The sequence below is a fragment of the Thalassococcus halodurans genome, from assembly GCF_900108225.1.
Lineage (GTDB): Bacteria > Pseudomonadota > Alphaproteobacteria > Rhodobacterales > Rhodobacteraceae > Thalassococcus > Thalassococcus halodurans.
Map to the genome: position 1 here is coordinate 1 of NZ_FNUZ01000001.1, position 913,088 is coordinate 913,088.

The following is a 913,088-nucleotide window of genomic DNA, read 5'->3' on the forward strand; positions in this document are numbered from 1 at the left end:
TCATCGTTTGTGAGAGACACTGTTTTGAGGTTTTTGCTAGGTTTGGCGGTGACCTACTCTCCCACGTCTTAAGACGCAGTACCATTGGCGCGACGGCACTTAACGGCCGGGTTCGGAATGGAGCCGGGTGTTTTGCTCGTGCTATGACCACCAAACCGAGTAAAAACCTCAATCGCTCTGATTAAGAGCGATAACCAAGTCAAGTATGTGTGTAGGGATGTATGCTTTTGAGCAGTAAATAGACGGGTCTGTCTTTTACTGGATCAAATCAAGCCTATCGAGCCATTAGTACCGGTCAACTGAATGCATTACTGCACTTACATCTCCGGCCTATCGACGTGGTGGTCTTCCACGGCTCTCAGGGATACCTTGTTTTGAGGGGGGCTTCCCGCTTAGATGCCTTCAGCGGTTATCCTGTCCGATCATAGCTACCCAGCACTGCTATTGGCATAACAACTGGTCCACCAGTGGATCGTTCACCCCGGTCCTCTCGTACTAGGGGCAACTCCTCTCAAGTATCCTACACCCACGGCAGATAGGGACCGAACTGTCTCACGACGTTCTAAACCCAGCTCACGTACCTCTTTAAATGGCGAACAGCCATACCCTTGGGACCTGCTCCAGCCCCAGGATGAGATGAGCCGACATCGAGGTGCCAAACACTGCCGTCGATATGGACTCTTGGGCAGTATCAGCCTGTTATCCCCGGCGTACCTTTTATCCGTTGAGCGATGGCCCTCCCACTTGGGACCACCGGATCACTATGGCCGTCTTTCGACTCTGCTCGACTTGTCAGTCTCGCAGTCAGGCTGGCTTCTGCCATTGCACTCAACGAGCGATTTCCGACCGCTCTGAGCCAACCTTCGCGCGCCTCCGTTACGCTTTAGGAGGCGACCGCCCCAGTCAAACTACCCGCCACACAGGGTCCCGGATCCGGATAACGGACCGCGGTTAGACATCAAGCAGAACAAGGGTGGTATCTCAAGGATGACTCCACAGGAACTGGCGTTCCTGCTTCAAAGTCTACCACCTATCCTGCACATGTTGTGCCTGATGCCAGTGTGAAGCTGTAGTAAAGGTGCACGGGGTCTTTCCGTCTAACCGCGGGAAGCCTGCATCTTGACAGGCAATTCAATTTCGCTGAGTCGATGTTGGAGACAGCGGGGAAGTCGTTACGCCATTCGTGCAGGTCGGAACTTACCCGACAAGGAATTTCGCTACCTTAGGACCGTTATAGTTACGGCCGCCGTTTACCTGGGCTTCAATTCAGAGCTCTCACCCCTCCTTTTAACCTTCAGGCACCGGGCAGGCGTCAGACCCTATACGTCGTCTTGCGACTTCGCAGAGCCCTGTGTTTTTAATAAACAGTCGCCACCCCCTGGTTTGTGCCCCCAGCCCCTAGTTGCCTAGGAACCGGGCCTCCTTCTCGCGAACTTACGGAGGTATTTTGCCGAGTTCCTTCAACATCGTTCTCTCAAGCGCCTTGGTATTCTCTACCAGTCCACCTGTGTCGGTTTAGGGTACGATCTAATGATGGAGCTATTTCCAGGGACATCTAAGCAGCCCATTCAATCCGATAAGGATGAACTACCTTCGAGATCCGTCACTTCCATCTGGCCCAGGAATATTAACCTGGTTCCCATCGACTACGCCTTTCGGCCTCGCCTTAGGGGTCGGCTTACCCTGCTCAGATTAGCTTTAAGCAGGAACCCTTGGACTTTCGGCGAGAGTGTCTCTCACACTCTTTGTCGCTACTCATGTCATCATTCTCACTAGTGATCTCTCCACCGGATGCCTTACAGCCCGGCTTCACAGAAAGCCTCTCTCCTCCAATGATCCCGAAGGATCGAAGGAGGAATGAGACTATGTCACACTACGCTCCGCTACCATGCCTTACGGCATCCTAAGCTTCGGCTCATGGCTTGAGCCCCGTTACATCTTCGCCGCAGGACAACTTATTTAGACCAGTGAGCTGTTACGCTATCTTTAAAGGATGGCTGCTTCTAAGCCAACCTCCTGGTTGTTTTGGTCGTCCCACCTGCTTTCCCACTTAGCCATGAATTAGGGGCCTTAGCTGTAGGTCAGGGTTGTTTCCCTCTCCACTACGGACGTTAGCATCCGCAGTGTGTCTGCCATCTAGTACTCCCGGGTATTCGGAGTTTGGTTAGGATCAGTAAGCCTGTGGGGCCCCATTACCCATCCAGTGCTCTACCCCCCGGGGTATTCGGATGACGCTCTACCTAAATAGATTTCGCGGAGAACCAGCTATCTCCGAGTTTGATTGGCCTTTCACCCCTAGGCACAACTCATCCCGACCTTTTTCAACAGGTGTGGGTTCGGACCTCCAGTAAGTGTTACCTTACCTTCATCCTGGTCATGCCTAGATCACTCGGTTTCGGGTCTGATCCATCTAACTCGACGCCCTATTAAGACTCGCTTTCGCTGCGCCTACACCTAACGGCTTAAGCTTGCTAGATAGACCAAGTCGATGACCCATTATACAAAAGGTACGCCGTCACATCTCAAGGATGCTCCGACTGATTGTAGGCGTTCGGTTTCAGGTACTGTTTCACTCCCCTCGTCGGGGTGCTTTTCACCTTTCCCTCACGGTACTGGTTCACTATCGGTCAGTAAGGAGTACTTAGCCTTCGGAGGTGGTCCTCCGATCTTCAAACAGGATTTCACGTGTCCCGCCCTACTTAATACGTTCCATTGAGCTTCCCATACGGGACTGTCACCCACTATGGTCATGCTTTCCAACATGTTCTGGTCACTCTCAGGACTCGGCTGGTCCCCGTTCGCTCGCCGCTACTAGGGGAGTCTCTATTGATGTCCTTTCCTCCGGGTACTTAGATGTTTCAGTTCCCCGGGTTTGCTCTTATAAACCTATGTATTCAGTCTATAAGTACCTGGTTATGCCTGTTATTAGCTGCCCCGAAAGGCAATAATAACAAACATTCAGGTGGGTTGCCCCATTCAGAAATCCATGGATCAAAGCTTATTCTCAGCTCCCCATGGCTTATCGCAGAGTATCACGTCTTTCATCGCCTCTTACTGCCAAGGCATTCACCAAACGCCCTTCTCGCGCTTGATTTGATCCAGAAAGAGACAGGCCCGAAGGTCTATCACGGCGCCATGCTGGTTCAGCTAGCACCTCTATTCCGGATCAAAAGCATACTTTCCCGCCCACATCTGTCGATGTGGACATGGTGCACTGTATAGTGCACCGGGTTAGTGTACTTGACTTGGACAACACTTGCTCGTTTCAAGCTGGGATACACAGAAACAGGTTGAGGAAGCAGCCCGTTACGTGCCTTCCCCCGAAGGGGAACCAACTGAGGTTCACTGTCACTTCAGCAAACCAAGCAAGGTTGATATTTGTATCTCTCTAAACGATGTCAATGCGCTGCAATCTGACGATTGCCGCTGTGTCCGATTGGACGGAACAGAAGTCATAAACTGCTGTTCGATCAAATCGGGTAAGTGGTGGAGCCTAGGAGGATCGAACTCCTGACCTCCTGAATGCAAATCAGGCGCTCTCCCAGCTGAGCTAAGGCCCCATCTAAGTGCAGGTGGTGGGTCGAGGAGGACTTGAACCTCCGACCTCACGCTTATCAGGCGTGCGCTCTAACCACCTGAGCTACCGACCCATGGTCCTGCAAGCAGGTCACCGGTAACGAGCCGGAAGCTCGTGTCACCACTGTTCTGAAGAGATATGAGGACGGCCTGGTCCCGATATATAACCGGCAAAGGTACCGGTTTTTTGCTAAGTGCTTCACGTTGATAGCAAGCTATCAAATCCAGAAACATCCTTAGAAAGGAGGTGATCCAGCCGCAGGTTCCCCTACGGCTACCTTGTTACGACTTCACCCCAGTCGCTGAGCTTACCGTGGCCAGCTGCCTCCTAAAAGGTTGGCGCACCGTCTTCGGGTAAACCCAACTCCCATGGTGTGACGGGCGGTGTGTACAAGGCCCGGGAACGTATTCACCGCGTCATGCTGTTACGCGATTACTAGCGATTCCGACTTCATGCTCTCGAGTTGCAGAGAACAATCCGAACTGAGACAGTTTTTGGGGATTAACCCATTGTCACTGCCATTGTAGCACGTGTGTAGCCCAACCCGTAAGGGCCATGAGGACTTGACGTCATCCACACCTTCCTCCCGCTTATCACGGGCAGTTTCTCCAGAGTGCCCAGCCGAACTGCTGGCAACTGAAGATGTGGGTTGCGCTCGTTGCCGGACTTAACCGAACATCTCACGACACGAGCTGACGACAGCCATGCAGCACCTGTCACTGCGTCCCCGAAGGGAACCATCCATCTCTGGATGTAGCACAGGATGTCAAGGGTTGGTAAGGTTCTGCGCGTTGCTTCGAATTAAACCACATGCTCCACCGCTTGTGCGGGCCCCCGTCAATTCCTTTGAGTTTTAATCTTGCGACCGTACTCCCCAGGCGGAATGCTTAATCCGTTAGGTGTGTCACCAACAAGCATGCTTGCTGACGACTGGCATTCATCGTTTACGGTGTGGACTACCAGGGTATCTAATCCTGTTTGCTCCCCACACTTTCGCACCTCAGCGTCAGTATCGAGCCAGTGAGCCGCCTTCGCCACTGGTGTTCCTCCGAATATCTACGAATTTCACCTCTACACTCGGAATTCCACTCACCTCTCTCGAACTCTAGACTGATAGTTTTGGAGGCAGTTCCGAGGTTGAGCCCCGGGATTTCACCCCCAACTTTCCAATCCGCCTACGCGCGCTTTACGCCCAGTAATTCCGAACAACGCTAACCCCCTCCGTATTACCGCGGCTGCTGGCACGGAGTTAGCCGGGGTTTCTTTACTGGGTACTGTCATTATCATCCCCAGCGAAAGAGCTTTACGACCCTAAGGCCTTCATCACTCACGCGGCATGGCTGGATCAGGCTTGCGCCCATTGTCCAAGATTCCCCACTGCTGCCTCCCGTAGGAGTCTGGGCCGTGTCTCAGTCCCAGTGTTGCTGATCATCCTCTAAAACCAGCTATAGATCGTAGACTTGGTAGGCCGTTACCCCACCAACTATCTAATCTAACGCGGGCCGATCCTTCTCCGATAAATCTTTCCCCCGAAGGGCGTATAAGGTATTACTCACCGTTTCCAGTGGCTATTCCTTAGAAAAGGGTACGTTCCCACGCGTTACTAACCCGTCCGCCGCTCACCCGAAGGTGCGCTCGACTTGCATGTGTTAGGCCTGCCGCCAGCGTTCGTTCTGAGCCAGGATCAAACTCTCAAGTTGAAAAGCAATTACTTGCTTATCCTTGACGTTCGAACCTCTGCACATCTCAACCGGTGGCTAGACCGGTTGAAGTCATCTGTCTGATGTACATCGTTCTTCAAAGAACGAAGTCCATACAAGACAGTGAAGCTGACACTCTATCATCGGCCGAAGCCTAAGAGCGCGATATACAGACGTCTGATCCATCGAATGAACCAAACCGCCCACATATCTCTTCAGATATTAGCAATGTCAAAGAGCACGGATCCCGTAAGACCCAGAGACAAAACCGAACCGGATGCGCCCTAACTTATCGGCGCGCCCGCCCGTCAATGCCTCAAATTTCGTCCGCCTCGTCTGCGCTAGCGTCTCCGCCGCCGCCCCGTCTGGCGTCCCGTTAGCGCCTCAGCGCCGCCGGTGAGGGGGCTTTTACGTAACACACCAAATACCCGCAAGTGGAAAATTCAGGTTTTTCCAATTTTTTTGATCTTTTTCTGAGCAGACTGTGAAAACGCCATAAAAATAAGGGCTTTTTGCTTGCAGTCATTTTTCACTTCTGTCCCCTGCCCCGTGTTGGTTAGCGAAGACGCTTTGGAAAGCTACAGCCTGCTTACCAACTACTGGGTAGGGATTTACCGAAGCGGGGCTTTCGAAGGCCCTTTCGGAGGGAATCCGGCTCGATTCACGACTCGTTTTTTCCACGAAAATTCATCTTCACCGACCATCCCAGCGATTCAGGCATCGTGATTCCGGCGGAATCGCCCATTCAAGGGTCAAATCTTCAAATCCAAAGCCCGCATTCTCCGCTCCATCTGGTCAAAACACCTTTTACATGTCTGAATACGAATACGTCGGAATAGGGTTTTGTCCTGATACCGGCATATAGGGGAATGCCAGTTCTACGCACCGCGCGTCAGCCAGTGACCGGTCCGATCATTAAATGGGACCGAAGACGTGCGGCCAGTCTAGCAACCTTGCCCCTTCTTGGTGGGGACCATGACATGAAGATCGGAATCTCGGGCGCGTCGAATTGCGGAAAGACGACCGCAGCACGCCAGATCGCAAAAGACATGAAGCTTCCTATGATACAGGAAGGCTTTCTCGCGTTTACGAATGCGCGGAAGTCAGCAAAGTCCCCAAAGGCGATGTTACATGCACACGTGGATATCATCACCAAGAAGGCGGCATCAGAAAAGCGGGCAGGCGCGGACTTTGTTGCCGACAGAACTCCGATCGACGTGATGATGATGTTCTGCACGCTCCAAGAACCCGTGAAGAATGCGATGCCCTCTCCTGCTGTTGCGGCGCTTACCGAACAGGCGCGTGAAAACTGCCGAGTCTATGACTATGTGATGATTCCACCTTGGGCCGTGTTCACATACCACGACCCTGCTCAGTGGTTTCCCGCGACAAGCACCCCCAAGATGAACCCTTGGACCAATTACTCACGTCATATGATGGTGCACAGAATCGCGTTGGACTGGATTGGCGCGAGCAAAGTGATCACCCCACCCGCAGAGATCTTTCTGGATGGTAAGATCAGTGACTGGCTGTCGCAGCGCATCGGCCTGCGCGAAACAGACGCGGAAGTCTCTGTGTAAGCTTTGGGAAGAAGTGGCAGCCCGTAGGGGAATCGAACCCCTCTTTCCAGGTTGAAAACCTGGCGTCCTAACCGATAGACGAACGGGCCACTCTTGATGTTGCGGTGATTAGGTCAATCGTCAGACAGGCACAAGTCAGAAACTGTTCCTGAACACGAAAGACATCATCGCATCCAGCCGTCGCGCTTTAACCATCTTCCTGAAACCAACAGTGTCGGGAAGTGGCAGCCCGTAGGGGAATCGAACCCCTCTTTCCAGGTTGAAAACCTGGCGTCCTAACCGATAGACGAACGGGCCACGCTTGGCGTGAGGCGGTGTTTAGAAAAACCCGTTCGCCTGCGCAAGAGGTAAATTTAAGAAATTGTTTTAAACAGGTGCGGCATCTTCCAGACGCAGTTGCACACTGCGTCGACCGCCCCATTCGTTCAGCTCCAGACGCCCCGCCAAATGGAAGCGCGCGCCTTTATGATCCATCAAAGTTTGGCCCATATCGCCATCAAACGCCCCAAAGCAGATGGCATCGATACGCGGCCCCTGCCCGTCGCCAAAGCTGATCTTCAGATGGCTTTCACCGACGCGCTTGGCGAAATGGATCATCATGACGGCAAAAACATAGCGTGGCGAAGGGGCACCTGCGCCGAACGGGCCTGCCTGTTCGATCTTTTCCAGCAGTTCGATGCTGGCTGCGCCGGGCATCAGCATGCCATCCAGAATCAAATCGGCTGCACCGCCCTCGCCCGCGCCCTGCTTGGCCAGCAGTTCGGCCAGCCGCGCCATCGCCGGTTCCAGCTGATCGCGGGCAACTGTCAGACCCGCGGCCATCTTGTGCCCACCGCCTTTGATCAGCAAACCTTCAGAGGCGAGGCGCTGAATAGAAGCCCCCAGATCAACGCCGGATACGGACCGGCCTGATCCTTTGCCTTCATCCCCGTCCAGACCGATAACGATCGAGGGACGGTTGGTCAGTTCTTTCAGGCGCGATGCGACGATTCCCACGACACCGGGGTGCCAGCCTTCGCCAGCGGCCCAAACCAAAGGTGCGTCCAGACCGCGCTCTTCCGCTTGTGCCAGCGCCGCGGCACGAACGGATGCTTCGACTTCGCGGCGCTCGGTGTTCAGATGATCCAGTTGTTCGGCCATCGCCTTGGCCGCGTGAATATCGGTTTCCGCCAGCAAACGCGCGCCTAGGTCAGCACGTCCGATCCGGCCGCCGGCATTGATGCGAGGGCCAAGGACGAAACCCAGATGATAGGAATTGGGCTGTGATTCCAGACGACCCACATCTGACAACGCGACAAGGCCGGGGCGATTGCGCTGCGCCATCACTTTCAGACCCTGACGGACAAGCGCACGATTCACACCACGCAGCGGGGCCACATCAGCAACCGTCGCCAAAGCCACCAGATCCAGCATCGCCATCAGGTCGGGGCCTTTTTTACCAGCTTCCCGTAGAAGGCGCCCGCATTCGACCAGCATCAGGAACACAACTGCGGCCGCACAAAGATGTGCCAGATCGCCTGTTTCGTCCTGACGGTTCGGGTTCACCACCGCCACACATTCGGGCAGGGTTTCTCCGCCAAGGTGGTGATCCAGAACAACCACATCCGCACCGACCGCAGCAGCGATCGGGCCATGGGACTGCGTTCCGCAATCAACACAAATGATCAGGTCGTGCTTTGCGGCCAGATCGGCCATCGCCTCTTCATTCGGGCCATAGCCCTCATCAATCCGGTCCGGCACATACAGAGTCGATTGAAGCCCAAGCTGACGAAGCCAGTCGATCAGCAACGCGGCAGATGTTCCGCCATCCACATCATAGTCTGCAAAAATCGCGATTTTCTCGCGGCGTTCAACCGCCTGCAAAACACGCGCGGCGGCCTTATCCATGTCACGGATGCTGCGCGGGTCCGGCAGCAGGTCACGCAGTTTCGGATCAAGGAACTGTTCGACCTCTTCCACCGCCACACCAAGCCGCGCCAACGTCGCGCACAAAGGCAGCGCAAGTTGCGTTGCCTGAAAAATCGCCTCGGCGTGGCGTTCGATTGCGACACCGGGGCCGACCCACCGACGACCACTCAGGGATTTTTCAACGCCCAGATAGCTCATGCGAATGTTGCCAGAATTGTGTCTGTTGAAAGTGCGGTACAGAACTCACCGTGAAGATGGGACACCGCCATTTCGTGAATCATCTGCGGGGATGGTTTCTGAAGGCCATCGGCCCAAGTTGTGTCCGCGCTGACATCGAAAGACGCGCAGGCATCGTGGGCCAAGGTCACACCAAATCCAAGGTTTGCAGCCATGCGGGTCGTTGTAGAAACGCAATGCGGCGTGGTCAGGCCACAGATCACCAGATCGGAAATCCTGTGTTCATGCAGGTAGGCTTCTAACGGCGTACCGATAAAGGCCGAGTTTGTGGATTTCTCGAAAACCGTTTCGCCGTCCTGCGGCGTGACCTCATCTTTGAAATCTACGCCACTACCTGTGTTGGGATGCAGCGGGCTGCCCGCGTTCCGGCTGATGTGGCGAATGTGGATGATCGGTGCGCCCGCTTGCCGCCAAGCGTTCAGCAGCTGGCCGGCTTTTTTCTCGGCATCGGGGTTATTCCGCGCGCCCCAGAAGGGCGTATCAAACCCCTTCTGGATGTCGATCAACAATAAAGCCCGATGCGCTACCATGCCTTAGTTGGTCGGGTTGCGGTACACCATGCGGCGGACCGAACCTGTTTTCGAACGCATCAGAATGGTTTCCGTGGTCAGATAGCCGACCTCGCGCTTGATGCCGGGCAGCAGCGAACCGGATGTTACGCCTGTCGCAGCAAAGATAACGTGGTCCGTGACCATGTCGTCGCGCGCATAAACACGGTTGAAATCCGTGATGCCCGCCTTTTCGGCGCGACCACGTTCATCGTCGTTGCGGAACATCAGACGGCCATAGATCTGACCACCCATACATTTCAGGGCAGACGCCGCCAGTACACCTTCGGGCGCACCGCCAGATCCCATGTACATATCGATGCCGGTGGTGCCGGGCTCAGCCGCGTGCATAACGCCTGCGACGTCGCCGTCTGTGATCAGACGGATCGCAGCACCCGTGCCACGCACTTCGGCGATCATATCTTCATGGCGGGGGCGTTCCAGAATGCAGACAGTGATGTCCTCGGACTTGCAGCCTTTGGCTTTTGCCAGTGCCTCAACCCGCTGGGCAGGTGTCATGTCCAGAGTGACCACGCCTTCGTCAAAGCCTGGACCGATGGCCAGCTTATCCATGTACACGTCAGGCGCATGCAGCATGGAACCGCGCGGGCCCATGGCGATCACCGTCAAAGCGTTCGGCATATCCTTGGCCGTCAGCGTCGTGCCTTCCAGCGGGTCCAGCGCGATATCCACGCCAGGACCTTTGCCTGTTCCAACTTCTTCACCGATGTACAGCATCGGTGCTTCGTCGCGTTCACCTTCCCCGATCACCACGACACCCGCGATATCCAGCATGTTCAGCTGGGTGCGCATTGCGTTGACTGCGGCTTGGTCAGCGGCCTTTTCATCCCCACGACCGATCAGTTTTGCAGACGCGATCGCAGCGGCCTCGGATACGCGGGCAAGGCCCAGAGACAGCATACGATCATTGAAATCAGCGGTGGATGGCATGGATATGTTCCCGTACTTTTGCTTGCCCCAGTCCTAGCCCGTCAGTATCCGAACTGGCAACAAATGGTAGCGCAATCAACAAATGCGTGGCTTTCTGGCCCCAGTCCGCGATGCGCGATGTGGCCTCAGACCTCTTCGATGCGCAGCGCGACAGGATCGCCGACCATGACACCGGTTGCCTCCATAGCGCCCAGCGCCGTTTTCAGATCGGACCGTGTGCACTTGTGTGTGACGATCAGAACGGGCGCAGTTTCGCCGTCGTGATCGTACTGGCGCATGCGGTGGATCGAAATACCTGCCTCGCCCAGCGCGGTCGCGATTTTTGCCAGCGCACCCGGTTTGTCCAGTAAACGCATACGCAAGTAATAAGGCGCAGGCGTTGCGCCTTGCGTGCCGTTGGCTTTTTTCAGCTCGTTTGCGGGCTGGCCGAACACGGGCAGATCGATACCGCGCGCAATATCCAGAATATCGCCCATGACCGCAGATGCGGTCGGGCCTTCACCGGCCCCTGCCCCGCGCAGAACGATCTGTCCAACCTGATCGCCATCGATCACCACCATATTCGTGCCGCCTTCCAGTTGGCCCAGGGGCGACGAGGCCGGAACCAGACACGGCGCCATACGCTGTTCCAGACCGCGACCGGTCATGCGCGACACACCAAGCAACTTGATTTTATAGCCCATATCGGCCGCGTGACGGATGTCTTCGATTGCCACACAACCGATGCCTTCCAGTTCGACCGCGTCGAAATTTACCTGCGTGCCAAAGGCAATCGCAGCAAGGATCGACAGCTTGTGACCGGCATCGATACCGCCCACGTCAAGTTCCGGATCGGCCTCGAGGTAGCCCAGACCATCCGCTTCGGCGAAGGCCTCGTCATATGTCAGGCCCGCGTTTTCCATACGTGTCAGGATATAGTTGCAGGTGCCGTTCATGACGCCGACGATCTGTTTGATCTCGTTACCTGCCAGACCTTCTGACAGGGCCTTGATCACGGGAATACCGCCCGCAACGGCTGCCTCGAACCGAAGCTGAGCTTTGTTGTCTTCAGCAAGAACAGCCAGCGACTGACCGTGATGCGCCAAAAGCGCCTTGTTCGCAGTCACGACGTGCTTGCCTGCGGCCAGCGCTGCTTCGGTCGCTTCGCGCGCAGCGCCTTCGGAACCGCCCATCAGCTCAACGAAAACATCCACATCGTCACGACGCGCCAGCGCGACTGCGTCGTCTTCCCATGCATAACCCGACAGGGAAACACCCCGATCCTTGTCGCGGCTTCGTGCGGAAACGGCAGTGATCTGCACTTCGCGGCCCACACGGGCGGACAAAAGATCAGCCTTCTGGCGGACGATTTTGACAACGCCCACGCCAACAGTGCCCAGCCCAGCAATTCCTAAGCGCAGTGGTTGGGTCATATTGTCAGCTCCTGAGGGAAGATTTGTACTGCGCAGGCCATTAGCCCTTTCGCTGGGCGTCTGCAACTGCGCCACTTAGCTGCATCACTGGGGAAGCGTGATTTCTTTGGCCAACCTGCGTCTTGTGGGTGCATCCAGCACCGGACCGGACAATCTTTGGGCGCGCGCCCTGAGCGCTGCGACCCGTCCCTGGATCGAGTCCCGCAGTTCCGGCACCGCGCGGGGCGCCTCGGTTGTCAGCAAATCCGAGATCGGCAAAAGCGCCGGATAGTCCGCATCGGCGATACCGGGGGTTTCCAATGCATCAAGCTCGGGGAACTGCGTGCAGCCCCCCGCCAAGACACAAATTGCCAAAACCCAATGCTTCACTGGTACGCCCCCAAGAAGATGACTGCCGGTCAGCGCAGCTTCTGAATGTTTTCCAGATATTCCACCAGAGCAACAAGACGACGCGGCGTCGGTGTCGCGATCCCGTCACCGGAATCGAAGGGCACCAGATCCCCCGCCAGCAGTTCACCGAACTGAGGCATGCCGGGGCCGGACAGATCCGAACGCGCATAACCGTCCACGATGGACATCACTTTGGCTTTGGGGAAGGTGTCATTGTGGCGAACGCTGAGCAGCGTCAGATTCTTGGGCGGCTTGGACATAGCGCGCGCCATCGGGCCGTCACCGATGCCTGTTTCGCCATGACAGGCCGAACAATATTCCATGTAGATGCCCTTGCCGTCATTGGCATCAGGCATCCGGTGCGAAGGCCCGCCTGTCGTTCCATCCATCTGGCAGCCCGCCACCAAAGCAAGCGCTCCGGCTGCAATCGCACCACGTTTCAAAGAATGGAAAACCTGCATACCCCGACCTCCTTTTTTCTTGCCCAAGTTTCGCCCGCGGCAAGGCCAAGAGCAAGAGGGAAAGAACCGTCACCATCCAGATCGCCGCAATGCGACGCAGAACGCGCAGAAAACCGCGTGACAGGTGCCCCTTTCCAAGACACTCTGCCCACCACCACGGGCAGGAGGCACAGATGCCGTATTACGTCATGACAATGTTGGCAGCCGGTTTTGGCATTCCGATCCTTGCGGCATTAAATTCGGCGCTGGGTTCACGGATTGGATCGCCAGCAGCCGCTGCTCTCATCCTGTTTTGCGTGGCAAGCTGCGTGACTTTGATTGCAGTGCTGATCACAGGGCCACAGCCCCTTTTGCGCGCAGCCGACGCCCCAAAGCACCTGTTTGCTGGTGGGCTTTTCGTTGCCTTCTACGTACTTTCAATCACCTATATCGCGCCCAGCATGGGCGTGGGAAATGCCGTGTTCTTCGTGCTGCTAGGGCAATTGGCATCGGCCGCCGCCATCGATCACTTCGGCCTATTCGGCGCGCGCCCCTCTCCGCTTGATGCGACCCGTGCGTTGGGAATCGCGGTAATGGCGGTTGGCGTCTGGATCACCCAGCGCGCTTAATTTATCTGAAGGTTGGAAATAGCCGCCTGGATCTGGCTGTCGGTGTCGTCACTGTCGCCGGAAATCGCCAGACCGACCAACGCTTCGGGTGCACCCCCGAAGGCACGACCGAAGTCGCGGGCCAGATCGACATCTTCGCTGAAGGCACCTGTACCTGCGCCGCGCAGTACAACTGTTTTACCCCGTGCGCCCAGATAGGGTGACGCCAGAACCTGACCACGCCTGGCATCACCGCCCCAGACATAGACCAGAACACGCGCCGTTTCTTCGCGCAAGAGCTTGGTCACTTTAGCGCCTTTCAGTTGCTCGGCGCGGGCTTTGGGCAGGAACACAAAGTAGATCGCAAGGTTTCGGTCGTCACCGCCCTTCCGCGCAAGGTCTGTCGGGGGAACGCCCGCATTCACCTGCCACGCCCATCGCGCGTTCGTTGCGGACCACAACTGCTGATCCAATGCCCGATACGCCAACGAAACCGCCCCGTCAGATTTCACCGAAACCGACGATCCGTTGAACCCGTAGGAATTGGACGAAAACAGAGAAAATCGCTGATGCTTCCACGAGCCATCAAAACTGACCGGCGCAGCTGATGACATGATCGGCAGCAATGAGATTGCCAAAAGCGCGGGAAGGAATGGGACACGGAACATGGATTACCTCGTTTTGGGTGATGTTAGCCGATGCTTGGCAATCGGCATCCAAATTCATCGTGAGGTGATTGTTACCCGTCAGTCAAAGTGCCCTGATCAAGACGCACCTGCCTGTCCATCCGCGCAGCCAGTTCAAGGTTATGCGTCGCGATCACCGCAGACAGGCCAGTGTCACGCACAAGGCGCAAGAGCGCCTCGAACACTGTGTCAGAGGTTTCAGGATCAAGGTTGCCCGTCGGTTCATCCGCCAAGAGCAGCTTGGGCTGGTTGGCCATCGCGCGACAGAATGCAACGCGCTGCTGTTCCCCCCCTGACAAAGCGCCGGGGCGATGGGTCGCGCGGTGCGCGATACCTACGCTATCGAGCAATTGCATCGCGCGTTCGGACGCTTGCGACGACGGAACACCGTTGGCCAGCTGGGGCAAAACGATGTTCTCCAATGCGCTGAATTCGGGCAGCAGATGATGGAACTGATAGACGAAGCCCACCTCTTCGCGCCGCACCATTGTGCGGCGGCGGTTAGACTGGCCAACCATCGCTTCGCCCGCGATATCGACCTCGCCACTATCGGGTGTGTCCAGCAAGCCAGCGATATGCAGCAGTGTAGATTTCCCCGCGCCAGACGGCGCCACAAGGGCCACGACCTCACCGCGTTTAACGCTCAGATCGACATCGTGAAGAACCTGAACCTCGTTCGGCAGGCCTTTGTTATAGCACTTGGAAATGCCATTCAGTCGCAACACAACATCATTCATAGCGCAGCGCCTCAACCGGGTTCATACGGGCCGCCCGTCGGGCCGGAAAAATCGTGACAACAAAGGACAGCCCCAGCGACAGGAAGATAGCGGACAAGACATCGCTCAGGTTCAGTTTCGCGGGCAACTCATAGATGCCACGCACCGAAGGATCCCAAACGCCGCCGCCCGCGACGTAGTTCACGAACGAGAAAATCGGATCGATGTAGATCGCAAACAGGCAGCCCAGGATCACACCAAGGATCGTGCCAATGATGCCTGTGGCCGCGCCACAGATAAAGAAGACGCGAAGCACCGCGCCTTCGGTCAGGCCCATGGTGCGCAGAATGCCGATATCGCGACCTTTGTTTTTCACCAGCATGATCAGGCCCGACACGATGTTCATCGCCGCGATCAGGACCAGTACCGACATGATCACGAACATCACGTTGTCTTCGATCTCAAGCGCGCGCAGGAATCCGCCCGATGCATCCCGCCATGTCCAAACCATGGCCGAGGCACCGGCAGCGCGCAGGATCGGCAGGGTCAACTGATCAACGTTTTCGGGATCGTCGATCATCACCTCAATCTCGTCCGCCGCGCCTTCGCGGTTGAAATACAACTGCGCTTCACCAAACGGCATGTAGGCGCGGGTGCGGTCGATATCGTAGCGACCGGCGGTAAAGATATAGACGACTTCGTAATTCTTGACCCGCGGCGACACGCCAAAGGCCGTTTTCACACCGTCGGGCGAGATCAGCTTGATCGTATCGCCCAGCGCCAGCCCAAGTTCGCGGGCCACGCCAGAACCGATGGCGATGCCTTCGTTGAACCGCTCCAGCGATCCAACAGCGGTTTCAGGGTTGGCGATGCGCGGGATCGTCTGGATATCCGCTTCAGAAATGCCAAAGACCTCGATACCGGCATTGCGGCCCCGGGACGATGCCATGACCTGCCCTTTCACCAAGGGGGCCGCACGGATCACACCGGGAACCTCGGCGACCTTTTCGGCCATGGTTTCGTATTCCGCGATCGTCCGAAGGATTTGACCCTGTTCGTTCACTTCGCCAGCCGTATAGACGGTGACATGGGCGTTGGACCCAAGGATGGTATCCACGAATTCCGCACGAAAACCGGAGCGTACGGCCAAGGTCGCGATCAGGGCAAAGACAGCCAGAGTGATCCCGATCAGGCTGATCCATGTCATGACGCTGACGCCACCATCCGCGCGTTTCGCGCGCAGATATCGCCATGCGATCAGCCATTCATAGGCTGCGAAAGGTGCAGGTGCTCGGGCCATGTCTTGCCTTTATTATCCAATACACATTTGGCTGTGCTTGACGGGAAAGTGGCGGTTACGCCCCCTCTGGTCAAGGTATGGCTTTCTCTGATGGCGCTATAGCGCGATATGACCAAGGGGGAAAAGGACATTCACCGGCCCCCAATACCCCCATTGCGATGGGCTTCATTTCAGGCTTAAGTCGCGCCATGACTGGACCTAGATACACAAAACTCGCCCAAAGCCTGCCTGCCAACGTGCCTTTTGTTGGCCCCGAGGTGCAGGAACGCGACATGGGCAAACCGTTCCGCGCGCGACTTGGCGCAAATGAAAGCGTTTTCGGCCCCTCGCCCAAGGCGATCGAGGCGATGGAGCAGGCGTCCCACGACATCTGGAAATACGCCGATTCCACCAATTTCGCCCTGAAGAATGCCCTAGCAGAACAGATCGGGGGCACGCCCGACAACATCGTGCTCGGCTCTGGCATCGACGGGCTGCTGGGTGAACTCGTCCGCCTGTTGATCGAACCGGGTGATGCGGTTGTTACCTCGGACGGCGCCTATCCGACATTCAACTATCATGTGGTTGGTTTCGGAGGTGCACTGCATAAGGTGCCGTTCAAGAATGATCACGAAGACATCGACGCGCTGCTGGACAAAGCTGCCGAGGTTGATGCCAAGCTGATCTATCTGGCCAATCCCGACAACCCAATGGGCAGCTGGCACACCGGCGACGTGATCAAAGCCGCGCTGGATCGCATTCCCGACGGCGCGCTTTTGTGTCTGGACGAAGCGTACATCGAATTTGCCCCTGAAGGTACCGCGCCCGATGTAGCGCTGGATGATCCGCGCGTCATCCGTTTCCGCACGTTTTCAAAGGCCTACGGCATGGCCGGTGCGCGTGTGGGCTATGGGTTCGGGCACGTCGATCTGATCAAGAACTTTGACAAGATCAGAAACCACTTTGGCATGAACCGCGCCGCGCAAGATGGTGCATTGGCCGCCCTGCAAGATCAGGAATGGCTGGCGCATGTGCAGTCCGAAGTGGCTCGATCCAAGAACCGGATCGCCGCCATTGCGCAGGCCAATGGCCTGAGCGCCCTGCCCTCGGCCACCAACTTTGTCACCATCGATTGCGGATCGGACGGGGCCTTTGCCGTGGCCATGGTCAAAGCGCTGGGTGAGCTAGGCGTCTTTGTCCGGATGCCGTTCCAAGCGCCGCAAAACCGCTGCATCCGGATCAGCGCCGGCACCGATGCCGATCTGGACGTGCTGGAAGAGGCGCTTCCCAAAGCTCTTGCAAAAGTGAGGGGCGCATAACGCCCTTCCCCTTCTCATATTGCGATTCCCGCCTACACTGCTCTGAAACAGTCGGGTGTCGCGCATGCACAACCACCGGAAAGGATCAGCGCCGAACTACACCAATGCTGCCCTTGTGATGGGGCTGGTGAACCTGTTGTGGATATTCGGCGTGATCTGGGCGCTTTATGGTCTGCCAGTCGTTATCGCGGCAGGCTGGTGCCTCAACCGCGGAATTGATTGGATCGCATCACGACGCCGGTAACGTCGCCTGTGCAATAAATTCCGCCGCTGCGCCCACGCCGCCTGCATTGTGCGGAATATCCAAGGCCTTCAACCCGGCCTCGACCACCCCCAGCAGACCCAAAATCATGTGCGCGTTGACGTGGCCCATGTGACCAAAGCGGAAGAAGCCATGCCCCTTCGGATCACCCTCTTCCGACATGCCAAGGCCGATTCCCAGCGTCACGCCTGCGTTCTCGGCGCACCATGTCCTCAGACGTTCACCATGCGGAAAGCCAAGGCGCAGCGCGGTCACCGCGTGGCTGCGGTTTGCCGGATCGGCGATGTTCATCGTCATCGGACCACCGCTGCCCCAGACATCGACAGCTGTCCAAACGGCCTTTGCCAGTGTCGCGTGACGCTTCCAGATGTTTTCCATCCCCTCGTCATGAATGATGTCCAACGCTTTGCGCAGCGCGAACAGGTGATGCGTGGGGGCTGTGCCGCCGAAATACTGATAGAACATCTCGGGGTTGGCGCGTTCGGTCCAATCCCAGTAGCGGCTGACGCGCGGCATGGCCTTGCGCACTTCGGCCGCACGATCATTGAAGAAGGCGAACGCGATGCCCGGAGGCGTCATCAGGCCCTTTTGCGACGCAGTGATCGTCACATCCGCGCCCCAAGCGTCCATTTCATAGCGATCGCACCCCATCGACGCGATACAATCCACCATCAACAACGCCGGATGGTCAGCCGCATCAATGGCGGCGCGAACGGGTGGCACCTCGCTTCTGACAGACGACGAGGTATCCACGTGGACCATCAGAACGGCTTTGATCTTTTTCTCGGTGTCTGCCGCCAGCGCTTCTAACACACGGTTCGCATCGACGGGGGCTTTGGTGCCGAAATTGATGACCTCAAGCTCGATCCCCAGACCATCGGCCATATCGGCCCAGCCGTGACCAAAGCGACCCGTGGCAAGCACAAGCACCTTTTCCCCTGCCCCAACCGTGTTCGACAGCACCGCTTCCCATGCGCCATGACCGTTGCAAATGTAGATCGCGACATGCCCATCGGTTCGCGCGACCTTGCGCAAATCGGGAATGATCCCATCTACCATCTTAACCAGATCGCCTTCGTAGATGTTCGGGGCGGGCTGGTGCATTGCCTGAAGCACAGCATCAGGCATGACGGACGGGCCAGGAATGGCCAAATATGTGCGACCAGACGCAAGGGACATAGCAGTTCTCCGGGAAGGCCCAGACGGGCCGGACGTAATTTGATCAAACACTATCCGGATCGTTTCCGAGGTCAATCGCTGCAAGGCAACAAAGCACACAGCGCAACGTCTTTTTGCGAAAACGGTTTTCCCCAACCGCTTTCCACATTAAACCGCGCGAAAGATTTCGGGATATCCTGTATGATTGGCAAACTTTGGTCAAAGCTCGACGATGCTGAACGGCGCCTGCGCCGGTCTTTCGGCATGGATATCGAAAGCAAGTCGGGACGCCGTTGGGCCAAGCTACACTATCACGTCTTTGACCACGCCTTTCTGCGCAGTTTCTGGACCAATTTTGACGAGATCGGACCGGGCGTTTACCGGTCTAACCAGCCTACGACTGGCCGGTTTGAAACCTATGCCGAGATGGGCGTGAAAACGATCATCAACCTGCGCGGTGAAGACAAATACTCATACTACCTCTTTGAAAAAGAGACCTGCGACCGGTTGGGCATGAAGCTGATCGATATCAAGATGTGGGCCCGCATGGCGACTAAGAAAGCCCGCATTCTTGAGGCGATTGAAGCGATAAGAACGTCAGAAAAGCCATTGATTTTTCACTGCAAATCTGGCGCTGACCGCACAGGTCTGATGGGGGCCGTGTACAAACTCGTGTTCGAAGATGCCACGGTCGATGAAGCGCGCAAGCAATTGGGCCTGCGATATATCCACCTGAAGCAGACCGCGACGGGGATTCAGGATTACATTCTAGACGTTTACGAGGCACGCCTGAACCTTGAAAAGATCAGCTTCGAGGATTGGATCCGCCACGAATACGTCGGCAAACAGTTGCAGAAGGGATTTGACGAAAAGATCAAACCCGCCCAACTTGCCAAGCAGCTAATGACAGACGCGGCATGAAGAAACGAGAGCACATCGGCAAGGCGCCCGACACGACCGCGAAAGAGCGGTGGGACCTGATGCTGTGGCTGTGGAAGTCTTATCTTTCATATCATTGGCCCCTGCTGATCCTTGCCCTAATCTTTATGGCCATCGAAGGCGGCATGTTCGGTGCGCTCAGCTATATGATGAAGCCGATGTTCGACCGCGTTTTTGTGGGCGGCGAAACAGACTTGATCAAATGGATCGGCCTCGCGTTCTTTGCCATCTTTGCCATCCGTGCCATTGCCAGCGTCGTGCAAAAGGTCGTTCTGGCCAAGGTATCCCAGCTGAGCGTCGCGCATCTGCGCAAGGATCTGGTCGCCCATCTGATGACGCTGGATATTAGTTTCCACGTGGACTACGGCCCCGGTTACCTGATGCAACGCGTGAATGGCGACGTGGATTCCGTCAACAAGGTCTGGCGGTCGATCATCACCGGCGCGGGGCGCGATATCGTCGCCCTGATTTCGCTGTTCGGCGTGGCGTTTCTGATCGATTGGAAGTGGACCGTGGTCGCCCTGATCGGTGCGCCTTTGCTGGTTCTGCCTGCCCTCTTTCTTCAACGCCATGTGCGCGGCACGTCCCGCGCGGCGCGGGATATCAACGCAAACGTCTCGGCGCGTCTGAACGAAATCTTCTCGGGCATCATTCCGGTCAAACTGAACCGTTTGGAAGGCTACCAGTCCAAGCAATACGGCAAGCTGGTAGACCGCTTTGTCAAAACAGAGGTCCGGTCTATCGCCGGCCAAGCCGCCATTCCGGGGCTGATCGACATTATGTCGGGCGTCGGTTTCATGCTGGTTCTGTTTTACGGCGCGAACGAAATCATCGGTGGCGAAAAGACCGTCGGCGACTTCATGGCATTCTTCACCGCCATCGGCCTTGCGTTTGAGCCCCTGCGCCGTTTGGGGGCCGTGTCTGGTATCCTTCAGGTCGCCTCGGCTGGTCTAGAACGGATCAAGGAACTGCTGGATATGCAGACAGCCCTGATCGAACCCACGACACCTGCGGCATTGCCCAAAGCCTCGCCCACTGTTGTCCTGACCAACGCACAGGCACAGTACGGCGACATGCCCGTCCTGAAAGGCGCGAACTTTACAGCCGAAGCTGGCAAAGTGACCGCGCTGGTCGGTTCCTCCGGCGCGGGCAAATCCACAGTCTTCAACCTGCTGACCCGTTTGATTGACCCGACAGATGGCAGTGTGACCATCGACGGCACCCCGACAACGGACTTCACGAGCGGCGATCTGCGCAAGCTGATCTCGGTCGTCACGCAAGACGCGATGCTGTTTGACGAAACCCTGCGGGAAAACATTCTGCTGGGCCGCAAAGACGTGTCGGACGAGCAACTGCAAGCCGTTCTGGACGCAGCCCACGTCAGCGACTTTATCCCGCGTCTGTCAGATGGCCTCGAGACCGAGGTCGGGCCCCGCGGCTCGGCCCTGTCTGGCGGTCAACGTCAGCGCGTGGCGATTGCCCGCGCCCTGCTCCGCGATACCCCTATCCTTCTGCTTGACGAAGCCACCTCGGCGCTGGACGCACAGTCCGAAGCCGTGGTGCAGGAAGCGCTGGATCGTCTGTCAGAGGGCCGCACAACGCTTGTCATCGCGCACCGTCTGGCGACCATCAAGAACGCCCATAAGATTGTCGTGATGGATCAGGGCGTGGTCGTCGATGAAGGCACCCATGACGAGCTTCTGGCCCGTGGCGGCGTGTATGCCGAACTGCACAAGCTGCAAATGTCTCAGGGCTAAGCACCCTTGCCTTAGGCACCGCACAGCCCGATATAAAACCCAAGCGAATTGCGAACGAGGTCACGATGCCCCTGAACAGAACTGTTTTCCGTTTGTCCGGCGAAGATGTCAGGGATTTCTTGCAAGGCTTGGTCACCAACGATGTCGCCAAACTGGATCAGGGCATGGTCTATGCCGCGCTTCTGACACCCCAAGGAAAATTGCGCAGCGACTTCTTTTTGCTGCCTGACGGTGATGATGTGCTGCTGGATGTGGCCAGCGCCAATGCCGATGATCTGCAGCGCGCGCTGACCATGTACAAACTGAGGTCCAAAGTGACGGTTGAGCGTACCGATATCACCGTCGCACGCGGTTTGGGTGACGTGACCGACGGTGCATATGCCGACCCCCGCGACCCCACGCTGGGATGGCGTGCCTATGATGGCCGCGAAAGCGACACAGGCGTTGACTGGGACTCGCTGCGTGTCACTGGTGTGGTGCCCGAGACAGGCATCGAACTCACGCCGGAAACCTACATTCTGGAAGCAGGCTTTGAACGGCTGAACGGCGTTGATTTCCGCAAAGGCTGTTACGTGGGCCAAGAGGTGACCGCCCGGATGAAGCACAAGACCGAGTTGAAAAAAGGTCTGGCGCAGGTGCAGGTTGGCGGCAGCGCCGAGCCCGGCACCGCAATCGAAGCAGACGGCAAGCCGGTCGGAACGCTTTACACCAACACGAATGGCATCGGCATCGCCTACCTCCGCTTTGACCGCGCCACGGGCGATATGAAAGCTGGTGAGGCGACAGTTAAGCTGAGCAATTCCTGATCCTACAGCCGTTTGGCCAACCTGTAGAAGTCAGACGCGGCCCCAGCGCCTTGCAACAGGCTTTGGGACGCATTGTTGAATGCGTAGTGGGTTGCCACCCATTCCGAACAACCAGCCAACTGTGCCTGCATTTCAAAAAACCGGATCATGCGCCGCGCCACACCACGACGGCGACAAATCGGATCAACATAAATTTGGTCCAAAGTCGCGACTTTTCTCGGATGGCGCAAAACATCGCCAGGCCGGCCGTCGACAAGCCACAAAAGGTAGGCCCGCGCGACACCCTCTGTCCGGTAGACGACCGCCTGTGCGCCTGTCGCGAGTTTGTCCCGCAGAAAGCCCTCTAGATCGGCGACAGTCACATCGCTACGAAATCTGGAAGGAATCTGCCGTGCATGCAGGTCGTTCAATGTGGCAAGCATGGCAGCTATTGCCGAAAGGTCCGCCTCTTCGGCGATATCAACACAGGTCTGTTTCATTAAAAAAGCCTCTGACTTCCGCCAGAGGCTTTTGATTTCAATGCGCATGCCCCCAGCAATGGGGGATATGCGCGCGAACCCCGGTTAGGCGCGCTCGGAATATTCCATGGTTTCTGTGTTCACGATGATCGCTTCGTCCTGCGCGATGAACGGCGGAACGGTGATGCGAATCCCGTTGTCGAGGACAGCAGGCTTGTAGCTGTTTGCCGCTGTCTGGCCCTTAACGACCGGCTCTGTTTCGACCACGGTGCAGGTTACTTTCTGCGGAAGAGTCGCGTTCAACGCTTCTTCTTCGTAAAATTCTACGACAATTGTCATGCCGTCCTGCAGGAAAGGGCGACGATCGCCAAGGATATCTGCCGGCAGTTCGACCTGATCGTAGGTCTCTGTATCCATGAAAGTCAGCTGGCCGTCAGTCTCGAAAAGGAACTGCATGTCCTTCTGTTCAAGGCGGACGCGCTCGACCTTGTCAGCCGACCGGAAACGTTCGTTCAGCTTGGATCCGTTGCGGAGATTTTTCATCTCAACCTGCGCAAAAGCCCCACCTTTTCCGGGTTTCACGTGGTCGACCTTTACCGCTGCCCACAGACCGTCATTGTGTTCAAGAACGTTGCCCGGGCGGATCTCGTTACCGTTGATTTTTGCCATTTGTTTAAACCTTGTCGAAAGGTTGAAGAAAGTTTGATCGTTCCTATATCTGGTCGGTAGCAACGCTGCAAGCAAAGCATATGGGGTTATGACTGGCGGCAAGCTATGCGCTATTTGCAGATCAGGTATGCATTTTGAGGCTATCAGAATCAAACCGAATAGGTCATAAGCCCCCTTACGCCGAAAAACACAAGACCAATAATCAAAGGACGAAACATGCGAGATTTCGTTGATGGAACGGCCTTCAACGCAGAACAGGGCAACCGCGCACGCAAGCTTTTTGCGGCTGTGGTTCTCGCGGCTCTGGACGATGCAATTGCCGACGACAAGAAGTATGGAAACGGCCCTGAACAGATCGCGCGTTGGGCGCGTTCGCGTGACGGTCGTGAAGTGCTGACTTGCGCGGGCATCGACCCGAATGAACGTGTTGTGAGCGGCCTTATGGAATTCGTTTCCAAAGGTGTTCGTACCTCTGTTGCGCTGTCGCGCGAAGAAAGCGAACGTCGCAACGCGGCTCAGCAAGCCGAAGCTGCCTAAATCCCTGTCTAAACTAGACGACCAAAACACTTGAGCGCGCCCATCGGGGCGCGCTTTTTCATTTTCGCTACAATTTTTTAAAACTTATTCGAATTCCTGGCTCATCAGAGCGCGGTGGATTTCCTGACGCACAAGCTTGCGGACGCTTCGCGTGATGCGCTCACCCAGCTTGCCCTGAAGCTCTTGTCGGACGATTTCCGTCACCATGCTGCGCAACATCTCTTCGTCTATGTAAGCGCCCATTTCGGGGTCTGAGGGCGCTTCCGTCTCGGCCACCTGCTCCGGTTCCGGCTCTGGCATAGGTTCGGCAGACATTGCTGCTGCCTCTTCTACCGAAGCATTCTCGAAGGCCGCCATGGGGCGCGAAGAAAACGATGCATCTTCCCATGGCAATGACTCGCCAAACTGGCGCTCATAGGCGGCGTTTTCGCCTTCATCTTCTATATCGGTCGCCCATTCAGAGTCGCGGGACGATACCATCGCCTCCAACTCGGCGATTTTTTCCTCAAGGCTTTGCGCGCGCTCGACGTCTTCTGGAGTGACGTCCGCTTCCTGCTCTGGCTCAGCGGTGTCCTGAGACGGCAGCGCATTCAAAACATCCTCGATGGAAATCTCGTCTTGCGGTTCGTCGTCTTCCCAAGCGTCATCAAGCTTGGCCTCGGCCTCGGTTTCCTCTTCGGCAGAATCGTCCGCGACGTTTTCAAACAGAACCTCGGCAGCTTCGGTTTCTGCTGTGTCCTCCAGCCACTCATCCGAGTCGCTGGTGTTTTCAAACTCTTCGCTGTGGTCTTCTTCGTCGGAATCGTCCCCGCGCTGCGCATCGATCTCGCTTAACGCGGCGGCCAATTCTTCTTGAATGATATCAGAGATAACGCTGGCCTCAGCAGGTTCATCCGCCTGCCCTTCGTCATCAAATGCGACGTCTTGATCGCCGGAATCTTCTGCCTGGTGTTCGCCATGCTCAACGTCTTCCGAAGGCTTGAAAGCTTCTGTCAGAAGGATCGGCTGAGGTTCGGCGGCGGCCTCTTCCTGAGGCATGTCATCCATCACGCGCTGTGCAGGTGTCAAAACAAGACGCCCCATCTGCTGCGCGCGGTCGTCATCTGACTGCGCGTCAGGCGCCCGTTTCGGCGCAGCGTCGTCCGACACCAACCGGCGGATAGACGACAAAACGTCTTCGATTTCAACGTTCGTCACGGAATTCGACATGCCTGATACCACTCTGCCCTGTGCCAGAGTTTAGCGTGACACCTTAATTCGCACAACAGATTGTAAAAATTCTATTGTTTTCCAAGGGCACGGAGGACACGGTTCAGGTCTTCACCCTGCTGGCTAGCGACCGGCGCGTCTTTTACAAGGTTGTAATAGACACTCGGGTCATAGCGCTGCACAGGCAGGTTCAGACTGTCAGCCGTCAACGATCCGATAGCAGCCAGCACCGAATACGCCGCGATAAACTCATCAACGCCTGCAGAAATCAGGGTTGTGCGCGCATCCAGAAGTTCTTGTTCAGCGTCCAGAACATCAAGCGTGGTGCGGGCGCCCAGCGATGCTTCTTCCCGTGTGCCGTCAAACGCGATCTGGGCCGCACGCACCTGATTCTGGCCTGCGCTGATTGCGGCGCGAGCCACAGCCAGTTGCGCATACGAGTTCGCGACGTTCTGCTGAATCGCCGTCGTGGTCTGCAAAAGAATCGCACGGCGCTGATCACGGTTTGCCATGGACTGGCGCACCAAGGATGACAGACGTCCGCCCTGATAGATCGGGCCCTGCGCACTTAGCGATACAGAACCGCCAGCGGTGTATGCGTCACTATCCAGATCATCACTCAGACCATAACGCCCGGACAATGACACAGTCGGCTTCATCGCGGCCTGTGCGATTGCGATATTCAGTTCGGCCACGGTGACCTGATGCTGGGCCGCTTTCAGGTCGGGGTGATTGCGAACGGCAACCGACATCGCCTGATCAACAGAACCGGGCAGCGACGGCCTGGACCGCGGGGCCTGAAGCGGGCCGGTATGCTTGCGACCGACAACAGCCGCATATTCCTGCTGCGCAACCGCAAGCGAGCCCTGCGACGCAGCCAGCGCTGCACGGGCAGCAGCCAAGCGCGCCTCGGCCAGCGAAACATCTGTGCGGGTGACTTCACCAACGTCAAACCGGTCCCGTGCGGCGCGAAGTTCACGGGTGATCAGGCGCAGGTTGCTTTGACGCAGTTCCACATCCTGACTGGCGCGACGCACTTCGAAAAACGCGGATACGGCGCGCAAGAGAACCTCTTGTTCGACCCCGACAAGAGCTTCTCGCGTGGCAAGAACCGCCTCTTTCGCGGCATCGATGTTCAGCTTGGTGGCGCCGAAGTCGTACAGCGTCAGTTCGGCCGTCAGGCCGATGTTGGCCTCGTTATCGGCGAACCCCACTACTGTCCCTGTGGTGGTTCCCGAACGACCAAAACTACGGGTCACATCCGCAGACCAATTCAGGACAGGACGCAGGGCAGCCACGGCTTGCGCCACGTCTTCATCCGCAGCACGCAAAACCGCGCGATTTTGTTCAAGCAAGCCTGATGTATTGTAGGCCCCGACAAGCGCATCAGCCAACGTGTCGGCCTTTGCGACGTTACCAAAGGACAGTGCTGTGCACCCCGCCAGCAAAATCCCCACCCAGTTACGTCGTCCCATCAAACGCCTCCAGTTTCAAAATCACTGACGGGCATGCTAGCCCACAACAAAATATACCCGTTACAGGGCGAATGCAGTCTCTTTCGCAAAGCCCGGCAGGACCGGCGCACTTGCGTTAAAGGAAAAACGCCAAGTGACGCGACCGTCCTGTTTGTAACCGATCCGGACAACGCCCAGACGGTCTTCCATGAACAGGCATGCGATGCGTCCGCCGTCTTTCAACTGGTCCGTCAAAGTCTGCGGCACCTCTTCTACGCCACCTTCGATGATAATAACGTCGTAGGGGCCATGATCCGTCGCGCCTTCTGCAAGCGGGCCTGTATGAGGGATCACATTGTCAGCGTTGACCGACGACAGCAGCTCGGCACTCTCGCCAGCCATGTCTTCATCTTCCTCGACGGCAACAACCGCTTCGGCCATCGCGGCGATAACGGCGCTGGAATAGCCATAGGCCGCGCCCACATCCAGAACCAGTTCAGAGCCATCAAACGCCAGCGCATCCAGCATTTTGGCGAATGTTCTGGGCTCCAACACGACACGGCCACCACCGAGTTCGACATTCTCGCTGATATAAGCGGCTTCGACCTTGTCTGACGGCACGAACTGTTCGCGCGGCACAGAGAGCATGGCAGAAATAATGGGAAACTTGGTGACATCAGACGGGCGCACTTGCGTGTCTACCATCATTTGCCGGCGGCTGGCGTAGTCAGTCATAGCTAAACTCATCCGTTCAGATTGCTTCCTAAGGTTTTGACACAGATGCACGCGGTCAGCAACGTGTCGAAAGCGGAATCTGGGCACAAAGCGGCAATAAGTCCGGCAATGACCTGATTGGTCACCTGCCGGACTTCAATTTTGGATAAATTTTCTGAAATTAATGGGGTCTGCGTGCCTTACGACCTGCCTGCATGCCCGTAGCAAATCCGTCCAGAAGACGGATGTATAAATCAATGTCAGAATGTCTTGTACGTTCCACGTCGTGCGGCACGTGCTCTGGCGGTTTCGCGATTACCGACGCCATCCCAAGCCCCGCTAACCCAAAGCCGGTATAGGCCAGACCAATGATCAACGCGGCCTTTGCTGCTCCATAAGCGGCAACAAGAGCAATCCAGCCCGCGACAGTCAGAAATGCCATGCCCACAAGCAGGCACAACGCGGCCCCTGCCCCAATGCCAGCGGCACGAAACGCCCGCGAAATGCGGGCGCCGATGCTCTCTTTCCGAGCCACGTTATTTCTTCCCCACGACCAGACCAGCAAGGAAACCAGCACCTACTGCAAGACCCAAGGCCAGACCGGGCTTCTCACGAACGGTTTCAGTGGCCTGATCACGGACGTTGGCGGCATATTCGGCAGCGACCTCAGCCTGCTGACGCGCCTTCACGGATGCCTCTTCAACTTGGGCCTTGGCCGCAGCGCTCACGCCATCCTTACCCTTGGTGCCGATATCGCCGATCAGCGACATGATATCCCGCAGATCCGAGCGCAGCGCGTCCACATCGTCTTTCAGGCTGTCAAATTCGGTTTGGGCAGTTTTCGAAGTAGCCATTTTTTCGTTCCTCAAATGTGTTCGTTGAAAGAAGAACGCCGGCCCCGCAGGAAAGTTCCCGAAAGAAGAAACAAGAAATCCACAACTACCCGCTTGACGCCCCCGCGCCGACGCCATAACAGGAAGGCCACTTCGGCGAGTTGGCGGAGTGGTGACGCAGCGGATTGCAAATCCGTGTACACCGGTTCGATTCCGGTACTCGCCTCCATAAATCCGGCCCACACGCTTGGATTTGTTTCGAAATCACCCCCTAATACACAACGCAAACGCTGCATATTTTTGCGTCGTATCCCGCTATCCACCATAGCCTTCAAAAGAAAAACGGAGCGCCGTTTCCGGCGCTCCGATCACACTTGTTAAACCGTTAAACTCAGGCGAACAGGAAGGCATCCACGTTCAGCATGGCGGCTTGGAACTCTGCGCTGTCGGCGTCGTGGGCGAAACGTACTTCGTCGATGGTGCCGAAGTTGTTGTATTCATCCAGCGCAGACATGATGTCGGATCCGGCTGAGATACCGTTCTGTTCGTGGTTCCAGACGCTGTTTTTGCCTTTCATCGGACCATTTGAATTCACATCGTACCATTCAATGGCTTCGGCCAGCCACTCTTCAGGGCTGTCGAGCGCAATATCAGGTGTGGTGTCCTGGTATCCGTTCCCTGCCCGCATGTTGAGTTCGGTCGCGATGGCATGACGCAGGAGATCCGCATCTTTTGAACCGTAGCGACCACCACTTTGCTCAAGAATGGCCCAAGCGTCTTTGAGGGTAATTGCATACTCACCCTCGCCCAATACACCGTCGCCGCCATTCATATGGTCACCGATGATGAAGATACCCTCGTCGACCTCTGTTGCGCTGAGTAGCTCCTGATCCGGGAAGTTATCCGTATCCGACACGTGCGGTTCGTTGCCTTCGATGCCATCCCAATACAGCTGCAGCTTGGGCGAATTGCCCCAGCCCCCCGGTGTGCGAACACCCGGACCATCACTGATCAGACCGAAGTAATGGGCACTGTCGGTATCGGTGACACCTTCTGCGGTTGTGACCGTCGCGTCGTTGCGATGCTGGTCCGCCGTCAGCACGTCGGTATATTCGACGTAGGCAACTGCACCGACCGCAAGATCATCGAATTCACCATCGCCGTCTTCGTCGGTCAGGCCGATCAGCGTCGGAACTGTGACTTCGGAATGGAAGACGCCTTCGACGTACTTCAGATCTTCGATGGTCACATCAGTCAATGAGATGTTGCCGGTGTTTGTGACTTCAATTCGGAAGGTCACTGTCTCACCCACGATATCCACTTCCGGCCCTGTCGGGCTGTCCGCATCAACAAAGGCGCCGCCGTTGACCGAGATCAGCTTTTCGATGTCGACATTGGGATCATAGTCGAAGTTCGAACATTCGGTGTCCGAGACGCTGCCATCAAGTTCAACTGCTGTCGCCGTGACGGTGTTTTCAAAGTCGCACTCATCGTCTTGGCCGTCCTTGGTCGGATCCTGAGCGTCCAGCATCGCCTGAGTGACGATCACCGTCTCAATCGGCTCCAACGTTACGCTGCCGCCAACCTCAATCGCGTCGATGGTGGTGGAGTAGCCGATGGTGGCGTCCTCAACCAAGACCTCGGTCAGGGTGATATTGCCAAGGTTCGACACCTCGAACGAATAGCTGATGTAATCGCCAGCCGTTTCGGCGCGTTGGTCTTCGTCCAGGCTGCCATCTTCGTTGTAGATTGTCGCGACTTTGGTAATGCCCATGTCCGGTGCGTAAACGACATCGACTTCTTCACTGTCGTCATCGCTGACTTCGACAGCGCGGGCTTGCCCCACGGCTGTGGCGGTGTTGTCGATGTCGCCATCGCCGCCGCCGTAGCTGTCCAGATCCGCCTGCGTCACGGAGTACTGCAGGTCTGCTGCAACACCGTTCTTGTCCAGTTGACCATTCGCAATCGTAAACGATGCGTCCGGCGCAAGCGATCCGTCATAGGCATAGCTCAGCCCCGTCAGAGGATCGGTCACAACGATGTCCGTCAGTGTCTGGTTGCCGGTGTTCGTAACGATTATGCCATAAGTAATGACATCGCCTTCAGCATCGGCAGCGGTCAAACCGGTACCATCGCCACCGACATCCACGACCAGCTTGTCGATCTTGATATCCGGAAGTTCCTGAATATCGACCTCTTCGCTGTCTGACACTTCATCAGTCTGGTCACTGTCTGCCGTGGCCGTGTTGTCCACGTCGCCATCACCATCAATCAGACCCAGATAATCTACGCCGTAGCCGTCGATATCCGCCTGCTGAACAATGTAGCTGGCCTGAACCGTGCTGCTGGCGCCGACCGCAAGGTCACCGACAAGAACATCAGTCTTGGTCAGCGGATCGACAACAGTCACGCCTGTCAGCGCCACTTCGCCTGTGTTGGTGACGATGATGTCGTAGTAGATCACATCGCCCGCGGCGAGCACCGTTGTCTGTGTCGCGCTGTTGTTGATCGACGTGACTTGCTTGTCAATGGCCAGAATGGCGCGGTCGATATCGTGATCGTCGCAGACTTTTTCACCCTCTACCGGTGTCGCGCAGGCGACGTTGGTCAGATCGTTCAGACCATCATCAAACATCTCTTGCGTGATGGTCGCGGTATAGCTGAACGTCCACTCTTCGCCGATATCCAGCAGGCCGTCTTCGTCAATATCGCCCATCGCGGCGCTGGTCGCGTCACCGTTTGTGTAAAGCGTCGCGGCAAAGCCACCTTCACCGTCAAAGCCTTCATCGACGACGCTGGCAATCGCCTGCGCGTGATTGGCATCTTCGTCCGCGCTGATGGTGATCGTGTAGGTAACCTCGGTTCCGCCATCGTCAGGACGGCTGACATAGGTTGTCGTGCTCGTCTTCTCGATATCGATGCCGCCGATCAGGGTGATGTCGACCTCTTCGCTATCCGACACTTTATCGGTCTGGTCACTGTCAGCCGTGGCGGTGTTGTCCACGTCGCCATCACCATCGACCACACCGAGATAATCAATGCCATTGCCGTCGATATCCGCCTGCTGAACGGTGTAGCTGACATCAAGGGTCGCGCTGGCACCCGCTTCGATCGAGCCGATGTTTTCATTCAGGCCCGTCAGCGGGTCAGTGACGATGACGTTGGTCAACGTCTCTTCGCCCGTGTTGGTGACAGTGATCTGATAGTTGATCACATCGCCCGCATTCAGAACCGTCGTGTTCGCCGCATCGCCATTGATGTCTTTCACAACCTTGTCGATAGCAATGATCGCGCGGTTAAGATCGTGTTCGTCGCACGCCTTGATGCCATCGGCTGTCACCGCGCAGGCGACGTTGGTCAGCCCGCCGATGTTGGCATCAAAGTCCTCTTGCGTGATCGATACCGTGGTCGAGAAGCTCCACTCCTCGCCCACATCCAGAAGGCCGTCACCATCCTTATCGCCCGTGACCGCACCTGTGCCGTCATAAAGCGTGATGTCGTCAGAGGCATCGGCTGGCGTAAAGTTATCGTCGATCGCGCTGGTGATGGCCTGCGCGTAGTTGCCGGTGTTTGTGAGTGTGTAGGTATAGGTCACATCCGCCGCGCCGGCGACGTAGGTCGTGTCAGACGTCTTATCCAGCGCAATGCCACCGATCTGTTCAATCGGGACATCCGCGTCATCCGAAACTTCCCCGGTTTCGTTAGTGTCGGCTGTGGCGATGTTTTCAATCGTGCCATCGCCGTCGCCGTTGGTATCCAGATCACCCTGCGTGGCGGTGTAAGAGGCTTCGAAACGCCATGTTTCGCCTGCCTCGAACACATCATCGCCATCGCCAGAGACTTCTTCCAGATAAGCAACCGTGTCTGCGATCGTGTCGATAACCTGTAGACCCGTCAGATCCAGATCACCCGTGTTGGTCACATCGATATGGTAGATGACCTCTTCGTCAGCCGCGTCCACGACCAGATGGGACGTCGAGCCATCGACAGAATAAACCACCTTGTCGATAGACAGATTATAGCGGTCGATGTCGTGGCCATCGCAGTGGAACGTATCCGGAGTGTAGGCGCAGGCGATGTTGGTCAGACCACCCAGGTTGTCGTCGAACATTTCCTGCGTGATGTCCACATCGCGCGAGAACGTCCATGTTTCGCCGACATCCAGAAGCCCGTCGCCGTCGGTGTCCCCTTCGGCCACAATACCGGCCGAGCCGTCGTACAACGTGAAATCATCCGACGTGTCGCCAATGATGAACCCCTGATCCACCACGCTGGTGATTTCCTGCGCGTAATTTCCGGTGTTCGTCAGCGTAAAGTCATAAGTGACCGTGGTCGCGCCATTGATCGTAACGGTATCGCTGGTCTTGATCAGGTTGATACCTTCTTCCAGCTCAATCAGGACAGCCTCGTCGTCGCTGTCCGAAACTGTGTCATCCCCGTATTCGCCGGTCGCAGTGGCTGTATTGTCGATATCGCCGTCACCACCGCCGTTTCCGTCAAGATCGTCCTGCGTTGCGGTGTAGACCACATCAACGTCATCGCCGTCACCGATAGTGACCGTTTCACCCACACCTAACGCGCCGATCAGGTAGTTGGTGCCTGTCAGGGGATCTGTCACTGTGACGTTGCTCAGGGCGACATTGCCGTCGTTGGTCACAACCAGATGATAGGTGATTTGATCATCCGCTTCGTCAACGACTGCCGCAGCGCCATCGCCGCCAACGTCCATGACGACCTTGTCGATCACAATCGAAGGGTTGGGAATGAAGTTACCAATGTCCTTGGTAACGAGTTGACCGCCATCGGTGATCGAAGCTTCCCAATAGGGACCGAATTCATCCACGCCATCATAGTTCGTCGCGATATAATCCGCGTTCTCACCAGTCAGTTCTTCGCGAATGATAATGGGCTCGGAACTCGTCGCGATACCGGTCAGCGTGTAGTAGCCGTTCTCGTCAGTGACATCGAACTGTTCGTTGTTGAATTCGTCGAACACCTCGCCGTCATCAACGATGCCGTTCAGGTTCGTATCCCACGTGTCCAGCTGACCGTCGTTGTCGGCATCGTGGTAAATAACGATCCCCTCCAGGCCCTCTTCACCCGCGTCCTGAATTCCGTTCGAGTTTTCATCTTCGAACTTTGTGCCTGCGATCAGGCCCGCTTCTTGCTGATTGAATTCTTCAAAACCCGCGTTCTCTTCCCAAGGCTCTTCGCGCCCCATCTCGGTGTACAGGTAGAAATACGTGGTCGCAGGATCGAGACCCTCGAACTGGCTGACGGGGATGTAGATCGCGTAGTCGTCGGTGCCTGATCCGGTGGACTCTTCGGACAAGAACAGCGTGTTATCTTCTGTTCCGTCCAGATCGTAGATAAGGTTCTGGGTTTCAAGCGTCGCGAGGTCTTCGATCGTGCCGTCGGTGGATGTGTAGATCTTGAAGGCTTCCATCGAGATCTGGCTTTTCGCCGCCTCGCCCTCTTTGTTGTTTTCGTTCAGATCAAGACGGATTTCGTAGTACTCGACGCCGTCGATCCAGACCGTTGTCAACGACCCCAAGAGGATCGCTTCGGACTTTGATGCGTCCATGTTCGAGTTCGACGGATCAATCGAGCCACTATCGTCAGAGTTGAACCCGGCAATCGTGCCATCATTGTCGTTCAAGGCCAGAAACGTATCGTAGTTCCCTGTACCGGAACCGATGTTTGCGGCGTCCTCGAAAATAACGCCATCGACCGTGGTACTGTCACCAGGGTCCGTAATATCATAATCAGCCATAATATGTCCCCACACGCGCTGCTCAAAAACAGCCCGACATTCTTTGCCTGTACGGTATTGACGAGAGGTGCAGTTTTTTAAGTATTCAAAATATTCAGGATTAAATTATCGCGGAAACCCAACCCGCGCACCATTCATCAACTTGCCTTTAGGCGCCAAAAGCACCCGAAATAAAAATCTAAAAATATGCGTTCCATTAACGCTTAGTCGTCAACAGTGTTAGCTTTGCATCCACATTCTGTCAATTTACAGCGACAAACTGATCGCAAAGAAGCCAGCGGCAGCCAAGTTTCCAAACTGCTGAAAAATCAGACACAATGCATCCCAATTCCATGATGGAATGCATATCGCAGGCTTCGTTTTTTGACCATTCGATCCAAAAGATTGCCAAAAAATCCAATTAATCGGCATCTTTAAATTTTGAGCATCTAATTCTTGGATTTACGAACAAGTGCCTCTAGCACCCATTGATAAAACGTTCAGAACTTCAATTAAAAATTGCATTCTTCTACACATATAAAATCCAGAGACGCATAAAAACTTTTGGGATTGACCCACAGATAGGCCAGAAGATTCACATCCCAAGATTGTAATCACCTACGACCAACCTCTCCATTCGCGCGAAACACGGCACGACGAACACGGTATGATTCTACCTGCCCCCACCCGCACATCAGATTGACAGGTGGCGCAGCACACAGAAATGGGACTATGCCGATTGAAGGGTGCCCGTCTGAACAGACAAGCAATCCACCTTGACGCGAGCGCTTGGGAGGCGTCCAATCATGAGGATACACACCACCTATCTTACGGATCCCTAATGCTCGAAATCCTGAAAGACCGATCCTACCGGCATCTCTTCCTCGCTCAGTTGGTCGCGCTTTTGGGCACGGGCCTTGCCACCGTCGCATTGGGGTTACTCGCATTTGATCTGGCAGGCGAAAGCGCAGCCATGGTTCTGGCGACCATCCTGACGCTGAAAATGGTGGTCTACGTCACAATCGCTCCGGTCGCAGGTGCCTTTGCCGGACGGTTTGAACGACGCAAATTGCTGGTGGTTCTGAACCTGATCCGCGCCGCCGCAGCCGTTTGTCTGCAATTCGTAACCGAGGTATGGCAGGTCTACATCCTGATCATTTTCCTACAATCCGCATCGGCGGTGTTCACCCCGACATTTCAGGCGACAATCCCCGACGTTCTTCCGGATGAAGAGCAGTACACGAACGCGCTGTCGATGTCGCGACTGGCTTATGACCTTGAAAACATCATCTCTCCGACACTCGCGGCACTTCTTCTGACGTTGATGAGCTCGGGATCGTTGTTCTGGGGCACCGCGATCGGGTTCATGGCCTCGGCCTTTCTGGTCTTGTCCGTGGTGCTTCCCAGCCCGAAGCCTTCGACCGAAAAAAGCGTTTATGCGCGGACGTTCAGCGGAATTCGCATTTATCTGGCGACGCCACGCCTTCGCGGGCTGTTGGGGTTGAACCTGTCTGTCGCCGCAGCTGGTGCGATGGTGCTGATCAATTCAGTCGTTCTTGTCCGTTCTCAGCTGGGTTTGGGTGAAAGCGCATTGGCGTGGACCCTGTTTGCCTTTGGCGCAGGGTCCATGATCGCTGCACTTGTGATACCGAAACTTCTGAAGTCCATCGCCGATCGCACCGCAATGATGACTGGCGCCGTGATCATGATTGTCGCCCTGCTGTCTTTGACCAGCTATATCCTTGCAAACGGGCTAAACTGGCCTGTTTTGCTGTTGGCATGGCTGATCGTTGGCTTGGGCTATTCCACGGTTCAAACACCCGCCGGACGTCTGCTTCGTCGGTCTGCACATGCAGAAGACCGTCCTGCCCTGTTTGCCGCGCAGTTCGCGCTTAGTCATGCGTGCTGGTTGGGAACCTATCCTTTGTCAGGCTGGCTGATGACAGAGTTCGGCACGGTGCCTGCGCTGTTGGTACTGGCTGCTCTGACGGTTCTTGGGCTTGTGATTGCGATGATCGTCTGGCCTGCTGCCGATCCTGTCTATCTTCCCCACCAGCACACGCACCTGCCGCCGGACCACCCGCACCTTGAAAGCGGCGTTCGCCATTCGCACGCCTACGTCATCGACAACATCCACCGCCACTGGCCGGATGCGAACAAGAACGCAGACTAAACCGATGCCTCAACTGGCCTTCTCGGGGGCTATCGGCAGTTCAATCCAGACGGCGTATTTACCGTAGGCGTCCTTTTCGATGCCGACGCGTCCGTGCATGGCACGCACGTGGGTGCGCACGATCGCCAGACCAACCCCTGCGCCCGAAATCGTACCGTTTTCCGCGGACAGCCTTTCAAAAGGACGGAACGCACGGACCACGTCGTTTTCATCAAAGCCAGCCCCTGAATCGATAAACATCAGGCGCAGACATTTTTCATCGACCTGATGCGCGGTCACGTGGACCCAGCCACCCTCGGGGGCGAATTTGATACCGTTGGTCAGCAGTTGCTTGACGACCTCGCCAAGCCGCTCCGGATCGGCAAGAACCTTTTGTGTCCGGTCGAAATCACAACTGACGTCCAAATCCTTGGCCTCGGCTTTGGGCAAAAGCTTGGCGATCTGGACGGAAATGATCTGGGTGGTATCGACGGGCTGAAGTTCGTCCTCGGACGCCTCGTTGGTGAGTGATGCAAAGGCCAGCATGTTTTCGACCATATCGGCGATCTGACCGCCTGCCTGACGCACCATTTCCATCCGCTCGGCCAGAGCTTTGGGGCTGATCTCGCGTCCGTGCTCGGCGTCTTGCTGGGTCAGGTCCGAGAACCCGATGATGGCGTTCAAAGGTGTTTTCAGCTCGTGGCTCATCGAACGAAGGAAGGCTGACTTTGCCTCGCTCGACACAACTGCGCGCCTACGGGCAACGGCCAATCCGCGCGAATAGCTTGAGAAAACAGAAGCAAAATAGCTCATTTCGATCATCACCAAGATAAACACCGTCATCGCCGACAAAGGCGCGATGATCGTTCTGGCCTGCTCTTCCCCGATGACGAAACTGTCGTACAGACTGTAATCTGTGTACCAGCCGACGAACCAGAACGTGATCGGCACGCAAACAAGCGAGATGACAGTATTCCTGTCCCGTCCCAACGAAAACATCAGGAACGGCATCGCGCAGGCAGGGGCAAACATAAAGCTGATGTAGCCCATCGGATGCACCAGAAAGGTCGCCCAAAAGGCCCCAACATTGGCGATCAGAAACCACGTGATCCGGGCAAGGGTATGGGCGTTCATCCGGTGCAGGATCATGCCTGATGTAAAGCCTAGCCCGACCAGTGCTGCTGCGGCCACAACGGCCCAGGACTTCAAAAACAATCCAAGGGCAATCCAGAGGATCGCCAAGGGCAAGGCAACACGAACGGATGCCCGCGAATGCGAGATCCGGGCATCTTCCATGCCTCTGGGTCTATGTCGGCTCATGGTCGTGATCGGAGTGCCTGCGGTATGTTGCCGTCTTGCTCAATATAACGGCACCCGACAAATATGTGTTGTGACCGTTCGGATAGGTTCACCTAAAAAGTTACGTCGGCACGGAATTTTTCAAGAAATTAATGTCGACAAGATTGGCAGATTTTCTTTTATTGTCGACAATCCGTGCGATTTGCGACACTTTCACACGCAATGGGCCCTTGCCCGTTCTTGTGAAAACCACCAAACACCAACCGATATCTTCAACAGTACCAGTGTTCCTATGCTCGACTTCGCTCTGACTGACCTATTGCTCATCCTTGCCGGAGTGATCGGCACGGCCATCATCGCTGGCATTCTTGCGGGCCTTTTGGGGGTCGGTGGCGGCATCGTTCTGGTACCTGTCCTGTTCTGGGTGCTGTCGATCACCAATTTCCCACCGGAACTTTCGATGCATATGGCCGTCGCCACGTCTCTGGCCACAATCATTTTCACCTCGATCTCGTCTGCGCGGGCACATGACAAACGCGGGTCAGTTGACCGGTCACTGTTGAAGCTATGGGCACCCGGCATCGTTCTGGGCGCGTTGAGCGGCGGGCTTGCTGCGAAATACATCAATGCCGATGGGCTCAAAGTGATCTTTGGCGGTTTGGCGCTATTGGTGGCGATCAACATGGCAACGCCCAAGACGCTGGTCATCCGCGATGACCTCCCCGGTAGCCGATTGGTCAACGGGGTGATTTCCTACGTCACAGGCGTGTTTTCCGCCCTGATGGGGATCGGAGGCGGAACACTGTCTGTGCCCTTGCTGGTGGGTTTCTCGGTCGAGGTACGCCGCGCTGTGGGCACTGCATCGGCCTTTGGCTTTCTGATCGCTGTGCCTGCAGTTTTGGGGTTCATCTATGCTGGCTGGGGCCTGTCGGGCCGACCGCCGCTGTCCTTGGGATACGTCAACATCGCAGCGGCCTTGGTCATCCTGCCCTTTACCGTTGGCTTTGCACCCTTGGGCGCAAAGATCGCGCATTCGGTTGATACCAAGTGGATCAAGCGCGTGTTCGCCGCGTTCCTTGCCATCACTGCGATCCGGATGTTGATGTCCGCGCTGGGATAAAAACCGGCGGTTAAGCGGGTATAGTCGACAGAACTTCTTGCGCCGCAATCGTCAAATGACGGCGCAGCGCCTTGGATGCTGCGCGTGTATCGCGTTCGATGATCGCTTCGACGATTGCCTGATGTTCGATGCAGGACTGCATGACGCGTTCTTTGGATTGCAGCTGCTTTTTCCGGAACGGTGCAAGCTTCAGCCGAAGCTGATCAGCAAGTTCGGCGATATCGCGGTTCTGGGTACCCTTATAGATCATACCGTGAAATTCGGTGTTCAGCGCAGAGTATTCAGTCGTATCGCCGGACTTCGCAATCTCGCCCATCTGTGCATGCAAGGCTTCAAGTTTGCCGCGATCTCCGATGCTCATCCGTTCGGCGGCAAACTGGCCGCAGAGCGCCTCAACCTCGCCCATGGCTTCGAACATTTCTTCGATCCGGTCGCGCGTAATGTTCACCACAATCACCCCGCGATAGGGCACGCGTTCAGCCAAGGATCGTGCGACCAGCGTATGCAGCGCTTCGCGGATGGGCGTGCGCGATACGCCAAAGCGTTTGGTCAGGCTTTGCTCATCCAGTCGCGCCCCCGCAGGGATAGTGCCCATGACGATCTCGGCCTCAAGCTCGGACGCAATGGCGGCCGAGCGCACGTTTTTGGGTGCGCCGTCGTCGGGGAATTGTGCACTGGAATCGGAGTTAGAAGTCATACTGGTCTACTTTAAACTTTTTCGACCCATACCAGACTTAGGCCGGATGACGCAAAAGGGCTTTTGTCTCAGGCATGCCCAAAACAAAAAAATCCCCCGCCATTCAGTCCAAAAGTTCTGAACAACGGGGGCTTCTGGATGGGGACTACCAGTGTCTTCTTTTTAAGCTTGCATCACACAACACGTTTAAGGGAAGCGCTCCTTAGGGAAACTCTACTATCTAAAGATATTACGATTCAAAAAATCATAAAATTTTGGGGAAAATCCGGAGCAAAAGCTCCCCTTGAGAGTTGTCTGAATCACGTGCACCATCGCAAAAACATTGATCTGAGGCTATTCACATGCAGTTTTCCCGTCGCTGGCTTATCGCAGCCCTCCCTGCCGCAGGACTAGTCGGCTGCGCATCGTCCAATAGCGCCATTTCCACCAGCCGTTCAGGCCTGCCCCCCGAATTCCTTCCACAACACAATCCGGCGTATGACCGCTGGGTTCAGGCATTTCAGACGCGTGCACGCAGCCGCGGCATTTCCGACGCCACGTTGCGCACAGCTTTCCAAGGCGCAGGCTACCTGCCCGGCGTTGTCGAACGGGATCGCAACCAGACCGAAACCAAACGATCGCTTGAGGATTATCTTGCCATCGTGGCCAACGACACCAAAGTCGCCGAAGGGCGCAGAAAGCGGGCCGCGTTCTCGGGCATTCTCGGCGAAATCGAACGGCGCTACGGTGTGCCCGCAAATGTTGTCGCAGCGGTCTGGGGGATGGAAAGCAACTACGGCGCACGACGCGGGGATATTCCGGTGATCTCAGCCGTCTCGACGTTGGCCTACGACGGTCGACGCGGTGCGTTCTTTGAAAAACAATTGATGGCAGCGCTGCGCATTCTGGCCCGGCGCGACATCAGCGCGGCCAACCTGACAGGCAGCTGGGCTGGCGCGATGGGCCACACCCAGTTTATCCCCACCACATTCGAAGCCTATGCCGCTGATTTCCGCGGCGATGGGCGTCGCGACATCTGGTCGGACGATCCGACCGACGCACTGGCATCCGCAGCGGCCTATCTGGCCAAGTCAGGATGGCGGTCGGGCCAGCCGTGGGGGCTTGAAGTCGCTCTGCCCGCCGGTTTCAGCACCGGCCTTGCGGGTCGTGGCAATAAACGCTCGATCGCATCGTGGCCGCGATCTGGGCGTCAGAACCGCGACGGGCGGCACCCTGCCCGACCATGGATCGGCCGCGCTGTTGTTGCCCCAAGGCCCGAATGCGCCAGCGTTTCTGGTGTTCAGCAACTTCAACGCCATCCTGCGCTACAACAATTCCGAAAACTACGGCATCGGGATTGGCTATCTGTCGGACCGCATCAATGGCGCAGGGCCGCTTAGCAAATCATTTCCGCCTGACCGCAATGGCCTGACAATCAACGACCGGAAAGAGCTTCAGCGCCTTCTGACGGCGCGTGGGTTCGACGCTGGCGTAGCAGATGGCGTTCTGGGCACCAAATCCCAAGCCGCCATTAGCGCCTATCAACGGTCAATCGGCGTTGCCGTGACTGGCGAACCGTCGCTGACCCTTTTGGCCAGCCTACGCTAGGTCCGCGCTTAAAGACCGCCCAGCAACAGCAATGGCAGAAGAAGCAGCAGCCCGCCCAATCCACCTGCGTCGCCGCCGTCACCGTCATCGCCGGAATCCTGATCCAAGGCTTTCTGGTTTTCGCCGCCAGCTTCAGGATCATTTTCGGCGATGAACTCATCCGTCAGCTCAACTGTGGGCAGCGGAAACTCTGTTGTCGTAGGCTCGGACGTATCACCGGAGTTGTCTTCCTGCTCATCCGTGCGCGTAAAGGTGAAAGGACGCGCATCTGCATCGGTATCGACCGGCTCCAGCAAAAGGTCAGCACCATCTTCGATAAAACCGTCTGCGGGGACGATATCGTCAAAGACGACCTGCATGACCTCGCCCGGATTGAGCGTTACGGTCAGGGTGCCATCTTCAAACATGGTCGCGGGATCGATTTCGCGCACTTCCGCGTCCGAACGCGAGTTGCCGGCGGCTTCTCCGTCAGCGACGCCCAGAACGGTGATCTTGATCGCCGCAGAACTTTCAACAAAGTTGCTAACGTCGATGTCTTCAGACATGGCCGACTGACCTGTAGAGGCGAAGTAGAACACCAGATCGCCGTCACCATAAAACGCGTGTGCGTCGATACCACCAACGGATGTTTCGGTCGCGTCATTGTCTTCGGGTTCAAGATCGATCAGACGCTTACCAGGAAGCGTTTCGGCCATCATGCGGAACATTTCGCCCGGCGCGGTCAGTTCCGAATAGTCCTGCCCATAGCTGAGCGCGTTGTCTGTGTTCTGCAAAAGCGGCCAGACGTTCGCCACGTCGACACCGGCCAGCATCATCTCTTCAACGATGTTCAGCATCTCATGCGCTTGATACAGGCCGTAGTCCTCGGTCCCATCCAACGCCGATGTCGCCCCAGAGGCATTCCATTCTGTTACGTAGATTTCGAGATCTTCGAATGTCTCGATCCAGTTTTCCTGAATGGTGTCCAACTGAAAGGAGCGCTGTCCTGCCAGCTCGGGACCCTTAGTATAAACGTGCGCGACGACGCCATCGAGTGCTTCGACCTCTTCCGGAGTGTCGAACTGCGATGTGATGATCTGGTTCGCCAGCTTGGTCCAGTTGATATTGCCGGAATTGCCTATCGCCGAGTAGTCCAGGTCCAGTCCGTTGGTTGCGTTGATATCGTCAATGACATCTTCCGCATCCCAGCCCTGATACTCCGTGCTCAGCTTGGCATAATTAAAGTTCGTACCAACCTGCGCGACGATTTCGATGTCATCCGCTTCGGGATATGTTTCGGCCAGTTTGGCAAGCTCATCATCGATGATGACGCTCATCTCGGAAGCCAGCGCGCCGTATTCGAACGAATTCATCTCGCCCGAACCCCAATATTCGTTGCCAAGCTCGAACGCCGCGATATCCGCATCGCCGTAAACACCGCTGACGACGTCGTTGACGAACTGGCGAAGGGCGTCCTCATCGATCTCGGGAACACGGTTGCCGGATTCATCCGGCTCGTCCGACAGCTGCGTGCGTGTGGGGATCACCAGAACGACCTCGTGGCCATTCTCTGCGGCGTACCCCATGAACTCGGAGATCGGGATGAACTCGCGCGCTTCGCCGGTGTCCGGATCATAGACGACCGAACTGTCGGGGTTGCTTAGGTCAAAGTAGGATTCGGTCAGCGACCCGCCCGGGTACCGCAGCACGGTAGACCCCAGATCGTCGATCAGTTCTGCATAGGAGCCTTCGCCCGTCATCGTGGCACGGGTGGCCAAAACGTTGCCGCCAAAAAGATCAGACGTTGCTTCTTCGCCAATAAAACCGGAACTCGTCAGAAGTGTCATTGCACGCACTCCTGCTGAATATAGAATTTGGATTTTTTTGAATTAATGGATTGGGTATTTCCCCAACCCGCCGGAAAACAAAATCGCGAAAATAAGGAAACAATTTGAAATTGATTAAGGCGATTTTGTGTCGCACTTATTTCGGCCTTAAAACCGAAACAACAATTCGACTTATTTTCACCCTTAATAAGCAGAGACATCTTTCCCACCATCTTTGCATGTGATGGAGAAATCTCTGCAACCTAGGTGCCAAGAGTTTCTATTTTAGAAACGAATTGCCGATTTATACGAAATTACACACCATATATCTTTGATATAATCGCAATTATCTAAAGTGAATTAATTTAATAACTATCGACAGAAATGAAAAAACGGGCGCACTTTCATGCACCCGTCTTTTCACATTAATTTTCAGTTATTTACAGCAGAGCGCGCTCTCGGCTGATGATAGCGGCGTGCGCCCGGTTCCGAGCGCCGAGCTTCTTACAAACTGCACGCATATGCATTTTGACGGTCACTTCGGTCGAGCCCATGTCGCGCGCGATCTCTTTGTTGGTCAGACCATCTGCCGCCAGGCGCAGAACGAAATGTTCTTTTTCTGTTAGTTCCGCGCCACCACCCGCGTCCGTTTGGCCGCTGCTATTCAATTCGTTCATCGGAACAAAGATCTGACCGGAGTCAATCAACTGGATTACGCTGATCAATGACTGCAACGGCATAGTTTTCGGAATTAGGCCCTTAACGCCCAATTCAAGCGCACTATTCAAGAAATGACGATCAACCTGCCCTGTGAAAAGAACGACCTTTGCGTCGCCGGATTTTTCAACAACGGTTTTAACGCTGGCCAATCCCACCATGCCAGGCATCTTCAAATCCAGAAGAATAATATCGTAGGTGCTGTCCGCCAATGCGACGAGCGTTTCATCAAGCCCCCCCGTCAAACGAACCGAATATCCCGCGCCAGAGCGCAGGAGGTTCGCGACAGCCTCGCCGAGAAGCCGATGGTCATCGGCGATGAGTACGCTCAGAACTGGATCCGTCGACCCGTCCGTTCCGTTTATCATATGATCTTGCATTTTGTTCACTTGCCCGTGACGCTTCCTCAAAAGAATAACTTCGCTACTGTTCGCGCCTTAAGACTTCGAAAATCACAAAAGCGAACCGACATTATTACTTTATTCACCACAATCGAAAGCGGTAGCCGGATAAAAGCGAAACTATTCTCTCTTTGGTCAGGATAACATCACAAAGATACATGTCCATATCTTTCGATACATAAAGAAATCTTCGCGACTGATGTAATGATCTAATATCGCAGTAACGCGTGGGCGCTCGTGGGCGTTCTTAGTAGAGTTGCATGGTTTCGGAGTTAGGCATGCTATTTTCACTTTTGGCAAATGTTTTGCCTTGCGGGCATACAATGGAAACGGTTCGCCGTTCCTCTTCGAAACCTCAGAAGACCCAGCGATCCATCACTTCGTCCCGACAACAGAACTGGTGCCAAGAGCAAAGCTTTGCCTCGTTCACTTTTGTGAACGGTTAAGCTTATGCCCCCGCAGCCACTCAGAGACAGGATATTCGGGCTAGGCCCAAGCGCCCGCAAGGTGACTGCCTTGGCGTTGCTTGGACTTCTTATCCTCACCTGCAGTGCGCTCATTACCACAGCGATCAATCTTCAGGACCGTGTTGCAGACATTCGCGCGGCCGACAGTGACAACCTTGGCTGGGGCGTCGCCCACCTGCGTGTTGATCACCTTGATGCGCAGATCACGCTACAAAGCGCGATCACCGATGCCACTGATGGTCAGATCGATAAAGGCCAGTTGCAGCTCGCAAAGCGGGAATTCGATGTGTTCTACAGCCGGATCGATGTGGTCAGCAGCAAACTCGCGCTAAATGAGGCACCTGAAAATCTGCAGTCCAGGCTGGCAGAGTTGATCAACGCGCGAACCGCGCTGACCGAACTTTACGACGAGACCCAGTCTTTGGCCGTCTCGGACTGGTCCCCGATCTTGGAGCGGATCAAAGACCTAAGGCAGCCTGTTCGGGATCTGTCCATTGATACAATAGCCTTTGCAGTCAAAACCGAACAAGAGCGCCGGCAAGACGAACGGGAACTTATGTTGCAGTTCCTTGTCAAAACCTTGCTGTTGGGAACCGTTACTGCCCTGTCGGCCTTTCTGGCATTCCGCCTGTGGCGTGATCTGGAAACCCGCACAGCCCAGGTAGCCCGCGCCGCGACCATGGTGACCAAAGCCTACGAGGCCTCTTTGAACGCGGTGATCGTGTCGAACCTCGACGGTCAGATCATTCTTTGCAATGCCGCCGCCGAACGCATGTTCCGCATGACGACAAACGACATGTGCGGAAAGCTGATCGAAAACATCATGGTGCCGCCGCGCCTGCGCCAATCGCACCGTCGCCGCCTGAAACGGCTGGTTGAGGGCAAAATTCAGATTTCGGATAGCGCCAGCCCGCACCGTACATACGCCACACGGTCTAACGGAGAAGAATTTCCTGTCGAGTTTTCCAGCACCGTCGACAACGACTTTGGCGGAAACCCGATCCTGATTTCCTTTGTTCGCGACATCTCGGATCAGGTCGCGGCCGAGAATAAAATGAAGGCCGCTCTGATCGAAGCCCGCCGCCATGCTGCCGCCAAAAGCACGTTCCTGGCCTCGATGAGCCACGAAATGCGCACCCCCCTGCACGGGCTGATCGCGTCGCTGGAACTGGTCGAAATGGACAAGCTGGACGATTCCAATCGCGAACTGATCCGCACCGCCATGGAATGCAGCCAGCGAACACTGGCGCAGGTGAATGACGTTCTGGAAATCACCCGCCAAGGGGAAAGCAAAGAAGCGCGTGACTTCTTTTCGCCGACGGAAATCGTCCGCTCGATTGTCCGCGACATCACCCCGCTTGCGGAAGAACGCGGCAACGCCATTGAACTGCACGTTACCGGGACAGACGCCGAACAGAAGTATTACGGCTATCCCGGATCGTTCACACGGGCCGTCACGAACCTTGCGACCAACGCAAGTAAGTTCACGCATAACGGCAACATTGACGTGTCCCTGTTTTTTGTTCCGACCGGAAATGACGTCGTGCGTCTGGACGTGGAAGTTTCTGATACGGGCCCCGGCATTTCAGAAGAAGACCAGCGCCGCATTTTCCAGTTCTTTGAAACCGTCAATCCGGGCGAACTTTCCGCGGACAGCGGAAACGGACTTGGCCTGCCCATCGCCAAAATTGCTGTTGACCGAATGGGCGGCAAGCTCAGCCTTGAAAGCGAAGTCGGCAAAGGCAGCACCTTCTGTTTCTCGCTGTCGCTTGAACTGGTCACCGCCGATGCGGAACGGCCCCAACCGGCGTTGACGCCAGTCACCATGCGCGCACCAACGCCGCGCAACATCCTGATCGTCGACGACAATCAGGTTAACCTGCGGCTTATCTCGGAAATGCTAAAGCGGCAGGGACACAAGATTTCTACGGCCACCAACGGACGCCAAGCCGTTGATCTGGCAGCGACCGCGCATTTTGACATCATCATGATGGATGTCAGCATGCCGGTTATGGACGGGCGCGAGGCGACCAGACGCATCCGACAAAGCGGTAAATCCGTGAATTCCTATATCATGGGTATTACAGCGCTTGTCGATGCGGTGGTTCCCGATGAATTCTTGCGTGACGGCATGGATTCTATTCTTGGCAAACCTGTGTCACAGAAGCAGCTAACGGACGCGCTTCGACAAATCGAAGATATCATGTCCGATGAAGAAGATGAGGAGCCAAGAGTCGTGAACCAGACACCCGAACCGGAAGGCAGCTTTGACTTTGACCAACTGTGCGGAATGGTCGGCGAAGACATGGCCGTACAGCTTGTCACGGAAACGGTGTCAGACGTTCAAAAGGCTATTGATGCGTTGGAAACCCTGACAGACAACAGCGCTGATGTGATCCATCACGCGGTAGGGCCGACCGGTTTCATCGGCTGGACGAAGCTAAGTTCGTCCCTGAAAGCGACCGAGCTTGCCTTGCGGCAAAACCGCGAAGATGATGCCAAAGGCATGCTGGATAGTCTGAAAAGCTGTTTGCTTGAAATACAGAAAGTTGCGACAGAAGTTCTGGAAGCTCCCCACGATGCGGGTATCCGCCCGGCGATCATGGATCACCCCCCGCACTAATGCCCTAACCTAAGGCACGGGGGTTAAGCCAATCGTTCCTGCAACAGATCTTTCAGCCTCAGAATGGCGGCCTTTTTGATCTGTGACACGCGTCCTGTTGTAACATCCAGGACTGCGGCAATCTCGTACACGTTCAGCTCCTCAACGTAATAAAGCTGAAGAACCAGAGCCTCGCGTTCCGGCAAATCCTTGATCGACTCGCGCAGGTGAACCTTCAGCTGGTTCTGTTCCAGCTTGTCTTCTGGAAGCTCGCCCTGATCGCGGAACAGAAGGGAATGGTCCGTGTAGACCTCGTCCAGAGACTGCAGTTGGTTGACCTGAAACTTGGCCTCCCAGTCCTGCAATTCCGTCAGGGTCATTTGCATCGCTTCGGCCACTTCCTCGATCTGTGGCACGCGACCCAAGGAATGTTCCAGATCAAGCCGGACTTTGGAAATGCGCTGACGCATGCTGATCGTAGACCGGCACAGGTTGGAATTGCGGCGCAGTAGGTCCACGATAGACCCACGGATACGGATCGCGGCATAGGCAGCAAAGGTGACGCCTTCGCGCGTGCTGTAGCGCTGGCTGGCATCCACAAGGCCCAGATAGCCTGCCTGCATCAGGTCCTCGATCTCGGCGAATTTGCCGACACGACCCTGATAATGCCACGCCAAGCGTTGGACGAGGTGCATGTTGTCCTCGACCAGCTTGTCCGGTGCTGGCGCCTGTTCTCCGTAGTTTCTCGGCGCTATCATGTGTTCTCTCCCTGAATGTCAGAGACCGGCATCGCGGCCTTTGAGGCAGGTGCCTCAGTCGCAGTAATCAGCCCGGCGAGGATGCGATCATTGAAGCTTGTCCAAAGCCGCGTAACGCCTGCTTGGGCCACTGCTTCAAAATCCTTGCCATCTGGCGGAAAAGCGGGCTCGCATGTGAAAATCACGCCCATATCGGGCGCGGCCCAGCGTTTAATTTCGTAGGAAATGCGATCTGCCCGCAGGCCTGCCGGCAGCACCAGAACCGTGCGTGCGCCCATCGGCACACCCAGTGCTGCGGCCTGAAGCGGACCTTCCGCGCCTTTGCCGGAAACAACAACAATATCGGTATGACCGCGACGCACCCCCGAGAAATTGCGCGGATCGGCAAAGGTCAGGTCGATGCCCAACAGTTTGGCCTTTTGCGCCAGATAGGCAGCATCTGAATGCGAACCCGAACCGCAGTATCCAAACCGAAGACTTCGTGCTTCGCTGACGTCCAGCATGGCTGCCGCCAGTTGTGTGGCGACAAGGGATTTGCCCGCCCCCGCAGGCCCAACCAGAACGACGCGGGGAGCATTGAGCACCATGTCGATGTCCAACATGCCCTTGCTCGGCGTGGCCATAGCCTGTGATTTGAACTGATCCGCAAAAGACGCCCGTCGCGGGGCATTTTCGGCGATCTCGATGTCGACAACCCCACTAGTCGCCTCAGGCGCCGGAGGAGCGGTGACCTCAGCTATTTCGGCCGGTTTCTCGACCGGTTTTGACGGAACATTCGCCACATCGATCGGACTGTCGGACGCCACGATCTCGATCATGCCGTTCTTGCTTTTGCACGACAGGATCAGCGCGTCGGGCCCGAGCTTTTGGGCCACCATTTCCATGGCTTCGACGGTGTCATGTGCTCGGACAGTCACAACAGACATCAGACGGCCCCTCCGTTACCCGGCGGCAGTTGGTTCGCCCCGCCTAGCGATGCGACAATGTCGATCCGGCGGTTGTCCGGCAGTTCATTCACCGCCAACACGATGGCATCTGCGCCATGGCTTTTAAGGAAGGACGCAAACAGCGACCGCAACAGCGCGGACACCACGACAACGGGCTGTTTGCCCATCGCGGCAAGTTCCTCTGTTGCCTGATTGATGCCTTGTACGATCCGTTCGGTCAGGCCCTGTTCAATCACAAGACCGATCTCTTTCGCCTGCGACCGCATCAGCAATTCTTCCAGATCAGGGGCAAGCGTGATGATCGGCACCGCCTCTTTTAGCGGCACGATCTGCTGCAATAGCTGCGGCACGAGGCTAGCGCGCAGGGCTTCAGCCATTTCCTTGGGATCATTCGTGCGACCGGACAGTTCCGCCAGACGTTCCAGAATACGGGGAAGATCACCCACCGGAATCCGCTCGGACAAAAGATGCCGCATGACAGCGGTCAGAATATGGAGCGGCACCAGTTTGGGCACCACCGCCTCGACCAATGTCGGGCTGACCTCGGACAGGGCATCGACAAGGTTCTGAACCCCGTCAGAGCCGATCAACTGATCCGCATGTGCATAAAGCATCTGGCTCAGATGCGTTGCCAGAACACTGTCGGGCTCCACAACAACATGGTCGTCTGCTTCGGCCTCTGACTGTTGGTGCGGCAGGATCCAGACCGCATCCATACCGAAAGACGGATCCTTCACCTCGATCCCGCGTAGCTTTCGCATCGAATTGGCCCCCGGCAGTGCAAGCTTGCGGTCGGGGTAGACCACGTCTTCGCCGACGATCGATTGGCCGATCCGGATGCGGTACTGGTTTGACTGCAGCGAAGCATCATCACGTATGCGCACGCCGGGAATGACAAAGCCCATCGCCCGCGACACCTCGCGGCGGATGCCGGTGATGCGCGAGACCAAGGCACCGCCTTCGCTTTCTTGGATCAATGGGATCAGGCCGAAACCGATCTGGATTGATACAGCGGCATAGTCAGTCACGTCATCAGGCGTGATAACCCCGGGCTCCTTGGACGTGTCCGACGCACCGCCCATGCCTTTGACCAAAGCACCGGCTGGCCCCGACGGACCGGCGTCTGCGTCGTCGTCACCTGCTGGGATCAATCTGTGGGACACCCAGGCAATGGCACCGGCAGCGACCGCAAACACCAGAAATACCATGTTCGGCATGCCGGGGATCAGACCAAGAATGCCCATCACGGCAGCAACGGGCACCCAAGCGCGGGACAGACCGATTTGCGATCCGATGTGCGCCGCCATGTCGTGGGTCGACGAAACACGCGTCACAAGGATCGCTGTGGCAATCGACAGCATCAGTGAAGGGATTTGTGCGACCAGACCGTCACCGATGGACAGCAGCACATAGACCTCGGCCGCGTCGCCGAAAGTCAGGCCGAACTGGCTTGTCCCGATGATGATCCCGCCGACGATGTTGGCGACCAGAATTAGGATACCGGCGACCGCGTCGCCCTTCACAAATTTCGACGCACCATCCATCGCACCGTAGAAATCCGCCTCTTCGGCGACGTCTGACCGTCGCTTGCGGGCCTCATCAGGTGTCAAAATTCCGGCGTTCAGATCTGCATCGATGGCCATCTGTTTGCCGGGCATCGCATCCAGTGTGAAACGGGCAGAGACTTCGGACACACGGCCCGCGCCCTTGGTGATCACCACAAGGTTGATGATCACAAGAATCGCGAACACCACGATCCCGACGGCAAAGTTGCCCGCGATGACAAAGTTACCAAAGGCTTCGATAACCTTGCCCGCCGCAGCAGACCCTGTGTGCCCTTCGGTCAGAACGATCCGCGTCGATGCCACGTTCAGGGCAAGTCGCAAGGTCGTTGCGATCAGCAACACACTGGGAAAACTGGAAAAATCCAATGGCCGGAAGGAATGCATCGCCACCATCAGAACCAGCAGCGACAGCATGATGTTGAAGACAAAGAACATGTCCAACAGCGCCACCGGCAGGGGTAGAACCATCATGGCCACAATCGCCAAAAGCCCCAGCGGAAGCATTGCTCCGCCGAACTTTTCGCCGCGTGTCATACCCTCTGCGGCAATCATTGCGTGTACCTCGGCCAAATTCGCCAAACCATAAGGCCCATCTCCTTGGGGCAATCAGTCGAGGTAGGGTTGCAAAAACTATGCCAGTCGCAGGCGTATCAGCGTCGCGCGCGCGGGACGTACGAGCATCTCAGGTGGCACGATCTTTGCCCCTTAAGGCCCTGAAACCGAAATCCCGCGAACGAGGACCAGATGTTGCCCTTTCCACGCTTCCGCAAAACCAACGCCATCGCGCTGTGCATGGCCGGATTGATGGTGCAGGCCTGCACAACCACACAAGCGGTCAAGGCGCTGCCACCGGAGCCGGACGAACGCACCGCCGCCATCGCGCAGATCAAAGACGACATCAACGCCCTGAACAGCAAGGCCCTGATGCCCGTGATCGAGGCACCTTCTGTCTTCCCTGTCCGGATCACCGGTCACGGGTTTTCACAGATTTCCGGTCAGCCTGGCGGCACCCTGAATGAAAAGCGTCTGATGGCCATTCGCGCGGCGCGCCTTGAAGCCCTGCGTGATCTGACTGAACAAATCCACGGTATCCGCCTGACGTCCGAGACATCGCTACGTGATGCCACCATGACCGACGACCGCATCCGCGCCATCGTCCAAGGTGAAATTCGTGGGGCACGCACCGTGCGTATCACACCCAAGGACGCAGACAGCTTTGAGGTGGTCTTGTCCCTTGATGCCGATACGGTGCGCTACATCCTGCGTGCAGCCAAACTCGGGGTCTGATCCATGGCCCCTGCCCGCACAGCCCAAGTCGCCCTACGCATTGCAGCTTTGGCTCTGATCGTCATCTGGGCAGGCTTCATCCGCAGTGCGGTAGCCGCTGAGACCGAAGGCGTTTGGGTAAATGCAACCGGCCATGCCTTTGTCTCAGGGGCCGCCGATAAAGACACAGCGCGCACACGTGCGTTGGGCGATGCGCTGATTTCAGCGGCGCTGGCTGGCGGATCAACCCTGCGCGGTCACAGCGCGATGCGAATGGGCCGGATCACGGCCGATCTGATGATCCTGCGTCCGGCTGGCAAAATACTGAAATACGAAATGCACGGAGCGCGGCTGCACAAGGGGCTTTGGACTGTCAACGTGCGCGCACTTGTTGGCCCGATCCCGACATCAGCCTGCGCCGGTCGCCGCCAGCTTGTTCTGACGGCCTATGAACCCAAGATCACCGTCCGCCCAGAAGCGCCAGCTTGGACCGCACCGCTGGCAAATGATGTGGCTCTGACGATCTTTGATGTGCTTGATGATCATTCCAGCACCACGATCGACCGGATCGCCCCCGCACAGGTCCGTCAAACGGCTGCGACAGGGTCGGACATGGATTACATGTCGCTGACCCGTGGCACGCACTCAGGGAAGCAGCCTGGCGATCATGGGCTGCGTACGGAAATCAAGGTTGATGTGATCCGTGGTGCAACCAGCCGCCTGATCCAGATGACAACCGAGCTACACTTTAGCGAACCAAACGGGTTTCTAGGCCGCAAACAACTGGTCCGCACAGCGCGCTACCCGCAAGGCGGCGCGATCGAGGCGATCACAGGTCGGACACGCAGCGCGCTTGAACATGAGCTGACTAAAAACATTCGCGCTGATCTGACCTCATTGCTGGATCAGCTGTCTTGCGTTCCACCATCCGCGCGCATCGAAAGCGATGGTAAAACGCTGAGCGTGCCCATCGGCAGCCGCCATGGCCTTAGCCGCGCGAGCCTTGCTTTTGTGGACGACCCGAACGACAGCTTTGGCCTTTTGGAAATCTCGTCGCTGAAATCCGGTCGCGCCATTCTGCGGCCCATCGATCCAACGCGCAAAGCATCCGACTTTGAAGGTCGTCAGGTCTATTTCGTCGAGGCCGGATTATGACCCGCTTTGGCACCATATTTGTTGCGACAGCCGCCCTGTTTCTGTCTGCGGCTGCTGCCGCAAATCCGCAGGACGGCTTGGACGGAACCGAGGTCACAGACCTTATTCTGGCGGCTTTGGACGAAGCAGGCTTATCCGGACAACCGCAGGTTTCCGAACACCGTCACTTCCCCGCCTGTGGAACGAACCCTGATGTCGCGCCAAAGGGCAATGACTGGCGGACCGTGACGCTGCACTGCAACACCGAAGCATCTTGGCAGCGCAGCATCCGCCTGCCTGGAATGACCGTCGCGCCGTCAGACCAGCATAGCAGGGACTTGACCGGCCCGATGATCACGGCTGTGGCTTTGACAGAAAGCCTGAAACGCGGAACGGTTTTGCAGCGGCAGCATTTGGCACTGGCCGAAACAAGCGCCGCAACGGGCGACACGCTGTTCATCAAGCCGAACACACTTATTGGCCGAAAACTGCGAATTAATCTTGGTGCGGGCAACATTATTCAGCCCCGGCATCTGAAAATGAGCTGGATGATCGAAAAAGGCACACCAGTTGCAATAACATCCAGCATACCGGGACTGGCCGTCGAAATGGCCGGTTTGGCAATGGAATCAGGGCAGTATGGAGACATCATCGAGGTACAGAACAAAGGGTCCGGACGGGTCATCAAGGCCATCGTTCACGACCGAAATAAAGTACGCGTACGACCTAACATGAATTGAACTCGAGACGTTGATTGACACACCAAAAGACGTACGCGGACGGTACTAGGAGTTAAAACAATGGTTGATTCTATCAACACGTCCCTCTCAGCGCGTGCGCGGTTACAGCAGGTTAAAGCCGATGCTACAGACCGCGCGGGCATTTCCCCCGCCGGTGCGGGTGCAGGCTCGGTTTTACCGGCAGGTGACGCAGATAGCGTCACTTTGAGCCAAGCAGCCTCTTTGCAAGTGGGTGAAACCCTTGCAGCGAAAGGTCCTCCGTTTGATCTCGAACTGGTGGCCAAAATCAAAGAGGCAATCGAAGCCGGACGTTATCCGGTGGACGCGCAAGCCATCACCGATAGCCTTTTCGAGGGCTATACGGACATGATCAGCTAAGAATAAAAACGGGAAAACCAAGAGTGACCTATCTTCCTCTATTCCATCTTGCAGCAGCAAGTGGCTTCGTAATTGCAGTCGCGACCATTACATATCTCGCACTTCGCGTGCGTGCATTGTCGGCCCAGCCGGTTGGCCTACGCGACGAAGACATGGAAGAGCTAAGCACTCTGATCATGAAGAAGCTTGAAGAACGCCCCGACACGGGTCTTGCCGCGACAGCGACAAAACTCGATCAGATCCGGGTTGACTTCGACTGGCTCATTGGCGAACGCCTCATTGAACAAGCGATCACGCTTGCGCAAAGTGGCCAACCGTCAAAAGAGATTAGCCGCGCCACAGGCATCAGCGCGGAGGAAGTTCAGGCGATCCGTCGGTTCCGCCGGCACTAAGGGTTAGCTGACATCCGGACATGAAATGGGGCGCGTTTCTTCGGGAACGCGCTTGCACCATTCCAGAAACAAGGCGCGGCCGTTCAGCTGCGCCTTTGTTTTGTCTTCCACAGACAATTCCATTCCCAAAGCGTCCCGCAGAACAGCGGCGCCCTGAACCTCGAACGCGGCAGCCACGCTGCACCACGCAAGAGCGGCAACAGGCTTGGCTGGTTCGCGCACTTCGTTCTCGGTGCGGCACATGCCCAGAAAGGCCGCAGGATGCCCCTGCTCGGCCGCGGCTTCAAGTTCCTCCAGCAAACGCTTGGCAACGGCGGCACGCTGCTTGGCAGGCAACTGGCGGGACAGATATTTGGTCAGATCGATCGCGCGGTTCTCGCCGCCGAAACGGGCGCGCCAGGCCCAGAACAAGGCCTCGGTTTCATCCTGCGGCGTGCCATGCCCGAGGGCCGTCAAAACCGCCAGGTTCATCTGGGCGCTTGAATCGTTGCGATGGGCCAGATCCGAAAACAAAACCACCGCCGTCGCCGCATCGCCATCGCGTGCCGCCGACAGGGCCTTTTCGAATTTTGCGTTGTTGTCCATGGCCTGCGCCGACCCTAGGGATGGAACCGCAAGGGCGACCAGAAGCGCGATAGATTTTTTCATTTTCCAGCCATCATCACCAGTTGCAGATACAGCAACCTGCGAAGACGTCCGCCCGGTTGCGTTTCATAGACAACGATCCGCTGGCGCTGGTTTTGCGTCGTCTCGGTCCGCACGGCGATATTATCGGGTAGAAAAACGCCGTAGTCAGCCAACAACTGTTTCGGGCTGCGTGTCAGCGCGGCACGGAAATCCTTGTCAATCCAGCCTCTTGCAAGTGCTCTGCCAAGTATGTCCGGAAGGTGTTTTTCGACCTTTTTGGTGTCCTGAAGATGCACCTGCTGGCGGACCAGCTGAAAATCACCGGATCTCGGTTGCTGTGATGACGCAGCCGATTTGGCCGACGCCCCCGTCAGGCGGCGAACAGCTGGAACCAATGCATTTTTCAGTTCATTTTTCATGGATCTTTCAATCGGCCAGATTGGGAAAATGCCGAGTTTGCGCCTCTTCCCTAATTACAACGTCAGGCGGGGCATGATGTTTAACACTCATCTTTTGATGATTGTGGCATGCCCGTTGCACAGGTGACCGGTACTCAGAAAAAAGCTAGAATTCCCGTATGGTTGCCAAGATCATAAAATCCCCGAATTTTCTTGCCACCCTGCCCGCAATCGTGGTTCTGGGGGCATTTTCCTATGGGGCCTTCACTGCGCTGTCTCTACCAGACATGGACCCGCTGGGCACCTTCGAGGAAGAAGAAACCGAGGTCGTCGTAGAAGAGCCCCCCAAGGTTCGCCGCGAATACATCGCGATCCAGCATTCGGTCAAAGCCACCATTCCCCACCTCGGGGCGACAGTGAACATCTACATCGGCGTGGCGATCCCGGACATGGTACTGCACAAAACGGCAGACATGTTCAAAGACGATCCCACAGACTTTATCGCCCCGCTGTCACAGATCGTGATGGATTTGTCCGAAACCGAGGCCGGAGAAAGCTGGCAAACGCTGCGTCAGGCGCTTCCAGAACCGTTCAAGGAAAGCATCAACCAGCAATTCATCGATATGGGGCTTAATCCGCCGGTGATCGAAGTGCTGATCAACAGGTTCATGATTGGCGGCTAAGCCAGTTGGCAAACCATTTGCATGGTGTCTTTCAGTGAAGAAGGAACTTACCATGCCGCGACCACATCTCCCCTCAGACACATCAGATATCTATGCTGCGGATCCCGCGTTTATCGGGATCGAGACTGTCTATTGCGACGACGAAGGCGCGCCCGCTTATCGCGAACGCCGTAGCCTTCTGGACCTGTTGATTGCTTTTGTGGGGGTCAACCGCTTTGTTGACGAAGACGCTGCCTAAGCGGTCACTGGCGTTTTTCAGAACGGCCCGTTTCGTATTTGTAGGCCGCGTATTTTACAACAAAACTAAAGCTTCCAAAAACCATCATGGCGAAGGCGATGGTGCCTGCGTCGGGCAACAATGCCGCCAGTTTTTGCGCCCCTTCCGGCTGGAAGTAAATCAGCGCGATCAGCGGAAACGCCATCATGACAAACAGGCGTATCCGCAAACAGGTGCGGCAGACACGCCCGCGTTTCATGCCTTGATGCTTTCGCGTTGGGTTTTCAGATAAACAACCTTTGCCTTGCGGTTGTTTGCGCCCACAGCGTTCTTTTCGACGAGGATCGAGCGCGCCTTTTCGACAGCCTCCAGAGCCGCCTTCAACGCAGCCAGCTTTTCAGTGCCGGCGTCATATGACGCGCTGTTTTCCATCAGCAGCGCCATACAGGCGGACCGGATGGTCGTATCTAGCTGCGCGCATAGGGCAAGATCGGCACGTTCTGCCGCTTGCACGAGTTGGGCGGACAAGCCAAGCAGACGCTCAGCCTGCGCGACCTGATCCATGTGGTATACACAATTCTTCATTCAGACCGCTCCCCGACCTGATCGCCGATTGTCTGCCATGCAGACAGGATTTCACCGATCGCAAGTTTGGCTTGGCCAAGCTCGGCATCGCCTTCGTTGCGCCATGCCTTCAGGACATGAAAGCGAACGTATTCATAGACTTGGAACAGGTTGGTGGCCAAATCTCCGCCCTTTTCAAAATCCAGACTGGACTGAAGGATATAGATCGCTGTCAGGGACCGGTTAGCATGTTCACCTGCTGTTGCGCGCTCGGCCTTTTGAAGCTGCTCCATAACACCAAGGGACCGTTCCAGTTCCCGCAAGGTTACGTGGATCACTTCATGAGGATCGTGGATCTCCGGCTCGCCAATCGCCGCCGCCTGCTTGTAGCGTGATCGAGCTAGTGCAATGTTCATCTCGGCGCCTCCCGTTTAGGGCTTGTCTGCTTCTGGCTTATAAAACGGCAGATTCCGGCAGAATCTTAATGCCTTGCACTATTAAGCTTATGCGGCAGCCTCGATCCGGCTGACGGACACAACCATACCGATTTCACCACCGGACAGAATGGCCACGCCGGTGACATCGGGCACCATGGACAGAACACCACGCAACGGACGCAAAAGAACCAGCTGCTGACCCAACAGTTCGTCGACCGGGATCGCCATACGCGACGCGTTGTTGCGGACGATCACGTAAAGCTGCTGGCCACTGCTGTGGACCTGCGTGCGCGCGCTGGACAGTACACGGATCGGCACATAGTCGTTGTCGTCAACGACCAGCATCCGCCGGTTGCCTGCCGCCTTGATCGGGACAGTTTTGCTGCCCTGATGGATACGCTGGATCGATTCAATCGGCAGCACATAACGCACATCGCCAATCTTCACGACCATGCCTTCCAGAACGATGGTGTGCAGCGGAACTTCCAACATCAGACGCACACCGCCGTTCGGCAGCGTCACAAAGCGCATGACACCTTTCCGGCGTGTCAGCTCGTGGCTGGCCGCCTTGAAGTCGTCGCTAAGCGCGCATTCCTTGCCGTTGTCGGTGATTTCGACACGAACGCGGTCTTCTTCACGGTCGATCGCCAGGAAGAACTTGGAAGGCGGCTCTTTCGCGCGCAGACGATCCGAAATCGCCAGCTTCAGCAGACCACGCACTTCTTCCAATACCAACTGGTCCAGCGAACATTCGCCGCCCACGTAAGAAAACTGTGCGCTCGACCCCAATTTGCGCGCCTCGGTAGACACAAAGGTCTGCATGGGTCGCAGGATCACTTCGGCAGGACGCGACCGCATGGATACGCTTTCTTCCTGCAACTGGGACAATTGCGAACTTAGCTGCGCTTCCGCTTCGTTGATCGCCTGAATTTCGGTCAGGTATTCTTCGAACACGCCACGCAGAACGCCACGGGCACGCAGCGGCAGCTCCGGCAGGCCGGCTTCGGCCATTTTGGTCTGCACTTCGTACAACAGATCCCGCGTCGATGCTTTGTGCAGCATTGCGCCGATCATCGACTGTGCCGCCGAAATCTCGCCCACCGCTTCCAGAAGCTTGAGGTTTTCCGTCATCGCGCCTGATGCGAAAATCTGCGCGTCTTCCGCAGAGGCCGCCGTTTCCGCCGCAGCGACGGGTGCTGCCTCTTCAACCACTTCCAGCGCCATCTTCAGCGTCAGCTTCTTGCCGGACGGGTCAAGGTGTGAAACCGCTTCGGCAACGATGTCTTCTGTCATCGGGGCCGCGATCAAGAAGTCGAAGATCGTCTTGTCATCTACAAAGACGGTCACGTTGGTGATCATCTTTGCCTTGCCCGAACTGATCCAGTCGAGGAAGTTTTCAGCAAGCTTATCGTCTTCGTTCAGGTCGCAGGTCAGAATGAAGAAGTGCAGGCCGTTGTCGATACACGACTGGGCCGACTTCACACTTTCCGGCGAAAGAACGCGGTGGAACTCTTTGGGAAGTCCCAGCTTTTGTTCGATCGACCGCGCGGTCACAACGCCGCTTGCAAGGAAGCTGACGTTGGCCGCTTCTTCAAACAGTGCTTCGATCTTGGCGATATCCGGCGTGTCGCCCTGCGTCAGGGCGTCAAACACCAGTTCCATCGTATCGACGAAACCGCGCGCCATCTGGATCAGAATGACGTCTGGACTTTGCGACGACACACGTGTCCGTGCAAACAGGTCGACCAGCGCCATCGTCAACTGCGAAGCCGTTTCGATTTCGTAATACGCACTGGCGTTGAACGCGCGGCGCATCAGCTGTTCGAATTCAGGGAACCATGTCGAACCAGAGCCTTTGTGCCCGCTGTCCAGACCGATCCGGAGATCACGCAGCGTGTCGAAGATGTGCTCGGAACACCAGTTTTTCAGACGCTGGCTGGGCAGCATCAGATCCTCTGGCAAGCCGCCTTTGTTCAAAACACCTTCAACTGATGCGAGTTCTTCGTAGAACTTCAGCTCGACCGAGCGGAAATCCTTCAGTTTGTGGGAATCCGCAAAACCCATTGCGGCTTCGGTGACACGAATGAATTCGTAGGGCGTCACGACCTTGACGGCTTTGTCAGAGAGATCGTTGAACTCTTGCGCTTCAACTGCCTGGCCAGCCTCCATGCGGGCGGTCAGCTGATTGATATCCTCAAAAACCTCTTCAAGATCATTGATCAGCGACACAAGCGTATCATTGCTTCCCGCTGGGGCAGTATCCGCCTCCTCGGCTTCGGGTTCAGGTTCAGGCTCGTCCCCGCCCAGATCAGCCGCTTTCAACTTTTGAAGGCTTTCAATCAGGCCACCAAGGTCGGACAAGGTGCCGCCTTCGCTTTTCTTGGCCTCAAAGGCCTGAAGGGTTTCCACCCATTCGGTCAGGTCAAGCTGTTCACACGCGTAGCAAAGGCTGGACGCCTTCGGGAACGCGCCTTCGGGCAGTTCCTCGCCGTCCGCCACATCGCGGATCAAACTCAGGTCATCGATGGTCGAAACCACCATGTCCGTAAAGATTTTCAGATAGACAGGGTCATCCAGCAGCCGTGTCAGGCCGCTGTCGGCCTCTTCTCCGCCTGCATCCTCTGCCGCCGCTTCGGTCTTTTCAGGCTCCGGCGCGGGCTCCGGTTCGGGTTCAGGCTCGGGTGCGGGTTCCGGCTCCGCAAGCTCTTCTTCGCTTCGGTCGCCGTGATCATCGTCGAAAAAGTCATCATCATCACGATCGCCTGACGGTTCAGGCAGATCATTAAGGCTGGCCATGGCCGCGAACATCGCGTCATTCGCCGCCGGGGCAGCTGCAGGGGCCTCGGCTTCCGCTTCACTTTCGTCGTCTGCTTCAGCGACAGATTCAGGTGTCTCTTCTGCCTTTTCCTCTGCCGGCGCGTCGGATGCAGCGGCTGCGGGCGGCTCTTCGCCTTTGCAGACCGCAATCACCGCGCGCAGACGGTCCATCAGGTGTTCGGACGGTTCGGGTGCGACATCAGCACGCGAGACGGCTGTTTCGTCCAGCATGCCGCGTAAGATGTCACCGGATTCAATCAGAACATCGATGATTTCTTCGGTCAGTTCCGCGCCTTCGTCGCGCACCAGACCAATCAGGTCTTCCGAAAGGTGCGCGCGGCTTTCGACCGTGCTCAGACCAAGAACACGCGAGTTGCCCTTGAAGGTATGAACCGCGCGAAACAACGCACCGATGTGTTCTGCCTGGTCGCCTTCCCCCGCCTGAAGGGCTTCCAGGGCCATCTCCATCGCATCAAGGGCCTGCGCCCCATCATCCGCATAGAGTTCCCAAATTTCGTCCATTTCGTCAGACATTGACGCCTCGCTCTTATTCTTGCGGGTAGATCAAATTACGCAGCGACGAGAGATCTCATCACGCTGCGCAACTCGTCGCCGGTTTTTTCTTCCAGATCGTGCGACACTGTGCCGGACGGTTTCGCAACAACGCCGTCAGCGCCCAATTCGCGCGCTTTGGCTGCTAGGGGCGAACCTGACACGGTCACCGAAGACAACATGCAGATCTTTGCGCGTGTTTTCAGCTTGGCGTGGCGTAGAAATTCCAGGCCGTCCATGACCGGCATCTCGATATCCAAGAGGATCAAGTCCAGATCCGGCAAGTCGGACAACTTATCCAATGCTTCCTGCCCGTTGGATGCCTGTGCTACCATTTTGAAGTCGGGCAGCGAATTGAGGAAGCTGGAGATGTAGAGGCGCATCATCGCCGCGTCGTCTACAACCATTACTTTATAAGCCATTATGAGCTCCGTATTTTTATAAGTTTCCGTCACGCGGGGAAGATGGCACCCCGCGCGCAGAGTGTGTCATCGATCAAAAAGGCCCATATCCGCGGGAATCTTTGTCGACAGAGTTCGCCAGACCGTTGCGCTTTGCTCCGCCACCAGATGATCCGTTCATCATCTTCTGGATCTGGGCCAGCATCTCGGGGCTCATTTGGTCGAAGTTCGGCATACCGGCCATGACACCGCGACGGGGACGCAATTTGAACCGTTTGATCTCTTCGTTCATCTGGTTAATCGCGGACGTCATCTGCGATGTAGTTGCTGCCAGTTCGTCGGCCTGCTGGCTGGTGGCCAGGGTGGTCTTGGCAATCTCGCCGATGGCCTGAGAAATCTGGGCCACACCGCGGGATTGTTCGCTGCTAGCCTCGTCGATGGCTTCGACAATCTGCTGCACCTGCAGGATTTCGCTGTTGATCTTGGTGAAGGCTTCGCTGGTTTCATCCGCGATGCGCACACCCTGGTTCACACGGTTCGATGCGTCTTCGATCAGATCGGATGTTTCACGCGCCGCTTTGGCCGACCGTCCCGCAAGGTTGCGAACCTCTTGGGCAACAACCGCGAACCCGCGACCGTGCTGACCGGCCCGCGCCGCCTCAACCGCTGCGTTCAAGGCAAGCAAGTTGGTCTGGAAGGCGATTTCGTCGATGACCTTGATGATCTTCGCAATGTCCTGCGACGATGTTTTGATGCCGTCCATCGAGACAACCATCGCCTTCATCTTTTCAGAACCGTTGGACGCCAGTTCAGCCGCGCTACCAACAAAGTGGTTGGCTTTCTGCGCCGCTTCCGCGTTCGCCTTGACCTGCGCGTCGGTTTCTTCTGCCGAAGCGGACACTTCGTCTACCGAAGCAGAACCGATTTGCGAGTTTGTCGACAGCGACTGGGACACATTGGACATCTGGTCAACGGTTGTGCCGACCTGATCAACCTGCTCGGCCATGGACGAAATGGTGTTGGACAGCGAGCTGAAGACACGGCCGAACGACTGGGCAATTTTGCCCCATTCGCCGCTAAACTTGGAGGCGTCGAAATCGAACGCAAGGTTGCCGTCGACAATCGCATCGGAAATGTCACCGATGCTCTTGTTCAGCTCTTTTACGTTGGTGCGGAATTCATCGATGATGTTGTTGACGAAGACCTTCTTGCCCGGCAGACGCGGCATGTCGGCGTCAAAGTTGCCACGACCGAATTCTTCGAACACCGCCATCGTGCCTTTCTTCGTGTCGATGTGCGCCTGAACCATGTCGTTGACCATCTGGGCCGCGTCGGCGATTTCCTTGGCTTCGAACTTGGTCGTGTCGCACATGACGTCAATGTCGCCTTCTTCATGGGCATCCGCCATATGCTGCATCTCGGACAACAGCAGATTGAACTGAGCAATTTGGAAATCGACGCGCTTCTTGGCTTCGACTTCGGGCGTCGCGTCATTCAATTCGACCACAAAGGCTTCGACCTCGTTCGCGTCGTTGCGCAGCGGGACCGTGCGGAACCGCATGATGATGCCGTTCACGTTGATTTCCGTGTCTTTGTACGCTCCGAGGTTTTTCAGAACCTGACGCTGGTGTTCCGCGTTTTTGTGGTAGCGGTGGATCGACCCACCCACGACTTCCGAGACACGGAAGCTGGGCATCACTTCTTGCATGGTTTTCTCGGCAGCCGAGAAAACTTCGACGGTTTTTTTGTTCACATACCGAATGATATGATCCGCATCCGCAATCAGGATACATGCATTCAGGTTGTCGTATGCCTGCGTGAACTCAGGCGAGTACCAGCGATCAGCAGACGGTTTGCTCTGATCCGATTTCGGTTGTGTAGTCATATCATTATTCCTGTTTGACGCAGCCTTGGCGGCATTGGGGGAGGAAGCGACCTTAGCAACGGCTTCAACTTGCTCCGGGTTTAGTTGATTTGCGGCATTTCCCGCTCCCGCTGTCTGATCCTCCTCCCCCTTTGGCAAATCAGACTTGGGTTTTTTCCTGCTAGTGCCGCTTGTTCCGACGCGACGAGTCGGTTTCTTAGTCATGGCGGCTGCCTCATGTGAATTTTCCGTTTTTGCAGCCCCATCAGCGAATTCGAGTGACGCGTGCGACGTTGAACGTCGACACGGATCAGAGCGCGTTCTGGTGCAAACGCCGGTGCCCAAATGGTCCCGAAGACGCCCGCTAGATCACGCAACGCCGACACGGTTGTCCGGTCTTGGCTCTGCATCAGGCTGAAGGGAATTTGGAACAGACGCTGCATCATCGACCTCAGCTCAGATCCGGCATTTTCAGATCGGCATCAGACACAAGCGCGTGCACATCCAGAAGGATGGCCAGCCGATCTTCGATGCGGGCCAGCGCGCTGACCATGCTTTTGCCTTCGCCACCACCAAAGTTGCCGGTGCGGTCGATCTTGTCGGCGGGCACATCCAGAACTTCGCTGACGCGGTCGACGATCAGCCCGATGGGCGCGTCATCCACTTCAAGCACGATAACAACGGTGCGCTCATCGTAGGGGCGCTCTTCGATACCGAAACGCAGGCGCACGTCCATCAACGGGATCACCTTGCCACGCAGGTTGATCACACCCTTGATGTAATGCGGCACATCCGGCACGCTCATGATGGTTTGCATTCCGACGATCTCAGTCACCATCCCGATGGAGACGCCATAAGATTCATCGCCGACCGCAAAGGTCAGATACATCGACTCGATCCCATCGGAGTCGACGATCGGCATTGCCGCCGCTTCTGTTTTTGCCTCGACTGCTTCTGTCTGGCTCATGGTTCAGTTCCTCTCAGCTTTGCGACAACGCAATTCCCCCTGTACGGGTGGAATGCGGTGCAGGTTTCGTGCCGACCGATCCGAGCAAGGTTTTGGAAATGTTGCTCAGTGGCACTTGCGCCTCAGAGGCGCCGTTTTCCCAGGCACGCGCAGGCATGCCATAGACCTCAGATGTGGGTTCATCTTGTGTAAATGTACGACCGCCAGCCCTACGAATGTTAAGAAGTCCCTCGGCTCCGTCGCGGCCCATACCCGTCAGGATAGCCGCCGAAAGGCTGTTGCCGCAGGTTTCGGCAAGGGACTTGAACAGCACGTCTACCGAGGGCCGCGAGAAGCACACATGTTCACCTTCGGTCAGGCGCACATACAAACCGCTGTGCTTTTTCTCGACGCTCATATGACGGTCGCCACCCGGTGCGATCAGGACCAGACCAGAGCGCAACTGATCGCCATCCTCGGCTTCCTTCACCTCACATTTACAAAGCGTATTCAGACGCTTAGCGAATGCCGCGGTAAACCCTTCCGGCATGTGCTGGACAATGACGGTTGCGGGGCAATCCTCAGGGAAGACCGGCAAAAGCACTGTCAGCGCCTGCACGCCTCCCGTCGATGATCCGATGGCGACGACCCAGTCATCCGCCACACCTTTGAACATCGGCGCAGGCGATGCCGCGACGGTGGCGCCACTTTTTGACACACGGGCCATGCTGGCCGCACGCACCCTGCGCACAACGCTGCAAACATTGCCTGTTTCCGAGCGATCCCCCAAAGACAAAAGGCTCTTATCGATGACATCCACCGCGCCAGCCTCGAGCGCTTTGATCGTCATCGACGCGCCGCGTTGGGTGTGCGCCGAAATAACCAGTGTGCCCACCGGAGTTTTCGCCATGTAGTCCTTCAAAAGATCCAGACCGTTTTCACCTGGCATCTCAAGATCAAGGGTGATGACGTCGGGACGGTGCAATGACATCATGGCGCGCGCTTCGGCAGCACCTGCTGCTGCACCAACCACTTCAATGTCTTCGTCGGTGCTCAGAACGTTCGTCAAAAGCTGACGGAACATCGAGCTGTCATCGACGACCAGAACTTTGATCCGTTTTCTACGAAGGGTCATTCTGCCCTCCTGTGGATACCGGTGGCGACAGATTCCCAGCGCGTATCAAGATCGCGAATGGACTCGGTCACCGAGGTGACCAGATAGCCGCCGGGTTCGGTGACTTCATAAATGGCCTCTAGGGTCGCCCGCTGATCATCGCGGTCGAAGTAATAGAGGATGTTGCGGCAGAACACGACCTGGAACGGATTGTTAAAGGGATAGGGCTGCGCCTTGAGGTTCATCCGCCGAAAGGTGCAACACGACTTCAGTAGGTCCTTCACCGCGAACGTGTTCGGATTCAGGGCCGTGAAATACTTTTGAACCAAGCGACGCTCGGTCTTGTCCAGCTGTTTGAGTTGGTAGACGCCCTGCTCTGCTTGTTCGACCACAGGCCCGCTGATGTCGGTGCCCAGAATGTTCAACCGAGACAACGCCTCTTCGCCGAATTCCTCAGCGATCATAACGGCAACTGTATAGGCCTCATCCCCAGAAGACGCGGCCGCACTCCAGATACGCATTTCGCGCTTTTTCTGGAGATAGGGCATGACGATCTTGCGGAACCTGTCCAGAACTTCGGGTTCGCGAAAGAAATATGTGTGGTTGGTGGATGCCGCATGCATCACCGCCAATTGCACATCTTCTTTCTGCTCTTCCAAAAGCCCGTGGGCCAGATCGTTCAGATCTTTGTAGGAAAACGACTGGTTCACGCGCGCCAGTCGCTGGCGCAGCACTGCGCTTTTGTGTTCAGGGAACGTAATTCCGCAGCGTGAACTAAGCCAATCCCGAATTGCATCATAGGCCGGCTGGTCGGTGACGATCATTTATCGCCCCCCACAGCAAGGCGTTCACAATCAAGCACGATCGCCACTTCCCCAGTTGCTAGCAATGCGCACCCCCAGCTGGCACGCACTTGTGCCAGCGCACCGGTGAGCGGTTTCATGACCACCTGCTGGCGGTCCAACACTTCATCAACGGGCACTGCGATGTGCCCACGCGCTGTCGAGAAAACGATCGAGACCATGTCCGACAGCGGACGGATTTCTTTTCGGCAGTTCCGATAGAACGTTTCAAGTCGCCGGACAGGGATAAACTTGCCGCGCAGCTTCAGCATCTCGGTGCCATTGTCGGCCGAGATTTCAACGGACTCAGACCCTGTCGGTTTGACGATTTCGTGGATGTCTTCGACCGGCACAGTGAACAACTGGTTGCCAAGCCGCAGTAGAATAGAATCCAAGAACGCCAGCGATACAGGAATGTGCAAGGAAACCGAGGTGCCATTTCCGGCCTCGGAATCCACAGCAATCCGTCCACGCAGATCTTTCATCGTGGTGTTCAAAACGTCCATACCGACACCGCGTCCGGACAGCGTGGTAACGGCCTCAGCCGTGGAAAAGCCGGGTTCGAAAATACATTTCCAAAGGGTTGACGGTTCCGGCTCTTCATCAGGGCCAAAGAACCCGCGCTTGCGGGCGATCTTAAGAATTTTTTCGCGGTTCAGGCCACGGCCGTCATCAATGACCTGAATACGAACCTCACTGCCGACCTGTGCGGCGCCCAGAATGATGGTCCCTTTTTCCGACTTTCCGGCAGCGACGCGTTCGTCTGGTGGTTCAAGCCCGTGATCGGCCGAATTGCGCACGACGTGCAAAAGCGGGTCGTACAAACGGTCAGCGACCAGCTTGTCGATCGCAGTATCCTCGCCTCTTAGTTCAAGGTCGATCTTTTTGCCCGTCTCGCGTTCCAGTTCGCGCACCATCCGTTTCAGACGGCGGAAAACCTCGGACACAGGTACCAGCCGCAATTCTGTCGCGGCGTCCTGCACTTCTCGGACAATCATGGACAGGCGATGGGACGCGGCTTCGAAATCGACCAGATCAAGATCCTGAAGATCAGGAGAGTTGATCGTTTCGGAAACCGAGAGGGACAATTCGCTGACAAGATCCATCAAGCGCCCGATCTTGTCGGACGACACGCGCATCAGCGCGCCAGCGGCAGACTTCTCCGTCGCTTGCTCGGGTTGCACGCTCATATTGCGCGCTCGCTGATTGCGGCGCATGAGATATCATGCTGCCGTGTGTACTTGTGGTTCATCATGCTATTGGGGTCCTCTTGGGAACCGTGCGGGTGCACAAAACGGCTCTGCAAACTGCATGCCAGCACCCGCGCCCAAAGATCAGGCAGCGTCTTCCGAGTTGCCTTCAAAGTTGAAAATACAAACGCCTTCGAAGCCCGTTGACCGGAATAGGAAGGTCTTCTTCATCGTGTCGATGAATCCTCCGTGATTTTTCTCAAAGTTCTTGAGGTCGCTTACCGACGGAAAGAACAGATTAACCGAGATATCGCCCTCCTTGCTGATCAGAACGGTCAGCCCGGAAAGAGAGCATTCTGGAATGGCATTGCCGAGCGTTTCCGTAACAAACGGGGCAGCTATCTGAGCGGCATCCAGTGTCGGGAACTTAAGGTGATATGTTTTTGACATCATGTGTTTGCCTGTGAGTGTTTGCTTTGGACCAAACTGAAAAACGGTCACAGCGCGGAAAAGTTGAGATGAATAGCTCAGGAAGCGTGATTATCTTTGGATATCGGACGCTTCGTTTGACGCCGTTTTCCGGAATTTCGTTTCGCCCAGCACCTCAAAGACAGGTGCATTCAGCAAAAGGCGCGTCAAAGACCTGACGATGTCGGCAAAAATCACCCCCTCGGGCGACGATTTGCCGTCGTTTTAGGGTGTCGGCCTTCTATAAATGGCAATTTCACCCTCCATTTTAGTGGTTTTAGCCACTTTTTTCGCAAAATATCGATTTGGCACGATCCCTGCCTAGTAGTCTGCGTCGGTAATAAGAGAGGCAGCCATGACGCAGATTTTCGTTCTCAATCAAGACTTTGCAGCAGCTGAATCCTTGGTCGATCTTCTGACGCGACGCCGCCTGACAGTGGCTTGCGCATCGCTGGAAGAGGCCACAGAAAAAGCCGACACGTTTGTTTGTGCCGCCGAAGTCGAAACAGCCCTTGGCGGACAGAAAGAACTGATCGCGAAAGCCCGCCAGATCGGCGCGACACGTATGGTCGTTGTTACCTGCGACGCGGATCACTTCGAACGTAGCGAAGATCTGGGCGGACGCCTGCAGCGGGTTTCCCTGCCCAAGTGCGATGCAGCCCCTTTGCGCAACGCCCCCCTGATGATGCTGGCTGAACTTCTGGGCACCCCCTACGGCGGTATGATCGCCGGCGCCGAAACGACCGGCAACCTGATGGACCTTGCCCAGCGCGTCGCACAGTTTGACGTCAGCGTCTTCATCAACGGCCCGACAGGCAGCGGCAAAGAGGTTCTGGCCCGCCATCTGCACAACAGCTCGCCCCGTGCCGACAAACCGTTTGTCGCAATCAATTGTGCTGCGATCCCCGAAAACATGCTGGAAGCCATGCTGTTCGGTCACGAAAAAGGGTCGTTCACCGGCGCGAACACCGCCAACAAAGGCATCATGCGCGCAGCCGACGGCGGCACGCTGCTGCTGGACGAAATTTCGGAAATGCCGCTGGGCCTTCAGGCCAAACTGCTGCGCGTTCTTCAGGAAAAATCCGTCACGCCCCTGGGCAGCCAGACAGAGGTTTCCATCAACGTCCGCGTTATCGCCACATCCAACCGCGATATGGAAGAAGAGGTTCGCAAAGGCACCTTCCGCGAAGACCTGTACTTCCGCCTGAACGTGTTCCCGCTGGAGACACAGGCGCTGTGTGACCGTCCCGATGACATCCCTGTCCTCGCACAGGCCATGTTGTCGCGTCACAGCACAGACGGCACCCCTGTTCCGATGCTGACACCTGAAGCCTGCGAATTGCTTCTGGCCCACCACTGGCCAGGCAACGTCCGCGAACTGGAAAACGTGATGCAACGCGCGATGGTTCTTCGGAACGGTACGGAAATTGCTTCGTCAGACATCATGATTTCTGCACGGGCCTGCGACATCCCCGCCGCCCGCGCCGCCTAAGGAGAAAACGATGGCCATCAACGGTGTCAGCCAAAGCGCATCTCTTGCCGCATTGGGAACGACCAACAGCGTCGCGAAACCTGCACACGTTGGTCAGTCTGATGCCGCCAAAGGCCCGAGCTTTTCCGAGCGTATGGGCGGTGCCCTGCAGGATGTGGCCAAAGCACAGAACTCTGCATCCGAGGCAGCAAAGAACTTTGAGATGGGCAAAACCGACGATCTGGCAGCGGTCATGGTCGAACAGCAGGTGTCATCGCTTAGCTTCCAGATGACTTTGCAGGTCCGCAACAAAGCCCTGACGGCCTATCGCGACATCATGAATATGCCCGTCTAAGCGGTTGAATACTTGGTAAAAAGGTACTGATATGAGTATGGATAGCTCTCCCAACCCGATGGTGCCCGCACAAGCAGCGGACACATCGCTTGTTGGCCGTAGCATCAGCGTCGTGTCGCGCCTGACCGGCATGGCAGATCAACCCGCGCTGCGTCGCGCCCTGCCCGCCGTGGCTATGGTGATGATCGCAGCCGCCAGTCTGGCGCTGTACCTTTTGCTAACACCCTCGGATCGTGTCGCGCTTCAGCACGGCCTGCCGGAAGCTGAAAAATCCCGTGCGCTGGACGCGCTGATCGCGAACGGCTTTGATGCGAAACTTGATCCCACCACAGGCACACTGACCGTCGGTCCTGATGAATTTTACCGTGCCCGCATGGTGCTGGCGTCTGAAGGTCTACCACAGGGTCAGCCTGATGGTCTTTCCACAATCACAGACATGCCCATGGGCACCAGCCGTTCGGTCGAGGCCGCGCGCCTGCGTCGGATGCAGGAACTTGATCTGGCCCGTTCGATCACCGAACTGCGCCCCGTCCGCTCGGCCCGTGTGCATCTTGCCCTGCCCGAGCGTTCGGCATTCGTGCGCGACCAGCAACCGCCGCAAGCCTCTGTCGTTCTGAACCTTGTGCCCGGAATGTCGATTTCCGAGGCACAAGTGCGTGCCATCGTCAGCCTTGTATCTGCCGCTATCCCGCAGATGCCGCGCGAAAACGTATCGGTGGTCGATCAGACAGGCCGCCTTTTGTCGAAAGACCCCGAAGATCCCTTCAACGCCATGACTGACCGCCACATGCGCCATCAGTTGGAGATGGAGACGCTCTACCGTGAACGCATTCTAGCCCTGATCACACCGATCGTCGGGCCGGGCAATGCGGCGGTCGAAGTGACCTTGGACATCGACTTTACCCGTTCCGAAGTCACCAGCGAAGAATATGCCCCCGAACTGACCGCCGTTCGCAGCGAACAAATGAGCTCGCAAACCAGCTCAAGCCGCGAAGCCGGTGGTATCCCGGGTACAGTTGCGAACACGCCGCCGCCCGAGCCGGTTCTGGGCGATGAGGTCAATCAAGCGGACCAGACCGTTGCGAATGGCAACATGTCCAAGTCCGAGACCCGCAACTATGAAGTCAGCCGTCGTGTTGAAACGATCCAGCCGGAAAGTGCCGTGATCAGACGGGTCAACGCTGCGGTTCTGCTGCGCACGCCCACACCCGAAGATCCAGAAGCCCCCGCGACATTCCCCGCCGAAACGCTGGCAGAAATCGAACGTCTGACCAAAGGTGCCGTGGGTTTTGAAGATGGCCGCAACGACGTTGTTATCGTGTCATCCAGCCCCTTTGTGGATGTCGAAATGGTCGAAGCCACACCCGTATGGCACGAAGCAAGCTGGCTTCCCACTGCGGGACGCATTCTGGCGCAGATCGTGATTTTCGGCATCATCACACTGGGCGTGCTGCGCCCGTTGCTGAACCGTTTGCTGCCGCCGGTGCAGGACAATTCGACTACTGCCATGAACATTTCCGAATCCGTCGAAGTCGGCCCTGGCGAAACCCTGTCCACGCTGCGTGCGAAACTGGACGAGGTCGCGCCTGACGCCGAAGACCTGAACGGCGCGCTCAGCTATGAGGAAAAAATCAAGCTTCTCAAAGGTCTTGCCGAAAGCGAAAGCCCGCGCATCGCCACGGCTTTCCAGAACATGATCGCCTCTGATCAGGAAGTCACCACATGAAGGCCGCCGCGATGAGTGAACTTGATATCACAACCCTGACCGGCGTTCAGAAGGCTGCGATCCTGATGATGCTGTTTGGCGAAAAGGCCGCAGCGAACGTTCTGAAATCCATGAGCCCACATGAAGTGCAGGAACTGGGCGCGGCCATGTACACCGTGCGCGGTGTCAGCCATGAAACCGTAAACGCGGTGCTGGACGAATTCTTTGACGGGCTGCGCCGACAGACGGATGTAGGCATCGGCGCAAACGCCTACGTGCGCAACGTCCTGACCGGCGCACTTGGCGCGGATAAAGCGCAATCGGTTCTCAGCCGCATCACTCCGGCCAGCAGCGAACGCCCGATCGAGATTCTGGACTGGATGGATCCCTCTGCCATTTCCGAACTGATCATCGACGAACACCCACAGATCATGGCGCTAGTGATTGCGTCGCTGGATTACAGTCAGGGTGCTGAAGTACTGAAAATCCTACCGGAAGACTTCCAACCCGAAATCGTTCGCCGCATCGCCAACCTGCAAACCGTCCAGCCGGACGCGCTGCGCGAGTTGGAAGAAGTCATGCAGCGCAAGTTCAAGGCCAACACCACTTTGCGCGCATCGCAGATTGGCGGCGTGAAGGCCGCTGCGCGGATCATGAACTTTACCCGTCAAGACATGGAACAGCGTATCCTCAAGGATATCAAGAAGGACGACAAGGAACTTATGGAGTCGTTGCAGGACAACATGTTTGTCTTCGACAATCTCATCAAATCCGAAGACCGGTCGCTTCAGACGCTGCTGCGCGAAATCGATCAGGACGTTCTTATCCTCGCTCTCAAGGGCGCAGACGATGCCCTGCGCGACAAGCTGTTGGGCTGTGTGTCCAGCCGTGCCGCGCAGACCATTCTGGAAGAAATGGAAAACATGGGACCTGTGCGCCTGACCGCCGTTCAGGAAGCACAAAAGCAGGTCATTTCGGTCGCCCGCCAGATGGCGGATGCGGGAACGATCACGCTCGCCGGTCGCGGCGGGGAACAGATGGTGTAAGGCATGACAGAGACAGCGCCAAAGACCCTTGGTCACGAAGACATCCTCAGCCTGATCCGCGAAGCAGAAGGCCGGTTCAAACCCCGCGCCCCCCTGTCGACGCAGCCCGAAGGCGAAGATACCGGCAGTTTCCGTCAACGTTCACCCTATGCCCGCGTCGAGGACAGTGCATTTGGCGCCGCGCCAGAACCCACAGAAAAATCTATTCTAAGCGCTATTCACGACGGGCTGGTGGCCCAGTCTGCCGAACCAGCGGATCAGCCGCCTGCTGAACCATCAGATTTCACCCCTGCCCCGCCCGCGCCCGAGATTGATCTGGAAGAGCTGCGCGCCTCAGCCTTCGAGGAAGGCCGCCGTCAGGCAATGGCTGAAATGCAGGACGAAGTCGCGCAAGCTTTGGAAAAAGGTCGCGAAGAAGGCCGTAGTGAAGCCGCCGCCGTTGTGGCAGAAGCCCGCGATATTTTTCTGGCCGCAACAAATGCCCTGAACGACGTGGCCGAAAGCGACATGTTCGCCGGCTTTGCCACGCAGCTGACAGACGCGATCCACAGCCTTGCATCCCAACGCGCGGGGCAAGAAATCGACAAGTCGCCCAAACTGTTCAGCCGCCGGATCGAAAAGCTGGCGGAAAAGGTCGCGCGCGCGTCGGAAGACCTGACCGTCGCCTTCCACCCCGACGACCTTTCGGCCATCGGCCCCTACCTTGAGGCAGGCTCACACCTGTCCGAGGCACGCCTGAAAGTCGATATGAACCTGCAGCGTGGCGACGTGAAAATCGACGGAGGATCAATCGGGCTGCGGGATATTCTGGGGGACCGTAAATGAACGCGATCCTGAATAAACTCAGCCGCGTGGTTGCCGATGCCGCGGGCCCCATCCAACCGGTTCTGACCGGCACTGTGCACCGCTATGACGGGTTGATCCTTGAATGCGCGGGCTTTCCCGCGAGCCCGGGAACCTTGTGCCATATCGACACCGAAGACGGACGCGGCGTTCATGGCGAAGTCGTCGGGTTCTCTGACGGTCGCAACCTTCTGTTTCTGGACGAACCGGGCGCACAGATCGCCGTCGGCGCACAGGTCAAACGCGTGGGCGACGGACATACGGCCTGTGTCGGCGACAGTCTTCTGGGCCGTGTGATCGACGCCGAGGGCGCGCCTTTGGACGGGTTGCCGGAACCCGAATGCGAAGATCACTGGCCGCTGGCGGGCATCCCGCAAAACCCGTTGGCCCGTACACCGGTTGATAACAAACTGGACGTCGGTGTTCGCATCCTGAACGCGGCCCTGTCCATCGGCCAAGGCCAGCGCGTTGGCATCATCGCGGGTTCAGGCGTTGGTAAGTCGGTTCTGATCGAGATGATGACCCACAACACCGACGCGGATGTCGTGGTCGTTGGTCTGATCGGTGAACGTGCCCGAGAAGTGGGTGCTTTTGTCGGCAACATCATGAAGGGCGATACCGCCAGCAAAACCTGTGTGGTGGCCGTCCCCGCCGACCGGTCCCCCCTTCTTCGGATGCGCGCCGCCCATCGGGCCACCGCGATTGCCGAATACTTCCGCTCTAAGGGCAAGCAGGTCATGTTGATCATGGATAGCCTGACGCGCGTGGCCCACGCCCGCCGAGAAATCGGTCTGGCTTTGGGTGAACAGCCGACGGCCAAGGGCTATCCCCCGTCGGTCGTGTCCATCATCCCCAGTTTGATCGAACGCACCGGCCCCGGCCTGCCCGGTGAAGGATCGATCACTGCGTTCTATACCGTTCTGGCGGACGGAGATGACACCACGAATGATCCCGTGGTCGACACCGCCCGCGCCATCCTTGACGGGCATCTGGTTCTGTCACGACAGCAGGCACAGATGGGTATCTATCCGGCGATTGACGTAACCCAGTCGGTCAGTCGCGTGATGAATGAAATCGTGGATGACGCCCACGAAAGGGCCGCAGTCCGGCTGCGGCGTTTGATTTCGCTCTATATGGAAAACCGCGACATGATGCTGATGGGCGCCTATACGCCCGGCCAAGATGTCGATCTGGACGAGGCCGTGACCCTATGGCCGAAGATCGTCGCGCTGATCACCCAATCCCGAAATGACAAAGCCAGCTTTGATCAAAGCCGAGCTGCTCTGCTTGACCTGATGGGAATCAAACCATGACCAGAAAAGAAAAACTGACCCGTCTTCTTGCTATGAAGGAGCGCCAGTCGCTGGCGCGTCAGGCCGCTGCCTTGGCTGAGCAAAAGCTGCAAATGCTACAACAACAGCGGCTTTTGGAAACGCTTCAGGTTCTCGTTCAGGAAAAACGTGAAGAGATCGGCAAAGTCACGTCTGTCGGACAGTTGGCGGCCTCGCATTGGATGGGCACGACGCTGGCCACACAGATGGGCACAACGGAAAACCATCTGCGCGGCACCAGCGATCTTGTCGCGCAATCCAGCGTGCAGGTGGCCCAAACTTCGCAGCGTCAAAGGGTGCTGACAGAACGCGCTGATATGCAAAACCGCAGGGACCGCGCCGAGCGTCAGGACAAAGCCGATGCCGAGCTGTTCGACCGTCCTCGACGATAGGTTGGCACAGTCGTTGCATCACCCCTCCGAACCAAAACGAACAGTGGAAAATAACTCCCATGACTTCGGCCAGCATTGTTGACTCACTCGGCTCTATCCTTCCCCAGCCCGGCGCGAAAGCTGCGGGCGTTCTGGCGGAAGGCGAAGAGCATCCGACATTTTCCGATGTTCTAAACCAGACATCCGCGAAATGCGGTGCCCCCTGTTCCGGCACCGTGGTCGAAGGTGAGGCAGGCAAACCGGTTCTGGACGAAACAGCCGTCGCAGAGCTTCAGGCAGCTACGATACAGGTCGTGGGCAAAGACACCACGATCGAGCTTCTGGCTGCGGGTGACGTGTCTGCCACGGCTTTGGCGCTGGCCGCTGGAGCGCTCCAGCAAGGCACAACGACCGAGACATCGCCCCTAGCGTCCCTGATCGAACAAAAGATCGGCGCGACTGATGTGGCTCCCGATGCCATTGCAGTCGGAAAAGACGTGGTGGCCGATCCCGAAGCGGTAACCTTGGCCGCTCTGCCGGAAGGCATCGAAATCAAAGACATCGCCGGAATGGTTGGACGCGCAGGTTCGGCTGACGCCAGTGACACGGTCGAGGTTTCAGGCGACATCGAACTGACCGACATCACAAAGGCCGTGGATACTGAGGCCGACATATTGAAGACAGCTGCGACCACCGAGACAGTTGATCCGGAAACGGCCACCACGACCGTGGCGATCGAGCCGACCAAAGACGCCGTCAAAGCAAGCCTGTCCGGAGCCGTCGCAAACGTTGTGGCGGCCACTGTGGCAGCGGCCTCGTCGGACAAGCCAGTTACAGATGACGCCGAGAACGAAGGCGACGCGCCGTTGTCAGGCATTGTCGATCAGGTCACAGACCTTGCTGCCCGTACATCTGACGATCAGCCTGCCAAAACGCAGGAGATCGCCGGTCTGCAGCCTGTGACAGCCGAGGTTGTCGACGCGGTAGCCCGCACTGAATTTGACGCCGCCAAAACGGTATCGCCTGCCATCGCAGCCGCCGCCTCTGCAGCGAAGACATCCAGCACAACCGTGCAGCAGACCGTGATTGAAACACAGGCCGTGACGGCAAACGTCGCCGACGTCCAGCCGGTGCAAACCCAGACGACAACAACCGCAACATTTGCAGCGCCCGCACCACAGGAAACCGCGCAAACGCAGGTGGCCTCGGGGACAACCGCGACGCTGCCGATGCGGGACAGCACTTGGACGTCACAATTGGTCGACACGATTTCGGTGCATGATTTCGGTGATGGCCAGACGCTTGATATCCAACTGACGCCGGAAACGCTTGGGCGCCTGAAAATCACGATGGAAATGCGGGATGGGCAGGCCATGGTCAGCGTGGTGACAGACAACCCCGAAGCCGCGCGCCTGTTCAACGACAACCAGTCGCGTCTGGCTGACGTGATGGCCAAAGCCGGCCTGACGCTGGCCAGCCACGATGCTGGCACGGGCGCACAATCTGGTGGCTCTGGCGACAATGCGCAAGGCGATGGATCGGTTCTGTCCGCCTCGGGCGCGGACACACAGACACAAACGGAAGATGACGTGATCATGAAGGTCGGGGGGGAACAACCTCAGGTCAACGTAGTGGCGTAAGAGGTCGAAATGAGTGACGAGCCAGATATCGGAGGCAAGAAAAAGGGCGGCCTTGTCGGCAAGATCCTTATGTTTCTTGGCTTCCTGATTTTTGCCGGAGGCGGCTTTGCGGGTGGGGTTTTCTACTCGGAACAGCGTCTGTCGCCGTCTGAAGAAGTCTTACGTTTAATCGAAAGGCACGAAGAAGCTATCGCTGCAGAAGAAGCGGCCGCCGCAGAAGAGGCGGCCGGGCCTAAAAAGGTGGTCAAAGAACAGCCGGAAGAGCCCGTCTTTGCCACCAACTATTTCGAGTTCGACGAACCTTTGACGACCAACCTAAAGGATTCACGCCGTTTCCTTCAGGTCGGCGTCGGTGTGTCGACCCAGTACGATGAAACCGTCATCGCCAATGTCGAAGCCCACTCTATGGCGCTTCAGTCGGATATGCTTGCCGTGATCAGCGGATTTTCCGAAGCGGATGTCCAGGGCAAGGAAGGCCGGGACAAGCTGTCCAAGGCGCTTATGGATGCGATCAACGCGCGGCTGACCGAACTTGAAGGCTTCGGCGGCATCGAAGACGTGTTCTTCCCCAGTTTCGTGTTGCAGTAGGAGCGGACTATGGGCTCGCAACCGAAGCCTCATAAACTTTCCACGAACGAAGTTGCGGCCCTTGTTGACGGCCTCAAGAACTTTGATCTGGACGCGTTCGGCGCAGAAGCAGGCCCCGACGTAAAACCCTATGTATTCGGCAGCGATGACCTGTCGCTTTTGGGGGACTACTACGGGCTTCGCATGATCAACGAACGCTTCTGCCGTCTGGCCCGTTCGGTTTTTCTGCCCTTTTTGCGGATGCATCCGCGCATCTCCAGCTTCCCGCCCGAAGTCAAAGCCTTTGACTCGGTCTGTGACGAGTTGGACAACTTCACCAGCCTGACGATCAGCCGGATCGACGAATTGCGCGGCACGCAGATGATCGTGCTTCCGCCCGAGTTCGTGTCCCTGCTGACCGACGCTTATTACGGTGGACGCGTGGCCTATCTGGATTCCCGCAGACAAGAATTCACCGCCACCGAAAACCGCGTGATCGAGATTGTGACAGACGGATTGAACCGCGCCTTGGAACTGGCGTGGCGGGATCTGACGCCGCTTTCGTTCACCGTTCAGAACCGCGAAGAGAACCTTCAGTTCGCCACCTTTGTGGACGCCGAAGAAATGGTCGTGCGCTGTTCGTTTATCATTCAGCTGCCCGAAGCCGATCCCGCGAACGTCGAACTGCTGTATGCCTTGCAGGCCCTGAAACCATTGGCATCGCAACTGCGGTCGCGCATGCAATCGGATCAGGTCACCGAAGACGAAAGCTGGAAAGAACGCCTGGAACGCGCGGTCATGAGCGTGCCGCTCAGCGTAAGCGCCCGACTGGCCGAACCGACCGTGTCGCTGACCGCGCTGGAAAACGTCACCTCGGGCACAATTGTGCCGGTCGATCTGTCCCCTGCCCCCAAGCTCTACGTCGAAGGCCGTCCGTATTTTGACGCCGAAGTTGGCGATGTCGCGGGGCGTGCCGCCTTAAATTTGACGCGCAGACTGAACAAGTAAAAGCGGAGCACCGCCATGAATGAAAAAACCGACACAACAGAAAGCGGAACCGCAAGCCGGTTGGGCATGCTGTCCAGCGTCAAACTGAAGATGACGGTCGAAGTGGGCCGCACGCAGATAACTATCGAGGAATTACTTAGACTTAGCGAAGGTGCCGTGGTCGAACTTGATCGCATGGCCGGTGATCCACTGGATATTCTGGTGAACGGAACGCCCATCGCAAAGGGCGAAGTTGTGGTTGTCGGGGAACGGTTCGGCATCCGCTTCGGCGACATCATCGACCCGAAGGAACGTCTGGAGAACCTGTAATTTCCCGTCCCCACCAGTTTGGCATGAAAACTGCTCCTTTGTTGGAAAGACCAACGAAGGAAACGCCCTCGTGGAAACTCTCGACCCGACCCGCCTTGTGACCGTTACCCTGTTTTTACTGGTGTTGCTGGTCGTCTGGTATTTCGTCCAGCGCTACCGCGGCAGTCTGACATCCAAACTGTCAGCGAACCGGCGACTGGTGATGAAAGAAGCACTGGCGCTTGGCCATGACCGACGCATCCTGCTGATCGAAGCCGACGGCAAACCGTTTGTCGTGCTGGATAGCCGGAAAGGTACATCCTCTCTGACACCGCTAGAGGCCCCCTTGAAATCGGAGGGCACCGAATGACGCGGTTTTTGCTGGTTGTCCTGTTGCTTTCGGTACCCGCCCCCCTTCTGGCGCAAAGCGGCCTGCCCGCCCTGACCCTGAACGGCGAGGATGGCGAAACGACCTATTCCCTGTCGCTTCAGATCCTTGTGCTGATGACGGCGCTGACTGTCCTTCCGTCCATCGTGCTGGGCATGAGCGCCTTCACCCGCATCATCATTGTTTTGTCGATCCTGCGTCAGGCGCTGGGGACGCAACAGACCCCACCCAATCAGGTGCTGGTCGCCATCGCGCTGTTTCTCAGCTTCTTCGTTATGCAGCCGGTTCTGACCGATCTTTATGACAATGCGCTGACCCCCTATCTGGAAGAGGAACTGCCCGCCGATGTGGCCTTGGCAAACGGGCAGCAAATCCTGTCGTCGTTCATGCTGGAAAACACGCGCAAGAACGATCTGACCATGTTCGCCGACATGCGCGGCGATGGCCCGTACGAGGATAACGCCGTTCCACTGGGCGTCCTGCTTCCGGCTTTCATCACGTCAGAACTGAAAACCGCGTTCCAGATCGGTTTCCTGATTTTCCTGCCCTTCCTTGTCATCGACATGGTCATCGCATCGATCCTGATGGCCTTGGGTATGATGATGTTGTCGCCAATCCTTGTGTCCCTGCCCTTCAAGCTTTTGCTGTTCGTTCTGGTGGACGGGTGGGCGTTAACGATGGGGTCCCTTGCCAGCAGCTTTGCAGGAGGTTGATATGGATTTTGACGGCAATATCGAACACCTGCGCATCGCCTACTGGAACATCCTGATGACTGCCGGTCCTGTTCTGGCTGTCGCTCTGGCCGTCGGTCTGTTGATCGGTATCCTGCAGGCCGCGACGTCGATCAACGACGCGACGCTCAGCTTTGTGCCAAAGCTGGCGATCGTGCTTTTGACGATGGGTCTAGTCGCAGGCTTCATGCTGACGACGATGTCGGATTATTTCGCCTTCGTTTTCGAAACCATAGCAACGATCCGCTAAGATGTTCCCCGAGATCACAGCAGGCACAGGCATTCCCGGCATCGAGCTGGCGGCATTGTCAGGTCTGTTGCTTCAGTTCATCTTTGCCACGCTGCGCATGGGCGCCTTCGTTGTATCCGCGCCGCTGTTCAGCGCACGGTTCATCCCCCTGCAAGTTAGGATCATCTTCAGCGTGTTTCTGGGCATTGCCGTTATGGGGATCGTCCCCATGCCAGCGCCCGAACGGCTCAGTCAGCTGGACGCCATCACCATCGCCATAACAGAACTTGTGATCGGCCTGTGCGCGGGTCTGGTTCTGCAAATCCTGTTTGCCGCGGCCACCATGGCCGGTGACTGGATTTCCAACACGGCCGGTCTGGGCTTTGCCGCACAGGTTGACCCCGCAACAGGAGGCCAGTCGCCCGTCATCAGCCAGATGTTCGGCCTGTTTTTGCTGATGATCTTCGTGACCGAAGACGGCCATCTTCTGGCGCTAGAGATGCTGTTGAAAAGCTATAGCGTCGCGCCTGTGGGCGGCGCGATTGATCCTCAGTCGTTACTGACTGCCGGGATAAACGCCGTCGGCACCATGTTCGTTTTCGCCGCCCAACTGATGTTGCCGATCGTATCGGTTCTTTTGGTGGTCAACGTTGTGATCGGCGTGATCACGCGATCCGCCCCGCAGATGAACCTGTTTTCTTTCGGCTTCCCGCTCACTGTGTCCGCCACGCTGTTGCTGCTCTTTGCAACGGCACCGTCATTGGGTGGCGCGCTATACGAAAAAATCGACGCTTCACTGGATCTTCTTGGCGTCATGGTCGGAGGGCTAGGCGGTGGCTGAAGACGACTCTGAAGAAAAGACCGAAGAACCAACCCCGCGAAAAAGGGAAAAAGCCAAGGAAGACGGCCAGATCGTCACATCCAAGGAAATGTTCGTCTTTTCATCGATCGCCCTGATGACGATGATGATCGCAGGCGGACAGAGTATGTTCCGAACGATTTCAGCAAGTTGGGCGCTGAACTTTAACCTATCAGCGCCCGACGGGTTCGAGATGCTGATGATGGAGCGTCTGCAAGCAGCCGTGTCCTGGATTATTCTTGCCGGCATCATCGTTGGCGTTCCGCTGATGATCATCACGATCCTGACGCAGGCTGGCGTCGGCGGGCTGAACTTTTCAACCAAAGCTTTGGGGTTCAAGGCGAACAAGCTTGACCCGCTGAAAGGCTTGAAGCGGATGGTATCGGCCAAGTCCTTGGTCGAACTGACGAAGGCCGTGCTGAAGGTCGTTTTATTGATCGGGGTCAGCTTTGTCGTGATCCTGCCCTATCTGCCAGCCTTGGACCGCCTGAACATGGCCTATGTCGGTGATGGCATGGCGGTCTTTGGAAAAGTACTGACCAGCGTTCTGATGGCCCTGACCGGCGTTCTGGGTCTGATCGGTGCGATCGATCTTGCGTGGAACCTGTACAGCAATAACAAAAAGCTGAAGATGTCCCGCAAAGAGCTCAAGGACGAGATGAAGGAATCCGAAGGCTCGCCCGAGGTCAAAGGCCAGATCCGGCGCAAACAGATGGAAGCATCGCGCATGGCCGCCGAACGCGCGTCTGTGGCGAATGTCGATATGGCGACAGCCATCGTGACCAACCCGCAGCACTTTGCCGTGGCACTTCAGTACAAACCCGAACTACGCGATGCGCCGGTTATTCTGGCGATGGGCACCGATGTGATTGCCCAGCAAATCCGCGAACGCGGGAAGACAAAAAAGATCAAAACGGTTGAGTCCCCGCCCCTTGCCCGTGCCTTGTATTTCACTGGCGAAATCGGATCGGAAATCCCGCCCGACCTTTACGCCGCTGTGGCCATCCTTCTGGCGCATGTCTGGCGTCTGGAACACGGCTTGCATGAAGACACCCCAGAGATCGATCTACCGCCCGAGCTGCGTCTCGACAGCTTTGGCCGCCCCGAACAAAGGAGATATCGAACATGAGACGTTCGATCAGAACAGGCCGCAGCACGGGCGAAGTGATTTCGTCCTTCGCCTTTGCTCTTGTTGGACTCTGGCTGATGTCAGGTGCGGCCAGTACGTCTGACGTGCTCATCAGGCTGTTGTTGGGGATTTGCGCCCTGGCCTGTTTTGCCGGGGCGTTCCGGTTTCAGATCGCCAGATTGGTGGACAAAGTCAGAAGCCACTTACATGACGGGGAGAATGGAAACCCCTGACGCGATCCGGTAGGCCCACAAATCGATATCTTCATCGAAATGTTCGCGCAGATCGGGGATCGCCTTAACCAGGATCGCAATCGCCTTGTCGCGCGTATCTTCTGGCAGTTCGTCTTTGTACCGAACAGGTACAACAGCACGGTCGTCAAAAGCGACAGCGGCCAGACCACTGCTGCCAAGGCTGACATTCCAGATCGTGCCCAGCGTGTCGAACTCAAGCTCATCTTCAACGCCGTTGCCGGACAGGCGAACCGCGTGGGTCTGCAAGAACGCTTTTAGCGCGGTGGGTTTCGAGGCCACGATATCGGCACCGACACGGTTCCAACCGTCTTCAATGGTGCGATCCAAGGCCGTCCACATATCTTCGCCCTCGGGGCGGAAGGCCAGACGCTCTTCTTCATCAACCATGACATCCGCGATCTCGTAGCGTTCGACACCCAAGGTCAGAATGGCAAAGGGCTTTGCATCGGTTGCAACGGATTGGATCATCGACGGCGTGAAACGTGGCGCTGTCGAGGGAACGTCTGTCATTCGTGTCATTATGCTGGCCTGCTGATGGTTAGAAATGAGCATCTATCTACCCTATGCAAACGGCGGAAAAGCCGAACGATTTAGGTGCAATCGGTTTTGATTGGAATCTTGTCTGGCACGAATGATGCATCCCCCTTTTCGCACTGGATTTTGTGCCGACGAAGGAGCCGCTCACACATGTCCCAGAACGACGAACTGCAGGAAAGCATCCGTCTTGCGGTCGAAGCCGCAGAGGCGGCGAATGACACAGCCGCTGAAATCACGCGCCTGAAGGCGGACACGCTTGTCGCGGCCGAGAAGATCAATTCCTTCGGCGGGAAAATGAAGCCCGTTCTGATCGGCACCCTGATTGGCGCTGTCAGCAGCATGGGGCTAGCCGGATTGATTTACTTCCGCACGATCAACGAAATGCGCACCACCGCCGCCACCCAGATCGAGGCATTAACCCTGTTCACACAGTCTGTTGAACGTCTTGACGGGCAACTGACATCTATCGGTGAACTGACCGCAGTTCTGGCCGATATGCAGGGACAGCAATCTACTGGTTTCGAAGATGTTCAAACCAGCGTCACCGGCGTTCACGAACTGATCCTGTCGATCCAGCAAGAGGCTGCAGCCGCAGCAGAACTGGCCGCTGCCGAAATGGAAGCTGAACAGGAAAATCCGATGCAATCGCAAATGGCTGCGACCATTCTGGATGCTGTCGAAAAAGGTCACGAAGAAACGCAGGCCGCAATCATCGCAGGCAACTCTGATCTGCAACTCGCTTTGACACGCATGCTGGCGGATGGTCTTGCCCCCACACCGCAAAAGAAAAACGCCCGCGACACCACGACAACCGGCAACGGAAGACCGCAAACGTCGACCGCAAGCAGCACTGCATCGAAACCGAAACCCAAGCCGAAACCCAGACCGCGCCCCACCGCCAAAGCCCCTAGTAACCCGTTCAGCTATCCCTGATCGCGATGGAAGACACCCAGGAAAACGCCGAATTCGGAACACTGGTTCTGGTTGCTGTCTGGCCCAAAGGGCGCGCCCTTGGTCTGCGCGAAGGCGACGCGCTGGAAAGTGTGAATGGCGTCCCGTTTGACGGTCAGGTTGCCACGCTGCTGCAGCGTATCGGCACCCAAGGGCGCACTGTTGCGCTGACGTTTCAACGTAAAGGCCGGCGCTTTGTCGTGCTTGCCGACAGTGCGGCACTGGGCAAATGGAAAGCGGGCCCAGAATTCAAGATCAGCGGCGAATACCAGCGCTTGTACCCCGAGGTCATGGACAACTGGGAAGTTTTCAGCGACGCCGAAGGCCGCTATGAATTCCAACGCCTTAGCCGCCCGATCTTTGCGCTTATCATGCCGCCTCTCTGGCTGGCTGCGATGCGGTTGTGGGGATCTTTGGGCGTCTGGTTCGCCTTGATGATCATCGCCATGCCCGCCGGCACCTTGGTCAGCATTTTGGTCGCGATCATGTTGTCGCTGTATTTCTGGCAGGCGGGCACCGGATTGTTCCGCATGGACCGTTTGGCCAATGGCAGTGTGCCCATCGCCATTCTTGCCGCGACCAGCGAAGAGTCGCTTCACGTCGCGATCAAGATCCTCGAACCCGAACTGGAATACAAATACGCCCCACGCCAAAGCGCGGGGCCAGTCGACAGGAAGGTCTGAGGGAGTTCAGGCTTGCGCCAGTTTGGCAGCGCGTTTGCGCTGGAAGGATGACGCGATCTTCAACATATCACGGTATTTCGCGACAGTTCGGCGGGCCAGATGGGTGCCTTCTTCGCTGATCACCTTGGCAATCGCATCGTCACTCAGCGGGTTCATCGGATCTTCGTCTTTGACCAGCTTTTGGATGCGGTGACGTACAGCCGCCGACGACGCGGCATTTTCTGTATCCGACGCCAAGGCCGTGCTGAAAAAGCTTTTCAGGCCAAATGTGCCTTGGGGCGTGACGATCAGGATGCCCGTTGTGACACGGCTGACGGTACTTTCGTGAACGCCGATCGCGTCAGCTACATCTTTCAGTGTCATCGGAACGATATGTGCGGGGCCATCGTTCAGGAATGCTGTCTGGCGACGCACGATTTCAGCACCGACCATCAGTGTGGTCTGGTTGCGATGTTCCACCGCGCGGCGCAGCCAGCGGGCAACCGACAAACGTTCACCGATATATGTGCTGGCAGTACGGTCATGCATGACCTGCTGCGCTTTGTCTTCGTCCACAACAACGGCGGGCAGCGTGGAACGGTTCAGGTCAACCTGCCAGCCTTCTGCGCCACGGCTGACAATCAGGTCGGGTTCGCGATGGGTGACATCGCCGTAAATGAAATCCGTGCCCGGCTTCGGGTTCAGGCTACGCAGTTCTTTCAGAACCGGTTTCAGTTCATCCATGGTGCAACCGCACACACGGCAGAGACCATTCAGATCGGCCGCGGCGAGCATCGGAAGATTATCAAGAAGAGACCGGAACAGCGGGGTCATCAGGCATTTCTCTTCGACCTGAATAGACAGACATTCGGAAAGCGTACGGGCAAAAAGGCCTGCGGGTTCAACGCGCTGGACCAGGTGCAACATCTCTTCGGCGTCTTCGATGGACAGGCCTGCGCGTTCTGCGATCAGCTCCATCTCTTCGCCCAGCCAACCGTTGGGTTCCAGCGCTTCAAGGAACACCTCGGCGACCATCCGGTCACGGGGATCGGTGAACATCAGATCGAACTGGGACGATACATGCCCGTACAAAGACGGCAGGTTATCAGCCGCCCGAGAGCCGATGTAGTCAAAGTCATCAGATGCGGAGCCACCTTTGGATTGCGAGGGCAATGCCAGCGAACGACCGTAGTCCTGTTCGCCCTTCGATACACGCACATCAACAAAGGGATTTTCTTCTGCTTCGTTCTCGATAAACGCGCGCAGATCCAGATTTCCAAGCTGCAAAAGGCAGATCGCCTGCTGAAGCTGGGGTGTCATGACCAAAGACTGACTTTGGCGGATTTGCTGGGATACTTGGAAATTCATCGTACTGGCCTCCGTTGCCCCTACGAGAATTGCGCGGATATTTTAGTTTTTGACAGACTCGGGATTTGACACCCCTAACATGGAATCCGAGTCAAAAATCATGCCAAGTTAAATAGCTGATAAAAAAGGAAAAGCCCGGCGATTGCGCGCCGGGCCTTATTTTTGGTGTCAAAAAACCGTCAGCCGCGGAGCAGAGACAGTACGTTCTGCTGCGAAGAGTTCGCCTGTGCAAGCATTGCGGTAGCTGCCTGCGAGAGAATCTTGCCGCGTGCCATGTTGGACGATTCTTTTGCGAAATCTGCGTCCATAACTCCGGAACGGGCCGCTTCGACGTTGACGGTGATGTTCGTCAGGTTCGAGATCGTGCTGTCGAGACGGTTGGAAACCGCACCCAAGTCAGCACGTGTCTGGTTGATCTTCTGCAGAGCAACGTCGATGACCTTGATCGCGTTGGACGCGCCATCGGCAGTTGTCAGATCAATGTCAGAGACCTTGGACAGTGAGGATGTGTTCGAGTCTGCATCAAGGAAGTCTGTGTCTGCAGCCGCGTTCTGACCACCAACCGAGAAGGCTTTCATGGACGAGAATTCGACCTGACCAACCACTGTCGCGTCACCAGCAAGACCGTCACCAGTCAGTGTGGCCGGAACACCACCGTCTGCTGTGCCGTCTTTGTTCAGCGCCGTCATTGTCATGTTGGAGTCTGTCGACGCCTTATCTTCGTAGTTCGAGATGCTGATGTCATCGCCCAGTTTGGATGTCAGAACGATCTCGCCGTTGTTGTCGCCCATTTTGGCGGTCACACCGGTTGTACCAGCTTTGTTGTTGATCGCATCGCGCAGACCGCGCAGGTCAGTCGCGTCTGTGATCGCAACTTCGCCGATGCTGACACCATTCACATCCATCGAGATGTTACCTGTACCAGTCAGACCGGACAGTTTCACGTTTGTTTCAGCGGATGCTTCCACACCTGTCGAAGCCGAAACGTTGTTTACCGCTGCAGCCAGCTCACGTGCCGACATGTTTGCAACAGCAGACACGCTTTCCGAACCTGTGTGACCAGTGATCGAGATTGTTTCAGCCGCGATACCGTTGTCTGTGGCGGATGCGTTGATCTTTACCTGTGTCGACAGGTTGTGCGCGCCGATTTCGGTCGAGTGAACCGAGTCAACGTTCACTTCGATCGACTGGCCTGTATCCGCACCGATCTGGAACTGCTTGGCGTTGAAGGAACCGTCAAGGATCTTCATACCGTTGAAGGTGGTGTCTGTCGCAACACGGTTGATTTCTGTGATCAGCTGCTGACCTTCCGATGCGATGTTACCGCGGTCAGACGCTGTGTTCGTGTCGTTCGAAGACTGAACAGCAAGTTCACGCAGACGCTGAAGCATGGAGGAGACCTCCACCTGCGCGCCTTCTGTGGTATCCAGCAGGTTCTTGCCGTCTGTCGCGTTACGAACCGCTTGGTTCAGACCTTTGATCTGCGAGGTCATCTTTTCCGCGATCGCCATACCGGCCGCGTCGTCCTTCGCTGCATTGATGCGCTTACCAGACGACAGACGCTGCATGGTCGTGTTCATGTCTTCGTTGACGCGCATCATATTGGCCTGCGCGTTGATGGCCCCAATATTTGTATTGATAGCAGTCATTGGTCTTGCTCCTGGGTTAATCCTGCTGCGCTGCCTAGCGCTTGGATCATGCAACGGAATTGCTCAAATTTGTTTAGAAGCTCTGATAGCCGCACCGCCAAAATAGACGGCAAATAATTGATTTTAATAGATAATATAGTTTTACATTTTCCACACCCGAACGGACCCAATCAGGTCTGGTACGCTTCTTGCACTCCATTTTCGACTATAAAACCTGTGGAGTCCGCACATGGATATCGCCTCACTTATCGGATTTATCGGCGCCATCGGCATGATCGCCGGCGCGATGATCAGTTCCGGTGGCTTGGGCCCGTACATCGACGTTCCGTCTATCCTGATCGTGTTCGGCGGCACGTTCTTTGGGGTTATGTATATGGCACCCATGAACATCTTCCTTGGCAGCTTTGGCGCGATGGCCAAGGCCTTTATGCCCAAGGCACAAAAACAGTCCGACCTGATCGAAAAGATGGTCGAACTGTCCGACGTGGCCCGCAAAAACGGCCTGATGGCGTTGGAAGGACAAGACGTCCCTGACAAGTTCTTTCAGGAAGGGCTGCAAATGCTGGTCGACGGCGCGGACGAGCCGAAGTTGGTCAAGCAGATGAACCTTGAAATCAAGTCAATGAAAATCCGCCACGAAGGATTCCAGACAGTCGTAAAGGCCTGGATCGATATTGCCCCCGCGATGGGCATGATCGGAACACTGATCGGTCTGGTGGCGATGCTTGGGAACATGGCTGACCCTAAGGCGATTGGCCCTGCGATGGCGGTTGCCCTTTTGACGACTCTATACGGCGCTTTTCTTGCCAACGTGATCTTCGGCCCGATGCTGACCAAAATGGAAGGCTACACAGCCGCCGAAGTCACTTACCGCGAGATGGTCATCGAAGGTCTGCGCAACATCGCCAAGGGTGAATCCAGCCGCAACGTTCAGGACCAGATGGTCGCCAACCTGCCGCCCAAGGAAAAAGCCAAACTTCTGGCTGCCTGAGGTTAAGACATGTCCAAAAAGCCAATCCCCCTACCGATCCCTGTCGAAGAGGCCGACGACGAAGAATGCCCGAAGTGCCCACCGGTGGGTGCCCCAGCATGGATGGCGACTTTCGCGGACATGGCGACGCTGCTTATGGCGTTCTTCGTTCTTATTCTGTCCTTTGCGGAATTTAACCAGCCCAAGTTCAAGATGGTCGCCGGTTCGCTGAAAAACGCTTTTGGTGTCCAGCGTGAAGTGCCCGTGGTCGAACAGCCCAAGGGCACGACGCTGTTGGAGCTGACCTTCAGCCCCTCGCCCGAGCCGTCTGTGACCAAGGAAATCACGCAGGACACGACCGAGTTCGACCGCAAGGAAATCGAACAGAAAACATCGAACTCACCGGATGAAGGAAACGGCGCCCAAGGGGACGGCGCGGATCAAGCGCTGGCGGATGCGATTGCCGATGCCTTGGCCTCGGGACAGGTACAGGTCAAAACCGAGGACGGCAAAGTGGTGATGTCTTTTGAAGGCGACACTGAAAGCCCGACGGAACTGGCCGAACAAATTCAGGATGCCGCGCAAGCGATTGAACAGGCCAAAGCCAGCGGGGCCTCGACCTCGGATGTGCAGTTGGAAGGTCTGGCCGATGCCCTGCCCCAACTGGCGCAGATGACGGGACAGGATAGCGGATCAACTGGCGGCGATAGCGAAGGCACAGGAACGCCGGCAGATGGCGAATCTGAACGCAAAGCCGCGATTGCCGAGGCTGAACTGCGCGTCGCCTTGCGCGAAGAAGTCTCCCAAGGTCTGGTCACCGTCGAACAGGAAGAAAACAAGGTGAAGATCACTGTCGGTGCTGGTGGTGCTTTCCGCTCGGGCAAAGCTGATCTGACGGATGAGGCCCGCGATATCATGGCGCGCCTTGCCTTTGCGTCGATGGGTGAAGCCAGCGACATTGTCATCACCGGACATACAGATGACGTGCCTGTCTCGGCAGGATCCGAATTCCGTGACAACTGGGGACTGGCCGCCGGACGCGCGTCTTCGGTTCTGCGCGAATTCTCGGACAGTGGGCTGATCGACCCGAGCCGTCTTCAGGCCATCAGCCGCGGTGAAACTATGCCTGTGGCGGATAACACAACCCCCGAAGGCCGCGAGAAAAACCGCAGGATCGAAATTGAAATCAACTACTGATCACGCCCTGCCCCTAACAGTTTTCGAAAACCACCGTTGGTTGGGCTGAGGAAGTGTAGCGCACATGGAAATCCTAAGTAAGCTGAACACAAACGGCACAGGCATCGACATCACCCAGTTGTCGAATGATCTGGCGTCGGCAGAAATCGAACCGCGCAAGATGCTTGTGTCGGACCGTATCGATGCGGCTGAGCTGTCTTTGACAGGCTATGAACGCATGCGCGGCCAGCTTGAAATCCTTCAGGAAAGCATGAGCATCGCCAGCACGATGGGCACCATCAATGCCACATCGACGTCCTCTGCTGTGTCCGTTGCCATGACCGACGCGACACGCGCAGTGAACATCTCGTCCGAGATCACGGTCAGCTCTCTGGCCCAGTCACAGGTGCTGGAGTTTGCGGGTTTTACGGGCGAAGACGCCCTTGTCGGCGCAGGCACATTGACCATCGATTTTGGTGAATGGGCGGGCGAGCCGCAAAGCTTCACCGCCAATGGCGCGCGGTCTGCGCAGACAATCACGGTCACGGAAACCACCACACTGGCCGATCTGGCCACATCCCTGAACGCACTGGACGGCGTGACAGCGCGGGTGGTGAACGTCGGTGACGGGAACTTTTCGCTTGGCGTCGTTTCGGAAACAGGCGCGGCAAATGCCTTGCGGTTCGCAGTTGACCCCGCGTCAGACGCATCGCTTCAAGCCTTTGATATTGCGACCGATCCGGCGACGGCCATGATCCGCAACAGCAGTGACGCGCAGCTGACGGTGGACGGCATCAACGTCAGCCGAAGCAGCAACGAAATCAACGATCTGATCGCAGGCATGACGCTGACACTCGAAGCGGAAACCACCGGTCCGGTGACGGTCGCGGCCAACACGGATCCCGATCTGGCGCGCGATATCATGGAATCCCTGCTGGCCGACATCAACGCCAGCACAAAACTGTTGAAAGACCTGACAGCGCGTGGATTTGGCGGCAGTGAATCCGGCGAACTGGCGGGCGATCCGGTTGCCGAAGCGATCAAACGCGACGTGTCCAACATGCTGACAAAAAGCTTTAGCGGACCGGACGGCGCGACGCTTTACCTGTCGGACTTCGGTGTGCGCACCGAGCGTGACGGGTCGCTTTCGCTGGATTCCGCGAAATTCGACAGTGTCATGAAGAACAATCCAAGCCTGTTTGAATCCGTGCTGCAAGATGGCCTTCGAAGCACGGAGCCCGGCGTGTCAATTGACGGATTGCCTGCGTCAGACGGCACGCCGGGTCAATATACGTTCGCGCGCGACCCCGATACGGGTGACGCGACATTGAATGGAAACGATGTATTCGGCCTGACAAACGAAGATGGTTCAAAAACCTATTTCGCCCTCACCGGCCCGCTGAAAGGCGCGACCTTTACCGTGCCGCAGGACGTACATTCGTTTGATCTGACATTCGCAAAAAGCCCCGTGTCCAGCATCCGCGACACGATTGACGGCTATCTTCAGTTGGGTGGGTCCATCAGTGATCGCGAAAACAGCCTGAATATGACCGTCAGCGAAGAGAACGAAGCACTTGAGGCGCTGGACGAGCGGATGGAAACGCTGGTCGACCGCTATCTTGAGCAGTTCACGTATATGGAAACGATTGTCACGCAGCTGAACAGCACGGGTGAATACCTCACCAATCTGATCGATGCGTGGAATTCGGATAACAACTGATCCGAAGGGTCAGGATCGCGCCGGGCAAGTCCCGGCGCTGATCACGCAGCCAAACGGTTGATCGACAGCTTCTTCATCTTCTCGATCAGTGTCGTGCGCTTGATGCGCAGGGCGCGGGCCGCATGTGCGACGCAGCCGTCGTTCAGTTCAAGCGCCATTTCGATCAGGCCCGCTTCGATCTCCAGCAGGTAACGACGCATGTTGATCGACCCTTCTGCCTCGATTGCTTCGCGTAGATCGGTCACGGCCGGTTGATCGACAATGGCACCCGTCCCACCATCGGTGCTGCCGTTCATGTCCGGCGTCAGCAGGACAGCGCGCACATGCTCGGCTGTCACTGTCTGGCCCGAGAATAGGACAGCAGCGCGTTCAAAGACGTTGCGCAGTTCGCGCACGTTGCCCGGCCAGCTGTGGTCCAGCAGCGCGCGCATCGCACAAGAAGAGAAAATCGGCGTCTTCATGCCAGGGCGCTGTGCTTTCATGCGCATGTCCATGGCCGTCAGGATCAGCGGAATGTCTGCCGCCCGTTCAGCAAGCGACGGAACGGTCACAGGGAAAACATTGATGCGGAAGAACAGGTCTTCGCGGAAACGGCCCTCGGCAACTTCGTCGGTGATCCGACGGTGCGTTGCTGTGACCAGACGGAAGTTCACGTCGATTTCGGAACGCCCACCGATACGCTGGATTTTCTGTGTCTCAAGAAGGCGCAGCAGTTTTGCCTGAAGCGCCAGTGGCATCTCGCCAATTTCATCAAGGAACAGCGTGCCACCGTCTGCCTGTTCGACGCGGCCGATCCGGCGTTCGGTTGCGCCAGTGAACGCCCCCTTTTCATGGCCGAAAAGTTCGGATTCCAGAAGATCGGCAGGGATCGCAGCACAGTTAACAGCGACCAGCGGACCTTTGCGACCGGACAGCATATGCAGCGCCTGAGCGACCAGTTCCTTACCGGCACCTGTCGGGCCCTGAACCATCACAGCCGCATCGCTGGGCGCGACCAGAGAGATGACGTTTTTCATGGAAACCACAACTGGGGTTTGTCCGACGATCATGCTATCCATGCGTGGATCGGACATTGTTTCGATGTCTTGTGATCCGGGCGTCCAATGCGTCGTCATGCTACAAACCTCCACTGTGTATACAGACGAGGTTAGTGCATTCTGACACTACAACGAACGACGCTATGGCTGTGTTAGCGCCTCTATGGATTTTGTTGGATATCGAAAGTTTTCTTCGTCAACGAAGGAACTATATTCTCGAAAATATCTGATGTTTCATTCAATGCTCGTTCTGAAATCCGCTCCTGATCCGCTTAATTCTGTCCATCTGCAATGCAAGCTCCGGCGACAAAGGCACGTCTATCGCCGAAAGATTCGATTTCTTGCCACTCATGTCCGGCAAAGCACCTTCGCCAACCATCTGATGCGCCATCCCTAACAACGGGCTTTCCACCATGACCAGCGGCCCTCTGCGTGCGAACCTTTGATCAGTCCGCTGGCGTTTGATCGTTTTTCTGATCGCAGAGCCCTGCGGCGTCACGGTGGCGGGTTCGGCGGAGGCCACCTGCCATGACGAGGTTGTCGTACTGTCCGTGATCGTGCCGTTTTGCTCGCCGCCGGCAATTTCCACTTCGGAACGGAACGAACCGGGATCGACCTTTTTCATGATCTTCTGGACCTTGCCCAGATAATACTGGCCGCGCTTCGGGTCCTGTGAATGATAGAACTGCGTGGCTTTGTTCCAGCTGCCCGTGCGTTCGCGCAGACGCGACATGAAAAGGGCCGCATAGCGGGTGTTGGCGACCGGATCCATCATTTCCTCGATCGAGCCGAATTCCTTCCCATGCCAGCGGTAATTGACCTGCATACACCCGACATCGACGTTGCGCTGGCCGCTGTCGATGACCTGACGCAGCTTATCAAGCGCCTGTTCGCGTGTGTCGAAGTAATAGCCCTTGCCCGCGACGTTCAACGTCCATGGCCATGCACGGTGCCCCAGTTTGCCCTGCCCCCGCCCGCTTTCGGTACGGGCGATAGCCGGCAAAAGCTTGGACGGCACGCCGCGCGCCGCGGCGGCCTGTTCGGCCAGCGACTCGCAGTCCGGTACCGATGCCAAGGCTTCGGCTGTCAGCAAAAAGATCGCAGCAAACGCTGCGATCACCATGCGTGGGGATACGTGCAAACCAGTCATGAAGCGCTGATTGCAATCCTTGGGCCAACTTCCTAGCGAATGAAATCGAACAGCGTTTTCTGGCCGATCTTCACGAAGGTTTGATGCGCGGCATCGCGGTTGACCAACAGTTTCTGAAGGTTCGTAATGGCCTTGGCCAAGTCTAGATCTTCAAGTCCCGAGATCGCCGCATCAAGGATCTGTTCGCGGTTCAACAGCACATCCTGATACCGTTCAATCGCCGCACCCATGGCGCCGATTTCCGTCCTGCGGTTGGACATGTGTTCGGCCGCACGCGACATCGCGGTTATCTGGTCCGTGGCCGTGCGCCCCTTGGAGACCAGCTTGGCATAGGTGCCGTCATCATTTGGAACCGACGCCAGCACACCGTTCCGATCAGGCACAGTCGCCACGTTGGCAATGCTGACATCGCCTGCGGTCTTGATGACCACAGACAACCGGTCATCCGACAAAGTCGCCGTCACACCGGTTTCTGCCTGCACGGCATTGATCGCGTCGCGGATCGCTTCGGGATTATCGGCGCTGGCATCTACCTGAATATGCGCCGTGCCATTGGTGCCGGTGACGTCAAACGACCACTGTTCGGTCTGGCGCTGGAAATCGAACTGCACGGTCATGCTGTCCGGTCGCGTCTTTTCCGAGGTGATATGTGCGCCGTCGCTCGCAAAGGTGCGGATCAGATCGTCGATCATATCAAAGACGTTCCGCTTTTGGCCGTTCTGATCTTCGACCGACAGGAAAATCTCTTCTCCGGTCAGGTTGGTTTGAACAACCGCATTCTCGGACAGGCGCATCTGGATCTGTCCGCCGTCACCACGATATTCGATGCCGTTCGGCCCGTCGATAAAGGCGTTTCCTTCTGTCAGATAGCCACCGAACAGCGGGCGGCCGCTTTCGTCGCGTGTGTTTGCCAACTGGTACAGCGATTCACGCAGACGCTCGGCCTCAAGGGACATGGCCTGACGGTCGCTCGGGCTGACGGTGGCATTGCCGCCCTGAATGGCCAATTCGTTAAAGCGCTGCATGATCTGGGTCATGCTGTCGAAGGTGCTGTCGGCGGCGGCGATACGCGCCTGTGCCCGTTCACCGTTCCGTTTGAAGCGGTCGATCATGACCTTCTGTTCATTGGCCACCGACAGGCGCTGGCCACGTTCCAGATCAGCCGAGAACCGAGGATCGTTTTTGCCCGAGGACACTTGATCCTGAAGTTCCGAAATATCGCGATCGATGCGCGAAAAGGCTTGGGTGTTCAGAATGTGGAAGAGTGCTGTGCCAACGGTCATATCAGCCTCACAACGAGTTCAGAAGGGTTTGGAACATTTGCCGCGCGACCGAGATGATCTGGGCGCTGGCCTGATAGGACTGCTGGTGGCGCATCAGCTTGGCCGCCTCTTCGTCCAGATCGACGGCGCTGGCTTCGGCTTCTGCCTTCAGCGCGCTGTCCTTGACGGCTTCGGTTGAATCGCGGCGGTCTTCGCCTGCCCGCACCGCACTGCCGACTGCGCCCAGCATTTCTGCATAAAGCGCCGTAAAGCCGCCGCGTCCGTCCGATCCGGCGGGGTTCTGAAGATCGGCCATCAATTCGGTTGTCCGCGCATCGCCGCTGCCTGCCCCGTTTGGCGAGATCACAAAGGTGTCGCCTGTGGCATAGCCGCTTTCCAACGTGATCGCGTAGCCACCAAGCGTCGCGGTGCCGCCTGCATCCAATGTGCGTGTGGCAATGGATGCGCCCGTTTCCTGATCGAACAGTCCGACCAGCCCCTGTTCGGCATCCAGAACGCGCAGTTCACGGACCGCTGTGCGCGGTTTTTCTGGCGGCGCGCCGATCTCACCGGACAGGCGCAAGGCGCCTTCGCCGGTCATGACGACCAACAGGTCTTCGCCCGGTAGGTTGTCAAGATCGATCCGTGTGGCGCTGCCGACTGTTTGGGCCGTCAGGTCAAGCACGCGGCCATCAGACGTGCTGATCGCCAGTTGATCCCCCGCCACAGCAAGCTCTGCACCGATCGTTTTAAACCCTGCGGCCTGCGCCCCTTGGCCGGGAAGAACCCTGACGTCACCCAGACGCGCATCAACAGTGATCGAAAACGCGCCGGTCACATCGTCATACTCGGTGCTACCCGGAAAATCCGCTGGCGCGCTAAGGCTGCCCGCTGATGCGGTAAACGTATAGTCCGTCCCTGCCGCATTCACGACAAAGCTTGCGGGCAGATCGGCGGCATCAAAGGGTTGGCCGGTCAGGCGGGTTTGCGGCAGGTCGTCAACGCCCAAGCCAAAACGCGCAGCATCGGCGGCATCAGGCGGTATTCGCAGCGGCGCGCCATCCAGATGCCCGCCCACGGTTTCCACGACCAGCTGGTTCGCGTCGTTAAAATAGGCGTTCAGGCGATCCGGTTCAGGACCAACCACCTCGGGTCCAGCGGCGGTCATGCGCACTGCGTAGCCTTGCGACCCCAGCATGAATTTCACCTGCGCGCCTTGCGGCGGAAGGCTGGCCAATGCGCTGCCTGTAATGCTGCTGGCGGGGGCCTCTTCGCGCATGGCGGCGGCAAGTCCGGCGGCCAATGTGGTCGCGTCCACACCTTCCAGCGAAGGATCATAGGCAAATTCGGCACTGGTGCCGTCCGGCAAACCGATGTTCAGCCGATACCCGACAGAACCTGCGCTGATCGCGTCGATGTCGGTCACAGCCCCATCCAGCGCGGCCTCGAAATGGAAGCCCAGAACCTGTGTGCTTCCTGCGTCCGTAATCGTCCTTTCGAGCCGCCCGTTCACAAACGGATCGCGAACCGAGTTGATCGTCAGCCCACCTTCGGACACGCCGAAATCATCCGCGCCGGACAGCTGGACGGTTCCAGTGATCCGCGCTGCTGTCTGACCTGCGCCCAGAAGAACCTGTGCACCGAGTGTCTGGCCATCTTGCCCAAGACGGGTGATGCCCAACGTGCCGTCAGACGCATTAAGTGCCGACAGGGTGATGTTTGCGCCGCCCTCATGGATCAGAACAAACCGGCCATCGCTGGCACGTTCGGCGCGAATACCTGTGATGGGTGATTTGGAATTGATCGCCGCAGCCAATCCAGACGGGCCTTCGGCATCCAGATTAACCTCGATCCGGCTGGCGCTTGTGTTGTCACCGGAAAGATCAAACACGATGCGACCGGTTGCAGGCACATCCAGCAGCGCTGCGGTATAGGCCGTGGCCGACAATGGAAGCGCATCGGCAAGGAGTTCCGCCTGACGCGCCGCGCTGGCGCCCACAGGGATCGTGATATCGTCGGTGCTGTCACCACTGGCAAAGCCGATGGTCTCGGACGCGCGTGCGGGCGCGGCGTCAGAACCGGACCAGGTTGCGATCTCAAGCCCCTCGCCCAGCCACAACGTCGCCGCGCCTGCGCCGCTGGCCTGATCCTGCGTCAGGGTCGAATAGCCCGAAGGCTCGTTCAACGCGACGCGCTGATAGACCGCGCCGACGACAAAGCCGTTTTCGGGCGTCAAAAGCGCTGCTGCCTCGGACGGCGACAATGGTGGACCTGAAAGCTGGCGGCCTTCGCGGGTAAACACCGACAATTCGGCAGCCGGGGCCGGATCGACGACCGTGATCGCGTCAAAGCTGCCCGCGTCGGTGACGACCTGAACCGACGGCATACTGCGCCCTTCCTGCACCGCAACCGCAAAGCGTCCGTCGGTGCCCGAGGCGGTCAGCCCTAGATCGGCAAAAGACAGGTCATCGCCTGACAGAACCGCACCGGATCTCAGCGCTTCTGCGGCCTCTTCGGGCGTCATTGCAGAGGGCAGCAAAAAGCTGTGCGCCTCGCCATCAATGTCTAGAGTGATCTCGGATACATTCGTACCGGACGGTAGGCTGGCTTCCAGCACGCCGTCGCGTGACAACGCCAGAAGCGAGGCCGAACCGGCCTCTGCCGGAATGGTGCCAACAACGCCAGGTGACAGAAACTCGACCGCCTGCGTGCTGTCGCCGGTCAGAACTGATGACAGGTCCTGAAACGGGCTGACAGGCGGCGTGTATTCGCTGGCCGACATGCGGGCCGTTCCGGCGTTCTCCGGACTGGATGAAACCGTCAGCGCCCCCGCCGCGGCGATGTTTGTCACATCGTCCAAAAGGAACATCATGTTGCGCGCATGGCCGTTCGTGCGCGTCAACGTTACGCGATCCCCGTCGGCCACAGTGCCGCTGACCGCGATTGCCAAACCTTCCACGCCAAGGCGCGGATTGCCCGACGCCAGCGTTTCGCCCTCTTCATTATTCAGAAGCCAGACAGCCGTTTTGCTGTCGTAAACAAGCTCAAGCGGACCTTCCGGCATCGCCTGTGGGTCCGTAACAGTCACACCAACCAAGGCAGAGCCACGGTTCAGCGGTGATAAGGTCGGCGCCCATCCGTCCAGCGAAAATATCTGTCCGCCCCGGTCGCCGTTCAAATCAAGACCCTGCTGGTGCAGTTCATTCATCTGCCGCACGAACTTTGTTGCCCAGCGGTTCAGATCGCCGATGGTTTCATCAATTGCACCGATTGCGGAATTCAGACCCTTCAAGGCACCGTCGAACGGCATCCTCACAGGAGGCGTGTCATCATCCGGCAAGGTCGGATCATAGATCGTCAGTCGCCCCGTGGGATCGCGGCTGATCCAGCCGACCTCGGAATTGTTCATCAGAACCGGACCACCGGGCACGGTTCCCGCAGACACAAGGATCGAGTCGCGCGCACCGACCGCGACATGGATGTCCATGTTCGACGCCAGTTGGTTCAACAACACATCACGACGGTCCAAAAGTGCCGCACGCGCGGTTCCGGTGACCGAGGTGATATCCTTTTGCAGCTCGCCCAGCGCAATCAATTGTGTGTTCACATCGTCCACGCGCCGCTGCGCTTCGTCCTGAACACCGTCGCGGATACGTTCAATCGCGTAGGTCATTTCAGAAATGCCGGCAGCAAGGGTGCTACCGGTTTCCAGAACGACGCGCCGAAGGCCCGAGTCCGCAGGCGAGCCGGACATATTGGCAAGCGAGCCGAAGAAGTCCGCCATAAGATCGGTCACACTGCCGCCGTTGCGCGGGATCATCGTGTCTTCGACCAGTTCCAGATGCGGCAGGAACGCCTCGGCCGCGGCATGGGACGCTGTGGCCATCCTAGTGCGTGCGGCGATAAGTGAATCAAACGCGCGCCGGATATCGGTAATTTCAACGCCCTGAGGGCCCGCGTCGGTAAACAAGAGTGATGCGCCTGCGCCGACAATCTCTTGTTGCGACACATCGCGGCGGCGATACCCTTCGGTATCGGCGTTGGCGATGTTTTCGCCCGTTACCGTCAGCGCGGTACGGGCTGCAACGATGCCGGACTGGCCGATATTGAACAGATCGGACATCGCGGATTACCGCCCTTTTCCGACGTGGCCGGAAAACTGCCGGTAGATCGCCTCGGCCATACCAAGCTTGGACTGGCTTGCGCCGGTCTCTGTCATGGCGCGGTCCAATAGGGATTGCGTTGTATCCATACCCGTTCCGTCAAAGATGCCTTTGGCCAAGGACGCCGATCGCCCAGCCTTCATCATCTGCTGCAAGAACAATGCCTCGAACCCTTCCGAGGCGGCGCGCAGGCGCGCTTCGCTGCTGGAGCTGCCGTTCAGGGCGATGCCATCGTTTCGCGACAGCGGTACGGGAAGTTTTGAAGGAAGCTCCATAATACCCTCAGATCACGATCAGTTCGGCGCGAAGCGCGCCCGAACGGCGCAAGGCATCCAGAATAGCGACAAGATCGGCGGGGCTTGCACCCACCGCGTTGATCGCATCCACCAGCGATGACAGCGACACGCCCGGATCAAAGACAAAGGCGCGGGCGGGGTCCTGTTCGATTTCGATTTGCGTGTCGGGCGTCACAACCGGCTCACCCCCGGCGACCACGACGCCGTCTTCGCCGTTCACAACAGTGGCAGCCTGATCGACGTTGAAATCCTCATTCACACGTACGGTCAGCGACCCATGCGCGACAGCGGCAGGTGAGACACGGACATCACCACCGATGACAACTGTGCCGGTGCGCGAGTTGACGATGACCTGCGCGGGTGGCGACGCTGGATCGACCTCGATCCCTTCGAGAATGCCCATGAAGGCCACGCGTTCTGCCGGATCAGCGGGCGCGCGGACACGCACCGACGTGCCGTCCAGTGCCGCGGCGACACCGCTGCCGAAAATAGCGTTTATGGAATCCACCACGTTGCCTGCCGTCGAAAAATCATTCCGATGCAGGTTCAGGACGAAATAGTCGCTTTCCAGAAAGGGTGTCGGCACAAGGCGTTCAACCGTGCCACCACCCGGAATCCGCCCGACTGTCGGGATATTCACGACAACGGATGACCCGTCGCCGCCTTCGACACCCAGACCACCCACGACCATGTTGCCCTGGGCGATGGCGTAAACCTCGCCGTCTGCACCCATCAGCGGGGTCATCAGCAGCGTGCCACCCTGAAGAGACTTGGCCTTGCCCACGGTGGACACCGTCACATCAATCGTCTGACCGGGTTTGATGAAAGGCGGCAGCTCCGCCGTCACCATCACGGCAGCGGCGTTCTTTGCGTCCAGATCGTTGGCGGACACCTCAAGCCCCAGACGCGACACGATGGATTGCATCGATTGCCGCGTCAGATTGTTGTTTCCGTCACCACTGCCCGACAGGCCGACGACAATTCCATAGCCCACCAGCGGGTTGGAACGCACACCGGCGACGGATGCCAGATCTTTCAGGCGGTCGCCGCTGGCGATGGTGGGCATGATGATCAGGGTCAGCGCCAGAATTTGCAGGAGGTGTCGGATCATGGGCTTACCTCAGAACGGGGAAACGGTGTTCAGGCCACGACGCAGCCAGCCTTGTTTACCAGCATCAGCCACCTGCCCCGCGCCGATGTATTCGATCTGGGCGTTGGCGATACGGTCGGACAGCACGACATTCTGCGCGCTGATATCCGCAGGACGGACGATGCCGCTCAGGCGGACGTATTCGTCGCCATTGTTCAGGGTCAGTTTCTTCTGCCCCAGAATTTCAAGATTGCCACCGGGCAGAACGCGCACGACGGACACAGACAGACGGCCTGTCAAAGAGTTGGACTGCGCCGCGCTGCCAGAGCCGGAAAACGCCTGTTGCGTGCTGGACGTCATGCCAGAGCCGTCAAAGTTCGTGAAAATCGCGCCCGGCAGAGCGAGGTTATAGTTATCGGTCCGCGACGTGCCCGCGTTCTGGGTTTTCTTGGCCGAAAAGCTTTCGGTGAATTGAACCGTCAGCAGATCGCCAATCGCTTTGGCGCGGCGGTCCGTGGCAAACAGGCCCTGACCCGAAGTCGAATAAATCCCGCCCGACGGCAGGCTGTATTCTGTTTCGATGGCTTCGACCGGAAAGACCGGTTCAAAGTTTTCCGAACGGGCATTTTCGACCTGTGTCGAACAGCCTGCGACGGCCAGTGCGGCAAGAGCCGCTGTAAACTTAAAGAACTTCATCAAGAGCGACCCTTATAGTTTGTTAGAGAGGTACCGCATCATTTCGTCCGAGGCCGAAATCGCGCGGGAGTTCACTTCGTAAGCGCGCTGCGCTTCAATCATGTCGACCAGTTCTTGGACGACATTGACGTTGGAGGTTTCCAGAAAGCCCTGAACCAGCTTGCCGGCCCCATCTGCCAAAGGCGCGGCCACGATGGGCGCACCGCTTGCGTTGGTTTCGACGACAAAGGTTTCCCCGATGGGATCCAAGCCACGCGGGTTCACAAAGTTTGCCAGCGTCAGCTGCCCCACCTCTTGCGGTTCAACGGCGCCGGGCTGGGTGACGCTGACGATACCGTCTGCGGAAACTGTGACAGACAAGGCATCAGCGGGAAGCTGGATTTCAGGCTGGATGACATACCCGCTCGCGGTGGTCAGCACGCCTTCAGAGTTCTGCGAAAATGCGCCATTGCGGGTATAGCCGATCCGGCCATCCGGCATCAGCACCTGAAAGAAGCCTTTCCCGTCGATGGCCACGTCAAGCGCGTTTCCGGTGCTGGCCAGAGATCCTTGGGTATAAAGCTTTTCGGTGTTGACCATGCGCACGCCCGTACCCACGGCGGTGGGCGATGCCTGTTCGGTTGCCTCAGATGTCTGCGAACCGGCGGGGCGCCACACCTGATAAAGAAGGGATTCAAAGTTCGCGCGGTCGCGTTTGAAGCCAGTGGTGTTGACGTTTGCAAGGTTGTTGGAAATGACCTGAATACGCGCCTGTTGGGCGTTCAATCCGGTCTTTGCAACATGCATGGCGTTCGATGACATCGCATCCCCTCCTGGGAAAATTCCGTTTCATCGATTTCTGCAACGCATATGCCAATGCACCTAACCCTTACGGATGAATGGTTTTAATCCAAAGGGATAGGTGGCGCTGTTTATTCAGGCGGCCGCATCAAAGTGGCACTGCCTTCGTCCAGTTCTTTGGCGGACATAACCATGCGCAAGCCGATCTCGAAGTTGCGCTGGATTTCGATTGAGGTCAGCAATTCCTCGACCGGATTGACGTTGCTGCCTTCCAAAGTGAACTGGATCACCTCGGCACCTTGGTTGGGGTTGGGAACACCGCCATCGATCTGCCGGATTTCCCCGTCCAAACCTTTGCGAAGCTGCACGTCGGCATCAGGAACAACAGTTCCCAGAACGCCCGCAACTACGGTTTCACCCGGCGCGCCGCCCTGAGGTTCTATGTGGATTTCGCCCAGTTCGGTGATCCGGATCGACTGATACGGCGGGACGACAATGGGCTGTAGCCCAGCGTCCAGCATTGTATCCCCCGCGCCATTGACCAGCGTGCCATCAGGTTGACGGCGCATATCGCCACGACGTGACAAAGCCACCTCGCCGTTCTGCGGCTGGATAAAGAAGTACCCCTGATCACCGATCGCCACATCAAGCTCTTCGCCAGTGCGGTCCATGAACCCTGCCTGTTCAGCAAAAGCCCCGCCTTGGCCTTCCATCTGAAAGGCGCGAGTCTGAAGACCGTTCATGACATCCAGAAACTTGGTGTTGGTGTTATCCGTCAGATCACGACGAAAGCCCGGCACGTTCTGGTTGGCAAGGTTCTGCGCCTGATTGACCTGCGTGTCACGCATGACACGCAAGGCATTCAGGGCAGTATGGATCATTCTATCCATAGATTACGGCGTCCTTTAGGTCCGCATGTTCATGATCGTCTGCGACAGCGACTGGTTGGTTTCCAGCGCTTTGGCCGACGCTTGGAAGTTCCGCTGAGCCGTGATCAGGTTCACCAGTTCCTTGGTCAGATCGACGTTCGCGTATTCCAGAGCACCCGAGCGGATCGACCCAAAGCCGTTCACGGCAGGAACACCCAGTTGCGCAGCGCCGGAACTACGGGTCGCGCCGTATGTCGCGCTGCCGAGGTTTTCCAAGCCGCCAAGATTGTTGAAGTTTGCAAGCGCCACACGACCGATCGCCTTGGATTCACGGCCACCATAAGCCGCCCAGATCAGACCTGCGTCATCGACCTGTAGGCCGCTGAGCGCTTCGCGGGTTTCGCCGTCTTGGGAAAAAGACTTTACCGCAAACTCGGCGTCTTCGATGCGCGAGTCCTGTAAATCGACGGCAATGCTACGTCCCGCGACATCGAACGAAATCTGCCCAGCGCCATCGACCAGGTAACCGTCACCATCAAAGGTTATTGTGGCATCACCTGCAAAGGTTTCCGTGCCATCGCGACCATCGATTGTCAGGCGCACTTCGAATGTCGTGGTTTCATCGTCCACATCCGGCAGATCGCGCAGGATGTAGTACATATTCGCACTTTGCGGCTGGCCATCGGCATCAAAGATGTTGATCGAGTTGCTATAGGCAAACGTTTCAGGGTTCGCGCTGTCAAAATCCGCCGCAGGAACAACCGCTTGCGTGCCGGAAATGCTTTCACCGGACGGGAATTGGACAGCTGTCGTGATATTCTCGGTCGCTTTTGGCGTGCCGTCGAACATCTCGACTTTGACAGGCTGCGTGACAACCATCGACAGGACATCGCCGCCATCCGACGCCGGATAGGCATTCAAGTAGTAGCCTTCCGCATTGACGATATAGCCGTTCTCATTCAGGCCGAACGCCCCTGCCCGTGTGTATGCGATTTCGCCGCCTGTCGGTTCGGTCTGCATCTGGAACATGCCAGCGCCCTGAATGGCCAGATCAAGCTGGTTGCCAGTCGCACCTACAGTGCCTTGCTGGAAGCTGCGAGCCACACGGGTCACTTGTGTACCCGATCCCACTGTCGTTTGCGGGTTGGAATACGGAGAGTTCGGATAGAAATCGGCGAACTCGGCGCGACTGCTGTGGAAACCGACTGTGCCCACGTTGGCGATGTTGTTCGACGTTGTCGAAATATCGGTCTGGGCGGCATTCAGGCCGGATAAAGCTGTTATAAACGTCATTTTTGCACCTTCATGTTCTTAGCTCTGGTGGCAAAAGGTCAACGCAACGCGCTGATCTCTAGGCTGTTGCGAAGACCGTAGTCCTCGATGTTGAGGGTAAAATCGGTGCCTTCCGGCGGCACCTCGACACCGATCACGCGTGCGTACACCATCGGTGCGATCGCAGCGCTTTGACCATTCCCACCCACATCGACCGACACGCGGATCGCCCCGTTGGCGTCACGAATGTTGGCCGGTACATCAGACCAGCTGAAATCAAGCCGCCCCGCAGGCTGCGGCCCCATTTCCTGTTGATGAAGCAAGACGCCGGATTGCGCGTCCGTATACCGAATAGAGACCGACGACACCGATCCGACCAGATCGACCACGCCGTTGATCGCGCCTGCACTGTCCGCGCGGGCAAGCGTGCCCGGCACCAACACCTGGCGACCGATCATCGATGACGCGTTCAGGACGCGGCTGGAGCCCAACTGCGCCGACATCGACTCAAGCGTCTGGTTAATCGTGTCCAAACCATTCACCGTCGAGAACTGCGCCATCTGGGCCAGAAACTCGCCGTTTTCCATCGGCGCGAACGGATCCTGGTTCTTCATTTGCGTGGTCATAAGCGTCAGGAAATCCTGCTGCCCCAGTTCCTGCGAACCGGTCACATTCTCGGGCTGAAGCGATGTTTGCGTCCGCAAACCCGAGATCTGAGATGAAATGCCATCAATAGAGGTCATGTCGTTCCTTCCCTATCACTGGCCCATATTCACAGTTCGTGCCATCAGCGCCCGCATCGTCGAAATAACTTCGACGGTGTTCTGATATTGGCGGGACGCTTCCATCATCTCGACCATCTCTTCTTCTGTGTTGACGACGGCCTGATAGACGAAGCCATCGGCGTCGGCTTCGGGGTGTTCAGGCTGGTACAAACGCTCGGGCGCACGATCGAGCTGCACGATGCGTTCGACCCCGACGGATGACAGGCCCGAGTCTTTGGTGTTCTCGGCGTAGATCGTTTTGAACACGGGGCGCATGGCCCGATAGGCCCCCTCCTCGGTGCTACTGACCGAATTCGCATTGGCAAGGTTCGACGCGACCGTATTCAGGCGGGTCAACTGTGACGTCATAGCCCGCTGCGCGACATCAAAGACGTTTTTCACTGTCATGATTACTCTCCTTTGATCGCGCGGGTCAGGCCGCTGATCTTACGGTTCAGAAGCTGAAGGCTGGTCTGGTAGCGCAGCGAGTTTTCCGAAAACTCTGTCTGCTCGACCGCCAGCTCGACCGTGTTGCCATCCATCGACGGGTTCAAAGGCTGGCGATAGCCCAAACCGGTTCCCGCGGCTGCGCTGGTCGGAATGTGCCGGTCGTGCGTTGTCCGCAACTCGGCCTCTCCCACCGCTTGCTTCATCGCCTGCGAAAAATCGAAATCACGCGCCTTGAAACCGGGCGTCGCCGCGTTGGCGATATTCGACGCCAGAACCGCGTTCCGCTTTTCCCGCAGCATCAGGGCATTTGCATGTGTCGCCAGATGATCGCGTACACCAACCATTTGGACCTTCCTTTGCATCGCTTTTCTGTCAGCGCCGCAGCGCAATCTGGCCCGATATTTGCAAGTCCGATGCCAACTTCGAAAGACAAACACCGGAGCGCTCCGATGACGCAGGAAACACCAGAGATTAAGCCCCCCAGCAAAACGGCCCTGCCCCGTCAATTGCGGCGCATTTTCCAGAAGCACAAACAAAGCAGTCTGGTGGATATCGCCAACGCGGGCGCCGAGGTCTGGCACGACGAACGCGACGACGGCAAACGCCAGCTTGCGATGCAACTCCGTCTGCGCGCGCTGCGGGACGGCCTTGCTGCGATGGAAAAGGGCAAGCTGGTGAAAGAGCCCGAGATCATCGAAGCTGTGGTGATCGAAGAAACCCCGCCCGAACCGGAACCCGCGCCGCCCCCGCCTCCTCCGAAACCCAAGCCGCAACCGAAGACAACGGCTTTGGAGGACAACGCCATGATGGCGCTTTTCGATCAGATGGGAGGGGAAGACGAACCCGAAGCCGCACCTGCAGCGCCCCCTGCCGAAGCGCCCAAAGATCCCAACGCCATCATCAGCGCGGAAGAAGCCTTGGCACGTATCGAAGCCCAAGAACGCGCAGAGGCCGAAGCTGCCAAGGCCGCCGCAGGTCTGGACGATCTGGCAGCATCGATGGACACGTTGAACTCGCCTGAAGAGAGTGCAGAAAAGGATGACAGTGGCGATGACCTAGCCGCGTTGATGGACAGCATATCGGGTGATGCCCCGGCTGAGAAACCTGCCGAACCTGCGGCAGGTCTCGATGACCTCGCGGCCACGATGGACGCCCTGAACGCGTCTGAAGAGAGTGCAGAAGACGATGATAGTGGCGATGACCTTGCCGCGTTGATGGACAGCATATCGGGTGATGCCCCGGCTGAGAAACCTGCCGAACCTGCGGCAGGTCTCGATGACCTCGCAGCGACGATGGATGCTTTAAACGCCCCTGAAGAGAGTTCCGAAGGTGACGACAGTGGCGATGACCTTTCCGCGCTGATGGACAGCATGTCAGGCGAAGCGCCTGTCGACGCACCTGCCGAACCCGCGGCAGGCCTCGACGACCTCGCGGCCACGATGGACGCCCTGAACGCGCCTGAAGAGAGTGTGGAAGAAGATGACAGCGCCGATGACCTTGCGGCGTTGATGGACAGCATGTCGGGTGATGCCCCGGCTGAGAAACCTGCCGAACCTGCGTCAGGTCTTGATGACCTCGCAGCAACTATGGACGCTCTGAACGCGCCGGACGAGAGTGTGGAAGAAGATGACAGCGGCGATGACCTTGCCGCGTTGATGAACAGCATGTCGGGTGACGCTCCGGCTGAAAAACCTTCCGAACCTGCGGCAGGTCTTGATGACCTCGCAGCGACGATGGACGCCCTGAACACGCCCGAAGAAACCCTCGAAATAGACGACACTGTAGAGGGCGACGCTTCCATTCTGTCTAGCGCGGCTGACGGTGCGAGCGCAGACGAAATGGACGCAATGCTCGAAGACGCTTCGGTCGAAATGTCCGATGAAAACACCCTATCGGAAGAAACCGAAGTCCCGCCATCGACGGAAACCGCTGACACTGCGCCCACCGGCGACATCGCGGAAGATAATGGTGACGACATCGTTTTGGAGGAACTACAGGGATCGGTCTCTGAAGATGCCGAGGCGCTGGCGGAACTTCCTGAAGAAAGCTCCGTCGCAGAGGACGTGACCGATGTGGCCGAGGAACCTGCACTTGATGAGTTGGCCAGCGCTCCTTTGTCGGATGACGCCATTTCGACGGTCACGGAGGAAACGGTTCCTGCGCAGGCTGAGGGCGTTGAAGCCCTGATACCCGATGAGCCCGATTTGGATGCTCCGTTGGACATTGCGGACGATGTAGATGTCAGTATCGAACAGGAAGCTGCTGCCGATATCGAGGACACGTCCGAAGCGGAAATCTTCGCGGATGAGACCTCTGGTGGCTTGGAAGAAGCCGTAAATTTCGACTTGAGCGACGCGCTTCCGGCTGAGGCTGAGGCTGAGGCTGAGGCTGAGGCTGAGGCTGAGGCTGAGGCTGAGGCTGAGGCTGAGGCTGAGGCTGAGGCTGAGGCTGAGGAAACGACCATTGACGCAAATGAGGGTCAACCAGATGTCGAGTTAACTGGCCCCGACTTGGACGGGGCTATCGCGGATGACGATATCGATGCGGAACAATTCACGGACGCTGATATGTCGGCAGCTTCTGATCAAGAAACAGTCACGGCAGAGAGTGTCGACGCGTCAGAGCCGTTCGAAACGGACGAAAGCACGCAAACGCTGCCGGAGGCCGACGACCACGCAGATCAACCTGAAGACATTGAAGTTGGCAATGAGTCAGATGAGATGGTCGCGTTTGAGCAGGATGTTGAAACAACTTCAATTCCTGACGACCAAATGCCCGAGACAGAACCTGAAGCTATCGAAGCCTTGGCGGAACAGGCCGAGCCAGCAACGACCTCTGCTACGCCACAGGATGACGAAATATCGGCCGCGACCGATGACGCGCCGTTCTTTGATGAGAAGCCGGTAGCAGAAGACCATTCGGACAGTCCGCCACTGGACGCGACAGAGGTTACAATCGATGCGGAAGAACGTCCGCTAGATGATGCCGATCCGCTCGACTCCACGCCGGTGGAAGGCACCACAGCCGTTTCCTCTAAAGAAACACACGACGAAGCCGCAGAGCCCCAGACTGCGCCCGCACATGAATTTCCGACGATCTCGCCAGAGGAAGAGGAATTCGACAGCCGCCTTGCCGATCTGGTCCGCAAGGTCGAAGCGAAGCGCAAGTCGCGGGAAGCGTCCACAACACGCATGAAATTCACAGACGCGCGCTCGACTGCGTCCGAGGACGACGGACCCAAGGACGACTTTCTGGATTTCATGAGTGCGCCGACGCCCAACGACCGCAAGTCATTGCGTGGCGAGGTATCGACGCCAAAGCCACAAGACCCAGCGGAGGAAAGCGCCATCCTCGAAAGCGAACCTGCCTCTTCTGATGATGCCGACTTCTCTGATTTCATGAGCGGCGGGCGCAAGTCAGCCCCGACAGGAGGTATTCCAGGGGCCGCTGGACTAGACCCAAAGGACGTCGAGTAAATGAAAAAGCGGCGCCGGTTTTACCGACGCCGCTTTTTTATTTGTGGAAGATTTGATCAGTTGGCTGGGGTTTTATCAAAACCCAGAACCCGCAGCGCCAAAGGAACCTGACGGCCTGTCAGAACAGGCCAGCGGAAGTGGCCCCCTGCGCGGCCGGGTACGCTGAAATGCAGGCCATCAGAGACCAGTGCGGAAGACTGTTCAACGCAGACCTCGAAGACATGCAGCGGAAGGCCGCGCTCTTCGACGACGATTGACCCGCCATTGACCAGATCAACCGCTTTGATCGCGACATCCGGCGCACCAAACAGATCGGCGAAACGGGGGTGCGAGAAGATCAGCTTTTGATCGCCCGTGACCCAAGCGGTGCTGGGATTGCCCAAGGCACCTGCCGTGATGCGCACAAGAGCGGAGTCTTCTTTCATCCAAGCCAGAAGTTCGCGGACCTGAATAACCTTTTGGAACCCAAGCTTGGCCGTGCAGACGAAGTCGCCAGCCTTCAACTGTGTGACCGGCGTCAGGCGCGACGGGGTGCGGACAAGAACCGAAGAGCCCAGAGCCTGCGCTGTGCTGGTGGCGATTTGCGGCGGCGCGAGATCGTCGTGATCAATCGCGTCATATGTTTCGTTCTGAGCGATCGAAGACTTGCGCGACACCACACTGCCTACGGCATCCGTGATAGAAAACAGCGCATTTACCAGCGATGGTGTCAAAGTCGGCAATCCCGATTGGTCTGTATTGGTCAAGCTGTGATTACGCGGCATAGAAACCCCCAAGTAACATTTCGCGTTCAATTATCGGTGTGCGAGAGGCCAGTTGGCGGACCCGCTGTGGATTGTGCCTGCATCCTTCGTGCCAAGATCGCTTTGTTGGGTAAGCCATTAGGCCAACGCCAAAACGCTCAGAAAAAAGAACAAGGAAATTGCGAAAAGGCGGGTGACCTGAAACGGGGTCTGCGACGTCGCCGCATGAGCTTGGTTCTGTGCAGAATTCGTAGACCGCTTCATGGAAATGCCCTTTCACCAACGCACTCAAAAGTTGCGCGCTGAGATAAGGATAAGACCGCGATGGGTTATTACCTACACGCGGAAGGCCTGTATAAAGGGGCGATAGTGCTGTCTTAAGGTGGACTTAGCTCTTTCGATACACGACTGGTCACACACGATAAAAAATCCACCTATCTACTATAGATGGAATAGTCCGTAGGGGTATCACGCTAACATGAGCAGCGAGTCAGCCGTTGTAATCTCTCTGCTGGGATGCCCAAGACAAGAGTGCTGATTCACTCTTCTTCCAGAGCGGTTTCAGGGCCTCGATTTCAGAATTGGACACAAGCGCCCCACTCTTCTTTTTGCCCTCGATCCCATAAAGGGATTCCCTCAGACTGGTCAGACCGAAGCTTGCGCAGCTGCCAGCGAACTGGTGCACGACAGCCGCCAGTTCCGGATCATTTGTAGACATCCCCATCAACCTGTCGGTTGTAGCGCTGCCTTCTGCGCGCAATCGGTTGATCAGAGTTTCGACCTGTTCGAACCCTAATGCGCTTGCCAGTGCCTCAAGCTGCGACGGATCGAAATACGGCAGCTTGGTTCCGTTCTGATGCGCGACCTTGTCGGTTGTGACCACCGCGTTGGAATAGGCCACCTGCGCCAGAATACGCTTCAACGCGTTTCGTTCGATGGGCTTTGACAGGCAGTCCTGCATGCCTGACTTTAGAAATCCTTCGACCTCTTCCGGAAGTGCATGTGCCGTCACTGCGATGATCGGGGTGCCGGATGATGCCCCGTCCCCTGCCCTGATCTCGATTGTCGCCGCAACGCCGTCTTTGACCGGCATCGAGATATCCATCAGGATCAGATCGAACAGGGTCTCATTGGCCAATTCAACGCCTTCTTGACCGTTCGCCGCTTCGGTCACCTTGTGACCTTCGGAATTCAAAAGCTCGCGCGCGACGAACCTGTTGATCTCGTTATCTTCGACCAGAAGAACCGAAAGCGACCGCTCTCCGGTTGGGGTTGTGATCGGGACTTCGACATCATCGTTGACCACATCAGACTGATCGACACTGTTGAACGGAATGCGCACCCAGAACAGGCTGCCCTCGCCGGGTTCACTTTCCGCGCCGATTTCGCCACCCATCATGTTTACCAGACGGCGCACGATCCCGAGCCCAAGACCAGTGCCACCGGCCTGACGCGCATACGAGCTGTCCAGCGTTTCGAAGTCCTGGAAAATCCGTTCGATATCGTCTTCGCCGATCCCGATCCCGGTATCGATGACGCGGAACTCGATCGTTCCAGAAGGAGAAGCCATTTCTTCGACTTCGATCTCGACCTCGCCATTGCGCGTGAATTTCACAGCATTACTGACGAGGTTTAAAAGGATCTGGCGCAGGCGCCGTTGATCGCCCCGCACCCAGTTTCGTTCCGGACCGACCCATGACCAGTTCAGGCTGTTGCCATTCGCTGTCGCCATCGGACGGTTGGTATCCACGATGCCCTTCAGCAAATCCGGAAGCGCAAACGCGCGGTCTTCCAGCGTCAGCTTGCCTGCTTCGTATTTGGACAGGTCTAACACATCGTTCACAAGGCTGAGCAACAAGCGCCCAGAACTTTCCATCCGGTCGAGAAGTTCGTTTTCACGCTGGCCCGTCGACAAAGGACGCATCAGCTGCATCGTGCCGAGGATGCCGTTCAGAGGCGTGCGCATTTCGTGGCTCATTACAGCAAGGAATTCGGACTTGGCCTTTTCCCCCGCCAAGGCGCGGTCACGCGCATCGCGCAGGGCATCCTCGGCATTTTTCCTGCGCGAGATGTCTCGGATATAAGCGACATACATCTGCTCCTCACCGCCGCCAGATCGGTCGATGGAAACCTCTGCGGGGAAATAGATGCCGTCTTTGTGCAGCGACTGGATTTCAAACCGCCGACTGCCAGCGGGCAAAGGTTTGCCCGTCCCGATGAAATCAAACTTTTCCTTGGTCTCATCAGGCGAAAAGAGATCTTTCAGGTTTATTGTCGCACGATCCTGAAGCGACCCGAACATCGTATCTGCCGCTGGGTTTTGCGTAAGAATACGCCCCCGGAAATCCGCCAATACGATTGCATCAAGTGACGTTTCCACGATAGTTTTCAGCTGTTCGGACGCCTGTTCAACCTCGGCCGCGTGACGCCGTGCGATGGTATTCATCTGCATCAATTTGGCGGCAGCAACGATCAGAATGGCCAGCAGGATCATCACAAAGACGGCCAGAATAACCAGCGTCTTCATAACTTCCTGGCGACGGTCGCGGGTATTTTCCGCAAAGGCCGCCAGACCCGCCAAGGTCATTTCACGTGCGACAGGGGTAATTTCGACGGCAGCTTTTTGCAGATCGGGTAATGCGGCAATCAATTGCGGGTCATCGCCGTCAATGATTGGAACCGTTTCCTCTAGAAAGGTCAGAAGCCGATCTAAAGACCCGGCGAAGTTTGGCGAGTTTCGCAACTGGATGAACGAATTGCCGTATAGCAACGTCGACATACGGCTGTAAAACACGTCAAAGCGCCGGCGCAAATTCCGAAGGTCGGCCGGATCGCCGCCGTCGGTTTCCAAAGCAAGCCGGTAGCGAAGCAATTCCACATCTACCTGCGCGACGGTCCATTGGGCATTGTCCGATGTCGCAGTGCTGATTTTGTCGATCTCTTTCGAAATCATCCAGCTTAGGCCCACGACAAATGCCAAACAAACCACTACCGTTGCCGCTAGTAGTTTGACCGACATTAATCGACGCATTGCAGCGCGAATTCTTGTGCCAACGGACACTAACGTCTCCCGCGCGGATTGGCCTTGGTGGGTCTATTCGACGGTGATCCGGTCCAATTGCCAGATACTACGTGAGTAGATCACTTCGGTTTGATAATTCGGGGAACTGTCGTACGGATACACAACCCACAACGGGCCTTTATCGCGAACGGACATTTCCTCGCCATTGTTGGAATATGCAACAATCGGGCCATTCTCGACCCAATCTTCTGCCGGGATCTCGACCGAATAGTCGTTAATGGCTGTTGCTTTCATAATGCTACCGGTGGCACCCACCGCGTCCATCAAGACCTGCAAGGAAACGCCTTCAAAAGACTGCATACCTTCTGTCCAGATTGTGGTTGTCTCGATGGTTTCTGCCCCAAGCGCCTGCAGCATTTCGCGATCGAACGCAGCATCACCATTGGCGGTATTAGAATTCTCGATTGCGCCGCTGACCGTCAGCAACACAGGACCAGCCGGAGCGTCAAGTTCGGCACTGAAACCCATGACCGGCAGAAAAGTTGCGACTGCAAATGCAACGCGCGAAATTACGGTATTAGTCATAGAACCAACCTTTCGATAACGCTGTTCAATATGGCAGGTTAAAAATAGCGCTGCAGTAGAGCATAAGTTGAAAATCAATATCCATTGGTATAGGTTTTCACGACGCTAAATTCAAATTGCGTGTTAAAACACTGAAACCGATAGACGGGAATCTGCCACAATCCCTATCCTTTTAAATAGAACCTTCAGATACTGCAGATATACTTTGTTCCGGATCAGTGCGCTTTTGCACCAGTTCGTTGGGCTTACGACTGCGGCAAAATCGTAGGTTTGCTTAGGGAAGAAGCATGTTCTATCTTAAGATAAACAGACTGAAAGCAGAAAAGGCGGGTAGTCTAGGCATATGATGACCCTGAGGCGCATTCACAATGACTGAAAGCTCGCAACTGCGCATTCTGGTTGCAGACGATCATGACCTTCTCCGGGACATGCTTCAACTTTATCTCGGAAAAGAACCAGACATATCGGTCGAAACAGTCGCCGATTTCAACGCGGCCTTTGAACGGGTCAAGGATGATCCGGTTTTCGATCTGGTTCTGCTTGATTACTCGATGCCCGGCATGACCGGTCTGGAAGGGATGCAGCGCATTCAGGATCTTCCCGGCGATCACCGTGTCGGTATCATTTCCGGCACAGCGACACGCGACGTGGCCCAAGAAGCCCTGGAAAAGGGTGCGGCGGGTTTCGTGCCCAAAACACTGTCGGCCAAGTCGCTGATCAACGCGGTCCGCTTTATGGCGGCGGGCGAACAGTTCACGCCCATTGAATTCCTCCGCGCACCCGAGCCCGAACGGAACCACCCGCTGGCACAAAAACTGTCGCGCCGCGAGATGGACGTTCTAAAGGGACTGACCGAAGGCAAATCCAATAAGGAAATCGCCCGCGATCTGGATATCCGCGAACCGACGGTAAAGCTGCACGTCAAAACGCTGTATCGAAAAATTGGCGTGGCAAACCGGACGCAGGCCGCTTTGATCGCCAAGGAACAAGGGCTTTACTGAGTCCGAAAGGCCACAGCTGTTCTTGCATCGTTCTACTTTGTTGACACAAAACGAGAACATGAGTAGAACAAAATGCGACAAACTTGAAGGGGTGTCGCAATGCTTACGAAAAAACAGCTGGATCTACTGCACTTTATTCAAAAGCGCGTCGCCCGCGACGGCGTACCGCCCAGCTTTGACGAGATGAAAGAGGCGTTGGACCTGCGATCCAAGTCCGGCATCCACCGCCTGATCACCGCCCTTGAAGAACGTGGCTTCATCCGTCGCCTAGCGCACCGCGCCCGCGCGATCGAGATTGTAAAGCTGCCCGACACGCTGGCACCTTCTGGCGCGACCTTTACCCCGAAGGTCATTGACGGCGATCTGCCCGACAGCACACCTGCTGCGGCCAAGTCGATCACGATTGAAGCGACCGAACTGCCCGTGCTTGGCCGGATCGCAGCGGGTGAGCCCATTCAGGCCATCAACGACATCCCGCCGGAAATCGCCGTGCCCAGCCAGATGCTGAGCGGACCGGGCAAGCATTACGCGCTTGAGGTCAAAGGCGACTCGATGATCGACGCGGGCATCAACAACGGTGACGTTGTGGTTATCCGCGAAACATCGCAGGCCAGCGACGGCGATATCGTGGTCGCGCAGATCGAAGGGTATGAGGCAACGCTAAAGCGGTTCCGCCGCAAGGGCGGCTCGATTATGCTTGAGGCCGCGAACCCAGCCTATGAACCGCGCATTCTGCCGTCCGGATCTGTTTCGGTGCAGGGCCGTCTAGTCGGGCTGATCCGCACTTATTGATCTGTCCGCAATAGTCCGGTGAGCCTTTGGTTTTCCGGACCTTCGGGAACATCCCCGTGCCACATGCGAACCCCTTTCCGATGGCGTGCGGTCACCGCGCGCCATTCGCTTTTGTCGCGATACAAGGCGACAGCGCCCGTGTGACGCAAGATCGACGCGTCAAAGGTCAAACACCGCAATTCAGGCAGGGTCTGGTTGCTGACAACCACCTCGCCCTGATGACAGCCTTCGAAACCTTGAAGGGCGCGCTTGCCCGACACATGCTGGATGCCTGTATTCTCGGGCCAAAGCGATGCGGCCTCACTTTGCGAAAGTGCGGAGCCATCATTTTCCAACCAGATACGCGCGGCAAAACCTGCGCCTTTCGCTTTGCTTAGCGCCCTGCCCTGATCCGTCACAACGCCAACCAGCCCGCCATCATGGGCAATCAAGACATCAGGCCGTGTGGCCCCAACCCAAATCCAGGCGGCGATCACAGCCGGTGCAATCCCGATCCACCGCAATCTGCCCTGCCACAGAAGGCAAAACAGGCCGGCCATTGCGCCAATGGGCAACACACTTGCAGGTGGCGAAGGCACCAGTTTCACAGCCTCATCCCAACTGCTGACCTGATGGGCGACGGTTAAAATCCAGCTCAGCCCCCATTCCATCGCCCAAAGCCCGATACCTTCCAGTCCGAAAGGCATCAGCAAAGCCGCCAGAACACCTGAGGGCATAACCACGATCCCCATCGCGGGAACTGCGATAAGGTTCGCGATCAAGCCAAACTCTGCAAATCTGTTGAAATGCGCCATGGCGACCGGTGCTGTGGCCAAGCCCGCAATGAGCGACGACAAAAACACCGCAGCGACAGGGCGCAAAACTCGCGGGATTTTCTGCGACACGTCAGAACGTTGCCATGCACCGAACACAGCGACCAACGCGGTCGTCGCCGCGAATGACATCTGAAAACCTGGTCCCAGCAGCGTCTCTGGCCTGAGGACAAGGACAATAAGCGCCGCCAATGCCAAGGCGCGAAACGACATCACCCGACGGTCAAAGATCACAGCCAAAAGCGCCACGGCCACCATGACGAAGGCCCTCTCGGTCGCGACGTTTCCCCCGGAAAGCCCTAGGTATCCGGCACCGACTACCAGTGCCGCCGCCGCCGCCAGCTTTTTGACCGGCCACAAAAGCCCCCAAACCGGAACAAGCAACAAGGCAAGGCGCAGGCTGGCGAACACGAACCCGGTCAAAAGCCCCATATGAAGACCGGAAATCGCCAAAAGATGCGCAAGGTTGCTGTCGCGAAGAGCGTCCAGCGTTTCCCGCTCAATCGCGCTTCTGTCACCCGTCATAATCGCGGCGGCGAAAGCCCCGACCTGCCCTTCCAACTTTGCCTGCACCCGTTCAGACAAAGCGTGTCGTGCCCGCGCCCACATCGGGCCATCAGTCGGTAGCTCAAGCACCAATGCAGGGATGCGGGTGTAGCCAACTGCCCCGATGCTCTGGAACCATGCATGCCTTTGGAAATCAAAGCCGTCCGGTTCCGCCGGGCCCGGCGATTTTGAAAGATGCCCCGTCATGATCACGCGCATGCCCGGCTCTGGATCAATCCAGCGCTGATCACCGTGCAACGACACGCGCACACGATGCGGCGTTCGATCCGGGGCCATATCCTGTAGCACCACCTGATCCAGCAGCAATCGCGGCTTGTCGCTGGATGATCGGTCAATCGCTATGACACGGCCTTCGATCGGGCCGTAGTACCGGAACTCGATCAAGGGCGTCGCGACCATTTGCGCCCGAACGCCCGCAATCCCGAAGCCCGCCGCGAAGACCCCGATACAGACGAGCCCGATTTGCAACGTTTCGTTTACAAAGCGTCGGGATAAAGCGGCACCTATCGCGACACAGAACGCAAGCCCGATCTGTTTAGCAGACGGATCAGAGCGAAGTGAGAAGAATGCGCCGATGCCAATGGCAAGGACAACGGGAACCCAAGGAAACAAATGCCCGCGCTGCCGGGCGAGTTCGCTTTCCAGCAGGGTCCAAAGGCGTGGCATGCTTGTTCTTCATCCCCTTGCTGGGTATGGGTGCGCAACGCTAACCGCATCAAGCTTATCGAAAGGTTAAGCAATCCAATGTCTGACCAAGTCATCACCCGTTTCGCGCCGTCCCCCACTGGCTATCTTCACATCGGTGGCGCGCGCACTGCGCTGTTCAACTGGCTGTATGCACGCGGTCGCGGCGGCAAATTCCTGTTGCGGATCGAAGACACCGATCGCGCACGGTCCACGCCCGAGGCGACCGAAGCCTTGTTGAAAGGTCTGGCTTGGCTGGGGCTCGATCACGACGGCGAGGTGATCAGCCAGTTTGAACGCGCTGACCGTCACGCTGAGGTTGCCCATGAGCTGCTGGCCAAGGGCGCTGCCTACAAATGTTTTGCCACGCAGGAAGAGATTGAGGCGTTCCGCGAAGCTGCGCGTGCTGAAGGCCGCTCGACCCTGTTCCAAAGCCCGTGGCGCGATGCTGATCCGGCAACGCATCCGGACGCGCCCTATGTGATCCGTCTGAAAACCCCGCAGGATGGCCATACAATCATCAAGGACGAAGTTCAGGGCGAGGTCAAAATCGGCAACGATCAGTTGGACGATATGATCCTACTGCGCTCGGACGGTACGCCTGTCTATATGTTGGCTGTGGTTGTGGACGACCATGATATGGGCGTGACCCATGTGATCCGCGGTGATGACCACCTGAACAACGCTGCACGTCAGATGGGGATCTACACCGCCATGGGTTGGCCGGTGCCGGTTTACGCCCACATCCCACTGATCCACGGCCCAGATGGCAAGAAGCTGTCGAAACGCCATGGTGCGGTCGGGGTCGAGGAATATCAGGTCATGGGTTACCCGGCGGCCGGTATGCGCAACTATCTGGCCCGTCTTGGCTGGAGCCACGGGGATGACGAATTCTTTACCGATGAGCAGGCAAAAGAATGGTTCAACCTTGAGGGAATCGGCAAAAGCCCGTCGCGTCTGGACTTCAAAAAGCTGGAAAACATCTGTGGACAGCACATTGCTGCGGCAGATGATGCTGCGCTGCTGCATGAACTTGAGGCGTTTTTGAAAGCCGCTGGCAAACCCGACCTTACGGAAGTGCAAAAAGACGGTATGCAGCGCGGAATGTACTGCCTGAAAGACCGGGCCAAAACCTTCCCGGAACTTCTTGAAAAGGCTGAGTTTATCATGGCTTCCCGCCCAATTCAGCCGGACGAGAAAGCCGCAAAGGCATTGGATGATGTATCCCGTGGTATACTGAACCAATTGACGTCGCAGTTGCAGAATGCTAGCTGGTCCCGTGAAGAATTAGAGGCGGCCGCCAACAGCGTCGCCGAAACGAACGGCGTCAAGTTTGGCAAAATGGCAGGCCCCATACGGGCCGCTTTGGCCGGACGCGCAGTGACCCCGAGCGTATTTGATATGATGCTTGTTCTTGGCCAGCAGGAAAGCCTGCTGCGACTGGAAGAAGCGAGCGCAGGAGAATAGTGACCCTAAAACGGTCCCCGTTCTTGGCGCTAATAAAATAAGCGCACAATCGGGCCCACCCCGGGCCCGATGTCGTAGCAAACGAAGGGATGAAACATGGCCGATACTCCGAAAACAGCCACGCTTACGATTGACGGACAGTCTTATGATCTGCCCATTTATTCGCCAACGGCTGGACCCGATGTAATCGACATCCGTAAGTTGTACGGTCAGGCAGGCGTATTCACCTACGATCCGGGCTTCACCTCGACTGCAAGCTGCGATTCGACCATCACATTCATCGATGGCGACAAGGGCGAGCTGCTGCACCGTGGCTATCCGATCGACCAACTGGCCGAAAAATCGCACTACCTCGAAGTCTGCTACCTGCTTCTGTACGGTGCCCTGCCGACAGCTCAGGAACTGGAAAACTTCGAAAACATGGTGACACGTCACACCATGATCCACGAACAGATGCACAACTTCTTCCGTGGTTTCCGTCGTGACGCACACCCGATGGCGACAATGGTTGGCGTCGTTGGTGCGATGTCCGCCTTCTACCACGACTCGACCGATCCTTCGGATGCCCGTCAGCGTGAAATCGCGTCGCACCGCCTGATTGCGAAGATGCCGACAATCGCTGCGATGGCGTATAAGTATTCGATCGGTCAGCCCTTCGTGTACCCGCGCAACGATCTGGATTACGCGTCGAACTTCCTGCACATGTGCTTTGCCGTTCCGGCGGAAGAATACGTTGTTGATCCGATCCTGTCCCGCGCGATGGACCGTATCTTTACCCTGCATGCTGACCACGAACAGAACGCGTCGACATCGACAGTACGTCTGGCGTCGTCCTCGGGTGCGAATCCGTTCGCATGTATCGCAGCCGGCATCGCCTGCCTCTGGGGCCCTGCCCACGGTGGTGCGAACCAAGCCTGCCTCGAGATGCTGAAGGAAATCGGTTCCGTAGACCGCATTCCGGAATTCATCGCACGTGCGAAAGACAAGAACGATCCGTTCCGTCTGATGGGCTTTGGCCACCGCGTTTACAAAAACTTCGACCCGCGTGCGAAGGTGATGAAGCAGTCCGCAGACGAAGTGCTGGACCTGCTGGGTGTCGAAGACAACCCTGTCCTGCAGGTTGCGAAGGAACTGGAAGCTGCCGCTCTGGCCGATCCGTATTTCGCGGAAAAGAAACTGTTCCCGAACGTGGACTTCTACTCGGGCATCATCCTCGAAGCGATGGGCTTCCCGACATCGATGTTCACACCGATCTTCGCTGTGTCCCGTACCGTTGGCTGGATCAGCCAGTGGAAAGAACAGCTGGGCGATCCGCAGATGAAAATCGGCCGTCCTCGTCAGCTGTATCTGGGCGATACTGCGCGCGACTACACAGACATCGAAAACCGCTGATTTCAGCGATACATCGACGACTGAAAGCCCGGCCAAACGCCGGGCTTTTTCGTTTCCGGCGCGCGTTAACTATGTGACTCGTTTCCTTTTGGTTAACGCGGGCGGTTTTCCTAAAATTTGTCTCAATGAATGGAAGGATTTGAGACAATGGAAGCTGCAACTTTGATGATCCTCGGCCTGATGGCCGCCCCGACTGACGACAAGCAGGCGCATTACTACGCCGGTGCGGCCGTCGCACAGGTCGCTCAGGAAAACGGATTGTCTGCTTGGGAAAGTTGTGGCCTGACGCTGGCCGCCGCCGCCGCAAAAGAAGCGTGGGACGCCAACGGTCATGGCACGGTCGATGGGTTCGACGGGCTGGCAACCATTGCTGGATGCCAGCTGACCTATCGGTTCTAAGCCTTAGCGGCCTTCAAATTCTGCTGGACGTTTCTGAACAAACGCCATGACGCCTTCCATGAAGTCACGGGTTTTGCCGCATTCGCCCTGCAACTTGGCCTCAAGCGCCAATTGTTCGTCCAGTGTGTTGCCAAAGCTTTCGCGCATGGCCTGTTTGACCCGCGTATAGGCCGCTGTCGGACCCTTCGCCAGATGCGCGGCGCGTGCCTTCCAGTGTTCCGCGAATTCGTCATCTGCAACGTATTCCCAGATCAGACCCCATTTATCGGCCTGCTCTGCCGTGATTTTGTCCGCAAACAGCGCGGCACCCATCGCCTTGGCCAAACCGATCTGGCGCGGCAACGCCCAAGTGCCGCCTGCATCCGGGATCAGACCGATGCGCGTGAAGGCCTGCACGAAATACGCGCTCTCGGACGCGATCACCACATCCGCCACCAGTGCAAGGTTCGCCCCTGCCCCAGCCGCCGGACCGTTGACCGCCGAAATTGTCGGTACAGGGCAATCCACAATCGCCTTCAGCATCGGTTCGTATTCGTCGCGCAGGGTACGTTCGACATCAAAGCTGGCCATGGCCGAGCGGTCGCCCAGATCCTGACCGGAACAGAATGCTTTTCCATTGCCGGTGATCACGACAACGCGGGCGGTTTTGCCAGCCTCGGTAACAGCATGTGTAATCTCGGCCCGCATCTGGGTGTTCAAAGCGTTCATCAAATCAGGGCGGTTGAGGGAAACGACAGCAACGCCGTCGACGACCTCATAGGTAATGGCTTCGTATTGCATGATATCCTCCTGCCAAGTTGCTCGCATCAAACACGCCGCGCGGACAAAAGGCAAAGCCCAACGCGGCGTCACTGTGCAGGAAAACCGAAACGGCGATTACGCGCTGTCGCGACGTGCCACCCGTTTGATCAGGTCAGCGGCCTCTGGCGGGATGGGCGCCTCTTTCCGCATATAGCGCGACCCATCCAGATTACGTTCAAGTGCACCGACCTCAATCAAAGTACGCCGGATTTGCGCCGCGTCCCTGAAGGCGGTTTCCTGATCGATCAGGGCGCTGATTTCACGCTCGGTCATCGGCGTCCGCGCAGGCAAACGCGACCACACGACATAGCAGCACAGATGCTGGGTCAACGTGCGGGCGGGCCATTTGGCAAACCGCCCATCGGTATCAAAGTAACGCGCCGCGCGGGCCACTTGTGTACTATTCACCGGCGCGGTCGGCGTGTTTTTCGCCCGCAGATGTTGATAGTTCCGATAGCCTGCCGCCTTGGAAATCCGGTCCAGAAATTCGGCATGTCCAAGGTCGGTTTCAATGTCCTTGCGCAACCGTTTGGCAAAGGACGACAGATCATCAAGGTGAAAAGAAATAACGTCGCGCGTCATAGCAATCTCCAACGCGATACCAGACCCGAAGGGTTGGATTGTCCGCCCTTGATCCAAGGTATCACAAAGGTGATGCCATTAGCGTCAATCAAACAGGTTTAGCATCGGCGGAGCCTGGGTGAACTGCGGACCCTGCGTGCACGCTAGCACAGGTCGCAGGCGGACCCAAGATCAGTCGTTCAGGATTTTGTTCAGCCGTTCTTGTTCGCTGTCGCTAAGGCCTTTGTCGTCAACGACCGGAGCAGCCGCACGGCCACGCACGTACAGCGCCCCCATCAGAAGCGCGATCAGGAACATAGCGGGGCCAGCCCACCACAGCAGGCGGTTCCAGCCATCCGTTGTCGGGTTCAGCAGAGCGAACTCGCCATAACGTTCGACAATAAACTCGACGACTTCGTCGTTAGTGTCCCCCGCCACCAGACGTTCGCGCACCACGATCCGCAGGTCACGGGCCAACGGCGCGTTGGATTCATCGATGCTTTCGTTCTGGCAGACCAGACAGCGCAACCCTTTCGAGATTTCGCGCGCCCGTTCTTCCAGAACCGGATCATCCAGCACCTCGTCCGGCAGCACGGCCCAAGCTGGTCCGGTGCTGACAAAGGTAGCGGACAGCAAAAGCGACAGGATCAGAACAAGTTGTTTCATTCTGCGGGCACCGCTTTTGCTGTGGTTTTCTTGGCGCCGGCGGCCACACGGAACCGACGGTCAGTCAGGCTGATCAATCCACCCAATGCCATCAGGATAGAGCCACCCCAAATCCAGTTTGCCAACGGCTTGATATAGGTCCGCATGACCCAGCCACCGCCATCCTGCGGATCACCGATCACGACGTAGACGTCGCGCAGGAATTTGTAGTCGATTGCGGCCTCGGTTGTCGGCATTTTGGCGACGGGATAGTCGCGTTTTTCAGGGTACAAATGGGCCACTTCCACACCATTGTCGTACACAGCGACTTCGGCCATGGTCGAGAAATAGTTCGGGCCGCGCACCTGCTCGACGCCGATCAGTTCAAGCTCGTAGCTGCCCACTTCGAAACGCTCACCAATGTTGGCCACGCGGATATCTTCGACCTGCCACGCCATCAGGCCCGCGACACCGACCATGGTGATACCAAGACCACCGTGGGCCACCGTTTTCCCCCAATCAGCGCGCGGAAGGCGCAGCAGACGGCCGATGTCACGGTTCTGGCCTGTGCGGCTCCATAGGTCTGTCAACGCACCGCCCACCAGCCAAGCGCCAAGGAACACGCCGACAGGGCCAAGGATCGTGCGGCCTGTCTGCATCGTCCAGACCAGTGCGGCCAGAAGAACCGCGATGACAAAGGCAGGTGCCAAGGCACGGATCACGCGACCCACTTTGGCCCGCTTCCACGGTAGCATCGCCCCAACCGGCAGGATCAAGCCCAGAACCAGCATGAACGGCGTAAAGGCAGAGTTGAAGAACGGCGGGCCGACCGACAGTTTCCGATCAAGGAACATCTCGGCCACCAAGGGCCACATGGTGCCGACGAAAACGACCAGCGAAGATACCGCCAGCAGGATGTTGTTCGCCACCAACGCGCTTTCGCGGCTGACCAGACCAAAGACACCCTTGGCCTGCATCGCATTGGCGCGGGCGGCAAAAAGCATCAACGCACCACCTGTGAAGAACACCAGAATACCAAGGATGAAGACGCCGCGTTCAGGATCGTTGGCAAAGGCGTGAACCGACGTCAGAAGGCCCGAGCGCACGATGAACGTCCCGATCAGAGAAAAGCCGAAGGCAAGGATCGCCAGGAGGATCGTCCAGCTTTTCAAGCTCTCGCGCTTTTCGACCACGATGGCGGAATGCAGCAAGGCCGCTGCGAACAGCCATGGCATGAAGCTCGCGTTTTCAACCGGATCCCAGAACCAGAAACCACCCCAGCCAAGCTCGTAATAAGCCCACCACGATCCCAGCGCGATACCGATGGTCAGAAACACCCACGCCGCCAGCGTCCACGGGCGCACCCAACGGGCCCACGCCGCATCAACGCGGCCTTCAATCAAGGCCGCCACAGCGAAGGAGAAGCAGATTGAAAGGCCCACATAGCCCAAATACAGGAACGGCGGATGGAAGGCCAAACCGGGGTCTTGCAGCAGCGGGTTCAAATCCTGCCCGTCAAACGGCGGCACTGCCAGACGCAGGAACGGGTTCGAGGTGAACAGGATAAAGGCAAAGAAGGCCACGGCAATTGCGGATTGAACCGACAGAACCCGCGCCCGAAGCGTCGGCGGAAGGTTGCCTCCGAACCACGCGGCCATTGCACCGAACAGCGTCACGATCAGCACCCACAGCAACATGGACCCTTCGTGGTTCCCCCACGTGCCGCTGATTTTATACAGCATCGGCTTGGCTGAATGCGAGTTCAGCACCACCAGCCTGAGCGAAAAGTCCGACACGATAAAGGCATGCGTCAGTGCGCCAAAGGCCAGTAATGTCAGGATAAATTGTATCGTGGCTGCAGGTTCAGCCACCGCCATCCAACCGGACCAGCGTTTATGGGCCCCGATTGCCGGAACCACCATTTGAACGATCGCCACGAGAAAGGCGAGGATGAGTGCGAAGTGACCGAGTTCTGTAACCATACCCAATGTATAGGGTCAGTCAGCGAACTCGGCCAATAGATTCGGCGTTCAAAAGTTGGTCAACTTGTCACGCGTCAGTTTTGCAGACGCTTCCAGTCTTCCAGTGCTGGATTCGCCGAAATCGACGGCACTTCCGGAACAGGCTCTCGGCGCAGATTTTCGATATCAGAAATATGCTGGACGACTTGCGGGGTGGCGACCACCGTAGCGGCGATATCCCTTTGGAATTGTTGTCCTTTCGCCTGATACCGCGCCCCGAAATAGAAGCTGACAATCGCCCCCAAAAGCCACCAAAGCGGTTCTGGCACCAGCGCGATCCCTGTCATGCGCGCGGCAAACCACACTGGGTCCACCATCGCAGACACAAACAACCCCAAGGTGCCCAAGGCCATTGCAGGTCGCGGCACGCGGTTCAGCGCGTCCATGAACCGGTCAAACCGCCCCTGTCGCATCAGGGCAAACTCGGACGCATACTGATCCAAAGACGCGGACTTCATTGTCATATCCCGCGCGGCCTGCGCTTCGGCGTTCACACGAAAGACCTCGGCGGTTTCGACGACAACATTGCGCCCACCGCCAAACAGAAACTGCCACATCTGATTGATCACGCCCATGCTGCCACCCGTTTCTGAAACTCGGACTGCGACAGGTGAAAACGAGGCGAGATGAATTCTTCGGCCCGTTTGATCCAACCGCCCTTTCCGCCACTTCGGCTTCGGGCGAATTTGCGCGATGCGGGCCTGCGATCCGCCAAGGCAAAATAATAGTTCCGTCGCGCGATCCCGTAGGCATCCGCCAGGTGATTAGGGGCCACAGAAATTGCCTTGGCAGCCGCCGTAATCGTCTGCGGGCCAATCACACCATCCACAGAAACCTGCATTCCCATGTCGTTCAGAAGCCGCTGCAAGATCTTAACCGCGTTGGCACCTGCGTTTACGTACATGTCAAAGACAGTCGCCTGCACCGCATCGGGCAGTTCACCGATGCGGGGTTCTACAAAGTAATGCTGCAGGAAAATTTCGACGGCCTGATCCTTGGTCAAAGCCCGAACATCAGAATGATTCACCCGCCCGTCGCCATTATTATCGCGCCCCAGCCGCACTAAAGTCGCAAGCGTGACCCCGAATTTCGTCGCCCCGCCGGGATCGTCTGGATCGTTTACATAGCCGCCTTCACGGCCAACGATGTCTTCGGCGATCTGCCGAAGCCGTTTTTGCGCATTGCCCATATGAATTGCCTCATGTGTATTGTTTTATGAGGCCAGAGGCTCGCTGTTGCGGCCTTAAAACCGGCTGACAGCGCCGTTCGGTCAAAGTTTAAATTGGGTTACAAAATGCACGCCGACGACATAATCAAACTGCTTGAACTCGAACCGCACCCCGAGGGAGGCTATTACCGCCAGACGTGGGGGGGCGAAGAAGAGCCAAGGGCAAGTGGCACTTGCATTTTTTTCCTGCTGAAAGCCGGTGAAAGCAGCCATTGGCACCGCGTGGATGCCACCGAAATCTGGCATTACTACGCAGGCGCACCGATTGAATTGTCGCTGTCTGCGACGGATGCCGGCCCCAAGGAAATCCACCGATTGGGCCCCGATTTGATGGCAGGTGAACGCCCCCAGATCATCGTGCAGAAAGACCATTGGCAATCCGCGCGAACAACGGGCGAATGGACCCTTGTCGGCTGTACGGTATCGCCCGGTTTCCAATTTGCGGGCTTCACCCTCGCACCCGCAGAATTTGACATTCCTGACAGCTAATCTGCCCAAAATTGCACCAATGCCTAAGTATTATGCAGCATTTTGAGGTTTCGCCCTAACTTTGCGCATCCGGAAAAACAATCAAACCGGATCTACCTAGGGAGGGACTAATGAATCTTGTAACTGCACTTGCCATCGTCATTGGCGCACTTGCCGTTGTGGCAACCTACATCTGTCTTGGACTTGGAACAGGCCTGCAAATCTGGGCGCTGTTCATCGCTTGGGGCAGCTTCTTTCACACGGGCGGCGACAATGACGCGCTGGTGAAATCTCTGACAGCCCATGTTTGGGGCATCATCGTTGCGACGGTTGCCCTGTTCGTTGTGGGCACAGTTGGCGGCGGCGCGTTGATGGCGTCCGTCATCGTCGGCATCTCGGTTGTCGTGCTGATCCTTGGCGCGCATGTGCCTGCGCTTGGCGCGATCCCGGCGGGTGTTTACGGCTATGCGTCGACCGCAGCCTTCATGTTGCTGACGGGCGTTGCCCTGACCGAAATGAACGCGCTGCTGTCTGCGGCCGGTATCATCGCTGTTTCGATGATCCTTGGCGGTATCTTTGGCATCGTCAGCGGTAAAATCGCGGGCGCACTGGCCAAGTAAATGTTTTTTCCAGCCCCGTTTGACGCGGGGCTGGAATTTCTGGGTCAGTCTCCGCGATAGCGCAGAACGTAATCCACCAGACCACGGGTCGAGGCATCTTTTCCATCGCTGGGTTGTTCGCCCGTCACAATTGGACCCAAAGACGTGGCCAGCTCTTTGCCAAGCTCAACGCCCCACTGGTCGAACGAATTGATGCCAAGGATCACGCCTTCGACGAACACACGGTGTTCATAAAGCGCAATAATCTGGCCCAGCATTTCCGGCGTGAGCTTCGGATAGATCAGTGTTGTCGACGGGCGATTGCCCGGGAACACACGGTGACGCGCCTGACGCTCCAATTCGTCGCCTTCAAACTTATCCGCCACCTTGTCGCGTGCCTCGTCCAGACTGCGGCCTTTCATCAGCGCCTCGGACTGGGCCAGACAGTTAGCGACCAGTAGGTCATGGTGATGCTGCAAATCGGCCTCGTGCCCTGTTGCGGCCACGAGGAATTCACAGGGAATAACGCGCGTGCCCTGATGGATCAGCTGATAGAATGCGTGCTGGCCGTTCGTGCCCGGCTCGCCCCAGACCACGGGGCCAGAGTTCACGTCCAGATCTGCGCCGTCCATCGACACGCCCTTGCCATTGCTCTCCATCTCAAGCTGCTGAAGGTACGCAGGCAAGCGCATCAGACGGTTGTCGTAAGGCAGTACTGCGCGTGTCGCGTGGCCCAGACCCTGATTGTGGAACATTCCCACCAACGCCAGAAGCACAGGCATGTTTTCCGCCAAGGGTGCCGCGCAGAAATGACGGTCCATTGCCTGTCCGCCACGCAGAAACGCACGGAAGGCATCTGGCCCGATCGCAATCATCAGCGACAGGCCAATCGGGCCCCACATGGAATAGCGGCCACCAACCCAGTCTTCGAACCCGAACACGCGGTCTGCGGGAATGCCGAACTCGCCTGCTTTTTCCACATTGGACGACAGCGCGATAAAGCGGCCTTCATCGCTCACACCATTGTCGGCCAGCCACGCCTTGGCTGTGCGGGCGTTGGTCATCGTCTCGATGGTGGTGAACGTCTTTGATGCGACGATGAACACGGTGGTTTCAGGGTTCAAACCACGCAGGGTGTCCGCGATATCCGCGCCATCCACGTTGGATACAAAGTGGCAGCTCGGACCATCGTGGTAAGGCGCCAATGCCTTAACCGCCATCGCCGGACCAAGATCGGACCCGCCAATCCCGATGTTGACCACGTCCGTCACATCGCTGGACCGGATCGTGTCGGACAGATCAGACATCCGGTTCAACGTGTCTAGCACCTCGGGCATCACATCCTGCCCGTCGACCATGACCGCATCACCATCCAGATTGCGCAGCGCTGTATGCAGCACCGCGCGCCCTTCGGTTTCGTTGATCTTTTCGCCTGCGAACATGGCGTCGCGACGCGCAGGCACGTCAGCCTTTTCGGCAATCTCCAGCAGTGCCGCCAGAATGTCGTCATCGATCTGCGTTTTCGAGAAATCGAACAGCATATCCAGCGCAGTCAGGCTGTAGCGCGATGCACGGTCGGCATCTTTGGCAAACAGGTCTTCGATCCGGCGCGATTGGGTCGCATCGGCCAATGATTTAACGGTATTCCACATGTTGTCTTACTCCGCCCAGTGAACGGTTGCGCCGTTAAGAACGGCGTTGATGGGTGCATCTTTGGGGGCTTTGCCCTTGGCATTTTCCAGCGCAGCGCGTTTCTCCGCGCCAAAGATCAGGATGTGCTTGGACATTGCGCCATCCAGCGCCTCGGCGCTTAGGGTAATCCGTGGCTCAGGCGCACCGGGGGCACGCATCGGCAGCAATACAGGCGCATTCGGAGCCAAAGCTTCGTCCAGTTTGTCCGCTTCGGGAAAGATCGACGCCGTGTGCATATCCGCGCCCATTCCCAGCAGAACCACGGACAACGGCAACTGCGCTTCAATGCCTTTGGCCAGTTCGCCCAAGCCCTCTTCTGGCGTGTCGTACGGCGCGTAAAGCGGCAAAAGGTTTGCGGCGGCAGCCTTGTCGGTCAAAAGTCGTTCACGCAGCAGGCGCGTATTGGACCGGTCGCTATCTTCCGGAACCCAGCGTTCGTCGGTCAGCATGACGTTGACGCGATCCCAATCCAGATCAACGGCGCAAAGGTCGTCAAAGACCGGACCGGGCGATGTGCCGCCCGGAACTGCCAAAGTCGCACTATCGGACTGCGACAAAGCCGTGCGCAATTCCCCCGCGATAAGGTTTGCCAAATCCAGCGCCAGCATTTCCCGATCAGCGTATTCTACGAATTTATAGCTCATGCCTTGATCTCTCTCCAACGGCGACCGTCACGATGCATCAGCATCAACGCGTCCTCTGGGCCCGAGCTTCCAGCATCATAGGGCTTCGGCACGTCATTGCGCGCGACCCAGCTTGCGATAATCGGATCGGTCCATGCCCAGGCTGCCTCGACCTCGTCGCCACGCATAAACAGGGTCTGGTTGCCACGGATCACGTCCATGATCAGACGCTCATAAGCATCCGGCGCGTCCTCGCCATCCGGCCCCAGTGCTTCGGCGAAAGACATGTCCAAAGGCACATCGATCAGGCGCATGCCACCCGGTCCCGGTTCCTTAATGGTTACCCCCAGCGTCATACCTTCGTTCGGCTGCAACCGGATCGACAGGACGTTGCGATGACGCCCTGCTTCCTCACCAAAGATGCTATGAGGCGCGTCTTTGAACACGACGGCGATTTCCGAGGCGCGGGCACGCAATTGCTTACCTGTGCGGAGGTAGAAAGGCGTCCCCGCCCAGCGCCAGTTCGATACGTGCACCTTCATCGCGACAAAACTTTCGGTGCGCGACCGCGGGTTTTCTGCATGCACGCGGTAACCCGCCTGCTTTTCATCTGCACTGTACTGACCACGCACAACGTGATGCGGCTCAACCGGATCGAGCGCGCGAATGACCTTCAGCTTTTCGTCACGAACAGCATCAGGGTCAAACTTGGCGGGCGGTTCCATCGCGATCAGGCACAGCAACTGCATCAGGTGGTTCTGCACCATGTCCCGCATTGCGCCGGATTTATCATAGTAGCCGCCCCGCCCTTCCACGCTGACGGTTTCCGCCACTGTGATCTGGATGTGATCGACGTATTGCGCGTTCCACAGCGGTTCGAACAGCATGTTTCCAAAGCGCACGGCCATCAGGTTCTGAACCGTTTCTTTGCCCAAATAGTGGTCGATACGATAAATCTGCGTTTCGTCGAAATGCTGCGCAAGCGTCGCGTTCAGCGCCCGAGCGGTTTCCAGATCGTGGCCGAACGGCTTTTCCAAAACGATGCGGCTGTCTTCGTTCGCAAGGCCGAAAGACCGAAGGCGTTCGGCAATATCCCCGAACAGCGACGGCCCCACCGAGAAATAGAAAGCGCGGACGACTTTGTCGCGCAGACGCCCCTTAAGGGCCTCCCATCCGCCTTCGCCTTTGGCGTCGACCGTTTCATAGCCCAAGCGCTGGAGGAATTGGTCCAACTGGTCTTTTTCGTAATGCGTTCCGCCAAATTCCTGAACGGCTTCGCGAACGAACTGACGATATCCGTCATCATCCAGCTCACTTCGGGCAGCACCAATAATCTGCGCTTCCGGCGGCATTTGCCCTGAACAGAAACGGCGGAACAGACCAGGCAGGATTTTGCGGCGGGCCAGATCACCCGTACCACCAAAAATAACGAGGTCGAAGCATTCGACAGGAATAACGCGTGAGACCATAGCGGCATCTACTCCGTTGTTTCTATGTGCGCCAAGAAGCGATCACATATTTTCGTTAGCGCTAACGCAAGCTTTCGCGACGTGCTTTAGCGCAGGTTTGCGCAGGAGTCTAACACCTCGATGCATGAAATAAAGAAAACCGTTCAGTTTCATCGCATCCGTTTAGTAAAACTGCCTTCTGCCCATCGGCAAGTGATGGCCGATTGCCTGTTCTATACGCTTGTTTGTTTCTCGTATGCATGTCACGAAATGCCTTTGACACAAATCAGAGGCCGTTCATGCCCGCACGTAAAATCATCATCGACACAGATCCCGGACAGGACGACGCAGTTGCCATTCTTCTGGCTCTGGCCTCGCCGGAAGAAATCGACGTGCTGGGTATCACTGCTGTCGCAGGCAACGTGCCGCTTTCCCTGACACAGAAAAATGCGCGCATCGTCTGTGAACTGGCGGGCAAGCCGGACACCAAGGTTTTTGCAGGCTGCGATGCACCGATTGCACGAAAGCTGGTCACGGCAGAGCATGTGCATGGCAAAACCGGGCTTGATGGCCCCACCCTGCCCGATCCAGAAATGGAGCTGACGGATGGTCATGCCGTCGATTTCATCATCGACACGCTGCGTGCCGAACCCGAAGGAACAGTGACGCTTTGCCCGCTTGGGCCGCTGACCAACATCGCAACCGCTTTGACCAAGGCACCCGACATCGCGAGCCGCATTCAGGAAATCGTGCTGATGGGCGGCGCCTACTTTGAAGTTGGCAACATCACCCCCACGGCCGAATTCAATATTTACGTCGACCCCGAAGCCGCCAAGATCGTTTTCGCCTGCGGTGCACCCATCACCGTGATGCCCTTGGACGTGACGCACAAAGCGCTGGTAACGAAACCCCGCAACGATGCGTTCCGCGCACTTGGCACGCCGGTGGGTGTGGCCGTGGCCGAGATGACGGACTTCTTCGAACGCTTTGACAAAGAAAAATACGGCTCACAGGGCGCTCCGCTGCACGATCCTTGCGTCACCGCCTATCTGATCAAGCCCGAACTGTTCACAGGTCGTCATATCAACGTGGAAATCGAAACGTGCTCTGATCTGACGCTGGGCATGACCGTGGCGGATTGGTGGCGCGTCAGCGGGCGCGAACCGAATGCAACCTTCATGGGCGACATCGACGCCGATGGGTTCTTTGACCTTCTGACAGAACGATTGGCACGCCTGTGAAATCTTTGCACCTAGCAACCCCCGAAGATGCCGCGCGTCTCTTTCCTCTTGTGGCCGCGTTCCACACCGAACGCGGGTTCGAGACGACGGAAGACCAGCAAAGCGCCGCGTTGACGCCGCTTCTGGAAGGCACGCCACATGGGGCCGTCTGGTTGATCGGCCCGCGCAAGGCGCCAGTGGGTTACATCGTGGTCACCTTCGGATGGTCCGTAGAATTCGGCGGGCTTGATGCGATTGTCGACGAACTTTACATCCGCCCCGCCGTGCGCCGTCGTGGCATGGGGTTCGAAGCCCTGAACGGCATTGCCAAAGCGCTGAAAGACGCTGGCGTTCGTGCGCTGCATCTGGAAGCGGACCGTGATGATGAAGACGTGCATCGCTTTTATGCCCGTGCGCGGTTCAAAGCGCGGGAAAACTACATGTTCATGAGCCGCGCCTTGTGATGCCCATGGCGCTGTCTGCCGCCGCGACCTATATCTAGGCCATGACAGTCCATATTCCCTTCGACAACACCTACGCCGCACTGCCGGAAGGCTTCTATGCGCGCCAGAAACCTACTGCGGTTTCAACACCTGCCCTGATCGCGTTCAACGAAGATCTGGCCAAGGTTTTGGGCGTGACGCATGACGATCTTGCCGATTTGGCACAGGTCTTTTCCGGCAACGCGCTTCCCGACGGCTCCGCCCCGATTGCCCAGCTTTATTCGGGCCATCAGTTCGGGCAATACAACCCGCAGCTTGGCGACGGCCGCGCGATTTTGTTGGGCGAGGTTGTCGGATCAGACGGCCAACGCCGCGACATCCAGCTAAAAGGATCTGGCCAGACACCATTTTCCCGCATGGGCGACGGGCGTGCGTGGCTCGGGCCGGTCTTGCGTGAATACGTGGTGTCCGAGGCGATGCATGCACTTGGCGTTCCCACCACACGCGCATTGGCGGCGGTTTCCACCGGCGATCCAGTCCTGCGCGAAACGCCCCTGCCGGGCGCGGTCCTGACCCGCGTTGCGCAAAGCCATATCCGCGTGGGCACGTTCCAAGTCTTTGCCGCGCGCCGCGATCTGGATCGCCTGCGCACGCTTTACGCCTACACCGTCGAACGGCATTACCCGAATGCAGAAAACCCGCACGACCTTCTGGATGAGGTGATCCAGAAGCAGGCCAAACTAATCGCCAAATGGATGAGCGTTGGTTTCATTCACGGCGTCATGAACACAGACAACTGCACCCTTTCTGGTGAAACCATCGACTACGGCCCCTGCGCCTTTATGGACGCCTACGATCCTGAAACGGTGTTCTCGTCAATCGACCGCTACGGCCGCTACGCCTATATCCGCCAACCCGACATCATCGTGTGGAACATGGCGCAATTGGCAACGGCGCTCGTGCCCTTGACGGACAACCCCGAGGCCTCGGTCGAACGGTATACCGAACAGGTCCACGGGATGCCCGTACTGATCCGCGCGGAATACGAACGCCTGTTTACCGCCAAGATCGGCATCAGCAACGTCCAAACCGGTGATGTCCCGATGGTGACCGATCTTCTGTCCCGCATGCATGAGAACAGTGCCGACTTTACCAACACCTTCCGCGCGTTGATGACCGGCAAGGCTCGTGATCAGTTCACCGATCCGATGGCCTTCGACCAATGGGCCGAGGGCTGGCAGGCCCGCATTGCAAACGAACCTGATCCACAGGCCCTGATGCGCCAGACCAATCCCGCCATCATCCCGCGCAATCACCGCGTCGAAGAAATGATCGCGAGTGCTGTCGACGGCGACTATGCCCCGTTCCATCGCCTGAACGCGGCCTTGGCAAACCCGTTCGAGGACAACGCCGAGTACGCTGATCTGACCCGCGCGCCGCTGCCGGACGAACGCGTTCTGGCCACCTTCTGCGGCACTTAAGGGGAACGGCGCAGCTTCAAAGCCCTTCCGCAAAGGGCTTTGACTACCTATCTTAGCGTCAAACACAGTTATCGGAGGACGGCGCATGAGCCTGATGAAAACATTGACCAAAGTGGCGCTTGGCTATGCGGTGGCCCGTGGGGTGGATCGCGTGTCATCTGGTGGTGGGCTTTCGGCGCTGCTGGGAGGCGGCGGCAACGCTCAGGTCAAAGGCCAACATCCAACAACTGAAGCCGGACGCCAGATGACCAACGCAATGGGCATGGGGGCAGGCAATCCGATGCAGTCCATGTTCCAACAATTGCGCCAGACAGGTCTGAACATGCCGGGCCTCAGCGCGCCTGCCGCGAAACCCGGTGGCGGCCTTTTGTCGTCTCTACCTGCAGGGGGCGTTGCAGCTGCGGGCGCGACCGCAGCGGCGGGTGCCGGCGTTGGCGCGCTGTTCGACCAATTCAATGATGCCGCTGACAGCGGCCAGTCCGAAGCCGACGCGGCCCTGATGTTGCGCGCGATGATCCAGGCGGCAAAGGCCGATGGTCATATCGACGAACAGGAAAAAGCGGCCATTCTGGACGTCGTGGGCGACGACGCGACCGAAGAAGACATCGCCTTCCTGAAAGCCGAACTGTCTGCACCGCTTGATCCCGAAGGTTTGGCCGCAGATACGCCAGACGGCCAGAAGCTGGCGTTGTATTCCGCGTCGTTGATGGCGATCCGCGTCGATACGGACGAAGAGGCGCAGTATCTTGATCGGCTTGCCCGCGCGCTCGGGCTGGATGAACCCACGGTCAACGCCCTGCACGTGCAGATGGGCAACCCCGCCCTTTACGCTTAAATCCCGAACAGGCCCGCCCATCGCGCGGGCCTATTTTTTACCCAATCGTAAAAATTTCTTCAGACCTCTGGTCAGCTGTTCCGAAACGGAATAGCCCTATGCTTCTGCATTCACAGGAGCCTGTCTTGGACAACCTTCGCGGCATCATTTTCATGGTTCTCGCCATGGCGGGCTTCGCCATCGAAGATGCGTTCATCAAAACCGTCGCCGATCAAATCCCGCCAGGCCAGATCCTGATGATCATCGGTGGATTGGGCGGCATGGTGCTATGGGGCATCGCCGCGTTGCAGGGCATACCCGTCTGGACCAAAACTTTCTGGATGCGCCCAGTTCTGATCCGCAACCTGACCGAGGTTGTGGGTACATTGGGATTTGTAAAAGCGATCACCTCGATACCCCTTTCGGTGGCATCAACCATCGCGCAAGCCATGCCACTGGTGATCACCATGGGCGCCGCGCTGATTTTCAAAGAGGCCGTCGGTTGGCGCCGTTGGAGTGCGATTGGCGTCGGGCTTTGCGGCGTGCTGATCATCATGCGCCCCGGCTTTGAAGGGTTCGACCCGAACGCGCTTTGGGCGGTGCTGGCGGTCTTCGGGCTGGGCGGGCGTGATCTGGCGTCGCGGGCGGTGCCGCGTCAGGTGCCGAACACCCTTCTGACCGCCTACGGATTTTTCATGCTGGTCCCGACCGGCGCGATCCTTCTGGCGTTTTCCGGTGGAGCGGGCACGCCCACGACACAAAGCTGGCTGATGCTGGCCGCCGCAATCAGCGTCGGCATTCTGGCCTACTACGCGATCACGCTTGCGTCCCGCATCGGCGAAGTATCGGTTATCTCGCCCTTCAGATACACGCGGATCGTATTCGCTCTGATTTTGGGAATCACCATCTTTGGCGAACGCCCTGACCTGCTGACATACGTTGGCATGGCGCTGATCGTCGGTTCTGGCATCTATACTGTGCTGCGAGAGCGAAGATTAAAGAAAAGACAGCGCTAACAAAGCCCGTCGCAAACTTGTTACCGCTAACAGTTTAGTTTACTTCGCCTTCGCCTCTGCTATAGAGCGGTCAAACAGGCCATGCGAGGGACTAGCCATGAGCACCATCATTGATATTCACGCACGCGAAATTCTGGACAGTCGCGGCAACCCCACCGTTGAAGTCGACGTTCTGCTGGAAGACGGCACAATGGGCCGCGCGGCGGTTCCGTCGGGTGCTTCGACCGGCGCTTATGAAGCCGTTGAAAAGCGTGACGGTGACAAGTCCCGTTACATGGGCAAAGGCGTTCTGGATGCCGTTGCCGCCGTAAACGGCGAAATCGCGGAAAACATCGTTGGCTTCGATGCGACCGAACAGGTCGAAATCGACATGGCGATGATCGAACTGGACGGCACCGACAACAAAGGCCGTCTGGGCGCGAACGCGATCCTTGGTGTGTCCATGGCCGTTGCCAAAGCCGCAGCCGAGTTCACAACACAGCCCCTGTTCCGCTACATCGGCGGCACATCTGCCCGCACTCTGCCCGTTCCGATGATGAACATCATCAACGGTGGCGAACACGCGGACAACCCGATCGACATTCAGGAATTCATGATCATGCCGGTCGCTGCGGAAAACATCCGCGACGCTGTACGCATGGGTTCCGAAGTGTTCCACACCCTGAAAAAAGAACTGTCCGCCGCTGGCATGTCCACAGGTCTGGGTGATGAAGGCGGCTTTGCCCCTGAACTGGGTTCGACCCGCGACGCGTTGGACTTCATCCTGAAATCCATCGAAAAAGCAGGCTACAAGCCGGGTGAAGACATCTACCTTGCTCTGGACTGTGCCGCGACCGAATACTTCAAAGACGGCAAGTACGAACTGAAGGGCGAAGGCAAATCTCTGACATCCGCAGAAAACGTCGCCTACCTCGAAGCGCTGGTAAACGACTATCCGATCATCTCGATCGAAGACGGCATGTCCGAAGACGACTGGGACGGCTGGAAAGCCCTGACAGACGCAATCGGCAACCGCGTTCAGCTGGTGGGTGACGATCTGTTCGTGACCAACCCTGCCCGTCTGGCGATGGGGATCGAGCGTGGCTCGGCGAACTCTATGCTGGTGAAAGTGAACCAAATCGGCACGCTGACAGAAACGCTGCAAGCCGTCGACATGGCACACCGTGCACGCATGACCAACGTTATGTCGCACCGTTCGGGCGAAACCGAAGACGCAACAATCGCCGATCTGGCAGTTGCAACAAACTGCGGCCAGATCAAAACCGGTTCGCTGGCACGGTCCGACCGGTTGGCAAAGTACAACCAGCTGATCCGCATCGAAGAGATGCTGGGCGACACAGCCATCTACGCAGGTCGTTCGATCCTGCGCGGCTAAATCAGCCTACCCAGACAAACAAAAAAGGGGCCCAAGCGGCCCCTTTTTTCATGTCCGGTTTTCGAACCGATCAGCTTTCGGGTTCTTGATAAACGCCCTGCTCTTTCAGCGCGTCCACCACCTCTTTCGGCATGTAGGTTTCATCGTGCTTGGCAAGGATTTCCGACGCCTCGAAACGGCCATCGATAAAGCGGCCAGTGCCAACCATACCCTGATTTTCTTCAAACAAATCAGGCAGAACGCCCGCATAGACCACAGGGATGCTGGCACCGCCATCGGTTACGTTGAACGTAATCTCTTGCCCTTGTCCGCGCACCAGCGTGCCTTCTTCGACCAAGCCACCGATGCGAAACACCTCGTTCGGGGTTGGCGGCTCTTCTGCGACCTGACTGGGAGACCGGAAATAGTTGATCCCGTCGCGCATCGAATAGCCGATCAAGGCCGTTGCACCGATCAGGGCGACAACTGCCAAAGCGACCACCTGAATCCGCCGGCGTTTTTTGAGCGATTTAAGAGCCATCAAGTCCTCCCACGGGGTTTGCCCATAACATAGGTGCTAACCCCCGCTTTGAGGAGAGGCAAGGTCGCGACCAAGCGCCGCGAACCTTGTTATTGCTTATGCAGCAGGCATCCGGCGTTCCGCGATCTCGGCCCACCACGAACAGCCGACCGGAATGGCGTCGTCATTGAAGTTGTATTCCGGATTATGCACGTCGGCGCTATCGCCGTTGCCCACCAGAATGTAGGCGCCCGGGCGTTCCTCCAGCATGAAGGCGAAATCTTCGCCGCCCATGACCAAGGGCGCCTCTTCACACTGGCCGGACACTGCGCGCGCGACTTCTGCGGCAAATTCGGTCTGATCGTCGCTGTTGATCATGACCGGATAGTTCCGTTTGTAGTTCACGGTCGCCTTTGCGCCATATGCGGCTGCGATGCCGTCGCAAATCTCGGAAATACGCTTTTCGGCCAGATCACGGATTGCGGGGCTCAGGGTGCGGACCGTGCCCTTCATCGTTACCCGCTGTGGGATCACGTTGAATGCTTTGGACGATGTCTCAAAGCTTGTGATCGACACGACCAGTTGCTCAACCGGATCAGCGTTGCGGCTCGCGATGCTTTGCAGGCCCAAAACGATGTGCGAGGCCACAACTGTACTATCGATGGTTTCATGCGGTTTCGCGGCGTGACCCCCACGGCCCTCGATCTCGATCTCGACCAGATCTGCTGCGGCAAAGAACGGACCCGGACGAATGGCAAAGGTGCCGATATCGTGCCCCGGCCAGTTGTGCATGCCGTACACTTCCTGAATACCGAATTTTTCCATCATGCCGTCGGCACACATTTCACGGCCGCCGCCGCCGCCCTCTTCTGCAGGCTGGAAGATCACCACAACGGTACCGTCGAAATTCCGCGTCTCGGACAGGTACTGCGCCGCGCCCAGCAACATCGCTGTATGGCCATCATGACCACAGGCATGCATCGCACCCGCCGTTTTTGAGGCATAGTCCAAACCGGTTTGTTCATGGATCGGCAGCGCGTCCATATCCGCACGCAGACCGATCACCTTGCCAGAGGACGTCGATTTACCTTTGATTACACCGACAACGCCCGTGCGCCCGATGCCTTCGACCACCTCATCGCAGCCAAACGCGCGCAGCTTATCAGCCACGACCTTGGCGGTGCGGACCGTGTCGAACAGGATTTCAGGATGCTCATGCAGGTCGCGGCGCCAAGCTGTAATTTCGTCATGCAGTTCGGCGAAACGGTTTTTGACAGGCATGTGAGACTCCGAATTTGATCATTTGATCAAACCACCCTACGCCGATCAAATGCCGCTGCAAGCGGTATCCACGCAAAGGCGCTTTGCACAGGAATGCGAAAGGTCAGACACCCAAACAAGTGGCGTCAAATGTTGGGCCCGGGACGCATGGCGGAACCATCTGAAAAGCGGTTGAAACGGAAGCGCGTCAGATCGTGCGACAAAGTCTGACCAGTCAGCAATTGGGCCGCGATCTTGCCAAAGGCAGGCCCGATGCCAAAGCCATGGCCACACATCCCCGTCGCGACGGTCAGCCCTTTGATATCGGGCACATTATCGACCACCGGAACGACGTCCGGCATGACATCGATCATTCCCGCCCAGATGGCTTTGGCCTTTACAACGCCAACTTCTGGAAAGGCCGCCGCCATTTCGTCCATACATTCCTGCGCTTTTTTCAGGTTCGGCGCGGGATTCAGAATGCGCATCTGTTCGAACGGGCTGACCTCATCTTCGCCCCATGTGCGCGGCGTGCCCCATGCATCCGGAAACCCCTTGGGCGCATGGGTTTTCAGACGCACATCAAACCCGCCCTGTTTCAACAGAGGCAGGTATTTGAACATCATGCGAAAGGCATCGGGCCCGATGTAGAGTTCGGACAAGGTTGAGGGGGCCAATGTGTACCCACCATCCTGTCTTGGCCGGAAAGCAACCTTACTGTCGACCGCGGCAATACCCGTGACCTGCGGCAATGGTTCGGTCGCCAGCGCCGTTGATCGGACCGATAGCTGCGGGATGCTGACACCATGGCGTCGCAGGAACAGCGCTGACCACGCGCCAGCGGCGACCAGAACATTTGAAGACGCGATGCGTCCGCGTTCGGTCACGACACCGGATACATGCCCAGCCGAGATGTCCAGCGCACGCGTTGCGCAATTTTCGATGATGGTAGCCCCTGCCGCGCGCGCCATGCGGGCAAGTGTAGGTACGGCCACCCAAGGTTCTGCCTTCAGATCGGTAGGCGTCCACAATGCACCTGCCCAAGGCTTTTGCGCCTCGGGCAAAATTCCCTTCAGTCCGGCCTTATCCACCAGCTTCGAAGACACGCCATAGGCCGCAGCGTCGTTCAGCCAGTCCTGATAGGCGGCCATGTCCTTGTCCGACTTCGCCAGATAGGCCACACCCACCTGCCGCAAGCCCAACGCGCCGTTTGCTTCGTCTTCCAACTCTTGCCACAGGCGCTGCGCCTCTTGCGCGATCGGAATTTCATCCATGTCGCGGCCCTGAACACGGATCCAGCCCCAGTTGCGCGAAGACTGTTCTGCCGCGACGCGCCCCTTCTCCAGCACCGTCACCTGCACACCCTGTCGTGCCAGCCACAGGGCCGTCGTGATGCCAATCACTCCGGCACCGACGATGACCACATCCGATGCCTTCGGCAGATCAGCCTGATATTCAGGCGGCGTCTGAAGCTGGAAAGGAAAGCTCATGCGCCACAGGCCTTCAAAAGTCGCTCCATAAACTTCTGACCCGCGTTCAACTGGGAAATCTCGATGTATTCGTCTGGTTGGTGCGCAATGCCGATGTCACCAGGCCCGCAAACCACGGCATCGTAGCCTGCGGCCTGAAAATGGCTGGCCTCGGTGCCATAGCTGACGTGATGCTGCCCGTTGTCGCCCGTGATCTGGCGCACCAGTTCTTCCGCCAGATTGTTCTGGGTGGGTGCAAAAGCCGGCAGTGTGAAGGTTTCCGATACCTCGATCCAGGCCTCTGGGCAGACCGCCTGCATCTGCGCCTCAACCCTGCGCACCTCTTCAAAGAATGCGTCGCGCCATGTGTCGGGGCTTTCGCCGGGAATGATGCGGAAACCGAGGTGAAATTCACAATCCTTGGCAGTGATGTTGTGGGCCGTTCCACCATTGATCGTGCCCACATGCACGTTCGTACAGGGCGGATCAAACAGGGCAGCCATTTCCGACGGCGTCGCAGCCATTTGCGCATCGTTCACACGATTGGCCCATGTGATCAGTTCCGCGCCATACATGATCGCGGATACCCCTTTGTGCAGGATCGATGAATGCACCTCGACCCCATGGACATGCACGTGAAAGCTAACCCCGCCTTTGTGGCCTGTCACCGCGCCCATCATGGTCGGTTCGCCAATGATCGCGACATCAGCGCGCGGCACAACACCCTGCATCGCATCGATCAGTGGCGGAGCACCGGTGCAGCCAATCTCTTCGTCATAGGACAGCGCAATCTGGATCGGACGTGTGAGGCCCGCGTACTGCGCCTCGACCAGCGCCCAAATTGCCAGCGCGTCAAACGCCTTCATATCGGTGCTGCCGCGCCCGTACAGCCGCCCATCCCGTTCGGTCAGGTCCCAAGGCGATGTCGTCCATTCCTGCCCGTCCACAGGCACCACATCAGTGTGACCGGACAGGATCACGCCCCCATCCTGATCGGGCCCAACATGCGCGAACAAAGCGGCCTTTTCACCGGTTTCATCCCAATGGCGATGGCATGTGATCCCGTGCCCTTGAAAATACTCTTCGACCCAATCGATCAACGGCACGTTTGTGTCGCGACTGACTGTGGGAAAACCGACTAGCGTTTCAAGGATCTCTCGGGGGGAAAGCCGCGTGGTCATGTGCGCCTCTTGTTTATTTCGAGGCCGAGGAAACGCGCTTCTTACCCTAAGCGCAAGGGGCGCTTAGGGGTTTTTGATCAAAATATCAGGTACACTGCCCAGCGATTGGGCACGCAACGTGTGGGCAATTACGCCTTTTCAAACGTGATCTGACGGCGCAGAAACTGTGTCGCCTGACCGGATACTTTCTTCGGATCACCCGTCGTCAGGAACTTGGACTCGGTCCCCGCTCCGATCATCTTCGGGTGACGTTCCAGATAGTCCGCCAGGCTTTCCGCAACCAATGTCGCCTGCGAATAAACCTTTACGTCATCACCCAATGCGTCACGGAAGATGTCCTCCATCAGCGGATAATGCGTGCAGCCCAGAATTGCGGCGTCAGGATCGGGCATTTTACGCTTCAGCGCGTCGACGTGGGACCGCACCAAGGCATCAGCCAAAATCATGTCACCGTCTTCGATCGCATCAACCAGACCGCCGCAGGCCTGCGCTTCGACGTCCACACCAACAGCACGGAACGCGAGTTCACGTTGGAATGCGCGGCTGCGCACGGTGGCAGGCGTTGCAAACAATGCGACGTGTTTCACTGCCACTTCGCGCGGGGGCGAGTTGTCGCCCCACTGGCGTTCGGTCAGCGCTTCGATCAGGGGCACGAATACCCCCAACACCCGCTTATCCTTTGGAATCCAGCTTTCCTGCATCCGGCGCAGGGCCGCAGCACTAGCCGTGTTACAAGCCAGAATAACCAGATCGCAGCCCTCGGCCCAAAGACGTTCGACCGACCATGTCGTTAGATTAAAGATGTCTTCCGCATCACGCACGCCATAGGGCGCATGTGCGTTGTCCCCCAGATAGACAAAGGGCACATCAGGCAGACGCTTGGACACAGCGTCGAGAACGGTCAGACCGCCCAATCCGGAATCAAAAATACCAACTGCCACGGTCGATGCCTCTCTGCCTGTGCCGCCTATTTATATGATTTAACTACGGCGGTGTTTTTCTTCAAACTCGAAACCTGCATCGAAGGATTCGAGAGGCGTCGGAGAAAGCTCATATGTGGCTTTCCGCAGAAAATCCATCATTCCGCGCGCATCCGATGACCGTATGGCAAGTTCTTGCGGCGATATAGGCTTTCCGATCACAAGCCGGACCGGTTTATCCACCCTGCGACGGAATTCATGGATCAGCAGCCCCATGCGCAAATTGGTGTGCATATGGCTGGCCAACTGGAACAGCCGCGAATTGTGGCCTTCGAAAAAGATCGGAACAACCGTGGCGCCGGATTTCGCAATCATACGTGCGGTGAAACTGCGCCAGTCCGGATCCATCGGGCGCATCATCGGACGCAAGGCTGTTGAAACCGTGCCACCGGGAAAAATACCGATACAGCCACCATCCCCCAGATAGGACAGCGCCGTTTTGCGGGTTTGCAGGTTCAGCGCGATGGCCTCTTTGGTCTCGTCAAAGGAAATCGGCAGGATGATCTTGTTCAGGTCTTCGGCCTTGCGAAACACACGGTGCGCCAGAATGCGGAAATCGCCACGTGTGACCGACAACAAGTGGCCAAGGATCAGACCATCCAGAATGCCATACGGGTGGTTGCCGACGACAACCAAAGGGCCCGTTTTCGGGATGTTGTCCAGCGAACCCCCGACCACATCCAGTTCAAGCCCGTAGCGGTCGACCATGACCTGCCAGAAATCGCGCCCCTGCGCGACCTCATGTTCATAGCCCTGCGCCCGCTTGATCAGGCTGATCCGGCCTGTCGCATTTTCCATGAAACGGATCAGTGCCTGTCCGCTCTTGCTGCGGGCAGAATGTGAATAGGAAATTTCCCGGGCGACCTGACGCGCGCGTTGCATCAAACCAGCCTCCTCAACACGGTTCGCTTGGCAAAGTGCTGAAGCGAACCGCGAAAGGTGTAAAGGAAAAAGGCCGCTACTCTGCAGCTTTGTCGTAGGGTGTGCCGCCAGCCTTCAACGCAGCGATCAGCTCTTCGCGTTCTTTTTCGGCCTTGGACATGTTGGCAAGCTTGACCGGACCGAACCCGCGAATTTTCAGCGGCAGTTCGGCCAAGGCCACCAGCGCGTCCATCGTGTTTGCATCCGCCTTGGGCAGCCACTCGGCCATATCCTTTTCGTATTGCTTGATCAGGGCGCGTTCCATCCGGCGTTCCTCGGTACGCCCAAAAGGATCAAACGGCGTGCCGCGCAGGCCCTTTAGACGCGCAAGGATTTTGAAGCCCGTCTGCATGCCTTCGCCAAACTCGCGTTTCTGAGGACGCCCGTCCGGGCCATCCTTGCTGATCATCGGAGGGGCCAGATGATAGGACAGGCTGACATCGCCGTTGAACTCTTTCTCGACCTTTTCACGGGTCTTTAGATGAAGTCGGGCGACTTCATATTCATCCTTATATGACAACAGCTTATGATAGCCTTTTGAGACGGATTCTTTCAGGCGAACATCCTGAATAGGATCAACCATCTTGCGGAAGCGCTTTGCAAGACGCGCACCCTGATACTCCACTAGATGATCCGCGCGCATCGCAATTTTTTCGTCCAAAGTCTTGGGCTTAGCGACCACTTTTTGAGTCATCAGCCCTTCGGCTTCCTCGGGGTACAGAACAGCCCAACGACCGATTTCAAACGCCTTCTGGTTCTTTTCAACCGCTGCGCCGTTCAGCTGGATCGCATCCAAAATCGCTTGTTTCGGCAGCGGAACCAGACCCCGTTGCCACGCCGCACCAAGGATCATCATGTTGGAAAAGATGCTGTCGCCAAGCGTGGTTTTCGCCAGCTCAGATGCATCAAAGAACCGAACGCCATCCTTAAGTCGCGCCTCAAGAGAGACTCGTAACCTATCAACAGGTAACAAAAATTCCGTATTTCTCGTAAAGTCTCCTGTGATGATTTCGTGGCTATTCACCACGGCGCCAGTGCGCCCGTTTTTCGTCAACCCAAGCGTCTTGGACCCTGCGCTGACCACCAGATCACCACCGATCAACGCATCCGTTTCGCCGGTGGCGACACGGATGGCCGAGATGTCGTCAGGCGACTTTGCCAAACGCAGATGGATATGAACCGCGCCGCCTTTCTGGGCCAGCCCCGCCATCTCCATCATGCCGGCACCCATGCCGGCAATCTGCGCAGCTTGCGCCAGAACCGCACCGATGGTGACAACGCCCGTGCCGCCCACACCTGTCACAACGACGTTCCACGTCTTGGCAATTTCGGGCAGCTTTGGCTCGGGAATGTCCGGCAGGTTCAAATCCATCGCCTCGCGCTTTTTCAGCTTGGCCCCTTTGACGGTGACAAAGGACGGACAGAACCCCTTGAGGCACGAGAAATCCTTATTACAGGACGACTGGTCAATCGCCCGCTTGCGCCCGAATTCGGTTTCGACCGGAACGATAGACACGCAGTTGGATTGCACCCCACAATCACCACAACCTTCGCAGACATCGGTGTTGATAAACACGCGACGGTCCGGATCGGGGAATTGCTGACGCTTGCGGCGGCGGCGCTTTTCGGCGGCACAGGTCTGAACATAGATGATGGCCGTCACACCGGGAATGTCGCGCAGACGTTTCTGAACAACATCCATTTCCGCACGCGGATGCCAGTCGACATCAGACGGGAAGTCTTCACGCCGCGGCTCTTCTTTTTCATCAAAGACAACGGCGACATGCTCGATGCCCATCGCCTTAAGTTCGCGCGCGATCCGGTCGGGGCCCAGCCCGCCTTCGTTCTTCTGACCGCCGGTCATGGCGACCGCATCGTTGAACAGGATTTTATACGTGATGTTCGTGCCCGCCGCGACAGCCGCACGAATGGCCTGAATGCCCGAGTGGTTGTACGTGCCGTCGCCAAGGTTCTGGAACACATGTTCGCGTTTCGAAAACGGCGCTTCGCCGATCCAGTTGGCCCCTTCCGCCCCCATGTGCGTAAAGCCCAGCGTGCTGCGGTCCATCCACTGAACCATGTAATGGCAGCCGATGCCCGCGTAGGCCCGCGACCCTTCCGGCACTTTGGTTGACGAATTGTGCGGACAGCCCGAACAGAAATACGGCAGGCGCGCTGCGATTTCTTCGGCATTGTCGGCCTTCCGCGCGTCCGCCAGCTGGGAAAGGCCCGCGCGGATGGCATCGGTGTCGCGCCCTTCCTCGATCAGGATATTGCCCAGCTTTTCCGCGATCCAAACGGGATCAAGCGCGCCATGGACCGGAAACAGTTCTTCACGATGGAGCGCACCTGCCCCACCCTTGTACCAGCCATAGACCCGACGCCCGCGACGATCGTCAAAGATGGCTTCTTTGATCTGCACCTCGATCAGTTTGCGCTTTTCTTCGACGACGACGATTAGATCCAAACCTTCGGCCCAGTCATGGAACGTTTCCATATCCAGCGGCCACGTTTGCCCCACTTTGTAGGTGGTAATCCCCAAACGCTCAGCTTCGTTTTCATCGATGTTCAGCAAAGACATCGCATGGCACAGATCGAGCCAGTTCTTACCCGCCGCAACAAACCCGATTTTCGCGCCAGGCTTGCCCCAGATGCGTTTGTCCATCTTATTGGCCCGCGAAAACGCCTCAGCCGCGTCACGTTTGTGCTGGATGATCCGTTGTTCCTGCGCATGCGGTGTGTCGCCCAGACGGATGTTCAGACCACCCTCGGGCATCGGATAGTCTGGCTGTACCAGTTGAAGCCGATCCAGACGCGCATCGACCACCGCCGTCGCCTCGACCGTGTCTTTCATGGTTTTTAACCCAACCCAAAGGCCTGAGAACCGCGACAAAGCCAGCCCGTACAGACCGTAATCCAGAATTTCCTGCACACCCGCCGGTGACACCACAGGCATATACACATCGACCATGGCCCAGTCAGATTGATGCAGCACGGTCGAGCTTTCGCCTGTGTGGTCATCGCCCATAGCCATCAGCACACCACCATGTGGCGACGTGCCTGCCATGTTCGCATGGCGCATCACATCACCCGAACGGTCCACCCCAGGGCCCTTGCCGTACCAAAGGCCGAAAACGCCGTCATAGCGCCCCTCGCCCCGAAGCTCGGCCTGTTGCGATCCCCACAGCGCCGTGGCTGCAAGGTCTTCGTTCAGGCCTTCCTGAAAGGTGATATCGGCTTCTTTCAGCCATTTGCTGGCGCGGGTCATTTGCATGTCGACCGCACCTAGGGGCGAGCCGCGATAACCGGTCACATAACCGGCTGTGTTCAGCCCAGCGGCGCGGTCCCGCGCCTTTTGCATCAACATCAATCGAACAAGCGCCTGCGTGCCGTTTAACAGCACACTTTCCTTGCCAAGATCGAACCGGTCATCCAAAGAAATTTGCTGAATGCCCATCGTACGCCTCCCGTCGCTCAATGTTCATGCACGTAGGGTAAATATAGGTCACAATTTCTGACCTGCCTAGAATTTTTTATAGAAACCATTGGCGTCCTGTATATTTACACCCTAAGTGGGTCGTTGTTTCGTGCAGGATAGAAAAAGCGCAGGATTGTAAGTTAAATGGATTGGGACAAGCTAAGAATATTTCACGCGGTGGCCGATGCGGGTAGCCTCACGCATGCCGGTGAACAGCTGCACCTGTCACAATCTGCGGTTTCACGCCAGATTCGCGCGCTCGAAGAAGCCCTTGATACCACACTTTTCCATCGCCACGCACGCGGACTGATTCTGACGGAACAGGGCGAACTGCTGTTTGACGCGACCAAGTCGATGAACAAACGCATTGATGCCGCAACCGCGCGCATCCGCGACAGCGAAGAAGAAATCTTCGGTGTTCTCCGTGTGACGACGACAACGGGCTTTGGTTCTTTGTGGCTCGCCCCGCGCCTTCCGAAGCTCTACGAAAAATACCCCCAGTTGAATATCGACCTGATGCTGGAAGAACGCGTTCTGGACTTGCCGATGCGCGAAGCCGATGTTGCTATCCGTATGAAAGAGCCAAGTCAGGCTGACTTGATCCGCAAGCGGCTTATGAACATCAAGATGAAGCTCTATGCATCGCCGGACTACCTGAAAGAACACGGCACCCCGCAATCCCTGGAAGACCTGAGCAATCATCGCCTGATCTGCCAGAATACCCGCACCGCACAGGTCAATGCGGGCCTTCAACTGGTCCAGATGCTGATGACAAACGACATCAAAGCGACCCTGTCCGTGAACAATTACTTCGGTGTGTTACAGGCTGTGATCTCGAATCTGGGGATAGGAGTGTTGCCGGATTACATCATCGAGGATTTCCCCTCGGTCGTGCGCGTTCTGCCCGACGTGGAATCCGGCGAAGTGCCCGTATTTTTGGCCTATCCAGAAGAATTGCGCCATTCCAAGCGGATAGAAGCGTTCCGCGACTTCGTTCAGGAAGAAATCATTGCCCACCGTCGGCATTTGCAGGCCATGGCCAGCAGTTCAACTTGAGGTATGCACTAAGCGCATAGCAGAAATGCTGCGCCTGCGGCATATCGTTTCTTGATCGACTCATTTGCGATCACTAAATGAGCAGTTGAACGATGTAGCGCCTTTTGGCGCAGCGTCTTCAAACCTCCCTGTTGGACTATGGCCGAGCTTTGCTCGGCCTTTTTTTTGGTTTGATGTAATTTGAACAGTTATCCGCGTTTTGGCGGGATCGAGTAGGTCAGGTTCGCACGGGCCACCGGTTCGGCCATGCCTTCGGAATAAAGCAGCACATCACAAACGCTCAGCGCGCGGCCCAGTTTCAGCACGCGGCACTCCGCCAGCACGTCTTTGCCAGACTCGGGCTTGCGCATGAAATCGATCGAACAGTTCGTGGTCACGGCCAGCGCCTCTTGCCCGATCCGCGCCATTGTCGCGACGTAGGCGGCCACATCGGCCAGCGCGAACATCGCGGGCCCAGATACAGTTCCACCGGGGCGCAGGTGCTTTTCATCCTCGAATAGACGCATCACCAACAGGTCTTCGTCCAAACGGTCGATTCCAAACATGCCCCTGACCTGCGGAAACACCTGATCAAGATAAGGCATCATTTCATCTTTGGTGATCTTGATCGTCATTCTGCTTTCCTCCCGCTTTTCGTTCGCTAAGCTGGCCCGCAAAGGGAGGAAGAACAAGATGGCAATATTGGAACGTCGCGACACTGGCGCCATTGCACATTTGCACATGAACGCGCCGGAACGGCTGAACGCTTTGTCCGATGAAATGTTAGCGGCGCTGCAAGAACAATGTGATGCGCTGATGCAGGATCGCACGATCCGCGCGGTGATCCTGTCAGGCGAAGGCAAGGCATTTTGCGCAGGCCACGATCTGAAACAGATGACAGCCGCGCGCCAGAACGAAGACGGCGGCAAAGCCGCTTTCAAGGACCTGTTCGACCGTTGCGCCCGTTTCATGCAAAGTCTGAACAAACTTCCCCAGCCCGTCATCGCGCAGGTCCACGGCATTGCCACGGCCGCTGGATGCCAGTTGGTTGCGACCTGCGATATGGCCGTCGCTGCTGAAGGCACACGCTTTGGCGTCAACGGTGTGAACATCGGATTGTTCTGTTCGACCCCGATGGTCGCGCTTAGCCGCAACATCCCGCGCAAACATGCGTTTGAAATGCTGACAACGGGCCAGTTTATCGACGCCAACCGCGCACAGGAGCTGGGGCTGGTGAACCGTGTCGTTCCAGCTGACCAGTTGGAAAGCGAAACACGGGCGTTGGCCGAACAGATCGCATCCAAACTTGGGGCAGCCGTAAAGATTGGGAAAGAGGCATTCTACAACCAGATCGATCTGCCCTTGGCCGAGGCCTACAGTTATACTGGCGATGTCATGGTCGAAAACATGCTGCATCGCGACACAGAAGAAGGCATCGCCGCTTTTCTGGAAAAACGCGATCCGGATTGGGATCAGGGCTAACACCCCGTGACAATGCAGGGCAGAGACACTATCTGCCCTAGCATGACAAAAACGCTTCATATCATCGGCGGCGGAATGGCCGGCTCCGAGGCCGCATGGCAGGCCGCACAAATGGGTGTGCCCGTGGTCATCCACGAAATGCGCCCCAAGGTCGAAACCTTTGCTCACCAGACGGGCAACTTCGGCGAAATGGTTTGTTCCAACTCGTTCCGGTCGGACGACCACGAACAGAACGCTGTCGGCCTTCTGCATTGGGAAATGCGCGCCGCAGGTGGCCTGATTATCTCGACCGCCTACGACCATCGCCTGCCCGCTGGTGGTGCGCTGGCCGTTGACCGTGATCCCTTCGCGGAATCCGTGACCAAGGCCCTGATGGATCACCCGCTGATCAGCGCGTCTTATGAAGAAATCACCGAACTGCCCGATGACGGTCACTGGATCATTGCGACAGGCCCGCTGACCTCTCAAGGTCTGGGTCAGGCGATTGCGAATGAAACGGGCGCCGAGTCTCTGGCGTTCTTCGATGCCATCGCTCCCATCGTCTATGCCGAAAGCATCGACATGTCGAAGGCGTGGATGCAGTCCCGCTATGACAAGGGCGAGACCGAGGAAGAGCGCAAAGCCTACCTCAACTGCCCGATGGACAAAGACACGTACGAGGCGTTCATCGACGCACTTCTGGCGGCTGATAAGACCGAATTCCACGAAGGTGAAACGGCTGGCTACTTTGACGGCTGTCTGCCCATTGAAGTGATGGCAGAACGCGGCCGCGAAACGCTGCGCCATGGCCCGATGAAACCCGTTGGCCTGACCAACCCGCACGCGCCCGAAGAAAAGGCGCATGCCGTTGTGCAGCTACGCCGTGACAATGCGCTGGGAACGCTGTTCAACATCGTGGGTTTCCAGACCAAGATGAAATACGGCGCACAGATCGACGTGTTCCGCATGATCCCGGGTCTCGAAAACGCGCGTTTCGCCCGTCTGGGCGGCATCCACCGCAACACCTTTATCAACTCGCCCACGCTTCTGGATGCGCAGATGCGTCTGAAATCCCGACCGAACATTCGCTTCGCGGGTCAGATCACAGGTGTCGAGGGCTACGTTGAATCCGCCTCGATGGGCCTTCTGGCCGGTCGCATGGCTGCCGCCGAAATCCTTGGCGTCGAACTGCCCGTCGTCCCCCAAGACAGCGCCCATGGCGCGCTTGTGCACCACATCACAGGCGGGGCCGAGGCCAAGACCTTCCAGCCCATGAACGTGAACTTCGGCCTGTTCCGCCCGCTTGAGGAAAAGGTCAAAGGTGGTCGTCGTGGCCGCAAGGACCGCTACAAGCTTTATACAGATCGCGCCAAGGCGGTCTGGACGGAATGGCTTGAACAGGCACCGCAAAAGGAGGCCGCGGAATGAACTATGTGCTCGCACTTTTCCTGCCGCCTCTGTCGATCCTGCTGGCGGGCCGCCCGTTTGTGGCGATCATCACCTTCATCATCTGGATCCCCGCGATCATCTTCTCTGGCGGTTTGACGCACCCGATGTTCATTCTACTAGCCTGGATTCTGATCTACCAAAGCCACGAGGATCGCCGCGCCCGCCGGATGAACCGCGACTAGGCCAATGCGCACGCGCTTTGCCCCCTCTCCGACCGGCCCTTTGCACTTGGGCCACGCCTATTCCGCCTGTTTGGCCCATGACATGGCAGTTGCCGAGGGGGGCACTTTCCTTCTTCGGATCGAAGACATCGACCAATCCCGTGCCCGCCCTGAGTGGGAGGCAAAGATTTACGACGATCTGCACTGGCTTGGGCTGGGCTGGCCCACACCGGTGATGCGCCAGTCCGACCGGATGGACGCCTATAACGCGGCGCTCGATCAGCTTTGGGATGCGGGGCTTCTATACCCCTGTCACTGCAATCGTCGCGATATCCTTGCCGCCTTGGACACCCCGCAGGAAGGAGTAGAGCCACCCACGGGCCCCGATGGCGTGATCTACCCCGGCACGTGCCGTCCGAGCATCGCCCCCACAGGGCCGCGCCCCAAAGATACAGCGCTACGTCTGAATATGGCCCGCGCATTGGAATGCTTGGATACGCCGATCACCTATTCCGAAACCGGCACCGTCCCGATGATCGTCAGCGCAAACCCTTTGGCCGAAATAGGTGACATCGTCCTCGCCCGCCGCGACATGGGCACCTCTTACCACCTGTCCGTCACGGTCGATGATGCTGAACAGGGCATCACCCACGTCGTTCGCGGCGCTGATCTGGCCGAAGCCACACAAATCCATGTGCTGCTACAGCGCCTGCTGAACCTGCCGACCCCAGCATATCATCACCACAAACTGATCAGGGACGAAAACGGCAAACGGCTCGCCAAACGGGACGACGCCAAGGCCATTGCCCTTTACCGCGATCAGGGCAAAAGCCCGCGAGATGTCCGTCAGTTGGTCGGACTATAACTCAGCCCATCGGCGTCATCAGCTCGACTTCTTCGCCATCGCGCACGGCCGTGTAAAAACAGCTGCGGCGGTTCGTGTGGCACGCAGGCCCCACCTGACGCACAACGGCCAACAGGCAATCACGATCGCAATCCAATCGCAGGTCAACCAGCGACTGCACATGTCCCGACGTTTCGCCCTTCACCCAGAACGACTGACGCGACCGCGACCAGTAGGTCACCTTGCCCGTCTCTAACGTCCGCGCTACGGATTCGGCGTTCATCCACGCCATCATCAATACCTCGCCTGTCTCCTCATCCTGAGCGATACAGGGGATAAGGCCACGATCGTCATAGACCAAGGTCGCAGGATCAAAGGACATGGGCAAAAACCTTTTTGAAAGATGCGCGCGAACGCTTATCTAAAGAAGACCACGGGAAAGGGAAAGCCATGGCAGGCGACAGCGATCTGATCAAACTCTACTCTCAGCGCATTCTGGCGCTGGCTGCGGATATTCCCAACACGGATCGGCTTGATGCCCCGGACGCGACCGTCAAGAAACGTTCGCCCCTGTGCGGGTCGACCGTCACCGTTGATCTGAAAATGACCGATGGCCGCGTCAGCGCCTATGGCCAAGACGTTAAAGCCTGTGCTTTGGGCCAAGCTGCGGCCTCGGTTGCAGGCAGCGCTATCGTCGGCTGCACACACGAACAGATTACGGCGGCACGTGATGCCCTGAAAGAGATGCTGAAAAACGACGGCCCCACGCCTCCTGCCCCTTTCGAGGAACTCGAGGTTCTGCGTCCCGCGGCATCCTACAAAAACCGCCATGCATCGATCCTGCTGGCACTGGACGCGGCCAGCGAAGCTGCGGAAATGGCGCTGTCCGAAAAAACCGCCTGACCGCGCGCCTGCACCAAACATTCCAATACAGACCAGCCCGAGGGTCTGGCCACTGGCCAGAGCCGAGATAAACCTGCGCATGACCGCAGGTCATGCCCTGCTGGGAAACGCTCCATCCAAAAGAAAAAAGACCGCCCCTCGGGAAAAGGGCGGTCAAAGTGGCGTGTCTCACGTGGGATCCGGCTGTTCCGCAAAGCGATGGGGACAGGCGTGTCAGTCGCTGGCATCAACTAGGGCAGAGATGCAAAAGGCGGTCCGGCGTAAGGACGCAGGCAGAAAAGCAATCAGACTCAGAGATGAAGCGCCCCAACAAGGATCACAACCAAAGATAAAGCGCCCAACGCATCCTGCAGGATTGTATCGCGCGACCGGTCCATCGTGGTTTTGATCTGCTTAATCATGGCAACCTTCCTCATTGTCTGGTTGCTCTTTTGTTCTCATAGATTCGCCCTCATGTAAAGAACTTTTTAAGAACATTTGAGAACATTGCAGAACAAACAGGAACAAATCGGGTTAACCGACCTTGATCAAACGGATCGCCTCATCCTGCCGCATCAGCCACAAAAGCGTTCTTGCGGCCTCTCCACGCGGGCTTTTCAGTTGCGGATCATCTGCCATCAATCGCCGTGCATCGCTTTGCGCTGTGGCCATCAAACCGGCCTGATGTTCCATATCCGCGATGCGGAATCGCGGCAGTCCGGACTGCGCCGTGCCGATCAAATCCCCTGCCCCGCGCATTTCCAGATCAACCTCGGATATCCGGAAACCGTCTTCGGTTTCGCGCATCGTGGTCAGACGCTTCAATCCCCCCTCGCTTAAGGGCGGTTGATAGAGCAGCAAACAGGTCGACGCCTGATCACCGCGCCCCACGCGACCGCGCAGCTGATGCAACTGGGCAAGACCAAAGCTTTCGGCGCGTTCGATCACCATGATCGTCGCATTGGGAACGTTCACCCCCACTTCGATCACCGTCGTCGCGACCAGAACAGCGGTTTTGCCGGCCACGAACTTGGCCATCGCTGCGTCTTTATCCGCTGCAGGCATCTGCCCGTGTACCAAGCCCACCACATCGTCACCCAAAACCGCGCGAAGACGTTTGAACCGTTCATCCGCAGCCGTCAGATCAATACTTTCGCTTTCTTCGACCAGCGGACACACCCAATAGGCCTGCCGCCCATCCGCAATCGCTTTGCGCAAGTGGGCGACGACCTCGTCCATGCGTTCGTTTGACAACAAAGCCGTTTTGATCGGTTTCCGACCGGGCGGTTTTTCGTCCAGCACGGACACGTCCATGTCACCATACTGCGCCAGGGCCAGACTGCGCGGGATCGGCGTGGCCGTCATCACCAGAACATCAGCCACCGGCCCCTTTTCACCCAGCTCAAGCCGCTGCCGGACGCCAAAGCGATGCTGTTCGTCCACGATGGCCAGCCTCAGGTCGTGGAACACCACATCCTTCTGGAACACCGCATGCGTGCCCACCAGCACATGAATATCGCCCCGCGCCAACGCCGCAAGTTTGGCCACGCGTTCCTTGCCCTTGTCGCGTCCCGTCAGGATTTCGATCACGACGCCCGCGTCTTCCGCCAGCGGCTGAAGACTTTCCAGATGCTGCCGCGCAAGGATTTCCGTAGGCGCCATCATGACGCCCTGCCCGCCAGCCTCGACCGCGATCAACAACGTCATGAAGGCCACCAGCGTTTTGCCCGCGCCTACATCCCCTTGCAAAAGCCGGTTCATCCGCTGCGGCGCGGCCAGATCGCCGGCGATATCCTCCATCGCGCGCTCCTGTGCCCCCGTCGGCCGATACGGCAATGCTGCCAGAACCTTGGATCGCAACCGCCCGTTTCCTACGGTCGCCCGCCCCGGGCTGGCCTTTCGCGTGGCCCTTGCGATCGCAAGCGTCAGCTGATGGGCCATGAACTCATCATAAGCCAACCGCCGGCGGATCGGCGACGTGGGCAGCACATCATCCATCCGCTCGGGCCGATGGGCCGCCCGCATGGCAACCGCCCAAGACGGCCAGCCCTCTTTCTCTTTTTGCGCAGGATCGATCCATTCCCGCAGATCAGGCAGCTTGGTCAACACATCGCTGCTGGCCCGCGTCATCAGCTTTTGCGTCACACCCGACGTCAGATGGTAAACGGGTTCGAACAAAGGCAGTTCGTCCGCCTCGCTTTCGCGCAGAATATGATCCGGATGCACCATCTGCGCGATACCGTCGAAAAACTCGACCTTGCCCGAGACTATGCGCGTCTGACCTGTGGGCAGCACCTTGGACAGGTAATCACCACGCGCATGAAAGAACACAAGCTGGAAACTGGTTTGCGCATCCTCGACGTTGATCCGGTAAGCCCCGCCTTTATTCCGCGCCGGACGGTGGTCGCCCACTGTGACTTTGACGGTCAAAACCTTGGGCAATTCGGCACCTTGCACCGTGTCCACCGGACGGCGATCAATCATCGAATAGGGCAGCGTGAACAACAAATCACGCGGCGCTTCTATGTGCAGGTGTTGCAGGTTCTGGGCAATCTTGGGCCCGACACCGTCCAGCGTCTTTAAATCCGCGAAAAGCGGGAAAAGTATCTCGGGACGGCCGCTCATGCCTGTCCGATCAGATCCAGCCAAGCGTCTTCATCAAGGATTTCGATCCCCAATTCTTGCGCCTTCTTTTCTTTCGAACCAGCACCGGGCCCCGCAATCAGAATATCGGTCTTCTTGCTAACGCTGCCAGATACTTTCGCGCCCAACGCCTCGGCCCGCGCTTTGGCTTCCGCGCGTGTCATCCGCTCTAATGTGCCGGTGAAAACAACGGTCTTGCCCGCGACAGGCGACCCGTCGGTCTGCGGTTTGGCCGCCTCTTGAACATCCAGATGCGCGACCAGACGATCAATGGAGTCCCGCTCGGCCGGTTGGTTCATGGTCGACACCAGAGATTGTGCCAATACCTCGCCCACGCCATCGATGCCGATCAGATCTTCCCACGCGGGGCCGGAAAAATCAGCCGCTTCGGTGACCGCTGTTTCAAACGCGGACCATGTCCCATAGTGGCGCGCCAGAAGATTTGAAACGACCTCGCCAACGTGACGAATGCCAAGGCCAAAAATCAATCGACCCAAGGCAATCTTCCGACGCTCATCAATCGCGTCGAACAGGTTGTTGGCCGATTTTTCACCCCACCCCTCGCGGTTCTTCAGTTGCTGAAGGCCCGAGCTGTAGTTTTCCCGCAAAGTGAAGATATCGGCAGGCTCCTTGATCCAGCCATCGCGATAGAACTGCTCGACCTGCTTGGCACCCATGCCTTCGATATCGAAAACAGCACGAGACACAAAGTGCTTCATCTTTTCAACGGCTTGCGCGGGGCAAATCAAGCCGCCAACACACCGGCGGACAGCGTCGCCTTCCTCACGGATCGCCTCGGACCCGCACTCTGGGCAGCTGTGCGGAAACTGATAGGGCTCGGCATCGGCGGGGCGTTTGGACAAATCCACATCAGCGACCTTCGGAATCACGTCGCCTGCGCGATAGACCTGAACCCAGTCACCGGCGCGGATATCCTTAGGATTGCCCGCCTCATCAGGCCGGATGACCTCGCCCTTGGCACCAAGGCCCGCGATATAATCTTCGTTGTGCAATGTCGCATTCGACACCACGACACCGCCCACCGTCACCGGTTCCAGACGCGCCACAGGGGACAAAGCGCCTGTACGACCGACCTGAATGTCGATCCCTGCCAGCCGTGTCCACGCGAGTTCTGCAGGAAACTTGTGTGCCGTCGCCCAGCGCGGTGTCGTCGACCGGAACCCTAGCCGGTGTTGCAGCGCCAGATCATTTACTTTGTAGACCACGCCATCGATGTCGTAGCCCAAGGTGGCACGCTGTTCTTCGATGGCTTTGTAATGCGCCATCATCTCGGACGGGCCATCGCAGAGCTGGGTCAGAGGATTGGTTTGAAAGCCCAGCGCTGCCAGCCTTTCGATGGATTGCATTTGCGTTTCCGCAAGGGGTTCAGAGTGATCCCCCCACGCATAGGCAAAAAAGCGCAAAGGCCGCGCGGCTGTGATTTTCGCATCCAACTGGCGCAGGCTGCCGGCTGCGGCGTTGCGCGGGTTTGCGAAAGTCTTACCCCCAGCGGCCTCTTGCCGTTCGTTCAAGGCCGCAAAATCTTCGTGACTCATGTACACTTCGCCGCGCACCTCAAGAACCTCGGGCGCGCCTTTAATTTCTTGCGGGATGTCGGCAATCGTTCTGGCGTTGGCTGTTACATTTTCACCGACCGAACCGTCACCGCGCGTGGCCGCTTGAATGAGCCGACCATTTTCGTATCGAAGGCTAAGGGAAAGACCGTCGATTTTCGGTTCCGCCGTATAAACCAGCTCCGCCTCGGCCGAGAGACCAAGATAGCGGCGGATACGGTCATCGAATTCCGCGACCTCTTCTTCCTCAAAAAGGTTCGACAACGACAACATCCGGACTTTGTGCTCGATCTTGTCGAAACCCGATGCCGGAGCTGCGCCAACTTGGTCGCTTGGGCTGTCTTCCCGTTTCAGATCGGGAAAACGAGCCTCGATCTCAGCATTGCGCCGTTTCAGACGGTCGTATTCCGCATCGCTGATTTCAGGGGCGTCGTCGGTGTGGTACGCTTGGTTTGCCTCGGCAAGCAGGCCTGAAAGGCGCTCCAGTTCGGCACGCGCCTCATCAATTGTCAGCTTTTCGATTGAAATCTCAGTCGCGGTCATACCAGTGCGTCGCCCATCAAAACAGTTCTACAGATGTGATAGGGCTGTGATCCGCATTTATCCAGTGCCCGTGGCAAAGAGCCTGCCATAAGCAGCGCGCGGGTTCGGAAATCCTGAAACATGAATGCCCCGCACCTTTAAAGGCACGAGGCATTCCCCGGGGACGCGGGAGGAAACTTCAGGCGCTGGCGGCCAAAGCGGGCTCTTGCCCTGCGCTGGACTGAGGGTCACGCAGAACATATCCGCGGCCCCAGACGGTTTCGATGTAGCTCGGCTCACCCGTTGCTTCGCTCAGCTTCTTGCGCAGCTTGCAGATAAAGACGTCGATGATTTTCAGCTCGGGTTCGTCCATTCCGCCATAAAGATGATTCAAAAACATTTCTTTTGTAAGCGTCGTGCCCTTCCGCAGGCTGAGCAGTTCAAGCATCTGGTATTCTTTGCCCGTCAGATGAACCGTTTCACCCCGTACATCGACCGTCTTCGCATCCAGATTTACGTTGATCAGACCGGTTGAGATAATCGATTGCGAATGCCCTTTCGAGCGACGGATGATTGCGTGAATGCGTGCAACCAGTTCTTCGCGATGGAACGGTTTGGTCAGATAGTCGTCTGCCCCGAACCCAAAACTTTTCAGTTTACTTTCAGTGGCATCGTCACCCGATAGGATCAGGATCGGCGTGCTGACCTTCGCGTTCCGCAACTGGCGCAACACCTCGTGGCCGGTCATGTCGGGCAAGTTGATGTCCAGCAGGATCAGATCATAGTCGTAGAGTTTCGCCAGATCGACGCCCTCTTCGCCCATGTCCGTCGAGTAGACGTTCAAATTCGCATGGGTCAGCATCATTTCGATGCTTTTGGATGTGGTCGGATCATCTTCGATCAGAAGAACGCGCATATATTCGTCTCCGCGGGTTATGTCGTGGGTCAGACCGGAGTGTGAGACTTATTGGTTAATCACCCCTTACTATACATGCGCAAATTAATAACACAACTTAAAGTTGATTTCTTTCCGGATGCCAAGTTGCGTGTAAAGCTGCTTTGCCATCAGCAAGGTAGGACGAAATCCATTCGCCCAATTCATCCTCGCTCAAATCATACTTCTCATATGCTTGTTTTTTAGTAATCAACCCGAACATGACACCTTTGACAACCAAAAGTTTACGCGACGCCACCCAACGCACGGTATTCGTGGGTGGCAGGTCGGCGCGCGTCATCACGGTTCCGTCTGGCAGTGAAACGGCCCTTGGCCCTTCGATCTTCTTCAGATACATGTGTCGCTTCCGTTTTCGGTTCGCAGTCATCTGCGGACATCCTACTTAAAGAGCAGTGAAAGCGGTCCTTGAGAGTAGTTCGGATTTTCCTATATTTTGTCCGACCTGAAAGGAGGTCGCGATGGCCCTCGACACGACACAACTGAACTCCCTTGGCTTCCCCAAGCCCCCATCCGAGACCCGCGTGGTCGTCGCCATGTCCGGCGGCGTCGACAGTTCGGTTGTGGCTGCGCAGCTTGCAGAAGAAGGCTATGACGTCGTTGGTGTGACCTTGCAGCTTTATGATCACGGTGCCGCATTGGCCAAAAAAGGCGCGTGCTGCGCGGGCATCGATATCCACGACGCGCGCCGCGTGGCCGAGGAAATGGGTTTCCCGCACTACGTTCTGGATTATGAGAACATTTTTAAGGATGCGGTGATTGACGAGTTCGCCGAAAGCTATCTGGCGGGCGCAACCCCTGTCCCCTGCATCCGTTGCAACGAACGCGTAAAATTCAAGGATCTTCTGGAAACCGCCAAAGACCTTGAAGCCGACTGTATGGCGACCGGTCACTACATCCAACGCAAGATGGGTGCGAACGGGCCGGAACTGCATTGCGCCGAGGATGCAAACCGCGATCAAAGCTATTTCCTGTTCTCGACCACGCCGGAACAGCTTGATTACCTGCGCTTTCCGCTGGGCCATCTGCCGTCCAAGGATGCGACCCGCGCGCTGGCGTCCAAATACGGCCTGCCAGTCGCGGACAAGCCCGACAGTCAGGACATCTGCTTTGTCCCAGACGGTAACTACGCAAGCGTCATCGAAAAGCTGCGCCCCGGTGCCGCTGAACCTGGCGACATCGTACATGCCGATGGCCGCGTTCTGGGCACCCACCGCGGCGTGATCCACTACACGATCGGACAGCGCCGTGGGTTGGGCATTGGTGGACTGGATGAGCCGCTTTATGTGGTGAAACTGGACGTAGACGCTAAGCAAGTTGTTGTCGGCCCGAAAGAAATGCTGGCCACCCGCACCATTCCTGTGCGCGAAATCAACTGGCTCGGGGATGAGCCGTTCACTTCGCAAAAGGAATGGCATCTGTCGGTCAAGGTCCGCTCGACCCGCCCGCCGACCGAGGCCGTGATCCGCCCGATTTCGGAAACCGAGGCCGAGGTTGAACTGATGGTCGCCGAAGAAGGCATCTCTCCGGGTCAGGCGTGCGTGTTTTATGCCAACGAAGGATCGCGCATCTTTGGCGGCGGCTGGATCTGGCGCGGGTATTGATCCGACATTCAGAACGGCAGCTGTCCTATCCTTCCAAACATGTTTAGGCTAATTGAAATTAATTGGCCTGAACAAAACACATTTGGAAAACGGATATCATGATCGCCTATGTCACCGTCGGCGCGAACGACATTTCTCAGGCAAAGCGTTTCTACAATGCGATCCTGCCTTCGCTTGGCTATGCGCTGACCGAAAACCACGAAGGCCTAAGCTACTCATTGCCCTTGCCACAGGGTGAAACACCTGTTTTTCCGGATTTCTATGTAAAACCGCCCTTTGACGGTCAACCGGCCTCGGTCGGCAACGGAAACATGGTCGCGTTCGAGGCACCTTCCCAACACGTGGTCCGCGAACTGCATACCTCGGCGTTGAAGGCTGGCGGAACGAACGAAGGTGATCCGGGCTTTCGCGAGGCGTATAGCCCTACCTTCTATGTCGCCTATCTTCGTGATCCCGAGGGCAACAAAATCGCGCTGTTTTCCAGCAATCCAAATGAACCGACGCGCGACGAATAGCCCGGCAAGCTAAGGCCACCTATCCCAACGGCAGCGGCGCGTCCGCCTTGGGCTGATCCATGACAATCTGACTGTGCACGCGGCTGACGACGGGATTGGCCAGCAGTACCTCGTGAATCAGTCGGTTCAGTGACGCCAGATCAGGACAGTAAACACGTAGCAGGTAATCGGCCTCGCCCGTCATCGTCCACGCCGAGGTGATCTCGGGCCGTGTTTTCAAAAGCCGCGCAAAGCTTGCCCCGTGTTCGGCCCCGTGGCGATCCAGCTGCACCTGCACAAAGGCCTGCACCGATAGCCCCAGTTTCGCCGGATCAAGCCGCGCGGCGTAGTGATGGATGACACCGGTTTCTTCCAGCTTCTGACGCCGCCGTCCTGCCTGACTGGCCGATAGGTGCAGAACCTCGCCCAGCTCTTGCGCTGTGGCCTGACCGTTTTTCTGAAGATGCTCCAGCAAACGCAAATCAACAGGATCAAGAATCATGCGCAAACTCCGCGTTATTTTTGAATTTTGCGCGGATTATATCCATTTTTTTAAAAATTATCACCCACAATACGCACAACCCGCATCAAATCAGAGGGATACTGTCCTAAAATAACAGGAGGTTCCCATGGGCCCGTTTCCACACGATGCACCGCAATCCACAATCACACCCGAAAACCCTGCCGGCACCGACGGGTTCGAGTTTGTCGAATTCGCCCATCCAGAGCCGCAGGAACTGCGCGATCTGTTCACCAAGATGGGCTACGCACATGTCGCCAATCACAAGACAAAACAGATCGAGCTTTGGCAGCAAGGCGATATTACCTACGTGCTAAATGCCGATCCCGATAGCTTTGCGGCCAAGTTTGTGGAAGAACACGGCCCCTGCGCACCGTCGATGGCATGGCGCGTTGTCGATGCTCAACACGCCTTTGAACATGCCGTCAAAAATGGCGCAGAGTCCTATGAGGGCAACGACAAGAGCGTCGACTGGCCCGCGATCAAAGGAATCGGTGGCAGCCTGCTGTATTTCACGGATCAGTATTACGACACCTCGCCCTATAACGCGGAATTCAACTGGATCGAGCAAAGCAAACCGCGCGGCGTCGGTTTCTATTACCTCGATCACCTGACCCACAACGTGTTCAAAGGAAACATGGACAAGTGGTTCCGCTTTTATGGCGACCTGTTCAATTTCCGTGAAATCCGGTTCTTTGACATCGAAGGCAAATACACCGGCCTATTCAGCCGCGCTTTGACCTCGCCCTGCGGTCGTATCCGCATTCCGATCAACGAAGATCGGGGCGAAACCGGCCAGATCGTTGCCTATTTGAAGAAATACAAAGGCGAAGGCATCCAGCACATCGCAGTTGGTGCGCGCGACATCTATGACGCCACTGACGCGATTGCTGACAACGGCCTGAAATTCATGCCCGGCCCGCCGGACACCTACTATGACCTCAGCTTTGATCGCGTCTCGGGCCATTCCGAGCCGTTGGACCGTATGAAAAAGCACGGCATCCTGATTGACGGCGAAGGCGTCATTGACGGTGGCGAGACGAAGATCCTGCTTCAGATTTTCTCGAAAACCGTGATCGGCCCGATCTTTTTCGAATTCATCCAACGCAAAGGGGATGACGGCTTTGGCGAAGGCAACTTCAAAGCCTTGTTTGAAAGCATCGAACGGGAACAGATCGAAAATGGGGAACTGACGGCTGCAGAGTAATCCGCAGCCCCCTCAGAATTTCTGAAGTGCCAGAACCGCGTTCAAACCACCAAAGGCAAAGGCGTTCGAAAGGGCGGCTTTGACCTTGGCCTCGCGTGCGACGTTCGGAACCACATCCAGCGCGCATTCAGGATCGGGTTCTTCATAGCCAATTGTCGGTGCGATGATCCCGTCTTTCAGTGCCATGATGCAGGCCAACAGCTCAACCGCGCCCGTGCCGCCGATCAGGTGACCGTGCATGGATTTGGTCGACGACATCATCAGCTTATCCGCATGGGTCCCGAATACGTCCGCCACTGCCGCGGATTCGGTTTTGTCATTGGCTGCCGTGCCCGTACCGTGGGCATTGATATAGCCGACGTCGGATTTGTTAAGGCCTGAGTTTTTCAACGCCCCAGAGATCGCACGCGCTGCCCCCTGCTTGGATGGCATCACAATATCAGCGGCATCTGAAGACATGGCGTAACCCACGACCTCGGCCAAAATCTCGGCTCCGCGTGCTTTGGCATGTTCGAATTCCTCGAACACGAAAATCCCTGCACCTTCGCCCTGCACCATGCCATTGCGTGTCGCGGAAAACGGGCGACAGGCGTCCTTGGACATAACGCGCAGCCCTTCCCACGCTTTGATCCCGCCAAAGCACAGCATTGATTCTGATCCGCCAGTAACCATGACAGGCGCCATGCCCGAGCGAACAAAGGAAAACGCCTGCGCCATTGCGTGGTTCGACGACGCGCAGGCAGATGCCACGGTAAAGGACGGGCCTTTGATGTTGTACTGCATGGAAACGTGGCTACAGGCCGCGTTGTTCATCAGTTTGGGCACAACAAAGGGATGAACGCGGTTCTTCCCCTCTTCATATACAGCGCGATAGTTTTCGTCTTGCGTGGTCAGGCCACCGCCTGATGTACCCAGAATAACGCCGGATGTTGCAGCCAGTTCGCCCTCGAACCGGATACCGGACTGCTGGATCGCCTCTTCGGCCGCGATCAGTGTGAACTGGGTATAGCGGTCATACAGCGCAATTTGCTGGCGGTTGAAACGCTCTTCAGGCTCATAGCCATGAACCTGACCGCCGATCTTGATGCCCAGACGGTCCACATCGCGAATATCCAAGGGGCCGATCCCGCAGCGGCCTTCGCGCATGGCCTCGAAAGTGGACGGAACGTCATGGCCCAGCGCGTTGATCGTTCCCGCGCCGGTGATAACGACGCGTTTCACGATTTCTGCTCGCGGATCAATTGCTCAACCCCTGTCACGATGGACGCGACCGAGGATATATCAAAATCGCTTTCTTGCGGGTCGTTGGCATTGAACGGGACCGAGATATCAAAGGCCTCTTCAATCGCGAAAATGCATTCGACAAGGCCAAGGGAATCAATACCTACGTCTTCCAAGGACATATCGACAGAAACGTCAGAGGGTTCCAACACTGCCTGCTCGGCAATGATTTCAATCACCTTCTCAGTCACGTTGGCCTGATCTGTCATTTTGGTCGCCCTTTGGTCTGCGCGTTCTGCGAACGATTTATGTATTAGATTCGCCGTTTGAAACAGATTTTCGTAACAAAGATACGTCACGGAACAGGCGCGGCAAACGACGAAGCCCTTTGTAGACTTCGATGTGCGTTTCCATCTTCATCGCGGGATAGCCCAGCATCACGCGGCCTGCCGGAATATTCGAAAGAACAACGGTGCCACCGCCAGTGATGACGTTCTCGCCAATGTTCAGGTTATCACTGATCCCGGTCTGCCCGCCCAGAACTGTGCCCCGCCCGATCTTGGACGATCCGGCCACGCCGGTTTGAGCACAGATCAGACAGTCATCTTCGATCACCACGTTGTGGCCGATCTGGACAAGGTTATCGAACTTTACACCGTTGCCGATAAACGTGTCGCGCACAGTGCCACGGTCGATACAGGAATTTGCGCCGATCTCTACATCATTGCCGATGGTGACACCGCCCAGCGAATGGATACGCGCCCATTGCTGCGCATCCGTCGCGCCTTCGGCCCCCAGACTTTCGCGCGCCTTTTCTACGCCCGACGGCTCAGGCGTGACGAATGAGAACCCATCACCACCGATGGCTGCCCCTGGCTGGGCGACAAAGCGATCGCCAATGGTCACACGCGCGCCAATTTTCACACCAGAGTGCAGAACTGCGCCCGCGCCCAGCCTTGCGTTCCAGCCGACGTGGCAATGCGGGCCGATCACGGAATTGTCGCCAATCACGGCCTCGGGGCCGATCACTGCCAGTGGGCCGATCGTCACGTTCGCACCAATCTTTGCAGAAGGGTCAACGACTGCCGACGGGTGAACGCCGCTGCCATAGCCCTGCCCCGGATCCATCATGCCCGATAGTCCAGCCATCGCGAAACGCGGACGCGGGGCAACAATCGCGGCTTTCAGACCGAACGCCCGCCAGTCGGCCCCATCCCACATCATGGCAGCTTGCGCCTGACCATCTGCCAATGTTTCGGCAAACTCGGGCTTGATCGCCATAGCCAATTGATCAGGGCCGCATGCGGCAGGTTCGTTTACACCGGTCACGACCAGTGTTTCATCGCCATGCACGGTTGCACCCAGCGCTTTGGCAATTTCACCCAAACTGTATTTCATCGCAGGCTCCGGTCTGATTGACCGCTGGTTTAGCTTTCTCCGGAGATAAGAGCCACCCCTGCCCGTTCAAGCGCCGACCATACCGCCGCGTCACGCCCGTAGATGTCGTCACGATACTGGGTGCGGCCTTTGGCCTGAGTAAAGGCCGTGCGGTAGATCAGGTGCACCGGCACGGGCGCTTCCAGATTGACGCGGGTTTCGCGGCCGGTTCGCAAATGTGATTGGAACACGCCAACCGGATCGGACTCCTGCTTGGCCAAAAGCGCGTAGGCAAAGTCGAACGGATCGTTCAAACGCACGCAGCCGTGCGAGTACGCGCGCACTTCCCGCTGGAAAAGGCTTTTTGCAGGCGTGTCGTGCAAATAGATGTTGTACTTGTTCGGGAACATGAACTTGACCAGCCCCAACGCATTGCGCGGGCCCGGGGGCTGGCGCATCGCAAAAGGAAAGCTTTGTGCCGAATATTGCGAAAATCCATTGCCTCGGTTCACTTTGCGACCACGGCTGTCTGTGATCTCTAAATGCCCGACAGCCCCCGGATTGCTCCGGAGCAACGGCAGATATTCCTTCACGACGATGGACCGCGGCACGTACCAGCTGGGGTTCACAACCATGAACTCCATAACGTCGGAAAACTCGGGCGTCCGGCGGTCGGCATTGCGGGCACCTACCACAGCGCGGGTTTCAAACGTGACTTTCTGGTCGTCATAGATACGCGCCATGAATTCGGTCAGGTTCACCTTGATGTGGCGCTGCCCCCAACCTTCCGGCTGGTTCAGCCAGCGTTCACGTTCCATAGCGACAAGAACAGATTTCAAACGATCCTCGGCGCTGACGTTCAGCGCCTTTAGGGTTGCGTCACCCGCAACACCGTCTGCTTCAAGACCATGATCCAGCTGGAACGCCTGCACCGCGGATACAATGCTGGTTTCATACTCCGCGACCGAGGTCTCAGGCAGATATCCCATGCGAATCAAACGATTGCGAAGCGCCACGACGCGTGCGCCGGATTGACCCGGTTCGATTTTGCCACCCCCGACGGTATCGCCCCAACCGCCGCGGGCAACCAGATTGGTCAGGCGCATTTTTTCACGCATCAGGCGGCGATATTCGTGGGACGTCGGCGCCAATGTCCGGAAAAACGCATTCGGTTCGTTTGTCGCAAGTTGTTCCAGCAGTTCACTCGCTTCACGAACAGGCGCAGCGCGTTTGATATCGCTATGTGCTTTGCGCGGATCCAGAATGCCCGACTGCAAATCTCGCGCGAATCTCAGGAAAACCTTTGTTAGTTCGACATCCAGCACGCCCTGTTCGCGAACCGACTTGGCGAACTGCATGTCCGACAGGATTTGTGACGGATCGTAACGCTGCGCGGGCAGACCATGCGCACCCGCCGCATCAAGAGCCTTGATCAGCGCCGCGCGTCGGGCGAGTTGGACGTCGTCCGATCCAGTCCAAAAGGGTTCAAACCCTCTCGAACGGTAAAATTCCGCGATGGATTCATCCTGAGAAGCCGTTTCCGCAACGGCTGTCTTGAAGGCGGTGACCTGCGCGTGCGAAAGATCTGGCATGCCAAACGCCGCGGCCAGAACGACCCCCGACATCACTGTCAGCCTTACTTTTTTACGCATCAGTTCAAACATACTGCCCTCCGCCAGGAAAAATTGTTACAGCCTACAATCGCATGTGCTGGGTGGCTGTCTATTCACAATTAACGGAATGGTCGCCGGAATTTAAAATTTGCTGCATTCTCGTCAAACCGACGCGGCACCGATGCCACAGTTCTGGGAAATAAGCAGAAAATCGCCCAAACCACCTTGTGAAGGAACCAAATCGGATTCTTCGCTTTCGGTTCGATTCATGATATGTAAAGTATCGGCAGGCATCTGGGGGATAGATGGCAGGGCTCTTGCAATGACAGGGGCCATACAGGACAGAAACGGGACAGGCAGTTCTAATGACAGACGTACGCCCAAGCAGCATTTCGCGGCGCGGCCTCTTGCAGGCATTCGCAGCCACGACACTCACAGCAGCACCGACTTTTGCCAATGCCGCAGGCTTTCTTCGTGGTGGTGGCGATATCCGCCGCATCAAGATGTACTCTGGCCGCACCGGTGAACGGATCGATATGATCTACTGGGTGGATGGCGATTACATCGCGGACGCTGTGAAAGAGATTAACTACTTCATGCGCGACTGGCGCAACGGCAAGGTCAAACAGATTGACCTGCGCACAATCGATATCATGGCGGCTTCGCACAATCTGCTGGATGTTAGCGAACCCTACATGATGATTTCCGGCTACCGCAGCCCTGAAACCAACGCAATGTTGCGCTCGCGCTCTTCTGGTGTGGCTAAAAATTCGCGTCACATTCAGGGTCAGGCGGCAGACCTGCGCCTTGCGTCCCGCTCGGTCAGCCAGATTGCACGCGCCGCATCGTCGTGCCGTGCTGGTGGCGTCGGCCGCTACAGCGGATCAAACTTCGTTCACATGGATTGCGGCCCGGTACGCACCTGGGGCAGCTAAGCCTGACGGCAAACGAAACAAAGAAGGGCGTCCAATCGGGCGCCTTTTTCTTTTCCGAAAACAGACTTCTGCAAAGCTGACGAAACATCAGCTTCTTCAGGCATGTCTTGTTAAACTGTAGAAGAAGAAGTGGCGCGGTTGACGGGGCTCGAACCCGCGACCCCCGGCGTGACAGGCCGGTACTCTAACCAACTGAGCTACAACCGCGCATCGCGCTGGACAGGATCAAGGCAGTGGTGGCGCGGTTGACGGGGCTCGAACCCGCGACCCCCGGCGTGACAGGCCGGTACTCTAACCAACTGAGCTACAACCGCTCACTGCTGCTTGATCGTCCAAGCGTGAGAGGCGTTCTACGCACGACCCCCATCCCCGTCAAGCGGTTTCGCGCGAGATTTTTCATCAATTATAACCCGCACCTGTCGAAGGCGAAAATCACGGTAAAATCAGCCGTATTTCGCCATTCATCGCGTGTATGCTTTTGGCACAGCGCCCAATATAGTTGTAATTGAACTTGCTCTTTCTGCTTACTAGGCCACATACAAATGGCAGAGAAACGCCATGCCTACTTCAAATAGTTTAAAATTAGAACTTTCTATCTGGGATCCGATCGGTGTCGCGCGGACCTTTTCGACATACGACGCCTACAAAGCGCTCGCACACCCGCGCACTTTGGTTTTCATCTGCCTTTGCATTCTGTTGATGTCAGTGGCCGATCCGGCAAACCATTCGGCGAATCTGGGCCCGCAGCTTGTTTTCCTACTCTGGAGCGCGATCACCTGCGTCTTTCTTGCGACAAAAATCCTGACGCATTGGGTGTTCGCCCATTTTCAAAAACACATCCTGCCGCTCCGAATCCCGTTGCCAGTGTTGACGTTTGCGTCGCTTTTTCCGGTGGTCGGCCTGTCTGAAAACCTTGCATGGCTGCTATCCAAGCAAACCTTCGTGTCTCACTTCTGGCAGCAGTTCACGATTCTCTTCATCATCGCGTTCCTTCTCGAGGTGCTTTTCTTCCTCTTTGTGCTGCCAACACTCGGAATCGAAATTCGCCAACAGGTCAAAGAACAAACGCCGGCAGAACCGGAAGAGCCGTCCCCTCTGCCCGCTCAATCAGAAGACGCCGCGCTGATCATCGGCACAGACCGCATTTCCATTGCCGATATCGTCTGTATCGAGGCGAAAGAGCACCACGTCTCGGTTCATTTAAAAGACAGCCTGATTTCGACTCGCGCACGTATGAAAGACATCGTCGCGCAAACCGACAATGATCAGGGGATCCAACCCCATCGGTCATGGTGGGTTCCACGTCATATGGCCAAAGAAACCGTCAAAGTGCCCGGGCGGCACGTATTGCGCCTTACGAACGGGCGCGACATTCCGCTCTCTCGTAATCGCGTAAAAGAAGTGGCCGAGTGGTTGACCGAGACGGCACAAAACACGGCACGCACGCCAACGCCCTTTCAGTCGGAAAAAAATCACCTAGCTAGTGCTCCAAGAAACGACGAGGCCCGCGATGCTGTCAGCAGAAAACCTGAGGAAAGCCTTCCAAGCCAGTGACGGGGCCGTCGACGTCTTGCGCGGCGTCTCGCTAATGGTTGCAAAAGGCGAAAGCGTGGCACTGACCGGAGAGAGCGGATCGGGGAAAAGCACCCTTTTACATTGCCTGGGCTGCCTTGAAGATATCGACAGCGGCACGATTTTTCTGAACGGTGACGCGCTTCATGATCTAGATGATGACGGCAAGTCGCGGATCAGACGGCAAAAGTTCGGGATCGTTTTTCAACAGCTAAATCTGATTCCCTCGCTGACAGTTGCGCAAAACCTGTCGTTCCACGCACGCCTTGCTGTCCGCGAAAATGCCGAGTGGACGCAGGAACTGGCAGACAAGCTCGGCCTGGCGGCATTGCTTCACCGTTATCCAGAACAGCTGTCAGGTGGCCAGCAGCAGCGCGTCGCAATCGGACGTGCCATCGCCAGCCGTCCCGAGTTCGTTCTGGCCGACGAACCCACAGGCAATCTGGACGAGGATACTGCCGAAGCGGTCATGACCTTGTTGCAGGACTTGGTCAAAGAGGCCGGTGCAGGGCTGTTGATGGTGACCCACTCGGAACGCCATGCGTCCAAACTGGATCGCAGGTTGCACCTGAAAAACGGACTGATCGCGTGAACCGCGTCATCTTTAGCGCGCTCCTGTCGCATTGGCTGCGTCACAAAGTTCAGTTCGTTACGCTTTTTCTGGGCCTTGCTCTGGCCACTGCCCTTTGGTCAGGCGTTCAATCGATCAACGCGCAGGCGCGGACCAGCTATGACGACGCGGCAGGCAGCATCGGACAGCGCGGATATGATAAACTCGTGTCAGAAAACGGCGTGTCGCTTGACGATTTTGTCCGGTTGCGGCGCATGGGCTATCTGGTGTCGCCCGAACTGGAAGGGCTGCTGGCGGTTGGGGCAGACCGTGTCCAACTGACTGGATTTGATCCACTGACCAGCCCGCCGCGGGTGGGCATGGCCAGCCTTGATGAGCAAGGGCTGTTCGCATTTCTTTCCGATCAGGGACTGGTGCTGGCATCACCGGAAACCGTCAAAACGCTGACTGCCTTTTGGGGCGACGACGGGCCGATTGTTCAGGTTTCAGCCGAAGTTCCCATCGGTCAGGCGCTGACTGATGTGACAACGGCGCAATCGCTGCTCAACGCCGAATACCTGTCGGCGCTGGTGATCGCCCCTGACCAACCATTTGGCCTGCCGCCAATCACTGACTTGGACGGTTATGCAGTTATCCCGGCGCAGGGGACCGGCGATCTGGCGCAGTTGACGGACAGCTTTCACTTGAACCTGACCGCCTTTGGCTTGCTGTCTTTTGCCGTCGGTCTTTTCATCGTTCAGTCAGCCATCGGGCTGGCATTTGAACAACGCCGCAGCACATTCCGGACCCTACGCGCCATGGGCATCGGCCTGAAACGGCTTGTGACGCTTTTGGCTGTTGAACTGGGGTTGATCGCATTGCTTGCCGGATTGGTCGGCATCGTCCTTGGTTACGGTATCGCCGCAGCCCTTTTGCCGGGTGTCGCCGGCACCCTCAGGGGGCTTTATGGCGCAGCTGTCTCTGGCGATCTGAGCTTTGATCCGGTTTGGGCAATCAGCGGTTTGGCCATGACAATGGCAGGGGCCGCCGTCGCGGGGGCGCAGGCGCTATGGCGGGTGGTACGGATGCCGATCCTTGCGCCCGCCCTTCCCCGTGCCTGGGCGATGTCCTCGGCCAGAACTCTGCGGTTACAGGCGTTTGCAGGATTGGGGCTGCTGGGCTTTAGTGGAATTCTGGCGATATGGGGCTCGGGCCTGATCGCGGGCTTTGCCTGCCTTGCGTCGCTATTGATCGGCGCAGCCATCGTTTTACCCCCGATCACAAATGCCGTCCTGAAAATGGCGGGCAAACTGCCGCGTTCACCGCTTGGCCAATGGACCGTCGCTGACACGCGTCAGCAGGTGCCTGCGCTGTCACTTGCTTTGATGGCACTACTGCTCGCGCTGTCGGCAAATGTCGGCGTGGCGACGATGGTTGGCTCTTTCCGCGCCACGTTTGTGGGATGGCTTGACCAACGCCTCGCCGCCGAAATCTACGTAACCGCCCGTACGCCGCAAGAAGCAGAAGACATCCGGCGCTTTGCCGCCCCGCGCACGACCGCCGCCTTGCCCATCTGGTCCGTAGAAGCCACGCTGCTGGAACAGAACGTCGATATCTACGGCATCATCGATCACCCGACCTACCGCGATAACTGGCCCTTGCTGCAGGCAACCGAAGACGTCTGGGACGAAATCAGCACGGGCCAAGGCGTTCTGGTCAACGAACAATTCGCCCGCCGGAACGGCATCACCGTTGGCAACACCCTTTCGGTGACAGATACGTGGCCCCTGCCCGTGGTTGGCATCTATTCCGACTACGGCAACCCGCACGGCCAACTGATCACGGCCCTCGCACCGCTAGAGAGCCGTTTTCCGAACCGTCCCAAACTTCGCTACGCCTATCGCATCGCGCCGGATCAAGCGGGCGAATTGGCCCGCGATATCCGCGAAAAGTTCAATCTGCCCGCATCTGCGGTCGTCAACCAATCCGACGTTAAAAAAATGTCCCTACGCGTGTTCGACCAGACCTTTCTGGTAACCGGCGCGCTGAATTTCCTGACGTTGGGCGTCGCCAGCTTTGCTCTGCTGACCAGCCTTTTAACGCTGTCGACCATGCGGCTTCCTCAACTGGCCCCTGTCTGGTCTTTGGGGATCACGACAAAGGCGCTGTCGAAAATCGAATCCTGGCGCAGCCTTGCCTTGGCTGTGTTCACATGGATCCTGTCCATCCCGGTGGGGCTGGCGTTGGCATGGGTGTTGCTGTCGATCGTGAACGTCGAGGCCTTCGGCTGGAAGCTTCCGATGTACCTGTTTCCCACAGATTGGTTCAGGCTAGGCGTGCTGGCAGTTCTGGCCGCAGCGGTGGCCTGTTTCTGGCCGATCTACCGTCTAAGGCGCTTGCCCTCTGCGCAATTGCTACGGGTGTTTTCCAATGAACGTTAAAATCCTTCTGCTCCTTATTGGTCTTTTGCCCTCGATCGCATCCGCGCAGGGCTTTGCCGGGTTGGGAACCGAGGTCGACGGTTTCGCCATTCCGGAACGCGGGACCAATTTCACGTTTCCACAAGATCACGCAGCACACCCCGATTTCCGGATTGAGTGGTGGTATCTGACGGCCAATCTGACCGACGGCGCTGGACGGGACTACGGCGTGCAGTGGACACTATTTCGCTCGGCCAGCCAGCCCACCGGCCTGCCTGAAGACCAGCTTTGGATGGGCCACGCCGCTGTGACAACAGAAGACACCCATTACCACGCTGAACGGCTTGCACGGGGCGCAACCGGTCAGGCCGGCATAAGCCAACCGCTAAATGCGTTTATTGATGACTGGTCGCTGGCTAGCGTGGCCTCTGGAAACAAAGATCTTCTCTCAGCCATCGAGCTGACCGCACGCGGGGCCGAGTTTGCCTATCGCTTGAACCTGACCGCCGATGGCCCATTGGTTGCCCATGGTGACCAAGGCTATTCGATCAAATCATCCTCGGGCCAAGCCAGCTATTATTACTCGCAACCGTTTTACGCGGTCTCGGGAACGCTCAATTTGCCAGATGGCGATATCGATGTGACCGGAACAGCGTGGCTGGATCGGGAATGGTCTTCCCAACCTTTGGCCTCTGATCAAAGCGGTTGGGACTGGTTCTCGCTCAATCTTGATAGCGGCGACAAGCTTATGGCTTTCCGTCTGCGCAGCACGTCAGGAGACGACTACACATCAGGAACGTGGATCACCGCAGACGGCACGCCCACTGCAATCGACAACGGCACAATCGAACTGTCGCCGATAATCCAAACCACCACGCATGGCCGCGAGGTGCCGACCAGTTGGTCGGTAAAATTGCCCGAGAAGGACTTGGACATTACGGTAGAGGCCGTTCAGCCCGACGCATGGATGGACACACTATTTCCTTATTGGGAAGGCCCGATCCGGATCACAGGATCGCATGGCGGACGCGGCTATCTTGAGATGACAGGTTACAATTAGGTAATGCGTCAGCACGTCACTTTCGGCCACGTCGAAACCGTGTCATTCTTGCCGCCATGTTTGGACGACTCAAAAATCTGGTGATTGCCTGCCTGTCGGTGACGCTGTTCGCAGCGCTGACGGTATATTCGGCGACCCAGATGGCGCCCGATCATGATGCCTTGATGCAAAAGGCCGAAATGATCGCGGCTGGCGCGACGTTGGCCGATATCTGTTCCGAGAACCTTGATCAGCACGATCATGAACACCGTTGTCCGGTTTGTAATGAACTGCCGCGGTCCGAACAGGCCCGCGCACCGGAAAGCATCATCAAGCTTTCGATCGCACTTGAGCATCACTACGCTGCGGACCTGATCACCGGTCCACAGCTTCGCCATTCGCATGTCGCAGCCCGCGCGCCACCGGCGGCTGTCTGATTTTCCACACTTTCACCTGAAAACCGGCCTTCTGGGCCGCCCACCGCAGCATGCACACAGCATCTGCGCGATCTTTGGAAAACGACATGACATCTTTGAACTCATCCGCCCTGATCACAGGGTTTCTCATGACCCTCGCAACATCCACTTGGGCCGAAGACGCACCCAAACCCATTCCCTTTCCGCCAAATCAGCAAGGCGGCGGAATGAACCATATGGATCACGGGGCCTATGCCCAGGGCATGCACGCCGTGGAAACCATCGGCGATCTGGAAATATCGGGCTTTTATTCGCGCGAAACGCTGCCCAATGCGCCGGTCGCTGGCGGCTTTATGACAATCACCAACACCGGCAGCGCAGATGATCGCCTGATCGCCGCCAGCTCTGACATTTCCGGCCGCGTCGAAATTCATGAAATGGCTATGGAAAACGACGTGATGAAAATGCGCGAACTGGCTGACGGCCTTCCGATTCCCGCTGGCGAAACCGTCGAGCTGAAACCCGGCGGCTACCACGTCATGTTCATGGAACTGCACAAAGCCTTGGTCCAAGGCGACACCGTCTCAGTAACGCTTGAGTTCGAGCAGGCGGGCAGCACGACCATCACAATGCCCGTCGCCGCGCGACAAGGCGGCATGGGTCACATCGGCCATGGCGGCCACATGAAGCATGGAAGCTAAATCATGACCAACCGCAAGTATACGTTTGTGGTCGCGGGAGGGCTGGCACTTCTGGCCCTCTTCGCAGCCCTTTGGGTTGTTATGATCATCCCGAAAATGAACCGCACCGCCGCAGACAGCCTAGGCATGGGTGACTATGCCCTGCTGACCACTGACCGCACGCAGTTCACAGAAGACAGCCTGAAGGGCGCGCCATCGGCTGTGTTCTTTGGCTTCACCCACTGCCCCGAGGTCTGCCCCACAACGCTGGGCGATATCGCGGGCTGGCAAGCCGAACTGTCTGACCAAGGAAAAGAGCTGCGCACATACTTTGTCACCGTCGATCCGGAACGCGACACCATCGACATGATGCAGGAATACGTATCATGGGTGCCCGGCGTCGTTGGCGTGTCCGGTCCCGAGGAAGAGGTCAAGAAAGCCATCACCTCGTTCCGCGTTTACGCCCAGAAGGTGCCCTTGAAAAACGGTGGCTACACGATGGACCATTCGGCCTTTGTGATGCTGTTCGATAAGAAAGGACGCTTTGTGCAAACCATCAGCTACGGAGAGCAGTTCGACTCGGCCATGAAAAAGATCGACGCCCTGCATTAGCAAGGGTGTTTGGTATCGATTTCAGGAAGAAAGTGGTGGGTGATGAGAGACTCGAACTCCCGACATCTTCGGTGTAAACGAAGCGCTCTACCAACTGAGCTAATCACCCGCCGTGGCGTGCCTTCTAGCTAAGGGCGTTCGGGCTTGCAAGACGTTTGTGGCAGTTTTTGGAGAAAATTTTTCGCCTTTATAAACGCCGCGAAGTTACCTTGAAAAACTTCGCATCACAGGCACGAAAAAACGCCCCGATTTGGCCTCGGGGCGTTTCGATTTTTGGCAGGTTTTACAGGTTGCCCGCACTCATTTCGCGGGCGATGTGATCGGCCTGACGGATAGCCAAAGCCACAATCGTCAGCGTCGGGTTTTCTGCTGCCCCTGTTGTGAATTGCGACCCGTCGGAAATGAACAGGTTCGAAATGTCGTGGGTCTGACCCCACTTGTTCACAACGCCATCACGCGCGTTTTCCGACATCCGGTTGGTGCCCAGATTGTGCGTCGACGGATACGGCGGCGTCGGGAAGACGCGTGTCGCGCCGACGGCCTCGTACACCGCGATACCCTGTTTGTAGGCATGGTTGCGCATCGCGATGTCGTTGGGGTGATCATCGAAATGCACGTTCGCCACCGGCAGACCGTATTGGTCTTTCACATCGTGGTTCAGCGTTACGCGGTTGGTTTCCTGCGGCATGTCTTCGCCAACCAGCCACATGCCAGCCATGTTTTCATAGCCGTCCAATGCGGTGGTGAACTCACGCCCCCAAGCGCCCGGATCAAGGAAGGCCGCCATGAACGGAATGCCCAGCGCCAGCGTTTCCATTTCATAACCACCGACAAATCCGCGGGATGGGTCGTGTTTGGCTTCGTCCTGAATGATGCCAGCCATGGTCGTGCCGCGCCACATACGGACAGGTTTGTCGAACACCGCATAGACCGAACCGGTCATGTGCCGCATATAGTTGCGCCCCACCTGCCCCGAGCTATTGGCCAGACCATCAGGGAACATCGACGACGCCGAGTTCAGCAGCAAGCGCGGGCTTTCGAACGAATTGCCAGCCACGCAGACAATGCGTGCTTTCTGAAGCTGCAGATTGCCATCCGCATCGAAGTATTCGACGCCTGTCACCTTGCCCGCTTCATTGTGAACGATGCGTGCCACATGGGCGCGTTCGCGGACCTCAAGGTTTCCTGTCGCTTCACCGCGCGGAATGTCGGTGTAGGCGGCAGACCACTTGGCGCCCCACTTACAGCCTTGGAAACAGAAGCCAGTTTGCTGGCAGGCCATCCGTTCGTCGTTCCACGCCGAGTTGATCGCCATGCGACCGGTCGACACCTCTTTGTAGCCAAGCGCGCGTGCGCCTTTTTCAAAGACCTTGTAGTTGTTGTTGCCCGGAAGGCCCTCGCGGCCGCCAGTGCGCGTTACGCCCAGTTTGTTCTCGGCCTTGGTGTACCACTGGTCCATTTCCGCCGGATCAATCGGCCAGTCCAGCAGGTTCGCGCCCTGGACATCACCATAGGTCGTTTTGGCCTTCCATTCGTGGTCCTGAAACCGCAGCGATGCGCCAGCCCAGTGCGTTGTGGTGCCACCAACCGCCTTAACGATCCACGCAGGCAGACCGGAAAAGTCCTTGGCAACGCGCCAGTCACCGGACGTGGTGCGTGGGTCGGTCCAGGCAAGCTGACCAAAGCTTTCCCATTCGTCGTTGATGTAGTCGTCGGGCAAATACCGCCCGCCCGCTTCCAGCGCGACGACCTTCACGCCCTTCTGGGCCAGTTCATTGGACAGAACCCCGCCACCGGCGCCGGTTCCGATTACGACGACAACACTGTCGTCATTCAGATCAAAAGGTGCAGCCATAGCTATCTCCTCCCACTATGGCTCAAAGCCAGTTGATGTCGTTGAAACCGCGCTCGATGTAGCCACCTTTCGAGTAGCTCTCGCCCTCATAGCCAAAGATCGGCCACACGGCCTTTTGGTTATAAAGGCCGGTCACAAGACCACCGCGGATTTGCTGGAAGAAGGCGCTGTCCTCCATCGAGCGCAGGATATCAACGCGGTCGCGTTCCCATCCCGCCCCAAGGTAAGACCCATGACCACGCCCCTGCGCTGCCGCATCCAACGCGGCGATGCCCGACGTAATACCAGCGGCAGCATCGGCGTTGTCATAGCCTTTGACGGCCAGAACATAGTTTTCATCGGGGATACGGTCGTGCGGATAGATATCGCGCGCCATCTGGACCAGCGTGGCAAAAACCTGCGGGTCCAGATGAGTGGTTTCCATCGCCCAAGCGGCGTTCGGGGATGCAATAAACCCTGCGCCGATGACGAATGATGCGCCAGCGGCTGTCGCTGACGACAAAAGCTGGCGGCGGGTTAACCCCCGCGGGCTTGCTGTGTTTGTCATGGGTCTCCTCCATCTCATGACAGTGTGTTCGGGTATTTCCGGCAGGTCAGGTCACTTGAAGCGACCACCCCGCTCCAACACCTCGATTTCGTAGCCGTCCGGATCGGCCACAAAGAAAAAGCGAGCGATCACATCGCCACCCGGTGCAAATTCGACCAATTTTCTGGGCTTCAGCCCTGCCTCCACAAAGCGGGCATGTTCGGCATCAAGGTTTTCGACCGACACAGCCAGATGACCGTAGCCGTCACCAAGGTCATAGGACTCTTCCCGGCCTTTGTTGACGGTCAGTTCCAGTTCGAATTCTGTTTCGGGATTGCTGAGGTAAACAAGCGTGAAGCTGTCGAAATCCAGACGGTCTGCAACCTTTAGACCGAACGCTTGTTCGTAAAATTCCAATGACCGCGCTTCGTCGAGAACGCGGATCATGCTGTGTATGGCTTTGGCCAAGGGCCCCTCCTGAATTGGTCAACGTGGTTACCAAGTCAGGATGACGCAGCGGCAGATCAGGCGGGTAGTAGCGTCATACTACACCTGAATTTTCTTCGTTGGCCTATTCGGCAGCGATGGATTGCGATCCGTCGTGATGGTCGGTTGCACCGGATTGTGCCATAAAAACAAGGCACGCGGTCCGCAGCAGCGACGTGAAGTTCACAGGTTCGCCCCGCGTCTCAAGCACTTCTGCATGCAGTTTAGAAATAAAAGCCGGTGTCGAAACGCCGTCCGCTTCGGAAATCTGATCAAGGATCACCCAAAACGCGTTTTCAAGGCGCAGGCTTGTGCTTTGACCGTTCAATCGCAAGCGTCGAGTCGTCGACGTGTACCGTTCCGGATCCTGTCCGGCGAAGACCTGGCACATGAGTAACTCCCTTCTTGGATGTGTTACCCAGCTTGTCACGACCGATGCCGCGACGTCCAGTCATCTTTCTGGATACGTATCGTGCGACCACCACACGCATACCTTTGCGCGTGGCGTGCAATCGAAAAGCAGTGGGATAAAAATCCTCAGGCAGCGTCTTCGGATGTCTGGCTATCGTCCTTCGCGGCATCATGCAGACGGATTTTGGCAACCATCACCTGTGTGCCATCGTTTTCCTTCATCCGCTGAACCTTCAGCTTGCCCAGTGGAGGCAGGTTAAATTCGCGACCATCGCCCAGCTCTTGCCCGAGAACTTCAAGCATAGCTTCGACAACGGGTTTGACGTCTTTCTTTTTCATGCCCGACCGCGCAACGACAAGATCGATGAATTCCTTGCGCTTCAGCTCTTCCGGCTCTGCGCTTTTGGTCAGGGTCGCGGCGACCGCCTGATCAATTGCTTCCTGCACTTCAAGTTCTTCTTTGACACGCACCTGATCGATGGACACGACCTGTGGCACGGGCGCCTTGGCTTTCGTGGTTTTAGAAGCCGGAGCCTTCTTGGCAGCCGTCGTTTTCGCAGTTGTTGATTTACGTGTTGTCATGCTCAATTGCCCTATTTTTATGATGGCCGCTTTGCGCGGCACTGCACTTATGGGTTGCAGCAACCCTAGCAGACTCTGGCAAAAATGCAAAATGTGATTGGTAGATGCCTTAAAACGTAGATAATTTCTGAATAGCAAAAGCAAAGGGCCGCCCAAATAATGGGCGGCCCTTTTTAATCAATCACAAGCTTTGCTTAGTGCGCGATGGCGCCTGTTTTCTCGTCCGACTTAGACAGTGCAGCTGCCGCCGCTTCTTCGGCTTCTTCGTCCCATTCAATCGCCTCAGGCTCACGAATAAGGGCGTGCTTCAGAACCTCGGACACGTGCTCTACCGGAATGATTTCCAAGCCGCTTTTTACGTTGTCGGGCAGCTCGGCCAGATCTTTCTCGTTCTCTTTGGGAATGAGAACGGTCTTGATTCCGCCACGCAGCGCCGCCAGCAGCTTTTCTTTCAGACCACCGATCGCCAAAGCGTTCCCACGCAATGTGACCTCGCCTGTCATGGCGATGTCCTTGCGCACCGGAATACCGGTCAGAACAGACACGATGGACGTCACCATGGCCAAGCCGGCAGACGGACCATCCTTGGGCGTCGCGCCTTCGGGCACGTGCACGTGGATGTCCCACTTTTCGAACTTGGGCGGTTTGACACCAATCTGCGGGCTGATCGAACGGACATAGCTGGATGCCGCATCAATCGACTCTTTCATGACGTCGCCCAGCTTACCCGTGGTCTTCATTCGGCCCTTACCGGGCAGACGCAGTGCTTCGATCTGCAACAGATCGCCACCAACCGAGGTATAGGCCAGACCGGTCACAACACCGACCTGATGTTCGTCTTCAGCCAGACCATAGCGGTGCTTCCGAACGCCAAGGAAGTCGGGCAGGTTTTCTGCCGTCACAACGACCTTCTCCGCCTCTTTCTTGACGATCTTGGTCACTGCCTTCCGCGCCAGCTTCGATACTTCACGCTCAAGGTTCCGTACACCGGCCTCGCGTGTGTAGTAGCGAATGACGTCTGTCAGCGCTTCGTCCGTGATCTCGAACTCGCCATCTTTCAGACCGTGGTTCGCGACCGCCTTACCGATCAGGTGACGCTTGGCGATTTCCGCCTTTTCGTCTTCGGTGTAGCCGGACAGCGGGATGATCTCCATCCGGTCCAGAAGCGGGCCCGGCATGTTGTAGCTGTTCGACGTGGTCAGGAACATGACGTTCGACAGATCGTATTCGACCTCAAGATAGTGGTCGACGAAGGTCGAATTCTGTTCCGGATCAAGCACCTCAAGCATGGCCGATGCGGGATCGCCACGGAAGTCCTGACCCATCTTGTCGATCTCATCGAGCAGGATCAGCGGGTTCGTGGTTTTCGCCTTTTTCAGCGCCTGAATGATCTTACCGGGCATCGAACCGATGTACGTCCGACGGTGGCCGCGGATTTCGGATTCGTCACGTACACCACCGAGAGAGATGCGAATGAATTCGCGTCCCGTTGCTTTGGCCACGGATTTGCCCAGCGATGTCTTACCAACACCCGGAGGGCCGACAAGGCACATGATCGGGCCTTTCAGCTTTTTCGAACGCTGCTGAACCGCCAGATATTCGACGATACGTTCCTTGACCTTATCAAGGCTGTAGTGATCGTCATCGAGGATCTTCTGCGCACGGCCAAGGTCCTTTTTGACCCGCGATTTTGTGCCCCACGGAATGGACAGCATCCAATCCAGATAATTGCGCACAACAGTAGCTTCTGCCGACATCGGGCTCATGTTCTTGAGCTTTTTGATCTCGGCTTCGGCCTTTTCTTTGGCCTCTTTGGACAGATCGGTCTCAGAGACGCGCTTTTCCAGCTCGGCCACTTCGTTCTGGCCGTCTTCACCGTCGCCGAGTTCCTTCTGAATGGCCTTCATCTGCTCATTCAGATAGTACTCGCGCTGGGTGCGCTCCATCTGGCTTTTGACGCGTGTCTTGATCTTTTTCTCGACCTGCAGAACGCTCATTTCGCCCTGCATGTGGCCATAAACTTTTTCCAACCGGTCCGAGATCGCCAGCGTTTCCAGAATTTCCTGCTTCTGGTTCACTTCGATACCCAGATGGCCCGCAACCAGATCGGCCAGCGTAGCAGCATCGGTTGTTTCGCCAACGGCGCTTAGTGCTTCGTCGGGGATGTTTTTCTTGATCTTTGCATAGCGCTCGAACTCGTCCGCGACGGTGCGCACCAGCGCCTCGATTGCGGTGCTGTCGCCCGGCATTTCGGTCAGCAGTTCGGCCTTGGCTTCGAAGAAGCTGTCGTTTTCTACGTATTCTTCAATCCGAACACGTGCCTGGCCTTCGACCAGCACCTTAACGGTGCCGTCGGGCAGCTTCAGAAGCTGAAGCACATTTGCCAGAACGCCGGTCTGATAAATGCCGTCGCTCTGCGGATCGTCCTCGGCAGGATCAATTTGGCTTGCAAGCAGGATCTGCTTGTCGTCAGCCATCACCTCTTCCAGTGCGCGTACCGATTTCTCGCGCCCTACGAAGAGCGGCACGATCATATGCGGGAACACGACGATGTCGCGCAGCGGCAGAACTGGATAGGATGCATTCAAAGGCTGTTGCATAGACTTTCCTTATACTTGGCAAGACGACCGCGTCCCGAAATCGGCAACTCAGATCGCCCCCGTGTCAGAAGGATAAACTGGGGTCTCGTCCGCAGTTTTTCAACTGCCCAGAGCATCCTTTGAACCTAGAATGACGCGCGGCGCGCATGGGTGCAAGCTGTGCATCAGGGCTTATCCCCAGAAAACGGCCAATCGCGCCGCCTTATCAGCGAATTGAAGATATTTTTTCGCACCGCGCGGGAATTTTACCGAGCCTCTGCACAGTAACGCGCCGTTGAGCCCAAAGGTCTTGCTGGTGACTTTTGGCACTGAAATCCGGAGCAATGGTAAACCAATACATCCAACACGCGCATCAGGCATGGGACAGCATCCGCGTCAGTGCAGAAAAATATTCATATTTATCAAAGATCAAAACAAATACCCGACAAGCAAAACCCCACCAACCCCTTCAAAACAGGTGTAACAATCGGCATTTTAGCGTCATAAATCTGTAGCCAAACTGTTTCACAAAGCAGACAGCACACGAACTGACGATCTGGGTTAGAGGAAAAAATTTATGAAAATCGCAATTCTGGGTGGGGATGGCTTCTGCGGATGGCCCACAAGCTTGCATCTTTCCAATCAAGGTCACAAAGTTCACATCATCGACAACCTGTCACGCCGCTGGATCGACACCGAACTGGGCGTGCAATCCCTGACGCCCATGGACTCGATCCAGGAACGTTGCCGCATCTGGAAGCAGACCAGCGGCGAGACGATCCATTTCCACCTGCTGGACCTTGCCAAAGAATATGAACGGCTGAAGGCGTGGATGATCGAACACAAACCCGACGCCATCGTGCATTTCGCCGAACAGCGCGCCGCGCCCTATTCGATGAAATCCGACCGCCATAAAGTCTATACCGTCAACAACAACGTCAACGCGACGCACAACCTGATCGCCTCTGTGGTCGAGTCCGGTATTGATCCGCATATCGTGCACCTCGGCACGATGGGCGTTTACGGCTACTCGACCATCGGCGCGCCGATCCCCGAAGGCTATCTGGATGTGTCTATCGACACGCCCAATGGCCCCAAGCATCAGGAAATCCTGTACCCGACGCGCCCCGGTTCGGTCTATCACATGACCAAGTCGCTGGATCAGATCCTGTTCCAGTTCTACGCCCAAAACGACGGGTTGCGCGTCACCGACCTGCACCAAGGCATCGTCTGGGGCACGCACACAGACCAGACCCGCCGCCACGAACAGCTGATCAACCGCTTTGATTATGACGGCGATTACGGCACCGTTCTGAACCGCTTCCTGATCCAAGCGGCCATCGGTTACCCGCTGACAGTACACGGCACAGGTGGCCAGACACGTGCGTTCATCCACATCCAGGATTCCGTGCGCTGCATCGAACTGGCGCTTTCCGACGCGCCCAAGGCCGGTGATCGGGTGAAAATCTTCAACCAGATGACGGAAACCCACCGTGTTCGCGATCTGGCGGAACTGGTATCGAAACTGACAGGGGCCGAGATCAAGTATCTGCCGAACCCGCGTAAGGAAGCAGCCGAAAACGATTTGATCGTGGATAACGATCAGTTCCTTGCTTTGGGCCTGAACCCGACCACGCTGGCCGATGGCTTGTTGGAAGAGGTCGTTGAAGTGGCCAAGAAATACGCCCACCGCATCGACCGGTCGCGCGTTCCGGCGGTTTCGGCATGGACCAAAGACATCGCGGGTCGCGTCGATCACGACCCCGAAGGCAAAGCGCTTAAATCCGTTTCATGAGCCTGCCGGACGATCTGAAACCAGAAGGCCCGCCCACATCGGTTCGGGCTTTCGTCACGCTCGTGACCAACGCGGATTTCGCGATGGGCGGCAAGGCTTTGATGAACTCACTGCGGATGACGGGGACGGTGGCGGACCTTGTGGTCATGCATACCGAGGCCGTTCCCGAGGAATCCCTAACCCCGCTACGGGATGCAGGCGTGCGCCTGATCAAAACCGAATTGCTGCCCACATCGGACGCGTTCAATCGCGCCCACGCCCGCGACGCGCTTCACGGCGCTGCGCCGTTCACCAAGGGCACCAAACCACCCTTCCACACGCCGCTGGATAACTTTGCCAAGCTCCGTCTGTGGCAATTGGATTATGACCGCGTGGTGTTTCTGGACGCGGACACCGTCGTAATCCGCAACATCGACACGCTATTCGACTACCCAGAGTTTTGCGCAGCACCCAATGTCTATGAAAGCGTTGCGGACTTTCACCGCATGAACTCTGGCGTTTTCACCGCGCGCCCGTCGCAAGCCACCTTTGATGACATGCTGTCCAAACTGGATGTCGAAGGCGCCTTCTGGCGACGCACCGATCAGACATTTTTGCAAAGCTACTTTCCCGACTGGCACGGCCTACCGGTGACCTACAATATGCTGCAATACGTCTGGTTCAACATGCCCGATCTTTGGAACTGGGAAAGCGTCAAAATCGTGCATTTTCAGTATGAAAAGCCATGGCAGAACCATGATAAGGTCGAAAAGCTGCGCCCGTTAATCTACCTCTGGCACAGCTATCTGAACGGCGAGACACCCGATCTGACCGCCCTGAAGAACCCCTCATGAAAATCGCGCTGACAGGGGCAACTGGGATCGCAGGGCAGGCAATTTTGCAAAGCCTTGCCGCGCATGACGTGACCATTCTGGGCAGATCCACGGTGGCGGGGCATAGCCACATAAAGTGGACACTCGACGCGCCAGCGCCGGACCTGAGCGGCTTTGACGCGCTGATTCACGCCGCCTTTCAGCACGCCCCTGGCAAATACCGCGGCGGCGAAGGGAATGACCCCGCCGGTTTCATCACATCCAATCTGGACGGAACTGTACGGCTTTTCGATGCCGCCGCCGCGCATGGGTTATCCCATGTGATTTTCCTGTCGTCCCGCGCAGTTTTCGACGGCTATCCCAAGGGAACCACGCTGACCGAAGACCTGCCTCCCAAACCAACCTCTCTCTACGGCGAGGTCAAAGTAAAGGCCGAGGCCCACCTTTCCGCCCTGCCCCTGACCGGCATCACGCTCAGGGCGACGGGTTTATATGGGAAGGGAAACGCCAACAAATGGGCGCCGTTGATTGCTGACTACCTGTCCGGAAACGCGATTGAACCGCGCGTCGCGTCCGAGGTGCATGTGCAAGATCTGGCGCAAGCGTGTCAGATTGCACTGTCGCAAAACCAATCATCCATATTCCATGTATCGGACATCTTGCTGGATCGTCACGATTTGCTGGCAATGGTGCAGAACCTAACGAACAGCCCAAATTCACTGCCCAAACGCAGCGACGCTGACGTCAGCCAGTTGGAGTGCACAAACCTGAAGGCGCTGGGCTGGCAGCCGGGCGGGATGGAATTGCTTCGCCAAACGCTGCCCGACTTACTGCCTTAACCCTCAAAGCCGCTCGATATCACCTTCGGCGCGCTGGGCGTGGAATTCTGCTTCGAACTCTGCAAAGCGACCCGCTGCAATCGCGTCGCGCATTCCCTGCATAAGCTCTTGGAAATAGTGCAGGTTGTGCCACGTCAGAAGCATCCCCGAAATCATCTCTTGCGCGCGGAACACGTGATGCAAATAAGCGCGCGAATAGTTGCTGCACGCAGGGCATGTGCACTGTTCATCCAACGGGCGCGGATCATCCTGATGGCGGGCGTTCTTGATGTTGACCTGCCCGCGACGCGTCCACGCCTGCCCGGTGCGACCGGAACGGGACGGCAAAACGCAATCCATCATATCAATGCCGCGCTTGACCGCGCCAACGATATCGTCCGGCTTGCCCACGCCCATCAGGTAACGCGGCTTGTCCACTGGCAGCATATCAGGCGCGTAGTCCAGACAGCTGAACATGGCCTCTTGCCCCTCGCCCACCGCGAGACCGCCAATGGCGTAGCCATCAAAGCCGATGTCCTGCAGCGCCTTGGCGCTTTCTTCGCGCAGGTCCTGTTCCAAACCACCCTGCTGGATGCCGAACAACGCATGCCCCGGTCGATCGCCAAAGGCATCCCGGGACCGCTGCGCCCAGCGCATCGACAGGCGCATCGATTCAGCGATGCGGTCCTTTGATGCGGGAAGCGCAGGGCATTCATCGAAACACATCACAATGTCAGAGCCCAGCAACCGCTGGATTTCCATCGACCGTTCCGGCGTCAATTCGTGCTTTGACCCGTCGATGTGGCTTTTGAAGGTCACACCCTTTTCGGTCATCTTCCGCAGATCGGCCAAGGACATCACCTGAAAGCCACCCGAGTCTGTCAGGATGGGCCGATCCCAGTTCATGAACTTGTGCAAGCCACCCAGCCGGTCAATGCGTTCCGCCGTAGGACGCAGCATCAGGTGGTAGGTATTGCCCAGCAAAATATCGGCACCGGTCGCGCGGACGCTTTCGGGCATCATCGCCTTGACGGTCGCGGCTGTTCCAACAGGCATAAATGCCGGTGTGCGGATTTCGCCACGGGGCGTCGAAATCTCTCCGGTGCGGGCGCGGCCATCGGTGGCGTGAAGGGCAAAGGAAAACTGTGTCATGGGTTCTCTCATGACCTATGCACAAAAAAATGCCAAGAGCACGCAAACGGTCGATTGCGCTTTCGCAATGCAGCGATTTCGATACCCGCTCTTTACCCCCGTTTGCCTATTCCCTATATGAACGGTCAGGAACTCTGGAAGGATCAGTCGATGTCCGACGCAAACCCGCAGCTGGAAGGTGCCCCCCTGATCGCGCCCTCAAGCACCGATCACCCCCTGTATGATCAGGTGGTCGAAGCGTGCCGTACCGTTTACGACCCCGAAATCCCGGTCAACATTTATGATCTGGGCCTGATCTATACGATTGATATCGACGCGGAAAACGCCGTGAAGATCATCATGACCCTGACTGCCCCGGGCTGTCCTGTTGCCGGTGATATGCCGGGTTGGATCGCGGACGCGGTTGAACCGCTGGCAGGTGTCAAACAGGTGGATGTCGATCTGACGTGGGAGCCGCCGTGGGGCATGGACATGATGTCTGACGAAGCACGCCTTGAACTGGGCTTCATGTAAGACCCGCAAAAACCACGATTTCTGAATTGGCCGGCATCGCGTCCGGCCTTTTTTGTGTCCCGAAACTTTAAAAAACCGTGCGAATGTGCGAAAACACACGGACGGACACAGATTGTGTCAGCACTTTTGAAAAAAACGATTATTTTTATTAGTTTGGCGAACGATCCATAGATCGGCGTCCAAAGAAATTTTGAGGTCTCATGATGAGCGACGCCGCTTTGCAAACGGCTCTTGCCTTATATTTGGGCCACTTGTTGGCTGATTATGTTTTCCAGACCGACGCAATGGTCGCCTATAAAAAAGACGCAAAGGTCATCGGCACCCATATCGGAATAGTCGCGCTTTGCAGCCTTGCCACGCTGGGTGGATCGCTTTTGGTAGTGCTGATAGTTTCCGTGCTTCACTTGCTGATCGATCTTGCCAAGATTCACCTGGTGCGGGGCGGTTTCGGGTCGTACACGGTCGATCAAATTGCCCACCTGCTTTCGATTTTATTTGTTGCGTCGACTTTCCCGTTGGCCTTTGAAACAGGGATTTGGGGCCAGCTACCCGATTTCATCTGGCCTTGGGTTGCCGCCACCTGCGGCATTTTCCTGACCACATTCGCAGGCTATTACGGAGTCGATCTTGCGTTGAACAAACCGCATCGCCCGCACAGGTCCGGTCAGCTTGTCGGGATCACAGAACGCCTTGCGATCTTGGTTCTGGGGCTGGAGGGATGGCTGATTGCGGCCCCTGTCCTACTGATCATCAAGCTTACAGCAAACAACAACAGGCTACGCGACGCGACCACCGGCAAGATCACCAATTTTGTCCGCGGATCGCTGGTTTCCTTTAGTTGGGGGATTGGCGCGACTCTGGTAACCCTTTATTTCCGAAACAATTTATAGCTTCCGCTCAGGAACTGCGCACATACGGAACCTCTCGGAAAAATGAACCTGTCCAAAGTTTTGCACCCCTTGTGTCACGGCGCTTGCAGCCCTAAATTCAGTGGCAAGTGACAGGAGAGCATTCCATGTTCAGCATTCCGGGCAAAACCCCCGTGACCATTACACCCGCAGCCGTTCAGCAAATCAGCAAGCTGATGGACCGTGAAAACCGTCATGGTTTGCGCATCGGTGTGAAAAAGGGTGGCTGCGCAGGCATGGAATACACCATGGATTACGTGGACGAAGCCGACCCCAACGATGAAGTCGTTGAACAGGATGGTGCCCGCGTTCTGATCGCGCCGATGGCGCAGATGTTCCTGTTCGGCACCGAGATCGACTACGAAACGTCGCTGCTGGAATCAGGCTTCAAGTTCCGCAACCCGAACGTCGCCGACGCCTGCGGATGCGGCGAGTCGATCAAGTTCAAGGACATCGAAGAACTTGAGGCTGAACGCGCAGCGGGCGAATAACGCCCTAGCCGGCCTTCATGTGCAGATAGGTTTCTGCAAAGCGCTTACCCAGATGTTCTCCCGCGATGATCGGGTCTGATCCCTTGGGGGCCACGTTGGTCTCGTAGTTCGGATTAAAGAACAACGGCACGGAAATTCGAGTCTCAGAAGTGCCTTTGACGCGGTGAAGCGTGGCCTTCACCTGCCCTTCCGTCCAGAACTCAAGCATCTCGCCAAAGTTGATCACAAACGTGCCCGGCTTGGCCGACACCGGCACCCAAGTGTCATCGCCGGACAGCACCTCAAGCCCCGCGACACCGTCTGTGCCCAACAAGGTCAAACAGCCATAGTCGGTATGTGCAGCGATGCCGAAATCCTTCTCGCCTGCCCAATCAGGCCGCTCGGGATAGTAGTTGCCCCGCAGCAGCGCCATTGGCCGGTCGAAGTGTTGATCGAAGTACCCGTCATCCTGCCCCAGCGCATTCGCCAGTCCGCGCAGCAATACGCGAGCGACGGCCATCGCATCGCGATAGTAGGCAGAAATGACAGTTTCAAATCCTTCAGGCAAATCCGGCCAGCGGTTCGGCGCATAGACGGCAAGGTCGGAAAATTCTGCCCCCTCGGGCAACGCAAAACCTGAATCGTAAACTTCTTTGTAATCGGGGTTGGCGTTTGGATCGACCTGTTCGGACTTGGGCGCGCCCCAACCGCGATTGGCCCCTGTAACAGCCATATTCACACGCTGTTTCTGATCCTCGGGCAGTTCAAAGAACGCGCGATACATCGCAAGGACAAGACCCATCCGCGCTGGCGTGATGGGGGTATTGCTGATCGTAAGAAACCCGACCTCGCGCGCGGCTTTGGAAAGCTCCGAGAGGGTTTCAGGTGTACCCTTTTCAATATCGGCAAAGTCGAATTCGGGGATCATGCCAGTGCTCCGATCTGTGATCCCTCCGATATTGCCCAACGGGTTTCCAGCCGCAAGTCGGCTTGACGTTTAGGCGCTAACAGGGAAGATGCGACCAAGATTTCAGGTAAGGGATACGACATGCGGATCAAACTGGCAGCAGGCAACTGGAAAATGAACGGCGTACAGGCCTCGCTGGCGGAAATCTCGGCGCTGTCTGATCATACCCAAGGGCCGTCCGAAGTTGCTATTTGCCCACCCGCGACTCTGGTCGCCGCCGCTGTTGCCATTGCCGGTGACGTGGCGATTGGGGGTCAGGATTGTCATGCCAAAACGTCCGGCGCGCACACTGGCGATATCTCGGCCGAGATGCTGAAAGACGCAGGCGCGGCTTATGTCATCACCGGCCATTCGGAACGTCGCGAAGACCACAGTGAAAGCGATGCCGACGTGAATGCGAAAACCCAAGCCGGTTGGGCCGCAGGTTTGTCCGTGATCCTGTGCATCGGCGAAAGCCTTGAAGAACGCGAAAGCGGCGCAACTCTGGACCGGATGGCCGCGCAAATGGCCGCATCGGTGCCGGATGGTGCCACAGGGGCCAATCTGGTGATTGCCTACGAACCCATCTGGGCCATCGGTACGGGCAAGGTGCCGTCGCTGGATGAGATTGCCGAGGTTCACGCCTTTATCCGCAAAACACTGACGGATCGCTTTGGCGACGAAGGTGCGAAGATGCGCGTGTTGTATGGTGGTAGCGTGAAGCCGTCGAATGCGGCGGAAATTTTTGCCGTGGCTGATGTGGATGGTGCGCTGGTTGGGGGCGCGAGCCTGAAGGCCGCTGATTTTTCCGGCATCATCGAAGCCCTGAACGCCGCATAGGGGCTTTGCCCCCTTGGCCTTCGGCCAATTCCCCCAAGGTTCTTGGGGACAGAAAATACATCAGGTCAAAATGAAAGCGGCGCCCGATTGAGGCGCCGCTTTTGGTTTATTTGGTGATGATCTCGGGTCCCATCAGCATGGTCGGTAGCCATGTGGACAGGAACGGGATGTAGGTCACCATGATCAGGAACACGAACAGCACCGCAAGGAACGGCAGAGCTGCACGCACCACCCGCATCATCGGCATGCCAGCGACGCCCGATGTCACGAAGAGGTTCAGACCAACCGGCGGTGTGATCATGCCGATTTCCATGTTGACCACCATGATGATGCCCAGATGGATCGGGTCGATGCCCAGTTCGATCGCAATCGGGAAGACCAGAGGCGCCACGATGACGATCAGGCCCGAGGGTTCCATGAACTGGCCACCGATCAGCAGGATCACGTTGACGATCACAAGGAACATCACCGCACCGAAGCCAGCAGACAGCATCGCGCCAGCAATGTGCTGCGGGATCTGTTCGTCGGTCAGCACGTGCTTCAGGATCAGCGCGTTAGCGATGATGAACATCAAGGTGATGGTCAGCTTGCCAGCCTCGAACAATGTATCCTTCGTGTCTTTGTGGAAGAAGGCTGTGATCAGAGCGATGGGTTTGCGGATCAGGGATAAGTTCGCCTCACCTTCCGGACGGGAAAGCGGTCCCATGTCGGAATAGATGAAGTTCGCGATGATGAAGGCGTAGACGGCGGCCACGGCTGCGGCCTCGGTCGGGGTGAAGATACCACCATAGATACCGCCCAGAATGATCACGATCAGGAACAGGCCCCAAGATGCTTCGCGCGCCGAGGAAAACACCTCGCCCCAGCCCTGCCATTCGCCTTTCGGCAAGTTGCGAACACGGGCGATCACATAGATTGTGGTCATCAGCATGAAACCAGCCATCAGGCCCGGGATCACACCCGCAAGGAACATACGGCCCACGGATACGTCGGTGGCCGATGCATACACAACCATAACGATGGACGGCGGGATCAAGATGCCCAGCGTACCTGCGTTGGCAATGACGCCAGCAGCGAAGTCCTTGGAGTAACCCACCTGACGCATACCTGCGATCACGATGGAACCGATGGCAACAACCGTTGCAGGGGACGAACCGGACAGGGCCGCGAACAGCATACAGGCAAACACGCCCGCAATCGCCAGACCACCCGGCAAGTGACCCACCAGCGCGATTGAGAAGCGGATGATGCGGCGTGCCACGCCACCCGTCGACATGAACGACGACGCCAGAATGAAGAACGGGATCGCCAGCAGTGTGTAGTGACCTGCCATCGCCTGGAAGAAGCTTTGGGCGATAGAGGCAAGCGACGTGTCAGACAGCACCAGAAGGAAAACTGTCGAGGCGAAGCCAAGTGATACCGCAATCGGCACACCAAGCAGCATCAGCCCAATGATGAGGGCGAAAAGAATGACGACTTCCATTGTATTAACCCTCGCGGTTCATGTGCGCGACGTCTTCGACCGCGTCTTCGGCTTCGTGGCTGACGATCAGACCGGACTGTGTACCCTTCCACAGGCGAACAAAGGCCTGAGCAAAGCGGAACAGCAGCAAACCAGCGCCAAAGGGCAGCATCGCATAGGGGATAAAGCGCGGGAGCTTTTCGTAGGATTCACCTTCGTTCATCAAAGGCTCGATCCAGCGCAGGAAATCGGGGATCGGAATGTCGATCGTCTCGTACCATGCGCGGTAGGACGTGCGCTTCATTTCCTCGAACCCTGTCGGGAACCAGCGGCCGGTTGTTTGCGGCAGGTTCGCGAAGTTCGCCCAATAGTCCCACGCGCCTTTGAACAGCAGGAACGCATAGGCCAGACACACAGCGCCTGCAAAAAGCGTAACCACACGACGTGTCCCTGTGGGCAGAATGTTAACGACCGCGTCAACACCAAGGTGTGCTGTAACTTTCACGCAATAGCTGACACCGAACAGGACAAGCCATGCAAACAGAAGTGATGTTGCTTCTAGGCCCCAGATCAGGCCGGTATTGAATCCGTACCGCAGAACCACGTTTACGAACGTGATCAGCGTCATAAGCCCGAGGATGATCGCGATGACGCTTTCCTCCAGCTCATTGACAAAACGATGTACGGCACCGTTGGCCGTGCTTCCGCTGGACATCGCTATCCCCTTTTTGAATGTCGGATACAAATAGCCCCGACACTGACCTTCAGCGCCGGGACAATTTCTAAGTCAGATTAGTGTTTTTCGTTGATCGCCTGAGCGGCGTCGATGTTTTCCTGACCTACATCTTCACGGAACTGATCCCAGACCGGCTTCATGGTTTCGACCCATGCCTGACGCTGGTCTGCGTCCAGTTGGCGAACAACACCACCGGCTTCGATGATCGCCTGCTTGGCTGCTTCGTTCACGTTTGTGGACTCAGCGTTCCGTGTGGCTGTCACCTCGGCGATGATTGTGCTCAGCTGGTCACGAACCGCCGGATCAAGGCTGTCGAACCATTCTGTCGATGTAACGACGAGATAGTCGATGATGCCGTGGTTGGTTTCTGTTGTACCGTCCTGAACTTCAAAGAACTTCTGGCCGTAGATGTTGGACCATGTGTTTTCCTGACCGTCCACAACGCCTGTCTGCAGCGCGCCGTATACTTCCGAGAACGCCATCGGCTGCGGGGATGCGCCCATCGCTGCCATCTGTGCTTTCAGAACTTCCGAGTTCTGAACACGGAATTTCAGGCCGTTTGCATCGGACGGCAGGTTCAGCGCTTTGTTCGCCGACATCTGCTTCATGCCGTTGTGCCAGAACGCCAGACCCAGCAGGCCGCGGCGTGTCATGGATTCTTTCATCGCCTGACCTGTTTCCGAGTTCTGGAACTCGTCTACAGCGTCGATGTTCTTGAACATGAACGGCAGGTCGAAGATGCGGAATTGCTTGGTGAACTGTTCAAACTTGGACAGCGAAGGTGCCGCCAGCTGTACGTCGCCCTGAAGCATTGCTTCCAGAACCTGGTCATCGTTGTAGAGTGTCGAGTTCGGGAACACTTCCATGCAGGCAGTGCCGTTCATCTCTTCGTTGACACGCTCTTGCAGCAGGGACGCCGCGATACCCTTGGGGTGGCGGTCTGTGTTGGTGACGTGGCTGAACTTGATTACCATTTCGCCTTCGTCACAGGCAGCAAATGCAGTTGTCGCACCGGATGCCATTACCGCAGCGGTTGCTACGGTCATCATCAATTTCTTCATATTGTCCTCCCAAAGACAGCTTTGAAGCCAAACACCTTCAGCAAGATGGACCTTGCTCAGGCGTTGAGAGGAACAGACAACCCGAGGCCAAACGGTGCAAGGGATGAGCGCGAACTTTCTGAAATCTTAAGATAGGACGTAAAAACAGGCGGTTATCCGCGTGTTGGCATCTGCCCGATTTTCTCATGTGCGGATTTCCACACAACGGTTAGCGCCCACAGTGCGGAAAACCGCACACTATTTTGTGACTTCGAATCTGCTGCACAGCAGCATTAGGCGCGAAAGTCTTCCGGCTTAAGGTTGTACTTGGACAGCTTGTCATAAAACGTCTTGCGCGGGAGCTTCAGCGCTTCTGCAGCGCGGCTGGCCTGCCCTTTTTCCCGCGTCAGCGTTTCGATCAGCAGCGATCTTTCGACCTGCGCCATACGCTCGGCCAGACCCATGCCTTCTGTCTGTGTGGCCGCATCCACAAGCCCAAGCGCAAAGCGCATTGCTTCGGACATAACAGCGCGCGCGTTGCCCGGCCATTCCCGCGCCATCAAGACCGCGATATGGTCTTCGGTGATCGCAGGCGGCGTCAGCCCCGCCTGCTCGCTTGCTTGTGCAACGTATTGCCGGAAGAGCACCGGAATATCTTCGGGGCGTTCTGCCAGCGACGGAATACGCAAGGTGCAGACCTGCAAACGATAGTACAGATCCGGCGTCAGCGGCCCGTCGTTGTCCGCATCATCCAGTGGAACGTCCGTCCCACCGATCAGCGTCGGACCGCCCTGTTCGATCAGATCGACCAGCGCGATCTGCGTATCCGCAGGTAGCGCGCCGATTTCATCCAGAAAAACGGTGCCGTCCCCTGCGTCTGACCATAGCTTTTGAATATCGCTCCGGCTCAGCCCGCGGGATGAGCGTTTTTCAAAGTTCAGCTTTGCACGTGGCGAACTCAGGTGAATGACCTCGGCCACCTTGGACAGACCCGATCCCGGCGCCCCTGTGACCAGAATTGACGCCTTGGTTTTGGCCGCCGCCCGCACCGCGTTACGCAGCGCTTCGGCCTGTGCAGACCGACCAAAGATCAGACGCGACGCCGGGTCACCGGCTTCAAGCTCGGCCTTCAAGCGTCTGTTTTCCAGCACCAATTGCCGCGTCTTCAGCGCACGCTGGATCACAGCCACCAGATCGGCCGGCGCGCAGGGCTTTTCAATAAAATCAAACGCCCCGTTCGACATGGCCCGCACGGCCATCGGAATATCGCCTTCGCCGGTCAGTAAGATCACTGGCAGATCTGCATCGGCCTTCTTTGCATAGTCCAGAACATGAAATCCGTCTCGACCGGGCATGCGAATATCCGACAGGATGATGCCGTCGAAGTCCGGCGCGATCTTTTCTTTCACCTCGACAAACGACCCTGCGACCAGCGGCTCAAGATCGTTCAGCTCAAGCGTTTGCCCAATCGCATCGCGAACAGCAGCATCATCATCGATCACCAGCACACGGTTCGTCATGCCGCCTGTCCTTCTTCCGTCGTTATTCCGTCGACCCAGCGTTCAAGGACCACGGTAAAAACAGCGCCGCCGCCCTCTGCGTTCGCACCCCGAATGGTGCCGCCGAAACTCTGCACAAGGCCATAGCTGATCGACAGACCAAGCCCCATGCCCTCGGCGCTACCCACCTTTTTCGTGGTGTAGAACGGGTCGAAAAGCCGTTCGGGTTCTTCGATGCCCGGTCCCGTATCGCGCACGCTCACAGACAGCTCCGGCCCGTCGTCGACGGCCACGTACAGCTTCCGCTCGGGGCTATCAACCATAGCATCGGCGGCATTGGTGATCAGATTTACAAAAACCTGTGCCAGTCGCACCTCACCTGCACGGGCCCAGACCGGACTCTTGGGAATATCGCAGATCAGCTCGACATCCGCCGCGTGAAGACGGGCTTCTGTCAGCTCAAAAGCCGTCTGAAGAACCCCGACAACATCGATCTTGCCCGAAGGAATACTTTCCTGCCGCGAAAACGCGCGGAGGTTCTGAATGATGCGGCCCATACGTCTTGCCAGATCAGAAATCCGGCTCAGGTTTTCGGCTGCACGGTCGGGTTTATCACGGTCCAGAAAGGCCGATCCGTTTTCTGCAAAGGACCGGATGGCCATCAACGGCTGGTTCAATTCGTGGCTGATCCCTGCTGACATCTTGCCCAGCGCCGAAAGCTTGCCTGCCTGAACAAGCTCGTCCTGCGCCTTTTTCAAAGCGGCCTCGGCTTCTTGCCGTTCAGTGACCTCGCGGCGCAATTCCTTGTTCAACTGCAACAACGCCTCGGTTCGTTTCGACACGCGGTCTTCCAACACAAGGTTGGCCTCGGCCAGCGCACGGCGCCGTTCCAACGCCAGAAACAGCAAAGCGCCGAAGAACAGGCTGACCGCCCCGACAAACGCGGCTTGAAGGCTGGCAATACGGCGGGCGGGAGACACATCAATCAGCGCCGCCCCCGTTAGGCCGACAACAGGAAGCGCTTCGGTGATATAGACAGCCGTCTCGGGGACATAGGGGCTCCAATCCTGCTGCCAGATCGTGTGGCTTCCGAACTGAACTGTGATCGCCTCGTAGGTACGCCCGTTCGGTGACACCATCTGCCGCGCGCCGTCCTTTCGCCAGAACAGAAGCTCGGACCGGTTGGTCGCAATGATGCGCCCATCTTCGTCGGTAAAGAACACACTGGGCAGGTTGCCCCGCCAGTCCTGCTCCAACGTATCAAGACTGACAGCCACAAGGATGATGCCCACCACATTCGCATCTCCGAACTGCGGCGCGGCGAAATAGAACACGCGCTTGGCAACGCGATCCCCAAGCACGCCACGGCCCGATCCCAGCGCCCCGTTGGCCGCACGTTTCACAAAAGAGGAAGTGAGAACATTTGGCGGAACAGCCTCGCCGATCGAAGCCAGCAATGTCCCGTCCGGAGCCAGCAAGGCCGCAGCCAGCGTGCCGGTTTTATCAGAGGCACGCAGCAACACCTCTTCTGCGCGCGCACGGCCTTCTTCTGTGTCAGCCCCGTACATATCGGGATGGTCAGCCATCAGAACCGCAAATTCGCGGTAGCGCTGAAGCTGGATCACCAGACGATCCGCAGCCAGTAGCAAATCGGACCGACCCCGTGCCGCCACGGGATCAAGCGCCTGCTTATAGCCGTTCGCCCACACGCTGCCGACGATGGCCATCACGACCATCAGAAAAACCGCCAGCGGCGTTTTTTGTGTCCGAAAGAAACTTCCCATGCCTCACACTATCAACAGCGCCCTTGCCTGCGCCAGAGCGAACCGTCTACGGATTGTGTATGCAGACGTTCCAACAGCGCCCGACCGATCCGTCTTTTGTCCAAAACCCCTATCCGACCTACGCAAGGATGCGTGCTGCGGGGGATCTGGTGGCGTGGGCCGACTACGGGATGATTTGCGCAACCAGCTATGCGGCTGTCGACGCGATCCTGCGCGACAGACGGTTCGGTCGGGAAGTGCCCCCCGAGATGGCCGAAGAGCCTGCCGATCACATCCGCGATTTTGCCCGCGTCGATGCGCATTCGATGCTGGAACTGGAACCACCCCGCCACACGCGTTTGCGCGGGCTTGTCCTGCGGGCCTTTACGTCACGCCGGATCGCAGCGCTGGCGCCGGAAATCCACGCCTTGGTACATCAGTTGATCGATGATTTGCCCGAACCGCCCTTTGATATTCTGCCAACCTTCGCTGAAAAGCTGCCTGTCATTATCATCGCGCGGCTCCTCGGGGTGCCGGACAGTATGGCGGACGACCTGTTGCGCTGGTCCCATGCAATGGTCGCCATGTATCAGGCAGGGCGTACGCGGCTGGTTGAAGACAAGGCCAACGCCGCCGCGCGCGAATTCACCGATTTCCTAACCGGTTACATCAACAAACGCCGCACGACGCCCGCCGATGACCTGATCACACACTTGATCGCCGCCGAAGAAGACGGAGAGCGCCTGAGCACGGATGAGCTGATCTCGACCGTCATTTTGTTGTTGAATGCGGGGCACGAAGCGACGGTTCACACCATCGGCAACGGATTGGCCGCGCTGCTGGGCCATGGTGAAACGGTGACCAACGCCAATGCCGTCACCGCAGCAGAAGAAATCCTGCGCTACGATCCGCCGCTGCACATGTTTTCGCGCTACGCCTACGAACCTATCACCCTGTTCGATCATGACTTTGAACGCGGAGATGAGGTCGGGCTGCTGTTGGGATCCGCAAACCGCGACCCCGACTTCTGCGACGATCCCGACCGGTTTGACATCAACCGTCCCGCCACGCGACACACCAGCTTTGGCGCAGGTTTGCATTTCTGCGTGGGCGCGCCACTGGCACGGCTGGAATTGCAGATCGCCCTACCGATCCTGTTTGAACGGCTGCCGAACATCGCGCTAAGCCACAAACCGCATTACGCCAACAGCTATCATTTTCACGGGCTGGAACGGCTGCTGGTCACTGCCTAAAGCGGCAGTGCTGTGGTCGACTTGATCTCTTCCATCGACAAAAGCGCGGTCACATTGTGGACCTTCACCTCGGAAATCAGCGCCTGATAGAAGGCATCGTAGGCGCGCGCGTTTTTGACCCGCACTTTCAGGATGTAGTCGATGTCGCCCGCCAACCTGTGGGCCTCTTGCACTTCGGGGCGTTCCTTCAGCGCTTTCAGAAATGCCTTTTGCCATTCGGCCTCGTGCTCAGAGGTGCGGATCAGAACAAAAAAACACGCTTCAAATCCAAGCGCTTCTGCATCCAGCCGTACAGTCTGGGCCCCGATGATCCCCGCATCACGCATTTTGCGGATTCGGTTCCAAACGGGTGTTTTCGACGACCCAACAGCCTTGGCGATTTCGTCCAAGGACAGGCTGGCATCCCGCTGAAGCTGGTCCAGAATTTTGCGATCCGTGCTGTCAATCCGCATGTTTGTTTCGTCCTTTGCGCAAAACGAAGACGCTGACCCACCCAGCCCCGCCAAACTAGAACAAACATCCTTGTTTCCGCAAGCATCTAGGCAGAAAGCGGAACAAAATTCTATATAACAGGGACGTTTGCAGTCGCAGCAGGAGTCGCCCCCGATGCAGCATTTTCCGATCTTCGTGGCCCTGGCCGGGCGACGCGTCGTCCTTTCGGGCGGCGGCGATGCGGCAATTGCCAAATTGCGCCTGCTTTTAAAGACAGAAGCAAACCTGACAGTCATCACCCCCGCACCCGCGAAAGAAATCGAAGCGTGGGAAGCAGACGGCAAGCTGCGTATCATCCGCCGTGCAATGGAACCCGGCGATGCGACCTGCGCGGTTCTGTTCTATGCCGCAGATGAAGACGAGGCCGAAGACGCCCGCACGGTTGCCTTGGCTCGTGCAGATGGCGCGCTGACCAACACGGTCGACAATCTGCAAGACAGCCAGTTCATCACACCCGCCATCGTGGATCGTGATCCCGTCACCGTCGCCATCGGCACCGAAGGCGCCGCGCCCGTTCTGGCGCGCGCGATCAAGGCCGATCTGGAAGAACGCCTGCCGACACAGCTGGGCGCTTTGGCGCGTATCGGCAAAGCGTTCCGCAAAATGGCGGATGCCCTGCCCATGGGCCGCAAGCGTCGTGATTTCTGGGCAGACTACTATTTCAACCAAGGCACCCGCGCGATCGCCGAGGGCGAAGATGCCGTACGCCCTGCGCTGGAAACCCTTCTGGAGCAGCACCTGAACACACAGGACAAAGTAGGCCACGTCTCCTTTGTCGGCGGCGGACCGGGCGATCCCGAGCTTCTGACCCTGAAAGCCCGCAACGCGCTGGATACAGCAGACGTGGTGATCCACGACCGTCTGATCAGCAGCGAGATTCTGGAACTCGCCCGCCGTGAAGCGATCCTGATTGACGCTGGCAAAGAGGGCTTTGGCCCGTCGATGAAACAGGAAGACATCAACGCGTTGATCGTGAAGCACGCCAAGGCTGGCGCGCAGGTCGTGCGCCTGAAATCCGGCGATCCGACCGTTTTTGGCCGTCTGGATGAAGAACTGGACGCTTGCAACGACGCTGGCATCGGCTGGAACATCGTTCCGGGCATCACCGCCGCGTCGGCATCTGTTGCCAGCATCGGCCAAAGCCTGACCAGAAGAGGCCGCAATGCGTCGGTCCGCTTCCTGACCGGCCACGACATGAAAGGCTTTGCCGATCACGATTGGAAGATCCTTGCCCGTTCGGGCGAGGTGGCAGCCATCTACATGGGCAAAAAAGCCGCGCGTTTCATCCAAGGCCGCCTGATCATGCACGGCGCTGATCCGGCGACCCCCGTCACAATCATCGAAAACGCATCGCGCGCCGATCAGCGCGTGCTGCCGACCACACTTGCCAATCTGGCACATGACATTGCCGAGGCCGATCTCTCCGGCCCTGCACTGACCCTTTATGGCCTCGCACCACGTTCTGTGGATGCGGTGCTGTCCCAAATCAAGACACAGGAGTTTGCCTGATGCCCCGCGCCTTTACCCCCAAGGTTGTTACCGGAAACGCATTGCTGGAAGGCGATGTCATCTATTTCACCGACAGCGACAGCTGGACCCGCAATCTGAAAGACGCCGAAGTCATCACAGATGAGGCCGTTGCGCAGGTTCGCCTTTTGGCCGCTGAATCGCAGGCTGCCGAAGTTGTTGGCGCGTATCTGGCTGACGTCAAAGTCACTGAAGATGGCCCCGAGCCCACGCATTTCCGCGAAGATTTCCGCCGCACCGGCCCCTCCAACTATTTCCACGGCAAACAGGCCGAAGCCTGACCCCCGCCGCAGACACCCGATCTTAGGACCCAGCGCTGGCTCCAGCACAAGGACACGTAAAGATGTACGCTTACTCCGAGTTTGACACAGACTTCATCGCAGAACGGAACCGCCAGTTCCGCGCTCAGGTTGAACGCCGCATTGACGGCTCCCTGACCGAAGACGAATTCCGCCCTCTCCGCCTGATGAACGGCCTGTATCTGCAGCTGCACGCCTATATGCTGCGCGTCGCGATCCCTTATGGCTCGCTCGACAGCGCCAAGATGCGTCAGTTGGCGTATATCGCGCAGCGTTGGGATAAGGGCTATGGCCACTTCACCACACGCCAGAACATCCAGTACAACTGGCCCAAGCTGAACGACGTGCCGGACATTCTGGATGCGCTGGGCGAAGTTGGCATGCACGCCATCCAGACATCGGGCAACACGATCCGTAACGTGACCGCAGACCATTTCGCAGGTGCCGCCGCCGACGAAATCGCCGATCCGCGTCCCGTTGCCGAATTGATCCGCCAGTGGTCCACAGACCACCCCGAATTCCAGTTCATGCCCCGCAAGTTCAAAATCGCCATCACCGGCAGCCCGAACGACCGTGCCGTGACAGCCGCCCACGACATCGGCATCCGCATTGTCGAGAAAGACGGCGAGATCGGCTATCAGGTCATCGTCGGCGGTGGCCTTGGCCGGACCCCGATGATTGGCAAGGTGATCTCGGACTTCGTGACCGAAGAAGACCTGCTGCCGTATCTTGAGGCCATCGTATCCGTCTGGAACGTTCTGGGCCGTCGCGACAACAAATACAAAGCGCGGATCAAAATCACGGTGCATGAACACGGCATCGACGAAATCCGCCGCTTGGTGGATGCCCGCTTTGCCGAGGTCAAGCCGACCTTCAAAGGCGTCGATCAGCAGTTGCTGGCCGAAATCCGCAAGCACTTCCACCCGCCCGCGTTCCGCAACGCGCCGACGGATGCGTTTGATCAAGCCTATGAAAACGATCCGGTCTTCCGTTCGTGGGCCGATACAAACCTGACCGAACACAAGATCAACGGCTATGCCATCGCGCAGATCAGCATCAAGGCCCACGGCGAAACGCCGGGCGATGCAAGCGCCGAGCAGATGGAAGTCATGGCGGATCTGGCCGAGAAATACGGCCACGACGAACTGCGCATCAGCCACGAACAGAACGTCGTGCTCCCGCACGTCCATAAATCCGACCTGCCCGCGCTGCACGCCGAGCTGAAAAAGGTTGGTCTGGCAACGGCTAACATCGGCCTGATCTCGGACATCATCGCATGCCCGGGTATGGACTACTGCGCACTGGCCACGGCCCGCTCGATCCCGATTGCACAGGAAATTGCCGTTCGGTTCGACGAACTGAAGCTTGAGCACGAAATCGGTGACATCAAGATCAAGATTTCCGGCTGCATCAACGCATGTGGTCACCACCACGTGGGCCACATCGGCATTCTGGGTCTGGATCGCGCCGGCGTCGAAAACTACCAGATCACTCTGGGCGGCGATCATTCCGAGAACGCCAATCTGGGCGACCGGACGGGTCCCGGCTTCCCAGCTGAATCGGTCGTAGATGCCATCGAAACCATCGTGCGCACCTATCTGGCGGTTCGCAGCAGCGCAGACGAAACGTTCCTCGAAACGTATCGTCGCACCGGCATGGAGCCGTTCAAAGCCGCGCTGTATCCCCCCAAGGAAGAGGCAAAGGCCGATGCTGCATAATAGACGCCCCTCGGGCGATGCCGAAGGCGGTACAAGCGTTGCCGACCTTCAGGCATTAGCCGACAGGGTCAAATCCCTGAACGACCGGTATCGCCATCACGGCGCGACCGACGTGCTGCGCGGTGCTTTGAAGGATCCCGAGGCAGGCAAGATCGCGATGGTGTCCAGCTTTGGTGCGGAATCCGTGGCCTTGTTGCACCTGATTGCCATGGTCGACCGGAATACACCGGTGCTGTTCATCGACACGCGCCTGCTGTTTCCCGAAACGCTGGCCTATCAGGCAGAGGTATCGGAACGTCTGGGCCTGAAAGATGTGCGGATCATCCGGACATCGGAACAGGAACTTGCGGCCAACGACCCCTACGGTGCGTTGCGGTTCTCGGACAAGGATGCCTGCTGCGCCCTGCGTAAAACGCTTCCTCTGGAACAGGCGTTGGACGGGTTTGACGGTTGGATCACCGGTCGCAAACGGTACCAGTCAGGCAGCCGCGCCAGCCTTGAGTTCTTTGAACTCGAAGAGGCCACAGGCCGGATCAAAGTGAACCCGCTTGCGCATTGGAACCCCGAGGACGTGCGCAACTACATGGATGAAAACCGCCTGCCCCGCCACCCGCTGGTCGCTCAAGGCTATCCGTCGATCGGATGCCACCCGTGCACCAGTAAGGTCGCCGCAGGTGAAGACCCCCGTGCCGGTCGCTGGCGCGGTGAGGACAAGGAAGAGTGCGGCATTCACATCGTGGATGGTCGCGTCGCAAGACAAGGAGAAAGCGCATGAGCGTGATCGTAACAGACAGCGGTTTTGCCGCAGACGATTGGACGGGCGCAACGGTCGAGATCGCATCGGATACGTCGCCGGAAGAACTTGAAACCCTGACCAAGGGTGCCGACATGGTGCGCGTGGCCTTTCCGTCCTTTTCGGATGGTCGTGGCTTTACACTGGGTCGCCTTTTGCGCTTACGTGGCTACCAAGGTCGCCTGCGGGCGGCAGGGCACGTGATTGCCGAGCAATACGCCATGGCACGCCGGTCCGGTTTTGACGAGGTCGAGATCAACGATGATCTGGCCGCCCGTCAGCCCGAAGATCAATGGCTGTCCCGTGCCAACTGGCAACAGCACGACTACCAGTCCCGCGTGCGGGGCTAATTGACCCACGAAAGACCTCTCCCCTTTCGTGACGACACAAACCGGATTACCTCAGAGGCGTCGGATGCTCCGGCGAGGATTTTGATATGACCGAACAAGCGATCGTTTCCGATACGACCCGCGACAAGCTGAAAGAAGCACCCAAGCTCACTCTGCCCGACGCGCAGAAGGTGACATCGGTGCAGCATTGGACCGACAAACTGTTTTCGTTCCGCGTAACGCGCCCTGCGTCGCTGCGTTTCCGCTCGGGCGAGTTTGTGATGATCGGCCTGATGGGCGACCCCGACCCCAAGACGGGCAAGCAAAAGCCGCTGCTGCGCGCTTATTCCATCGCCTCGCCCAGCTGGGACGAAGAGCTCGAGTTCTACTCGATCAAGGTTCAGGACGGCCCGCTGACATCCAAACTGCAGCACATCCAGCCCGGCGACGAAATCATCCTGCGCCCCAAGCCCGTTGGCACGCTGGTGCATGACGCCCTGCTGCCCGGCAAGCGCATCTGGTTCTTCTCGACCGGTACAGGCTTTGCGCCGTTTGCATCGCTCTTGCGCGAACCCCAGACCTATGAGGACTACGACGAGGTCATCATCACCCACACCTGCCGCGAAGTGGGTGAGTTGGAGTATGGCCGCAAGCTGATCGAAGACATCAAACAGGACGAGCTGATGCAGGAACTGATCGGCGAAGAAAACCTGAACAAGATCCGGTACTACCCGACCACGACACGTGAAGAGAGCCCCAAGATGGGTCGCATCACCGATCTGATGCGCTCGGGCGAAGTGTTTGCCGATCTGGGCGTTGAGCCGCTGAACCCTGAAACAGACCGCGCGATGGTCTGTGGCAACCTGGCGTTCAACCTCGACATCAAAGAACTGCTGGAAGGTTACGGCCTGGAAGAAGGCGCAAATTCGGACCCGAAACACTACGTGGTCGAAAAAGCGTTCTTGGACTAAACCCAAGCAAAAGAAATAAAAAAACGGCGCGAAGGAAACTTCGCGCCGTTTTCGTTTGACGATCTGTCAGACGTTACTGGGTCAGGCCCATTGCGTCTTTCAGCTTCTCCAGAACGCCTTCCAGCATTTCCGGATTATCGCGTGCTTGGGTCAGAGCCGCTTTGGTCGATGTTTTAACCATCGCGTTCAGCTCGGAGCCGTCGATCATTTCGATGACTTTATCATAGTCGAAACCTTCGACTGTCAGCAGTTCAGCAACTTCACCCAGACCCGAGTTTGCTTCTTCGGCAGCGTCGGATGCTTCTGCTGCCGCGTCTGCGGCTTCTGCAGCGGCATCAGCCGCCTCGGATGCAGCGTCAGCAGCTTCGGTCGCGGCCTGAGCCGCTTCTGTTGCAGCGTCGCCAGCGGCATCCGCCGCCTCTGCTGCTGTTTCAGTCGCTGTGTCAGCGGCAGCGTCTACGGCCTCTTCAGCCGCGTCAGTAGCAGCATCCGCTGCATCAGCTGCGGCGTCTGCTGCTGCCTTGGCCGTTTCTGTTGCGGCATCTACCGCGTCAGATGCAGCTTCGGTCGCGGCATCTGCAGCGTTCGATGCTGTTTCTGCGGCATCCGCGGCAACAGCTGCAGCTGCATCAGCGGCTTCGGCTGCTGTTTCCTGTGCTGCATCTACTGCGTCACCGGCAGCATCCGCTGTTGCGGCTGCGGCGTCTGTGGCAGCGTCTGTCGCTGCATCAACCGCATCGCCTGCGGCTGTGGCTGCATCGCCTGCGGCTTCTGCTGTCGCATCAGCTGCGTCTGCGGCAGCTTCCTGCGCTGCGTCTACGGCGTCACCAGCGGCCTCTGTTGCTGCGGCTGCGGCATCTGCGGCTGCGTCAACTGCATTTTCAGCCGCTTCGGTTGCTGTATCTGCCAGATTTGCAGCAGCTTCTGCTGTTGCGTCGGCTGCGCCCTCGACTGCTGCGGCTGCGTCGTCTACCGCGTTGCCCGCAGCTTCGCCGGCAGCATCGGCTGCATTGGCCGCTGTTTCCGTCGCTGTAGTCGCTGCCTCGGACACAGTCTCCATCGCCTCTTCCGGCGTTTGACCTATGTACCAAAAATAACCAGCGCCGGCAGCTACAACAACTGCTGCGCCAATAAGAACATTTTTCATAACCTTTTCCCTTTTTGGGCACTTAAGGGCATTCGTGACAAAACCGTTTGTCAGCCCCCCGGTGATCAGATGCGCCCATCAATGCGTGGCTTCAAGGGTAAAGCGACGGAAATAGCTGCAAATTTGACGTTTTGCCGCTTGAAAGCGCGTCTGCCCAAGTTTACCTTGCGCATTCGATAAATGTACCGAAAGGACCAAAACCATAGCCCGCAGACCGCATAATGCGCCGCCCCAACGCGAAACTGGCCCCCGTGTCAATGATCGTATCCGCGTCCCCGAAGTTCGCCTGATTGGCGCTGAAGGGGAAAACATCGGAGTCGTGACTCCGGCACGTGCCATGGAGCTTGCTGACGAAGCGGGTCTCGATCTGGTCGAGATTTCGCCGAACGCAACGCCGCCCGTGTGTAAGATCATGGACTTTGGCAAGTTCAAGTACGAACAGCAAAAGCGTGAGGCCGAAGCGCGCAAAAAGCAAAAGATCATCGAGGTCAAAGAGGTCAAGTTCCGTCCGAACACTGACACGCATGACTACGAAGTCAAAATGCGCAACGTGTATAAGTTTCTGGAAAACGGTGACAAAGTGAAGGTCACTTTGCGGTTCCGTGGTCGCGAAATGGCCCACCAGAACCTCGGTCGCGATCTGCTGGAACGCGTGGCAGAAGACGTCAAGGAATTGGGCAAGATCGAAAACATGCCCAAGATGGAAGGCCGTCAGATGGTCATGATGATCGGTCCGAACAAGTAATCGGGACGGTTCAGAATTTCGGGAAAGGCACGCGTTTTGCGTGCCTTTTTTGTTTGGGGCTTTGCCCCCTTGGCCTCTGGCCAATTCCCCCAAGGTATTTGGGGAAAGAAAATACCTAGTCTGAATTGGCGTTGCGCAGACGGCCCCGCAGCGGGATGTCTTTCAGCAGACCGCCAACCCCCATCGCCGCGATGTCATCCGGCGTAACGGTGACGCCGCAGAGGATTCGTTCCAGAACCCAGTCCGCGCCATTCAATGCAGGCGAGCGAGCGCAGCCGGGCAGCCCGATCACCGGTTTGCCGTTCAATTCACCGAAGAACAGCAAGTTGCCGGGGTCGACCGGCATGCCGAAATGGTGAACTACCCCGCCTGCACGCACGACCGCCTCGGGCGCGGTATCACGGATGTCGGAGGTGGCAGAACCGGTGAGGATGAACAGCACCTCTGCGTCCGACGCCAACAGCGCGTTTGCAATCTGGTCTTCGTGGTGGCCGACAAGGCATTTATCCCCCAAAGACACCCCGAGCCGCGCCAGTCGTTCGGCAATCGCCTTATGGCCTTTTTCGCCATTCTCATCGCCGATTGTACTTTGGATCAGATCGGCGGTTTCATATTGCGGGGCGCGCATCGAAATTGCGTCCCGTGCAGCGGCACAGGCCGCATCGAGCGCTGTTTCCGGCACCGCATAAGCGATGATTTTGACCGTCGCGACCATATCTTTGGGCTCAAGCCGCTGCCATTCGGGCACCGTGGCCACGGTGATCATCGGGTGGATGCGATTCAGCGCATGGATTTTCGTTGCATCGACCTGAGCGATCCCAGCGATGCGCGAGGTGACATTGACCCGCCCCGTTGCGGCGACCCCCAAGGCGATCTGGGCCGCTTCGGGATCGGGGACCAGCGCCTTGGCCAGTCTGTCAGCGGCTTCGTCTTCGGGCACATCGCGTGCCTCGAATATCGCGACAGTGACCTGGGTCAGGCCTTCGGTGCGCAGGGTTTCGATGTCATCGTCGGTCAGTTCCTTGCCTTTGCGCAGCCGCCGCCCGTTGGACAACGGGCAGGAATGCGCAAGGATACCGCCCTTGGCCTGATCAAGCGGGACTGGTCCGAATTTCATACGCCAAGCCTTAGTGCACTGGTGATTTGCGCCATGATTGAAACTGCGATTTCAGACGGGCCCGCCGCGCCGATGTTGAGCCCCACAGGGCCGTGGATGCGGGCGATTTGATCGTCTGTGTAGCCAGCCTTGCCCAGACGCTCGACACGTTTGGCGTGGGTTCGGGTTGACCCCAAAGCACCGATATAAAAGCATTTTGACGTCAGCGCGCGTTCCAGAGCCGGATCATCCAGTTTGGGATCATGGGTCAGCAGAACCAAGGCCGTACGCGTGTCCAAACCGATTTCATCGACGGCGTCGTCCGGCCAGTCGGTCAGGATGGTTTCACCGGGGAAACGGGCCTCGGACGCGAAGGCTTCGCGCGGGTCGATGATGTAGGGATCATAGCCGGTGATGCGGGCCATTTTGACCAGCGCCTGCGCGATATGCACCGCACCAACAATCACCATACGAAGAGGCGGGTTGTGAATGCCAACAAAGGTTGCCTCGTCATCCTCGAACCCAGAGCGATCCATCGCAAAGCGGCTTTCATGGCCCGAGCGATCCAGACGGCGGTCGCCGGTATCGGTGTTGATGACGTAAGCGACGGGTTCACGGGCAGCACGGGCCGCGACAAGATCCGCCAGAAGCGGCTCGGGCAATGCCGCGCCAACCGGTTCGATCCACACGCGGATGGTGCCACCACAGGCCAGACCGACGGCAAAGGCGTCTTCATCGCTGACGCCGAATTCCAGCATCTTGCCGGTGCCGCTTTCCAGCACGTCCATTGCCTCCATGATGACCGCACCTTCGACGCAGCCACCAGACACAGAGCCCTGAATGTCGCCCTTGCCCGAAATCACGAGCTGCGATCCAACGCGGCGCGGGGCCGAGCCCCACGTCTGCACGACCGTCGCAAGAACCGCACCTGTCCCGTCCTGATGCCACTTTAGGGCAATTTCGGGAATTTGATCGAAGTTATCCATGGTCTCGGGCCTCCCCCTGCCTGTTTAGACCTGTCTGACAGTGCTGTCTGCCCCTTCCAAAGTGCAACCCGTTAAGTTTGTCGGGTCACATCAAATCCATAGAGCCAATCGAACTGATGCAGCATCTGATCGGGGGCAAATCTGCCACCCAACGACAGAACTGTATGGGCCGCGCGGCGGATCAAGGGGTTGGACAGATGGAATTTTTTCGCGTTTCCGTTGGCCGTGGCGATGACACGCGGAACGCGTTGCAGGCGACGTTGCTGATACCGCGCCAATCCGTCTTTCTGGGTCTCGGCCTTCGATAGACTGTCCGCCAGGCACCAGGCATCCTCAAGCGCCATGTTTGCACCCTGCGCCAGAAACGGCAGCGTCGGATGCGCGGCATCGCCGATCAGGGCCACACCATCGCCAACCCATGTTTTCGCAACCGGGTGGCGATGAAGCCCCCACAGATTGACCTGTTCCACCGCTTGCAAAAGCGGTTTCGCCCCACCGCCGAAGCCAGCAAATGCACGCCGAAGGTTTTCCGGATCATCCTGATGATGCCAACCGTCATCCGCCCACGCCTGACGCTCTTCGACCGCGACGATGTTCACAACCGATCCGTCGCGCAGTGGATAACTGACCATATGACGCCCCGGCCCCATGTGGACCTGTGCCTCAAACGGGTGATGCGTGACGTTCGGGACAATCGCACGCCATGCCACCTGCCCTGTGAAAAAGGACTTGGTAGCGGGGTTCAAATGCGGTCTGAGAACGGAATGCAGGCCATCTGCCGCGACAACCAGATCGGCTTTGGCCACGTCGCCGGATGTAAACTTGATCGTTGCGGGGCTGCCTTCGGTGATTTCCTGCACCACTGCGCCCAGATGAACCGGAATACCTGCCTGCCTGACAGCGCGGGCCAGAACCTCGATCAAATCAGCGCGGTGCACCAACAGATATTGCTGATCCTCGGGCAAACGGGACAGGTCCAGTCGGGTCACTTCGCGACCCTGAGCGTAATCGCGCAGCGACACAGCGCGTGCGCGGGGCGTTTTGTCGAATTCAGGCAAAAGCCCCAATGCGCGCAGAACACAGACACCATTGGGCGAAATCTGAAGCCCTGCTCCTATCTCGGTCAGCGCATCGGCCTGTTCGTAAACGGTGACCTGTGCGCCGAACCGATGCAACGCCAGCGCCGAGGCCAGACCGGCGACGCCCCCACCAACAATCGCGATCTGCGTCTTTGACAAATCCATAAGCCACCCTTTGACAGACTTCCCTGCCCTTAGATCAATCCTTGCTGCAAAATGCAAAACGCCGAGGACATGCCCCGGCGTTTCAAATTTCAGTTTCGGATCAGATCAATCGTCGCGGTGAACTTTTTCGCGGCGTTCGTGCTGTTCCTGTGCTTCCAATGTCATGGTCGCAATCGGGCGTGCGTCAAGGCGCTTGAGGCTGATCGGCTCACCTGTTTTTTCACAGTAACCGAACTCGCCCTCATCAATGCGGCGCAGTGCTGCGTCGATCTTGGACACCAGTTTGCGCTGGCGGTCACGCGTCCGCAGCTCAAGGGCACGGTCGGTTTCTTCGCTTGCGCGATCTGTCACATCCGGAATGTTGCGGGTGCTGTCTTGCAGACCCTCAATCGTATCGCGGCTATCCGCGAGCAGTTCGTGTTTCCAGGCAACCAGCTTACGCCGAAAATATTCAAGCTGGCGGTCATTCATAAACGGCTCGTCCTCGGCAGGACGGTAATCATCAGGAAGAAAAGATTCAGGCTTCATTTCCGTACCCTTAGTAATGCCGATTTCTGCCATGATAAAAATACTCTCCAGTAAACCGGCTCCCCTACGGCGTGGCATTAAATGAACGTTCACAGGATGTCACTACCGAAAGGTCGTTTTCTAAGTAAACACACAGTCAAATAACGTTATGGCGCTATTGCGTGCAGCGCTTGCCAATGCCGTCAGGGATGTCTACCTCAGTCAGGACCCTGAATAAGAGTACTTGACGATGACTGCACGTTTTGACGGAACTGATCGCTATGTTGCCACCGACGACCTAACAGTCGCCGTGAATGCCGCAATCACTTTGGAACGCCCCCTTTTGGTCAAGGGTGAACCCGGTACCGGCAAAACAGAACTGGCCCGTCAGGTCGCCGACGCTTTGGGCGCCAAGATGTTGGAATGGAACATCAAATCCACGACCAAGGCACAACAGGGCCTGTACGAATACGACGCCGTCAGCCGGCTTCGTGACAGTCAGTTGGGCGACGAACGCGTCAATGACGTCAAGAACTATATCCGCAAGGGCAAACTGTGGCAGGCGTTCGAGGCAGATGAGCGTGTTGTTCTGCTGATCGACGAGGTCGACAAAGCCGATATCGAGTTCCCGAACGACCTGCTTCAAGAACTCGATAAGATGGAATTTCACGTTTACGAGACCGGCGAAACGATCAAGGCGCAAAACCGCCCGATCGTGATCATCACCTCGAACAACGAAAAGGAATTGCCCGACGCTTTCCTGCGCCGCTGCTTTTTCCATTACATCCGTTTTCCCGATCCCGACACGCTGCGCCGTATCGTCGAAGTACACCACCCGGGCATCAAACCCGCCCTTCTGACCGAGGCGCTGACGCAGTTCTACGAAGTGCGCGAACAGCCCGGCTTGAAGAAAAAACCGTCGACTTCTGAGGTTCTGGATTGGCTGAAACTGCTTCTGGCCGAGGATCTGGAGCCCGAAGATCTGAAACGCGATGGCGCGAATGCCCTGCCCAAGCTGCACGGTGCGCTGCTGAAGAACGAACAGGACGTGCACCTGTTCGAAAGACTCGCGTTCATGGCCCGTCGCCAAGGCCGATAAGTCCGGCCTTTCGCGCGAAAACACATTCCGCCGACGTAGATTGTGGCATTGGTGGACACAGGATATTCGGCATTTTATTGCTGAAACTTGTGGTTTTCACCCTACCCCAACCTGCAGTTGTTGCTGAAAAGCCGCTCAAAACCCTCTGAAAACAAATAACTTTAATAAAACTCAGGGAAGTTGTCGGAAAATTAACAAGCCACGTTTCTCAACCGTGGCGTAATTCCCTGATTTTGCCCTATAGTGTCCCAACAGTGGACAAAAAAAACATGGATGTCTTGAACATCCGAATTGAGCAGGCAGGCTTCAAACGTGTCCGACAACGGTTCTAAAACGATGTGCATTGCGCGCATCGCCCAAAATATTGTGCCCGCATTGGCAACGCCCAATGACGCGACATCCTGCATGGATTTGCAGGGCACAAAGGCCGTATCGGAAACAGGTTTCCTGACAGACAGCACACACTTTCGCCAACCGAAATTTTATGGCTTGGCCGCCGTCACTCTCTGGCTCGTTCGGATGTTCAAAGACACGGATAAACGCTGCAAAGGCGCGACTGACGTGTTCAACCTGAGCTTCCAACCCCAGAGTATCTGATGCGTCGATTTATCCTTCCATTGTATCTGCTGCTGGGTGCTTGTGTGCCCGTTTCGCCGAACGAAGTGACCACACGTGCCGCCACCATGGCCGAAAGCACTTTGCCCGCGATGAAGACATTTGCGGTGCCCCGCCCCTACGCGCCCGAGGCATCGAACCGCGATATCGCCCGTGATTTCCTTGATCTGGCCTTCACGCTGGAAAGCGGCCGTGGCCTGACCAAACTTACCCGTTTCGAAGGCCCGATTCGCATTCGTGTCGCAGGATCGCCGCCGCCGACGCTGCCATCAGACCTGAACCGTGTTGTGCACCGTTTGCGGACCGAAGCACAGATCGACATCGGATTGTCGCAAGATCGTTCGTCCCAAGTCACGGTCGAGGCTGTGCCGCGTTCGGAAATCCGCCGTTACCTGCCGCAGGCTGCCTGTTTTGTTGTGCCAAACGTGTCGTCTTTGGCGGAATACGGCAAAGCACGCCGCACGTCTGTCGTGAACTGGTCCCGCATGGATCGCCGCGAACGCGTCGCTGTTTTCATCCCCGCAGACGCAAGCCCGCAAGAGGTGCGTGACTGCCTGCACGAAGAACTGGCGCAGGCCATTGGCCCGCTGAACGATCTGTATCGTTTGCCGGATTCTGTCTTCAACGACGACAACGTCCACACGGTTCTGACTGGGTTCGATATGCTGGTCCTGCGCGCCTATTACGATCCGGCCCTGCGCAACGGCATGTCACAAGGTGAGGTCGCCCAGCGCCTGCCAGCCATTCTTGCGCGCCTAAACCCGGCTGGCGAACGCATTCCAAGCCGCAACATCTCACGCACACCGCGCGCGTGGATCGGTGCCATCCAAACCGCCCTTGGTCCTGTCGCCAGCGATGCGCAGCGTCGTGCCGCAGCCTACGAGGCGCTACAGATCGCGACAGCCATGGGCTGGCAGGATCACCGTCGTGGGTTTTCGCATTATGCCATGGGCCGCATCCTGCAGTCCGAAGATCCCTCTGCCGCGCAACGCTCGTTCCTTGCGGCGGACAAATTCTTTGCCGCCTCCCCGCGCACCCGCCTGCACCGCGCTTATGTCGCGTCGCAACTGGCCGCCTTTGCCATCAGCCAGAACCAGCCTGATCAGGCTCTGGAGATCCTGCGCCCGCACCTTGACGTGGCAGCCCGCCACGAAAACGCAGCGCTTTTGTCGACCCTCATGCTCTTGCGCGCCGAAGCGCTTGACCTAGGTGGACAAGTGACCGCAGGGCGCGAAGTACGGGTGGACAGCATCGGCTGGGCAAGATACGGCTTTGGTCCGGATTGGGCCGTCCGCGCAAAGCTGCGCGAGATCGGTTCCCTTAACCCGCTAAAAGGAAGGATCGGCCGGTTATGATCGTTATCGCAGCTGCTCTGATTGGGGCCTTGCTTGGGGGCTTTAACGCCAAACGCCGCAAAGGAAACGCTGCAGATATTGCTCAATACGCCGCAGTCTACGCCATTCTTTTTGCTGTGATCGGCCTGATCATTACCATCGTCATCGAAAAGATCGTGCTGTAAGAACAGGGCATGTTTGTCCCGTTCTTCGAAACGCTCCGCTCTGCCGGTGTTCCGGTGTCCTTGCGCGAATACCTGTCCTTTCTGGAAGGACTGCGCGCAGGACTTGCCACCTATGACCCCGAGACATTCTACTATCTGGCCCGTACGGCCATGGTGAAAGACGAACGGCACATCGACCGGTTCGACCGCGCCTTTGCCCACAGTTTCCAAGGCTTAGAACAAATAAGTGCCGATCAGGTTCTGAACGCTGTTGATCTGCCAGAAGACTGGCTGCGCAAGATGGCTGAAAAGCATCTGAGCGACGAAGAAAAAGCCGAGATCGAAGCGCTTGGCGGCTTTGATAAACTGATGGAAACCCTGAAAGAGCGCCTGAAAGAACAGCAGGGGCGCCATCAGGGGGGCAACAAATGGGTCGGCACTGCCGGCACATCCCCGTTCGGGGCCTATGGCTACAACCCCGAAGGCGTCCGCATCGGCCAAAACGAAAGCCGCCACAAACGCGCGGTTAAGGTTTGGGACAAACGCGAGTTTCGCAATCTCGATGACAGCGTTGAACTGGGAACGCGCAACATCAAGGTCGCCCTGAAACGCCTGCGCAAATGGGCACGTGACGGGGCAGCAGACGAACTGGATCTGGACGGCACCATCCGCGCCACGGCTGAAAACGGCTATCTTGACGTCAAAACCCGCCCTGAACGGCGCAACGCCGTGAAGGTTTTGCTGTTCTTTGATATCGGCGGGTCGATGGACGCGCATATCAAAGTGGTCGAGGAACTGTTTTCCGCTGCCCGTGCGGAATTCAAACATCTTGAACACTATTACTTCCACAACTGCCTTTACGAAGGCGTGTGGAAGGACAACCGCCGCCGCTGGGACGAACAGACGCCGACGCACGAAATCCTGCGGACCTATGGCTCTGACTACAAATGTATTTTCGTGGGTGACGCGTCGATGTCGCCTTATGAAATCGTGCATCCGGGTGGGGCCAACGAACACTGGAACCCCGAAGCCGGACAAGTCTGGCTGGAACGCGCCCGCGAACAGTGGCCGAACCACCTATGGATCAATCCGGTACCGGAAAAATACTGGCCCTACACCCAGTCCATCGGCCTTATTCAGGAAATCTTCGACAACCGAATGGTGCCGATGACCCTGGAAGGGTTGGAACGCGGGATGCGGGTTCTGACCTAGGGCGACATTTCGGCCCTTGGCGACCTTCACGCGCCGCCCCATATTAAGCGTATGTTGAAATTCACGCCCCTCCTTCTGGCCATCATCTACGGGATCGTCATGTACCGCTTTTCGGCATGGCGTCTGGGCAAGACTTTGGATCAACAGTCGACCGAGCTGGCTGATCCTCAGTTGAAGCAGTTCACAGACAAACTTGCTGCCGCGCTCGATCTGCCGCGCATCAAGGTGCATATCTACGAAGTCGATCCGGTGAACGGCTTGGCCGCGCCCGACGGGCGGATTTTCATCACACGCGGTTTTTTCAACAAATACCGTCAGGGCGAGGTGACCGCCGAAGAACTGACATCGGTGATTGCGCATGAATTGGGACACGTGGCGCTTGGCCATTCGCGGCGGCGCATGATCGATTTCTCGGGCCAAAACGCGCTTCGCACGGCGCTGATCCTGATTATCGGACGTATCCTACCCGGTATTGGCGTTCTGATCGCCAACGCGCTGACGTCCATGTTGGCCGCGCGGCTGTCGCGGTCGGATGAATACGAGGCCGACGCATATGCCGCGGCCCTTCTGTCCAAGGCAGGCATAGGGATCGGCCCGCAGATTTCGCTGTTTGGAAAACTGGAAGAGCTGACAAAATCGCGCAAAGGCGTGGTGCCCGCATGGTTGATGAGCCACCCCGCAACTGAAGACCGCATTGCCGCCCTGCGCAAGCTTGAGGCCAAGTGGACGAACGCCTAAGCCCTGACCTGAAACTCCGATTTTGCCACATCGCGACCATTGACCTGAATGATCAGCTGATGAGGCCCCTCATGCCATGTAAACGTGCTGGCATTGGCCCTGATGGGATGGCTTTTGGACAGCGTCACTGGCGTTTTTGCCGCCTGCCCCAGCTTGAACACCTTCTCGCCCGTCCGCCCCGTCGGCCGGTGAAAGCGGATACGATAGTCCACCATCAGCTTGCTGTTGGCCGTGCCTGACAGGTCGACGTCAAACTGCAATGCATCCCCGATGCGCACCTGATCATGCGCTAAGGTCAGGCCGACTTTCACGTTCACATCGGGATCAAAGCCCAGCAACGCCAGCGCCTTTGGCTCACCCCGCTTGACCGCTGTCCGCAAAGCATGGCGCGTCATCCAGTCCAGCTCTTTCGCCGACTGACGCCCTTGAGACGCCCAATCAGACAGCCTGCCTGTAACCACATCGGGTGCGATTTTCGACAAATCATTCAGATGATTGGCAACCGATCGTGTCACGAACCGCGCGTTATCGGCGTGCAGTTTGTCCAGCAGGCCCAAGGGCACCAACGGATCGATCGTGATATTCGCAGCCCACGGCAAACGCGGACGCGTTCCTTCGGACACCAGACGCCGCACATGGTAGTTTTCGTCCTCGGCCCAAAGGTGCAGGCGCGACAAGGTTTCCTCTGGCCAGCGGTTCAGAAAGGGCCGGATATAGAACTCCATCGAAAAGCGCTGCGTCGCATCGTGTAACAGATCCAGCGCCAGATCGCGATGGTCTTCCAGCCCGTGGCGCACGGCCAGAATGCCCGGCACCGCATGGATGAACCTGCCAAAATCGTCGTCGGTCAAAGACGGGGCCAGCCGCGGCGGCATCGCGGCGCGCAGCGCCGCGACCATCGCCGGAAAGTCGCGGGGCATCTGGGCCTCGACACAGGTCGCGATCCAATCCAGCCGTTCCAGCAGACCACGCCCCGCTAAACCGCCGACCGTGTCAGAGACGAAACGTTCGGCGTCAAAGCGTGGCAACACCGAATACTCGCGCGCCAAGTCACCTATGCTGGTCTCATTAAACAACTGGTCAGACAGCGACGCGCCCGCGCCGCTGCCCTGTCCGTCTGGCCCTCGCGCCATATCAGAGGGTCGCGTTTGTTGCACCACCATCCAGCAGAATGTTCTGCCCGACGATAAAGCCCGCGTGCTGCGAACACAGGAACGCACAGGTCTGGCCGAACTCTTGTGCGGTGCCATAGCGCCGCGCAGGAATGGTCGCTTCGCGTGCCGCGCGCGCCTCGTCCAGAGACATGCCCTGTTGGTTGGCCACACCGGTATCAAGCCCCACAGCGCGATCCGTCGCGTGAATGCCCGGTAGAAGATTGTTGATGGTCACACCGAACGGCGCCACCTGACGGGAGGTGCCCGCGACAAACCCCGTCAATCCAGCACGCGCCGAATTCGACAGCCCCAGCGCGGCAATCGGGGCTTTGACCGACTGCGACGTGATGTTGACCACACGTCCCCACCCCTTTTCGATCATCGCGGGCAGGACGGACTGCATCAATGCAATCGGCGTCAACATGTTGGCATCTAACGCTTTAATGAAATCATCGCGCGACCAGTCGCTCCAGATACCCGGAGGCGGACCGCCTGCGTTCGTCACCAGAATGTCGACCGTTCCCGCCGCATCCAGAACCTTGGCACGGCCTTCGTCGGTGGTGATATCTGCGGCAACCGCCGTGACGCTGACGCCATAAGCATCGCGGATTTCAGTTGCTGTCGCCTCCAGCGCCTCTTCACCGCGCGCATTCAAAACCAGATCAACACCAGCCTCGGCCAGCGCCTCTGCACAGCCACGACCCAACCCCTTGCTAGACGCAGTTACCAGTGCACGCTTGCCCTTTAGTCCCAAATCCATAAATTGCTCCTGTTCTCACTTGTCTTCAGCTATGCGGTCACACTCTCTCAGGCCCGCTGCGCGGCATGGATCGCAATCGCCACCCGTGTTATCGAAAGAGTTATCAGTTGCCCGTATACCCCCACTGTCGTTTGCGTAGAATAGACCAATGTACAACAGAGACATAGAAGCCTCGCAGACACTTACCGTCTATCGCGCGGATCATTTTCGTGTGTCGAACGGCGCAAACCTTGGCGACAGCCTTGGCACCTCTGACGACGTGGCACTGGATGATGTTTACCGCCTGTCGCCAGTGGCCAATGCGGTTCGCCTGTCCGTGATCGCGCGTCACGACGCCCCCTTCCAGATTGGCAAAGACAGCGAAATCGGTCAGCCGGGTGCGGATCTGCATCTGGACTGCGTCATCACGCTGATGTCCGGTACAGGTGAAACCAGCGAGGCCTTGGTTTTGGTCGAAACCGACGCCGAGTTCGATATCGCGGGCGTCTACCTTCTGCCGCTGGCCGATATGCAGCGCCGCGTGGATTACGTTCTGGTGGGCATCGACACAGACGGCGCGTTGCAAAAGTTCGCACAACTGGCCTGCGTGTCTTTCACACGCGGCACGCTGATCACCATGGCGACAGGCGCCCAACGCCCTGTCGAAGACCTGAAGGTCGGCGATAAAATCCTGACGCGCGATGACGGCCCGCAAACCTTGCGCTGGATCGGCCATAGAACCGTGCGCGCCACCGGCGATTTCGCACCGATCCTGATCAAGGCCGGTACGCTGAACAACACAAACGATCTGGTCGTTAGCCCCGATCACCGCCTGTTCATCTACCAACGCGTGGACCGCATCGGTGCAGGTCGGGCCGAACTTCTGGTCCGCGTGAAACATCTGGTCAATGAAACCACGATCGTGCGCCACGAAGGCGGCTTTGTGGAATACTACGAAATGCTGTTTGACCGGCACCAGATCATCTACGCCGAAGGTATCGCAGCCGAAACCATGCTTTTGGACACGCAACGTCAGGCCTCCCTGCCCGATGATGTGCAAGACATGCTTGAGGAATTTACCGAAGGCCATTCCGACCGTTCCCATCAGGCGCTCGAGGTGCAAGAAGCGCTTCTCAAAGGCCACGACGTGGCCGCAATCCTGCGCAAGTCGTCATCCGGCTGATCATTACACAACACCAGCCAAAGGGCGGCCCGAGGCCGAAAGCCGAAGGCGACAGGCCGAGATACAAAGCGCGCGGGCGACCCGCCCGCGCTCGATCAGATCAATAAAAGAACTCTTCTTTCACGATCTTTCCGTTCGCAACAGTGTAGACGCCAACGTCATGCATGGGCATCCGCTGGCCGCTTTCGCGATCTGTTGCATCAATCTTGAAGCAAACGGCAAAGCGGTCTGTCCCGTGCAGAAACGGCCCTTCGACAACCTGCTCATGCAACTCGATCGCGCTGTCGAACCAAGCATGCTTGCCCTTGATGCCGTCTAAACCTTCGGTCCGGCGGCTGCCCTCTGGCTGCCCCTCCATATCCCGAGGTTCAATCGACACCGCGTCGGGCGCATACAGCACATCCAGATTGGCCAGCTCCTCGCCCTTCCGGCATCCTTCAACCAATGCGTTTGCAATTTCTTCTAGTGTCACAGCCCCACTCCAATCTCATGTTCACATAATGTTCTCATCGATACGCTGTTTCCTTGTCCACGTCCACAACAATTCCGGCAGTGGGCTGGCGATGATCTAACCCCATTGCCGCCGCCCCATCGCGCAGGTATATGCGCGGGCATGTTGGATACCGCTTCAAACCGCCCCGAATTGCCGCCCGAGATTGCGCGGCGCCGTACCTTTGCGATCATCTCTCACCCCGACGCGGGTAAGACGACGCTGACCGAAAAGTTCCTGCTTTTCGGCGGGGCGATCCAGATGGCCGGTCAGGTCCGTGCCAAGGGTGAAGCCCGCCGCACGCGGTCGGACTTTATGCAGATGGAAAAAGACCGCGGTATTTCGGTCTCGGCCTCGGCGATGTCGTTTGATTTTGGCAAGTATCGCTTCAACCTTGTCGACACCCCCGGTCACTCGGACTTTTCCGAAGACACCTATCGCACGCTGACGGCTGTCGACGCGGCGGTGATGGTGATTGACGGTGCGAAAGGCGTTGAAAGCCAGACGCAAAAGCTGTTCGAGGTTTGCCGCCTGCGCGATCTGCCGATCCTGACCTTCTGTAACAAAATGGACCGCGAAAGTCGCGACACGTTTGAAATCATTGATGAAATTCAGGAAAATCTGGCGATTGACGTGACGCCTGCGTCCTGGCCCATCGGGGTCGGTCGCGATTTCCTTGGCGCCTACGACATGATCAACGACCGGCTGGAACTGATGGACCGCGCCGACCGGAACAAGGTCGCCGAGTCGATCAAACTGGAAGGTCTGGACGATCCGAAACTGGCGGAACACGTGCCTGCCGAAATGCTTGAACAGCTGCGCGAAGAGGTCGAAATGGCCCGCGAACTGCTGCCGCCGCTTGATGCCCAAGCCGTGCTTGAAGGTCACCTGACGCCGATCTGGTTCGGGTCCGCCATCAACTCATTCGGCGTGAAAGAACTAATGGAAGGCATCGGCCGTCTTGCGCCCGAACCTCAGCCGACCCGCGCCGAGCCGCGTGAAATCGCGCCTGAAGAAAAGAAGGTTTCGGGCTTTGTGTTCAAGGTTCAGGCCAACATGGATCCGAAGCACCGCGACCGTGTGGCGTTCCTACGCTTGTCGTCGGGCCACTTCCAGCGCGGCATGAAGCTGACACATGTGCGCACGAAAAAGCCCATGGCGATTTCGAACCCCGTGCTGTTCCTCGCCTCGGACCGTGAACTGGCTGAAGAGGCTTGGGCCGGGGACATCATCGGCATCCCGAACCACGGCCAGCTGCGTATCGGCGACACGCTGACCGAAGGCGAAGCGATCAAGGTCACAGGCATCCCGTCGTTCGCGCCGGAATTGCTGCAAAGCTGCCGTGCGGGCGACCCGATGAAGGCCAAGCACCTTGAAAAGGCGCTGATGCAGTTTGCCGAAGAAGGCGCGGCCAAAGTGTTCAAACCTGCCTTCGGCTCGGGCTTTATTGTTGGCGTTGTTGGCGCGCTTCAGTTCGAAGTTCTAGGCAGCCGGATCGAACTGGAATACGGCCTGCCCGTTAGGTTTGAGGCGTCTCAGTTCACCTCGGCCCGTTGGGTGCACGGTAAGAAAGACGACGTGGACAAGTTCGTGAACGCGAACAAACAGCACATTGCCCATGATAACGATGGTGACGTCGTCTATATGACCCGCCTTCAGTGGGACATCGATCGTGTTGTCCGCGACAATCCGGAAATCACCCTGTCGTCGACCAAGGAAATGATGGTCGGATAAGGCGTAAGGCCCCGAAACGTCTCAAAACTTGTCCTGATCCTGCCACAGCGGCGCGATATCCGGTGCGATCAATCTTGCCCGGTTCGCGCCACTCGGCCAAGGTTGCGCCATGAGCAGTCGCGAGAGTGATAAAACGCCCACCTATCCCGGTGGCATACAGGCCGTCCTGAAACAGATGGAAGGCCGCCGCGATGCTTTGGGCTTTGCCAAGGGCGAGGCGTTGGCAGGCTTGGACACCGATCTGCACGCGCTGACACAACTGATCGTGCCCAACCCCGAAAAGCAGCCGGACTATGAACGCCCCTTCCGGTCGGATCATCACCGCAAGACCTTTGAGGTGCGTCGCGAACTCTACGGCTCGTCCGAGCTTTGCGCCCTGCACGGGTTGACCATCGCGCATCTGCGCAAACGGTCTTTTCCCGATCATGCCCCCGCCCTTTTCCAGAAAATCTGGGCCGAGGAATATGACCATCTTCTAAGGCATCTTGATGCCCGCTGGCTTGTCTCTGCGATCACCACCTTCGGGGATCATGGCGTGAACGCCATCCAGCGCAGCACGGGTTTGGCGCTGTCGACGCTGTTCGGCACAATGAAGCTTTATGAAAACGAACGCCTGTATTCCGGAAAGACGCCGGACAAACCCTTTGCCCTTAAGGACAAAGTACGCGCCTCCCTTCCGCTTGAGATGGATCCCTATTCGATCACCAGCGGCGGGCTGGACGTAAATATGCTCGGGCGGCTCTGGCAAGAGGCCTGTCAGGACCCTGTCGTTGCGCCCTTGGCCCAGCATCTGATCGATCTCCTTATTCACGACGACCGCACTGTCTTTCGCCGTCTGATGACCATGCGCAAACGCAAAAAACGTCAGGAAGACCGCCCCGCAGGTGCCCATGAGGCAGAAGCGCCCAATTCCGTTGCCGTACCGGACAACCCGCGCGCTTTGGATGCCAGGACCCTGCGTTGGGGCATCGTTGCGACGATCAAAGCCCCGCTTACCGACATTGCGCGGTTCGTGGCGCATCACCTTGAATTGGGTGCCCATGAAATCTGGGTTTATCTGGACCAACCGGATGCTGCGGTTGCGGACTATTTTGCCCCCTTCAGCCAAGTCAAAATCATCCAGTGTGATGATGCCTACTGGAAGGCCACAGGCAAAAACCGGATGGAGCAGCACCAGCTCAGGCAGGCCTTCAATGCCACGCGGACGTTACGCGAGGCCGCTGGCAGTATCGACTGGCTCGCGCACATCGACGTGGACGAATTCCTGCTGCCCGACAGTGATATTGTCTCGGCTCTGGCCACGGCATCGCCAAAAACCGCCTTTCTGCGCATTCCGGCGATCGAGGCTTTGGCCACCGACGAACACATGCCAACTGCATTCAAACGCACCCATCTGGCGGCGGGCGTCGCCAAGGCCAAGTTGGAAGATATCTATCCAACCTTTGGCATGCACCTGTGGGGCGGGTTTCTTAGCCACGTCTCGGGCAAGGTCTTTGCGCGGACAGACATTGAAGATGCCCGTTTCGGCATTCACACGCTGAAATACCAAGGCACGGAAATCACCGACAACCAAGACCTGACATCGGTCGCGGTGGCCCATTTCCACGCCCCATCGTGGGAACATTTCAAGCGGCACCTCGAATTCCGCCAGACCAAAGGGTCGTACAGGCGCAAAACCGATGATCCGGACAAGATTCTTTTGGGCGACATTCTGGACCTTCTGATCGAAGAAGACGGCGAAGACGGGCTGCGTGCGCTGTTTGACGAGGTCGCCTTGGACACACCCAATCTGCGCCAACGCCTGTCTGATCACGGGATGTTGGTGGAACATGACTTTGATCTGGATGGCGCCGTCAGGCGTGTGTTCGGGGACCTGCCATGACCCGCTGGGGAATTGTCACCACGACCAATGCCCAGCAGCAAAAGGTGCTGGAATTCGCCGCGTGGCATCTGGAACTTGGGGCAGACAGGCTGTTCATCTACCTCGACGATCCCGATCCGGAAACTCAGGGCGTTCTGAATGCCCATCCGAAAATCCGCGCGATCCACACTGATGATGCGTGGTGGGAAAAACGCAACCGTCGCCCTGTCAAACATCAGGTCCGCCAATGCGCCAATGCGCGTCACGCCAACAACCAAAAGCCCGACGTGGACTGGTTGGCGCATATCGACGTGGATGAATTCCTGATCCCAGAACAGCCAGTGGCCAAGCTTCTGGCCAACCTGCCACAAGACACCTTCTGTGCCCGTGTCCGACCGATCGAAGCATTGGCTCCGACCGAGGGCGATCCTGAAAACCCGCGTTATTTCAAAGCCTTTCATCTGGACCCGAAGCTGCGCCAAGCCGCGACTGATCGCTGTTTTCCGAAATGGTCAGAACATCTGTCAGGCGGCTTTCTAAGTCATGTCGCGGGCAAGTTGTTCTTTCGCACGGGCCACAAAGGTCTGGATATCAAAATCCACAATGTGATCCGCGACGGCGTCCAGAACCGCGGCATGGTGGAACTGAGCCAGATCGCGCTTGCCCATTTCCATGCCGACAGTTGGGATCACTTTATTCACGCCTACCGCTTTCGTCTGGAACGCGGGTCGTATCGCGCCGATCTGAAACCGCAGGTCAAACGGGATCGCTCGTTGTCCCTTCATGATCTGTTTCAAACCATCGAAGCAGAAGGCGGTGAAGCGGCCTTACGGCAGTTTTATGAAGACGTCGCGACCGCAACGCCCTCTCTGCGGACAGCCTTGGAGAAAGAAGGGCTGTTGCGGCAAATAGATTTCCAGCCCAAGGCGTTGCTTTCTAAACACTTCAACCTTTGACCAAAGGGCAATCCGCCTTAAATCACGGGGCGTAGATTGACGATTTCACCAGTTTTCGCTAGACGGGCCACACTAAAGCGGCCACTGCTACCGCTCGGCGACCATTCGGGTCCCACACACACGTTGATGTACGGGCCGCAGTTGTGTCCGTAAAACTCGGATACAAATGACGAAATTTTCTGATCTGAACCTCAGCCCCAAAGTGCTGAAAGCCATCGATGAAGCTGGCTATGAAACCCCCACGCCCATTCAGGCAGGCGCAATTCCCGCCGCGATTGAGGGCAAAGACGTTCTGGGAATCGCCCAGACCGGTACAGGGAAAACCGCCAGCTTTACGCTGCCGATGATCACCCTTCTGGCCCGTGGCCGCGCCCGCGCACGTATGCCGCGCAGCCTTGTTCTGTGCCCGACGCGCGAACTGGCCGCTCAGGTGGCGGAAAACTTTGACACCTATGCAAAGCACGTAAAGCTGACCAAGGCGCTGTTGATCGGCGGTGTCAGCTTTAAGGAACAAGACCAGCTGATCGACAAGGGCGTTGACGTACTGATCGCGACGCCTGGCCGCCTTCTGGATCATTTCGAACGCGGCAAGCTGCTGCTGACAGGCGTTCAGATCATGGTGGTGGACGAAGCCGACCGGATGCTGGACATGGGCTTTATCCCCGATATCGAACGCATCTTCTCGCTCACGCCGTTCACGCGCCAGACTCTGTTCTTCTCGGCCACCATGGCGCCGGAAATCGAGCGGATCACAAACACATTCCTCTCCGCGCCCGAGCGCGTCGAAGTGGCCCGTCAGGCCACCGCATCCGAGCGGATCGAACAGGGTGTGGTGATGTTCAAACCGTCGCGCCGTGATCGCGCCGATAAGGAAAAGCGCACCATTCTGCGCAGCCTGATCGACGCCGAAGGTGACAAGCTGGTCAACGCGGTTGTCTTCTGCAACCGCAAGATGGACGTGGATATCGTTGCGAAATCGCTGAACAAACACGGCGTCGATGCGGCCCCGATCCATGGCGATCTGGACCAGTCGCAGCGGACGGCCACATTGGACAAGTTCCGTGGTGGCGAGCTGAAGATCCTTGTGGCGTCTGACGTCGCCGCCCGTGGTCTGGACGTGCCGTCGGTCAGCCACGTGTTCAACTACGACGTTCCGAGCCACGCAGAAGACTATGTTCACCGCATCGGTCGTACAGGCCGTGCCGGTCGTGATGGTAAGGCTGTGATGATCTGCGGTCCGCGTGACGACAAGAACTTTGCCGATATCGAGACGCTGATCCAGAAAGAGATCCCGCGCATTGAAAACCCGCTGGGTGACGTTGCCGAAGCGTCTGCGACACCGGAAGAGGCGAAAGAAGGCAAACCTAAGCGCCGCAGTCGCGGTGGCCGTGGAAGCCGCAACAAAGATCAACAATCCGAGGCGACCGAAGCCGCGCCAACGCAGCAGGAAGAGCCGCAGGCAAAAGAGCGGAATGATCGCAACGATCGGAATGACCGCAAGAAAAGCGACAACAACCGTCGTGGCCGTGGCAATGACGACAAGGTCGTTGGCATGGGCGATCACATGCCGTCCTTCATCGCCATGAGCTTTGAAGAACGCCGCGCAAGCTGATCTTTTTAAAAATAGAATGCAAAAAGGCCTGATCATTCGATCAGGCCTTTTTCGTTTCACCAGTCGTCGGTCGTCAGGCCGAAAGGCGCGACACCACGACTGTAATTTCGGGCTTTTTGCCGATCTCGTTCTGGCAAGCATTCCGCGCCGCGCGACGCAAGGTCTCTTCTATCTTGTCGTCATCGGCCAGAACCTTGCGGCCAGCGCGCATGAGCGCCTGCCCCAGTTCTTCTTCCAGCATCTCGACCAGCGAATGACGGCTGCGGCCTGTTTCCGGCAGACCGTTCAGATCACACCACGGATCCCCCAGAGGTTCGTCCGCTTCATCAAGAATGACAGTGACCATCACATGACCATTCAACGCCATGCGGATACGATCACGCACGATGCCATCAAGTGCGCCGATTTGAACGGAGCCGTCCAGATATGTGCGGCCTGTTTCGATGTAATCGACGATCTTGGGGGCGTTGCCTGTCAGATCAACCATGGTCCCGTTTACGGCCAAAACGCCCTGCATGCCTTTGCTGTCGGCAATCTTGGCATGTTCACGCAGGTGACGGTGTTCACCGTGCATGGGCACCACGATCTGCGGCTTGACCAGATCGTGCATCGCCTCAAGATCGGGGCGGTTTGCGTGACCGGATACGTGATACAGGTTGGAACTGTCATCAACCACATCAACGCCCAGTTCGGATAGCTGGTTCATGATGCGGATCACGCCCTTTTCGTTGCCCGGAATCGTCTTCGACGAGAACAGGAAAAGGTCGCCTTCCTTCAGTTCGATCCCGAAGTGTTTGCCCCGCGCCAACTGGGCAGAGGCCGCGCGACGTTCGCCCTGGGACCCTGTCACGATCAGCATCAGGTTTTCACGCGGGATGTCATTGGCGTTTTCTACCGGAACAACCGAGGGGAAGTTTTTCAAGACACCCGTTTCGGCAGCAGCTTCGACCATACGGCGCATGGCGCGCCCCATCAGAACAATGGAACGGCCCGCTTTGACGCCCGCCTCGGCCAGCGTTTTCAGACGAGCGACGTTGGACGCAAACGTTGTTGCGACGACCATGCCGGACGCGCTGCGCAAAAGCTTTTCGACCTCGGGGCCGACAAGCGCCTCGGAGCGACCTTCGTGATGGGAAAAGACGTTGGTTGAATCGCAGACCAACGCCTTAACGCCCGACCGACCCAACTCGGCCCACGCGTCGCGGTCAAAGGGTTCGCCCACAACCGGCGTTTCGTCGATTTTGAAGTCACCAGTGTGAACAACACGGCCCGAAGGTGTGTCGATGACCAGCCCCGAACTTTCGGGAATCGAATGCGAAATCGGCATAAAGCCAACGGTAAACGGGCCTGCTGTGATGGTTTCCGGCCACGCCGACGCCGTACGCACGGTTTCCGGCGAATGGCCGTGCTCGGCCATTTTGTGGCGGGCGATGTTGGCAGTGAAGGCACGCGCGTAGATCGGCGCGCCAAGCTGTTCCCAGTAATGGCCCACGGCGCCAACGTGATCTTCGTGCGCGTGGGTGATAAAGATCGCCTCGATCCGGTCGCGGCGTTCTTTCAGCCACGTGATGTCGGCAAAGATCAGGTCCACGCCCGGTGACGTGTCCATATCCGGGAAGGTCACGCCAAGATCGACAACGATCAGGCGTTCTTCATCCGGTTTGCCATATCCGTAGACATAGCAGTTCATACCAATCTCACCGGCCCCACCGAGGGGCAGGTAGATAATGCGGTTCTCGCTCATAAGCGGTTAGTTTCCTTTGGTAACGTTGTGCTGATGGATGACAGTCAGTCCGTGCATCGTCAGCTCGTCCTTCCAGTCGTCAAATAGCTCTTCGTGTTGCTGGAACAACGGGGCCAGCCCTCCCGTCGCGATGATTTTCATAGGACGGTCGCGCTCCGTCTTAATTCTTGAACAGATTTCGCGGATGACGCCGACGTATCCCCAGAACACGCCGGATTGCATACACTCTACTGTGTTGGTGCCGATCACCTTGTTCGGCTTGGTGATATCGACATGCGGCAAGGCAGCGGCGGCTTCGTGCAGGGCGCGCAGCGACAGGTTCACACCCGGCGCAATCACCCCACCGATATAGGCGCCATCAGCGGCCACAACGTCGAAGGTTGTTGCGGTGCCGAAATCGACCACGATCAGGTCACCCCCATAAAGATCGTAACCCGCAACCGTATTTACAAGGCGGTCAGGCCCGACTTGCGTGCCAGCATCGACCCGTACGTCAACCGGCAGGTCGCATTCTGGCTTACCCACCACCAACGGGCGGGTGTTAAAATAGCGATCCGACAGGACGCGCAGGTTGAACACAACGCGCGGCACTGTGGTCGAGATGATCACATCGGTGATTTCAGCGTCGATTTTCTGGGCAGCCATCAGGGTCGACAGCCAGACATAATACTGGTCCGCCGTCCGGTTATGGTCCGTCGCGGTACGCCACGTCGCGATAAAGCTGGTCCCGTCCCAGATGGAAAAGACCGTATTCGTGTTCCCGCAGTCGATGGCCAGAAGCATGTGCTTCGCCCCCTCAGAAAAAGACATCAGCCGCCGCAATGCTTTCGCGGCCCTTGCTGGTCTTTAAGACAAGATTGCCCGATGCGTCCACCGTCTCAAAGGTTCCGACGGTTTCGGACGTTACGGTCCGTGCTGTTATGACCTCACCCAAGCGCGCGGCGCGCGCAAGCCATGCTTCACGCGTCGGGCCAAAGCCGTAGGTTGCCAGGGAATGTTCCCGGACGGCAAAGGCCGCCGCCAGTTCGGTCAGGAAGGTTTCGGTATCAACGTCCGCACCTGTTTCCGACACAAGCGAGACGGGGCGCACGGCGCCCTCTTCGACTTCGGCCTGATGGGGCGCGTTTTGCAGGTTCACGCCGATACCGATCGCCAAAGCCTGAGACCGGCCAACTGTTTCCAACAGAATGCCTGCCAGCTTGCCGCCGTTCAGCAACACATCGTTGGGCCACTTCAACGAGAACGCCTCAGGTCGGCCTGTGACAGCGACCAGCGCGTCATAGAGCGCCAAAGAGGCCACGAAAGACCGCAACGCGAACAGTTGCGGCGGACCGACTGGGCGCAGGACCAGAGTGGCGGCAAGGTTGCCTTTGGGGTTGGCCCATGCCCTGCCCCGCCGGCCACGTGCTGCGGTCTGCTCATGAGCCATGATCCAGAACGCGCCCTGATCCACATCGGCACGGCGCGCCGCTTCGGCGTTGGTGCTGTCCACGGTGTCGAGAATGATTACTCCGTATCCTTTGGGCCAATCGCTCATGTCTGTTCGTTCCGGAATTCAGGGGTGTTTCAAAGCAATACGACGCGCCCCTTGGGACGCGTCGTATTCGATTTTCAATTCTATGTGCCGATCACTGCAGCAGGGTAGCTGCGGCGGCCTCTGCAATGCCTTCGATGCCGAACAGGTTCACAACACCGGCGACCATGATCACGGCCGATACCATGAGGAAGGCCCACTGGATCGGCGAACCGCCTGCGTCCAGACCATCGTCACGCTCTTCGCCGAAGTACATGAAGAACACGAGGCGCAGGTAGTAGAAGGCACCGATTACGGATGCGACCACACCGGCAACCGCCAGCCATGCCAGACCTGCATCATAGGCCGCGCGCAGAACGTACAGTTTGCCGAAGAAGCCAACCAGCGGCGGAACGCCTGCAAGGCTGAACAGCAGAACCAGCATCGCCAGTGCGCGACCAGGCTCTTTCTTGGAATACATGTTCAGCGACGCGATGTCCGTTACCGGCTGACCGTCACGGGACATGGACAGGATGAACGCGAAGGTACCGATGTTCATGGTGACGTAGATCGCCATGTAGATCAGCATCGCCTGAACACCCAGCGCCGTACCAGCGGCCAGACCCATCAGAGCAAAGCCCATGTGCGCGATGGACGAGAATGCCATCAGACGCTTGATGTTTGTCTGACCAATGGCTGCAACCGCGCCAAGGAACATCGACAGAACCGACAGGAACGCGATGACCTGCTGCCACTGCTCTGTGATCGTGCCGAAGGCATCGAACATCAGGCGGGCAAAAAGCGCCATGGCTGCCACTTTGGGGGCTGTCGCAAAGAAGGCTGTAACTGGCGTGGGCGAACCCTCGTAAACGTCCGGCGTCCACATGTGGAACGGAACAGCGGACACTTTGAACGCCAGACCGGCCATCAGGAAGACCAGACCGAACAGCAGACCGACAGACACGCCTTCGCCCTCAACCGCACCGATGATGCCCGAGAACAGGGTTGTGCCTGTGTAGCCGTAAACCAGCGATGCACCATACAGCAGCAGACCGGACGACAGCGCGCCGAGTACGAAGTACTTCAGGCCCGCTTCGGTCGACTTCACACTGTCGCGACGCAGCGATGCGACGACGTAAAGCGCCAGCGATTGCAGTTCGAGGCCCATGTACAGCGACATCAGATCGCCAGCCGATACCATGACCATCATGCCCACAACGGACAGGGCCACCAGCATCGGGTATTCGAAACGCAGGAACCCGCGTTTCGCCATGAAGTCCTGGCTCATCACCAGAATGGCCGCTGCCGACACTAGGATCATCACCTTGGCAAAGCGGGCAAAGCCGTCGTCGATGAAGCTGCCGCCAAAGGCCACCTTGGTTGTGTTGCCACCACCAGCAATCCAGAGCGCCAGAGCCACAAAGATACCTGCGGTCGCCCAGACCATTACCGGAGCGAGCGCGTCCTTGCGGGTGTACACCGCAACAACAAGCGCCAGCATGGCGAATACCGCCAATACGATCTCGGGCAAGATTATAGAGAGGTCAGTCCCGATCATTGTCTTGGTCCTCAGTGCGAAGCGTCTGTGGCCACATGCGTCACAGCGGGTGCTGCGGCAACGGCGGTTTCATAGTCAGTGACAAGCGCGGCAACCGACGGTCCGATCCGGTCAAGGATCGGGGCCGGATATACGCCCATCCAGATTGTCATCACGACCAGCGGTGCGAAAATCGCCTTTTCGCGTGTGGTCATGTCAGTGATTGTGCGCAGGCTTTCCTTGATCAGGTCACCCATCACAACGCGGCGATAGAGCCACAGGGCATAGGCCGCCGATAGGATTACACCTGTTGTGGCAACCATCGCGACCCATGTGTTGACCTGGAAGATACCCATCAACGTCAGGAATTCTCCGATAAAGCCCGATGTGCCCGGAAGGCCAACGTTTGCCATGGTGAACAGCATGAAGATCAGCGCATAGGCCGGCATCCGGTTCACCAGACCGCCATAGGCGTCAATCTCGCGTGTGTGCATACGGTCGTAGATCACGCCAACACAAAGGAACAGCGCGCCCGAGATGAAGCCGTGGCTGATCATCTGGAAGATCGCACCGTCGATACCCTGCTGGTTGGCAGCAAAGATACCCATGGTGACATAGCCCATGTGTGCGACCGACGAATACGCGATCAGCTTTTTCATGTCTTCCTGAACCATGGCGACCAGCGATGTGTAAACGATCGCGATGGCCGACATCCAGAACACCAGCGGCGCCAGAAGATCAGACGCAACTGGGAACATCGGCAGCGAGAAGCGCAGGAAGCCGTAGCCACCCATCTTCAGCAGGATCGACGCCAGAACAACGGAACCCGCTGTCGGGGCCTGAACGTGCGCGTCAGGCAACCAAGTGTGCACCGGCCACATCGGCATTTTCACCGCGAAGGATGCGAAGAATGCCAACCACAGCATCGTTTGCAAACCGCCCACCACGTGGACACCCGCAATGCTGAAACCAGCCGCCGAGAAGTTGTGCTGCAGCAACGTCGGGATGTCTGTTGTGCCAGCATCGGCAAACATCGCAACCATCGCCACCAGCATCAGAACCGAGCCGAGGAAGGTATACAGGAAGAACTTGAACGAAGCGTAGATGCGGTTCGCGCCACCCCAGATGCCGATGATCAGGAACATCGGGATCAGGCCGGCTTCGAAGAACAGGTAGAACAGCACCAGATCCAGCGCCATGAACACGCCGAGCATCAGCGTTTCAAGCAGCAGGAAGGCGATCATGTATTCCTTGACGCGTGTCTTCACATCCCAGCTGGCTGCAATGACCAGCGGCATGATGAAGGTTGTCAGCATCACGAACAGAACCGAGATACCGTCGACACCCATCTTGTACTGAAGTCCCAGCAACCATTCACCGGTTTCCACCATCTGGAAGTCGGTGTTCGACGGGTCGAACTGGGCAAGGATCAGAAGCGAAACAAGGAACGTCGCAGCCGTCGCGGCCAGCGCGCACCATTTTGCATTGCGCGCCGCTGCTTCGTCGTCACCACGCAGGAAGACCGCCAGAATGACAGCTGCCAGCGCAGGCAGGAAGGTAACAATGGACAGAAGGTTGTACATTATTCCGCTCCTCCTGTGAGCGTCATCCATGTGATCAGAACAGCGATGCCGATCACCATGGCGAATGCGTAAGTAAAGATGTAGCCGGACTGCGCGCGCCCTGCGAGACGTGTGAAGAACGGAATGATGCCCATGGCAACGCCATTGATCGAACCGTCGATCACCTGGCCGTCACCGCGCTTCCACAGGAAGCGGCCGATGGCCATTGCAGGCTTCACGAACACGAAGTCATAGATTTCGTCGAAGTACCATTTGTTCAGCAGGAACTGGTAGAGCGGACGCTGGCTTTCGGCCAGACGCTTGGGCAGCGCCGGGTTCACAATGTAGAACCAGTAGGCGGTTGCCAGACCGATGATCATCGCGATGAACGGGCTGACCTTGACCCACTTCGGCACTTCATGTGCTTCGGTCAGGACGTGGTTGTCCGGTGCTTGATAGATCGCACCTTCGCCCGGCTGACCAGTGAAGACATAGTGATGCTCACCCTCTTCGCCATGGTCGTCGTCTGCTTTATGCGCAGCATCGTCTGCACCATGCTCGGTTGCTTCGGCGTAAGGCACACCAAAGAACTTGGCGACCGTGTCGGTGTGACCAAAGAAGCTGTTGTACCAGACCATACCCGAGAACACCGCACCCAGCGCCAGAACACCCAGCGGGGCCAGCATGACCATCGGGCTTTCATGCGCGTGCTCATGCGTATGCTTGTCGCCGCGCGCTTCGCCGAAGAACGTCAGGAAGATCAGGCGCCAGCTGTAGAAGGATGTGAACAAAGCGGCCACAACCAGCATCCAGAAGGCATAACCACCTGCGGTGCCAGCATACGCGCTTTCGATCACGGCGTCTTTCGACAGGAAGCCCGCGAAACCGATGTGTGTCAGCGGAATACCAACACCGGTGATCGCCAGCGTGCCGATCATCATCGCCCAGAATGTGTAGGGCAGCTTTTTACGCAGACCACCGTAGTTCCGCATGTCCTGTTCGTGGTGCATGCCGTGGATCACGGAACCAGCGCCAAGGAACAGCATCGCTTTAAAGAACGCGTGCGTGAACAGGTGGAACATCGCGACCGAGTAAACGCCAACACCGGCAGCTACGAACATGTAACCCAGCTGGGAACATGTCGAATAGGCGATGACGCGTTTGATGTCGTTCTGAACCAGACCGACAGTCGCGGCGAAGAAAGCCGTTGTTGCGCCAAGGAATGTCACAAACGACATCGCCTCGGGTGCGAATTCCATCAGGGGCGACATACGGCAAACAAGGAAGACACCCGCTGTAACCATGGTCGCCGCGTGGATCAGGGCCGAAACAGGTGTCGGGCCTTCCATCGCGTCCGGCAGCCATGTGTGCAGGATCAACTGAGCCGATTTACCCATCGCACCGATGAACAGCAGGAAGGCGAGCAGGTTTGCGGCGTTCCATTCGGTCCACAGGAAGGTCAGGTTGGTTTCTGCCAGTGCGGGTGCCGCAGCAAAGATGTCGTCAAAGCGGATCGAGTCCACCAGGAAGAACAAGCCGAAGATACCCAGCGCAAAGCCGAAGTCACCGACACGGTTGACGACAAAGGCCTTGATCGCAGCGGCGTTTGCGGACGGCTTTTTATAGTAGAAACCGATCAGCAGGTAGGATGCGACGCCCACGCCTTCCCAGCCAAAGAACATCTGAACAAGGTTGTCCGATGTGACCAGCATAAGCATGGCGAAGGTAAAGAAGGACAGATACGCAAAGAAGCGCGCCTTGTAGTTCTCGCCTTCTTTGAAGTTGTCGTCATGGGCCATATAGCCCATCGAATACAGGTGCACCAAGGCCGAGACCGAAGTGATCACGATCAGCATGATCGCGGTCAGACGGTCCAGACGGATCGACCAGTCAGTGGACAGCGTGCCACTTTCGATCCAGCGCAGGATCTGGATCTGCTCGGTAGTGCCATCGAACGTCAGGAAGACAACCCAAGACAGGATCGCTGCAAGGAACAGGAGGCTGGTGGCGATCCACTGCGCTACGGTTTCGCCGGTAAACTTCCAGCCAAACCCCGCAATGAGCGCGCCCACCAATGGGGCAAATAGGATGAGCGTTTCCATCGGATCAGCCTTTCATCACGTTGACGTCTTCCACGGCGATCGTGCCGCGGTTGCGGAAGAAGCAGACGAGAATGGCAAGGCCAATCGCCGCCTCTGCTGCCGCAACGGTCAGGACAAACAGCGTGAACACCTGCCCAACCAGATCATTCAGGAAGGAAGAGAAGGCGACCAGATTGATGTTTACCGCCAGCAGCATCAATTCGATCGACATCAAAAGAATGATGACGTTCTTCCTGTTCAGGAACAGTCCAAAGATGCCGATGACGAACAATGTCGCCGCGACTGTCAAATAATGTTCAAGTCCGATCATGTCGTCCCTCTGGGCTTACGCCCGCTTCCCAACCGGGCCCTTATTGGTCCCGTTTTCATCAGTACACACCGTGGTTGACCCACGGCACTTTCCCTAGTTTTCGGCCCGCGCGACTTGGCGGGCCAAGGCAAGGATCAGAGACCCTGCCCCGGTTTCACATCATGCAGTTCCATGGCCGTCGCCGGATCGCGATACATCTGGGCCAGAACATCCTGACGCTTGACGTCCGAACGGTGGCGCAGTGTCAGAACAATCGCACCGATCATCGCAACGAACAGGATCAGACCTGCCAGCTGGAACAGCAGGAAGTAGTCGTCATACAGGATCAGACCCAGCGCTTCTGTGTTATGGCGGCCTTCCGGTGTCGCCTGCGCAACCAGACCTGCTGCGGCCTCGGATGTCTGCCATTCGCCGAATGCGATGGTGAACTGCATCAGGATCACGATGCCGATCAGAAGTGCCAACGGCAGGTAGCGCGACATTTCCGCCTTCAGTTCGGCGAAATCCACGTCAAGCATCATCACGACGAACAGGAACAGAACCGCGACCGCGCCGACGTAGACGATAACCAGAAGCATCGCGACGAATTCGGCACCCAGCAGAACAAACAGACCAGCCGAGCTGAGGAATGCGAGGATCAGCCACAGCACCGAATGAACGGGGTTACGGCTGATGACTGTGAACAGGCCGCCCACAATCGTGCTGATGGCGAACAGATAAAAGGCAAAAACGGTCATTATTCGTCATCCTTGTCGTCAGCCATGACGTCACGCGCCAAATCCATTGCGCGTGTCATAGCGGGTAAGCCGGCAAACATCGACATTTGTGCGATGGTTTCGGCAATTTCTTCTTTCGTGGCTCCGGCTTCGAGCGCGTGGCGCACGGTCAGCCGGATTTGCGCATCAGCCTGCGCGCCCTGCATGGTCAGACCGGCCAGCGTCAGCAAAAGACGTGTCTTTGCATCCAGCCCGTCCTTAGAGATGCCTTTGCCAAAGGCCATCTCCATGATTTCCTTGGGCATGGTCGGCCAAAGCTTTTCGAACCCCGAGGGGCTGAAGTTTTCCAGCGCCGGATTGAACGCTTTCGCCATTTCCTGCGCTTGCGCCATCATCAGCTCGAACGGGGTCTTGCCAGTGTTCATTCTGCCGTCTCCCCTGCTTCTGCTTCGAATACTTCCATGGCTGCGTTCAACGCGTTGAACATCGCAGGCATGCCGCCATAAAGGCTCATTTGATAAATCGCTTCCGCGATTTCTTCCTGCGAAACGCCCAGCTTGCGCGCGGCAGAGACGTGGATTTTCAACTGAGGGCGCGTTTGACCGCCCTGCGCCGTCAAAGCCGCAATCGTCAGCAGTTCGCGCGTTTGCTGTGGAAGAACACCACGGGGATAGATCCGGCCGTTATGTTCCACCAGATCCCGCGCCAGTCCCGGCAACAGGTGCTCGTACCGCGCGCGCAAAGCGTCTTCCATCCCAGGATTGGTTTCCTCGGTGAAGGCTTTGCCGCGTGCGTAGGCGCTGTTATCGGGCGCTGCGTCGATCATCGGTAGGGCGCATCCAGTTCCAGATTGCGGGCGATTTCAGCTTCCCAACGTTCGCCATTCGAAAGCAGCTTTTCCTTGTCGTAGTAAAGCTCTTCGCGGGTCTCGGTCGAGAATTCGAAGTTCGGGCCTTCGACAATCGCATCCACAGGGCAGGCTTCCTGACAGAAGCCGCAGTAGATGCACTTGGTCATATCGATGTCATAACGCGTGGTGCGGCGGCTGCCGTCTTCGCGGGGTTCCGCGTCGATGGTGATCGCCTGCGCAGGGCAGATCGCTTCGCACAGTTTACAAGCAATGCAGCGCTCTTCCCCGTTGGGATAGCGGCGTAGCGCGTGTTCGCCACGGAAACGCGGGGACAGCGGGCCCTTTTCGTGAGGATAGTTCACGGTGGCCTTGGGCGCGAAGAAGTACTTCAGGCCCAGTTTCATGCCCTGCCAGAAATCCTGCAGCAGGAAATACTTGGCCGCGCGGGTGTAATCGATCTGTGTCATCTCAAACCCTCCGGGTTCGTTATCAGTCATGCGCCCGAAAGCGCGCTATCCTCAGGCGCCTGTGGTCCAGCGAGCGAAGAGGCCCCAGAACCAGCCGAACTTGGCGGCAAAGGCTACAAACACAACCCAACCAAGGCTGAGCGGCAGGAACACTTTCCAACCGATGCGCATCAGCTGGTCATAGCGGTAGCGCGGTGTGATTGCCTTCACCATGGCGAAGAGGAAGAAGAAGAAGCCCATCTTGGCAACCATCCACAGCGCACCGTCCGGAATACCCGGGATCGGGGACAGCCAACCGCCAAAGAACAGCAGCGTTGTCAGGGCGCACATCAGGAAGATCGCGATGTATTCACCGGCCATGAAAAGCAGGAACGGGGTCGAGCTGTATTCAACCTGGTAACCCGCAACCAGTTCGGATTCCGCTTCGGGAAGGTCGAATGGCGGGCGGTTGGTTTCTGCAAGTGCCGAGATGAAGAACAGGAACACCATCGGGAAGTGCGGCAGCCAGTACCAGTTGAAGAAGCCGTAGGATCCATCCTGCGCGCGAACGATGTCACCGAAGTTCATCGACCCGGTCGAGATGATCACGCCGATGATGATCAGGCCCAGCGATACTTCGTAAGAAATCATCTGAGCAGCGGACCGGAGCGAGCCGAGGAACGGGTATTTCGAGTTCGATGCCCAACCGCCCATGATCACGCCGTACACCTCAAGCGAGGACACCGCGAAGACGAACAGGACCGCCACGTTGATGTTCGACAGAACCCACGTGTCAGTGAAGGGGATCACCGACCATGCGATCATCGCCAGAACAAAGCTGATCATCGGGGCCAGCATAAAGACCGTGCGGTCCGCGCCGGCGGGGATAACCACCTCTTTCACGACATATTTCAGGGCGTCAGCCACTGTTTGCAGCAGACCAAAGACGCCAACGACGTTCGGGCCACGACGCATCTGGACAGCCGCCCAGATTTTACGGTCGCCGTACACAAGGAACAGCAAGCTGATCATCACAAAGCTCAGGACTGCGAGGCACTGCGCCACGATCAGAAGGGCGGTTCCGCCGGGAGTGGTCAGAAATTCAGACATCGGGTCCTCACACCATCGGTATTCCATTGTCCGCGCAGTTGAAGGCGGTGACTTCGGCATCGATCGTCTTCAGCCCGCGCGGGAGGGCTGGCGAGATGGTGTAAACCGCATCTGCGCGCCAGAGGCCACCCTCTTCGGTGACATTTGTGCGTAAATGCCGTGCGAAACCGTAGCCTCGTATCAGCGTATACTGCGCCGCAGCGCATTCTGCATAGTTCTCAACATCGATCGAGTCACGCGCACCGCGCATCTCGACCAGAAACGACACCAGATCACCGTCCAGAAGACGTGTCTCGACCCCGTTGTACACGGGATTGAACGGCAGCGAATCCCTGTCGACTGTCTCGACAGGCTCGCATCCGGCCAATGCCCCCGCGACAACCGCGAGAGAGAGTGATGTGGTGTCGAACCGCATCATGTTACTCCGCGGCGATCTGTGTCTCTTTGCGCGCTTTGGCGTTGGCAGAGAGTTCCGCCATCAGCTGCGACGCACGTGCAATCGGGTTGGTCAGGTAGAAATCGGCAACGGCGGTGCCAAAGGCGCCCTGCCCCAGCTTTCCAGCGTCTTCCAACTTCCATTCGTTTTCAGGAACGTCGTCCACCTTGGCCAGATGCGGAACCGCCGCGACCAGCGCCTGACGCAGTTGCGCAAGGCTGTCGAACGGCAGCGTTTTGCCCGCTTCAGCAGACAGAGCACGCAGGATGGCCCAGTTTTCCTTGGCCTCACCCGGTGCGAAACCAGCGCGGAACGCCAGTTGCGGGCGACCTTCGGTGTTTACGAACAGACCGTTTTCTTCGGTGTAAGCAGCACCCGGCAGGATAACGTCAGCGCGGTGTGCGCCGCGGTCGCCGTGGCTGCCTTGGTAAATCACGAACGGACCTTTGGCGATTTCGATTTCGTCTGCGCCAAGGTTGTAGACCACATCAGCACCGTCCATCGCGGCTTCGATACCGCCTTCGGTGACTGCACCAATGTCCATCGCGCCCACACGGCCAGCGGCAGTGTGCAGAACCATGAACTTGGAGTTCGTCGCATCTGCCAGCTTCATCGCTGCGGCCAGAACGGCAGCGCCGTCTTCGCCACGCAGGGCGGCCTGACCGATGATGATTACGGAAGGTGCGTCTTTGACCGCGCCGAACTCTTTGTTCAGCAGGCCTTCCAGCGCTGCGCGGTCGGTGCCGACGTGCGCATATTCGTATGTCAGATCAACAGCTTCACCAACCAGACCGACGTTCGCACCAGCGGCCCACGCCTTACGGATACGGGCGTTCAGAACCGGTGCTTCTGTACGGGGATCGGTGCCGATCAGCTGAATGAACTTGGCGCTGTCGATATCTTCGATGGACGCCGTGCCAACATAGCCCGATCGGTTGTCAGCAGGCAGTTTCGCGCCGTCTGTACGGCATTCAATTGCACCGCCGAATTCGGAAACCAGAGTTTTCAGGGCAAATGCAGCCTCAGTGGATACCAGATCGCCAACCAGACCGGCAACTTTCGTGGCCGACGCCAGCTTTTCTGCTGCCAGCGACAGGGCCTCGGGCCATGTTGCGGGGCGCAGTTTGCCGTTTTCGCGGATGTACGGACGATCCAGACGCTGACGGCGCAGGCCGTCCCAGACGAAACGGGTTTTGTCCGAAATCCATTCTTCATTCACGCCGTCGTTGTTACGCGGCAGGAAGCGCATGACTTCGCGGCCTTTGGTATCAACGCGGATCGCAGAGCCCAGAGCATCCATCACGTCGATGGATTCTGTTTTTGTCAGTTCCCAAGGACGCGCAGTGAAGGCGTAAGGCTTGGACACCAGCGCACCGACCGGACACAGGTCGATGATGTTGCCCTGCATGTTGGAATCAAGCGTTTGGCCCAGATAGGACGTGATCTCGGCGTCTTCGCCGCGACCTGTTTGGCCCATCTGCGTGATACCAGCGACTTCGGTCGTGAAACGGACACAACGTGTGCAGGAAATGCAGCGCGTCATGTGGGTTTCGACCAGCGGGCCCAGATCCAGATCGGCATTCGCGCGCTTCGGTTCGCGGTAGCGGCTAAAATCAACGCCATAGGCCATAGCCTGATCCTGCAGGTCGCATTCGCCACCCTGGTCACAGATCGGGCAATCCAGCGGGTGGTTGATCAGCAGGAATTCCATGACGCCTTCACGCGCCTTCTTCACCATGGGCGAGTTCGTGCGGACCTGCGGCGGCTGGCCTTCGGGACCAGGACGCAGATCACGCACCTGCATGGCGCAGGAGGCCGCCGGCTTGGGCGGGCCGCCTACAACCTCAACAAGGCACATCCGGCAGTTACCGGCGATCGACAGACGTTCGTGATAGCAAAAGCGCGGGATTTCGATACCGGCCACTTCACAGGCCTGAATCAGCGTCATCGCGCCATCAACTTCGATTTCATTGCCGTCGATGATTACCTTGCGGAGGTCTGACATCTGTCTCGTCTCACCTTGCTTTAAGAAGAACGCCGATTTGGCTGCCCTTCGCTATTTCTTGTTTGCCAAAGGTGCAATAGGCGGCGTCGTTCTTTCGATCCACACCACGTTCGGCGAGGTATTCTTCGCCGCGTGCACGCATTCTTTTCTGTTCGTCTTTCGACCCCGTGTACGCCTTGATTTCCTCGTCAGAGTAACCCAGCGAACGGGCTTTGCTTTTCAGTCCCTGGATATGCGTCAGGGCCTTGATCATACGGGCGTCGATGTCATCGCAGTTTTTGCGAAGATCATCCGCAATCGCGACCATCAACAGAGCATCGTCAATCTCGGGCACATCGCGCAGCGGCGGTTTCGCCACGGCGGACGTCGCCATGAAAGTCGCGGTCAGAGCCAGTGCGATCGATGTTTTTACCGGTGTCATGTCATCTCTCCTAAACAAGACAAAGCACCCCGCGGAAACGCAGGGGCATCGCCCGAGAGATGGGGATTGCGGCCATTGCTATGCAATAACCACGGCGATTTCCCGCCTGTATGTGCGGTGAAACCGATCATTCCTGACATGTCCCCCGCAGAACGATCCGGTCGCCGTCACGCGGCAGTTGATCAACAGGGGTTTCCGGATCGAAGGCAAACTCGATGTCGGATGTGCCGTAGTATTTGATGCAGTGCTTGGTCGCCTCGTAAAAGGCCGCCGCTGCGGCACCTTCGATGCCACGGCTGATCGGGCCAGCAGTGGCCACAAAGTTCTGGCGTTCCTTGCGCGGAGCTTTGGCCGAGGCGCGATAGTATTCGCCCTCGAACTGGGTGCGGCTGCCCTTGCCGCAGGACGCCAACATGGCCAGTGCGGCCAAAATCAGAACTGTCTTACCCATTCCTGTCACTCCGCTGTGCCGACGCTGACGCGCCGGACCGTGGTGTTATTCAGCCGCGATACGACCGGCGCGCTGGTCTTTGATGCGATCTTCGATCTCGTCCCGGAAGTTCCGGATCAGACCCTGGATCGGCCATGCGGCCGCATCGCCCAAGGCACAGATTGTGTGGCCTTCCACCTGCTTGGTCACGTCCAGCAGCATGTCGATTTCTTCGACCTCTGCCTGACCTTTCACAAGACGATCCATCACGCGCATCATCCAGCCTGTACCTTCACGGCACGGCGTACACTGACCGCAGCTTTCGTGCTTGTAGAACTTGGACAGACGCCAGATCGCTTTGATGATGTCTGTGGACTGATCCATGACGATCACAGCAGCGGTCCCCAGACCGGACTGCAGATCATTGCGCAGATAGTCAAAGTCCATGATCGCGTCGCGCATGTTTTCACCGCGCACACAAGGAACCGACGAACCGCCCGGAATAACCGCTTTCAGGTTATCCCAACCGCCACGGATACCGCCGCAGTGCTTTTCGATCAGTTCTTCAAAAGAAATCGACATCGCCTCTTCGACAACGCAGGGGTTGTTCACGTGGCCCGAGATCGCAAACAGCTTGGTGCCTGCGTTGTTCGGACGACCGAAGGACGAGAACCAGTCACCGCCACGACGCAGGATCGTCGGGACAACGGCGATGGATTCAACGTTGTTCACAGTTGTCGGGCAGCCATAAAGACCTGCACCCGCCGGGAACGGCGGCTTCATGCGGGGCATGCCCTTTTTGCCCTCAAGGCTTTCCAGCAGCGCGGTTTCTTCACCGCAGATATATGCGCCCGCGCCATGGTGGACGAAGATATCAAAGTCCCAACCGGAACCGGCAGCGTTCTTGCCGACCAGACCAGCATCATAGGCCTCGTCGATCGCGTTCTGCAGCGCTTCGCGTTCGCGGATGTATTCGCCACGGATGTAGATGTAGCAAACGTTCGCATTCATCGCGAAGGACGCGATCAGGCAACCTTCGATCAGCGTATGCGGATCGTGGCGCATGATTTCGCGGTCTTTACATGTACCGGGCTCGGATTCGTCAGCGTTAACCACAAGGTAAGACGGACGACCGTCGCTTTCCTTGGGCATGAAGGACCACTTCAAGCCAGTGGGGAAGCCCGCACCACCGCGACCACGCAGACCGGATTTCTTCATCTCGTCCACGATCCAGTCGCGGCCTTTCTTGATGATGTTCGCGGTGCCATCCCAATGGCCGCGCGCCTGCGCACCTTTCAGGGTGCGGTCATGCATCCCGTAGATGTTGGTAAAGATGCGATCCTGATCCTGCAGCATTGCCTAGTCCTTGTCCTTCTGGCGGGACCGCCAGAGTTGGTAGATCATCCAAAGTGCCCATCCGAAACCAGCCAGCACGGCCAGATCGAACAATGCGCGGGTGCGCTGGCTCCAGTCCAACGCACCCCCAAGAGCGGTGATCGCGATCCAGAAGATGCCCAATCCGGCAACGACCAGCGCAAGAATGCGCCCTTGTCGTACTGTAGGATCGGTTTTCGTCATCGCGATTTAAGCCCCTTTATTTGTACGTGCCGTCTTTCGACGCGCGCTTGGAGAACTCTGTCTCTTCGCCCGCAGCCAAAAGTTTGGCCTGTTCGACCCAAGCGTCGCGCGTCGCGCGGCCCTTGAAGCCTTTGAGGTTCTGGTCGACCCATGCGACCTCGGCGTCTTTCCACGCCGCGACCTGATCGTAGTGGTAGAAACCCAGCGAATGCAGCATTTCTTCCAACTTCGGGCCAACGCCTTTGATCATTTTCAGATCGTCTGCGCCGCCAGCACGCGGTTTATCAAGCGTCGCGGGCTTGGTGCCAGCGTCGGTTGCTGCCTCAGGAGCCGCTGCTTTCTTGGCCGGAGCCTTCTTTGCAGGCGCTTTCTTGGCCGCAACTTTTTTCGCCGGTGCCTTTTCGTTGGCGGGGGCTTCGTATTTCCACTCACCCTTGCGGCTTGCCAGCTCTTCCTCGCCTGCGAGTGTGGTGTTCGACTTCACCGGCGTCGCGGCAGGTGCCGCAGCTGTGGATGTCGATGCCGACGCAGCAGACGCTTCGGTAGCAGCAGGTTCGACGGCAGCGCTTGCAGCAGGTGCTTCCGCGTCTGCGGATGCAGATGCGTCGCTTGCAGCATCGCCTTCGTATTTCCAGTCGCCCTTGCGGCTGGCAAGTTCATCTTCGCCTGCCAGCGTGGTCTTCGACTTCACAGCCTCAGATGTTTCTGTGCTTGCGGGTGTCGCAGCCGCAGGCGTCGCGGCAGCAGCGCCAGACGCGGCAGCAGCGCCAGACGCGGCAGCAGCGCCAGACGCGGCAGCAGCCGCCGGTGCAGATGTGGAAGATGTCGCGGTTGTTGTGGAAGCGGCGTCGTCATTGCCTGCGCAGAACAGCCAGTTGAACAGCAGCCCCGAAAGAACAAAAACCAACAGCCCCAAGAACAAAGCGGCGAAAAAGCTGAAACCACTCATGATCGTCAAAATCACAAAGGTGATCAGACCGATGCCAGCGGCAAGTGCCCAGCATCCCGTCGAGCAACTCATGCCATTCTTCGGTTCACCCATTTTTTTAACTCCCTGTCCGTATTCTTAAAGTTACGTGTCGTACACGTTGCCCTTTTTAACACGGGAAGAGAACTCCGTCTCGCCTCCGGACGCCAACAGCTTGGCTTGCTTGACCCATTCGTCACGGGTCACGCGGCCTTTGAAACCTTCAAGATTTTGGTCAACCCAGCGAATTTCTTCGTCTGTCCATGCCGCAACCTGATCGAAGTGATAGAAACCCATTGAATTCAATAGGCTTTCAAGCTTCGGACCGACGCCTTTGATCTGTTTCAGATCGTCAGCTTTGCCGTCGCGCGCAGCCGTCAGTGTTTGTGGCTTTGTACCTTCGTCGGATACGGCCTCTGCGGCTTTTGGTGCTGTTTCGGCCACAGTTTTGGCCTTTGCAGCAGGTTTTGCCGCCTTTTCGGTCGTTGTTTTGGGTTTCGCCTTGGATTTGGCTGTCGCCTCGCGCTTGTCGACACCTGTGTCGTCAGCGGGCTTACCCTTGGACACAGCCGGTTTCTTACCAGCAGCAGAATCAGACTTCACAACGGGGCCAGCTTCGCCACCGCGCTGGTCATTCCACGGGGCGGACAGCGGAACCTCGGTGCCGTCGATACGCTTGATCGAGTCACCGATGTCTGTCGCCAGCGTTGCCGAGGCGTTGTATTTATAACCTGCGTTGTCGCCTGTCAGCGACGTCAGACCTGCCTTGGGCTCGGATGTGAAACGGCCATTTTGCGGCCCCGGTGTCGGAACCTTGCCTGCCGCCATTTCGTCGATCATCTCGGCCAGACGTGTCGCAGTCAGGTCTTCGTAGTAATCTTTGCCGATCTGCGCCATCGGGGCGTTCGCACAGGCACCAAGGCATTCAACCTCTTCCCACGAGAACTTGCCATCTTCGGACAGCTGGTGCGGCTTGGCGGCGATCTTTTCCTTGCAGACAGCAACCAGATCTTCCGCGCCACAGATCATGCAGGACGTTGTGCCGCAAATCTGGAAGTGCGCCACGCTGCCAACCGGCTGCAGTTGGAACATGAAGTAGAACGTCGCAACCTCGAGCGCACGCATGTAGGCCATGTCCAGCATCGCTGCCACATGTTCGATTGCGGCACGGGTCAGCCAGCCTTCTTGTTCCTGAGCACGCCACAGCAGCGGAATGATCGCAGAAGCCTGACGACCCGCAGGGTATTTGGTGATCTGCGCTTCTGCCCAAGCTTGGTTGGCCGGAGTGAAGGCAAAGCTTGCCGGTTGTTCAGGGTGAAGACGTCTCAGCATTGTTATGTCCTATTGCGTCGGCACGCGGATGGCAGGGAATGGAAGCCCCCTGCCCGGGTTATGTCGGTTCAGCGCCGCTGCTTAGCCTTAGCTCGCAGCAGCCGCTTCGGTTGTTGTCGCAGCTTCGTCCTCGGGCGCGCAGGCACCCACTTTCAGACGGAAGCCGCCGTTCGAGAGCAGTACGCCCTGACGAGAGTCGATCATGTACTCGGCCATCTCACCCAGTTTCATCGGAGACAGGCCTGTCTGGATCTCGAGCGCCTGAAGATCACCTTCGTTACCAACGTCACAGCCCAGGGATTCCACCGCGGCGATATAGTTCGCCACATCATTGGTGCTGGTTCCTTCGGGGGGCATCGCACAGGCCCCGAGCAAAGCAAGCGGTGCAATCACACCAGCCACTTTTTTCAGGGACGCGTCAAAGCCGCCCACTGCGAACGTCTGAACGAAAGTCATTGTCATCTGTCGATTTCTCCAAACACTACGTCCATGGTGCCGATAATTGCGGCGACGTCAGCAAGTTGGTGACCGGTGGCAATGTAGTCCATCGCCTGCAGATGCAGGAAGCCCGGCGCGCGCAGTTTGGCACGGTAGGGTTTGTTCGAACCATCGGCCTTCAGGTAGACACCGAATTCGCCCTTCGGTGCTTCGACAGCGGCGTAAACTTCGCCTTCGGGCACGTGGAAACCTTCGGTGTACAGTTTGAAGTGGTGGATCAAAGCCTCCATCGAGGTCTTCATGTCCGACCGCTTCGGCGGAGTCAGCTTGCCACGGGCAAGAACATCGCCTTGGTTCTCGGGCATCTTCAGCTTGGCAATCGCCTGACGGATGATGCTGAGCGACTGACGCATTTCTTCCATGCGGACCAGATAACGGTCATAGCAATCGCCGTTTTTGCCGACAGGGATCTGGAAGTCGAACTCGTCATAGCATTCGTAGGGCTGCGCACGGCGCAGGTCCCACGCCAGACCGGAACCACGGACCATAACGCCCGAGAAGCCCCAGTTCTGAATGTCTTCTTCCGATACAACACCGATATCGGCGTTACGCTGTTTGAAGATGCGGTTTTCTGTCAGCAGGCCGTCGATGTCAGCGATTACGCGCGGGAATTCCACAGCCCACTGGTCGATATCGTCCAGCAGATCTTCGGGAAGGTCCTGATGGACACCACCGGGGCGGAAGTAAGCCGCGTGCAAACGGGCACCACAGGCGCGTTCGTAGAACACCATCAGCTTTTCACGCTCTTCAAAGCCCCACAGCGGCGGGGTCAGCGCGCCTACGTCCATCGCCTGAGTGGTGATGTTCAGCAGGTGGTTCAGGATGCGGCCGATTTCCGAGTACAGAACACGGATCAGCGACGCGCGACGCGGAACTTCAACGCCGGTCAGCTTTTCAATCGCCAGACACCAAGCGTGTTCCTGGTTCATCGGCGCCACGTAGTCGAGGCGGTCGAAGTACGGCAGGTTCTGCAGGTAGGTGCGGCTTTCCATCAGCTTTTCGGTGCCACGGTGCAGCAGGCCGATGTGCGGGTCGCAACGTTCAACAATCTCGCCGTCCAGTTCCAGAACCAGACGCAACACGCCGTGCGCCGCAGGGTGCTGCGGGCCGAAGTTGATGTTGAAGTTACGGATTTTCTGTTCGCCAGACAGCGCGTCTACGCTGCCGTCATCAAACTTGGAGCCGTCCATCATTTCGATGCCTCCTGTTTTTCGTCGCCCGGCAGCACGTATTCCGCGCCTTCCCACGGCGACATAAAGTCGAACTGGCGATATTCCTGAACAAGCGACACGGGTTCGTAGACCACGCGCTTCTGTTCTTCGTCGTAGCGGACCTCGGTATAGCCCGTGGTCGGGAAATCCTTGCGCAGCGGGTAGCCGCGGAACCCGTAGTCGGTCAGGATGCGACGCAGATCGGGGTGACCTGTGAACAGAATACCGAACATGTCGAAAACTTCACGCTCGAACCAGTTGGCCGAGGGGTGCACATCAACGATCGAAGGCACCATGTCCTCTTCACGGATGCTGACACGCAGACGGATGCGGTGGTTCTGGTACATCGACAGAAAGTGGTAAACCACATCGAAACGCTTACCGCGCGCGGGGTAGTCCACTGCTGTGATGTCGACCAGCGAATTGAATTTGCAGGTCGGGTCGTTTTTCAGAAATTCGACCAGACCGGCGATGTTGGACGGGGCCACGTCGACGTTCAGTTCGTCAAATGTGACGTCCCAGCCGATGACGCAGTCGGGGCGCTTGGCCTCGATATAGCCACCCAGTTCCTTAAGTGCTTCGGTCATCTTATTCTCCTCAGCGCGTCAGGGTGCCGGTGCGGCGGATTTTACGCTGCAACGCCATGATGCCGTACAACAGCGCCTCTGCCGTCGGAGGGCAGCCGGGCACATAGACGTCAACCGGAACGATGCGGTCACAGCCGCGCACAACGGAATAGCTGTAGTGATAGTAGCCACCGCCGTTCGCGCAGGACCCCATCGAGATCACGTAGCGCGGCTCGGGCATCTGGTCGTACACCTTGCGCAGGGCCGGTGCCATTTTGTTGGTCAGCGTACCCGCAACGATCATCAGGTCGGACTGACGCGGGGATGCGCGCGGCGCTGTGCCGAAACGCTCAAGGTCATAACGCGGCATGGACGTGTGCATCATTTCAACCGCACAGCACGCCAGACCGAACGTCATCCAGTGCAGCGAACCTGTCCGCGCCCAGTTGATGATGTCTTCGGTCGACGTCAGCAGGAAACCTTTGTCGGCCAGTTCCTTGTTCAGGTTCTGAACAGCCACTTCACGATCCGCGCCTGCGGTGTTGGCTCCGGTCATCACTCCCATTCGAGTGCTCCCTTCTTCCATTCATATGCAAAGCCCGCTGTCAGCACGGCAAGGAACACCATCATCGACCAGAAGCCCACCATCGAGATATCTTTGAAACCGACGGCCCATGGGAACAGGAACGCGATTTCAAGGTCGAAGATGATGAACAGGATCGACACGAGGTAGAAGCGGACATCGAATTTCATACGCGCGTCATCGAAGGCGTTGAAACCACATTCGTAGGCCGACACCTTTTCCGGATCCGGATTGCGGACCGCAAGGACAACAGCAGCAAGAATGAGAACAAGTCCTAGACCAATAGCAATGGCCAGAAAAACGAGAATGGGGAGGTATTCCCTCAGCATCTCTTCCACGGGGATGGCTCCTTTCCCAGCAGGTACCAGCGGATGGCACGGCCTGCGGCATCAAGTGGCGATGTTGACTTGCCAATCATCTATCCCCGTGCCGGATTGTGGTCAACCGACGCGAGGCTAGAATTCGCAAGTTATACAACGACGGCAGTTCTGCCCATTCTATTAAAAAATTTCCTTCAAATACAAAGACCTAAGTAACTTAAAAATGATATAACAAGCGACTTTTGGGGAATTTAGATGACTTTTCAGGCAGTCATTCCCGCTTAAACTGCGCTAATATGCCCACGTACAACTAAGGTCTGAGGCCGGAAATCCCGAATCCGGCGTGATGTGATCACACCTCCCACGCAGGGTAGAACTCTTTTTCGTACAAAACCGTATCGGACGCAGTGGGCAAACTCTTCTGGAATGCATCGCGCGACGTTATGCGATCCAGCCAGGCCTCGACTGCGGGGAAGTCATCCGTCTTGGCGAAATGGCGGGACATATATACCGCCTGCCCCACGCTGACGTCCGCCGCCGAAAACCCGCCGTCCAGAAGATAATCGCGGCCCTGCAAACGCTCTTCCACGGCAGCATAGCATTTTCCGATCCGGGCGGCCTCCAGCTTCATCACAATCGGGCTGCGCATCGCATCATCGTACAGCATCAAATGCTGCTGGGTCAGAGCGGCGGCATGCTGGCTGATGGTTTCGGCAAAATGGACCCAAACCAGCCAATCCGCCCGTTCCGCCGCCCCCGGCGCACGCCCCAGGCCAGCATCCGGAAAGGTTTCGCACAGAAATTCGGTGATGGCCGCTGTTTCAAACAGAACCTGCCCGTCTATTTCCAAAGCAGGCACCCGCCCAGCCGGTGACAGCGCCAGATAGTCCGCGCTGCGCAACGACTTATCAAACGGATGCGTGATGCATTCGAATTCAACACCCAATTCGTGCAGCAACCAAAGCGACCGCATGGAACGGGACTGTGGGACGTGGTGCAGCCGGATCATACCGCTTCGTCCCGCGCCATGGCCTTCAGGTCTTTGCGGATAACCTTGCCCGTCACCGTCATGGGAAGCGCCTCAAGGAAACCGATTTCGCGAGGATAGGAATAGCTGGCCAAACGGGATTTCACATATTCCTGCAGCTCCACTGCCAGATCGTCTGACGCGGCATGATCAGGCTTCAGCACAACATAGGCCTTTACGATCTCGGTCCGCATCTCATCCGGTTTGCCCACCACGCCAACCGTCGCAACGGCTGGATGGGTCATCAGGCAATCCTCAATCTCGGCAGGTCCGATCCGGTAGCCGGCCGAGGTGATAACGTCGTCTTCACGACCGACAAAGCGCAGATGGTCCCCTTCCCAGATGCCGCGATCCCCCGTCAGCATCCATTTGCCTTTGAATTTCTCTGCCGTTTCTCTGGGCTTGCGCCAATATTCCAACATCATCGACGCGGAACCACGTTTGACCGCGATATCGCCCTCGCCTTCGGTCGGTTCGCCATTTTCGTCCAGCACCGCCAAACGGTGCCCCGGAACCGCGCGGCCGATTGTGCCCGGCTGGGGCGGGAACGCGGCGCCACATGACGACGCGATCATGTTGCATTCGGTCTGGCCGTAGAATTCGTTGATAGTCACGCCCAGCGCATCCTTGGCCCATTCGAGCATTTCTGCACCCAGCGGTTCACCCCCCGACGCCACAGTCCGCAACCCCGGTATCCGCGTGTTCGAAGCCTTCAACATGCGCAACACGGTGGGCGGGAAAAAGACGTTCTTCACATTGCCCTGCTTGCAGATGCGCACCGCATCCTCTGGCGTGAACTTGGGCAAGCGCGCCGCCACAACAGGCACGCCCAACGCCAACCCCGGCATCAGCACATCGAACAGCCCCCCGATCCACGCCCAATCCGCAGGGGTCCAGAGCCTGTCACCCCGTTCCCCAAGGAAATCGTGACTCATTTCAACACCGGGCAGATGGCCGGTCAGAATACGATGACCGTGAAGCGCGCCCTTGGGCTTGCCCGTAGTGCCAGACGTATAGATCAGAACAGCGGGATCATCCGGCGTCGTGTCGGCCAAGGCGATCGTGGCCTGCGGTCGCGCAGGTAATGTGTCGGGCGTGATGACGCCAAGGCCAAATCCCTTTAGGCGCGGTTCGTTGGTGCGATCCGTGACCACCACGCCCATGCCCGAGTCATCAATCCGGCTGGCCAATGCATCGTGCTGGAACAAGGTAAAGAGCGGGACTGAAATCGCCCCGAGGCGCCAGCACGCGATATGCGCGGCCGCCAACAACGGGCGCTGGCTTAGGAAGACGCCGACGCGGTCAGTTGGGCGTACACCCTTTTCGATCAAGGCTGTTTCTACGCGACGGGAATATTCCCACAACTGACCATATGTGAAGGCCCGCGGTTCGGCCCCGTTCAGATCCAGAATGGCAATCCTGTCGGGGTCCGTTGCGGCCCAACCATCACAGACCTGATGCGCAAGGTTCAGATGCTCGGGCAAATCCCAGCGGAATGATTTGTAAAGCTGCTCATAGGGTTTTCGTCGCAACATCATAAAGGTCGGTCCAATGCATTATGCATCCGGCGCAGGCGTGTGATCGATCCACAGCGTTCGCCCGAACCGGTCAATTCCTGTCAGCCAATTTGTCCCGCAGGACACCACAAGCCATTCGCGATCCTTCTCGGACGGATAGGCAAAGCAATCTGTCATATCTCCGCCTGTCTTTTCGACATAGGCTCCCGCAACGGCATTGATGACTTCGGTCTCAGAAAGCGAAGTCATCTGCTGCCCCTGCTTCAATCCGAAGTAACCGAAGGTCAGGGTCAGGCAGGATACAGGCAAAAACCACAGCCATTTTGGCATCAGAACCTCTTAGTCTTAGAAGGCCGATAGGGCATTGAATTCTGAAATCCTTACGACATCGTTTCAGAACGCTAGGTCCGCAAACTCTGCGGGTCAAGAACTGCGACCCACATTAGACTTGTGAAACACCGCCTGCCCCACCATCTAAAGATGACCCGTTTTGAAGGAGCGCACGATGAACCGCCTGAAATCCCTTTGCACCGCTGCCGCAGTTGCCTGTCTATCTACGGCCGCGCAGGCGGAACAGATTGGTGAAATCGGTGTGGACTGGGTCGGGAACGACATTATCGTGGAAGCGATTTCAGATCCTGATGTCGAAGGCGTCACCTGTCACATTGCCTATTTTGAACGCGGCTTGTTTGACCGACTTTCCAAAGGAAACTGGTTCGAGGACCCTTCAAACGCCTCGATCGCCTGCCGTCAGACAGGGCCAATCACAATCGGCGACATTGATAGAGATAAAGACGGCGAAGACGTGTTCCGGCAGTCCCGCTCGATCATCCTGAAATCGCTTAGAGTGAAACGTATTTGGGATGAGGCAAACCAAACGCTGATTTACGTCGCCCATGCTGCCGAATTGACGGACGGTTCGGCCAAGGTTTCGATTTCCACCGTTCCTTTGTATTCCAGCGACTGATCCCACCCTTCATCAGGATTTGATCACGCCCTCGGTCGGCTTTGCCTGCTTGAGCTTTTCAAGTTCAAGCTGAACGTCCTCGATCGCAAGGCCGATGTGATCGCTTTGCACCCGGCCAAGCGCCTCAAGATCGCGCAGTGCACCGGCAAGGCTGCCCATAGACAGCATGGATGCCGCCCCCTGCACGGGATGGATGACATCAACGATGGTGCCGAAGTCCTTTTTCTTCAATGCGCTTTTGGCTGCGACGATCGCCTCGGAAATATCCCTAAGGCACAGATCAACGTATTTCTCGAAATTGGGTATCTTGACCGGCGCATTTGGTGTTCTGGCGTTCAGCGCATCGGCAAGTTCAGCCAGTTTGACCGGCTTTTGCACGACCGCGTTCATCCCGCACTTGCGACAGGTTTCAATGATTTCGTCATCCACATAGGCCGTCACACCAACAATATTGACGTCCTTCAGATGCGGCAGCTTCCGAATACGCTGCGCCGCCTGATACCCGTTCATATTGGGCATATGGATATCAAGAAGCACATGATCCGGAGTGAAATCCCGCAAAAGATACATTGCACTTTCCCCGTCCCGCGCTTCGATCACATCGGCGCCGAAGCTTGTCAGAATCTCGCGCATGATGTCGCAATTGATCGGGTTGTCGTCAGCGAACACAACGCTTTTGCCCTTTAGATCAAGGCCAGCAAGCTGTGAATTCCGCTTGGGTTCCTTAGGCGCTTCGGCACGTGGTTTCGGCGCGGACTGCGCCGCCGGAATTTTGAACGCGACTTCGAAGGTCGTTTCCAACCCTTCCGTGGATTGAACCGTCATGAAGCCGTCCAGCTTTTCGACAAGGCTTTCCACAATCGAAAGGCCAAGTCCGACACCGCTGTGCACCTCTCGGATAGTGGCCGAGCTTTCGAAGGGCTGAAAGATTTTTTGCAAGCGCTCTTCGCTGATGCCACAGCCCGTATCAGAGACCCGCAGACAAAGGTTGTTCATATTCCCCTCTGACAAAGGCATCAGATCAGCTGTCACCGAGACAGCCCCGTAGTCTGTGAATTTGATCGCGTTCGAAATCAGGTTTTGCAGGATCGTAAACAAGAACTCGTAGTTTCCTGTCAGCGTCAAATTGCTTGGCCCCTTCACAGTCGAGATCAAAGCAATGCCTTTCTTCTTTGCCAAAACCTCGAACTGTTCGACAACATCATCCAACAACGCCTCGACAGTAAATTCCCGCACTGCGACTGCAGGCGCAGCGCCTTCAGCCTTAAGAAAATGCAAAACACTGTTGATCTGACGAAGCGCAACGTCCGAAGACTTTGCCGCCAGTTTGACAAGGCGCTGCTGCGGACCGCTCAGCGTTTTATCGGCTGCCAGCATTTCAATCGCCGCGCAAATTCCGTTCATCGGGGTGCGCAATTCGTGCGACATCGTTGCAAGAAAGCGGATCTTTTCCTTTTCGCCCGCGCTGGCCCGATCACTGGCCTCTTGCAAGCGCTTGGAACGCTCTATCGCGTCGGCATAGCGTTTACCCAGTGTCAGGTCGCGAACGGTCAGAACATACAGACCCACGTCACCCGTCGGCGGGCAATAGACAACCTCGACCGGCACCAGCCCATCAGCCGAGTTTATGGCTGCCTCAAAACTTTTCGACTTTCTGCCGAACACGCGTAGATTGCCGTCCGGCCGAATGAAATCCGGTACCGCCGAGTTAAAGTCAAACAACTTCTGAATGTGGCATCCGACGATCTCTTCGCTTTTCGCGTCGACAAGTGCGATGAATGCGGGATTTGCCTCTTCAACGATACCTTGTGGCGTCACTAGAAGCACACCGTCACCGGCGTTATTGAAGACGTGGGAAAGTCGCGCCTGAATTCCGCGGCGCTTTTCCATTTCGCGCTGCAATTTCTCGGTACTTTCGGTCAGGGCGCGGAAACGTAAATCCGATGCATCCTGCCGGAACCGGATGAGCACCCCTACCTGACCGTTAAATAGTGAAATCCTGTGCATCAGCGTGGAAAGGTTTTGATCGCCGATATGAACAGCAACTGGGATAGGCTCAGAAACGCTCCGCGCCAAAGAAAGCGACTTATGCGCCGCTTCGCTTTTCAACCAATCTTCAAAATCAAATTCCAAGTCTGATGCAGCCGGGTTCTCAAAAATCACTTCCGCATCAGGGCCAATCAAAAAGACTGGGCTTGGATCCTTGGACAAAAGCGAAATCAGGGCCGCAAGCAGATCATCCATCGGGGTCATCCCTGTAGAAAATCTGGCCCTCGCCTTCAAGATCGTCCAGATAGACTCGCATCCTGACCTTGCCAGTGCCCTGATCATCAGCAGCGCACAACAGAACACGCGCTTGCCCCAAACTCTGAGCAGTCATATGGCCAACCAATCCGCATGCCAGCATGCCCAGATACCGATTGTCGACCTGAACACCACCGATGGGTTTAAACGTTCGGCTGAATTCGAAAAAGGACTCGTCCTTTGCGACCGCCAATTCATTCTCCATACGAGAGCTGAGCAAATGAAGCACTGAAAATAACTGATTTTTGGATAACACCTCAACCCCGAGTGAGTCTATATAAATGTTATACAACTTATCGCCGATAGATTTCCCCACCAGTGTAAAATACCCGTTCGCTTCGACGGACCCGACGATCTCTTCCAAACCCTGAAACAATCCTCCGATGGCAAATTCAAGGATCTGCTCGCGCGAGATTTGCGTGCTTTTGACGACTGCATCGTCAGGAAATGTTTGCATCTTGGCCATGTCAGCACTCCTCGGCACTGGTACGTGTCGGTCAGTTAACAGCCAAAGACGGGAAGATTGATGTTTCGCCCAGCGCCCGAGCGACCCAGTGACTGTAGGAAAATCAGATTAAAAAACGCCAGCATATCCAAAATTGGAAAGTTAGCGGCGATAGTTATAATGACTTTAAATATATATTCAAGAGGCGAATTACACTTAAAGCACTATGGCCGTCATTTAAACTCAGCCATCCCAGCACATTTTTCGGATACGTCCGCTTCTTCCTCAGATTTTCGCCGCTTTTAAATAGTTGAAATTGGCGGAACTAAAGTCGTTTTTTTACCCAGCGTTCAATTCCTGGCAGATGATTTCCGCAATCAGTTCACAATCACGTTTTGAAAACGTCAGCGGAAGCCTCATATCGATAAGCCCCCTTAAAACATCGTCTGTTTCAGGCATCCGTTCGATGGATGTAAACTGCCACGAGTCGTATCGCGACGTGAAACCTTTTGGCTCCGGCTCTCCGAACCACTTTAACTCAACACCGCGATTTTCACAACGTTTTATAAAACCTGTGATTGTATCCGAGGGAAAGTCAGGTAGCAGAAACTGAAAGGACGACCCGACATAGGCTTCATCCTGCGGGCGTTTAGGCACCACAACCTGTGGTGCATTGGCCAAAGCGTGCTCCATCACATGATAAAGCACATTCCAGCGCTCGACCCGCTCAGGCAAATCACGCAGCTGAGGGCGAAGTATTGCAGCGCGCAGATTATCCATCCGCCCCGAGATGTTGGGCGTCACATACTTCAGTCGCTCGAACACTTCGGGTGGCGGTGCCGCGATATGGCGCCCATGCATCATGTAAGAGCCGGACATCAGAATTGCGCGCGCCGCGATTTCGGGATCATCGCTTACCAGCAGCCCGCCCTCGCCTGAATTGGCGTGCTTATACGTTTGCGTCGAATAACAAGCGACGGCACCGTGACGTCCGGACGGCACACCGCGGAACGAAGCCCCCATCGTATGGGCGCAATCCTCGATCACGGTGACAGAGGCCTCTCGGCACATGTCCATCAACCGGTCCATATCGCAGATGTGCCCGCGCATGTGGCTGAGCAACAGAAAGCGAGCCTGTGGCAGTTTGGATTTCAGATCGTCCAGATCAATGGTCAGATCCTGCGTCACGCCCACATAGATCGGCACGGCCCCGACACTGAAAATCGCGCCAGGCACTGGCGCTAGGGTGAAAGCATTGGAGAGAACGGTATCACCACTTAGAACGCCGACTGCGCGCAAGGCCGTTGCGATCGCATATCCCCCCGATGCGACGGCCAGACAGTACTTTGCCCCCACCATCTCAGCGAATTCTTGCTCAAGCAGCGCGGTTTCCCCGACCTCGCCATCGACCGTATTGTAGCGATGCAGACGCCCAGAGCGCAAAACAGCAAGGGCTGCATCTATCCCCTCTTCGGGGATCGGCTCTTGTTGGGTGAAGTTTCCGTTAAAACGCTTTTCCATGACCCATTGGTGCGACGTGCGCCTGCATCCGTCAATCAGCCAAAAGGCGGCGTGACACGCCCAAAAGCTCATCAAAGTGTTCGATAATCGCTTCGGGCTTAAGCGTGGCAACCGTATCGCCTGCCGGACCGAACGCAACGAGCACCGAGGGCACCCCTGCGTTGCGGGATGTCTCACGGTCGGTGTTCGTGTCGCCGACCAACAAAGATTGCGCGCGATTGCCGCCCACGCCATCAACCGCCGCAAAGAACGGACGCGGGTCGGGTTTGCGCACCGGCAGGGTATCCGCGCCAATCATCGAGCCGAAAATATCGCGTATTTTCAGATTGTTCAGCAACTTCTCAGCAAGGCCTGACGGTTTGTTCGTGCAGATACCCACCGCAAAGCCGTCAGATTTCAACGATTCCACCGCTTCGATTGCCCCCGGATAAAGCGATGTGTGAACCGAGATATTGTCGTCATACGCATCCAGAAGCGCGGGATACCACTTGTCAATCACGGCCTCGTCCACATCGCCCATGCGCGACAGACCGAGGCGCAGCATTGCGCGTGCTCCGTGAAACGCGGTTTCAGCATCGCCCACCGCATCCAATTGCGGGCCCACACCCATTTCGATGAAACAGTGATTGGCAGCCGCAATCAGGTCTGCACTTGTGTCGGCCAAAGTGCCGTCCAGATCGAAAATCACCGTTCGCATTCCGCATTCTCCATATGTCACAGCCTGTCACGTTCCGTGAGCGGACACGACTTGTTCCCATGGCTGAAACGGTTAAAACGACCGCGACCTAAAGACAAAGAGTTTATCTGATGAATATTGCTCTGATCATCCTTGCGGCCGGCAAAGGCACACGCATGGAATCGGACCTTCCCAAGGTACTGCACAAGATCGCAGGCGCGCCGATGCTGGCCCATGTCATGAAGGCGGGCAACAGCCTCGAGCCGGAGAAAGTGGTGGTGGTTGCTGGCCATGGTGCTGATCTGGTGACCAAAGCCGCGCAAGACTACGATCCCGAGGCGACAATCGTTCTGCAGGATGAGCAGCTTGGCACCGGCCACGCGGCCATGCAGGCGCGCGATGCGCTGGCCGGTTTCGAAGGCGATGCGATCGTTATGTTCGGCGATACCCCCTTCATCAGTCAGGACACATTGGAACGTATGGCCGAAGCGCGCGCCAAGCATGACGTGGTTGTGCTGGGCTTTAACGCAGCTGACCCGGCCAAATACGGCCGTCTGGTCACCGAAGGAGATACGCTTCTTCGGATCGTCGAATTCAAAGACGCCAGCGACGAAGAACGCGCGATTACCCTGTGCAATTCCGGCGTTCTCTGTGCGTCCGCCCCGATGCTGTTTGACCTGCTTGATCAGGTGAACAACGACAACGCATCTGGCGAATACTATCTGCCTGATATCGTCGGCATCGCCCGCGACAAAGGCATGTCGGCCACCGCCGTAACCTGCGATGAAGCCGAAACGCTGGGCATCAACTCGCGCGCAGAACTGGCTGTCGCTGAAAAGATTTTCCAAACCAAAGCCCGCGCCGATCTGATCGAGGATGGCGTTTACATGCAGGCCCCTGACACAGTCTATCTGTCGTTCGACACGGTGATTGGCCGCGATGCCGAGATCGAGCCGAATGTTGTCTTCGGCCCCGGCGTGACCATCGAAAGCAATGCGCAAATCCGCGCGTTTTCGCATCTGGAAGGGTGCCACGTGTCCCGCGGGTCCGTGGTCGGCCCCTATGCTCGCTTGCGCCCCGGCGCGGAACTGGCCGAAGATGTACGCATCGGCAACTTCGTCGAGGTCAAGAACGCCCAGATCGACGAAGGTGCCAAGGTAAACCACCTGTCCTACATCGGTGACGCCCATGTTGGTGCGGGATCGAACATCGGAGCAGGTACGATCACCTGCAACTACGATGGTTTCTTCAAGCATAAAACCGAAATTGGCGCAGGCGCGTTCATCGGCTCAAACACCATGTTGGTGGCCCCCGTTAAAATCGGCGTCGGCGCCCTGACAGGTAGTGGTTCGGTGATCACTAAAAGCGTCCCGGACGGTGCAATGGCGCTGGCGCGGGCCCCTCAGGACAACAAAGAGGGCCGCGCGACAAAAATGTTCGATATTTTAAAGGCCAAGAAGGCTAAATCCCAAAAGGATAAGTCATAATGTGTGGAATTGTGGGGGTTCTCGGAAACCATGAAGTTGCGCCTATTCTGGTAGAAGCGCTTCGCCGGCTTGAATATCGCGGCTACGACAGTGCTGGTATCGCCACCGTGAACGGCGGAACTTTGGACCGCCGTCGCGCTGTCGGCAAACTGGTCAACCTGTCCGATTTGCTGGTTCATGAGCCGCTAGCAGGCAAGTCCGGCATTGGACACACACGCTGGGCAACCCATGGCGCGCCGTCTACCAAGAACGCACACCCCCACCGCGCCGGCCCTGTGGCCGTTGTTCACAACGGGATCATCGAAAACTACCGTGAACTTCGCGAAGAGCTGGCTCAGCATGGCTGCCAGTTTGCCACCGAAACCGACACGGAAACCGTTGCCCTGCTGACCGAGCATTACATCAAGCAAGGCATGAACCACGTTCAAGCGGCTGAAAAAACGCTGTCGCGTCTGGAAGGTGCCTTTGCCCTCGCTTTCCTGTTCGAAGGCGAAGACGATCTCATGGTTGCGGCACGCAAAGGCAGCCCGCTGGCTATCGGGCACGGTGACGGCGAAATGTTTGTGGGCTCCGACGCCATCGCGCTGGCCCCGATGACCAATCGCATCACCTATCTCGAGGAAGGCGACCGCGCGATCCTGACCCGCCAAGGCGCTGATATTTACAACGAAGCGGGCACTTTGGTGAACCGCGAACTGCGCACCATTCAGGTCGACGCGACACGCATCGACAAATCCGGCTACAAACACTTCATGGCTAAGGAAATCGCCGAACAGCCTGCTGTTCTGGCAGACGCCCTGAACCGCTATGTGGATCAGGACAGCATTTCCGGCCCCATCGCCGATCTGGATTTCACGGACACAACCGGCATCACTCTGGTCGCGTGCGGCACAGCGTTCTACGCCTGCCTGACAGCCAAGTACTGGCTTGAAAAACTGGCCCGCATTCCGGTTGAGGTCGATATCGCGTCCGAGTTCCGCTACCGCGAACCGCCCATCGCCAAAGGCACCACAGCGATCTTTGTCAGCCAGTCCGGCGAAACAGCCGACACGCTGGCCGCGCTGCGCTACTGCGCAGGTAAAGCGGATCGCATCCTGTCCGTGGTCAACGTTGCCGAAAGCTCGATCGCGCGGGAAAGCGACGTGGCGCTGCCGATCCATGCCGGCGTTGAAGTGGGCGTTGCCTCGACCAAGGCCTTCACATGCCAGCTGAACGTTCTTCTTTTGCTGGCGATCAAAGCGGCCACAGACAAGGGCGAGCTTGATCAGGGATCACGCGCCAAACTGCTGGAAACGATGCGCGCATTGCCCGGTATTTTCAACGTCGCGCTGGACCGTGACAGCGTGATTGAAACAGCATCGGCCCAAATCGCCGAAGCCCGTGACGTGCTGTTCTTGGGTCGTGGATTAATGTATCCCCTCGCACTTGAGGGCGCACTTAAACTAAAAGAAATCAGCTATATACACGCCGAAGCTTATGCATCAGGTGAACTCAAGCACGGCCCCATCGCGCTGATCGATAAATCCGTTCCAGTCATCGTCTTCGCGCCTCGTGATTCCCTGTTCGATAAAACCGTGTCGAACATGCAAGAGGTCATGGCGCGCGGTGGCAAGGTGGTTCTTGTGACCGATGCAGCAGGTGCCCAGCAGGCCGGAAGCGACACGTGGAAAACCATCATCCTGCCCGAGGTCGACGAAGTGGTCGCCCCGCTTCTGTATGCCTTGCCCGCCCAGCTGATCGCCTATCATGCCGCAGTTGCCAAAGGCACCGATGTGGACCAACCGCGCAACCTCGCAAAATCTGTGACGGTTGAATAAGCATCCAGCTGGCCCGCGAAGGGCCAGCCATCAAAGGCGCGCTGCAAGCCATGAACGATCTTGAAAACGTGTCCCTTCCCGAGAACGAAGAAGATGCGATCAACGCGCTTCGTGAACACGTTGTCGAAGGGCGCGCCGAAGAGATGGCCGCATATCACAAAGTGGATCGGCCCTACCTTGGCGTGCCCAATCCGGTTCTGAATGACTTGTCCACGATTTGGCGGCGCGGTCTGCCCCTCGATGCGCGAGTGGCGTTGGCCGGGGATTTGTGGGCGAGTGATATTTTCGAAGCTCGGGTCACGGCCGCAAAACTGCTGACGCAAGCGCGGATCAAGGATGATGGCCAGGTTTGGGATCTGATTGTCAGTTGGGTGCCTGAGTTCGATTCCTGGGCCATTGCCGATCATGTGGCGTCTGCCGGTGGGCGACGTTTGACTGCGCATCCCGAACGGCTGGACCAGATCGACGCATGGACCAAAAGCGATCACATGTGGACGCGCCGCGCGGCGTTCGTCTTTACCCTGCCCTTCGGAAAATCCCGCCACCCGAGCGAGACCGAGATAGCCGCACGAAAGCGCATTCTTGGCTGGGCCGTTGATCTTGCCAGTGATCCCGAATGGTTCGTTCAGAAAGCCATCGCATGGTGGCTGCGTGATTTGTCACGCCATGCACCGGAACAGGTGCACGATTGGCTAACGGAACATGGCGACGCGCTTAAACCCTTTGCCCGCAAAGAGGCCGCGCGCCACCTGCCCTGATTACCCTTCGATGTAGACCTCGATGGTCGGCAAATCGGTCAGCGGCGCTTCGATCAGGCGCATGGCCGCCAGCGAAATTCGGCTGCCAGCACCATCAGGCGCGTCAATCGGGATCAAATCGACCTGAGCGGATTTGCCGGAGCCCGGGAACACAACACGTCCCTTTGCGGGGGCATCCACCAAAGGCGTTTCCAGCCAGAAGCCTGCCTTGGTGGGGTCCCCGAGAGATGCGATCGTTGTGCCCAAAGAACGTCCGCCAGTCGCTGGGGCAGCGGCCTCGACACGTTCTTCGGCTGTGGTTGTGTCGAACTCTTCGACCGTACGCGCATTTTGCGGCGGGCGTACAGCAGACCGCACTTCTTCCACGGTTTCCTCGGAAGGTTCGACCGCGACAGCAGGCTGGGCCGCTTCGGTGTTTTCCAGTGGCGGTTTGACTTGGAACGGGCCAGTGCCACATCCAGCAATAGGAAGTGCCAGAAGCAAACAAACGAAAGAGTTACGCATGATAAGACCTTTGTCCTGTGATCAGGTTTGCAGCAATACTTGCCCGAGCTTGCAGGAATTACTAGGTTGATCGGCATGATAACGCCACTCGTCGATCCATTTCATCGCCCGATCAGCTATCTGCGTGTCTCTGTGACCGACAGGTGTGACTTCCGCTGTGTGTACTGCATGTCCGAAAACATGCAGTTTCTGCCTAAGAAAGAGCTTCTGACGCTAGAAGAACTGGACCGTATGTGTTCGACCTTCGTCAATCTCGGGGTCGAGAAGTTGCGCATCACGGGTGGCGAACCCTTGGTGCGTCGCAACATCATGTCGTTCTTCCACAACATGACGCGGCACCTAGAATCAGGCGCGCTGAAGGAACTGACGCTGACCACAAACGGGTCGCAGTTGGCGAAATTCGCCGATGATCTGTATTCCGCAGGCGTCCGCCGCGTGAATGTGTCGCTGGATACGCTGGACGACAAGAAGTTCGCGGACATCACGCGATGGGGCAAACTGGATCAGGTGCTGAAAGGCATCGACGCGGCTCAAAAGGCCGGTCTGCGGATCAAGATCAATACCGTCGCGCTGAAAGGTTTCAACGAAGAAGAGTTGTTCACCCTGACCGAATGGTGTGCCAGCCGCGACATGGACCTGACGTGGATCGAGGTCATGCCGATGGGCGACATCGGAAACGAAGACCGTCTGGGCCAGTATTGGAAACTGGACGATCTACGTGCCCGTCTGGGCGAAAACTATACGCTGACCGATCTCGCCGAACGCACCGGCGGCCCTGCCCGCTATGTGCGGCTGGAAGAGACCGGTCAGAAAATCGGCTTTATCACGCCGCTGACCCATAACTTCTGCGAAAGCTGCAACCGAGTGCGTTTGACCTGCACCGGCGAATTGTTCATGTGCCTTGGGCAAGAGGACAACGCCGATCTGCGTGCGGCGCTGCGCAATCATCCCAACGACAACACCCCGTTGGAAGAGGCCATTCGCGCAGCGATCAAGCTGAAGCCCAAGGGCCACGACTTTGACTATTCCCGTCAAACCGTCGATGGCCGCGTGTCCCGCCACATGAGCCACACGGGCGGCTGATCCAGCCGGTTACACCCTGCTGATCTTGCCGCCGCCAACAGCGGCGCGCACGCCTGTGGTCGATGGCCCGGACGTGGGTAACCCGCGCAGAACACGCACGGCAAGGTAGCCGAATGCCTGCGCCTCAAGCATGTCACCGTTCAGACCCACATCCTCGACCGGCAGCACATCGCAATCCAGACCAGCCCGTAGCATCGCCATCATCACAGGGTTATGCCGACCGCCTCCGGTGACCAGCAAACGCTCTGGCAGCGTCGGGCAATGTTCCATCGCCTGCATCACGGCGGCGGCAGACATGGCGGTCATGGTGGCCGCTGCATCCGCATCATTCAGTTCTCGGACCAGGTCCAGCATCAAGCTAAAATCATCGCGATCCAAGGACTTGGGCGGCATGCGACGGAAATAGGGTTCCTCAAGAAACAGCTCTAGCGCGCCATCGACGACTTTGCCCTTAGACGCCAATGCGCCGTCCTTGTCGTAGGGCAGTCCACGCCGCTCCATCATCAGATCATTGATCGGGGCGTTCGCAGGGCCGGTATCAAAAGCCAGACAAGCCCCTTCGGCGTCCGGTTTCATCAGGTTGGGGTCCACCCACGTCAGATTGCCCACGCCCCCAAGGTTCAGAAATGCGACAGGTGCAGTGGCCTTGATCCATTTCGCACAGGCAAAATGGAAATACGGGGCGAGTGGCGCGCCTTCGCCGCCAAGTTCCACGTCAGTTGAGCGAAAGTCCCAAACCGTGGTGACGCCCAGCGCCTCGGCCAACGCAGCGCCGTCACCGATCTGATGCGTCCCACGCCCGCGCGGATCATGGGCCAGCGTCTGACCATGAAACCCCACGATCTGAGCGCCGTCAAAACCGGCCAGAACCTCAGTATGTGCTGTCTGGATCACGTCCAGCGCAGCTTGGGTGTCGTCCTCGGGCCACTTGCCCAGCGCATCTTTCAGAACATGCCGTTCCGCGTCGCTGTAAGCGCGATAATCGGTATCGCCGAATTCGAAAATCTGATCCCCGTCTGTCAGGATCATCGCCGCATCGACACCGTCCAAAGAGGTGCCCGACATGGCCCCCAAAGCCCATATCGGTTCTTGTTGCAACTTACCCTTCACCTTAGCGCGCCCCGGTCTTATACGATGCTGCGAACTATAACGGGGAAATACGATGACCTACCATCCCAAATCCGACTTCATGCGCGTCATGATGGAGCGCGGCTTTCTGGCCGATTGCACGGATTATCAAGGCCTTGATGACGCTTTGGTTGCTGGGGTGGTGCCAGGCTATATCGGCTTTGACGCCACAGCCAAATCACTGCATGTGGGCAGCCTGATCCAGATCATGATGCTGCGATGGCTGCAAAAGACCGGCCACAAGCCGATCACGCTCATGGGTGGCGGCACGACCAAGGTCGGCGATCCGTCCTTCCGCGCAGATGAGCGCCCGCTTCTGACGCCCGAACAGATCGATAGCAACATCGACGGCATCAAGCAGGTGTTTGCGAAATACATCAGCTACGACGACGGCCCCACAGGCGCGTTGATGCTGAACAACGCGGAATGGCTGGACGATCTGAACTACCTCGAATTCCTGCGGGATATCGGGCGGCATTTCAGCGTCAACCGCATGCTGTCGTTTGAATCGGTGAAATCGCGTCTGGACCGCGAACAGTCGCTGTCGTTTCTCGAATTCAACTACATGATCCTGCAGGCCTATGACTTCCTTGAACTGAACCGTCGCTACGGCTGTCTGGTGCAGTTCGGCGGGTCGGACCAGTGGGGCAACATCGTTAACGGGATCGACCTGACGCGCCGCGTGATCGATCAGCAGATTTTCGGCCTGACGTCGCCGCTGCTGACCACCTCTGACGGCAAAAAGATGGGCAAATCGCAGGACGGCGCCGTCTGGCTGAACGCCGATATGCGCTCACCCTATGAATTCTGGCAGTTCTGGCGGAACACAACCGACGCCGATGTTGGCCGTTTCCTGAAGCTTTATACAGAGCTTCCTCTGGACGAATGCGAACGCCTTGGCGCGCTGGCAGGATCCGAGATCAACGACGCAAAGATCGTGCTTGCGAATGAAGTTACAACGCTTTGCCACGGTGCCGAGGCTGCAGCCGCTGCCGAAGCCACCGCGCGCGAAGTGTTTGAAAAAGGCGGTGTTGGTGATGACCTGCCGACGCTTGAACTGACTGCGGATGAACTGGGCGATGGCATCTCAATTGTTCAGGTCCTGGTCAAATCCGGTCTGGCCAAATCCGGCAAAGACGCCAAGCGTCTGATCGCGGAAAACGGTGCCAAGATCGACGACGAACCGCTGACCAACGCAGGGCTGATGCTGGACGCAGCGGCGCTGTCGTCGCCCGTTAAGCTGAGCGCAGGCAAAAAGCGCCACGCATTGGTCAAGCTGTCCTAATCCAGCATCCACTGGCCTTTGGGCCAGAATGCATGAAAGGCAAAGGCAAACAGCACGTCATGTGCGATGTCTTTGCCTTTTTCATTTTTGACACGGATCGCGCCGACATCGCGGCCCTTGCCGATCAAATCTGTGTCTAGGGCCGAGGCCTGCGTGTCTGCCCAGATCAGTGTGATGCCAGCCTCGGTGATCGTGCCCTCTTGCGCCAAACGCGACATCGGCCAAGCCCTGTCGCCCACCCTAACCACGCGTTCTAACGCAGGAATGCCATGTGGCGGCGGATCGCCCGAATACAGGAACGGACGCTGAGAGGTGTCGTAGCGGCGATAGGGATTGGTGCCGTAGGATCTGGGAAACGCGGGCTCGGCCATCACCAGCCCGTCTGGATGCGCGGCTTGAAAAGCTTCCCAGCTTTCCATCCAGCTGGGCAAGGTGTTCAGCGTGGTGCCGGTAAGATCACCAACAATCCCCTGCCCCAAGGCCTGCTGCCACCAGCTTTGCGTTTCGCGGTCGTACATGACCATGTCCGAGTTGCGCAGCTTGCCCGTGACGCCAAAACTCAGAACCTGCCCAGCCACACGACGGTCAAACACGATGGCAGAATTGCAAAGCGGGCAATAGGTAACCGCCACAGGCACGCCACCGACGCTGTCATTTACGATCTCGTGCCACATCAAATAACGCAGGGGATAGGCACGGGCGCGCGCGCCTTCGGGGGCCAGCGTGATCACCGGTTCGCGCGGTTCCAGCCCCTGTTTCTGGCCTACCTCCACCCAATGCGGATCGTCCAAAGCAGGAATGCCATCCTTACCGGGGCCGCCTGACAGGATATTGGCCCAACTACTGACGCTGTTTTTTTTGAAATCCGTTTCAGGCCATTCGTGTTTCCAGAATGACGGATCGGCCAAGGCCGCGCCGCACCACAAAAGCCAGACAAATACCCACCGCATCCTGCGTCCTCCTGCGCAAAGCTGCCTTAAGCATTGCACAGCGGCGGATTCGCTCAAGTGAACCAACGGAAAGTTGAAGCAGCGGTGATCAATGGCCAAACAAAAAGGGCGGGAAAACCCCCGCCCTTTTCAGGTTCGATTTAACGAAAGCTTATTCAGTCACACGGACCGCGGACATGCGATCAGGTTCACCGATCACAGCACCGTTCGGGCCAGCGCCCTTTTTGATCGCATCGACCACATCCATGCCGTCGGTCACCTGACCAACGATGGTGTACTGGCCGTTCAGGTGCGGCGCAGGGGCGAACATGATGAAGAACTGCGAGTTCGCGGAATGCGGGCTACGCGCGCGGGCCATGCCGATCACGCCACGTTCGAAGTTCAGGTCAGAAAACTCTGCCTGAAGATCGGGGCGGTTTGATCCGCCTGTACCCGCCATGCGCATGTCATTGCCCGGCTTGCCGAATTCAACGTCGCCTGTTTGCGCCATGAAGCCGTCGATCACACGGTGAAACACCACATCGTTATAGGCACCCTCGGATGCCAGCGCAGTGATCTGTTCAACGTGGTTCGGTGCAACGTCTTCGAACAGGTCGATAACGATTGTGCCGTTGGCTTCGCCTGTGACGTCAATCTCAAGCCCTGTGGCACCCGCAGGTACCGCCAGAAGGCTCAGAAGAGCTGCCAGCTTATACATCTGCAGCAACCTTGACGCTGATCATGCGGTCGGGGGATGCAGGCGGCTCGCCACGAGTGATGGCATCGACGTGCTCCATGCCGGACACAACGCGACCGTAAACGGTATACTGACCGTTCAGGAAGTGGTTGTCCTTGAAGTTGATGAAGAACTGCGAATTGGCCGAGTTCGGGTTCTGGCTACGTGCCGCGCCCAGTGTGCCACGGTCGTGGGGCAGTTTGGAGAATTCAGCAGGTAGGTTCGGCAGATCGGAACCACCAGTACCCGCCATACGCAGGTTGAAATCCTTTTCCATGTTGCCGTTGGCCACGTCGCCTGTCTGCGCCATGAAACCGTCGATCACGCGGTGGAAGGCCACGTTGTCGTACTGACCGGAACGCGCCAGTTCTTTCATGCGCGCACTGTGCTCCGGCGCAACGTCGGGCAGAAGCTCGATAACGACGGTACCGTCTTTCAGCTCCATCAGGATTGTGTTTTCGGGGTCCTTGTAGTCGGCCATGTCTTGCTCCCTTGGCAAATTTCTTCCCTACGTAGCCCTGTCACGCGGTCTTCACAAGTGAGGCGCATTGACCTTCGTGGACCAAACCGCCAAACCTGCGACAAATCTGAGGAGATCGACATGGCCTGGAAAACACTCGACGATATGGACCTTGACGGGAAGCGCGTTCTGACGCGCGTGGACATCAACGTACCGGTCGAGGACGGGCGCGTGACGGACGCTACACGGATCGAACGGATTGTGCCCACGGTACAGGACATCATCGGAAAAGGTGGCGTTCCTGTCCTTCTGGCCCACTTTGGCCGCCCCAAAGGCAAAGTCGTTACCAAAATGAGCCTGCAGCAATTGGTACCCGCGCTGGAACAGGCGATCGGCAAAGACGTGATCTTTGTCGCCGATAGCCGTGGCCCTGCGGCCGAAGCAGCAATTGCAGCCGCGCAAGCCGGTCAGGTTGTACTGCTGGAAAACACCCGCTTCCATGCAGGCGAGGAAAAGAATGATCCCGAGTTGGCCAATGAAATGGCGGCACTTGGCGATGTGTACTGCAACGATGCGTTCTCGGCCGCACACCGCGCCCATGCCTCCACCGAAGGTCTGGCCAAACTGCTACCCGCTTGTGCCGGTCGCCTGATGCAGGCCGAGCTTTCGGCGTTGGAAGCGGCCCTTGGTGCCCCCGAACGCCCCGTGGTCGCCGTTGTGGGTGGCGCGAAAGTGTCGACCAAGCTGGATCTACTGTCGAACCTGATCGAAAAGGTCGACGTGCTGGTGATCGGCGGCGGCATGGCGAACACGTTCCTTGCGGCCAAAGGCATCGATGTGGGCAAATCGCTGTGCGAACACGACATGACCGGCACCGCGAAAGAGATCATGGAAAAGGCCAGCGGCCTGAACTGCGAAATCCTGCTGCCCAGCGATGTTGTCGTCGCGCGTGAATTCAAAGCAGGCGCAGACAACGAAACCGTTGTCAATGACGCCTGCCCCGCTGATGCGATGATCCTTGATGCGGGCCCCGATGCCGTGGCCAAGATCACTGCCGCTTTGGACAACGCCAAAACGCTGATCTGGAACGGTCCGCTGGGGGCCTTTGAAATCGCGCCCTTCGACACAGCCACAAACGCAGCTGCGGCCCATGCTGCGGCCCTGTCGCGCGCTGGCAAACTGGTGTCTGTCGCAGGTGGCGGTGACACGGTTGCGGCCCTGAACAAGGCCGATGCAGCCAAGGATTTCACCTATATCTCGACCGCTGGCGGTGCCTTCCTTGAATGGATGGAAGGCAAGGTTTTGCCGGGTGTTGCGGCCCTCGGTTAATCCAAACGAATCGAATTTGAACGGCGGGGATTCACATCCCCGCTTTTTTTTGGCATACTCACGCCAAAGCGCCGCAAAAGGCGCAATGAGGCAGAGCATGACCTACTCCAAAAACCGTCCCGCGCTTGGGGCGCTTGTCTATTTTGCAGGCGCGATCAGCATTGGCGCGTACTTCACGTTTGCCGCCGTCCAAGGCGACTACGGCCTGTTTCGTCGTGCGGAAATCGAAGTGGATGCGCAGAAGCTGGAGCAGGAACTGGCAGCCCTGAACGCCGAAGTGTCCAGCATGGAAAACCTGACGCGCCGGTTGTCGGACGACTATCTTGATCTTGATCTGTTGGACGAACAGGCCCGCGATGTTCTGGGCCTGATCCGCGCTGACGAAATGGTGGTGCGCTAGCCCCTAGCGGTTCGCGCGCGCCAAAAGCGCCACAGCACAAAGACCCACCAAAATCACCAGAACTGCAGCCGGAGCCGCGCCGCCGAGGTTTTCAAGGCTGGCCTGCTCATGCACGCGGGTCGCCAACGTTTCATAGTTGAACGGACGCAGCAGCAAGGTTGCGGGCAGCTCCTTAACGCTGTCCACGAACACCAGCAGCAACGCCGACGCGATCGAGGCGCGCATCATGGGGAAATAGACCAAGCGCAGGGTCTGGCCTTGGTCCTTACCCAAGGACCGTGCCGCAAGCGACAGGTTCGGTGAAACCCGCCCCATGGCTGCATCCGCGGCGCCTTGGGCGATAGCAAAGAAGCGCACGGTATAGGCCAGAACCAGCGCAAAGGCCGATCCGGTCAGCACCAAGCCGATATCAACGCCTGTAGTGTTTTCGACCAAATCCGCCAACCCGTGATCCAGCACTGCCAGCGGAATCAGAATGCCTACACCTAGAACCGCGCCCGGTGCGGCGTAACCAATGCTGGTCACTGGCATCAAAAGGCGGGGCAAGGTGCGGCGGCTGATGCGCACGCCGTAAACCATAAACACACCGCCTAGAACCGTCAGCACAGCGGCAATGCCGCCCACGGTAAGGGTATTGGCCGTCGCGCTGAACAGCTTGGGGTCGGCCCATTCCTCGGCGTTGGCCAGGGCGTGTTTCAGGATCACCCCCGCAGGCAGCACAAAGCCCATCAGGAACGGAATGGTACAGGCGACCGTTGCAAACAACGCAGGAAACCCGCGCAGTTTCACATGCTCGGGCGGGCGGTGGCGGGTCGACAGGTTAAAGAAGCGCATTCTGCGACGTGAATAGCGCTCTAAGGTGACAAGGATCACGATCAACGCAAGTACAACACACGCAATCTGCGCGGCCCCGCCAGCGTTGCCCGACTGCAGCCAGACCGAGAAGATACCGGTGGTCAGCGTCTGGACCGCGAAATAGTCCACCGTGCCGAAATCATTGACCGTTTCCATCATCACCACGGCGACACCTGCCGCAATGGCAGGACGCGCCAATGGCAGCCCCACACGCAGGAACCGTTTGAACGGCCCTGCCCCAAGGCTGCGCGCCACTTCCTCGGCGCTGCCGGATTGTTCGCGGAACGCAGCGCGCGTCAGCAGGTAAACATAGGGATACAGCGAGGCCGACAGCACTAGAATAGCCGCGCCCATCGACCGGATTTCAGGGAACCAGTAGTCGCGGGCTGATTGCCATCCGAACAATGACCGCAACGCGCTTTGCACCGGTCCGGCATATTCCAGAAGATCCACCAGTGCATAGGCACCAACGTATGCAGGAATCGCCAATGGCAAAAGAAGCAGCCATTGCAACCACTTGCGCAAGGGAAACTCGTAGCGGGTCACCATCCATGCAGCACCCGTGCCCATGCAGGCCGTCATCAACCCCACGCCCGACATCAACACGCCTGTCGTTGTCAGATAGCGGGGCAGTGTTGTCGAAATCAGATGCGGCCAGATGTTTTCCTTGGGAAACATCGCAAGAAACACGACGCTCAGGATCGGCAATAGTACGATTGCCGCAATGGCGATCGCACCGATGGACCACGGATTCAGCCATTCGCGTTTTTTTGCGTGTGTGCCGGCTTGGATGTCTGTCACTGCCATAGTTCTGGTCTGTTTCGCCTATACCTTAGTGCGGCCGTTCTTGGCGGAAAGCTGTTTGACTGCCAGCAAAAGCGTTTATAGTCCAAGCAACAGGCAACAAAAAGACCCCCGCATGCAGGTAATCTTACACACCGGAGTGCACTTTACCGACGAAGGCCGTCTTCTGAAGGGATTGCAGCGCAATGCGCCCGCGTTCAGGGAACATGGCGTCGCCGTTCCGGGGCCTGCGCGCTACAAAACTTTGCTGGGCGAAGCCGCCCATTCGCTAACCAATTCCGCCCCCGCCCCCGATGCCCGCGACATCATGCTGGATGAATTGCTGACAGACGATCCGGAACACGTCAGTCGCATTCTTCTAAGCCACCAGCACATCTTTGGCGTGCCCAAAATCTCCATGCAGGGCGGCATCCCCTATCGCAAAGCCGAAGAACGCATTGGCGCGCTGAAGTCGCTGTTCAAAGGCGACGAGATCGAATTGTTCATCGGTCTCCGCAACCCTGCCACGTGGTTGCCCGCGATGTTCAACGACGTGCCGCAAACCAGCTTTGACGACTTTATGGGTGGTTTGGACCCGCGCGATTTTCTTTGGTCCGACTTTCTGAAACGACTACGCAACGCGCATCCCGACGTCGCTCTGACGGTTTGGTTCAATGAAGACACGCCCCTGATCTGGGGTCAGATCATGCGCGAAATGGCTGGCGTCGAGATCACGCAGAAGATCGCGGGCTCGTTCGATCTTCTGTCGCAAATCATGTCAGTCGAGGGCATGAAACGGTTCCGCGCGTATTTGGCGCAGCACCCCACCATCAACGAACGACAAAAACGCCGTGTCATGGTGGCGTTTCTGGACAAATACGCCATCGAGGACGAGATCGAAGAAGAACTCGACATTCCGGGCTGGAACGAAGCGATGGTCGACACCTTGACCGAAACATATGACGACGACATGTGGGAAATCGAACGCGTTCCCGGTGTCACAGTGATCACCACATGAGCAAAGCCAAGGCCGTTGATTATGCAACGCTGCGCAAAAGGCTGGAGAAGGCGCGTTTGAAAGGCACCGCGTCTGAAACAGCGGACCGCGCGCGCAATCTGCTGCTGGTTTATCTGGATCACGCGCAGGCGCAGAACATTCCCATTCAGGAACTGGCGCGACAAATCCAGCAGGGGCTTCCCGCGTTGCGCATTGGCGGGGCCGATCTGGCGGCAGTGGCGGAAAAACCTGACGGCCCGTTTGGCGACATTGCCTGCGCGTCGGGCTGTGCGTTTTGCTGTATTCTGGCGGGCGAAGACGGTGGCGTCATCACCGAGGCCGAGGCGCGCAATGTACATGCCGCGTTATCGCAGCTTCCCAAGGGGCCTGATGGCCGCGCCTGGCATCCCCGTGCCTGCCCGTCACTTGATCCCGAAACGCGCATGTGCCGCATCTACGATGCCCGCCCGATGATCTGCCGGTCCTACATTTCCAAGGATGCCACTGCCTGCGAGGCGATCTCGACCGGCATTCCGGCCGATGGCGCAGGCGTTGTAGGCGCGCAATCCATCTATTTGGCCGTTCACGCATTGGGACGCGCCGCATTGAAGGGGATTGCAACGGTCCCGACCTTCAGTTTGTCCGCCGTTGCGGCCGCTGCTTTGGACGGCATCGATGAGGCCGAAGCATTGCAGGGGGCCAAACACAAACCGCGCACTCTCGATGACGAAAGCGCGCGGCTGTCTTAAGCGTGCAGAAGGCCTATAAAATCAGGCCATACCCAAAGCGGATTTGTACATGTCCAGCACCGCCTCTTCTTCGGCGATGTCGTTGGCGTCGCGCTTGCGCAGCGCGATGACCTTGCGCATGACCTTGGTGTCATAGCCACGGCCTTTCGCCTCGGCCATCACCTCTTTCTGGGCATCGGCAATGTCTTTCTTCTCGCTCTCGAGGCGTTCGTAACGCTCGATGAACTGGCGCAATTCGCCTGCGGCAACGCCGTAACTGTTCGATGATGTTTCGTCGTTCATAGCTGTCTCCTGCCGATCAGATGTTGGGATACCCAAGCCCGCCCCGACCATCAAGGGGTTGCGAGCGCGGTTGTGATCAATTACCGCCTACGGCGCACAACAAATTCAGGGGATACCAAATGGACATGTTGATTTGGGCAGGCACTGTCGTTTCCGTGGTCGGGCTTGTCGGTCTGGTCTGGTGCATCCTGAAAGTCGCAAAAGCCAAGAAAGCCAGCCAAACCGACGAAGAACTGCGCGCTGCCATTCAAAAGGTTGTGCCCCTGAACCTTGGCGCACTGTTTTTGTCCGTGATCGGCCTGATGATGGTGATCGTTGGCATTTTTCTTGGCTAAAGCGGTCTAGTTCAGATCGTTGAAAATCCGCCCATTCTTGATCAGGTTCTGCCAACCGTTGCGCGGTTCAAAAAACGCCGTGTCAGGATGATCCAGCACATCAAGACGCCGCTTCAGCCGGAATAGTCCGATCAGATCTGCGGCAACCATTGGCCCGCCGCGCCATCTGGGAAATGACTGCCCTTTGATCATTGCAGTGTCGACGATCAGCGGATGCGACACCATTTTGTTTTCCAACATCCGCATCGCTTCATTCGCCATCGCCGCCAAAATCGTTTCCACGATCTCGTCGTCCGGCATCTTTTTCTTGGGAACGCGTGTCGCGTTAATCAGGTCAAGCACCGCTTTATCCGGCACCAGGCTGCCGTTGTCACCGATGCCGTAGAAACCGCCGCCGTCGCCGCGCCCTTTGCGCCCGTTGGCCACCAGATAGGCCGACCAGTTGCGCCCCGCCTCAGCCCTTGGTGCCGTGGCAAATTCCTCAAGCCCGCGTCCGTCGCGTGTGGCAAACGGCGCCGCGCGCCAGCCCCAAGCGTTCAGGGCTGTGTCGATGTCATAGGGCGACTGCCCCAAATCGACGAGGATATCGGCCATCCGATGCAGCGACGCCATCATTCGACCGACCACGCTGCCCCCTTGGGATTTCACGCGAATAGGCGTTTTGTTCATCCGGTGGACCAAAGCGTAGCACGCCACAAGGTCATCGTCGGTTGCCTCCGGACCCTGCAAAATCTCGACCAGCCCATGCATGTGTGCCGGCGGTGCAAACCGTAGCGCGACCGAGCTGACCTGATCCGGAAACGCCTTGATCCGGGCCGCGCCTTCGGGGCCGGGAACACCGCTTTGGCCACGCGCGGCGTGAAGGATCACGTCACAGCCCTTGGCCATCTTTTCAGCGTCCCCCATGGCGAGATTGCCCAACTCGGCTTTGGCGCGGTCCTCGCTGATGCGTTTCAGCTTAATCGATTGGCGGTAAAACCCGTCGATCTGCGCAAAACCGCGCTTTAAGACTTCGGGGTTCTTTGTGCCCCACCGCACCTTCATGCCAGAATGCAACGCCGCGATAGCCAGATGCGAGGCGAGCGATCCGCCCCCCAGAATGCCCAGCACATTATACCGTGGCATCGGTTGATCGGTTTGCGGGCGCGCAAGCTGCCCTGCTTTCCGCTCGGCCACAAAGGCACGGCGCAACGCCTTGGATTGATCCCCCTGACGCAGATCTTCGAAGGTCTGGGCCTCAAGCGCCAATCCCGCATACATCGGAAGCAGCTGTGCGGCTTCGACGCATTCCAGAATGGCCACGGGCGCGCTTTCCGGAAGTGCCGCAAGTCGCGCCCGGCGGGTTTGGATCACGTCCTGATAGCCCGCCGCATCAATGAACCCGCGTGTGGCGCCCGAGGTCTTGCGTGGTCCACGCCCGTCTTTTTGTAGCGTTTCGCAAAACTTGATGGCTTCGGCCCGCAGGTCGTCCGAGGTAAACAGGGCATCCACGATCCCCTGCGCAGGCATCCGGTCAACCGCATGGGATTGGCCGCCCACCAGAATATCCAGGGCCGCCGCCGCACCGATCAGGCGCGGCAGCCTTTGCGTCGCACCACCAAAGGGAACAATCCCTAGCCGCACCTCGGGCGAGCCCACGCGCGTCCCGCGATGGGCGATCCGGTAATGCGCCGCCAAGGCCAAATCCAGCCCGCCCCACAAAACCGCGCCATGCAGAACCGCGACTACAGGCTTTGGACTATCTTCGATCTGCCGCGCCAGTTCCGACAAATCGGGCTGGTCAAACGCGTCGTCCAGTTCATGCAAGTTCGCTGCAGTACAAAAACCGTTGCCCTGCCCCATAATGGCAATCTGGGTGACGGCATTATCGGCCAATGCGTTGGAAAGGGCCTTTGACAAAGCAGTGCGAAGCGGGGCCGTCAGGGCGTTGAACGGAGGATTGTGCAACGCCAATACCGCCACACCGTTTGTCACGGATGAAACTACTAACTCTGACAAATGCCTGTCCTTAATTGCGGCCACTGCTGGCGCTTGCGCTCTGCTTTTTGGTTTTGGCGATATTAGACGGCAAAATCGCGAATCAGGCAATAGGCGAACGAATCACTGCGCAGGCAGTGTTGCGCGGCCAAAACCACGCGATTTCGGGCCGGAAAATGCGCCAACCTGTCGGCCCGTCATCGTAGAATCTAGACAGAACATTCGCGGGGCGCTAATGCGGTTTTATGGATATCCGTCAGGTCACACCCCGCTATCACGTTTCGCCTCAGATTTCGGTCGAGGACGTTCCCGCATTGCAAGCTGCTGGCTTCAAGAAAGTCATCTGCAACCGGCCCGATGCCGAGGTTCCGCCCAGCCACCAATCCGCAACCATCGGTGCGGCTTTGGCAGAAGCAGGCATCGCATATGACGTGCTTCCCTTGACCCACCAGACGATGACACCTGAAAACGTGGCCAAACAGGCGGCGCTTGCGGCCGAGGGCGAAGGCCCGGTTCTGGCCTATTGTGCGTCCGGCACGCGCTGCACCGTTGTTTGGGCCTTCGGTCAGGTCGGCAAGATGAGCACGGACGAGATTTTGCAGACAGCGGCGAACGCGGGCTATGATCTGGCCGGTCTGCGCCCGACGCTGGACGCCCTGTCCCAGCAATAATCGCCCCTTACTCGGCGGGCAGCGCCTGTTTTTCCGGCACTGCCCCGACCTGCGCGATTTCGGCGTCGTCTGCCTCTTCTACTTTCAGATGCGCAATCAGGGGCGAGTCCTCATCGATGCGGAACGCACGCTGGCCATCCAGACGCCCCAACTGACCCGAGCCAAAGCCCGACCGGTCCCGCGCCATTAACTCGACCGTTTGCTCGACATTCTTGGGCAATGGCAACCTATCGCCCACGCTTAATTCGTGTAGCTGCTGCAAGGGCATCTTCAATTTGCACAGCACTGCATCAAAGCAAACGTTAAGCTCCATCAACATGTCATCTGACAGATGAACCGGTTTGTTCTCTTCCACGGGCTGGTGCGGCGGTTCGGAGGGGACCAGCAACGTCAGAACGCCCTTTCGTAGCCCCGAGGCCAGTTCGACCATTGCATTGACCTGACGATACGCAACCGCGCCCATCAACAACCTTGCGGCGCGGCCATTCTCAAGCCGTTCCCCCACCCCAAACCCGCAGAAATCCGAAGATGCCTCGGGCCGGGCAAGCGCCATGGACAGGCGCGTCATAACCTCGTCTACGAACGGCGCGGCAAGCATTGCATCAATGCTGGTAAAACCGCGTTTTTCAGGGGGCGCGCCGGTAACCTGACCTATGGTTTGGCTTTCGACGATAGCCGAATGCAGATCAGCGTCGATTGACGCAAAGCCCAAACCGCCGTGCTGCCCCTTCAACGACAGAAACAAACGGTCCGTTCCCAGCACATCGCCGCATTCGTCCTGCAACAGCACATTCTGAGAGACCGACGCGACATCCAGTACCAGTCCCCACAAATCCCGTGCCGTCGTGGAAAGGGCGCGTTCCAAGGCCTTATCCACGGGCAAATCTGAAAGATCCGCCATGCGACGGGTCGTCGATGCCTTTTTCAGAATGATCTGCCTGTGGGTATTGATGTCCATCTGGTGCCTGTGCCGTCGTACGCACCAACGGTTTTCGCTAAATATCGTTAGCAAAAGCTTTCCCGCACCGGGAAATGCACGGAAAAAACACGGCTTATTGTGCGGCCAAAGCCATTTCCAAGGGCAGCGTCAGGCGGAAGCCCGCGCCTTTGGTGGTTGGCAGATACACGATCTCGCCGTCCAGACGCGCCATGATTTCACGACAAATTGCAAGCCCAAGCCCCGCGCCACCTGCCTTTTGTTCACCAATCCGCGCGAACTTTTCAAAGATCATATCGCGGGCCTCGATGCTGATCCCTTTACCGTTGTCGACAAAATCGATCCGGACCAGCCCGTCTTTCTGGCTGATCGTGATCGTCAGCTCGGGATCATCCGCCTCGCAGTATTTGCGCGCATTGCTCAGCAAGTTGATAAAGACCTGCGTCAGGCGATCCAGGTCGGTCTGCACCCAGACGTCCTCGGCGTCACGGTTGCGGGTGATACGAATAGAAGGCCCACCGTCCGCATTGCTGGCAGCCGCTGCCTCGGCCCGATCCAGAAGGTCCCCCAGCCGTCCGCGCTGTACGTTCAGGCTGACCTTGGCGTTTTCCAGAACGCTCAGATCCAGAAGATCGTCCAGAAGGCGCGTCAGGCGGATCGCTTCGTCATGGATGATGGACGAGAACTTGCTTTGCTCGGCACCATCCAGATCACGTCCGTCCCGCAAGATTTCCGAAAAGGCGCGGATCGAGGACATAGGTGTTCTGAGTTCATGACTGATTTGGCTTAGGAACGCGTCTTTCTGGACCGAAAGGCGCGTCAGCTTGTCATTTGCCTCCCTCAGTTTTCGGGCCGTTCGTGTCAGTTCAGCGGACTGGGTTTCCAGTCGGGATGAATATTCCATAAGCTGCGCGGATTCGTCAGCCACGGCCATCAGATCCTCGACCGAAACAGAATGGCCACCCACGATCTGGCCGACCATTGCGTGCGCTGTCGCAGCCCCCACAGAGCCCGCAAGTTCACGTTCAAGGACCTGAAGGAAATCAGGTGTGGGTTCGGGCAAATCGCCGGACACCTTTTGTCTGTTGGCCTCGCGCTCGAACAACGCGAGGGCGTCGGCGGCACCCAGAATGCGCTGCGCCATAATCAACAGGTCCTCGGTCTGCGCGACCCCTGCCGACCAACTACGCGGGCTGGCGGAATGCTGGAAGATATTGACGAATTGCGCGCCTTGAAGCCGTTCGATCGGCCCCGGAAAGCTGATGATCGAGAACACAAAAAAGGCAATTGTGTTCAGCATCATGCTCCAGAAAAGCGTGTGCAGAAGCGGATCGATGTTCTCGATGCCGAACAGCGCTTGGGGTCGCAGCCAGTCGATGCCCCACGGACCTTGCGACATCATCTGCGCCGAAAAGATCACGCCATCGCCCAATGACGGAAGAAAAAGCGAGTAGGTCCAGATCGAAAAGCCAGTGACGACCGCAGCAATGGCCCCTGCCCGCGTGGCGCCGCGCCAGAAAATACCGCCCAACATTGCAGGCAAGACCTGCGATACGCCCACGAAGGAAACCAGACCAATCGCGGACAATGCGCTGCCGCCGCCTGACAGTTTATAATAGGCGTATCCCAGCATCACGACCAAAGCGATCGACACGCGCCGTGCAGTCAGAACGACATAGCGCACGTCGCCCGACATGGTCGCCCCCACCCCGGTTAGTCGAAGCCAGATCGGCATAACGATATGGTTCGACACCATGGTCGACAGCGCGATGGCCGCGACGATCACCATCGATGTCGCCGATGAAAACCCGCCCAAGAACGACAGAACGGCCAGCCCTTCGTATCCTTGGCTCAGGGGCAGCGTCAGAACAAAAAGGTCTGGGTTTGAGCCTGCGGGCAGCAGATCAAGCCCGACAACCGCGATTGGCACAACGAACAACGACATCAGCAGAAGGTATGTCGGAAAGGCCCAGCTGGCCGTTCTCAGGTGCGCATCATCAGCGGCTTCGACGACCAGAACCTGAAACATGCGCGGCAGGCACAGAAACGCCGCCGCAGACAAAAACGTAATGCCTGCCCAGCGACCGCCATCGACCTGCCAGATGCCGATCTCCGATGCGTCGATGCGTTCAAGGATGTCCGGAATGCCATCAGACAGCCCCCAGACAACGAAAATGCCGACAGACAGAAGCGCGGCAAGCTTCACCACCGCCTCGACCGCAATCGCCATCACGACGCCGTGGTGCCGTTCGTTTGCATCCAGATTTCGGGTACCGAAGAAGACGGTAAAAATGGCAAGACCGATCGCAACCCAGAAAGCCGTGCGCGTCTTGGGATCGCCCCCGCCAGACACGCTTTCCGCAAGCCCGAAAACCTCGAAGCTGAGCGTCACAGATTGCAGCTGCAGCGCGATATAGGGCGTTGTCCCCAGAACGAAGAAGATGGTCACGCACATGGCAAGGAAGTTCGACTTGCCATAACGCGACGAAATAAGATCAGCGATAGAGGTGATGCGCTGGCTGCGTCCGATGCGCACCAGCTTTCGCACCGCCCAGAACCACCCAATCATCACAAGGCTCGGCCCCAGATAGATCGCCACATATTCAATGCCGTTTCGCGCCGCCGAGCCCACCGCGCCGTAAAACGTCCACGCGGTACAGTAAATCGACAGCGACAGCGTATAGACCACCGGCGAGCGCAACCAACGCACGCGGCCTTGCATCGCGGACCGTTCAGCCACGAAGGCCACAACAAAAAGGAAAAAGACGTAGGCCAGACAAATGGCCAGAAGGGCGTTGAACGAGGTCATTGCTGCCCGTCCCGTCCGCCCTCAGTGTCCTGATTGGCGCGCTCGTTGCGCGACATACGGGATGAAATCAGGAAACAAGCGCTGATCAGCGCAGCCCAGACCAGAAAAACATAAGTTAGAACATTGGACGAAGCGGGCGCCTTGGCAGAATCAACTGACCATAAAAGCGGCACCATCCACCCCAACAGCCCCAGCACCGGCAACAAACGCGCCGCGTCATGAAGCCTTCTGCGGCGGTAGCTGCGCCGCTCCAGAAAAACAGGTAACCCGGCCTTTTCCTCGTCGTCGATCATGGCTGCAGGGCAAGCGCCCGAACAGCTTCAACGACATCCGCGTTGGAAAACGGCTTGGTCATGAACCGGCTGGCACCTGCCTTTTCAGCAAGTTCACGGTCCTTTGTCTGACCGCGGGCGGTCAGCATAAGTACAGGAATCCCTGATATATCAGGCTCTTCCCGGATTTCACGCAGGATGTCATAGCCGCTTTTACCCGGCAGCATGACATCCAGAATAATCACATCCGGTTTCAGGCGCGATGCGGTTTCAACCGCATTCGTGCCATCCGAATGGGCCCTGACGGACCAGCCGTCACGGCTTAGAATGAAACTGATCGCTTCGATGATATTCGGCTCATCCTCGATCAGTAGCAAATGTTTTGGCATTCACGATGTTCCTCCCCTGTCGCCCCGCCCCGCTTTCACGGTCCTCACGCATGGGCGACCCCTAATTTATTACCTGCCTGACGCGATCTGTCAAAAATCCAATCATTGTCCGGTCGACAAAATTGAAGGCTCACGGCGCCCTGCACAGTCATTGCGCGGACAAATCCGGCACGAGACGCCCACCGCTTCGGTCTTTTCGTCCGCCGCACCAAAGGGCACGGGGACCATCAGCATATGAACTTTTAGCAACCGCGCGCCGTCCAAAGCGGGTGCTTGCGTGTCCTCGGCATAGGCGAAGGCCTTGATCTGACGATCTGTCGCACCGGGCTGGGCGATCAACCGCATAATCGGCATCCCCGGCGCGCACAAAGCGGAATAAAGCGGCCAAAGCGGACAGCCGGCACCAAAGCGGGGCAATGAAAAATCCTGAAGCGGCTTTCGATAAGTCAACGTGCCCGTGCCATCGCAAAGCGCCAAACCGAAATCATCGTCCAGAACCGAGCCCGACAAAATCGCCATGCGGCGCATGACAAGACCGGGCGACAGACGCAGCGCTGCTGCGATTGCAAATGGGTCCGTTTCGCCCGCCAGCATTTTGGGGGCCAGAATTTCGTGCGGCAGTTGCTCTGCATCGCTGGCATAGCGGTTCAAGTGAGCATCCAGCAACGTGCGCGCATCCGCCGACAGTTCGACACCCAAGGTTTCAGATAGATCCGAGATGCCGTCGGGGCTGTGTTCCAGAGGCTCCAGAAAATAACCGGCGCTGGCCAGAACAGCGTCCATTTCATCCTGCGGCGCGCTGGCCTCGGACGTGGCATCACCTGAGGCTTCAAGATAGCCCACCAGCGCGCGGCTGGTTTCGGCAAGGCGGGTGGCATCTTCATAAACGTTGCGGTGGAAACGGGCGCTCCATTCAGGGCTCAGGTCTGCAGGATCGTTCAGGATGGAGGCAGTCGACCGGATCGAGGTCACAGTTGACAGCATTTCATGCAAAGAGGCCGCCAAATGCGGATCGTGCGTCAAGCGGTCGGACAGCGTTTCAACCGTCCGTTCAAGCGACGCGATACGGCGGCGGTTGTCTGACAACAAACCTGCCCAGCCTGGAAAGCGCCCCGCGAATTCGTCGACACGGTCCACTTCAACCGGCGCAGCCTTAGGATCGGATGCGGCCTCGCGCAGTGCAGCGATCAACGTCGCCTCGGCCCCTTCGCTAAGCAAGGCCGGTTCGACGCCCAGCACTTCAGCGATATCGAGAAGAAGCTTACCGCCGATTCCGCGTCGATTATGTTCAATTAGATTGAGATATGAGGCCGAAATTCCCGCTGCGCTGGCCAATTCAGCCTGCTTCAGACCTGCCATGACGCGACGTTCGCGTATTCGACTTCCGGTTAGCGTGTCCCGTGCCATCAATTTTTCCTGACTCTTCAACGCACTTCTGCGGCGCGGCGTAAGTAAATTTACAGTTTACTGAAGTATACTGTTCATTAATTGACAAAAAAATTGAAGTATAAAAAGCAGTTGTTGCGCAATTTTCTTTCTCCAACACATACTGACTTTGCACACTAGTGCGCGCGTTTGCGGAAAAGAGGAGCCGCAAATGCAAATCACCTAGGGAGGATTTCTATGTCCAAATTGAATCTGACACGCCGCGGCGTGATCCAGACCGGTGCTGTAGCTGGTGCCGGCCTCGCGCTTCCGACATATCTGTCGGCGGCTGGCCACGAAGGCTTTACCAACGCTCCGACAGGTAGCACTGTCACATTCGGCTTCAACGTACCGCAAACCGGTGCGTATGCGGACGAAGGCGCAGACGAACTGCGCGCTTACGAACTTGCTGTTGAGCACCTGAACGGTGGCGGCGACGGCGGCCTGATGAACACATTCTCGTCCAAAGCGCTTGAGGGTACAGGTATCCTTGGCAAGAAGGTCGAGTACGTCACAGGCGACACACAGACAAAGTCCGACGCGGCTCGCGCCTCTGCGAAGTCCATGATCGAAAAAGACGGCGCTGTAATGATCACCGGCGGTTCGTCCTCCGGCGTTGCGGTTGCGGTTCAGGCTCTGTGTCAGGAAGCTGGCGTCATCTTCATGGCCGGTCTGACACACTCGAACGACACCACAGGTAAGGACAAGAAGGCGAACGGTTTCCGTCACTTCTTCAACTCTTACATGTCCGGTGCTGCTCTGGCCCCGATCCTGGGCAAGAACTACGGCACAGACCGTAAGGCTTACCACCTGACAGCGGACTACAACTGGGGTTACACCACAGAAGAAGCCGTCCGCACATCCACAGAAGCGATGGGCTGGGAAACTGTAGCTGCGGTTAAAACGCCGCTGACACAGACTGACTTCTCGTCCTACATCGCGCCTGTTCTGCAGTCCGGTGCCGACGTTCTGGTTCTGAACCACTACGGCGGTAACATGGTGAACTCGCTGACAAACGCGGTTCAGTTCGGTCTGCGTGAAAAGCAGGTTAACGGTAAGAACTTCGAAATCGTTGTTCCGCTGTACTCGCGCCTGATGGCGAAGGGTGCTGGTGCCAACGTTAAAGGCATCTTCGGTTCGACAAACTGGCACTGGTCGCTGCAGGACGAGGGCTCCAAGCAGTTCGTTAAGTCCTTCGGTGAAAAGTACGGCTTCCCGCCGAGCCAGGCTGCGCACACATGCTACGTTCAGGCGATGCTGTACGCAGACGCGGTTCAGCGCGCAGGTTCGTTCAACCCGTGTGCCGTTGCAGAAGCTCTGGAAGACTTCGAGTTCGACGGTATGGGCAACGGTAAGACACTGTACCGTGCCGAAGACCACCAGTGCTTCAAAGACGTTCTGGTTGTGAAGGGTAAAGAGAACCCGACTTCCGAGTTCGACCTTCTCGAGATCGTTGAAGTTACACCGGTCGGTCAGGTTACCTACGACGCTTCCATCTTTGGCGGCGAACTGGGCACCTGCAACCCCGGCGCATAAGCAAAACTTCCGGGTGGGCAGCAATGCCCACCCGAACACCGCTTCTCCCTGACTGCCCCCCTGTTGACGCGGGGGTTCAATCTTTCCGCAATCCGACCGCAAAAGGGTGGGACAATGGACGCATTAATCCTGCAAATCCTGAACGGACTCGACAAAGGGTCAGCATATGCGCTGATCGCACTGGGTCTGACGCTGATCTTCGGCACACTTGGCGTTGTTAACTTCGCCCACGGCGCGCTCTTCATGATCGGTGCATTCTGCGCCGTGACGCTGAACCGCATCCTGACACTCAGCCACACCGTCATCGACGAAACCAGAACCGACTTCTTGGGCAAACCCCTGCAAGTCGATGTTCCCTACGTCTATGACATCTTCGGCGAAAGCGCCGGCAACGCGATCATTGACTGGTCCGTACCGCTCGCCATCCTGTTTGCCATTCCCGTGATGATCGCCGTTGGTGTGATCATGGAGCGTGGCCTGATCAAACACTTCTACAAGCGTCCGCACGCTGACCAGATCCTTGTGACGTTCGGCCTTGCGATCGTTTTGCAGGAAATCATCAAATACTTCTACGGTGCGAACCCGATCCCGACACCTGCGCCCGAAGCCTTTAAAGGTAGCTTCGATTTCGGCACGATGATCGGTTTTGATCCGAACATCATCATCTACCCGTACTGGCGTCTGGTTTACTTCTGCTTTGCGGTTGTGATCATCGGTGCCGTATTTGCCTTCTTGCAGTTCACAACATTCGGCATGGTCGTTCGCGCCGGTATGGCGGACCGTGAAACTGTTGGCCTGCTGGGCATCAACATCGACCGTCGCTTTACCATCATGTTCGGTCTTGCGGCAGCCGTCGCGGGTCTGGCGGGTGTGATGTACGTACCGATCAACCCACCAAACTATCACATGGGCATGGACTTCCTGGTTCTCAGCTTTGTTGTGGTCGTTGTGGGCGGCATGGGTTCACTTCCGGGCGCTGTTCTAGCGGGCTTCCTGCTTGGCATTCTCGAAAGCTTTGCCTCGATGCGCGAAGTCATCGACTTCATCCCCGGCATCAACCAGGTCATCATCTATCTGGTCGCTATCATCATTCTACTTACTCGTCCGCGGGGCCTTATGGGTCGCAAGGGCGTGATGGAGGACTGATCCATGTTCGGTCTCGAAAAGAAAGACGCGTCTCTTCTTATCCTCGTCGCGGTGCTGACCATCTTTGCACCGTTTATCCTGAACCCCTTCCCCGATGGCTCGGCTCTGGCCCAGTTCAACGCTGGCTACCCAGATCTGATGCAGCGCTTCGTGATCTTCGGTATCTTTGCGATCGGCTTTAACATTCTGTTCGGTCTGACAGGCTACCTGTCCTTCGGCCACGCGGCGTTTCTGGGTATTGGGTCCTACGCAGCGGTCTGGATGTTCAAGCTGCTCAGCATGAACGTCATTCCGGCGATCATTCTGGCGGTCATCATGTCTGGCCTGTTCGCTTTGCTGATCGGCTACATCTCGCTCCGTCGCTCGGGTATCTACTTCTCGATCCTGACACTGGCTTTTGCGCAGATGATGTTCGCCCTTGCCTATTCGGTTCTGACGCCGATCACAGGTGGTGAAACTGGCCTGCAGCTGGCATTGGACGATCCGCGTATCCTGAGCATGGCCTCCTCCACAGACGGCAACATTCCAGTTCCCAGCCTGTTCGGCATGGAAATGCGCGACAGCACTCAGCTGACCGTCGGCGCTTGGAAGTTCACGTTCAACGTTGGCTACTACTTCTGCTCGGTCATCATGCTGGTTGCGTTCTACATCGCGATCCGGATCTTCCGTTCGCCCTTCGGCCTGATGCTGCGTGCGGTTAAGTCCAACCAGCAGCGTCTGAACTACACCGGTCTGAACCCGCGTCCCTACACACTGGCAGCTTTTGTCATCTCGGGTATGTACGCAGGTCTGGCGGGTGCGCTGATGGCATCGATGGACCCGCTGGCTGGTGCGGAACGTATGTTCTGGACAGCGTCCGGTGAGGTTGTTCTGATGACGATCCTTGGCGGTGCTGGCACCCTGATTGGTCCGGTTCTGGGCGCAGGTGCGATCAAGTACATGGAAAACATCCTGTCCAAGATCAACGGCGACATCCTGCACACATGGTTCGCCTTCCTGCCGGATGGTCTGGAAGACTTCATCGTGACCATCATCTACCCCTTCATCGGCAAAGGCTGGCACCTGACGCTGGGCATCATCTTCATGCTTGTCGTTATCTTCCTGCCTGGTGGCCTTGTTGAAGGTGGTCAGCGCATTATGCAGAAACTGCGCGGCAAATCTGCCGACACAGACTCTGCTAAAACCGAACCTGCAGAATAAGGAGAAGCACTCATGGGCATTCTTGAAGTCAAGGACGTCAACAAACGCTTCGGCGGTCTGCAAGCGCTTGGTGATGTGAACCTGTCGGTACAGGAAAACACCGTACACGCAATTATCGGCCCGAACGGGGCCGGTAAATCCACCCTGCTGAACTGTCTGGTGGGTAAATTGATCCCCGACACAGGCTCGGTCATGTTCGACGGTCAGTCCGTTCTGGGCCGCACACCGTTCGAGATCAACCAGATGGGCATCAGCCGCGTGTTCCAGACGCCGGAAATCTTCGGCGACCTGACGGTCATGGAAAACATGATCATTCCGGTTCTGGCGCGTCGTGACGGGTCTTTCAAACTGCGCGCGATTGAAGATGTGCGTGACGAAAAAGACCTGATCCAGGAAGCCGAGGCGATGCTGGACGAGGTCAACATGCTGGACAAGCGCAACATGCACTCTGCGTCGATGTCCCGTGGTGACAAACGCCGTCTGGAAATGGCCATGTGTCTGGTTCAAAAGCCCAAGCTGCTTTTGCTGGACGAACCGACAGCCGGCATGGCGCGGGCCGATACAAACAACACCATCGACCTGCTTAAAACCATCAAGGCACGTGGCGATATCACCATGTGTATCATCGAACACGACATGCACGTCGTCTTCTCGCTGGCAGACCGGATCACCGTTCTGGCGCAGGGTACACCGCTGGTCGAAGACACGCCTGAAAACATCAAGGGGCATCCGAAAGTTAAGGAAGCTTACCTTGGTGAAGCGGCTTAAGGAGACATGACAATGAACGCGAAGCCTGAGTTCAACAAGAATGCCAACCACGCCGAAACGGCGCCGGCATTCCTGTCTGTCTGGGACATGCACTCGTACTATGGCGAAAGCTATATCGTTCAGGGCATCTCCTTTAACGTTCACGAAGGTGAAATCCTTGCTCTGCTTGGCCGTAACGGCGCGGGCAAGACCACCACACTTCGGTCCATCGCACGTATGGGCGATCCGCAGGTGATGAAGGGCGAGATCTGGCTGGATCACCAGCCGCTGCACAAAATGGAGTCCTATCAGGCGTCCGCAGCGGGTCTGGGTCTGGTTCCGGAAGATCGTTGCATCATCCCCGGCCTGACCGTTGAAGAAAACCTTCAGCTGGCACAGATCGCACCGCCCATCGGTTGGTCGATCGACCGTCTGTACGACCTGTTCCCGCGCCTGAAAGAGCGTCGCAAACAGGAAGGTGTGACACTGTCGGGTGGTGAACAGCAGATGCTTGCCATCGCGCGCGCGCTGGCCCGTGACGTAAAAGTTCTTCTCCTGGACGAACCCTACGAAGGTCTGGCGCCGGTTATCGTTGACGAGATCGAGAAAACCCTGCGTCTGATTAAAGAACAGGGCATGACAACGATCCTCGTTGAACAAAACGCCGTTCGCGCCTTGCAGCTGGCTGATCGCGCCATCATTCTGGACACCGGCTCTGTCGTATTTGATGGAACCGCGAAGGAAGTGTTGGATAACGCCGAGCTGCGCGCCGAATACCTGGCAATCTAAGCTACTCTCGAGCTTAAAAATTGCCAAAAGGTCGGGGGCGAACGTTTCCGGCCTTTTATATAAAGCATTTCCCTAATTGGTGGCCCAGTGGGGCGACCGCATGAGGAGGACAGTGAGATGACCACTACATACCCGCCCAGCGACGAATTGAAGTCGAAGGCACATGTGGATGCCGCAAAATACGATGAGATGTATGCGCGTTCGATTTCCGATCCGGAAGGTTTTTGGGGCGACGTCGCAGAGCGTATCGATTGGATCAAAAAGCCGACCAAAATCAAGAACACCTCGTTCGCACCCGGCAACATTTCGATTAAATGGTTTGAAGACGGATCGCTTAACGTTGCGGCCAACTGTATTGACCGCCATCTTGCCACGCGCGGCGACCAGACTGCTATCATCTGGGAACCCGATGATCCGGAAGAAGCCGCTCAGTACATCACCTACAAAGAACTTCATGGCAGCGTCAGCCGCATGGCTAACGTTCTGAAGTCTTTGGGTGTCGAACGCGGTGACCGCGTTATCATCTATCTCCCGATGATCCCTGAAGCCGCCTACGCGATGCTGGCCTGTGCGCGCATCGGCGCGATCCATTCGATCGTATTCGCTGGCTTCTCGCCCGACGCTTTGGCAGCCCGTGTTCAGGGTTGTGACGCGAAAGTGGTTATCACAGCAGACGAAGCCCCGCGCGGCGGCCGCAAAACTCCGCTGAAAACCAACGCTGACAAGGCCCTGCTGCACTGCGATGAAGACGTCAAATGTCTGGTGGTCAAGCGCACCGGCGGTCAGACCACATGGGTTGATGGCCGTGACTTCGACTACAACGCAATGGCAGCCGAGGCGAGCGCAGACTGCCCGCCCGCAGAAATGAACGCAGAAGACCCGCTGTTCATTCTGTACACCTCCGGCTCGACCGGTCAGCCCAAGGGCGTTGTGCACTCGACAGGTGGTTACCTGACGTATGCGGCCCTGACGCACGAAGTGACGTTCGACTACCATGATGGCGACGTCTACTGGTGTACCGCTGACGTGGGTTGGGTCACAGGCCACAGCTATATCGTCTACGGCCCGCTGGCCAATGGCGGCATCACGCTGATGTTCGAAGGTGTTCCCACCTACCCCGACGCAAGCCGCTTCTGGCAGGTTTGCGAAAAGCACAAGGTGAACCAGTTCTACACTGCCCCGACAGCGATCCGTGCGCTGATGGGCCAGGGCGAAGAGTTCGTCACCAAATGCGATCTGTCCGATCTGCGCATTCTGGGCACCGTTGGCGAGCCCATCAACCCCGAGGCGTGGAACTGGTACAACACCGTTGTCGGCAAGGGCAAATGCCCGATCGTTGACACATGGTGGCAGACAGAAACCGGTGGCCACCTGATGACCCCGCTTCCGGGCGCGCACGCGACCAAGCCGGGTGCCGCGATGAAGCCGTTCTTCGGCGTTCAGCCGGTTGTTCTGGAACCGACCACAGGCGAAGAGATCCACGAATTCCCGACCGAGGGCGTTCTGGCGATCAAAGACAGCTGGCCGGGTCAGATGCGTACCGTCTGGGGCGACCACGAGCGTTTCGAGAAGACGTATTTCGCAGACTACAAGAACTACTATTTCTCGGGCGACGGCTGCCGTCGTGACGCAGATGGCGACTACTGGATCACAGGACGCGTCGATGACGTGATTAACGTCTCCGGTCACCGCATGGGCACAGCCGAGGTCGAATCCGCGCTGGTTGCACATGAAAAAGTCGCCGAAGCCGCCGTTGTTGGCTACCCGCACGACATCAAGGGTCAGGGCATCTACTGCTACGTCACGCTGATGAACGGCGAAGAGCCTTCGGACGACCTGCGCAAGGAACTGCGTACATGGGTCCGCACCGAAATCGGCCCGATCGCATCGCCTGACCTGATCCAGTGGGCCCCCGGCCTGCCGAAGACACGTTCGGGCAAAATCATGCGCCGGATCCTGCGCAAGATCGCCGAAAACGACTATGGTGCGTTGGGCGATACATCGACACTGGCAGATCCGTCGGTTGTCGATGATCTGATCGAAAACCGCATGAATCGCTGATCTCCCCCCAGCGAAACAGAAACCGCCGCCCCAATCGGGCGGCGGTTTTCTTTTGGAGGACCGAAATTCGCGGTCGGGCTTCCACCCCTGCCAGCTGATCGACCTGATCTAGCTTAATACTCGGCCATCAGTTGACCGCCGTTAACCTTAATAAGTGAAATCTGAACGATCTGCTTAAGACTTGGTTTATATTGTTCATTGTGGGGGCAGCGACTTCGGAAACTGCCATGAAGATTTCACCAATTCAGAGTGTTAGCCACTCATCCCTCTTCCTCTCGCTTGCGGACAGGCACATCCGCACACCACCAGCCAAGGAGGACAAACCGATCCCCGAACCCGCAACGGCAAAAGAAAAACTGGACTATGTTTTACGCCATCCCAGCGATCATTTTGCCCCGCCGTCGATCATGCAACTGCGGATCGAAGCGCTTTTGGAAAGCTCGAAAGACGACGAAATCTCGGGATCAAACCGCACTCCGCTCTTGCCTTCTGAGTGACGCTCCGTCATTTCCCAGACCGGCAACGCTTTTATCGCGGCGCAGGTTAGCCTATATCGGGCTAAATGTCGCATACGCGGATTGAGCAGACGTTACCGATCGAGGTTGGGAATGACACAGAAAAAACATGACTCTGACGTGGAATTCATTCAGGCGCTGGCAGAACTGCTGCGCGAAAATGATCTGAGTGAACTTCAGGTAAAACGCGAATACGGCGATAATGACAGCCTGAACGTCCGGGTCAGCCGTATGATGCAAGCCGCCCCAGTTGCGGTTCAGGTTCCTGCCGCCGCACCGGCCGCAGCCCCCGCACCCGCAGCAGCGGCCCCTGCCGCCGCAGCCGCGCCAGCAGTCGACGCAAACGACGATCCGGCATCGCACCCCGGCGCGGTGACCTCGCCGATGGTCGGCACTATCTACATGCAGCCCGAACCCGGTGCACCGTCCTTCATCAAAGTGGGCGCGACCGTTAACGAAGGCGACACGCTTCTGATCGTTGAAGCGATGAAGACCATGAACCACATTCCGGCCCCGCGCGCTGGCACCGTCAAGCGCATCCTGGTCGAAGACGGGTCGCCCGTCGAATTCGGCGCGCCGCTTGTCATCCTCGAGTGAGGTTGAAATGTTCGACAAAATTCTAATCGCCAACCGTGGTGAAATTGCGCTTCGCGTCGTCCGTGCGTGCCGCGAGATGGGTATCAAATCCGTCGCGGTGCATTCGACTGCCGACAGCGATGCGATGCACGTGCGTATGGCCGATGAATCCATCTGCATCGGCCCGCCGCAATCCACCAACAGCTATCTGTCGATCCCCGCGATCATCGCAGCCTGCGAAGTAACCGGTGCGCAAGCCATCCACCCCGGATATGGCTTCCTGTCGGAAAACGCGAAGTTCGTGCAGATCGTCGAAGATCACGACCTGACGTTTATCGGCCCCCGCGCCGAACACATCCGCGTCATGGGCGACAAGATCACCGCCAAAGACACCATGAAAGAACTGGGCGTGCCTTGCGTTCCCGGCTCTGACGGTGGCGTGCCCGATCTGGAAACGGCCCTGAAGGTTGGTGAAGAGATCGGCTATCCGGTGATCATCAAAGCCACTGCCGGTGGCGGTGGCCGTGGTATGAAGGTTGCGAAAAACGCGGCTGAAATGGAAAAGGCGTTCTATACAGCGCGTTCCGAAGGCCAGTCGAACTTTGGCAACGACGAAGTTTACATCGAAAAATACCTGACCACGCCGCGCCACATCGAAATTCAGGTGTTCGGCGATGGCAAAGGCAACGCGGTCCATCTGGGCGAACGCGACTGTTCCTTGCAGCGCCGCCACCAGAAAGTGTTTGAAGAGGCCCCCGGCCCCTGCATCACACCGGAAGAACGCGCAGCCATTGGTAAAACCTGTGCCGATGCGGTCGCCCGCATCAAATACGCAGGCGCTGGCACCATCGAATTCCTGTATGAAAAGGGCGAGTTCTATTTCATCGAAATGAACACCCGTCTTCAGGTGGAACACCCTGTGACCGAAGCGATCTTTGGCCAAGACCTTGTGCGCGAACAGATCCGTGTCGCCGCAGGCCTGCCGCTGTCCTTCTCGCAGGAAGATCTGAAGCTGAACGGCCACGCGATCGAGGTCCGGATCAACGCGGAAAAACTGCCCAACTTCTCGCCCTCGCCGGGCAAGATCACGCAGTACCACGCGCCGGGTGGCTTGGGTGTGCGTATGGATTCGGCACTTTATGACGGCTATTCCATCCCGCCCTACTACGACAGCTTGATCGGCAAGCTGATCGTACATGGTCGCGACCGTCCCGAGGCCTTGGCACGTCTGTACCGCGCCTTGGGTGAGCTGATCGTAGATGGCGTGGACACAACGGTCCCGCTGTTCGATGCGCTGTTGCAAGAGCCTGACGTTCTAAGCGGGGATTACACAATCCACTGGCTGGAACAGTGGCTTGAAAAGACGATGGAACAAAGCTGACCGCGAGCGCCATGATAACCCCCGATCTGCTGCTACACGCATATCGGTCCGGCCTATTTCCAATGGCCGAAACACGGGACGACCCGGATATCTTCTGGGTCGACCCCCGAAAGCGCGGCATCTTCCCGCTCGACAGCTTTCGTATTTCCAGAAGCCTTGCCAAGACGCTACGCCGTGACGCCTATCAGGTGACGCTGAACCGCGATTTTGAAGGTGTCATGACCGCCTGTGCAGATCGCGAGGAAACCTGGATCAACGACCAGATTTTCGACCTCTACACGCAACTGTTCGCCCTAGGGCACGCCCACTCGATCGAGGTATGGGATGACGGGGTGCTGATTGGCGGGGTCTACGGCGTGACCATCGGCAGCGCCTACTGCGGGGAAAGCATGTTCTCGCGCAAACGGGACGCCAGCAAGATCGCGCTGGCATGGCTGGTAGATCACCTGAACCGCTGTGGCTTTACCCTGTTCGACACGCAGTTCCTGACGCCGCATCTGGCGTCTCTTGGCGCGATCGAAATACCGCGAGCGGCGTATCACCAAAGATTACAGGATGCTTTGCAGCTGGATGCGGATTACACCGCCCATCCGCTTGCTGACAGCGGTCAGGACGTTGTGCAGCGCAACGGCCAGACGTCGTAGCGCGAATGCTCCATCGGGTTCAGCGCGGGCGACGATGCCACCATCCAGCCGCTGTAAACCTCGGCGTCGTCATTGACGTCACGAATTGTCAGAAAGGCATAGGCATCGCCTGACGGGTTGCCATCGGGATACCGGCAGTCTTCCAGAACGATTTCGATATGCCCGAACTTGGTCAGGCCTCCGGGCGACAGTTCGATATCGTAAAGCTGGCCTGTCAGCTTATCCAAGCCGCGCAGAATCGCACCCGTACCTGTTGCAGTCGCTTCTTGCGCATGTCCCGCAGTGACCATGGACACGCAGAGCGCCAATGAACCTAAGAAACGGTTCATCTTATTCCGGGCTCCACGCCTCGTAGTCGCTACGGTCTGCGGGCTTCTCACGACGCAGGGACCCTGCAGGTGCATAGGCCAGTGCCGTGCCAGTCAGGTTTTCGAGATGCGGCTTTTCCCACGGCTTGTGCGCCAGCGGGCGATCTGTGGGCGCTTCTTTGAAGGTGTGGTGCAGCCAACCGTGCCAATCGGGGTCAACACGCGATGCTTCCGCCTCGCCGTTAAAGATCACCCAGCGGCGTTTCCCATCGGCGGTCTGGTAGAAAATATTGCCCTGAGCATCTTCGCCGACCTTCTGGCCCTTACGCCATGTGAACAGCTGAGTATTCAGGGTCTGGCCGTTCCACCAAGTCACAGCACGCAGCAATGTGTTAAGAATGCCCATAGCATCGCCTCCGATCACTTGGCTGTGGTATGCCCGATCCATACGCCGACGTCCAGATGATCCCGCACACTTCGCGCGATATGGGCGCGTATTTGCACGGAATTTTACGAAGGACTGTGGCGAATGCCCCGCTATCTTCGGGCATTGTTGCCAAACCAGCAGCTTTTTCCGTGCAAATCCGATGGCGATGCGTATTTTGACGAAAAAACAAATGAGCAGTCCATGACCAAAACCGAGATCGCAGTTGAATGCCACGGCGTCCGCGTGCCCGCGTCGCCGTACCTGAACGAAACACGCATCGAACGGATCGCCCAAGCGCGCTATGAAGGCGACGAAATCAAGGGCGCGCTTTTGGTCACGACTGAAAAAGACCGTGTTCTGGAAATGGGCTCGGGTCTTGGGATTGTGGGCGCTGTGTGTACGCTGAACGCCAAGCCCGAACGCGTCATTTCGTTCGAAGCCAACCCCGATATGTTGCCGCATATCAATGCGTTGTACGAAGAAAACGACCTGACAGACCGTATCGAGGTACGCAATCAGCTGGTGATCGCGAACCCAGAACGTCCGGCCACAATGACATTCCACGTGCAGAACTCTTTCTTGGGCTCGTCGCTGATCGCCAAGGCCAACCGCCGCACGCGCGAAGTCGAGATTCCCACCATCAGCTTTGCCGAAGTGGTCGAAGAGCTGAAACCCACGGTCCTGCTGTGCGACATCGAAGGCGGTGAGCTGGACCTCTTGGAGCACGCCGATCTAAGCGGCATTCGTGCTATCGTGATGGAATTCCATCCTGAAGCCTACGAAGTGGAAGGCATGCGCAAATGCAAACGCATCCTGACGCAGGCAGGTTTTGAGAAAAACGAAGACGTGTCGACCCGTAAGGTCTGGACCTGCGCGCGCGAGGTATAAGCGTGAGCGACGACGACATCGACGATGCCGATACACCCGACGCCCAGATCACGCAGCCCAAGCCGCTGCCCGATGGCGGCTGGTCGCATGAAATCGAACATCTGGAAAAGGCGCTTGTTGTCCCCGCAACAGAAAGTGCTTTCCAGCAGAAGGCAGGCATTTTGCGTGCCGATGGGTCCTATTGTGACACCGGTGCCTTCTGGCGCAATTTCCGGCCTCTGACGGTCGAACCGGACAAGCCGGAAGGCGACGTTGATAAGCTGGAAGGTCGTTGGCTTTGGGGGGGCGTTCTGTGGGTGCACTTCGGGCATTTCCTTGTGGAAAGCACGGGGCGCCTTTGGGGACTGGATGCCATGGCATCGGCCCCGGACGGGATCGTCTTTATCTCGAAACGGCCTGCCCGTGGCGATCAGACCGAAGGCTTTCAACGCGCGTTTTTTGAACTTTGCGGGATCGACCTGCCGATCAAGGTGCTGACAGCCCCGACCGAGGTTGAAGAGCTTGTGGTTCCGGGGCAAGGCTTTGGGTTGGGTGACATCGTCCGGGGTACGCCGCAGTTTCAAACCTTTGCACAGACACGCATTGGCGCTGATGTCGAAGCGGAAGGGCCTGAAAAGCTGTACATCTCGCGCAGCGAACTGGGCCTGAACAAGGGTGGTCTGATCGGCGAAACCCAGATCGAAGAACATCTGGCCGCTGACGGGTATGAAATCTTTCACCCGCAAAAGCATGACATGCGCACCCAGATCGCGCGCTATAAGGCCGCGAAGCACGTCATCGCGGCTGAAGGAAGCGCGCTGCATCTGTTCGGGATGGTCGGGCAACCCCATCAAAAGGTGGCCATTCTGGTGCGCCGCCAGTCCGGCGCGACCGACCAGATTGTCGAACATCTCCAAAGCTTTTGCGGGATCAATGTCGTGACCGTCGAAAAGCTTCAGAAGATCTATAAGAAAAAGGGCGGAGCGAAGAAACGTCACGATCTTGGCGTTCTTGCGATGCCTGCGGTTCAGGAAGATTTGATCCGCTTGGGCTTTGTCGAAGCCAGTGACGAGGCTTGGCCCAAAGTCCGATGGCGCACCGTCAAGGCCGCCATCGGGGATAAATTTGAAGCGCGCCAGCGGCGCAAGGACGATTAGGCCAGAACGGTCAATTCGATCTCGATCCGGTACTTCGGGTCGATCAGGTTGCATTCCACCATGGTCGCTGCGGGCGGGTTGTCGCCGAAATATTCGCGCAGGATCGGCCAGCAGGGTTCGAACTCGGCCGCGTCAGGCAGGTAGTAGTTGACGCGCACCGCGTTTTCCAAAGATGCACCGGCCTCGGTCACGGCCTTTTTGATCACTTCCAATGCAGCGCGGCACTGTTCTTCGACGGTGTCGCCCTGCCCGACCGTACCGGCCACGTGGACAAAACCACCTGCCACAACGGCGCGGCAGTAGCCGATTTTCTCTTCAAACGGGCTGCCCGTGTGGATGCGTTTGATTGTCATGAAACACCCTTTCCCTACGCATGTGTTGCCTTCGCTTCAAAGCCGCGCTGCGGGGTTTGTCAAGCGCGCGCGAACCGCGGGCACAAATGAAAAACCCGCCACGTTCCTCACGCAGCGGGTTTCTGAATTTTGTGGAGATCAGCTTAGCTGGCCGATGCCGGTTCTTTCTTTTGATCGGCGTAGATCATCAGCGGGTTGGCGTCGGATGTGACCGCTTCTTCGTTGACCACAACCTCATCGACATCATCCAGACCCGGAAGTTCGAACATCGTATCCAGCAGGATATCTTCGAGGATAGAGCGCAGACCACGCGCACCGGTTTTGCGTTCGATCGCTTTCTTTGCGATTGCGATCAGCGCATCGTCGGTGAAGCTCAGCTTGGCATCTTCCAGTTCGAACAGACGCTGGTACTGTTTGACCAGAGCGTTCTTCGGTTTGGTCAGGATGGTGACCAGCGCGTCTTCGTCCAGATCTTCCAGCGTTGCCAGAACCGGCAGACGGCCAACGAATTCCGGAATCAGACCGAATTTCAGAAGATCTTCGGGTTCCAGATCCTTAAAGATTTCGCCAACGCCGCGATCATCGACATCACGCACATCGGCGCCAAAGCCCATGGCTGATCCTTTGCCGCGCTGCGCAATGATCCGATCCAGACCGGCAAACGCACCGCCACAGATGAACAGGATGTTCGTTGTGTCGACCTGTAGGAACTCCTGCTGCGGATGCTTGCGGCCACCCTGCGGCGGAACGCTGGCAACCGTGCCTTCCATCAGCTTCAGCAGCGCCTGCTGAACGCCTTCACCGGACACGTCGCGTGTGATCGACGGGTTTTCGGATTTACGCGTGATCTTGTCGACTTCGTCGATGTAGACGATGCCGCGCTGCGCGCGTTCGACGTTGTATTCGGACGCCTGAAGCAGCTTCAGGATGATGTTTTCAACGTCTTCACCCACGTAGCCCGCTTCGGTCAGCGTGGTCGCATCCGCCATGGTGAACGGCACGTCCAGAATACGCGCAAGCGTCTGAGCCAGAAGCGTTTTACCGCAACCTGTCGGACCAATCAGAAGGATGTTCGACTTGGACAGTTCGATATCCGAAGTCTTGGATGAATGGTTCAGTCGCTTGTAGTGGTTGTGCACAGCCACCGACAGAACGCGCTTGGCCTTTGCCTGACCGATCACGTAGTCGTCCAGCACCTGACAGATTTCCAGCGGCGTCGGAACGCCGTCTGTGGATTTCAGGCCCGAACCTTTGGTCTCTTCACGGATGATATCCATACAGAGCTCAACGCATTCGTCACAGATGAAGACTGTCGGGCCTGCGATCAGCTTTCGCACCTCGTGTTGGCTCTTTCCGCAGAAAGAACAGTAGAGGGTGTTTTTGCTGTCACCGCCTGAATTCGTCGCCATATCGTACCTTTCCCGGCCTTCCAGTTTGCCAAGTCGGGGCGCCGGTGCCCGACTATCAGGCAGTCAACGCCGGTCTTTCCACCAGCTTAGGACAGGGTGCCCCGCCCTACAACGTCAAAAAACGTCACGCCGTCCATTAAGCAAACGGCGTGCCTAAATCTTAGGATTCCGCAGAATCCGCGCTACCGCGGTTTGTCACGATCTCGTCAATCAGACCCCAGTCTTTGGCTTCTTCGGGCGACATGAAGTTGTCGCGTTCAAGCGCCGCTTCGACTTTCTTCAGCGTCTGACCGGTGTGCTTGACGTAGATTTCGTTCAAGCGGGTCTTCAGTTTCTGGGTTTCTTGCGCGTGGATCATGATGTCCGTCGCCTGACCCTGATAACCACCAGAGGGCTGGTGCACCATCACGCGGCTGTTCGGCAGCGAGAAGCGCATGCCAGCTTCGCCTGCTGTCAGCAGAAGCGAACCCATCGACGCCGCCTGACCGATCACCAGCGTGGACACCTTCGGACGGATGTACTGCATGGTGTCGTAGATCGACAGACCGGATGTCACAACGCCGCCGGGCGAGTTGATGTACATCGAGATTTCTTTCGACGGGTTTTCCGCCTCAAGGTGCAGAAGCTGCGCCACGATCAGGCTGGACATGCCATCATGAACAGGACCGTTGAGGAAAATGATCCGCTCCTTCAACAGGCGCGAGAAAATGTCATACGCGCGTTCGCCACGGCTTGTCTGTTCGACAACCATCGGCACCAGCGTGTTCATATATGTATCAATCGGATCTTTCATCTTCGCCTGCCTCTGAAATCTTAGGACCGCAATATCCTGTGGATGTTGATAGAGTCTTAGTTGTCACCCTAGGGGGCTGCAAGGGGCGGCGGAAATTTCATGATCAAAAGAAAGTAACGCGCGGTCGATCACTTGATCTGGCAACGCCCCCAGCTAGGTCGCCCCCAAACGATCCGGAATTGGGGCACGCGCGAATGGCCGAGACGAACAAATGGGCGGCAACCCGTGAAGAAGGCCTTGCACGCCTTGCCGATTTCGCGCCCTTAGCCGGTGCTGACTATGCCAAACGCCGCAATTTCGACCTTGGCCCAGGTCAGCACAAAAACGTATCCCAACTGTCGCCGTACATCCGTCATCGCCTGATCCGGGAAGACGAGGTGTTGCTTGAAACCTTGAAACACCATTCGCCCGCCAGTGCCGAAAAATTTATCCAAGAGGTCTACTGGCGCACCTACTGGAAGGGTTGGCTGGAAATGCGCCCTGCTGTGTGGGGGGCCTATTGGGCGGAACTGGCGTTGGCTTGGGATCAGGTTCAGACACAATCCGGCCTGCGGCAGGAATGGGAAGCGGCTTGCAACGGTGAAACGGGCATCGATTGCTTTGATGCATGGGCCAAAGAACTGGTTGAGACGGGTTATTTACACAATCACAGCCGCATGTGGTTTGCTTCGATCTGGATATTCACGCTGCGCCTGCCGTGGGCTTTGGGCGCCGATTTTTTCATGCGACATTTGCTGGATGGCGATCCGGCGTCGAACACCCTGTCATGGCGCTGGGTTGGCGGGCTGCAAACCGTTGGCAAGACGTACCTTGCAAGAACCTCGAACATCTCGAAATTCACCGAAGGGCGGTTTCACCCCCAGTATCAATTGGCCAGCCATGCGGAGCCCTTACAGGGCGCGCCACATCCGCCGCGCATGGATGCACCGGAAGGCGACCGGTTCGATCCCGAAAAACGCACAGCATTTTTGCTGCACGAGGACGATCTGACGCCCGATTGGCTGTTTGATCAGGGGCTGAAGCCCGTCGCGACGGCAACCATATCGACAGCAAAACGTCTAAGCATTCTGCAACCTTCCCCGCATGTCCTTTCGTTCAAATCGGCAGCAATCGACGATTGCCTCAACCGTCTTACCGACAAAACCGGCCCTGTCACCAAGGGGCTGGAAAGTGCAGACCAGATAGCCCACTGGGCCGCATCCGTGGGCGCCGAACAAATTGTGACATCCTATCCGCCCGTTGGCCCTGTCGCCGATATATTGCGGGGGAAATGGGATATTCCCATGGTGCGTGTTCTGCACGATTTTGACCGTGATGCGTGGCCCCATGCCAAAGCCGGTTTCTTTAAATTCAAAGAAAAAATTCCGCATCTGCTGGGCAACATCCGCAACCTGCGTCTTATCTAGGTACAGGCCGCCTGACGCGATGTGCTCAACCCAGTGTTGCCGGACCGCTTCAAAGCGTCGCGTACTTTGGTCTAATCTTGTCCAATTCACACATTCATATTATGTTGTGCGTCATGAAGATGATGCGTGACATAGCTTTGCGCGCCGTATTAGGCGTTGCCTCCGTGATCGGCCTTGCCCAGACAGGCATGGCGGACACGCGTTTGATCATGGTCGAAGAACCCGGTTGCGCCTATTGCGCTGCGTGGCTGGATGAAATCGGCCCAGTATACCCCAACACCGATGAAGGCCGCTTTGCACCTTTATTACGCGCAGACCTGAGTGATGGCCCACCTGAGGGCGTGTCCTATGCGCGAAAGGTTGTCTACACGCCGACATTTGTGCTGATTGATGACGGCAAGGAAATCGCGCGTCTCGAAGGGTATCCGGGCGAAAACTTTTTCTGGCCGATGCTGCAGGAAATGCTGGTGGCATCGCCAGAGTTTAAACCATCCGGTTCGTAACACCGGTTAGGATTAAGGAATAACAAGATGGCTCTGCCTCTTTTGCGAGTAGACATGGACGACGAAGAGATCGATCAGATCGCTGAAAAGGCGACTGATGCGGCGGCGTTCCTGAAGGCCATCAGCCACGAAGGCCGGCTGATGATCCTGTGTCATTTGGTATCTGGAGAAAAATCTGTGACCGAGCTGGAAGAGCTGTTGTCTGCCCGTCAGGCGGCTGTGTCCCAGCAATTGTCGCGTCTGCGTCTGGAAGGTCTGGTTGTGCCGCGCCGTGACGGCAAGGCGATCTACTATCGTTTGGCCGATGATCGTCCGAAAAAGATGCTGGAATGCGTCTACGAACTTTTCTGCAAAGAAGACGAATAAGGCGCGGGTTTCCCCACGCCTTTCCGACTGCTCGATTTTTTAAGGATTTTCAGCTGGCTTCAGCCAAACGCGCAACATAACGCGCCAGAGTATCAATCTCGAGGTTCACACGATCCCCCTCCTGCACATCACCCCATGTGGTGGCCTGCTTGGTGTGGGGGATGAAATTGATGCCGAATTCGTTGCCCTTCACTTCGTTCACGGTCAGGGATGTGCCGTTCAGCGCGACCGATCCTTTGGGTGCGATAAACTTGGCCAGTTCAGCAGGCGCACGAAGCGTCACGCGGGTGCTGTCGCCCTCATCGCGGATCGACACGACCTCGGCCACGCCGTCAACATGGCCGGACACGATATGACCACCCAGTTCGTCACCCACCTTCAACGCGCGTTCAAGGTTCACACGATAACCCACGCTCCAAGCGCTGATGTTTGTCTTGGACACGGACTCGGCGCTGATTTCGACGTCGAACCAATCCGACCCCAGCCCCATCACCGTCAGGCATACACCGTCACAGGCAATAGACGCGCCCATATCGATGCCGGATGTTTCGTAGTTCGTCGCGATACGCGCCCGCAAATCGCCGCGCTGTTCCAGATCGCGGATTTCGCCGATGTCGGTCACGATGCCAGTAAACATAATGCTTGTGCCTTTTTGCTATGGATTGCCCCGCAAAGAATAAGGGGCCTTAATTTTGCCGGTATCACCGCGTAAAAAGGGGCGTTAGGTGAGTTGGGACATAATCTGCGGGTATGAGTTACGCAACCGGACAGACGCGCGTTTTCCTGTTTTTACAGGGACCGCACGGGCCGTTTTTCAACGGGCTCGGACGCATGCTCCGGAAAACCGGTGCGGAAACGTGGCGCGTCGGGTTTAACGCAGGCGACCGCGCCTTCTGGTTCCACCCGAAAACCTTCATTCCTTACAACGGCACGATCGACGAATGGCCTGCCCACTTTGCCGAAATCGTGGCTGAAAAGCAGGTCACCGATCTGGTCCTGTACGGCGACGTGCGTCGCATTCATGCCGAAGCGGTGGAACATGCGCGTCAACAGGGGCTGAATATCCACGTCTTCGAAGAAGGCTATATGCGCCCCTATTGGGTAACCTACGAACGCGACGGATCGAACGGACATTCACGCCTGATGGATATGTCCGTCGCGGACATGCAGGCCGCGTTGGAAAAATCCGATATGGAGGCTCCTCTGCCCCCCGCCCATTGGGGGGACATGCGGCAGCACATCTTTTACGGCGCATTGTACCATTGGTTTGTCATGTTCCGGAACGGCGCCTTTACCAACTTCCGGTCGCACCGCGATGTCAGCGTGGCCAAAGAATTCCAGCTGTACCTGAAGCGTCTTTTGCTGATGCCGCTGACGTGGGCAGACCGCCTAATCGCCACAGCGCGCATTCGTCTGGGCGGCTTTCCCTATCACCTGTGTTTGATGCAGCTTGAACATGACTCAAGCTTCCAGAAACATTCGCCCTTCAACACCATGCCCGATTTTCTGGGCGAGGTGATCGAAGGCTTTGCCAAAGGCGCGCCCGGCCACCATCACCTTGTTTTCAAGGCCCATCCGCTGGAAGACGGCCGTGTCAACGTGCGCCGATCCATTCGCAACTTGGCCAAGCAACACGGCGTCCAAGACCGCGTGCATTATGTCCGTGGCGGCAAGCTTGCGCAGCTATTGAACGACGCGCGCACCGCTGTGACCGTCAATTCAACCGCCGCCCAACAGGTGCTGTGGCGGGGCATTCCGCTGCGCGTCTTCGGACAGGCCGTCTATGCGAAACCCGAGTTCGTCTCGACGCAAAACCTGCCAGAATTCTTTTCCCAGCCCACGCGCCCTGACAACAAAGCCTACAAGGATTACCGGCGTTATCTGCTGGAAACCAGCCAACTTCCGGGCGGTTTTTATTCAGCTCGCGGTCGTCGCCAACTGATGCGTCAGGTGGTTGATATGATGCTGGCAAGCGAAGATCCCTATGATGCTTTCGCCCAAGGCACCGCGGCCCCGCGGCAACAGTTGCGGATTGTGACATAGCGGCAATCGCAACAAATGCTGGCTTTTCAAAACGTTCAAAGCTAATCTTCTCAAAAAAGACCGAGGCAGAATAATAAGGTCGAGGAGACCGAGCAGTGAAACGTCCCCACTCTCGCTGGGCGCGAGGTATCGCCCTATTGGTTGCAACGTCAATTCTGGCGTCCTGTGGCCTTCCCCGCGTTGGACCGAACAAACGCGAAATTTATGCTGGCTCTGTCCAGCGCGAAGGCGATGCCTTTATCGTCGCTACGAATGACCGCGTCGCCGCCGTCACAGCCGTTGTCCCCGCACTTGGCTTCAGCGAAGGCTTCCTGAACGCAGGCGTGATCGGCTCTGACACCATCAACCCCGGCGACACACTGGGCCTGACCATTTGGGAAAACGTCGACGACGGCCTGCTGGCCGGTGAAGCGTCGAACGCCACCATTCTGGAAGAGGTTCAAGTCGACGGCTCTGGCTTTATCTTTGTGCCTTACGCAGGCCGCATCAAAGCCGCTGGCAACACGCCCGAGGCGGTGCGCCGCATCATCACAGAACGTCTGTCCGATCAAACCCCTGACCCGCAGGTTCAGGTACGCCGCGTTGCTGGCGACGGCTCGACGGTCACGCTGTCCGGTTCAGTCGGATCGCAAGGTGTCTACGCCATCGAACGCCCGACCCGTACCCTGTCTGCCATGCTGGCCCGTGCAGGTGGCGTTGCGATCGAACCGGAAATCGCACAGGTCACCCTGACCCGTGGCACCATGTCCGACACGATCTGGTTCCAGGATCTGTACGACAACCCGACCTTGGATATCGCGCTGCGTGGCGGCGACAAGATCCTTGTTCAGGGCGACACACGCGCCTTTACTGCGCTGGGTGCAACAGGCACACAGGCTCAGGTTCCATTTGAAAGCCGCACCATTTCGGCTGTTGAGGCCATCGCGCAGGTTGGTGGCCTTGTTCCGACGGCAGCAGACCCGACCGGCGTTTTTGTTTTCCGCAACGAACCAGCTGAAATCGCCAATCAGGTTCTGGGCCGCAGCGATCTGGTCGGCGCACAGCGCTTTGTCTACGTGTTGGACCTGACGCAGCCCAATGGCCTGTTCATCGCGCGTGACTTTGTGATCCGCGACGAAGACACGCTCTACGTCACCGAAGCGCCGTTCACACAATGGAGCCGCACGATTGCATCGCTGACCGGCACCTTGGGTTCGGTCACATCGCTGCGCACGTCAGCAGAGACGCTTGGCGTCGGCTCCGGAGGCTGACACGTGGCCCCAATCGGGCATCATTCAAACGCCGGAGACACCGATCTCCGGCGTTTTTACGTCTATACGCTGGGTTTCCTGAAATCCCGCCGCATTCGTCACATTCTGCGCACAGCCGGTTGGAAAGTGACCGTTGGGCGGCCATCTGACCGCGACGTGATCGGCGTCTGGGGCAAATCGCCTTATGCCGCACGCGGCGAGGCCATGGCCGAGAAAACCGGCGCGCAGCTTGTAAGGGTCGAGGATGCGTGGCTGCGCTCCCTGCACCCCGGACGTGCGGGCGAACCGCCCTTGGGTCTGTTGATTGACGAAAAGGGCGTTCACTTCGACCCCGAACAACCATCAGACCTTGAAACGCTTTTGATGACCGAACCGCTGGACGACAGCGCGCTTCTGGCCCGCGCAAATGGCGTCATCGCTTGGATGCGTCGCGCGCATCTGTCCAAGTACTCGGCCTTTGATCCGGACATGCCGGTGCCTGATCCGGGATATGTTCTCGTGATTGACCAAACCGCAGGTGATGCCAGCGTTACTGCCAGCCGCGCCGATGTTTCGCGTTTTCGCGAAATGCTTTTCGTTGCGCGCGAAGAACATCCCCATGCGCAAATCGTGGTTAAGGGGCATCCTGAAACCGCCGCAGGGTTTCGCGAAGGGCACCTGAACAACAAAGACCTGTCGCAAAACATGTCCTTTGCTCCGGACGGCACATCGCCCTGGGCGCTTTTGGATGGGGCCATCGCTGTTTACACCGTTTCATCGCAAATGGGGTTCGAAGCGATCCTTGCCGGCCACAAACCACGCGTTTTTGGCCAGCCGTTTTATGCAGGCTGGGGTCTGACCGAGGATGAAAACCCCGTATACCGACGCGCGGCACGCAAGCTCACACGCGCCCAATTGGTCGCAGGCGCGATGGTCCTCTACCCCGTCTGGTACGATCCCTATCGCAATCGCAGGTGTGAGGTTGAAACCGTGCTTGCGACGCTTGAGGCCGAGGCGCGGGCATGGCGGGAAGACCGCGCTGGCTGGGTCGCACAAGGAATGCGTCTGTGGAAACGCGGGCCGCTGAAAGGTTTCTACGGCAGCGGTCGCGGCATCCGGTTTGAGGACGATCCCGCCAAAGCCAAGGAACTTGCAGTGACCGAAAACCGTCGCCTGATGGCATGGTCCAGCAAAGCTGCGCCGGATGCTGAACTGGTTCGGGTCGAAGACGGGTTTCTCAGGTCTCAGGGGTTGGGCGCGAACCTTGTGCCGCCGATGTCCTTGGTCACCGATGACATGGGCATCTACTACGATCCCAGCCGCCCGTCACGATTGGAACAGCTGATCGCCGACAGCGTGAACCTGCCGCGCGATCAGATCGAACGGGCGCATCGGTTGATCCGGTTCCTCGTCGATGGACGGCTGTCCAAATACAATCTGATGGGCGAAGTTCCAAAGCTTCCTGCAGGACATCGCATTCTGGTGCCCGGTCAGGTCGAAGACGATGCCTCGATCCTGCTTGGCGCGGGTGACATCCGTCAGAACGCCGATCTTCTGGCGAAGGTCCGCGCAGAAAACCGTGACGCTGTGGTGCTTTGGAAACCTCACCCTGATGTCGAGGCAGGCCTGCGCATCGGCGATGTCGCCACGCCCGAGCAATGGGCCAACCAGACGCTGCGCGGCGTTGATATGGGGGCCTTGCTGGGAGAGGTCGACGAGGTCTGGACCATGACCTCGCTGACTGGGTTCGAGGCCCTGATGCGTGGGTGTCGGGTGACGACAACCGGCGCGCCTTTCTATGCGGGCTGGGGCCTGACGCGTGATCTGGGCGATATCCCAGCCCGTCGCTTGACCGGCCCACGCCCGACGTTGGAAGGCCTCGTCCACGCCACGCTGATCGCATATCCGCGGTATCGCGATCCGGTCACGGGCCGCCCCTGCCCTGTCGAGGTCGTGGCCGAGCGTCTGAAATGCGGGAACCTGCCGAAACCCGGCGCCGCCAATCGAATGCTGTCAAAGCTTCAAGGATTGCTCGCCAGTCAAAGCCACTTGTGGCGTCGCTGATCAGTTCCGCGTCCAGCGGTGCAGGATGTCATCCCCGACCTGCCGCACATCTCGCAAGTGAAAGCGCGGAGCCTCGGCCAAACGCCCAAGTCCCAGTGCGCCGATATTCGGCTGTCCTTCGGCCCCGATCGCAATGCCCGCGTTAAAGCACAGAAGTTCATCCACCAGATCAGCCCCCAGAAGCGACGCGGCCAAGGCGCCGCCCCCTTCACAGAACACACGTGTCAGGCCGATTTCGCCCAACTCTTGCAACAGCGACCGTGGGTCGATCTGGCGACCGTTTAGATCGCAACGGATCAGGCGCGCACCCAAGCCTTCCCAAGCTTCACAAATCTCGCGCGCAGCATCAGGGCCATGGCAAATCCACACCGGAACATCACGCGCGGTGCCGGCAAGGCGGCTCATCAAAGGAATATCGATCAAGCGGGACACAACGATGCGCACCGGCTGAGGCACCTCGCCCATGCCACGCACTGTCAGATCAGGATCATCGGCACGTGCTGTGCCCGCCCCGACCATCACCGCGTCATGTCTGGCCCGTTCGGCATGAACAACGCGCCGCGCCTCGGGGCCTGTTATCCAGCGACTTTCACCGCTGGCCGTGGCGATCCGTCCGTCAAAGCTGGATGCCAGTTTCAGCGTCACCCACGGGCGACCATGTTCGACCTTCAGGAAGAAGCCCGCGTTGTCATAGTACGCCTCTTCCGCCAACACATTGGTCGTGACCTCGATGCCCGCATCCCGCAGCATGTCAAAGCCTTGGCCGGACACACGCGGATCACTGTCGGAGATCGCTGCGACCACACGTGCAACGCCTGCATCAATCAATGCCTGCGCGCAGGGCGGTGTTTTGCCTGTGTGGCTACAAGGTTCCAGCGTGACATAGGCCGTCGCGCCGCGCGCGGCCTCACCTGCTTGGGCAAGAGCCACAACCTCGGAATGGGGGCGACCGCCCAAGGCCGTACGTCCCCGCCCGACGATCCGGCCGTCTTTGACGATGACACAGCCGACAGACGGGTTGGGCCATGTCTGGCCCAGCCCGCGCTTGCCCAACACCAAGGCGTGGGCCATGTGGCGTTTGTCAGTGTCGATCACTTATCAGGCATAGCGCCGGGGCGCAGTTCGCTGACGAACTTGTCAAAGTCGTCGGCCGCCTGGAAGTTCTTGTAAACGCTGGCAAACCGGACGTAAGCGACCGTATCGATGCGGGCCAAAGCCTCCATCACGATCTCGCCGATCTGTTTGGACGGGATATCGGTTTCGCCCATGCTTTCCAGCCTGCGCACGATGCCCGAAATCATCTGATCAATCCGGTCCGGTTCGATCGGACGTTTCTGAAGCGCTATACGGATCGAGCGTTCCAGCTTGTCCCGATCAAAGTCTTCACGTCTACCGTTGGTTTTGATCACCACCAGATCGCGCAGTTGCACGCGCTCATATGTGGTAAAACGTCCGCCGCACGCCGGGCAAAAGCGCCGGCGCCTGATGGAAACATGGTCCTCAGCGGGCCGTGAATCCTTCACTTGAGTATCTACATTACCGCAAAACGGGCAGCGCATCGCCGTCCCCCTTTATGTCGTCTCTGCCTCAGGAATGGGGTTGATCCCCACTTATCCACAGGCACTATAGGGGCTGAACAACAATTTGGGTAGATAAGAAATAACACCCCCACATGATGCGTTGTCAGTCGCGCAACATATGCGCCACAACACTGCGATGATGCGGGGCATCACGGTGTTCAAAAAGATAAATGCCCTGCCACGTTCCAAGCGCCAGTTTCCCGTTGCTGACCGGAATGCTTAGACTGACGGGCATCATCGCCGCCTTGATATGGCCGGGCATGTCGTCGGGGCCTTCATAGGTGTGGGTCAGGTAGGACATCGACGGATCGGTGGTCGGCGGTACGAGGCGCGCGAAAAAAACCTTCAGATCGGTCTTCACTTCGGGATCGGCATTTTCCTGTATCAGCAATGACGCCGAGGTATGTCGAACAAAAAGGGTGAGCAGGCCTGTGCCTGTCACCCATTTCGATACATCATGTGTAAATTCGTAAAGCCCTTGGCCGCGCGTCGCGATTGTAAAGGTCGTTTGCATGGCTGCTCCGCATCGTTGGACAGGGTCCATTACACCGAGCACGGGCGCAGCTTACAAGTCAGTTCATGCGTCGACGGCGATACACTGCACATCAGGAAGGTCAGACTGTTGCGTGAACAGCAAGAGCGACCCTTCATCAGAGTATGCGGGCATCGAGGCAACATCCGCCAAAGTCTGGCGACAATCAGCAAGCTCGTCGCTGGAAACCTCGATGTAAATGGTACGCGGAGCCGTGTTCGACACCACATCGGTCGCAGCGAAAGCTGCTGCCGCGACTGCTGCGAATACTACACTGAAAGAAACCGTACGTTTCATGTTCATCTCCTGCGTTGGTATATTAGGAACGCCGGACGCCCTGAATTTGTTCCAAAATCTCGGTGTCATGGGATTAAAGGCTGCAAAACCTCTGCCAAATTGCGGAATACGTTAAAAAGAATCGTCAGACTCAGAACCTACGCATGAAGCGTTATGGTTTCGTCAGTGGCGCCATCCGACTGCGGACAATTCACTTAAAATCAGTTGCGGCAAATCTGTTCGATCGGGATGACCGGATCCCATGGCGACAGCGGCCCACCCGTCAAAGCCTGATCTGCAAGCGTCTGTACACCAGTTGATGCCACCGCCGGACCAGCCAGCGCCAACAGAACGGAAAGAAGAGAAAGAGAGCGGGTCATAGAGCACATCCTGTTTTGCCTGTGTGCTTGTAAATGGGCACAAACAGGCGACAGAAAATGCACATCCACGCACGACAGATGTGCTGGATTGCATCGTCACATTTCAGAGACCGCAGAAAGAAAAAAGGCGCCCGAAGGCGCCCTTTTGATTACTGATCCAGGAACGACCGCAGTTTGCGCGACCTGCTGGGATGTTTCAGCTTCCGCAGCGCTTTCGCTTCGATCTGACGGATACGTTCACGCGTAACGCTGAACTGCTGACCCACTTCTTCCAGCGTGTGGTCGGTGTTCATGCCGATACCAAAGCGCATGCGCAGGACACGTTCTTCGCGCGGCGTCAGCGACGACAGGACCCGTGTAGTGGTTTCTTTCAGGTTTTCCTGAATGGCCGAGTCCAACGGCAGAACAGCGTTCTTGTCTTCGATGAAATCGCCCAGCTGCGAATCTTCCTCGTCACCGATCGGTGTTTCGAGAGAGATCGGCTCTTTCGCGATCTTCATGACCTTGCGCACTTTCTCAAGCGGCATTTGCAGCTTTTCAGCCAGTTCTTCCGGTGTCGGTTCACGACCGATTTCATGCAGCATCTGACGGCCTGTCCGGACCAGCTTGTTGATCGTTTCGATCATGTGAACCGGAATACGAATGGTGCGCGCCTGATCCGCGATCGAACGGGTGATCGCCTGACGGATCCACCATGTCGCGTAGGTCGAGAATTTGTAACCGCGGCGATATTCGAACTTATCAACCGCCTTCATCAGGCCGATGTTACCTTCCTGAATAAGGTCAAGGAACTGCAGGCCACGGTTGGTGTATTTCTTGGCGATCGAGATAACCAGACGCAGGTTCGCTTCGACCATTTCCTTCTTGGCCTGACGGGCTTCTTTTTCGCCCTTCTGAACCTGCTGCACGATGCGGCGGAATTCGCTGATGTCCAGACCGACGTACTGACCGACCTGCGCCATGTCAGAGCGCAGTTCTTCCACCTTGTCAGAGGAGCGTTCGATGAACATCTGCCAGCCACGACCGGATTTCTCGGCCATACGCTCCATCCAGTTGGGATCAAGCTCGTGGTTGCGGTATTCCTCGACAAATTCACGGCGGTTGATGCGGGCCTGATCGGCCAGCTTCACCATCGAACTGTCAATCGACATGATACGTTTGTTGATGCCGTACAGCTGGTCAACCAGCGCCTCGATCCGGTTGTTGTGCAGGTGAAGACCGTTCACCAGAACCACAATTTCGGACCGCAGGTCTTGATAGCGCTTTTCGTCTGTCGCGCTGAAAGACCCGTCTTCGTTCAGCGTCGCGGAAATCCGGCTGTCTTGCATTTCAGCAAGGTCTTCGTAATCCGCAGCAATCCGGTCTAACGTTTCCAGAACACGTGGCTTCAGCGCAGCTTCCATTGCCGCCAGCGACATGTTGGCCTGATCATCTTCGTCGTCATCGTCGTCGTTATTGCTGATCGGGTTTCCGTCGGCGTCCAGCTCGGGACCGGCGTTTTCAGCTTTACGCGGGGCAGCAGGCGCAGCACCGGCGGTCGGCACGATGGGCTCATCCATCTCGCCTTCTTCGCCCATCTGACCAGAGAACGTGGTTTCAAGGTCGATCACATCGCGCAGCAGAATGTCTTCGGAAAGAAGTTCCTCGCGCCAGATGGTGATCGCCTGGAATGTCAGCGGGCTTTCGCAAAGACCCGCGATCATTGTGTTGCGGCCAGCCTCAATGCGCTTCGCAATCGCGATTTCGCCTTCACGGCTCAGCAGTTCGACCGATCCCATTTCGCGCAGATACATGCGAACAGGGTCATCGGTGCGATCCAGCTTTTCGGTGGTGCCGGAAGACAGCGCAACGTCACGGCCTTTCGAGGCATCAACAAGCTCGGTCGAGCCTTTGTTTTCCTCTTCTTCGGCTTCTTCGTCGTCTTCAGTAACCTGAATGCCCATTTCGGACAGCATCGACATAACGTCTTCGATCTGGTCCGACGACACCTGATCCGGAGGCAGGACTTCGTTCAGCTGATCGTAAGTGATGTAGCCACGTTCCCGGGCTTCTGCGATCATCTTCTTGACCGCGGCCTGGCTCATATCGAGAGACGCGTCGTCATCCCGATTTTCTGTCTTGGCGTCATCGTTATCTTTGGCTGCCATTTAATGCTCCTCTCGGGGACGGTCCCCTTGGGTGGGCGATTCGCGTGATTCGTCTTGCCGAATCAATACCGCGAACAAGTGATTCGCACACCTACCTAGCCCAACTTCTTTAACGAAGGTGATGCAAAACCACTAGGATTGCCCCTTCGAATTCTGGATTGCGTCTAACAAAGCTGCAAAAGAACGGCGCTCTTCTCGATCCATCATCACGCCATTCTCGCCTTTGTCGAAATCTCCCCCTTCGTCCTGACCGGCCCTGTGGGCCTGCGCGCGTGCCTCAGCGGCCTGCGCCAAACGCCAGGTGACGGCTTCGTCGGACAACGCATCCAAGTCTTCCACCGCCTCTTGAATCTCTGCCGCAAGCCCAGCTGCGGCGCCCAGTTTCCCCAGTTCCTCGACGACTGTCAGACGCGCCAGTTGGGCATCTCCGGGTTTGCGAACACAAGGGATAAGAGCGACATGGCGTGCGGTCAGCAGGTTTTCAAGGGCGACCCCGCCAATTGATTGTTCAGCCACCTCTTTTGCTCCGTCCATGTCTATCGGACGATGTCGCAGCAACGCGTCGCGCAATGTCGCGTGAACCGGATCACTGCATTCCATGGCTTCAAGTTCGGGTTCGAAACTGTCGATAATTTCCGGCGATGACAGCACCGAGGCCAGAATGACAGCCTCTCGCAGTTCCGTTTCCGCGGCCTCGCCTCTGGCCACCAATAGCGATTGTTTGGTCGAGGCCACGGGCGGCAAAGGCGCGCCTTTGCGGCGCCATGTACCGCCATCCGATTTCCCGACCGCGCGGCTAGAGGCAGGCGCGCGCTTGAACAGCTGCCAGCGCAGATCCTTGATCTCTTCCCCGTAGTGCGACCGGATGCTTGGATCCTGGATCATACGGATCTTTTCACGCAGGGCTTTGTCCAATGCCGCTTTGCGCTCGGGGCTGTCGAACACACGACCTTCGGTTTCGCGCTGCCACAACAGGCGCACCATCGGCAGAGCATTATCCAGAACCGCCTGAACCGCCTCAGGGCCGTCTTCCTTGATCAGATCATCAGGGTCTTTACCTTCGGGCATCAGGGCAAAGCGCAGCGACTTGCCCGCCTCAAGCAACGGCAAGGCCAGATCGATCACACGGTAAGCCGCACGAATACCCGCCTTGTCGCCATCCAGCGCGATGATCGGTTCATCCGAAATCCGCCACAAAAGGTGCAGCTGGTTTTCCGTCACGGCAGTGCCCAATGGTGCCACCGACGCGCCAAAACCACCAACCGACAGAGCGATAACGTCCATATAGCCTTCAGCGACAATCAGCGGCAGGCCTTTGCCAGCGGCTTCCCGTGCCGGACCGTGGTTGTAAAGGTTGCGGCCTTTGTCAAAAAGCTCGGTCTCGGGCGAGTTCAGGTATTTCGCGTTGTCATTCGGGTCCATCGCCCGCCCGCCAAACGCGATGCAGCGCCCACGGGCATCACGGATCGGGAACATGATACGGTTGCGGAACACGTCATAGGGCTTGCCACCCTTACTGCTGTCCTTCGCCAACCCCGCTGCCATGATCAACTCGGGCTTGATGCCCTTGCCGGTCAGATGATCCCACAGTCCCTGCCAGCCGTCCGGCGCAAAGCCGATGCCGAACTGGTCCTGCGTGGCTTGATCTAACTGGCGTTTGACTAGATAGGCGCGGGCTGCGGCCCCTGCGCCCGACTGCAATTGCATCCGGAAAAACTGCGCAGCCTGCTCCATGACTTGCGCCAGTTCGGTCCGGCGGTCGGCCTTTTCAGCCGCCCGTGGGTCGCGCGCTGGCATCTGCATTCCGGCCTCGCCCGCCAGAATTTCGATCGCCTCCATGAAGCTGACGTTTTCCGTTTCCTGAACAAAGCCGATCGCATCGCCTTTGGCGTGGCAGCCAAAGCAGTAGTAGAACCCTTTGCGATCATCGACGTGGAAAGAGGCGCTTTTTTCCTGATGGAAAGGGCACGGTGCCCACATGTCGCCCTTGGCCTGATTGGACTTGCGCTGATCCCACATGACTTTGCGCCCGACAACCTGCGACAGGCTGGTTCGGGTGCGAAGTTCATCCAAGAAACCTGGGGGCAGACTCATGGGCGAATTATCGGCATTGTCGCGAACAGAGTCCAGATGCCTGACGCATCGGACGGCTTCATTTTCAACGTTTGGTTCAGGGCGTCATGCGCGGGGTTTGGCCCGCGCATCCGGTCCGGCTTACTGTGCCTTGCAGGCCGTCGCCCAGCTTTCACCGACTTCGGCACCAAGCTGGTCTTCGGGCAGGCTGTACACCCATTCGACAATCGCGGGCACGACCGAGACATATTTCTGCGCCTGATCGTCCAGCCCTTCTGCAACGGCTGTCACAGAGGCGTCTGCATCCTGGCCGCCGGTGCGTGCCTCGACCACGGACATAACGACATCGGCCTGAATGCCGCACTCGGCGTCCTTATCCAGCGCAAATGCGGATGTTGCGGTCAAAGCGAAAAAGGCTGTGATGGCTGCGGTCTTATGCACGTCTCAAACTCCTGTAGGGTTGAGCATGACATAAGTCTCATCCCACCGACTGTCACCCTTTGACGGGAAATAACGGCGGCGTATCGCCCAGCGCACCGAGGGACAGGTGCGCCGAGCAATATCTTATAGACCTTTGGTGTGGTAGCTGCTGACGACCTTACCGATCGACACGATAAAGGCCGCAGTCCGCAAGTCATCGACGTCGTCGCGCGCGTGCCATGTTTCCCGCATGCTTTGATAGGCGGCGCGCATGGTGTCGTCCAAACCGGACCGGACCAACTCAAGTTCGCCTGCGCCTTTCAGATACTGGGTTTTGAAGTTTTCACTGGGCTTCCACGCACCTTTGAGCGAGGCCGACAAAGCTTCCAATTCGTCAATTACCAACTGCTGGCGCGCTTCTTCGGCGCGGCGCTGCATGCGTCCGAAACGGATGTGGCTCAGGTTTTTGACCCATTCGAAATAGGACACGGTCACACCGCCGGCGTTTGCGTACATGTCTGGGATGATCACACAGCCCTTTTCGCGCAGGATAGCATCGGCGCCGGATGTCACCGGACCGTTCGCAGCTTCGATGATGAGCGGGGCTTTGATGTACTTGGCGTTGGCAAGGTTGATCACACCTTCCAAAGCCGCCGGGATCAGAATGTCGCACTCTTCTTCCAGAAGCAGCGCGCCGTGTTCAACGTATTCGCCGCCAGCAAACCCTTTGACACCGCCTGTTTCCATGATGTGCGCGCGCACCTGATCTACATCCAGACCGTCCGGATTTCTCAGGCCGCCGTCACGTTCGATAATCCCAACGATTTTGCTACCGTCCTCGCTCTGAAGAAACTTGGCCGCGTGATAACCCACGTTACCCAGACCCTGAACAACGATCCGCTTGCCATCAAGCGAGCCTGACAAACCGGCCTTGGCCATATCTTCGGGATGGCGAAAGAATTCGCGCAGCGCATATTGCACGCCCCGACCGGTTGCTTCGACGCGCCCCGCGATACCGCCCGCGTTCAGCGGTTTACCGGTAACGCAGGCCTTGGCGTTGATGTCTGTGGTGTTCATCCGCGCGTATTGATCCGCGATCCACGCCATTTCACGTTCACCCGTGCCCATGTCAGGGGCAGGAACGTTCTGGGACGGGTTGATCAGGTCGCGCTTAATCAGCTCGTAGGCGAAACGACGGGTGATCAGCTCCATTTCGTGTTCGTCGTATTCGCGCGGATCAATGCAAAGACCACCTTTCGAGCCGCCAAATGGTGCCTCTACAAGTGCACATTTATAGGTCATCAGCGCGGCAAGCGCCTCGACCTCGTCCTGATTTACGTTCAGGGCAAAGCGAATACCGCCTTTTACCGGTTCCATGTGTTCAGAGTGAACAGAACGATACCCAGTAAAAGTCTTCATATCGCCACGAAGTCGTACGCCAAAACGCACAGTGTAGGTCGCATTACAGACACGTATCTTTTCCGCGAGGCCCGGGGACAAATCCATAAGGGCAACCGCACGGTTGTACATATGGTCTACACTTTCGCGAAAAGTCGGCTCATTGATCGATGCACTTGCCATTGTTGAACTCTCTCCCATGAGATCAATCTAAAGGTACTTTGCCTAAGAACGGCGGCAAGAATGATTCGCTTAGGGCGAGTCGTGGAACTTACAGAAAGTGCTTAGAATTTATCAAAAGATAGCACTCGGAAAATCCTAGGGGCACTTATTGTTGCGCTTTGCGGAACAGAGCAACATTCAACCGCAGGATTACCAAAAAAACCGTAAACATAGCCATATTTCGCCCCAATTTGAGGCCGCATTTCTGCCTTGTTGCATGCCCATAGACTCTCTCTTGAAACCGGATTTGCGTCGAAAGATATGCGGCCTCCGGTCTTTAGAGATTAGCTCCATACCCTTTGTGGAGAGAAAGGTACGAAATGTGCGAGTTTGAGACTGCCACGAGACCCTCGGCCCTTCGTCGCCTGCGTGGGACGGCTTCTGATGTGGGCCAGTTCCTGGGACGCTTTAAGACTGATGAATCGGGCAACATGTCATTTCTGGCTGTTATTGGTTCATTGTCCCTGATCGCTTTTGGCGGCATCGGCATTGACCTTATGTATACAGAGATGAAGCGCACCAAGGTGCAGGCGACGCTGGACCGAGCGGTTCTCGCGGCGACCGACCTTGAGCAGGGCCTCGTCCCCCAAGACGTTATGCAGGACTATTTCGACAAGATGCAGATGCCCGACGCTCTGACATCTGTCACAGTTAATACCGGTCTGAACTACCGGAACGTGACCGGCACCGCTTATGTCGGCATCCCAACAAACTTCACAAATCTGGTCGGCCTTGAGAACTTGGCCGCAAAGGGCACCAGTTCTGCGGAAGAGCGTATTGCAAACGTTGAAATTTCGCTGGTTCTGGACATCTCGGGCTCGATGGAGGCCGAAACAACGACAGAGGGCACAGACGTCGCTGCGGGCACTACCAAAATCCAAATGTTGCAAACCGCGACTAACACTTTCCTCGACACTGTTCTGACATCAGATAACAAGGATCTCGTGTCGGTATCATTGGTTCCCTATTCGGAGCACGTGAATATCGGTCCGGACATCGCTTCGAACCTGAACGTCAACTGGCGTCACGGCTATTCGCATTGCCTCGAGTTCCCGCAAACAGATTTCGACTCCGTTTCGCTGGACACCTCGCAGACATTCGAACAGGCCCAGCATTATCAGTGGAACTTCTACGGGTATAACCACGTCGACGACACAGTTTGCCCGCAGTACAGCTATGAACGCGTTACACCGTTCTCGCAGGACATCAACGCGCTGAAAAAGCAGGTTGGGGATCTTCAGCCGCGCGCTGGTACGTCGATCTTCCTAGGCATGAAATGGGGTGCAGCACTGCTGGATCCGTCCATGCGCTCGATCAACTCGACACTGGCCGCAAACGGCGTAACCGACACAGCATTCAGCACCCGCCCTGCCGAATATGATGACGAGAACACGCTGAAGACCATCGTTCTTATGACAGACGGCCAGAACAGCAACTCGTACCGGATTTCGGATTTCGCCTACAACGCTGAAAGCGAATACGCGCACTGGGCCAGCAATAACTTCTGGTACTACCTGCAAACGCAGGTCGAGCAGAAGTACTGGGGTTACTACTACTACCAGAAATACAACGCTGAGCTCGGCGATATCCTGATGGCGAACATCTGTAACGCCGCGAAAGAAGCAGGGATTGTTGTCTGGTCCATCGGCTTCGAGGTGACCGATCACGGTGCCGCACAGATGGAAAACTGCGCATCCTCGCCGGCTCACTTCTTCCGTGTGGAAGGCGCCGAACTGGAGAAAACTTTCTATTCCATCGGCCGTGCAATTAACCAGTTGAGGCTCACACAATGATCACTTCGTTCAACACCAATTTTCGTCGCTTTCTTAAGTCAGAAGAAGGTACATCGACAGTTGCTTTCGCGCTCTGGGTGCCGTTGTTTATCGGGGTAATCATATCTGGCGTCGAACTCGCAGCTCTAACAGCTCGACACACCGTCCTTGAAAGTAGCCTGGACAAAACTGTTAGAGAAGTCCGCCTAGGCACTGGTACGATCTACGACCACAACTCGCTCAAAACATCAATTTGCGAAAAAGCGACAATCTTGCCTGAGTGCGAAGCAAACCTGCAGCTTGAGATGGTTCGACTGGATCTTCGTGACTGGACGGCTCCACCGGCAGCTGTAGCCTGCGTGGACACATCAGATGAAGTCGAGCCAGTAGTTGCATTTGAATACGGTCGCGACAACGAGTTGATGTTCTTGCGCGCGTGTTATCGCTACAAGCCGGTCGCCCCGACAACGGCCATGGGCTCGTCGCTGCCGAAGGACAGCGAAGGCTACACGGCCATCATCTCGACATCGGCCTTTGTGCAAGAACCGAGTTAAGGAGTAGACAATGTTCAACTTACTGAAAAATAAGCTATCTCGGTTCGCCAGAGACTCCGAAGGCTCCATGACGGTCGAAGCGATCATCGTTTTCCCCGCTCTGGTTTGGCTTTTCGGCGCAACTTGGATCTACTTCGATGTGTCCCGTCAGCAAAGTGTTCACCAAAAAGCGAACTACACTATTGGCGACATGATCTCGCGTGAGACTGACCCAGTAGACGAGGCGTACATCGACGCAACCTTTGCGCTCTACAACACGTTGACCAAGTCCGATGATCTGTCTGGCAGCATGCGCATCTCGGTCGTGCGTCGTAAGGGCGGCTTGGACAATGGCCGGTATGAACTGCAGTGGTCCAAAGTGCGGGGCGATAAACCTGAAATGGTGAACAGCGACCTGACAGGTATGGAATCCCACCTCCCGATTATGATGGACCAGGATGAAATCGTGTTGGTCGAAACTTGGGAAGACTATAACCCTGTCTTTAAAGTCGGGCTCGATGCTTTCGAAATCCAAACCTACTCCTTTACCCGCCCGCGTTTTGCGCCTCAGGTGCTCTACATGAGGGAATTCAACGAAAACAACGGTTGGGGTAACGGCGACCAAGACGCTGCCGGTAACTCGCTCTGCAACAACAACGCGGAAAACGCCGATGAAGGCGCTGCTGCGCAGGAATGTGTTGAGAACGATAAAGGCAACGCCAACCACGAACGCGGGAACAAGAAGAAAAGCTAAGCTTTTCGGTCAGAGCTGCCCTTCAGCTCTGGCCACCATTGTCGAAAGAATGTCTGCCATCGGTTTGGTCTGATGGCCCGGGGTTACACCCCCGATTGCCACACGACGACCAAACCGCCACCAAAGACCGGGCCGCCAGCGAAATGCTTGCGGCCCTTTCGTTATCACGACAAAGCCGTTGGACGGTTTCATTGCAAACGTCCCGCGTTCGACCTTTTCGATGTCGGCGACATGGAACAGAACCTCTCCGGTACTGTCGGTCAGGGCCTCTTCGGTCAGTTCCAACGACGTTTGCGTCGCGCGGTACATGCCCAGTGCCATCAGGAAGGCAGCAAGGCTAAGCGCCAGCAGGAACAGCTGCCAAATCAGCGCCGGTGGCGTCGACAGGCTGACGGACAGTAACAAGCCGCCAAGCACCACAAGGGACATGATCCCGAACCAACGACGCCCTGCAGAAGCCGATACGCGTGCAACAATTTTATCGTCCATTTGCCCTGTCCCCTATTTTCTATCATCCGCGCTTTAAGCCGGATTAAGCGCAATTGGAATATCGTGCGCATTTTCCGGCTTTCCACCCCGCCCCCTGCATGCCAGTCTCCGGCCCGAAGCGGAGGGACCTATGACCATCAAGATTTGTATCTTTGACGCCTACGGCACATTGTTTGATGTGAACTCAGCCGCGCGACGCGTTGCGTCCGAACCAGGCCGCGAAGATTTTGCGAAAGCATGGCCTGCCATTTCCGAAAGCTGGCGACGCAAGCAACTTGAATACACTTGGCTCCGCGCGATCACCGACCAACACACCGATTTCTGGGCAGTGACACAAGACGGGCTGGACTGGGCGCTTGAAAAACACGGCGGCGCGGATGATCCGGAGCTGCGCGAACGCCTGCTTGCACTGTATTGGGAACTGCAGGCCTTTACCGAGGTCCCTGAGATGCTGGCCGATCTGACAAGCGCAGGGAAAACCTGCGCGATCCTATCAAACGGCAGCCCCGATATGCTGAACGGTGCTGTATCCAGCGCCGGGCTGGAGGAACTTTTGGACAGTGTTTTGTCGGTCGAAACCGTTGGCATCTTCAAACCGTCCTCTAAGGTCTATGACCTGGTGCAAGAGAAGTACAACGTCGCCAAAGACGAAGTTTTGTTCGTCTCTTCAAATGGTTGGGATGCAGCCGGCGCGACAGGTTACGGCTTCCAAACCGCATGGGTAAACCGTGGCGGCGATCCGGTCGACCGGATGCCCCATCGCCCCAAACACATTCTCAAAGACCTTTCCGAATTAGCAGCACTGGTTCTCTGATGGCTTTCTTCCAAACATCCGACGGCTTGAAACTTCACTACACGGATGAGGGCGAAGGCCTTCCGCTTCTGTGCCTGTCCGGTCTGACCCGCACGGGTGGCGACTTTGATTATGTCGCCCCGCATCTGCCAAACGTGCGCCTGATCCGGATGGATTATCGGGGGCGCGGGCAATCGGAATGGGGCGATCACAGCACCTACAGCATTCCGGTCGAGGCCCGCGACGCAGTCGAGTTGCTTGACCATCTTGGCGTGGAAAAGGCTGCCGTTTTGGGCACCTCGCGCGGGGGACTGATCGCAATGATGCTGGCCGCCACCGTCAAAGACAGGCTGACCGGCGTGGCCCTGAACGACATTGGGCCCCAACTGGATACCGAAGGCCTTGAGGTTATCATGGGCTATCTGGGCCGGAACCCTGCGTGGAAAACATGGGCCGAGGCCGCCGAAGCGCGCCCCAAAGTTATGAAAGGCTTCGCCAATGTTCCCGCAGAGCGCTGGATGACCGAGGTCAAGCGCCTCTATCGCGAAACGCCTGAGGGGTTGGTCATCACCTATGATCCCAAATTGCGCGACGCGATCCTTGAAGGCGCTACTCAGCCCACGCCGGACCTATGGCCGCTGTTTGATGCCTTTGCCGGCCTGCCGCTCTGCACCATTCGCGGGGCGAACTCGGATCTGCTTTCTGCAGAAACTCTGGACAAGATGCAGGCGCAACGCCCCGACATGATTGCCGCCACAGTACCAGACCGCGCGCACATCCCCTTCCTTGATGAGCCTGAGGCGCTGGATGCCTTGAACCGCTGGCTGAACATGCTGCGCTAAGCGGCACAGGAGACCTTATGAACATCGACATGATCCGCGCGGCGGCGCAACGTCTGGACGGTTACGTGCGCAAAACACCGCTGCTGTCGTCACCTTTTCTGGACGAAATCGCGGGCCGCAGGGTTCTGGTTAAGCCCGAGTGTCTGCAACACACAGGAAGCTTCAAGTTTCGCGGCGGTTGGTCGGCGGTCTCGGCTCTGGACGCCGACACACGCGCCAAGGGCGTGATCGCATTTTCATCGGGCAACCACGCGCAGGGCGTGGCTTATGCAGCAAAGAAACACGGTGTGCCGTCGGTCATCATTATGCCGTCCGATGCGCCCAAGCTGAAAATCGACAACACCCGCGCGCTGGGCGCGGAAGTTGTACTGTATGACCGCGCCAACGAAGATCGCGACGCAATCGGCGATGCGCTTGCCGCGGAACGTGGTCTGACGCTGATCAAACCGTTCGACGAACCGCAGGTGATTGCGGGGCAAGGCACCGCTGGACTTGAGATCGCGGAACAAGCTGCGGAAATGCGGATATTTGATGCCGAGGTTCTGGTCTGCTGCGGCGGCGGTGGCTTTACCGCGGGCATCTCGCTCGCGCTTGAGGCTGAGGCCCCCAAAATGAAAGTCCGGCCTGTGGAACCGGAAGGGTTCGACGATGTGAAGCGGTCATTGGCCAGCGGGTCGATCCAACGAAACGACCGCACCAGCGGCAGCCTGTGCGACGCCATCGTTACCCCACAACCGGGCAATATAACCTTCCCGATCATGGATCGTCTGGTCGGACCGGGCATCGCTGTGTCCGAGGATGACGCCATGCGCGCTATGGGACTTGCCTTTCAGCGCCTGAAGATCGTCGCAGAACCCGGCGGGGCCGTCGCGCTGGCGGCCGCGTTGTTCCATGGCGATCAGTTGAATGGCGACACCGTGATCGCAACCGTGTCAGGCGGGAATGTAGACGTCGACGTCTTCAAACAGGCGTTGGATACGCTAAACGACTAACCTTTTTGTGGGGCAACCACTGCGTTTTCCAACGCGGGATAACGCAGCCCCAGCAAAACGCCTCGATACACAAAACTCAGGATCAGCGCGGCCCAAAGCCCGTGATTTCCGAACAGCGGCATCAGCGCAAAGGCCGTCGCAAAATAGGCGATGGCAGACAGCAACATCATATTCCGCATATCCTTGGTGCGTGTCGCGCCGATGAAAATCCCGTCGAGCATCCAAGACGCCAAACCGACCAAGGGGGCAGCAACCATCCATGGCAGGTAATCCATCGCCGTTGCGTTGACCTCTTTCGCCTCTGACATGATCTCGATCATCATCGGGCCGAAAGCGAAAAACGCCACTGCAAGGCCGATGTTGCAGATCAGTCCCCAGAACGACGACAGAATGGATGCACGGCGCAGGGTGCGCCTGTCCGTTGCGCCCATGGCCGCGCCGACCATTGCCTCGGCCGCAAAGGCAAATCCATCGAGTGCGTAGCCCGTGACGTACAGAAACTGCAAAAGGATCTGGTTCGCTGCCAGCGTCACATCCCCGAACCGCGCGGCGAACATCATGAATGACAGGAAAATGGATTGAAGCGCCGCCGTCCGGATCAGGATATCGCCGTTCACCTGTGCAAAGCGGATCAGGCGGACCTTGTCGAACACCCTGCCCCAGTCGCGCCAGTCAGGCACGTTGAACGCGGATCGACAGAGCCACAGGCCAAGCCCCAGGGCCGACCATTCCGCCAGAAACGTCGCAAAGGCCACGCCGTTGACGCCCCAACCAAGACCCAGCACGAACCACAGGTCCAACACGATGTTCACACCGTTCATCCACACCTGAAGCGCCAGAACCGCGCCTGTGCGCTCTGCCGCGATCAGCCAGCCGAGCAAACCGTAAATCGCAATGGCGGCAGGTGCCGACCAGATGCGGATCGCCAAGTAACCCGAAGCCAGCTCTTCGACCTCGGGGCTGGCGGGCGACACTTTGAAAGCGCCCCAGAACAGCAGCGATTGCGCTGCAATCAGGATCACACCGGCACCCAGCCCGATCATCAGAACCCGCGTCAGGATCGCGGCGACCTCGCCCCGATCCCCCTGCCCGCGCGCTTGGGCGGCAAGGCCGGTGGTTCCCATCCGAAGAAAACCGAAGAACCAGTAGATCGCCGTCAGAATGATCGCGCCGATACCGACAGCCCCGATCGGAGCAGCCTCGCCCATCTGACCCACAACGCCCGTATCGACGATGCCCAGAATGGGAATAGTCGCGTTCGAAATCACGATCGGGATCGCGATTTTCAGAACGCGGGCATGGGTGACCTCTTGGACCACGTGCTACTTGTCGCTGCGTGGCATCAGGAAATGCGCGGTCGCGTGGGCAATTGGCCGGTCGCGATTGTCTTGCCACGCTTCGACCTGGACGCTGGCGTAACGACGCCCCGAACGGGTTACGCGGGCCCGCGCATAGGCATCGCGCGGCAGACCAGAGCGCAAGTAATCCACCGTAAAATCGATGGTCTTGGGCAAACGCGGCAGATTTCCATCGATCATCTCTTCGGGATCGATGACACCATTCTCAACGTCTTCCCACAACCACTGATAGCTGAGCGTAACAATCGCGGTCACCTCAAGAAACGCTGCCGTCACACCCCCATGGATCGCGGGCAAAAACGGGTTGCCGATGTTTTCATCCCGAAACGGCAGAACTGCTGTCAGCTCATCGCCGCGACGGTCAAAGACAATTCCCATAAACCGGATGTACGGAACGCCCTCGGCCAAGGCACGAAGGGCCGCGTCACGACGTTGTTTGACAACTTGAACGGGTTCGACTGTGCGGCGGCTCATGACTTGCGCTCCACCGTGAAGGCACCTGTTGCTGTGGCCACAGGGTTTTCGCGATCATCATCCATAGCGGTTGCCCGCACAAAGGCCACATTGCGGGTGATATGGGTACAACGTGCTTCGGCCACGATGGTCTGGCCCGGTGTCGCACCGCGCATGTAATCGATGCGCAAATCAATGGTTGCGGTCCCGCCGGGTGCCTCGGGATGCGACATCACACAGGCCCCGCCACAGGTATCCATCAGTGCTGACACAGCCCCACCATGGATCACGCCTGTCTTGGGATCGCCGATCAGGCGTTCGTCATAAGGCATTGTGATGCGGGCAAATCCGTCGCCGATTTCTTCAACTTTCATGCCCAGCGCACGGGAATGCGGAATGGCTTCGATGAATTGTCTGGCGATTTTGACTTTGGCCTCATCCATGGGCGGCTCCTTGACAGTTCAGCCTTTATGGTCACTGATCGCGGCCCATCGCAAGATTGCTCTTTGCAAAACCGCAGGTGCACAGTTGCCCTTCGTCTGGTCAGGAGCTAGCTTGGTGCCTAACAGAACTTGAGTGATAGTATGTCCGATAACCGCCTCAGCTTCAAAGAAATGTGCGCCAAATTCGATGTGACGCCTCGGACATTGCGTTACTACGAATATATCGAATTGCTGCAACCGGACCGCGAGGGCCGTGCACGCTACTATGGACCACGTGAAGTGGCGCGCATGACGCTGATCATGCGTGGGCGCAAATTCGGGTTCCAGCTGGAAGAAATCCGTCAGTGGCTTCTGATCTACGAAAAAGAAGGCACTGAGGCACAGATGAAAGCCTGGGTCGATATGGCCGACCGTCAGTTGGGCGAACTTGCAGAACAGCGCAAACAACTGGACGAAGCCATGGATGAGCTTCAGCGCCTGCGCGATGATACCGCGGCCAGCATCGGGCTGTAACACCCCGCACTTTCCGAAATAACTGACTGATTCCGCCGGCGGCGGAGTGAGCAAACGCGTCTGATCTTCTGGAGCAGGCGCCATTTTTCTTTGTGACGCCACGTCGAAATACCGCGCCCCTGCGTCACACCGCAAAGTGACGCAACGTATGCATTACGTAAACGTCAGCTATCCTTGTAAGACAGCATCCGACGACGCACTTTTGGTGACAGTTGAACGATTAGGCGCGGGAGGATCCGCCATGACTGACGAAAAAACCATGACGATCCGCGAGATGTGCGAGGCATTCGATGTCACGCCCAGAACGCTGCGATTTTACGAAGCGAAGGAACTGCTGTTCCCTATTCGCGAAGGCCAGAAACGCCTGTTTACGCGCCGTGACCGTGCGCGTCTGAAACTGATTTTGCGGGGCAAGCGTTTCGGCTTCAGCCTCGAAGATATCCGTCAGTTGCTGGACCTGTATCACATGGGTGACCAGCAGCAGACGCAGCTCGCTAAAACATACGAGATCGCACAGGACCGCCTGAAATCGATGATCGACCAGCGCGACGAACTGAACGAAGCGATTGACGAGCTGAAAGAACAAATGCGTTGGGGCGAAAAAATGCTCGCCTCGATGTCCAATTCCAAAAAAGCCGCTGAATAAGACCCCGAGGGAGGACGACCATGCCCATCTATCAGGCGCCGACAAAAGACATGAATTTCGTGCTGCACGATCTTCTGAAAATTTCCGAAGCCGACATCCCCGGCTATGACGAACTGGACAGCGACACAACACAGGCGATCCTCGAAGAGGCGGCCAAGCTGTGTGAAAACGTACTCGCGCCCCTGAACAAGGTTGGCGACGAAGAAGGCTGCCATCTGGAAAACGGCGTGGTCCGCACGCCTGCTGGTTTCAAAGACGCGTTCGATCAGGTCCGCGAAGGCGGCTGGACGTCGCTGGACTGTGACCCCGAATACGGCGGCCAAGGCCTGCCCTATCTGATCGCGACAGCGGTCGGCGAAATGTTTTCGTCCGCCAACATGGCGTTCAACATGTATCAGGGCCTGACCCACGGCGCCTACAACGCAATCCACGCCCACGCGTCGGACGAACTGAAGGCGAAATACCTGCCCAAGATGGTGACCTGCGAATGGGGCGGCACCATGAACCTGACCGAACCCCACTGCGGTACAGACCTTGGCCTGATCCGCACCAAAGCGGTTCCGCAGGACGACGGCACATACAAGATCACCGGCAACAAGATCTGGATTTCGGCCGGCGAGCACGACATGTGCGAAAACATCATTCACCTTGTTCTAGCAAAACTGCCGGACGCGCCTGAAGGCGTCAAAGGTATCTCTTTGTTCATCGTGCCCAAGTTCATGGTCAACGACGACGGTTCGCTGGGTGAGCGTAACGCAGCAACCTGTGGCGGCCTTGAGAAAAAGATGGGCATCCACGGCAACGCGACCTGTGTCATGAACTACGACGGCGCAACCGGCTATCTGGTTGGCGAGCCGCACAAAGGCATGCGCGCCATGTTCACCATGATGAACGAAGCGCGTCTGGGTGTGGGCCTTCAGGGCTACGCTCAGGGTGCCGTGGCCTACCAGAATGCTTTGGCCTTTGCCAAAGACCGCGTTCAGGGCCGTGACGTGACAGGCGTGAAAAACCCCGATGGTCCGGCAGACCCGATCATCGTGCACCCCGACGTGCGCCGGAACCTGATGGATCAGAAATCCTTCATCGAAGGTGCCCGCGCATTCACATTCTGGGGCGCCCAGATGCTGGACCGCGCACACCGCAATAACGACAAAGACGCAGACGGCCTCGTGTCCCTGCTCACACCCGTCATCAAAGGCTTCCTGACAGACAAGGGCTTTGAAACAACCGTACTGGCACAGCAGACACTGGGTGGCTCCGGCTTTACTCAGGAATGGGGTCTGGAACAGTTCGTCCGCGATGCCCGCATCACCATGATCTATGAGGGCACAAACGGCATCCAGTCGCTCGACCTCGTGGGCCGTAAGCTGGGTCAGGACGGCGGCAAGCACGTCATGGCATTCTTCGACATGGTCAAATCCTTCTGCAAGGAACAGGGCGACGTCGAAGGCATGGCCGAGTTTGTCGAGCCTCTGAAAGCCGCGTCCAAGGATCTTCAGGCAGCGGGCATGTACTTCATGCAGCACGGCATGAAGAACCCGAACAACGCCCTGTCCGGCTCCTACGACTTCATGCACCTCTTTGGTCACGTCTGCCTTGGCATGATGTGGGCGAAAATGGCGCGTGCATCTCTGGATGCACTGGCCGCAGACGCCTCCGACAAAGAGTTCTACGAGACCAAGCTGGCAACCGGTCGCTACTACATGGCCCGCCAACTGCCCATGACCGCAACGCATCTGGCCCGCATCCAAACAGGCGCAGATACCGTTATGGCTCTGGACGCCGCCAGCTTCTGATCACAGGATGGGTGGGAAACCACCCATCTTATCCGAGGATTGAATGCCCAAACGTTTTCGTCTGACCCGCCGTTTTCCAGTTTCCATGACCGAAGATGGCTATCGACGTCTGAAAAAGTTCGCCAGTGAGGCGGGTTTGGACGAAGGCGAGGCACTCAGTTTCCTCTTTGAAAACTTCGGTAGCGTGACAGACGAAGACGCGCTGACGCACAGACTTAGGTTGTTCAACGCAGAATTGGACAAACGAAAACGCTGACACATCGCAACCCTTGGGGAGGGGGAGCTGCATGACTTCAGGCTGGATGACAGACGAGCATAAAATGCTCGCGGATATGACCGCAGGCTTCATCAACGAACGCTGGGTCCCGCGCTATGGCGAATGGCGCAAGAACGGTCAAATGGATCGCGGAATCTGGCAGGAGGCCGCCGAACTCGGCCTGCTTTGCCCCTCGGTCCCCGAAGAATACGGCGGCGCCGGTGGTGACTTCGGCCACGAGGCCGTCATCCTGATGGAAGCTGCCCGCGCCAATCTGGCAAGCTGGGGACACGGCATCCACTCTGGCATTGTGGCCCATTACATCCTGACCTATGGCACGGAAGAGCAGAAAAAGCGCTGGTTGCCAAAGCTGTGTACGGGCGAAATGGTCGGCGCTCTGGCCATGACCGAACCCTCGACCGGATCAGACGTTCAGCGCATCAAAACCAAAGCCGTCAAACAAGGCAACGCCTACCGTCTGTCGGGCCAGAAAACCTTCATCACCAACGGCCAGCACGCAAACCTGATTTTGGTCGCGGCAAAAACCAACCCGTCGCAAGGCGCGAAAGGTATCAGCTTGATGGCTGTCGAAACCGACACCGCAGAAGGGTTCACGCGTGGCCGAAACCTGGAAAAAATCGGCTGCCACGCAGCGGATACGTCCGAGCTGTTTTTTGACAATGTCGAGCTTCCACCAGAAAACCTGCTGGGCGGCGTCGAGTCGCGCGGCTTTTATCAAATGATGGAACAGCTGCCCCAAGAACGCCTGATCATCGGTTGCGGGGCCGTCGGCGCAATGGAAGGCGCGGTTGAGCGCACCATCGCCTACTGCAAAGAACGCGAAGCCTTTGGAGGACCTCTCACCCAATTCCAGAACACGCGCTTCAAACTGGCTGAGTGCCAGACCAAAACAACGGTCGCACGTTGTTTCCTTGATCAATGCATCGCCGAACACCTGCGCGGCGAATTGAGCGTCGAAAAAGCCGCAATGTCGAAATATTGGTTGTCAGACACGCAAGGTGAAGTGCTTGACGAATGCGTCCAGCTTCACGGCGGCTACGGCTATATGCAAGAATACGCCGTTGCGGAAATGTGGGCAGATGCGCGCGTCCAGCGGATTTACGGTGGCACCAACGAGATCATGAAAGAACTGATCGCGAGGAGCCTTTGATGCCGTCGGATTTTGAGTATTTTGAGACAGATGAAGCAGCACTGGCTTGCGCAGAAAACCACGCGCGCCAGCCTGCCCCAAATCCGCTTGGCGCTCCGGCCCTTTCACGGGATTTACCCTACAAGGCGGAAGCACCGCGCTTCACCTGTCACGGTCATCGGCTCTCCAGCCTGTACCGTAGATCCAGACTTAGCTTAACGAAGTTAGCAAATGGTTATTCTGGGACAGGCTTCGTGTTTCATCTGTCCACAAATACTCAAAACAACCCCATTCACCCAAAGCACATCGGCGGAGGTATTTTTCCATGACCATCAAACTTCACTGCTTTGGCGAGAGCGGTCATTCGTACAAGGCGGCCCTCGCTCTTGAGCTTTCCGGCCTTGAATGGGAACCGGTGTTCATCGACTTTTTCAAAGGTCAAACACGTGGTGACGACTACCGTGGTGAACTGAATGTCATGGGCGAAGCGCCTGTTTTGATTGATGGCGATGTGACGTTGTCGCAATCCGGTGTGATCCAGACTTACCTCAGCGAAAAAACCGGCAAATTCGGCGGGAACTCGCCAGAAGAGAAGCTGGAAATTCTGCGCTGGTTGCTGTGGGACAATCACAAGCTTTCCAGCCAAGCGGGCGTGACGCGCTTTCTGATGAATTTCCTGCCCGAAGACAAGCGCCCGCAAGAGGTGATTGCTTTCACCCAAGGCCGTTTGAAGTCGGCTTATCAGGTTCTGGATGCCCACTTGACGGGACGTGACTGGATTGTTGGTCGCGACGTCACGAATGCGGACCTGACCTGTTGCGGCTACCTCTTTTACCCAGAACCCTTCGGCTTTCAGCGCGAAGACTGGCCCCATATCGATGCTTGGCTGACGCGCATCAGCGCCCTGCCCGGCTGGAAACACCCCTATGACCTGATGCCCGGCAATCCGTCGGATCGGGCCTGATTAAGGAGACCATGATGACCGAAGCCTATATTTACGATGCGATCCGCACGCCGCGCGGCAAGGGCCGCAAGGATGGCTCGCTGCATGAAGTGACCTCGGCGCGTCTGAGCGCTCAGGTCCTGAACGGCCTGAAAGACCGCAACAACCTTGAGGGTCACGCGGTTGAGGACGTGATCTGGGGCAACGTGACCCAAGTTGGCGAACAGGGCGGTTGCCTTGCGCGGACTGCGGTTCTGGCGTCCGAACTGGATCAATCGATCCCGGGCCTTGCGATCAACCGTTTCTGTGCGTCGGGCATGGAGGCTGTGAACCTTGCCGCGAACCAGGTTAAAGGCGGCGCAGGCGATGCCTATATCGCCGGTGGTGTTGAAATGATGGGTCGTGTGGCCATGGGCTCGGACGGGGCGGCGATTGCTGTTGATCCGTCGATTGCCATGGACACCTATTTTGTCCCGCAGGGTATTTCGGCAGACATCATTGCCACCGAATATGGTTTCACCCGTGATGACGCAGACGCGCTGGCGGTCGAAAGCCAGAAGCGTGCAGCAGCCGCTTGGGCCGATAACCGTTTTGCGAAATCGATTCTGAATGTGCGTGACCAGAACGGCCTGACCATTCTGGACAAGGACGAATACATGCGTCCGGGCACAGACATGCAGGCGCTGGGGTCTTTGGCCCCGTCGTTCCAGCAGATGGGTGAGGTCATGCCGGGCTTTGATGCGGTTGCTCTGATGAAGTACCCGCATCTTGAGCGCATCAACCACATCCACCACGCGGGCAACTCGTCCGGTATCGTGGACGGTGCGGCTGGCGTTCTGATCGGCAACAAGGAATTCGGCGAGAAATACGGCATCAAGCCGCGCGCCCGCATACGTGCCACGGCGAAAATCGGTACAGACCCGACCATCATGCTGACGGGCCCTGTACCCGTTACCGAGAAGATCCTTGCCGACAATGGCATGTCCATTTCGGACATCGATCTGTTCGAAGTGAACGAAGCATTCGCGTCGGTTGTTCTGCGCTTCATGCAGGCGTTCAATGTGGATCAGGACAAGGTGAACGTGAACGGCGGCTCGATCGCTATGGGTCACCCGCTGGGTGCCACAGGTGCGATAATCATCGGCACATTGCTGGACGAGCTTGAGCGCACAGGTCAGGGCGTCGGCCTTGCCACGCTGTGCATCGCATCCGGTATGGGTGCCGCCACCATCATCGAGCGCGTGTAATCCGCGATACAGACCTTCACCCTGACAGGGAAAAAGACATGACTGAATTTACAATGGAAAAAGGCGCCGACGGCGTCGCAGTGATCACCTGGGACGTACCGGGCAAATCCATGAACGTTCTGAGCTTTGACGGTCTGCGCGAACTGGATGCGCATATCGACGATGCTTTGGCAGATGACGCGGTCAAAGGCGTTGTTATCACCTCGGGCAAAGACACCTTTGCCGCTGGCATGGACCTGAACGTTCTGGCCAAGATGAAAGAACAGGCGGGCGACGATCCGGCGCGTGGCTTGTTTGACGGCATCATGCAGATGCACGGCGCACTGCGTAAAATCGAACGCGCGGGCATGGATGCGAAAACCAACAAGGGCGGCAAGCCGATTGCAGCTGCTCTGCCAGGTACAGCACTGGGCATCGGTCTGGAAATTCCGCTGGCGTGTCACCGCATCTTCTGCGTGCCTGACCCAAAGGCCAAAATCGGTCTGCCGGAAATCATGATCGGCATCTTCCCGGGCGCTGGCGGCACAACCCGAATGGTCCGCAAGATGGGCGCGATGGCGGCATCGCCGTTCCTTCTGGAAGGAAAGTTGTCCGACCCGATTAAGGCAAAAGCGGCTGGCATCATCGACGAAGTGGTCGCTGATCCGGTTGCAGAAGCCAAAGAATGGGTTCTGAACGCGGGCGATAAAGACATCGTCAAACCGTGGGATGAAAAGGGCTACAAAATGCCCGGCGGCGCGCCGTATCACCCTGCTGGCTTTATGACGTTCGTTGGTGCATCCGCGATGGTCAACGGCAAGACCAAGGGCGTCTATCCGGCGGCCAAGGCGCTTTTGTCTGCTGTCTACGAAGGCGCGATGGTGCCCTTCGACACAGCCCTGAAGATCGAAGCACGCTGGTTCGTAAACGTTCTGATGAACCCGTCGTCATCCGCGATGATCCGTTCGCTGTTCATCAACAAAGGCGCGCTGGAAAAAGGTGCTGTGCGTCCGGCAGATGTGGCAGACCAGTCCGTCAAGAAAGTCGGCGTTCTGGGTGCGGGCATGATGGGTGCAGGCATTGCGCTGGTGTCGGCTCTGGCCGGTATCGAAGTTGTCCTGATCGACCAGAAACAGGAAGCTGCGGACAAGGGCAAAGCCTATTCCGAGACCTATCTGGACAAGGGCATCAAGCGTAAGAAGATCACCGAGGATAAGAAAGAAAAGGTTCTTGGCCTGATCAACGCGACCACTGATTATGCCGCACTGGAAGGCGCCGACCTGATCATCGAGGCGGTGTTCGAAGACCCTGCGATCAAGGCGGAAGTGACCGCCAAGGTCGAAGCGGTGATTGGCGAAGACTGCATCTTTGCGACCAACACATCGACCCTGCCTATCTCGGATCTGGCCAAGGCGTCCAAGCGCCCTGAGCAGTTCATCGGCATCCACTTCTTCTCGCCGGTCGAGAAGATGATGCTGGTCGAGATCATCAAGGGTAAGGAAACCGGTGATCGCGCGGTTGCAAAGGCGCTGGACTATGTCCGTCAGATCAAGAAGACACCGATCGTTGTGAACGACGCGCGTTTCTTCTACGCCAACCGCTGCATCATCCCCTACATCAACGAAGGCATCCGCATGGTCGCCGAGGGCATCAACCCCGCGCTGATCGAGAACGCGGCCAAGCTGGTTGGTATGCCTTTGGGTCCGCTTCAGCTGGTTGATGAAACCTCGATCGATCTGGGTGCAAAAATCGCCCGCGCGACAAAGGCTGCGATGGGCGATGCCTATCCTGACGCTGCTGTTGACGATGTGATCTTCTGGATGGAAGGCGAAGGTCGTCTGGGCCGCAAGGCAAACGCGGGCTTCTATGCCTACGATGAAAAAGGCAAGCGCGTCGGTCTTTGGGGTGGTCTTGAGGCCAAATATCCTGTCGCAGACGATCAGCCTGACCTGACCGAAGTGCAGCACCGCCTGCTGTTCGCTCAGTCGCTGGAAGCCGTTCGTGCGCTGGAAGAAGGCGTTCTGATGGACATCCGCGAAGGTGACGTTGGTGCGATCCTTGGCTGGGGCTTTGCGCCTTGGTCCGGCGGTCCGCTGTCGTGGCTGGACATCATCGGCGCGCCCTATGCCGCCGAGCGTTGCGATCAGCTTGAAGCCAAGCACGGCGCACGCTTTGCCTGCCCGCCGCTGCTGCGCGAAATGGCCGACAAGGGCCAGAGCTTCTACGGTCGTTTTTCGCCGGAAGCAGACGCAGCCTAAATACAAAAAGGGCGGGGATTTCCCCGCCCTTTTCATTTTGAATGGTTAGAAAAGCGAGCCCTGTTCCGGGGCTTTCTTTTTGGATGACGCCTTTTTCGGCACGCTGCCCCCGATCCGCATTTTTCCATCGTTGAATTCGATCTCAAGCCCGCCTGCTTTCTCGGCCTCGGCTTTGGTCGTCACAACTTGGCCCTCGGCCCGCACGACGGCATAGCCACGCTTCAACGTGGCTTTATAGCCCAGCGTTTCGCGCAGACGATCCAGCGCATCTAGACGTTCGCGGCGTTTGCCGGTGCTTTGCTGGAACGCCCCATCCAACCGGCGCGACAGTTCCGCGATGCGTTCGGATTTCTGCGCTACGTCACGCTGCACGATCCGCGGGTCCAGACGCGCCCCGATCTGGGCCACACGGCGGGTTTCTTCCGCCAGACGCGACCGCAGCATCGCGGGCCGCAGGCTGCCTGCGGTTTCAGACAGGACGACACGGCGCGTTTGAACTCCGCGAGTCAGCGCAGCAGGCAAACGATCCGAAATGGTATCCAACCGCTGACGCGGGCCATCCAACAGCATGTCAGGGCGCGGCAGGGCGCGGGACAGATCGCGCAACCGCTGATCCCGCAGCTCCAGACGCTGTGTGATCGCACGGCTGAGACGCGCCTGCACTTCGTCCGTCCATGCCAACAAATCACGGCGCACAGGCACGGCCAGTTCCGCAGCCGCCGTCGGTGTCGGCGCGCGCTGGTCCGATACGAAGTCGATCAGCGTGGTGTCCGTTTCGTGCCCAACCGCTGAAATCAAGGGAATGTCTGAGGCCGCAGCCGCCCGCGCCACGCTTTCTTCGTTAAAGCCCCAGAGGTCTTCAATCGATCCACCGCCACGCGCCACAATCAGAAGATCAGGACGCGGTAGCGCGCCGCCGGGCGTCAGCTGGTTGAACCCTTCAATCGCGCGGGTCACCTCGGGCGCACATTTCGCGCCCTGCACGGCCACCGGCCAGATCAGCACCTTGCGCGGGAAACGGTCGCGCAGACGATGCAGGATATCGCGGATGACGGCCCCTGACGGCGATGTCACAACGCCGATGATCTCGGGCAGAAACGGCAGCGGCTTTTTCCGGCTGGCGTCAAACAGGCCCTCGGACTGCAACAACGCCTTGCGCTTTTCCAGCATCGCCATCAGCGCACCGGCACCGGCAGGGCGCATATCCTCGATCACGATCTGGTATTTGGATTGACCGGGGAACGTCGTCAGACGCCCTGTAGCGATAACCTCCATCCCTTCTTCGGGCTGGGTCTGCAGACGGCTGGCCACACCTTTCCACATCACGCCCGAGATGACGGCCTTATCATCTTTCAAATCCAGATAGATATGCCCCGAACGCGGACGCGACACACGACCGACCTCGCCCTTGACCCGGACAAAGCCGAATTCGCCCTCGATCACCCGTTTGACGGCACCGGACAATTCCGAGACGGAAAATTCCGGCGTATTGCCTTCGCCTTCCTCGGGGCCGTCGTCCAACAAATCCATGGTTATCCTCGTGCTTGGTTGTGCCCACACTACCCATCCGCCCCAGAAAGGAAAAGCACCACATCTTGCGCCAAAGCCCTGCGCCGGATAGGAGGGCGCAACAGCGCAAATAAAGGGACTTTGGCCATGAATATCCTGATCCTCGGTTCGGGCGGACGTGAACATGCACTGGCGTGGGCCGTTATGCAGAACCCCAAGTGCGACAAGCTGATCGTGGCCCCCGGAAACGCAGGTATCGCCCAGATCGCCGATTGCGCGTCCTTTGACGTCAATGACGGTGGCGTTGTTGTCACCTTTGCCGAAGAAAACGCGATTGATCTGGTCATCGTCGGCCCCGAGGCCCCGCTGGCCGCTGGCGTGGCCGACGCGCTGCGCAACGCATCCATCCCTGTCTTTGGCCCCTCTGCCGCAGCGGCGAAGCTGGAAGCCTCCAAAAGCTTTACCAAAGAAATCTGCGACGCGGCCAAGGCCCCGACAGCAGGCTATGCGCATTTCACCGATCTGGCCGCGGCCAAAGCCTATGTCACCGAACAGGGCATGCCTCTGGTCATCAAGGCCGACGGTCTGGCCGCAGGCAAAGGCGTGATCATCCCCGAAACGCTGGAAGAAGCCCTTGCCGCGCTGGACGACATGTTCGGTGGCGCCTTTGGCGAAGCTGGCGCAGAGGTTGTCATCGAAGAATTCATGACAGGCGAAGAAGCGTCCTACTTCATTCTGGTCGACGGCGAAACCGTGCTGCCCATCGGCACCGCGCAGGACCACAAGCGCGTTGGTGAAGGCGACACAGGCCCCAACACTGGCGGCATGGGTGCCTATTCCCCTGCCCCCGTGCTGACCGACGAGATCGCACAAAAAGCGCTGGACGAAATCATCAAGCCGACCATGGCAGAAATGGCCCGTCGCGGCACGCCTTATCAGGGTGTCCTGTATGCCGGTCTGATGATCGAAAACGGCCAGCCGCGTCTGGTGGAATACAACGTGCGCTTTGGCGATCCGGAGTGTCAGGTTCTGATGCTGCGCCTTGGGGCACAGGCGCTGGACCTGATCCACGCCTGCGCAGAAGGCCGTCTGGCCGAAGCTCAGGTGAACTGGGCGGATGACCACGCGATGACCGTGGTGCTGGCGGCCAGCGGCTATCCGGGTTCCTACGAAAAAGGCACCGCGATCAACGGTCTGGATGCCATCACGGAAGACAGCTTCAACGTGATGTTCCACGCAGGCACGTCCGAAAAAGACGGTCAGGTCGTCGCCACGGGTGGCCGCGTTCTGAACGCCACGGCGCGCGGTGCGACACTGCAAGAGGCCCGCGATCGCGCCTATGCGTTGGTGGATGCTGTGGATTGGCCCGAAGGCTTCTGCCGCCGCGATATCGGCTGGCGCGCGCTGTAATCAGCTTTGGAAGGCGCGAAGGGTTCGGGCCCCTCGCGCCTTTTTTCTATCAGATCGTCAGAACGGTCGAACCGGTCGTCTTCCGCGCTTCTAGTGAGCGATGGGCGTCGGCCACCTGATCCAGTGGGAAACGCTGATCAATCCGGATTTTCACATCCCCGCTCAGAACCTTGGCAAACAACTGCTGCGCCATATCCTGACATGTGGCGTGATCCGCGATGTGCGTGAACAGTGTCGGACGCGTGATTTTCAGTGATCCTTTCGCCCCCAGAGTCCCGATATTGAACGGCGGCACCGCCCCCGAGGCGTTGCCAAATGAAATCATCATGCCCAGCGGCTTCAGACAATCGAGCGAGCCTTCGAACGTGTCCTTCCCGACCGAGTCCATCACGACATCGACGCCTTTGCCATCGGTCAGTTCCTTGACCTTAGCGACCCAGTCCTCATCCCGATAATTGATGCAGTCGGATGCACCATGATCCAGCGCCAGTTGGCATTTCTCATCGGTGCCTGCTGTGCCGATCAAGCGGATGCCTTCGGATTTGGCCCACTGACAGGCGATTAGGCCCACGCCACCGGCAGCGGCGTGAAACAGCACCGTATCGCCGGCCTTCAGCGGCGTTGTGCGATGGAACAGGTACTGCGTGGTCAGCCCTTTCAGCATCATCGCAGCGCCCTCCTCAAAGGAAATACCATCGGGCAAGGGACAGACCTGCGCAGCGGGCATCACGCGCGCTTCGCAATAGGCGCCCGGAGGCTGGCTGGCATAGGCCACACGGTCACCGACCTTCAGATGCGTCACGCCTTCGCCCACGGCATCAACCACGCCGGATGCTTCCATCCCCATCGCGTGGGGCAGGTTCATCGGGTAAAGGCCGCTGCGCTGGTAGCAGTCGATAAAGTTTAGGCCGCATACCTTGTGATTGATGCGCACCTCGCCTGCTGCGGGGTCACCAACGGGGCGATCCTCGATCTGCAATACCTCAGGACCACCGTGTTCGTGCATCACTACGGTTTTTGCCATGCCTTCCTCCCTCTAAAAGACGCGTGTCAGCTATCAGGCGCGCGGGTCATTTCGATGCCGACCGCCTGCTCTGAGAAAGAGATGTAGCGAAAACTGTCGGACGGCAAGCTCTCTTCCAGTGCTTTCCATTCGTGATGGCGCCAACCGGGATATCCATAGAGTTCGTCAAACAGCAAAACCGATCCCGCCACCAACCGTGGCCGGATCGCATCCAGCACAAAGCGCGTGGGCGTGTAGGTGTCCAGATCCAAGTGGGCAAAGACCACGGCCTGCCCTTTGTGATCTTCCAGCCAGCCCGGCACCGTATCCTGCACCCAGCCTTTGACCAGCTTCACGCCATCAGCAACTTCGGGCAATTCACCTTTCAGCGTAAAACGCCCCGCCTGCCCGCCTTTGGCATGGCCAGTCCAGTCCTCTTCCAGCCCTTCGAAGCTGTCAAAGCCCCAGATAACCGCGCCGGTTTTTTTCAACTGACGCGAAAACAGGTTCACGCCATGCCCGCGCCACACGCCGAATTCGGCAAACAAGCCGTCCGTGCCCAGCGACTCGATCGCGCGGTTGATGCAGTATTTGCGGATGTTGCGTTTGTCGGGGAACAGCATCGCCCCCGACATGTGGTCCTTGAACGTCTCGAAACTGTCCTGAATGGCGTATTCGCCCAACAGATCGAGCGGCGTCTTCTGAGGTGCGCCTTCGGACAACCCTCAGCCTCCGACCTTCAGCACGATTTTACCGATGTGGGTCGATCCTTCCATACGCGCGTGCGCGTCAGCGGCCTGATCCAGCGCATATTCACTGTCCATGACAGGGGCGATTTTGCCCGCCGACAACAGCGGCCAGACCTGTTCGCGCAGCGCATCGGCAATGCGGGCCTTGGCCAGATCGCTTTGCGGGCGCAAGGTCGATCCAGTGATCGTCAGACGGCGCATCATCACCTGGGCAAAGTTCAGCTCCACCTTCGGCCCTTGCAAGAAGGCGATCTGCACCAGACGGCCGTCATTGGCGAGGCTTTTGACGTTCTTAGGCAGATAGCTGCCGCCAACCATATCAAGGATCAGATCAGCACCGCCTTCAGCGCGGATGACCTCGACAAAATCCTCTTCGCGGTAGTTGATGGCGCGTTCCGCCCCCAGCTCTTCGCAAATCCGGCATTTGTCGGCGTTGCCTGCCGTGGTGAACACACGCGCGCCAAAGTGACTGGCCAGTTGGATTGCCGTCGTTCCGATGCCCGATGATCCACCGTGAACCAGAAACTTCTCGCCTGCTTTCAGACCACCACGCTGGAACACATTGGACCAGACGGTGAAGAAGGTCTCGGGCAGGCAAGCAGCCTCTTTCATGCCCATGCCTTCAGGTACAGGCAGGCAGTGGGCGGCAGGCGTCGTTGCGTATTCTGCGTAACCACCGCCTGGAAGCAGGGCACAAACCTTATCGCCGACGCTGATGCCGCTGACACCTTCGCCCAGCGCAACCACCTCGCCCGAGGCCTCAAGCCCCGGCAGATCGGACGCTTCGGGCGGCGGGGCGTACAGGCCCGCACGCTGCAGCGCGTCGGGGCGGTTCACACCGGCATAGGCAATTTTCAACAGCACATCGCCGTGGCCCGGCTTGGGAATGTCCCGCTCGACCGGTTTCAGAACCTCGGGCCCGCCCGCTTCGGTGATTTCAACAGCCCGCATCGTTTTCGTCATAGTCGTCCTCCGCTTTGGCGGAACTTTGGCCGATCCGCAATGAAAGAACAATCGCGCGGAATGGACGCATCCCTTTGTCTGGCCTTGGTCTTGCGACCTTAGCCCAGATGCCCGGGCAAATCAGAGGGATCGGTCTTAGGCGCTTTGACACGGGACAGGAAAGCATTCGGGAACGCCATCAACCCTTTGGTCAGCGGATTGCTGTTCACCGCCGCCTTGAATTTTTCAAAGCGCATGACGTCTTCGATCCGGCGATCCAGAAATTCCCATGTCGCGGAATGATCGGGCGAGTCATCTCCCAGCCAGAACAACACGGTCGAGGAATAGACACCGGAAAGTGTCGCGCGCTTTGTGTACCAGTTCACATCGTCCGAGGTATCGCCCAAAGCCGTCCAGATCGCATCCGCCGTGCCCCAGATCAGCTTGGCGCCATCCGCTGCGTGCGTCGGCAGAGCAAACAGCGTGGTGCCACGGCGCACGACCTCGCGATCATCGACCGCTTCGATCCGGTGACGGACGGCCGCGGCGACCTTGTCGCGGAACCGGTAGCCCTCCATCGGGTCGGCATCGATTCGGCGCAGCATCTCGGCGTCGCCTGCTTTGTGATAGGCCACCGCCAGATCAACTGCCCCACGCGGGAACAGGCCACGGGCAACGATAGGATCAACATCACTGTCCTGAACAGCCGCATCAAAACTGGCCTGAGACCAGCCATCAAACGGAACATGCATCAAAATAGCGTCCAAAAGCTGTGTTTGGGGATCATCGGACATGGCGTGGCTTCCTTCAACTCAGTGGCAATTCAGGCCCCTTGGCCCCACACTAGACAAGTTAGGCGCGACTTGCTATATGGCCACCTCCTGCAATTCCTTGCAACTCAAACTTAGAAAGGTGGTGAAAACCACATGCAGGTTAGTGTTCGCGACAACAACGTCGATCAGGCGCTTCGTGCCCTGAAGAAAAAGCTGCAGCGTGAGGGTGTCTTCCGTGAAATGAAGCTCAAGCAACATTTCGAGAAGCCGTCCGAGAAAAAAGCGCGCGAGAAGGCTGAAGCGATCCGCCGTGCCCGTAAACTGGCACGCAAAAAGGCGCAGCGTGAAGGTCTGCTCTAAGCAGTTTTTCAGACACTGTTATGAATTTGACGACCTCCGAGGTGAAAACCTTTCGGGGGTTTGTCTTTTCTAAGGGGTCAGACAGGCAGTGCCGTTGTCCGGAACACCGTGCGCAGAGCAAAGCTTGATTGCATCTGACGGACATGGGGCAGCCGCGCGAGATACTGGCGATGGATGCGCGCGAAGTCATCGGTGTCTTCTGCCACGATTTTCAGGATGTAGTCCGCCGTGCCTGCCATCAGATGGCATTCCAGAATTTCCGGCACGCGTTTTACGGCGGTTTCAAACGCCTCAAGAACTTCGTCCGCCTGCCCTGTCAGGGTGATTTCCACAAAGACCGTCGTGGGCAACCCCAGTTTCCGGGCGTCAAGCAGCGCGACGTAATCCTTGATGAAGCCTTCTGTCTCAAGGCGCTGCACCCGTCTGTGACACGCAGATGCCGACAGGTTCACCTTTTCAGCAAGGTCCGCGTTCGACATGCGCCCGACCTTTTGCAACGCACGCAGGATTCGGCGATCCATATCGTCCAAAGCTGACATGACTTCATTCCTTTCGTCTGAGCGCTCAGAATTCGAAGATTCTTCGAAACTTGCAATCCAACAGGCCAGATCAGGAACAAAGTTGCAAGCAAACTCCTTCATCCTAGGTGCAGAAGGACAAACGGGAGGACGCCATGAAAATCGGGTGCCCAAAAGAAATCAAACCGCAGGAATATCGCGTCGGCCTGACACCCCACGCCGCAGCGGAAGCCGTCCAGAACGGTCACGAGGTGATCGTGGAAACCGGTGCTGGCGATGGCGCGGGCTTCACTGACAAAGAATACACGGACGTTGGCGCGACCATCGCAGACACCGCCGCAGAGGTGTTTGACGCCGCCGATCTGATCGTAAAGGTCAAGGAACCGCAGGCCGTCGAACGCAAGATGCTGCGCAAGGGTCAGGTGCTGTTCACCTACCTGCACCTTGCCCCCGACCCCGAGCAAACCAAAGACCTGATGGGAAGTGGCGCGACCTGCATCGCTTATGAAACCGTGACGTCGGCCCAAGGCGGCTTGCCGCTGCTGGCCCCGATGTCTGAGGTTGCGGGCAAGCTTGCCCCACAAATGGGCGCTTGGGCCCTGCAAAAGGCCAATGGCGGTATGGGCGTGCTGATGGGCGGCGTGCCTGGCGTCTTCCCTGCCCGCGTCGTTGTAATCGGCGGTGGCGCGGTTGGCACACATGCAGCCCGCGCGGCCGCAGGTATGGGTGCCAACGTGGCCGTGCTGGACCGGTCCCTGCCCCGCCTACGCCAGTTGGATGATCTGTTCGGGGATCAGTTTAAAACAGTTTACGCCAATCCGGCGCTGACTGCCGAACTGGTGAAAGAAGCCGACATGATCATTGGCGCGGTCCTCGTGCCCGGTGCCGCCGCCCCCAAGCTGGTCAAACGCGAACAACTGGCCACTATGAAACCCGGCGCGGTTCTGGTGGACGTGGCAATCGACCAAGGCGGCTGCTTTGAAACCTCGAAGCCCACCACCCATGCCGATCCGATCTATGAGGTCGACGGCATCATTCATTACTGCGTCGCCAACATGCCGGGCGCGGTGCCGCGTACCTCCACCCTCGCGCTTGGGAATGCCACACAGCCCTTCCTGATGGCGCTGGCGAACAAGGGCTGGAAACAGGCGCTGAGGGATGATCCGCATCTGGCAAACGGTCTGAACGTGCACGACGGGCAGATCACATGCGCGCCGGTGGGCGAGGCTTTGGACCTGCCCGTCACGCCTTTGGACGATGTTCTGAACGGCTGACCACTGCCCGAGCCTTGACACAGGGGCGTGCGAGCATGCATCGCTCGCCCCATGACTTTGACCATTCTAGAAAACGTCCTGAACGACCGCGGGTCGCGCTATGCTGTGGCGGGTGGACCTGCTGCCTCAAAGGCCGAAGCCGAAGCGCTGATCAAAGAACTGAAGAAGAAAAAGAAGTTCGCCAAAGCGACGCATAACAGCTGGGCATTGCTGACCGACGACGGGCCCGTCAAAAACGATGACGGTGAATCCGGTGCAGGCATGGTTATCATCCGCATGCTGGAACGCGAGAACCTGCAAAACCACCTGATTGTTGTGACCCGCTGGTTTGGCGGCGTCCATTTGGGCGGCGACCGCTTTCGCCACATCCAGACATCCGTCAACGCCTATCTGGACGATCTGAAGCGTTAAAGAACCACGATACCTGTGTGTTTGGCGTGATCTTCCGGTTCCACGTGGATGGTCACGATGCATTCTTCCAGATGCTTTTTCAGCGCCACTTCGATGCGGTCGCAAATCTCATGTGCGGCAGTCACGGACATATCGCCCGGCACCACCAGATGGAAATCTACGAATGTCGCACGACCCGCCACACGGGTGCGCAGATCATGCGCCTCTACCGCGCCTTCGGCATGATCCGAAATCAGATTGCGCAGGTCGGCCAATTCATCTTCGGACACGGATTCATCCATCAATCCGGACAGGGACGATGCAATAACATGCCAACCGGACCACAGGATGTTCAGCGCCACCAGCGCGGCCATCAGCGGATCGAGCCAATACCAGCCCGTCGCCACGGCCGCCGCGATCCCGATGATCACGCCAATCGACGTCACAACATCTGTCTGAAGATGCTTCCCGTCCGCGCTGAGCGCAGGGGATTTCAACGCCTTCCCCTTGCGGATCAACACAAGCGCCCAAGCGCCGTTGATCACGCTGGCTGCCACAACGATTGCCGAACCAAGCCACGGCTGGGTGATTGCCGCTGGCTCCCAGAAACGCCCCCACGCTTCATGCAGGATCAGCAGGGCCGCGATGACGATCATCACACCTTCCAGAACCGCCGAAAAGAATTCGGCCTTGTGGTGTCCATAGGGGTGTGAAGCATCCGGCGGGCGCGCCGCGACACGCACAGCGACCAGCGCTGCGATGGCCGTGGCCACGTTGACGATGCTTTCCAAGGCGTCTGACAGGATCGCAACCGAGCCGGTAAAGAACCACGCGGCCAGTTTGACCACCAGCACAACGGCCCCTACCACGACGGACCCAAGGGCAATACGCTGTGCCTGTGTCATTCTGGTCTCCGTCGTCTCGGCGTCGGCGCCGTCTTAGTCAATGGGGATGCATGGGGCAAGGCGACAGATCGACTTTGCCAACAACTGCGCGGGAAAAGGTACAATCCTTATGCGCCGGTGGCCCGCAGCTTATCCGCGACGGCCAACACCTCGGCCCGCAGGCGTTGTAGCGTTTCGATATCCAGTCCGGTCTTTTCCAAGATGCACTCGGGGATATGCGCGGCCTTAGCCTCAAGCGCGGAACCATTCTCGGTCAAGGCGACGCGCACTTGGCGTTCATCCTTGGGATCGCGGCTACGCTCTACAAGTTCGGCGGCCTCAAGACGCTTCAGCAACGGCGTCAGTGTGCTGGAATCCAGCTGAACCTGCTGACCGATACCGCCCACCGTCAAAGGCCCGTCCGATGACCACAGGGCACTTAGAACCAGATACTGCGGATAGGTCACGCCGAGTTCTTCTAGCAGCGGGCGGTAAGCCTGCTGCATCGCATGCGTCGCCGAGTACAGCGAAAAGCAGAACATATCCGAAGGTGCGAGTGCCATGCCTTTAATTTATATCGCGCGCGATTTTTCCGCAAGAGATTGACATTGCGACCACGCGACATACATAGTGTGCAGGATTAAATCGTGCACAAAGGAATATATCATGTCCGTCGACACAAAATACTGGACCGAAGCCCATGCAACTGGCGGTGGCCGCAACGGTCTTTCCAAGCTGAAAAACGGTATGCTGACCGTCACCATGACCAGCCCCAAAGAACTGGGTGGCTCCGGCGAAGGTCATAACCCCGAAGAACTGTTCGCGATGGGATATGCGGCCTGTTACCTTGGCGCGATGCGTTTTGCGGCGCAGAACGAAAAACTGGGCGCCGTTCCAGAAGATGCGACCGTGGACGCACACGTAGGCATCGGCCCCCGCAGCGATGGCGGTTTTGGCCTGAAGGTAAAACTGGTCGTTGAAATGCCGGGCGTCGACAAAGACGTGGCGGAAAAAATCGCCGAGCGCGGCCACTTCATCTGCCCCTACTCCAACGCGACGCAGGGCAACATCGAAGTCGAAACCGAAGTCAAATAAGACGCCCTGAACAAAACAAAAAAGACCCGCCGCGCCGCGACGGGTCTTCTTTTTTCCAAAGTAGACGACTTACTTTTTCAGCGAGTCGCGGATTTCCATCAGGATGTCCAGTTCGGTCGGACCAGCCGGAGCCGCCTCTGCAGGCTCGTCGTCTTTTTTGATCGCGGCGTCTTTCATCTTGTTGACCCACTTAACCAGCAGGAAAACGACAAACGCGATGATCAGGAAGTTGATGACTGCCATCAGGAAAGAGCCGTAGGCAAAGACCGCAGCCCCTGCTTCACGCGCAGCTTCAAGGCTTGCGCCTTCTGCAACGTCACCGGACAGAACCGCATAGTTGTTGGTAAAGTCCACGCCGCCCATGAACAAACCGATGATCGGGTTGATCAGGTCGCTGACAAGCGAGGTCACGATGGCCGTGAACGCCGCGCCGATGATGATACCAACAGCCATGTCCATGACATTGCCCTTGGCGATGAAAGCCTTGAATTCGTTAATCATTCCCAGTGTCCCCACATTTAAGAAATGCCGCTTTTTGATGCGGCTAGGGGAAGCATAGACAAGTTCGAATATCTGTCAGCGGGAATTTTCAAAAAGATGCGTCAAAAAGTGGCGTTCGTGATGGAACGCCACTTTGGCCAGGTCATTAGCTGGGCAGCGATCCGGTCAGAACATAGCGCAAAATCTCGACCACCTCTTCGGGTTCGCGGGCAACGGCCTGCGCGGCAGCGTTAACTTCTTTCAACGCGTGATCGTGCTGTTCGGGCTGAAGGATAATCATGGATTTGCCCAAAGCGGCTGCAAAACCCGCATCAAAAGCTGCGTTCCACTGTTTGTATTCGGTGCCAAAACGGACAACCACGACATCCGCATCCTCGATCCCCTTGCGGGTGCGGATGCTGTTGACCAACGCGCCTTTGCGATCGTGCCAGAATTTTTTATCTTCGCCGCCAAGGATCGCGACACCGCAATCATCCGAGGCTGCGTGATCCGTCACTGGCCCCGAGAACGTCACGTCCAACCCTTGCGCGCCGCTGATGATGCGTTCGCGCCAGTCTGTGTGGATTTCACCCGACAAATATACGTTCAGTCCCATGTGCTCGCCTCCTATTCCAGTGTTGGCTTGAAAGCTAACCCATGACGGGCTGAAGGCAACCGCGCGTTTCGGCGCGGTCGCCTGAACCTTTAGCCGCGCAGCGTACCACCGGTGGCTTTGGTGACCTTTTCAACGATCTTGCCAGCAACGGCTTCGATCTCTTTTTCGGTCAGCGTCGTGTCTTTGGGCTGCATCCGCACGGTGATGGCCAAGGATTTCTTGCCTTCGCCCAGCGAACCGCCGATGAATTCGTCAAACACACGCACGTCTTCGATCAGCGCCTTATCCGCACCAGCAGCGGCATTCACCAGATCCAGCGCCTGAACGTCAGCGTCGACCACAAAGGCAAAGTCGCGTTCAACCGGCTGCAAGTCAGACAGTTTCAGCGCAGGGCGCGTCGTGACTGTTTTCTTGGGCATCGGAATTTCCGCAGGCCAGATGGTAAAGGCCACGGCGGGTCCTTTCACGTCCATTTCCTGCAGGACTTTGGGATGCACTTCGCCGAAGATGCCCAGCACTTTTTTCGGACCCAGACACATCACACCGTGACGGCCCGGATGCCACCATGCCTCGCCCGTGCGCAGAATCTGCATCTTTGCAGGGGCACCCATGGCGGACATCAGCGCTTCGGCATCGGCCTTGGCGTCGTACACGTCGACCGCGCGGGAGGCACCGTGCACATCTTTCGACGCAGTCTTACCGACCAGCAGACCCGCCAGCATCAGCGTCTGTTCACCCGGCTCACCGCCAGCAAAGACGTGACCCATTTCGAACAGCGCCAGATCAGCAAAGCCGCGCGACTGGTTACGCGCTGCGGCCTGCAACAGACCAGGCAGCAGCGACGGGCGCATGTGGCTCATTTCGGACGAAATCGGGTTCGCCAACATAGTCGCATCATCACCACCGCCGAACAGCGAGGCCGAGGCTTTGTCGATAAAGCTGTAGGTGACGCATTCGTTGTAACCCAGCGCCGCAGCGGTCCGGCGACCTGCCTGCTCGCGCTTTTGCAGCGGCGACAGAATCGGCTTGGGAACGCCCGCGTTGATGCGTGCCAGCGGCTTGCCCTGCAGCTTGGTCAGGGACGCAACGCGCGCGACCTCTTCCACCAGATCAGCCTCGCCCTGAACATCGGGGCGCCACGACGGAACAGACGCCATATCGCCATCCAGTTCAAAGCCCAGCGCAGTCAGAGTCGCGCGCTGTTCTTCTGCGGGGATTTCCATACCGACAAGGCTGACAACACGGTCTGTGTCCAGCTTATAGGCGCGGGAATGATCGGGGACAGCACCGGCAACCACAACTTCGGATGCCTCGCCGCCTGCGTGATCAAGGATCATGCGTGTGGCGTGTTCGATGCCAATCGGCGTCCATGCCGGATCGATACCGCGGTCGAAACGATACCGTGCGTCCGAGTTGATCTTAAGCGCGCGGCCTGTGTAAGCGGTGCGGACCGGATCAAAGTAAGCCGCTTCAAGGAAGACGTTCACGGTCTCTTCGGTCACGCCGGACACTTCGCCACCCATGATACCACCAAGGCTTTCAACGCCCTGATCATCCGAGATCGCGACCATACCCTCTTGCAGGGTGTAGGTTTTCTCGTCCAGCGCCAGCAGCTCTTCGCCACCCTTTGCGCGGTGCACACGCAGATCGCCTTTGACCTTGTCCGCGTCAAACACGTGCAGCGGGCGGTTACGGTCAAAGGTGAAGAAGTTGGTGACGTCCACAAGGAACGAAATCGGGCGCAGGCCTATGGCCTTCAGCTGGTCCTGCAACCACTGCGGCGACGGGCCGTTTTTCACACCACGGATGTAGCGGCCGTAGAATACGGGGCAAACGTCCAGCGTATCTTCGTCGATGGTGACGTTGATCGGGCTTTTGAACGTGCCTTCGATGGGGTCACAATCGCGGGCCTTCAGCGTGCCCAGACCACGTGCCGCCAGATCGCGGGCAATGCCACGCACGCCCAGCGCATCGGCGCGGTTCGGGGTGATGGCGATTTCGATAACCGGATCAACCTTGGCAGGCTGGTTCTCCGCCATCCAATCGGCAAAGTTTTCACCAATCTCGCCCGAGGGCAGCTCGATGATGCCGTTATGTTCGTCGGACAGTTCCAGTTCCTTTTCCGACGCCATCATGCCGTGGCTTTCGACACCACGGATTTTGCCGACAGAAATGGTGATATCCAGACCGGGAATATAGGTGCCCGGCTTGGCCAGAACCACGGTAATCCCTGCCCGTGCATTGGGTGCGCCACAGACGATCTGGGTTTCGCCCTGATCGGTGTCGACCTTACAAACGCGCAGACGGTCCGCATCGGGGTGCTGTTCTGCCTCAAGGATTTTGGCGATGGTGAAATCGCGCAGCTTCTCGAGCGGGTTTTCAATACCTTCGACCTCAAGTCCAAGGTCGGTCAGCGCCTCCGCGATTTCATCAACGGATGCGTCTGTGTCCAGATGGGATTTGAGCCAGGAGAGCGTGAATTTCATCGCGGGCCTACCAGTGTGTTACTTGTGATGGGCGAATGCCCTTCGCGTTACGTGTTGGGGGACACCCCGTTGAAATCAGCGGCTCAGGCCACCGTGCAGCGTCGGCACATCGAGGCTTGCAAAGCCGTAGTGGCGCAGCCAGCGCAGGTCGCTGTCAAAGAAGGCCCGCAGATCGGGGATGCCGTATTTCAGCATCGCGATCCGGTCGATCCCCATGCCAAACGCAAAGCCCTGCCATTCATCGGGGTTCACGCCAGCGGCCTGCAGCACTTTGGGGTGCACCATGCCCGAGCCAAGAACCTCGAGCCAGCCATCGCCTTCACCGATCTTTAGCTGACCGTCTTCCCAAGAACACTGAATGTCGACCTCGGCCGAGGGTTCAGTGAAGGGGAAGTGCGACGCGCGGAAGCGGGTCTTGATGCCTTTGACCTCGAAGAAGGCGGCAAAGAATTCTTCCAGAACCCATTTCAGGTTCGCCATCGAGATATCCTTGTCGATGGCAAGGCCTTCGACCTGATGGAACATCGGCGTGTGGGTCTGGTCATAGTCGGCACGATACACACGGCCCGGCGCAATGATGCGGCAGGGTGCGCCGTGCTTTTCCATATGACGGATCTGCACGGGGCTGGTGTGGGTGCGCAGCACGTGCGGCGGGCGATTGTCGCCCTCGGCGCGGTGCATATAGAACGTGTCCATCTCGGCCCGCGCGGGGTGGTGGCCGGGGATGTTCAGCGCGTCGAAGTTATAGAAATCCGTGTCGATCTGCGGACCTTCGGCAACGGAGAACCCCATGTCGGCAAAGATCGTCGTGACCTCTTCGATCACCTGACTGACAGGGTGGATCGTGCCAACACGCGCATCACGGGCCGGCAGCGTCACGTCCAACCATTCGGACTTCAGACGTTCGTTCAGCGCCGCATCGGCCAGCGCTTCTTTTTTGGCGGACAGGGCTGTGTTGATCTCGTCCTTCAGCGCGTTCAGCTTGGGGCCCATGATCTGACGCTCTTCCGGCGTCATCTTGCCCAACTCGCGCATTTTCAGGCTGATCTCGCCTTTTTTGCCAACTGCCTGCACACGCAGATCTTCCAGCGATGCTTCATCGCCAGCGTTCGCGATCAGATCGATATACTTGTCGCGCAGATCATCCATTTCACGGCCTCCGGAACCTTTTGCGCCTAGCTATCTGCTAGCCCGCTTTTGTGCAACCGAAGACGTCTATGATCGCAATGAGAACCTGCTGTCCAATTGCACATTAGCCAACGCACAAAACAAAAAGGGCTGCCGGATCGGCAGCCCTTTTCGAATTCCGGTGACGCGGTGGCTTAGGCAGCCAGCGCGCCTTTCGCCTGCTCAACGATCGCTGTGAACGCTTCGGGCTCGTGTACGGCCAGATCGGCCAGAACCTTACGGTCCACTTCGATGCCAGCCAGGTTCAGGCCGTTGATGAAGCGAGAGTATGTCAGTGCTTCGTCGTGTGCGCGAACAGCCGCGTTGATACGCTGGATCCACAGCGCGCGGAAATTGCGCTTACGGTTCTTGCGGTCGCGTGTTGCGTACTGGTTGGCCTTGTCTACGGCCTGACGGGCGACCTTGAAGGTGTTCTTACGACGACCGTAATAACCCTTGGCTGCCTTGATGACTTTCTTGTGACGGGCGTGGGTAGTTGTCCCACCTTTAACTCGTGCCATGTGTTCGGCTCCTTATACGATAAGTGGGATCAGCGGTCGTAGGGCATGTAGCCCTTGACGATTTTTGCGTCAGGCGCGGACAGAGTGGTCGAGCCACGTGCGTCGCGAATGAACTTTTTGGTACGCTTGATCATGCCGTGACGCTTGCCAGCCTGGCCTGCAATCACTTTACCGTTTGCCGAAACCTTAAAGCGCTTTTTAGCACTCGATTTGGTCTTCATCTTGGGCATTTCCGTCTCCTATTTGTCTTCGAGCGGTCAAAGTATCGCGCGACTCGGCATGCCACATCGGCCGGTCACGCGGGTGAAGATGGGCGCAGATAACGGGCTGCGCCCTGAATTGCAAGAGGTTAGGCCCCCTTAGTTCAGAATGTCGGCGATTATTTCATAAACAATCATGGCCGCCGAGCGGGGTGTATAGCCACCTGGCTTCTCGCGCCATGCATAGGAAATGAAAATGATGGCAAGCGTGGCCATAATAATGCCCACGACAGGCTTCCTGCCGCCAGCTAGCGCCGACAGGAAGGACAGAAGTGAAAGGCACAGCAGGAACAGCCCGAGAATCAGGCTGATGTCCGGCTGAACGACGGTTGAAAAATAACCCATGGTAAAAATCCCGTAAATAAAACGGGATAATATTACTCTGGATCGGTGTTATAAATCAAACGTTCGTCACAGGGGGCCACGCGCAGAATGTTGGTGGTGCCCGGCGTGTTAAAGGGCACACCCGCAGTCACAACAATCTGGTCATCCTCGGTCGCATAGCCCAGCGCACGCGCAGCCTTGGCGGCGTTCACAACGGCCATTTTGAAGCGGTCCAGATCACCGGTCATGACGCATTTCGTGCCCCATGTCAGCGCCAGACGACGCGCTGTGCGGCGCTGCGACGACAGCGCCAGAATCGGCACCGGCGGACGTTCGCGTGCAACCAGCAGCGCCGTAGTGCCGGACTGGGTGTAGCAGCAGATCGCCTTGATGTCGGTGGTTTCTGTGATCTCGCGCGCCGCAGCCACGATCGCATCGTTGACGGTCGTCTTTTTGGCTTCGCGGGACTTCGACACGATGTCCTGATAGTTCGGATCGCTTTCCACTTCGACCGCGACATTGTTCATCGTGGTCACAGCTTCGATCGGATAGGCGCCGGCGGCAGATTCCGCAGACAGCATGATGGCATCTGCGCCCTCGTAGATCGCTGTGGCGACGTCAGAGACTTCGGCGCGGGTCGGCATCGGGCTTTCGATCATCGATTCCAGCATCTGGGTCGCAACGATCACCGGCTTGGCCGCCGCGCGGCTTTTGCGGATCAGGCGCTTCTGGATGGGCGGCACGTTCTGGACAGGCAATTCCACGCCCAGATCGCCGCGAGCCACCATGATGCCGTCGGACACAGCCAGAATGTCTTCAAAGCTTTTGACGGCAGCGGGTTTTTCGATTTTGGACAGGATCGCCGCGCGGCCTTTGGCCAGATCGCGGGCCTCGTTCACGTCTTCAGGACGCTGGACAAACGACAGCGCCAGCCAGTCGACACCCAGTTCACAGACGAATTCCAGATCCTTGCGGTCTTTTTCAGACAAGGCTGCCAGCGGCAGAACCACATCGGGAACGTTCACACCTTTGCGGTTGGAAATGGTGCCACCGACAATCACTTCGCAATCGGCAAAGTCCTTGCCGAACGACGTGACCTTCAGACGGATTTTACCGTCATTGACTAGAAGCGACGTGCCCTCTTCTAGCGCTGCAAAGATTTCGGGGTGCGGCAGACACACGCGGGTTGCGTCGCCCGGGGTCTTGTCCAGATCCAGACGGAAGCTCGCGCCTTCTTCGAGTTCCTCTTCGTCGTTGGCAAAGGTGCCAACACGAAGTTTCGGGCCCTGAAGGTCGGCCAGAATACCGATGGTCGAATTCAGGTCTTCTTCGACCTGACGAATAATCGCGTGGCGTTCGGCGATCTCTTCATGGGCACCGTGGCTCATGTTCAGGCGGAAAACGTCGGCGCCTGCTTCGTGAAGGGCGCGGATCATTTCGTAATCAGAAGAGGCCGGGCCAAGCGTGGCCACGATTTTCACATTACGACTGCGTTTCATGAACGTTCCTGCCTTTCGAAGTCTTTTCGGATCACCGTTAACGCTAACGGTTAGTGCCTTATTGCCTATTTCCCGCGCCCCCGCAACCTCTGCCGATACGAGCAGCTACCGGAACTTTGCCATCACCGTTTGCACCGGAATGATTACCCTTATGTGACAGCATGCGGCCTTATCGTGCTTTATGACGGCTTGAACATAGCCGCCAAAACCCCATTGTTGTCCCAACCAAAGGAGACACCGCAATGGATGACCAGACCCGTATCGAGCTTGAGGCCGCCGCCTTCCGCCGCTTGCGTCAGCACCTGATGGAAGACCGCACTGACGTGCAAAACATCGACATGATGAACCTTGCCGGTTTCTGCCGCAACTGCCTGTCGCGCTGGTATCAGGAAGCTGCCAACGAAAAAGGCATCGAAATGGGCAAAGAAGAAGCACGTGAGGTTTTTTACGGCATGACGATGGCCGACTGGAAAGCCAATTACCAGACCGACGCGTCGGACGACAAACAGAAGGCGTTCGAAAAAAGCTTTGCCGAGAATGTCGGCGACAAGGGCTAAGACGCCCTGTCTTAGAAACAAAAACGGCGGCCACTGGGGCCGCCGTTTTGCTTTATACGTACCGGATCAAACGGCAGCTTTGCGCATTTCTTCCAGATAAATCTCACGCAGGCGCGCCACGCGGGCACCCGGCGTGCCGTCGCCCAGTTGGACACCATCGATTTCGATGACCGGCATGACAAACGCGGACGCCGACGAAATGAACGCCTCGTCGCCTGTCTGCGCCTCTTCGATTGTGAAGTTGCGCTCTTCCACCTTCATCTGTGCCTCTTCCGCAAAGCGCAGAACAGCGGCACGGGTGATGCCGTGCAGAATGTCGTTGGACAGGGCACGTGTGACGATTGTGTTGCCCTTGATGAAATAGGCGTTGTTGGATGTGCCTTCGGTCACGAAACCGTCCTGCACCATCCACGCGTCATCTGCGCCCGCCTTCTTGGCCATCATCTTACCCAGCGACGGGTACAGCAGCTGAACAGTCTTGATGTCGCGACGGCCCCAACGCTGGTCTTCGATCGAGATGACCTTCAGGCCCTGCTTGGCTTTGGGGTCATTGCCCAGACCCGGCTTGTTCTGGGTGAACAGAACTATGGTCGGCTCTGTCGTTTCGGGATCGGGGAAGACGAAATCACGGTCGTTCGGCGCGCCGCGTGTAATTTGCAGATAGACCAGACCCTCTTCGATGTTGTTCCGGCGCACCAGTTCGCGGTGCACCTCGAGCAGGTCTTCCTTGGAAATCGGGTTCTTCATGTCCAGTTCGTTCAGCGAACGGGCAAGGCGCACAGCGTGGCCGTCAAAGTCGATCAGCTTGCCGTCCAGAACCGATGTCACCTCGTACACGCCGTCCGCCATCAGGAACGCGCGGTCAAAGATCGACACTTTGGCTTCGTTCTCGGGCAAGTATTCGCCGTTCAGGTATACGGTACGGGTCATCGTCGGGTACTCCGTCAAATCTGGCTGCGGCCCGATTTCAGGGCCTGGATATAAAGGCCGCGATCAGCCCCAAAGTGCGGCTTCCGGCGGATGAACGCCTGCATCGTCAAACACAAGCGGCTTGGCACGGTCTTCGGCCAGAAGAAGCGGCCCGTCAAGATCAGTGATCACCGCACCCTGCGCGACCAGTGTCGCAGGCGCCATAGCCAAAGACGACCCGACCATACAGCCGACCATAATGTCATAGCCCTGCTTGATCGCCGCATCCCTCAGCGCCAGCGCCTCGGTCAGGCCGCCGGTTTTATCCAGTTTGATATTTACGACGTCGTATTTACCGGCAAGCTTCGGAAGGCTTTCGCGGTCATGACAGCTTTCATCCGCACAGACAGGCACAGGCCGGTCCATCCCGATCAGCGCATCATCGTCACCAGCAGGAAGAGGTTGCTCGACCAAAGCCACGCCAAGGCGGACAAGATGCGGCGCCAAATCGGCGTAGACATCCGCCGACCAGCCTTCGTTCGCATCCACGATGATCCGCGCGTCAGGCGCACCCCGGCGCACCGCTTCCAATCGGGGCATATCATCCGGCGTGCCCAGCTTGATCTTCAACAACGGGCGAAACGCATGCTTGCGCGCCTGCGCCTCCATCTCTTCTGGTGATGCAAGCGACAGGGTGTAAGCCGTAATCTCGGGCTTAGGCGCGGGCAAGCCGGCCAGCTCCCATACCCGTTTGCCGCTTGATTTCGCTTCCAAATCCCAAAGCGCGCAGTCAACGGCGTTGCGGGCTGCCCCCGCCGGAAGCAGGGACTGCAAAGCCTCGCGCGTCACATCCGCAGGCAGGCCTGCGATTTCCTCGGTCACGCTGTCCAGCGTTTCGCTATAACGCGCATAGGGCACGCATTCGCCCCAGCCGGTGACACCGTTCTTTGTCACCCGCACGGTCAGAACCTTGGCTTCGGTCCGTGACCCGCGGCTGATGGTGAACACCTCGGCCAGTTTGAACCGCTCGCGCTGAACAGAAATCACCTGTGACACCTCGTCTTTGATCGCACCCATTCCGATCACAACGCCTGCAGCGCCGCAACCAGCCTTTCTGCCCCATGGCGATAGGGATCGATGGTCGGCAGACCAAGACGCGCCTCAACCTCGGCGCAGTAGGCTTTGGCATCTTCATCGCTTAAATGCTGGGTGTTCACCGACACGCCCACAACCTGACAGTCTGGGTTCGCGACCTTTGCCATGGTCAGCGCCGTATCACGCACCGCCTCAAGCGATGGCAGTTTATAACCCGGAAGCCCGCGCATGTGTTCACGTGTGGGTTCATGGCACAGAATCAGCGCATCAGGCTGCGATCCGTGGATTAGCGCCATGGTCACGCCCGAGAACGATACGTGGAACAGGCTGCCCTGCCCTTCGACCACATCCCAATGATCGTCGTCGTTGTCCGGCGTCAGCCACTCGATCGAGCCCGCCATGAAGTCAGCGATGACCGCGTCCAAAGGAACACCGTCGCCAGTGATCAGAATGCCGGTTTGCCCCGTCGCGCGGAATGTCGATTTCATCCCCGCCGCCCGCATGTCGCGATCCAGTGCCAGGGCTGTGTACATCTTTCCCACAGAACAATCGGTCCCAACCGCCAGCACGCGTTTACCCGTGCGCTTCACACCGTTGGCAATCGGATAATCGACGGTCGGAACGCGCACATCATGCAGCTCACGCCCCGTTTCGGCGGCCTTGGCCACCAGATCATCTTCTTCGCTTAGTAGATTGTGCAGACCCGACGCCAGATCAAAGCCGTGATCCATAGCCGACAGCAGCACATCTTTCCAAAGGGGCGAAATCACGCCGCCGCGGTTTGCGACGCCAATGACTAGTGTGCGTGCACCTGCCTCATAGGCCTCGGCCAATGTCATATCCGCCAACCCCATGTCCGCCTTGCACCCATCTAGACGCAGCTGACCGACACAGTTTTCAGGCCGCCAGTCCTTAATGCCTTGGGCAACCTTCGCGGCAAGAGGATCCGGCGCGTCGCCGAGGAATAGAAGATAGGGGGTCTTGATCATGGCAGGCTCCTTTGGAATTGCCTGCAGCATGCGCCCCGTATTTTCGAAAAACTTCGCAAAAACCGTGTGATTCACGGAAACATCGGAAGAATTTTACCTCTTTTCCAACTTTCATCGAAGAATATCCCGCGATTCACGACGCCCACCGCAGGTTCACACCATCACGAATCTCAAGCCCATCGCCGCGTCGCAGCGTTTTTTGCCGCAGGCGCAAAATCCGCTTGCATAGCCCAGGGTCATTTAATAACCCGTATGCCAGCGTATACGACATTTTCTTTCAACGAGGAGACGCGCCATGTCCTTCAAGATCCAACCCACACCGGCTGCCCGCCTGAACCGTTGCCAACTTTTCGGACCGGGCTCGCGCCCTGCGATCTTTGAAAAAATGGCCGCCTCTGCTGCCGACGTTATCAACCTTGACCTTGAGGACTCGGTCGCACCGACAGACAAGGATCAGGCCCGTAAGAACGTGATCGAAGCCATCGGCGACGTCGACTGGGGCACCAAAACCCTGTCCGTGCGTATCAACGGTCTGGATACGCCGTTCTGGTACCGCGACGTGGTCGAAATTCTGGAAAACGCGTCGGATCGTATTGACCAGATCATGATCCCCAAAGTGGGCTGTGCCGCTGACCTTTATGCCGTTGACGCGCTGGTCACAGCGGTCGAGGCTGCCAAAGGCCGCACAAAGCCGATCAAGTTCGAAGTAATCATCGAATCTGCGGCGGGCATTTCCCACGTAGAAGAAATCGCCGCCGCCACCCCGCGCCTTGAGGCCATGAGCCTTGGCGCCGCTGACTTCGCAGCCTCTATGGGCATGGCGACAACCGGCATCGGTGGCACGCAGGAAAACTACTACATGCACCGCGAAGGCCAGAAATACTGGTCCGACCCGTGGCACTGGGCACAGGCGGCCATCGTCGCAGCCTGCCGCACACACGGCGTTCTGCCGGTCGATGGCCCGTTCGGCGACTTCTCGGACGACGAAGGTTTCCGCGCACAGGCGCTGCGTTCGGCGACGCTGGGCATGGTCGGGAAATGGGCGATCCACCCCAAGCAGGTCGCACTGGCGAACGAAGTCTTCACACCGTCCGAAGCGGCTGTGACAGAGGCCCGCGAAATTCTGGAAGCGATGGAAGCGGCCAAGGCCCGCGGCGAAGGCGCGACCGTTTACAAAGGCCGTCTGGTCGACATCGCGTCGATCAAACAAGCCGAGGTAATTGTGCGTCAGGCCGAAAAAATCGGTCTCTGATCTTTACCGGACATCAACGAAAGGGCGCGCAGTTTTTGCGCGCCCTTTTTCATTTGTGGGTCAAGGTCTTTACCTTATGCGTCAGGACTGAGAAACCGTAACCCATGCAATCGTCACCGACCTTTTTTGAAACCGGCGCGTTGATCGGTGTTCTCACGACCCAGCCTTTGGATCGTGTGTTGGACTATCGCGCCCCCGAAGGCGGTTGTTTTGTCGGCGCGTTTGTCGAGGTGCCGCTTGGCCCGCGCAAGGTGTTGGGCGTTGTCTGGGGGCCGGGACAGGGCAATTGGGATATTTCCAAAGTCCGGTCCGTCATCCGAACGCTCGACGCCCCGCCGATGCGTGAGGAATTACAGGCATTCCTGACCAAAGCGGGCGACTACACGCTTACACCGATGTCCGCGATGTTGCGCCTTGCCACCCGCGCACCGGGCTTGGGCGATCCGCCCTCGATGCGCAAAATCTATCGTCTGGGCGATGGCCGCCCCGAACGGGAAACCGATGCCCGCCGCCGGGTCCTGGCCGCGCTTGAAGAACTGGGCGGCCTGTCCCTGACCCTTGGCGAACTTGCCGAAGCTGCGGGCGTCACGCAATCGGTGATCAAAGGATTGGTGAAACTGGGCTGCGTCCGCGAAGAAGAAAGCCCGCGCGACACCGCCTTCCCTTATCTCGATCCGGACCTGCCATCCAAAGATCTGGCCGAGGATCAGGCGCAAGCCGCCGCGCATCTGCGCGACAAGGTGAAATCGGGCAACTACGGCACCACGCTGCTGCACGGCGTCACGGGCTCAGGCAAAACCGAGGTCTATCTTGAGGCCGTCGCAGAATGCCTGCGCCAAGGGCGTCAGGCGCTGGTGCTGCTGCCGGAAATCGCCCTGACCGCTGAATTCCTGACCCGCGTTCAGGAGCGCTTTGGAGCAAAGCCCGCCGAATGGCATTCCGGCGTCACCATGACCGAACGCCGCCGCGTCTGGAAAATGATCGGAGAGGGATCGGCCCAGATGGTGATCGGTGCACGGTCTGCATTGTTCCTGCCGTTCCAGCAACTTGGTCTGATCGTTGTAGATGAAGAACACGACACGTCCTACAAACAGGAAGAAGGCGTGCTGTATAACGCCCGCGACATGGCGGTCCTGCGGGCATCATTGAACGGTGCGCAGGTGGTTCTGGCATCCGCTACGCCCAGCCTTGAAACTTGGGCGAACGCCGAGGCCGGCAAATACGAAAAACTGACGTTGAAATCGCGGTTCGGTGAATCCGTGATGCCGGAAATGCGCGCGCTGGATATGCGTGGGGAAAAGCTACCGTCGGATCGCTGGATATCCGAACAACTGCGCGTCGCCGTGCAGATGCGGGTCGATGCGGGCGAACAGGCGCTCTTGTTCCTGAACCGTCGCGGCTATGCGCCCATCACCATCTGCCGCGCTTGCGGGCATCAGGTGGGATGCGAACACTGCGACGCGCGGATGGTTGAACACCGGTTCCTGAAACGCCTGATCTGCCACCAATGCGGGGAAAGCGCGCCGATCCCCGATAAATGCCCATCGTGCGAGGCCGAAGGCCGCATGGCCCCTGTTGGTCCGGGGGTTGAACGGTTGGCCGAAGAAGCCGAAAAGCTGTTCCCCGATGCCCGCATCTCGGTTCTGTCATCGGACATGTACGGATCGGCCCGCGCGTTGAAGGCCGAGATTGAAGGCATCGCCAATGGCGGCGCGGACATCATTATCGGCACCCAACTTGTGGCCAAGGGGCACAACTTCCCCCTGCTGACCCTAGTTGGTGTGATTGATGCGGACTTGGGTCTGCAAGGGTCGGATTTGCGCGCCGCCGAACGGACCTTCCAGTTGATGCGGCAGGTGGCTGGCCGCGCTGGCCGTGCGGTGAAGCCCGGCATCGCGCTTTTGCAAAGTTATCAGCCGGAACACCCTGTCATCCGCGCGATCCTGAACGGGGATGAGGAAAATTTCTGGCAGGCCGAGGCCGACGAACGCCGCGCCGCCGGAATGCCCCCCTTCGGGCGCATGGCGGCGATCATCCTGTCGTCCACCGACGTGCAAGAAGTGTTTGATCTGGGCAACGCGCTGGCCCGCAATGACGCAGCCTTGCGCCGGATTGGCGCACAGGTCTTTGGCCCCGCCCCTGCGCCAATTGCACGGGTGCGCGGGCGTCATCGTGTCAGATTACTGGTGAAGGCCGACAAAGGCGCGCCGCTACAGGCCGCTTTGGCCGATTGGGTCCGTCCTTATAAGTTGAAAGGCGATCTCAGGCTAGCGATCGATATCGATCCGCAAAGCTTTTACTGAGGGTCGTTCTGATCCGGTGCTTCCTGACCAACGCCCAGAAACACCCACTTAAACGGCAGCGCCCAGACGATACCAAGCACGATGTAAATCAGCAGTTCGACCAGAATGGGCGGGCGCCCCAGCCATGTCACAAGGCTGGAGGCCACAACGATATAGATCGGCAAACCGACAATCAGGATCAACAGCGCGAGGCGTTTTTTCGTCTTGTGGCTTGCCATGTCTTAACCTCAGTCCGCGAAGGGGTCTGTGACGAGGATTGTGTCGTCACGCTCGGGCGAGGTGGAAAGTAGAGCGACAGGGCATTCGATCAACTCTTCGACGCGGCGCACGTATTTGATCGCCTCGGCCGGAAGGTCCGCCCAGCTGCGCGCGCCTTCTGTCGATTCGCTCCAACCCTTCATCTCTTCATAGATGGGTGTGCAGCGTGCCTGCTGGTCTGCCGCTGTCGGCAGGTAGTCCAGCTTTTCGCCGTCCAACTCGTAGCCCACGCAGATTTTCAGCGTCTCAAAACCGTCCAGAACGTCCAGCTTGGTCAAAGAGATGCCGTTCACGCCCGAAGTCGCACAGGTCTGACGCACAAGGCAGGCATCGAACCAGCCACAACGGCGCTTGCGGCCTGTCGTGGTGCCGAACTCGTGACCACGTTCGCCCAGACGCTGACCATCATCATCGTGCAACTCTGTCGGGAACGGGCCTTCGCCAACGCGGGTGGTGTAGGCTTTGACGATGCCCAGAACGTAATCGATTGCGCCCGGGCCGATACCCGTGCCTGTGGCCGCCTGACCGGCGATCACGTTGGACGATGTCACAAAGGGGTATGTGCCGAAATCGATGTCCAGCAGCGCGCCTTGCGCACCTTCGAACAAAATACGCTTACCGGCTTTGCGCTTTTCGTTCATCACCTTCCAGACCGGCGCAGCGTAGCGCAGGATTTCCGGCGCGATTTCCTTGAGTTGCGCGATCAAACCGTCACGGTCGATGGGCTCAAGTCCCAGACCGGACCGCAGTGCATTGTGGTGGACCAGAGCACGATCAACGCGCAGTTCCAGCGTTGCATCGTCCGCCAGATCGGCAACGCGGATCACGCGGCGGCCAACCTTGTCTTCGTACGCGGGGCCAATGCCGCGGCCTGTTGTGCCGATCTTGGCAACGCTGTTCTGACCTTCGCGTGCGCGATCCAGTTCGCCGTGGAACGGCAGGATCAGCGGCGTGTTTTCCGCGATCATCAGTGTCTCGGGCGTGATTTCTACGCCTTGGCCGCGGATCGTTTCGATCTCTTTCAGAAGGTGCCACGGATCCAGAACAACACCGTTGCCAATGACCGACAACTTGCCACCACGAACAACACCCGAGGGCAGCGCGTGCAGTTTGTAGACGTTTCCGTCGATCACCAAGGTATGGCCGGCATTGTGACCACCCTGGAACCGCGCGATGACATCTGCGCGTTCGCTGAGCCAGTCTACAATCTTGCCTTTGCCTTCGTCGCCCCACTGGGCGCCCACGACGACCACGTTAGCCATGTCTACGAAACCTTCCGTTGCGATGGGAGTAACCGGCGCCGTCTTACAGAGGTCAGGCGGCGGTGGAAACCACGAATCTTTTCGCAAATTGCCGAAAGATGGATTTTCGCGTCAAAAGGCCGCCGATCCTCATGGAGACAGCGGCCTTTTAACTAGCTCTAAGAGCGAAACACTCGCGCCTACTCACTCAATAGAATGAAAGCATCAGAGTAGAACAAGTCTTCGACCAAGGGTGTTGCACTGTTTTCCAAGTCGAAAATGAGCTCTCCATCGTAAACAAAGCCTAGTGTCTGAAGATTCTGTCCCGGCTCTAGGAAAATTCCCTCAATGTCCGCAGACACAGTTGCGCTAAAGCCTTGCTCACCCAATGCACCAAAATCGCGTGTACCGGATATCTCCCCACCCATCGCAAGTAGGTAAACGGTTTCACCGTTTGGGCCGTCGTTGCGATAAATGATACCGTCGCCTTCCAGCGTTCCGGCAAACTCGTATAGAAGCGTGGCGCTTTCACTTCCCACGATGACTTCATCATTTCCATCAAGATCAAAGTCGAATTCGTATTCGTTGAAATTGGTCGCGGATGCAGACAGCGTGTTTCGGGAAAAATCAAAATCCGCTTCCATATCTCCGACAATGATATTCGTGCCGGGATTGTCTAGCGGAACATACACGTTGCCAGACATTTCCGCTGTTCCGGTCAGAGATGTTTCCGGAGCGATATCTTCCTCTCCAGGAGTATTGTTACTGAACATAGACAACATGTTGAATTGCTCAGGCAGGGATCCGCCGAAAACTGGATCAGTTTCGGCTCCGCCGCCTCCACCACCGCTGCACGCAGCAATAAATGATAAGGAAACAAACGGTACGATCAGAGGCACGCGCACTTGTAAAAACTCCAGTACAGATAAGCAGTTGTTGAGTGGAGCATACCATTGCAACACCTTTAAGAAAAAAGCAAACACAACAAACACTTATAGGTAATGTAAGATTTCAGCGCGATTTGCCTTGTGTCGAATTCACAGACGCCAAGTCTCTATTAGCCCGATGGAAGAAAAAACCGGCGTTTTGAGAGATTGAAGAAATCTTGCCTTAAACAGACAAATAGACAAAACGCGCCTATTCGCCCATCAGGATCAGTGTGTTGAGATCGGCCACATCGATGACCAAATCGGTTGCCTGCCCATCGACATCAAAAACAATGGTGCCGGATGTCAAAACGCCATTCGCCAACAGAACCGTTCCTTGCTGGAAGAACGCGCCTTCGCCAGTCACGTCGACAGCTGCGCTGAACCCGGCCTCTCCCCCTGTTTCAAAGGTGCGGGTGCCCGTCAGAGTTCCGGCCAAAGGAATGGTAAACGTCGTGTTGCCCTGACTACCAGCGCCACGGTTGACCGACCCTGTCCCGCTGACCGTTCCATCAAAGCTGTAAAGTAGTGTGGCTTCTTCTGTGCCAACAATTGGGTTGTCATCAGCATCCAAATCCACCGCGGTCTCGTATTCGTTGAAGTTCGTTGCCGAGGCCGTCAGCGTGTTTGAGTCAAAAAAGAACGTGCCCGACATATCGCCAACGATGATATTCACGGCGTCCGCATCTGTCGGCACGTACACATTGCCGGACATGATTGCAGTCCCTGTCAGAGCCGTTTCTTCGGCAAGGTCGGTTTCATCGACAGGGTTGTTGACCGATGCGGAAAGGGAATCGAACTGAGCCGGAAGGTTTTCGCCAAATTCGGGATCGGGCGTCACGACACCACCTCCACCGCCACCGCCGCCGCCACAAGCGGCCAATGAAAAGGCCCCGAACAAGAGAGCGGTAGTCGAATTTTTCATTTTATCATTTCCACATCAACGTCTGGGATCATTAGGCTGTAGCCGCCCAAGGTTCAACATCCACAAGCGGCATTGCACCTATGGAGAACACGCAACGATAAAGCACGAATTAAGCCAACTCAGGACCACACCACATTTTAATTTCACTACGGCGCCAGACCATAACCTTAACACAGTTTCAGCGAATGCAACGTGTCTACGGCACTCTATTTTGATCACGTTATGGCGAAACAAACCAAGGTGCCTTGAGATGGTGCTCAGCGTGCTTACTTGGTCATTAAACTAGCGCCGATAGGTGGGTTGCGCCATCCGCATCTATGCCCTACACAGCGCCGCATCCGAAATTCTTGGTCAGGTCCCAATGGAAAACGTCATTCTCGTCATCCACCTGTTGCTGGCGCTTGCGCTGATCGGCGTTGTTCTTATGCAGCGTTCCGAAGGAGGCGGCCTTGGCATGGGCGGCGGTGGCGGCGGCGGTGCTGTATCGGCGCGTTCTGCGGGGACGGCTCTTGGCAAACTGACCTGGATTCTGGGCGTCGCCTTTATCTGCACCACACTGACACTGACAGTGATTGCTGCATCTAAAGCCTCTGGAGTGTCTGTCATGGATCGTCTTGGCGGTGCGACTGCGCCTGCCGCAGAAACCGACAGCTCGCTGCCGGGTCTGGACACTGACGGCCTGCTGCCGCCGCCCTCTGCGGGCGACACCGGCGACGCACCTCTGGTTCCGCGCGCGGACTAAACCACCATACATTGAGGAACGATAACCAACCGCAACAGCATCTTGCGGTTGGGTAGACAGAGTGCTGCGAATCCTCTATAGCTTAAATCCCGTGATGCTGCGGTCTGAGTGGACCGTGGGAGGGCGTAAATTGCCTTCAATCGCTCAACGAAATGGCAAGAAAATCACGGGGTTCGGGCCACATGGCACGCTTTATCTTTATTACTGGCGGTGTTGTTTCTTCTTTGGGGAAGGGACTTGCATCGGCGGCGCTGGGTGCTTTGCTGCAAGCACGCGGATATTCGGTTCGACTGAGAAAGCTTGATCCCTACCTGAACGTCGATCCCGGCACGATGTCGCCTTTTGAACATGGCGAAGTGTTCGTGACAGACGATGGCGCGGAAACCGACCTTGATCTGGGCCACTACGAACGTTTCACAGGCGTTCCCGCGCGCAAGACCGACTCGATCTCGTCCGGCCGCATCTACACCAACGTTTTGGAAAAAGAGCGTCGCGGCGACTATCTGGGCAAAACCATTCAGGTGATTCCGCACGTCACGAACGAGATCAAGGATTTCATCTCGATCGGCGAAGACGAAGTCGACTTCATGCTCTGTGAAATCGGCGGCACCGTGGGCGACATCGAAGGCCTGCCCTTCTTCGAAGCGATCCGCCAGTTTTCCCAAGACAAGCCGCGCGGCGAATGTATTTTCATGCACCTGACGCTGCTGCCCTACATCAAGGCCTCGGGTGAGCTGAAAACCAAGCCGACACAGCACTCGGTTAAAGAACTCCGCTCTATCGGTCTGGCGCCTGATCTGCTGGTGTGCCGGTCCGAAGGTCCGATCCCCCGCAAAGAACGCGAAAAACTGGCGCTGTTCTGTAACGTGCGCCCTGACGCCGTGATCGCGGCACAGGATCTGAAATCGATCTACGAGGCCCCGCTGGCCTATCATCGCGAAGGTCTGGATCAGGCTGTTCTGGACGCGTTCCAGATCAACCCTGCCCCGCGCCCGAACCTGACCCGTTGGGAAGATGTGGCAGACCGCATCTATAACCCCGAAGGTCAGGTCAACGTCGCCATCGTCGGCAAGTACACCCAGCTGGAAGACGCTTACAAATCCATCGCCGAAGCGCTGACACATGGTGGCATGGCCAACCGTGTAAAAGTGAACATCGAATGGGTGGATGCGGAAATCTTCGACAAGGAAGATCCGACACCGCATCTGCAGGGCTATCACGCGATCCTAGTTCCCGGTGGTTTTGGTGAACGTGGGACCGAAGGCAAAATTAAAGCGGCCCAGTTCGCCCGTGAACATAAAGTGCCTTATCTGGGCATCTGTCTCGGTATGCAGATGGCGGTTATCGAAGCGGCGCGGAACGTGGCTGGCATGGACCGCGCGGGATCGGAAGAATTCGATCACGAAGCTGGCAAAAAACGTTTTGAACCGGTGGTTTACCACCTCAAGGAATGGGTTCAGGGCAACGAAAAGGTCAACCGTTCCGTGGCTGACGACAAAGGCGGCACAATGCGCCTTGGTGCCTATGACGCGGTTCTGGCCGAGCGCTCTAAAGTGGCGGAAATTTACGGCACGACAGCCATCGATGAACGCCACCGTCACCGTTATGAGGTCGACATTTCCTACAAGGACAAGCTGGAAGAATGCGGTCTTCAGTTCTCTGGCATGTCGCCGGACGGCAAACTGCCCGAGATCGTGGAATGGAAAGACCACCCGTGGTTCATCGGCGTTCAGTTCCACCCCGAACTGAAGTCCAAACCCTTCGCGCCGCATCCGCTGTTCAAGGATTTCATCCGCGCGGCCAAGGACATTTCCAGACTGGTTTAAACGGTCCATCCCAGGCCGTCCGACACCCCCAAGGGCGGCCATCAGGGCCGCCTTTTGACTTTCTCGTCCCGAAATTCTTAAACAGTCGTACTTCGCCAAATTGCGCCGTGCCTTCGCGCGCGGCTAGCGTTGTGTCGGCCATTCGAAAAAGCTAACAGGCCTGTATGCTATCGTATCAACACGCCTTTCATGCCGGTAATCTGGCCGATGTTCACAAGCACGCCATTCTGGCGGATGTGCTTGCCTATCTGACGCTGAAAGACAAACCCATCAGCTACATCGAAACCCATGCGGGCCGTGCGCTGTATGATTTGTCGGGCGACGAGGCACAGAAAACGCAAGAAGCAGCAGGCGGTGTAGCACGTCTGGAGGATGCGCTGCCCAGCGACCATCCTTATCGCCAGACGCTTGCGCGCATCCGCAAAGAACATGGCGCACATGCCTATCCAGGTTCTCCTTTGATCGCGAAGGCGTTGCTTCGCCCGACCGATACGGTACATCTGTCCGAACTGCACCCACAGGAACACGCCGCACTCAGGAATACCATCAGGGGCGCGAACATCTACAATCGCGACGGCTTTGAAACCGCGATCAGCCTGTGCCCCCCAATGCCCCGTCGCGGGTTGCTGCTGTGCGATCCGTCATGGGAAATAAAGGACGACTACAGCTATCTGCCCAAGTTCTTTGGCCAGATCGCCCAAAAATGGAACGTCGGCATTCTGGCGCTGTGGTATCCGATCCTGACAAGCGCGGCGCACAAACCGATGATCAAATCACTGGAACAGAAATTTCCCGACGCGTTGAAAAGCGAAGTCCGCTTTCCGCCCGTTCGGGAAGGCCACAGGATGGTCGGTTCCGGGATGTTTCTTGTGAACCCGCCCTACGGGCTGTCAGACAAGGTCAAAAAGATCGAAGCGATCTTTGCCCGCCTCTGAAGCTTGGAAAACCCGATATCGCGATTAGGTACATCATATGTTTGCAGATTTTCTAAAGCGCCTGACTTCGCCCAGCCCGCAACCGCTGGCTGACCCTGATGCCCGCCTTGCGGTCTCTGCTCTTCTCGTGCGCGTTGCGCGTTCAGACGGGCATTTCAGCCAGGAAGAACGCAGCAAAATTCTGGATGTTCTGGCCCATCGTTATGATCTGAACGACGCGGAGGCTGAAACGCTTGCCAAGGATGCCGAGCAGCTGGAATCCGAGGCCCCTGACACCGTGCGCTTTACCCGCGCCATCAAGGATGCAGTACCGTTTGAAACACGCATCACTGTGATCGAAGCACTGTGGGAGGTGGTTCTGGCCGATGGTGGGCGTGACGCCGCAGAAGATTCGCTTGTCCGGTTGGTATCCGGGCTTTTGGGCGTGACAGATCAGGAAAGCGCGCGCGCTCGTCACAGGGTGAGCGCCTCGAATTAAGTCGCGCCGCGACGTAAAATTGATTATCGGGTCAATAACCTGCAACTGTCACATATTGCGCGTTGCAAATACCTCCTGACTTGAACCATGCTTGCGCTAACCGAAACTAGACGAACGCGCCGAAAGTGAACCAACCCGCTCCTGTCATTGAAATTCGCGATCTGCACAAAAGCTATGGATCGCTGGAAGTTCTGAAAGGCGTCGATATCACCGCCAAGCGTGGTGACGTCGTGTCGCTGATCGGCTCTTCGGGTTCGGGCAAATCCACGCTTTTGCGGTGCTGCAATCTTCTGGAAGACAGCCAGAAGGGCGACATCCTGTTCAAAGGCGAACCCGTTCGTTGGAAAACACATGGCTCGGACCGTCATCCGGCCGACACCAAACAGGTGATGCGTATCCGCACAAACCTGTCGATGGTGTTTCAACAGTTTAACCTCTGGGCGCACATGACCATTCTGGAAAATGTCATGGAAGCCCCTGTCACCGTACTGGGACGGGACAAAAAAGAGGTTGAAGAAAAGGCGCGTGGCTATCTGCACAAGGTCGGGATCGGGGACAAAACCGAAGCGTATCCCGCCGAACTGTCAGGCGGCCAACAGCAGCGCGCCGCCATTGCACGCGCTTTGTGCATGGAACCCGAAGCTTTGCTGTTTGACGAACCCACTTCCGCCCTGGATCCGGAACTGGAGCAAGAAGTCGTGAAGGTTATTAAAGATCTGGCCAGTGAAGGCCGGACGATGCTGATCGTGACCCATGACATGAAAATGGCGGCTGACGTCAGTGATCATGTCGTGTTTCTACATCAGGGCCTGATCGAGGAAGAAGGGGCACCTGAACGCCTATTCGGGTCCCCAAGTTCGGAACGCCTGCGCGGTTTTCTGAGCTCGACAATGCCTGCGTAAATTTTCGCGGCGACCAAGACACTGGGAGAGACACATGAAGAAACTTATTATTGCGACGGCGGCACTGGCTGTGTCCGCAGGCGCGGTCTTCGCTGAAGGCCATGCCAAAACGGTACGTCTGGGCACCGAAGGCGCCTACCCTCCGTACAACTTTCTGAATGATGCCGGCGAAGTCGACGGCTTTGAGCGCGTTCTGGGCGACGAACTGTGCAAGCGCGCCGAACTGACCTGCGAGTGGGTGACTAACGACTGGGATTCGATCATTCCGAACCTCGTATCCGGCAACTACGACGCGATCATCGCGGGTATGTCGATCACAGCCGAGCGTGACGAAGTCATCGACTTCACGTCGAACTACACACAGCCCGATCCGTCCGCCTATCTGGCGCTGGACGGTGCATCCGTTGACTTCGAAGGCGGCGTAATCGCGGCACAGGCCGGCACAATCCAAGCCAGCCACATCGCGTCTTCCGGCGCGACGCTGGTTGAATTCGCGACACCGGACGAAACTATTGCGGCGGTTCGCAACGGCGAAGCAGACGCGGTTTTGGCGGACAAAGCATATCTTTCGCCCATCGCGGAAGAATCCGCTGACGTGGCCATCGTTGGTGAAGACGTCCTTCTGGGCGGCGGCATCGGCATGGGCATCCGCGAAAGCGACACCGAGCTGAAAGAGAAATTCTCGGCCGCGATCGACTCGATGAAGGCAGACGGTTCGCTGAACGCCCTGATCGAAGAATGGCTGCCCGGTTCGGCAACGTTCTAATCATCTGACATAGGGAAAGGCCCATCGCGGCCTTTCCCGCTTTTTGCGCCAAAGGTTCTTGCCGCCGTGGATTGTACCGACCCGAGCATACTGTCCGGCTTCAATTGGATGCTGTGCTACCTGACCACGGGCAAGCACATGGCGCTATACGTGTCGGTTGGCACGGTTCTTTTGCTTTTGTCCATCACGGCACCTGTGGCGCTGGCCTTCGGTTTTGGCGGCGCAAGTGCTGCGCGGTCTCGGTTTCTGCCGCTCAGCTGGCTGGGCAAAGGCTATATCGCGATTGTGCGTGGCGTGCCCGACATCGCCTTTTTCCTATTTTTTGTCATCGCCTTGGACCAAGCGTTCGAGTGGCTGCGCCATCAGGTGAAGTGCCCCGATTGGGATGAACCCATCCGCCAAGGCAATGATTTCGTGGTCTGCGCAGCGGCAAAGCTGCCATTGGGCACCTCGCCACAGTGGATGCATGAAACCTACGGGTTTTTCCTTGCCGTCCTGACTTTCTCAATCGTCTTTGGCGCCTTTGCGGCCAACGTGCTTTATGGCGCGATGAAGGCCGTTCCCCGCGCCCAGATCGAAACAGCCGAGGCCTACGGCATGTCGCGCCGTCAGACGTTCTGGCGCATTCTTGTGCCGCAGATGTGGGTCTATGCGCTGCCCGGCCTGTCGAACCTTTGGATGGTTCTGATCAAGGCAACGCCGCTGCTGTTCCTGCTTGGCATCGAAGACATCGTCTATTGGGCCCGCGAACTTGGGGGCGCGAAAACGGCGCGGTTCACCGACTATCCACATGGCGACTGGCGCATGTGGTACTTCCTTGCGCTGCTGATCTTCTACCTGAGCTTCACCAAAGTGTCCGAGGTCGTTCTGGACCGCATCATGGCCCGTCTGACCAAAGGCCAAGCCACCGCCGCTGGCGAAGCGCAACGGAAGGCCGCGGTATGAGCTGTTGGGAAACAATCGCCGATTACGGCCTGCGGTCTATCGGCTATGGCGAACGCCTGCTGCCGCGTGAAGGGTTCACCCTCTGCCAGCAGTTCACGCTGATCGGGTCGGGCCTGTTGTGGAATATCTACTTCGGCGTTCTGGCGCTCGCGTCAGGCTTTATGCTGGCAACCGCTGTCGCGATGGGCAAGGCATCCCGAAACCCGGTAGTCCGCAAGATCTCGGACTGGTTCATCTTTATTTTCCGTGGCTCGCCGCTGTTCATCCAGTTCTTCTTTGCCTACTTCCTGTTCCTGTCGCTGAAACAGGTCAGCCCCTTCTTTGACATGTTCACATCGGCCTGGCTGGGCGCGCTGATCGTTCTGTTCCTTAACACCGCCGCCTATTCAGGCGAGATTTTCTATGGCGCGCTGCAATCGATCCCCAAGGGCGATATCGAGGCGGCAGATGCCTATGGCCTGACCGGTTGGTCGCGGTTCAAGCGCATCACATGGCCCACCATGCTGCGCCTTGCGTGGCCTGCCTATACGAACGAGGCGATCTTTCTGTTCCATTCGACAACGCTTGTCTTTTTCTCGGGCTTTCCGGCGTGGCAACAGCGGGGCGATGCGCTCTATTACGCAAACTACTTTGCCGACAAAACGTTCAACCCGTTCGTGCCCTACCCCATTCTTGCGGGCTATTTCATTCTGCTGACCTTGGTGATCATCGGTCTGTTCGGCATCATGAACCGCCGCCTGAACCGTCACCTGCCGGAAAACCGCCGCAGCAAGATCAAGCCACGCATGAACCTGATCCGATAGCCTGCAAAACAGGCAAACCGGCACGGGTGCTGTTTTCTTTGGCAACACAACGCTTGCCAGAGCGCTTACATCAGCGCTATCAATAATTTGATCAAATTATACGAGCCACCAATGTCCAACGCGACCATCAAGAACTATCTTCGCAAAAACCCCCAAATCAGAACAATCCGCGTCGCGGCCTGTGACTTGAACGGCCAGCCCCGTGGCAAACGGGTCCCGACGCGCTTTGCAGATAAGGTCGTCGAAGATGGCACCCGCTTTCCGCTTTCGGTTCTGAACCTGGACATCTGGGGCGAAGATATCGACGACAGTCCGCTGGTATTTGAATCCGGCGACCGCGATGGCGTTCTGCATCCGACCGATCGTGGCTTTATCCCGATGCCATGGCTCGAAGCGCCCACTGCCCTTCTGCCCATCTGGATGTTTCATGAAAACGGAACACCCTATGAAGGCGACCCCCGTCACGCCCTGCGAGCCGTGATTGAACGCTACAAGGCCCGCGGCCTGACGCCCTGCGTCGCGATGGAGCTTGAGTTTTTTCTGATCGACGATTCCGGTCGCAAGCTTGAGATCCCGATTTCCCCCCGCTCGGGCAAACGCCGGAAGGCTGCGGAAACCCTGTCGATCCGCGCGCTGGATCAGTTCGATATCTTTTTCACCGATCTCTACGACGCCTGCGAGGCGATGGACATTCCCGCCGACACCGCGATTTCCGAAGCGGGTCTGGGCCAGTTCGAAATCAACCTCATGCACGGCGATGATGCCCTGCGCGCGGCAGATGACGCATGGCTGTTCAAAATGCTGGTGCGCGGTCTGGCGCGTCGCCACGGGTTTGCCGCATCGTTTATGGCCAAACCCTACGAAGATTATCCCGGTTCAGGCATGCATACGCATTTTTCCGTTCTGGATGAGGACGGCAATAACGTCTTTGACGACGGCGGCCCGAAAGGCACCGACACCCTGCGTCACGCCGTAGCCGGTTGCCTGAACGCAATGCAGGATTCTGCGCTGGTCTTTGCACCGCATCTGAATTCCTACGACCGTCTGGTGCCTGACGCCCATGCCCCGACCGGATTGTGCTGGGCCTATGAAAACCGCACCGCCGCAATCCGCATTCCGTCAGGTAGCCCCGCCGCGCGCCGTATCGAACACCGTGTCGCTGGTGGGGACGTGAACCCATATCTCAGCCTTGCCGCAATCCTGGGTGCCGCGTTGAACGGGATCGAAGACGGCAAAGAGCCGCCGGCACCGATCAATGGCAACGCCTATGCCCAAGAGATGGAGCACATGCCCACAGATTGGCAAACCGCCATCGACCGCTTTGAGGCCAGCCCTGAAATGCCGCGCATCTTCTCGAAAGAGCTGATCCGCAACTTTGTTCTGACCAAGAAACAAGAGCTGTTCTACATGGCCGAACTTTCCCCGACCGAGCAGGTGGAAATCTATCTCGACACCGTTTGACGGGGGCAGGCACGACGCCTAACTTGGCCCTCAGGACATCCCATGTGTGATTCATGAAAATCGGCATACTGCAAACCGGACTGGCACCAACTGAACTCGTGTCTGAAACCGGTGAATACCCTGATATGTTCGCCAAACTTCTGGCGGATGAAGGGTTTGAGTTCGATACATACTCCGTCGTGCAAAACCAGTTCCCATCCGGCGCGGACGCCGCTGACGGGTGGTTGATCACTGGATCTAAGCACGGGGTCTACGAAGATCACGACTGGATCCCCCCGCTTGAGGATCTGATCCGCGACGCCTATGCGCGGGACATCCCCATGGTGGGTGTCTGTTTTGGTCACCAGATCATCGCGCAGGCGCTGGGGGGCAAGGTGGAAAAATTCGCCGGCGGCTGGGCCGTTGGCCCCACCGAATACGATATGCCCGAAGGCAAAATGCGCATCCATGCATGGCATCAGGATCAGGTGGTTCAAACCCCGCCCGAGGCCAAGGTCGTGGGACGGAACGATTTTTGCGAAAATGCCGCGCTGCTTTATGGGCACAAAGCCTATACGGTTCAGCCACATCCCGAATTCGGCGATATCTTCGTCGGCGGGCTGATCGATACGCGCGGACGCGGTGTGGTGCCTGACACCCAACTGGATGCCGCCAAACAAGAACTGGGCCAAACGCTGGATAGCGCACGGATGGCCAAACAATTCGCCCGTTTCTTTCGCGGCGAGGAGCCTTTTTCATGAGCGACTGGATGGAAACCCTGCCCACGGCGGCCCAAGACTTTTTAGACGGTCAAAAACTCGATGAGGTCGAATGCATCATCTCGGACCTGCCCGGCATTGCCCGCGGTAAGGCCGTTCCCGCGTCCAAGTTTGCACGCCAAGACTATTTCCACCTGCCGGACTCGATCTTTTATCAGACGATCACGGGCGACTGGGGCGAAGCCGCTGACGCCAACGAAGGCTTTATCGAACGCGACATGATCCTGAAGCCCGACATGTCCACAGCCACCGCCGCACCTTGGACGGGGGACTGGACACTACAGGTGATCCACGACGCCTATGACCGCAAAGAACGCCCGATCCCATTTGCCCCGCGCAACGTGCTGAAACGCGTGGTCGAGCTTTATAACAAAGAGGGCATGAAGCCCGTCGTCGCGCCCGAGATGGAATTCTATCTGGTCGCCCGCAACCTTGATCCGGCGCAATCCATCCAGCCGATGATGGGCCGATCCGGCCGCCCTGCTGCCGCGCGTCAGGCCTATTCGATGACCGCTGTCGACGAATTCGGCCCCGTGATCGACGACATCTATGACTTTGCCGAAGCGCAAGGTTTTGAGATCGACGGCATCACGCAGGAAGGCGGCGCTGGCCAGCTGGAAATCAATCTGCGTCACGGCAATCCGGTCAAGCTTGCAGACGAAGTGTTCTACTTCAAACGCCTGATCCGAGAAGCCGCGTTGCGCCACGATTGCTTTGCCACGTTCATGGCGAAACCGATTGCTGACGAGCCAGGCTCGGCCATGCACATCCACCACTCGATCCTTGATATCGAAACCGGCGACAACCTGTTTTCCGGTCCGCAAGGCGGCGAAACCGATGCGTTTTACTACTTCATCGGCGGCTTGCAGAAATACCTGCCAGCGGCCATCGCCGTACTGGCCCCATACGTGAATTCCTACCGCCGTTACGTCAAAGATCACGCGGCGCCGATCAATCTGGAATGGGGTCGCGACAACCGCACGACCGGTATCCGTATTCCACTGTCCGGCCCAGTCAGCCGCCGCGTCGAAAACCGTTTGGCGGGCATGGATTGTAACCCTTATCTGGGCATCGCCGCATCGCTGGCGTGCGGTTATCTTGGCATCAAGAACGAAGTGCGCCCGTCGAAACAATTCCGCGGCGACGCCTATGAAGGCGAAGGCGATATCCCCCGCGTTCTGGGCCAAGCGCTGGATGAGTTTGACGAAGCGCAAGAGCTACATGAAATCCTCGGGCCGGAGTTTGCGCGCGTTTATTCCATCGTGAAACGCACCGAATACGAAGAATTCCTGCAAGTGATCAGCCCGTGGGAACGCGAACACCTGCTGCTGAACGTCTGACGAATGGAACTGCTGTTTTCCAACGACCGACGCGGCGAATACCCTGAAAGCTATTACGCTGCCACGGCAACGCCGCTGCCCGAATGCCCGCCTTTGAAGGGTGAGGTGAAGGCAGATGTTTGCATCATCGGCGGTGGATATACGGGCCTGAGCGCGGCTTTGCATCTGGCCGAGGCCGGTATGAACGTCGTCTTGCTAGAGGCGCATCGCGTAGGCTTTGGCGCGTCGGGGCGCAACGGCGGTCAGTTGGGATCGGGCCAGCGTATGGACCAGTTCACGCTGGAAAAAATGCTGGGCACCGATCATGCGAAACAGCTTTGGGATCTGGGGGAAGAGGCCAAGGCGCTGGTCAAATCCCTGATCGCGAAACACCAGATCGATTGCCAGATCAAACCGGGTGTCGCGTGGACCGGCACCAAGGCGTCTGATGTCAAATATCTGCACGACTACGCAGATCACATGCGGCGCGCATACGGCTATGACCAGATCGAAGTTCTGGATCAGGACGCGCTGCGCGGGGTCTGCGGCTCGCCCTTGTACACTGGCGGTATACTGGATCATGACGCCGCCCATCTGCACCCTCTGCGATTGGCGCTCGGGCTGGCGCGCGCGGCGCAATCTGCTGGTGCCACAATCTATGAACGCAGTCATGTGCACCACATTCAGAAAGGTGCGCAGGTCACGGTCCAGACCGACGCAGGCCGTGTTGTCGCCGATCATGTGATCCTTGCTGCAAACGGCTATCTGGGCGGACTTGAACAAAAGGTCGCCGCGCGGGTGATGCCTATCAACAATTTCATTGTCGCGACCGAACCCCTTGGGGACCGTGCACAGGATATCATGCCCAAGGATGTCGCTGTCGCCGATTCCAAGTTCGTGGTGAACTACTTCCGCCTGAGCGACGATGGCCGGATGCTGTTCGGTGGTGGCGAAAGCTATGGCTACAAATTCCCATCCGATATCCGTGCGGTCGTTTCGAAACCGATGCTTGAGGTCTTCCCGCAGCTGAAAGACGTCAAACTCGATTACGCATGGGGCGGCACGCTGGCGATCACGCGCAAACGCATGCCTTATCTGACCCGCCCTGCCCCGAACATGCTGTCAGCGTCGGGCTATTCCGGCCATGGCGTTGGCACCGCGGTGCACGCAGGCCAGTTGATGGCGCAAGCGATCCAAGGACAGGCGGCGGGCTTCGACGCATTGGCATTGGTTCCCCTGCCCGCCTTCCCTGGTGGCGGTGCCTTCCGCAGCCCGCTTTTGGCACTGGCCATGACATGGTTCGCATTGCGGGACCGGATCGGTCTGTAGGCCGTTACAAAACGGTCAATTCTTAACGCTTGGCGGATTGCCTTTGGCAAACTACAAATGGTTAAGGACAGTTAGGAGCCAGCAATGACTTCGAATATGCACGATGCAGAACCGATCCCGGCCGAGGCCCGCGCCGAAATTGATCGACTGCTTCAATCCGGCGATCTGTTTCGTTACACCGCGCCAGAGGACAGCCCTGTCACTTTGCTGGAACAGGAATTCGCCGAAGCACTGGGCATGAAATACGCGCTGGCGGTATCGAGCTGTTCTGCCGCTTTGTTCATCGCACTCAAGGCACTTGGCCTGCCCCGCGATGCCCGCGTGATGATCCCCGCCTTTACCTTTGCCGCCGTTCCGTCAGCCGTGGTGCATGCCGAATGCATCCCCGTGCTATGCGAGGTCGGCGATAACTATCGCGTCGATCTGACCGATTTCGAACGCAAGCTGGATACAGTTGACGCCGTGATCATCAGCCATATGCGCGGCCACACATCGGATATGGATGCGATCATGGCGCTGTGTGACGCGCGTAATATTCCCGTGGTCGAGGACGCCGCCCACAGCCTCGGCACGCTCTGGAACGGGCGCAAGATTGGCACCATCGGCAAGATCGGGTGCTTTTCGTTCCAAAGCTACAAACTGATCAACGCCGGCGAAGGCGGTTTGATGGTAACGAACGACGCCGATCTGGTGGCCCGTGCGATCATCATGTCCGGCGCCTATGAGGCGAATTGGAAAAAGCACAACGTGCTTCACGAGGCGGTCGAGAAGTGGCAGAACAAACTGCCGCTTTACAACGTGCGCCTATCCAACCTGTCTGCCGCCGTCATCCGCCCGCAACTACCGCATCTGGCGCGCCGCGTGGCCGATGGACGCCGCAACCATGATCATGTGGCGGCACAACTGAACACATCGCCCTGGATCGAGGTGCCTGATCCGCTCGGCCCCGAAACCCGCGCGCCGGATTCAATCCAGTTCAATCTGCGCAATATGTCGGATGACGAAGTCCGAGCGTTCGTGGCCCATGCCGACGCACGCGGGATCAAGGTGCAGGTGTTTGGCCTGAGCACAAACAACGCGCGTGCCTTCTGGAACTGGGAATTTCTTCCGGAACAGATCGAACAGCCGAACACGCGCGCCATGTTGATGCGGGCCTGCGACACGCGCCTGCCGGCCCGACTGACTTTGGCCGAATGTGATGAGGTCGCACAGGCGCTGCTGACGGCAGCTGAACTGGCGACGGGGCCGGTTCAGGCGTACGGCACCTGAACCGAAATCCTTATCAGTCGCTGAACTTGGCCAGCTTCTTTTGAAGCTCGGCCAGCTCGCGCTTGATCGAGTCCAGATCGTCGCCTTCTGCCGCGTCTTCTTTTTCAGTTTGGGGCGCGGACCATTGTGACCCCATGCCACCGGTCATGGCCTTCAGGAAGGCCTCTTGCTGCGCTTGCATCGCCTCAAAGCCCGGCACACTGGCCATCGGGTTCATCGCGTTGACGTTCTCGACCCATTTGGTCTGGCTGTCGCGGAACATTTCAAAGCTTTGCGCAAGGAATTGCGGCACAACCGACGTCGCCTGTGTCGTATAGCTGCGAACCAGATCGGTCAGCACATTGATCGGTAGAACGCTTTCGCCCTTGCTTTCGTGTTCGGCGACGATTTGCAGAAGATATTGTCGGGTCAGGTCATCGCCTGACTTCAGGTCAACAATCTTTACGTCCCGTCCATCACGGATAAATCCGGAAATATCCTCCAGCGTCACGTAATCGCTGGTTTCGGTATTATACAGACGGCGGCTGGCATATCGCTTGATCAGCAACGGCTTATCGGTTTCGGCCACGGAATCCTCCCAATCCATCCTGCAGGTGCAACAAAGCTTTGCACTTGCAGAACATTAGAGCAAGCCACTTGATGCAAACAAAAAAGGCGGGCCATGCGGCCCGCCATAAGATTTGCGCCATTAAAGGGAGGAGGAGAGGCGCAAATACTGGTAAAACGAACTGGTAAACTTACTTAGCAGTTGCGGCTTTTTTCGCTGTCGCGGTCGCTTCTGCAGTAGCTTTTTTAACTGCGGCTGTTGCTTCTTCCGAGAAGTCTTTGCCAGCAGCCATCATCAGTTCGACTGTGTCCATCTGAACTTTCTTCGCAACTTCAGCGAAAGCAGCCATGTGCTCGGCAGCCATTTCAGCCTGTGCGGAAGCAAAGTCAGTCATTGCTTTTGCGTAGTCAGCAGGCTCTGCTTTTGCTTTCGAAATGTCGGACATTTTGGACAGAGTGTCTTTTGTCCATTTTGTCGAGATCTCGCTGGATTTTGTCGCAGCGTCGATCGCAACTGTCGAAAGCTTCTCGTTCAGAGTTGCTGTTGTTTTGAAGGCATCTTCCATCGCAGCTGTGTCAACCGGGAATGCGCCCATCATGTCTTTCATCATCGCAGTAAAGTCTTGTGTGTTGGCCATCTTTCAAATCCTTTTGGCTTGCGTCTGGCAGGACCACCCTGCGTTTCTCTGCAGCTGCAAATAACATACGTGCTGCACCGCAGCATTTCAAGTGTTTTTGCTGCAGTGCAGAAAAAATCTGCGAACCATCAGATTTTTAAGCTTTATTCGCCTTCAGCGCGTGCCTTGATCTTCACATACTCGCCCGGAGCAGGCCCCAAAGACGGATGTTTCGAATCTCCTGGCTGACGTGCGGGCACCCATTTACCGGACTTTTTGGCGATCCATTTTTCCCAAACCGGCCACCACGATTCTTTGTGGTAGTCCGCTTTTTCCTGCCATTCGTCCGGCAGCGCCTTAAGGTCTTCGTTCACGTAGTGGCCGTACTTGTTCTTGCTTGGCGGATTCACGATGCCCGCGACATGGCCGGATTCGGACAGAACAAAAGTCTTGTTCTTTGACCCCATCTTCTGAACGCCGCGATAGCAATCCTTCCATGCGGCGATGTGATCATTTTCACATGTCACAGCGAACAGAGGCACGTCGACGTCTTTCAGGTTCAGCGTCTCGCCCATCAGCTCGAACCCGCCATCCGCAAAACGATTATCCTGACACAACCCGCGCAGATACTCGATCGCCATGCGCGCAGGAAGGTTGGCACCGTCGCCGTTCCAGAACAACAGATCGAACGCAGGGGGTGTTTCGCCCATCATGTAGCTGCGAATGGCCGGACGATAGATCAGATCGTTCGAGCGCAGGAAACTGAATGTTCGCGCCATAATAAATGAACGCAGCAGCCCGTGCTCGGTCACGTCTTCCTCGATTCCATCGATGAAATCGTTCTGAAGGAAGGGCGTGAACTCGCCCTGTTCGCTGAAATCAGTGAGGGTGGTGAAGAAAGTCGCCGATTTGACCGACTTGTCGCCACGCTTTTTCATCAGCGACAGCGTCAGGCTAAGCGTTGTGCCCGCAATACAGTAGCCAATCGCGTTGACCTTAGGCTGCTTGGTCAGCTTTTTGACCTCTTCAATCGCGGTCAGATAGCCTTCTTCGATGTAGGTATCCAAGCCCACATCTTTGTACGTGGCATCGGGATTGACCCAGCTGACCACGAACAGCGTATAGCCCTGATCCACGACCCAGCGGATAAAACTGTTTTCAGGCTTCAGGTCGAGAATGTAGAATTTGTTGATCCACGGCGGGAACAGGATAATTGGCGTCTCGCGCACCTCGTCGGTGGTCGGCGAATACTGGATCAGTTCCATCATACGGTCGCGGAACACGACCTCACCTTTGGCGGTTGCGATATTCTCGCCGATCTTGAACGAACTGTCGTCAGACAGGCGCACCAGCATCTCGCCCTTGTTCGCCTCGATATCCGCGATCAGGTTTTCCAGACCTTTGACCAGACTTTCACCTTCAGTCTGAATCGCTTTTTCCAGCGCATCGGGGTTTGTCGCCAGAAAATTGGTCGGCGACATCATATCGACGATCTGGCGGGCAAAGTAATTCAGCCGGCGCTTTTCGACCGGTTCGATATCTTCAACGTCTTCAACCGCCTGTTCAATCGCGGCTGCGTTAATCAGGTACTGCTGCTTGATGAAATTGAAATAGGGATGCGTGTCCCACAGCGGATTGCTGAAGCGGCGGTCCTTCGGGCCCGGATCCTCGGGCGCTTTCAGCTTGCCACTGGCCAGCGCCTTTTGCGCATCGACGAAATGAAGAACGGATTTTCCCCAGTATTCGATCTGGTGTTCCAGAACCTTGGTGGGGTTCGTCATCCACTCGTGCCAGTAGGCTTTCATCGCCTTGGCGTACAATTCCTGATTCGGCCCGTGTAGTGCAGCATTCACCGTCTCTTTTTTCTGCAAAGCAGCAATCAGACGTTGAGAGAGCTCTTCAACCTTGACCATGTTGCGCTGAAATTGATCAAGGTCTGCGGTGTTTTGACCTTCTTCTATGGTCTCAGTTGCCATTGGACGAAATCCTCCCTACGCTCTTCTGCTATGCAGAAAACCCGTTTTGCCTGCAATCCTGTTGGTAATCGGCGCACCGTAAGGTGCATGTAAAGGAGTAACACCATGCGCTATATGGCGACGTACGACATGATGGAAACGGTTCGGAATACGAACCAATGGCTTGGCGCGACGGCCAAGACCTTTGCATCCTATCCGCTCATGGCGATGGTACCCAACCCTGCGATCCAGTGGATGGCCGCTTGGGGCGACATCACAGAGCGCAGCTTTGAACGTATGGTGGCCAAACCCGACTGGGGTCTGGGATCCTTTACCTGTGACGACGGCAAAGACCATCTGGTGAACATCAAACACGTGGTTGAACGTCCCTTCGGTGATCTTATCCACTTTGAAGTGTCTGGCAGACCAGTGCAGCCGCGCAAGATTTTGCTCGTTGCCCCCATGTCCGGCCATTACGCGACGCTCCTCCGTTCGACGGTGAAATCCCTCATCACTAATTGTGAAGTCTATGTCACTGATTGGCATAATGCGAGAGACATTCCTGTAAGTGCGGGTAAGTTCGATATCGAAGACTACACTTTGTACCTTGTAGACTTCATGAAACACCTCGGCCCTGACACCCACGTCATCGCCGTTTGCCAACCTGCCCCCCTGACATTGGCCGCCACAGCCTACCTTGCTGAAATCGAGCCCGACGCACAGCCGCGCAGCCTGACATTGATCGGTGGCCCCATCGATCCCGATGCAGCCCCCACCGAAGTAACCGACTTTGGCCGCCGCGTGACGATGGGCCAGCTGGAAGAAATGATGATCCAGCGCGTTGGCTTCAAATACGAAGGCGTAGGTCGCCGCGTGTATCCGGGCTTGCTGCAGCTGTCGTCCTTCATGTCGATGAACGCAGAACGCCATTCGAAAGCGTTCAACGACCAGATCAACCGCATCGTTCGCGGCGAAGCGTCGGATCACGACCACCACAACAAGTTCTACGACGAATATCTGGCGGTCATGGACATGGCTGCGGAATTCTACCTGTCGACGGTCGATCGCGTCTTTAAAAAGCGCGAGATTGCCAAAAACGAATTCGTGGTTGCGGGCCACAAGGTCGACATCGGCAAAATCACAACCGTTGCCGTGAAGACGGTTGAAGGCTCGAAAGACGATATCTCGGCCCCCGGCCAGTGCGTTGCCGCGCTTGATCTGCTGACCGGCCTGCCTGACAGCAAAAAAGCGTTCCACGTCGAAGAAGGCGCTGGCCACTACGGTATTTTCGCGGGCAACAGCTGGCGCAACAACATCCGTCCGCTGGTTCTGAACTTTATCGACCAGAACTCGGGCACAACGCCCCCAGCGAAAAAGCCGGCGAATAAAAACGTCGCCTGACAAACGCACAGGACACATTGAAAAAACCGGCTGCATCGTTTGATACAGCCGGTTTTTTTATGCTTTCAGGATCGCTTGCTTAGGCTTTTGCCGCCTCATAGACCATATCGATCATCCGCTGCGTCCCCTTCGAGAATTCGAGCGGGCACGGATAAACGACCTTGTCCGAAACCGAGCGGTTGAAGGCTTCGACCTGCAGAACATATTGGTTCACGTTCGGGAAACGCCATGTCGTCACGGTGCCGTCAGGGGCTTGAAGATGCACTTCGGCTTGGCTGTAAACGCCGGCGTTGAACGGGGCTGTCAGGCGGATAACGCCCTCGTCTCCGTGGAAAAGCACCTCTTGGAAAGGCGACATGCGGGTCGATACCATGCCAGTGTAGTGGAACGACGGGAAGCGCGCCGTAACGTGCGCCCGCGTGTCCACGCCATTTTCCCAAGCCACATCCGTGCCAAGGATTTCCTCAGGCTCTTCACCGGTGACGTAGCGCACCGAGCCAAAGGCGTAGACGCCAATATCCGGCAGGCCACCGCCACCTGTGTTGGCTTGGTTGCGAATGTTTTCTGGATCGGGGTTGTTAAAGCTGAAACGCACCTGCGTATCGACAAGCGTACCGATCTTGCCTTCGTGCAGCAATCGGCGTGCTTTGCGCCACTGCGGGTGATGCACGATCATATAGGCCTCGGCCACCAGAACACCGGCATCATCGCGTGCTTCGATCAGGCGGTCGATTTCATTCGCGTTCATCGCGATCGGTTTTTCGCACAGCACTGCCTTGCCCGCGGCGACCGCACGCAAAGTCCACTCAACATGCAAATGGTTGGGCAGCGGGATGTAGACCGCATCAATATCGGGGTCTTCCAGCAGCGCGTCATAGCTGCTGTGAACCTTCAGATCAGGCGCAAATGTTTTGAACCCTTCTGCCTTTTCGGCCGAAGATGTTGCCAGAGCAGCCAGCTTGCCCCCTTCGGCGGCGTGAATGGCGCGTGCCATATGTTCCTTGGCGAAATTCGCGGCGCCAAGAATGCCCCAACGGACTACAGTCATCGTAACTACCCCTCCAGAATATCTGATATTTTAGTTAACATCTTAAATAATTTCGGACCAGCACAAAAAAAACCGCCCGAAATCCTCGGGCGGTTTTTGAATGATATCGCTAACAGAGTCTATACCGCAGGTAGTAGACCTTGTTCTTTGGCCAATTCCCGCATCCGCTTTTGCAGCTTTTCGAATGCGCGCACTTCGATCTGGCGGATACGTTCGCGACTGACGTCGTATTCGCCGGACAAATCCTCAAGCGTCAGCGGGTTGTCCGACAGGCGGCGCTTGACCAGAATGTCCTTTTCACGGTCATTCAGAACGCTCATGGCTTCGGCCAGCATCTCGCGGCGCGTTTCAAGCTCGTCGCGCGCTTCATAATCCGCGGCTTGGTCGGCGTCTTCGTCTTCCAGCCAGTCCTGCCACTGCATCGTGCCTTCGCCTTCGGACCCGACCGTCGCGTTCAACGATGCATCCGAACCAGCCATACGACGGTTCATCGAAATCACTTCGTCTTCGGTCACGCCCAGATCATTCGCGATCTTTTCCACGTGTTCCGGACGCAAGTCACCGTCTTCCAGCGCGCCGATACGGCTTTTGGCCTTACGCAGGTTGAAGAACAGCTTTTTCTGGGCCGACGTGGTGCCAAGCTTCACAAGGCTCCAGGACCGCAGGATGTATTCCTGAATGGACGCACGGATCCACCACATTGCGTAGGTCGCAAGGCGGAAGCCCTTTTCAGGGTCGAAACGTTTCACAGCCTGCATCAGGCCCACGTTGGCCTCGGAAATCACTTCGGCCTGCGGCAAGCCATAGCCGCGATAGCCCATCGCGATCTTCGCCGCCAAACGCAGGTGGCTTGTGACCAGCTGGTGAGCCGAGTCAGTGTCCTGATCTTCGACCCAGCGTTTAGCCAGCATGTATTCCTGTTCCGGCTCGAGCAGAGGGAACTTGCGAATTTCCTGAAGGTACCGGCTCAGGCCGGCTTCCGGGGACGGCGCCGGAAGGTTTTTATAATTACTTGTCATCTCCATCCCTCCTAATGTTTACAGGCTTAACATCCATATGGGTGGCCACCTGAGGGGTTTCAAGCACTCGTTTTCAAGAGTTTCGTTTATTTAACGCCAAAACCAGCGAATTGATCCCTTATTTCCGTGCGCTCAAGCACCTGTGCTGTGTGTTACAACCGCTTTTATGCATTTCTGCATGGGTGAAGTCCGATTTTGGGCAATTTCCAGCGGATCGGAGCTGGCCTAACTGGGGGGCATCTTGAAACCCAATGGAATTATTCAGTCATGCAAACGATTAGCTACACATCCTATAGCGCCCCGACGTGGCGCCCCGAACGCTGGGCTGGGGTCCTTTATCTGGTCATTATCTTTTCCGGCATCACAAGCGAGATGATCCTGCGCGGCCCGCTGCTTGCCTCATTCAACCCCGCTGCGGGCATTGCCCAAAACCTAGGCACGTTCCGCATCAGCCTGCTTGGCGACATCACGATGCTGGCGGCGGATATTGGCTTGGCCGTTATTCTGTTCCGCCTGATCCGATTCACCTCGCCCAGCTTGGCCGTCGCATCCATGGTGTTCCGTCTGATGCAAGCTGCGCTTATCGGAACGGGTGTTCTGATGCTGGCGGCAGTGCCTTTGATCGTGACCACCAATCCTGCGTTGGTTTCAGTCCTGCTGGAAAGCCACGCCATCGCCTATGACATTGGCCTGATCTTTTTCGGCATCGGCACCATGCTTTTGGTGATCGCGCTTTGGTCGCGCAATGGCGTTCCGACCTTGATCCTGACCGGTCTGTTCCTTTCCGGCCTGATCTATATCGGGGGCGGTATCGTCCGCGTCGCCTTCCCAGCGCATGTGACGACCTACGAGGCTGCGTTCATCCTGCCCTTCATTGCAGAAAGCGCGTTCTGCCTTTGGCTGCTGATAAAGGCGCGCGTCTGACGTCAGCCCTTACGCAATACCTCCAGAAGCCCTGCCATGTCTTCGGGCAGCGGGGCTTCGAAGGTCATTTCCTCATCCGTTGCAGGGTGGATAAAGCCCAGAAGGGCGGCATGAAGCGCCTGACGGTCAAAGCCGCCTATCGCTTCTAACGCCTCTGGCGACAGCGCCTTAGCGCTGATCTTGCGCTTTCCGCCATAGACCGGATCGCCGATCAGACCATGACCTGTGTGGGCCATATGCACACGGATCTGATGGGTCCGGCCCGTTTCCAGACGGCATTCCAGCAGCGACATAGTCGGCGGGTTGCCAAAAGTCTCCAGCGTCCGCGCACGCGTAATCGCATGGCGGCCCGTACCGAAATACACCGCTTGCCGCTGACGATCCGTTTTGTGACGCGCAAGGTTCGTGGTGATCTTGATCGTCGCGCCGCTTTCGAACGACACACCGCGCACGCCCTTCAGACGCGGGTCCGCGGCATCGGGCACACCAAAGGCCAGCGCCAGATAGGCACGGTCTACGGTATGCGCCTCGAACTGTTTGGCCAGCCCGTGATGGGCGCGGTCCGATTTGGCAACCACCAAAAGGCCAGAGGTATCTTTGTCGATCCGGTGCACGATGCCCGGACGTTTTTCACCGCCGATACCGGATAAATTGCCCCCGAAATGATGCAACAACGCATTCACCAAGGTGCCAGACGGCGAACCGGGCGCGGGATGGACCACCATGCCAGCGGGCTTGTTGACGACGATCAGGTCTTCGTCTTCGTAAAGGATATCCAGCGGAATATCCTCGGGGCGGGTTTCAACATCCTCGGCCTGCGGGACCACGAGTTCGAATTCATCGCCCTCAGCCACCTTGGCCTTAGGGTCTGTCACGGCCACGCCGCCCTTCATGACCTGACCATCCGCAATCAAACGGCCAAGACGTGTGCGGGACAGCGACGCCTCCTCTGGCACATCGCGCGCAAGGGCCTTATCAAGACGTGCGGGCGGATTGGCCCCGATCACAACGCTTATGCGGATGGACGACATGGATGACACCCCTGCTCCGGCCCCCGAGGTCCGGTTTCTGAAAATTCTGGTAACGGTCCTGACCGGCACCATGATTGCGGGCCTTCTAGTGATCATCGCGCTGTTTGTCATCCGCTTCCAGCAACCTGACCTGACTTTGCCAGAAGGCATCAGCCTGCCCGACGGCACAGAGGCACAGGCCTTTACCCAAGGCCGCGACTGGTATGCGATTGTAACAGCGGACGACCATATCCTGATTTTCGACCGCGACGGCGGCCAATTGCGCCAAACCGTGCGGATCGAAGCCACAGGCCAGTAAACGAAAAACCCCGCCGCAATCAGCGACGGGGTCGTTTTTTTCCGAATGTCGGACCGATTACATTGGCGAGAGCAGATCCGGGTTGATCACCAGATTGCGCACGCCGTGTGCGTGATCTTCGTCGAACGCGTTATCCTTCAGCCATGCATCAACAGAAGAAATGCTGACCTTCATGACCTTGGGGCGAACGCTCCAGGTCACCTGCAGGGGCGAGCCCTTTTCGTTGTAGCCCGGACCGGTGGTGGAGCCAGCGTATTGCACCGGCTCGCCCATATCGGTGGGGATGTTCACCGCCTGATGGAAGCCGTCGACAACTTCGTGCTTCATCAGCTCAACGAAATCCGCAGCCGAGTCGTCGTTCACCAGAACAAACACCTGCGCTTCGACGCGCAACTGCGGGTTCATGATGGAATCGCTCAGGCACGAACCCAGCGTTGCACCCGGAGTGATCTGGGCCGTGGTGTGAACGTAGTGCAGTTCGATCGTATCGCCGGGGACCAGATCGCCATGTTCGCCAGCACCCACTGTTTCGCTGTAAGGTGCCAGCTCCGCTTCGGTCAGTTCACCGTCGTATTTGAAACCGGTGCCGTACCCTTCGCCATCGCCATTGCCGGCGTAGGTGGTGAATTCACCGCCCTTGTGTTCAGCATTCTCATGGAAGTGGATGTTGCACAGGTTCATCTCTGTATAGGCAGGCGCGGCCTCAAAGACGCACGTATTTGTACCATCTACAGCCGAAATGTCGCGCGGCGACTGCGGGCCAAAACCGGCACCGTCTGTTGATGCGGCCAAAGCGGCGCGCTGTGCTGCGATAACATCATCCCCAACGGATGTTGTTGCGTCGCTTGCTGCAAATGCTGTGGTTACGCTGGCTGCCAAGATTACCGGTGTCAAAAACGATTTCTTCATCGTCCCCTCCAATTAACGTTTAAAATGGATGGACTGGATCGGTGAGCCGGGCAATTTTATCAAGAATTATTCTGACTATATTCGCATTAAACGTGTGCAGGGCAGTTAACTGAAAAGGTACTGCACAGTTTCTGAACATAAGGGGAAGATGGTACCGCCTCCCTGGCTCGAACAGGGGACCTCTGGATCCACAATCCAGCGCTCTAACCAACTGAGCTAAGGCGGCACTGGCGGGCGATGTAACGCCACTGGCGCACCAATGCAATACCGAATGGGCAAGATATTTGTCTGATACGGGATCATTTTTGCTTTCGGAAAACCGGCGCGAACGTGTCGTGCCGTTTGCCACCGCTTGATTTTCGCCAACACTCTGGATAGGTCCGGCAGAACGCTAAACTTTGATCTTCTTCCAAGGACAGACCCATGGGTATCAATACCGAACGCGACATCGAGGCCAATCTGCAGATCGGACCGACGGATGCGGGCATGGTCCGTCTGTTTATCGTCAGCGACAGTCTGGAAATTCCGATGGATTTCGATCCGGAAGAGGCAGAAGAGATCGCGGAAGAAATCCGTGCCGCTGCAGCAGCCGCGCGCAAGCTTACATCGAAGAAAAGCCGCTAAGCGCCCCGTCAGGATCGCGAAGGGTATGCAGCCTGCGGGCCGCATGATGCGCGAACTTGCGGATCAGTGCATTGCGACGCGCGGCAGGCAGCTTTGATTCTGGTGCCATACGCAGCACTTCGGCGTCATAGGCATCGGCAATGATCAGGCCGGTATCGTCAGGCAGCAGCTCTGTCGGGAACTGATCGTCCACGGCCCAGAAATAGCGATCGCACCAATCCAGGTAGCCCTGCCATTTCTGGTCAGACTGAAAATCCGCGCGGCTGGATTTGCATTCGATCACCCAGATTTCGGATTTGGGACCCAAGGCCATCACGTCGACACGGCGCCCGCGTTCCGGCACGAATTCCTCGACCACCGAAAACCCATGCCCTTGCGCCAGATGACGGCATACGCCACGGGCCAATAACTGGCCGGGCATGAGGTTTATGACGGGGTTTTCCTGCATACGTCGGATTAAAGAACATTAAGAGAACATTAACAAGTAGGGAATTCTGTAGCGCTTGCGTAAGCAGGATCAGTCCGAATGCAAAAATCTATAGCACAGCCCCTTGCCTAAAGGGCACAGGCAACTTAGCTGGTCTTCAGGCAGGCACTGCCCTTTCCGTGAATGGTTGCATTCCGGTGGCCTTAAGCAATTCCGAGGGAGTTGGCTCTGTCCGGACCCTGGTCCGGTTACCTGACGCCCACCTGTATATACAGGTCCTCGGGAATGAGATAACCCCACGTCTGTGGTGGTCCTGCCGCTTGATTTTGGTGTGGGAAAGCGGGGCTTTGCCCCCTTGGCCTGCGGCCAATTCCCCCAATGTATTTCCAGACAGAAAATACAATAAACGCGCCGTGTTCGGGCGCGTTTCGGGGTCTTAGAAGGCTTCTGGCTTGGCCTCTCGGGCCATGTGATCCAGCACCGCGTTCACGAATTTCGGCTCGCGGCCCTCGGGGTAGAATGCCTTGGCGATTTCGACGAACTCAACGATGACGACCTTGGGCGGTGTTTCATGTGCGATCAGTTCTGATCCGGCAGCGCGGAACAGCGCACGCAGGGTCGGGTCGATGCGCGCGATGGGCCATTTGGCGACCAAGGCGCGGTCTGTCATCTGGTCGATCTTGGCCTGCCAGTTCACCGCTTCTTCCAGCAGCGACCGGAACAGGTTGATGTCGCCATCCAGCAGTTCGGTGCCTTCTTCAATTTCGGCACCAAAACGGAAGTTCAAAAACTCTGCCCGCACCTGATCCACGCTTTGCGAGGAATGCTCCATCTGGAACAAGGCCTGCACGGCATAAAGCCGCGATGCGGATTTGCGCAGTTTTTTCATCTGGCGCTCATCCGGCTGGGAAGAAGAGTTTTCGGTGCTCATGCTGTGGGCGTGTCCTTAGCGGCGCTGGCGATCTGGAGTTCGTCGCGCGAGGGCTGGAAGCCAACCCCTTTACGAGAAGCGCCCCACTTACGGCTGAGCGCGATAAGATGCAAGGCCGCAGCGGCCGCGCCGCCACCCTTGTTTTGACCGGCCACTTCAGCACGCGCCTGTGCCTGATCCATGTTCTCAACCGTGAGGATACCGTTGCCGATGCACAGCCCCTGAAGACCCAGCAATGTGATCCCGCGCGAACTGTCGTTGCAGACAGTCTCATAGTGCGTGGTTTCGCCACGGATCACGCACCCCAGCGCGACATAGCCATCGAAATTGGACATGCGTTCCGCGATCCCGATGGCTGTCGGAACTTCCAATGCGCCGGGAACTTCAACCAGATCATGGGTTGCGCCCCATGCTTCGATCTCGGCCTGTGCGCCTTCGATCATCTGGTCTGCGATCTGGCGGTAGTACGGCGCGACCACGATCAGGATCTTGGCCGGTTTATCCAGCTCGCCGCGCGGCATGGTGTAGTGTTCTTCGTTCGATGCCATCAGCCCAGCTCCGAGATTTTTTGCGTGCCGACAATTTCCAGACCGTAGGCATCAAGGCCAACGACCTTGGGGGTCGGTGAATTGGTCAACAAAACCAGCTTTGACAGACCAAGCGACGACAGGATTTGCGCGCCCAGGCCGTACTGGCGCAGGGTTTTCGGGCCAACACCATCGCTGACGTCCAGCTTCATTGATGTGTCGCGCAGCAGAACCACGACGCCGCGGCCAGCCTCGGCCACAGCCTTCATTGCATCGCCAAATTCATCAGCGCGACCTTTGGGGCCGGTGCCCACAACATCCAGAAGCGGGTCCATCGCGTGCATGCGGACCAGAACGGGCTCGTCGCCGGAAATGTCGCCCTTGGTCAGAACGATGTGTTCGTCGCCGTGGGTGCTGTCGGAATAAATCCGCATCTGCCATTCGCCGCCGAATTCAGAAGTGATGGTTTCCTCTTTCTGAACGCGCACGAGGTTGTCGTTACGGCGGCGGTACGAGATCAGATCGCTGATCGTACCGATTTTCAGACCGTGATGCTGGGCGAAAGCCACCAGTTCGGGCAGACGCGACATGGTGCCGTCTTCGTTCATGATCTCGCAGATCACGCCCGCTTCTTTTAGACCCGCAAGGCGCGAAATATCGACAGCGGCTTCGGTGTGGCCTGCACGGACCAGAACGCCGCCGTTCTTGGCGCGTAGCGGGAACACATGGCCCGGCGTCGCGATGTCCTGCGCACCTTTCGACGAATCGATGGCAACAGCGATGGTACGCGCGCGGTCAGCGGCCGAAATGCCGGTGGTGACGCCTTCGCGCGCCTCGATCGACACGGTGAACGCTGTCTCGTGACGGGACGAGTTGTTCGAGGACATGAGCGGCAGGCCCAATTCCTCGATCCGCTCGCCGGTCATCGACAGGCAGATGAGGCCACGGCCATGGGTGGCCATAAAGTTGATGGCATCCGGTGTCGCCCATTGCGCGGGGATGACCAGATCACCTTCATTTTCGCGATCTTCATGATCGACAAGAATGAACATTTTGCCGTTGCGCGCATCGTCGATGATCTCTTCCACACTCGAGATCGCATCTTTCCAGTCCTGTTCGACCGGGCCGGGCTGTTCGTAATCGGTCATGACTTCTCCATCCTTGTCGGAAAGCCAGATAAGCCAGCCCTGCCCGAAAGGCCAGAGATTGCTTGATTTGGCGCTGCGTTACTAAGCAAAATTTGATAGGCTAACGGAATTATACCAAAGTTTTGAAAGCCTGATTTTGTGAAACCTTTATCCCCTCCTCCTCGGCGGGCGGACGACCTGCCTTTCAGTCTAAGTTTGAAGTCCGTCAACCGAACCACCGGCTATATTGCGCTATTCCTACCCTTGGGCCTGTGGACCGTCGGCGCCTTTTTCGGCGTTTGCAGTGCTGAAAACGGACTGAATTCGATCAGCCACTACTATTTCGCGCGCATTGCGGGTGATCTGTTTGTTGGTGCCCTGCTGGTGATCGCTGTTTTGCTTGCTGTGTTCTACCGCCTGCCCGGCAAGGTCGACGAATATCTGGCGCATGAGAAAACCGATCTGTTGCTTCTGAAAGTCGCAGGTGTTGCGGCGCTTCTGGTGGCGTTGATCCCGACCTCTGGCACCGGTTGCGAAGCCGCAGACCAGATTTTCCGTGGCTATGTTCTGGCGCCAGAAGGAATCAATGATCGCACCCGCGATGTGTCGCTGCCGATTGAAACCACGTTGGTCTTTGATTTATGGGCCAGTTTCGGCGTCGCACCCAAGGTGCTGCCTTATCTGCATTACGGCGCGGCGGCGGTTATGTTCGCCATCCTCGGCTATTACTGCCTGTTCGTCTTTACCCGTGCGCAGTCGCGGAAATCGCTGAAAGACGATGGATCGCCGGTCGTCACCAAGACATGGCGCAACCGGTTTTACCGCATTTGCGGGGCAATCATTTTCGCCGCAATGGCCGCACTTTTGTTCGGGATGCTGACCCGAGACAGCCTGGGCCCCGCGTGGTCCGGATCAAACCTGACCTTCTGGTTCGAAGCCGCCGCCTTGATGGCGTTCGGCTTTGCATGGTTGGTTAAGGGGCGATTTTTGTGGGTTCTAGAAGACCCGCGTTAACCCTGTCGCGTGGCGGCATAGAGCGAAACCGCCGCCGCATTGGACACGTTCAACGACCCGAAGGCACCTGCGAAATCGATGCGCACCAGTTGATCGCAGGTCTCTTTGGTCTTTTGCCGAAGACCCGGCCCTTCGGCCCCGAGAACCAGCGCCAGCGCGCGGTGTTCGTTGCCTTTCAGCGCATCGTCCAGAGACACATCCGCTTCGCCATCTAGACCCAGCAGCAAGTAGCCCATGTCGCGCAACTTCACCATCGCATCGGCCAGATTGCGTTCACGCAGGTATGGCTGACGCTCCAGAGCACCCGATGCAGTTTTCGCCAAAGCACCGGTTTCCGGCGCCGAATGGTGCAACGTCCCGATCACAGCACGTGCGCCGAACACCTCGGCCGAGCGCAAAATGGCCCCCACGTTATGAGGATCTGTCACACGATCCAGCAGAATCACCCGCGGCGCTTTTTCACCGTCGCCCATCGCGACATCCTCAAGACGGCCCCAGTTCAGCGGCTTCACCTCAAGCGCGGCACCCTGATGCACCGATTGCGGGTCCAAGGGGGCTGCGAATTTACGCGGATCGCTTTCTTCAGGCGTCATGCCGGAATGGGCAATCGCATCGGCCAGCTTGTCCGCCGCGTTGCGCGTCACAATCAGCCGCAGCTTTTCACGACGGTCGTTCATCAACGCATCGCGCACCGCATGCAGACCGAACAGCCAGACGGTTTCCGCCGCCGCTGCCTTGCGCGACCGTTCTTTTTCGACAATCCACTTCGGTTTCTTGGACATCCAAAGGACCCCTTTTCATCATTGATGGGGGGATGCCTGTGCCAGACTGAAAGAGCAAGGGATTTTCCGGTTGACGGGGGTTTTGCCCGACTGTAATCAGCGCTCCACAACGCCGACAGTGTTCGGTGGAAGTGGGCGACAGGCCGCAAGGTGTGGCAGGGGACTGTAACTCCCTCGCGGAGACGCACGCTAGGTTCGATTCCTAGGTCGCCCACCACTTCCCCCCTGATTTAAAGCACGTTTTTTCGCCTTTTGGCGCCGATCACGCATGTTTCAGCCGCGTGATCACACCGATTCCCACGAACAATAGCGCAGCCGCACTAACCATCGACGGGCCTGTGGGGCTATCAAAGGCGAAGGCGGCCCAGAGGCCGGTGATCGCTGCGGTGATTCCGATGACGCCTGCCAGAACAGCCATCGCTTCGGGCGTTCGGGCCAAGGGACGCGCGGCGGCTGGGGGAATCAACAACATCGCGCCGATCAACAGAACGCCCACCACCTTGATCGCCACTGCGACAACCACGGCCAGCGCCAGCGTCAGCACCATGCCTTCGCGTTTCGGGTTGAAGCCCGATGCATGCGCCAGATCAGGCGACAACGTGGCCGTCAAAAGCGCCGACCAGCGCCATGCGACCAGTGCCACGACAGCCAAGCCACCCAGCCAGATCACTGCAAGATCCGATTTCGTTACCGCCAGAATATCTCCGAAAAGATAGGCGCCCAGATCAACGCGGACGCCTTGCACAAAGCTGACAGCAACAAGCCCCAAAGCCAGCGCCGAATGCGCCAGAACGCCCAGTCCGGTATCCAATGCCATCCCTCGATGTGACAGTTGCGATACCGCGAATGCCATGATCACAGCCACCGCCAAAGCGCCTACCGTCACTGGAAGCGACAAAGCCAAAGACAGGGCCACGCCCAGAATCGCTGCGTGTGCCGTCGCATCGCCGAAATAGGCCATGCGCCGCCAGACAACGAAGCACCCCAAAGGGGCCGCCGCAACCGCAACACCCACGCCAGCCAGTGCCGCGCGGATCAGGAAATCGTCTAGAAATGTCATGCGCTCTCTTTCTCTCGCGCGTGGTCGTGGCCACAGGTGTGATCGTGACTGTGGCTATGTTCGTGGCGATACAGCGCCAAGGCCCCTGCCGTGCCCGTGCCGAACAGGGCGCGATACTCGGACGAATTGGCCACGACCTCGGGCGTGCCATGGCAGCACACATGGCCGTTCAGGCAAATCACGCGGTCCGACGTGCTCATGACGACGTGCAGTTCGTGGCTGACCATCAAAACCGCGCAACCGGTTTCGGTGCGCACTTCTTCGATCAATCTGTAAAACGCAGCCGAACCGGGTTGATCCAGACCTTGCGTGGGTTCGTCCAGAACCAGCAGGTTCGGTCGCTCTAGCAAAGCACGGGCAAGAAGGATGCGCTGGAACTGCCCGCCGGACAGGCCCGACATCGGACGATCCCAAAGCGCACCTGCACCAGCCTGATCCAACGCAGCTTGGGCCGTCTTGCGGTCGGTCTTGCGCGGTAGGTTCAGGAAACGTCCCACCGTCAAAGGCAGTGTCGGGTCGATCATCAGTTTCTGCGGCACATAGCCGATTTTCAGATCAGGCGCGCGATCCACGCGGCCCCGATCCGGCGTCATCGCGCCCACGAGACAGCGCAAAAGAGTAGATTTTCCAGACCCGTTCGGGCCGACGATCGTCACGATTTCGCCTGCGGAAATCGTCATGTCGACGTCGTTCAAGACAAGCGTTTCACCAAAGGAAACGCCCAATCCGGTCGCTTTGATCAAAGCCATTTGCGGTTAACCCCGACAATCGGGGCAGAGCCCCTCAATTTCGACCATGACACGTTCGGCGACAAAGCCCACCGCCTTGGCCTGATCCTCTGCGATGGCCTCGAATGCGCCATGGGCCGCTTCGGCCACCGTCGAACATTCACGACAGAACAGAAACGACGGCGCGTGGCTTTCGCCGGGATGCGAACAGGCCACAAAGGCGTTCAAACGTTCGATTTTATGGGCAAATCCGTGTTCGGTCAGAAAGTCCAAAGCGCGATAAATGACGGGCGGCTGCGATCCCAGCCCCTCTTCGCGCAACTTGTCCAGCAGGTCGTAAGCCCCCAGCGCGCGATGGTCCTGCAGCAGGATTTCAAGCGTCCTGCGACGGACCGGCGTCAGCCGCACGCCCTTGTCCGAGCACTGTTCATCCGCTGCGGTCAGACACTCTTGGATGCATTTGGAGTGGTCGTGTTTGTGAAAACCTACAGGGTCCAAAACGGCCTCCGACTTTTTTCAATTTGGGACTTGATATGTTATGTTATCACAAATAACAAGCGGAATGAAATGTTACAACATAACGGAATCATTCAATGCTACGTTTGTCACTGACCCTGTCTCTTTTAGGCTCTGCCGCTTGGGCCGACGCCCCTAAAGTGGTCACGGATATTTCCCCCGTCACATCATTGGTCGCCCAAGTGATGAAGGGCGTGGGCGAACCGTTCCAACTGTTGCCAGCTGGGTCCAATCCCCACGACCATGCCCTGCGTCCATCCGAAGCACAGGCGCTGGATCAGGCAAATGTGGTGTTCTGGATTGGTGATGCGCTTAGCCCCAATCTGGACAAGGCCGTGGACACGCTGGCCGGTGATGCGACTGTGGTTTCACTGTTTGATGCAGAGGGCACCCTGCATCTGGCCAGCCGCGATTCTGTTATTTTCGAAGCGCACGACGACCATGATGACCATGATGACCATGATGACCATGATGACCATGATGACCATGATGACCATGATGAAGAGCATCACGACGAAGACCATGGTGACAACCACCATGACGAAGACACCCACGAAGACGAGCATCACGAAGCCGGTCACGGCCATGATCATGGCGCCGATGACCCCCACGTCTGGCTGGACCCTGAAAACGCCAAGATCTGGCTGGGTGTGATTGCTGAAACACTGGCCACACAGGATACCACGAATGCCGACGTTTACCGCGCCAACGCAGCGGAAGGTCAGGCCATGGTGGATCAAGCCAGCGAAACCGCCCGCGATCTGCTGGGCGCTGCCGAAGGTCAGACCTTTGCCGTTCTGCATGACGCTTTCCAGTATTTCGAAAGCCGCTTCGACCTGACCGCCTTGGGTGCCCTGAGCGATAGCGATGCGACATCGCCCAGCCCCGCCCGCATGGCCGCATTGCGGGACGCAATCACCGAGGCCGGCGTGACATGCGTCATCGCGGAACCCCAGTTCGACCCTCGCCTGATCGAGGCCTTGGGTGGCACGCTCAGCGTGACCGAGGTTGACCCCTTGGGGACAGAACTGGCCGCCGGACCGGGGCTCTATCCCGAACTGGTTGTTGAAACTGCACGCCGAATTGCGGGCTGCGGGCAGTAACTGCGCCCCTTTGGTCAATTGACACCAGCGCCCCACAGGTGATGTTTGCGCTGACATCTTTCACCTGTGGGGGCATCCGAATGACACAGACAGACGACCTGAAGCACGACGCGCGTGCTTTCTTTGATGCCGCCGTCACTGCTGCCGACCCAGCGCTGGCCCTTCGCAAGGCGCTGTCAGCCTCCCCCTTTCCAAAGCCCATGGGCCGCACATTGGTCATCGCCATCGGCAAAGCCGGCCCGCGCATGATGGCCGAGGCCTTGTCGCATATCGACGGCCCCTATGAGGCGCTGGCCGTCACCCACCACGAAAACGATATGGGCGTCGATGGTGCGACGGTTCTGCGTGCAGGGCACCCCGTACCCGATGAAGCAGGCGCAAACGCGGCGAAAGACGTGATGGCCCTTCTGGCAAGGGCCACCGCAGACGATCAGGTGATTGCGCTGATTTCCGGTGGGGGATCGGCGCTTGTTCCAGCGCCGAAACCACCAATGAGCTTGGCGGACAAAGCCGCCGTGAACAAATTGCTGCTGGGCGGTGGTTTGGACATCGTGAAAATGAACCTTGTCCGCCAGCAACTGTCGGAATTGAAAGGCGGCGGGTTCCTGCGCCATGCGGCCCCTGCCCCCGTCACCGCCTACATCCTGTCCGACGTGATCGGCGACGATCTGCGCGCCATTGCATCGGGCCCCACTGTCGGGCCCATTGGTACACGGTCTGAGGCACGCGCGATTTTGGAAGGCGCAGATTTGTGGGCCAAACTGCCCGACACCGCACGAGGCATTCTGGAACAACCGGAAGAGGCACAGGAAACACCAGACGCGGCTAACATCCTGATCGGGTCGAACCGCCATTCCATCGCAGCAATGGAAGAGGCCGCAAAGGGCGCCGGATACGCAGCCCGCGTTGTCAGCGATGCACTTGAAGGCGACGTGGACGATGCCGCGCAAGAAGTGATCGCTGCTGTTGGCCCCGTGGATCAGCCGACAGCGTTGCTGTTCGGCGGTGAAACCACCGTGGTCCTGCGGGGCGATGGGCGCGGCGGGCGCAATCAGGAATTGGCGCTGCGCGTCGCGATGAACATGCCCAAGCAGGATAGCGGCTGGGTCTTTCTGTCTGGTGGCACCGATGGCCGCGACGGCCCGACCGATGCGGCGGGAGGTATCGTGGATGCAGGCACCAAGGACCGGATCATTGCGAGCGGTAAAGACCCGAAAGCGCTGTTGGACAACAACGACAGCTATGCCGCGCTAGACGCCGCAGGCGATCTGCTCATCACGCCTGCGACGGGCACCAATGTGGCAGATGTGCAGGTGCTGTTAATCCGGCCCTAGCGTCCTTGGAACTGGGCCAGTTCAATGCCCTCATCCAGCAATGCCTGACGCACCGCTTTGGCGATTTTCACCGCCGTCGCGCCATCGCCATGCAGGCAGATCGTATCGACCGCCGCGGGAATGACCAGGCCGCTTTCGGCGATAATGCCCCCTGCCTTTACCATCGCAACCACGCGCTTAGCCGCGACCTCGGGGTCATGGATCACCGCGCCGGGTTTTGACCGGTCCACCAAGGTGCAATCATCGTTGTAAGCGCGATCGGCAAAAATCTCTCCGGCCCAACGACAACCGAGGTCTTCAACCGCCGCCTGCTGCTGGGTCGCCGTAATGACCATCACGATGATGTCCGGATCGACGGCCAAAGCACCTTCGTATGCGGCCTTGGCCAAACTCACATCCTCGGCCGCCATATTGGCCAGTGCGCCATGCAATTTCAGATGCCGCACTTTGCCACCCACCAGCCGCGCCATCGCCTGCGCCGCGCCCAGTTGATAGGCCACCAGATGGCGCACCTCGTCCGGTTTTAGTGACATGCGACGCCGACCGAAGCCTTGCAAATCAGGGAACCCCGGGTGCGCGCCGATCCCCACGCCAGCCTTAACCGCACGGGCCATCGTCGCGGCCATGACATCAGGATCGCCTGCGTGAAACCCGCAGGCAATATTGGCCGAGGTGATCACATCCAGCAATTCCGCATCACTGCCCATCGGCCAGGGACCAAAGCCTTCGCCCATATCCGCGTTCAGATCGACGGTCATTTTGGCTCCTCCTCGGATCCCGACACCACGCCGGAGATCAATTGATAAGACAGCAGATCGCGGATGTCATGCGGATCGCGCACCAGCCGTTTCAGTTGCGACTTTAAGGCATGACGGGCCGCAGTGTCGCGTGCCTCGATCTTTAGCGCGGTCTCAAGGTCAATGAACTGGAACCGCAAATTTGCACCTGCGGGCGTTTGCACCGCCTTTGGCATATCCGCCGGAAGCACGGTGCCGATCCGAGGATAGCCACCTGTGGTCTGGCTTTCGGCGGTCAGAATGTAAGGCGTTCCATCGCCCGTGATCTGGATGTCGCCGGGCACGACGACTTCGGACACGATGGACCGGCCATCAGTGGCCCCGAACCTGTCGCCGTCATACGTCAGCTTGACCCCCATCCTGTTGCTGCGCGGATCGCGGGCGAATGCGGTTTGTTCAAAGCGTTCCAGCATCTCGGCCTGAAACAGCGCCGTTTGCGGCCCAGCGACCACACGCAAAGTTCCGCCAGAGCAGCGTTCAGACGGACTTAGGCCAAGCCCTGTATCGCCGCCCTTGTCGGCCAGAATAGGCAGGTGATCACCCGCAGAGATACATGCGCCGACGCCCCCCGCCAGATGGGCAGAACGTGATCCCATCATGGGCGCTGTCTGTATGCCGCCAGCAATGTGAAGATAGCCGTAGTTTCCTGCCCGAAAGCCGCCAATGTCCAACCGCGCGCCTTTTGCCAGCGCATGACAGGCGTTCCAGCGCAGGGGGGTGCCATCCAATGTGACCGTAATCTCGGCCCCTGTCAGGGCGATGCGCGTGTCGCAGTTGGCCTCGACCACCACCCCCATGCCTGCCATTTCCAGAACAGCGCAACTTGGGTCCTGCCCCAACAGCGCAGCGCCTTCGTATACCGCAAGACGATCCATGGCTCCGCCACGGGACAGGCCAAGCCCCAAGGTGCCGGAACGCCCCAAGTCCTGTACCGTGACTTGCGGACCTGCGCGGTGGATGATCAGCGCCGCGCTCATTCCACCTTCCCCCACGTTGCGCCACCATCAGGCGCGGATTTCAGCGCCCCGTATTCCTCGGGCGTCACTGATGTGAAGCGGATTTCGTCGCCTGGACGCAGGCGGAACGGCTCTGGGTGGTCTGGTTGGAAAGCGCGGAACGCGGTCTGGCCGACGTGGCTCCACCCTGTGGGGCTGTCGACGGAAAACAAAACTATCTGGCGCACCGCGGCGACAACCGCACCTGTCGGAACAGGAGCCAGTTCCGCATTGCGCGGGATGTCCCAATGATCGGGCAGAAACCCGAGGTATGGCTGACCCGGCGCAAAGCCGACAGCCGTGATCCGCAGGTCCGCTGCCGACAATTCCTTAATCGCCGCATCCTCGGACAGCCCAGCCAAATCAGCGGCCTTGGCCAGTTGCGGCCCGTAGGTGCCGCCGTACACGGTCGGGATGGTGATCAGGCGACGGCCTGCTGGCATCTCGGCCGCGAACCAGTCTTGAGCCTTTAACCGGTTCGCCAAATCAGTGCGCAAATCCGCGTGGCCCAGATGGCGCACATCAAACCGCACAAAAACAGACACCAAGGACGTGGCGATTTCTTCCACACCCTCCGGCTGGTCACGCTCTAGCGCTGCGCCAAAGGCCAGTGCCGCGCGATTGGCGGGTTCGGACAGGCTGTCGCCGAACCGGACGAGCAGGCCGTCGGTTCCCAAGGTCTGAATATCCGGAAAGTGCATCGTCTGGATCATGCCCCAAGTCGTAGCGCAGCGCGCAATCGGGGAAAATGCCTAATGGAAGCGATCTGTGCGATAGGGCGTCAAATCCAGATTGGGCGACTGTCCCATGATCAAACCCGCGAGTATACGGCCCGACTTCGGCCCGCCCGTCAGGCCAACGTGATGATGCCCAAACGCGGTGTAGATGCCCGTCTGCCCGACCTCGCCCAGCATCGGCAGGCTATCTGGCAAGGCGGGGCGATGGCCCATCCATTCGACCTCTTCACTGGCCTGCAAATGCGGCAACGCCTTGGCCGTTTGCCTACGCAACAACCCGAAAGGCGCGCGGGATGGGCCTGCGTCCAAACCGCCGAATTCCAGAATGCCCGCACAGCGCAGACCGTCGGTCATCGGTGTTGCGACGAACTGCCCTGCATTGATCATCGTGGGGCGTTTGGGTTGGCCGGAGGCATTCTTGAAAGTGATGTGATAGCCGCGCTCGCTTTCCAGCGGAACTTTCAGATCGAGTTTTTTCAACAGCCGAGCGGAAAAGGCCCCACTGGCGATGACGGCGCTGTCACAATCGATCACGCCGTCAGTGGTCGCGATCTGCGTGATCTGGCCGTCGAACAGGGTAAAGTCCGAAACCTCGGCCCGCCGCACTTGTCCGCCCATGGCAACGAAATCTTCGGCCAAGGCCGCGACATAGCCGCCGGGATCCAGCACATGGCCATGCCCTTTCAATACAGCCAGACAGCCGATGTCAGGGCCATAGGCGGAGTCGAATTCCGCGACTGCATCGCCTTCGATCAACTCGGGTACAAATCCGTGCGCCTTCTTGATGTTCCAGTCATAAGACCCCGCCTCGAATTCCGAACGATTGGCGTAGGCATAGACGTACTCTTCACCTGCAAGGAAGCGACGCGCGGACAAGCCTTCGGTCAAGGCGCGATGCTGATCGGGGCTGTCAGACACCAAGGGCGCGAGCGCCTGAACGATGTCGCGTACACGACTGTCACGGGCGTTGGGCAAAAGACGCAGCAACCACGGGGCCAAGCGCGGCAGATAGGACCAGCGCAAAAACAGCGGTGCATCCCTATCCAGCAACATGCGTGGCACTGACGGGATCGTCGATGGCACGACCGACGGCACAACGGCGCAGGCCGCCAGAACACCCGCATTGCCGAACGACGCCCCCTGCCCCGGTGCATCGCGATCCACCAAGGTTACATCGGCCCCGAACCGACGCAGCCAGATCGCGGTCGAAACCCCGACAATCCCAGCCCCGATCACAACCACATGCATTCGGGATACCTTTCGTCAGAGGATGCGCTTGACCGCTTCGAGGAAACTGGCGACCTCGGACAGCGAGTTGTAGTGGCAGAGCGACACGCGAATACAGTCATCCATACCCAGCGGCGTCAGGATGTTGCCAGAGTAATGGTCCGCCTTGCGAATGTGTACGCGGATGCCTTCGCCCTCTAGCTCCTCTACAATCTGGGCCGAGGGTTTGGTCGCTGAATGGAACGACACCAGCCCTTCGCGGGCTGGATTATCGACGCCCCCGACGATCGTCACGCCGTCCATTTCAGACAGGCCCGTCAGGTTCCCTGTGCCGTACAGCATGGCATCCGTCAGCGCGTGTTCATGTGCATGGATCGCGGCTGCGGCGGCCTCGATTCTCGCGCGGGGCTCAGTGGCGTCGGACACCTGTTCGCCCAGCCATTCGAAATAGCCCACAACGTCGGACATGGTCGCATAGGCACCGGTATCCCGCGTGCCCAGTTCCCAATTGCCGGACGGCCCGCCGATCAGCGCATCATGCGGCAAGGCAGACAGACGGTCAGACACCCACGCAATGCCATAGCCGTGCCGCGAGAACACCTTGTAGGGCGAAATCACGTATGCATCGACAGGGGCCGCTTTCAGATCGATATGGCCATGGCTGGCGTGCTGGATGCCGTCCACGATGATGAAGCAATCCGGCGACTTGGCGCGGATCGCCGCGACGATGGCGGGCAGGTCCATGCCCATGCCGGTGACGGGCGAAGTGTGCAGGATGGTGGCCACACGCGTATCGGCCGTGACCGTGTCGGCGTAGGCGTCGGCGGTCACGCGGCCTTCTGTATCGCTGTGGGCAATCAGCACGTGTTCACGTCCCGACTGTTCCGCCCAACGGGCCGCAGCCGAGCGCGACGCGGGATGTTCGACCGTCGATCCGACAACCGTTCCACCAGCAGGCGCGCCCAGACAGGCGTCGCGGATGACGCGGAACAACAACTCCGTCCCGCTTTCACCGACAAACACCGATCCGCCCTGTGCGTTGAACAGGGTTTTGACGTCGTCCTTGGCTTTGTTGATGATCTCGACCAGCGCCTTGGACGCGCCGTTGATGCGGCCTTGGTTGTCCGGAATGGCCGCGAATTTGGCCGATGTATCGACGACAGAATTCAGCGTCAGCGCGCCACCTGCGTTTTCAAAGAAAATGCGCGGGCCTTCAAAGGGGCATTCATCGACATGGGCAAAACGGCTGCGGATATCAGCCAGCAAGTCCGGGCGGTCGCCGATGGGATTGGTCGTCAATGGGGTTTCTCCGGTGTGTCGGACTGGCTGGCCGCAAGGCGCAACACCTCGTCCAGAGCTTTTTCTGCGTCGTCGGGATCTTGGCTCGGCACCGCATAGCTGCCGCTCATCCACTTGGCGAGGTCAATGTCGGCACAGCGTTTTGAACAGAAGGGACGGTACTTTTTATCCGTTTCCTTTTGGCAAATCGGGCAGGGCATCAAAGAACCTCGGACAGTGGTTGGCGGTCGCGTTTGCGTTGCAGTTCGATGTTCCCCATCGGGGTCCATCCCGCAAAGATCGTGTCGACGCTGTCAGCCTTCAACGCTGCGCGCAAGACCGTTTCGATCTGGCGGCGTTCCTTTTTCGGGAAAGGCGCGGGGTCGATGGTGATCGCACCGCCAAGGCCGCGAATGCGCAACTGGCGCGGCAGTTCGCGCAGCGCCGCAATGGTCGCCTTCAGGCCTGCTGCAGGCGACGTATCGCCGCCGGTGTTCACATCGACCGACACCAACGCGCGGGTCGGTTCAATCGCCATCGACGCACCGCCACCCAGCGATACCATGGGCGAAGACAGAGCCTCGATTGCATCCAGAACGCCGTTGTTTTCAAATGCGTCTTCGCTGTCATCGACATCGTCTGTCATGGTCCATTCGCGCCATGCCAGCATGTGCGGCCCGTCGCCATCGACCAGCTTTTCAGCATCACCGTCGACATCGGCCATGACGTTCTTGGCCAGTTCGGCCATCGCCTGAATATCGTCAGCAATCACCTCGGGGTCGCCAGTGGCACAGGACGACCGCAGGATCAGGCCGTCTTCGCTGTCAAAGGCGTCGCGCGCGATGCCTGTCAGTTCGTCGCGCAGATCATCATCGCGGATCGAACGGGAAATGTTCACGCCCGGTGCGCCGGGGGTGACAATCGCATAGCGGCTTTTGAACAGAACCTTGGCTGTGACCGGCACGGCCTTGCCCGGTTCCGCTTGCCCTGTGACCTGCACCAACAGGCGCTGGCCGGGCGCGATGCCCTTGATCTGGCGAAGGTACACAGACCCGTCAGGCGTATCGAGAAAAATGCCCCCCTGCCCCTTCATCGGGCGTCCCGCAATGCCGCGATAGATCGTGCCTGCGCGGATGCCTTCGCCGTCGATGAACAGATCGTGCAGCTTGCCGTCTACCATCAGCGCCGCGGCTTCGCGGCCATTCAATGCGCCCAGCGCGATTGTCGAACCCTTCATGACTGCCCTTTCCAGACAGGATGTCCTGCGGCCTCTAACAGACCCGCCGTTTCAGCAAGGGGCAACCCCACCACGGCGGTGAAGCTGCCGGAAATCCACGGGATAAAGGCCCCCGCAGGCCCCTGAATACCATAGCCACCGGCCTTACCACGCCAATCGCCAGATGCCAGGTAGGCGTTCACTTCGACATTGGACAGCGATTTCATGCGCACCTGCGTGACAACGGACTTTTCCCAGACCTTATCACCACGGCGCACCGCCACGGCTGTGATCACGCGATGCCTGCGACCCGACATAGCCCACAGGAATTCGGCCGCCTCGGCCTCATCCTCGGGTTTACCCAGAATGCGGCGCCCCAAGGCAACCGTCGTATCAGCAGACAGAATGATGTCGTCAGGACCAGCCTTAATCACCAGCGCCTTTTCCCGTGCGAGTCGTTCGCAATAGGGGCGCGGCAGTTCGCCTTTCAGGGGCGTTTCATCGATATCTGGGGACTGGATTTCATCCGGCGTTACACCCAGTTGCGCCAACAGGTCTTTGCGCCTTGGGCTACCAGAGCCAAGAACAAATGCCATCTTCGGTTACTCCTGACATAGAAACGGGGCCCGAGGGCCCCATTCGTACAAACAAACTGCCGTAAGTCGCAGCTTATTTAAAGCGGTAGTTGATGCGGCCCTTTGTAAGGTCGTAGGGCATCATTTCAACTTGTACCTTGTCGCCAGCCAGAACACGGATGCGGTTCTTGCGCATCTTGCCTGCCGTATGTGCGATGATCTCATGGCCGTTTTCAAGCTCGACCCGGAACGTCGCGTTCGGCAGGAGTTCCTTCACGACACCGGGAAATTCGAGCGTATCTTCCTTGGCCATGGTCTCTCCTAAATTAGTGGGTCCGCGGAGACTCCCGCAGAATGGCGCTTAAATGGGCTTAAACCACCTGTTTTTCAAGCCCCAAGTTAGCGTAGGCCCATGATCTGCGGCTTTGGCGCACGGTCGTTTTGCTCTTCCCAGTGGCTCCAGTTGAGCACACCGCCGTCTTTGCGCACGTCATGGATGCGCGCCGTGTCGATGTCGCAATACGTCCAGCCGGGTTGGTCCAGCACACCTTCTGCCATGACGCCGGACGATGGAAAGCCCCTGTCTGGCGGACCGAAAACGCCGCCCTGCCCGCAGTTGTGATCCACCGCTTCGGACCAGAGCGCATCGCCCACGGTCGAGGACATGACCGTCACGCATTGCTGTTCCAGAGCACGCGCCTGCGACCCGATCCGGACGCGGGTATAGCCTGCGTGGGCTTCAGTACAGGACGGGACGAGAATGATATCGGCGTCCCGTAACGCATGGCCGAACAAAGGAAATTCACTGTCGTAGCAAATCAGGATGCCGATCTTGCCGAACTCGGTTTCGAACAAACGCAAAGGGCCACCGCCAACCACGTTCCAGTCTTCGCGTTCGAAACGCGTCATGATCTGTTTGTCCTGGACACCCATTTCGCCCGACGGCGAAAAGAACCGTGCGCGGTTCACAGGGCGGTCACCGAATTCAGGATCGAACACAGGCGCAGAGGCGGCAAGGATATAGACGTTGAACTCGCGCGCCAGATCGGCGTGCAACGCGTTTGCGGCGGGAATACGCTCGGCCACCGCGTGAAGGGATTGTTCCAGATCGCCAGCCGCCTCTAGCCCCGCCAAAGTCGCCAGTTCCATCGATCCGTATTCCGGAAACACCAGCAAACGCGCGCCATTTTCCGCCGCTTCAGACACCCAGCTGCGTATCTTGCCCGCGTAATCAGCCCAATCCTGGAAAACATCCAAGGGGTACGCCGCTGTCGCGACCTTGAGCGTTTTGCCCATGCTCATAGCTCGCGCATCCAGAATTGCAGGTCGTGATCTGTCTGCTCGGTCTGGCCGCGTTCTTTCCACTTGAAATGCGCCACAACACCCGGCAGCGGATCATAGCCGCGCTTGCGCCAGAAGCCGTTCAGCGGACGATACCCCTCGGGCTTCATCGGGTGGTCATCGGGGCGCATCACGGAACAGAAACAGGAATAGCTTTTGCCAAGCTTCCGCCCATGCGCTTCGCGCTGATCAAAGAACTGATGCCCGATGCCCAAACCGCGATATTCCGGCAAAAGCACGGACTCGGCACAATAAAAGATCGACTCCAGATCAAGGCCGGTCTTTTCAAACGCCTGCGCAAAATCCGAGGCATGTTCGATCATCGGCGCGCCCGTTGCGGCGCCGACCAGCTTGTCGTCATCAAACGCCCCGACCAGAACCGCGTTTTCGCTGTCGCGGTAGGTTTGCAGATAGCTGCGTTCGTATTCGAAATCACCGTCGTACAGATAGGGAAAGGCATGGAACACGGTGATGCGCAGACGGGCAACGTCGTCCAGCACATCATCCAGTTCCGCGCCTGTTAGTACCTCAACCCGCATCACGAAACCTGTTTGATCCAATCCGACAGGTTGTAATAAGTCACAACCCGCGTGATTTTTCCGTCCATCAGCGAAAAGAACGACCCAGCCGGTAGACGGTAGGTCTGGTTCTTGGCCTCGGGCAGGCCCTCATCCGTTTCCAGATAGACGCCGTTGACCATGAACTCGGCCGCACCGCGCGTGCCGTCTTCGGCCTCGAACAGAACCATCTCGGTCAGCTTTTCATCATAGCAGCGGGACATGTGCGCACAGAATTCGGCAAACTTGTCTTTTCCGATGCGTTCATTGCCTTCGTTCACGTAATGGACAACGTGATCGGACAGGCAATCCAGCATGCCGTCGACATCTTTGCGATTAAAGCAGTCAAAGTACTTCTCAAGAACAGCCTTGCTCATCCTGCGCCCCATTTCCCTTTGAGTTGGTCGTAAATCTGGTCCCGCGTTTGTCGGTACGCGTTCAGCTTGGTTTCCCGTGTCTCGCCAATGCCTGTCGGGTCCATGATCGGCCAGTATTCCACTTTCAGATGGAACAGCCGCGTCAGATCCAGCGCGTGACGTTGCGATGCGGGCGACATGGCAACGATCAGATCAAAGCCTGACAGCGCCTCGCCGTATTCTTCGAGGTCCTGAAAACTGCGCGCGCGGTGGCGCGACAGTTCGACCCCCAATTCCTGACAGACCGAAATCGCGAAACCGTCGATCTCAAGGTCATTCAGAACACCAACAGATTGCACATAAGTGTCAAAGCCATAAAGCTTTTTCATCAGCCCTTCGGCCATAGGAGACCGGACAGCGTTGTGATCGCAGCAGAACAGAACCGATTGCGGCAGACGTTCCGGCACCTGCGTCAGCCTCCGAAATGCAGCACGCAGATCAGGGTGAACAGACGGCGGGCGGTATCGGTGTCGATCTCGACCTTGCCTTCCAGACGTTCCTGCAGAATGCGCGCACCTTCATTGTGGATACCGCGACGCGCCATATCGATGGTTTCGATTTGGCTGGGCGGCAGCGTTTTTACGGCATCAAAATACGATTTGCAGATCTGGAAATAATCTTTGACGACCTGTCGGAACGGGCTGAGAGACAGATGAAATTCCGCAGCTTTTTCGTGCGTGGACGTCGTCACATCGAACACAAGACGTTTGTCACGGATCGACAGGCCCACGTTATACGGGCCCGGAGGCGCAACACGACCATCGCGTTCCGGAATGGAAAAGGTGTTCTCTTCCATAAGATCGAACATGGCAACGCGGCGCTCCTGCTCGATCTCCGGCGTGGGCGGAGGCAGGTTCGCGTCATCCAATTCTATGTGAACGATGTGGCTCATTCAGCACTCTTTCAAAAACAAGACCGATCTACCGTGCGCCTGCAGCATCGACAATGCAACCTTTTGGGCGTGTTTTCGCGGCAAAACCTGACGTGAAATTGTCGCAGTCACTGTGGCGCGGCAGACTCATATCCGGCTCATATCCTGAAACTCAGAAATGAAAGATCGACGGAATGAATCAAACATCTCTAAAATAAGCCCTAAAAAAACGTATTACATTGAGCAGGTTCATATGGCACACCCTCGGATCGCCTCGTTCTGGAACGGCGCCCCGCTTAGCTTTTTGGAAAAACTTTGCCTGAAGTCGTTTGTCGACGTTGGTCACCCTATTCGTCTTTACACATACGAAGATCACCTTGAGGTGCCCGAAGGCGTCGAATTGGCCTGCGCGCGCGACATTCTGCCGGAAAAGACGTTAAAGGAATCGTTCAGCCCCAGCAGATAGGCCGTAGAAGCGCCAGTTTCCTGAGCACGTGCCTGATCTGGTTGACACAGATGGCACCATCAAACTTGGCACGGGCATGCGAGCGGATGTTCCCTATATGACCTTCGGCCCGCAGGCCTTGTCATACTTTTTGTTGAAGCATGGCGAAGACATCCACGCACAGCCGACCGATAATTACTATTCTATTCAACCGGTCCCGCTGCGGCAGAACTATTTCCGGCCCCGTCGCATTCGGGTTGAGGCCGCGAAAGATGCGGTCATGCTGCATCACGTCGGCGGCAAGCCGTTCCGTCGCAAGTTCGAGGCGATGGGCGAAGTTGTTATTCCGCACGACTATTCAATGATCGGGCAGGCCTGCAAAAAGCACGGCATCCAACCCGATCTGGAAATCGCGGCCTCCGCCTAAGCGCGTTATTCCGGCTTGTTCAGCTTTTCGAGGCGTGCAGTCACACTCAGACCGTGCGCCTCTAGGCTTTCGGACGCGGCCAATGCCTCTGCCGCCGGGCCGATGGCCTTCAGCGCCTCGGGTGTCATTTTGGACAGCGTCGTGCGTTTGACAAAGTCCATCACCGACAGACCGGACGAGAACCGCGCAGAACGCGCCGTGGGCAGAACGTGGTTCGGGCCGCCAACGTAGTCGCCAATGGCTTCTGGCGTCCAGTGGCCAAGGAAAATGGCCCCTGCGTGGGTGATCTTGGCCGACAGCGCATCCACATCAGCAACACACAGTTCAAGGTGCTCCGGCGCGATGCGGTCCGACAGGGCCGCAGCCTCATCGAGATCAGCCACAGTGATGATCGCGCCGAAGTCTTCCCAGGATTTGCCTGCGATGGCGCGACGTTCCAGCGTTTCCAAACGCTTTTCAACCGCTTGTGCGACGGCCCTCCCGAACTCGGCATCCGTTGTGATCAGGATCGCTTGGGCGCTTTCATCGTGTTCGGCCTGGCTCATCAAATCCAGCGCGATCCAGTCAGGGTCATTGTCGCCATCCGCGATGACCAGAATTTCGGACGGACCCGCGATCATGTCGATGCCGACCTTACCGAAAACACGACGCTTGGCGGCTGCAACAAAGGCGTTTCCGGGTCCGGTGATCTTATCAACCGGCTTGATCGTTTCGGTGCCATAGGCCAGCGCCGCGATCGCCTGCGCGCCACCGATGCGGTAAATCTCATCCACGCCGGACAGGCGCGCCGCCAACAGAACCAGCGGGTTGATAACGCCGTCAGGCGTGGGAACGGTGATGGCCAGACGACCAACACCAGCCACCTTCGCAGGAATGGCGTTCATCAAAACGGACGACGGATAAGAAGCCAGGCCGCCCGGCACATAAAGGCCCGCCGCCGAAACCGGCGTCCAACGCCAACCAAGCTGCGCGCCAGTGGCGTCGGTCCACATCGCGTCCTCGGGCATCTGACGGCTGTGATAGGCGCGGATGCGTTCAGCGGCCAGTTCAAGTGCCGCGCGCTCTTCGTCGGACACTTTGGCTATTTCCGCGTCAACCTCTGCGGCAGACACAGCCAGCTTATCCGCTGTCAGCTCCATCCGGTCAAATTTGGCCGTCAGTTCCAGAACCGCCGCATCGCCGCGTGCGCGGACATCGGCAATAATGTCTGCCACGACATGGTCCACGTCAGGGCTATCTTCCCGCTTGGCGCTTAGAAGCACCTGAAAATCGGTTTCAAAACCTGCGTCGCGCGTATCAAGAAAGACGGGCATGGTGGGGTCCTTTGTGGCTTGAGGGCCGTTATAATGCGATCTCGCATCGGCTCAAGCGGATGCGCAGGGCCAATGTGTCACGGCCCTGCGAAATAGATTATTCAGAATGGTCGGGCACGTGTCCTGAAACGGCCTTGTAGGGGCGCGTCACATCTTTCAGCGACACTTCCAACGCTTCGACGTTCGCGCGCAGGGCGCCATCGCCGGCCAGCACGAATTCAACCTGACCGTCTGCGTCCGTGCCGGGCGTGAAGTTGACCGACAAGACCGCCATGACCGTATCGCTATCACTGCGATCCACGCCTTGGCTGGCCATACCCAACACGTGATCCACAACCAGAAGCGACCGCACTCGTTCCGGCGGGCGCCCTGCCCGCTTGGCTGCATCCACATCTTCGCGGCGCAAACGGTTGATCAGAATCGCAAAACGCCGTTCCTTGGGCATCCAGCGCATATCGCCAATGGTGAACACCCCGTCCTGCGCCAAGGCGGAGATGACCTGCAGGTCATCCACATCCATGGCACCAAGGTTCAGAGGCTTGTCCTGCCCGTCTTCGAAACGTGCGTCTTCGGTCATTCGGCTTTTACCCGTTCGATTTTCGCGCCCACGCCAGAGAATTTGCGCACCACTTGTTCGTAGCCGCGATCAAGGTGATAGACACGGTTCACAATGGTTTCGCCTTCCGCCGCCAGACCCGCAAGGATCAGCGAAACAGACGCGCGCAGATCGGTCGCCATCACTGGCGCACCTTTCAGGCGCTCAACACCTGTCACAGTGGCCGTGCCGCCATGAACGTCGATCTTGGCGCCCATACGCATCAATTCCGGCGCGTGCATAAAGCGGTTTTCAAAGATTTTCTCTTCCAGAACCGAGGTGCCTTCGGCGGTACACAGCAGTGCCATCATCTGCGCCTGCAGGTCTGTCGGGAACCCTGGGAAAGGTTCGGTCGTCACGTCGACGGCGCGAACGCGGGCGTGACGGTTGGACACTTTCAGACCTTTGTCGGTTTCTTCCACGTTGATGCCAGCCGCATCCAATTTCTCACAGAACGCACCGATCAGATCGATCCGACCGCCAAGGCATTCAACCTCGCCACCACAGATCGCAGGCGCCAGCATATAGGTGCCCAATTCGATCCGGTCGGTGACAACGCTGTGCGTCGCACCGTGCAGGCGATCCACGCCTTGGATGGTGATTGTCGAGGTACCATCGCCTTCAATCTGCGCGCCCATCTTTCGCAGGCAATCTGCCAGATCGACGATTTCGGGTTCGCGCGCCGCGTTTTTGATCACGGTCGTGCCCTTGGCCAGTGTCGCGGCCATAAGCGCGTTTTCAGTGGCACCAACCGACACGATCGGGAAATCGACGATGCCGCCCTTCAGACCACCGGGCGCTTTGGCAAAGACGTAACCATCACGCAGATCAAGCTCTGCGCCCATCGCCTCGAATGCCTTCAAGTGCAGGTCGACCGGACGCGCGCCAATCGCACACCCACCGGGTAGCGAAACGACAGCATGACCGTCGCGCGCCAGCATCGGGCCAAGTACCAGAATGGATGCGCGCATCTTACGAACGATGTCGTATTCCGCCTTGTGATTCGAAATGTCGTGGCTCGACATTGCCAGAACCTGACCGTCCTGCAGCGAAGACACCTCGGCCCCCAGCGACTGCAGCAGCGTCGTCATTGTACGGATGTCGGACAGGCGCGGCGCGTTGGTCAGCGTCAGCGGCTCTTCCGACAAGAGCGTGGCAGGCATCAACGTCAGACACGCATTTTTCGCCCCGGCAATGGGGATTTGCCCGTTCAGCGGGCCATTGCCTGTCACAACGATTGAATCCATCAGCTCTTATCCTCTTTGTTTTCGTCGTCCCGCGGCGCGTTATCATTGCGCGCACGGGCCTGCGCTTTGCGCCGCGCCAAGTTCGCCTTGAGCGCAGCTTTCAGCCGTGCATCCCGATCATCGGCGGGCTTTTTGGGGGTGCCTGTACTTTGCTCCATAACACGTCTTTAACGAAGCGATGAAAAAGGGTCCAGATTGCGCTTGCGTGAGCGCAAAATTGCCTTTAGAGACCCGCCCACGCCAACACGGCACGGCGCTGCTGTAGCTCAGAGGTAGAGCACTCCCTTGGTAAGGGAGAGGTCGAGAGTTCAATTCTCTCCAGCAGCACCATTTTCCCAGAAGTAAATCTGCCCCTGATCTGCGTTTTCAGTACCCGGTCATGATGTCGGGCATTGATACCCAGAATGAATAGCCGGCTGCATGGTGTCTTCTTGCCTTCGATTGTACATTCTTTGCGGGAGGATCGGACATGACCAAAACAGCTGTGGTGACTGGGTGCAGTTCGGGAATCGGAGCGGCGGTGACGGATTATCTGCTTGCCCAAGGATGGCATGTCATCGGGCTTAGCCGACGGGCGCCTGACATTTCTGATCCGCAATTCACAAGCCTCCCTGTGGATCTATCCGACCGCGAGGACACCGCGCGTGTCATTGAGGAATTAGGTGCAGTTGATGCTCTGGTCCACGCGGCGGGCGTTCTGCGTGTCGGACCTATTGAGCATATCGATGCTGAAAGTGCCGCTGCGATGTGGCGTCTTCATGTGGATGCCGCCAGCCAGTTGATGCAGGGTATCTTGCCAAACATGTTCGATGGCGGGCGGGTCGTATTGGTCGGCAGCCGTGTAGCCAAAGGCTTGGCCGGCCGGTCTCAATATGCGGCGTCCAAGGCCGCGCTTGGCGGTTTGGCGCGGTCTGTCGCGGCCGAGATGGTCGCGCGTCGGATCACGGTCAACATTGTGTCGCCCGGAGCCACCCGAACACCCATGTTGGACGATCCGAACCGCGCGGGCGAAGCCCCCAAAACGCCCCCCATGGGCCGCTTTATCGAACCGTCCGAAATCGCGTCGACCGTCGGCTTTTTACTGTCCGACGGCGCCTGTAGCATCACCGGTCAAGACATCGTGGTCTGCGCAGGCGGATCGCTTTAGGCGGTTACCAGATCACCTTGGTCCAGTGCCGCGCCTTCTGCATGCTTGCGTACGTTCTGGGCCCAGTGCCCCACGATCCGTGCAAGGTTGTCTTGCGTCCCACCGGACATGTGCGGCGTAAGAACTGTGTTCGGAGCCGATCGTAGTGGGTGATCCAGCGGAAAGGGTTCGGGGTCAAAGACATCGAGGGCAGCACCCGCGATGTGACCGGTCTCAAGCGCCCGTAGCAGCGCATCCTGATCGACCACGCCCCCTCGTGCGGTGTTCACAAGGAACGCGCCTTTTTTCATGCGCGCCAAGGTATCTTCATTGATCAGATGGCGTGTGGCCTCGGTCAGCGGTGCGTGCAGGCTGACAACATCGGAACGCGCAATCAGCTCATCGAACGAGACATGGCCAGCGTGGCCCTCCAACGCGCCCGACCTGCGGGTATAGAGCACTTCGCAGTCGAAGCCGGACAGGCGGCGCGCGACGCATTGCGCAATCGCCCCGAAGCCCACCAGCCCGACAGTCGCACCGTTCAGGTCCCTGCCCTTTTCGTAAATACCGGGTTCGAGCCAGTCTCCTCCACGGACGCGTGCGTCACCGACGCATATCCGCTTCATGACGGCCAGCATCAGCCCAATGGTGTGATCCGCGACAGAAGCCGCGTTCTTGCCAGGAGAACGGGCCACCGTCAGCCCCTTGGCCAGCGCCTCTGAAACCGGCAGGCCGTCAGTACCTGTGCCCCATTGATGCAATAGCGCCAGATCGGGTGCGGCATCCAACATCGACGCGGGCATTTTCACCGCGCGGACGACAGCGTAGCGCACATTCGACAAGGCCGTGATGCGATCCTCTTCGGAATTGGAGGCCGGGAAGATCAGATCAAAGTCCGGCCCGACGATATCCTGGATGCGGGCCTGCATGACAGGATCAAAGGCTTCCAGAATGGCAACGCGCAAACGGGTCATAAGAATTCTCGTTTCTTTTATTCAGAGGGATTTACGCGTCGCTGTCTTCACGGCGGTACCGCACGGATGACCAATAAGCCAAGCCGATGAACGTCGCGCCCAAAAGGCCTGTTATCACCTCGTTCACGTGCCAGACGGTTTGCGAGAACATAATCACCGACAGGATCAGGATCGACCAGAAGGCGCCGTGTTCAAGATACCGCAGTTCGGACAGCGTGCCCTTTTCCACCAGCATAATCGTCATAGAACGGACGTACATCGCGCCGATGCCCAGACCGATAGCGATCAGGAACAGGTTTTGGGTCAGGGCAAAGGCCCCGATGACACCATCAAAGCTGAACGACGCATCCAGGACTTCAAGGTACAAGAACGCACCGATACCACCCTTGGCGACGGTGTCCGCCGCATCGGCCTTATCAAGAATGTGGCCCAGCATGTCGACGGCCAGATAGGTCAGCAGCCCACAGATCGCGGCAAAGTAATAGCGCCCTTCGTCCTGTTCGGGCAGCACACAGCCGAAGATCAGCATGATCAGCAGAACAAAAGCCGCTTCGGCCCCTTTGACCGATCCGGCCTTGCGCAGCCACGTTTCCAGCGTGCGGATCCAGTCGACCTCTTTGCCTTCGTCGATGAAATAGCTCAGCGCGACCATCATCAAAAAGGCCCCGCCAAAAGCGGCGATGGACAGATGTGCCTCGCCAATAATTCGGGCGTATTCGTCGGGTTCGGATGCAGCCAGCACGATGGCCTCGATCGGGCCGATGCCAGCCGCGATCACCACGATCAAAAGCGGAAAGACGATCCGCATGCCGAACACGGCGATCAGGATGCCCCACGTCAAAAAGCGCTGCCGCCAGACAGGCGTCATGGTTTTCAGCTTGTTGGCGTTGACGATGGCGTTGTCGAAGGAAAGCGAGATTTCCAAGACCGACAGGATCAACCCGATGAACAGAAAGCTGAGCGCACCTGACAGGTGGCCCGAATAGCTCCACCCCAGTGCGAAGGCGCCGATCAGACCAAGCGCAGTAACGATGAACGCCCAACGGAAGTAGTGCAGTAAAGAAGACTCGGACATATCAAACCACCGGCGTCAAAAGGGGCTGGCCCTGAAAATGGGCGGCAAGGTTATCGACGACCAACTGGGCCATTGCATCACGTGTCTCGACCGTGCCCGAGGCATGGTGCGGGTACAGCGTAACATTCGGCAAACCGGTCAGTCGCGGGTCGGGGTTGGGTTCGTTATAGAAAACATCCAGCCCCGCAGACCCGAGCTTGCCTGTGCTAAGCGCCTCGATCAGATCGGCTTCGTTCACCACCGATCCCCGTGCGACATTAATCAGGGTGCCCGTCGGGCCGAGCGCCTTGAGCACGTCGGCGTTGATCATGCCATCCGTATCAGGACCGCCCGGAACGATCACAACAAGGATGTCCGACCATTCGGCCAGTTGGGTGACGTTTTCGAAATAGCGGTGCAGGACCTGCTTTGCACTGCGCGCAGTATAGCCGATCTCAAGCCCCAAAGGCTCGAACCGCCGTGCGATGGCTTTGCCTATGTTGCCCAGACCGACGATACCGGCCTTCTTTCCACGTACCGACGACAACAAGGGGTACATGCCTTTGCGACCCCAGTCGCCTGACGCCGTATAGGCGTGGGCGTTGATCAATTCGCGACGGCAAGCCAGCGTCAGCATCAACGCCGCATCTGCCACGTCGTCGATCAAAGCATTCGAGGTGTTGGTAAACGCAATGCCGCGTTCAGCCAGCGCGGCCACATCAATGGTTTCAAATCCTGCCGAGGAACACGCCACGATTTGCAGGTTCGGCAGATACTCCAGATCAGCACGGGTCAACGCCGAATGCCCGTTGGTGACGATCCCCACACAGCGCGGGCCGTATTCGGCCAGAAACGCCGTGCGGTCCTCTGCCTGATCCAAACGATGCAGGGTGTAGGTTTCTTCCAATTGTGCCATGGCCTTGGGACGGGCTGGATACATGACGAGAATATCAGGCTTGTCCATTTCAGACGGCCTCCTGCAAGTCTAGACGTTCTGCGCGGCGGGCGGCTTGCACCTCGGGGTCGGGATGCAGCGACGCGGCCAAAAGATTGCGCGTATATATTTCGCGGGGCGCGTCGAAAATCTGCGCGACAGGCCCCTGTTCGACGATGCGACCGCCCTGCATCACCACCACCCGATGGGCAAAATCGCGCACCAAAGGCAGGTCGTGAGCAATGAAAAGATAGGACAGGCCAAGTTCTTCTTGCAGGCGATTCAGCAGGGTGATGACCTGCGCCTGAATGGATACGTCCAAGGCCGAAACCGCTTCGTCGCAGACGATTAGCTTGGGTTCCAGCGCTAGGGCGCGGGCGATCGCAATCCGCTGACGCTGACCACCGGAAAACTGGTGGGGGTAGCGGTACATATGGCTGGCATTCAGGCCGACCTGTTCCAGCAATTCCTGAACGCGTGCCGTCCATTTTTCCTTGGGCAGGATTTCGGGATGGATCACGAACGCCTCGGAAATGATATCGTAGACCGACATCCGCGGGTTCAGCGACTGGGTCGGATCCTGAAACACCATCTGGATTTCGCGACGAAGCGCGAACAGTTCGGCGGCATCCATCGTCACCAGATCGCGCCCCTGATAAAGCGCCTCGCCGGAAGTGGCGTCTTCCAGCCGCAAAAGGGTTTTGGCCAAAGTCGATTTGCCCGACCCGCTTTCGCCGACAATGGCAACGGTTTCGCCGGGCAGAACTGTCAGGCTGGCATCCTGAAGGGCGGTGAAGGCACCGTATTTTTTACCCATCTTGTTGATCTCAAGGATGGGTTTGATGGCCGTATCCATCGGCTCGGCCATTTCTCCTGTTCCGGGAACGGCACCGATCAGCTGTTTGGTATAAGGATGGGTCGGGTTGTGATACACCTGCGTCGCAGTGCCGGTTTCGACAATCTCGCCCGAGTTCATCACCACCACACGATCCGCAACTTCGGCCACCACGCCAAGATCATGCGTGATCAACAGAAGGCCCATTTGGGTTTCCGCCTGAAGCTCTTCCAGAAGATCAAGGATTTGCGCTTGAACCGTCACGTCCAAAGCGGTCGTGGGTTCGTCCGCAATCAGAATATCCGGCTTCATGCCCAACGCCATCGCGATCATCAGACGCTGACGCTGACCGCCGGAAAATTCGTGCGGATAGCTGTCGATCTTATCGGCGGCATTCGGGATGCCGACCCGCTCCATCAGTTCCAGCGCACGGGCGCGCGCCTCATCCTTGGGCGTGCCGTGGGCCGTCATAATCTCGGCGATCTGAAAGCCCACGGTGTAGACCGGATTAAGGTGGCTCAGCGGATCCTGAAAGATCATCGCAATGCGCCGCCCGTTCAGATCCCTGCGCTGATCGTCTGTCATCTTCAACAGGTCTTGCCCGTCAAAAAGCAGTTCGCCCGACACAATCTCGCCCGGGGGGCAGTCAATCAGGTTCATGATGGCCGAAGCGGACACCGATTTACCCGAACCGGACTCGCCCAGAATGGCCAGCGTTTCGCCGCGATCCAGATGCCAGCTGACATCGCGGACCGCATGGACCGTGCCTTGGGCTGTGTGGAAATCGACCGACAGATTGCGGACTTCTAACAAGTGATCAGCCATTGGACTTTTTCCCGATTTCAAGACGCCAGCGCTGGACCGGATCAAGCGCAACGCGCATCCAGTTCGACAGAAGGTTCAAAGACAGGGTGGTCAGAATAATCGCCAGACCCGGCCAGAAGGACAGCCACCAAGCGGTCGTAAGATAGGCTTTGCCCTGGGCAACCATCAGGCCCCATGTGATCTCGGGCGGCTGGATGCCGATCCCGAGGAAGGACAGCGAACTTTCTGCCAGCATGACAAAGGCAAAATCCAGCGTCGCGATGGTGACAAGCGTCGGGAACACGACCGGCAAGATGTGTTTGAACACGATCCGGTTGGTGGATGCGCCCATAACGCGGGCTGCCTGCACGAACATGCGTTCGCGAATTTCCAACACCTCGGCGCGGGAGGTCCGCAGATAAACTGGGATACGCGTGATCGCCAAAACGATGATCAGGTTCCCGACCGATGGCACGAGCATATAGAGCACGATCACAGCCAACAGAAGCGACGGGAACGACATAATGACATCCGCCAAGCGCATGATGATCTGGCTGCCCATGCGCGTTGTGTAACCGGCAATCAGGCCCAGCGTTGTGCCAATGGCCAGCGACACAACAACAGCGCCTGTTGCGACCATCAAGGTGTTCTGCGACGCCACAACGATGCGCGCCAGCAGCGGACGTCCAAGTGCATCGCCCCCCAGCCAGAACACCCAGTCCTTCGAGAAATCAAAAGGTGCCGCGTTCCGGCCACGCAGGTTTTGTTTGGTCGCCACATCCTCAAGCAACGGCGCACCGAACAGGGCGCAGAAGATGACGATCAGGATGAAAATCGCCGCACAAAACGCCAGCTTGTCACGCCAGAGCATCATCAGGATTTGCTTGGCCGGATGCGTCTGTGCGGGGATGTTTTGGGGCGGAAGGGTCTTTGTATCGGTCATGGTCATAGCTCAGTACCGGATGCGCGGATCAAGCACCGCGTAGAGAATGTCGATCAGGATATTCATGACAAAGATGGCAACAGCGGTGACCATGATCGCGGCAAGAACAACGGTGAAATCCCGTTGCAGGATCGAGTCGATCATCAGTTTGCCAACGCCGGGAAAGCCAAAGATCGTTTCGACCACCACAGCCCCGTTCAACAGCGCGGCGGCTTGGTCGCCAATCACGGTGATGACCGGCAACATCGCATTACGCAGCGCGTGAACAAAGATGATCGGCTTGTTGCGAAGCCCTTTGGCGCGTGCGGTCTTGACGTAAGCCGAACTGAGCGTCGACACCATCGACCCACGCACCACCTGAAGGATCAGGCCAAAGGGACGGATAAACAGAACGGCGATGGGCAAAATCCAGTGCCAGACCGTGCCGGTGCCGGATGTCGGCAGCCATCCAAGCCCGACCGAAAAGATCACGATAGAAATGATCGCAATCCAGAAATCAGGGGCCGAGGCACCGATCAGCGAAAAGAACGTTGCGATGCGGTCAAACACACCACCGATATGGAAGGCGGCAATGGACCCGATGACAATCGCGGCCACCGTGACCAGCGTCATGGTGATCAGCGCCAGTTGAAGCGTCCAGACAAAGGCCTGCAAAACCACATCGATCGCGGGGGCAGAGCGGCGGATCGACATGCCGAAATCAAACTGCACGAGATCGCCGACGTAACGGCCAAACTGTACAAGGATCGGATCATTCAGGCCGTGAAGTTCGCGAAACTGTTCGCGGCTTTCCAGCGACGCGTCGACAGGCAGGTACAAGGTTGTCGGATCACCTGTCAGTCGGGAAAGAAAGAACACCAGAACCACCAGTCCCATCAGGGAAATCAGGCTGGCAAAGGCACGTTTCTGTAAGAAAGCGGTCATTTAAGCCCCCCTTGAGGCCAGAGGGCGCAACGCGGCGCCCTCTGATCATGCGTTTACTTGAACGAGATCTGAGCCAACTGCAGCTCGGAGTTCGTCTTGATCGTCGGTTCAAAGTCCAGACGTTCGCCTACGCGGCTGAAACCAACCATGTGGAACAGGAAGACATCTGTCACGTTTTCTTCGTGGATGTAGGCAAAAAGGTCCTTCCACTTGGCTTCGCGTTCAGCACCAACGGAGGCTGTCGCATCCGCGATCATGCTGTCGATCTTTTCATCACACACGCCGGACTGAAGACCGTCACAAGCGTATTTGAAGTACATCGAGAACACCGGATCGCCGTTGGCGTTATCGTGCTGTGCCTGAACCATTTGCGGGCCACGATCTTCAGCGAAGGGCTTGGAATAGAAGTTCTCCCATTCGGCGACTTCGTACATTTCCAGCTTCATGTTGAAACCGGCGTCCTGGAACATCGCTGTCAGCGCTTCCATGGTTTCCAGCACGTTGCCAAAGTTGCCTGTCCGACCGATCAGCGTGATTTCCTGATCCACATCGACACCATCTGCCTTGGCTTCTGCCAGCAGCGCTTTGGCCTGCTCGGGGTCATAAGCGTAGTGCGTCAGGTCCGTGTTGTAACCGATGGTCGACGGCGGCGTCATGCCGGTGGCCAGAAGCGTACCGTTGGCTAGGATGGTGCCCACAAATGCTTCGCGATCCACAGCGAGATTCAGCGCCTTGCGCACGCGCACATCGTTCAGCGGTGCGATATTGTGATCAACGCGCAGGTACACCGTTTCCGAGTTCGGGTAGGAGTAATCCATGGCGTCGTTGGTCGCATCCTGCAGCGCGATGTTCGGCGCGATGTCTGCTTCGCCGGTCTGAACCATCGCGGCGCGAACCGCGCTGTCGGAACGGAAGACGTAGTTTGCGGACTGAACCGCAGGCTGGTCACCCCAGTAGTTCGGGTTCGCCGACAGTTTGATGTTCTGGCCTACGTTATATTCGTCAAACGTGTAGGGGCCTGTGCCAACCGGCGTGGAGACAAAGCTGTCGACCGCTGTTTCCGCAGGCACCACTGTCATTGTGGACATCAGAAGCGGCAGGATCGGCTGAGCAGGATCGGCAGTGATGTCGATGGTGTTCGCATCCACAACATTTGTGGTCAGCTCCATCCCGCCGAAATACTTGGCGCCGATCTCGCACACGATTTTGTCGCCGGTTGTACGGGCAATGGAATGCGCCACGTCTTCGGCATCAAAAGCGCTGCCATCGTGGAAGGTTACACCGTCACGCAGGTGGAAACGCCATGTGCCACCGCCCATGTCTTCCCACTCGGTCGCAAGGCGCGGCTGCAGGCCCTGACCCGGAACCATTTCGGTGATCGTCTCGGCGATGTTCTGCAAAACGACGCGACCGATGTTGGACCGCGATGACATGCACGGATCAACCAGATCAAGCTCTTCCGACAGGACGACGGTGACGGCATTGTCTTGCGCCATGGCGGGCAAGGCCACGACCATCGCGAGCGCTGTTCCCTTAAGACAAGCTTTTAAATTCATTAACTTTCCTCCTCTGTGCAGCTGTCCCGCAATCCGGGCTGCTGCTTGCCCGGCGGGATCCTTGTTGCGCCTGTCCTCCCTGACCGACGCCGGTGATTCACAAGGATTGCCTCCTGTGTGATATCCCCAAAATTGAATTACAGTGATGCGTTATGGGTATCATTTGGCTCATTCGAGGCATTGTGCTCATGCAGAAATCCTCCGCGTGCTCAGCGCCATCAGAATGGTCGACACCAGAATAATCGTGGACCCGATCCAGGCGGTCATTCCGACCGTTTCACCGAAGGCCCACCAAGCGGCGGCCGCGATCAAGGGAAGCCGGATGAAGTCGATGGGCGCGATCAAAGAGGCATCGGCATATTGAAATGCGCGCGTCACCATCAGCTGGTTGAACGCCCCTATTGCCCCCTGCAATGCCAGCAACGCCCATTCGACCGGCGTTGGCGTGGCCCAGAACCAAATCGCCGGGATCAACGCAATCGGAACGGTGGCAATGAGGTTCCATGCGACCAGCGTTTCGCTGCTTTCCCGCGCGCCCATAACCTTAAGCATCAACTGGATCGCAGCCAGCAACAAAGCCGACGCAAAGGCGAACAACAGGGCTGGCTCGAACGATGCACCGCGCGGGTTCAGAAGAACCAGAACGCCGCCAAATCCGATAATGACCGCCAAGATGCGCAATGCCCGCGGACGTTCCCGCAAGACGATCCATGCCCCGATCGACACGAATACCGGCGCGGCATAGCCGATGGCCGTGACCATCACCAAGGGCGCCTGTGCCAACGCAAGGAACAACAGCAATAGCGACGCAAGCTTCAATCCCGCGCGCAGCAGGTGCAACCCGTAGCGGCGTGTCACCAGAATTTCGGGACGACGCAAAATCCAAGGCAGCATCGCCAGAAGCCCGAAGGCGGCGCGCGTAAAAGCCATAAAAAACGGGGAAACCTGCCCGGCAAGGACACGTACGATCAGAGTATCAATCGTATTCGCGACCGCGACGACCAACATGATCGCTACCCCTATTAGTGCGTTTCGCTCCAAATGCGTGTCCTTCCAGTCAGCAATCAGAGAAAACATCCATATCATCATATTTGTAAACACAAAAAATCATCAAAATAATCGCTGCCAATTTAACCCATTGTTTTTCATTGTTTTAATTCGATAAATTTACCAATTTTTCTTCAATTTACAAATCTATCAACTTGACAACTTCTAAATCAATTGACCCTTATCGACAAAAATTCAGGATTGCGAAGACATGATTCCCGAACCACCACCCACAACCCCGGAAAGCATCGCCAAACATATGGATGGCGCGTTGCGGCCCGCAGGTGGCGGGCGGCAGCTTGCCTTCCTTCCATCCCCGCGCGTTCAGAACCACGCGGCCTTCTTGCTTCGTGGAACTGACGGCAACCTGACTTGTGCGTGGTTTGCTGGCGGGCTTGAGGGCAAAGCAGACATTTGCATCCACAAATCGACGCTGGAAAACGGACGGTGGTCCGACGCGGAACAGCTTACCGATGACCCCGATCACTCGGAACAGAACCCGGTTCTGTTCGATGCGCCTGACGGACGGCATCTGTTGATCCATACGGCACAGCCCGGCGGCAATCAGGACCGGTGCACCATCCAGATGCGCGACCTAAACGGCGAGACGCGCGCACTTCCGCTGCCCTTAGGCAGTTTCGTGCGCGCCCGCCCCGAAATCCGGGCAGATGGCGCGTGGCTTTTACCGCTGTTTCACTGCACCCACAGCCCCGGAGCCCGCTGGACAGGCCGCCACGACACCGCATCTGTTGCGATCAGCGCTGACAACGGCGAAACATGGCGGCGCGTTGAGGTTCCGGACTCGGTCGGTTGCGTGCACATGACATTGGTTCCGCTGGGCCCAGACCACTACGCCGCCTTTTTCCGCCGCAGGCAGGCGGATTACGTCTATCGCTGCGAAAGCACCGATGGCGGCGAAAGCTGGACCAGCCCGCAGCCGACGGACGTCCCGAACAACAACAGCTCGATCGCGGCACGCATGCTGTCGGACGGACGGATTGGCATTGTTTGCAACCCGGTAAACGCCGCAATGGACCCTAGCCGCCGCGCATCGCTTTATGACGAACTTTATGACGATGAACGACCCGAAGCCGACGGCGGCTGCGATGCCATCTGGGGCGTGCGACGCGCGCCTTTGATCCTTGCCCTGTCCAGCGACGGCGGCCACAGCTTTCCTGACCGGATCATGCTGATGGACGGCCCCGGCACCTGCCTGTCCAACGACAGCGAAGATGGCCGCAACCACGAACTATCTTACCCTGCATTGAATGAGGCGCCGAATGGCGACATCGACGTATGCTTTACCTACCACCGGCGGGCCATTGCACACCTGCGCATTCCGGCGGCTGAACTGAAGGTTTGAAGATGATTGGCATTACCATGGGCGACCCCGCAGGCGTCGGCCCCGAAATTACGCTAAAGGCGCTGGCGGAAATGAGCGCCGAGGACCGCAGCCAAACCCGTGTCTTCGGCAACCGCGAAACGCTTCTGGCTGCCGAAAAGGTCGTGCAGACCGGCCTGTCGCCCGACGCCGACTATGCATTCACCGACATCCCCGTCGAAGGCGCGCCGCTGCCCTTCGGCGTAGAGGACAAACGCGCGGGCGATGGCGCGTTTCACTTTATCCAAGCGGCGGTTCGCGCCGCGCTGAACGATGAAATCGGCTGCATTGTCACTGCGCCGATCAATAAGGCCGCGCTAAATGCGGCGGGTCACCATTACGACGGCCACACAGGCATGCTGGCCGCGCTGACGGGGCAGAAAGGCGCATGGATGATCCTTGCGTCCGAGCGTCTGAAGGTCATCCACACCTCGACCCACGTGTCTTTGAAAGACGCCATCGCGCGCACCTCGCCCGAACGCGTCCTTGAAACCATCCGCGCGGGCAACGACCACCTGAAGCGCATCGGCATCAAAGCCCCGCGCATTGCTATGGCGGGCCTGAACCCCCATTGCGGCGAAGGCGGGCTTTTTGGCGATGAAGATGATCGCCTGATTGCCCCCGGCGTTAAGGCGGCACAGGCCGAAGGCATTGATGTGACCGGCCCCATTCCGGGCGATACGGTCTTTGCCCGCGCTCACAACGGCGCATTTGATCTGGTCATCGCAAACTACCATGATCAGGGCCACATCCCGATCAAATTGGTGGCCTTTGATACGGCCGTGAACGTGTCTGTCGGCCTGCGCATCGACCGCACATCGGTTGATCACGGCACCGCCTTTGACATCGCCGGCACTGGGGTTGCGGACCACGGAAACATGAAAGAGGCGATCGCCTACGCCCGACGCCTCGTGGAAGGAAAAAACACATGATCCAAGGTGTTTTCAGCGCCGCCACAACCCCCGTTGGCACAGATGGTCAGGTCCGGCTTGAGCTGTTTGCAGAACATTGCCGCGCGCTTCTGGACGAAGGCTGCCATGGTATCGCCCTTTTGGGTACGACGGGCGAAGCAAACAGCTACTCGGTCAGTGAACGCAAAGCATTGCTTGAGGCCGCAAAAGGCTTTGGCGTTGCGGGCAATCAGCTATTGCCCGGCACATCGACATGCAATGTGCCCGAGACCATCGAACTGACCAGCCATGCCGTCGACAATGGCGTCTTGGGCTGCGTTCTACTGCCGCCATTCTACTACAAAGGGGTCAGCGACGACGGGCTGTTCCGGTTCTATTCCGACGTGATCAAAGGCGTCGCAGATAGCCGCCTCAAGGTCGTGCTTTATCACATCCCGCAGGTCACACAGGTGCCCCTGTCGCACGACTTGATCGACCGGCTTTTGAACGCGTTTCCAGACACCGTCGTTGGTATCAAAGACAGTGCCGGTGACATCGAGAATATGAAAGCCATGATCCAGCGCTTTCCCGGGTTCTCGGTTCTGGCTGGCGCTGATCCCCTACTCCTCCCCCTGCTGCAAGCGGGGGGCGCAGGCTGCATCACGGCGACCTCCAATCTTCGCGCCGACAGCCTGCGTCAAATTTGGGACCACTGGCAGTCTGGCGACGCAGAGGTTGTCGCAAAGGCCCAAGAGCGCATCAATGACTGGCGCACTTTGACCAATGCCTACGTCCAGTTGCCCACAGTAAAAACGATGGTTGCCCGTCGTCGGGGTAACAATGACTGGCTGAACCTGCGGGCACCGCTGGTACCGCTAAGCGATGCGGAGCGCGGCAACGTTTGGGCGCAGATGACACAACTTGGCGAGGGGCAGGCATGAACCGGCATATCACAATCAACCAACCCGCTCGCCTTGAGATTGGCGCAGGCTCTGTCGCGACCGTCGGCGCATGGGCGGGCGACGCCCAGCGCGTACTGGTTCTGACCGTTGATATTTTGCGGGATAAGGTCGCCAGCCTTGGCTTGCGCGGCGCAGTCACGGTTTACGACGACATTCCACCCGAACCGGATGATCGCGCGCTTGAACGTGCGCTGGATGTTGCGGGCGAACTGAAGCCTGATCTGATCATCGGCCTTGGCGGCGGATCCGTGATGGATATCGCCAAACTCGTAGCCGTTCTCTGGGACCGCGGCCAGAGCCTGACTGATGTGATTGGCCCGAACAAAGTGGCCAAGCGCCTGAGCCGTCTTGCCCTGATCCCGACGACGGCGGGCACAGGATCGGAAGCCGGCATTCGCGCCCTTGTCACCAATTCGGAAACCCAAGCCAAAATGGCCGTCGAGAGCCCGTTTATGGGGGCCGACCTTGCGGTGCTCGACCCCGAACTAACGTTTTCGGTTCCCGCTGCTGTGACAGCGGCGACGGGCATTGATGCGATGGCCCATTGCGTTGAAGCCTTCACCAACATTCGCGCGCACGACATGATCGACAGCTATGCGCGCATGGGCATCGGCCTTGTCGGGAAATACCTGCGGCGTGCGGTCGAGAACGGCTCAGATACCGAAGCGCGCGAAGGCATGATGCTGGCTAGCTATTATGGCGGCATTTGCCTGGGCCCCGTAAATACGGCCGCAGGTCATGCGTTAGCCTACCCGCTTGGCACCCGCCTGCACCTGCCCCATGGACTGGCGAATGCGCTGATCTTTCCTCATGTTCTGGCGTTCAATCAGCCGGACCGTCCTGAAAAGACCGCTGAAGTGCTGTCCTTCTTGGGGCTGAAGGCCGGTGCCGGCACAGAGCATGTAAGCGCCGAGGCCCACGCCTTTTGCGCCTCGCTGGGAGTCGATATGAAGCTGGGCAATCACGGCGCGACCGAGGGTGATCTGCGGTCATGGGCAGAAGAGGCGCATGCCATTCGTCGCCTGATGGACAACAACCCCCGCGACATGAGCATTGATCAGGTCGAAGCGATCTACAAAGCAGCGCTTTAGCCGTCGAACAGGCGGTCGCGCGATCCTTCAAGGTGTTTGCGCATCAGCGTTTCGGCAGTTTCGCCATCGTGATCCGCAATCGCCTGATAAATCGATCTGTGTTCGCCATAGACGTGGTCCAATCCCCCCGCCGTCAGCTTGAGCGACCGTCCGTGGAACTGCATGCCCACCGCGATGTGGCTTTTCAAGGCATCGAGGGCCGTAGAAAAATACGTGTTGCCCGAGGCTTCGGCGATGGCATGGTGGAACTGGAAATCTGCATCTTCTCGGTGACGGTTCCGCGCCGTGGCATCGCGCATGATCTCAAGCGCGTCGTGTAAGCTAGACAGCTGATCGTCCGACCTACGTTCCGCCGCCAATCTGGCTGCTGCGGGTTCAAGCACAAGACGGAATTCATAGCAGCGGCGCAAATCGCCAAGGTTTGCCAATTCGCCAAACCCCAATGGATCGCGCAGCCCCTGCTGGCGCACATAGCTGCCCGACCCCTGCCGCGAATAGATCAGGCCCTGTTCGCGCAGCTTGCGAAGGGCATCCCGGATGACCGGACGCGACACCTGCATTTCGTTGGCCAGATCCATTTCGGTCGGCAGACGTTCGTCGTCTGCATAGGCCCCCGACTTGATCGCACGATACATCTTGTCAAACACAACATCCGACAGGTTTTTGCGTCGCTTCTCAATCATTCCGCGATCTTTGCCTCTTGTATCAATCGATGCAAGCTGTCCGGCGCGCCGAAGCCACCGGATTTTGTGACGATCAAACGCCCGTCCGCCCGCGAGACCGGCAAACCCGGAAGAGCCTCGCCCACCATTTCCAGCAGTTCCATACCCAAAGCATCCAACACAGCTTCTGCCGTTGCTCCTCCTGACAGAACAAGGCTGTCGTGTCCTTCCAAAAATGCAGAGGCAGACGCGGCAAATCGCGCGGCCACCTCGGCACGGTCATGCACAACACCGTCATCACTGGCCTGTAGAACGGACGCCCTCTGATCAGGAACATCACCCGCCCAAACGCCGCCAGGCGCAGGGATGACCGGCACACCGGCACCGCGCAAAACATCAAGCTGCGCCAGCGTGATCGGATCTGTCGATCCGATCGCCATTCCGATACGTCCCTTTAAAACTTGCGGCTTGATCGTTGCGGGGCCTGCCAAAGCCTGCGCGAGCCCCATCGCACCGACAAAAATCGTATCGCTGGGCGCCGCGGCGACGGCCTTGGCGATATCCGCATCGCAAAGTGTTTCCGGAATGACTGCCTGCCGCCCAATGACCGGCGCAATCGGGATAGGCGTAGAAACACCAAAGCCGTCAACACAACCATCACGCACCACACGCCCGAATTGGGGAATGGCAGGCGCGACCAAAAACGGCACGTCCGGCAACACCGAAAGCTCGGCCGCGATATGGCCCTTCAGGCGCGAGTCGACCTTTTTGAAAAGCCGCATATCATCGGGGCGTTGCGCCACAACCCGCGCCATGATTGACCGCGCCTGTTCTGCCGGAATTTCCCGCGAACGAGTTGAAACCGCCACCACGTCAGCCCCGCTATTCAAGGCATCCAGCAGCGCATCCGGCCTGCTTGCGACACAGACACGACGGCCAGCCAAGGCAAAAGGCGCAGAGGAATCCAGTGCGCCCGTCAGGTCATCAGCAACGATCAGCCAGCGGGATTTGCCAATTTGTTCAGACAATTCTCTATGATACTTCTTTTATTGATATTTTTATCATCTGTAGATTTACATCTTGCGAAATTTTTTACAACATCCAAGCCACACAAGGGGGATGTTTTCATGATCGATCTGACCCACCTACGGTCTTTCGTTGCCGTCGCAGAAGAACTGAATTTCACACGCGCGGCGCGACGCCTGAATATGACGCAGCCACCCCTGTCTCGGCAAATCGCGCTCTTGGAACATGAGGTGGGGGTCAAGCTCTTGGATCGGACCAACCGGTCGGTTCGGTTGACCGCAGCGGGCAAGCGGCTTTTGGTTGATGCCATCGATATCCTGATGCGCACAGAAAACGCGACGCTTTATGCGCGGCAGGCCGAGCTGGGAGAAGTCGGCGCAATCAGCCTTGGGTTCGTACCGTCAGCCGCGATCGAACTGATCCCTCAAGTCGTTGAAAAGCTGCAAGAGGCCCTGCCCGGCGTTCAACTCACTTTACGCGAAATGCTAACCTACGAGCAGATCGAAGCGCTGATGGCGGGCACGCTGGACATCGGGATTTTCCGTCTGCCCAAGCGTCGCTTGTCCCTGCCGCTTCGCAAAATCTGGTCAGAAGGGCTGGTTCTTGCCATCCCGCGCAGTCACCCGCTGGCCGAAAAGGAAGATGTCAGTCTGAGGGATCTGGACGACGAACCCTTTATCGGTTTTGCCGCAGATCGCGGCGGTTTTCTGATCGGGATTGTTCAGGGGATGTTGAATGCGCAGGGTGTTTCGCCACGCCTACGGTTTTCCGTTTCCCAAAGCCACACGATTATGTCGCTTGTAAATCAGGGCCTTGGCCTAAGCATTGTTCCTGCCTGCAACCGCAAGATCGCCCAAGCGGACACCGTCATCCGAGAAATCGAGCAGCCGATGGATGCAACTGCCGACATGTATATGGCGTTGGGCCCGAAAGAGCCCGATCCGATCATCGCCGAGGTCGCTGCCCTGATCGAAGCGACATTTCAGAACTGATCCGCCATCCACCAAACATCACATGATTGTCGCCGACGCCCCCAATTGATATGGGGCGCAAGAGTTTTGCGAACGGAAGACACAGATGCGCGCAGCGATTGGCACCTCGGACTATCACGTCATGGGGGAAACCTTTATCAACCGGCATATCGCCCACCTGTTCGGGGGCAATACCGTCGTGATCGCAGGTCGCAGCAACGGCGAAGACCCTTATGGCAAACCCTTGTTCGTACGCCGGTCGAAACTGACAGGCGAAGACCTGATCAGCCTACCCTTCTGGGCGCTCTGGAACAACGTCGCACATGCTACATCACGCCTGCCTTTCGGGTCCGGCAAGCGGGCCTTGGCCGAGTTTCTGGAACGCGAACGTGTTGAGGTTATTCTGGCTGAATTCGGCACGCAGGCGCTTGCTCTGGCGCCTTTGGCCAACGAACTGGCGATCCCGATCTTCACGTATTATCGCGGCACGGATGCATCGAAAGCGCTGCAATCCAAACGCATCCAGCGCGCCTACCGGTTGATGATGCCGCGTCTGGCTGGCGTCTTTTCGGTCTCGCAATTCCTGCTGGATAACCTCGCCCGCTATGGAGTGCGGCATAAGAATGCTCATGTCATTCCGTCCGGTGTGGATGTGCGCCGCTTTCAACCTGCCGAAAAACGCCCGAACTCCTGTCTGGCCGTTGGGCGGTTCGTCGAAAAGAAAGCGCCGCTGACAACCTTGCAAAGTTTTGCCGAAGCCACGCGCGACATTCCCGAAGCAACGCTGGATTTCATCGGGGACGGCCCGCTGTTTGACGACACTAAGGCGTTGGCCGCCCAGTTGGGTGTAAGTGATCGGGTGACATTCCACGGTGCACTCCCGCATGAAGAGGTCCGCAAAGTGCTGGCAACGACCGAGTTCTTTTTGCAGCACTCTGTCACCGCAAAAGACGGCAACACCGAAGGCCTGCCCACCGCCATCCAAGAAGCCATGGCCTGCGGCTGTATCACCGTGTCCACCCACCACGCCGGCATCCCCGAGGCGATCGACGAAGGCCGCACCGGTTTTCTGGTGGATGAATATGACCAACCGGGCTTTACCAAAGCTATCGCCAAAGCCTTTGCCGCGCCCAACCGCCCGCAAATGGCACTCGACGCACGCACGGTCGCTGAACAGCGTTTCGACAACGACATTCTGCTTAAAAAACTGGAAGCAGAAATTCAGCGTACGCTGGCAAATCGCTGAGACTTTAGCACCTTCCTGCAAAGTATTGATTTACCGGCTTCTTGGCCGAGTGACGCCATTTTGCCCGTCGTGATAAGGGAATTACCATCGAAACCATTGAAATCGCTTGTGGATATTTCTGTGGTTTGATCGTGTATATGAAACCAAAGGGGGCCAAGTTCACGCCCTGCAAATCATCAGATTGACTATCTGATAGCAAAACTCGGCCTCGGGCATAGCGTCATCCTGAAGGGGCGCAATTTCATCCACATGAAGAACGCGCCGTAGCAATCTCAGCTTATTGGATTCAGTCAAACTTACCCACAGAAGGCCATTCTGAGCGTGCTGAGGCTTTCTCAGCACGGCAATTCACGCTAAATCAGCGTCAAACCGAAAAAAGGGCTGATGATGGCCATTTACCGTCTGCTGATTTCAATTTTCGCATTGATCACCCTCGCTAAAGCGCTGGTATCAGGAAAGTTTTCCGACGCAGGCGAACGGTTGGGCTTTGGTGGTCCGCGACCGAAGGGGCCGCACATCTGGCTGCACGCTGCATCAAACGGCGAATTGGCGTCATCCCTCCCGGTCATCACCGAGCTGCAGGAAAAACGCCCCGACCTGTCGATTTTCGTGACCTGCAACACCGCAACCGGCGTCGCGCTGGCCCGTGCCTTGGGATATGCTGCGGTGCTTGCCCCGCTGGATTTGCGCCACGCTTTGCGCAGCTTCTGGAAGGGCCGCGACTTTGTGGCCCACATCACGATGGAGGCCGAGCTTTGGCCCAATCGCGTACTGATCGCACCGTTTCCCACGCTGGTTTTAGGCGCGCGCATGACCGAAAACACAGCGAAAGGATGGGGGCGTTTCCCCAAGCTTGCAGAACGGGTTCTGACCAACATCCAGTGGGTCAGCGGTCAGGATGCGGCATCGCTTGACCGCCTGAGCCAGCTTGGCCTGCCGCAAGACGCACGCGGACCTGTGGCTGATTTGAAAGCTTATTACGATCCGCAAACCCTGCCCAAACGGGACCCCCAGATCGTTGCGGATTACCCCCGCGCGGTGACATGGCTTGCCGCGTCGACCCACGAAGGCGAAGAAGAAATCATTCTTGATGCACATGTCAAAGCCCGCCGGATCAATCCCGAGCTGCGTCTGATCCTTGCCCCGAGACACCCGCATCGCGCCGATCAGATCGCAGAAATGATTGCGGAAAAAGGGTTGGACTGCGCACGCCGCTCAACGGGCGACAGCCACGCGGCTTCGGTTCTTTTGGCGGATACAATGGGCGAGATGCCGAATTGGTATCGTCAGGCGGGACGGGTTTTTATCGCCGGAAGTCTGACCGACCGTCGCGGCCACACCCCGTATGAGCCAGCCTACTTTGGCTGCGCCCTGATACACGGCCCCGACACGGGCAATTTCGCATCGGCATATGAGCGACTGGCACAAAACAACGCGGCCATTTGCGTAGAGAACGCTGATCAACTGGCCGAGGCGCTCGCCAGCCTTGACGCGGAAAGTGCGCAGGAAAAGGTGGGAATTGCTGCACAAAATGCACTTCGGGCCGTTACAAATATTGACGGGTTGGTTTCCGATCTGGTCGCGCAACTGCCCGAGTAAGTGCAACAAAACGATGCAGATCCCTACAAATCGGCATCGAAACAGCATAGATTTCTTGAAGGTAGCCGCAGACGGTTTATCAATAACGGTCAGCTATAACACGTGACGATATGATCCAATACGCGCTCAAATGTGCTGAGGGCCACCAGTTCGACAGCTGGTTCCAGTCAGCCGCCGCTTTTGAAAAGCTGCAAGCCGCAGGGCATCTGGCCTGTGGTGTCTGTGGTACGAACGCGGTTGAGAAATCCTTGATGGCGCCGCGCGTTGCCAGCAAATCCAAAAGCGCACCCGAGCCTGAACAGGCACCGGCACCCACAGCGCCGACCGACTTTGAAAAGGCGGTCGCGGCGCTGAAAGAGCATGTTGAGAAGAACTCGGACTATGTCGGCAAGGATTTTGTCCGTCAGGCGCGCGACATGCATCTGGGCGATGCGCCTGAACGTCCGATCTGGGGCGAAGCCAAGCCCGACGAGGCCAAGAAGTTGATCGAAGACGGGATCAATGTCGCGCCGCTTCCCTTTGTTCCGACCCGCAAAAGCAACTGAAAACACGGTTTTGCTTGTCTTTCCGCCCTACTCGGGTGTCACTAGTGGCAGTTTGAGCGAAGGGATTTTTGGATGCGCGTCGTTATTACAGGGGCAAATCGCGGCATCGGTCACGAACTGATGAAGGTCATGCAGGCATCCGGCGCGGATGTCGTGGGCACGGCGCGCGATGTCGAAGGCTATCTTCCGCTTGATGTGACTGATCCGAATTCCGTCCGCACATTTGCAACGCGGATCGGGCCTGATCCCGTTGATGCACTGGTTTGCAACGCAGGCGTTTATTTTGACAAACATGAATCGCTGGAAAACGGATACCCTGCCGACATGTGGGCAGATACCTTCGCGGTGAATGTCACGGGTGTGTTCCTGACAGTTCAGGCATTGCTGCCAAACCTGCGGAAATCATCGGCAGGAAAGATCGCGATCATTTCATCGACCATGGCGTCGCAAGAGCGCGCGCCGGGCGGCAGCTATATCTACCGCGCGTCCAAAGCGGCGGCGCTTAACCTGGGTCGCAACCTTGCCAAGGATCTGGCGAAGGACGCCATCAGCGTGGGCATCTATCACCCCGGCTGGGTCATCACCGATATGGGGGGCTCGGATGCCGACATCGAAGTCGACGAGGCCGCTTTGGGTCTGAGAGACCGGATCATCGATCTGTCGATGGCGAAAACCGGATGTTTTGAAAATTGGGATGGCAGCCCCCACGTTTTCTAAGCCTGACCTGCGCCTGTTTGGACGCATTATAGCCGCCAAAATTCTGCATAGGCTTGCGCCTGATTGGGGTGCGGCGTAAACCGCCGCTGATTCTTTCCCCGGGAGACGCTTATGCCCGTTCTCGTGATGAAATTCGGCGGCACATCGGTTGCAACGCTTGATCGTATCAAGCGTGCTGCAAAACGTGTGGGTGTCGAAGTGGCCAAAGGCTACGATGTCATCGTTATCGTGTCTGCCATGTCAGGCGAAACCAACAAACTGGTGGGTTTTGTGAACGAAACCTCGCAGCTGTATGACGCGCGTGAATACGATGCCGTTGTCAGCTCGGGTGAAAACGTCACGGCCGGTCTGATGGCGCTGACGTTGCAGGAAATGGACGTACCGGCACGCAGCTGGCAGGGCTGGCAGGTTCCGGTCATGACCACCGACGCCCACGGCGCGGCCCGTATCGAAGACATCCCGTCTGAAAACATCACCCGCAAATTCAACGAAGGCATGCGCGTTGCGGTGGTTGCAGGCTTCCAGGGGATCAGCCCCGAAGGCCGTATCACAACGCTGGGCCGTGGCGGCTCCGACACCACGGCGGTGGCCTTTGCTGCTGCCTTTAACGCGGAACGCTGTGACATCTATACCGACGTTGACGGTGTCTACACCACAGACCCGCGCGTCTGCGACAAAGCGCGCAAGCTGGACCGCATCGCGTTTGAAGAAATGCTGGAACTGGCGTCTTTGGGTGCCAAGGTTCTGCAAACACGTTCCGTCGAGCTGGCCATGCGCTACAAGGTCAAGCTGCGCGTCCTTTCAAGTTTTGAAGAACAATCCGATGAGGCAGGCACGCTGGTCTGCGACGAGGAGGATATCATGGAATCGAATGTAGTGGCCGGTGTGGCCTTTTCGCGTGACGAGGCCAAGATGACCCTCGTGACCGTCGAAGACCGTCCGGGCATCGCGGCGTCCATTTTTGGTACGCTGGCCGATGCCGGTGTGAACGTCGATATGATCGTTCAGAACGTGTCCGAGAAAAACTACAAGGGCCACGAAGGCGGCGTCACCGACATGACGTTCTCTTGCCCTGTTGATCAGGTAAAACGCGCAGAAAAGGCGCTGGCCGAAGCGCAGGCATCCGGCGTTCTGAACTACGACCGTCTGGATACCGTCGAAGAGGTCGCCAAAGTGTCCGTTGTCGGCATCGGCATGCGCAGCCACGCAGGTGTTGCGGCCAAGATGTTCAAAGTTCTCAGCGACGAAGGCATCAACATTCAGGTTATCGCAACCTCCGAGATCAAGATCTCGGTCCTGATCGAACGCAAGTACATGGAGCTGGCCGTTCAGGCGCTGCATGACGCGTTCGAACTGGAAAAAGCCTAAGCATGACGTTCCCTGCTGCGGGCATTTCGCCTGCAGCAGACCCTAAATTCTATTTTTTATTCAATTTCGCGCGCAAAAACGCGCATAGCACAAAAGCACTACATCTTATGCGTGTATTTTTTCACGCAATCCCTTTTCCTAGTACCGTCTCCTCGCCTATAGCTGTTATCCGGAGAAAAAAGGACTAAGCATGCCGGACCGTTCCGAAAGCGAAAGTCGTAAACTGCTCGGACGTCTGCGTGATACCATGGCCGAAGAGGCTGCTGGGCAGGAACGACTGGACAAGATTACGCACCTCACCGCGGATTCCATGGGAACCGAGGTATGCTCGATCTATCTGTTCCGCGACGAAGAAACCCTTGAACTTTGTGCCACCGAAGGCCTGAAGGCCGAAGCGGTCCACCAGACGCGCATGCGGATGGGCGAAGGTCTGGTTGGTCGTGTGGCCAAGTCCGGATCACTGGTCAACACCGCCGACGCGCCGTCTGAACGTGGTTTCCGCTACATGCCGGAAACTGGGGAAGAGATTTATTCCAGCTTCTTGGGTGTGCCGATTCAGCGTCTGGGCGAAAAGCTGGGCGTTCTGGTCGTGCAGTCGAAAACCAAGCGTGAATTTACAGCCGACGAAGTCTATGCGCTGGAAGTTGTCGCCATGGTTCTGGCTGAGATGACCGAACTGGGTGCCTTCGTTGGCGAAGGTGCCGCGCTGAAAGCCCGTCACACACAACCGGAACTGATCCGTGGAACGTCCGGTCAGGAAGGGGCAGCCGAAGGCTATGTCTGGCTGCACGAACCGCGTGTGGTTGTGACAAACCTTGTGGCCGATGACCCCGACACGGAACTCGACCGCCTGCACAAGGCCGTAGACGCCCTGAGGATCAGTGTAGACGATCTGCTGGCCTCGGCCTCTGATCCCGAACAGGTCGAGGTGCTGGAAGCCTACCGGATGTTCGCCAATTCCAAAGGCTGGCTGCGCCGGATGGAGGAAGACATCAGCCGCGGTCTGTCTGCCGAGGCTGCTGTGGAAAAGGAACAATCCGCCGCCAAAGCGCGCCTGATGCAGGTCAACGACGCCTATTTGCGTGAACGTCTTCAGGATCTGGACGATCTGTCGAACCGCTTGCTGCGCATTCTGACGGGACAGGGCAATCATACCGGCGCGGAAATGCCGGAAAACCCCATTCTGATCGCGCGGAACATTGGTCCGGGCGAATTGCTGGAATACGGCCGGAACCTGCGCGGCATCGTGCTGGAAGAAGGTTCGGTTGGCAGCCACGCAGCGATTGTCGCGCGCGCCCTAGCTATTCCGCTCGTTATCCACGCGAGCGGCATCACGACACGCGCGCTGAACGGCGATCACCTGATGATCGACGGCGATCAGGGCATCGTCCACCTGCGCCCCGACGACACCGTTGTTTCGGCCTTCCGCGACAAGATCGCCATGGCCGCAAAGGCACAGGAGCGCTACGCATCCATCCGCGACATTCCCGCCAAGGCCGCTTGTGGCACACGGATTGAGTTGCACATGAACGCCGGCCTGATGGCCGATCTGCCCAGCCTTGAATCCTCGGGCGCCGAGGGCGTTGGCCTGTTCCGGACCGAGCTGCAGTTTCTGGTGCGCAACCAGATGCCCAAGCGCACGGAACTGGCCGCGCTTTACAAACGCATTCTGGATGCAGCAGACGGCAAGCGCGTGGTATTCCGGACACTGGATATCGGGTCAGATAAGGTGCTGCCTTATATGAAGCCCAACGACGAACCGAACCCGGCGTTGGGATGGCGAGCGATCCGTGTGGGGTTGGACAAACCGGGCGTCATGCAGATGCAGCTTCAGGCGCTTTTGCGGGCTGCTGATGGCCGCCCCCTGACGATCATGTTCCCCTTTGTTGCGCAGTCGGATGAATACTATGCCGCGCGGCGCGAGGTGGATAAAACCATCGCCCGCGAAAAGCGGCTTGGCCACGCTGTGCCCAGCGACATCAAAATCGGCGCCATGCTGGAAACGCCCAGCCTTGCCTATGCGCCAACCACATTCTTTGAGAACGTCGATTTTCTGTCGATTGGCGGCAACGATCTGAAACAGTTCTTCTTTGCAGCGGACCGCGAAAACGAACGGGTGCGCCGCCGCTATGACACGTTGAACACATCGTTCCTGACGTTCGTGGAACAGATCATCAACCGCTGCGCCGAAACGGACACGCATCTGTCGTTCTGCGGCGAGGACGCTGGCCGCCCGATCGAAGCGCTTTGCTTTGCCGCCATCGGCCTGCGCTGTTTGTCCATGCGACCGGCGTCGATTGGTCCGGTCAAGCATCTGTTGATGCGCCATGACCTAAGCGAAGTGAAAGCCGTGATCGACAAGGCCCGCAATGAGGGGGCGCAGTCGGTACGTCCGGCCGTGATGGAATACCTTCGCGACCGGACGTGATAGAACAACGCGGTTCCAACTGCCATTCAGGCCAGTGACGCGTTCCAGTAGCGCTATTCCCGCTCTGGTACGGATCGTTTTGATCCGTCTTTAATTTGAGTGATTAACCCTAATGGCGGGTTAATGGCCTACAGATTTTTCGTCGCAATCTTCATGCGCTCGACCAGCGCTTCGCGGCTGTGGCCGGATTTCTGGGACAGCGCGCGCAGGCTGAAATGCACATGCGCCATTTCCTGATAATAGCTGAAGTAGGCATAGTTCGTCGCAGCCCCAGCCGCCGCGCCCAATATCGGAACTGTCTGCGCCGCGAGCTTCTGCCCCAACACGACCGACAACCGAGGAGCAATCCGCGCGATGATGCCATGCACCGTTGCACCTGTCAGGGTCACGCGAGCCGACAGGAACGCCATATCTGCGCCGTCGTCATCCGCCAACGGCCCAGCCGAGCCGAAGACGAGCAAGCATTCTTTACGGATTTCAGGGTCTGCGGGATCAAAACCGTATTCGTGCGCGATGCCCTGAATGGCCCGCAGCAAAACAGTCGTTGTGACAGGCAATTCTGCCAAAGCGGTCGGTAATCCACCTGCCCCGCCAGCGGCCCCCATCGCCGTGGCCAAAGCCGTATTCAGCCATGACTGCTGATCTTTGACCACTCCGCGCGACTGATGCGCGGCCGACATGGCCACCTCAAGCGCCTTGGTCGTGGCATCTTCAAGCCGGTTCTTCACACCATCCGGCAGACGTTCAAGCAGGTTCTCGGCCTGCCCACCGACGATATTCAGAACCTGAAGCCCGACGCCCCCTGCCGCCTTGTGCCGACGGGCAAGGTCGATAATTTCCTGATCAACATTCACAGACACCAACGCAGTACCGGTCATGATCTCTCCTCTCGGGCTAGATCAAAGATCGGGATGAAACGGTTGGTTTTCAAGTCAGAGGCGGCTTCGCCTTGCGGACCTTGCCTTTGATGCCGTTCCACGCACCGTCCTTCAGGGAATAGCCCAGAATGCGATCGGGGTTGGTCGGCGGAGGCATTTCAACCCCATCGAGTTTTTCGAACCCGAAACGGCTGTAATAAGGCGCATCCCCTACCAACAAAACACGGTCCCAATCGTCGCGCGCGACCTCAAGGCTTTTGGTAATCAACAGGGCACCCAGACCTTCGCCTTGGGCAATCGGATGCACCGCCACAGGGCCAAGCAGCAGCGATTGCACGCCGCCCACACGGATCGGCCAATAGCGGATAGCGCCGCCCACCTGACCGACCTCGTCGCGTGCGACCAAACAAAGGTTGGCCACAGGGGCGACGCCATCGCGTAAGCGGTAAGATGACAACGCCGTCCGGCCAGGCGCAAAGCAGTGATCGTAGAGGGCTTCGACCTCCCACCAATCCTCTGGCTTTTCCTGTGCAAGCGTGAACACCTGTTTTGCTCCGGCAGGTCATTGTATCTCGGGCGGGATCGTGCATCCTGCGCCCGAATTCGCGACTAACACGAGGGCCGGTCAGCTTCAAACCGCTACCGGACCGAAAAGGGAGAATACAGTGTTCTATCGTCCCACCGAAGGCCACGGCCTGCCCCACAATCCGTTCAACGCCATCGTAACCCCCCGCCCAATCGGCTGGATTTCCACGCGTGGCAGCGACGGGTCGGAAAACCTTGCGCCCTATTCCTTTTTCAACGCTGTCGCCTATACGCCGCCGCAGGTGATGTTCGCTTCGACATCCGCCAAAGAAGACCGTGGCGACACCAAAGACACGGTGGCCAACATCCGTGAAACCGGCGTGTTTTGCGTGAACATCGTGCAGTACGAAATGCGCGATGCGATGAACAAGACATCCGGCGCATGGGATAAGGAAACGGACGAATTTGAACTGGCGGGCCTGTCCAAGGCAGAGTGCAGCGAAATCGCCTGTTCCCGCGTCGAGGGCGCACCTGCGTCGCTGGAATGTCGGATGACCCAGATTGTCCGACTGGAGGGCGACACGAATTTTGCTGTGTTTGGCGAGGTCATCGGCGTCCATATGCGCGACGACTGCATTGTGGACGGCATCTTTGATGTGATGACATATAACCCGCTGTCCCGCATGGGATATCGCGACTACACGGTCGTGCGCGAAAAGTTCGAATTGAAGCGCCCGGGCGAATAAGCTTTCGCCTGCCGGAATTGAAAAAGCGCGCCTGAGGTCAGGCGCGCTTTTGTTTTAGTGTCCGCCCAGAATCCCGGTCCGGACGCCGTAATCAACGGCCACCTCATAATCCGGATCGTCATCGCTTTCGACGACCAGATGGCCCGATTTCTTCAGCAGCCAATGGCAGTCGTGCGACAGATGGCGCAGTTCGATGCGCTTACCCTCAGCCTCGTATTTCGCGGCCAGTGCCTCAATCGCTTGCAGGGCGGATTGGTCAACCACACGGCTGTCCTGGAAATCAACGATGACCAAAGACGGGTCGTTTTTCGGGTTGAACAGTTCGGCAAAACCCTCGGCCGAGCCAAAGAACAGCGGGCCTTCCAACTGGTAGACCTTGGCGCCTTCCGGTGTCTCGTGCGTCTTGGCGCGGATGCGGCGCGCGTTGTTCCACGAATAGGCCAGCGCCGATACGATCACGCCGACAACAACCGCGACAGCAAGGTCCTCCAGAACGGTCACAACCGTCACCAGCAGGATCACAAAGGCATCCATACGCGGAACGCGTGTCAGGATTTTCAATGAATTCCACGCGAATGTGCCGATCACGACCATGAACATCACACCAACCAGTGCCGCCAGCGGGATCAGCTCGATCAGGGGCGATGCGAACAGGATGAAGATTAGCAGGAAGACGGCTGCAACCGTGCCGGCGATGCGCGTCCGGCCACCGGATTTCACGTTGATCATGGACTGACCGATCATCGCACAACCACCCATGCCGCCAAAGAAACCGGTCACGGTGTTGGCGATACCTTGGGCCACACATTCCTGCGACGCGCCGCCTTTCTTGCCGGTGATCTCACCCACAAGGTTCAGGGTCAGCAGGCTTTCGATTAGGCCGATGGCCGCCAGAATAATCGCGTAGGGCAGAATGATTTCCAGCGTTTCAAAGGTCATCGGAACGGCTGGAATGTGGAACTGCGGCAGGCCACCTTGGATCGAGGCCATATCACCCACGCGCGGCACGTCGATGCCAAAGCCGATCACAATCGCCGCTGTGATCGCGATGCCGGCCAAGGGCGCAGGTACGATTTTAGTGATTTTCGGCAAGCCCCAGATGATCGCCATGGTCAGCGCGGTCAGCGCCAGCATCATGTAAAGCTTCGGTCCCGACAGCCACTCCGGCCCGCTACCATCTGCGGCAGGCATCTGGAATTGCGTCATCTGGGCAAGAAAAATCACGATTGCCAGACCGTTCACAAAGCCCAGCATAACGGGATGCGGCACAAGGCGGATGAACTTACCCCAGCCCAGCGAACCGGCCATGATCTGCAATGCGCCCATCAGAACCACGGTCGCAAACAGGTATTCAACGCCATGCTGCGCTACCAACGCCACCATCACAACGGCCAAGGCGCCCGTCGCACCGGAAATCATCCCCGGACGGCCACCGATCAACGCGGTGATCAGACCCACCATGAACGCAGCATAAAGGCCAACCAGCGGGTGGACGCCCGCCACAAAGGCAAAAGCCACCGCTTCTGGAACAAGTGCAAGGGCAACGGTCAGACCGGACAGCACCTCGGTCTTCAGGCGCGACGGGGTCAGTTTTTCCGTCGGCAGCAGGTTAAGTTCATTCAGCGAAAACTGATCGGCAAAACGTGCCAGAAGGGCGCGGGCCATGGGCTATCCTGTCGTGATGGGATCTTTGGGTTCGGGCCGCGTCTAGTGGCATATCGCCCAGATTTCCACCCCTCCTATCGGAATAACGCGGGACTGCATCATAATGACCGTACGTTGCGTGCAGAATTGCGTCACCCTTGCGCGACGGGCAGGCACACCGCACAAAGGGGCCAAGCAACGAAAGGGTTTGATGATGCGGCTTGGGGTAATCGGCGGGTCCGGAGTGTATGACATCGACGGGCTGGAAGGCGCTGAATGGCAGACCGTCGAAACACCGTGGGGTGCGCCGTCGGATCAAATCCTGACCGGCACGCTGAACGGGATCGACATGGCGTTCCTGCCGCGTCATGGCCGTGGTCACGTGCACAGCCCCTCGGACGTGCCCTATCGCGCGAACATCGACGCGCTGAAACGGCTTGGCGTGACCGATATTCTGGCGGTCTCGGCCTGCGGATCGTTCCGCGAAGATATGGCGCCGGGTGATTTCGTCATGGTGGATCAGTTCATCGACCGCACCCGCCACCGTGCGTCCAGTTTCTTCAGTTCCGGCTGCGTTGCGCATGTCTCGGTCGCGGATCCGACCTGCGGGTCTCTGTCGGGAAAAGTCGCGAAGGCCGCGGCGACGACGGGCGTCAAACTGCACCCAAGCGGCACCTATCTGGCCATGGAAGGCCCGCAGTTTTCCACGCTGGCCGAAAGCCGCATGTACCGCGATCATTGGGGCCCCGATGTGATCGGGATGACAAACATGCCCGAAGCAAAACTCGCCCGCGAGGCCGAGATTTGCTATGCGCCCATTGCCATGGTCACGGATTACGACTGCTGGCATCCCGACCACGGCGCGGTCGAGGTCTCTGACGTCATCCGCGTGATGAAGGCGAACGCCGCCAATGCCCGCGCCACCATCCATGCGCTGACGCAAGACTTATCAGGGACACATGCGCCCTGCCCCCACGGCTGCGACACAGCGCTGGAATACGCGATCATGACCGCACCGGAAAAACGCGATCCGGGGCTTGTGGCCAAGCTGGATGCTGTGGCAGGCCGCGTGCTGTAATTCCGAGGGATAGACATGCAGAAAACCGTCAAAGATTATATCCGCACCATTGCCGATTTCCCCCACGAAGGGATCATGTTCCGCGATGTGACAACCCTGTTTGGCGATCCGCGCGGCTTCCGCATCGCCATCGACCAACTGCTTCATCCCTATGCCGGCGTGCGCTTTGACAAGGTCGTGGGCCTAGAGGCACGCGGGTTTATCCTTGGCGGTGCGATTGCACACCAGTTGTCTGTTGGTTTTGTGCCGATCCGCAAGAAAGGCAAACTGCCCGGCGCGGTGATTTCCCAGTCCTATCAGCTCGAATACGGCGAAGCGGTCGTCGAGTTGCACGACGACGCGATCCAGCCGGGCGAGAAGGTTTTGATTGTCGATGATCTTCTGGCCACCGGAGGCACCGCCGAGGCGGGCATCAAGCTGGTTGAACGTCTGGGCGGCGAGATCATCGGCTGCGCGTTTGTGGTGGACCTGCCCGATCTGGGTGGCCGGAAGCGGCTGGAAGGTCTGGGTATGGACGTCCACGCACTGTGCGCGTTTGAAGGTCTTTAAGCCGTCAGCAAAGTTCCTGGCGCAATTTGGCAATGGCGTCTGGAGGAACATCGGTTGCCGTCAGATAGCCGCCTGAAACCAGCCATTCGGAATACTGCGGCGTCACACAATCCAGATAGAGAACGCCGTAGAAATCGCCTTTTTTGCCGTCGCCACGAACATAGACTTCATGGCGGCTGGCATCCGATACCGCGCCATTCGCCTCTGCCCAATTGAAATCAGCGGGCGTTGCGGTCCAACGCTGATGGTATGGCGGCGCAAGATCGGTTTCGTCGAACAGCAACAGAAACGAGGGCGCCGCGTGGGCCGCATTGGCAAACGCCAGAACAACCGTCAGCATGAGCTTTTTCACAGGTCAGCCCCTTTGATTTCTATTCGCCAGATCGGCAAGTGATCCCTGCCAGCCAAAAAATAAGGGGGCCAAGCGGCCCCCGAATTTGATTAGTCGATGATGGTCGCTTCCGTCGCGGCCCGAAGCTCTTCTTCGGTCACCCCGTCGGCGCATTCGACGATCTTCAGACCGCCTTCGACCACATCCAGAACACCAAGGTTGGTGATCACGCGATCCACAACGCTTTTGCCTGTCAGCGGCAGGGTGCATTCTTTCAGCAGCTTGGATTCACCGTGTTTGTTGGTGTGGTCCATAACCACAACCACACGGCGCACACCTGCCACCAGATCCATCGCGCCGCCCATGCCTTTGACCAGCTTGCCCGGGATCATCCAGTTCGCCAGATCGCCGTTTTCGGCAACTTCCATAGCGCCCAGAATGGCCATGGCGATTTTGCCGCCACGGATCATCCCGAAGGATGTCGCGCTATCGAAATAAGCCGTGTGGGGCAGCTCGGTGATGGTTTGCTTACCTGCGTTGATCAGGTCGGGGTCTTCTGATCCTTCAACCGGAAACGGGCCCATGCCAAGCATGCCATTTTCCGACTGAAGCGTCACTTCGACACCTTCGGGGATGTAGTTGGACACCAGCGTCGGGATACCGATACCGAGGTTCACATACATGCCGTCTTCAAGTTCTTGCGCGGCGCGGGCCGCCATTTGGTTACGATCCCAAGGCATTCATCATACTCCTTCGGGTTCAGGCCGCTGGCCGCGTTGTACGTTGTTCGATGCGCTTTTCATGCTCGCCCTTGATAATGCGATGCACGTAGACGCCCGGCAGATGGATGTGATCCGGATCTAACTCACCCGGCTGCACGATTTCCTCTACCTCGACCACACAGACCTTGCCGCACATCGCGGCAGGCGGGTTGAAGTTGCGCGCTGTCTTGCGGAAAATCAGGTTGCCCGTTGTGTCGGCCTTCCATGCCTTCACGATGGACAGATCGGCGAACAATCCTGTTTCCAGAATATAGTTTTCGCCGTTGAATTCCTTTACCTCTTTGCCCTCGGCAATCTGCGTGCCGTAGCCGGTCTTGGTGTAGAAACCCGGGATGCCCGCACCGCCGGCGCGCATACGCTCGGCCAAGGTGCCCTGCGGGTTGAACTCAAGCTCAAGCTCGCCCGACAGATACTGGCGCATGAACTCGGCGTTTTCGCCCACGTAGGACGAGATCATCTTTTTGACCTGACGGGTTTGCAGCAAAATGCCTATCCCGAAATCGTCGACGCCTGCGTTGTTGGACGCAAATGTCAGATCTTTTGTGCCTGCCTCTTTGATCGCTGCAAGCAGCAGTTCGGGGATACCGCAAAGCCCGAAGCCACCAGATGCGATAAACATGCCGTCAAACAGCAATCCATCCAGTGCTTCAGCCGCGGAGTTGTAGACTTTCTTCATCGGAAACTCCCTGACGTATCAGCTGGCATGGTTGTGACGTCAGGTCATTGGGAAGTCAACGAACAGCCACCCGCAACGCCGCTTTTGCATTAAAGCGGGGCGATTTGAGGCCCTAAAACAGCAAAAAGGCCCGAACTTTTGGCAGTTCGGACCCCTTTAAAATATGTGGTTGTACCGGATCGCGGTTATTCTTCGGCGGCGGCCTTTTTGGTGGTCTTCTTGGCCGCTGGTTTTTTCGCGGTGGTCTTCTTCGCAGTCGTTTTCTTGGTGGCTGCTTTCTTCTTTGCCGGCGCTTTCTTTTTGCCCGACTTGGCCGCTTTTTCGGCAATCAGTTCCAGCGCCATATCCAGATTGACGTCCGCAGGTTCCGTCCCCTTGGGCAGAGTTGCGTTGATCTTTTCCCACTTCACGTAGGGGCCATAGCGCCCGTCCATGATGTTGATCGCGCCACCCTCGGGGTGTTCACCCAGCTCTTTCAGCGGGGTTGCCGCTGCACGGCCACCACCACGCTTGGCGGCTTTTTCGGCCAGAACGTCCACGGCACGGTTGATGCCGATCTCAAAGACTTCGGCGACCTCGGGCAGGTTGGCATAAAGCGAACCGTGCTTAACGAAGGGGCCATAGCGGCCAATGCCCGCTTCAATCATCACACCGTCTTCGGGGTGTGCACCCACTTCGCGCGGCAGGCTAAGCAGCGTCAGCGCGCCTTCCAGCGTGATCTCGTCCGGGGCGAAACCGGCGGCAAATCCACCACGGGTTTTCGGCAAGGACGCACGCGGCGGCTTTTTGTTTTCCGGTGTGGGTTCTCCACGCTGAACATACGGCCCGAAACGACCGGTTTTCAGCCATATTTCGTCGTCGCCATCAACGCCCAGAACGCGTTCATCACCCTCGGCACCTTCGCCAGCGATGGGACGGGTGTAGGTACATTCCGGATAATTGCCGCAACCGACAAAACCACCGGTGCGGGATGTTTTCAGGTGCAGGCGACCTTCACCGCATTTGGGGCAAATGCGCGGGTCGCTGCCGTCTTCGCGGGGCGGATAAAGCTGGGGCGCAAGCGCGTCGTCCAGAACATCCAGCACTTCGGAAATCCGCAGCTCGGACGTTTCGGAGATCGCCGCCGAGAAATCGCGCCAGAATTTAGACAGCAATTCCTTATAGTTACCGTCGCCCGCGGACACATCATCCAGCTCTTCCTCAAGCGCGGCGGTGAAATCGTATTCCACGTAACGTTTAAAGAAGTTCAGCAGGAAGATCGTAACGATCCGGCCCTTATCTTCGGGGAAGAGGCGGTTCTTGTCCTTACGAACGTATTCGCGATCCTGGATCGTCGACAGAACCGACGCATAGGTCGACGGGCGGCCGATGCCCAGTTCTTCCATCTTCTTGACCAGCGTCGCCTCGGTGTAGCGCGGCGGGGGCTGGGTAAAGTGCTGTTCGGGGCTGATGCCGCGCTTGTCGGCTTTTTCGCCTTCCATGATCTGGGGCAGACGTTTGTCATCTTCATCGACAACGTCATCGCGGCCCTCTTCATAGACGCGCATGAAACCGTCAAACAGAACGACCTGACCGGTCGCGCGCAGAACAACTTCACCGTCGTCACTGCTGATATCGACGGTGGTGCGCTCCAGACGCGCGCCTTCCATCTGGCAGGCCAGAGTCCGCTTCCAGATCAGATCATAGAGTTTGAACTGATCGGAGTCTTTCAGCTTCAGCGCTTCGGCGTCCTTCGTCATATCCGTCGGGCGGATACATTCGTGCGCTTCCTGCGCGTTCTTGGCTTTATTCTTATAAATACGCGGCGAACCGGGAACGTATTCAGCCCCGAAGCGGTCCTCGATCGCGTCGCGCGCGGCCTGCACGGCTTCGGGTGCCATGTCGATACCGTCGGTCCGCATATAGGTAATGTAGCCCGCTTCATACAAACGCTGGGCTGCCGACATACACTGCTTGGCGCCCATACCGAATTTGCGGCTGGCTTCCTGCTGCAGGGTCGAGGTCATGAAGGGCGCCGACGGGTTGCGGCTGGCGGGTTTCGCCTCGACCGAGGAAATCTTCAGATCGCGGCTGTTGATGGCCTGCGCCGCCATTTCCGCCTGCGTCTGATTTTCCAGATCGTATTTATCCAGCTTCTTGCCGGACAGAGTTGTCAGGCGCGCCTCGTATTCCTGACCGCGCGGCGTGGCGAGCGTGGCTTTGACCGACCAGTATTCACGGGCCTTGAAAGCCTCGATCTCCATCTCGCGCTCAACGATCAGGCGCAGGCAAACCGACTGAACGCGGCCAGCGGAACGGGCGCCGGGCAGTTTGCGCCACAGAACCGGCGACAGATTGAAGCCCACCAGATAATCCAGCGCACGGCGGGCCAGATAGGCCTCGACCAGAGGCGCGTCGATGTCGCGGGGGTTTTGCATGGCCTCGGTCACGGCCTGCTTGGTGATCGCGTTAAAGGTAACGCGGCTGACTTGCGTGTCTTTCTTGATCGACCTGCGTTTCGTAAGCGCCTCTTTCAGGTGCCAAGAAATCGCTTCGCCTTCGCGATCAGGGTCGGTCGCGAGGATCAGAGCGTTGTCATCGGCCAACGCATCGGCGATCGCTTTGACATGCTTTTTGCTGTCGTTGCCGACTTCCCATGTCATTTCGAAATCGTGTTCTGTATCGACGGACCCGTCCTTGGGCGGCAAATCCCGTACGTGGCCGTAGGACGCCAACACCGTATAGTCAGGGCCCAGATATTTGTTGATGGTCTTGGCCTTGGCTGGGGATTCGACGACGACAACTGGCATCTGGGTAAGCACCTCTTTGGGATAATGGCCCGCGTATGGCGAGCCAACATGTGGGGTGCAAGGGGGAATTGTCAATTAATGTACGGCAGACCGGGCACACATTTTGACGCAGACCGACTTCTGTCTGTGCTGTCCCCGCGCCTACACCGCCAAGGCCAACATCCCACCTGACAACCGTTTCAGACGGCCTTCCAGCTCCATCTCGGTCAGGGCGGGCGACACTTGGGATGAAGCAAGGTTCAGGTCGCGGATCAACTGATCTTCTGACACGGGCGATGGTCCCAAGCGGTCCAGTATGTCTTGGTGTAGGGCTTGGGTTTCCTGTTTGCTTCGGCGGGGTTGCGGGGGCGGCGGCGCGACAGGCAGATCCAAATCGGCCTGTTCTGGTTCACTCCCCGAAAGTGACTGCACCTCATCCAGAATGTCCTGCGCATTGCGCACCAATACCGCGCCATCGCGGATCAGCATGTTGCACCCAGATGCGCGCGTATCCATTGGATGTCCGGGCACGGCAAAAACGTCGCGGCCTTGATCCAAAGCGTTTTTCGCTGTGATCAAAGAGCCGGATTTTGCAGCAGCTTCCACGACCACAACAGCCCGCGACAGGCCAGAGATCAGTCGATTCCGCATCGGGAAATGGCGCGCCTGCGGCTGCAGGCCCATTGGCTGTTCGCTGATTCTAAGGCCGCCAGCGGCAATCATATCCTCGGCCAGTTTCGCGTTCTCGGATGGATAAAGAACATCCACGCCACCGGCAAAGACAGCAACCGTTCCGGTTTGCAGGCTGGCAATATGGGCGGCAGTATCAATACCGCGTGCCAGACCGGACACCACAGTATATCCCGCCTGCCCCAATTCGCCCGCAAGCGTCTTGGCCATGCGCAGCCCGAGAGATGACGCATTGCGCGCGCCGACAATTGCCACCGATGGGCGCGACAACAATCCCGTATCGCCCACCGCCCAGAACAGCGGCGGCGCATCTGGCAGATCTTTAAAGGTTGCAGGATACAGCGGCTCGCCCCGACAGATCAGGCGGGCACGCGCGAGTTTGGCGGCCTTGAATTCTTTTAGGATCACGCCCTCGGGACAGATTTCATATCCGTCCACGCCCGCTGCGCGCGCCACGTCCGGCAAGGCCTCAAGCGCGGCTTGGGCCGATCCGTGTTCGCCCATCAGGCGATAAAAGGTGGAAATCCCCACACGACGAGAGCGCAAGAGACGGAGCCAGGCAAACCGATCGTCTTCCGTGGTGGGTGGGAGTGGGGGGTGAGTGGAAGAAATGTGGTCCTCGGTCATCCGTCCTGGCTCCGTCAACTTGCGAAACCGTGATAGCGGACGCGCGGTTAACGACTCCTGAAGACCACAGCTAAAATTCCACTCAGGCTGCAGCACCCCCAACGGTCAGACCACCGATCAAAACGGTCGGCTGGCCGACCCCCACGGGAACCCATTGCCCCTGCTTGCCGCAATTGCCCATGCCCGGATCCAGCGCCATGTCATTGGCCAGCCCGCGAATCTGCTGCAACGCCGTCGCGCCATCACCAATCAACGTCGCACCTTTCACCGGAGCGCCGACTTTGCCGTTTTTCACGCGATAAGCCTCAGTACAGGAGAAGACGAACTTGCCGTTGGTGATGTCGACCTGTCCGCCACCAAAGCCCACGGCATAAAGACCGTCTTTAAGGTCACCAACCAAGGATTCCGGCGTGGCATCGCCGCCCAACATATATGTGTTGGTCATGCGCGGCATTGGAATGTGCGCATAGGATTCGCGCCGGCCGTTGCCTGTGGGTTCGACCCCCATCAGACGCGCGTTCTGACGGTCTTGCATGTAGCCCACCAGAATACCGTCTTCGATCAGCACGTTCTTACCGGATGGCGTGCCTTCGTCATCAATGGTGATCGATCCGCGGCGGTCCGGAATGGTGCCATCGTCCAGAACGGTCACACCGGGTGCTGCAACGCGCTGGCCCATGAGCCCCGCAAATGCAGACGAGCCCTTACGGTTAAAGTCCCCTTCCAGACCGTGACCAACTGCTTCATGCAACAAAATGCCCGGCCAGCCCGGCCCAAGGACAATGTCCATGACGCCCGCAGGCGCAGGTTCGGCGCGCAGGTTCACCAAGGCGATGCGCAAAGCTTCGCGTGCTTTGGCCTGCCAGTTTGCCGGATCAATCAGGCCATCAAGCCCGACGCGACCGCCGCCACCGGCGCTGCCAGATTCGCGGCGACCGTTTTCTTCAACGATCACGCTGACATTCATACGGGTCATCGGGCGGATATCACTCGCCAGCGTGCCATCGGCCCGCAGGATCGACACTTCTTGTAAGGACGCCGCGATGCTGGCCGTCACCTGAACCACGCGCTTGTCCAGATCGCGGGTAAAGGCATCGATCTCTTTCAGTGTCTCGACCTTTACCGGAAAGGTCGTGCCAGCGATGGGATCTGCGTCCGTATACAGCTTCTTATTAGTGCCCGACGGCGTGGGCGACATAACGCCGCCACCATCGCCAACCGCCAGTCGAGTCGTTTCAGCAGCGCGTTTTAGCGATGATTCGCTGATCTCGGTGGCATGTGCGTAACCAGCAACCTCACCGCGAACGGCGCGCAAACCGAATCCCTCAGACGCGTCGTAGCTGGCTTGCTTGATGCGACCATCGTCTAAAAGCAGGCCTTCTGATCGCTTTCTTTCCAGAAAAAGTTCGCCATCGTCGGCGCCGGAAACGGCGTTTTGCAGCACATTTAGCGCTGTTTCCCTGTCCAAATGGGTCTCAAACGGGCGAAACGGCGCATCTGCCATGCAAAACTCCTGCTTTTGTCTGTGTGGCGGCAAGCGTCCGTTTGCCGCAAGTATCGTTCTTTAATTAGGCAGCAGAATATGGTTTTAAGCTGCGTCAAGACAATGGGAGGATTTGCGGCGTTGTTTTGGAACGTGACAACGGTAGTAAATTTCCCTATCCGCACACACAGACGAAGACAGAACCGATCAGGGTGACACATGCGAATTAATACGATGCTGATGGGGCTGATGGCAGCCTTGACCGCCGCACCGGCCTTTGCACAGGACGGGCTTGAGGTAATCGGGGCGCCGGTAGACGGCAAACTGGGTTTCCAGCCGGCGGCAACTGAACTTGCAGAACAGATCCAGTGGCTCGATGGCATGATCAACGTGATCATCATCGCCATCGTTCTGTTCGTAACCGCACTGCTGGCGATCTGCATCGTTCGCTACAACAGCAAGTCGAACCCGACGCCCGCGAAATTCACACACAACACACCGCTCGAAGTGGCTTGGACGATCGTTCCGATCATGATCCTTGTTTTCATCGGTGCGTTCTCTCTGCCGGTTCTGTTCAACCAGCAGGAAATTCCCGAAGGTGACGTGACCATCAAGGTGACAGGCTACCAGTGGTACTGGGGTTACGAATACATCGGTGAAGACTTCGAATACGACAGCTACATGATCGGTTCGCCTGCAACAGGCGGCGACAACAGCTACAACGAAGAAGTTGAAGCGCAGCTGATCGAAGCAGGCTACCAGCCCGAGCACTTCCGTCTGGCGACAGACACAGCAGTTGTCGTGCCGGTCAACAAAACTATCGTCATGCAGGTAACAGCCGGTGACGTGATCCACTCCTGGACCATCCCTGCCTTCGGCGTAAAGCAGGACGGTGTTCCGGGTCGTCTGGCAGAACTGTGGTTCAAGCCGACACAGGAAGGCATCTACTTTGGCCAGTGTTCCGAACTTTGCGGCATCGCACACGCCTACATGCCAATCACAGTAAAAGTGGTTTCGGAAGAAGAGTACCAGGTTTGGCTGGAAGAAATGCGCGAGGAGTGGGGCTAATATAGCCTTCCTCTGACGCTACTACGGTAAAAGGCGCATCTGCGCCTTTTACGGCACCTAAGACCAAAATGGACCCGAGATGAGCGACGCAAGCTTCAACAACGCCAGCTTCGAAAATGAAGCCCAGTTCGGTGACTACTTCGCCTTGCTGAAACCACGCGTCATGACGCTGGTGGTGTTTACGGCTTTGGTCGGCCTGCTGGCCGCGCCTGTTCCGGTCCATCCCTTTATCGCTTTCTGCGCCATTCTGTTCATTGCCATCGGGGGCGGCGCCTCTGGTGCGCTGAATATGTGGTGGGACGCGGATATCGATGCTGTCATGAAGCGTACACAGCGCCGTCCGATCCCCTCGGGTCGTGTCACCGGCGATGACGCTCTGGCAATCGGCCTGACCCTGTCGGCCTTTTCGGTGGTATTCCTTGGCCTCGCGACCAATTGGGTTGCTGCTGGCCTGCTGGCATTCACCATTTTCTTTTACGTCGTCATCTACACAATGTGGCTGAAGCGCTGGACCCCGCAGAACATCGTGATCGGCGGTGCGGCAGGCGCGTTCCCTCCGATGATCGGCTGGGCGGCGGCCACAGGCGGCATCTCGGTTGAATCGATCCTGATGTTCTGCCTGACATTCATGTGGACCCCGCCGCATTTCTGGGCCCTCGCCCTGTTCATGCGCAGCGATTATGACGATGCAGGTGTTCCGATGCTGACCGTTACCCACGGTCGCCGGTCCACACGCAAACACATTCTGGCCTACACCGTGCTGCTGGCGATCCTTGCCATTGCAACCGGTGTGACATCGGCCGGTGGCCTCCTGTATCTGGCAGTCGCGGTCGTTCTGAACGCACTGTTCCTGAAAGGTGCCTGGGACATCTGGCGCCGTGACGAAGACATGTCCGAAGCGGACAACTTCGCTGTCGAGCGCAAGTTCTTTAAATTGTCGCTTCTTTATCTTTTCGCCCACTTCGGCGCGATCCTGATTGAGGCCGCGCTGGACCGTTTCGGTTTCGTATGGGGGTTCTGGGTATGAGCCTGACTCGCGAACACGAGCTGCACAAGCGCCGCAAAAGCCGCAATATTGGCGTCGGCCTGACGCTTGTTGTTCTGATCATGATCGTTTTCGGTCTGACATATGTAAAAGTCACCCGTGGCGATTATGAACCCATCCGTGCCGCAACCCAACAAGGGAACAGCAACTGATGGCAATGGATCCTAAAACAAAAACTGTCGCACAAACCGTAAGCCTCGTCCTTGTGATGGGTGCTTTGGCCTGGGCCTCGGTTCCGTTTTATGACTGGTTCTGTCGGGTCACGGGCTTTGGTGGTGCAACAGGCGTTGCCGAAGTCGCGTCGGACGAAATTCTGGACCAGACAATCAAGGTGCGCTTCGACGCCAACGTCGAGCGCGGCATGGCGTGGGAATTCGAACCGGTCGACGCAGAGATCGAACTGCGCATCGGCGAACAGGGTCTGGCCTTTTACGAGGCGTACAATCCCACCGACAAGCCGATTGCCGGCCAAGCCAGCTATAACGTGGCCCCCTTCAGTGCAGGTGGCTACTTTAACAAGATCGAATGCTTCTGTTTCACCGAACAGGTTCTTATGCCTGGTGAACGCGTTCAGATGCCCGTTAGCTTTTTCGTCGACCCCGAGATCGTAGATGATCCCGAGGCGAAATTTGCGAAGCGTATCACCCTGTCCTACACATTCTACGAGATCGACCTGCCCGAGGACATGCAGGCGGCTTTAACACCCGACCAAGATCCCGAGACCACAGTTAACTAATGCCTTCCAACGAGGGACCCTGAAAAATGGCGCATGCAAAGAACCACGACTATCACATCCTGAGCCCATCGATCTGGCCGCTTGTTGCGTCCGTATCCGCATTCATCATGCTGTTCGGCGCGGTGCTGTGGATGAAAGACTCCGGCCCCTGGATGTTCCTCATTGGCCTTATTGGCGTCCTCTACACCATGTTTGGTTGGTGGTCCGAGGTCATCGCAGAATCCAAAGTAGGCGACCACACACCGGTTGTCCGCATCGGTCTGCGTTACGGCTTTATCCTGTTCATCATGTCCGAAGTGATGTTCTTCTTCGCATGGTTCTGGAGCTTCTTTAAGCACGCCATGTACCCGATGGGCCCGGAATCCCCGGCCGTTGACGGTGTTTGGCCGCCGGTTGGCATCGAAACTTTCGACCCATGGCACCTGCCCCTGATCAACACACTGATCCTGCTGTGCTCCGGTGCGGCGGCAACTTGGGCGCACCACGCTCTGGTTCACGAAAACAACCGTAAAGACATGAAGAACGGCCTGATCATCGCGATCGTTCTGGGTCTGATCTTTACTGCCTTCCAGGCCTACGAATACAGCCACGCTGCATTCGGCTTCTCGGGCAACATCTACGGTGCGAACTTCTTCATGGCGACAGGCTTCCACGGCATGCACGTCATCATCGGTACCATCTTCCTGTTCATCTGCCTTCTGCGCCTGATGAAGGGTCACTTCACCCCCGAGAAGCACATCGGCTTCGAAGCGGCGGCTTGGTACTGGCACTTTGTTGACGTTGTCTGGCTGTTCCTGTTCGCAGCTGTCTACGTCTGGGGTGGCTAAGCCTAAGGCTTCCACCGGGCAACAGCCCCACACCAATTCCAAAAGCCCGCCACTTGGCGGGCTTTATGGTTGAAAAGGCCCGTCATCGGGCGATACACACCGCCAGACACGATCAAACCAATATGTGTGCGCTTTGAACCGTATTATCGTTCCTCTCCTTTTCGGCGTCATCGGAACCGCAATTCTGCTGTCACTGGGCACGTGGCAAATGCAGCGGCTTGAGTGGAAGCGCGGTATTCTGAACGAGATCGAAACACGTATCGACGGCGCGCCTGAACCGCTGCCCACGATGATCGACCCGACCGAACAGAAATACCAACCTGTGTCCCTGTTCGGCGTCTACGGCGATGGCGAGGTGCACGTGCTGGTTTCGGTCAAACGCCGCGGCGCTGGTTACCGCGTGATCGCACCGTTCATCACCGACACGGGCCGCACCGTTCTGGTCGATCGAGGATTTGTCGATCTGGAAGACAAAGACGCAATCCGCCGTCTGGGCGACACCGAAATTCTGGGCAACCTGCACTGGCCCGATGATCGCAACAGTTCGACCCCTGAAAACGACACCGCCAAGAACATCTGGTTCGCCCGTGACGTCGGCGCGCTGGCGGAAAAACTGGGCACCGAACCTTTGTTGGTCATCGCCAGACAGGAAACCCCCGCCGATCAAGGGATCATGCCCCTGCCCGTCTCGACCGAGGGCATTCCCAATGATCACCTGCAATACGCCATCACATGGTTTTCGCTTGCTGCGGTCTGGACGCTCATGACCGCTGTCTATATCGCTCGCACCATGCGTGCGCAGAAAGGACCCGAGCTATGAAATATGTCTCAACCCGCGGCTCCGCCCCGGTTCTGACTTTTGAAGATGCAATGCTGTCGGGCTTGGCCCGCGACGGCGGCCTTTATGTTCCGGAAACCATTCCGACGATGTCCGCCGACGACATCCGCGCGCTGCATGGCCTGAGCTATGAAGAAACCGCCTTCCGCGTGATGCGCCCCTTTGTTGGCGACAGCTTTAGCGACGAAACCTTTGGCGATCTGATCAGCAAGGCCTACGCTGGTTTCGGCCACGGCGCCCGCGCGCCGCTGGTGCAACTGGCACCGGGTCATTTCCTGCTGGAACTGTTCCACGGCCCGACGCTTGCATTCAAAGACTTTGCGATGCAGCTGATCGGTCAGCTGTTCCAAGAGGCGCTGACACGCCGTGGCGAACGCGTCACCATCGTGGGCGCGACATCGGGCGACACAGGCTCCGCCGCGATCGAAGCCTTCAAAGGTCTGGATGCGGTAGACGTGTTCATCCTGTTCCCCCATGGCCGCGTGTCCGAAGTACAGCGCCGTCAGATGACCACGCCGTCGGAATCCAACGTGCACGCCATCGCACTGGACGGTCACTTTGACGATTGTCAGGCGCGTCTGAAGGACATGTTCAACCACTTCGACTTCCGTGACGAGGTCCGCCTTGCGGGCGTGAACTCGATCAACTGGGCGCGGGTTCTTGCGCAGGTGGTCTATTACTTCTCGTCCGCCGTCAGCCTTGGCGCACCGGATCGAAAGGTCAGCTTTACTGTGCCTACAGGCAATTTCGGCGATATCTTTGCTGGCTACATTGCCAAAAAGATGGGGCTGCCGATTGACCGTCTGGTGGTTGCGACCAACCAGAACGACATTCTGCACCGCTGCCTGTCGACAGGTGGCTATGTGACTGACACCGTCACTCCGTCGATTTCGCCCTCCATGGATATTCAGGTCAGCTCGAACTTCGAACGCGCCCTGTTTGATGCCTATGGCCGTGACGGAAATGCCGTGGCGCAATTGATGGACGAGTTGAAAAACGGTGGCGGCTTTAACGTCAGCCAAGGCGCGCTTCAGTCGCTGCGCGAACATTTCGACTCCGGCCGCGTGTCCGAGGAAGAAACGCTGGCGACCATTGCTATGGCAAACCAGAGCATGGGCGAACTTCTGTGTCCGCATTCCGCCATCGGCGTGAAAGTGGCTGAAGACCAGCGCAACAGCGATACACCCATGATCACGCTGGCGACGGCCCACCCCGCCAAGTTCCCCGAAGCGGTGGAAAAGGCCAGCGGTATCCGCCCCGACCTGCCCGAACGCATGGCCGATCTGTTCGACCGCGAAGAACGCGTCACACGCGCGGCCAACGACCTGACGGCACTGGAAACCCTTATCAAAGACCGGATCGCATCTTGAGCGTAGAAATCACAACCCTGTCGAACGGGTTCCGAATTGTTACTGAAAACATGCCAAGCTTGGAATCCGCTTCGCTTGGCATCTGGGTGACAGCCGGTGGGCGGCACGAACGGCCCGAACAGAACGGTATCGCGCATTTCCTTGAACATATGGCGTTCAAGGGCACCAAAACGCGCAGCGCGCTTCAGATCGCGGAAGAGATCGAAGATGTAGGCGGCTATATCAATGCCTACACCTCGCGCGAGGTGACAGCCTATTACGCGCGTATTCTGGCGGCTGACTGTGGTCTGGCGCTGGATGTGATTTCCGACATCCTGTTGAACCCCGTGTTCGACGCCAAAGAGATCGAGACCGAGCGCCATGTGATCCTGCAGGAAATCGGTCAGTCGCTGGATACGCCGGATGACATCATCTTCGACTGGCTTCAGGAAAAGGCCTATGCCGATCAGGCCATGGGACGCACGATCCTTGGCCCTTCCGAACGGGTGCAGGCCTTTGGCCGCGATGATCTGGCGGGTTTCGTCGATCAACACTATGGCCCTGACCGTCTGATCCTGTCCGCCGCCGGTGCCGTGGATCACGACGAATTGGTTAAACAGGCCGAGGCGCTGTTTGGGCACCTCGCGCCACATGGCAACGACGAATGGGAACCTGCCCATTTCACGGGCGGCGAAACCCGTCATGACAAGGCGTTGGAACAAGCCCATTTCACGCTGGCTTTCGAAAGCCCCGGCTATCGCGACCCTGCCTTTTACACCGCGCAGATTTATACCACCGCTTTGGGTGGCGGCATGTCTTCGCGTTTGTTTCAGGAAATCCGAGAAAAGCGCGGCCTGTGCTATACGATCTTTGCCCAGTCCGGCGCCTATGCCGACACCGGCATGACGACGATCTATGCTGGTACCTCCGGTGAAGAGGTCGGCCAATTGGCCGAAATCACCATCGACGAGATGAAGCGCGCCGCACAGGACATGTCCGAGGCCGAGGTCAATCGCGCCCGTACCCAGATGAAGGCCGGTCTTCTGATGGGGCTAGAAAGCCCGTCATCGCGCGCCGAACGTCAGGCACGCATGCTGCAAATCTGGGGCAAGGTACCGCCGCTCGAAGACACCGTTGCCAAGATTGATGCGGTTACTACCGACGACGTGCTGGCCTTTGGTGAAGACATGATCAGCAAGGCAAAGTCCGCGATGGCGCTTTATGGTCCTGTCGCTGATGCACCCACGCTGGATGCGCTGGAACAACGTCGGGTGGCCTGATGCTGGGAATGCGGCGCAAACTCCGGATCGAAACCGAGCGTTTGACGCTGCGCCCGCCTATGCACTCTGATTTCGGCCCTTGGACGGCCCTGCGTGCCGATAGTCGTGACTATCTGGTGCCGTGGGAACCGACATGGGCCGCAGATCATCTTAGCCGCAAGTCGTTCACCAACCGTGTCTACTGGGCCAGCCGGTCTATCGCATCAGGCAGCGCCATTCCGCTGTTCCTGATCCGCCGCGAAGACAACGCGCTGGTCGGTGCACTAACCTTGGACAACATCCGTCGCGGCCCCGCGCAGTGCGGGACGTTGGGCTATTGGACAGGCCAACCGTTTGCCCGCCATGGGTATATGCGTGAAGCCATTCAGGCGATGGTGCACCACGCCTATGAAAAGCTGGACCTGTCCCGCATCGAAGCGGCTTGCCTGCCAGAAAACGTCGCCTCGCGCGCATTGCTGGAAAGCTCGGGCTTCAAATACGAAGGCGTTGCGCAAAGCTATTTGCAGATCAACGGGCGCTGGCGGACCCATGTGCTTTATTCGTCGCTCCGGATGGACCGTCGCGGTCGAACCACCGTCGGCTGATCAGCACACGGTTTTGTGAGGAACCAAGAGCACTGACAGGGCTACTCTTTATACAGGAGGTCCGGTCATGCGTATTTCAGCACTTCTTACTTTCGTCTTTTCAACAGTCACCGCGCTGACAACCAGCGCACAAACAGATGACACGCGGCGCCCGTCCCATTGCATCGCCATTGCTGACGCCAATCCATGGATGCAGTACGTTCACAAAGCGTCTTGGACGGACCCTGTGCCGGATTATTCGGTACGTCTTCACTACATCTCGCACGCCTCGTTCTTGCTGCAGACCCAAGGCGGGCTGAATGCCGTCACCGATTTCACCGGTTTCATCGGCAACACAACACTGATCCCCGATGTTGTCACGATGAACCACGCCCACGACACCCATTGGACAGCAAACCCCGATCCGGCCATCGCCCACCCGCTGAATGGCTGGGGCGAGTTTGGCAAAGGGATCGACCACTATCTTGATCTGGGTGAAATGCTGGTGCGCAATGTGTCGACCGATATCAGATCCGGCTTTGGCGGGGTCGAGGAAAACGGCAATTCGATCTTTGTGTTCGAGGTCGAAGGCTTGTGCATCGGTCATCTGGGCCACCTGCACCATGAACCGAACGACGAACAATACGCGGCTTTGGGCCGGTTGGACGTGTTGATGGTTCCTGTCGACGGCGGCTTTACCATGGAACGTGCGGCCATGATCCGCGTGATCGAACGCCTGAAAAGCCGGATCATTATTCCGATGCACTGGTTCAGCGGCATGGCCCTGACCAGCTTCCTGAACGACGTCTCGGATGAATTCGTCATCCTGCGCGATGGCCGCAGCAGCCTTGAAGTCTCTCTGGCGACCCTGCCCGACCGCCCGACAATTATCGTTCTCGAACCGCAGTGGCTGTCAGATTAACTACAGCTTGGGTTGCCCGAAATATCGGGCTAAGTGAAAGGGACCACCGAATAAGGAATTCCCGCTGTGCCCCTGAACCCTGCATCTGACGCGTTTCTGGAAACCCTGACCAAAGCACTGCCCGCCGATACGATCCGCGAGGCCGAGCCGCGTTTTCAGGAAGAACCGCGCGGTCGCTGGACGGGTGCCGCCACACACGTCGCCATGCCCCGCACGACAGAAGAGGTCGCGACGCTGGTCAAGCTGGCGAATGAAGCGCAGGTCGGTCTTGTGCCCTATGGTGGCGGCACGGGGTTGGTCGGCGGCCAGATTGCACCGTCCGAAGTGACGAAGCCCCTGTTGGTGTCGCTGGAACGGATGACGAAAATCCGTGCGGTCTATCCGGATGAAAACGTTCTGGTGGCAGAAGCAGGCGCTATCCTAAGCACCATTCAGGACGCCGCCGTGGACGTTGATCGCCTGTTCCCGCTGTCACTCGCATCCGAGGGATCGGCCCGTATCGGCGGGTTGCTTGCCACGAACGCAGGCGGCGTGAACGTGCTGCGCTACGGCAATGCCCGTGAACTGTGCCTCGGGCTTGAGGCCGTTCTGCCCAACGGCGAAATCTGGCACGGGCTTAAACGCCTGCGCAAAGACAACACAGGATATGACCTGCGCAATCTGCTGATCGGGGCGGAAGGCAGCCTTGGTATCATCACTGCCGCCAGCCTGCGGCTATCACCGCGCCCCGCAAAGACCGGCACAGCGATGTTGGTGGTTTCGGACCCCACCGCCGCCCTATCGCTTCTGTCTCTCGCGCGTTCGACCTTTGGCGAAACCATCAGCGCGTTTGAATTGATGCACCGCACGGGCATGGATTTTCTGGCAGAAACCCTGCCGGAGGTCCGCCTGCCGTTTGCAGACATCCCTGAATGGACTGTTCTGATCGAAATCGGCGTGTCAGGCGGGCTTGATCCGCAAGAGGCGCTGGAAACCCTGTTCGGCGAAGCGTTGGAGCAAGAGCTGGTCTCGGACGGGCTGATTGCCCAGTCGGAACAGCAGGCACAGGATTTCTGGGCCGTGCGCGAACGCATTCCCGAAGCAAACCGCATGATCGGCGCTGTGTCGTCGCACGACATCTCGATCCCGTTGTCGGCGATCCCGGCGTTTATCCCCGAAGGCATCAAACGGCTGGAAGCGGTCGGCGCGTTCCGTGTGAACTGCTTTGGTCACGTGGGTGACGGCAACCTGCACTATAATGTGTTCCCTGCACCGGGGCATTCGCGGGCCGAGCATGAACACCAAAGAGACGACATCAAACGCGTAATCCACGATCTGGTGCACGAAATGGACGGATCGGTCAGCGCCGAACACGGCATTGGCCGCCTGAAGGTCAAAGATCTGGAACGCTACGGTGATCCCGCCAAGCTGTCAGCGATGCGCGCCATCAAGGCCGCACTTGACCCCAAGGGCATCATGAACCCCGGTGCCGTCCTGCGCGAAGGCACTTACTGAGAGACGTTGAACACGCAGCCGTCTGACAACAGCATCGGCTGCGTGCGACACAATCCGCGCGCTGTTTCGTAAGCGGCAAGAACCTTGGGCACGTAATCACGGGTTTCAACAAAAGGCGGCACGCCATCGTTGGACCCGATCGAATTCTCGCCCGCGTTATACCCCGCCAGAACAAGGATCGGATCGCCTTCGAACTTCTTCATCAGAAAGTCGAGGAAAGCGATTCCGCCTTTGATATTGTCAGAGGCATCCATTGCGTTCGAAACCCCGAACCGCTCCGCCGTCGCGGGCATAAGCTGCATCAACCCCTGCGCACCTGCGGAGCTGACGGCATCCACGCGGCCACCGGATTCAACAACCATGACAGCCAACGCCAGAGCAGGCGATACATCTGTCCCCACACTATGGCGCAGCAGATCGACACCGTAGCGGGCGGCGATATCCTGAATGTCTTGCAGGCGGGGCGCGGTCACAGCGGCCCCTTCCGGACCGGATCGCAGCGCGACAAGCGCCGGATCAAGCCTATGAGGACCGGTATCTTCCAAACCAGACGACACAACATTCCAATACCACGCGTATCGCGCATCACCCGCAGTGGGCGTTTTGGGCGTGGCCGTCGCAGCCGCAACGGGCACAGCGTTTGAAACCGGCGGCGGCGCGACAGCGGGATTCGCACGCGGAGCGATCTGTACATTGATACGTTTCGTCGCGCCTGCCTTGGGCGGTTTTACACGCTTTGCGGAAAACTCGGGAAACGACGACGCCTCTTGGGCGACAACGGCTGCCGGTGAAACGCTAGAAAGCAGCAGCACCGCAGCGGCGATCCATGAGATAGGTTTCATTCTTAAAGACTGCCTCGTTATCTTTTGCTCATATTGTACATCAACTTACGATTTCGCGCATCATACGCCCTTAGATTGTGTCAAAACGAACCAAATTTGCCTCAATCCAAGGCCTTTCACACTAGCCCACCTCGAAAGATACATTTTTATTCTTTTATTTTCAGTAACTTGCGAAAAAACCTGCTCGAAAGTTAAATTTTTTTGGAATCGCTTAATTCAGGCCCAATTCTTGCCGGAATCAGAAGGCCATATAGCGACATACCGCAGCGATGCAGGGATGTGAGAGACCCCGGAACGCAGCGACGCGGTGAGAGAACAGAGTAAACTTGTAAATTTACGGAGACTACCATGATCAAGTTCATCAAAAACTTCCGCGCAGACGAAGACGGCGCTGTAACTGTAGACTGGGTTGTTCTGACAGCTGCTGTTGTTGGTCTGGCCGTTGCTGCTTACACCACAATCGAAGACAACTCCAAGGCCCTGGCTGGCTTCACCGGTGCTGCGATCATGGGCGAAAACGACGGTTTCTCGAAAGAATAATCGTTTAGCGTCTATCGCTACGGGATGGCCCGACTGGCCATCCCATCCAAGCGCGATGGCTCTAGCGGCCTCGCGCTTTTTTCAGGAAAGCACCCCGGAAAATTCGAGCAAAACTTTCGGGAATTGTGCAGCTGAACCGCGGTTCAACCGCATCTCGGACACCGAGGCACGAAAAGTCAGACGCCCGATGTAGAACCCCGGGCATGGCAGCAGTAATGCGAAACTGGCCGAAAGCAGCGGCTGAACGCAAAACAGGTGTAGTTGTATGAATAATGGTTTCCTAAGTCGTTTCGTGACCCGTGAAGACGGGGCGGTAACGGTTGATTGGGTTGTTTTGACAGCGGGAATTGTCGGACTTTGTCTGTACGCATACTGGCAGATCGAGATCAGCACAAAAGAACTCGCTCAGGCCACTGCAACAGCCATCTACAACGAAGAATAATCCGAATTTCGACGGCGCGGCATTGTTCGCGCCGGATGAGCAGACGGCCTTAGGGCCGGAGAAAGAAAAGGGGTAAAACATGAGACTGATTTTCGGAGTGGTCCTGATCGCAGGCCTCGGACTTGCCGGGTTTGCAGTCTATATGACCCAGAATTACATCGGCGCTTATGAGAACGCTCTTCAGGAAGAGCGGGCCAAGACAGCCGAAGCCGTACCTACCCAAGAAATTTTTGTCGCCAAGCGCGCCATCGGCTACGGTGAAGTCATCACCGACGCCGATTTCCGTCTTGCGCACTGGCCCGTTGATGTACTGCCCGAGGGCTACTTCGACGAAGAAAACCCGCTGATCGTTCCCGGTGACGAAGAACGCGTCGCGTTGCGCCAGATCGAAAAGAATGAAGCCTTCATGAAGGTGAAAGTCGGCGAACCCGGCGATGGTGCCGGCCTGACGTCGCGCCTTGAAAAGGGCGAACGCGCCTTTGCGATCAAGGTTGACGTGGCATCCGGTGTTTCCGGCTTCCTTCGCCCCGGTGACCGCGTTGACGTATACTGGACGGGCCGTGTGAAATCCTCATCGAATTCAGGTCGCACACAGGACGTGACCAAACTGATCCAGTCCGGCATCGAACTGATCGCGATCGACCAGACGGCAAATGTTGAGTCCACAAGCGCTACTATTGCGCGTACGGTTACCGTCGCGGCCACGCCGCAAATCGTTGCGGCACTGGCACAAGCCCAGTCCACTGGTCGCCTGTCGCTGTCCCTGCTGGGTTCGAACGACGATACCGTTGCGACCGCCATTGAAATCGACCAGGAAACGCTGCTTGGCATCGTTCCCGAACAGAAGGCCGAGATCAAACAAGAGCCCAAGACTTGTTCGATCCGGACGCGTCGTGGCGGCGATGTGGTTGAAATCCGCATCCCCTGCACAAACTAAGTACAACCCCGGAACCAAGGAAAAAACGCCCCAAGCGGGCGCTTTTTCTTTTGTGAAATCAGGGCGTGTTGCCTCTTGCCCACAAAAGGTTGTGCGCAGAAGTCATTGATTCTTGCATAAAAACAGAATTTCGCGCATCATCCGTCCAACAGTGGGCAAAAGACCCGCGTTTGAGGCGTGATCGGAAAGGCAGGTCACATGAAATTCGATAGAACGATTAAGGCCGCCCTATTGGGACTTGGCCTGTGTTTGGGATTTAACGCACCTGCAGTGCAGGCAGATACGTTGCGCGTGGTTCGCGGCAACGTGGGTTCGGCATTGAATGTGCCGATGAACCGCGCTGTGGTGGTTGAAAGCGACGCACCATTTGCAGAGCTTTCCATCGCAAACCCCGCAATTGCAGACATCTCATCTTTGTCTGACAGGACAATTTACGTTTTGGGTAAGGCCCCTGGCACCACAACGCTGACCATTCTTGATGCAAACGGCAAACTGATCACCAACGTTGACGTGCGCGTCGCAGCGGATGTCACTGAATTCAAAGAACGCCTGCGCCAGATCCTGCCTGGCGAAAAGATCGAAGTCCGGACGGCCAACGACGGTATCGTTCTGAGCGGCACAGTGTCGTCAGCCCAAAAGCTTGATCGCGCTCTCAGCCTTGCAGAACGCTACGCGCCCGAGCGTGTGTCTAACCTGATGAGCGTCAGCGGCGTGCAGCAGGTCATGCTGAAAGTTCGCTTTGCCGAAATGCAGCGGTCCGTGTCCAAAGCACTTCGGTCCGGCGTCTCGATCGGTGGCGATCTGTTGGGTGGCAACCTCGGCGTTGCGTCGGAAACAGGTGGCTGGCTTGATGGCAATACACTTGGTGAGCCTGCAGGCTTTAGCAACTCGGCGGAAGCTGGTGCTGTCTTTGGCTTCAACGCAGGCGATCTAGAGATCGGCATTCTGCTGGAAGCCATGGAAGCAAAAGGCATCGTTCGAATGCTAGCTGAACCGAACCTTACAGCCCTTTCCGGCCAAGAGGCATCGTTTCTTGCCGGGGGTGAGTATCCGGTTCCAGTGGCCGAGAGTAATGGTTCAGTAACGATCGAATTCAAGCCTTTCGGGATCGAATTGAACTTTGTTCCCCGAGTTGTCGATGGCGATCTGATCAATCTTGAAATGAAGACGGCCGTATCCGCGCTTGATACAAATAACGGGATTGATTTGAGTGCAGTCCGCATCAATGCCTTTACCCGCCGCGAAGCTGCGACAACGGTCGAACTTCGTGACGGCGAAAGCTTTGCGGTTGCCGGTTTGTTGCAGGATGATTTCCGCGATCTGAACGGTCAGGTGCCGTGGCTGGGTGATATTCCTGTGATTGGCGCGCTTTTCCGCAGTGCCGAGTATTCGCGTGAACAGTCCGAACTGGTCATCATCGTGACCCCGCATCTCGTGACACCGACCCGAGGCGAGGCTTTGGCCCTGCCCACAGATCGTGTCCGTCCGCCCACCGAAAAAGACCTTTTCCTGTTTGGCCGCGTCCAAGACGGTTCGCGCAAGCCAAAAGGTGTTGCCGGTGAAGTCGCCACGCAGGACTTTACAGGGTCCTACGGATATGTGTTGGATTAAGAGTATGTTGGGACACACGCAAAAAGCGCTGATTGCGACCGCTCTGACCACCAGCCTGGTCGCTGGCTGCACACAGGTGACACAGGATCCGGTTTACACCGCTTTCTATCGTGAATCCGGCGCACTGATCGATCCGGGCAACTTCGGCGACGCGACCATGAATAACGTCGCCATCATGACCGGTGAAAAGCAGTACACCTACGATCTGGCCCAGCGTTTTGCGTCCGAAGTTCTGACAACTGTCAACTTTGCGTTCAACAGCGCCCAACTCGACGGTGGCGCGCGTGACACCTTGCGCGAACAGGCGCGCTGGATACGCCAGTTCCCCGAGGTCCGTTTCAAAGTCTTCGGCCACACAGATGCTGTCGGCTCGGAAGCTTATAACAAGCGGCTTGGTATGGCCCGTGCCCGCGCGGTCGTCGCCTTCCTCGCATCTCAGGGCGTCAGCACCTCGCGGCTAGAAGCTGTTGTTTCTTATGGAGAAACCCAGCCCTTGATCGTGACCGAAGGTCGCGAACGCCGCAACCGCCGGACTGTCACCGAAGTCGCTGGTTTCGTCGATGGACACCCCAGCCTGCTTGATGGCAAATACGCACATGTCGTATATCGTGAGTACATTAACAGCGCTGAGCCTGTATCAAATTTGAGCTCTATGGATCAGGGCATCTCTTTGGGTGAATAAGGCATCGTCCAATAATTCCGTACAATTACGGTTTTTTGGTCCAAATGTTGCCGCCTTTGCCTGTGAAATTCTTCTCTGAGGCTGGGAATCCCTGCGAACGGCAGGGTTCCGGTTAACGGGGCAAGAAGATCGCAGAGTGCGTCTGCAATTTCTTCGCTTCGTTAGAAGAGTAGAAGGACGCAAGGCAAGATGACCGATGTAGCAAGTTCCGCGGAGAATGAACTGGGCATCCGCGCCTGCACGATCAGTCGCGACGTGCAGTTGTTTGACCTGTTGATCGAAGACATGGAAACGCTCTTGGGCGAAAGCTGGGGTGACCTTGGCTTTACCGAGGCGATGAATTTCCTGCATCAACCCGAGGCCACAAAGCTGGAGTTTGTCGCGCTGGCGATTGACGACACGGATGAAGAAAATCTGGACGTCATCACAGCGGTCGTAAACACCGCAAAAGGCAACAATATCAAAGTAATGCTGATCGCAGAGGATGTGTCCCCTGCGGCTTTGCACGGATTACTGAAGGCAGGCGCCGACGAGTTCGTACCCTACCCCCTGCCCGAGGGCGAACTGGCCGCAGCAGTTGAACGTCTGAACAAACCAGCGCCGGCGCCCATTGCCATGGTTCAGGAAAATCAGGTGCGCCTCAAGTCTGACGGCGATGGCGTTCTGATTGCGGTTCAGGGTTTCGCTGGTGGTACCGGAGCCACAACCTTTGCAGTCAACTTGGCTTGGGAACTTGCCAATATAGAAAAAGAAAAACCGCCGCGCGTTTGCGTGATCGACCTCGGCCTGCAATTCGGATCGGTTTCGACTTATTTGGACCTGCCGCGCAAGGAAATCGTCGTCGAGCTTTTGACTGACATCGATCAGGTCGATGAAGACAACTTTGCGCAAGCATTGGTCAGCTTCGAGGACAGGCTTCAGGTTCTGACGGCACCTTCCGATTTGTTGCCGCTGGATATGCTGGGCCCACAAGACGTGAACAAACTTCTGAACTTGGCGCGTGAGCATTTCGACTTTGTCATCGTCGACATGCCCCCTGCCCTGACAATGTGGACGGAAACCGTTCTGACCGAAGCGCAGGTTTTCTTTGCGATGGTCGAACTGGACATGCGTTCCGCGCAGAACACGCTGCGTTTCAAACGGGCACTTCAGTCCGAAGAACTGCCGTTTGAAAAGCTGCGTTTCGTACTGAACCGTGCCCCGAAATTCACCGACCTGCAGGGCCGCAGCCGCGCCAAGCGCATGGCGGAAAGCCTAGGCATCCAGATCGACCTGCAACTGCCCGACGGCGGCAAGCAGGTCACGCAAGCCTGCGATCACGGCATTCCTCTGGCGACACAGGCCGGAAAAAATCCATTGCGGAAAGAAATCACCAAATTGGCGCAATCCTTGTTCGACGTCGGTCGGTCGGACTCGGAAGCGGCATAAAGGACTTGTTGTAAATGTTTTCCAGATACAAAAAATCAGCTCCAGAAGCGCCCGCAGCACAGGCTGTCGCCACAGCGGCAAAACCGGAGGTCGTGAAAACGGCCCCGGCGAAACCCGTTCAGAAGATCGCAACAAAACGTGCGGCACAGGCGGCGCCTGTCGACAAGGAAAAGAAGCGCAAGGAACGTCTGGCTGAAATCAAGCTGGAACTGCACCGCGCCCTTCTGGATAACTTGAACCTTGCCGCGCTCGATCACGCGTCTGAGGCCGAGCTGAAGGAAGAAATCAGCGCAATTGCGACCGAGACACTTGCGGAAAAGGCCATCGTTCTGAACCGCGAAGAACGCATGACCCTGAACCAGGATCTGTACGACGAAGTGAAGGGCCTCGGACCCCTTGAGCCGCTTCTGAAAGACGAAACGATCTCGGATATTCTGGTCAACGGCCCGCAGCAGATTTTCGTCGAACAAAACGGTAAGCTAAGCCTGTCGGACGTCACGTTCAAAGACGAAAAACACCTGATGCGGATCATCGACAAGATCGTATCCGCCGTGGGTCGTCGTGTTGATGAATCAAACCCGTATGTTGACGCCCGTTTGCAGGATGGCTCGCGTTTCAACGCTATGGTCCCGCCCATCGCAGTGGACGGATCGCTGGTATCCATTCGTAAATTCAAAAAAGACAAACTGGGCATTCAGGATCTGGTCGATTTTGGCGCGTTCACGGATGAAATGGCGCTCTATCTTCAGGCTGCCGTTTCCACCCGCCTGAACGTCATCGTTTCGGGCGGTACAGGTTCCGGTAAAACGACCACGCTGAACGCGCTTTCGTCCTTTATCGACAACTCGGAACGTATCCTGACGATCGAGGATACGGCGGAACTTCAGCTGCAACAGACCCACGTGGGACGGATGGAAAGTCGCCCGCCGAACGTTGAAGGGAAAGGTGCTGTAACCCCGCGCGACTGTCTGAAAAACGCCCTGCGTATGCGCCCTGACCGGATCATCGTGGGGGAAACCCGTGGTGAAGAAGTTATCGACATGCTTCAGGCCATGAACACCGGTCACGACGGATCGATGACCACGATCCACGCCAACTCGGCCCGTGACGGCGTTGCACGTTTGGAAAACATGATTGCGATGGCCGGTATTGAAATGCCGCTGAAAGCGATGCGTTCGCAGATTGCATCGGCTGTAAACCTCATCGTACAGGCCTCGCGTCTGCAGGACGGTTCGCGCCGCATGACTTCGATCACCGAGATTACGGGGATGGAAGGCGAAGTTATCTCGATGCAGGAAATCTTCCGCTACCAGCGTGTCGGTCTGGGCCCTGACAACAAAATCATCGGCCACTTTACGGCGACAGGCGTGCGCAGCCACTTTGCTGACCGCTTCAAACTGTGGGGCTTTGATTTGCCCTCGTCGATTTATGAGCCCTTCAGAGCAGAGTAACCCGTTATGTTAAACGTCGAATTTATTATCTACGGCGCTATTTTCGTTGGCGTTCTGGTGCTTGTCGAAGGCGCCTATCTGGTCATCTTCGGGAAATCGATCAGCCTGAATTCCAAGGTGAACCGCCGTCTGCAAATGTTGGACAAAGGCACGCGCCGCGAAGAGGTACTTGCGACCCTTCGTAAGGAAATGGACCAGCACTCGGAAAATCGGGGTCTGCCGATCTATTCCCTTCTGGCCGACCGCGCCCAGAAGGCTGCAATCGCATTTACACCGCAACAGCTTATCTTGCTGATGATCGGCGTATGCATTCTGGCTTTCGTTGCATTGACCGTTGGCACAGAAACCGGACTGGCCGTGCGCATTCTTTTGTCGATCCTTTTTGGCGTAGGTGGCGTCTTTACTTGGGTCAATATGAAGGCGAAAAAACGTCTGAATCTGATTGAAGAACAACTACCCGATGCAGTCGAATTGATGGTGCGCAGCTTGCGCGTTGGCCACCCGTTTAATTCGGCAATTTCCATCGTTTCCAAAGAAATCCAAGACCCACTGGCAACAGAATTCGGCGTTATCGCGGATGAAAGCGCCTATGGCCGTGACATTGGCGAAGCGCTGAAACACATGGCCCAACGTCTGGACATGCAGGATTTGCGCTTCCTCGCGGTGGCCGTTTCGATCCAGCAGCAGTCGGGTGGTAACCTTGCCGAAATCCTTGAAGGTCTGGCCAAAGTTATCCGCGCCCGCTTCCGCCTGTTCCGCCGCGTTAAAGCGATCACTGCCGAAGCACAGTGGTCTGGCAAATTCCTATCCGGTTTCCCTGTGGCCGCATTGATTTTTATTCAGGTGACAAAGCCCGATTATTACGATCCAGTTCTGGATCACCCCTTGTTCATTCCTGGCTGCTTCTTTGTCGCCATCTTCCTCGCGCTGAACCTGTTCATCATGCGCATGCTTGTAAACATCAAAGTCTGAAGCGGTTTCTGACATGGATTTATTCGCAAATATCACTTCCGTCATCACTGGACTTCTTGGCCCAGCAGGTCCTGTCATCCTTTTGGGTGGCGTTGGGCTTTTGCTGCTGTTGGCCTGTATTCCCATCGTCCTGTCCCAAAAACCGGACCCATTGGACAAACTGAAAGAAGCTCAACAATCGAGGGTACAGAAAGAAACGACCGCCATTCTTCGCGAAAAGGGTCGCAACGACAAACTGAACAAATACGCCCAGTTACTTGAACCGACCGATGAAAAAGAACTGTCGGACATCAAGTCCAAACTGCAGCAAGCCGGCTACCGCAGCAAAGATGCCGTTCGGACATATTACTTTGCCCAGTTCGCGCTGGCGTTGGCTGGTCTTGGTTTGGGCGCGCTTTACTACAGCCTGAACGCTGGCACCGACAGCACCACCAAAGATATGATCATGTGGGTGCTTGGCCCGGGCGTTGTCGGCTACATGGGGCCGAAATACTGGGTTACCAAACGTGCGGATAAACGCCGTCAGGAAATTCAGGATGGTTTCCCTGATGCCTTGGACATGATGCTGGTCTGCGTGGAAGCGGGCCAATCCATGGACCAAGCGATTTTGCGGATTTCAAAGGAATTGCGGGCCTCTTTCCCGAACCTGGCCGACGAATTCCTGATGGTCAGCTACGAGATGAAGGCGGGTAAGGAAAAAACCGCCGTTCTGAACGACATGTCCGAACGATGCGGCGTGCAGGATATTTCGTCTTTCGTGACGGTTCTGAACCAGTCGCAGACCTTTGGTACGTCAATCGCTGACGCCCTGCGCGTTTATGCGGGCGAGATGCGTGATAAACGCGTCATGCGCGCAGAAGAAAAAGCGAACCAGTTGCCGACCAAGATGACTTTGACCACAATGATGTTCACGGTGCCGCCGCTACTTCTTATTCTTGTCGGTCCCTCGGTCGTTGGCATCACGAACATGGGGCTGAACTAGGAGCAACCCTATGCCCTTGCGCCTTTTCGGTGCTGCCATCCTGACCTGCTTTATGGCCGCCTGTTCTTCGGGCGGCCTGACTGCATCCGACGGCAAGCCTGATCAACTCTATGCGCCCTCGATCGATCCGAACGGGGAATCCGTTGACGGGCTGTTGGTCGGGCACAGGTTGATGGACGCCAAGGAATACGAACTGGCGATCGAGGCCTATCAACGTGCGGCCGTGCAATACGGGCTGACCGGCGAAATCCTAAGCGGCATCGGATCTGCGAACCTTGCGATGGGGCGTTTGGGGCAAGCCGAACGCATTCTGCGCCGAGCCGTGAAAGAAGACGAAACCAATCCGGCCGTCTGGAACAATCTGGGCGTTGTCCTGATGGAAAAGGGAAAATTATCCGAAGCAGCCGCCACTTTCCAGAAAGCCTACGCGCTGGATAATGGCGAAAGTGACTCAATTCGTGACAATCTTCGCTTGGCTATCGCAAAACTTGAAAATTCGTTTTATGATCCATCAGAAGATCAGCAATATAAGCTGGTACGGCGGGGTACGGGTGACTACCTGATCCAGCCATAAATATACGAGGCAAGAGCAGTAAAGGACGCAAAAATGCGCCAGCCCCTCTCTTTGACAGCCGCCTGCGTTGCAGGGCTGATCGTTCTGTCGGCTTGTGACAAGTCCGACGGACAAAGTGTGGACCGCGCCTTTCAGGGTGTGAACGTTATCGACGGGACCGATCTGAACGACGTCATGCTGACAGTCGCAGACCCGAACGAAGCCGTGTCCTATTTCCAACGCAGTCTGGGACAGGACCCCGATCGCATCGATTTCCGCCGTGGTCTTGCCCTGTCGCTGATCCGCGCGAAACGTGTGACCGAAGGTGTGGGTGCTTGGAACCGCGTGGTGGAACACGAAGACGCCACCAATTCCGACAAAACAAACCTTGCCGATGCTTTGATCCGTGCCGGACAGTGGGAACGGGCGGAAGAGACGCTGAATTCCATTCCCCCGACACATGAAACGTTTGAACGCTACAAGCTGGAAGCGATCATTGCCGACTATAACAAGGATTGGAAAAAGGCCGACAGCTTCTACGAAATCGCGCTTGGCCTGACGACCCAGCCAGCCGGCGTTCTGAACAACTGGGGCTTTTCCAAGCTGACACGCGGCGACGGTGCCGCGGCCGAGCGGTTGTTCACAGACGCAATCCAGCGCGATCAGGATCTTTTCACAGCCAAAAACAACCTTGTTCTGGCCCGTGGCGCGCAAGGCAACTACACCCTGCCGGTCATGCCCATGACCCAGATCGAACGGGCCGAGCTGTTGCACACGATGGCGCTGGCTGCGATCAAACGGAACGATGTGGAAATCGGGAAGTCGCTCTTGCGTGAAGCGCTCGAAACACATCCCCAGCATTTCGAAGCTGCCGCGCGTAGCTTGGATGCGTTGGAAAACTCCTGATCGGGCCGGACGGAACTATGGATATTCTTTCGTCCGCCGCGCTGTGGTTTTTTCCATTCGTTCTGCCGTTGTGCGTCTACACGTGTTACACGGACATGCGCGAAATGCGCATTACGAACGGAACAGTCGTGGCGCTGTTTCTGGTCTTTGTCGTGATCGGCCCACTCGCCCTTCCGTTTGAAGACTACCTTTGGCGTTATGCTTACTTTGGCGCGGTCCTCGTGGCAGGTATGGCGCTGAATGCGGCAGGTGCTATGGGCGCTGGTGACGCGAAATTCGCCGCAGCCGCCGCACCCTTTATCCATATTGGTGACCTCCGGTTCCTGATGGTTCTGTTCGCCGCAACCCTGCTGGCCGCGTTCGCATCCCACCGTTTGGCCAAATACACGCCGTTGCGTAAAATCGCCCCTGATTGGGAAAGCTGGGACGCACCTGCCAAGAAGTTCCCGATGGGGCTGGCGCTTGGCGGAACGCTGGCGATCTATCTAGGGCTGGGCATCCTCTACGGCAGATAAAACCTGTAAGCGCGGGGCGTTGCCCTGCGCCTGCCTGTCTAAAATCATCTGCAAAACGCCCGAGGCAAGCCAAGCTCTTGCCACAAATACCTGCTCTCTTCTGGGTCAACAAAGACCAGTGAATTCGAGCGATAGGTTCCCAATCATGAACATGCAGACGTCCAATGTCATGGCGCCTCCTCCGCCCAAAAGCCTTGCGGATATGGCCCTGCCGATTGTGATGATGCGCGACATCGTGATCAAAACGATGTTCCGTAAAAACATTGCCACCGTGCGTGATTTGGGTGTGGCCATCGGCCTGCCGACAGGGATCACGCAGGAACTGGTCGACATCGCTCGTGGTCAGAACCTTCTGGAAGCGATGGGTACGCTGAATGCGAACTCGGGCAACGAGATGGGCTATCAGCTGACCGACTCCGGCCGCGCCCGCGCGCTGGAGGCTTTGGCGCAGTCCGAATACTATGGCGCGATGCCTGTGCCGCTAGAGGTCTACCGCGAACAGGTCAAACGGCAGTCGATTAAGAACGTCCAAATCACCCGCGAACAGCTTACGCAGGCGATGGGTCACCTGATCCTGCCGCCCACACTGCTTAGCACGTTGGGCCCTGCTGTGGGCTCTGGCCGGTCGATCCTGATGTACGGCCCTCCGGGCAACGGTAAATCGTCGATCTCGAACGGTATTCGTGATGCGATGGGTGATAAAATCTATGTCCCCCGCGCCATCGAATACGCCGGTCAGGTGATCACGGTTTATGACCCGATCGTCCATTCCGCCGCCGAAGAAATGCTGGACGATCCGACCCAGTTGCGCCGCCGCAACCTGTTCGACAGCCGCTATGTGCAGTGTGAACGCCCCACGGTTATCACAGGTGGTGAACTGTCGCTGGACATGCTGGATCTGGTCTATAACCCCACGGCGCGGACCTATCAGGCGCCTTTGCAGCTGAAATCCAGCGGCGGCATTTTTATCGTCGACGACTTGGGTCGTCAGGCCGAACCGCCGCAGAAGCTGGTCAACCGGTGGATTGTTCCGCTGGAAGAAGGCAAAGATATTCTGGCCCTGCAATCGGGTGAGAAATTCGAAGTGCCCTTCGACACGCTGGTCGTGTTCTCGACCAACTTCCACCCAAATGAAATCTTCGACCAAGCGGCTTTGCGTCGTATCTTCTTCAAGGTGAAAATTGACGGCCCGAACCAAGAGGATTTCCTGAAAATCTTTGCGCTGGTGGCCCGCAAGAAGAAAATGCAGTTGTGTGAAAAGAGCCTCGTTCACCTGCTGAAAAAGAAATACCCGACGATCAACAACGTCTATGCGAACTATCAGCCAGTCTTCCTGATCGACCAGATGATCGCAGTCTGCGACTTCGAGGGCCTGCCCTACAAGATGACACCGGAACTGGTGGACCGTGCTTGGGCCAACCTGTTCGTCAAAGACGAAGAGATCGTGAAATAGCCGCGACAATGCCAGTCGCAGAACAATTCAGCAGCGGGCAATCGGGCCCGCTGTTTTCGTTTCTGGGCAGAAATCCCACGGCGACACATCCCTGCGTTTTGCCCAATATGGACCCAAACCAAATAGATCGCGACTAAGCGCATTTTTCTGGCAAATAGCGCTTGACGACTCCGGCCCGCTGTCTTACCCACCGCCCACGGTTCGGCGCGGTAGCTCAGTTGGTTAGAGCGAACGACTCATAATCGTTAGGTCGGGAGTTCGAGTCTCCCCCACGCCACCACTTCCCTCCATATCCAACACACCAGCCTGCAGTTCGCGGGCTATTCGTGTTTGCGTCCGGTCAGCAGCAGACAAAGAAAAACCCGCCAACGCGTGGGCGCTGGCGGGTCTTGGTTTCAAGCTGTTAAGCCGATCAGCCGATGATGCTGTTGAACGTCGCCGAGGGGCGCATCACAGCAGTCGTCTTGGCCTCGTCCGAGTGGTAGTAGCCGCCCAGATCAGCCGCTTGGCCCTGAACTGCCGCCAGCTCGGCAACGATCTTGTCCGCGTTTTCGTCCAGCGCTTTGGCGATGGGGGCGAAGTGTGCGGCGATCTCTGCGTCCTGATCCTGCTCGGCCAGTGCTTTGGCCCAGTAGGTCGCGAACCAGAAGTGGCTGTCACGGTTGTCCGGCTCGCCAACTTTACGGCTCGGCGAACGGTCGTTGTCCAGAATGCCCTGGGTCGCTGTTTCCACGGCTTCACCCAAGATCCGCGCTTTGGCGTTGTCGCGGGCGTCAGCCAGGAACTTCAGGCTTTCGGCCAGCGCACAGAATTCGCCAAGGCTGTCCCAACGCAGGTGGTTTTCTTCCATCAGCTGCTGAACGTGCTTGGGCGCGGAACCACCGGCGCCTGTTTCGAACAGGCCGCCACCGTTCATCAGTTTCACGATGGACAGCATTTTCGCCGATGTCGCGAGTTCGAGGATCGGGAACAGGTCGGTCAGGTAATCGCGCAGAACGTTGCCTGTGATCGCGATTGTGTTTTCGCCCTTGGTGATGGTTTCCAGCGATGCGCGTGTGGCTTCGCGGGGTGCCATGATCTCGAACTTGTCGGAAACGCCTTTGGCCTCGAGGATCGGCTTGACGTATTTGATCAGTTCGGCGTCGTGGGCGCGGGTTTCGTCCAGCCAGAAGATGGAACGGTAGCCTGTTGCCTTCTGACGTTCGATCGCCAGGTTCACCCAGTCTTCGATCGGTGCTTTGCGCGCCGATGCGGAACGCCAGATGTCGCCTGCTTCAACGGCGTGCTGGTGCAGCACGGTGCCGTCATCAAGGATCATCTTGACGGTGCCTGCTTCGGGGATTTCGAACGTTGTCGGGTGCGAACCGTATTCTTCGGCTTTCTGTGCCATCAGGCCAAGGTTCTGAACGGTGCCAGCAGTTGCCGGGTTCAGTTTACCGTTTTCTTTGAAGAACTTGATCGCTTCGTCATAGACCGGCGCATAGGAGTTGTCGGGGATGACGCAGTTTGTATCTGCTTCTTTGCCATCCGGGCCCCAGCCTTTACCACCAGCGCGGATCAGCGCAGGCATCGAGGCGTCGATGATAACATCAGACGGCACGTGCAGGTTGGTGATGCCCTTGTCCGAGTTCACCATGTACATCGGCGGCTGGTCAGCCATGACGCGCTCGATCTCAGCCATGATCGCAGGCTGGTCTTCGACGCGCTTCAGCAGATCACCCAGACCCGAGTTCGGGTTGACGCCAAGTGCCGCCAGTTCGTCGCCGTAGTCGTCAAAGACAGGCTTCAGGAAGGCTTTGACAGCGTGGCCGAAGATGATCGGGTCCGACACCTTCATCATCGTTGCTTTCATGTGCAGCGAGAACAGGATGCCTTCGTCTTTTGTCTTGGCGATTTCGTCCTCAAGGAACGCGTCCAGCGCCTTGGCCGACATGTATGTCGCGTCAACAACAGCACCTGCGGGGTAGGAAACGCCCTCTTTCAGGACAGTTTCGCCACCGGCTGTTTCCAGAACGATCTTGGCAGTCGCGGCTTTGTCCAGCGTTGCCGACACTTCGTTCGAGAAGAAGTCGCCGCCCGACATCGACGCCACGCGTGTTTTGGAGTCGGACACCCACTCACCCATGCGGTGCGGGTTGTCTTGGGCGAATTTCTTAACGGCGCCAGCCGCGCGGCGGTCCGAGTTGCCTTCGCGCAGAACGGGGTTCACAGCGGAACCTTTGATCGCGTCGTAGCGCGCGCGAACTTCTTTTTCTTCGTCGGTCGCGGGTGCCTCGGGATAGTCGGGCAGATCATAGCCCTGCCCCTGAAGTTCCTTGATCGCTGCAACCAGCTGCGGAACCGAAGCCGAGATGTTCGGCAGTTTGATCACGTTGGCATGGGGCAGCTTCACCAGCTCGCCCAGTTCTGCCAGGTGGTCATCTTGTTTCTGTGCGTCTGTCAGACGCTCGGGGAAGGTCGCGATGATGCGGCCAGCCAGCGAAATATCTTTAACACCGACGGTCACACCCGCGGCGGCAGCAAAGCTGCGAATCACTGGAAGAAGCGAGTGGGACGCAAGTTCCGGTGCTTCGTCTACCTTTGTATACACAATATCTGGAGATGTTTGTTCAGCCATGATCCAAGTCCTTTGCTGCGTTTGCGAACGTCTAGCCGAACTGGGGCGAATGGTCTACCGGATGTGACCATTCGCCCCTCTGGATTACGCATTTTTTTATGCTAACTGCCCCAGATTTTACGCTTACGCGGCCAAAAGATGCCCTTGGCCCAATTGTGTTAGCGCCTCAACCAAGCTGTCGTTCTGGATCTTTGCATAAAGGCCGGTGGGGTCCGTGACCGTCGTACCCAGCGCCGCCTCAAAGGCATCTTGGTTGGCCGCCGCATCGTAGGTCGACTGTGCATCGGACCCCAAATTAGATTGGAAAATGCCCGCCGCCGAGACAGGCAGGAAATCCTCGTAGACCTGCGGATCAGCGACCAACGCACCGGACGCAATCAGCGCTTCGACATCACCGGCCTGACCTGCGGCTTGCCCCACAGCGCGATAACGGAAGAAGGCCAGTTTTTCGCGGCGCAACGTATCCAGATCATCCGGGAAGGCCACAAATTTGGCGTTCAGCGCATCGACATAATCACCCGCGCCCTGCCCCTGCCCGCCAACAGCCGCCGCCGCGCGGGTTTCTGCAAGACAACGATCATAAAGCGCGCGACCCTCGGCTGTCAGCGCAACGCCCCGCTGTTCGATTTCACCGAAACGCGCAGTGTGCGTACCAGCCGCATCGGCACCTTTGAACTTCACCGGCTCTTCCAGCGCTTTGAACGATGTCTGGCGCAGAAGGATACCAGCGTTGCGGCGCGGCGGGCCTTCGATCACAGCCTTGGGCGCGATGCCACGTTCAGGCATAAGGCGCTGCACCTCGTCAATATCCAGCGTGCGCGGTGTCAGGTGATTGATGTGCGGGCCCTTAAAGCTGACCACATCCGCAATCAGACGGTGTGCATCGTGAAGACGTTCATATGTCTCGGCATCAACCGTCGCGTCAGAATGCCAACGGAAGGTTTCCAACGCCTGCGCCACGAACTCTTCGGCCTGCGGCTTGGTCAGGCCACCCTGCAACTCAGCTGTTTCAATCAGGAACAGCGCTTTGGACGTCACGATCTGACGCTGTGCCAGAATGTCCGCCGCAGCCGCAGCAAGGTCGCGATCTTCCAACAGTTCCAACCGCACCAGTGACGTGAACACACGGAACGGGTTGCGCGACAGCGCGGCAGTCTCGATCGGGCGGAAGGCGGTGGAATGCACCGGCAGGCCCGCAACGGACAGATCGTAATAGCCGACGGGATACATCCCCATCACAGCAAACATCCGACGGATGGACGACAGTTCCTCAGCTGTGCCCAGACGGATCGCACCGTGGCGTTCGACATCCAGTCGGTCCAGTTCATCAGCGGCTTGCATCTGAGCCTGCAAGTCCGGATCCCCTGCCAGAACCTCGTTATTCACATCACGCACCAGATCGATCAGGTCACCGTATTGCGGCACCTCATCACGGTACATGTCTGACATGGCCTTGGAAAAAAGCCCGCGGATATCATCGGGGTGCATCAGATCGGTCATCGCTTTTCTCCTAAAAATTTTGACACCTTTGGTATCTGAGGCAGCGCGTGCGTCAAGGTGGCGCCTGCCTCGTAGAACAGTGTTTTTGATCGGGTAAGGTGTTCCGAGTATGCCGGCAAGACAGGCAGCGGAAAGGCCGTTTCCCCGTCGCCCAACAAAGCCCGCGCCGCGCAAATACCAAAGACCGTACCGGGCGCGATCCCACGCCCCGAATACCCGTAGATCGCATAGGCATCCGGGCCAAAGGCCACGACCTTGGGCAGATGATCTGCCGTCATGGCAATGCGACCCTGCCAGATGTGGGTAAACGCCGTACCAGCCAGTTGCGGATACAGTTCGGCCAGTTTGCGTTCAGCCCAGTTGCGGTGAACCGTGCCACCGAAGCCCTCGGCATTGCCCATCGTCCCAAGGATCAAGCGCCCCTCGGCATCCAAGCGGAAGGACGTCATCACCAGCGCCGTGTCCCAGCACCCCTCACCATCGGGCAGGATCACCTCGCGCTGTGCGGGCGTCAGGGGCGCGGTGGCGAACTGACTATAATGAACCGTGGCGAAAGACGGCTTTGGCCCGCCTTTGATCGTGTCATGATAGGCGTTCGTCGCGTGGATCACGGACTGGGCCGTAATTGTCTGCCCGTTCACCTTGGCCATCCACCCCTGACCGGTGTGGCGCAGATCCCGAACGCGGCTTTGCCCGAACAACATCGCGCCCGCGCGCTCCGCCGCTCGCGCCAACCCACGGCAATAGGCCAGCGGCTGGATCGTGCCCGCCCGCGGATCAAAAAGCGCACCGTGAAAGTCACCGGTGCCAAGCCTGCGTTCGGTGTCCTCGGCGTTCAGCATTTGAAGCGGCGCACCAACTGCGTTGCCTTGACGGAAGCGGCTTTGCAGATTTTCCAAGCCGTCTTCGGAATGGGCGACATGCAGCGTGCCCTGACGGACAGCATCGCACTGAATGCCCTCTTCAGCGATCAATTCGAACACCAAGTCAGGGCCAACACCCAATGCATCAATCAGACGATGCCCCATGGTGTGCCCAAGACGGTGGATGATGTCGTCAGGCGGCAACCAGAGGCCTGCGTTCACCAAGCCGACATTCCGGCCCGATCCGCCAAAGCCGATCTCTTCTGCCTCAAGCAGGACAACACGCGCCCCGGCGCTGGCCGCTTCATAGGCCGCGGCACATCCCGTAAACCCGCCGCCAATGATCAGGACATCACACTCAAGATCGTCCGCCACAGGCTCCGACGACACGTGTTCGCGGCTGGAGAAGGCCCAAAGCCTTGGCTTGATCTCGGATTGGTCCATCCCGCTGCCTATACCGCCTGCTGTGAAATTCTGCCGTACAGTACCCTGTTTGCCCGCCGAGAAAAGCCGCGAACGCGAAGGGATCACTGTGATTTTGCAACCTGACGGCAAATACCTTTAGAACGGATCGACTTTCTGGTACTGGATTTCAGAATATTTATTCCACTTTTGGGATAAACCGCTAATGTAGGCGCATCTCGATAAGGATCCGATCATGAGTACAAAGACTGAGACCGCGCAGCCGCCACGTAGCGTGTCCGAACTATTGGACCGATTGGACCATATCGATGACAGCCTGCCCAAGCGGTTGCGCCAATGTGCCATTCTGCTGCGCCGGAACATCAACCTTGTGGCTGTCTCAACGGTTGCCGAAATGGCTGCACTGGCCGACGTCGCCCCGTCAGCCTTTATGCGGTTTTGTCAGGCACTCGGGTTTTCGGGGTATTCCGAAATGCAGGCCCTGTTCCGCAGTGAATATGCGCAGTCGCGCCCCGACTATGATGCGCGCCTGTCCGAGTTGCGTGCAAAGGGGGCGCCAGACGCCACGAACCTGTTCGCCGATTTCGCCGAGGCTGGCCACAAATCCCTAATAAACTTCACAAACAGCCTGAATCCGGATCAAATAGAAGCGGCCATTACCCTGCTTCAGAACGCGCAAATGGCCCATTTATTCGGGATGCGCCGCGCCTATTCGGTCACCACGTACTTCCATTATATGCTGAACAAAATGGGCGTGCCGGCCATGCTGCATTCTGGCGTGGGCATGGTCGCCGCAAGCGCGTCTTTCAGGGCCGATGACGTACTGTTCGCAGTGACCTACGCGCCATTTTCGTCGGAAACCCTGGATGTTGTGACCGAGGCCAAAGCCCGTGGCACCAAGATTATCCTGCTGACCGACAGCGCGGATTGCCCGGTCGCCCCCGAGGCCGACGTCGTTCTGGTGGCCCGTGAGGTCGATGTCGAAGCCTTCCGCGTCCCGACCGTTTCAATGACTTTGGTGACGACGCTGGCGGTCGCATTGGGGCAGCGCGTCCAAAAAGAATAAGATTTTCCATCTTTGCTTGCCTGCGCAATAAAAATGGAATATTTATTCCATTGAGGGCGGAAAGTGGCGACAAAGCGAGTCGCGCTGACCGCAAGGAGGAGATCGGCGTACGGCCGAAACCAACCTTGGAAAGTTAAGACAACGCGCAATCACTGCGCCATTTGGGCTGCCGACAGGCGACAGCTGACCAGCTGGGCGCGTGAACCTGTCGCTTGATGGAAAGAGATATGACGAAAACGCTTGATCTGATTACCGTGGGCCGATCTTCGGTGGACCTATATGGCGCACAGGTAGGCGGCCGGTTGGAAGACATGGCCAGCTTTGAAAAATACATCGGCGGCTCGCCCACCAACATGGCTGCAGGCACTGCGCGTCTGGGATTGAAATCTGCCCTTCTGACCCGCGTCGGCGATGAACACATGGGTCGCTTTATCCGCGAACAGCTGGCCGCGGAAGGCGTGAACACCCAAGGCGTGATCACCGATCCGGAACGCCTTACCGCATTGGTTTTGCTGGGCATTCGGGACGAAGAGCAGTTCCCCCTGATTTTCTATCGCGAAAACTGTGCCGATATGGCGCTGTCCGAAGATGACGTTGACGAAGACTTTATCGCGTCTTCCCGTTCGGTCGTTGCGACAGGCACCCACCTGTCCAACCCGCGCACCGAAGCCGCTGTTCTGAAAGCACTGGAACTCGCGCGCAAACACGGCGCGCAGACCGCGTTGGATATCGATTATCGCCCGAACCTTTGGGGCCTGTCCGGCCACGGCGACGGCGAAAACCGTTTTATCGCGTCTGATGCGGTCACCCAGAAATTGCAGTCCACGCTGCATCTGTTCGATCTGATCGTCGGAACCGAGGAAGAATTTCACATCGCGGGCGGCAGCACAGACACCATCGAAGCCCTGCGTGCCGTCCGCAAAGTGTCTGGCGCGACGCTGGTCTGCAAACGTGGTGCTGATGGTGCTGTGGCCTTTACTGGTGACATTCCTGACAGCCTTGAAGACGGTGAATCCGGCCCAGGCTTCCCAATTGAGGTGTTCAACGTATTGGGCGCGGGCGATGGCTTTATGTCCGGTCTACTGAAAGGCTGGCTGGACGGCGAAGACTGGCCAACCGCCCTAACCTACGCCAACGCTTGTGGCGCACTGGCCGTATCGCGCCACGGCTGCGCGCCTGCGTATCCCAGCTGGACCGAATTGCAGTTCTTCCTTGAACGCGGCGTGTTGCGCCCCGACCTGCGTAACGACGAAATTCTGGAACAGGTGCATTGGGCCACCAACCGCAAAGGCGACTGGCCGACGATGCGGGTCTTTGCATTCGACCACCGGATGCAGCTGGAAGAAATGGACGGCGCAACACCTGAAAAGATCGGCGCGTTCAAGGAACTTTGCCTTGATGCCTGCCAGCAGGTCGCCCAAGGCCGGAACGGCTATGGTCTGCTGTGCGACCGTCGCCTTGGCCGTGACGCGCTATATAAGGCGGCAGGCACCGGCCTCTGGATCGGTCGTCCCGTCGAACTGCCCGGTTCGCGTCCGCTGGAATTCGAACCGGAAATCGGCCCCGATTGCGGTGGCCTGTCGGAATGGCCGCTGGAACACGTGGTAAAGTGCCTGTGCTTCTACCACCCCGATGACACTGAAAAAGAACGCAAGATGCAGGAAGCGCGGGTCAAACGCCTGTACGCTGCCGCGCGCCGCAACCGTCTTGAATTCCTGTTCGAGGTTATTCCCTCAAAGGTCGGCCCCGTCGACGACATGACCACTGCCACCATCATCCGCCGCTTCTATGAAATCGGCGTGTATCCTGACTGGTGGAAGCTTGAGCCGATGAAGACCGACGCAGGCTGGTCCAACGCGGTCAACGCGATTGAAGAAAACGATCCGCACACCCGTGGTATCGTGGTTCTGGGCCTTGATGCCCCGCAAGAAGAGCTGGCTGCCAGCTTTAAATCCGCGGCCAAGTTCGATTTGGTCAAGGGGTTCGCCGTGGGCCGCACGATCTTTGGCGAGGTTGCGCGTCAGTGGCTGACAGACAAGATTGATGATGAAACAGCCGTCGCGGAAATGGCACAACGCTATAGCCAGCTTTGCGAAATCTGGGACACTTCCAGCGCCGAGGCCAAATGGCCCGCGAACAAAGGATGATCGAGATGACAAAAACCATCCGTTTGACAGCCGCTCAGGCCATGGTGCGCTACATTGCAGCGCAAAAAACCGAAACTGGTGAGCGTTTTATCGAAGGTGTCTGGGCCATTTTCGGGCACGGCAACGTGGCCGGCCTGGGCGAAGCACTGCACGGCATCCGTGACGAGCTTCCGACCTATCGCGGACATAATGAACAAAGCATGTGCCACGCGGCGATTGCTTATTCCAAACAATTGGGGCGCCGCCGCGCGATGGCAGTGACCTCTTCGATCGGGCCGGGCGCCACGAATATGGTGACTGCTGCGGCATTGGCGCATGTAAACCGTTTGCCACTTCTCCTTCTCCCCGGGGATGTGTTTGCAAACCGTGGCCCCGACCCGGTCCTCCAACAGATCGAAGATTTCGGCGATGGCACAATCAGCGCGAATGACTGCTTCAAGCCTGTCGTGCGTTACTTCGACCGCATCACACGCCCCGAACAGCTTCTGACGGCCCTGCCCCGCGCGTTCCGCACGATGACAGACCCTGCCGAATGTGGCCCTGTCTGTCTGGCTTTCTGTCAGGACGTTCAGGCCGAAGCCTATGACTGGCCTGTCGAATTCTTTGAAGAACGCACGCTCTACACCCGCCGTCCCCGTGCGGACGAAGGTGAAATCGCCCGCGCAGCCGAGATCCTGAAATCGGCCAAACGCCCTGTTCTTCTGGCAGGTGGCGGCGTGCACTATGCTGGCGCGACCGAGGAAATGAAGGCCTTTGTTGAAAAGCACAACATTCCGGTTGTCGAAACGCAGGCAGGCAAATCCGCACTACCGTGGGATCACCCGAACAACATGGGCCCCGTCGGTGTGACAGGTTCGGCGTCTGCGAACAAAGCCTGTATCGAGGCGGATGTGGTGCTTGGTCTTGGCACCCGTTTTCAGGATTTCACCACCGGGTCCTGGACGCTGTTCGAAAACCCGGGCCGCACCCTGATTTCACTGAACGTCAACGCCTATGACGCCGAAAAGCATGGTGCTGTTCCGGTCATGGCCGATGCGATCACCGGCCTTGCCGATCTGGATGCGGCGCTTGGCGACACCAGCTATCCCGGCCCTAATACGGCGTCGAAGGATGCGTGGTTCGCAGCCGTAGATCCGCTGACCGACGCACCCGCAGATGGCAACCAGTTGCCCACCGACCAACAGGTCATTGGTGCCGTCCAGCGTGCGGCAGGTCCCGACACCGTAGTCATGTGCGCCGCAGGCACCATGCCCGGCGAATTGCACAAGCTTTGGAAATCGTCCAAGCCCATGTCTTACCACATGGAATACGGCTTTTCTTGCATGGGGTACGAAGTGGCCGGTGCCATGGGCATCAAAATGGCCCAGCCCGAGCGTGACGTCATCTGTATGGTCGGCGACGGCAGCTATATGATGATGAACAGCGAACTGGCGACGGCTGTGATGATGGGGCAGAAGTTCACCATCGTGATCACCGACAACCGCGGCTATGGCTGCATCAACCGCCTGCAAATGGGCACCGGCGGGGCAGAATTTAACAACCTGCTGAAAGACACGATCCACGAAACGCCGTCGGACATCGACTTTGCCGCGCACACAGCCGCAATGGGGGCCACATCCGAGCATGTGAAAACCATCGAAGAGCTTGAGGCCGCCTTGCAGCGCGCCAAGGCATCGCCCAAAGCCTATGTGGTTGTCATCGACACCGATCCCTATCCTTCGACCCCGGACGGTGGCCATTGGTGGGACGTCGCGGTGCCCGAGGTCTCGGTCCGCGAAGAGGTCAACGCCGCCCACGCCAACTACATCGAAAAACTGCGCAATCGTGCGCTGAACTAACTCCTGATAAGGTTCACTTTTATGATCCGCTTTGGAACAAACCCTATCGCATGGTCTAACGACGACGATCAGACCATCGGCGCAGATATCAGCCTTGAACAATGCCTGACTGAAGCAGGTCAGATCGGCTTTGACGGGATTGAAAACGGCCACAAGATGCCGTGGGACCCGACCGAATTGAAAGCTGCGCTTGATCCGCACGGTCTGGCCTTTGTGTCGGCGTGGTATTCTTTGAACCTGCTGATGCATTCTGCCGAACAGGAAATCGCGCTGATCCAGCCGCATCTTGACCGCCTCAAGGCGATGGGCTGCACCGTCTGTATCGCCTGTGAAACGTCGAATGCGATCCACGGCAATGACAGCGCGTCGCTTGCTGACAGCCCCGTTCTGGCCGACGACCAGTGGGACGATTTCGCCGCCAAGCTTGACGCCGTTGCCGCCCACTGTGACGCCGAAGGTGTTCCGCTGGTCTACCACCACCACATGGGAACCGTCGTCGAAACACCGGCCGAATTGGATATCCTGATGGAAAAAACAGGCCCCAAGATGCGCCTGCTGTTCGATACGGGTCACTTCTACTTCGGATCGGGCGGTGCAGATCCCGCACCGTATGTGGAAAAATACATCGACCGTATTTCCCATTTCCACGCCAAGAACGTGCGCCGCGCGGTGAAACAAGAGGTCCGTGCAGAAAACCTGTCGTTCCTTGAAGGTGTGCGACGTGGTGTCTTTACGGTGCCCGGTGACGACGAAGGCGGCATTGATTTCGCGCCTTGCCTGAACATCCTTGCCCAGCACGACTACGACGGGTGGATCGTGATCGAGGCCGAACAGGACCCCGATGTACGCAACCCGCTTGAATACCAGACACTGGGTCTGAAAACACTGAAAACGCTTGCGAAAGACGCGGGCCTCATTTCCTGAACGGAGCATGATCATGCCTGACCTTCTACGCAAACCTGTCGGGACCACGGGCAAGGTTCACGACATCACAACAACCAGCGCCAAGGGCCCGCTCAGCCCCGACTGGGGCTATGTGGGCTTTGGCCTGTATCACCTGAAAGCCGGTGAAAACGCGGCCGAGGCCACAGGCGACCGCGAAGTCATCCTTGTTCTGGTGGAAGGCAAAGCCAACATCACCGCAGCAGGCGAAGACTTTGGCGAAATGGGCGATCGGATGAACGTGTTCGAACGCACTCCGCCGCATTGCCTCTATGTGCCGAACGAACAGGATTGGTCGGCCACGGCCACGACAGACTGTGTTCTGGCCATCTGCACAGCGCCGGGCAAGAGCAACCACAAGGCCCAGCGCCTTGGCCCCGATGGCATCACGCTGACCGAACGCGGCAAGGGCACCAATACGCGCTATATTAACAACATCGCGATGGAAGATCGCGACGTTTGCGACAGCCTGCTGGTGACAGAGGTCTTCACCCCCGATGGCCATTGGTCGTCCTACCCCAGCCACCGTCATGACGAGGATGACTTCCCCAACATGACCTATCTGGAAGAGACGTACTACCACCGGATCAACCCCGCCAAGGGCTTTGGCATCCAGCGTGTCTATGCAGAAGATGGCACCTTGGATGAAACCATGGCTGTCTCTGACGGCGACGTGGTTCTGGTCCCGCGCGGCCACCACCCTTGCGGCGCGCCCTACGGGTTCGAGATGTACTATCTGAACGTCATGGCAGGCCCGCTGCGCAAATGGCGCTTCAAGGCCGATCCGGCAGTTGAATGGATCATGGAACGCGACGCCTGATCAGCGTCCATTCCTAACGGAAATGAAACCGGCCCGAATTTTCGGGCCGGTTTTCTTATGGCTGGCGCACGGACAACTGGCATATTAGTATGCGACTCATCTGCTCAGGGGGAAGCCATGAAATACGCCATCGTCGGCTGCGGATCGCGCCATTCCATGTTCAGCGAAAGCCTGACGTTCGACTACGGTGACCAGCATGAGCTGCTGGCCCTCTGCGACAGCAACAGCCACCGACTGGGGCTGGCGGCCGAGTTTGCGTCCAAACCCGGAACGAACGGTGTCGCCACCTACGCCGCAGACCAGTTTGACGCGATGATCACCGAACAGAAGCCGGACACCGTGATCATCGCCACGCCCGACTACCTGCACGCTGATTATATGGTGCGCGCATTCAGAGCGGGCTGTGACGTAATCTGCGAAAAGCCGATGACGATTGATCTGAAGTCTTTGAAACAGATCACGCAGGCGCAAAAGGAAACCGGTCGTCAGTTGCTGGTCGCCTTCAACTACCGCTATTCCCCTGCCCGCACCCAGATCAAAAATATCCTGTCTTCGGGCCAGATAGGCGAGATCACCGCCGTTGATTTTCAATGGCATCTGGATCGCGTCCATGGCGCCGATTATTTCCGCCGCTGGCACCGGCACAAGGACAATTCCGGCGGTTTACTGGTACATAAATCCACACACCATTTCGATCTGCTCAACTGGTGGCTGGATGCGGTGCCCACCCATGTCAGCGCATCTGGCAAGCGCGCGTTTTACACGCCCGCCATGGGCGCGGAGTTAGGGCTGGACGGTCGTGGGCCACGCTGCGCCACGTGCGCGGTTGCCGAACGATGCGACTTTGAACTGGATATGGATGCGGACAGCAAACTCAAGGCGCTCTATCGCGATGCCGAAGGTGAGGATGGCTATCACCGCGATCTGTGCGTTTTTGACGACGACATCGGCATCGAAGACACGCTTCAGGCCCATATCCGCTATACCACGGGCGCGACGGCGAACTACACGCTGACCGCCTATTCCCCGTGGGAGGGGCTGGAAATCAGGTTCCACGGGACCAAGGGCCTGCTGACCCACAAACATGTCGAAACCCACGGCGTGTTTGGCGGCGAACGGGCGCACGCTGGTAAGGACGATGTTGAAACCATCCTGCATCTGGCCGGAGAACGGCCCCGCGCCCTGGACGTGCCTGCAGGGGAAGGACATCACGGCGGCGCGGACCCAATCATGCTCGGATACATCTTTGATCCCGACGGGATGGAGCCGGACTCGTATGGCAGGTCATCAAACCATGTGGCTGGCGGCTGGTCTATCCTAACCGGTATCGCCGCGAACCTGTCGATTGAAACCGGCGCGCAGGTGGACATCGGCCATATGCTGGCAGCCCACGAAATCGATCTAAAATAGGGGAAAGGTCAGTTGAGCAGCGGCTTGCTGTTCTTGCTGTGGCGCATCGCGATCTTGCGTCCGATGCGACCCGTCGCCAAGGGGCGTGCGGGCAACGTGTCGTAGTCTTGTTCGGCCAGTTCAGGGAACAGGCCCAGAATTTCCTGCCGTGCAAACGGGTCCACGGCCTTTAACGCTTCGGGCCCAGTGAACAGGCTTTCGGAAATGGCCCCTGCCGAGAAAACCAGTTCGTGGTTATCGAACAGGAAGTGCACATACTCGATCATGGGCTGGGGCCGCAGTTCAACGCCATTGATCCCGACAAGATGCTTGGCAGGCACCAGAATTTCGCCATCCCCGCTGACACGTTGGGCAATTTTGGAGGACACGAACATCCGGTGCTGCGGGGACACCAGCAGATCCCGATCGTTGTTCAAGACCCCCCGTTTCACAAGCACCGGCGCGAACCTGCTGTAAGCAGGCACCTTGCGCCGCCCGACCCAGCGCACCGTCTGAAACCCGTTGTCTACCGTCAGGACACGATCACCAACGCACAGGTTTTCGACCGCCACCTCGCCTGTCATTGTGGTGATCGGCGTGCCCGCCGCAAAGCAGATGATGTTCGTGTTCTCAAAGGTCAGAGAAGACGCATCAACCGTTGTCCCGCCATCCTGAATAACCAGTCGGCCCGCTTCGTCCAGAACGCCATCGCCCAGATCGGCGCGCATCCATGCCAGCGGGTTGGAATAGGTCTGACCCGGATTGGCCGCATTCCATGCAGCCAGAGTGGTGTCGTTATAGAAGGCCGACAGATCGACGAAGTCGTTGTTCGTCTGATCCGCATCGCCGATGCCCGTCGTGGTATCGAAGTCGGTGATCAGATCAGCTGTGCCATCGGCAATAAATGTGTCGGCTCCGGCACCACCGGTCAGCGTATCCGACCCGTCACCGCCATCCAGTGTGTCAGATCCTGCACCGCCGCTCAGGGAATCCGCGCCAGAGCCGCCGTTCAGGCTGTCGGCGCCGTCGTTGCCAACCAGCGTATCGTTTCCGGCGTCGCCAAAGAGCGTGTCATTTCCGGTGCCGCCCTGAACGCTGTCTGCACCATCCCCAGCATTCACCTGCCCCGCCGTATTCGACAGTGTCAGCGTGTCATCAAAGGCAGAACCCGTCAGGTTTTCGAACCCGCTGATCGTGTCGCCCGCAGCATCCCCACCAGACGCCGTGTTCGTCGACAGATCGACCGTGACGCCTGCGCTGCTGCCGGAATAATCCAGCGTATCGGTGCCATCGCCTCCGCTTAGGGAATCCGCGCCAGCGCCACCCTGAACGGTGTCATCCCCCGTACCAGCCGTCAGCGTATCCGCACCCGACCCGCCCCTCAGGCTATCGCTACCTGCGCCTGCATCGACGTTCATGCTGGCCGTGCTGAGCGAGCCGTCTACCGTGTCTGCGGAACCGGTGAGCGTGAAGCTTTCAATCTCGGAGAAGGTCGCAACATCCGACCCGGATGTCAGGGTACCCGCCTCATCTCCGGTAAAGGTGACGTCGACCCCATTCAGGGTGATGCCAGAGGCATCGATCAGATCGGTTTCGCTGTTGTCGCTGTCTTCACCGCCTGTGATCAGGTCTGTGCCGAAGGCATCATACAGAAAGACCGTATCGCTTCCGGTGCCGCCCAGCATCGTGTCGTTTGCAGCGCCGCCATAAAGCTGGTCGTTTCCAGCGCCGCCATCTAGCGAGTCATTTCCGATGTCACCGGAATTGTCGCCCCACAGCGTATCGTTGCCGTCACCACCAAGCAGTGTATCACTGCCATCCTCACCCATGAGGACGTCGTTGCCGGTCCCACCATCCAACAGGTCGCCTGCGTCCCCGCCGTAAAGGAAATCGTCGCCGCCTTCGCCATAGAAGGTGTCCGACCCCGTTCCATCGCCGCTGCCCGGCATATCGTCGATGGTATCGCTGCCTTCACCACCGTAGGCGACGTCGTTGCCGGAATCCGTGACGATTGAATCGTTGCCATCGCCACCACTGACCGAGTCATCGCCCGCTTCACCATAAAGCGTGTCGTGCCCGGTGCCGCCGGAAATGATGTCGTTCTCGGTGCCACCGTAGACCAGATCATCGCCCGCGCCTGCGATCAGGGTGTCTGCGCCAGCGTCGCCATAAATGGTGTCGTTGCCGCCCGACGATTCCGCCATTTCGACGACAGATACCTCGCGTACCAAACCGTCTGTCGTGGTCGAGTTCGTCGATGTCGTGTTGGTGATGACAATCGTCGACGTCGTTGAGGTCGCAGAGAACTCAAAAGTGAAGGTCTCAATTGTACCGTCTTGGACCGTAACCGTTTCGGTCGCGACAACGGTACCAGTGTCGTCCAGAATATCGATCTGGAATGTGTGGTTTCCGACGCCTGCCTGAAATTCCTCAAGCGTGATTGAGGTCTGGTAGCTGCCGCCTGCCGTCGTCGAGAAACTCTGCTGGATCGAGTCCCCATAGACGGTTTCATCACCGGTGTTAAAGCTGGCGGATCCGATGTCGAACAGAACACCGCCATTGCCCGTGGGGTCATTGTACGTCCAGCCTGCACCACCCGAAGAAAAATCTCCGTTGGTCAAAAGCTCGGTAGAGGTCGCGGATAGGCCGTCGCCGACGATATAGTCGTCGCCCGCCCCGCCAGACAGCGAATCCGCGCCATCGACACCGGTGTAGGCCGTTTCGTTCAACCCCGTTGAAATGATCGCAACGCCATCATCCGCGTCACTGGCAGATACAAGGATGCCGCCCTCGACATCCATCGACTCTGAATCCAGCAGTTCGGCACTGCCTTCGGCGCCGTCGGGCGACGTCGCGACCTGCGTCAGGGTCACCGTTCCGTCAGGGTTCACCGTGACGGTGTGATATTCCAGCCCGGGCTGTTCGCCACCGATTACAAGCACACCGCCTGAATCGGTTTCGAGGTAATCCATCGTCGAAATATCAGTGACGATGTTATCAACATGCCCGACGAGCGTTAGGTCGTAGGTGCCGTCATTGTTAACCGTGTCGGCATCGATGCGGAAAATGGCGACGTCGTCGTCGGTGCCGCCAACGAACAGATATGTTTGTCCGTTAATTTCCGCAAAGGTCCCGGCATCAACGTCCCACAGACCCGTCTCGATTGGGCTAACCAGATCGCGCCCAAGATTGTTGCCCTGCGGATCCGTCTCGCTTGCACCGGCTTGGTCATCGCCACGGGCGTTCTGGAAAGTAAGCTGACCAGTGCCGTTCAGCGTCCAAAGCGAGATACCGTTTTCGTCACCGCCAGCGATGACAAAGGTTTCGCCCGAGCTGTTGGTGAAGCTTTCCAAGAGCGACGCAGACTGAGCATCGCCGTTGTTGAGATAATTTTCGCCTGCCCCGGAACTGTCGTATTCAATATCAGTCTGGGTCAGCGACCCGTCAGTATTGATCTGATACGAAATAAGCGCATCTCCGGTCGAACCGGACAAAGCAAGCAGATAGGGTTGCCCACTCACCTCGGCGATGGACAGTTCCTGAATTTCCGTGACACCGGTCAACGGAGTAAGCGGCGTTAGGGCACCGCCAATAGAGATTTCAGCAACACCGATCGCGTCGTAAAATTCCGCCGCTGAATAGACATACGTCGACCCGTTACTGAGCGTAATAGCAGCAAGCGCCTCGACATCGTTGTACCCGTAAGGATTCGTTGCCTCGGTAATCGTATCGATCTGCCCGCCAATGACACTGCCGTAAGTCGCCGACGTCGGATCGTTGTCGACCTGATAAGACGCAATACCATCAGACGATGACGTGCGTTCGGACGTGATCAGGATCAAGTCGCCGTTGGCCAGTGTGACCAGCTCGACCGCGCGGGTGTTCCAGGTTTCGGTCCCACCCGCATCCTGAATGTTGTCGGTGTTCGTCGGGTTCAGTTCGCCGTAAACCGAACCATCGGCCATATCGCCATAGATCGTGTCGTTCCCGATCCCGCCTGTGACCGTATCGTCGCCACCTGCGGCCTCGATATAATCGGCGCCATCATTGCCAACGATGGTATTCGCGCCAGCATCAACCTGATCGCCATTCGCATCGCTATAGCCGGCCTTGATGACATCGTCACCTGTCGTACCATCGACCGTACCATCGATATATTTTGCATCGATCCGGTCGGCAGCGATGTTGCCATCTGCCGTAATCAAGGCCGTCAGCGTAATGGATTCAAGCGGTTGCTGTTCAAGCACCCACTGCTTGTCTTCGGCCCCGACCATGTGCGGGACAAGGTACAGTTCGCCCGTTGTCGTCTGGACCAGCTTGACCTCGGCCGTGGCCGTAGTCCCATCAACGTAGGTTACAGTCGCCGTATAAACTGCAAGACTATCAAGCGTGTAGGTCGTGCCGCCAATCGACACCTGATGATTGGCAAGGTCGTTGTTCGTCTCGTAGGCCGCGACGGCTGAAATCTGGGATAGAGTATAATTTTCGTTATATAATGGGTCAGCAGTCGTGCCAAAGGTGCTGCCGACCAGAAGGCCGGCATCTTCAGCAAGGTTGTTACCTTCAACCGGGTCAATCGACGCGACGGTTCCAAGGTATAGGACTGCAAACGTTGTCGCCATATCACCACTCGGCGGCCCGGCGCCGGAACGCAGGACAAGGTTTCGGGGATCGCGCCTCAGCGTTTCCGCAAAATCGCGTTATTATTGTTGTGCCCCCGCTTCCCAGACAAAGAGCACCTCAACCAACGGCTGGGTGGTGGATACGTTTAGAATCTTAAAGGCGAGCCGGGCCTGCAAGAGTCTGGAAGTAACTGGAAAATCCAGACAACTTTTGATTCACCAACCACTTTTTTCACCTTTCAAAATCGCTTCGCCATAAGCCGAGCACGAAAGGGAGCGCATGCAAATTGCGCGCCAGACCAAGAGTTCGGCGGCCACGGTGTCGTGGTAGGGATATCAATCGTTCATCTGCGTTTCTGGTGGAAACGGCAGGAAGCGTAAGACAGGCTCAGCCGCGCGAAATTCAGGTAAAGCTGTATCTTACGATGACCAAAAGGGATCTTCTCCCCTGAGGGGAGGGCGCTTCAAAGGTTGCAATTCCTGATGGATATTTACACGGAAAAACAGAACGTTTTGTTTCCGACAAAGGCAGGGATCATGTCCGTTATTGGGGGATGAAGTGGGATTTACCCCACCTCGCCCACGCGGAAATCGGGGGTGCCTGACCGGTTGATGACCGTATCGACATTAACCATGTCATTGCCGCGCGCCCGGGCGATGGCGTCGGCCTCGCTCATACCATGGTCCAGCCACCGCTGGATCAGCCGCGTTTCCAGCACGTCGCGCGGAACTTCCAAAAGAACGGTCATGTCGAACATCGACGCCAGCTGATCCCAAGGCTTGTCTTTCAGCAAAAGGTAGTTGCCTTCCGCCACGATGATCCGCGTCGTCGGTTCAATCCGTCCACCATTCGGAACAGTGCGATCCATTGAGCGGTCAAAGGTCGGATAATCCACCGTGTCCTGCGTGCGCACGTCAGACAGCAGTTTGCCGAACGCCTCGGCATGAAAGGTTTCAGGAGCACCTTTGCGTGGAAGAAGACCCAGTTCGATCAGGTCGGCGTTGTCCATATGAAACCCGTCCATGGGCAAAACCGCAGCGATATCGCCCAACCGGTCAACAAGCGCCTCGGACAAGGTGGATTTTCCGGCGCCCGGAGGCCCCGCAACCGCCACAACAAACCGCCCGTCGCCAGTGGCGCGGTCGGTGATTTCCTTGGCCAGTTGTTCAACAGAAATCGAAGTCATCGTTGTCCCGTTCGTCAAAAGGGGCAGCCCAATGGCCTGCCCCAGCGCCTGTTACATGTGACGTTAACTTACACGATTTTGGCCGGGGTCAAGCCGCTAGATAGGTTTTCAAAGCGGCAGTCATGCCCTCGGCCCAGATCAGGCGTAGCCATTTGTCGAAGGCTTCGGCAAAGCGCGGCTCGTTCGCCAGATCACCATAGAACTGGTCCTGCGCGATCCATTTCGCCGGATCATCCTTCGCAGCCTTCGCTGCCACTTGCAGATCGGTCCAGAAGGGGTCATTCGGCTGGATCGTGCTGCCGTCTTCGCGTGTGCCTTCGCACATGCGGGCCCAAGCGGCTTCGGTCAACGCAAGCCCTTCAATCGGGGTGCCAGCGGCCAGACCATCGCGGATGGACGGGATCACAAACCCCGGATGGCGCGAGGATCCGTCGAACGCGACGCGACGCGTGGTATCGACGATACGCGGGTTGGCAAAACGGCTTGAAATCAGTTCGACGTAAGACTCGGGCGTGCGGCCCGGCACGGGGTGCACGTGCGGAACGATTTCGTTCAGCGCGACCTTATTGAAGAACGCCGCGATTGCGCTGTTCGACATACAACCGGAAATCGTCTCGATCCCGAGCACCTCGGCCGCGCCCACGATGATCTGGTGACCGCCGTTCAGAATGCGGATCTTCATCATCTCGTAGGCATGCACATCGTCGGTAAAGACCGCACCCGCCTTATCCCAGTCGGGGCGACCGGCACAGAAGTCATCTTCGATGATCCACTGACGGAAGTTTTCGTGCGTCACCGGTGCTAGGTCTTCGATACCCAGTTCATGCGCCAGAGCGATCTCGGTCGGGCCGGTGGCGGGTACAATGCAATCCACCATCGAGTTGGGGAAACTACAGTTCGCATCAATCCAGTCGGCAAGATCCGGATCGGACAGACGGGCCAAGGACACGACAGTCTGGCGCAGGATAGCGCCGTTGCCTTGCAGGTTGTCACAGCACAGGCCGGTGAAGGGGCCAACGCCGGTATCACGCCGGATTTTCAGCGCCGCCGCCATCGCGCCAAAGGGCGTTTTCGGGGTCGTCGGATTTGCTGCATCATGCTGGATATCAGGATGGTTTGCGTCGAACGCCTTGGTCACCGGATCGATATAGTAGCCGCCTTCGGTCACAGTCATGGCGACGATCCGGATGTCGGCCTGCGCCATTCGCGCGATCAAGGGCGCGTTATCGGCAGTCACCGGAACGAAATCGATCATGGCGCCTGTCACTTCGGCGGAAATGCCCGACGGGTCCAGTTCGATCAGGGTGTTCAGATAGTCCTGTTCCAGCAATTCCAGACGACGGGTTTCATCGTTCGGACGCACGCCTGCGCCGACAATCGCCCAATCCAGCGCCTGACCGTTTTGCATCAACCGGTGCAGGTACCACGCCTGATGGGCGCGGTGGAAATTGCCCAAACCGATGTGAACGATGCCCGCCGTCAGCGCGCTTCTGTCATAGGTCGGAACCGCGATGTTCGCAGGCAGATCAGACAGGGTTTTATTATTGAGTTTCACCATAGAGGGCTCCAGCATTCCACCGTCCATCAACTCATCCAGTTTCCGCCGTCGACCCCGAAGGTCTGCGCGACGACGTAATCTGCTTCTTCAGTGGCCAGAAAAACCGCCATTCCGGTCAGGTCTTCTGCGGTGCCCATGCGCCCGAAAGGCACGGCTTCACCGACTTCTTTTTTCTTCTGGCCCAGAAGTTTGTTTTCGTATTTCGCAAAAAAGGCATCGACCCCGTCCCAGTGTTCGCCGTCGACCACACCGGGTGCGATGGCGTTCACGTTGATGCCGTTCTTGATCAGGTTCAGACCTGCCGACTGGGTCAGGCTGATGACAGCCGCTTTGGACGCACAATAGACACCTACCAGCGCCTCGCCACGGCGACCGGCCTGGCTGGCCATGTTGATGATCTTGCCCTTGATGCCACGGTCGATCATGTGGCGCGCAACGGCCTGCATCATAAACAACGTGCCCGACACGTTGATCGCGAACACGCGGTCGTAATCCGCGCGGTCGATTTCAACGATTGGGGCGGCGGTAAAGATCGCGGCGTTGTTGATCAGGACGTCGATCTGGCCGAATGTATCTTCCGCTGTCGCGATCGCCCGATCGATGCTGTCCTGATCGGTCACATCCAAACGCACGAACGCGGCTTTTTCACCCAGTTCCTTCGCCGTTTCAGCACCACGGTCCGCATCGATATCGGCAATGACCACCTTGGCACCTTCGCGCAAATACGCTTCGGCAAAGGTGCGCCCAATCCCTCGGGCCGCACCTGTGATCAGGGCCGTTTTTCCTTCCAGACGCTTCATTCGATCCGAAGCCCTTGCGCGTCAAAGCGGTGCAGGTGCTGCAGGTCCGGCGTCAGCATGACCTTGGCGCCGTACTTCAACGACAGTTCGCCGCTGGCACGCACTGTCAGGGGCTTTTCGAAAGCCGGACAGTTGATGTGGAAGAACGTATCAGAACCCAAATGTTCGGACACACCAACCGTGCCTTCCCAATCACCGACTTCCGTCGAGATCGTGATGTGCTCGGGGCGGATGCCGATGGTTGCCGCGCCGTGCTTAGCGGCCTCGGCACCTTCCAGAAGGTTCATAGTGGGGCTGCCGATGAAGCCCGCAACGAATGTGTTGCGCGGCTTGCGATACAACTCCAGCGGGCTGCCGACCTGTTCGATCACACCGGCCTGAAGAACAACGATTTTGTCCGCCATAGTCATCGCTTCGACCTGATCGTGCGTCACGTAGATCATGGTTGTCGACAGACGTTTGTGCAGTTCCGAGATTTCCAGACGCATGCCAACGCGCAGCGCCGCATCAAGGTTGGACAGCGGTTCGTCGAACAGGAAGGCCGCAGGTTCGCGGACAATCGCACGGCCAATGGCCACGCGCTGACGCTGACCACCGGACAACTGGCCCGGACGACGATCAAGGTAATCGGTCAGGTTCAGAACCTTAGCCGCGTCTTCGACACGACGGTTCTGTTCAGCCTGATCCAGCCCCGCCATCCGCAGCGGGAAGGCGATGTTCTTGCGCACCGACATATGCGGGTAGAGGGCGTAGGACTGGAACACCATGGCAAGACCACGTTTCGCAGGGGGCACTTCTGTTGCGTCCTGACCGTCGATCATGATGTGACCGCCAGAGACATCTTCAAGACCCGCAATCAAACGCAGAAGGGTGGATTTACCGCAGCCCGACGGACCGACAAAGACAACGAATTCACCGTCTTCGATTTCCAGATCCAGCGGAGAGATAACCTCGACCTCGCCAAAGCGCTTGGTCACTTGTTTAAGATGGATTTGTCCCATGTCTACGTTCCTTATTTGACCGCGCCGAAGGTCAAGCCTCGGACAAGTTGTTTCTGGCTGAACCATCCCATGATCAGGATCGGGGCGATCGCCATGACCGAAGCCGCACTGAGTTTCGCGTAGAACAAGCCTTCAGGGCTTGAATAGCTTGCAATGAATGCCGTGAGAGGAGCCGCCTTGGCCGCTGTCAGGTTGAGCGTCCAGAAGGCTTCGTTCCAGGCAAGGATCACGTTCAGAAGAAGTGTCGATGCAATGCCGGGGACGGCCATGGGCGTCAGGACATACATCACCTCTTCGCGAAGTCCCGCGCCGTCCATACGCGCCGCTTCAAGGATTTCACCCGGAATTTCCTTAAAGTAGGTGTACAGCATCCAGACGATGATCGGCAGGTTGATCAGCATCAGAACGATGACCAGACCAATGCGCGTGTCCAGCAAGCCCAGTTTGATGAAGCCGATATAGATCGGGTACAGAACACCCACCGCCGGCAGCATCTTGGTCGACAGCATCCACATCAGGATACCGCGGGTCCGTTTGGATGGCACAAAGGCCATGGACCAAGCCGCAGGAACGGCCACCAGAATACCAAGAAGCGTCGAGCCGACAGCAATCGTGACCGAGTTCCAGAAGTGTTTGAAGTAATCCGACCGGTCCTGAACTGTGGCGTAGCTGTCCAATGTCCATGCCGATGTCAGCACTTCGAACGGGGCCTTGATTGCATCGCCTTCGGACTTGAAGGACAGCACAAAAATCCACAGGATCGGGAAGAAGATGATCAGTCCGACCGCCCATGCAAACAGCGTGTTGATCGTCTTGCGTTGTGTTGTGATAGCGCGTGCCATGATTTCAGTCTCCTCACGCGTCCAGATTTTTGCCGACGATGCGGATCAGGAAGGCCGCGACGATATTGGCTAGGATGATGGCGTAGACACCGCCCGCAGATCCAAGCCCGACGTTCTGGCTTTCAAGAACACGCTGGAAGATCAAATAAGTCAGCGTTTTGGTGCCAAAGCTGCCTGCGGTGGTCACAAAGATTTCCGCAAAGATCGACAGAAGAAAGATCGTCTGGATCAGCAGAACAACTGTGATAGCGCGCGACAGGTGCGGCAGGATGATAAAGCGGAAGCGGCTGAACCAGCTGGCGCCATCCATTTCCGCGGCTTCGATCTGTTCGCTGTCCAGCGACTGGATCGCGGTCAGCAGGATCAGCGTCGCAAAGGGCAGCCACTGCCAGCTTACGATCATGATCAGCGATGGCATCGACGCCTGACTAAGCCACTGGACCGGTTCGGCCCCGAAGGCCCGCCACATGTAGGCGAGAAAGCCGTTCGTCGGGTCCATGAACATGTTCTTCCAGACCAGACCGGACACGGTCGGCATGACGAAGAAAGGAGCAATTACAAGGATGCGAACAACGCCCTGTCCCCACATCGGCTGATCAAGCAGCAGCGCAAGCAGGACACCTAGGAAGATTGTGATGACCAGAACGCCACCGACGATGATCAGGGTTGTCGCAACTGCCGGCCAGAACGAACTGGACGACACAAAGCGCGTGTAGTTTTCAAATCCCACCCATCCAAGGTCACCACCGCGCAGCGGCAGGTATTTCTTGAACGAGAAATAAAGGGTCATTGTCAGCGGCACGAGCATCCAACCGAGAAGTAGGATCACCGCCGGGGCCATCATTATTCTGGCTGCGGACTGTGAATGCTGGGTTGCCATAGGCACACCTCCGTTGTTGACGGGATTACCGTCTCAGATGCGGATGCAACTGTACAAGATTTTAGGTAGAGAAAAGTTGGGGGGCAGACTTGCCGCCCCCCAGTCCCGTAGGGAGGGAGAATTAACGGTAGCCTGCGGCTTCCATTGCGTCGTTTGTCAAAGCTTGTGCCTTTTCCAGCGCTTCGTCGATCGACTGCTGACCAGCGTAGACTGCCGAGAATTCTTGGCTCACTTCAGTCGCGATGCCTGCGAATTCCGGGATAGCTGCGAACTGAACACCAACGTAGGGCGACGGCTCTACTGTTGAGTTGTTCGGATCAGCCGACAGGATCGAGTCCAGCGTCATCTGTGCGAACGGAACTTCCATGTAGTTCGGGTTTTCGTACAGCGATGTACGTGCGCCCGGAGGTACGTTTGCCCAACCTTCTTTGGAGGCAACCAGTTCAATGTAGTCAGTGGATGTTGCCCACTCGATGAACTCTTTCGCTGCGCCTTCTTTCTGTGTGCCTGCCGGGATCGCAAGAGCCCATGCCCACAGCCAGTTCGAACGCTTGCCCAGACCGTTGTCAGGCGCCAGAGCGAAACCAACGCTGTCTGCAACAGTCGAGTCGTTCGGGTTTGTCACGAAGGATGCCGCAACTGTCGCGTCGATCCACATGCCGCACTTGCCCTGTTGGAACAGCGACAGGTTTTCGTTGAAGCCGTTGGTCGCGTAGCCCGCGGGGCCGGATTCGTTCATCATGCCGACGTAGAATTCCAGCGTGTCTTTCCACGGCTGTGTGTCGAACTGTGCGTTCCAGTCCATGTCGAACCAGCGTGCACCAAACGAGTTAGACATCGCTGTGATGAACGCGCCGCCTTCACCCCAACCGGCTTTGCCGCGCAGGCAGATACCGTTGATGTCGTTGTCGCGGTCTGTCATCGCCGCTGCTGCTTCGCGGACGAAGGACCATGTCGGTGCTTCCGGCATTTCCAGACCGGCTTTTTCCATCAGGTCTGTGCGGTACATGATCATCGAGCTTTCGCCGTAGAACGGTGCCGCATAAAGCGTGCCGTCGTGGCTCAGGCCGCCTGCCATTGCGGGCAGGATGTCATCGACGTTGTATTCCTCGGACAGATCGTCCAGCGGGACCAGCCAGCCGTTCGCACCCCAGATCGGCGTTTCGTACATGCCGATTGTCATGATGTCGAACGCACCGCCTTTGGTGGTGATGTCTGTTGTAACACGCTGACGAAGAACGTTTTCTTCCAGTGTAACCCACTCGACCGTGTGGCCGGTTTTGGATGTGAAGTCATCGGTCAGACCCTGCATACGGATCATGTCGCCGTTGTTCACTGTCGCGATTACGATGTTTTCCGCGTAGGCGGCGGAACCTGCGATCAAAGATACCGCAGTGGCCGTACGAAGTACGCTACGAAGTTTCATTCTCTTCCTCCCTAGAATGAAGTTGCCCACCCAAGATAGAGCCACGACTTTCTTCACGTCAATATTATTTTTAACGCGCGTAAAGAAAAAAAATAAACCGCGAAAAAATATGAACTTACGCAGACGCGCGCATGATCAACTCCCCATCCAGCAATGTTGTCGGACGTTCTTCCAAACGCTGCTCCGATTCGATCATCGACATGACGATCTCGACGCTACGCGTCGCGATCAGGTCGTAGTTGTGTGAAATGGTTGTTAGCGTCGGACATGTATAGCGCGAGAACGGGTGGTTATCGTGCCCCGCGACCCGCAGCGAACAACCTTCAGCGTGACCTACCTTAACACCTAGTTCGTACGCGGCAGAAAGAAAGCCAATGGCCAGACGGTCGTTCGAACAGAAGACAGTGTTGGTGCTCAACTCTTTGTTCGTAATCGCGCGTTTGGCTGTTTCGTACCCGATTTCTTCCAGATTCCAGCCCTCGCCTTCAGCCTGGATCAGTTGCGGCGTGTGACCAAGACGCTCCATCGCAGCAAGATAGGCATTGCGGCGCTTGATGGCGTTCGGGTTCGGCGGTGTACGCATCTCGAAAAACACCGGCGGTTCGCCCGTCCGGGTCAGGTATTGGATCATCACGTCGGTCGCCTGAACATTGTTGTGGCCGATGAACGCCTCACCTGCCCCTTCGATGTTCGAGTCAAAGTTCACAGTCGGCACGTTGTCACAGAAATCCATGATCGCCTGTCGGTCTGACGTCCGTCCCAAAGGTGCCAGCAAAACAGCCGCCGGCTTGATCTGACGCAGCGCCTCCAGGTTCGACACCTCGAGGTTCGTATCACCGTGCGAGCTTAGCAAAATCGGGCGAAAGCCTTCGGCGATGACCAGAGTTTCGATCCGACGCGCGATTTCAGCAAAGAACGGGTCCGCAAGGTAAGGCACTATGATGCCGATGTTTTTCGTGAGCTTGCGGTTCTGGTTCACCGCGAAAATGTTTGGTCGGTAGTCATGATGCTCAAGCGCCGCTTCGATCTTGGTGCGGATCGAAGCCCGAACGCTTTCGGGATCGTTGAAGTATTTCGAAACCGTGGGGCGGGACACACCGCTAAGCGCTGCAAATTCTTCCATATTACGGATTTTGGAGTCGCTCATCGGGTCGCGCCTTTTAAAATTTTCGCTATTTTTACATAATATTTCCGCGCGCAAACAATCAATGATTTCCTGAAAATTCACTGATGGAAAAGGCCAAGGCATATGCCATAGCGCGCCGTGAACCATTGGAAAAACGCGACGTTTCATGTGGCTACGCAGCGAACTTCCGGAATCGATCTGCCTGTCTCCACGCATTTACAGATCAGGACTGCGCGACCGTTACCAAACCGCAAACCACAAACGGCACCAACTCCGCAGGGCATTGGTAAAGCTATCAAATTTAGGATTGAGTGGCTGGGGTGGTAGGATTCGAACCTACGGTACACGGTACCAAAAACCGCTGCCTTACCGCTTGGCTACACCCCAACTGGCGGGCTACTTACGACGAGCCTGACTTGGGTTCAAGTGCCGAGTTCAAAAAACTTTCGAAAATTGAGCAAGTTCTTTTCAAGAGCCTTCCCGCCTCTCGGATCACAGTTGCAATGCGGCCAAATTCTTATGCGTCAAGTTGCGAACACGGCCTGCCCCCGCCCCGCGTTCTTGGCGGCATAAAGCGCGGCATCTGCCATCTCGCTAAGGCTTTCCATAGACGATACCTCGCCTCCTTTATGGGAAACGATCCCGATGCTGGACGATATCTTTGCCGAGATATCGCCAAAGGGAATCGGAACCTCGATTTCATCAATCATTTTCCGCGCCAGACGGCCCAGCGCGTCCTGACGGATCATGCCGGGGCAGACGATCACGAATTCGTCGCCGCCGATCCGCGCGACCGTGTCATTCCGTCTGACGTTGGACACGAGGATCTTGGCAACCGCCTGCAAAACCGCATCGCCTGCCGCGTGCCCGTGTGTGTCGTTCACCGCTTTGAAGTAATCGAGATCAAGATAGATCAGCGCAAATTCCTGATCCCGCAGTCGCTCTAACACCACATCCAAAGCGCGGCGGTTTTTCAGCCCCGTCAGGGTGTCGGTAAAAGCCTGCTCTTCTGCAGCGATCCGTGCTGCTTGCAAGCGCTGGTTCAGTTGGCGTGATGCACTCATCGCGGCGGATTTCGCCTCGATCACGAAAAGCATTTCAACGGTCAGATCGGTGGGGGAAAAATCTGTACTGACAAGGCGATGCTCGGTCACCGATTGAGCCACGGCAAAACCAAAAGACGTATCCAAAATGTATATATTTTTATCGCCTCGCGCCAGAACGCCCGTCAGTCGTGTTTCAACCGCGCCCTTAGCCTCCAGACGCAATTTCCGCCCGAGAACTTTGGGCAAATCCGCAGCGCCCGAAATCCCCTTGGGTCGACTGAACGCCACGACATCAAACACAGATTGCCCAACGACCGATGTATCCCCGAAAACCTTGGTCAGGGTCGGGCCGACGTGAAGGATGATCCCCTGATCATCAAGCACCGCATGCATCGGAAGAAGCTGATCTAGCGCGCCGCAACAGTCCCTGTTCATGTCGCCCGCCTTTCAATTACGCCTAGTTCAAAATTGTTGCCGGATGCATAGGCCGCTTCGATCAGTTGAACCGACACCAGAGAGTGACCTTCTGTCTGATCCTGCACATCCATCAGAACCAATGCGCCGTAGTCATCGGCCATGGCCCGTAGCAGACCCAACAGAACATGTGCGGCGTCACTGGCGAAATCGTGGACACAGTGCAGTTCGTAGAGGCCCAGTGATTTCTCCTCGACCTCGAGCTGAGGCAGGATCAGATCCGGCACAGCCAGCCGCGCGCGGTCTGGCAGATCGTCGAAGGCATTCAGAAAATCCAGAAAATCGACACCTGAAAACCGCAGCAAGCGCCGCGGCACACCGCAGTTGGGATGTGACACCAGATATGTGCCCAAATCCTCAAGCAAGCTGTCTTTGGGTTTGCTCAGATAGTCAACCGCCGCATTCAGAACGTCACTTGTGACCTGAGCAGGATAGCTCAGCATAGCTTCGAAATTCTGAATGTCTGTCTTGGCGTTTCTGGCAATCGCCGCCCAAGCCGCAGGTCCATAGGTATCCAGCAAAAAATGCTGGAGCGTTTTGTTAATCAGCCCATGCATGTCGAATCCTCTTTGGATCAGAATGCACCGCACCGCTTAACAGAGACCAAACAGTTAAAAATGTGCCTTTTCGTTTGGGTCGGACCGCAACCAATCTGGCAAATGGCCGATGTGGTCCAGAATGACATCGGCCAAATCAGACAGCTCATCCGTTCCTGCCACACCGGTAAGGACACCAACAGACACCATACCAGCCGCCCGCGCCGCCATAAGATCGTGACGACTGTCACCGATCATGGCTGTTTGTTCTGGCGGACACCCGATCTGCTGCGCAAAGGCCAGCAAAGGATCGGGATCGGGTTTGGCACCATATCCGCTGTCGTATCCGGCTACGAAATCGAACATCTCGTGGACACCAGCGGCTTTAAGATGGGCCAAGGCGCCCGCTTCGCTGTCATTGGTCATGACGCCGGTGGCGATGCCCATGTCCTGCAACTGCCCCAGCAGTTCGGGCAACGGCGTAGCAGGCACCAATGGCGCGACCGCCACCCGTTCGTCGAGATGGCGGATCAGGGTATCAAACGTCCACTCGGGCAGATGCCTGAGCAGGATCGACGTCGCTTCGGCCTGCGTGCCTGCGATGATGGGGCTGTCGGGCTGCATCTTGCGCGTGTCCAGATCAAACCGCGCGTCGTGGGCCATGGCTTTCAGGACATCGTCACGTCCCTTCGCAAGATCGACGAGGACCTGATGGGTCCAGACATCCCATGTTGCCCTGAAGTCGAACAGCGTGCCGTCCTTGTCGAACAGAACCGCCTTGATCCGCGTGGGGTCACTCATGTCCAGTGGACCTGCTCTCCGCCCGGCAGCATCGCCCGCGCCTGAACCGGCACGTCATAAGGAAGGCCGACATCGTCGCAAAACGACACAACCCAGCGGTCATCCATTAACAGAAACTCAAGCACAGAGCCCTGAAAGGCCGCGTCCGTCAGACCTGCGCGGAAGTCGGCTTCGCTTGCGCCGGTCGAGCCTAAAAACACAGGCAAAAGTTCATCATTTCCGGCCAGCCATCCCATAGCCTGAACGCCGATTGTTTCCGCTGCTTCACGAGACACAGACATATTTCATCAATTCCGAAAGGGTTTCTTAACCTAAGTCACTAAAGACTGACTCAATCGCCCTGTGCAACCATCAGGGCCCAAGTCTGCTAAAGGAGTTGCGCCATGTCCGGGCGTATCCTGATTATCGATAGCCTTGCCGTGAACCGTATTATCCTGCGGGTCAAACTGTCTGCGGCGTTTTACGAGGTATTCCAGGCGGAAAACGCCAGACAGGCCAAGCGCGTTCTGCAGAACGAGCAGATCGATCTGATCATCGCCTCGGACGGTCTGACAGATGTGGACTTTGAAGGTCTGCAAAACACCCTGCGCCAAGGGGTGAAAACACGCCTTATGCCGCCAGTGGTTTTGATTCAGAAGGAAAACGATCAGGCCAGCCGGACCAAAGCATTGAAAAAGGGTGCGCAGGCGGTTCTGCCGCGTCCTGTCGACGAATTGCTGTTGCTGGCGCACATCCGGTCTTTGCTGCGCAATCGCGATGCCGAACTGGATTTGGGGCTTAAGGCCGAAACGGCGCAGGATTTGGGTTTTGAAGAACCCAAAGTGCAATTCGATCACCGCCAAGTGATCGCAGTGATGCGTGACAAGAACCAGTCGGATCTGAAAAAGAGCTTTGCTGCTTTGGATGGCGAAACCCAGTTTTTCCGGTCAGACATGCTGCTTCGCAAAGCGGCGAAAACCACTGATCTTTTTGTTTTGTTCGAAGATGCGGATCACCCCGGATTGGGCCTGTCTTTGATGGCAGAACTTCGGTCGCGCACGGAAACGCGGCACGCGGCAATCCTGTATATTGCTACGGAAACGCAACGGAATGCTGCCATTCACGCGCTTGATCTCGGGGCGAATGACGTCATGATCGGCTTGACCGATATGGCCGAGATGACGGTCCGGATGAACGCGCTTTTGGAACGCAAGGCGTTGCACGATTGCCTGCGCACCAAGGTCCAGACCGATCTGAAGGCTGCGATCGTTGACCCCCTGACAGGCCTGTACAACCGGCGCTATGCCCTTCCGTTGATGAACCGCCTTCTAAAGGCGGCCACAGCCGCGAAAATGCCGCTGAGCGCGATGATTGTGGATGTGGATTTTTTCAAAAAGATCAACGACCGGTTCGGCCATGCCAACGGGGATCGTGCCTTGGTCGAAGTCGCCAAACGCCTGCGTGAACACCTGTCGCCACAGGATGTGATCGCGCGGATTGGCGGAGAAGAGTTTCTTGTGATCCTACCGAAAACCAACATGAAACGCGCGATCCGTTCGGCCGAACGTCTGCGCGCAGGCATGAACAGCGGCCCGATCCAATTGTCCGAGGCATCCGCCTATGTCAGCATCAGCATCGGTGTCACAACCAGCCTGAATGCCTATGGCGCAACCGCCACCACGGTTCTGGAAGAGGCTGACAACGCCCTTTATGCGGCCAAATCAACAGGCCGCAACAAGGTCGTTCACGCCAAGGCTCAGGGTTTGGGACCGTACCGGTCGCCCTTTTTGCCGCGCGAGCGGAATTCGGAAACTTCCTCGGCCAGCCGGTCGGCATAAGCCGCGCGCTCGGCAGGGGTTTTGGTTCCCAAGTACTCGACCATCATCTGGCGACCACGTTCCTGCAGCGATTTCGAACGCTGGTGTTGACGTTCAAGTACGCTGGTCAGTTCGGCCTGATTGAATTCCGGCTGTTTCAGCAGATCGACAACGTCCTGATAGTCCTGCAACGCCAGTTCACGCATTTCGGGCGACGGTTTGCTGTTTTTGAAAAACTCGCGCCCCAAAGCACGGCGGTCCTCTTGCGAAAAGGCGCGCAGATACAGGAACGGACCATCCGGCGGGGGGCGCCGGCTGAATTCACGCGGACCGGAGTTGGCAAAGAAGAACGTCGCCATCGCGCCCACAATCAGCAGGTTCAATGCCAGCGAAACCACCAGCAGAACCCGCGTCCAAGGGAACCGTTTCGGCTTTTCCTGTTGTACATCAGACATCTTTTACCCTTCCAACATCGCCAGTTCGAACCCGGTGACCGGATCAAACAAATAGTCCGAAACAACCGCCCCGTCCTGCCCCAAGACCTGCGCCATCGTATCGCTGACAGCCGTAGGCGGGTTCAAACCGATCCAGACACCGGTCAACGTCGCAGCACTTAGACCCGCCAAGGCAGGCCAGCCCCCGACCGCGCCCATAATCTGGCTCCAGACGGACTTTGGCGCGCTGGCAGCAGCGATCTGAGCACGGCGATCCGTTTCCGCCTGCGCATCTGCAATCATGCGCGCCATCAGCCCGTCCGGCACCACCGGCGCGGATTTCTTGGCGTCGTCAAAGAACGCTTCCAGAAAGTCGTCATTCTCCGGCGTGGTCATAGCCCAACTCCTCGCGCTTGCGGGACAAAAGCGCCGTCAAAGCGCGCTTTCCCCGTGCGGTTAAACTTTCGACTGCTCGCGGTGTGATGTCCATGATCTGGCCGATCTCGGGGTTCGAAAGCCCGTCGATGTGGCGCAGAACAACCGCCTGTTTTTGTCTGTCCGGCAATTTGTCCAATGCGTTTTGCAACGCCTCGTGCCGTTCTTTTTGCTCCATCGTCTCAACGACCGAAGCACTGTCGTCCGCCATTTCAGGCAGATCATCAAAATTCGTCGTGCGCCGCTTGCGGATACGGTCGATGCACATATTGGCCGTTACACGATACAGCCACGTGCTGACCTGTGCCTCGCCACTGCGCCAGTCCGGTGCGATCCGCCAAAGCTTGAGCATCGCATCCTGCGCCACATCTTCGGCCTCGGCCCGATCGCCCAACAGCCGCATGGCGTGGGCAAACACCCGACCCGCATGCCGCAGGGTCAAGGCTTGGGCCGCCGCCTGATTGCCCGAAGCATAGGCGGCAAGAAGATCTTCGTCGCTTTGATCTGTCATAAGGTCCAGCGGCACTTAGTAACCTTTACGCCTATCCTGATCTGCAAAGGCGGGCAATGTCGGGCGGAGGGATGAGGTTTCCGCCCGACATGAGGTATTAGAACTTGCCGTGACGTTCGCCGCGGCCTTCGCCCATACCTTTACCTTTGCCGAAACGCTTACCCATTTTGGACTGCAGATCGGCGATTTCCTCTTCGGTGATCACGCCATCGCTGTTGGCATCGATACGGTCGAACATCTTGGCCGGACCCTGACGAGCCTCAAGCTCTTCAGGCGACAGCTTGCCGTCTTCGTCGGCATCCATACGTTCAAGCATACGCTGCGCGCGCTGCTGCATGCGCTCGGACTGCGGCTGTTCGAAACCTGCGACCAGTTCCTCAAGCGAAACAGCGCCGTCACCGTCGGTGTCCATGCCAGCGAAACGGGCTTCGCCACGGGCTTCGAATTCCTCAAGGCTGATCTGGCCGTCGCCGTTGGCGTCGATTTCAGAGAAGTTGAACTGCGGACCCTGATGGTCGCCGCGCGCTTGTGCGTCGCCTGCGAAACCACCCATCGCCACTGCTGTTGCCAAAACTCCTGCACCGATAGCTGCAAACTTCATGTTTGTTTCCTTCCAGTTCTTGTTTCAACACCGGTCCGTTGTGGCCGGATATGCAGGTCAAACGGGCCAGCTTCGAATTTCCGTCGAAAAAAGTTTGGACTTCGGAAAATGGTGGTGGATTGCTTGGCAGTATAGAAGCGCAAGCGATCCATTCGGAGACGTAAGGCGCAACTGGCCTAAATGTGCCCAGAGTGGATCATCTGGGTTTCACATAATCGGCTTGGAAACCAAATTTGACGGCTCGTTCGAGCCCATTGTTGCACTATGCGCTCTTGGGTAATTTCGTTACGAGGGCTAGGGGTCGACCCGAAATTTAACTTATCAGATGGAGCTGTAAGATAGACGATGTTGGGACTGATTGCGGTCGTGGGATCATTAGTCTGCTCGGGTATCTGGCTATCCATGCTGTTTTCCGGGAAAAAATCAGGTCTGATTTTTGGTATAAGCTTTGAAACTTACATGTTCTGCAGCATAGGTTGCGCTGTTGTCGCCACATTGCTGCTCCGTCTCGGCATTTGAGTCCGTGTGTTCTTCGTCAAACTAGCGAAACTGATCGAAAGTCCACTTCGTCCGCACCGCTGACATTAAAGCTTTCGTCCCCAATTCAATACCGCTACCCGCTCCATTTGCGACATCCGGACGCAAGGGCGGTTTGACACCTTTTTATTACCCCCTTGCTTATGCAAATTGACGGCCTCAACGAGGTGACTGATGTCCGAAACAGATCAACAAACTGAAGAACGCCCGACGCTGCCGGCCTTGCTTAAGGGTTGGCGCCGGAAATGCCCGAATTGCGGGTCCGGCCCTCTTCTGAGTGGCTATCTGAAAGTGCGCGACACGTGTCCTGTGTGCCGCGAAGACCTGCATCATCACCGCGCGGATGACGGGCCCGCCTATCTGACACTGCTGATCGTGGGCCACCTGATGGCGCCTCTTCTGCTGTTTGTCTTTGAAACATGGCGCCCCGAGCCGTTGACCCTGTTCACCATCTTCGCCGTTGGATGCAGTGGACTGTCGCTCTATCTTTTGCCAAGGTTGAAGGGGATGATTGTCGCCTTCCAATGGGCAAAACAAATGCATGGGTTCGGCGAGTCTTCGTGATCTCCGGACCACGGAGTGAATATGACCGAAACCAAAGACGTCCCCATTCGTGACGCCTCGACCGTTATTGTGATGCGCGACAAGGCCACGCGCCCGCGCGTCCTGATGGGGCAACGCGGGGCCAAGGCTGCGTTCATGCCGAACAAGTTCGTCTTCCCCGGCGGTGCCGTGGACAAAGGCGATGCGCATATTCCACTGGCCAATCCCCTGGCTGACGGCTGCCGCGCCAGACTGGCCGAGGATGCTGCGCGCGATATGTCCGGCGCATTGGCCGCCGCAGCCATCCGTGAGCTGTGGGAAGAGACCGGTCAAATCCTGGGCCAGATGGCGGCATGGACCGATCCGGTGCCGGACGACTGGATTGATTTCGCCAACCGTGGCTACCTGCCCGATGCCTCTGCCCTAAGCTTTGTCTTCCGCGCTATCACCCCGCCGGGACGCCCGCGCCGGTTTGATGCGCGGTTCTTTCTGGTCGATGCGGATGCACTGGCCAGCGATCCCGATGATTTCGATGCGGCTTGCGACGAACTCAGCCACTTGCAATGGGTGCCTGTAGACGAAGTGCGAAAGCTGGATATGCCATTCATCACCGAAGTCGTTCTGGCCGAAATCGCTGCTCGAGCGACGGATGACAGCGTTCCGGACTCTGTCCCGTTTTTCAAAAACAACGACGAAGCCAGCCTGTTCCTGCGCCTGAACGGGCGACCGATGACTGATTGAAGCAATTGAAAAGCTGAAACAAATAAGGCCCCGATCCGAAGATCAGGGCCTTTTTCATTTCGATAAAGATCGAAATTAAGTTCAGACAGCTTTCTTCAGGGCGTCGACCAGATCGGTGCGTTCCCACGAAAACCCGCCATCCGCATCAGGCGTACGGCCAAAGTGGCCATAGGCGGCTGTGCGTTCGTAGATCGGCTTGTTCAGTTCCAGATGCGTCCGGATACCGCGCGGGGTCAGGTCCATCACCTGCGGAATGGCTGCTTCGATTGCAGCGGCGTCCACCTGACCTGTGCCGTGTGTATCGGCATAAATCGACAGCGGCTTGGCCACACCAATCGCATAGCTCAGCTGGATCGTACAGCGATCGGCCATGCCAGCCGCAACAACGTTCTTCGCCAGATAGCGCGCAGCATAGGCCGCCGAACGGTCAACCTTGGTCGGGTCTTTACCCGAGAACGCGCCACCACCGTGGGGGGCTGCGCCGCCATATGTGTCCACGATGATCTTACGGCCTGTCAGACCGGCGTCGCCATCCGGCCCACCGATCACGAAGGTGCCTGTGGGGTTCACCCACCATTCGGTTGCATCTGTGATCCAGCCTTCGGGCAAAACTTCGCGGATGTAGGGTTCAACAATCGCGCGGATGTCAGCCGAGCTTTGGCTTTCGTCGGCGTGCTGTGTGGACAGAACGATGGACGATACGCCAACCGGCTTTCCGCCTTCATAGCGGACAGACAGCTGCGATTTCGCGTCAGGGCGCAGCAGCGGTTCCTGACCGGATTTGCGGACCTCGGCCAGACGACGCAGGATCGCGTGGCTGTACTGGATCGGGGCCGGCATGAGTGCGTCTGTTTCGTTGGTTGCGTAACCGAACATAATGCCCTGGTCGCCCGCGCCTTCATCACCACGTTCGCCTGTCACGCCCTGCGCGATGTGCGCGGACTGTTCGTGCAGATAGTTGGAAATCTTACAGGTCGCGTGATGGAACTTGTCCTGCTCGTACCCGATGTCTTTGATACAGGCGCGCGCGATGTCGGGGATGCGCTCCATGTATTCCGCCAGTTTGGCTTGGTCTGTCAGACCAACTTCGCCACCGATCACAACGCGGTTTGTCGTTGCGAATGTTTCGCAGGCTACGCGCGCCAGCGGATCTTCTGCCAGTAGGGCATCGAGGATCGCGTCAGAGATGCGGTCACATACTTTATCGGGATGGCCCTCGGAAACGGACTCCGAGGTAAACGTATAATTGTCACGAGACATAGGAAAAGTGCTCCATTAGGTTTCGCTGCCACGCCAGGAAGCCGTTGTGGCAGGTGTATGTCGTTGCGCTACGCCCTTGTTATGGGCACGTCAATGAGAATTAGAGCGCGCGCGCAACGCGCCAACCAAGGTGAGTCCCAATAGCAGCACAAGCAACGGAACGTCACCCGAACGCGCATAGACCGTGTCGTTCAAAGCTGCGGGCAAAGGTACATCGATGTACCCCGCCTGCCCCAGATCGATGGAATCCACGATACGTCCCTTGGCATCAATGACCGCCGAAACGCCAGTATTGGCGGATCGCAGCATCGGCAAACCCTGCTCAATCGCGCGCATCCGCGCCTGTGCCAGATGCTGGTAAGGGCCGGACCACGTACCAAACCACGCGTCATTTGTGATCTGGATCAGCATATCAGGGCGGCTGCCCCCTGTTTTTGCATGCTGGGGAAAGACGGCCTCGTAGCAGATCAAGGGCAATGCTTTGCCCAACGGCCCCAAGTCCAACAGGCGCGGCCCTGGCCCTGCGGAATAGCCGCTGGCCGCACGCTGCGCCAAACCGCCCACGTTGATCCGCGCGAAAAGATCGGGGAACGGCATGTATTCCCCGAAGGGCACAAGGTGATGCTTGTCGTAAACCGCAGAGGTCTGGCCGCTGGCATCCTGCAGGATCAGGGAATTGTAATACCGCCCGTCGTCTTCGCGTTGGATGCCGACAATCATTGGAACCGGACCTGCGGACTGCGACACAACGCCAAGCGCTTCCTCGGCGTTGTTCAGCAACATCGGCATCGCTGTTTCCGGCCAGATGATCAAATCAGGACGTGGTCCAACCTCGGTGAAGGACAAAAGCCGGTTAAAGAACACGGGGATCATGTCGCGCTGCCACTTTTGATCTTGCGGCGCGTTGGGCTGTACCAGTCGCACGATCTTGGGCGTGCCCTCTTGTGGTGCGATCGGGCGGTTTTGCAGATACACGCCACCACCGATCAGTCCGATTGCCAGCGCAATTGCCGCCAACCCCAAGGGCAACGCACGGGTGCGCGACACCTCTGAGGCAAGCCACGCAATCGTCAGGGTCAACAGCGTCAGCCCATGGGGCCCGATCACTGCCGCCCATTGCGCGCCAATCGTCGGTGTCCAGACATAGCCGACAAGCCCCCAAGGAAAGCCCGTCAGAATATAGGCGCGCGACAGTTCTGCCAGCGTCCAGAGCGGCACAACCAACCACCGCAAACCAGAGGATGCAGCCAGCCAGAAAGGCATGGCCCAGAATATCGCAAGACCAGCCGCGATCAGCACCAAGGCGAACGGGGCCATCCAGCCTGTGGTCGCGGCATCAACCTGAAACGGGTTCACAATCCACGTCAGGGACGTCCCGAAGTATCCAACACCAAAGGCCCAGCCGATCCAGCCTGCCTGTCTGCGGCACACTTCAGGTGACAACATCAGGAATGGAACCAGCAACGCAGGCAGGGCCAAGCCTGTCAGGTCAAAGGGCGCCTGCCCCAACCCAAAGGCCACGCCCGCCAAAAGCGTGATCACCAAACGAAGCCTGAGCGACAGGCCCCGCATCGGCGCGAAAAGGTCACTCATTCGGGGCTGCGCTTGTGGCGTCTGCGCCTTGCTTGCGGCTGTTCACCGTACCGGGCGCACCCGGCATCCGGACGCGCAGGCGCTTGATCCGCCGCGGATCGGCGTCCACGACCTCAAACTCGATCCCGTCGGGATGCGGCACCATTTCGCCACGGGCCGGGACACGCCCTGCCAACATGAAGACAAGGCCACCAAGGGTGTCGATCTCTTCTTCATCGATTTCTTCGTCTTCGGTCAAAGACATGCCGATACCGGCTTCGAAATCAGACAGGGGCGTTTTGGCCAGAGCCAGATAGGTGCCGGTCTTTTCCTGCCGCCAGTTCTTATCTTCTTCGATGTCGTGTTCGTCTTCGATCTCACCGATGACCTGTTCGATCAGGTCTTCGATGGTCACCAGACCATCAACACCGCCGTATTCATCAATGACCAAGGCCATATGTCGGCGTTCGGTCTGCATTTTCGTAAGCAGAACACCGATCGGCATGGAAGGCGGCACGAACAAAAGCGGGCGCAATACATCTGCCAGATTAAAATCTGTTGTCTCGCCGTTAAAGCCGTGAAGAAGCGCAAAGTCCTTCAGATGGACCATGCCAATTGGTGTATCCAACGTGCCCGTGTACACCGGCAGTCGGGTCAATCCGCTTTCACGGAAAATACTTACCAGGTCTTCTTTGGAAACGGTGTCCGGTACGGCGATGATATCTGCCTTCGGCACGCTGACGTCTTCGACGCGCATACGGCGCAGGTTCATCATGCCGTGTGTCACCGGAGCAGGAGCCGCAGTCGGGCTTCCATTTACGACGGTATCGTCGTCCGAATTTTCTGAACGTGCTCCGAACAAACGGCGGAGAACGCCCACGCTGGTCTTGTTTTCACTGGTCTGCTGCGCGCCCTGCGCTGCATTAGACGACCCGTCGGTTTCGCCCATCTCTTTCCTGTCCAAAATGACGGGATGCCCCGCCGCTTTACGAATATGGGTCGGCTATACCCATTTTGCCAAGTATGGAGGTTTCCAAACCTTCCATAAGCGTGGCGTCTGCGTCACGGATATGGTCATAGCCCAACAAATGTAAAACCCCATGAACCAACAAATGTGTGACATGGTGCTCTAATACATTTTCGGCTGCTTCCGCTTCTTTTTTACATACCCCAAAGGCAATCGCGATATCGCCAAGGTGTTCTGGCATAAGCGTGTCAGGCTCTGGCGGCATATCAGGATCGCCGCCGGCGTCCTCTGCTCCAAGCTCCCATGCGGGCCAGCTTAGCACATTGGTGGGCGTCGGTTTGTCGCGGAAATCGGCGTTCAGTTCTGCGATTTTGGCATCGTCACAGCCCAGAACCGCGATCTCGTAGCCTTCGGTTTCCATGCCCAGATGCTGCAAGGCAGCCGTAGCCGCGGCTTCGGCCAATCCTTCAAGATCGACCACATCCCATGCCTCGTCCTCAATGATCGTATCGGTCAGCATATGCGCTCCATTCCTGACGCACTGCTGACCTGCCCCGACAGATCACCCTTGCGCGTTGTCGGCTGCCTCATACGCTTCAATGATGGCGGCGACCAGCGGGTGGCGCACAACATCTTTGGATGTGAAGTAATTGAAGCTGATTTTGGGAATGTCTTTCAGTAGCTTTTCGGCCTCGGCCAGACCAGACGGCATGCCGCGCGGCAAGTCGATCTGCGTGCGGTCGCCGGTGATCACCATCCGCGATCCTTCGCCCAGACGGGTCAGGAACATCTTCATCTGCATTGATGTGGCGTTCTGCGCTTCGTCCAATACGACAAACGCGTTCGACAGCGTCCGACCGCGCATAAAGGCCAAAGGCGCGATTTCGATGATCTTTTCTTCGCGCAGCCGTGCAAGCTGTTTGCCCGGAAGGAAATCCTGCAACGCATCGTAAAGCGGCTGCATATAGGGATCGACCTTGTCCTCCATCGCACCAGGAAGGAAGCCCAGCTTTTCGCCTGCTTCCACAGCAGGACGCGACAGGATGATCTTATCGACCAAACCGTTGATGAACATGTTCACGCCGACAGCAACAGCCAGATATGTCTTACCCGTACCCGCCGGACCGATCCCGAAGGCCAGTTCATTGTCGAACAGCGCCTTCACATAGGCCTTCTGTGCCTCGGTGCGCGGCTCGATCAGCTTCTTGCGGGTTTTGATTTCGACACGACCGCCACCGAACATTTCCAGCTGGTTCACCGGCTCGGTGTCCACAGCGGGTTCCGCGCCAAGGCGGAATTCGCGGTCAATATCCTGACTTTCGACGTGCTTACCCTGCTCCAGTCGTTCGTAAAGCGTCTGCAAAACTTCAATCGCTTCGGCCTGCGGATCTGCTTCACCGAAAACCGAAAGCTGGTTACCCCTTCGTAAGATCTGAACGCCAAGCCGTGTTTCTATGTCCGTCAGATTGCGATCAAATTCACCACAAAGCTCGATGAGCAAACGGTTATCTGGAAATTCAATGGTGGCTTCGGTCAGGGTGCCTGTTGTCACGCATGTCTCCTGTGCTGCGACTCGAATTAATCATCCCAAGGGTCGGCATTGATAGCAAGCGGCAGAACCCCAAAGACATATAGTTTTGAAATAAAAAAAGCCGCACGCAGTTTCCTGCGCGCGGCGATTAGGCATATGCAGGACGCGATCAGAGCGCGTCACCGATGATAGAGGTCGACCCGCCTTTGAAATCGCCGGTGGCGATTGTCGGCGGTGCAGTACCGGAACAGACCGGCTTGCCGAATTTATCCAGACGCGCCGACAGGTAGCCCTCGACACCATCGTCGATGATCCAGTGGTCACAGCCATTCGGGTCAACCCAGATACCGGCCTTCAGCTGGCTCAGGTCCTTGGCATCCGTGCCGCGGTCGATGCTTTTGTCAGGGCCGTACTGGCCGCCTTCGGTCAGGCCCAACTCACAACCAGAAACCAAAGCCGCAGCACCAAGCATCAGGGCAATCTTCATGAATTTCATTTCGTGCGCCCCTTACTGAATGCAGATGATTTCGACACGGCGGTTCTTGGCCATGCCTTCTGTGGTGCCGTTGGTCGCGGCAGGCATGCGTTCGCCGTAACCACGTACGTCGATGATTTTCGCGCCGACAGATTTGCCAACAGCAGCAACCGCATTCGCGCGGTTATAGCTGAGGCGCATATTGTATTCGTCAGACGCGCGGCTGTCGGTGTGACCCGCGATGATAAAGCCGATGGCTGTGGACTGCTGGAAAAACTCTTTCAGACGGTCACGGCCACCCGCGCTGATGCGGTACTTGTTTGTTGCAAAGAACTGATCCGAGTTCAGAACACCGCAGACGTTGCCACGACGGCATACCGGGATGCCTTTGCGCGTCACGTGGGGCGTCATGTAGCCTTCGACGCCGTCATCCATGACCCAGTGTTCACAGCCATCGGGATCAACCCAGATACCGGGGATGTATCGTTCGCCAACGATTGTCCGCTTGTTTTGCGTGGAAATGATCGCTGTTCGCGCTGTATCGACACCGTCTTCCGCCTTTACGGCTGTCACAGGTGCCACGGCGAAAGCAATCGCCAGAGCAGCCCCTGAAAATACGGCGTGGACTTTTTTGATAAGACTGTCCGCCACGGCCTTTGTTCCTTAAGTACTGTTTCCCCAGAGCGTCTTTGCGACATTGTGCGAAGACGGCAAACCTATTGTGGGGTTCAGTTTACCAAGAAATCAGGCCCTGTGAAGAAAATTCCACCAGATATTGACGCCAAGCCGCGCAATAATACTAATTTCGGCCAAGCCGTTAACGATTTCCGGCGGTCATATTTGGTTTTGATGTGCTGACGACAGGCAAAGCCCGTCAGATCAGCACGCCAGACAGCGAATTCGGACCGCTGTTGATAATGCGGACTTTGCGCAAATCACCGGGGTTCAGACCATCTGCCGTGACATGGACGGCATGCAGGTACTCCGACTTGCCCACCATCTGTCCCGCCTGACGACCCGGCTTTTCGAACAGAACCGACACCTCACGCCCGACCATTGCATCCTGCAATTCGCGTTGCTGCTGCGACAGAAGCGCCTGCAAACGCTGCAGACGGTCGTTCTTTTCATCTTCCGGCACCTGCGGGCGCTCTGCTGCGGGCGTGCCCGGACGGGGCGAGTATTTGAACGAAAACGCCGAACCGTATTTGACCGTCTTGATCAAGTTCAACGTGTCTTGGAAATCTTCTTCGGTTTCCTCGGGGAACCCGACGATGAAGTCACCGGACACATGCAAATCAGGGCGTGCTTCGCGCAGGCGCTCCATCAGCTTGATATAGCTTTCGGCGGTGTGCTGGCGGTTCATCCGCTTCAGGATCTTGTCCGACCCCGCTTGTACCGGCAGATGCAGATAGGGCATCAGCTTGGAACAATTGGCGTGTGCCTCGATCAGGTCGTCGTCCATGTCGTTCGGGTGCGATGTGGTAAACCGGATACGCTCCAGCCCATCGATATCGGCCAGCGCATAGATCAGGCGCGCAAGGCCCCAATCCCCGTCGGTGCCCGCGCCGTGGTAGGCGTTGACGTTCTGCCCCAAGAGCGTGATTTCCCGCACGCCGCGTTCGACCAGATCCCGCGCCTCATCCAGCACACGCGATGCAGGGCGGCTGACCTCGGCGCCGCGGGTGTAGGGCACCACACAGAACGCACAGAATTTGTCGCAGCCTTCTTGAACCGTCAGGAAGGCGGTCGGACCGCGCGATGCTTTGGGCCGCGATTTCAGGTGCTCGAACTTATCCTCTTCGGGAAAATCCGTATCCAAAGCACGCTCGCCGCTGCGCGCCTTGGCCTCAAGTTCGGGCAGGCGGTGATAGCTTTGCGGGCCGACAACCAGATCGACCATCGGCTGACGGCGCATGATCTCTTCTCCCTCGGCTTGGGCCACACAGCCTGCAACACCGATTTTCAGATCAGGCTTTTCGGCCTTCAACCCTTTGTAACGGCCCAGTTCCGAGTACACCTTTTCCGCCGCTTTTTCGCGGATGTGGCAGGTGTTCAGCAGGATCATATCCGCGTCATCGGGCGAATCCGTGGGCACATAGCCTTCGCCGGACAGCGCTTCGGACATACGCTCACTGTCGTAAACGTTCATCTGACAGCCATAAGTCTTGATATACAGCTTTTTTGGCGTGGTCATTGCAGAGGCTCCGGCAAAGGGTTTGGGCAGCGGGGATATATCAGAATAGCCCCTGCTTGCAATGCAGAGGAATTTAACCGATTCTGCGCAAAAATAGTGTACCGAGCAGCATGCGTTACGACAGTCTTGAAAATTTCCTGACCGATGGCAAAGACGCCCTACTAAAAGGGCCGATCGCGATGGTTTTTGCCGAGGACGATGTCGAGATCGACACAACGATCCGGCATCACCAGCAAAGCGGCTTTGACCAGATTCTGGTTTTCATGTCACCGATGTTTGATCTGGCGCCCGACGTGGCCGACCGCGTTCAACGCATCGATTACAACACGACACAGGAATATTCCGTCCAGAAAGCGGTGAACAAGATCATCGCTGCCGCCCCCGGCATCTGGATGTATTACTGCTATAACGCTGAATATCTGTTCCACCCGTTCTGCGAAACGCGCACCATCGGCGAAATGCTGACGTTCCACACAGAAGAACGCCGCGACGCGATGCTGACCTATGTGATTGACCTTTACGCCGATGACCTTGGGCAGTTTCCCAACGCCGTGTCGCTGGACCACGCCTATATGGACCGGTCTGGGTACTACGCCTTGGCGCGGCACGACGAAGAAAACCACAACCACCCGAAAGAACGCCAACTGGATTTCTTCGGCGGTCTGCGTTGGCGGTTCGAGGAACACATTCCCACCAAACGCCGCAAGATCGACCGCATCGCGATTTTCAGGGCCAAACCCGGCCTGCAACTGCGCCGTGATCACACCTTCAACGATGAAGAATACAACACCTACGCCTGCCCGTGGCACAACAACCTGACCTCGGCCATCGTGTCATTCCGCACAGCGAAGGCGTTGAAAAAGAACCCCGGGTCTACCTTCGATATCGAAAGCTTTACCTGGCACAATTCAACGCCGTTCGAATGGCATTCGCGGCAACTGCTGGATTTGGGGCTGATGGAACCCGGTCAGTGGTTCTGAAAACCGCCTGACCGGTTCTGATCTTACAGGTGATCGTACTGGGGCATACCCAGAACGTGGAAACCACCGTCCACACGGATGATTTCACCGGTCGTGCAGGCACCGGCATCGGATGCCAGATAAACCGCCGTGCCGCCAACCGCCTCAAGCGTCGCGTTCGAGCCCAAAGGCGCGTTCTGGTCTGTGTGCTTGTACGTCTTGCGCGCACCACCAATCGCCGCACCGGCCAGCGTTTTCATCGGACCGGGCGAAATGGCGTTCACGCGGATGCCTTCTGGCCCCAGATCGTTCGCCAGATAGCGCGTCGCGGATTCCAGCGCCGCCTTCGCCACGCCCATAACGTTGTAGTTCGGCGTCACGCGGGTCGACCCCATGTAGGTCAATGTCAGCAGCGTGCCGCCATTGTCCTTCATCATCGGGTACGCGCGACGCGCCACGTCGATAAAGCTGTAGGCCGAGATATCCATCGAGTTCTTAAAGTTCTCGCGCGAGGTGTTCAGGATACGGCCCGTCAGTTCGTTCTTGTCCGAATAGGCAATCGCGTGAACGACGAAATCCAGCGTATCCCAGCGGGCGTTCAACTGTTCGAACGCAGCATCCAGTGACGCATCATCGGTCACATCCACATCCACCATGAAATCCGACCCAACGGATTCCGCCAGAGGCTGAAGACGTTTGCCAAAGGCCTCGCCCTGATAGGTAAAGGCAAGCTCTGCCCCCGCTTCGGCACAGGCCTTGGCAATGCCCCACGCAATCGAGCGTTCGTTGGCCACGCCCATAATCAGCCCGCGTTTGCCGCTTAGTACACCTGACATAACTTGCTTACCTATCTTGCGCTGCGCTTAACCGTTGAAGCGGCTGAGAACCATGGAACCGTTCGTGCCACCAAAGCCGAACGAGTTTGTCATGACAGAATCCAGTCCGGCGTTTTCCACCAGCGACGTCGCGATTTCCTCGGGCTTCAGCGCGGGATCCAGCGTTTCGATGTTGATCGACGGGATGATGAAGTCATGCTCAAGCGCCAGCAGGCAGTAGATCGCCTCTTGTGCGCCTGTGGCACCCTGGCTGTGGCCTGTCATCGACTTGGTCGAAGATACCGGCGGCGTGCTGCCGTCACCAAAGACACGGCGGACCGCTTCGATTTCGCCCACGTCGCCCACCGGCGTCGATGTTCCGTGTGCGTTGATGTAGCTGACTTTGCGACCCTCGGGCAGCGTGGACAGCGCCAGACGCATCGCACGCTCGCCGCCTTCACCGGACGGGGCCACCATGTCGGCACCATCGGATGTGGCCGCATAGCCGGTCACTTCTGCGTAGATTTTCGCGCCGCGCGCTTTCGCGTGCTCAAGCTCTTCCAGAACGACGATACCGCCGCCGCCACCGATCACGAAACCATCGCGGTTCGCATCAAACGCGCGCGAGGCTTTTTCAGGCGTGTCATTGTATTTGGACGACATCGCACCCATCGCGTCGAAAAGGCAGGACAGCGTCCAATCCAGTTCTTCGCCGCCACCTGCAAACATCACGTCCTGCTTGCCCATCATGATCTGTTCAGCCGCGTTGCCAATGCAGTGCAGCGAGGTGGAACAGGCCGATGTGATGGAATAGTTGATGCCCTTGATCTGGAACGCAGTCGACAGGTTCGCACTGACGGTGGAACACATAGTCTTCGGCACCGCGAACGGCCCGATCCGCTTGGTCGCGCCGGATTTCAGAACAGTCTGATGCGCCGCCAGCATCGCGCTGGTGGACGGACCGCCGGAACCGGCAACAAGACCGGTGCGCGGGTTCACGATGTCGCTTTCTTCCAGACCGGAATCCGCAATCGCCTGTTCCATCGCTATATAGGCATATGCCGCACCCGGCCCCATGAACCGTAGTGTCCGCTTGTCCACATGATCGGCCACATCCAGCTTGATGTTGCCCGCGATCTGGGACCGGAAGCCATGCTCTTTCATGTCTTCATTTGCGGTGATGCCGGATTTTCCCGCTTTCAGAGAAGCCAGAACTTCTTCGGCATTGTTCCCGATGCTCGAGACAACCCCGAGACCTGTAACGACGACACGGCGCATGACGCCTCCCTTTGTATTAAGCTCATGCCTATGTAGTGCACCCACGCCCAGAGCCGCAAGCCCTTGAGGCCGTTCGGACATCGCCCGGCCAGCACTTTGGTGTGGCTAGACGCCAAGGGGCGAAACAAAAACGGCGCCGCGGCTTGCGGCGCCGTTTCTATATTTTGGATCAGAAGTTTAACCAATCACCGCGCCATCTTCGCGCCAGACAGCCACAACAGAAGACCGCGGCTTGCCTGCACCATCGGGCCATTGGCCGCCGGGGTGCTGGACACCGACAAAGGCCACTTTTTTATCAGCGGACCAGCACAGGCCGGTGACTTCCGCGCCATATGGCACCGTCATGAACCGCAGGATTTCGCCGGTTTCGGGATCACCAACAAGCATCTGGTTGTTCCCCATGCCTGCAAATTCACCCTCGTTCTTGTAGTCGCCGTCAGTCTGGATCCACAGCATACCTGTGCTGTCAAAAACCATCCCGTCGGGCGAGTTGAACATGTTGCCGGCATTGACGTTGCTCGACCCTGCATATTCATTTTCATACACGGTCGGGTTACCCGCCATGACGTACAGGTCCCAAGTAAACGCCGTGTCTGCGTGGTTTTCGTTCGCTGGCATCCAGCGGACGATCTGACCATAGTTGTTGGTTTCACGCGGGTTGGGGCCGTTTACCGCTGTGTCATCGCCACCGGCATTCGGTTTTACACCACGGTTCTTGTTGTTGGTCAGCGCGCAATAGCTTTCGACCTTCACGGGGTTGGATGCCACCCATTCCGGACGGTCCATGGTTGTCCCGCCAGCAGCCGAGGCCGCCATTCGGGTGAAGCACAGGATTTCCGCAGCATCCATGCCGGTCGTTTCCGGTGTAAGCGCCAACCACTCACCGGACAGGTCATCATTGAATTTCGCCACATAAAGCGTGCCGTCGTTCAAAAGGTCACCGCCATCTGTGCCCTCTTCCCAAACACCGTTCGAGACGAATTTATACAGATACTCTCCGCGCTCATCGTCGCCCATATAGACAACCACACGGCCGTCTTTCGCATGCACCATGGATGCGTTTTCATGCTTGAAACGGCCCAGCGCGGTGCGCTTTTTCGGTGTCGATGTGGGATCAGCCGGATTGATTTCCGTCACGAAACCATGGCGATGCGGTTCGTTCGGTTCGTTGGAAATATCATAGCGGGGGTCAAACTTTTCATAGGCATAGCGGCCTTCACCACCGATGCCGTAGCGTGTGTAGCCTTCCCCTTCAGGCATTTTGCCAGTCGCACCAAAGTAGCCGTTAAAGTTTTCTTCGCAGGTTAGATAGGTGTTCCAAAGTGTACGCCCGGAACCACAGTTGTTCATCGTGCCCTTTACGGTTTTACCTTCCGGATCTGCATTTGTCTGAACAAGGGCGTGGCCTGCCAGCGGACCTTCCAACGCCATTTCGGTTTCATGCGTAATACGGCGGTTCAACGGACTGTCTTTGACAACGACATAGCCTTCGTCTGCCTTGGCGATTTCCATGACGGTAACGCCTTGCAGGTTCTTCAAAAGCTTCACTTCATCCGCGTTCTGCGGAATGCCTTCGGATGCGGCAGGCAGGTTGATTTTCGGGTTCACGTATTCCGAATTCACGGTGATGACTTCTTTGCCATCAACCTCGAACAACTCCATGCCGTCGGTGTTTTCGCCGAACACTTTGTCCGACATCTCGACCGAGACACCTGTTTCCGGATCATATGCGCCCTCTGCTTCGGACCACAGGGCATCGCCCCAACGCACCAACACTTTAGATTTGTACCCTTCAGGCACATGCACAGCGAAATCCGTGGCGATATCGATCGGCTCAAATGCAAATTTGCCGTGGCCACCGGCACGCGCGGCAGTGGTCGACGAAAACAGGCCAGTTCCGAAAACGGCTGCGCCGGAACCAAACGCCAAGGCGCCACCCAAGAAGCCACGGCGCGAGATTGCGGCATCCACAACCGCATCGAACTGGTTTTCGTTAGGGCGGGGATCACGAAGTTCGTCAAAGTCATCCCATGACATGTCTACGTCGTGCTGATCGGTCATTGTTAACTCCCTACTGGATTAGCTGGCGGAGCGGCACAGGATGACGCCGCCCCGATGGGTGCCGCATGGGTAGGAAGTCTATGTATCGAAATTATAACAATTCTAGATTGCACGGAATTTACTTGTGGATAATTCCACGTCGGGCAATCTCTTTCGCCCTTAGAACAAGAAAGGCCGCCCAATTTCGGGACGGCCCTTTACTAGAACAATTCTTCGGCGATCTCAGCTTTCCGACAGCGCGACCTTCATGTCGGTGACCTGATAGATCACCTCGCCATCCGCCTCGACGATGCCATTTGCAACACCCATGGTCAGGCGGCGTGTCTGGATCGCCTTGGTGAAATCCACCTTGTAGGTCAGCATCTTACGGTCAGGGCGCACCATACCGGTCAGTTTGACCTCGCCCACGCCCAGCGCATAGCCGCGCCCCTGCCAGCCTCGCCAGCCAAGGTTAAAGCCGGTCAGCTGCCACAGACCGTCCAGACCCAGACAACCGGGCATGATCGGGTTGCCGGGGAAGTGGCACTCGAAGAACCACAGATCAGGTGTGATATCGAACTCGGCCACAACGTGGCCTTTGCCGTGCAGACCACCGTCGCCGGAAATTTCGGTGATGCGATCCATCATCAGCATCGGCGGTGCTGGCAATTGCGCGTTGCCTGGGCCAAACAGTTCGCCCCGCGCACATTTCAGAAGATCGTCTTTATCGAAGCTGGTCGGAAAGTCGGCCATGCGTCGCGCACCCCCAAGCAAGTTTGTCGTTTCACGCCCTCTATCAGAGCGACAAGCGACCACGCAAGCCTTTGCACGACCAACCGCCGCGCGTTGCGCTTTGCGGCTTTCGCCAGCAAAACATTTGAATTTCCCCCCATGAACACTTTATATGTCCTATAGTTGAAGAAAGCGGAGCCACCTTACCAATGGACGGCAGCATCGAAAAACGTGGGGCAGACTGGCTGGCAGAGGGCGGATTGCGTCCGACACGGCAGCGGCTTGCCCTTGCCGAACTGCTTGTTGGCGATGGACAAAACCGTCACGTCACAGCCGAAAGCCTGTTTGCCGCGGCACAGGATGACGGTGCGGGCGTTTCTCTGGCGACAGTCTACAACACGCTGCGCGCCTTCTGCGATGCGGGCCTGATGCAAGAGGTCACGGTCGACGGCTCCAAAAGCTATTTCGACACAAACACCCACGATCACCCCCATTTCTATTGGGAAGACGACGGGTCTTTGACGGATGCCCCTGCGGATCAATTGCAGATCGCGCATCTCCCGACGCCACCCGAAGGCGCAGAGATCGCCAGCGTCGATGTGGTCATTCGCCTGCGCCGGAAATAATCCGAGGCGCTAGGCGCCAACCCAAACTTTTTTCAGTGTCAGGCCGTCACTCAGGTGTACGGCCTCGAATTTTTGCCCTTTGGCAAAACAGCCCAGATCTTCACGGCCAATCGTCTTGGCGGGGCGCGATGTTGCCATCGACAGCGCATCAGCCAGATCGAAACCAAGCCCGACGACGTTCCGGACCGCCGTGGGCAAGTCCAGATCCGCCCCCGCCAGCGTGCCATCAGTCAACGTCAGCTGACCATTCCGGCGCAGCACCTGCCGCCCCATCAGATCAAAGCTTTCCACGTCCGTGCCAGCAGGCGACATCGCATCACTGACCAGAAACGCGCCCTGCCCTTTGGCGCGCAGTGCTGCGGTCAGGGTCGCAGGATGCACGTGGATCAAATCCGCAATCAGCCCGCAAGTCACCTGCTGGTTCGACAACACCGCCCCGACCAGACCGGGTTCGCGGCTGTTCAGCTGGCTCATGGCGTTGAACAGATGGGTGGCCATGGACGCCCCCGCTGCGAATGCCTGCTCTGCCATTGCACAGGCGCAGTTGCTGTGCCCAAGCGAAACCCTGGCCCCTGCCCCGGACAGCGCTGCAATCTGATCTGGTGAAACACTTTCGGGCGCGACGGTGATCAACAAACTGGGCAAACGCCCCGCCGCGTCGCACAGCAAGGCCAGATCGTCTGCATCCATAGGCCGGATCAAGTCGCGATCATGCGCGCCGCGTTTCACAGGGTCCAGATGCGGCCCCTCAAGATGCAAACCAGCGATCCCGCGCATACCCTGCCGGCAAGCTTCATCTACCGCTTCGATGGCTGCTTCGACCTTTTCACGGGTGTCGGTGATCAACGTTGGCAAAATACGCGTCGCGCCCAGGCTCGCATGCGCCGCGGCCATGGTCTGCAGCGCTGTTCTATCCGGCTGATCATTGAACAGAACGCCGCCACCGCCATTTACCTGCACATCGACGAAACCGGGGCAAAGAATGCCGCCGCCCAGATCGGTGATATTCACGCCCGGCACATCAGCAGCAGGAACGATCGCCTCGAAACACCCGTCCGACAGCAGAACAGCCGCGTTTTCATAGAATACCGTGCCGTCAAAAACGCGGGCGCCTGTCAGTGCTGTTTTGGTCATAACGCGCCCCTCGCGAACCGTTCCGCCAGAATAACCGCGCCCGCCAAGCCGTCACCTTTTGGCGGTACCAGCGATGCGCGGGCGTCTGGCGGCAGATAGGATTCATAGGCGTCAGCTAGCCCCCCAGTCAGGCACAGCGCATCCCCGCTCTGCCATCCCAGATCAGACAGCGCCTGCATAATCAGACCTTTGCCCTCCGAAAGGATGCCCAGCGCGCCACTGTCCGACGCCAAGTCGGCGTCGGTCACACGCGGCGCGAGCTTTGCGAAGTCAGCAGGTGTCATTGTGCTGGCGGCCAAAATGATCCCGCTGCGCCCGCCGAATTCTTCGAAAACCTCATGCAGGAACGCTGACTGTTCTGTCCGACCATCTTCCGCCATCAAAGCGCGGGCCAGCAAAGCCCGTCCGATCCAAGCACCCGATGCTTCATCACCCAACGTTAGCCCGTAACCGCCGATATGACGCACCTGCCCGCCTCTAGACCGCGCAAAGAACGATCCCGTTCCCAATGCCGCGACATAGCCATCAGCACCATCCAAGGCCCCGACAACCGCCGCCATGCAGTCTTCCTGAACAACGACCCGCGACAATGGCAAGGCGGCTTCGACAGAGGCCTGAATGCGGGCGTCAATCGCGCCTGCCAGTGACACGTAGCAGGGCAGGTCGCGGATATCGGCATCAGACTGATCCGCCAGCGCGGCAATCGCCTCGCGCAGGCACTCTTGGGACCGGTCCAGATGCGAAAAAGCATTCGCCCCGCGCCCACGATACTCAAACTCGCGCCCGTCCAGCCTAAGAACCGCCCGACAGTTCGTGCCGCCGCAATCTATGGCAATATGCTGATCAAGATGATCCGAACTCATCCAAAGCCGCCCTACAGTTGCAAGGATTATCGCGCTTTTCGACTAACACACGCACCCTGCAATTCACTAGTCCGATATTGGATCACGCAACCCTTCGGGCACGGCATCGCGCGCGCCAAACCTACAGCGCGCTGATTTGTTTGAAGCTGCTTATTTCCTAAAGGTGCAGTTTCACATCCTAAACCCGCTTCGAACAACTGGATTTGCCGGCTCAGCGGGGGCTGAGCCATGTTCAACATGTTCGCGCCGCGGGAAGAGTTTCTTTCCTAGGCAACCGCCGCGAAATTGCGGACGTCACGAACTCAAATGATCTCGTCCTCGTCGAACATGGGATCATCACCCAACTGGGATTCTAGGTCTTCGACCGCGCCCTCGGCTTCGGTCATGGAATTGACCCGACCAATATGGAAAACAGCATCCCCTTCGTTGACGATTGGCATAACCGCCCGTCCAACGATGATACCGGAAAACGGAGCAAGAATTTCTTTCTCTTTCACGCCAAAAGGATCCGATACAGCGCCCAAAAGTTCGTCTTTTCGGACGAAGGACCCGTCGGCTTTGAAGATACGCAAAAGCCCTCCCATGGGCGCGCGTACCCACTTGCTAGAGGGACAAAATTGCGGCGCGCCTTTTGGCTTGGCAAGGCCACGACGTGAAATCATGCCTTGATGGTTCATCACGCGCAAAACCCCGGCAACGCCTGCGCGGGTTGTAAATTCATCAAAACGCAGCCCTTCGCCGCCTTCAAATAGCAAAACTGGCTTGCCGATGTCCTGCGCAGCCTGCCTTAAAGAACCGTCGCGAAGCGGAGATTTCATAACCACGGGCGCTCCAAACACCTCGGCCAGTTCCTGCATCACGGCATCGCCCGGTGAGATACGAACCTGAGGATAGTTTGTTCTGTGAATGGCAGCCGAGTGCAAATCGATGCCAATGTCTGAACGCTCAACAACCTCGGTCAGAAACCGATTGGCCAGTCGCGCCGCCAGCGACCCTGTTTCATTGCCAGGGAAGCACCGATTCAGATCGCGGCGATCCGGCAGGTATCGCGAATGATTGATCAAGCCATAAGCGTTTACGATAGGCACCGCCAGCAACGTACCCTTCAACGTCTTCAGGGGCTTTGACGCCAACACACGCCGAATGATTTCGACGCCGATGACCTCATCCCCGTGAATACCGCCGCTGACAAAGATCACCGGACCCGGAAGTTTGCCGTGCACAACATGCACGGACATCGAAATCGGAGTATGATCCGACAAGACGCTGACCGGAATATCCACCGTTTTGCGGGTTCCCGGCGCAATGTCCTCGCCAGCGATGTGAAACGCTTTGACCTTAGGCATCAGCCACGGCCTTTGGTACGTGTCGAGCCTTTCGAATGGTTCTTTTCTAGGAACTCAATCATCTTTCCAGCGATATCCAGACCGGTGGCTTTTTCAACACCTTCAAGGCCCGGAGACGAGTTCACTTCCATGATCACCGGACCGTGGTTGGCGCGCAGCATGTCAACGCCGCAGGCATTGAGGCCCATGGATTTCGCCGCGCGAATAGCAGTCGCTCGCTCTTCCGCACTAAGCTTGACGACCTGCGCAGAACCACCGCGATGCAGGTTAGAGCGGAATTCGCCTTCGGCACCGGTACGCTTCATTGCCGCGATGACCTTACCACCCACGACAATCGCGCGGATGTCCGTGCCACCTGCCTCTTTGATGAACTCCTGAATCAGGATGTTTGTGTTTGTTGCGCGGAACGCTTCAAAAACGGATTTCGCGGATCGGTTGGTGTCTGCAAGAACAACACCCAAGCCCTGTGTACCTTCAAGCAGCTTGATCACCAGCGGCGCATCACCGGCAAGCTTCAGGACTTCTTCGGTCTGCTTTGCATCGTGAGCAAACGTCGTGACAGGCAAGCCGATCCCATCGCGCGCCATCAGCTGCATCGAACGAAGCTTGTCGCGCGAGCGGCCAATAGCAACACTTTCATTCAATGGGTAAACGCCCATCATTTCGAACTGACGAAGGACGGCTGTACCGTAAAACGTAATCGATGCACCGATCCGCGGGATTACTGCGTCATAGCCAACAAGTTTCTCGCCGTTGTAATAAATTTCCGGCCTCCGCGACGCGATATTCATGTAGCAGCGCAAGGTGTCGATAATATCGAGCTGATGGCCACGTTCCTCTGCAGCTTCCTTCAAACGCTGGTGCGAATAGAGTTTGGCATTACGAGCCAGCATCGCAATTTTCATTAGGTTTCCTTTCGTCGTGAAAAGGGAGGTCTTTCAGAGACCAGAAAAGTCTTCCGCGTGTGGACGGCAATCGCGTGATTTTTGAGCGCGGCTCGTCCGATAATCATCGGAAATGTCATGTTGGTTCGATCAGCAAGCGACACGTCGATTTTCCAGGTCCGGTTCCCGAACCGCGCCAGCGTTTTGACGACCAGGCGTTCTTCGGGAATGCCGCTCGTATTCTTGATTTCCCGAATATGAACGACCGGTGCTTCAACTGTCCGGAAGCCGACTTTCGGATTGTCCCAGTCAGGAAGCGTTTGAAAACGCACCCACTCGACACCGTCGTGATCAAAAAGCTCGATGTTTTCCGCATGAATAGCAGAGGTTCGCGCCCCAGTGTCCAGTTTGGCTTTCACCTGATCCAGGCCAAGTTCCGGAAGGCCGATGTACTCCATCCACCCGAACAGTGTTGCAGTCAGCTCTTTGGTTGTTTTCTGAGGAGTGGTCTTTGACATTAGATTACCCACGGCTCAATCAAGGCTATAAAACTGTTCACGAATAACACTCTACCATTTCACCAACTGCGCCCCTAAGCGGTCACCCTCACAGGTGCCGATTCTTTAGTGTCGCCACCAATTATGCCGGAACAAGTTTTTGGGCCCCGCCCTTTTCAACCGGGAAATACATTGGAAGTTCCCACAGCCGCTACGGGCTGGTCTTGCCCAGCATTTCGGGCACCATTGATGTTTTCTTTATCCAACATGCAATACCCAAAATTTCCAATCCCTCTTTACCTAGACAATTTTTTTTCATCTATAGGCAAAAATAAGTTGGATTTACGATGCAGCACGATGAGACGGCGGAACGGCTTCAGCAGCTTTACGCAGAATCTTTCGGCGGCAAGGCTTCGGGGCGCTACCGAATCCCTGAAAAGCTGTTGAAAGAGATGATGGGGCGCAAGCGGCTCTATCCAGAAGACAGAATAGCTTTAACGCGCGCCCTGTTCGAACGCGGCTTTGTGCTCATTGATATGGACAGTTTTTTTGTCGTGATGAGCGCCAACTCATTTGTGAACTACAGGCGCGTGGGAAAAGAAGCCCTAGAAACAAAGAACTAGTTTCTCGGTACCCAACGTCCCGCTGGTCTGGCACAACCGCACCACTCAACATCCCTCCGCAATCGCGAAGGTCGCGCGACGAGCTTAACCTTAAACACTCTCCTGACATCAAAATGGGGGCAACGCGCCTGCGTCACCCCCGTTAATAGCTTTCGTATTGGGGCAGATCAGGCAGGGACCGGCGACATCATTGCTGCGCGCTCGACCGCGCGGGCCTGATCCCCTACCGCATCCGCCGTCAGCAGCGATGGTTGGAAGCGGAGGGTTTCGACGTCGGTCACACCGATGAAATCCAGCCACCAGTCCAGATAGGTCGAATGGAAATCCGCCCCGTATTTCGCGGGCGCACCGGGCGCATAGACGCCAGAAGTGTAAAAGACCCGCGCCGTTTTGCCCTGCAATAGGCCGCTGTACCCATTCTCGGGGTCGAAACCGAACAGCAGGCCCGGCTGGGTGATGATGTCGATATATTGCTTCAGCTTGTAAGGAATGCCGCCGTTCCACATCGGTACGGACAGCACGTATTCATCGGCCTTGATGAACCGATCTGTCACAGCGACAACTTGGTCCCAAGCGGTCTGGCGCGGGCTGTCCATGTCGCCCACACCGAAGAATGTCATTTTCGCCGCCGCCTTGTCCCCATCGAATTCAGGCAGGTCGGCGCGCCACAGATCAAGATACTCGATCGTCACATCAGGCTCGGCCGCCTTCCGTGCGGCAAGATAGGCCTCGGCCAGCTTGCCCGATTGCGAATTTTCGCCTCGGGGCGAGGCCGCGATATACAGGATAGTTGTCATGTTTTCAGTCCTTTCAGTGGGTTGGAGTGTGTTGGAAAACGTCGAGCCTGTGGCCGCCCCTTTGACGTCGGGGGCAGCGGACGCACCGCCAGAGACCAGCGACCGGAGCGCGCGCAAAAAGTTGGAAGGAGATATCGGCATCGGGAACCCTTTATAACCATCTTAAATTCATTTGATGGTTACCTAATACCCCTCTAAATTACTTTTAGACAGTTACTTGTTCGTGAGTTTCCGTGAGCCATCATAACTGGCTAAATGCCGTTACTTCGGTTATGAGTATTGATCATTCCAAGTGACCGGACCCGCTTCACCATGACCGATGCGCCCCGCCCAGCCCCGTTTTTCGTAGGCGAACACCCCGCTCTGGATTTCCTCAATTCCGTCGCACAGCCCCGCAGCGTGCTGTATGACTGGCTTGAAACAGGTCAGGATCTGCTGGACTGGATGGCGGCAGCACAGCTTGTGACCGACAAAGAAGTTGCCGTTTTCCGCAACACCGACAGCGCCGCCGCCCTTGACGCCGCGCGCGCAGAAATCGTCGCCTTCCGCGAACGCTTTCGCGCCTTCATCGCATCAACGGCAGGGGTGCAGCCGACAGATGCGGCGCACCCAATGATCAAGGAAATCAACGCAATTCTCGCGCGTGGGGTAAGGACCCAGAACATCAAAGCGACCGAAGGGCGACTGACCCTGACCGAACAGTTCACCCTAAAGGCCCCTGCCGATCTGATCCTGCGGATCGCGTCCGCCGCCGCGCATCTGATCACGCAGGCCGATTTTCATCATGTCCGGAATTGCGAAGGCCCAACCTGCACGCTGTATTTTCTGGACGTCAGCAAGAACCACAAACGCCGCTGGTGTTCGATGGAGGTGTGCGGCAACCGCGCCAAGGCCGCCGCCTATCGTAAGCGCTGATAGGGTCACCAACCCCGACAGTGACAGGCTGTCTCGCACAGGGTAGTCTCGCTTTGATTATGATTTTGCGACCGACCTTATGCCTTCCATTTCGATTGTTCTCACCCAGTATTTCGCAAATGCCGCCGGCTATGAGTTGAAGGCAGACGGGTCTCTGATGCAGGGCGCCACGACGCTGCTGAAGGCAACCGTTGATCGCGGGCGGATTACAGCCAACGCACACTACGACATCCTTGGCCTTGTTGCGGAAAACGTTCCGGATCGCGCCTCGCTGTCAGTGCGCTATGCGAAGTCGATCAACTTCGACAAGGTCGGCAGCCTTGCCTTGGCGTGCAAAGCGGCCCCGACAGTTCATGGCGTTCTGGAACGTATGGCGCGGTATCAGTCGCTGGTTTCAGACAGCGTGCGCTACGACTTGATCCCGCAAGGCAGGTCAATGTTTTTGCGTCAGCAGGTTCTTTTGGGGCATGGCCCCGGACTGGTGTTTTCACCCGAAGCAGGTCTGTCAGCCATGTATTCGGCGATTGATCAAATGGCCGCAGACAACGTCACACCCGAACGCGTGACCTTCCGGCATGATCCCCCGCGGGATGCGCTGGCCTTCAACGATTTTTTCGGATGCGATATCGAGTTCAACGCAGACGCGGATGGCATTCTGTTTTCTCAGGGCACGCTGAAGGCCGAAAACAAACTCGGCGATCATGCGCTGTCCGAGTTTCTGACAAAGCATCTGGAAGAAGAACTGGAACAAATAGGGTCTTCCCCGTCTCTTGTTCGGGACACAAAAGAAGAGATCGGCAAGCACCTGAGCGAAGGCCTGCCCAAAATGGCGGATGTCGCGCGCGAACTGGGCTTTAGCGTGCGGTCCTTTCATCGTCGTCTGTCAGACCATGGCGTGAACTTTCAATCCCTTGCAGAAGAAACACGACGCGAGATCGCGCTGGGGATGCTTCAGAACGAAGCCCATACATTCTCTGAAATCGCGTTTCTCACAGGTTTTTCAGAACAAAGCGCCTTCAATCGCGCGTTCAAGCGCTGGACGAACCAGACGCCTGCAAACTACCGCAAATCGCTGACGCCCTGAGCGGGCTTTTGGCCGGATGGGTCAAGAGGCTGGCAGCAGCGGTCAATATCGTGATGCCCGTTCCAGCTATGAGATGTTCATCAATCTCAATCAGCCGGAGGTCATCATGAAAGCCCTTATCATCTGTTCCGTTCACGCGCTGTGTGACATTGCCGAGGTCGAACGGACCGCCTGTAATCTTGCGTTTAGAAAACGCGGCGTGCCTGCAATCCTTTCGAAACAGGACCAATCCAAACTCATCTCTGAAATGACAATGCTCGGCTTTTTGTCGCAGCTTCCGGGCACGGCGAAACAGCGTCGGGATTTGATCGAATGCTATCTTGATGTCCTGAACGACGCGGTCTGGAGCACGTCTCTGGAACCGCTTGAAAGCCTTGTCACCGCCTTGCGCTATCCCCTCGGGGTCACGCGTCCGACAGGGTTTCTATCGGATTACCCCATTCTGACCACCAACCTTATCCGATCCTCTGCGTTGGTCACCAACGCGACGCGGCTTGGTGTGATCACTGCGCCCATCGAACCAACCTATGCACAATGCGTGGAAAAAGGTTTGCTGGAAACCGCGGCTTCGCTGGATGTCGCGCCCTGTGATGTCGAAGTGCTGGTATCACACGCACGCGATTTCGCGGTGGCCAAGTCGCTGGGCATGGCACCCCGATTTGTCGATGAACCATGGACAGCGACGGACGTGGTGGCAGGCATGCAACCGACGCACGGCCAAGCCGATTTCCGATATGCGTCCTGATGTGCATCCCCGAACCCGTTTCAAGCGCGAAATTTCAGATAGAACCCATCGTTCTCGCCTAACCCGATTTATTCTTCTAAGCTGCCCACGGGTCCTGAGTTTAGGATGGTGGGCAGTACATGGACATCTTCGTTGCGGCTTTGCTGCCCATGGCGGTTGTCTTTATCATGTTCAGTCTGGGTCTGGGCCTGACGCCTGCGGACTTTGCCCGTATCGCTCAGCGCCCACGCGCGTTCTGCATCGGGGCGCTTAATCAGATCGTCATGCTGCCGCTGATTGCCTTCGGCATTATTCTAGGCTTCGGATTTACCGGAGAAACCGCTGTTGGGCTTATGATCCTTGCCGCCTGTCCGGGGGGCGCGACAAGCAACGTCATAACCAAGCTCGCCAATTGGGACGTGGCGTTATCGGTGACGTTGACAGCCGCCTTCAGCCTGACCTGCGTGATCACTGTCCCGCTGGTTCTGACATTCGCGGTCACGTACTTCATGCGCACCGAAGCGCCCGAGATCGACATCACATCGACAGCGATTACCGCCTTTCTGCTTACCGCACTTCCCATCACCGTTGGCGTCGCCCTGCGCGCGTTTACACCAAAGGCTGCCGCAGTCATCGACCCACCAGTGTCGATGGCCGCGACCCTACTGTTCATCGCCGTGATCGCAGGCGCCATCGCGTCGAACTGGCAGATCGTGCGCGACAATTTCGCAAGTCTCGGACTGGGCCTGATTGCGATGGTCGCCGTTGTTTCTTTTGTATCATTCGCCCTGTCGCGCTGGCTTCAAGCCACTGATCGAGAGGCGAAAACGATCTCGGTTGAAACCGGTGTTCAGAATGGCGCGCTGGCGCTTGCAATTGCTGGTCTTCTTGTGCCTGACGGCCCCATTTTCAACGCCTACGCGGTTCCCGCGGCTCTTTATGGTGTCGTTTGGCTGGGAAGCGCGCTGCCCGCGTTTCTTCTTCTGGCGCGCGCCGGAAATACCTGACACAGCCCCAACGCAATGTTTGGCCGCAACGGTCAAAACCCTGTCCGTCCCGGTCAATACCCCGGCTGACCGGAAAACTATCCCTTGGACATCACTTCAACCAAGGGAGTTTTTCAATGCGATACCTGACAACAGTTTCCGCCATGGCCTGCGTTGCCGTTCTGACCATCCCCTCTCCTCTGACCGCAGCAGGGGACCATGCCCACAATCCGGCCAATACGATCTCGACGGATGTCGGCCACCCCGACAGCTTTCGCCACTTTGCCCCTGAACTTCCTGCAATGCAGGCGCGTATTCCCGAAGCGAACACCGAGTTCGGACTTCATGTCAGCGAAATCGAACCCGGTCTCTTTTTTATCACAGACTTCATCTATCAATCTGCGTTTCTAGTGACCGATGAAGGTGTGGTTGTGTTCGACGCACCGCCCAGCTTTGGTGACCGGCACCGTGCCGTGATCGAGATGTCCGCGCCGGGCGTGCCGATCACGCATTTCATCCTCAGCCACAAACACGCCGACCACAACGGCGGCGGCTACGCTTTTGGTGACATTGAAGGGCTGACCGTCATCGCCGCACAAGCCAGCGCAGACAGTCTTGCGGCCAATCCTCTTCGCGGTGTCCTGAAACCGAACCAGACCTTTGACGAAAGCCTGTCGCTGACAGTCGGGGGCGTGCCGATTGAACTGCAAACCGCCAATTTTCACGCCAACGACACCGATGTGATCATACACCTGCCGCAACAGAAATTCCTGATGGCGATCGACACGATCACGCCGGGCGAAGCCCCCTTTATGAACTTCGGCGCGACCAGCAATCTCGAAGGCTACATGGCAGGGTTCGACACGTTCCTGTCCTATGACTTCGAACATTTTCTGTCGGGCCACGTCTCGGTTCTGGGGAAGCGGCAAGATGTCGAAACAGCCCGCGATTACGCGTTTGATGTGCGCGATACGGTCTATTCTCTTTGGCCCAGCTTCCTTGAACGCTTTGGCGCGAACATCGATCTGACGGGCTACCAGAATGGAAACCTTGCCTACCGGATGACCATGGAAGACGTGCGCGATGAATGCGCAGCCCAGATCATTGATCGCTGGGAAGACAAACTGTCCGTCGTCGATCTTTGGGCCGACAGCCACTGCGAAACGGTCGTCCTGCACGCAATCATGCACTGAAACGCGGATCAGGCAGCGCGACACGCATTCGCCACCCCGCCTGATCGTTCTCATCACTTAAATCGGGGACATTCCCATGACATTTCTTCAAAAACTCGCACTCGGCATTGCCGGACTCACCGCCTTCGGGATCGGAAGCTTTATCCTAACCGCCCCGCAGGCATTCTACGCCAGCTACGGCATCACACTTGGTTCCGACGCCAGTCTTCTCAGCGAATTGCGCGCGCCCGCCGCTGGTCTGGCAGCACTTGGCGCCGTGATGCTGGCAGGCATCAAAAGTCCGACCCTGCGCCCGTCATCCATAGTGGCCGCATTCATCGTCTTCCTCGGCTTTCCCGTGGGCCGCATTCTGGGCCTTCTGATCGACGGCGTTCCTTCTGACGGCATCCTCGCGGCTTTGGTTCTCGAACTAGCCATCGCGGCCTTGTGCCTGTTCGCCTTTCGGCGGGGCACGGGCCACGCCGCATCATCCCACATGACACACAAGACCAAAAGGATTTGATCCATGCCCCCCTTCGTCTTTTTCCTGATACAGCTTTCCATCATTGCCTACGCCCTTGTTGCGGGCGTCTTCCTGGCCTTTTCCGATTTCATCATGCGGTCACTGGCCACGACCAGCAGCCAAGGCGGCGTCGAAGCCATGCAAGTCATCAACCGCGAAGTGTTCCGCTGGGTTTTCATGACGCTTTTCATCGGCATGGCGCCCATGTCTTTGATCATCGGCGGCTATGCGTGGGCAAACCTGAGCGGCCCGCCCGCTTTGCTGATCATCGCGGCAGCGGCAGTCTACCTTGTCGGCTGTTTCGGGGTCACCGTTGTCTTCAACGTCCCCATGAACGAAGCGCTTGCCCGTATGGAGCTGAGCTCGGATGCAACGCGGGCCTACTGGTTGCAAACCTACGTGCCGCGCTGGACGTTCTGGAACACGGTACGAACAGTCGCGTCGACCACATCCGCCGCGCTTTTGCTGTTCGGGCTGCTGTGGCTTACGCAATCACAAGCGCAGCAAGCATGATATCAAATGCAAATCGGGCAGGAGACATGCGTTTCGGATTAAAACGCACGGGTCGGCGGCGACGCCGACCCAATCCGGACATTTATGGAAGGGGCCTCAATGGTCGGTGTCAGTCCTTTCCTGCAAGGACCCCAGAAGACCAAAGCGATGCCCCATCGCTTCAAAATCTTGAAACGAGGGTTTGCATGACAGACGCATCAGCCTGAATAATCCGCGTCCGAGACCTTCTCTAACCATGTCACCGCTTCGCCGTCGATTGCCTCTTGAACGGCGATGTGGCTCATGGCCGTGTCTGCGCTCGCGCCGTGCCAGTGTTTCTCGCCAGCGGGAAACCAGACCACATCGCCCTCGGACACTTCTTCGACGGGGCCGCCTTCGCGTTGCACGCGGCCGCGACCGAAGGTGATGATGATCGTCTGGCCGGCGGGATGTGTGTGCCAAGCGGTGCGGGCGCCGGGTTCGAAGGTGACATGGCTGCCAGTGGCTCGGCCCGGGTCTTCAGCCTGAAACATCGGGTCGATGCGCACGGTGCCGGTGAACCAGTCTTCTGGCCCTTTCATGGAGGCATTGCTGCCAGAACGCGTGATCTTCATTGGGTTTCCTTTCAGAGCTTTGTAAATCTGTAAGTGAGCCTCGGTCCGCCGGGCTGTCCATAGGCCAGAACGGCGGTCAGCATGGCGAAGGGTTCGGTGTAGCGGCCCGTCGCTGGCCCACCCGCTTCGAGCGGTTCAAAGCCAGTGTCCTTGATGAGTTCGGCGGCGATGGTCTTGGCGTCCGCATCGCGACCGTACATGACGACTTGCGGCGGTGCGGCGGGTCGCTGATCGCGCACGGGGGCAAAGGCTTCGGACGGCACTGTGTTGAAGCAGTTAACAAAGCGGGCCTCGGGGCGAACCTTTTCCAGCTCTTCGGCACCAGAGGTTTGCGGGCCAAGGACAAGTGTCTCATTGGCTTCGTCCAATGGCACACAGCAGTTCAGAACAATCTTGCCCGCGAGCGGCCCAGCCTGATCAAGAACATCATCGATGCGTGTCCAATGGACGGAAAGAAGCACAGCATCGGCGCTCTCGACCGCGTGGCGCAGCGCGGCCCGATCCGGAGCGGCGCTTCCGCCGGTTTCCTGCGCCAACCGTTCAAGCTTCTCGACGGAACGGGAATAGCAGAACGTGACGTGATGGCCCGCGGCGGCCCAGCTTTTGCCGATAGCAGCGCCCATGAGGCCTGAACCGAGGATGGTGAGTTTCATTTCAGTCTCCGGAAAGCGGCGCGCGGAACGGCCCCACGCGCCATAGTGAGTTATTCAGAGCGGTTGGCGAAGACCTCTTTCGCAACCGGCATCGCGGAAAAGACGCGCGGCCAGCCAGCGTAGAAGGCCAGATGCGCAAGCATCCCGCCGGCCTCTTCTTGAGTCAGGCCATTGTCCATCGCGCGGTTCAGGTGAAAGGTCATCTGCTCCGGCTGCCCTGCAGCAATGAGCCCCGCGACCGTGATCATCGAGCGGTCCCTCGGCGCAAGGTCGGGGCGCAGCCATAGGTCCCGAAACAACATCTCTTCGGTGTAATCCACCACGCCCTGACTGACCATGCCATAGGTGTCTTGCACCATCGTCTGGCGCGCGGCCTCGGCCTCTTCGTCGAGCGGTAGCAGCTCTGGCGAAGCGCCCGGCAGGTCCGCTGCCGCGATACCGCGTTCGGCAAAGACCGGAGCCATGGCCTTCGCCGCGCCGGTGGCATTGCCCCAACCGGTATAAAAGGCGAGGTGGGTGATGGTTTCGGACAGCTCGGCCGGGGTTACGCCCGCGTCCAGCGCCAGCGCGGTGAAGGTGTCGAGCTGTTCTGCCTCTCCGCGCGTGACCATTGCGGCAAAGGTGACGAGGGACCGGTCGCGCATCGACAGGCTTTCGGCGTTCCAGACCGTTTTGGTAACATTCGCACTGTAGTGTTCCAGTGCGGGCGAGACGGCAGAGACGGCGTCAGGCACAGTCGTGCTGACATCCTGAGCGGTGGCGGTAGTGCCCATAAGGGCAACAGCAGAGGCAGCGAGGTGGCGTTTCATCGGGAACTCCTTCCTGTTCGGTTGACTAACAAACAGGTGGGGCGTTTTCGACTTCGGTTAATGCGCTGGTGTTTCAGGCCACTGATGAGGAAACTTCATCAATTAGGTTCACGCAATGCATCCAGCACCACCTGAAAGGCAGAAGACGATCGCTGGCGACTTGGGTAGTAGAGGTGAAATCCCGGAAAGGACGGGCAGTAATCATCAAGGCAGGTCATCAAAGCCCCGCTGTCCAGATGGGGCTTGGCCAAGCGCTCGGGAACACAAGCCAAGCCATGCCCGTCTATCGCCGCGCGAAGCACGGAATTGATCGTATTAAAGGTCGCCTGCCCTTTAACCTTGACGTTGATCTCGTTGCCCTCCGCGTCCTCAAACTCCCACGCGTAAAGCGCGCCGTGGTTCGACAGGCGCAGGTTGATGCAGGCGTGTTCGGTCAATTCCGATGGCTCTTGTGGCTCTTTGCAAGCGGCAAAGTAGGTGGGGGCCCCCACGCAGATCATCCGCTCATCTGGGCCAATGCGCATGGCGATCATGCCTTCGGCGACCTGATCGCCATAGCGCACCCCCGCGTCGCAACGCGACTGCGCCAGATCGGTATATTCGTACTCCATCACCAGTTCCACGTTCACGCCGGGATGTTTTTTCAACATTGGTGACAGTTTCGGCCAGAGGATCGACTCGATCGCATACTCAACCGCAACGATCCGTACGGTTCCGGTGGGCTCATCCAGCGTATCATTGAGGGCCTGCAGCCGGTTTTCGATGCGTTCGAAGCATGGGTTGAGCGTGGCCAGCAGATCTTCGCCCTCTAGCGTCGGGGCCACGGAACGGGTCGTCCGGGTCAAAAGGCGCAGCCCCAGACGCTGCTCGAGGCCCTTGATCGTATGAGACAGCGCAGATTGCGAGACATTCAGCCGTGCGGCGGCACGGGTAAAGCTACGCTCTTCGGCAACAGCGGCGAAGGCGATGAGGTCGGTTATATTCTCGCGGATCATGGGGGCGGCGGCGGCCTTTGCTGGAAGGGTCATTTCTACCTCCATGATATATGTAGTATGCTCATGAGGTCGACGGATTATTTCCGCCAACCTCATATATTAGGCGGGTGTCAGCCGCCATATTCTGCGTCCGTCACGTGTTCACCCCAAGTTACCGCGCTGCCGTCTTCGCTGCCTTGAATCGCGTAATGCGTGACAGATGTGGTTTCTGTCGCCCCATGCCAGTGCTCGACACCAGGCGGGCACCAGACCACATCACCTGCCTCGATGATATGCTTGGGTTGACCACGTTCCTGCGTCCAGCCGGTGCCGTGGGTCACGACAAGCATCTGACCGACCGGATGGGTGTGCCAAGCCGATCGCGCACCGGGCAAAAAGGTCACTTCGCCCGCGCTGACGCCCGCCATCTTCGGTGCAAAGACCGGCGAGACATAGACTGTTCCAGTGAAGGTTTCCGCCGCACCGATCTGGCCTGTGCGGTCTTGGTGATGCGTGATCTCGACCTGCTGAGCGCTCAGCGCAACGGGGGCAAGAAGTGCGGTGGCGAGGATGAGATGTTTCATGGTCGTCTCCTGTTTTTCTGTGCCCCTTACAGACTAGGGCCCGCGCATCAGGCCATCATGGCCGCAAAGCAGGAGACGGAGATGAGCGGAATTCATCAATGAGACCCGCCAGCATTGATGAGTTTCACTCACCTCTCCTATCGAAATGGCGGCATTGTCCCGTTTTGCTCATGAACCAAATGAAAACTAACGGGCCACTCGCCCTTAAAGCGCACCTAACCGAACAGGACAAAAGCTATGCAACTGAACGTCAATGGAACGACCCACAATGTCGATGTGGACGAGGACACGCCGCTCCTCTGGGTGATCCGCGAGGAACTGGGCCTGTCCGGTACAAAATACGGTTGCGGCATCGCGCAGTGCGGCGCTTGCACCGTGCTGGTCGACGGCGTGGCGACGCGCTCGTGCGTGACACCTGCCTCTGTCGTGGCCGGACAAGAGATCAAAACGATCGAGACCGTGGAAGAAACCGACATCGGCAAGCGCGTCGTCGAGGCGTGGGTCGAGAACCAAGTGCCGCAGTGCGGTTATTGTCAGTCCGGTCAGGTTCTTGCCGCAACTGCTCTGCTGACCGAAACGCCCCAGCCCACGGATGAAGACATCGAATACGCGATGACCAACCTCTGCCGCTGCGGCACCTACAACAAGATCCGCGCTGCCGTGCGCTCGGCATCGGAGGCGTAAGTCATGGGAATCGCTGACATGCTCAAGGCCAAGCCCGTCAATGTCTCTCGCCGGGGCTTTCTTGCCGGGGCTGGGTCGCTCGTGCTTGCAACCACTCTTCCCGTGAAACCCGTTCGCGGTCAGGAGGCATCCGACGCGCCCGCTGTGCAGGCCTTTATGGAATTGCGCGCTGACGGCACGGTCCTGCTCAAAAGCCCCTTCATCGAAGGTGGTCAGGGCGTCTACACCGCCATGGCCCAGATCGTGGGCGAAGAACTCGACCTTGATCCCTCGCAATTCACTGTCGAAATCGCACCGCCCGGCGGGCCTTTCGGCATCATGGGCGGCTTTCGCATCACTGGCGGCAGCGCCTCGACGCGCTCGTCTTACATGCTTATGCGCCGATTGGGCGCCTCTGCCCGCGCCATGCTCTTGCAGGCGGCAAGCGATGGTTGGGGCATTCCGGCTGCGCAACTGACCACCGAGCCGGGCGCTGTTCTTGGCCCCAATGGCGAGCGCGCCGCGTATGGCGATCTGGCCGCGATGGCAATGGACCTCGACGTGCCCGCAGATGTGCCGCTGCGCGATCCAACTACTTTTCGTTACATCAAATCCCCGACCCCGCGCATTGACGTGCGCGACAAGTCCACCGGGCAGGCAAAGTACGCCATAGATGTTGAGGTCGAGGGAATGCTTCTTGCCGCAGTCCGGCATGCGCCGCGACTGGGCATGACGCCCTCTGCCGTCACCAACCAGTCCGAAATCGAAGCGATGCGCGGTGTGCATTCGGTGCATATGCTCGACGGTGCTGTGGCCGTGGTAGCCGAGAAGTTCTGGCAAGCGCGCAAGGCGCTGGATGCGGCACGGGTGGATTGGACCGACGGCGACGCCCAATGGCCGATGCCTACCGATTTTTCCTCGCAAGGTTTCCGCGATCAATTGGCCAATGCCACGGGCGACATCGCCACTGTCGAAAACACAGGCGATGCGGCCTCGACGCTGAACAGCGCTGAGACTGTGATCGAAGCGACCTATGATGCGCCCTTTGTGGTCCACGGCCAGCTTGAGCCGCCTTCGGCCACCGCGCGGTTCAACGAAGATGGCACGCTCGACCTTTGGCTGCCCAACCAAGCGCCAGAACAATTCGCGGGCCGCGCGGCGGAAGCGGCGGGGATCACGCCCGATAAGGTACAACTGCATTCGCAGGTCCTGGGCGGCTTCTTCGGACGGCACTTCCTTTACGAGACCGCGAACCCCTTCCCGCAGGCAATCGCATTGGCCAAAGCCACAGGCCGCCCGGTCAAGTTGATCTGGTCGCGCGAGGAAGACTTCCTACGCGACGCGCCGCGTCCGCTGGGCCTTGCACGGTTCAGGGGCTCAGTCGGGCCGAACGGCCCAGAGGCGCTGGAGATCGAGGTCGTAGGTGAAGGGCCGACAGGCCGCTGGTACGGCGCGCCTGCAGGCAACGACCCTTCTGCTCACGAGGGCCTCTCCGGCAAGCCCTATGCTATCGGCAACAAACAGATCGGTCAGATCTATCTGCCGAACCCGGCGGTGATCGGCTATTGGCGGTCGGTTGGCCATTCGATGCATGATTATATGTACGAAAGCTTTCTCGACGAGATGGCCGAGGCTGCTGGACTTGATCCTTATGAAATGCGCCTCTCTCTGCTAGAAGGCTCTCCGCGTCACAGTACCTTGCTGCAAGCGGTCGCAGAACTGGCAGGTGGATGGCAGCCGGGGCCATACGAAGTGGACGGCGTCCAGCGCGCCCGTGGCGTCGCCATGGCGTCTCCCTTCGGCTCCGAAGCCGCCTCCATTGCCGAAGTCTCGCTTGATGGCGGCGAAGTGAAGGTGCATCAGGTCTGGACCGCCATTGACCCCGGACAAATCGTCAACCCCGCCGTGATCGAGGCGCAGGTGCAGGGCGCGACGGCCCTTGCCGTGTCACAGACGCTGGTCGAAGAACTCGTCTATGAGAATGGCGAACCCACCGCGCGCAACTTCGATATGTACCCTATCCTGCGACCCGACCAGATGCCGGAAGTCCACGTGCGCATCATTGAGAGCGGCGCTGAGATGGGCGGTGTGGGCGAGCCGGGCCTTCCGGCTGTCGTCCCCGCGATTTGCAATGCCGTGGCGCGGCTGACTGGTCAGAGGGTGCGCAGCCTGCCACTCTCCAAACATGACTTCAGCTAGAATAGGAGCGGGGGCTGTCACGGCCCCCGCATTTCCATCATGATCCGACATTTCCTTATAGCCGCCTTCTCTGTCCTGCTTCCCGCGGCGGCCTTCGCAGAAGATACCAAAATGCACGTCACCTTCGATCTGGGCCACACAACGCTGTTTGCCACCCTCGATGACACCCCCGCCGCTCGCGACTTCGCCGCCATGCTTCCGCTTACGCTCACGCTCTCGGACTACCACGGCATCGAAAAGGTCGCTGATCTTGGCAAACGTCTCGACAGCACGGGCATGCCTTCAAGCTACACACCGCAGGCGGGCGACATCACGCAATATGCGCCATGGAAGAACCTTGCCCTGTTCCTGAAGCCATTCCAGAACTCCAACGGATTGGTGAGACTCGGCCAGTTCGACGGAGACTTCTCGGCGCTGCACCAGCCGGGCGAAATCGAAGTCACGATCTCGGCTAGCGACTAGCGGTGGCGATGTCTTCACAGATTTTCAAAGCCCTGAACGACGAAGGGCGCCCCAACCGGAGCGCCCGACTTGGTCATCTTAGCCGGATCATTTGCCCGAGAACACAGGGAACATAGAAGCCTCGCCGTAGTCTTTCGCGGTGATGCCCTTGAGTGTCTCCATGTCTTCGGCCGAAATCTCAAAATCCACTTCGGCATTGGATGACATATGCGCGGGATTGCCAGTTTTCGGCAGCGCGAGAATGTCCTGCTGTAGCAGATAGCGGATGCAAAGCTGCGGCACGCTTGCGTCGTATTTCGCTGCGATTTCCTTGATCTCGGCGTTATCCAGAATCGCGCCGTGGCCAATGGGCGAATAGGCTTCGACCAGCATCCCATTGGATTTTGCGTAGTCGATCAGATCAAACGGCGTGTTGCCCACATGCGCAAGAAGCTGCAAGATCATCGGCTTCACGGCGGCGTTCTCAAAAAGATTGTCGAGGTCGGGCTTTTGGAAATTCGACACCCCGATGGCGCGCAGCTTGCCTGCCTCCAGCGCCTCTTCCATCGCCTTCCACGCCGCTAGGTTGCCTTCGAAGAAGCGGTCCTCGCCTTCCCAGTCCTGCCAGGGTTTGGGGCTGTGGATAATGAAAAGGTCGATGTAGTCGAGGCCCATGGCCTCCAGAGAAGCGTCGATGGCAGCCTTGGCTCCCTCGTAGTCCTTGATTTCGGCAGCCAGCTTCGACTGCACGAAAATCTCATCGCGCGGGACGCCCGACGTGCGCACACCTTCGCCCACGCCTCGCTCGTTGCCATAGGCCTGAGCCGTGTCGATATGGCGATACCCGATTTCGATGGCCTTTCTGACGGCGTCAGCGGCAACATCGTCTTCGATCATCCACGTACCGAGCGCAAGTTTCGGGATGGCAACGCCGTTCGGCAGGGTCTGTGTCTGGTTCAACACCATTTTGTTCTTCCTTCTTTCCAATACTGCAGGAGCAGTCGTCTGACACAGAGCTAGTTCCTTCACCCACGCAGGATAATCGCGACCTTGTGCAATCCACTGATGAGCGGAAATCATCAATGCGGAAGAACCCGGTCACCAAAGCGGATCAGCGCTACTTCACCCGGGATGACGAGGTATATTCGATCACGCTTCGTGACCCGAATGCTGATGACGCAGGTCCATGGAGCACATGGCAGGGCTTAGTTCGCAGGTTACACGATGCAGGGATTGACCCACTGGGCGGCAGAGGCGGCGCTCATGGACAGGTCTATTTGCATGCAGACACTGATCGAGCCTTACCCTAAGCAACTAAGATCACGACAAACAAACCGGCGCAGGGCAATAACCCTGCGCCAGTTTGCGTTAGACCCTCCGCTGCCGGAAATCAGCCACCGGAAAACCTATGGTGTGATTTCTGAAAAACTTGCGGTGGCTGACACCATTTCTTCAGAAATTTATCCGCACTTGGAATGACCGCAGCTTGCGCAGGTCATGCAGCCCTCGACCATGCGCATGTCGAATTGGCCGCAGGACGGGCAGGCCTTGCCGCGGGGCGCATCTAGGTTCACGACGGCGGCTTTGGGGTCTGATTTCAGGCCCATACCTTCGCCTTCAAGGAAGCCTATGGCGATCAGGTGCTGTTCGATCACGCCGCCGATCGCCGCCAGAATGGAGGGGATGTATTTGCCCTTCACCCATGCACCACCGCGCGGATCGAAGACGGCCTTCAGTTCTTCCACCACAAAGCTGACATCACCGCCGCGACGGAACACGGCCGAAATCATGCGCGTCAGGGCCAGCGTCCATGCGTAATGCTCCATGTTCTTGGAGTTGATGAACACTTCGAACGGGCGGCGGCGACCGCCGACAACGACGTCGTTGATGGTCAGGTAGATCGCATGTTCGCTATCGGGCCATTTCAGCTTGTAGGTCGCACCCTCAAGGCTCTGCGGGCGGTCCAGCGGTTCGGACATGTAGACGACTTCGGCGCCATTTTCCTCGGCCTCGACCAATACCGGCTTTTCGCTGGACTTGGGTTCGCTTTCGCTGACCGACAGGACCGACCCTGTGACGTCATTCGGACGATAGGTGGTGCAGCCTTTACAGCCTGTCTCGAACGCCTCCATGTAGACGTCTTTGAAGGCCTCGAACGAGATATCTTCGGGGCAGTTGATGGTTTTGGAAATCGACGAGTCGACCCACTTCTGCGCGGCGGCCTGCATGCGCACGTGATCCAGAGGGGCCAGTGTTTGGGCGTTCACAAAGTAATCCGGTAGATCACGGTCGCCGAATTTTTCGCGCCACAAGCTGACCGCGTAATCCACGACTTCTTCTTCCGTGCGCGAGCCGTCTTTTTGCAGAACCTTGCGAGTGTAGGCGTAGGCGAACACCGGTTCGATCCCCGAGGACACGTTGCCAGCATAAAGCGAGATCGTGCCCGTCGGCGCGATCGAGGTCAGCAGCGCGTTGCGGATGCCGTGTTCGCGGATTGCGTCACGCACGTCGTCATCCATGTTCATCATGTTGCCGGACGCCAGATACTTATCCGCGTCAAACAGCGGGAAGGCACCCTTTTCCTTGGCCAACTCGACCGACGCCAGATAGGACGCGCGGGCGATCTGCTTCAGCCACGCTTCGGTCTGTGCCGCTGCGGTCTCGGACCCATAGCGCAGACCCAACATCAGCAGCGCATCCGCAAGACCCGTGACACCCAGACCGATACGGCGTTTGTTGCGCGCCTCTTCTGCCTGTGCCTCAAGCGGGAAGCGGGACGCATCGACCACGTTGTCCATCATGCGTACGGCGGTGGCGACCAGTTCGTTCAGCGCCTCTTCATCCATTTGCGCGCCGTCTTCGAACGGGTTCGATACCAGACGGGCAAGGTTGATCGAACCTAGCAGGCAAGCGCCATAGGGCGGCAGGGGCTGTTCGCCACAGGGGTTGGTCGCGGCGATGGTTTCACAATAGCTCAGGTTGTTCGCGTTGTTGATCCGGTCGATGAAAATCACGCCCGGTTCGGCAAAGTCATAAGTCGACTGCATGATCTGGTTCCACAGATCGACCGCCTGGACGGTTTTGTAGACGACACCGTCAAATTGCAGGTCCCAGGACTTGTCTGCTTTGACCGCTTCCATGAACGCGTCGGTCACCAGAACCGACAGGTTGAACATGCGCAGGCGGGCCGAGTCAGACTTGGCCGTGATAAAGTTTTCGATGTCAGGATGGTCGCAACGCATCGTCGCCATCATCGCGCCACGACGCGACCCCGCCGACATGATCGTGCGGCACATCGCATCCCACACGTCCATGAAGGACAGCGGGCCGGACGCATCCGCCGCCACGCCCGCAACAGGCGCACCCTTGGGCCGGATGGTCGAGAAATCATAGCCGATTCCGCCGCCCTGCTGCATGGTAAGCGCCGCTTCTTTCAGCATGTCAAAGATGCCGCCCATGCTGTCGGGAACGGTGCCCATAACAAAGCAGTTGAACAGCGTCACGGTACGGTCTGTGCCCGCGCCTGCGGTGATCCGGCCAGCGGGCAGGTATTTGAAATCTTCCAACGCGTTGAAAAACTTGCCTTCCCAATGCTTGGGGTCTTTTTCGACGCTGGCCAGCGACCGTGCGATGCGGCGCCATGTGTCTTCTACGGTGGTGTCAATCACTTTGCCGTCGCCATCTTTCAGGCGGTATTTCATATCCCAAATCTGCTCGGCAATCGGGGCGGCAAAGCGTGTCATCGCATATATCCTGTGTCATCGGCTGGAAGGACCCACAAATTAGGCGACTGGCCCGCGTGGGTCAATGATGCTGGTGGCCAAATGTTAATGAATTCTTGCGACCCATCTTGTCGCTGCCATCAGGTGGCTTATTGTTGGGGCATGCCCAAGTCTGCCCTGACCCATCTGATCAAACTAAGCGCCGGTTCCGAAAGCGTGGATACGCTGGCCGAATGGCAGGCATCGTCCGCAGCAAAAGGCGCCGATGGCCTTCCGCGCCACGTCACCCGCATGTGGCCCAAGCGCGAGGCCGAGATCATCGACGGCGGGTCGATCTATTGGGTGATCAAGGGGCTGATCCAGTGCCGCCAGCGCGTTCTGCGGCTGGACGAGGTCACCGGTTCGGACGGCATCCGCCGCTGCGCCATTGTGCTTGACCCTGACCTGATCCGCGTGAACCCCGCACCGCGCCGTCCGTTTCAAGGCTGGCGCTATCTGGCACCGGCAGATGCGCCGCCCGATATGACCCAGACACGCCAGAACGAAGACACCCTGCCCCCTGAACTGGCAGGTGCCTTGGCCGATATCGGCGTTCTATGAATTCCTGCACAGTGGCTTTGCATTTTCGAACGGGCCCGTGGTCTGGTAATCCCTGTCCAAAAGCATAGTCTTTGTCCAAACCATCAATTCCAAGGACACTGCCATGACCTACACTCCCCCCGAAGTCTGGACGTGGGACGCCGAAAGCGGCGGCACCTTCGCATCGATCAACCGCCCCATCGCCGGTGCCACCCACGACAAGGAACTGCCCATCGGCAAGCATCCCTTCCAGTTGTACTCCATGGGCACGCCGAACGGCGTCAAGGTCACCGTTCTGTTCGAAGAACTTCTGGCAGCAGGCCACAAAGACGCCGAATACGACGCATGGCTGATCCGCATCGGGGACGGTGATCAGTTCGGTTCGGGCTTTGTCGATGTGAACCCGAACTCGAAAATTCCTGCACTGATGGACCGCTCGGGCGATGAACCGATCCGCATCTTTGAATCCGGTGCGATCCTTCTGCATCTGGCCGAAAAATTCGACGCCTTCCTGGGCCCCAAAGAACAGCGTGCCGAAATGCTGTCATGGCTGTTCTGGCAAATGGGCTCGGCCCCCTATCTGGGTGGCGGCTTTGGCCACTTCTACGCCTACGCGCCCGAGAAATTCGAATACCCGATCAACCGCTTCTCGATGGAGGCAAAGCGCCAATTGGACGTGTTGGACCGGAACCTTGCCGACCGCCAGTTTATGATTGGCGACGACTACACCATCGCGGACATGGCGATCTGGGCATGGTACGGCAACCTTGCCTTGGGCCGCGCCTACGATGCGGGCAAGTTCTTGGACGTAGAAAGCTACAAGAACGTGCAGCGTTGGGCGAAAGAGCTTGATGCACGCGAACCGGTGAAACGGGGCCGTATGGTCAACCGTACCTCGGGCGAGCCGCACGAACAGCTGCTGAACCGCCATGACGCGTCTGATTTCGATACCAAGACCCAAGACAAAATCGGCTGACCACACCGGCGGCTGACAAACAAAAAGGCGCTGGAAACCCCAGCGCCTTTCTTTGTTTGAACCTGTAGGACTGCTTACTTCAGCGCGCCCATCACGGCTGCAACTGCATCGCCGCCGTCTTTGGTTGTCACGCCGTCCAGCCAGCCTTCAACAACCGCAGGGTTCGCCGCCAGCCATGTCTTGGCCGCGTCTTCTGCATCTTCACCGTCATTCAGGATCGCGCCCATGATCTCGTTCTCCATCTCGAGGCTGAAGACGAGGTTGTCCAGCAGCGCGCCGACGTTCGGACATTCAGCCGCATAACCGGCGCGGACGTTGGTGTGCACAGTCGCACCACCAAGGTTCGGACCAAAGTAATCGTCGCCACCTGTCAGATAGGTCAGGTCATAGTTTGCGTTCATCGGGTGCGGTTCCCATGCAAGGAACACGATCGGCTCGTCACGATCGACCGCGCGGCCAACCTGTGCCAGCATCCCCTGCTCCGAGCTTTCGCGCACGTCAAAGCCGTCCAGACCAAAGGCGTTCGCTTCGATCATATCAAGGATCAGGCGGTTGCCGTCGTTGCCCGGCTCGATGCCATAGATGTAGCCATCCAGCGCATCTTTCTGCGCGGCGATGTCAGCGAAATCCTTGATGCCAAGCGCAGCACCAGAAGCGTTCGTCGCCAGCGTGTATTTCGCGCCTTCAAGGTTGGTTTTGATCGACTCGACAGTGCCCGCGTCCAGATAAGGGCGGATGTCGGCCTCCATCGTGGGCATCCAGTTGCCAAGGAAGATATCGATGTCGCCATTGGCCAGCGATGTGTAGGTCACGGGCACGGACAAAACCTTGGTTTCGGTGTCATACCCCAACGCGTCCAGCACAACCGAGGTCGCCGCCGTGGTCGCGGTGATGTCGGTCCAACCAACATCGGAAAAAGTCACGCTGTCGCAAGCCGCGCTTGCCATACCAGCGGATGCGCTCAGCGCGATCAGGGCAGTAAGGGTACGTTTCATGTTAGTCTCCCGTTGCTTATTCTTTTGATCATGGCCGCCATCGTGGCGGTTTTGACTCGCGAGTCAACCAAGATTGACTGACGAGTCAATTGCAGGTGGCTTTCCGCTACCATGTCCAGCGATGATTATAGCATCGTGACACAATCGCAGCAGCGATTCCTTGTCAGACACCCAGAGTGTTGCAGAGCGTTTGCATGATCTCGCGGTTTTCGTCGCTTTTGTCCGACAGACGACTGCGGAACAGCGTGGCCTGTGATTTCAGAACCGGCGGCTCATCCAGAATTTTCAGATGGTTCGCCCGCAGCGTTTCGCCCGTGCTGGTGATGTCGGCAACCGCTTCTGCCGTCAGGTTCCGAATTGTGCCTTCGGTCGCGCCCTGGCTGTCGACCAACTGGTAATCCGCCACACCGCCCATACGCAGGTAATCCCGCACAAGACGGTGGTATTTCGTGGCAATCCGCATGCGGAAGCCGTGTTTGGCGCGGAAGGCGGCTGCTGCCGCGTCCAGATCGTCCAGCGTGTCCACATCGACCCAGCAGGCGGGAACCGCGATGATCAGATCGGCGAAACCAAAGCCCAGCTCGGCCAGCGGTTCGACCTTTTGGTCCCACTGCACCAGCTTTTCGCGCACCAGATCGGTACCCGTAACACCCAGATCGATCCGCCCTGCTGCCAGTTCGCGCGGAATTTCGCCCGCAGACAGCAAGACCAGTTCGACGCCATCAACACCGTCAACCGCGCCGGAATATTCACGTTCCGATCCGGTCCGCGACAGGGTCACGCCCCGTTCGCCGAACCAGTCGAACGTCTTTTCCATCAACCGCCCCTTCGAGGGCACACCAAGCTTGATCGTCATGACTGTGCCTCGCGGACCTGCAACAGGATATCTGGGCGAATGACGCCCCCCACGGCGGGAATGCTTTTGCCCTGCCCCAAACGCTGGGTCAACGCGTCATAGCGACCACCGGAGGCCACGGGCGGCAGATCGGGACGCGCCTCGGAATAGAAGCCAAAGACAAAACCGTCGTAATATTCCATCGAGGTGCGGCCATAGCTGGCTTCAAAGTCCAGCGTATCCACGTTAACCCCACGGGCCGCCAGCGCATCGCAGCGGCGGGCAAAACGATCCACCGCTTGCTCCATCTCGGGCATATCCACGGCGATATCGCGCAGATTAGCCAAGGCGTAGGGGCATGTCTCGGACACCTTCAGGACCTCGTCGATCATATCGACCTGATCCTGCGAAATCGGCGGCTCGGCAGCATCAGCGCGCAGCGCCTCAATCCGGTCAGCAATCTCGACCTCGGAACGAAGTCCGATCACCGGCACGCCAATGTCCAACGGATCAGACGACTCAAGCAGCGCCTTGCGCGTCTGCGGTACGGCACTGCGGCCCGAATAACGATCCATCAGCGCGCGGAACCGGCGCGGGCGCCAGATGTGGCGCAGCAAAGCCGCACGGCGCTGGGGCGATGTTTTCAGGCTGGACACAGCGGCGGTCAGAATGCCCATATCGCCGGTTGCCGCACGCAGGCCTTCCCCGCCCAGCGTTTCAGCAAATATAGCAAAAACCTCGGCATCGGCGGCTTCGGGGTCGGTGCGGTCAAACACCTCGTATCCGGTTTGCAGATACTCGGAATCGCGCTCGGGGTTTTCCTCCTGACGACGGAAAACCACGCCCGAATAGGTGTAGCGCGCAGGCTCGGCCCCGTCGGCCATGTGCATCTGCACGACAGGCACGGTGAAATCAGGGCGCAGCATCTGTTCGCCGCGTGCGGGGTCTTGCGTGACATAGGCACGGGTGCGGATGTCTTCGCCGTAGAGATCCAGCAAGGTTTCCGCCGGCTGCAACACCGCGCAATCAACAGGCGTCGCGCCTGCCTTCTCGAACGCCGCGCGCAGGCGCAGCGCTTCGCTGTTGGCTTTCAGTGAACTCATGACTGGCTGTCCAGAATTTCACGCACCTTCGCAACCAACTCGCTGCGCGGCACCTCAAACTGGGAGGGACGTTCCTTCCATTCCTCAAGCGTCGCGTTCTCGGCGATCTTCGCACCAAGGATCAGGTCCTTGATCTGGATAACGCCACGCTCTTTCTCCTCGCCGCCTTCGATGATGGCGACGGGCGAGTTGCGCTTGTCCGCGTATTTCAGCTGGTTGCCAAAGTTCTTGGGGTTACCCAGATAAACCTCGGACCGGATGCCTGCATTGCGTAGTTCCGCCACCATCGTCTGGTAATCCGCCATACGGTCGCGATCCATGACGGTGACCACAACAGGCCCCGTCACCTGACCACCCACACGGCCTTTTTCACGCAGAGCTGCCAGCAGGCGATCCACACCGATGGACACACCCGTTGCAGGCACCGACTGACCGGTAAAGCGTTTGACCAAATCGTCATAGCGCCCGCCACCGGACACCGACCCGAACTGGCGCTTGCGGCCTTTTTCGTCGAAAATTTCAAAGGTCAGCTCGGCCTCGAACACCGGACCGGTGTAATAGCCCAGACCACGCACAACGGACGGATCGATAAGGATACGGTCGTCCGCATAGCCTTGCGCGTCCAGCAGCGTCGCGATGGTTTCCAGCTCATCCACACCTTCGGCACCCACGGCGCTGCGGCCAATGGCGGCGCGCAGGTTCGACAGGGTTTCAGCGGCATCCTTGCCACCCGATGTCAGGAAGGCCAGCACAGGGGCCGCCTGATCATCGGACAGGCCCACGCCGTCAATGTAGGCACCAGATGCGTCCAGACGGCCCTTGCCCAACAGTTCGCGCACGCCGGATTCGCCGACCTTGTCGAACTTGTCGATGGTCCGCAGCACGTCATCGCGCTGCGCGTCATCGGTCAGGCCCATGGTTTCCAGAACACCGTTCAGAACCTTGCGGTTATTGACGCGCACCAGATAGTCGCCGCGCGGAATGCCCACGACTTCCAATGTGTCGGACAGCATCGCGCAAATTTCGGCATCGGCCGCAACCGACGGCGCGCCAACGGTGTCGGCGTCACACTGATAGAACTGGCGGAAACGGCCCGGACCCGGCTTTTCGTTGCGCCAGACAGGACCCATCGCATAGCGGCGATAGGGTTTCGGCAGATCGTTCTGGTGCTGGGCGTAAACCCGCGCCAACGGCGCCGTCAGGTCATAGCGCAGCGCCAGCCAGTCGCCGTTGCCATCGTCGTCAGACTCTTGCCACGCGAACACACCTTCGTTCGGGCGGTCCACGTCTGGCAGGAATTTACCAAGCGCTTCGACCGTCTCGACAGCCGAGCTTTCCAGCGCCTCGAACCCGTATCGATGGTACACTTGCGCGATCTTGCCGAGCATGTCAGCACGTTCGGTGACTTCAGTACCAAAGTAATCGCGGAACCCTTTGGGCGTTTCCGCCTTGGGGCGAGGTGTTTTTTTAGGCTTGGCCATGGTGTCTTTCCAGCGGTCAAATGCGTGGCCTCCCTTAGCCGCTCCGGTGTCTCGGGGCAAGCAAGAGGGCTGGCAACTGGCGTGTTACACAACTATGTCGCAAACATATGACGGGAGAAACGCAATGACTCAGCCCAACGACGCCATGGAAGAACGGCTTGCCCACCTGATCCGTCAGGTCGAGGAACTGTCCGATGAGGTCGCCCGTCAGTCGCGCGAAATCGACACCCTGAACCGCCGTGTGGCTATGCTGATGATGCGCGAGGCCGAACGCGAATCTGAGGGCGCCGGCGGTGTGGTGATGGGCGACGAACGCCCCCCGCATTACTGATCAGAAAGGCTGATCAGCGCGACGCGATATCAATCGCGGCGACGTCACCGTCATACAGCAACGCGTTCGTCCATGACGAACTGCCAGTGTAGTTGGGATAGATCGTCAGGAACACGGCCATGCGGTCCAGCTTGGCCAACGACGATCCACAGGGCGTGCCCTTGCCCACACCACAGACCTTGCGCTTGACCTTTTCATACTCAGCATCGGCTGCTGTGTAGGGCTGGATTTTGCTGGGCAAACCATAGCGCAGCTGTTCGTGCATCTCGACTGACCCGAACACCGCAAGTGATGCGGTGAACTGGCGCGCGCAGCCATCATCAAAGCCCGTCACATACCAGTTGCGCGGGCCTGTGCTGCTAGGCTTGCTGTCATAAAGTTTGTACTTCGCACGCCCCGTTTCCGGATGCTGCGCGACCTCTTTGGCGAATTTGTTGATCGGCGCACCGCAGAGACGCGCCATTTTGCCCATCGGAACGGTTTCGTCCTTGGTCACTTCGGACACGGCGGCAGACGCGCTGGATTTCGAACTGCCCCCACCGCCAAGGAACCCACCGAACAACCCAGCACGACGCGGCTCTTCAACCTCAAGCGCGGCTGTTTCAACCTCTTCGACAGGTTCGGCGACCGGTGCTGTGTCTTCAACGACTTTGGCAACCTCGGCTTCGGGTGCCGCGACAGGGTCTTCTTGCAGGCCAGAGCCATTGGAATTCCCGCCAAAGATCGCGCCGAACAATGTGCGTTTCTGCGCGGGTGCGGCTTCGGGTTCGGCGACATCAGCCTCAACGCCCAATGCGGCCACTTCAACAGGCTCCACACCTTCCAGCGGCTCATCCGTGTTTTCAGCAACCTCGGTTGCCTCCGGCGCTTCGGTTTCTTCAATCGGGGGCAGGCCTTGGGCCTCGCGCAGCGCGGCGGTTACGTCATCGGCAGCGACATCAACCTTGGCATCATCAGCCTTGCGGCGGAAGAACCCCAAAAGGCCAGCGTTCGGCGTTTCGTCAGAGGTTGCGACAACGGAATTGCCCAGCGCGTTTTCGCCGTCCACCGCCGCGTCATCTGGCAAAGCGCCCGCTGTCTGCGCATCCTCGGCCAGTTCCACATCGCTTAGGCGGCTAACCTGTTGCAATGGATCCTGACTGCAACCGGCCACGGCGACAACTGCTGCGACGACCAAAACGGATGGTTTCAAAGGTGATCTCCCGAGTGCGCTTTGCAGTGGTCTAACGCAAATCCACGCCATCACGCCAGTGGTTTCCCACAGCCAATACGACCATAGGCCAAGGCTTGCCTAGAACTCCTGCACCTCAAGGATGCCGTCCAGCGACTTGATCGCGCCTTTGATTTCGGGCGACACGGGGAACTCTTCGTTCAGGTCGATCTCGACCTCGCCGGGCAGCCCTGCGTCGCTTAGAAGGAACTTCACAGGGCCTCGCGCACCCCGCGTGGCATTGGCCGCCGCCTGCGACAGAACCGAGGCGACGTTGCCAACAGCCGACGGGTTGTCGATGAAAATCTTCAGCCCAGCACTGCCCGCATCGGCAACCACAGCGTCGACAGGACCAACGGACCGGCCCAGCAGTTTCAACTGATCGCTTTCCATCGTCGCCTCGACCGTGACGACAACCTTTGAACCGGTCTCAAGGAATTCGCGCGATTTTTCCAAGGCTTCGGAAAACAGCGTGACCTCATAAGCGCCGGTCGGGTCGGACAACTGGCAAAAGGCAAAGCGGTTGCCGCGCGCCGATTTCCGCTCCTGACGGCCCGCAACGGTCCCTGCCAACTTCGCCACCAACGGGCCGCCCTCGGCCTTTTTGGTGACCTCATCAAGCGTCATGATACCTTTGCGCTTCAAGGGTGCCATGTAGTCGTCCAGCGGATGGCCGGACAGATAGAAGCCCACAGCGCGGAATTCTTCTGACAGGCGTTCCGCAGGCAGCCAGTCGTTGCAGGGCGCAAGGCGCGGTTCCGGCAGGTCATCGCCCGCTTCGCCGAACAGCGACACCTGATTGGACGCTTTCTGTTCGTGGATCGCCGCCGAATAGGCGACCAGCGCATCAAGGCTTTCGAACACGCGGCGGCGGTTCGGATCAAGCACGTCAAATGCCCCTGCCCGCGCCATCATTTCCAGCGGGCGCTTGCCCACACGTTTCAGATCAACGCGCCGCGCCAAATCGAACAGGTTCACGAACGGCTTGTCGCCGCGTGCATCCACCACCATGCGCATCGCGTCCGAACCCACGTTCTTCAACGCGCCCAGCGCATAAACCAGTTCGCCGTTCACAACATCGAACGTCGCCTGAGACCGGTTCACACACGGCGGTACCCACGGCAGTTCAAGCCCCTTGCGGACCTCTTCGAAATAGATCGCAAGCTTGTCCGTCAGGTGGATATCGCAGTTCATCACGCCGGCCATGAACTCGACCGGATGGTTCGCCTTCAGCCAAGCGGTCTGGTAGGACACCACCGCATAGGCCGCCGCGTGGGATTTGTTAAATCCGTAGTTCGCGAACTTCTCGAGAAGGTCGAAAACCTCGCTGGCTTTCTTGGGATCAACACCGTTTTCGCCCGCGCCCTTTTCGAACTTGGGGCGTTCGGCGTCCATCGCCTCTTTGATCTTTTTACCCATCGCACGGCGCAGCAGGTCGGCGCCGCCAAGGCTGTAACCCGCCATGACCTGCGCGATCTGCATAACCTGTTCCTGATAAACAATAATCCCTTGGGTTTCTTCAAGGATATGGTCGATCAGCGGATGCACGGATTCGATTTCGCGAAGGCCGTTCTTGACCTCGCAATAGGTCGGGATGTTCTCCATCGGACCCGGACGATACAGCGCCACAAGGGCAACGATATCTTCGATACATGTGGGCTTCATGCGCTTGAGCGCATCCATCATGCCCGAGCTTTCAACTTGGAACACAGCGACCGTTTTGGCGCGGGCGTACAGTTTATAGGTCGGCTCGTCGTCCAAGGGGATCAGGTTGATCTGGTTTTCCCCGCCCTCGGGCGGCGCATAAAGCTCTGTCCCGTCAGCGGCCACATGCAACGGACGCCCCGATTTCAGGATCAGATCAACGGCATTCTGAATGACCGTCAGGGTTTTCAGACCCAAGAAGTCGAACTTGACCAGACCCGCCTGTTCGACCCACTTCATGTTGAACTGCGTCGCGGGCATATCGGACCGCGGATCGCGATAAAGCGGCACAAGTTCATCCAGAGGACGATCCCCGATCACAACACCCGCCGCGTGGGTCGATGCGTTCCGCAACAGCCCCTCGACCTGCTGGCCATAGGTCAACAGACGGTCCACGACCTCTTCGTTTCTGGCCTCTTCCCGCAGACGCGGTTCGTCCTGCAAGGCCTTCTCAATCGAAACAGGCTTAACGCCCTCGACCGGGATCATCTTGGACAGACGGTCCACCTGCCCGTAAGGCATCTGCAAAACACGACCAATGTCGCGCACCGCCGCCTTGGACAGAAGCGCACCAAAGGTGATGATCTGCCCGACCTTGTCGCGGCCGTATTTTTCCTGAACGTAGCGGATCACCTCTTCCCGACGATCCATGCAGAAGTCGATGTCAAAGTCAGGCATCGAAACACGTTCAGGGTTTAGAAAGCGTTCGAACAGCAGGCTGTAGCGCAGGGGATCAAGGTCGGTGATGGTCAGCGCATACGCCACCAGCGAACCCGCGCCAGAACCACGCCCCGGACCTACCGGAATATCGTGGTCTTTGCCCCATTTGATAAAGTCCGCAACGATCAGGAAGTAGCCGGGGAAGCCCATGCCTTCGATGATGCCAAGCTCGAAATCCAGACGTTCCTGATATTCCTCGGGCGTCACAGCATGGGGGATCACGGCCAGACGCGCCTGCAGACCTTCATTCGCCTGACGACGCAGTTCTTCGACCTCGTCATCAGCGAACTTGGGCAGGATCGGATCGCGGCGATAGGCCATAAAGGCACAGCGCTTGGCGATCTCGACGGTGTTTTCAATCGCTTCCGGCAGATCGGCAAACAGCGTCGCCATTTCCTGCGGCGTTTTCATGTAATGCTGTGCCGTCAGACGGCGGCGCGGTTCGGACTGGTCGACATAGGTGCCTTCGGCAATACAGATCAGCGCATCGTGCGCCTCGTACATATCCGCCTTAGGGAAGTAGACATCGTTGGTCGCGACCAGCGGAATATCCATGGCATAGGCCATTTCGATCAAACCGCGTTCGGTCTGCTTTTCCGTCTCGGGCAGCCCGTCTTCACCGGGATGGCGCTGCAATTCCACATACAGACGATCACCGAAGATCGCCTTGAAGCGCGTCATCAACTCTTCTGCTGCCGGACGCCCGCCTTGCATCAGCAACTGGCCAACCGGACCTTCCGGACCACCCGTCAGACAGATCAGGCCCGCGCTGTGTTGTTCAAGCTCGTCCACCGTGACGTGTGGAAGTTCCCCATCCGTGCGCAGATACAGGCACGAATTCAGCTTCATCAGGTTTTCATAACCGGCCTCGTTCTGGGCCAGCAAAACGACGCCAGCGGGATCACGCGGGCGTTCGCCCTGTTTCGGCGCGGCAAAGCGCAGATCGACCTGACAGCCGATGATCGGCTGAATGCCCGCGCCCGCAGCCGAGACGGAAAACTCCAGCGCCGAGAACAGGTTATTCGTGTCCGTCACCGCAACGGCGGGCATCTCCATCGCCTCGCAGAGACCGGGCAATTTCTTAAGCCGCACGGCCCCCTCAAGCAGAGAGTATTCCGTGTGCACGCGCAGATGAATGAATCGGGGATCAGCCATGACGCCACACTATGTTGTGGTGAAGGTGGGGGGAAGTCCCTTATCGACCCCGCAGCGCGTCAAACCGAATGCCCGAAAAACAGGCAGAAATTCCTGACTGCACGGAAATGCGCCAAGATTTTCCTTGCCAAACAGGAACTGGCGCTTCTAGCGTAGGTGTCGATCTAATTGCCTGCGCATCTTCTACGCCGCATCGAAGTTGTGCTGATTTGGGCTCTGGGTAACGCGGCGGGCTTTTCACATGACAATCGACTTTCTTCTGAACGGAGAGAGTGTTTCGCTTTCGGACTTGCCGCCGACAACCACCCTGTTGGACTGGCTGCGCGAAGACCAAGGCATGACTGGCACCAAAGAAGGCTGCAACGAAGGCGACTGCGGGGCCTGTACCGTCATGGTCACTGACCAAAGCGGATCGAAGGCGCTGAATGCTTGCATCCTGTTCCTGCCGCAACTTCACGGCAAAGCGGTGCGCACGGTCGAAGGTATCGCCGCCCCCGACGGCACGCTGCACCCGATGCAGCAGGCCATGGTCGACCACCACGGCAGCCAGTGCGGTTTCTGCACGCCGGGTTTCGTCGTTTCGATGGCAACGGCGCACAGGAATGGCGACACCGATTTTGACGACGCGCTTGCGGGCAACCTGTGCCGCTGCACCGGCTACGCCCCGATCATCCGCGCCGCCGAAGCCGCCAAAGATGCGCCCGTTCCAGACTGGCTGAACGACGACCTGCCGAAGGCCGCCGCCAACAGCCCCGAAACGCTGGACGAACTGGCCCGCGCCTACGCCGCCAACCCCGATGCCACGCTGATCGCTGGCGCGACGGATGTGGGGCTTTGGGTGACCAAGCAAATGCGCGACCTGCCCGCGCCCATCTTCCTGAACCGCTGCCGCGATCTGCAACAGATCGAAGACACGGGCGATGGCCTGCGCATTGGTGCGGGCGTGACGATGGATCGGGTTCTGAAGGCGGTTCAGCCGCTCTACCCGTCCTACGCCGAAATGATCCGCCGCTACGGTTCCGCTCAGGTCCGCAACGCCGCCACCATCGGCGGCAATATCGCAAACGGATCGCCCATCGGGGACAACCCGCCAGCCCTGATCGCCTTGGGCGCAACGCTGCACCTGCACCACGTCGTTGGCGCGCGCGATCTGCCGATCGAGGATTTCTTCCTCGACTACGGCAAGCAGGACCGCCGCGCGGGCGAGTTGGTCGCAGGCGTCACCATCCCCCATCAGCCAGACCGACTGAAGGTCTACAAAATCTCCAAACGGTTCGATCAGGATATCTCGGCCCTTTGTGGCGCGTTCAATATCACGGTCGAAGATGGAACAGTCACCAACGCCCGCATTGCGTTCGGCGGCATGGCAGGCACCCCGAAACGCGCATCGCACGTCGAGGCCGCTTTGACAGGCCAGCCGTGGACATTGGACAGCATCGCGATGGCCGACGCAGCATGGTCAGCGGACTTCACCCCCATGTCCGATATGCGCGCAAGTTCGGACTACCGTCTGACCACCGCAAAGAACCTGCTACACCGTGTATATCTTGACTATACAGGCCAATCCTCCAGCGTATTGGAGGTGCAGCCATGAGCGTTGCAAAACCCCTTCCCCACGAAGCGGCCAAACTGCACGTCACTGGTTCGGCGCATTACGTCGATGAACTACCCACCCCGCGCGGCACCCTGCATCTGGCCTTTGGTCTGTCCGACATCGCCAGCGGCACGATCAGCAACATGGACCTATCACAGGTCCGCAGCGCCAAGGGCGTCGTAGACGTTATCACCGCCAGCGATCTGGACAGACCTGCGGATTGTTCGCCCTCCAACCACGACGAACCGCTGTTGTCCGATGGCACAATCCACTACCTCGGCCAACCGTTATTTCTGGTCGTGGCTGACAGCCATCATGCCGCCCGCCGCGCCGCTAGATTGGCCAAGATCGACTACACCAAAACAACCCCGATCCTGACCATCGAAGACGCCCTCGCCGCCAATAGCCACTTCGAAGAGGGCCCGCGCATTTGGGAAAAGGGCAACACGGCCCAAGCCCTTGAAACCGCACCTCATATCGTCGAAGGCGAGATCGAGATGGGCGGGCAAGAGCATTTCTATTTGGAAGGTCAGGCCGCCCTTGCCCTGCCTCAGGATGATGGTGACATGGTCGTCCACTCATCGACCCAGCACCCTTCGGAAATCCAGCACAAGGTGGCCGATGCCATTGGCCTGCCGATGCATGCTGTGCGCGTTGAAATCCGCCGGATGGGCGGCGGGTTCGGCGGCAAGGAAAGCCAGGGCAACGCATTGGCCATCGCCTGCGCCTTGGTCGCGCAGAAAACAGGCCGCGCCTGCAAGATGCGCTATGATCGTGACGACGACATGGTGATCACCGGCAAACGCCACGATTTCCGCATCACCTACCGCGCAAGCTTTGACGAAACCGGGCGTCTGCTTGGCGTGGATTTCAAACATTACACCCGCTGCGGCTGGGCGATGGATTTGTCGCTGCCTGTCGCGGACCGCGCGATGCTGCACGCCGACAACGCCTATGATCTGCCGAACGCGCGGATCGAAAGCCACCGCCTGCGCACCAACACCCAAAGCGCCACGGCCTTCCGGGGGTTCGGCGGCCCTCAGGGCATGCTGGGGATCGAACGGGTGATGGACCATGCCGCGCATCAGCTGGGCATGGACCCGACAGAGCTGCGCCGCCGCAACTACTACACCGATGGCGACACGCCACCTAAGCAAACCACGCCCTATGGCCAGCAGGTCGATCATTTCCTGCTGAACGCGATGACCGATCAACTGGCGCAATCGGCCGATCTGACGGCGCGCAAAGCCAAGATCGCCGAATGGAACGCCCAGAACCCGCACCTGAAAAAGGGCATCGCCTTGACGCCGGTGAAATTCGGCATTTCGTTCACGCTGACGCACCTCAATCAGGCGGGCGCGCTGGTGCATGTCTACCAAGACGGGTCGATCCGCATGAACCACGGCGGAACGGAAATGGGCCAAGGCCTGTTCCAGAAAGTCGCCCAAGTCGCCGCCAGCCGCTTTGGCGTGCCCATCGAGATGGTCAAGATCACCGCGACCGACACCGGCAAAGTGCCCAACACCTCGGCCACGGCGGCCTCGTCGGGCAGTGACCTGAACGGCATGGCCGTCAAAGCCGCCTGCGACACCATTCGCGACCGTATGGCAGCGCACCTGGCCGACCTTCACCAAACTGACGCAACAGAGGTCAGCTTTGTGGGCGGCCGCGTATCGGTCGGGTCAGCAGAAATGTCGTTCTCCGAAGCCGCTAAACTCTGCTACGAAGGCAGGGTCAGCCTTTCCGCCACGGGCTTCTACAAAACGCCGAAACTGGCGTGGGACCGGATCGCAGGTCAGGGACGACCGTTCCTCTATTTCGCCCATGGCGCGGCGGTGTCCGAGGTCGTGGTCGACAGCCTGACCGGCGAATACCGCATCCTGCGTACCGACATCCTGCACGACTGCGGCCACAGCCTGAACCCAGCGCTGGACATCGGCCAGATCGAAGGCGGTTTTGTCCAAGGCACAGGCTGGCTGACCACAGAAGAACTGGTTTGGGACGACTCTGGCCGCCTGCGCACCCATGCGCCCTCGACCTACAAAATCCCTGCGTGTTCGGACCGCCCCGACATTTTCAATGTCACGCTGTGGGACGGCGAAAATGCCGAAGACACCATCTATAAATCCAAAGCCGTAGGCGAGCCGCCCTTTATGCACGGCATGTCTGTCTTCTTTGCACTCTCCGATGCCATCGCCCAATTCGGCCAAGGATATCCGGCACTTGACGCCCCTGCCACACCAGAGCGCGTACTGAAATCCATTCAAAAGGTGCGGGGATGAGCTTTGATCTGACCGCCCTTTCCGATGCCGTGGCCAAACATGGCCGCGTCGCCCGCGTGGTCGTCGCCGAAGTCGCCGGATCGGTCCCGCGCGAGGTTGGGGCCGCGATGCTGGTCTGGGATGGCGGGCAATCGGGCAGCATTGGCGGCGGACGGCTGGAATTCGAGGCTGCGAAGACCGCCTTCACCCATACCGGCCTAAGTCGCCACGCCCTTGGCCCCGATATGGGCCAATGCTGTGGTGGACGGGTCACCTTGCTGACCGAACACTTTGATGCCGCCAGCCTGCCGCCGCTGTCAGACACTGTGATCGCGCGGGGCGATGGCGCTATGCCACTGGCCGTCCATCGTCTGCTGGATCGCACCCGTGCACAGGGGATCGCGCCGGAGCCTCAGCTGATCCAGGGCTGGATGGTCGAACCAATCACCGCCCCCCGAAAACCCATCTGGATATGGGGCGCGGGCCACGTGGGCGCCGCACTTGCCAACACACTCGCGCCGCTACCCGACATGGACGTGACCGTGGCCGATACCGCGCCTGACAGATTCTCTTTCCCGTTGGCGGATCAGGTCACCAAACTGCCTGCCGCCGACCTGCCCCGCCTTGCCGCCCACGCACCCGAGGAGGCCCGCCATATCATCGTGACCTACAGCCACGAGATTGATTTACAGCTGTGTCACGCGCTTTTGGCGCACGAGTTTGCCTTTGCCGGATTGATCGGTTCTGACACAAAATGGGCCCGCTTTCGCAAGAGGCTTGCAGGCTTGGGACATACGGATGCACAAATAGCGCGCATTTGCTGCCCAATTGGTCAAAAATTGCTTGGGAAACATCCCCAAGCCATTGCGATCGGTGTGGCCGCGCAGCTAGTTGAGACGCTGAAGAAAAGAGATGGTGAAACGTGGCAGACCCGCTCCTTAGGTTGACTGGCCTGACCAAGGCCTACCCCGGCGTGATCGCCAATGATGATGTCAACTTTGACATCGGCGAAAACGAGATTCACGCCTTGCTTGGGGAAAACGGGGCGGGGAAATCCACGCTGGTGAAAATGATCTACGGTCTGGTCAAACCCGACCGTGGTTCGATGGTCCTGCAAGGACAGGACTATACGCCTTCTGAACCGTCCGAGGCCCGCCAGCGTGGCGTGGGCATGGTTTTTCAGCATTTTTCCCTGTTTGACGCGTTGAACGTGGCCGAAAACGTCGCCCTTGGCATGGAAAACCCGCCCAAGACCCGCGAACTGGCCGAACGTATCCGCACCGTGTCCGAAGAATACGGCCTGCCGCTGGACCCATCGCGCATCGTGGGCACCCTGTCCGCCGGTGAACGCCAGCGGGTCGAGATCATCCGCTGTCTTTTGCAAGACCCCAAGCTGTTGATCATGGACGAACCCACCAGCGTTCTGACCCCGCAAGAGGTGGATATCCTGTTCCAGACGCTGAACAAGCTGCGGGCCGAGGGCACGTCGATCCTGTATATTTCGCACAAGTTGGAAGAAATCCGCACGCTTTGTGACACCGCAACGATCTTGCGTTTGGGCAAAAAGGTTGCGACCTGCACGCCCAAAGACACATCTGCCCGCGAACTGGCCGAAATGATGGTAGGCGCAAGTTTTGCTACGCCAGAGGCACGCCAAACCACACTGGGCGAGGTCGCACTGAAGGTCGCAAACCTGTCCCTGCCCGCTCCCGGTGCGTTCGGCACCCCGCTGCGGGACGTGTCGCTGTCCGTGCAACGGGGCGAAGTGTTGGGCATCGGCGGCGTTGCAGGCAACGGGCAGGATGAACTTCTGGCCGCGCTATCGGGCGAACGCCTGTCGCCTGCGGGCAGTATTGAACTGCTGGGCACAGACGTCAGCCGCCAAGGCCCCATGGCCCGCCGCGATGCTGGCCTGCTGTCCGGCCCCGAAGAACGCCTTGGCCACGCCGCCGCCCCGAATATGAGCCTGACGGAAAACGGTGTCCTGACCGCCGCACGTCGCGAAGGGCTGTTGAAGAACGGCTTTATCGACTGGGCCGCCGCCAAGGACTTTACCGAAAAGGTCATCAGCACTTTCGACGTCCGCACGCCCAGCGCCAACACCGCCGCACGGGCACTGTCCGGCGGCAACCTACAGAAATACGTGATCGGCCGCGAGATCATGCAGCGCCCCGAGGTTCTGGTTGTGAACCAGCCCACGTGGGGTGTGGATGCCGCCGCTGCCGCCGCGATCCGTCAGGCGATTCTTGATCTGGCTGCGAACGGTGCCGCGATTGTCGTCATATCGCAGGACCTGGACGAGTTGATGGAAATCTCGGACCGCTTTGCTGCGCTGAACGAAGGGCGTCTGACCGATGCCGTGCCGGTTGCTGGCCTGACCATCGACACCATCGGCCTGATGATGGGCGGTGCCCAAGATATGGAGGTGGCCCATGCGTAACGCCATGTCCCCCACATCCACCCGAGGTGCCGCATGATCCATCTGGAAAAACGCCCGCAGCCTTCGCAGGTTTGGACTGTCATTACTCCTGTTTTGGCCGTCATTTTGACGATGATCGTCGGCGGAATGATGTTTGCCGCCCTTGGCAAACCTCCGCTTGAGGCGATCCGCACCATTTTCTGGGACCCGCTGTTTCACCCGCAATTCGCCGGATATTCGCGGCCACAGTTGCTGGTGAAGGCCGGTCCGCTGATCTTGATCGCGATTGGCCTATCGGTCGGCTTCCGCGCGGGCATCTGGAATATCGGCGCGGAAGGGCAATACATCATGGGCGCGATTTGCGGCGCGGGCGCTAGCCTTGCGCTTTATCCGTCGGACAGCATTTTGCTATTCCCGATGATGGTGATCGCAGGCGCGCTGGGCGGTTGGGCGTGGTCCATGATCCCCGCCATCCTGAAAACCAAGTTCGGCACCAATGAAATCCTTGTGTCGCTGATGCTGGTCTATGTGGCCGAATCCATTCTGGCCTCGGTCTCGTCCGGCTTGCTGCGCAACCCCGATGGCATGGGCTTTCCGGGCAGCCGCAACTTTCAGCAATGGGACGCGGCGGCGAATAAGGAATTAATCGCCAACACCGGCATGCACTGGGGCGTCGTCTTTGCCCTTATTGCGGTCATCGCCGCCTATGTTCTGTTCGCCCGCCACATCCGCGGTTTCCAGATCCGCCTGTCGGGCGAGGCCCCCCGTGCAGCCCGCTTTGCTGGCGTGAACCCGAACCGCATCGTGATCTTCTGCCTTGGCACCGCCGGTGCGCTGGCCGGTCTTGCCGGTCTGTTCGAGGTCACAGGCCCCGCTGGCCAAATCAGCATCGACTTCAACTCGGGCTACGGCTTTACCGCGATCATCGTAGCCTTCCTTGGCCGCCTGCATCCTGTGGGCATCCTGCTGGCGGGTCTGCTGATGGCGCTGACCTATATCGGCGGCGAACTTGCGCAGCTGATGCTGGGCGTGCCTGGCGCGTCGATCCAACTGTTCCAAGGGATGCTTTTGTTCTTCCTTTTGGCGACAGATGTGTTCACCAATTACCGTATCCGCTTCGGTCAGGGGGCAGCATAATGGACCTCAGTTCGATCAACCCTGTTCTACTTGTCGCGTCGATCATGGTGTCGGCGACCCCGATCCTTTTGGCAGCCATCGGCGAAATGGTCGTTGAACGCGCAGGCGTTCTGAACCTTGGCGTCGAAGGCATGATGATCACAGGCGCAGTCGTGGGCTTTGCCGTGGCTATCAACACAGGCAACCCGGCGCTTGGCTTTGCGGCTGCGGCTTTGGCCTCGGCCGTCCTATCGCTCAGTTTCGGGGTGCTAACCCAGCTTTTGCTATCGAACCAGGTGGCCACGGGTCTGGGCCTGACGCTTGTGGGGTTGGGCCTGTCGTCGCTGATCGGCAAACCCTATGAGGGTATGAAATCCCCCACCCTGCCCAAACTTGATATGGGTTTTCTGTCGGACCTGCCTGTCGTGGGCCGTATGCTGTTCAGCCATGACCTGATGGTCTACCTGTCGCTGGCGCTGGTCATCGTCGTCTGGGCGGTTCTGAAATACACCCGCATCGGCCTGATCCTGCGGGCTGTCGGCGAAAACCACGATGCCGCGCACGCGCTTGGATATAAGGTCGTGCGCATCCGCATGATGGCGATCTTCTTTGGCGGGGCCTGCGCTGGCCTTGGCGGCGCGTATCTGTCGCTGGTGCGCGTGCCGCAATGGACCGAAGGCATGACCGCAGGCGCAGGCTGGATCGCGCTGGCGATTGTCGTCTTTGCCTCGTGGCGCGCTGGCCGCGTGGCCATCGGCGCCTATCTGTTCGGCGGCGTCACCGTGCTACAGTTGAACCTGCAGGCTGCTGGTGCTGCTGTTCCTGTGGCGCTGCTGTCCGCATCGCCCTATCTGATGACCATTCTGGTCCTTGTCTTTATTTCTGCCCGCGGAGCCCACGGCGCACCCGCCTCGCTCGGCAGGCCATTCCACGCCTCGGCCTGAGGCAAAACTATAAACCAACCGGGAGAACCGAACATGAAACGCAGAACACTCCTTGCCAGCGCAGCGGCCCTCAGCCTTGCCGCAGGCAGCGCCTTTGCCCAGGACAAAGTCAAGGCAGGCTTCATCTATGTGGGCCCCGTCGGCGACGGCGGCTGGACCTACGAACACGACCAAGGCCGTAAGGCGGTCGAGGCAGAACTGGGCGATGCAGTTGAAACCGTCTATCAGGAAAGCGTGCCTGAAGGTGCCGACGCGGAACGCGCGATCACACAGATGGCGCTGTCGGGTGCAGACATCATCTTCACCACATCCTTCGGCTACATGGACCCGACAATGAACGTTGCGGCCAAGTTCCCGGACGTGAAGTTCGAACACGCCACAGGCTTCAAGCGCGCCGATAACGTCAGCGTTTATTCCGCTCGCTTCTACGAAGGCCGCGCCATTCAGGGCCACATCGCGGGCAAGATGACCAAGACCAACAAGGTCGGCTACATCGCGTCCTTCCCGATCCCCGAAGTTATCCGCGGCATCAACTCGGCCTACCTGCACGCCAAGAAAGTAAACCCCGACGTCGAATTCTCGATCGTTTGGGCCTACACATGGTTCGACCCCGCGAAAGAGGCTGACGCCGCCCGCGCGCTGATCGACAACGGCGCTGACGTGATCCTGCAGCACACGGACTCGACCGCACCGCAGGCCGCCGCGCAAGAGGCTGGCAACGTGATCACCTTCGGTCAGGCCTCTGACATGGCTGAATTCGGCCCCGTGCCGCGCGTGTCCTCGATCATCGACAACTGGGCGCCCTACTACATCGATCGCGTCAAAGCGGTCATGGACGGCACATGGGAAAGCACCGACACATGGGACGGCATCAGCACCGGCATGGTCGGCATCGGCGAGATTTCCAGCGCGGTCCCTGCTGACGTGAAGGCCGAGGCACTGGCACTGAAAGACGCCATCGCTGCGGGCGAATACCACCCGTTCACAGGTCCGATCAACAAACAGGACGGCACACCTTGGCTGGCAGAAGGCGAAACAGCCTCTGACGGCGATCTGCTGGGCATGAACTTCTACATCGAAGGCCTGACAGGCGACGTGCCGAACTAATCATCGGATCACATCCGAAACACCAAGCCCCGCGCCAACCAGCGTGGGGCTTTTTTGTTGGCAATCGCCGTCCTCCGAATGCGCAAGAAACGGGTCGCAGTGCTGCGCCACCAAGTCCTAGATATCTCTCTCCAGCCGGAGGTGCCGAAATGACCCAAACTTTTCTTGCGCTCATTACATTTCTATTTCCTCTGGCCTACAGCCCCGGCCCCGGAAACGTTTTCTTTGCTGCCAACGGCGCCTACTTCGGCTTCAAGGCCACGATCCCCGCCAACACCGGCTATCATCTGGCCACCTTCGCCATCACAGCGGCAATAGGCTTCGGATTTGTCGCCGCCATGGATTTGGTGCCGCAGATTTTTGTCGCCATGAAGCTTGCCGGGTCGGCCTATGTCCTGTGGCTCGCGTGGAAACTGTTCACAGCGGATGCTCTGAACGACCGGCAAACGGCGCGCCCCGCCACGCTCTGGGATGGTATCATCCTGCTGGTTCTGAACCCCAAGGCCTATGTCATCATCGCCCTGATGTTCACCCAGTTCCTGACCAGCGACACAAACAATCAGACAGGCACGGTCCTGTTCATCACGGCGGTTTTCACCCTGAACAATCTGATCGCGTTCTCGCTCTGGGCGCTCTTGGGCGACCGGATCGCCAAGGTATTCCACAGCCCCCACAGCGCACGCAGGCTCAACCGGGCCTTCGGCGCAATCCTCGCCGCAGTCGCCCTCTGGATGCTTGTTGCCTGACGCCCGCCAAAGGCACCAAACCCGAGGGTCCGGCCAAAGGCCGCGGCCCGAGACAAACCTGTGCATGGGCCATCGGGCCCGCGCCCCTTTGGATCACGCCTGCACAGACCCTCTGCAAAGATAGCGGTTCACGTTATCGGAAAACGCACTACTCTTTCCCCAAGCGGAAGGAGACCCCATGCAAAAGATTCAAACCCAAGGCGTCCATCATATCACCATCATGGGCGCGGATAGGCAGACCAGCATCGATTTCTGGGAAGGCGTGCTGGGCATGCCCTTCATCTTCGACCAGCCCAACCTCGACAATCCCGACGAAGGCCATCTTTATTTCGATCCCGGCGACGGGCGGCTGATCACCATTTTCACCAACGAAAGCCGCGAATCCGTCCACGACCGCACCCCGACCGATGCGGGCTGTGTGCATCATCTGGCGCTCAATGTCTCCAAAGCCAGTTGGAGCCAGGTGGTAAAACGCCTTGATGCCCGTGGCATTCCCCACTCCGGCCCCAAGGATCGCGGCTTTATGGACTCGATCTATTTCAAAGACCCACTCGGCTTTCTGATCGAACTGGCCTGCTACCGGTTCGAACCGCCCGAAGGCTGCCGCCATGCCGACGTGATGATCGAAGCCCACCGTATCCGTGTGGAGCGCGGCGACTATAACATCGGCGAAGAACATCTGGCCGACGCCATCGAATTGCTCGTCACCCGCACGCAGCAGTCTTTGTCCGATGACCGCAGCCCCAAAGACCCGTATAAACGCGGCTGACACCTGACACGGGGGACACCGATGACCGACCTGACCACCGCAAACGGCACCGCCGTGCCGCGTTTCGCCTTTGGCACGATGCAATTCGGCGGCAAGGCCGACGCCACCCAAAGCGCCGAGATGTTCGATGCCTGCCGCAACGCGGGTATCACCCATTTCGACACGGCTTATGTCTATACCGGCGGTCAGTCGGAAACGATCCTTGGTGGGCTGATCAAGGATTGCCGAGACGACCTTTACATCGCGACCAAGGTCGCCATGGAAGGCCCCGCCACCCGTGCCAACATCACCGCGCAATTCGACACCAGCCGCACACGGCTTGGGCTGGATATGATCGACCTGCTTTATATCCACATCTGGGACGATGACACCGATCTGTCGGAAACATTCGAAACGCTGGCCGAGCTGCAATCCGCAGGCAAGATCCGCCACATCGGCGTGTCCAACTACGCCGCGTGGCAGGTGATGAAGGCCCAAGCCGTGGCGCAAACTTTCGGCACCCGCATCGATGTGCTTCAACCGATGTACAACCTTGTCAAACGTCAGGCCGAGGTCGAACTGCTGCCCATGTGCGCCGATCAGAACATTCAGGCCGTGCCCTATTCGCCCCTCGGCGGCGGTCTGCTGACCGGCAAATACGTGGCCGGTGAAACAGGCCGGCTGACCGACGACGAACGCTACACCAACCGTTACGCGGTGGACGAGATGCACAAGGCCGCGGCGCGTCTGGTCGAGATCGCCAATGATCTGGGCACCTCGCCTGCAACGCTGGCTGTGGCGTGGGTCGCGGCTCATCCGGCACAGCCTGCCCCGATCCTGTCGGCGCGGACTGTCGAGCAACTCCAGCCATCGCTCGCCGGTATGACCTTCGACATGACGCCAGAAATCTATGCTCTCCTGTCCACGATTTACCCGACGCCCGCCCCCGCCACGGACCGGCTGGAAGAGGCCTGATTGACCACCAACATCACCCCACGCACCCTGCCCGACAGCCTGCAACGCTGGTTCGACGCGAAAGGCTGGTCGCTGCACCCGCACCAGCAAGCAATGCTGGAACGGGCCGAAAACCCTGCGCTGTTGCTGATCGCGCCCACGGGCGGCGGCAAGACCTTGGCGGGCTTCCTGCCGACATTGGCCGAATTGGGCACCGACCCAGACGCGGGTCTGCACACGCTTTACGTCAGCCCGCTCAAGGCGCTGGCGTCTGACATCAAGCGCAACCTCGGAACCCCGATCGAAGGCGCAGGCCTGAACATTCGAGTCGAGGATCGCACAGGCGATACGCCCTCAAGCCGCAAGAAACGCCAACGCGCGGACCCACCCCATATCCTGCTGACTACGCCTGAAAGCCTTGCGCTGCTGACCAGCTACGAAGACGCGCCGCGCATGTTCAAAGGGCTGCAGCGCGTGATCGTGGATGAAATCCATGCGCTGGCCGAAAGCAAGCGGGGCGATCAGTTGATGCTGGCCTTGGCACGGCTGCAAACGCTGTGCCCTGATCTACGGCGCGTCGGGTTGTCGGCGACCGTGGATGACCCGCAGCAAATCGCGCATTTACTCGCCCGCCATCCAGACCCTTGCGACATCCTTCTGGCCGATCCCGGCCCTGATCCTGACATCCAGATGCTGGTCACGGACGAGGCCCCGCCATGGTCCGGCGGCGGCGCGAAATACGCCATTCCGGCGGTGTTGGAGCAGGTCAAGAAACACAAGACCACGCTGATCTTTCACAACACCCGCGCACAAGCCGAGCTGTTCTTTCACAACCTCTGGCTCGCCAACGAAGACGCGCTGCCCATCGGCATTCACCACGGGTCACTGGACCGTGACCAGCGCGAAAAGGTCGAGGCCGCGATGGTGCGCGGCGATCTGCGGGCGATTGTCTGCACAGGCAGCCTTGATCTGGGCATTGACTGGGGCGATGTCGATCTGGTCATTCAGGTGGGCGCGCCGAAAAACGTCAAACGTCTGGTCCAGCGGATCGGGCGGGCCAACCACCGCTATAACGCACCCTCCAAGGCGCTTCTGGTGCCTGCCAACCGGTTTGAGGTGGTCGAATGCATCGCCGCGCTTGAAGCCGTGAAGGCGCATGATCTGGACGGTGACACGCGCGGGGCGGGACCGCGTGACGTGCTGTGCCAACACATCCTGATCGCCGCCGCCAGCGGGCCGTTCGATGCCGACGCGCTGTATGCCGAGATGACAAGCGCGGGGGCCTATTCGGACCTAAGCCGCGCCAGCTTTGACGCGTGTCTGGATTTCTGCGCCACGGGGGGCTACGCGCTGCGGGCCTATGACCAATGGCAGCGCATCCGCCAGCGTCCCGACGGTCTGTGGGAACTGCGCGATCCTCGGTCTGCTGTGCGCATCCGGCAGAACATCGGCACCATTCAGGACAGCGACACGCTCAAGGTCAAATGGCGCGGTCGCGGTGGCGCGCCCTTGGGCGAGGTCGAAGAGGGCTTTGCCGCCTCACTGACCCCCGGCGACACCTTTCTGATCGGCGGGCAGATCGTGCGCTACGAAGGGCTGCGTGACATGGTCGTGCAGGTCACGCGCGATGCGAAAAAGAAACCCAAGATCGCGACGTTCATGGGCACGAAATTCGCGACGTCCACTCAGCTGTCACAGCGTATACTCAGGATATTCCAGCAAGACGACTGGCCCGCCCTGCCGCCCCACACCCGCGACTGGCTGCACCTGCAGCGGGACGTGTCACAACTGCCGCAGCCGGGCCGACTGCTGATCGAAAGCTTTCCGCATGACGGACGTGAACAGTTGGTCGTGTATGGGTTTGCGGGCCGCAACGCGCAGCAAACTCTGGGTCTTTTGTTGACCAAACGGATGGAGGAAGAGGGACTGGCCCCAATGGGCTTTGTCGCCACGGACTATGCCACGCTGATCTGGGGGCTGGATGCGGTGACAGACCCGCGCCCGCTGTTCGATCTGGAGCGGCTTGAAGCCGGTTTGGACGGCTGGCTGGCGGGCAATGCGGTGATGAAACGCACCTTCCGCGCCTCTGCCACGATTGCAGGGCTGATCGAACGACAGGTGGGCGGCCAGCGCAAATCGGGCCGGCAGGCGACGATGTCATCTGACATCCTGTACGACACGCTGGTGCGCTACGACCCCGACCACCTGTTGCTGCAAATCACGCGGGAAGAGGCGATGCGCGGCTTGGTCGACTTCGACCGGATCCGCGACATGTGCCAGCGTGTGGGCGACCGGATCGACCTGCTGCGCCTGACCCGCGTCACGCCCTTGGCCGCGCCCTTGTTCCTTGAACCCGGCCGCGTGCCGATCAACGGAGAGGCCGACGAACGCCTGCTAGAGGAAGAGGTCACACGCCTGATGGATGAAAGCGGGTTGAACCAGATCGAGGTCAAACCAAGCTGGCGCGTGCCTTACTAAGCGATTGCCAAAGCGTGCCGCCTGAGGCATGAACAAAGCATGAACCACCATGCCTTCACCTTCAACAATGCAGCACTTTGCGCGCTGGGATCAGGCGCGCTTTTCTGGCCCGATCAGCGGCTGTTGGTGGTGTCCGATCTGCATTTCGGCAAATCCGAACGGCTGTCGGCGGTAGGTGGCGCGCAACTGCCCCCTTATGACACGCGCGATACGCTGACACGGCTGGAAGCAGACCTTGAGGCGACGGGTGCGCGGCAGGTGATCTGCCTTGGCGACAGCTTTGACGCGCCGGATATCGGAAGCGCGCTGCCGCAAGAGGAACTGCTGTGGATCACCCGTTTGCAGGCAGGGCGGGATTGGGTGTGGATCGAGGGCAACCATGATCCGGGGCCTGTGGGGATCGGCGGCACCCATGTCAAAGACCTACAACTGGACCCGCTGGTGTTCCGGCACATTGCGACCGTTGGGGCCACCTGTGAAATATCGGGGCACTATCACCCCAAGGCCCGTCTGCCACTGCGCGGGCGTTTGATCAGCAGGCCCTGTTTCCTCGTGGACAAGGACAGGATCGTGATGCCGGCCTATGGCACCTACACCGGCGGTCTGCGCAGCGACAGCGCGGCGCTGTGTGGATTGATGGCACCCGATGCCATGGCGATCCTGACCGGTAAGACACCGGCCGCCATCCCGATGCCCCGCGCGGCCCTTGCCTAAGTCGTTGCCCCGTGATCCAGTGCGGGCATGGAACAGATCAGACAGAAAATCCGCGACAGCTTTGCCCGCCAATCCATGATGGGCACCTTGGGTGCTGAATTGGGCAGTATCGAAAAAGGCCGTGTCGAGATCACCGCGCGGATTGGCGACCATATCCGGCAACAGCACGGCTATGCCCATGCGGGGCTGACCTTTTCCATCGGGGACAGCGCGGCGGGTTATTCGGCGCTGACCGTGATCCCCGAAGATCAGGAAGTCGTCACCTCGGAAATGAAGATCCACCTGCTGGCCCCTGCCCGCGGCACATCCTTGATTGCGCGCGGCAACGTTGTGAAAGGCGGACGGCGTTTAGTGATCGTGACGGCGGATGTTTATGCGGTGGAGGACGGGCAGGAAACCCACGTGGCCCTGCTGTCAGGAACGATGGTGCCTGTGCCAGCGGGGTAAGATTGGGACGAACGGCATCTCGTTTTGCCGTTAAAATTGGCTCGTCGTATGGACATAGCCCCAACTCAGGCCCGCGAACCTTTGAGCCGCGTTTATTAAGGATCGTTGAAGGCAGATTGGCACCTGCCTTCTGATCAATCACTGGGCTTAGGCCGCTTTCACCAAGGCAAACCCGATGTTTGCGCCATGGCCCAACCCATAGCCCAATTGGATCATCAACTCAGCCATCGGTTCAAGATAGCGGGCATTGCTGAGCGGCCCGCTTTCAATCGCGACCAACCCCAAACCATCGATGAATGACACAACCTTTGCCAGTGCATCCGCATCGTTTCCTGCAACATAGACGGGAACCGGAGACGCAACCCCTGCGACCTGCCCCTTTAGAAGATCGGCAAACACAGTGTTGAAGGCTTTGACAACCCGCGCCCCTGGCACCATGTCGGCAAGCACCTCGCCCGCCGAGGTTTCATGCCCGATCGTTAGGCTCATGTAGTCCGGAGCAAGCGGGTTGGTGACGTCGATTAGCACCTTCCCATCAAGCGCATCTTGAACTTCAGCGTTGCCCAATATTTGCTTTGCGGGACCAAAATGAAGCGCAAGAACAACCAGATCTGCGTCGGCTATGGCGGCAACTGCATTTCCATCCTGCCCCACAACAGTAACATCATGCCCTGCTTTTCGGCTGAGTTCGGCGATAGGCGCGCCCATATTTCCGCGACCTAGAACGGTTACTTTCATCACTCTTCTCCATTGTTGCGATGTTGATAGCCAACATGTAGCGACAGACGGATTGGCATTCTTTCCGCTTTATGCCATTCAATATGGAATTTCTGCCAAATCAGATTGTGTGAAACATGCGGATAGATCCGGACCGGACTGCAATGCAGATATTCGTTCTGAAAGAACGCTATCTGCACATCCGTGTCCCCTTTCACCGCCATCGCCGCGCCCAGCTTATTCATGTCAGCCAAGGCACGCTTACGGTGGCAACACAGGCACACCAATGGACAATTCCGCCTCAACGGGGGGTGTGGATTGCGCCGGGAACAAAACATCGCATCACGTCTGGGACACCCTTTGTCCTGACCACGTGCTACATCGAACCCGAGCTTTTTGGTTCCCAGCAAGAAGGGATCGTCGCGATTGATGCGCTGACACACGCGTTACTGCCCGAAGTCGCAGAACTTGGGTCAGAATGGTCGGCCCCCGAGGCCAAGCGCCTTGCCGCAGTATTGCTGGACAGGCTTGCTGCCTTGCCAACCCCCGATGTGGGCTTACCTATCGCGTCAACAGGCCCCCTGCTGCGATTGGTGCAAACACTTTTGGACAATCCGGAAACGCCTGAACCGCTGTCGATCCTTGCGCCGAGAGCAGGGCTCAGCGAACGTTCGGCAGCTAGACAATTCAAAGCAGAATTCGGCATGTCATTTGGCGTGTGGCGGCGTCAACTTCGCCTGCAAACAGCGCTTGCGCGTCTTGGCGAAGGACTGTCCGTTACTCAAACGGCGTTTGAGGTCGGATACAAAGACGTGTCTTCATTTATCACCGCGTTTCGGGCCCAATACGGAGCGTCGCCCGGTCAGATTTTTCGCGATCATGCGTGAAAAATTGCGGCGTTCGACAAAGTGGGGAACCTTGGGGACGATCAACCGATGGCAAATTGGAGCTATGTCGGACCAGACGAAAAGCTAGCGGGACCACCAAGGCCCTTCGCCATCGTCGTCACCGAACTCATCATCAAAATAAAAGTCGCAGTCTAGGGTTACACCGAAATAGGCTGCGGTTGCGAAGTGCCCAGATGCTATTTGAAACTTGTCATGGCGCGTGTTGAAGACGCCCACACAGGAAACGCCGCGTTCCATATAGTCGGGCAATCGGATGATCTGTTCGCGGTGAACCGAGAGGCGGCGCCACAGGGCTTTGAGATGATCATCTATTGGTTTTCCATGTTCGACACCGCTGAGCATCGTCCACCGCGAAAAATCGTAGGTTCCTTTGTTTGAGGGACGTGCATCACCTTTTGACCAACAACGCCCGTCGCCTGCCATGCCCATGAGGCTTTCGATCTGATCGAGTGGGCCGGAGGATGTGATTGTGAAATAGGCGTAGCTATCACGCTCGGCTGACATCGGCTCGCTCATTTGACCACAGCCTTTTTCAACAACATTCGCCCCTCAAAGCACGCTCTCGATATGCGCCCAGATGGGTTGGTGGGGGATGTGCAGTTGCAGGTCTTCGCCCAGCCGCAGGTGGCCGGGCCGCTCTACCCAGGCGGTGATGCCGCGTTTGCCCCGTGCGGCGGCGGCAAAGCGTTTGCCGAAGCCTTCGTGTTCGCGCTCAATCTCGCGCGCGGGGAAACCGCAGGGGCGGTTTTCCATGTCGACGACCAGCATACCGCCATCGGCCAGTTGCAGCCGCGATGACGGCGGGATGTGCGAGAAGTTGGGGATGCCTTCGACCACCATCGTCGCGCCCAGCCATTCCGGCGCGATTTGGGTCATGCCCATGGCCTCGGCGATCTGCGTCAGTTCCTCGGCCGAGACGATGGAGAGTTGCCGGACGTTCCGGATTTCCGTTCCGCGCGGGTACTGCTTCAGAAGACGGCTGCACGACGGGCGGTTGATGCCTGCGTGGCTGTCAGCGGCGACACCCTCCCATGTCAGTTCCAGATGGTCACAAGGGGCCGAGCGGATGCTGTCGGGTGTGGGTGTGACGGTGCCCAGCCATGTGGTGCGGGCGTTATATTGCGTAGGCTTCAATGCGGGCATGAGACTGCCTTTGGAAATGCTTAGACTTGGACCGTAATAAACAAGCGGCGGAACGGGAACAGAACCGATCCGGTGGGGCCCTTAGGATAGGCTTTGCCGATCACGGCCTCGTAGGCGGCGATCAGTTTGGCCTGTTCGTCAGGGTCCAGCGCCTGCAGGATCGGGCGGGCATAGGTGCCTTCGGTAAAGCGACGCACAGGGTTGCCTTCGCCGTCGGGGGCCAGTTCCTGATAGTATTCGGTTTCCCACAGGGTGACTTTACCCAAGGGGGCCATCAGCCGGTGGTATTCCGCAGGCAGCAGGATGCCCGGCTGTTTGCTGTGATCCACTCGACCGGGAAAAAGTTCATCCACCAGTTGGCGCCACAGCCGGTGCGACGGGGCATTGCGCTGGTGGGGCAGTTGCACCGCCAGATAGCCGCCCTTGGTCAGCATGCCCGCCAGTTTGGGGAACAGCGTGGTGTGATCCGGCAGCCATTGCAGCACCGCGTTGGAAAAGATCAGCGCGGGGGGCGTTTCGGGGGACCAATCGGCGATATCCATTTCCCGAAGTTCGGAATAGACGCCGGACAGTTTGGCGTGGTGCAGCATGGCAGGGCTTGAATCGATGCCGATCAGCGGGCGGCGCAACTGGCCAAGCGCTGGCCCGACCTCGCCACTGCCGCAGCCCAGATCGATCACGTCGCCTTCGGGCAAAGGCCCCAGAGACCGCATCAGATCCAGCGCGGGGCGCAAGCGTAAACCCCGGAATCGTTGATAGACTCCGGGGTTCCAATCCATATCTGCAGATGTGTCCATCATGCTGTGGGTTCAGGCTCCAGCCCGGCATCGCCGGACGGCTTGGACTTGGGTTTGGTTTTCGGAACCGCAACAAGGCTTGGCTTGTCGTCGTCCTTATCCGTATCCGCGTCGCCATCGTCCTTGTGCGGCGGTTCGCCGTTCATGACGCGTTTGATTTCGTCACCAGTCAGCGTCTCATATTCCAGAAGACCCTGCGCCAGACGTTCCCACTCATCATTCTTTTCGGTCAGAATGTTGAAGGCACGTTCGTAAGCTTCCTGAATGAAGCGTTTCACTTCTTCTTCGATCAGCTCTTTGGTGTGGGCGGAAACCGACAGACCAGCGGTGTTGCCGCTATAACCTTCGTGGGCTTCGGAATAGTCGATGTTGCCGACCTTGTCGGACATACCCCAGCGCAGAACCATAGCACGGGCCAGCGCCGATGCCTGCTGGATGTCGCCAGCCGGACCGTTCGACACATTGTCAGCACCGTACTTGATGATTTCCGCAGCCTTACCGGCCATGGTCATCGCCATCTTTTCCTCGCACTCGGAACGGTGCCAGTTCAGACGGTCGATTTCCGGCAGGGACACAACCATACCCAGCGCACCACCGCGCGGGATGATCGTTGCTTTATAGACCGGATCACACTGCGGCAGATGCATGCCGACAACGGCGTGGCCTGCTTCGTGGTAGGCTGTCTTTTCCTTCTGGTCCTGCGTCAGAACCATGGAACGACGTTCTGCGCCCATCATCACCTTGTCTTTGGCGTTCTCGAAATCGACCATCGTAACAAAGCGACGACCGACACGGGCAGCCATCAGCGCAGCCTCATTCACAAGGTTTGCCAGATCGGCACCCGAGAAGCCTGGCGTACCGCGCGCGATGATGCGCAGGTCGACGTCGGGGCCAAGCGGTGTCTTGCGTGCGTGCACGCCAAGGATCTTTTCGCGGCCTTTCAGGTCGGGATTCGGAACGGTGACCTGACGGTCGAAACGGCCTGGACGCAGAAGCGCGGGGTCAAGCACGTCACGACGGTTGGTCGCCGCAACGATGATCACGCCTTCGTTCGCTTCAAAGCCGTCCATTTCAACCAGCAACTGGTTCAGCGTCTGTTCGCGTTCATCGTTACCGCCGCCATAGCCGGAACCACGGTTACGACCCACGGCGTCGATTTCGTCGATGAAAACGATACAAGGCGCGTTTTTCTTGGCCTGTTCAAACATGTCGCGGACGCGGGACGCACCCACACCGACGAACATTTCAACAAAGTCGGAACCCGAGATTGTGAAGAACGGCACGCCCGCTTCGCCCGCGATTGCGCGCGCCAGCAGGGTTTTACCGGTACCCGGAGGGCCCACCAAAAGCGCACCCTTGGGGATTTTGCCGCCCAGACGCGAGAATTTCTGCGGGTTGCGCAGGAATTCAACGATCTCTTCCAGCTCTTCCTTGGCTTCGTCGATGCCTGCCACGTCGTCAAACGTCACGCGGCCATGCTTTTCGGTCAGCATCTTGGCCTTGGATTTGCCAAAGCCCATCGCGCCGCCACGGCCACCGCCCTGCATCCGGTTCATGAAATAGACCCAGACACCGATCAGCAGCAGGAACGGCAGAAGCGAAATCAGGAACGACTGGAAGCCCGACTGTTCCTGCGCCTCGGCGCGGAAAGGAACATCGTTATCCAGCAGAAGCTGGGTTACTTCGGCATCCTGCGGTTTGATCGACACGAAGTCAGTGCCGTCAGATGTGCGGAAACGGATCTGTTCACCGTCGATGGTGACGTTGCTGACCGTGCTGTCCTCAACCGCCTGCACAAAGTCCGTATAGCTGGCATCCCGGCTTTGCAGGGTAGACCCGCCGCCAGAGAACAGGTTGAACAGTGCTAGGACGAGCAGAAACAGAACGACCCAAAACGCGATGTTGCGTGCGTTGCCCAAGGCAAATCTCCTAAAGTCAGATTGCCGGGTGCATAACATACCCGGGTTGGGCTTAACATAGGGATTGGTCAGCCCGGTTCAATGCGAAAGAAAGTCTTGGAAAGACTGTTGTGCCCTTAATTCAAAGCGAATTTCCGCTTCCTCAGGGCGAAACGCCGCAGTTGCCAGCAAATTCCCGCCCGGATCGAACAAAGCAGGCAAGGATAGTGCCAAGCGATGCGGCAGGGTTGCCGTCGCCTTATCCGCGATCTGCTGCCAGCCTTTTTGCCCTAGGGGTGCAATTTTCGATTCTTCGGGCGTCTGCCCAATCAGGTGCCAGCGGCCGTCCCATGTTTGGGTCGGTGTGCAAGTCAGATCGGCCACAGCGTTCAATTCACGGCATAGGAATAGCGCGTCTTTGCTGGCGATGATGTCGACCCCGCCCAGCGTTCCCCCGCCCCCAGCCAGCGCTCGATCCAACAGCCCGTCCAACGCATCGGCGCGGGGTTTGTAGGGTTGATTGCCGATCCACTGGATCGCAGCCGCCAGAATGCGCAGTTGCGTGTCACGTTCGACAGCGGCAAACCCATCGCGGTCCAGACGAAGCGTTCCAAGGGTTTCAGAGCCGATACGGCTGAAAACATCTGCCGCGCGGGCCTTCAACGCCACCTGTGCGCGGGCCAGTCGGGCGGCGGTGTCAGACAGAGTTTGAACGCTGATCCCTTCGGCCTCTAGCGTCCCCATCAATTGGCGCATCCGCACGCGATCATAGCTTCGGTCTTCGTTGGTGGGGTCATCCGCCCAAGGCACCTGCAATACGCGGCAATAATGGCGCAGGTCTTCGCGACGCTCGCCCAGCAAAGGCCGCACCACGCGCATGTCCCCGACCTGACGGATCGCCGCCATGCCGGACAGCCCATCCACACCGGACCCACGCGCCAGACGCATCAGCACCGTTTCCGCCTGATCATCTGCTGTATGGGCAAACAGAACATCGCGCGTATCCCCGCGCCAGTCGTTGATCAGCCGCAAACGCGCGGCGCGGGCAGCGTCCTGAAGATTGCCGCTGTGATCCCAGCCTGTCCATTTCAGCGTATCATGCGGCCAGCCAAGCGTGGCGCATTCGGCGGCAACCATCGCGGCCTCGTCGGCCGCTTCAGGGCGCAAGCCGTGATCCACCGTCACCACCCGCAGCTTCACGCCCCAGTCGCGCGTCCAGTTGTGGGCCAAGGCCAGCATTGCCATGCTGTCGCCCCCGCCGGACACGGCCAGACCGATGGTATCGGGGAAATCGGGGCCAAGAAGCTGACCCATGGATTCGGCAAACCGCTCTTGCAGAGACGGCGCGTCTGTCACTGGCAGTTCAGACCTGCGCGCGACGTTGCAGCATCCTGCGCAAAGGGGCTGTCGGGAAAGCGCGACGGCACTTCGGCCAAGGTCACACAGGCCTCGGTCACGCTGCCCAAGGTGGCCAGCGACACGCCCAGACGCCACAGCGCTTCGGGCGCGATGGCGCTGTCGGGATAGCCAGAATAGGAATTCAGATAGGACCGCGCCGCGTCACGGGTGTTGCCCAGCCCGTCCAGCGCGCGACCGTGCCCCACCAAGGCAGCCGCCTCAAGCGGGCCACCGGGATAGGTTTCGCGGAAGGCTGCGAACTGGTCCGCAGCCGCCTGATATTCACCGTTCTCCAACGCAGCTTCGGCGCGGCGGAAATCCTGTTCTTCACTGGCGGCCAGTTGCACCGACGGGTCCGTCAACGGCAGGTCATGCCCTGCCACATCCGGTTCGGGCGCGGGCGCAGGGGCCGGTGTGGGCGCAGGGGCCTCGCCGCCAATCGGTTTGGTCTGACCCAGATTGCCAAGATCGCAACCCGGCTCGACCTCGCACACGCGGAATTCCAGATCGCCGATCCGGTTAGTGCCGTCGGTGACGACCTGATCAATGCGGAACTGCATTTCTTCGGTCCGGTTCGTCAGGCGCTGAAGCTCGGCCTCGATCGCGTTCACACGATCCAGCGTGCTGCCCGACACACCGACGGTGGTGCCGCCGGTCGTAGACAATTCGCGTTTCAGCTTTTGCAACTCGAACGTCAGGACAGAAAGGTCCTGACGGATATCGGCCAGCGTAGACGTATCCTGCGCCATGGCCCCACCGGCCATAAACCCAAGAAAAGACGAAAGAAGTACAGCCCGCTTGATCATGGTTTAGCTAAGCGATCCGATGGAAATGACGGTCACGGCGCGGCGGTTCTTAGCATAGCATGCCTCTTGCGAACAGACCTCGATCGGGCGTTCCTTGCCGTAGGACACAAAGCGCAAACGGTTCTGCGCGACGCCCTTGGCGACCAGATATTCCATCACTGCGTTCGCACGACGCGCACCCAGTGCAAGGTTGTATTCCCGTGTGCCCTGTTCGTCGGCATGGCCTTCGATCACAGCCAGATAGTCGTTGTTGGTCATCAGCCACTGCGCCTGACCGTCCAGCACGCGCTGCGCTTCGGGCGACAGGGTGGACTGGTCTACGGCGAACAGCACGCGGTCACCGATGGTCTGGTTGAAATATGCGGGCGAACGGGGGTCGTTCGCGCTGCCGGGGATGATACCCTGATTGATGCCTGCGTTGGCATCCATGCCGGCGCCGTTCATGTCGTCAAAGCGATCGGCGCGCGTACAGGCGGTTGCGCCCAGCAGGGCAACCATCAGTGTGGCGTTGATAAGCGTTTTCATGTGTTCTGTCCTGCTCGTTTCGGCCGGAATTTATATGGCCTGATTGTCTTGGTCAGAAATCTAGCACAGCCAATTGCCGTTGGGAATCCTTGCCGAACATTGTCGGCAAGGCCCTGCCAGCACAATCCTGTGAGGATATTACCCTGATCCGTTTATTGCAGCGGGCCCCAGCTCGGGTCCGAGCCACCTGCCGGTGTTTGCACCCGCTTCAGGTTCCGACCCGAAATATCGACGGAATAAAGCGCGGATGAGCCGCTGGCGCCTTGGGTTTCGCGGGCGAACATCAGCACACGACCGTTAGGCGCCCATGTGGGACCTTCATCAAGAAACGACGCGGTCAGAAGGCGTTCTTCCGACCCGTCGGTGCGCATCACCCCAATGTGGAAGCGGCCCGCGTTCTGTTTGGTGAACGCGATCATGTCACCACGGGGCGACCAGACCGGCGTGCCATAGCGGCCCTCGCCAAAGCTAATGCGGCGCGGCTCACCGCCAGAGGTAGACATGATGTACAATTGCTGCGTACCCGAGCGGTCGCTTTCGAACACGATCTGCGATCCATCGGGCGAAAAGCTGGGCGCGGTTTCGATGGACGGGCTGGTTGTCAGCTGTGTGATCTGACCCGACCCGATGTCCATGCGGAACAGATCGGTGTTGGACCCCGTAGTCGCGGAATAGATCAGGCTTTGGCCATTCGGCGCGAAACGGGGTGCAAAGCTCATCATGCCGCCTTGGGCAGGCAGGATACGGCTTTGGACATCGCCGACGTTCAGCACGTGAATGCGCGGCTCTCCTGTCTGATAGCTGGTGTAAATCACGCGCGACCCGTCCGGCGAAAAGCGCGGTGCCAGAACAATCGCGCCCGAGCCTGTCAGATACTGAAGGTTCGCACCGTCGTAATCCATGATCGCAAGGCGCTTGGCGCGCTGGTCCTTGGGGCCGCTTTCCGACACGAACACCACGCGGCTGTCGAAATAGCCGGTTTCGCCCGTGATGCGGGAATAGACCTGATCGGCGACCTTGTGGGCCATGCGGCGCACACCATCGGCGGTGCCGACAAACTGCATCCCCTGCCCGACTTCCGCGCCCGAGAACACGTCATAGACGCGGAATTTCACCACCAACTGGCCATTGGCATTCACATCGGCCGCACCTGTGATCAGCACCTGCGCGTTGATCGCTTTCCAGTCGGCGAATTGAACGGGGCTTTGGAAACTGGTGATCTGGCTGATGTGCGCCTCGCGCGGGATTTCACGGAACAGCCCTGTGCCTGTCAGGTCAGATGACACCACCTGGCTCAGTTCCTGCGCGAAATTCTGGGCTGCGGCGCTTTCGGCGACAAAGGCGGGGGCCGCAAAGGGCATCGGTTCGATCACACCTTCGGTGATTTCGATCCGCAAAGGCTGGGCCGAGCTGGCCGCCGGTTGAAACAGCAGACCAACGGCCATGACAGCCGCCCCCAAAGTGCCGAGCTTGAAAACGTGACCGAGACCTAACATGGCAAGCCTTTCCAAAGTGCTTTGTCGTTCAACTAGGGTTCAACGCTACAGCGACGGTGCCGCAAAGCGTGGTGTAATTCGAGTGGGAAAAACATTGCGCATTGCGCATATGTGCCCCGTATGATGCTGCGCCGATCATCTTAGACGCATCCCCGACGGATCAAAGACCATCTCGATCTCTTTCCACTGGGCGTATTTTTCAGCCGGCAGGTCATAGCCATCTCCCTGACAGCGCAGGATCGCTCGTTGGGCCGCTCGGAAGGCCGTATCGACTGCTGAGCCGGCTCCGCCAGAGGACGAAACCATCCGAATGGAATCGGCCACGACACGACCTGTGTCCTCCATCTCCATTCCGACGACGACGGTGACGTTGGCAGATTGCGATCCCACATCGATCACCCAACAACGCTGAACGGCAACGCGCAGCGCGTCTTTTTCGCCGCCCGTCATGGGCGGGCCGACCGGAAGGTCAGGTTCAGGCGTGGTGGTGCCACCAGAGAGAGCCGAGGCGACCGCATCGGCCACAGCGTCCGCCAACGGATCAGCGGCAGGTTCCGGTGTGGTGGTCGCGGTTTCAGTCTGGGCCGGTTCCGGTTCAGGCGCGGGTGCGGGGCGGTTCGGACGCGCTTGCGGGCGCACGGATGCCGTCGGCGAACCCGAGGGCTGTTCGGCCTCGGTCACGATCTCGGTCGTGGTTTCTTCGGGAGCGGTGGCCTCTTGCGGGTCCTGTTCGACAGCCGTGTCGCTGGTGGCGTCCTCGGTCACAGCCTGCTGGACCTCTTCGCCAACAGGGGTGTCTTCGGGTTGCGGCGCAACGGGTTCAGCCGCCACACGCGGCGCAGGGCGCGGGACCGGACGGGTGGACCGTTCGGGCGCAACAATAACCGGCGCGGGGGCAGGTGGCGTCGGATCGACGACCTGCGGCACCGGATCGGGCTGCGGCACCGGATCAGGTTGCGGAACAGGTTCAGGTGCGGGTTCCGGCGCTGGCGCAGGTTCGGGGGCCGGTGTCGGCGTGGGCGCTGGTGTAGGCTCGGGTTCCGGCGCGGGGGGCGTCGGTTCCGGCGTAGGCTCGGGTTCCGGCGTGGGCGGCGCTTCGACGTCTACCGTAGCTTCGGGCAAGGCGGCAGGCTGGGACAGCGCTGCGAACTCTGCCTCGGACAGGATCGACACGTCGGCCACTTCGACCGGATCGGGGTTGGGCCGGAACAGGTCGCCGAACAGCACAAACAGCACAAGTGCCGCGTGCCCTGCCGCCGATATTTTCATACCCGTGTTCATGCCGGAAAACCTCAGTTCCCCGCCCCGTCAAGCGTCGGGCCGCCAATATCCGTGACCAACCCGATAGACGAAAATCCGCCCGCATTCAGCGCGCCCATGATCTGGGCCACTGTTTCATACGGAACCGAGCCATCCGCGCGCAGATACACTCGGTCGTCCGCCCGCTCTGTCGCAATTGCGCGAAGGCGGTTGACCAGATCGGAGCGGTCCACTTCGGTCGTCTGGATCATGACAACGCCACTGGCATCAATCGTAACGGTCAGCGGTTCTTCGTTGTCCGACGGCAGCGATGTCGCCGCCGTTTTCGGCAGCTCAACCGGCACGCCAACCGTCAGCAAAGGTGCGGCCACCATGAAGATGATCAGCAACACCAGCATCACGTCCACGAACGGCGTGATGTTGATTTCCGACATGGGACGGCTGCTGCCGCCACTGCGCCGGCGACGTCTGCGGCTTCCGCCGCCTCCGCCAGAATTGACAACCCCTGCCCCCATGGATCAGGCGTCCAACTGGCGCGACAGGATGGTTGCGAATTCGTCGGCAAAGGCCTCGTACCCGCCGATGATGCGGTCGCTGTCGGCAGACAGCTTGTTGTAGAACACAACCGCCGGGATCGCGGCCAGAAGGCCCAGACCTGTGGCCAGAAGCGCCTCGGCAATACCGGGGGCGACGACGGCAAGGTTGGTGTTCTGCTGTTGGGCGATCTCGATGAAGGCATGCATGATGCCCCAGACGGTACCGAACAGACCAACGAAAGGCGCGGTGGACCCAACGGTCGCCAGAACCGGCAGACCGCGTTGCAGGTCTTCGGCCTCTTTCTGGATGGCCACATCCATCGACCGGTCGATCCGCGCCTGCGCACCTGCAATCAGCCCGCCGTCCTGCCGGTGCGATCTGCGCCATTCGGTCATTCCGGATGCAAAGACCCGTTCGGAATGACCAGCGGGTTCAGGCCCGATCTGTTCATAGAGTTCATCCAGAGGCTCGCCCGACCAGAACGCGCGATCAAAGGCTTCGGCCTCGGCGCGTGCTTTGCGGTAGCTGATCATTTTCTGGATGATGATGGACCAGGACCAGAAGGATGCCAGAACCAGCATCAACATCACCAGTTTAACAGTCAGGGTCGCGCGCGCAAAAAGCGCCCACATGGAGAAGTCGATCTCCTGTGCCAGCGCAAGGGTTTCTGTTTCCATTAGCCTGCTCTTTCCAACTCAAGCCTCTTTCGGGCCGTTAATTGCAGGCAGGAATACAGGAATACGAGAGATAAAGCCAACACATTGGCGAGAGCGGCTGTAATCAGTGCAGTTGCAAGCGGATATTTGCCGGAAGGCGTGCGGGATGGCCCGACAGGCTGACGCAGACAATCGTCACCTCGGCCTGAAACAGCAGTTCTTCGTCGCGGCGGATTTCCTGATGCATGATCAGACGCGCCCCTGTGACGGCGCGTGTTTCGGTGTGCACCGTCAGGCGATCATCGAATTTGGCGGGGTGCAGATAGTCAGCCTCGACGCGGCGCACGGCAAAGACGATGCCGTCTTCATCCCGCATTTTCAGTTGGTCGATGCCCAGTTGCAGAACCCAGTCAGACCGCGCCCGTTCGATATAACGCAGGTAGTTGGCGTAATAGACGATGCCCGCCATGTCCGTGTCTTCATAGAACACGCGCACCGGAAATGTGTGTGACATGGCAGACCCCCTAAACCGTTGTGACGCACCCTAAGCGCGCGGTGTGACAGTCGCAAGACGACTAGGCCGGGCGATCTGCCTGAAGGCGGGCGAACAGGCGCAGCGCATGGGACGGATCCTGCGCCATCGACGGCAGGATCGGGTCGTAGGCCGCGCGCAGCAGACCGGCGATGTCGGGGCGCAGGATCACCGCGCCGTTTTCCACCTGCCCCAAAGGCGAGCGGTCTTTGAACGCGGTGTCGGACCACAGCAGCATGGATTGCACCACCTGCGACAGCGCCAACGTATCGGCAGGCACCGCGGACAGGTTCTTGTCCATCCGCAGGAAGATGAAACAGGCCTTAATCGCGCCATCTTCGTCAAAGCGGAAGATGCGGTACTGGTTGGCGTCGGCCTTTTCCAGACGTTCGACCAGCGGCTTCAGATCGGGGATCATCCGGTCAAGGTCGGGCACTTCGGGCAGCTCGGACCAGTCACGGAAAAAGAAGACCATGACGTTGGCGCCCAGTTCGGGGTCCGTTTCGGCCATCTTGTGACCGGACAGGGCACAGACGGCCTCGAACGCGCCTTTGACGACAGACAGGGTTTCGTCGGCCACGCCGAACACGATCGGGGATAGCGGACGCCCCCAGCGCGCAAACAGAAAGCTGCCGTCGCTGCGGGTGAAATGGGCTTCGATGTCTTTCGGATCCATTGCCAAACCTCTGCCTTTGGGCGTTGGCGGCGATGTCGCATTCTTGGGGCCGAAGGGCAAGGGTCGGCTATTTGCCGAACAAATCCGTTTGCCCCGCAGGTTTCGGCATCGGCAACCCCAGATGCGCCCACGCCTTTTGCGCCAGCATCCGGCCACGGGGCGTTCGCTGGATCAGACCCTGTTGCAGCAGGTAAGGTTCAATCACCTCTTCCAGCGCATCGCGGCTTTCGGACAGGGCGGCAGACAGGGTTTCGATCCCCACAGGCCCGCCCGCGTAGTTTTCCGCGATCAGCGACAGGTACCGACGGTCGGCACCGTCCAGCCCCAGTTGATCAACGCCAAGACGGGTCAGCGCGTTATCGGCCAGTTCGCGGGTCACAACACCGTCGCCTTCGACGATAGCAAAGTCCACCACGCGGCGCAGCAAACGGCCCGCGATACGCGGTGTCCCGCGCGCACGGCGGGCGATTTCGCGCGCGCCGTCGGGATCAGAGCGCACGCCCAGCTTTTCAGCGTTGCGCGACACGATGTGGTTCAGCTCTTCTACTGTGTAGAACTGAAGCCGTGTCGGAATCCCGAAACGGTCGCGCAACGGCGTGGTGAGCAGGCCCAAACGCGTGGTCGCCCCGACCAGCGTGAAAGGCTGCAATTCGATCCGCACGGTCCGCGCGGCGGGGCCTTCGCCGATGACCAGATCAAGCTCGAAGTCCTCCATCGCGGGATAGAGCACCTCTTCCACCGCCGGATTCAGACGATGGATTTCGTCGATAAACAGAACATCCCGCGCCTCGAGGTTGGTCAGGATCGCGGCCAGATCACCGGCCTTGGCCAGAACCGGCCCCGAGGTCATGCGGAAGTTCACGCCGAGTTCCCGCGCCATGATCTGCGCGAGTGTGGTTTTGCCCAATCCCGGCGGGCCGTGGAACAGCGTGTGATCCATCGCTTCTTGCCGCTGACGGGCAGATTGCAGGAAAACGCGCAGGTTTGCGCGCGCTTCGGCCTGACCGACAAAATCATCCAGTGTCTGCGGGCGCAGGGCGCGGTCGCGATCCTCTGGCAGCGGATCGGGGCGCAATGTGGGATCAGAGTCTTGCATATCGTGCCCTTAGGATTTCGGAGCCAGCAGTTTCAGCGCGGCGCGGATTAGGGCGGATGTGTCCGCCTCCGGGTTTTCGCCAGCGGCCTGCGCCACAGCGCCCGCCGCCTCACCCGGAGCATAGCCCAGATTGCCAAGCGCCGACAGCGCTTCGGCCTGCGCGGATTGGTTGGGTTTCGGCTTGGGTGCGGCTTTGGGGGCTGGTGCAGCGGGTTCGATCACCGCGTCATCCTCGGGCAGGACGGGGGCCGCAGTGGGTTCGGACGTGCCCATGGCCATCACAGCAGGTGCCTTGTCCTTAAGCTCATTCACAACGCGCTGCGCGGTTTTCGGGCCGATGCCCTTGGCCGCTTTGACCGAATTCCAGTCACCCAAAGCAATCGCGCGGCTGACGCCATCGGGGCCAAGTGTGCCCAGAATGGCCAGCGACGCCTTCGCACCGACGCCCTGCACGCTCATCAACAGACGGTGCCATTCCTTTTCCACCAGCGTTGGAAAGCCGAACAGCTGCAAAAGGTCTTCGCGCACCAGCAGGTCGGTGAACAGTGCCACCGCCTCGCCCACACCGGGCAAGGACGCCATCACACGATCCGAGCAATAGACAACATAGCCCACGCCACGCACGTCGATCAGAACGTGATCCATGGCCTTATATTCGATACGCCCTGCAATCCGGCCAATCATGCCGCACCCCCGACAATCTTGGGCGCAGCGGGCGCCCGCATGTAATACGCATGACAAATCGCAATCGCCAAAGCATCGGCTGCGTCCGGACTTTCGATCTGGACGCCGGGCAACTGCATTTTCACCATGTGATTGATCTGGTTCTTATCGGCATGGCCGACACCCACCACGGTTTTCTTGACCTTGTTCGGGGCATATTCCCCGATCTCCAAGCCAAACTGCGCGGGCACCAATACGGCAATCGCCCGCGCCTGCCCCAGTTTCAGCGTTGCGACCGCGTCCTTGTTCACAAAGGTCTGTTCGACCGCCGCCGTTTCAGGCGCGTATTGCTGGAAGATACCAGTCAGTTGCTGATGCAGCGACAAAAGACGCGGGGCCAGATCGCCCGCCGAGGTGTGCAAAGTGCCGTTGGCCACATGGCGCAAACGGACGCCATCAGCCTCGATCACGCCCCAACCGAGATTCCTTAACCCCGGATCAATGCCGATTACCCTGATCACTGCCGCCTCTCATGTGCTTTTGGATGAAGTAGCACGAAAGGAGAACATTCGCCAAGCGCAAAGCGCGCGTCGGCAAATTGCCAAGACGCCTGCCAAGACAGCAGCGCAAAATGACAATCCGTATCGTCACTTTGTATTTTCGTAAATATTTCTGTTACTTAAGCGTGATGCTGCTATGCAGAAAATGCATCTGGGCTATGCAAAATCTCGGACTTGTTGGTTTACAAACTGCGCAATATTTGGGCGGCAGACGAATAAATACCCCCATAAAATCAGCATCCGGAAAACCATCATGGCTTTTTTTGACACAACACGCACTTCACTCGCCCCGACCGGCCTTGCCAACGGCATCGGCTCGCTTTTCGTATCCGCGTTCGGCACAGCCAGCCACTGGAACGACGTCCGCCGCACACAGCGCGCCCTGTCGCAGCTGTCTGACCGTGAACTGGAAGACATCGGCCTGACACGCGCCGACATCGCAAAGGTCGCGCGCCGCGCCTAAGCCCGCCGCGCCTTTGGGGGGACGCAAAAAGCCCGCACTCTGGATAAGAGTGCGGGCTTTCTACTTGAATGACTACGCTTCAGAGAATGTTGGAGAACACACTCGCTAACTGAGAGGTTACCGGGTCGGGTGCCATAATGAACGCGCCAACCTTTTCAGCCAGATTTCCGCCGGCCAGTGAATCGACATGGCTAAGGTAATCGACCTCGCCAAGATACGTCTGAAACAGAACCTTCATGCCAAACAGAAATGCCATGAAAAACACGAATGGACCGCGCATGGACGTCGTGGAAAGAACCGTGGGTTTTTGAATGAAAACCCCGTTTTCGTCCACTTTCGTACGATAGCCAAAAGCCATTTTTCGATGTTTTTTTCGCACCTGTTTATGGCGCTTTGCAAATGCAGCAGCACTATTTTGCATCGTTACCTCGAACCAACGGTCCCCACCGCCTGTTGGATTTAATTAAAATCCTAATCGGGCAGAAGTGCGGCTGGATTCAGGCAAATACGCGGATGCTCAGCCCTTATCGGCTTTAATCAAGGTTAACGTTGTCCACTCGCCGATTTCCTCGCGGAAATGCACAACCACCCCGTGTTTGCTGTACTCATCCACAACTTCATCCGCCTGTTCATTCAGGATTCCGGACAAAATCGCATAGCCACCGTCCTGCAAGTTTTTGCCCATATCAGGGGCCAAATCGATCAGCGGAGCCTTAAGGATATTGGCGAAAATAAGGTCGTAGGGCGCTTTATCCTGTAGCGCATCTGCACCAAATCCAGCGGCCTCAAGACAGTTCACACGGCCTTCCAGATCGTTGGCGCGCACGTTGGCCTCGGCCACTTCTACGGCCACTGCATCAATATCGGACGCCAGAACCGTTTCCGGCCAGACCCGCGCCGCTGCCATCGCCAGAACAGCCGTACCACAGCCGATATCCAGCACGTTCTTGCAGCGCACGCCTTCATTCAGCAGACGGTCCAGACCGCGCAGACAGCCCTGTGTCGTGCCGTGATGGCCGGTACCAAAGGCCATCGCGGCCTCGATCAACAAGGGTTCCGCGTCGGCGGGCACCTTGTCGGCATCGTGGCTGCCGTAAACAAAGAAACGGCCCGCTTCGACCGGCACCAGTTCGCGACGCACTTTGGCGACCCAATCGGTGTCGGGCAGTTCCGACACCACAAAGGGTTTCGCACTGAAGGCCGCCGCCAGCAAAGCCAGTTCCGCGTCATCGGGTGCTTCGTCTTCGAAATAGCCGCCCACTTCCCAGATGCCTGCACCGTCTTCGATTTCGAACACGCCAACGCCCGTGGGTTCAGGCCAAAGGTTTTCCATCGCGCGACCCAATGCCTCTGCGCCTTCGCGCCCTGGAAGGGTGGTGAATGCGGTGTAGGTGGTCATGGCTTTGGCCCTTTACGGTCAAGAACGGTTTCGCGGGCTTCTTCCACGCCGCGCAGGTTTTCGCAAGCGCCGCGATTATTCCGCAGGCGCGGGCAGCGGGCGCGACAACACGGTTTCACGACCCGGTTCCGGATGACGCGGGATCAACAGCGCAAGGCCGAGAGAGGTCAGCGCCATGCCGGATGCCATCAGAAACACCAACTGCGGCGATTGCAGCCAAAGATAGCCCAAAAGCGCAGGCAGGAAGACCGCTGCGATGTGATTGATGGTAAAGGCCACCGCCGCCGTTGGCGCGATATCGCCCGGATCGGCGATCTTCTGGAAATAGGTTTTCAGCGCCAAGGCCAGTGCAAAAAACAGGTGGTCCAGCACATACAGAACCGCCGCCAGCACCACGCCCCAGCCGAACCAGTAGATACCGCCATAGGCAAGGAACACGGCAGCCAGACCCACGTATTCAAACACCAGCGCATTGCGTTCGCCGAAACGGTGCACGGCATGGCCCATCAGGGGGGCAAAGATCATGTTTGCGATTAGGTTGATCAGATAAAGCGCCGTAACTTCGTGCACGTCAAAACCAAAGCGTTCGACCATCATGAAGCCCGCAAACACCACAAAGATCTGGCGGCGCGCACCGGCCATGAATTGCAGCAGGTAATACAGCCAGTACCGACGACGCAGGACGAATTTCTTGACCTGCGGATTAGGCGCTTCGAACTGAGGGAAGGCCAGAATGCAGTAGGCCACAATGACAATCGTCAGCCCGCCCGACGCGAGGTAGACGAAGTTGTAGCTTAGATCTAACGACTCCCACGTCATCACGATCAGCACATAGGCCACCAGCGTCGCCGCGGACGCGGCAGCCACCAGTTGGCCCAACACCTGCGGCGCGCGGTTTTTCGGCAGCCATTGCAGCTGCAAAGACTGGTTCACCGTTTCGTAATAGTGAAAGCCGATCGACGACAGCATGGTGATCGTCAGGATACCACCCATGGACGGGAACCAAGCCGTGACCGCCGTCGCCGCCCCCAGCATCAACAGCGCGACCATGGCCAGAACCTGTTCCCGCATAAACATGATCACGACAATCACACCGACTGCCAGAAACCCCGGAATTTCGCGAACGGTGTGCAGCCAGCCGATGTCAGAGCCGTCGAAATCGCCGACCTCGATGACAAAGTTGTTCAGCAGCGCTGACCATGTCGAAAAGCTAAGCGGCATGGCAATCGCCATGAGGAACAATAGCGTGACGGGCCGCTGCCAGAATGGCAACGTGCGGGCGTCTTCAAGGGGAACAATACGGGCCATGCGTTTGCTTTACGCCGATTGTTGCCCCTTGGCGAGTGCTGAAATTCAGCCCGAGAAGCGGTAATTCACATCCGCAAAGCTATCGCGCGGGAAGCCGTAGAGAAAGCGCAAACCATCAGGACCTGCGACAACATCATGTTCCGCATTTTCAGGGATATAGAGCGCGATGCCGGACGACAGTTCGTGTGCCACGCCATCGATTGTGACTATGCCTGACCCGGACAGACCGAAGTAGAACTCGGACGGATCATGGCGGTGTGCGCACAGCGTGCCTTCAGGACCGAATTCAGCGACCCCCAGGACCATGCCGGATGTCTGCGTGCGGTCAGCCGAAAATAGCGTGCGCCAAAGTACCGTGCCAAACGCAGGGTCTTCGCCGCCCTCAAGGGGCGCATGCGCCGCATTGGACACGACTGGCATTGCCGCCATGACCGCTGCGAAATCGGTTTCGACTGTGTGTACCTCGCCTGCCGGCATGTCGACGACGGGCATATCTTCGTTGGAATAGTCCATGCCGCATCTCCCATTGCAGCGTGAATTGTCCAAACAGGCTAATCGAATCACGACGTGTCGCACTTGCCTATGTGCGACACGTTTTTGTCGTTTTGAGGCTCAGGCCCGGATGCGCCAACCGGTGCGGAAAATCCACCAGATCACGCCCATGCAGATGACGGTAAAGCCCCCAATCGCCAGAAGGCTGACAAAGATCGGCACATCGGCCAGCCCGTAGAATGACCAGCGGAAGCCCGAAATCAGGTAGACCACTGGATTGAACAGGGCGACCGTCTGCCAGAACGGCGGCAGCATCGAGATCGAATAGAACGCCCCGCCAAGGAAGATAAGCGGCGTCACGACCAACAAAGGCACCAGTTGCAGCTGTTCAAAGTTGCTGGCCCAGATGCCGATGATGAACCCCATCAACGAAAAGCTGAGACAGGTCAGCAGCAGGAACGACAGCATTGCCAAGGGGTGCGCGATTTGCAGGTCCACAAACAGCGCGGCGGTCCCAAGGATCACGATCCCGATGAACAACGCTTTTGTCGCGGCGGCCCCGACAAAGCCCATCACGATTTCAAGGAAATTGATGGGGGCCGACAGGAATTCGTACATCGTCCCGATGAATTTCGGGAAATAGATGCCGAAGGACGCGTTGGAAATCGCCTGAGTGATCACCGACAGCATCACCAGACCCGGCACGATGAACGCCCCATAGCTGACACCTTCGACCTGATCGATGCGGCTGCCGATGGCGGCGCCGAAGACCACGAAATAGAGCGATGTCGAAATGACAGGCGAAATAAAGCTTTGCGCAAGGGTGCGGAAGAAACGCGCCATTTCGAACTTGTAGATGGCTGCGATAGCGGTCCAGTTCATGCCGCGTCCTCCTTGTTTCCGGTGTTGTGGACAAGGTCGACAAAGATGTCTTCCAGCGACTTCTGGCGCGTCTGAATATCGCGCACGCTCAGGCCTTCGGCGGTCAACGCGGCGATCAGGCGGGCGATGCCTGTGCGTTCCGCGGCGGTATCATAGGTGTAGACCAGCGACGCGCCGTCATCACACAGGTCCAAATCGAAGTCGGCCAGCGCTTCAGGAAGCTCCGACAGCGACTGCTGCAATTCGATGCACAGCTGCTTCTGCCCCAAACGCTGCATCAGCGCGTCTTTTTCCTCGACCAGCAACAACTGCCCGCCCGAGATCACACCGATCCGGTCGGCGATGGCTTCGGCCTCTTCGATGTAGTGGGTGGTCAGGATGATGGTCACGCCATCGGCGCGCAGTTCTTCGACGATCTCCCACATGTCGCGACGCAATTCCACATCGACGCCAGCGGTGGGTTCATCCAGAAACAACACACGCGGATCATGGGACAGCGCCTTGGCGATCAGCACGCGGCGCTTCATACCGCCGGACAATTCGCGAATGGCCGAGTTGCGTTTGTCCCAAAGCGACAGGCGGCGCAAAATCTGTTCGATGCGCGCATCATCGCGCGGCTTGCCGAACAAACCACGGGAATAACGCACCGTGTTGATGACCTTTTCAAACGGTTCAAGGTTGATTTCCTGCGGCACCAAGCCAACCATCGTGCGCGCGGCACGGTAGTCGGTGATCACGTCGTGACCACCCACACGGACGTGCCCGCCCGTCGGCGTCACCAATCCGCAGATCGTGGAAATCAGCGTGGTCTTGCCCGCGCCATTGGGGCCGAGCAAAGCCAGAATCTCACCCTTTTCAATAGTCAGAGTGACACCTTTCAGCGCCTCGAAGCCGCCATCATATATTTTTCGGACGTCATCGATTTCGACCATTCCAGTCATACGCCACCTCACTTTCCAGACGCGCACTCTACCAATGCTTAATCCTTTAGCAATGCGCACTAACGCAGAGCTAACGTGCATTTCGGTTTAGTCGTTCCAGACAACAAACATTAACAGACGCATGACGACAGAGATTTATACAAACCGGCCAGCAGCTGGGATCGCGCTTGTGGTTATCGGTATCATCGCGATTTCGATAAACGACATGCTGGTCAAATGGTTATCAGCGGACTACCCGCTGCATGAAATCATCGCCATACGGTCCTTTATCGGACTGGCGTTGATCCTGGCCTTTCTCCGATTTGACGGGGGGCTAACGTCACTGCGAACGCGCACTCCGGTGATCCATATCCTGCGCGGTTTGTGCATCGTGATGGCCAACCTGACCTTTTACGCCGCCGTCGCGGTCATGCCCTTGGCGCAGGTCACAGCGCTTTTCTTTGTGGCGCCCCTGTTCATCACTCTCCTGTCCGTGTTCTTGCTAAAAGAAGCGGTCAGCGCCGCCAGCATCGTAGCGGTTTGCGTGGGATTTCTGGGCGTTATGGTGATGCAGCGCCCATGGGGCTCGGGCGAGACCGACACGCCGACGCTGGTCTTTTTCCTGCCGATCATGGCTGCGTTTCTTTACGCCCTGACCCAGACACTGACGCGAAAACTGGGCCTGACAACGCGGGCCTCTGCGATGGCGGTTTATACGCAATCGATCTTTCTGATCATCTGCGCGTCCATGTTCCTTATGGCGGGCGACGGGCGCTTTGCCGCAAACACCACGAATGAAAGCCTGCTATTCATCGTCAAACCGTGGATCGTGCCCCCGGCAGAGGACCTTTTGATCCTTGCGCTGCTGGGCGTTCTATCCGCCATCACGGTGTTCACCCTGACGCAATCCTACAGGCTGGCCAAAGCCGCCATCATCGCACCATTTGAATATATCGGCATGCCGCTGGCCATCCTGTTGGGGTGGCTGGTCTTCGGCGAATGGCCCACGATCGAGGTCTGGATCGGCTGCGCCCTGATCATCGGCGCGGGGCTTTATGTTCTGGCACACCAGAAAGCCAGGCCGCGCCCCCACCCAAAGTCAGCACCTGAGCGCGGCTTACATGCCGCGCACAGTGTCGATCATCAACTTGACGTTTTCAGGGTCCGCATCCGGTGTAATGCCGTGGCCAAGGTTGAAGATGTGCGGGCCGTTGCGGAAGGCTTCGACCACACGCTTGGTTTCCGCCACCAGCGCATCGCCGCCTGTCACCATATGGGACGACGCAAGATTGCCCTGCACGCAACCCGACACCTGAACATGCTCGGCGGCCCATTCCGGCGTAACGCTGTCATCAATCGCCACACAGTCGGCACCCGTTGCCTGATGGAAGCCGATGTAATGATCACCCGCCTGACGCGGGAATGCGATGACCGGCAGGTCAGGGAAACGCGACTTCAGTTCAGAGGTGATAATCCGCGCCGGTTCCTGCGCGTATTTGATGAAATCGTCACCCTTCAGCGACCCCGCCCAGCTGTCGAAGATTTTGACAACCTCGGCACCGGCCTTCACCTGCTCGGTCAGATAATCGATCGTGGATTCCGTCAGGCGGTCGATGATCTTTTCGAACAGCGCACGGTTTTCTTCTTTCATTGCGTGGGCCGGCCCCTGATCCGGCGTACCCCGACCCGCGATCATATAAGTAGCTACCGTCCAAGGCGCACCGGCAAAACCGATCAGCGTGGTTTCCTCGGGCAGCTCGCGGCGCAGGATGCGCACGGTTTCGTAGACGGGGTTCAACGTGTCGTGGATCATCTCGCCGCGACCCAGCTTGTCGAAATCCGCATCCGACGTGATCGTCGATAAACGCGGCCCTTCGCCGGTCACGAACCACAGATCCGCGCCCAGCGCCTGCGGCAGCAACAGGATGTCGGCAAACAGGATCGCCGCGTCGAACCCGTAGCGGCGGATCGGCTGCAGCGTAACTTCGGCCGCCAGTTCGGAGTTGTAGCACAGCGACAGAAAGTCGCCCGCCTCGGCCCGTGTTGCGCGGTATTCCGGCAGGTAGCGACCCGCTTGCCGCATCATCCAGATCGGCGGTGTGGGCAGCGTTTCGCCTTTCAGAGCGCGCAGGATGGTTTTGGTCATGAGGGCCTCCTAAAGTGTTGTGACCGTGGTCCAATGTCCGTCCCCACATGTCAAGGCCGGTTGTCAGCCCGAAATGACGCAGCTAATGCTGTCGCATGAACATTCAGCTACCGACTCCCGACAGCCCGCTTCGTATCGGCACCCGCGGTTCGCCGCTGGCCGTGGCGCAAGCCCACGAAACCCGCGACCGTCTGGCCGCCGCCCATGATCTGACCCACAACTGCTTTGAAATTGTGGTGATCAAGACGACCGGCGACGACCGCAGCCTGATCGACGCGGATCGTCCGCTGAAAGAGATCGGCAACAAAGGTCTGTTCACCAAGGAAATCGAAGAGGCGATGCTGGACAGCCGCATCGACATCGCGGTCCATTCGTCCAAAGACCTGCCCACAGTCCAGCCTGACGGCCTGATCGTCGATTGCTTTCTGCCCCGCGAAGACGTGCGCGATGCGTTTATCTGCGAAGACTACGACACGATCCACGACCTGCCCCAGGGCGCGGTTGTGGGCACCTCGTCGCTCCGCCGCCGTGCACAACTTCTGCACCGCCGCCCCGATCTTCAGGTCGTCGAATTCCGCGGCAACCTGCAAACCCGCCTGAAAAAGCTGAATGACGGCGTGGCCTGCGCGACCTTCCTTGCGATGGCGGGCTTGAACCGCCTGCGTATGGACAGCGTCCCGAAACGCGCAATTTCGCCTGACGATATGCTGCCCGCCGTGGCACAAGGCGCAATCGGCATCGAACGCCGCGTCAGCGACGAGCGCGCCAAGGCGATGTTGGATGCGATCCACGACGCGGACACCGCCACACGGCTTGACGCGGAACGCAGCTTTCTTGCTGAACTCGACGGCTCTTGCGAAACGCCCATCGCGGCGCTGGCGGAACTGGACGGCGACACAATCACCCTGCGCGGAGAGGTCCTTCGCCCCGACGGCACCGAGGCCATCGCAGACAGCCTGACAGGCCCCGCAGAAGACGCCGCCACCATCGGCCGGACGCTGGCCAAATCGCTGCTTGATCGCACGGGCCCCGGTTTCTTCGACTGGATCGAAAAACCAACCGCGTAACGCGCCTGCTGACATGATTCCAATTTGCACCTGACAAAGCCCCGATCACATCTGTGGTCGGGGCTTTCTGTGCACAACGGCATCCAGAATATCCGGTGTTTTCACGGAAAAGTAGGCGTTTAGACACGCGAATCCGACGCGTTTTTCGGCGGAATACCCCCAAAAGTATCGGGTATTGCGCCATACCTTTCCAAAGGCCGCTTTCACGCACAGAGTTTCGCTGGGGAACCACCACTACACCACTTGATCACCACGCAGGAAACACACGCTTTTCCTGTGCCGGTCGAAGTTTGTCTGCGCGGAGGAGGCGCACACTTATGGACGGAAACACCCGGTTGCACGATACGCCTGATTGGATCGCGAACATCACAATCCAAGAGTTGGAAAATAACCCGTATCCTTTTTACGAACGCCTGCGGAAAGAAGCCCCTGTTGCCTTTATTCCGGCACTGGGACTTTACATCGCTTCCACCAAGGAAGCCTGTCGTGCGATCGCCAAGGATGGCGAAACATGGGGCGGATTTATCTCGCCTGCGGGCGGGCGCACGTTTGGTCATCCCAACGTGCTGAACGTAAACGGACCCGAGCACAAAGAACTGCGCTGCATGGTCGATCCGGCGCTTCAGCCGCGCGCGGTTGATGGCTATGTCGAAGACCTCGTTCGCCCGATTGCCCGCCGTTACGTCGAAGCCATCGAAGACAAAGGCGCGGCCGATCTGGTCGCAACCTTCTGCGAACCGGTCAGCGTGCGCGCATTGGGCGACTTGCTGGGCCTGCAATCCGTCAGCTCGGACAAGCTGCGCGAATGGTTCCACAAGCTGTCGGTATCCTTCACCAATGCGGCCGTAGACGAAAACGGCGATTGGGCCAACCCCGAGGGCTTTACACCGGGTGACGAGGCACGTGCCGAAATCCGCGAAGTTGTCGATCCGCTGCTGGATAACTGGGAAAAGAACCCCGATGACAGCGCCCTGTCGCACTGGCTGCATGACGGTATGCCCGAGGGCAAAACACGCGACCGCGAACGTATCTACCCGACGCTTTTCGTCTTCCTGCTAGGCGCGATGCAAGAACCCGGTCATGCCATGGCATCGACCATCGCGGGGCTTTGGACCAACCCCGAACAGTTCGAACGCGTCATCGACAACCCGAAACAGATCCGTCGGGCGATTTCCGAAAGCCTGCGCTGGACCTCTCCGATCTGGTCGGCTGTGGCACGTCAGGCGAAAAAAGACACCACTGTTGCGGGCGTTAATCTGCCTGCCGGTTCGGTGGTGATGCTGTCCTACGGATCGGCCAACCACGACGCCAACGACTATGACGCGCCGTCCAAGTTCGACATGGATCGCAAACCGGTGCCACATATTGCGTTTGGTGCGGGCCCACACGCTTGTGCGGGCACCTACTTTGCCTCTGAAGTCTGCCGGATCGGGCTGGAAGAACTGTTCGAAACCATTCCCAATCTGGAACGGGACGAAACCAAGGAAATCGACTTCTGGGGCTGGGGCTTCCGCGGCCCGAAAGAGCTGCACGCAAAGTGGGAGGTCTAAGCCCTATGGCGTTCAAGATTTCTTTGAACGATGGCGAAAGGTCCGCGCTTGCGAGTGCGGACCAATCCCTGCTGGATGCCTTTCTTCGGGAAGGCATCTGGCTGCCACACAACTGCACCCAAGGCACCTGTGGCAGCTGCAAATGCCGTGTTGACGCCGGATCGTTCGATCATGGTGGATCGCCTTTTGAAACGCTGACACAGGAAGAACGCGACGCGGGCATTGTTCTGGCCTGTCAGGCCCACGCGCAATCCGACATGCTGATCGAACCGCTGGCCGAGATCGACGACAGCGTCACCCATCATCCGATGCGCGACGTGTCAGGCCGGATTGCGGTGCTAGAGGATATCGCCCGCGACACCCGCCGTCTGGTGATCGAACTGGACGCCGAGATGCCGTTTCTTGCGGGGCAATATGCCGAACTGAACGTGCCCGGCACCGATGTTTGGCGGCAGTATTCCATGGCCAACGCGCCGTCCGAAACGCGAGGCCTGGAATTCCATATCAAACGCACGCCCGGCGGTCTGGCTACGGATGGATGGCTGTTCAAATCTGCGTCCGTTGGCGACCAAGTCAATATGAAGGGCCCATTGGGCAACTTCGGCCTGTTCGAAGCGCAGGACGACCCCGCCATCCTGATTGCGGGCGGAACGGGTCTGGCACCGATGAAATCCATTGTGCTCCATGCGCTTGCCCATGATCTGATCCCCGAGATTTTCCTGTATCACGGCGGGCGCGGTCAGGCGGACCTGTATGACGTCGAGTTTTTCCGCGCGCTGGATGCCGAACACCCCCGCTTCCATTATCGTCCCTGCCTGTCCGAGGAAGCATGGCAGGAACGGTCCGGCATGGTGACCGATTGCGTGCTGGAGGACTTCAGCAGTTGCAAGGGCATGTCGGCCTATCTGTGCGGCCCGCCCGCCATGGTCGACGCTGCTGGCAAAGCGCTGAAACGCCGCCGCCTGCCGCCCCGCCGCACCTTCAAGGAAGAATTTACAGAGGCCGCCAAGATCGCGGCGGAATGAGGAGAACAACATGCATACACTGATGGTGCTTTACGGTCAGCCGACAGATCCCGAGGCCTTCCGCCGCTACTATACCGACACCCACCTGCCGATTGCGCAGGCCCTGCCCGGGGCAAAGAACCTGCGCTATACCCTGAACCTTCAGGGACCAGAGGGCGCCGCGCCATTCATTGCCAAGTTCGAAGCCGATTTCGACAGCGCAGAGGCGATGGGCGCTGCTTTGGCCTCGCCCGAGGGGGAGGCCGCCAAAGCCGACACCGCGAATTTCGCCACAGGTGGTTTGGAAATCCTGCACTACGCGTCGTGATCCGGCCCGAGAGGCGCCGCCCGCGACCGAATAAGCGCGCTAAGTAACAAATGTCGGATCGGCTGACCCGATCCGACAGCTTTATTCAGGGACGCGGAACGTCAGGCTGGCCCAGATGGATTCCCAAGCAGCATCGCCTTCTGCCTGAACCTCAAGCTCGCGTAACAGCACGGAATCCACCAGATACTCGACGCCTGCCTCAACCGGCAGGACAACGCGGCCCTCGGCATCTGTGCGGTACTGGCTCACAACCACCTCATCGCCGGACCGTGCAAACAGCTCGACCTGTTCGTTCGCGCGCGGCGCGCCCTGATACAGAACGCGCACCGGAAATCCGGCACTCAGATCATCGGTATAAGGGTTGGCTTCTGCCACGATCTCGATCTCAAGACCAACCTCGCGGTCCGCGCCCTGCCCGTTTCCAACTGCCACCAGCGATTTGCCAAAGCGAGTATAGCTTTCGCGCACCTTCTGACCCGACAGGCCACGTTCTTCCAGACGATCCAAAGCCCAGGTGAAATCCTTGTGCTTGGTGAAATTCACGAATTTCTCAAACTCGTTGTAGGTCAGATCATAGGCACGGGTCTGGTGCACGATGACAGCCAGCCCTTCCTGCCCGACCGCCATATTCATCGCAGGCCGGTCGCCAGCACGACCTTCAACTGCCATCACCTCGTCGCCCATGACCACGTCAAAGCGGGTAAAGTTCGGCGGGATATAGGCGTAGGATGAGCCTTTGAAATTCTCGCCCACCCGTAGATGGACAAGGATCGGTTCATCTGGCGCGACGCGGTAGGTTTCGGGCGAAATCCAGAACTCATGTGCCCACAAAGACTGCGGCAAGGCCAAAGCCAACCCCAGTAACATTCCCCGCCATCGCGCCATTATGCTTACTCCGCTGAACGGCAAACCTGCCGTTGATGTCCCAGACCTTCGACGGTCAGCTCCATCACATCACCGTCTTTCAGGAACATAGGCGGGTTTTTCCCCATGCCCACCCCGGGCGGTGTGCCTGTGGCGATCACATCGCCGGGCATAAGCGTCATGAACTGGGTCAGATGCGCGATGATCTGCGGCACTTTGAAGTGCATCGTGTTGGTCGATCCATCCTGCTGGATTTCACCGTTCACCGAACAGGTCATCTTCAGATCATGGGGATCAGCGACCTCGTCCTTGGTCACCAGCCACGGGCCGATGGGGCCGAATGTATCGTGGGATTTACCCTTCAGCCACTGACCAGACCGACGCATCTGGAAGTCGCGTTCGCTGACGTCATTCACAATGCAGTAGCCTGCGACATAATCCATCGCGTCCGCTTCGGACACGTATTTCGCCTTCTTGCCGATAACAAACCCCAGCTCGACCTCCCAGTCGGACTGAACCGAGCCGCGCGGGATTTCGACGGTGTCATTCGGGCCGGTGATGCAGGTGATGGCCTTGGAAAACACGATGGGCTCTTCGGGCAGTTTCGCGCCAACCTCGGCCGCGTGATCCACATAGTTCAGACCAATCGCCAGAAACTTGCCGACCTGACCGACGCAGGGGCCAAAGCGCGGGTTGCCATCCACCAAAGGCAGGCTGGCGGGGTCGACTGCGGCCAGTTTCGCCAGACCGTCATCTGTCAGCACGTCACCCGCGATGTCATCGACAACACCGCTCAGATCACGGATCGCGCCGTCCGCATCCAGCAAACCCGGCTTTTCCGCGCCACTTTCCCCATAGCGTACAAGTTTCATGGCTCTTATCCTCCCGTATGAACTTTGGGGCAAGGTAGCGACCTGTCGGAAAGATACAATCCACCCGATACGTTGTCCGGACAGAAAGGCTTAACCGGTCTTCAGCTTCTTCTCGAACTCGCGGGCGAAATCGCTGGCGCGGGCGCGGAATTTTCGTTGGACGGAACTGCGGGCCAGCTTGATCGACTGCACAAGGATACGCGCCGACAGTGTCTTGGGCTTCAACGTACAGGTAATGCTGACGCGTGTGCGGGACCGCGACAGGGACAGGCATTCCAGATCGGTGATCACCGTCAGACCGGCCGAGGTGCTTTGGAACTGCATCGCGTTCGGGCGGTCAAAGCGGGTCAGCGTGATTTCGGCCTGACGCGTTTTACCACGATAGCGGAATTCCGACGCCCAGCGCATGCCGACAGTGGGTTCATCAACCTCGTCAATCCGGCGCACATCGACGCCGCGGCGCAGGATCGCACGTTCGAATTGCTCAAAGTTGCTCAGGCCGTCGAAAACCTGCTCCAGAGAGCCTTCGATATCCTCTTGTGCGGTGATTTCCACGGTGCCTGCTCCAACTCGTTATTTTTGCGCGATATTGTGCATCAATCCATGCGATCCGCAAGCCAATTGCGCAACAGGAACTGGGCAATAGCGCCGCGTCGTGCGGGCAAAAGCATGGGGTTCTCACCTGCGAATGAGGCGACCAATTCCTCTTTCGTGACCCATTTGGCGTCTTCCAATTCGTTCGGGTCCAGATGGATTTCGGTCGTTAAAGCCTCGGCGTGGGTGCCGAACATCAGTGAATTCGGGAAGGCCCAAGGCTGCGAGGCAACATAGCGCACCGCGCCCACTTTGACGCCGGATTCCTCGAACACCTCGCGGCGGGTCGCTCCTTCGATGGTTTCCCCGGGTTCAACAAAGCCCGCTAGGCAAGAATACATACCCTCGGGCCAACCGGGCGAGCGGCCCAGCAGGGTTTTGTTGCCGTGAGTGACCAGCATGATCGCAACCGGATCGGTGCGCGGGAAATGCGGCGCGCAGCAGGTGCCGCAGTTGCGCTGCCAACCCGACATGCTGATATCCGACGGTTCGCCACAGCGACTGCAGAATTTATGCGTCCGGTGCCATTCGCACAGGGCTTTCAGGGTCGCGCCGATCTCGGCCTCAAGCGGCGTCAGGCGCGTCATAATCCGGCGCAGTTCGGCAAAGCGCGCACCTTCAATGTCCGGATGCACCTGTTCGGTTGCATCAATAAAACTGCCCATGGCCGAAGCGTCGAGGTCCTCGGGTTCCCAGACAGAGGCGTCATAGCCGAACAAAGCCGTTTCGCCGTCGCGGCCCAGAAACGTCTCAGGCCAGTCGGCCTGAATGGCTGGGTGATCGGTCGGAAGCCGCATCAATGCCACGTCTGGGTCGCCCGTGACCAACAGCTTGCCGCGCCAGATGATCACCGCACGTGCATTTCCAGAGGCGCGCAGCGGGTCCAGCAACTCGGGCTTGCCACGCAATTCGGCAGCGCGCTCTAACTGGCCACCGCCAAAGGTCACCTCTTCTGAAATCTGCATCGCCCTGCCTCCGTCGTTTTTTTTGGTAGGGACAGACATGACAGCGCAGGGGGTAAAATCAAGGACTTTGGCTTTTTTGATCAAAGCGCCCGCCCGTCCCATCGCATGGAATGACAACAGGACCTTGCGAATCCGGTGCGGCTTTACTATGTGCATCAGCGAGAGGTTGGCGCGGGCGAGCGCCTCGCCAACCCGGTCAGGTCCGGAAGGAAGCAGCCGTAACGAGCCCCGCTTGGGTCGTTGTCCAGCCTCTCACCTTATCCCTTTTTTCGGATCAGTCTTCGTGCCGCACAAACTGTGCCGGTGCGCGCGGTGCTGACATGGCCCATTCCATCTGTTCGTCGGTCTCGACCGCCTGCGGGTGGATCGCGCGCAACTGGGCCAGCGCATCATCGGGCGCGATGCCAGATTCAATCATCAAACGCAGCGCCACCATACCGGACCGGCCACAGCCGCCCTTACAATGAACCACGACACGCCCCTTGCCCGTCAGCGCCTGACGGGCGGTTTGGGACACGCGCGGCCATTCGCGCATGAACGCCTCGTCCGGCACGCCGTAATCGAGGATGGGCAAGTGTTCCCATCGCGTGCCGCTTTCCTGAAAATCAGCGCCGATATGTTCCGCCCCAGCGGCTACCATTTCGGCCATGGTCGTCAGCGATATCGCGTAAGACGGCTGGAGATCGCGCAGGTGCTCGATGTCGGCCTCATACACACCATTCCGACCAGGCAATGAGCTTGTGGTCAGGATACCTCCACCGACGGGTATGGCGTGTATGGTGCTCATCTTCAGCTCATAAGCGGTCAGCGTTAAAGGTGTCGCAACTGCGCATGTCACCGGATTTGTAGCCCGTCGCAAACCAGCGCGAGCGCTGTTCGCTGGTGCCATGTGTAAACGTGTGCGGCTGCGGCACACGCCCTGCGTTGCGTTGAAGCGTATCGTCCCCGATCTGGCGGGCGGCGTTCAGTGCCTCGTCGATATCACCCGGCTCTAGCAGACCATCGACGTAATGCGCCCAGACGCCCGACAGGCAATCAGCCTGCAGTTCCAGACGCACAGTCAACGCGTTTGCGGTGACCTCGTCGGATTGCTGCCTCAGACCGTGCACTTCGTTCAAAATCCCAAGCTCGTTCTGGATGTGATGCGCCACTTCGTGGGCCACCACATAGGCCGCTGCGAAATCGCCGCCAGCGCCCAATTGCTGCGCCATGGTCGCGAAGAAATCCGTGTCCAGATAGGCCTTTTCATCCGCAGGGCAGTAGAACGGGCCGGTCGCGCCGCTTGCACCGCCACAGGGCGACTGGGTGACGCCGGAATACAGAACCAACTTGGGTGGGGTGTATTCTAATCCTGCCTGTTCAGGCAAAAGAACGTCCCAGACCTGTTCGGTCGTTCCCAACACCTTAGCGGTGAAATCACCTGCACGCTGTTCGGCGGCGGTCAGTTCGCGCGGCTCGGACGATTGCGGCGCGGCCGCCTGTTCAAGGAAGGGCGACACGTCAATGCCCGCGAAATAGCCGATGGCCAGAATGACCAGCAGGCCAACACCGCCAACACCGGCCTTGCCACCAGCACTGCTGCGGCGGCGGTCTTCGATGTTCTGGCTACGGCGCACATTTTTAAGACGCATACGGACCCTCGAAACTAAACTCGTTCGAGCGATGATACACGCTGTGGGGCATTGGTTAAGTGGGAATTAACCAATTCGACTATCACTGCCCACTTTAGTATGCCTGTGAACCTTAATCGCGACGCGATGCGCGGGGGTATGTGCCCAGAATTTCCAGCATGTCGGTGAAGTAATCCAGCTCTTCAAGCGCAAGTGCGACGTGCGGATCGTCCGGATGGCCTTCGATATCGGCATAGAACTGAGTCGCCGTGAACGACCCGCCGACCATATAGCTTTCCAGCTTGGTCATGTTCACACCATTCGTCGCGAATCCCCCCATCGCTTTGTACAAAGCGGCGGGAATGTTGCGCACCTGGAAGACGAAAGTCGTCATCATGCCGTGTTCGCCACGACGTTTCATGTCGGCTTCGCGCGACATAACAAGGAATCGGGTCGTGTTGTTGCCTTCGTCCTCGATGTGGCGCGCCAGCACGTCCAGACCGTAGATTTCACCGGCCAATTCACCCGCAAGCGCGGCCATCTCGGGGTTTCCACGCTCGGACACGATCTTGGCAGAGCCGGCAGTATCTGCGCCAGTGATCCGCGCGATGCCGTGTTCTTTCAGGAAATTACGGCACTGACCCAACAAAACCGTGTGGCTCATCGCCTCTTTCACGTCGGTCAGTTTTGTACCGGGCAAAGCCAGCAAGTTAATGTGAACACGGACAAAATCTTCTTCGATGATGTGCAGACCGGACTGCGGCAACAGCGAATGGATGTCGGCCACGCGACCGTAAGTCGAGTTCTCGACAGGCAGCATGGCAAGCTCGGCTTCACCGCTGCGGCAGGCTTCGATTGCGTCCTCGAACGTGCGGCAGGGCAGCACGTCAAAATCGGGCCGGGCCTGCCGGCACGCCTGATGTGAATAGGCACCAAGTTCGCCCTGAAATGCGATGAGGGGTCTGTCAGCCATGCTTTTTTCCGTCTAACTGCCGTAAATGGGCGATTGGTCGCGGCTCTTACACCTTGCCAGCGGCGAATGGAACCAATAGATACCGCGCCGAAACGCTTACCACGAGGGAATTGCGACCCATGCTTGACACAATGACGTTCACAAAGGTGATTGGCGGCTTCTGCGGAGCGCTCTTGATCTTCCTTCTTGGCAACTGGGGCGCGGAAATCCTGTACCACGTCGGTGACGACGGTCACGGTGAAGAGCATGCTGCTGCCGGTTACCCGATTGAAGTCGCAGAAGCAGGCGAAGGCGCAGAAGAAGAAGCACCCGCTGATTTCGCCACAGTATTCGCATCCGCCGACGCTGGCGCGGGCGAGAAAGTTTTCGGCAAATGCCGTGCTTGCCACAAGCTGGTTGAAGGTGAAAACGCAGTTGGCCCGTACCTGTACGGTGTTGTCGGCCGCGCAACTGGCGCTGCTTCCGGCTTCAACTACTCCGGTGCTCTGGCCGCTGCGACAGACGCATGGACACCTGAAGCGCTGAACGCCTTCCTGGAAAATCCTGCTGGTTACGCACCGGGCACAACAATGTCCTTCCGCGGCCTGCCCGATGTCGAAGATCGCGCAAACCTGATCGCGTATCTGGACGGCACAGACGGCTAATCAGCCCGACAGCTAGAATTTCAGGAAAGGCCGTGGACCCGCTCCACGGCCTTTTTCTTGTGCGCCGATGACAAGAAGATCACAGATACGCAACTTGATAGTGGCTATTCCATGCCCATAACATACATTCGTAACAGGATCAGTCTTACCCGGAGGACACTAGATGACGCTTAAAAGCGCACGCCACCTCATCCCCGCCAAATCGCGGGAGCAGTCCGCACCGCGCGCCAAAGCGATCGCCATCCCGACCTTAGCCATCAGCCGCCGCTGGCTGTTCGCCAGCGCCTTTGCCATCGCGTCGGTTTTCGCGGCAGAGCGGCTTTGGGCGCAAGAGGCGCAGGACGGCGTCATCAAATCCCACGGCATTTCGTCGTTCGGTGAACTGAAATACCCTGCGGATTTCAAACACTGGGACTATGTAAACCCCGATGCGCCGAAGGGCGGTGAATATTCGACATGGGCCTTCGGCACCTTCGACAGCCTCACGCCCTATATCCTGAAAGGCAACGCAGCCGCAGGGGCCACCGTTTTTTACGACACGTTGATGACCGGCAATCTGGATGAACCGGATTCGATGTACGGTCTGGTCGCCGAAAGTGTCGAATACCCCGAAAACCGCGAATGGGCGATCTTCAACCTGCGCCCCGAAGCCAAGTTCCGCGACGGATCGCAGGTCACGGCACATGACGTGGTGTTTTCCTTCGAGAAACTGTTCAACGAAGGCCAGCCTTCCTACCGCGTAGCGTTGAAAGACTTTGAAAAGGTCGAGGCGCTGGATGATTTCCGCGTCAAATACACCTTCAACCCCGAAGGCCCGCTGCGCGAATTGCTGATGACAGCCGCCGGCCTGCCGATATTTTCAAAGGCCTATTACGAAACCCGCGACTTCACCGAATCCTCGCTGGAACCGCCCATGGGGTCGGGCCAGTACGAATTGCTTAGCGTCGATCCCGGTCAATCCGTGGCCTACAAACGCCGCGATGATTACTGGGGCAAGGACCTGCCGGTAAACGTCGGTCAGAACAACTTCGACGTCATCAAGTTCGAATACTTCGCCGATTACACAACCGCGTTCGAGGCCTTCAAAGCCGGCTCCTATTCCTATCGCGAAGAATCCCTGTCGAAGCTTTGGGCCACTTCCTATGACTTCCCCGCCATCGACAAAGGCTGGGTCAAGGTCGAAACGCTGCCCGATGGCCGCCCGTCCGGCACGCAGGGCTTCTGGTTCAACCTGCGCCGCGACAAATTCAGCGATCCGCGCGTCCGCGAGGCGATCGGTCTGGCGTTTAACTTTGAATGGTCCAATGAATCGCTGTTCTACGGTCTCTATGACCGCACAGACAGCTTCTGGGAAAACTCGGGCACCTTGCAAGCCGAAGGCATGCCGTCCGAGGCCGAACTGGCGCTTCTGGAACCCCTTCGCGCCGACCTGCCGGAAACCGTATTCACCGAACCTGCCTTTGTCCCTGACGTTCAAAAGGCCGAAGATCTGGCCGACCGTCGCGCATTGCGCAAAGCGGGCAAGCTGCTGGATGACGCCGGTTGGGAAGTGGGCGCCGACGGCATCCGCGAAAAGGACGGTGAAAAGCTGACCATCCAGGTGCTGAACGACAGCGCGTCCTTCGACCGCATCATCAACCCGATGATCGAAAACCTGCGCCGTCTGGGGATCGAGGCCGATGCCACACGCGTCGACGCCGCTGAATCGCAGGAACGCGAAAAGAATTTTGATTTCGATATCGTGACACAGCGTTTTTCCATGTCTTCGACACCGGGTGACGAGTTGCGCACGATCTTCGGCTCGGAAACCGCCAACACGCCGGGATCGGCCAATATGGCGGGTATCGCGAACCCTGCGGTGGATGCGCTGATCGAAAAGATCGCCACAGCCGAATCCCGCGAGGAACTGACCGTCGCCACCCGTGCGCTGGACCGGGTACTGCGTTCGATGCACGTCTGGATCCCCCAGTGGTACAAAGGTGCGCACAACATTGCCTATCTGGACATGTTCGCGCGCCCCTACACTGACACGCCTCCGCCATTTGGGATGGGCACTAGTTCGATCTGGTGGTACGACGAAGAAAAAGCGCAGGCTCTGAAAGAAGCTGGCGCATTCTAAGCGGGCAGTAAACGCACCATGGGCGCATATATCCTACGACGGCTGTTGCTGGTGATCCCCACCCTGTTGGGGATCATGATCATCAACTTTGCCTTGGTCCAATTCGTCCCCGGCGGGCCGATCGAACAGATTATCGCGACGCTGGAAGGCGAAGGCGATGCCTTTGCCGGTTTCGCAGGTGGCGGGGGCGAGGCCTCGATGGGCAATTCAGGCAACGACGAATATGCCGGAGCCCGTGGCCTGCCGCCCGAATTCATCGCCGAGCTGGAAAAAGAGTTCGGCTTTGACAAACCGCCCGTGGAACGGTTCCTCGATATGCTGTGGAACTACATGCGCTTCGATTTTGGTGAAAGTTACTTCCGGTCGATCAGCGTGATCGATCTGGTGCTGGAAAAGATGCCCGTGTCGATCTCGCTTGGCCTGTGGTCCACGCTGATCGCCTATATGGTGTCGATCCCCTTGGGCATCCGGAAGGCCGTCAGCGACGGGTCGTCGTTTGATACATGGACGTCGGCAGCAATCATCGTGGCCTATGCAATCCCGGGCTTTCTGTTCGCGATCCTGCTGCTGGTTCTGTTCGCTGGCGGATCGTACCTGCAAATCTTCCCGCTGCGCGGCCTGACGTCGGACAACTGGGAAGACCTGTCCTTGCTGGGCAAGGTGGCCGATTACTTCTGGCACATCGCGCTGCCTGTCATCGCCTCGACCATCTCGGCCTTTGCGACGCTGACACTGTTGACCAAGAACTCGTTCCTGGACGAGATCAAAAAGCAATACGTCATCACCGCCCGCGCCAAAGGTCTGGCGGAAAAGCAGGTTCTGTACGGTCACGTTTTCCGCAACGCGATGCTGATTGTGATCGCCGGTTTCCCTGCGGTTTTCATCGGCGTGTTCTTCTCGGGCAGCTTGATTATCGAAACCATCTTCTCGCTCGACGGCCTTGGGCGTCTGGGGTTCGAGGCCGCTGTCGCCCGAGACTATCCGGTGATCTTCGGTACGCTGTTTATTTTCGGCATCATCGGCCTTGTCGTCGGCATCTTGTCGGACCTGATGTATGTACTGGTCGATCCGCGCATCGATTTCGAACGGCGGGAGGGCTGATATGAGCATTGACCCGAACCCCGCGAACGTGGTGCCCGAACCGACACCTGGCACGCCCGTTGCCCCCGAACCGCCGCGTGGCCGTTTTGCCCTGTCGCCGCTGAACCAGCGCCGCTGGAACAACTTCAAGAAAAACCGCCGCGCTTACTGGTCGCTGTGGATTTTCGCGATCCTGTTCGGCCTGTCGCTCTTTGCCGAGTTTCTGGCGAACGACAAACCGATCATGGTCAGCTACCGCGGCGAAATCCGCATGCCTGTATTCAGCTTTTACGCCGAAACCGACTATGGCGGCGATTTCAAAACCGAAGCCGCTTATCGCGACCCCGAGGTTCAGTGCCTGATCCTAACCGGTGGTTTGGTCGACTGTTTCGACGAACCCGACGACCTGATCGCCTCCGCAAAGGATGGAACGATCACGGACGCTGACTTCCAGAAGGGTTGGATGCTCTGGCCGCCCATCCCCTACAGCTACAAAACCCCTGTGGACCGCCCCGGCGCGGCACCGCTGCCGCCCAACAGCCAGAACTGGCTGGGCACCGATGACACCAAGCGTGATGTGGTCGCGCGTGTGATCTATGGCTTCCGCCTGTCGATCCTGTTCACGCTGATCGTAACGGTCCTGTCGTCCGTCATCGGCATCATTGCGGGCGCGGTACAGGGCTATTTCGGCGGCTGGGTCGATCTGATCTTCCAGCGCGTGATCGAGATATGGAGCGCGACGCCGTCGCTTTATATCATCATTATCCTGTTCGCGATCTTGGGGCGAAGTTTCTGGCTCTTGGTGTTCCTGACCGTCCTGTTCGGCTGGGTTGCCTTGGTGGGCGTTGTTCGGGCCGAATTCCTACGTGCGCGTAACCTTGAATACGTCCGCGCGGCCAAGGCGCTGGGGGTATCCAACCGCACCATCATGTTCCGCCACATGCTGCCCAACGCGATGGTCGCCACCGTCACCATGCTGCCGTTCATCGTCACCGGCACGATCTCGACCCTCGCAGGCCTCGACTTCCTCGGCTTCGGCCTGCCGTCCTCGGCACCGTCGCTGGGCGAGTTGACGCTGCAGGCAAAACAGAACCTTCAGGCACCGTGGCTGGGCTTTACCGCCTTCTTCGTGTTCGCGATCATGCTGTCGCTTCTGGTCTTCATCTTTGAAGGCGTGCGCGATGCCTTTGACCCCAGAAAGACGTTCTCATGACCAATATTCTGGAAGTCCGCGATCTGAAGGTCAGCTTCCGTCAGGACGGCGCCCTGACCCATGCGGTCAAAGGCGTGTCCTTTGACATCCGCAAGGGCGAAACTCTGGCCATCGTCGGTGAATCCGGTTCGGGCAAATCCGTCTCGGCGCTGTCCACCGTATCGTTGCTTGGTCCCGCAGCCGAAGTTTCGGGGTCGGTAAAATACGACAATCAGGAAATGATCGGGGCCGATGAAAAGATGCTGCGCAAGGTGCGTGGCAACGACATCAGCTTTATCTTCCAAGAACCGATGACGTCCCTGAACCCGCTGCACACGCTGGAACGCCAGTTGGGCGAAAGCCTTGCGCTGCATCAGGGTCTGATCGGAGATGAGGCACGCGCGCGCATTCTGGACCTGCTGAACCGCGTCGGCATCCGCAATCCGGAAAGCCGTCTTGGGGCCTATCCGCACGAACTGTCCGGCGGGCAGCGTCAGCGCGTGATGATCGCGATGGCGCTGGCCAACCGGCCCGACCTGTTGATCGCGGACGAACCCACCACGGCGCTGGACGTCACCATTCAGGCGCAGATCCTTGAACTTCTGGCCGAGCTTCAGCGCCAAGAGGGCATGAGCCTTTTGTTCATCACCCACGATCTGGGCATCGTCCGCAAAATCGCCGACCGCGTCTGCGTGATGAAGGCGGGCGAGATTGTCGAAATGGGCCCCACGTCCGAGATTTTCGACAACCCGCAGCACCCCTATACCCAGATGCTGCTTTCTGCCGAAAGCAGTGGATCGCCCGAACCCGTCGAGCCCAACGCCGAGGTCGTGGCCGAAACCAAGAATCTGAAAATCTGGTTCCCGATCCACAAGGGCCTGCTGAAACGCACTGTGGGCCATGTGAAGGCCGTCAACGATGCGTCGATTTCCGTTCGTGCTGGCGAAACCGTCGGGATCGTGGGCGAGTCCGGATCGGGCAAAACGACGCTGGCACTGGCCATCATGCGGTTGATCCAGTCCGAGGGCGGCATCACCTATCGCGGCCAGAACGTGCGCGACTGGTCGACCAAGGAACTGCGTCGGTTACGCTCGGAAATGCAGATCGTGTTTCAGGACCCCTTCGGATCGCTGTCGCCGCGCATGACGTGCGAACAGATCATTGCCGAGGGGCTGGGCGTGCACGGCTCGCCCGATGGCCGTTCAAAACGAGACCATGTGATTGAAGTGATGACCGAGGTCGGGCTGGATCCTGCCACGATGCACCGCTACCCGCATGAGTTTTCCGGCGGCCAACGGCAGCGCATCGCCATCGCCCGCGCCATGGTTCTGCGCCCCCGTCTGGTGGTGCTGGATGAACCGACATCGGCCCTGGACATGACCGTTCAGGTGCAGATCGTAAACCTGCTGCGCGACCTGCAGCGCAAGTACGATCTGGCCTATCTGTTCATCAGCCACGACCTGCGCGTTGTTCGCGCGATGTCGCATAAGGTGCTGGTGATGAAGCAGGGCGATGTGGTGGAAATGGGCACGACCGAAGACATCTTTGACCGCCCCCAAACCGCCTATACGCAGGAACTGATATCCGCGGCCTTCGGCCCCGCTGTCGCGGCGGAATAGCCCCTACTTGGCCTTGAACAAACGGACCGGCGCGGTGAACCTGCGCCGCTTTTCCTGTGTCTCGGGCGTGGGTTGGGACACATCGTGGGGGGCGATCCACGGGTCTTGGGGCAGACGTGTGGCGACGTGAATGCTTTTTGCAAGAATACCTAACATGGGAAACTCCGTTCAAATGTGGTGATGCAGATTCCTTCCCACATTTGACGAAACCAATCGAATCAGGAATTTTAGCCATATGTAAGCTAGGATTTCATATGGACTGGTCTTCCCTTCCCCCTCTGGCCGCATTACGGGCCTTCAGCGCCTATGCCGAAACCGGTTCGGTCAACCGCGCGGGCGATGCGCTGAATGTCAGCCATGCGGCCATCAGCCAGCAACTGCGCGCCTTGGAAACGCACCTTGGCCTGCGTCTTTTGGAACGCAACGGGCGCAGCATGACCCTGACGCCTGACGGCCATCAACTGGCCCGCACGCTGGCCGAAAGCTTTGACCAGATCAGCCAGACCATCACCGCCCTGACCGGCGCGGATGATGCACGGCCTTTGCACATCGCCACCTCGCCCAGCTTTGCCGCCAACTGGCTGATGCCACGCATGGGCAACTTCACCGCCGAGCATCCGGAATTCGACGTGATGATCTCGCCCAGCCCCGATCTTGTGACTCTTGAACCCGGCGGCGTGGATGTGGCCATCCGCTATGGCGAAGGGGGCTGGAAGGGCGTCGATAGCGAACCGCTGATCAGATCGCCCATCACTGTTGTTGCGGCCCCGTCACTGGTGGGCGATGGCCCTATCCCCAGTCTCGAAGACCTGGCCAAGCTGCCTTGGATTCAGGAACTGGGCACGACGGAAGCCACCCAATGGCTGGCCAGTCACGGCATCCAGAACGCCCGCATCAAAGGCATCGTCGTGCCCGGCAACCTGATGCTGGACGGGCTGAGGAACGGCCAAGGCGTGGCGGTAACCACCTATGTCGCCATCAAGGACGATCTGGAAAGCGGACGCCTGCGCCTGCTGCACGAAGAACGCCCGAATGCAGGCTATCATATCGTCACGCGCCCGGCCGCGCACAGGCCCGCGTTGAAGGCCTTTCTGAAATGGCTGCGTCAAGAAGGAAAAATGGCGTCGGAGTAACCCCCGACGCCAGCCCTACTGTCCCCATTATTGGTTTTATTAGCTGGGCCCTATCATAAAGCACGTGACCTGACGCGCTTGCAGTCGGCGGCACGCAAGGTCCGCCTGTTCACGGGTCATGCCCATGAAATTCGCATCATGCCCCTGCGTGCGGCTGACAACCTTGCGCAGGCTTCCGTCCAGTGTCGCCATCTCCGCCAGTGCGGTTTTCAGCAACATCTTTTCGGCGGCATATTTGGTGGTGAAGCGCCCCACGTTGATCCCCCAATGACGTCCGCCGGATGTGGAAATACGGCTGACAACCTCGGCATCCTTTTGGGCCACCTTGGGTTTCGGGGTGGGCTTGGTCGTGGCTGCGGCCAGAACAACGTTCTTTGGACGCGAAACGGGTTTCACCGATGCAGCAGGCGCTGTGGCCGTCGCCGGAATGGACGCGGCGGCAACCTGTTGAATTTCGGTGACTTCGACCTTCTGCGCCTCTTGCAGCAGCGAATTGATGTCGTCCTTGACCTCGGCCACCAGTAGCGGCGCATCGGGGACAGGGCGCATCTGTGGGCGCAGGCTGGTTTTCACCGACGGTGTGACCACACGAATGGTTTTACCACGCGCGCGAGAATCGGTCTGGCTGGCCGACGCGATCTGTGTGCCGCCACCGGTGCCTGCATTACCGTAGTAGCGCGGTTTGCCCGGACGGTGCAGCGCAATGCGGCTGGGCGCTTTGCGGAACCCAAGATCCAGCAGCTTTTCGACCTGCGCGTTACGTGTCGCAGTGGATTTGCCGCCGAACACGGTTGCGATAATCCGTTCGCTGCCCCGTTCGGCAGAGGCCACAAGGTTGAAACCGGCAGCACGGGTGTAGCCCGTTTTGATGCCATCAGCGCCTTTGTAGCTATCCAGCAGGCGGCGGTTGGTGTGCGATACTGTGCGCACGCCTGCATCAGCCGTCTTGCGGCCGAACAGGTTATAGTATTCGGGATAGTCGTACAGCACGTGGCGACCCAGAATGGACATATCACGCGCGGTCGACAGGTGGCCGGATTCGGTCAGACCATGGGCGTTTTTGAACGTGGTCCGCGTCATGCCCATTTCTTTGGCCGTGCGGTTCATACGACGGGCAAAGGCCGCCTCGGACCCCGAAATCGCTTCGCCAATCGCGGTTGCGGCATCGTTGGCGGATTTCACCGCAGCGGCCCGCACCAGATAGCGCAGCTTGATCTTCTGCCCCGCACGCAGCCCCAGTTTCGAGGGCGGCTCGGACGCTGCTTTTCGGGAAATAGTCACCAGCGTGTCCATCGACAGCTCGCCGTTCTCGACCGCTTCGAACGCAATATAAAGCGTCATCATTTTGGTGAGGGAAGCAGGGTGCAACCGCGTGTCGGCGTTTTCGCTGTAGTAGACCTTGCCCGTTCGCGCATCCATGACCATGCCCGCGTAGGGCGCAGCCATCACGCTTAGTGGCAAGACCACCAAAAACCAGAATGCGGTAAATACGAATAGGCCATAGTGGCCCGTGCGCCTGCGCCGTCCCGTCACGGTTCTACTCTCTTCTGCCTCGATGCCCCCGAATTTTTTCGGTGAGCGTTTTATTGATTATCAAAATGATAGCACACGAAAGTGATCTAATAAAGCCTTCATTTTTATAGTATTTTTGACACCCGAGGCCGTCAAAAATACGACATCTAGCGGCTAAGTCCCTGCCCCACCACTAAAAGCGCGATTGTGGCAAAATCTGGGCGCAAGGGCCGGCGACGATCAGCCGATCGCCTTGATCAAATCGGGCAAGGCGCCCAAATCGGCGATTTCGTGATACTTCGGGTGCTCGGGCGCGTCGGCATGTTCAAAGTCCCACGCCAGATCATGGGGCACAAAAACGCCGTGGCTGCCTGCCTCAATGGCCGGTCGCACATCGCTTTTCATCGAATTCCCGACCATCATCGCGCCCTCGGCCCCGCCGTCATGACCCGCGAAAATGCGGGCATACACATCGGGCGTTTTGTCGGACACAATCTCGACCGCATCAAAGAAATCGCCCAAGCCCGATTGCGCCAGTTTGCGTTCCTGATGCAGCAAATCACCCTTGGTGATCAGCAAAATCCGATGGCTTCCGGCCAAGGCTTCGACCGTTTCTTGGGCATGTGGAAGCAATTCGATCGGATGCGCCAGCATGTCGCGGCCCACATCGATCAGCTCTCGGATCACCTCGCCCGGCACTTTGTGATCGGTCACGTCCAGCGCGGTTTCGATCATCGACAAAACAAAGCCCTTTACCCCGAACCCATAGTGCCCAAGGTTGCGTTTTTCAGCCTCATACAGGCGTTTTGGCAAACCATTTGCATCGGTATGGTCACGTAGCAATTCGGCGAATCGTTCCTCGGTCAGCTTGAAAAACCGCTCGTTATGCCAAAGCGTATCGTCGGCATCGAAGGCAATTGTGGATAGATTCACCATCTTCAAGCATCTTCCCTTGGGATAGGCCCCTTTTCTCGGGCGTGAACAGGGTTATATAGTCACCTCAATTGATAAGCAGCAACACAGCTCCCCACACCGAATGACCGATATCTCCAATCTAGCGACATGCATGGCCTCGGGCCCACGCCAACCGCAGGACGGTGATGGCGACTCGTCCGTTGTGGTCGACGTCAAACCCAAAACCAAACGTCCGCCTTTGTACAAAGTTCTGTTGCTGAACGACGATTACACGCCGATGGAATTCGTCGTGCAGGTTCTGGAACGGTTCTTTGGCATGACGCACGCGCAATCGTTCGAAATCATGCTGACCGTTCATAAAAAGGGCGTCGCTGTGGTTGGTGTCTTCAGCCACGAGATCGCCGAAACCAAGGTCGGCCAGGTCATGGACTTTGCCCGCCGGCACCAGCATCCGCTGCAGTGCACCATGGAAAAGGAATGATCCGCCTGACCGGCTGGATCCTCTGATATGGCAACCTCACGCTTAGCTTTTGCGGCCGATACCGGCCTTCTGTCGCTTCCGGATGATGGCGCTATCGGCCTGTTCGGCGCGACTGCGGACAGCGACCTGTCCTTTGTTCCCAAAGACCGCGCGCAGGTCATCCAGCGGAACTATCCCGATCATGCGGGACTTGCGCGCCGTGGGTTTGACTGCACTGTTGAGGCAACCGGTCCCTTCGCCGCCGCCATCGTCACCCTGCCCCGCGCCAAGGCCTATGCCCAATCGCTGGTGGCCGAGGCCGCAGCCCTGACCAAGGGCGGCACGGTCTACGTGGACGGGGCAAAAACCGACGGCGTCGATACGATGCTGAAGGCGCTGAAAAAACAGGGGCTGGACGTTACGCAGGCGTCCAAGAACCACGGCCGCGTCATCGCCTTTACCGCCGATGACCGCCTGAGCGGCTGGATCGACACTGAACCGAAGAAGAACAAGGACGGCTTCTTTACACAGCCCGGCGTGTTCTCGGCCGATGGTGCCGATCCCGCGTCTGTTGCGCTAGCTGCTGCATTGCCCGCGAAACTGGGGGGCCGCGTGGCCGATCTGGGCGCAGGCTGGGGCTATCTGGCGCAAGCGATCCTGACACGCGAAGGTGTGACCGGTGTCACGCTAGTCGAGGCCGATCACGCCGCGTTGGAATGCGCCAAGCTGAACGTCACGGACGACCGCGCCAGCTTTGACTGGGCCGACGCGACCCAGTGGGAAAACAAGGAATACTTTGACAGCGTGGTCATGAACCCGCCGTTCCATACCGGTCGCAAAGGCGATCCGTCGTTGGGTCAGGCCTTTATCGACACCGCCGCGCGGGTGCTGAAGCCGACAGGCAAGCTGTATCTGGTGGCAAACCGCCACCTGCCCTACGAACAAACGCTGGAAGCGCGCTTTAAAAACGTTGCCGAAATTGCGGGCGACCGTAGCTTTAAAATTGTCGAAGCCAGCCATCCCACTCGCCAACGGCGATAACCACCGCTAACCTGCGCCAAAATCATCGGAGTTGATGCATGAGTTTTTCGATCGAGGGCAAGACAGCCATCGTGACAGGCGCAGCGAACGGCGTCGGTTTGTCCATCGCCCGTCACTTTGCCCGCAAAGGCGCAAATGTCATGTTCGCCGATATGGACGAAGCGCGTCTTTGTGACGAAGTGGGAGAACGCGAAGAGGCCGACAACATCCGCTATTTCGCAGGCGACCTACGCGAACGTCTGACGCTGGCAAACCTGCTGTCGGCCACTTTGGACCAGTTCGATCGCATCGACATCCTTGTGAATGGCAGCCGCCAGATTCTGCCGACCGATCCGCTGGATATGGACGACGAATCCGTTGAACGGCTGTTGTCGCAAAACATGACAACCGCACTGCGCCTGTCGCAGATGGTGGCCAAGCGCATGATCAAACAGGCCGACGGACGCGAGGTGGAGACAGCCGGCGCGATCGTGAACCTGTCGTCGATTGCGGCCCGCCGCACGCACCCCGATCTTCTGGGCTATTCGATTTCCGCTGCTGCGATGGACCAGATGACGCGCTCTTTGGCCGTGGCCTTGGCCCCGCATGATATCCGCGTGAACGCGGTCGCCTTCGGCTCGCTCATGTCCGCCAGCCTGAAAGACGCGCTGAAAGAACATTCGGAATACCGCGACACCATTCAGGAACATACGCCCATGGGCCGGATCGCGTCACCTGACGAACTGGTCGAAGCGGTGCAATTCCTGTCATCGGATGCCTCGCGCTTTATGACCGGCCAGGTCGTCACCGTGGATGGTGGCCGCACGCTGGTTGATGCCGTGGGCGCCCCTGCGCACTAAGTCGCGGGCCGATCCACACCCTTCGGGCTTTCCACCTGCTGTGACCTTGGCTAGACAAGACCCAAGCAGAAGGAGCGCCCGATGACCAATGACCTGATCCAAGAACGCGACCGCGCCAGCGCATGGTTCCGCACATTGCGCGACCAGATTGTTGCAGCCTTCGAGGATCTGGAAAAAACGCACGCCACAGGCCCCCTGTCCGATCAGGCCCCCGCGACGTTCGAGGTCACGGAAACCAAGCGTAAATCCGATGACGGATCAGACGCAGGCGGAGGCTTGATGAGCGTCATGCGCGGCGGTCGTGTGTTCGAAAAGGTCGGCGTCAATGTCTCGACCGTTTATGGCACCCTCGGGGAACGGGCGCAGATGGCAATGGCCGCGCGCAAGGGGATTCCCGGTATGAAGGACGACCCGCGGTTCTGGGCGTCCGGCATTTCACTGGTGGCCCACATGCAGAACCCGCATGCCCCCGCCGTCCACATGAACACCCGTATGTTCTGGACACCGCACGCATGGTGGTTCGGCGGCGGGTCCGATCTGAACCCCTGCATCGAATACGACGAAGACACCGCGCACTTCCACGCGACGCAGAAACAGCACCTCGACCCCCATGGCGAGGCGCTCTACCCCGAGCTGAAGGCATGGGCAGATGAGTATTTCTTCGTCCCCCACCGTGGCCGCGCCCGTGGCGTTGGCGGCATCTTTATGGATGATCGATGCACCGATGATTGGGAGGCGGACTTTGCCCTGACCCAAGACATCGGCAAAGCCTTCCTGCCCGCCTATCTGCCGTTGGTCGAAAAGCGCCGCGTGCAGGATTGGACGGATGCCGACAAAGACGCGCAGCTGGTCCATCGCGGGCTCTATGCGGAATACAATCTGGTCTATGACCGTGGCACCAAGTTCGGTCTGGAAACCGGCCATGATGCCAATGCGGTCCTGATGTCGCTGCCGCCCTTGGCCAAGTGGGTCTGACCCCTAGACCAGACGCCATTCCCCCGGCTTCAACGCCCCAAGGTCCCAATCCCCCACCCGTGCCCGCACCAGACGCAGGCACGGCAGGCCCACATGCGCACACATGCGGCGCACCTGACGGTTGCGGCCTTCGGTGATGGTGATCTCAAGCCACGCGTCCGGCACAGATTTCCGATAGCGCACAGGCGGGTCCCGTTCCCACAGGTCCGGCGCGTCGATCAGACGTGCCTTGGCGGGACGCGTCTTGCCGTCTTTCAGCGTGACACCGTTTTGCAGCTCATCCAGTTGTTCCTGCGTTGGCGTGCCTTCAACCATGACCAGATAGGTTTTGGGGCGCTTGTACTTCGGGTTCGAAATCCGCGCCTGTAGCGCGCCATCGTCGGTCAGAACCATCAACCCTTCGCTGTCCCGATCCAGCCGCCCTGCCGGATAGACGCCGGGCAGGTCGATGTAGTTCGACAGCGTTTCACGCTCGGACCCTTCGGTGCCTTTGTCGGTGAACTGCGACAGCACCCCATAAGGTTTGTTGAACAGCACAATCCGGCGGTTCTTGGGCTGAACGTGCTGCTTGCCTTGCGGGCGCTTCTGATCACGCCCTTGCGGACGGCTCTGCGGGCGCGAATTGGCACGGGGGCGCTGGCTCATGCCTCACCCCGTTTGCTTGCGAAAAACGTTTTCAAAAGATCCTCGCTATCGGCGGCGGCAAGCCCGTCATAGACCTCGGGCACGTGGTGGCATTGCGGGTGCGCATAGACCCGCGCGCCTTGCGCCACACCACCCGATTTCGGGTCACTTGCGCCGTAATACAGCCTGCGAATGCGCGCGAAGGAAATCGCGCCTGCACACATCGGGCAGGGTTCCAGCGTTACATAGAGATCATGATCCACCAGCCGTTCCTGCCCCAGCGCATCACAGGCAGCGCGGATGGCCAGCACCTCGGCATGGGCGGTGGGATCGTTCAGTTCCCGCGTGCGATTGCCGGCCTCGGCCACCACAGCACCATCGCGCGCAACGATAACAGCACCCACGGGCACCTCTCCGCGTTCAGCGGCGGCGCGGGCCTGCGCAAGGGCGCGGTCCATGTGGGTAGGCTTGCGGGTCATGGACACGCAGATAACGGGTTTCGCATCCGGTGACGAGGGGGCTTAGTCCGCGCTGTCCATCCAGATCGTAACGGGCCCATCGTTCAACAGCCGCACTTTCATATCCGCGCCGAACTGGCCGGTTGCTACGTCCAGCCCTTCTTGGCGAAGGCGATCGGCGAAATATTCGTACAGACGCTCGCCCTCGGCCGGTGGGGCCGCCTGCGAGAAACCGGGTCGGTTGCCGCGCGATGTATCGGCAGACAGGGTGAACTGGCTGACGACCAGTGCCGCATTGCCGCTGTCCTTGACCGACAGGTTCATCTTACCCGCGTCGTCCTTGAAAATCCGCAGCTTGCCGATCTTGGTGGCAAGGCGGTCTGCCTCGGCCTCGGTGTCGCCCTGCATCGCGCAGACAAGGATCAACAGGCCCGCGCCGATCTCCCCGATCACGTCGCCATCGACGGTGACCGACGCCTCGGATACGCGTTGAAGAAGGATCCTCACAGCTCGCTCCGCCACGGCGGGTTGGCACCAGCCCGCGACACGGTGATCGCTGCAGCAAAGGTGCCCAGACGCAGCGCAGGTGTCAGCGCATCCTGATCCGCCGCTGCCAGCGCGTCACGGGTCAACAGGCCCGCTTCGTCCAGACCGGCCAGAAGGCCCGCGTTGAACGTATCGCCAGCGCCGACGGTATCGACGACCTCGGCCTTTTGCGCAGCTACGCGGAACGTGCCATTGGCTGTGACCGCATCGACGCCTTCCGACCCGCGCGTGACCAGAACCAGCACGGCACCGCCGTCGATCAACTGTTCGGCAGTGACGCCGATCCATTCCATATCTTCGTCCGACACTTTGATGATGTCCGCCTGCGCCAGCATCTTGTCCAGACGCGCGCGGTAGCGGGGCTCATCCGTGATAAAGCCGGGGCGGATGTTCGGGTCGATCATGATGACACGCTTGCCGGCCTCGCGCGCGCAAAGCGCGGCGTAGGTGTCTGCGGCAGGTTCGGACACAAGGCTGATCCCGCCAAAGAACACGGCGTTTACATTGTCGCTGAGCGTCGGCAGATCGCCTTCGATCAGCATCCGGCCAGCGGTGTTTTCATCGTAGAACGCATATTTCGCGTGGCCATCGGTCAGCGTGACAAAGGCCAGCGTCGTGGGCCGGTCGCTGCGCGCGGCAAAGCTTGCGTCCACGTGGGACGCTTCCAGAACCGACACCAGTTGTTCGCCAAACAGATCGTTCGACAGCCCGCCAAAGAAGCCGACCTTGGTGCCCAGACGCCCCAAAGCAATCGCCGTGTTGTAGACCGCGCCGCCAGCGTAGGGGGCAAAGGACGGTTCGCCGCCGGTGCTTTCGCGGGGCAACATGTCAATCAGGGCTTCGCCGCAACACAGGATCATCTGGGGCCTCTTTTCGTCGGATGTTAGCGCCAACAGTCCTTAAATGAGCGCCCTGCCTGAGTCTACTGGTTCATTGCATAGAAATAGCCGACAGCCGCCGCCACGATCAGCCCGAGGATCACAGCAAAGGCGATTTTCCACGCCGACCATGGGCGTTCGCCCTGAACACGACCCGTCTGGCCATTCACAACAAAGCGGTAGGTCTGGCCGCGATATTTGTAGGCCGCCAGCCACACGGGCAGCAGGACATGCTTGAACGTCACATCCCGCACGGTAGTGTCCACACTGCTGATACGCTGCCTGTCGCCGCCAATGTCGAACTTGATGTCCCGTTCAATCTGACGATCCATGATCTGCCGCGCCTCGACAAAGCCGTCGTCCAGTTCGACAGTATAGGCCTCGGCCCTGAAACCCGCCAGAAACTCGGGGCGGTAGGGTTCAAGCGCGGTCATATCCCAAGGCTGAAGCGCGTCGGTGTATTTCTTGGGCAAGGACCGCGAGGCCAACACCAGTACATCATCAAAGAACCGCGCCACACGGCCCGACACAGGCCGCCAGCGGATTTTCTGAACACGCACGGTTTCGGATTTTCCGTTCCGCATCACAGTGCGATTTTCGTAATAGACCGTGCCGCGCTGGCCGCGATAGGACGATTTGGTATCCGCATCGAAGGTCCAGTAAGGCACATAGATGCCCTGCATCTTGCGCCCCTTACGGGCATATTCAGCAAGGCCATTGGGCGCGAACCACAGACCACCTAACCAGTCGGTCATCGCGCCACGTGCGGCATCTTCGGTCAGAACAAAAGGCATCACTGCCTTTGGCTTGATATGCCTGTCCTCGCCTGTGTCGGTGACAAAAGGCGTCGCACAGAACGGACATTCCTTGGCCTGAACATCTGACGCAATTTCGACCGATGCCCCGCAATTTGGGCAGTTGGACACGCGGGTAATTTCCATTTCTTGCGCAGGCAACTGATCACGCACAGCCTGCTGGAAATCCAATTCGCGAATGCCGCCTTCCCACGGACCCGCGTGGGCGATGGGTTCTTCATGACCACAGTGATCGCAGTGCAGGGCACCTTTGTCTGGCGCATAGCGATAGTCCGCGCCGCAATTTTCACAGGGAAAGCGGTGCTCTTCCACGGGGGCTGCCTGCGCCTCGGGGAACGGGGGCGGCGGGGGTGGTTGGGTCATATCGCGCCTTTGGTGCGGTCGTCAGTCTGTTCGTCGTCCTGGGGGGATTATGCACCCGGAGGCGGCGGCGGCATAACGGTAAAAAGCTGCGCCAGTTCGGCCACGTCCTCGGCCCGTTTCCAGCCGTCCTGACCGGCAGTCCAGACATAGGTGTCACGGGCCAAGCCACCCTCGGTCGCCATACGGCCCAGACGCGCCTTGGAGAACGGCCCCGATGTTTCGCCGTTTTCTGCAATGTGCCAGACGTGTTCAACTGGCGGCGGAGGAGGTGCAACGGGGGCGGGGGCAGTCTGCTGAACAGGGGCAGCACCCCACGGACCCTGACGCATCGTCTGCGCGCCCATGGCCATGCCCAGACCAGCGCCGATACCTGCGCCCATGCCTGCACCAGCACCGCCCGTGTTCTGCGCAGCAGAGGTCATCGCCTCGGCTGCGGAATACTGGGTGAACGTGTTCAGATCGCCCGCAATACCCATCGAGCTGCGCTTGTCCAACGCGGCCTCAACAGCCGAGGGCAGCGAAATATTCTCAATATACATCTCGGGCATGCTAAGCCCGTAAACCGCCAGAACCTGCGATACCTGCGCTGCCACCAGCTTGCCCAGATCGGCAGTATTGGCCGCCATATCCAGCACCGGAATGCCCGATGACGCCAGAACGCGGCTGGCCTCTTGGACGATGATGTTGCGGATCTGATAGCTGATCTCGTCCATCGTGAATTCGCCGTCGGTGCCCACGATTTCGGTCAGGAAGCGACCGGGATCGGTGACCTTGATCGTGTAGGTACCATAGGCCCGCAGGCGGATCGGGCCGAACTCCGGATCGCGCAGCATGATCGGGTTCTTGGTGCCCCACTTCAGATCGGTAAAGCGGTTGGTCGAGACAAAGTAGATCTCGGACTTGAAGGGCGACTTGAAACCGTGATCCCAGTGCTGAAGCGATGTCATCACCGGCATGTTGTTGGTTTCAAGCATATACAGGCCAGGTGTGAACACATCGGCCAACTGGCCTTCGTGCACAAACACAGCCGCCTGCCCTTCGCGGACTGTCAGCTTGGCGCCGTACTTGATTTCGTGATTGTCCCGTTCGAACCGCCAGACCATCGTGTCGCGGGTGTCATCGGTCCAGTGGATAACGTCGATGAACTGACCGCTCAGAAAATCGAAAATCGGCATGGTCAAAAACTCCTGTTTTTAGCTCGGGCCAACACTGGCGATCTGGTCGCCGGTCAGTCGCGGGGCAAGGCGGCGCACAATGGGCATCGCCTGTTCGGGTGTCATGCCCGGCGTCAGCGCCGGATCATACAATATCTTCAACAGATACTCGTCATGTGTGGTGAGTAATGCAAATTCGTCGTCATCGTTAAAGATCGACGGCCGCGCGCGGGGGCTGTCGTTGGCAAGCCCCAAACCTTGCGCGATCTCTTCGTGAATGCAGGATTTCATCAGCAAAGGCGGATGTTCCGCACGGATCAGCGCGATGGCCTGCCCGTAGGCATAGCCGCCCGGCTGGTCCGAAAACGCGATCACAAGACAATGGATCGAGCGTGGCAGGGTTTGGAACACAGACAACGACGCACGGTCGATATCCGGCACCAGTTCCTGAATGCGCGGCAGCATCTGGTTGCGGTCATCTTCGCCCATGACCAAGACGTGGAAGTTCGCATTGGCATCCGACATCGAAATCGAATGGCCAGTCACACGTGCAAGCCGCGAGACATAGCGCGAAACGGTGCCCTTTTCGCGCGCCTTCTGGTCATCCGAGACCGAGGCCCCGAATTCGACAGACACGCGCACAGGCTTGGCCCATTTCTTGATCCGGCCCGTCGAACTGGATGACGGGCGAAGGCCCGCACCGCGTTCGTATTCTTCGCGGATGGCGATGGCCTCGAAGTTCTGGATCAGGGTTGTGTCGGTGATCGGCGTATCCGGCCCACCGCCATCGGTGCGCATCAGCCCCTGCCCCACAAGCGAGGTTTCGACCTTGCTGTAGTACGCCGCCAACTCAAGGCTTCTGGCTGAGGGTTCTTTGGGGGCCACGACCACGGGCTCGGGTGCGACCGGCGCGACCTTGGTGGGCGCCGGTGCTTCTTGTTCAGGTGACAGAAACGGATCGGTACAGGCGGCCAAGGCCAACAAAGACCCAGTCGCAAGCCACTTACCAATCCGTTCCATCTTCATACAGGTCAGGCTCCGGGAACGGATGTTCCGGCGTTGTCGCCCGTGCCAGTGCGGCGCGCTTTGGCAGAGGCCAGAGTATCGCGCAGTTCTGCTTCCATCTTTTTCAGCTCTGCCTCGGCCTCGGAACGACGGCGCTTGCCTTCGTCCGCGATCTGCAGGCTTTCCTCGATGGTGCCGATCAGGTCTGCGTTCGCCTGCTTGACCGCTTCGATATCGAAGACACCGCGTTCCATTTCTTCGCGGATCATCTTGTTGCTGTCGCGCAGGTTTTTCGCGTTCGATGTCAGCAACTCGTTGGTCAGGTCATTGGCCGAACGCACAGCTTCTGCGGCTTCGGCAGAACGCTGGATGGTGACCGCTTGCGCCAGCTGGGTTTCCCACAGCGGCACAGTGTTGACCAAGGTCGAGTTGATCTTGGTGACAAGGCTCTTGTCATTTTCCTGAACCATACGGATCGACGGCAGCGACTGCATTGTGACCTGACGGGTCAGCTTCAGATCGTGAACGCGGCGTTCCAGATCGTCACGCGCGGCACGGATGTCACGCAGTTCCTGCGCTTTCATCACCTGATCATTCTCAGCGGCAGCCTGAACTTCGGCCTCTTTCGCGGGGATGACTGTTGTGTCCAGTTCCGCAAGTTTGGCCTCACCGGCTGCAATATAAAGCGCCAGTTCATCGTAGAACTGCAGCGTCTTTTCATACAGCATATCAAGCGACTTGATGTCTTTCAGCAGCGTATGTTCGTGCTTCAGAAGGTCGTCTGTCACCTTGTCGATCTGGCCCTGCACTTCTTCAAAGCGGGCGGTGAATTTGGCGAAAGGCGCGGCGCGACCCAGCAGTTTTTCCCACCATGTACGCTTCTTGCGCACGTCCAGTTCGGACACCGAGAAGCCGCGGATCGTTGTCACGATACCGCGCAGGCTGTCACCTGCCGGGCCAACATCTTTGTTGCGGACGCCAGTCAGCATCGCCTGACTGATTTCCTGCAATTCGGCCTGCGCGGCCGAACCAAAGGACACGATGGATTGCGTGTCGGACATGTCCAACTCGTCCATGCGGCTGCGAATTTCTTCTGCAACAGGCGCGTCGGCGGTTTCCAGTGCGACCAATTCATCGGCTTTCTTTGGCTCGGGCAGCAGTGCCTCCGAGACTTCTTTAACTTCGGCTAGGGCGGCTTCGGCCTTGGCTCGGACTGTATCGGACATCAATAATTCCTTCCCATCAAGAATTCGGCCCCCGGTCGAGCCTGACACCTTCGCGCTGCAAACGATCACGCAACACATCAATTTCCACGGTCAAGTCACTGTTGGTGTCCAACAGCAAAGCTTGCGTTTTCTTGCCGAAACTTTCCTCAAGATCGGTCAAAAGCATCATAAAATCGCTTCGCGCACTGGTATCGCGGGACCGCGTATAGATATCGGCGAACTTCACCGCCGCATCACGGGCCCCCATCAGATAGACGCCAAGGTACTTGCGCGCAGCCGTCAGATCGCGGGGATCGTCCTCGACCGTGCGGATCAGTTTGCGGGCAGATATCTGGAAACGTTCGACGCGGCCTTCGACCTGACGGTCACCGGAACGGCGCGCGGCCTCAAGCATCGAGGTCAGATATGCCTCGGCCTCATCCACAACGCGGGCGACGCGATCCTGCTGAAATTCGTCGATATGTTCGGCACCCTTGGCTTTCAACGGATCGATCCCGAAGGCCGCGATATGCAAGGCAAAGGCGCCAACACCATAAATCAGCGATCCGATCAGGCCGGCGTCATGCGTCATCATCGCGCCAACGGTGCCCAGACCACACAAAATGGCCGCAGCGATCTTGCGCGGCACCGGCGGGCGGGCGATTTTGCGTTCGTTATAGGCCGCCTGCGCTTTCAGACCTTCGCGCAGCAAAAACGCACCAAAGACCCAGATGGCCGCCGCGCCAAGACCCAAAGCGAAATCCGTCGCGCCACCCTTCAGCGACGAAAAGGCCAGAACGATGGCAGGCACGAACATCACGTTCGACCGCGCACCCACAGGTGTTACCCGTGCGCCTTGAAAACCGCTGCGTTCAGAACCGGAGGTCGAGGATGATCCATCGGGGCTGTATTTGCCGCCATACCGCTTTGCCATGCCTTAAAATCCCCCGATCGAACCGGTGGCGGCCCCAAAAAGAAGCACGATAAGCAAAACAAAAGAAATCTTCTGGATCGTAGCGCCCGACAACATAGCCCCCAATCGTCGTATCACGCATTAAACTTAGGTGATCCGTTACGGGCTTGCTAGGGGGAATACCTTTGAGAACGCGGCATTCTTAGACGATTTGCAGAAAGTTCACAGACCGCGCCAAAGGCGCTGCCCGATCAAATGCCGTGACCTTTCATGCGATCAATCAGCAGGTCCGCATCAAAGTCAATCGCACCCTCGTCGCTTTTCATGCGCAGTTTGCGGACGTGGTTTTCGAACGCGTCACCCAGCGCCTGCATGCGTTTGGTGAACCGTTTTGCCGTCGAATGGCTATCAGCGGTCCAGCCACTTTCAAGGGCGTCAACCTCGGCACCGATCAGGGTCAGGATTTTCTCCAGCGGTTGCTGGATTTTGGTGATGTCCTGACCGGATTGGCCGAAGGCGCGCAATACCCGCAGGATCGCACCGTGCAGCGCTTCGATTTTGACGGACAGATCGGGTTCGTTGAAGGCCGAGACACGATCAGACAAGTCCCGCAGACGGTCATCGGTCGACACCAGCAGGTGGCGGGCCGCGCGTTCTGCCATCAGTTGCGGATCATCCAGCCCTTTGCTGCGCAGCGGGTCGATACCGAAGGCAAACAGCGACAGGATCGCCGCCAACCCGCCAAGCATGACCGGCACCTTGATATCCGTCATCTCGCCCATCGCGACGACGGCAACGAACAGACCCACCAGAAGCGATCCAAGGATCAGAGCCGGAATGCGCGGGGCACGTGCGGCGCGCCGTTCCTGATAGTGCGCCTTGGCGGCAGCGCCTTTCACCAGGCACAGAACCGCAACGCCCAGAATGGCAAACTGAATCAGGGTAATCACCAGCGACATCAGCGTGGCTTGCAGCAGTCCGAACATCAGCGGACCGGCAGCCATGACCAACAGAATGATCAGATCATAGCGATCATTCGTGCCTTTGGATGTGTGACGATGAAAACCGATATCAGCCATGGGCCACCTCAGATGTACGCAAGACCGAAGATCAGGACCCACAGGCCGCCAAACGCCAGACCGGACAGCAACCGGCCGCGTTCCAGCGACGCCTGGAATTCGTTTCGCAGCATCGCATAGGCGTCTTGTGCAAAGACACGCAGGTGGGATGCCACCAGAAGGATTGTGATCAGAACGATGGTATATGAAAGCAGTGTTATCATGCCCCCAGATTCACGGCCAAAGGCGGCGAAATCGGGGCATCTGCTTGGAAAAAGCGGGAAAGCTTTGCGACGTTATCCGCGCTTTTTAGGCGACCGGCTGTCTGATTTGGGTCCGCGTTTCGGCTTGGCCCCGCCAGTGGCCGGACCATCCGAACGCCCCTTTGCGCCAGCGTAACTCTTTCGTGCGAAAGGTTTTTTGCCGCTATCGTCATTCCGACTACGGCGCTGGACCTTGGGTTTTTCCGGCGCATCGCCTTCCAGACCCAGCTGATCGCGGACAATTTTTGAACGCACTTCCTCGACCGCGCCCGATTTCAACTGACCCAATTGGAAGGGTCCGTAGGAAACGCGGATCAGGCGATTCACCTGAAGGCCGATATCGGCCATCGCGCGACGGATTTCGCGGTTCTTGCCTTCGCGCAGCGCAACCGTCAGCCACGCGTTCGCGCCCTGCTGGCGGTCCAGCGACACAATCATCGGCTGGAAGTTCTGGCCATCAACCGTGATGCCTTTGCGCAGGGGCGTCAGCATATCGTCGGTGGGGCGGCCGTTCACACGCACGCGGTAGCGGCGCAGCCATCCGGTCGAGGGCAGTTCAAGCTTGCGTTTGATGCCGCCATCGTTGGTCAGCAGCAAAAGACCCTCGGAGTTCAAATCGAGCCGCCCGACAGTCATCACGCGGGGCAATTCTTCGGGCAGGTCATCAAAGATGGTGGGACGTCCCTGTTCATCCTTGGTCGTTGTCACCAGACCCGTCGGTTTGTGATAGAGCCACAGCCGCGGTTTTTCCGGCGCGCCGATGGGGTTGCCGTCAACGGTGATCTTATCTGCTTCGGTCACGTTCAAAGCGGCGCGGTCGATGACCTTGCCGTTCACCGCAATGCGGCCTTCTTCGATCATACGTTCCGCTTCACGGCGCGATGCAACGCCCGCGCGGGCCAGAACTTTGGCGATTCTATCGCCGGGGGGTGTGGATGTGCTCATACGCCCGCCTTACAGCGGATCAGGGCCGCGCGGAAGGGGCCTTAGGGTTCGCGCAGCGCCTCGCGTGTTTTGTAAAGCGGCTTGAGCAGATATTGCAGAACCGTCTTTTCACCGGTCATCAGCTCGACCTGCGCCTGCATGCCCGGACGCAAATCGATCATCGACTGACGGTCGGACAAAGACATCGGATCAACGCGAACGGTGACCTTATAGTGGGACTCGCCATCAGGATCGCGTTCGTCCTTGAACGTATCGGCCGAGATCACATCAACGCGGCCTTTGATCGTGCCATAGATCGTATAATCATAAGCCGACAGCTTGATCGTCGCTTCTTGGCCTGGACGGATGTTGGCGATGTTTTCCGGCGCGACCTTAGCCTCGACCAGCAGTTCTTCTTCGATCGGGATGATCTGCAAGATTTCCTCGCCGGGGCGCACAACGCCGCCGATGGTGGTGATCGACAGTTTGTTCACCACGCCACGCACGGGGCTGACCAGAACGGTCCGTTGCAACTGGTCGGTCGATGCCTTCAGGTTCTGCTTCAGCGTCGCCAGTTCTTTCAGCGTTTCGGAAAACTCCTCGGCGCGGGCCAGTTCAGTCTGGGTGACGATCTCGTCGTGTTTCACCTTGGCATCGGCATAGGTTTTACGGGCCTGCGTGACCTCGATCAGCGCGACAACCTTGTTGGAATAGAGGTTCTCCATCAGCTTCAGCTCGGTCGCGGCCTGATCCAGGATGCGTTTCGCTCCGTCACGGCGCGATACGAAATCCTGCTGACGCGCCCGCAAAAGCGACCGTTCGGACGCAAGGATCGCAGGGTTGGATTCGGCGAAAATTGCGGGGACGTCAAAGTCTGACGCCCCCGCCAGTTCGGCCTCGAGTCGCAAGCGGCGTATCTCGAGGGCGGTGATCTGATCTTCGATGTCGTCCACCGAGGACTGGAACATCGTGCCATGCAAACGGGCCAAAACGTCGCCCTGCATGACTTCTTCGCCTTCCTTCACCAACAGGGCCGACAGAATGCCGCCCTCAAGGTTCTGGATGATTTGCGGGCGTGACGACGACACGAATTCGCCATCCGCCCGCACAATCTCATCGACCCACGCAAAGGACGCCCACAGGATAAACGCCCAAACAGAGATCGCGGACAGCCAGATGGTCAGAGACGGGCCCTTCATCTTGGTTTCGATCTGCGCGTTCAGATCGGTCATGCCCATTGTCATGGTCGTTACCCCTTTTTCCCGCCAGCGGCGGCGCGTTGCAGGTGATCAAGCACCTGATCGCGGGGGCCGTCTACGGTCATGCGACCGCCGTTCAGAATAAGTGTACGCGTCGCCAGCGACAGGATCGGCACGCGGTGCGTGGCAATCACAGCCGTCCGGCCCGGCAACCATTTCGCAAGACGCGAGATCAGCGTTTTCTCAAGCGTCTGGTCCAGCGCGGCGGTCGGTTCGTCCAGCAGCACGATTTCAGGATCCTGCAGCCACAGACGCGCCCAGCCGATGCTTTGGCGCTGACCGACAGACAGGCCCGAGCCACCGTCACCGATGGGCATGTCCAGACCTTCGGGATGCGCTTTGACGTATTGGCCAAGCCCCGCAAAATCCAGCGCGTGATACAGGCGGTCGTCGTCCGCTTCGAGCATCGACAGATTCAGGTTATCGCGCAGCGTGCCCGCAAACAGCCGCACGTCCTGACCCAGATAACCGATGGAGCGGCGCAGGTCGGTCGGGTCGATCTGGCTGATCTCGACCCCGTCCAGCAGAATACGCCCCTCGGTCGCGCCATAAAGACCCGACAGCAGTCGCAGGAAGGTCGACTTGCCCGCACCGTTTGTGCCCAGAATGGCCAGCGACTGACCCGGCTGAATGCCAAGCGCGGGAATATCCAGCGCGGCGTTGCCTTCGCCATAGGCGTAGGTGACGTTGGTCAGTTCGTACTGGCCGCGCAGCCGTTCGCGGCGCAGGTATTTGCGCGTCGCGCTGCGGTCCTGTTCGGACTCGGCGATGGCATCCAAGCCATCCAAAGCAGTTTTGACATTGCCCCAACGCGACATGATGCCGGACAATTGGGTCAACGGCGCAAGCGTGCGCGAGGTCAGGATACCCGTCGCGATGATCGCGCCGACGGTAAAATCACCCGCGAACACCAGATAGGTGCCGGTGATCACCGCGCCCACATAGGTGCCCTGCTGAATGGCCTGCGCCCAGAAGGTCAGGTTGGCCGACAGTTTGCGCTGTTCCGATGTCTTGACCGATTGCACAGCGGACATTTCCGTCCAGAGACGACGGAAGCGGTCTTCGCCACGGGCAGCTTTGATGGTGTCGAGTTCTGCCACAACCTCTTGCAACAGACGGGCCTGTTTAGTGCTGGCGCCCTGCATTTCGCGGGTCAGGCGCATCATCCGGCGTTGCAGCAGCAGGCCCGGCACGACCATCAGGATACCACCCGCGATCAGAACCCAGACAACGCTGCCCGCAATCGACCAGACCATAAACAAGAACAGGAAGATAAACGGAAGGTCAGCCACAGCCCCCACGGTCGAGGCGGTAAAGAATTCGCGCACAGACCCGAATTCGCGCATGGCCGAGAATAGCTGCGACGGCGAACGTGCGGCGATTTCCGAACGCATCCCCAACAGGCGATCCATCAGCAACTGCTGCACGCCCATCTCGATCTGCCGCCCTGCCCCGTCCAACAGTTGCGCACGGGCCGCTTTCAGGAACCCTTCCAGCAGCAGTGCCATCGCGGCACCGGCGGCAAGCACCCAAAGGGTGGCCTCGGATTGATGCGGGATCACGCGGTCATAGACCTGTAGCGAAAACAGCGCGACCGCGACGGCCAGCATGTTCGCCACGAAAGAGCCAATCGCCACCTCGCCGAAATGGCGGGAAAAGCGGCCGAACTGGCCCCAGAACCAATGTTTCTTTTCGTTCAGACCGGCGTGGATTTCGCTCAGCCCTTCGATCGGCGCATCGCCACGCAGGATGATGCCGCTGAACACAGGGGCAAACTCGGCCACCGGCACTTCGCTGCGGCGGTCTTTGACGCTGTCGTCATAGACGGTCAGCATCGATCCGCTTTGCGACAGAACCAGAACGATCTGGCCCGACGTCATCAACGCCAGCGCAGGGAAATGCGCCTTGGTCAGGCGGGTGGATTTCTGCGCCTCGGCCACAAGACCGGCGGCTTTCATGCCCGCCAGCAGCGCCTCGGGGCCATAGCTGTCGTCTTTGCCGCGATGTTTGGTCAGCGCGTCCAGAATATCGGGAATGCGGCCTTCGATGCCCTTTTGGCGGGCAAACAGCCGGATCACTTCGGCACGGGCGCGTGCCTTATCACTGTGCAGGGGCGCACGACCGGGTTTGTTGGCCACAGCCTCTGACATGGTGTTCAGATGCTCTCGGGCCTTACCGGCCATGGCGATGACCTGCTGCGAGTTCAAATCCGATCCCCCGAAGCAAGCACACCTTGAAGCTCGGCGATCCGAAGCTCGGCCCGTGCGGCTTTGTATTTGACCTCAAGCGCGGTTTCGAGCGCGCGGATGTATGTCTCGTAGACGCCGACAACCTCCATCACCTTACGCTGTCCGCCGTCATATTGCTTTTGAAACAGATCAAGGTTGGATTTCGCCTGCGTCACCAGCGATGACGCTTCGGCACTCTGGCGTTTGTAGGCCTCGTATTTGCGGACCAGCGACGCCATTTCACGGTTTGCATCCTCGCGCGCCTCGGACACACGGCGTTCGGCGGTGTCTTTGGTCAGTTCGATGGATTCCAGCGTGGCCATGGTGCCAAAGCCGAAGCCCTGATCGGCCTGTACGTTCAGACCGCCGCCTGTGTTGCCGTTCTGATCAATGCTGGCTTGCGCACCCAGTCCGGGCAGATGGCTGGCGCGGGCGATGCGGGCGTTTGCCAGCGCGATGTCGCGGGCGGTTTCAGCCTCAAGCACCGAAAGCGGTTCAGCGGCCACGGGCGCGGCACCCAGTTGCCCGATACCACGGACATCGTCCATCGGGCTGGCGGACATGGCGTTCAACTCGGCCAGCGCGGTTTCCGCATCTTCCTGCGCGGCGCTGCGCTTGGCTTTCAGATCCGCAAGTTTCTGCTGGATCACATTCAGGTCGGACATGTTGGACACGCCACCTTTGACACGCTGGTCCATGATCCATTCGAAATGGTTCAGATCGCTCAGTGCGGCATCATACTGCGCGGTGGCTTCGCGGCCTTCGGCGGCTTTCAGATAAAGCCCAATGGCATCAGCCACGCGTTTGTTGCCGTCGGTGGACATGGCAACAGCGGCAGCTTCGACCTCGGCCTGTGCCAGATCACGTTCGGCGCGCTTGCGGCCATTGTCGAACAGCACCTGATTGACGACGATTTCGGCCACCAGATCACCCAGCGATGTCAGAGACACGCGCGGGCCCAGCGTCGGAAGCCAGTTCCGGTCAGCGGCCTTTTTGCGCAGGATCGCAACGCGAAGCTCGGCTTCGGCCACGCGGGCATCAGAGGCCAGAACACCGGACGCCACCGTGGCGTATGGGCTGCCTGCCTGAAGGATGCTGTGACGCGCTTTCAGATTCTGGATGATGGGGGATGTTTCACCGTCTGCCTGCACAGACGCCTGCCCCACCAGTTGGTCGTTCGGTCCCGATGCGAAACGCGATGCGGTTTCGGGGGCCGTGGATTTCAGACATCCACTTAATAGAATTGTACTCGACAGAAGCACGATGCCTCTGCGTATTGCCGCCTGCCTCATTGGTCTGTCCCAGTTTTTTTTATGATCATTCCCGGCGCATTGCCCGTGCGCCGGGAGGTCTTAGTTTGGGGATCAGATGACAACCTGAGTGATATCGTCCTCGATACGGACGGTTGCTTCGCCCAGGGTGAAGATGTTGAACCCTTCTCCGTCATTGCCGTGCGCGGTTGCACCGGTAATGGTGATCTGATCGTCAACACCGCCCGTGATGGTCAGCGTGTCTGTGTCAGAGTTCAGAGCAAGGATTTGTGCCTCGGTGATGGTCAGTTCGCTGTCTTCGGCGAACTGCAGATCGATGGTTTCGATCTGGTAGTCGCCCAGCGTATTTGCCAGCGCATCGGTCATGGTGACTTCGGACGTGGTTGTGTCGTCCAGCACCAGATAGGTGCCTGATGTGTTGCCCGCATCATCTGTGCCGGTGATCACAAGGTGCGATCCGTCCGGTACGTTCTGAGTAAAGGCATAGCTGGTTTCATTCAGCGGCTCGCCAAGGTCGAACGACATGTTCGCGACCTCTTCTACGGTGCCCGCGTCAGTCACGTGGCTGACCACAACATCGTCTTCGGTGGTTTCGATTGTCACACCGCGCAGACCTGTGTGGTCACGAGTGTAGCTTTCGACCAGCGGCGAATTCGGCGCATCGGTGTCGATCGACAGGGTTTCCGTGATGGAACGGGTGTTGCCCGCCGCATCCGTCGCCTCGATCAGAACCGGCAGATCGAAGGTGCCGCGCGGGATGTCCGCAGACGCCAGATCGACGCTCCAGTTGCCGTTTGCATCGACAGTCGCAGTGTGTGTCACGCCGTTGATCGTCACCTGCACGGTGGACCCGCGTTCTACGGTGCCGGTCAGGGTCAGACCTTGCGACGCTTCTGCTGCGTTGACCACGCCGTCCCCGGCGATGAATTCGTTGGTGCCTGTCAGCGTGTCGACCAGCGTATCAACCTGGAAGGTCTGCGTGGTCTGCGTGCTGTTGCCCGCCATGTCGGTTGTATTGATCACAGCCGTGGTGGTGTAGGTGCCTGCCGGAACCTCGCCCGCCGCAAAGGCCACGGACCAGTTGCCGTTCGCATCAACGTTGGCTGCGCGTGTCACACCTTCGAACGTCACGGTCACAGCCGCGCCCGGTTCGGTGGAACCGGTCAGGACGATACCGTTGGACGCTTCGGCACCATTCACGATGCCATCGCCTTCCACCGGATCGGTCGAAACGCTGAAGTTCTGCACCTCGGTATCGATGCTGACGCTGTCGGTACGGGTCAGAGTGTTGCCTGCCGCGTCTGTGATGGTCGCGGTGATCTGTGCCTCATACGTGCCTTGCGGAATTTCCGAAGACAGGAAGTTCGCGGTCCAGATGCCTTGCGCATTGGTCATCACGTTGCGGCTGACGCCACCCAATGTGACTGTAACCATCTGGTTCGGATCGGATGTACCGGTCAGAACCACGCCATCCTGCGCCTCGGCGAAGTTGACGACATCGTCGCCTTCAACCGGTGCGGCGCTGATGGTCAGGCGACCTGCGTCTGTATCCACAGCAACCTGCTGGCTGATTGTCGATACGTTGCCGGCAGCGTCGGTTGCCACGGCGGTCAGCGTGTAGCTGCCTTCGCCTGCGGGCATTTCGCCTGCGCCAAAGCTTACTGTCCATGTACCATTCGAAGCCACAGTCGCCGCACGGTTCACGCCGTTGAAGCTGACCATGACGGTGCTGCCCGGCTCTGTTGTGCCCGACAGGGACATGCCTTGCGACGCCTCAGCCGCGTTGACCACGCCGTCCGCACCACCCGGTGCGCCGTTGATCGCAAAGTTGCGCACCAGCGTGTCGACATCAACTGTGCCGGATGCTGTGGCCGTGTTGCCAGCCGCATCGGTCGACACCGCTGTAACTGCAACCGTCTGTTCGCCCTGCGGAATTTCCGACGCAGGGAAGTCAACCGACCAGCTGCCATTCGCACCCACAACTGCGGGGCGTGTCGCGGACCCGAAGGTGACCATCACGGACGACCCCGGTTCGGCAGTGCCTGTCAGGGTCACGCCGTCAGTGCGCTCGGTGTTGTTGATGACACCGTCGCCTTCGACGCCTGCGGTCGAAACCGTCAGGCCGGTGGTTGTGTCCAGATGGAATGTATCTCTCGCCGTGGCCGAGTTGCCCGCCAGATCTGTCGAGGTCGCCGTGACAGTGATGTCCTGCGTGCCTTCGGGCAGATCAGAGGCGGCAAATGTCACGCTCCATGCGCCATTCGCACCAACTGTTGTTGTGTGCTCGACACCCAGAATGCTGACGACAACGGTCGCACCCGCTTCGCCTGTGCCCGAGAAGGACACACCATCAGAACGCTCAGCTGCGTTGACGATATCGTCGCCTTCCACAGCTGTGGTCGAGAACGACAGCGAGGTTTCGGTGTCGATACGAATCGTGTCGGTGATGACGGTGCTGTTGCCCGCCGCGTCCGTCGCGGTGATGATGATATCCGCGTCGTATTCACCACCCGGCAGTGTGGTTTCGTCGATGGTGACCATCCAGCCACCATTCGCATCCACTGTCGCGGGGAAATCTGTGCCGCCAACTGTGACAACCACGGTCGAACCCGGTTCAACCTGACCGCTCAGAACAACGCCACCTGCGTGGCCATCGCCGTTGATGATTTCGCTGACGGAAACCGTGCCGCTTTCGACCTCGACCGCGGGGGCGGTGACATCGATGCTGACGCTGGGGCCATCCAGATCGACAGAAGAACCGTCGGGCTGGTTGACTGTAACGTCGACTTCATAGTTGCCATCGGCAGGGAATGCGTCGCCGGTAAATTCGGCTTCCCACGTGCCTTCGTCCGTGGCTGTCGTTGTGACGGTTTCCTCGCCAATCGTGACGATCACTTCGGAACCCGGTTCAGCCGTACCTGTGATGACAACTGTCTGTGTGTCATCGCCGTAAACTTCGCGCGGAACGTCGACGTCATCCACTGTCGGCGTGATCATCGAGCTGCCGCCACCCGAACCACCGCCCGAGCCGTCATCATCCAGAAGCGACGCACCCAAAAGGGCCGCACCACCCGCAGCCGCAGCCGCCGCAGCACCACCGCCACCTGCCAGACCTGCGCCCAGCAGACCGGTCGCCAACATGCTGACCTCTTCTTCGGGCTGCACGTCGTTCGCGATCATCGCGTAGTCGGACGGCGATACGACCGCCGGTTCTTCGACAAAGATCAGATCATCTTCAGGGGACCATTTACCCCATGTTTCTGTGGGGCCGTACTGGGCCAGCAGAATGCCGCCCTCGGCCTCGACGAACTGGACCGAATTCAATTGGCCTTCGGCGCTCAGATACAGCGACACAGGGGCGCCATTGCCGAAATAGCCGTCCAGAACGATCACGCGGCCATCGGCCAGAGTGATCAGAAGGTCGTCGCCCGCACGGTCATAGCCACGCAGGTTTTCTTGTTTGATATTGATAGAAATTTGGTCGCCACGGTCGACAGGGATTACAAAACCATCACCATCACTACCCACGGTACCCATCTGCACCGCACCCGCAGGGGTACGGATCGCATAATCGATCGCGTTCATTATAACACCGCCGTTGCCTCAATCGACGACTTTTCGCCGTCATATTCTTTTATGATTTCATCCGTACCTTAATTTCGCCTCATTCTCCAAGGGAAAATGCGTCAGGAATTATCAATAGTGACAAATTGCAACGAAAGTTGTTGTCAAAATCCAACACACGCATCACAGCTTTGGAATTTCTAACCAACTGGAAAAAAACAAAATTTTTCCGAACGATATTTTCAAAGCCTTTATTTTCCTGATCTTTTACCCCATCGCGCCCTGCCGCTGCCGCCAACCCACACTCGAAAGTTAGGTTCTTTGCCGAATGCGCCGCGTTTTCGCATCACCGCGCGAAAAAATCGCCTTGGCGACGGCCATTCGCACCCTAGGTTTCGACAAGTCATTGGCTTTGCCGCGAAACGCAGGTAACCGAGGGCGCGCAACAATATGCAGATGACACGACCGACGATGACCCAAAGTTTTGATCCGTCCGAGGAAGATGGCCGCCTGTTCCGCAATGCTCTCGGGCAGTTTGCGACGGGTGTCACCATTGTGACCTGTGATGCGGGCGACGGACCTTTGGGGATCACCGCAAACAGCTTTTCATCGCTGTCTCTGGATCCACCGCTGGTGCTGTGGTCGCCGGCGAAACAGTCGTCGCGCTATCCGTTCTTCGCAGCAGCCTCGCATTTTGCCATCCATGTGCTTGCGCATAATCAGGCAGACCTGTGCACCGGATTTGCCCGCAACGGCGATGCCTTTGCTCAGGCCGACTGGCTACGGAACGCGGACAACGTTCCTTTGATCAACGGCTGCCTTGCGCGCTTTGAATGCCAAACCGAAGCCTGCCATGACGGTGGCGACCATACCATTATGGTTGGCCGCGTTCAGCGTGTCAGCATGGGAACCGGCGCGCCGTTGATGTTCCATGCGGGGCGCTACGGGCAGTTCAGCGCGGACTAAACGTCAGGAGGCGTTCAAAAGCTTGCGGATAACGGGCTGTTTCTTGGGCTTATCCCGCAAGGACAGCAACAATTCTGCCAGTTCCGGTTCATGCACGCGCTTGGCCGCTGCTTTCAGGCTGAACCAGCGGCGTTTACGTTGGTGACGCTCTTTCCAGTTCCGCTTCAGCTTATCCACGATCATCGGGTACACACGCACCACACAAGGCAGCGCGGTCTGATCCTTCAGGATTTTATCATAGCGGTAGGTGCCGATCATCTCCTTCGAGATACAGCCCACGGCGCCTGCTTCTTCCAGCGCTTCGATCTCGGCGGCGGACCACGGCTTTTCATCGCTCATTTCCCAGCCTTTGGGCATGACCCAACGCCCCGTATCGCGTGATGTGACCATCAACACCTTTAGGGTACCGGAATCGTCCCAACGAAGGGGAAGGGCTGCGATTTGCATGCCGATTGTGCGTGCCATCTGACGAACTTTTTTGATTATGATTTTGTGCCTGTGATCCCGTTTATATGCCAAATCAAGCATAATTTCCATGCCCAGTGACAAAATGTGCCTATTCCGGCCGCATCTGCACCTTTAGCAGGCCCGCCTGGATCGCGTCAAAAACGGGCCGTGGGGTCAGGACAGACACCACGTCAGCAGGGTTGCATCCGTCACTGACATAGCCGTCGTCTGTCCACATCTTCACGATGCCATCGTGTCGGACCAATGCACGGCCCGTGGCGTCAGTGAAAAAGACGTTGTCTGGTACATCCGCAAAGCGTGCGTCAAAGGTGTTCTGCCGCCCGTTCACGTCACGCCGAAACCTGTGCAGCAGCGCGTCAATCTCGCCCGCTTTGGGGTTGGGACCAAGTTCGGGGCAGACCTGTATCATGGACTGTTTGAACGCCAGATAGTCGGCCCGCCTGCATTCCGCGCAGGGGCGATGACCGGCGGCATAGGCCGTGGCTTCGTCCAGAAAAAACAACTCGGTGTAGGACCGCGGCGCCATGATCTGGCGCTGGCGGTTTTTGAACTGCAAAACGCAAGTGATCCACGCTTTGTGCGTCCAACGGCGGCGGCCAAGCTGGCCGTGATCATCGTGCAGGATACCGCGATTGCCCATGAACGCGCCGCGCTGCGGGATCGCAACGATATCGCCAAAGGGCGTGACGCGGTTTTGTCTAGGCTGGCACATAGCGGCCAGCCTAGACGGGTTTCATCAAGGCACCAAGGCGTCTGGCAGGTTCTGATAGCACACGGGCCGCAGGAACCGGCGGATGGCCAATGTGCCAACCGACGTCGCACCGAAATTGGTCGATGCGGGATATGGCCCACCGTGAACCATCGCATCCGCCACCTCGACCCCCGTGGGGAAGCCGTTCGCCAACACGCGCCCAGCCTTACGCTCCAGCACCGGCATCAGGCATCCGGCCAGATCCATGTCAGCGTCATCCATCTGAAGCGTCGCTGTCAGTTGGCCCTTAAGCGCACGCGCCACTTGGGCCATTTCGTCGATGTCCTTGACCCGCACGACCATGCCCAGCGGGCCGAAAACCTCTTCATCCAGATCGGGGTTCTCCAGCCATGTCTCGCCCGTTGTTTCCAACAGCGCAGGCGTGCCTTGTCGCGCGTCCGCGTCTGACGACAAATGCGTGGTCACCCCCGCCGCCGCCATCATATGATCGCGTCCCGCACAGAAGGCCGTTGCCATGCCTTCCGTCAGCATGACCTGCGGCCCCACATCGCCCAAGGCTCCTTTGGCCGTCGCGACAAAGATGTCCGCATCCGCGCCATCCACCATCACGACCACACCGGGGTTGGTGCAGAACTGCCCTGCCCCCATGGTCAACGATGCCGCCCAACCTTCGGCCATTGCCTGACCGCGCGCGGCCAAGGCGTTGGGCAAGGCAAAGATCGGGTTGATCGAACCAAGCTCACCAAAGAACGGGATCGGCACAGGACGCGCGGCGCAGAGATCAAACAGAATGCGCCCGACCTTCAGCGATCCGGTAAAGCCCACCGCCTGGATCAACGGATGCTGCACCAGCGCCGTGCCGACATCGGCCCCGACACCATGCACACAGCTGAACACGCCCGGATGCTGGCCGGTTTTCTGGATCGCGGCATGGATTGCCTCGACGATAATTTCCGTGGTGCCCGGGTGCGCAGGATGGCCTTTGACCACCACTGGGCAGCCAGCCGCAAGCGCCGCCGCAGTGTCACCCCCAGCCGTGGAAAAGGCCAAGGGAAAGTTCGATGCGCCGAACACAGCCACAGGGCCAATCGGGCGCTGCACCATTTTCAGATCGGGGCGCGGCAATGGCTGACGATCGGGCAGCGCCACGTCATGGCGGCGATCCAGATAGTCACCCTTCAGGATGTGATCGGCAAACAGGCGAAGCTGACCGGTGGTGCGGCCCCGTTCCCCCTGCAAGCGCCCCTCGGGCAGGCCCGTCTCAGCGCATCCGATTTCGGTGATCTGCTCGGCCCGTGCTTCGATTTCATCCGCGATGGCGTTTAGAAAATTCGCCCGTTCTTGCGCGGTGGTCGCACCATAGCTCCAGAACGCGTCTTCGGCGGCCTGACAGGCCTGATCGACCAGCGCAGGTTTGCCGTCAAAGAACGTGAACCCGTCGCCCGTGACAGGCGTCGATGTAAATGTGGCCTCGCCGGCAACCCAGTTGCCCGCGATCAGATGTTTGCCATGGGGTGTGAATGTCATGTGACGCTCTCCTTATTTTCCCCATTTCAGGGCAATCAGATCCATATCACCGGCCAGTTGCAGCAGACGTGCGCGCGTCCGGTCGGACATGGGTTTCAACGGATGGCGCACGTAGTCGGACCCGATCACGCCGCCTTCTTTCATCACCACCTTGCAGGCCCGCAGCCCGCACTGGCGGTTTTCGTGGTTAATCAGCGGCAGGCAGCGCGTCCAATGGGCAAGCGCGGCCTCTTTGTCCCCCGCCAGATAGCTGCGAATGATCTGGCCGATGTGTTCGCATTGCAGGCCCGAGGTCATGGTGCCGGTACAGCCCGCATCCAGATCGGCCAGCAGGGTCGCGGCCTCTTCCCCGTCAAACGGGCCTTCGATGGCGTCGCCGCCGGCCTCGATCAGCGCGGCAAGTTTGTCGGCAGCAAAGGGCATCTCCATTTTGAAGTACCGCACTTGCTCAAGCTCTTTCGCCATGCGCGTCAGCAAGGGCACCGACAACTGGCAACCGGACAGCGGCGCGTCCTGCACCATGATCGGGATGTCGATGGCATCGGATACCGCTTGGAAATGTTCGTAGATTCCCGCCTCGGCCGGAACCAGACCCACGCCGTGATAGGGCGGCATCATCATCACCATCGATGCCCCTAGCGCCTGCGCCTGTTTTGCACGTTCGACCACGATGCCTGTGTAGAAATGGCTGATGGTGACGATCACAGGAACACGGCCCGCGACATGTTCCAGACTGATCCGCATCAGCAAAGCGCGTTCTTCGTCGGACAGCACGAACTGTTCGGAATAATTCGCAAGGATACAGATCGCATCAACGCCCTGATCGATGATGCAATCAAGAACACGGCGCATACCGTCCTGATCCACAGTGCCATCGTCATGAAACGGCGTCGGCGCGACGGGAAGAATGCCTGTCAGGGGGGAAGTGATCATGTCTTGGTCCTAGTCGTAAAATGGGTCGACGATTTTGCGGTGGCCCAGAAGGAAAGCATCGGCCACATGGCGCATCGGTTCGAAATCGGTGTCGCAGGCGCCGGTCGCCAACAGTTCAGCCATACGGGCGTACAGGCGCGGGTATTCACCGGACAGCGCCGCAGCACTGGCGCTGTGTTCCTGCCCGTCAATGAACATCCTGCCGCCGCCTTCGTCCAGCAACAAGGCGCCCGCGTCGGTCACGGCCTCGATCTGCCAAATCTGGTCGTCTTCCTGACGCCAGTCGAAATCGGCACTGACCTTGGCCCCATGCGGATGCACAAAGTCCAGCGCGGCGGCGATCGGGCCTTGTTTGTTTTCCGGCACTTCAAGCGTTGCGTTCTTCAGGTGCAGCTTATCCGGCAGGATTTCCGTCAGGATCGACAGCGCGTTGATACCAGGATCAAAAACACCCAGACCACCCGGTTCCCAGATCCAGTCCTGACCGGGGTGCCAGCGGCGCACATCTTCTTTCCACGTCACCTGAAGGCGTTTCAGCGATTTGTCTGCCAGCCACTCTTTGGCCGCGGGCACCATCGCCGCCGCGCGGGAATGCCATGTTGCGTAGAGCGTCAGGCGCTGCGATTGCGCCAGTTCAGCCAGCTTTTCGCATTCCGACAGCGTCGCGCCGGGTGGCTTTTCCAGCATGACATGACGACCCGCGCGCAACGCGGCCTCGGCATAGTCAAAACGCGGCACTGGTGGCAGGCAGAGCGAGATGACGCGGATATCGGGGCGCGCCTTCAGGAAGGCATCGAAATCCGCGTGGCTTTCCACGCCCTTCACTTTGCCACTGCGCGACACGGTGGCGGCAAGGTTCCAGGCGTCTGACGATTTCAGGGCGGGCACGTGCTGGTCCAGCGCGATTTTCCCGATCCCGACAAGGGCGATATCGATCAATGGCTGTCCTTTCCTACGGCGTTTCCGCGGCATCCTTTGAGGAACGTCAGATCGGCACCGGTATCGGCCCCTTCCACATGTTCCTGATGCAGCCATGCGTAACCGGATGTCGCCCGTTCATGGTGCGGCGCCCAATCGGCCAGACGTGCGGCCAGTTCGGCATCGGGGATATCCAGATGCAGACGGCGGGCTGGTACGTCGACCTCAATCATGTCGCCAGTTTTCACCACGGCCAGCGGGCCACCGGCGGCAGCTTCGGGCGCGGTGTGCAGGATCACGGTGCCATAGGCAGTGCCCGACATCCGCGCATCCGAAATACGGATCATGTCCGTCACGCCCTTTTTCAGAACCTTCGGCGGCAGGCCCATGTTTCCGACCTCGGCCATGCCGGGATACCCCTTGGGCCCGCAGTTCTTCAGCACCAGAATGCTGTTTTCATCCACGTCCAAAGCGTCGTCATTGATCCGCGCCTTGTAGTCGTCGATATCTTCGAAAACGACCGCAGGGCCGCGATGCACCAGCAGGTGTTCAGACGCGGCAGACGGTTTCAGGATCGATCCCTTCGGCGCAAGATTGCCTTTGAGCACCGCAATGCCACCCTGCGCGGTCAGCGCGCGTTCAACAGGCCGGATGACGTCTTCGTTCCAGTTCTTGGCCTCCTTGACCTCATCCCAGATGGCGCCACCCGATACGGTTAGAGCATCTTTGTGGAGCAATCCGTCTTGACCCAACTGGCGCAGGACCACGGGCAGGCCACCGGCATAAAAGAACTCTTCCATCAGGTATTCGCCAGAGGGCTGAAGGTTCACAATCGTTGGCACATCGCGCCCGCAGCGGTCCCAATCATCCAAAGTGAAATCCACCTCGATCCGGCCCGCAATGGCCAGAAGGTGCACCACCGCGTTGGTCGATCCACCAATCGCGCCATTGACGCGCACGGCGTTTTCGAAGGCTTCTTTCGTCAGAATATCGGATGGCTTCAGATCGTCCTTCACCATCTGCACAATCCGCCGCCCCGACATCTGTGCCATCACACGGCGGCGGCTGTCGACCGCAGGGATCGCGGCATTGCCGGACAGCGCCATGCCCAACGCCTCGGTCATCGACGCCATCGACGATGCGGTGCCCATGGTGTTGCAGGTGCCTGTGGAACGGGTGACGGCGGCCTCGGCCTCAAGGAAATCTTCCTGCGTCATCTCGCCTGCCTTCACGGCCTCGGAGAACCGCCAAAGATGCGTGCCCGCACCAACGCGTTCGCCTTGGAACCAGCCGTTCAGCATCGGGCCGCCAGTGACCACGATCGACGGCAGATCGACGGACGCAGCCGCCATCAACAAGCTTGGCGTGGTCTTGTCACAACCTACCATCAGCACGCAGCCGTCCATAGGTTGTCCGCGGATCTGTTCCTCAATGCTCATTGCGGCCAGATTGCGGAACATCATCGCCGTGGGGCGGAAGGTGTTTTCGCTGGCGGAAAACACCGGCACCTCGACGGGAAAGCCGCCGGCCTCCCAGATGCCTGCTTTCACCTTTTCGGCCAGTTCATTCAGGTGACCGTTGCAAGGCGTCAGTTCGGACCATGTGTTCAGGATGCCGATGATCGGGCGACCGTCGAACAGGTCTTCGGGGTAGCCCTGGTTCCGCATCCATCCACGGTGATAGATGCTGTCCCGCGACGTGCCTCCGTACCATTCCTGACTGCGCAGACGACGGGGCCATTTTGCTGGTGTAAATGCCATATTATGCCTGCTTGGATTTGTTGTAGACGTCGAAGATCACAGCGGCCAACAGCACCAGACCCTTGATCATCTGCTGATAGTCGATGCCGATCCCGAGGATGGACATACCGTTGTTCAGAACCCCCATCAGGAAGGCCCCCACAACCGCGCCGACGATCTTGCCGACACCGCCGGACATGGACGCACCACCGATGAACACCGCCGCGATCACGTCGAGTTCCAGCGCAAAGCCCGCCTTGGGCGTGGCCGAGTTCAGACGCGCGGCAAAGACCATGCCCGCAATCGCAGCCAGAACACCCATGTTCACAAAGGCAAGGAACGTCAGACGTTCGGTTTTCACACCCGAGAGCTTGGCCGCCTTCACGTTGCCACCCAGCGCATAGATGCGGCGGCCTGTGACGGTGCGTTCGGTGAAGAACGCATAGAGGATCGTCAGAACACCCATGGTCAGCAGAACATTCGGCAGGCCACGGAAGGTCGACAGTTTGAACAGGATAAAGACCAGCGCAAAGGCGATGATGCCGACACGCGCCCAGAAGAAGGCTTTGGGTTCGGTTTCCATCCCGTAGGCGCGGTTCTGCGCGCGCTTTTTCATCTCAAGGTACAAGATCAGGCAGGCGGCGATGATGCCGGATGCAAGCGCCAGCATATTCACGCGGCGTTCTCCCAGGAAACCGGCGATGGTTTCGCCCAGCCCAGCAGGGAAGATATCGGGCACAAAGCCGTTGGCAATCATCTGGAATTCACGCGGGAACGGGCCCAAAGACTGGCCTTCCAACAACCACAGCGACGCGCCGCGAAACACCAGCATCCCCGCCAAGGTCACGATGAAAGACGGAATCCCCCAATAAGCGACCCAATATCCTTGCGCCGCGCCGATCAAGCCACCGGCGATGATACAGACGATCATCGTCACGCCGGTGGATTGTTCGAATTGCACGATCATCACAGCCGCCAAAGCGCCGACAAACCCCATGACCGATCCGACAGACAGGTCGATATGTCCCGCCACAATGACGATCAGCATGCCCAACGCCATGATGACGATATAGCTGTTCTGCAGCAGCAGGTTCGTCACGTTTACAGGCTTTAAAAGGGTGCCGTTGGTCACGATCTGGAAAAACGCCATGATCGCGATCAGCGCGAACAACAGCCCGTATTCCCGAAGGTGACGCACCAGATAGGCACCGATCCCCGACGCCTCTGATCCTTGTGCTTTGCTATCCGCAAGTTCCATCCCCGATCCCTTCCCTAGTCCGTTACGATCAGCGACATGATGGCTTCCTGACTGGCCTCTTCGGCTGTCAGTTCGCCCACGAATGCGCCTTCGTTCATCACGTAAATTCTGTCACACATGCCCAAGAGCTCGGGCATCTCGGACGAAATCATCAGCACGCCTTTGCCCTGCGCGGACAGTTCGTTGATGATCCCGTAAATTTCAAATTTCGCGCCTACATCGATGCCGCGCGTCGGTTCGTCCAGAAACAGAACCTCGGGCTGGGCAAACAGCCATTTCGACAGCACGACCTTTTGCTGGTTGCCGCCCGACAGGTTCACAACCCGCTGGAACACACCCGGCGTGCGGATGTTCAGCGCTTCACGGTACCGTTCGGCCACGCGGGTTTCTTCGGCCTCATTCAGGATTTGCCCGGTGGCCACACCCTGCAAATTGGCAAGCGAGATATTGCGCTGGATCGTTTCATCCAGCAGCAGGCCCAGCGCCTTGCGGTCCTCGGTCACATAGGCCAGCCCCGCATCGATCGCGCGGCTGACGGTGCCGGTGTCTACCGGCGTGCCGTTCATTTCGACCTGACCGGAAATCTTCTGCCCGTAGGATTTGCCAAACAGGCTCATGGCCAGTTCGGTGCGCCCCGCGCCCATCAGGCCTGCCACGCCCACAACCTCGCCCGCGCGGACGGTCAGGTTCACGTCGCGGATCACCTGTCGGTCGGCATGCAGCGGGTGGAATACGTTCCAGTCCTTCACCTGCATCAACACATCGCCCGCCCGACGTTCGCGCGTCGGATAGCGCTGCGCCATGTCGCGGCCCACCATGTGGCGGACGATCCGGTCTTCGGTGATTTCGTCCTGACCGGCGATCATATCCGATACAGTCGCACCATCCCGGATCACGGTGATCTTGTCGGCCACACGGCGCACTTCGTTCAGCTTGTGACTGATGATGATCTGCGTGACGCCCTGCGCCTTCAGTTCCAGCATCAGGTCCAAAAGCGCCTGACTGTCGGATTCCGACAGGGCCGCTGTGGGTTCGTCCAAGATCAACAGACGCACTTCTTTCGACAACGCCTTGGCGATTTCGACCAATTGCTGTTTGCCGACGCCCAGTTTGTCGATCAGCGTACCCGGGGCTTCGCTAAGCCCTACCTTCTTTAGCAACTCCATCGTCCGGCGGTCGGTTTCGCGCCAGTTGATGACGCCGCCCTTGGCACGTTCGTTGCCCAGAAAGATGTTCTCGGCAATCGACAGCAGGGGCACCAGCGCCAGTTCCTGATGGATAATGATGATGCCGCGCTCTTCGCTATCGGCGATGCCCGCGAATTGGGCCTGCGCGCCATCGTAATGGATTTCGCCGTCATAACTGCCTGCGGGATAAACCCCTGACAGGACCTTCATCAACGTCGATTTGCCTGCGCCATTTTCCCCGACAAGGGCAAGGATTTGTCCCTGTTCTACGGTCAGATCCACCTGATCCAGGGCTTTGACACCCGGGAATTCCTTGGTGATCCCGCGCATTTCCAGCAGCGCAGCCATAGTGCTGTCCTTCCTTCAATCACCCCCCAGGGCACGACCGGTGTTGGGGCCGGACGCACCATGGGGAGAAACCTGTTTTGGTTACTTCAGCTGGTCAGCGGTGTAGTAACCGGAACCGAGGATGACCTCTTCCCAGTTCGACATGTCCACCGACACCGGCTCAAGCAGGTAGGACGGCACGATCTTGACGCCGTTGTTGTACGTCGAGGTGTCGTTGATTTCCGGCTCGCCACCTTTCAGCAGCGCCTCGACCATACCCACAGTCACACGCGCCAGTTCGCGGGTGTCTTTGAAGACGGTCGAATACTGTTCACCCGCCAGCATGGATTTGATCGAACGGACTTCGGCATCCTGCCCGGTGACGATCGGCATTTTCAGATCGCCAGAGCCATAGCCCACGCCCTTGAGGGACGAGATGATGCCAATGGACAGACCGTCATAAGGCGCCAGTACGCCGTGCACTTCGGCATCGGTATAATGGGCAGACAGCAGGTTATCCATGCGTGCCTGTGCAACCGCACCGTCCCAGCGCAGGGTGCCAACAGTGTCCATGCCCATCTGGCCGGATACGATGTTGATCTCACCACTGTCGATCAGCGGCTGAAGCACGGACATCGCGCCATCATAGAAGAAATACGCGTTGTTGTCGTCGGGCGACCCGCCGAACAGCTCGACATTATACGGGCCATCGCCAAAGCGTTCTTTCAGACCATCGACAAGGCTGCTTGCCTGCTGAACGCCCACTTTGAAGTTATCGAATGTCGCGTAGTAGTCGACATATTCGCTGTCACGGATCAGGCGGTCATAAGCGATGGTTTTGATGCCTGCGAAATGCGCGTTTTCCAACGCGTTGGACAGCGTTGTGCCGTCAATCGCCGCGATGACCAGAACGTCGACCCCATTGGTGATCATGTTTTCGATCTGCGCCAGCTGGTTCGGGATATCATCTTCGGCATACTGCAGGATGGTGTCATAGCCAGCTGCTTCGAACTGTTCGACCATCGAGTTGCCGTCGGAAATCCAGCGCGACGAGGATTGGGTCGGCATCGCGATGCCAACGGTGTCAGCCATAGCCGCAAAGCCTGTCAGAGCCAGAGCCGAGCTGGTGAGCAATAGTTTCAAATTCATTTGGTTTCTCCTCCCAAGTCCATGACCACGCCTTGTCCGCATCGCTGGTCCCTCGCTCGGGTCGCGGGCGACTCGGCCCACTTCAGCGGTGCTGCGCGTCATGGCGGGCAATTTATGCCTCGCAGTGCATACCTGTAAAATTGACTAATGGGCATTTTGCATACCATAAGTGTTATGCAGATTTCAGGACGCCCCATGCAGAACCTTAACCGCATCAAACCCAAGCATCTCGAACTGATGCTGAAGATCGACGAAACCCAGCAGCTACAGCTGGCGGCACGGGCCGTCGCCATTTCGCAGCCCGCCGCATCCCGCATTCTTGCGGATCTCGAGGCGCAATTGGGCAGTGACCTGTTCATCCGCCACCCCGCGGGGATGGAGCCGACGCCCGCGGGTCGCATCCTGCTGCGGCACGCACGCGTGGTTGTATCGGAACTGGGCACCATGTGGGATGAGCTGAACCACCTGCGCTCGGGGTCTTTGGGCGACGTGCGTGTGGGCGCGGTTACCGGCCCCGCTGTCGGGTGCCTGATGCCCGCCATACAAAGCATCCAACAGGACTATCCCGATCTGCGCATCTCGGTGGACGTCGCCCCCTCCGCCACGCTGTTCCGCAAATTGGAAGAGGCGCACTATGATTTCATCATGGGCCGCACCACCCCCGGCTACAAACGGACCGAGTTCCGCTTTCATCCCGGACGCACCGAAATCGTGTCGCTGATGGTGCACAAATCCCATCCCCTTGCCGGACAGGACCCCGTCGATCTGGCCGAACTGGCGGCCTATCCGTGGGTGATCCAGGAAGAGGGCTTTCCCATCCGCGAAGCGATCGAGAACGCCTTTCACAACAAGGGCGTTTCCGGCCCCAGCCGTGTGTTGAACACCTCGTCCCTGATCATCGCCCTGTCGCAAGTCGCCGAAGGGCAGGCCATTTCGCCCCAGACGAAAGAGGTGATGACGCTCCTGACCTCGCAGGAGATCGGCGCGAACCTGACCGAGTTGAAGACCAGCGCACCGGTGGTGGTGGCCCCCTACTTCGTCATTCAGGATTCACGCCGAAAACTGTCCCGCGCCGCAGAGCGGGTCCTGCACGAGGTACTGAAACGGATGTAACCGGATCAGATCGGGTAATGGACCGGACCGTCCTGCAATGTGATCCAGCGCAGTTCGGTAAACTCGGCCACGCCCCAGACACCGCCAAAACGGCCATAGCCCGATGCCTTGATGCCACCGAACGGCATTTGCGCTTCGTCGTGCACGGTGGGCGCGTTGACGTGGCAGATGCCGGATTCGATCCGCTTGGCCACAGCCATCGCCCGCATCACATCCTGGCCAAAGACCGCCGCCGACAGCCCGTATTCGCTGCTGTTGGCGATGCCCACGGCTTCGTCCACCGACCCTGCACGAATAACCGAGGTTACGGGGCCAAATGCCTCTTCGGTATAAATGCGCATTTCCGGTGTCACATGATCCAGCGCGACCGCATTCATGATGGTCTGATCGCCACCGCCACCGATCATGACAGCGCCCTTATCGACCGCATCCTTGACCAGATCGCGCACACGGTCCGCCGCGCCTTGGTTCACCAGCGATCCCAAAGGCTCGATCCCGTCGCGGGGATCACCCGCGCGCAAGGATTCCACCTTTTTCGTGTAGGCTTCGACAAACTTGTCGCCAATGTCACCCACTGTGATGATGCGTTCGGTCGACATGCAAATCTGGCCTTGGTTCATGTACCCGCCAAAACCCGCCGCCGCGACGGCCGCGTCGATGTCTGCGTCATCCAGAATGATCATCGGGGCCTTACCGCCCAGTTCCAGCAGCGCAGGCTTCAGGTAGCGACCGCAGAGCTCGCCAATAATCTTGCCCACGCGGGTCGAACCGGTGAAGTTCACACGGCGGATCGCGGGGTTCTTAACCAGCGCCTCAACAATCTGCGGCGCGTCGTTCGGATCATTGGAAATCGCGTTCAGCACACCGGCAGGGAAGCCCGCCTCGGCCACCGCTTCGACCACCAGCGCGTGAACGCGGGGGCACAGTTCGGACGTTTTCATGACAACCGTGTTGCCGCAGGCCAAAGGTGTAGCGATGGACCGCACCCCTAGGATCACCGGCGCGTTCCACGGCGCCATCGCCAGCACAACGCCCGCAGGCTGACGGATCGCCATTGCCAGTGAACCCGGACGGTTCGACGGGATGATCTCGCCCTTGATCTGGGTGGTCATTGCAGCCGCCTCGACCAGCATGTCGGATGCCAGTTTGACGTTGAAACCGGCCCAAGCCTCGGTCGCCCCAAGTTCCTCTTTCATCGCGGCGATAATGTCGCCTGCGCGGGCCTTCAGGTTTTCCGCCGCTGCCAGCAACTTCTCGCGCCGCACACCGGGCGAGGTCGTGGACCATTCGGGAAAGGCCTGCGCCGCTGCATCCACTGCGCGGTCCACATCGCTCAGGCTGGCCGCCGCCGCGTGGGTCACAACATCCCCTGTAATCGGGTTCGACCGCGTGAACTGTTTTCCGGTCTCGGACGGGACGAATTCACCATAAATATAAAGGTTCAGATCAGTCATTTTACCCAGTTCTTTCGTTGGATTAGGAAACAGCCCCGCCCAAAAAGGCGCGGACAACTTGTGGGTCGTTTTTCAGGTCTTCGGCCTTGCCGGACCCGATGATGCGACCGGATTCGATCAGATAGGCGCGATCCGCCAAGGCCAGCGTCGCGCGCGCGTTTTGTTCGACGATCACAATCGTCAGGCCCTTGTCGCGGATGCCTTTCAGGGCGGCGAAGACCTCTTGCACCACAATCGGGGCCAGCCCGAGTGATGGCTCGTCCAACAACAACAGATCCGGCGACGACATCAGCGCACGGCCAATGGCAACCATCTGCTGTTCACCGCCTGACATTGTGCCCGCGATCTGGGTACGGCGTTCGGCCAGTTTCGGGAACAGGGCAAAGACCTCTTCCTGCAACTGGTCCACCTTGGCCCGCGCCCGTTTCGGGTTCGCCCCAAGCAATAGGTTTTCCGCCACAGACAGGCCCGGAAAGATGCCGCGCCCTTCAGGAACCAGCGCAATGCCGTTTTCCACCAGTTCATGCGGCGAGCATTTGGTCAGGTCCAGACCGTGATAGTCCATCGTCCCAGACCCGATCCGCACACGACCCCCGATGGCATTCAGAAGCGAAGACTTCCCCGCCCCGTTCGCGCCAAGGATCGCCACCATTTCATGATCGGTCACTTCGATCGACACACCATCCAGCGCGACGTGGCGGCCATAGCTGACGGTCAGATTTCGAACGTTAAGCATCTGCACTGTCCCCCAGATAGGCCGCGATCACGCGCGGGTCGTTCAGGGCCGATTGCGTCGCTTCATCGGCAATCAAACTGCCCGAATTCATGACGACCACACGCGGGCACAGCGCCCGCACCGCCTCCATGATGTGTTCGACCATCAGGATGGTCAGGCCGCTTTGGCTCAGTTCACGGATCAGGGCGATGCCTTGGGCCAGTTCCGTCGGGTTCAGACCTGCCAGCCACTCATCCAGCAACAGAACCTCGGGCTCGGCTGCCAAAGCGCGGGCCAGTTCAAGGCGCTTCTGGTCGATGTAGGTCAGCGACCCGGCATTTGCCGTGGCACGGTTGGCCAGACCTACACGGCTCAGCGCCGTCATAGCCGTATCCTTCGCCGCCTGCCCCCAGTGGGATTTCGCGCCGAAAACCGCCGTGATCATCACATTTTCCATCAGCGACAGCGACGGCAGAATGCGCACCAACTGGAACGTCCGCGCCACCCCCGCGTGGGCGATCTGATCCGCCCGTTTGCCGGCCAGCGACACACCGTTCAGGCGGATGTCACCGGATGTCATGGGCAACGCGCCCGAGATCAGGTTGATCAACGTGGTCTTGCCCGATCCGTTCGGCCCCAAGAGCCCGAGGATTTCACCCTGCTCCAGCGAAAACGACACGCCGTCCACCGCCGTCAAACCGCCGAATTTCTTGGTCGCTTTGTCGATTGTCAGAAGGCTCATGCCGTTTCCTCCTTCTTGCCACGGCGCAGGCCTTCGATCCCGGCTAGCACACCGTTCGGGAAAAGGAAGACCACACCGATGAACAACGCACCAAGGAAGATCGGATAGACATCAGGGAAATGCGCCGACAGGTATTCAAAGGCCAGAAATAGCGGGATCGCGCCCAGTGCAGGCCCCCACAACCGGTTCGCCCCGCCGAACAACGCCATGATCACGGTCAGGAAACTGACGGTCGGATTGAACACAATCGCGGGTTCCACATAGACCCAACGGGGCGATGCGATGGCACCAGCCAGCGTCAGGATCGTGGCAGACAGCACAAAGGCCATCAGCTTCATCCGTGCCAGCGGGATACCGGAATGGGCCGCCACAACCTCATCATCGCCGATCACGCGCAGGGCCAGACCCAGACGGCTGCGATTGATATAGGCGGTCAGGCCAATGGTGATCGCGGCCAAACCCAGCATCTGCCAATAGATGCCACGCGCGGTGATATCGACAAAGATATAGCGCCCCAGCGTGCCGTAGATGTTGATCTCGTACCATGTGATCAGCTGGCGGATCAGTTCGGCCAGACCGAAGGAAAAGATCACAAAGTAAACGCCTGCCAGCCGCAGCGTCGACAGCCCCACAACCAACGCCATGGTCGCCCCCACGCCTGCTGTGATCAACAGGATCATCGGATAGGCCATAACCTCGTTCAGCATGGCGACGACATAGGCGCCAGCCCCGTAAAACGCGACGGTGGCCAGCGAAACATAGTGGGTCGGGCCCGAAAACATTGCCCAGGCCGAGGCCAGCGTGACATAGGTCACCATGCCGATCAAGAGACCCAGCGCATAGTCCGAGGCCACGAAAGGAACTGCCGCCAAAAGCGCCAGAGCAACGGGATAAATCACGTATTTCATGGCTCAGGCCTTTCCGAACAGGCCTTGGGGCCGGAACAGCAAAACCAACAGGAAGATCGCGAATGTCGCCGCCAGCGTCAGACCCGGATCAATGGCGGTCGCCACAAATGTTTCGACCAGCCCCAGCAACAGACCCGCCGCCAGCGCACCGCCCACGTTGCCCACGCCGCCCATGATCACGATCACCAGCGCCTTCATGGTGAACACCACGCCTCCGCTTGCCGAAAACGTCTGGTACATCGCCACGGTCGCCCCCGCTGTCGCGGCCAATGCTGTGCCCAAAGCAAACCCCTGACGGGCAACCTTATTCACATCCAAACCCACCAAAGGCGCGGATGTCGGCGTTTGCGCCACGGCTCGCAGTGCAAGCCCCCATCGTGTTGTCGCCAACGCGATCACAAGCGCACCGCCTACGACCACGCAGATGCCCAAGGCGATCAAGCGGTTCAGCGCGACGGTCACGCCAAAAATCGTCACACCCTTATCCAGATAGGAAATCGATGTGAAATTCGGGCCAAAAACCATCAGCAGCGCGCCCTGGATCAGGAACAACAACCCGAAGGTCGCAAGGATCGAGTCCACATCCAGCTTACCCCCGCTGGACCGCGCCACCAGCGGCTTCATCATCACGGTGTAGAGAAGGCTGCCAACCACATAGCCAACCGGCCCGATCAGCGCGACTGTCAGCAAGGGCGAGATGCCAAAGCCCTGCATCAGCGCCACAAGGATAAAAGCCGCCGCCAGCGTCAGTTCGCCGTAAGCAAGGTTCATGATGCGGGCGATGCCGTATTGCAGCGTCAGCCCCAGCGCCAGCAGCGCATACGTCCCGCCGAGCACAAGCCCGAGGATAAGGATCGTGACAAACATAAAGAAGTTTTCCTTGGAACCATGGACCGCCCGACAGGTCAGGCGGACCACATGTTTCAGTTCAGGTGATTACCATTCCGGCTTGGGAATAACGGGGGCCGCAGCGCCCGCTTTGTCCGCCGGACCGACGCCTACAAAGGCACCGTTCTGCCACTGACCCACAGTCCACAGATCGCGCAGCTGGTTGTCCTCCAGCTTGACCTGACCGATCACCGTATCGAACGTGCCGCTGGACAGATCCGCTGCCAGATCACCATGATCCAGACCGACGCGGCCAATCGCCTGTTCCAGCATCTCAAGCGATGCGAAGGTCACGGCACTGGCCCAGCTGTCCGGCGGGTTGCCGACAAAGGTGGTGTGGGCGTCGAAATAGGCTTTGACGCTGTCGCTGGTGCCATCAACACCACCGATCGCCATCACGCCGTCGGCCTTGCCGTCCGCAATACCCGGATAGATCGGGAACGCGCCACCGACAGAGATGTAAAAGACCTTGGGGTTGAAACCCATCGCCTGCGCGGTTTTGGTCATGCCAAAGCTGCCCGGCGGGTAGGAGAACGCGACAAAGCTGTCTGCGCCCGATGCCTGCGCTTCGGACATGATCGCGGCAAAATCGGATGTGCCCAGCGGATAGCTTTCGTCATAGACCAGTTCGAAACCGGCCTCTTCGAATGCAGGGCGCGCGCCCTTGATCAGGTCGATGCCGAAACCGTCGGCAACGGACACCGCCGCGATCTTGTTGTTAATCGTGCCTGCGTCACGGGCCTGTGCCAGAACATCGACCAGACCGGTCGCATAGTCATGACCACCGCCCAGCATCCAGAAGCTACGGTCCCAACGGGCTGCGAATTCTGGTGCCTTGTCTGTCACCGCCGTCACCGCCAGTTGCGGATAGCCGAAGCGCGCCATCAGCGGTGCAATCGCAAGGTTCGCGCCCGTGCCCCACGGCGGCAGGATCAGGTCGACCTTGTCCTGCGATGCCAGACGTTCGATCGCGCGCACCAGATCTTCGTTCGACGACCGGTCGTCATATTCGACCACTTCGATCATCTTGCGCGACCCGTCGGGCATTTCGATGCCGCCTTCGCCGTTCACCTGATCCACCCAAAGGCGGTAGTTCGGCACGGTCGAAATCCCCGCACCCGTCGCGTTCGGGCCGGTCAGGGCCACCGCATAGCCGATGGTGATTGTGTCGTCTGCCGCAGTCGCGTGACCCGCAGTCATGAAGGACGCCGCCGCCACCGCGAACGCCGTCGTGCACGCCTTGGCGTGTTTGAATAGATTAACCATGTCTCCTCCCAAGAGCCTTATTGGACCCGCCCCCACACTTCGGGCGCAGACCATTCAGCAGGCGAGCTGATCCTCGCCGTGGAAAAGCTTAGGCGAAGGGATTAAGTGCAAGATATGCACTTATGAGAGCATTATTTGTATTTTTGCTGGATAGAATGGGTGAAAATCAGTAGCCACAAGGCATGAAAGCGTCGAATCCGCCCCAACCTACCCGCCGCGCAAGACTGCAAATTCAGGACATTCGCAGCCCCCTGACGCGCGTCGGCGTGACGCTGGCTGCGGGGACAGCGCAGTTGGTTCTGCTTCACGGAGGGCGGGTCGAGCTGCGTGACGGCGGCCTTCCGGAACGCGAAGAGATCGACGGACCGCGTCTGCTGTGGCTGCCCGATGGCAACGGCGGCGAACTGTCGATTGCAGGCGGCACCCGCGCGACGATCCTGTCGATCCCCGAACTGGACGTAATGAACGCCCTGCCCGCCACGCCCTTGGGCGAACGGATGCGCAAAACCTTTGCCCAAGCCCTGTCCGCCCCGCTGGAACGCGACGGTCAGGTGGCGCAGCTTGTTCAGGGGCTGTCGCGGGAATACGGGCTGACTGAACCGGGCGCAGAACTATCGGCGCAATACTATCTGTCGCTAATCTTGATCCACATCTGGCGGCAGGTACGCACCGATCTGGTCGCGCACGGCCATTCGCCACAGGGTCTTGTGGAACGGTTTATGGCACTCGCCAGCCAGCGGATGCGCGAACATTTGCGGGTGTCGGATTATGCCACGGCGCTGAACGTCACCCGCGACAGGCTGGGCACCGCCGTGCGCCGCGCAACGGGAAAATCACCGCAGGGCTATCTGCATCAACTGCTGATCCGCGAGGCATCGGAACTGCTGTCGAACACCGGCATGCCTGTCAGTCAGGTGGCCTACCGGCTGGGCTTTCACGACCCTGCGTATTTCACACGGTTCTTCATCCGTCATCGCGGCGAAAGCCCCGCCAAGTTCCGGCGGACGGCCCGCATCCGCCGTTTGGAAGGCGACAAATCCTATGCCGCGTGGCCATAGGACCCGCCGCCAAAAATCTTAGCCGCGACCGCGATAGGGCGGCACGCCTTGGTCGGGAATCCAGACGCTTTCCGGCTGCGGGCCGGTCTGCCAGAACACATCAATCGGGATGCCGCCGCGCGGATACCAGTAGCCGCCGATACGCAGCCAACGGGGCGACAGGAAGTCGTTCAGACGACGCCCGATGGACACCGTGCAATCCTCGTGGAACGCGCCGTGATTGCGGAACGAACCCAGATATAGCTTCAGCGATTTGCTTTCGACCAGCCAGTCACCCGGCACATAGTCGATCACCAGATGGGCAAAGTCGGGCTGACCTGTCATCGGGCACAGCGATGTGAATTCCGGCGCGGTGAAGCGCACGTTGTAATCCACGTCAGCCTGCGGGTTCTGGACGCGCTCAAGCTCGGCCTGATCGGGATCGGTCGGCAGCACCGTGGCACCGCCAAGCTGTTTCAGATTGCTGTAGATACTATCAGACATGGACAGTTCCTTTCGGGTCAGACGCCGCGTTTGTTGCCCCAGACAAGGACATGAAGCTGCGGCAGAATGCGGGGGGCAAACCAGCCGTCACCGGTGGTTTTTTCGATCAACTGACGCAGCCGGTCGGTCGCGTCTTCAAGGTTCACTGGCAGATCGGGGTCTACCTCGAGGTTGCCGGGTTGCAGATAGAGCGGCATCTCGGGATATCGAGCAGCGGCCTCTTTCGCCCAGACGTAATCGGTGTCGTCAAAGATGACGATCTTCATCACCGCCTGCCCGCAGCCTTTGGACATCTGCACGCAAGCATCGAACTTGTCCCAATCCACGGTTTCGCCGCTGGACGGCGGCTTGGGGCTTAGGACAAGCGTATCGAGATCGGCAAACCACGGCTGCGACACCGACCCTTGGGTTTCGCAGGCAAAGCGATACCCTTCGACCTTGCCCAGCGCGATCAGCGGGGCAAAGTCCTGAATGGCGGGGTTGCCGCCCGAAATCGACACGGTCAATGGGCGCCCGCCAGACAGGCGGCGCACCTCGTCCATCACGGCATCATCACTCATGGGCAGCCACGTGTGGCGATACTGGCTGTCCACCGCATGCAATGAATCACACCAGCTACAGCGATAGTCACAGCCGCCTGCCCGCACGAACACCGTGGCCTCGCCGATCAGGGCCCCTTCGCCCTGAACCGTCGGCCCGAAAATCTCAACGATGCGCAGGGTCATGGCCGGTATTCGGCCCATGTCTTGGGCGTCTCGGACACTTTCACCGCCGACGTCTCCGGCCAGCGCGCGCGGCACCAGTCAAAGAAGTGCTTGGCCATGTTTTCCGCCGTCGACGGCACGTCCAGCACATCGTTCAGATGGCGGTGGTCAAACGTGTCGTCGATATAGGTCTTGAGCGGTTTGAGTTCGTGGTAATCCCGCACGAACCCGTCCTCGTTCAACTCGGCCGCCGCCAGTTCGACCACAACGATATAGTTGTGCCCGTGCAAACGCGCGCACTGATGATCGGCGGGGAGATGCTCCAGTTGGTGCGAGGCCGAAAAGTGGAACTCTTTCGAAATGCGGAACATTACTTGGCCTCCGCATTTGCGACGGCCTGACGCCAGAAATCAGGGTCCTCATAGACCGTCGGATCAGTCACGCCCGCCAGATCAAACGCCTCGCGCCGTTCTACGCAAGTGCCGCAGCGACCGCAGTGGTGTTCGCCACCCTTGTAGCAGGACCACGTCCGGTCAAACGGCGTGTTGTGCTTGGCCCCGTCGCTGACGATGTCGGCCTTGGTGCGGTGCACGAAAGGTGTCCACAGGCTGACGTCGGCGTACCCGTCCAACGCAAAGCGCTGCATCTTGTCGAAAGCCTCGACAAAATCGGGACGGCAATCGGGGTAGATAAAGTGATCGCCGCCATGCACAGCGGTCGCCACCGCCTGATCACCATTCGCCGCCGCGATCCCGTAGGCCACGGTCAGCATGATGGCGTTCCGGTTCGGCACCACGGTGATTTTCATGGTTTCTTCGGCATAATGACCATCTGGTACGTCAATTTCATCGGTCAGCGCCGATCCGGTCAGCGCCGCACCCACGGGGCGCAGGTCGATAACAGTGTGCGGCACGCCCAGACGCTCCGCAGCTTCGGCTGCGAATTCCAGTTCTTTCAGATGGCGTTGGCCATAGTTGAAGGAAACCAAACGGGTCAGTTCCCGCGTTTCCGCAGTGATATGCGCAAGCGAAACGGAATCGAGTCCGCCCGAGCAGATGACAAGTGTCTTCATGATCTAGTCCTTGTTTTTTAGACCGGGTAGGCTGCGACCGGTTCGTCGCGGCATATAGAGAAAGCCGTATTACGACGCAATCACCGCGCCGTGGATTTTTCCACGACGCGGCGTTCTCTGACGACACCGACTGGGATGAAGGGGCGGTCCGCGACCGCCCCGAAAGATCAGCTGTTGGCCAGCGCCTGATAAACGGCGGTTTCGAAATCCATGTAGCCGGTGAAGGACTCGGGATCGCCGAACGGCAGGATCTGCGTCGCCCAATAGCCACCGACGCCATTGGCGCGGTCGATCCAGTAGAAACAGTTCGCTAGACCGGCCCAACCGATGGCACCGGCGGGGCGGCCTGTCGGGGCCTCTTCGGAATTGACCATAAAGGTGTAGGACCAATCCTTGGCCAGCCCCGGGAAGAACTCAGCATCATTGGACAAAGACGGGATCACGCCGGGCAGCATCGTCACCTTTTGCGGCGGCACCAACGCCCCTTTGACAGCCCAATCCACCGTTTCCGGCTTCAGCACGCGGCCATTCGGGCCAGCACCGTCGTTCAACCACATGCGGATGAACTTCATGTATTCCGGCACCGAGCCATAAAGGCCATGACCACCCATGTGCACCTCGGGGTCATCCGGCAGGGCGAAATCGTCCATCGGGGTCAGGCCGCCGTCTTCGCCACGGGCGTGGATGGTTGCTGTGCGCGGCTTCATGTTGTCGGTGCGGGTAAAGGCAATGTCCGTCATGCCCAGCGGCGCAAAGACACGTTCCGCCATAACCTCGCCCAGACGTTTACCGCGAATACCTTCGACAACCTGACCGACCCAATCGATGTTGGTGCCGTATTCCCATTTCTCACCGGGATCGAATAGCAACGGCGTCTCAATGGAGGCGCGGCTTCCGGTCACAACCGACGGCTGGCCATGCTCTTCGGCCAGACGCTTGTAGTCTTCATTGAAGAAGTCATAGCCAAAGCCCGCCGTGTGCAACATCAACTGGCGTGTGGTGACATCGGATCTCGGCGCGCGTAGACGCGGCTGGCCGCTGTCATCAAAGCCGTCGATCACTTGCAAATTACCGATGGCAGGCGCGTATTCCTTGGCTGGTGCATCAAGGTCCAGCAGCCCGTCTTCCACACATTGCAGCGCGGTCGTCCCCGCAATCGCCTTGGTCGTGGAAAAGATGGCAAAGACGGTGTCTTCCGTCATCGGATCACCGCCAATGCGCCGTTCTCCGGATGCACCGGAATAGATGTCGCCGTCGCGGTCGGTGACCATCGCCACAACGCCGGGAACACGGGACGCGCCGCTGGTCAGGCCGTTCAACACACTGTCGCAACGCGATTTGATATCGGATGTAATCGTATCTTTCATGTGGTTCCTCCCTAGAACTCGTGCGGCACAGGGTACGAGCGCGCGGGCCCACGCGCTGTCCGGCATCGGCAGGCGCTGTCCGGTTTCGGAAGGAAAATATCAGTGACGCGCAGCGCCCCCTGCCCGCAGCCGTGTTTGCGACGGCAGTTCACCAAACCTGTCGCGGTAGCGCCCCGCCAGCGCCCCGAGATTGCTAAAGCCCCAATCCACAGCGATCTCGGACACGCTCAGATGGGCAGGCGCGGTTTCCAGATCGGCGCGGAATCCTTCCATGCGGCGCGCCGCCAGAAAATCGCGCGGGGAAATGCCGCGAAACCGTTGGAAGCCACCCGACAGCGTGCGCGCTGACACACCTACGCGCTTGGCGACATCGCCCACGGTCGGCGCATCCCGTGCCTCGGCCTCGAAAATCTCTTCGGCGCGGCGCACATATCCGGGGGCCGCCGCCCGCGCGCCGCTTTCCAGTTTCACGCCGGCCCGCGCCGCCCAGTGGCGCAGAAGTTCGACGCAAAGCACCTCTTCGATATGACGGGCCAGCGCCGCATCGGCGGCAATCGTGCCTGTCCGCGTCAGTGCCCGCGCCGCATAATCCAGCAAAGACGGCCACGCAGTGTTCGGACCGCCGAACTTCACCCGACTGGTCCACAGCGTGTCATCGGGGACAAAGCCGAACCAGCGTTCGGCGGTATCGGCCATCACCTGATGCGGGATTGTCAGGTTCAACTGCATATGATCCGGATCGCCCTCGAGCCAGTAATCGGTGCGCGAACAATCCACGACAAAGCTTTCCCCTGCCCCCGTCGAAACAGGCGCACCGTCCGACTGATGGTTCAGCGCCCCGCGCAGGGTGTTCAGAACAAGGATATTGCCCGCCTCGGGATCGAACTGATCCAGAAAGATGCCGGTCCCATAGGAAAACCGCGTCATCGTCACGCGCCCCGCCATAGCCGAAATCATCGTGGCGTCCGGTTTCGAAAACCGCTCCAGCGGCCGCACCTTGTAGGGCATATAGACCGTTTCACAAAAGGCCTGCACCTCGTCCCAATCGGTCGAGCGTGTGGCATCGTCATGCGGGATGGGTGCCCCCACCGAATCCAGAATCAAAGCATGTTCCAACAAAACCCCGTTCCTCCACCGCGATCTCGTAGTCGGGGGATGCTAGCACGGATTTCGCGCTTTTGGGGTATTTCTGACGTCCCGCGACCGCACCAAAGGTCGCGGATCGTCTACACTGGCGTCACTTTCAGCGGCACGGACAGCGGGCCGTACTCTGGCCAGCGCGTCATTTCGATGTCTCCGACCACGGTCAGCTTCACCGTTTTCGATGTCAGCTGGCGCAACACTTCTTGCAGCAAAAGCCGCGCAAGGGGCGCACCGGGGCACATGTGTGGGCCACGACCAAAGGTCAAAAGATCGCGGGCAGGTCGATCCAGTTTGTATTCATGCGGGTCATCAAAAACCGCCTCGTCGCGATTGGCCGATGTAAAGACAATGGCGACCGCCTCACCTGCCTTGATGGTCTTTCCGCCAAGGTCCGTGTCCTGCCGCGCGGTGCGGGCGAACCCGCGATAGGGCGTGTAAAGGCGCAGCAATTCCTCGGTCGCGTCGTTCACGCGTGACGGGTCATCGCGCAGGTCCTTGTGATGATCAGGGTGCCGTGCCAGATGGACCGCCATCGATCCGATAAAGGTCGTGGGCGCGATGATCCCCACCAACAGAAACTGCCGCAGCGCCCCGAGGATCAGATCATGCGCCAAAGGCTCGCCATCTACCCGAACCGCCAACAGATTGGCCGTCGGGTCGGTGTCGGGATCACGGGGATGGGCGATGCGATCCGCGATCAGCGCCTCGGCAATGCCGTACAGTTCATCCGATCGGGCGCGCAGTTCCGGCATGTCCTGCCGCTGCAACGCCATGTTGAACGCAGCACCCACAACGCGAATACGTTCGGCCTGATCCGGCGCGAGGTTAAAGAATTCGGCCAGCAGAGCGATGGGCAACTGAAAGGAAAAACCGGCACAGATATCGCCGCCGCCATTGGCGATCCACGGGTCCAGAAACCGCGCCACCATTTGTTCCACCCGAGGCTCCCACGCCTTCAGGCGCGACGGGCTTAGAAATCGCAGGATCGCGTTTCGGTAGGGGATGTTGTCGGGCGGGTCCAGATGCAGCGGCGGGCGTCTTTGCGTGGTGGCCACAGGCGGTACGACGTTCTGAACGGTGGTGGTGAACAGCTTCCAGTTTTCCAACACCTCGCAGGCATCGGCATGGCGCGTCACCGCCCAGAAGCCCCCCAGATCGTTCGACCATGCAACGGGGCAATGGCCTCGCAAATGGGCGAACTGGGCGTGGGGGCAGTCGAAATCCTCGGCTTCCGGCAGGGTGAAATCGTCGGGTCGCGTCATGCTTCGCCCCGCAAGTCCAACGACAGCGCGCTGATGCCGTATTCCGTCCATCGCGCCCAAACTGGCGTGCCGGCCACGGCCAAACCCGGCACAGACAACAAGGCATCCAGCGTGATCCGTGTTTGCAGTTTCGCCATCGCCAGCCCAAGACACATATGCGGCCCGATGCCAAAGGCCAGATGACGGTTCGGGCTGCGATCAGGCACAAACTCCATCGCGCGGTCAAACACCGCCTCGTCCCGATTGGCCGACAGGAAATTCAGCGCGACAGGGCAGCCTTTGGGAATATCCACACCACCCAGCGACGTGTCCTTGGTCGCAACCCGCACCAGCGCCTGATTGGCGGGGTAGTAGCGCAGCAGTTCTTCGATAAACGGTTTCCACGCGGCTGCATCCCTGCGCAGCAAAGCGACATGGTCGGGATGCGTCGCCATGTGCCACGCGACCGAGCACATGAAATTGCGCGGCACCACATGGCCGCCGATCAGCATCAGACGCACCATGCCTGCCAGTTCCTCTTCGGTGTAAGGCTGACCGTCGGGCGTTTGGGCGGCAAGGCCGCTGACGATATCGGTTTCCGGATCGCGTGGGTTGGCCAGACGGTTATCCACCAGTCGGATCGCAAAGCCGTCCACCTGTTTGGACAACCCGCCAGCCGTGGTCAGGTCTTCTCCCTGCACGGCCTCAACATAGGCATGGCTGAGCCGCCCGATTTCTAACGCCTCTTCAGGATCAAGGCCCAGCAGGATGCCCAAGGCCCCTTGCGTGAAGGGTTCGGCAAACCCACCCGAGAAATTCGCGGCCTCGGGCGTTTTCAGCAGGTCTGTCATCAAGCGACCTGCCAATTCACGCAGCGCGGGTTCCCAGCTGCGGACTTTGTTTTCCTTGAAAAACGGGTTCAGCCCCTTGCGATAGCGGTCGCTTTCCGGCGGGTCCTTTTGCAGCGGCAGACGCGGCAATCCTTTGCGCGGGGACGACGGGATCACCGTCATCTTGGTCGCTGTGAAGGTTTCCGGATCGCGGCTGGCTGTCATGACATCATCGTAGCGCATCAATGTATAGAACCCGCCCCATTTGTCCGACCACGCCACAGGCGCCATCTGCCGCAGACGTTCCTGCGCGGCGGGGTAATTCGCCTGCGTTGCAGGATCGGACGGATCCCAATCGCAGGTCATTGCATCAACAGGTTCGGAAGCCACAGGGAAATCTCCGGTATGTAGGTGATGAGGATCAGGAAGACCGCCATGATGATCACGAAAGGCACCATGCCGCGCACAGCCTCGGACATCGGCGCCTTGGCAATGGAGGACAAAACAAACAGGTTCAGCCCGATGGGCGGCGTCAGGAAGGCGATCTCCATGTTCACGATCAGAACGATGCCGAAATGAACAGGATCAATGCCCAACGTCGACAGCACCGGCAGAACAATCGGCGTCACGATCAGCATGACCGCGATGGCATCAAGGAACATGCCCAGAATGATCATCATGACGTTCAAGGCCAAAAGGAACTGCCAAGGTTCCAATTCGCGCGCGATGGCGAAGTTGACCAAGGCCGTGGGGATGCCGGAACCGGTAATCCAGTGGGCGAACAGCAGCGCGAACATGACGATGAATGTCACAGCCGAGGCCGACTTCATCCCTTCGGTCGCCATGGGAAAAACATCGCGGAAGGTGACTTCTTTATAGACGCAAATCGCCACAAGGACCGAGGCGATGGCGGCGACGCCTGCGCTTTCGGTGACGGTTGTATATCCTGAGTATATTCCCGCAAACACCGACAGCGGGATCGCCACGGCAGGCAAAGCGCGCAGGTTTTTGCGGATGAATTCCGAGGTGCTGGCCCGCTGGCCTGATGCGTATCCCTTACGCCGTGAATAGAAGATCACCCAAGCCCCCAAAAGCGCCGCTTGCAACAGGCCCGGCACGACGCCTGCCAGAAACAGACGCGGCACGCTTTCTTCGGCTATCAGCCCGTAGAGGATCATCGACAAGGACGGCGGGATCAGGATGCCCAGCGTGCCTGACGCACCCACAAGGCCCAATGCGAAAGGCCGGTCATAGCCGCGCGCCACCATTGCGGGGATCAGGAAGGTACCCATGGCCATGGCCGTCACAACAGACGATCCGCTGATGGCCGCAAACAAGGTGGTGGCAATGACCGCAACCAACCCCAGACCACCACGGAAATGGCCGACCCATGTTTCCGCCGCCTCGATGATCACACGGGCGATGCCACCCTTTTGCATAAAGGTTGCCGCCATGACGAAAAACGGCACCGCAAGGAACGTGGTCGAGTTGATGCCATTGATCGAATGCGCGGCGGCATCCATCAGGGGGCGGCCCTCGGTCGCCAGCATCAACAGCGCCGCCAACCCCAGCGACACGAAAATCGGCGCGCCCAGTGCCATCAGCACCAGCATCCCGCCCAATCCGATCAGAGCCTGCATATCAAAGCTCCTCGGTTTCGCGCAGGTGGACGACGCCGGAAAACGGGCGTTGGCCTGACAGGATCATCAATGCGACACGACCCAAAATCAGCGCCATGCCAACAGGCAGCGCCAGAAAGACCGCATAGGCCTGTGGCACCCGCAGGCTTGACGCTGATCGTTCGTCCAGCAGCAAAGCAAAGGAATAGGCCTGCCAGCCGTAGACCATCATCGCGGCGCAGAATGCTGTGGCGACGCCGGTCATGGCCCACCCGATCACTGCGCGGGTGCGCGGTGAAAAGCGCGCCAGAAACACTTCGGTGTGCAGATGCCGCCCTTCTGCCACAAGCGACGAGCCCGCCAGAACGGTGGCCCAGATGATGCCGTATAAAGCGACCTCTTCCGCCCAGTCCACGGAATAGGCGGGGGCAAAGGCGCGTACCGCAGCGCCGCCCAGAAAGACCAGCAAGGCCGCGATAATGCATAGCCCGATTAGGACTGCTTCAATGCGCGTCCAGATGGTAAGGATTTTGGTGATCATGCCTGTATGTACCAATGATCGCGCTGCCCTGATTGCATAGGACAGCGCGGCATTTTCAGTTGCCTGTCAGGGCTGCTTGGACGCGGCTCACAAACTCGGCGTCCATGCCGCCATCGGCAACAATCGCATCCTGCGCGGCGGTCATCCTTTCGCGCATGGCCTGAATGGCTGCCGGATCCGGATCATGGTAGGTGACGCCGTTGGCCTCGTTCACAGCACGTGCATCGGCCAATTCGTTGGCCGCATAGTCGCGCGCCCAGCCCACGGTTTCTGACCATGCCTCTTGAATGATCGCCTGATCTTCTGGGCTGAGTTTCTCAAGGCTCGCCTTGGACATCAGCGGAATATACACGCCCCAGCCCGCGTTGTCGGCGAAGGCGTTGTCTATGCCTGCTTCCCACAGCTTGCCGCCCTTGATGGTCAGGTCGGTGACCGACCCCAGACCGTCAATCTGGCCTTGCGTCAGCTGCAGCACAATCTCTGAACGCGGGGTCGCCTGTGGCGCGGCGCCCATTTCCTTCATGATCGCGACGACAACAGGGCTGGGCGGCGTGGCGAGTTTGACGCCGGTAAGATCACCATAGGTCGCAACAACCTTGCCAGCTGTGTAAGCGGAATTGTTGGGGGCAAATTCGAAATGCCCGCCATCCGGAACAACGATGCCTTTTTTCGCAACCATGCCCCAAAGTTCATCGCCCAAGGGGCCGTCCAGAATGGTGCGAACGTCATCGCGGGTTGCGCCAAAGAACATCGGAAGCGTGATCACCGACAGGTTCGGTTCAAACCGGCTGAGCGTGGGGGACGCCTGAATGGACATGTCCAACGCACCCGACGCCAAGGCGCGGATCGCGTCGGCGGATTTATAAAGCTGTGCGGCAGGAAAGACCTCGACCGTGATCGCGCCGTTCGATTTGGTGGCAATCGCTTCGGCCCAGCGTTCAGCCGCAAGGTTGCGCACGTGGCCCGGCGGAGTTTCCACAGACAGGCGCAATTCGGTGGCCATCGCCGCGTCGGCGGCACAGACGGTCAGCGCGGTCAGCGCGGTCAGCGCCAGCGTTTTGAAAAGGTCTTTCATCATGTCCTCCCGGAAGGAGCGGCTTCTTTGGCCGCGTTCATTTTGAACTGTTGGTATGTGACGCGCTTTGCGGTCATCCTTATTATTAGTTCATTTAGTGAACTATATTGCGATTCTGTCAATGGTGTTTTTGGCCATGAAAAATTGACGAATTAGAGTATCAGGCGCCGATCCTCCGTTCTGAATCATATTATTCGTTCAAAAACTGGAGCAGTTTTCGGGGCCCCAACCGCTTTACGAACCGCATATCGCAAGGCTATTGATAAAGCCGGAACTCAGGACAGGAGGCACCGTGACCGGCCACAACACCAGACCACCCAAGGGCGATGATTTTGGCATCCTGTCGCGGGATCTGCCATTTATGGCGCGCACATTACAAAGCCTGCTGCGCCCCGAAGGCCATGCCATCCGTCAGGCACTGGACCTTGAGGCCGGTGTGATCGGAGTGCTGTCGGTGATCTGGCTGAACCCCGGTATTTCGCAAAACGATCTGGCGACATCCGTCGTGCTGAAAAAATCCGCTGTGACCGCAGTGGTCAAGCATCTGGAAGAACGCGGGTTGGTGGCGCGCGAACGCAGCCAACAGGATCGCCGCCAGAATGCGCTGACCCTGACTGCAGACGGGCATACGTTGATTGCGAAAATTCGGGAACACACCGAGGCGCTGAATGATCGCCTGTTCGAAAACGTGTCGGCGGCCGAGCGCGAGACGTTCTTTGCGGTGATGGATAAGGTCGTTCAGAACCTTTTGACCGGATCGGATCGTTAAGCACCCGATCGGGATGACCGGCCCAGCGCGCACCGGGCCGGAGAAATCTTAGTACACTTTGACCAGACGAAACTGGGCCACGCTGTTGTTCTGGAAGCCACCATCAACATTGATGTCTTTGCCCAGCATGCCCTGCACCTGAACCGTCGGGCTGACGAAGTGGGTGCCAAAGACGCGCAACTGGTCGCTTTCGGTTTTCAGACCGCTTTCGAGGCCATTTACCGTCATGTCGCCACCGCGCTTGCCGGAATAGCCGATCGCCAGCGATGTGGTCGGGCCCCACTGTTTGCGCAGCATGGCCTGCATCTGCCAAGACGGATCGCGCTTGTACTCGACGCCGTCCACGGTGCTGTCGGCCTTGATCGCGACATCCAGAACGCCGTCAAAATACCAACCGCCACCAAGGCCCTGGATCAAACCAAGCTGAGGTGTCAGCGTGGTGGTGCCTTCGCCGATGCCGATCTTACCGGGCTCGAAGTTGCCGGTGGGCAACGTCGCAAACAGCGAGAAGCCAAGCGTCGTGCCGGTCTCGGGGTTATCGGGTTGAACGGGCCAGACTGTCAGGCCCATGGTCGTGTCACCAAGGCCGTTGGTGACCTCTTGTTCGACCCCGCCGATGTCGGCCTCAAGGCTGGCAAAGGGCATGACCAGATGGAACGCGGCAGGCATGCTGCCCAGCTCGAAGAAGTTGACGTTGCGCAGGATGACAACGTCGCCTTCCAGCTTCGACGACGGAATTTCGTTGCCGTCGATCTTCAGTGTATCCGAACTGAGGTGCTGCCAGTACACCATCCCCAGATTGGTGCCGCCCGGCAGAATGGTGTAGTCCCCCGGACCGACGTCGATGGCCTGCGCAGGCCCGGCCAAGGCAAGTGCGGTCGCCGCCGCACCAAGGGTGTAAGTGATCTTCATTTAGGTCTTCCTTCATTATGATGCCGAAGATGGTGCGATCCGGTTCCAGAAGGCTTTGGTACGTGCAGGCAAAGCCCAGCCTTGCGGCAAAGCGAGGGCCTTGCCGGTGTCTGGTTTTCTGGTTTCCGAACCGCTGAGACAGGCACAAAAGAACCGGTCGCGCCGAAGCCCGTCAGTTGCTTTTTTGCTGTGTGTCTGGATGGATGTCAGCGCAGGACTGCGCTGTTAAACCGGTCAGTCCGGATGTGATGTGTTTGGCATTGTTGTCCTCCCTCCGGCTGTCCCTCACCGATACTCGTAAAAACTGCGCGGCCCTCCCGCCGCACATTTCGACATTACGTAAGGCACTCATTTAAACAAAAAATATTTGGACAAATTTCGCGTAGTGAAATTAGAAACGCGAAACGGCGCGGTTTCCGAATATCCAAGATATGGTGCAATACCCGCAACAGTCGCCAAGGCCCGTTGGGGCCGGAAACGGCGCGATTTTGGTGGCAAATCGGCAACGCGAGGATTCGGTATTGGGCCGATACCGTGGGCGTAAAACCATTAGGCTGCGGGCTGTTCATCCAACTGGCGGGCGTTGGCCAAGGCGCCCTTTTCGCAGGCCGTCACTGTGGCGCGCAGCTGCTTTTTCAACGCCGCAACATCCACATTGGCGCGGGCGAAATAGGTGACCCCCAGTGTCCCCACAAGTTTCGACCCCATGCGCAGTGGCAAGGCCAGAGAATGGGTATCGGGCTGGTTGCTGCCCGCACGTTCCCCGAAACCACTGGCGCGGGTCAGGGCCACCACGGACTCGGCCCGTTGCGCGATCGCGGTGGCCTCTTCTGCGCTTGAGGCAGACTGCTGTAACAGCGCGACCAGATGGCGGCGTTCTTCTGCGGAACAGAAGGCCAGATAGGCGCGGCCATGGGCAAAATCCAACAAAGACATGCGTCTATTGATGGCCGAGCCGTAGTGCGCAAGGGGGCTCATGGGGATGGTGCTGAACCGAATGACCAGCGCATCGACGTCCAGCGTTGCCAAGGCCGCGGGCCAGAGGGTGCGCCGCGTCAGGGCCTCGGCCTCTTTCCGGACAACGTCGAAAACCTGCGGAAGGCCGTGATACCCTGCGCCCAGTTTGGCGACCTGATCGGTCACGCTATAGCCCGCCTGCCGCCCCAGTTTCTGGACATATCCCGCCCCCACTAGGGTTTCGAGCAGCCGTACCACTGTCGGCGCGGGCAGATCGGTTTGTTCGGCCAAATACTGCACTTTGACGACCGGCGCGCGGTTCATCAGCTCCAGAATTTTCAGCGCCCGTTCGACGGCGCGTACGGTCTTTTGGCCGGTTGTTGTCATGGACAGAAAGGTAAAGGGTTTCCGCCTTCAACAAAAGCGCGCATTGATCAGTGCGCGGCGCTCATCAGCACCACACATTAGCCAAGTGCGATTTACTGCAATCGGCTCAAATCTGCCCCAAATACTGATCCCAGAGGTTGTTCCGCAGAACCAGATCGGGGTCCAGATACCGCTTGGCTTCGGCGAAGGCGATGCTCCATGGGTAGACACGTTTGAACTGATCCAACGTCGCATGCGGGCGGTAGGGCAGATAGTAAGCCCCCTCAATATCCGCGATCCGGTCGATCAACGCGCGGGTCATGCGGGTCATGTCGGCCTCGGCCCGTTGGTTCAGTTCCTGACTGAACGACATCACCGCCGCGATGCGGGGAACAGGGGCGTAGGACAGCAGGCTGTTATCATCCGTCGCCACATAGCGCAGGGTCACGTTCAGGAATTCCTGATAGGACGCTGGAATGACATCCTGACAGGCGGTCAGGAAATCGTTGAACCGGTCAAAGCCCACGAAATATTCATGCAGGATATCGGTGCGATCAGGGTTGCGATCGGCCAGCGTCGCCACCGGTTCGTTGATCAGCGAATTGCGCGTGTAGGGACCGGACCTAAGAGCGGGGCCGACGCGTGTTTCGTTAAACCAACGGAAGGATTTGAAAGGCTCGTTGCCCAGTTGGGCACGGTAAATGCGGCTTGCCAGATGCGACATGATCCCTGATCCGGACGCAGGCGGCAGATCATCCTGATCTTCGGCCTCGCGGAAGGTGGTCAGCATGGCCTTTTGGAAGAACGTCGCGCGTTCAACGTTCAAGCGCCCAAAGGCCATTTTCACGGTCGGATCGTCGACGGCTGTCTGAAAGGCCTGGGCGAACCCCGTCGCATCAAGCAGTTGGAAACTGGGCACAAGACGGGTGTTTTTGACCATCTCGACCTCAAGATCGACGATCACACCAACCAATCCGTAGCCACCCATCGCCATATAGAACAGATCACGGTTTTCATCGGGCGAACAGGTCACCAGATCACCTGACGCCAACACCATGCGCACCGACCTGACGGTTGATCCCATCGGCCCAAAGGGCACTGCCCAGCCATGGGCGTTGACCGAATAGGTCGCGGCCACGCCGAAGTCGTGGTTCGATTGCATGACCTTGGGCGACCAGCCTTGCGGGTCCAGCGCGGCGATGACTTCGGACCAGCGGGCACCGGCGTGCACACGGTAGGTTTGCGCATCGCTGTCGATCTCGACCGCGCCGTTGTCGAAGGTGATCGCAGTGCCATCGCGCGGGATCGCCTGAGCGCCCATCGAATGACGCGCCGCGCCTACGTTCAGGGGGCGTCCTTCGGACTGCGCCTCGGCCAGTTCGGCGCGGATTTTTTCGACCAAGACATCATCTGCCGCGTCGTTCAGGATCAGATGCTTTTTGATCGGGGTCGCGGACAACCCGCTGGCATCGTTCAGAAACCCCTCGCCCGAGGGTGCTGGCATCGGTTTTGTGCCTGCATAGACCGGAAGGTTCGGGCGCAATGCGCCGGACAGGCCGTACCCCGCAACGCCCCCCAAACCCACAAGCGCCGCGCGGCGTGTAAATGTCTTCATCTGTAAACTGCTCCTGCCCGTTAGGCTCGCGTCCTCAATGGACTGCGGCCTTAAGGGCTTTTCAAAAGAACGGGTTGCAAACCCATGGTATCAATCAGCCAATGCCAGCATCATCATCGCCTCTTGGCACAGATAAGCCGTGGCCAAAATATCCTCGGGCGCCTGATGTGTTTTCAGGCCCTCAAGTCGGTCCGCCAGAACCAATAGCTGCCGCGCCTCGGCCCCTGCGGCAAGGCGGGCAAGTGTGTCGGGCTGAAGATGGCGGCACTGTTCGGCCAGTTGCGACAGGACCTGCGCCGGAAAAGCGGTCTGCAAGGGTGTCCCGCTGCTGCCGGTCAGGCGCTGGAACCCCTGCAAAAGCCCCGCTTTGGCCCGCGCCAGCGCGCTTCCCGCAGGCAGATCGCGGAACTTCACATCGACGGCCTCTACGTCCCCCAGAGACGACAGCAAAAGCGTGACTGGTTCGTGTATCAGATCGTCCCCGACAACCGAGGTCAGCACCAGCAATGCCACCGCGCCGGGAAATTGTGTGTGCAATTTTGCAAGACGCGGGCGGTCATCAGGCGTTGCTGTCAGATCAAGCGTCTGGCCCACGGTATCGGTGGCCTGCCAGACATAGCGCTGGCTGATGTCGTCGAACTGGGGTTCTGAAATGCTGTGCGGCAGGATGAGCGATGGCACGGGCGCGGCTGCACGGCGCAGGCCGGTGCCCATCCGCACCCGCAAATCGGCGCGCAAATCGGACCAACGCCGGATCAGGGCCGGACTGTTTTGAACATCGGACGTCCGCAATGGCTGAATGTCTTTGGCCCGTGTTTTGTCACCGGTCGAAATTTGTCCGTCTTCGGCGCACAGCGGATTTTCCAGCACCAAAAAAGTTCCGCTAAGTCGGGACGCTGCGGGCGTACCCCACAGCGGATTTGAATAGGCTTGATAGGCGGTAAAGGCCAAATCCATGCCCGCGCCTCGGGCGACCGTTGCGCTTCTATGTTCGCCGGTTTCCTGATCCAGAAAATAGGCGGTCAGGCCGCGCGCGCCGTTGGGGGTGGTCCATCCATGCAGACCCAGACACATGAGCGTCATATCCGCGACAGGCTGATAGGACCGGCGCGCCTGCCCCAACAGATCGGTATCCTCAGGACAAAGCCGAATGGCCCGCGCCAGTGCATAGGTCCGCGACAGCGCGGCCAGAAACCGCCCACCTTCAAACCGGACATCACCGGCTTCGGCCCAGCCCGCTTGCGTGGACAGGGTCATCAACTGGCCCATCAGACGCGGCGCGGATTGGACCTTGGCGGATATGGCGAGGTCCAGAAGACGTTCTTCGGCCAAAACGGCAGAGCCATGGAAAATCTGCCCGATTGCCTCTTCCAGCGCGCGCAGGATCGCATCCATCGTTTCGCTGTCGGGCGCGGGCGCAGCGCTCGGGCTGGCCAATGGCGCATCCCGAGCGACACCTGCCAAGTCACGCAGCGCGATCGCCCCTGCCGCAACGACAAGCCGTTTGCGTGTGGCTGGCCCCTTATACAGCGCAGCCTTCAGGTCTTGGCCTGCGACAAAGGTCACTGTCGCCTCGGGTGATGGAAAGCTTGCTTGGGCATTGCCGCCCCGCTGGTCGACATGGGCCGTCGCCGCCAACACAGCAGCGCCGTCGAAATCCGCCCCTGCAAACTTGCGCAGCTGATCGGCGGTCAGGCCCGCCAGCCAGTCCGATGCGCTGACAGTTGGGGCCTCGGGCGTCGCAGGTTCTGCATCCGTCGGTTCCGGACTGTCTCGCAGCGCCAGAACCGCCGTCAGGATATGGCTACACACGCCAGTGGCCGGGCAATCGCAGGTCGCGGTCTGCGGTCCGCCCGCTGGGATCGTGACGGTCTGCCCGCCGGTCTGTACTCCTGCCTCATCGTCGTCAAAGTGCAGGACCTGCGCGTCGGGCACCGCCTTTTGCGCGCGCCGCAATAGACCCTTGTTGGCCAAAGCTACCAAGGCGTCATCATCGAACGAGGTGATCAGGGCGCGCAGGCTCATTCCATCACCCCCGCAAGCCATTGCGCCAGTTTGTCCGGCGTCATGGCGGCGATCTTCATGCCAAGTCCAGCCAGACGGCCCGCGATCTGCGCGTCCATATAGGGATCGCCCAGATCATCCAGCGCCGACAATCCGATCATGCGCACCCGCGCCTCGTTCATGCGGGCGACCGAGCGATAGAGCCTGCGGGGGCTTGCGCCTTCGGCAAAGTCGGAAATCAGAACAAAGACCGTGCGCTCGGGCGTGTCGATATAGCGTTCGGAATACTCCACCGCCTGCCCGATATCCGTGCCGCCCCCCAGTTGCACAGATAGAAGCGTGTCCAGCGGATCGGTCAGCTTTTCGGTGACATCAATGATCGACGTATCAAACAGAACCATCGACACTTTGACCCCCGGCAGGCCCGACAGGATCGCCGCCATCACCGCCGAATGGATGATGCTGTCGGTCATCGACCCCGACTGGTCAACGCAAAGGATCACCGACCACGGCAGACGCCGCCGTTCACGGGACACAAAGCGCAGATCGTCGGCGATGATGCGGCCCGTGTCCGGATCGTAGTTCTTCAGATTGCGCCGCAGCGTGCCACGCCAGTCGAAATTCGCCGCCGACGCGACGTGGGACCGTTTATAAGGATTGCGGCGACCCGAAAACGCGCGCTGAACGTCTGATTTCAGACGGCGCATGATGTCTTGGATCACCGCATCGGCCACCTGCCGCAGCTTGTCCTTCACTTCGGGCTTGGCACGGCCATGAAAGCTGAGCAGTGTTTTCAGAAGGTCCTGATTGGGTTCCAGATTTTCCAGCGTCTTGGGATCATCCAGCAGGTCCGACAACCCGTAGCGGTCCAGCGCGTGATCCTGCAGCACCTCGAACACCGACTGCGGAAACAGCTTGCGCGCGGACCCCAGCCAATCCAGCGCCTTCATCTGGGTCGGGTCCAAAGTGCCGGGGCCTTTGGGACGGTGCAGCCCGCGCTTGTCGTATTCGCGGCCATAGAGGTAGTCCAATGTCCGGTCCATGCGCACATCAGACTTGGACAGACCGCCCATCTGCCGTTCCGCATAGCGCCCCAGCGCGAGCCGCCAACGCCGTTGGATGTTCGAAGGATCGTCACTCATGCCCCACCCCCGATAATCCAGCCGTCCAATCCGTCAGCCATAAGTCCTGCGCGCAATTCTGCATCCACCTTGGCACCCAAGGCGGCCTCGGACGCGTCCACATCGTGAAAATGCGCGGTATAGCTGCTGGCCGATCCGCCGTGTCTGCGGGTCAGGGCCGCGGCCACCAAATCGGCCTCGCGCGGGGACAATGCGGACAGGGCAAGGCGCAGATGGGGCAGCAGTTCAAGAAACCCGTCATCCGTCACGCCGTTCAGAAATTCATCCAGCGCGTCCAGCACCCCATCAACGGTCCACAGCAGGGAAGGCGAAATCGCCAACACACCCCGCAGTCCAGCCAGCCGCGTCGGCAAATCCGGCGCGCTGCCGTTCAGTTGCGCCTTTAGCAAATCAGGCAGGGTGTGATCGGGTTTGCGGCCGGCATCCACCGCAATGGCCGTGATCGCGCCCAGCAGTTCCGGCGCAGGATCGGCCAGCGCCGCACGGTCCAGCGCATCGTCAAACAGGGTTTTGTCCAGATCATCGCCTTCGAACCCGCGCATCAGTTCGGACACAAGCCGCAGCGCATCCAGACAGGGCTGGATCGCATCGTCACGCATGTTTGGCAGGTCATCACAGAGATAAATCATGCGGGCAAAGGCCTGCTGCATGACGCTTGTGATGTCCAACCCGTCAGGCAGCGACAGGGGGCCACGCGATGCCTCGATCCCGTGCAGGGTGACCATCGCCTTGGCCGTGTCGGCGAAATCGGCGGATCGGCTGATGGCCCCCTCGATTTCGGTCAGGAAACCTGTCAGCTCGGTGCCCAACCCCGCCAGAAGCCCCCTTTTGAACATGGTCAAAAGCGCAGGCAGATCGTCGGCGCGTCCGTCCTTGGCCAGCGCCTGACGGTCTGCGAACAGTTTGGCCAGACAGGCGGCGGGTACCGTGTCACCGTGAACGGCGGCCTCGATCAACTGGCCCTCGACGCGGGGCGACCATGCGTACTCCCAGCGCTCGAACAAGAGGTCGGTCTGTTTGGCGTTCTGGAAATCCGGTCCGCCGCTGCGGGTCGCAAAGCCGCTGTCCAACACGGCCATCGCATGGGCAAAGCGGGACGCGGCCAGATGGGCGAGTTTGCGGCGGATGTCGAGACTGCGTTCGCGCCGCCGTCCGTCGGACACATCAAACCGGTGCGCACGGGCGCGGGCCATGGCGTCGGCCACGATGGGCGGCTGGCCGGCAGCGTCGCTGACATCGCCCAGCGCATGACCGCGCAGGTATTCGGTGAACCGTTCCCGCCAGACATCCGATCCGCTGTCTTCGCCCTTTAACAGCGCCGAGGTCAGACCGTCGAACAGATCATACCGCAGCGCCCCGGGCCGTCCGCGCAACCGCGCGAGCGTTTCCGCGCTGCGCAGCATTTCGACCTGCGCCGGAACCGAAATACCATGGCCGTCGCCGCGCATTTTATGGGCGAACTCTTGGGTCAGATCATGGGCAAAGGCCTGCCAGTCCGGTGCTTGGCCGCGCGCGTCGGCATGATCCCAAAGCGACTGGTAATAGGCAGGCTGGGGCAGGCCCGCGCCATACCCCATCAACGCATCCATATCCTTATAGCCGTAGCGGATCAGATAGGATGCGGCATCGGATTTGCCCCCTGCCCGCGTTTTGCCTGCCGTCGTCACAGGCTCTAACAAGGCCGCCGCATGAAACCCGCCGATCACGCAGACCACGGGGCCTGCGCCATCGGCCAGCACATCCCGCAGGCAGGCGGCCATGTGCGCCTCGCGGGCATCATCATTCGTGACATCGAACTGATCACTAGGGGTCGAGGCACGCAGGGCGGCGCAATAGGTGCCCACGTCTTGCAGAAACCCGCGCCAGTCGGGGTCGCCCAAACGGGTTTCGAACAGATGATCCCAAAGCTCGAACCCGTCGCGGCATCCCAGTCGGTCACTGAGCGCGCGGATGTAATCCCCGCTGTCAAACGCCTGTTCCTGCACCAGCGACTGTGGGCCTTTTTGATCGTCGTCACGGCCCTGCATCTTGGCGTCTGACCCAAGATCGATGAACCGCACCTCGGCCCCGATGGCGGCCCCTTCGCGCAGGGCGATCCATTCCGGCGAATGGGCGCAGAACGGGTAATAGGCTGCCAGACGCGGGCCGTCTTTCTGGTCAAGCAGACTGGCCGCAGCGACAGGCGGCACCGTGTCAGGATCCAGAAGATGCGGGATCAGATGCGCAAGATCATGGGGCGCTTCGATCATCACGTGGGACGGGCGGAGGTCACGGATCATAGCCCGCACCGCCCACGCGCAGGCGGGCGAATGGTGGCGGATCGGGGCCAGATACAGGCCGGTGTCGGGCTGGAACAGCCTGTCCCGCACCCGATGGATCAGCGCCTCATCCCGCATGGGTTTGCTGCGGGACTGTGATCATCCGTCGTCCTTGGCGGCCTTGTGGAAGGCGGCCCAAGCGCGGCTTGTCCGGCCACGGGCGCGGGCGATCGTATCGACATAGGCGCGCAGTTTGCGGGCGTCTTCGGCGTCATCCTTGAACACGACACCCCGCAATTGCCGCGCCACATGGGCACCGGTCGGGGCATCGCCGGACAGATAGCTGGCATCCAACAGCGCCCCATGGGCGACGTTCACCGCCTCGGCCGTGGACATGACCGATTTCGGCTGGGCGACCACAGCACCGTCCGCGGCCCGCCCTGTGCGCAGGTCACGAAAGACCGATACGACGACGTCCAGAACATCCTCGGGCAAATCGGCCTTCATGTCGTATTCGGCCATGCGGTCGCGGACCTGTTTGGCGATCAGTTCCTTTTCAAAGGCCGCATCGGCAATGGGGGCGACGGTTTCGAAATTGAAGCGGCGTTTCAAAGCGCTCGACATTTCGTTCACACCCAGATCGCGCAAGTTGGCGGTGGCAATGACGTTAAAGCCGCGCTCTGCCCGCACCTCGCTGGCGGCACCCAGTTCAGGCAGGGCGACCGTCTTTTCGGACAACAGAGAGATCATCGCATCCTGAACCTCGGGGGCGCAGCGGGTCAGTTCTTCGATCCGCGCGATCTGGCCGTTCTGCATGGCGGTCAGCACCGGCGACGGGATCAGCGCGCGTTCGCTGGGTCCTTCGGCCAGCAACAGCGCATAGTTCCAACCATAGCGCAGATGATCCTCAATCACGCCTGCGCTGCCTTGGACCACCAGACGGGACGTGCCGCTGATCGCTGCCGCCAGAAGTTCGGACAACAGCGATTTTGCCGTGCCCGGTTCCCCCACAAGCATCAGCCCCTGATGACCCATCAGCGCGACGATGCAACGATCAACCAGCGGGTCATCGCCATAGAATTTCCGCGACACATCCAGCTTGGGATCGCCCAGAATAAACCGGCGCACGGCGCGGGGGGACAGCGCCCAACCGGCAGGTTTCGGATCGTTATCGGCGTCGCGCAGGCGGGTCAGTTCATCCGCATAGCGCAGTTCTGCCGGAAGCCGCTGGGCGGTTGTTACGTCGGTTTTCAAATCCATGGCATCTTCTTCATCCATTCGGGATCATAAGAGCCCTTGGCCACCATATCCCGATAATCGTTCCAGCATTCCGACAGCAACACGCCGGGCACCTCGCCCAAGGGCACAGCGCGCCCGCGGCGGCCTTTGCCCATGATCTTGTGAAAGCTCAGGTACATCTGTGCGGCGGCGACGTTTTCCTCGGGCAGGCAGTTGCCCGAGAACTCGATCACCGCGCACAGACCGGCGCTGCGGAAGTTTTTGACGTATTCGTTGAAATACCCGCCATCCAGCGCCTCGCCCCGTTCGTAGCCCAGTTTCGAGGCCACACCACGGAAGGTGAACGTGTCGGTCACCCAGCCATGGCGATCCTTGATCTGGGTTTCCTTTGGCATGTCGCCTTCGACGGCCAGCAAGGGCCGACCGAATTGCGCGAACAGTGGTTTGACCTCGTAGTCTGACAGATGCGTTTTCCACGCCTCTGCTGCGCCATCAGGCAACAATGCGCCATGCGCCAGCCGGATGTTGGCAAAGCTTTCCGGATCAACCTCGTTATCCTCGGCATCGACATAGTCACCTTCAGCGGTCGGGCGGAAGGCGGTGATCGCATTCCCGTCCCCATCAACGCCCAACCAGATCACGCGTTCCGTCAGGCGGCCCATCAAGGGATGATCGCGGAAATCGCGCTGCCAGTCCGACACCGGCCAGACCCGTTCGGCACAAAGCGCCTCGTACAGACGTTCGCCCTGTAGGGTCATGACCTGCTTCAATTCCCGCTTGGACGCGGACAACTGTTTCTTGCTGGCTTTGGTGTTGTCATCATCGCCCGCAGGCAAAGCCTTGATCGGCTTGCCGTCGGGGTTGAAGGCCACCAGTTTAAAGTCGTCGTCCATCCGCGCGAAATAGGGTTTGGCATCGTCGCCAATGGGCAATTCCAGCACGCCGTCATCATTCAGACCTGCCGTCGGGATGGTCCGGTCGGCCAGTTCATCCAGCGACCAGTTCCGCGCCTCGGCCACGCCATTGACCAATTCACCCGCATAGGCCTGCACGCCCTTTTGTTTCAGACGGGTGGCTGCGGAAATCACGATCTGAAGCGACAACGGATCACCCTTGGCCGCCAGCACATCCAACAGCGCGGACGCCTGCGACGTGCGGGATCCGTGCTGCTTCAGGTAGGTGCGCACAACAGCCGCGCCATGAGCGGGGTCGATCTGTTTGGCCAGACCCAGAATGCCTTTGGTTGCAGCGCCTGAGTTCAGGTAGTTGGATTTGAACCCGTTGAACAAATCGCGATACGCGCGTTCGCGGGTGTAGCCTTCGATCCAGCGGCTATTGTATTTGAAATTGTTGTCTGCGTGCTTCTCGGCATAGGCGTGCGCCTCTTCATCCGGCGGGCGCTGAGTGTCGTAATCGATCCATGCATCAAAGACCCACGTCGACAGGGTGCGCGCGCTGTCGGGGGCCAGCTGATCCAGATAGATGTCGAACAGTGCATTCCCGCCCGGTTGCTTCAACTTGTTGGCAAGGAACAGCCACGCCTTGATCACCTCGGGCGGCACCTTTTGCCCGCCTTTGTATTTCAGCGCGGGCATGTGATCGCTGATCAGCCAGTCCAGCTTATCGAACTTGGCCTTTTTCAGAACCTTTTCCGCCTCGGCCAAAAGCGCCTTGGGGCCGACGTAATCGGACAGCTCGACCCCCAGACGCGAAAGCGCCGTCAGGATGGCCGCGCGGGCCAGATCGGACTTTTCTTTCTTAAGTCGTGCCTTCAGCGGTTTCGCCGCACCTGTAGCCCCCAGATCAGCCAGCCATTCGGCGGCACCTGCGCGCACATCCTGACGGGTATCTTCCAGCAAGGCGATGGCGCGCTCTTCCAGACCGGGCGCGCCTTTCAGCATCTCGCGGGCAAGGGCACGGCCCGTTTTGCCGGTCCCCGTGGCCAGTTCCAGAAGCGGGCCATAGTAGCGCTGGGGCGTTTTCGGCAGCAGGTTCAGAAACTGCACCGCCAGCAACTTGCGCGGCGCAGGTTCGCCGGGCGGGCGCATGCCGAAGGCTTCGTCGAACAAATCAAAGCTTTCAGCCAACAGGGGCCAGAGCGCATCGCTGTTCAGATCGGCGATGTCGTAATAGGTCCACTCGCTCGCCAATTCGGAACGCAGCAGATCGCCGGGTTTGATTTCGCGCGTTTTGCGGTCAGCCCATGGGCCGTAGGTCACTGTTTTGTTGGCGACATTCATCGCCTCAAGGTGGCGATAATCGGCGTTTTCGCTGTTTACGTAATTGACCAAAAAATTCTGGGCCGCGGACCAGCCGCTCTGATTAAACGCCGCGCTGAAACCGCGCTCCAGCACGCTGGCACACCGCAACGCGCGTTTCGGTGCCATGCGCGACAGTGCCTCGGTCGTCCAACTGTCCTTCAGTGTGTGCTGAATCAAAGACACCAATCGACGGCTTTCTTTGGAATCCAGATCTTCGGGGTCACCGTTGAAGATTTTGATGATTTTACCCGCAAGCGAGGTGCTGATCGGTTTAGGGCGATAGCCCCGCCCGCTGCGATTGGCATTGCGCCGCTCGATTTCTTCGTTTTCTTTTTCGATCAGCTTGATCAGGTCGGCCTTATCGTCATCGCCAAACCAGATGTCCGGTTCGGAGGCCAGTGGTGCCAACGGCGGAATATCAACGCGGGTGCCATCCAGAGCGATGTAGCCGGTGTTGTCATCGCCATCTTCGCCGGTGGACGCCTGCGTGACCAGATCAACAGCCAACGCGCTTTCAATCGACGCCTTGATGCGGGCGGTTTTTTCGGCTGGCAGGTGATCGCGCAAGACGTTCAACGCCGCTTCGGAACGCATCCCGGCCAACAGATCGACCATCGCCCCCCGCACGGCCACTTTGCCATTGGTCAGCATGTCTGTCGCCATTGGTAGAACCTCGGCCTCGGGCTGCGCCATCAGCACGTTCACCGCCATTTTGCGCACGGCTTTGGAGCTGTCAGCACAGGCCTCGACCAGATAGGCTCGGGTGTCGGGGTGATTGAACATCTCCCATCGCTCCATGGCGGCGATGGCGTTCACCTTTCCCTCGGCAGCCATCCGGCGACCGGCCTCTAACAGGGCAGGTACATTCTGTTTGGCAAAGTCCGAGAAATCGAAAATCTTGGTCAGGCCACGGATATCATCGCGGCTGGCCCAGCGTCCGTCGTCGTTGAACACCACATCAAACAGATCGACAGCCGAACCACCCGCAGCCACGCAAATCTGCGCCGCAAATTCGGGCGACAGTGCGCAGTCCTTGGCATCGATCATTTCTCGGGGCCACCTGTTGGTTTGCTTGATCAACCCCTGCCCCGCGTTCGCGAACAACACCCTGAGCGGTTGCGGCACGTGTTTGGTGCCAACCAGAAAGTCGCGCGCTGATCCCATGGCAGCTGACAGCACCTCGCCATAGCGTGCCATCACCTCGGCGTCGTGCGCCTGCCGTGCGATATAGTTCCAGCGATTAATGGTGACGGCGTCATTGCTATACAGCCGGTCCAGTTCCAGCGTCTTGGCGACATCGACATTGGCAAGCGTAGACAGAACCGAGCCTTCGTCACCCCGCCCCACATAGGCAATCGCGGCGTCGCCCAAACCCTTTTGCACACCATTCAACCGCTTGAGATCCATCCCGATCGGGCCGCCAAGCAATTCATTTTTCGAAAAAAGAGACAAAAGTTTTTTCACCGGAACGCCCTGAATACATTTCACAATGCAACAAGACTCGCACGGTCACACGCACAACCCAAGAAAAATTTAAGAAACAATCACTCAACTCTTACCGGTTACCGCAATTCATCAACTTTCTCCGAAGCGGGACCTAGCAACCTATGGGTCAGGAAACGCAAACTCGACATATGAAAGGTAGTGATCCGAACCCTGATCTTTCGGCGAATTGATCACATCGGCCTTTCCCGTGCGCAATTCCCAGAGTGCCTTTGACACCAAAATGAAATCGATCTGCGCCCATTCATCAACGCGGCTACCATCTGCCTGAGGTCTTTGCCAAACGTGCGTATCCCGCGGGCGTCGCGAAGCAGAATGCGGCGCGACATCAGCCTGCTCAATCAATGTCATCGCGTCTGTTAGCCCCAGTGGGTTGCCAGCCCCAACAAGCGGCGCAAGGGCGTCACTGTCCGAAGTATCATTCAGGTCTCCCAGAACTACGAAACGGTCGTTGTCGATATCTACGGCACGCGACACGACATCCACTACCTTTTCCGCTTCCGCTCTGCGCTTTACTGTATTGAGAGCTTGCCGCGCCTCATACTCGTCAGGGTCTTTGAACGGATCTACACCTGTGTATTTTGACTTTAAGTGGCAAATGAAAACTGTCAGCAGGACCTCTTGCTGCGCTTCATCCATGATTTCAATTTGCAAACAATCCCGACCGAAACGATGCAAGCGCCCATCGCCGCGTCGGAATTTCTCGTACTTGTGGCTTGTAACTCGCCCGATGCGAAACCGCTTCGAACACAGTAGAGCCAAGTCTATTCCACGTGGGTCGTTTGACGGCTGCGACACAACGCCTGTTTGCGCCCCATATTCCGGCCCGACACTTGCCTGAACAAAATCCAGCAATGCGCCAAAGTTTTCGATTTCTTGCAGCCCAACGATATCGATTGCCCGACCGTCTACGCCATTTTCCCGAATACGGCTTGCCACATCAAAGGCGTGTGCCCTCGATTTGGGGCTGCTTCGAAATCGCCCATACATGTCATCCCCAACAGAATAGGGATCATCAAAACGGTCGAATAAATTTTCAACGTTGTAGGTTGCGATGCGAAATGGTCTGGCCATTGAAGATATCCAATCATGATAATGTCAGCGTTAAAATTCTTTCTGATAGGCGTTTCGGAAGCTTAGCTCGTCAAAAGTGGCTCGAAACGAACACCCACAATTGTCAGGCCGCAGAAGAAATGCGGCCTGATTTTTATGCGACTGGCACAGAGCGTGCCGGCTTACTCCGCGTGACGTGCGGGACGGTCAGCGTTCCCGCGCGGGCGATATGTTTTTCCAGTGTCACTGGGCCAGACGTTTCAGTGTGTGGCAAAGGCAGAGGCCCAGACATTTGCGCCGTGAAATCAGCACCTGCTGCAGCGTTTAGCACCATAATTCGACTGGCGGCGGGTGACGCGCCACTGGTGCCTGACAAATGTGTACCCGAACCACTTCGCACACCAATCGATGCTGTTCCCGCCAATAGTTGGCTTTTATCAGACACGGCCGCATAGGAGGTCGCCGCCCCCCAATGGCCTGTTGTTCCATCGCCCTTCAGGGTCAAACCGCTAGCTCCGCTATACCAGCTGACTTTGCCGTTTGAGGCCGTGTAACCGGCAATTCTTGTGACATCGGGTGACGACGCAACGCCATTCATCCCGCCGTAGCCACGAATGAACCCAAGAGTTTCTGAATACTGTCTCAAGGGATGCTTGGGGCTATCGTTTTCCGTGTCATTCAGATCGACCAGCCTGCTTTGACGGCCCCCTGTATTCAGCATCGCAGGATCATCATCACGATGAACCCAGACGTTGATCTGCTGGTTTTCGGCAAGAGGAACACCTGAATTCTGGTGAACCTCGATGCGCCAGTTGCCAGAAGGCGCACGGCGGCTTTGCCCCCGAGTACTGATCGTGGGGATCAGCGCCACCATCACGCGCCAACGAGACCCGCGGTGCAAATCGACAGACAACTGACCAATGTTCTCACCTTGCATCTCAAGCTCAGTGAACCGTCTTGGGTCGCCTCGACCTTTGATATCAGTGTCGTCGTCCAGCGTTTCGTCGGCGCTGATATCGATTACTCCACCAGCCGTCAGACTGTACCCAGGCGGAGGAGTGACGGACACGGTATACCCGTCAGGGTCCATGCCCTCTGGTAGCCAGATCTCTAAGTAGCTTGAGGTGCGGTCATCTGGAAGAAGCTTCCATTCAAAGGCATATGATCCGGTTGCAATATCCGCACTGGTGATCTGCCCATGCATCGCGTGGGCAAAGTTGTTGCCCGTAGGCATGACAACCGCCGTTTTCGGCTGAAGGCTTTTGCGATCTTCCAAAAGCTCTTGGATAGCCAGTTCCATTTCCGACTTACCGTCATGGCGGCTTGCGCTCCAACCATATGAAAAGTTTACGACCAACGGCAGCTCTTCGGGATCGTCAGGGTCCGTTGAGTATTTTTCGGCAATCGCCCGGGCCCGGTTGAAAATGTAGTGCAAGGCGCTGAGCATATACATTTCCTTGCCAAAGCCCGACGTGTCCCAAGCAATTGTGTTAGGCAACTGCACAGCAATAATCTGAATATCGTCGCCCATTTCATGGCTAGACACGCGCATGTCATTGCCTGCGCACATGCCCGCCACATGGGACCCATGCGTCGCATGGCGCCGCAAATGCGCACCCAGTTCGGCAATTGCTGGGTCGATGGCGCCGGACATCCGGTACAGCAGATCTTCGTCATCGCCCGACGCCGCCCGCAACGCGTTGATGTTGCCATTCATCAACTCGCGCCCAAAAGGTACAGCGCTGTGCGTGTCCGCTTCTGCTGACTGCAGCCAGATGTGGCTTATCCGGGTTTTACCATCACCATCCAAAAACGCTCGGTGCGCAAAAGGAATCCCATCATCAATCACACCAATGATCGCCTTGGGCCGAGTGGAGGGGACAACCCAATCTTCCATATCGCAGTGGGGACTATAGTCCGGCGACCATGCCTCGGGTGCGATAGGGAAATTTACCCTGAAACGCGGTTTTACGCTGTCTGATTGCGGCGTTGACCTGACCTTTCCCAACATGTCCGCAATACTCGAGTCCTGAGCACGCGCTGATCGTCTGGCGTTTGTAGTCGCATCATGAAAGGCAAAAGGCGTAACAGACGGCGTGCGGTTCAGCGGGTTCCACAAGGGCGGCTTTCGGATGATCAGATCGGGGTCGTTTGGAAACTGATCCCCACCTTCCAGCAAAGCCGTGAAATACACAGAGTTTTCTTCACTGATCGCCGGAAACGCATAGGGACGTCCGAGTTCCTCGGAAAATACCCAGCGTTCGTAGGGACCGGTATACCTGTCAATTCGTTTTGAGGGGGCTCTCTCTAAATACATCCGTCATGCCCTCTGCTTTTCTGCAGCGGCTTCTGTCCAGAGCCACTCAAATGTCTGGCTAGACGACATAGTGAATGCTGCGCCCTCGGTGAGGCCATGATTTGAGGCCAGCGCCGCATCCTTAAAGTCATGATCGAAGAAATCAGAATTTCCGGCAACAAAGCTCAGGGACGGGGTCGCAGTTACAACACCGCACCGTTTTAAGATTGCGCGTCCGACGCTGACCCCAAGTGTCGCCCCTGCCCAACTGTCGATGGGATAATGCACGCCAGCGACGGTCCGATTGACAGCAATCCGTTCGGCCAATCCGCGCAGAACTTTCAATCGACCGTCAGAGTCAGCCAACGACTGCCACGTAGTGACCAACTCGGTCAGAACCGTTAGCGCGGCATATGCCTCGGTCGCGTGTGCCGACGGGAAGCTGCCGTGGCCCGGCGTCGGGATCATAGGCAGGATGCGGCCATCCAACTGATCAGGGCGGCGTACGGCCAGTGCATGTTTTACCGCCATAGCGGCATGAGCAGCCAAGACCTGCGTTGCGGTCAGCAGTTCGAATGTTCTCTTATGCTGACCTGCGTGAAGACCAAGGATCATTGAAAAATACGCTGTGGGAAAACCCAACTGTGAAATAATTTCAGCACTTCGATCAGGCCGCAGGTCAGCGTAGTCCAATACATGCTGGCACTGATCCCGCAACAGCGCTTCATCGGGCCGAGCAAGTGTTACGGCATCTGTTCCCTCAAACGTGAGTGTAACAGTTTTAGCCGCGTCATCTGTGCGCCAATTCATATCGCGCAAGAAATCGGACACATATAGCGACCCGCGCACCCATGCCGCTGAACGACCAAGATTGTCGGGATCGTTAAAATTCAACTCTTCCGTTGCGCCTAAAGCGGCATTGCCTGCCAGATGGCGCAAAGCTTCTGCTGTGATCTGCAAGCCTGTTGTGGTTGTTCCGTCATATCCACCAGGATCTTCTGCGCCTAAAAACCCCCCAAGACCCGTTCCAAGGCCACCCAAGCCACCAAGACCCCCAAGCCCGCCAAGGCCACCCAGTCCTCCGAGACCTCCCAATCCACCAAGGCCGCCAAGTCCACCCAATCCACCGTACTGACTCATTAATTTATCCCCCTAAATAGAGTTAAGTAATGCCCGAAGCGGTCAATGCTTCGATGACCCGCAGACCGGCCTTATTGCCAGCCGACGGGTGGTTCCGTTTGTATTCATCGATGTTGAAGCTCGGATGGAACCGCACCAGCTCTTGCGCTGATTTCCGTGCTTCTTCTGCGCGTCCCAAAAAATGTAGGGCTGTGGTACGCGTGCGCAGGGTCGACAGGTGACGATCGTTTTTCGCCAGCGATCTTTCCGCGCGTAGTAATGCTTCTTCAAAATTCTCGGCAGCAATATAAGCGCTGCTTGCAAGGCTGTCGTAGTAGTAGCCGAACGGGTCAATCGGCGACAGACATTGCGCAGTTTCCGTCGCTTTGATCGCGGCTGCCCCTTCATCCTGGAATGCCATTAGGGTGCCGCGCAACAACCACGACAAGGCTTCATTGGGGTTCACGTCCAAAGCCGCGTTATAGCGCTGCTCGGCTACACCCATATTTTTCAACAGGTTATTGTGTGCAAACCCATCAATGGTCAGGCTAAAGCTACAGTTTGAATCTGTATCCAAAGCCCGAGCCGTGCAATCAAGAGCCTTCTGAGTATCGTTGGAGCGTTCAGTACTGAAGCCTTTGAACACACTCAGGACATACCATTTCGCTAACCACGCATGGGCAAGCGATACATTGGGCATTCGGCTGCAAGCTTCTTCTAGATAGGCACGGGACGACACGAAATCCCGCATCGGCGTACGGTGCATCAGTGAAACACCAGCGAGGATCAATTGATGGTCCTCAATCATCGGCAAAGGCCGATCCTTGACGTAATCGATGGTACTGTCAGCGATAGAGCGACCTATCGCTTGAATAACATTGACCAGCCGTGCCTGTAGCTGGTCCGAGAAACTGTCTGCGGGACAACTAAAGTGCCTGTTCCAAAGGATATCCCCGCCACGCGCATCGATAAAATCGAAATCAACGATCATTTCGCCGCTACGTTTCCGAAGCGTTCCGGTCACAACATAATCCACGTCCAACGTGTCTCGAACGGACACCAGATCAATAGAACGTTGCGCCATTGCGCGACTAGACAGATGGGAAATGACGCTAAGCAAGTTGGACCGCGACAAAGACCTGCAAGCCTCTTCCGCGACCCAGTCAGCCATCACACGCATATTCGGATCAGTATCAAGCACGGCCAACGGCAAAACCGTCACCCTTGGACGTGGGCGCGTATGAGCCGCTTCAGGCGTGGTCGGGAAAAGGTTCAAGACCGCTTCCGGAGACTTCCGGATTTCGTCAACCCAGCGTGTAAACTGAGGCGCTGGAATGTTTAGATCATCAAGAAACATCCCGTCGCGCGGAGATCCGAGCAGGCGCACGTAGTCCATGTTGATTTCGATATCGCGGTTGGTGGGGCGGATAAACCGATCAAAATCATCCCCCAGAACCTTACGCATATCCGACAAGGCACGTCTAAGATTTTGGTGCCCGCTGTCATAACCTGCGTGCCCCCAGAGCGTTTCTTGCAAAAATGTCCGTGATCGCCGGCCGAACGGGGCCGTGACCAAAAGGGCAACGATCGCACGCTGCTTTGCGCTTTTTATCTCGCACGCAGGCCCGCCCGTTACGCGCACCAGACAAGTGCCGAACAATGATATTTCCAACAATGAAGACACACCCAAATTCCTATCCTTAGGGAAAGGTTAACACTCACCCCTCGCGTGAACCAAGGCTTTCACACTTTATTCACGCACGCTCGCGGCGACGGCATCCTAAAGTGGGGGATGTGAAGTTTGTGAAGGTTACAAAAGGACAAGCAGGATGCCGACAAACAGTCCCAGTTCTCAGATCGAAGACCTGGTCGACTTTTTCGGGCGCTGGCCCCGCATGCGACAAGAAGCAGTCAGTCTGCGCGAGGACCCTAAATTGGCCCCAGAACAGGCGACAATGCTTGAGTGGATGATTTTCGTGATAGATCGGGTCGGCCCTGCGGACCTGGATCACCAAGAAGGATCAAATTTATGATCAATGAGTCTCAATTTTTGCGGTGGGCACCAGTGGAACCAACTGCATGGTCGCGCATCGCATATGGGCGCCGGGTAACCTATGTGTCCGAAGGCGGCACGTTGTCGACCTCGGTTCGCAGTGTCAATTCAGGCACCGCACTGTATCTGAAAGCCACGATCGAAGGCCGGATGCTTGTTGAAGTGTATGCAAACGGCAAGCAGATCTACGATGAACTTGTGGCTCATGACGAATTGGACTGTTTTATCAAAGTGCCGAAGACCACCCTCAATGTCCAAACAGATATCGAGGTTCACTTCATCCCTGCGACCACAGGCGAAGTACGCATTCTTCGGAGTTATGAATTGGTCTGTACAAACAACACGTTGAACAAGGCCATTGTCGAACGTCAGCAGGCATTGAAAATTCCTGCCTGAGGGATTTCGCTCCTTTAAATCATTCTGGCGCAGCCTCCCCTCCCGCTTTTATCGGGCGCCAGTTCAAGCCGCTTCGGTCCTGCCGAAGCGGCCTTTTGCCTTTCCCCAGGCGCGGGAAACAGACCACTTCTGCAGCAACTAACTCCACAGCAACGTAGCGGGAAATTCGGCGAAAAGGGACCTTCCCTTAAAGAGCCGCAAGTTTACTGTGAACGTAGATAAAACGATTATTTTTCGACTGAAAATTCTGAGAGGACGGCGTTGCAGCAACCGAGAAATGTTCAGACGGAAAGACCAATTTGCTCGGAACAACATCCACCGCCCGCGCTGATAGCCGATCTTCCAACGCTAGCGTATGCAGAACGTCGACAATCCGTCCGGCGGCAATTCCCGACCTGCGGGTAGCACGGCATGCCCGTCATTAAGGCAACCCAAACTGCGCACCGCCTTCAGGATCACGAATTCGCAACGCATTTCACCCCACCGCCTACTGAAACGTGCTGTGAATGTTGGACGATGTTTCCAGCAGGGTCTTTTCGATCTTGGCGCGTTGTCCAGCAAATCTGGACGACGGCACAGGAACGGAAATGGCATGCAATTCACCGACCCAATCTGTGAAGGCAAAACCGATCGCGGACACGCCCGAGGAATGTTCATCAAGGTCATAGGCAAGCCCCGTCGCGCGGACCTGGGCCAGTTCCTTCAGCAAAGACGAGATGTCTTTTTCAACGCCGTTGCGTGTCCATTCGTTTTTGATCAGCTTGCAGGCCTCATCTTCGGGAAGCTGCGCCAGACAGGCTTTGCCATTCGCGGTGGTCGTAAGGGGAAACACCTCGCCCACCTTTGACACGGTCGTCAGCCGGTGTGTTCCCGGCACCTGATCCAGAAACACCATCCCGATGCCGCGCATGACGGCAAGGTCGGTGGTTTCGCCTGTCTTATGGGTCAGTTCGTTCAGCAGAAGGCGGCAATGTTCGACGATGTTGTACTGCGCGGCGCTGGCCAGCGCGCTAAGTTCCGGACCAAGGATCAATCCGCGGCCCTGCGGTGCGGTGATGACGAAATGTTCGTCCATCAGGGCGCTGGTGATTCTTTGTACCGTAGAACGGGCCAAACCGACCCGCTGTGCGATTTGCCCAAGGCTCAATCCATTCTTTTCGTCCTTTAAGGCACGCAGAACAGCAGCGGCCCGAGAGATGACCTGAATACCGGACTTTCCATTTTTTTCTTCTGTTTCAGACATTTGCAAAAACCCTTCGCCGGTACTGCAAGCTTAAAGCCATCCTTCATTGCGACCATTGATGTACCGCGATGCGATGCATGTCAACCGCATGGTGAACTTTTTTCTTGACCGCGATACGATGCGGCTGCATCACTTCTCGGGACAGGTGGGAGGAGCCACCCTGACAATCTGAAACACAAAACGCCGGGATTCCGGCGAACAAAGGAGATGTGCCAAATGGTTGAAATTCGCGGCATCGAGTTCCAAGGGAACACCGACAACGACATGGGGCTGGAGTTCTACAACCTGAGCCACCGCTTTGGTTTCCAGAACCCCAACTGGCCGTATTTCGAAGATACAAAGATCGAACGTATCCACTACATGGCCAAATCTGGCGTTCTCAGCCAGCGGATCACCACAACCATGCACGCGACCACGCACATCGACGCGCCTGCGCACGTGGTTCAGGGCACACCGTTTATCGACGAAGTTCCGCTGCCGCACTTTTTCGGCACCGGCATCGTTGTGTCGCTGCCCAAAAAGAAATGGGAACCGATCACAGGTGAGGATCTGGAAAAGGCCTGCGGTCACGCGATCCGCAAGGGCGATGTTCTGATCATCAACACCGGCTGGCACAAACAGTACGAAGACGGCGATTACTTTGCCTACTGCCCGGGCTTTGTGGCCTCTGCTGGCGAATGGATGGTGGAAAAAGGCGTGAAGGTTGTCGGGCACGACACGCAGGCCAACGACCACCCGCTTGCCACAGCAATCGGCCCGCAGCGCAACGGTCCTCTGCTGCCGCATCTGGCGGATGAGTACAAAGAATGGTCCGGCGGTCGTGACTGGAAAGACGACTTCCCCGATTGGGAACCGGTCCACAACATCCTGTTCAAGAACGGCATCATGGGCATCGAAAACGTGGGCGGCGATCTGGACGCGGTCACAGGCAAACGCTGCACATTCGCCTTCTTCCCGTGGAACTGGGACCGCGGCGATGGCTGTATCGTTCGTCTAGTTGCGATGATCGACAAAAGCCAGAACTTCCGCATCGACGCTGGCGAAAGCTTCTAAGGCTTTCCGTGCGGGCTGCCCGACAACGGCGGCCCGCGACTTTCAAGACATGGGGAGGATGTCATGAAAAAACTTCTGTGTTCCTTGGCATTTCTGGCCGCGTCACCGGTCTCGGCCCAAGTGGTGCTGACGCCGGATATCGCCGAGGCTTTGCCTGCCTTGGGGTCCGAGCTGTCGCGCGAAATGGTCGGTGGAACCATGAAGCTGTACGGCCCCTTGCATGCTGCCGACACCAATGACGGGCTGAACGTTTCAACTGATCAGGCCTATGGAGATCACGAGCGGCAAAAGCTTGATGTCTATGCCCCTGAAGGCGCGTCCAATTTACCTGTGATGGTCTTTGTGCACGGCGGTGGTTTTGTCCGTGGCGACAAGGGCGGTGCCGCAAATATCGGCCGCTGGTTCGCGCGTCATGGCGTTGTGACGGTGACCCTGAATTACCGGTTCGCACCGGAAAGCACGTGGCCCTCGGGGGCCAAGGACGTGGCGCTGGCGCTGGATTGGATCAAGGCGAACATCGCGGGGCTTGGCGGCAATCCGGAACGCATCGTTCTGTCAGGCAATTCCGCCGGATCGATGCATGTGGCCGATTATACGTTCCACGAAGATTTCCAGAATGAGGCTGACGGCGTTGTCGGCTCGATCCTGATTTCCCCTCCTGCCGTTGACCTTATGGGCCGCGAACTCGATCCCGCGCGGGACACTTTGTACTACGGCCCCGACGGCGACCGCGCCGCGCAGTCCGTGGTGAACGCGCTGGACGGTCGCACCCTTCCGGTGATGGTCGCCTACGCCGAGCATGAGCCCGCCATGATCATCGACCAGACCCGCAAACTGATCACCGGCCTGACCGACCGCAACGGTCGTCTTCCGCTGGTCGTGGGGGTGGCGGGTCACAACCACATCTCAATCGTCGAACACATCGGCACTGCCGATGAATCGCTTGTCCATGAAATGCTGAACTTTGTCGGCACGGCGGGCGATTAAGAAAGGACTTTTCCCATGCATATCAAGCGCTTCAATGATGCCGAACCCTATGAGGCCCCGAACCACTGGGGCGTGTCGGGCCTAAGGCTTCAGGGTTTCGAAGAAGGTGGACCGACGAACCAGTGGGTCGGCTTTTCCCAGTTCCTGCCCGGTGGCGGCGCAGGTCCGGATTCGACCCCGTTTGAAAAGGTTTACGTCGTCCTCGAAGGCGAGATGACCATCGAATGGGACGGCAAGACCGACGTTCTGCGCGCGATGGACAGCTGTACCGTTCCGCCCGGCCTGATCCGGCGCATCGAAAACAAATCGAACCACGTGTGCAAAATGCTCGTGGTCATCCCCTACCCCCCAAAGGCCTGACCCATGCAATCAATGACAAATGCACTGTCCATGTTCGACGTCAAAAACAACGTCGCCCTGATCACTGGCGCGTCTGGCGCCTTCGGAATGGTCGCCGCCCGCGTTCTTGCTGGTGCCGGATGCAAGCTGGTTCTGGTGGCCGGAAATCAGGACGCGCTGGACGAAATCGCCGAGGAATGTCGCGCGATGGGCGCTGATGTGACTACAATCAACACCCGCCCGACGGACGAGACAATCTGCAACGATCTTGTGGCGCAGGCGGTCGAAGCCTACGGAAAACTGGATATTCTCGTCGTCGCCTCGGGGATGAACCGCGTCGCGCTGATCAACGACATGACGCCGGAAACATTTGAATCTGTCATGGATGCGAACGTCACCCAGACGTGGCTTTTGTCCCGTGCAGCGGCAGCCCAAATGAAACAGCAGGGCTATGGCAAGATCGTCTTGGTCAGCTCGGCGCGCGGCTTGCTGGGCCACCCCGCCGGATACACCGCGTATTGCGCGTCGAAATCGGCCACTGACGGCATCACCAAGGCGCTTGGCTGTGAACTGGGCGCGTCCGGTGTGACCGTCAACGCCATTGCCCCGACCGTGTTCCGGTCACCGCTGACGGCATGGATGTTCGAGGACACCGAAGAGGCCACCAAGGTGCGCAACGGCTTTCTTGCGCGGGTGCCGAAAGGCCGGTTGGGCGAACCCGAGGATCTGGCGGGTCCCTTGTTGTTCCTCGCGTCCAAGGCGTCCGATTTCTACACCGGCCACATTCTGTATGCCGATGGCGGATACACGGCGGGCTGATGATGGACACCACCGCACATCATATCGCTGTCATCGGCGCAGGGCTTATGGGGCACGGGATCGCCCTAACTTTTGCCCGCGCAGGCCATCGCGTTTCGATCACCGATCCGGTGCCCGAAGCGCGTGAAACGGTCACCGACCGGATGGCGCAAAGCATGGCCGCGATGGGCGACGCTGACACGTCGATTGCCACAGCGCTGAAACTGATCACGATTGCCGAAACCACGGCCGATGCGGTGAAAACAGCAACCGTCGTGTTCGAAGCCGCGCCCGAGAAAATGGCGTTGAAGCAGAAAATCTTTGCCGAGATCGAAGCCCATGCGCCCGAGACCTGCATTCTGGCGTCGAACACGTCGGTCATGCCGATCACCGAAATCATGTCGGGCCTGCGCCTGCAAAACCGCGCGCTTGGCACCCATTGGTGGAACCCGCCCCACATGATCCCGCTGGTCGAGACCATCCGCACCAAGTGGACCGATCCAACCGTTGCGCAGACCATGTTCGACCTGCTGGAGGGGGCCGGAAAAACGCCGGTGATGGTTGCAAAGGATGTTCCCGGTTTCATCGGCAACCGGCTGCAGCATGCGCTGTGGCGCGAAGCGATCAGCCTTGTTGAAAACGGCATTTGCGATGCCGAGGCAGTGGACACCGTGATCAAATCCAGCTTCGGTCGCCGGTTGGCCGTGCTGGGCCCGTTGGAAAATGCCGATCTGGTCGGCACCGATCTGACGCTCGATATCCACGAAAACGTGCTTCACGACATCGAGGCGCGCCAAGGCCCGTCGCCCTATCTGCAGCAGCTTGTTGCCGAGAAGCGGTTGGGAATGAAGTCAGGCGAAGGGTTCCGCAAGTGGACCGAGGCAGAGGCGGACGCCGTGCGCGCCCGCGTCGCAAGCCACCTGAAGAAACTTGAAAAAATCTTGGAATAACGAACCGCCGGTTGGAAGATCGGCACAGGGAGGAAGAACCATGAATAAGAAAACAGCCATAGCTCCAAACCGCCGTGCGTTTCTTACGGGCGCAGGTGCAGTTCTTGCCAGTCCGGCGGTCCTGACGGCCACACGGGCCTATGCCGCGACACCCACCCTCCGCGTCGGACACGTCAGCCCGCGCACCGGGCCGCTGGCCGGTTTTGCCGAAGCGGACGACTTTGTTCTGGCGGGCATCGAAAAGGCCTTTGCCGGAGGGATCGAAAACAACGGCAAAAGCTGGAACATCGAGATCATCTCGAAGGACAGTCAGTCCAACCCGAACCGCGCCGCCGAAGTTGCTGCCGATCTGATCCTTGGCGACGAGGTTGATATCATCGTCGCGGCCTCGACACCGGATACGGTCAACCCTGTGTCCGATCAGGCCGAGGTAAACGAGGTGCCCTGCATCACCACCGACTGTCCGTGGCAGCCCTATTTCTTTGGCCGCAACGGCGTGCCCGGCGAAGGGTTCGCATCGACATATCACTTTTTCTGGGGTCTCGAAGACGTCATCGGCGCGTTTCTGGATATGTGGGGCAAGTCTGGCGTCGCCAAGACGGTAGGCGGCTTGTTCCCGAACGACGCGGACGGCAACGCCTGGGGTCATCCGGAATTGGGTCTGCCCAAACCGCTGGCGGCAGAGGGCTATAACCTGATCGATCCGGGCCGCTACCAGCCGCTGTCTGATGATTTCTCGAACTACATTGCCGCGTTCAAGGATGCGGGTTGCGAGATCGTGACAGGCAACATGATCCCGCCGGATTTCGCGACCTTCTGGTCGCAGGCCGCGCAACAGGGCTTTAACCCCAAGGTCGTGACCATCGGCAAGGCGCTGCTGTTCCCGTCGGTGATTGAATCGCTTGGCGAACGCGGCGATGGCCTGAGTTCCGAGGTCTGGTGGTCGCCCAACCATCCCTTTGCATCCTCGCTTGACGGGAGCTCGGCCAAAGATCTGGCCGAAGGCTATACCGCCGCATCAAACCGCCCGTGGACACAGCCCATCGGCTTTAAGCACGCGCTGTTCGAAGTGGTCGCGGATGTGGCGCGCCGCGCTGACGATCTGGAAGACCCCGAGGCCATCGTGGCCGCCATCCAGGGCACCAATCTGGACACGATTGTAGGCAACGTGAACTGGGCCAACGGGCCGATCAACAATGTCACCAAGACGCCGCTGGTTGCGGGCCAGTGGCAGAAAGACGGCGACGCGTTTGACCTGAAAATCGTCGCCAACTCGGCTGCCTCGGACATTCCGCTGACCGGCGACCTGAAATTTCTGGCCTAAAAGAAAAGGCGCGGCATCATGGTGCCGCCCCTTTTTCCAAGTGAGGACGGTATGACCGCCATTTTACGACTGGACCATCTGAGCAAGTCTTTCGGGGCTGTGACAGTGGCCGATGCGCTAAGTTACGAGGTCGCCCAAGGCGAAGCTCTGGGCGTGATCGGTCCGAACGGCGCGGGTAAAACCTCGATGTTCAATCTGATCACGGGCACCTTCGGCCCCGACAACGGGCGGGTCTTCTTTGACGGCAAGGACATCACCAACATGAGCGCGGCCAAACGCAGCCACGCCGGTATCGCCCGATCGTTTCAGGTGCCCCAACCGTTTTCCGGCATGACCGTGTTTGAAAATGCCATGATCGCAGCCACCCAGTCGGCGGGTCTGCACGGACACGAGGCCGAACGGTTTTGCCTTGAGGTTCTGGAACAGACCGAACTTCTGCCAAAGGCCAATGTGCTGGCAGGCAGTCTGACCCTTCTGGAACGCAAGCGGCTTGAAATGACCCGCGCGCTTTGCGCCAAGCCCAAGCTTTTGTTGCTGGACGAAATCGCCGGTGGCCTGACCGAGGCCGAGTGCAAATTCTTGGTGCAAACCATCAAGGATATCCACGCAAGCGGCGTTGCGATCATCTGGATCGAACATGTGGTTCACGCCCTGATGGCTGTCGTTGACCGCCTGATCGTGATCGATTTCGGCAAAAAGATCGCCGAGGGCGAACCGCAAAAGATCATGGAGAGCCCCGAAGTGAAAGAAATCTATCTCGGGATCGAAGCCGATGCCTGAGCCCATTCTGAACATTCAGGGGCTGAAGGCCTTCTACGGGGATTTTCAGGCGCTCTACGGGGTCGATATGTACATCGAACCCGGCGAGGTGCTGGCAATTATCGGTGCCAACGGCGCCGGCAAGACCACGTTGATGCGGTCGGTCACAGGGCTTTTATCAAACGGGCCGGGCCAGATCCATTTTCAGGGCAACGATATCAGCCAGCTGCGCGCCGACGAAGTGGCGATGCAGGGGCTGGCCATGGTGCCCGAGGGGCGCCAGCTTTTCCCGTCTCTGACGGTCAAGGAAAACCTGATGATCGGTGCGCAGGTCGGGCGGCAAGGCCCGTGGAATCTGGATGCGGTCTATCGGCTGTTTCCGATCCTTGAGGAACGCAAAGATCAGGCTTCGACATCGCTTTCGGGGGGGCAGCAGCAGATGGTCGCGATTGGCCGTGCGCTGATGGCGAACCCCGACCTGATCATGTTCGACGAAATCAGTCTCGGGCTGGCACCCATTGTCATCAAGGACATCTACGCCGCCCTTCCGGGCATCATCAACGGCGGCATGAGCGCGATCATCGTTGAACAGGACATCGCTCAGGCGCTGAAAGTTTCGTCGCGTGTGTACTGCCTGCAAGAGGGCCGCGTGTCGCTGGAAGGCGCGTCAGACAAGGTTTCGCGCGAGGAGATTTCCCGCGCTTATTTCGGGATCGAATGACATGGATTGGGTGAACGCAATCGTACAGGGCACCTTGCTGGGCGGATTATATGCGCTTTTTGCAGCCGGATTGTCCCTGATTTTCGGCGTCATGCGGCTGGTTAATATCGCGCATGGCGACCTGATCGTCATGGCGGCCTATCTGGGTCTGACTGTCACGGCGACGGTCGGGCTCCATCCGCTGGCGGCCTTGGCAATCGTGGTGCCTGCTATGGCGTTGATCGGCTATGTGCTGCAACGAGGGCTGCTGAACCAGACCCTTGGCGAAGACCTGCTGCCGCCCCTGCTGGTCACCTTCGGCCTGAGCGTGATCCTGCAAAACGGTCTGCTTGAGGTCTACACCGCCGATCCGCAGAAGATGGATGCAGGCGCGTTGGAAACGGCCAGCATCGCAATGGGCGGGCTGACGCTCGGGGTGTTGCCGGTTCTGACCTTTGCCATCGCCGTCGCGGTGATCTGGGCGCTACAATGGACGTTCTATCACACCGCCGTCGGGCGCGCCTTCCGGGCCGTGTCGGACAATCAGGACATTGCCCAACTGATGGGCCTGAACCGTCGCCATGTTTTCGGACTGGCCATGGCACTGGCACTGGGTGTGACGGCGATTGCGGGCATCCTTCTTGGTATCCGGACAAGCTTTGATCCGTCGATCGGCGGCGGACGCCTGATTTTCGGCTTCGAAGCCGTGATTATCGGGGGCCTTGGCAATCTCTGGGGCACTTTGGCAGGCGGCGTGATCCTTGGCATCGCGCAAACCGTGGGCGCCAAGATCGATCCCGGTTTCCAGATACTCGCGGGCCATCTGGCCTTCCTGATCATCCTTGCCATCCGTCCGAACGGCCTATTCCCGAGGATCGCAGCATGAGCTTGCAGAACTACTCCGTCACCCGCTCCTCAAAGGCTGCACGTGTCGCCGCCGTTCTGGGGGCACTATGTGTGATCCTGCTGATATCGGCTCCGTGGTGGGCCGGTCGCGCCGAAATGCGCCTGTTGGGAGAGCTGTTCCTATACCTCGCGCTGGCCTCGCTCTGGAACCTGATGGCGGGCTACGCCGGACTGGTTTCAGTTGGACAGCAGGCCTTTGTCGGGTTTGGCGGCTATATGTTGTTTGCTCTGACCATGTTTGGCGGCCTGCACCCCTTTGCGGCCATCGCGCTGGCAGGCGTTCTGGGTGCGCTGGTGTCCGTGCCGGTCGCTGTCCTGATCTTCCGACTTCGCGGGGCCTATTTTGCCATCGGCACGTGGGTCATCGCCGAAGTGTTCCGGCTGGGGTTTGCACAAGTTTCGGCATTGGGCGGCGGGTCCGGATCGTCTTTGCCAATGGCCATCGTCAAATCGCTGGCCTCGAAACGCGATATGCGCGAGGCGCTGAGTTATTGGTTGGCTTTGGGTGCTGCTGTGCTTGTCGTGACCTGCGTCTATCTTTTCCTGCGCTCGCGCCAGGGTCTGGCCCTAACCGCCATACGCGACAACGAACTGGCCGCGAAAAGCCTTGGCATCGATATCTGGCGGACGAAGTTCACGGTCTACGTCGTCACCTCTGCTTTGACCGCGATGATCGGCGCGCTGATCTTTCTGCAAAAGCTGCGCATCTCGCCTGATGCCGCGTTCAGCGTCAACGACTGGACGGCGTTTGTCATCTTTATCGTGGTGATCGGTGGCATCGGAACCATCGAAGGCCCGATCATCGGAACGCTGGTGTTTTTCGCGCTGCGCGAAACGCTGGCCGATCTCGGGACGATCTACCTGATCGTTTTGGGCATCGTCGCCATCGTGGTGATGCTGAAAGCCCCCAAAGGGATTTGGGGCCTCATTCGAACCCGCTTTGATCTGCAACTATTCCCGCTGGGCTATCGCGTGATTGCCCCGAAAGACGACAAGGAAGCCTGACCCATGGCACGTCAAAAGAAAACCATCATCACCTGCGCCATCACTGGGGCCATCCATACACCGACCATGTCGGATGCGCTGCCCTACACCTATGATGACATCGCCCAGCAGGCGATTGATGCCGCCGAAGCCGGTGCGTCGATCCTGCACCTGCATGCGCGCAACAACGAAACCGGCGCGCCTTCGGTCAATCCGGACGATTTCGCGCCCTTCCTGCCGCGCATCAAGCAAGCGACAGATGCCGTGGTCAACATCTCGACGGGCGGGTCCCTGACGCTGTCCATTCAGGACCGGATCACCCCTGCCAAAACCTTCAGCCCCGAGATGTGTTCGATGAACATGGGGTCGATGAACTTTTCGTTCCATCCGTTGGCAAACCGCTACAAGGATGGCGATTGGAAGTTCGACTGGGAAAAGGAATATGTCGCGGGCTCGGACCAGAACATCTTTCGCAACACCTTCCGCGACATCAAAGAAGCCGCCGACACGCTGGCCCCGCATGACATCAAGTTCGAACACGAATGCTATGATGTTGGGCACCTGTATAACCTGAAATTCTGCATGGATATCGGGCTGTTCAAAGCGCCGATCTTTATCCAGTTCATCTTCGGCATTCTTGGCGGTATCGGCCCCGAGGTCGACAACCTGATCTTTATGAAACGCACCGCCGACCGTCTGTTCGGGGACGACTATCGCTGGTCGGTTCTGGGTGCAGGCGGCGCGCAGATGTCCTTGGCAACCACGGCCAGCCAGATGGGTGGCAACGTGCGCGTCGGGCTGGAAGACAGCCTGTTCATTTCCCGTGGCCAGCTGGCGGAAAGCAACGCGCAGCAGGTGGCCAAAATCCGGCGTATTGTCGAAGACCTCGGCAGTCAGGTGGCCACACCCGACGAAGCGCGCGAGATACTGGATCTTAAGGGCGGCGATAGGGTGGCGTTCTGATCACGCGTCAGTCGCGCTCTGCGCATATGCGAAAACATGGCGAAGGCCGCCGGTGACACTCACCGCCGGCCTTTCTTTTTGTTTTTCCAGAACGGAGGCACATCGCCCGCCATGATGCAGCCGTACGGATCGATGAAGTCCTCGATCTCGGCCAGATCATAGGATTTGATCTGCGCCACAACGTTGTCCGCGCTTTTGTAGCTGGACGGTAGTTCCGACGCATCGACCCCACCGGCATGGAAACGGACGTCCAGACCTTCGGTTTCCGCCTTCAGCATCTGCTCGGGCGTTACCGACCCCATCCTACGCTTATGTTCGGACCGCGAGAAGTTTCGCCCAGCGCCGTGCGGGCTGAAGCCCAGCCCGTGATCCGCATCCTTGCCACGTACAACCAGTACCGGTTCGGACATGTTCAGCGGGATCAGGGTCAGACCCGTGGCATCCTGCGCGTAGTCATGCCAAGCAGGGGTCGCCCCCTTGCCGTGGTAGAACAGATCACCCCGTTTGAAGACGAAGTTATGTTCGTTCCAGAACCGCTCGCCCACGTCGCCTGCGCGCGCGGCTTCAAGCGTCGCCTGATGGATCGCGTTATGGTTCGCCTTGGTCCACTTCCGGATCAGCTGCAGCGCGTCCCAATAATCGCGGCCTTCCTGCGTGTCAGCCGGAATCCACGCGTTCTGTTTGCGTGTCTTTGGTGACAGTTCTTTCCGGAACCGTTCCGCCACCGCCATGCCGTTCTTATACAGAACCGCGCCCGGCCCACGCGACCCGTGGTGGGTCACGATCGCCGTCCGTCCGGTTTTCCGCGACCGACCGACAAACAGGAAGTGGTTCCCGTCCCCTTGCGTACCCATATGCTCCTGCGCCATCCGCAGGGACTTGGGGTTGTTCAGAAACGGGTTTTCACGAAACGCATCCAGAAGCTTCAGAGACGTCGTGAACCGTTGTCCCTGTGGCCGTCCGCCCGGTCCGAAATGCGTCACCGACTGCGCGGCATCCAGCACCGCTTTCGGGTCGGCATTGCCAAGATCGGTGATCATCACCGAACAACAGATATCTGCCGAATGCATTCCCGGATGGATCGCGTTCCGCGCTGCGGCCACACCACCGACCGGAATGGTCCCGACCGGCCCTGCCGGACAGGCATCGGGCATAATCGCACCAGCTTCGATCGTTGGCGTTTGCATCAGCGCAGCCATCGTTTCGCGGACCTTCAGAACGTTGTCTTCCTCGTCCGGATGGGACACGTCGATGTTTTCATGAAACGCAACAGCGCCATGTGCGTGCGGGTCCATCGTCGGCACGACCGGAGGGATTTCGCCCTCAAGCTCTTGCCGGATGCGCACCAGACCAAAGCCTTCGGCGCGCATGGCATTCGCCCGCGTCAGCAGGTCCGGAAATTGTTTGCCTGGTCGATGCCCCCATTCTTTCAGATGGTCGCCAGTCACAGGATCAAATGTCATATCTTCAGTCATAATCTTCACTCACATATTTACCCTGTCGGGGCGACAAGGCGGTCACAAACCGATTTTTCCGCCACCGGAGTACTCCGGACTGGATTTGAACCAGCACAACACGGTTCCCCATGTTCCCCTCTCGGGGGCGTCTACCTGTAGGTCTGTGGGCATTCGCCCCTTTGGGTCTTGGCCCCGGCGACAAAGTGGGAAGAAACAGTTTGGGAGGCCCGCCCCGCATCCGAATGGGCAGATGCGTTTTCCGTCTGGGCGCCGGCAAGGAGGGGAGTTGAACCCGCTCGACCGATCCCTGGTGTGCCATGTAGTTCCTTCAGCATTCGCCGGGGAATTCCTTTCTATTCGTTTCAATCAGGGTCCGGGGGACAAGTGTTTCGTGAGAGGCCTTTCGGCGATCGTTCCATAGCGATGTACTCCCACGGGCATTCCCCCGGAAAAATTCCGTCTCGACGACAAGTGTTTGGTGAAACGTCCTGCTCTACCAGACTGAGCTACGTGGCCATAGTTGGCGGCCACGACGGGATTCGAACCCGCGACCCGGGAAGTAACAGCTCTGTAGTTCCACCGGCATTCGCCGAGATTTTTGCGTTTAAAACAGACACGGCGGTACGAGGTCCCGCCCATGCCAGAGAGCGCCCGCAAGAGTGACGGAGTCGAACCGCCAAGTTCCTCTGATCGTGCCCCCGCCATGCCCGCATTAAATGCGAAAGTCGTTCCTTTTTCCTTCGTTTCGGTTGGGTCAGGCGGACAAATCTGTATGTGAGACAGCAGCATTGCTTAAATGAGTAGTAGTCCCACAGGCATTCCGCCTGACCCTATGTTTTAGACGTCGATCTTCTCGATCTCGCCAACCCAGTGGTCCGGATTGGTCTGACCTTTGGCAAAGGCTGCGATCTGGTCAAAGACCGCATCCGAGAAGCCGCCGATGTTCAGCACGTCTTCACGTGTCTGCGCCTGCGTCGTTCCGAATGGCGCGATGTCGATGCAGACCAGTTTGGCCTTCGGGTTACGACGTTTGATCGTTTCCCATTCCTGCAACATCGCCGTCCCCCGACCCCCGGCGCGGGCATCAACCCACGATTGGTTATCGGACACGAACACCACCAGGTCCGGCGCGCGGCCCCGTTCGTTCAGCCACTTCAGCGGCGCGGAACAGTTTGTGCCACCACCACCCATCGCGGCCAGACGCTCGGCGTTGGTCAGGATCGTGTCGCGCGGCTCCAGACGCACATCACGTACGTCGAAGTCGAACGGCAGAACCTGACATCCGCGGTTCACGCGCTGGAAAGACGCTGCCACCAGCGCCGCCACATCCACGTGGCGGACAACCGAAGTCGCCCCCGGACGATGGCCTGTCACAGCCCAAGTCATCGAACCGGACACGTCCGGACACACAACGACCTGGCCATCGATCTTCGGCACGTTCTTCACGGCGACTTCCATCGCATCGTGCAGAGCGTCCACGATCTTGCGCGGCATATCGCCGTTCACGTTTTGCGCCGCCACCATCAGCTGGTACGGAAACGCGCGTGCTTTGACGATCGCGCCCGGTTTACGCAGCAGCTTTGCAACGTGATCCACATTCTTGGCCACGCCGAAAACGCCGTGACGCTGGAACGTGTTCAGGTTCTGGCGCACCATCTGCCACGACCCGTTACGCGCAAGACGCGCCCACTGGGCCGAAGACAGGTTCAGCTGCGTCAGCATCTGGAACGGCACATCCGGCATCGGGCCTTTGCCCGTTTCCTTGAACGCCATCCAGTCCTGCAGGACCTGCGGCAGCCGTGCCACATCGCACGGCCGCCCGACGATCCAGGCAAACAGTGCCTCTCGTTCGGCCGTAGCCGGTTTCGGGTGCACCATTTTGATCACGTCAGCCAACGACGGGTCGTTCCCGATATTGGCATACAGCAAAGCCCGATCAGAGGCGGTGTTCAGCCAGTTGCGCACCATTGCCTTCGGTGCAGACCCCAGCGATTTACGCCCCGTCTGACCGGAACGGATGACCTGCACAAAGGTGCGCAGCATCTTGCCGTTATCGACCACACGGCCAAAGGCCGCACGGAACAGAACCGGATCGCGCCGCGCCAGAACCGCCAGCAGCACAGCCGGCATGTCCTTCATGTAGCCCGACTGGCGGGCGTAGATCGCGGCTTGCGCCAGGTAGCGCGGCTCGACGGACTCGGCCACATCCAGAACGTATTCCAGTTCTTCCTGCGGCGTCTGATAGAACATACCCCCGAAAGTGCCGGTAACAGCGACCTGCGCAAGGGCATGCGCATCGGAATAAGCGTAGGCCGGTGCCCCGTGGGCATTCGTCGACGTCGCTTTCGGCAGCAACCGGCCTTTCATCGATGCAAACACGGATTTGTTCGCCATTTCTTCGTTCCTCATTGGTTGTGGGAATGTTTTGACATGACCGCCGCACAACCAGAACGAAAAAATATTTTTTAGCTAAAATATTGATTTTAAATAGCAATATAGGCATTTGCGAAATTCACTGCCCACAATTAGTATCCATATTTATCTTTATTTATAAAATTGGATAAGCCATGCGAAACGTGGTCATCGGATTCCTCGGAACAAAGCTTGATATGGGCAAGAAACGGCGGTGGAAGCCGACGCCCAGCCTGACCGGCCATGACCATTTTCACGTCGACCGGCTGGAATTGCTGTATGACTCGCGGTTTTTGCGGCTGGCCAAGCAAATCCAGCGCGAGATCGAGGAAATCTCACCTGAGACCGAAGTTCTGCTGCAGCAGCTTGATCTGAAGGACCCGTGGGATTTCCAAGAGGTCTACGGCAAACTGTTCGACTTCGCCCGCTCCTACGGCTTTGACGAGGACCGCGAACGCTATCACGTGCACCTGACAACAGGGACGCACGTGGCGCAGATCTGCTGGTTCCTGCTGACCGAAAGCCGCCACATCCCTGCCCGCCTGATCCAGACAGGTCCCCCCGGACCGGATGACGACACACCCAAGTTCGACATCATCGATCTGGACCTCAGCCGCTATAACGCATTGCAGCAACGGTTCGACCAATTGTCGCGCGAATACAGCGACCAACTGAAAGGCGGGATCGAGACGCGCAATGCGCAGTACAACGATATCATCGACCGGATCGAACTGATCGCCAGCAATTCCGACGAACCGATCCTGCTGCTTGGTGAAACCGGAACAGGCAAGACCGAACTGGCGGAACGCATTCACAGCCTGAAATTGGATCGCCGCCGCCTTAAAGGACGTCTGGTTCATGTGAACTGTGCAACGTTGAACGGCCCCGATGCCATGGCCACACTTTTCGGACAGCGCCGTTCATACCTTGGAACGGCGGGCACCGAACGCAGCGGACTTCTGCGCGAGGCAGACGGCGGCGTCCTATTTCTTGACGATGTGGACGAGTTAAGCCCGAACATGCAGTCCGTACTGCTTCACGCGATTGAAACAGGGCGGTTCTATCCGCTGGGGTCCGATCACGAAATCTCAAGCCGGTTCCATCTAATCGCCGGTGCCAACCGTGATCTGCGCAGCCTTGCCGCCGCGGGGCAATTTCGCCCCGACCTGCTCGCCCGTCTGAACACGTGGAGCTTTACCCTGCCCCCGTTACGCAGCCGGACCGAGGATATCGAGGCAAATCTGCTGCACGAACTGGACCGTTGCGAACGGAATTTGGGTGTGCACGTCGGCTTCAACTCGGACGCGCGCAGCCAGTATCTTGCGTTCGCCAAAGACCCCGCCACACATTGGCCCGGCAACTTTCGTGATTTTTCCGGATCAATCCGCAGGCTCTGCACACTCGCCCCGCGCGGCAGGATCACCCGTGCCATGGTGACATCCGAAATCGACATGCTGCAAAGCGACTGGTCTTCGGGCCAATCCAACGACGATTACAAACTGGTCGCCGACGTGATGGGCGACGGCGCGTCGGATGTGGACCCTTTCGACCTTGTGCAACTGGCCGAAGTGATCCGCGTATGCCGCACATCCTCAAGCCTGAGCGCCGCGGGCAGAACCTTATTTGCGGTATCCCGCAGCAAACGCAAAACCCAGAACGACGCCGACCGACTGCGGAAATACCTGAGCAAATTCGGATTGGAATGGGGCGCGTTTTAGCGGTTGGGGCAACATACATCGCACCCACCCCTAGATAGCCACGCAAACTGGCCAAACTGCGTTAGATCAGCTTCCTCAATGCCGCCTGATCAACCTTTGAGGCATGGCGTTTGTCCATCGGGATTTTTGCGACGATCTTGACGCTTTGAATTCCCAACTGGCCCGCTTTTTCGCGCCACCCATCTTGGTGGCAGTCGTCGCCCTCGATGACCAAACAGGGCTGATCACCCTTGGCCGACAGGGCGCACCGCGTCACGCCCTCCCACCCGCGCGCAGCGACCTCGACCGAGAACGGGAACACCGGTTCCCCGTTTACATAAACCTCGGACCCCACGCGCCCCAGCAACCAGAGCCGCCCTTGGTCATCGAAATACCCCGCATCCCCTGTGCGGTGCCAAACAACCGCGCCATCATGAATTTTGTTTTCCGCGTCATGCTTGGGGTCCAGATATCCGCTGTTCACATGCGCACCCGCGACCTGAATTTCGCCCTCAACGATCCGGACATGAATATCGTCGACCGGATAACCGACAAGCAGCCCCTTGCCCGACATCATGCTGGTATGATCGTCCGATGTGACCTCGTCCGAATTGAGGTGCGCAATGGGCTCGGCTTCGGTTGAGCCATAAACGCAGACGATCCGCAGATCGGGCGTCCCCGTTTTCAAACTGGTTACAAGATCTGGAAAGACGGGACCACCGCCTGTAAAAACGGTGTGGATTGGTGCCGTGGGTGTCACTTTCGCCAGCTTTTCACACAGAGACGGCGGCAATAACGCGCGCGATACATTTTGGCGGGTGACCCACTGTTCAAGCTGCCCAGCGCCAAGGTCCGCCAAACGCGACATTTTCCAGTTCGGCAGAACAGAGGTCTGACCGCTTGCGATGTTGATCAGAACGAACACCGGAAAGGCCACAAGATCACGCTCGGGTGCTGTGCTATGCAGAAGGGGCGCAATTGCGTGATGTTGGGCCGAAAGAAACCCATGGCTGCGCGGGATCGCTTTCGGCGCGCCGGACGTCCCCGAGGTGAAAGAAATCAACGCAATGTCAGCGTCTTTCGGGGAAGGTAAGTCCAGTGGATCACCGTCGAGAACCTGAGGCCGCAAATGGCGCAGCGACCACAATTCCGGCAAAGCGAATTTCAAAAGGCCATAAAGGCCCGAGCTGCAAAACGCAGACACATTGGTAACCTTGGCCGCATGACGCAAGCCCGCCAGCCCCATCGCAGGCTCAGGAAGCACAACCGTCGCCCCAAGTGACCAAAGCGCCGCAAGGCTTGCGTAAAGGTCGGCATCCAGTTTCATCGCAAGCAACACGCGGTCGCCTTGCCCAATCCCGCGCGCCTGCCATGCCCGCGCGAACCCGTCTGCGCGGTCTTTGAGTTGCCTGAAGGTGGTTTCCTTCCCCGTGCCATCGACAATCGCCACCCTGTCGGGATGGCGCGCAACCGCATCGGCGAAATCACGCAGAATGCTAGTCATCCAGCTTCAACCCGAACAGCCCGTAGCGGCGAAACACATCAGCCCCCTCGGCCGCGCTGCGCAGCGCCGACAGGTTATCATCGTGGATCAGCGCGTGGATGGCGGTGTCAAATCCGTTCACAGCCGCCGTCTTGTGAAACGTATATGCCAGATGTTGACCCGCCCCTTTCATAAGGCTTGCATAGGTCTTCAGGATGACACTGCTCGGCTTCGGCCCCTCGGCGTAGTTTGGCGTTCCGAACAAAAAGCCCACCAGCGTTTGATCCAGCCGTCTGGCGAAAAGAATAAGCTCGCGGTTCAGCATGGGCACGATGGGCATATACATCGCAAGAAACGCGTCCCGGGTAATGGGTTTGTAGAAGGCATTGTTGGCAAATGCCTCACAGGACAGTTCGAACACCTGACCGAACAGCCGTTCGGGATCTGTGCCGTCCCAGTGTTCGATCTCGAAATCCGTTGTGGCGGCCGGTGCGGTTTTAGCCGCTTGTTCCAGCGGAACACGGGCCGAGAAATAGCTGCTGATCTCGGAAAAGCCCGCCTCTTTGAACACCTCAAGCGCATCGGGCGTGTTCTTCGGTTCGAGCAGGAACGCGGGGCTTTCATCGGTTTGCGTCACGAAACGGTAGCTGTGCCACGTATCGCCGTCCATCGGGCCGATGATGTGCGTGATGCCATTGTCGCGAATACAGTCGATTGCCTGCTGCAAAACAGCCGCGCCGCCTTCTTTTGTTTTGCACGCGAATGCGCCTACGGCGGCGGTTGGTTTACCGTCCCAAACAGGGCCATCAAGATAGACTGTAATCTTCGCCCCATCAGCGCGGAAACTGTGCTGCGTCATGTGAAAAAACCCGAATAGTCGATTGAATAAAGATAGGTGGCCAGAGGGATCGCAAGCGATAGCAGTGTCAGCTTTAACACCCGCGCCTGCGCAAAGGCCTGTGGCACAAGCGATGGCACAATTGTCGCCAAGGCTAGGCTAGCGATCGTGACAGACCACATCGGTCCGTTCCAGTTTGCAGGGTCGGGATTGAGACCGATCACCAGGAAACGCACCACGCAAAGCGCAAGCACAATGGCCGATAAAATGACCACACGGGCCAGAGTGCTGCGGGGCGTCACAGCGATGACGCACAGCCCAACCATCAGCCCCATCGCGGTCATCCCGTAAAAGGAAACAGCATTCCATCCCGTCGCATTGCCCAGCGTCAGCCAGCCGATACTGACCAAAGCCAATGCTGCGACAATATCCAGATCTGGAAATCTGCTGCTGCAGGGGGCGGCGGTGCGGCTCCATGCGTGTGCGGCAAGAACAAGGATCGGAACCAGAGCGTTTTGAACGGCCGTCACGGCAAGAAGCAGAAACACGGTGATCACGTAGACCCGCGAGGCGTGATTGGTCAGTCCGATTTTGGGCGAGATGGCTTTGAACGCAACGATGCTGAGAGCAAACGTAACCGCCAGCATGGCCAGTTCCTGAAGCGGGTTTGCTGCGTGGACAGACAGAAAAATCAGCAGCCCCAACGGCAGAAAGAAATTGTCAAACCCACGCCAGCTTGCCGCTTCGACCAATGTGCCAAAGCCCGCAACCATCAAAGACAACACGATGATATTCATGGGTGCGAAGGGGGTCATAAGCATCAGGCACAGCATCGAGATCACCAGCGTGATGACAAAGAAAACAACGCTGCCTTCAATGCTTTTGTCACCGTCTTCCACGCGGAAGAACCGTTTTCCATAGGTGCTACCGGCAAGCGCCGCAGCCGCATCGGCAAAGGTCAGAACCGCAATCGGCAAGACATAGAGGTAAAGGTCATCTCCGGCCAGAAACAGGCAGAGCCCCACGGAAATCGCCAAAAGCAGATCGCCATAGGACTGCCTCTCGACCCCGTGCAACGTCCCGCCCAGTTTCGAATTCGGCAGGCGCAGCACCATCATCACAATCAGGGTGACCCCAACCAGCGCATAGACAGGCCAGCGATCCGGAAACAGCCACGGCAGACTAAGCGCATAAAGTCCGGTGCCGACATGTACGAGCTTGCGCTGCACCTCGGCACTGATCTGCCACTGGGTCGCCAGCCTGCGCACAATCGCCATCATGCCTAGCAGCGCGGCGACCGACCCAAGAGCCAGAGCAATCTGGAAAACCGGACTCAACCGATCACCTCTTCGACAACGAAATCCGAATAGAAGAACGCCTTGTCCTCTGCTTTCAGGCGGTCTTCGACGTCGCCTAGCGTTTTGACCCGGGAAGAATAAACAGGCGGCACACGGCGTGGCGCCATCATGTTCCAATAGACCAAGCGAGCTTTGGGGGCAGACGCGCTCAGGATGCTGCCATAGACCTGCGTGAACACCTCGGGCGACATGTACTCAAAGATATCAGACAGGTTGAAGCCGTCGGCCTTTTCTCCGGTCGAAATGAACGCCTCTAGCGATCCGGGCCGAATGTCGATCCGGTCAAGGCGCGCTTTGATGGTGTCAAAATGCTCTTCTCGCCAAGTCATGGGCAGGGCAACCCCATGGGTGCCTTTCATGATCCAGTGAAGGTAGGGGTTTTCAGCTGGATCGCAGTCGGCCGCGGCATGACGAATTCGGCGGGCAACGTGCTGGGCGGGGCTGCCCTCGACATGATCGAAGAACGCTTTGTCCCGACCCATCCGGCCCATCACAAAACGCGAGAAGAAGGCGTTCAACAGCAACCGCCAGCGCCACGTATTAAAGCGTTTATCGAGGAACACCTGACGGTCGGCTTTCGGCCTTGAGACAAAGATTGCGTCAATTGTCTTTTGCGAATGGACCAGCGGCAACAAACGCGTGCGGAAAATCCGGAAGTAGCGTTCAAATTTGCCGACGCCCCCAGCCCCGTGCTGTTCGACCTCTGGGGTCAGCGCCTCCCAAAACGCGCGGGTTTCGTCATCCAGACCAGTCAGCGCTTTCGGCAAAAGGGAAGCGCGCTGACTGCTGGGCCGCGCGCCCATCAGTTCAAGAAACTCGGGATGGCTGAGGTTTCGAAACGCCCCGATCCGCAGGTTCAGGCAGGCAATCTGTGCCAGAGACAGGTCCACAACAACGACCTTTTTGGGGTCCAGCGTCAACATCGCCAACGCATTGTCCCCTGCCGAGCAGATCGACACTAATGTCCCCCCAGCACAGTCGCCAAGGCCTTGGGTCAAGACATCTGCGTCCTCCCAAAGCTGGGCGTATCGGATATGGTCAAAAGCTGCCTTGGCTTCGATTTCAGACGTCTGCATCGCATCGCTCCACTTGGCCCGTGGCCCCATCGACAGAAATCATCTCGCCGTCAGAAATCCACTGCGTCGCGCCTTTCAGACCCACAACACAAGGAATGCCCAATTCACGCGCCACAATCGCCGAGTGCGACAGAAGCGACCCTCGTTCGACAACAATCGCCGAGGCGTTCGAAAACACCGCGATCCAACCGGGGTCGGTATGGCGCGCAACCAGAATATCACCGGGGGCAAGCGCTTCGGTTCGTGGATCGCGAATGACACGCGCACGGGCCTTGACCTGACCGGCCGAGCACCCCGTGGCGGTCCGCTGTTTTGCGGCGTCCCGTTCGACAGGCGTCTCCTCCCAAGTCGGAGCGATTGCCGGACCTCGCAATTCGATGCGCTCTGGCGGGTCAGGACGAAGCGCTGCCGCCGCGTCCTCGGCTTTGCGCAACTCAACCAAGGCTTTCAGGTTCGGCGACAAGCCATAACCTTCGACCGCCCCGAGGACTTCTTCGGTGGTCAGAAAGAACACATCGCGCCGCGAGGCCAACAGCCCGCGCGCTTCGAATTCCCGTCCCAAAGCAAGAAACACTCGGCGGGTGTAGCCAAAGATGCGCGTGCGCTCGAACCGCAGATTTTCACGATCCCGAACACGGGCCTTGGTCCATGTGATGATCCATTTCGCGCAGACCCGTTTGATCGGGTTCTTAGGAAATAGCTCGTCCCAATCGGGATCCCGCGCATCATGACTGGCAACAACGCCGCGCGATGCACTGGCCGCGACCGCCTGAAGCAGGCTGGTCGGATCCTCGCTCAGCGGAATGCTTTCCAGCTTCAATTCTTCGGTGCAGCGGTCACCGAACTTTTCAAGGTAGAATCGCACCTCTTGCGCGATTTCAGGATGTACACCGAGCGCGCCTAATCCCTGTTCGCGCAGCGCGTCGGCAATCCCTGCATCACCAACCATCTGCCCCATTCTGGCAATGCGCTGTGCAGGTTCAGCGGAAATAATATCGCCCTGACCGATCATGACATCGTTGTGCAAAACCAGCCCTTCGGGCCCGAGCCACTTTTCCAATAGATTGCGCGACGCTCCGAAGGCAATCATGCACAGAAAGTCATTTACCAGCGGCGCGTCCCACCGGTCCAGCAGCGTGCTTTCGATCCTGCGATATTCAGCCGCCAATGCCGTTGGGCCTGCCGTTTCAGTGTCAAACCCACCGTCCAGCGCGGCATTCAGCCGGTCGTAAAACCGTGCTCTTGTCTTAGGCAGCCTAGCCGCTTGCCAGAGAAGACCTGCGCCGACTTTCACAAGCTTCAGGTATTCCCGCACACGCGCAGCCCCTTGTGCGGGCGGGGGGCCGATGGCGCTGGTAACCTCTTCCGGCATTGGGGTGGAAACCCCCATCATCGTCTCCATATAGGCGCGGTTTAACGAAAACCCCGGCAGCAAAGCCAACGCCCGATACCAGTTCACCAGATTATAATAAACGCGCCCATCGACCCGCCCCAGCATGTTGCCGAAAACAGCAGAGTTCATCGCGATGGTTTGATCAGACACCCCCAAAAGCGACACGAAGGCCCGATAAACCCGTGCGTAGACATGGACCGCAAAAGAATAGGTCAACGGGCCGACCATGCCCGGATAACTTTCAACGATGTTCGAGTTGTCAAAGATCGTCAGCGATGTGTCCGGCTGCGGTTCGGGCAACAGCGCGGTCGTAATGGGCCGCGATTGCAGAATATGCAGCCCGTCCGCATCAAAGGCCCATTCGATGTCTTGTGGCGCACCAAATCTGGCTTCGGCCTTGCGGGCAAGATCGGCCACGTCCTGTGCCTGTTCTTTTGTCAGAACCTTGGGGTCTGAAGGCCCGCTTACGGTTGCGCCCACGCGCCAATCTTCACCATCCTCTTCACCCGACACCAAACGTTCACCCAAGCCATCAATGGCCGAGATCACAACCTGCCCACGCTGACCGGTCACAGGGTCAGCTGAAAAGGCAACACCGGCAGAGACCGCATCAATCATGCGCTGCACGATAACAGCAGGTCCTTCAGCACTGCCGCCGGATTTGACCGCCCGATAGGTCGCGACGGTTTCCGAAAACCCCGATTTCCAGACTTGCATGGCCGCCTGCCAGACATCCTTGGCCGCGACATTCAAAACCGTGTCGAATTGGCCTGCATGACTGTGCTCTGCCCCGTCTTCCTGACGCGCCGAACTTCGCACCGCGAATGGCCCTTCGCCCAAACCGGCAATCGCATCGTCCAGACCGGCGACCGAATCATCCGTCTCGAAGGCATCGGCGCGGATGACGAAAAAAGCGGGCGGATTAAACCCGAACCCTGAAAGTCGCGACAAGGCAACGGCTTTCCCACCGACCTCATGGACATGCAGCGCCGCGTCTTGGGCAACGATGTGAGACATCAAACCACCCTCAGCAAAACGGGTAAAAATCCGGCAATCGCATAACACGCAAAGACCCAAAGCCCCGCGATTGTATCCATGCGCTTTTCGGCCCTATCAGTCGGGGATCGCGCGTAGCGGGCGGCGGACAGCAGACAGATCGCCACGCCAATTCCACCCAACGCGGCGCTGATCCAAAGAACGCCGGTCGCCGCACCCACGCCAAGAAGTAAGGCGTATGACAGCAGCACGCAGCCTCCCCAGATGCGCGCGGCTTTTCGTGTGCCCCACAGCACTGAATAGGTTTCGACCCCTGCAATCTCGTTTTCAGGCGACCAGAGTTTCCGCCCGATTTCCAAGACGCACCCATTCACAAAGGACAAAGCGAGAAAGAGCGACAGGCCCGATGCAGGCCCACCGAAGGGCAGCCATTCCAAACCGGTCAGCAATAGATCGATCAGCGGCATGATGGCCATGTGGCTTAGAAGGTAGAGCACTGGTCGCGCCTTGAGCCACTCGGCGACGCCGAACTCTGCCGTCATTGCCCCGAGCCAGAGCCAAACCAAAGCCAACAGCCACAATGCCGGTGGATGCCAAAGCCACGCGGCCAGCGCAGTGATGGGCAGCGACACCAAACCAAGCGAGATGATCAGGCGCAGCGAAACCAGCCCGCGCGGGATCGGGCGGTCGGGCCGGTAGCGCCGGTCGTCCTCTAGGTCTTTGTATTCATCGCAAACGCGCATCTGGAAGAACAACAGCATCGCGATGACAAAACCGGCCAGATAGCCACCCCAATCGGGCAATGGCCGGCCGGACAATTCTGCCGACACAGAAAGGCTGGCTGCGGAAAACACCGCCAATAGCGGCGCGGTCTTGAACAGCGGGAAGCGTTCTTTCTGATAGATCCAGAGTGCGGACAAACTCATCTTTTGCGGGCCAAATTTTCGTGTGCGCGCGTGAAATGCCCCGCCGCAATCGCGGCCACGATCGAGATTTCACCACACAGACATGTCGCGACTGCGACCTCGGCCAAGGCGGCACCGTTGCCGGCGCCCTTCAATCCCAGAACATTCAAACCCGCGGCCTGACTGGGCAAAGAGGTGCCCCCGCCCACCGATCCCACAAGGATGTTGGGCATGGTGACCGAACAAAACAGATCATCGCCACGCGCTTCCATTCGGGTGATGCCCATCGCGCTTTCGGCGACGCATGCGGCGTCCTGCCCTGTGGCAATGTAGAATGCCGCCAAACCGTTTGCGAAATGCGCCTGCGCCCCTAGCTGGCCGGATAGATGCGAGCCCAGATTGGCAACCTGACCATAATCCAGCATCGCCTTTACGCTTGTGCCCAACGTCTTTTCCACCACGTCCGCAGACAAGGTGACAGACGCGCTGACCTTACGGCCGCGTCCAGTCACCAAGCCCAGAAAGGACGCTTTCTTATCGCCCGAGAAATTGCCTTCGATATACCATGCCTTCATGGCGATCGGGCAGCGGGCTTCGATGTCCTCGCATAGGGCATTGGTGGCGATAGTGACCATGTTCTGGCCCGCGGCATCCCCAGTCGTATAGCGGCACACCAGAAACACGACGTTATTGTCGATCATCGGCTCGACCGAAACCAGTTTGCCGAAACGTGTGGTGGCTTCGGCAGCGGCCTTGAGCGCGTCAATCTCCCTGACCACCCATTCAACAAACAGGCCCGCGTCCAGAAGGCCTTCAAAAACGAAAGCGGGCGTGCGGATGACGCCTTCGTACAGCAACGCGGTGCTGATCCCTCCGGATTTCGTGGCGGCATAGGCGCCGCGCGCATACGAGGCGACCAAAGCAGCCTCGGTTGTGGCCATGGGGACGTGAAAATCGCCATGCGCATTCAGTCCGTTGATCCGCAACGGGCCGATGATACCGACAGGCATTTTCACGGTGCCGATGAAGTTTTCGATATTCGCACTGAACTGACCCGGATCGGCCATCGTGATCTGGTCTGCAAGCGCGTCTTGATCGTCTTGCGATGCGGTCGCGCGCAACCGTTGCCAGTATTTCGCGACCGACCCGGCGCTGGCATTGCGTACAGGGCGCAACGTCGTGAATTCCGCATCGCTTGGCAGCAAGCGTTCTTGCAAAGGGGCATTTTGGAACCGTCTGCGAATTCTCGCCAACATCTCAACAATATGCGAGGGAATGGTCATGAGCCGGCTCCGGCTTTACTTACAATATTTTGCCGTATCAATATGTCGCTACACCTTAGATTGTGCAACAGACACGTATGAGCAGAAAACTTAAGCATCGCTGGAGTATAAGTCATAATTACCTGACTGGCATCACCTTTGGAAAATGGTGTCAGTTGCTGGCCGAGAACCATTTTCAGATATCGCCCGCCTATCTTCATCGTGCTGCTGTGATTACCTTGGCCAGCCTGTCGAATTCAGCCTGCGCCGCAGTTGAGACTTTGCGTTTTGGTAAGGCGATCAAACAGGCGGAAAAGCCGAAAGCGCCCTTGTTTATTCTGGGGCATTGGCGCAGCGGCACGACCTTGCTTCACGAACTTCTGGCGCAGGACAGTGCGCAATTCCAGTTCCCCAATACCTATCAGGTCGTGAACCCCTACACATTTCTGACCACCGAAAATTTCACGACCCGCATGTTTCCTTGGCTGGTCCCTGAAAAAAGACCCATGGACAACATGGCGCTAAAGTTCACGTCACCCCAAGAAGACGAATTCGCGCCTTTGCTGATGACGCTGACGTCGCTGTATCTGGGCACCAGCTTTCCCCGACGCATGGAACACTATGATCGCTACATGACGTTCCGCGATGTCGACCGGACCAAAGTCGAGGCGTGGAAAGCCGCCTTCGTGCAGTTCTGCAAGAAACTGTCCCTGAATGACGACCGAACTTTGCTGATCAAGTCGCCGCCGCACACGGCCCGCATCCGCACAATTCTGGAAATGTTCCCAGATGCACGGTTCGTCCATATCCACCGCGACCCGTATCGGGTGTTCCAGTCGCAGCGGCATTTCTTTGATACGGCGGGGTGGTACACCTATCTGCAAAAACCCGACATTGACGCGATTGACGAAGGTATCCTGCAGCGACACGAGGTCATGTACGACGCCTTTTTCGAGGATCTTCCGTTGATCCCAGAAGACCGTTTCATCGATATCCGCTTTGATGATCTCGAGTCTGATCCGGTCAATGAAACCGGCAAAGTCTATGCGCGTTTGGGATTGGAAGGCTTTGCAAGGTTCAAGTCGGAACTGAGCCGCTATGTTGATGCGCTCAAAGGCTATCAGAAGAACAGTTTCACCGATCTCGATCCTGCCACCAAAGCGATTGTCGCAGATCGCTGGGCACGCAGCTTTGACCATGGAAACTACCCCAAATGACGCGTGCGCCCGGCCCTGAAGGCAGCATCCTTTGGGGATCGCTCTCTGATTTCAAAGCGGATTCTTTGGGGTTTCTGTCCGACGCTGTGCGCGATCACGGCGACATCGTGCGATTACGGTTTGGACCGATCACCGCCCATCTGATCAACCGGCCCGAATATGTCGATCATGTCCTGTCGCGGCAGGCCTCCAACTACGACAAAGCCACCCGCAGCGCAGACCGGATCGCTGCCACAACAGGCAACAGCCTGCTTTCGGCCGATCAGGTCGCATGGAGCCGTCACAGGCAGCTGATCCAGCCAGCCTTTCAACCGTCCTGTTTTCAAAACATCGGACTTGTCATCGACGCATTGGTCGATCCCATGCTGGAACGATGGCAGCAGACTAAGGAAATCGATATCGTCGACGAGATGATGCAGCTCGTCATCGCCATCGCGATCAAGACCCTGTTTTCGTCCGACATCGATCCAAAGAAAATCAACACCGCGCTTGAAACGCTATTGGCCGACACGTGGCGCCGGATCGAAGCTTCTCTCGACGCATCGATGATTTCCCCGCGGCTGCACCGACCCGCATTCAAGAAAGCCGTGGGTAAGATTGACCAGATCGTTTTCGATCTGATCCAGACCCGCCGCAGGTGTCAGGATCGCCCTGATGATGTGCTGTCCCGATTACTGGCTGCGCACGAAGCCGACGGCGAGATACAGCTGAACGACAAAGAGCTTCGCGATGCGACTGTCACGCTGTTGCTGGCCGGTCATGAAACCACGGCGAATGCCCTGTCATGGGCGTTCATCCACGCATCCAACGGGTTCGAGACAGCCGAGCCTGCACATATCTTTTCCGAAGCGATCCGGCTTTATCCGTCAATCTGGATCATCGAGCGCCGCGTCATTCGCGACGACATCATCGGAGGATACCATATTCCCCCTGGCAGCTCGGTTTTGATATCGCCTTACCTCTTGCACCGGCACTCAGATTTCTGGCCCGAACCTGACCGGTTTGATCCATCGCGTTTCGTTGGGGATCAGCCACGCCTGCGCGATGGCTATCTGCCCTTCGGTCTTGGGCCACATCGTTGCGTCGGGCTTTATCTGGCCAATAAGATTGCAGCCCATGTGATTGAACGCGTCTTCGCCCGCTTCAGGTTGCGCCTGCTGCCCGACCAACAGATTGGTACGACGCCCGGCATCACGTTGCGCCATACGGGACCGGTCAAGATGGCGGTGGCCTGTCATAGCCCCGGCTGATTGCGGCCCGTTGTTTTGAGACGAATTGACACAAACTGCACCCACAGCCGCATCGAAGGCCCGTTGCCGCTGGTGTCGCAAAATCCTGTGCCCTACCCTCTGATTATTCGGACAAATTTGCAGGACGGAACGCGTTTCCCAGTCCTGCGGCAGGAGAATACGTTTATGTCCCAAGACCTTGTGGATGCCATCGCCGAGCAGGAACGCCGGCTTGTGCTGGATCATTTTGACGAAGATCTGGCCTTCACCCTCGGATGCGCGCTTCGCGAACACGCGACTGCCTCAGCGGCTCCTGTTTCGATCGAGATCAAGTCGGCAGCCCGCCGATACTTTTTCACCACACTGTCAGGCGCCACACCTGAGAACGAAGATTGGGGCCGCCGAAAGGGTAATACGGTTCTGCGGACGTTCAAATCGTCGATGCGGGCAGGATTGGAATACGGTCTCGAAGGTCGCGAACAGTGGCCCGATGTGGGGCTGCCGTATAGCGATTTCGTCATCCACGGCGGCGGCTTTCCGATCACTGTAAAAGGTGTCGGCGTCATCGCGGCGATTGGTGTGTCCGGCCTGCCCTCGGTCGAAGATCATGAGATGTCCACCGCCATCCTTGCGGATCATCTCGGCCTGACAGGCATTGCCCTGCCCGAGGTACTGAAAATCTGAACAGATCGGCGGGATCGGGTGCTTCAAGCGTCCGACCTGAAATTCAGCTCTGATTTTCTGAAAAACATCGTCAGATCAACGCAACAGGCTAAACGGGTAAACGCAAGGACAAGATTTTGGCCCCTCAACAACACGCCATAACCCATGACTGAAACGTCACATCCAACACGTGTTCATTTGTATGGGGGGATCAAGGTGGCGGACCGAGGAGGATTCGAACCCCCGACCCCTTGATTCGTAGTCAAGTACTCTATCCAGCTGAGCTATCGGTCCGTAGGGCGTGCATCTAACGGTGCCTGCGAAGGAGCGCAAGTCCCTATCCCAGAAAAATCCAATAATTTTTGCATGGCCCGACTTGGCTAGGCGACCGAGCCCATCGGCAGGCGGATTTCGAAGACGGTTCCTTCTGTCACGTCCTCATCCAGCATCAGAAGCCCGCCGTGCCCACGCGCCAGCTCGGCCACGATAGCAAGGCCAAGACCAGCCCCACCTTTGCGCACTCCGCCTTGGAACGGCTGGAACAGATGTTCTTTGGCTTTCGACGGTAAACCCGGACCTGTGTCGGACACGCGGATGACCCATCCGTTGTCGTCGGCGCGGCCTGACACCGAAATCTCACCCGGCTTTCCCGATCCGACGATGGCCTGCCGCGCGTTACGCACCAGATTCGATACCATGCGGTAAAGTTGTTCGGGGTCTGCGCGGACGGTCAGCGATGCAGGCACATCCGACGACAGTGACAGATCATGGTCACCGATGGCCAAGCGTTCGGCATCCAGCACATCCTCGACCAGTTGCGACAGGTTGAACAACGTCAGGGACGGTGCGGGCTCTTCGGCCTTACCAAAGGCCAAGGTGCTTTCGCACAGGTTCACCGCGCGGGTGATCGAGTTCACCAGTTTCGGGGCCATGCGTTTGACCGACGGGTCTTCTGACATCTCGATCCGGTCGGTGAACAGCTGCGCCGATGTCAGAATGTTCCGCAAGTCATGGCTGACACGGGCAACGGCCCCGCCCAATTGCGCCAGACGTTCTTTCTGTTTCAGAGCCTGCGTCAGTTGCTGCTCCAACGATTGAAGCGCTGTTTCGGCCTCGCGCAGTTCACGGACCGAGGCGGTGGGCGTGATGATCCGGTGCGCGTCTTCCGGTGCGGCGGCATAGCGTTGCATCTGATGCACGACGCCCTTGATCGGCTTCACCAGCAAACGACGCACTGCAAAGAACAACAGCGTAGCCGTCACGACGGAAATCACGGCCGATAGCCACAGAATGCGCAATCCGTAGTCGATCATCGCGGCGCGCAGTTCGGCGGTCAGCATCGTGACCTCGATCAACAGGCCTGCATCGCGCAAAGGGTTGCCGATGACGCGAATGACACGCGGTTCTGTATCAATCAGGCGGACCATCGCATCGCGGATCAGAACCGCTGCGCTGGCGTCACGTAGATCAAAGGTTTTGTGCACCTGCCCCGGCATGGGGGCAGACAGAACAAGCTGCCGTGCCTCGTCCCGTCGCAGCACCACGTTGAAAACGCCCGCGTTCAACAGCAGCTCTTCTTCCAGATCGGCGTCGATCATGTCGTCGGCCAAAAGCGCCAGCGACGCGATCTGGGCGCGCTCCAGATGGCCCAGCAAATAATCCTCTCGGAAACGGGCGATAGACGGCACGAAGATCAGCACTTCTGCCAACATGACAAAAAGCACCGTCAGTACCAGAAATCGGCCGGAAAGAGAGTTCAACATCAGGGCCTTTACGTCAGAACCTTAGGGCAACCAGCGTTGGACCAGTCGTACCACACGCTTAACCATCGGGCTTTCAAAGAGTTTCGGTGAAAAATAGGTACCCGCAGCGCGTTTGTTAAGCTCTCCGTAGGTGGGATACGGAGAAACCATGCTGGTGATGGCGCGCATCTTCAAATTATTGGCCAATGCAAAGGCCCAAAAATTGATGTGCTCGCCCGCTTGATGGCCTGCAATCGACGCGCCAACGGGGCGGCCTTTGTGGATCATCACCTTGATCAGGCCCTTGGTGTGGCGTTCGGCCTGTGCGCGGTCGTTGTGGTTATAGTGGAACCGCACGACGTCCAGCGCATCGCCGTGTTTTTCTTTGGCCTGCGCTTCGGTCAGACCAACCTGCGCCAGTTCCGGATCGGTGTAGGTGGCCCAAGGGATGTGGTCGGTTTTGGCCTTGGCGGGCAGACCGAACATGGCGGATTGCACCACGACGCCCGCGTGATAGCCCGCAACATGGGTGAACTGCAGGCCACCAGCCACATCGCCGATGGCATAGACCTTGGAATTTGTCGTCTTCAGCTTGTCATCGACCTTGATGCCTGTGCGGGTGGTTTCGATCCCCGCCTTCTCCAGATCGAGTGACGCGGTATTCGCCTTGCGCCCGACAGCGACCAACAGATGGGTGCCTTTGAAGACACGGCCTTCCTTGGTTTCGACCTCAATCGCGCCTTCAGCACCGCGGATTTCCGAGGCCGTGGCATCCTCAACAATCTCCAACCCTTCGGACCGCAGATTATCCAGTACGACCGCAGCCATTTCCGGATCGTCCTTGCCCAGTGCCTTGGCCCCTTCCAGAACCGTCACCTTGGACCCGAGCCGCAAATGCGCCTGCGCCATCTCCATACCGATGGGGCCGCCGCCGATCACGATCAGTTCTTTCGGCAATTCGCGCAGGTCCCACAGGGATTCGTTTGTCAGGTAAGGCACGCTGTCCAACCCCGGAATGGGCGGCACAAACGGGGACGACCCTGTCGCAATCACAATCCGGCGGGCCGTGATAATGTGATCGCCCGCCTGCACCTCGGTATCCGAGATAAAGCGCCCTTCTTCTTGAATCACGCGCACGCCAAAGCCTTCAAAGCGTTCGACACTATCCATCGGCGCGATGGCATCAATGACCGACTGCACATGATCCTTGGCCGCCGCATAATCGACCTGCGGTTCCACAGGAGTGATTCCGTATTGGCCAGCGGTCCGCATCGCGTGGGCCGTTTTAGCCGACTGGATTAGCGCCTTGGACGGGACACAGCCGTAGTTCAGGCAATCGCCGCCCATCTTATGGCGTTCCAGAAGCACCACATCCGCGCCCATCTGCGCCGCGCCCGCCGCAACAGACAAACCGCCCGATCCGGCACCGATAATCAGCAGGTCACATGAAATCCGGTCCATATCTTACAGCCCCTTTTTGCCACGAAGGGCCTTGAGAATCATGGGTAGCGCGGCAAGCGCCGCCAGACCCAGTATCGGGAACAACACATGAGGTTCGAAAATGATCCCGAGATTCGGCGTTTCACCGCGGGCAAAGACCTCGCCCAGCCCTGCGCCGACCGATGTGTAGACCACCGTGCCGGGGATAATGCCCAGAAATGTCGTGACCGCGTAACGCCACAGCGGCACGCCCACAAAGGCAGGCACCAGATTCGCCACAAAGAACGGCACAGCAGGCACCAGACGGATCAGGAACAGCATGGACCATTCGTTTTCATTGATCCCCTGCTTGATCTTGTGAATCACCCCGTCGCTGGCCTCCATTCTCGCGGCCAGCTTTTCACCAAGCCCCCAACGCGCCGCCTGAAAGATCGCGATTGCGCCCAAAGTGGCGGCTGTAATGTTGAACAATGCCCCCGGAAACGTCGCGAACAGAAAGCCGCCTGTCAGCGTCGCCACCGTCGCGCCCGGCAGGGAAAACGCCACAATCGCAACGTAGATGAGTATGAAAACAAGGACCGTCAGCACATAGTTCGCATCGCGGAACGCCAGCAGCGCCTCGCGGTTTTCGCGCAATGTATCAAAGGTCAGATAATCGCCCAGCGTAGCATATCCTATCGCGGCCACCGCCAGAATGATCGCCAAAGGCAGGTAACGCATCACGCCTTTGGGTGCAGCGGCGGATTGTTCACTGGACTGTTTCACTGGCACGGCTTTCTGTTTTGGATAGACTTCGGTCATTGCGGATGTCCTGCGTTGTGTGCCACAGACATGCGCATTGAACCAAGTTTGCGACAGGCTTCTCACAACCCGTTGAAGTCAGGTGACAGAAACGGCGGGAATCCTTGGGTTTCATGTCACCTTTGAAACATAAAACCCGCATTTCGGGTCGAAATGTTGCAACAAGTGGCATTTCCACGTTTGACTCGGGCGGAAACACCCCCTATAGCGCGGGCTTCATAGGATACACGGCCCCTCGAATTCCATCGTCCGGGCCCAACAAACGGAGACGGAGCGATGTCGAAACGCACTTTTCAACCTTCGAACCTCGTGCGGAAACGCCGCCACGGCTTCCGCGCACGCATGGCGACTAAAGCAGGCCGCAAGATTCTGAATGCCCGCCGCGCACGTGGTCGCAAGAGCCTGAGCGCGTAAGCTTTTTCAGGCGATCGAAGAATTGGCACCGCCGAGGGCCCCTGTATAGGGAACACGCCTTCGGCGGTTTTGCCGTTTCTGGGGCACGGACTTTGTGGAAACCTTCATGGAAACACTGACCAAACGCGCCGATTTTCTGAAAGCTGCCCGCGCCAAGCGTCAGGGCACCGCTGGCATGTTGGTTCAGGCCCGCAAGCGTGAAGATGACGGCGACGGGATTCGCGTGGGCTTTACCTGTTCCAAGAAGGTCGGCAATGCCGTGGCCCGTAACCGCGCCAAACGCCGCCTGCGCGAAGCGGCGCGCGCGGTTCTGCCCGCAAAGGGCGTCGCGGGTTATGATTACGTGCTGATCGGCAAGGCCGGTGCCACCGCCGAACGCGAATTCGAAGCGCTGAAGGGCGATCTGGCCTATGCGCTGAAAAAGCTGCACGCAGGCAAATGACCCTCGGCGCGCGCATCTTTTCCCTTCCGGTTAAGGCCTACCGCCTGATCTTTTCCCCGTGGGTCGGCCACAACTGCCGCTACCAGCCCACCTGTTCGGCCTACGCCTTGGAAGCTTTGGAAAAACACGGTGCAATCAAGGGCGGCTGGCTTGCCGCACGACGCATCCTACGCTGCCATCCTTGGGGCAAAAGCGGCTATGATCCTGTGCCCGCCCGCAAAGACGATTGATCAACTGATTTCGTTCTGTGCCGTTTGTTGGTTAGACTGGACCAAACACAGGATGACCGAATGAAACCAGCCAGCCTGATCGCCAGCCTAGCCGCGGTTTTCTGCGCCACGCCGTCCCATGCGGACGACGTCGCCTTTGTCGAGGCGAACATCCTGTCGATCTTTTACCACGAGCTTGGCCATGCGCTGATCGATACCGAAAACCTGCCGATCTTCGGCCGCGAAGAAGACGCTGCCGATATCTTTTCGATCTTCTTTATCGACGCAACCTTCAAAGAAGACGCCGCCATCGCGGTTGCCGCCGATGCCGCGCTCGGGTTTCGCGCAGAGGCCCGCGAAAACGGCGGTGATGTCGCGTGGTGGGGCCTGCACAGCGCCGATCAACAGCGATTCTACACAACCGTCTGCGTCTTCTACGGCGCCAACCCCGACGAACGCGGCCACCTGATCAAACAATTCAACCTGCCTGAAGAACGGGTCGAATCCTGTCCTTCGGAATATGATCAGGCAAACCACAGCTGGGGACACGTTCTGGATGTGCTGAGCATTGATGAACCATCCGACACGTTGGTCTACAGTGGCGATCGTGGGGATGATGCGTCGCTCACCGAACAGATCATCGCTGAAGAAGTCGATTTTCTGAACGAATACTACGCCCTATCGCACACCGTCACGGTCAGCATCGAAGACTGCGACGAGGCGAACGCCTTTTACGAACCCGAAGACCGCACGATCATCATGTGCTCGGAATTCGAAGGCTACCTCTTTGACCTCGCGGAAAAGCGATAACCTATGGCCCTTGCCCCAACGCCAAAGCGGACGTAAAGCAGCCCCATGCTTGATGATGCCGACGATATCCACCCGCTGTTCTACGGCGCCCCTAAAACGACCGAGTTCAAGAAGCTTCGGAAACGGATCGTGCAATATACGCGCGAGGCGATTGAACAGTATGGCATGATCGAACGCGGCGCGCGTTGGCTGGTCTGCTTGTCAGGCGGTAAAGACAGCTACACGCTGCTGGCGGTTCTTTATGAACTGAAGTGGCGCGGTTTGCTGCCTGTGGATCTGTTGGCTTGTAATCTTGATCAGGGCCAGCCCGGCTTTCCTGCGACAGTCCTGCCCGAGTTCCTGAAAAAGATGGATGTGCCCCATCGCGTCGAATATCAGGACACCTATTCGATTGTGGTGGATAAAGTCCCGCAGGGCCGCACCTATTGCGCGCTTTGTTCCCGCCTGCGTCGTGGCAACCTCTACCGCATCGCGCGGGAAGAGGGATGTTCCGCCGTCGTACTGGGCCACCACCGCGATGACATTCTTGAAACCTTTTTCATGAACCTGTTCCACGGTGGCCGCCTTGCGACGATGCCGCCGAAACTGGTGAACGAAGAAGGCGATCTGTTTGTCTACCGCCCGCTTGCTCATGTGGCCGAGGCCGACTGTGAAAAGTTCGCCAAATCAATGAACTACCCGATCATTCCCTGCGATCTTTGCGGATCACAGGACGGGCTTCAGCGCCAGCAGGTAAAGCAGATTCTGGATCAGTGGGAAAAGAATTCGCCCGGCCGCAGGCAGGTCATGTTCCGGTCGCTGATGAACGCGCGGCCCTCGCATTTGCTGGACCCCAAGCTGTTTGATTTTGCAGGTCTGACACGCGACTTGGGCGAAGTTACAGAAAATCCTCAGGAAATCCCGAAACTGCGTTAACCGACCGGTCACGAATAGCGCCCTAGCCTGCCACAGAACAAAATGGCAACAGGGATTCGGGAATGTCGCGATCAGACCACCGTGCATCTTCGGGAAAACACGCATCTGGCCAGGCCAGCGTGATCTCCGTGCCGATGCTGTTTGCGACAGCGCCGGGGCTTCTTATGATCGGCCTTTGGTTCGGCGGCCAGGCGACGTTGGTCGCTGCCGCCTTGGCCTTGCCCTTCGCGGTTTTGGTCAGCACGCGGCGCGGCGCCATGTCGGATTTGTCTGTCCTTCGCAAATACGGCGAGGTGATCGAGGTTTCGCAGGCCGAACATCTGCTGGATGACCTTGTTCAATCCGCCAGACAGCAGAATCGCATCGCGTGCTGTTACATGATCGATATCGACGGGCTGCGCGCCATCGCGTCGGACTTTGGCGAAAAACCGGCCCGCGACGCGCGGCGCATCTGCCTGTCGCGCATCCGAGGCGTGCTGCGCGAAAATGACCGTGTGTTCCGCATCGGGGACAGCCGGTTTATCGTCCTGCCCAGCCTTGCCGTCGATATTGACGCCGATGGCGTGCGGTTTCTGGGCAAACGTCTTCAGGACGCCATCGAGGATCCGATCAATGTTGATCACGGCTCGCGCTTTCTGGGGGCGTCCATTGGTGCCGCCGCGTCGTTCCAGCCGATCCCCGCCATTGATGGCAGTCACTTCATGGATGCGGCCACGCTCGCGCTCGAGGACGCAAATCGCCATGGTGGATCGACGGTGCGCTTGTGGTCGAAATCCCTGCGCGCAGCGGATGAAACGCGCTGCGCTGTCCGCACCGAACTCTCTGAGGCATTGGTCAACGGTCAAATCCAGCCGTGGTTCCAACCCCAGATCTGCGCCCGCACGGGCAACCTTTCGGGGGTCGAGGCGCTGGCACGTTGGGTTCATCCCACACGCGGCATCATCATGCCCGGATCGTTCCTTGAAAACATAGAAGCTGCGGGCAGCTCTGAACTGTTGGGCCAGATCATTCTGGAAAAATCACTGGACGCGATCAAAGCCTGGGATGCAGCGGGCTACCACGTGCCGGAAGTCTCGGTGAATCTGACCATGGATGAACTCCGCAACCCTGACATCGCCACCAAACTTCAACGCGCTCTGGACCGCGCGGGCCTTGAACCCGAAAGACTGGGCGTCGAAATTCTGGAAACTGTGATCACCGATAATTCCGATGACGGCATCCGCGAAAACGTCATCCGCATCGCTGATCTGGGCTGCCGCGTCAGCCTTGATGATTTCGGCACCGGCCATGCCTCGATCCGCGCGTTGCGTAAACTGCCCGTGCATCGCCTGAAAATCGACCGCAGCTTTATCACCAACATGGAGCAGGATACCCACCAACAACGCATGGTCGCGGCGATCATCGGAATGGCCAATAAAATGGGGCTGGAAACCCTGGCCGAGGGTGTCGAAAACCTGTCGGAGCAAAGCCTGTTGGCGGACATGGGGTGCGAACATTTGCAAGGTTTTGGCATCGCCCGCCCCATGCCCGCCGACAAAATCCAGCGCTGGATGACGGAACGTCTGTCCGACACCGCCGAAACCGCGCAGTCACCGCAGCTGCGCGACCGCCCCTAAGACGCAGACCAAAACCGGCAATTTCCAAAGATTCCCACGAAAACTGGCGTGTTTGCCCTTAAATTCCGCGATTGCGGCACGATGTGAACGGGAATCGGGTTGACCTTGGACGACGACGACTGTTGAACCCATGCAAGTTTAAAAACCAAGGGTGGCAGTCCCTCATGGACGATCAGAACAAGAACCTCATCCTCGCGACAGCGCTCAGCTTTATTGTGATCCTCGTATGGTTCCTGCTGTTCCCCCCGCCGGAAGCAGAGCCGACAGATCCCAACGCCCCTGCCGTGACCGAAAGTGTCACAGAAGGCGGCGTTGCGAACACACCGACCGCAGTGGCAGGCGCCAGCGAGGTGCAGAACACCGAAGCCGAAGAGGCCAACGCGCCCCGCATCGACATCGATACGCCCCGTCTGGCTGGCTCGATCTCGCTTCTGGGTGGCCGGATCGACGATCTGCAACTGAAGGACTACCGCGAAACGCTGGAAGATGGCTCGCCCATCGTTCACCTGTTCAAACCCGTTGGTGAAGAAAACGCGTTCTACGCGCTTCACGGCTGGGCACCGGGCAGCGGCCTTGGCATCGATGACGTTCCGGGCCCGAACACGGTCTGGACACAGGCCTCGACCGGAACGCTGACACCTGATGCGCCGGCGGTTCTGGAATGGACAAGCCCCGCAGGCCTGCTGTTCCGTCGCACCATCGCTGTTGACGACGACTTCATGTTCGACATCACGCAAGAGGTAGTCAACGAAGCGGCTGGCACTGTCGCCCTTGCGCCTTATGGCATCATCGCACGTCACGGCGAACCCGCTGACGCCAAGAACTTCTTCATCCTGCATGAAGGCGCAAGCATCATGGCGGACGGCGAGCTGACGGAAATCGGCTATGGCGATATCGTCGATCTGCCGGTTGTTCCGTCCGAAGGTGCGCAGGCCGAAGTTCTGCAGGTTACCGAAAACGGCTGGATCGGCTTTACCGACCACTACTGGATGTCCACGCTGATCCCTGAACCGGGCAGCGCGTTCCGTGCGGCGTCGAAATACAACGCAACCCGCGACATCTATCAGACCGAAACCGTTCTGCCGACAGTTACAGTCGGCGCGGGCCAGACAACCGAAGTCACCACACGCCTGTTCGCCGGTGCGAAGGAATGGGAAACGATCCGTGAATACGAAAAAGCGGGCGTTGACCGCTTTATTGACGCGATCGACTGGGGCTGGTTCTTTTTCCTGACCAAGCCGATCTTCTGGGTTCTGCACGAGCTGAACAAGCTGATCGGCAACATGGGTGTGTCGATCATCGTGCTAACGCTGATGATCAAAGCCATCCTGTTCCCGCTGGCCTACAAATCCTACGTCTCGATGGCCAAGATGAAAGAGCTTCAGCCCGAGATGGAGAAGCTGAAGGAAAAGGCGGGCGACGACCGTCAGCAGCTTCAGCAAGGCATGATGGAGCTTTACAAGAAGAACAAGGTGAACCCTGCCTCCGGCTGTCTGCCGATCCTGATGCAGATCCCGATCTTCTTCTCGCTCTACAAAGTGATCTTCGTCACGCTGGAACTGCGTCACGCGCCGTTCTTTGGCCCCTTCCAGGACCTCAGCGCGCCGGATCCGACATCGATTTTCAACCTGTTCGGCCTGCTGCCCTGGGGCGCACCCGAGGCTGGTTCGATCGTTGCGCTGATCTTTATCGGTATCCTGCCGCTGCTCTTGGGTATCTCCATGTGGCTGCAGCAGAAACTGAATCCGGCCCCCGCCGATCCGACACAGGCCGCGATCTTTGCGTGGATGCCGTGGGTCTTCATGTTCATGCTTGGCGGTTTTGCATCGGGTCTGGTTGTGTACTGGATCGCGAACAACACCATCACCTTTACCCAGCAGTACCTGATCATGCGGTCGCAGGGGTACACCCCCGACGTGTTCGGCAACATCAAGTCGAGCCTCAAGCTCGGCAAAGGTAAGGACAAGGCCTAATGGGACGCGTTTCCGCGCTTTGGCGCTATCCGATCAAAGCGGTCGGTCGCGCAAGCGCGGACCGCATATCCTTTGAAGCTGGCAAAACAACACCGTGGGACCGCGTTTGGGGCATCGCCCACACGAACGCGGTCTACGAAGGCGACGGCTGGCAGCATTGCCGCAACTTCATTCGCGCGGCGGGATCGCCCAAGCTGATGGCTGTCTCTGCACAGCTGGATGAAGACGCTGGCACAGTCACACTGTCCCACCCAGATCGACCGACGATCACCGTCAATCCCGACCAGGACCAAAACACGTTGATTGATTGGGTCGCCCCGCTGGTGGCCGAAGGCCGCCCTGCCCCCTCATCGGTCTACCGCACAACGCGCGGCATCACCGATTCACGCCTTCAGTCTATTTCGGTTGGCAATCTGGCCTCGCTTCGTGCGCTGTCTGACAAACTGGGCCGCCCCGTGTCCGAACACCGGTTCCGTGCCAACGTCTGGCTTGATGGCCTTGCCCCGTGGGAAGAATTCGACTGGGTCGGCAAGGACATCACCATCGGCGACGCAACGTTTGCCGTCCGCGAACCCATGGAACGCTGCCGCGCGACCGAAGCCAATCCTGACACCGGCGAACGTGACATTGCCACCTTGGCGCTGCTTCAGACTTGGGGCCATCGGGATTTCACGGTAAACGTCGAATGCACCCAGTCCGGCACCGTAGCAATCGGGGATGAGATTTCGCTATGACACAACTCCCGTTCCCTTTGGCCGAAGAGCCTGACGAACTGACACTGGAAAAAGCACGCAAGCTTTTTGCGGGTGGCGCCGACTTTCTCAAAGGCGTTGTCGCCATGGACGGCCTGCCGCCCGACGACCGGATCGAGGTTTGCTTTGCAGGCCGTTCGAACGTTGGCAAATCCAGCCTGATCAACGCACTGACAGGTCGCAAGGGTCTTGCCCGTGCGTCGAACACGCCGGGCCGGACGCAGGAAATCAACTACTTCACGCTGGGCGATGAACGCTTTCTCGTCGACCTTCCGGGCTATGGCTATGCCAATGCGCCCGTTGCTGTCGTCGAAAAATGGCAGCAGCTGTTGAAGCGGTATCTGTCAGGCCGTCAATCCCTGCGCCGCGCCTTTGTGCTGGTGGATTCGCGCCACGGCATCAAGGCCGTCGACCAAGAGATCATGAAGCTTCTGGATCGCAGCGCGGTGACCTTTCAGGTTGTGCTGACCAAGGCAGACAAGATCAGCGTCAAAGACCGCGAGAAAATGCTGGTTCAGGTCCGCGAGAAGCTGTCGAAACATCCGGCGGCCTACCCTGAACTGGTGCTGACATCGTCGGAAAAAGGATACGGGATTCCGACGCTGCGCAGCATCATTGCATCGCTGACCTAAGACGCGCCCCTTGCACCCAACATCGCCACGTCCGATAACCGCCAAAGAACCCTTTGTGCGGACCAAAACATGAAGACGCAAAAAATGAACGCTAACTGGCACGAAACAGCACGGACCCTTTCCGAGGCGCTCCCCTACATGCAGCGCTATTCCGGCGCGACGGTCGTCGTAAAATTCGGCGGCAATGCGATGGGCGACGCCGAAGCCATGGCCACATTCGCCCGCGATATCGTGCTGATGAAGCAGGTTGGCGTGAACCCAGTGGTTGTCCACGGCGGCGGCCCCATGATCAACGAGATGCTGGATAAGCTTGGCATCAAGTCGGAGTTCGTGCGTGGCAAGCGTGTGACCGACAAAGCCACGGTTCAGGTTGTCGAAATGGTGCTGACCGGTCTGGTCAACAAGCGCATCGTGCAGGCGATCATGGATGAAGGTGGCCGCGCGGTTGGCCTGTCGGGCAAAGACGACGATCTGATGGTCTGCGAAGCGGATGATCCCGAGCTGGGCTGGGTAGGCCGCCCTGTTGAAATGAACGTGCAGGTGCTGCGCGATATGATGGACGCGGGCATTATCCCCGTTGTGGCCCCCGTTGCCACAGGCCGACTGTCTGAAGAAACGTTCAACGTGAACGGCGACACAGCCGCAGGTGCCATCGCTGGCGCGCTGAAAGCGGCGCGGCTTTTGCTGCTGACCGATGTGTCCGGCGTCAAGAATGCGGCGGACGAGGTTCTGACAGCGCTGACGCCCGAAGACGTCCGCTCCATGACCGAAGAAGGCGTGATCGCAGGGGGCATGATCCCCAAAACGGAAACCGCCCTGAAAGCGCTGGAAGAAGGCGTCCGTGGCGTTGTTATCCTTGATGGTCGTGTTTCGAACGCCTGCCTGCTCGAGTTGTTCACAGCCCATGGCGCAGGCTCTCTGATCCGCGAAAAAGACCTGCCCAAATACACAGCGCAGGAATGACTCCAGACGCGTTGGATCAGGCGGCACAGGCTGCGGGGCTGCGCCTGCGCGGCATGTTTGCCCCTGATCCCGACGCGGTTCTGCCCGAGGGCACGGAAACTCTGGTCCTTCTGGGGCCGGATGAGCCGCGTTTCTGGCCATTATTCGCAGCTTCCGATGAATATCGCACAGGCGTCGCCGATCCGATGGACGCGTGGTCCAAGCGGGTGATCGGTGCGTTGGCCCATGACTGGGGTGGCTCTGCGATCTTCCCCTCAGACGGCCCGCCGTGGCCGCCCTTTATCAAATGGGCCACCGACTGCGCCGAGGCGTGGGAGGCCCCTGTCGGCCTTTTGGTGCACCACCACGCGGGTCTGTTCCTGTCGTTTCGGGGAGCCATCGCCCTGCCCTTTACCGTTACGCGGCCCGACGCCTTCCAACACCCCTGTGATACCTGCACCGACCAGCCCTGTGTCACCGCCTGCCCTGTGGGCGCGATGGGGCCTGGACAGCCTTATGATGTGCCGCGTTGCAAAACCTACCTGCGCACAGACGCCGGCCAGAACTGCCGCGAAGACGGCTGTCTTGTCCGCCGTGCCTGCCCCGTTTCACAAGAATTTACGCGTCACCCCGAACAGGCCGCTTTCCACATGCGTGCCTTTCTGGGAAACTAACCGAAACCAAGGGGACGAGGTATGAAACGACTGATCCTGATGCGTCATGCAAAATCCGACTGGAAAATGGATCAGCCCGATTTCGACCGGCCTTTGAACAAGCGCGGCCAAGCCAGCGCGACAGCCTTGGGCAAATGGCTGAAAGACAATGATCTGCACCCAGATGAGGTCCTGTGTTCGCCGTCGGCCCGCACCAAGGAAACCTTGCAGCGCTTGGATATACCCGATGCGCCGACGCATTTCCCGAAACCGCTGTATCTGGCCGAACGCGCCGATCTGCGCCATGCGCTACAGGCGGCGACGGGCGACACCGTTCTGATCATCGCGCATAATCCGGGCATTGCCTACTTTGCATCGGACATCGTTGAAGAAGCCCCCAACCATGACCGGTTCGAGGACTATCCGACAGGCGCAACGCTGGTGGTTGATTTCGACCTGAACAGCTGGATCGATTTCGACAAAGGAACGGTCAAAGACTTTGTCGTGCCGCGCGAACTGACCTAGCCCGCGCGGCCGATACTGATTACCCCACTACAGGGTACTCGTTACCGGAAACCGGTTACTGAGCTGTTATGACGGTCATCACCAGTTCGCCGTCGACACGTACGGGGCCGTCTTCTTTGGCACCCAATGTGTATTCGAAGATGCCTGTGCTCATGCCACCGTCTTCACCGTGGATCATCAGCATCAGCTTGTCACCAGCAGCGACGTCTTCTGTCAGGATCGCGGCGACATCGGCGTTCTCGCCCTTGCGCAGCGGGGCGTGGCCAACCACGGGACCGGGCTTCATATCGTCGCCTGTGCGGTGAACAACCAGCCAACCATTCTGGCTCGCGACAACGTTTTCCGCGCTTACGACACCATTTTCAACGGATTGATCCATGGCATCCACGGTCTGCATCGCGTGGCCACCTGCATAGGCTGCACCTGTAAAACCAGTCAACAAAGCGGCGATCATTGCAAATTTCATTAGTAAACTCCTGTGTACTTTTCCCGGCCACCATCGGCCGGCTGTACCCAAGACACGGGAGCCCGCGGAAAAGAGTTTCAGAAAAAATGAAAAAGTTTTCTCTTTAATTTTGGTGGGTCGACTTGGAGCCAATACATGGCACTCAAATTAAGGTGACATGTGCCTTTCTTCGTTGTCCGCAAAAAGGCCTTTGCTTAACTGGCAGGATATTCAGATCAAGTGGGCATTCAGTTGAAGCACGACATTACGTTTACAAGATTAACCGAGATTGATCCGACCGAGATCATTCATCACATGTCCGATCCTCGTGTGGCAGAGCATATGCCCCTTCTGACTTTTGAATGGGATGAGCGCGCCACCGCGAACTTTGTCACCGCTAAAGAGGCGTGCTGGCACCGAGATGGCCTTGGACACTGGGCAATATTGGATAACGGCCAATATGTCGGGTGGGGTGGTTTTCAAAAGGAAGGGGATGAGTGGGATTATGGACTTGTGCTCAAGCCTTCTGCTTTTGGGTTGGGATCCCGCGTGTCAAGAAAAGCAATCGAGTTTGCTAAAGCCGATGATCGAATTCCGTTCATAACCTTTCTGCTTCCACCGTCGCGCAAAAACCTCGGCGCGCTCAAACGGCTTGGTGCCACCTTTGTCACCGAAATCACCTATGACGGCTCGACGTTTCTGAAATACCGGTTGGATACCGCGTGACGTCTTGGCCCCAACAGACACGAAGTTAGACACACCCAAAAGAAAAATCCCGGCAACATGTGCCGGGATTTCTGTATTGTTTGACGTGCCGGTAAAGGCGCGTGCAGATCTTTGGATCAGTGACCCAGGATCTGGCTGAGGAACAGTTTGGTCCGTTCGTTCTGCGGGTTATTGAAGAACTCTTCGGGTTCGTTCTGTTCCACGATCTGGCCCTGATCCATAAAGATCACGCGGTTCGCCACCTGACGGGCAAAGCCCATCTCGTGCGTCACGCAGAGCATGGTCATGCCCTCTTCGGCCAGTTCGACCATGGTATCCAGAACCTCTTTGATCATCTCGGGGTCAAGCGCCGATGTCGGTTCATCGAACAGCATGATGCGCGGACGCATACACAGCGAACGGGCGATCGCCACACGCTGCTGCTGACCACCGGACAACTGGCCCGGATACTTATTGGCCTGATCGGGGATCTTCACCTTTTCAAGGAAGTGCATCGCCGTTTCTTCGGCTTCTTTCTTGGGTGTCTTGCGAACCCAGATCGGAGCCAGCGTGCAGTTTTCCAGAATGGTCAGGTGCGGGAACAGGTTGAAGTGCTGGAAGCACATGCCAACTTCGGACCGGATCTTGTCGATGTTTTTCAGATCCGATGACAGGACCGTGCCGTCCACGGTGATCCGCCCGCGCTGGTGTTCTTCCAGCGCGTTGATGCAGCGGATCAGGGTGGATTTACCGGAGCCTGACGGGCCCGCGATAACGATCCGTTCGCCACGATAGACGGTCAGGTCGATATCCCGCAGCACGTGGAACGTGCCGTACCATTTGTTCATTTTCTCGATTGAAATCGCAACTTCATCCGAGACGGTCATTTGAGTTTGGGCAGCTTCAGTCATGGTTGCCTCCTTAACGATGGTCCGTGTTGAGCTGCCGCTCAAGCCACTGGGAATATTGTGAGATACCGTAGCATGTGATGAAGAACAGGAAAGACGCAAAGCCCAACAGTTCCCAATACACGCCGTTCCATTCAGTCGACGCTAGGATCGGTCCGCGGATCATACCGACAAGATCGAACATCGAGATAACGGAAACCAGTGTGGTGTCTTTGAACAGACCAACCGCAACGTTCACGATACCCGGGATCGAAATTTTCAGAGCCTGCGGCAGGATGATCAGACGCATGGACTGCGCATAATCAAGGCCAAGGCTGTCGGCGGCCTCGTACTGACCTTTCGGCAGTGCGGCCAGACCACCACGGATCACCTCGGCGATATAGGCCGATGCGAACATGGTGATCATGATGATCACGCGCAGGATCAGGTCAAAGTTCGTACCCGGCGGCAGGAAGTAGGCCAGAACCACGCTTGCTACGAACAGCAGGGTGATCAGCGGCACGCCGCGGATGAACTCGATGAAGACCACGCAGATCCACTTGATGAACGGCATGTCCGACTGACGACCCAGCGCCAGCGCGATACCGAACGGGATCGACAAGGACACACAGACCGTACCCAGGATCAGGTTCAACATGAACCCACCCATGTCACGGGACGGAACCGCCTCCATTGCCAGAACGCCTTCGACCGGGATCATGCCTGTCAGCCACCATGTGACCAAGGCACCGGCGATCCCGCCGAAAAAGCCCATCGCAAAGCTTTGCGCGACGTATTTGCTGTAGACAATGTAGCCCACACCAAAGCCGACCAGCGCAAAGATAGGCACAAGGATCGAACCGCCCCAGATCAGCCAGTAGGCCACAAACGGGTAAAGCGCGGTAAAGATCAGCATCTGACGCGGGAACGTGTTGTAGAACAGCACGGGCGCGATGGCGACGAACAGCAGAACAAAGGCCACTGTCGGGCGCCAGTACAGATGGTTCGGATATTTGAACCCGAACAGAAGCTGGTTCCAACGTTCAGTCAGAACAGCGAAACAGCCGCCTGTCTGACCATCCAGAATTTCACGGCAGGCGCGAATGGATGGCGCATCCCAGATCCCGTTCAGAAGCCACGGAAGCAGGCCGGACAGGATTGCATAGACGGCATAAAGCGCGATCAATGTCAGGATGCCGTTCGGAATGTTCGAGAACATATTCTCGCGCATCCATTTGATCACCCCGCGTTCCGTTGCCGGCGGCTCTTGCTCGGGCAACATGGATTCACGCACGAAGCGGATTGAATGCTGGTGTGTGTCGGACATATCAGCGCTCCTTCAGCTTCATTTTCGAGTTGTAGATGTTCATGATGAACGAGATCGCGAGGCTGATCGCCAAATAGAACGCCATCAGCAGCAGGATCGCTTCGATCGCACGGCCTGTCTGGTTCAGCGTGATGCCGCCCAGTGTGCCTGTGATGTCCATGTAGCCGACCGCAATCGCCAAGGACGAGTTCTTGGTGATGTTCAGGTAGTTGGAAATCAGCGGCGGAATGATCACGCGCAGCGCCTGCGGGAGGATCACAAGGTTCATGATCCGGCCCGGACGCAGACCCAAGGAGGCAGCGGCCTCGGTCTGGCCACGGCTGACGGCCTGAATACCGGCACGCACGTTTTCCGCGATGAAGGCACCTGTGTAGATCGCCAAGGCGAACCACAGCGCAATCAAGGACCCGAGAATGTTGATCCCACCTTTAAAGTTGAAGCCCGCCAGAACCGGCATTTCCAGCGAAATGGGCTTGCCCAGAACGAAGTATGTCAGCAGCGCAGGCACAAACAGGATCGCCAGCGTCGGCCAGCCTGTCGGCAGCATTTTACCTGTCGCATACAGCAGCTTGGTTGCGTAGCGGCGATAGGCAAAGACCCCCACGATGGACAGCAGGAAGACGATGACAACCGCCATACCGCCGCTTTCCAGCACGGGCTTCGGGATATAGACGCCGCGGTTTGTGAAGGCGACCGCATCGAACCACATGGACGCTGTTGCGTTTTCACCGCGGAAGTCACGCGGCTGCGGAAGAACTGCGGTCATCACCGTAAAGATGATGATGATCCAGATCAGAACCGGAACATTCCGGAACGCTTCGACGTACACCGCCATAAGTTTGCTGATCAGCCAGTTCTTCGACAGGCGCAAAACGCCCGCAACCACGCCGATGATCGTCGCGGTCACACAGGCCAGAAACGCAACAAGAAGCGTGTTCAGAACCCCGACAACCGCCGCCCGCCAATGGGTGGATTGGGATGAATAATCGATCAGTGTCTGGTTGATGTCGTAGTTCGACGTCTCACCCAGAAACTTGTAGCTGATGTTCAATCCTGCGGCCTGAAGGTTTTTGACCAGATTGTAGCCAAGGAAGGAAAACAGCGCGATCACGCACAAAAGCGCAATGAATTGGAATGTGTAAGACCGGTACCGCGTATCGTTCAACAGCATTGATAGCCGGAACGACTCGCGAGGCGGGTCGCTGAGCGTTGTCATAATGGTATCCCTGAGATGCCCGGCGGTCATTAATCCGATCGGTAAGTCCGATCATCTGCCCCCGGTTTTGACAGTGTCCCTAAACGGGAAAAGAGCGCAGGTTTCCCTGCGCTCTTTTTTAGGTCTTAGCGGAACGGCGGTGCGTACAGCAGACCACCATCTGTCCACTGTGCGTTCAGACCACGCGACAGCGCGATCGGAGTGTTTTCGCCGATGTTCTTTTCGAACAGCTCGCCGTAGTTACCACCCGCTGCAATCGCTGCTTTGCCCCAGCCAGCGTCCAGGCCGATCATCTCGCCCAGGTTGCCTTCTGTGCCCAGCAGACGGTTGATTTCGGGGTTGTCTGTGCCTGCGGACAGCTCTTCGATGTTCGCAGATGTGACGCCCAGCTCTTCAGCTGCGATCAGCGCGTTCAGAGTCCAGCGAACGATGTCGCCCCAGTCGTTGTCGCCGTGGCGAACAAGCGGGCCGAGCGGCTCTTTGGAAACGATTTCCGGCAGAACAACGTGGTCACCGGGTGCTTCGAACGCGGCACGTGTCGCAGCCAGACCGGATGCGTCAGTCGTGTAAACGTCACATGCGCCAGCCAGGTACTGCTGCTGCGCTTCGGCGTTTGTTTCGATCGGAACCGGTGTGTATTCCATGTTGTTCGAACGGAAGAAGTCCGCCAGGTTCAGCTCGGTTGTTGTACCGGTCTGAATGCAGACAGTCGCGCCGTCCAGTTCTTTCGCGGACGATACGCCCAGCGCCTTGGGAACCATGAAGCCCTGACCGTCGTAGTAGTTTACGCCTACGAAATCGAACTTCAGGTCTGTGTCACGGCTGAATGTCCATGTGGTGTTACGTGCCAGCATGTCGATTTCGCCGGACGCCAGCGCTGTAAAGCGTGTTTTGCCGGTTGTCGGAACGAATTCGACAGCAGCCGGATCGCCCAGAACAGCAGCAGCAACAGCGCGGCAGACGCCTACGTCAAAACCGTCCCATTCCCCGTTTGCATCAGGAGCAGCGAAGCCAACCAGACCTGTGGTCACACCACAGTTCAGCTTGCCGCGCGCCTTGACGTCATCAAGTGTGGCCGCACCAGCAGCACCGGCCGCCAGGCCAGCGACAGTCAATGCGCCAAGAATTACGGATTTTTTCATTTTTACCTCTTCCTGTTTGGCCCGTCCCTTCATGGAACGGTTCAGTGGACCAAGTGGCCCATAGGATTCCAAAGCGGTTTGATCCGCTTAGTGGGAGAGAGTTTGGTCGGATTCCGTTTAGAAGGTCAAGGCAAAGGCTTTGACCAGCTGCTCAAAAGTCATTTTTCCCGAAAATGCCGCTTTTATAATCCGTTTGAACCGCGACTTAAGTGTATAAAGCGCAAAGCATCTTCGAACGAGCGTTTCTTAACCTGTTCAGTAGCTTGCGCCTCTTCGTCCTCGCCCCACTGTTCGATTTGCCAGTTTTCATCGACGCGCGACGCGCTCCAGATAGACGAGGATTCGGCCCACGAACGTTCCGCCGCGAATCCCAAAATCAGCGATCCGGTCAAGGAAACAAGGTCATGAAAGGCGGTCAACTCAAACGGGTCAAAGGCGTGAACAGCTTCCGACAAACGGGTCAAAGAGGCTGCATCCTGACCCGCATGGATCACCCCCGTCCGGGGCTCAAGCTTGGCGCCCAGCGCCTCTTCGGCCCATGCCAGATAGGGATCCCAAGTCTCGGCCTGACGCGCCACCAGCTCTTCGGGACTGTCGGCGCGGTAGCATAAAAGATCGCTGTCGCCATAGGCCGCGATCATATCGGCAACTTCGGCATGCTGGATGCGCACCTTATCAATGGCGGCATTCGCACTGCGGGTGACAGGCATGGTGTTCGGGTCGATTTTATCGGTTTGCGCCTGCCATTCTTCGGCAATTGCCTGCGCCATCGCCTGTGTCGGCAGGATCAGCGGCGCTTTGGCTGGTGTTTTCACCGCGCGTTTGTCCAGCAGAACGGTGAAGCCACCATCCGCATCGGTGACAGTTGCATCGGTCCAGAAACGTTTCGGGGCCCATTCGCTCATGTTCGGTCACTCCATATCGCGTGAACCAGTTCGGGCAGATCCTGCACGCGCGCGGCGATGCGGTCTGCGGCGCTCAAACTGGCGGGGCTGTGATAGCCCCAAGTCACACCAAGCGCGGCAACGCCTGCCGCCTTGGCCATATCCATGTCAAAACTCGTGTCGCCGATCATCACAGCCTGTTCAGGCGCAACACCGGTTTCCGCCAGCGCGGTCATCACCATCGACGGATGCGGTTTCGACGGATGATCATCGGCGCATTGCTGGGTCACAAACAGATGCCCCATCTGGTGCCCGTCCATCAAACTGACCAAACCGCGACGGGATTTTCCGGTGGCGACCCCCAACAGCACCTCGGGCTGGCCATGCAACGTATCCAGCACATCGCGGATACCGTCGTACAAAGGCGACGATTTCTGCGTGCCACCCGTGGCCCGCAGGCGCTGATACTCTGTCTTATAGGCCTCGACCGCCGTCGAAATGCTGGCATCATCCACGTCAGGTGCCAGTGCGCGGATGGCCCGATCCAAAGACAGGCCCACAATACCCAGAACCGTCTGGCGTTCCGGCACATCCAGACCAATCGCCCCGAAAGCAGCCGTCATCGAGGCAAGGATATCGGCCTGGCTGTCCACAAGGGTGCCATCCACATCAAAGATGACAAGCCTCAGGTCCATGGTCATTCAATGTCCTCGAACGGATCGGCGGGCACATCGCGCACATCCCACTGCACATAGTCCCACGTGCGGGTCATGTGTTCGGGCAGCGGCGCTGTGATCACCAGACGTGCGCCCGTCACCGGATGCACCAAAGACAACGACCGCGCGTGCAGGTGCAGTTTGCGGCTGATTTCGCCACCCAACTGCGCGCCCCATCCATCGCCAAGGTTTTCCTGACCCGAGCCACCATATTTACCGTCGCCAATGATCGGATGCCCCATCTCGGCCATATGTGCGCGCAACTGGTGCGTCCGGCCCGTGATCGGAACCAGCGCTACCCAAGCCGCACGTTTCGCAAGACTAGTCAGAACGGCATAGTCGGTGGTGGCGTGTTTCGCGCCCTCAACCTCGGTCACGCGGTTGGGGTGGACGCACAGCATCTTTTCGCCTTCGCCACCCTTGCCGTGACCCGGAGCCTTGACCAGACCATAGCGCACGGTGCCCATGGTCGGGTGCGGCACACCTGCGACGGCGGCCCAGTAAATCTTGCGCGTGTCGCGGGCGCGAAACGCCTTGGTCAAATCGGCCGCAATCGCGCGGGTGCGGGCAAGGATCAGAACACCGGATGTGTCCTTATCCAAACGGTGCACAAGGCGCGGCTTATCCTCAAACCCGAACTTCAGCGCTTCGGCCATGCCGTCTACATGGCGCGTCTGTTTCGACCCGCCCTGCGTCGGCAAACCCGGAGGCTTGTTCAATGCAATGATATAGTCGTCACGATAGAGGACGCAGGACTGGATCAGCTTTGCATCTGCATCCGACACCGTGGGCTTGGGCCGCGATTGGACCTCGCCCGCGTCGGGGATCGGCGGGATACGTACCTGCTGACCGGCCTCGATCCGAGTGTTCGCCTTTACGCGACCACCATCAACGCGCAGTTCACCCTTACGGCACATCTTTTCGATGCGGCCTTGGGCCAGATGCGGGAACAGCCGCTTCAGATAGCGATCAAGACGTTGCCCTGCGTCGCCATCGGTTACGGTCAGTGTTTGTACTCCGCTCATGCGAATACTCCTCGTGACAGGATCATACCTGCCGCCAGCGCCAGAAGCGACAGGACCACCGACATGGCCACATAGCCAGCCGCCAGCCCGATCGCGCCGCGCTCATACAATGCCATCGCGTCCAGCGAAAAGGCCGAGAAGGTCGTGAACCCGCCCAGCAATCCCGTCATCAGAAGCGGTGCGTACCGCGTCGCGCTCAACTCAGCCAATGCAACGACCAGAACACCCATCAGGAAAGACCCGACGATGTTCACAGTCAGAGTGCCCCAGGGAAAGCCATGCCCCATGACCCGAACGGCAGCCATGCCGGTCAGATAACGTGCAACAGCACCCAAAGCGCCACCCAGCGCCACATATATAAGGTTCGCGACCATCCGCGCGGTCTGTCGCGGGAACGGCTTATTGTCAAGCAAGCCATTGCCAGCGCCCGCGCCGTAGCTATCATCTGCACCAAACAGGAGAGCGCTATGATCACCCGTCGAAACATGCTGCTTGGCACCGCCTCGCTGTCCGCGCTTCCTGCGTTGGGAAACGCCACGCAACGGGATGTGCTTCGGGCCTCGGCAATTCGCCAACGCATCGCGCCTGAACCCTATGCGGAAACAGACCTCTGGTCGTTCGGCGGCAGCTTTCCGGGCCGCACGCTGCGCTACAAACAAGGTGAGCGTCTGTCACTTGATTTGGTGAACGATCTGCCAGCCGCAACATCTGTTCACTGGCACGGCATCCGCATCGACAACGCGATGGACGGCGTTCCCGGCCTGACGCAGCCTGCCATTCCAGCGGGCGACACGTTCACCTATGACTTTGCCCTGCCTGATGCGGGCACCTACTGGTACCATTCGCACCTGCAAACCGTCGAACAGATGGAGCGCGGTCTGTACGGCGCGTTGATTGTCGATGAAACCGATGCGCCCGATGTGGATCGCGATATCGTTCTGGTGCTGGATGACATCCGCTTTACGGATGAGGCACAGGTCGACCCCGAATTCGACGGTTTCTTTGACCGATCCCACGGCGGGCGCATCGGGAACGTTGCGCTGGTCAACGGCAAGATCGACGAAAGCTTTGACGTCAAACGCGGTGATCGCCTGCGGCTGCGCCTGATCTCGGCCGCGAACGCGCGGATATTCGAACTCAGTTTGCAAGGGATGTCGGCACATGTGGTTGCCTATGACGGCATGCCCCTGATCGCTCCGCAGCCGGTGACCGAAACCTTCCCGCTGGCATCGGCGCAGCGCATGGATCTGATTGTCGACATCACCGACGACAGCGATGCCTATCTGATCCAGTATGAACGCGACGGCGGCTATGCGGCTGTCCATTTCAACGTCAGCGGCGGAAGCGATACAACACGGCCCACGCCCGATGCCCTACCTCCAAATCCCGACTTCCCGATTGATCTGGCGAACGCCGAGACGCTGCCCATTCTGATAGCGGGCGGCGCGATGGCTGGACTGGATCACGCTATGTATAAAGGCACGCGTATGACGGGCCGTGAACTGGCGCAGGAAAACATGTTCTGGGCGCTGAATGGTCAGGTCGGGCGAACCGATACGCCGATGATCACAGTTTCCAAGGGCCAAACCGTGCGGATCGGCATGGCCAACGACACCGCCTTCCCCCACGCAATGCACCTGCACGGCATGCATTTCGCCCAAGTTCTGGCGGACGGCACCCTTGGCCCGCTGCGCGACACCATTCTGATCGAATCCCAAGGCCAGATCGAGATCGCCTTCAACGCCCATAATCCGGGCGATTGGCTGTTCCACTGCCATATGCTGTCGCATCATGCGGCTGGCATGGGCAGCTTTATTCGTGTCATCTAACATTATCCTTGCACCGACTCAGCAGCGGTGCAAAATTTGATCAAATAGTCAAAACTTCGGAGCCCGATCATGGACGGTACGCTTTCCGCCAACGACATTTCGCATATCGTCACCGCTGACCGCGAACATGTCTGGCACCACCTGAGCCAGCACAAACCCTACGAGACGACTGATCCGCAGATCATCATCGAAGGCAAAGGCATGCGCGTTTGGGACCAGAAGGGTAAGGAACACCTTGATGCGGTGTCCGGCGCGGTCTGGACAGTGAACGTGGGCTATGGCCGCGAAAGCATCGCCAAGGCAGTCTATGACCAGCTGATCAAACTGAACTACTTTGCCGGTGCCAAGGGATCGGTCCCCGGTGCGATCTTTGCGGAAAAGCTGATCGACAAGATGCCCGGCATGTCGCGTGTCTACTATTGCAACTCGGGGTCCGAGGCGAACGAGAAAGCGTTCAAAATGGTCCGCCAAATCGCGGCGAAACGCTATGGCGGCAAAAAGCACAAGATCCTCTATCGCGACCGCGACTATCACGGCACCACAATCGGCTGCCTGTCGGCGGGCGGTCAGGATGAACGAAACGCACAATACGGCCCCTTTGCGCCCGGCTTTGTCCGCGTGCCGCACTGCCTTGAATACCGCGCCTTCGAACAGGAAGGCGCGCCGATCGAGCACTACGGAGAGTGGGCCGCTGACCAGATCGAAAAGGTGATCCTGCGAGAAGGCCCCGAAACCGTGGGTGCGCTTTGCCTTGAACCGGTCACTGCAGGTGGCGGCGTGATCGCCCCGCCCGAAGGGTATTGGCCCCGCGTTCAGGAAATCTGCCGCAAATATGATGTGCTGCTGCATATCGACGAGGTCGTCTGCGGTGTCGGCCGGACCGGCAAGTGGTTCGGCTACCAGCAGTACGGTGTTCAGCCCGACATGGTCACGATGGCCAAAGGCGTGGCGTCGGGCTATGCGGCAATCGCTTGCCTGGTCACCACCGAAGGCGTCTTTGACATGTTCAAAGAAGACGCCGCTGACCCTCTGGATTACTTCCGCGATATCTCGACCTTTGGCGGCTGCACCGCTGGCCCCGCCGCCGCGATCGAAAACATGCGTATCATCGAAGACGAAGGCCTGTTGGACAACACCACCAACATGGGTGCCTACATGATGGATCAACTGCACGCGCTGAAAGACAAACACGCCGTGATCGGCGATGTACGTGGCAAGGGCCTGTTCCTTGGGGCCGAACTGGTGTCGGACCGCGACGCGAAAACGCCGATGGATGAAAAGCGCGTCATGGCCGTGACCGCAGACTGCATGGCACAAGGTGTGATCATCGGCGCGACCAACCGGTCGGTTCCGGGCTACAACAACACGCTGTGTTTCTCGCCTGCGCTGATCGCAACCAAAGACGACATCGACGAAATCATCACGGCTGTCGACAGCGCCCTGACACGGGTTTTCGCGTAGATTTTTCTGCGCAGAAACCTGCAGCATAATCGCCAAAATGCTGCGCAGCATAAATTGAAATGCTGCGCAGCATTTTTTTCAATTTGACTTAATATTTCATAGCATTCTCAGGACAATTCTTACCCTTTCGGATAGGTCCCAGATATTATGGACCTGTCGCGACACGTGGGGAGTCGGCGGCAGAAAGAAGCCAAATTAAAAGGTAGCCGATATGTCATTTCACTCAGTCGCGCAGAAGAAGGTAAAGCACCTCATCCACGGCAAACCCCATTATACCATCGCACCGGATTGCACGGTCCAGAATGCCGCCAACCTTATGAAAAAGAAGAATATTAGCGCTCTTTCCGTGATGCAGGACAAGCAGCTTTCAGGTGTGGTTTGCGAACGCGATATCGTTCATGGCTGTCTGGGTTCTTTGGATATGGACCCGATGACAACGCCGGTGTCCCAGATCATGACGACCCCGCCAATCACCGTCGATAAGAACATGACGTTGGGCATTACGGCGGTCACAATGATTGAAAACAACATCCGTCACGTGCCGGTCACTGCGGGGACAAAGGTACTCGGATTGATTTCAATCCAACAGATCGTAGAGGAGTTCAAAATGGGTGTCGAAAGCTCGATCGCGGGCCAGCTTTTTGTTGCAGCATAACGCAGCATTTTTCTGCGCAGCATCCAACGAAAAAGCGCGCCGCAAATGCGACGCGCTTCTTACTTACCAAAGACGGGAACTTAGCCGTTCACTGCGTCTTTCAGAGCTTTCAGCACGGTTACTTTAACCTGCTTGTCAGCTTCCTTTTTGAACTGTTCACCAGTTGCGGGGTTGCGAACCATACGCTCAGGACGTTCGCGAACATAAATCTTACCAACGGAAGGCACGGTCAGCGCGCCACCTGCGGCGACTGTTTCGTGGATCAGGTCAGTCAGACCGTCCAGAGCTGCGCCAGCAGTTTTCTTGTCACTGCCCATTTTTTCGGCCAGTGCCGCCACCAGCTGGGTCTTTGTCATCGGCTTAGACATTATAGGTCTCCTTTTTGGCCCAAATCTCTAGGGCATGTGTCGCAGTAATTAACAGCATATTGCGGTATGACACAACGATTAGCAGGCCAGTAACCGCAAAAAACAAGGGGTTTTTTGCCTTTTTCACCCCTTTAGAGGAACGCTGTTTCGTCGAAGCTACGCAACTTCCGGCTGTGGATGCGAGCCAAGGGCATTTCGCGCAGCAATTCCATCGCGCGAATCCCGATCATAAGGTGCCGAGATACCTGCGTTTTATAGAAATCCGACGCCATACCGGGCAGTTTCAGTTCGCCGTGAAGCGGTTTATCGGACACACATAGAAGCGTCCCGTAAGGCACACGGAACCGGAAGCCGTTCGCAGCAATTGTAGCGCTTTCCATGTCCAAAGCGACGGCGCGCGACTGGCTCAGGCGCTGCACCGGCCCCTGTTGGTCGCGCAATTCCCAGTTCCGGTTGTCGACAGATGCCACCGTACCGGTCCGCATCACGCGCTTCAGCTCATAGCCCTCAAGCTGGGTTTCTTCGGCCACAGCCTTTTCCAGCGACGTCTGGATTTCCGCCAAGGCCGGGATCGGCACCCAAACCGGCAGATCGTCGTCCAGCACCTTGTCTTCGCGCAGATAGGCGTGGGCCAGCACGAAATCCCCAAGGCTTTGCGAATTGCGCAGGCCGGCGCAGTGGCCAACCATGATCCACGCGTGCGGGCGCAGAACGGCAATATGGTCGGTCGCCGTTTTGGCGTTCGACGGCCCCACCCCGATATTTACCAGTGTGATCCCAGATCCATTCGCCCGTTTCAGGTGATAGGTCGGCATTTGCGGCATCTTGGGCGACGGCGGCAGTTCGACGTCAGCATCGGTGATCGTCGCGTTGCCGGTCGACACAAAGCTTGTGTAACCGCTGTCCGGATCGGCCAGCATGCGGCGTGCAAAGGCCTCGAACTCGCTGACGTAGAACTGGTAGTTGGTGAACAGAACGTGGTTCTGGAAATGCTCGGGGTCGGTGGCGGTGTAATGCGCCAGACGGGCCAGCGAATAATCCACCCGCTGCGCGGTAAACGGCGCAAGGGCCGCAGCACCATCGGCGGCCGGCTTGGCCAAACCGTTCACGATGTCATCGTTTGTGGTGTTCAGGTCCGGAACATCAAACACGTCGCGCAGGGTGAAATCAGACGCCCCTTCCTGCGGCACCGCCATGTCGGAATAGGCCGCGACGGCAAAGTGCACGGGGATCGGCGTATCAGACAGGCCGATTTGCACAGGCACGCCGTGGTTTTTCACCAAAAGCTCGATCTGCTGCTCCAGATAATTGCGGAACAGATCAGGGCGCGTCACCGACGTCGCATGCACACCCGGTTGCGAGACGTGGCCAAAGCTGAGACGGCTGTCGACGCTGGCGAAGGTCGTCGTCGCGATGCGGATTTCGGGATAATAGGCGCGGTACCGGACACCGGGATGGCCGCTTACCATCGCCTTGGAAAAGGCATCGACCAGATAGCCAACGCCCGCCTGATACAGCTCGACCAACCGATCCACCGCCGCCTTGGCATCGTCAAACAGCTCGGGCGCTGCGACATCAGGCGTTTCAATTTGTAGGGTGGCTTGTTGGTCCTGCATCTTTTCCTCGTTTTTATAGATGCGCGAAGGTGACACCAAAGTAGGTGTCGTTCAAGCGCGGCAACGCATCAAAATCGACGTTTTCTGCTGCATTTTCGCATTTAAGCGAACTTCCGCACCGTCAGTTTGCGTTCGCTTGCGGCAAAGGCCTTTTCTTTTTCAACGCGACAGGCGACGGTCCCGCGCAGGGATGAATGAGGGATACTATGGAACAGAAAACCGCTCTGGTGACGGGCGCGGCCCGTGGGATTGGTCTGGCAACAACAAAACTGTTTCTCGAGGCGGGCTGGTCGGTTGTCATGGTCGACCGCGATGCCGAGGTTCTGCAAAGCGAAGCTGCGGCACTGGACAACGCCACAGCAATCGTCTGCGACGTGTCTGATCCGCAGGCCGTTGACGACATGGCTGCCGAAGCGGTGGCGATCAACGGGCGCATCGATGCGGTTGTGAACAACGCAGGTGTGGCCGATTTCGGGCCTATCGAGGAAACCGATTTCGCCCGCTGGCGGCGCGTGATGGAAACCAATCTGGACGGCGTGTTTCTGGTATCTCAGGCGCTGATCCCTGCATTGAAAATAACCAAAGGGGCGCTGCTGAACATCGCGTCGATCTCGGGTCTGCGGGCGTCAACGCTGCGGGTGGCCTATGGCACGTCCAAAGCCGCCGTGATCCAGCTGACCAAACAGCAGGCGGCGGAATTGGGCGAATATGGCATCCGTGCCAACTGTGTCTGTCCGGGCCCTGTGCGGACCAAGCTGGCGATGGCTGTGCACAGCCAGGACATCATCGACGCCTATCACGACGCGATCCCCTTGAACCGCTACGGCAGCGAACAGGAAATCGCCGAAGTGATCGTCTTCCTGTGTTCGGACAAGGCATCTTATGTCACAGGCCAGATTGTGGCTGCTGACGGCGGCTTTGAATCCACAGGTGTGGGCCTGCCTGCCCTGCGCAAATAACCCATAAAAAAGGGCCGCCTGAAAAGGCGGCTCACTGTTCGTTTTGGCGTTCCGTTACTGGATGCGCTGGCCGTTCGCGATGACGTGGCCCTGTTCGTTGATCTCAACCGTTGTGGTCACGCTGTCATCACCCGCCGGAATTGTGAACATCCCCAGCATCATGCGCGCGCCCATAAGGTCGTCGGGGCTGATAAAACCAAGTTCACCCAGCTTATCCAGCACAGCGTTCGCACCGGTCAGGCCCAGCGCGATCCGGCCTTCGGGGCGCGGCACGCCATCAAAGGTTTCCATATCCGAATTGTCGAAGGTGAAGCCACCCTCGCCCGTCAGCTCGGCCCCCAGCACATTCACACGCAAACGATCCAGCGAAAGCGACCGAATTTCACCGGGCGCCTCGTTGGTGTTTTCCAGCGCTGCCATCGCCTCGACATCAAAGAAATCCAGCTCGGACATGACATAGCCGCTGACACCCAGATCAAGCGTCATCGGATCGCGCGGCAGGGCGGCCTGCGGATCGAACATGGCCCAGATCATCTCGGACATTTCCAGATCGGCCAGCGTCAGACCCAAGTTGAACATCTGCTCTTCCTCAGAGGCGACAATAGGCATCTTCAGGGCGAAGGCCGAATTGCCGACCGAATAGGACAGCGGCATAGGAACGTCTGCCGTCATCAACTCCGTTTTGGTTTCAGCCGCTTTTCCCTCGATCACCATGCCTTTGTTGGACACGGACAATTCATAGTGACCACCGGCCGACGAAGTATTGAATGTACCGTCGCCTTCGGTTTTCGACGTGAATGTCCCGATCATCGTGCTGGACGCGAAATCCATCAAGATGCCGCCGCTCATGCCTGCATTAAGGCTGGCCTGCATATCGTTAGGGTCAACGCCTTCAGGCATGTCAGAAGACAGTTTGACGCTTGTATCCGTCATCGACCCGCTGAACGCGCCGGTATCACCGGTTTCGGGATCGGCGAAATTCATCTTGTAGGTGATGTTTTCCGCAACGATGCTTTCCGCAAGCTTGTTAAAGCCTTCCTCGGACACTGTCGTCGCGGTGCCGGACACGCCGTCCATATTCAACAGGAAATACGCCACGTTGTTCCCGATCGAGACGCCGTTGATCGCCAGATCGGTCAGCTCGATCGCAATGCCTGCACCTTCGAACGTATACAGCATGTCATTGGGTGCGCCGGATGCGATGATGGACACGTCATTCAGACGGTAATCCAAGGCGATATCGACCGGCGGCTCGTCTGCCGGTTTGACCTGCACGCTGATCGGCATCGAGTCGGGAAAAGCCATGCTAACCGTGCCATCGCCCAGATCGGTCAGAACGACCTTATCGGCAGAAAAGCTGAAGCTGCCTTCTTCTTCGGGGAAGGCCATCGACAGAACCATGTTGTCGATAACAAGCGTGTCACCCACGCGGGTTTGATCCCCCGCCATCTGGTAACCATAGGCTTCGTAGTATTTACTCATGTCTGCCCAAACGTCTTCCGGGGTGACATCCGCAAAGGACACCGCAGGTACAGAGAATGATGCAGCCGCCAGACCGCAGATCATAAATTGGCTGAAACGCTGGTCATAACGCATGGTGGATCCTTTCCGAAAAGCGACAAACGAATAGCTTTAGGGTCAACCGCCGGACGCTGGGGGTCAAGGGGCTAGACCGCAAGATATCGGCTAGATACCTATTTCATTCATAACTGAAAGGAGTTGGCATGGATTTGACGGGAAAAGTGGTTCTGATCACGGGTGCCAGCCGCGGAATCGGCGCAGCCGCCGCGCGGGAATTCGCCGATGCCGGTGCAAAAGTGGCCTTGGTTGCGCGTGGCGCGGACCAAATCGCTGATCTGGCAGGTGAAATCGGCGAAGACGCCGTTGCGATTCCCTGCGATATCTCGCGCTACTGGCAGGTCGAGCAAGCCATCGAAAACTGCATCAAGGCATTCGGTCGTCTGGACGTTCTGATCAACAACGCAGGCGTGATCGAACCGGTCTCGCATCTGGCCGAGGCCGATCCTGATGCGTGGGGTCAGGTCATCGACATCAACCTTAAAGGCGTCTTTCACGGCATGCGCGCGGCGCTGCCGGTGATGCTGGAACACGGTGGCGGTACGATCCTGACCATCGGGTCTGGCGCGGCCCATGGCCCGGTCGAAGGCTGGTCGCATTACTGTTCGTCCAAGGCAGGCGCACTGATGCTGACCCGCATGGCCAACAAGGAATACGGCGACAAAAACATCCGCGCGATTTCTCTGTCGCCCGGCACGGTCGCCACCCAGATGCAGAAGGAAATCAAAGCCTCGGGCATCAACCCCGTCAGCCAGTTGGACTGGTCCGATCATATTCCGCCGGAATGGGTGGCCAAGACATTGGTGTGGATGTGCGGCTCTGACGCAGACACATTCCTGGGCGATGAGGTATCTTTGCGCGATCCGGATATTCGCAAAAAGGTTGGCGTTGCATGATCACCGTAGAAGACAAAGGCGACCTGCGCATCGTCACCATCGACCGTCAGGATAAGGCCAATTCACTAACCGCCGAAATGCTGGAACAGCTGGCCATTGCGGCCGAAGGTGCGACCGACAAACATGCCTTTATCCTGACAGGCGCGGGCAAGGTGTTTTCCGCCGGCGCCGATCTGGATGCGGCCAAGGCCGGCCTTGCTGTGTCGCCCCTGTGGGAACGCCTGTCGGGGGCCATTGCCGCCCTGCCCGGCCTGACCATCGCCGCGCTGAATGGTACGGTGGCGGGCGGCGCGATGGGGATGGTGCTGGCCTGTGACCTGCGCATCGCCACGCCCGGAACCAAGGTGTTCTATCCGGTGATGAAGCTGGGTTTCCTGCCGCAACCGTCTGACCCGAAACGGCTGGCCGCAATTGCGGGGCCGTCGCGGGCCAAGATGATCCTGATGGCGGGCCAGAAAATCACCGCGCAAGAGGCGCAGGTTTGGGGGTTGATCGACAAGATCGTCGAGCCCGAAGAGCTGATGACAACTGTGGATGAGTTGACCGCCGATGTGCTGGCAGCAAAAATCGATCACGTGCAGGGCATTAAGCAACTGATCTGAAATTTGTTGTGATCAGCTCAAATCACTGAAAATGTAGGGGTAACCCAAATTCTGCAGCAATTTCACGCTCAGGATTTACGGGCAAAAAGGCGCGTGCTTTCCCCCTGACATATTCCGTGGTTTTGTTTTCTTATGACCTTACTGAACCCGGTTAGCCAAACTTGCGAACCCGTTTTCGTCAATGCACGGCCCTATCCCCAACCGGACACCGGCCGCCACCTATCCTATCCCTCTGGTGGCGGCCATTTTTCTGAAATGATTTCACATTGCCCGACGCGCCCTTTTCTTCCCTGATGCCCGCCGCGACGATCCCGCCAGAGGATGGCGCGCGCATTCTGTTTTTCAGCGGCGGCACCGCGTTGAACGGCATTGCACGGCAATTGAAACGCTATACGCACAACAGCGCCCATCTGATAACGCCCTTCGACAATGGCGGCAGTTCCCAAGTGCTGCGCGCGGCCTTCGACATGCCCGCTGTGGGTGACCTGCGCAGTCGTCTGATGGCCCTCGCGAACGAGGACACGCCGCATCAACGGGCCATCTTTTATCTGTTCAAACATCGCCTTTCTGCGGATGCGACCAAGACAGCACTGCAGGCAGAGCTTCGTTCATTCGTCGATGCCTCGCACCCGTTGATGCAAGATATCCAGGGCCCCATCCAATCCGAGGTCTTGGGACTGCTGCATGACTTCCTGCACATTGCGCCTGACGATTTCGACTACCGCGGGGCAAGTGTCGGCAACCTGATTTTGACCGGCGCCTATTTCCGCTGCGGACGGCAGTTGGCACCGGCGATCGAACAGATGGCGCGACTGGTGGATATCCAAGGGCGGGTGCGCCCGATTGCGGACGTCAATCTGCATCTGGGCGTGGCGCTGGCGGATGGTCAACTGGTATTCGGGCAACGTCATTTCACCGGCAAAACAACCACCCCGATCAGCGCCCCGATCCGACGGCTGTTCATCACCGACGGCGCGCAAGAGGTGCTGCCCGCCAGCGTTGCCCTGAATGCTGAAAACCAGACCCTGATCGCCAACGCCGATGCCATCTGTTTCCCGCCCGGTTCGCTTTATTCCAGCGTTATTGCGAACCTGCTGCCTGCCGGCGTCGGACGCGCCGTGGCGCAAAGCGGTGCGCGCAAGGTCTATATGCCGAACCTCGGACATGACCCAGAGGCCCTGGGCATGACGCTGAGCGATCAGATCACCGCCCTTTTGGCGCCGATGATGTCCGACACCCTCGACACGCTTTCGGCCCGCCAGTTCATCACCGATATCCTGTGCGATCTAAGCGTCCCCCAACAGGACTGCGACGCCGTTGCCGAACGCTTCGGGATCGCCTGCCACCGCCTGCCGCTGGCATCCTCAAATGCGGAACGTTACGATCCGCAGACCGTTTGCCAGACCCTGATTGGCATGACCTCGGACACCGCGCGAAACACGGCCGCCGCAATACCCGTCGCCTGAGAATTGGCGGCCTTGCACAGCAGGCTTGCAGACTCACCCAAGCTTGCGTATACGACCCCCAACAGCGGCGCGTCGGCCTCGGTCGAAGCTCCACCGGGAAACATCGACGGGCCGCGCGCCCGTTTTTTTGTGCCTGAACGTCAGGCCCGTTAGAATAAGGATACCGGAAGCTTAATGAGCGACCTGATTGCCAAAACGTCCATGGACCAGCGGCTGGCCAGCATCGTGGGCCCTGTCATCGAAGACATGGGATTCGAACTGGTGCGTATTCGCCTGCAAGGCGGCAACACGCCCCTGCTGCAAATCATGGCCGAACGCCCCGAAGGCGGCATCGAAGTGGATGAATGCGCGCAGATTTCCACGGCTGTGTCTGCGGTTCTGGACGTAGAAGACCCGATTATCGACGCCTATACCCTTGAAGTATCGTCCCCCGGCATCGACCGCCCGCTGACGCGCATCAAGGACTTCGAAACATTCGAAGGCTACGAGGCAAAGCTTGAGACACAGGAACTGATCGACGGCCGCAAACGCTTTAAGGGCGTTCTAGCTGGCGTCGAGGACGGCGAAGTTCTGATCAATATTACAGAAGGCACTGTCGGCCTTCAGTTCGACTGGCTGGCTGATGCCAAGCTGGTTCTGACCGACGACCTGATCAAAGAAATGCTGAAAGCCCGCAAGGCGCAGGGCTTTGACGAAACCGAGTTTGATGACATCGTGGCCGACGACGGCCAGAACGAGGAGTAAGACCCAATGGCCATTACCTCTGCCAACCAGCTTGAGCTTTTGCAGACCGCCGAAGCGGTTGCACGCGAAAAGATGATCGACCCTGCGCTGGTCGTCGAAGCGATGGAAGAAAGCCTCGCGCGGGCTGCCAAGTCGCGCTACGGCTCGGAAATGGACATCCGCGTGTCCATCGACCGCAAGACAGGTCGCGCCACATTCACACGCGTCCGCACCGTCGTCGAAGACGAAGAGCTGGAAAACTATCAGGCGGAAATGACCGTCGAGCAGGCCAAGCAGTACATGGCAAACCCTGCCGTGGGCGACCAGTTCGTAGAAGAGGTCCCGCCGGTCGATATGGGCCGTATCGCCGCGCAATCCGCCAAGCAGGTCATCCTGCAGAAGGTGCGCGAAGCCGAACGTGACCGTCAGTACGAAGAATTCAAAGACCGCGCAGGCACCATCATCAACGGTGTGGTCAAGCGCGAAGAATACGGCAACGTCATCGTCGACGTGGGTCGTGGCGAAGGTATCCTGCGCCGCAACGAAAAGATCGGCCGCGAAAGCTATCGCCCGAACGACCGTATCCGCTGCTACATCAAGGACGTGCGCCGCGAAGCGCGTGGCCCGCAGATCTTCCTGTCGCGTACAGCGCCCGAATTCATGGCCGAGCTCTTCAAGATGGAAGTGCCGGAAATCTACGACGGCATCATCGAGATCAAAGCCGTTGCCCGTGACCCAGGTTCGCGCGCCAAGATCGCCGTTATTTCCTACGACAACTCGATCGATCCGGTCGGTGCCTGTGTGGGTATGCGCGGTAGCCGTGTTCAGGCCGTTGTAAACGAACTGCAGGGCGAAAAGATCGACATCATTCCGTGGAACGAAGACGTTCCGACATTCCTTGTGAACGCACTGCAGCCCGCAGAAGTGTCCAAGGTTGTTCTGGATGAAGATGCCGAGCGTATCGAAGTTGTTGTTCCCGACGAACAGCTGTCGCTGGCCATCGGCCGCCGCGGTCAGAACGTGCGTCTGGCATCGCAGCTGACCGGTCTCGATATCGACATCATGACCGAAGAAGAAGAATCCAAGCGTCGTCAGGCCGAATTCGAAGAGCGCACCAAGCTGTTCCAGGCCGCGCTGGACGTGGACGAATTCTTCGCCCAGCTACTGGTGTCCGAAGGCTTCACCAACCTCGAAGAAGTGGCTTATGTCGAGATCGAAGAACTTACCGTCATCGACGGTGTGGACGACGACACGGCAACAGAACTGCAGGCCCGTGCCCGCGACGTTCTGGAAGAGCAGGCACAGCGCGCACTGGCACATGCCCGTGAACTGGGTGCCGACGACAGCCTTATTGAATTCGAAGGCCTGACACCCCAAATGTTGGAAGCACTGGCAGAAGACGGCGTGAAAACGCTGGAAGACTTTGCCACATGCGCCGACTGGGAACTGGCAGGTGGCTGGACCACCGACAACGGTCAGCGCGTTAAGGATGACGGCATTCTGGAAAAGTTCGACGTCTCTCTGGAAGAGGCACAGTCCATGGTCATGACCGCCCGCGTTCTGCTGGGTTGGGTTGATCCGGAAGAACTGGAACAAGGCAACGAAGACGAGATCGACGAAGATGCGGTCGAAGCTTCGGAAGACGAGGCGTAAACCCACGTGACACGCGGTGGAGCACATAAAGACCGTTCTGACGGTCCCGAACGGAAATGCATCGCCACAGGCGAGGCTCAGCCGAAGTACGGGTTGATCCGTTTCGTTGCGGGACCAGACGGCCAGATCGTTCCTGATCTGGCGGGCAAATTGCCCGGTCGGGGCTTTTATGTTGCGTCTGATCGCGCGGCGTTGGAAAAGGCCGTTAAGAAAAACCTGTTTTCTCGGGCCGCCAAACAGCCCGTGAAAGCGCCCGACGATCTGGTGGATATGCTGGAACCCATGCTGGCCCGCCGCGTTGTCGAACTGATCAGCCTGGCCCGCAAATCAGGCAATGCCGTTGCGGGCTACGAAAAGGTCAAAGACTGGCTGCAAAAAGAAGAGGCCGAGGTACTGATTCAGTCCTCCGACGGATCTTCTCGGGGGAAGAGCAAACTAAGTACCCCGCACTACGGCAGTTACATCGGTTGGCTCACCTCGGACGAGCTGGGCATGGCCTTTGGTCGGGAAACTGTGATACATGCCGCGCTTGGCGCTGGCGGACTCACGAAACGTGTTGTAGAGGATGCCCAACGTTTGAAGGGCCTACGCGTCGGAACGTCCGATGCAAAGACGGCGGCAGGGGCTGCCGGGAAGGATAAGAGAGCTTCATGAGCGATAACGACGGTAAAAAGACTTTGGGTGTACGTGGCGGCGGGCCCCGTTCGGGGAACGTCAAGCAAAGCTTTAGCCATGGCCGGACCAAGAACGTCGTGGTGGAAACCAAACGCAAGCGCGTTGTGGTGCCCAAAGCGGGTGCAGGCGCGGCTGGCAAAGGTACTGGCTCGGGCAGCAACGCAGCAGCAGCCGCTGCAGCGAATGCACGACGTCCCGGTGGCATTTCCGAAGCGGAAATGGAACGGCGCCTGAAGGCGCTGCAGGCTGCGAAAGCCCGCGAAGTCGAAGAAGCCGCTCAGCGCGAAGCCGAAGAAAAGGCCCGCGAAGAAGAGCGCAACCGCCTGCGCGCCGAGAAAGAACAGAAAGAGCGCGAACAGCGTGAAGCCGAAGAGCGCGCACGCGCCAAGGCCGAAGAAGAAGAACGCGCACGCATCGCCGCAGAAGAGGCCAAGAAAGCCGAGCGCGCTGCAGCAGCCAAGCCTGCCGCAGCCGCCGCGCCCAAAGCCGCGCCTGCCGACAAAGCCGGTGCCCCTGCCCGCACAGGCGCAGGTGCAAAACCGGCACCCGCAGCGCCGCGCAAAGCCGAGCGTGAACGCGAAGAGCGTGGCCGTTCGACCCGTGGTCGCGACGACGGTGGTCGCCGTGCTGGCAAGCTGACTCTCAACCAGGCGCTGTCTGGTGAAGGTGGCCGTCAGAAATCCATGGCCGCGATGAAGCGGAAACAGGAACGCGCCCGTCAGAAAGCGATGGGTGGCAACGCTGTCCGTGAAAAGGTCACGCGTGACGTTCAGCTGCCCGAGGCAATCACGGTTGCCGAACTGGCCAACCGTATGGCCGAGCGCGTGGCAGACGTTGTCAAATCGCTCATGCAGATGGGTGTGATGGCGACACAGAACCAGACGATCGACGCCGATACAGCGGAACTGATCATCGAAGAGTTCGGCCACAAGGTAACCCGCGTTTCCGACGCGGACGTCGAACAGGTCATCGAACAGGTCGAAGACAGCGAAGACGATCTGAAGCCGCGTCCGCCGGTCGTGACCATCATGGGCCACGTCGACCACGGCAAAACATCGCTGCTGGACGCGATCCGCAACACCAAGGTTGTCACTGGCGAAGCCGGCGGCATCACGCAGCACATCGGTGCGTATCAGGTCACAACCGACTCTGGCGCGGTTCTGTCGTTCCTCGACACACCCGGCCACGCGGCCTTTACCTCGATGCGTTCGCGCGGTGCCCAGGTCACGGACATCGTTGTTCTGGTGGTTGCTGCCGACGACGCCGTCATGCCGCAAACCGTCGAAGCGATCAGCCACGCAAAAGCGGCTGGCGTTCCGATGATCGTTGCGATCAACAAAATCGACAAACCCGCCGCGAACCCGACCAAGGTGCGCACCGACCTGCTGCAGCACGAAGTTGTTGTGGAACAGATGTCCGGTGACGTCCAAGACGTCGAGGTTTCCGCGCACACCGGTCAGGGTCTGGACGAACTGCTCGAAGCCATCGCGCTTCAGGCGGAAATCCTTGAACTCAAAGCCAACCCCGATCGCCCTGCCCAAGCGGCTGTGATCGAAGCCAAACTGGACGTAGGTCGCGGCCCCGTTGCTACGGTTCTGGTTCAGAACGGCACACTGCGTCAGGGCGATATCTTCGTCGTAGGCGAACAGTGGGGTAAGGTCCGTGCGATGGAAAACGACCGCGGCGAGCGCGTCAAAGAAGCAGGCCCGTCCGTTCCGGTCGAGGTTCTGGGTCTGAACGGCACACCCGAAGCGGGCGACGTTCTGAACGTGACCTCTACAGAAGCACAGGCGCGCGAGATCGCGGAATACCGTGCTCAGGTCGCCAAGGACAAACGCGCCGCTGCCGGTGCCGCCACAACGCTTGACCAGCTTATGCAGAAGGCGAAAGACGATCAGAACGTGGCGGAACTGCCCATCCTGGTCAAAGCCGACGTGCAGGGCTCTGCGGAAGCCATCGTTCAGGCGATGGAAAAGATCGGCAACGACGAGGTTCGCGTCCGCGTTCTGCACTACGGTGTTGGCGCGATCACGGAAACCGACGTGGGCCTGGCCGAAGCATCCGGTGCGCCGATCATGGGCTTCAACGTCCGTGCCAACGCATCCGCACGCAACACCGCCAACCAGAAGGGCGTCGAGATCCGCTACTACAGCGTCATCTATGACCTCGTGGACGACGTGAAAGCAGCCGCATCCGGCCTGCTGTCCGCAGAAGTCCGCGAACGCTTTATCGGCTATGCGAAGATCAAAGAGGTCTTCAAGGTCACAGGCGTTGGCAAGGTTGCAGGCTGTCTGGTCACAGAAGGCGTTGCCCGCCGTTCCGCAGGCGTCCGCCTGCTGCGCGACGACGTGGTTATCCACGAAGGCACGCTCAAGACCCTCAAGCGCTTCAAAGACGAAGTGGCCGAAGTCCAGTCCGGTCAGGAATGTGGTATGGCGTTCGAAAACTACGACGATATCCGTCCCGACGACGTCATCGAAATCTTCGAGCGCGAAGAGATCGAACGCAAACTGGACTGATCCGGTTGATATAAAAACAAAAAGGGTCGCCTCAGGGCGGCCCTTTTGCTTTTGGGGCAAATCAGGCAACGCGAGCAAAAACTGCCGCCTCAACGTTTCCCACGCTTTGAGTTCGCATTGTCGCAGCGAGTGTCACATTAGAGCCCAAATCTACCAATGCATTGCCACCCAGCTAAGGTCGGCTTACGGTTAGGGAATTACTTTGGGTAGACTTTAGAGGGCGCAAATTTGAGAACCAAGATTAGCCTGTGCAAAGCTTGTCGGCATAGTCCAACTTCTAAAAACTGTTCAAAGTGCGGAGGCAATGCTGCGCACATTCGGTTACCAAGTTTGTACGACGTAATGAAATACATTGGTGGGGTATTAATAGTTTTGGCCCTCCTGCTTTGGTTCGCAATCGAAACAATATTATAGAAAAGAACCTGTTAGCCGCCATTCGTACAAAGAATATGATTGGCAATTCTGTCCCACACAGCGAACGCTTAACCAGCCGCCCCAAACAAAAAGGGAGGACCGTCGTCCTCCCTTCTGTCTATCTGGAAGATAGTTTGTTCAGATCAGGCGCCGATGGGCTTGCCTGTGAAAAGCTGTTGCCCCACACGGACGATCATGCGGCCGTCGGCCCATTGCGCCAATAGCGCATACGTGACCTCGTCCTACCGGAACATCGGCGGCCTTGCGTCGACCCACGCTCCGTTTTCTTTGGCAGATCGCACCGCTGCATGCACCGCCGCCATGGATCGCAGACCGGCCTCGGCGGTGGGCAGGCCATCGCGGGTTTCCCCAGCAATCGCATCGGCTAGATCGCAGTAGATGTTGGCCACGGCCAAGGGAAAGCCCTCGGGATGGGCGATCGCCACGCGTGACAGGCGTTGGGCGTCGGGGTGCAGGCCGCCTTCGCCCTTTTCGATGATCTGTGTGCGGCCGCCGACGGGGGTGTAGATCAGCTGGTTGGGCTGTTCAGACGCCCAGCGCAGGCCGCCCGTTTCGCCGAATATCTGGATTTCGAACCCGTGCTGTCGCCCGATGGCCACCGAAGATGTCCAAAGCCGCCCGACCGTGCCGCCAGACATGCGGAAGTTGACCATCGCGTCATCTTCCAATTCACGGCTGGGGATCGTCGAGGCAAAGTCGGCTGACAGGGTTTCCACCTCGTCCCCGACGATAAAGCTGGCCATGTGCAACGCGTGGATGCCGCAATCGGCGAACTGGCCCGACACACCGGCCATCGCCGGATCATAGCGCCAGCGAACGCGCGGGTTGTCCGCATCTGTGGCGTCGCCATGATGCCCGTGGCTGAAGTTTGTCACCACCAGACGCACCTTACCGATTTCGCCCAGCCGCACCATGTCGCGCGCCTGCCGGACCATCGGATAAGCGGAATAGCAGTAATTCACCGCACAGATCGCATCGCTTTTCGCAGCGATCTTCTGGATTTCTTCGCCTTCCTCGACGGTCATGGTCATCGGCTTTTCGCAGAGCACGTTAAAGCCAGCCTCAAGGAAGGCCTTGGTAATCTCGAAATGGGTCGAGTTCGGTGTCGCGACGGTGACCAGATTGATCCGGTCGGACCGATCTTTTTCGCCTGCCAGCATTTCCTGCCAGTCCCCATAGGCGCGATCCGCCGCCAGCCCGAGGCGTTGGGCATATTCGCGGCCCACGTCAGGACGGTGATCCAGAGCACCGGCCACAAATTCAAACCGCCCGTCCGCCAAAGCACCCAACCGGTGCGCAGGTCCGATCTGGCTGCCTTCGCCGCCGCCAATCATGCCCCACTTCAGTTTAGCCATTCCAACGCCTCCTTAGGAAAAGCCGATAGATTTCAGATAATCGCGGTTCTTGCGCGCATCGCCCACGGGATCGGGGTCAAGTAGCGGATCGCAGTCCTGTTCGACCGTGCACCAGCCATCGTAGCCCGACGATTCCAGCAGTTCACGCACCGCCGGAAAGTCCACTTCGCCCTGCCCGAGATTACAGAACATCCCCTGCCCGCAGGCATCGTAGAACCCGATCCGGTTTTCGATCACATGCGCCTTCATATTGGGATCGGTGTCTTTGAAATGAACATAGGAAATGCGATCCATGTGCCGCTTCATGAAGGCCACCGGATCGAAGCCCGCATAGCTGTGGTGGCCCGTGTCGAAGCAGATTTTCAGCAGGCTTTCGTCGACTTCGTCCAGCAGCCGCTCCAGTTCTGGTTCAAAGTCCATGAACCCCGCGGCATGGGCGTGGATGCTGACAGTCAGGCCATACTCTTGGGTGCCGATGCGCGCGGCCTCGGCGAGACGGTTCCGCAACCCGTCCCATTCAGAGGCGATAAGCTGTTCAGCCTCATTCGCCCGCCCTGCGGTGGGCGCGCGGCGTTCGGAAATCGAGTCGATCAGCACCAGATGGTTGGCCCCATGCGCGGCAAGGGAACGGGCCGTGCGATGGGTGGCATCCTGAACGTCGTTCCATGCCAGCGGATCGTGAAACGGGCGGAAAACAACGCCACCGATCAGTTCCAGATCATGTTGGGCTAGGGCATCGCCCAGCAACACCGGATCTTCGGGCATAAAGCCCACGGGCCCGAGTTCGATCCCCTTGTATCCGGCCTCGGCGCATTGCTGCAGAACCGTTTCCCACGTGGGGTTACGGGGGTCATCGGCAAACTCGACACCCCAAGAACAGGGGGCATTTCCGATCCTGATCGCCATTGCGCCACCTCCCCTTAGAAGTCGCTGATATCCTGCCAGGCACGGCTTTCGTGCGATGCAAACGCTGCCGAAATAATCCGGTTCACCTCATGCCCGTCTTTGAATGTCGGCCACATCGACTTGCCTTCGGCGATGGCCGTCAGGAAATCCTTGGCTTCGATGATGATTTGATCCTGATAGCCCGTTCCATGGCCCGCGCCCTGACAGAACGGCAGGTAATCAGGATGCGCCGGACCCGTCAGGATTTTGGTGAAGCCGCGCTGTGCCTCTGGACCTTCGGCCTTATAAAGCCACAGGGCATTCTGATCTTCCTGATCAAACCGGATCGCGCCTTTGGTGCCAGTGATTTCGTAAGCGTAACCCATCTTCCGCCCCGTCGCGACGCGTGAGATGTACAAATGCCCCATCGCGCCGTTTTCAAAGCGGCACATCATCTGGGCCTGATCATCGTTCGTGACAGCACCGCCTGTGCGCTGGGCGTGGACCGTTTCGACCTCGGCCATGACAGTTTTGATCGGTCCCATAAGAGCCAATGCCGCGTTGATCATATGGGGGGCCAAATCGCCCATGGTTCCATTTGCGCGGCCCGTTGCACGCCATGTGGCTGGTATTTCGGGGTTGGCATAAAAATCTTCTGTGTGTTCCCCACGGAACCACGTGATGTCGCCAATCGCACCTTCGGCCAACAGTTGACGGGCGTACTGGCTGGCGGGGGTGCGGATATAGTTGAAGCCCACCATGTTGACGATGCCGGACGCCTCGGCCGCGGCGACCATGGCGGCGCTGTCTTCTAATGATGCGCCCATCGGCTTTTCGCAGAACACAGGCTTGCCCAGCGCAAAGGCCGCTTCGGCGACGATGCGGTGTGTGCTTTGGGGTGAGGCGATGACAACGGCATCGACCTTGGGGTCGTTGACCAGTTCCTTCCAGTCGCTTGTTGCGCGGGAAAATCCATAGGCCGCCCGATACCGTTCCGCGCTCTCATCCGAGGTGGCGCAGATCATTTCCAGACGCGGGCGCGGCTTGGTATTGAACACGGCACCCACCGCCGCCATCGCGACAGAATGCGCCTTCCCCATATAGCCGCCGCCAAGAATGCCTATTCCGATTTCGGTCATTCTGCGCCCTCCCCTGCTCAGATTTCATTTGCAACCGGTTGCAAAATTCATATCCTGAGGTCTACCGTCACGCAAGACGCATTTACAGATCGTAAGAGGCCAAGATGGACAGGCTTTTCGAAAAGATCAGAGGCAACCGCTTTGTGGTCTTTGGCCGCGCGGGGATGGACCTGTTTGCGCAAGACGTCGGCGTCAAAAGCGAGGACGCCGAGGTGTTTCAGGCCGATCTGGGTGGGTCGTCCGCTAACACCTGCGTTGGCCTGTCCAAACTGGGCAGCGGCGCCGCGCTGGTCACTTCCGTTTCGAATGACGCTGTGGGACGGTTCTGTATCAACCGGCTGAAACACTACGGGGTCAGTAACGACTACATCCGGTCAATTGACGGGGAATTCCGCACGTCGCTGGCGGTCTACGAAAGCCGGACCGAGGATTTCCAGAATGTCCTTTACCGCAACGGGGCCGCCGATTTTCAGGTGACCGAGTCGGATGTCGATCAGGTCGATTACACCCGTTTTGACGTGGTGCTGGGTGCCGGAACCGTGTTCGCCTCTGAACCCTCGCGCAGCGCGACGTTCAAGGCCTTTGCCAACGCCAAAGCCGCAGGTCTGCCGATTGTCTTTGACATCGACTACCGCCCCTATTCTTGGCCCTCGCCCGAGGTTGCATCCGACGTTCTGACCCGCGCGGCAGAGGCCAGCGATGTGATTGTCGGCAATGATGAAGAGTTCGACTTCATGGCAGGCGGCGCGGGCAAAGGGCTGGCGATGGCCGAAGACCTGGCCACGGCAGGCAAGCTGGCAATCTACAAAATGGGCCCCGACGGCGCGATCACCTTCTGGTCTGGCCAGCGGATCAGAACCGGCGTCTATCCAACCCAAGCGATCAAACCGGTCGGCGCGGGTGACAGCTTTCTGTCCGGCCTGTTGGCGTCGCTCGCGGCAGGACACGATCTGGAATCCGCCATTCTGCGCGGATCAGCCTGCGCCGCGATCACCGTCAGACGACCGGGCTGCGCACCCGCCATGCCCACCACCGAAGACCTAGACGCATTCCTGCGCGACCACCCCGTTCCGACGCAACCCTGAGGAAGACCCCCATGCATATCGCCCCCTACGACAATGCAAACAAACCCATCGTGGATGTAGAAGACAACCTTGTCCCCCTGACCTATTTCAACATCGTCAAACTGACCAAGGGCGAGGTGTTCGAATATCAGGTCCAAGGTTATGAAACCTGCGTTGTCCCCGCGACTGGAACCGTGGATGTCGATGTGGACGGTGCGGTTTACACGCAGCTTGGCAATCGTGGCGAAGATGTCTGGGATGGTGAACCGGAAGGCGTTTACGTGCCTGTCGGTGCCAAGGTGCGTCTGACCTGTGTTTCGGACAAAACCGAAACCTTCATTGCCGGTGCGAAATACGACAAGGTTCTGGAACCCTTCGATGTGCGGGCGGCTGATCTGGACGTGGTGCAATACGGCTCGGACGACACCAAAACACACCGCAAGATCAAACATATCCTAGGCGCCCATCACCACGACAAGGTGGGCCGTTTGCTGGTCAGCGAACTGTTTACCGTCGGTGCCGGCGGATGGTCGGGTTTTCCCAGCCACAAGCATGATACTGACAGGCTGCCCGACGAAACACGCCACGATGAAACCTATAACTTCCGGTTCAAACCGAACTACGGATCGGGACTTCAGATGTTGCAAAGGGTCGATAATGAACCGGGCGATGCCTATCACATCGTGGACGGGTCCACCGTGCTGATCGACAAGGGCTATCACCCCTGCTGCGTGCTGCCGGGGTACGAAATGTATTACTTCACAATCCTTGGCGGGCTCAGCCAGCGGTCGTTGAAACAGTATTTCCAGCCGACCCACGCCGAACAGCTGTATTCGATCCCCGGCATTATGGACATGGTGGCCAAGTTCAAATGACCGTCGCCACCCTGTCCGAGGTGCTGCAACCAGCCCTGCGCGATGGCTATGCCGTGGCGGGGTTGGTCGTGCTGGGATGGGAAGATGCCCGCGCCTTCGTAACCGCCGCCGAGGCCGAGCGGCTGCCGGTGATCCTACAGGCCGGTCCAGCATGCCGCGCCCATACGCCCCTGCCCATTATAGCCTCCATGTTTCGGCATCTGGCAGAACACGCCAGCGTGCCGGTCGTGCTGCATCTAGATCATGGCTATAGCCGCGAGGAATGCCAGATGGCGTTGGATCTGGGCTTCACATCGGTCATGTATGACGGTTCCCGCAAACCGCTTGAGGACAATATCGCTGAGACCGCAGCGATTGCCGAAATGGCCCACGCGGCCGGGGCATCCTGCGAAGGCGAGATCGGGTTTGTCGGCTATCACGACGGTGCCGCGTCAAAGGGCACTGACCCCGCCGAGGCCGCGATTTTCGCCGAACAGACGGGCGTGGATGCCATGGCGATTTCGATCGGAAACGTGCATCTGCAATCAAGCGCCAGCAGCACGCTGGACGAAACGCGTCTTCGCGACATTCAGGCGCTGACCGGCGTTCCGTTGGTGATCCACGGCGGATCGGGTGTGCCAATGGATCAACGCCGCGCCTTGGCCGGAAACTCGAACATCTGCAAATTCAACATCGGCACCGAACTGCGCCAAACGTTCGGAAAAGCGCTGCGCAACGCGCTGGACAGCGACCCGAATGCTTTTGACCGTATCGAAATTTTGAAACAAACCCACGACCCGCTGGTCACGGCAACCCGCCGTATCCTGCGCAATCTGAAGCCGGATTAGGCGCTGCCCCCTTCGGCAGACAGCATATGCGGCGACACGCCCAGCGTGGACAGCGCCGCGCTCCATTTCAGCACATTGGGCGTGCCGAAAACCAACAGCGGGTCGGCATCACAGACAAGCCAGCCGTTCTGGGCCAATTCGCCCTCAAGCTGGTTCGGGCCCCACCCCGCATAGCCCAGACACATAAGCTTTTCCTGCGGACCTTTGCCTTTGGCGATGTCTTCCAGAATGTCCAAGGTCGCCGTCATGTGGAAATCTTGGTTCACCTCAAGCGTCGTCACAACCGACGTGTAATCAGGCGAATGCAGCACAAATCCGCGCCCCGTTTCGACAGGGCCGCCGAATTGCACCGGCATATCCACCATGTCTGGCGTCACTTCGATATCCAACTGATCCATCAGTTTTTTCAGGCGGATATCCTTGCTGGGTTTGTTGATGATCAACCCCATGGCCCCATCATCCGAATGGGCGCACATGTAGATGACGCTTTGTAGAAATCGGGGATCGCCCATGCCCGGCATGGCGATCAGCAGCTTTCCTGTCAGGCTCGTGTCTTTCAACTGATCAGACATGTTCTGCTCCGATAATCTGCTACCAGCATGGCCGACAGCACCCCAAGGCGCAAGGCCCGTTGCCCGATTGTACGACGTGTCACAGTTATCACGGCTTCGTGCCTTCGCTTAGTCGTGACTTTTCATTTCAGACCGAATGCCCACATCTTAGCCGACATGAAAAACAAGATTCTGACATCGGCTTTGGCCCTTATGACCTTGGGCTCTGCTGCCACGGCAGCGGACCTGAGCAATATCGTTCAGGCCGAACTGCGACCCGGTTGGCGCAAGGCCGACGGCACCCATATGACCGCGCTACAACTGACGCTGGCACCGGGGTGGAAGACGTATTGGCGCGCGCCCGGCGATGCGGGCATTCCGCCCAGCTTTGACTGGTCGGGGTCGTCCAATATGGAATCCGTTGGCATCACATGGCCCACGCCCAAGGTGATGTACCAAGCTGGAATGCGGTCGGTCGGCTATTCCGATCAGGTCGTTTTCCCGATCCAGATCACGCCCTCTGCCGACGGCGATATTAATCTGAACGCCCGCGTTGATTTGGGTCTGTGCAAGGATATCTGCCTACCGCACAGCGTGACCATCCGCGCGACGCTCACGGCGGATACGACCAAGCCCGATCCGGTGATCGCAGCCGCGCTTTCCGACCGCCCGTTTTCGGAAAAAGAGGCAGGCGTCGGCAAAGTCACCTGTGACATCGCCCCAAGCAGCGACGGTGTCACCCTGACCGCGCGCATTCCCATGGCGGACAGTGGCGGCAAAGAAGAAACCGTGATTGAAACCTCGAACCCGATGATCTGGGTGTCCGAACCGGATGTCACACGTCAGGGAAAAGAGCTGATCACCGCAGCGGATCTGTCCCATGTCGAAGGCAAGCCCTTTGCGCTGGATCGCTCGGGCATTCGCATCACCGTTCTGGGCAAATCCTACGCGGTCGACATCAAAGGCTGCGACGGCTGATCAGGCGCGTTTGCGCCTGACCGCGATCAAGCTTCCTGCCACGATATAAGCCACCAAGGCCAAGACCGCCGCGCCTACAACAAACAGCGCAAAGGCCATTTGCAGCGACGTGACCTGTGGGAACATCTGCACCAGCGGGCCAGCCATCGCTCCGTTCACGGCGAACGCTCCCAGTGTCGCCGCCAACCACGCCAGCAGAACCGCCACACCCGCCAAATACGCCGCACGCACCCGCGCCACGCGGAAACGCAGACCATGCATCAACGCGGTTTTGGCACGGCCAAAGTCCTCGCCAATCGCAATCAGCGCCGGCACGACCAGAAGCACCAGCACCATGCCAAAGCCCAGACCATAGCAAAGCGTGACAACAGTCGGCTTCAGGAATTGCGCCTGCGACGAGGTTTCATAAAGCAGCGGCGCAAGGCCCAGAACCGTTGTCAGCGTGGTCAGAAGAACAGGGCGCAAACGGTCGGCTGTGCCGTCGATAATGGCTGGAATGATCCCACGGTTTTCGGCGTATTCGTCGATGGTCGTCACCAGAACAATCGAGTCGTTGATGATGATCCCTGTCATCCCCAGAAAGCCGACGACCGTGAACATACTGGTCGGAATGTCCCAGATCGCGTGACCATAGATCGTACCGACCAGACCAAACGGAATGATCGCCATCACTACGAAAGGCCGCGACCAGCTGGCAAAGACCCACGACAGGACAAGGTAAATCCCCAGCAACACCAGCGTCAGACCCGTCATCGCATCGGATAGGAATTCACCCTCTTGTTCGGACAATCCGGACAGGCGAAAATCGACCTGACGGGTGCTGGCGATGGCGGGCAGAATCTCTTCCTCCAGCGCCTTCATGATCTCGTTGGCGCGTTCGGCGTTGTCTTCGGAAATGTCGCCGGTGACGGAAATCAGGCGGATGCCGTTTTCGCGCCGGACTGTCGAAAATCCGGTCCGGCGCTCAACGTCCACGATGTCACCAAGGATCACGTAGTTACCGTCCGGCGTACGCAGTTGCGTGCGTTCCAAGAAGTCCGCCGTCAGTTCGCTTTCCGGCAGTTCCACGCGGATCGAGGCAGACCGCGATCCATCGGGATATGTCGCGGCCTCAAGCCCGCCCAGACGTGCGCGAAGCGTTGTGCCCAGACTGTCGATATCAAAGCCCAGCGCCTGTCCCTGCGGCGTCAGATCAAGGATCAGTTCCTCTTTGTCATAGCTCAGATTGTCTTCGACTGCCGATACCTCGGGGAAACGCAGCAGCGCTTCTTTCAGGTCTTCCGAGGCCGCCTTAAGAACCGCCGCGTCCGCACCGTAGAATTGCACATCCAGCGCGTCACCGCCGGGGCCCGACCGCCAGCCACGGAAGCTGACCGTTTCAGCCAAGGGGTGGTTCACGACCTTGTCTTGCAGTTCGCCCACAAAGGCGAAACTGGAATAGGGGCGTTCGTCTGCGTCGATCAGTTCGATGGAAATCGAGCCAAGCTGTTCGGGGTCTTTGCTTTCGGTGCCAGACAAGCCGCGACCGGCGTTGCCACCGATTTCCGCCAGCACATAAGCCACCGGATTTTTGCCATAGCGTTCTTCGTATTCCGCGCCCAGCGCCTCGACCGCGCGCTGCATTTCGCGCATCATTTCGATGCTGTCGTCGCGCGTCGCCCCCGGTGCCATGGCAAAGTTGCCTGTGACCGACGAATTCTCGGGCGCGTTAAAGAAGCGCCAGTTCACATCACCACGGATCAGTTGCGACGCCTGCGAGGCCAACAGAACAATCGACGCCGCCAGAACAACGTAGCGGCCCGCCACGACTCCAGCCATCACACGGCGGAAAATGTTATCGCGGAACCAACGGAAACCACGGTTCACAACACGCGACGGCAGGTCATACCAGTGTTCCTTGCCGGTGTGCTTCAGGGCGTGGGACATGTGGTTGGGCAGGATCAGAAAACATTCCACCAGCGATGCCAGCAGCACCACGATGACGGTGAACGGAATGTCTTTGATCAGGTCACCGAACCGCCCACCAATCGCGACCAGTCCGAAGAACGCGATCACGGTCGTCAGCGTGGCGCAGAACACGGGCAAGGCCATACGTCGCGCAGCCGTTTCCGCCGCCTCGACTGGTGACAGCCCGCGCCGCGCCAGATGATCGGCGTGTTCGCCCACGACAATGGCGTCATCAACCACGATCCCCAGCGTGATGATCAGCGCGAAAAGCGAGATCATGTTGATCGTGATCCCGAACCCGTACATCAGCGCCACAGCCGCCAGCATCGCCGTAGGGATACCCGCCGCGACCCAGAACGCGATGCGCGCGTTCAGGAACAGGAAAAGCAACAAAACGACCAGCGCCAGACCGGTCAGACCGTTGTCCAACAGGATGTTCAGACGCCCTGTGATCTGTTCGGCGCGGGTCCGGATCAGATCGATTTCGGTGCCAGCAGGCAGTTCCGCCTCAAGCTTCGCCGCGACCTCTTCGACCGTGCGCTGGATGCCGATGGCGTCGCCACGGGCGTTACGGTCGACCCTTACGGAGATCGCAGGGTTTTCGCCCACGAAATAGCTGCGTTCGCGCGTAACACCTTCGACAAAAACTGTGCCCACGTCGCCGATGGTCAGCTTGGTGCCATCTTGGTTCGAACGTAGAACGATCCCCTCAATCTCTTCAGCGCTGCGCTTTTCGGTGCCCGTGCGGATACGGGCGTTGGCCCCTTGCACTTCGCCTGCGGGATCGGCGTCGACCTCGGCCGCAATGGCCGCTGCGATTTCGCGCATGGTGACGTCATAGGCGATCAGGTTGGCCGAGGGCACTTCGATGATCGTGCGCGGCGCGGCCACCCCGCGAATGGTGGTCGAGGTCACGCCCTCGACAAACAGACGCGCGACGAATTCATCGGCAAACCGCGCCAGCTGATCCGCACCGACAGGGCCGGTGATCACCACGTCCGTCACACGGTCAAACCACGTCGACCGCCCGATTTCCGGCTCATCCGCATCGTCGGGTAGTTCCGTCACCGCATCCACGGCTTGGCGCACATCATTGGCGGCGCGGGCCATGTCCCAGTTGGGTTCGAATTCCAGCTCAATGCTCGCCACGCCTTCGCGGGATCGCGAGACCGAGCCTTCGACGCCCTCAACAGCCAGCAGCACAGGTTCAAGCACCTGAATGATGCCGGTATCAATATCCTCGGCCCCTGCCCCGTCCCAGCGGACGCTGACATCGATTTCGTCGATAATCACATCGGGGAAAAACTGCGCGCGCATGTTCGGCATGGCGAGCAAACCAGCCGCCAACATCATGACCAACAGCAAGTTCGCCAAGGTCCTGTGACGGGTGAAGTAGCTGAACAATCCGCCCGTTCTGGCCGAGATCTGACGCGCCATGATCAGCCCCCGATCCGCGCTTCGATACGCTCGACGACTTCAGCGGGGACTTTGGGTTGCGACAACTGCGCCAGCACACGTTTCTTGGCCTCTTCCGGCATCCGCCCGTTGCCTTCAACAAAGGCCACCAGTCGGGCGCGGCGTTCCTCGGTCAGTTCAAGCAGTGTGGGTTCCGCCGTGGCGTTTTCTCCAGCGGGCGCCAGAGTGCGGACTTTAATCCCTTCACCCAGCAAGGGCGTCCGTTGCGCCACGATCTGTTTGCCTTCCAGTTCAGGCGCACGCACCAAAACATCGTCACCCTGACGGCGCATCACCTGCACGCTGGCCGAGATCAGGCGCTCTTCCTCGCCAATCACCAGAACCGTGTCATTGCCGTCAACCGCCGTGGCAGGCAGGCGCACCACGTTGTCAAGCGCCGGTTCCTGCACGCTGACAGTTACAAAATCACCCGGGCGGAAGCTGGGGGCGCGGTCCATGCGGGCATAAACCACACGGCCCGTCTGGCCATCGCCGGTCGAGGCCGCAACGCGGTCAATCCGCGCCTGTGCTTCGATATCGGTGCCGAATACGTCCAGCGTGACGGTCACATCCGCCTTCAACAATTGGCCATTGTCATCCAACAGACGCGCATAGGCCTGAGTAGATACGCGAAAGGCCACCTCAAGCGCGTCGGGGTCCACCAGACTTGCAATCTGTTCGTTCGAGGACACCAAGCGCCCTTCGACCACCGTCACATCGCTGAGCGTACCAGAGAACCCCGCGCGGATTTCGGTGTCGGCAAGGCTACGTTCCGCCTCGGACACCGCCAGTTTCGCGCGTTGCACGGTGGTTGCGGACTGATCCACGCGGGCCTTCGCCTCGGCCAAAGACTGACGGCGCTGGATCACGGTCACGCGTGCGCTGGATGCCTGTAGTTCGGCTGTTTCAACAGCGGCAGCAGTACCAACACCACGGTTTTGCAAATCTGTCTGACGCTGGAACGCCTTTTCATAAAGCTGCGCCTGTTCTTGGGCCGCAGTCAGATTGTCCTGCGCCAGAACAACGGCGTCTGCGGCTTCGCGGGCCTCTGCCTCGGCGTCGTACAAATCGGATTGCGCGCGTTCCAATGCCGCTTCGGCATCTGCGGGATCGATGCGCGCCAGCAATTGCTGATCTTCGACATGCCCGCCTTCGACAAAGCCATCCGCCAATTCGACAATCCGCCCACCGGCACTGGCGCGCAGTTCCAGTTCGCGGCGGCTTTCGACCTGACCGAAGGCGGTCAGCACAGGCACCTCGCGTCCTGCTGTGGCGGTGACCACATTGACGGTAAACACACGTTCCCGCGCCTGCGGCACGCGCGGCTCTTCGGACATACGGGTCTGCACGGCGTCGCGCACTGTCGCAGCGGCATAAACCAAGAGTCCCAGCGTAGCAGCCAGAAGAAAAAGCCCCGTCAGGCTTTGACGCAGAAAACGCATAGAAACCGATCCTTAAGCAGGCGACACAGATGCCATAGATTTAGGACGCCTAAGCCAAACGCAAAGACGTACATAGTCCAAGGTTATACGCAGGTCCGGATTATTTCCGTCGCAAATGTTCGTCGAGTCGCGGAAAAATCTCGACAAAGTTACAAGGCCGGTGCCGGAAATCGAGCTGTTTGACCAGAATTTCATCCCAAGCGTCCTTGCAGGCACCCGGACTGCCGGGCAGCGCGAACAGGTACGTGCCATTGGCAACGCCACCCGTGGCGCGGCTTTGAATCGCGGATGTGCCGATCTTTTGCATGGAAATCATTGTGAAAACCGTGCTGAACGCATCGATTTCCTTTTCATAAACATCGCGGTGCGCCTCGACCGTGACGTCGCGGCCGGTCAGACCAGTGCCGCCAGTGGACAGGATCACGTCAATCTCGGGGTCGGCACACCATTCGCGCAGCTTGGCGGCAATCTGGTCGCGTTCGTCCTTGATGATATCCCGCGCGGCCAATGTGTGGCCCGCTTCGGTCAAACGCCCGACCAGCGTGTCGCCGGACCGGTCATCTGCCATTTCGCGCGTGTCGCTGACCGTCAGAACGGCAATGCGCACCGGAATAAAGTCGCGGGTTTCGTCAATTCTGCTCATGTCTTTTTACCCTTTTAGGCGCGCCTGAATGGCTTGCAGGTCGGCCCATGCTTCGCGTTTGGCCATCGGATTGCGCAGCAGGTATGCGGGGTGGAACATCGGCATCACAGGCAAGTCCCACGCAGTCGCCCAATTCCCACGCAACCGCGTGATCCCGCGCTGACCCAACACCGCCTGCGCCGAAATATTGCCCATCACCACCAGCAATTCAGGTTTTGCCAGCGCGATGTGCCGTTCAAGAAACGGCTTCATCATGGCAATCTCTTCCGGTTTTGGGTCGCGATTTTGCGGCGGACGCCACGGCATCACGTTGGTGATATAGGTTGCCTGATCACCGTCGCGGTCACGGCCCATACCGATTGCGGAAAACATCTTGTCCAGTAGCTGCCCGGCGCGCCCGACAAAAGGCCGACCTTCGCGATCTTCGTCGCGCCCCGGCGCTTCGCCGATGATCATCACGCGGGCGCCCGCCGTTCCATCGCTGAACACCAGATTGCGCGCGCCGCGTTTCAGATCGCAGTGTTCGAACGCCGCCATGGCAGCCTGCAGCGCGGCCAGATCGCCAGCGGCAGATGCAGCTTCTTTCGCCTCGGCCACCGGATCGACCTGCGGCAAGGCAACTGGCGCGACAGGTTGCTGGGGCTGGGATTTCGCTGCGGCGGGCTGAGTTGCGGGAATCTCAAAGCGATTGATCGGCGTTTCGCAAATGGCCTCGGTCGCGCCAAGTTCCACCTGCCACTCCAAAAGCGCACGGGCGCTATGCCAATCCAGTTCCGATTCCATGGCCGGACCTTACACGTGGCAGCGCCCCGCCGAAAGACATCCTCGATCCCCTTGCCGCAACCGCGCGACCTGCCTATAACCGCCGCGATCTTTCCGAGGAATTGCACATGCGTTTCGACCAGCGTCACCTTCTGGGCATTGAACCCCTGCGACCCGATGAAATCACGACGCTGCTGGATCTGGCTGACAAATACGTGACGCTGAACCGCCAGCGCGAAAAGCGTTCCGGCGTGCTGTCCGGTCTGACGCAGATCAACATGTTCTTCGAAAACTCCACCCGCACACAGGCCAGTTTCGAACTGGCGGGCAAGCGCCTAGGCGCGGACGTGATGAACATGGCGATGCAGGCCAGCTCGATCAAAAAGGGTGAAACACTGGTCGACACAGCGCTTTCGCTGAACGCGATGCACCCAGATCTGCTGGTTGTGCGCCATCCCCATTCCGGTGCGGTCGATCTGTTGGCGCAAAAGGTAAACTGTGCCGTTCTGAACGCAGGTGACGGCAAGCACGAACACCCCACTCAGGCGCTCTTGGATGCGCTGACGATCCGCCGTGCCAAGGGCCGGTTGCACCGCCTGAACATCGCGATCTGTGGCGACATTTCGCACAGCCGCGTGGCGCGGTCGAATATCCTGTTGCTACACAAAATGGAAAACCGCGTGCGTCTGGTGGGACCGCCCACGCTGATGCCGTCGGGCATCGAACACTTCGGGGTCGAGGTTTACGACGATATGCGTGAAGGCCTGAAGGATGTGGACGTCGTGATGATGCTGCGCCTTCAGAAAGAACGTATGGACGGCGGCTTTATCCCGTCCGAGCGGGAATATTATCACCGCTACGGTCTGGACGCCGAAAAGCTGTCTTATGCGGCGGATGACGCCATCGTCATGCACCCCGGCCCGATGAACCGTGGCGTGGAAATCGACGGTACCATTGCCGACGACATCAACCGCTCTGTTATTCAGGAACAGGTGGAAATGGGCGTTGCCGTGCGTATGGCCGCGATGGACCTGTTGGCCCGCAACCTGCGCGCCCGCCCGAAAGAGGTGATGGCATGACACAGATGGAGATCAAATCCTCTGAGAGCGGAATCACCCGCGTGTTCCACATCAACCTGCCACCCGAGGCGATCGAACGGTTCACGACACAGGCAGGCACGGGCGAATGGCCGTTGCAGTACGCCTTGGGCGCGACCAAGCTGAGGAATTCGTTCGTCGAGGTCGTGAACCTGCGCGATCTCGGGGATATGCCGCTTTCGACCTACCTGCGGCAGGGATATGAACTGACAGGCGATGACCTGAAGCTGTCCGCGCGCGAACTGGATTCGCTGACGGGTCATGTTCTGGTCCTGCCCAGTCAGGCCTTTGACAACACCGCACAGGTTCTGACCATCGGCATGCCGCTGCGCTGGGTCGGCACGTTTGAGGAACCCGGTCGCAGCAAAGCCAAAATTCCGCTGTCCGCCCAAAGCGCCAAGGGCGTTCTGGAAGGCGCGCTTGGCCAAGCCGGTGAAAGCACAGGCCGTTCCCGTCTTTTGACCCTGATTATGGCTGGCTTGGCCATTCTGATCATCGCCATTCTGGCGCTGGTTCTGTTCTAATTGTTTCGATCGCACGGACCCTGACCATGACCGCCACACTGATCAAAAACGCCCGCCTGATCGACCCCTCTGCGGATACCGTGACCGAGGGTGGCGTGCTGATCGGGGATGGCCGCATCACGGCGGTTCTGTCCCTGTCCGAGGCAGAAGACGCGATCAGCCGCGTCCCGCAGGAAAACGTGATTGATGCAGGTGGTGCCTGCCTTGCGCCGGGGATCGTTGATCTGGGCGTGAAGGTTTGCGAACCGGGCGAACGCCACAAGGAAAGCTTCAAGACAGCCGGTCAGGCCGCTGCCGCTGGCGGCGTGACCACGATGGTCACACGTCCCGACACCGATCCGGCCATCGACAACCCCGAAGTGCTGGAATTCATCCGCCGCCGTGCGAACGAGGTGACGCCGGTCAACGTCCGCCCCATGGCTGCGCTGACCAAGGGCCGTCAGGGTCGCGAAATGTCTGAAATCGGCTTTCTGCTTGATGCAGGTGCCGTGGCCTTTACCGATGGCGACAACGTCGTCACCGACACCAAGGTTCTAAGCCGCGCAATGACCTATGCCCGTTCGCTGGGTGCGTTGGTGATCGGCCATCCGCAGGACCCCGGCCTGTCCAAGGGGGCGGCTGCGACCTCGGGCAAGTTCGCATCGCTGCGTGGCCTGCCGGGTGTGTCACCTATGGCGGAACGCATGGGGCTGGATCGTGATATCGCCATCGTCGAAATGACCGGTGCGAAATACCACGCCGACCAGATCACAACCGCCCGCGCCCTGCCCGCGCTGGAACGCGCCAAGGCCAATGGGTTCGACGTGACCGCAGGCACGTCCATGCACCATATGACACTGAATGAACTGGATGTGTCTGACTACCGCACGTTCTTTAAGGTCAAACCGCCGCTTCGCGCCGAAGAGGACCGTCAGGCCGTGATCGACGCCATTCGCAGCGGGTTGATCGACACGATTTCATCGATGCACACCCCGCAAGACGAAGAAAGCAAACGCCTGCCGTTTGAAGAGGCCGCATCCGGTGCCGTCGGTCTGGAAACCATGCTGCCGGTTCTGCTGCGCCTGTATCATTCCGGCGATCTGGAGCTGCCGACACTGTTCCGCGCCCTATCCCTGAACCCCGCCAAACGGTTGGGTCTGGATTGTGGTCGTCTGGAAAAGAACGCTCCCGCCGACCTGATCCTGTTCGACCCCGACAAACCGCTGATCCTTGACCGTTTCAAGCTGAAGTCGAAGTCCAAGAACACCCCCTTCGACGGTGCACGCCTTCAGGGTCGCATCCTGCGTACGCTGGTGTCGGGCGAAACTGTCTACAAGCTCTGATCCCGCAACGCTGCGTCGCTTGCGGCGCGGCCATTTGCCGACACATCTTCTGTGCTTGGCGGAAACGTGCCCTGCGGGTAAACTCTCGCAAAATAATCGCAAATGAGGCGAGTGCCATGCCCGCAATCGAGACATCCCTGCCCCTTCTTCTGCTATTGGGCGTCTTTGCCTACCTGCTGGGATCGGTGCCCTTCGGACTGGTTGTGACGAAGGTCTTTGGCCTTGGCGATCCACGTCAGATCGGGTCGGGCAATATCGGTGCAACAAATGTTTTACGGACAGGCAGCAAATCGGCTGGCGCGCTGACGCTGTTACTTGATGGAGCAAAAGGCGCGGTAGCTGTTCTGATTGCACGCGCCGTTGCTGGCGAAGATGCAGCCCAACTGGCCGCCCTCTTGGCATTTATCGGTCACTGCTATCCGGTCTGGCTCAAGTTCAAAGGTGGTAAGGGTGTTGCCACTTTCCTTGGCGTTCTGCTGGCTTTGGTCTGGCCCGTTGGCCTTTTGGTTTGCGCCACATGGCTTGCCGCGGTTGCGCTGACACGGATTTCCAGCATGGGCGCACTGGTTTGTGCCTCAAGCTCGACCTTGTGGATGCTGCTTCTGGGCCGCGGAGAGGCGCTGCTGCTGGGCATGATCCTGACGCTGATGGTTTTCTACCGCCACCGCGCCAATATCTCGCGGCTACGGGCTGGTCAGGAACCGAAAGTCGGTCAGAAATCCTGATCCAACAGGTTGCTGACCGCTTTTGCGACATCGTCCACATGGCTCATGGGGGCCATATGACCAGCACCTTCAATCACCTGATCCCGCGCGTTGGGCAGCACCTGATCCAACCCCTGATGGACGGCCTGAATAACAGGGGCGGTTTCAGACCCGCGTAGAAGCAGCGTCGGCATTGTGACCTTTGCCAGCGCGTCAGGTTTCAACACGCCGGCCCGATCATCCATCAGCGCGGGGTTGCTGCCGAACACAAAGGCCATCTGTTTCGCCATCATATCGCGCACCGGCTGGGGCGTCTTTTCCCAAGGACGTCCGCCACCCCAGATCGAGGTAAACAGCCGCGCGGCCTCTAGCCCGTCGCCTTCGTGAAACTTGTTCCGCGCATGGGACGCCTGTTCGAAATGGTCGTCAAAGGCCTGAACCGACACGATCTTGGCCGCAGCGAACAGAACGGGTTCAATCAGGGTCAGCGTTTTCACCTTATCGGGAAACATCTCGGCCAGACGCAGCGCAATCGTGGCCCCAAAGCTGTGTCCGATCAGATGATCGCCGTCCTCCAACAGACCCGCAGCGATATTCGTGACCTGATCGTGTACATCGCCGTCCAAGGGAACGCCTGCGCTCTTGCCATGCATCGGCATATCAAAGCCGCGCATCGTCAGACGATCCCCCAACAGGGGTTCATATGCGGCCCAGAAACCGGAATGGCCCAAGGCACAATGCAGGCACAAAGCGCCTTCCGGCCCCTTCCCGAAGGAGCGTGTAAAGATCGTTGGTTCAGTCACAGTCTATCCGTTCACAAGTTACCCGACAGGTGGGCGTCCAGATCTGCCAGACGGTCCTGCCCCCAGAACCGCTGATCGGTGTCGGTTACATAGAACGGCGCGCCAAAGACGCCGCGATTGACGGCCTCTTCCAGATTGGCCGCGTATTCTTCGGCCCCGACCAGCAATCCGCTGTCGGCAAGCGACGGATCAAAGCCGGCCGCGCTCAGACATGCGCGCACCACCTCGTCGTCGGCGATGTTCTTTTCCTCGGCCCAGCAGGCCCGCATAAAGCTGTGGGTCAGCGCGCCCAAATCGCCACCACCCGCCTTTTGCGCGGCGATGATGGCATAGGACGACGGCGCCATGTTGGTCGGCCAGTGCATCGGTTGCAGGTTGAACGGCTTTTCGGCCTTCGCCGCCTGACGCTTTAGTTCCTGCGCGCGGTATTCCTGACGGCTGGGATGACGATCCTTTGGCGGGGTGCCACCAGTGCGCCCGAACAGCGCGATGATGTCCAGCGGCTTATAGGTGATTGTCGCGCCGTGTTTGTCTGCGATTTCTTCCAGTCGCTGGCCTGCGAGATAGGCATATGGCGACAATGTCGCAAAGAAGTAATCAATATGGGGCACTTTTCGTCCTCCTCTGCGGGTTCGCCTTTGCCACACGGGTGCGCCGTGTTAATCGACGCGCACTCTGACGAATCGTTAATCCGGAGACAAGCCCAATGCCTGCCGTCATCGAACCCAAACTTATCTCTGGAAACGCGAACCTGCCGCTGGCGCAAGCCATCTCGCGCCGTATGTCGCTCTATCGCGGCATGAGCGTCGGTCTGGTCGACGCCCGCATCGAACGGTTCAATGACCAAGAAATTTTCGTCGAGGTGTTCGAAAACGTCCGTGGTGAAGACATGTTCATCATCCAGTCGACGTCGAACCCCGCAAACGACAACCTGATGGAGCTGCTGGTTATGGCCGACGCGCTGCGCCGGTCTTCGGCGGCACGCATCACCGCAGTGATCCCCTACTTCGGCTACGCCCGTCAGGACCGCCGCACAAAGGCACGTACACCGATCACAGCCAAGTTGGTTGCCAACATGATGGTGTCGGCTGGCATCGAACGCATCCTGACAATGGACCTGCACGCAGCGCAGATTCAGGGCTTCTTCGATATTCCGGTGGACAACCTTTATGCCTCGCCGATCTTTGCTCTGGACGTGCTGTCGCAGTTCAAGGACGGTCTGGAAGACGTGATGGTTGTGTCCCCCGACGTGGGCGGCGTGGCCCGTGCCCGTGAACTGGCGAAACGTATCAACGCACCGCTGTCCATCGTCGACAAGCGCCGCGAAAAGCCCGGTGAGATCGCCGAGATGACTGTCATCGGCGACGTCAAAGGCAAGAAATGTATCATCGTGGACGACATCTGCGACACGGCAGGCACGCTCTGCAAAGCGGCCGAGGTTCTGATGGAACACGGCGCGACCGAGGTGCATTCCTACATCACACACGGCGTTCTGTCCGGTCCTGCGGTTGAACGCATCTCCAAGTCAGTCATGAAGTCGCTGGTCATCACAGACTCGATCGAACTGACAGAGGCAGCCAAGGCCGCGCCGAATATCCGCGTTGTCCCGACAGCCCCGATGTTCGCCCAAGCGATCCTGAACATCTGGAACGGTACATCGGTTTCGTCCCTGTTCGAGACAGAAACACTGGGCCCGATCTACGAAGGCATCCTGTAAGTTTTAGATCTTGATCTAATCGAAGAAAACGGGCCCCAGCGGCCCGTTTTTTTACAGCAGCAGCTCGAAGTCGTCTTCGTTCGGCAATTCGCCAATCGCCATCCAGCTCATCCGGACGCGGGCTACGCGGGTATCACCCCACGTGCGAAAGACCAGTTCGAAACCGGTAGTGTCCACTTTTTCGGCCACAATATCGGCACGCACGTTGGCGTCCGAGTCCATGTCCCACAGCGACAGGGTGACATGAACTACGGGCGTTGACCGGAAGCTTTCGGAAAAGGCGATCCACTTGCGGCGCTCACGGGCTCCGGATCCGGTCCACATGTCGCCACCGGTCGCGAAATCGGAGAAAAGCTCAACATTGCCTTGTTCGACACCGACAGAGTTGCTGCGCATTCGCTTCATGCAACCGATACTCCTTTATCTCTGTTGTACTTAGACAAATTGGCCGTAAAGAGAAAAGCCATTTTGTACCCTTCGCATCAGGATCAGGCTTACCTAAATGCCCAAATTTCCGTCACGTGGTCAATTTGACGCCTACCGAATGGCCACCAAGCGTGTTCCAGTGCCCTGCACACACCTTGCCCCCTTCGACTTTCGCAAAATTTAAGAGACGCGAAGACTATGGATCAGGACCTGCGCATTCTGGTGGTCGAACCGGACCCCGAACGAGCCCACTCTATTATCGACGCCCTCACTGCTGACGGGTGGACCAATCTGCATGTCGTCGGCGATGTGACCGCCCTTGATCGCAAGATGAAAACGTTGTCGCCGGACATCGTATTGATCGATCTGGCGAACCCCGATCGCGACACGCTGGAACATATCAGCATGGTCAGCGACGCCAAATCGCGTCCCGTGGCGATGTTTGTCGACAAAACCGATGACACAATGACCCAAGCCGCAATTCAGGCGGGGCTTAGTGCCTATGTTGTCGACGGACTTCATATGAACCGGATCAAACCGGTGATCGAAACGGCCATCGCGCGGTTTCAGGTCATGCGCAAAATGCAGACCGAACTGGACGCCGCCAAACGCGCGCTGGCAGATCGCAAAACCATCGACCGTGCGAAGGGTCTTATTATGAAAGCGCGCGGCATTGGCGAAGACGAAGCCTATGCCCTGCTACGCAAATCCGCGATGGATCAGGGGAAAAAGGTGATCGACGTCGCGCAGGCCCTCGTGACCGCATCGGATTTGCTGTCATGAGCGCAACACACCTGAATTGCGGATACGTTCCGCTGATCGATTCTGCCCCGCTGATCATCGCGAAAGAACTGAACTTTGCAGCCGAAGAAGGTCTGGAACTGACACTGACACCGCAGCCGTCATGGTCGGCGCTGCGCGATATGCTTGCGCTTGGGCATCTTGAAGCGGCCCAGATGCTGGCGCCGATGTCTGTTGCCATGTCGATGGGCTTGGGTGGACTGTCCGCTCAGATCGACGCGCTGATGGTTCTGTCGGTCAATGGCACGATCATCGGCGTTTCGCAGGATATGTCCAAAGCGATGGGCGATGTGCCCTTTGCTGATCCCACATTAAACGCCGAGGCGCTTTTGGCCGCGGCCAAAGGAAAATTGCGCGTTGGTGTGCCCTTTCCGTTTTCAATGCACCGGCTGCTGTTTGAATACTGGCTGTCAGATAAGGCCGCCGAAGCAGGGATCGAGATCGAGATTGTCACCACCCCGCCGCCGCGTATGGCCGATGCGCTGGAAAACGGTCTGGTTGATGTATTCTGCGTCGGCGAACCCTGGGGCAGTGTCGCTGTTGCGCGCGGCGTTGGCCGCCTGATCCTGCCAAGCTCTGCTATCTGGCAGTTCGCACCGGAAAAGGTTCTGGCCGTGCGCCATGAATGGGCGAACGAAAATCCCGAAACCTGCGGCGCACTGATGCGCGCTATTTATAAAGCGGCGCGCTGGCTGGATACCGGTTCGAACAAGCCGCTCGCCGTCGACATTCTTAGCCGCAGCGCACATCTGGATTTGCCGGACACCGTGATCGACCCTGCGATCAGCAACTCGCTGTCGCCTGACATGGGCCTTCCGGGCGAACACGTCGAAAACTTCCTGATCTTCAACCGCCATGCCGCCAATTTCCCGTGGCGCAGTCAGGCCGCATGGATCGCGGCGCGTCTGAATGCCGATGCAGAGGGAATCGAAACGGCCAAGAAAAGCTTCCGCTCTGATCTGTATCGTCAGCACCTAAGCACAATTGGGGCCGATATGCCCGGCGCATCCGAGAAACTTGAGGGGTCAATGCGTCACGCGACAGCCGTTGCATCGACTCGCGGGCACCTGATTCTGGGGCCTGACGCATTTTTTGACGGCAAAATCTTCGACTCAGGTCAGGAAGTTTGACTATTTTTTAGGCAATTTCTGCGATGCAGCAGAATCTTGGCAAAAAAACGGGAACCTTTGTTGAGCCGCACCCGGCCTTCATAGAATGTAGTCACAGGGCATAGACGCCCACGACTTTCCGGTACCGACGTAGGCACCAACACATATCCGAGCAAAGCCGCTCGTCTGTTTGATGACATCCTCCCCGTCATCGCTCAGACGCGCGGCTTTTTTCTTTTCCCGGCCCTGATGGCCAAAACGACAGGACGTCTAATGAAAAAAATTCTTTCTTACGCTCTTGCTTCAAGCATGCTGGTGGCCCTGCCCGCCAGCGCCGAGATGCTTGATCTGGAAAAAGACGAGCTGACCTTCGGCTTTATCAAGCTGACCGATATGGCACCGCTCGCTGTAGCATATGAAAACGGCTATTTCGAAGACGAAGGCCTGTTCGTTACTCTGGAAGCACAAGCAAACTGGAAAGTTCTTCTGGACGGCGTCATCGACGGTCAGTTGGACGGCGCGCACATGCTGGCTGGTCAGCCTCTGGCGGCGACAATCGGCTTTGGTACAGAAGCACACATCATCACGCCGTTTTCGATGGACCTGAACGGCAACGGCATCACGGTTTCCAACGAAATCTGGGAACAGATGAAGCCGAATATCCCCAAAATGGACGATGGCCGCCCGCAGCACCCGATCAGCGCCGAGGCACTGGCACCGGTTGTTGAGGACTACAAAGACCAAGGCATCCCGTTCAACATGGGCATGGTTTTCCCTGTTTCCACACACAACTACGAACTGCGCTACTGGCTGGCCGCAGGTGGCCTGCACCCGGGTTACTATTCGACAGAAGACATCTCTGGCCAGATCGGCGCGGATGTTCTGCTGTCCGTAACACCTCCGCCGCAGATGCCGGCCACGCTCGAAGCGGGCACGATCTTTGGCTACTGCGTGGGTGAGCCGTGGAACCAGCAGGCCGTATTCAAAGGCATCGGTGTTCCGGTCGTCACAGACTACGAACTGTGGAAGAACAACCCCGAGAAGGTATTCGGCATCACCGCAGAATTCGCGGAAATGTACCCGAACACCACAGCAGCCATCACCAAAGCGCTGATCCGCGCGGCGATCTGGCTGGATGAAAACGACAACGCCAACCGTCCTGAAGCGGTCGAAATCCTGTCCCGTTCCGAATACGTGGGCGCAGATTACGACGTGATCGCGAACTCGATGACCGGCACCTTTGAATACGAAAAAGGCGACGTTCGCGAAGTTCCCGACTTCAACGTGTTCTTCCGCTATAACGCGACATACCCGTTCTACTCGGACGCGATCTGGTACCTGACACAGATGCGCCGCTGGGGCCAAATCGCCGAGCCGAAGTCCGACGAATGGTTCATCGAAACAGCCAAGTCCGTTTACCGCCCCGACATCTACCTGAACGCCGCGCGCATGCTGGTTGATGAAGGTCTGGCAAACGAAGCTGACTTCCCGTGGGACAGCGACGGCTTCAAGGCTCCGACACCTGCCGAAGATATCATCGACGGCATCGCCTATGACGGCAAAGCGCCGAACGCCTACCTCGACAGCCTGCCGATTGGCCTGAAAGGCGAACAGATCGTCGTTGGCAGCGAAATCAAAGGCTAACCCTCACCTCTCCCTGTTCCCCCTGCAGACTATCGCAGGGGGGCCTTTTCTCTCCCCTTCTCTCTTTCCAACCTACCTGATCACAGGACACTCCTAATGACCGCCATTGATCCTGAAGTCGTCGACGCAGAGGCCGAAGCCCGCCGTGCCCGCCTCTTCACCCGCATCAACAAAGCTGACGCTTGGTTTAGCGCCTTAGGCCTGTCTTGGGTCACCCCCATCCTGCGCGCTGTCGCCGGTGACAATCCCGGTGCCCAAGCGAAAGAAATCTGGCGCCTGCTGGGCGTGCCTGTTCTGGCTATCTGCGCATTCCTCGTTCTCTGGGGCAGCCTTGCGCCCAAAGTTCAAACATCGCTCGGCGCGATCCCGGGGCCTGCTCAGGTCTGGGAACAGGTGATCAATCTGCATGAAGACGCCGTTCGCGAAACCGAAAAAGAAGCCGCGTTTTACGTGCGTCAGGACGAACGCAACGCCAAGCTGATCGCAAATGGTCAAGAAGATAAGGTCAAAGAGCGCGTCTACACAGGCAAGCCGACCTACTACGACCAAATCTGGACCTCGATCAAAACCGTTTTCTTCGGCTTCCTGATTGCATCTGCTGTCGCGATCCCGCTGGGTATCTCGGCCGGTCTGTCCCAGACAGCCAATGCTGCGCTGAACCCGCTGATCCAGATCTTCAAACCCGTTTCCCCGCTGGCATGGTTGCCGATCGTAACCATGGTGGTGTCCGCCGTTTACACAACAAACGACGGCATGTTCTCGAAGTCCTTCCTGATCTCGGCCATCACCGTGACCCTGTGTTCGCTGTGGCCCACGCTGATCAACACCGCACTGGGTGTGTCCAGCATCGACAAGGATCTGGTGTCGGTTTCCAAGGTTCTGAAAATGAACACATGGACCAAGATCACCAAGCTGGTTCTGCCGTCCGCCCTGCCCCTGATCTTCACCGGTCTGCGCCTGTCGCTGGGTGTTGGCTGGATGGTTCTGATCGCCGCTGAAATGCTGGCGCAAAACCCGGGCCTTGGCAAATTTGTCTGGGACGAATTCCAGAACGGCTCTTCCCAGTCGCTGGCCAAGATCATGGTTGCGGTCTTCACCATCGGCATCATCGGCTTCCTGCTTGATCGGATCATGTACGCGATCCAGGCCGCCTTTACCTTCACCAACAACCGGTAATTTCCCATGGCTATCCTGAAACTCGATAACGTTTCCAAAGGCTTTGGCGAAGGCACCGCCGCCACCGAAGTTCTGAAGAACATCAACCTTGAGGTCGAAGAGGGCGAGTTCCTTGTCCTTCTCGGCTTCTCGGGAACCGGCAAAACAACCCTGATCAACCTGCTGGCTGGTCTGGAAACTCCGACAACCGGTTCCGTCACCTTCAAGGGCGAGCCGATCACCGGCCCCGGCCCCGAACGTGGCGTGATTTTCCAAAGCTACTCGCTGATGCCGTGGCTGACAGTCGACGGAAACGTCGAACTGGCGGTCGACTCGGTCTTCCCTGATCTACCCAAGGCGGAAAAGAAGGCAAAGGTCGATCACTACGTCAAAATGGTTGGCCTGAGCCACGCCAAGTCCCGCCGCCCTGCGGAACTGTCCGGCGGTATGCGCCAACGTGTGAACGTGGCCCGCGCCCTTGCGATGAACCCCGAGGTTCTGCTGCTGGACGAACCGCTGTCGGCGCTGGATGCGCTGACACGGGGCAATCTGGCCGATGAAATCGTGTCCATCTGGGCCGAGGAAAAACAGACCTGCGTTCTGATCACCAACGATGTGGACGAAGCCATTGTCATGGCCGACCGCATCATCGCGCTGAACCCTGACGGCACTTTGGGCAAAGAATTCAAGGTCACTCTGGACCGCCCGCGCGAACAAACCGCGATGAACCACAACGAGACATTCAAAAAACTCCGGATGGAAGTCACGAACTACCTGATGGACGTGGGCATCGAGGCCAAGGCAAAATCCGAGGGTTCGAAACTTCTGCCCGACGTCACCCCGATCCACGGCGTTCCTGCGGCGGTTGCCCAAGCGACCGAAGGCATGATCGAAGAACGCTTCCTCGACTTCTCGCAGCTGCACAAAGTGTACCCGACGCCGAAAGGCCCGCTGACCGTGGTCGAAGACTTCGATCTGAAGGTCAACAAGGGTGAATTCATCTCGCTGATCGGCCACTCGGGCTGTGGTAAGTCCACAGTTCTGACAATGGCCGCTGGCCTGAACAGCATCTCTAAAGGCGCGATCAAACTGGATGGCCGTCACGTCGAGGGCGCAGACCCTGAACGCGCCGTTGTGTTCCAGTCGCCCAACCTGTTTCCCTGGCTGACCGCCAAGGAAAACGTCGCCATCGGCGTGGACAAGGTATACCCGCGCGCCAGCCTGGCCGAGCGTCAGGACGTGGTCGAATACTATCTCGAGCGGGTCGGTCTGGCTGACTCGATGGATAAATCCGCATCTGATCTTTCCAACGGGATGAAACAGCGCGTCGGCATCGCCCGCGCCTTTGCCCTGTCCCCCAAGCTGCTGCTTCTGGATGAACCATTCGGCATGCTGGACAGTCTGACACGTTGGGAACTGCAAGAGGTTCTGATGGAGGTCTGGTCACGGACCAAAGTCACCGCGATCTGTGTCACCCATGACGTCGACGAAGCCATTCTTCTGGCGGACCGCGTTGTCATGATGACAAACGGGCCACAAGCGACAATCGGCAAGATCACAGACGTGAAACTACCGCGTCCACGCACCCGCAAAGCTCTGTTGGAACACCCTGACTACTACACGTACCGCCAAGAGGTTCTCGATTTCCTCGAAGAGTACGAACACGGCGCAAAGCCGAAACCAAAGCCACAACCAACAACTATAGCAGCGGAGTGAACTAATGAACGAAAACCAGATTGATATGATCCAGGCCAGCTTTAAAAAAGTGGCCCCCATTTCGGACGTCGCAGCCGGTATCTTCTATGCCCGCCTGTTCGAAATCGCCCCCGAGGTGAAGCCTATGTTCAAAGGCGACATCAACGAGCAGGGCAAAAAGCTGATGACCACGCTTGGCGTTGTCGTCAACGGACTGAAAGATCTGGATAAAATCGTTCCGGTTGCTCAGCAGCTTGCGGTTAAGCACATCGATTACGGTGTGAAGGCAGAACATTATGCACCCGTAGGCGAAGCGCTGATCTACACGCTGGACAAAGGTCTGGGCGATGATTTCACGCCTGAACTGAAAGCCGCATGGCTCGAAGCCTATACTATCCTCTCCGGTGTCATGATCGACGCCGCCTATTCCGACAAGATCGAAACAGGCGCGGCGGCAAATGAGACCACTCCTGCAAAACCTTGGTGGAAATTCTGGGCATGACTAAAAAACTCGTCGTCATTGGGGCCGGTATGGCCAGTGGTCGGGCGCTCGAACAACTGTTCGACGCCGCTCCCGGCGAATATGACGTAACCCTCTTCAACGCCGAACCCCGCGGTAACTATGACCGCATCATGTTGTCCCCCGTTCTTGCAGGGGACAAAACATACGAAGACATCGTGATCCACGATTCTGCGTGGTACGAAGAGAAGGGTGTTACCTGCCGTTTCGGTGAAAAGGTCGTTGCAATCGACCGTGACGCCAAAACGGTAACGGCTGCCAATGGCGACGTGTTGCCCTACGATAAACTCTTGTTCGGCACTGGTTCGAACCCGTTTATCATTCCCCTGCCAGGTCACGATCTGGAAGGCGTGATTGCCTATCGTGATCTGGAAGACACCGAACGGATGATGTCCATGGGTCCCGACAACAAGGTTGTTGTGATCGGTGGCGGTCTGTTGGGGCTGGAAGCTGCGGCTGGTATGGCCGCACGCGGTGCAGACGTGACTGTGGTCCACATCATGGGTCACCTGATGGAACGTCAGCTGGACGAAGCCGCAGGCTACCTGCTGCGCAAGGCGCTGATGGACAAAGGCATCACCGTCAAATGCAGCGCGAATTCCAAAGAAATTCTGGGCAAAGACGGCCATGTCCGCGCCCTTCTGCTGGACGATGGCACCGAACTGCCCTGTGACCTGCTGGTCATGGCGGTCGGCATCCGCCCGAACGTCGCCTTGGCGGCCGAGGCCGGTCTGGCTGTTGGCAAAGGCATTCATGTAGACGACCAGATGGTCACCTCAGACGCCGACATTCTGGCCGTTGGCGAATGCGTCGAACACAACGGGGCGATCTTCGGCCTAGTTGCGCCGCTTTACGATCAGGCCAAGGTGGTCGCCAAAACCCTTCTGGGGGAAGAGGCGCAGTATGTTCAGAAAGAGCTATCCACCAAGCTGAAAGTCACCGGCTGTGACCTGTTCAGCGCGGGCGACTTTGCCGAAGGCGAAGGCCGCGAAGACATCGTCTTCCGCGATCCGTCGCGCGGCGTCTACCGCCGTCTGGTCATCGAAAACAACGTGGTCGTTGGTGCCGTGATGTATGGCGACACCGCCGACAGCAACTGGTTCTTCGGCCTGATCCGCGACAAGACCGATATCTCGGACATGCGCGAAACCCTGATCTTTGGCCCCGCCTTCCAAGGGGGTGCCCAAATGGACCCTTTGGCAGCCGTTGCAGCCTTACCGCGTGATGCGGAAATCTGTGGCTGTAACGGCGTCTGCAAAGGGGACATCGAAGATGCAATCGCCGCCGGTTCCACCGATCTGGCCGCGATCCGTGCCACAACCAAGGCGTCGGGTTCCTGCGGGACCTGCACGGGTCTGGTCGAGCAGGTTCTAGCGGTCACGCTGGGCGATGACTTTGTCATCCCAACAAGCCAGTCGATCTGTGCCTGCACCGACATGACGCACGAAGACGTGCGCCGCATGATCAAGTCGCAGGAACTGAAATCGATGGCTGCGGTCTGGCAGGAATGCGGGTGGAAAACACCTTGCGGCTGTCACGTGTGCCGCCCTGCCCTGAACTTTTACCTGCTGGCCGACTGGCCGCTGGAATATCAGGACGATCCGCAAAGCCGCTTCATCAACGAACGCAAGCACGCGAACATCCAGAAAGACGGCACCTTCAGCGTCGTTCCCCGGATGTGGGGTGGCATCACCACGCCGAACGAACTGCGCGCAATCGCCGATGCTGCGGACAAGTACAAAGTGCCGACCGTTAAGGTCACAGGCGGTCAGCGTATCGACCTTCTGGGTGTCAAAGGCGAAGACCTGCCCGCCATCTGGGCCGATCTGAACGCCGCTGGCATGGTTTCGGGTCACGCCTATTCCAAAGGCCTGCGGACGGTCAAAACCTGCGTTGGCACCGATCACTGCCGCTTTGGCACCCAAGACAGCACCGGTCTTGGCATCAAACTGGAAAAGGCGCTTTGGGGGTCTTGGACACCGCACAAGGTTAAACTGGCTGTGTCCGGTTGCCCGCGCAACTGCGCCGAAGCGACCTGTAAGGATGTGGGCGTGATCTGTGTGGACAGCGGCTATCAGGTCAGCGTCGGCGGTGCCGCTGGTATGGACGTGAAAGAAACCGAACGTTTGGTCGATGTACATTCCGAACAGGAAGCAATCGACGTGACCGTGGCCTTTGTTCAGCTTTATCGCGAACACGCCAAATATCTGGATCGCCCCTACAAATTCATCGCCAAGGTTGGCCTTGATTGGGTCAAGGAACGCGTTGTCGACGATCTGGAAGAACGCAAGGCGCTGATCGAACGGTTCGAACTGTCCCAGTCCATCTACCGCAAAGATCCTTGGGCGCAGCACGTTCAGGACAAAGCGCAAACTTACCAGCCCCTGGCTGATCTCGCACTGGAGGCCGCAGAATGACCAACTGGATCGACATTGCCGCGCTAGACGACATCCCGCGCCGTGGCGCGCGGGTTGTCAAAACCCGCCAAGGCTGTGTTGCAGTTTTCCGCACCGCCGAGGATGAGGTTTACGCCTTGGATAACGCCTGCCCCCACAAGGCAGGCCCCTTGGCCGAGGGCATTGTGCACGGTTCTTCCGTCACCTGCCCGCTGCACAACTGGGTCATTTCGCTGGAAACAGGTCAGGCACAGGGTGCTGACGAAGGTCAGGTGCAAACCTATCCGGCCAGCGTTGAAAATGGCCGCATCCTGCTGGATGCCGCGTTCCTGCGCACACGTCAGGTGGCTGCCGAATGACGCTTACACGGACAACCTGCCCCTACTGTGGTGTGGGCTGTGGCGTGCTGGCCGGTGCGGATGGCACGATCAAAGGCGATCCTGACCATCCCGCCAACTTTGGCCGCCTGTGTTCCAAGGGATCGGCCCTTGGGGAAACCATTGATCTCTCGGGCCGCCTTCTGGCCCCTCAGATTGGCGGCGAACAGGCGGACTGGGACACAGCGCTTGATCTGGTGGCCTCGAAGTTTTCCGAAGCCGTGCGTGAACACGGGCCGGACTCGGTCGCGTTCTACGTCTCGGGCCAATTGCTGACCGAAGACTACTATGTCGCCAACAAGCTGATGAAGGGTTTCATCGGTTCGGCGAACATCGATACGAATTCCCGTTTGTGCATGGCTTCGTCCGTGGCTGGCCACAAACGCGCCTTTGGCACCGACACCGTGCCGAACACCTATTCCGATCTGGAACAGGCCGATCTGATCGTTCTGGTGGGGTCGAACACCGCGTGGTGTCACCCTGTCCTGTTCCAACGCATCGCAGCAGCCAAGGCCGCGCGCCCGTCGCTGCGCGTGATCAACGTCGATCCGCGCATGACGGCAACCCGCGATATTGCCGACATGCACCTGCGCATCCGCCCCGATGGCGATGCCGCGCTGTTCAACGGCCTTCTGGCGCATCTCGTGGCAAACGGCCACGTTGATGCGGACTATGTCGCTGCGCATGTGAACGGCTTCGACGCCGCCGTGGCCGAGGCGCAGGCCAGCACCCCCACCGATAGCGGCCTATCCACTTCCGAACTTGATGCGTTCTATCGCCTCTGGGCCGGTACCGATAAGGTCATGACGCTGTATTCCCAAGGCGTGAACCAGTCCGTCTGCGGCAGCGATAAGGTTAACTCGATCCTGAACTGCCACCTTGCCACCGGCCGTATCGGCAAAGCGGGCTGTGGCCCCTTCAGCCTGACAGGCCAGCCCAACGCCATGGGCGGACGCGAGGTGGGCGGCTTGGCCAATATGCTGGCCAACCATCTGGATATCGAAAACGCAGATCATCGCGACGCTGTTCAGGGTTTCTGGGAAAGCCCCACGATCTGCACACAGGCCGGTCTGAAGGCTGTCGATCTGTTCAATGCCTGCGCCGACGGCAAGATCAAGGCGCTGTGGGTCATGTCCACAAACCCCGCAGTATCGATGCCCGACGCCGATGGCGTGGCCGAGGCGATCCGGAATGTGCCCTTCGTCGCCGTCAGCGATATCATGGCCCGCACCGACACTGGCGATCTGGCCGATGTTTTGCTGCCCGCCACCGGTTGGGGCGAAAAGGACGGCACGGTCACCAACTCCGAACGCCGCATTTCCCGCCAGCGCGCTTTCCTGCCCGCGCCGGGTGACACGCGCCCTGACTGGAAGATCATCAGCGACGTGGCTGCCCGCATGGGCTGGGCCGAGGCGTTCAACTACGAAGGCCCTGCGGATGTCTTTGCCGAATATGTTGCGCTATCCGACGCGGCCAGCGGTTTTGCCCGTGATCTGGACCTAAGCGTTTTCGCCGACGTGGACTATGCCAACATGATCCCGCGCCAGTGGCCTGACAATGACAGCCGTTTCTTTGCCGAAGGGCGTTTTTATCACGCCGACGGCAAAGCAAAGATGCTGCCTATCACGCCACCGACCCCCATCGCGCACACCGGTTTCCACCTGAACACAGGCCGTATCCGCGACCAGTGGCACACCATGACCCGCTCGGGCAAAGCGCCGAAACTGGGCAGCCACCTTGCCGAGCCCTATGTCGAGGTGAACCCCGCCGACGCAGCTGCCCTTGGTCTGGGCTTGGGCGATCTGCTGCGCCTGCAATCGAACGAAGGCCGCGCCACGTTCCGTGCTTTGGTCACCGACCGCGTCGCCAAAGGCCAGCTGTTCGCGCCGATGCACTGGACCCGTCAGAAATCCAGCAGCGGCACGGTGAATTCGCTTGTCACCCCCATCACTGATCCGACCTCGGGCCAGCCCGCGCTGAAAGCGGGCAAGGTCAGCGCGGAACGCATGGATGCCGCGTGGTACGGTTTTGCCGCATCAACCGTCGAGATGGAGCCAACGCGTCCCTACGCCGCCATCGCGCGCACAGAGACCGGCTGGCAGGCGGAAGTCGCGGGCATGAAATGCCCGACCGACTGGGTGGCCGAGGCCCGCACCGTGACTGGCATCGCCGAGTCAGAGGTTGCCATCCTCGAAGATCCCGTGACGGGACTTGTCCGGATTGCCTTATATTCAGGCAAAGTCCTTAAAGCGCTGTTTTTTTCAGCACTTGAGCCGGTGCAACTGTCGCGCCGACATGCTATTTCTCTGGTGGGTACCGAAACCGCGCCCATGACTGCCTTGGCTGGCCGCAGCGCTGCTGATCAGCCGGATCCCGGACCAACTGTTTGTGCGTGTTTCAGCGTTGGGCTGAACACACTGCGCGATGCGGTTGCGAACGGGGCCAACACAGTCGAAGCGCTGGGGGAGGTTACCTGCGCAGGGACAAACTGCGGGTCGTGCAAACCAGAGCTTGCAGCATTGATTGCCAAAGCTCGCCCAGCAATGGCGGCGGAATGAGCCTATCAACATTTGTACGTATAGTTGCCCGAGGAAAAGGTCGCGCACGCGCTCTGACCTTTGAAGAGGCACATGCGGCAATGACCCTGATCCTGACGGATCAAGCCGAACCCGAGGCGGTAGGAGCCTTGCTGATGGTTCTGCGATTGCGCGGAGAGGAGCCGCAAGAGATCGCCGGATTCACGCAGGCCTTGCGCGACCATGTGTCGGGCAGCCTACCGCCTGCCGATCTGGACTGGCCCAGCTATGCCGCAGGCCGCACCCGTGGTGCGCCGCTGTTTCTGCTGTCGGCCCGTCTGGTCGCGCAAGCGGGCTACCGCGTGTCGATGCACGGCTGGAACAGCCACCAACGGGAAGAGGCCGACGTGCGCGCCGCGTTGGATGCCGTTGGCCCCGACGTGATTTATTCCCCTCTGGAACAGCTGTGCCCCGAGGCATTCCGCCTTCTGCAATTGCGCGATACCTTCGGCCTTCGGTCCTGCATCAACACGGTTCTGCGCATGTGGAATCCGTCGAATGCACCCGCCAGCGTTCAGGGCGTGTTCCATCCGTCCTATCGCGGCCTTCAGGCGCAAGCCGCGCAGATGATGGGCCAAACCACCCTGACCGTGATCAAAGGCGGCGGTGGCGAATTCGAACGCAATCCGGCCAAGGACATCACCCTGTTCGGTCTGCGCGGCGGCGAACACATCCAGATCACCACGCCCCCGATCCTTGATGAACACCGCCGCCTGCACGAGGCAGATGAAACCGTCGACATCATGGCGTTGTGGGACGGATCACTGATGAACCCGTTCGCCGAAGCGACGGTGATCGGCACAGCGGCCTTGGCCCTTTGGACGCTTGGCGCGGCGGCCTCGCCCGAAGACTGCACCACGCTGGCGCAATCCCTTTGGGACAAAAGACACGACACACAAAGGATCTCGGCATGAAGACCTTCCCCATGTTCCTGCAAATGGCCGGGCGCCGCGTCACCGTTGTCGGTGGCGGGGAACAAGCCGCGCAAAAGGTGCGTCTGCTGCTGAAGACCGAAGCGCAGATCATCGTGCATGCCGACGACCTAGACCCCGAATTGGAAGGTCTGCGCGACGAAGGCAAAATCACGCAAGCCAGCGCTGTGGTCACGCAGGCCGATTTCACCGACCGCGCACTGGTCTTTATCGCAACCGGTTGCCCCGGCGCCGATGCGGCCTCGCACGCGGTGGCCAAGGCGGCTGGCGCTGTCGTCAACGTGGTTGACCAGCCCGACCTGTGCGACGCGATTACCCCGTCCATCGTTGACCGTGACCCTGTCGTGGTCGCCATCGGCACCGAGGGCACAGCCCCCGTTCTGGCCCGACAGATCAAAACCAAGATCGAACAACAGCTTGAGCCCCGACTGGGTGATCTGGCCGCTTTGGCCGGTCGCCTGCGCGATCTTGCTGCCAATCGCCTTGGCCCCCGCGACCGCCGTGATCTGTGGCGCTGGGTGTTCAATGGCCCCGTGCGCAACGCACACGCCCGTGGCGCAGAACGTGACGCCGCCAAACAGATCAAAACCGCCATCGAAACCGGCGAATTCAGCCGTGAGCAAGGCGGCAGTGTCGCCTTGGTTGGCGCAGGGCCCGGCGCGAAAGACCTAATCACTCTGCGTGGCGTCCAGCGCCTGCAAGAGGCCGATATCATCTTTTACGACCGCCTGGTTGATCCCGACATTCTTGAACTGGCCCGCCGTGATGCGGAACGCGTTTATGTCGGCAAAGCACCCGGCAATCACAGCTGGCCGCAAGACAAAATCAGCAACATTCTGGTGTCGGCTGCCAAGCAAGGCAAACGGGTCGTGCGTCTGAAATGTGGGGATCCGGGCATCTTCGCCCGCGGTCTGGAAGAGGCCGAGGCGTTGGAAGCCGCCGGTATCGCCTTTGAAATCGTGCCTGGCGTCACTGCGGCCACCGCAGCCTGTGCCGCCCAAAACCGGTTCCTGACAGAACGGCAGGAAATCGATGCGGTGATTATGACCACAGGCCGCACAGCGACAAACGATGGCCCGCCTGAGTGGCTGTCCGAACTGCGCCCGGGCACGCGCGTGTGTCTGTACATGGGCGTTCACAGCGCGGTCGAGCTGCAAGAACATCTTTTGAAAAGCCAGTATGTCGATCAAATCCAGATCGAAGTCGTCGCCGAAGCGCAAACCGATCGTCAAAAGACCGTGGACTGCGGCGTACGTGATCTGATGACCGCCTTGGCCGAAAATGAGATCACCGGCACAGCGATCCTTTCCGTGGTGCTGCGCAAATCTGCTGCAGCCGCCGCCAATCCGCCGCTGCGCCTGATCGACACCGCATCCTGACGGGATAAGGCGACGCACCTGTTCCCAGCGTTGCCCCAAAGCAAAAGCCCCGGCGCATCAGCGACCGGGGCTTTTGTTAATCTGTATCAGACCGAAATCAGTCGTCAGCCGTCAAACCGATGTGGCCACCGATGTTGACCATGTCGGACAGCAGCTTGGCTGCGTCGTCGACGGGGCCCGGTTCGTTTTCGAAGACTTCCTTCGCCTTACCGTATGCCTCTTTGGCCTCTTGAACCAGTTTGTTGAATGTTTCCTGGGTCATCTCTGCCATCGGCAGAGCGTTTTCCGCCAGAACGGAAACACCTTCGCCCAGCTCCGCGAAACCGCCGGTGACGACGAATTCTTCGGTGCCCGACGTTGTTTCAACGCGCAGGATGCCCGGACGCAGTGTCGTGATCAGCGGTGCGTGGTTCGGCATCGCTGTCATATCACCATCAGCACCCGGAATCTGGACCGACGTGACCTCAGCCTGCATCAGCCGCCGTTCGGGGCTGACTAGGTCGAATTGCATTGTCTCAGCCATGTGAGCCTCCTTGAAAGCAAGGGGGAGCTTGATTGCACCCCCTGCCTCTAGTCACGGGTCTTAGGCTGCGTCTGCAGCCATCTTCTCGGCTTTTGCGATCACTTCGTCGATGCCGCCAACCATATAGAAGGCGCCTTCCGGCAGGTGATCGTATTCGCCAGCAACAACCGCTTTGAACGACGAGATTGTGTCTTCCAGAGCAACCTGAACACCGTCAGAGCCTGTGAAGACCTTCGCAACGTCGAACGGCTGCGACAGGAAGCGCTGGATCTTACGTGCACGAGCAACTGTCAGTTTGTCTTCTTCCGACAGTTCGTCCATGCCGAGGATCGCGATGATGTCCTGCAGCGACTTGTAACGCTGAAGGATACCCTGAACGTCACGAGCAACACCGTAGTGTTCTTCGCCAACGATCTGCGGGTCCATCAGACGAGAGTTGGAGTCGAGCGGGTCAACAGCCGGGTAAATACCCAGTTCCGAAATCGCACGGGACAGAACGGTTGTCGCATCGAGGTGCGCAAAGGTTGTCGCCGGAGCAGGGTCGGTAAGGTCGTCCGCGGGAACGTATACGGCCTGAATGGATGTAATCGAGCCGTTCTTGGTCGATGTAATCCGTTCCTGCATCGCACCCATGTCTGTCGCCAGTGTAGGCTGGTAGCCCACCGCCGAAGGAATACGGCCGAGCAGAGCCGAAACCTCGGAGCCCGCCTGAGTAAAGCGGAAGATGTTGTCGACGAAGAACAGAACGTCTGTGCCGGACTGGTCGCGGAACTGTTCAGCCAGTGTCAGACCTGTCAGGGCAACACGTGCACGCGCTCCCGGAGGCTCGTTCATCTGACCGTAAACCAGGGCCACCTGCGATTCCTGCAGGTTGTCCGGCTTAATAACGTTGGATTCGACCATCTCGTGGTAAAGGTCGTTACCTTCACGAGTACGTTCACCAACACCCGCGAACACGGAGAAGCCCGAGTGTACTTTCGCGATGTTGTTGATCAGTTCCATGATGAGAACGGTTTTACCAACGCCCGCACCACCGAACAGACCAATCTTACCACCCTTCGCGTAAGGCGCGAGAAGGTCGATAACCTTAATACCTGTTACCAGGATTTCGGATTCTGTGGACTGTTCGTTGAATTCCGGCGCGTCTGCGTGGATCGGACGGTATTCGTCAGCGACAACGGGGCCACCTTCGTCAACCGGCTCACCGACGACGTTCAGAATACGACCCAGGGTCGCGTTACCAACCGGAACCGAGATCGGTGCGCCAGTGTCTTCTACTTTCTGACCACGAACGAGACCTTCGGTCGCGTCCATAGCGATGGTACGTACTGTGTTTTCACCGAGGTGCTGAGCAACCTCGAGAACCAGCCGCTTGCCGTTGTTGTCTGTGGTAAGTGCGTTCAAGATCGCCGGAAGGCTATCTTCGAACTGCACGTCAACCACGGCGCCAATGACCTGGGTCACTTTGCCTTGTGCGTTTGCCATGTTTCGTCTCCGGTTCTTAGAGCGCTTCGGCGCCCGAGATGATTTCGATCAGTTCGTTCGTGATGACGGCCTGACGTGTGCGGTTGAATTCGATCGTCAGGTTGTCGATCATATCGCCCGCGTTCCGTGTCGCGTTGTCCATCGCGGACATACGCGCGCCTTGTTCAGAAGCCGCGTTTTCAAGAAGAGCAGCAAAGATCTGTGTCGCGACACCGCGCGGCAACAGGTCTGCCAGAATTTCTTCTTCGGACGGCTCGTAGTCATAGAGCGTGGAGCTCAGATCAGCCTCGTCGCCTTCGAACTTAGCAGGGATAATCTGCTGAGCTGTCGGGATCTGGCTGACGACGTTTTGGAACTTGGCATAGAAGATCGTCGCCACGTCGAACTCCTCATCGTCGAAACGCTTGAGGATGTCGATTGCGATGCCTTGTGCGTCAGCGTAGGTCACGTTTTTCATCTCAGTGAGATCGACGTGACCGATGAAGTCGCTGCCAAAGTCGCGACGCAGGGCGTCACGGCCTTTTTTGCCGACAGTCAGGATTTTCACCGTCTTGCCTTCGGACTTCAGTTTTTGCGCGTGGGTACGAGCCAGTTTGGAGATGTTCGTGTTGAAACCACCGCACAGACCGCGTTCGGCCGTCATAACGACCAAAAGCTGTACCTTGTCGCTGCCCGTACCGCTGAGCAGTTTGGGCGCGCTGTCGCTTCCGCCAACCGCGGCCGCCAGTGCACCCAGAACGGCGTTGAACCGTTCTGCGTACGGGCGGGACGCTTCGGCAGCATCCTGCGCGCGGCGAAGTTTCGCCGCGGCAACCATTTGCATGGCCTTTGTGATCTTGCGGGTCGATTTGACCGACTCGATCCGAGTTTTTAGGTCCTTGAGATTCGGCATTGCCTTATCTCCCCCTTACGCGAAGTCAGCGGCGAATTCGTCCAGAACGGCCTTAACTTTGTCTGCGGCATCGCCCTTGATCTTGGGATCTTCGTTTGTGATCCAAGCCAGAAGGTCTGCATGCTTGTTGCGCAGGAAGTTCAGCAGCTCTGTTTCGTAGCGACCAACATCCTTCAGCGCGACCTTGTCGAGGTAACCGTTTGTACCTGCAAAGATGATGCAGACGATTTCCGAGTTGGTCAGCGGCGAGTACTGCGGCTGCTTCATCAGTTCTGTCAGACGCGCACCACGGTTCAGCAGCTGCTGAGTTGCGGCGTCAAGGTCGGAACCGAACTGGGCGAAGGCCGCCATTTCGCGGTACTGAGCCAGCGACAGTTTAACCGGACCGGCAACCGAGGACATCGCTTTGGTCTGAGCGGACGAACCAACGCGGGAAACCGACAGACCGGTGTTAACCGCAGGACGGATACCCTGGTAGAACAGTTCTGTTTCAAGGAAGATCTGGCCGTCGGTGATCGAGATCACGTTGGTCGGAATAAATGCCGAAACGTCACCACCCTGAGTTTCGATGATCGGCAGAGCTGTCAACGAACCGTTGCCGTGATCGTCGCCCATTTTCGCCGAACGCTCGAGCAGACGCGAGTGGAGGTAGAAAACGTCGCCCGGGTAAGCTTCACGGCCCGGCGGGCGGCGCAGCAGCAGGGACATCTGACGGTAGGAAACAGCCTGCTTGGACAGGTCATCATAGATGATCAGAGCGTGACGGCCGTTGTCGCGGAAGTATTCGCCCATCGCTGTCGCTGTGTAGGGTGCCAGGTACTGCATCGGCGCCGGATCGGACGCTGTCGCTGCAACAACGATCGAGTACTCGATCGCGCCTGTTTCTTCCAGTTTCTTCACCAGCTGAGCAACTGTGGAACGCTTCTGGCCAACCGCAACGTATACGCAGTACAGCTTTTTGCTTTCGTCGTCGCCGGCGGCTTCGTTGTAGGACTTCTGGTTCAGGATCGCGTCCAGAGCAACAGCAGTCTTACCTGTCTGACGGTCGCCAATGATCAGCTCTCGCTGGCCACGGCCGATCGGGATCATCGCGTCAACGGCTTTCAGGCCAGTCGCCATCGGTTCGTGAACCGATTTACGCGGCATGATGCCCGGCGCTTTAACATCCGCAACCGAACGCTGCTTTGCTTCGATCGGGCCTTTGCCGTCCAGCGGGTTACCCAGACCGTCTACAACGCGACCCAGCAGAGCTTCGCCCACCGGAACGTCCACGATCGAGTTTGTACGCTTAACAACGTCGCCTTCTTTAATGTCACGGTCAGAACCGAAGATAACAACACCAACGTTGTCTGTCTCAAGGTTCAGTGCCATGCCGCGAATTCCGCCGGGGAATTCGACCATTTCACCGGCCTGAACGTTATCAAGGCCGTGAACGCGGGCAATACCGTCACCAACGGAAAGCACACGACCCACTTCGGCAACTTCGGCTTCTTGGCCAAAGTTTTTGATCTGCTCCTTTAGGATCGCAGAAATTTCGGCTGCTTGGATACCCATTTATCCGACCTCTTTCATTGCATTCTGGAGGGAGTTGAGTTTCGAGCGGATCGACGTGTCGATCATTTTCGAACCCACTTTAACGACAAGACCGCCGATGAGTGCTTCATCAACGGTCGCATTAATCTTCACATCCTTGCCAACCTGCGCTTTCAGCGTTTCGGCAAGTTTCTTGGACTGAGCGGCGGTCAGCTTCACGGCAGATGTGACATCCGCTGTTACTTCGCCTTTGTGCTCGGAAATCATGTCGCGCAGGCTGGCGATCAGCGCCGGCAGCACGAACAGACGACGCTTGGATGCCATCAGGCCCAGCATATTCGTCACAATATCGGTAAGTCCCATTTTCTTCGCGACAGCAGTGATAGCCTGCCCTTGTGTGTCGCGCGAATAAACAGGAGAGTTGATCAGGTCCCGCAGATCATCACTGTCTGCAAGGGCCGCCGCCAGGGCATCGACATTCGCTTCGAGCGTGCCGATCGCGTTTTCTTCCTTGGCGATGTCGAACACGGCTGCAGCATATCGGTCTGCGATGCCGGAGGAAATCGAAGCTGATTCAGACACGTCCATCCTTCCGCTAACAAGCCCCCGTGGCCCCGTTTGAAGGGGACCCGAGAGCGGTCAAGCTGTCCTGACGACTTTGCCAAGACAGTAAAATCAGCGCGGATGTAGCAGAGCATCCCCCACCTAGCAACATGCTTAGAGGCTTAAATGTGACCTAACGTGCCATTAGTTCCTATGTTAACGCTAAGGGTGCGACCATGTGCGCAGGGCAAACGACCTAGATTCAACAATTTTCCCCTTGCACAGTGATTCTGCACTGCCGCGAAATTTATTCTGACCCTAGACAAATGTCTGTGTGATCACAAAACGAGGGAATCGCTTTAAACGGGTTTCGCCGCGTTGGCCGGTTTCGGTGACAGCACATCCAGCGGGTTCAGGACCCGTGCCGCTTCGCCCACGCCACGCGGTCGCGGCGGATAGCGCTTGGACGCCCGTACCACCATCACGCCACCTGCCATCACCGCGGGCACCGATCGTCCGATCTGTTCCCAGACCGGACCGGTCTTCATCCAGAAGCGGCGCGTCGACGGCGGTTGATACAACAGCGACGAATGGGTGTTCGGCAGAAAGTCGTGATAGCGAAGCTGCGTTTCCAGCTGACCCCGCGAATAGGGCCGCCCATAGCCGAAAGGCGTGCGATCCGACCGCGCCCAAAGCCCGCTTCGGTTCGGCACGATAAACAGCGCCTCGCCCCCCGGCCCCAAAACGCGATAGCATTCATCCAAAACCGCCGTCGGGTTCTCGGATGTTTCCAGCCCGTGCATGACCACCAGCTTATCGACATGCCCCGTTTCCAGCGGCCATTGCGTTTCGTTCGACAGGACCGACACATTCGGCATGCCTGCAGGCCAGTGGATCACACCCTGCGGCGCAGGCATCAGTGCCACAACGCGCCGCGCCTCTTGCAGGAAAGGGCGCAGCAACGGGGCCGCAAAGCCGAAACCCGCTACGGTTTGCCCATGCACATCGCTCCAGAATTCGCGCACATGCGTCCGGATCACCTTTTGCGCCGCACGGCCCAAGGCGTTGCGGTAATAAAAACTGTGAAGATCACGGACATCTAGGTGCATTGCAGTGTCGATCCTGATGCGGTTGACTGGGGACACTTTTACAAAGCGCGCAAGGAAAGACCATGCCTCTTGAAATCGTGACGATCCCCTGCCTGAGCGACAACTACGCTTATCTGGTCAATGGCCCCGACGGCGTGGCCCTGATTGATGCACCAGAAGCCGGACCGATTATCGCAGCTCTGGAAGAACGCGGCTGGTCGCTGGGCGTTATCATGATCACGCACCACCATCACGATCACGTGGGCGCCGTGGCCGAGTTGAAAGAGAAATACGGCTGCATGGTCATGGGCCCCGAGGCCGAGAAAGACAAACTGCCCCCGTTGGACTTTGCCCTGCCCGACGGATTTTCCGGCGGAAATGGCGATGGCCTGTGTCAGGTGATGTCCGTGCCGGGCCACACGCTGGGGCACATCGCTTATTATTACCCCAAGGCGAACGCCATCTTTACCGCAGACAGCCTGATGGCGCTGGGCTGCGGGCGTCTGTTCGAAGGCACGCCGGAAATGATGCACGAAAGCCTGTCCAAACTGGCAGCCCTGCCGCCGGAAACGATGATCTACTCGGGCCACGAATATACAGCGTCGAACGCAAAATTCGCGCTGACTATTGAACCGGACAACGCTGATCTTATTTCTAGATCTGAGGCCATTGCCGAGGACCGGCGCAACAACAGGCCCACTGTTCCTGCATCTCTTTCGCTAGAACTTGCTACCAATCCGTTCCTGCGCGCCTCGGAAATGTCGGTGCGTCGCCAACTTGGCATGATTGATGCCACCGATACGGAAGTGTTCGCTGAAATTCGCGCGCGGAAGGATAGTTTCTAATCCGTATGGTCAAAAAACGCGCTATGAATAAGATTGTGAGCAAAAGAAATGCAGTTTTCACTTGAAGGTCCACAGCAATCGACCAAACTTTAATACCAAGAGGCAATGCTGAGGCGACAGTCACGGCGCAGACAAGAGGAGCACTCCAGTGCCTTCATTCTCAAACACCCTAGAGCAGGCCATCCACGCAGCGTTGGCATTGGCGAATACACGTTCCCACGAATTCGCGACTCTCGAACATTTGCTGTTGGCATTGATCGATGAGCCCGATGCAGCACGGGTGATGAAGGCCTGTGACGTAGACACCGAAGAACTCCGGACAACTCTGGTCGAGTTTATCGACGACGACCTGTCGAATCTGGAAACAGAAACAGAAGGGTCCGAGGCTGTTCCCACAGCCGCGTTCCAGCGCGTGATCCAGCGCGCCGCGATCCATGTCCAGTCTTCGGGCCGGACAGAGGTCACAGGCGCGAATGTTCTGGTCGCAATCTTTGCCGAACGCGAATCCAACGCGGCCTACTTCCTGCAGGAACAGGACATGACCCGCTACGATGCGGTGAACTTCATCGCGCATGGCGTGGCCAAGAACCCTGCCTACGGCGAAAGCCGTCCGGTCACAGGCGCCAGCGACGAAGAAGAAACCGTTTCTGCCGACACCTCAAACCCCGGCGAACAGAAAGAATCCGCGCTGGCGAAATACTGCGTCGATCTGAACGCCAAAGCACGCAAAGGCGACGTTGATCCGCTGATCGGTCGCTCGGGCGAAGTTGAACGCTGCATTCAGGTGCTGTGCCGCCGCCGCAAGAACAACCCACTTCTGGTGGGCGATCCGGGCGTGGGCAAAACCGCCATCGCCGAAGGTCTGGCACGTAAGATCGTCAACGGCGACACCCCCGAGGTGCTGTCGAACACCACGATCTATTCGCTTGATATGGGCGCACTTCTGGCGGGCACACGGTATCGCGGGGATTTCGAGGAACGCCTGAAGGCTGTTGTCACCGAACTGGAAGAGCATGAAGACGCTGTTCTGTTCATCGATGAAATCCACACCGTGATCGGTGCGGGTGCCACATCGGGCGGCGCAATGGATGCATCCAACCTTCTGAAGCCCGCGCTTCAGGGTGGCAAACTGCGCACCATGGGCTCGACCACTTATAAAGAGTTCCGTCAGCACTTTGAAAAAGACCGCGCCCTGTCGCGTCGTTTCCAGAAGATCGACGTGAACGAACCGTCGGTTCCGGACACCATCAAGATCCTCAAGGGCCTGAAGCCCTACTTCGAGGAACACCACGGCGTGAAATACACAGCCGAAGCCGTGAAAACGGCAGTGGAACTGTCTGCGCGTTATATCAATGACCGCAAACTGCCGGACAAAGCGATCGACGTGATCGACGAAGCGGGTGCCGCACAGCACCTGCTGCCCGACAGCAAGCGTCGCAAAACCATCGGCCCGAAGGAGATCGAGGATATCGTGGCGAAGATCGCCCGCATCCCCCCGAAAAACGTGTCGAAAAGCGATGCAGAGGTTCTCAAAGACCTCGAAAAATCGCTCAAGCGCGTGGTCTTTGGTCAGGACAACGCCATCGTGGCGCTGTCGTCCGCAATCAAACTGGCGCGTGCCGGTCTGCGTGAACCTGAAAAGCCCATCGGCAACTACCTGTTCGCCGGACCGACCGGTGTGGGTAAAACCGAGGTCGCCAAGCAACTGGCGGACACACTGGGCGTGGAATTGCTGCGTTTTGATATGTCCGAGTACATGGAGAAACACGCCGTTTCCCGTCTGATCGGTGCACCTCCGGGCTATGTAGGCTTTGATCAGGGTGGTCAGTTGACCGATGGCGTTGATCAGCATCCGCACTGCGTGTTGCTGCTCGATGAAATCGAAAAAGCGCACCCCGATGTCTACAACATCCTGCTGCAGGTCATGGACCACGGCACGTTGACAGATCACAACGGGCGCACCGTTGATTTCCGCAACGTGATCCTGATCATGACATCGAACGCAGGTGCCGCAGAGCAGGCGAAGGCCGCAATCGGCTTTGGTCGTGATCGTCGCGAAGGCGAAGACACAGCCGCGATCGAACGCACCTTCACACCTGAATTCCGCAACCGTTTGGACGCCGTGATCAGCTTCCAGCCGCTGCCGAAAGAGGTCATCCTGCAGGTCGTCGAAAAGTTCGTGTTGCAGCTTGAAGCCCAGCTTCTAGATCGCAACGTGACCATCGAACTGACCCGTCCGGCCGCTGAGTGGCTGGCTGACAAGGGCTATGATGACAAAATGGGTGCGCGTCCGCTGGGCCGTGTCATTCAGGAACACATCAAAAAGCCGCTGGCCGAAGAACTGCTGTTCGGCAAGCTTCAGAAAGGCGGCGTGGTGCGTGTTGCGGTCAAGGATGGCAATCTGGATCTGCAACTGTCCGGCCCTGAAAAACGTCGCATTTCGGGCAGCAAGCCCCCGCTTCTGACCGCCGACTGATGCGCGCGACATATGTCGCTTTGATTTGCGCCTCTGCCGTCCCCGCGATGGCAGAGGCGCCGTTTCTTCAGCTACCGCTTGATTGCGTCTATGGCGAAACCTGCGTGGTCGAAGATTACGTGGATGCCGATCCAACCGACCGTCAGCACGATTTCACCTGTGGCCTGAAATCACGCAACGGGCATCGCGGCACGGATTTTGCGCTGATGTCGGATGCCAAACTGGCTGACAACGTGCAGGTGCTGGCCGCCGCCGATGGCATTGTTCAGGTCACCCGCGATGGCGTTCTGGACCAACCCTACACCGCCGCCATCGCCCCGCAGCTAAAGGGCAAGGAATGCGGCAACGCCGTTCGGATCGGGCACCCGAACGGGTATCAGACGCTCTACTGTCATCTGAAAAAGGGCAGCATCGCGGTTCAAACCGGCGATGCGGTCACGGCTGGAACACCCCTTGGCGCCGTCGGGATGAGCGGGCAGTCAAACTTCGCCCATCTGCATTTCACGGTCCTGAAGGACGGTCAGGTTGTTGATCCGTTTTCGCCCACACCAAAGGACACCTGCGGTTGGGATGGAGAAACGCTGTGGCTGACCGACCTGCCCTATTCGACCACCGGCCTGTTCACCGCCAGCTTCACCACGTGGATGCCGCGCATGGCGCATGTGCAATCCGGTGCCGCGCGGCGGGTTGATGCGACGCCACAGGATGATCTTCTGCTGTATGGTTTTGCCTTCTACGCGGAAACCGGCGACCAGATGACGTTCGAGGCAACAGGCCCCAACGGCCCCATTTTCGCCGACACCGTGACCATCGACAAAGGCCAAACGCAACTGTTCCGCACGTTCGGACGCAAGGCCCCTGACGGCGGCTGGATGCCCGGCGATTACACCGGCACGGTAAAGCTGACCCGCGACGGGCAGGTTCTGGCCATCCGCAATGCGCAAATCCGCATCGAATAGGCGGCTTACTTTTCGGTCAGCTTCAACTCGATCCGCCGGTTCTGGGCACGCGCCTCGGCAGTGTCATCGGTATTGATCGGCTGATACTGGCCAAAGCCGTTCGCCGACAGGCGATCCGGCGGGATGCCAAGGAAGTTCGACATAAAGCGCACCACCGACAGGGCACGCGCCTGCGACAGTTCCCAGTTATCAGCGAACTGACCGAAACCGGACAGAGGGATGTTGTCGGTATGGCCATCAACGCGGATCACCCAATCGATCTCGGGCGGGATATCGGCGGCGATGTCGCGCAGGATTTGCGCAATGCCCGCGATCTGGCGCTGACCCGCTGGTGAAAGTTCTGCACCACCTGGCGGAAAAAGAACCTCGGATGAAAAGACAAACCGGTCGCCTTCGATCCGCACCCCATCCCGTTCACCAATCAGTTCACGCAGACGCCCAAAGAATTCGGACCGGTAGTTCGCCAGATCAGCAGCCTCGGCTTCAAGCCGCTTGCGCTCGGCTTCTTCCAGCTCGCGACGGCGGCGCTCTTCTGCGGCAGCACGGGCCAACGCAGCATTCAGATCGCTGCCCAAGGATTGCAGCTGGACCTGAGCGGCAGCATCGCGCGCCTTGGCATCGTCAAGAATAGCCTGCAGCGACCCAAGCTGTTCCCGCAGCGCGGCCACCTGCTGGTTCAAAAGCTCTGCTTCTTTCTGGGCGGCCGTGGCGCGAGCGACTTCTGTACTGAGTTCAGACTGCGCCGCAGCCAGCAATGCAGCCTGTCGTTCGGCCTCGGACATCGCTTCTTGTGTTTCGGCATCCGCAGCCAGTTCTGCGGCCAGAGCCGCCGCCAGACGCTGACGCAATTCTTCTTTGCTGCCAGACAGTTCCTCTTGCGTGCTAAGGGCGGCAGCCAGTTGGGCGCGCAAGGTTTCTTCGGTTGTGGTCAGCTTGGCCTTTTCTGCCAAGGCCGCAGCCAGTTCTGCACGAAGCTGTTCTTCGGTCGCGACCAATGTTGTTTGTGTGGCTTTCAATTCCGCCAGCTCGCGCCGCAAGTCATCTTGGGACAACTTGGTTTCTTCAAGATTGGCCAACGCGTTGGCCAGCTGAGTGCGCAATTCCTGCTCGACCGCGTTCGCCGTTTCCTGTGACGCCAACAAGGCGTCCAAACGCTGTTCAAGGTCCGTGACACGTTCGCTTTCCTGACGGCGCGCCAATAGCGCAGCAGTCAGGTCGCTGGTCAGATCAGCCTGTGCTGAGCGTGCCGCCGCAAGCAGGGTCAAGGTTTCCTCCGCCTCTTTGCGCTGCGCTTCCAGTGACAGGGTCATGGCGGTCAGCTCTGCATCCGCCTCTTCCAGCCGTTTGCGCAGGGCGGCGGCGGCTTCGGCTTCGGCAAGGCGCGCAGCCTCTTCTTCGGTCAGCGAGGTGTTCAGGTCATCGACCTGCCCGGACAACTGACCGATCCGCGTTTCGGCATCCGCATTCTTGGCCTCAAGATCGGCGATCAGGGCCTCTAATGCCTCGCGTCGCGCGGCTGCAAGGCGGGCGGCTTCTTCGCCTGCGTCAATCTCGGACCGCGCCGCCGCCAAGGCAAGGTTCAGCGCGTCGCGTTCATCGACCAGCGCCGCGCGGGCGGCGTCGATTTCGTCTCGGCTGGCGATCAAATCCGATATCCGCGCATTCGCCGCGTCCTGATCCGCCAAAAGCGCAGCAACGCGATCCTCGAACTCGACAATACGGGCGGCTGCGGCCTCAAGTTCCGCCGCTTGCTGGTCGCGCGTCGCGGTCAGGGCGTTGATGATGGATTGGCGTTCGGCCAGTTGCGCTTCGCGGTCGACCAGCGTGGCGTTCAAGGCCCCCAGCCGGTTTTCCAGCGCAGTGTTTTCCTGCTGCTCCATGCCCAGCGCGGCGGCCAGTTCCGCCAGTTCGGCCGACAGCACATCCAACTGGTCCGATTGCCGTGACAGTTCGTCGGCCTGACCCGTGATGGTTTCCCGCAGCACGAACTGGATCACCATAAAGATGGTCAGCACGAACATCAGCACCAGCAAAAGGCCGGTCATCGCATCGACAAAGCCAGGCCAGATCGAGGCCTGAAACCGCTGTCCGCTGCGACGGGACAGTGCCATGGCTTAGTCTTCCTGCCGCAGAGGCCGTACAACAACCTTCTGCGGCTTGGCGTTCGCTTCAGCCTGACGTCCGATGCGCGTCAGGATGCGGTTCAACGTGGCCAGATCGGTGCGCAGTTCCGCCATGCTTTCCTGACGGCCCGCTGCCATTTCTTCCAGAATGCGCAGCATCTGAACGTCGATCGACCGCAGGCGCATCCGGCTTTCGCTATCAAAGCCATCTTCAGCCTCGCGGTTCTGCAGAACCGAAATCAGACGTTCCTGACCTTCGGCGATGCGCATCATCGCGGTGCTGGACGGCGCGGTCGCCTCGATGCGTTCGGTCAACCGTTCGACTGAATCGGCCAATTGCCCAAGGCGCGCTTCGATTTCCGAGCGGCTTTCCTCGGACCGCGCGAACAGCATCTGCATGCTTTCCATCTGGTCCGCGACCTGCTCTAGCGCCATCGCCGCGCCGGACATCTCATCCGTGCCTTCCGCCCCACCATGGGACAGGCCGATGCGGGTGATCGACGACAGCCATTCCTCAAGTTCACGGTAGAACCGGTTCTGGCCGTGGCCCGCGAACAGTTCGAGCAAACCAACCACCAGCGACCCCGCCAGACCCAGAAGGGATGAGGCAAAGGCCACGCCCATACCGCCAAGCTGGCTTTCCAGTCCGGTCATCAGACGCCCGAACAGTTCGCCCCCTGTTTCGCCCTCTTGCGGAACAAGGCTGCGGATCGTGTCCACCAGCGCAGGAACGGTGGTGGCAAGGCCATAGAACGTACCCAAAAGCCCGAGGAAAATCAGCAGCGATACGATGTAGCGCGTGATTTCGCGGGCTTCATCAATCCGCTGTGCAACGGAATCCAGAATGGACCGGCTGGACGTCGTGGTGATCTGCATGCGCTGGCCACGGGTCCGCAGCAGCGCCGCCAAGGGCGCCAACATCTGAGGGGCGCGCGCAGCAGTCGCCACGTTGTTACCCCGCGCAAACCCTTCGATCCAACGGACCGAGTTCACAAGCTGCGCCACCTGCCAGAAACAGGCCAGCACGCCAACAATGAACACGAAAAAGATGAACCCGTTCAGGTACAGGTTCTGTTCGAAGACCGGCAGAACACTCGGCAGGGCCATCACAAGCCCGAGGGCAGACAGTCCTAGCGCCGCCAGCATCATCAGGATCTGGCGGATCGGTTGCGAAAAATGCGGCTCGGCCTCGAGGTCCGGCTGATCCATAAGACCGCTCCTGACACGTTTGTATTTCGTCAGGAAAACCCTAGCGGGCAATTTTTAACAAGCCAAGCCTTGTGCGCTAAGTGCCCGAACACGTTCATCCAGCCATTGCAGTTCTGCATCGGGAATACCCAAAACGCGCAACCGGTCCACCGTGTTGTGCAGGTATTCCGTGTTGGGGCCACGTCCGCCGACCGCTTTGGCGATAATCTGTGCCTGCTCTTCCAACGGAAGCCCGCCGCAGTACTGGTTGTGATCCGCGTCAATCACGTAAGTGACGGCGGACACGGTGCTGCCATCGGCCAAGGCGATATCGCACATGCGTTCAAGATAGGCCGACGACACCAATTCGCGTTCGCGCAGATATTCCAGCGTCTCTTCGGTCTTGTCCGGATGCGCCGCCAGCGCCAGCCCGTGGCATTCCGCCTGATCTTCGGCATCCAGCGCCAACACCAGACCAGGGTCTTCAGCCGTGCCACGGTGATGGATCGACCGCATGCAAAAGCTGCGGCGATACCCCGACAGGCGCGCAGGGCGCGTGTCGACCACCTCGAAACCGGGGTTCCACAAAAGCGATCCGTATCCGAAAACCCAAAGGGTCATGTTCACTGGTCCTTGTCCGTTTGGCGTTATATCTACCAAAGCAGATCGCGCGAAAAGGGGCCGAGTGATGAAGAAGCTGTTATTTGTAATTGTCGCTGCGGCACTGGCGTGGTCGGGCTACTGGTTTTTTCAGGCCAACGCGCTGAAAACCGCGATCGATGACTGGAAGGCACGCGAAATCGCCGCCGGTCGTGATGTCAGCTTTTCCGATGTGTCAGTTGCAGGCTTTCCGAACCGTCTGGACACAACCTTTACCGATCTTGTGATCGCAAACCCCGACTCGGGCTGGTCATGGAGCGCTCCGCAGTTTCAGATCCTGCGCATGGTCTATAGCGACCGCCAGATGATCTTTGCCTTCCCGAACAGCCAGCAGATTGCGAACCAGTCCAACGACTGGACAATCACCAGCGAACGCCTGCTGGCCAGCTTCCGACGTGACGGGGATGATGCGCTGATCCGGTTTATCGCCGAAGCCCCGTTTCTGAACATCAAAAGCAGCGACGGCACATCCACGGCCTTGGCCGCTGTGAACTTTGCCATCGAGCAGACCGATGTCGAACCTGGCCTGTATCGCGCGATCCTGTCGGCGGATGCCGCCGCCCGTTCGGACGAGGCAACGGTCGATGGCCTGACCGCGCAATCCGAACTGCGCTTTGCCGCCCCCCTGACACCGGGCAAGGACCGCCCCGCGATCCAGCAGATCAACCTGAAGTCCGCCGAATACGGGCTTGGCGATACGCGCATCACACTGGATGGCGAATTCGACGTGGACAAACGTGGCCGCCTGACCGGCGATCTGGCGTTTGAAACCGAAAACTGGCGCGCATTGTTGGAACAGGCGCAGGACGAATGGGGGCTTGGCCGCGACGGCGTGCGGTTCCTGAATGACGTGCTGACGCTTGTCGCCTCGCTTCAGGGCAACCGTGACCAGTTGAACGTCAAACTGCGCCTGAACAAAGGCGTTGTGTCGCTCGGGCCCCTGCCTGTCGGTCAAATTCCCCCGATCCCGCAGCCCTAAGGCCTTGCTCACCGGCGGTTTCCCGACAAGGATGACGGCAAGATACCGGAGAGTTTGATGACCGACGCCTTGCAGCACCGAATTGAGGGGATGCGCGATGATCTGATCACGCTGACGCAGGATTTGATCCGCATTCCCACGCTGAACCCGCCGGGCGAAAACTATGTGGCGATTTGCGATCTGCTGAAACAACGCCTGTCGGCCAAAGGCTTTGAAACCACTCTGATCCGTGCCGAAGGTGCGCCCGGCGATTGCGAAAAATATCCCCGCTGGAACATCGTCGCGCGGTATGAGGGCACCAAGCCCGGCCCTTGCGTGCATTTCAACGGCCATACCGATGTGGTCGAAGTTGGTGCAGGCTGGACCTATGATCCTTTCGCCGCCACGCTGGACGGCGACCGCATCTACGGGCGCGGGGCCTGCGATATGAAGGGCGGGCTGGCCGCTGCGATCATCGCCGCCGAGGCATTTATTCAGGAACATCCCGACTTTGCCGGTGCCATCGAAATCAGTGGCACAGCGGATGAGGAATCCGGCGGCTACGGCGGTGTCGCCCATCTGGCGCAGGAGGGCTGGTTTGATCCTGCCCGCGTGCAGCATGTGATCATCCCCGAACCACTGGGCAAGGATCGCATCTGTCTGGGCCATCGCGGCGGATGGTGGGCAGAAATCGAAACCAAGGGCGAAATTGCCCATGGATCGATGCCTTTCTTGGGTGACTGTGCGATCCGGCATATGGGCGCGGTGTTAGAGCAGTTCGAAACCACGCTGTACCCCGCCATGGCCGCACGGCGCACCGAAATGCCGGTGATCCCCGATGGCGCGCGGGCCTCGACCATGAACATCAACGCCATTCACGGTGGCCAGCCGGAAGAGCCCGAAGACAGCACTGCCCTGCCCGCCCATTGCGTGCCAGACAGCTGCCGCATCACCATCGACCGCCGCTTTCTGGCGGAAGAGCCGATTGATCAGGTCGAAGGCGAAATCCGTGACATTCTGGACGGGCTAAAGGCCAACCGCCCCAAGTTCGACTATGAACTGCGCGAACTGAACCGCGTTCTACCGTCGATGACCGACGAAGACGCGCCTGTGGTCAGCACCGTCAAAGCCGCGATTGCTGAAACCCTTGGCCAAGACCCCAGCTTTGTCGCCTCGCCCGGCAGCTATGACCAGAAACACATCGACCGGATCGGTAAACTGAAGAACTGCATCGCTTACGGACCCGGCGTGCTAGAACTGGCGCATAAGCCGGATGAATGGATTGGCGTCACCGACATGATCGATAGCGCCAAGGTCATGGGCCGGACGTTGGAAAAGCTGCTGCTTAGTTAACCGCGATAACGGTCATAAAGGGCGGTAGTCCGGCGGTGGCCCGTATGGCCCGCCTCCTTTGCACTTCACCGCAATAGCATCTTCGCCGACGAAAAAATATCCGTTTGACTGTGTGTGGATGGAAATCAGTTCGCGGGGAGTTTCCGCGGTTTCAGTGGTCATTTGCACAGCCTCAAGCAATGACAACTGGTCGCGAGAGCCGGCAAGCTGATAGAAATTCGCCGGTAGGAAAAGCTGCCCTGACATTACCGGCCCAGAAACTGTCATTATCGGCTGCGATATAGACATTTCTATCGTTCTGTCCTTGCCTGTGCGCAGCGTCAGCACCTGATCATGATCTGATTTGTGCACATGCGCCACGTCATCAGCCAAGACATTTCTATCAGCGTCGCAGGCGAGAATACGATCGCCTTGCCCAACCTCTGCGATTTTTCGTGTGGATCCATCGGCCATCCAGATCAGCGTATCCGGCGCCAGGCAACCATGCGACACCGGCGGATCCTGTTTGTAGATGTAGTGATGTTGGACGCCGACAGGATGTTCTCTGACATGCCTTTCGATTATTCCGGCAACGTCAGCAGGATCAACGTAAGCACCGATAAAAGTGTAGGGATGCCCATCGCTTTTGCAGTAAATCGCGGTTTTCGTAGACGCTTTGTCGCCAGATTTATCCGAAGCCATTGCTTAATTCACCTCATGCTTTTGGGGGCTCCCGCCCCTTCCCAAGCTGTCGCTCGTAGTCTTGGGCGGACGAAAAGCCTTGGTCACAAGGGATCGTCACAACCATAAGATTATCTGTCAATATTAAACCGCGATATTGTCGATCAGACGCACGCCGTCGATCCATGCGGCAGCAAACAGGCGCGCGGGTTCGTCAAGCCGTTCCATCAGACGCAGGTTCAGCTTGGCGCGCAGATCAAGGTATTCGACCTCGGTAAAGCCTGCGGCCAGAATGTTGGCGGTGGCCTCTTCCAGCGCGGGTTTCAGCGCGCGTCCTGCGTTTACCTCATCCGCCAGTTTCTGCATCTGGGCATAGAGCACAGGCGCTGCGGCGCGGCCGTCTTTGGTTAGGCGAGCGTTGCGCGAAGACAAAGCCAGACCGTCGTCATCGCGAATGGTCGGACAGCCCGTAATGTCGATCGGAATATCCAGATCGGTCGCCATGCGCTTCACGACCTGAAGCTGCTGGAAATCCTTTTCACCGAAGAACGCCTTATCGGCACCGGTTTGCAGGAACAGCTTGGACACGACCGTCGCCACACCATCAAAATGGCCTGGACGATGCGCACCGCACAGAACGTCAGTCAGCCCTTCAACCGAAACGGTTGTCGCGAAACCCTCGGGGTACATCGTTGCGCCATCTGGCACATAGATCGCGTCCACACCGAAGGGCGCCAGTTTCACGGCGTCGTCCTCTTCGGTACGGGGATAGTTCGCCAGATCCTCGGCCGAGTTGAACTGCTTGGGGTTCACGAAGATGGTCACGATCACCCGATCCGCGCCCGCTTTGGCCGCTTCAACAAGGCTCAGGTGACCGGCGTGCAGCGCACCCATGGTCGGGACCACGGCCACACACTCACCTTTGGATTTCCACTCGGAAACAGCCGCGCGCAGGGCGGGCAGGGAACGAATAATAGGGGCTGTCACGTCAAAGGTTCCTATGACTTCTTCGCAGGGGCCTGATCGGCAAAGACATGCTCCGGCCCGGGGAATGCGCGGGCGCGGACGTCTTTGGCGTATTCTGCAATCGCCTCTTCTGCGCCATGGCCCAGTTCGGCGTAGCGCTTGACGAATTTGGCTTTAAACTTGGTGAACAGACCAAGCATGTCATCAACCACCAGAATCTGGCCATCACAGCCAGCCGAGGCACCGATCCCGATTGTCGGTATATGCACCTCTGCCGTAACTTCGTTCGCGAGTTTTTCCGGCACTTTTTCCAGAACGACAGCAAAGGCACCGGCATCCGCTACGGCCTTGGCATCTGCCATCAGGGCATCACCTGCCGCGCCGCGACCCTGCACCTTGTAACCGCCCAGTGTGTTGATCGATTGGGGCGTCAGGCCGACATGCGCCATCACAGGCACACCGCGCGATGTCAGAAAGCGGATGGTTTCAGCCATCGCAACGCCACCTTCCAGCTTGACGGCACCGGCCTCGGTTTCGGCCATCAGACGGGCGGCATTGCGGAACGCCTGCTCGGGGCTTTCTTCGTAAGATCCAAACGGCATATCGACGACCATCATCGCCGATTTCAGACCACGGCGCACGGCTTTGCCATGCATGATCATCATGTCCATCGTCACGCCCAGCGTCGATGGCAGACCGTGCAGCACCATTCCAAGGCTGTCACCCACCAGAACAAAGTCGCAATGCGCGTCCATCCATTCGGCCATAGGGGTGGTGTAAGCTGTCAAACTGACGATCGGCGTGCCGCCTTTCATGGCACGGATATCATCCGGCAACGGGGCCTGTTTGCGTGCGGTGGCGCTCATTCCGGGTCTCCTCCGAACCAGTCACTGCGGCCTGCAATAACATTTGCGCTGCGATTGCTAAAGCCCTGTTAGCGCCAGCGGCACTTCCGCGACGCTGCGTCCCGCCCAGCGCACACCGGTTAGACCTATGTAAACATTGAATTATTGCAACCCAAGCCACGAAGTGTCGCAGACTATCGCACATGCGGCATTGCAGCATCGGAGTGGGCAAATCCACGAAATGCCGCCCCAGCGGATCGAATCCAAACAAAACCTTTACCCGGTACTCTTGTTTCACTCCGGTCCAGAGCTAGGACAAATAGAAGGGGACGCTCAGCATGTGTGAGGCTGATGTACCGACTGAAGACAATTCTTGCCCTTGTGTGCTTTGCAACGGCGACTTCCTCGGTATTCGGCGTGGTGAACAGTCAGTTCATCTATGCTGTTGGGCCTTCTTTCTTTGACGAATTCGTATTCGAGAAATACGCAATTCCTGAGCACTGGAACGAATACCTCAGGGTCTCGGTTGCAGGTTTCCAAGCGGCTTGGTGGATGGGTCCGCTTCTCTCCATTCCTGTCTTTGTGATCGGCTTTGCCCTGATCGAAAACCAGCGCCGGCTTTTTTCCGCTGGCTGGCGCGCAATCGCTTTGGCTTTCTTCATTGCATTGACGGGCAGCCTGTTTGGCTATCTTCTGGCTTATGCGGTTGTTCCCGACGATCTGGTCGCGCGCGAGAAGGGCTATTTGTACGCCTCGACGATGTGGACAGCCGTTTACTGGAGCGGCGCAGTGTCGCTTCCGGTGGCATTATGGCTGATGTTTCTGGAAGGGAACCCGGCCGACTGACAGACCAAACGGGAGGGGTCTATGAAGCTGGCAGGGAAAAAAGCGATCGTCACAGGCGGCGGATCCGGGTTCGGCGCAGGGATCGTAAAACGGTTTCTGGAAGAAGGCGCGCAGGTGCTTGTGGCCGATATCAATCTGGATGCGGCCAAAACCATCGCTGACAACGATCAGGCCATCGCCTGCCATGTGGATGTGTCCAAAGGCGACAGCGTCAATGCGATGATCGCCACGGCCATGTCCGATCTGGGCGGCGTCGATATCCTGATCAACAACGCGGGCATCACCCATCTTCCCGCCCCCATGGAAGAGGTCAGCGAGGACGATTTCGACCGCGTCTTTGCGGTGAATTGCAAATCCGTCTACCTTACCGCCCGCGCCTTGGTCCCGCATTTCAAAGCCGCCAGTGCTGGCTGCATTCTGAACATCGCCTCGACCGCTGGCGTGTCCCCCCGCCCGCGTCTGAACTGGTACAACGCATCGAAAGGCTGGATGATCACAGCCACCCGCGCCATGGCGGTGGAACTGGCCCCCATGGGCATCCGCGTGAACGCGCTGAACCCTGTGGCGGGCGAAACGCCGTTGCTGTCCAGCTTCATGGGCGAAGACACCCCCGAGATGCGCGCCAAATTCCTGTCGACCATCCCCTTGGGCCGCTTTTCCACCCCCAACGATCTGGCGGCGGCGGCGACGTTTCTATGCTCAGAAGATGCCTCGATGATCACTGGTGTCTGTATGGAGGTCGATGGTGGCCGCTGCATCTAAGGCTGGGCCGCGCAATCTGATCACCGACGTCGCGGGCCTGTCTGTCGGCAACGCACAAGACGATGGTCTGAAATCCGGCACGACGGTGCTGGTCTGTGATGAGCCCGCGGTTTGTTCCGTGTCCGTCATGGGCGGCGCACCGGGGACACGCGAAACCGATTTGTTGGAGCCTGACAAAACGGCCCCCGGCGTGGATGCTTTGGTTCTATCCGGCGGCAGCGCCTTTGGCCTTGCCGCAGCGCAGGGCGTAATGGATGCGCTTCATAAAGAGGGGCGCGGCTTTCCGGTTTTGTCGGCCCGCGTTCCGATTGTGCCCGCGGCGATCCTGTTTGATTTGCTGAATGGCGGCGGGAAAGACTGGGGCGACAACCCCTATCCTGCTTTAGGGGCACAGGCCCTTGCCGCTGCGTCAGATACGTTTGCTTTGGGCAGCGTCGGTGCAGGTACCGGCGCACAAACCGCGCAGGTCAAAGGCGGCTTGGGATCGGCATCGATGGTGGTCGATGGGATCACCGTAGGCGCCTTGGTCGCCGTGAACCCCATGGGTTGCGTCACGACGCCGTCCGGCCAACATTTCTGGGCCGCGCCTTTTGAAATCGGGGATGAGTTCGGCGGTCTGGGCAGCGAACCTACCCAAGGTCTGCAGGACCTGCAGCCAAGCGCCAAGTTCTCCGCCATGGCCGGTCTGGGCAACACCACCATCGCAATTGTCGCGACCGATGCGGTCATCACCAAAGCGCAGGCCAAACGGCTGGCGGTTGCGGCGCATGACGGGATGGCCCGCGCGATAGTCCCGTCGCACAGTCCGTTCGACGGCGATCTGGTGTTTGCCTTGGGTACCGGCAAAAAGGCGCTGGATACTCCGGATATACAGCTGGCCGCGCTCGGCCACGCCGGATCAGTCTGCCTTGCCCGCGCCATCGCCCGCGCGGTGTGGGAAGCGACGCCCGCCAAGGGCGACACGCTACCCACATTCCGCGAAACGTTGGGCTAGATCAGCGCAGCTTTGGTGGCTTGTCCGGATCCATCCCCGGCGCCGACGGTGCCACAGGCTGCGGCACCTGCGGTTCGGGCAGGTCAAAGCGCAACCCCACGCGTGCCAAAGATGCCGCCGCAGGATCGTCATCCTCCAAGAAAGCCACGTCCAGCGCGCCTGCCTCGATGCCGGAAAACACCAGCGCTTCGTTGATGGCACGGGCCAGAGGCGCCTGGGCACCGGCACGGGCGCCCGTGATCCCGAGGATATGGCCGCGCGACCCGTCATCATAGGTCACGCCCGCAAGATACGCCTTGCGCGCCAGACCGGTGGCGGTGCTGAGTTTCGTGTCCAGCGCCGTGATCAGGATTTCGGGTAGGCCTTGCGGCGCGCTGAATTCAGACGGGCGTGCCTCGGCCTCTTGCGGGCCTTCGGTCAGGGTTTCGGCCAACCAAGCGACACCTTCGGGCGGGATCAAATGCGACGATGGCGCGACCTCAAGGTTCAGGCCAAGGCCAACCCCCTGCCCCGCCAAAACGCCCGCGATGACGCGGCCGGATAGGGCCGCATAGGGCGCGATCTTACCCACGAATTCGGCCAGCCGTTCTTCACGGTCGAATACCAGCACGAAACTCGCGTCGGTCAGTTCAAACACCTCGGGGTCCAGCACTTCGCCCTCGGCTTCTTTCTTCAACAGCAGAAACAGCTCTGAATCCGCCAGTCGTTCATAGAACCGCAAGCGCGCAGCGTCGTCTTGCGGCGCGGCCTCCATGGCGGCGAATGCATCATCAAGGGGTGTCGTCTCGGCCATTCAGAACCTCCTTCACGCGGGTCTGTAGAGCGGGCAGCGCATCGGTTTCGAACCACGGGTTTCGTTTCAACCATGCGGTATTCCGCCAGGACGGATGGGGCAAGGGCATCTTTTCCGGCATTTGGTCACGCCACGCGAAAACGCGGTCGGTCACAGGCTGTGTGCCACCCAAATGATAGCGGTGCGCATAGCCGCCGACGATGACCTGAAATTGCAGATCGGTCAGGGTTTTGAACACCCGATCGTGCCATGTTTCGCCACAGATCGTCGGGGGCGGCAGATCGGCCCCTTTCGCGTCATAGCCCGGAAAACAGAACGCCATAGGCACGATGGCAATCACGTCCCGGTCATAAAACGTGGCGCGATCAATGCCCAACCAGTCGCGCAACCTGTCGCCGGATCGGTCGTCAAAAGGCTTGCCGCTTTCATGCACCCGCAGCCCTGGCGCCTGCCCCGCGATCAGCAAACGCGCGGTCGGCCGGAACCACGCGACAGGGCGCGGGACGTGGCGCGATGCGGTCACGCGGAAGCGATCAGCGCACAAACGGCAAGTGGTGATTTGATGCAGCAGGTCATCCATGGGCCAAGATGTAGGGCATCCGCGCCCGAGCCAAAAGCCACGTTCATTTCGATAACTTTCAAAATAAATCTTGGCAGATGCCATCATTTCGACAATTCTAGAAATATCGAATCATCAGAGGTGATCCATGACGCTGGCACATGACCCCGACATCGGGCTGGAAATCGCGGCTTCGACCTTTGCGGCGCTTGGGTCGGAACAACGCCTGAACGTGCTGCGCACCCTGGTGCGGGCGGGGCCTGAGGGGTTGTCGATTGGCATGTTGGGCGACCGGACGGGTGTGGCGGGATCAACCCTGACCCATCACCTGAAAATTCTGGCGCAGGCGGGGCTGGTCAAACAAACCCGTTCCGGCCGCAGCATTATCTGCGCCGCCGTCGCCTATGACGAGGTGCGCGCCTTATCCGAGTTCCTGCTGAAAGAATGCTGCGCCGATTGCGCAGACGGAGGCCACAGCCATGACTGATCTAACCGCCCAAATCGCCCGACTGCCCCGTCCGGGCAAGGCATGGATCGCGAGTCTGGGCTTGCTTTTGATCGTCGGCATTCTGGACCCATCTAACCTGTGGCCGACCGTCGAATTCGCCGCCGGCGCGATCTGGCATACCCTGCCGTTCATCCTGTTTGCCGTGCTGGCAGTGGCCTACCTGAAGGCAACAGGCTCGGAAACTTTGTTGGCCAAGGCCTTTGAGGGCCGCGAAACGCGCATGATCTTTATGGCGGCACTTCTAGGGGGCCTTTCACCCTTTTGCTCGTGCGAGGTTATCCCCTTTATCGCCGCCCTTCTGGCCGTCGGTGCGCCACTTAGTGCGGTTATGGCCTTCTGGCTGGCGTCGCCCTTGATGGACCCTGCGATGTTTCTAATAACCTCGGGCACATTGGGCTGGGATTTTGCCATCGCCAAAACCATTGCGGCAGTGGGTTTGGGCCTGCTGGGCGGGTTCGGCGTGATGGTCTTTGCGCAATCGGTCGTGTTCCGTGATCCACTTCGGGAAAAGCCGCAGGTGGGTGGCTGTTGCAGCGCCAAGAAACCGTTCCAAGGCCCACCTGTCTGGAAATTCTGGCCACATGAGGACCGCCGCGACACGTTCCGTGAAACGGCAGTTGAAAACGGGCTATTCCTGCTGAAATGGCTGACGCTGGCCTATGTGATCGAAGCGCTGATGATCCACTACGTCCCCGCCGACATGATCGCAGGTATTCTGGGGGGCACCGGCGTCTGGCCCATCGTTATGGGCGCTGTGATCGGCGCGCCAGCCTATCTGAACGGCTACGCCGCTGTGCCGCTGGTCGACGCGCTGCTGACCCAAGGCATGGCACCGGGCGCGGCAATGAGCTTTGTTCTGGCCGGTGGCGTCAGCTGTATTCCCGCCGCAATTGCGGTCTGGGCGCTGGTGAAACCGCGTGTGTTCGGGGCCTACCTTGGCTTTGCGTTCGCAGGCTCTCTGATTGCCGGGCTGGCTTGGGGCGCCTGGGTTTGGGCGTAACGCCTTAGTCCACCGCCAGCCCCTCTGGCACGATCAGACGGGTTTCGTACCGGATCAGCCGCGCGATCTGGCGCAGGTGATCGCGACGGAAAGCCACGCAGCCTTCGGTCGGGTAACCGGCACGGCGGCGTTGGTGCAGGAAAATCGCCGATCCACGCCCCTTTTCTGCGTAGGGCCAGTTCCAGTCGGTCAGGATCACGATGTCATAAAGCGGATCGGCGCGGCGCAGTTTTTCGTGGCTGTAGGGATAAGGCGCGCGGACCATCTGGTTGTAATCCTCGTGCCCCACATCGTCCGACCACAGATCAGACGGCCCGATGGGCACCGCCCAATCCGCAGGGCGCGCAATGCGGTCGGGACGATACAGCATGCCGACAATCCGGTGTTCTCCCGCAGGGGTCGCGCCGTCGCCTTCGCGCTTGTCGCGTTTGACGGCCCCCTTGCCGATGGAACAGGGCCACAGACGCCCGCAAAACCGCAGCCCCTGCCGCGTCAGAACCATATCGGTGGGCTTCATGCGGCGTCTTTCTGCGTTAGGTGCGCCATCACATCGGCGGCGATTTCGTAGCTGTGCACGCGGGCTTTGTGATCGTGGATATGGCCCGACAGGATAACCTCATCCGGCTGGTAGGTATCGATAAACGCCTTGATCTGCGCCTCGACCTGATCGGGTGTGCCCACCGCCGACACGCGCTGCGCATCGTTCACGCCCGCCAGATATTGGGGTGGCACCACGTCTTCGATCCGGTCCACCGGATAGGGCAGCTTGCCGGGTTGGCCGCTGCGCAGACGGTAGAACGCCTGCTGCATCGAGGTGCGGATGCGGATCGCCTCGGCCTCGGTATCGGCGGCGATCACGTTGATCGCCATCATCGCGTGCGGCTTCGACAGGGTGTCGCTGGGTTTGAATTTGTCACGATAAACACGGAACGCCTGATCCAAGGCGGCGGGCGCGAAGTGCGAGGCAAAAGCGTAGGGCAAACCGAAATGCGCCGCGACCTGCGCGCCGTATAGGGACGACCCCAAAATCCACAAAGGCACCTCGGTCCCCGCGCCGGGATGGGCGTTGACGGCAGCCGCAGGATTGAGCGGGCCGAGCAGACGCTGAAGTTCGGCCACCTCGTCAGGGAAGCGATCAGCGCGTTCATGGGTCACGCCCATCGCCTGCATCACCGCGTGGTCACCCCCCGGCGCACGGCCAAGGCCCAGATCAATGCGGTTCGGGTAAAGCGTGGCCAATGTGCCGAACGCCTCGGCCACAGCCAAAGGCGCATGGTTGGGTAGCATGATGCCACCAGCGCCTACGCGGATCGACTTGGTCAAACCGGCCACATGGCCGATCAGAACGGCCGTCGCCGCCGAAGCGATGCCCGGCATGTTGTGATGTTCCGCCAGCCAATAGCGGTGATAGCCCCAGCGTTCGGCGTGCTGCGCCAGATCACCGGTGTTGCGCAGCGCGTCAGCGGCGTCTGAACCTTCGGGAACTGGGGCCAGATCAAGCAGCGAATACTTCATCGCGATCTCCTTTGTCCTGAAGCTATGCATGAACGCGCAAGACGCAAGGCCGCATCAACGCAGCCCCAGCGTTGCGTGTTACAGCATGTGGCCCGACTTGGCCGCTTTCGTCGCCAGATAGCGGGTGTTGTGTTCGTTTTCGCCTACTTTCAACGGCACACGTTCGGCAACCTTGATCCCGCAGTCTTCCATACGCGCGATCTTGGCCGGATTGTTTGTCAGTAGCCGCACCTGCGACACGCCGAGCTTGCCCAAAATCTGCGCGCCAAGGCGGAAATCGCGTTCGTCATCTTCAAAGCCCAGACGGTGATTGGCCTCGACCGTGTCGAATCCCTGATCCTGAAGCGCATAGGCACGCATTTTGTTCGCCAGACCGATGCCGCGACCTTCCTGATTCAGGTATAGCAGAATGCCTGCGCCCTCAGACCCCATCGCATTCAGCGCGGCGTTCAACTGGGGCCCGCAATCACATTTCAACGATCCCAGCAGATCGCCCGTGAAACACGCCGAATGAAGACGGGCCAGAACAGGCTTTTCCCGATCGGGGCGACCGATTTCGATGGCGTAATGTTCCTCAGACCCATCCTCGGGCCGGAAAATATGCAGGCGGGCGTTTTCGGCGGCACGAAGCGGCACGCGGGCCGAGACGACATGATCCAACGGGCTGAGCGCCTCAAGATGCGGGGCGGCGGCAGTGGCATCGACCAAAGACAACGCATTATCGGCGGCAAAGGCCACGCCATCGGCGACAGGGACGACAACCGCGGCAGGCAACAGACGCGAGGATTTGCACAGGGTAATCGCAAAACGGTGCAGAGCTGCATCGCCCTCACGGCGCGAATTCAACGGCCCCTTCATCGGCGTGGCCAGATCATCCGCTGGATCAGCAATGCTATGCACCCAACGAAGGCTGGCATCCGCTGGCAGAACGACACGCGCGATGTCGCCATCATAGGCTCGCGCCTTTAACGTCTGCGCACGGCGGCCCGTGATAGCCAGATCGGCAGGCAGCCCCAAGGCCAGAACATCGGCCAACCGCGCAGGCGCAATGGTTTCCGCCGACAGCACCAAAGCAGCGCCACTTTCCCCTATCAGAACGATCCCCACCCCCATGCGAAGATCAGCACGCGCACGGGCAAGTGTTTCAGTCAGGTCAGGAGAGAGCGTCATATCGGGCCTTCTAATTTGCGGAAGCCGCCTGCATTTGTAACAATTGGCCTTCGTTTACACGAGGACGTGAAAGACTTGCAGCAAAACTTGCGCAACCGCCACAGCGATCACATTTTCGTTTGAAACCACGGAGGACCACAATGGCCCAACTGAAAAATATTCTGCTGGTCGATGACGACGAAGACCTGCGCGAGGCGCTGGCCGAGCAACTTATTCTGACCGAAGACTTCGAAGTATTCGAGGCCGAAGACGGTGCCAGCGCGCTGGGACGCGTCAAGGAACAGCACTACGACCTGATCATTCTGGACGTCGGCCTGCCCGACACGGATGGTCGCGAGCTGTGCAAACTGATGCGCAAGCAGGGCGTGAAATCGCCGATCCTGATGCTGACGGGGCATGACTCGGACGCGGACACGATCCTTGGTCTGGATTCCGGCGCGAATGATTACGTGACCAAGCCGTTCAAGTTCCCTGTGCTTCTGGCCCGCATCCGCGCGCAACTGCGTCAGCACGAACAGTCCGAAGACGCGGTGTTCCAGTTGGGGCCGTATTCCTTCCGGCCAGCGATGAAGCTTCTGGTGACAGAAGACGACCGCAAGGTGCGCCTGACGGAAAAGGAAACCAATATCCTGAAATTCCTGTACCGCGCGCCCGACGGCATTGTGGCACGGGATGTGCTTTTGCATGAGGTGTGGGGTTACAACGCGGGCGTCACAACGCACACGCTGGAAACCCACATCTACCGCCTGCGGCAGAAAATCGAGCCCGATCCGTCGAACGCGCGTCTTCTGGTTACCGAAAGCGGCGGTTACCGCCTTGTGTCATAGGACACAGATTTTTGGGGTGATTAATGGAACTTTTAAAGTGTCCGTTGGTTACCCTGACAGTTCCCTTCGCATGTGAGGGTCATCACATGCACCCCTCCCTGTTGGACTGACCCGGGCAAGCCCCGGGTCTTTTTTTCCGGAGAACTAATCCCACACGTCAAAATTGCAGAAATCGGCTGTTCCCTCTTGAATAGGAGCAGTTCCCAGACTCTAATCCGTTGGATACTCGATTATTCAATTATTGGATTATTTATGGCCAATTCTTCGCCTTGGAACGATGACCTTCTTGAGTTTTCAAAGATCGGCTCAACTTTCACGAACCTCATCAAGTCTCTGGACACCGAAAAGTTATCTCAATTGAGGCTGGGTTTGGTCGCGGGAAGACGTTTTTTCGAAAGGCATGGGCCCAGCAACTTAGAGATGCAGGTGAAAATGTAGTTGAAGTTGATGTCCAACTTTCAGACCACTCCGGCGACCCGATCGTCACATTGCTTGGCGCATTGGTCGACGCGATCCCTAAGAAAGATGCATCATCGGCTCAAAAGGCTTTTGCCTCAGCAAAACACATCGCAGCGCTCGGTGCCAAAAGTGCAACTCGGATAGTGTTGCGTTCTGCCGCCGACGAAGTAATTGATGCTTTCACAGATAGTGCGACTGATGCCCTAGGCGATTTTGATCATTTGAACGATGTCATCCAAGATTTCGGAGACAGTCTATCCAAAGCCGCCGGAAACCTGATCGCGTCCCAAATGGCCGCAGAAAAAATTCGGAAAATTGAACTTCCCGAACACATACAAACCCTAAGAACTGCCATCTGCGAAGGGTCTGATAGCGAACAGGTGGTTGTCATAATAGACGAACTGGACCGCTGTCACCCTGATTACGCATTGGCATTCCTTGAAGCCACAAAGTTGATTTTTTCTCAATCAGGCTTTGTGTTCTGTTTAATGGTAAACACTGAACACTTGGAAAACTTGGCCAATCATCGCTTTGGGCAAACGGAAGGCGATGAAGCATACCTTGAGAAATTTGTTGATATTCGACTCAAACTTGAGCCATCCAAAGAAGCACTAGCATCAGCGGTATCTCAACTTGTTCACAAGCTACCGGCAAAAAGACTATTTTCAGAACAAGCCGCGTTTTCATTGGAAAGCGCCGCTAAACTAGCAGTTAACCTGACGCAAAAAACCGGGATTGGAATGCGAAAAATCGAGCGCATTCTTCTCAGAGTCGAAATGGCATTGCGGTGTTACCCTGACCAATACTTCGACATACCACTGCTTATATATCTAGCATTCGAGAACACATTAGATTCGAAGATTTCTACCGATGATCTTCCGAGAGCATCACTTACACCAGAACGCGCCCAAAACTTTCTATTGGATCGATCATTAGCTTCTGAAAATCCATTAAGTGAAAGGCCAGAGTCGCAGATGATGAGAGTAATTCGCGACGATTTTCCTGAGCTTCTCGAAATTCCGAGAGAGCGCTTCAAATTCCCAGACGATAGGGACTACTTCGACTGGGCAAAAGTGTTTGCATTTTTGGCTCCTCACTACATTCCCAGTCACCAACATGCGCTAAACGCGGTGGCAGAACTTTTGGTCGAAGCTGAGTAAAAAAGCCCCCGCAAAACTGCGAGGGCTTCTTTTGAGCGTTGGAAGGGCGGATTATTCCGCGTCTTCTTTTTTCTCTTCTTTTGCGGCTTCTTCGCCGGTCTCTTGGTCAACGACCTTCATCGACAGGCGAACCTTGCCGCGATCGTCGAAGCCCAGCAGCTTGACCCACACTTCCTGACCTTCTTTCAGAACGTCGGACGGGTGGTTCAGGCGGCGGTTTTCGATCTGGGATACGTGTACCAGACCGTCGCGCTTGCCAAAGAAGTTCACGAAGGCGCCGAAGTCGACGATCTTCACAACTTTACCTTTGTAGATGCCGCCTTCTTCCGGCTCTGCCACGATCGAATAGATCATGTCATAGGCCTTTTTGATGGCCTCGCCGTTCGGGCTTGCGATCTTGATCACGCCGTCGTCGTTGATGTCGACTTTCGCGCCGGAGGTTTCCACGATCTCGCGGATGACCTTGCCGCCGGAACCGATCACTTCACGGATCTTGTCGGTCGGGATCTGCATGGTTTCGATGCGCGGCGCGTGGACCGAGAATTCGGACGCTTCTGTCAGCGACTTGGCCATCTCACCCAGGATGTGCATACGGCCCGCTTTGGCCTGAGCCAGAGCTTTCTTCATGATCTCAGGCGTGATGCCTGCAACCTTGATGTCCATCTGCAGCGAGGTGATGCCGTTTTCGGTACCAGCCACTTTGAAGTCCATGTCGCCGAGGTGATCTTCGTCACCCAGAATGTCTGTCAGAACGGCGTAGGAACCGTCATCTTCCAGAACCAGACCCATGGCCACACCGGCAACCGGTGCCTTCAGCGGAACGCCTGCGTCCATCATGGACAGCGAGCCACCACAAACCGACGCCATCGAGGACGAACCGTTGGATTCGGTGATCTCGGATACAACGCGGATTGTGTAGGGGAAGTCTGTCGCCGCCGGCAGAACCGCCTGAAGCGCGCGCCATGCCAGTTTACCGTGACCGATTTCACGACGACCCGGCGAACCAACGCGACCCACTTCACCAACCGAATACGGAGGGAAGTTATAGTGCAGCAGGAAGTTCGAACGGAAGTTGCCGTGCAGCGCGTCGATGATCTGTTCGTCATCGCCGGTACCCAGAGTGGTCACAACCAGACCTTGGGTTTCGCCACGTGTGAACAGCGCGGAACCGTGTGTACGGGGCAGCAGGCCTGTTTCACAAACGATGTCACGCACTTCGTCCAGCGCGCGGCCGTCGATACGCTTGCCTTCTTTCACAACTGTCGAACGCAGAACTGTGGATTCCAGCTTTTTCAGCGCAGAGCTGAGGTTCGCATCGGCCAGTTCTTCTTCGGACAGCTCAGCCTTGATCGCTTCTTTGGCAGCGGCAACAGCGGCAACGCGCTCTTGCTTGTCCAGAATGCTGTAGGCGGCTTTCATCTGGTCTGCACCCAGCGCGCTGACGCGCTCGTACAGGGCAGAGTAATCCGGCGGTGTGAATTCGAACGGCTCTTTCGCGGCATCTTCGGCCAGATCGATGATCAGGTCGATAACCGGCTGGATCTGTTCGTGCGCGAATGTCACGGCGCCCAGCATTTCGTCTTCGGTCAGTTCGTACGCTTCGGATTCAACCATCATCACGGCGTCTTTGGTACCGGCAACGACAAGGTCCAAACGCTGTTCAGGGTTGTTGCGCAGCTGATCCATATCCTCAACCTCAGGGTTCAGGATGTATTCGCCGTCAACATAGCCCACGCGGCAGCCCGCGATCGGGCCCATGAACGGTGCGCCCGAGATGGTGAGGGCAGCAGAGGCCGCGATCATCGCAACAACGTCGGGGTCGTTGACCAGGTCGTGGCTCAGAACGGTACACATCACCAGAACTTCGTTTTTGAAGCCGGGAACGAACAGCGGACGGATCGGACGGTCGATCAGACGCGCAGTCAGCGTCTCTTTTTCCGTCGGACGCGCTTCGCGCTTGAAGAAGCCACCCGGTACTTTACCGGCAGCATAGTATTTCTCTTGGTAGTGAACGGTCAGCGGGAAGAAATCCTGACCTTCTTTTTGCGTCTTGGCAAAGGTCACGTTCGCCATGACCGAGGTTTCGCCAAGCGTCGCGATGACTGTGCCATCGGCCTGACGGGCAACCTTACCCGTTTCCAGTGTGAGCGTTTCCTCGCCCCACTGCATTGTTTTCTTCGTAACGTTAAACATCAGCGTTTCCTGTATGGGAGCGCTCCCGGCCCTCCGGGTCTCCCGTTTGAATGGCGGCCCCATTGCCGCCGACCCCTTCAATCTTTTCATGCGCCGGGGTCAAAGCGTCACGTCTCAGATGGGCGCCACATACACGACTTTGCGGCATATTGAAAGCCATTGCGCGTTTGGTGGGCGACCCAAAAAAACGCCCGCCTGAAACCAGACGGGCGTCCTGAATTCCGATCAGATCGGATTGGCTTAGCGGCGGATGCCGAGTTTGCCGATCAGGTCTGTGTAGCGAGCTTCTTCTTTGCCCTTCAGGTAGTCCAGCAGCTTACGGCGCTGAGCAACCAGTTTCAGAAGACCACGACGCGAGTGGTTGTCTTTCTTGTGGGTTTTGAAGTGCTCTGTCAGCGTTGTGATACGGCTGGTGAGGATCGCAATCTGTACTTCCGGCGAACCTGTGTCGCCTTCTTTGGTTGCGAATTCTTTCATCAGACGCTGTTTTTCTTCAGCTGTAATCGACATCGGGGTCTCCTTCAGAGTTAAGGGTTATGGCGCAAGCCGGGATGTCGTCCAGCATGGCCCGTGGAGCACAACGGGTCCCAAGAACCCGAAGCGATGCGCGCGTATAGGTCGATTCCTATACAAATGAAAGGAAAATGTGGGTTGCGACGCTAGACCCCGAAATCGCCCGCCAGCGTTTCAGGTGCCAGAACGATGTCGCTGACAAGGGGGGCCTGATCGGTCGGCACGGTACAGGCGATATCCCCGTTCAAAAGGATATTGGTGATCGCCGGATTGTTCGCATCCTGTTCGATGCTCAGTTCGGGTTCGACGCCTGCGGTGTCGTCAAACAGAACGATGATCTGGTCTTCGGTACTATCGTAATCCATGAAATGCGCCGCTGCTCCGGTATCTGTGGCGTCCATGACAAAGCTGTCCGCCCCGTCGCCACCGGACACATAATCGCCCTGCCCGGCGACCAGCGTATCCGCGCCGTCACCGCCATTCAGAAAGTCGGTATCCGCATCATCGTTGCCATAGAGCACGTCATTGCCCCATGCGCCGAACAGCGTATCGATGCCTTCGCCGCCGGACATCGTGTCATCGCCTTCGCGACCCATCAGCGCGTCATTCCCCGTGTCACCATTCAACACATCATTACCCAGACCACCGGTCAGGCTGTCATCACCCGCACCACCTGAAAGACTGTCATCACCAGCGCATCCCTGCAGGTCGTCATTTCCATCGCCGCCTTCGATCCAGTCGCCGTCATCCTGACCTGCCATGGTGTCATTGCCATCGCCACCCGTCAGAAGGTCGCCGCCCGCGCCACCGCGTAGGACATCGTCGCCCGCGTCGCCATCTATCGCGTCCGCACCGTCGCCGCCATCCATATGATCGGTTTCCGAACTACCGGTCAGATCATCTGCGCCGTTGCCCCCGCCGATGATCCATCCACCTGCGCCAGTGGCCTGAACGTCGCCGTCTTTCTTATCGTCAGACAGGTCATCGGCCAGCAGATCATCATCGGCGTCGCTGTCTTCATCAGGCATAGGCAGCGTGGCCAACATCGCTGTCGACCCCAACACCATCAAACCCAAGAGACCCGATAAAAGAAGCATGTCCAATCCGCCACTGTTCAACCCGAACCAACACCAATCCGGTGAGTTAAGGCAAACACCTTCGGATTCCGTGGTTAATGATTTCCTGCATAGCGCGTGCCAACGGGCCAATCCTCGGGACGGGTTTTGTAGGACACATAAAGCGGGTGCCGCGGATGGCCGTCTTTGGTCAGGCCAAGGTGGGTCATTGGCCCCAATTTTGCGGCCAGATCGACGGCACGCCCCAGATGCGCACCATGCACACCCCACGCGGCGATCGTGGTGCCTGCAAGGTCATGCCACTGCAACAAAATCTGGTCATTGGCAGGGCCAACCGGATCTTTCGCCTTTTTCAGGTCCTCCGGTTTGGTGGCACGGAAGGCAAACAGATTAGCAATCATCACGCCGCCGAATCCCATGTCACGCGCACGGGTTTCGCAGCGATGGATTGTGGGGTCATTCTTTAGCTCGGTCGCCGTGGACGGGTTGAGCATAATGAATAAAACTTGAGGGTTCTCGGCATTCCAGACGCGGCGGAGGCCATAGCGGTACCGTTCGCATCCGCTGTAAACCGCCATCGATTCGGTGCCGTCTTGGGCCTGATGGTGGCGTTCGATCAGTTCGGATTTTGCCCCGCGTCGTGCCAGCGCCCCGCCCCTTAGTCTGCTTCGACAAACACCCGCGACGGATGCAGTTCGCCCGCTTTGAACCGCCCAACCGCGATGGGCGTGCCATTCAAAGATGCCCAGCATTCTTCGCCGTATTCGACATCCGATGCAATCACGACCGCCGGATTGCCATTGCGAAGGCGCGTGGCGGACTCGGGCGGACAGGTCACTTCGGGCAGATCGGCCAGACCGACCTCGATCGGCAGCAGTTTGGCATCCAGTTCGGGCGTTTTTGCCAATGCGTCGATCTCTTCAATCGACAGACCGTCTTCGACCTCGAACGGGCCGGACCAGATACGGCGCAATTCGCGCACGTGACCAAAGCAGCCCAAAGCCTGCCCCAGATCGCGGGCAATCGAGCGAACGTAGCCGCCCTTGCCACAGGTCATTTCCAGCGTGACGTGGTCCGCATCCGGGCGTTCCAGCATGATCAGTTCTTCGACCCACAAGGGGCGCGCGGCCAGCTCCATCTCTTCGCCATCGCGGGCGCGTTTGTAGGCGCGTTCACCGTCGATCTTTACGGCAGAGAACTGCGGCGGCACCTGCATGATGTCGCCGACAAACTGATGAAGCGCCTCTTTGATCTGATCGTCCGAGGGGCGTTCATCAGAGGATGCGATCACTTCGCCTTCGGCATCATCTGTGTTGGTCGCTTGGCCCAGACGCACGGTGAACCGGTAGGCCTTCATCGCGTCGGTGATGTAGGGAACCGTTTTGGTCGCCTCGCCCAGCGCCACCGCCAGAACGCCCGTCGCTTCGGGGTCAAGCGTGCCTGCGTGGCCCGCCTTTTTCGCGGCCAGCGCCCAGCGCACCTTGTTCACAACAGCGGTCGAGGTGATGCCAGCGGGCTTGTCCACCACCAGCCATCCAGAAATATCGCGACCTTTGCGTTTCCGTCCCATACGACCTGCCTTTGAAAGATACGGGCAAAAGATAAGGGCGCCCGCCTAGCCCAGCGAATGCGCCCTGTCAATTCATCCCGAAAGGACCAAAGGTTCAGTCGAGAACGCGCGCCTCGTCCCGCAGCATGACGGGAATTCCGTCGCGGATCGGGAAGGCCAGATTGGCGGCCTTGCTGACCAGTTCCTGCTTTTCCGCGTCATATTCCAGACGGGTGTGGGTTTCAGGGCAAACAAGTGATTCAAGCATACGGCGGTCAAAGACCTGTGGCGCGTCAGTCATTGCAGTATTCCTTCTGTCGCGCCGCCACGCAGCGCGTATTCGATCAGGGTCACCAGAGTTTCGCGCCGTTGTGTCAGCGATTTCGCCTCAAGCAAAGCCTGTTTGTCTTCGGGATCGAACTCCAGCAGCATCGAAAGCGAGTTGATCAGCAGTTCGTCCTCGGCATCTTTCAACGTATCCCAGTCGGCAGACAGGTCCATCGCATCGAAATACCGATCCAAGAGATCAAGGAAAGACGACCGATCAAAACTGACATCACGTTCGGTGCCATCCAGATCGGGCGAGTAATTGTCCCAAGACACCTCGCAGCGTCGATAGGGTGTGAACCCTTCGACTTCATCACGCACTTCGAACCGCGACACACCTGCCAGTGTGATCATGTAGCGGCCATCTTCGGTTTCCGAGAATTGCGTCACACGACCCGCACAACCGATGTGCTGCAGGCCGAACTTATTGCCCGAAGCATCGCAGGGCTGAACCATGCCGATCAGGCGCGACGGCGTTTTCAGCGCGTCATCCAGCATCGCCAGATAACGGGGTTCAAATAGATGTAAGGGAAGTCGGGCGCGCGGCAGCAGCAGCGCACCTGGCAAAGGGAAAACCGGGATGATGTCCGGCAGGTCTTTGATCCGTGTCATATAAGACGAGGTTAGCCCAAAAGCCGGTTTAGGCAAATATCATCGAACTGAGTTTCCGACGTCCGTTCAGCACGATAGGATCGTTCGGTTTCAGAGCGTCGAAAATGGTGAAAAGCTGTTCTTTTGCGGCACCATTATTCCACTCGCGATCCTTGCGGAACAGTTCAAGCAGGGTTTCCACCGCCTCTTCTGTCTGACCGTTGGCATTTTGCGCCTGCGCCAGATCAAGACGGGCCTGAAGGTTGTCCGGCTCAGCTTCGACCTGCGCCATCAGTTCGGCCACGGGGCCCGCGTTGGCGGCCTGCTTGGCCAGCGTCAGTTGGGCGTGCGCAGCTTCCAGTTCGGGGCTTTGCGAAATCTCGGCAGGGGCGCCGTTCAGGATGGCTTCGGCCTGTTCGACCTCGCCCACCGCCAGATAGGCGCGCACCATGCCGCCGTAGGCCGCTGCGTTGTTCGGGTCTTCGCCAAGAACCGCTTGGAACACCTGAACCGCGTCGGTGGCGGCACCCTGTTCCAGCATTTCCTCGGCAGCCGCGATTGCGTCATCCAGACCGCCAGAGGCATCGCCACCGGACGCCTTGACCAGACGTTCGATGAAGGCCTTGATTTCGGACTGTGGCACCGCGCCTTGGAAGCCGTCCATCGGCTGGCCCTGATAGAAGGCGTAAACCGTCGGGATCGACTGGATTTGCAGCTGGCCCGCGATGGCCTGCGCCTCGTCGACGTTGACCTTGGCCATCTTCACGGCACCTTTGGCGTCGCGTACGGCCTGTTCCAGCATCGGACCAAGCGTTTTGCACGGGCCACACCACGGCGCCCAGAAATCAACGATGACGGGAACGTCGCGGCTGGCTTCGATCACGTCTTTCATGAAGTCGCGCTCTGCGACGTCTTTGATCAGGTCCTGATCCTGAGGTTGCGCTCCGCCCAGTTCAATCATCACGCGCCCTTTCGCGAATATCCCAAAGTTACTGCCTTACATGGCCGTCCTGCCCCTATCATGCAAGGGGCAGCACTGTCGCGCTTACACGTCGAAGGTTGCAAAGACCGGTGCGTGGTCAGACGGTTTTTCCCAGCCGCGCACATGGCGCAGGATTTTGCTGGAATGGCCTGCGCTGGCGATATCAGACGTGGCCCAGACGTGATCCAGACGGCGGCCCTTATCCGCTGCATCCCAGTCGCGGGCGCGGTAAGACCACCAGCTATACAGCAAACCTTTGGGAATATCGGCGCGGGTCACGTCGACCCAGTTGCCTGCATCCTGCACCTGAGCGAGGTGTTCGACCTCGACCGGGGTGTGGGACACGATCTTCAACAGCTTCTTGTGATCCCACACATCATCTTCGCGCGGGGCGATGTTCAGATCGCCGACCAGAATGGATTTCTCGGGCTTTTCGCTATGAAACCAGTCGCGCATGCCGGTCAGGTAATCCAGCTTCTGGCCGAACTTTTCGTTCTTTTCACGGTCCGGTTCATCACCACCCGCAGGCACATAGAAGTTGTGGATCGTCACACCGTTTTCCAGACGCCCCGCTACGTGGCGGGCATGGCCGAGGTTGGCGAAATCCTGATCGCCTGCATCCTCGATCGGCAGCTTCGACAGGATCGCAACGCCGTTGTAGCCCTTCTGACCACGCGCAACCATGTGGTTGTAGCCAAGGGCACGGAACTGCTCCATCGGGATCTTTTCGACGGGGCTTTTGCATTCCTGCAGGCACAACACGTCCGGTGCTTCTTCGGACATCAGTTGCGCCACGATGCCTTCGCGCAGACGGACCGAGTTGATGTTCCATGTCGCAAGGGTAAAGGGCATCCGAGTTCTCCTGAATTTGTCGGGCGGAGAATGCCCAGATCGGCGCGGTTTCCTCAACCCGAAAACAAACAAAACCCGCCAGACACGTTTGCGTCCGACGGGTTCTTATCAATCAAGCCAGCAGTCTTACGACGGCAGCTTGGCTGTGCGCAGATACGGCAGAACGGTTGTGAATTCGCCGAACTTTTCTTTGGCGTCCTCGGCCGAGACGGTCGCCGGAATGACAACGTCCTGACCAACCTGCCAGTTTGCCGGTGTGGCGACGGTGTATTTGGCCGCAGTCTGCAGACCGTCCAGCGCGCGCAACACCTCGGCAAAGTTGCGGCCGACGTTCATCGGGTAGGTCATGGACAGTTTCAGTTTCTTGTCCGGACCGATGATAAAGACGGAACGCACGGTCGCGCTGTCGTTCGGTGTGCGGCCATCGGGCAGATAGGCTTCGGCGGGCAGCATGTCGAAGGCTTTGGACAGTTCCAGACCATCGTCCGCGATGATCGGGAAGCCAGCGGCGGTGCCAGCAACTTTCTCGATATCGCCTTTCCACTTTTTGTGGTCTTCGACGCCATCAACGGACACGCCGATCACCTTGGTGTCGCGCTTTGCCCATTCGTCCGCCAGCTGGGCCACTGCGCCGAATTCGGTTGTGCAGATCGGCGTGAAATCCTTGGGGTGCGAGAACAGGATCGTCCAGTTGTCGCCAATGAACTCATGCAGAGTGAATGTGCCGAGGTCGGTTTCGACCTTCAGATCAGGTACGGTGTCGTTAATGCGCAAGGACATGTGAGTCTCCCTAAAAAATCTGCGTTGTGTCTTACCTAAGGGTTTCAATTTGGGAAAGAACCCCCAATGTTGCCGCAGGGGACTTGCAATAGCTGCAAGGCAGAGGCAAGAATTTGATCAAATTCACATAGCGCACCGGTTGCGCAGGGAGGTTTCAGGCATGGACCATAAGAAATTCTACATCGACGGCGCATGGGTAGACCCGATTGAAGGCCGCGATCTGGATGTCATCAACCCGACGACAGAAGAGCCTTTCGCAACGATTTCACTGGGTGGTCAGGCCGATACAGATGCAGCCGTTGCCGCCGCCAAGCGTGCCCTGCCCGGTTGGATGGCAACCCCGCCGGAAGAGCGGATCGCAGCGGTAGAACGCCTGCTGGCCGCCTATAAGGCAAAGGCCGAAGACTTGGCGCAGGCCATGAGCCAGGAAATGGGTGCACCACTGGATCTGGCGCGGCGCAATCAGGTTGGCGCAGGCATCTGGCATCTGAGCGGCTTTCTGAAAGCCGCCAAGGATTTCAAATTCGAAGAGCCTCTGGGCGATCACGCCCCGAATGACCGCATCATTCACGAAGCCGTCGGTGTTGCCGCGCTGATCACGCCGTGGAACTGGCCGATGAACCAGATCACGCTGAAAGTGGGCGCGGCGGCTGTGGCGGGTTGCACGATGGTTCTGAAACCTTCTGAGGAAAGCCCGATTTCCGCGATGGTCTTTGCAGAAGCGATGCACGAGGCAGGCTTCCCCGCCGGTGTGTTCAACCTTGTAAACGGTGACGGTGTCGGCGTCGGGTCGCAACTTTCGGCGCATCCGGATGTGGATATGGTCAGCTTCACGGGCTCGACCCGCGCAGGCAAACTGATTTCAAAGGCCGCGGCGGATACGTTGAAGCGCGTGCATCTGGAACTGGGCGGCAAAGGCGCGAACCTGATCTTCGCCGATGCGGACGAGAAGGCCGTCAAACGTGGCGTCCTGCATATGATGCAGAACTCGGGTCAAAGCTGTAACGCGCCGTCGCGTATGATGGTCGAAGCGCCTGTATATGATCGCGTGGTAGCCGAGGCTGCCGAAGTGGCCGCGAAGGTCACTGTTGGTCCCGCATCCGAGGAAGGCCGCCACATCGGCCCTGTCGTGAACCGCACGCAGTGGGACAAGATTCAGGGGTTGATCCAGACAGGCATCGACGAAGGTGCGCGTCTGGTCGCCGGTGGTCCCGGATTGCCCGAAGGCATGAACAAGGGCTTCTTTGTGCGCCCGACAGTTTTTGCCGATGTCACACCTGACATGACCATCGCGCGCGAAGAGATTTTTGGCCCCGTTCTGTCGATCATGAAGTTCGACAGCGAAGAGGAAGCTTTGGAAGTTGCCAACGACACGCCCTATGGCCTGACGAACTATGTGCAAACCGCTGACGGCGCGCGGCGCAACCGTCTGGCGCGGCGTTTGCGGTCGGGCATGGTGGAAATGAACGGTCAGGACCGCGCGCAGGGATCGCCCTTTGGCGGGATGAAGCAATCGGGCAATGGCCGTGAAGGTGGTTACTACGGTCTGATCGACTTCCTTGAGGTCAAAGCTGTGTCCGGTTGGGACAGCGACGAAGCCTGATCCGGCGGAGTGCTGCGGCGTACCGCAGCACACAGTTTAGCCTCGGCCAGAAGGCCTCGGGCGGTTCCCCTTTCAAGGCCCCTAGAACGGGGCCTTGACGCGGAACGTGTGGCCCTTGCCCCCATCGGGGTGACTGATGCGCAATTCTTCGGCGTGCAACATCATGCGCGGGTAATCCTGATATGTGTCGGGCGTATAAAGCGGGTCGCCCAGAATGGGGTGGCCGATGAATTTGGTGTGCACCCGAAGTTGGTGGCTGCGACCGGTTTTCGGGAAAAGGCGCAGGCGGCTTTCGGTGTCGCTTGACTTCATCACCCGCCAGTCGGTTTGCGCCGCGCGCCCGTTTTCGTAGTCGATCATCTGCAAGGGGCGGTTCGGCCAGTCGACGCCGATAGGCTGGTCCACTGTGCCGGTCTTTTCCTCGACCTTGCCGTGGACGCGGGCCACATAGGTTTTCTTGGTCGTGCGTTTTTCAAATTGCTTACCGAGGTGACGCTGCGCATGAGGTGTCAGGCCGAACACCATCGCGCCGGATGTGTCGCGATCCAGACGGTGGACCAGCAACACCTCGGGGTAGATCGCTTGCAGACGTGTGATCAGGCAATCCGCCAGTTCGGGGCCCTTCCCCGGTACCGACAAAAGGCCCGAGGGTTTGTTGACCACCAGAATTTCGTGATCGGCATGGACGATCTCAATGTCGTCCTGCGGAGGGTTATAGGGGGTGATCGACATCAGACGATTTCATGTCCTGCGGCCCGCAGACGCTCTGCCACCGCCGCGATGTGGGCCGGACCTGTTTCGCAGCACCCGCCGATAATTGTCGCGCCGCGGTTCACCCAATCCATGGCAAAATCGGCGTAGCGTTCGGGCGTTATGTCATCGCGTGGATGAAGCGCGTCGACCGTGGGGCTGTCTGTCAGGAACTCTTTGGTGATCTGGGTGAACGCATTTGCAAAGGCGCCGACAGGCAAACCAGATGGCAGGAGTTCGTCGATGGCTGCTGCCATCGCCTCGGGCGCGGAACAGTTGGCCAGTAATGCGTCTGCGCCGGACAGTTTGGCGATCTCGGATACAGGTTCGCCCGAGCGGAGCAGACTGCCGTCTTCGTCATCCACCGTCACTGCCAGCCAGACGGGTTTGCCGCAGCCCAGAGCCGCCTCAAGCGCGGCTTTCGCGTGGGCGACCGATGCGACCGTTTCGAACAGGATCAAGTCGACATGCGGGGCCAGAGCCGCCACCACGGGTGCATATTCGGCAACGCCGGTGGCATGATCCGGGAAAATGTCAGGCTGATAGGACGCGCCGAGCGGTCCGATGGCACCAGCAATCCGGCCGGAGCCGTGCTCATCACGGGCGGCCTTGGTCTCGGCCAATGCGGTGGCGCGCAATGGGCCCTCTTGATCGGCAATACCGGCCTTGACCAAACGATCCCGCAGCAGGGCGTAGGTGTTTGTCGTCGCAATCGTTGCGCCCGCCGCAAAGTAATCGGCGTGGATTTCCTGGACCAGGCCGGGGTGATCCACCATCACCTGCGTGGCCCAAAGGGGGGTGGGCGTGTCGCCTGTGCGGTGCAGCAACTCTTGCCCCATGCCGCCGTCTAAAAGCGTGATTTTTGCCATGTCAGACCTCAGTGAACCTGTCGCGCCCTACCCTTTCACCAGACGTAGCGCAAGCATGGCAAAAACCACAGAGGCAATGCGGTTCAGAACAATCGCACGGCGCGTCATCGCGCTGGCAAACCAGCCGCCCAGCGCGCCGTAGGCCGAAGTGACGAAAAACCCTGTTGTGATGAACATCGCGCCTAGTATGAGCATCTGCGCCCAAACAGAGCCGCGTGCGGGGTCTGCAAACTGCGGCAGGAAGGCCAATACGAACAGCGCAACTTTCGGGTTCAGCAGATTGGTGATCGCGCCTTGGCGGACGGCCCCCAGAAGGCTGGCCCTGCCTTGCGCTTTCTTTGTTTGGGGGTCAGCAGTCCAGGCTTGCCATGCCAGCCACAAAAGGTAAGCCGCGCCTGCATATCGCAGAATGTCGAACCCCAAGGGATACGCCGCCAACAAGGCCGCCACGCCGAAGGTCGCCAACAGAACATGGCCCATCGCGCCTAAGGCAACACCGGCGGAAGCCGCAACACCTGCGCGCCAGCCACCACGGGTGCCCGAGGCGATGGCGAACATCACATCCGCTCCCGGTGTCAGGTTCAACGCGATGCCAGCGGTCAGAAAGGTAAGGATGGTTGGCAGATCTAGCATGGTCAGTCCTTTTGCGGCAAACCGTCGGCGATGTCGTAGTAGTCGCCCTTGTCAGCAACGAAGATGTGCTTTTCCAGCGTGACACCCGAGGGCCCGTCTACGGCGCCCAAGGCAAAACTGATCGTGTCTTCGTCATGCGCCTTCCAGAACAGGAACGATCCACACCGCGGGCAGATGCCGCGTTTGGCGATATCTGATGCCTCGAACCACGTGACCGGCCCTGTGATGGACAGGTCGCCGTCCGAAACCTGCGCCGAGGACCACGCATAGCCCGACATTTTGCGGCATTGGGTGCAGTGGCAGACCGACATGCCCTTGGGCGTTCCGGTTACGTCAAACGTGACATCTCCGCAGCAGCAGCTTCCCTTAATCATGCCTTATCCCCAATTGAAAATCGTGGCCGCCAAAGCGACGCCATATAAAATGAAACAGGACGCCAGAACGCGGCGCACCACTGTGTTCGCAACCGCACCCATGGCCGCGCGTCCCAACACTGCGCCCAAGGCGGTGTAGCCGCAATAGCTGAGTGCAGTGATGACCAGCGCCGTCGGCACAATCGCCGACATCTGCGCCATGATCGGCACGTCCGGCTGTACGAATTGCGAAAAGGCGGCAAGGTACCCCGCTACGCTTTTCGGGTTGATCGTGGCGATCATAAAGGCACGGACATAGATTGATCCAGCGGCAGGGGCTTGGGTGGCCAAGGGTTTGTCCGCCGCGCGCCAGTTGCGGACACCCAGCCAGATCAGCACTGCCGCGCCGAGCAGCTTGGCGATCAGAAAGCCTGTCGGTGAGTGGGTCAGCAGCGCGGTGATACCAGCTGCTGACAAGATCAGGAACAGCAGCGCTTGGGTCAGAATACCCAACACGCCCCAAAGCGCGCGGCGGAACCCGAGGTTCATACCGTTCTGGATGCAGTTGACCGCATTTGGACCGGGCGAGGTGACAAAGACGACCCAGAAGGCCGCAAATATCAGCCAGCCCTCAAGACTCATGTCGCATTCGCAAAGGTTGCGGCCAGAATGTCGGTCAGGGCATCTGCGTCATCTTGGGTAAAGGCGGCGGGTTGGTCGCTGTCGATGTCCAAAACGCCCAGCAACGTGCCCGCAGAGTTCCAGACCGGCAGAACGATTTCGGACCGCGTCGACGATGCGCAGGCGATGTGGCCGGGGAAGTTATCGACGTCATCGACCAGTTGCACCTGCCCTGTCCGCGCCGCCGCGCCGCAGACACCACGCGAAAACGGGATCACAAGACAGCCGTGGCCACCCTGATAAGGCCCGATCTTCAGAACTTCAGGCTCGGTCACGCGATAGAACCCAGTCCAGTCGAACCGGTCGTCCGCATGATGCAGCTCACAGGCCACCGTTGCCATCAGGGCGACTGTGTCGGTTTCGCCTTCGGCCAAAGCAGCAATGGTTTTCGACAGTTCGGAATAATCAGCGCGCATGGGAAGTCCTTCTACTTGGCCAAGGCGTAGACCCGCCATCGGCCAAGTGCAAGATCACGCGCGGTCGTCTTTCGGCGATCCCATCACCACATAGGATGTGATCGTATTGATCTGCGGAAGCGTGCCCAGAATATCGGTGTGGAACACCTTGTAGGCGGCCAGATCCGGCACCTCGACCCGCAGCAGGTATTCGACCGATCCGGTGATGTTGTGACACTCCCGCACCTCGGGCGCACGTATCAGCGCACGCTCAAACGCCTCTTGGCTGGCCTTGGTGTGGCTGTTCAGACCGACAGTGATATAGGCGACAAAACCGACGCCCATCTTTTCCGCAGATAGCGTTGCACGGTAACCCGTGATGGTGCCGTTCTTCTCAAGCGCGGCAACGCGGCGAAGGCAGGCCGAAGGCGACAGCCCCACCCGTTCGGCCAGCGCCAGATTGCTCAGCCGACCGTCGCGACGCAATTCTTGCAATATATTTTCGTCGATTCTGTCCATTATCGATATTTATTGCAAAACTTTTTACCAAACCGCAATCAACGCAATTCAATGCCACAAAATCTAGGGCAATCATTGCGCCATGAACTACGATCTTCTTCCCGCCCTCTTCGCCTTTGCCCTTGTGACCGTGATCACACCGGGGCCGAACAACCTGATGCTGATGGCGTCCGGTACAAATTTCGGCTTTCGCCGCACGATCCCGCATATGCTGGGTGTTGGCTTGGGCTTTCCGACGATGTGCTTTCTCGTCGGGTTGGGCGTGATGAAACTGTTTGATCTGTGGCCCATGTCCTACACGGTTCTGACCGTCGTTTCGGTGCTTTATATGCTGTATCTGGCATGGAAGATCGCCAACGCCGCCCCGATGGGCGACGGCACGACCGAGGGCAAACCTCTGACCTTCCTTCAGGCCGCGTCGTTCCAGTGGGTCAATCCCAAGGCATGGTCCATGGCGCTCTCTGCAATCACGCTTTACGCCAGCGGCCGCGATATGATCTCGGTCCTTTGGGTGGCGGGGATGTATGTGCTGTGTTCCTGCATATCGACCACCAGTTGGACGGTTCTCGGCACCGGCATCCGCCATCTGCTGGCCAATCCCATGCGGTTGCGCATTTTCAACTGGTCGATGGCCGCGCTTCTGGTGCTTTCGCTGGTGCCAGTGTTGCTGAACCAATCCTGAACGGTTGCAAAGTAGGCGACGCAGGGTCATATAGCCGCAAGACCAAGATGGGGCCTATACATGCATTACCTCGACTTTGAAAAACCGCTGGCAGAAATTGAAGGCAAGGCTGAAGAGCTGCGCGCAATGGCCAAGGTCAATGAGGAAATGGATATCGAAGCCGAGGCAAAGGCGCTGGACGCCAAAGCCGACGGGCTTCTGAAAGACCTGTATTCCAAACTGACACCGTGGCGGAAATGTCAGGTGGCGCGCCACCCCGAACGCCCCCATTGTCAGGACTATATCGAAGCCCTGTTCACCGAATACACGCCGCTGGCAGGTGACCGGAACTTTGCCGACGATCTGGCCGTCATGGGCGGCTTGGCGCGGTTTAACGACCGCCCCGTGGTGGTGATCGGCCATGAAAAAGGCAAAGACACCAATTCCCGCCTGAAGCACAACTTCGGCATGGCCCGTCCCGAAGGCTACCGCAAAGCGATCCGTCTGATGGATATGGCCGACCGTTTCCGCCTGCCGGTTGTGACGCTGGTCGACACCCCCGGCGCCTATCCGGGCAAAGGCGCAGAAGAGCGCGGCCAGTCCGAGGCCATCGCCCGCTGCACGGAAAAATGCCTGCAAATCGGCGTGCCCAGCGTGACTGTGATCACCGGTGAAGGCGGGTCCGGCGGTGCTGTCGCCTTTGCCACCGCGAACCGCGTCGCGATGCTGGAGCATTCCGTCTATTCGGTGATCTCGCCCGAAGGCTGCGCCTCGATCCTGTGGAAGGATGCCGAGAAGATGCGCGAAGCCGCCGAAGCGCTGCGCCTGACCGCGCAAGACCTGCACAAGCTGGCTGTGATCGACCGCATCATCAAAGAACCAATGGGCGGCGCCCACCGCGACAGCGAAAGCACGATTGCCGCTGTTGGCGCGACGATCGCCGCGATGCTGGCCGATCTGGAAGACAAAAAGCCGGCGGACCTGATCAAGCAACGCCGCAAAAAGTTCCTGGATATGGGCAGCCGCGGTCTGGCCGCCTAAGCAAAGTTCACCAGACTACAAAACAAAAGGGCTGCACGATGGGCAGCCCTTTTTCGTATCGATGTCGCGGTGATTATTCCTCACCGGCAACGCCTCGATAGACCAGTTTTCCTGCACCAACGGCACCTTTCGCGGCAAGCTTGGTCGCACCGGATGCCACATCAACGGTGTTGTCGATCACCTGGTTTGTCGAACAGGCCGACAGGCCCAGAACCAATGCGACAGCGATAGCTTTGCGTGCGGAAAATACAGTCATCAATTTCACTCCTTCACCCAACGTGGGTTTCTCTGGCGCGGCGCGTTTCGATCTGCACCTTGGCCGTTGAGAGATAGATAGGCGCTTTCATCACAACAGAAAAACGAATAAGAAATATGCTTAACCAGACTATTTCTTATGGATATGCGATATGGACATCCAGCTGATCCGAACCTTCCTTGAAGTCGCCGCAACAGGGTCTTTCGTGAACGCCAGCGACCGGCTGTATGTCACCCAGTCCGCCGTCAGCCTGCGGATCCAGCGCCTTGAGGATTCGCTTGGCAAACAGCTGTTCATCAGATCCAAGGCCGGTGCGGAACTCACCTCAGCAGGCCGCGAATTCGAACGCTACGCCCTGTCGCTGATCAAAATCTGGGAAGAGGCCCGCCAGCAGATCGGCGTGCCTGAGGGGTACACCAAGTCCCTGACCATCGGCGCGCAATATTCGCTGTGGCCCCGCCTGGGCTTCCGCTGGATCGACCAGATGCAGGCCACCATGCCTACCCTGAATATCCGCGCAGAACTTGGGATGCCCGATCGCATCACCCGCTTTCTTGTTGAAGGCGTGGTTCAGATCGGCCTGATGTATAACCCCCAATTACGCCCCGGCCTGTCTGCCAGCAAGGTTCTGGAAGAAGAGCTGGTTCTGGTCGCATCCTGGCCCGCCACGCTGGATGAAATCCCTGAAAACTATGTCTTCGTCGATTGGGGCCCCGAGTTCCTGCACGCCCACGCGCTGGAATTGCCCGATCTGACCAACCCCGGTTTGACCCTGTCACTGGGCGCGATGGCTGCGGATTATATCGTGAACCGGCGCGCGGCCGCCTACCTGCCAGCGCGCTATGTCAAACGCTATCTGGACGAAGGGCGTCTGCACCTTGTTCCGGACGCACCGATGTTTCCCTATCCAATCTGGTCCGTCTGGCGGGATGATCTGGACGAAGAAATCCGCACCACCGCAGAGCTGACGCTTACCACGGTCCAGTCTCAGATGGACGAACTTCAAAACGCGGTTCTGGATGATTTGAACGACATCAGCAGCGGCGACAGCATCGAAGTGCTTGGGCATTCGGACGAATTTCGCAAACATAAGTAAAACTCGGATTATACCTAATTATTTTGAATTTTTCTTGGCGAAAGTCTTTTCCTACATCAGTCCCAGCAGAAATGCTCCCGGCCGATCCGGTCGGGGCAAGCTTTTGTTGGGAAAGGAAAACCAATGAAAAACAAAGCGACATTCACCACAAGCGCCATCGCGCTCATCGCCGCCATGTCGGCCACAGCCGCAAGCGCTCAAACACTGATCGGCCGCGACACAGTTGCGGAAGACCGCAACGAAGACCTCATCGAAGCCATCGAAGATGATGCCGAGCGCACACTGGACCGTTTCGGCAACGAAGGCCGCCCGCAAGGCTTCAACGGCTCGTTCGCCCTGCGCGGCATTGCCGAAAGCGGCAACAACGAAAGCGTCAACCTCGGCATCGGTTCGGACATCAACTATGTCTGGGGCCAGAACGGCATCGAGCTGCAGCTGAACTACGCCTACACCGATGACGATGACTCTGATCCGGAAGAAAGCCTGTACTATGGTCTGGAATACACACGCGATTTCAACCCCGTCACATTCGGCTTTGCCAAAGTTCAGGGCTCGGTTGACAGCGCAACAGACGCACAGTTCGAAACAGACACATTCGTCAGCTTCGGCGCCGGTTACCGCATCTTCAACGAAGCCGACCGTCAGTGGTCTGTTCAGGCCGGCCCGGGCTACCGCTTTGCCGAACTGAACGACGTGACAAAAGGCGACGTCAGCGAAGGCGCGTTTGGCCTATCCTCTGACTTCGCCCAGAAACTGACCGAAACTGTCGCGCTCACTGCGGACACAGACGTGATCTGGTCTGAATCGGACACCGTGGTCTTCAACGATCTGGCGATCAGCGTCGCTATGACAGACGCTCTGTCGCTGCGCACAAGCTTGCTGACCGAATACCACACCGAGCCCGGCACAGCGAAACACACCGACAACACCTTCGGCGTCTCGCTGGTCTACTCGTTCAACCAATAACCCCAACCCTTATGAAAGCCGGAGGCAGAAACACTGCCCCCGGCACACTCCCGAGCAGCTGTTTCATCTGTCATGAAATACTCCGGGGTCCGGGGCGGAGCCCCGGTCAGGCACCCGTCACACCAGACGCGCACCACAAGGTCATTGCACCTGCTACGAAATTGCGGGATTTTGAGCCTATCGCCGACATTCCCCCGCGCGGCTGAAAGGACCCAGAATGACCGATACGCCGCCCCTGCCGGACTTCGACCTTTACGGTTTCACACCCTACAGGCTGGCCGTCGCGGCGAAACACACCAGCGAACAACTTGCCCGCCAGTACCGCGACCGCTTCGGCATCTCGATCCCCGAATGGCGCGTTCTCGTGCACCTTGCCCACTCAGGCAACACATCCGTGCGCGACATCGAAGCCCGCGTCGCGATGGAAAAATACGAAGTCAGCCGCGCCGCCAAACGCCTGCGGGAAGCGGGCCTGATCGAACGCAAGGAAAACCCCGAAGACCGCCGCCTGATCATCCTGTCCCTCACAGTTGAAGGCCAAAAAATGATGGCTGAATTGCTCCCCATGGCCAAAGCCCATCAGGCCGAATTGGAAAAACGTCTGGGGGATGCGTTCAAGCAGTTGGAAGCAGGGCTAGAGGCGCTTTTGAATGAAACGAAATGAGCGCTGCCTTATTTCGGTCAATCACCATTTTATGCGCTAATTGACGGCACTGTGCGATGCAGCCAAAGTCAGCTTTTAATTTACACTGAAAGTTCTTCGATGCGCCTGATCCTTTGCCACAAAAATTTTAGCTTTCCCAAAAGCGTTCAGATCCCCGAGGAGACTTTCACTTTTCTATGCTGGGAAGACTTTTCCGTTGGGCCACTCGGCGATTGGATAGATCTGACCGAGTTCAGAAGATCAAGGGAAGCATTCTGGAGCAAATCAACTGGCTCTGTTCTGCCTGACGGCAGTGCAATGCCCTACTTCGTTTGGACACAAATCCTTCCAAAATTCGATTTGGTCGAGATGCATAAGAACGGGATTGATATCGACGATGCAGCTCTGCCTCTTGAGTTTGACGATGCAGCGCCCGTCGCGACGGAAATTGAAGTTTGGCGGGATCAATCCGTAAATGGCGTAATATTTCAATGGTACTTGAGCGCTCTCCTCCCAACGATGGGAATTGATCTGAGCAATGTTTCAATTTGTCTGTTCCCACAGGCTAATTCTGAAAAGTTTACGGAAAAGTTCTGGTCGGAAATGCTTTGCGACATGCCAAATCGCGCCTATCCTGCGAGGGCAATAAGTTTGTCGGATTGGCAGAAAATGTTGCAGTGCTGGGAGGCTATTGCAAATTTACCTGATCCAATTGACGCATCCTTGCATAAGACCTCGGATAAACATGCGCTTCAGGTATTTGAGGTCATGAGAGGTCGTCAACCTGACGCTTTGACCGGATTGAATAACATACAAACCCGCATTTTGCGGGCCACATCGGTTGATTGGAAGAAAATGGCACGGTCGATAGGCGATGCCATGGTCGCGGGCGGCAATGTCGACGATCACGTGCCGGTCAACACATTAGAGGCGACGTTAAACGAAATGGCAAAGATGCCCCACCCGCTGATCGAGAAAAGAGGTGTGGGTCCAATGCACAAATGTGATGTGCGTCTAACCGCTCAAGGGCAACGAAAACTAAGGCAGATAGGCGAAAATATCTGAACGGCAGTTAAGGCCCGAGACTGCTGATATAAAGCGGCCATCACTCCAAAAGAGGAGAACGCTGGTTTCTACAAAAAAAGGGAAGATTGGTGGAGCCTAGGGGGATCGAACCCCTGACCTCTTGCATGCCATGCAAGCGCTCTCCCAGCTGAGCTAAGGCCCCATCATGTCAGTGCGTCGCACTGTGCGGCGTCACTTACGAAAAGCCACGGGCAGGATCAAGCGTAAATCGCCTGCCCGTGACGAAAATCTTTAGTCTTCGTTGTCGTCCGCGACGTCAGCGATTTCGTCCAGCGAGACGTTATCGTCGTCATCGTCGTCCAGTACATCCTCGTCATCGAGGTCCAGATCGACATCATCTTCCAGTACATCAACATCATCTTCGTTGTTGATGTCAGCTTTCATCTTCGCGCCATCGGCGGCGTCGGCTGCAATCATGCTGCGCTTGCCGGTGTCGATTTCCACGACTTCACCGGTATAGGGGCTGACGATTGGGTTGCGGTTCAGGTCGTAGAACCGTTTACCTGTCGTTGGGCAGACGCGCTTAACGCCCCATTCTTCCTTGGGCATGGGAAGTCCCTTTCAATCCTGTAAGTCTTGAGACAATCAGGGCCACCTGCCATAAGGTGACAGCCGTGTCAAAGGCTTTGACAGCATCACGGGCCCTGTGCCTGTTTCGGAGACCGATATGGGCCTGATTGCGCTTGAGGGCAACCCACCAATTCCCGTTATTTTGCGGCGTTCGGCGCGGGCCAAGCGAATCTCGTTGCGGCTGTCTTCGCTGGACGGGCGCGTGACGCTGACACTGCCCCGTTCTGTCCCCGAAGCCGAGGGAATCGCCTTTTTGCGGGCGAAAGAGGACTGGCTGCGCGGGCATCTGGCGAAACAGGTGTCGCATGTTGCCATTTCCGCCGGCTCCGTGCTGCCTGTCGAAGGGCGCGACTTAACACTGCACCCTGCGCAGGGACGCAGGATAGCGGTGGAAGACGACAGGCTTTTGATTCCCGGTGAACCGGATCGCATGGCCACACGGGCGCGCACCTTTCTGAAGACACTGGCGCGCGAGCGGCTGGTCACCGCATCGGACCACTACGCGGGCCTTCTGGGCAAGCCCTATAGCCGCATCACGCTGCGCGATACGCGGTCGCGGTGGGGGTCGTGCAGCAGCACCGGCGGGCTGTCTTATTCGTGGCGACTGATCCTCGCTCCACCTGATGTCCTGCGGTATGTGGCCGCGCATGAGGTGGCGCATCTTGCTGAAATGAACCACTCGGATAGGTTCTGGCGCGTGGTAGAAGAGCTGTACGGTCCATGGAAGGAACAACGCAACTGGTTGCGCCAAAACGGGCCGCGTTTGCACGGCTACCGTTTTGACGATTGACCTTGTTCTAATTTGTGATCACAAAATAGCCGATGCTGCCACCTGTGTCCGATCCTATCCGCCAACCGGCCCGTCAATCCGACGCTGCAACGTCGGCGCATGACCGCGTGTATCGCGGCCTGCGGTCGCGCATCATGTTCGGACAGATGGCACCGGGTGAATCTTTAACCCTGCGCGGCATTGGTCGTGATTTCCATTGTTCCATGACGCCTGCACGCGAAGCGGTCCATCGGCTGGTGGCCGAGGGCGCATTGCAGATGTCGTCATCGGGCCGCGTCGCCACGCCCGAACTATCAGGTGAACGGATCGAAGAGCTGGCATCGTTGCGCGCGCTTCTGGAAGTGGAACTGGCCAGCCGCGCCCTGCCCCGCGCCCACATGGCGCTGATTGAGCGTCTGCAAAGCATCAACAACGCGATCACCGAGGTCGTGTCGAACCGCGATGCGATGGGCTATATCCGCGCCAATCTGGAATTCCACCGCACGCTTTACCTGCGTGCGCAGGCCCCAGCGATGTTGGCAATGACGGAAACGGTCTGGCTTCAGCTGGGGCCCACAATGCGCGCGCTTTATTCGCGTCTGCGTCGGTCCGAGGCCCCCTATCAGCACCGCCTGATCATCGCAGCCCTGAAAGCAGGCGATGAACCGGGCCTGCGGTTGGCGGTACGTTCGGATGTGACCAACGGGCTTAAGATGCTCGCTGATCCCTAGGCTGGCACCTGATCTGGCCGGGTCCACACCAAACAATCATCATCGACATATACAGAAATCTGGAACCTTTCCGGATTTTCTGCGTTAACGTCTGATCACACATCCGGTCGCCTTGCCTGCGAAACCGGAACAAACACAAGGGGCGACGGCCCCGACAACCAGAGGCACACTAATGATCCGCAGCCGCATGCGCGCATTGCACCCCGTTCGCTTTTTCCTGATTTCCGCTTTTGTCACGATCTTCTCGGTGCTCGCTGGGACGGCACAGGCACAAGGCCTGTCTCTTGGCATGGATACGTCATCATCCTCGAATGAAAGCAGTTCCGAGGGCGGTTCGGAAAACGGAGCCCTTCAAAGCCTGCTGGACGTGTTGCAAGACGATGCAGCACGCGCTGAGCTGATCGAGAAACTGGAAACGGTGGTTAATGATGGTGCGCAGGCCGCAGATGACGCTGCAGACACTGTCGCAGACGCCGTAGAAAATCAGGAATCCATCGGCACCCGAATCGCGCAGTTCACGCAGGCCACGGCCGAGACAATCGCCGCCCGCGTGACCTCACTTTATGACACGCTGACGGGGTCTTCCGGCGTTCTGCGCGGCCTGACGCGCGTTGATACCGATGTGCTTTGGCAAGCGGTCCAATCGCTGTTTCTGGTCATCATCATCACAGTCGCCGTCTTTATGGTGCTGCGTCGCCTGATGATGCCCTTCTTCCGGTCCATGGGCGAACGCGCCGAACACCGGAACATTCTGCACCGTGCTTTCCTGTTCCTTGGGTCGACCTTTATCGATGCGATGATTGTCGTTGTGGCGTGGGGCATCGGCTATGCCATTACGCTGTTGGCACTGGGTGAAACCGCCCAGATCGGTTTCCGCCAGACATTGTACCTGAACGCCTTCCTGATTGTTGAGCTGATCAAGGTGGCGATCCGTTCGGTGATCTCACCCTCTGCTGGCGGCTTGCGCCCTGTGAACCTGTCGAATGTCGCAGCCAAGCGGATCAACCTGCACAGCAATATCGTGGTCTCAATCCTGGGCTATGGCCAGTTGCTGGTGATCCCGATCATCAACCGCAATGTGGGCTACACAGCCGGTCTTGCGGTGTCAGCGCTGCTGTCGTTGATCGTGCTGTTCTATGTCGTTTTCCTTGTCATCTATCACCGCGACACAGTGGCCAACTGGATCGCGCGCCGGATGCTGACGGAAACCTACGAAGAAGAAACCGACGACGCGCCGAAGCAGTCCGAAAAGTACCGCCTGCGCGGCGTGTTCGGCACGCTTGTCCGCAGCTGGCACTGGTTCGCCCTGATCTATCTGGCCGTGATGTTTACCGTCATCGTGTCCAGCCCGTCTGACGTGGTGGTCAGCTATCTTGCCGCCAGCGGTAAGGTCCTTCTGGCCGTGCTGGTCGGTTCGATGATTGTCAGCGTAATCGGTCAGGCAATGCTGCGTGGTATCAGCCTGCCGGATGACATCAAAAGCATGCTGCCGACACTAGAGCCGCGCCTGAATTCGATCGTACCGAAAATTCTGCTGGGCCTGCGCATCATCGTCACGATTGCTGTTTTGGCCTACGCGCTGAACATCATGGGCCTGACGTTCATCGGATCATGGCTGTCGTCGGCATCCGGTCTGCAGTTCTCGGGCGCACTGGTGTCGGTGGGTATGATCCTTCTGGTCGCAGCGGCCATCTGGCTCGCGTTCAACTCTTGGCTGGAATACAAACTGAACCCCGATTACGGCCGCGCGCCGACGGTGCGTGAGAAAACACTACTGTCCCTGCTGAAAAACGCGTTCTCGATCGCGCTGTTCGTTCTGACCGCGATGTTCTGCTTGTCCGAAATCGGCCTGAACATCGGGCCGCTGATCGCCTCTGCCGGTGTTCTCGGTCTGGCGATTGGTTTCGGTGCGCAAAAGCTGGTTCAGGACATCATCACAGGTGTCTTCATCCAGTTCGAAAACGCCATGAACGTTGGTGACGTTGTAACAGTAGGTGGCACCACCGGTACGGTTGAGAAGCTGACTGTCCGCTCTGTCAGCCTGCGTGACGTACAGGGTGTGTTCCATATCATCCCGTTCTCGTCGGTGGACATGGTGTCGAACTATATGCGCGAGTTCTCATACTTTGTCTGCGACATGGGCGTGGCCTACCGCGAGAACGTCAGCGACGTGAAGAAGGCGATGTTCGATGCCTTTGAAGAGCTGAAGTCGGATCAGGAAATCGCCAACGTCCTGCTGGGCGATCTGGAATGGTTTGGCCTGAACAGCTTTGGCGACAGCGCCATCGTTTTGCGCGCACGGATCAAAACGATCCCTGGCTCGCAGTGGTCCACAGGCCGTGCCTACAACGAAATCCTGAAGCGTATCTTCGACGAACAGGGCATCGAGATTCCGTACCCGTACCAGACAATAGTGTTTGGCGAGACGAAAGAAGGCGAAACCCAGCCAATCCGCCTGTCGCCCCCGTCCGAGGACAAGGACGAAGGCGCCAAAGTGGAGCGCAAGGAGCAGCTCGATGCACCCTTGGCGGAAGATGCCGGAGATACAAACGGAGACAATCCAGACGGCGGCGTCGACCGCTAACGGATCCCTTTAAAAAAGCGGAACGCGAGGCTTTCACCTCGCGTTCTTTTTTGTCTCGTCCTTCGCCTCCGGCTACGTCCTCGGGCTGGCGCTGACCCCCATGGTATTTTCTGCCCGGAAATACCTCGGGGGAATTGGCCGCAGGCCAAGGGGGCAGAGCCCCCTAGCCCTTATCAGCCGTCGACGCGGATCGTTGCGTTCTTCGGATCGTACGGGCTGTCCTCGGTCACTTCGGCATCCCAAAGCTCTTTGAACAACCGCACCTTCAGCTTGGTGCCCGGCTCTGCCAGTTCCGGTTTAACATAGCCCATACCGATGGACTTGCCGAAGGCCGCAGACCAGCCACCGGATGTCAGACGACCCACACGTGTTCCGTCCTCTGTGTACAGCGCCTCGCGGCCCCATGGATCCGCGTCCTCGGGTCCATCGATCAGAAGCGTCACACATTTGGAGCGGATGCCGGTTTTGACCATCGCGTCCTTGCCGTAGAAATCCTTGTCCAGATCGACAAAGCGGTCCAGTCCGGCCTCGAGCGGGGTCGCATCGCGGCCCAATTCGGTGCCGAAGGCGCGGTAGGATTTTTCCTGACGCAGCCAGTTCTGAGCGCGGGCACCGACCAGTTTCAGGCCATGCTTTTCGCCCTCTTTCAGCAGCAGGTCCCAAAGGTAGTTCTGCATTTCGATGGGGTGGTGCAATTCCCAGCCAAGCTCACCGGTGTACGCCACACGGATCGCGTTGACGGGGCACATACCCAGTTCGATCTGACGGTAGGACAGCCACGGGAAGCGTTTGTTGGACAGGGCCGTTTCCGGATCAGCGTCCTTGATCAGACCTTTCAGCAGATCCCGCGCTTTCGGGCCCGCAAGGGCGAAGACACCGTATTGCGATGTCACGTCCTGAAGATTGATGCGGCCGAACTCGGGCTCTTTGTCTTCAATCGCCTTCTTCAGATAGTCCTGATCGTAGGCGTGCCATGCACCTGCCGAGACAAGGTAATAGTCGTCCTCGCCTTCGCGCACGATGGTGTATTCGGTGCGCGTGGTGCCTGCGCTGGTCAGAGCGTAGGTCAGGTTGATGCGGCCAACCTTGGGCAGCTTGTTGGTGGTGAACCAGTCAAGGAACGCTGTCGCACCCGGACCGCTGAGGCGGTGCTTGGTGAAGGCCGTTGCGTCGATCAGGCCCACGCCTTCGCGGATCGCCTTGGCCTCGTCTGCCGCATACTGCCACCAGCCACCACGGCGGAACGAACGTGCGTCGTGGTCAAAGTTGTCGTCTGCATCCAGCGGACCGTAGTAGTTGGGGCGTTCCCAACCGTTGACCACGCCAAACTGGGCGCCCTTTGCTTTCTGACGATCATAGGCCGGGCCTGTGCGCAACGGGCGGCAGGCGGGGCGTTCTTCGTCGGGGTGGTGCAGGATGTAGACGTGTTCATATGCTTCTTCGTTTTTACGAGCAGCATATTCGGTCGTCATCCAGGACCCGTAGCGTTTCGGATCAAGCGATGCCATGTCGATCTCGGCTTCGCCTTCGACCATCAGCTGGGCAAGGTAGTGACCTGCGCCGCCAGCAGCCGTGATCCCAAACGAAAAGCCTTCGGCCAGCCACATGTTGCGCAGACCCGGTGCCGGACCGATCAGCGGGTTGCCATCAGGGGTGTAGCAGATCGGGCCGTTGAAATCGTCCTTCAGACCCACCGTTTCCGACGATGGAATACGGTGGATCATAGACATGTATTCTTCTTCGATCCGGTCCAGATCAAGCGGGAACAGATCGGCGCGGAAGCTGTCGGGGACGCCGTATTCAAAGCACGCCGGTGCATTCAGTTCGTAGGGGCCAAGGATCCAGCCGCCGCGTTCTTCACGCACGTACCATTTCGCGTCGGCATCGCGCAGAACGGGGTGCTGTTCGTTGCCCGCTTCGCGATAGGCCAACAGGGCCGGATCGGGTTCCGTCACGATGAACTGGTGTTCGACCGGAATCGCGGGGATCTTGATGCCAAGCATTTTGGCCGTGCGTTGTGCGTGGTTGCCTGTGGCCGTGACCACATGTTCTGCACTGATGACGGTTTGTTCGTCGGACGGCACAAGGTTGCCGCCCTTTTCGACCATCTTGGTAACTGTCACGTCCCAGTGGTCACCTTTCCACTCATAGCCATCAACCTGCCACTTGCGTTCGATGGTCACGCCACGCTGGCGCGCGCCCTTGGCCATCGCCATGGTGACGTCGGCAGGGTTAATATAGCCATCGGTCGGGTGATAGATCGCGCCCTTCAGGTCTTCTGTGTTGACCAGCGGCCACCGTTCTTTGATTTGATCGGGCGTCATCCATTCGTACGGAACCCCAACGGTTTCTGCCGTTGTTGCATAGACCATGTATTCGTCCATGCGTTCGTCTGTCTGCGCCATACGCAGGTTACCAACCACAAAGAAGCCAGCGTTCAGGCCGGTTTCTTCCTCAAGCGTTTTGTAGAACTTGATCGAGTAATCGTGGATGTGGGTCGTCGCGTAGGACATGTTGAAATAGGGCAAAAGGCCCGCAGCATGCCACGTCGAGCCTGAGGTCAGCTCGTCGCGTTCCAGCAACATTACATCAGACCAGCCCGCTCGGGCCAAATGATATGCGATGGACGTGCCGACCGCACCGCCCCCGACAACAAGCGCTTTGACGTTGGTTTTCATACCCGAACTCCTACTGTGTTGCGGAGACCTTATCGTGGCCGCCCAAGCCAAAGTCGCGTTCCCACGACAGAACACAAAGAAAATGCGACATGAGGCGAAAAACGACACCGTCAGGACCCGTTGGTGCCGCTCAGATTCGTTCAGGCCTGCCAACAGCAAGGGCATGGGCGACCTGTTTTGCCCAATTGCGGCAGATTCACGCTGATCGGCCTGTCTTCGGGCCTTTTATCGGCGCATCGGCATCCCTATAAGAACCAAAACCCGCATCGGCAGAGTCGCGGGTCACTGGCCTTTTGGGGATACGGGAATACGATGTTTGGACTGGAAAAACTTCTGGGTGCCTTTGCGGCGGACATGGCCATCGACTTGGGCACAGCAAACACGCTGGTTTATGTCAAAGGCCGCGGTGTTATCCTGTCTGAACCGTCCGTTGTCGCCTATCACGTCAAGGACGGCGTCAAAAAGGTTCTGGCCGTTGGTGAAGACGCCAAGCTGATGCTGGGCCGGACACCCGGATCGATCGAAGCGATTCGCCCTATGCGCGAAGGCGTGATTGCCGACTTCGACGTTGCGGAAGAGATGATCAAGCACTTCATCCGCAAGGTTCATAAGCGTTCGACATTCTCCAAACCCAAGATCATCGTCTGCGTGCCCCACGGTGCGACGCCGGTTGAAAAGCGTGCGATCCGTCAGTCGGTTCTGTCCGCTGGTGCCCGCAAGGCCGGTCTGATTGCCGAACCGATCGCTGCGGCGATTGGTGCGGGCATGCCGATCACCGACCCGACCGGCAACATGGTCGTCGACATCGGCGGCGGTACAACCGAGGTTGCGGTTCTGTCGCTGGGCGACATCGTTTACGCCCGTTCCGTCCGCGTCGGTGGTGACCGCATGGACGAGGCGATCATTTCCTACCTGCGTCGCCAGCAGAACCTGCTGGTTGGTGAATCCACCGCAGAACGCATCAAGACATCGATCGGCACCGCGCGTATGCCCGACGATGGCCGTGGCTCGTCCATGCAAATCCGTGGTCGCGACCTGCTGAACGGTGTTCCGAAAGAAACCGAGATTTCGCAGGCCCAAGTGGCCGAGGCGCTGTCCGAACCGGTTCAAGCCATTTGCGAAGCGGTCATGACCGCGCTGGAAGCAACCCCGCCGGATCTGGCGGCAGACATCGTTGACCGTGGTGTGATGCTGACAGGTGGCGGTGCGCTGCTGGGCGATCTGGACCTTGCACTGCGCGAACAGACCGGTCTGGCGGTGTCCATCGCGGACGAAAGCCTGAACTGTGTGGCCTTGGGCACCGGCAAAGCGCTGGAATACGAAAAGCAACTGCGCCACGCGATCGACTACGACAGCTAACGCGGCAACCATCAAAGGGGCGCTGTATTGGCTAGGGACCGCAATTCAGAAGATTACACAGGACCGCTCAAGCGGCTTTTGCTGGCGCTGTTCGTCCTGTTTCTGATCGCGCTGTTTCTGTTCTGGCGCATCGATTCCCCGCGCGTGGAACGGTTCCGCGCGCAGATTGTCGATGCTGTCGTTCCCAACATGGACTGGGCCATGGCTCCTGTCACGGCGGTGGTGAAAATCGCCCGTGATTTCCGCAGCTATCAGCAAATTTACGATCAAAATCAGGAACTTCGCCGCGAACTGCGCCAGATGACGGCGTGGAAAGAGGCCGCAGTCCAACTGGAACAGGAAAACGCCCGCCTGCGCGATCTGAACAACGTGCGGCTTGATCCACGGCTGACCTATATCACCGGTGTTGTGATTGCGGACTCCGGCTCTCCCTTCCGTCAGAGTGTGCTGATCAACGTAGGCTCCCGCGACGGGATCGTGGATGGTTGGGCGGCGATGGACGGCATCGGCCTTGTCGGGCGCATATCGGGTGTGGGCGCGAACACAAGCCGCGTGATCCTTTTGACCGACGCGACCAGCCGCATCCCTGCGATCATCCAGCCCTCGGGCCAGCGCGCCATCGTGACCGGCGACAACAGCTCGGCCCCGCCCATCGACTTTCTGGAAAATCCCGATCTGGTGCGCCCCGGCGACCGTATCGTGACGTCCGGCGATGGCGAGGTCTTTCCCCCCGGCTTGCTGATCGGTCAGGTCGCAAAAGACCCCGGCGGCCGTCTGCGCGCGCGTCTTGCGGCAGACTATGAGCGGCTCGAATTCCTGCGCATCCTGCGGGACCACGGCGCGCGGCGCGTGCGCGAACCATCGGCCCTGATCCTGCCCGAAGGCGACATCAGCGCCCCCATCGAGCCGACCGACCCTGCCGAGGGTGACGGACAATGATCGACACGGCGACATTGCGTCTGTGGTGGATGCGGTTTCTCTATGTCGCGATTTGCCTGATGGTCATGTTCTTTGACCTGCTGCCATTAAACTCGCAGCCTGACCGCATCTCGGGGCCTGATCTGATCACGGCCGTGACCTTTGCATGGGCCATCCGCAGGCCAGAGTATGTGCCGGGTCTTTTGGTGGGTTTTGTCGCCTTGCTGGCGGACTTTGTGTTGCAACGCCCCCCCGGTCTGTGGGCCGCGCTGTTGGTGGTTATGACCGAAAGCCTGAAACGTCAGGATCGCAGCCAGCGCGAACCGCTGTTTTCGATCGAGTGGCTAACTATTGCCGTCAGCGTAATCGTGATGTTGGTCATCTACCAAATTGTCCGTCTGGTGTTTATTATCGAACCAGCGGGATGGACGCTGATCACCACTCAGGCAGTGATGACAATCGCCGTTTATCCCGTTGTCGTGCTTCTGTCCCACTTCTTATTCGGGGTCAGACGCGGGAACCCGAGGGATTCAGATAAACTGTCACACGCCCGATGAGACGAACGCCAAAGGATACAGCGGCCAGCTTCCGCAAGATTTCCCGCAGGGGCATGATCCTTGGCGGGCTACAGGTGGGCTTTGCCGGTTTGCTTGCGCTGCGTATGCGGCATTTGCAGGTGGATCAGGCGGATGAGTTCCGTCTGCTGGCCGAAGAAAACCGCATCAACCTGCGTCTTTTGCCTCCGTCACGCGGACAAATCTTTGATCGTAATGGCCGCGTTATTGCTGCAAACGAACCGTCCTACCGGATCACCTTGGTTCAGGAAGATGCCGGAGACGTCGACGCCGTTATCGCACGCCTGTCGATGCTGGTTGAACTGGACGAAGACGAATTGAACCGTGCTTTGACCGAAATGAAGCGGTCCGCGCCGTTCCTGCCGGTCACCATTGCGGATCGCGTAGGCTGGGACGCGATAAGCCGCGTTGCCGTCAATGCACCCGCCCTGCCCGGCGTCACGCCCGAGGTCGGTCTAAGCCGGATTTATCCCAACGCTGATATCTATGCACATATTGCGGGCTATGTGGGCCCCGTGTCTGAACGCGACCTGAACCGCTACGAAGACCCTGATCCCGTGCTGCGCATTCCGCGCTTCCAGATCGGCAAGGTCGGTGTCGAGGCAAAATACGAAGACATGCTGCGTGGCCGCGCCGGTGCCAAGCGGGTTGAGGTGAATGCCGTTGGCCGCGTGATGCGCGAACTGGATCGTCGCGAGGGCGAAGCAGGTTCTGATCTTCAACTGACCATCGACACGGATTTGCAGGACTATGTGCAGGCCCGCTTGGGCGAGGAAAGCGCATCGGTCGTGGTGATGGATGTGGAAACCGGCGACGTGCTGGCCTGTGCATCGGCACCGACGTATGACCCGAACAAATTCGTGCGCGGTATTTCGGTTGCGGATTACGCCGTCTACCGCGACAACGAAAAGCGCCCGCTTGCGTCGAAAACCGTGCAGGACGCCTATCCGCCCGGGTCCACCTTTAAAATGATCACCGCGCTTGCGGCGTTGGAAGCAGGGGTCATCACCCCATCCGAGACTGTTTATTGCCCGGGTCACCTTGAGGTCGGCGGACGCAAGTTCCACTGCTGGAAACGTGCGGGCCACGGTCACATGAACCTTGAACAGTCGCTGCGCGAAAGCTGTGACGTCTATTATTACGATCTGGCGCTGAAGGTCGGCATCGAAAAAATCGCCGACATGGCCCGTCGTTTGGGACTTGGCGAAACCTTTGATTTCCCAATGTCGGCAGTGACCAGCGGCCTTGTTCCGGACAAGGCGTGGAAACTGCGTGAACGGGACAGCGAATGGGTGATCGGTGATACGGTCAACGCGTCTATCGGTCAGGGCTTTGTCCTGTCGTCACCTCTGCAGCAGGCCGTCATGACAGCGCGCATCGCCACGGGCCGTGCGGTCGAGCCTCGGCTGATCAAATCGGTGGACAGCGTTGAGTTGCCGTCGAAAGGCGGCGCATCGCTCGGGATCAACGAAAACGATCTGAAACAGGTGCGCAAGGCCATGTATGCCGTATCGAACAACCGGCGCGGCACGGCCTATAAATCGCGGATCATCGACGACACTGTCCGCATGGCGGGGAAAACCGGTACATCGCAGGTGCGCAACATCACCGCTGCCGAACGGGCGCGCGGCGTGACACGCAACGAAGACTTGCCATGGGAACGGCGCGACCATGCGTTGTTTGTGGATTTCGCCCCCTACGACAAACCCAAGATCGCGGTTGCTGTCGTGGTCGAACACGGCGGCGGCGGATCGACCGCTGCGGCACCGATTGCCCGCGACGTGACCTTGCAGGCGCTGTTCAAAGGCACCCCCCCGCTTGAGGCCTACCCGCAAGGCGACCGCAGCCGGATCAAGGCCCAGCAGGAACGTCTGGAACGCGAACGCCGCGCACGGCAAGAAAGCAATCCGGGCCGCGCATGAGCTATTTAGAGTATTCCGTCAAAACCACCCCAAGCGGTTGGCGCAAGGTTCTTTACCTGAACTGGCCGATCGTGATCCTGCTGACAGCCATCGCCTGCGTTGGGTTCCTGATGCTTTATTCCGTGGCCGGCGGGTCGTTTTCACCTTGGGCCGAGCCGCAGATGAAACGCTATCTGCTTGGCCTCGCGGTGATGTTTATCGTGGCGCTGGTGCCGATCTGGTTCTGGCGAAACATGGCTGTGGTGGCCTATCTGGTGTCCCTGGCCCTGTTGCTGGCGGTGGAATTCTTTGGAACCGTCGGTATGGGCGCCCAGCGCTGGATCGACATCGGTTTTATGCGGTTGCAGCCATCGGAATTGATGAAGATTGCCTTGGTGATGGTGCTGGCCGCCTACTATGACTGGCTGCCCATCAAGAAGACGTCCCATCCTTTCTGGGTCCTGTTGCCCGTTTTGATCATCCTGTTACCAACCGGCATGGTTCTGACCCAACCCGACCTCGGGACAGCGCTTTTGCTGATGATTTCGGGCGGGTTGATGATGTTTTTGGCGGGTGTCCACTGGGCCTATTTCGGCGGCGTCATTGCGGCGGGGATCGGCACGGTCGCCGCTGTTTTTGAAAGCCGCGGGACCGATTGGCAGCTGCTGAAAGACTATCAGTACAAACGGATCGATACCTTTCTAGACCCGTCACAGGACCCGCTTGGCGCGGGCTATCACATCACGCAAGCCAAGATTGCGATGGGGTCCGGTGGCTGGACGGGGCGCGGGTTTATGCAAGGCACACAGTCGCGCCTGAACTTCCTTCCGGAAAAGCATACCGACTTTATCTTCAACACGCTGGCCGAGGAATTCGGCTTTATCGGCGGGTTTTCCCTACTGGTTCTGTACGTGCTGATCCTTGTGTTCTGCGTCATCTCGGCCCTTCAGAACAAAGACCGGTTTTCGTCCTTGCTGATCCTGGGCGTTGGCCTGACCCTATTCCTGTTCTTTGCGGTGAACATGTCGATGGTTATGGGCCTTGCGCCGGTTGTGGGTGTGCCCTTACCGCTGGTCAGCTACGGTGGCTCGGCCATGCTTGTTCTGATGCTGGCCTTTGGCCTTGTTCAAAGCGCCCATATCCACCGCCCGAGGTAATCCATGACATTGACGATCCAGTTCGCCGCAAATTCCGCCCAATGGGAGGAATACGAACCACTTTTGCGTGACGCACTGGATGCTCGGGGACTCGACTATACACTTTCCACCGACGTTCCGCCGGATCAGGTGGACTACATCGTGTATTCGCCGGATTCCAAGGTGAAGGACTTTACCCCATTCACGCGGCTGAAGGCTGTTCTGAACCTATGGGCGGGTGTTGAAAAGGTTGTCGGAAACCAGACGTTGACCGTTCCCCTTTGCCGGATGGTCGATGACGCGGGCCTGACCCAAGGCATGGTCGAATGGGTCACGGGCCACGCTCTGCGCCACCATTTGGGGATGGATGCGCATATTCAGAACCCCGATCATAAGTGGACGCCCAAGCCCCCGCCTCTGGCGCGCGAACGGAAGGTTGCGATGCTTGGCCTGGGCGAGTTGGGACAGGCCTGCGCGGCGCAACTGGTGGCGCTTGGGTTCGACGTGCACGGTTGGAGCCGTACCGAGAAATCGGTCAACGGTGTCACCTGCCACCATGGCAATGACGGGCTGATAGATGCCCTGACCGATGCTCAGATCATCGTGTTATTGCTGCCGGACACGCCCGCCACGACCAATGTGATCAATTCGAACACGCTGGACCTGACAGCCAAGGGCGCGTTCCTGATCAACCCCGGTCGCGGCCCCCTGATCGATGACGATGCGCTGATCGCTGCCTTGGATAGCGGGCAGATTGCCCACGCCACGCTGGATGTGTTCCGTATAGAGCCGTTGCCGCAGGACCATCCGTTCTGGGCACATCCGCAGGTGACGATCACACCGCATATCGCGTCGGCGACACGTCCTAAAACAGCGGCACAGGTCGTGGCCATGAACATTCATCGTAACGAAACGGGCGAGGGTCTGCTCCATGTGGTGGACCGCACCGCCGGTTACTGATAGCAGCGCGCCAAGCCAATGGAGAATCCCATGACCTTCGACCGTTCCATCAAAATCGCCCCGTCCATCCTTGCCGCCGATTTCGCCAACTTCGGCGCAGAAATCGATGCCATCGAAGCGCAGGGCGCTGACTGGATCCACGTTGACGTCATGGACGGTCACTTTGTGCCGAACATCAGCTTTGGCCCGACCACTTGCGCCGCGATCCGCCCGCACATCAAAACCGTCATGGACGTGCACCTGATGATTGCTCCGGTTGATCCCTATATCGACGCCTTCGCACAGGCCGGTGCTGACATCATCACCGCCCACGTCGAAGCAGGCCCCCACATCCACCGCACGCTGCAAGCGATCCGTGCGGCGGGTTGCAAGGCTGGCGTCGCACTGAACCCCGGCACCCCTGCCGAGGCGGTTGAACACCTGCTCGACCTGACCGATCTGGTCTGTGTGATGACAGTGAACCCCGGTTTCGGCGGTCAGAAGTTCATCGACATGACCAACAAAGTACGCAAGCTGCGCAGCATGATTGGCGATCGCGAAATCCACATCGAAATCGACGGTGGTGTTGATCCGACCACAGCACCTTTGGTGGCCGCTGCCGGTGCCGATGTTCTGGTTGCAGGCTCTGCCGCATTCCGTGGCGGGTCGGTCAGCAACCCTGCGCCTTATGGCGACAACATCCGCGCCATCCGCGCGGCGGCAGAAGGCGCGCTGTAAGCCGCGCCTTTACCGTTTGCGGTAGCGGAAAACACCTGTTCCCTTGGCGATCAATTCGCCTGTTTCATCCTTGACGGTGGCTTCGGCGAAAAAGGTGGATTTGCCCCCACCTGTACGCCAGCCTTCGCCGATGAACGTCTTGCCCAGCGGGCGGGACAGGTACTGCACGTTCAACGACAGCGTCAGCGCCATTTGCTGCACGTCGGGATCGCCCGTCCAGCAACCGGCATAGCCCATGACTGTATCCAGAAGCGACGCATGCACGCCGCCGTGCGGGTTGCCGTGGCGGTTCGAATGCACATCTTCCAGATCAATCTCGAACCGCGCATAGTCTTCTTTCCAGTCCACCATGCGCATCCCCAGATGGGCGGCGAAGTTATAGGGCGGTTCGTGAAAACGCGGGTCGAGTTCTGTCATCAGGCGCGGGCCTCCAGCCCCATTTCGGCAAAACGGGGCACATAAGCCCCCAGTCGTAATGCCTTTTCGGGGTTGGACGCATTGCCGTCAAGCGCACGTTTCTTCACGCCTTGCAGGATCGCCGCCATACGGAAGAAAGCAAAGGCAACGTAGTAGCCGAAACGCTCGGGCCGGTTGATGCCGCGCATCTGGCAGTACAAGTCCACGAACGCATCATCCGACGGCAGGCCCAGCGCGGCCCGATCCACACCGGCAAGGCCGCGGCCCTCAGGTCCGACAGGCATCTGCCACTGCATGATGACACCTGCGAGATCGGCAAAGGGATGGCCCAAGGTGGACAGTTCCCAATCCAGAACAGCAAGGCAATCGGTACCGTCCTTCGCGAACAGCATGTTGTCGATGCGGTAATCCCCATGGACAAGCGTGCGCTGGCCGTCGTCTTCGGGCATCTCGGCACCCAGCCAGTCGATCAACGTCTCCATCGCGGGAATGCTGTCGGTTTCCGACGCACGGTATTGCTTGGTCCAGCGGGCCAGTTGGCGTTCGTAATAGTTTCCCGGCGGGCCGTAGTCAGACAGGCCGACCCCCTCCAGATCGACAGAATGGATCGCCGCCAGTACGCGGGCCATTTCCGTAATGATGGCCTCTCGTTCGGCGTTGGTCGCCTCCGGCATCGACGGGTCGTCGATATTGCGGCCCTTCACGTGCTCCATCACGTAGAACATCGATCCGGTGACAGCGTCGTCTTCACATAGCGCCAGCATCTGCGGCACCGGCACATCTGTATGCGCCAGCGCGCTTTGGACGCGGAATTCACGGTCCACCGCGTGCGCCGATTTAAGCAACACACCCGGCGGTTTGCGGCGCAGAACGTATGACCCCTTAGGCCCTTCCAATAGGAACGTCGGGTTGGACTGGCCCACGTCGAACTTTGTCGCCGCCAGCGGGCCTTCAAAGCCCGCGACGTTATCGGACATCCACGCAGCGACGCTGCTTAGATCAATGTCCGCCATCAGACGTTGGCCTGCGTGTATTTCCGCAGCTCCGCCCGCGCGACCTGACGACGGTGGACCGCATCGGGGCCATCGGCGAAGCGCAGCGTGCGTACGTGGGTCCACATATGGGCCAACGTCATATCCTGCGAAATACCCTTGGCCCCGTGAAGCTGCATTGCTTCATCAATCACCTTACCGGCCATCAAGGGTGCGATGACCTTGATCTTGGAAATCCACGGCTGGGCCGCGCGCACACCAGCGCTGTCCATCATCCACGCCGCTTTCAGGCAGAGCAGACGGGCCATTTCGATCTCCATCCGTGCGTTGGCGATGATGTCATAGTTCGCACCAAGCTCGGCAATCGGTTTGCCGAAGGCTTCACGCGACAGGCCACGGGTACACATCAGTTCCAACGCCTTTTCGGCCTGACCAATGGCACGCATACAGTGGTGGATACGGCCCGGCCCCAGACGGCCCTGAGCAACCTCGAACCCGCGCCCTTCGCCCAGAACGATGTTCTTGGCAGGAATGCGCACGTTGGTGAACCGCAGGTGCATGTGACCGTGCGGGGCGTCATCCGCTCCGAACACCTGCATGGCGCGCAGCACTTCGATGCCCGGCGTGTCAGCATCCATCACAAACATGGTGTGACGCTGGTGTTTCGGCGCATCTGGGTCGGTGCAGGCCATCACGATGTACAGCCCGCAGCGCGGATCGCCCGCGCCGGAAATCCACCATTTGTCACCGTTCAGCACGTAGTCATCGCCATCGCGACGTGCCTCGAACGCCAGTTGGGCTGCATCGGACGACGCCACATCGGGTTCCGTCATCACATAGGCCGACCGGATATCGCCGTTCAAAAGCGGCACCAGCCAGCGGTCTTTCATCCACTCTTCGCCGTAGCGTTCCAGCACTTCCATATTACCGGTGTCCGGCGCGTTGCAGTTGAAGACCTCGGCCGCGATGGTGACCTTGCCCATTTCCTCGGCCAGATAGGCGTATTCAACTGTGCTCAGGCCATAGCCACGGTCACTGTCTGTCAGCCAGAAATTCCACAGCCCGCGTTCCTTGGCCTTCGCCTTCAGCCCGTCCAGAATTTCCAACTGACGGTCTGTATGTTTGAACCGGTCGCCCGACGGGTGTGTTCCGACCTCGGCGTGGAATTCAGCATCCAGCGGGGCGATTTCGTTTTCCACCATATCGCGCACCGCTTCAATCAGCGGGCGTACCCGATCCGTGATCCCTAGATCCATCACACATCCTTCCTTTTGAAATAGGTCAGCCAATCGGCGACCACTGACGGCTTTTCACTGCCTTCGCACGTGATGCTGACATCCCAGCGCACGCGGGCAGAGCCTTCGTTCTCTTCGATTTCCGACATTTGAAAGCGCCCTTGAACGCGGGCGCCCACAGGGACCGGCGCGATAAACCGCACACGGTCAAATCCATAGTTCACCGAAACGCAGTCAGCGGGCAGATCGGGCAGCACATCGTACGACATAGCCGACAGCATCGACAGCGCCAGATAGCCATGCACAACGGCCCCATCAAAGCCCGCCGCGCGGCCCACGTCAGGGTCCAGGTGAATGGCCTGCCAGTCCTCGGTCACATCCGCAAAGGCGCGCACGCGGTCCTCGGACATTTCGTACCAGCGGCTTAATTTCGGTTCGGGGCTTGCGAATAATTCAGCGAACATCAGGCAGCACGTAATCCGTAAATTGTTGGCGCAGGGTCAGTTTGGAAATCTTGCCCGTCGCGGTCAAAGGCAGACTGTCGACGAACACCATGTCATCGGGCAACTGCCACTTGGCGACATGCTGCAACATCATGTCGTGGATTTCGGAAAGCTCGGGCTTTTCATCGCCCGCAGGAACCACAACCAGCAAAGGCCGTTCGTCCCATTTCGGATGGGCAATGGCGATCACCGCGCAGTTGGCGACCTTGGGATGCGCCATGGCGATGTTTTCCAGATCGATTGACGAAATCCATTCGCCCCCCGATTTGATCAGGTCCTTGGACCGGTCCTGAATGGTCAGGAAGCCCTGCTCATCAATGCTGGCCACGTCGCCAGTGCCGAACCAACCCTCGGCATCAATGGCTGCTGCCGTCGCCTCGGGATTGTTGAAATAGCCGGACACAATGGTGTTGCCGCGTACGAACAATTCGCCAACGGCCTTGCCATCATGGGGAAGCCGGTTGCCGTTATCGTCGACGATTTTCAGTTCGACCCCAAAGACGCGACGCCCCTGTTTGGATTTCAGGTCCATCTGCGCCTCGAAGGGAAGGTCTTTCATCGACTCAGACAACAGCCCCTGCGTACCAACAGGGCTCATTTCCGTCATGCCCCACGCATGGCACACCTCGACGCCGGATTTCTCGAACCCTTCAATCATCGAGCGCGGCGCGGCAGAGCCGCCGACCACAACCTGCGAGAAACCTTCTGGATTGCGGCCGCGTTTGTCGATTTCGGCGCGCAGGCCCAGCCAGACGGTCGGGACGCCCCATGCCGATGTGACCTTCTCTGCGTCCATCAGATCAAACAAAGACGGCCCATCAAGGTTCGGCCCCGGCATCACCAACGACGCGCCCGTCATCGGCGCCGAATAGGGCAAGCCCCACGCATTGACGTGGAACAGCGGTACAACCGGCAGAATGCGCCCGCCTTCCGTCAACGATTTGCTGAGCGCGATCGAGATCGAAAATGCATGAAGAACCGTCGAACGATGGGAAAACAGCGCGCCTTTCGGGTTGCCTGTGGTGCCGGATGTATAGCACAGACCCGCCGCCGTATCCTCGGGCAGTTCAGGCCAATCGAAGTCCGCAGATTCATCCGCGATCAGGTCTTCGTAACACAGCAAATCCAGTGTGCTGTCCGGCATATGGGCCGCATCGGTCATCGCCACCAGCTTCATCCCCGAAGGCAGCTTATCTTTTAGCGCCTCCAAGATCGGCGTGAAGGTTACGTCAAAGAACAACACCTGATCATCTGCGTGGTCGATGATATACAGCATCTGTTCTGCGGACAGACGCGGGTTGATCGTGTGGCAGACCGCCCCCATGCCCGAAATCGCGTAGTACAATTCGAAATGGCGATACCCGTTCCACGCCAAAGTCGCGACGCGGTCGCCAAGTTTGACCCCCAGACGCGCCATCGCATGGGCCAACTGCCCTGCGCGCGCATAGGCTTCGGCATAGGTTTCGCGGTGGATGTCACCCTCGGTTCTGGCCGAAACGATCCCTGCGCCCGGATGCGCGCCCGCCGCATAGCGCAAAATCTCGATAATCGAGAGCGGCTGATTCATCATCATTGCCTGCATCTGGCCCTCCCCTGCCTTCTGCAAATCTTCGTATACAATCTGAACGCGGCTTTCGCCGCCGTGCAACAGCAAAGCTGCCGTGACGTAACGAAAGACACGAAAGAAACGTCTGTATCCGCGACCAATGGCCTAACGGCGCACAACAATTTTGTATTTTCTGTCCACAAATACCTCCGCCGGAGGCATCCCGCCCACGGGGCCTTAGCCGCGGCCGATATAGGGCATCTTGGTTGCCATCACGGTCATAAACTGAACGTTGGCATTCAGGGGCAGGTCCGCCATCAACGCCACGGATTTCACCGCTTCGGCCACGTCCATCGTGGCAGGTTCGGCAATGCCCTTGGCACGGTTGGTTTCAATGATCCCTTCCAGCAGATCGGTGCGCGCATTGCCGATGTCAATCTGACCGCAAGCAATGTTGTATTCGCGTCCATCCAGACTCAGGGATTTTGTCAGGCCCGTGATCGCGTGTTTGGTCGTGGTGTAGCAGACCGAATTTTCGCGCGGCACATGGGCCGAAATCGACCCGTTGTTAATGATCCGTCCCCCCATTGGCGATTGCGCCCGCATCAGACCGAACGCCTCACGCGCGCAGACGAACATGCCGTGTAGATTCACGCGCAGCACCTGATCCCAGTCATCCAGTGACACTTCGTCGATCGGTGCGGCAGGGCCGAACAGACCAGCGTTGTTAAACAGAACATCGAAACGCCCAGCGCTTCGGGCGAAGGTGCCGAATTTCAGATGAATAGCGCGGGCATCGGTGACGTCCGCAGGCAAGACGACCGCATTGTCCCGACCGCGCGCCACTTTTTCCAGTTCTTCCTCGCGCCGCGCCAAGAGCCCGACAACCCATCCCTGAGCCAGAAAATGTTCAGCCACCGCGCGCCCGATACCGGAACTTGCCCCCGTCACGAGAATGGATTTTGTCATATCAAATCAGTTTCCTGCTCAAGCGTCAGTGCCGCTGCTGGAGCACCGCGCAAATCATCGACACTCAGACCTTGGGACGGGCGCGACAGCCTGTTGCGCACCACCCAATAAAGCCGCCCCGAGGCCCGCGTGATTGCCACATACGCCAGACGTTTCCACAATGGCTGACCTGCTTCTGCCCGCCCCATGCGGGCGGCGGCATAGAGGTCGGGCGCAAACACCTGCACCTCTTCCCACTGTGACCCTTGCGCCTTGTGGATCGTCACGGCTGCCCCGTGCAAAAACGTGGCCCCCATACGGGCAGCGTAGGGAATAAACGGTTCTTCTTCATCAGGTTTTTCGATCTTCACGATCGAGGCGGCGGAAACTTGCGGGTCTTCTGCGCCCATCACATGCAATCGCGAAAATCCCGGCTTGCGACCAGGCCCGAGGTAGACGACCTGCGCACCCTTGATCAGGCCGCGGGCCTCAAGATCCAGTCGCTTTTTGCGATGCTTCAGGGGCAGTTCGATGCCGTCGCAGATCAGTGGCTCGCCTTCCAGCAGTTCGGTTTCAGGCGCACCATAGACCGACCGGAACGCATTGATCAGGCGAATGCGCGTGGCGTTGCGCCAGACCAGCACCGGAGAGCGGGCCATTAGATCAACCTCGACCCTCTGGCCCCAGACAACGCGATCGTCCTTGCGGGCGGTGTCTTCGACCATCCGTTCGAAATCTTCGAAACTCAACTGCGGATCGGCCAAAGCATGGGCCAGATCAAGGATCGGGTTATCGGCATCCTGCCGGTGGATGCGCTTTAACTCGGTCTTCTGAACATCCGCCAGTTTGTCGAACACCATCGTGCCCGACTGATTAACCGGCGCCAACTGGGCCGGATCACCGAACAGAACAAGGTTTGGAAAGATATCACGCAAATCGTCGAACTGCCGGTCATCCAGCATCGATGCTTCGTCGATAAAGCCGATGTCCAACGGGTCTTCGCGCCGCTTCCAGCCGGTGATGAAATCAGAACCCCGCAGACCGGCAGCCGCCAATGCAGCAGGCACCGATTTGTGCAGTTCATAAGACGCCTTGGCGCGCTCCAGCGCCTCGTCCGAAAGCTCTTCCAGTTCAGGGCGTTCGTCATTGCCCATCAGCCATTCGGCGATGCGTTCGTATTCGGGGTCATACACGGGCGTGTAGAGAATGCGGTGGATCGTTGTCGCGGGCACGCCGCGCATGCGCAAAACACTTGCCGCCTTGTTGGTTGGGGCCAGAATGGCCAGTGTGCGCTTTTCCTTGCGGCGGCGGCTTTCGTAATCGCCCGACACGACCTCGATCCCTGTCGCCTCAAGCGCCTTGTACAGCTCTGCCAGCAAAAGCGTCTTACCCGATCCGGCCTTTCCCATAATCGCGCGGATCTGGTTCTTGCCCTCGGGCGCAGGCAGAACCATGCCGTCGACCAGATCAATACCCGCCCCCCGCAGCATGGCTGCGATGGCATCATAGGCATCTGCCTGATCGTCGGAAAAGGATACGGAAGTCAGTGTCATGGCGGCACCCTATCCGCTGGGATTCAGCGCCGCCAGTAGGACAGCCGGAACAATCGCTGCTCCGGCTGTTTTTTATCAGAAGTTGATGCGCAGACCTGTGCGGAATTCTGTCCCTTTCAGGATCAGAGTGTAGTTGCCAGCATCACCGCCAAAGAAGTTTTCGATATCCACGTCAGCCTTACCAAAATCAACGTAGCGCGCTTGCGAATACAGTTCGAAACGCTGGTTTACGGCATAGCTTACGCCAACGCCCACGTTATAGGCCGAATTGCGCACATCTTTGGAGCCATTGACCACCCCATCATCCACGGAAACTTCATACTGTGTCGTACCGAAGCCTAAACCGCCGAAAAGGGTAATTTGGTCTGTTGCCTGAAAATCGACATAGGCGTTCAGGAAGGCCGCTTTTTGGTTTTCAATCGCCAAATCATAGAAGAATTCCGGGTTAGGGCCGCCCGGGAAGCTGCCGGTTACGAAATCGGCGTCGTTGTATTTGGTCAATTCAAATTCGACGCGAACTGTATTGCGTTCAGACAAACGCGCGACTTCTGACAAGCCAAAAGTCAGGCTGCCCGTTGTACGGCTGTCTTTGTTGGAGCAAATACCTGCGGTCTCACAATTTTCGTTTTTGAAACCGCCTTCAATATTGAAGCCACCGCTTTCCACCGAACTCGTCGCCGAGCCAAGCGCCAAGCCCGCATACATATTGGAGAAATTCAGACCTTCAGCAAAAGCTGCAGTCGAACCTGCGATCAGTGCCGCGACGGAAATTCCGAGAACCGATTTCATTGGTAAGCATCCTTAAAAGCCAGATAAGCCCCTTAAAAATCATACCAATTCCGTTTTACCGGCGCAGTACGCATCCCCATTCGCAAACTAAAGATAAGCAGTTTTATCATTACCGCACCGACATATTTACGATGCGGCAATCTATGGATGTGAAACCGATCACCCGACCATCCGCAAAGCTGTAGGCGCCGAGCCGAACGAATGTTCGAACCATTTACGAATCGTATAGGGCGAAATCCCTGCGCTTGCCGCCACCTTTGCCTGCGCCTCGGGCGTGAACTCCCACAATCCAACGCTAATCCGGCTGCGACCTTCACCCATGCTGCCCAAAACCTCGGGCGATGATCCGATGCGTTTGTAGATGCGGACCATGCGGGCGTCGAACACGCCGACATAGTGGCTGACGTTCATGTTTTTCATGATCTCGCCGCCTGCCAGCATCAGCGCGGCCGCTGTGCCCGGACAGGTTTCGCGCGCTAGGCAGAACCGCGTACATTCCCAAATCAGGGGGCTTTCGATCGTGCCGCCGCCGATGATGTCGGTGAAATGTTCGTTCACCATCGTCCGGCCCGTCGTTGGCAGCAGACGCATGGAGCCACCGTGCGTTCCGTCGGGGCGTTCCCAGATTACATAGAGCGGGTTCAGATCGTCGTATTCATCGCGCTCTTCGCCGTTTTCATCGACCGTCACTTCCCAGCCAAGGCGGGTGTGAAACTGGTCGGCGCGATCCTTGAACATGGTCGCCAGAAGCTTCGGATAATCTGCAAGTTGGTCTGCGTATAGAAATCGTATCATCTGCGTTCTCCCGTTGGATGAATGCAGGCTGATATGCAGAGACTAATAAGGGTTAACGCGACCGAACGGTCAGATAACGATCAGTCCACGATGCAACGCACGCGCAACCGCATGGGTCGTGTTCAAGGCGCGCAATTTGAACCGCGCGCTTTCGATGTAGGCACGTAAGGTGTGCTCGGAAATCTGAAGGGTGTTCGCCACCTGACTGCGGGAATGGCCCGTGGCCAACAGTGTCAAAACATCGGTTTCCCGTGGCGACAGGTTTGGCACGGCCTCTGGCTGCCTGTCGGGTTCGAGCGTTAATGCGGACTGGTTAAAGAAATGCGCGATCAGGATCAGGTCACGCCGGTATTGTTCGGTGAAATCGGACCATTCTGTATCGCTGCAATTGTGGCTAAGCGTGAAAACCGCAAACTGGCCGTTCGGGCCACGGATCGGAATGGAAAAGCCCTGATTGCCGATCCCGTGTTCAACAGCATCGCGATAAAAGGATCGCGCGGCCTTGGATGACCAATCCAGTTGCTTCCAGTCGGTCGGATGAAACCGTTGCGAACACCCCTGCACCACCGGATCAATGCGCAGGTAGTTTTTCTGAAGATAGCGCGACACCCAATCTTCGCTGTAGGTGCCGACACCGTATTGTTCACCGTTGGAATTCACCCAGTGATAAACGATGTGGTCGACCCCGAATTGGTCGCGCAAAGTTTCGATGATTGATTGCAGATCCTCAGCCGAGGCGGCTAGTTCCAACCTCGACAGGGTTGTATCCGAAAATGGCGTCAGTACTGCGTGGCCCACTGTGGGTCCCTTTTCCCTTTGACGCCATTTCGACATGCGCAACCATTTTCGCGTCTTCCAGCTGCTCTGCCAGCAACTGAAGGGCGTTGGTTCGTGCGAACGTTTGCAGGTCCGTGAGAACGTCAATTATCCAATCATTCTTCATGAAAGAGTCATCCCCAATTAGTTAACAGTTCGTTAATAACAACTATAACACGAACCGAAAAATCACATAATTCGCGAATTCTATCCCCCCAGAAATAGCGGGACTGCGATTTCCTTACCTTTGAAAAGTAAAAAAACAGAAAAAAGCCCCCGCCACCTTGATGGGTGACGGGGGCTGTCGTGTCAGACGGGGAGAGCGCTGACTTACGAGCGAGCCTCGAGAGCTTCTTCAAACGTGCGAAGACCTGTCTTCGGAGCCTGAACAAGAACGGCCATGTTGCCCGGCTTGTGTTCGTTGTTCATCATCTTCATGTGCGCATCCGGAATTTCGGCCCACGGGAAAACTTCGGACATGCAGGGGTCCAGACGGCGCTCGCACATCAGGCGGTTTGCCGAAGCGGCCTGCATCAGGTTGGCAAAGTGCGAACCCTGAAGACGCTTCTGGTGCATCCACATGTAGCGAACGTCGAAGGTACAGTTAAAGCCGGATGTACCCGCGCAGATCACAACCATACCGCCCTTTTTCACGACCAGAGTAGACACCGGGAAGGTTGCTTCGCCGGGGTGTTCGAACACCATGTCAACGTTGTTGCCTTTGCCGGTGATTTCCCAGATCGCTTTGCCGAACTTACGGGCTTCTTTCAGCCACGTGTTATATTCGGGGCTGTTCACTGTGGGCAGCTGACCCCAGCAGTCAAAGTCCTTACGGTTGATAACGCCCTTGGCGCCCTGATCCATAACGAACTGACGCTTGCTTTCGTCCGAAATCACGCCGATCGCGTTCGCGCCAACTGTGTTCGCCAGCTGGATCGCATAGGAACCCAGACCACCGGACGCACCCCAAACCAGAACGTTCTGACCCGGCTTCAGTTCGTGCGGGTGGTGACCGAACAGCATGCGGTATGCTGTTGCCAGTGTCAGCGTGTAGCAGGCGGACTCTTCCCAAGTCAGGTGCTTGGGACGCGGCATCAGCTGCTGCGCCTGAACTTTGGTGAACTGAGCAAAGGAACCGTCGCCAGTCTCGTAGCCCCAGATACGCTGGGAATCAGAGAACATCGGGTCGCCGCCGTTACAATGTTCGTCGTCGCCATCATCCTGGTTACAGTGGATGACAACCTCGTCGCCAACCTTCCAGTTCTTGACCTTGTCACCTACGGCCCAAACGATGCCGGACGCGTCGGAACCAGCGATGTGGTAATCTTGACCGTGCACGTCGAAGGGGCTGATCGGAACACCGCGGCCGGCCCAGACGCCGTTGTAGTTAACGCCAGCGGCCATAACCAGAACCAGCACTTCGTGGCTGTCCAGCTTCCATGTGTCGACAACTTCTACCTGGAAGCTTGTCTTGGGGTCGCCATGGCGTTCGCGACGGATGGCCCATGCGTACATCTTTTTCGGCACGTAGCCGAGCGGGGGCATTTCGCCGATTTCGTACAGATCTTTTTCCGGCGCGTCGTAGTCCGCGATGCTGGTTTGCGTATCCAGAGCCATAGGAACCTCCGTCTAGTTGGTTATGTCCACATATGCCGCGATGCAGAATCGCAGCTGATACAGGGGAAATATCGACCGCCGCGCAACATTTCAACAAGATTTAAGGCTATATTGTAATTTTATGACCCCGCGGATGCAGAAATTTATGCTGCGACCGCAAACGCCCCGGCAACTTCAACCATCACTTATCGGGATGGAATTTCCATAAAATTCAGCAAGTTGCACCTTATCAGGTTCGATCAAATAGCCGTTTTCGGTGGAGGCGATCACTTTTCGACGCAATAATATTTCAATCCCGCCGCGAACAAATGACGCAACGTTGCCCAGCTGCGACCCAAGCTGCATCTCAGCCGCTTGGATCAGTTCGTCTTCCGTCAGTATTTCGGATTTCAGAAGTTGCTGGCACACAAACGGCACCGGAAGGACGGGCAGTGCCTCTTTTATGCGATCCATCAAAAGCGCGCTCAGGTCTTCGACCGATTTGTCCGGACAGGTATTCAACGCCAAAGGATCGCCGAAACGCACGGCCACACGGCCGAACCTTTTGTAACGGCCAGTCAATTTCAGCCAGACCTGATTCACCACGAATCCAAGTCCCTTAAAGACAGACGACCGGAACCGGCGGTGGCCTTCGGATGCAGCATTGATCAGAATCGTATCTTCAAGCACCCGATCATAGTTCAAAGCGACCGGCACAAAGACGACGGGCGTTCCCGTTTCGCGAGCCCCTTCGCTGATGTACTTGAGCAGACCAAGCTTCGGCGGGGCCAGTTTGCCATCCAGTGACAGGCCGCCTTCGGGATAGATGCCTTGCGCAACGCCCCCTTCGATCGCCAGTTGCACGTACCGTTCCAGCACCTTGCGATACAAAGCCGTGCGCGACTTGCGCCGGATAAAGTAGGCACCCATCGCGCGGATCAACCCCGAAAGCGGCCAGATCCGCGCCCATTCCCCCACCGCATAGGACAAAGCCGAACGATCCGCGGCCAGATAGGTCATCAACACATAATCCATGTTCGACCGGTGGTTCATGACAAAAACCACGGTGGCATCGCGGTTCACATCACGCAGATGACTTTCGTCCCGATAGCTGACTTCGACGTCATACAGAAAATGCGACAACGCCCGCGCCGCACGGATCGCCACTCCGAAATAGGCGCTGGCTGAAAAGGCTGGCACGATTTCACGGGCATAGCTGCGGGCCTTTTCAAAGGCCACGTCCTCACGCACGCCTTCCTCGTCAGCATACTCAAGGATCGCACGGTTGACCGCAGGATCATAAAGCAAGCGCTGGATCAGGTCATAGCGGCGCGTCAGTTTGAACGGCTGGATCGGTGTCTCAAGCCGTTCATTCAGCCGCGCAACAACGCGCTCCATTCGGCGCCGGAAAAACCAGCGCACCGATGGGAACAGGAAATGAGAGGCAAACGTCACCCCGGCAAAAACAACGATCAGAAAAAAGAGCCAAAAAGGAATCGTAACAGGATCTGTCATGCCGGAACCTTGGCAGCGCCCGAAATACCGGACAAGACCTATAAAGACGGAACGGCATTTCCGAAAATACCGCCGAAAGGCGAATTGCCTTTGGGGCAGTTAAACCCGAAACTATTCTGGTCGGCGCTGCTCTGCGGCAAAAAACCCCAACTTGCCGCGATGCAGCGAATTGACACCGCCACATTCTTTCGAATATCCACGATTGTGCGCAATTTTGTTGCTGACCCGATTCACGTCCTAAAGGTGCCCTATGACTGACACGCCCGCCGCTCAGACCAAAGACAAACCTTGGCTGATCCGTACCTATGCTGGTCATTCGACTGCAAAGGCATCCAACGCGCTGTATCGCGGCAACCTTGCCAAGGGTCAGACCGGCCTTTCGGTGGCCTTCGATCTGCCGACACAGACAGGCTATGACAGCGACCACATTCTGGCGCGTGGCGAAGTCGGTAAAGTAGGCGTGCCTGTCTGCCATCTGGGCGACATGCGCACCCTGTTCGACCAGATCCCGCTGGAACAGATGAACACCTCGATGACGATCAACGCGACAGCCCCGTGGCTGCTCGCGCTCTATATCGCTGTGGCCGAAGAACAGGGCGCGGACGTGTCCAAGCTGCAAGGCACGGTTCAGAACGACCTGATTAAGGAATACCTGTCGCGCGGCACCTATATTTGCCCGCCGAAACCGTCACTTAAGATGATCGGCGACGTGGCCGAGTACTGCTATAAAAACGTTCCCAAGTGGAACCCGATGAACGTCTGCTCGTACCACCTGCAAGAGGCTGGCGCGACACCGGAACAGGAACTGGCCTTTGCCTTGGCCACCGCCATTGCCGTTCTGGACGAATTGAAACCGCGCGTACCCGCAGAAGATTTCCCACGCCTTGCGGGCCGTATTTCCTTCTTTGTGAACGCTGGCATCCGCTTTGTCACCGAGATGTGCAAAATGCGCGCGTTCGTCGATCTGTGGGATGAAATCCTGCAGGAACGTTATGGCGTCGAAGACCCGAAATTCCGCCGTTTCCGCTACGGCGTACAGGTGAACTCGCTCGGCCTGACTGAACAGCAGCCTGAAAACAACGTCTATCGTATCCTGATCGAAATGCTGGCCGTGACCCTGTCGAAAAAGGCCCGCGCCCGTGCTGTCCAGCTTCCGGCATGGAACGAAGCACTGGGTCTGCCGCGCCCGTGGGACCAGCAGTGGTCTATGCGCATGCAGCAAATCATGGCGTATGAAACCGACCTGCTGGAATACGACGATCTGTTCGACAACAACCCCGCCGTTGACCGTAAAGTGGCCGAGCTGAAAGAAGGCGCACGCGCCGAGTTGGCCAACCTTGGCTCCATGGGCGGCGCGATTGAATCGATTGAATACATGAAATCCCGTCTGGTTGATTCCAACGCAGACCGCCTGAACCGCATCGAAAAGCAGGAAACTGTCGTTGTGGGCGTAAACCGCTGGACCGAAGGCGAAGCATCGCCTCTGGTTGGCGAAGACGGCGGTATCATGGTGGTCGATCCGGCTGTTGAGCAGGAACAGATCGCCCGCCTGAACGAATGGCGCGACGAACGCGACAGCGCGGCTGTCGAAGCGGCACTGGCCGGCCTGCGCGAAGCGGCGTCCAACGGCCAGAACGTGATGGAGGCGTCTATCGCTGCAGCCAAAGCAGGTGTCACCACCGGTGAATGGGCAGGCGAGATGCGCAAGATTTACGGCGAATACCGTGGCCCGACCGGCGTTTCAAAATCCGTTTCCAACAAAACCGAAGGCCTGGACGATATCCGTGATGCGGTAAACGCAGTTTCGGATAAATTGGGCCGCCGCATGCGTTTCCTTGTCGGCAAACCTGGTTTGGACGGTCATTCGAATGGCGCTGAACAAATCGCCTTCCGTGCCCGCGATTGCGGAATGGAAATCGATTACGAAGGCATTCGTCTGACACCGACCGAATTGGTCCGCGCGGCGCAGGAAAACGAAGTGCATGTCGTTGGCCTGTCCATTCTGTCCGGTAGCCACATTCCGCTGGTCGAAGATATGATGGCGCAAATGCGCGATGCGGGTCTTGGCCACATTCCGGTAATTGTCGGCGGCATTATTCCGGATGAAGATGCAAAACGTCTCCTCGAAATGGGCGTTGCAAAGGTCTACACACCCAAAGATTTCGAATTGAACACTATCATGATGGATATCGTCACGCTGGTTGATCCGAAGTCTATCGCAGCCGAATAATCACCTTTACGGTCCACATAATTCACCCCTGCAACTTAAAGGTGCGGGGGTGACACATAATTTTTGCATTTGACACGAAATCAGTTTGTATTTGACCTTGCATTTCACCCAATCTTTCCGAATTTTGGCGGGGGAAATGGAGGCATTTATGGATATTGACTTGGAATCCCTGTCCAAACAGGAATTACAAAAGCTTAAAACCGATGTCGAACGCGCATTAAAAACGATCGATAAACGTCGTAAAGCCGAAGCGAAACGTGCTGCAGAAACTGCGGCGAAAGAATACGGTTTCTCATTGGATGATTTGGTCGGCGCAGATGGCAAGTCTGTAAAAGGTGTTGCGAAATACGCAAACCCTGCTGACGCAAGCCAGACCTGGACAGGACGCGGTCGCAAACCCAACTGGGTGATCGAAGCGTTGGAAGCGGGTAAATCGCTCGACGATCTCGCTCTGTAAGATGACTGTGCATATCGGCGCTGCGCCGGGCGACATAGCAGAAACCGTTCTGTTGCCCGGAGATCCCTATCGCGCAAAATGGGCAGCCGAGACTTTCTTGGAAAATCCGCAACTTGTGAACGAAGTGCGCGGAATGCTTGCCTATACGGGCGAATGGAAGGGCAATCGTGTTACGATCCACGGGTCGGGCATGGGTATGCCTTCGCTGTCGATTTATGCGAATGAACTGATTCGCGACTACAACGCAAAGACGTTGATCAGGATCGGGTCTTGCGGCGGAATGCAGGACAAGGTGAAAATCCGCGATATCATTCTGGCAATGACAGCCTCCTCAATTTCGACACCGTCTTCTGGCATTTTCAAAGAATTCAATTTCGCACCGCCTGCGGATTGGACTTTGTTGAAGAATGCTGTGGCCGCCGCAGAAACACGTAAATCGAACTACCATGTCGGCAGTATTTATTCCTCGGACGTTTTTTACGATGAACGCCCCGATCTGAATAAAGAAATGACCCGCCACGGGATTCTGGGCGTCGAAATGGAAGCCGCCGAGCTTTATAACCTTGCCGCCCGCTATGGTGTTCGCGCGCTCGCTGTTCTGACCGTGTCTGACCACCTATTAACCGGCGAAGCGCTTCCCTCAGAGGACCGCGAGAAAAGCTTTGGCGATATGGTGGAAATCGCGCTTGAGGCGGCTTTCACCTAAACCATCCGGAAAACGCTGATTTTATCGCCCGTGGCTTCGATCATACGAATTTACGGGCGGTTCCTTCCAGTTCTCGATAGTCCCGCTGAGTATATCAATCGCCAACGGATAGCAGGCCGCTGCGTCTGAACTATGCTCGGACGAACAATCCCCACCGGGGCAGGCGCTAATCGCGCCTAACAGGTCAATCTCGGCCAGAAACGTCAAAGTATCACCCGGCCGTACAGGGCTTGCCTTCATAAAGTATTGCCCGGTGTCCCGCGTAAACCCGGTGCACATAAAGACGTTCAACACGTCATGCACCAAAGGTTCGGCGTCTTTCAGAGATAGGCCCGTGTGGTCCGCCAACGCGCGTGTCAGGTTCGAATGGCAGCAATTGTGATACTGATCGCCGGACAAAAGATTGGCCGTGTAGGGATCGCACCGCGTTCCGATGACGTCGTGAACCGATCCGCCGAAATCATCAATGCCGTACCAATCCAACGAATCCTGCACGACCGTCGCAATGGGGCGCAGAGCAGGAAAAGACGACCACAACCGGTCGCCTGTGGTGACATGCGTACCGTGCAGCGCGCGGGTTTTGCCGGAATAGAACCGTTCGGTCAGATCATGCAGGTTCCACAGGTTTAAATCACCCACCTGCGGACCATCGACGGATCTGATACGGAAAAACTGTCCTGCCTTGACCGTGAACGACGCCGCTTCGCGCGGCGCGGCAATCACGGTTTCAATCACCTCTGCCCCATCAAGCGCCTGAACCCATTCGTCGATGGGCACTTCGGGCAAGGTCGTGTTGGGATAACAGATAACCGGCTTAATCGCGCGGCGGGCGTTGGCGTCTTCGGGTGGGGTGGTCACGGGTGGCTCCTGTCAGAGCCACCACAGGACAACCATCCCACCGAAATTTCAAGACCGGATCAGAAGGTCAGATGACGACCACATCCAGCGGCGGGAAGCCGTTGAAGCCAACCGATGCATAGGTCGACGTGTAAGCACCGCAGTTGCGGATCGCGACCTTGTCGCCGGATTTCAGGCCAACAGGCAGTTCCACCGGACGGCGTTCATACAGAACGTCAGCCGAGTCGCAGGACGGACCAGCCAGAACACACGGTGCGAACGCTTCGTGGTCACGCTGAGTTGCGAACTGATAGCGAATAGCTTCGCCTTCTGTTTCCGCCAGACCCGAGAAGCGGCCGATATCCAGATAGACCCAGCGGTGCAGGTCGTTTTCGGATTTCTTGGACACCAGAACGACCTCGGCTGCAATTGCACCTGCTTCTGCAACCAGACCGCGGCCCGGCTCTGCCATAACGCGTGCAACGTCGCCAAAGCGTGCCTGAACCATCTCCATGACCTGACGGGCATATGCCTCGGGTGCGTCGATGGCTTGGCCGTAGAACGCAGGGAAACCACCGCCGATGTTCAGCAGGTCCAGCGCGTGACCTTCGGATTTCAGGTTCGCCCAGACAGAGGCAACCTGATCCAGAACATCACCCCACATTTCGGCGCGGCGTGTTTGCGAACCGACGTGGAAGGACAGGCCAACAGGCTTCAGGCCCAGTTCTTTGGCATAGGCGAACAGCGCAGGCGCTTTGTCACCGGCGCAGCCGAACTTGCGTGTCAGCGGCCAGTCTGCCTGACAGTTTTCAACGATCAGACGGATGTAAACCTGTGCGCCGGGCGCGTGCTCGGCCAGCTTTTCCAGTTCTTCTTCCGCGTCGGCCGCAAACAGGTTGATGCCAACCTCATGCGCCCATGCGATGTCGGATACTTTTTTGATGGTGTTGCCAAAGGACACCTGCTCGGGGCGTGCGCCTTGGGCCAAGCACATTTCGATTTCCACGCGGGACGCAGCATCGAAGTGCGAACCAAGACCAACCAGCGTGTGCAGGATTTCCGGCGCAGGGTTTGCTTTGACCGCATAATGGATATCGGCTTGACCCAGACCTGCGCGCAGGGCGCGGAACTGACGGGCCACACGATCTGTGTCGATGACCAGTGTCGGACGATCAAAGCTGTTCGCGAAGATGTACTCTTCGACACGGGAACGGGAAATATCTTTCGGGGCCGAGAAATCGGCTACGTATGCGTTCATGGTCATCTCCAATAGACCCGGCTTTCCAGCCGACCAGTGCTTTCAGAGACGTTACCGTCGCTACGTAACCGTGGGCGTGCCCAGTGGGACAGAGGCGCGTGCGTTGGCGTCTTGAAACGCCATATCGTTCCTCTGCTGATTCATTTCAAGAAGTTTTTCGCATCACGATGAATTTTTATTTTGATCAAATTCACCCTTATTTTTAAGGCATTCCGTAGGTGTTTCCCCGCGCTTTCCTTCGACGACCGCCCCGCATTGCACACAGGACCAGCGGCTGCCGGTGTCATGGCGAAATTCACGCCACCGGCACTGTCGCGTGGACCGGTTGGAAAAGACCGCGATCAAGACAAAGGCTATGATCAGCCCGAGAACGACCAGCATGGCACCTCAGCAGTGTGTTGCATAAATGCTAGACCGACCGCCCCGCCGCGCGGCCCGAAAACAGGCAGCCGCCAAGGAACGTGCCCTCTAGCGCGTTGTAGCCGTGATAGCCGCCTCCGCCGAAACCTGCCACCTCTCCGGCTGCGAAAAGCCCGTCGAACGGCGTGCCGTCGGCGCGTAGGACCTGAGCATTCAGATCGGTGTGCAAACCACCTAGCGATTTACGCGTAAGGATATTCAGGCGTACCGCGATCAACGGGCCATGGGCGGGATCCAGAATGCGGTGCGGCTTGGCCGTGCGGATCAGTTTATCACCGCGATAGGCGCGCGCCTGTCGGATGGCGGTGATCTGCGCGTCTTTGGCGAACGGGTTTTCGATCTGTGCATCCCGCGCCTCGATCTGTCCACGCAGGTGCGCAGCATCCAGCGGCTGATCTGGCGTGATCCGGTTCATGCCCTCAACCAGTTGGTCCAGCGTTTCGGCCACGACAAAATCGGCGCCGTTTTCCTTGAACGCCTCTACCGGTGCTGGCGCGCCTTTCGCCCCGAGCCGCGCCTTGATCACCTGCAACCACTTGCCCGATGTCAGATCGGGGTTCTGTTCGGACCCCGACAGCGCGAATTCTTTTTTGATGATACTCTGGGTCAGGATGAACCACGAATGCCCGTGGCCCGTTTGCAGTATGCGCTTCAGCGTACCCAAGGTGTCAAAGCCGGGCATGAACGGTGCCTCCATCCGGTTGCCGAGCGCATCGAACCAAAGCGACGACGGACCAGGCAGAATACGTATACCGTGATTGGGCCAGATCGGATCCCAGTTTTGCAGGCCTTCGGTGTAATGCCACATCCGGTCTTCGTTGATGGCCCCTGCCCCGGCGGCCTTGGCGACCTCGGTCATCTGGCCATCCACATACTCCGGTACACCCGCCACCATCTTGGCTGGCGGTGTGCCAAGCCGATCCGTTGGCCAGCGTTTGCGCACCAGATCATGGTTGCCACCAATCCCGCCCGACGTGACCACAATTGCGCCAGCCTTAAGCGAAAAGCCACCCACGATATCGCGGTTGGTCGACGCGCCGCGCACAGCGTTGTCATCGCGCAGCACGTCGCCCGTTACCCCCGTAGCCGCACCGTTGGTCACATCCAACGCCGTCGCGCGATAGCGATGTTTTAAAGTGATCCGGCCCGCCTTCACATGCTCTTGGACACGCGCAACGAACGGCGCGATGACGCCCGGCCCTGTGCCCCACGTGATGTGGAAACGGGGCACTGAATTGCCGTGCCCATGCGCCAACGCGCCGCCACGTTCCGCCCAACCAACCACGGGGAACCAACGCATCCCCAGCCCGCGCAGCCAAGGACGCATGTCACCTGCTGCGAACTCCAGATAGGCTTCGGACACCTTGCGGGGGTTTTCATCCTCGGGGCGGTCAAACTGGGCGCTGCCCATCCAGTCATTCCGCGCCAAGTCCAGACTGTCACGGATGCCCATACGGCGTTGTTCGGGCGTGTCAATCATGAACAACCCGCCAAGCGACCAGAACGCCTGCCCGCCCAAAGACTGCGGCGCTTCCTGATCCAGAAGCAAAACCTTGCGCCCGCGGTTCGCGGCCTCGTCCGCCGCGACCAAACCGGCCAGACCGGCCCCGATGACAATGACATCCGCGTCCATTCTGCCCTCTCCCCTTGGCATGGTCACAGCCTGCGCGGGGGAAAGGGGGGCTGTCTAGTCTGCCGTTGGGGCAGGCTCCTTGTCCTGGGGCTTCCTGGCGAACAAACCGGCCGAACGATCCGGACCGTACCAGTCCTCGTTTCGGGTAAAGTACATGGTCGCCGCCAGCGCCCCGAAGGCCAGCGTGGCACCGGCCAGCAGCGCAAAATCAGCCGACCACAGGATCAGGTAAAGAACGGCGTACAGCACAACCAACAACGCAAACAAAACCCAGCTACGCCGCCCCAACCCAAGGCCCGTCCAGCCAAAGAACGTCAGCAAGCCAATCGTCGCGGCCGAGGCAAGGATATAGGCAGGCGTAAAGCCCATCTGTTCGGCGTAGGCGACCATCAACAGCACAAAGATCGATTGCGCCAAGCCAATCAGCAGGTACTGCACCGGATGGGCAGGACGCTCGGTTCCCTTTTCGATCAGCAGAACTGACAAGAAGGTCAGCGCAATAAACAGAATGGCGTATTTCGCCGCGCGATAGGATTTTTGGTAGAAATCATTCACCTCGATCAACTGCACGCCAAAGCTCATCCTGTTGCGCAGGTTATGGGAATAATCCTCGCGCGTGATTTGCGGCAGGGTGCGCGCCAGATGCGGGATGGTCCAGGACGCTGTGAATCCTTGATCCGTAATTTCAGAGCTATCGGGCAGGAACCCACCGACAAATGCCGGATCGGCCCAATCAGATGTCATACGCACAGTGGTCGACCGCCCGACGGGTCCAACCTTGAACGACTGAGCCCCGTTCAGGCCGATCTTCATCGCGTATTCGCCACGTGCTCGCGGATCGCCAACCTCTGCCAGAATGCCTGCAAAGCGGTCGGTTTGGGCCATTGGCTCTAACCGGGTCTCAGTACCGTCCACCAGCAACTCTGCATCGCCCCGAAGCGCGGCATTGTTGGACAGGTTCAGAACCATGACAGTTTTGTCCCACTGGATTTCTTCATCGCCACGGGTCGCGTCTGCGATCCGGTCCTTCGGGAAATCAAAGGCGATCTGGACATCGGCCTGATACACCGGAACCTTGAAAATACCGCGATATCGGATTTGCGTCTGGCTTTTAAATGTCAGTTCGAATGTGTCGGGGTAAACGATGATCGGCTCTCGGTTGACCTTGGTTTGGCGCGTCACCGAACGCACGTGGGGCTTGCCGTCAGGCCCGATCACGTCGACGCCGGTCGGGGCATCCACAACTGCTTCTGCGCTGATTTCAGTGATCGTTTCCTCAACCGGGATGGACAGGTAGGGACCCGAGATCACCTGCTCTCCGCCCCATTCCTGACCCACATTGATCAGCGTATTCCGCGAATAGGCTTTGCGGTCCTGCACGACGCTCGACACGAAAAACATCGGGATGAACATCAACAGGGTCAGCAGGCTGACCATCAAAAACCTAAAACCTAATGAGCGCTTCATAAATGCCCCTCCAAATGCAGCGACCATGCACGCAAAACGGGAATGAAAGCAATCAGGGTATTCCGCCGTTCGGACGGCGAAAGCAAAACACCCCCGCAATTTCTTGCAGGGGTGTTCAGAATAATATCGCGGATCAGATCAGAGCTGGCGTTCGACCATCAGCTTTTTGATCTCTGCAATCGCCTTGGCGGGGTTCAGACCCTTCGGGCAGGTCTTGGCGCAGTTCATGATGGTGTGGCAGCGGTACAGTTTGAACGGATCTTCCAGTTCGTCCAGACGTTCGCCTGTCGCCTCATCACGGCTGTCGATGATCCAGCGATACGCGTGCAGAAGCGCTGCCGGCCCGAGGTAACGGTCGCCGTTCCACCAGTAGGACGGGCAGGATGTCGAACAGGATGCGCACATAACGCATTCGTACAGACCATCCAGCTTTTCACGATCTTCGATCGACTGGCGCCATTCTTTTGCGGGGCGGTTTGTTTTGGTTTCCAGCCACGGCATGATCGACGCGTGCTGCGCATAGAAATGCGTCAGGTCAGGGATCAGGTCGCGGACAACCGGCATGTGCGGCAGCGGGTAGATTTTGACGTCACCCTTTACCTCGTCGATGCCATAGATACAGGCCAGCGTGTTGATGCCGTCAATGTTCATCGCGCACGAACCACAGATACCTTCGCGGCACGAGCGGCGGAAGGTCAGCGTGGGGTCGATCTCGTTCTTGATCTTGATCAGCGCGTCCAAAATCATCGGACCGCACGTATCCATATCTACGAAATACGTGTCGACACGCGGGTTTTCACCGTCATCCGGCGTCCAGCGGTAAATCTGGAATTTCCGCAGGTTCGACGCACCTTCGGGCTTGGGCCACGTTTTGCCGGTGCGGATCTTGGAGTTCTTGGGAAGTGTGAATTGAACCATGAAGAATCCCTCTAGTGCATCTGTTCATGTACAAAGTTCATCTCACGTCTTCAGCATTGTGTACCAAAGAGTGAGTGACTTTTTTCGTTCGACCAAAAGTCAGTTGAGCAGCGCAAATATCCGTATACCGTCTGCCAACAAGTATAGCTTGCGTCAGTCGCAAAAGGTGCTGCGCAATCGACCTGATTCCGGGTTGTGGAATGTTCTTACAACTCCTTCTCAACTTAGAGAACAACGGAGTATCGAAGTTTTCTTCACGCGTGCTACCATCGAAGCGAACGCGCGATGCGCGATGCGAAATAGGAGAAATTGGGGTGTTTTCCATCGCCATAGCAACTAGTCTTTCCGAACCAATTTTTCTGGGACCGCGCTTACAGTACTCGAGCGCTCGATCAATTCTAAAACCAAATTGTTCCGCAGCATGTGTACCGACGGTGACGCAAAACCTGTCATTTAATCCACGACCCGTCTGCCAGTAAGGGGTGAAAATTCGGCTCGTTTCATCTTTTACTGCTGCATCGAAAACGTCCGCTAAACTATCGTGGTAGACAAGATCGGGACGGACAAAGGCCACGATATCCGGATTTGACGCCAAGGCTTGTTGAGTAACCTTCCGAAGCGAAAATAGCTGTTGGCAAAGATTGGAAATCGAACGATTTTCGTCTTTCCAAGAATCTCCGAAAGTGATCAGTTCCTCGAATAAATTAGTAACCGGGGGAATCCCGGGTTGATCGACATCCAGCGTCTCATATGTCAACCAGTGCTTCTCGTCAGGATCCAGCTCGCCAAACTCTCCTGATCGCGGATTATCGATTTTCGTCTGCTCGAAGTAATGAGCATGAAGCGAAACGTTGCCAACGAGTTTTGCTGGCTCAATTACATTTTTTTGAATGCTTGGGTAGGTCAACCGAAGCGAACGCGGTATTCCAAAAAAGCAGATGGCAATATGCTTTACCCGATCACCCTTTTCTTCGACTATCCCTTTCAAATTCGACTCCCCAGCAGCAACTGACCCGCTGCAACGCCGAGGCATTGGACCGTTTCAGGTTTCTGCAAAATTCCGGACACGATTTGCACCGTGGATTCCGTGGGGCCTGTTACGCTGTCGGTTGCCAGCGCCAGGATTTGAGTCGAGTTGGCGTTGTCGATCACGCAGTTCACAGCCGGTTCCAGCGGAAGGCCGGGATAGCGCTCTACCAGAACCTTGGACGTGGCAGATTTGGCTGCGTTCCGGGCAAACTCGTCCTTCTGGGCTGTGGTGCAGCCCAGCAGAGACGTGATCGCCAAAAGAACGACAGCCAAACGCATTAGAACGTCCGTGCCTTGGGTGCGATGCGCTTCAGTTCGATGCCGCCATCGGCCTCGGCTGTGAGCGGATCAAGTACGACGGGACGATACGACAGATCAACCTTCGCACCTTCGACGCGGCTGATTGTGTGGACGCGCCAGTTTTCATCGTCACGTGTCTGGAAATCTTCGTGCGCATGGGCGCCACGGCTTTCCTTACGTGCTTCCGCACCAACGATTGTTGCCATCGCGTTCGGCATCAGGTTGGTCAGTTCCAGCGTTTCCATCAGGTCCGAGTTCCAGACCAGCGAACGGTCGGTCACCTTCAGGTCATCCATTTTGCCCGCAATGGCTGTCATCTTCTCAACGCCTTCGGCCATTGTCTTAGCTGTACGGAAGACGGCGGCGTCGGCCTGCATTGTCTTCTGCATTTCCAGACGCAGGTCAGCTGTCGGGACACTGCCGTTTGCGTTGCGGATGCCGTCAAAGCGGTCGAACACTTTGTCGACCTTGCCAGCATCGACCTTGCGGGTCGCTGCATTGCGGTCAACAACTTTACCGGCGCGGATCGCAGCGGCGCGGCCAAAGACCACGAGGTCGATGAGCGAGTTCGAACCCAGACGGTTCGCACCGTGAACAGACGCACAGCCCGCTTCACCCACGGCCATCAGGCCCGGAACAACAGCGTTCGGATCTTCTGCGGTCGGGTTCAGAACCTCGCCCCAGTAGTTCGTCGGAATGCCGCCCATGTTGTAGTGAACCGTCGGGATAACCGGGATCGGTTCCTTGGTCACGTCAACACCAGCAAAAATGCGTGCGGATTCGGAAATACCCGGCAGACGCAGGTTCAGCGCCTCTTTCGGCAGGTGCGACAGGTTCAGGTGGATGTGATCACCGCCCGAGCCAACACCGCGACCTTCGCGGATTTCCATTGTCATACAGCGGGAAACGTAGTCACGCGGGGCAAGGTCTTTGTACTGGGGCGCATAACGCTCCATGAAACGCTCGCCTTCGGAGTTGGTCAGATAACCACCTTCGCCACGTGCACCTTCGGTGATCAGACAGCCTGCGCCGTAGATACCTGTGGGGTGGAACTGAACGAATTCCATGTCCTGCAGGGGCAGACCGGCACGGGCCACCATACCGCCACCGTCACCGGTACAGGTGTGTGCGGATGTCGCGCTGAAATACGCACGACCGTAGCCACCTGTGGCCAGAACGACCATCTTGGCGTTGAAGACGTGCATTGTGCCGTCGTCCAGCTTCCAGCAGACAACACCGGTGCAGGCACCATCGTCGTCCATCAGCAAGTCGATGGCAAAGTATTCGATGTAGAACTCGGCGTTGTTCTTCAGCGACTGGCCATACAGCGTGTGCAGGATCGCGTGACCGGTCCGGTCCGCCGCGGCACATGTCCGCTGAACCGCGGGGCCTTCGCCGAATTCGGTGGTGTGGCCACCGAACGGACGCTGATAAATCTTACCTTCTTCAGTACGCGAGAAAGGCACACCGTAGTGTTCCAGTTCGTAAACCGCTTTGGGCGCTTCACGGGCAAGGTATTCCATCGCGTCCGTGTCACCCAGCCAGTCAGAGCCTTTGACGGTGTCATACATGTGCCACTGCCAGTTGTCGGGGCCCATGTTGGACAGCGACGCGGCGATACCACCCTGTGCCGCAACTGTGTGCGAACGGGTCGGGAAAACCTTGGTCACACAAGCTGTGCGAAGGCCCTGTTCCGCCATACCGAGAGTTGCGCGCAAACCTGCGCCACCCGCACCAACCACAACAACGTCGTAGTCATGCGTTTCATATTCATATGCAGCCATTAGTCAGATGCTCCTATCGCTCAAAGCGCCAGACGTGCGATGGCAAATACGCCAACCGCCGCCGCGCCGTAGCTGAGGCATGTCATACCGAGGATGAGGATTTTCTCCCAGATGCCGTGGACGTAGTCCTCGACCAGAACCTGGAACCCATCGTTGAAGTGCTTGAAAGCGACGATCATTGTCAGTGCGGCGATGATCGCGGGGAAGGGACGCGCAAAGTAAGCGGTCACTTCTTCATATGTGCCACCCAGCGCGGGGCCGAATGTAAAGACAAACAGCGGGATCAGGATCAGAAGGCCAACAGACGACACTTTCATCGACCAGAAGTGATGTGTGCCGGACTTGGCGCTGCCCCAACGGTTCGCGCGTTTGCGGTCGGTCATATAAGCCATGTCAGTCTCCTTACACCACGATTACGGTGAAGATCGTCAGCACAACCGAGCCGATGATCAGCGCGTAGCCCAGCGTATAGGCCGTTTCCAGATCAAGCCCGACGGCGTTGTCCCAGATCAGGTGACGTACGCCACCCAGCAGGTGATACCAAAGCGCCCATGTGGACAGGAACAGCACCAGATCGCCGAACCAGCTTGTGACGAAAGCGTCAGCGTAGGCGAAATATTCCGGCGATGTTGCCGCTGCCAAGAACCACCAGACGATCATCAGCATAGCAACGATCAAAGCGTTGCCCGTGATGCGTACGAAAATGGAGGTGATCGAAGTCAGCTGTGGGCGATAAATTTGCAAGTGCGGTGAAAGCGGGCGGTTGCCCCGGTTCACGTCGGCCATGGCGGTGTCCTCTTGGTTCCTTGCCAGCGTTCTAGTCGTTTTTTACCCAAAGTCACGAGTCCGAAACGCATGTTAGCGCTCATTCGTCGCGGATTTTTGCTGCGCACGCAGCATTTGTGATCACACCGCCAAGCAATGTGATCACAAATCCGTTTTAGGTATCGTCCTAGACGTTAACGACAGCACCAGTAGATTTCTGATTGCTGCCTTTGAACTTTTTTATACTGGAATCAGCGCCCAGTAGTCCAAGTCCAGAAGAACGCCCGGCAGATATTTGCCGTCTTCGCCCTTCAACTGTCCCGCTTCGCCGGACTTTGTCGCCACCAGACGCAGACGCAGGGCACCAACGCCCGGCGCGCCGGTTTCTGCTTTGTCCAGAACTTCGGTCCATGCGCGGATTGTATCGCCCGAGAAGCACGGGTTCGCGTGGGCGCCTGCGTTCAGACCCGCGATCATCTGCGCGTTGGCCAAACCGTTAAAGCTCAGGGTGCGCGCCATGGAAATGACGTGACCACCGTAGATCAGGCGCTTACCGTCTTCGCGCTGGGTGCCGTCGAAGTGTACCTTCGACGTGTTCTGCCACAGGCGCGTCGCCATCATGTGTTCGGCTTCTTCAACGGTCACGCCATCGACGTGGTCGATGACCTCGCCCACTTCGTAATCGCCCCAGCGGTGTGGCTCGCCCGCCAGTGTGAAATCATAGTTGGTGAAATCCAGACCTTCGGGGATGACCAGATCGGACACGTCCAGCGCGGATTTCAAATCAGGCACAACCGTCTCGGGCGCTTTCGCCTCCAGATCACGTTTCTTGACCATGACCCAACGGACATAATCGAGAACGCATTCGTCCTTCTGGTTATAACCACGGGTGCGGACCCAAACGACGCCTGTCTTGCCGTTCGAATTCTGCTTGAGCCCAATCACTTCCGACGTCGAACGCAACGTGTCACCGGGCCAGACCGGCTTGAGCCAGCGGCCTTCAGCATATCCAAGGTTCGCGCGGGCGTTCAGCGATACGTCGGGCACGGTTTTGCCGAACACCACGTGGAACGCTGCCAGATCATCCAGCGGGCTGGCTGCCAGACCACAGGACTGCGCAAAGGCATCCGACGAATAGAGCGCATGACGCGCAGGATAGAGCGCATGATACAGCGCGCGTTCGCCCTGACCCACAGTCCGCGGCACGGCGTGTTCAATCACCTGCCCGATTGTGTAGTCCTCGAAAAAACGCCCTGCATTGGTCTTGGTCATGCGCTCAATCCCGTCTTTCATTATTGCTCTCCAAGCTTCAGGTCAGGGGTGTATTCCTTTCCCTCGACCTCTTTGATCACAGCCTGTCCGCAGCGCATGACACCGTTTGCAGCGTCAAACGCATAGGTCGGATCGCCGTGCAGCTCCCAGCCTTTGTTCAGGGCCGCCGTGACCTTGTGACAGAACTCGGACGTGTCATCCGAGGACAAAAATCTGTAAAGTTTCATAATCTTACCCCGGGAACGGCCAAACGCCGAGCCATGCGTGGATGCCCGTGATCACGGCGAACATGACCAATGTGATAACAACCAGCAAAACGTCTTTCTTGGCGTTCCCCGGTTCGGGACGATCCCAGTCAGAGTTCTTGTTGATGATAACGACTTCGGCCACGGCCCAAGCCAGCATGCTGCCGAACAGGATGATCGACGCCAGATCGCCATTCACCAGAAGGTGCGCAACCGCCCAGATTTTCACTGCCGTCAGTTGCGGATGACGCATCTTGCCACGCAAACGACCGGTGGTCGCGCTCATGCCGTAGACAAAGACGGCGATCAGCATCAACAGGTTGTTGATGTGAACCATAAAGCTGGGTGGCGTCCAAACCGAGACAAACGGCGCGGCGCGATAGCCCAGAACAATGAACGCAAGTCCGAGAAGGATCAGAACCGCGACAATGCCGCGGCCCGGGGTGCCAAGTTTGGCACGGGCATCGGGGGCCAATCGTTTAAACAGATGGGCCAGCGCCCAAAGCGCTATGCCGATGACTAAAAGTGACATGGTTTACTCCGCTGCAATCTGATTGATTGCTTCGGCTTGTGCCAGAACGCGGCGTGCTGTGTCTACGTGCAGGTTTTCAACGATACGACCGTCAACAACGGCAACACCCTGACCTTCGCGCTGCGCGGCTTCAAAAGCAGCGATCTGGCGGCGGGCAAGATCGACTTCTTCCTCGGACGGGCCGAAGACTTCGTTCGATGTGTCGATCTGCGCAGGATGGATCAGCGTTTTGCCGTCAAAACCCATATCGCGGCCTTGCGTACATTCAGCGCGCAGACCTTCTTCGTCTTTGAACGCATTATAAACGCCGTCGATGACCGTTACGCCATAGGCCTTGGCGGCCAGAACGCACAGGCCCAGCGATGCCATAACAGCAACGCGGTCCGGCGTTGCGCGCGCACCCAGATCCTTGACCAGATCGTTGGTGCCCATAACCATGCCTTCAAGCATCGGATGTTCGGCAATTTCGCGGGCGTTCAGCATGCCCATCGGCGTTTCCATCATCGCCCAGATGCGCAAATCGCCCGTGATTGCTGCAAGCGCATCCAACTGAGCGGCGCTTTCGACCTTGGGCAGCAGAACCGCGTCGCAGTCCATTTTCGCCACAGCCTCGGCATCGGATTTGCCCCAGATGGTATCAAGGCTGTTGATGCGCACGATACGGTAGCGATGACCGAACCCGCCCTCTGCCAATTCGCGTGTCAGCGTTTCGCGTGCGTTGGCCTTTTCGTCGATTGCAACGGCATCTTCGAGGTCAAAGATGATCGCATCTACAGGCAGGCTGCGCGCTTTGTTGATCGCGCGATCCTTGGAACCGGGGATGTACAGAACTGACCGGAAGGGGCGTGGCAAGGACATGGCTGCGTCTCCTTTACGAAACAAAGTTGCGTATCAACCTTCATTTTTCTTAGAAAACTTCAAGAGAAATTTGCCGCGACGCAGCAAAAAGGTATACCAAAGTCCACTAAACGCAGCGTTAATTAAATCTCAGGACTTTCTGTCAGACGCTACCATTCGCCGGTCATGTTCCCGACCGGCTGTTTTGGGAGGATCTGACAGATGAAACTTCGAGTGATTCTTTCGGCTGCCTTGGCGATTTCCGCTAATTCAGCCGCCGCACAACCCAACTGCGGGGATCGGGCCCGCGTGATCGATCATCTTCAGCAACGGTTCGGCGAAACGCAGGTTGCCGTTCAATGGCACGATGATCTTTCGGTGGTCGAAGTGTTCCAGTCCGCGCAGACGCAGACATGGACAATTCTCAGAACCCAGCCGAACGGGCTGACCTGCCTCATTGCCAGCGGACTAGAGGCCGAGTCGATTGCCACACTGATGGGTAACCCCTCAACTTAGGTCAGCGCATCCCAGATCAGCTTGGTGCCCGTGACGGTCAGAAGCACGTAGGTCAGGCCAAAGAAGAACCGCTCGGACACCATGTTGTGCGCTTTGACGCCCACCCAGGTGCCTACAATGGCGAACGGGATCAGCGCCGCGGCCATCAACAATGTCTCTTTGGTAAAGATTCCCATCGCGGCGTAAAAACCGGATTTGAAAAAGTTGATCGCCCAAAAAACAAGCACGGTTGTCGCCTGATATTGAAGCTTACCCAGACCCCGCCCCAACATGTAAACCGCCGCAACCGGACCACCGGCATGGCTGACGAAACTGGTGAAGCCCAGCACAACGCCCGAAACGACGCCGGTCTTCATACCCATCTTGCGATGCCCGAGCGAAACCACCCCTAACTTCAACGCAGATTGCCACGCAACGAACAGCAGACAGACCAGCCCGATCATAATTCTGATCATGTTAGCATCGGCGTATTGGTAGAAAACTGCCCCAGCCAGAACCCCCGGAACACCTGCGTAAATCAGCACCTTAGCTTCGGGCCAAGACCATTTCTTCCAGTACGCCGGAAGGCTTGCGACGTCGATCAACATCAACAGCGGCAACATGATCCCCAGCGCCGCGCCTGGTTCCATTGCAATTGCAAGAATCGAAGAACTCGCAAAGGCCGCGCCCGAGCCAAACCCACCTTTCGACACGCCTGCAAAGAACACCGCAGGCGCCGCTACGGCAAAAATAGTCAACGTCAGAATTTCCAAAAGGGATTCCTTTAAATTAAGGTTTTTCAACAGGTTTATCGCTAACATCCGTCGGGTGGTAAAGCATCAAAAGACACCGCCGCACCGCAGCACACTTGCGCAAAACGGATCAAAGGCTTAGCCATGCGGCGAAATTCAACCAGTGGAGAGATTTCCATGGCCAGACCCAAGATCGCGCTTATTGGTGCGGGACAGATCGGTGGTACACTTGCACACCTTGCAGCAATGAAAGAACTGGGCGACGTCGTATTGTTCGACATCGCAGAGGGCACACCGGAAGGTAAAGCGCTTGATATCGCTGAATCCGGCCCGTCCGAAGGTTTCGACGCATCGCTGAAAGGCACACAGGACTACGCCGACATCGCAGGCGCAGATGTTTGCATCGTAACAGCCGGTGTTCCCCGTAAGCCGGGCATGAGCCGTGATGACCTGCTGGGCATCAACCTGAAGGTTATGAAATCCGTTGGCGAAGGCATCCGCGACCACGCGCCGAACGCATTCGTTATCTGTATCACAAACCCGCTGGACGCGATGGTTTGGGCTCTGCAGCAGTTCTCGGGTCTGCCCGCGAACAAGGTCTGCGGCATGGCCGGTGTTCTGGACAGCGCGCGCTTCCGTCACTTCCTTGCAGAAGAATTCAACGTGTCCATGAAAGACGTCACAGCCTTCGTTCTGGGCGGCCACGGCGACACAATGGTTCCGTCCGTACGTTACTCGACAGTTGCAGGTATCCCCCTGCCCGACCTGATCGAGATGGGCTGGACCACTCAGGAAAAAATGGACGCTATCGTTCAGCGTACACGTGACGGCGGTGCCGAAATCGTTGGTCTGCTGAAAACAGGTTCCGCGTTCTACGCTCCGGCGACATCGGCGATCGAAATGGCCGAAGCCTACCTGAAAGACCAGAAGCGCGTTCTGCCTTGCGCCGCATATTGCGACGGCGATCTGGGCGTGAAGGACATGTACGTTGGTGTTCCGACAGTGATCGGCGCCGGCGGCATCGAGCGCATCGTCAACATCACGCTGAACAAAGCCGAGCAGGAAATGTTCGACACATCGGTCAAAGCCGTTCAGGGCCTGGTCGAAGCGTGCAAAGGCATCGACCCGAGCCTCGCATAAGCGTCAGCTGACACCAAATTTCAAAAGGCGCGCAGACTGCGCGCCTTTTTTTGTGCTAAGGTTTCAGAACACCCCAAAAAGGAATCGCAAACCACTTGCGCATATTTTGTGATCACACAGTAAATGCCTGTGATCACAAAATGGATAAATGCATCCATTTTTTCCTATCCAAGTATATTTTTACTCCAAACAAGCATTCTCTGGCCGTTATAGCGGGGAACAACCGCAGCAAAACGGGACGGAGACTTATGAACATCCACGAATATCAGGCGAAAGCCCTGCTTCGCAGCTATGGCGCGCCGGTGTCCGATGGCCGCGTGGTTCTGAAGGCAGAAGATGCCAAAACCGCCGCAGGCGAGCTTGATGGCCCCCTCTGGGTTGTAAAGGCACAAATCCACGCCGGTGGCCGTGGTAAAGGCAAATTCAAAGAAGCCGAAGCTGGCGAAAAGGGCGGTGTCCGCCTGGCCAAGTCGGTTTCCGAGGCTGCCGAAGAAGCGAAAAAGATGCTGGGCAAGACACTGGTCACACACCAGACCGGCCCCGCAGGCAAGCAAGTGAACCGCATCTACATCGAAGACGGTTCCGACATCGAACGCGAACTGTATCTGGCCCTGCTGGTTGACCGCGTCACATCGCGCGTTTCCTTCGTCTGCTCGACAGAAGGCGGCATGGACATCGAAGAGGTCGCCGCATCGACCCCCGAAAAGATCCTGTCGTTCAGCGTTGATCCCGCAACAGGTTACCAAGCATTCCACGGCCGTCGCGTTGCATTCGCGCTGGGTCTGGAAGGCGCGCAGATCAAAGAGTGCGTCAAGCTGATGGGCATCCTCTACAAAGCCTTCATCGAGAAGGACATGGAGATGCTGGAAATCAACCCGCTGATCGTCATGACCGACGGCAAGCTGAAGGTTCTGGACGCCAAGCTGGGCTTTGACGGCAACGCGATCTACCGCCAGCCGGACGTTGCCGAACTGCGCGACGAAACAGAAGAAGACCCGAAAGAGCTTCAGGCCTCCAAGTACGACCTGAACTACATCGCTCTGGACGGCGAAATCGGCTGCATGGTGAACGGTGCCGGTCTGGCGATGGCCACAATGGACATCATCAAACTGTACGGTGCCGAGCCTGCAAACTTCCTCGATGTAGGTGGCGGCGCCACCAAAGAGAAAGTGACCGAAGCGTTCAAGATCATCACATCCGACCCGAACGTCAAAGGCATCCTGGTCAACATCTTCGGTGGCATTATGCGCTGTGATGTTATCGCCGAGGGCGTCGTTGCCGCGGTTAAAGAAGTAGGTCTGGAAGTGCCGCTGGTGGTTCGTCTGGAAGGTACCAACGTCGAGAAAGGCAAAGAGATCATCAACACCTCTGGCCTGAACGTTATTGCCGCCGACGACCTGAAAGATGGCGCACAGAAGATCGTGAAAGCGGTCAAGGGCTGATCATGCGACGCGGCGCAACGATACGTCGCGCCGCCGCACAACAGTCAGAAGCATGAACAGTTAGGGTCCGGCAACGGTCCGGACCTGCCAGACAACACAATCAGGAGACTCCGACATGGCAGTCCTCGTAGACGAAAATACAAAAGTGATCTGTCAGGGCCTGACCGGCTCGCAGGGCACATTCCACACCGAACAGGCCATCGCGTATGGCACAAAAATGGTTGGCGGCGTGACACCGGGCAAAGGTGGTCAGGAACATCTGGGCCTGCCCGTGTTCAACTCGGTCCACGAAGCCAAGCACGTCACCGAAGCCAACGCATCGGTCATCTACGTTCCCCCGCCCTTCGCGGCTGACTCGATCCTTGAAGCGATCGACGCGGAAATGGAACTGATCGTCTGCATCACAGAAGGCATTCCGGTGCTGGACATGATGAAGGTACAGCGCGCGCTGGAAGGCAGCAAAAGCCGCCTGATCGGCCCGAACTGCCCCGGTGTCATCACACCTGACGCCTGCAAAATCGGCATTATGCCGGGCCACATCCACAAGCGCGGCACATGCGGCGTTGTTTCCCGCTCGGGCACCCTGACATATGAAGCGGTCAAGCAGACTTCGGATCTGGGTCTGGGCCAGTCCTCGGCTGTTGGTATCGGCGGCGACCCGATCAAAGGCACCGAGCACATCGACGTGCTGGAAATGTTCCTGGCTGATCCGGAAACACAATCGATCATCATGATCGGCGAAATCGGCGGTTCCGCCGAAGAAGAAGCTGCTCAGTTCCTGGCCGATGAAAAGAAAAAAGGCCGTTGGAAGCCGACAGCCGGTTTCATCGCGGGCCGCACAGCGCCTCCGGGCCGTCGCATGGGCCACGCCGGTGCGATCGTCGCAGGCGGCAAAGGTGGTGCCGAGGACAAGATCGAAGCGATGAAAGCCGCTGGCATCGTCGTCGCAGACAGCCCCGCAACACTGGGCGAAGCTGTTCTGGAAGCGATCAACAAGGGCTAAGGCCCCGTGGCGTGCCGGAACCGGCGCGCCAACCACACGTTAATGGCAAGGGCCGGTGACGATCGGCCCGAGCTCGACAATATCAGGCAGGGCAAAATCGCCTGAAACCCGAGGTGCACCAATGACCGACCAAAGCCCCAACGACGTTTTCCATGCCTCAAGCTTTATGCAGGGGCACAATGCCGAATATCTGGAGCAGATGTACGCGCGCTATGCCAACGACCCCAATGCCGTTGACGAAGCGTGGCAGTCCTTCTTCCAGCAACTCGGCGATGATGAGATTTCGGTCAAGAAAGAAGCCGACGGCCCCTCTTGGGCGCGCCGCGACTGGCCCCCTGCACCGGGCGATGACCTGACAGCTGCCCTGACCGGCGAATGGCCCATGCCCGTCGCCCCCGCCGAGGCAAAATCTGCCGGTGCGAAAATTCAGGACAAGGCGAAATCCGCCGGTGTGTCGCTGACCGATGCCGAAGTGCGCCGCGCCGTTCTGGACAGTATCCGCGCCCTGATGATCATTCGCGCCTACCGTATCCGTGGCCACCTTGCCGCTGATCTGGACCCGCTGGGCATGCGCGACACATCTGAGCACCCCGAGCTTGATTACAAATCCTACGGCTTCACCGACGCCGATCTGGATCGCCCGATCTTTATCGACAACGTTCTGGGTCTGGAAATCGCGTCGCTGCGCGAAATCATTTCCGTTCTGAAGCGTACATACTGTGGCACGTTCGCGCTTCAGTACATGCACATCTCTGATCCCGAGCAGTCCGCATGGCTGAAAGAACGGATCGAAGGTTTCGGCAAGGAAATCAAATTCACCCGTGAAGGCCGTAAAGCCATTCTGAACAAGATGGTCGAAGCCGAAGGGTTCGAAAAGTTCCTGCACGTCAAATACATGGGCACAAAGCGTTTCGGCCTTGATGGTGGTGAATCGCTGATCCCTGCGATGGAACAGATCATCAAACGCGGTGGCGCGTTGGGTGTGCGTGACATCATCATCGGTATGCCCCACCGTGGCCGCCTGTCGGTTCTGGCCAACGTGATGGGCAACCCCTACCGCGCGATCTTCAACGAATTCCAAGGCGGCAGCTTCAAGCCCGAGGATGTCGATGGTTCGGGCGACGTGAAGTATCACCTTGGTGCATCGTCCGACCGCGAATTCGACGGCAACGAAGTGCACCTGTCGCTGACAGCAAACCCCTCGCACCTCGAAGCGGTGAACCCCGTTGTTCTGGGTAAGGCCCGCGCCAAACAGGACCAGTTGAACGACGCCGAGCGCACACAGGTTATGCCTGTCCTTCTGCACGGCGACGCGGCCTTTGCCGGTCAGGGCGTTGTGGCGGAATGTTTCGCGCTGTCCGGTCTGCGCGGTCACCGCACAGGCGGCACAATCCATATCGTTGTGAACAACCAGATCGGCTTTACCACTGCGCCGCACTTCTCGCGTTCGTCGCCCTACCCGACGGACAACGCGCTGGTGGTTGAAGCCCCGATCTTCCACGTCAATGGTGACGACCCCGAGGCCGTGGTGCACGCCGCCAAGGTCGCAACCGAGTTCCGTCAGAAGTTCGGCAAAGACGTTGTCATCGACATGTTCTGCTACCGCCGCTTTGGTCACAACGAGGGCGACGAGCCCATGTTCACCAACCCGGTGATGTACAAAAAGATCAAAAAGCAGCGCACAACCCTGACCCTGTACACAGAACGTCTGGTCAAAGACGGCCTGATCCCCGAAGGCGAAATCGAAGACATGAAGGCCGCGTTCCAAGCGCACCTGAATGAGGAATTCGAAGCCGGTAAGGTGTTTAAGCCGAACAAGGCCGACTGGCTGGATGGCCGCTGGTCGCACCTCGACAAGCAAAAGCAGGGCAAATACCAGCGCGGCAAAACGTCGATCAAGGAAGAAACCATGCAGCAGATCGGTCAGGCTCTGACCACTGCGCCCGATGGTTTCCCGACGCACAAAACCGTCGCGCGCTTGCTGGAAACCCGCAAGAACATGTTCGACACCGGCAAAGGGTTCGACTGGGCAACTGCCGAAGCGCTGGCATTCGGATCACTTCTGACCGAAGGCTACCCTGTTCGTCTGGCTGGTCAGGACTCGACCCGTGGTACGTTCTCGCAGCGCCACTCGGCCCTGATCAATCAGGACACCGAAGAACGCTACTACCCGCTGAACGCCATCCGCGAGGGTCAGGCCCGCTACGAGGTTATCGACTCGGCGCTGTCCGAATATGCGGTTCTGGGTTTCGAATACGGCTACTCGCTGGCAGAACCGAACGCGCTGACCCTGTGGGAAGCCCAGTTCGGCGACTTCGCCAACGGTGCGCAGATCATGTTCGACCAGTTCATCTCGTCGGGTGAATCGAAATGGCTGCGGATGTCCGGTCTGGTTTGCCTTCTGCCGCACGGCTTTGAAGGTCAGGGCCCGGAACACTCCTCTGCCCGCCTTGAGCGCTTCTTGCAGATGTGTGGTCAGGACAACTGGATCGTTGCGAACTGCTCGACCCCTGCGAACTACTTCCACATCCTGCGTCGCCAGCTGCACCGGTCCTACCGTAAGCCGCTGGTTCTGGTGACACCGAAATCGCTGCTGCGTCACAAGCTCTGCATCTCGGAAGCCGAAGACTTTACATCCGGTTCGTCCTTCCACCGCGTCCTTTGGGACGATGCGCAAAAGGGCAACTCGGACACCAAGCTGGTTGCAGACGACAAGATCAAGCGCGTCGTGATGTGTTCCGGCAAGGTCTACTTCGACCTTCTGGAAGAGCGCGACAAGCGGGGTCTGGACGACGTCTATCTGCTGCGTGTGGAACAGTTCTATCCGTTCCCGGCCATTTCCTTGGTCAAAGAACTGGAACGCTTCCCGCAGGCCGAAATGATCTGGTGTCAGGAAGAACCCAAAAACCAAGGTGCATGGACCTTTATCGAACCCAATATCGAATGGGTTCTGGGTCGCATCAAAGCGAAACACCCGCGCCCCCGTTACGTGGGCCGCGCCACATCGGCCTCGCCCGCAACAGGTCTGGCCTCCGCTCACAAAGCCCAACAAGAAGCGCTCGTCGATGAAGCGCTGACGATTGAAGGATAAGAACATGACCACCGAAGTGCGTGTACCCACACTGGGTGAATCCGTAACCGAGGCAACCGTTGCGACATGGTTCAAAAAGCCCGGCGATACTGTCGCTGTGGACGAAATGCTGTGCGAACTGGAAACCGACAAGGTCACTGTAGAAGTCCCGTCGCCCGCCGCTGGCACACTGGCGGAAATCGTCGCTGCCGAAGGTGAAACAGTGGGCGTTGACGCGCTGCTGGCCAACATCTCGGAAGGTGACAGCGCTGCAGCACCCGCACCGGCCAAAAAGACCGAAGCCAAAGCAGACGCCCCTGCGGCATCGGGCGCATCGGTTGACGTGATGGTCCCGACGCTGGGCGAATCCGTATCCGAAGCAACCGTTTCGACATGGTTCAAGAAAGAAGGCGAAGCGGTCGCTCAAGACGAAATCCTGTGTGAACTGGAAACAGACAAAGTCTCTGTTGAGGTCCCCGCACCCGCCGCTGGCACCCTGTCCAAAATTCTGGCTGGCGAAGGCACAACCGTCGAAGCAGGCGGCCAGCTGGCCGTGATCGCAGAAGGCGCAGGCGGTGCAGCCGCACCGGCCGCCAAAGAGGCAGCAGCGCCCGCAGGCGACACACAGTACAGCACACCCGCAGCGGGCTCTGGCCGTTCGGACGTCGAAGATGCGCCCGCAGCCAAGAAAGCCATGGCCGAAGCAGGCATCAGTCGCGATCAGGTTCAGGGTTCGGGCCGTGACGGTCGCGCCATGAAAGAAGACGTGGCACGCGCTGTTGCGGCGGCCTCCTCGGCCCCTGCCGCAGCCGAGGCACCCAAAGCGCCGCGCGCACCGGTTGCTGCGGACGATGCTGCTCGCGAAGAACGCGTCAAGATGACCCGCCTGCGCCAGACCATCGCGCGCCGCCTGAAAGACGCTCAGAACACAGCCGCGATGCTGACCACCTACAACGAGGTCGACATGACCGAGGTGATGGCACTGCGCAACCAGTACAAAGACCAGTTCGAGAAGAAGCACGGTGCACGTCTGGGCTTTATGTCGTTCTTCACTAAGGCCTGCGTCCACGCGCTGAAAGAAGTGCCCGAAGTGAACGCCGAAATCGACGGCACAGACATCGTGTACAAGAACTTTGTCCACATGGGCATCGCGGCAGGTACACCGCAGGGTCTGGTTGTTCCGGTTCTGCGTGACGTCGACCAGAAAAGCTTTGCCGACATCGAAAAAGAGATTGCCGAAAAGGGCAAGCGCGCCCGCGACGGCAAACTGTCCATGGCAGAAATGCAGGGCGGCACCTTCACCATCTCGAACGGTGGTGTCTACGGCTCGCTTATGTCCTCGCCGATCCTGAACCCCCCGCAGTCCGGTATCCTCGGCATGCACAAAATTCAGGAACGCCCGATGGTCGTGAACGGTCAGATCGTGGCCCGCCCGATGATGTATCTGGCACTGTCCTACGACCACCGTATCGTCGACGGCAAAGGCGCCGTGACCTTCCTCGTGCGCGTCAAAGAAGCGCTGGAAGATCCTCGTCGTCTGTTGATGGATCTGTAATCCGAATTGACGTCCTCGCGATTACGCGGGGGCGTCACCTCTCCGTTTTCAGGAAAACACATCATGACCCCTGAACTTACGGCCCTGACGCTTGCTGCACTTCTTCAGTGCGTTCAGTTCGTCATCTTCGCGATCCCCGCAAATCTGGAATTGGGACCGGGCTATACAACGTCCGCCCGTGATCGTGCGCCGTCGCGTGAGATGTCCGAAAAAACCGGCCGCCTGCAGCGCGCCATGAACAACCATTTCGAAGGCTTGATCCTGTTCACCATCGCGGTGCTGGTGATCACCTTTTCCGACAAGGGCAACGCCATCACCGCAGCATGTGCGCTGATATACCTCGTTGCCCGGGTGCTATACGTGCCCGCTTACTATTTTGGCTGGCGTCCGGGCCGGTCACTTATCTGGATGACCGGCTTTGGGGCGACCGTGATCATGCTGATCATGGCCCTGCTCTGAGGCCTAACAAGACACGCTAATTCCTCGGGGGTGGGACCTGCCACAGGCGCAACCATCACCGCCCGTTCAACGAAAGGATAACCGTAATGGCACAATATGACGTCATCGTAATCGGCGCTGGCCCCGGTGGCTATGTGGCTGCGATCCGCTGCGCACAGCTGGGTCTGAAAACCGCTTGTGTGGAAGGCCGCGAAACGCTGGGTGGCACGTGCCTGAACGTGGGCTGTATTCCGTCCAAGGCGCTGCTGCACGCCACGCACCAGTTGCACGAGGCCGAGCATAACTTTGCCAAAATGGGCCTGAAGGGCAAATCCCCCTCTGTCGACTGGCCGCAGATGCAGGCCTACAAAACCGACGTCATCGACGGCAACACCAAGGGCATCGAGTTCCTGTTCAAAAAGAACAAGATCGACTGGCTGAAGGGCTGGGGGTCGATCCCTGCGGCGGGCAAGGTCAAGGTTGGTGACGAAGTTCACGAAGCCAAGAACATCATCGTCGCGACAGGTTCCGAAGTTGCGACCCTGCCGGGCGTCGAGATCGACGAAGAAACCGTTGTATCCTCGACCGGTGCGCTGAGCCTGAAAAAGATCCCCAAGAAGATGATCGTCATCGGTGCCGGTGTTATCGGTCTGGAAATGGGCTCGGTCTATTCCCGTCTGGGCGCAGAAGTGACCGTGATCGAATACCTCGACACGATCACACCCACCATGGACGGCGAGGTTCAGAAAACCTTCCAGCGTATCCTGAAAAAGCAGGGCCTGAACTTTATTCTGGGCGCAGCGGTCCAGGGCGTCGAAGCAATGAAAACCAAAGCCAAGGTCACCTACAAGCTGAAGAAAGACGACAGCGAACACACCGCTGATGCAGACGTCGTTCTGGTCGCAACAGGCCGCAAACCCTACACCGACGGTCTGGGCCTTGAGGCACTGGGTGTCGAACTGACAGATCGCGGCTTTGTCAAAACAGACGGCCACTGGAAAACCAGCGTCGACGGCATCTACGCCATCGGCGACGCGATCGAAGGCCCGATGCTGGCGCACAAAGCCGAAGACGAAGGCATGGCCGCGGCAGAAGTTATCGCAGGCAAGGCCGGCCACGTGAACTATGGCGTGATCCCGTCGGTCATCTACACAAGCCCCGAGGTGTCGTCGGTTGGCAAAACCGAAGAAGAGCTGAAGAAAGAAGGCGTCGACTACAAGGTTGGCAAATTCTCGTTCATGGGCAACGGCCGTGCGAAAGCCAACTTTGCCGCCGACGGTTTCGTCAAGCTTCTGGCCGACAAGAAAACCGACCGCATCCTTGGTGCACACATCATTGGCCCGATGGCTGGCGATCTGATCCACGAAGTCTGCGTTGCCATGGAATTCGGCGCCTCGGCCGAGGATCTGGCCCTGACCTGCCACGCACACCCGACCTATTCGGAAGCGGTGCGTGAAGCGGCCCTGGCTTGCGGCGACGGCCCGATCCACTCCTGATCTGCTTCGTAAGGCATGAAAAAACCGGCCGCCCCCAAAAGGGCGGCCGGTTTCCATTTAGCTAGGCAGGCAAGTTTAAGTTTTGCTAGGTACGAAAACCCCTGCAGAATTCGTGCCATCTTGCGGACCAGCACCAGAAGGCCCACCCGGAGGCGGGCCACCAGCGCCGCCCGGCATGCTTGCAGGCACAGACACCGCATCGGAAGCAACGCCGACAACCAGCGCAGCATCATAGTATTCCGGCTGCTCACGCACCGCAGCATAGGCCCCTGAACCGGCCTCGGACGCGATCCAGTCATTGCTGTTGGTCGTGTCCCGTTTGGCTTCGCGGTTGTTATAGGGCGTGACGGACTGGAACAGGTATTCCGACAGCGCGTCGGGAAAGAAAATCTGACTTGTCAGAAGCGTCTTTTCATCCAGATACACCTTGTAATGGATGTGCGTCGTCCGCCCCCGATACCAACCCGGATAGATCGTCTGGAACGTCACGGTGCCATCCGCCTTGGTCATCTGCGTGCCACGCAGGAACACCTGATCGGATGTGTCCAACACACCATCACTGCCCTGATTGGCATAACCGGAATAGTTGCCTTCCGCGTCGCAATGCCAGACATCGACGCGCGCGTTTTCGATCGGTTGGCAATCTGCCGTCACCACCTGCATCTGCAACCGCATCGGAATGCCCTGACGGTCTTCCGTAATGTCCGCACGCACCAGATTTTCGTCCAGATAATACGGACCTTCAGTGACCTCTGGCATGACCATGCACACATTGGGCGTGATCAACCCGATGGCCTGTGCCTGGGCACGGGCGGATGACGGGAAAGCACCAATACCAAGCGATGCGATCGGCGATGCGGCCAAGGCTCCAAGCACGTGGCGGCGGTTTACTAGGGACACGACGATAGCTCCTGTTTGCTGTCTGTCTTTAACAAACGTGCAACAGCAAACGTTCCGTCGGGAAAATGGGAAAAAAATTAAGCACGCGCCAGAATACCCCATTTGCACAAATACACCTGCGCAAAGCTCATATACCCGTAATAAGAGAAACAACTTGGCTGCGCCCACAACCTCAAGCATATTTTCCGAAGCAGCGGCGGTTTTTGGATACCCTTCGCATCTACGCAAAGGGACGGGCGGGGCATCCCCGTCTATTAGACTGACCTTAGCAAACACGGCACAACCGCATCTGGGCGTTGCCCAGTATGGGTGGTGCAAAACCGAGACAGGCAAAAACCGTTCGTTGCGCCCGATTTAAACGTTATGAATAGAAACGAAGTATCACTCAATCTGGCCCGCAGCATCACCCGCGGTGAATGGTCGAAAGAGTTCATAAATTCCAATCTCTTAAGGCGCCTTCCGTCCACCGTTCACAAGCTCGTTCCAGCCATTTCAGAGGATCTTGTTACAGAACTCTCCGCCAGATATGCGCCAACCGAAAAATACGTTGCAGAACATCTGTTATATGACCGGAATTTCGAACGCATTTACCGCTATTGCGCCCGTAAAGGGATATGGCCAACTCCGGATTTAAGCCCACCCGTCATGGCCCCAATTCCGGCTTTTCAGAAAATAGATTTGCCACAGATTCCCACATTATCCGCATTGGCCGAATTTCTATTCCTGACACCGGAACAGCTTGAATACCTCGCGGACCGAAATGGCCGGCACGAAGAGCATGGCGATATGGCCGTTAACCATTATCACTATGTTTTGAAGCCAAAACGGACGTCAGGCCATCGGCTGATAGAAGCCCCCAAAGAGCGTCTGAAAGCCATCCAACGGCACATCCTGCGCAGCATTCTGGACAAACTTCCGACACATCCCGACACCTTCGGCTTTGTCAGGTCGCGCAACTGCCTTCAGGGCGCAAACCGACACGCTGGCGAACAGGTGGTCCTGCGTTTCGATCTGAAAAACTTCTTCCCCTCGATCAGCGCTGGCAGAATTTTCGGGCTGTTCAGATGTCTGGGATATCCCCACAATGTGGCTGTGGACCTGACCGCGCTCTCAACCACCAAAACCCCGGCCCGCGTGCTCGAGCGGCTCTTTTATCCGGACCGTGGCCTCTACAAAACAACACATCTGCCCCAGGGCGCGCCCCTGTCCCCCGCCCTCGCCAACCACGCAGCCTTCGGTCTGGATCGCAGACTTGCAGGATTGGCGAAAAGGCTGGATGCCAACTATAGCCGCTATGCGGACGACCTGACCGTCTCGGGCGACCACACAATCACATCCAATCTGCTGCGCCTTGTCCCGCAGATCATCAAAGACGAAGGCTTTGCCCTGAACACATCCAAAACCCGTGTCCTGCCGCAAACCACCCGCCAAACCGTGACTGGCATCGTCGTAAACGACCACCTGAATATCGACCGCAAAACGTTCGATCACCTCAAAGCCGTCATTCACGCCTTCCAAAAGGAAGGCGACCATCGTCTGTCCGACCCCGCCTTCCGCGCCTCCCTCGAAGGAAAAATCGCGTGGGTAGAGGCGATCAATCCCTCCCGCGGACAAAAGCTCTGGCGATTGTTGGACAATGCCGAAAAGCCATCCTAAGGCCGCTCAGCCCAGATGATCCACTTTTTCCAAATGCTGCGCCAAGCCTGACACCGCCTCGATCCAGTCTGCGACCTGCTCTGGTGCCTCGGGCGCGGCGTGGACGCCTGCGGCGAACCGACCGTCCAACACGTCACGCACTGCCATTGCCACCGGCATCGACACCAGTCGGGCCATCGCCGATCCGCGTTCGTCGCCCCATGCGTCCATGACATAGGTCTGGTGCCATGTGGTTGTGTCGCCCTCTTTCGCTTCCAGCGACACGCACATCACAACCCGATCCGGTTCACCGTCATCATATGCGTGATCATTCCAAAGCTGCTCCGACATCTCGCGCAGGCGCGCTTCACCTTCTGGGCCGGACAGCGTTTCAATCTCGTCGAACAGGGGCTTCCACGCATCCGCCCAGCCATCCAGTCGCAGCGTACCGCGAACGAAATCCCTGATGGTCCAAGCCGGATCAAAGTTATAGGCCGCAATGAACGGCAGGCTGTCGCGGTTCGGGTAGACTTCGAACTCCTCTGCCTCTGGCAACGGCGCCTCGTAGCGGGACAGGGCATTCCATGGGCGGTCGACGTTCCATTCCTCGAACGCCTTGATCGACTTGGACGGCGATTTCAGCGCACGCAGCACGCCAAGGGGCGACCAACTGAATTTATAGCGGAAATCGTTGGCAACCTTCGGCACCCCACCGCAATAGGACGTAAAGCTGAGCGACGTTTCGTCGTTGTGTACCCCTGACGCGCGATAGGCCGCGACCAGATCGTGGGCAAACAAGTGGTCGATACCCGGATCAAGGCCGACCTCGTTTACCAACGACAACCCCAGTTCCTTGGCCTTGCCGTCCAACGCCTGCATCTCGGGCGAGATGTAGGAGGACGACACGAAATGCGCGCCCTTTGACAGCGCCAGTTCGGCCAAGGGCACATGCATATCTGCAGGAAGCATCGACACGATGACATCACCTGCGTTCAGCTCAGCAGTCAGCGCCTCGACTGTAAACGCAGCGATACGGTCGGTCAGGTCGCCCACGGCCTCTTGGGCCTTGGGCACGGTTCTGTTCCAGACCATCACGTCTTGGCCGTCTTCGATCAGCTTCCGCAAACCGGGGATCGCCGACAGGCCGGTTCCGCACCAATGAATAGTCATGCTGTCACCTTTCCGATGTGGTCTTCAAACAGGTCTTTCGCGCGCGCCCAGACACCTTGGTCCAGTCGGTCGAGTGTGGACAGATGCGGCAGCAACTGACCTGCGAAATCATCCGAGCTTTCGGCAGGCAGCAGCGACGGCAGGTTGTCGATGGCAGTCACATACAGAACCGGATCATCGCAAACGCGCAGCGCGGGTTCAGCCCAGCTTGTGGTGCGGTCATAGACCTTGATCGGGCTGAAATCGCTGTCGGGATCACAGGCGATATCGCCGATGACCGACAGTTTGCGATCAGCTGTCAGGGAGTCCGCAGGTACAAACACCGGTGTTCCGGGACGCGCCAAAATACAGTTCAGGAACAGGTCATGCTGCAGGATTTCGGGGAACGGCCCGCCGCTGGCAGTTTCGGCCATGTCCCAACGGGTCACATCCACGCCCATCGCCGCACACAGATCAGACGCCCCTGTCCCCACACGGCCCAGCGCGCCGATGACAATTGCGTTTGGGCGATCAGAGCCACAGGCATCCAGGCGCGCAGACAGGTCCGCCCGCAAGGCATCAGAGGACGCATAAGTGCTAACAGGTCCCGCAATCCCGCCCTGTTTTTGCGCAGCCCAGCACATCAGCGAAACAGCCGCCCCCGCATAACCTGCCCAATAGCCAAATGCAGCGACACGCCGCCCGTCGGGGTCTGTCAGGTATTCCAGATCATAAAGCGTGCCGCCGCCTGCCTTGAACCGCTTCAACAGACGCTGACCGGCGGGTTGGCCCTTGTAGGCGTGACCGAACAGGATGTGCCGGTGACGCAGGGGCGTGTCCTCTTCAGGCAGTTCTTTCAGACCGAAGATGATCGCATCCTCGGGCGCGTCGGGCCAAGATGCCTCTGGCACGATGGTCGCACCGGCATCGCGATAGCCGTCAATCGGAATGGCGCGCTGGCTGCCTTCTTCGACCGTAAGGGTAAAGCCCTTATCAATCAGGCTTTTCGCGCCTTCCGGCGTCAGGCCAACACGTTCTTCATTCGGGCGGGTTTCGGCGCGCAGCCAGAGATGCGTCATCGCAGCGATCCTTTCGGTCTTTTGCGGGACGCTAACGCGGTTCGCCCTGGGCTTAAAGATGTGTTCTGGACAGTCTTCGTTCGGGGCTGTCCAGATGCGGACATGCATTGAACTGAACCGGTGCCAGCGCCGACGGGAATTTCTGCAGACGGTGCACCGACGTGTTTTCAATAGACAGACACAGATGGGCCATTGCCTCAAGATCCAGACGCATCGTGACCATCATTGCCATGCCGATCAGCCCGCCTGAAGTCACGACCAGCGCGGGTCCTTCGCCTTCGGAAATCTCGGCCAATGCATCCTGCGTGCGATTGCGGAAATCATCAAAACTTTCCGGCGCACCTTCGATTTTGCCATCCCGCCAATGGGCGAACATTTTCGGCAGGTGACGCACGAATTCTTCCCGCTCACCCGGCAGGGGCACATTGTGCTGTTCTTCGAAAAGCGTGGCGAGGGTAAAGTATTCAACCTCGTTCAGGCGTTCATCGACGACCGGTTCGCTGGTAAATTCCATATCCATCGCCTGCAGCGTCTGACGGTGCCGCAGCAGCGTGCCGGAATAGGCGCGGGCATAACGTTCGTTGGAATTGCGGAAGTAACCGCCAAGCCATGCCGCCTGCTGATGCCCAAGATCGCTCAGCCGGTCATAGCTGGCTTCGTCACGCGCAGTCGTGTTTGCCTGACCGTGGCGGACAAGGGTGATCTGGGACATGGGCCTGCTCCTGTTTTGCGGATTGGGTAGCCGCTGGACTGACGGATGAAAAGTGAAATTGCGGTGACGCCGCGCCACGCACCCGTTTTCCACACCCCACCCCGATACGCACCCCAACCGCCCCATTTCTTGCGTTTTGACGCCTATAGGAAACACCGACGCCGTGTTTTCTAGTCAAGGAGTCGGAATTGCGCCTGAATACGAAGGCATGCGATTGTATTTCTAGCCCGAGATTTAGGGAGGCATTGCCATGTCCGACACCATCCGTTTCATCCTTGATGGAGAAGAAGTTGAAGCCCAGAAGGGCGACACCATTTGGGAAGTTGCGAACGGTCGCGGCCTGAAAATCCCGCACCTGTGCCACCGCCCCGAGCCCGGTTATCGCCCCGATGGCAACTGCCGCGCCTGCATGGTGGAAATCGAAGGCGAGCGCACGCTGGCCGCGTCCTGTATCCGTGAACCGCAGGAAGGCATGGTTGTCACCACACAGTCGAACCGTGCGAAAACCGCGCGCAAGATGGTGATGGAGCTGTTGGTCGCCGACCAGCCGGAACGCGAAGTCGCGCACGACAAATCCTCGCACTTCTGGGATATGGCTGATCTGAACGGCGTCACCGAAAGCCGTTTTCCGTCGATGGATGCCGAACGCATTCCGCTGCTGGATGACAGCCACGTCGCGATGCGCGTGAACCTTGATGCTTGTATCCAGTGTAACCTTTGCGTCCGCGCCTGCCGCGAAGTTCAGGTGAACGACGTCATCGGTATGGCGGATCGCGGCCACGATGCGTTTCCCGTGTTCGATCTGGATGACCCGATGGGGGCCTCCAGCTGTGTGGCCTGTGGCGAATGCGTTCAGGCCTGCCCCACCGGCGCTTTGATGCCTGCCAGCATTCTTGATGACCAGCAGCAAGGTGATCGCAACGATTTCGACAGCGAAGTCAAATCGATCTGCCCGTTCTGCGGCGTGGGTTGTCAGGTGTCGATCAAGGTCAAGGACGACAAGGTCGCCTATGTCGAGGGCATCAACGGCCCGTCGAACGAAGGCCGCCTGTGCGTGAAGGGCCGCTTCGGCTTTGACTATATCCACCACGGCCACCGCCTGACCAAACCGCTGATCCGCCGTGACGATGCCCCTGAAAAGGGTCTGAACGTCGATCCGTCCAACCCGTGGACGCACTTCCGCGAAGCGACGTGGGAAGAGGCGTTGGATTTCGCCGCCAAGGGCCTGGTCGATCTGCGCTCTTACTATGGCGGCAAATCCGTTGCCGGTTTCGGTTCGGCCAAGTGCACGAACGAAGAAGCCTACCTGTTCCAGAAACTGATCCGTCAGGGGTTCAAGCACAACAATGTCGACCACTGCACGCGCCTGTGTCACGCATCATCCGTTGCGGCGCTGATGGAAAACGTGGGCTCGGGCGCTGTTACGGCCAGCTTTAACGAGATCGAAAACGCCGACGTGGCCATCGTGATCGGGGCCAACCCGACCGAAAACCACCCTGTTGCCGCGACCTACTTCAAACAGTTCACAAAACGCGGTGGCGAACTGATCATCATGGACCCGCGCGGCCAGAACGGTCTGAAGCGGCACGCGGCTTATAACCTGCAGTTCCGTCCGGGTATGGACGTGGCGCTTTTGAACGCGATCATGAACGTGATCGTCGAAGAAAAGCTGTACGACCGCCAGTATATCGAGGGCTTCACCGAAGGCTTCTTCGAATTCCGCGAACACATCCGCGCCTTCACGCCCGAGCGTATGGCCGAGATTTGCGGCATTGACGCCGAAACGATCCGGAGCGTTGCGCGCACCTTTGCTGATGCCCGCGCTGCCATGATCTTCTGGGGCATGGGTGTGTCGCAACACGTCCACGGCACAGACAATTCGCGCTGCCTGATCTCGCTGGCGCTGCTCTGTGGCCATGTGGGTCGTCCGGGCACTGGTCTGCACCCGCTGCGTGGTCAGAACAACGTGCAAGGTGCGTCTGACGCAGGTCTGATCCCTCACGTGATGCCCGACTATCAGTCGGTGGCAGACCGCGAGGTCCGCGATCTGTTCCGCCACATCTGGCGCGGCACCGAGATCGAAGAAACACCGGGCCTGACCGTGGTCGAGATCATGGACCGTGTCTATCGCGGCGAAATCCGTGGCATGTATGTGCTGGGTGAAAACCCCGCCATGTCCGACCCCGATGTGGATCACGCCCGCAAGGCGCTGGCCAAGCTGGATCACCTTGTGGTGCAGGATATCTTCCTGACCGAAACCGCAAACTATGCGGATGTGATACTGCCCGCCTCGGCGCTGCCGGAAAAATCGGGCACCGTGACCAACACCAACCGTCAGGTTCAGATGGTCCGCCGTGCTGTCCCGACACCGGGCGAGGCCCGCGAGGATTGGGAAATCGTCGTGGATCTGGCCCGCCGCATCGGTCTCGACTGGGATTACGACGATCCGCGCGAAGTGTTCGACGAAATGAAGATGTCGATGCGGTCGCTGCACCACATCACATGGAAACGTCTGGAAACCGAAAGCTCGGTCACATACCCGTGCAACGGCCCCGAAGATCCGGGTCAGGCGGTTGTGTTCGGCGATGGCTTCCCGCGTCGTGCTGGCCGCGCCAAGTTCACCCCTGCCCGCGTGACCCCGCCTGCCGAGGCACCGGATAAGGATTTCCCGATGGTGCTGACCACGGGCCGTCAGCTGGAACATTGGCACACAGGGTCGATGACCCGCCGCGCCACGGTTCTGGATGCGGTCGAACCCGAAGCAAACTGTTCGATTCACCCCGCAACGCTGCGCCAGATGGGCGTCGAAGCGGGCGGCCGCGTGCGGCTGACCACACGCCGTGGCAGTGTCGAGATCATGGCCCGCGCGGATCGCAACGTGGCACCTGACATGGTGTTTCTGCCCTTCGCCTATGTCGAAGCGGCGGCCAACATCCTGACCAACGCCGCTTTGGACCCCTTCGGCAAAATTCCCGAGTTCAAATACTCGGCTGTGCGCGTCGAAGCGGCGGACCAGCCAGCTCGGGTTGCAGCGGAATAAATTCTGTAAAATCAGAACACTTTAACGGCGCGACCCAGGTTGCGCCGTTTTCTTTTGCCCAACTCGGACGCGCGCAAAGACCCTGTTGCCCGCGAAACACCCCGCATCATTTCGAGGAATCAACAGCCGTGCGTTTAACTGGCCGCTGGTGAAACACGCCGTGTACGCCCTGTTTTTGAACAAATTGCCGTAGCGTCAATAAGGACTTAACTGTCTGATAAAAAACAATTCTGCCTTTTTTCAAAGACCAAATTTTTTAAGGCATGAACGCAGGGCTTGACCAAAAAAGAAACGAGCGTTCATATACGTTGGCTACCATCGCAAAGATGGACCGCGCGAGGAGGGCGCGGAGCACAATAAAAATGTTCGCTCTGGAAGAGCGTCCGGGAGGAATAGATTTTGTCGACAAGCCTAAAGGGCGCAGAGGGTCTGCGCTCTATCCCTGACTTATTGCGTCGAAACAAGCAGGCCTTTGGCTCTGCTCCGGCCTATCGAGAAAAAGAATTTGGCATTTGGCAGACCTGGTCATGGTCTGAAACCGCCGATGAAATCGAAGCAGTTGCGCTGGGTTTGCTGGAATTTGGTATCAATGAAGGTGACTTCATTGCCGTCATCGGCCGCAACCGCCCGCAACTGTACGGGGCCATGGTCGCCGCGCAGATGGTCGGCGCGATCCCTGTACCGCTGTACCAAGACGCTGTTGCCGAAGAGATGGCCTATGTGCTGGATCACTGCGGCGCGCGGTTCGTCTTTGCCGAGGATCAGGAACAGGTCGACAAGGTGATCGACATCCAGGATCGCCTGCCCGGTTTCGAGCGGATGATCTACCTCGATCCCCGTGGCCTACGGAAATACGATCACAGCGCGCTGAACAAGTACGACGACGTTGTCGCCTCTGGCCGCGCTGCACGCGGAACGCTGGGTGCCGAACTGGAACGCCGCATCGCTGCGCTGGATTACGACACCACCTGCGTGATGCTGTACACCTCGGGCACAACCGGCAAGCCAAAGGGCGTTGTTCTGTCCAACCGCAACATCATCGAAACGGCCAAAGCGTCGTCTGAATTCGATGGCCTGCGTCAGACAGACTCTGTTCTGGCCTATCTGCCGATGGCATGGGTTGGTGACTTCATCTTCTCGATCGGTCAGGCCTATTGGACGGGCTTCTGCGTGAACTGCCCCGAAAGCGCCGATACGATGATGACGGACCTGCGGGAAATCGCGCCGTCCTACTATTTCGCACCGCCGCGGGTTTTCGAAAACCAGCTGACGCAGATCATGATCCGGATGGAAGATGCAGGCCCTTTCAAAAAGCGCATGTTCAAATACTTCATGGATCACGCGCGCAAAGTCGGGCCGAAGATTCTTGATGGGGAATCTGTCGGCCTGATGGACCGGCTGAAATACGCGCTTGGCGAATTCATGGTTTATGGCCCGCTGAAAAACGCGCTCGGGTTTTCAAACGTCCGCGTGGGTTACACAGCGGGCGAGGCGATCGGCCCTGAAATCTTTGATTTCTACCGCTCGCTCGGCATCAACCTGAAACAGCTGTACGGCCAGACCGAAGCATCGGTGTTCATCACCCAGCAGCCGGATGGCGAGGTGCGTTCCGACACTGTGGGCGTTCCGTCCCCCGGCGTGGAAATCCGCATCAACGAAAACGGCGAAGTGTTCTACCGCTCGGCCGGTGTGTTCGTCGAATACTACAAGAACGCCGAAAGCACGGCTGACACCAAAGACGCCGAAGGTTGGGTAGCAACAGGCGACGCGGGCTTTATCGAAGAAGATACCGGTCACCTGCGCATCATCGACCGCGCAAAGGACGTTGGCAAAATGGCTTCGGGTGCTCTGTTCGCGCCGAAGTACGTTGAAAACAAGCTTAAGTTCTATCCGAACATCCTTGAAGCCGTTGTTTTCGGTGCCGGTCAGGATCGTTGCTGTGCCTTCATCAACATTGACCTGACGGCGGTGGGCAACTGGGCGGAACGCAACAACATCGCCTATGCGTCCTATCAGGAACTGGCAGGCCACCCGAAGGTGCTGGACATGATCCAGAGCCACGTGGAAGAGGTCAACGCCAGCGTCGCGCAGGATGACATGCTGTCGGCCTGTCAGGTGCATCGCTTCCTGGTTCTGCACAAAGAACTGGATGCGGATGACGGCGAACTGACCCGCACACGCAAAGTGCGCCGCAAGATCATCGGTGAAAAGTTCGAGGACCTTGTGAACGCTCTCTATGGCGGGGCGGACAGCATCTATACCGAAACCGAAGTGACCTACGAAGACGGGCGCAAAGGCAAAATCACAGCGACACTCTCGATCCGCGACGCGAAGGTCGTTCCGGTCGAGATCAAACCGCTGGAGGCAGCCGAATGAGTTTCCGAACGTGCTGCGCATCTGCGCCAGCCCGCCCGTTTTACCAGTGGTCCCAGACTGAAATTCAAGAAAAGCAGGGGGTGTCTTTGTGAAGGATACCGAAGGCTATGTAACCGAAGACGGACGCCAGATCGGCGGCGTCTTGATGGAGATGCAGAACATCACGCTGCGATTTGGCGGTGTTGTTGCGATCAACGACATTTCGTTCGACATCCGTGAAGGTGAAATTCGCGCCATCATCGGCCCGAACGGCGCTGGCAAATCGTCGATGCTGAACATCATCTCGGGGTTCTACACCCCGTCCGAAGGTCAGTTGATCTACAAAGGATCGCCGCGCCCGCAGATGAAACCCTACGAGGTCGCCCGCATGGGCGTTGCGCGGACGTTCCAGAACATTGCCCTGTTCGAAGGCATGACCGTGCTGGACAACGTCATGACGGGCCGTCTGACCCATATGAAATCCGGCATCCTGTCCCAGGCCGTATGGTGGGGCAAGGCGCGGGACGAAGAACTGGCGAACCGTGAAGTCGTTGAAAAGGTTATCGACTTTCTGGAAATTCAGAACATCCGCAAAACGCCGGTGGGCCGCCTGCCCTATGGTTTGAAAAAGCGCGTGGAACTGGCCCGCGCTTTGGCTGCGGAACCATCGCTTTTGCTGCTGGACGAACCCATGGCGGGCATGAACGTCGAAGAGAAAGAGGACATGTCCCGCTTTATCCTCGATGTGAATGACGAATTCGGCACGACCATCGCGCTGATCGAACACGACATGGGCGTGGTCATGGATCTGTCCGACCGCGTGGTCGTCATGGATTACGGCAAGAAAATCGGAGACGGCACCCCCGACGAGGTGCGCAACAACCAAGATGTGATCGACGCCTACCTTGGCGTGGCGCATTGATCGGAGGCTTTCTCGAGATGTACAAATATACGATAGAACCGTTTCAGGAAATGTTCGCAGCGCCGGACTTTCTGTTGCAGGTGCTGTGGGAAGGTCTGGTTTCAGGCATCCTTTACGCCCTGATCGCGCTGGGTTTTGTTCTGATCTTCCGCTCAAGCCGGATTTTCAACTTTGCCCAAGGTATCATGGTGGTGTTCGCCGCTCTGACACTGGTCGGCCTGCATGCCATGGGCGTGCCTGCATGGATTAGTGTAGGCCTGACGCTGGTGGTGATGCTGATCCTAGCGATCTCTATTGAACGGGTGGTTCTGCGCCCGCTCGTCGGGCAACCGGATATCATCCTGTTCATGGCCACCATCGGCATCACCCTGTTCCTGATCGGCTTTGGCGAGATCATCTTCGGTGGTGAAAACAAGGTCATGATCACCGAAGAACTGGGCATCCCCACAGACAGCTTTGTGCTTGAGCCATGGGGCGGCCTGCTGATCCTTGAACAGAAAGACATCACCGCTGTGGCTGTGGCCGCGCTGTTGGTGGCTGGTCTGCTGCTGTTCCTGAACAAGACCCGTATGGGCCGCGCGATCCGCGCGCTGGGGGATGACCACCAAGCGGCGCTGTCGGTGGGCATCTCGCTTCAGACCATCTGGGTTCTGGTGTGGTTCATTGCTGGTATCATCGCACTGGTGACAGGTATCGCATGGGGTGCCCGTGCAGGCGTGTCCTTCGCGCTTGAGGTCATTGCCTACAAGGCGCTGCCGGTTCTGATGCTGGGCGGTCTGGAATCGATCACCGGTGCCATTATTGGCGGTCTGATGATCGGGATGCTGGAAAAGCTGTTCGAAATCTACTGGGGCCAGCCGTTCCTTGGCGGTAACACCGAAACGTGGTTCGCCTTTGTGCTGGCGCTGATCGTGCTGTTGTTCCGTCCGCAGGGTCTGTTCGGCGAACGTATCATCGAGAGGGTGTAGCGATGCACACCCTCACCATTTCAAAGGGTCAGGATTTGCGATCCGCAAGAAAGGTCCCGGCGCTGTTTTTGGCTGCTGCCAGAACGCCGACCATCTTGTCGCGCAAACGCACGGGACGGCGTGTGTTGGGTACCCACTGCGGCAGAACAGACGTCTGTCTGTCGCGGTCGAACCCGATGTCCGCCTCTGCCTCGGATATCAAACGTCGCATCCGTGTTTCAAACTCGTCCGACATGACCCTATCTCCTCCTGAACTCGGCAAAGTAATTATATTGCGCGAAATCGAAACTTCACACAGTATTGTTTCGCGATCAATATATCCGAATTGCTACATCCGTAATTTTGCAACAGCTGTGCCAGGCTGTCGCAGCGCAAACGCGGCTCAGCAGAGCCGGTTCCTATAAAAACGGAGCGAAACGAAAATGTTTTACCGCACTGCTGGTCAGTTCAAGACAAGCTACAAAGCCGATCAGGCGCTGTTCCCTGTACGTCAGGACGCCATTCTATTGATGGTCATTCTGGCCTTTGCATGGGTTGTCTTCCCGCTGACGGCCTCGGAATTCACGTTCCAGACACTGCTGATTCCCGTTCTGATCTACGCTCTGGCGGCAATGGGCCTGAACATCCTGACAGGCTTTGCCGGTCAGTTGTCACTGGGCACCGCCGCGTTCATGGGGGTCGGGGCCTATGCCTGCTATAAGCTAATCACGATCTTCCCGTGGATGAACCCGATCGTCGCGATCATGTTGTCCGGCATCTTCTCGGCAGGGATCGGTGTGGCTTTTGGCATTCCGTCGCTGCGGATCAAAGGCTTCTACCTTGCCATCGCCACGCTGGCCGCGCAGTTCTTCCTTGTCTGGCTGTTTGAAAAATGGGCCTGGCTTTATAACTACAACGCCTCGGGCGCGATTCAGGTGCCGAATATCGAAATGGCAGGCGTCTGGATTTCCGGCCCGCAGGCATCGTCCATCACGCAATATTACGTGGTTCTGGCCGTTGTCACGATCATGACGATCCTCTGCATCAACCTGACCCGCGGCACATTGGGCCGGACGTGGAAAGCGACGCGCGATATGGACATCGCCGCCGAACTGATCGGCATCAACCTGATGAAGTCCAAACTGACCGCCTTTGCGATCTCGTCCTATATCGTGGGCGTGTCCGGTGCGCTGTTCGTCTTTATGTGGCGCGGCGCGGCGGAACCGAACCTGTTCGACATCCAGCTGTCGTTCCGCGTTCTGTTCATCGCCATCATCGGCGGTCTGGGATCGATCATGGGCAACTATCTGGGCGCGATCCTGATCGTTGGCCTGCCGGTTGTCCTGAACATCGTGCCCTCGGCTTTGGGCATCCCGATTTCTTCTGCTACGGTCGAACATCTGAACATCATGATCGTAGGTGCTCTTATCATCTTCTTCCTGATCATCGAACCACACGGCCTGAACCAGCTGTGGCGCCTGATCCGGGAAAAGCTGACTATCTGGCCCTTCCCGCACTAACGCGGGCAGGCCCCACAAAATGAACGACCCGAAAACGGGCGACATCCTTATCCATTGGGAGGAAACCATGAAGAAACTACTGAAACTCACCTCTGCCGTGGCGTTGGGCGCGGTTCTTGGTACGGCGGCGGTCGCCCAAGAACTTTATGCTCCGAACCTCGCGTACCGGACAGGTCCGTTCGCGGCGACAGGTATCCCGCTGATGAACGGTCAGGCCGACTACCTGAATATGCTGAACGCACGTGATGGCGGCATCGGTGGCATCAAGATCAACAGCGAGGAATGCGAAACAGGCTATTCCACGGAAAAAGGCGTTGAGTGCTACGAGAAGACCAAAGCCAAAGCCATCGTGACCCAGCCGTGGTCCACAGGCATCACGCTGCAGGTTCTGCCGAAAACAAACGTCGATGAAATCCCGATCCTTGCACCTGGCTATGGCTTCTCGCCGATGGCAGACGGCAAGGTCTTCCAGTGGGCGTTCAACACACCCTCGGGTTACTGGGATGCGGCATCCATGATCCTGCAGTACCTGCAGGGACAGGGTGACCTGAACGGCAAGAAAATCGCCTTCCTGCACCTTGACCACCCCTATGGCAAAGAGCCCCTGCCGCTTCTGGAAAAGAAAGCCGGCGAAATGGGCTTTGAACTGGTTCCGATCCCGGTTGGTCTGAAAGAAATGCAGAATCAGTCTGCACAGTGGCTGCAAATCCGCCGTGAACGTCCCGACTACGTCGTGATGTGGGGCTGGGGTGCGATGAACGCCGGTGCGATCACCGAAGCGGTCAAAACCAAGTTCCCGATGGAAAACTTCATCGGCGTCTGGTGGTCAGGTCACGATGCTGACGTGAAAATCGTCGGTGAAGCAGGCAAAGGCTATAAGTCGATTTCCTGGTCGTTCCCGAACCCTGATGCGCCTGTCATGGCAGACATCAAAAAGCACGTCGTTGATGCGGGCCTGAGCCAGTCGAACGAAGAAGAAATGTCCGGCGTCTTCTATAGCCGCGGCATCATCATCTCGGCCATTCTGGCAGAAGGCATCGCGGCCGCTCAGGCAGAATTCGGCACAGCCGAAATTAACGCGTCGCAGCTGCGCTGGGGTCTGGAAAACATCAACATGACCGAAGAGCGTATCGCCGAATTGGGCCTGGACGGCATGGTTCCGCCCTTCTCGACATCGTGCTCGAACCACACAGGCCATTCCGGTGGCTGGATGCTGGAATGGGACGGCTCGAAGTTTGTGAAAGCATCCGATCACCTGATGCCCGACACATCCGACTATGCCGAACTGATCGCGACAAAAGCCGGCGAATACGCGGATGCGAACGCTCCGTGGCCGACAAACGACGCCTGCGAAGGCTAAGTTGATCATCCCACCGGCGGCATCCCTGTCGCCGGTGGATTTCAGGAATTTTCAGACAGAAGAAGCGCCATGCTGGATGCATCTCCGACCAAAGACACGCTGCTTGAGGTCAACAATATCGAAGTGATCTATAACCACGTCATTCTGGTTCTGAAGGGCGTCAGCCTGACAGTGAAAGAAGGCGGCATCACAGCCCTTCTGGGCGGGAACGGTGCGGGCAAGACCACAACGCTCAAGGCGATTTCGAACCTTTTGCATTCGGAACGTGGCGAAGTGACCAAAGGCTCCATCCTGTATCGCGGCGAAAAGGTGCAGGAACTTGATCCTGCCGCGCTGGTGAAAAAGGGCGTTATTCAGGTGATGGAAGGCCGTCACTGTTTCGAACACCTGACCGTAGAAGAAAACCTGCTGACCGGCGCCTATACCCGCCGCGACGGCAAGGGCGCGATCGATGCGGATCTTGAGATGGTCTACAACTATTTCCCGCGCTTGAAAGAACGCCGCAAATCGCAGGCGGGCTATACATCGGGCGGGGAACAGCAGATGTGCGCCATTGGCCGCGCGCTGATGTCGCGTCCCGAAACCATCCTGCTGGATGAGCCGTCCATGGGTCTGGCCCCGCAGTTGGTGGAACAGATTTTCGAGATCGTAAAAGCCGTCAACGAAGGCGAAGGCGTGTCCTTCCTTCTGGCCGAACAGAACACCAACGTCGCGCTGCGTTATGCGCACACAGGCTACATTCTGGAATCGGGCCGCGTCGTGATGGAAGGCACCGCCGAGGCGCTGCGCGAAAACCCCGACGTGAAGGAATTCTATCTGGGCATGTCCGAGGAAGGCCGCAAATCCTTCCGCGATGTGCGCAGCTACCGCCGCCGGAAGCGTTGGCTGAGCTAAGCCTGTCCGGGTGCCTTGCCGCCCTGCCGACCACATGATTGCACCAACTGAAAAGCGATATCACCACCCGTGATATCGCTTAACTTACGAAAAAAGCCCCAAATGGGAGACATGGATATGACCCAAGACCTTGAACACCGCACAGCCGATGAACGTGCCGCCGATCTGGCAACGGCGCTGGCAGCGCAGATTGCCAGCGCGCAGGCCCTGTCCGGCTATGCCGCGCTGTCCGGCGTGGATGCGTCCTCGGTCACAACGATGGCTGATCTGGCCAAGCTGCCTGTTCTGCGGAAATCTGAGCTTGTGTCGGCCCAATCCAGCACGCCGCCCTTGGGTGGGCTTGCGGGCCCTGTCAGCGGCTTCAGCCATGTCTTCCAGTCCCCCGGCCCGATCTATGAACCGGGCAACATCGACGGCGACTGGTTCCGTCTGGGCCGTTTTCTGAAAGCCGCTGGCATCGGCTGCGGCGACGTGGTGCAGAACTGCTTCGGCTATCACCTGACACCGGCAGGCATGATGTTCGAAAGCGGCGCGCGGGCGGTTGGCGCAACGGTCCTTCCTGCTGGCACTGGTCAGACAGAATTGCAGGCACGCGCCGCCAAGGATGTGGGATCAACCGCCTATGCTGGCACGCCGGATTATCTGAAGGTGATCCTTGAGAAAGCCGATGAGATGGGGCTCGAGCTTGCCATCAAGAAAGCTGCCGTTTCGGGCGGCGCGCTGTTCCCGTCGCTGCGCCAGTACTACGCCGATCGCGGCATCGCCTGCACCCAGTGCTATGCCACCGCTGATCTGGGCCTGATCGCTTATGAATCCGAGGCGATGGAAGGCATGATCGTTGACGAAGGCGTCATCGTGGAAATCGTCACACCGGGCACTGGCGATCCTGTGGCCGAGGGCGAAGTGGGCGAGGTTGTCGTCACCACGCTGAACCCCGATTACCCGCTGATCCGCTTTGCCACCGGCGACATGAGCGCCGTTCTGGCAGGCCAAAGCCCCTGCGGCCGCACCAACACGCGGATCAAGGGGTGGATGGGTCGTGCGGACCAGACAACCAAGATCAAAGGCATGTTTGTGCGCCCGGAACAGGTCGCGCAACTGGTCGGAAGTCACGACGCCATCGACCGTGCGCGGATTGTCGCCACTCGAAATGGCGAAATGGATGAAATGATTGTGAAAATTGAGACCAACCTCTGCGATCCAGAGGCTTTTCAAGACGCAATTGTGGCCGCTTTGAAGCTGAAAGGTCAGGTCGAACTGGTGGCTCCGGGGGAACTGCCGCGCGACGGGATCGTTATTGAAGACATACGCAAATACGACTGAGGACCGCATTGGGCGGTCAGAGTTGGGGGAAATATGAGAAAGACCATTCTGTCCGCCGCTGCCCTTCTTTGGGGCACAACGGCCATCGCCGAAACCGACATGCTGATTGTCGGCAATGCCGGAAGTTCCGTCATGGATCGCTTCAGAAGCGGCCAGTCGGTCGAGGATCTGACCGATCAATACAGTGCCTTCGGTCAGGTGGTTTCCGTCAAGGATGCCGAGGCCGATGACATGAGTCGCGCCGCGCTGCGGTTTCTGACGCAGTCGGACAGCGAAACAGACATGTCGGCTGTCATGCTGACGGGCCGTTTTGTCACCACGGGTGGCGAAACCTACCTTCTGCCGTCCACTGTCAGCAGCAATGTCGACATCACCGTCGCACTGACCGAGGGCCTGCCCCTGTCGCCGCTTCTGGCAGAACTTGCACAGCATCCAGGTCAGGCGCTTCTGATGATCGGCTCCGAAGATTTCGAACTACAGAACACGCGCCTTTTGACTGTTGGCATCGGCACCCCCGATCTGCCGCAAGGCGTTACGATGGTGACTGGCACGCCGACGGATATCGCAGGCTTTGCAGCATCCCTGCCCCGCCGATCAGTTGTGCGCTTGGCCGACTCGTCGGATCTAAGCCTGCGCGGCTATGTGCCTAGCGATCTGACCTTCTTTGAAGAAGAGCGTGAAACGCCTGAACCGCAGGTCATCGAAGTGACCTCGACCGACGCAGACGAGGCGCTTTGGGCCAAAGTGTCGGCACGCTCCGATCTGCAAGGCTACGAAGACTACCTGTCGGCCTTCCCTAACGGCCTTTATGCCGATCAGGCCCGCGCCCAGATTGAAGAGATCAAGGCAGAACCCATGCGCGCGGAGCGTCTGGCAGAAGAAGCCCTGAACCTGTCCCGCGATCAACGCCGCGAAATCCAGCGTGATCTGACCCTGCTGGAATACGAACCCCGCGGAATCGACGGCATCTTTGGCCCTGGTAGTCGCGCAGCGATCCGTCGTTGGCAGGAAGCAAACGCATTCGAAGTCACCAGCTATCTGACCCGCGAACAGATCACCCGCCTTGGCGCTCAGGCCGACCGCCGTGCTGCCGAGCTTGAAGAAGAGGCCCGCCAGCGTCAGGCAGAACAGGAACGTCAGGACCGTGCCTATTGGCAGGAAACCGGCGCCTTGGGCGATGCAGCAGGCTTCCGCGCGTATCTGAGCCGTTACCCTGACGGCGTCTATGCCGAGGTCGCGCAAGAACGCCTTGCCGCAATCGAGGCCGAAGCACGCGAACAGGCCGCTGCGCAGGATCGGGCTGCGTGGGATACAGCCGCGAACGCCGACACGATCGAGGCCTATCAGGACTATCTACGCGCCTTCCCGCAGGGTGCCTTCGCAGACGAGGCCGAAGCCCGAATCGAAGCGCTGCAAATCCCGTCGGACGAACGCCGCGCCATTGCACAGGCCGAAGCACAGGAAGCTGCGCTGAACCTGCCGCAAAGCGCACGCCGTCTGGCCGAGGCGCGCCTGAAGGAGCTTGGCCTGAAACCGGGGTCTGTGGACGGCACGTTTGACGACAAAACTCGCCGCGCCATCCGCCGCTATCAGGAAGCTCGGAACATAACTGTGACCGGCTATCTTGACCAACAAACGGTCGTGCGCCTTCTGGCAGGCAGTCTGCTGCGCTAAGCAACAATTCATCACATGACAAAACGGCCCGCAGATTGCGGGCCGTTTTTCTATTCCCCAAACAGCAAAAAGCCGCCCGATGGGCGGCCTTCGCTATTTCAACACTGATTTTGAAATCAGCCCTGGCGTGCTTTGAAACGACGCTGGGTTTTGTTGATCACGTATACTCGGCCCTTACGGCGCACAACGCGGCAATCGCGATGGCGGTTTTTGAGCGAGCGGAGCGAATTCTTGACCTTCATGGGTCTTCTCCTGTTTCGCGGCGCATCGCTTGCGCCCTTGGGTTGCCTAGTGCCTCAGGGCTATGGCCCGAAGCGGTGAATAATCATGGTGGGCGGTACAAGGTTCGAACTTGTGACCCCTACGATGTCAACGTAGTGCTCTACCACTGAGCTAACCGCCCTTACCGACTGGTCCGATCGTGCCCCATAACGAAATGGGGCGCGGATACCCGCGCCGGTGGACGGGTCTATAAAAGGAGTCGCGGGAGGGATCAAGGGCTTTTGGACAGAGAAAAAATCGGCTTATGTTTTGGCAGAGGAGAACGAATGCCAAAAGTCGCGTTTCATGTTTATCGTCCAGAGGTTCTGACGTCTTGTGTGGTGTTCGCATCCCCGCATTCCGGACGCGATTATCCGTGGTCCTTTATGCGCCACACGATCCTGAATGATCACGAGATTCGGACATCGGAAGATGCCTATGTCGACCGTCTTTTCGACAGCGCCCAGCAATTCGGCGCGCCGTTCATAAAGGCAGGCGCACCGCGTGCCTTTGTCGATCTGAACCGCTCGGCCGAAGAACTGGACCCCGCCCTGATCGAAGGCGTGCGCCGCGTGGGCCACAACCCGCGTGTGGCATCTGGTTTAGGTGTGATCCCCCGGGTCGTATCGAACGGACGGGCGATTTATCGGGGCAAATTGCCTATGGTCGAGGCAGAACGCCGGATCGCCCTTTATTGGCGGCCCTATCACGAGCAGCTGAAAAACCTTCTGGATCAGTCACATAAAGAATTTGGCACGGCTATCCTGATCGATTGCCATTCGATGCCACACGAGGCCGCAGCCGGTGCAAAACGATCCAATGGCACAAAGCCCGACATCGTGATCGGCGACCGCTTCGGCGCCTCTGCCGATCCTGATCTGGTGGATCGCATCGAAGCGGCCTTTACCTCGGCCGGATTGAACGTTGCGCGCAACACGCCCTTTGCGGGGGCGTATATCACCCAGCATTACGGTCGTCCGTCGCGTGGCCAGCACGCGATCCAGATCGAAATCGACCGCTCGATCTATATGGATGAAAGCAGCATCCGCCCGAACGAAAATTTCGGGGCCTTCCGGCAGTTGTTGCGTGGCGTGACCGCTGAAATCGCCGCGCTTCAGCCCCGTGGGTCGCAACGGCTTGCCGCTGAATAACCGCGCGCTGATTCGGGATCAGAACAGCGCCTGTAGCTTTTTGCGCAACATATCTGCATCGGAAATGTGCAAACGCACCGGCAGGGTCAGAACTTTCTGCCTGAAATCCGCGGGCAGACGCACCGCATCTTTTTCTGTTGTGACCAGTTGCGCACCCAGCATCCGTGCTTCGGTTTCCAGTCGCGTCATCAGGGAAGTGGTCAGCGGCTGGTGATCTTCCAACGGCTCGCTTCGCAGAAGGTTCGCGCCAAGATCGGTCAGCGTGGCAAAGAATTTTTCGGGGTGTCCGATACCAGCAAAAGCCAATGCATCCAGACCGTCCCAATCCATGCCGGTCTGCAACGGTTCTAACGCGCCGGTCAGATGGGGCACTGGGATTTGATCCTGCCACAACTCGGCAAAACGTTCCTGCGCCTGCGGCCTGCCAATCGACACCACGACATCGGCGCGCGTCAGGCCAGCGGCGACGGGTTCGCGCAATGGCCCTGCGGGCATACACCGCCCGTTCCCGAAGCCTTTGACGGCGTCCACAACGATGATCGAAAAATCCTTGGCCAGACCGGGGTTCTGGAACCCGTCATCCATGACAATCGCCTGCGCACCGGCAGTTTCGGCTGCTTTCGCGCCCTCTGCGCGATTGCGCGACACCCAAACAGGCGCGAAAGCCGCCAGAAGCAAGGGTTCGTCGCCCACCTGATCGGCGGTGTGGGTACGCGGATCAACCGCGACAGGGCCAGTCAGTGACCCGCCATACCCGCGCGACACCACATGCGCTGTGATGCCCATGTCGGACAGCAGTTGCAAAACGGCGATCACAGTCGGTGTTTTGCCCGTCCCCCCTGCGTTCAGGTTGCCCACGCAAATCACAGGGATGGAGGCCGTATAGTCGGCGGGGTTGGCAACCCGCCGCGCCGTGGCCATAGCAGTCAGCTTGCCCAAAGGGGCCAACAGGCGTGCGCGCAGGGCCGGGGCATCGGGGGCGCTATCCCAGAACCTTGGCGCGCGCATCACGCGTGATCCTTTTGCACAAAGCGGTCGATACAGTCCTGCACGGTTTCCACAATCTCGTCTGCCACCATTGCGCTGGACGATACGATATCCCATCCCGCATGCGCCATGGCCGCCGCCCGATCCGGCGCGAGCAGTTGCGTCACCGCACCGGACAGTGATTCCGTATCGCGCACGATCCGCGCCGCGCCTGCATCGACAAGGCGGCTATACGCCGCCAGATGCCTGCCGACGTTCGGCCCGTAAATGATCGCAGTGCCCAAAGCTGCGGCCTCTAGCGGTTCGCTGCCGCCATGGCCTGCCGAAATCGACCCGCCCAAGAACACCAACGGCGCAAGCCTGTACCACAACCCAAGCTCATCCGAACTTTCGCACAGCAGAACCTGAGTGTTTTCATCCAGATCATCGCCCTGATCCCAGCGGCACACCCGAAGGCCGCTTTCCTGAGCGACCTGATCGCAGATCACGCCGTCATCCTCGGTTTCAGGAACAAGAAGCAACAACAAGCGATGCGCAAGGCGCGTGGCCTTGTCATGCGCGGCCAGAACAGTGGCGCATTCATCATCGCGCACACGGGCCGCCAGCCACACGGGCCGCCCATGGATCAAGCCGGTAAGTTCATCCAGTTGCGCCTCGTCGTATTCCAACGGCGCTGGCGTTTCCGTCAAACGCGATCCCCGTCTGATCCTTTCGGGGTCAACACCGGCACGGATCAAACCGTGTTCGCCGGCCTTGCCGATGCAAAACAGGCGATCAAACAGCTGCAACACCGCCCCGCTGCTGTCGGACAACCAGCGATGAACCGGCGTGTGGAACTCGGTCTCTTCGACATTGAACAACACAAGACTGCATTGTCGCGCGTGCGCTTCTGTCAGCAAGGCGGGCGGCAGGACATCGCCGGACCAGACGCAAACCGCGGGCTTCCAATACGACAGGAAGGCTTCGACATCGGCTGCATTTTCCGAGGGAAGAGGTTCGACCTGTTCTGTGCAATTGCGCCAGACGCCGGTGCGAATGATCTGCAGGTCAGGCTGTAGCTGCTGCAAACGCGCGCCGATGGTGTTCAGCGCGCGCATATCTGTATCGACAGTCGCATGAAGCCAGACAACCGGACCCGACCGGCGAACGCCGATGCTGTGCCAGCTGGGTTGGCCCGACAATCTTCCGCGTGTCAGCGCCAGATAGGCCTTAAGCGTCAGCGACCTCTTGGGCAAAGTTAGCCCAGTTCCTCGGTCG

General features: G+C 58.2%; 879 protein-coding genes, 16 tRNA genes, 3 rRNA genes, 1 other RNA gene, 2 pseudogenes and 1 riboswitch (1 of these 902 running past the window's edge). Of the genes and pseudogenes, 389 read left to right on the top strand and 512 right to left on the bottom strand.

Annotated elements, in window-relative coordinates; translation table 11 throughout:
• Positions 1-40: 40 nt before the first annotated feature.
• From rrf to C4S59_RS00025, 5 genes are all read right to left on the bottom strand, one after another.
• A 5S ribosomal RNA gene (rrf, locus tag C4S59_RS00005) occupies positions 41-155 on the bottom strand.
• Between the two features lie 109 nt (positions 156-264).
• Positions 265-3,094 (bottom strand): 23S ribosomal RNA (locus C4S59_RS00010).
• Positions 3,095-3,484: 390 nt separating this feature from the next.
• Positions 3,485-3,560: transfer RNA gene (locus C4S59_RS00015), tRNA-Ala, on the bottom strand.
• Between the two features lie 13 nt (positions 3,561-3,573).
• Positions 3,574-3,650: transfer RNA gene (locus C4S59_RS00020), tRNA-Ile, on the bottom strand.
• A 166-nt stretch (positions 3,651-3,816) separates the two neighbouring features.
• Positions 3,817-5,277, bottom strand: a 16S ribosomal RNA gene (locus C4S59_RS00025).
• Together the 16S, 23S and 5S rRNA genes with 2 tRNA genes alongside form the textbook arrangement of a ribosomal RNA operon.
• Before the next feature lie 980 nt (positions 5,278-6,257).
• Between C4S59_RS00025 and C4S59_RS00030 the strand changes: the two genes are divergently transcribed.
• Positions 6,258-6,857, top strand: coding sequence for a hypothetical protein (locus C4S59_RS00030; protein ID WP_103908441.1), 600 nt, complete (start codon positions 6,258-6,260; stop codon positions 6,855-6,857).
• A 14-nt stretch (positions 6,858-6,871) separates the two neighbouring features.
• Here the strand turns inward: C4S59_RS00030 and C4S59_RS00035 are convergent.
• From C4S59_RS00035 to C4S59_RS00070, 8 genes are all read right to left on the bottom strand, one after another.
• Positions 6,872-6,946 (bottom strand) — tRNA-Glu (locus tag C4S59_RS00035).
• Between the two features lie 133 nt (positions 6,947-7,079).
• Positions 7,080-7,154 (bottom strand) — tRNA-Glu (locus C4S59_RS00040).
• A 69-nt stretch (positions 7,155-7,223) separates the two neighbouring features.
• The gene (gene recJ / locus C4S59_RS00045) at positions 7,224-8,963 is read right to left on the bottom strand and encodes a single-stranded-DNA-specific exonuclease RecJ (RefSeq protein ID WP_103908442.1); all 1,740 of its coding nucleotides are present in this window, start codon (positions 8,961-8,963) and stop codon (positions 7,224-7,226) included.
• Entirely contained in the window at positions 8,960-9,508 is a 549-nt protein-coding gene (locus tag C4S59_RS00050; protein WP_234994644.1) for a cysteine hydrolase family protein, read from the bottom strand. The genes recJ and C4S59_RS00050 overlap by 4 nt, the downstream gene beginning before the upstream one ends.
• 27 nt (positions 9,509-9,535) lie before the next feature.
• Positions 9,536-10,501 (bottom strand): class II fructose-bisphosphatase, encoded by a 966-nt coding sequence (glpX, locus tag C4S59_RS00055; RefSeq protein WP_103908444.1) that lies wholly within the window; start codon positions 10,499-10,501, stop codon positions 9,536-9,538.
• Positions 10,502-10,626: 125 nt separating this feature from the next.
• Positions 10,627-11,913 (bottom strand): homoserine dehydrogenase, encoded by a 1,287-nt coding sequence (locus C4S59_RS00060; RefSeq protein ID WP_103908445.1) that lies wholly within the window; start codon positions 11,911-11,913, stop codon positions 10,627-10,629.
• Between the two features lie 84 nt (positions 11,914-11,997).
• On the bottom strand, positions 11,998-12,282 hold the full coding sequence (locus C4S59_RS00065) for a hypothetical protein (RefSeq protein ID WP_103908446.1): 285 nt from the start codon (positions 12,280-12,282) through the stop codon (positions 11,998-12,000).
• A 29-nt stretch (positions 12,283-12,311) separates the two neighbouring features.
• The gene (locus tag C4S59_RS00070) at positions 12,312-12,764 is read right to left on the bottom strand and encodes a c-type cytochrome (RefSeq protein ID WP_327345568.1); all 453 of its coding nucleotides are present in this window, start codon (positions 12,762-12,764) and stop codon (positions 12,312-12,314) included.
• A 173-nt stretch (positions 12,765-12,937) separates the two neighbouring features.
• On the opposite strand from C4S59_RS00070, the gene C4S59_RS00075 reads away from it, so the two are divergent.
• Complete coding sequence (locus tag C4S59_RS00075) at positions 12,938-13,372, top strand: DMT family transporter (RefSeq protein WP_103908447.1); 435 nt, start codon at positions 12,938-12,940, stop codon at positions 13,370-13,372.
• Here the strand turns inward: C4S59_RS00075 and C4S59_RS00080 are convergent.
• From C4S59_RS00080 to C4S59_RS00090, 3 genes are all read right to left on the bottom strand, one after another.
• Positions 13,369-14,019, bottom strand: coding sequence for a DUF3047 domain-containing protein (locus C4S59_RS00080; RefSeq protein ID WP_103908448.1), 651 nt, complete (start codon positions 14,017-14,019; stop codon positions 13,369-13,371). The two genes, C4S59_RS00075 and C4S59_RS00080, sit on opposite strands and share 4 nt — an antisense overlap.
• Before the next feature lie 71 nt (positions 14,020-14,090).
• Positions 14,091-14,774 carry an ABC transporter ATP-binding protein gene (locus C4S59_RS00085; protein WP_103908449.1) on the bottom strand — a complete coding sequence of 228 codons (684 nt, stop codon included), beginning with the start codon at positions 14,772-14,774 and terminating at the stop codon, positions 14,091-14,093.
• A complete protein-coding gene (locus C4S59_RS00090) occupies positions 14,767-16,053 on the bottom strand; it encodes a lipoprotein-releasing ABC transporter permease subunit (protein WP_103908450.1) in 1,287 nt (428 codons plus the stop codon). Before C4S59_RS00090 ends, C4S59_RS00085 begins: the two co-directional genes overlap by 8 nt.
• A 188-nt stretch (positions 16,054-16,241) precedes the next feature.
• On the opposite strand from C4S59_RS00090, the gene C4S59_RS00095 reads away from it, so the two are divergent.
• Positions 16,242-17,351, top strand: a complete 1,110-nt coding sequence (locus tag C4S59_RS00095) for a pyridoxal phosphate-dependent aminotransferase (RefSeq protein ID WP_103909359.1) — start codon at positions 16,242-16,244, stop codon at positions 17,349-17,351.
• Between the two features lie 64 nt (positions 17,352-17,415).
• The gene (locus C4S59_RS00100; RefSeq protein WP_103908451.1) at positions 17,416-17,595 is read left to right on the top strand and encodes a hypothetical protein; all 180 of its coding nucleotides are present in this window, start codon (positions 17,416-17,418) and stop codon (positions 17,593-17,595) included.
• Here C4S59_RS00100 and C4S59_RS00105 read toward each other — a convergent pair.
• Positions 17,581-18,792, bottom strand: a complete 1,212-nt coding sequence (locus C4S59_RS00105) for a pyridoxal-phosphate-dependent aminotransferase family protein (RefSeq protein ID WP_103908452.1) — start codon at positions 18,790-18,792, stop codon at positions 17,581-17,583. The two genes, C4S59_RS00100 and C4S59_RS00105, sit on opposite strands and share 15 nt — an antisense overlap.
• A gap of 180 nt (positions 18,793-18,972) precedes the next feature.
• On the opposite strand from C4S59_RS00105, the gene C4S59_RS00110 reads away from it, so the two are divergent.
• From C4S59_RS00110 to ygfZ, 3 genes are all read left to right on the top strand, one after another.
• Complete coding sequence (locus C4S59_RS00110; protein WP_103909360.1) at positions 18,973-19,692, top strand: fused DSP-PTPase phosphatase/NAD kinase-like protein; 720 nt, start codon at positions 18,973-18,975, stop codon at positions 19,690-19,692.
• A complete protein-coding gene (locus C4S59_RS00115; RefSeq protein ID WP_103908453.1) occupies positions 19,689-21,467 on the top strand; it encodes an ABC transporter ATP-binding protein in 1,779 nt (592 codons plus the stop codon). Before C4S59_RS00110 ends, C4S59_RS00115 begins: the two co-directional genes overlap by 4 nt.
• 65 nt (positions 21,468-21,532) lie before the next feature.
• Positions 21,533-22,273: a CAF17-like 4Fe-4S cluster assembly/insertion protein YgfZ gene (ygfZ, locus tag C4S59_RS00120; protein WP_103908454.1), complete on the top strand. Its 741-nt coding sequence runs from the start codon at positions 21,533-21,535 to the stop codon at positions 22,271-22,273.
• A 2-nt stretch (positions 22,274-22,275) separates the two neighbouring features.
• Here the strand turns inward: ygfZ and C4S59_RS00125 are convergent, their stop codons facing one another.
• Both C4S59_RS00125 and efp read right to left on the bottom strand, forming a co-directional pair.
• Positions 22,276-22,752, bottom strand: a complete 477-nt coding sequence (locus C4S59_RS00125) for a GNAT family N-acetyltransferase (protein WP_160006683.1) — start codon at positions 22,750-22,752, stop codon at positions 22,276-22,278.
• A gap of 84 nt (positions 22,753-22,836) precedes the next feature.
• Entirely contained in the window at positions 22,837-23,400 is a 564-nt protein-coding gene (efp, locus tag C4S59_RS00130) for an elongation factor P (RefSeq protein ID WP_103908456.1), read from the bottom strand.
• A 216-nt stretch (positions 23,401-23,616) separates the two neighbouring features.
• On the opposite strand from efp, the gene C4S59_RS00135 reads away from it, so the two are divergent.
• Positions 23,617-23,937 carry a DUF6280 family protein gene (locus C4S59_RS00135; protein WP_103908457.1) on the top strand — a complete coding sequence of 107 codons (321 nt, stop codon included), beginning with the start codon at positions 23,617-23,619 and terminating at the stop codon, positions 23,935-23,937.
• A gap of 84 nt (positions 23,938-24,021) precedes the next feature.
• Here C4S59_RS00135 and C4S59_RS00140 read toward each other — a convergent pair whose 3' ends face one another.
• The 5 genes from C4S59_RS00140 to C4S59_RS00160 form a co-directional block, all read right to left on the bottom strand.
• Positions 24,022-25,146 (bottom strand): hypothetical protein, encoded by a 1,125-nt coding sequence (locus tag C4S59_RS00140; protein WP_103908458.1) that lies wholly within the window; start codon positions 25,144-25,146, stop codon positions 24,022-24,024.
• A gap of 71 nt (positions 25,147-25,217) precedes the next feature.
• On the bottom strand, positions 25,218-26,621 hold the full coding sequence (locus C4S59_RS00145; RefSeq protein WP_103908459.1) for a TolC family outer membrane protein: 1,404 nt from the start codon (positions 26,619-26,621) through the stop codon (positions 25,218-25,220).
• A gap of 60 nt (positions 26,622-26,681) precedes the next feature.
• Positions 26,682-27,335 carry a protein-L-isoaspartate O-methyltransferase family protein gene (locus C4S59_RS00150; protein ID WP_103908460.1) on the bottom strand — a complete coding sequence of 218 codons (654 nt, stop codon included), beginning with the start codon at positions 27,333-27,335 and terminating at the stop codon, positions 26,682-26,684.
• Between the two features lie 160 nt (positions 27,336-27,495).
• A complete protein-coding gene (locus C4S59_RS00155) occupies positions 27,496-27,849 on the bottom strand; it encodes a phage holin family protein (protein WP_103908461.1) in 354 nt (117 codons plus the stop codon).
• A 1-nt stretch (position 27,850) separates the two neighbouring features.
• Entirely contained in the window at positions 27,851-28,168 is a 318-nt protein-coding gene (locus tag C4S59_RS00160; protein ID WP_160006686.1) for a DUF883 family protein, read from the bottom strand.
• Between the two features lie 134 nt (positions 28,169-28,302).
• On the opposite strand from C4S59_RS00160, the gene C4S59_RS00165 reads away from it, so the two are divergent.
• Positions 28,303-28,376 (top strand) — tRNA-Cys (locus C4S59_RS00165).
• A gap of 162 nt (positions 28,377-28,538) precedes the next feature.
• Here the strand turns inward: C4S59_RS00165 and C4S59_RS00170 are convergent.
• On the bottom strand, positions 28,539-33,920 hold the full coding sequence (locus tag C4S59_RS00170; protein WP_103908463.1) for a beta strand repeat-containing protein: 5,382 nt from the start codon (positions 33,918-33,920) through the stop codon (positions 28,539-28,541).
• Between the two features lie 820 nt (positions 33,921-34,740).
• On the opposite strand from C4S59_RS00170, the gene C4S59_RS00175 reads away from it, so the two are divergent.
• Positions 34,741-36,072 (top strand): MFS transporter, encoded by a 1,332-nt coding sequence (locus tag C4S59_RS00175; protein WP_103908464.1) that lies wholly within the window; start codon positions 34,741-34,743, stop codon positions 36,070-36,072.
• Between the two features lie 9 nt (positions 36,073-36,081).
• Here C4S59_RS00175 and C4S59_RS00180 read toward each other — a convergent pair whose 3' ends face one another.
• Positions 36,082-37,347, bottom strand: a complete 1,266-nt coding sequence (locus C4S59_RS00180) for a sensor histidine kinase (RefSeq protein ID WP_160006689.1) — start codon at positions 37,345-37,347, stop codon at positions 36,082-36,084.
• Positions 37,348-37,642: 295 nt separating this feature from the next.
• On the opposite strand from C4S59_RS00180, the gene C4S59_RS00185 reads away from it, so the two are divergent.
• Complete coding sequence (locus tag C4S59_RS00185) at positions 37,643-38,470, top strand: sulfite exporter TauE/SafE family protein (RefSeq protein ID WP_103908466.1); 828 nt, start codon at positions 37,643-37,645, stop codon at positions 38,468-38,470.
• Positions 38,471-38,480: 10 nt separating this feature from the next.
• On the opposite strand, the gene C4S59_RS00190 is transcribed toward C4S59_RS00185, so the two are convergent.
• Positions 38,481-39,167 (bottom strand): GntR family transcriptional regulator, encoded by a 687-nt coding sequence (locus C4S59_RS00190; protein ID WP_103908467.1) that lies wholly within the window; start codon positions 39,165-39,167, stop codon positions 38,481-38,483.
• A gap of 341 nt (positions 39,168-39,508) precedes the next feature.
• Here C4S59_RS00190 and C4S59_RS00195 point away from each other — a divergent pair.
• Both C4S59_RS00195 and C4S59_RS19880 read left to right on the top strand, forming a co-directional pair.
• Positions 39,509-40,318: pseudogene (locus C4S59_RS00195) on the top strand (lytic murein transglycosylase); the annotation flags it as partial.
• Positions 40,314-40,754, top strand: a complete 441-nt coding sequence (locus C4S59_RS19880; RefSeq protein WP_327345585.1) for a peptidoglycan-binding domain-containing protein — start codon at positions 40,314-40,316, stop codon at positions 40,752-40,754. The pseudogene C4S59_RS00195 and the gene C4S59_RS19880, both read left to right, overlap by 5 nt.
• Before the next feature lie 8 nt (positions 40,755-40,762).
• Here the strand turns inward: C4S59_RS19880 and C4S59_RS00200 are convergent, their stop codons facing one another.
• The gene (locus C4S59_RS00200; protein ID WP_103908468.1) at positions 40,763-42,580 is read right to left on the bottom strand and encodes a type I secretion protein; all 1,818 of its coding nucleotides are present in this window, start codon (positions 42,578-42,580) and stop codon (positions 40,763-40,765) included.
• 419 nt (positions 42,581-42,999) lie between these two features.
• The gene (locus C4S59_RS00205) at positions 43,000-43,644 is read right to left on the bottom strand and encodes a response regulator (RefSeq protein WP_234994645.1); all 645 of its coding nucleotides are present in this window, start codon (positions 43,642-43,644) and stop codon (positions 43,000-43,002) included.
• A gap of 555 nt (positions 43,645-44,199) precedes the next feature.
• Here C4S59_RS00205 and C4S59_RS00210 point away from each other — a divergent pair.
• Positions 44,200-46,767 carry a response regulator gene (locus C4S59_RS00210; RefSeq protein WP_160006692.1) on the top strand — a complete coding sequence of 856 codons (2,568 nt, stop codon included), beginning with the start codon at positions 44,200-44,202 and terminating at the stop codon, positions 46,765-46,767.
• A 23-nt stretch (positions 46,768-46,790) separates the two neighbouring features.
• Here the strand turns inward: C4S59_RS00210 and C4S59_RS00215 are convergent, their stop codons facing one another.
• From C4S59_RS00215 to flhA, 3 genes are read right to left on the bottom strand one after another with little or no spacing between them, the layout of a single operon-like run.
• Positions 46,791-47,504, bottom strand: coding sequence for a sigma-70 family RNA polymerase sigma factor (locus tag C4S59_RS00215; protein WP_103908470.1), 714 nt, complete (start codon positions 47,502-47,504; stop codon positions 46,791-46,793).
• A complete protein-coding gene (locus tag C4S59_RS00220; RefSeq protein ID WP_103908471.1) occupies positions 47,501-48,430 on the bottom strand; it encodes a hypothetical protein in 930 nt (309 codons plus the stop codon). Before C4S59_RS00220 ends, C4S59_RS00215 begins: the two co-directional genes overlap by 4 nt.
• Positions 48,430-50,568, bottom strand: a complete 2,139-nt coding sequence (flhA, locus tag C4S59_RS00225) for a flagellar biosynthesis protein FlhA (protein ID WP_103908472.1) — start codon at positions 50,566-50,568, stop codon at positions 48,430-48,432. Before flhA ends, C4S59_RS00220 begins: the two co-directional genes overlap by 1 nt.
• Before the next feature lie 192 nt (positions 50,569-50,760).
• On the opposite strand from flhA, the gene C4S59_RS00230 reads away from it, so the two are divergent.
• From C4S59_RS00230 to C4S59_RS00250, 5 genes are read left to right on the top strand one after another with little or no spacing between them, the layout of a single operon-like run.
• Positions 50,761-51,303: an LPP20 family lipoprotein gene (locus C4S59_RS00230; protein WP_103908473.1), complete on the top strand. Its 543-nt coding sequence runs from the start codon at positions 50,761-50,763 to the stop codon at positions 51,301-51,303.
• A 3-nt stretch (positions 51,304-51,306) separates the two neighbouring features.
• Positions 51,307-52,437: a hypothetical protein gene (locus C4S59_RS00235; protein WP_103908474.1), complete on the top strand. Its 1,131-nt coding sequence runs from the start codon at positions 51,307-51,309 to the stop codon at positions 52,435-52,437.
• Positions 52,434-53,156, top strand: coding sequence for a flagellar basal body P-ring formation chaperone FlgA (flgA, locus tag C4S59_RS00240; RefSeq protein WP_103908475.1), 723 nt, complete (start codon positions 52,434-52,436; stop codon positions 53,154-53,156). Before C4S59_RS00235 ends, flgA begins: the two co-directional genes overlap by 4 nt.
• Before the next feature lie 60 nt (positions 53,157-53,216).
• Entirely contained in the window at positions 53,217-53,534 is a 318-nt protein-coding gene (gene flgM, locus C4S59_RS00245) for a flagellar biosynthesis anti-sigma factor FlgM (RefSeq protein ID WP_103908476.1), read from the top strand.
• A 23-nt stretch (positions 53,535-53,557) separates the two neighbouring features.
• Positions 53,558-53,926, top strand: coding sequence for a hypothetical protein (locus C4S59_RS00250; protein ID WP_103908477.1), 369 nt, complete (start codon positions 53,558-53,560; stop codon positions 53,924-53,926).
• Between the two features lie 3 nt (positions 53,927-53,929).
• Here C4S59_RS00250 and C4S59_RS00255 read toward each other — a convergent pair whose 3' ends face one another.
• Entirely contained in the window at positions 53,930-54,574 is a 645-nt protein-coding gene (locus C4S59_RS00255) for a sel1 repeat family protein (RefSeq protein ID WP_103908478.1), read from the bottom strand.
• On the bottom strand, positions 54,571-54,972 hold the full coding sequence (locus tag C4S59_RS00260) for a hypothetical protein (protein WP_103908479.1): 402 nt from the start codon (positions 54,970-54,972) through the stop codon (positions 54,571-54,573). Before C4S59_RS00260 ends, C4S59_RS00255 begins: the two co-directional genes overlap by 4 nt.
• A gap of 158 nt (positions 54,973-55,130) precedes the next feature.
• Between C4S59_RS00260 and C4S59_RS00265 the strand changes: the two genes are divergently transcribed.
• Both C4S59_RS00265 and C4S59_RS00270 read left to right on the top strand, forming a co-directional pair.
• Entirely contained in the window at positions 55,131-55,634 is a 504-nt protein-coding gene (locus tag C4S59_RS00265) for a hypothetical protein (RefSeq protein WP_103908480.1), read from the top strand.
• A gap of 52 nt (positions 55,635-55,686) precedes the next feature.
• Entirely contained in the window at positions 55,687-55,872 is a 186-nt protein-coding gene (locus C4S59_RS00270; RefSeq protein WP_103908481.1) for a hypothetical protein, read from the top strand.
• A 4-nt stretch (positions 55,873-55,876) separates the two neighbouring features.
• Here C4S59_RS00270 and C4S59_RS00275 read toward each other — a convergent pair whose 3' ends face one another.
• The 11 genes from C4S59_RS00275 to C4S59_RS00330 form a co-directional block, all read right to left on the bottom strand.
• Complete coding sequence (locus tag C4S59_RS00275) at positions 55,877-56,110, bottom strand: hypothetical protein (protein WP_103908482.1); 234 nt, start codon at positions 56,108-56,110, stop codon at positions 55,877-55,879.
• Positions 56,107-56,436: a hypothetical protein gene (locus tag C4S59_RS00280; protein ID WP_146064491.1), complete on the bottom strand. Its 330-nt coding sequence runs from the start codon at positions 56,434-56,436 to the stop codon at positions 56,107-56,109. Before C4S59_RS00280 ends, C4S59_RS00275 begins: the two co-directional genes overlap by 4 nt.
• A complete protein-coding gene (locus C4S59_RS00285) occupies positions 56,433-56,831 on the bottom strand; it encodes a flagellar export chaperone FliS (RefSeq protein ID WP_103908484.1) in 399 nt (132 codons plus the stop codon). Before C4S59_RS00285 ends, C4S59_RS00280 begins: the two co-directional genes overlap by 4 nt.
• A gap of 87 nt (positions 56,832-56,918) precedes the next feature.
• On the bottom strand, positions 56,919-60,203 hold the full coding sequence (locus C4S59_RS00290) for an Hpt domain-containing protein (RefSeq protein WP_103908485.1): 3,285 nt from the start codon (positions 60,201-60,203) through the stop codon (positions 56,919-56,921).
• A gap of 35 nt (positions 60,204-60,238) precedes the next feature.
• The gene (locus tag C4S59_RS00295; protein WP_103908486.1) at positions 60,239-60,643 is read right to left on the bottom strand and encodes a response regulator; all 405 of its coding nucleotides are present in this window, start codon (positions 60,641-60,643) and stop codon (positions 60,239-60,241) included.
• A gap of 73 nt (positions 60,644-60,716) precedes the next feature.
• Positions 60,717-62,507 carry a methyl-accepting chemotaxis protein gene (locus tag C4S59_RS00300; protein ID WP_160006695.1) on the bottom strand — a complete coding sequence of 597 codons (1,791 nt, stop codon included), beginning with the start codon at positions 62,505-62,507 and terminating at the stop codon, positions 60,717-60,719.
• A gap of 430 nt (positions 62,508-62,937) precedes the next feature.
• Positions 62,938-63,453: a chemotaxis protein CheW gene (locus C4S59_RS00310; RefSeq protein ID WP_103908489.1), complete on the bottom strand. Its 516-nt coding sequence runs from the start codon at positions 63,451-63,453 to the stop codon at positions 62,938-62,940.
• 13 nt (positions 63,454-63,466) lie between these two features.
• Positions 63,467-64,567 carry a chemotaxis-specific protein-glutamate methyltransferase CheB gene (gene cheB / locus C4S59_RS00315; protein ID WP_103908490.1) on the bottom strand — a complete coding sequence of 367 codons (1,101 nt, stop codon included), beginning with the start codon at positions 64,565-64,567 and terminating at the stop codon, positions 63,467-63,469.
• Complete coding sequence (locus C4S59_RS00320; RefSeq protein ID WP_103908491.1) at positions 64,564-65,370, bottom strand: CheR family methyltransferase; 807 nt, start codon at positions 65,368-65,370, stop codon at positions 64,564-64,566. Before C4S59_RS00320 ends, cheB begins: the two co-directional genes overlap by 4 nt.
• The gene (locus tag C4S59_RS00325) at positions 65,367-66,578 is read right to left on the bottom strand and encodes a chemotaxis protein CheA (RefSeq protein WP_103908492.1); all 1,212 of its coding nucleotides are present in this window, start codon (positions 66,576-66,578) and stop codon (positions 65,367-65,369) included. The genes C4S59_RS00320 and C4S59_RS00325 overlap by 4 nt, the downstream gene beginning before the upstream one ends.
• A 144-nt stretch (positions 66,579-66,722) precedes the next feature.
• Entirely contained in the window at positions 66,723-67,031 is a 309-nt protein-coding gene (locus C4S59_RS00330) for a hypothetical protein (RefSeq protein ID WP_103908493.1), read from the bottom strand.
• 370 nt (positions 67,032-67,401) lie between these two features.
• Here C4S59_RS00330 and C4S59_RS00335 point away from each other — a divergent pair, with 370 nt between their 5' ends.
• The 16 genes from C4S59_RS00335 (at position 67,402) to C4S59_RS00410 (ending at position 81,007) form a co-directional block, all read left to right on the top strand.
• Entirely contained in the window at positions 67,402-68,538 is a 1,137-nt protein-coding gene (locus tag C4S59_RS00335) for a sigma-54 interaction domain-containing protein (RefSeq protein WP_103908494.1), read from the top strand.
• A gap of 10 nt (positions 68,539-68,548) precedes the next feature.
• On the top strand, positions 68,549-68,872 hold the full coding sequence (gene fliE, locus C4S59_RS00340; RefSeq protein ID WP_103908495.1) for a flagellar hook-basal body complex protein FliE: 324 nt from the start codon (positions 68,549-68,551) through the stop codon (positions 68,870-68,872).
• A gap of 37 nt (positions 68,873-68,909) precedes the next feature.
• Complete coding sequence (fliF, locus tag C4S59_RS00345; RefSeq protein ID WP_160006698.1) at positions 68,910-70,598, top strand: flagellar basal-body MS-ring/collar protein FliF; 1,689 nt, start codon at positions 68,910-68,912, stop codon at positions 70,596-70,598.
• A complete protein-coding gene (fliG, locus tag C4S59_RS00350; RefSeq protein WP_103908497.1) occupies positions 70,595-71,623 on the top strand; it encodes a flagellar motor switch protein FliG in 1,029 nt (342 codons plus the stop codon). Before fliF ends, fliG begins: the two co-directional genes overlap by 4 nt.
• A gap of 3 nt (positions 71,624-71,626) precedes the next feature.
• Positions 71,627-72,448 carry a FliH/SctL family protein gene (locus C4S59_RS00355; RefSeq protein WP_103908498.1) on the top strand — a complete coding sequence of 274 codons (822 nt, stop codon included), beginning with the start codon at positions 71,627-71,629 and terminating at the stop codon, positions 72,446-72,448.
• Positions 72,445-73,779, top strand: coding sequence for a FliI/YscN family ATPase (locus C4S59_RS00360; RefSeq protein ID WP_103908499.1), 1,335 nt, complete (start codon positions 72,445-72,447; stop codon positions 73,777-73,779). Before C4S59_RS00355 ends, C4S59_RS00360 begins: the two co-directional genes overlap by 4 nt.
• Positions 73,776-74,189, top strand: a complete 414-nt coding sequence (locus C4S59_RS00365; protein ID WP_103908500.1) for a hypothetical protein — start codon at positions 73,776-73,778, stop codon at positions 74,187-74,189. Before C4S59_RS00360 ends, C4S59_RS00365 begins: the two co-directional genes overlap by 4 nt.
• Positions 74,190-74,248: 59 nt before the next feature.
• Entirely contained in the window at positions 74,249-75,808 is a 1,560-nt protein-coding gene (locus C4S59_RS00370; RefSeq protein WP_103908501.1) for a flagellar hook-length control protein FliK, read from the top strand.
• A 9-nt stretch (positions 75,809-75,817) separates the two neighbouring features.
• Positions 75,818-76,396 (top strand): flagellar basal body-associated FliL family protein, encoded by a 579-nt coding sequence (locus tag C4S59_RS00375; RefSeq protein ID WP_103908502.1) that lies wholly within the window; start codon positions 75,818-75,820, stop codon positions 76,394-76,396.
• 9 nt (positions 76,397-76,405) lie between these two features.
• A complete protein-coding gene (fliM, locus tag C4S59_RS00380) occupies positions 76,406-77,383 on the top strand; it encodes a flagellar motor switch protein FliM (RefSeq protein WP_103908503.1) in 978 nt (325 codons plus the stop codon).
• A gap of 15 nt (positions 77,384-77,398) precedes the next feature.
• Complete coding sequence (fliN, locus tag C4S59_RS00385; RefSeq protein WP_103908504.1) at positions 77,399-77,692, top strand: flagellar motor switch protein FliN; 294 nt, start codon at positions 77,399-77,401, stop codon at positions 77,690-77,692.
• A gap of 70 nt (positions 77,693-77,762) precedes the next feature.
• The gene (locus C4S59_RS00390; protein ID WP_103908505.1) at positions 77,763-78,041 is read left to right on the top strand and encodes a hypothetical protein; all 279 of its coding nucleotides are present in this window, start codon (positions 77,763-77,765) and stop codon (positions 78,039-78,041) included.
• Positions 78,038-78,772, top strand: coding sequence for a flagellar type III secretion system pore protein FliP (gene fliP, locus C4S59_RS00395; protein ID WP_103908506.1), 735 nt, complete (start codon positions 78,038-78,040; stop codon positions 78,770-78,772). Before C4S59_RS00390 ends, fliP begins: the two co-directional genes overlap by 4 nt.
• 1 nt (position 78,773) lies before the next feature.
• Positions 78,774-79,040 (top strand): flagellar biosynthesis protein FliQ, encoded by a 267-nt coding sequence (gene fliQ, locus C4S59_RS00400; RefSeq protein WP_103908507.1) that lies wholly within the window; start codon positions 78,774-78,776, stop codon positions 79,038-79,040.
• 1 nt (position 79,041) lies between these two features.
• Positions 79,042-79,860, top strand: a complete 819-nt coding sequence (gene fliR, locus C4S59_RS00405) for a flagellar biosynthetic protein FliR (RefSeq protein WP_103908508.1) — start codon at positions 79,042-79,044, stop codon at positions 79,858-79,860.
• Positions 79,853-81,007 carry an EscU/YscU/HrcU family type III secretion system export apparatus switch protein gene (locus C4S59_RS00410; RefSeq protein ID WP_103908509.1) on the top strand — a complete coding sequence of 385 codons (1,155 nt, stop codon included), beginning with the start codon at positions 79,853-79,855 and terminating at the stop codon, positions 81,005-81,007. The genes fliR and C4S59_RS00410 overlap by 8 nt, the downstream gene beginning before the upstream one ends.
• A 203-nt stretch (positions 81,008-81,210) precedes the next feature.
• On the opposite strand, the gene C4S59_RS00420 is transcribed toward C4S59_RS00410, so the two are convergent.
• Positions 81,211-81,780 carry a hypothetical protein gene (locus tag C4S59_RS00420; RefSeq protein ID WP_103908511.1) on the bottom strand — a complete coding sequence of 190 codons (570 nt, stop codon included), beginning with the start codon at positions 81,778-81,780 and terminating at the stop codon, positions 81,211-81,213.
• Between the two features lie 168 nt (positions 81,781-81,948).
• Between C4S59_RS00420 and C4S59_RS00425 the strand changes: the two genes are divergently transcribed.
• Both C4S59_RS00425 and C4S59_RS00430 read left to right on the top strand, forming a co-directional pair.
• Complete coding sequence (locus C4S59_RS00425; RefSeq protein ID WP_103908512.1) at positions 81,949-82,731, top strand: hypothetical protein; 783 nt, start codon at positions 81,949-81,951, stop codon at positions 82,729-82,731.
• Positions 82,732-82,736: 5 nt separating this feature from the next.
• On the top strand, positions 82,737-83,432 hold the full coding sequence (locus tag C4S59_RS00430; protein ID WP_103908513.1) for a hypothetical protein: 696 nt from the start codon (positions 82,737-82,739) through the stop codon (positions 83,430-83,432).
• Positions 83,433-83,438: 6 nt separating this feature from the next.
• On the opposite strand, the gene rpoN is transcribed toward C4S59_RS00430, so the two are convergent.
• Both rpoN and C4S59_RS00440 read right to left on the bottom strand, forming a co-directional pair.
• The gene (gene rpoN, locus C4S59_RS00435; protein ID WP_103908514.1) at positions 83,439-84,779 is read right to left on the bottom strand and encodes an RNA polymerase factor sigma-54; all 1,341 of its coding nucleotides are present in this window, start codon (positions 84,777-84,779) and stop codon (positions 83,439-83,441) included.
• 179 nt (positions 84,780-84,958) lie between these two features.
• Positions 84,959-86,428 (bottom strand): flagellin N-terminal helical domain-containing protein, encoded by a 1,470-nt coding sequence (locus C4S59_RS00440; RefSeq protein WP_103908515.1) that lies wholly within the window; start codon positions 86,426-86,428, stop codon positions 84,959-84,961.
• A gap of 229 nt (positions 86,429-86,657) precedes the next feature.
• Between C4S59_RS00440 and C4S59_RS00445 the strand changes: the two genes are divergently transcribed.
• The 3 genes from C4S59_RS00445 to fliD all read left to right on the top strand — a co-directional run bounded on the left by C4S59_RS00445 (position 86,658) and on the right by fliD (position 90,294).
• The gene (locus C4S59_RS00445) at positions 86,658-87,419 is read left to right on the top strand and encodes a motility protein A (protein WP_103908516.1); all 762 of its coding nucleotides are present in this window, start codon (positions 86,658-86,660) and stop codon (positions 87,417-87,419) included.
• Positions 87,420-87,428: 9 nt separating this feature from the next.
• Positions 87,429-88,595, top strand: coding sequence for a flagellar motor protein MotB (locus tag C4S59_RS00450; protein ID WP_103908517.1), 1,167 nt, complete (start codon positions 87,429-87,431; stop codon positions 88,593-88,595).
• Between the two features lie 64 nt (positions 88,596-88,659).
• The gene (fliD, locus tag C4S59_RS00455) at positions 88,660-90,294 is read left to right on the top strand and encodes a flagellar filament capping protein FliD (RefSeq protein ID WP_103908518.1); all 1,635 of its coding nucleotides are present in this window, start codon (positions 88,660-88,662) and stop codon (positions 90,292-90,294) included.
• A gap of 41 nt (positions 90,295-90,335) precedes the next feature.
• Here the strand turns inward: fliD and C4S59_RS00460 are convergent, their stop codons facing one another.
• The 13 genes from C4S59_RS00460 to flgB form a co-directional block, all read right to left on the bottom strand.
• Positions 90,336-91,409, bottom strand: a complete 1,074-nt coding sequence (locus tag C4S59_RS00460) for a sigma-54 interaction domain-containing protein (protein WP_103908519.1) — start codon at positions 91,407-91,409, stop codon at positions 90,336-90,338.
• A 160-nt stretch (positions 91,410-91,569) separates the two neighbouring features.
• Complete coding sequence (locus C4S59_RS00465) at positions 91,570-92,481, bottom strand: transglycosylase SLT domain-containing protein (RefSeq protein WP_103908520.1); 912 nt, start codon at positions 92,479-92,481, stop codon at positions 91,570-91,572.
• A gap of 32 nt (positions 92,482-92,513) precedes the next feature.
• On the bottom strand, positions 92,514-93,764 hold the full coding sequence (flgL, locus tag C4S59_RS00470; protein ID WP_103908521.1) for a flagellar hook-associated protein FlgL: 1,251 nt from the start codon (positions 93,762-93,764) through the stop codon (positions 92,514-92,516).
• Positions 93,765-93,771: 7 nt separating this feature from the next.
• The gene (locus tag C4S59_RS00475; RefSeq protein WP_103908522.1) at positions 93,772-97,866 is read right to left on the bottom strand and encodes a FlgK family flagellar hook-associated protein; all 4,095 of its coding nucleotides are present in this window, start codon (positions 97,864-97,866) and stop codon (positions 93,772-93,774) included.
• A 6-nt stretch (positions 97,867-97,872) separates the two neighbouring features.
• Positions 97,873-98,181 carry a rod-binding protein gene (locus C4S59_RS00480; protein WP_103908523.1) on the bottom strand — a complete coding sequence of 103 codons (309 nt, stop codon included), beginning with the start codon at positions 98,179-98,181 and terminating at the stop codon, positions 97,873-97,875.
• A 7-nt stretch (positions 98,182-98,188) separates the two neighbouring features.
• Positions 98,189-99,268 carry a flagellar basal body P-ring protein FlgI gene (locus C4S59_RS00485; protein ID WP_234994675.1) on the bottom strand — a complete coding sequence of 360 codons (1,080 nt, stop codon included), beginning with the start codon at positions 99,266-99,268 and terminating at the stop codon, positions 98,189-98,191.
• 54 nt (positions 99,269-99,322) lie between these two features.
• A complete protein-coding gene (locus tag C4S59_RS00490; RefSeq protein WP_407702999.1) occupies positions 99,323-99,991 on the bottom strand; it encodes a flagellar basal body L-ring protein FlgH in 669 nt (222 codons plus the stop codon).
• A gap of 9 nt (positions 99,992-100,000) precedes the next feature.
• A complete protein-coding gene (gene flgG, locus C4S59_RS00495) occupies positions 100,001-100,789 on the bottom strand; it encodes a flagellar basal-body rod protein FlgG (protein WP_103908526.1) in 789 nt (262 codons plus the stop codon).
• 110 nt (positions 100,790-100,899) lie between these two features.
• Complete coding sequence (locus C4S59_RS00500) at positions 100,900-101,658, bottom strand: flagellar basal body rod C-terminal domain-containing protein (protein ID WP_103908527.1); 759 nt, start codon at positions 101,656-101,658, stop codon at positions 100,900-100,902.
• A gap of 15 nt (positions 101,659-101,673) precedes the next feature.
• Complete coding sequence (locus C4S59_RS00505) at positions 101,674-102,930, bottom strand: flagellar hook protein FlgE (protein ID WP_103908528.1); 1,257 nt, start codon at positions 102,928-102,930, stop codon at positions 101,674-101,676.
• Between the two features lie 38 nt (positions 102,931-102,968).
• A complete protein-coding gene (locus tag C4S59_RS00510; protein ID WP_103908529.1) occupies positions 102,969-103,652 on the bottom strand; it encodes a flagellar hook assembly protein FlgD in 684 nt (227 codons plus the stop codon).
• A gap of 15 nt (positions 103,653-103,667) precedes the next feature.
• The gene (gene flgC / locus C4S59_RS00515; protein ID WP_103908530.1) at positions 103,668-104,084 is read right to left on the bottom strand and encodes a flagellar basal body rod protein FlgC; all 417 of its coding nucleotides are present in this window, start codon (positions 104,082-104,084) and stop codon (positions 103,668-103,670) included.
• Positions 104,084-104,467, bottom strand: coding sequence for a flagellar basal body rod protein FlgB (gene flgB / locus C4S59_RS00520; RefSeq protein WP_103908531.1), 384 nt, complete (start codon positions 104,465-104,467; stop codon positions 104,084-104,086). The genes flgC and flgB overlap by 1 nt, the downstream gene beginning before the upstream one ends.
• Positions 104,468-104,572: 105 nt before the next feature.
• Here flgB and C4S59_RS00525 point away from each other — a divergent pair, with 105 nt between their 5' ends.
• A complete protein-coding gene (locus C4S59_RS00525) occupies positions 104,573-107,599 on the top strand; it encodes a midas domain-containing protein (protein WP_103908532.1) in 3,027 nt (1,008 codons plus the stop codon).
• A gap of 56 nt (positions 107,600-107,655) precedes the next feature.
• On the opposite strand, the gene C4S59_RS00530 is transcribed toward C4S59_RS00525, so the two are convergent.
• The 3 genes from C4S59_RS00530 to C4S59_RS00540 form a co-directional block, all read right to left on the bottom strand.
• Complete coding sequence (locus C4S59_RS00530; RefSeq protein ID WP_160006701.1) at positions 107,656-108,312, bottom strand: Hint domain-containing protein; 657 nt, start codon at positions 108,310-108,312, stop codon at positions 107,656-107,658.
• A gap of 520 nt (positions 108,313-108,832) precedes the next feature.
• On the bottom strand, positions 108,833-111,361 hold the full coding sequence (locus C4S59_RS00535) for a hybrid sensor histidine kinase/response regulator (protein ID WP_160006704.1): 2,529 nt from the start codon (positions 111,359-111,361) through the stop codon (positions 108,833-108,835).
• A 75-nt stretch (positions 111,362-111,436) separates the two neighbouring features.
• On the bottom strand, positions 111,437-111,949 hold the full coding sequence (locus C4S59_RS00540) for an oxidoreductase (protein WP_103908535.1): 513 nt from the start codon (positions 111,947-111,949) through the stop codon (positions 111,437-111,439).
• Between the two features lie 368 nt (positions 111,950-112,317).
• On the opposite strand from C4S59_RS00540, the gene C4S59_RS00545 reads away from it, so the two are divergent.
• Both C4S59_RS00545 and lexA read left to right on the top strand, forming a co-directional pair.
• The gene (locus tag C4S59_RS00545) at positions 112,318-112,950 is read left to right on the top strand and encodes a response regulator (RefSeq protein WP_234994646.1); all 633 of its coding nucleotides are present in this window, start codon (positions 112,318-112,320) and stop codon (positions 112,948-112,950) included.
• 99 nt (positions 112,951-113,049) lie between these two features.
• Entirely contained in the window at positions 113,050-113,742 is a 693-nt protein-coding gene (lexA, locus tag C4S59_RS00550) for a transcriptional repressor LexA (protein WP_103908536.1), read from the top strand.
• Here lexA and C4S59_RS00555 read toward each other — a convergent pair.
• Positions 113,736-115,787 (bottom strand): ComEC/Rec2 family competence protein, encoded by a 2,052-nt coding sequence (locus C4S59_RS00555; protein WP_103908537.1) that lies wholly within the window; start codon positions 115,785-115,787, stop codon positions 113,736-113,738. The two genes, lexA and C4S59_RS00555, sit on opposite strands and share 7 nt — an antisense overlap.
• A gap of 78 nt (positions 115,788-115,865) precedes the next feature.
• Between C4S59_RS00555 and gltX the strand changes: the two genes are divergently transcribed.
• From gltX to C4S59_RS00570, 3 genes are all read left to right on the top strand, one after another.
• Entirely contained in the window at positions 115,866-117,272 is a 1,407-nt protein-coding gene (gene gltX / locus C4S59_RS00560) for a glutamate--tRNA ligase (protein ID WP_103908538.1), read from the top strand.
• A 96-nt stretch (positions 117,273-117,368) separates the two neighbouring features.
• A complete protein-coding gene (locus C4S59_RS00565; RefSeq protein ID WP_103908539.1) occupies positions 117,369-118,664 on the top strand; it encodes a citrate synthase in 1,296 nt (431 codons plus the stop codon).
• A 147-nt stretch (positions 118,665-118,811) separates the two neighbouring features.
• Positions 118,812-119,063 carry a hypothetical protein gene (locus C4S59_RS00570; protein ID WP_103908540.1) on the top strand — a complete coding sequence of 84 codons (252 nt, stop codon included), beginning with the start codon at positions 118,812-118,814 and terminating at the stop codon, positions 119,061-119,063.
• 3 nt (positions 119,064-119,066) lie between these two features.
• Here the strand turns inward: C4S59_RS00570 and C4S59_RS00575 are convergent, their stop codons facing one another.
• From C4S59_RS00575 to C4S59_RS00600, 6 genes are all read right to left on the bottom strand, one after another.
• On the bottom strand, positions 119,067-119,843 hold the full coding sequence (locus C4S59_RS00575; RefSeq protein WP_103908541.1) for an enoyl-CoA hydratase-related protein: 777 nt from the start codon (positions 119,841-119,843) through the stop codon (positions 119,067-119,069).
• 96 nt (positions 119,844-119,939) lie between these two features.
• On the bottom strand, positions 119,940-120,446 hold the full coding sequence (locus tag C4S59_RS00580) for a DUF2087 domain-containing protein (protein ID WP_103908542.1): 507 nt from the start codon (positions 120,444-120,446) through the stop codon (positions 119,940-119,942).
• A 171-nt stretch (positions 120,447-120,617) separates the two neighbouring features.
• On the bottom strand, positions 120,618-121,091 hold the full coding sequence (locus C4S59_RS00585) for a cytochrome c-type biogenesis protein (RefSeq protein ID WP_103908543.1): 474 nt from the start codon (positions 121,089-121,091) through the stop codon (positions 120,618-120,620).
• Positions 121,088-123,052, bottom strand: a complete 1,965-nt coding sequence (locus C4S59_RS00590; protein ID WP_103908544.1) for a heme lyase CcmF/NrfE family subunit — start codon at positions 123,050-123,052, stop codon at positions 121,088-121,090. Before C4S59_RS00590 ends, C4S59_RS00585 begins: the two co-directional genes overlap by 4 nt.
• A gap of 74 nt (positions 123,053-123,126) precedes the next feature.
• Positions 123,127-123,666 carry a holin family protein gene (locus C4S59_RS00595; protein ID WP_103908545.1) on the bottom strand — a complete coding sequence of 180 codons (540 nt, stop codon included), beginning with the start codon at positions 123,664-123,666 and terminating at the stop codon, positions 123,127-123,129.
• A complete protein-coding gene (locus C4S59_RS00600; RefSeq protein ID WP_103908546.1) occupies positions 123,657-124,280 on the bottom strand; it encodes a holin-associated N-acetylmuramidase in 624 nt (207 codons plus the stop codon). The genes C4S59_RS00595 and C4S59_RS00600 overlap by 10 nt, the downstream gene beginning before the upstream one ends.
• Positions 124,281-124,385: 105 nt before the next feature.
• Between C4S59_RS00600 and C4S59_RS00605 the strand changes: the two genes are divergently transcribed.
• Together C4S59_RS00605 and C4S59_RS00610 are read left to right on the top strand one after the other, a co-directional pair.
• Positions 124,386-124,808, top strand: coding sequence for a cupin domain-containing protein (locus C4S59_RS00605; protein ID WP_103908547.1), 423 nt, complete (start codon positions 124,386-124,388; stop codon positions 124,806-124,808).
• A 110-nt stretch (positions 124,809-124,918) separates the two neighbouring features.
• The gene (locus tag C4S59_RS00610; protein ID WP_103908548.1) at positions 124,919-125,407 is read left to right on the top strand and encodes a DUF1097 domain-containing protein; all 489 of its coding nucleotides are present in this window, start codon (positions 124,919-124,921) and stop codon (positions 125,405-125,407) included.
• A 44-nt stretch (positions 125,408-125,451) separates the two neighbouring features.
• Here C4S59_RS00610 and pgi read toward each other — a convergent pair whose 3' ends face one another.
• Genes pgi through zwf form a run of 3 tightly spaced genes read right to left on the bottom strand, consistent with a single transcriptional unit; the run spans position 125,452 to position 129,170 of the window.
• The gene (gene pgi / locus C4S59_RS00615; protein ID WP_103908549.1) at positions 125,452-127,038 is read right to left on the bottom strand and encodes a glucose-6-phosphate isomerase; all 1,587 of its coding nucleotides are present in this window, start codon (positions 127,036-127,038) and stop codon (positions 125,452-125,454) included.
• 6 nt (positions 127,039-127,044) lie between these two features.
• The gene (pgl, locus tag C4S59_RS00620; protein WP_103908550.1) at positions 127,045-127,722 is read right to left on the bottom strand and encodes a 6-phosphogluconolactonase; all 678 of its coding nucleotides are present in this window, start codon (positions 127,720-127,722) and stop codon (positions 127,045-127,047) included.
• On the bottom strand, positions 127,719-129,170 hold the full coding sequence (gene zwf / locus C4S59_RS00625; protein ID WP_103908551.1) for a glucose-6-phosphate dehydrogenase: 1,452 nt from the start codon (positions 129,168-129,170) through the stop codon (positions 127,719-127,721). Before zwf ends, pgl begins: the two co-directional genes overlap by 4 nt.
• A 278-nt stretch (positions 129,171-129,448) precedes the next feature.
• Here zwf and C4S59_RS00630 point away from each other — a divergent pair, with 278 nt between their 5' ends.
• The 6 genes from C4S59_RS00630 (at position 129,449) to eno (ending at position 135,498) form a co-directional block, all read left to right on the top strand.
• Positions 129,449-130,390, top strand: coding sequence for a nucleoside hydrolase (locus tag C4S59_RS00630; RefSeq protein ID WP_103908552.1), 942 nt, complete (start codon positions 129,449-129,451; stop codon positions 130,388-130,390).
• Positions 130,387-130,833: a GNAT family N-acetyltransferase gene (locus C4S59_RS00635; RefSeq protein ID WP_103908553.1), complete on the top strand. Its 447-nt coding sequence runs from the start codon at positions 130,387-130,389 to the stop codon at positions 130,831-130,833. Before C4S59_RS00630 ends, C4S59_RS00635 begins: the two co-directional genes overlap by 4 nt.
• 41 nt (positions 130,834-130,874) lie before the next feature.
• Complete coding sequence (locus tag C4S59_RS00640) at positions 130,875-132,293, top strand: protein adenylyltransferase SelO (RefSeq protein WP_103908554.1); 1,419 nt, start codon at positions 130,875-130,877, stop codon at positions 132,291-132,293.
• Between the two features lie 85 nt (positions 132,294-132,378).
• A complete protein-coding gene (locus tag C4S59_RS00645) occupies positions 132,379-133,128 on the top strand; it encodes a DUF533 domain-containing protein (protein ID WP_103908555.1) in 750 nt (249 codons plus the stop codon).
• Between the two features lie 125 nt (positions 133,129-133,253).
• Positions 133,254-134,123 carry a DMT family transporter gene (locus C4S59_RS00650; RefSeq protein ID WP_103909363.1) on the top strand — a complete coding sequence of 290 codons (870 nt, stop codon included), beginning with the start codon at positions 133,254-133,256 and terminating at the stop codon, positions 134,121-134,123.
• 97 nt (positions 134,124-134,220) lie between these two features.
• On the top strand, positions 134,221-135,498 hold the full coding sequence (eno, locus tag C4S59_RS00655; protein WP_103908556.1) for a phosphopyruvate hydratase: 1,278 nt from the start codon (positions 134,221-134,223) through the stop codon (positions 135,496-135,498).
• Between the two features lie 70 nt (positions 135,499-135,568).
• Here the strand turns inward: eno and ccmE are convergent, their stop codons facing one another.
• The 7 genes from ccmE to C4S59_RS00690 all read right to left on the bottom strand — a co-directional run bounded on the left by ccmE (position 135,569) and on the right by C4S59_RS00690 (position 145,265).
• Positions 135,569-136,018: a cytochrome c maturation protein CcmE gene (gene ccmE / locus C4S59_RS00660; RefSeq protein WP_103908557.1), complete on the bottom strand. Its 450-nt coding sequence runs from the start codon at positions 136,016-136,018 to the stop codon at positions 135,569-135,571.
• Positions 136,019-136,114: 96 nt separating this feature from the next.
• Positions 136,115-137,278 (bottom strand): M20 aminoacylase family protein, encoded by a 1,164-nt coding sequence (locus C4S59_RS00665; RefSeq protein ID WP_103908558.1) that lies wholly within the window; start codon positions 137,276-137,278, stop codon positions 136,115-136,117.
• Between the two features lie 125 nt (positions 137,279-137,403).
• Positions 137,404-138,747 (bottom strand): NAD(P)/FAD-dependent oxidoreductase, encoded by a 1,344-nt coding sequence (locus tag C4S59_RS00670; RefSeq protein ID WP_103908559.1) that lies wholly within the window; start codon positions 138,745-138,747, stop codon positions 137,404-137,406.
• Positions 138,744-139,907: an acetylornithine deacetylase gene (gene argE, locus C4S59_RS00675; protein WP_103908560.1), complete on the bottom strand. Its 1,164-nt coding sequence runs from the start codon at positions 139,905-139,907 to the stop codon at positions 138,744-138,746. The genes C4S59_RS00670 and argE overlap by 4 nt, the downstream gene beginning before the upstream one ends.
• Positions 139,908-140,035: 128 nt before the next feature.
• Positions 140,036-140,848, bottom strand: coding sequence for a glutamate racemase (gene murI / locus C4S59_RS00680; RefSeq protein ID WP_103908561.1), 813 nt, complete (start codon positions 140,846-140,848; stop codon positions 140,036-140,038).
• Positions 140,849-140,887: 39 nt separating this feature from the next.
• Entirely contained in the window at positions 140,888-141,769 is an 882-nt protein-coding gene (locus tag C4S59_RS00685) for a lysophospholipid acyltransferase family protein (RefSeq protein ID WP_103908562.1), read from the bottom strand.
• 76 nt (positions 141,770-141,845) lie between these two features.
• Complete coding sequence (locus C4S59_RS00690) at positions 141,846-145,265, bottom strand: indolepyruvate ferredoxin oxidoreductase family protein (RefSeq protein WP_103908563.1); 3,420 nt, start codon at positions 145,263-145,265, stop codon at positions 141,846-141,848.
• Positions 145,266-145,430: 165 nt separating this feature from the next.
• Between C4S59_RS00690 and C4S59_RS00695 the strand changes: the two genes are divergently transcribed.
• Entirely contained in the window at positions 145,431-146,342 is a 912-nt protein-coding gene (locus C4S59_RS00695) for a LysR family transcriptional regulator (protein WP_103908564.1), read from the top strand.
• A 188-nt stretch (positions 146,343-146,530) separates the two neighbouring features.
• On the opposite strand, the gene C4S59_RS00700 is transcribed toward C4S59_RS00695, so the two are convergent.
• Complete coding sequence (locus C4S59_RS00700) at positions 146,531-146,956, bottom strand: PaaI family thioesterase (protein WP_103908565.1); 426 nt, start codon at positions 146,954-146,956, stop codon at positions 146,531-146,533.
• 58 nt (positions 146,957-147,014) lie between these two features.
• Between C4S59_RS00700 and C4S59_RS00705 the strand changes: the two genes are divergently transcribed.
• Genes C4S59_RS00705 through gluQRS form a run of 4 tightly spaced genes read left to right on the top strand, consistent with a single transcriptional unit; the run spans position 147,015 to position 150,257 of the window.
• On the top strand, positions 147,015-147,803 hold the full coding sequence (locus C4S59_RS00705) for an enoyl-CoA hydratase (RefSeq protein ID WP_103909364.1): 789 nt from the start codon (positions 147,015-147,017) through the stop codon (positions 147,801-147,803).
• 42 nt (positions 147,804-147,845) lie between these two features.
• Complete coding sequence (trmFO, locus tag C4S59_RS00710) at positions 147,846-149,210, top strand: methylenetetrahydrofolate--tRNA-(uracil(54)-C(5))-methyltransferase (FADH(2)-oxidizing) TrmFO (RefSeq protein ID WP_103908566.1); 1,365 nt, start codon at positions 147,846-147,848, stop codon at positions 149,208-149,210.
• On the top strand, positions 149,207-149,413 hold the full coding sequence (locus tag C4S59_RS00715) for a hypothetical protein (protein ID WP_103908567.1): 207 nt from the start codon (positions 149,207-149,209) through the stop codon (positions 149,411-149,413). The genes trmFO and C4S59_RS00715 overlap by 4 nt, the downstream gene beginning before the upstream one ends.
• A gap of 4 nt (positions 149,414-149,417) precedes the next feature.
• Positions 149,418-150,257 (top strand): tRNA glutamyl-Q(34) synthetase GluQRS, encoded by an 840-nt coding sequence (gene gluQRS / locus C4S59_RS00720; RefSeq protein ID WP_103908568.1) that lies wholly within the window; start codon positions 149,418-149,420, stop codon positions 150,255-150,257.
• 1 nt (position 150,258) lies between these two features.
• Here the strand turns inward: gluQRS and hisI are convergent, their stop codons facing one another.
• A complete protein-coding gene (gene hisI / locus C4S59_RS00725; RefSeq protein ID WP_103908569.1) occupies positions 150,259-150,618 on the bottom strand; it encodes a phosphoribosyl-AMP cyclohydrolase in 360 nt (119 codons plus the stop codon).
• A 68-nt stretch (positions 150,619-150,686) separates the two neighbouring features.
• Here hisI and C4S59_RS00730 point away from each other — a divergent pair, with 68 nt between their 5' ends.
• Positions 150,687-151,139: an iron-sulfur cluster assembly scaffold protein gene (locus tag C4S59_RS00730; protein WP_103909365.1), complete on the top strand. Its 453-nt coding sequence runs from the start codon at positions 150,687-150,689 to the stop codon at positions 151,137-151,139.
• 513 nt (positions 151,140-151,652) lie between these two features.
• Here C4S59_RS00730 and recG read toward each other — a convergent pair.
• From recG to C4S59_RS00750, 4 genes are all read right to left on the bottom strand, one after another.
• Entirely contained in the window at positions 151,653-153,743 is a 2,091-nt protein-coding gene (gene recG / locus C4S59_RS00735) for an ATP-dependent DNA helicase RecG (protein ID WP_103908570.1), read from the bottom strand.
• Positions 153,740-155,878, bottom strand: coding sequence for an NAD-dependent DNA ligase LigA (gene ligA, locus C4S59_RS00740; protein WP_103908571.1), 2,139 nt, complete (start codon positions 155,876-155,878; stop codon positions 153,740-153,742). Before ligA ends, recG begins: the two co-directional genes overlap by 4 nt.
• Before the next feature lie 178 nt (positions 155,879-156,056).
• Positions 156,057-156,773, bottom strand: coding sequence for a response regulator transcription factor CtrA (gene ctrA, locus C4S59_RS00745; RefSeq protein WP_103908572.1), 717 nt, complete (start codon positions 156,771-156,773; stop codon positions 156,057-156,059).
• Between the two features lie 97 nt (positions 156,774-156,870).
• On the bottom strand, positions 156,871-157,149 hold the full coding sequence (locus C4S59_RS00750; protein ID WP_103908573.1) for a DUF1153 domain-containing protein: 279 nt from the start codon (positions 157,147-157,149) through the stop codon (positions 156,871-156,873).
• 121 nt (positions 157,150-157,270) lie between these two features.
• Here C4S59_RS00750 and mnmA point away from each other — a divergent pair, with 121 nt between their 5' ends.
• Both mnmA and C4S59_RS00760 read left to right on the top strand, forming a co-directional pair.
• Positions 157,271-158,413: a tRNA 2-thiouridine(34) synthase MnmA gene (gene mnmA / locus C4S59_RS00755; protein ID WP_103908574.1), complete on the top strand. Its 1,143-nt coding sequence runs from the start codon at positions 157,271-157,273 to the stop codon at positions 158,411-158,413.
• A gap of 98 nt (positions 158,414-158,511) precedes the next feature.
• Positions 158,512-158,928 (top strand): VOC family protein, encoded by a 417-nt coding sequence (locus C4S59_RS00760; RefSeq protein WP_103908575.1) that lies wholly within the window; start codon positions 158,512-158,514, stop codon positions 158,926-158,928.
• Between the two features lie 19 nt (positions 158,929-158,947).
• Here the strand turns inward: C4S59_RS00760 and C4S59_RS00765 are convergent, their stop codons facing one another.
• Positions 158,948-159,406, bottom strand: coding sequence for an Lrp/AsnC family transcriptional regulator (locus tag C4S59_RS00765; RefSeq protein WP_103909366.1), 459 nt, complete (start codon positions 159,404-159,406; stop codon positions 158,948-158,950).
• Between the two features lie 130 nt (positions 159,407-159,536).
• Here C4S59_RS00765 and hppD point away from each other — a divergent pair, with 130 nt between their 5' ends.
• Positions 159,537-160,634: a 4-hydroxyphenylpyruvate dioxygenase gene (gene hppD / locus C4S59_RS00770; protein WP_103908576.1), complete on the top strand. Its 1,098-nt coding sequence runs from the start codon at positions 159,537-159,539 to the stop codon at positions 160,632-160,634.
• Between the two features lie 12 nt (positions 160,635-160,646).
• Here the strand turns inward: hppD and C4S59_RS00775 are convergent, their stop codons facing one another.
• The 4 genes from C4S59_RS00775 to C4S59_RS00790 are packed head-to-tail and all read right to left on the bottom strand — an operon-like array spanning position 160,647 to position 164,896.
• On the bottom strand, positions 160,647-161,855 hold the full coding sequence (locus tag C4S59_RS00775; RefSeq protein ID WP_103908577.1) for a beta-ketoacyl-[acyl-carrier-protein] synthase family protein: 1,209 nt from the start codon (positions 161,853-161,855) through the stop codon (positions 160,647-160,649).
• Positions 161,852-162,124, bottom strand: a complete 273-nt coding sequence (locus C4S59_RS00780) for an acyl carrier protein (RefSeq protein WP_103908578.1) — start codon at positions 162,122-162,124, stop codon at positions 161,852-161,854. Before C4S59_RS00780 ends, C4S59_RS00775 begins: the two co-directional genes overlap by 4 nt.
• 37 nt (positions 162,125-162,161) lie before the next feature.
• On the bottom strand, positions 162,162-163,253 hold the full coding sequence (gene lpxD, locus C4S59_RS00785; protein WP_103908579.1) for a UDP-3-O-(3-hydroxymyristoyl)glucosamine N-acyltransferase: 1,092 nt from the start codon (positions 163,251-163,253) through the stop codon (positions 162,162-162,164).
• Between the two features lie 29 nt (positions 163,254-163,282).
• Positions 163,283-164,896, bottom strand: a complete 1,614-nt coding sequence (locus C4S59_RS00790) for a L,D-transpeptidase family protein (protein ID WP_407703000.1) — start codon at positions 164,894-164,896, stop codon at positions 163,283-163,285.
• A 314-nt stretch (positions 164,897-165,210) separates the two neighbouring features.
• Here C4S59_RS00790 and C4S59_RS00795 point away from each other — a divergent pair, with 314 nt between their 5' ends.
• Positions 165,211-165,780, top strand: coding sequence for a YcbK family protein (locus C4S59_RS00795; RefSeq protein WP_103908580.1), 570 nt, complete (start codon positions 165,211-165,213; stop codon positions 165,778-165,780).
• A gap of 130 nt (positions 165,781-165,910) precedes the next feature.
• Here the strand turns inward: C4S59_RS00795 and C4S59_RS00800 are convergent.
• Both C4S59_RS00800 and C4S59_RS00805 read right to left on the bottom strand, forming a co-directional pair.
• Positions 165,911-165,987, bottom strand: a tRNA-Asp gene (locus C4S59_RS00800).
• A 30-nt stretch (positions 165,988-166,017) separates the two neighbouring features.
• Positions 166,018-166,094 (bottom strand) — tRNA-Asp (locus tag C4S59_RS00805).
• A 244-nt stretch (positions 166,095-166,338) separates the two neighbouring features.
• On the opposite strand from C4S59_RS00805, the gene C4S59_RS00810 reads away from it, so the two are divergent.
• From C4S59_RS00810 to C4S59_RS00840, 7 genes are all read left to right on the top strand, one after another.
• Positions 166,339-167,334 carry a LytTR family DNA-binding domain-containing protein gene (locus C4S59_RS00810; RefSeq protein ID WP_103908581.1) on the top strand — a complete coding sequence of 332 codons (996 nt, stop codon included), beginning with the start codon at positions 166,339-166,341 and terminating at the stop codon, positions 167,332-167,334.
• Complete coding sequence (locus tag C4S59_RS00815) at positions 167,291-167,944, top strand: ABC transporter ATP-binding protein (RefSeq protein WP_103908582.1); 654 nt, start codon at positions 167,291-167,293, stop codon at positions 167,942-167,944. The genes C4S59_RS00810 and C4S59_RS00815 overlap by 44 nt, the downstream gene beginning before the upstream one ends.
• Entirely contained in the window at positions 167,941-170,343 is a 2,403-nt protein-coding gene (locus C4S59_RS00820) for an ABC transporter permease (protein ID WP_103908583.1), read from the top strand. The genes C4S59_RS00815 and C4S59_RS00820 overlap by 4 nt, the downstream gene beginning before the upstream one ends.
• A complete protein-coding gene (locus C4S59_RS00825; protein ID WP_103908584.1) occupies positions 170,333-171,382 on the top strand; it encodes a lipocalin-like domain-containing protein in 1,050 nt (349 codons plus the stop codon). The genes C4S59_RS00820 and C4S59_RS00825 overlap by 11 nt, the downstream gene beginning before the upstream one ends.
• Before the next feature lie 56 nt (positions 171,383-171,438).
• Positions 171,439-171,798 carry a hypothetical protein gene (locus tag C4S59_RS00830; protein WP_103908585.1) on the top strand — a complete coding sequence of 120 codons (360 nt, stop codon included), beginning with the start codon at positions 171,439-171,441 and terminating at the stop codon, positions 171,796-171,798.
• 86 nt (positions 171,799-171,884) lie between these two features.
• The gene (locus tag C4S59_RS00835; protein ID WP_234994647.1) at positions 171,885-172,478 is read left to right on the top strand and encodes a copper chaperone PCu(A)C; all 594 of its coding nucleotides are present in this window, start codon (positions 171,885-171,887) and stop codon (positions 172,476-172,478) included.
• 3 nt (positions 172,479-172,481) lie between these two features.
• On the top strand, positions 172,482-173,069 hold the full coding sequence (locus tag C4S59_RS00840) for an SCO family protein (protein WP_103908587.1): 588 nt from the start codon (positions 172,482-172,484) through the stop codon (positions 173,067-173,069).
• A 33-nt stretch (positions 173,070-173,102) separates the two neighbouring features.
• On the opposite strand, the gene C4S59_RS00845 is transcribed toward C4S59_RS00840, so the two are convergent.
• From C4S59_RS00845 to C4S59_RS19450, 8 genes are all read right to left on the bottom strand, one after another.
• Positions 173,103-173,178: transfer RNA gene (locus C4S59_RS00845), tRNA-Val, on the bottom strand.
• Between the two features lie 174 nt (positions 173,179-173,352).
• Positions 173,353-174,924 carry a GMC family oxidoreductase gene (locus C4S59_RS00850; protein WP_103908588.1) on the bottom strand — a complete coding sequence of 524 codons (1,572 nt, stop codon included), beginning with the start codon at positions 174,922-174,924 and terminating at the stop codon, positions 173,353-173,355.
• A 22-nt stretch (positions 174,925-174,946) separates the two neighbouring features.
• A complete protein-coding gene (locus C4S59_RS00855; protein ID WP_103908589.1) occupies positions 174,947-175,471 on the bottom strand; it encodes a Twin-arginine translocation pathway signal in 525 nt (174 codons plus the stop codon).
• Between the two features lie 51 nt (positions 175,472-175,522).
• A complete protein-coding gene (locus tag C4S59_RS00860) occupies positions 175,523-175,918 on the bottom strand; it encodes a VOC family protein (RefSeq protein ID WP_103908590.1) in 396 nt (131 codons plus the stop codon).
• A 103-nt stretch (positions 175,919-176,021) separates the two neighbouring features.
• Positions 176,022-176,327, bottom strand: coding sequence for a ribbon-helix-helix domain-containing protein (locus tag C4S59_RS00865; protein ID WP_103908591.1), 306 nt, complete (start codon positions 176,325-176,327; stop codon positions 176,022-176,024).
• Between the two features lie 146 nt (positions 176,328-176,473).
• Positions 176,474-176,929 carry an HU family DNA-binding protein gene (locus C4S59_RS00870; protein ID WP_103908592.1) on the bottom strand — a complete coding sequence of 152 codons (456 nt, stop codon included), beginning with the start codon at positions 176,927-176,929 and terminating at the stop codon, positions 176,474-176,476.
• Positions 176,930-177,123: 194 nt separating this feature from the next.
• Positions 177,124-179,529, bottom strand: coding sequence for an endopeptidase La (gene lon / locus C4S59_RS00875; protein WP_103908593.1), 2,406 nt, complete (start codon positions 179,527-179,529; stop codon positions 177,124-177,126).
• A gap of 171 nt (positions 179,530-179,700) precedes the next feature.
• Positions 179,701-179,889, bottom strand: a complete 189-nt coding sequence (locus C4S59_RS19450; RefSeq protein ID WP_146064492.1) for a hypothetical protein — start codon at positions 179,887-179,889, stop codon at positions 179,701-179,703.
• 196 nt (positions 179,890-180,085) lie between these two features.
• Between C4S59_RS19450 and C4S59_RS00880 the strand changes: the two genes are divergently transcribed.
• From C4S59_RS00880 to C4S59_RS00890, 3 genes are read left to right on the top strand one after another with little or no spacing between them, the layout of a single operon-like run.
• Positions 180,086-181,303, top strand: a complete 1,218-nt coding sequence (locus tag C4S59_RS00880; RefSeq protein ID WP_103908594.1) for an NAD-dependent epimerase/dehydratase family protein — start codon at positions 180,086-180,088, stop codon at positions 181,301-181,303.
• A complete protein-coding gene (locus C4S59_RS00885) occupies positions 181,300-182,136 on the top strand; it encodes a glycosyltransferase (RefSeq protein ID WP_103908595.1) in 837 nt (278 codons plus the stop codon). The genes C4S59_RS00880 and C4S59_RS00885 overlap by 4 nt, the downstream gene beginning before the upstream one ends.
• Positions 182,133-182,954, top strand: a complete 822-nt coding sequence (locus C4S59_RS00890) for an NAD-dependent epimerase/dehydratase family protein (protein ID WP_103908596.1) — start codon at positions 182,133-182,135, stop codon at positions 182,952-182,954. The genes C4S59_RS00885 and C4S59_RS00890 overlap by 4 nt, the downstream gene beginning before the upstream one ends.
• Positions 182,955-182,957: 3 nt before the next feature.
• Here the strand turns inward: C4S59_RS00890 and tgt are convergent, their stop codons facing one another.
• Entirely contained in the window at positions 182,958-184,085 is a 1,128-nt protein-coding gene (gene tgt, locus C4S59_RS00895) for a tRNA guanosine(34) transglycosylase Tgt (protein ID WP_103908597.1), read from the bottom strand.
• Between the two features lie 150 nt (positions 184,086-184,235).
• Here tgt and C4S59_RS00900 point away from each other — a divergent pair, with 150 nt between their 5' ends.
• The 3 genes from C4S59_RS00900 (at position 184,236) to C4S59_RS00910 (ending at position 185,997) form a co-directional block, all read left to right on the top strand.
• The gene (locus C4S59_RS00900) at positions 184,236-184,598 is read left to right on the top strand and encodes an SUF system Fe-S cluster assembly protein (protein ID WP_103908598.1); all 363 of its coding nucleotides are present in this window, start codon (positions 184,236-184,238) and stop codon (positions 184,596-184,598) included.
• A 203-nt stretch (positions 184,599-184,801) separates the two neighbouring features.
• The gene (locus C4S59_RS00905; protein ID WP_268810614.1) at positions 184,802-185,488 is read left to right on the top strand and encodes a DUF3307 domain-containing protein; all 687 of its coding nucleotides are present in this window, start codon (positions 184,802-184,804) and stop codon (positions 185,486-185,488) included.
• Between the two features lie 125 nt (positions 185,489-185,613).
• Positions 185,614-185,997: a HesB/IscA family protein gene (locus C4S59_RS00910; RefSeq protein WP_103908600.1), complete on the top strand. Its 384-nt coding sequence runs from the start codon at positions 185,614-185,616 to the stop codon at positions 185,995-185,997.
• A gap of 4 nt (positions 185,998-186,001) precedes the next feature.
• Here the strand turns inward: C4S59_RS00910 and C4S59_RS00915 are convergent, their stop codons facing one another.
• Positions 186,002-186,904: an isopenicillin N synthase family dioxygenase gene (locus C4S59_RS00915; protein WP_103908601.1), complete on the bottom strand. Its 903-nt coding sequence runs from the start codon at positions 186,902-186,904 to the stop codon at positions 186,002-186,004.
• A gap of 120 nt (positions 186,905-187,024) precedes the next feature.
• Between C4S59_RS00915 and tpiA the strand changes: the two genes are divergently transcribed.
• Positions 187,025-187,762: a triose-phosphate isomerase gene (gene tpiA, locus C4S59_RS00920; protein WP_103908602.1), complete on the top strand. Its 738-nt coding sequence runs from the start codon at positions 187,025-187,027 to the stop codon at positions 187,760-187,762.
• A gap of 106 nt (positions 187,763-187,868) precedes the next feature.
• Here tpiA and C4S59_RS00925 read toward each other — a convergent pair whose 3' ends face one another.
• The 5 genes from C4S59_RS00925 to C4S59_RS00945 all read right to left on the bottom strand — a co-directional run bounded on the left by C4S59_RS00925 (position 187,869) and on the right by C4S59_RS00945 (position 194,283).
• Positions 187,869-189,245 (bottom strand): TRAP transporter large permease, encoded by a 1,377-nt coding sequence (locus C4S59_RS00925; RefSeq protein WP_103908603.1) that lies wholly within the window; start codon positions 189,243-189,245, stop codon positions 187,869-187,871.
• A gap of 4 nt (positions 189,246-189,249) precedes the next feature.
• Positions 189,250-189,939: a TRAP transporter small permease gene (locus C4S59_RS00930; protein ID WP_103908604.1), complete on the bottom strand. Its 690-nt coding sequence runs from the start codon at positions 189,937-189,939 to the stop codon at positions 189,250-189,252.
• A gap of 77 nt (positions 189,940-190,016) precedes the next feature.
• On the bottom strand, positions 190,017-191,021 hold the full coding sequence (locus C4S59_RS00935) for a DctP family TRAP transporter solute-binding subunit (RefSeq protein ID WP_200813144.1): 1,005 nt from the start codon (positions 191,019-191,021) through the stop codon (positions 190,017-190,019).
• Positions 191,022-191,293: 272 nt separating this feature from the next.
• Positions 191,294-192,520 (bottom strand): sigma-54-dependent transcriptional regulator, encoded by a 1,227-nt coding sequence (locus C4S59_RS00940; RefSeq protein WP_103908605.1) that lies wholly within the window; start codon positions 192,518-192,520, stop codon positions 191,294-191,296.
• Positions 192,517-194,283, bottom strand: coding sequence for a sensor histidine kinase (locus C4S59_RS00945; RefSeq protein WP_103908606.1), 1,767 nt, complete (start codon positions 194,281-194,283; stop codon positions 192,517-192,519). Before C4S59_RS00945 ends, C4S59_RS00940 begins: the two co-directional genes overlap by 4 nt.
• A 59-nt stretch (positions 194,284-194,342) precedes the next feature.
• Between C4S59_RS00945 and C4S59_RS00950 the strand changes: the two genes are divergently transcribed.
• On the top strand, positions 194,343-195,515 hold the full coding sequence (locus tag C4S59_RS00950) for a cytochrome P450 (RefSeq protein ID WP_103908607.1): 1,173 nt from the start codon (positions 194,343-194,345) through the stop codon (positions 195,513-195,515).
• Here the strand turns inward: C4S59_RS00950 and C4S59_RS00955 are convergent.
• Entirely contained in the window at positions 195,512-195,967 is a 456-nt protein-coding gene (locus C4S59_RS00955) for an Lrp/AsnC family transcriptional regulator (RefSeq protein ID WP_103908608.1), read from the bottom strand. The two genes, C4S59_RS00950 and C4S59_RS00955, sit on opposite strands and share 4 nt — an antisense overlap.
• Before the next feature lie 154 nt (positions 195,968-196,121).
• On the opposite strand from C4S59_RS00955, the gene cysG (C4S59_RS00960) reads away from it, so the two are divergent.
• From cysG (C4S59_RS00960) to C4S59_RS00985, 6 genes are all read left to right on the top strand, one after another.
• Positions 196,122-197,516, top strand: coding sequence for a siroheme synthase CysG (gene cysG / locus C4S59_RS00960; protein WP_103908609.1), 1,395 nt, complete (start codon positions 196,122-196,124; stop codon positions 197,514-197,516).
• Positions 197,516-197,815, top strand: coding sequence for a DUF2849 domain-containing protein (locus tag C4S59_RS00965; protein WP_103908610.1), 300 nt, complete (start codon positions 197,516-197,518; stop codon positions 197,813-197,815). Before cysG (C4S59_RS00960) ends, C4S59_RS00965 begins: the two co-directional genes overlap by 1 nt.
• A 62-nt stretch (positions 197,816-197,877) precedes the next feature.
• Positions 197,878-199,551, top strand: coding sequence for a nitrite/sulfite reductase (locus tag C4S59_RS00970; protein WP_103908611.1), 1,674 nt, complete (start codon positions 197,878-197,880; stop codon positions 199,549-199,551).
• Positions 199,541-200,326 (top strand): phosphoadenylyl-sulfate reductase, encoded by a 786-nt coding sequence (locus C4S59_RS00975; protein ID WP_103908612.1) that lies wholly within the window; start codon positions 199,541-199,543, stop codon positions 200,324-200,326. Before C4S59_RS00970 ends, C4S59_RS00975 begins: the two co-directional genes overlap by 11 nt.
• Entirely contained in the window at positions 200,323-200,694 is a 372-nt protein-coding gene (locus C4S59_RS00980; RefSeq protein ID WP_103908613.1) for a DUF934 domain-containing protein, read from the top strand. The genes C4S59_RS00975 and C4S59_RS00980 overlap by 4 nt, the downstream gene beginning before the upstream one ends.
• A gap of 86 nt (positions 200,695-200,780) precedes the next feature.
• Complete coding sequence (locus tag C4S59_RS00985; protein ID WP_103908614.1) at positions 200,781-201,644, top strand: ferredoxin--NADP reductase; 864 nt, start codon at positions 200,781-200,783, stop codon at positions 201,642-201,644.
• Between the two features lie 73 nt (positions 201,645-201,717).
• On the opposite strand, the gene C4S59_RS19540 is transcribed toward C4S59_RS00985, so the two are convergent.
• On the bottom strand, positions 201,718-202,791 hold the full coding sequence (locus C4S59_RS19540) for a hypothetical protein (protein WP_160006710.1): 1,074 nt from the start codon (positions 202,789-202,791) through the stop codon (positions 201,718-201,720).
• Between the two features lie 289 nt (positions 202,792-203,080).
• On the opposite strand from C4S59_RS19540, the gene infC reads away from it, so the two are divergent.
• Positions 203,081-203,536, top strand: coding sequence for a translation initiation factor IF-3 (infC, locus tag C4S59_RS00995; protein ID WP_234994676.1), 456 nt, complete (start codon positions 203,081-203,083; stop codon positions 203,534-203,536).
• A gap of 115 nt (positions 203,537-203,651) precedes the next feature.
• Here the strand turns inward: infC and C4S59_RS01000 are convergent, their stop codons facing one another.
• From C4S59_RS01000 to dksA, 4 genes are all read right to left on the bottom strand, one after another.
• Positions 203,652-204,653 carry a molybdopterin-binding protein gene (locus C4S59_RS01000; RefSeq protein WP_103908616.1) on the bottom strand — a complete coding sequence of 334 codons (1,002 nt, stop codon included), beginning with the start codon at positions 204,651-204,653 and terminating at the stop codon, positions 203,652-203,654.
• Positions 204,650-205,618 (bottom strand): XdhC family protein, encoded by a 969-nt coding sequence (locus C4S59_RS01005; protein ID WP_103908617.1) that lies wholly within the window; start codon positions 205,616-205,618, stop codon positions 204,650-204,652. The genes C4S59_RS01000 and C4S59_RS01005 overlap by 4 nt, the downstream gene beginning before the upstream one ends.
• Positions 205,619-205,689: 71 nt before the next feature.
• Entirely contained in the window at positions 205,690-206,862 is a 1,173-nt protein-coding gene (locus C4S59_RS01010) for an FAD-dependent oxidoreductase (RefSeq protein ID WP_103908618.1), read from the bottom strand.
• A gap of 105 nt (positions 206,863-206,967) precedes the next feature.
• Positions 206,968-207,423 (bottom strand): RNA polymerase-binding protein DksA, encoded by a 456-nt coding sequence (gene dksA / locus C4S59_RS01015; RefSeq protein ID WP_103908619.1) that lies wholly within the window; start codon positions 207,421-207,423, stop codon positions 206,968-206,970.
• A gap of 196 nt (positions 207,424-207,619) precedes the next feature.
• On the opposite strand from dksA, the gene C4S59_RS01020 reads away from it, so the two are divergent.
• The 6 genes from C4S59_RS01020 to C4S59_RS01045 all read left to right on the top strand — a co-directional run bounded on the left by C4S59_RS01020 (position 207,620) and on the right by C4S59_RS01045 (position 212,531).
• Entirely contained in the window at positions 207,620-208,468 is an 849-nt protein-coding gene (locus tag C4S59_RS01020; protein WP_103908620.1) for an AAA family ATPase, read from the top strand.
• 312 nt (positions 208,469-208,780) lie between these two features.
• Complete coding sequence (locus C4S59_RS01025) at positions 208,781-209,065, top strand: hypothetical protein (protein WP_146064493.1); 285 nt, start codon at positions 208,781-208,783, stop codon at positions 209,063-209,065.
• On the top strand, positions 209,065-210,438 hold the full coding sequence (locus C4S59_RS01030; RefSeq protein ID WP_103908622.1) for a DUF2927 domain-containing protein: 1,374 nt from the start codon (positions 209,065-209,067) through the stop codon (positions 210,436-210,438). Before C4S59_RS01025 ends, C4S59_RS01030 begins: the two co-directional genes overlap by 1 nt.
• Entirely contained in the window at positions 210,435-210,602 is a 168-nt protein-coding gene (locus tag C4S59_RS01035; protein WP_103908623.1) for an apolipoprotein acyltransferase, read from the top strand. The genes C4S59_RS01030 and C4S59_RS01035 overlap by 4 nt, the downstream gene beginning before the upstream one ends.
• Positions 210,603-210,611: 9 nt before the next feature.
• The gene (locus C4S59_RS01040) at positions 210,612-211,793 is read left to right on the top strand and encodes a vWA domain-containing protein (RefSeq protein WP_103908624.1); all 1,182 of its coding nucleotides are present in this window, start codon (positions 210,612-210,614) and stop codon (positions 211,791-211,793) included.
• Between the two features lie 51 nt (positions 211,794-211,844).
• The gene (locus tag C4S59_RS01045) at positions 211,845-212,531 is read left to right on the top strand and encodes a M48 family metalloprotease (RefSeq protein WP_103908625.1); all 687 of its coding nucleotides are present in this window, start codon (positions 211,845-211,847) and stop codon (positions 212,529-212,531) included.
• Here the strand turns inward: C4S59_RS01045 and C4S59_RS01050 are convergent.
• Together C4S59_RS01050 and C4S59_RS01055 are read right to left on the bottom strand one after the other, a co-directional pair.
• Positions 212,528-213,664, bottom strand: coding sequence for a hypothetical protein (locus C4S59_RS01050; RefSeq protein WP_103908626.1), 1,137 nt, complete (start codon positions 213,662-213,664; stop codon positions 212,528-212,530). The genes C4S59_RS01045 and C4S59_RS01050 overlap by 4 nt on opposite strands.
• 1 nt (position 213,665) lies before the next feature.
• Positions 213,666-214,445: an SDR family oxidoreductase gene (locus C4S59_RS01055; RefSeq protein ID WP_103908627.1), complete on the bottom strand. Its 780-nt coding sequence runs from the start codon at positions 214,443-214,445 to the stop codon at positions 213,666-213,668.
• 148 nt (positions 214,446-214,593) lie between these two features.
• On the opposite strand from C4S59_RS01055, the gene C4S59_RS01060 reads away from it, so the two are divergent.
• Positions 214,594-215,607 (top strand): Hint domain-containing protein, encoded by a 1,014-nt coding sequence (locus C4S59_RS01060; RefSeq protein ID WP_103908628.1) that lies wholly within the window; start codon positions 214,594-214,596, stop codon positions 215,605-215,607.
• A 100-nt stretch (positions 215,608-215,707) separates the two neighbouring features.
• On the opposite strand, the gene C4S59_RS01065 is transcribed toward C4S59_RS01060, so the two are convergent.
• Positions 215,708-216,079, bottom strand: a complete 372-nt coding sequence (locus C4S59_RS01065) for a SnoaL-like domain-containing protein (RefSeq protein ID WP_103908629.1) — start codon at positions 216,077-216,079, stop codon at positions 215,708-215,710.
• A gap of 141 nt (positions 216,080-216,220) precedes the next feature.
• Between C4S59_RS01065 and C4S59_RS01070 the strand changes: the two genes are divergently transcribed.
• The 4 genes from C4S59_RS01070 (at position 216,221) to C4S59_RS01085 (ending at position 222,260) form a co-directional block, all read left to right on the top strand.
• Complete coding sequence (locus C4S59_RS01070; protein ID WP_103908630.1) at positions 216,221-217,831, top strand: peptide chain release factor 3; 1,611 nt, start codon at positions 216,221-216,223, stop codon at positions 217,829-217,831.
• Between the two features lie 109 nt (positions 217,832-217,940).
• A complete protein-coding gene (locus C4S59_RS01075; protein ID WP_103908631.1) occupies positions 217,941-219,713 on the top strand; it encodes a glycosyltransferase family 2 protein in 1,773 nt (590 codons plus the stop codon).
• Positions 219,710-220,648, top strand: coding sequence for a glycosyltransferase family 2 protein (locus tag C4S59_RS01080; RefSeq protein ID WP_103908632.1), 939 nt, complete (start codon positions 219,710-219,712; stop codon positions 220,646-220,648). The genes C4S59_RS01075 and C4S59_RS01080 overlap by 4 nt, the downstream gene beginning before the upstream one ends.
• Before the next feature lie 166 nt (positions 220,649-220,814).
• Positions 220,815-222,260, top strand: coding sequence for a DEAD/DEAH box helicase (locus C4S59_RS01085; protein ID WP_103908633.1), 1,446 nt, complete (start codon positions 220,815-220,817; stop codon positions 222,258-222,260).
• A 73-nt stretch (positions 222,261-222,333) separates the two neighbouring features.
• Here the strand turns inward: C4S59_RS01085 and C4S59_RS01090 are convergent, their stop codons facing one another.
• From C4S59_RS01090 to C4S59_RS01225, 28 genes are all read right to left on the bottom strand, one after another.
• Complete coding sequence (locus C4S59_RS01090) at positions 222,334-224,004, bottom strand: ribonuclease J (RefSeq protein WP_103908634.1); 1,671 nt, start codon at positions 224,002-224,004, stop codon at positions 222,334-222,336.
• A gap of 6 nt (positions 224,005-224,010) precedes the next feature.
• Entirely contained in the window at positions 224,011-224,787 is a 777-nt protein-coding gene (locus tag C4S59_RS01095; protein WP_103908635.1) for a type III pantothenate kinase, read from the bottom strand.
• A 13-nt stretch (positions 224,788-224,800) separates the two neighbouring features.
• Entirely contained in the window at positions 224,801-225,541 is a 741-nt protein-coding gene (locus C4S59_RS01100; protein ID WP_103908636.1) for a biotin--[acetyl-CoA-carboxylase] ligase, read from the bottom strand.
• Between the two features lie 91 nt (positions 225,542-225,632).
• Entirely contained in the window at positions 225,633-227,075 is a 1,443-nt protein-coding gene (nuoN, locus tag C4S59_RS01105) for an NADH-quinone oxidoreductase subunit NuoN (protein WP_103908637.1), read from the bottom strand.
• Between the two features lie 11 nt (positions 227,076-227,086).
• Positions 227,087-228,637 (bottom strand): NADH-quinone oxidoreductase subunit M, encoded by a 1,551-nt coding sequence (locus tag C4S59_RS01110; protein WP_103908638.1) that lies wholly within the window; start codon positions 228,635-228,637, stop codon positions 227,087-227,089.
• On the bottom strand, positions 228,637-230,718 hold the full coding sequence (nuoL, locus tag C4S59_RS01115; RefSeq protein WP_103908639.1) for an NADH-quinone oxidoreductase subunit L: 2,082 nt from the start codon (positions 230,716-230,718) through the stop codon (positions 228,637-228,639). Before nuoL ends, C4S59_RS01110 begins: the two co-directional genes overlap by 1 nt.
• A gap of 4 nt (positions 230,719-230,722) precedes the next feature.
• The gene (nuoK, locus tag C4S59_RS01120) at positions 230,723-231,028 is read right to left on the bottom strand and encodes an NADH-quinone oxidoreductase subunit NuoK (RefSeq protein WP_103908640.1); all 306 of its coding nucleotides are present in this window, start codon (positions 231,026-231,028) and stop codon (positions 230,723-230,725) included.
• Positions 231,029-231,162: 134 nt separating this feature from the next.
• The gene (locus tag C4S59_RS01125; protein WP_103908641.1) at positions 231,163-231,765 is read right to left on the bottom strand and encodes an NADH-quinone oxidoreductase subunit J; all 603 of its coding nucleotides are present in this window, start codon (positions 231,763-231,765) and stop codon (positions 231,163-231,165) included.
• A complete protein-coding gene (locus tag C4S59_RS01130) occupies positions 231,765-232,169 on the bottom strand; it encodes a carboxymuconolactone decarboxylase family protein (RefSeq protein WP_103908642.1) in 405 nt (134 codons plus the stop codon). The genes C4S59_RS01125 and C4S59_RS01130 overlap by 1 nt, the downstream gene beginning before the upstream one ends.
• A complete protein-coding gene (locus C4S59_RS01135; protein ID WP_103908643.1) occupies positions 232,166-232,570 on the bottom strand; it encodes a carboxymuconolactone decarboxylase family protein in 405 nt (134 codons plus the stop codon). The genes C4S59_RS01130 and C4S59_RS01135 overlap by 4 nt, the downstream gene beginning before the upstream one ends.
• Entirely contained in the window at positions 232,567-233,061 is a 495-nt protein-coding gene (nuoI, locus tag C4S59_RS01140; RefSeq protein ID WP_103909369.1) for an NADH-quinone oxidoreductase subunit NuoI, read from the bottom strand. The genes C4S59_RS01135 and nuoI overlap by 4 nt, the downstream gene beginning before the upstream one ends.
• Before the next feature lie 51 nt (positions 233,062-233,112).
• The gene (gene nuoH, locus C4S59_RS01145; RefSeq protein WP_103908644.1) at positions 233,113-234,150 is read right to left on the bottom strand and encodes an NADH-quinone oxidoreductase subunit NuoH; all 1,038 of its coding nucleotides are present in this window, start codon (positions 234,148-234,150) and stop codon (positions 233,113-233,115) included.
• Between the two features lie 7 nt (positions 234,151-234,157).
• Entirely contained in the window at positions 234,158-234,565 is a 408-nt protein-coding gene (locus C4S59_RS01150) for a hypothetical protein (protein ID WP_407703006.1), read from the bottom strand.
• Positions 234,566-234,569: 4 nt separating this feature from the next.
• A complete protein-coding gene (gene nuoG, locus C4S59_RS01155; RefSeq protein ID WP_103908646.1) occupies positions 234,570-236,591 on the bottom strand; it encodes an NADH-quinone oxidoreductase subunit NuoG in 2,022 nt (673 codons plus the stop codon).
• Between the two features lie 10 nt (positions 236,592-236,601).
• A complete protein-coding gene (locus C4S59_RS01160) occupies positions 236,602-237,012 on the bottom strand; it encodes a DUF5333 domain-containing protein (protein WP_200813145.1) in 411 nt (136 codons plus the stop codon).
• Positions 237,013-237,139: 127 nt separating this feature from the next.
• The gene (locus C4S59_RS01165) at positions 237,140-237,463 is read right to left on the bottom strand and encodes a hypothetical protein (protein ID WP_103908647.1); all 324 of its coding nucleotides are present in this window, start codon (positions 237,461-237,463) and stop codon (positions 237,140-237,142) included.
• 45 nt (positions 237,464-237,508) lie between these two features.
• Positions 237,509-238,798 carry an NADH-quinone oxidoreductase subunit NuoF gene (nuoF, locus tag C4S59_RS01170; RefSeq protein ID WP_103908648.1) on the bottom strand — a complete coding sequence of 430 codons (1,290 nt, stop codon included), beginning with the start codon at positions 238,796-238,798 and terminating at the stop codon, positions 237,509-237,511.
• A 3-nt stretch (positions 238,799-238,801) separates the two neighbouring features.
• On the bottom strand, positions 238,802-239,020 hold the full coding sequence (locus C4S59_RS01175) for a DUF5337 domain-containing protein (protein WP_103908649.1): 219 nt from the start codon (positions 239,018-239,020) through the stop codon (positions 238,802-238,804).
• A gap of 16 nt (positions 239,021-239,036) precedes the next feature.
• Positions 239,037-240,062 carry a hypothetical protein gene (locus tag C4S59_RS19755; protein ID WP_234994648.1) on the bottom strand — a complete coding sequence of 342 codons (1,026 nt, stop codon included), beginning with the start codon at positions 240,060-240,062 and terminating at the stop codon, positions 239,037-239,039.
• Positions 240,063-240,092: 30 nt separating this feature from the next.
• The gene (locus tag C4S59_RS01185; protein ID WP_103908650.1) at positions 240,093-241,319 is read right to left on the bottom strand and encodes an NADH-quinone oxidoreductase subunit E; all 1,227 of its coding nucleotides are present in this window, start codon (positions 241,317-241,319) and stop codon (positions 240,093-240,095) included.
• 87 nt (positions 241,320-241,406) lie between these two features.
• The gene (locus C4S59_RS01190; protein ID WP_103908651.1) at positions 241,407-241,781 is read right to left on the bottom strand and encodes a hypothetical protein; all 375 of its coding nucleotides are present in this window, start codon (positions 241,779-241,781) and stop codon (positions 241,407-241,409) included.
• The gene (locus tag C4S59_RS01195) at positions 241,778-243,007 is read right to left on the bottom strand and encodes an NADH-quinone oxidoreductase subunit D (protein ID WP_200813165.1); all 1,230 of its coding nucleotides are present in this window, start codon (positions 243,005-243,007) and stop codon (positions 241,778-241,780) included. The genes C4S59_RS01190 and C4S59_RS01195 overlap by 4 nt, the downstream gene beginning before the upstream one ends.
• Positions 243,007-243,615, bottom strand: coding sequence for an NADH-quinone oxidoreductase subunit C (locus tag C4S59_RS01200; RefSeq protein ID WP_103908653.1), 609 nt, complete (start codon positions 243,613-243,615; stop codon positions 243,007-243,009). Before C4S59_RS01200 ends, C4S59_RS01195 begins: the two co-directional genes overlap by 1 nt.
• A 10-nt stretch (positions 243,616-243,625) precedes the next feature.
• Entirely contained in the window at positions 243,626-244,159 is a 534-nt protein-coding gene (locus C4S59_RS01205) for a NuoB/complex I 20 kDa subunit family protein (protein ID WP_200813146.1), read from the bottom strand.
• Positions 244,150-244,515: an NADH-quinone oxidoreductase subunit A gene (locus C4S59_RS01210; protein ID WP_103908655.1), complete on the bottom strand. Its 366-nt coding sequence runs from the start codon at positions 244,513-244,515 to the stop codon at positions 244,150-244,152. The genes C4S59_RS01205 and C4S59_RS01210 overlap by 10 nt, the downstream gene beginning before the upstream one ends.
• 334 nt (positions 244,516-244,849) lie before the next feature.
• Positions 244,850-245,506 (bottom strand): glutathione S-transferase family protein, encoded by a 657-nt coding sequence (locus C4S59_RS01215; RefSeq protein WP_103908656.1) that lies wholly within the window; start codon positions 245,504-245,506, stop codon positions 244,850-244,852.
• Positions 245,503-247,059 carry an AMP-binding protein gene (locus C4S59_RS01220; protein WP_103909371.1) on the bottom strand — a complete coding sequence of 519 codons (1,557 nt, stop codon included), beginning with the start codon at positions 247,057-247,059 and terminating at the stop codon, positions 245,503-245,505. The genes C4S59_RS01215 and C4S59_RS01220 overlap by 4 nt, the downstream gene beginning before the upstream one ends.
• A gap of 21 nt (positions 247,060-247,080) precedes the next feature.
• The gene (locus tag C4S59_RS01225; protein WP_103908657.1) at positions 247,081-247,371 is read right to left on the bottom strand and encodes a hypothetical protein; all 291 of its coding nucleotides are present in this window, start codon (positions 247,369-247,371) and stop codon (positions 247,081-247,083) included.
• 175 nt (positions 247,372-247,546) lie between these two features.
• Between C4S59_RS01225 and C4S59_RS01230 the strand changes: the two genes are divergently transcribed.
• Complete coding sequence (locus tag C4S59_RS01230; protein ID WP_103908658.1) at positions 247,547-248,008, top strand: CreA family protein; 462 nt, start codon at positions 247,547-247,549, stop codon at positions 248,006-248,008.
• A 12-nt stretch (positions 248,009-248,020) separates the two neighbouring features.
• Here C4S59_RS01230 and C4S59_RS01235 read toward each other — a convergent pair whose 3' ends face one another.
• The 4 genes from C4S59_RS01235 to C4S59_RS01250 all read right to left on the bottom strand — a co-directional run bounded on the left by C4S59_RS01235 (position 248,021) and on the right by C4S59_RS01250 (position 252,975).
• Entirely contained in the window at positions 248,021-250,252 is a 2,232-nt protein-coding gene (locus C4S59_RS01235; protein ID WP_160006713.1) for a PAS domain-containing hybrid sensor histidine kinase/response regulator, read from the bottom strand.
• The gene (locus tag C4S59_RS01240; RefSeq protein WP_103908660.1) at positions 250,245-250,778 is read right to left on the bottom strand and encodes a hypothetical protein; all 534 of its coding nucleotides are present in this window, start codon (positions 250,776-250,778) and stop codon (positions 250,245-250,247) included. The genes C4S59_RS01235 and C4S59_RS01240 overlap by 8 nt, the downstream gene beginning before the upstream one ends.
• Positions 250,779-251,096: 318 nt before the next feature.
• Positions 251,097-252,278 (bottom strand): DegT/DnrJ/EryC1/StrS family aminotransferase, encoded by a 1,182-nt coding sequence (locus C4S59_RS01245; protein ID WP_103908661.1) that lies wholly within the window; start codon positions 252,276-252,278, stop codon positions 251,097-251,099.
• A 31-nt stretch (positions 252,279-252,309) separates the two neighbouring features.
• Positions 252,310-252,975 carry an HAD-IA family hydrolase gene (locus C4S59_RS01250; RefSeq protein ID WP_103908662.1) on the bottom strand — a complete coding sequence of 222 codons (666 nt, stop codon included), beginning with the start codon at positions 252,973-252,975 and terminating at the stop codon, positions 252,310-252,312.
• Positions 252,976-253,085: 110 nt separating this feature from the next.
• Here C4S59_RS01250 and glmU point away from each other — a divergent pair, with 110 nt between their 5' ends.
• From glmU to C4S59_RS01265, 3 genes are read left to right on the top strand one after another with little or no spacing between them, the layout of a single operon-like run.
• On the top strand, positions 253,086-254,441 hold the full coding sequence (gene glmU / locus C4S59_RS01255; protein ID WP_103908663.1) for a bifunctional UDP-N-acetylglucosamine diphosphorylase/glucosamine-1-phosphate N-acetyltransferase GlmU: 1,356 nt from the start codon (positions 253,086-253,088) through the stop codon (positions 254,439-254,441).
• Positions 254,441-256,258, top strand: a complete 1,818-nt coding sequence (gene glmS, locus C4S59_RS01260; protein ID WP_103908664.1) for a glutamine--fructose-6-phosphate transaminase (isomerizing) — start codon at positions 254,441-254,443, stop codon at positions 256,256-256,258. The genes glmU and glmS overlap by 1 nt, the downstream gene beginning before the upstream one ends.
• A 50-nt stretch (positions 256,259-256,308) precedes the next feature.
• Entirely contained in the window at positions 256,309-257,016 is a 708-nt protein-coding gene (locus C4S59_RS01265) for a DNA alkylation repair protein (protein WP_103908665.1), read from the top strand.
• On the opposite strand, the gene C4S59_RS01270 is transcribed toward C4S59_RS01265, so the two are convergent.
• Complete coding sequence (locus C4S59_RS01270) at positions 257,017-257,520, bottom strand: hypothetical protein (protein ID WP_103908666.1); 504 nt, start codon at positions 257,518-257,520, stop codon at positions 257,017-257,019.
• A gap of 75 nt (positions 257,521-257,595) precedes the next feature.
• Between C4S59_RS01270 and moaA the strand changes: the two genes are divergently transcribed.
• Complete coding sequence (gene moaA / locus C4S59_RS01275) at positions 257,596-258,603, top strand: GTP 3',8-cyclase MoaA (protein WP_103909372.1); 1,008 nt, start codon at positions 257,596-257,598, stop codon at positions 258,601-258,603.
• 9 nt (positions 258,604-258,612) lie between these two features.
• On the opposite strand, the gene C4S59_RS01280 is transcribed toward moaA, so the two are convergent.
• Entirely contained in the window at positions 258,613-259,668 is a 1,056-nt protein-coding gene (locus tag C4S59_RS01280) for an anhydro-N-acetylmuramic acid kinase (protein ID WP_234994678.1), read from the bottom strand.
• Positions 259,669-259,765: 97 nt separating this feature from the next.
• Here C4S59_RS01280 and tyrS point away from each other — a divergent pair, with 97 nt between their 5' ends.
• Entirely contained in the window at positions 259,766-261,016 is a 1,251-nt protein-coding gene (gene tyrS / locus C4S59_RS01285; RefSeq protein ID WP_103908668.1) for a tyrosine--tRNA ligase, read from the top strand.
• Here the strand turns inward: tyrS and C4S59_RS01290 are convergent.
• The 3 genes from C4S59_RS01290 to C4S59_RS01300 all read right to left on the bottom strand — a co-directional run bounded on the left by C4S59_RS01290 (position 261,013) and on the right by C4S59_RS01300 (position 263,162).
• Positions 261,013-261,966, bottom strand: a complete 954-nt coding sequence (locus C4S59_RS01290; RefSeq protein WP_103908669.1) for a DUF3179 domain-containing protein — start codon at positions 261,964-261,966, stop codon at positions 261,013-261,015. The two genes, tyrS and C4S59_RS01290, sit on opposite strands and share 4 nt — an antisense overlap.
• A gap of 151 nt (positions 261,967-262,117) precedes the next feature.
• Positions 262,118-262,663 carry a peptidylprolyl isomerase gene (locus C4S59_RS01295; protein WP_103908670.1) on the bottom strand — a complete coding sequence of 182 codons (546 nt, stop codon included), beginning with the start codon at positions 262,661-262,663 and terminating at the stop codon, positions 262,118-262,120.
• Entirely contained in the window at positions 262,656-263,162 is a 507-nt protein-coding gene (locus C4S59_RS01300) for a peptidylprolyl isomerase (protein WP_103908671.1), read from the bottom strand. The genes C4S59_RS01295 and C4S59_RS01300 overlap by 8 nt, the downstream gene beginning before the upstream one ends.
• A gap of 120 nt (positions 263,163-263,282) precedes the next feature.
• Here C4S59_RS01300 and C4S59_RS01305 point away from each other — a divergent pair, with 120 nt between their 5' ends.
• Both C4S59_RS01305 and C4S59_RS01310 read left to right on the top strand, forming a co-directional pair.
• A complete protein-coding gene (locus C4S59_RS01305) occupies positions 263,283-264,470 on the top strand; it encodes a phosphoglycerate kinase (protein ID WP_103908672.1) in 1,188 nt (395 codons plus the stop codon).
• 97 nt (positions 264,471-264,567) lie between these two features.
• Entirely contained in the window at positions 264,568-264,870 is a 303-nt protein-coding gene (locus tag C4S59_RS01310; protein WP_103908673.1) for an FtsB family cell division protein, read from the top strand.
• Between the two features lie 3 nt (positions 264,871-264,873).
• On the opposite strand, the gene C4S59_RS01315 is transcribed toward C4S59_RS01310, so the two are convergent.
• Positions 264,874-266,532, bottom strand: coding sequence for an ABC transporter permease (locus C4S59_RS01315; protein ID WP_103908674.1), 1,659 nt, complete (start codon positions 266,530-266,532; stop codon positions 264,874-264,876).
• 112 nt (positions 266,533-266,644) lie between these two features.
• On the opposite strand from C4S59_RS01315, the gene C4S59_RS01320 reads away from it, so the two are divergent.
• On the top strand, positions 266,645-267,526 hold the full coding sequence (locus tag C4S59_RS01320) for a hypothetical protein (protein ID WP_103908675.1): 882 nt from the start codon (positions 266,645-266,647) through the stop codon (positions 267,524-267,526).
• Entirely contained in the window at positions 267,523-268,254 is a 732-nt protein-coding gene (locus C4S59_RS01325; RefSeq protein WP_103908676.1) for a YkgJ family cysteine cluster protein, read from the top strand. The genes C4S59_RS01320 and C4S59_RS01325 overlap by 4 nt, the downstream gene beginning before the upstream one ends.
• Positions 268,255-268,275: 21 nt before the next feature.
• Here C4S59_RS01325 and C4S59_RS01330 read toward each other — a convergent pair whose 3' ends face one another.
• Positions 268,276-268,536, bottom strand: coding sequence for a DUF2312 domain-containing protein (locus C4S59_RS01330; RefSeq protein WP_103908677.1), 261 nt, complete (start codon positions 268,534-268,536; stop codon positions 268,276-268,278).
• Between the two features lie 119 nt (positions 268,537-268,655).
• Between C4S59_RS01330 and C4S59_RS01335 the strand changes: the two genes are divergently transcribed.
• Positions 268,656-268,871 (top strand): hypothetical protein, encoded by a 216-nt coding sequence (locus C4S59_RS01335; RefSeq protein ID WP_103908678.1) that lies wholly within the window; start codon positions 268,656-268,658, stop codon positions 268,869-268,871.
• 6 nt (positions 268,872-268,877) lie between these two features.
• Here C4S59_RS01335 and C4S59_RS01340 read toward each other — a convergent pair whose 3' ends face one another.
• Complete coding sequence (locus C4S59_RS01340) at positions 268,878-270,869, bottom strand: enoyl-CoA hydratase-related protein (protein WP_160006716.1); 1,992 nt, start codon at positions 270,867-270,869, stop codon at positions 268,878-268,880.
• Between the two features lie 224 nt (positions 270,870-271,093).
• On the opposite strand from C4S59_RS01340, the gene C4S59_RS01345 reads away from it, so the two are divergent.
• Positions 271,094-271,519, top strand: a complete 426-nt coding sequence (locus tag C4S59_RS01345) for a TIGR01244 family sulfur transferase (protein ID WP_103908680.1) — start codon at positions 271,094-271,096, stop codon at positions 271,517-271,519.
• Positions 271,520-271,526: 7 nt separating this feature from the next.
• Here the strand turns inward: C4S59_RS01345 and C4S59_RS01350 are convergent, their stop codons facing one another.
• The 5 genes from C4S59_RS01350 to C4S59_RS01370 form a co-directional block, all read right to left on the bottom strand.
• The gene (locus C4S59_RS01350) at positions 271,527-272,477 is read right to left on the bottom strand and encodes a flagellar motor switch protein FliM (protein ID WP_103908681.1); all 951 of its coding nucleotides are present in this window, start codon (positions 272,475-272,477) and stop codon (positions 271,527-271,529) included.
• Positions 272,478-272,571: 94 nt separating this feature from the next.
• On the bottom strand, positions 272,572-275,265 hold the full coding sequence (locus C4S59_RS01355) for a sensor histidine kinase (protein ID WP_103908682.1): 2,694 nt from the start codon (positions 275,263-275,265) through the stop codon (positions 272,572-272,574).
• Positions 275,262-275,558 carry a hypothetical protein gene (locus tag C4S59_RS01360; RefSeq protein ID WP_103908683.1) on the bottom strand — a complete coding sequence of 99 codons (297 nt, stop codon included), beginning with the start codon at positions 275,556-275,558 and terminating at the stop codon, positions 275,262-275,264. Before C4S59_RS01360 ends, C4S59_RS01355 begins: the two co-directional genes overlap by 4 nt.
• Positions 275,555-275,926, bottom strand: a complete 372-nt coding sequence (locus C4S59_RS01365; protein ID WP_103908684.1) for a response regulator transcription factor — start codon at positions 275,924-275,926, stop codon at positions 275,555-275,557. Before C4S59_RS01365 ends, C4S59_RS01360 begins: the two co-directional genes overlap by 4 nt.
• A gap of 102 nt (positions 275,927-276,028) precedes the next feature.
• Positions 276,029-277,333 carry an XRE family transcriptional regulator gene (locus C4S59_RS01370; protein ID WP_103908685.1) on the bottom strand — a complete coding sequence of 435 codons (1,305 nt, stop codon included), beginning with the start codon at positions 277,331-277,333 and terminating at the stop codon, positions 276,029-276,031.
• 216 nt (positions 277,334-277,549) lie between these two features.
• Between C4S59_RS01370 and C4S59_RS01375 the strand changes: the two genes are divergently transcribed.
• The 10 genes from C4S59_RS01375 to aat all read left to right on the top strand — a co-directional run bounded on the left by C4S59_RS01375 (position 277,550) and on the right by aat (position 287,946).
• Positions 277,550-278,887 carry a substrate-binding protein gene (locus tag C4S59_RS01375; protein WP_103908686.1) on the top strand — a complete coding sequence of 446 codons (1,338 nt, stop codon included), beginning with the start codon at positions 277,550-277,552 and terminating at the stop codon, positions 278,885-278,887.
• Between the two features lie 114 nt (positions 278,888-279,001).
• Positions 279,002-280,033 carry a branched-chain amino acid ABC transporter permease gene (locus C4S59_RS01380; protein WP_103908687.1) on the top strand — a complete coding sequence of 344 codons (1,032 nt, stop codon included), beginning with the start codon at positions 279,002-279,004 and terminating at the stop codon, positions 280,031-280,033.
• A 3-nt stretch (positions 280,034-280,036) separates the two neighbouring features.
• Positions 280,037-281,233 carry a branched-chain amino acid ABC transporter permease gene (locus C4S59_RS01385; protein WP_103908688.1) on the top strand — a complete coding sequence of 399 codons (1,197 nt, stop codon included), beginning with the start codon at positions 280,037-280,039 and terminating at the stop codon, positions 281,231-281,233.
• A gap of 12 nt (positions 281,234-281,245) precedes the next feature.
• Positions 281,246-282,001 carry an ABC transporter ATP-binding protein gene (locus C4S59_RS01390; RefSeq protein WP_103908689.1) on the top strand — a complete coding sequence of 252 codons (756 nt, stop codon included), beginning with the start codon at positions 281,246-281,248 and terminating at the stop codon, positions 281,999-282,001.
• 12 nt (positions 282,002-282,013) lie between these two features.
• Positions 282,014-282,769, top strand: a complete 756-nt coding sequence (locus tag C4S59_RS01395) for an ABC transporter ATP-binding protein (RefSeq protein WP_103908690.1) — start codon at positions 282,014-282,016, stop codon at positions 282,767-282,769.
• Positions 282,770-282,886: 117 nt separating this feature from the next.
• Entirely contained in the window at positions 282,887-284,830 is a 1,944-nt protein-coding gene (acs, locus tag C4S59_RS01400; RefSeq protein ID WP_103908691.1) for an acetate--CoA ligase, read from the top strand.
• 227 nt (positions 284,831-285,057) lie between these two features.
• Positions 285,058-285,327 (top strand): hypothetical protein, encoded by a 270-nt coding sequence (locus C4S59_RS19460; RefSeq protein WP_146064494.1) that lies wholly within the window; start codon positions 285,058-285,060, stop codon positions 285,325-285,327.
• A gap of 111 nt (positions 285,328-285,438) precedes the next feature.
• On the top strand, positions 285,439-285,942 hold the full coding sequence (accB, locus tag C4S59_RS01405) for an acetyl-CoA carboxylase biotin carboxyl carrier protein (RefSeq protein ID WP_103908692.1): 504 nt from the start codon (positions 285,439-285,441) through the stop codon (positions 285,940-285,942).
• A gap of 7 nt (positions 285,943-285,949) precedes the next feature.
• The gene (gene accC, locus C4S59_RS01410) at positions 285,950-287,302 is read left to right on the top strand and encodes an acetyl-CoA carboxylase biotin carboxylase subunit (RefSeq protein ID WP_103908693.1); all 1,353 of its coding nucleotides are present in this window, start codon (positions 285,950-285,952) and stop codon (positions 287,300-287,302) included.
• Between the two features lie 11 nt (positions 287,303-287,313).
• The gene (gene aat, locus C4S59_RS01415) at positions 287,314-287,946 is read left to right on the top strand and encodes a leucyl/phenylalanyl-tRNA--protein transferase (protein ID WP_103908694.1); all 633 of its coding nucleotides are present in this window, start codon (positions 287,314-287,316) and stop codon (positions 287,944-287,946) included.
• Here aat and C4S59_RS01420 read toward each other — a convergent pair.
• Both C4S59_RS01420 and C4S59_RS01425 read right to left on the bottom strand, forming a co-directional pair.
• Positions 287,910-288,275: a DUF2155 domain-containing protein gene (locus C4S59_RS01420; protein ID WP_103908695.1), complete on the bottom strand. Its 366-nt coding sequence runs from the start codon at positions 288,273-288,275 to the stop codon at positions 287,910-287,912. The genes aat and C4S59_RS01420 overlap by 37 nt on opposite strands.
• Position 288,276: 1 nt before the next feature.
• Positions 288,277-288,660, bottom strand: coding sequence for an NADH:ubiquinone oxidoreductase subunit NDUFA12 (locus C4S59_RS01425; RefSeq protein ID WP_103908696.1), 384 nt, complete (start codon positions 288,658-288,660; stop codon positions 288,277-288,279).
• Positions 288,661-288,783: 123 nt separating this feature from the next.
• Between C4S59_RS01425 and C4S59_RS01430 the strand changes: the two genes are divergently transcribed.
• The gene (locus C4S59_RS01430; protein WP_234994650.1) at positions 288,784-289,569 is read left to right on the top strand and encodes an FkbM family methyltransferase; all 786 of its coding nucleotides are present in this window, start codon (positions 288,784-288,786) and stop codon (positions 289,567-289,569) included.
• Between the two features lie 2 nt (positions 289,570-289,571).
• Positions 289,572-290,705 carry a glycosyltransferase family 61 protein gene (locus C4S59_RS01435; RefSeq protein ID WP_160006719.1) on the top strand — a complete coding sequence of 378 codons (1,134 nt, stop codon included), beginning with the start codon at positions 289,572-289,574 and terminating at the stop codon, positions 290,703-290,705.
• Here the strand turns inward: C4S59_RS01435 and C4S59_RS01440 are convergent.
• The 3 genes from C4S59_RS01440 to C4S59_RS01450 form a co-directional block, all read right to left on the bottom strand.
• The gene (locus tag C4S59_RS01440) at positions 290,702-291,058 is read right to left on the bottom strand and encodes a RidA family protein (RefSeq protein WP_103908698.1); all 357 of its coding nucleotides are present in this window, start codon (positions 291,056-291,058) and stop codon (positions 290,702-290,704) included. The genes C4S59_RS01435 and C4S59_RS01440 overlap by 4 nt on opposite strands.
• 143 nt (positions 291,059-291,201) lie before the next feature.
• Positions 291,202-292,467 carry an ATP-dependent Clp protease ATP-binding subunit ClpX gene (clpX, locus tag C4S59_RS01445; RefSeq protein ID WP_103908699.1) on the bottom strand — a complete coding sequence of 422 codons (1,266 nt, stop codon included), beginning with the start codon at positions 292,465-292,467 and terminating at the stop codon, positions 291,202-291,204.
• Between the two features lie 160 nt (positions 292,468-292,627).
• Entirely contained in the window at positions 292,628-293,260 is a 633-nt protein-coding gene (locus C4S59_RS01450; RefSeq protein ID WP_103908700.1) for an ATP-dependent Clp protease proteolytic subunit, read from the bottom strand.
• A gap of 194 nt (positions 293,261-293,454) precedes the next feature.
• Between C4S59_RS01450 and C4S59_RS01455 the strand changes: the two genes are divergently transcribed.
• The 3 genes from C4S59_RS01455 (at position 293,455) to C4S59_RS01465 (ending at position 295,535) form a co-directional block, all read left to right on the top strand.
• On the top strand, positions 293,455-294,666 hold the full coding sequence (locus C4S59_RS01455) for an FAD-binding domain-containing protein (protein ID WP_103908701.1): 1,212 nt from the start codon (positions 293,455-293,457) through the stop codon (positions 294,664-294,666).
• Between the two features lie 113 nt (positions 294,667-294,779).
• Positions 294,780-295,169, top strand: coding sequence for a thioredoxin domain-containing protein (locus C4S59_RS01460; protein WP_327345680.1), 390 nt, complete (start codon positions 294,780-294,782; stop codon positions 295,167-295,169).
• Between the two features lie 27 nt (positions 295,170-295,196).
• Positions 295,197-295,535 (top strand): ArsR/SmtB family transcription factor, encoded by a 339-nt coding sequence (locus C4S59_RS01465; protein WP_103908702.1) that lies wholly within the window; start codon positions 295,197-295,199, stop codon positions 295,533-295,535.
• 49 nt (positions 295,536-295,584) lie between these two features.
• Here C4S59_RS01465 and C4S59_RS01470 read toward each other — a convergent pair whose 3' ends face one another.
• Positions 295,585-296,172, bottom strand: a complete 588-nt coding sequence (locus C4S59_RS01470; RefSeq protein ID WP_103908703.1) for a riboflavin synthase — start codon at positions 296,170-296,172, stop codon at positions 295,585-295,587.
• 113 nt (positions 296,173-296,285) lie between these two features.
• Here C4S59_RS01470 and C4S59_RS01475 point away from each other — a divergent pair, with 113 nt between their 5' ends.
• The 3 genes from C4S59_RS01475 (at position 296,286) to C4S59_RS01485 (ending at position 300,871) form a co-directional block, all read left to right on the top strand.
• Complete coding sequence (locus C4S59_RS01475) at positions 296,286-297,578, top strand: capsule biosynthesis protein (protein ID WP_103908704.1); 1,293 nt, start codon at positions 296,286-296,288, stop codon at positions 297,576-297,578.
• Between the two features lie 95 nt (positions 297,579-297,673).
• Positions 297,674-298,828 carry a polysaccharide biosynthesis/export family protein gene (locus C4S59_RS01480; RefSeq protein WP_103908705.1) on the top strand — a complete coding sequence of 385 codons (1,155 nt, stop codon included), beginning with the start codon at positions 297,674-297,676 and terminating at the stop codon, positions 298,826-298,828.
• Positions 298,829-298,831: 3 nt separating this feature from the next.
• A complete protein-coding gene (locus tag C4S59_RS01485) occupies positions 298,832-300,871 on the top strand; it encodes a capsular polysaccharide biosynthesis protein (RefSeq protein ID WP_234994651.1) in 2,040 nt (679 codons plus the stop codon).
• Here the strand turns inward: C4S59_RS01485 and ribD are convergent, their stop codons facing one another.
• The 9 genes from ribD to C4S59_RS01525 all read right to left on the bottom strand — a co-directional run bounded on the left by ribD (position 300,872) and on the right by C4S59_RS01525 (position 309,860).
• Positions 300,872-301,963, bottom strand: coding sequence for a bifunctional diaminohydroxyphosphoribosylaminopyrimidine deaminase/5-amino-6-(5-phosphoribosylamino)uracil reductase RibD (ribD, locus tag C4S59_RS01490; protein WP_268810619.1), 1,092 nt, complete (start codon positions 301,961-301,963; stop codon positions 300,872-300,874). It abuts the gene before it with no gap.
• Positions 301,963-302,430 carry a transcriptional regulator NrdR gene (gene nrdR, locus C4S59_RS01495; protein ID WP_103908706.1) on the bottom strand — a complete coding sequence of 156 codons (468 nt, stop codon included), beginning with the start codon at positions 302,428-302,430 and terminating at the stop codon, positions 301,963-301,965. The genes ribD and nrdR overlap by 1 nt, the downstream gene beginning before the upstream one ends.
• A gap of 124 nt (positions 302,431-302,554) precedes the next feature.
• Entirely contained in the window at positions 302,555-302,965 is a 411-nt protein-coding gene (locus C4S59_RS01500; protein WP_103908707.1) for a secondary thiamine-phosphate synthase enzyme YjbQ, read from the bottom strand.
• 63 nt (positions 302,966-303,028) lie between these two features.
• Positions 303,029-303,280, bottom strand: coding sequence for a hypothetical protein (locus C4S59_RS01505; protein WP_103908708.1), 252 nt, complete (start codon positions 303,278-303,280; stop codon positions 303,029-303,031).
• A 200-nt stretch (positions 303,281-303,480) separates the two neighbouring features.
• Positions 303,481-303,639: a hypothetical protein gene (locus tag C4S59_RS19545; protein ID WP_160006722.1), complete on the bottom strand. Its 159-nt coding sequence runs from the start codon at positions 303,637-303,639 to the stop codon at positions 303,481-303,483.
• 149 nt (positions 303,640-303,788) lie between these two features.
• Entirely contained in the window at positions 303,789-305,786 is a 1,998-nt protein-coding gene (rpoD, locus tag C4S59_RS01510) for an RNA polymerase sigma factor RpoD (RefSeq protein WP_103908709.1), read from the bottom strand.
• Between the two features lie 132 nt (positions 305,787-305,918).
• Entirely contained in the window at positions 305,919-307,880 is a 1,962-nt protein-coding gene (gene dnaG, locus C4S59_RS01515; RefSeq protein WP_103908710.1) for a DNA primase, read from the bottom strand.
• A gap of 120 nt (positions 307,881-308,000) precedes the next feature.
• The gene (locus C4S59_RS01520) at positions 308,001-308,300 is read right to left on the bottom strand and encodes a hypothetical protein (RefSeq protein WP_103908711.1); all 300 of its coding nucleotides are present in this window, start codon (positions 308,298-308,300) and stop codon (positions 308,001-308,003) included.
• Positions 308,301-308,423: 123 nt separating this feature from the next.
• Positions 308,424-309,860: a Glu/Leu/Phe/Val family dehydrogenase gene (locus tag C4S59_RS01525; RefSeq protein WP_103908712.1), complete on the bottom strand. Its 1,437-nt coding sequence runs from the start codon at positions 309,858-309,860 to the stop codon at positions 308,424-308,426.
• A 470-nt stretch (positions 309,861-310,330) separates the two neighbouring features.
• Here C4S59_RS01525 and C4S59_RS01530 point away from each other — a divergent pair, with 470 nt between their 5' ends.
• The 3 genes from C4S59_RS01530 to C4S59_RS01540 are packed head-to-tail and all read left to right on the top strand — an operon-like array spanning position 310,331 to position 312,958.
• Positions 310,331-311,692 (top strand): Tad domain-containing protein, encoded by a 1,362-nt coding sequence (locus C4S59_RS01530; protein WP_234994652.1) that lies wholly within the window; start codon positions 310,331-310,333, stop codon positions 311,690-311,692.
• Complete coding sequence (locus tag C4S59_RS01535; RefSeq protein WP_103908714.1) at positions 311,689-312,225, top strand: TadE/TadG family type IV pilus assembly protein; 537 nt, start codon at positions 311,689-311,691, stop codon at positions 312,223-312,225. The genes C4S59_RS01530 and C4S59_RS01535 overlap by 4 nt, the downstream gene beginning before the upstream one ends.
• A 10-nt stretch (positions 312,226-312,235) precedes the next feature.
• Positions 312,236-312,958, top strand: a complete 723-nt coding sequence (locus tag C4S59_RS01540) for a TadE/TadG family type IV pilus assembly protein (RefSeq protein ID WP_103908715.1) — start codon at positions 312,236-312,238, stop codon at positions 312,956-312,958.
• A gap of 9 nt (positions 312,959-312,967) precedes the next feature.
• Here C4S59_RS01540 and C4S59_RS01545 read toward each other — a convergent pair whose 3' ends face one another.
• The gene (locus C4S59_RS01545; protein WP_103908716.1) at positions 312,968-313,447 is read right to left on the bottom strand and encodes a hypothetical protein; all 480 of its coding nucleotides are present in this window, start codon (positions 313,445-313,447) and stop codon (positions 312,968-312,970) included.
• Between the two features lie 130 nt (positions 313,448-313,577).
• On the opposite strand from C4S59_RS01545, the gene C4S59_RS01550 reads away from it, so the two are divergent.
• Genes C4S59_RS01550 through C4S59_RS01560 form a run of 3 tightly spaced genes read left to right on the top strand, consistent with a single transcriptional unit; the run spans position 313,578 to position 316,074 of the window.
• The gene (locus C4S59_RS01550; protein WP_103908717.1) at positions 313,578-314,261 is read left to right on the top strand and encodes a haloacid dehalogenase type II; all 684 of its coding nucleotides are present in this window, start codon (positions 313,578-313,580) and stop codon (positions 314,259-314,261) included.
• Positions 314,261-315,082, top strand: a complete 822-nt coding sequence (locus tag C4S59_RS01555) for an alpha/beta fold hydrolase (RefSeq protein ID WP_103908718.1) — start codon at positions 314,261-314,263, stop codon at positions 315,080-315,082. Before C4S59_RS01550 ends, C4S59_RS01555 begins: the two co-directional genes overlap by 1 nt.
• A 17-nt stretch (positions 315,083-315,099) precedes the next feature.
• Positions 315,100-316,074: a threonine ammonia-lyase gene (locus C4S59_RS01560; protein WP_103908719.1), complete on the top strand. Its 975-nt coding sequence runs from the start codon at positions 315,100-315,102 to the stop codon at positions 316,072-316,074.
• Here C4S59_RS01560 and C4S59_RS01565 read toward each other — a convergent pair.
• From C4S59_RS01565 to C4S59_RS01575, 3 genes are read right to left on the bottom strand one after another with little or no spacing between them, the layout of a single operon-like run.
• Positions 316,071-317,393, bottom strand: coding sequence for an MATE family efflux transporter (locus tag C4S59_RS01565; protein WP_103908720.1), 1,323 nt, complete (start codon positions 317,391-317,393; stop codon positions 316,071-316,073). The two genes, C4S59_RS01560 and C4S59_RS01565, sit on opposite strands and share 4 nt — an antisense overlap.
• A gap of 3 nt (positions 317,394-317,396) precedes the next feature.
• A complete protein-coding gene (locus C4S59_RS01570; protein ID WP_103908721.1) occupies positions 317,397-317,906 on the bottom strand; it encodes a PaaI family thioesterase in 510 nt (169 codons plus the stop codon).
• A complete protein-coding gene (locus tag C4S59_RS01575) occupies positions 317,903-318,328 on the bottom strand; it encodes a PaaI family thioesterase (RefSeq protein ID WP_103908722.1) in 426 nt (141 codons plus the stop codon). Before C4S59_RS01575 ends, C4S59_RS01570 begins: the two co-directional genes overlap by 4 nt.
• A 141-nt stretch (positions 318,329-318,469) precedes the next feature.
• Here C4S59_RS01575 and C4S59_RS01580 point away from each other — a divergent pair, with 141 nt between their 5' ends.
• From C4S59_RS01580 to C4S59_RS01615, 9 genes are all read left to right on the top strand, one after another.
• Entirely contained in the window at positions 318,470-318,841 is a 372-nt protein-coding gene (locus C4S59_RS01580; protein WP_103908723.1) for a MerR family transcriptional regulator, read from the top strand.
• 241 nt (positions 318,842-319,082) lie between these two features.
• Positions 319,083-319,487, top strand: coding sequence for a MerR family transcriptional regulator (locus C4S59_RS01585; RefSeq protein ID WP_103908724.1), 405 nt, complete (start codon positions 319,083-319,085; stop codon positions 319,485-319,487).
• Between the two features lie 20 nt (positions 319,488-319,507).
• Entirely contained in the window at positions 319,508-321,283 is a 1,776-nt protein-coding gene (locus C4S59_RS01590; protein WP_103908725.1) for an acyl-CoA dehydrogenase C-terminal domain-containing protein, read from the top strand.
• 43 nt (positions 321,284-321,326) lie between these two features.
• Positions 321,327-321,539, top strand: coding sequence for a hypothetical protein (locus C4S59_RS01595; protein ID WP_103908726.1), 213 nt, complete (start codon positions 321,327-321,329; stop codon positions 321,537-321,539).
• A gap of 31 nt (positions 321,540-321,570) precedes the next feature.
• Positions 321,571-322,710 (top strand): acyl-CoA dehydrogenase family protein, encoded by a 1,140-nt coding sequence (locus tag C4S59_RS01600; RefSeq protein WP_103908727.1) that lies wholly within the window; start codon positions 321,571-321,573, stop codon positions 322,708-322,710.
• Positions 322,710-323,018 (top strand): hypothetical protein, encoded by a 309-nt coding sequence (locus C4S59_RS19465; RefSeq protein ID WP_146064495.1) that lies wholly within the window; start codon positions 322,710-322,712, stop codon positions 323,016-323,018. Before C4S59_RS01600 ends, C4S59_RS19465 begins: the two co-directional genes overlap by 1 nt.
• Positions 323,015-323,653, top strand: a complete 639-nt coding sequence (locus C4S59_RS01605; protein ID WP_103908728.1) for a glutathione S-transferase family protein — start codon at positions 323,015-323,017, stop codon at positions 323,651-323,653. Before C4S59_RS19465 ends, C4S59_RS01605 begins: the two co-directional genes overlap by 4 nt.
• Positions 323,654-323,667: 14 nt before the next feature.
• Positions 323,668-324,879 carry an acetyl-CoA C-acetyltransferase gene (locus C4S59_RS01610; RefSeq protein WP_103908729.1) on the top strand — a complete coding sequence of 404 codons (1,212 nt, stop codon included), beginning with the start codon at positions 323,668-323,670 and terminating at the stop codon, positions 324,877-324,879.
• A gap of 38 nt (positions 324,880-324,917) precedes the next feature.
• Positions 324,918-327,116: a 3-hydroxyacyl-CoA dehydrogenase NAD-binding domain-containing protein gene (locus C4S59_RS01615; RefSeq protein WP_103908730.1), complete on the top strand. Its 2,199-nt coding sequence runs from the start codon at positions 324,918-324,920 to the stop codon at positions 327,114-327,116.
• Positions 327,117-327,161: 45 nt separating this feature from the next.
• On the opposite strand, the gene xseA is transcribed toward C4S59_RS01615, so the two are convergent.
• Positions 327,162-328,646, bottom strand: a complete 1,485-nt coding sequence (gene xseA / locus C4S59_RS01620; protein WP_103908731.1) for an exodeoxyribonuclease VII large subunit — start codon at positions 328,644-328,646, stop codon at positions 327,162-327,164.
• A 126-nt stretch (positions 328,647-328,772) separates the two neighbouring features.
• Here xseA and purD point away from each other — a divergent pair, with 126 nt between their 5' ends.
• Entirely contained in the window at positions 328,773-330,035 is a 1,263-nt protein-coding gene (gene purD / locus C4S59_RS01625; protein ID WP_103908732.1) for a phosphoribosylamine--glycine ligase, read from the top strand.
• 49 nt (positions 330,036-330,084) lie between these two features.
• Here purD and C4S59_RS01630 read toward each other — a convergent pair whose 3' ends face one another.
• The 4 genes from C4S59_RS01630 to C4S59_RS01645 all read right to left on the bottom strand — a co-directional run bounded on the left by C4S59_RS01630 (position 330,085) and on the right by C4S59_RS01645 (position 333,523).
• On the bottom strand, positions 330,085-331,059 hold the full coding sequence (locus C4S59_RS01630; RefSeq protein ID WP_103908733.1) for a quinone oxidoreductase family protein: 975 nt from the start codon (positions 331,057-331,059) through the stop codon (positions 330,085-330,087).
• A gap of 26 nt (positions 331,060-331,085) precedes the next feature.
• Entirely contained in the window at positions 331,086-331,760 is a 675-nt protein-coding gene (locus C4S59_RS01635) for a class I SAM-dependent methyltransferase (RefSeq protein ID WP_103908734.1), read from the bottom strand.
• A 3-nt stretch (positions 331,761-331,763) separates the two neighbouring features.
• On the bottom strand, positions 331,764-332,750 hold the full coding sequence (locus C4S59_RS01640) for an NAD(P)H-quinone oxidoreductase (protein WP_103908735.1): 987 nt from the start codon (positions 332,748-332,750) through the stop codon (positions 331,764-331,766).
• A 98-nt stretch (positions 332,751-332,848) separates the two neighbouring features.
• Positions 332,849-333,523 carry a COQ9 family protein gene (locus tag C4S59_RS01645; protein WP_103908736.1) on the bottom strand — a complete coding sequence of 225 codons (675 nt, stop codon included), beginning with the start codon at positions 333,521-333,523 and terminating at the stop codon, positions 332,849-332,851.
• 132 nt (positions 333,524-333,655) lie between these two features.
• Here C4S59_RS01645 and rpsU point away from each other — a divergent pair, with 132 nt between their 5' ends.
• On the top strand, positions 333,656-333,862 hold the full coding sequence (gene rpsU / locus C4S59_RS01650; protein WP_005614280.1) for a 30S ribosomal protein S21: 207 nt from the start codon (positions 333,656-333,658) through the stop codon (positions 333,860-333,862).
• A 77-nt stretch (positions 333,863-333,939) separates the two neighbouring features.
• Here the strand turns inward: rpsU and C4S59_RS01655 are convergent, their stop codons facing one another.
• On the bottom strand, positions 333,940-334,401 hold the full coding sequence (locus C4S59_RS01655; RefSeq protein ID WP_103908737.1) for an Lrp/AsnC family transcriptional regulator: 462 nt from the start codon (positions 334,399-334,401) through the stop codon (positions 333,940-333,942).
• Positions 334,402-334,535: 134 nt separating this feature from the next.
• On the opposite strand from C4S59_RS01655, the gene ald reads away from it, so the two are divergent.
• Both ald and C4S59_RS01665 read left to right on the top strand, forming a co-directional pair.
• Entirely contained in the window at positions 334,536-335,654 is a 1,119-nt protein-coding gene (gene ald, locus C4S59_RS01660) for an alanine dehydrogenase (protein WP_103908738.1), read from the top strand.
• Positions 335,655-335,711: 57 nt separating this feature from the next.
• Entirely contained in the window at positions 335,712-336,065 is a 354-nt protein-coding gene (locus tag C4S59_RS01665; RefSeq protein ID WP_103909377.1) for a YigZ family protein, read from the top strand.
• Here C4S59_RS01665 and C4S59_RS01670 read toward each other — a convergent pair.
• Positions 336,062-336,949: a cation diffusion facilitator family transporter gene (locus C4S59_RS01670; RefSeq protein WP_103908739.1), complete on the bottom strand. Its 888-nt coding sequence runs from the start codon at positions 336,947-336,949 to the stop codon at positions 336,062-336,064. The genes C4S59_RS01665 and C4S59_RS01670 overlap by 4 nt on opposite strands.
• 107 nt (positions 336,950-337,056) lie before the next feature.
• A complete protein-coding gene (locus C4S59_RS01675) occupies positions 337,057-337,491 on the bottom strand; it encodes a MarR family winged helix-turn-helix transcriptional regulator (RefSeq protein ID WP_234994653.1) in 435 nt (144 codons plus the stop codon).
• Between the two features lie 103 nt (positions 337,492-337,594).
• On the opposite strand from C4S59_RS01675, the gene C4S59_RS01680 reads away from it, so the two are divergent.
• Complete coding sequence (locus tag C4S59_RS01680) at positions 337,595-338,023, top strand: organic hydroperoxide resistance protein (protein ID WP_103908741.1); 429 nt, start codon at positions 337,595-337,597, stop codon at positions 338,021-338,023.
• Positions 338,024-338,092: 69 nt separating this feature from the next.
• Here C4S59_RS01680 and mscL read toward each other — a convergent pair whose 3' ends face one another.
• The 8 genes from mscL to pyk form a co-directional block, all read right to left on the bottom strand.
• Positions 338,093-338,524, bottom strand: a complete 432-nt coding sequence (gene mscL / locus C4S59_RS01685; RefSeq protein ID WP_103908742.1) for a large conductance mechanosensitive channel protein MscL — start codon at positions 338,522-338,524, stop codon at positions 338,093-338,095.
• Positions 338,525-338,669: 145 nt separating this feature from the next.
• Positions 338,670-339,119, bottom strand: coding sequence for a YtoQ family protein (locus tag C4S59_RS01690; protein WP_103908743.1), 450 nt, complete (start codon positions 339,117-339,119; stop codon positions 338,670-338,672).
• A gap of 89 nt (positions 339,120-339,208) precedes the next feature.
• Positions 339,209-341,605: a phenylalanine--tRNA ligase subunit beta gene (gene pheT / locus C4S59_RS01695; RefSeq protein WP_103908744.1), complete on the bottom strand. Its 2,397-nt coding sequence runs from the start codon at positions 341,603-341,605 to the stop codon at positions 339,209-339,211.
• 75 nt (positions 341,606-341,680) lie between these two features.
• Positions 341,681-342,754 carry a phenylalanine--tRNA ligase subunit alpha gene (gene pheS / locus C4S59_RS01700; RefSeq protein ID WP_103908745.1) on the bottom strand — a complete coding sequence of 358 codons (1,074 nt, stop codon included), beginning with the start codon at positions 342,752-342,754 and terminating at the stop codon, positions 341,681-341,683.
• 173 nt (positions 342,755-342,927) lie between these two features.
• Entirely contained in the window at positions 342,928-343,293 is a 366-nt protein-coding gene (rplT, locus tag C4S59_RS01705; protein WP_103908746.1) for a 50S ribosomal protein L20, read from the bottom strand.
• Between the two features lie 29 nt (positions 343,294-343,322).
• Complete coding sequence (gene rpmI, locus C4S59_RS01710) at positions 343,323-343,523, bottom strand: 50S ribosomal protein L35 (RefSeq protein ID WP_103908747.1); 201 nt, start codon at positions 343,521-343,523, stop codon at positions 343,323-343,325.
• Positions 343,524-343,652: 129 nt separating this feature from the next.
• On the bottom strand, positions 343,653-343,898 hold the full coding sequence (locus C4S59_RS01715; RefSeq protein WP_103908748.1) for a hypothetical protein: 246 nt from the start codon (positions 343,896-343,898) through the stop codon (positions 343,653-343,655).
• 32 nt (positions 343,899-343,930) lie between these two features.
• The gene (gene pyk, locus C4S59_RS01720) at positions 343,931-345,376 is read right to left on the bottom strand and encodes a pyruvate kinase (RefSeq protein ID WP_103908749.1); all 1,446 of its coding nucleotides are present in this window, start codon (positions 345,374-345,376) and stop codon (positions 343,931-343,933) included.
• A gap of 242 nt (positions 345,377-345,618) precedes the next feature.
• On the opposite strand from pyk, the gene C4S59_RS01725 reads away from it, so the two are divergent.
• Positions 345,619-345,933 carry a DUF1244 domain-containing protein gene (locus C4S59_RS01725; protein WP_103908750.1) on the top strand — a complete coding sequence of 105 codons (315 nt, stop codon included), beginning with the start codon at positions 345,619-345,621 and terminating at the stop codon, positions 345,931-345,933.
• 66 nt (positions 345,934-345,999) lie between these two features.
• On the opposite strand, the gene C4S59_RS01730 is transcribed toward C4S59_RS01725, so the two are convergent.
• The 3 genes from C4S59_RS01730 to dgcN form a co-directional block, all read right to left on the bottom strand.
• Positions 346,000-346,863: a D-amino-acid transaminase gene (locus C4S59_RS01730; RefSeq protein ID WP_103908751.1), complete on the bottom strand. Its 864-nt coding sequence runs from the start codon at positions 346,861-346,863 to the stop codon at positions 346,000-346,002.
• A 63-nt stretch (positions 346,864-346,926) separates the two neighbouring features.
• Complete coding sequence (gene dgcA / locus C4S59_RS01735; protein WP_103908752.1) at positions 346,927-347,919, bottom strand: N-acetyl-D-Glu racemase DgcA; 993 nt, start codon at positions 347,917-347,919, stop codon at positions 346,927-346,929.
• Positions 347,920-347,924: 5 nt separating this feature from the next.
• A complete protein-coding gene (gene dgcN / locus C4S59_RS01740) occupies positions 347,925-348,926 on the bottom strand; it encodes an N-acetyltransferase DgcN (protein WP_103909378.1) in 1,002 nt (333 codons plus the stop codon).
• A 295-nt stretch (positions 348,927-349,221) separates the two neighbouring features.
• On the opposite strand from dgcN, the gene C4S59_RS01745 reads away from it, so the two are divergent.
• Both C4S59_RS01745 and C4S59_RS01750 read left to right on the top strand, forming a co-directional pair.
• Complete coding sequence (locus C4S59_RS01745; protein ID WP_103908753.1) at positions 349,222-350,178, top strand: L-malyl-CoA/beta-methylmalyl-CoA lyase; 957 nt, start codon at positions 349,222-349,224, stop codon at positions 350,176-350,178.
• Positions 350,179-350,282: 104 nt separating this feature from the next.
• Entirely contained in the window at positions 350,283-352,481 is a 2,199-nt protein-coding gene (locus C4S59_RS01750; RefSeq protein ID WP_103908754.1) for a primosomal protein N', read from the top strand.
• Here the strand turns inward: C4S59_RS01750 and C4S59_RS01755 are convergent.
• The 4 genes from C4S59_RS01755 to C4S59_RS01770 form a co-directional block, all read right to left on the bottom strand.
• The gene (locus C4S59_RS01755) at positions 352,475-352,699 is read right to left on the bottom strand and encodes a DUF2842 domain-containing protein (RefSeq protein WP_103908755.1); all 225 of its coding nucleotides are present in this window, start codon (positions 352,697-352,699) and stop codon (positions 352,475-352,477) included. The genes C4S59_RS01750 and C4S59_RS01755 overlap by 7 nt on opposite strands.
• 9 nt (positions 352,700-352,708) lie before the next feature.
• Positions 352,709-354,001 (bottom strand): adenylosuccinate synthase, encoded by a 1,293-nt coding sequence (locus C4S59_RS01760; RefSeq protein WP_103908756.1) that lies wholly within the window; start codon positions 353,999-354,001, stop codon positions 352,709-352,711.
• A gap of 179 nt (positions 354,002-354,180) precedes the next feature.
• Positions 354,181-354,963: a hypothetical protein gene (locus C4S59_RS19470; RefSeq protein WP_146064496.1), complete on the bottom strand. Its 783-nt coding sequence runs from the start codon at positions 354,961-354,963 to the stop codon at positions 354,181-354,183.
• Positions 354,964-355,117: 154 nt separating this feature from the next.
• The gene (locus C4S59_RS01770) at positions 355,118-355,831 is read right to left on the bottom strand and encodes a hypothetical protein (protein WP_146064497.1); all 714 of its coding nucleotides are present in this window, start codon (positions 355,829-355,831) and stop codon (positions 355,118-355,120) included.
• A 361-nt stretch (positions 355,832-356,192) separates the two neighbouring features.
• Between C4S59_RS01770 and secG the strand changes: the two genes are divergently transcribed.
• The 13 genes from secG (at position 356,193) to C4S59_RS01835 (ending at position 369,364) form a co-directional block, all read left to right on the top strand.
• Positions 356,193-356,573: a preprotein translocase subunit SecG gene (gene secG, locus C4S59_RS01775; RefSeq protein WP_103908759.1), complete on the top strand. Its 381-nt coding sequence runs from the start codon at positions 356,193-356,195 to the stop codon at positions 356,571-356,573.
• A gap of 182 nt (positions 356,574-356,755) precedes the next feature.
• Entirely contained in the window at positions 356,756-358,399 is a 1,644-nt protein-coding gene (locus C4S59_RS01780) for a CTP synthase (protein WP_103908760.1), read from the top strand.
• A gap of 164 nt (positions 358,400-358,563) precedes the next feature.
• On the top strand, positions 358,564-359,334 hold the full coding sequence (locus C4S59_RS01785; protein WP_103908761.1) for a 23S rRNA (adenine(2030)-N(6))-methyltransferase RlmJ: 771 nt from the start codon (positions 358,564-358,566) through the stop codon (positions 359,332-359,334).
• 37 nt (positions 359,335-359,371) lie between these two features.
• Positions 359,372-359,812 carry a tellurite resistance TerB family protein gene (locus tag C4S59_RS01790; RefSeq protein ID WP_103908762.1) on the top strand — a complete coding sequence of 147 codons (441 nt, stop codon included), beginning with the start codon at positions 359,372-359,374 and terminating at the stop codon, positions 359,810-359,812.
• A gap of 125 nt (positions 359,813-359,937) precedes the next feature.
• Positions 359,938-360,714: an ABC transporter ATP-binding protein gene (locus C4S59_RS01795; RefSeq protein WP_103908763.1), complete on the top strand. Its 777-nt coding sequence runs from the start codon at positions 359,938-359,940 to the stop codon at positions 360,712-360,714.
• A 34-nt stretch (positions 360,715-360,748) separates the two neighbouring features.
• A complete protein-coding gene (locus C4S59_RS01800) occupies positions 360,749-361,480 on the top strand; it encodes a transporter substrate-binding domain-containing protein (protein ID WP_103908764.1) in 732 nt (243 codons plus the stop codon).
• A 108-nt stretch (positions 361,481-361,588) separates the two neighbouring features.
• Positions 361,589-362,425: an ABC transporter permease gene (locus tag C4S59_RS01805; RefSeq protein WP_103908765.1), complete on the top strand. Its 837-nt coding sequence runs from the start codon at positions 361,589-361,591 to the stop codon at positions 362,423-362,425.
• Positions 362,422-363,228 (top strand): ABC transporter permease, encoded by an 807-nt coding sequence (locus C4S59_RS01810; protein WP_103908766.1) that lies wholly within the window; start codon positions 362,422-362,424, stop codon positions 363,226-363,228. The genes C4S59_RS01805 and C4S59_RS01810 overlap by 4 nt, the downstream gene beginning before the upstream one ends.
• A 126-nt stretch (positions 363,229-363,354) precedes the next feature.
• Positions 363,355-364,689 carry a glutamine synthetase family protein gene (locus tag C4S59_RS01815; protein ID WP_103909379.1) on the top strand — a complete coding sequence of 445 codons (1,335 nt, stop codon included), beginning with the start codon at positions 363,355-363,357 and terminating at the stop codon, positions 364,687-364,689.
• 53 nt (positions 364,690-364,742) lie between these two features.
• Positions 364,743-365,429 carry a type 1 glutamine amidotransferase gene (locus tag C4S59_RS01820; protein ID WP_103908767.1) on the top strand — a complete coding sequence of 229 codons (687 nt, stop codon included), beginning with the start codon at positions 364,743-364,745 and terminating at the stop codon, positions 365,427-365,429.
• Entirely contained in the window at positions 365,426-366,787 is a 1,362-nt protein-coding gene (locus C4S59_RS01825; protein WP_103908768.1) for a glutamine synthetase family protein, read from the top strand. The genes C4S59_RS01820 and C4S59_RS01825 overlap by 4 nt, the downstream gene beginning before the upstream one ends.
• Before the next feature lie 3 nt (positions 366,788-366,790).
• The gene (locus C4S59_RS01830) at positions 366,791-368,095 is read left to right on the top strand and encodes an NAD(P)/FAD-dependent oxidoreductase (RefSeq protein WP_103908769.1); all 1,305 of its coding nucleotides are present in this window, start codon (positions 366,791-366,793) and stop codon (positions 368,093-368,095) included.
• 84 nt (positions 368,096-368,179) lie between these two features.
• Positions 368,180-369,364 carry a DegT/DnrJ/EryC1/StrS family aminotransferase gene (locus C4S59_RS01835; RefSeq protein WP_103908770.1) on the top strand — a complete coding sequence of 395 codons (1,185 nt, stop codon included), beginning with the start codon at positions 368,180-368,182 and terminating at the stop codon, positions 369,362-369,364.
• 13 nt (positions 369,365-369,377) lie between these two features.
• On the opposite strand, the gene phaR is transcribed toward C4S59_RS01835, so the two are convergent.
• The 3 genes from phaR to C4S59_RS01850 all read right to left on the bottom strand — a co-directional run bounded on the left by phaR (position 369,378) and on the right by C4S59_RS01850 (position 372,503).
• A complete protein-coding gene (phaR, locus tag C4S59_RS01840) occupies positions 369,378-369,932 on the bottom strand; it encodes a polyhydroxyalkanoate synthesis repressor PhaR (RefSeq protein WP_103909380.1) in 555 nt (184 codons plus the stop codon).
• Between the two features lie 169 nt (positions 369,933-370,101).
• Positions 370,102-370,548: a phasin, PhaP gene (locus C4S59_RS01845; protein ID WP_103908771.1), complete on the bottom strand. Its 447-nt coding sequence runs from the start codon at positions 370,546-370,548 to the stop codon at positions 370,102-370,104.
• Positions 370,549-370,691: 143 nt separating this feature from the next.
• Entirely contained in the window at positions 370,692-372,503 is a 1,812-nt protein-coding gene (locus tag C4S59_RS01850) for a PHA/PHB synthase family protein (RefSeq protein ID WP_103908772.1), read from the bottom strand.
• Between the two features lie 105 nt (positions 372,504-372,608).
• On the opposite strand from C4S59_RS01850, the gene phaZ reads away from it, so the two are divergent.
• The gene (gene phaZ / locus C4S59_RS01855; RefSeq protein ID WP_103908773.1) at positions 372,609-373,883 is read left to right on the top strand and encodes a polyhydroxyalkanoate depolymerase; all 1,275 of its coding nucleotides are present in this window, start codon (positions 372,609-372,611) and stop codon (positions 373,881-373,883) included.
• A gap of 79 nt (positions 373,884-373,962) precedes the next feature.
• Here phaZ and C4S59_RS01860 read toward each other — a convergent pair whose 3' ends face one another.
• Both C4S59_RS01860 and rpoH read right to left on the bottom strand, forming a co-directional pair.
• Positions 373,963-374,931, bottom strand: coding sequence for a Gfo/Idh/MocA family protein (locus C4S59_RS01860; protein WP_103908774.1), 969 nt, complete (start codon positions 374,929-374,931; stop codon positions 373,963-373,965).
• A gap of 119 nt (positions 374,932-375,050) precedes the next feature.
• Positions 375,051-375,950: an RNA polymerase sigma factor RpoH gene (gene rpoH / locus C4S59_RS01865; RefSeq protein ID WP_103909381.1), complete on the bottom strand. Its 900-nt coding sequence runs from the start codon at positions 375,948-375,950 to the stop codon at positions 375,051-375,053.
• A 267-nt stretch (positions 375,951-376,217) separates the two neighbouring features.
• Here rpoH and C4S59_RS01870 point away from each other — a divergent pair, with 267 nt between their 5' ends.
• Entirely contained in the window at positions 376,218-376,874 is a 657-nt protein-coding gene (locus C4S59_RS01870) for a DUF4386 domain-containing protein (RefSeq protein WP_103908775.1), read from the top strand.
• A gap of 2 nt (positions 376,875-376,876) precedes the next feature.
• Here C4S59_RS01870 and C4S59_RS01875 read toward each other — a convergent pair whose 3' ends face one another.
• Positions 376,877-377,905 carry an RluA family pseudouridine synthase gene (locus C4S59_RS01875; protein ID WP_103908776.1) on the bottom strand — a complete coding sequence of 343 codons (1,029 nt, stop codon included), beginning with the start codon at positions 377,903-377,905 and terminating at the stop codon, positions 376,877-376,879.
• On the opposite strand from C4S59_RS01875, the gene C4S59_RS01880 reads away from it, so the two are divergent.
• The gene (locus C4S59_RS01880) at positions 377,904-378,203 is read left to right on the top strand and encodes a DUF6476 family protein (RefSeq protein WP_103908777.1); all 300 of its coding nucleotides are present in this window, start codon (positions 377,904-377,906) and stop codon (positions 378,201-378,203) included. The two genes, C4S59_RS01875 and C4S59_RS01880, sit on opposite strands and share 2 nt — an antisense overlap.
• A 57-nt stretch (positions 378,204-378,260) precedes the next feature.
• Here the strand turns inward: C4S59_RS01880 and C4S59_RS01885 are convergent, their stop codons facing one another.
• A complete protein-coding gene (locus tag C4S59_RS01885) occupies positions 378,261-379,112 on the bottom strand; it encodes a delta-class carbonic anhydrase (protein WP_146064498.1) in 852 nt (283 codons plus the stop codon).
• A gap of 149 nt (positions 379,113-379,261) precedes the next feature.
• A tRNA-His gene (locus tag C4S59_RS01890) sits at positions 379,262-379,338 on the bottom strand.
• Positions 379,339-379,535: 197 nt separating this feature from the next.
• On the opposite strand from C4S59_RS01890, the gene C4S59_RS01895 reads away from it, so the two are divergent.
• A complete protein-coding gene (locus C4S59_RS01895; RefSeq protein WP_103908778.1) occupies positions 379,536-379,736 on the top strand; it encodes a DUF6324 family protein in 201 nt (66 codons plus the stop codon).
• Here the strand turns inward: C4S59_RS01895 and C4S59_RS01900 are convergent.
• The 4 genes from C4S59_RS01900 to ribB all read right to left on the bottom strand — a co-directional run bounded on the left by C4S59_RS01900 (position 379,714) and on the right by ribB (position 382,769).
• Positions 379,714-380,157 (bottom strand): MmcB family DNA repair protein, encoded by a 444-nt coding sequence (locus C4S59_RS01900; RefSeq protein WP_103908779.1) that lies wholly within the window; start codon positions 380,155-380,157, stop codon positions 379,714-379,716. The two genes, C4S59_RS01895 and C4S59_RS01900, sit on opposite strands and share 23 nt — an antisense overlap.
• 442 nt (positions 380,158-380,599) lie before the next feature.
• Complete coding sequence (gene nusB / locus C4S59_RS01905; RefSeq protein ID WP_103908780.1) at positions 380,600-381,094, bottom strand: transcription antitermination factor NusB; 495 nt, start codon at positions 381,092-381,094, stop codon at positions 380,600-380,602.
• Positions 381,091-381,642, bottom strand: coding sequence for a 6,7-dimethyl-8-ribityllumazine synthase (locus C4S59_RS01910; RefSeq protein ID WP_103908781.1), 552 nt, complete (start codon positions 381,640-381,642; stop codon positions 381,091-381,093). Before C4S59_RS01910 ends, nusB begins: the two co-directional genes overlap by 4 nt.
• On the bottom strand, positions 381,642-382,769 hold the full coding sequence (gene ribB / locus C4S59_RS01915; protein WP_103908782.1) for a 3,4-dihydroxy-2-butanone-4-phosphate synthase: 1,128 nt from the start codon (positions 382,767-382,769) through the stop codon (positions 381,642-381,644). The genes C4S59_RS01910 and ribB overlap by 1 nt, the downstream gene beginning before the upstream one ends.
• Positions 382,770-382,964: 195 nt before the next feature.
• On the opposite strand from ribB, the gene C4S59_RS01920 reads away from it, so the two are divergent.
• Positions 382,965-383,762 carry a hypothetical protein gene (locus C4S59_RS01920; RefSeq protein ID WP_103908783.1) on the top strand — a complete coding sequence of 266 codons (798 nt, stop codon included), beginning with the start codon at positions 382,965-382,967 and terminating at the stop codon, positions 383,760-383,762.
• Here the strand turns inward: C4S59_RS01920 and rlmB are convergent.
• Positions 383,759-384,544 (bottom strand): 23S rRNA (guanosine(2251)-2'-O)-methyltransferase RlmB, encoded by a 786-nt coding sequence (rlmB, locus tag C4S59_RS01925; RefSeq protein WP_103908784.1) that lies wholly within the window; start codon positions 384,542-384,544, stop codon positions 383,759-383,761. The two genes, C4S59_RS01920 and rlmB, sit on opposite strands and share 4 nt — an antisense overlap.
• 133 nt (positions 384,545-384,677) lie before the next feature.
• On the opposite strand from rlmB, the gene C4S59_RS19550 reads away from it, so the two are divergent.
• Positions 384,678-384,761: transfer RNA gene (locus C4S59_RS19550), tRNA-Tyr, on the top strand.
• A gap of 45 nt (positions 384,762-384,806) precedes the next feature.
• Here C4S59_RS19550 and C4S59_RS01930 read toward each other — a convergent pair.
• The 3 genes from C4S59_RS01930 to C4S59_RS01940 are packed head-to-tail and all read right to left on the bottom strand — an operon-like array spanning position 384,807 to position 386,830.
• Positions 384,807-385,604 (bottom strand): metal ABC transporter permease, encoded by a 798-nt coding sequence (locus C4S59_RS01930; protein WP_103908785.1) that lies wholly within the window; start codon positions 385,602-385,604, stop codon positions 384,807-384,809.
• Positions 385,601-386,353 (bottom strand): ATP-binding cassette domain-containing protein, encoded by a 753-nt coding sequence (locus C4S59_RS01935; protein ID WP_103908786.1) that lies wholly within the window; start codon positions 386,351-386,353, stop codon positions 385,601-385,603. Before C4S59_RS01935 ends, C4S59_RS01930 begins: the two co-directional genes overlap by 4 nt.
• A 6-nt stretch (positions 386,354-386,359) precedes the next feature.
• Positions 386,360-386,830 carry a transcriptional repressor gene (locus C4S59_RS01940; protein ID WP_103908787.1) on the bottom strand — a complete coding sequence of 157 codons (471 nt, stop codon included), beginning with the start codon at positions 386,828-386,830 and terminating at the stop codon, positions 386,360-386,362.
• A gap of 95 nt (positions 386,831-386,925) precedes the next feature.
• Here C4S59_RS01940 and C4S59_RS01945 point away from each other — a divergent pair, with 95 nt between their 5' ends.
• Both C4S59_RS01945 and C4S59_RS01950 read left to right on the top strand, forming a co-directional pair.
• The gene (locus C4S59_RS01945; protein ID WP_103908788.1) at positions 386,926-387,951 is read left to right on the top strand and encodes a zinc ABC transporter substrate-binding protein; all 1,026 of its coding nucleotides are present in this window, start codon (positions 386,926-386,928) and stop codon (positions 387,949-387,951) included.
• A gap of 80 nt (positions 387,952-388,031) precedes the next feature.
• Complete coding sequence (locus tag C4S59_RS01950; protein WP_103909383.1) at positions 388,032-389,285, top strand: glycerate kinase type-2 family protein; 1,254 nt, start codon at positions 388,032-388,034, stop codon at positions 389,283-389,285.
• On the opposite strand, the gene C4S59_RS01955 is transcribed toward C4S59_RS01950, so the two are convergent.
• From C4S59_RS01955 to C4S59_RS02020, 14 genes are all read right to left on the bottom strand, one after another.
• Positions 389,282-390,043 carry a LamB/YcsF family protein gene (locus C4S59_RS01955; protein WP_103908789.1) on the bottom strand — a complete coding sequence of 254 codons (762 nt, stop codon included), beginning with the start codon at positions 390,041-390,043 and terminating at the stop codon, positions 389,282-389,284. The two genes, C4S59_RS01950 and C4S59_RS01955, sit on opposite strands and share 4 nt — an antisense overlap.
• Complete coding sequence (locus C4S59_RS01960; RefSeq protein ID WP_103908790.1) at positions 390,040-391,059, bottom strand: 5-oxoprolinase subunit C family protein; 1,020 nt, start codon at positions 391,057-391,059, stop codon at positions 390,040-390,042. The genes C4S59_RS01955 and C4S59_RS01960 overlap by 4 nt, the downstream gene beginning before the upstream one ends.
• On the bottom strand, positions 391,056-391,790 hold the full coding sequence (locus C4S59_RS01965) for a 5-oxoprolinase subunit B family protein (RefSeq protein ID WP_103908791.1): 735 nt from the start codon (positions 391,788-391,790) through the stop codon (positions 391,056-391,058). Before C4S59_RS01965 ends, C4S59_RS01960 begins: the two co-directional genes overlap by 4 nt.
• Positions 391,791-391,829: 39 nt before the next feature.
• Complete coding sequence (locus tag C4S59_RS01970) at positions 391,830-393,062, bottom strand: NAD(P)/FAD-dependent oxidoreductase (RefSeq protein WP_103908792.1); 1,233 nt, start codon at positions 393,060-393,062, stop codon at positions 391,830-391,832.
• A gap of 15 nt (positions 393,063-393,077) precedes the next feature.
• Positions 393,078-394,340 (bottom strand): aminotransferase class V-fold PLP-dependent enzyme, encoded by a 1,263-nt coding sequence (locus C4S59_RS01975; protein ID WP_234994654.1) that lies wholly within the window; start codon positions 394,338-394,340, stop codon positions 393,078-393,080.
• Positions 394,337-394,540 carry a DNA gyrase inhibitor YacG gene (locus C4S59_RS01980; RefSeq protein ID WP_103908793.1) on the bottom strand — a complete coding sequence of 68 codons (204 nt, stop codon included), beginning with the start codon at positions 394,538-394,540 and terminating at the stop codon, positions 394,337-394,339. Before C4S59_RS01980 ends, C4S59_RS01975 begins: the two co-directional genes overlap by 4 nt.
• Positions 394,540-395,556, bottom strand: coding sequence for a ribonuclease E/G (locus C4S59_RS01985; RefSeq protein ID WP_103908794.1), 1,017 nt, complete (start codon positions 395,554-395,556; stop codon positions 394,540-394,542). The genes C4S59_RS01980 and C4S59_RS01985 overlap by 1 nt, the downstream gene beginning before the upstream one ends.
• Positions 395,553-396,131: a Maf family protein gene (locus C4S59_RS01990; RefSeq protein WP_103908795.1), complete on the bottom strand. Its 579-nt coding sequence runs from the start codon at positions 396,129-396,131 to the stop codon at positions 395,553-395,555. The genes C4S59_RS01985 and C4S59_RS01990 overlap by 4 nt, the downstream gene beginning before the upstream one ends.
• Positions 396,132-396,204: 73 nt before the next feature.
• A complete protein-coding gene (gene infA, locus C4S59_RS01995; protein WP_103908796.1) occupies positions 396,205-396,423 on the bottom strand; it encodes a translation initiation factor IF-1 in 219 nt (72 codons plus the stop codon).
• Between the two features lie 86 nt (positions 396,424-396,509).
• A complete protein-coding gene (locus tag C4S59_RS02000) occupies positions 396,510-397,412 on the bottom strand; it encodes a carbon-nitrogen hydrolase family protein (RefSeq protein ID WP_234994655.1) in 903 nt (300 codons plus the stop codon).
• Complete coding sequence (locus tag C4S59_RS02005) at positions 397,409-397,990, bottom strand: GNAT family N-acetyltransferase (protein ID WP_200813147.1); 582 nt, start codon at positions 397,988-397,990, stop codon at positions 397,409-397,411. Before C4S59_RS02005 ends, C4S59_RS02000 begins: the two co-directional genes overlap by 4 nt.
• Positions 397,990-398,385, bottom strand: a complete 396-nt coding sequence (locus C4S59_RS02010; RefSeq protein ID WP_103908797.1) for a ketosteroid isomerase-related protein — start codon at positions 398,383-398,385, stop codon at positions 397,990-397,992. Before C4S59_RS02010 ends, C4S59_RS02005 begins: the two co-directional genes overlap by 1 nt.
• Positions 398,382-398,831 carry an arsenate-mycothiol transferase ArsC gene (locus C4S59_RS02015; RefSeq protein ID WP_103908798.1) on the bottom strand — a complete coding sequence of 150 codons (450 nt, stop codon included), beginning with the start codon at positions 398,829-398,831 and terminating at the stop codon, positions 398,382-398,384. The genes C4S59_RS02010 and C4S59_RS02015 overlap by 4 nt, the downstream gene beginning before the upstream one ends.
• A gap of 5 nt (positions 398,832-398,836) precedes the next feature.
• A complete protein-coding gene (locus tag C4S59_RS02020) occupies positions 398,837-399,316 on the bottom strand; it encodes a UPF0262 family protein (RefSeq protein WP_103908799.1) in 480 nt (159 codons plus the stop codon).
• Between the two features lie 232 nt (positions 399,317-399,548).
• On the opposite strand from C4S59_RS02020, the gene C4S59_RS02025 reads away from it, so the two are divergent.
• Together C4S59_RS02025 and C4S59_RS02030 are read left to right on the top strand one after the other, a co-directional pair.
• A complete protein-coding gene (locus C4S59_RS02025) occupies positions 399,549-399,761 on the top strand; it encodes a hypothetical protein (RefSeq protein ID WP_103908800.1) in 213 nt (70 codons plus the stop codon).
• A gap of 28 nt (positions 399,762-399,789) precedes the next feature.
• A complete protein-coding gene (locus C4S59_RS02030; RefSeq protein ID WP_103908801.1) occupies positions 399,790-400,167 on the top strand; it encodes a hypothetical protein in 378 nt (125 codons plus the stop codon).
• 5 nt (positions 400,168-400,172) lie between these two features.
• Here C4S59_RS02030 and hisD read toward each other — a convergent pair whose 3' ends face one another.
• The 4 genes from hisD to C4S59_RS19620 form a co-directional block, all read right to left on the bottom strand.
• Entirely contained in the window at positions 400,173-401,480 is a 1,308-nt protein-coding gene (gene hisD, locus C4S59_RS02035) for a histidinol dehydrogenase (protein WP_103908802.1), read from the bottom strand.
• A 97-nt stretch (positions 401,481-401,577) separates the two neighbouring features.
• Positions 401,578-402,057 (bottom strand): DUF2948 family protein, encoded by a 480-nt coding sequence (locus C4S59_RS02040; RefSeq protein WP_103908803.1) that lies wholly within the window; start codon positions 402,055-402,057, stop codon positions 401,578-401,580.
• Positions 402,054-403,322: a UDP-N-acetylglucosamine 1-carboxyvinyltransferase gene (gene murA / locus C4S59_RS02045; RefSeq protein WP_103908804.1), complete on the bottom strand. Its 1,269-nt coding sequence runs from the start codon at positions 403,320-403,322 to the stop codon at positions 402,054-402,056. The genes C4S59_RS02040 and murA overlap by 4 nt, the downstream gene beginning before the upstream one ends.
• On the bottom strand, positions 403,322-403,480 hold the full coding sequence (locus C4S59_RS19620; protein WP_200813148.1) for a hypothetical protein: 159 nt from the start codon (positions 403,478-403,480) through the stop codon (positions 403,322-403,324). Before C4S59_RS19620 ends, murA begins: the two co-directional genes overlap by 1 nt.
• 97 nt (positions 403,481-403,577) lie before the next feature.
• Between C4S59_RS19620 and C4S59_RS02050 the strand changes: the two genes are divergently transcribed.
• A tRNA-Thr gene (locus C4S59_RS02050) sits at positions 403,578-403,652 on the top strand.
• Between the two features lie 139 nt (positions 403,653-403,791).
• Complete coding sequence (locus C4S59_RS02055; RefSeq protein ID WP_103908805.1) at positions 403,792-404,469, top strand: SDR family NAD(P)-dependent oxidoreductase; 678 nt, start codon at positions 403,792-403,794, stop codon at positions 404,467-404,469.
• On the opposite strand, the gene C4S59_RS02060 is transcribed toward C4S59_RS02055, so the two are convergent.
• The 8 genes from C4S59_RS02060 to C4S59_RS02095 all read right to left on the bottom strand — a co-directional run bounded on the left by C4S59_RS02060 (position 404,466) and on the right by C4S59_RS02095 (position 413,561).
• Positions 404,466-405,422 (bottom strand): 2-hydroxyacid dehydrogenase, encoded by a 957-nt coding sequence (locus C4S59_RS02060; RefSeq protein WP_103908806.1) that lies wholly within the window; start codon positions 405,420-405,422, stop codon positions 404,466-404,468. The genes C4S59_RS02055 and C4S59_RS02060 overlap by 4 nt on opposite strands.
• 31 nt (positions 405,423-405,453) lie before the next feature.
• Entirely contained in the window at positions 405,454-406,497 is a 1,044-nt protein-coding gene (locus C4S59_RS02065; RefSeq protein WP_103908807.1) for a DUF475 domain-containing protein, read from the bottom strand.
• Position 406,498: 1 nt separating this feature from the next.
• On the bottom strand, positions 406,499-407,440 hold the full coding sequence (locus C4S59_RS02070; protein WP_103908808.1) for a 2-hydroxyacid dehydrogenase: 942 nt from the start codon (positions 407,438-407,440) through the stop codon (positions 406,499-406,501).
• Position 407,441: 1 nt separating this feature from the next.
• Positions 407,442-409,070, bottom strand: a complete 1,629-nt coding sequence (locus C4S59_RS02075; protein WP_103908809.1) for an ABC transporter ATP-binding protein — start codon at positions 409,068-409,070, stop codon at positions 407,442-407,444.
• Complete coding sequence (locus C4S59_RS02080) at positions 409,063-409,992, bottom strand: ABC transporter permease (RefSeq protein ID WP_103909387.1); 930 nt, start codon at positions 409,990-409,992, stop codon at positions 409,063-409,065. Before C4S59_RS02080 ends, C4S59_RS02075 begins: the two co-directional genes overlap by 8 nt.
• A gap of 9 nt (positions 409,993-410,001) precedes the next feature.
• Complete coding sequence (locus C4S59_RS02085; RefSeq protein ID WP_103908810.1) at positions 410,002-410,916, bottom strand: ABC transporter permease; 915 nt, start codon at positions 410,914-410,916, stop codon at positions 410,002-410,004.
• A 53-nt stretch (positions 410,917-410,969) separates the two neighbouring features.
• On the bottom strand, positions 410,970-412,472 hold the full coding sequence (locus tag C4S59_RS02090; protein ID WP_103908811.1) for an ABC transporter substrate-binding protein: 1,503 nt from the start codon (positions 412,470-412,472) through the stop codon (positions 410,970-410,972).
• Positions 412,473-412,658: 186 nt separating this feature from the next.
• Positions 412,659-413,561 (bottom strand): DMT family transporter, encoded by a 903-nt coding sequence (locus C4S59_RS02095; protein ID WP_103908812.1) that lies wholly within the window; start codon positions 413,559-413,561, stop codon positions 412,659-412,661.
• Positions 413,562-413,730: 169 nt separating this feature from the next.
• Between C4S59_RS02095 and C4S59_RS02100 the strand changes: the two genes are divergently transcribed.
• The 4 genes from C4S59_RS02100 to C4S59_RS02115 are packed head-to-tail and all read left to right on the top strand — an operon-like array spanning position 413,731 to position 417,843.
• Positions 413,731-414,882: a sialidase family protein gene (locus C4S59_RS02100; protein ID WP_103908813.1), complete on the top strand. Its 1,152-nt coding sequence runs from the start codon at positions 413,731-413,733 to the stop codon at positions 414,880-414,882.
• A 2-nt stretch (positions 414,883-414,884) separates the two neighbouring features.
• The gene (pdxA, locus tag C4S59_RS02105) at positions 414,885-415,832 is read left to right on the top strand and encodes a 4-hydroxythreonine-4-phosphate dehydrogenase PdxA (RefSeq protein WP_103908814.1); all 948 of its coding nucleotides are present in this window, start codon (positions 414,885-414,887) and stop codon (positions 415,830-415,832) included.
• Positions 415,829-416,731, top strand: coding sequence for a dihydrodipicolinate synthase family protein (locus tag C4S59_RS02110; RefSeq protein ID WP_103908815.1), 903 nt, complete (start codon positions 415,829-415,831; stop codon positions 416,729-416,731). Before pdxA ends, C4S59_RS02110 begins: the two co-directional genes overlap by 4 nt.
• Positions 416,728-417,843: an iron-containing alcohol dehydrogenase gene (locus C4S59_RS02115; protein ID WP_103908816.1), complete on the top strand. Its 1,116-nt coding sequence runs from the start codon at positions 416,728-416,730 to the stop codon at positions 417,841-417,843. The genes C4S59_RS02110 and C4S59_RS02115 overlap by 4 nt, the downstream gene beginning before the upstream one ends.
• Here C4S59_RS02115 and C4S59_RS02120 read toward each other — a convergent pair.
• Positions 417,840-418,526, bottom strand: coding sequence for a FadR/GntR family transcriptional regulator (locus tag C4S59_RS02120; protein ID WP_103908817.1), 687 nt, complete (start codon positions 418,524-418,526; stop codon positions 417,840-417,842). The two genes, C4S59_RS02115 and C4S59_RS02120, sit on opposite strands and share 4 nt — an antisense overlap.
• Positions 418,523-419,533, bottom strand: coding sequence for a four-carbon acid sugar kinase family protein (locus C4S59_RS02125; RefSeq protein ID WP_103908818.1), 1,011 nt, complete (start codon positions 419,531-419,533; stop codon positions 418,523-418,525). The genes C4S59_RS02120 and C4S59_RS02125 overlap by 4 nt, the downstream gene beginning before the upstream one ends.
• A 99-nt stretch (positions 419,534-419,632) precedes the next feature.
• On the opposite strand from C4S59_RS02125, the gene C4S59_RS02130 reads away from it, so the two are divergent.
• From C4S59_RS02130 to ptsP, 7 genes are all read left to right on the top strand, one after another.
• Entirely contained in the window at positions 419,633-420,523 is an 891-nt protein-coding gene (locus C4S59_RS02130) for a LysR family transcriptional regulator (RefSeq protein WP_160006729.1), read from the top strand.
• Positions 420,524-420,608: 85 nt separating this feature from the next.
• Positions 420,609-421,748, top strand: a complete 1,140-nt coding sequence (locus C4S59_RS02135) for a glycosyltransferase (protein ID WP_103908820.1) — start codon at positions 420,609-420,611, stop codon at positions 421,746-421,748.
• Positions 421,749-422,132: 384 nt separating this feature from the next.
• On the top strand, positions 422,133-423,347 hold the full coding sequence (locus C4S59_RS02140) for a 3-deoxy-D-manno-octulosonic acid transferase (protein ID WP_234994656.1): 1,215 nt from the start codon (positions 422,133-422,135) through the stop codon (positions 423,345-423,347).
• Between the two features lie 110 nt (positions 423,348-423,457).
• Positions 423,458-423,892, top strand: coding sequence for a DUF1178 family protein (locus tag C4S59_RS02145; protein ID WP_103908821.1), 435 nt, complete (start codon positions 423,458-423,460; stop codon positions 423,890-423,892).
• A 72-nt stretch (positions 423,893-423,964) separates the two neighbouring features.
• Positions 423,965-424,609 (top strand): SDR family NAD(P)-dependent oxidoreductase, encoded by a 645-nt coding sequence (locus C4S59_RS02150; protein WP_103908822.1) that lies wholly within the window; start codon positions 423,965-423,967, stop codon positions 424,607-424,609.
• 111 nt (positions 424,610-424,720) lie between these two features.
• Positions 424,721-425,977, top strand: a complete 1,257-nt coding sequence (locus C4S59_RS02155; protein WP_103908823.1) for an aspartate kinase — start codon at positions 424,721-424,723, stop codon at positions 425,975-425,977.
• 190 nt (positions 425,978-426,167) lie between these two features.
• Positions 426,168-428,405 (top strand): phosphoenolpyruvate--protein phosphotransferase, encoded by a 2,238-nt coding sequence (gene ptsP / locus C4S59_RS02160; RefSeq protein ID WP_103908824.1) that lies wholly within the window; start codon positions 426,168-426,170, stop codon positions 428,403-428,405.
• A 128-nt stretch (positions 428,406-428,533) separates the two neighbouring features.
• Here the strand turns inward: ptsP and C4S59_RS02165 are convergent, their stop codons facing one another.
• Positions 428,534-429,283: an EcsC family protein gene (locus C4S59_RS02165; protein WP_103908825.1), complete on the bottom strand. Its 750-nt coding sequence runs from the start codon at positions 429,281-429,283 to the stop codon at positions 428,534-428,536.
• A gap of 49 nt (positions 429,284-429,332) precedes the next feature.
• The gene (locus C4S59_RS02170; RefSeq protein ID WP_103908826.1) at positions 429,333-429,827 is read right to left on the bottom strand and encodes a GNAT family N-acetyltransferase; all 495 of its coding nucleotides are present in this window, start codon (positions 429,825-429,827) and stop codon (positions 429,333-429,335) included.
• A 121-nt stretch (positions 429,828-429,948) separates the two neighbouring features.
• On the opposite strand from C4S59_RS02170, the gene C4S59_RS02175 reads away from it, so the two are divergent.
• The gene (locus tag C4S59_RS02175) at positions 429,949-430,554 is read left to right on the top strand and encodes a flavin reductase family protein (RefSeq protein WP_103908827.1); all 606 of its coding nucleotides are present in this window, start codon (positions 429,949-429,951) and stop codon (positions 430,552-430,554) included.
• Between the two features lie 54 nt (positions 430,555-430,608).
• Here C4S59_RS02175 and C4S59_RS02180 read toward each other — a convergent pair whose 3' ends face one another.
• Positions 430,609-432,219 carry a SulP family inorganic anion transporter gene (locus tag C4S59_RS02180; RefSeq protein WP_103908828.1) on the bottom strand — a complete coding sequence of 537 codons (1,611 nt, stop codon included), beginning with the start codon at positions 432,217-432,219 and terminating at the stop codon, positions 430,609-430,611.
• Positions 432,220-432,409: 190 nt separating this feature from the next.
• Between C4S59_RS02180 and C4S59_RS02185 the strand changes: the two genes are divergently transcribed.
• Positions 432,410-433,276, top strand: a complete 867-nt coding sequence (locus C4S59_RS02185; protein WP_407703024.1) for an S-methyl-5'-thioadenosine phosphorylase — start codon at positions 432,410-432,412, stop codon at positions 433,274-433,276.
• 15 nt (positions 433,277-433,291) lie between these two features.
• Complete coding sequence (locus tag C4S59_RS02190; RefSeq protein ID WP_103908830.1) at positions 433,292-433,825, top strand: adenine phosphoribosyltransferase; 534 nt, start codon at positions 433,292-433,294, stop codon at positions 433,823-433,825.
• Between the two features lie 4 nt (positions 433,826-433,829).
• Here the strand turns inward: C4S59_RS02190 and C4S59_RS02195 are convergent, their stop codons facing one another.
• The 6 genes from C4S59_RS02195 to tldD form a co-directional block, all read right to left on the bottom strand.
• Positions 433,830-434,177: a hypothetical protein gene (locus C4S59_RS02195; protein WP_146064499.1), complete on the bottom strand. Its 348-nt coding sequence runs from the start codon at positions 434,175-434,177 to the stop codon at positions 433,830-433,832.
• An 89-nt stretch (positions 434,178-434,266) separates the two neighbouring features.
• A complete protein-coding gene (locus tag C4S59_RS02200; protein ID WP_103908832.1) occupies positions 434,267-434,896 on the bottom strand; it encodes a CoA transferase subunit B in 630 nt (209 codons plus the stop codon).
• 19 nt (positions 434,897-434,915) lie between these two features.
• Positions 434,916-435,614, bottom strand: coding sequence for a CoA transferase subunit A (locus C4S59_RS02205; protein ID WP_103908833.1), 699 nt, complete (start codon positions 435,612-435,614; stop codon positions 434,916-434,918).
• A 185-nt stretch (positions 435,615-435,799) separates the two neighbouring features.
• Positions 435,800-438,403: a type I DNA topoisomerase gene (topA, locus tag C4S59_RS02210; protein WP_103908834.1), complete on the bottom strand. Its 2,604-nt coding sequence runs from the start codon at positions 438,401-438,403 to the stop codon at positions 435,800-435,802.
• Positions 438,404-438,544: 141 nt separating this feature from the next.
• Positions 438,545-439,699 carry a DNA-processing protein DprA gene (dprA, locus tag C4S59_RS02215; RefSeq protein WP_103908835.1) on the bottom strand — a complete coding sequence of 385 codons (1,155 nt, stop codon included), beginning with the start codon at positions 439,697-439,699 and terminating at the stop codon, positions 438,545-438,547.
• 82 nt (positions 439,700-439,781) lie between these two features.
• Positions 439,782-441,203 carry a metalloprotease TldD gene (gene tldD, locus C4S59_RS02220; RefSeq protein WP_103908836.1) on the bottom strand — a complete coding sequence of 474 codons (1,422 nt, stop codon included), beginning with the start codon at positions 441,201-441,203 and terminating at the stop codon, positions 439,782-439,784.
• Between the two features lie 198 nt (positions 441,204-441,401).
• On the opposite strand from tldD, the gene coxB reads away from it, so the two are divergent.
• The 11 genes from coxB to C4S59_RS02270 all read left to right on the top strand — a co-directional run bounded on the left by coxB (position 441,402) and on the right by C4S59_RS02270 (position 451,304).
• Positions 441,402-442,250 carry a cytochrome c oxidase subunit II gene (coxB, locus tag C4S59_RS02225; protein WP_103908837.1) on the top strand — a complete coding sequence of 283 codons (849 nt, stop codon included), beginning with the start codon at positions 441,402-441,404 and terminating at the stop codon, positions 442,248-442,250.
• Between the two features lie 79 nt (positions 442,251-442,329).
• A complete protein-coding gene (cyoE, locus tag C4S59_RS02230; protein WP_103908838.1) occupies positions 442,330-443,277 on the top strand; it encodes a heme o synthase in 948 nt (315 codons plus the stop codon).
• Positions 443,274-443,447: a hypothetical protein gene (locus C4S59_RS19625; RefSeq protein WP_200813149.1), complete on the top strand. Its 174-nt coding sequence runs from the start codon at positions 443,274-443,276 to the stop codon at positions 443,445-443,447. The genes cyoE and C4S59_RS19625 overlap by 4 nt, the downstream gene beginning before the upstream one ends.
• Complete coding sequence (locus C4S59_RS02235; RefSeq protein ID WP_103908839.1) at positions 443,447-444,031, top strand: cytochrome c oxidase assembly protein; 585 nt, start codon at positions 443,447-443,449, stop codon at positions 444,029-444,031. The genes C4S59_RS19625 and C4S59_RS02235 overlap by 1 nt, the downstream gene beginning before the upstream one ends.
• A 26-nt stretch (positions 444,032-444,057) precedes the next feature.
• A complete protein-coding gene (locus C4S59_RS02240) occupies positions 444,058-444,858 on the top strand; it encodes a cytochrome c oxidase subunit 3 (RefSeq protein WP_103908840.1) in 801 nt (266 codons plus the stop codon).
• Positions 444,859-444,991: 133 nt separating this feature from the next.
• Positions 444,992-445,678: an SURF1 family protein gene (locus tag C4S59_RS02245; RefSeq protein WP_103908841.1), complete on the top strand. Its 687-nt coding sequence runs from the start codon at positions 444,992-444,994 to the stop codon at positions 445,676-445,678.
• Positions 445,675-447,066: a threonine synthase gene (thrC, locus tag C4S59_RS02250; protein WP_103908842.1), complete on the top strand. Its 1,392-nt coding sequence runs from the start codon at positions 445,675-445,677 to the stop codon at positions 447,064-447,066. The genes C4S59_RS02245 and thrC overlap by 4 nt, the downstream gene beginning before the upstream one ends.
• On the top strand, positions 447,063-448,325 hold the full coding sequence (locus tag C4S59_RS02255) for a M16 family metallopeptidase (RefSeq protein WP_103908843.1): 1,263 nt from the start codon (positions 447,063-447,065) through the stop codon (positions 448,323-448,325). The genes thrC and C4S59_RS02255 overlap by 4 nt, the downstream gene beginning before the upstream one ends.
• Positions 448,325-448,909, top strand: a complete 585-nt coding sequence (locus C4S59_RS02260) for a GNAT family N-acetyltransferase (protein WP_103908844.1) — start codon at positions 448,325-448,327, stop codon at positions 448,907-448,909. The genes C4S59_RS02255 and C4S59_RS02260 overlap by 1 nt, the downstream gene beginning before the upstream one ends.
• A 67-nt stretch (positions 448,910-448,976) precedes the next feature.
• Entirely contained in the window at positions 448,977-449,810 is an 834-nt protein-coding gene (locus C4S59_RS02265; RefSeq protein WP_103908845.1) for an MBL fold metallo-hydrolase, read from the top strand.
• Between the two features lie 66 nt (positions 449,811-449,876).
• Positions 449,877-451,304 carry an FAD-binding oxidoreductase gene (locus C4S59_RS02270; protein WP_200813150.1) on the top strand — a complete coding sequence of 476 codons (1,428 nt, stop codon included), beginning with the start codon at positions 449,877-449,879 and terminating at the stop codon, positions 451,302-451,304.
• Here the strand turns inward: C4S59_RS02270 and C4S59_RS02275 are convergent.
• Positions 451,298-452,146, bottom strand: a complete 849-nt coding sequence (locus C4S59_RS02275; protein WP_103908846.1) for a lytic transglycosylase domain-containing protein — start codon at positions 452,144-452,146, stop codon at positions 451,298-451,300. The genes C4S59_RS02270 and C4S59_RS02275 overlap by 7 nt on opposite strands.
• A 348-nt stretch (positions 452,147-452,494) precedes the next feature.
• Here C4S59_RS02275 and C4S59_RS02280 point away from each other — a divergent pair, with 348 nt between their 5' ends.
• The 14 genes from C4S59_RS02280 to C4S59_RS02340 all read left to right on the top strand — a co-directional run bounded on the left by C4S59_RS02280 (position 452,495) and on the right by C4S59_RS02340 (position 464,898).
• Complete coding sequence (locus tag C4S59_RS02280; RefSeq protein WP_103908847.1) at positions 452,495-452,686, top strand: hypothetical protein; 192 nt, start codon at positions 452,495-452,497, stop codon at positions 452,684-452,686.
• A gap of 265 nt (positions 452,687-452,951) precedes the next feature.
• On the top strand, positions 452,952-453,128 hold the full coding sequence (locus tag C4S59_RS19630; protein WP_200813151.1) for a hypothetical protein: 177 nt from the start codon (positions 452,952-452,954) through the stop codon (positions 453,126-453,128).
• Between the two features lie 79 nt (positions 453,129-453,207).
• Positions 453,208-454,065, top strand: a complete 858-nt coding sequence (cpaB, locus tag C4S59_RS02285) for a Flp pilus assembly protein CpaB (RefSeq protein ID WP_103908848.1) — start codon at positions 453,208-453,210, stop codon at positions 454,063-454,065.
• Positions 454,066-454,263: 198 nt separating this feature from the next.
• Positions 454,264-455,676: a type II and III secretion system protein family protein gene (locus tag C4S59_RS02290; protein ID WP_103908849.1), complete on the top strand. Its 1,413-nt coding sequence runs from the start codon at positions 454,264-454,266 to the stop codon at positions 455,674-455,676.
• A 4-nt stretch (positions 455,677-455,680) separates the two neighbouring features.
• On the top strand, positions 455,681-456,358 hold the full coding sequence (locus C4S59_RS02295; protein ID WP_200813152.1) for an OmpA family protein: 678 nt from the start codon (positions 455,681-455,683) through the stop codon (positions 456,356-456,358).
• 189 nt (positions 456,359-456,547) lie between these two features.
• Positions 456,548-457,786, top strand: a complete 1,239-nt coding sequence (locus tag C4S59_RS02300; protein WP_103908851.1) for an AAA family ATPase — start codon at positions 456,548-456,550, stop codon at positions 457,784-457,786.
• Positions 457,787-457,800: 14 nt separating this feature from the next.
• Positions 457,801-459,237 carry a CpaF family protein gene (locus C4S59_RS02305; protein ID WP_103908852.1) on the top strand — a complete coding sequence of 479 codons (1,437 nt, stop codon included), beginning with the start codon at positions 457,801-457,803 and terminating at the stop codon, positions 459,235-459,237.
• A gap of 6 nt (positions 459,238-459,243) precedes the next feature.
• On the top strand, positions 459,244-460,209 hold the full coding sequence (locus C4S59_RS02310; protein ID WP_103908853.1) for a type II secretion system F family protein: 966 nt from the start codon (positions 459,244-459,246) through the stop codon (positions 460,207-460,209).
• Positions 460,210-460,222: 13 nt separating this feature from the next.
• On the top strand, positions 460,223-461,191 hold the full coding sequence (locus C4S59_RS02315; RefSeq protein WP_103908854.1) for a type II secretion system F family protein: 969 nt from the start codon (positions 460,223-460,225) through the stop codon (positions 461,189-461,191).
• A gap of 10 nt (positions 461,192-461,201) precedes the next feature.
• On the top strand, positions 461,202-461,765 hold the full coding sequence (locus C4S59_RS02320; protein ID WP_103908855.1) for a tetratricopeptide repeat protein: 564 nt from the start codon (positions 461,202-461,204) through the stop codon (positions 461,763-461,765).
• Between the two features lie 33 nt (positions 461,766-461,798).
• Positions 461,799-462,650 carry a tetratricopeptide repeat protein gene (locus C4S59_RS02325; RefSeq protein ID WP_103908856.1) on the top strand — a complete coding sequence of 284 codons (852 nt, stop codon included), beginning with the start codon at positions 461,799-461,801 and terminating at the stop codon, positions 462,648-462,650.
• Positions 462,651-462,667: 17 nt separating this feature from the next.
• Complete coding sequence (locus C4S59_RS02330; protein ID WP_103908857.1) at positions 462,668-463,165, top strand: prepilin peptidase; 498 nt, start codon at positions 462,668-462,670, stop codon at positions 463,163-463,165.
• Between the two features lie 145 nt (positions 463,166-463,310).
• Positions 463,311-464,618: an ATPase gene (locus tag C4S59_RS02335; RefSeq protein ID WP_103908858.1), complete on the top strand. Its 1,308-nt coding sequence runs from the start codon at positions 463,311-463,313 to the stop codon at positions 464,616-464,618.
• A 203-nt stretch (positions 464,619-464,821) separates the two neighbouring features.
• Positions 464,822-464,898: transfer RNA gene (locus C4S59_RS02340), tRNA-Met, on the top strand.
• A gap of 132 nt (positions 464,899-465,030) precedes the next feature.
• Here C4S59_RS02340 and C4S59_RS02345 read toward each other — a convergent pair.
• The 3 genes from C4S59_RS02345 to C4S59_RS02355 form a co-directional block, all read right to left on the bottom strand.
• The gene (locus C4S59_RS02345) at positions 465,031-467,235 is read right to left on the bottom strand and encodes an NADP-dependent isocitrate dehydrogenase (protein ID WP_103908859.1); all 2,205 of its coding nucleotides are present in this window, start codon (positions 467,233-467,235) and stop codon (positions 465,031-465,033) included.
• Positions 467,236-467,358: 123 nt separating this feature from the next.
• Positions 467,359-468,735: a 2-oxoadipate dioxygenase/decarboxylase HglS gene (gene hglS, locus C4S59_RS02350; protein WP_103908860.1), complete on the bottom strand. Its 1,377-nt coding sequence runs from the start codon at positions 468,733-468,735 to the stop codon at positions 467,359-467,361.
• Positions 468,732-470,042, bottom strand: a complete 1,311-nt coding sequence (locus tag C4S59_RS02355) for an NAD(P)/FAD-dependent oxidoreductase (RefSeq protein ID WP_103908861.1) — start codon at positions 470,040-470,042, stop codon at positions 468,732-468,734. Before C4S59_RS02355 ends, hglS begins: the two co-directional genes overlap by 4 nt.
• Positions 470,043-470,256: 214 nt before the next feature.
• On the opposite strand from C4S59_RS02355, the gene C4S59_RS02360 reads away from it, so the two are divergent.
• From C4S59_RS02360 to C4S59_RS02385, 6 genes are all read left to right on the top strand, one after another.
• Positions 470,257-471,087 carry a MurR/RpiR family transcriptional regulator gene (locus C4S59_RS02360; protein WP_103908862.1) on the top strand — a complete coding sequence of 277 codons (831 nt, stop codon included), beginning with the start codon at positions 470,257-470,259 and terminating at the stop codon, positions 471,085-471,087.
• A gap of 227 nt (positions 471,088-471,314) precedes the next feature.
• Positions 471,315-473,234 carry a bifunctional 5-dehydro-2-deoxygluconokinase/5-dehydro-2-deoxyphosphogluconate aldolase gene (locus C4S59_RS02365; protein ID WP_103908863.1) on the top strand — a complete coding sequence of 640 codons (1,920 nt, stop codon included), beginning with the start codon at positions 471,315-471,317 and terminating at the stop codon, positions 473,232-473,234.
• Positions 473,235-473,239: 5 nt separating this feature from the next.
• Positions 473,240-475,072: a 3D-(3,5/4)-trihydroxycyclohexane-1,2-dione acylhydrolase (decyclizing) gene (gene iolD / locus C4S59_RS02370; protein ID WP_103908864.1), complete on the top strand. Its 1,833-nt coding sequence runs from the start codon at positions 473,240-473,242 to the stop codon at positions 475,070-475,072.
• Positions 475,073-475,093: 21 nt separating this feature from the next.
• The gene (iolE, locus tag C4S59_RS02375) at positions 475,094-475,996 is read left to right on the top strand and encodes a myo-inosose-2 dehydratase (RefSeq protein WP_103908865.1); all 903 of its coding nucleotides are present in this window, start codon (positions 475,094-475,096) and stop codon (positions 475,994-475,996) included.
• 13 nt (positions 475,997-476,009) lie between these two features.
• Positions 476,010-476,834, top strand: a complete 825-nt coding sequence (gene iolB, locus C4S59_RS02380; protein WP_103909390.1) for a 5-deoxy-glucuronate isomerase — start codon at positions 476,010-476,012, stop codon at positions 476,832-476,834.
• 117 nt (positions 476,835-476,951) lie between these two features.
• Complete coding sequence (locus C4S59_RS02385; RefSeq protein ID WP_103908866.1) at positions 476,952-478,244, top strand: Gfo/Idh/MocA family protein; 1,293 nt, start codon at positions 476,952-476,954, stop codon at positions 478,242-478,244.
• 8 nt (positions 478,245-478,252) lie between these two features.
• Here C4S59_RS02385 and C4S59_RS02390 read toward each other — a convergent pair whose 3' ends face one another.
• The 14 genes from C4S59_RS02390 to C4S59_RS02460 form a co-directional block, all read right to left on the bottom strand.
• Positions 478,253-482,845, bottom strand: coding sequence for a Hint domain-containing protein (locus tag C4S59_RS02390; protein WP_103908867.1), 4,593 nt, complete (start codon positions 482,843-482,845; stop codon positions 478,253-478,255).
• 566 nt (positions 482,846-483,411) lie between these two features.
• Positions 483,412-484,032 (bottom strand): nucleoside/nucleotide kinase family protein, encoded by a 621-nt coding sequence (locus C4S59_RS02395; RefSeq protein WP_200813153.1) that lies wholly within the window; start codon positions 484,030-484,032, stop codon positions 483,412-483,414.
• 88 nt (positions 484,033-484,120) lie between these two features.
• Positions 484,121-485,590 (bottom strand): mannitol dehydrogenase family protein, encoded by a 1,470-nt coding sequence (locus tag C4S59_RS02400; protein WP_103909392.1) that lies wholly within the window; start codon positions 485,588-485,590, stop codon positions 484,121-484,123.
• 26 nt (positions 485,591-485,616) lie between these two features.
• Positions 485,617-486,390 (bottom strand): L-iditol 2-dehydrogenase, encoded by a 774-nt coding sequence (locus tag C4S59_RS02405; RefSeq protein ID WP_103908868.1) that lies wholly within the window; start codon positions 486,388-486,390, stop codon positions 485,617-485,619.
• Positions 486,387-487,391, bottom strand: a complete 1,005-nt coding sequence (locus C4S59_RS02410) for an ABC transporter ATP-binding protein (protein ID WP_103908869.1) — start codon at positions 487,389-487,391, stop codon at positions 486,387-486,389. The genes C4S59_RS02405 and C4S59_RS02410 overlap by 4 nt, the downstream gene beginning before the upstream one ends.
• An 11-nt stretch (positions 487,392-487,402) precedes the next feature.
• Positions 487,403-488,233, bottom strand: a complete 831-nt coding sequence (locus C4S59_RS02415) for a carbohydrate ABC transporter permease (protein WP_103908870.1) — start codon at positions 488,231-488,233, stop codon at positions 487,403-487,405.
• Between the two features lie 13 nt (positions 488,234-488,246).
• A complete protein-coding gene (locus C4S59_RS02420; protein ID WP_103908871.1) occupies positions 488,247-489,113 on the bottom strand; it encodes a carbohydrate ABC transporter permease in 867 nt (288 codons plus the stop codon).
• A gap of 121 nt (positions 489,114-489,234) precedes the next feature.
• Positions 489,235-490,539 carry an ABC transporter substrate-binding protein gene (locus C4S59_RS02425; protein ID WP_103908872.1) on the bottom strand — a complete coding sequence of 435 codons (1,305 nt, stop codon included), beginning with the start codon at positions 490,537-490,539 and terminating at the stop codon, positions 489,235-489,237.
• A gap of 115 nt (positions 490,540-490,654) precedes the next feature.
• Positions 490,655-491,686 (bottom strand): LacI family DNA-binding transcriptional regulator, encoded by a 1,032-nt coding sequence (locus tag C4S59_RS02430; RefSeq protein ID WP_103908873.1) that lies wholly within the window; start codon positions 491,684-491,686, stop codon positions 490,655-490,657.
• Positions 491,687-491,977: 291 nt separating this feature from the next.
• Positions 491,978-492,052 (bottom strand) — tRNA-Gln (locus C4S59_RS02440).
• Positions 492,053-492,189: 137 nt separating this feature from the next.
• Positions 492,190-493,146 carry a GGDEF domain-containing protein gene (locus C4S59_RS02445; RefSeq protein ID WP_103908875.1) on the bottom strand — a complete coding sequence of 319 codons (957 nt, stop codon included), beginning with the start codon at positions 493,144-493,146 and terminating at the stop codon, positions 492,190-492,192.
• Positions 493,143-493,742 (bottom strand): heme NO-binding domain-containing protein, encoded by a 600-nt coding sequence (locus tag C4S59_RS02450; RefSeq protein WP_103908876.1) that lies wholly within the window; start codon positions 493,740-493,742, stop codon positions 493,143-493,145. Before C4S59_RS02450 ends, C4S59_RS02445 begins: the two co-directional genes overlap by 4 nt.
• A gap of 54 nt (positions 493,743-493,796) precedes the next feature.
• Entirely contained in the window at positions 493,797-494,522 is a 726-nt protein-coding gene (locus C4S59_RS02455) for an HAD family hydrolase (protein ID WP_103908877.1), read from the bottom strand.
• Positions 494,519-494,803, bottom strand: a complete 285-nt coding sequence (locus C4S59_RS02460; RefSeq protein ID WP_103908878.1) for a DUF3572 domain-containing protein — start codon at positions 494,801-494,803, stop codon at positions 494,519-494,521. Before C4S59_RS02460 ends, C4S59_RS02455 begins: the two co-directional genes overlap by 4 nt.
• Before the next feature lie 102 nt (positions 494,804-494,905).
• On the opposite strand from C4S59_RS02460, the gene C4S59_RS02465 reads away from it, so the two are divergent.
• Entirely contained in the window at positions 494,906-496,339 is a 1,434-nt protein-coding gene (locus C4S59_RS02465; protein WP_103908879.1) for a diguanylate cyclase, read from the top strand.
• On the opposite strand, the gene C4S59_RS02470 is transcribed toward C4S59_RS02465, so the two are convergent.
• The 4 genes from C4S59_RS02470 to C4S59_RS02485 form a co-directional block, all read right to left on the bottom strand.
• Entirely contained in the window at positions 496,258-496,773 is a 516-nt protein-coding gene (locus C4S59_RS02470) for a periplasmic heavy metal sensor (protein WP_103908880.1), read from the bottom strand. The genes C4S59_RS02465 and C4S59_RS02470 overlap by 82 nt on opposite strands.
• Positions 496,774-496,776: 3 nt before the next feature.
• A complete protein-coding gene (locus C4S59_RS02475) occupies positions 496,777-497,148 on the bottom strand; it encodes a hypothetical protein (RefSeq protein ID WP_103908881.1) in 372 nt (123 codons plus the stop codon).
• Positions 497,129-497,698: an RNA polymerase sigma factor gene (locus C4S59_RS02480; RefSeq protein ID WP_103908882.1), complete on the bottom strand. Its 570-nt coding sequence runs from the start codon at positions 497,696-497,698 to the stop codon at positions 497,129-497,131. Before C4S59_RS02480 ends, C4S59_RS02475 begins: the two co-directional genes overlap by 20 nt.
• A 97-nt stretch (positions 497,699-497,795) precedes the next feature.
• On the bottom strand, positions 497,796-498,299 hold the full coding sequence (locus tag C4S59_RS02485) for an EF-hand domain-containing protein (protein ID WP_103908883.1): 504 nt from the start codon (positions 498,297-498,299) through the stop codon (positions 497,796-497,798).
• A gap of 711 nt (positions 498,300-499,010) precedes the next feature.
• On the opposite strand from C4S59_RS02485, the gene C4S59_RS02490 reads away from it, so the two are divergent.
• Both C4S59_RS02490 and C4S59_RS02495 read left to right on the top strand, forming a co-directional pair.
• A complete protein-coding gene (locus C4S59_RS02490; RefSeq protein ID WP_103908884.1) occupies positions 499,011-499,400 on the top strand; it encodes a DUF983 domain-containing protein in 390 nt (129 codons plus the stop codon).
• Between the two features lie 21 nt (positions 499,401-499,421).
• Positions 499,422-500,120, top strand: coding sequence for an NUDIX hydrolase (locus C4S59_RS02495; protein ID WP_103908885.1), 699 nt, complete (start codon positions 499,422-499,424; stop codon positions 500,118-500,120).
• A gap of 81 nt (positions 500,121-500,201) precedes the next feature.
• Here C4S59_RS02495 and metK read toward each other — a convergent pair whose 3' ends face one another.
• From metK to miaB, 8 genes are all read right to left on the bottom strand, one after another.
• On the bottom strand, positions 500,202-501,380 hold the full coding sequence (gene metK, locus C4S59_RS02500) for a methionine adenosyltransferase (protein WP_103908886.1): 1,179 nt from the start codon (positions 501,378-501,380) through the stop codon (positions 500,202-500,204).
• Between the two features lie 8 nt (positions 501,381-501,388).
• Positions 501,389-501,436, bottom strand: a riboswitch (SAM-SAH riboswitch).
• Between the two features lie 34 nt (positions 501,437-501,470).
• Positions 501,471-502,973, bottom strand: a complete 1,503-nt coding sequence (gene lnt, locus C4S59_RS02505; protein ID WP_103908887.1) for an apolipoprotein N-acyltransferase — start codon at positions 502,971-502,973, stop codon at positions 501,471-501,473.
• On the bottom strand, positions 502,966-503,901 hold the full coding sequence (locus C4S59_RS02510; protein WP_103908888.1) for a transporter associated domain-containing protein: 936 nt from the start codon (positions 503,899-503,901) through the stop codon (positions 502,966-502,968). The genes lnt and C4S59_RS02510 overlap by 8 nt, the downstream gene beginning before the upstream one ends.
• A 37-nt stretch (positions 503,902-503,938) precedes the next feature.
• Positions 503,939-504,439, bottom strand: a complete 501-nt coding sequence (gene ybeY, locus C4S59_RS02515) for an rRNA maturation RNase YbeY (RefSeq protein WP_103908889.1) — start codon at positions 504,437-504,439, stop codon at positions 503,939-503,941.
• A gap of 42 nt (positions 504,440-504,481) precedes the next feature.
• Complete coding sequence (locus tag C4S59_RS02520) at positions 504,482-505,471, bottom strand: PhoH family protein (RefSeq protein WP_103908890.1); 990 nt, start codon at positions 505,469-505,471, stop codon at positions 504,482-504,484.
• Between the two features lie 148 nt (positions 505,472-505,619).
• The gene (locus C4S59_RS02525) at positions 505,620-505,946 is read right to left on the bottom strand and encodes a hypothetical protein (RefSeq protein ID WP_103908891.1); all 327 of its coding nucleotides are present in this window, start codon (positions 505,944-505,946) and stop codon (positions 505,620-505,622) included.
• A 12-nt stretch (positions 505,947-505,958) separates the two neighbouring features.
• Complete coding sequence (locus tag C4S59_RS02530) at positions 505,959-506,576, bottom strand: OmpA family protein (protein ID WP_407703010.1); 618 nt, start codon at positions 506,574-506,576, stop codon at positions 505,959-505,961.
• 223 nt (positions 506,577-506,799) lie between these two features.
• On the bottom strand, positions 506,800-508,119 hold the full coding sequence (miaB, locus tag C4S59_RS02535) for a tRNA (N6-isopentenyl adenosine(37)-C2)-methylthiotransferase MiaB (protein WP_103908892.1): 1,320 nt from the start codon (positions 508,117-508,119) through the stop codon (positions 506,800-506,802).
• 110 nt (positions 508,120-508,229) lie between these two features.
• On the opposite strand from miaB, the gene C4S59_RS02540 reads away from it, so the two are divergent.
• Complete coding sequence (locus C4S59_RS02540; RefSeq protein ID WP_103908893.1) at positions 508,230-509,099, top strand: hypothetical protein; 870 nt, start codon at positions 508,230-508,232, stop codon at positions 509,097-509,099.
• A 23-nt stretch (positions 509,100-509,122) separates the two neighbouring features.
• Here C4S59_RS02540 and C4S59_RS02545 read toward each other — a convergent pair whose 3' ends face one another.
• From C4S59_RS02545 to fabA, 4 genes are all read right to left on the bottom strand, one after another.
• Positions 509,123-509,914: an enoyl-ACP reductase FabI gene (locus tag C4S59_RS02545; protein WP_103908894.1), complete on the bottom strand. Its 792-nt coding sequence runs from the start codon at positions 509,912-509,914 to the stop codon at positions 509,123-509,125.
• A 27-nt stretch (positions 509,915-509,941) separates the two neighbouring features.
• A complete protein-coding gene (gene fabB / locus C4S59_RS02550; protein WP_103908895.1) occupies positions 509,942-511,171 on the bottom strand; it encodes a beta-ketoacyl-ACP synthase I in 1,230 nt (409 codons plus the stop codon).
• A gap of 177 nt (positions 511,172-511,348) precedes the next feature.
• A complete protein-coding gene (locus C4S59_RS02555) occupies positions 511,349-513,232 on the bottom strand; it encodes a PhoX family protein (protein WP_103908896.1) in 1,884 nt (627 codons plus the stop codon).
• Between the two features lie 222 nt (positions 513,233-513,454).
• On the bottom strand, positions 513,455-513,964 hold the full coding sequence (gene fabA, locus C4S59_RS02560) for a bifunctional 3-hydroxydecanoyl-ACP dehydratase/trans-2-decenoyl-ACP isomerase (RefSeq protein WP_103908897.1): 510 nt from the start codon (positions 513,962-513,964) through the stop codon (positions 513,455-513,457).
• A 188-nt stretch (positions 513,965-514,152) separates the two neighbouring features.
• On the opposite strand from fabA, the gene irr reads away from it, so the two are divergent.
• Positions 514,153-514,569, top strand: coding sequence for a Fur family transcriptional regulator Irr (gene irr, locus C4S59_RS02565; RefSeq protein WP_103908898.1), 417 nt, complete (start codon positions 514,153-514,155; stop codon positions 514,567-514,569).
• Between the two features lie 9 nt (positions 514,570-514,578).
• Here irr and nagA read toward each other — a convergent pair whose 3' ends face one another.
• From nagA to C4S59_RS02590, 5 genes are all read right to left on the bottom strand, one after another.
• Entirely contained in the window at positions 514,579-515,703 is a 1,125-nt protein-coding gene (gene nagA, locus C4S59_RS02570) for an N-acetylglucosamine-6-phosphate deacetylase (RefSeq protein WP_103908899.1), read from the bottom strand.
• Positions 515,700-516,566 (bottom strand): BadF/BadG/BcrA/BcrD ATPase family protein, encoded by an 867-nt coding sequence (locus C4S59_RS02575; protein ID WP_103908900.1) that lies wholly within the window; start codon positions 516,564-516,566, stop codon positions 515,700-515,702. Before C4S59_RS02575 ends, nagA begins: the two co-directional genes overlap by 4 nt.
• Before the next feature lie 302 nt (positions 516,567-516,868).
• Positions 516,869-517,912, bottom strand: a complete 1,044-nt coding sequence (locus C4S59_RS02580) for a succinylglutamate desuccinylase/aspartoacylase family protein (RefSeq protein WP_103908901.1) — start codon at positions 517,910-517,912, stop codon at positions 516,869-516,871.
• Positions 517,912-518,817, bottom strand: a complete 906-nt coding sequence (rimK, locus tag C4S59_RS02585; protein ID WP_103908902.1) for a 30S ribosomal protein S6--L-glutamate ligase — start codon at positions 518,815-518,817, stop codon at positions 517,912-517,914. The genes C4S59_RS02580 and rimK overlap by 1 nt, the downstream gene beginning before the upstream one ends.
• A complete protein-coding gene (locus C4S59_RS02590) occupies positions 518,817-519,314 on the bottom strand; it encodes an ATP-dependent zinc protease family protein (protein ID WP_103908903.1) in 498 nt (165 codons plus the stop codon). Before C4S59_RS02590 ends, rimK begins: the two co-directional genes overlap by 1 nt.
• Positions 519,315-519,640: 326 nt before the next feature.
• On the opposite strand from C4S59_RS02590, the gene C4S59_RS02595 reads away from it, so the two are divergent.
• The gene (locus tag C4S59_RS02595) at positions 519,641-519,916 is read left to right on the top strand and encodes a hypothetical protein (RefSeq protein ID WP_103908904.1); all 276 of its coding nucleotides are present in this window, start codon (positions 519,641-519,643) and stop codon (positions 519,914-519,916) included.
• 167 nt (positions 519,917-520,083) lie between these two features.
• Here the strand turns inward: C4S59_RS02595 and C4S59_RS02600 are convergent, their stop codons facing one another.
• Positions 520,084-520,713, bottom strand: coding sequence for an FMN-dependent NADH-azoreductase (locus C4S59_RS02600; protein ID WP_103908905.1), 630 nt, complete (start codon positions 520,711-520,713; stop codon positions 520,084-520,086).
• Positions 520,714-521,025: 312 nt separating this feature from the next.
• Between C4S59_RS02600 and C4S59_RS02605 the strand changes: the two genes are divergently transcribed.
• The 7 genes from C4S59_RS02605 to C4S59_RS02635 all read left to right on the top strand — a co-directional run bounded on the left by C4S59_RS02605 (position 521,026) and on the right by C4S59_RS02635 (position 526,630).
• Complete coding sequence (locus C4S59_RS02605; RefSeq protein ID WP_103908906.1) at positions 521,026-521,628, top strand: CGNR zinc finger domain-containing protein; 603 nt, start codon at positions 521,026-521,028, stop codon at positions 521,626-521,628.
• 79 nt (positions 521,629-521,707) lie between these two features.
• On the top strand, positions 521,708-522,712 hold the full coding sequence (locus tag C4S59_RS02610; protein ID WP_103908907.1) for a helix-turn-helix domain-containing protein: 1,005 nt from the start codon (positions 521,708-521,710) through the stop codon (positions 522,710-522,712).
• A 106-nt stretch (positions 522,713-522,818) separates the two neighbouring features.
• Complete coding sequence (locus C4S59_RS02615) at positions 522,819-523,457, top strand: hypothetical protein (protein WP_146064500.1); 639 nt, start codon at positions 522,819-522,821, stop codon at positions 523,455-523,457.
• A 119-nt stretch (positions 523,458-523,576) separates the two neighbouring features.
• Positions 523,577-524,443, top strand: a complete 867-nt coding sequence (locus tag C4S59_RS02620; protein WP_103908909.1) for a bile acid:sodium symporter family protein — start codon at positions 523,577-523,579, stop codon at positions 524,441-524,443.
• 116 nt (positions 524,444-524,559) lie between these two features.
• A complete protein-coding gene (locus C4S59_RS02625; RefSeq protein ID WP_103908910.1) occupies positions 524,560-525,615 on the top strand; it encodes an MBL fold metallo-hydrolase in 1,056 nt (351 codons plus the stop codon).
• 76 nt (positions 525,616-525,691) lie between these two features.
• Positions 525,692-526,117 (top strand): DUF4345 domain-containing protein, encoded by a 426-nt coding sequence (locus C4S59_RS02630; protein WP_103908911.1) that lies wholly within the window; start codon positions 525,692-525,694, stop codon positions 526,115-526,117.
• A 3-nt stretch (positions 526,118-526,120) separates the two neighbouring features.
• Positions 526,121-526,630: an anthrone oxygenase family protein gene (locus C4S59_RS02635; RefSeq protein WP_103908912.1), complete on the top strand. Its 510-nt coding sequence runs from the start codon at positions 526,121-526,123 to the stop codon at positions 526,628-526,630.
• A gap of 197 nt (positions 526,631-526,827) precedes the next feature.
• On the opposite strand, the gene C4S59_RS02640 is transcribed toward C4S59_RS02635, so the two are convergent.
• From C4S59_RS02640 to C4S59_RS02660, 5 genes are all read right to left on the bottom strand, one after another.
• Positions 526,828-527,223 carry a (R)-mandelonitrile lyase gene (locus C4S59_RS02640; RefSeq protein ID WP_103908913.1) on the bottom strand — a complete coding sequence of 132 codons (396 nt, stop codon included), beginning with the start codon at positions 527,221-527,223 and terminating at the stop codon, positions 526,828-526,830.
• Between the two features lie 11 nt (positions 527,224-527,234).
• Positions 527,235-527,876, bottom strand: coding sequence for an NADPH-dependent F420 reductase (locus C4S59_RS02645; protein WP_103908914.1), 642 nt, complete (start codon positions 527,874-527,876; stop codon positions 527,235-527,237).
• Positions 527,877-527,926: 50 nt separating this feature from the next.
• Positions 527,927-528,685, bottom strand: coding sequence for a carboxymuconolactone decarboxylase family protein (locus tag C4S59_RS02650; RefSeq protein ID WP_103908915.1), 759 nt, complete (start codon positions 528,683-528,685; stop codon positions 527,927-527,929).
• 98 nt (positions 528,686-528,783) lie between these two features.
• Positions 528,784-529,713, bottom strand: a complete 930-nt coding sequence (locus tag C4S59_RS02655; protein ID WP_327345768.1) for a LysR family transcriptional regulator — start codon at positions 529,711-529,713, stop codon at positions 528,784-528,786.
• Positions 529,714-529,790: 77 nt separating this feature from the next.
• On the bottom strand, positions 529,791-530,243 hold the full coding sequence (locus tag C4S59_RS02660; protein ID WP_103908917.1) for a (R)-mandelonitrile lyase: 453 nt from the start codon (positions 530,241-530,243) through the stop codon (positions 529,791-529,793).
• A gap of 237 nt (positions 530,244-530,480) precedes the next feature.
• Here C4S59_RS02660 and C4S59_RS02665 point away from each other — a divergent pair, with 237 nt between their 5' ends.
• Genes C4S59_RS02665 through C4S59_RS02675 form a run of 3 tightly spaced genes read left to right on the top strand, consistent with a single transcriptional unit; the run spans position 530,481 to position 533,567 of the window.
• Entirely contained in the window at positions 530,481-530,927 is a 447-nt protein-coding gene (locus C4S59_RS02665) for a (2Fe-2S)-binding protein (RefSeq protein WP_103908918.1), read from the top strand.
• Between the two features lie 3 nt (positions 530,928-530,930).
• A complete protein-coding gene (locus tag C4S59_RS02670) occupies positions 530,931-533,105 on the top strand; it encodes a xanthine dehydrogenase family protein molybdopterin-binding subunit (protein ID WP_103908919.1) in 2,175 nt (724 codons plus the stop codon).
• A 39-nt stretch (positions 533,106-533,144) separates the two neighbouring features.
• Positions 533,145-533,567, top strand: a complete 423-nt coding sequence (locus C4S59_RS02675; RefSeq protein ID WP_234994657.1) for a cyclophilin-like fold protein — start codon at positions 533,145-533,147, stop codon at positions 533,565-533,567.
• Between the two features lie 87 nt (positions 533,568-533,654).
• On the opposite strand, the gene C4S59_RS02680 is transcribed toward C4S59_RS02675, so the two are convergent.
• Complete coding sequence (locus tag C4S59_RS02680; RefSeq protein ID WP_103908920.1) at positions 533,655-534,512, bottom strand: aldo/keto reductase; 858 nt, start codon at positions 534,510-534,512, stop codon at positions 533,655-533,657.
• A 315-nt stretch (positions 534,513-534,827) separates the two neighbouring features.
• Here C4S59_RS02680 and C4S59_RS19475 point away from each other — a divergent pair, with 315 nt between their 5' ends.
• On the top strand, positions 534,828-535,025 hold the full coding sequence (locus C4S59_RS19475) for a hypothetical protein (protein ID WP_146064501.1): 198 nt from the start codon (positions 534,828-534,830) through the stop codon (positions 535,023-535,025).
• Here C4S59_RS19475 and C4S59_RS02685 read toward each other — a convergent pair.
• Positions 535,007-537,289, bottom strand: a complete 2,283-nt coding sequence (locus tag C4S59_RS02685) for an adenosylcobalamin-dependent ribonucleoside-diphosphate reductase (protein WP_103908921.1) — start codon at positions 537,287-537,289, stop codon at positions 535,007-535,009. The two genes, C4S59_RS19475 and C4S59_RS02685, sit on opposite strands and share 19 nt — an antisense overlap.
• 141 nt (positions 537,290-537,430) lie before the next feature.
• Between C4S59_RS02685 and C4S59_RS02690 the strand changes: the two genes are divergently transcribed.
• The gene (locus C4S59_RS02690; RefSeq protein WP_103908922.1) at positions 537,431-537,868 is read left to right on the top strand and encodes a DUF1489 family protein; all 438 of its coding nucleotides are present in this window, start codon (positions 537,431-537,433) and stop codon (positions 537,866-537,868) included.
• A 103-nt stretch (positions 537,869-537,971) separates the two neighbouring features.
• Positions 537,972-538,823: a glutathione-dependent disulfide-bond oxidoreductase gene (yghU, locus tag C4S59_RS02695; protein ID WP_103908923.1), complete on the top strand. Its 852-nt coding sequence runs from the start codon at positions 537,972-537,974 to the stop codon at positions 538,821-538,823.
• A 74-nt stretch (positions 538,824-538,897) separates the two neighbouring features.
• Here the strand turns inward: yghU and choX are convergent, their stop codons facing one another.
• The 4 genes from choX to hisS all read right to left on the bottom strand — a co-directional run bounded on the left by choX (position 538,898) and on the right by hisS (position 543,237).
• Positions 538,898-539,818 (bottom strand): choline ABC transporter substrate-binding protein, encoded by a 921-nt coding sequence (gene choX / locus C4S59_RS02700; protein WP_103908924.1) that lies wholly within the window; start codon positions 539,816-539,818, stop codon positions 538,898-538,900.
• A 163-nt stretch (positions 539,819-539,981) separates the two neighbouring features.
• Complete coding sequence (gene hisG, locus C4S59_RS02705) at positions 539,982-540,674, bottom strand: ATP phosphoribosyltransferase (RefSeq protein WP_103908925.1); 693 nt, start codon at positions 540,672-540,674, stop codon at positions 539,982-539,984.
• Entirely contained in the window at positions 540,671-541,756 is a 1,086-nt protein-coding gene (locus tag C4S59_RS02710) for an ATP phosphoribosyltransferase regulatory subunit (RefSeq protein WP_103908926.1), read from the bottom strand. The genes hisG and C4S59_RS02710 overlap by 4 nt, the downstream gene beginning before the upstream one ends.
• The gene (gene hisS / locus C4S59_RS02715) at positions 541,753-543,237 is read right to left on the bottom strand and encodes a histidine--tRNA ligase (protein WP_103908927.1); all 1,485 of its coding nucleotides are present in this window, start codon (positions 543,235-543,237) and stop codon (positions 541,753-541,755) included. The genes C4S59_RS02710 and hisS overlap by 4 nt, the downstream gene beginning before the upstream one ends.
• Before the next feature lie 124 nt (positions 543,238-543,361).
• Between hisS and C4S59_RS02720 the strand changes: the two genes are divergently transcribed.
• Complete coding sequence (locus C4S59_RS02720; RefSeq protein ID WP_103908928.1) at positions 543,362-543,568, top strand: SlyX family protein; 207 nt, start codon at positions 543,362-543,364, stop codon at positions 543,566-543,568.
• 13 nt (positions 543,569-543,581) lie between these two features.
• Here the strand turns inward: C4S59_RS02720 and C4S59_RS02725 are convergent, their stop codons facing one another.
• The gene (locus C4S59_RS02725; protein ID WP_146064502.1) at positions 543,582-544,760 is read right to left on the bottom strand and encodes a hypothetical protein; all 1,179 of its coding nucleotides are present in this window, start codon (positions 544,758-544,760) and stop codon (positions 543,582-543,584) included.
• A gap of 99 nt (positions 544,761-544,859) precedes the next feature.
• The gene (gene dnaE, locus C4S59_RS02730; RefSeq protein WP_103908930.1) at positions 544,860-548,357 is read right to left on the bottom strand and encodes a DNA polymerase III subunit alpha; all 3,498 of its coding nucleotides are present in this window, start codon (positions 548,355-548,357) and stop codon (positions 544,860-544,862) included.
• A gap of 241 nt (positions 548,358-548,598) precedes the next feature.
• Between dnaE and C4S59_RS02735 the strand changes: the two genes are divergently transcribed.
• The 13 genes from C4S59_RS02735 to C4S59_RS02795 all read left to right on the top strand — a co-directional run bounded on the left by C4S59_RS02735 (position 548,599) and on the right by C4S59_RS02795 (position 563,885).
• A complete protein-coding gene (locus tag C4S59_RS02735) occupies positions 548,599-549,951 on the top strand; it encodes a xanthine dehydrogenase small subunit (protein WP_103908931.1) in 1,353 nt (450 codons plus the stop codon).
• Positions 549,948-552,233, top strand: a complete 2,286-nt coding sequence (gene xdhB / locus C4S59_RS02740; RefSeq protein WP_103908932.1) for a xanthine dehydrogenase molybdopterin binding subunit — start codon at positions 549,948-549,950, stop codon at positions 552,231-552,233. The genes C4S59_RS02735 and xdhB overlap by 4 nt, the downstream gene beginning before the upstream one ends.
• A complete protein-coding gene (xdhC, locus tag C4S59_RS02745) occupies positions 552,230-553,159 on the top strand; it encodes a xanthine dehydrogenase accessory protein XdhC (protein ID WP_103908933.1) in 930 nt (309 codons plus the stop codon). Before xdhB ends, xdhC begins: the two co-directional genes overlap by 4 nt.
• A complete protein-coding gene (locus C4S59_RS02750; protein WP_103908934.1) occupies positions 553,135-554,652 on the top strand; it encodes an ABC transporter ATP-binding protein in 1,518 nt (505 codons plus the stop codon). The genes xdhC and C4S59_RS02750 overlap by 25 nt, the downstream gene beginning before the upstream one ends.
• Positions 554,653-554,685: 33 nt before the next feature.
• Entirely contained in the window at positions 554,686-555,768 is a 1,083-nt protein-coding gene (locus C4S59_RS02755; protein ID WP_103908935.1) for an ABC transporter permease, read from the top strand.
• Positions 555,768-556,691 (top strand): ABC transporter permease, encoded by a 924-nt coding sequence (locus C4S59_RS02760; protein WP_200813154.1) that lies wholly within the window; start codon positions 555,768-555,770, stop codon positions 556,689-556,691. The genes C4S59_RS02755 and C4S59_RS02760 overlap by 1 nt, the downstream gene beginning before the upstream one ends.
• 33 nt (positions 556,692-556,724) lie before the next feature.
• Positions 556,725-557,798 (top strand): BMP family ABC transporter substrate-binding protein, encoded by a 1,074-nt coding sequence (locus C4S59_RS02765; protein WP_103908936.1) that lies wholly within the window; start codon positions 556,725-556,727, stop codon positions 557,796-557,798.
• A 149-nt stretch (positions 557,799-557,947) separates the two neighbouring features.
• Positions 557,948-558,544, top strand: a complete 597-nt coding sequence (locus C4S59_RS02770) for a LysE family translocator (RefSeq protein ID WP_103908937.1) — start codon at positions 557,948-557,950, stop codon at positions 558,542-558,544.
• A gap of 178 nt (positions 558,545-558,722) precedes the next feature.
• On the top strand, positions 558,723-559,313 hold the full coding sequence (locus tag C4S59_RS02775) for a VOC family protein (RefSeq protein WP_103908938.1): 591 nt from the start codon (positions 558,723-558,725) through the stop codon (positions 559,311-559,313).
• A 21-nt stretch (positions 559,314-559,334) separates the two neighbouring features.
• Entirely contained in the window at positions 559,335-560,267 is a 933-nt protein-coding gene (locus C4S59_RS02780) for an aldo/keto reductase (RefSeq protein WP_103908939.1), read from the top strand.
• A complete protein-coding gene (locus tag C4S59_RS02785; RefSeq protein WP_268810617.1) occupies positions 560,268-562,724 on the top strand; it encodes a ligase-associated DNA damage response DEXH box helicase in 2,457 nt (818 codons plus the stop codon).
• A gap of 39 nt (positions 562,725-562,763) precedes the next feature.
• Entirely contained in the window at positions 562,764-563,438 is a 675-nt protein-coding gene (gene pdeM, locus C4S59_RS02790) for a ligase-associated DNA damage response endonuclease PdeM (protein ID WP_103908940.1), read from the top strand.
• 27 nt (positions 563,439-563,465) lie between these two features.
• A complete protein-coding gene (locus tag C4S59_RS02795) occupies positions 563,466-563,885 on the top strand; it encodes a PaaI family thioesterase (protein WP_103908941.1) in 420 nt (139 codons plus the stop codon).
• Between the two features lie 147 nt (positions 563,886-564,032).
• Here the strand turns inward: C4S59_RS02795 and C4S59_RS02800 are convergent, their stop codons facing one another.
• On the bottom strand, positions 564,033-564,623 hold the full coding sequence (locus C4S59_RS02800) for an NADPH-dependent F420 reductase (protein WP_103908942.1): 591 nt from the start codon (positions 564,621-564,623) through the stop codon (positions 564,033-564,035).
• Between the two features lie 143 nt (positions 564,624-564,766).
• Here C4S59_RS02800 and C4S59_RS02805 point away from each other — a divergent pair, with 143 nt between their 5' ends.
• A complete protein-coding gene (locus C4S59_RS02805) occupies positions 564,767-565,489 on the top strand; it encodes an AraC family transcriptional regulator (RefSeq protein ID WP_160006733.1) in 723 nt (240 codons plus the stop codon).
• 84 nt (positions 565,490-565,573) lie between these two features.
• Here C4S59_RS02805 and C4S59_RS02810 read toward each other — a convergent pair whose 3' ends face one another.
• The 16 genes from C4S59_RS02810 to ruvC form a co-directional block, all read right to left on the bottom strand.
• Positions 565,574-566,026 carry a DUF4279 domain-containing protein gene (locus C4S59_RS02810; protein WP_103908944.1) on the bottom strand — a complete coding sequence of 151 codons (453 nt, stop codon included), beginning with the start codon at positions 566,024-566,026 and terminating at the stop codon, positions 565,574-565,576.
• Between the two features lie 33 nt (positions 566,027-566,059).
• Complete coding sequence (locus tag C4S59_RS02815; protein ID WP_103908945.1) at positions 566,060-566,653, bottom strand: MOSC domain-containing protein; 594 nt, start codon at positions 566,651-566,653, stop codon at positions 566,060-566,062.
• A 20-nt stretch (positions 566,654-566,673) separates the two neighbouring features.
• Positions 566,674-567,453, bottom strand: coding sequence for a methyltransferase domain-containing protein (locus C4S59_RS02820; protein WP_327345781.1), 780 nt, complete (start codon positions 567,451-567,453; stop codon positions 566,674-566,676).
• Entirely contained in the window at positions 567,450-569,369 is a 1,920-nt protein-coding gene (ftsH, locus tag C4S59_RS02825) for an ATP-dependent zinc metalloprotease FtsH (RefSeq protein ID WP_103908946.1), read from the bottom strand. Before ftsH ends, C4S59_RS02820 begins: the two co-directional genes overlap by 4 nt.
• Positions 569,370-569,447: 78 nt before the next feature.
• Positions 569,448-570,704 (bottom strand): tRNA lysidine(34) synthetase TilS, encoded by a 1,257-nt coding sequence (tilS, locus tag C4S59_RS02830; protein ID WP_103908947.1) that lies wholly within the window; start codon positions 570,702-570,704, stop codon positions 569,448-569,450.
• A complete protein-coding gene (ybgF, locus tag C4S59_RS02835) occupies positions 570,701-571,495 on the bottom strand; it encodes a tol-pal system protein YbgF (RefSeq protein ID WP_234994658.1) in 795 nt (264 codons plus the stop codon). Before ybgF ends, tilS begins: the two co-directional genes overlap by 4 nt.
• A 60-nt stretch (positions 571,496-571,555) precedes the next feature.
• Complete coding sequence (gene pal, locus C4S59_RS02840) at positions 571,556-572,077, bottom strand: peptidoglycan-associated lipoprotein Pal (protein ID WP_103908948.1); 522 nt, start codon at positions 572,075-572,077, stop codon at positions 571,556-571,558.
• Between the two features lie 152 nt (positions 572,078-572,229).
• Positions 572,230-573,522 carry a Tol-Pal system beta propeller repeat protein TolB gene (gene tolB, locus C4S59_RS02845; protein ID WP_103909399.1) on the bottom strand — a complete coding sequence of 431 codons (1,293 nt, stop codon included), beginning with the start codon at positions 573,520-573,522 and terminating at the stop codon, positions 572,230-572,232.
• 186 nt (positions 573,523-573,708) lie between these two features.
• A complete protein-coding gene (locus tag C4S59_RS02850; protein ID WP_103908949.1) occupies positions 573,709-574,854 on the bottom strand; it encodes a cell envelope biogenesis protein TolA in 1,146 nt (381 codons plus the stop codon).
• An 11-nt stretch (positions 574,855-574,865) separates the two neighbouring features.
• Positions 574,866-575,348: a protein TolR gene (gene tolR / locus C4S59_RS02855; protein WP_103908950.1), complete on the bottom strand. Its 483-nt coding sequence runs from the start codon at positions 575,346-575,348 to the stop codon at positions 574,866-574,868.
• Positions 575,349-575,351: 3 nt separating this feature from the next.
• Positions 575,352-576,047, bottom strand: coding sequence for a protein TolQ (gene tolQ, locus C4S59_RS02860; RefSeq protein ID WP_103908951.1), 696 nt, complete (start codon positions 576,045-576,047; stop codon positions 575,352-575,354).
• 103 nt (positions 576,048-576,150) lie between these two features.
• Entirely contained in the window at positions 576,151-576,540 is a 390-nt protein-coding gene (ybgC, locus tag C4S59_RS02865; RefSeq protein WP_103908952.1) for a tol-pal system-associated acyl-CoA thioesterase, read from the bottom strand.
• A gap of 61 nt (positions 576,541-576,601) precedes the next feature.
• Positions 576,602-577,234 carry a hypothetical protein gene (locus tag C4S59_RS02870; protein ID WP_103908953.1) on the bottom strand — a complete coding sequence of 211 codons (633 nt, stop codon included), beginning with the start codon at positions 577,232-577,234 and terminating at the stop codon, positions 576,602-576,604.
• 67 nt (positions 577,235-577,301) lie between these two features.
• On the bottom strand, positions 577,302-578,330 hold the full coding sequence (ruvB, locus tag C4S59_RS02875) for a Holliday junction branch migration DNA helicase RuvB (RefSeq protein WP_103908954.1): 1,029 nt from the start codon (positions 578,328-578,330) through the stop codon (positions 577,302-577,304).
• A gap of 9 nt (positions 578,331-578,339) precedes the next feature.
• Positions 578,340-579,014: a Holliday junction branch migration protein RuvA gene (gene ruvA / locus C4S59_RS02880; RefSeq protein ID WP_103908955.1), complete on the bottom strand. Its 675-nt coding sequence runs from the start codon at positions 579,012-579,014 to the stop codon at positions 578,340-578,342.
• Positions 579,011-579,511: a crossover junction endodeoxyribonuclease RuvC gene (gene ruvC / locus C4S59_RS02885; protein WP_103909400.1), complete on the bottom strand. Its 501-nt coding sequence runs from the start codon at positions 579,509-579,511 to the stop codon at positions 579,011-579,013. The genes ruvA and ruvC overlap by 4 nt, the downstream gene beginning before the upstream one ends.
• Positions 579,512-579,806: 295 nt before the next feature.
• Between ruvC and C4S59_RS02890 the strand changes: the two genes are divergently transcribed.
• Entirely contained in the window at positions 579,807-580,016 is a 210-nt protein-coding gene (locus tag C4S59_RS02890; RefSeq protein WP_103908956.1) for a DUF1127 domain-containing protein, read from the top strand.
• A 79-nt stretch (positions 580,017-580,095) separates the two neighbouring features.
• Here C4S59_RS02890 and C4S59_RS02895 read toward each other — a convergent pair whose 3' ends face one another.
• The 6 genes from C4S59_RS02895 to C4S59_RS02920 all read right to left on the bottom strand — a co-directional run bounded on the left by C4S59_RS02895 (position 580,096) and on the right by C4S59_RS02920 (position 585,038).
• A complete protein-coding gene (locus tag C4S59_RS02895) occupies positions 580,096-580,437 on the bottom strand; it encodes a hypothetical protein (protein ID WP_146064503.1) in 342 nt (113 codons plus the stop codon).
• 96 nt (positions 580,438-580,533) lie between these two features.
• The gene (locus tag C4S59_RS02900; RefSeq protein ID WP_103908958.1) at positions 580,534-581,415 is read right to left on the bottom strand and encodes a 50S ribosomal protein L11 methyltransferase; all 882 of its coding nucleotides are present in this window, start codon (positions 581,413-581,415) and stop codon (positions 580,534-580,536) included.
• A gap of 75 nt (positions 581,416-581,490) precedes the next feature.
• Entirely contained in the window at positions 581,491-582,723 is a 1,233-nt protein-coding gene (locus tag C4S59_RS02905; protein ID WP_103908959.1) for an MFS transporter, read from the bottom strand.
• A gap of 45 nt (positions 582,724-582,768) precedes the next feature.
• A complete protein-coding gene (locus C4S59_RS02910; protein ID WP_234994659.1) occupies positions 582,769-583,236 on the bottom strand; it encodes a cupin domain-containing protein in 468 nt (155 codons plus the stop codon).
• A gap of 99 nt (positions 583,237-583,335) precedes the next feature.
• Positions 583,336-584,097, bottom strand: coding sequence for an ABC transporter permease (locus tag C4S59_RS02915; protein ID WP_103908960.1), 762 nt, complete (start codon positions 584,095-584,097; stop codon positions 583,336-583,338).
• Positions 584,094-585,038 carry an ABC transporter ATP-binding protein gene (locus C4S59_RS02920; protein ID WP_103908961.1) on the bottom strand — a complete coding sequence of 315 codons (945 nt, stop codon included), beginning with the start codon at positions 585,036-585,038 and terminating at the stop codon, positions 584,094-584,096. The genes C4S59_RS02915 and C4S59_RS02920 overlap by 4 nt, the downstream gene beginning before the upstream one ends.
• Positions 585,039-585,243: 205 nt before the next feature.
• On the opposite strand from C4S59_RS02920, the pseudogene C4S59_RS19760 reads away from it, so the two are divergent.
• A pseudogene (locus C4S59_RS19760) lies at positions 585,244-585,528 on the top strand (EamA family transporter); the annotation flags it as partial.
• Here the strand turns inward: C4S59_RS19760 and C4S59_RS19765 are convergent.
• A complete protein-coding gene (locus C4S59_RS19765) occupies positions 585,429-585,650 on the bottom strand; it encodes a hypothetical protein (RefSeq protein WP_234994660.1) in 222 nt (73 codons plus the stop codon). The pseudogene C4S59_RS19760 and the gene C4S59_RS19765 sit on opposite strands and share 100 nt — an antisense overlap.
• A 484-nt stretch (positions 585,651-586,134) precedes the next feature.
• Positions 586,135-587,163, bottom strand: coding sequence for a uroporphyrinogen decarboxylase (gene hemE, locus C4S59_RS02930; RefSeq protein WP_103908962.1), 1,029 nt, complete (start codon positions 587,161-587,163; stop codon positions 586,135-586,137).
• Positions 587,164-587,258: 95 nt separating this feature from the next.
• Between hemE and hemC the strand changes: the two genes are divergently transcribed.
• From hemC to C4S59_RS02950, 4 genes are all read left to right on the top strand, one after another.
• Entirely contained in the window at positions 587,259-588,230 is a 972-nt protein-coding gene (gene hemC, locus C4S59_RS02935) for a hydroxymethylbilane synthase (RefSeq protein ID WP_103908963.1), read from the top strand.
• A 317-nt stretch (positions 588,231-588,547) separates the two neighbouring features.
• Entirely contained in the window at positions 588,548-589,780 is a 1,233-nt protein-coding gene (locus C4S59_RS02940) for a cytochrome P450 (protein ID WP_103908964.1), read from the top strand.
• Between the two features lie 5 nt (positions 589,781-589,785).
• On the top strand, positions 589,786-590,805 hold the full coding sequence (locus C4S59_RS02945) for an FAD-binding oxidoreductase (protein ID WP_103908965.1): 1,020 nt from the start codon (positions 589,786-589,788) through the stop codon (positions 590,803-590,805).
• Between the two features lie 10 nt (positions 590,806-590,815).
• On the top strand, positions 590,816-591,112 hold the full coding sequence (locus tag C4S59_RS02950; protein ID WP_103908966.1) for an EthD family reductase: 297 nt from the start codon (positions 590,816-590,818) through the stop codon (positions 591,110-591,112).
• Between the two features lie 81 nt (positions 591,113-591,193).
• On the opposite strand, the gene C4S59_RS02955 is transcribed toward C4S59_RS02950, so the two are convergent.
• The 4 genes from C4S59_RS02955 to nudC all read right to left on the bottom strand — a co-directional run bounded on the left by C4S59_RS02955 (position 591,194) and on the right by nudC (position 594,407).
• Positions 591,194-591,979: a DUF4198 domain-containing protein gene (locus tag C4S59_RS02955; protein WP_103908967.1), complete on the bottom strand. Its 786-nt coding sequence runs from the start codon at positions 591,977-591,979 to the stop codon at positions 591,194-591,196.
• A 23-nt stretch (positions 591,980-592,002) separates the two neighbouring features.
• Positions 592,003-592,848 carry a fumarylacetoacetate hydrolase family protein gene (locus tag C4S59_RS02960; RefSeq protein WP_103908968.1) on the bottom strand — a complete coding sequence of 282 codons (846 nt, stop codon included), beginning with the start codon at positions 592,846-592,848 and terminating at the stop codon, positions 592,003-592,005.
• Positions 592,849-592,938: 90 nt separating this feature from the next.
• Positions 592,939-593,403 (bottom strand): SRPBCC family protein, encoded by a 465-nt coding sequence (locus C4S59_RS02965; RefSeq protein WP_103908969.1) that lies wholly within the window; start codon positions 593,401-593,403, stop codon positions 592,939-592,941.
• A gap of 41 nt (positions 593,404-593,444) precedes the next feature.
• The gene (nudC, locus tag C4S59_RS02970) at positions 593,445-594,407 is read right to left on the bottom strand and encodes an NAD(+) diphosphatase (protein ID WP_103909402.1); all 963 of its coding nucleotides are present in this window, start codon (positions 594,405-594,407) and stop codon (positions 593,445-593,447) included.
• Positions 594,408-594,567: 160 nt separating this feature from the next.
• On the opposite strand from nudC, the gene ffs reads away from it, so the two are divergent.
• Positions 594,568-594,664, top strand: an RNA gene (gene ffs, locus C4S59_RS02975) — signal recognition particle sRNA small type.
• Between the two features lie 17 nt (positions 594,665-594,681).
• Here the strand turns inward: ffs and C4S59_RS02980 are convergent.
• The 3 genes from C4S59_RS02980 to C4S59_RS02990 form a co-directional block, all read right to left on the bottom strand.
• Positions 594,682-595,194 carry a phosphatase domain-containing protein gene (locus C4S59_RS02980; RefSeq protein ID WP_103908970.1) on the bottom strand — a complete coding sequence of 171 codons (513 nt, stop codon included), beginning with the start codon at positions 595,192-595,194 and terminating at the stop codon, positions 594,682-594,684.
• Positions 595,195-595,201: 7 nt separating this feature from the next.
• Positions 595,202-596,038: a KPN_02809 family neutral zinc metallopeptidase gene (gene ypfJ / locus C4S59_RS02985; RefSeq protein ID WP_103908971.1), complete on the bottom strand. Its 837-nt coding sequence runs from the start codon at positions 596,036-596,038 to the stop codon at positions 595,202-595,204.
• Positions 596,039-596,150: 112 nt separating this feature from the next.
• On the bottom strand, positions 596,151-596,990 hold the full coding sequence (locus C4S59_RS02990) for a prephenate dehydratase (RefSeq protein ID WP_103908972.1): 840 nt from the start codon (positions 596,988-596,990) through the stop codon (positions 596,151-596,153).
• 119 nt (positions 596,991-597,109) lie between these two features.
• Between C4S59_RS02990 and C4S59_RS02995 the strand changes: the two genes are divergently transcribed.
• From C4S59_RS02995 to C4S59_RS03015, 5 genes are all read left to right on the top strand, one after another.
• Positions 597,110-597,634: a c-type cytochrome gene (locus tag C4S59_RS02995; protein WP_103908973.1), complete on the top strand. Its 525-nt coding sequence runs from the start codon at positions 597,110-597,112 to the stop codon at positions 597,632-597,634.
• Positions 597,635-597,797: 163 nt separating this feature from the next.
• A complete protein-coding gene (locus C4S59_RS03000; RefSeq protein ID WP_103908974.1) occupies positions 597,798-599,753 on the top strand; it encodes an extracellular solute-binding protein in 1,956 nt (651 codons plus the stop codon).
• A gap of 18 nt (positions 599,754-599,771) precedes the next feature.
• Positions 599,772-600,854, top strand: coding sequence for a microcin C ABC transporter permease YejB (locus C4S59_RS03005; protein WP_103908975.1), 1,083 nt, complete (start codon positions 599,772-599,774; stop codon positions 600,852-600,854).
• A 1-nt stretch (position 600,855) separates the two neighbouring features.
• Entirely contained in the window at positions 600,856-602,046 is a 1,191-nt protein-coding gene (locus C4S59_RS03010; RefSeq protein WP_103908976.1) for an ABC transporter permease, read from the top strand.
• On the top strand, positions 602,043-603,644 hold the full coding sequence (locus C4S59_RS03015) for an ABC transporter ATP-binding protein (RefSeq protein ID WP_103908977.1): 1,602 nt from the start codon (positions 602,043-602,045) through the stop codon (positions 603,642-603,644). The genes C4S59_RS03010 and C4S59_RS03015 overlap by 4 nt, the downstream gene beginning before the upstream one ends.
• Positions 603,645-603,647: 3 nt before the next feature.
• On the opposite strand, the gene C4S59_RS19555 is transcribed toward C4S59_RS03015, so the two are convergent.
• The gene (locus tag C4S59_RS19555; RefSeq protein ID WP_160006736.1) at positions 603,648-603,800 is read right to left on the bottom strand and encodes a hypothetical protein; all 153 of its coding nucleotides are present in this window, start codon (positions 603,798-603,800) and stop codon (positions 603,648-603,650) included.
• 98 nt (positions 603,801-603,898) lie between these two features.
• Between C4S59_RS19555 and C4S59_RS03020 the strand changes: the two genes are divergently transcribed.
• The gene (locus C4S59_RS03020) at positions 603,899-604,777 is read left to right on the top strand and encodes a LysR family transcriptional regulator (protein ID WP_103908978.1); all 879 of its coding nucleotides are present in this window, start codon (positions 603,899-603,901) and stop codon (positions 604,775-604,777) included.
• Between the two features lie 39 nt (positions 604,778-604,816).
• Here the strand turns inward: C4S59_RS03020 and C4S59_RS03025 are convergent, their stop codons facing one another.
• Positions 604,817-606,223 carry a D-alanyl-D-alanine carboxypeptidase family protein gene (locus C4S59_RS03025; RefSeq protein WP_103909403.1) on the bottom strand — a complete coding sequence of 469 codons (1,407 nt, stop codon included), beginning with the start codon at positions 606,221-606,223 and terminating at the stop codon, positions 604,817-604,819.
• A gap of 306 nt (positions 606,224-606,529) precedes the next feature.
• A complete protein-coding gene (locus C4S59_RS03030) occupies positions 606,530-607,225 on the bottom strand; it encodes an HAD family hydrolase (protein WP_103908979.1) in 696 nt (231 codons plus the stop codon).
• Positions 607,226-607,325: 100 nt separating this feature from the next.
• On the opposite strand from C4S59_RS03030, the gene clpS reads away from it, so the two are divergent.
• From clpS to hemF, 4 genes are all read left to right on the top strand, one after another.
• Positions 607,326-607,685, top strand: coding sequence for an ATP-dependent Clp protease adapter ClpS (gene clpS / locus C4S59_RS03035; RefSeq protein WP_103908980.1), 360 nt, complete (start codon positions 607,326-607,328; stop codon positions 607,683-607,685).
• Between the two features lie 27 nt (positions 607,686-607,712).
• Complete coding sequence (locus C4S59_RS03040; RefSeq protein ID WP_103908981.1) at positions 607,713-608,705, top strand: class I SAM-dependent methyltransferase; 993 nt, start codon at positions 607,713-607,715, stop codon at positions 608,703-608,705.
• 38 nt (positions 608,706-608,743) lie between these two features.
• The gene (locus tag C4S59_RS03045) at positions 608,744-609,544 is read left to right on the top strand and encodes an SDR family NAD(P)-dependent oxidoreductase (RefSeq protein WP_103908982.1); all 801 of its coding nucleotides are present in this window, start codon (positions 608,744-608,746) and stop codon (positions 609,542-609,544) included.
• A gap of 81 nt (positions 609,545-609,625) precedes the next feature.
• Positions 609,626-610,519 carry an oxygen-dependent coproporphyrinogen oxidase gene (gene hemF / locus C4S59_RS03050; RefSeq protein ID WP_103908983.1) on the top strand — a complete coding sequence of 298 codons (894 nt, stop codon included), beginning with the start codon at positions 609,626-609,628 and terminating at the stop codon, positions 610,517-610,519.
• A 3-nt stretch (positions 610,520-610,522) separates the two neighbouring features.
• On the opposite strand, the gene C4S59_RS03055 is transcribed toward hemF, so the two are convergent.
• The 16 genes from C4S59_RS03055 to C4S59_RS03130 all read right to left on the bottom strand — a co-directional run bounded on the left by C4S59_RS03055 (position 610,523) and on the right by C4S59_RS03130 (position 629,068).
• On the bottom strand, positions 610,523-611,164 hold the full coding sequence (locus tag C4S59_RS03055) for a pseudouridine synthase (protein ID WP_103908984.1): 642 nt from the start codon (positions 611,162-611,164) through the stop codon (positions 610,523-610,525).
• Positions 611,161-611,622, bottom strand: a complete 462-nt coding sequence (locus tag C4S59_RS03060; RefSeq protein WP_103908985.1) for a nucleoside deaminase — start codon at positions 611,620-611,622, stop codon at positions 611,161-611,163. The genes C4S59_RS03055 and C4S59_RS03060 overlap by 4 nt, the downstream gene beginning before the upstream one ends.
• A 42-nt stretch (positions 611,623-611,664) precedes the next feature.
• Complete coding sequence (gene dtd / locus C4S59_RS03065) at positions 611,665-612,108, bottom strand: D-aminoacyl-tRNA deacylase (RefSeq protein WP_103908986.1); 444 nt, start codon at positions 612,106-612,108, stop codon at positions 611,665-611,667.
• A complete protein-coding gene (locus tag C4S59_RS03070; RefSeq protein WP_103908987.1) occupies positions 612,105-613,007 on the bottom strand; it encodes a carbohydrate kinase family protein in 903 nt (300 codons plus the stop codon). Before C4S59_RS03070 ends, dtd begins: the two co-directional genes overlap by 4 nt.
• Before the next feature lie 62 nt (positions 613,008-613,069).
• Positions 613,070-614,203 carry a TFIIB-type zinc finger domain-containing protein gene (locus C4S59_RS03075; protein WP_103908988.1) on the bottom strand — a complete coding sequence of 378 codons (1,134 nt, stop codon included), beginning with the start codon at positions 614,201-614,203 and terminating at the stop codon, positions 613,070-613,072.
• A gap of 47 nt (positions 614,204-614,250) precedes the next feature.
• Entirely contained in the window at positions 614,251-615,378 is a 1,128-nt protein-coding gene (locus tag C4S59_RS03080) for an SPFH domain-containing protein (protein WP_103908989.1), read from the bottom strand.
• 18 nt (positions 615,379-615,396) lie between these two features.
• The gene (locus C4S59_RS03085) at positions 615,397-616,383 is read right to left on the bottom strand and encodes a DUF2927 domain-containing protein (RefSeq protein ID WP_234994661.1); all 987 of its coding nucleotides are present in this window, start codon (positions 616,381-616,383) and stop codon (positions 615,397-615,399) included.
• Between the two features lie 5 nt (positions 616,384-616,388).
• The gene (locus C4S59_RS03090; RefSeq protein ID WP_103908990.1) at positions 616,389-617,588 is read right to left on the bottom strand and encodes a toxic anion resistance protein; all 1,200 of its coding nucleotides are present in this window, start codon (positions 617,586-617,588) and stop codon (positions 616,389-616,391) included.
• Positions 617,589-617,604: 16 nt separating this feature from the next.
• Positions 617,605-618,501, bottom strand: coding sequence for a 5-bromo-4-chloroindolyl phosphate hydrolysis family protein (locus C4S59_RS03095; RefSeq protein ID WP_103908991.1), 897 nt, complete (start codon positions 618,499-618,501; stop codon positions 617,605-617,607).
• A gap of 230 nt (positions 618,502-618,731) precedes the next feature.
• Positions 618,732-619,559 carry a hypothetical protein gene (locus tag C4S59_RS03100; protein WP_103908992.1) on the bottom strand — a complete coding sequence of 276 codons (828 nt, stop codon included), beginning with the start codon at positions 619,557-619,559 and terminating at the stop codon, positions 618,732-618,734.
• An 8-nt stretch (positions 619,560-619,567) separates the two neighbouring features.
• Entirely contained in the window at positions 619,568-619,762 is a 195-nt protein-coding gene (locus C4S59_RS03105) for a hypothetical protein (RefSeq protein ID WP_103908993.1), read from the bottom strand.
• 72 nt (positions 619,763-619,834) lie between these two features.
• The gene (locus tag C4S59_RS03110; RefSeq protein ID WP_103908994.1) at positions 619,835-620,746 is read right to left on the bottom strand and encodes a pseudouridine synthase; all 912 of its coding nucleotides are present in this window, start codon (positions 620,744-620,746) and stop codon (positions 619,835-619,837) included.
• A 41-nt stretch (positions 620,747-620,787) separates the two neighbouring features.
• Entirely contained in the window at positions 620,788-621,957 is a 1,170-nt protein-coding gene (locus C4S59_RS03115) for an HlyD family efflux transporter periplasmic adaptor subunit (RefSeq protein ID WP_234994662.1), read from the bottom strand.
• A 17-nt stretch (positions 621,958-621,974) separates the two neighbouring features.
• The gene (locus C4S59_RS03120; RefSeq protein ID WP_407703025.1) at positions 621,975-624,134 is read right to left on the bottom strand and encodes an ATP-binding cassette domain-containing protein; all 2,160 of its coding nucleotides are present in this window, start codon (positions 624,132-624,134) and stop codon (positions 621,975-621,977) included.
• Positions 624,135-624,187: 53 nt separating this feature from the next.
• Positions 624,188-625,504, bottom strand: a complete 1,317-nt coding sequence (locus C4S59_RS03125) for a TolC family protein (RefSeq protein ID WP_103908996.1) — start codon at positions 625,502-625,504, stop codon at positions 624,188-624,190.
• A gap of 72 nt (positions 625,505-625,576) precedes the next feature.
• Positions 625,577-629,068, bottom strand: a complete 3,492-nt coding sequence (locus C4S59_RS03130) for an Ig-like domain-containing protein (RefSeq protein ID WP_103908997.1) — start codon at positions 629,066-629,068, stop codon at positions 625,577-625,579.
• Between the two features lie 435 nt (positions 629,069-629,503).
• Between C4S59_RS03130 and C4S59_RS03140 the strand changes: the two genes are divergently transcribed.
• Positions 629,504-630,013, top strand: a complete 510-nt coding sequence (locus C4S59_RS03140) for a flavin reductase family protein (protein WP_103909406.1) — start codon at positions 629,504-629,506, stop codon at positions 630,011-630,013.
• 3 nt (positions 630,014-630,016) lie between these two features.
• On the opposite strand, the gene C4S59_RS03145 is transcribed toward C4S59_RS03140, so the two are convergent.
• The 9 genes from C4S59_RS03145 to chvE all read right to left on the bottom strand — a co-directional run bounded on the left by C4S59_RS03145 (position 630,017) and on the right by chvE (position 640,231).
• Positions 630,017-630,478 (bottom strand): NUDIX hydrolase, encoded by a 462-nt coding sequence (locus C4S59_RS03145; protein WP_103909407.1) that lies wholly within the window; start codon positions 630,476-630,478, stop codon positions 630,017-630,019.
• A gap of 91 nt (positions 630,479-630,569) precedes the next feature.
• Positions 630,570-631,193, bottom strand: a complete 624-nt coding sequence (locus C4S59_RS03150) for a hypothetical protein (RefSeq protein WP_103908999.1) — start codon at positions 631,191-631,193, stop codon at positions 630,570-630,572.
• A gap of 24 nt (positions 631,194-631,217) precedes the next feature.
• The gene (locus C4S59_RS03155; RefSeq protein ID WP_103909000.1) at positions 631,218-632,720 is read right to left on the bottom strand and encodes an aldehyde dehydrogenase (NADP(+)); all 1,503 of its coding nucleotides are present in this window, start codon (positions 632,718-632,720) and stop codon (positions 631,218-631,220) included.
• Positions 632,721-632,732: 12 nt separating this feature from the next.
• Positions 632,733-633,650, bottom strand: coding sequence for a dihydrodipicolinate synthase family protein (locus tag C4S59_RS03160; protein ID WP_103909408.1), 918 nt, complete (start codon positions 633,648-633,650; stop codon positions 632,733-632,735).
• Between the two features lie 12 nt (positions 633,651-633,662).
• A complete protein-coding gene (locus C4S59_RS03165) occupies positions 633,663-634,589 on the bottom strand; it encodes a Gfo/Idh/MocA family protein (protein ID WP_103909409.1) in 927 nt (308 codons plus the stop codon).
• Positions 634,589-636,331 carry an L-arabinonate dehydratase gene (gene araD / locus C4S59_RS03170; RefSeq protein WP_103909001.1) on the bottom strand — a complete coding sequence of 581 codons (1,743 nt, stop codon included), beginning with the start codon at positions 636,329-636,331 and terminating at the stop codon, positions 634,589-634,591. The genes C4S59_RS03165 and araD overlap by 1 nt, the downstream gene beginning before the upstream one ends.
• 1 nt (position 636,332) lies before the next feature.
• Complete coding sequence (gene mmsB / locus C4S59_RS03175; RefSeq protein ID WP_103909002.1) at positions 636,333-637,568, bottom strand: multiple monosaccharide ABC transporter permease; 1,236 nt, start codon at positions 637,566-637,568, stop codon at positions 636,333-636,335.
• Positions 637,569-637,582: 14 nt separating this feature from the next.
• A complete protein-coding gene (gene mmsA / locus C4S59_RS03180; protein ID WP_103909003.1) occupies positions 637,583-639,103 on the bottom strand; it encodes a multiple monosaccharide ABC transporter ATP-binding protein in 1,521 nt (506 codons plus the stop codon).
• An 81-nt stretch (positions 639,104-639,184) separates the two neighbouring features.
• On the bottom strand, positions 639,185-640,231 hold the full coding sequence (gene chvE, locus C4S59_RS03185) for a multiple monosaccharide ABC transporter substrate-binding protein (protein ID WP_103909004.1): 1,047 nt from the start codon (positions 640,229-640,231) through the stop codon (positions 639,185-639,187).
• Positions 640,232-640,426: 195 nt separating this feature from the next.
• Here chvE and C4S59_RS03190 point away from each other — a divergent pair, with 195 nt between their 5' ends.
• Positions 640,427-641,344, top strand: a complete 918-nt coding sequence (locus tag C4S59_RS03190; protein ID WP_160006739.1) for a LysR family transcriptional regulator — start codon at positions 640,427-640,429, stop codon at positions 641,342-641,344.
• Between the two features lie 5 nt (positions 641,345-641,349).
• Here the strand turns inward: C4S59_RS03190 and C4S59_RS03195 are convergent, their stop codons facing one another.
• From C4S59_RS03195 to C4S59_RS03220, 6 genes are all read right to left on the bottom strand, one after another.
• On the bottom strand, positions 641,350-642,798 hold the full coding sequence (locus tag C4S59_RS03195; RefSeq protein WP_103909006.1) for an aldehyde dehydrogenase: 1,449 nt from the start codon (positions 642,796-642,798) through the stop codon (positions 641,350-641,352).
• Positions 642,799-642,820: 22 nt separating this feature from the next.
• Positions 642,821-643,534 carry an ABC transporter ATP-binding protein gene (locus tag C4S59_RS03200; protein ID WP_103909007.1) on the bottom strand — a complete coding sequence of 238 codons (714 nt, stop codon included), beginning with the start codon at positions 643,532-643,534 and terminating at the stop codon, positions 642,821-642,823.
• Positions 643,527-644,255: an ABC transporter ATP-binding protein gene (locus C4S59_RS03205; RefSeq protein ID WP_103909008.1), complete on the bottom strand. Its 729-nt coding sequence runs from the start codon at positions 644,253-644,255 to the stop codon at positions 643,527-643,529. The genes C4S59_RS03200 and C4S59_RS03205 overlap by 8 nt, the downstream gene beginning before the upstream one ends.
• Positions 644,252-645,163 (bottom strand): branched-chain amino acid ABC transporter permease, encoded by a 912-nt coding sequence (locus C4S59_RS03210; protein WP_103909009.1) that lies wholly within the window; start codon positions 645,161-645,163, stop codon positions 644,252-644,254. Before C4S59_RS03210 ends, C4S59_RS03205 begins: the two co-directional genes overlap by 4 nt.
• Before the next feature lie 3 nt (positions 645,164-645,166).
• Positions 645,167-646,030, bottom strand: a complete 864-nt coding sequence (locus tag C4S59_RS03215) for a branched-chain amino acid ABC transporter permease (RefSeq protein ID WP_103909010.1) — start codon at positions 646,028-646,030, stop codon at positions 645,167-645,169.
• Positions 646,031-646,099: 69 nt separating this feature from the next.
• The gene (locus C4S59_RS03220; RefSeq protein ID WP_103909011.1) at positions 646,100-647,317 is read right to left on the bottom strand and encodes an amino acid ABC transporter substrate-binding protein; all 1,218 of its coding nucleotides are present in this window, start codon (positions 647,315-647,317) and stop codon (positions 646,100-646,102) included.
• A gap of 182 nt (positions 647,318-647,499) precedes the next feature.
• Between C4S59_RS03220 and C4S59_RS03225 the strand changes: the two genes are divergently transcribed.
• Positions 647,500-648,375 (top strand): helix-turn-helix domain-containing protein, encoded by an 876-nt coding sequence (locus tag C4S59_RS03225; RefSeq protein WP_103909012.1) that lies wholly within the window; start codon positions 647,500-647,502, stop codon positions 648,373-648,375.
• Positions 648,376-648,393: 18 nt separating this feature from the next.
• Here the strand turns inward: C4S59_RS03225 and queF are convergent, their stop codons facing one another.
• The 11 genes from queF to dctP form a co-directional block, all read right to left on the bottom strand.
• The gene (gene queF / locus C4S59_RS03230) at positions 648,394-648,858 is read right to left on the bottom strand and encodes a preQ(1) synthase (RefSeq protein ID WP_103909013.1); all 465 of its coding nucleotides are present in this window, start codon (positions 648,856-648,858) and stop codon (positions 648,394-648,396) included.
• Between the two features lie 17 nt (positions 648,859-648,875).
• On the bottom strand, positions 648,876-649,583 hold the full coding sequence (queE, locus tag C4S59_RS03235; RefSeq protein WP_103909014.1) for a 7-carboxy-7-deazaguanine synthase QueE: 708 nt from the start codon (positions 649,581-649,583) through the stop codon (positions 648,876-648,878).
• Positions 649,580-649,933 carry a 6-carboxytetrahydropterin synthase QueD gene (queD, locus tag C4S59_RS03240; protein WP_103909015.1) on the bottom strand — a complete coding sequence of 118 codons (354 nt, stop codon included), beginning with the start codon at positions 649,931-649,933 and terminating at the stop codon, positions 649,580-649,582. The genes queE and queD overlap by 4 nt, the downstream gene beginning before the upstream one ends.
• Positions 649,933-650,634: a 7-cyano-7-deazaguanine synthase QueC gene (queC, locus tag C4S59_RS03245; RefSeq protein ID WP_103909016.1), complete on the bottom strand. Its 702-nt coding sequence runs from the start codon at positions 650,632-650,634 to the stop codon at positions 649,933-649,935. The genes queD and queC overlap by 1 nt, the downstream gene beginning before the upstream one ends.
• A gap of 167 nt (positions 650,635-650,801) precedes the next feature.
• Entirely contained in the window at positions 650,802-652,001 is a 1,200-nt protein-coding gene (locus C4S59_RS03250) for a serine hydrolase domain-containing protein (protein WP_103909017.1), read from the bottom strand.
• Between the two features lie 99 nt (positions 652,002-652,100).
• Positions 652,101-653,105, bottom strand: a complete 1,005-nt coding sequence (locus C4S59_RS03255) for an AraC family transcriptional regulator (RefSeq protein WP_234994663.1) — start codon at positions 653,103-653,105, stop codon at positions 652,101-652,103.
• Positions 653,106-653,227: 122 nt separating this feature from the next.
• Positions 653,228-654,406 (bottom strand): cytochrome P450, encoded by a 1,179-nt coding sequence (locus C4S59_RS03260; protein ID WP_103909019.1) that lies wholly within the window; start codon positions 654,404-654,406, stop codon positions 653,228-653,230.
• A complete protein-coding gene (locus C4S59_RS03265) occupies positions 654,403-655,605 on the bottom strand; it encodes a cytochrome P450 (protein WP_234994664.1) in 1,203 nt (400 codons plus the stop codon). The genes C4S59_RS03260 and C4S59_RS03265 overlap by 4 nt, the downstream gene beginning before the upstream one ends.
• Positions 655,578-656,855 carry a TRAP transporter large permease gene (locus C4S59_RS03270; protein WP_103909021.1) on the bottom strand — a complete coding sequence of 426 codons (1,278 nt, stop codon included), beginning with the start codon at positions 656,853-656,855 and terminating at the stop codon, positions 655,578-655,580. Before C4S59_RS03270 ends, C4S59_RS03265 begins: the two co-directional genes overlap by 28 nt.
• A gap of 1 nt (position 656,856) precedes the next feature.
• Positions 656,857-657,375, bottom strand: a complete 519-nt coding sequence (locus C4S59_RS03275; RefSeq protein ID WP_103909022.1) for a TRAP transporter small permease — start codon at positions 657,373-657,375, stop codon at positions 656,857-656,859.
• Positions 657,376-657,430: 55 nt separating this feature from the next.
• Positions 657,431-658,450: a TRAP transporter substrate-binding protein DctP gene (gene dctP, locus C4S59_RS03280; protein ID WP_103909410.1), complete on the bottom strand. Its 1,020-nt coding sequence runs from the start codon at positions 658,448-658,450 to the stop codon at positions 657,431-657,433.
• A 292-nt stretch (positions 658,451-658,742) separates the two neighbouring features.
• Between dctP and C4S59_RS03285 the strand changes: the two genes are divergently transcribed.
• Positions 658,743-659,219 (top strand): MarR family winged helix-turn-helix transcriptional regulator, encoded by a 477-nt coding sequence (locus C4S59_RS03285; protein WP_234994665.1) that lies wholly within the window; start codon positions 658,743-658,745, stop codon positions 659,217-659,219.
• A 48-nt stretch (positions 659,220-659,267) separates the two neighbouring features.
• On the opposite strand, the gene C4S59_RS03290 is transcribed toward C4S59_RS03285, so the two are convergent.
• From C4S59_RS03290 to C4S59_RS03350, 12 genes are all read right to left on the bottom strand, one after another.
• Complete coding sequence (locus C4S59_RS03290; RefSeq protein ID WP_103909023.1) at positions 659,268-660,131, bottom strand: transporter; 864 nt, start codon at positions 660,129-660,131, stop codon at positions 659,268-659,270.
• Positions 660,132-660,680: 549 nt separating this feature from the next.
• Positions 660,681-661,475, bottom strand: coding sequence for a DNA-binding transcriptional regulator (locus C4S59_RS03295; RefSeq protein WP_103909024.1), 795 nt, complete (start codon positions 661,473-661,475; stop codon positions 660,681-660,683).
• 106 nt (positions 661,476-661,581) lie between these two features.
• Positions 661,582-663,069, bottom strand: a complete 1,488-nt coding sequence (locus C4S59_RS03300; RefSeq protein ID WP_103909025.1) for an FAD-binding oxidoreductase — start codon at positions 663,067-663,069, stop codon at positions 661,582-661,584.
• Positions 663,070-663,159: 90 nt separating this feature from the next.
• Entirely contained in the window at positions 663,160-665,094 is a 1,935-nt protein-coding gene (locus C4S59_RS03305; protein WP_103909026.1) for a hypothetical protein, read from the bottom strand.
• Positions 665,091-666,215 carry a VWA domain-containing protein gene (locus tag C4S59_RS03310; protein ID WP_103909027.1) on the bottom strand — a complete coding sequence of 375 codons (1,125 nt, stop codon included), beginning with the start codon at positions 666,213-666,215 and terminating at the stop codon, positions 665,091-665,093. The genes C4S59_RS03305 and C4S59_RS03310 overlap by 4 nt, the downstream gene beginning before the upstream one ends.
• Entirely contained in the window at positions 666,212-668,611 is a 2,400-nt protein-coding gene (locus tag C4S59_RS03315; RefSeq protein ID WP_103909028.1) for a DUF5682 family protein, read from the bottom strand. The genes C4S59_RS03310 and C4S59_RS03315 overlap by 4 nt, the downstream gene beginning before the upstream one ends.
• A gap of 21 nt (positions 668,612-668,632) precedes the next feature.
• On the bottom strand, positions 668,633-669,733 hold the full coding sequence (locus C4S59_RS03320) for an ATP-binding protein (RefSeq protein ID WP_103909029.1): 1,101 nt from the start codon (positions 669,731-669,733) through the stop codon (positions 668,633-668,635).
• Positions 669,724-673,437, bottom strand: coding sequence for a DUF4132 domain-containing protein (locus tag C4S59_RS03325; RefSeq protein ID WP_103909030.1), 3,714 nt, complete (start codon positions 673,435-673,437; stop codon positions 669,724-669,726). The genes C4S59_RS03320 and C4S59_RS03325 overlap by 10 nt, the downstream gene beginning before the upstream one ends.
• Positions 673,438-673,578: 141 nt before the next feature.
• Entirely contained in the window at positions 673,579-674,550 is a 972-nt protein-coding gene (locus C4S59_RS03330) for an endonuclease/exonuclease/phosphatase family protein (protein WP_103909031.1), read from the bottom strand.
• Positions 674,551-674,683: 133 nt separating this feature from the next.
• Complete coding sequence (locus C4S59_RS03335) at positions 674,684-676,846, bottom strand: S8 family serine peptidase (protein WP_146064504.1); 2,163 nt, start codon at positions 676,844-676,846, stop codon at positions 674,684-674,686.
• A 3-nt stretch (positions 676,847-676,849) separates the two neighbouring features.
• Positions 676,850-677,965 (bottom strand): phosphatase PAP2 family protein, encoded by a 1,116-nt coding sequence (locus tag C4S59_RS03340; protein ID WP_160006742.1) that lies wholly within the window; start codon positions 677,963-677,965, stop codon positions 676,850-676,852.
• 22 nt (positions 677,966-677,987) lie between these two features.
• Positions 677,988-679,340 carry a tetratricopeptide repeat protein gene (locus C4S59_RS03350; RefSeq protein WP_146064505.1) on the bottom strand — a complete coding sequence of 451 codons (1,353 nt, stop codon included), beginning with the start codon at positions 679,338-679,340 and terminating at the stop codon, positions 677,988-677,990.
• A 633-nt stretch (positions 679,341-679,973) separates the two neighbouring features.
• On the opposite strand from C4S59_RS03350, the gene C4S59_RS03360 reads away from it, so the two are divergent.
• The gene (locus C4S59_RS03360; RefSeq protein WP_103909036.1) at positions 679,974-680,393 is read left to right on the top strand and encodes a hypothetical protein; all 420 of its coding nucleotides are present in this window, start codon (positions 679,974-679,976) and stop codon (positions 680,391-680,393) included.
• A gap of 487 nt (positions 680,394-680,880) precedes the next feature.
• On the opposite strand, the gene C4S59_RS03365 is transcribed toward C4S59_RS03360, so the two are convergent.
• Positions 680,881-681,636 carry an IclR family transcriptional regulator gene (locus C4S59_RS03365; protein WP_103909037.1) on the bottom strand — a complete coding sequence of 252 codons (756 nt, stop codon included), beginning with the start codon at positions 681,634-681,636 and terminating at the stop codon, positions 680,881-680,883.
• Positions 681,637-681,852: 216 nt separating this feature from the next.
• Between C4S59_RS03365 and C4S59_RS03370 the strand changes: the two genes are divergently transcribed.
• From C4S59_RS03370 to C4S59_RS03420, 11 genes are all read left to right on the top strand, one after another.
• Positions 681,853-682,689: a cyclase family protein gene (locus C4S59_RS03370; RefSeq protein ID WP_200813157.1), complete on the top strand. Its 837-nt coding sequence runs from the start codon at positions 681,853-681,855 to the stop codon at positions 682,687-682,689.
• Positions 682,690-682,752: 63 nt separating this feature from the next.
• Positions 682,753-683,676 carry an alpha/beta hydrolase gene (locus tag C4S59_RS03375; protein ID WP_103909038.1) on the top strand — a complete coding sequence of 308 codons (924 nt, stop codon included), beginning with the start codon at positions 682,753-682,755 and terminating at the stop codon, positions 683,674-683,676.
• Positions 683,677-683,691: 15 nt separating this feature from the next.
• Entirely contained in the window at positions 683,692-684,036 is a 345-nt protein-coding gene (locus C4S59_RS03380) for a cupin domain-containing protein (RefSeq protein WP_103909039.1), read from the top strand.
• A gap of 3 nt (positions 684,037-684,039) precedes the next feature.
• On the top strand, positions 684,040-684,834 hold the full coding sequence (locus C4S59_RS03385; RefSeq protein ID WP_103909040.1) for an SDR family NAD(P)-dependent oxidoreductase: 795 nt from the start codon (positions 684,040-684,042) through the stop codon (positions 684,832-684,834).
• Complete coding sequence (locus tag C4S59_RS03390; protein WP_103909041.1) at positions 684,834-685,763, top strand: 3-hydroxyacyl-CoA dehydrogenase family protein; 930 nt, start codon at positions 684,834-684,836, stop codon at positions 685,761-685,763. Before C4S59_RS03385 ends, C4S59_RS03390 begins: the two co-directional genes overlap by 1 nt.
• A gap of 40 nt (positions 685,764-685,803) precedes the next feature.
• Positions 685,804-687,087, top strand: coding sequence for an ABC transporter substrate-binding protein (locus C4S59_RS03395; protein ID WP_103909042.1), 1,284 nt, complete (start codon positions 685,804-685,806; stop codon positions 687,085-687,087).
• A 51-nt stretch (positions 687,088-687,138) separates the two neighbouring features.
• Positions 687,139-687,867, top strand: coding sequence for an ABC transporter ATP-binding protein (locus tag C4S59_RS03400; protein WP_103909043.1), 729 nt, complete (start codon positions 687,139-687,141; stop codon positions 687,865-687,867).
• Positions 687,860-688,567: an ABC transporter ATP-binding protein gene (locus C4S59_RS03405; protein WP_103909044.1), complete on the top strand. Its 708-nt coding sequence runs from the start codon at positions 687,860-687,862 to the stop codon at positions 688,565-688,567. Before C4S59_RS03400 ends, C4S59_RS03405 begins: the two co-directional genes overlap by 8 nt.
• Before the next feature lies 1 nt (position 688,568).
• Positions 688,569-689,432 (top strand): branched-chain amino acid ABC transporter permease, encoded by an 864-nt coding sequence (locus C4S59_RS03410; protein ID WP_103909045.1) that lies wholly within the window; start codon positions 688,569-688,571, stop codon positions 689,430-689,432.
• Complete coding sequence (locus tag C4S59_RS03415) at positions 689,429-690,457, top strand: branched-chain amino acid ABC transporter permease (protein WP_103909046.1); 1,029 nt, start codon at positions 689,429-689,431, stop codon at positions 690,455-690,457. The genes C4S59_RS03410 and C4S59_RS03415 overlap by 4 nt, the downstream gene beginning before the upstream one ends.
• A gap of 3 nt (positions 690,458-690,460) precedes the next feature.
• Positions 690,461-691,399, top strand: a complete 939-nt coding sequence (locus tag C4S59_RS03420; protein WP_103909047.1) for a BKACE family enzyme — start codon at positions 690,461-690,463, stop codon at positions 691,397-691,399.
• 59 nt (positions 691,400-691,458) lie between these two features.
• On the opposite strand, the gene C4S59_RS03425 is transcribed toward C4S59_RS03420, so the two are convergent.
• Together C4S59_RS03425 and C4S59_RS03430 are read right to left on the bottom strand one after the other, a co-directional pair.
• A complete protein-coding gene (locus C4S59_RS03425; protein WP_103909048.1) occupies positions 691,459-692,874 on the bottom strand; it encodes an RtcB family protein in 1,416 nt (471 codons plus the stop codon).
• A gap of 819 nt (positions 692,875-693,693) precedes the next feature.
• On the bottom strand, positions 693,694-695,250 hold the full coding sequence (locus C4S59_RS03430) for a TROVE domain-containing protein (protein WP_103909049.1): 1,557 nt from the start codon (positions 695,248-695,250) through the stop codon (positions 693,694-693,696).
• A gap of 173 nt (positions 695,251-695,423) precedes the next feature.
• Between C4S59_RS03430 and rtcR the strand changes: the two genes are divergently transcribed.
• Positions 695,424-696,986 carry an RNA repair transcriptional activator RtcR gene (rtcR, locus tag C4S59_RS03435; protein WP_103909050.1) on the top strand — a complete coding sequence of 521 codons (1,563 nt, stop codon included), beginning with the start codon at positions 695,424-695,426 and terminating at the stop codon, positions 696,984-696,986.
• A gap of 61 nt (positions 696,987-697,047) precedes the next feature.
• Here the strand turns inward: rtcR and C4S59_RS03440 are convergent, their stop codons facing one another.
• Genes C4S59_RS03440 through C4S59_RS03470 form a run of 7 tightly spaced genes read right to left on the bottom strand, consistent with a single transcriptional unit; the run spans position 697,048 to position 706,297 of the window.
• Entirely contained in the window at positions 697,048-698,469 is a 1,422-nt protein-coding gene (locus tag C4S59_RS03440; protein WP_103909051.1) for an AMP-binding protein, read from the bottom strand.
• Positions 698,462-699,307, bottom strand: coding sequence for a hypothetical protein (locus C4S59_RS03445; protein ID WP_103909052.1), 846 nt, complete (start codon positions 699,305-699,307; stop codon positions 698,462-698,464). Before C4S59_RS03445 ends, C4S59_RS03440 begins: the two co-directional genes overlap by 8 nt.
• Positions 699,304-700,623, bottom strand: a complete 1,320-nt coding sequence (locus tag C4S59_RS03450; RefSeq protein WP_103909053.1) for a diacylglycerol/polyprenol kinase family protein — start codon at positions 700,621-700,623, stop codon at positions 699,304-699,306. Before C4S59_RS03450 ends, C4S59_RS03445 begins: the two co-directional genes overlap by 4 nt.
• Positions 700,620-701,720, bottom strand: a complete 1,101-nt coding sequence (locus tag C4S59_RS03455) for a DUF3419 family protein (protein WP_103909054.1) — start codon at positions 701,718-701,720, stop codon at positions 700,620-700,622. Before C4S59_RS03455 ends, C4S59_RS03450 begins: the two co-directional genes overlap by 4 nt.
• Complete coding sequence (locus C4S59_RS03460; protein ID WP_103909055.1) at positions 701,707-704,130, bottom strand: PEP/pyruvate-binding domain-containing protein; 2,424 nt, start codon at positions 704,128-704,130, stop codon at positions 701,707-701,709. Before C4S59_RS03460 ends, C4S59_RS03455 begins: the two co-directional genes overlap by 14 nt.
• A complete protein-coding gene (locus C4S59_RS03465) occupies positions 704,130-705,035 on the bottom strand; it encodes a UbiA family prenyltransferase (RefSeq protein ID WP_103909056.1) in 906 nt (301 codons plus the stop codon). The genes C4S59_RS03460 and C4S59_RS03465 overlap by 1 nt, the downstream gene beginning before the upstream one ends.
• Positions 705,032-706,297 (bottom strand): hydroxymethylglutaryl-CoA reductase, encoded by a 1,266-nt coding sequence (locus C4S59_RS03470; RefSeq protein WP_103909057.1) that lies wholly within the window; start codon positions 706,295-706,297, stop codon positions 705,032-705,034. The genes C4S59_RS03465 and C4S59_RS03470 overlap by 4 nt, the downstream gene beginning before the upstream one ends.
• 77 nt (positions 706,298-706,374) lie before the next feature.
• Here C4S59_RS03470 and C4S59_RS03475 point away from each other — a divergent pair, with 77 nt between their 5' ends.
• The 3 genes from C4S59_RS03475 to C4S59_RS03485 all read left to right on the top strand — a co-directional run bounded on the left by C4S59_RS03475 (position 706,375) and on the right by C4S59_RS03485 (position 709,406).
• Positions 706,375-707,493 carry a sulfotransferase family protein gene (locus C4S59_RS03475; protein WP_103909058.1) on the top strand — a complete coding sequence of 373 codons (1,119 nt, stop codon included), beginning with the start codon at positions 706,375-706,377 and terminating at the stop codon, positions 707,491-707,493.
• Complete coding sequence (locus C4S59_RS03480) at positions 707,490-708,743, top strand: cytochrome P450 (protein ID WP_103909059.1); 1,254 nt, start codon at positions 707,490-707,492, stop codon at positions 708,741-708,743. The genes C4S59_RS03475 and C4S59_RS03480 overlap by 4 nt, the downstream gene beginning before the upstream one ends.
• 165 nt (positions 708,744-708,908) lie before the next feature.
• Positions 708,909-709,406, top strand: coding sequence for a heme-degrading domain-containing protein (locus C4S59_RS03485; protein WP_103909060.1), 498 nt, complete (start codon positions 708,909-708,911; stop codon positions 709,404-709,406).
• 196 nt (positions 709,407-709,602) lie between these two features.
• Here the strand turns inward: C4S59_RS03485 and C4S59_RS03490 are convergent.
• The 4 genes from C4S59_RS03490 to C4S59_RS03505 all read right to left on the bottom strand — a co-directional run bounded on the left by C4S59_RS03490 (position 709,603) and on the right by C4S59_RS03505 (position 713,287).
• Positions 709,603-709,679, bottom strand: a tRNA-Arg gene (locus C4S59_RS03490).
• Positions 709,680-709,765: 86 nt separating this feature from the next.
• The gene (locus tag C4S59_RS03495) at positions 709,766-711,148 is read right to left on the bottom strand and encodes a sensor histidine kinase (protein ID WP_103909061.1); all 1,383 of its coding nucleotides are present in this window, start codon (positions 711,146-711,148) and stop codon (positions 709,766-709,768) included.
• Positions 711,149-711,169: 21 nt separating this feature from the next.
• Entirely contained in the window at positions 711,170-712,588 is a 1,419-nt protein-coding gene (locus tag C4S59_RS03500; RefSeq protein ID WP_103909062.1) for a dihydrolipoyl dehydrogenase family protein, read from the bottom strand.
• A gap of 3 nt (positions 712,589-712,591) precedes the next feature.
• Positions 712,592-713,287 (bottom strand): TVP38/TMEM64 family protein, encoded by a 696-nt coding sequence (locus tag C4S59_RS03505; RefSeq protein ID WP_103909413.1) that lies wholly within the window; start codon positions 713,285-713,287, stop codon positions 712,592-712,594.
• A gap of 357 nt (positions 713,288-713,644) precedes the next feature.
• Between C4S59_RS03505 and rpmH the strand changes: the two genes are divergently transcribed.
• The 12 genes from rpmH to C4S59_RS03565 all read left to right on the top strand — a co-directional run bounded on the left by rpmH (position 713,645) and on the right by C4S59_RS03565 (position 723,251).
• Positions 713,645-713,782: a 50S ribosomal protein L34 gene (gene rpmH, locus C4S59_RS03510; RefSeq protein WP_025311815.1), complete on the top strand. Its 138-nt coding sequence runs from the start codon at positions 713,645-713,647 to the stop codon at positions 713,780-713,782.
• Between the two features lie 106 nt (positions 713,783-713,888).
• Positions 713,889-714,224 (top strand): ribonuclease P protein component, encoded by a 336-nt coding sequence (gene rnpA, locus C4S59_RS03515; RefSeq protein WP_103909063.1) that lies wholly within the window; start codon positions 713,889-713,891, stop codon positions 714,222-714,224.
• Positions 714,221-714,454 (top strand): membrane protein insertion efficiency factor YidD, encoded by a 234-nt coding sequence (gene yidD, locus C4S59_RS03520; protein WP_103909064.1) that lies wholly within the window; start codon positions 714,221-714,223, stop codon positions 714,452-714,454. Before rnpA ends, yidD begins: the two co-directional genes overlap by 4 nt.
• Positions 714,455-714,514: 60 nt before the next feature.
• Complete coding sequence (locus tag C4S59_RS03525) at positions 714,515-715,243, top strand: DUF4344 domain-containing metallopeptidase (protein ID WP_103909065.1); 729 nt, start codon at positions 714,515-714,517, stop codon at positions 715,241-715,243.
• 45 nt (positions 715,244-715,288) lie between these two features.
• Positions 715,289-716,158: a tRNA 2-thiocytidine(32) synthetase TtcA gene (gene ttcA, locus C4S59_RS03530; RefSeq protein WP_103909066.1), complete on the top strand. Its 870-nt coding sequence runs from the start codon at positions 715,289-715,291 to the stop codon at positions 716,156-716,158.
• Between the two features lie 62 nt (positions 716,159-716,220).
• Positions 716,221-717,774: a putative bifunctional diguanylate cyclase/phosphodiesterase gene (locus tag C4S59_RS03535; RefSeq protein WP_103909067.1), complete on the top strand. Its 1,554-nt coding sequence runs from the start codon at positions 716,221-716,223 to the stop codon at positions 717,772-717,774.
• 164 nt (positions 717,775-717,938) lie between these two features.
• Entirely contained in the window at positions 717,939-719,747 is a 1,809-nt protein-coding gene (yidC, locus tag C4S59_RS03540; RefSeq protein ID WP_103909068.1) for a membrane protein insertase YidC, read from the top strand.
• Positions 719,747-720,481 carry an MOSC domain-containing protein gene (locus C4S59_RS03545; protein WP_103909069.1) on the top strand — a complete coding sequence of 245 codons (735 nt, stop codon included), beginning with the start codon at positions 719,747-719,749 and terminating at the stop codon, positions 720,479-720,481. Before yidC ends, C4S59_RS03545 begins: the two co-directional genes overlap by 1 nt.
• Positions 720,478-721,131, top strand: coding sequence for a ribosome biogenesis GTP-binding protein YihA/YsxC (gene yihA / locus C4S59_RS03550; protein ID WP_103909070.1), 654 nt, complete (start codon positions 720,478-720,480; stop codon positions 721,129-721,131). Before C4S59_RS03545 ends, yihA begins: the two co-directional genes overlap by 4 nt.
• A 69-nt stretch (positions 721,132-721,200) precedes the next feature.
• Positions 721,201-722,094 carry an acetylglutamate kinase gene (gene argB, locus C4S59_RS03555; protein WP_103909071.1) on the top strand — a complete coding sequence of 298 codons (894 nt, stop codon included), beginning with the start codon at positions 721,201-721,203 and terminating at the stop codon, positions 722,092-722,094.
• Complete coding sequence (locus C4S59_RS03560) at positions 722,091-722,747, top strand: ferredoxin (protein ID WP_103909072.1); 657 nt, start codon at positions 722,091-722,093, stop codon at positions 722,745-722,747. The genes argB and C4S59_RS03560 overlap by 4 nt, the downstream gene beginning before the upstream one ends.
• A gap of 21 nt (positions 722,748-722,768) precedes the next feature.
• Positions 722,769-723,251 carry a SixA phosphatase family protein gene (locus C4S59_RS03565; protein WP_103909073.1) on the top strand — a complete coding sequence of 161 codons (483 nt, stop codon included), beginning with the start codon at positions 722,769-722,771 and terminating at the stop codon, positions 723,249-723,251.
• Between the two features lie 55 nt (positions 723,252-723,306).
• On the opposite strand, the gene C4S59_RS03570 is transcribed toward C4S59_RS03565, so the two are convergent.
• Complete coding sequence (locus tag C4S59_RS03570) at positions 723,307-723,717, bottom strand: DUF7282 domain-containing protein (protein ID WP_103909074.1); 411 nt, start codon at positions 723,715-723,717, stop codon at positions 723,307-723,309.
• Between the two features lie 231 nt (positions 723,718-723,948).
• On the opposite strand from C4S59_RS03570, the gene C4S59_RS03575 reads away from it, so the two are divergent.
• Positions 723,949-724,422 (top strand): GNAT family N-acetyltransferase, encoded by a 474-nt coding sequence (locus C4S59_RS03575; RefSeq protein WP_103909414.1) that lies wholly within the window; start codon positions 723,949-723,951, stop codon positions 724,420-724,422.
• A gap of 116 nt (positions 724,423-724,538) precedes the next feature.
• Here the strand turns inward: C4S59_RS03575 and C4S59_RS03580 are convergent, their stop codons facing one another.
• The 8 genes from C4S59_RS03580 to crcB form a co-directional block, all read right to left on the bottom strand.
• Positions 724,539-725,312, bottom strand: coding sequence for an amino acid ABC transporter ATP-binding protein (locus tag C4S59_RS03580; RefSeq protein ID WP_103909075.1), 774 nt, complete (start codon positions 725,310-725,312; stop codon positions 724,539-724,541).
• A gap of 10 nt (positions 725,313-725,322) precedes the next feature.
• Entirely contained in the window at positions 725,323-726,615 is a 1,293-nt protein-coding gene (locus tag C4S59_RS03585; RefSeq protein ID WP_103909076.1) for an amino acid ABC transporter permease, read from the bottom strand.
• Between the two features lies 1 nt (position 726,616).
• On the bottom strand, positions 726,617-727,831 hold the full coding sequence (locus C4S59_RS03590) for an amino acid ABC transporter permease (protein WP_103909077.1): 1,215 nt from the start codon (positions 727,829-727,831) through the stop codon (positions 726,617-726,619).
• Between the two features lie 125 nt (positions 727,832-727,956).
• A complete protein-coding gene (locus tag C4S59_RS03595; protein ID WP_103909078.1) occupies positions 727,957-728,973 on the bottom strand; it encodes an amino acid ABC transporter substrate-binding protein in 1,017 nt (338 codons plus the stop codon).
• Between the two features lie 182 nt (positions 728,974-729,155).
• The gene (locus C4S59_RS03600; RefSeq protein ID WP_103909079.1) at positions 729,156-729,878 is read right to left on the bottom strand and encodes an ATP12 family chaperone protein; all 723 of its coding nucleotides are present in this window, start codon (positions 729,876-729,878) and stop codon (positions 729,156-729,158) included.
• Positions 729,875-730,558 carry an HAD-IA family hydrolase gene (locus C4S59_RS03605; protein ID WP_103909080.1) on the bottom strand — a complete coding sequence of 228 codons (684 nt, stop codon included), beginning with the start codon at positions 730,556-730,558 and terminating at the stop codon, positions 729,875-729,877. The genes C4S59_RS03600 and C4S59_RS03605 overlap by 4 nt, the downstream gene beginning before the upstream one ends.
• Entirely contained in the window at positions 730,555-731,598 is a 1,044-nt protein-coding gene (locus tag C4S59_RS03610) for an RluA family pseudouridine synthase (protein ID WP_103909081.1), read from the bottom strand. The genes C4S59_RS03605 and C4S59_RS03610 overlap by 4 nt, the downstream gene beginning before the upstream one ends.
• Positions 731,595-731,972, bottom strand: a complete 378-nt coding sequence (gene crcB, locus C4S59_RS03615; RefSeq protein ID WP_103909082.1) for a fluoride efflux transporter CrcB — start codon at positions 731,970-731,972, stop codon at positions 731,595-731,597. Before crcB ends, C4S59_RS03610 begins: the two co-directional genes overlap by 4 nt.
• Positions 731,973-732,065: 93 nt before the next feature.
• Between crcB and C4S59_RS03620 the strand changes: the two genes are divergently transcribed.
• The 3 genes from C4S59_RS03620 to C4S59_RS03630 all read left to right on the top strand — a co-directional run bounded on the left by C4S59_RS03620 (position 732,066) and on the right by C4S59_RS03630 (position 735,543).
• Complete coding sequence (locus C4S59_RS03620) at positions 732,066-733,427, top strand: multicopper oxidase family protein (protein WP_103909083.1); 1,362 nt, start codon at positions 732,066-732,068, stop codon at positions 733,425-733,427.
• Between the two features lie 69 nt (positions 733,428-733,496).
• Positions 733,497-734,888: an aminotransferase family protein gene (locus tag C4S59_RS03625; protein ID WP_103909084.1), complete on the top strand. Its 1,392-nt coding sequence runs from the start codon at positions 733,497-733,499 to the stop codon at positions 734,886-734,888.
• A gap of 211 nt (positions 734,889-735,099) precedes the next feature.
• Entirely contained in the window at positions 735,100-735,543 is a 444-nt protein-coding gene (locus C4S59_RS03630; protein WP_103909085.1) for a CBS domain-containing protein, read from the top strand.
• 80 nt (positions 735,544-735,623) lie between these two features.
• On the opposite strand, the gene C4S59_RS03635 is transcribed toward C4S59_RS03630, so the two are convergent.
• Both C4S59_RS03635 and C4S59_RS03640 read right to left on the bottom strand, forming a co-directional pair.
• Positions 735,624-735,911 carry an HU family DNA-binding protein gene (locus tag C4S59_RS03635; protein ID WP_103909086.1) on the bottom strand — a complete coding sequence of 96 codons (288 nt, stop codon included), beginning with the start codon at positions 735,909-735,911 and terminating at the stop codon, positions 735,624-735,626.
• Positions 735,912-736,042: 131 nt separating this feature from the next.
• The gene (locus tag C4S59_RS03640; RefSeq protein WP_103909415.1) at positions 736,043-737,527 is read right to left on the bottom strand and encodes an AMP nucleosidase; all 1,485 of its coding nucleotides are present in this window, start codon (positions 737,525-737,527) and stop codon (positions 736,043-736,045) included.
• A 206-nt stretch (positions 737,528-737,733) separates the two neighbouring features.
• Between C4S59_RS03640 and C4S59_RS03645 the strand changes: the two genes are divergently transcribed.
• On the top strand, positions 737,734-738,486 hold the full coding sequence (locus C4S59_RS03645; protein WP_103909087.1) for an SDR family NAD(P)-dependent oxidoreductase: 753 nt from the start codon (positions 737,734-737,736) through the stop codon (positions 738,484-738,486).
• A 54-nt stretch (positions 738,487-738,540) separates the two neighbouring features.
• Here the strand turns inward: C4S59_RS03645 and C4S59_RS03650 are convergent, their stop codons facing one another.
• The gene (locus C4S59_RS03650; protein ID WP_103909088.1) at positions 738,541-740,082 is read right to left on the bottom strand and encodes a DUF2125 domain-containing protein; all 1,542 of its coding nucleotides are present in this window, start codon (positions 740,080-740,082) and stop codon (positions 738,541-738,543) included.
• A 128-nt stretch (positions 740,083-740,210) separates the two neighbouring features.
• Between C4S59_RS03650 and C4S59_RS03655 the strand changes: the two genes are divergently transcribed.
• From C4S59_RS03655 to infB, 7 genes are all read left to right on the top strand, one after another.
• On the top strand, positions 740,211-740,960 hold the full coding sequence (locus tag C4S59_RS03655) for an SDR family oxidoreductase (RefSeq protein WP_103909089.1): 750 nt from the start codon (positions 740,211-740,213) through the stop codon (positions 740,958-740,960).
• Complete coding sequence (locus C4S59_RS03660) at positions 740,957-741,562, top strand: enoyl-CoA hydratase/isomerase family protein (protein WP_103909090.1); 606 nt, start codon at positions 740,957-740,959, stop codon at positions 741,560-741,562. Before C4S59_RS03655 ends, C4S59_RS03660 begins: the two co-directional genes overlap by 4 nt.
• A 266-nt stretch (positions 741,563-741,828) precedes the next feature.
• Positions 741,829-743,028 carry a GAK system CofD-like protein gene (locus C4S59_RS03665; protein ID WP_103909091.1) on the top strand — a complete coding sequence of 400 codons (1,200 nt, stop codon included), beginning with the start codon at positions 741,829-741,831 and terminating at the stop codon, positions 743,026-743,028.
• A gap of 174 nt (positions 743,029-743,202) precedes the next feature.
• Positions 743,203-743,772: a ribosome maturation factor RimP gene (rimP, locus tag C4S59_RS03670; protein WP_103909092.1), complete on the top strand. Its 570-nt coding sequence runs from the start codon at positions 743,203-743,205 to the stop codon at positions 743,770-743,772.
• Positions 743,773-743,778: 6 nt separating this feature from the next.
• On the top strand, positions 743,779-745,404 hold the full coding sequence (nusA, locus tag C4S59_RS03675) for a transcription termination factor NusA (RefSeq protein WP_103909093.1): 1,626 nt from the start codon (positions 743,779-743,781) through the stop codon (positions 745,402-745,404).
• A 6-nt stretch (positions 745,405-745,410) separates the two neighbouring features.
• Positions 745,411-746,058 (top strand): RNA-binding protein, encoded by a 648-nt coding sequence (locus C4S59_RS03680; RefSeq protein ID WP_103909094.1) that lies wholly within the window; start codon positions 745,411-745,413, stop codon positions 746,056-746,058.
• Positions 746,055-748,598, top strand: coding sequence for a translation initiation factor IF-2 (infB, locus tag C4S59_RS03685; RefSeq protein ID WP_103909095.1), 2,544 nt, complete (start codon positions 746,055-746,057; stop codon positions 748,596-748,598). Before C4S59_RS03680 ends, infB begins: the two co-directional genes overlap by 4 nt.
• A gap of 656 nt (positions 748,599-749,254) precedes the next feature.
• Here the strand turns inward: infB and C4S59_RS03690 are convergent.
• The 3 genes from C4S59_RS03690 to C4S59_RS03700 are packed head-to-tail and all read right to left on the bottom strand — an operon-like array spanning position 749,255 to position 752,412.
• Positions 749,255-750,388: a Gfo/Idh/MocA family protein gene (locus tag C4S59_RS03690; RefSeq protein ID WP_103909096.1), complete on the bottom strand. Its 1,134-nt coding sequence runs from the start codon at positions 750,386-750,388 to the stop codon at positions 749,255-749,257.
• 12 nt (positions 750,389-750,400) lie between these two features.
• Positions 750,401-751,294, bottom strand: a complete 894-nt coding sequence (locus C4S59_RS03695; RefSeq protein WP_103909097.1) for a sugar phosphate isomerase/epimerase family protein — start codon at positions 751,292-751,294, stop codon at positions 750,401-750,403.
• Between the two features lie 14 nt (positions 751,295-751,308).
• Positions 751,309-752,412 (bottom strand): Gfo/Idh/MocA family protein, encoded by a 1,104-nt coding sequence (locus C4S59_RS03700; protein WP_103909098.1) that lies wholly within the window; start codon positions 752,410-752,412, stop codon positions 751,309-751,311.
• A 104-nt stretch (positions 752,413-752,516) separates the two neighbouring features.
• Here C4S59_RS03700 and iolC point away from each other — a divergent pair, with 104 nt between their 5' ends.
• Genes iolC through C4S59_RS03715 form a run of 3 tightly spaced genes read left to right on the top strand, consistent with a single transcriptional unit; the run spans position 752,517 to position 755,178 of the window.
• A complete protein-coding gene (iolC, locus tag C4S59_RS03705; protein ID WP_103909099.1) occupies positions 752,517-753,497 on the top strand; it encodes a 5-dehydro-2-deoxygluconokinase in 981 nt (326 codons plus the stop codon).
• A gap of 11 nt (positions 753,498-753,508) precedes the next feature.
• Positions 753,509-754,351: a 5-deoxy-glucuronate isomerase gene (locus C4S59_RS03710; protein WP_103909100.1), complete on the top strand. Its 843-nt coding sequence runs from the start codon at positions 753,509-753,511 to the stop codon at positions 754,349-754,351.
• Complete coding sequence (locus tag C4S59_RS03715) at positions 754,348-755,178, top strand: class II fructose-bisphosphate aldolase (protein WP_103909101.1); 831 nt, start codon at positions 754,348-754,350, stop codon at positions 755,176-755,178. Before C4S59_RS03710 ends, C4S59_RS03715 begins: the two co-directional genes overlap by 4 nt.
• Here the strand turns inward: C4S59_RS03715 and C4S59_RS03720 are convergent.
• Positions 755,175-755,750 carry a YqgE/AlgH family protein gene (locus C4S59_RS03720; RefSeq protein WP_103909102.1) on the bottom strand — a complete coding sequence of 192 codons (576 nt, stop codon included), beginning with the start codon at positions 755,748-755,750 and terminating at the stop codon, positions 755,175-755,177. The two genes, C4S59_RS03715 and C4S59_RS03720, sit on opposite strands and share 4 nt — an antisense overlap.
• Positions 755,751-755,906: 156 nt before the next feature.
• On the opposite strand from C4S59_RS03720, the gene C4S59_RS03725 reads away from it, so the two are divergent.
• The gene (locus tag C4S59_RS03725) at positions 755,907-756,707 is read left to right on the top strand and encodes a protein-disulfide reductase DsbD domain-containing protein (protein ID WP_103909103.1); all 801 of its coding nucleotides are present in this window, start codon (positions 755,907-755,909) and stop codon (positions 756,705-756,707) included.
• Here C4S59_RS03725 and C4S59_RS03730 read toward each other — a convergent pair whose 3' ends face one another.
• From C4S59_RS03730 to C4S59_RS03745, 4 genes are all read right to left on the bottom strand, one after another.
• Positions 756,708-760,091, bottom strand: coding sequence for an efflux RND transporter permease subunit (locus tag C4S59_RS03730; RefSeq protein WP_103909104.1), 3,384 nt, complete (start codon positions 760,089-760,091; stop codon positions 756,708-756,710).
• Positions 760,092-760,093: 2 nt separating this feature from the next.
• Positions 760,094-761,551, bottom strand: a complete 1,458-nt coding sequence (locus tag C4S59_RS03735) for an efflux RND transporter periplasmic adaptor subunit (protein ID WP_103909105.1) — start codon at positions 761,549-761,551, stop codon at positions 760,094-760,096.
• A 100-nt stretch (positions 761,552-761,651) separates the two neighbouring features.
• The gene (gene moaB, locus C4S59_RS03740) at positions 761,652-762,194 is read right to left on the bottom strand and encodes a molybdenum cofactor biosynthesis protein B (RefSeq protein WP_103909106.1); all 543 of its coding nucleotides are present in this window, start codon (positions 762,192-762,194) and stop codon (positions 761,652-761,654) included.
• A 6-nt stretch (positions 762,195-762,200) separates the two neighbouring features.
• Positions 762,201-762,977 carry a uracil-DNA glycosylase gene (locus C4S59_RS03745; protein WP_103909107.1) on the bottom strand — a complete coding sequence of 259 codons (777 nt, stop codon included), beginning with the start codon at positions 762,975-762,977 and terminating at the stop codon, positions 762,201-762,203.
• Positions 762,978-763,084: 107 nt separating this feature from the next.
• Between C4S59_RS03745 and C4S59_RS03750 the strand changes: the two genes are divergently transcribed.
• From C4S59_RS03750 to plsY, 4 genes are all read left to right on the top strand, one after another.
• Positions 763,085-764,035 (top strand): aspartate carbamoyltransferase catalytic subunit, encoded by a 951-nt coding sequence (locus tag C4S59_RS03750; RefSeq protein ID WP_103909108.1) that lies wholly within the window; start codon positions 763,085-763,087, stop codon positions 764,033-764,035.
• Positions 764,032-764,577, top strand: coding sequence for an aspartate carbamoyltransferase catalytic subunit (locus C4S59_RS03755; RefSeq protein WP_103909109.1), 546 nt, complete (start codon positions 764,032-764,034; stop codon positions 764,575-764,577). Before C4S59_RS03750 ends, C4S59_RS03755 begins: the two co-directional genes overlap by 4 nt.
• Before the next feature lie 26 nt (positions 764,578-764,603).
• Entirely contained in the window at positions 764,604-765,899 is a 1,296-nt protein-coding gene (gene pyrC, locus C4S59_RS03760; RefSeq protein ID WP_103909110.1) for a dihydroorotase, read from the top strand.
• A gap of 116 nt (positions 765,900-766,015) precedes the next feature.
• Positions 766,016-766,624: a glycerol-3-phosphate 1-O-acyltransferase PlsY gene (gene plsY, locus C4S59_RS03765; RefSeq protein ID WP_103909111.1), complete on the top strand. Its 609-nt coding sequence runs from the start codon at positions 766,016-766,018 to the stop codon at positions 766,622-766,624.
• Here the strand turns inward: plsY and C4S59_RS03770 are convergent.
• Together C4S59_RS03770 and C4S59_RS03775 are read right to left on the bottom strand one after the other, a co-directional pair.
• Positions 766,612-767,406, bottom strand: a complete 795-nt coding sequence (locus C4S59_RS03770) for an alpha/beta fold hydrolase (RefSeq protein WP_103909112.1) — start codon at positions 767,404-767,406, stop codon at positions 766,612-766,614. The genes plsY and C4S59_RS03770 overlap by 13 nt on opposite strands.
• Positions 767,407-767,417: 11 nt before the next feature.
• Positions 767,418-768,017, bottom strand: a complete 600-nt coding sequence (locus C4S59_RS03775) for a 2-hydroxychromene-2-carboxylate isomerase (RefSeq protein ID WP_103909113.1) — start codon at positions 768,015-768,017, stop codon at positions 767,418-767,420.
• 95 nt (positions 768,018-768,112) lie between these two features.
• On the opposite strand from C4S59_RS03775, the gene C4S59_RS03780 reads away from it, so the two are divergent.
• Entirely contained in the window at positions 768,113-769,123 is a 1,011-nt protein-coding gene (locus C4S59_RS03780; RefSeq protein WP_103909114.1) for a ribose-phosphate pyrophosphokinase, read from the top strand.
• A 51-nt stretch (positions 769,124-769,174) separates the two neighbouring features.
• Here the strand turns inward: C4S59_RS03780 and C4S59_RS03785 are convergent, their stop codons facing one another.
• Entirely contained in the window at positions 769,175-769,528 is a 354-nt protein-coding gene (locus tag C4S59_RS03785; RefSeq protein WP_103909115.1) for an H-type lectin domain-containing protein, read from the bottom strand.
• A gap of 219 nt (positions 769,529-769,747) precedes the next feature.
• On the opposite strand from C4S59_RS03785, the gene C4S59_RS03790 reads away from it, so the two are divergent.
• From C4S59_RS03790 to cysG (C4S59_RS03840), 11 genes are all read left to right on the top strand, one after another.
• Complete coding sequence (locus C4S59_RS03790; RefSeq protein WP_103909116.1) at positions 769,748-770,332, top strand: ANTAR domain-containing response regulator; 585 nt, start codon at positions 769,748-769,750, stop codon at positions 770,330-770,332.
• Positions 770,329-771,480, top strand: a complete 1,152-nt coding sequence (locus C4S59_RS03795; RefSeq protein ID WP_103909117.1) for a CmpA/NrtA family ABC transporter substrate-binding protein — start codon at positions 770,329-770,331, stop codon at positions 771,478-771,480. The genes C4S59_RS03790 and C4S59_RS03795 overlap by 4 nt, the downstream gene beginning before the upstream one ends.
• 252 nt (positions 771,481-771,732) lie before the next feature.
• Complete coding sequence (locus tag C4S59_RS03800; protein ID WP_103909118.1) at positions 771,733-773,103, top strand: CmpA/NrtA family ABC transporter substrate-binding protein; 1,371 nt, start codon at positions 771,733-771,735, stop codon at positions 773,101-773,103.
• Positions 773,104-773,199: 96 nt separating this feature from the next.
• On the top strand, positions 773,200-774,279 hold the full coding sequence (locus C4S59_RS03805) for an ABC transporter permease (protein WP_103909119.1): 1,080 nt from the start codon (positions 773,200-773,202) through the stop codon (positions 774,277-774,279).
• A gap of 6 nt (positions 774,280-774,285) precedes the next feature.
• Positions 774,286-775,974, top strand: coding sequence for an ABC transporter ATP-binding protein (locus tag C4S59_RS03810; RefSeq protein WP_103909120.1), 1,689 nt, complete (start codon positions 774,286-774,288; stop codon positions 775,972-775,974).
• Between the two features lie 4 nt (positions 775,975-775,978).
• Entirely contained in the window at positions 775,979-776,455 is a 477-nt protein-coding gene (locus C4S59_RS03815; RefSeq protein ID WP_103909121.1) for a globin family protein, read from the top strand.
• On the top strand, positions 776,452-778,890 hold the full coding sequence (gene nirB, locus C4S59_RS03820) for a nitrite reductase large subunit NirB (RefSeq protein ID WP_103909416.1): 2,439 nt from the start codon (positions 776,452-776,454) through the stop codon (positions 778,888-778,890). Before C4S59_RS03815 ends, nirB begins: the two co-directional genes overlap by 4 nt.
• Positions 778,887-779,228 (top strand): nitrite reductase small subunit NirD, encoded by a 342-nt coding sequence (gene nirD / locus C4S59_RS03825; protein ID WP_103909122.1) that lies wholly within the window; start codon positions 778,887-778,889, stop codon positions 779,226-779,228. The genes nirB and nirD overlap by 4 nt, the downstream gene beginning before the upstream one ends.
• A complete protein-coding gene (locus tag C4S59_RS03830; RefSeq protein ID WP_103909123.1) occupies positions 779,225-781,804 on the top strand; it encodes a nitrate reductase in 2,580 nt (859 codons plus the stop codon). Before nirD ends, C4S59_RS03830 begins: the two co-directional genes overlap by 4 nt.
• Positions 781,801-782,736, top strand: coding sequence for a glycosyl transferase family 3 (locus C4S59_RS03835; protein WP_103909124.1), 936 nt, complete (start codon positions 781,801-781,803; stop codon positions 782,734-782,736). The genes C4S59_RS03830 and C4S59_RS03835 overlap by 4 nt, the downstream gene beginning before the upstream one ends.
• On the top strand, positions 782,733-784,133 hold the full coding sequence (gene cysG / locus C4S59_RS03840) for a siroheme synthase CysG (protein WP_103909125.1): 1,401 nt from the start codon (positions 782,733-782,735) through the stop codon (positions 784,131-784,133). Before C4S59_RS03835 ends, cysG (C4S59_RS03840) begins: the two co-directional genes overlap by 4 nt.
• 97 nt (positions 784,134-784,230) lie before the next feature.
• Here the strand turns inward: cysG (C4S59_RS03840) and C4S59_RS03845 are convergent, their stop codons facing one another.
• The 6 genes from C4S59_RS03845 to C4S59_RS03870 all read right to left on the bottom strand — a co-directional run bounded on the left by C4S59_RS03845 (position 784,231) and on the right by C4S59_RS03870 (position 790,218).
• Positions 784,231-784,656 (bottom strand): F0F1 ATP synthase subunit epsilon, encoded by a 426-nt coding sequence (locus C4S59_RS03845; protein WP_103909126.1) that lies wholly within the window; start codon positions 784,654-784,656, stop codon positions 784,231-784,233.
• Positions 784,657-784,716: 60 nt separating this feature from the next.
• Complete coding sequence (gene atpD / locus C4S59_RS03850; protein ID WP_103909127.1) at positions 784,717-786,141, bottom strand: F0F1 ATP synthase subunit beta; 1,425 nt, start codon at positions 786,139-786,141, stop codon at positions 784,717-784,719.
• A 16-nt stretch (positions 786,142-786,157) separates the two neighbouring features.
• Positions 786,158-787,033 (bottom strand): F0F1 ATP synthase subunit gamma, encoded by an 876-nt coding sequence (locus C4S59_RS03855; protein ID WP_103909128.1) that lies wholly within the window; start codon positions 787,031-787,033, stop codon positions 786,158-786,160.
• Positions 787,034-787,048: 15 nt separating this feature from the next.
• Positions 787,049-788,587 (bottom strand): F0F1 ATP synthase subunit alpha, encoded by a 1,539-nt coding sequence (gene atpA, locus C4S59_RS03860; RefSeq protein ID WP_103909129.1) that lies wholly within the window; start codon positions 788,585-788,587, stop codon positions 787,049-787,051.
• Positions 788,588-789,154 carry a F0F1 ATP synthase subunit delta gene (locus C4S59_RS03865; RefSeq protein WP_103909130.1) on the bottom strand — a complete coding sequence of 189 codons (567 nt, stop codon included), beginning with the start codon at positions 789,152-789,154 and terminating at the stop codon, positions 788,588-788,590.
• Positions 789,155-789,468: 314 nt separating this feature from the next.
• Positions 789,469-790,218: a class I SAM-dependent methyltransferase gene (locus tag C4S59_RS03870; protein ID WP_103909131.1), complete on the bottom strand. Its 750-nt coding sequence runs from the start codon at positions 790,216-790,218 to the stop codon at positions 789,469-789,471.
• Between the two features lie 62 nt (positions 790,219-790,280).
• Between C4S59_RS03870 and gloB the strand changes: the two genes are divergently transcribed.
• The 3 genes from gloB (at position 790,281) to C4S59_RS03885 (ending at position 794,477) form a co-directional block, all read left to right on the top strand.
• Positions 790,281-791,042, top strand: a complete 762-nt coding sequence (gene gloB, locus C4S59_RS03875) for a hydroxyacylglutathione hydrolase (RefSeq protein WP_103909132.1) — start codon at positions 790,281-790,283, stop codon at positions 791,040-791,042.
• A 148-nt stretch (positions 791,043-791,190) separates the two neighbouring features.
• A complete protein-coding gene (gene clpA, locus C4S59_RS03880) occupies positions 791,191-793,518 on the top strand; it encodes an ATP-dependent Clp protease ATP-binding subunit ClpA (RefSeq protein WP_103909133.1) in 2,328 nt (775 codons plus the stop codon).
• Positions 793,518-794,477 carry a M23 family metallopeptidase gene (locus tag C4S59_RS03885; RefSeq protein WP_103909134.1) on the top strand — a complete coding sequence of 320 codons (960 nt, stop codon included), beginning with the start codon at positions 793,518-793,520 and terminating at the stop codon, positions 794,475-794,477. The genes clpA and C4S59_RS03885 overlap by 1 nt, the downstream gene beginning before the upstream one ends.
• A gap of 5 nt (positions 794,478-794,482) precedes the next feature.
• Here C4S59_RS03885 and C4S59_RS03890 read toward each other — a convergent pair whose 3' ends face one another.
• From C4S59_RS03890 to C4S59_RS03900, 3 genes are read right to left on the bottom strand one after another with little or no spacing between them, the layout of a single operon-like run.
• Entirely contained in the window at positions 794,483-796,588 is a 2,106-nt protein-coding gene (locus C4S59_RS03890; protein WP_103909135.1) for a peptidoglycan -binding protein, read from the bottom strand.
• A 3-nt stretch (positions 796,589-796,591) separates the two neighbouring features.
• A complete protein-coding gene (locus tag C4S59_RS03895; protein ID WP_103909136.1) occupies positions 796,592-797,809 on the bottom strand; it encodes a biopolymer transporter ExbB in 1,218 nt (405 codons plus the stop codon).
• Positions 797,810-797,863: 54 nt separating this feature from the next.
• Entirely contained in the window at positions 797,864-798,409 is a 546-nt protein-coding gene (locus tag C4S59_RS03900) for a gamma-glutamylcyclotransferase (protein WP_103909137.1), read from the bottom strand.
• Between the two features lie 67 nt (positions 798,410-798,476).
• Here C4S59_RS03900 and C4S59_RS03905 point away from each other — a divergent pair, with 67 nt between their 5' ends.
• A complete protein-coding gene (locus tag C4S59_RS03905) occupies positions 798,477-799,427 on the top strand; it encodes a DUF2125 domain-containing protein (protein WP_160006744.1) in 951 nt (316 codons plus the stop codon).
• A 57-nt stretch (positions 799,428-799,484) separates the two neighbouring features.
• Positions 799,485-800,759: an acetylornithine deacetylase/succinyl-diaminopimelate desuccinylase family protein gene (locus C4S59_RS03910; protein WP_103909139.1), complete on the top strand. Its 1,275-nt coding sequence runs from the start codon at positions 799,485-799,487 to the stop codon at positions 800,757-800,759.
• Between the two features lie 12 nt (positions 800,760-800,771).
• Here C4S59_RS03910 and C4S59_RS03915 read toward each other — a convergent pair whose 3' ends face one another.
• From C4S59_RS03915 to panB, 3 genes are all read right to left on the bottom strand, one after another.
• Positions 800,772-801,440, bottom strand: a complete 669-nt coding sequence (locus C4S59_RS03915) for a Hint domain-containing protein (RefSeq protein WP_103909140.1) — start codon at positions 801,438-801,440, stop codon at positions 800,772-800,774.
• A gap of 123 nt (positions 801,441-801,563) precedes the next feature.
• The gene (gene panC, locus C4S59_RS03920; RefSeq protein WP_103909141.1) at positions 801,564-802,406 is read right to left on the bottom strand and encodes a pantoate--beta-alanine ligase; all 843 of its coding nucleotides are present in this window, start codon (positions 802,404-802,406) and stop codon (positions 801,564-801,566) included.
• An 11-nt stretch (positions 802,407-802,417) separates the two neighbouring features.
• Positions 802,418-803,251: a 3-methyl-2-oxobutanoate hydroxymethyltransferase gene (panB, locus tag C4S59_RS03925; RefSeq protein ID WP_103909142.1), complete on the bottom strand. Its 834-nt coding sequence runs from the start codon at positions 803,249-803,251 to the stop codon at positions 802,418-802,420.
• A 330-nt stretch (positions 803,252-803,581) separates the two neighbouring features.
• Between panB and C4S59_RS03930 the strand changes: the two genes are divergently transcribed.
• From C4S59_RS03930 to C4S59_RS03940, 3 genes are read left to right on the top strand one after another with little or no spacing between them, the layout of a single operon-like run.
• Positions 803,582-804,076, top strand: a complete 495-nt coding sequence (locus C4S59_RS03930; RefSeq protein WP_103909143.1) for a hypothetical protein — start codon at positions 803,582-803,584, stop codon at positions 804,074-804,076.
• Between the two features lie 21 nt (positions 804,077-804,097).
• On the top strand, positions 804,098-804,838 hold the full coding sequence (locus tag C4S59_RS03935) for a glucose 1-dehydrogenase (RefSeq protein ID WP_103909144.1): 741 nt from the start codon (positions 804,098-804,100) through the stop codon (positions 804,836-804,838).
• The gene (locus C4S59_RS03940) at positions 804,822-805,832 is read left to right on the top strand and encodes a P1 family peptidase (protein ID WP_234994666.1); all 1,011 of its coding nucleotides are present in this window, start codon (positions 804,822-804,824) and stop codon (positions 805,830-805,832) included. The genes C4S59_RS03935 and C4S59_RS03940 overlap by 17 nt, the downstream gene beginning before the upstream one ends.
• 1 nt (position 805,833) lies before the next feature.
• Here C4S59_RS03940 and C4S59_RS03945 read toward each other — a convergent pair whose 3' ends face one another.
• Positions 805,834-806,625 (bottom strand): SseB family protein, encoded by a 792-nt coding sequence (locus C4S59_RS03945; RefSeq protein WP_103909146.1) that lies wholly within the window; start codon positions 806,623-806,625, stop codon positions 805,834-805,836.
• On the bottom strand, positions 806,603-807,205 hold the full coding sequence (locus C4S59_RS03950) for a uracil-DNA glycosylase family protein (RefSeq protein ID WP_103909417.1): 603 nt from the start codon (positions 807,203-807,205) through the stop codon (positions 806,603-806,605). Before C4S59_RS03950 ends, C4S59_RS03945 begins: the two co-directional genes overlap by 23 nt.
• Positions 807,206-807,332: 127 nt before the next feature.
• Between C4S59_RS03950 and C4S59_RS03955 the strand changes: the two genes are divergently transcribed.
• Entirely contained in the window at positions 807,333-807,671 is a 339-nt protein-coding gene (locus tag C4S59_RS03955) for an ArsR/SmtB family transcription factor (RefSeq protein ID WP_103909147.1), read from the top strand.
• Positions 807,664-808,692, top strand: coding sequence for a permease (locus tag C4S59_RS03960; protein WP_103909148.1), 1,029 nt, complete (start codon positions 807,664-807,666; stop codon positions 808,690-808,692). The genes C4S59_RS03955 and C4S59_RS03960 overlap by 8 nt, the downstream gene beginning before the upstream one ends.
• A gap of 4 nt (positions 808,693-808,696) precedes the next feature.
• On the opposite strand, the gene C4S59_RS03965 is transcribed toward C4S59_RS03960, so the two are convergent.
• The 3 genes from C4S59_RS03965 to ribA all read right to left on the bottom strand — a co-directional run bounded on the left by C4S59_RS03965 (position 808,697) and on the right by ribA (position 811,377).
• Positions 808,697-809,209 (bottom strand): L,D-transpeptidase family protein, encoded by a 513-nt coding sequence (locus tag C4S59_RS03965; RefSeq protein WP_103909149.1) that lies wholly within the window; start codon positions 809,207-809,209, stop codon positions 808,697-808,699.
• Positions 809,206-810,207 (bottom strand): LLM class flavin-dependent oxidoreductase, encoded by a 1,002-nt coding sequence (locus tag C4S59_RS03970; RefSeq protein ID WP_103909150.1) that lies wholly within the window; start codon positions 810,205-810,207, stop codon positions 809,206-809,208. Before C4S59_RS03970 ends, C4S59_RS03965 begins: the two co-directional genes overlap by 4 nt.
• 78 nt (positions 810,208-810,285) lie before the next feature.
• Entirely contained in the window at positions 810,286-811,377 is a 1,092-nt protein-coding gene (gene ribA, locus C4S59_RS03975; protein WP_103909151.1) for a GTP cyclohydrolase II, read from the bottom strand.
• A 140-nt stretch (positions 811,378-811,517) separates the two neighbouring features.
• On the opposite strand from ribA, the gene C4S59_RS03980 reads away from it, so the two are divergent.
• Positions 811,518-812,204: a response regulator transcription factor gene (locus C4S59_RS03980; RefSeq protein WP_103909152.1), complete on the top strand. Its 687-nt coding sequence runs from the start codon at positions 811,518-811,520 to the stop codon at positions 812,202-812,204.
• Between the two features lie 356 nt (positions 812,205-812,560).
• The gene (locus tag C4S59_RS03990; protein WP_234994684.1) at positions 812,561-813,823 is read left to right on the top strand and encodes a KAP family P-loop NTPase fold protein; all 1,263 of its coding nucleotides are present in this window, start codon (positions 812,561-812,563) and stop codon (positions 813,821-813,823) included.
• A 51-nt stretch (positions 813,824-813,874) separates the two neighbouring features.
• On the opposite strand, the gene pnp is transcribed toward C4S59_RS03990, so the two are convergent.
• From pnp to C4S59_RS04040, 10 genes are all read right to left on the bottom strand, one after another.
• The gene (gene pnp / locus C4S59_RS03995; RefSeq protein ID WP_103909155.1) at positions 813,875-816,016 is read right to left on the bottom strand and encodes a polyribonucleotide nucleotidyltransferase; all 2,142 of its coding nucleotides are present in this window, start codon (positions 816,014-816,016) and stop codon (positions 813,875-813,877) included.
• Between the two features lie 240 nt (positions 816,017-816,256).
• Positions 816,257-816,526, bottom strand: coding sequence for a 30S ribosomal protein S15 (gene rpsO, locus C4S59_RS04000; RefSeq protein WP_103909156.1), 270 nt, complete (start codon positions 816,524-816,526; stop codon positions 816,257-816,259).
• Between the two features lie 149 nt (positions 816,527-816,675).
• A complete protein-coding gene (locus tag C4S59_RS04005; RefSeq protein WP_103909157.1) occupies positions 816,676-817,626 on the bottom strand; it encodes a calcium-binding protein in 951 nt (316 codons plus the stop codon).
• A 74-nt stretch (positions 817,627-817,700) separates the two neighbouring features.
• Positions 817,701-818,357, bottom strand: a complete 657-nt coding sequence (locus C4S59_RS04010; protein WP_200813159.1) for a DUF1643 domain-containing protein — start codon at positions 818,355-818,357, stop codon at positions 817,701-817,703.
• Entirely contained in the window at positions 818,264-819,175 is a 912-nt protein-coding gene (gene truB / locus C4S59_RS04015; RefSeq protein ID WP_103909158.1) for a tRNA pseudouridine(55) synthase TruB, read from the bottom strand. The genes C4S59_RS04010 and truB overlap by 94 nt, the downstream gene beginning before the upstream one ends.
• Positions 819,176-819,269: 94 nt before the next feature.
• A complete protein-coding gene (locus C4S59_RS04020; RefSeq protein ID WP_103909159.1) occupies positions 819,270-819,455 on the bottom strand; it encodes a Trm112 family protein in 186 nt (61 codons plus the stop codon).
• Positions 819,452-820,093 (bottom strand): LON peptidase substrate-binding domain-containing protein, encoded by a 642-nt coding sequence (locus C4S59_RS04025; RefSeq protein WP_103909160.1) that lies wholly within the window; start codon positions 820,091-820,093, stop codon positions 819,452-819,454. The genes C4S59_RS04020 and C4S59_RS04025 overlap by 4 nt, the downstream gene beginning before the upstream one ends.
• Before the next feature lie 28 nt (positions 820,094-820,121).
• A complete protein-coding gene (gene trxA, locus C4S59_RS04030) occupies positions 820,122-821,033 on the bottom strand; it encodes a thioredoxin (RefSeq protein ID WP_103909161.1) in 912 nt (303 codons plus the stop codon).
• 84 nt (positions 821,034-821,117) lie between these two features.
• Entirely contained in the window at positions 821,118-821,906 is a 789-nt protein-coding gene (locus tag C4S59_RS04035) for an exodeoxyribonuclease III (RefSeq protein WP_103909162.1), read from the bottom strand.
• 126 nt (positions 821,907-822,032) lie between these two features.
• Positions 822,033-822,686 carry a peroxiredoxin gene (locus C4S59_RS04040; RefSeq protein WP_103909163.1) on the bottom strand — a complete coding sequence of 218 codons (654 nt, stop codon included), beginning with the start codon at positions 822,684-822,686 and terminating at the stop codon, positions 822,033-822,035.
• Between the two features lie 160 nt (positions 822,687-822,846).
• Here C4S59_RS04040 and C4S59_RS04045 point away from each other — a divergent pair, with 160 nt between their 5' ends.
• Positions 822,847-824,289, top strand: a complete 1,443-nt coding sequence (locus tag C4S59_RS04045) for an aldehyde dehydrogenase family protein (protein WP_103909164.1) — start codon at positions 822,847-822,849, stop codon at positions 824,287-824,289.
• Positions 824,290-824,370: 81 nt separating this feature from the next.
• On the opposite strand, the gene C4S59_RS04050 is transcribed toward C4S59_RS04045, so the two are convergent.
• From C4S59_RS04050 to C4S59_RS04080, 7 genes are read right to left on the bottom strand one after another with little or no spacing between them, the layout of a single operon-like run.
• Complete coding sequence (locus C4S59_RS04050) at positions 824,371-825,021, bottom strand: RluA family pseudouridine synthase (protein WP_103909165.1); 651 nt, start codon at positions 825,019-825,021, stop codon at positions 824,371-824,373.
• Positions 825,021-825,908: a homocysteine S-methyltransferase family protein gene (locus tag C4S59_RS04055; RefSeq protein ID WP_103909166.1), complete on the bottom strand. Its 888-nt coding sequence runs from the start codon at positions 825,906-825,908 to the stop codon at positions 825,021-825,023. Before C4S59_RS04055 ends, C4S59_RS04050 begins: the two co-directional genes overlap by 1 nt.
• A gap of 27 nt (positions 825,909-825,935) precedes the next feature.
• The gene (locus tag C4S59_RS04060) at positions 825,936-826,541 is read right to left on the bottom strand and encodes a LysE family translocator (RefSeq protein WP_103909167.1); all 606 of its coding nucleotides are present in this window, start codon (positions 826,539-826,541) and stop codon (positions 825,936-825,938) included.
• A 2-nt stretch (positions 826,542-826,543) separates the two neighbouring features.
• Positions 826,544-826,915 (bottom strand): GFA family protein, encoded by a 372-nt coding sequence (locus C4S59_RS04065; RefSeq protein WP_103909168.1) that lies wholly within the window; start codon positions 826,913-826,915, stop codon positions 826,544-826,546.
• A gap of 3 nt (positions 826,916-826,918) precedes the next feature.
• Positions 826,919-827,536: a LysE family translocator gene (locus C4S59_RS04070; RefSeq protein WP_103909169.1), complete on the bottom strand. Its 618-nt coding sequence runs from the start codon at positions 827,534-827,536 to the stop codon at positions 826,919-826,921.
• Entirely contained in the window at positions 827,533-827,991 is a 459-nt protein-coding gene (locus C4S59_RS04075) for a GAF domain-containing protein (protein WP_103909170.1), read from the bottom strand. The genes C4S59_RS04070 and C4S59_RS04075 overlap by 4 nt, the downstream gene beginning before the upstream one ends.
• Positions 827,992-828,045: 54 nt before the next feature.
• Positions 828,046-828,489: an Lrp/AsnC family transcriptional regulator gene (locus tag C4S59_RS04080; RefSeq protein ID WP_200813160.1), complete on the bottom strand. Its 444-nt coding sequence runs from the start codon at positions 828,487-828,489 to the stop codon at positions 828,046-828,048.
• 82 nt (positions 828,490-828,571) lie between these two features.
• On the opposite strand from C4S59_RS04080, the gene C4S59_RS04085 reads away from it, so the two are divergent.
• On the top strand, positions 828,572-829,171 hold the full coding sequence (locus tag C4S59_RS04085; protein WP_103909172.1) for a LysE family translocator: 600 nt from the start codon (positions 828,572-828,574) through the stop codon (positions 829,169-829,171).
• Between the two features lie 60 nt (positions 829,172-829,231).
• A complete protein-coding gene (locus tag C4S59_RS04090; protein ID WP_103909173.1) occupies positions 829,232-830,191 on the top strand; it encodes an acetyl-CoA carboxylase carboxyltransferase subunit alpha in 960 nt (319 codons plus the stop codon).
• A 73-nt stretch (positions 830,192-830,264) separates the two neighbouring features.
• On the opposite strand, the gene C4S59_RS04095 is transcribed toward C4S59_RS04090, so the two are convergent.
• Entirely contained in the window at positions 830,265-830,447 is a 183-nt protein-coding gene (locus C4S59_RS04095) for a hypothetical protein (protein ID WP_103909174.1), read from the bottom strand.
• Between the two features lie 151 nt (positions 830,448-830,598).
• On the opposite strand from C4S59_RS04095, the gene C4S59_RS04100 reads away from it, so the two are divergent.
• From C4S59_RS04100 to C4S59_RS04115, 4 genes are all read left to right on the top strand, one after another.
• Positions 830,599-831,543 (top strand): LysR family transcriptional regulator, encoded by a 945-nt coding sequence (locus C4S59_RS04100; protein ID WP_103909175.1) that lies wholly within the window; start codon positions 830,599-830,601, stop codon positions 831,541-831,543.
• Positions 831,544-831,666: 123 nt separating this feature from the next.
• Positions 831,667-832,509, top strand: a complete 843-nt coding sequence (locus C4S59_RS04105; RefSeq protein ID WP_103909176.1) for a DUF481 domain-containing protein — start codon at positions 831,667-831,669, stop codon at positions 832,507-832,509.
• A 217-nt stretch (positions 832,510-832,726) separates the two neighbouring features.
• Positions 832,727-833,173, top strand: coding sequence for a MarR family winged helix-turn-helix transcriptional regulator (locus C4S59_RS04110; protein WP_103909177.1), 447 nt, complete (start codon positions 832,727-832,729; stop codon positions 833,171-833,173).
• 99 nt (positions 833,174-833,272) lie between these two features.
• Positions 833,273-834,217: a hypothetical protein gene (locus tag C4S59_RS04115; RefSeq protein WP_103909178.1), complete on the top strand. Its 945-nt coding sequence runs from the start codon at positions 833,273-833,275 to the stop codon at positions 834,215-834,217.
• An 87-nt stretch (positions 834,218-834,304) separates the two neighbouring features.
• On the opposite strand, the gene C4S59_RS04120 is transcribed toward C4S59_RS04115, so the two are convergent.
• A tRNA-Ala gene (locus C4S59_RS04120) sits at positions 834,305-834,380 on the bottom strand.
• Positions 834,381-834,469: 89 nt separating this feature from the next.
• Entirely contained in the window at positions 834,470-834,787 is a 318-nt protein-coding gene (locus C4S59_RS04125) for a TIGR02300 family protein (RefSeq protein ID WP_103909179.1), read from the bottom strand.
• A 118-nt stretch (positions 834,788-834,905) separates the two neighbouring features.
• Here C4S59_RS04125 and C4S59_RS04130 point away from each other — a divergent pair, with 118 nt between their 5' ends.
• From C4S59_RS04130 to C4S59_RS04140, 3 genes are all read left to right on the top strand, one after another.
• Entirely contained in the window at positions 834,906-835,598 is a 693-nt protein-coding gene (locus C4S59_RS04130; RefSeq protein WP_103909180.1) for a M48 family metallopeptidase, read from the top strand.
• Between the two features lie 32 nt (positions 835,599-835,630).
• Positions 835,631-836,308 carry a GntR family transcriptional regulator gene (locus C4S59_RS04135; RefSeq protein WP_103909181.1) on the top strand — a complete coding sequence of 226 codons (678 nt, stop codon included), beginning with the start codon at positions 835,631-835,633 and terminating at the stop codon, positions 836,306-836,308.
• A 172-nt stretch (positions 836,309-836,480) separates the two neighbouring features.
• On the top strand, positions 836,481-838,892 hold the full coding sequence (locus C4S59_RS04140; protein ID WP_234994667.1) for a mechanosensitive ion channel domain-containing protein: 2,412 nt from the start codon (positions 836,481-836,483) through the stop codon (positions 838,890-838,892).
• A 173-nt stretch (positions 838,893-839,065) separates the two neighbouring features.
• On the opposite strand, the gene C4S59_RS04145 is transcribed toward C4S59_RS04140, so the two are convergent.
• Complete coding sequence (locus C4S59_RS04145) at positions 839,066-841,570, bottom strand: GcvT family protein (protein ID WP_103909182.1); 2,505 nt, start codon at positions 841,568-841,570, stop codon at positions 839,066-839,068.
• Between the two features lie 312 nt (positions 841,571-841,882).
• Here C4S59_RS04145 and C4S59_RS04150 point away from each other — a divergent pair, with 312 nt between their 5' ends.
• Genes C4S59_RS04150 through rpe form a run of 7 tightly spaced genes read left to right on the top strand, consistent with a single transcriptional unit; the run spans position 841,883 to position 849,136 of the window.
• Positions 841,883-842,929, top strand: a complete 1,047-nt coding sequence (locus C4S59_RS04150) for a rod shape-determining protein (RefSeq protein WP_103909183.1) — start codon at positions 841,883-841,885, stop codon at positions 842,927-842,929.
• Positions 842,930-842,956: 27 nt separating this feature from the next.
• A complete protein-coding gene (gene mreC / locus C4S59_RS04155) occupies positions 842,957-843,868 on the top strand; it encodes a rod shape-determining protein MreC (RefSeq protein ID WP_103909184.1) in 912 nt (303 codons plus the stop codon).
• Positions 843,865-844,404 (top strand): rod shape-determining protein MreD, encoded by a 540-nt coding sequence (locus C4S59_RS04160; protein ID WP_103909185.1) that lies wholly within the window; start codon positions 843,865-843,867, stop codon positions 844,402-844,404. Before mreC ends, C4S59_RS04160 begins: the two co-directional genes overlap by 4 nt.
• On the top strand, positions 844,401-846,344 hold the full coding sequence (mrdA, locus tag C4S59_RS04165; RefSeq protein ID WP_103909186.1) for a penicillin-binding protein 2: 1,944 nt from the start codon (positions 844,401-844,403) through the stop codon (positions 846,342-846,344). Before C4S59_RS04160 ends, mrdA begins: the two co-directional genes overlap by 4 nt.
• Positions 846,341-847,480, top strand: coding sequence for a rod shape-determining protein RodA (rodA, locus tag C4S59_RS04170; protein ID WP_103909187.1), 1,140 nt, complete (start codon positions 846,341-846,343; stop codon positions 847,478-847,480). Before mrdA ends, rodA begins: the two co-directional genes overlap by 4 nt.
• Positions 847,481-847,483: 3 nt before the next feature.
• A complete protein-coding gene (locus tag C4S59_RS04175) occupies positions 847,484-848,419 on the top strand; it encodes a 2-hydroxyacid dehydrogenase (RefSeq protein WP_103909188.1) in 936 nt (311 codons plus the stop codon).
• 30 nt (positions 848,420-848,449) lie between these two features.
• A complete protein-coding gene (rpe, locus tag C4S59_RS04180; protein WP_103909189.1) occupies positions 848,450-849,136 on the top strand; it encodes a ribulose-phosphate 3-epimerase in 687 nt (228 codons plus the stop codon).
• A gap of 9 nt (positions 849,137-849,145) precedes the next feature.
• Here the strand turns inward: rpe and C4S59_RS04185 are convergent, their stop codons facing one another.
• The 12 genes from C4S59_RS04185 to C4S59_RS04245 form a co-directional block, all read right to left on the bottom strand.
• Complete coding sequence (locus C4S59_RS04185; RefSeq protein ID WP_103909190.1) at positions 849,146-849,553, bottom strand: PaaI family thioesterase; 408 nt, start codon at positions 849,551-849,553, stop codon at positions 849,146-849,148.
• A complete protein-coding gene (locus C4S59_RS04190) occupies positions 849,553-850,566 on the bottom strand; it encodes a phosphotransferase family protein (protein ID WP_103909191.1) in 1,014 nt (337 codons plus the stop codon). Before C4S59_RS04190 ends, C4S59_RS04185 begins: the two co-directional genes overlap by 1 nt.
• The gene (locus C4S59_RS04195; protein ID WP_103909192.1) at positions 850,566-851,801 is read right to left on the bottom strand and encodes an acyl-CoA dehydrogenase family protein; all 1,236 of its coding nucleotides are present in this window, start codon (positions 851,799-851,801) and stop codon (positions 850,566-850,568) included. The genes C4S59_RS04190 and C4S59_RS04195 overlap by 1 nt, the downstream gene beginning before the upstream one ends.
• Complete coding sequence (locus C4S59_RS04200; RefSeq protein WP_103909193.1) at positions 851,801-852,244, bottom strand: MaoC/PaaZ C-terminal domain-containing protein; 444 nt, start codon at positions 852,242-852,244, stop codon at positions 851,801-851,803. Before C4S59_RS04200 ends, C4S59_RS04195 begins: the two co-directional genes overlap by 1 nt.
• On the bottom strand, positions 852,234-853,865 hold the full coding sequence (locus tag C4S59_RS04205; protein ID WP_103909420.1) for a long-chain fatty acid--CoA ligase: 1,632 nt from the start codon (positions 853,863-853,865) through the stop codon (positions 852,234-852,236). The genes C4S59_RS04200 and C4S59_RS04205 overlap by 11 nt, the downstream gene beginning before the upstream one ends.
• A 201-nt stretch (positions 853,866-854,066) precedes the next feature.
• Complete coding sequence (locus C4S59_RS04210) at positions 854,067-854,798, bottom strand: SDR family oxidoreductase (protein ID WP_103909194.1); 732 nt, start codon at positions 854,796-854,798, stop codon at positions 854,067-854,069.
• Positions 854,795-856,330 carry an ATP-dependent DNA helicase gene (locus C4S59_RS04215; protein ID WP_103909195.1) on the bottom strand — a complete coding sequence of 512 codons (1,536 nt, stop codon included), beginning with the start codon at positions 856,328-856,330 and terminating at the stop codon, positions 854,795-854,797. Before C4S59_RS04215 ends, C4S59_RS04210 begins: the two co-directional genes overlap by 4 nt.
• A 75-nt stretch (positions 856,331-856,405) precedes the next feature.
• Positions 856,406-857,119: an outer membrane beta-barrel protein gene (locus tag C4S59_RS04220; protein ID WP_103909196.1), complete on the bottom strand. Its 714-nt coding sequence runs from the start codon at positions 857,117-857,119 to the stop codon at positions 856,406-856,408.
• 159 nt (positions 857,120-857,278) lie between these two features.
• Positions 857,279-857,914 carry an acyl-homoserine-lactone synthase gene (locus tag C4S59_RS04225; protein WP_103909197.1) on the bottom strand — a complete coding sequence of 212 codons (636 nt, stop codon included), beginning with the start codon at positions 857,912-857,914 and terminating at the stop codon, positions 857,279-857,281.
• Positions 857,915-857,983: 69 nt separating this feature from the next.
• Positions 857,984-858,712 (bottom strand): helix-turn-helix transcriptional regulator, encoded by a 729-nt coding sequence (locus tag C4S59_RS04230; RefSeq protein ID WP_234994668.1) that lies wholly within the window; start codon positions 858,710-858,712, stop codon positions 857,984-857,986.
• 348 nt (positions 858,713-859,060) lie between these two features.
• Positions 859,061-860,347, bottom strand: coding sequence for a crotonyl-CoA carboxylase/reductase (ccrA, locus tag C4S59_RS04240; protein ID WP_103909200.1), 1,287 nt, complete (start codon positions 860,345-860,347; stop codon positions 859,061-859,063).
• Between the two features lie 174 nt (positions 860,348-860,521).
• Positions 860,522-861,724, bottom strand: coding sequence for a 1-acyl-sn-glycerol-3-phosphate acyltransferase (locus tag C4S59_RS04245; protein ID WP_234994669.1), 1,203 nt, complete (start codon positions 861,722-861,724; stop codon positions 860,522-860,524).
• 39 nt (positions 861,725-861,763) lie between these two features.
• Between C4S59_RS04245 and C4S59_RS04250 the strand changes: the two genes are divergently transcribed.
• The 4 genes from C4S59_RS04250 (at position 861,764) to deoD (ending at position 865,234) form a co-directional block, all read left to right on the top strand.
• On the top strand, positions 861,764-862,099 hold the full coding sequence (locus C4S59_RS04250; RefSeq protein ID WP_200813169.1) for a hypothetical protein: 336 nt from the start codon (positions 861,764-861,766) through the stop codon (positions 862,097-862,099).
• Positions 862,092-864,071, top strand: coding sequence for a protein meaA (locus C4S59_RS04255; protein WP_103909203.1), 1,980 nt, complete (start codon positions 862,092-862,094; stop codon positions 864,069-864,071). The genes C4S59_RS04250 and C4S59_RS04255 overlap by 8 nt, the downstream gene beginning before the upstream one ends.
• Positions 864,072-864,219: 148 nt before the next feature.
• Positions 864,220-864,528 (top strand): H-NS histone family protein, encoded by a 309-nt coding sequence (locus tag C4S59_RS04260; RefSeq protein WP_103909204.1) that lies wholly within the window; start codon positions 864,220-864,222, stop codon positions 864,526-864,528.
• 1 nt (position 864,529) lies between these two features.
• Positions 864,530-865,234 carry a purine-nucleoside phosphorylase gene (gene deoD / locus C4S59_RS04265; RefSeq protein ID WP_103909205.1) on the top strand — a complete coding sequence of 235 codons (705 nt, stop codon included), beginning with the start codon at positions 864,530-864,532 and terminating at the stop codon, positions 865,232-865,234.
• 21 nt (positions 865,235-865,255) lie between these two features.
• Here deoD and C4S59_RS04270 read toward each other — a convergent pair whose 3' ends face one another.
• From C4S59_RS04270 to C4S59_RS04340, 14 genes are all read right to left on the bottom strand, one after another.
• Positions 865,256-866,092, bottom strand: coding sequence for an urea carboxylase-associated family protein (locus C4S59_RS04270; protein ID WP_103909206.1), 837 nt, complete (start codon positions 866,090-866,092; stop codon positions 865,256-865,258).
• Between the two features lie 67 nt (positions 866,093-866,159).
• A complete protein-coding gene (locus C4S59_RS04275; protein WP_103909421.1) occupies positions 866,160-867,329 on the bottom strand; it encodes a type III PLP-dependent enzyme in 1,170 nt (389 codons plus the stop codon).
• A gap of 409 nt (positions 867,330-867,738) precedes the next feature.
• A complete protein-coding gene (locus C4S59_RS04285; RefSeq protein WP_103909208.1) occupies positions 867,739-869,382 on the bottom strand; it encodes an FAD-binding dehydrogenase in 1,644 nt (547 codons plus the stop codon).
• Positions 869,383-869,436: 54 nt separating this feature from the next.
• Positions 869,437-870,849 carry a cell envelope integrity protein CreD gene (creD, locus tag C4S59_RS04290; RefSeq protein ID WP_103909209.1) on the bottom strand — a complete coding sequence of 471 codons (1,413 nt, stop codon included), beginning with the start codon at positions 870,847-870,849 and terminating at the stop codon, positions 869,437-869,439.
• 138 nt (positions 870,850-870,987) lie between these two features.
• Entirely contained in the window at positions 870,988-871,767 is a 780-nt protein-coding gene (locus C4S59_RS04295) for a succinate dehydrogenase iron-sulfur subunit (protein WP_103909210.1), read from the bottom strand.
• A 37-nt stretch (positions 871,768-871,804) separates the two neighbouring features.
• Complete coding sequence (locus C4S59_RS04300; protein WP_103909211.1) at positions 871,805-872,755, bottom strand: hypothetical protein; 951 nt, start codon at positions 872,753-872,755, stop codon at positions 871,805-871,807.
• Complete coding sequence (locus C4S59_RS04305) at positions 872,752-873,075, bottom strand: hypothetical protein (RefSeq protein WP_103909212.1); 324 nt, start codon at positions 873,073-873,075, stop codon at positions 872,752-872,754. Before C4S59_RS04305 ends, C4S59_RS04300 begins: the two co-directional genes overlap by 4 nt.
• Complete coding sequence (sdhA, locus tag C4S59_RS04310) at positions 873,075-874,880, bottom strand: succinate dehydrogenase flavoprotein subunit (protein WP_103909213.1); 1,806 nt, start codon at positions 874,878-874,880, stop codon at positions 873,075-873,077. Before sdhA ends, C4S59_RS04305 begins: the two co-directional genes overlap by 1 nt.
• Before the next feature lie 20 nt (positions 874,881-874,900).
• A complete protein-coding gene (sdhD, locus tag C4S59_RS04315; protein WP_103909214.1) occupies positions 874,901-875,272 on the bottom strand; it encodes a succinate dehydrogenase, hydrophobic membrane anchor protein in 372 nt (123 codons plus the stop codon).
• 10 nt (positions 875,273-875,282) lie between these two features.
• Complete coding sequence (gene sdhC, locus C4S59_RS04320; protein WP_103909215.1) at positions 875,283-875,666, bottom strand: succinate dehydrogenase, cytochrome b556 subunit; 384 nt, start codon at positions 875,664-875,666, stop codon at positions 875,283-875,285.
• A gap of 219 nt (positions 875,667-875,885) precedes the next feature.
• On the bottom strand, positions 875,886-876,917 hold the full coding sequence (locus C4S59_RS04325; RefSeq protein WP_103909422.1) for a MaoC family dehydratase: 1,032 nt from the start codon (positions 876,915-876,917) through the stop codon (positions 875,886-875,888).
• A gap of 20 nt (positions 876,918-876,937) precedes the next feature.
• The gene (locus tag C4S59_RS04330) at positions 876,938-877,144 is read right to left on the bottom strand and encodes a DUF1737 domain-containing protein (RefSeq protein ID WP_103909216.1); all 207 of its coding nucleotides are present in this window, start codon (positions 877,142-877,144) and stop codon (positions 876,938-876,940) included.
• Between the two features lie 4 nt (positions 877,145-877,148).
• On the bottom strand, positions 877,149-877,694 hold the full coding sequence (locus C4S59_RS04335; protein ID WP_103909217.1) for an NnrU family protein: 546 nt from the start codon (positions 877,692-877,694) through the stop codon (positions 877,149-877,151).
• Between the two features lie 3 nt (positions 877,695-877,697).
• A complete protein-coding gene (locus tag C4S59_RS04340) occupies positions 877,698-878,552 on the bottom strand; it encodes an HpcH/HpaI aldolase/citrate lyase family protein (protein WP_103909218.1) in 855 nt (284 codons plus the stop codon).
• A 201-nt stretch (positions 878,553-878,753) separates the two neighbouring features.
• Here C4S59_RS04340 and C4S59_RS04345 point away from each other — a divergent pair, with 201 nt between their 5' ends.
• Complete coding sequence (locus C4S59_RS04345; RefSeq protein WP_103909219.1) at positions 878,754-879,047, top strand: hypothetical protein; 294 nt, start codon at positions 878,754-878,756, stop codon at positions 879,045-879,047.
• Here the strand turns inward: C4S59_RS04345 and C4S59_RS04350 are convergent.
• Positions 879,044-879,799: a sulfite exporter TauE/SafE family protein gene (locus C4S59_RS04350; RefSeq protein WP_103909220.1), complete on the bottom strand. Its 756-nt coding sequence runs from the start codon at positions 879,797-879,799 to the stop codon at positions 879,044-879,046. The two genes, C4S59_RS04345 and C4S59_RS04350, sit on opposite strands and share 4 nt — an antisense overlap.
• 156 nt (positions 879,800-879,955) lie before the next feature.
• Between C4S59_RS04350 and mdh the strand changes: the two genes are divergently transcribed.
• The 7 genes from mdh to lpdA all read left to right on the top strand — a co-directional run bounded on the left by mdh (position 879,956) and on the right by lpdA (position 889,922).
• Complete coding sequence (gene mdh / locus C4S59_RS04355; protein WP_103909221.1) at positions 879,956-880,918, top strand: malate dehydrogenase; 963 nt, start codon at positions 879,956-879,958, stop codon at positions 880,916-880,918.
• A gap of 248 nt (positions 880,919-881,166) precedes the next feature.
• A complete protein-coding gene (gene sucC, locus C4S59_RS04360; protein WP_103909222.1) occupies positions 881,167-882,360 on the top strand; it encodes an ADP-forming succinate--CoA ligase subunit beta in 1,194 nt (397 codons plus the stop codon).
• 115 nt (positions 882,361-882,475) lie between these two features.
• The gene (gene sucD / locus C4S59_RS04365; protein ID WP_103909223.1) at positions 882,476-883,363 is read left to right on the top strand and encodes a succinate--CoA ligase subunit alpha; all 888 of its coding nucleotides are present in this window, start codon (positions 882,476-882,478) and stop codon (positions 883,361-883,363) included.
• A gap of 121 nt (positions 883,364-883,484) precedes the next feature.
• A complete protein-coding gene (locus C4S59_RS04370) occupies positions 883,485-886,454 on the top strand; it encodes a 2-oxoglutarate dehydrogenase E1 component (protein ID WP_103909224.1) in 2,970 nt (989 codons plus the stop codon).
• 4 nt (positions 886,455-886,458) lie between these two features.
• Positions 886,459-887,988, top strand: coding sequence for a 2-oxoglutarate dehydrogenase complex dihydrolipoyllysine-residue succinyltransferase (gene odhB / locus C4S59_RS04375; RefSeq protein ID WP_103909225.1), 1,530 nt, complete (start codon positions 886,459-886,461; stop codon positions 887,986-887,988).
• Between the two features lie 63 nt (positions 887,989-888,051).
• Positions 888,052-888,447, top strand: a complete 396-nt coding sequence (locus C4S59_RS04380) for an MAPEG family protein (RefSeq protein ID WP_103909226.1) — start codon at positions 888,052-888,054, stop codon at positions 888,445-888,447.
• 86 nt (positions 888,448-888,533) lie between these two features.
• On the top strand, positions 888,534-889,922 hold the full coding sequence (gene lpdA, locus C4S59_RS04385; protein WP_103909227.1) for a dihydrolipoyl dehydrogenase: 1,389 nt from the start codon (positions 888,534-888,536) through the stop codon (positions 889,920-889,922).
• Between the two features lie 75 nt (positions 889,923-889,997).
• On the opposite strand, the gene C4S59_RS04390 is transcribed toward lpdA, so the two are convergent.
• Positions 889,998-890,822 carry an intradiol ring-cleavage dioxygenase gene (locus tag C4S59_RS04390; RefSeq protein WP_234994670.1) on the bottom strand — a complete coding sequence of 275 codons (825 nt, stop codon included), beginning with the start codon at positions 890,820-890,822 and terminating at the stop codon, positions 889,998-890,000.
• Between the two features lie 678 nt (positions 890,823-891,500).
• Here C4S59_RS04390 and C4S59_RS04395 point away from each other — a divergent pair.
• On the top strand, positions 891,501-892,478 hold the full coding sequence (locus C4S59_RS04395) for a reverse transcriptase family protein (protein WP_160006746.1): 978 nt from the start codon (positions 891,501-891,503) through the stop codon (positions 892,476-892,478).
• A gap of 6 nt (positions 892,479-892,484) precedes the next feature.
• Here the strand turns inward: C4S59_RS04395 and C4S59_RS04400 are convergent, their stop codons facing one another.
• From C4S59_RS04400 to C4S59_RS04410, 3 genes are read right to left on the bottom strand one after another with little or no spacing between them, the layout of a single operon-like run.
• Positions 892,485-893,627, bottom strand: coding sequence for a saccharopine dehydrogenase C-terminal domain-containing protein (locus tag C4S59_RS04400; protein ID WP_103909230.1), 1,143 nt, complete (start codon positions 893,625-893,627; stop codon positions 892,485-892,487).
• Positions 893,624-894,685 (bottom strand): saccharopine dehydrogenase, encoded by a 1,062-nt coding sequence (locus C4S59_RS04405; RefSeq protein WP_103909231.1) that lies wholly within the window; start codon positions 894,683-894,685, stop codon positions 893,624-893,626. Before C4S59_RS04405 ends, C4S59_RS04400 begins: the two co-directional genes overlap by 4 nt.
• Positions 894,686-894,737: 52 nt before the next feature.
• Entirely contained in the window at positions 894,738-895,397 is a 660-nt protein-coding gene (locus C4S59_RS04410) for a histidine phosphatase family protein (protein ID WP_103909232.1), read from the bottom strand.
• Positions 895,398-895,647: 250 nt separating this feature from the next.
• Here C4S59_RS04410 and fdhF point away from each other — a divergent pair, with 250 nt between their 5' ends.
• The 4 genes from fdhF to C4S59_RS04430 all read left to right on the top strand — a co-directional run bounded on the left by fdhF (position 895,648) and on the right by C4S59_RS04430 (position 902,682).
• Positions 895,648-898,437 carry a formate dehydrogenase subunit alpha gene (gene fdhF / locus C4S59_RS04415; RefSeq protein WP_103909233.1) on the top strand — a complete coding sequence of 930 codons (2,790 nt, stop codon included), beginning with the start codon at positions 895,648-895,650 and terminating at the stop codon, positions 898,435-898,437.
• Between the two features lie 399 nt (positions 898,438-898,836).
• Positions 898,837-900,813 (top strand): AMP-binding protein, encoded by a 1,977-nt coding sequence (locus tag C4S59_RS04420; protein WP_103909234.1) that lies wholly within the window; start codon positions 898,837-898,839, stop codon positions 900,811-900,813.
• A gap of 145 nt (positions 900,814-900,958) precedes the next feature.
• A complete protein-coding gene (locus C4S59_RS04425) occupies positions 900,959-901,714 on the top strand; it encodes an ABC transporter ATP-binding protein (RefSeq protein ID WP_103909423.1) in 756 nt (251 codons plus the stop codon).
• A 17-nt stretch (positions 901,715-901,731) separates the two neighbouring features.
• A complete protein-coding gene (locus tag C4S59_RS04430) occupies positions 901,732-902,682 on the top strand; it encodes a branched-chain amino acid ABC transporter permease (protein ID WP_103909235.1) in 951 nt (316 codons plus the stop codon).
• Positions 902,683-902,710: 28 nt separating this feature from the next.
• On the opposite strand, the gene C4S59_RS04435 is transcribed toward C4S59_RS04430, so the two are convergent.
• Positions 902,711-902,917, bottom strand: coding sequence for a hypothetical protein (locus tag C4S59_RS04435; protein WP_103909236.1), 207 nt, complete (start codon positions 902,915-902,917; stop codon positions 902,711-902,713).
• A 187-nt stretch (positions 902,918-903,104) separates the two neighbouring features.
• Here C4S59_RS04435 and C4S59_RS04440 point away from each other — a divergent pair, with 187 nt between their 5' ends.
• From C4S59_RS04440 to C4S59_RS04460, 5 genes are all read left to right on the top strand, one after another.
• Positions 903,105-904,181: a branched-chain amino acid ABC transporter permease gene (locus tag C4S59_RS04440; RefSeq protein WP_103909237.1), complete on the top strand. Its 1,077-nt coding sequence runs from the start codon at positions 903,105-903,107 to the stop codon at positions 904,179-904,181.
• 67 nt (positions 904,182-904,248) lie between these two features.
• Positions 904,249-905,541 carry an ABC transporter substrate-binding protein gene (locus C4S59_RS04445; protein WP_103909424.1) on the top strand — a complete coding sequence of 431 codons (1,293 nt, stop codon included), beginning with the start codon at positions 904,249-904,251 and terminating at the stop codon, positions 905,539-905,541.
• Between the two features lie 69 nt (positions 905,542-905,610).
• Positions 905,611-906,435 (top strand): ABC transporter ATP-binding protein, encoded by an 825-nt coding sequence (locus tag C4S59_RS04450; RefSeq protein ID WP_103909238.1) that lies wholly within the window; start codon positions 905,611-905,613, stop codon positions 906,433-906,435.
• 111 nt (positions 906,436-906,546) lie between these two features.
• Positions 906,547-907,758 (top strand): phenylacetate--CoA ligase family protein, encoded by a 1,212-nt coding sequence (locus C4S59_RS04455; protein WP_103909425.1) that lies wholly within the window; start codon positions 906,547-906,549, stop codon positions 907,756-907,758.
• A gap of 33 nt (positions 907,759-907,791) precedes the next feature.
• Positions 907,792-909,432, top strand: coding sequence for a peptidoglycan-binding domain-containing protein (locus C4S59_RS04460; RefSeq protein ID WP_103909239.1), 1,641 nt, complete (start codon positions 907,792-907,794; stop codon positions 909,430-909,432).
• Positions 909,433-909,548: 116 nt separating this feature from the next.
• Here C4S59_RS04460 and ykgO read toward each other — a convergent pair whose 3' ends face one another.
• Positions 909,549-909,674, bottom strand: coding sequence for a type B 50S ribosomal protein L36 (gene ykgO, locus C4S59_RS04465; RefSeq protein WP_008562923.1), 126 nt, complete (start codon positions 909,672-909,674; stop codon positions 909,549-909,551).
• A gap of 86 nt (positions 909,675-909,760) precedes the next feature.
• Positions 909,761-909,835 (bottom strand) — tRNA-Val (locus tag C4S59_RS04470).
• A gap of 145 nt (positions 909,836-909,980) precedes the next feature.
• On the opposite strand from C4S59_RS04470, the gene C4S59_RS04475 reads away from it, so the two are divergent.
• Positions 909,981-910,844 carry an N-formylglutamate amidohydrolase gene (locus C4S59_RS04475; RefSeq protein ID WP_103909240.1) on the top strand — a complete coding sequence of 288 codons (864 nt, stop codon included), beginning with the start codon at positions 909,981-909,983 and terminating at the stop codon, positions 910,842-910,844.
• 18 nt (positions 910,845-910,862) lie between these two features.
• On the opposite strand, the gene lpxK is transcribed toward C4S59_RS04475, so the two are convergent.
• The 3 genes in view from lpxK to C4S59_RS04490 are tightly spaced (at most 2 nt apart) and all read right to left on the bottom strand, a layout consistent with a single transcriptional unit that may run on beyond the window.
• Positions 910,863-911,852 carry a tetraacyldisaccharide 4'-kinase gene (gene lpxK, locus C4S59_RS04480; protein WP_103909241.1) on the bottom strand — a complete coding sequence of 330 codons (990 nt, stop codon included), beginning with the start codon at positions 911,850-911,852 and terminating at the stop codon, positions 910,863-910,865.
• Complete coding sequence (locus C4S59_RS04485) at positions 911,852-913,066, bottom strand: 3-deoxy-D-manno-octulosonic acid transferase (protein WP_234994671.1); 1,215 nt, start codon at positions 913,064-913,066, stop codon at positions 911,852-911,854. The genes lpxK and C4S59_RS04485 overlap by 1 nt, the downstream gene beginning before the upstream one ends.
• A 2-nt stretch (positions 913,067-913,068) precedes the next feature.
• On the bottom strand, positions 913,069-913,088 hold the 3' end of the coding sequence (locus C4S59_RS04490) for a DUF4170 domain-containing protein (RefSeq protein WP_103909242.1). Its footprint extends 220 nt past the window's final position; only the last 20 of its 240 coding nucleotides appear in the window; the start codon falls outside the window, past its right edge; its stop codon occupies positions 913,069-913,071.

Excerpts from the sequence above, each read along its gene's own strand:
- C4S59_RS04135 (WP_103909181.1), top strand. The coding sequence starts at position 835,631 with ATGCTGCCACCTGTGTCCGATCCTATCCGCCAACCGGCCCGTCAATCC.
- C4S59_RS00780 (WP_103908578.1), bottom strand. The coding sequence starts at position 162,124 with ATGACAGATCAGGCCAACGTGACTGAGAAGGTGATTGAAATCATTGCC.
- C4S59_RS04340 (WP_103909218.1), bottom strand. The coding sequence starts at position 878,552 with ATGTCCTTGCCACGCCCCTTCCGGTCAGTTCTGTACATCCCCGGTTCC.
- C4S59_RS00255 (WP_103908478.1), bottom strand. The coding sequence starts at position 54,574 with ATGAAAAAATCTATCGCGCTTCTGGTCGCCCTTGCGGTTCCATCCCTA.
- rimK (WP_103908902.1), bottom strand. The coding sequence starts at position 518,817 with ATGAAAATTGCGATGCTGGCTCGTAATGCCAAACTCTATTCGCACCAG.
- C4S59_RS00320 (WP_103908491.1), bottom strand. The coding sequence starts at position 65,370 with ATGATCGTCACCGACCAGCCGGCCTATGATGCAATTCGGGATTGGCTT.
- C4S59_RS04425 (WP_103909423.1), top strand. The coding sequence starts at position 900,959 with ATGGAGATGCAGAACATCACGCTGCGATTTGGCGGTGTTGTTGCGATC.
- atpA (WP_103909129.1), bottom strand. The coding sequence starts at position 788,587 with ATGGGTATCCAAGCAGCCGAAATTTCTGCGATCCTAAAGGAGCAGATC.
- C4S59_RS02310 (WP_103908853.1), top strand. The coding sequence starts at position 459,244 with ATGTTAAACGTCGAATTTATTATCTACGGCGCTATTTTCGTTGGCGTT.
- C4S59_RS03915 (WP_103909140.1), bottom strand. The coding sequence starts at position 801,440 with ATGGCTTCGGATAAATCTGGCGACAAAGCGTCTACGAAAACCGCGATT.
- C4S59_RS02060 (WP_103908806.1), bottom strand. The coding sequence starts at position 405,422 with ATGACCCGTTTGCGCGTTGCCATTCTGGAAGCCTTTGATCCTGTCATG.
- atpD (WP_103909127.1), bottom strand. The coding sequence starts at position 786,141 with ATGGCAAACGCACAAGGCAAAGTGACCCAGGTCATTGGCGCCGTGGTT.
- C4S59_RS03140 (WP_103909406.1), top strand. The coding sequence starts at position 629,504 with ATGACACGACCGACGATGACCCAAAGTTTTGATCCGTCCGAGGAAGAT.
- dctP (WP_103909410.1), bottom strand. The coding sequence starts at position 658,450 with ATGAAAGACCTTTTCAAAACGCTGGCGCTGACCGCGCTGACCGCGCTG.
- C4S59_RS03075 (WP_103908988.1), bottom strand. The coding sequence starts at position 614,203 with ATGACCCAACCACCCCCGCCGCCCCCGTTCCCCGAGGCGCAGGCAGCC.
- C4S59_RS00070 (WP_327345568.1), bottom strand. The coding sequence starts at position 12,764 with ATGCAGGTTTTCCATTCTTTGAAACGTGGTGCGATTGCAGCCGGAGCG.
- C4S59_RS02300 (WP_103908851.1), top strand. The coding sequence starts at position 456,548 with ATGACCGATGTAGCAAGTTCCGCGGAGAATGAACTGGGCATCCGCGCC.
- C4S59_RS02955 (WP_103908967.1), bottom strand. The coding sequence starts at position 591,979 with ATGTTACTGGGGTTGGCTTTGGCCTTGCCGCAGTCTTTGTGGGCACAT.
- C4S59_RS02980 (WP_103908970.1), bottom strand. The coding sequence starts at position 595,194 with ATGAGCACCATACACGCCATACCCGTCGGTGGAGGTATCCTGACCACA.
- C4S59_RS03480 (WP_103909059.1), top strand. The coding sequence starts at position 707,490 with ATGACGCGTGCGCCCGGCCCTGAAGGCAGCATCCTTTGGGGATCGCTC.
- C4S59_RS01010 (WP_103908618.1), bottom strand. The coding sequence starts at position 206,862 with ATGGATTTGTCAAAGACGCAGATCGCGATTGTTGGTGGGGGCGTCGCC.
- C4S59_RS01750 (WP_103908754.1), top strand. The coding sequence starts at position 350,283 with ATGCAATCGTCACCGACCTTTTTTGAAACCGGCGCGTTGATCGGTGTT.
- C4S59_RS03405 (WP_103909044.1), top strand. The coding sequence starts at position 687,860 with ATGCCTGAGCCCATTCTGAACATTCAGGGGCTGAAGGCCTTCTACGGG.
- infA (WP_103908796.1), bottom strand. The coding sequence starts at position 396,423 with ATGGCCAAGGAAGATACGCTCGAATTTCCCGGTGTCGTGAAGGAACTC.
- secG (WP_103908759.1), top strand. The coding sequence starts at position 356,193 with ATGGAAAACGTCATTCTCGTCATCCACCTGTTGCTGGCGCTTGCGCTG.
- rpoD (WP_103908709.1), bottom strand. The coding sequence starts at position 305,786 with ATGGCAGCCAAAGATAACGATGACGCCAAGACAGAAAATCGGGATGAC.
- C4S59_RS03350 (WP_146064505.1), bottom strand. The coding sequence starts at position 679,340 with ATGGACTACGTGCGCCTGCTCGGATCTCCGCGCGACGGGATGTTTCTT.
- cpaB (WP_103908848.1), top strand. The coding sequence starts at position 453,208 with ATGAGACTGATTTTCGGAGTGGTCCTGATCGCAGGCCTCGGACTTGCC.
- C4S59_RS03305 (WP_103909026.1), bottom strand. The coding sequence starts at position 665,094 with ATGAGCCTGCGCGCCCTGATCACCTCGTTCGATGATGACGCCTTGGTA.
- C4S59_RS01990 (WP_103908795.1), bottom strand. The coding sequence starts at position 396,131 with ATGGCATTTGTTCTTGGCTCTGGTAGCCCAAGGCGCAAAGACCTGTTG.
- C4S59_RS03000 (WP_103908974.1), top strand. The coding sequence starts at position 597,798 with ATGACGCTTAAAAGCGCACGCCACCTCATCCCCGCCAAATCGCGGGAG.
- miaB (WP_103908892.1), bottom strand. The coding sequence starts at position 508,119 with ATGACCACGCCAAAAAAGCTGTATATCAAGACTTATGGCTGTCAGATG.
- C4S59_RS00500 (WP_103908527.1), bottom strand. The coding sequence starts at position 101,658 with ATGGATAGAATGATCCATACTGCCCTGAATGCCTTGCGTGTCATGCGT.
- C4S59_RS01250 (WP_103908662.1), bottom strand. The coding sequence starts at position 252,975 with ATGCGAACGGTGATTTTCGATCTGGACGGCACTTTGGCCGACACAAGT.
- C4S59_RS01020 (WP_103908620.1), top strand. The coding sequence starts at position 207,620 with ATGACTGCACGTTTTGACGGAACTGATCGCTATGTTGCCACCGACGAC.
- C4S59_RS04125 (WP_103909179.1), bottom strand. The coding sequence starts at position 834,787 with ATGCCCAAGGAAGAATGGGGCGTTAAGCGCGTCTGCCCAACGACAGGT.
- fliD (WP_103908518.1), top strand. The coding sequence starts at position 88,660 with ATGGAAATCCTAAGTAAGCTGAACACAAACGGCACAGGCATCGACATC.
- C4S59_RS01580 (WP_103908723.1), top strand. The coding sequence starts at position 318,470 with ATGTCCGATAACCGCCTCAGCTTCAAAGAAATGTGCGCCAAATTCGAT.
- C4S59_RS01820 (WP_103908767.1), top strand. The coding sequence starts at position 364,743 with ATGAAAATCGGCATACTGCAAACCGGACTGGCACCAACTGAACTCGTG.
- C4S59_RS00330 (WP_103908493.1), bottom strand. The coding sequence starts at position 67,031 with ATGATGTCAAAAACATATCACCTTAAGTTCCCGACACTGGATGCCGCT.
- C4S59_RS01655 (WP_103908737.1), bottom strand. The coding sequence starts at position 334,401 with ATGTCAGCTTTGGACGATATGGATCGCCGAATCCTGCGTGCGTTGCAA.
- C4S59_RS01455 (WP_103908701.1), top strand. The coding sequence starts at position 293,455 with ATGGCCGAGACGAACAAATGGGCGGCAACCCGTGAAGAAGGCCTTGCA.
- coxB (WP_103908837.1), top strand. The coding sequence starts at position 441,402 with ATGCGAATTAATACGATGCTGATGGGGCTGATGGCAGCCTTGACCGCC.
- C4S59_RS00945 (WP_103908606.1), bottom strand. The coding sequence starts at position 194,283 with ATGGGAAGTTTCTTTCGGACACAAAAAACGCCGCTGGCGGTTTTTCTG.
- C4S59_RS04095 (WP_103909174.1), bottom strand. The coding sequence starts at position 830,447 with ATGACTGTATTTTCCGCACGCAAAGCTATCGCTGTCGCATTGGTTCTG.
- C4S59_RS04055 (WP_103909166.1), bottom strand. The coding sequence starts at position 825,908 with ATGGCAAAAATCACGCTTTTAGACGGCGGCATGGGGCAAGAGTTGCTG.
- argB (WP_103909071.1), top strand. The coding sequence starts at position 721,201 with ATGAAGACGCAAAAAATGAACGCTAACTGGCACGAAACAGCACGGACC.
- C4S59_RS01000 (WP_103908616.1), bottom strand. The coding sequence starts at position 204,653 with ATGAAATTCGGACCAGTCCCGCTTGATCAGGCCAAGGGCGGTATCCTT.
- queD (WP_103909015.1), bottom strand. The coding sequence starts at position 649,933 with ATGTTCCGCATTTCGAAAGAGTTCCACTTTTCGGCCTCGCACCAACTG.
- hemC (WP_103908963.1), top strand. The coding sequence starts at position 587,259 with ATGAACATTCAGCTACCGACTCCCGACAGCCCGCTTCGTATCGGCACC.
- C4S59_RS03045 (WP_103908982.1), top strand. The coding sequence starts at position 608,744 with ATGAGTTTTTCGATCGAGGGCAAGACAGCCATCGTGACAGGCGCAGCG.
- C4S59_RS01570 (WP_103908721.1), bottom strand. The coding sequence starts at position 317,906 with ATGAGCCGCCGCACAGTCGAACCCGTTCAAGTTGTCAAACAACGTCGT.
- C4S59_RS02735 (WP_103908931.1), top strand. The coding sequence starts at position 548,599 with ATGACAATCGACTTTCTTCTGAACGGAGAGAGTGTTTCGCTTTCGGAC.
- C4S59_RS00700 (WP_103908565.1), bottom strand. The coding sequence starts at position 146,956 with ATGACGATCAAGATCACCAAAGATGAAATGATGCCTTATCTTGATCAG.
- fliR (WP_103908508.1), top strand. The coding sequence starts at position 79,042 with ATGTTCCCCGAGATCACAGCAGGCACAGGCATTCCCGGCATCGAGCTG.
- C4S59_RS01395 (WP_103908690.1), top strand. The coding sequence starts at position 282,014 with ATGAACGCGAAGCCTGAGTTCAACAAGAATGCCAACCACGCCGAAACG.
- C4S59_RS03385 (WP_103909040.1), top strand. The coding sequence starts at position 684,040 with ATGCAATCAATGACAAATGCACTGTCCATGTTCGACGTCAAAAACAAC.
- C4S59_RS02495 (WP_103908885.1), top strand. The coding sequence starts at position 499,422 with ATGACCGAAACCAAAGACGTCCCCATTCGTGACGCCTCGACCGTTATT.
- C4S59_RS00540 (WP_103908535.1), bottom strand. The coding sequence starts at position 111,949 with ATGACTAATACCGTAATTTCGCGCGTTGCATTTGCAGTCGCAACTTTT.
- C4S59_RS03635 (WP_103909086.1), bottom strand. The coding sequence starts at position 735,911 with ATGTCTAAGCCGATGACAAAGACCCAGCTGGTGGCGGCACTGGCCGAA.
- C4S59_RS04475 (WP_103909240.1), top strand. The coding sequence starts at position 909,981 with ATGCCAAAAGTCGCGTTTCATGTTTATCGTCCAGAGGTTCTGACGTCT.
- C4S59_RS01100 (WP_103908636.1), bottom strand. The coding sequence starts at position 225,541 with ATGAGCGATTGGCCCAAAGGATACGGAGTAATCATTCTCGACACCGTG.
- lpxK (WP_103909241.1), bottom strand. The coding sequence starts at position 911,852 with ATGCGCGCGCCAAGGTTCTGGGATAGCGCCCCCGATGCCCCGGCCCTG.
- C4S59_RS01715 (WP_103908748.1), bottom strand. The coding sequence starts at position 343,898 with ATGGGTTATTTTTCAACCGTCGTTCAGCCGGACATCAGCCTGATTCTC.
- C4S59_RS02910 (WP_234994659.1), bottom strand. The coding sequence starts at position 583,236 with ATGGACTATTCCAACGAAGATATGCCCGTCGTCGACATGCCGGCAGGC.
- C4S59_RS03725 (WP_103909103.1), top strand. The coding sequence starts at position 755,907 with ATGAAAAACAAGATTCTGACATCGGCTTTGGCCCTTATGACCTTGGGC.
- C4S59_RS00310 (WP_103908489.1), bottom strand. The coding sequence starts at position 63,453 with ATGAGCCAGACAGAAGCAGTCGAGGCAAAAACAGAAGCGGCGGCAATG.
- C4S59_RS01870 (WP_103908775.1), top strand. The coding sequence starts at position 376,218 with ATGCAAACGATTAGCTACACATCCTATAGCGCCCCGACGTGGCGCCCC.
- C4S59_RS03455 (WP_103909054.1), bottom strand. The coding sequence starts at position 701,720 with ATGCAGACGTCTGAAATCGAAGCCAAGGCAGCTTTTGACCATATCCGA.
- C4S59_RS01965 (WP_103908791.1), bottom strand. The coding sequence starts at position 391,790 with ATGATCCAGACGATGCACTTTCCGGATATTCAGACCTTGGGAACCGAC.
- C4S59_RS04185 (WP_103909190.1), bottom strand. The coding sequence starts at position 849,553 with ATGACAGAACTCGACCCGCGTTTTCACGAACCGCCCTATAACTTCGCC.
- C4S59_RS00555 (WP_103908537.1), bottom strand. The coding sequence starts at position 115,787 with ATGCCACGCCTTTGGACCCTGCTGGAAAGCGAACTCGCCCGGCAGCGC.
- C4S59_RS03105 (WP_103908993.1), bottom strand. The coding sequence starts at position 619,762 with ATGATAACACTGCTTTCATATACCATCGTTCTGATCACAATCCTTCTG.
- C4S59_RS04200 (WP_103909193.1), bottom strand. The coding sequence starts at position 852,244 with ATGTTCGCTGAATTATTCGCAAGCCCCGAACCGAAATTAAGCCGCTGG.
- C4S59_RS02100 (WP_103908813.1), top strand. The coding sequence starts at position 413,731 with ATGATTCCCGAACCACCACCCACAACCCCGGAAAGCATCGCCAAACAT.
- C4S59_RS02580 (WP_103908901.1), bottom strand. The coding sequence starts at position 517,912 with ATGCCTAAGGTCAAAGCGTTTCACATCGCTGGCGAGGACATTGCGCCG.
- ribA (WP_103909151.1), bottom strand. The coding sequence starts at position 811,377 with ATGACGCTCTCTCCTGACCTGACTGAAACACTTGCCCGTGCGCGTGCT.
- C4S59_RS04260 (WP_103909204.1), top strand. The coding sequence starts at position 864,220 with ATGGATATTGACTTGGAATCCCTGTCCAAACAGGAATTACAAAAGCTT.
- C4S59_RS00280 (WP_146064491.1), bottom strand. The coding sequence starts at position 56,436 with ATGAAGAATTGTGTATACCACATGGATCAGGTCGCGCAGGCTGAGCGT.
- nuoN (WP_103908637.1), bottom strand. The coding sequence starts at position 227,075 with ATGATCGGGACTGACCTCTCTATAATCTTGCCCGAGATCGTATTGGCG.
- C4S59_RS00605 (WP_103908547.1), top strand. The coding sequence starts at position 124,386 with ATGCACGCCGACGACATAATCAAACTGCTTGAACTCGAACCGCACCCC.
- C4S59_RS03500 (WP_103909062.1), bottom strand. The coding sequence starts at position 712,588 with ATGGACCGGATTTCATGTGACCTGCTGATTATCGGTGCCGGATCGGGC.
- nusB (WP_103908780.1), bottom strand. The coding sequence starts at position 381,094 with ATGAGCACCGAAAACTCTTCTTCCCAGCCGGATGAGCGCCAGATGAAA.
- C4S59_RS02065 (WP_103908807.1), bottom strand. The coding sequence starts at position 406,497 with ATGTCCGAGTCTTCTTTACTGCACTACTTCCGTTGGGCGTTCATCGTT.
- C4S59_RS19630 (WP_200813151.1), top strand. The coding sequence starts at position 452,952 with ATGAATAATGGTTTCCTAAGTCGTTTCGTGACCCGTGAAGACGGGGCG.
- C4S59_RS01370 (WP_103908685.1), bottom strand. The coding sequence starts at position 277,333 with ATGGCACGGGACACGCTAACCGGAAGTCGAATACGCGAACGTCGCGTC.
- C4S59_RS01185 (WP_103908650.1), bottom strand. The coding sequence starts at position 241,319 with ATGCTGAGACGTCTTCACCCTGAACAACCGGCAAGCTTTGCCTTCACT.
- C4S59_RS04070 (WP_103909169.1), bottom strand. The coding sequence starts at position 827,536 with ATGAGTCTTGAGGGCTGGCTGATATTTGCGGCCTTCTGGGTCGTCTTT.
- C4S59_RS03735 (WP_103909105.1), bottom strand. The coding sequence starts at position 761,551 with ATGCGTTTTCTGCGTCAAAGCCTGACGGGGCTTTTTCTTCTGGCTGCT.
- C4S59_RS02265 (WP_103908845.1), top strand. The coding sequence starts at position 448,977 with ATGCGTATTTCAGCACTTCTTACTTTCGTCTTTTCAACAGTCACCGCG.
- trmFO (WP_103908566.1), top strand. The coding sequence starts at position 147,846 with ATGACAAAAACGCTTCATATCATCGGCGGCGGAATGGCCGGCTCCGAG.
- C4S59_RS03590 (WP_103909077.1), bottom strand. The coding sequence starts at position 727,831 with ATGACAACGCTCAGCGACCCGCCTCGCGAGTCGTTCCGGCTATCAATG.
- C4S59_RS01030 (WP_103908622.1), top strand. The coding sequence starts at position 209,065 with ATGCGTCGATTTATCCTTCCATTGTATCTGCTGCTGGGTGCTTGTGTG.
- C4S59_RS03220 (WP_103909011.1), bottom strand. The coding sequence starts at position 647,317 with ATGGTTAATCTATTCAAACACGCCAAGGCGTGCACGACGGCGTTCGCG.
- C4S59_RS03830 (WP_103909123.1), top strand. The coding sequence starts at position 779,225 with ATGACGCTTACACGGACAACCTGCCCCTACTGTGGTGTGGGCTGTGGC.
- C4S59_RS03470 (WP_103909057.1), bottom strand. The coding sequence starts at position 706,297 with ATGACCATTCCCTCGCATATTGTTGAGATGTTGGCGAGAATTCGCAGA.
- C4S59_RS02395 (WP_200813153.1), bottom strand. The coding sequence starts at position 484,032 with ATGACTTCGATTTCTGTTGAACAACTGGCCAAGGAAATCACCGACCGC.
- C4S59_RS00460 (WP_103908519.1), bottom strand. The coding sequence starts at position 91,409 with ATGACGACGCATTGGACGCCCGGATCACAAGACATCGAAACAATGTCC.
- C4S59_RS02475 (WP_103908881.1), bottom strand. The coding sequence starts at position 497,148 with ATGACCACGCCGGAGAATGACGACTTTCTGGAAGCGTTCTTTGACGAC.
- hglS (WP_103908860.1), bottom strand. The coding sequence starts at position 468,735 with ATGACCGATCTGATGCACCCCGATGATATCCGCGGGCTTTTTTCCAAG.
- ypfJ (WP_103908971.1), bottom strand. The coding sequence starts at position 596,038 with ATGCGTCTTAAAAATGTGCGCCGTAGCCAGAACATCGAAGACCGCCGC.
- C4S59_RS01800 (WP_103908764.1), top strand. The coding sequence starts at position 360,749 with ATGAAGAAACTTATTATTGCGACGGCGGCACTGGCTGTGTCCGCAGGC.
- C4S59_RS02315 (WP_103908854.1), top strand. The coding sequence starts at position 460,223 with ATGGATTTATTCGCAAATATCACTTCCGTCATCACTGGACTTCTTGGC.
- C4S59_RS01380 (WP_103908687.1), top strand. The coding sequence starts at position 279,002 with ATGGACGCATTAATCCTGCAAATCCTGAACGGACTCGACAAAGGGTCA.
- C4S59_RS04285 (WP_103909208.1), bottom strand. The coding sequence starts at position 869,382 with ATGGACGCGGATGTCATTGTCATCGGGGCCGGTCTGGCCGGTTTGGTC.
- C4S59_RS04220 (WP_103909196.1), bottom strand. The coding sequence starts at position 857,119 with ATGAAATCGGTTCTCGGAATTTCCGTCGCGGCACTGATCGCAGGTTCG.
- C4S59_RS02890 (WP_103908956.1), top strand. The coding sequence starts at position 579,807 with ATGGCTTTTTTTGACACAACACGCACTTCACTCGCCCCGACCGGCCTT.
- fliG (WP_103908497.1), top strand. The coding sequence starts at position 70,595 with ATGAAGGCCGCCGCGATGAGTGAACTTGATATCACAACCCTGACCGGC.
- C4S59_RS01040 (WP_103908624.1), top strand. The coding sequence starts at position 210,612 with ATGTTTGTCCCGTTCTTCGAAACGCTCCGCTCTGCCGGTGTTCCGGTG.
- C4S59_RS03910 (WP_103909139.1), top strand. The coding sequence starts at position 799,485 with ATGACCGACGCCTTGCAGCACCGAATTGAGGGGATGCGCGATGATCTG.
- C4S59_RS03060 (WP_103908985.1), bottom strand. The coding sequence starts at position 611,622 with ATGACCCGCAAGCCTACCCACATGGACCGCGCCCTTGCGCAGGCCCGC.
- ykgO (WP_008562923.1), bottom strand. The coding sequence starts at position 909,674 with ATGAAGGTCAAGAATTCGCTCCGCTCGCTCAAAAACCGCCATCGCGAT.
- C4S59_RS01780 (WP_103908760.1), top strand. The coding sequence starts at position 356,756 with ATGGCACGCTTTATCTTTATTACTGGCGGTGTTGTTTCTTCTTTGGGG.
- C4S59_RS00630 (WP_103908552.1), top strand. The coding sequence starts at position 129,449 with ATGCCCGCACGTAAAATCATCATCGACACAGATCCCGGACAGGACGAC.
- C4S59_RS02005 (WP_200813147.1), bottom strand. The coding sequence starts at position 397,990 with ATGCGGGTTGAGGTACTAACAGGCGCGGAACTGGATGATGTGCTGGAC.
- C4S59_RS04060 (WP_103909167.1), bottom strand. The coding sequence starts at position 826,541 with ATGCTAGATCTGCCAACCATCCTTACCTTTCTGACCGCTGGCATCGCG.
- deoD (WP_103909205.1), top strand. The coding sequence starts at position 864,530 with ATGACTGTGCATATCGGCGCTGCGCCGGGCGACATAGCAGAAACCGTT.
- C4S59_RS01460 (WP_327345680.1), top strand. The coding sequence starts at position 294,780 with ATGAAGATGATGCGTGACATAGCTTTGCGCGCCGTATTAGGCGTTGCC.
- C4S59_RS02140 (WP_234994656.1), top strand. The coding sequence starts at position 422,133 with ATGATGGCCATTTACCGTCTGCTGATTTCAATTTTCGCATTGATCACC.
- C4S59_RS01290 (WP_103908669.1), bottom strand. The coding sequence starts at position 261,966 with ATGCGGTGGGTATTTGTCTGGCTTTTGTGGTGCGGCGCGGCCTTGGCC.
- C4S59_RS04110 (WP_103909177.1), top strand. The coding sequence starts at position 832,727 with ATGACCGATACGCCGCCCCTGCCGGACTTCGACCTTTACGGTTTCACA.
- C4S59_RS01175 (WP_103908649.1), bottom strand. The coding sequence starts at position 239,020 with ATGACGAAAACCGATCCTACAGTACGACAAGGGCGCATTCTTGCGCTG.
- C4S59_RS03525 (WP_103909065.1), top strand. The coding sequence starts at position 714,515 with ATGAAACCAGCCAGCCTGATCGCCAGCCTAGCCGCGGTTTTCTGCGCC.
- C4S59_RS00760 (WP_103908575.1), top strand. The coding sequence starts at position 158,512 with ATGATCGCCTATGTCACCGTCGGCGCGAACGACATTTCTCAGGCAAAG.
- C4S59_RS03715 (WP_103909101.1), top strand. The coding sequence starts at position 754,348 with ATGACCGTCGCCACCCTGTCCGAGGTGCTGCAACCAGCCCTGCGCGAT.
- ctrA (WP_103908572.1), bottom strand. The coding sequence starts at position 156,773 with ATGCGCGTTCTTCTGATCGAAGATGATCCGACCACATCCAAAAGCATC.
- hisI (WP_103908569.1), bottom strand. The coding sequence starts at position 150,618 with ATGTCCTTTGATCCTGCGACCTTGGTCTATGACGATCGTGGCCTTATC.
- C4S59_RS01080 (WP_103908632.1), top strand. The coding sequence starts at position 219,710 with ATGACCCGCTGGGGAATTGTCACCACGACCAATGCCCAGCAGCAAAAG.
- nuoF (WP_103908648.1), bottom strand. The coding sequence starts at position 238,798 with ATGCTGCAGGATCAGGATCGCATCTTTACCAACATCTACGGGATGCAT.
- C4S59_RS02650 (WP_103908915.1), bottom strand. The coding sequence starts at position 528,685 with ATGAAACGCCACCTCGCTGCCTCTGCTGTTGCCCTTATGGGCACTACC.
- rpmH (WP_025311815.1), top strand. The coding sequence starts at position 713,645 with ATGTCGAAACGCACTTTTCAACCTTCGAACCTCGTGCGGAAACGCCGC.
- dnaE (WP_103908930.1), bottom strand. The coding sequence starts at position 548,357 with ATGGCTGATCCCCGATTCATTCATCTGCGCGTGCACACGGAATACTCT.
- C4S59_RS00970 (WP_103908611.1), top strand. The coding sequence starts at position 197,878 with ATGTACGCTTACTCCGAGTTTGACACAGACTTCATCGCAGAACGGAAC.
- C4S59_RS02295 (WP_200813152.1), top strand. The coding sequence starts at position 455,681 with ATGTTGGGACACACGCAAAAAGCGCTGATTGCGACCGCTCTGACCACC.
- C4S59_RS02900 (WP_103908958.1), bottom strand. The coding sequence starts at position 581,415 with ATGACCACCTACACCGCATTCACCACCCTTCCAGGGCGCGAAGGCGCA.
- C4S59_RS03535 (WP_103909067.1), top strand. The coding sequence starts at position 716,221 with ATGTCGCGATCAGACCACCGTGCATCTTCGGGAAAACACGCATCTGGC.
- hisG (WP_103908925.1), bottom strand. The coding sequence starts at position 540,674 with ATGACGATCAAGCTTGGTGTGCCCTCGAAGGGGCGGTTGATGGAAAAG.
- C4S59_RS03960 (WP_103909148.1), top strand. The coding sequence starts at position 807,664 with ATGACTGATCTAACCGCCCAAATCGCCCGACTGCCCCGTCCGGGCAAG.
- C4S59_RS02480 (WP_103908882.1), bottom strand. The coding sequence starts at position 497,698 with ATGACAGATCAAAGCGACGAAGATCTTCTTGCCGCCTATGCTTCGGGC.
- hppD (WP_103908576.1), top strand. The coding sequence starts at position 159,537 with ATGGGCCCGTTTCCACACGATGCACCGCAATCCACAATCACACCCGAA.
- C4S59_RS02205 (WP_103908833.1), bottom strand. The coding sequence starts at position 435,614 with ATGAAGAAAGTCTACAACTCCGCGGCTGAAGCACTGGATGGATTGCTG.
- hisD (WP_103908802.1), bottom strand. The coding sequence starts at position 401,480 with ATGCCCGTCTTTCTTGATACGCGCGACGCAGGTTTTGAAACCGATTTT.
- C4S59_RS03650 (WP_103909088.1), bottom strand. The coding sequence starts at position 740,082 with ATGCGTTATGACCAGCGTTTCAGCCAATTTATGATCTGCGGTCTGGCG.
- hemF (WP_103908983.1), top strand. The coding sequence starts at position 609,626 with ATGACCAATGACCTGATCCAAGAACGCGACCGCGCCAGCGCATGGTTC.
- C4S59_RS03010 (WP_103908976.1), top strand. The coding sequence starts at position 600,856 with ATGAGCATTGACCCGAACCCCGCGAACGTGGTGCCCGAACCGACACCT.
- C4S59_RS04190 (WP_103909191.1), bottom strand. The coding sequence starts at position 850,566 with ATGGCGGACATTGATCTAAGCAGCGTCGCTGCGTGGATGTCCGATAAC.
- C4S59_RS01055 (WP_103908627.1), bottom strand. The coding sequence starts at position 214,445 with ATGGATTTGGGACTAAAGGGCAAGCGTGCACTGGTAACTGCGTCTAGC.
- C4S59_RS00430 (WP_103908513.1), top strand. The coding sequence starts at position 82,737 with ATGGAAGACACCCAGGAAAACGCCGAATTCGGAACACTGGTTCTGGTT.
- C4S59_RS01880 (WP_103908777.1), top strand. The coding sequence starts at position 377,904 with ATGGATGACACCCCTGCTCCGGCCCCCGAGGTCCGGTTTCTGAAAATT.
- C4S59_RS04255 (WP_103909203.1), top strand. The coding sequence starts at position 862,092 with ATGACTGACACGCCCGCCGCTCAGACCAAAGACAAACCTTGGCTGATC.
- C4S59_RS01355 (WP_103908682.1), bottom strand. The coding sequence starts at position 275,265 with ATGACCTCGTTCAACGCCCTTCTGGCCATTTGTCTGGCCTACGTCTTT.
- C4S59_RS01585 (WP_103908724.1), top strand. The coding sequence starts at position 319,083 with ATGACTGACGAAAAAACCATGACGATCCGCGAGATGTGCGAGGCATTC.
- C4S59_RS02185 (WP_407703024.1), top strand. The coding sequence starts at position 432,410 with ATGATGCGGCTTGGGGTAATCGGCGGGTCCGGAGTGTATGACATCGAC.
- tldD (WP_103908836.1), bottom strand. The coding sequence starts at position 441,203 with ATGGCAGATGCGCCGTTTCGCCCGTTTGAGACCCATTTGGACAGGGAA.
- C4S59_RS02070 (WP_103908808.1), bottom strand. The coding sequence starts at position 407,440 with ATGGACAAGCCTGATATTCTCGTCATGTATCCAGCCCGTCCCAAGGCC.
- C4S59_RS03205 (WP_103909008.1), bottom strand. The coding sequence starts at position 644,255 with ATGAGCCTTCTGACAATCGACAAAGCGACCAAGAAATTCGGCGGTTTG.
- C4S59_RS00100 (WP_103908451.1), top strand. The coding sequence starts at position 17,416 with ATGCACAACCACCGGAAAGGATCAGCGCCGAACTACACCAATGCTGCC.
- C4S59_RS02920 (WP_103908961.1), bottom strand. The coding sequence starts at position 585,038 with ATGACTGGAATGGTCGAAATCGATGACGTCCGAAAAATATATGATGGC.
- C4S59_RS04090 (WP_103909173.1), top strand. The coding sequence starts at position 829,232 with ATGCATTACCTCGACTTTGAAAAACCGCTGGCAGAAATTGAAGGCAAG.
- C4S59_RS02645 (WP_103908914.1), bottom strand. The coding sequence starts at position 527,876 with ATGAAACTCACCATCCTCGGTTCAGGCCTCATGGGCGCTGCTATCGGC.
- C4S59_RS02090 (WP_103908811.1), bottom strand. The coding sequence starts at position 412,472 with ATGAATTTAAAAGCTTGTCTTAAGGGAACAGCGCTCGCGATGGTCGTG.
- C4S59_RS04250 (WP_200813169.1), top strand. The coding sequence starts at position 861,764 with ATGAGAGGCAAACGTCACCCCGGCAAAAACAACGATCAGAAAAAAGAG.
- recJ (WP_103908442.1), bottom strand. The coding sequence starts at position 8,963 with ATGAGCTATCTGGGCGTTGAAAAATCCCTGAGTGGTCGTCGGTGGGTC.
- nrdR (WP_103908706.1), bottom strand. The coding sequence starts at position 302,430 with ATGCGCTGCCCGTTTTGCGGTAATGTAGATACTCAAGTGAAGGATTCA.
- C4S59_RS02405 (WP_103908868.1), bottom strand. The coding sequence starts at position 486,390 with ATGAAGCGTCTGGAAGGAAAAACGGCCCTGATCACAGGTGCGGCCCGA.
- C4S59_RS02815 (WP_103908945.1), bottom strand. The coding sequence starts at position 566,653 with ATGCCCGCATTGAAGCCTACGCAATATAACGCCCGCACCACATGGCTG.
- C4S59_RS02155 (WP_103908823.1), top strand. The coding sequence starts at position 424,721 with ATGCCCGTTCTCGTGATGAAATTCGGCGGCACATCGGTTGCAACGCTT.
- C4S59_RS03720 (WP_103909102.1), bottom strand. The coding sequence starts at position 755,750 with ATGTCTGATCAGTTGAAAGACACGAGCCTGACAGGAAAGCTGCTGATC.
- C4S59_RS03020 (WP_103908978.1), top strand. The coding sequence starts at position 603,899 with ATGGACTGGTCTTCCCTTCCCCCTCTGGCCGCATTACGGGCCTTCAGC.
- C4S59_RS01600 (WP_103908727.1), top strand. The coding sequence starts at position 321,571 with ATGACTTCAGGCTGGATGACAGACGAGCATAAAATGCTCGCGGATATG.
- C4S59_RS00840 (WP_103908587.1), top strand. The coding sequence starts at position 172,482 with ATGACCAACCGCAAGTATACGTTTGTGGTCGCGGGAGGGCTGGCACTT.
- iolD (WP_103908864.1), top strand. The coding sequence starts at position 473,240 with ATGACAAAAACCATCCGTTTGACAGCCGCTCAGGCCATGGTGCGCTAC.
- C4S59_RS03495 (WP_103909061.1), bottom strand. The coding sequence starts at position 711,148 with ATGTTGAACTCTCTTTCCGGCCGATTTCTGGTACTGACGGTGCTTTTT.
- C4S59_RS03945 (WP_103909146.1), bottom strand. The coding sequence starts at position 806,625 with ATGGCCGAGACGACACCCCTTGATGATGCATTCGCCGCCATGGAGGCC.
- C4S59_RS00975 (WP_103908612.1), top strand. The coding sequence starts at position 199,541 with ATGCTGCATAATAGACGCCCCTCGGGCGATGCCGAAGGCGGTACAAGC.
- flgG (WP_103908526.1), bottom strand. The coding sequence starts at position 100,789 with ATGTCATCGAACGCCATGCATGTTGCAAAGACCGGATTGAACGCCCAA.
- C4S59_RS02260 (WP_103908844.1), top strand. The coding sequence starts at position 448,325 with ATGCTGGGAATGCGGCGCAAACTCCGGATCGAAACCGAGCGTTTGACG.
- C4S59_RS01930 (WP_103908785.1), bottom strand. The coding sequence starts at position 385,604 with ATGACATTTCTAGACGATTTCCTGATCCGCGCGGCACTGGCTGGCGTG.
- C4S59_RS03100 (WP_103908992.1), bottom strand. The coding sequence starts at position 619,559 with ATGGCTGATATCGGTTTTCATCGTCACACATCCAAAGGCACGAATGAT.
- C4S59_RS03155 (WP_103909000.1), bottom strand. The coding sequence starts at position 632,720 with ATGACATTCACACCCCATGGCAAACATCTGATCGCGGGCAACTGGGTT.
- C4S59_RS03225 (WP_103909012.1), top strand. The coding sequence starts at position 647,500 with ATGAAAGCGTCGAATCCGCCCCAACCTACCCGCCGCGCAAGACTGCAA.
- C4S59_RS03730 (WP_103909104.1), bottom strand. The coding sequence starts at position 760,091 with ATGGCGCGTCAGATCTCGGCCAGAACGGGCGGATTGTTCAGCTACTTC.
- C4S59_RS04040 (WP_103909163.1), bottom strand. The coding sequence starts at position 822,686 with ATGTCCTTGCGCATTAACGACACCGTACCTGATCTGAAGGTCGAAACC.
- C4S59_RS00640 (WP_103908554.1), top strand. The coding sequence starts at position 130,875 with ATGACAGTCCATATTCCCTTCGACAACACCTACGCCGCACTGCCGGAA.
- C4S59_RS03460 (WP_103909055.1), bottom strand. The coding sequence starts at position 704,130 with ATGTCTCACATCGTTGCCCAAGACGCGGCGCTGCATGTCCATGAGGTC.
- C4S59_RS04345 (WP_103909219.1), top strand. The coding sequence starts at position 878,754 with ATGAAACTTCGAGTGATTCTTTCGGCTGCCTTGGCGATTTCCGCTAAT.
- C4S59_RS03710 (WP_103909100.1), top strand. The coding sequence starts at position 753,509 with ATGCATATCGCCCCCTACGACAATGCAAACAAACCCATCGTGGATGTA.
- C4S59_RS00325 (WP_103908492.1), bottom strand. The coding sequence starts at position 66,578 with ATGAGCGTGCAACCCGAGCAAGCGACGGAGAAGTCTGCCGCTGGCGCG.
- ruvB (WP_103908954.1), bottom strand. The coding sequence starts at position 578,330 with ATGCAAGACTCTGATCCCACATTGCGCCCCGATCCGCTGCCAGAGGAT.
- C4S59_RS00115 (WP_103908453.1), top strand. The coding sequence starts at position 19,689 with ATGAAGAAACGAGAGCACATCGGCAAGGCGCCCGACACGACCGCGAAA.
- C4S59_RS03420 (WP_103909047.1), top strand. The coding sequence starts at position 690,461 with ATGGCACGTCAAAAGAAAACCATCATCACCTGCGCCATCACTGGGGCC.
- C4S59_RS03400 (WP_103909043.1), top strand. The coding sequence starts at position 687,139 with ATGACCGCCATTTTACGACTGGACCATCTGAGCAAGTCTTTCGGGGCT.
- C4S59_RS02410 (WP_103908869.1), bottom strand. The coding sequence starts at position 487,391 with ATGGGACAAATCCATCTTAAACAAGTGACCAAGCGCTTTGGCGAGGTC.
- argE (WP_103908560.1), bottom strand. The coding sequence starts at position 139,907 with ATGACCACGCGGCTTTCCCCCCGAGAGATCCTTGAAACGCTAGTCGGT.
- gloB (WP_103909132.1), top strand. The coding sequence starts at position 790,281 with ATGCCTCTTGAAATCGTGACGATCCCCTGCCTGAGCGACAACTACGCT.
- C4S59_RS04145 (WP_103909182.1), bottom strand. The coding sequence starts at position 841,570 with ATGAAAACCAACGTCAAAGCGCTTGTTGTCGGGGGCGGTGCGGTCGGC.
- sdhC (WP_103909215.1), bottom strand. The coding sequence starts at position 875,666 with ATGGCCGACGTGAACCGGGGCAACCGCCCGCTTTCACCGCACTTGCAA.
- C4S59_RS04330 (WP_103909216.1), bottom strand. The coding sequence starts at position 877,144 with ATGAAACTTTACAGATTTTTGTCCTCGGATGACACGTCCGAGTTCTGT.
- pheS (WP_103908745.1), bottom strand. The coding sequence starts at position 342,754 with ATGGATGATCTGCGCGACAAGTATATCGATCTGATCGCGAACGCTGGC.
- dksA (WP_103908619.1), bottom strand. The coding sequence starts at position 207,423 with ATGGCAGAAATCGGCATTACTAAGGGTACGGAAATGAAGCCTGAATCT.
- C4S59_RS03095 (WP_103908991.1), bottom strand. The coding sequence starts at position 618,501 with ATGGCAAAGCGGTATGGCGGCAAATACAGCCCCGATGGATCATCCTCG.
- C4S59_RS03360 (WP_103909036.1), top strand. The coding sequence starts at position 679,974 with ATGATCAATGAGTCTCAATTTTTGCGGTGGGCACCAGTGGAACCAACT.
- C4S59_RS01955 (WP_103908789.1), bottom strand. The coding sequence starts at position 390,043 with ATGACCGTCGATCTGAACGCGGATATGGGCGAAGGCTTTGGTCCCTGG.
- C4S59_RS02445 (WP_103908875.1), bottom strand. The coding sequence starts at position 493,146 with ATGAACAGGGACTGTTGCGGCGCGCTAGATCAGCTTCTTCCGATGCAT.
- rpe (WP_103909189.1), top strand. The coding sequence starts at position 848,450 with ATGACCTTCGACCGTTCCATCAAAATCGCCCCGTCCATCCTTGCCGCC.
- C4S59_RS03370 (WP_200813157.1), top strand. The coding sequence starts at position 681,853 with ATGGTTGAAATTCGCGGCATCGAGTTCCAAGGGAACACCGACAACGAC.
- C4S59_RS00300 (WP_160006695.1), bottom strand. The coding sequence starts at position 62,507 with ATGACTACACAACCGAAATCGGATCAGAGCAAACCGTCTGCTGATCGC.
- C4S59_RS03600 (WP_103909079.1), bottom strand. The coding sequence starts at position 729,878 with ATGAGCGAATGGGCCCCGAAACGTTTCTGGACCGATGCAACTGTCACC.
- C4S59_RS02755 (WP_103908935.1), top strand. The coding sequence starts at position 554,686 with ATGATCCATCTGGAAAAACGCCCGCAGCCTTCGCAGGTTTGGACTGTC.
- C4S59_RS04195 (WP_103909192.1), bottom strand. The coding sequence starts at position 851,801 with ATGGATCTAGGGATCACGGATCGGGTACGCCCGCTGATTGAAGCGGTG.
- C4S59_RS02365 (WP_103908863.1), top strand. The coding sequence starts at position 471,315 with ATGACGAAAACGCTTGATCTGATTACCGTGGGCCGATCTTCGGTGGAC.
- C4S59_RS02675 (WP_234994657.1), top strand. The coding sequence starts at position 533,145 with ATGATCCGACATTTCCTTATAGCCGCCTTCTCTGTCCTGCTTCCCGCG.
- C4S59_RS02430 (WP_103908873.1), bottom strand. The coding sequence starts at position 491,686 with ATGAGCGACTCCAAAATCCGTAATATGGAAGAATTTGCAGCGCTTAGC.
- C4S59_RS03640 (WP_103909415.1), bottom strand. The coding sequence starts at position 737,527 with ATGCAGGACCAACAAGCCACCCTACAAATTGAAACGCCTGATGTCGCA.
- C4S59_RS02235 (WP_103908839.1), top strand. The coding sequence starts at position 443,447 with ATGGCAATGGATCCTAAAACAAAAACTGTCGCACAAACCGTAAGCCTC.
- C4S59_RS00370 (WP_103908501.1), top strand. The coding sequence starts at position 74,249 with ATGACTTCGGCCAGCATTGTTGACTCACTCGGCTCTATCCTTCCCCAG.
- C4S59_RS02710 (WP_103908926.1), bottom strand. The coding sequence starts at position 541,756 with ATGAGTTCACTGAAAGCCAACAGCGAAGCGCTGCGCCTGCGCGCGGCG.
- C4S59_RS02320 (WP_103908855.1), top strand. The coding sequence starts at position 461,202 with ATGCCCTTGCGCCTTTTCGGTGCTGCCATCCTGACCTGCTTTATGGCC.
- C4S59_RS03340 (WP_160006742.1), bottom strand. The coding sequence starts at position 677,965 with ATGAGTCAGTACGGTGGATTGGGTGGACTTGGCGGCCTTGGTGGATTG.
- ald (WP_103908738.1), top strand. The coding sequence starts at position 334,536 with ATGAAAATCGGGTGCCCAAAAGAAATCAAACCGCAGGAATATCGCGTC.
- fliP (WP_103908506.1), top strand. The coding sequence starts at position 78,038 with ATGACGCGGTTTTTGCTGGTTGTCCTGTTGCTTTCGGTACCCGCCCCC.
- C4S59_RS02635 (WP_103908912.1), top strand. The coding sequence starts at position 526,121 with ATGCCCCCCTTCGTCTTTTTCCTGATACAGCTTTCCATCATTGCCTAC.
- nuoG (WP_103908646.1), bottom strand. The coding sequence starts at position 236,591 with ATGTCAGACCTCCGCAAGGTAATCATCGACGGCAATGAAATCGAAGTT.
- C4S59_RS00375 (WP_103908502.1), top strand. The coding sequence starts at position 75,818 with ATGAGTGACGAGCCAGATATCGGAGGCAAGAAAAAGGGCGGCCTTGTC.
- lpdA (WP_103909227.1), top strand. The coding sequence starts at position 888,534 with ATGGCACAATATGACGTCATCGTAATCGGCGCTGGCCCCGGTGGCTAT.
- C4S59_RS03270 (WP_103909021.1), bottom strand. The coding sequence starts at position 656,855 with ATGCAGGCTCTGATCGGATTGGGCGGGATGCTGGTGCTGATGGCACTG.
- C4S59_RS00925 (WP_103908603.1), bottom strand. The coding sequence starts at position 189,245 with ATGGAAGTCGTCATTCTTTTCGCCCTCATCATTGGGCTGATGCTGCTT.
- C4S59_RS01385 (WP_103908688.1), top strand. The coding sequence starts at position 280,037 with ATGTTCGGTCTCGAAAAGAAAGACGCGTCTCTTCTTATCCTCGTCGCG.
- C4S59_RS02940 (WP_103908964.1), top strand. The coding sequence starts at position 588,548 with ATGGACGGAAACACCCGGTTGCACGATACGCCTGATTGGATCGCGAAC.
- C4S59_RS03900 (WP_103909137.1), bottom strand. The coding sequence starts at position 798,409 with ATGACCCTTTGGGTTTTCGGATACGGATCGCTTTTGTGGAACCCCGGT.
- C4S59_RS02360 (WP_103908862.1), top strand. The coding sequence starts at position 470,257 with ATGAGTACAAAGACTGAGACCGCGCAGCCGCCACGTAGCGTGTCCGAA.
- C4S59_RS00190 (WP_103908467.1), bottom strand. The coding sequence starts at position 39,167 with ATGACTTCTAACTCCGATTCCAGTGCACAATTCCCCGACGACGGCGCA.
- C4S59_RS04065 (WP_103909168.1), bottom strand. The coding sequence starts at position 826,915 with ATGATTAAGGGAAGCTGCTGCTGCGGAGATGTCACGTTTGACGTAACC.
- C4S59_RS00440 (WP_103908515.1), bottom strand. The coding sequence starts at position 86,428 with ATGACTGCTATCAATACAAATATTGGGGCCATCAACGCGCAGGCCAAT.
- C4S59_RS03570 (WP_103909074.1), bottom strand. The coding sequence starts at position 723,717 with ATGAAATTTGCAATGATCGCCGCTTTGTTGACTGGTTTTACAGGTGCA.
- C4S59_RS01645 (WP_103908736.1), bottom strand. The coding sequence starts at position 333,523 with ATGTCCGATGATCCCCAAACACAGCTTTTGGACGCTATTTTGATGCAT.
- C4S59_RS02655 (WP_327345768.1), bottom strand. The coding sequence starts at position 529,713 with ATGACCCTTCCAGCAAAGGCCGCCGCCGCCCCCATGATCCGCGAGAAT.
- C4S59_RS01910 (WP_103908781.1), bottom strand. The coding sequence starts at position 381,642 with ATGGCATCGAACGAAGAACACTACACCATGCCGCGCGGCGAGCTGGAT.
- C4S59_RS03110 (WP_103908994.1), bottom strand. The coding sequence starts at position 620,746 with ATGAGCACATCCACACCCCCCGGCGATAGAATCGCCAAAGTTCTGGCC.
- C4S59_RS01935 (WP_103908786.1), bottom strand. The coding sequence starts at position 386,353 with ATGGCTTTGATCAAAGCGACCGGATTGGGCGTTTCCTTTGGTGAAACG.
- C4S59_RS00215 (WP_103908470.1), bottom strand. The coding sequence starts at position 47,504 with ATGATAGCGCCGAGAAACTACGGAGAACAGGCGCCAGCACCGGACAAG.
- C4S59_RS02670 (WP_103908919.1), top strand. The coding sequence starts at position 530,931 with ATGGGAATCGCTGACATGCTCAAGGCCAAGCCCGTCAATGTCTCTCGC.
- C4S59_RS04335 (WP_103909217.1), bottom strand. The coding sequence starts at position 877,694 with ATGTCACTTTTAGTCATCGGCATAGCGCTTTGGGCGCTGGCCCATCTG.
- C4S59_RS04210 (WP_103909194.1), bottom strand. The coding sequence starts at position 854,798 with ATGACAAAATCCATTCTCGTGACGGGGGCAAGTTCCGGTATCGGGCGC.
- C4S59_RS01680 (WP_103908741.1), top strand. The coding sequence starts at position 337,595 with ATGTCCGTCGACACAAAATACTGGACCGAAGCCCATGCAACTGGCGGT.
- C4S59_RS01885 (WP_146064498.1), bottom strand. The coding sequence starts at position 379,112 with ATGAAGAAATCGTTTTTGACACCGGTAATCTTGGCAGCCAGCGTAACC.
- C4S59_RS02290 (WP_103908849.1), top strand. The coding sequence starts at position 454,264 with ATGAAATTCGATAGAACGATTAAGGCCGCCCTATTGGGACTTGGCCTG.
- C4S59_RS03905 (WP_160006744.1), top strand. The coding sequence starts at position 798,477 with ATGAAGAAGCTGTTATTTGTAATTGTCGCTGCGGCACTGGCGTGGTCG.
- iolB (WP_103909390.1), top strand. The coding sequence starts at position 476,010 with ATGCCTGACCTTCTACGCAAACCTGTCGGGACCACGGGCAAGGTTCAC.
- C4S59_RS03955 (WP_103909147.1), top strand. The coding sequence starts at position 807,333 with ATGACGCTGGCACATGACCCCGACATCGGGCTGGAAATCGCGGCTTCG.
- C4S59_RS03315 (WP_103909028.1), bottom strand. The coding sequence starts at position 668,611 with ATGCGGGATGAGGCGCTGATCCATCGGGTGCGGGACAGGCTGTTCCAG.
- C4S59_RS03805 (WP_103909119.1), top strand. The coding sequence starts at position 773,200 with ATGACCGCCATTGATCCTGAAGTCGTCGACGCAGAGGCCGAAGCCCGC.
- C4S59_RS00445 (WP_103908516.1), top strand. The coding sequence starts at position 86,658 with ATGGATATCGCCTCACTTATCGGATTTATCGGCGCCATCGGCATGATC.
- fliQ (WP_103908507.1), top strand. The coding sequence starts at position 78,774 with ATGGATTTTGACGGCAATATCGAACACCTGCGCATCGCCTACTGGAAC.
- C4S59_RS02690 (WP_103908922.1), top strand. The coding sequence starts at position 537,431 with ATGCCCAAGTCTGCCCTGACCCATCTGATCAAACTAAGCGCCGGTTCC.
- C4S59_RS02770 (WP_103908937.1), top strand. The coding sequence starts at position 557,948 with ATGACCCAAACTTTTCTTGCGCTCATTACATTTCTATTTCCTCTGGCC.
- xdhC (WP_103908933.1), top strand. The coding sequence starts at position 552,230 with ATGAGCTTTGATCTGACCGCCCTTTCCGATGCCGTGGCCAAACATGGC.
- C4S59_RS02080 (WP_103909387.1), bottom strand. The coding sequence starts at position 409,992 with ATGACCGATACAAAGACCCTTCCGCCCCAAAACATCCCCGCACAGACG.
- C4S59_RS03835 (WP_103909124.1), top strand. The coding sequence starts at position 781,801 with ATGAGCCTATCAACATTTGTACGTATAGTTGCCCGAGGAAAAGGTCGC.
- C4S59_RS03430 (WP_103909049.1), bottom strand. The coding sequence starts at position 695,250 with ATGGCGAACAAATCCGTGTTTGCATCGATGAAAGGCCGGTTGCTGCCG.
- C4S59_RS02590 (WP_103908903.1), bottom strand. The coding sequence starts at position 519,314 with ATGTCAAAGACCACTCCTCAGAAAACAACCAAAGAGCTGACTGCAACA.
- C4S59_RS04075 (WP_103909170.1), bottom strand. The coding sequence starts at position 827,991 with ATGCGCGCTGATTATTCCGAACTGTCGAAAACCATTGCTGCTTTGGCC.
- C4S59_RS01360 (WP_103908683.1), bottom strand. The coding sequence starts at position 275,558 with ATGATCGACGACGAGGAAAAGGCCGGGTTACCTGTTTTTCTGGAGCGG.
- topA (WP_103908834.1), bottom strand. The coding sequence starts at position 438,403 with ATGCCAGTTGTCGTCGTCGAATCCCCAGCCAAGGCCAAGACCATCAAC.
- C4S59_RS03415 (WP_103909046.1), top strand. The coding sequence starts at position 689,429 with ATGAGCTTGCAGAACTACTCCGTCACCCGCTCCTCAAAGGCTGCACGT.
- rplT (WP_103908746.1), bottom strand. The coding sequence starts at position 343,293 with ATGGCACGAGTTAAAGGTGGGACAACTACCCACGCCCGTCACAAGAAA.
- C4S59_RS00145 (WP_103908459.1), bottom strand. The coding sequence starts at position 26,621 with ATGGGACGACGTAACTGGGTGGGGATTTTGCTGGCGGGGTGCACAGCA.
- C4S59_RS01060 (WP_103908628.1), top strand. The coding sequence starts at position 214,594 with ATGTACAACAGAGACATAGAAGCCTCGCAGACACTTACCGTCTATCGC.
- C4S59_RS03645 (WP_103909087.1), top strand. The coding sequence starts at position 737,734 with ATGGAACAGAAAACCGCTCTGGTGACGGGCGCGGCCCGTGGGATTGGT.
- tyrS (WP_103908668.1), top strand. The coding sequence starts at position 259,766 with ATGACCTACCATCCCAAATCCGACTTCATGCGCGTCATGATGGAGCGC.
- C4S59_RS00900 (WP_103908598.1), top strand. The coding sequence starts at position 184,236 with ATGTCCGACGCAAACCCGCAGCTGGAAGGTGCCCCCCTGATCGCGCCC.
- C4S59_RS04205 (WP_103909420.1), bottom strand. The coding sequence starts at position 853,865 with ATGCAGGCAATGATGATGAATCAGCCGCTCTCGATTATCGAGATTTTG.
- C4S59_RS03625 (WP_103909084.1), top strand. The coding sequence starts at position 733,497 with ATGGACGGTACGCTTTCCGCCAACGACATTTCGCATATCGTCACCGCT.
- C4S59_RS02095 (WP_103908812.1), bottom strand. The coding sequence starts at position 413,561 with ATGATGATATGGATGTTTTCTCTGATTGCTGACTGGAAGGACACGCAT.
- truB (WP_103909158.1), bottom strand. The coding sequence starts at position 819,175 with ATGGGACGGAAACGCAAAGGTCGCGATATTTCTGGATGGCTGGTGGTG.
- C4S59_RS00220 (WP_103908471.1), bottom strand. The coding sequence starts at position 48,430 with ATGTCTGTTGTGACTGTCCGAGCACATGACACCGTCGAAGCCATGGAA.
- C4S59_RS01450 (WP_103908700.1), bottom strand. The coding sequence starts at position 293,260 with ATGAAAGATCCGATTGATACATATATGAACACGCTGGTGCCGATGGTT.
- C4S59_RS03090 (WP_103908990.1), bottom strand. The coding sequence starts at position 617,588 with ATGTCCGATACAGTCCGAGCCAAGGCCGAAGCCGCCCTAGCCGAAGTT.
- C4S59_RS03015 (WP_103908977.1), top strand. The coding sequence starts at position 602,043 with ATGACCAATATTCTGGAAGTCCGCGATCTGAAGGTCAGCTTCCGTCAG.
- ccrA (WP_103909200.1), bottom strand. The coding sequence starts at position 860,347 with ATGGCTCTGGATACGCAAACCAGCATCGCGGACTACGACGCGCCGGAA.
- tolR (WP_103908950.1), bottom strand. The coding sequence starts at position 575,348 with ATGGGGGCAGGGGTTGTCAATTCTGGCGGAGGCGGCGGAAGCCGCAGA.
- murA (WP_103908804.1), bottom strand. The coding sequence starts at position 403,322 with ATGGATTCAATCGTTGTGACAGGCAATGGCCCGCTGAACGGGCAAATC.
- C4S59_RS00905 (WP_268810614.1), top strand. The coding sequence starts at position 184,802 with ATGAGCGACGCCGCTTTGCAAACGGCTCTTGCCTTATATTTGGGCCAC.
- C4S59_RS01745 (WP_103908753.1), top strand. The coding sequence starts at position 349,222 with ATGTCCTTCAAGATCCAACCCACACCGGCTGCCCGCCTGAACCGTTGC.
- queC (WP_103909016.1), bottom strand. The coding sequence starts at position 650,634 with ATGAAGACACTTGTCATCTGCTCGGGCGGACTCGATTCCGTTTCGCTT.
- C4S59_RS00290 (WP_103908485.1), bottom strand. The coding sequence starts at position 60,203 with ATGTCTGACGAAATGGACGAAATTTGGGAACTCTATGCGGATGATGGG.
- C4S59_RS00505 (WP_103908528.1), bottom strand. The coding sequence starts at position 102,930 with ATGACGTTTATAACAGCTTTATCCGGCCTGAATGCCGCCCAGACCGAT.
- C4S59_RS03755 (WP_103909109.1), top strand. The coding sequence starts at position 764,032 with ATGACACAGATGGAGATCAAATCCTCTGAGAGCGGAATCACCCGCGTG.
- C4S59_RS01670 (WP_103908739.1), bottom strand. The coding sequence starts at position 336,949 with ATGACACAGGCACAGCGTATTGCCCTTGGGTCCGTCGTGGTAGGGGCC.
- C4S59_RS02345 (WP_103908859.1), bottom strand. The coding sequence starts at position 467,235 with ATGGCTGAACAAACATCTCCAGATATTGTGTATACAAAGGTAGACGAA.
- C4S59_RS00485 (WP_234994675.1), bottom strand. The coding sequence starts at position 99,268 with ATGCCCACCATCGCCAGCGGCGACCGCCTGAAAGATCTGGCATCCGTC.
- C4S59_RS03580 (WP_103909075.1), bottom strand. The coding sequence starts at position 725,312 with ATGACTGAAGCTGCCCAAACTCAAATGACCGTCTCGGATGAAGTTGCG.
- C4S59_RS00335 (WP_103908494.1), top strand. The coding sequence starts at position 67,402 with ATGACGCAGATTTTCGTTCTCAATCAAGACTTTGCAGCAGCTGAATCC.
- C4S59_RS01525 (WP_103908712.1), bottom strand. The coding sequence starts at position 309,860 with ATGGCAAGTGCATCGATCAATGAGCCGACTTTTCGCGAAAGTGTAGAC.
- C4S59_RS01895 (WP_103908778.1), top strand. The coding sequence starts at position 379,536 with ATGGGTATCAATACCGAACGCGACATCGAGGCCAATCTGCAGATCGGA.
- C4S59_RS03845 (WP_103909126.1), bottom strand. The coding sequence starts at position 784,656 with ATGGCTGAGACAATGCAATTCGACCTAGTCAGCCCCGAACGGCGGCTG.
- C4S59_RS00235 (WP_103908474.1), top strand. The coding sequence starts at position 51,307 with ATGGCCCCTGCCCGCACAGCCCAAGTCGCCCTACGCATTGCAGCTTTG.
- C4S59_RS02595 (WP_103908904.1), top strand. The coding sequence starts at position 519,641 with ATGCAGCACGATGAGACGGCGGAACGGCTTCAGCAGCTTTACGCAGAA.
- dnaG (WP_103908710.1), bottom strand. The coding sequence starts at position 307,880 with ATGAGTCTGCCCCCAGGTTTCTTGGATGAACTTCGCACCCGAACCAGC.
- C4S59_RS00110 (WP_103909360.1), top strand. The coding sequence starts at position 18,973 with ATGATTGGCAAACTTTGGTCAAAGCTCGACGATGCTGAACGGCGCCTG.
- C4S59_RS00695 (WP_103908564.1), top strand. The coding sequence starts at position 145,431 with ATGGATTGGGACAAGCTAAGAATATTTCACGCGGTGGCCGATGCGGGT.
- C4S59_RS04020 (WP_103909159.1), bottom strand. The coding sequence starts at position 819,455 with ATGACTGACGCGCCACAGGTCTTTGACCGCCGTATGCTTGAATCACTT.
- C4S59_RS00855 (WP_103908589.1), bottom strand. The coding sequence starts at position 175,471 with ATGACAAACACAGCAAGCCCGCGGGGGTTAACCCGCCGCCAGCTTTTG.
- C4S59_RS02490 (WP_103908884.1), top strand. The coding sequence starts at position 499,011 with ATGTCCGAAACAGATCAACAAACTGAAGAACGCCCGACGCTGCCGGCC.
- panB (WP_103909142.1), bottom strand. The coding sequence starts at position 803,251 with ATGAGCGCCACCGCACGCAAACAGGCCCCGTTGCCGGATGATATCCGT.
- C4S59_RS03595 (WP_103909078.1), bottom strand. The coding sequence starts at position 728,973 with ATGAAAAAATCCGTAATTCTTGGCGCATTGACTGTCGCTGGCCTGGCG.
- iolC (WP_103909099.1), top strand. The coding sequence starts at position 752,517 with ATGGACAGGCTTTTCGAAAAGATCAGAGGCAACCGCTTTGTGGTCTTT.
- C4S59_RS03190 (WP_160006739.1), top strand. The coding sequence starts at position 640,427 with ATGCAGAACCTTAACCGCATCAAACCCAAGCATCTCGAACTGATGCTG.
- C4S59_RS02145 (WP_103908821.1), top strand. The coding sequence starts at position 423,458 with ATGATCCAATACGCGCTCAAATGTGCTGAGGGCCACCAGTTCGACAGC.
- ccmE (WP_103908557.1), bottom strand. The coding sequence starts at position 136,018 with ATGGCTCTTAAATCGCTCAAAAAACGCCGGCGGATTCAGGTGGTCGCT.
- rtcR (WP_103909050.1), top strand. The coding sequence starts at position 695,424 with ATGCGAAACGTGGTCATCGGATTCCTCGGAACAAAGCTTGATATGGGC.
- C4S59_RS01945 (WP_103908788.1), top strand. The coding sequence starts at position 386,926 with ATGCTACGTTTGTCACTGACCCTGTCTCTTTTAGGCTCTGCCGCTTGG.
- infB (WP_103909095.1), top strand. The coding sequence starts at position 746,055 with ATGAGCGATAACGACGGTAAAAAGACTTTGGGTGTACGTGGCGGCGGG.
- C4S59_RS01430 (WP_234994650.1), top strand. The coding sequence starts at position 288,784 with ATGCCCCGCTATCTTCGGGCATTGTTGCCAAACCAGCAGCTTTTTCCG.
- C4S59_RS01440 (WP_103908698.1), bottom strand. The coding sequence starts at position 291,058 with ATGACAATCAAACGCATCCACACGGGCAGCCCGTTTGAAGAGAAAATC.
- C4S59_RS01605 (WP_103908728.1), top strand. The coding sequence starts at position 323,015 with ATGACCATCAAACTTCACTGCTTTGGCGAGAGCGGTCATTCGTACAAG.
- C4S59_RS00880 (WP_103908594.1), top strand. The coding sequence starts at position 180,086 with ATGAAAATCGCAATTCTGGGTGGGGATGGCTTCTGCGGATGGCCCACA.
- C4S59_RS03310 (WP_103909027.1), bottom strand. The coding sequence starts at position 666,215 with ATGAGTGACGATCCTTCGAACATCCAACGGCGTTGGCGGCTCGCGCTG.
- C4S59_RS01535 (WP_103908714.1), top strand. The coding sequence starts at position 311,689 with ATGATCACTTCGTTCAACACCAATTTTCGTCGCTTTCTTAAGTCAGAA.
- tolQ (WP_103908951.1), bottom strand. The coding sequence starts at position 576,047 with ATGGAAACAGAAACCCTTGCGCTGGCACAGGAGATCGACTTCTCCATG.
- C4S59_RS00955 (WP_103908608.1), bottom strand. The coding sequence starts at position 195,967 with ATGCGGATTGACAGCACGGATCGCAAAATTCTGGACCAGCTTCAGCGG.
- C4S59_RS00930 (WP_103908604.1), bottom strand. The coding sequence starts at position 189,939 with ATGTCCAGCGGAAGCACGGCCAACGGTGCCGTACATCGTTTTGTCAAT.
- C4S59_RS03375 (WP_103909038.1), top strand. The coding sequence starts at position 682,753 with ATGAAAAAACTTCTGTGTTCCTTGGCATTTCTGGCCGCGTCACCGGTC.
- efp (WP_103908456.1), bottom strand. The coding sequence starts at position 23,400 with ATGGCAAAAATCAACGGTAACGAGATCCGCCCGGGCAACGTTCTTGAA.
- C4S59_RS00595 (WP_103908545.1), bottom strand. The coding sequence starts at position 123,666 with ATGGGCGTGATCAATCAGATGTGGCAGTTTCTGTTTGGCGGTGGGCGC.
- chvE (WP_103909004.1), bottom strand. The coding sequence starts at position 640,231 with ATGAATTTGAAACTATTGCTCACCAGCTCGGCTCTGGCTCTGACAGGC.
- C4S59_RS03560 (WP_103909072.1), top strand. The coding sequence starts at position 722,091 with ATGACTCCAGACGCGTTGGATCAGGCGGCACAGGCTGCGGGGCTGCGC.
- C4S59_RS03660 (WP_103909090.1), top strand. The coding sequence starts at position 740,957 with ATGATCACCGTAGAAGACAAAGGCGACCTGCGCATCGTCACCATCGAC.
- C4S59_RS01230 (WP_103908658.1), top strand. The coding sequence starts at position 247,547 with ATGAACCGCCTGAAATCCCTTTGCACCGCTGCCGCAGTTGCCTGTCTA.
- C4S59_RS02055 (WP_103908805.1), top strand. The coding sequence starts at position 403,792 with ATGACCAAAACAGCTGTGGTGACTGGGTGCAGTTCGGGAATCGGAGCG.
- C4S59_RS19475 (WP_146064501.1), top strand. The coding sequence starts at position 534,828 with ATGCAGACACTGATCGAGCCTTACCCTAAGCAACTAAGATCACGACAA.
- C4S59_RS03275 (WP_103909022.1), bottom strand. The coding sequence starts at position 657,375 with ATGATCACCAAAATCCTTACCATCTGGACGCGCATTGAAGCAGTCCTA.
- C4S59_RS02765 (WP_103908936.1), top strand. The coding sequence starts at position 556,725 with ATGAAACGCAGAACACTCCTTGCCAGCGCAGCGGCCCTCAGCCTTGCC.
- C4S59_RS03410 (WP_103909045.1), top strand. The coding sequence starts at position 688,569 with ATGGATTGGGTGAACGCAATCGTACAGGGCACCTTGCTGGGCGGATTA.
- C4S59_RS00690 (WP_103908563.1), bottom strand. The coding sequence starts at position 145,265 with ATGGGCATTCAGCAAATTTCTTTGGATGACCGGTTCGATCTTGGCAAG.
- C4S59_RS02990 (WP_103908972.1), bottom strand. The coding sequence starts at position 596,990 with ATGGCTGACAGACCCCTCATCGCATTTCAGGGCGAACTTGGTGCCTAT.
- C4S59_RS04175 (WP_103909188.1), top strand. The coding sequence starts at position 847,484 with ATGACATTGACGATCCAGTTCGCCGCAAATTCCGCCCAATGGGAGGAA.
- C4S59_RS02545 (WP_103908894.1), bottom strand. The coding sequence starts at position 509,914 with ATGTCAGGTGTACTAAGCGGCAAACGCGGGCTGATTATGGGCGTGGCC.
- C4S59_RS01470 (WP_103908703.1), bottom strand. The coding sequence starts at position 296,172 with ATGTTTACTGGCATCGTGACCGACATCGGCGAAATCCGCGATCTGGAA.
- yidD (WP_103909064.1), top strand. The coding sequence starts at position 714,221 with ATGACCCTCGGCGCGCGCATCTTTTCCCTTCCGGTTAAGGCCTACCGC.
- C4S59_RS03390 (WP_103909041.1), top strand. The coding sequence starts at position 684,834 with ATGATGGACACCACCGCACATCATATCGCTGTCATCGGCGCAGGGCTT.
- lexA (WP_103908536.1), top strand. The coding sequence starts at position 113,050 with ATGCTTACGAAAAAACAGCTGGATCTACTGCACTTTATTCAAAAGCGC.
- C4S59_RS02870 (WP_103908953.1), bottom strand. The coding sequence starts at position 577,234 with ATGGATCCGAAAGACATCGAAGCCCATTTCACCCGCAGCGACGGCAGC.
- pyk (WP_103908749.1), bottom strand. The coding sequence starts at position 345,376 with ATGAAACGCAGTCGTAATGTGAAAATCGTGGCCACGCTTGGCCCGGCC.
- C4S59_RS03970 (WP_103909150.1), bottom strand. The coding sequence starts at position 810,207 with ATGAAGTATTCGCTGCTTGATCTGGCCCCAGTTCCCGAAGGTTCAGAC.
- C4S59_RS00810 (WP_103908581.1), top strand. The coding sequence starts at position 166,339 with ATGCCTACTTCAAATAGTTTAAAATTAGAACTTTCTATCTGGGATCCG.
- C4S59_RS02805 (WP_160006733.1), top strand. The coding sequence starts at position 564,767 with ATGCAGATATTCGTTCTGAAAGAACGCTATCTGCACATCCGTGTCCCC.
- C4S59_RS00275 (WP_103908482.1), bottom strand. The coding sequence starts at position 56,110 with ATGAAACGCGGGCGTGTCTGCCGCACCTGTTTGCGGATACGCCTGTTT.
- C4S59_RS02620 (WP_103908909.1), top strand. The coding sequence starts at position 523,577 with ATGGACATCTTCGTTGCGGCTTTGCTGCCCATGGCGGTTGTCTTTATC.
- C4S59_RS01810 (WP_103908766.1), top strand. The coding sequence starts at position 362,422 with ATGAGCTGTTGGGAAACAATCGCCGATTACGGCCTGCGGTCTATCGGC.
- C4S59_RS01280 (WP_234994678.1), bottom strand. The coding sequence starts at position 259,668 with ATGTCGGGCACCTCTTTGGACGGTGTCGATGCGGCGATGATCCTGACA.
- rimP (WP_103909092.1), top strand. The coding sequence starts at position 743,203 with ATGAGCGACCTGATTGCCAAAACGTCCATGGACCAGCGGCTGGCCAGC.
- C4S59_RS03115 (WP_234994662.1), bottom strand. The coding sequence starts at position 621,957 with ATGACCGATCTGAACGCGCAGATCGAAACCAAGATGAAGGGCCCGTCT.
- fliE (WP_103908495.1), top strand. The coding sequence starts at position 68,549 with ATGGCCATCAACGGTGTCAGCCAAAGCGCATCTCTTGCCGCATTGGGA.
- dprA (WP_103908835.1), bottom strand. The coding sequence starts at position 439,699 with ATGACCGAGGACCACATTTCTTCCACTCACCCCCCACTCCCACCCACC.
- metK (WP_103908886.1), bottom strand. The coding sequence starts at position 501,380 with ATGTCTCGTGACAATTATACGTTTACCTCGGAGTCCGTTTCCGAGGGC.
- nuoI (WP_103909369.1), bottom strand. The coding sequence starts at position 233,061 with ATGACACAGATCGATTACACCCGCGCGGCCAAGTATTTCCTGCTGCAG.
- C4S59_RS00420 (WP_103908511.1), bottom strand. The coding sequence starts at position 81,780 with ATGACACGAATGACAGACGTTCCCTCGACAGCGCCACGTTTCACGCCG.
- C4S59_RS03300 (WP_103909025.1), bottom strand. The coding sequence starts at position 663,069 with ATGAAGACATTTACACGCCGCGCGGCGCTTGTGGGTTTGGGGGGCGTT.
- C4S59_RS00890 (WP_103908596.1), top strand. The coding sequence starts at position 182,133 with ATGAAAATCGCGCTGACAGGGGCAACTGGGATCGCAGGGCAGGCAATT.
- C4S59_RS19545 (WP_160006722.1), bottom strand. The coding sequence starts at position 303,639 with ATGACCCGCTCTCTTTCTCTTCTTTCCGTTCTGTTGGCGCTGGCTGGT.
- pgl (WP_103908550.1), bottom strand. The coding sequence starts at position 127,722 with ATGAGCTATAAATTCGTAGAATACGCTGATCGGGAAATGCTGGCGCTG.
- C4S59_RS01875 (WP_103908776.1), bottom strand. The coding sequence starts at position 377,905 with ATGTCGTCCATCCGCATAAGCGTTGTGATCGGGGCCAATCCGCCCGCA.
- C4S59_RS01690 (WP_103908743.1), bottom strand. The coding sequence starts at position 339,119 with ATGGGACTGAACGTATATTTGTCGGGTGAAATCCACACAGACTGGCGC.
- C4S59_RS00545 (WP_234994646.1), top strand. The coding sequence starts at position 112,318 with ATGACTGAAAGCTCGCAACTGCGCATTCTGGTTGCAGACGATCATGAC.
- C4S59_RS00750 (WP_103908573.1), bottom strand. The coding sequence starts at position 157,149 with ATGTATCTGAAGAAGATCGAAGGGCCAAGGGCCGTTTCACTGCCAGAC.
- fliF (WP_160006698.1), top strand. The coding sequence starts at position 68,910 with ATGGATAGCTCTCCCAACCCGATGGTGCCCGCACAAGCAGCGGACACA.
- C4S59_RS03380 (WP_103909039.1), top strand. The coding sequence starts at position 683,692 with ATGCATATCAAGCGCTTCAATGATGCCGAACCCTATGAGGCCCCGAAC.
- fliN (WP_103908504.1), top strand. The coding sequence starts at position 77,399 with ATGAATGAAAAAACCGACACAACAGAAAGCGGAACCGCAAGCCGGTTG.
- accC (WP_103908693.1), top strand. The coding sequence starts at position 285,950 with ATGTTCGACAAAATTCTAATCGCCAACCGTGGTGAAATTGCGCTTCGC.
- C4S59_RS02895 (WP_146064503.1), bottom strand. The coding sequence starts at position 580,437 with ATGCAAAATAGTGCTGCTGCATTTGCAAAGCGCCATAAACAGGTGCGA.
- C4S59_RS01640 (WP_103908735.1), bottom strand. The coding sequence starts at position 332,750 with ATGACGAAAACGATGCGGGCTGTTGAAATCACCGAAGCGGGCGGGCCC.
- C4S59_RS00935 (WP_200813144.1), bottom strand. The coding sequence starts at position 191,021 with ATGAAGAAATTGATGATGACCGTAGCAACCGCTGCGGTAATGGCATCC.
- C4S59_RS00850 (WP_103908588.1), bottom strand. The coding sequence starts at position 174,924 with ATGGCTGCACCTTTTGATCTGAATGACGACAGTGTTGTCGTCGTAATC.
- C4S59_RS01235 (WP_160006713.1), bottom strand. The coding sequence starts at position 250,252 with ATGGATGATCTGCTTGCGGCCCTGATTTCGCTTTTGTCCAAGGATCCA.
- ybgF (WP_234994658.1), bottom strand. The coding sequence starts at position 571,495 with ATGGCGCAGGATACGTCTACGCTGGCCGATATCCGTCAGGACCTTTCT.
- ligA (WP_103908571.1), bottom strand. The coding sequence starts at position 155,878 with ATGACCGCGACTGAGATTTCAATCGAAAAGCTGACAATTGATGAGGCG.
- C4S59_RS01205 (WP_200813146.1), bottom strand. The coding sequence starts at position 244,159 with ATGGGAGTGATGACCGGAGCCAACACCGCAGGCGCGGATCGTGAAGTG.
- C4S59_RS04460 (WP_103909239.1), top strand. The coding sequence starts at position 907,792 with ATGAGAAAGACCATTCTGTCCGCCGCTGCCCTTCTTTGGGGCACAACG.
- C4S59_RS01555 (WP_103908718.1), top strand. The coding sequence starts at position 314,261 with ATGGCTTTCTTCCAAACATCCGACGGCTTGAAACTTCACTACACGGAT.
- C4S59_RS01970 (WP_103908792.1), bottom strand. The coding sequence starts at position 393,062 with ATGCATGTGGTTGTGATCGGGGCTGGGATTGTCGGGGTTTCGACCGCG.
- C4S59_RS02335 (WP_103908858.1), top strand. The coding sequence starts at position 463,311 with ATGAACATGCAGACGTCCAATGTCATGGCGCCTCCTCCGCCCAAAAGC.
- C4S59_RS01785 (WP_103908761.1), top strand. The coding sequence starts at position 358,564 with ATGCTATCGTATCAACACGCCTTTCATGCCGGTAATCTGGCCGATGTT.
- C4S59_RS04435 (WP_103909236.1), bottom strand. The coding sequence starts at position 902,917 with ATGTCGGACGAGTTTGAAACACGGATGCGACGTTTGATATCCGAGGCA.
- C4S59_RS03810 (WP_103909120.1), top strand. The coding sequence starts at position 774,286 with ATGGCTATCCTGAAACTCGATAACGTTTCCAAAGGCTTTGGCGAAGGC.
- C4S59_RS01960 (WP_103908790.1), bottom strand. The coding sequence starts at position 391,059 with ATGAGCGCGGCGCTGATCATCCACCGCGCAGGTCCGCAAGTCACGGTA.
- C4S59_RS00095 (WP_103909359.1), top strand. The coding sequence starts at position 16,242 with ATGACTGGACCTAGATACACAAAACTCGCCCAAAGCCTGCCTGCCAAC.
- C4S59_RS01310 (WP_103908673.1), top strand. The coding sequence starts at position 264,568 with ATGACCTACTCCAAAAACCGTCCCGCGCTTGGGGCGCTTGTCTATTTT.
- C4S59_RS02325 (WP_103908856.1), top strand. The coding sequence starts at position 461,799 with ATGCGCCAGCCCCTCTCTTTGACAGCCGCCTGCGTTGCAGGGCTGATC.
- C4S59_RS02800 (WP_103908942.1), bottom strand. The coding sequence starts at position 564,623 with ATGAAAGTAACCGTTCTAGGTCGCGGAAATATGGGCGCGCCTATCGCC.
- C4S59_RS04085 (WP_103909172.1), top strand. The coding sequence starts at position 828,572 with ATGAACTACGATCTTCTTCCCGCCCTCTTCGCCTTTGCCCTTGTGACC.
- C4S59_RS01190 (WP_103908651.1), bottom strand. The coding sequence starts at position 241,781 with ATGACAATGACTTTCGTTCAGACGTTCGCAGTGGGCGGCTTTGACGCG.
- C4S59_RS01365 (WP_103908684.1), bottom strand. The coding sequence starts at position 275,926 with ATGCCAAAACATTTGCTACTGATCGAGGATGAGCCGAATATCATCGAA.
- C4S59_RS02555 (WP_103908896.1), bottom strand. The coding sequence starts at position 513,232 with ATGACCGATCAGCACGACGTAGACATGTCATGGGATGACTTTGACGAA.
- C4S59_RS04455 (WP_103909425.1), top strand. The coding sequence starts at position 906,547 with ATGGATATGACCCAAGACCTTGAACACCGCACAGCCGATGAACGTGCC.
- mscL (WP_103908742.1), bottom strand. The coding sequence starts at position 338,524 with ATGATTAACGAATTCAAGGCTTTCATCGCCAAGGGCAATGTCATGGAC.
- C4S59_RS00985 (WP_103908614.1), top strand. The coding sequence starts at position 200,781 with ATGACCGAACAAGCGATCGTTTCCGATACGACCCGCGACAAGCTGAAA.
- C4S59_RS03070 (WP_103908987.1), bottom strand. The coding sequence starts at position 613,007 with ATGATCCTGTGTTGCGGCGAAGCCCTGATTGACATGTTGCCCCGCGAA.
- C4S59_RS03630 (WP_103909085.1), top strand. The coding sequence starts at position 735,100 with ATGTCATTTCACTCAGTCGCGCAGAAGAAGGTAAAGCACCTCATCCAC.
- C4S59_RS03005 (WP_103908975.1), top strand. The coding sequence starts at position 599,772 with ATGGGCGCATATATCCTACGACGGCTGTTGCTGGTGATCCCCACCCTG.
- C4S59_RS02720 (WP_103908928.1), top strand. The coding sequence starts at position 543,362 with ATGACTCAGCCCAACGACGCCATGGAAGAACGGCTTGCCCACCTGATC.
- C4S59_RS03785 (WP_103909115.1), bottom strand. The coding sequence starts at position 769,528 with ATGAAGCGAATGCGCAGCAACTCTGTCGGTGTCGAACAAGGCAATGTT.
- C4S59_RS00715 (WP_103908567.1), top strand. The coding sequence starts at position 149,207 with ATGAACTATGTGCTCGCACTTTTCCTGCCGCCTCTGTCGATCCTGCTG.
- purD (WP_103908732.1), top strand. The coding sequence starts at position 328,773 with ATGAATATCCTGATCCTCGGTTCGGGCGGACGTGAACATGCACTGGCG.
- tolB (WP_103909399.1), bottom strand. The coding sequence starts at position 573,522 with ATGGCCGTTGGTCTGCTGTTTCAACCGGCGGCCAGCTCGGCCCAGCCT.
- C4S59_RS01085 (WP_103908633.1), top strand. The coding sequence starts at position 220,815 with ATGACGAAATTTTCTGATCTGAACCTCAGCCCCAAAGTGCTGAAAGCC.
- C4S59_RS03930 (WP_103909143.1), top strand. The coding sequence starts at position 803,582 with ATGTACCGACTGAAGACAATTCTTGCCCTTGTGTGCTTTGCAACGGCG.
- C4S59_RS04215 (WP_103909195.1), bottom strand. The coding sequence starts at position 856,330 with ATGACACTGACTTCCGTATCCTTTTCCGACGATCAGGCAGATGCCTAT.
- C4S59_RS03330 (WP_103909031.1), bottom strand. The coding sequence starts at position 674,550 with ATGGCCAGACCATTTCGCATCGCAACCTACAACGTTGAAAATTTATTC.
- pgi (WP_103908549.1), bottom strand. The coding sequence starts at position 127,038 with ATGTGGAATACCGTTAAATCATTGGCCGATGCGACCCAATCGCGCCGG.
- C4S59_RS02775 (WP_103908938.1), top strand. The coding sequence starts at position 558,723 with ATGCAAAAGATTCAAACCCAAGGCGTCCATCATATCACCATCATGGGC.
- C4S59_RS02795 (WP_103908941.1), top strand. The coding sequence starts at position 563,466 with ATGGAACAGATCAGACAGAAAATCCGCGACAGCTTTGCCCGCCAATCC.
- C4S59_RS00075 (WP_103908447.1), top strand. The coding sequence starts at position 12,938 with ATGCCGTATTACGTCATGACAATGTTGGCAGCCGGTTTTGGCATTCCG.
- pheT (WP_103908744.1), bottom strand. The coding sequence starts at position 341,605 with ATGAAATTCACGCTCTCCTGGCTCAAATCCCATCTGGACACAGACGCA.
- C4S59_RS03700 (WP_103909098.1), bottom strand. The coding sequence starts at position 752,412 with ATGACCGAAATCGGAATAGGCATTCTTGGCGGCGGCTATATGGGGAAG.
- nuoL (WP_103908639.1), bottom strand. The coding sequence starts at position 230,718 with ATGGAAACGCTCATCCTATTTGCCCCATTGGTGGGCGCGCTCATTGCG.
- C4S59_RS01245 (WP_103908661.1), bottom strand. The coding sequence starts at position 252,278 with ATGGAAAAGCGTTTTAACGGAAACTTCACCCAACAAGAGCCGATCCCC.
- fabA (WP_103908897.1), bottom strand. The coding sequence starts at position 513,964 with ATGGCCGACTTTCCGACCAGCTTCGATAAAGACGATCTTCTGAAATGT.
- glpX (WP_103908444.1), bottom strand. The coding sequence starts at position 10,501 with ATGCCATCCACCGCTGATTTCAATGATCGTATGCTGTCTCTGGGCCTT.
- sdhA (WP_103909213.1), bottom strand. The coding sequence starts at position 874,880 with ATGGCTGCATATGAATATGAAACGCATGACTACGACGTTGTTGTGGTT.
- C4S59_RS03425 (WP_103909048.1), bottom strand. The coding sequence starts at position 692,874 with ATGACTGAAGATATGACATTTGATCCTGTGACTGGCGACCATCTGAAA.
- hisS (WP_103908927.1), bottom strand. The coding sequence starts at position 543,237 with ATGGCCAAGCCTAAAAAAACACCTCGCCCCAAGGCGGAAACGCCCAAA.
- C4S59_RS00950 (WP_103908607.1), top strand. The coding sequence starts at position 194,343 with ATGCAGACGTTCCAACAGCGCCCGACCGATCCGTCTTTTGTCCAAAAC.
- C4S59_RS00575 (WP_103908541.1), bottom strand. The coding sequence starts at position 119,843 with ATGCAATACGAAGCCATTACCTATGAGGTCGTCGACGGCGTTGCTGTC.
- C4S59_RS00835 (WP_234994647.1), top strand. The coding sequence starts at position 171,885 with ATGACATCTTTGAACTCATCCGCCCTGATCACAGGGTTTCTCATGACC.
- C4S59_RS02760 (WP_200813154.1), top strand. The coding sequence starts at position 555,768 with ATGGACCTCAGTTCGATCAACCCTGTTCTACTTGTCGCGTCGATCATG.
- C4S59_RS04225 (WP_103909197.1), bottom strand. The coding sequence starts at position 857,914 with ATGATACGATTTCTATACGCAGACCAACTTGCAGATTATCCGAAGCTT.
- C4S59_RS01830 (WP_103908769.1), top strand. The coding sequence starts at position 366,791 with ATGGAACTGCTGTTTTCCAACGACCGACGCGGCGAATACCCTGAAAGC.
- C4S59_RS01610 (WP_103908729.1), top strand. The coding sequence starts at position 323,668 with ATGACCGAAGCCTATATTTACGATGCGATCCGCACGCCGCGCGGCAAG.
- C4S59_RS04440 (WP_103909237.1), top strand. The coding sequence starts at position 903,105 with ATGTTTTACCGCACTGCTGGTCAGTTCAAGACAAGCTACAAAGCCGAT.
- C4S59_RS02465 (WP_103908879.1), top strand. The coding sequence starts at position 494,906 with ATGTCCGGGCGTATCCTGATTATCGATAGCCTTGCCGTGAACCGTATT.
- C4S59_RS03870 (WP_103909131.1), bottom strand. The coding sequence starts at position 790,218 with ATGCACCTAGATGTCCGTGATCTTCACAGTTTTTATTACCGCAACGCC.
- C4S59_RS01315 (WP_103908674.1), bottom strand. The coding sequence starts at position 266,532 with ATGGCAGTGACAGACATCCAAGCCGGCACACACGCAAAAAAACGCGAA.
- C4S59_RS02960 (WP_103908968.1), bottom strand. The coding sequence starts at position 592,848 with ATGAAACTTGTACGCTATGGGGAAAGTGGCGCGGAAAAGCCGGGTTTG.
- C4S59_RS01845 (WP_103908771.1), bottom strand. The coding sequence starts at position 370,548 with ATGGCCAACACACAAGACTTTACTGCGATGATGAAAGACATGATGGGC.
- C4S59_RS00160 (WP_160006686.1), bottom strand. The coding sequence starts at position 28,168 with ATGGCTACTTCGAAAACTGCCCAAACCGAATTTGACAGCCTGAAAGAC.
- C4S59_RS00125 (WP_160006683.1), bottom strand. The coding sequence starts at position 22,752 with ATGAAACAGACCTGTGTTGATATCGCCGAAGAGGCGGACCTTTCGGCA.
- C4S59_RS03545 (WP_103909069.1), top strand. The coding sequence starts at position 719,747 with ATGGGACGCGTTTCCGCGCTTTGGCGCTATCCGATCAAAGCGGTCGGT.
- fdhF (WP_103909233.1), top strand. The coding sequence starts at position 895,648 with ATGTCCGACACCATCCGTTTCATCCTTGATGGAGAAGAAGTTGAAGCC.
- C4S59_RS00200 (WP_103908468.1), bottom strand. The coding sequence starts at position 42,580 with ATGACACTTCTGACGAGTTCCGGTTTTATTGGCGAAGAAGCAACGTCT.
- ybgC (WP_103908952.1), bottom strand. The coding sequence starts at position 576,540 with ATGTCACACACATTTCCGGTGCGCGTGTTCTATGAAGACACGGACATG.
- C4S59_RS01135 (WP_103908643.1), bottom strand. The coding sequence starts at position 232,570 with ATGATCGACGCAGCGCCCGATAACAGCGCCTACGCACGCGGCAAAGCC.
- C4S59_RS04005 (WP_103909157.1), bottom strand. The coding sequence starts at position 817,626 with ATGCTTCTTTTATCGGGTCTCTTGGGTTTGATGGTGTTGGGGTCGACA.
- C4S59_RS00980 (WP_103908613.1), top strand. The coding sequence starts at position 200,323 with ATGAGCGTGATCGTAACAGACAGCGGTTTTGCCGCAGACGATTGGACG.
- C4S59_RS04245 (WP_234994669.1), bottom strand. The coding sequence starts at position 861,724 with ATGGAGCGCGTTGTTGCGCGGCTGAATGAACGGCTTGAGACACCGATC.
- C4S59_RS00080 (WP_103908448.1), bottom strand. The coding sequence starts at position 14,019 with ATGTTCCGTGTCCCATTCCTTCCCGCGCTTTTGGCAATCTCATTGCTG.
- C4S59_RS04100 (WP_103909175.1), top strand. The coding sequence starts at position 830,599 with ATGGACATCCAGCTGATCCGAACCTTCCTTGAAGTCGCCGCAACAGGG.
- crcB (WP_103909082.1), bottom strand. The coding sequence starts at position 731,972 with ATGGTCGCGAACCTTATATATGTGGCGCTGGGTGGCGCTTTGGGTGCT.
- C4S59_RS02640 (WP_103908913.1), bottom strand. The coding sequence starts at position 527,223 with ATGAAGATCACGCGTTCTGGCAGCAATGCCTCCATGAAAGGGCCAGAA.
- C4S59_RS03795 (WP_103909117.1), top strand. The coding sequence starts at position 770,329 with ATGAGCGCAACACACCTGAATTGCGGATACGTTCCGCTGATCGATTCT.
- rpsO (WP_103909156.1), bottom strand. The coding sequence starts at position 816,526 with ATGTCGATTACAGCTGAAGAAAAACAGCGTCTGATGAAAGAATTCGCA.
- C4S59_RS04050 (WP_103909165.1), bottom strand. The coding sequence starts at position 825,021 with ATGTCGATCACCCCCTATAACCCTCCGCAGGACGACATTGAGATCGTC.
- C4S59_RS19555 (WP_160006736.1), bottom strand. The coding sequence starts at position 603,800 with ATGTTAGGTATTCTTGCAAAAAGCATTCACGTCGCCACACGTCTGCCC.
- C4S59_RS00365 (WP_103908500.1), top strand. The coding sequence starts at position 73,776 with ATGACCAGAAAAGAAAAACTGACCCGTCTTCTTGCTATGAAGGAGCGC.
- C4S59_RS02165 (WP_103908825.1), bottom strand. The coding sequence starts at position 429,283 with ATGACCGGTACTGCGTTGGTGTCTGTGAATGTTGATCAGGAAATTATC.
- phaZ (WP_103908773.1), top strand. The coding sequence starts at position 372,609 with ATGCGCTATATGGCGACGTACGACATGATGGAAACGGTTCGGAATACG.
- C4S59_RS19460 (WP_146064494.1), top strand. The coding sequence starts at position 285,058 with ATGAAGATTTCACCAATTCAGAGTGTTAGCCACTCATCCCTCTTCCTC.
- C4S59_RS03605 (WP_103909080.1), bottom strand. The coding sequence starts at position 730,558 with ATGACCATGGACCTGAGGCTTGTCATCTTTGATGTGGATGGCACCCTT.
- C4S59_RS03865 (WP_103909130.1), bottom strand. The coding sequence starts at position 789,154 with ATGGACGTGTCTGAATCAGCTTCGATTTCCTCCGGCATCGCAGACCGA.
- C4S59_RS03055 (WP_103908984.1), bottom strand. The coding sequence starts at position 611,164 with ATGAGCCAGCGCCCCCGTGCCAATTCGCGCCCGCAGAGCCGTCCGCAA.
- C4S59_RS02780 (WP_103908939.1), top strand. The coding sequence starts at position 559,335 with ATGACCGACCTGACCACCGCAAACGGCACCGCCGTGCCGCGTTTCGCC.
- fliM (WP_103908503.1), top strand. The coding sequence starts at position 76,406 with ATGGGCTCGCAACCGAAGCCTCATAAACTTTCCACGAACGAAGTTGCG.
- ptsP (WP_103908824.1), top strand. The coding sequence starts at position 426,168 with ATGCCGGACCGTTCCGAAAGCGAAAGTCGTAAACTGCTCGGACGTCTG.
- accB (WP_103908692.1), top strand. The coding sequence starts at position 285,439 with ATGACACAGAAAAAACATGACTCTGACGTGGAATTCATTCAGGCGCTG.
- C4S59_RS01215 (WP_103908656.1), bottom strand. The coding sequence starts at position 245,506 with ATGATCCGGCTGCACCACGTCCCACAGTCCCGTTCCATGCGGTCGCTT.
- C4S59_RS04430 (WP_103909235.1), top strand. The coding sequence starts at position 901,732 with ATGTACAAATATACGATAGAACCGTTTCAGGAAATGTTCGCAGCGCCG.
- C4S59_RS01195 (WP_200813165.1), bottom strand. The coding sequence starts at position 243,007 with ATGGACGGCTCCAAGTTTGATGACGGCAGCGTAGACGCGCTGTCTGGC.
- C4S59_RS03610 (WP_103909081.1), bottom strand. The coding sequence starts at position 731,598 with ATGAGCGGAGTACAAACACTGACCGTAACCGATGGCGACGCAGGGCAA.
- acs (WP_103908691.1), top strand. The coding sequence starts at position 282,887 with ATGACCACTACATACCCGCCCAGCGACGAATTGAAGTCGAAGGCACAT.
- C4S59_RS02600 (WP_103908905.1), bottom strand. The coding sequence starts at position 520,713 with ATGACAACTATCCTGTATATCGCGGCCTCGCCCCGAGGCGAAAATTCG.
- C4S59_RS01465 (WP_103908702.1), top strand. The coding sequence starts at position 295,197 with ATGGCTCTGCCTCTTTTGCGAGTAGACATGGACGACGAAGAGATCGAT.
- C4S59_RS01150 (WP_407703006.1), bottom strand. The coding sequence starts at position 234,565 with ATGCGGTTCGACACCACATCACTCTCTCTCGCGGTTGTCGCGGGGGCA.
- C4S59_RS02665 (WP_103908918.1), top strand. The coding sequence starts at position 530,481 with ATGCAACTGAACGTCAATGGAACGACCCACAATGTCGATGTGGACGAG.
- nagA (WP_103908899.1), bottom strand. The coding sequence starts at position 515,703 with ATGACCAAAACAGCACTGACAGGCGCCCGCGTTTTTGACGGCACGGTA.
- C4S59_RS03565 (WP_103909073.1), top strand. The coding sequence starts at position 722,769 with ATGAAACGACTGATCCTGATGCGTCATGCAAAATCCGACTGGAAAATG.
- C4S59_RS02995 (WP_103908973.1), top strand. The coding sequence starts at position 597,110 with ATGCTTGACACAATGACGTTCACAAAGGTGATTGGCGGCTTCTGCGGA.
- fabB (WP_103908895.1), bottom strand. The coding sequence starts at position 511,171 with ATGCGCCGTGTCGTCGTTACAGGTCTCGGGGTTGTCTCGAGCATCGGG.
- rnpA (WP_103909063.1), top strand. The coding sequence starts at position 713,889 with ATGGAAACACTGACCAAACGCGCCGATTTTCTGAAAGCTGCCCGCGCC.
- C4S59_RS02680 (WP_103908920.1), bottom strand. The coding sequence starts at position 534,512 with ATGGTGTTGAACCAGACACAGACCCTGCCGAACGGCGTTGCCATCCCG.
- C4S59_RS01860 (WP_103908774.1), bottom strand. The coding sequence starts at position 374,931 with ATGACTGTAGTCCGTTGGGGCATTCTTGGCGCCGCGAATTTCGCCAAG.
- C4S59_RS03320 (WP_103909029.1), bottom strand. The coding sequence starts at position 669,733 with ATGGATTTGAAAACCGACGTAACAACCGCCCAGCGGCTTCCGGCAGAA.
- C4S59_RS04450 (WP_103909238.1), top strand. The coding sequence starts at position 905,611 with ATGCTGGATGCATCTCCGACCAAAGACACGCTGCTTGAGGTCAACAAT.
- C4S59_RS04380 (WP_103909226.1), top strand. The coding sequence starts at position 888,052 with ATGACCCCTGAACTTACGGCCCTGACGCTTGCTGCACTTCTTCAGTGC.
- odhB (WP_103909225.1), top strand. The coding sequence starts at position 886,459 with ATGACCACCGAAGTGCGTGTACCCACACTGGGTGAATCCGTAACCGAG.
- C4S59_RS01805 (WP_103908765.1), top strand. The coding sequence starts at position 361,589 with ATGCTGTGCTACCTGACCACGGGCAAGCACATGGCGCTATACGTGTCG.
- nirB (WP_103909416.1), top strand. The coding sequence starts at position 776,452 with ATGACTAAAAAACTCGTCGTCATTGGGGCCGGTATGGCCAGTGGTCGG.
- C4S59_RS19765 (WP_234994660.1), bottom strand. The coding sequence starts at position 585,650 with ATGATCGGCAGGAAAAAGACCAGCGTCGGCGTGTCGGTCTCGCCCGAG.
- C4S59_RS02110 (WP_103908815.1), top strand. The coding sequence starts at position 415,829 with ATGATCCAAGGTGTTTTCAGCGCCGCCACAACCCCCGTTGGCACAGAT.
- C4S59_RS03895 (WP_103909136.1), bottom strand. The coding sequence starts at position 797,809 with ATGGATCAGCCGGACCTCGAGGCCGAGCCGCATTTTTCGCAACCGATC.
- C4S59_RS00565 (WP_103908539.1), top strand. The coding sequence starts at position 117,369 with ATGGCCGATACTCCGAAAACAGCCACGCTTACGATTGACGGACAGTCT.
- sucC (WP_103909222.1), top strand. The coding sequence starts at position 881,167 with ATGAACATCCACGAATATCAGGCGAAAGCCCTGCTTCGCAGCTATGGC.
- C4S59_RS01725 (WP_103908750.1), top strand. The coding sequence starts at position 345,619 with ATGGATGACCAGACCCGTATCGAGCTTGAGGCCGCCGCCTTCCGCCGC.
- C4S59_RS01425 (WP_103908696.1), bottom strand. The coding sequence starts at position 288,660 with ATGGGCATTCTTAACACATTGCTGCGTGCTGTGACTTGGTGGAACGGC.
- C4S59_RS02280 (WP_103908847.1), top strand. The coding sequence starts at position 452,495 with ATGATCAAGTTCATCAAAAACTTCCGCGCAGACGAAGACGGCGCTGTA.
- tgt (WP_103908597.1), bottom strand. The coding sequence starts at position 184,085 with ATGACACAGTTTTCCTTTGCCCTTCACGCCACCGATGGCCGCGCCCGC.
- clpX (WP_103908699.1), bottom strand. The coding sequence starts at position 292,467 with ATGGCGACGAATTCAGGCGGTGACAGCAAAAACACCCTCTACTGTTCT.
- C4S59_RS01545 (WP_103908716.1), bottom strand. The coding sequence starts at position 313,447 with ATGGACGATAAAATTGTTGCACGCGTATCGGCTTCTGCAGGGCGTCGT.
- C4S59_RS00175 (WP_103908464.1), top strand. The coding sequence starts at position 34,741 with ATGCTCGAAATCCTGAAAGACCGATCCTACCGGCATCTCTTCCTCGCT.
- C4S59_RS01575 (WP_103908722.1), bottom strand. The coding sequence starts at position 318,328 with ATGGATGAGGCCAAAGTCAAAATCGCCAGACAATTCATCGAAGCCATT.
- trxA (WP_103909161.1), bottom strand. The coding sequence starts at position 821,033 with ATGATTGAACTGGGCGGAGCGCAACCTCAGGATCAGGACCTGATCAAA.
- C4S59_RS03440 (WP_103909051.1), bottom strand. The coding sequence starts at position 698,469 with ATGACTAGCATTCTGCGTGATTTCGCCGATGCGGTTGCGCGCCATCCC.
- iolE (WP_103908865.1), top strand. The coding sequence starts at position 475,094 with ATGATCCGCTTTGGAACAAACCCTATCGCATGGTCTAACGACGACGAT.
- C4S59_RS02460 (WP_103908878.1), bottom strand. The coding sequence starts at position 494,803 with ATGTCTGTGTCTCGTGAAGCAGCGGAAACAATCGGCGTTCAGGCTATG.
- C4S59_RS00265 (WP_103908480.1), top strand. The coding sequence starts at position 55,131 with ATGGTTGCCAAGATCATAAAATCCCCGAATTTTCTTGCCACCCTGCCC.
- C4S59_RS03815 (WP_103909121.1), top strand. The coding sequence starts at position 775,979 with ATGAACGAAAACCAGATTGATATGATCCAGGCCAGCTTTAAAAAAGTG.
- C4S59_RS02240 (WP_103908840.1), top strand. The coding sequence starts at position 444,058 with ATGGCGCATGCAAAGAACCACGACTATCACATCCTGAGCCCATCGATC.
- choX (WP_103908924.1), bottom strand. The coding sequence starts at position 539,818 with ATGAAACGTACCCTTACTGCCCTGATCGCGCTGAGCGCATCCGCTGGT.
- C4S59_RS19465 (WP_146064495.1), top strand. The coding sequence starts at position 322,710 with ATGCCGTCGGATTTTGAGTATTTTGAGACAGATGAAGCAGCACTGGCT.
- C4S59_RS02905 (WP_103908959.1), bottom strand. The coding sequence starts at position 582,723 with ATGGCCCGTATTGTTCCCCTTGAAGACGCCCGCACGTTGCCATTCTGG.
- tpiA (WP_103908602.1), top strand. The coding sequence starts at position 187,025 with ATGCGGATCAAACTGGCAGCAGGCAACTGGAAAATGAACGGCGTACAG.
- flhA (WP_103908472.1), bottom strand. The coding sequence starts at position 50,568 with ATGATTGCCGCAGAGGGTATGACACGCGGCGAAAAGTTCGGCGGAGCA.
- C4S59_RS02510 (WP_103908888.1), bottom strand. The coding sequence starts at position 503,901 with ATGGGCGAAACCGACGGGTCGTCTAATGCAGCGCAGGGCGCGCAGCAG.
- C4S59_RS01050 (WP_103908626.1), bottom strand. The coding sequence starts at position 213,664 with ATGGCGCGAGGGCCAGACGGACAGGGCAGCGGCGCGGGCGCGTCGCTG.
- C4S59_RS01295 (WP_103908670.1), bottom strand. The coding sequence starts at position 262,663 with ATGTATAAGCTGGCAGCTCTTCTGAGCCTTCTGGCGGTACCTGCGGGT.
- C4S59_RS01530 (WP_234994652.1), top strand. The coding sequence starts at position 310,331 with ATGTCATTTCTGGCTGTTATTGGTTCATTGTCCCTGATCGCTTTTGGC.
- clpS (WP_103908980.1), top strand. The coding sequence starts at position 607,326 with ATGACCGATATCTCCAATCTAGCGACATGCATGGCCTCGGGCCCACGC.
- C4S59_RS01420 (WP_103908695.1), bottom strand. The coding sequence starts at position 288,275 with ATGAACCGTTTCTTAGGTTCATTGGCGCTCTGCGTGTCCATGGTCACT.
- C4S59_RS00730 (WP_103909365.1), top strand. The coding sequence starts at position 150,687 with ATGGCAGGCGACAGCGATCTGATCAAACTCTACTCTCAGCGCATTCTG.
- C4S59_RS04410 (WP_103909232.1), bottom strand. The coding sequence starts at position 895,397 with ATGTCCCAGATCACCCTTGTCCGCCACGGTCAGGCAAACACGACTGCG.
- sucD (WP_103909223.1), top strand. The coding sequence starts at position 882,476 with ATGGCAGTCCTCGTAGACGAAAATACAAAAGTGATCTGTCAGGGCCTG.
- C4S59_RS00140 (WP_103908458.1), bottom strand. The coding sequence starts at position 25,146 with ATGTCGAATTCCGTGACGAACGTTGAAATCGAAGACGTTTTGTCGTCT.
- C4S59_RS00790 (WP_407703000.1), bottom strand. The coding sequence starts at position 164,896 with ATGTTTGAACTGATGCGTAAAAAAGTAAGGCTGACAGTGATGTCGGGG.
- C4S59_RS02150 (WP_103908822.1), top strand. The coding sequence starts at position 423,965 with ATGCGCGTCGTTATTACAGGGGCAAATCGCGGCATCGGTCACGAACTG.
- C4S59_RS00965 (WP_103908610.1), top strand. The coding sequence starts at position 197,516 with ATGCCCCGCGCCTTTACCCCCAAGGTTGTTACCGGAAACGCATTGCTG.
- rodA (WP_103909187.1), top strand. The coding sequence starts at position 846,341 with ATGAGCTATTTAGAGTATTCCGTCAAAACCACCCCAAGCGGTTGGCGC.
- lnt (WP_103908887.1), bottom strand. The coding sequence starts at position 502,973 with ATGAGTGACCTTTTCGCGCCGATGCGGGGCCTGTCGCTCAGGCTTCGT.
- C4S59_RS01125 (WP_103908641.1), bottom strand. The coding sequence starts at position 231,765 with ATGACCGTTTTTGCCTTTTATCTGTTCGCCATCAGCACGATTGTGGGC.
- C4S59_RS00085 (WP_103908449.1), bottom strand. The coding sequence starts at position 14,774 with ATGAATGATGTTGTGTTGCGACTGAATGGCATTTCCAAGTGCTATAAC.
- C4S59_RS00590 (WP_103908544.1), bottom strand. The coding sequence starts at position 123,052 with ATGGTTACAGAACTCGGTCACTTCGCACTCATCCTCGCCTTTCTCGTG.
- nusA (WP_103909093.1), top strand. The coding sequence starts at position 743,779 with ATGGCCATTACCTCTGCCAACCAGCTTGAGCTTTTGCAGACCGCCGAA.
- C4S59_RS03130 (WP_103908997.1), bottom strand. The coding sequence starts at position 629,068 with ATGAACGCGATCGATTATGCGATCCGTACCCCTGCGGGTGCGGTGCAG.
- sdhD (WP_103909214.1), bottom strand. The coding sequence starts at position 875,272 with ATGGCTTATATGACCGACCGCAAACGCGCGAACCGTTGGGGCAGCGCC.
- flgB (WP_103908531.1), bottom strand. The coding sequence starts at position 104,467 with ATGGTTGGTGTACGCGATCATCTGGCGACACATGCAAATGCCCTGATG.
- C4S59_RS04160 (WP_103909185.1), top strand. The coding sequence starts at position 843,865 with ATGATCGACACGGCGACATTGCGTCTGTGGTGGATGCGGTTTCTCTAT.
- rpoH (WP_103909381.1), bottom strand. The coding sequence starts at position 375,950 with ATGACAAGTAATTATAAAAACCTTCCGGCGCCGTCCCCGGAAGCCGGC.
- C4S59_RS00105 (WP_103908452.1), bottom strand. The coding sequence starts at position 18,792 with ATGTCCCTTGCGTCTGGTCGCACATATTTGGCCATTCCTGGCCCGTCC.
- C4S59_RS01225 (WP_103908657.1), bottom strand. The coding sequence starts at position 247,371 with ATGCCAAAATGGCTGTGGTTTTTGCCTGTATCCTGCCTGACCCTGACC.
- C4S59_RS03465 (WP_103909056.1), bottom strand. The coding sequence starts at position 705,035 with ATGAGTTTGTCCGCACTCTGGATCTATCAGAAAGAACGCTTCCCGCTG.
- C4S59_RS01900 (WP_103908779.1), bottom strand. The coding sequence starts at position 380,157 with ATGCCCGGCCAGTTATTGGCCCGTGGCGTATGCCGTCATCTGGCGCAA.
- C4S59_RS03690 (WP_103909096.1), bottom strand. The coding sequence starts at position 750,388 with ATGGCTAAACTGAAGTGGGGCATGATTGGCGGCGGCGAAGGCAGCCAG.
- C4S59_RS02040 (WP_103908803.1), bottom strand. The coding sequence starts at position 402,057 with ATGACCGAAGACGCACGTTTCGAAGACGGGCAGGACAAGCCTCTGAAC.
- C4S59_RS00450 (WP_103908517.1), top strand. The coding sequence starts at position 87,429 with ATGTCCAAAAAGCCAATCCCCCTACCGATCCCTGTCGAAGAGGCCGAC.
- C4S59_RS04010 (WP_200813159.1), bottom strand. The coding sequence starts at position 818,357 with ATGCTGGGCATCTTTGAATGGCACGCCCATCGCGGTTGGGCGGTTCAA.
- ttcA (WP_103909066.1), top strand. The coding sequence starts at position 715,289 with ATGCTTGATGATGCCGACGATATCCACCCGCTGTTCTACGGCGCCCCT.
- C4S59_RS02400 (WP_103909392.1), bottom strand. The coding sequence starts at position 485,590 with ATGGTGAAACTCAATAATAAAACCCTGTCTGATCTGCCTGCGAACATC.
- C4S59_RS00795 (WP_103908580.1), top strand. The coding sequence starts at position 165,211 with ATGACAGACGTACGCCCAAGCAGCATTTCGCGGCGCGGCCTCTTGCAG.
- C4S59_RS04115 (WP_103909178.1), top strand. The coding sequence starts at position 833,273 with ATGCGCCTGATCCTTTGCCACAAAAATTTTAGCTTTCCCAAAAGCGTT.
- C4S59_RS01500 (WP_103908707.1), bottom strand. The coding sequence starts at position 302,965 with ATGCAAACGACCTTTACAATCGCGACGCGCGGCCAAGGGCTTTACGAA.
- C4S59_RS02525 (WP_103908891.1), bottom strand. The coding sequence starts at position 505,946 with ATGAAATTCATGAAGATTGCCCTGATGCTTGGTGCTGCGGCTTTGGTT.
- C4S59_RS04025 (WP_103909160.1), bottom strand. The coding sequence starts at position 820,093 with ATGACACGGATCAAAGACCTGCCGGACATCATCCCGGTTTTCCCTTTG.
- C4S59_RS01505 (WP_103908708.1), bottom strand. The coding sequence starts at position 303,280 with ATGAAACGTACGGTTTCTTTCAGTGTAGTATTCGCAGCAGTCGCGGCA.
- C4S59_RS00185 (WP_103908466.1), top strand. The coding sequence starts at position 37,643 with ATGCTCGACTTCGCTCTGACTGACCTATTGCTCATCCTTGCCGGAGTG.
- C4S59_RS00600 (WP_103908546.1), bottom strand. The coding sequence starts at position 124,280 with ATGGGCAATGCGCAAAAACGGCTTCGGCAGATCGCCGAAGACATCGTT.
- C4S59_RS02355 (WP_103908861.1), bottom strand. The coding sequence starts at position 470,042 with ATGGACCAATCCGAGATCAAGCCAAGGCTTTGGGCCTTCTCCAGCCGC.
- C4S59_RS01760 (WP_103908756.1), bottom strand. The coding sequence starts at position 354,001 with ATGGCTAACGTGGTCGTCGTGGGCGCCCAGTGGGGCGACGAAGGCAAA.
- C4S59_RS02660 (WP_103908917.1), bottom strand. The coding sequence starts at position 530,243 with ATGAAACATCTCATCCTCGCCACCGCACTTCTTGCCCCCGTTGCGCTG.
- C4S59_RS04150 (WP_103909183.1), top strand. The coding sequence starts at position 841,883 with ATGTTTGGACTGGAAAAACTTCTGGGTGCCTTTGCGGCGGACATGGCC.
- pdxA (WP_103908814.1), top strand. The coding sequence starts at position 414,885 with ATGATTGGCATTACCATGGGCGACCCCGCAGGCGTCGGCCCCGAAATT.
- C4S59_RS01160 (WP_200813145.1), bottom strand. The coding sequence starts at position 237,012 with ATGACACCGGTAAAAACATCGATCGCACTGGCTCTGACCGCGACTTTC.
- C4S59_RS01035 (WP_103908623.1), top strand. The coding sequence starts at position 210,435 with ATGATCGTTATCGCAGCTGCTCTGATTGGGGCCTTGCTTGGGGGCTTT.
- C4S59_RS00665 (WP_103908558.1), bottom strand. The coding sequence starts at position 137,278 with ATGCCTGTCAAAAACCGTTTCGCCGAACTGCATGACGAAATTACAGCT.
- C4S59_RS02540 (WP_103908893.1), top strand. The coding sequence starts at position 508,230 with ATGCGTTACGACAGTCTTGAAAATTTCCTGACCGATGGCAAAGACGCC.
- C4S59_RS03935 (WP_103909144.1), top strand. The coding sequence starts at position 804,098 with ATGAAGCTGGCAGGGAAAAAAGCGATCGTCACAGGCGGCGGATCCGGG.
- C4S59_RS04295 (WP_103909210.1), bottom strand. The coding sequence starts at position 871,767 with ATGGTTCAATTCACACTTCCCAAGAACTCCAAGATCCGCACCGGCAAA.
- C4S59_RS03885 (WP_103909134.1), top strand. The coding sequence starts at position 793,518 with ATGCGCGCGACATATGTCGCTTTGATTTGCGCCTCTGCCGTCCCCGCG.
- rpsU (WP_005614280.1), top strand. The coding sequence starts at position 333,656 with ATGCAGGTTAGTGTTCGCGACAACAACGTCGATCAGGCGCTTCGTGCC.
- C4S59_RS01270 (WP_103908666.1), bottom strand. The coding sequence starts at position 257,520 with ATGCGTAACTCTTTCGTTTGTTTGCTTCTGGCACTTCCTATTGCTGGA.
- C4S59_RS03855 (WP_103909128.1), bottom strand. The coding sequence starts at position 787,033 with ATGCCGAATCTCAAGGACCTAAAAACTCGGATCGAGTCGGTCAAATCG.
- C4S59_RS04325 (WP_103909422.1), bottom strand. The coding sequence starts at position 876,917 with ATGACCAAGACCAATGCAGGGCGTTTTTTCGAGGACTACACAATCGGG.
- C4S59_RS01595 (WP_103908726.1), top strand. The coding sequence starts at position 321,327 with ATGCCCAAACGTTTTCGTCTGACCCGCCGTTTTCCAGTTTCCATGACC.
- C4S59_RS04140 (WP_234994667.1), top strand. The coding sequence starts at position 836,481 with ATGATCCGCAGCCGCATGCGCGCATTGCACCCCGTTCGCTTTTTCCTG.
- C4S59_RS02085 (WP_103908810.1), bottom strand. The coding sequence starts at position 410,916 with ATGACCGCTTTCTTACAGAAACGTGCCTTTGCCAGCCTGATTTCCCTG.
- C4S59_RS03800 (WP_103909118.1), top strand. The coding sequence starts at position 771,733 with ATGAAAAAAATTCTTTCTTACGCTCTTGCTTCAAGCATGCTGGTGGCC.
- C4S59_RS00685 (WP_103908562.1), bottom strand. The coding sequence starts at position 141,769 with ATGCAACGCGCGCGTCAGGTCGCCCGGGAAATTTCCTATTCACATTCT.
- C4S59_RS03030 (WP_103908979.1), bottom strand. The coding sequence starts at position 607,225 with ATGGTGAATCTATCCACAATTGCCTTCGATGCCGACGATACGCTTTGG.
- C4S59_RS02685 (WP_103908921.1), bottom strand. The coding sequence starts at position 537,289 with ATGACACGCTTTGCCGCCCCGATTGCCGAGCAGATTTGGGATATGAAA.
- C4S59_RS02850 (WP_103908949.1), bottom strand. The coding sequence starts at position 574,854 with ATGAACACGGGTATGAAAATATCGGCGGCAGGGCACGCGGCACTTGTG.
- C4S59_RS01850 (WP_103908772.1), bottom strand. The coding sequence starts at position 372,503 with ATGGCAACTGAGACCATAGAAGAAGGTCAAAACACCGCAGACCTTGAT.
- C4S59_RS02135 (WP_103908820.1), top strand. The coding sequence starts at position 420,609 with ATGCGCGCAGCGATTGGCACCTCGGACTATCACGTCATGGGGGAAACC.
- C4S59_RS01300 (WP_103908671.1), bottom strand. The coding sequence starts at position 263,162 with ATGGCCGACTACAAGGACCCCGAAAACACAATCCTGATGGAGCTGAAA.
- C4S59_RS03475 (WP_103909058.1), top strand. The coding sequence starts at position 706,375 with ATGAGCAGAAAACTTAAGCATCGCTGGAGTATAAGTCATAATTACCTG.
- xdhB (WP_103908932.1), top strand. The coding sequence starts at position 549,948 with ATGAGCGTTGCAAAACCCCTTCCCCACGAAGCGGCCAAACTGCACGTC.
- C4S59_RS02000 (WP_234994655.1), bottom strand. The coding sequence starts at position 397,412 with ATGAGCATGGGCAAAACGCTCAAGGTCGCGACAGCGGCGTACCCCTTG.
- C4S59_RS01320 (WP_103908675.1), top strand. The coding sequence starts at position 266,645 with ATGCAGGTAATCTTACACACCGGAGTGCACTTTACCGACGAAGGCCGT.
- mdh (WP_103909221.1), top strand. The coding sequence starts at position 879,956 with ATGGCCAGACCCAAGATCGCGCTTATTGGTGCGGGACAGATCGGTGGT.
- C4S59_RS01475 (WP_103908704.1), top strand. The coding sequence starts at position 296,286 with ATGAGTTACGCAACCGGACAGACGCGCGTTTTCCTGTTTTTACAGGGA.
- C4S59_RS03965 (WP_103909149.1), bottom strand. The coding sequence starts at position 809,209 with ATGAAGCCCACCGATATGGTTCTGACGCGGCAGGGGCTGCGGTTTTGC.
- C4S59_RS19540 (WP_160006710.1), bottom strand. The coding sequence starts at position 202,791 with ATGAAAAATGTTCTTATTGGCGCAGCAGTTGTTGTAGCTGCCGGCGCT.
- nuoH (WP_103908644.1), bottom strand. The coding sequence starts at position 234,150 with ATGTCTGAATTTCTGACCACTCCCGGCGGAACCGCCCTTCTGATCGTG.
- C4S59_RS00170 (WP_103908463.1), bottom strand. The coding sequence starts at position 33,920 with ATGGCTGATTATGATATTACGGACCCTGGTGACAGTACCACGGTCGAT.
- C4S59_RS03195 (WP_103909006.1), bottom strand. The coding sequence starts at position 642,798 with ATGACTGATCTGAACCTTTATATTTATGGTGAATTCGTCCCGTCCGAG.
- C4S59_RS03040 (WP_103908981.1), top strand. The coding sequence starts at position 607,713 with ATGGCAACCTCACGCTTAGCTTTTGCGGCCGATACCGGCCTTCTGTCG.
- C4S59_RS02330 (WP_103908857.1), top strand. The coding sequence starts at position 462,668 with ATGGATATTCTTTCGTCCGCCGCGCTGTGGTTTTTTCCATTCGTTCTG.
- C4S59_RS02950 (WP_103908966.1), top strand. The coding sequence starts at position 590,816 with ATGCATACACTGATGGTGCTTTACGGTCAGCCGACAGATCCCGAGGCC.
- C4S59_RS02630 (WP_103908911.1), top strand. The coding sequence starts at position 525,692 with ATGACATTTCTTCAAAAACTCGCACTCGGCATTGCCGGACTCACCGCC.
- queF (WP_103909013.1), bottom strand. The coding sequence starts at position 648,858 with ATGTCTGATAGTATCTACAGCAATCTGAAACAGCTTGGCGGTGCCACG.
- pdeM (WP_103908940.1), top strand. The coding sequence starts at position 562,764 with ATGAACCACCATGCCTTCACCTTCAACAATGCAGCACTTTGCGCGCTG.
- ribB (WP_103908782.1), bottom strand. The coding sequence starts at position 382,769 with ATGACCGATTACGAACAGCCCGGCCCGGTCGAACAGGACTGGAAAGAT.
- C4S59_RS02075 (WP_103908809.1), bottom strand. The coding sequence starts at position 409,070 with ATGGCTGATCACTTGTTAGAAGTCCGCAATCTGTCGGTCGATTTCCAC.
- C4S59_RS00570 (WP_103908540.1), top strand. The coding sequence starts at position 118,812 with ATGGAAGCTGCAACTTTGATGATCCTCGGCCTGATGGCCGCCCCGACT.
- cyoE (WP_103908838.1), top strand. The coding sequence starts at position 442,330 with ATGAGCGACGCAAGCTTCAACAACGCCAGCTTCGAAAATGAAGCCCAG.
- C4S59_RS01755 (WP_103908755.1), bottom strand. The coding sequence starts at position 352,699 with ATGGCAAGCCACAAGACGAAAAAACGCCTCGCGCTGTTGATCCTGATT.
- ygfZ (WP_103908454.1), top strand. The coding sequence starts at position 21,533 with ATGCCCCTGAACAGAACTGTTTTCCGTTTGTCCGGCGAAGATGTCAGG.
- hemE (WP_103908962.1), bottom strand. The coding sequence starts at position 587,163 with ATGACCAAAACCATCCTGCGCGCTCTGAAAGGCGAAACGCTGCCCACA.
- C4S59_RS01980 (WP_103908793.1), bottom strand. The coding sequence starts at position 394,540 with ATGCCCTGCCCGATTTGCCAAAAGGAAACGGATAAAAAGTACCGTCCC.
- plsY (WP_103909111.1), top strand. The coding sequence starts at position 766,016 with ATGCCCGCAATCGAGACATCCCTGCCCCTTCTTCTGCTATTGGGCGTC.
- C4S59_RS00885 (WP_103908595.1), top strand. The coding sequence starts at position 181,300 with ATGAGCCTGCCGGACGATCTGAAACCAGAAGGCCCGCCCACATCGGTT.
- C4S59_RS01540 (WP_103908715.1), top strand. The coding sequence starts at position 312,236 with ATGTTCAACTTACTGAAAAATAAGCTATCTCGGTTCGCCAGAGACTCC.
- C4S59_RS03250 (WP_103909017.1), bottom strand. The coding sequence starts at position 652,001 with ATGAAAGATACGATTACATCCGATATCAAATCGCGTTGCGACAGTGTG.
- C4S59_RS02610 (WP_103908907.1), top strand. The coding sequence starts at position 521,708 with ATGCCTTCCATTTCGATTGTTCTCACCCAGTATTTCGCAAATGCCGCC.
- flgA (WP_103908475.1), top strand. The coding sequence starts at position 52,434 with ATGACCCGCTTTGGCACCATATTTGTTGCGACAGCCGCCCTGTTTCTG.
- C4S59_RS03260 (WP_103909019.1), bottom strand. The coding sequence starts at position 654,406 with ATGACGCGACCCGACGATTTCACCCTGCCGGAAGCCGAGGATTTCGAC.
- C4S59_RS01730 (WP_103908751.1), bottom strand. The coding sequence starts at position 346,863 with ATGACCCGTACCGTATACCTGAACGGCGAATACTTGCCCGAGAACGAA.
- lpxD (WP_103908579.1), bottom strand. The coding sequence starts at position 163,253 with ATGAAATACAGTTTGGGTGAAATTGCCAAAGCGCTGGGTGCAACCGTG.
- C4S59_RS03780 (WP_103909114.1), top strand. The coding sequence starts at position 768,113 with ATGCCTGCCGTCATCGAACCCAAACTTATCTCTGGAAACGCGAACCTG.
- gluQRS (WP_103908568.1), top strand. The coding sequence starts at position 149,418 with ATGCGCACGCGCTTTGCCCCCTCTCCGACCGGCCCTTTGCACTTGGGC.
- C4S59_RS00525 (WP_103908532.1), top strand. The coding sequence starts at position 104,573 with ATGACGCAGGAAACACCAGAGATTAAGCCCCCCAGCAAAACGGCCCTG.
- C4S59_RS03215 (WP_103909010.1), bottom strand. The coding sequence starts at position 646,030 with ATGTTTGTCACGATCCTTATCCTCGGGCTTGTGCTCGGCGGGACGTAT.
- ruvA (WP_103908955.1), bottom strand. The coding sequence starts at position 579,014 with ATGATTGGCCGGATTGCAGGGCGTATCGAATATAAGGCCATGGATCAC.
- C4S59_RS03080 (WP_103908989.1), bottom strand. The coding sequence starts at position 615,378 with ATGCCGATTTTCGATTTTCTGAGCGGTCAGTTCATCGACGTTATCCAC.
- C4S59_RS01345 (WP_103908680.1), top strand. The coding sequence starts at position 271,094 with ATGGATATCCGTCAGGTCACACCCCGCTATCACGTTTCGCCTCAGATT.
- C4S59_RS01835 (WP_103908770.1), top strand. The coding sequence starts at position 368,180 with ATGACTTCGAATATGCACGATGCAGAACCGATCCCGGCCGAGGCCCGC.
- C4S59_RS00580 (WP_103908542.1), bottom strand. The coding sequence starts at position 120,446 with ATGACGCGCGACGTTATTTCTTTTCACCTTGATGATCTGTCGTCCTTT.
- rlmB (WP_103908784.1), bottom strand. The coding sequence starts at position 384,544 with ATGTCCAAGAAACCGAAGTGGATTGTCGAAAAAGAACGGTCGCGCAAG.
- C4S59_RS02575 (WP_103908900.1), bottom strand. The coding sequence starts at position 516,566 with ATGAGTTCGGATCATCTTGATCAGCATATTGCCATAGATTGCGGCGGC.
- C4S59_RS02305 (WP_103908852.1), top strand. The coding sequence starts at position 457,801 with ATGTTTTCCAGATACAAAAAATCAGCTCCAGAAGCGCCCGCAGCACAG.
- mnmA (WP_103908574.1), top strand. The coding sequence starts at position 157,271 with ATGGCCCTCGACACGACACAACTGAACTCCCTTGGCTTCCCCAAGCCC.
- C4S59_RS00670 (WP_103908559.1), bottom strand. The coding sequence starts at position 138,747 with ATGAGCTTTCCTTTCCAGCTTCAGACGCCGCCTGAATATCAGGCTGAT.
- glmS (WP_103908664.1), top strand. The coding sequence starts at position 254,441 with ATGTGTGGAATTGTGGGGGTTCTCGGAAACCATGAAGTTGCGCCTATT.
- C4S59_RS01265 (WP_103908665.1), top strand. The coding sequence starts at position 256,309 with ATGAACGATCTTGAAAACGTGTCCCTTCCCGAGAACGAAGAAGATGCG.
- C4S59_RS03200 (WP_103909007.1), bottom strand. The coding sequence starts at position 643,534 with ATGCTTAACGTTCGAAATCTGACCGTCAGCTATGGCCGCCACGTCGCG.
- recG (WP_103908570.1), bottom strand. The coding sequence starts at position 153,743 with ATGAGCGGCCGTCCCGAGATACTTTTCCCGCTTTTCGCGGATTTAAAG.
- mmsA (WP_103909003.1), bottom strand. The coding sequence starts at position 639,103 with ATGGCTGCGCTGCTGGAAATGCGCGGGATCACCAAGGAATTCCCGGGT.
- rpoN (WP_103908514.1), bottom strand. The coding sequence starts at position 84,779 with ATGAATTTCCAAGTATCCCAGCAAATCCGCCAAAGTCAGTCTTTGGTC.
- C4S59_RS03145 (WP_103909407.1), bottom strand. The coding sequence starts at position 630,478 with ATGGCACGCACAATCGGCATGCAAATCGCAGCCCTTCCCCTTCGTTGG.
- C4S59_RS01200 (WP_103908653.1), bottom strand. The coding sequence starts at position 243,615 with ATGACCGAAGCACTTAAGGAACTGGGTGGCTATATCGAGGCCAAGCGC.
- C4S59_RS00585 (WP_103908543.1), bottom strand. The coding sequence starts at position 121,091 with ATGAAACAACTTGTTCTGATCCTGTCGCTTTTGCTGTCCGCTACCTTT.
- nirD (WP_103909122.1), top strand. The coding sequence starts at position 778,887 with ATGACCAACTGGATCGACATTGCCGCGCTAGACGACATCCCGCGCCGT.
- C4S59_RS03445 (WP_103909052.1), bottom strand. The coding sequence starts at position 699,307 with ATGACGCAGCACAGTTTCCGCGCTGATGGGGCGAAGATTACAGTCTAT.
- C4S59_RS01825 (WP_103908768.1), top strand. The coding sequence starts at position 365,426 with ATGAGCGACTGGATGGAAACCCTGCCCACGGCGGCCCAAGACTTTTTA.
- C4S59_RS01220 (WP_103909371.1), bottom strand. The coding sequence starts at position 247,059 with ATGTTGCGACGAAAACCCTATGAGCAGCTTTACAAATCATTCCGCTGG.
- C4S59_RS02615 (WP_146064500.1), top strand. The coding sequence starts at position 522,819 with ATGAAAGCCCTTATCATCTGTTCCGTTCACGCGCTGTGTGACATTGCC.
- C4S59_RS01110 (WP_103908638.1), bottom strand. The coding sequence starts at position 228,637 with ATGTACAACCTTCTGTCCATTGTTACCTTCCTGCCTGCGCTGGCAGCT.
- flgM (WP_103908476.1), top strand. The coding sequence starts at position 53,217 with ATGGTTGATTCTATCAACACGTCCCTCTCAGCGCGTGCGCGGTTACAG.
- C4S59_RS02820 (WP_327345781.1), bottom strand. The coding sequence starts at position 567,453 with ATGATGGACACATCTGCAGATATGGATTGGAACCCCGGAGTCTATCAA.
- C4S59_RS01375 (WP_103908686.1), top strand. The coding sequence starts at position 277,550 with ATGTCCAAATTGAATCTGACACGCCGCGGCGTGATCCAGACCGGTGCT.
- C4S59_RS00150 (WP_103908460.1), bottom strand. The coding sequence starts at position 27,335 with ATGACTGACTACGCCAGCCGCCGGCAAATGATGGTAGACACGCAAGTG.
- flgL (WP_103908521.1), bottom strand. The coding sequence starts at position 93,764 with ATGACCGTTGGCACAGCACTCTTCCACATTCTGAACACCCAAGCCTTT.
- C4S59_RS03745 (WP_103909107.1), bottom strand. The coding sequence starts at position 762,977 with ATGGAATCGGAACTGGATTGGCATAGCGCCCGTGCGCTTTTGGAGTGG.
- C4S59_RS02390 (WP_103908867.1), bottom strand. The coding sequence starts at position 482,845 with ATGGCGACAACGTTTGCAGTCCTATACCTTGGAACCGTCGCGTCGATT.
- C4S59_RS00910 (WP_103908600.1), top strand. The coding sequence starts at position 185,614 with ATGTTCAGCATTCCGGGCAAAACCCCCGTGACCATTACACCCGCAGCC.
- C4S59_RS00475 (WP_103908522.1), bottom strand. The coding sequence starts at position 97,866 with ATGTCCGATCTGTTCAATATCGGCCAGTCCGGCATCGTTGCAGCCCGT.
- pyrC (WP_103909110.1), top strand. The coding sequence starts at position 764,604 with ATGACCGCCACACTGATCAAAAACGCCCGCCTGATCGACCCCTCTGCG.
- rpmI (WP_103908747.1), bottom strand. The coding sequence starts at position 343,523 with ATGCCCAAGATGAAGACCAAATCGAGTGCTAAAAAGCGCTTTAAGGTT.
- xseA (WP_103908731.1), bottom strand. The coding sequence starts at position 328,646 with ATGGATTTGTTGGACGACGGCCCCGAGGAAGGCGAAGGCAATACGCCG.
- irr (WP_103908898.1), top strand. The coding sequence starts at position 514,153 with ATGGACGGCAGCATCGAAAAACGTGGGGCAGACTGGCTGGCAGAGGGC.
- C4S59_RS02945 (WP_103908965.1), top strand. The coding sequence starts at position 589,786 with ATGGCGTTCAAGATTTCTTTGAACGATGGCGAAAGGTCCGCGCTTGCG.
- C4S59_RS04370 (WP_103909224.1), top strand. The coding sequence starts at position 883,485 with ATGACCGACCAAAGCCCCAACGACGTTTTCCATGCCTCAAGCTTTATG.
- C4S59_RS01790 (WP_103908762.1), top strand. The coding sequence starts at position 359,372 with ATGTTTGCAGATTTTCTAAAGCGCCTGACTTCGCCCAGCCCGCAACCG.
- C4S59_RS00135 (WP_103908457.1), top strand. The coding sequence starts at position 23,617 with ATGCGAGATTTCGTTGATGGAACGGCCTTCAACGCAGAACAGGGCAAC.
- mrdA (WP_103909186.1), top strand. The coding sequence starts at position 844,401 with ATGAGACGAACGCCAAAGGATACAGCGGCCAGCTTCCGCAAGATTTCC.
- C4S59_RS02385 (WP_103908866.1), top strand. The coding sequence starts at position 476,952 with ATGAAATACGCCATCGTCGGCTGCGGATCGCGCCATTCCATGTTCAGC.
- C4S59_RS00815 (WP_103908582.1), top strand. The coding sequence starts at position 167,291 with ATGCTGTCAGCAGAAAACCTGAGGAAAGCCTTCCAAGCCAGTGACGGG.
- C4S59_RS01130 (WP_103908642.1), bottom strand. The coding sequence starts at position 232,169 with ATGAACACTGGCAAGACCCCGTTCGAGCTGATGATGGCGCAAGCGCAG.
- C4S59_RS00825 (WP_103908584.1), top strand. The coding sequence starts at position 170,333 with ATGAACGTTAAAATCCTTCTGCTCCTTATTGGTCTTTTGCCCTCGATC.
- moaA (WP_103909372.1), top strand. The coding sequence starts at position 257,596 with ATGATAACGCCACTCGTCGATCCATTTCATCGCCCGATCAGCTATCTG.
- C4S59_RS03505 (WP_103909413.1), bottom strand. The coding sequence starts at position 713,287 with ATGCGTTACCTGCCTTTGGCGATCATTCTGGCGGTGGCCGCGATAGGA.
- C4S59_RS02200 (WP_103908832.1), bottom strand. The coding sequence starts at position 434,896 with ATGCCTTGGGATCGTAACCAAATGGCGGCCCGCGCCGCGCAAGAACTT.
- araD (WP_103909001.1), bottom strand. The coding sequence starts at position 636,331 with ATGGCATTTACACCAGCAAAATGGCCCCGTCGTCTGCGCAGTCAGGAA.
- C4S59_RS00510 (WP_103908529.1), bottom strand. The coding sequence starts at position 103,652 with ATGACCTCTATTGATGGCATTTCATCTCAGATCTCGGGTTTGCGGACG.
- C4S59_RS00940 (WP_103908605.1), bottom strand. The coding sequence starts at position 192,520 with ATGACGAACCGTGTGCTGGTGATCGATGATGATGCTGCTGTTCGCGAT.
- C4S59_RS02190 (WP_103908830.1), top strand. The coding sequence starts at position 433,292 with ATGCAGAAAACCGTCAAAGATTATATCCGCACCATTGCCGATTTCCCC.
- C4S59_RS02420 (WP_103908871.1), bottom strand. The coding sequence starts at position 489,113 with ATGGCAACCCAGCATTCACAGTCCGCAGCCAGAATAATGATGGCCCCG.
- creD (WP_103909209.1), bottom strand. The coding sequence starts at position 870,849 with ATGAAGCGCTCATTAGGTTTTAGGTTTTTGATGGTCAGCCTGCTGACC.
- C4S59_RS00230 (WP_103908473.1), top strand. The coding sequence starts at position 50,761 with ATGTTGCCCTTTCCACGCTTCCGCAAAACCAACGCCATCGCGCTGTGC.
- C4S59_RS02605 (WP_103908906.1), top strand. The coding sequence starts at position 521,026 with ATGACCGATGCGCCCCGCCCAGCCCCGTTTTTCGTAGGCGAACACCCC.
- C4S59_RS04275 (WP_103909421.1), bottom strand. The coding sequence starts at position 867,329 with ATGAACGCATACGTAGCCGATTTCTCGGCCCCGAAAGATATTTCCCGT.
- C4S59_RS01770 (WP_146064497.1), bottom strand. The coding sequence starts at position 355,831 with ATGAAAAATTCGACTACCGCTCTCTTGTTCGGGGCCTTTTCATTGGCC.
- C4S59_RS00645 (WP_103908555.1), top strand. The coding sequence starts at position 132,379 with ATGAGCCTGATGAAAACATTGACCAAAGTGGCGCTTGGCTATGCGGTG.
- C4S59_RS00705 (WP_103909364.1), top strand. The coding sequence starts at position 147,015 with ATGGCAATATTGGAACGTCGCGACACTGGCGCCATTGCACATTTGCAC.
- C4S59_RS01590 (WP_103908725.1), top strand. The coding sequence starts at position 319,508 with ATGCCCATCTATCAGGCGCCGACAAAAGACATGAATTTCGTGCTGCAC.
- C4S59_RS01330 (WP_103908677.1), bottom strand. The coding sequence starts at position 268,536 with ATGAACGACGAAACATCATCGAACAGTTACGGCGTTGCCGCAGGCGAA.
- C4S59_RS01675 (WP_234994653.1), bottom strand. The coding sequence starts at position 337,491 with ATGGCACTCGCACCTTCGGATATGTTCTGCTTTTCGCTGTACTCGGCG.
- C4S59_RS04035 (WP_103909162.1), bottom strand. The coding sequence starts at position 821,906 with ATGCCCTTTACCCTTGCGACATGGAACATCAACTCGGTCCGTCTGCGC.
- C4S59_RS00830 (WP_103908585.1), top strand. The coding sequence starts at position 171,439 with ATGTTTGGACGACTCAAAAATCTGGTGATTGCCTGCCTGTCGGTGACG.
- C4S59_RS01090 (WP_103908634.1), bottom strand. The coding sequence starts at position 224,004 with ATGAGCGAGAACCGCATTATCTACCTGCCCCTCGGTGGGGCCGGTGAG.
- C4S59_RS02915 (WP_103908960.1), bottom strand. The coding sequence starts at position 584,097 with ATGAACTGGACCGCTATCGCAGCCATCTACAAGTTCGAAATGGCGCGT.
- C4S59_RS01615 (WP_103908730.1), top strand. The coding sequence starts at position 324,918 with ATGACTGAATTTACAATGGAAAAAGGCGCCGACGGCGTCGCAGTGATC.
- C4S59_RS02810 (WP_103908944.1), bottom strand. The coding sequence starts at position 566,026 with ATGAGCGAGCCGATGTCAGCCGAGCGTGATAGCTACGCCTATTTCACA.
- C4S59_RS04405 (WP_103909231.1), bottom strand. The coding sequence starts at position 894,685 with ATGACGCATCTCTGGCTGCGCGCCGAAACCCGCCCGAATGAAGAACGT.
- C4S59_RS01165 (WP_103908647.1), bottom strand. The coding sequence starts at position 237,463 with ATGGGTAAGACAGTTCTGATTTTGGCCGCACTGGCCATGTTGGCGTCC.
- C4S59_RS02470 (WP_103908880.1), bottom strand. The coding sequence starts at position 496,773 with ATGTCTGATGTACAACAGGAAAAGCCGAAACGGTTCCCTTGGACGCGG.
- C4S59_RS00355 (WP_103908498.1), top strand. The coding sequence starts at position 71,627 with ATGACAGAGACAGCGCCAAAGACCCTTGGTCACGAAGACATCCTCAGC.
- C4S59_RS01070 (WP_103908630.1), top strand. The coding sequence starts at position 216,221 with ATGTTGGATACCGCTTCAAACCGCCCCGAATTGCCGCCCGAGATTGCG.
- zwf (WP_103908551.1), bottom strand. The coding sequence starts at position 129,170 with ATGGTCTCACGCGTTATTCCTGTCGAATGCTTCGACCTCGTTATTTTT.
- C4S59_RS00030 (WP_103908441.1), top strand. The coding sequence starts at position 6,258 with ATGAAGATCGGAATCTCGGGCGCGTCGAATTGCGGAAAGACGACCGCA.
- C4S59_RS03365 (WP_103909037.1), bottom strand. The coding sequence starts at position 681,636 with ATGTCTGAAACAGAAGAAAAAAATGGAAAGTCCGGTATTCAGGTCATC.
- C4S59_RS03790 (WP_103909116.1), top strand. The coding sequence starts at position 769,748 with ATGGATCAGGACCTGCGCATTCTGGTGGTCGAACCGGACCCCGAACGA.
- C4S59_RS01950 (WP_103909383.1), top strand. The coding sequence starts at position 388,032 with ATGACACAGACAGACGACCTGAAGCACGACGCGCGTGCTTTCTTTGAT.
- C4S59_RS01390 (WP_103908689.1), top strand. The coding sequence starts at position 281,246 with ATGGGCATTCTTGAAGTCAAGGACGTCAACAAACGCTTCGGCGGTCTG.
- C4S59_RS01005 (WP_103908617.1), bottom strand. The coding sequence starts at position 205,618 with ATGGATAACTTCGATCAAATTCCCGAAATTGCCCTAAAGTGGCATCAG.
- yidC (WP_103909068.1), top strand. The coding sequence starts at position 717,939 with ATGGACGATCAGAACAAGAACCTCATCCTCGCGACAGCGCTCAGCTTT.
- C4S59_RS19625 (WP_200813149.1), top strand. The coding sequence starts at position 443,274 with ATGAGCCTGACTCGCGAACACGAGCTGCACAAGCGCCGCAAAAGCCGC.
- ybeY (WP_103908889.1), bottom strand. The coding sequence starts at position 504,439 with ATGCTGACCGATACGATCATTGAGGACGAGGCATGGGATGTGGTCGAT.
- C4S59_RS04130 (WP_103909180.1), top strand. The coding sequence starts at position 834,906 with ATGGGCCTGATTGCGCTTGAGGGCAACCCACCAATTCCCGTTATTTTG.
- C4S59_RS02180 (WP_103908828.1), bottom strand. The coding sequence starts at position 432,219 with ATGGCCCGCGCCCTTCTGGCACGTTTTGCCGATCAGTTTTCGCTGAAT.
- C4S59_RS02010 (WP_103908797.1), bottom strand. The coding sequence starts at position 398,385 with ATGAGCAAGGCTGTTCTTGAGAAGTACTTTGACTGCTTTAATCGCAAA.
- C4S59_RS04305 (WP_103909212.1), bottom strand. The coding sequence starts at position 873,075 with ATGCGTTTGGCTGTCGTTCTTTTGGCGATCACGTCTCTGCTGGGCTGC.
- C4S59_RS19755 (WP_234994648.1), bottom strand. The coding sequence starts at position 240,062 with ATGGGTGAACCGAAGAATGGCATGAGTTGCTCGACGGGATGCTGGGCA.
- C4S59_RS00610 (WP_103908548.1), top strand. The coding sequence starts at position 124,919 with ATGAATCTTGTAACTGCACTTGCCATCGTCATTGGCGCACTTGCCGTT.
- C4S59_RS03950 (WP_103909417.1), bottom strand. The coding sequence starts at position 807,205 with ATGGATGACCTGCTGCATCAAATCACCACTTGCCGTTTGTGCGCTGAT.
- C4S59_RS00360 (WP_103908499.1), top strand. The coding sequence starts at position 72,445 with ATGAACGCGATCCTGAATAAACTCAGCCGCGTGGTTGCCGATGCCGCG.
- C4S59_RS01240 (WP_103908660.1), bottom strand. The coding sequence starts at position 250,778 with ATGGCCAAGATGCAAACATTTCCTGACGATGCAGTCGTCAAAAGCACG.
- C4S59_RS00480 (WP_103908523.1), bottom strand. The coding sequence starts at position 98,181 with ATGGAGCTTCCTTCAAAACTTCCCGTACCGCTGTCGCGAAACGATGGC.
- gltX (WP_103908538.1), top strand. The coding sequence starts at position 115,866 with ATGTCTGACCAAGTCATCACCCGTTTCGCGCCGTCCCCCACTGGCTAT.
- C4S59_RS01095 (WP_103908635.1), bottom strand. The coding sequence starts at position 224,787 with ATGCTTCTGGCCATCGACTGCGGGAACACGAATACGGTCTTTTCCATC.
- C4S59_RS01325 (WP_103908676.1), top strand. The coding sequence starts at position 267,523 with ATGAGCAAAGCCAAGGCCGTTGATTATGCAACGCTGCGCAAAAGGCTG.
- C4S59_RS03295 (WP_103909024.1), bottom strand. The coding sequence starts at position 661,475 with ATGACAACAACCGGCCAAAAGACCGTACGCGCCGTCGAACGGGCGCTG.
- C4S59_RS00535 (WP_160006704.1), bottom strand. The coding sequence starts at position 111,361 with ATGTCGGTCAAACTACTAGCGGCAACGGTAGTGGTTTGTTTGGCATTT.
- C4S59_RS04400 (WP_103909230.1), bottom strand. The coding sequence starts at position 893,627 with ATGACTATTCATTGGTGCGGAACCGGCCTGTCGGCGATCCCCGGTTTG.
- C4S59_RS00870 (WP_103908592.1), bottom strand. The coding sequence starts at position 176,929 with ATGACAACACGTAAATCAACAACTGCGAAAACGACGGCTGCCAAGAAG.
- C4S59_RS03890 (WP_103909135.1), bottom strand. The coding sequence starts at position 796,588 with ATGGCACTGTCCCGTCGCAGCGGACAGCGGTTTCAGGCCTCGATCTGG.
- eno (WP_103908556.1), top strand. The coding sequence starts at position 134,221 with ATGAGCACCATCATTGATATTCACGCACGCGAAATTCTGGACAGTCGC.
- yihA (WP_103909070.1), top strand. The coding sequence starts at position 720,478 with ATGACACAACTCCCGTTCCCTTTGGCCGAAGAGCCTGACGAACTGACA.
- C4S59_RS03150 (WP_103908999.1), bottom strand. The coding sequence starts at position 631,193 with ATGTGCCAGCCTAGACAAAACCGCGTCACGCCCTTTGGCGATATCGTT.
- C4S59_RS01630 (WP_103908733.1), bottom strand. The coding sequence starts at position 331,059 with ATGGCAAAAACCGTAGTGATGCACGAACACGGTGGTCCTGAGGTATTG.
- C4S59_RS02275 (WP_103908846.1), bottom strand. The coding sequence starts at position 452,146 with ATGAAACCTATCTCATGGATCGCCGCTGCGGTGCTGCTGCTTTCTAGC.
- C4S59_RS00205 (WP_234994645.1), bottom strand. The coding sequence starts at position 43,644 with ATGATAAACGGAACGGACGGGTCGACGGATCCAGTTCTGAGCGTACTC.
- C4S59_RS03335 (WP_146064504.1), bottom strand. The coding sequence starts at position 676,846 with ATGTATTTAGAGAGAGCCCCCTCAAAACGAATTGACAGGTATACCGGT.
- glmU (WP_103908663.1), top strand. The coding sequence starts at position 253,086 with ATGAATATTGCTCTGATCATCCTTGCGGCCGGCAAAGGCACACGCATG.
- C4S59_RS03980 (WP_103909152.1), top strand. The coding sequence starts at position 811,518 with ATGGCCCAACTGAAAAATATTCTGCTGGTCGATGACGACGAAGACCTG.
- cheB (WP_103908490.1), bottom strand. The coding sequence starts at position 64,567 with ATGACCCTTCGTAGAAAACGGATCAAAGTTCTGGTCGTCGATGACAGC.
- C4S59_RS00425 (WP_103908512.1), top strand. The coding sequence starts at position 81,949 with ATGTCCCAGAACGACGAACTGCAGGAAAGCATCCGTCTTGCGGTCGAA.
- C4S59_RS03620 (WP_103909083.1), top strand. The coding sequence starts at position 732,066 with ATGATCACCCGTCGAAACATGCTGCTTGGCACCGCCTCGCTGTCCGCG.
- C4S59_RS03210 (WP_103909009.1), bottom strand. The coding sequence starts at position 645,163 with ATGAAATACGTGATTTATCCCGTTGCTCTGGCGCTTTTGGCGGCAGTT.
- queE (WP_103909014.1), bottom strand. The coding sequence starts at position 649,583 with ATGACCCTGCGCATCGTTGAGATTTTCGGGCCGACGGTTCAGGGCGAA.
- C4S59_RS19450 (WP_146064492.1), bottom strand. The coding sequence starts at position 179,889 with ATGCCTGATGCGCGTGTTGGATGTATTGGTTTACCATTGCTCCGGATT.
- C4S59_RS02120 (WP_103908817.1), bottom strand. The coding sequence starts at position 418,526 with ATGATTGAGAAGCGACGCAAAAACCTGTCGGATGTTGTGTTTGACAAG.
- C4S59_RS03290 (WP_103909023.1), bottom strand. The coding sequence starts at position 660,131 with ATGAAGATCACTTACACCCTTGGTGCGGCGGCGACCGCACTTGCCTTG.
- C4S59_RS01075 (WP_103908631.1), top strand. The coding sequence starts at position 217,941 with ATGAGCAGTCGCGAGAGTGATAAAACGCCCACCTATCCCGGTGGCATA.
- C4S59_RS02450 (WP_103908876.1), bottom strand. The coding sequence starts at position 493,742 with ATGCATGGGCTGATTAACAAAACGCTCCAGCATTTTTTGCTGGATACC.
- dgcA (WP_103908752.1), bottom strand. The coding sequence starts at position 347,919 with ATGGGTGCGATCAAAGACGAGGTGTCACAGGTGATTTCTGTTCAGCGC.
- C4S59_RS01045 (WP_103908625.1), top strand. The coding sequence starts at position 211,845 with ATGTTGAAATTCACGCCCCTCCTTCTGGCCATCATCTACGGGATCGTC.
- yghU (WP_103908923.1), top strand. The coding sequence starts at position 537,972 with ATGACCTACACTCCCCCCGAAGTCTGGACGTGGGACGCCGAAAGCGGC.
- lon (WP_103908593.1), bottom strand. The coding sequence starts at position 179,529 with ATGCAACAGCCTTTGAATGCATCCTATCCAGTTCTGCCGCTGCGCGAC.
- C4S59_RS01985 (WP_103908794.1), bottom strand. The coding sequence starts at position 395,556 with ATGAAGGGTTCGACAATCGCGCTGGGCGCATTGAATGGCCGCGAAGCC.
- C4S59_RS03395 (WP_103909042.1), top strand. The coding sequence starts at position 685,804 with ATGAATAAGAAAACAGCCATAGCTCCAAACCGCCGTGCGTTTCTTACG.
- C4S59_RS02485 (WP_103908883.1), bottom strand. The coding sequence starts at position 498,299 with ATGAAGTTTGCAGCTATCGGTGCAGGAGTTTTGGCAACAGCAGTGGCG.
- C4S59_RS04080 (WP_200813160.1), bottom strand. The coding sequence starts at position 828,489 with ATGGACAGAATCGACGAAAATATATTGCAAGAATTGCGTCGCGACGGT.
- C4S59_RS02455 (WP_103908877.1), bottom strand. The coding sequence starts at position 494,522 with ATGAGTGACCCCACGCGGATCAAGGCGGTTCTGTTCGACAAGGACGGC.
- C4S59_RS03485 (WP_103909060.1), top strand. The coding sequence starts at position 708,909 with ATGTCCCAAGACCTTGTGGATGCCATCGCCGAGCAGGAACGCCGGCTT.
- C4S59_RS01335 (WP_103908678.1), top strand. The coding sequence starts at position 268,656 with ATGGACATGTTGATTTGGGCAGGCACTGTCGTTTCCGTGGTCGGGCTT.
- cysG (WP_103908609.1), top strand. The coding sequence starts at position 196,122 with ATGCAGCATTTTCCGATCTTCGTGGCCCTGGCCGGGCGACGCGTCGTC.
- C4S59_RS19620 (WP_200813148.1), bottom strand. The coding sequence starts at position 403,480 with ATGGAGCAAAGTACAGGCACCCCCAAAAAGCCCGCCGATGATCGGGAT.
- C4S59_RS00465 (WP_103908520.1), bottom strand. The coding sequence starts at position 92,481 with ATGACTGGTTTGCACGTATCCCCACGCATGGTGATCGCAGCGTTTGCT.
- C4S59_RS03025 (WP_103909403.1), bottom strand. The coding sequence starts at position 606,223 with ATGGCTGCGCCCTACGCGGGCATGGTCATGGATGCGCGAACGGGCAAG.
- C4S59_RS02020 (WP_103908799.1), bottom strand. The coding sequence starts at position 399,316 with ATGAGCCACATCGTTCACATAGAATTGGATGACGCGAACCTGCCTCCG.
- C4S59_RS03695 (WP_103909097.1), bottom strand. The coding sequence starts at position 751,294 with ATGGCGATCAGGATCGGAAATGCCCCCTGTTCTTGGGGTGTCGAGTTT.
- C4S59_RS04045 (WP_103909164.1), top strand. The coding sequence starts at position 822,847 with ATGGACCATAAGAAATTCTACATCGACGGCGCATGGGTAGACCCGATT.
- moaB (WP_103909106.1), bottom strand. The coding sequence starts at position 762,194 with ATGAGCAGAATTGACGAAACCCGCGACTTTATTCCGGTGCGCATTGCC.
- C4S59_RS03120 (WP_407703025.1), bottom strand. The coding sequence starts at position 624,134 with ATGTCAGAGGCTGTGGCCAACAAACCCGGTCGTGCGCCCCTGCACAGT.
- C4S59_RS00270 (WP_103908481.1), top strand. The coding sequence starts at position 55,687 with ATGCCGCGACCACATCTCCCCTCAGACACATCAGATATCTATGCTGCG.
- C4S59_RS00285 (WP_103908484.1), bottom strand. The coding sequence starts at position 56,831 with ATGAACATTGCACTAGCTCGATCACGCTACAAGCAGGCGGCGGCGATT.
- C4S59_RS02415 (WP_103908870.1), bottom strand. The coding sequence starts at position 488,233 with ATGGCACGCGCTATCACAACACAACGCAAGACGATCAACACGCTGTTT.
- C4S59_RS01560 (WP_103908719.1), top strand. The coding sequence starts at position 315,100 with ATGAACATCGACATGATCCGCGCGGCGGCGCAACGTCTGGACGGTTAC.
- C4S59_RS04445 (WP_103909424.1), top strand. The coding sequence starts at position 904,249 with ATGAAGAAACTACTGAAACTCACCTCTGCCGTGGCGTTGGGCGCGGTT.
- C4S59_RS03655 (WP_103909089.1), top strand. The coding sequence starts at position 740,211 with ATGGATTTGACGGGAAAAGTGGTTCTGATCACGGGTGCCAGCCGCGGA.
- pal (WP_103908948.1), bottom strand. The coding sequence starts at position 572,077 with ATGAAAACGCTTATCAACGCCACACTGATGGTTGCCCTGCTGGGCGCA.
- thrC (WP_103908842.1), top strand. The coding sequence starts at position 445,675 with ATGAAATATGTCTCAACCCGCGGCTCCGCCCCGGTTCTGACTTTTGAA.
- cysG (WP_103909125.1), top strand. The coding sequence starts at position 782,733 with ATGAAGACCTTCCCCATGTTCCTGCAAATGGCCGGGCGCCGCGTCACC.
- C4S59_RS03750 (WP_103909108.1), top strand. The coding sequence starts at position 763,085 with ATGCGTTTCGACCAGCGTCACCTTCTGGGCATTGAACCCCTGCGACCC.
- mmsB (WP_103909002.1), bottom strand. The coding sequence starts at position 637,568 with ATGGAACTTGCGGATAGCAAAGCACAAGGATCAGAGGCGTCGGGGATC.
- C4S59_RS03125 (WP_103908996.1), bottom strand. The coding sequence starts at position 625,504 with ATGAGGCAGGCGGCAATACGCAGAGGCATCGTGCTTCTGTCGAGTACA.
- C4S59_RS03585 (WP_103909076.1), bottom strand. The coding sequence starts at position 726,615 with ATGTCCGACACACACCAGCATTCAATCCGCTTCGTGCGTGAATCCATG.
- C4S59_RS00060 (WP_103908445.1), bottom strand. The coding sequence starts at position 11,913 with ATGACCCAACCACTGCGCTTAGGAATTGCTGGGCTGGGCACTGTTGGC.
- aat (WP_103908694.1), top strand. The coding sequence starts at position 287,314 with ATGATAACCCCCGATCTGCTGCTACACGCATATCGGTCCGGCCTATTT.
- C4S59_RS01550 (WP_103908717.1), top strand. The coding sequence starts at position 313,578 with ATGACCATCAAGATTTGTATCTTTGACGCCTACGGCACATTGTTTGAT.
- C4S59_RS00865 (WP_103908591.1), bottom strand. The coding sequence starts at position 176,327 with ATGTGCCAGGTCTTCGCCGGACAGGATCCGGAACGGTACACGTCGACG.
- nuoK (WP_103908640.1), bottom strand. The coding sequence starts at position 231,028 with ATGATCGGACTTGAACATTATTTGACAGTCGCGGCGACATTGTTCGTC.
- C4S59_RS02425 (WP_103908872.1), bottom strand. The coding sequence starts at position 490,539 with ATGAAACTTCGTAGCGTACTTCGTACGGCCACTGCGGTATCTTTGATC.
- C4S59_RS02025 (WP_103908800.1), top strand. The coding sequence starts at position 399,549 with ATGGCACACCCTCGGATCGCCTCGTTCTGGAACGGCGCCCCGCTTAGC.
- C4S59_RS03085 (WP_234994661.1), bottom strand. The coding sequence starts at position 616,383 with ATGAAGATGGAACGGATTGGTAAGTGGCTTGCGACTGGGTCTTTGTTG.
- C4S59_RS02115 (WP_103908816.1), top strand. The coding sequence starts at position 416,728 with ATGAACCGGCATATCACAATCAACCAACCCGCTCGCCTTGAGATTGGC.
- C4S59_RS01305 (WP_103908672.1), top strand. The coding sequence starts at position 263,283 with ATGGCCTGGAAAACACTCGACGATATGGACCTTGACGGGAAGCGCGTT.
- dgcN (WP_103909378.1), bottom strand. The coding sequence starts at position 348,926 with ATGATCAAGACCCCCTATCTTCTATTCCTCGGCGACGCGCCGGATCCT.
- pnp (WP_103909155.1), bottom strand. The coding sequence starts at position 816,016 with ATGTTTAACGTTACGAAGAAAACAATGCAGTGGGGCGAGGAAACGCTC.
- C4S59_RS01350 (WP_103908681.1), bottom strand. The coding sequence starts at position 272,477 with ATGGACATCAATACCCACAGGCAGATCATTCTGAAAAAGGCATCGACG.
- C4S59_RS02130 (WP_160006729.1), top strand. The coding sequence starts at position 419,633 with ATGATCGATCTGACCCACCTACGGTCTTTCGTTGCCGTCGCAGAAGAA.
- nudC (WP_103909402.1), bottom strand. The coding sequence starts at position 594,407 with ATGCAGATTTCAGAAGAGGTGACCTTTGGCGGTGGCCAGTTAGAGCGC.
- C4S59_RS00295 (WP_103908486.1), bottom strand. The coding sequence starts at position 60,643 with ATGGCTTATAAAGTAATGGTTGTAGACGACGCGGCGATGATGCGCCTC.
- C4S59_RS00260 (WP_103908479.1), bottom strand. The coding sequence starts at position 54,972 with ATGAAAAATGAACTGAAAAATGCATTGGTTCCAGCTGTTCGCCGCCTG.
- C4S59_RS00915 (WP_103908601.1), bottom strand. The coding sequence starts at position 186,904 with ATGATCCCCGAATTCGACTTTGCCGATATTGAAAAGGGTACACCTGAA.
- C4S59_RS02625 (WP_103908910.1), top strand. The coding sequence starts at position 524,560 with ATGCGATACCTGACAACAGTTTCCGCCATGGCCTGCGTTGCCGTTCTG.
- C4S59_RS04105 (WP_103909176.1), top strand. The coding sequence starts at position 831,667 with ATGAAAAACAAAGCGACATTCACCACAAGCGCCATCGCGCTCATCGCC.
- C4S59_RS00090 (WP_103908450.1), bottom strand. The coding sequence starts at position 16,053 with ATGGCCCGAGCACCTGCACCTTTCGCAGCCTATGAATGGCTGATCGCA.
- C4S59_RS00180 (WP_160006689.1), bottom strand. The coding sequence starts at position 37,347 with ATGGAAGATGCCCGGATCTCGCATTCGCGGGCATCCGTTCGTGTTGCC.